At 64.8% G+C, this 922,746-nt stretch carries 784 protein-coding genes, 7 tRNA genes, 6 rRNA genes, 2 other RNA genes and 8 pseudogenes (2 of these 807 only partly in view); 343 read left to right on the plus strand and 464 right to left on the minus strand.

Going from position 1 to position 922,746, the window contains the following annotated elements:
* The 5 genes from leuB to OU995_RS20285 all read right to left on the minus strand — a co-directional run.
* A protein-coding gene (gene leuB, locus OU995_RS20265; protein ID WP_267831910.1) for a 3-isopropylmalate dehydrogenase crosses the window boundary here: on the minus strand, positions 1 to 690 show its 5' portion. The gene continues 435 nt to the left of window position 1, outside the view; only the first 690 of its 1,125 coding nucleotides appear in the window; its start codon is at positions 688 to 690; its stop codon lies off the left edge, out of view.
* A gap of 104 nt (positions 691 to 794) precedes the next feature.
* Entirely contained in the window at positions 795 to 1,445 is a 651-nt protein-coding gene (leuD, locus tag OU995_RS20270; RefSeq protein ID WP_267831913.1) for a 3-isopropylmalate dehydratase small subunit, read from the minus strand.
* A 205-nt stretch (positions 1,446 to 1,650) separates the two neighbouring features.
* Positions 1,651 to 3,078 (minus strand): 3-isopropylmalate dehydratase large subunit, encoded by a 1,428-nt coding sequence (gene leuC, locus OU995_RS20275; protein ID WP_267831915.1) that lies wholly within the window; start codon positions 3,076 to 3,078, stop codon positions 1,651 to 1,653.
* A 45-nt stretch (positions 3,079 to 3,123) separates the two neighbouring features.
* A complete protein-coding gene (locus tag OU995_RS20280) occupies positions 3,124 to 4,017 on the minus strand; it encodes a LysR family transcriptional regulator (RefSeq protein WP_267831916.1) in 894 nt (297 codons plus the stop codon).
* 160 nt (positions 4,018 to 4,177) lie between these two features.
* On the minus strand, positions 4,178 to 6,751 hold the full coding sequence (locus tag OU995_RS20285; RefSeq protein WP_267831917.1) for an ATP-binding protein: 2,574 nt from the start codon (positions 6,749 to 6,751) through the stop codon (positions 4,178 to 4,180).
* A gap of 199 nt (positions 6,752 to 6,950) precedes the next feature.
* Between OU995_RS20285 and OU995_RS20290 the strand changes: the two genes are divergently transcribed.
* Complete coding sequence (locus tag OU995_RS20290; protein ID WP_267831918.1) at positions 6,951 to 7,232, plus strand: DUF4242 domain-containing protein; 282 nt, start codon at positions 6,951 to 6,953, stop codon at positions 7,230 to 7,232.
* Between the two features lie 11 nt (positions 7,233 to 7,243).
* Here the strand turns inward: OU995_RS20290 and OU995_RS20295 are convergent, their stop codons facing one another.
* Together OU995_RS20295 and OU995_RS20300 are read right to left on the minus strand one after the other, a co-directional pair.
* Entirely contained in the window at positions 7,244 to 8,929 is a 1,686-nt protein-coding gene (locus OU995_RS20295) for an NAD(P)/FAD-dependent oxidoreductase (RefSeq protein WP_267831919.1), read from the minus strand.
* Positions 8,930 to 9,059: 130 nt separating this feature from the next.
* Entirely contained in the window at positions 9,060 to 9,224 is a 165-nt protein-coding gene (locus OU995_RS20300; protein ID WP_267831920.1) for a hypothetical protein, read from the minus strand.
* Between the two features lie 364 nt (positions 9,225 to 9,588).
* Between OU995_RS20300 and OU995_RS20305 the strand changes: the two genes are divergently transcribed.
* Positions 9,589 to 11,364 carry a vWA domain-containing protein gene (locus OU995_RS20305; RefSeq protein WP_267831922.1) on the plus strand — a complete coding sequence of 592 codons (1,776 nt, stop codon included), beginning with the start codon at positions 9,589 to 9,591 and terminating at the stop codon, positions 11,362 to 11,364.
* 233 nt (positions 11,365 to 11,597) lie between these two features.
* Here OU995_RS20305 and OU995_RS20310 read toward each other — a convergent pair whose 3' ends face one another.
* From OU995_RS20310 to scpA, 7 genes are all read right to left on the minus strand, one after another.
* Positions 11,598 to 11,723, minus strand: a complete 126-nt coding sequence (locus tag OU995_RS20310) for a hypothetical protein (protein WP_267831924.1) — start codon at positions 11,721 to 11,723, stop codon at positions 11,598 to 11,600.
* Positions 11,724 to 11,821: 98 nt separating this feature from the next.
* Positions 11,822 to 14,602 (minus strand): histidine kinase, encoded by a 2,781-nt coding sequence (locus tag OU995_RS20315; RefSeq protein ID WP_267831926.1) that lies wholly within the window; start codon positions 14,600 to 14,602, stop codon positions 11,822 to 11,824.
* A gap of 146 nt (positions 14,603 to 14,748) precedes the next feature.
* Entirely contained in the window at positions 14,749 to 15,213 is a 465-nt protein-coding gene (locus OU995_RS20320; protein ID WP_267831929.1) for a VOC family protein, read from the minus strand.
* A gap of 9 nt (positions 15,214 to 15,222) precedes the next feature.
* Positions 15,223 to 17,307, minus strand: a complete 2,085-nt coding sequence (gene accC, locus OU995_RS20325) for an acetyl-CoA carboxylase biotin carboxylase subunit (protein ID WP_267831930.1) — start codon at positions 17,305 to 17,307, stop codon at positions 15,223 to 15,225.
* Positions 17,308 to 17,573: 266 nt separating this feature from the next.
* Positions 17,574 to 19,106, minus strand: coding sequence for an acyl-CoA carboxylase subunit beta (locus OU995_RS20330; RefSeq protein WP_267831932.1), 1,533 nt, complete (start codon positions 19,104 to 19,106; stop codon positions 17,574 to 17,576).
* Positions 19,099 to 20,055 (minus strand): methylmalonyl Co-A mutase-associated GTPase MeaB, encoded by a 957-nt coding sequence (gene meaB / locus OU995_RS20335; protein ID WP_420714895.1) that lies wholly within the window; start codon positions 20,053 to 20,055, stop codon positions 19,099 to 19,101. Before meaB ends, OU995_RS20330 begins: the two co-directional genes overlap by 8 nt.
* 217 nt (positions 20,056 to 20,272) lie before the next feature.
* The gene (gene scpA / locus OU995_RS20340) at positions 20,273 to 22,474 is read right to left on the minus strand and encodes a methylmalonyl-CoA mutase (protein ID WP_267831936.1); all 2,202 of its coding nucleotides are present in this window, start codon (positions 22,472 to 22,474) and stop codon (positions 20,273 to 20,275) included.
* A 183-nt stretch (positions 22,475 to 22,657) separates the two neighbouring features.
* Between scpA and OU995_RS20345 the strand changes: the two genes are divergently transcribed.
* The 8 genes from OU995_RS20345 to OU995_RS20385 all read left to right on the plus strand — a co-directional run bounded on the left by OU995_RS20345 (position 22,658) and on the right by OU995_RS20385 (position 43,218).
* Positions 22,658 to 23,302, plus strand: a complete 645-nt coding sequence (locus OU995_RS20345; protein ID WP_267831938.1) for a GntR family transcriptional regulator — start codon at positions 22,658 to 22,660, stop codon at positions 23,300 to 23,302.
* 411 nt (positions 23,303 to 23,713) lie between these two features.
* Positions 23,714 to 33,166: a hypothetical protein gene (locus OU995_RS20350; RefSeq protein ID WP_267831939.1), complete on the plus strand. Its 9,453-nt coding sequence runs from the start codon at positions 23,714 to 23,716 to the stop codon at positions 33,164 to 33,166.
* A gap of 354 nt (positions 33,167 to 33,520) precedes the next feature.
* Positions 33,521 to 37,969 carry a hypothetical protein gene (locus OU995_RS20355; RefSeq protein ID WP_267831941.1) on the plus strand — a complete coding sequence of 1,483 codons (4,449 nt, stop codon included), beginning with the start codon at positions 33,521 to 33,523 and terminating at the stop codon, positions 37,967 to 37,969.
* Positions 37,970 to 38,120: 151 nt separating this feature from the next.
* A complete protein-coding gene (locus OU995_RS20360; protein ID WP_267831942.1) occupies positions 38,121 to 39,278 on the plus strand; it encodes a glycosyltransferase family 4 protein in 1,158 nt (385 codons plus the stop codon).
* A gap of 13 nt (positions 39,279 to 39,291) precedes the next feature.
* On the plus strand, positions 39,292 to 40,098 hold the full coding sequence (locus OU995_RS20365; RefSeq protein ID WP_267831943.1) for a DUF5672 family protein: 807 nt from the start codon (positions 39,292 to 39,294) through the stop codon (positions 40,096 to 40,098).
* Between the two features lie 27 nt (positions 40,099 to 40,125).
* The gene (locus tag OU995_RS20370) at positions 40,126 to 41,103 is read left to right on the plus strand and encodes a hypothetical protein (protein ID WP_267831944.1); all 978 of its coding nucleotides are present in this window, start codon (positions 40,126 to 40,128) and stop codon (positions 41,101 to 41,103) included.
* Between the two features lie 202 nt (positions 41,104 to 41,305).
* The gene (locus tag OU995_RS27510; RefSeq protein ID WP_324288627.1) at positions 41,306 to 42,880 is read left to right on the plus strand and encodes a methyl-accepting chemotaxis protein; all 1,575 of its coding nucleotides are present in this window, start codon (positions 41,306 to 41,308) and stop codon (positions 42,878 to 42,880) included.
* Positions 42,881 to 43,077: 197 nt separating this feature from the next.
* Positions 43,078 to 43,218, plus strand: coding sequence for a hypothetical protein (locus OU995_RS20385; RefSeq protein ID WP_267831945.1), 141 nt, complete (start codon positions 43,078 to 43,080; stop codon positions 43,216 to 43,218).
* Between the two features lie 7 nt (positions 43,219 to 43,225).
* Here OU995_RS20385 and OU995_RS20390 read toward each other — a convergent pair whose 3' ends face one another.
* Complete coding sequence (locus tag OU995_RS20390; protein WP_267831946.1) at positions 43,226 to 44,356, minus strand: sensor histidine kinase; 1,131 nt, start codon at positions 44,354 to 44,356, stop codon at positions 43,226 to 43,228.
* A 62-nt stretch (positions 44,357 to 44,418) separates the two neighbouring features.
* Positions 44,419 to 45,111 carry a response regulator gene (locus OU995_RS20395; RefSeq protein ID WP_267831947.1) on the minus strand — a complete coding sequence of 231 codons (693 nt, stop codon included), beginning with the start codon at positions 45,109 to 45,111 and terminating at the stop codon, positions 44,419 to 44,421.
* 184 nt (positions 45,112 to 45,295) lie between these two features.
* Between OU995_RS20395 and OU995_RS20400 the strand changes: the two genes are divergently transcribed.
* The 5 genes from OU995_RS20400 (at position 45,296) to OU995_RS20420 (ending at position 53,448) form a co-directional block, all read left to right on the plus strand.
* A complete protein-coding gene (locus OU995_RS20400; RefSeq protein WP_267831948.1) occupies positions 45,296 to 46,759 on the plus strand; it encodes an efflux transporter outer membrane subunit in 1,464 nt (487 codons plus the stop codon).
* A 56-nt stretch (positions 46,760 to 46,815) separates the two neighbouring features.
* Positions 46,816 to 47,646, plus strand: coding sequence for a MipA/OmpV family protein (locus OU995_RS20405; protein WP_267831949.1), 831 nt, complete (start codon positions 46,816 to 46,818; stop codon positions 47,644 to 47,646).
* Positions 47,647 to 47,662: 16 nt separating this feature from the next.
* Positions 47,663 to 48,817, plus strand: a complete 1,155-nt coding sequence (locus OU995_RS20410; RefSeq protein WP_267831950.1) for an efflux RND transporter periplasmic adaptor subunit — start codon at positions 47,663 to 47,665, stop codon at positions 48,815 to 48,817.
* Complete coding sequence (locus tag OU995_RS20415; protein ID WP_267831951.1) at positions 48,814 to 51,861, plus strand: efflux RND transporter permease subunit; 3,048 nt, start codon at positions 48,814 to 48,816, stop codon at positions 51,859 to 51,861. Before OU995_RS20410 ends, OU995_RS20415 begins: the two co-directional genes overlap by 4 nt.
* A gap of 204 nt (positions 51,862 to 52,065) precedes the next feature.
* Positions 52,066 to 53,448, plus strand: coding sequence for a patatin-like phospholipase family protein (locus OU995_RS20420; protein WP_267831952.1), 1,383 nt, complete (start codon positions 52,066 to 52,068; stop codon positions 53,446 to 53,448).
* Between the two features lie 128 nt (positions 53,449 to 53,576).
* Here OU995_RS20420 and OU995_RS20425 read toward each other — a convergent pair whose 3' ends face one another.
* The 10 genes from OU995_RS20425 to OU995_RS20470 form a co-directional block, all read right to left on the minus strand.
* Positions 53,577 to 53,990 carry an HD domain-containing protein gene (locus OU995_RS20425; protein WP_267831954.1) on the minus strand — a complete coding sequence of 138 codons (414 nt, stop codon included), beginning with the start codon at positions 53,988 to 53,990 and terminating at the stop codon, positions 53,577 to 53,579.
* 52 nt (positions 53,991 to 54,042) lie between these two features.
* Entirely contained in the window at positions 54,043 to 54,969 is a 927-nt protein-coding gene (locus tag OU995_RS20430; RefSeq protein ID WP_267831955.1) for a S1 family peptidase, read from the minus strand.
* An 18-nt stretch (positions 54,970 to 54,987) separates the two neighbouring features.
* Positions 54,988 to 56,292, minus strand: a complete 1,305-nt coding sequence (locus OU995_RS20435; RefSeq protein WP_267831956.1) for a GNAT family N-acetyltransferase — start codon at positions 56,290 to 56,292, stop codon at positions 54,988 to 54,990.
* Between the two features lie 47 nt (positions 56,293 to 56,339).
* The gene (gene prsT, locus OU995_RS20440) at positions 56,340 to 59,207 is read right to left on the minus strand and encodes an XrtA/PEP-CTERM system TPR-repeat protein PrsT (protein ID WP_267831957.1); all 2,868 of its coding nucleotides are present in this window, start codon (positions 59,205 to 59,207) and stop codon (positions 56,340 to 56,342) included.
* A gap of 59 nt (positions 59,208 to 59,266) precedes the next feature.
* Complete coding sequence (prsR, locus tag OU995_RS20445; protein WP_267831958.1) at positions 59,267 to 60,628, minus strand: PEP-CTERM-box response regulator transcription factor; 1,362 nt, start codon at positions 60,626 to 60,628, stop codon at positions 59,267 to 59,269.
* Complete coding sequence (prsK, locus tag OU995_RS20450) at positions 60,625 to 62,793, minus strand: XrtA/PEP-CTERM system histidine kinase PrsK (RefSeq protein ID WP_267831959.1); 2,169 nt, start codon at positions 62,791 to 62,793, stop codon at positions 60,625 to 60,627. Before prsK ends, prsR begins: the two co-directional genes overlap by 4 nt.
* A gap of 118 nt (positions 62,794 to 62,911) precedes the next feature.
* Entirely contained in the window at positions 62,912 to 64,291 is a 1,380-nt protein-coding gene (locus OU995_RS20455) for a TIGR03013 family XrtA/PEP-CTERM system glycosyltransferase (RefSeq protein ID WP_267831960.1), read from the minus strand.
* Positions 64,292 to 64,848: 557 nt separating this feature from the next.
* Positions 64,849 to 65,949 (minus strand): branched-chain amino acid ABC transporter substrate-binding protein, encoded by a 1,101-nt coding sequence (locus tag OU995_RS20460; protein ID WP_420714896.1) that lies wholly within the window; start codon positions 65,947 to 65,949, stop codon positions 64,849 to 64,851.
* A 618-nt stretch (positions 65,950 to 66,567) separates the two neighbouring features.
* The gene (locus tag OU995_RS20465) at positions 66,568 to 67,020 is read right to left on the minus strand and encodes a DNA polymerase III subunit chi (protein WP_267831962.1); all 453 of its coding nucleotides are present in this window, start codon (positions 67,018 to 67,020) and stop codon (positions 66,568 to 66,570) included.
* A gap of 56 nt (positions 67,021 to 67,076) precedes the next feature.
* Positions 67,077 to 68,537 carry a leucyl aminopeptidase gene (locus OU995_RS20470; protein ID WP_267831963.1) on the minus strand — a complete coding sequence of 487 codons (1,461 nt, stop codon included), beginning with the start codon at positions 68,535 to 68,537 and terminating at the stop codon, positions 67,077 to 67,079.
* Between the two features lie 28 nt (positions 68,538 to 68,565).
* On the opposite strand from OU995_RS20470, the gene OU995_RS20475 reads away from it, so the two are divergent.
* The 5 genes from OU995_RS20475 to OU995_RS20495 are packed head-to-tail and all read left to right on the plus strand — an operon-like array spanning position 68,566 to position 73,689.
* Complete coding sequence (locus tag OU995_RS20475; protein ID WP_267831964.1) at positions 68,566 to 69,837, plus strand: LPS export ABC transporter permease LptF; 1,272 nt, start codon at positions 68,566 to 68,568, stop codon at positions 69,835 to 69,837.
* Complete coding sequence (lptG, locus tag OU995_RS20480; protein ID WP_267831970.1) at positions 69,834 to 70,997, plus strand: LPS export ABC transporter permease LptG; 1,164 nt, start codon at positions 69,834 to 69,836, stop codon at positions 70,995 to 70,997. Before OU995_RS20475 ends, lptG begins: the two co-directional genes overlap by 4 nt.
* 29 nt (positions 70,998 to 71,026) lie before the next feature.
* Positions 71,027 to 71,524: a CbiX/SirB N-terminal domain-containing protein gene (locus OU995_RS20485; RefSeq protein WP_324288629.1), complete on the plus strand. Its 498-nt coding sequence runs from the start codon at positions 71,027 to 71,029 to the stop codon at positions 71,522 to 71,524.
* Positions 71,521 to 72,465, plus strand: coding sequence for a CysB family HTH-type transcriptional regulator (locus OU995_RS20490; RefSeq protein ID WP_267831971.1), 945 nt, complete (start codon positions 71,521 to 71,523; stop codon positions 72,463 to 72,465). The genes OU995_RS20485 and OU995_RS20490 overlap by 4 nt, the downstream gene beginning before the upstream one ends.
* A 24-nt stretch (positions 72,466 to 72,489) precedes the next feature.
* The gene (locus tag OU995_RS20495; protein WP_267831972.1) at positions 72,490 to 73,689 is read left to right on the plus strand and encodes a pyridoxal phosphate-dependent aminotransferase; all 1,200 of its coding nucleotides are present in this window, start codon (positions 72,490 to 72,492) and stop codon (positions 73,687 to 73,689) included.
* A 130-nt stretch (positions 73,690 to 73,819) separates the two neighbouring features.
* Here OU995_RS20495 and OU995_RS20500 read toward each other — a convergent pair whose 3' ends face one another.
* Positions 73,820 to 75,931 carry a FimV family protein gene (locus OU995_RS20500; RefSeq protein WP_267831973.1) on the minus strand — a complete coding sequence of 704 codons (2,112 nt, stop codon included), beginning with the start codon at positions 75,929 to 75,931 and terminating at the stop codon, positions 73,820 to 73,822.
* A gap of 442 nt (positions 75,932 to 76,373) precedes the next feature.
* Here OU995_RS20500 and OU995_RS20505 point away from each other — a divergent pair, with 442 nt between their 5' ends.
* The 3 genes from OU995_RS20505 to OU995_RS20515 are packed head-to-tail and all read left to right on the plus strand — an operon-like array spanning position 76,374 to position 82,603.
* The gene (locus OU995_RS20505) at positions 76,374 to 78,434 is read left to right on the plus strand and encodes a hydantoinase/oxoprolinase family protein (protein WP_267831974.1); all 2,061 of its coding nucleotides are present in this window, start codon (positions 76,374 to 76,376) and stop codon (positions 78,432 to 78,434) included.
* A gap of 32 nt (positions 78,435 to 78,466) precedes the next feature.
* The gene (locus tag OU995_RS20510; protein WP_267831975.1) at positions 78,467 to 80,368 is read left to right on the plus strand and encodes a hydantoinase B/oxoprolinase family protein; all 1,902 of its coding nucleotides are present in this window, start codon (positions 78,467 to 78,469) and stop codon (positions 80,366 to 80,368) included.
* Positions 80,369 to 80,380: 12 nt separating this feature from the next.
* Entirely contained in the window at positions 80,381 to 82,603 is a 2,223-nt protein-coding gene (locus OU995_RS20515) for a xanthine dehydrogenase family protein molybdopterin-binding subunit (protein ID WP_267831976.1), read from the plus strand.
* Here the strand turns inward: OU995_RS20515 and OU995_RS20520 are convergent, their stop codons facing one another.
* The 9 genes from OU995_RS20520 to OU995_RS20560 are packed head-to-tail and all read right to left on the minus strand — an operon-like array spanning position 82,604 to position 90,799.
* Positions 82,604 to 83,512, minus strand: a complete 909-nt coding sequence (locus OU995_RS20520; protein ID WP_267831977.1) for an alpha/beta hydrolase — start codon at positions 83,510 to 83,512, stop codon at positions 82,604 to 82,606.
* Positions 83,513 to 83,528: 16 nt separating this feature from the next.
* A complete protein-coding gene (gene leuD / locus OU995_RS20525; protein ID WP_267831978.1) occupies positions 83,529 to 84,149 on the minus strand; it encodes a 3-isopropylmalate dehydratase small subunit in 621 nt (206 codons plus the stop codon).
* 17 nt (positions 84,150 to 84,166) lie between these two features.
* Positions 84,167 to 85,591 (minus strand): 3-isopropylmalate dehydratase large subunit, encoded by a 1,425-nt coding sequence (locus OU995_RS20530; RefSeq protein ID WP_267831979.1) that lies wholly within the window; start codon positions 85,589 to 85,591, stop codon positions 84,167 to 84,169.
* Positions 85,592 to 85,614: 23 nt separating this feature from the next.
* On the minus strand, positions 85,615 to 86,805 hold the full coding sequence (locus OU995_RS20535; protein ID WP_267831980.1) for a CaiB/BaiF CoA transferase family protein: 1,191 nt from the start codon (positions 86,803 to 86,805) through the stop codon (positions 85,615 to 85,617).
* A 19-nt stretch (positions 86,806 to 86,824) separates the two neighbouring features.
* A complete protein-coding gene (locus OU995_RS20540; RefSeq protein ID WP_267831981.1) occupies positions 86,825 to 87,799 on the minus strand; it encodes a hydroxymethylglutaryl-CoA lyase in 975 nt (324 codons plus the stop codon).
* Positions 87,796 to 88,725 (minus strand): polysaccharide deacetylase family protein, encoded by a 930-nt coding sequence (locus OU995_RS20545; protein WP_267831982.1) that lies wholly within the window; start codon positions 88,723 to 88,725, stop codon positions 87,796 to 87,798. Before OU995_RS20545 ends, OU995_RS20540 begins: the two co-directional genes overlap by 4 nt.
* Positions 88,725 to 89,699, minus strand: coding sequence for a polysaccharide deacetylase family protein (locus OU995_RS20550; protein ID WP_267831984.1), 975 nt, complete (start codon positions 89,697 to 89,699; stop codon positions 88,725 to 88,727). The genes OU995_RS20545 and OU995_RS20550 overlap by 1 nt, the downstream gene beginning before the upstream one ends.
* Complete coding sequence (locus OU995_RS20555) at positions 89,696 to 90,370, minus strand: isochorismatase family protein (RefSeq protein ID WP_267831985.1); 675 nt, start codon at positions 90,368 to 90,370, stop codon at positions 89,696 to 89,698. The genes OU995_RS20550 and OU995_RS20555 overlap by 4 nt, the downstream gene beginning before the upstream one ends.
* Before the next feature lie 45 nt (positions 90,371 to 90,415).
* Positions 90,416 to 90,799 carry a c-type cytochrome gene (locus tag OU995_RS20560; protein ID WP_267831986.1) on the minus strand — a complete coding sequence of 128 codons (384 nt, stop codon included), beginning with the start codon at positions 90,797 to 90,799 and terminating at the stop codon, positions 90,416 to 90,418.
* Positions 90,800 to 91,101: 302 nt separating this feature from the next.
* Between OU995_RS20560 and OU995_RS20565 the strand changes: the two genes are divergently transcribed.
* Positions 91,102 to 92,307 carry an FAD-dependent oxidoreductase gene (locus OU995_RS20565; protein ID WP_267831987.1) on the plus strand — a complete coding sequence of 402 codons (1,206 nt, stop codon included), beginning with the start codon at positions 91,102 to 91,104 and terminating at the stop codon, positions 92,305 to 92,307.
* Between the two features lie 38 nt (positions 92,308 to 92,345).
* Positions 92,346 to 93,092: a hypothetical protein gene (locus OU995_RS20570; protein WP_267831988.1), complete on the plus strand. Its 747-nt coding sequence runs from the start codon at positions 92,346 to 92,348 to the stop codon at positions 93,090 to 93,092.
* 68 nt (positions 93,093 to 93,160) lie between these two features.
* Here OU995_RS20570 and OU995_RS20575 read toward each other — a convergent pair whose 3' ends face one another.
* The 13 genes from OU995_RS20575 to OU995_RS20635 all read right to left on the minus strand — a co-directional run bounded on the left by OU995_RS20575 (position 93,161) and on the right by OU995_RS20635 (position 107,557).
* Positions 93,161 to 94,024, minus strand: a complete 864-nt coding sequence (locus tag OU995_RS20575; RefSeq protein WP_267831990.1) for an isocitrate lyase/PEP mutase family protein — start codon at positions 94,022 to 94,024, stop codon at positions 93,161 to 93,163.
* Positions 94,025 to 94,078: 54 nt separating this feature from the next.
* Positions 94,079 to 94,741 carry a 3-isopropylmalate dehydratase small subunit gene (gene leuD / locus OU995_RS20580; RefSeq protein ID WP_267831991.1) on the minus strand — a complete coding sequence of 221 codons (663 nt, stop codon included), beginning with the start codon at positions 94,739 to 94,741 and terminating at the stop codon, positions 94,079 to 94,081.
* Positions 94,741 to 96,168 carry a 3-isopropylmalate dehydratase large subunit gene (gene leuC, locus OU995_RS20585; RefSeq protein WP_267831992.1) on the minus strand — a complete coding sequence of 476 codons (1,428 nt, stop codon included), beginning with the start codon at positions 96,166 to 96,168 and terminating at the stop codon, positions 94,741 to 94,743. The genes leuD (OU995_RS20580) and leuC (OU995_RS20585) overlap by 1 nt, the downstream gene beginning before the upstream one ends.
* Positions 96,169 to 96,287: 119 nt before the next feature.
* A complete protein-coding gene (locus tag OU995_RS20590) occupies positions 96,288 to 97,145 on the minus strand; it encodes a helix-turn-helix domain-containing protein (RefSeq protein WP_267831993.1) in 858 nt (285 codons plus the stop codon).
* Between the two features lie 211 nt (positions 97,146 to 97,356).
* Positions 97,357 to 98,613 carry a serine hydrolase domain-containing protein gene (locus tag OU995_RS20595; RefSeq protein ID WP_267831995.1) on the minus strand — a complete coding sequence of 419 codons (1,257 nt, stop codon included), beginning with the start codon at positions 98,611 to 98,613 and terminating at the stop codon, positions 97,357 to 97,359.
* A gap of 1 nt (position 98,614) precedes the next feature.
* Positions 98,615 to 99,595 carry a DUF1838 family protein gene (locus OU995_RS20600; protein WP_267831996.1) on the minus strand — a complete coding sequence of 327 codons (981 nt, stop codon included), beginning with the start codon at positions 99,593 to 99,595 and terminating at the stop codon, positions 98,615 to 98,617.
* A gap of 70 nt (positions 99,596 to 99,665) precedes the next feature.
* On the minus strand, positions 99,666 to 101,174 hold the full coding sequence (locus tag OU995_RS20605; RefSeq protein ID WP_420714897.1) for an aldehyde dehydrogenase family protein: 1,509 nt from the start codon (positions 101,172 to 101,174) through the stop codon (positions 99,666 to 99,668).
* 12 nt (positions 101,175 to 101,186) lie between these two features.
* On the minus strand, positions 101,187 to 102,098 hold the full coding sequence (locus OU995_RS20610; RefSeq protein WP_267831998.1) for a hypothetical protein: 912 nt from the start codon (positions 102,096 to 102,098) through the stop codon (positions 101,187 to 101,189).
* A 42-nt stretch (positions 102,099 to 102,140) separates the two neighbouring features.
* Positions 102,141 to 103,223, minus strand: coding sequence for an alpha/beta fold hydrolase (locus tag OU995_RS20615; protein ID WP_267831999.1), 1,083 nt, complete (start codon positions 103,221 to 103,223; stop codon positions 102,141 to 102,143).
* A 9-nt stretch (positions 103,224 to 103,232) separates the two neighbouring features.
* Positions 103,233 to 104,414: an FAD-dependent monooxygenase gene (locus tag OU995_RS20620; RefSeq protein ID WP_267832000.1), complete on the minus strand. Its 1,182-nt coding sequence runs from the start codon at positions 104,412 to 104,414 to the stop codon at positions 103,233 to 103,235.
* The gene (locus OU995_RS20625; protein WP_267832001.1) at positions 104,411 to 104,761 is read right to left on the minus strand and encodes a hypothetical protein; all 351 of its coding nucleotides are present in this window, start codon (positions 104,759 to 104,761) and stop codon (positions 104,411 to 104,413) included. The genes OU995_RS20620 and OU995_RS20625 overlap by 4 nt, the downstream gene beginning before the upstream one ends.
* Positions 104,758 to 105,978, minus strand: a complete 1,221-nt coding sequence (locus tag OU995_RS20630; protein ID WP_267832002.1) for a class I SAM-dependent methyltransferase — start codon at positions 105,976 to 105,978, stop codon at positions 104,758 to 104,760. Before OU995_RS20630 ends, OU995_RS20625 begins: the two co-directional genes overlap by 4 nt.
* Before the next feature lie 130 nt (positions 105,979 to 106,108).
* Positions 106,109 to 107,557 (minus strand): flavin monoamine oxidase family protein, encoded by a 1,449-nt coding sequence (locus tag OU995_RS20635; protein ID WP_267832003.1) that lies wholly within the window; start codon positions 107,555 to 107,557, stop codon positions 106,109 to 106,111.
* 233 nt (positions 107,558 to 107,790) lie between these two features.
* Here OU995_RS20635 and OU995_RS20640 point away from each other — a divergent pair, with 233 nt between their 5' ends.
* The 4 genes from OU995_RS20640 (at position 107,791) to OU995_RS20655 (ending at position 113,123) form a co-directional block, all read left to right on the plus strand.
* The gene (locus OU995_RS20640; protein ID WP_267832004.1) at positions 107,791 to 109,419 is read left to right on the plus strand and encodes an FAD-binding oxidoreductase; all 1,629 of its coding nucleotides are present in this window, start codon (positions 107,791 to 107,793) and stop codon (positions 109,417 to 109,419) included.
* 152 nt (positions 109,420 to 109,571) lie between these two features.
* Positions 109,572 to 110,849: an MFS transporter gene (locus tag OU995_RS20645; RefSeq protein WP_267832006.1), complete on the plus strand. Its 1,278-nt coding sequence runs from the start codon at positions 109,572 to 109,574 to the stop codon at positions 110,847 to 110,849.
* 100 nt (positions 110,850 to 110,949) lie between these two features.
* Complete coding sequence (locus OU995_RS20650) at positions 110,950 to 111,771, plus strand: helix-turn-helix domain-containing protein (protein WP_267832007.1); 822 nt, start codon at positions 110,950 to 110,952, stop codon at positions 111,769 to 111,771.
* A gap of 113 nt (positions 111,772 to 111,884) precedes the next feature.
* A complete protein-coding gene (locus OU995_RS20655) occupies positions 111,885 to 113,123 on the plus strand; it encodes an MmgE/PrpD family protein (protein WP_267832008.1) in 1,239 nt (412 codons plus the stop codon).
* Between the two features lie 65 nt (positions 113,124 to 113,188).
* Here the strand turns inward: OU995_RS20655 and OU995_RS20660 are convergent, their stop codons facing one another.
* Positions 113,189 to 114,016, minus strand: coding sequence for an IclR family transcriptional regulator domain-containing protein (locus tag OU995_RS20660; protein WP_267832009.1), 828 nt, complete (start codon positions 114,014 to 114,016; stop codon positions 113,189 to 113,191).
* Positions 114,017 to 114,331: 315 nt separating this feature from the next.
* Between OU995_RS20660 and OU995_RS20665 the strand changes: the two genes are divergently transcribed.
* The 7 genes from OU995_RS20665 to OU995_RS20695 all read left to right on the plus strand — a co-directional run bounded on the left by OU995_RS20665 (position 114,332) and on the right by OU995_RS20695 (position 124,570).
* Complete coding sequence (locus OU995_RS20665) at positions 114,332 to 115,492, plus strand: iron-containing alcohol dehydrogenase (RefSeq protein ID WP_267836317.1); 1,161 nt, start codon at positions 114,332 to 114,334, stop codon at positions 115,490 to 115,492.
* Positions 115,493 to 115,711: 219 nt separating this feature from the next.
* Complete coding sequence (locus OU995_RS20670; protein ID WP_267832010.1) at positions 115,712 to 117,328, plus strand: FAD-binding oxidoreductase; 1,617 nt, start codon at positions 115,712 to 115,714, stop codon at positions 117,326 to 117,328.
* Between the two features lie 34 nt (positions 117,329 to 117,362).
* The gene (locus OU995_RS20675) at positions 117,363 to 118,364 is read left to right on the plus strand and encodes a zinc-binding dehydrogenase (RefSeq protein ID WP_267832011.1); all 1,002 of its coding nucleotides are present in this window, start codon (positions 117,363 to 117,365) and stop codon (positions 118,362 to 118,364) included.
* Positions 118,361 to 119,344: an alpha/beta fold hydrolase gene (locus tag OU995_RS20680; protein WP_267832012.1), complete on the plus strand. Its 984-nt coding sequence runs from the start codon at positions 118,361 to 118,363 to the stop codon at positions 119,342 to 119,344. The genes OU995_RS20675 and OU995_RS20680 overlap by 4 nt, the downstream gene beginning before the upstream one ends.
* 242 nt (positions 119,345 to 119,586) lie before the next feature.
* Entirely contained in the window at positions 119,587 to 122,073 is a 2,487-nt protein-coding gene (locus OU995_RS20685; protein ID WP_267832013.1) for a TonB-dependent receptor, read from the plus strand.
* Positions 122,073 to 123,548, plus strand: coding sequence for a flavin monoamine oxidase family protein (locus tag OU995_RS20690; protein WP_267832014.1), 1,476 nt, complete (start codon positions 122,073 to 122,075; stop codon positions 123,546 to 123,548). Before OU995_RS20685 ends, OU995_RS20690 begins: the two co-directional genes overlap by 1 nt.
* Positions 123,545 to 124,570: a formylglycine-generating enzyme family protein gene (locus OU995_RS20695; RefSeq protein ID WP_267832015.1), complete on the plus strand. Its 1,026-nt coding sequence runs from the start codon at positions 123,545 to 123,547 to the stop codon at positions 124,568 to 124,570. The genes OU995_RS20690 and OU995_RS20695 overlap by 4 nt, the downstream gene beginning before the upstream one ends.
* Before the next feature lie 36 nt (positions 124,571 to 124,606).
* Here OU995_RS20695 and OU995_RS20700 read toward each other — a convergent pair whose 3' ends face one another.
* The 3 genes from OU995_RS20700 to OU995_RS20710 are packed head-to-tail and all read right to left on the minus strand — an operon-like array spanning position 124,607 to position 127,126.
* Entirely contained in the window at positions 124,607 to 125,893 is a 1,287-nt protein-coding gene (locus OU995_RS20700) for a serine hydrolase domain-containing protein (protein ID WP_267832016.1), read from the minus strand.
* Positions 125,894 to 125,947: 54 nt separating this feature from the next.
* Positions 125,948 to 126,433 carry a (2Fe-2S)-binding protein gene (locus tag OU995_RS20705; RefSeq protein WP_267832017.1) on the minus strand — a complete coding sequence of 162 codons (486 nt, stop codon included), beginning with the start codon at positions 126,431 to 126,433 and terminating at the stop codon, positions 125,948 to 125,950.
* Positions 126,434 to 126,439: 6 nt separating this feature from the next.
* Positions 126,440 to 127,126 carry an isochorismatase family protein gene (locus OU995_RS20710; protein WP_267832018.1) on the minus strand — a complete coding sequence of 229 codons (687 nt, stop codon included), beginning with the start codon at positions 127,124 to 127,126 and terminating at the stop codon, positions 126,440 to 126,442.
* Between the two features lie 453 nt (positions 127,127 to 127,579).
* On the opposite strand from OU995_RS20710, the gene OU995_RS20715 reads away from it, so the two are divergent.
* Together OU995_RS20715 and OU995_RS20720 are read left to right on the plus strand one after the other, a co-directional pair.
* Positions 127,580 to 128,989: an FAD-dependent oxidoreductase gene (locus OU995_RS20715; protein ID WP_267832019.1), complete on the plus strand. Its 1,410-nt coding sequence runs from the start codon at positions 127,580 to 127,582 to the stop codon at positions 128,987 to 128,989.
* 89 nt (positions 128,990 to 129,078) lie between these two features.
* Complete coding sequence (locus OU995_RS20720) at positions 129,079 to 129,609, plus strand: hypothetical protein (protein ID WP_267832020.1); 531 nt, start codon at positions 129,079 to 129,081, stop codon at positions 129,607 to 129,609.
* Positions 129,610 to 129,644: 35 nt separating this feature from the next.
* On the opposite strand, the gene OU995_RS20725 is transcribed toward OU995_RS20720, so the two are convergent.
* Together OU995_RS20725 and OU995_RS20730 are read right to left on the minus strand one after the other, a co-directional pair.
* Complete coding sequence (locus tag OU995_RS20725) at positions 129,645 to 131,039, minus strand: MmgE/PrpD family protein (RefSeq protein ID WP_267832021.1); 1,395 nt, start codon at positions 131,037 to 131,039, stop codon at positions 129,645 to 129,647.
* A complete protein-coding gene (locus OU995_RS20730) occupies positions 131,036 to 131,923 on the minus strand; it encodes a hypothetical protein (RefSeq protein WP_267832022.1) in 888 nt (295 codons plus the stop codon). The genes OU995_RS20725 and OU995_RS20730 overlap by 4 nt, the downstream gene beginning before the upstream one ends.
* A 149-nt stretch (positions 131,924 to 132,072) precedes the next feature.
* Between OU995_RS20730 and OU995_RS20735 the strand changes: the two genes are divergently transcribed.
* Positions 132,073 to 133,359 carry an MFS transporter gene (locus OU995_RS20735; RefSeq protein WP_267832023.1) on the plus strand — a complete coding sequence of 429 codons (1,287 nt, stop codon included), beginning with the start codon at positions 132,073 to 132,075 and terminating at the stop codon, positions 133,357 to 133,359.
* An 87-nt stretch (positions 133,360 to 133,446) separates the two neighbouring features.
* Here the strand turns inward: OU995_RS20735 and OU995_RS20740 are convergent, their stop codons facing one another.
* Together OU995_RS20740 and OU995_RS20745 are read right to left on the minus strand one after the other, a co-directional pair.
* A complete protein-coding gene (locus tag OU995_RS20740; protein ID WP_267832024.1) occupies positions 133,447 to 133,812 on the minus strand; it encodes a hypothetical protein in 366 nt (121 codons plus the stop codon).
* Entirely contained in the window at positions 133,809 to 135,038 is a 1,230-nt protein-coding gene (locus tag OU995_RS20745; RefSeq protein WP_267832025.1) for a class I SAM-dependent methyltransferase, read from the minus strand. The genes OU995_RS20740 and OU995_RS20745 overlap by 4 nt, the downstream gene beginning before the upstream one ends.
* Before the next feature lie 165 nt (positions 135,039 to 135,203).
* Here OU995_RS20745 and OU995_RS20750 point away from each other — a divergent pair, with 165 nt between their 5' ends.
* From OU995_RS20750 to OU995_RS20775, 6 genes are all read left to right on the plus strand, one after another.
* On the plus strand, positions 135,204 to 135,521 hold the full coding sequence (locus tag OU995_RS20750) for a hypothetical protein (protein WP_267832026.1): 318 nt from the start codon (positions 135,204 to 135,206) through the stop codon (positions 135,519 to 135,521).
* A gap of 2 nt (positions 135,522 to 135,523) precedes the next feature.
* A complete protein-coding gene (locus OU995_RS20755; protein ID WP_267832027.1) occupies positions 135,524 to 136,375 on the plus strand; it encodes an SDR family NAD(P)-dependent oxidoreductase in 852 nt (283 codons plus the stop codon).
* 64 nt (positions 136,376 to 136,439) lie between these two features.
* Entirely contained in the window at positions 136,440 to 137,909 is a 1,470-nt protein-coding gene (locus tag OU995_RS20760; RefSeq protein WP_267832028.1) for an NAD-dependent succinate-semialdehyde dehydrogenase, read from the plus strand.
* A 127-nt stretch (positions 137,910 to 138,036) separates the two neighbouring features.
* Positions 138,037 to 138,978 carry a zinc-dependent alcohol dehydrogenase family protein gene (locus OU995_RS20765; protein WP_267832029.1) on the plus strand — a complete coding sequence of 314 codons (942 nt, stop codon included), beginning with the start codon at positions 138,037 to 138,039 and terminating at the stop codon, positions 138,976 to 138,978.
* Between the two features lie 129 nt (positions 138,979 to 139,107).
* Positions 139,108 to 139,824, plus strand: a complete 717-nt coding sequence (locus tag OU995_RS20770; RefSeq protein WP_267832030.1) for a Crp/Fnr family transcriptional regulator — start codon at positions 139,108 to 139,110, stop codon at positions 139,822 to 139,824.
* A gap of 115 nt (positions 139,825 to 139,939) precedes the next feature.
* Positions 139,940 to 140,974: a phosphotransferase gene (locus OU995_RS20775; RefSeq protein WP_267836318.1), complete on the plus strand. Its 1,035-nt coding sequence runs from the start codon at positions 139,940 to 139,942 to the stop codon at positions 140,972 to 140,974.
* Positions 140,975 to 141,115: 141 nt separating this feature from the next.
* Here OU995_RS20775 and OU995_RS20780 read toward each other — a convergent pair whose 3' ends face one another.
* Positions 141,116 to 141,862 carry a hypothetical protein gene (locus OU995_RS20780; protein ID WP_267832031.1) on the minus strand — a complete coding sequence of 249 codons (747 nt, stop codon included), beginning with the start codon at positions 141,860 to 141,862 and terminating at the stop codon, positions 141,116 to 141,118.
* 105 nt (positions 141,863 to 141,967) lie between these two features.
* On the opposite strand from OU995_RS20780, the gene OU995_RS20785 reads away from it, so the two are divergent.
* On the plus strand, positions 141,968 to 142,660 hold the full coding sequence (locus OU995_RS20785) for a glutathione binding-like protein (protein WP_267836319.1): 693 nt from the start codon (positions 141,968 to 141,970) through the stop codon (positions 142,658 to 142,660).
* Here the strand turns inward: OU995_RS20785 and OU995_RS20790 are convergent, their stop codons facing one another.
* Entirely contained in the window at positions 142,661 to 142,894 is a 234-nt protein-coding gene (locus OU995_RS20790; protein ID WP_267832032.1) for a hypothetical protein, read from the minus strand.
* Positions 142,895 to 143,148: 254 nt separating this feature from the next.
* Between OU995_RS20790 and OU995_RS20795 the strand changes: the two genes are divergently transcribed.
* Complete coding sequence (locus OU995_RS20795; RefSeq protein ID WP_267832034.1) at positions 143,149 to 143,415, plus strand: hypothetical protein; 267 nt, start codon at positions 143,149 to 143,151, stop codon at positions 143,413 to 143,415.
* 87 nt (positions 143,416 to 143,502) lie between these two features.
* Here the strand turns inward: OU995_RS20795 and OU995_RS20800 are convergent, their stop codons facing one another.
* Positions 143,503 to 143,886: a hypothetical protein gene (locus tag OU995_RS20800; protein ID WP_267832035.1), complete on the minus strand. Its 384-nt coding sequence runs from the start codon at positions 143,884 to 143,886 to the stop codon at positions 143,503 to 143,505.
* A gap of 219 nt (positions 143,887 to 144,105) precedes the next feature.
* Positions 144,106 to 144,861, minus strand: a complete 756-nt coding sequence (locus OU995_RS20805) for an SOS response-associated peptidase (RefSeq protein ID WP_267832036.1) — start codon at positions 144,859 to 144,861, stop codon at positions 144,106 to 144,108.
* A 232-nt stretch (positions 144,862 to 145,093) separates the two neighbouring features.
* Here OU995_RS20805 and OU995_RS20810 point away from each other — a divergent pair, with 232 nt between their 5' ends.
* Entirely contained in the window at positions 145,094 to 146,878 is a 1,785-nt protein-coding gene (locus OU995_RS20810) for a methyl-accepting chemotaxis protein (protein ID WP_267832037.1), read from the plus strand.
* A 156-nt stretch (positions 146,879 to 147,034) separates the two neighbouring features.
* Here the strand turns inward: OU995_RS20810 and OU995_RS20815 are convergent, their stop codons facing one another.
* The 6 genes from OU995_RS20815 to OU995_RS20840 all read right to left on the minus strand — a co-directional run bounded on the left by OU995_RS20815 (position 147,035) and on the right by OU995_RS20840 (position 154,447).
* Positions 147,035 to 148,132, minus strand: a complete 1,098-nt coding sequence (locus OU995_RS20815; protein WP_267832038.1) for an acyltransferase family protein — start codon at positions 148,130 to 148,132, stop codon at positions 147,035 to 147,037.
* Positions 148,133 to 148,272: 140 nt separating this feature from the next.
* The gene (locus OU995_RS20820; RefSeq protein ID WP_267832039.1) at positions 148,273 to 149,832 is read right to left on the minus strand and encodes a M48 family metallopeptidase; all 1,560 of its coding nucleotides are present in this window, start codon (positions 149,830 to 149,832) and stop codon (positions 148,273 to 148,275) included.
* 49 nt (positions 149,833 to 149,881) lie between these two features.
* Positions 149,882 to 149,958: transfer RNA gene (locus OU995_RS20825), tRNA-Arg, on the minus strand.
* Positions 149,959 to 150,065: 107 nt separating this feature from the next.
* A complete protein-coding gene (locus OU995_RS20830) occupies positions 150,066 to 152,051 on the minus strand; it encodes an OPT family oligopeptide transporter (protein ID WP_267832040.1) in 1,986 nt (661 codons plus the stop codon).
* Positions 152,052 to 152,315: 264 nt separating this feature from the next.
* Positions 152,316 to 153,395, minus strand: coding sequence for an acyltransferase family protein (locus OU995_RS20835; RefSeq protein ID WP_267832041.1), 1,080 nt, complete (start codon positions 153,393 to 153,395; stop codon positions 152,316 to 152,318).
* Between the two features lie 131 nt (positions 153,396 to 153,526).
* Positions 153,527 to 154,447 carry a LysR substrate-binding domain-containing protein gene (locus OU995_RS20840; protein ID WP_267832042.1) on the minus strand — a complete coding sequence of 307 codons (921 nt, stop codon included), beginning with the start codon at positions 154,445 to 154,447 and terminating at the stop codon, positions 153,527 to 153,529.
* Positions 154,448 to 154,542: 95 nt separating this feature from the next.
* Between OU995_RS20840 and OU995_RS20845 the strand changes: the two genes are divergently transcribed.
* The 8 genes from OU995_RS20845 (at position 154,543) to OU995_RS20880 (ending at position 164,170) form a co-directional block, all read left to right on the plus strand.
* A complete protein-coding gene (locus OU995_RS20845) occupies positions 154,543 to 155,370 on the plus strand; it encodes an NAD-dependent epimerase/dehydratase family protein (RefSeq protein ID WP_267832043.1) in 828 nt (275 codons plus the stop codon).
* A 169-nt stretch (positions 155,371 to 155,539) separates the two neighbouring features.
* A complete protein-coding gene (locus tag OU995_RS20850) occupies positions 155,540 to 156,469 on the plus strand; it encodes a TRAP transporter substrate-binding protein (RefSeq protein WP_267836320.1) in 930 nt (309 codons plus the stop codon).
* A complete protein-coding gene (locus OU995_RS20855; protein WP_267832044.1) occupies positions 156,466 to 156,993 on the plus strand; it encodes a TRAP transporter small permease in 528 nt (175 codons plus the stop codon). The genes OU995_RS20850 and OU995_RS20855 overlap by 4 nt, the downstream gene beginning before the upstream one ends.
* On the plus strand, positions 156,984 to 158,285 hold the full coding sequence (locus tag OU995_RS20860) for a TRAP transporter large permease (RefSeq protein ID WP_267832046.1): 1,302 nt from the start codon (positions 156,984 to 156,986) through the stop codon (positions 158,283 to 158,285). Before OU995_RS20855 ends, OU995_RS20860 begins: the two co-directional genes overlap by 10 nt.
* 289 nt (positions 158,286 to 158,574) lie before the next feature.
* Positions 158,575 to 159,081, plus strand: coding sequence for a sigma-70 family RNA polymerase sigma factor (locus OU995_RS20865; protein ID WP_267832047.1), 507 nt, complete (start codon positions 158,575 to 158,577; stop codon positions 159,079 to 159,081).
* Positions 159,063 to 160,061, plus strand: a complete 999-nt coding sequence (locus tag OU995_RS20870; RefSeq protein WP_267832048.1) for a FecR domain-containing protein — start codon at positions 159,063 to 159,065, stop codon at positions 160,059 to 160,061. Before OU995_RS20865 ends, OU995_RS20870 begins: the two co-directional genes overlap by 19 nt.
* An 88-nt stretch (positions 160,062 to 160,149) precedes the next feature.
* A complete protein-coding gene (locus tag OU995_RS20875; RefSeq protein WP_267832049.1) occupies positions 160,150 to 163,056 on the plus strand; it encodes a TonB-dependent receptor in 2,907 nt (968 codons plus the stop codon).
* The gene (locus tag OU995_RS20880; RefSeq protein ID WP_267832050.1) at positions 163,046 to 164,170 is read left to right on the plus strand and encodes a cytochrome-c peroxidase; all 1,125 of its coding nucleotides are present in this window, start codon (positions 163,046 to 163,048) and stop codon (positions 164,168 to 164,170) included. The genes OU995_RS20875 and OU995_RS20880 overlap by 11 nt, the downstream gene beginning before the upstream one ends.
* Position 164,171: 1 nt before the next feature.
* On the opposite strand, the gene OU995_RS20885 is transcribed toward OU995_RS20880, so the two are convergent.
* The 5 genes from OU995_RS20885 to OU995_RS20905 all read right to left on the minus strand — a co-directional run bounded on the left by OU995_RS20885 (position 164,172) and on the right by OU995_RS20905 (position 170,231).
* Positions 164,172 to 165,956 carry an acetyl/propionyl/methylcrotonyl-CoA carboxylase subunit alpha gene (locus OU995_RS20885; RefSeq protein WP_267836321.1) on the minus strand — a complete coding sequence of 595 codons (1,785 nt, stop codon included), beginning with the start codon at positions 165,954 to 165,956 and terminating at the stop codon, positions 164,172 to 164,174.
* A 28-nt stretch (positions 165,957 to 165,984) separates the two neighbouring features.
* Positions 165,985 to 167,700, minus strand: a complete 1,716-nt coding sequence (locus OU995_RS20890) for an urea amidolyase family protein (protein ID WP_267832051.1) — start codon at positions 167,698 to 167,700, stop codon at positions 165,985 to 165,987.
* Positions 167,697 to 168,464: a LamB/YcsF family protein gene (locus OU995_RS20895; RefSeq protein ID WP_267832053.1), complete on the minus strand. Its 768-nt coding sequence runs from the start codon at positions 168,462 to 168,464 to the stop codon at positions 167,697 to 167,699. The genes OU995_RS20890 and OU995_RS20895 overlap by 4 nt, the downstream gene beginning before the upstream one ends.
* A 77-nt stretch (positions 168,465 to 168,541) precedes the next feature.
* Positions 168,542 to 169,498, minus strand: a complete 957-nt coding sequence (locus tag OU995_RS20900) for a DUF979 domain-containing protein (protein WP_267832054.1) — start codon at positions 169,496 to 169,498, stop codon at positions 168,542 to 168,544.
* Positions 169,499 to 169,502: 4 nt separating this feature from the next.
* Positions 169,503 to 170,231, minus strand: coding sequence for a DUF969 domain-containing protein (locus OU995_RS20905; RefSeq protein WP_267832055.1), 729 nt, complete (start codon positions 170,229 to 170,231; stop codon positions 169,503 to 169,505).
* 246 nt (positions 170,232 to 170,477) lie between these two features.
* On the opposite strand from OU995_RS20905, the gene OU995_RS20910 reads away from it, so the two are divergent.
* The gene (locus OU995_RS20910; RefSeq protein WP_267832056.1) at positions 170,478 to 171,146 is read left to right on the plus strand and encodes a GntR family transcriptional regulator; all 669 of its coding nucleotides are present in this window, start codon (positions 170,478 to 170,480) and stop codon (positions 171,144 to 171,146) included.
* Here the strand turns inward: OU995_RS20910 and proX are convergent.
* Together proX and proV are read right to left on the minus strand one after the other, a co-directional pair.
* Entirely contained in the window at positions 171,080 to 173,335 is a 2,256-nt protein-coding gene (gene proX / locus OU995_RS27605) for a glycine betaine/L-proline ABC transporter substrate-binding protein ProX (protein WP_420714747.1), read from the minus strand. The two genes, OU995_RS20910 and proX, sit on opposite strands and share 67 nt — an antisense overlap.
* A 15-nt stretch (positions 173,336 to 173,350) precedes the next feature.
* Positions 173,351 to 174,628: a glycine betaine/L-proline ABC transporter ATP-binding protein ProV gene (proV, locus tag OU995_RS20925; protein ID WP_267832057.1), complete on the minus strand. Its 1,278-nt coding sequence runs from the start codon at positions 174,626 to 174,628 to the stop codon at positions 173,351 to 173,353.
* Positions 174,629 to 175,818: 1,190 nt separating this feature from the next.
* Here proV and OU995_RS20930 point away from each other — a divergent pair.
* Complete coding sequence (locus tag OU995_RS20930; protein WP_267832058.1) at positions 175,819 to 178,779, plus strand: TonB-dependent receptor plug domain-containing protein; 2,961 nt, start codon at positions 175,819 to 175,821, stop codon at positions 178,777 to 178,779.
* A 96-nt stretch (positions 178,780 to 178,875) separates the two neighbouring features.
* On the opposite strand, the gene infA is transcribed toward OU995_RS20930, so the two are convergent.
* The 6 genes from infA to OU995_RS20960 form a co-directional block, all read right to left on the minus strand.
* On the minus strand, positions 178,876 to 179,142 hold the full coding sequence (infA, locus tag OU995_RS20935; RefSeq protein WP_267832060.1) for a translation initiation factor IF-1: 267 nt from the start codon (positions 179,140 to 179,142) through the stop codon (positions 178,876 to 178,878).
* A gap of 175 nt (positions 179,143 to 179,317) precedes the next feature.
* The gene (locus OU995_RS20940) at positions 179,318 to 179,572 is read right to left on the minus strand and encodes a cold-shock protein (RefSeq protein WP_267832061.1); all 255 of its coding nucleotides are present in this window, start codon (positions 179,570 to 179,572) and stop codon (positions 179,318 to 179,320) included.
* 314 nt (positions 179,573 to 179,886) lie between these two features.
* On the minus strand, positions 179,887 to 182,091 hold the full coding sequence (locus OU995_RS20945; RefSeq protein WP_267832062.1) for a PhoX family protein: 2,205 nt from the start codon (positions 182,089 to 182,091) through the stop codon (positions 179,887 to 179,889).
* A gap of 131 nt (positions 182,092 to 182,222) precedes the next feature.
* Complete coding sequence (locus tag OU995_RS20950; RefSeq protein ID WP_267832063.1) at positions 182,223 to 183,431, minus strand: PepSY-associated TM helix domain-containing protein; 1,209 nt, start codon at positions 183,429 to 183,431, stop codon at positions 182,223 to 182,225.
* Between the two features lie 164 nt (positions 183,432 to 183,595).
* On the minus strand, positions 183,596 to 183,946 hold the full coding sequence (locus OU995_RS20955; RefSeq protein ID WP_267832065.1) for a DUF2946 domain-containing protein: 351 nt from the start codon (positions 183,944 to 183,946) through the stop codon (positions 183,596 to 183,598).
* Positions 183,947 to 184,130: 184 nt separating this feature from the next.
* On the minus strand, positions 184,131 to 185,597 hold the full coding sequence (locus tag OU995_RS20960) for an APC family permease (protein ID WP_267832066.1): 1,467 nt from the start codon (positions 185,595 to 185,597) through the stop codon (positions 184,131 to 184,133).
* A gap of 149 nt (positions 185,598 to 185,746) precedes the next feature.
* Between OU995_RS20960 and OU995_RS20965 the strand changes: the two genes are divergently transcribed.
* The gene (locus OU995_RS20965) at positions 185,747 to 188,329 is read left to right on the plus strand and encodes a TonB-dependent receptor plug domain-containing protein (RefSeq protein WP_267832067.1); all 2,583 of its coding nucleotides are present in this window, start codon (positions 185,747 to 185,749) and stop codon (positions 188,327 to 188,329) included.
* Positions 188,330 to 188,567: 238 nt separating this feature from the next.
* The gene (locus OU995_RS20970; RefSeq protein WP_267832068.1) at positions 188,568 to 189,584 is read left to right on the plus strand and encodes an acyltransferase family protein; all 1,017 of its coding nucleotides are present in this window, start codon (positions 188,568 to 188,570) and stop codon (positions 189,582 to 189,584) included.
* 3 nt (positions 189,585 to 189,587) lie between these two features.
* On the opposite strand, the gene OU995_RS20975 is transcribed toward OU995_RS20970, so the two are convergent.
* Positions 189,588 to 192,128 (minus strand): cation-translocating P-type ATPase, encoded by a 2,541-nt coding sequence (locus OU995_RS20975; RefSeq protein WP_267832069.1) that lies wholly within the window; start codon positions 192,126 to 192,128, stop codon positions 189,588 to 189,590.
* Positions 192,129 to 192,605: 477 nt separating this feature from the next.
* Between OU995_RS20975 and OU995_RS20980 the strand changes: the two genes are divergently transcribed.
* Both OU995_RS20980 and OU995_RS20985 read left to right on the plus strand, forming a co-directional pair.
* The gene (locus OU995_RS20980) at positions 192,606 to 192,908 is read left to right on the plus strand and encodes a DUF4258 domain-containing protein (protein ID WP_267832070.1); all 303 of its coding nucleotides are present in this window, start codon (positions 192,606 to 192,608) and stop codon (positions 192,906 to 192,908) included.
* Positions 192,909 to 192,922: 14 nt separating this feature from the next.
* On the plus strand, positions 192,923 to 193,405 hold the full coding sequence (locus OU995_RS20985; RefSeq protein ID WP_267832071.1) for a hypothetical protein: 483 nt from the start codon (positions 192,923 to 192,925) through the stop codon (positions 193,403 to 193,405).
* A 99-nt stretch (positions 193,406 to 193,504) separates the two neighbouring features.
* Here the strand turns inward: OU995_RS20985 and OU995_RS20990 are convergent.
* The 3 genes from OU995_RS20990 to OU995_RS21000 form a co-directional block, all read right to left on the minus strand.
* Positions 193,505 to 193,581, minus strand: a tRNA-Pro gene (locus OU995_RS20990).
* A gap of 33 nt (positions 193,582 to 193,614) precedes the next feature.
* Positions 193,615 to 197,520 carry a UvrD-helicase domain-containing protein gene (locus OU995_RS20995; protein ID WP_267832072.1) on the minus strand — a complete coding sequence of 1,302 codons (3,906 nt, stop codon included), beginning with the start codon at positions 197,518 to 197,520 and terminating at the stop codon, positions 193,615 to 193,617.
* The gene (locus tag OU995_RS21000) at positions 197,517 to 200,195 is read right to left on the minus strand and encodes a PD-(D/E)XK nuclease family protein (protein WP_267832073.1); all 2,679 of its coding nucleotides are present in this window, start codon (positions 200,193 to 200,195) and stop codon (positions 197,517 to 197,519) included. The genes OU995_RS20995 and OU995_RS21000 overlap by 4 nt, the downstream gene beginning before the upstream one ends.
* A 353-nt stretch (positions 200,196 to 200,548) precedes the next feature.
* Between OU995_RS21000 and trxA the strand changes: the two genes are divergently transcribed.
* The 4 genes from trxA to OU995_RS21020 all read left to right on the plus strand — a co-directional run bounded on the left by trxA (position 200,549) and on the right by OU995_RS21020 (position 204,933).
* Positions 200,549 to 200,875: a thioredoxin TrxA gene (trxA, locus tag OU995_RS21005; RefSeq protein WP_267832074.1), complete on the plus strand. Its 327-nt coding sequence runs from the start codon at positions 200,549 to 200,551 to the stop codon at positions 200,873 to 200,875.
* Positions 200,876 to 201,237: 362 nt separating this feature from the next.
* Positions 201,238 to 202,500, plus strand: coding sequence for a transcription termination factor Rho (gene rho / locus OU995_RS21010; RefSeq protein WP_267832075.1), 1,263 nt, complete (start codon positions 201,238 to 201,240; stop codon positions 202,498 to 202,500).
* 212 nt (positions 202,501 to 202,712) lie between these two features.
* A complete protein-coding gene (locus OU995_RS21015; RefSeq protein WP_088449513.1) occupies positions 202,713 to 202,979 on the plus strand; it encodes a type B 50S ribosomal protein L31 in 267 nt (88 codons plus the stop codon).
* Positions 202,980 to 203,283: 304 nt separating this feature from the next.
* Complete coding sequence (locus tag OU995_RS21020; protein ID WP_267832076.1) at positions 203,284 to 204,933, plus strand: hypothetical protein; 1,650 nt, start codon at positions 203,284 to 203,286, stop codon at positions 204,931 to 204,933.
* Positions 204,934 to 205,113: 180 nt separating this feature from the next.
* On the opposite strand, the gene phoR is transcribed toward OU995_RS21020, so the two are convergent.
* From phoR to OU995_RS21075, 11 genes are all read right to left on the minus strand, one after another.
* Positions 205,114 to 206,502, minus strand: coding sequence for a phosphate regulon sensor histidine kinase PhoR (gene phoR / locus OU995_RS21025; RefSeq protein WP_267832077.1), 1,389 nt, complete (start codon positions 206,500 to 206,502; stop codon positions 205,114 to 205,116).
* A 10-nt stretch (positions 206,503 to 206,512) separates the two neighbouring features.
* Positions 206,513 to 207,217, minus strand: coding sequence for a phosphate regulon transcriptional regulator PhoB (gene phoB / locus OU995_RS21030; protein ID WP_267832078.1), 705 nt, complete (start codon positions 207,215 to 207,217; stop codon positions 206,513 to 206,515).
* Positions 207,218 to 207,234: 17 nt separating this feature from the next.
* On the minus strand, positions 207,235 to 207,942 hold the full coding sequence (phoU, locus tag OU995_RS21035) for a phosphate signaling complex protein PhoU (RefSeq protein ID WP_267832079.1): 708 nt from the start codon (positions 207,940 to 207,942) through the stop codon (positions 207,235 to 207,237).
* A gap of 84 nt (positions 207,943 to 208,026) precedes the next feature.
* Entirely contained in the window at positions 208,027 to 208,812 is a 786-nt protein-coding gene (gene pstB, locus OU995_RS21040) for a phosphate ABC transporter ATP-binding protein PstB (protein ID WP_267832080.1), read from the minus strand.
* 61 nt (positions 208,813 to 208,873) lie between these two features.
* Positions 208,874 to 209,734, minus strand: a complete 861-nt coding sequence (gene pstA, locus OU995_RS21045; protein ID WP_267832081.1) for a phosphate ABC transporter permease PstA — start codon at positions 209,732 to 209,734, stop codon at positions 208,874 to 208,876.
* Entirely contained in the window at positions 209,731 to 210,756 is a 1,026-nt protein-coding gene (gene pstC / locus OU995_RS21050; RefSeq protein WP_420714748.1) for a phosphate ABC transporter permease subunit PstC, read from the minus strand. Before pstC ends, pstA begins: the two co-directional genes overlap by 4 nt.
* Before the next feature lie 142 nt (positions 210,757 to 210,898).
* Positions 210,899 to 211,933 carry a phosphate ABC transporter substrate-binding protein PstS gene (pstS, locus tag OU995_RS21055; protein WP_420714749.1) on the minus strand — a complete coding sequence of 345 codons (1,035 nt, stop codon included), beginning with the start codon at positions 211,931 to 211,933 and terminating at the stop codon, positions 210,899 to 210,901.
* Positions 211,934 to 212,378: 445 nt separating this feature from the next.
* Entirely contained in the window at positions 212,379 to 213,713 is a 1,335-nt protein-coding gene (gene glmM, locus OU995_RS21060) for a phosphoglucosamine mutase (protein WP_267832083.1), read from the minus strand.
* A gap of 62 nt (positions 213,714 to 213,775) precedes the next feature.
* The gene (folP, locus tag OU995_RS21065) at positions 213,776 to 214,621 is read right to left on the minus strand and encodes a dihydropteroate synthase (protein ID WP_267832085.1); all 846 of its coding nucleotides are present in this window, start codon (positions 214,619 to 214,621) and stop codon (positions 213,776 to 213,778) included.
* 135 nt (positions 214,622 to 214,756) lie between these two features.
* Positions 214,757 to 216,661: an ATP-dependent zinc metalloprotease FtsH gene (gene ftsH, locus OU995_RS21070; protein ID WP_324288644.1), complete on the minus strand. Its 1,905-nt coding sequence runs from the start codon at positions 216,659 to 216,661 to the stop codon at positions 214,757 to 214,759.
* 257 nt (positions 216,662 to 216,918) lie between these two features.
* Positions 216,919 to 217,590: an RlmE family RNA methyltransferase gene (locus tag OU995_RS21075; protein WP_267836324.1), complete on the minus strand. Its 672-nt coding sequence runs from the start codon at positions 217,588 to 217,590 to the stop codon at positions 216,919 to 216,921.
* Between the two features lie 30 nt (positions 217,591 to 217,620).
* Between OU995_RS21075 and yhbY the strand changes: the two genes are divergently transcribed.
* Entirely contained in the window at positions 217,621 to 218,097 is a 477-nt protein-coding gene (yhbY, locus tag OU995_RS21080) for a ribosome assembly RNA-binding protein YhbY (protein WP_267832086.1), read from the plus strand.
* 52 nt (positions 218,098 to 218,149) lie between these two features.
* On the opposite strand, the gene OU995_RS21085 is transcribed toward yhbY, so the two are convergent.
* The 5 genes from OU995_RS21085 to OU995_RS21105 form a co-directional block, all read right to left on the minus strand.
* Positions 218,150 to 218,599: a DUF4149 domain-containing protein gene (locus tag OU995_RS21085; RefSeq protein WP_267832087.1), complete on the minus strand. Its 450-nt coding sequence runs from the start codon at positions 218,597 to 218,599 to the stop codon at positions 218,150 to 218,152.
* Positions 218,599 to 219,075, minus strand: a complete 477-nt coding sequence (gene greA, locus OU995_RS21090; protein WP_058934852.1) for a transcription elongation factor GreA — start codon at positions 219,073 to 219,075, stop codon at positions 218,599 to 218,601. The genes OU995_RS21085 and greA overlap by 1 nt, the downstream gene beginning before the upstream one ends.
* An 82-nt stretch (positions 219,076 to 219,157) precedes the next feature.
* On the minus strand, positions 219,158 to 222,424 hold the full coding sequence (gene carB / locus OU995_RS21095) for a carbamoyl-phosphate synthase large subunit (RefSeq protein ID WP_267832089.1): 3,267 nt from the start codon (positions 222,422 to 222,424) through the stop codon (positions 219,158 to 219,160).
* Between the two features lie 12 nt (positions 222,425 to 222,436).
* Positions 222,437 to 223,597 (minus strand): glutamine-hydrolyzing carbamoyl-phosphate synthase small subunit, encoded by a 1,161-nt coding sequence (gene carA / locus OU995_RS21100; protein ID WP_267832090.1) that lies wholly within the window; start codon positions 223,595 to 223,597, stop codon positions 222,437 to 222,439.
* A gap of 632 nt (positions 223,598 to 224,229) precedes the next feature.
* On the minus strand, positions 224,230 to 224,631 hold the full coding sequence (locus OU995_RS21105) for a GlcG/HbpS family heme-binding protein (RefSeq protein ID WP_267832091.1): 402 nt from the start codon (positions 224,629 to 224,631) through the stop codon (positions 224,230 to 224,232).
* 96 nt (positions 224,632 to 224,727) lie between these two features.
* On the opposite strand from OU995_RS21105, the gene OU995_RS21110 reads away from it, so the two are divergent.
* A complete protein-coding gene (locus tag OU995_RS21110) occupies positions 224,728 to 225,432 on the plus strand; it encodes a Bax inhibitor-1/YccA family protein (protein ID WP_267832093.1) in 705 nt (234 codons plus the stop codon).
* Positions 225,433 to 225,682: 250 nt separating this feature from the next.
* Here the strand turns inward: OU995_RS21110 and rlmD are convergent, their stop codons facing one another.
* From rlmD to surE, 5 genes are all read right to left on the minus strand, one after another.
* Positions 225,683 to 227,047: a 23S rRNA (uracil(1939)-C(5))-methyltransferase RlmD gene (gene rlmD / locus OU995_RS21115; RefSeq protein ID WP_267832095.1), complete on the minus strand. Its 1,365-nt coding sequence runs from the start codon at positions 227,045 to 227,047 to the stop codon at positions 225,683 to 225,685.
* Positions 227,048 to 227,158: 111 nt separating this feature from the next.
* Positions 227,159 to 228,121 carry an RNA polymerase sigma factor RpoS gene (rpoS, locus tag OU995_RS21120; protein WP_420714898.1) on the minus strand — a complete coding sequence of 321 codons (963 nt, stop codon included), beginning with the start codon at positions 228,119 to 228,121 and terminating at the stop codon, positions 227,159 to 227,161.
* A 379-nt stretch (positions 228,122 to 228,500) separates the two neighbouring features.
* Positions 228,501 to 229,412, minus strand: coding sequence for a peptidoglycan DD-metalloendopeptidase family protein (locus OU995_RS21125; protein ID WP_267832096.1), 912 nt, complete (start codon positions 229,410 to 229,412; stop codon positions 228,501 to 228,503).
* A gap of 50 nt (positions 229,413 to 229,462) precedes the next feature.
* A complete protein-coding gene (locus tag OU995_RS21130) occupies positions 229,463 to 230,293 on the minus strand; it encodes a protein-L-isoaspartate(D-aspartate) O-methyltransferase (protein WP_267832097.1) in 831 nt (276 codons plus the stop codon).
* Complete coding sequence (surE, locus tag OU995_RS21135; RefSeq protein WP_267832098.1) at positions 230,290 to 231,045, minus strand: 5'/3'-nucleotidase SurE; 756 nt, start codon at positions 231,043 to 231,045, stop codon at positions 230,290 to 230,292. The genes OU995_RS21130 and surE overlap by 4 nt, the downstream gene beginning before the upstream one ends.
* Before the next feature lie 118 nt (positions 231,046 to 231,163).
* Between surE and OU995_RS21140 the strand changes: the two genes are divergently transcribed.
* The 3 genes from OU995_RS21140 (at position 231,164) to OU995_RS21150 (ending at position 233,673) form a co-directional block, all read left to right on the plus strand.
* Positions 231,164 to 232,144 (plus strand): NADPH:quinone oxidoreductase family protein, encoded by a 981-nt coding sequence (locus tag OU995_RS21140; protein WP_267832099.1) that lies wholly within the window; start codon positions 231,164 to 231,166, stop codon positions 232,142 to 232,144.
* Positions 232,145 to 232,264: 120 nt separating this feature from the next.
* Positions 232,265 to 233,005: a LuxR C-terminal-related transcriptional regulator gene (locus OU995_RS21145; protein ID WP_267832100.1), complete on the plus strand. Its 741-nt coding sequence runs from the start codon at positions 232,265 to 232,267 to the stop codon at positions 233,003 to 233,005.
* Between the two features lie 125 nt (positions 233,006 to 233,130).
* Complete coding sequence (locus tag OU995_RS21150; RefSeq protein WP_267832101.1) at positions 233,131 to 233,673, plus strand: META domain-containing protein; 543 nt, start codon at positions 233,131 to 233,133, stop codon at positions 233,671 to 233,673.
* Between the two features lie 93 nt (positions 233,674 to 233,766).
* On the opposite strand, the gene OU995_RS21155 is transcribed toward OU995_RS21150, so the two are convergent.
* From OU995_RS21155 to OU995_RS21165, 3 genes are all read right to left on the minus strand, one after another.
* Positions 233,767 to 234,510: a hypothetical protein gene (locus OU995_RS21155; protein ID WP_267832103.1), complete on the minus strand. Its 744-nt coding sequence runs from the start codon at positions 234,508 to 234,510 to the stop codon at positions 233,767 to 233,769.
* Between the two features lie 1,395 nt (positions 234,511 to 235,905).
* Positions 235,906 to 236,625: an SOS response-associated peptidase family protein gene (locus OU995_RS21160; protein WP_267832104.1), complete on the minus strand. Its 720-nt coding sequence runs from the start codon at positions 236,623 to 236,625 to the stop codon at positions 235,906 to 235,908.
* Positions 236,626 to 236,727: 102 nt separating this feature from the next.
* Positions 236,728 to 236,859 carry a hypothetical protein gene (locus tag OU995_RS21165; protein ID WP_267832105.1) on the minus strand — a complete coding sequence of 44 codons (132 nt, stop codon included), beginning with the start codon at positions 236,857 to 236,859 and terminating at the stop codon, positions 236,728 to 236,730.
* A 60-nt stretch (positions 236,860 to 236,919) separates the two neighbouring features.
* Between OU995_RS21165 and OU995_RS21170 the strand changes: the two genes are divergently transcribed.
* Positions 236,920 to 237,285, plus strand: a complete 366-nt coding sequence (locus OU995_RS21170) for a hypothetical protein (RefSeq protein ID WP_267832106.1) — start codon at positions 236,920 to 236,922, stop codon at positions 237,283 to 237,285.
* Between the two features lie 12 nt (positions 237,286 to 237,297).
* Here the strand turns inward: OU995_RS21170 and OU995_RS21175 are convergent, their stop codons facing one another.
* The 31 genes from OU995_RS21175 to OU995_RS21325 all read right to left on the minus strand — a co-directional run bounded on the left by OU995_RS21175 (position 237,298) and on the right by OU995_RS21325 (position 271,523).
* Entirely contained in the window at positions 237,298 to 237,570 is a 273-nt protein-coding gene (locus OU995_RS21175; RefSeq protein WP_267832107.1) for a hypothetical protein, read from the minus strand.
* Between the two features lie 10 nt (positions 237,571 to 237,580).
* Positions 237,581 to 238,093 (minus strand): DUF2514 family protein, encoded by a 513-nt coding sequence (locus OU995_RS21180; RefSeq protein WP_267832108.1) that lies wholly within the window; start codon positions 238,091 to 238,093, stop codon positions 237,581 to 237,583.
* Positions 238,090 to 238,572: a TIGR02594 family protein gene (locus OU995_RS21185; protein ID WP_267832109.1), complete on the minus strand. Its 483-nt coding sequence runs from the start codon at positions 238,570 to 238,572 to the stop codon at positions 238,090 to 238,092. The genes OU995_RS21180 and OU995_RS21185 overlap by 4 nt, the downstream gene beginning before the upstream one ends.
* Positions 238,565 to 239,023, minus strand: coding sequence for a hypothetical protein (locus OU995_RS21190; protein WP_267832110.1), 459 nt, complete (start codon positions 239,021 to 239,023; stop codon positions 238,565 to 238,567). Before OU995_RS21190 ends, OU995_RS21185 begins: the two co-directional genes overlap by 8 nt.
* A gap of 726 nt (positions 239,024 to 239,749) precedes the next feature.
* Positions 239,750 to 246,460 carry a PLxRFG domain-containing protein gene (locus OU995_RS21195; protein WP_267832111.1) on the minus strand — a complete coding sequence of 2,237 codons (6,711 nt, stop codon included), beginning with the start codon at positions 246,458 to 246,460 and terminating at the stop codon, positions 239,750 to 239,752.
* Positions 246,460 to 247,974, minus strand: coding sequence for a hypothetical protein (locus OU995_RS21200; RefSeq protein ID WP_267832112.1), 1,515 nt, complete (start codon positions 247,972 to 247,974; stop codon positions 246,460 to 246,462). Before OU995_RS21200 ends, OU995_RS21195 begins: the two co-directional genes overlap by 1 nt.
* Complete coding sequence (locus tag OU995_RS21205) at positions 247,971 to 249,155, minus strand: tail fiber domain-containing protein (protein WP_267832113.1); 1,185 nt, start codon at positions 249,153 to 249,155, stop codon at positions 247,971 to 247,973. The genes OU995_RS21200 and OU995_RS21205 overlap by 4 nt, the downstream gene beginning before the upstream one ends.
* 32 nt (positions 249,156 to 249,187) lie before the next feature.
* Positions 249,188 to 249,655, minus strand: coding sequence for a GNAT family N-acetyltransferase (locus OU995_RS21210; protein WP_267832114.1), 468 nt, complete (start codon positions 249,653 to 249,655; stop codon positions 249,188 to 249,190).
* 215 nt (positions 249,656 to 249,870) lie between these two features.
* Complete coding sequence (locus tag OU995_RS21215; protein WP_267832115.1) at positions 249,871 to 250,527, minus strand: DUF4376 domain-containing protein; 657 nt, start codon at positions 250,525 to 250,527, stop codon at positions 249,871 to 249,873.
* Positions 250,528 to 250,536: 9 nt separating this feature from the next.
* Positions 250,537 to 251,277 carry a hypothetical protein gene (locus OU995_RS21220; RefSeq protein WP_267832116.1) on the minus strand — a complete coding sequence of 247 codons (741 nt, stop codon included), beginning with the start codon at positions 251,275 to 251,277 and terminating at the stop codon, positions 250,537 to 250,539.
* A complete protein-coding gene (locus OU995_RS21225) occupies positions 251,274 to 251,558 on the minus strand; it encodes a hypothetical protein (protein WP_267832117.1) in 285 nt (94 codons plus the stop codon). Before OU995_RS21225 ends, OU995_RS21220 begins: the two co-directional genes overlap by 4 nt.
* Positions 251,555 to 253,957 (minus strand): hypothetical protein, encoded by a 2,403-nt coding sequence (locus tag OU995_RS21230; RefSeq protein WP_267832118.1) that lies wholly within the window; start codon positions 253,955 to 253,957, stop codon positions 251,555 to 251,557. The genes OU995_RS21225 and OU995_RS21230 overlap by 4 nt, the downstream gene beginning before the upstream one ends.
* A 98-nt stretch (positions 253,958 to 254,055) precedes the next feature.
* Complete coding sequence (locus tag OU995_RS21235) at positions 254,056 to 255,699, minus strand: hypothetical protein (RefSeq protein WP_267832120.1); 1,644 nt, start codon at positions 255,697 to 255,699, stop codon at positions 254,056 to 254,058.
* Positions 255,700 to 256,074: 375 nt separating this feature from the next.
* Complete coding sequence (locus tag OU995_RS21240; RefSeq protein ID WP_267832121.1) at positions 256,075 to 256,317, minus strand: hypothetical protein; 243 nt, start codon at positions 256,315 to 256,317, stop codon at positions 256,075 to 256,077.
* Positions 256,318 to 256,332: 15 nt separating this feature from the next.
* Positions 256,333 to 258,009 carry a hypothetical protein gene (locus OU995_RS21245; RefSeq protein ID WP_267832122.1) on the minus strand — a complete coding sequence of 559 codons (1,677 nt, stop codon included), beginning with the start codon at positions 258,007 to 258,009 and terminating at the stop codon, positions 256,333 to 256,335.
* A gap of 21 nt (positions 258,010 to 258,030) precedes the next feature.
* Positions 258,031 to 258,642 (minus strand): hypothetical protein, encoded by a 612-nt coding sequence (locus OU995_RS21250; RefSeq protein ID WP_267832123.1) that lies wholly within the window; start codon positions 258,640 to 258,642, stop codon positions 258,031 to 258,033.
* Positions 258,639 to 259,430, minus strand: coding sequence for a DUF6682 family protein (locus OU995_RS21255; protein WP_267832124.1), 792 nt, complete (start codon positions 259,428 to 259,430; stop codon positions 258,639 to 258,641). Before OU995_RS21255 ends, OU995_RS21250 begins: the two co-directional genes overlap by 4 nt.
* Positions 259,431 to 259,434: 4 nt before the next feature.
* Positions 259,435 to 259,935, minus strand: a complete 501-nt coding sequence (locus OU995_RS21260; RefSeq protein ID WP_267832125.1) for a hypothetical protein — start codon at positions 259,933 to 259,935, stop codon at positions 259,435 to 259,437.
* Positions 259,932 to 260,129 carry a hypothetical protein gene (locus OU995_RS21265; protein WP_267832126.1) on the minus strand — a complete coding sequence of 66 codons (198 nt, stop codon included), beginning with the start codon at positions 260,127 to 260,129 and terminating at the stop codon, positions 259,932 to 259,934. The genes OU995_RS21260 and OU995_RS21265 overlap by 4 nt, the downstream gene beginning before the upstream one ends.
* Complete coding sequence (locus OU995_RS21270) at positions 260,129 to 260,587, minus strand: hypothetical protein (protein WP_267832128.1); 459 nt, start codon at positions 260,585 to 260,587, stop codon at positions 260,129 to 260,131. Before OU995_RS21270 ends, OU995_RS21265 begins: the two co-directional genes overlap by 1 nt.
* 57 nt (positions 260,588 to 260,644) lie before the next feature.
* Entirely contained in the window at positions 260,645 to 261,781 is a 1,137-nt protein-coding gene (locus tag OU995_RS21275) for a N4-gp56 family major capsid protein (RefSeq protein ID WP_267832129.1), read from the minus strand.
* A gap of 253 nt (positions 261,782 to 262,034) precedes the next feature.
* Positions 262,035 to 263,036 carry a hypothetical protein gene (locus OU995_RS21280; RefSeq protein ID WP_267832131.1) on the minus strand — a complete coding sequence of 334 codons (1,002 nt, stop codon included), beginning with the start codon at positions 263,034 to 263,036 and terminating at the stop codon, positions 262,035 to 262,037.
* Positions 263,037 to 263,069: 33 nt separating this feature from the next.
* Positions 263,070 to 263,207 (minus strand): hypothetical protein, encoded by a 138-nt coding sequence (locus OU995_RS21285; RefSeq protein WP_267832132.1) that lies wholly within the window; start codon positions 263,205 to 263,207, stop codon positions 263,070 to 263,072.
* A gap of 339 nt (positions 263,208 to 263,546) precedes the next feature.
* Positions 263,547 to 265,427, minus strand: a complete 1,881-nt coding sequence (locus OU995_RS21290; protein ID WP_267832133.1) for a hypothetical protein — start codon at positions 265,425 to 265,427, stop codon at positions 263,547 to 263,549.
* Positions 265,424 to 265,714, minus strand: a complete 291-nt coding sequence (locus tag OU995_RS21295; protein WP_267832134.1) for a hypothetical protein — start codon at positions 265,712 to 265,714, stop codon at positions 265,424 to 265,426. The genes OU995_RS21290 and OU995_RS21295 overlap by 4 nt, the downstream gene beginning before the upstream one ends.
* A 196-nt stretch (positions 265,715 to 265,910) precedes the next feature.
* Positions 265,911 to 267,149, minus strand: a complete 1,239-nt coding sequence (locus tag OU995_RS21300; protein ID WP_267832135.1) for a DNA-methyltransferase — start codon at positions 267,147 to 267,149, stop codon at positions 265,911 to 265,913.
* Positions 267,146 to 269,365 carry a DNA cytosine methyltransferase gene (locus OU995_RS21305; RefSeq protein WP_267832136.1) on the minus strand — a complete coding sequence of 740 codons (2,220 nt, stop codon included), beginning with the start codon at positions 269,363 to 269,365 and terminating at the stop codon, positions 267,146 to 267,148. The genes OU995_RS21300 and OU995_RS21305 overlap by 4 nt, the downstream gene beginning before the upstream one ends.
* A gap of 163 nt (positions 269,366 to 269,528) precedes the next feature.
* On the minus strand, positions 269,529 to 269,870 hold the full coding sequence (locus OU995_RS21310; RefSeq protein WP_267832137.1) for a PDZ domain-containing protein: 342 nt from the start codon (positions 269,868 to 269,870) through the stop codon (positions 269,529 to 269,531).
* A gap of 51 nt (positions 269,871 to 269,921) precedes the next feature.
* Positions 269,922 to 270,875, minus strand: a complete 954-nt coding sequence (locus OU995_RS21315) for a recombination-associated protein RdgC (protein WP_267832138.1) — start codon at positions 270,873 to 270,875, stop codon at positions 269,922 to 269,924.
* Positions 270,876 to 270,963: 88 nt separating this feature from the next.
* Complete coding sequence (locus tag OU995_RS21320) at positions 270,964 to 271,263, minus strand: hypothetical protein (RefSeq protein WP_267832139.1); 300 nt, start codon at positions 271,261 to 271,263, stop codon at positions 270,964 to 270,966.
* Positions 271,264 to 271,265: 2 nt separating this feature from the next.
* A complete protein-coding gene (locus OU995_RS21325) occupies positions 271,266 to 271,523 on the minus strand; it encodes a hypothetical protein (RefSeq protein WP_267832140.1) in 258 nt (85 codons plus the stop codon).
* Between OU995_RS21325 and OU995_RS21330 the strand changes: the two genes are divergently transcribed.
* The gene (locus OU995_RS21330; RefSeq protein WP_267836427.1) at positions 271,522 to 271,692 is read left to right on the plus strand and encodes a hypothetical protein; all 171 of its coding nucleotides are present in this window, start codon (positions 271,522 to 271,524) and stop codon (positions 271,690 to 271,692) included. The genes OU995_RS21325 and OU995_RS21330 overlap by 2 nt on opposite strands.
* A gap of 146 nt (positions 271,693 to 271,838) precedes the next feature.
* Here OU995_RS21330 and OU995_RS21335 read toward each other — a convergent pair.
* Positions 271,839 to 271,907, minus strand: a pseudogene (locus OU995_RS21335) (hypothetical protein); the annotation flags it as partial.
* On the opposite strand from OU995_RS21335, the gene OU995_RS21340 reads away from it, so the two are divergent.
* The 4 genes from OU995_RS21340 (at position 271,877) to OU995_RS21355 (ending at position 274,170) form a co-directional block, all read left to right on the plus strand.
* Entirely contained in the window at positions 271,877 to 272,713 is an 837-nt protein-coding gene (locus OU995_RS21340; protein ID WP_267836428.1) for a hypothetical protein, read from the plus strand. The pseudogene OU995_RS21335 and the gene OU995_RS21340 sit on opposite strands and share 31 nt — an antisense overlap.
* A gap of 467 nt (positions 272,714 to 273,180) precedes the next feature.
* Positions 273,181 to 273,414 (plus strand): hypothetical protein, encoded by a 234-nt coding sequence (locus OU995_RS21345; protein WP_267832141.1) that lies wholly within the window; start codon positions 273,181 to 273,183, stop codon positions 273,412 to 273,414.
* Positions 273,415 to 273,422: 8 nt separating this feature from the next.
* On the plus strand, positions 273,423 to 274,025 hold the full coding sequence (locus OU995_RS21350) for a hypothetical protein (RefSeq protein WP_267832142.1): 603 nt from the start codon (positions 273,423 to 273,425) through the stop codon (positions 274,023 to 274,025).
* The gene (locus OU995_RS21355; protein WP_267832143.1) at positions 273,985 to 274,170 is read left to right on the plus strand and encodes a hypothetical protein; all 186 of its coding nucleotides are present in this window, start codon (positions 273,985 to 273,987) and stop codon (positions 274,168 to 274,170) included. The genes OU995_RS21350 and OU995_RS21355 overlap by 41 nt, the downstream gene beginning before the upstream one ends.
* A 222-nt stretch (positions 274,171 to 274,392) precedes the next feature.
* Here OU995_RS21355 and OU995_RS21360 read toward each other — a convergent pair whose 3' ends face one another.
* The 3 genes from OU995_RS21360 to OU995_RS21370 all read right to left on the minus strand — a co-directional run bounded on the left by OU995_RS21360 (position 274,393) and on the right by OU995_RS21370 (position 276,419).
* Positions 274,393 to 274,719, minus strand: a complete 327-nt coding sequence (locus OU995_RS21360) for a contact-dependent growth inhibition system immunity protein (RefSeq protein WP_267832144.1) — start codon at positions 274,717 to 274,719, stop codon at positions 274,393 to 274,395.
* Between the two features lie 2 nt (positions 274,720 to 274,721).
* Complete coding sequence (locus tag OU995_RS21365) at positions 274,722 to 275,504, minus strand: RNase A-like domain-containing protein (protein WP_267832146.1); 783 nt, start codon at positions 275,502 to 275,504, stop codon at positions 274,722 to 274,724.
* A gap of 258 nt (positions 275,505 to 275,762) precedes the next feature.
* The gene (locus OU995_RS21370; protein WP_267832147.1) at positions 275,763 to 276,419 is read right to left on the minus strand and encodes a hypothetical protein; all 657 of its coding nucleotides are present in this window, start codon (positions 276,417 to 276,419) and stop codon (positions 275,763 to 275,765) included.
* Positions 276,420 to 276,556: 137 nt separating this feature from the next.
* On the opposite strand from OU995_RS21370, the gene OU995_RS21375 reads away from it, so the two are divergent.
* The 6 genes from OU995_RS21375 (at position 276,557) to OU995_RS21400 (ending at position 278,898) form a co-directional block, all read left to right on the plus strand.
* Positions 276,557 to 276,892 carry a hypothetical protein gene (locus OU995_RS21375; protein WP_267832149.1) on the plus strand — a complete coding sequence of 112 codons (336 nt, stop codon included), beginning with the start codon at positions 276,557 to 276,559 and terminating at the stop codon, positions 276,890 to 276,892.
* Entirely contained in the window at positions 276,889 to 277,203 is a 315-nt protein-coding gene (locus tag OU995_RS21380) for a hypothetical protein (RefSeq protein ID WP_267832150.1), read from the plus strand. The genes OU995_RS21375 and OU995_RS21380 overlap by 4 nt, the downstream gene beginning before the upstream one ends.
* The gene (locus tag OU995_RS21385) at positions 277,200 to 277,442 is read left to right on the plus strand and encodes a hypothetical protein (RefSeq protein WP_267832151.1); all 243 of its coding nucleotides are present in this window, start codon (positions 277,200 to 277,202) and stop codon (positions 277,440 to 277,442) included. Before OU995_RS21380 ends, OU995_RS21385 begins: the two co-directional genes overlap by 4 nt.
* 207 nt (positions 277,443 to 277,649) lie before the next feature.
* Positions 277,650 to 278,162, plus strand: coding sequence for a hypothetical protein (locus tag OU995_RS21390; RefSeq protein WP_267832152.1), 513 nt, complete (start codon positions 277,650 to 277,652; stop codon positions 278,160 to 278,162).
* Positions 278,159 to 278,443 (plus strand): hypothetical protein, encoded by a 285-nt coding sequence (locus OU995_RS21395; protein WP_267832153.1) that lies wholly within the window; start codon positions 278,159 to 278,161, stop codon positions 278,441 to 278,443. Before OU995_RS21390 ends, OU995_RS21395 begins: the two co-directional genes overlap by 4 nt.
* On the plus strand, positions 278,440 to 278,898 hold the full coding sequence (locus OU995_RS21400) for a hypothetical protein (protein WP_267832154.1): 459 nt from the start codon (positions 278,440 to 278,442) through the stop codon (positions 278,896 to 278,898). Before OU995_RS21395 ends, OU995_RS21400 begins: the two co-directional genes overlap by 4 nt.
* Before the next feature lie 83 nt (positions 278,899 to 278,981).
* Here OU995_RS21400 and OU995_RS21405 read toward each other — a convergent pair whose 3' ends face one another.
* From OU995_RS21405 to OU995_RS21415, 3 genes are read right to left on the minus strand one after another with little or no spacing between them, the layout of a single operon-like run.
* Positions 278,982 to 279,449 (minus strand): hypothetical protein, encoded by a 468-nt coding sequence (locus tag OU995_RS21405; RefSeq protein WP_267832155.1) that lies wholly within the window; start codon positions 279,447 to 279,449, stop codon positions 278,982 to 278,984.
* A 54-nt stretch (positions 279,450 to 279,503) separates the two neighbouring features.
* On the minus strand, positions 279,504 to 279,698 hold the full coding sequence (locus OU995_RS21410) for a hypothetical protein (protein WP_267832156.1): 195 nt from the start codon (positions 279,696 to 279,698) through the stop codon (positions 279,504 to 279,506).
* Positions 279,695 to 280,078 carry a hypothetical protein gene (locus OU995_RS21415; protein WP_267832157.1) on the minus strand — a complete coding sequence of 128 codons (384 nt, stop codon included), beginning with the start codon at positions 280,076 to 280,078 and terminating at the stop codon, positions 279,695 to 279,697. The genes OU995_RS21410 and OU995_RS21415 overlap by 4 nt, the downstream gene beginning before the upstream one ends.
* A 78-nt stretch (positions 280,079 to 280,156) precedes the next feature.
* Here OU995_RS21415 and OU995_RS21420 point away from each other — a divergent pair, with 78 nt between their 5' ends.
* The 9 genes from OU995_RS21420 (at position 280,157) to OU995_RS21460 (ending at position 284,900) form a co-directional block, all read left to right on the plus strand.
* Positions 280,157 to 280,279, plus strand: a complete 123-nt coding sequence (locus OU995_RS21420; RefSeq protein ID WP_267832158.1) for a hypothetical protein — start codon at positions 280,157 to 280,159, stop codon at positions 280,277 to 280,279.
* Complete coding sequence (locus tag OU995_RS21425) at positions 280,276 to 280,518, plus strand: hypothetical protein (RefSeq protein ID WP_267832159.1); 243 nt, start codon at positions 280,276 to 280,278, stop codon at positions 280,516 to 280,518. Before OU995_RS21420 ends, OU995_RS21425 begins: the two co-directional genes overlap by 4 nt.
* Positions 280,515 to 280,691 carry a hypothetical protein gene (locus OU995_RS21430; RefSeq protein WP_267832160.1) on the plus strand — a complete coding sequence of 59 codons (177 nt, stop codon included), beginning with the start codon at positions 280,515 to 280,517 and terminating at the stop codon, positions 280,689 to 280,691. The genes OU995_RS21425 and OU995_RS21430 overlap by 4 nt, the downstream gene beginning before the upstream one ends.
* Entirely contained in the window at positions 280,688 to 281,368 is a 681-nt protein-coding gene (locus OU995_RS21435; protein WP_267832161.1) for a hypothetical protein, read from the plus strand. The genes OU995_RS21430 and OU995_RS21435 overlap by 4 nt, the downstream gene beginning before the upstream one ends.
* Positions 281,358 to 281,552, plus strand: coding sequence for a hypothetical protein (locus OU995_RS21440; protein WP_267832163.1), 195 nt, complete (start codon positions 281,358 to 281,360; stop codon positions 281,550 to 281,552). Before OU995_RS21435 ends, OU995_RS21440 begins: the two co-directional genes overlap by 11 nt.
* Positions 281,553 to 281,826: 274 nt before the next feature.
* Positions 281,827 to 282,315 (plus strand): DUF1643 domain-containing protein, encoded by a 489-nt coding sequence (locus OU995_RS21445; protein ID WP_267832165.1) that lies wholly within the window; start codon positions 281,827 to 281,829, stop codon positions 282,313 to 282,315.
* Positions 282,312 to 283,583, plus strand: coding sequence for a hypothetical protein (locus OU995_RS21450; RefSeq protein WP_267832166.1), 1,272 nt, complete (start codon positions 282,312 to 282,314; stop codon positions 283,581 to 283,583). Before OU995_RS21445 ends, OU995_RS21450 begins: the two co-directional genes overlap by 4 nt.
* Positions 283,576 to 283,836, plus strand: coding sequence for a DUF4224 domain-containing protein (locus OU995_RS21455; RefSeq protein ID WP_267832167.1), 261 nt, complete (start codon positions 283,576 to 283,578; stop codon positions 283,834 to 283,836). Before OU995_RS21450 ends, OU995_RS21455 begins: the two co-directional genes overlap by 8 nt.
* On the plus strand, positions 283,836 to 284,900 hold the full coding sequence (locus tag OU995_RS21460) for a tyrosine-type recombinase/integrase (RefSeq protein WP_267832168.1): 1,065 nt from the start codon (positions 283,836 to 283,838) through the stop codon (positions 284,898 to 284,900). The genes OU995_RS21455 and OU995_RS21460 overlap by 1 nt, the downstream gene beginning before the upstream one ends.
* Positions 284,901 to 285,098: 198 nt before the next feature.
* On the opposite strand, the gene OU995_RS21465 is transcribed toward OU995_RS21460, so the two are convergent.
* The 7 genes from OU995_RS21465 to uvrC form a co-directional block, all read right to left on the minus strand.
* Positions 285,099 to 285,174 (minus strand) — tRNA-His (locus OU995_RS21465).
* 114 nt (positions 285,175 to 285,288) lie between these two features.
* Positions 285,289 to 287,220 (minus strand): peptidylprolyl isomerase, encoded by a 1,932-nt coding sequence (locus tag OU995_RS21470; RefSeq protein ID WP_267832169.1) that lies wholly within the window; start codon positions 287,218 to 287,220, stop codon positions 285,289 to 285,291.
* Positions 287,221 to 287,304: 84 nt separating this feature from the next.
* Positions 287,305 to 287,380: transfer RNA gene (locus OU995_RS21475), tRNA-Val, on the minus strand.
* Positions 287,381 to 287,491: 111 nt separating this feature from the next.
* Positions 287,492 to 287,764, minus strand: coding sequence for an HU family DNA-binding protein (locus OU995_RS21480; protein WP_092946936.1), 273 nt, complete (start codon positions 287,762 to 287,764; stop codon positions 287,492 to 287,494).
* Positions 287,765 to 288,005: 241 nt separating this feature from the next.
* Positions 288,006 to 288,572, minus strand: a complete 567-nt coding sequence (pgsA, locus tag OU995_RS21485) for a CDP-diacylglycerol--glycerol-3-phosphate 3-phosphatidyltransferase (protein WP_267832171.1) — start codon at positions 288,570 to 288,572, stop codon at positions 288,006 to 288,008.
* 84 nt (positions 288,573 to 288,656) lie between these two features.
* Positions 288,657 to 289,316 carry an energy transducer TonB gene (locus OU995_RS21490; protein ID WP_267832172.1) on the minus strand — a complete coding sequence of 220 codons (660 nt, stop codon included), beginning with the start codon at positions 289,314 to 289,316 and terminating at the stop codon, positions 288,657 to 288,659.
* 25 nt (positions 289,317 to 289,341) lie between these two features.
* Positions 289,342 to 291,261 carry an excinuclease ABC subunit UvrC gene (uvrC, locus tag OU995_RS21495; protein ID WP_267836326.1) on the minus strand — a complete coding sequence of 640 codons (1,920 nt, stop codon included), beginning with the start codon at positions 291,259 to 291,261 and terminating at the stop codon, positions 289,342 to 289,344.
* Positions 291,262 to 291,807: 546 nt separating this feature from the next.
* Between uvrC and OU995_RS21500 the strand changes: the two genes are divergently transcribed.
* Complete coding sequence (locus OU995_RS21500) at positions 291,808 to 293,010, plus strand: elongation factor P maturation arginine rhamnosyltransferase EarP (RefSeq protein ID WP_420714899.1); 1,203 nt, start codon at positions 291,808 to 291,810, stop codon at positions 293,008 to 293,010.
* A 158-nt stretch (positions 293,011 to 293,168) separates the two neighbouring features.
* Complete coding sequence (efp, locus tag OU995_RS21505; protein ID WP_058934835.1) at positions 293,169 to 293,723, plus strand: elongation factor P; 555 nt, start codon at positions 293,169 to 293,171, stop codon at positions 293,721 to 293,723.
* A 102-nt stretch (positions 293,724 to 293,825) separates the two neighbouring features.
* Here the strand turns inward: efp and OU995_RS21510 are convergent, their stop codons facing one another.
* The 7 genes from OU995_RS21510 to OU995_RS21540 form a co-directional block, all read right to left on the minus strand.
* Complete coding sequence (locus OU995_RS21510) at positions 293,826 to 294,317, minus strand: hypothetical protein (protein WP_267832173.1); 492 nt, start codon at positions 294,315 to 294,317, stop codon at positions 293,826 to 293,828.
* Between the two features lie 94 nt (positions 294,318 to 294,411).
* Positions 294,412 to 295,272, minus strand: a complete 861-nt coding sequence (locus OU995_RS21515; RefSeq protein ID WP_267832174.1) for a 2OG-Fe(II) oxygenase — start codon at positions 295,270 to 295,272, stop codon at positions 294,412 to 294,414.
* A gap of 41 nt (positions 295,273 to 295,313) precedes the next feature.
* The gene (yaaA, locus tag OU995_RS21520; protein ID WP_267832175.1) at positions 295,314 to 296,099 is read right to left on the minus strand and encodes a peroxide stress protein YaaA; all 786 of its coding nucleotides are present in this window, start codon (positions 296,097 to 296,099) and stop codon (positions 295,314 to 295,316) included.
* Positions 296,100 to 296,318: 219 nt separating this feature from the next.
* Positions 296,319 to 297,665: a TolC family outer membrane protein gene (locus OU995_RS21525; protein ID WP_267832176.1), complete on the minus strand. Its 1,347-nt coding sequence runs from the start codon at positions 297,663 to 297,665 to the stop codon at positions 296,319 to 296,321.
* 44 nt (positions 297,666 to 297,709) lie between these two features.
* Positions 297,710 to 298,039, minus strand: a complete 330-nt coding sequence (locus OU995_RS21530; protein WP_267832177.1) for a rhodanese-like domain-containing protein — start codon at positions 298,037 to 298,039, stop codon at positions 297,710 to 297,712.
* A gap of 50 nt (positions 298,040 to 298,089) precedes the next feature.
* Entirely contained in the window at positions 298,090 to 298,743 is a 654-nt protein-coding gene (locus tag OU995_RS21535; RefSeq protein WP_267832178.1) for a protein-L-isoaspartate O-methyltransferase family protein, read from the minus strand.
* A 47-nt stretch (positions 298,744 to 298,790) separates the two neighbouring features.
* Positions 298,791 to 299,471 (minus strand): TetR/AcrR family transcriptional regulator, encoded by a 681-nt coding sequence (locus tag OU995_RS21540; RefSeq protein WP_267832179.1) that lies wholly within the window; start codon positions 299,469 to 299,471, stop codon positions 298,791 to 298,793.
* Between the two features lie 288 nt (positions 299,472 to 299,759).
* On the opposite strand from OU995_RS21540, the gene OU995_RS21545 reads away from it, so the two are divergent.
* The 4 genes from OU995_RS21545 to mnmH all read left to right on the plus strand — a co-directional run bounded on the left by OU995_RS21545 (position 299,760) and on the right by mnmH (position 305,371).
* Positions 299,760 to 300,587 (plus strand): undecaprenyl-diphosphate phosphatase, encoded by an 828-nt coding sequence (locus tag OU995_RS21545; protein ID WP_267836328.1) that lies wholly within the window; start codon positions 299,760 to 299,762, stop codon positions 300,585 to 300,587.
* 136 nt (positions 300,588 to 300,723) lie between these two features.
* A complete protein-coding gene (gene map / locus OU995_RS21550; RefSeq protein ID WP_267832180.1) occupies positions 300,724 to 301,542 on the plus strand; it encodes a type I methionyl aminopeptidase in 819 nt (272 codons plus the stop codon).
* Positions 301,543 to 301,612: 70 nt separating this feature from the next.
* Positions 301,613 to 304,288 carry a [protein-PII] uridylyltransferase gene (locus OU995_RS21555; RefSeq protein ID WP_267832181.1) on the plus strand — a complete coding sequence of 892 codons (2,676 nt, stop codon included), beginning with the start codon at positions 301,613 to 301,615 and terminating at the stop codon, positions 304,286 to 304,288.
* 27 nt (positions 304,289 to 304,315) lie between these two features.
* Positions 304,316 to 305,371 carry a tRNA 2-selenouridine(34) synthase MnmH gene (gene mnmH / locus OU995_RS21560; RefSeq protein WP_267836329.1) on the plus strand — a complete coding sequence of 352 codons (1,056 nt, stop codon included), beginning with the start codon at positions 304,316 to 304,318 and terminating at the stop codon, positions 305,369 to 305,371.
* Between the two features lie 162 nt (positions 305,372 to 305,533).
* On the opposite strand, the gene OU995_RS21565 is transcribed toward mnmH, so the two are convergent.
* The 4 genes and pseudogenes from OU995_RS21565 to OU995_RS21580 all read right to left on the minus strand — a co-directional run bounded on the left by OU995_RS21565 (position 305,534) and on the right by OU995_RS21580 (position 308,314).
* Positions 305,534 to 305,887, minus strand: coding sequence for an FKBP-type peptidyl-prolyl cis-trans isomerase (locus tag OU995_RS21565; protein WP_267836330.1), 354 nt, complete (start codon positions 305,885 to 305,887; stop codon positions 305,534 to 305,536).
* 24 nt (positions 305,888 to 305,911) lie between these two features.
* A pseudogene (locus OU995_RS21570) lies at positions 305,912 to 306,256 on the minus strand (FKBP-type peptidyl-prolyl cis-trans isomerase); the annotation flags it as partial.
* A gap of 47 nt (positions 306,257 to 306,303) precedes the next feature.
* The gene (gluQRS, locus tag OU995_RS21575) at positions 306,304 to 307,230 is read right to left on the minus strand and encodes a tRNA glutamyl-Q(34) synthetase GluQRS (protein ID WP_267832182.1); all 927 of its coding nucleotides are present in this window, start codon (positions 307,228 to 307,230) and stop codon (positions 306,304 to 306,306) included.
* A gap of 121 nt (positions 307,231 to 307,351) precedes the next feature.
* Complete coding sequence (locus OU995_RS21580) at positions 307,352 to 308,314, minus strand: LysR family transcriptional regulator (protein WP_267832183.1); 963 nt, start codon at positions 308,312 to 308,314, stop codon at positions 307,352 to 307,354.
* A gap of 100 nt (positions 308,315 to 308,414) precedes the next feature.
* On the opposite strand from OU995_RS21580, the gene OU995_RS21585 reads away from it, so the two are divergent.
* Positions 308,415 to 309,137, plus strand: a complete 723-nt coding sequence (locus OU995_RS21585) for a pirin family protein (RefSeq protein ID WP_267832184.1) — start codon at positions 308,415 to 308,417, stop codon at positions 309,135 to 309,137.
* A 578-nt stretch (positions 309,138 to 309,715) separates the two neighbouring features.
* Here the strand turns inward: OU995_RS21585 and OU995_RS21590 are convergent.
* Positions 309,716 to 309,907, minus strand: coding sequence for a hypothetical protein (locus OU995_RS21590; protein WP_267832185.1), 192 nt, complete (start codon positions 309,905 to 309,907; stop codon positions 309,716 to 309,718).
* Between the two features lie 90 nt (positions 309,908 to 309,997).
* On the opposite strand from OU995_RS21590, the gene OU995_RS21595 reads away from it, so the two are divergent.
* A complete protein-coding gene (locus OU995_RS21595; protein ID WP_267832186.1) occupies positions 309,998 to 310,312 on the plus strand; it encodes a hypothetical protein in 315 nt (104 codons plus the stop codon).
* A 957-nt stretch (positions 310,313 to 311,269) separates the two neighbouring features.
* Positions 311,270 to 312,124: a hypothetical protein gene (locus OU995_RS21600; RefSeq protein WP_267832188.1), complete on the plus strand. Its 855-nt coding sequence runs from the start codon at positions 311,270 to 311,272 to the stop codon at positions 312,122 to 312,124.
* A gap of 47 nt (positions 312,125 to 312,171) precedes the next feature.
* On the opposite strand, the gene clpB is transcribed toward OU995_RS21600, so the two are convergent.
* Complete coding sequence (clpB, locus tag OU995_RS21605; protein ID WP_267832189.1) at positions 312,172 to 314,766, minus strand: ATP-dependent chaperone ClpB; 2,595 nt, start codon at positions 314,764 to 314,766, stop codon at positions 312,172 to 312,174.
* A gap of 95 nt (positions 314,767 to 314,861) precedes the next feature.
* Here clpB and OU995_RS21610 point away from each other — a divergent pair, with 95 nt between their 5' ends.
* Complete coding sequence (locus OU995_RS21610; RefSeq protein WP_267832190.1) at positions 314,862 to 315,491, plus strand: cysteine hydrolase family protein; 630 nt, start codon at positions 314,862 to 314,864, stop codon at positions 315,489 to 315,491.
* Positions 315,492 to 315,766: 275 nt separating this feature from the next.
* On the opposite strand, the gene OU995_RS21615 is transcribed toward OU995_RS21610, so the two are convergent.
* The 3 genes from OU995_RS21615 to OU995_RS21625 all read right to left on the minus strand — a co-directional run bounded on the left by OU995_RS21615 (position 315,767) and on the right by OU995_RS21625 (position 321,478).
* Positions 315,767 to 316,657, minus strand: a complete 891-nt coding sequence (locus OU995_RS21615; RefSeq protein ID WP_267832191.1) for a CheR family methyltransferase — start codon at positions 316,655 to 316,657, stop codon at positions 315,767 to 315,769.
* Between the two features lie 26 nt (positions 316,658 to 316,683).
* Positions 316,684 to 320,217, minus strand: a complete 3,534-nt coding sequence (locus OU995_RS21620) for a response regulator (RefSeq protein ID WP_267832192.1) — start codon at positions 320,215 to 320,217, stop codon at positions 316,684 to 316,686.
* 67 nt (positions 320,218 to 320,284) lie between these two features.
* A complete protein-coding gene (locus OU995_RS21625) occupies positions 320,285 to 321,478 on the minus strand; it encodes a response regulator (protein WP_267832193.1) in 1,194 nt (397 codons plus the stop codon).
* A gap of 184 nt (positions 321,479 to 321,662) precedes the next feature.
* Between OU995_RS21625 and OU995_RS21630 the strand changes: the two genes are divergently transcribed.
* Genes OU995_RS21630 through OU995_RS21655 form a run of 6 tightly spaced genes read left to right on the plus strand, consistent with a single transcriptional unit; the run spans position 321,663 to position 327,249 of the window.
* Positions 321,663 to 322,538 (plus strand): STAS domain-containing protein, encoded by an 876-nt coding sequence (locus tag OU995_RS21630; RefSeq protein ID WP_267832194.1) that lies wholly within the window; start codon positions 321,663 to 321,665, stop codon positions 322,536 to 322,538.
* 1 nt (position 322,539) lies between these two features.
* Positions 322,540 to 322,923, plus strand: coding sequence for an STAS domain-containing protein (locus tag OU995_RS21635; RefSeq protein WP_267832195.1), 384 nt, complete (start codon positions 322,540 to 322,542; stop codon positions 322,921 to 322,923).
* A complete protein-coding gene (locus OU995_RS21640; RefSeq protein ID WP_267836331.1) occupies positions 322,913 to 323,320 on the plus strand; it encodes an anti-sigma regulatory factor in 408 nt (135 codons plus the stop codon). The genes OU995_RS21635 and OU995_RS21640 overlap by 11 nt, the downstream gene beginning before the upstream one ends.
* Positions 323,321 to 323,323: 3 nt before the next feature.
* Positions 323,324 to 324,355, plus strand: coding sequence for a SpoIIE family protein phosphatase (locus OU995_RS21645; protein WP_267832196.1), 1,032 nt, complete (start codon positions 323,324 to 323,326; stop codon positions 324,353 to 324,355).
* Between the two features lie 9 nt (positions 324,356 to 324,364).
* Positions 324,365 to 325,279, plus strand: coding sequence for a sensor histidine kinase (locus OU995_RS21650; protein WP_267832197.1), 915 nt, complete (start codon positions 324,365 to 324,367; stop codon positions 325,277 to 325,279).
* Positions 325,279 to 327,249 (plus strand): hybrid sensor histidine kinase/response regulator, encoded by a 1,971-nt coding sequence (locus OU995_RS21655; RefSeq protein WP_267832198.1) that lies wholly within the window; start codon positions 325,279 to 325,281, stop codon positions 327,247 to 327,249. The genes OU995_RS21650 and OU995_RS21655 overlap by 1 nt, the downstream gene beginning before the upstream one ends.
* A 435-nt stretch (positions 327,250 to 327,684) precedes the next feature.
* Here the strand turns inward: OU995_RS21655 and OU995_RS21660 are convergent, their stop codons facing one another.
* Positions 327,685 to 328,026, minus strand: coding sequence for a hypothetical protein (locus tag OU995_RS21660; RefSeq protein ID WP_267832199.1), 342 nt, complete (start codon positions 328,024 to 328,026; stop codon positions 327,685 to 327,687).
* Between OU995_RS21660 and OU995_RS21665 the strand changes: the two genes are divergently transcribed.
* Complete coding sequence (locus OU995_RS21665; protein WP_267832200.1) at positions 328,006 to 329,139, plus strand: hypothetical protein; 1,134 nt, start codon at positions 328,006 to 328,008, stop codon at positions 329,137 to 329,139. The two genes, OU995_RS21660 and OU995_RS21665, sit on opposite strands and share 21 nt — an antisense overlap.
* A 58-nt stretch (positions 329,140 to 329,197) precedes the next feature.
* Here the strand turns inward: OU995_RS21665 and OU995_RS21670 are convergent, their stop codons facing one another.
* Positions 329,198 to 331,543: a TonB-dependent receptor family protein gene (locus OU995_RS21670; protein ID WP_267832201.1), complete on the minus strand. Its 2,346-nt coding sequence runs from the start codon at positions 331,541 to 331,543 to the stop codon at positions 329,198 to 329,200.
* Positions 331,544 to 331,992: 449 nt separating this feature from the next.
* Here OU995_RS21670 and OU995_RS21675 point away from each other — a divergent pair, with 449 nt between their 5' ends.
* Complete coding sequence (locus OU995_RS21675) at positions 331,993 to 332,445, plus strand: hypothetical protein (protein WP_267832202.1); 453 nt, start codon at positions 331,993 to 331,995, stop codon at positions 332,443 to 332,445.
* 161 nt (positions 332,446 to 332,606) lie between these two features.
* Positions 332,607 to 333,950, plus strand: a complete 1,344-nt coding sequence (locus tag OU995_RS21680; protein WP_267832203.1) for a PQQ-dependent sugar dehydrogenase — start codon at positions 332,607 to 332,609, stop codon at positions 333,948 to 333,950.
* Positions 333,951 to 334,105: 155 nt separating this feature from the next.
* Here the strand turns inward: OU995_RS21680 and OU995_RS21685 are convergent, their stop codons facing one another.
* On the minus strand, positions 334,106 to 334,360 hold the full coding sequence (locus OU995_RS21685; RefSeq protein ID WP_267832204.1) for a DUF6496 domain-containing protein: 255 nt from the start codon (positions 334,358 to 334,360) through the stop codon (positions 334,106 to 334,108).
* Between the two features lie 429 nt (positions 334,361 to 334,789).
* Between OU995_RS21685 and OU995_RS21690 the strand changes: the two genes are divergently transcribed.
* Together OU995_RS21690 and OU995_RS21695 are read left to right on the plus strand one after the other, a co-directional pair.
* Positions 334,790 to 337,240: a catalase gene (locus OU995_RS21690; RefSeq protein ID WP_267836332.1), complete on the plus strand. Its 2,451-nt coding sequence runs from the start codon at positions 334,790 to 334,792 to the stop codon at positions 337,238 to 337,240.
* 247 nt (positions 337,241 to 337,487) lie between these two features.
* Positions 337,488 to 338,312 carry a DNA/RNA non-specific endonuclease gene (locus tag OU995_RS21695; protein WP_267832205.1) on the plus strand — a complete coding sequence of 275 codons (825 nt, stop codon included), beginning with the start codon at positions 337,488 to 337,490 and terminating at the stop codon, positions 338,310 to 338,312.
* Between the two features lie 106 nt (positions 338,313 to 338,418).
* Here OU995_RS21695 and OU995_RS21700 read toward each other — a convergent pair whose 3' ends face one another.
* Positions 338,419 to 338,982: a hemerythrin domain-containing protein gene (locus OU995_RS21700; RefSeq protein ID WP_267832207.1), complete on the minus strand. Its 564-nt coding sequence runs from the start codon at positions 338,980 to 338,982 to the stop codon at positions 338,419 to 338,421.
* Positions 338,979 to 339,674, minus strand: coding sequence for a hypothetical protein (locus OU995_RS21705; protein WP_267832209.1), 696 nt, complete (start codon positions 339,672 to 339,674; stop codon positions 338,979 to 338,981). The genes OU995_RS21700 and OU995_RS21705 overlap by 4 nt, the downstream gene beginning before the upstream one ends.
* Before the next feature lie 309 nt (positions 339,675 to 339,983).
* On the opposite strand from OU995_RS21705, the gene OU995_RS21710 reads away from it, so the two are divergent.
* The 4 genes from OU995_RS21710 (at position 339,984) to otsB (ending at position 343,908) form a co-directional block, all read left to right on the plus strand.
* On the plus strand, positions 339,984 to 340,202 hold the full coding sequence (locus tag OU995_RS21710; protein WP_267832210.1) for a hypothetical protein: 219 nt from the start codon (positions 339,984 to 339,986) through the stop codon (positions 340,200 to 340,202).
* A 123-nt stretch (positions 340,203 to 340,325) separates the two neighbouring features.
* A complete protein-coding gene (locus OU995_RS21715; protein WP_267832211.1) occupies positions 340,326 to 340,856 on the plus strand; it encodes a hypothetical protein in 531 nt (176 codons plus the stop codon).
* Positions 340,853 to 343,138, plus strand: a complete 2,286-nt coding sequence (locus tag OU995_RS21720) for an alpha,alpha-trehalose-phosphate synthase (UDP-forming) (RefSeq protein ID WP_267832212.1) — start codon at positions 340,853 to 340,855, stop codon at positions 343,136 to 343,138. The genes OU995_RS21715 and OU995_RS21720 overlap by 4 nt, the downstream gene beginning before the upstream one ends.
* Positions 343,135 to 343,908: a trehalose-phosphatase gene (gene otsB / locus OU995_RS21725; protein WP_267832213.1), complete on the plus strand. Its 774-nt coding sequence runs from the start codon at positions 343,135 to 343,137 to the stop codon at positions 343,906 to 343,908. Before OU995_RS21720 ends, otsB begins: the two co-directional genes overlap by 4 nt.
* 87 nt (positions 343,909 to 343,995) lie before the next feature.
* Here the strand turns inward: otsB and OU995_RS21730 are convergent, their stop codons facing one another.
* The 4 genes from OU995_RS21730 to OU995_RS21745 all read right to left on the minus strand — a co-directional run bounded on the left by OU995_RS21730 (position 343,996) and on the right by OU995_RS21745 (position 349,149).
* A complete protein-coding gene (locus OU995_RS21730) occupies positions 343,996 to 345,555 on the minus strand; it encodes a hypothetical protein (protein ID WP_267832214.1) in 1,560 nt (519 codons plus the stop codon).
* An 18-nt stretch (positions 345,556 to 345,573) separates the two neighbouring features.
* Positions 345,574 to 347,109, minus strand: coding sequence for a hypothetical protein (locus tag OU995_RS21735; protein WP_267832215.1), 1,536 nt, complete (start codon positions 347,107 to 347,109; stop codon positions 345,574 to 345,576).
* Positions 347,110 to 347,160: 51 nt separating this feature from the next.
* Positions 347,161 to 347,394 carry a hypothetical protein gene (locus OU995_RS21740; protein ID WP_267832216.1) on the minus strand — a complete coding sequence of 78 codons (234 nt, stop codon included), beginning with the start codon at positions 347,392 to 347,394 and terminating at the stop codon, positions 347,161 to 347,163.
* Between the two features lie 282 nt (positions 347,395 to 347,676).
* Positions 347,677 to 349,149 (minus strand): hypothetical protein, encoded by a 1,473-nt coding sequence (locus OU995_RS21745; protein ID WP_267832217.1) that lies wholly within the window; start codon positions 349,147 to 349,149, stop codon positions 347,677 to 347,679.
* A 248-nt stretch (positions 349,150 to 349,397) separates the two neighbouring features.
* Here OU995_RS21745 and OU995_RS21750 point away from each other — a divergent pair, with 248 nt between their 5' ends.
* Positions 349,398 to 349,907: a hypothetical protein gene (locus tag OU995_RS21750; RefSeq protein WP_267832219.1), complete on the plus strand. Its 510-nt coding sequence runs from the start codon at positions 349,398 to 349,400 to the stop codon at positions 349,905 to 349,907.
* 64 nt (positions 349,908 to 349,971) lie between these two features.
* Here the strand turns inward: OU995_RS21750 and rpoN are convergent, their stop codons facing one another.
* Positions 349,972 to 351,381, minus strand: coding sequence for an RNA polymerase factor sigma-54 (gene rpoN, locus OU995_RS21755; RefSeq protein WP_267832220.1), 1,410 nt, complete (start codon positions 351,379 to 351,381; stop codon positions 349,972 to 349,974).
* Positions 351,382 to 352,018: 637 nt separating this feature from the next.
* Here rpoN and OU995_RS21760 point away from each other — a divergent pair.
* The 3 genes from OU995_RS21760 (at position 352,019) to OU995_RS21770 (ending at position 356,324) form a co-directional block, all read left to right on the plus strand.
* Positions 352,019 to 353,275 (plus strand): AI-2E family transporter, encoded by a 1,257-nt coding sequence (locus tag OU995_RS21760; protein WP_267832221.1) that lies wholly within the window; start codon positions 352,019 to 352,021, stop codon positions 353,273 to 353,275.
* Between the two features lie 107 nt (positions 353,276 to 353,382).
* On the plus strand, positions 353,383 to 355,791 hold the full coding sequence (locus OU995_RS21765) for an ATP-binding protein (protein WP_267832222.1): 2,409 nt from the start codon (positions 353,383 to 353,385) through the stop codon (positions 355,789 to 355,791).
* A 71-nt stretch (positions 355,792 to 355,862) separates the two neighbouring features.
* The gene (locus OU995_RS21770; RefSeq protein ID WP_267832223.1) at positions 355,863 to 356,324 is read left to right on the plus strand and encodes a PA2169 family four-helix-bundle protein; all 462 of its coding nucleotides are present in this window, start codon (positions 355,863 to 355,865) and stop codon (positions 356,322 to 356,324) included.
* A 71-nt stretch (positions 356,325 to 356,395) separates the two neighbouring features.
* Here OU995_RS21770 and OU995_RS21775 read toward each other — a convergent pair whose 3' ends face one another.
* From OU995_RS21775 to OU995_RS21790, 4 genes are all read right to left on the minus strand, one after another.
* Positions 356,396 to 356,986 carry a hypothetical protein gene (locus OU995_RS21775; RefSeq protein WP_267832224.1) on the minus strand — a complete coding sequence of 197 codons (591 nt, stop codon included), beginning with the start codon at positions 356,984 to 356,986 and terminating at the stop codon, positions 356,396 to 356,398.
* Positions 356,979 to 357,623, minus strand: a complete 645-nt coding sequence (locus OU995_RS21780; protein ID WP_267832225.1) for a hypothetical protein — start codon at positions 357,621 to 357,623, stop codon at positions 356,979 to 356,981. The genes OU995_RS21775 and OU995_RS21780 overlap by 8 nt, the downstream gene beginning before the upstream one ends.
* A gap of 13 nt (positions 357,624 to 357,636) precedes the next feature.
* Positions 357,637 to 358,020 (minus strand): DUF883 family protein, encoded by a 384-nt coding sequence (locus OU995_RS21785; RefSeq protein ID WP_267832226.1) that lies wholly within the window; start codon positions 358,018 to 358,020, stop codon positions 357,637 to 357,639.
* A 74-nt stretch (positions 358,021 to 358,094) separates the two neighbouring features.
* Positions 358,095 to 358,706, minus strand: a complete 612-nt coding sequence (locus OU995_RS21790; protein WP_267832227.1) for a hypothetical protein — start codon at positions 358,704 to 358,706, stop codon at positions 358,095 to 358,097.
* A gap of 144 nt (positions 358,707 to 358,850) precedes the next feature.
* Here OU995_RS21790 and OU995_RS21795 point away from each other — a divergent pair, with 144 nt between their 5' ends.
* From OU995_RS21795 to OU995_RS21810, 4 genes are all read left to right on the plus strand, one after another.
* The gene (locus tag OU995_RS21795) at positions 358,851 to 359,393 is read left to right on the plus strand and encodes a response regulator (protein ID WP_267832228.1); all 543 of its coding nucleotides are present in this window, start codon (positions 358,851 to 358,853) and stop codon (positions 359,391 to 359,393) included.
* Complete coding sequence (locus tag OU995_RS21800) at positions 359,390 to 359,902, plus strand: hypothetical protein (protein ID WP_267832229.1); 513 nt, start codon at positions 359,390 to 359,392, stop codon at positions 359,900 to 359,902. Before OU995_RS21795 ends, OU995_RS21800 begins: the two co-directional genes overlap by 4 nt.
* 228 nt (positions 359,903 to 360,130) lie before the next feature.
* Complete coding sequence (locus OU995_RS21805; protein WP_267832230.1) at positions 360,131 to 360,940, plus strand: SDR family oxidoreductase; 810 nt, start codon at positions 360,131 to 360,133, stop codon at positions 360,938 to 360,940.
* Positions 360,937 to 361,620 (plus strand): D-glycero-alpha-D-manno-heptose-1,7-bisphosphate 7-phosphatase, encoded by a 684-nt coding sequence (locus OU995_RS21810; RefSeq protein ID WP_267832231.1) that lies wholly within the window; start codon positions 360,937 to 360,939, stop codon positions 361,618 to 361,620. Before OU995_RS21805 ends, OU995_RS21810 begins: the two co-directional genes overlap by 4 nt.
* 186 nt (positions 361,621 to 361,806) lie before the next feature.
* Here OU995_RS21810 and OU995_RS21815 read toward each other — a convergent pair whose 3' ends face one another.
* Together OU995_RS21815 and OU995_RS21820 are read right to left on the minus strand one after the other, a co-directional pair.
* Entirely contained in the window at positions 361,807 to 363,294 is a 1,488-nt protein-coding gene (locus tag OU995_RS21815) for a sigma-54-dependent transcriptional regulator (protein WP_267832232.1), read from the minus strand.
* 318 nt (positions 363,295 to 363,612) lie between these two features.
* Positions 363,613 to 364,050 (minus strand): hypothetical protein, encoded by a 438-nt coding sequence (locus OU995_RS21820; protein WP_267832233.1) that lies wholly within the window; start codon positions 364,048 to 364,050, stop codon positions 363,613 to 363,615.
* A 207-nt stretch (positions 364,051 to 364,257) separates the two neighbouring features.
* Here OU995_RS21820 and OU995_RS21825 point away from each other — a divergent pair, with 207 nt between their 5' ends.
* The 5 genes from OU995_RS21825 to OU995_RS21845 are packed head-to-tail and all read left to right on the plus strand — an operon-like array spanning position 364,258 to position 371,303.
* Positions 364,258 to 366,666 (plus strand): ATP-binding protein, encoded by a 2,409-nt coding sequence (locus OU995_RS21825; protein WP_267832234.1) that lies wholly within the window; start codon positions 364,258 to 364,260, stop codon positions 366,664 to 366,666.
* Positions 366,667 to 366,707: 41 nt separating this feature from the next.
* Positions 366,708 to 367,229: an adenylyltransferase/cytidyltransferase family protein gene (locus tag OU995_RS21830; RefSeq protein ID WP_267832235.1), complete on the plus strand. Its 522-nt coding sequence runs from the start codon at positions 366,708 to 366,710 to the stop codon at positions 367,227 to 367,229.
* Complete coding sequence (gene rfaE1, locus OU995_RS21835) at positions 367,226 to 368,218, plus strand: D-glycero-beta-D-manno-heptose-7-phosphate kinase (RefSeq protein ID WP_267832236.1); 993 nt, start codon at positions 367,226 to 367,228, stop codon at positions 368,216 to 368,218. Before OU995_RS21830 ends, rfaE1 begins: the two co-directional genes overlap by 4 nt.
* Positions 368,215 to 368,865 (plus strand): D-sedoheptulose-7-phosphate isomerase, encoded by a 651-nt coding sequence (locus tag OU995_RS21840; protein WP_267832237.1) that lies wholly within the window; start codon positions 368,215 to 368,217, stop codon positions 368,863 to 368,865. The genes rfaE1 and OU995_RS21840 overlap by 4 nt, the downstream gene beginning before the upstream one ends.
* Before the next feature lie 11 nt (positions 368,866 to 368,876).
* Positions 368,877 to 371,303, plus strand: a complete 2,427-nt coding sequence (locus tag OU995_RS21845) for a hypothetical protein (RefSeq protein WP_267832238.1) — start codon at positions 368,877 to 368,879, stop codon at positions 371,301 to 371,303.
* A 25-nt stretch (positions 371,304 to 371,328) separates the two neighbouring features.
* Here OU995_RS21845 and OU995_RS21850 read toward each other — a convergent pair whose 3' ends face one another.
* The 14 genes and pseudogenes from OU995_RS21850 to OU995_RS21915 form a co-directional block, all read right to left on the minus strand.
* The gene (locus OU995_RS21850) at positions 371,329 to 372,006 is read right to left on the minus strand and encodes a hypothetical protein (protein ID WP_267832239.1); all 678 of its coding nucleotides are present in this window, start codon (positions 372,004 to 372,006) and stop codon (positions 371,329 to 371,331) included.
* 5 nt (positions 372,007 to 372,011) lie between these two features.
* Positions 372,012 to 373,016 (minus strand): hypothetical protein, encoded by a 1,005-nt coding sequence (locus OU995_RS21855; RefSeq protein ID WP_267832240.1) that lies wholly within the window; start codon positions 373,014 to 373,016, stop codon positions 372,012 to 372,014.
* A 123-nt stretch (positions 373,017 to 373,139) separates the two neighbouring features.
* Entirely contained in the window at positions 373,140 to 374,111 is a 972-nt protein-coding gene (locus OU995_RS21860; RefSeq protein ID WP_267832241.1) for a UDP-glucuronic acid decarboxylase family protein, read from the minus strand.
* A complete protein-coding gene (locus tag OU995_RS21865) occupies positions 374,108 to 375,058 on the minus strand; it encodes a glycosyltransferase (RefSeq protein WP_267832242.1) in 951 nt (316 codons plus the stop codon). Before OU995_RS21865 ends, OU995_RS21860 begins: the two co-directional genes overlap by 4 nt.
* A complete protein-coding gene (locus tag OU995_RS21870) occupies positions 374,982 to 376,217 on the minus strand; it encodes a glycosyltransferase family 9 protein (RefSeq protein ID WP_267832243.1) in 1,236 nt (411 codons plus the stop codon). The genes OU995_RS21865 and OU995_RS21870 overlap by 77 nt, the downstream gene beginning before the upstream one ends.
* 7 nt (positions 376,218 to 376,224) lie before the next feature.
* Positions 376,225 to 377,226 carry a glycosyltransferase family 2 protein gene (locus tag OU995_RS21875; RefSeq protein WP_267836333.1) on the minus strand — a complete coding sequence of 334 codons (1,002 nt, stop codon included), beginning with the start codon at positions 377,224 to 377,226 and terminating at the stop codon, positions 376,225 to 376,227.
* 53 nt (positions 377,227 to 377,279) lie between these two features.
* The gene (locus OU995_RS21880) at positions 377,280 to 378,524 is read right to left on the minus strand and encodes a glycosyltransferase family 9 protein (RefSeq protein ID WP_267832244.1); all 1,245 of its coding nucleotides are present in this window, start codon (positions 378,522 to 378,524) and stop codon (positions 377,280 to 377,282) included.
* 140 nt (positions 378,525 to 378,664) lie between these two features.
* Positions 378,665 to 379,966 (minus strand): annotated as a pseudogene (locus tag OU995_RS21885) (glycosyltransferase family 4 protein); the annotation flags it as partial.
* Between the two features lie 170 nt (positions 379,967 to 380,136).
* Positions 380,137 to 380,511: a hypothetical protein gene (locus tag OU995_RS21890; RefSeq protein WP_267832246.1), complete on the minus strand. Its 375-nt coding sequence runs from the start codon at positions 380,509 to 380,511 to the stop codon at positions 380,137 to 380,139.
* Positions 380,512 to 380,677: 166 nt separating this feature from the next.
* Positions 380,678 to 381,988, minus strand: coding sequence for a glycosyltransferase family 4 protein (locus OU995_RS21895; protein WP_267832247.1), 1,311 nt, complete (start codon positions 381,986 to 381,988; stop codon positions 380,678 to 380,680).
* 50 nt (positions 381,989 to 382,038) lie between these two features.
* Positions 382,039 to 382,983, minus strand: coding sequence for an amidohydrolase family protein (locus tag OU995_RS21900; protein ID WP_267832248.1), 945 nt, complete (start codon positions 382,981 to 382,983; stop codon positions 382,039 to 382,041).
* Positions 382,984 to 382,996: 13 nt separating this feature from the next.
* Positions 382,997 to 384,181 carry a glycosyltransferase gene (locus OU995_RS21905; protein WP_267832249.1) on the minus strand — a complete coding sequence of 395 codons (1,185 nt, stop codon included), beginning with the start codon at positions 384,179 to 384,181 and terminating at the stop codon, positions 382,997 to 382,999.
* Positions 384,182 to 384,339: 158 nt separating this feature from the next.
* Complete coding sequence (locus OU995_RS21910) at positions 384,340 to 385,629, minus strand: hypothetical protein (protein ID WP_267832250.1); 1,290 nt, start codon at positions 385,627 to 385,629, stop codon at positions 384,340 to 384,342.
* A 426-nt stretch (positions 385,630 to 386,055) separates the two neighbouring features.
* The gene (locus tag OU995_RS21915) at positions 386,056 to 386,949 is read right to left on the minus strand and encodes a YihY/virulence factor BrkB family protein (protein ID WP_267832251.1); all 894 of its coding nucleotides are present in this window, start codon (positions 386,947 to 386,949) and stop codon (positions 386,056 to 386,058) included.
* A gap of 11 nt (positions 386,950 to 386,960) precedes the next feature.
* Here OU995_RS21915 and OU995_RS21920 point away from each other — a divergent pair, with 11 nt between their 5' ends.
* The 3 genes from OU995_RS21920 to OU995_RS21930 all read left to right on the plus strand — a co-directional run bounded on the left by OU995_RS21920 (position 386,961) and on the right by OU995_RS21930 (position 392,313).
* Positions 386,961 to 389,861 carry an ATP-binding cassette domain-containing protein gene (locus OU995_RS21920; protein ID WP_267832252.1) on the plus strand — a complete coding sequence of 967 codons (2,901 nt, stop codon included), beginning with the start codon at positions 386,961 to 386,963 and terminating at the stop codon, positions 389,859 to 389,861.
* A 144-nt stretch (positions 389,862 to 390,005) separates the two neighbouring features.
* Positions 390,006 to 391,928, plus strand: a complete 1,923-nt coding sequence (locus OU995_RS21925; RefSeq protein ID WP_267832253.1) for a carbamoyltransferase — start codon at positions 390,006 to 390,008, stop codon at positions 391,926 to 391,928.
* Positions 391,929 to 391,971: 43 nt separating this feature from the next.
* Positions 391,972 to 392,313 carry a PRC-barrel domain-containing protein gene (locus OU995_RS21930; protein WP_267832254.1) on the plus strand — a complete coding sequence of 114 codons (342 nt, stop codon included), beginning with the start codon at positions 391,972 to 391,974 and terminating at the stop codon, positions 392,311 to 392,313.
* A gap of 103 nt (positions 392,314 to 392,416) precedes the next feature.
* Here the strand turns inward: OU995_RS21930 and OU995_RS21935 are convergent, their stop codons facing one another.
* Positions 392,417 to 392,740, minus strand: a complete 324-nt coding sequence (locus OU995_RS21935) for a hypothetical protein (RefSeq protein WP_267832255.1) — start codon at positions 392,738 to 392,740, stop codon at positions 392,417 to 392,419.
* A 555-nt stretch (positions 392,741 to 393,295) separates the two neighbouring features.
* On the opposite strand from OU995_RS21935, the gene OU995_RS21940 reads away from it, so the two are divergent.
* Together OU995_RS21940 and OU995_RS21945 are read left to right on the plus strand one after the other, a co-directional pair.
* Entirely contained in the window at positions 393,296 to 393,511 is a 216-nt protein-coding gene (locus tag OU995_RS21940; protein WP_267832256.1) for a hypothetical protein, read from the plus strand.
* Between the two features lie 184 nt (positions 393,512 to 393,695).
* Complete coding sequence (locus OU995_RS21945) at positions 393,696 to 393,911, plus strand: CsbD family protein (protein ID WP_267832257.1); 216 nt, start codon at positions 393,696 to 393,698, stop codon at positions 393,909 to 393,911.
* 12 nt (positions 393,912 to 393,923) lie between these two features.
* Here the strand turns inward: OU995_RS21945 and OU995_RS21950 are convergent, their stop codons facing one another.
* The 14 genes from OU995_RS21950 to uvrB form a co-directional block, all read right to left on the minus strand.
* Positions 393,924 to 394,601, minus strand: coding sequence for a response regulator (locus OU995_RS21950; protein WP_267832258.1), 678 nt, complete (start codon positions 394,599 to 394,601; stop codon positions 393,924 to 393,926).
* Between the two features lie 92 nt (positions 394,602 to 394,693).
* A complete protein-coding gene (locus tag OU995_RS21955) occupies positions 394,694 to 396,016 on the minus strand; it encodes an MFS transporter (RefSeq protein WP_267832259.1) in 1,323 nt (440 codons plus the stop codon).
* A 187-nt stretch (positions 396,017 to 396,203) separates the two neighbouring features.
* Positions 396,204 to 397,433, minus strand: a complete 1,230-nt coding sequence (locus tag OU995_RS21960; protein ID WP_267836334.1) for a branched-chain amino acid ABC transporter substrate-binding protein — start codon at positions 397,431 to 397,433, stop codon at positions 396,204 to 396,206.
* Positions 397,434 to 397,665: 232 nt separating this feature from the next.
* Positions 397,666 to 398,706, minus strand: coding sequence for a tRNA (adenosine(37)-N6)-threonylcarbamoyltransferase complex transferase subunit TsaD (gene tsaD, locus OU995_RS21965; protein ID WP_267832260.1), 1,041 nt, complete (start codon positions 398,704 to 398,706; stop codon positions 397,666 to 397,668).
* A gap of 15 nt (positions 398,707 to 398,721) precedes the next feature.
* A complete protein-coding gene (gene fdx / locus OU995_RS21970) occupies positions 398,722 to 399,060 on the minus strand; it encodes an ISC system 2Fe-2S type ferredoxin (RefSeq protein ID WP_267832261.1) in 339 nt (112 codons plus the stop codon).
* 31 nt (positions 399,061 to 399,091) lie between these two features.
* Positions 399,092 to 400,948 (minus strand): Fe-S protein assembly chaperone HscA, encoded by a 1,857-nt coding sequence (gene hscA / locus OU995_RS21975; protein WP_267832262.1) that lies wholly within the window; start codon positions 400,946 to 400,948, stop codon positions 399,092 to 399,094.
* An 89-nt stretch (positions 400,949 to 401,037) separates the two neighbouring features.
* Positions 401,038 to 401,562: a Fe-S protein assembly co-chaperone HscB gene (hscB, locus tag OU995_RS21980; protein WP_267832263.1), complete on the minus strand. Its 525-nt coding sequence runs from the start codon at positions 401,560 to 401,562 to the stop codon at positions 401,038 to 401,040.
* A gap of 306 nt (positions 401,563 to 401,868) precedes the next feature.
* Positions 401,869 to 402,192, minus strand: a complete 324-nt coding sequence (gene iscA / locus OU995_RS21985; protein WP_267832264.1) for an iron-sulfur cluster assembly protein IscA — start codon at positions 402,190 to 402,192, stop codon at positions 401,869 to 401,871.
* A gap of 17 nt (positions 402,193 to 402,209) precedes the next feature.
* Positions 402,210 to 402,596, minus strand: a complete 387-nt coding sequence (gene iscU, locus OU995_RS21990) for a Fe-S cluster assembly scaffold IscU (protein WP_267832265.1) — start codon at positions 402,594 to 402,596, stop codon at positions 402,210 to 402,212.
* Between the two features lie 57 nt (positions 402,597 to 402,653).
* On the minus strand, positions 402,654 to 403,874 hold the full coding sequence (locus OU995_RS21995) for an IscS subfamily cysteine desulfurase (RefSeq protein ID WP_267832266.1): 1,221 nt from the start codon (positions 403,872 to 403,874) through the stop codon (positions 402,654 to 402,656).
* A gap of 22 nt (positions 403,875 to 403,896) precedes the next feature.
* Positions 403,897 to 404,430: a Fe-S cluster assembly transcription factor gene (locus OU995_RS22000; RefSeq protein WP_058934757.1), complete on the minus strand. Its 534-nt coding sequence runs from the start codon at positions 404,428 to 404,430 to the stop codon at positions 403,897 to 403,899.
* Between the two features lie 162 nt (positions 404,431 to 404,592).
* A complete protein-coding gene (locus tag OU995_RS22005) occupies positions 404,593 to 405,090 on the minus strand; it encodes a low molecular weight protein-tyrosine-phosphatase (protein WP_267832268.1) in 498 nt (165 codons plus the stop codon).
* On the minus strand, positions 405,077 to 405,511 hold the full coding sequence (locus OU995_RS22010) for a hypothetical protein (RefSeq protein ID WP_267832269.1): 435 nt from the start codon (positions 405,509 to 405,511) through the stop codon (positions 405,077 to 405,079). The genes OU995_RS22005 and OU995_RS22010 overlap by 14 nt, the downstream gene beginning before the upstream one ends.
* Before the next feature lie 222 nt (positions 405,512 to 405,733).
* Complete coding sequence (gene uvrB, locus OU995_RS22015) at positions 405,734 to 407,917, minus strand: excinuclease ABC subunit UvrB (protein ID WP_267832270.1); 2,184 nt, start codon at positions 407,915 to 407,917, stop codon at positions 405,734 to 405,736.
* A gap of 181 nt (positions 407,918 to 408,098) precedes the next feature.
* Here uvrB and OU995_RS22020 point away from each other — a divergent pair, with 181 nt between their 5' ends.
* The 8 genes from OU995_RS22020 to OU995_RS22055 all read left to right on the plus strand — a co-directional run bounded on the left by OU995_RS22020 (position 408,099) and on the right by OU995_RS22055 (position 413,724).
* Complete coding sequence (locus OU995_RS22020; RefSeq protein WP_267832272.1) at positions 408,099 to 409,301, plus strand: amino acid aminotransferase; 1,203 nt, start codon at positions 408,099 to 408,101, stop codon at positions 409,299 to 409,301.
* 368 nt (positions 409,302 to 409,669) lie between these two features.
* Positions 409,670 to 410,983: a polyhydroxyalkanoate depolymerase gene (locus OU995_RS22025; RefSeq protein ID WP_267832273.1), complete on the plus strand. Its 1,314-nt coding sequence runs from the start codon at positions 409,670 to 409,672 to the stop codon at positions 410,981 to 410,983.
* Positions 410,980 to 411,648 carry an electron transport complex subunit RsxB gene (gene rsxB, locus OU995_RS22030; protein ID WP_267832275.1) on the plus strand — a complete coding sequence of 223 codons (669 nt, stop codon included), beginning with the start codon at positions 410,980 to 410,982 and terminating at the stop codon, positions 411,646 to 411,648. Before OU995_RS22025 ends, rsxB begins: the two co-directional genes overlap by 4 nt.
* A 12-nt stretch (positions 411,649 to 411,660) precedes the next feature.
* Complete coding sequence (gene nth, locus OU995_RS22035) at positions 411,661 to 412,299, plus strand: endonuclease III (protein WP_267832277.1); 639 nt, start codon at positions 411,661 to 411,663, stop codon at positions 412,297 to 412,299.
* A 69-nt stretch (positions 412,300 to 412,368) separates the two neighbouring features.
* Positions 412,369 to 412,587 carry a DUF904 domain-containing protein gene (locus OU995_RS22040; RefSeq protein ID WP_267832278.1) on the plus strand — a complete coding sequence of 73 codons (219 nt, stop codon included), beginning with the start codon at positions 412,369 to 412,371 and terminating at the stop codon, positions 412,585 to 412,587.
* Complete coding sequence (locus OU995_RS22045; protein WP_267832279.1) at positions 412,584 to 412,976, plus strand: cell division protein ZapA; 393 nt, start codon at positions 412,584 to 412,586, stop codon at positions 412,974 to 412,976. The genes OU995_RS22040 and OU995_RS22045 overlap by 4 nt, the downstream gene beginning before the upstream one ends.
* A gap of 29 nt (positions 412,977 to 413,005) precedes the next feature.
* Positions 413,006 to 413,184, plus strand: a non-coding RNA gene (gene ssrS / locus OU995_RS22050) — 6S RNA.
* Positions 413,185 to 413,286: 102 nt separating this feature from the next.
* Positions 413,287 to 413,724, plus strand: a complete 438-nt coding sequence (locus OU995_RS22055) for an EVE domain-containing protein (protein WP_267836335.1) — start codon at positions 413,287 to 413,289, stop codon at positions 413,722 to 413,724.
* 51 nt (positions 413,725 to 413,775) lie between these two features.
* Here OU995_RS22055 and OU995_RS22060 read toward each other — a convergent pair whose 3' ends face one another.
* Entirely contained in the window at positions 413,776 to 414,801 is a 1,026-nt protein-coding gene (locus OU995_RS22060) for a GGDEF domain-containing protein (RefSeq protein WP_267832280.1), read from the minus strand.
* A 494-nt stretch (positions 414,802 to 415,295) separates the two neighbouring features.
* Here OU995_RS22060 and rpsU point away from each other — a divergent pair, with 494 nt between their 5' ends.
* The 6 genes from rpsU (at position 415,296) to OU995_RS22090 (ending at position 422,432) form a co-directional block, all read left to right on the plus strand.
* Positions 415,296 to 415,508 (plus strand): 30S ribosomal protein S21, encoded by a 213-nt coding sequence (gene rpsU / locus OU995_RS22065; RefSeq protein WP_012346814.1) that lies wholly within the window; start codon positions 415,296 to 415,298, stop codon positions 415,506 to 415,508.
* Positions 415,509 to 415,698: 190 nt separating this feature from the next.
* On the plus strand, positions 415,699 to 416,145 hold the full coding sequence (locus OU995_RS22070; RefSeq protein ID WP_267832281.1) for a GatB/YqeY domain-containing protein: 447 nt from the start codon (positions 415,699 to 415,701) through the stop codon (positions 416,143 to 416,145).
* A gap of 32 nt (positions 416,146 to 416,177) precedes the next feature.
* Positions 416,178 to 416,519 (plus strand): TIGR01244 family sulfur transferase, encoded by a 342-nt coding sequence (locus OU995_RS22075; RefSeq protein ID WP_267832282.1) that lies wholly within the window; start codon positions 416,178 to 416,180, stop codon positions 416,517 to 416,519.
* A 149-nt stretch (positions 416,520 to 416,668) separates the two neighbouring features.
* Positions 416,669 to 417,277, plus strand: coding sequence for a TRAP transporter small permease subunit (locus OU995_RS22080; protein ID WP_267832283.1), 609 nt, complete (start codon positions 416,669 to 416,671; stop codon positions 417,275 to 417,277).
* The gene (locus OU995_RS22085; RefSeq protein WP_267836336.1) at positions 417,277 to 418,818 is read left to right on the plus strand and encodes a TRAP transporter large permease; all 1,542 of its coding nucleotides are present in this window, start codon (positions 417,277 to 417,279) and stop codon (positions 418,816 to 418,818) included. The genes OU995_RS22080 and OU995_RS22085 overlap by 1 nt, the downstream gene beginning before the upstream one ends.
* Positions 418,819 to 419,138: 320 nt before the next feature.
* Positions 419,139 to 422,432 (plus strand): ligand-binding sensor domain-containing protein, encoded by a 3,294-nt coding sequence (locus OU995_RS22090; RefSeq protein WP_267832284.1) that lies wholly within the window; start codon positions 419,139 to 419,141, stop codon positions 422,430 to 422,432.
* 16 nt (positions 422,433 to 422,448) lie between these two features.
* Here OU995_RS22090 and OU995_RS22095 read toward each other — a convergent pair whose 3' ends face one another.
* From OU995_RS22095 to OU995_RS22115, 5 genes are all read right to left on the minus strand, one after another.
* The gene (locus tag OU995_RS22095; RefSeq protein WP_267832285.1) at positions 422,449 to 423,483 is read right to left on the minus strand and encodes an amino acid ABC transporter substrate-binding protein; all 1,035 of its coding nucleotides are present in this window, start codon (positions 423,481 to 423,483) and stop codon (positions 422,449 to 422,451) included.
* Positions 423,464 to 424,834, minus strand: a complete 1,371-nt coding sequence (locus OU995_RS22100) for a replication-associated recombination protein A (RefSeq protein WP_267832286.1) — start codon at positions 424,832 to 424,834, stop codon at positions 423,464 to 423,466. The genes OU995_RS22095 and OU995_RS22100 overlap by 20 nt, the downstream gene beginning before the upstream one ends.
* A gap of 63 nt (positions 424,835 to 424,897) precedes the next feature.
* Positions 424,898 to 425,572 (minus strand): outer membrane lipoprotein chaperone LolA, encoded by a 675-nt coding sequence (gene lolA / locus OU995_RS22105; protein WP_267832287.1) that lies wholly within the window; start codon positions 425,570 to 425,572, stop codon positions 424,898 to 424,900.
* A 25-nt stretch (positions 425,573 to 425,597) separates the two neighbouring features.
* On the minus strand, positions 425,598 to 428,045 hold the full coding sequence (locus OU995_RS22110; RefSeq protein ID WP_267832288.1) for a DNA translocase FtsK: 2,448 nt from the start codon (positions 428,043 to 428,045) through the stop codon (positions 425,598 to 425,600).
* 58 nt (positions 428,046 to 428,103) lie between these two features.
* Complete coding sequence (locus OU995_RS22115) at positions 428,104 to 428,772, minus strand: Crp/Fnr family transcriptional regulator (protein ID WP_092947025.1); 669 nt, start codon at positions 428,770 to 428,772, stop codon at positions 428,104 to 428,106.
* A 169-nt stretch (positions 428,773 to 428,941) separates the two neighbouring features.
* Here OU995_RS22115 and trxB point away from each other — a divergent pair, with 169 nt between their 5' ends.
* The 3 genes from trxB to rpmG all read left to right on the plus strand — a co-directional run bounded on the left by trxB (position 428,942) and on the right by rpmG (position 430,632).
* Positions 428,942 to 429,901 (plus strand): thioredoxin-disulfide reductase, encoded by a 960-nt coding sequence (gene trxB / locus OU995_RS22120; protein WP_267832289.1) that lies wholly within the window; start codon positions 428,942 to 428,944, stop codon positions 429,899 to 429,901.
* A 307-nt stretch (positions 429,902 to 430,208) separates the two neighbouring features.
* Positions 430,209 to 430,442, plus strand: coding sequence for a 50S ribosomal protein L28 (gene rpmB, locus OU995_RS22125; RefSeq protein ID WP_058934742.1), 234 nt, complete (start codon positions 430,209 to 430,211; stop codon positions 430,440 to 430,442).
* Between the two features lie 19 nt (positions 430,443 to 430,461).
* Positions 430,462 to 430,632: a 50S ribosomal protein L33 gene (rpmG, locus tag OU995_RS22130; protein ID WP_025564431.1), complete on the plus strand. Its 171-nt coding sequence runs from the start codon at positions 430,462 to 430,464 to the stop codon at positions 430,630 to 430,632.
* A 93-nt stretch (positions 430,633 to 430,725) separates the two neighbouring features.
* Here rpmG and OU995_RS22135 read toward each other — a convergent pair whose 3' ends face one another.
* Together OU995_RS22135 and acs are read right to left on the minus strand one after the other, a co-directional pair.
* Complete coding sequence (locus tag OU995_RS22135) at positions 430,726 to 431,271, minus strand: DUF3016 domain-containing protein (RefSeq protein ID WP_267832291.1); 546 nt, start codon at positions 431,269 to 431,271, stop codon at positions 430,726 to 430,728.
* 177 nt (positions 431,272 to 431,448) lie between these two features.
* The gene (gene acs, locus OU995_RS22140) at positions 431,449 to 433,407 is read right to left on the minus strand and encodes an acetate--CoA ligase (RefSeq protein WP_267832292.1); all 1,959 of its coding nucleotides are present in this window, start codon (positions 433,405 to 433,407) and stop codon (positions 431,449 to 431,451) included.
* 307 nt (positions 433,408 to 433,714) lie between these two features.
* Here acs and OU995_RS22145 point away from each other — a divergent pair, with 307 nt between their 5' ends.
* Positions 433,715 to 434,341 (plus strand): TIGR00645 family protein, encoded by a 627-nt coding sequence (locus OU995_RS22145; protein WP_267832293.1) that lies wholly within the window; start codon positions 433,715 to 433,717, stop codon positions 434,339 to 434,341.
* Positions 434,342 to 434,435: 94 nt separating this feature from the next.
* Here the strand turns inward: OU995_RS22145 and nhaA are convergent, their stop codons facing one another.
* On the minus strand, positions 434,436 to 435,623 hold the full coding sequence (gene nhaA, locus OU995_RS22150; protein WP_267832294.1) for a Na+/H+ antiporter NhaA: 1,188 nt from the start codon (positions 435,621 to 435,623) through the stop codon (positions 434,436 to 434,438).
* 213 nt (positions 435,624 to 435,836) lie between these two features.
* Between nhaA and OU995_RS22155 the strand changes: the two genes are divergently transcribed.
* Together OU995_RS22155 and OU995_RS22160 are read left to right on the plus strand one after the other, a co-directional pair.
* Entirely contained in the window at positions 435,837 to 436,094 is a 258-nt protein-coding gene (locus tag OU995_RS22155; RefSeq protein ID WP_267832295.1) for a hypothetical protein, read from the plus strand.
* Between the two features lie 164 nt (positions 436,095 to 436,258).
* Positions 436,259 to 437,800, plus strand: a complete 1,542-nt coding sequence (locus tag OU995_RS22160) for a fumarate hydratase (protein WP_267832296.1) — start codon at positions 436,259 to 436,261, stop codon at positions 437,798 to 437,800.
* Between the two features lie 151 nt (positions 437,801 to 437,951).
* Here the strand turns inward: OU995_RS22160 and OU995_RS22165 are convergent, their stop codons facing one another.
* From OU995_RS22165 to OU995_RS22180, 4 genes are all read right to left on the minus strand, one after another.
* A complete protein-coding gene (locus OU995_RS22165; RefSeq protein WP_267832297.1) occupies positions 437,952 to 438,392 on the minus strand; it encodes an STY0301 family protein in 441 nt (146 codons plus the stop codon).
* Between the two features lie 11 nt (positions 438,393 to 438,403).
* Complete coding sequence (locus OU995_RS22170) at positions 438,404 to 438,868, minus strand: BPSL0067 family protein (RefSeq protein WP_267832298.1); 465 nt, start codon at positions 438,866 to 438,868, stop codon at positions 438,404 to 438,406.
* Positions 438,869 to 439,048: 180 nt separating this feature from the next.
* Positions 439,049 to 440,386: a mechanosensitive ion channel family protein gene (locus OU995_RS22175; protein WP_267832299.1), complete on the minus strand. Its 1,338-nt coding sequence runs from the start codon at positions 440,384 to 440,386 to the stop codon at positions 439,049 to 439,051.
* A gap of 7 nt (positions 440,387 to 440,393) precedes the next feature.
* The gene (locus tag OU995_RS22180) at positions 440,394 to 441,347 is read right to left on the minus strand and encodes a histone deacetylase family protein (RefSeq protein ID WP_267832300.1); all 954 of its coding nucleotides are present in this window, start codon (positions 441,345 to 441,347) and stop codon (positions 440,394 to 440,396) included.
* Positions 441,348 to 441,448: 101 nt separating this feature from the next.
* Here OU995_RS22180 and OU995_RS22185 point away from each other — a divergent pair, with 101 nt between their 5' ends.
* The 5 genes from OU995_RS22185 (at position 441,449) to OU995_RS27610 (ending at position 446,982) form a co-directional block, all read left to right on the plus strand.
* Complete coding sequence (locus OU995_RS22185) at positions 441,449 to 442,387, plus strand: AAA family ATPase (RefSeq protein WP_267832301.1); 939 nt, start codon at positions 441,449 to 441,451, stop codon at positions 442,385 to 442,387.
* A gap of 33 nt (positions 442,388 to 442,420) precedes the next feature.
* Positions 442,421 to 443,446 carry a DUF58 domain-containing protein gene (locus tag OU995_RS22190; RefSeq protein ID WP_267832302.1) on the plus strand — a complete coding sequence of 342 codons (1,026 nt, stop codon included), beginning with the start codon at positions 442,421 to 442,423 and terminating at the stop codon, positions 443,444 to 443,446.
* Positions 443,443 to 445,509, plus strand: a complete 2,067-nt coding sequence (locus tag OU995_RS22195; protein ID WP_267832303.1) for a DUF3488 and transglutaminase-like domain-containing protein — start codon at positions 443,443 to 443,445, stop codon at positions 445,507 to 445,509. Before OU995_RS22190 ends, OU995_RS22195 begins: the two co-directional genes overlap by 4 nt.
* A gap of 61 nt (positions 445,510 to 445,570) precedes the next feature.
* Positions 445,571 to 446,761, plus strand: coding sequence for a lytic murein transglycosylase B (gene mltB / locus OU995_RS22200; RefSeq protein ID WP_267832304.1), 1,191 nt, complete (start codon positions 445,571 to 445,573; stop codon positions 446,759 to 446,761).
* Entirely contained in the window at positions 446,758 to 446,982 is a 225-nt protein-coding gene (locus tag OU995_RS27610; RefSeq protein WP_420714750.1) for an RES domain-containing protein, read from the plus strand. The genes mltB and OU995_RS27610 overlap by 4 nt, the downstream gene beginning before the upstream one ends.
* Positions 446,983 to 447,139: 157 nt before the next feature.
* Here OU995_RS27610 and OU995_RS22205 read toward each other — a convergent pair whose 3' ends face one another.
* Positions 447,140 to 447,526: a hypothetical protein gene (locus tag OU995_RS22205; protein ID WP_267832305.1), complete on the minus strand. Its 387-nt coding sequence runs from the start codon at positions 447,524 to 447,526 to the stop codon at positions 447,140 to 447,142.
* A 217-nt stretch (positions 447,527 to 447,743) separates the two neighbouring features.
* Entirely contained in the window at positions 447,744 to 448,319 is a 576-nt protein-coding gene (locus tag OU995_RS22210) for a hypothetical protein (protein WP_267832306.1), read from the minus strand.
* Positions 448,320 to 448,562: 243 nt separating this feature from the next.
* On the opposite strand from OU995_RS22210, the gene OU995_RS22215 reads away from it, so the two are divergent.
* From OU995_RS22215 to OU995_RS22250, 8 genes are read left to right on the plus strand one after another with little or no spacing between them, the layout of a single operon-like run.
* Positions 448,563 to 449,036 (plus strand): hypothetical protein, encoded by a 474-nt coding sequence (locus OU995_RS22215; protein WP_267832307.1) that lies wholly within the window; start codon positions 448,563 to 448,565, stop codon positions 449,034 to 449,036.
* An 18-nt stretch (positions 449,037 to 449,054) separates the two neighbouring features.
* The gene (locus OU995_RS22220; protein WP_267832308.1) at positions 449,055 to 450,314 is read left to right on the plus strand and encodes a TIGR02270 family protein; all 1,260 of its coding nucleotides are present in this window, start codon (positions 449,055 to 449,057) and stop codon (positions 450,312 to 450,314) included.
* Entirely contained in the window at positions 450,311 to 451,405 is a 1,095-nt protein-coding gene (locus OU995_RS22225; RefSeq protein WP_267832309.1) for a DUF2169 family type VI secretion system accessory protein, read from the plus strand. The genes OU995_RS22220 and OU995_RS22225 overlap by 4 nt, the downstream gene beginning before the upstream one ends.
* Positions 451,402 to 452,436, plus strand: coding sequence for a hypothetical protein (locus OU995_RS22230; RefSeq protein ID WP_267832311.1), 1,035 nt, complete (start codon positions 451,402 to 451,404; stop codon positions 452,434 to 452,436). Before OU995_RS22225 ends, OU995_RS22230 begins: the two co-directional genes overlap by 4 nt.
* On the plus strand, positions 452,433 to 452,822 hold the full coding sequence (locus OU995_RS22235) for a DUF4150 domain-containing protein (RefSeq protein ID WP_267832313.1): 390 nt from the start codon (positions 452,433 to 452,435) through the stop codon (positions 452,820 to 452,822). The genes OU995_RS22230 and OU995_RS22235 overlap by 4 nt, the downstream gene beginning before the upstream one ends.
* A gap of 9 nt (positions 452,823 to 452,831) precedes the next feature.
* Positions 452,832 to 453,479 carry a hypothetical protein gene (locus OU995_RS22240; RefSeq protein WP_267832315.1) on the plus strand — a complete coding sequence of 216 codons (648 nt, stop codon included), beginning with the start codon at positions 452,832 to 452,834 and terminating at the stop codon, positions 453,477 to 453,479.
* A 14-nt stretch (positions 453,480 to 453,493) separates the two neighbouring features.
* Entirely contained in the window at positions 453,494 to 454,180 is a 687-nt protein-coding gene (locus OU995_RS22245) for a hypothetical protein (RefSeq protein WP_267832316.1), read from the plus strand.
* A gap of 1 nt (position 454,181) precedes the next feature.
* A complete protein-coding gene (locus OU995_RS22250) occupies positions 454,182 to 454,868 on the plus strand; it encodes a hypothetical protein (protein WP_267832317.1) in 687 nt (228 codons plus the stop codon).
* Here OU995_RS22250 and OU995_RS22255 read toward each other — a convergent pair.
* The 5 genes from OU995_RS22255 to OU995_RS22275 all read right to left on the minus strand — a co-directional run bounded on the left by OU995_RS22255 (position 454,858) and on the right by OU995_RS22275 (position 460,998).
* Entirely contained in the window at positions 454,858 to 457,296 is a 2,439-nt protein-coding gene (locus OU995_RS22255; RefSeq protein WP_267832318.1) for a DNA internalization-related competence protein ComEC/Rec2, read from the minus strand. The two genes, OU995_RS22250 and OU995_RS22255, sit on opposite strands and share 11 nt — an antisense overlap.
* A 276-nt stretch (positions 457,297 to 457,572) precedes the next feature.
* Positions 457,573 to 458,280 (minus strand): glycosyltransferase, encoded by a 708-nt coding sequence (locus OU995_RS22260; RefSeq protein ID WP_267832319.1) that lies wholly within the window; start codon positions 458,278 to 458,280, stop codon positions 457,573 to 457,575.
* On the minus strand, positions 458,277 to 458,930 hold the full coding sequence (locus tag OU995_RS22265; protein ID WP_267832321.1) for an SAM-dependent methyltransferase: 654 nt from the start codon (positions 458,928 to 458,930) through the stop codon (positions 458,277 to 458,279). Before OU995_RS22265 ends, OU995_RS22260 begins: the two co-directional genes overlap by 4 nt.
* Positions 458,927 to 459,817, minus strand: coding sequence for a PIG-L deacetylase family protein (locus tag OU995_RS22270; protein ID WP_267832322.1), 891 nt, complete (start codon positions 459,815 to 459,817; stop codon positions 458,927 to 458,929). Before OU995_RS22270 ends, OU995_RS22265 begins: the two co-directional genes overlap by 4 nt.
* Positions 459,805 to 460,998, minus strand: a complete 1,194-nt coding sequence (locus OU995_RS22275) for an acyl-CoA dehydrogenase family protein (RefSeq protein ID WP_267832324.1) — start codon at positions 460,996 to 460,998, stop codon at positions 459,805 to 459,807. The genes OU995_RS22270 and OU995_RS22275 overlap by 13 nt, the downstream gene beginning before the upstream one ends.
* A gap of 148 nt (positions 460,999 to 461,146) precedes the next feature.
* Between OU995_RS22275 and OU995_RS22280 the strand changes: the two genes are divergently transcribed.
* The gene (locus OU995_RS22280; RefSeq protein WP_267832325.1) at positions 461,147 to 461,629 is read left to right on the plus strand and encodes a RidA family protein; all 483 of its coding nucleotides are present in this window, start codon (positions 461,147 to 461,149) and stop codon (positions 461,627 to 461,629) included.
* Positions 461,629 to 462,129, plus strand: a complete 501-nt coding sequence (locus OU995_RS22285; protein WP_267832326.1) for a disulfide bond formation protein B — start codon at positions 461,629 to 461,631, stop codon at positions 462,127 to 462,129. Before OU995_RS22280 ends, OU995_RS22285 begins: the two co-directional genes overlap by 1 nt.
* Positions 462,130 to 462,154: 25 nt before the next feature.
* On the opposite strand, the gene OU995_RS22290 is transcribed toward OU995_RS22285, so the two are convergent.
* On the minus strand, positions 462,155 to 462,769 hold the full coding sequence (locus OU995_RS22290; protein WP_267832327.1) for a LysE family translocator: 615 nt from the start codon (positions 462,767 to 462,769) through the stop codon (positions 462,155 to 462,157).
* Positions 462,770 to 462,900: 131 nt separating this feature from the next.
* Between OU995_RS22290 and OU995_RS22295 the strand changes: the two genes are divergently transcribed.
* Entirely contained in the window at positions 462,901 to 464,490 is a 1,590-nt protein-coding gene (locus OU995_RS22295; RefSeq protein ID WP_267832328.1) for an alkaline phosphatase D family protein, read from the plus strand.
* A 27-nt stretch (positions 464,491 to 464,517) separates the two neighbouring features.
* Here OU995_RS22295 and OU995_RS22300 read toward each other — a convergent pair whose 3' ends face one another.
* The 5 genes from OU995_RS22300 to OU995_RS22320 all read right to left on the minus strand — a co-directional run bounded on the left by OU995_RS22300 (position 464,518) and on the right by OU995_RS22320 (position 470,355).
* Positions 464,518 to 465,132, minus strand: coding sequence for a helix-turn-helix transcriptional regulator (locus OU995_RS22300; RefSeq protein ID WP_267832329.1), 615 nt, complete (start codon positions 465,130 to 465,132; stop codon positions 464,518 to 464,520).
* A 348-nt stretch (positions 465,133 to 465,480) separates the two neighbouring features.
* Entirely contained in the window at positions 465,481 to 466,872 is a 1,392-nt protein-coding gene (locus OU995_RS22305) for a DUF1501 domain-containing protein (RefSeq protein ID WP_267832331.1), read from the minus strand.
* Positions 466,873 to 466,884: 12 nt separating this feature from the next.
* Positions 466,885 to 468,639 carry a DUF1800 domain-containing protein gene (locus tag OU995_RS22310; protein WP_267832332.1) on the minus strand — a complete coding sequence of 585 codons (1,755 nt, stop codon included), beginning with the start codon at positions 468,637 to 468,639 and terminating at the stop codon, positions 466,885 to 466,887.
* Positions 468,640 to 469,004: 365 nt separating this feature from the next.
* Entirely contained in the window at positions 469,005 to 469,643 is a 639-nt protein-coding gene (locus OU995_RS22315; protein WP_267832334.1) for a 3-oxoacid CoA-transferase subunit B, read from the minus strand.
* 10 nt (positions 469,644 to 469,653) lie between these two features.
* Positions 469,654 to 470,355 carry a CoA transferase subunit A gene (locus tag OU995_RS22320; protein WP_267832335.1) on the minus strand — a complete coding sequence of 234 codons (702 nt, stop codon included), beginning with the start codon at positions 470,353 to 470,355 and terminating at the stop codon, positions 469,654 to 469,656.
* A gap of 112 nt (positions 470,356 to 470,467) precedes the next feature.
* Here OU995_RS22320 and OU995_RS22325 point away from each other — a divergent pair, with 112 nt between their 5' ends.
* From OU995_RS22325 to OU995_RS22335, 3 genes are all read left to right on the plus strand, one after another.
* Positions 470,468 to 471,019 carry a LuxR C-terminal-related transcriptional regulator gene (locus OU995_RS22325; RefSeq protein WP_267832336.1) on the plus strand — a complete coding sequence of 184 codons (552 nt, stop codon included), beginning with the start codon at positions 470,468 to 470,470 and terminating at the stop codon, positions 471,017 to 471,019.
* Between the two features lie 177 nt (positions 471,020 to 471,196).
* Positions 471,197 to 471,571, plus strand: a complete 375-nt coding sequence (locus tag OU995_RS22330) for an HU family DNA-binding protein (protein ID WP_420714751.1) — start codon at positions 471,197 to 471,199, stop codon at positions 471,569 to 471,571.
* Positions 471,572 to 471,665: 94 nt separating this feature from the next.
* Positions 471,666 to 473,630 carry a B12-binding domain-containing radical SAM protein gene (locus tag OU995_RS22335; RefSeq protein ID WP_267832338.1) on the plus strand — a complete coding sequence of 655 codons (1,965 nt, stop codon included), beginning with the start codon at positions 471,666 to 471,668 and terminating at the stop codon, positions 473,628 to 473,630.
* Between the two features lie 69 nt (positions 473,631 to 473,699).
* On the opposite strand, the gene OU995_RS22340 is transcribed toward OU995_RS22335, so the two are convergent.
* On the minus strand, positions 473,700 to 474,485 hold the full coding sequence (locus tag OU995_RS22340; RefSeq protein WP_267832339.1) for an EF-hand domain-containing protein: 786 nt from the start codon (positions 474,483 to 474,485) through the stop codon (positions 473,700 to 473,702).
* Positions 474,486 to 474,779: 294 nt separating this feature from the next.
* Entirely contained in the window at positions 474,780 to 475,487 is a 708-nt protein-coding gene (locus tag OU995_RS22345; protein WP_267832340.1) for a winged helix-turn-helix domain-containing protein, read from the minus strand.
* Between the two features lie 794 nt (positions 475,488 to 476,281).
* Here OU995_RS22345 and OU995_RS22350 point away from each other — a divergent pair.
* Positions 476,282 to 477,907: a DEAD/DEAH box helicase gene (locus tag OU995_RS22350; protein ID WP_267832341.1), complete on the plus strand. Its 1,626-nt coding sequence runs from the start codon at positions 476,282 to 476,284 to the stop codon at positions 477,905 to 477,907.
* Positions 477,908 to 478,229: 322 nt separating this feature from the next.
* Entirely contained in the window at positions 478,230 to 480,203 is a 1,974-nt protein-coding gene (gene mnmC / locus OU995_RS22355; protein ID WP_267832342.1) for an FAD-dependent 5-carboxymethylaminomethyl-2-thiouridine(34) oxidoreductase MnmC, read from the plus strand.
* 16 nt (positions 480,204 to 480,219) lie between these two features.
* Here mnmC and OU995_RS22360 read toward each other — a convergent pair whose 3' ends face one another.
* Positions 480,220 to 480,567, minus strand: coding sequence for a putative quinol monooxygenase (locus tag OU995_RS22360; RefSeq protein ID WP_267832343.1), 348 nt, complete (start codon positions 480,565 to 480,567; stop codon positions 480,220 to 480,222).
* A gap of 248 nt (positions 480,568 to 480,815) precedes the next feature.
* On the opposite strand from OU995_RS22360, the gene OU995_RS22365 reads away from it, so the two are divergent.
* Positions 480,816 to 482,366: a methyl-accepting chemotaxis protein gene (locus OU995_RS22365; RefSeq protein ID WP_267832344.1), complete on the plus strand. Its 1,551-nt coding sequence runs from the start codon at positions 480,816 to 480,818 to the stop codon at positions 482,364 to 482,366.
* 151 nt (positions 482,367 to 482,517) lie between these two features.
* On the opposite strand, the gene rpiA is transcribed toward OU995_RS22365, so the two are convergent.
* Together rpiA and OU995_RS22375 are read right to left on the minus strand one after the other, a co-directional pair.
* On the minus strand, positions 482,518 to 483,177 hold the full coding sequence (gene rpiA, locus OU995_RS22370) for a ribose-5-phosphate isomerase RpiA (RefSeq protein WP_267832345.1): 660 nt from the start codon (positions 483,175 to 483,177) through the stop codon (positions 482,518 to 482,520).
* 370 nt (positions 483,178 to 483,547) lie between these two features.
* Positions 483,548 to 484,690, minus strand: coding sequence for a 3-deoxy-7-phosphoheptulonate synthase (locus OU995_RS22375; protein ID WP_267832346.1), 1,143 nt, complete (start codon positions 484,688 to 484,690; stop codon positions 483,548 to 483,550).
* Positions 484,691 to 484,854: 164 nt separating this feature from the next.
* On the opposite strand from OU995_RS22375, the gene OU995_RS22380 reads away from it, so the two are divergent.
* Both OU995_RS22380 and OU995_RS22385 read left to right on the plus strand, forming a co-directional pair.
* On the plus strand, positions 484,855 to 485,895 hold the full coding sequence (locus OU995_RS22380; RefSeq protein WP_267832348.1) for a quinone-dependent dihydroorotate dehydrogenase: 1,041 nt from the start codon (positions 484,855 to 484,857) through the stop codon (positions 485,893 to 485,895).
* Between the two features lie 181 nt (positions 485,896 to 486,076).
* Positions 486,077 to 486,253: a hypothetical protein gene (locus OU995_RS22385; protein WP_267832349.1), complete on the plus strand. Its 177-nt coding sequence runs from the start codon at positions 486,077 to 486,079 to the stop codon at positions 486,251 to 486,253.
* 52 nt (positions 486,254 to 486,305) lie between these two features.
* Here the strand turns inward: OU995_RS22385 and parC are convergent, their stop codons facing one another.
* The 4 genes from parC to OU995_RS22405 form a co-directional block, all read right to left on the minus strand.
* The gene (parC, locus tag OU995_RS22390) at positions 486,306 to 488,633 is read right to left on the minus strand and encodes a DNA topoisomerase IV subunit A (protein WP_267832350.1); all 2,328 of its coding nucleotides are present in this window, start codon (positions 488,631 to 488,633) and stop codon (positions 486,306 to 486,308) included.
* Positions 488,634 to 488,703: 70 nt separating this feature from the next.
* Entirely contained in the window at positions 488,704 to 489,402 is a 699-nt protein-coding gene (locus OU995_RS22395; RefSeq protein WP_267832351.1) for a lytic transglycosylase domain-containing protein, read from the minus strand.
* The gene (locus OU995_RS22400; RefSeq protein ID WP_267832352.1) at positions 489,399 to 489,941 is read right to left on the minus strand and encodes a GNAT family N-acetyltransferase; all 543 of its coding nucleotides are present in this window, start codon (positions 489,939 to 489,941) and stop codon (positions 489,399 to 489,401) included. The genes OU995_RS22395 and OU995_RS22400 overlap by 4 nt, the downstream gene beginning before the upstream one ends.
* Before the next feature lie 16 nt (positions 489,942 to 489,957).
* Entirely contained in the window at positions 489,958 to 491,946 is a 1,989-nt protein-coding gene (locus OU995_RS22405; protein WP_267832354.1) for a DNA topoisomerase IV subunit B, read from the minus strand.
* Between the two features lie 367 nt (positions 491,947 to 492,313).
* Here OU995_RS22405 and OU995_RS22410 point away from each other — a divergent pair, with 367 nt between their 5' ends.
* The 7 genes from OU995_RS22410 to bamC all read left to right on the plus strand — a co-directional run bounded on the left by OU995_RS22410 (position 492,314) and on the right by bamC (position 499,216).
* Complete coding sequence (locus OU995_RS22410) at positions 492,314 to 493,888, plus strand: amidohydrolase family protein (protein ID WP_267832355.1); 1,575 nt, start codon at positions 492,314 to 492,316, stop codon at positions 493,886 to 493,888.
* Between the two features lie 92 nt (positions 493,889 to 493,980).
* Positions 493,981 to 495,225 (plus strand): MFS transporter, encoded by a 1,245-nt coding sequence (locus OU995_RS22415; RefSeq protein WP_267832356.1) that lies wholly within the window; start codon positions 493,981 to 493,983, stop codon positions 495,223 to 495,225.
* A 3-nt stretch (positions 495,226 to 495,228) separates the two neighbouring features.
* Entirely contained in the window at positions 495,229 to 495,399 is a 171-nt protein-coding gene (locus tag OU995_RS22420) for a hypothetical protein (RefSeq protein ID WP_267832357.1), read from the plus strand.
* A 32-nt stretch (positions 495,400 to 495,431) separates the two neighbouring features.
* Positions 495,432 to 496,235 carry an SDR family oxidoreductase gene (locus tag OU995_RS22425; protein WP_267832359.1) on the plus strand — a complete coding sequence of 268 codons (804 nt, stop codon included), beginning with the start codon at positions 495,432 to 495,434 and terminating at the stop codon, positions 496,233 to 496,235.
* 8 nt (positions 496,236 to 496,243) lie between these two features.
* Positions 496,244 to 496,921 (plus strand): class I SAM-dependent methyltransferase, encoded by a 678-nt coding sequence (locus OU995_RS22430; RefSeq protein ID WP_267832361.1) that lies wholly within the window; start codon positions 496,244 to 496,246, stop codon positions 496,919 to 496,921.
* A gap of 125 nt (positions 496,922 to 497,046) precedes the next feature.
* Positions 497,047 to 497,928, plus strand: a complete 882-nt coding sequence (gene dapA, locus OU995_RS22435) for a 4-hydroxy-tetrahydrodipicolinate synthase (RefSeq protein ID WP_267832362.1) — start codon at positions 497,047 to 497,049, stop codon at positions 497,926 to 497,928.
* 133 nt (positions 497,929 to 498,061) lie between these two features.
* Positions 498,062 to 499,216 carry an outer membrane protein assembly factor BamC gene (gene bamC, locus OU995_RS22440; protein ID WP_267832363.1) on the plus strand — a complete coding sequence of 385 codons (1,155 nt, stop codon included), beginning with the start codon at positions 498,062 to 498,064 and terminating at the stop codon, positions 499,214 to 499,216.
* A gap of 186 nt (positions 499,217 to 499,402) precedes the next feature.
* Here the strand turns inward: bamC and OU995_RS22445 are convergent, their stop codons facing one another.
* The 3 genes from OU995_RS22445 to OU995_RS22455 all read right to left on the minus strand — a co-directional run bounded on the left by OU995_RS22445 (position 499,403) and on the right by OU995_RS22455 (position 501,464).
* Positions 499,403 to 499,603, minus strand: a complete 201-nt coding sequence (locus OU995_RS22445; protein ID WP_267832364.1) for a hypothetical protein — start codon at positions 499,601 to 499,603, stop codon at positions 499,403 to 499,405.
* 207 nt (positions 499,604 to 499,810) lie between these two features.
* Positions 499,811 to 500,308 carry a hypothetical protein gene (locus OU995_RS22450; protein WP_267832365.1) on the minus strand — a complete coding sequence of 166 codons (498 nt, stop codon included), beginning with the start codon at positions 500,306 to 500,308 and terminating at the stop codon, positions 499,811 to 499,813.
* A 19-nt stretch (positions 500,309 to 500,327) separates the two neighbouring features.
* Positions 500,328 to 501,464, minus strand: a complete 1,137-nt coding sequence (locus OU995_RS22455) for a JmjC domain-containing protein (RefSeq protein WP_267836337.1) — start codon at positions 501,462 to 501,464, stop codon at positions 500,328 to 500,330.
* Between the two features lie 265 nt (positions 501,465 to 501,729).
* Between OU995_RS22455 and OU995_RS22460 the strand changes: the two genes are divergently transcribed.
* Positions 501,730 to 502,251, plus strand: coding sequence for an FKBP-type peptidyl-prolyl cis-trans isomerase (locus tag OU995_RS22460; protein ID WP_267832366.1), 522 nt, complete (start codon positions 501,730 to 501,732; stop codon positions 502,249 to 502,251).
* Between the two features lie 75 nt (positions 502,252 to 502,326).
* Here the strand turns inward: OU995_RS22460 and dut are convergent, their stop codons facing one another.
* The 11 genes from dut to OU995_RS22515 all read right to left on the minus strand — a co-directional run bounded on the left by dut (position 502,327) and on the right by OU995_RS22515 (position 513,404).
* Positions 502,327 to 502,776 (minus strand): dUTP diphosphatase, encoded by a 450-nt coding sequence (gene dut / locus OU995_RS22465; protein ID WP_267832367.1) that lies wholly within the window; start codon positions 502,774 to 502,776, stop codon positions 502,327 to 502,329.
* Between the two features lie 28 nt (positions 502,777 to 502,804).
* Positions 502,805 to 504,034 carry a bifunctional phosphopantothenoylcysteine decarboxylase/phosphopantothenate--cysteine ligase CoaBC gene (gene coaBC, locus OU995_RS22470; RefSeq protein WP_267832368.1) on the minus strand — a complete coding sequence of 410 codons (1,230 nt, stop codon included), beginning with the start codon at positions 504,032 to 504,034 and terminating at the stop codon, positions 502,805 to 502,807.
* Positions 504,035 to 504,186: 152 nt separating this feature from the next.
* On the minus strand, positions 504,187 to 504,942 hold the full coding sequence (gene trmB / locus OU995_RS22475) for a tRNA (guanosine(46)-N7)-methyltransferase TrmB (protein ID WP_420714752.1): 756 nt from the start codon (positions 504,940 to 504,942) through the stop codon (positions 504,187 to 504,189).
* Positions 504,943 to 505,039: 97 nt separating this feature from the next.
* The gene (gene deoA, locus OU995_RS22480; RefSeq protein ID WP_267832369.1) at positions 505,040 to 506,359 is read right to left on the minus strand and encodes a thymidine phosphorylase; all 1,320 of its coding nucleotides are present in this window, start codon (positions 506,357 to 506,359) and stop codon (positions 505,040 to 505,042) included.
* Between the two features lie 14 nt (positions 506,360 to 506,373).
* Positions 506,374 to 507,150 (minus strand): deoxyribose-phosphate aldolase, encoded by a 777-nt coding sequence (gene deoC, locus OU995_RS22485; protein WP_267832371.1) that lies wholly within the window; start codon positions 507,148 to 507,150, stop codon positions 506,374 to 506,376.
* 147 nt (positions 507,151 to 507,297) lie between these two features.
* Positions 507,298 to 508,155 carry a purine-nucleoside phosphorylase gene (locus OU995_RS22490; protein WP_267832372.1) on the minus strand — a complete coding sequence of 286 codons (858 nt, stop codon included), beginning with the start codon at positions 508,153 to 508,155 and terminating at the stop codon, positions 507,298 to 507,300.
* Between the two features lie 11 nt (positions 508,156 to 508,166).
* Positions 508,167 to 508,595 (minus strand): cytidine deaminase, encoded by a 429-nt coding sequence (locus OU995_RS22495; protein ID WP_267832373.1) that lies wholly within the window; start codon positions 508,593 to 508,595, stop codon positions 508,167 to 508,169.
* Positions 508,596 to 508,717: 122 nt separating this feature from the next.
* Positions 508,718 to 509,683: an ABC transporter permease gene (locus tag OU995_RS22500; protein WP_267832374.1), complete on the minus strand. Its 966-nt coding sequence runs from the start codon at positions 509,681 to 509,683 to the stop codon at positions 508,718 to 508,720.
* Positions 509,676 to 510,809 carry an ABC transporter permease gene (locus OU995_RS22505; RefSeq protein WP_267832375.1) on the minus strand — a complete coding sequence of 378 codons (1,134 nt, stop codon included), beginning with the start codon at positions 510,807 to 510,809 and terminating at the stop codon, positions 509,676 to 509,678. The genes OU995_RS22500 and OU995_RS22505 overlap by 8 nt, the downstream gene beginning before the upstream one ends.
* Positions 510,806 to 512,407 (minus strand): ABC transporter ATP-binding protein, encoded by a 1,602-nt coding sequence (locus tag OU995_RS22510; RefSeq protein ID WP_267832376.1) that lies wholly within the window; start codon positions 512,405 to 512,407, stop codon positions 510,806 to 510,808. The genes OU995_RS22505 and OU995_RS22510 overlap by 4 nt, the downstream gene beginning before the upstream one ends.
* A 16-nt stretch (positions 512,408 to 512,423) precedes the next feature.
* Positions 512,424 to 513,404, minus strand: coding sequence for a BMP family lipoprotein (locus tag OU995_RS22515; RefSeq protein ID WP_267832377.1), 981 nt, complete (start codon positions 513,402 to 513,404; stop codon positions 512,424 to 512,426).
* A 481-nt stretch (positions 513,405 to 513,885) separates the two neighbouring features.
* On the opposite strand from OU995_RS22515, the gene OU995_RS22520 reads away from it, so the two are divergent.
* The 4 genes from OU995_RS22520 to OU995_RS22535 all read left to right on the plus strand — a co-directional run bounded on the left by OU995_RS22520 (position 513,886) and on the right by OU995_RS22535 (position 518,425).
* The gene (locus OU995_RS22520; RefSeq protein ID WP_267832378.1) at positions 513,886 to 514,197 is read left to right on the plus strand and encodes a FeoA family protein; all 312 of its coding nucleotides are present in this window, start codon (positions 513,886 to 513,888) and stop codon (positions 514,195 to 514,197) included.
* Entirely contained in the window at positions 514,190 to 516,067 is a 1,878-nt protein-coding gene (gene feoB, locus OU995_RS22525; protein ID WP_267832379.1) for a ferrous iron transport protein B, read from the plus strand. Before OU995_RS22520 ends, feoB begins: the two co-directional genes overlap by 8 nt.
* A gap of 88 nt (positions 516,068 to 516,155) precedes the next feature.
* Positions 516,156 to 518,096 carry a DUF885 domain-containing protein gene (locus OU995_RS22530; protein ID WP_267832380.1) on the plus strand — a complete coding sequence of 647 codons (1,941 nt, stop codon included), beginning with the start codon at positions 516,156 to 516,158 and terminating at the stop codon, positions 518,094 to 518,096.
* A gap of 104 nt (positions 518,097 to 518,200) precedes the next feature.
* Positions 518,201 to 518,425, plus strand: coding sequence for a SlyX family protein (locus OU995_RS22535; protein WP_420714900.1), 225 nt, complete (start codon positions 518,201 to 518,203; stop codon positions 518,423 to 518,425).
* Positions 518,426 to 518,447: 22 nt separating this feature from the next.
* Here the strand turns inward: OU995_RS22535 and OU995_RS22540 are convergent, their stop codons facing one another.
* Both OU995_RS22540 and OU995_RS22545 read right to left on the minus strand, forming a co-directional pair.
* Positions 518,448 to 519,152 (minus strand): glutathione S-transferase N-terminal domain-containing protein, encoded by a 705-nt coding sequence (locus OU995_RS22540; protein WP_267832381.1) that lies wholly within the window; start codon positions 519,150 to 519,152, stop codon positions 518,448 to 518,450.
* A gap of 157 nt (positions 519,153 to 519,309) precedes the next feature.
* Entirely contained in the window at positions 519,310 to 520,305 is a 996-nt protein-coding gene (locus OU995_RS22545; RefSeq protein ID WP_267832382.1) for a 2-hydroxyacid dehydrogenase, read from the minus strand.
* An 84-nt stretch (positions 520,306 to 520,389) separates the two neighbouring features.
* Between OU995_RS22545 and OU995_RS22550 the strand changes: the two genes are divergently transcribed.
* The 3 genes from OU995_RS22550 (at position 520,390) to OU995_RS22560 (ending at position 523,794) form a co-directional block, all read left to right on the plus strand.
* Entirely contained in the window at positions 520,390 to 520,602 is a 213-nt protein-coding gene (locus tag OU995_RS22550) for a hypothetical protein (RefSeq protein ID WP_267832383.1), read from the plus strand.
* Positions 520,603 to 520,745: 143 nt separating this feature from the next.
* Positions 520,746 to 521,366, plus strand: coding sequence for a CAP domain-containing protein (locus OU995_RS22555; protein ID WP_267832384.1), 621 nt, complete (start codon positions 520,746 to 520,748; stop codon positions 521,364 to 521,366).
* A gap of 139 nt (positions 521,367 to 521,505) precedes the next feature.
* The gene (locus OU995_RS22560) at positions 521,506 to 523,794 is read left to right on the plus strand and encodes a S8 family peptidase (protein WP_267832385.1); all 2,289 of its coding nucleotides are present in this window, start codon (positions 521,506 to 521,508) and stop codon (positions 523,792 to 523,794) included.
* Positions 523,795 to 524,223: 429 nt separating this feature from the next.
* Here the strand turns inward: OU995_RS22560 and OU995_RS22565 are convergent, their stop codons facing one another.
* Positions 524,224 to 524,436 (minus strand): hypothetical protein, encoded by a 213-nt coding sequence (locus tag OU995_RS22565; RefSeq protein WP_267832386.1) that lies wholly within the window; start codon positions 524,434 to 524,436, stop codon positions 524,224 to 524,226.
* 229 nt (positions 524,437 to 524,665) lie between these two features.
* Between OU995_RS22565 and OU995_RS22570 the strand changes: the two genes are divergently transcribed.
* The gene (locus OU995_RS22570) at positions 524,666 to 525,385 is read left to right on the plus strand and encodes a DNA adenine methylase (RefSeq protein WP_267832387.1); all 720 of its coding nucleotides are present in this window, start codon (positions 524,666 to 524,668) and stop codon (positions 525,383 to 525,385) included.
* Positions 525,382 to 526,218: a hypothetical protein gene (locus tag OU995_RS22575; RefSeq protein WP_267832388.1), complete on the plus strand. Its 837-nt coding sequence runs from the start codon at positions 525,382 to 525,384 to the stop codon at positions 526,216 to 526,218. The genes OU995_RS22570 and OU995_RS22575 overlap by 4 nt, the downstream gene beginning before the upstream one ends.
* A 274-nt stretch (positions 526,219 to 526,492) precedes the next feature.
* Here OU995_RS22575 and OU995_RS27515 read toward each other — a convergent pair whose 3' ends face one another.
* The gene (locus OU995_RS27515; RefSeq protein WP_324288666.1) at positions 526,493 to 528,049 is read right to left on the minus strand and encodes a methyl-accepting chemotaxis protein; all 1,557 of its coding nucleotides are present in this window, start codon (positions 528,047 to 528,049) and stop codon (positions 526,493 to 526,495) included.
* Positions 528,050 to 528,333: 284 nt separating this feature from the next.
* Here OU995_RS27515 and OU995_RS22590 point away from each other — a divergent pair, with 284 nt between their 5' ends.
* The 3 genes from OU995_RS22590 to OU995_RS22600 all read left to right on the plus strand — a co-directional run bounded on the left by OU995_RS22590 (position 528,334) and on the right by OU995_RS22600 (position 532,648).
* Positions 528,334 to 530,496: a TonB-dependent siderophore receptor gene (locus OU995_RS22590; RefSeq protein WP_267832389.1), complete on the plus strand. Its 2,163-nt coding sequence runs from the start codon at positions 528,334 to 528,336 to the stop codon at positions 530,494 to 530,496.
* Positions 530,497 to 530,687: 191 nt separating this feature from the next.
* Positions 530,688 to 531,464, plus strand: coding sequence for a DeoR/GlpR family DNA-binding transcription regulator (locus OU995_RS22595; protein ID WP_267832390.1), 777 nt, complete (start codon positions 530,688 to 530,690; stop codon positions 531,462 to 531,464).
* Positions 531,464 to 532,648, plus strand: coding sequence for an MFS transporter (locus tag OU995_RS22600; RefSeq protein WP_267832391.1), 1,185 nt, complete (start codon positions 531,464 to 531,466; stop codon positions 532,646 to 532,648). The genes OU995_RS22595 and OU995_RS22600 overlap by 1 nt, the downstream gene beginning before the upstream one ends.
* Positions 532,649 to 532,678: 30 nt before the next feature.
* Here the strand turns inward: OU995_RS22600 and OU995_RS22605 are convergent, their stop codons facing one another.
* The 6 genes from OU995_RS22605 to OU995_RS22630 form a co-directional block, all read right to left on the minus strand.
* Positions 532,679 to 534,739 carry an ATP-binding protein gene (locus OU995_RS22605; RefSeq protein ID WP_267832392.1) on the minus strand — a complete coding sequence of 687 codons (2,061 nt, stop codon included), beginning with the start codon at positions 534,737 to 534,739 and terminating at the stop codon, positions 532,679 to 532,681.
* 120 nt (positions 534,740 to 534,859) lie between these two features.
* Complete coding sequence (locus OU995_RS22610) at positions 534,860 to 535,144, minus strand: hypothetical protein (protein WP_267832393.1); 285 nt, start codon at positions 535,142 to 535,144, stop codon at positions 534,860 to 534,862.
* 517 nt (positions 535,145 to 535,661) lie between these two features.
* Entirely contained in the window at positions 535,662 to 536,282 is a 621-nt protein-coding gene (locus OU995_RS22615; protein ID WP_267832394.1) for a PqiC family protein, read from the minus strand.
* Positions 536,279 to 538,180, minus strand: coding sequence for an intermembrane transport protein PqiB (locus OU995_RS22620; RefSeq protein ID WP_267832395.1), 1,902 nt, complete (start codon positions 538,178 to 538,180; stop codon positions 536,279 to 536,281). The genes OU995_RS22615 and OU995_RS22620 overlap by 4 nt, the downstream gene beginning before the upstream one ends.
* Complete coding sequence (locus OU995_RS22625; RefSeq protein WP_420714753.1) at positions 538,164 to 538,847, minus strand: paraquat-inducible protein A; 684 nt, start codon at positions 538,845 to 538,847, stop codon at positions 538,164 to 538,166. The genes OU995_RS22620 and OU995_RS22625 overlap by 17 nt, the downstream gene beginning before the upstream one ends.
* Positions 538,840 to 539,541, minus strand: a complete 702-nt coding sequence (locus OU995_RS22630) for a paraquat-inducible protein A (protein WP_267832396.1) — start codon at positions 539,539 to 539,541, stop codon at positions 538,840 to 538,842. Before OU995_RS22630 ends, OU995_RS22625 begins: the two co-directional genes overlap by 8 nt.
* A gap of 460 nt (positions 539,542 to 540,001) precedes the next feature.
* On the opposite strand from OU995_RS22630, the gene OU995_RS22635 reads away from it, so the two are divergent.
* The 10 genes from OU995_RS22635 (at position 540,002) to OU995_RS22680 (ending at position 547,678) form a co-directional block, all read left to right on the plus strand.
* Positions 540,002 to 540,274 carry a DUF1778 domain-containing protein gene (locus OU995_RS22635; RefSeq protein WP_091566395.1) on the plus strand — a complete coding sequence of 91 codons (273 nt, stop codon included), beginning with the start codon at positions 540,002 to 540,004 and terminating at the stop codon, positions 540,272 to 540,274.
* Positions 540,271 to 540,765 carry a GNAT family N-acetyltransferase gene (locus OU995_RS22640; RefSeq protein WP_267832398.1) on the plus strand — a complete coding sequence of 165 codons (495 nt, stop codon included), beginning with the start codon at positions 540,271 to 540,273 and terminating at the stop codon, positions 540,763 to 540,765. Before OU995_RS22635 ends, OU995_RS22640 begins: the two co-directional genes overlap by 4 nt.
* 15 nt (positions 540,766 to 540,780) lie before the next feature.
* Positions 540,781 to 541,044 carry a hypothetical protein gene (locus OU995_RS22645; protein ID WP_267832399.1) on the plus strand — a complete coding sequence of 88 codons (264 nt, stop codon included), beginning with the start codon at positions 540,781 to 540,783 and terminating at the stop codon, positions 541,042 to 541,044.
* Between the two features lie 20 nt (positions 541,045 to 541,064).
* Positions 541,065 to 541,661, plus strand: a complete 597-nt coding sequence (locus tag OU995_RS22650; protein WP_267832400.1) for a helix-turn-helix domain-containing protein — start codon at positions 541,065 to 541,067, stop codon at positions 541,659 to 541,661.
* Between the two features lie 303 nt (positions 541,662 to 541,964).
* Positions 541,965 to 542,561 (plus strand): DUF6088 family protein, encoded by a 597-nt coding sequence (locus tag OU995_RS22655; protein ID WP_267832401.1) that lies wholly within the window; start codon positions 541,965 to 541,967, stop codon positions 542,559 to 542,561.
* Positions 542,554 to 543,576 (plus strand): nucleotidyl transferase AbiEii/AbiGii toxin family protein, encoded by a 1,023-nt coding sequence (locus OU995_RS22660; RefSeq protein WP_267832403.1) that lies wholly within the window; start codon positions 542,554 to 542,556, stop codon positions 543,574 to 543,576. Before OU995_RS22655 ends, OU995_RS22660 begins: the two co-directional genes overlap by 8 nt.
* Before the next feature lie 132 nt (positions 543,577 to 543,708).
* Positions 543,709 to 544,179: a hypothetical protein gene (locus OU995_RS22665; protein ID WP_267832404.1), complete on the plus strand. Its 471-nt coding sequence runs from the start codon at positions 543,709 to 543,711 to the stop codon at positions 544,177 to 544,179.
* A gap of 150 nt (positions 544,180 to 544,329) precedes the next feature.
* Entirely contained in the window at positions 544,330 to 545,895 is a 1,566-nt protein-coding gene (locus OU995_RS22670) for a recombinase family protein (protein WP_267832405.1), read from the plus strand.
* The gene (locus OU995_RS22675; protein WP_267832406.1) at positions 545,892 to 546,803 is read left to right on the plus strand and encodes a ParB/RepB/Spo0J family partition protein; all 912 of its coding nucleotides are present in this window, start codon (positions 545,892 to 545,894) and stop codon (positions 546,801 to 546,803) included. Before OU995_RS22670 ends, OU995_RS22675 begins: the two co-directional genes overlap by 4 nt.
* Positions 546,800 to 547,678 (plus strand): plasmid partitioning protein RepB C-terminal domain-containing protein, encoded by an 879-nt coding sequence (locus OU995_RS22680; RefSeq protein WP_267832408.1) that lies wholly within the window; start codon positions 546,800 to 546,802, stop codon positions 547,676 to 547,678. Before OU995_RS22675 ends, OU995_RS22680 begins: the two co-directional genes overlap by 4 nt.
* A 299-nt stretch (positions 547,679 to 547,977) precedes the next feature.
* On the opposite strand, the gene OU995_RS22685 is transcribed toward OU995_RS22680, so the two are convergent.
* The 39 genes from OU995_RS22685 to OU995_RS22875 all read right to left on the minus strand — a co-directional run bounded on the left by OU995_RS22685 (position 547,978) and on the right by OU995_RS22875 (position 590,916).
* Positions 547,978 to 549,303 (minus strand): 5-methylcytosine restriction system specificity protein McrC, encoded by a 1,326-nt coding sequence (locus tag OU995_RS22685; RefSeq protein WP_196765227.1) that lies wholly within the window; start codon positions 549,301 to 549,303, stop codon positions 547,978 to 547,980.
* On the minus strand, positions 549,300 to 551,090 hold the full coding sequence (locus tag OU995_RS22690) for an AAA family ATPase (protein ID WP_062794312.1): 1,791 nt from the start codon (positions 551,088 to 551,090) through the stop codon (positions 549,300 to 549,302). Before OU995_RS22690 ends, OU995_RS22685 begins: the two co-directional genes overlap by 4 nt.
* 146 nt (positions 551,091 to 551,236) lie before the next feature.
* Positions 551,237 to 551,998, minus strand: a complete 762-nt coding sequence (gene drmC / locus OU995_RS22695) for a DISARM system phospholipase D-like protein DrmC (RefSeq protein WP_267832409.1) — start codon at positions 551,996 to 551,998, stop codon at positions 551,237 to 551,239.
* A gap of 1 nt (position 551,999) precedes the next feature.
* Positions 552,000 to 553,859, minus strand: a complete 1,860-nt coding sequence (gene drmB / locus OU995_RS22700; protein ID WP_267832410.1) for a DUF1998 domain-containing protein — start codon at positions 553,857 to 553,859, stop codon at positions 552,000 to 552,002.
* Between the two features lie 2 nt (positions 553,860 to 553,861).
* Positions 553,862 to 557,842: a DISARM system helicase DrmA gene (gene drmA / locus OU995_RS22705; protein ID WP_267832411.1), complete on the minus strand. Its 3,981-nt coding sequence runs from the start codon at positions 557,840 to 557,842 to the stop codon at positions 553,862 to 553,864.
* 26 nt (positions 557,843 to 557,868) lie between these two features.
* Positions 557,869 to 558,615 carry an MAE_28990/MAE_18760 family HEPN-like nuclease gene (locus tag OU995_RS22710; protein WP_267832412.1) on the minus strand — a complete coding sequence of 249 codons (747 nt, stop codon included), beginning with the start codon at positions 558,613 to 558,615 and terminating at the stop codon, positions 557,869 to 557,871.
* Positions 558,612 to 559,715, minus strand: a complete 1,104-nt coding sequence (locus OU995_RS22715) for a DUF262 domain-containing protein (RefSeq protein WP_267832414.1) — start codon at positions 559,713 to 559,715, stop codon at positions 558,612 to 558,614. Before OU995_RS22715 ends, OU995_RS22710 begins: the two co-directional genes overlap by 4 nt.
* Positions 559,716 to 559,855: 140 nt before the next feature.
* Positions 559,856 to 564,250: an Eco57I restriction-modification methylase domain-containing protein gene (locus OU995_RS22720; RefSeq protein WP_267832416.1), complete on the minus strand. Its 4,395-nt coding sequence runs from the start codon at positions 564,248 to 564,250 to the stop codon at positions 559,856 to 559,858.
* On the minus strand, positions 564,247 to 567,387 hold the full coding sequence (gene drmD, locus OU995_RS22725) for a DISARM system SNF2-like helicase DrmD (RefSeq protein WP_267832417.1): 3,141 nt from the start codon (positions 567,385 to 567,387) through the stop codon (positions 564,247 to 564,249). Before drmD ends, OU995_RS22720 begins: the two co-directional genes overlap by 4 nt.
* Positions 567,388 to 567,457: 70 nt before the next feature.
* The gene (locus tag OU995_RS22730; protein WP_062794230.1) at positions 567,458 to 568,504 is read right to left on the minus strand and encodes a DNA cytosine methyltransferase; all 1,047 of its coding nucleotides are present in this window, start codon (positions 568,502 to 568,504) and stop codon (positions 567,458 to 567,460) included.
* Positions 568,505 to 568,570: 66 nt separating this feature from the next.
* On the minus strand, positions 568,571 to 568,768 hold the full coding sequence (gene mads1 / locus OU995_RS22735) for a methylation-associated defense system helix-turn-helix domain-containing protein MAD1 (protein ID WP_015471944.1): 198 nt from the start codon (positions 568,766 to 568,768) through the stop codon (positions 568,571 to 568,573).
* A 163-nt stretch (positions 568,769 to 568,931) separates the two neighbouring features.
* On the minus strand, positions 568,932 to 569,387 hold the full coding sequence (locus OU995_RS22740; RefSeq protein WP_062794231.1) for a lysozyme: 456 nt from the start codon (positions 569,385 to 569,387) through the stop codon (positions 568,932 to 568,934).
* A complete protein-coding gene (locus OU995_RS22745) occupies positions 569,387 to 569,863 on the minus strand; it encodes a hypothetical protein (RefSeq protein WP_062794232.1) in 477 nt (158 codons plus the stop codon). Before OU995_RS22745 ends, OU995_RS22740 begins: the two co-directional genes overlap by 1 nt.
* A complete protein-coding gene (locus OU995_RS22750; RefSeq protein WP_020200523.1) occupies positions 569,860 to 570,165 on the minus strand; it encodes a DUF6127 family protein in 306 nt (101 codons plus the stop codon). The genes OU995_RS22745 and OU995_RS22750 overlap by 4 nt, the downstream gene beginning before the upstream one ends.
* A gap of 78 nt (positions 570,166 to 570,243) precedes the next feature.
* Positions 570,244 to 570,594: a DUF2793 domain-containing protein gene (locus OU995_RS22755; RefSeq protein WP_267832423.1), complete on the minus strand. Its 351-nt coding sequence runs from the start codon at positions 570,592 to 570,594 to the stop codon at positions 570,244 to 570,246.
* A 3-nt stretch (positions 570,595 to 570,597) separates the two neighbouring features.
* Positions 570,598 to 571,194, minus strand: a complete 597-nt coding sequence (locus OU995_RS22760; protein ID WP_267836343.1) for a hypothetical protein — start codon at positions 571,192 to 571,194, stop codon at positions 570,598 to 570,600.
* Entirely contained in the window at positions 571,194 to 573,467 is a 2,274-nt protein-coding gene (locus OU995_RS22765; RefSeq protein WP_267832424.1) for a phage tail protein, read from the minus strand. The genes OU995_RS22760 and OU995_RS22765 overlap by 1 nt, the downstream gene beginning before the upstream one ends.
* The gene (locus OU995_RS22770) at positions 573,467 to 573,682 is read right to left on the minus strand and encodes a hypothetical protein (protein ID WP_267832425.1); all 216 of its coding nucleotides are present in this window, start codon (positions 573,680 to 573,682) and stop codon (positions 573,467 to 573,469) included. Before OU995_RS22770 ends, OU995_RS22765 begins: the two co-directional genes overlap by 1 nt.
* Positions 573,679 to 573,906 carry a hypothetical protein gene (locus tag OU995_RS22775; protein WP_009521704.1) on the minus strand — a complete coding sequence of 76 codons (228 nt, stop codon included), beginning with the start codon at positions 573,904 to 573,906 and terminating at the stop codon, positions 573,679 to 573,681. The genes OU995_RS22770 and OU995_RS22775 overlap by 4 nt, the downstream gene beginning before the upstream one ends.
* An 18-nt stretch (positions 573,907 to 573,924) precedes the next feature.
* Positions 573,925 to 574,713, minus strand: coding sequence for a DUF2163 domain-containing protein (locus OU995_RS22780; protein WP_267832429.1), 789 nt, complete (start codon positions 574,711 to 574,713; stop codon positions 573,925 to 573,927).
* A 5-nt stretch (positions 574,714 to 574,718) separates the two neighbouring features.
* The gene (locus OU995_RS22785) at positions 574,719 to 576,302 is read right to left on the minus strand and encodes a hypothetical protein (protein WP_267832430.1); all 1,584 of its coding nucleotides are present in this window, start codon (positions 576,300 to 576,302) and stop codon (positions 574,719 to 574,721) included.
* Positions 576,299 to 577,357, minus strand: a complete 1,059-nt coding sequence (locus OU995_RS22790) for a hypothetical protein (protein WP_267832431.1) — start codon at positions 577,355 to 577,357, stop codon at positions 576,299 to 576,301. The genes OU995_RS22785 and OU995_RS22790 overlap by 4 nt, the downstream gene beginning before the upstream one ends.
* Positions 577,358 to 577,376: 19 nt before the next feature.
* On the minus strand, positions 577,377 to 580,082 hold the full coding sequence (locus OU995_RS22795) for a phage tail protein (RefSeq protein WP_267832432.1): 2,706 nt from the start codon (positions 580,080 to 580,082) through the stop codon (positions 577,377 to 577,379).
* Positions 580,082 to 580,723 carry a DUF6441 family protein gene (locus tag OU995_RS22800; protein WP_267832433.1) on the minus strand — a complete coding sequence of 214 codons (642 nt, stop codon included), beginning with the start codon at positions 580,721 to 580,723 and terminating at the stop codon, positions 580,082 to 580,084. Before OU995_RS22800 ends, OU995_RS22795 begins: the two co-directional genes overlap by 1 nt.
* A 3-nt stretch (positions 580,724 to 580,726) precedes the next feature.
* Entirely contained in the window at positions 580,727 to 580,882 is a 156-nt protein-coding gene (locus OU995_RS22805; protein WP_178087138.1) for a hypothetical protein, read from the minus strand.
* Positions 580,883 to 580,911: 29 nt separating this feature from the next.
* Positions 580,912 to 581,313, minus strand: a complete 402-nt coding sequence (locus OU995_RS22810; protein ID WP_267832434.1) for a hypothetical protein — start codon at positions 581,311 to 581,313, stop codon at positions 580,912 to 580,914.
* On the minus strand, positions 581,313 to 582,065 hold the full coding sequence (locus tag OU995_RS22815) for a hypothetical protein (RefSeq protein WP_267832435.1): 753 nt from the start codon (positions 582,063 to 582,065) through the stop codon (positions 581,313 to 581,315). The genes OU995_RS22810 and OU995_RS22815 overlap by 1 nt, the downstream gene beginning before the upstream one ends.
* A gap of 2 nt (positions 582,066 to 582,067) precedes the next feature.
* The gene (locus OU995_RS22820; RefSeq protein ID WP_267832436.1) at positions 582,068 to 582,280 is read right to left on the minus strand and encodes a DUF7210 family protein; all 213 of its coding nucleotides are present in this window, start codon (positions 582,278 to 582,280) and stop codon (positions 582,068 to 582,070) included.
* A gap of 7 nt (positions 582,281 to 582,287) precedes the next feature.
* The gene (locus tag OU995_RS22825) at positions 582,288 to 582,713 is read right to left on the minus strand and encodes a hypothetical protein (RefSeq protein WP_267832438.1); all 426 of its coding nucleotides are present in this window, start codon (positions 582,711 to 582,713) and stop codon (positions 582,288 to 582,290) included.
* 10 nt (positions 582,714 to 582,723) lie between these two features.
* The gene (locus tag OU995_RS22830; protein ID WP_267832439.1) at positions 582,724 to 583,002 is read right to left on the minus strand and encodes a head-tail joining protein; all 279 of its coding nucleotides are present in this window, start codon (positions 583,000 to 583,002) and stop codon (positions 582,724 to 582,726) included.
* Entirely contained in the window at positions 583,002 to 584,024 is a 1,023-nt protein-coding gene (locus OU995_RS22835) for a major capsid protein (protein WP_020200538.1), read from the minus strand. The genes OU995_RS22830 and OU995_RS22835 overlap by 1 nt, the downstream gene beginning before the upstream one ends.
* 87 nt (positions 584,025 to 584,111) lie before the next feature.
* Positions 584,112 to 584,489, minus strand: coding sequence for a head decoration protein (locus tag OU995_RS22840; protein WP_267832441.1), 378 nt, complete (start codon positions 584,487 to 584,489; stop codon positions 584,112 to 584,114).
* Positions 584,490 to 584,492: 3 nt separating this feature from the next.
* Positions 584,493 to 585,800 carry a S49 family peptidase gene (locus OU995_RS22845; protein WP_267836344.1) on the minus strand — a complete coding sequence of 436 codons (1,308 nt, stop codon included), beginning with the start codon at positions 585,798 to 585,800 and terminating at the stop codon, positions 584,493 to 584,495.
* Position 585,801: 1 nt separating this feature from the next.
* Entirely contained in the window at positions 585,802 to 587,298 is a 1,497-nt protein-coding gene (locus OU995_RS22850; RefSeq protein ID WP_267832442.1) for a phage portal protein, read from the minus strand.
* A complete protein-coding gene (locus OU995_RS22855; RefSeq protein ID WP_204731987.1) occupies positions 587,298 to 587,519 on the minus strand; it encodes a phage head-tail joining protein in 222 nt (73 codons plus the stop codon). Before OU995_RS22855 ends, OU995_RS22850 begins: the two co-directional genes overlap by 1 nt.
* Positions 587,519 to 587,911, minus strand: a complete 393-nt coding sequence (locus tag OU995_RS22860; protein WP_267832443.1) for a hypothetical protein — start codon at positions 587,909 to 587,911, stop codon at positions 587,519 to 587,521. Before OU995_RS22860 ends, OU995_RS22855 begins: the two co-directional genes overlap by 1 nt.
* Complete coding sequence (locus OU995_RS22865; protein WP_204731989.1) at positions 587,911 to 588,402, minus strand: hypothetical protein; 492 nt, start codon at positions 588,400 to 588,402, stop codon at positions 587,911 to 587,913. Before OU995_RS22865 ends, OU995_RS22860 begins: the two co-directional genes overlap by 1 nt.
* A 16-nt stretch (positions 588,403 to 588,418) precedes the next feature.
* Positions 588,419 to 590,380, minus strand: coding sequence for a phage terminase large subunit family protein (locus OU995_RS22870; protein WP_267832444.1), 1,962 nt, complete (start codon positions 590,378 to 590,380; stop codon positions 588,419 to 588,421).
* On the minus strand, positions 590,380 to 590,916 hold the full coding sequence (locus OU995_RS22875; RefSeq protein ID WP_267832445.1) for an elements of external origin: 537 nt from the start codon (positions 590,914 to 590,916) through the stop codon (positions 590,380 to 590,382). The genes OU995_RS22870 and OU995_RS22875 overlap by 1 nt, the downstream gene beginning before the upstream one ends.
* Positions 590,917 to 591,033: 117 nt before the next feature.
* On the opposite strand from OU995_RS22875, the gene OU995_RS22880 reads away from it, so the two are divergent.
* The 5 genes from OU995_RS22880 to OU995_RS22900 all read left to right on the plus strand — a co-directional run bounded on the left by OU995_RS22880 (position 591,034) and on the right by OU995_RS22900 (position 593,075).
* Positions 591,034 to 591,240 carry a DUF6900 domain-containing protein gene (locus OU995_RS22880; RefSeq protein WP_267832446.1) on the plus strand — a complete coding sequence of 69 codons (207 nt, stop codon included), beginning with the start codon at positions 591,034 to 591,036 and terminating at the stop codon, positions 591,238 to 591,240.
* Between the two features lie 94 nt (positions 591,241 to 591,334).
* A complete protein-coding gene (locus tag OU995_RS22885) occupies positions 591,335 to 591,856 on the plus strand; it encodes a DUF3489 domain-containing protein (RefSeq protein ID WP_267832447.1) in 522 nt (173 codons plus the stop codon).
* 92 nt (positions 591,857 to 591,948) lie between these two features.
* Positions 591,949 to 592,149: a hypothetical protein gene (locus OU995_RS22890; protein ID WP_267832448.1), complete on the plus strand. Its 201-nt coding sequence runs from the start codon at positions 591,949 to 591,951 to the stop codon at positions 592,147 to 592,149.
* 103 nt (positions 592,150 to 592,252) lie between these two features.
* Positions 592,253 to 592,612, plus strand: coding sequence for a hypothetical protein (locus OU995_RS22895; protein WP_267832449.1), 360 nt, complete (start codon positions 592,253 to 592,255; stop codon positions 592,610 to 592,612).
* 100 nt (positions 592,613 to 592,712) lie between these two features.
* The gene (locus OU995_RS22900) at positions 592,713 to 593,075 is read left to right on the plus strand and encodes a hypothetical protein (RefSeq protein ID WP_267832450.1); all 363 of its coding nucleotides are present in this window, start codon (positions 592,713 to 592,715) and stop codon (positions 593,073 to 593,075) included.
* 183 nt (positions 593,076 to 593,258) lie between these two features.
* On the opposite strand, the gene OU995_RS22905 is transcribed toward OU995_RS22900, so the two are convergent.
* The 18 genes from OU995_RS22905 to OU995_RS22990 form a co-directional block, all read right to left on the minus strand.
* Positions 593,259 to 594,494, minus strand: coding sequence for a site-specific DNA-methyltransferase (locus OU995_RS22905; protein WP_267832451.1), 1,236 nt, complete (start codon positions 594,492 to 594,494; stop codon positions 593,259 to 593,261).
* Complete coding sequence (locus tag OU995_RS22910; RefSeq protein ID WP_267836345.1) at positions 594,491 to 595,903, minus strand: site-specific DNA-methyltransferase; 1,413 nt, start codon at positions 595,901 to 595,903, stop codon at positions 594,491 to 594,493. The genes OU995_RS22905 and OU995_RS22910 overlap by 4 nt, the downstream gene beginning before the upstream one ends.
* Before the next feature lie 377 nt (positions 595,904 to 596,280).
* Positions 596,281 to 596,694 (minus strand): DUF6362 family protein, encoded by a 414-nt coding sequence (locus OU995_RS22915; protein ID WP_267832452.1) that lies wholly within the window; start codon positions 596,692 to 596,694, stop codon positions 596,281 to 596,283.
* On the minus strand, positions 596,687 to 596,896 hold the full coding sequence (locus tag OU995_RS22920) for a hypothetical protein (protein WP_070527274.1): 210 nt from the start codon (positions 596,894 to 596,896) through the stop codon (positions 596,687 to 596,689). The genes OU995_RS22915 and OU995_RS22920 overlap by 8 nt, the downstream gene beginning before the upstream one ends.
* Position 596,897: 1 nt before the next feature.
* Positions 596,898 to 597,362 (minus strand): crossover junction endodeoxyribonuclease RuvC, encoded by a 465-nt coding sequence (locus OU995_RS22925; RefSeq protein WP_267836346.1) that lies wholly within the window; start codon positions 597,360 to 597,362, stop codon positions 596,898 to 596,900.
* A gap of 125 nt (positions 597,363 to 597,487) precedes the next feature.
* The gene (locus OU995_RS22930; protein ID WP_267832453.1) at positions 597,488 to 599,779 is read right to left on the minus strand and encodes a phage/plasmid primase, P4 family; all 2,292 of its coding nucleotides are present in this window, start codon (positions 599,777 to 599,779) and stop codon (positions 597,488 to 597,490) included.
* Positions 599,776 to 599,991, minus strand: a complete 216-nt coding sequence (locus tag OU995_RS22935; protein ID WP_267836347.1) for a hypothetical protein — start codon at positions 599,989 to 599,991, stop codon at positions 599,776 to 599,778. Before OU995_RS22935 ends, OU995_RS22930 begins: the two co-directional genes overlap by 4 nt.
* A gap of 35 nt (positions 599,992 to 600,026) precedes the next feature.
* Positions 600,027 to 600,764 (minus strand): PD-(D/E)XK nuclease family protein, encoded by a 738-nt coding sequence (locus OU995_RS22940; protein WP_267832454.1) that lies wholly within the window; start codon positions 600,762 to 600,764, stop codon positions 600,027 to 600,029.
* Positions 600,761 to 601,261 (minus strand): DUF6511 domain-containing protein, encoded by a 501-nt coding sequence (locus OU995_RS22945; protein ID WP_267832455.1) that lies wholly within the window; start codon positions 601,259 to 601,261, stop codon positions 600,761 to 600,763. Before OU995_RS22945 ends, OU995_RS22940 begins: the two co-directional genes overlap by 4 nt.
* Positions 601,262 to 601,271: 10 nt before the next feature.
* Positions 601,272 to 601,904, minus strand: coding sequence for a hypothetical protein (locus OU995_RS22950; RefSeq protein ID WP_267832456.1), 633 nt, complete (start codon positions 601,902 to 601,904; stop codon positions 601,272 to 601,274).
* A 5-nt stretch (positions 601,905 to 601,909) separates the two neighbouring features.
* The gene (locus tag OU995_RS22955; protein ID WP_267832457.1) at positions 601,910 to 602,749 is read right to left on the minus strand and encodes an ATP-binding protein; all 840 of its coding nucleotides are present in this window, start codon (positions 602,747 to 602,749) and stop codon (positions 601,910 to 601,912) included.
* Complete coding sequence (locus tag OU995_RS22960) at positions 602,749 to 603,510, minus strand: Bro-N domain-containing protein (RefSeq protein ID WP_267832458.1); 762 nt, start codon at positions 603,508 to 603,510, stop codon at positions 602,749 to 602,751. The genes OU995_RS22955 and OU995_RS22960 overlap by 1 nt, the downstream gene beginning before the upstream one ends.
* A gap of 5 nt (positions 603,511 to 603,515) precedes the next feature.
* The gene (locus tag OU995_RS22965; protein WP_267832460.1) at positions 603,516 to 603,992 is read right to left on the minus strand and encodes a hypothetical protein; all 477 of its coding nucleotides are present in this window, start codon (positions 603,990 to 603,992) and stop codon (positions 603,516 to 603,518) included.
* A gap of 11 nt (positions 603,993 to 604,003) precedes the next feature.
* Positions 604,004 to 604,267, minus strand: a complete 264-nt coding sequence (locus OU995_RS22970) for a helix-turn-helix transcriptional regulator (RefSeq protein ID WP_267832461.1) — start codon at positions 604,265 to 604,267, stop codon at positions 604,004 to 604,006.
* Positions 604,268 to 604,352: 85 nt separating this feature from the next.
* Positions 604,353 to 605,282 carry a hypothetical protein gene (locus tag OU995_RS22975; protein ID WP_267832462.1) on the minus strand — a complete coding sequence of 310 codons (930 nt, stop codon included), beginning with the start codon at positions 605,280 to 605,282 and terminating at the stop codon, positions 604,353 to 604,355.
* Between the two features lie 14 nt (positions 605,283 to 605,296).
* On the minus strand, positions 605,297 to 606,721 hold the full coding sequence (locus tag OU995_RS22980; protein ID WP_267832463.1) for a hypothetical protein: 1,425 nt from the start codon (positions 606,719 to 606,721) through the stop codon (positions 605,297 to 605,299).
* A 99-nt stretch (positions 606,722 to 606,820) separates the two neighbouring features.
* Positions 606,821 to 607,633: an ImmA/IrrE family metallo-endopeptidase gene (locus tag OU995_RS22985; RefSeq protein WP_267832464.1), complete on the minus strand. Its 813-nt coding sequence runs from the start codon at positions 607,631 to 607,633 to the stop codon at positions 606,821 to 606,823.
* Complete coding sequence (locus OU995_RS22990) at positions 607,634 to 607,912, minus strand: helix-turn-helix domain-containing protein (RefSeq protein WP_204732013.1); 279 nt, start codon at positions 607,910 to 607,912, stop codon at positions 607,634 to 607,636.
* A gap of 166 nt (positions 607,913 to 608,078) precedes the next feature.
* Between OU995_RS22990 and OU995_RS22995 the strand changes: the two genes are divergently transcribed.
* From OU995_RS22995 to OU995_RS23015, 5 genes are read left to right on the plus strand one after another with little or no spacing between them, the layout of a single operon-like run.
* Positions 608,079 to 608,270: a hypothetical protein gene (locus OU995_RS22995; protein ID WP_147073320.1), complete on the plus strand. Its 192-nt coding sequence runs from the start codon at positions 608,079 to 608,081 to the stop codon at positions 608,268 to 608,270.
* A complete protein-coding gene (locus tag OU995_RS23000) occupies positions 608,270 to 608,722 on the plus strand; it encodes a DUF2924 domain-containing protein (RefSeq protein ID WP_267832468.1) in 453 nt (150 codons plus the stop codon). The genes OU995_RS22995 and OU995_RS23000 overlap by 1 nt, the downstream gene beginning before the upstream one ends.
* Positions 608,719 to 610,107: a recombinase family protein gene (locus tag OU995_RS23005; RefSeq protein ID WP_267832469.1), complete on the plus strand. Its 1,389-nt coding sequence runs from the start codon at positions 608,719 to 608,721 to the stop codon at positions 610,105 to 610,107. Before OU995_RS23000 ends, OU995_RS23005 begins: the two co-directional genes overlap by 4 nt.
* Positions 610,107 to 610,478 (plus strand): site-specific recombinase resolvase, encoded by a 372-nt coding sequence (locus OU995_RS23010; protein WP_267832470.1) that lies wholly within the window; start codon positions 610,107 to 610,109, stop codon positions 610,476 to 610,478. Before OU995_RS23005 ends, OU995_RS23010 begins: the two co-directional genes overlap by 1 nt.
* Positions 610,475 to 610,954, plus strand: coding sequence for a LacI family transcriptional regulator (locus tag OU995_RS23015; RefSeq protein ID WP_267832471.1), 480 nt, complete (start codon positions 610,475 to 610,477; stop codon positions 610,952 to 610,954). The genes OU995_RS23010 and OU995_RS23015 overlap by 4 nt, the downstream gene beginning before the upstream one ends.
* A gap of 304 nt (positions 610,955 to 611,258) precedes the next feature.
* Here the strand turns inward: OU995_RS23015 and ssrA are convergent.
* From ssrA to ompA, 4 genes are all read right to left on the minus strand, one after another.
* Positions 611,259 to 611,632: a transfer-messenger RNA gene (gene ssrA / locus OU995_RS23020) on the minus strand.
* A 91-nt stretch (positions 611,633 to 611,723) separates the two neighbouring features.
* On the minus strand, positions 611,724 to 612,398 hold the full coding sequence (gene gph / locus OU995_RS23025; protein ID WP_267836348.1) for a phosphoglycolate phosphatase: 675 nt from the start codon (positions 612,396 to 612,398) through the stop codon (positions 611,724 to 611,726).
* Positions 612,399 to 612,540: 142 nt separating this feature from the next.
* Positions 612,541 to 613,242 carry a bifunctional 2-polyprenyl-6-hydroxyphenol methylase/3-demethylubiquinol 3-O-methyltransferase UbiG gene (gene ubiG / locus OU995_RS23030; RefSeq protein ID WP_267832472.1) on the minus strand — a complete coding sequence of 234 codons (702 nt, stop codon included), beginning with the start codon at positions 613,240 to 613,242 and terminating at the stop codon, positions 612,541 to 612,543.
* A 109-nt stretch (positions 613,243 to 613,351) separates the two neighbouring features.
* A complete protein-coding gene (gene ompA / locus OU995_RS23035) occupies positions 613,352 to 614,008 on the minus strand; it encodes an outer membrane protein OmpA (RefSeq protein WP_324288670.1) in 657 nt (218 codons plus the stop codon).
* A gap of 285 nt (positions 614,009 to 614,293) precedes the next feature.
* On the opposite strand from ompA, the gene gyrA reads away from it, so the two are divergent.
* The 12 genes from gyrA (at position 614,294) to OU995_RS23095 (ending at position 629,363) form a co-directional block, all read left to right on the plus strand.
* Positions 614,294 to 616,969: a DNA gyrase subunit A gene (gene gyrA, locus OU995_RS23040; protein WP_267832473.1), complete on the plus strand. Its 2,676-nt coding sequence runs from the start codon at positions 614,294 to 614,296 to the stop codon at positions 616,967 to 616,969.
* Between the two features lie 2 nt (positions 616,970 to 616,971).
* A complete protein-coding gene (locus tag OU995_RS23045) occupies positions 616,972 to 617,592 on the plus strand; it encodes a DUF2059 domain-containing protein (RefSeq protein ID WP_267832474.1) in 621 nt (206 codons plus the stop codon).
* Between the two features lie 85 nt (positions 617,593 to 617,677).
* Positions 617,678 to 618,799, plus strand: a complete 1,122-nt coding sequence (serC, locus tag OU995_RS23050; protein ID WP_267832475.1) for a 3-phosphoserine/phosphohydroxythreonine transaminase — start codon at positions 617,678 to 617,680, stop codon at positions 618,797 to 618,799.
* Positions 618,792 to 619,916, plus strand: coding sequence for a prephenate dehydratase (gene pheA, locus OU995_RS23055; protein ID WP_267832476.1), 1,125 nt, complete (start codon positions 618,792 to 618,794; stop codon positions 619,914 to 619,916). Before serC ends, pheA begins: the two co-directional genes overlap by 8 nt.
* A 114-nt stretch (positions 619,917 to 620,030) precedes the next feature.
* Positions 620,031 to 621,011: a prephenate dehydrogenase gene (locus OU995_RS23060; protein ID WP_267832477.1), complete on the plus strand. Its 981-nt coding sequence runs from the start codon at positions 620,031 to 620,033 to the stop codon at positions 621,009 to 621,011.
* Between the two features lie 129 nt (positions 621,012 to 621,140).
* Complete coding sequence (locus OU995_RS23065; protein WP_267832478.1) at positions 621,141 to 623,186, plus strand: bifunctional 3-phosphoshikimate 1-carboxyvinyltransferase/cytidylate kinase; 2,046 nt, start codon at positions 621,141 to 621,143, stop codon at positions 623,184 to 623,186.
* A 193-nt stretch (positions 623,187 to 623,379) separates the two neighbouring features.
* On the plus strand, positions 623,380 to 625,059 hold the full coding sequence (rpsA, locus tag OU995_RS23070; protein WP_267832479.1) for a 30S ribosomal protein S1: 1,680 nt from the start codon (positions 623,380 to 623,382) through the stop codon (positions 625,057 to 625,059).
* Between the two features lie 426 nt (positions 625,060 to 625,485).
* On the plus strand, positions 625,486 to 625,794 hold the full coding sequence (locus OU995_RS23075; RefSeq protein WP_267832480.1) for an integration host factor subunit beta: 309 nt from the start codon (positions 625,486 to 625,488) through the stop codon (positions 625,792 to 625,794).
* Positions 625,795 to 625,822: 28 nt separating this feature from the next.
* Positions 625,823 to 626,110, plus strand: a complete 288-nt coding sequence (locus OU995_RS23080) for a LapA family protein (RefSeq protein ID WP_267832481.1) — start codon at positions 625,823 to 625,825, stop codon at positions 626,108 to 626,110.
* Positions 626,100 to 627,257, plus strand: coding sequence for a lipopolysaccharide assembly protein LapB (gene lapB, locus OU995_RS23085; protein ID WP_267832482.1), 1,158 nt, complete (start codon positions 626,100 to 626,102; stop codon positions 627,255 to 627,257). Before OU995_RS23080 ends, lapB begins: the two co-directional genes overlap by 11 nt.
* Before the next feature lie 135 nt (positions 627,258 to 627,392).
* Positions 627,393 to 628,145 (plus strand): glycosyltransferase, encoded by a 753-nt coding sequence (locus OU995_RS23090; protein ID WP_267832483.1) that lies wholly within the window; start codon positions 627,393 to 627,395, stop codon positions 628,143 to 628,145.
* A 129-nt stretch (positions 628,146 to 628,274) separates the two neighbouring features.
* A complete protein-coding gene (locus OU995_RS23095) occupies positions 628,275 to 629,363 on the plus strand; it encodes a glycosyltransferase family 2 protein (RefSeq protein ID WP_267832484.1) in 1,089 nt (362 codons plus the stop codon).
* On the opposite strand, the gene OU995_RS23100 is transcribed toward OU995_RS23095, so the two are convergent.
* Positions 629,324 to 630,499, minus strand: a complete 1,176-nt coding sequence (locus OU995_RS23100) for a glycosyltransferase (RefSeq protein WP_267832485.1) — start codon at positions 630,497 to 630,499, stop codon at positions 629,324 to 629,326. The two genes, OU995_RS23095 and OU995_RS23100, sit on opposite strands and share 40 nt — an antisense overlap.
* A 128-nt stretch (positions 630,500 to 630,627) precedes the next feature.
* Between OU995_RS23100 and glf the strand changes: the two genes are divergently transcribed.
* From glf to OU995_RS23125, 5 genes are all read left to right on the plus strand, one after another.
* Complete coding sequence (gene glf / locus OU995_RS23105) at positions 630,628 to 631,746, plus strand: UDP-galactopyranose mutase (RefSeq protein ID WP_267832487.1); 1,119 nt, start codon at positions 630,628 to 630,630, stop codon at positions 631,744 to 631,746.
* Between the two features lie 149 nt (positions 631,747 to 631,895).
* Positions 631,896 to 633,671: a lipid A export permease/ATP-binding protein MsbA gene (gene msbA, locus OU995_RS23110; protein ID WP_267832488.1), complete on the plus strand. Its 1,776-nt coding sequence runs from the start codon at positions 631,896 to 631,898 to the stop codon at positions 633,669 to 633,671.
* Positions 633,672 to 633,759: 88 nt separating this feature from the next.
* Complete coding sequence (locus OU995_RS23115; protein WP_267832489.1) at positions 633,760 to 634,719, plus strand: intradiol ring-cleavage dioxygenase; 960 nt, start codon at positions 633,760 to 633,762, stop codon at positions 634,717 to 634,719.
* On the plus strand, positions 634,716 to 635,642 hold the full coding sequence (locus OU995_RS23120) for a response regulator transcription factor (protein ID WP_324288671.1): 927 nt from the start codon (positions 634,716 to 634,718) through the stop codon (positions 635,640 to 635,642). The genes OU995_RS23115 and OU995_RS23120 overlap by 4 nt, the downstream gene beginning before the upstream one ends.
* Entirely contained in the window at positions 635,639 to 637,009 is a 1,371-nt protein-coding gene (locus OU995_RS23125; RefSeq protein WP_267832490.1) for an ATP-binding protein, read from the plus strand. Before OU995_RS23120 ends, OU995_RS23125 begins: the two co-directional genes overlap by 4 nt.
* Positions 637,010 to 637,060: 51 nt before the next feature.
* Here OU995_RS23125 and OU995_RS23130 read toward each other — a convergent pair whose 3' ends face one another.
* Entirely contained in the window at positions 637,061 to 638,356 is a 1,296-nt protein-coding gene (locus OU995_RS23130; protein ID WP_267832491.1) for a patatin-like phospholipase family protein, read from the minus strand.
* 75 nt (positions 638,357 to 638,431) lie between these two features.
* Complete coding sequence (gene dnaE / locus OU995_RS23135) at positions 638,432 to 641,989, minus strand: DNA polymerase III subunit alpha (RefSeq protein ID WP_267832492.1); 3,558 nt, start codon at positions 641,987 to 641,989, stop codon at positions 638,432 to 638,434.
* 165 nt (positions 641,990 to 642,154) lie between these two features.
* Here dnaE and OU995_RS23140 point away from each other — a divergent pair, with 165 nt between their 5' ends.
* The 8 genes from OU995_RS23140 (at position 642,155) to OU995_RS23175 (ending at position 649,699) form a co-directional block, all read left to right on the plus strand.
* On the plus strand, positions 642,155 to 643,345 hold the full coding sequence (locus OU995_RS23140; protein ID WP_267832493.1) for a peptidylprolyl isomerase: 1,191 nt from the start codon (positions 642,155 to 642,157) through the stop codon (positions 643,343 to 643,345).
* Between the two features lie 163 nt (positions 643,346 to 643,508).
* Entirely contained in the window at positions 643,509 to 644,285 is a 777-nt protein-coding gene (locus OU995_RS23145; protein WP_267832494.1) for a sulfurtransferase, read from the plus strand.
* 74 nt (positions 644,286 to 644,359) lie between these two features.
* A complete protein-coding gene (locus tag OU995_RS23150; protein ID WP_267832495.1) occupies positions 644,360 to 645,334 on the plus strand; it encodes an alpha/beta fold hydrolase in 975 nt (324 codons plus the stop codon).
* 68 nt (positions 645,335 to 645,402) lie between these two features.
* Entirely contained in the window at positions 645,403 to 646,197 is a 795-nt protein-coding gene (locus OU995_RS23155) for an ABC transporter substrate-binding protein (protein WP_267832496.1), read from the plus strand.
* A gap of 75 nt (positions 646,198 to 646,272) precedes the next feature.
* On the plus strand, positions 646,273 to 646,965 hold the full coding sequence (locus OU995_RS23160) for an ABC transporter permease (protein ID WP_267832497.1): 693 nt from the start codon (positions 646,273 to 646,275) through the stop codon (positions 646,963 to 646,965).
* A 144-nt stretch (positions 646,966 to 647,109) separates the two neighbouring features.
* The gene (locus OU995_RS23165; protein WP_267832499.1) at positions 647,110 to 647,796 is read left to right on the plus strand and encodes an ABC transporter permease; all 687 of its coding nucleotides are present in this window, start codon (positions 647,110 to 647,112) and stop codon (positions 647,794 to 647,796) included.
* Between the two features lie 11 nt (positions 647,797 to 647,807).
* Positions 647,808 to 648,929 carry a M14 family metallopeptidase gene (locus OU995_RS23170; RefSeq protein ID WP_267832501.1) on the plus strand — a complete coding sequence of 374 codons (1,122 nt, stop codon included), beginning with the start codon at positions 647,808 to 647,810 and terminating at the stop codon, positions 648,927 to 648,929.
* Positions 648,929 to 649,699 carry an ABC transporter ATP-binding protein gene (locus tag OU995_RS23175; RefSeq protein WP_267832503.1) on the plus strand — a complete coding sequence of 257 codons (771 nt, stop codon included), beginning with the start codon at positions 648,929 to 648,931 and terminating at the stop codon, positions 649,697 to 649,699. The genes OU995_RS23170 and OU995_RS23175 overlap by 1 nt, the downstream gene beginning before the upstream one ends.
* Before the next feature lie 36 nt (positions 649,700 to 649,735).
* Here the strand turns inward: OU995_RS23175 and OU995_RS23180 are convergent, their stop codons facing one another.
* The 9 genes from OU995_RS23180 to OU995_RS23220 all read right to left on the minus strand — a co-directional run bounded on the left by OU995_RS23180 (position 649,736) and on the right by OU995_RS23220 (position 660,095).
* Complete coding sequence (locus tag OU995_RS23180; protein WP_267832505.1) at positions 649,736 to 650,749, minus strand: hypothetical protein; 1,014 nt, start codon at positions 650,747 to 650,749, stop codon at positions 649,736 to 649,738.
* 109 nt (positions 650,750 to 650,858) lie between these two features.
* Positions 650,859 to 651,737: a flagellin gene (locus OU995_RS23185; RefSeq protein WP_267832506.1), complete on the minus strand. Its 879-nt coding sequence runs from the start codon at positions 651,735 to 651,737 to the stop codon at positions 650,859 to 650,861.
* Between the two features lie 625 nt (positions 651,738 to 652,362).
* On the minus strand, positions 652,363 to 652,788 hold the full coding sequence (locus tag OU995_RS23190; protein WP_420714754.1) for a hypothetical protein: 426 nt from the start codon (positions 652,786 to 652,788) through the stop codon (positions 652,363 to 652,365).
* Positions 652,785 to 653,468, minus strand: coding sequence for an RHS repeat-associated core domain-containing protein (locus OU995_RS27615; protein ID WP_420714755.1), 684 nt, complete (start codon positions 653,466 to 653,468; stop codon positions 652,785 to 652,787). The genes OU995_RS23190 and OU995_RS27615 overlap by 4 nt, the downstream gene beginning before the upstream one ends.
* A 71-nt stretch (positions 653,469 to 653,539) precedes the next feature.
* The gene (locus OU995_RS23200; RefSeq protein WP_267832507.1) at positions 653,540 to 654,607 is read right to left on the minus strand and encodes an IS5 family transposase; all 1,068 of its coding nucleotides are present in this window, start codon (positions 654,605 to 654,607) and stop codon (positions 653,540 to 653,542) included.
* Between the two features lie 228 nt (positions 654,608 to 654,835).
* Complete coding sequence (locus tag OU995_RS23205; protein ID WP_267832508.1) at positions 654,836 to 655,228, minus strand: hypothetical protein; 393 nt, start codon at positions 655,226 to 655,228, stop codon at positions 654,836 to 654,838.
* A 57-nt stretch (positions 655,229 to 655,285) separates the two neighbouring features.
* Entirely contained in the window at positions 655,286 to 656,995 is a 1,710-nt protein-coding gene (locus OU995_RS23210; protein WP_267832509.1) for an RHS repeat domain-containing protein, read from the minus strand.
* Entirely contained in the window at positions 656,992 to 657,549 is a 558-nt protein-coding gene (locus tag OU995_RS23215) for a hypothetical protein (RefSeq protein WP_267832510.1), read from the minus strand. The genes OU995_RS23210 and OU995_RS23215 overlap by 4 nt, the downstream gene beginning before the upstream one ends.
* Positions 657,550 to 657,629: 80 nt before the next feature.
* Complete coding sequence (locus OU995_RS23220; RefSeq protein ID WP_267832511.1) at positions 657,630 to 660,095, minus strand: RHS repeat domain-containing protein; 2,466 nt, start codon at positions 660,093 to 660,095, stop codon at positions 657,630 to 657,632.
* A 674-nt stretch (positions 660,096 to 660,769) separates the two neighbouring features.
* On the opposite strand from OU995_RS23220, the gene OU995_RS23225 reads away from it, so the two are divergent.
* The 13 genes and pseudogenes from OU995_RS23225 to OU995_RS23285 form a co-directional block, all read left to right on the plus strand.
* The gene (locus OU995_RS23225; protein WP_267832513.1) at positions 660,770 to 661,570 is read left to right on the plus strand and encodes a hypothetical protein; all 801 of its coding nucleotides are present in this window, start codon (positions 660,770 to 660,772) and stop codon (positions 661,568 to 661,570) included.
* Between the two features lie 3 nt (positions 661,571 to 661,573).
* Positions 661,574 to 662,182: a hypothetical protein gene (locus OU995_RS23230; protein ID WP_267832514.1), complete on the plus strand. Its 609-nt coding sequence runs from the start codon at positions 661,574 to 661,576 to the stop codon at positions 662,180 to 662,182.
* Complete coding sequence (locus tag OU995_RS23235; RefSeq protein WP_267832515.1) at positions 662,179 to 664,551, plus strand: secretin N-terminal domain-containing protein; 2,373 nt, start codon at positions 662,179 to 662,181, stop codon at positions 664,549 to 664,551. The genes OU995_RS23230 and OU995_RS23235 overlap by 4 nt, the downstream gene beginning before the upstream one ends.
* A 1-nt stretch (position 664,552) precedes the next feature.
* On the plus strand, positions 664,553 to 665,080 hold the full coding sequence (locus OU995_RS23240; RefSeq protein WP_267832516.1) for a type II secretion system protein: 528 nt from the start codon (positions 664,553 to 664,555) through the stop codon (positions 665,078 to 665,080).
* A 5-nt stretch (positions 665,081 to 665,085) separates the two neighbouring features.
* Positions 665,086 to 665,481 carry a type II secretion system protein gene (locus tag OU995_RS23245; protein ID WP_267832517.1) on the plus strand — a complete coding sequence of 132 codons (396 nt, stop codon included), beginning with the start codon at positions 665,086 to 665,088 and terminating at the stop codon, positions 665,479 to 665,481.
* Positions 665,468 to 665,950: a type II secretion system protein gene (locus OU995_RS23250; RefSeq protein WP_267832519.1), complete on the plus strand. Its 483-nt coding sequence runs from the start codon at positions 665,468 to 665,470 to the stop codon at positions 665,948 to 665,950. The genes OU995_RS23245 and OU995_RS23250 overlap by 14 nt, the downstream gene beginning before the upstream one ends.
* A complete protein-coding gene (gspG, locus tag OU995_RS23255) occupies positions 665,947 to 666,402 on the plus strand; it encodes a type II secretion system major pseudopilin GspG (protein ID WP_267832521.1) in 456 nt (151 codons plus the stop codon). The genes OU995_RS23250 and gspG overlap by 4 nt, the downstream gene beginning before the upstream one ends.
* A gap of 27 nt (positions 666,403 to 666,429) precedes the next feature.
* Positions 666,430 to 667,635: a type II secretion system F family protein gene (locus tag OU995_RS23260; RefSeq protein WP_267832523.1), complete on the plus strand. Its 1,206-nt coding sequence runs from the start codon at positions 666,430 to 666,432 to the stop codon at positions 667,633 to 667,635.
* A gap of 24 nt (positions 667,636 to 667,659) precedes the next feature.
* Complete coding sequence (locus OU995_RS23265; protein WP_267832524.1) at positions 667,660 to 669,297, plus strand: GspE/PulE family protein; 1,638 nt, start codon at positions 667,660 to 667,662, stop codon at positions 669,295 to 669,297.
* Positions 669,281 to 670,015, plus strand: a complete 735-nt coding sequence (locus OU995_RS23270; protein ID WP_267832525.1) for a hypothetical protein — start codon at positions 669,281 to 669,283, stop codon at positions 670,013 to 670,015. Before OU995_RS23265 ends, OU995_RS23270 begins: the two co-directional genes overlap by 17 nt.
* Positions 670,016 to 670,026: 11 nt before the next feature.
* Positions 670,027 to 670,533 (plus strand): hypothetical protein, encoded by a 507-nt coding sequence (locus OU995_RS23275; protein WP_267832526.1) that lies wholly within the window; start codon positions 670,027 to 670,029, stop codon positions 670,531 to 670,533.
* Between the two features lie 291 nt (positions 670,534 to 670,824).
* Positions 670,825 to 670,965 (plus strand): annotated as a pseudogene (locus tag OU995_RS23280) (transposase); the annotation flags it as partial.
* Between the two features lie 127 nt (positions 670,966 to 671,092).
* Positions 671,093 to 671,347: pseudogene (locus OU995_RS23285) on the plus strand (transposase); the annotation flags it as partial.
* 30 nt (positions 671,348 to 671,377) lie between these two features.
* Here the strand turns inward: OU995_RS23285 and OU995_RS23290 are convergent.
* A pseudogene (locus OU995_RS23290) lies at positions 671,378 to 671,695 on the minus strand (IS1634 family transposase); the annotation flags it as partial.
* A gap of 527 nt (positions 671,696 to 672,222) precedes the next feature.
* Here OU995_RS23290 and acnA point away from each other — a divergent pair.
* Positions 672,223 to 674,943 carry an aconitate hydratase AcnA gene (acnA, locus tag OU995_RS23295; RefSeq protein ID WP_267832528.1) on the plus strand — a complete coding sequence of 907 codons (2,721 nt, stop codon included), beginning with the start codon at positions 672,223 to 672,225 and terminating at the stop codon, positions 674,941 to 674,943.
* Positions 674,944 to 675,140: 197 nt separating this feature from the next.
* Here the strand turns inward: acnA and OU995_RS23300 are convergent, their stop codons facing one another.
* A complete protein-coding gene (locus OU995_RS23300) occupies positions 675,141 to 675,854 on the minus strand; it encodes a CerR family C-terminal domain-containing protein (protein ID WP_267832530.1) in 714 nt (237 codons plus the stop codon).
* A gap of 131 nt (positions 675,855 to 675,985) precedes the next feature.
* Here OU995_RS23300 and OU995_RS23305 point away from each other — a divergent pair, with 131 nt between their 5' ends.
* From OU995_RS23305 to OU995_RS23315, 3 genes are all read left to right on the plus strand, one after another.
* Positions 675,986 to 677,272 carry an HlyD family secretion protein gene (locus OU995_RS23305; protein WP_324288672.1) on the plus strand — a complete coding sequence of 429 codons (1,287 nt, stop codon included), beginning with the start codon at positions 675,986 to 675,988 and terminating at the stop codon, positions 677,270 to 677,272.
* Positions 677,265 to 678,899, plus strand: a complete 1,635-nt coding sequence (locus tag OU995_RS23310) for an MDR family MFS transporter (protein WP_267832532.1) — start codon at positions 677,265 to 677,267, stop codon at positions 678,897 to 678,899. The genes OU995_RS23305 and OU995_RS23310 overlap by 8 nt, the downstream gene beginning before the upstream one ends.
* Positions 678,900 to 679,222: 323 nt before the next feature.
* Complete coding sequence (locus tag OU995_RS23315; protein ID WP_267832533.1) at positions 679,223 to 680,815, plus strand: efflux transporter outer membrane subunit; 1,593 nt, start codon at positions 679,223 to 679,225, stop codon at positions 680,813 to 680,815.
* Positions 680,816 to 680,958: 143 nt separating this feature from the next.
* On the opposite strand, the gene OU995_RS23320 is transcribed toward OU995_RS23315, so the two are convergent.
* The 12 genes from OU995_RS23320 to OU995_RS23375 form a co-directional block, all read right to left on the minus strand.
* On the minus strand, positions 680,959 to 681,666 hold the full coding sequence (locus tag OU995_RS23320) for a hypothetical protein (protein ID WP_267832534.1): 708 nt from the start codon (positions 681,664 to 681,666) through the stop codon (positions 680,959 to 680,961).
* A gap of 10 nt (positions 681,667 to 681,676) precedes the next feature.
* Positions 681,677 to 683,464 carry a putative porin gene (locus tag OU995_RS23325; protein WP_267832535.1) on the minus strand — a complete coding sequence of 596 codons (1,788 nt, stop codon included), beginning with the start codon at positions 683,462 to 683,464 and terminating at the stop codon, positions 681,677 to 681,679.
* Positions 683,465 to 683,524: 60 nt separating this feature from the next.
* Entirely contained in the window at positions 683,525 to 684,235 is a 711-nt protein-coding gene (locus OU995_RS23330; RefSeq protein WP_267832536.1) for a hypothetical protein, read from the minus strand.
* Positions 684,236 to 684,247: 12 nt separating this feature from the next.
* Complete coding sequence (locus OU995_RS23335) at positions 684,248 to 684,658, minus strand: ExbD/TolR family protein (RefSeq protein WP_267832537.1); 411 nt, start codon at positions 684,656 to 684,658, stop codon at positions 684,248 to 684,250.
* A 1-nt stretch (position 684,659) separates the two neighbouring features.
* Positions 684,660 to 686,435, minus strand: a complete 1,776-nt coding sequence (locus tag OU995_RS23340; RefSeq protein ID WP_267832539.1) for a DUF2341 domain-containing protein — start codon at positions 686,433 to 686,435, stop codon at positions 684,660 to 684,662.
* A 53-nt stretch (positions 686,436 to 686,488) separates the two neighbouring features.
* Positions 686,489 to 688,171 carry a ShlB/FhaC/HecB family hemolysin secretion/activation protein gene (locus tag OU995_RS23345; protein ID WP_267832540.1) on the minus strand — a complete coding sequence of 561 codons (1,683 nt, stop codon included), beginning with the start codon at positions 688,169 to 688,171 and terminating at the stop codon, positions 686,489 to 686,491.
* A 170-nt stretch (positions 688,172 to 688,341) separates the two neighbouring features.
* Positions 688,342 to 701,700: a filamentous haemagglutinin family protein gene (locus OU995_RS23350; RefSeq protein ID WP_267832541.1), complete on the minus strand. Its 13,359-nt coding sequence runs from the start codon at positions 701,698 to 701,700 to the stop codon at positions 688,342 to 688,344.
* A gap of 221 nt (positions 701,701 to 701,921) precedes the next feature.
* Positions 701,922 to 702,908, minus strand: a complete 987-nt coding sequence (locus OU995_RS23355) for a FecR family protein (protein WP_267832542.1) — start codon at positions 702,906 to 702,908, stop codon at positions 701,922 to 701,924.
* Between the two features lie 79 nt (positions 702,909 to 702,987).
* Positions 702,988 to 703,503, minus strand: coding sequence for an RNA polymerase sigma factor (locus OU995_RS23360; protein WP_267832543.1), 516 nt, complete (start codon positions 703,501 to 703,503; stop codon positions 702,988 to 702,990).
* The gene (locus OU995_RS23365; protein ID WP_267832544.1) at positions 703,496 to 704,212 is read right to left on the minus strand and encodes a secretin and TonB N-terminal domain-containing protein; all 717 of its coding nucleotides are present in this window, start codon (positions 704,210 to 704,212) and stop codon (positions 703,496 to 703,498) included. The genes OU995_RS23360 and OU995_RS23365 overlap by 8 nt, the downstream gene beginning before the upstream one ends.
* 208 nt (positions 704,213 to 704,420) lie before the next feature.
* Positions 704,421 to 705,191: a transposase gene (locus tag OU995_RS23370; RefSeq protein WP_267832546.1), complete on the minus strand. Its 771-nt coding sequence runs from the start codon at positions 705,189 to 705,191 to the stop codon at positions 704,421 to 704,423.
* Positions 705,192 to 705,412: 221 nt separating this feature from the next.
* Positions 705,413 to 706,627 (minus strand): substrate-binding domain-containing protein, encoded by a 1,215-nt coding sequence (locus OU995_RS23375; protein WP_267832549.1) that lies wholly within the window; start codon positions 706,625 to 706,627, stop codon positions 705,413 to 705,415.
* Between the two features lie 330 nt (positions 706,628 to 706,957).
* On the opposite strand from OU995_RS23375, the gene OU995_RS23380 reads away from it, so the two are divergent.
* The gene (locus OU995_RS23380; protein ID WP_267832551.1) at positions 706,958 to 707,542 is read left to right on the plus strand and encodes a nucleotidyltransferase family protein; all 585 of its coding nucleotides are present in this window, start codon (positions 706,958 to 706,960) and stop codon (positions 707,540 to 707,542) included.
* Between the two features lie 75 nt (positions 707,543 to 707,617).
* On the opposite strand, the gene OU995_RS23385 is transcribed toward OU995_RS23380, so the two are convergent.
* The 16 genes from OU995_RS23385 to OU995_RS23460 all read right to left on the minus strand — a co-directional run bounded on the left by OU995_RS23385 (position 707,618) and on the right by OU995_RS23460 (position 727,467).
* The gene (locus OU995_RS23385; RefSeq protein ID WP_267832553.1) at positions 707,618 to 708,580 is read right to left on the minus strand and encodes a polysaccharide deacetylase family protein; all 963 of its coding nucleotides are present in this window, start codon (positions 708,578 to 708,580) and stop codon (positions 707,618 to 707,620) included.
* Positions 708,580 to 709,896: a putative O-glycosylation ligase, exosortase A system-associated gene (locus OU995_RS23390; protein ID WP_267832555.1), complete on the minus strand. Its 1,317-nt coding sequence runs from the start codon at positions 709,894 to 709,896 to the stop codon at positions 708,580 to 708,582. Before OU995_RS23390 ends, OU995_RS23385 begins: the two co-directional genes overlap by 1 nt.
* Positions 709,889 to 711,091 (minus strand): glycosyltransferase family 4 protein, encoded by a 1,203-nt coding sequence (locus tag OU995_RS23395; protein ID WP_267836352.1) that lies wholly within the window; start codon positions 711,089 to 711,091, stop codon positions 709,889 to 709,891. Before OU995_RS23395 ends, OU995_RS23390 begins: the two co-directional genes overlap by 8 nt.
* Positions 711,092 to 711,110: 19 nt before the next feature.
* Positions 711,111 to 712,307 carry a glycosyltransferase family 4 protein gene (locus OU995_RS23400; RefSeq protein ID WP_267832557.1) on the minus strand — a complete coding sequence of 399 codons (1,197 nt, stop codon included), beginning with the start codon at positions 712,305 to 712,307 and terminating at the stop codon, positions 711,111 to 711,113.
* 20 nt (positions 712,308 to 712,327) lie between these two features.
* Positions 712,328 to 714,244: an XrtA/PEP-CTERM system amidotransferase gene (locus OU995_RS23405; protein WP_267832559.1), complete on the minus strand. Its 1,917-nt coding sequence runs from the start codon at positions 714,242 to 714,244 to the stop codon at positions 712,328 to 712,330.
* 13 nt (positions 714,245 to 714,257) lie between these two features.
* A complete protein-coding gene (locus OU995_RS23410; protein WP_267832561.1) occupies positions 714,258 to 715,472 on the minus strand; it encodes a TIGR03088 family PEP-CTERM/XrtA system glycosyltransferase in 1,215 nt (404 codons plus the stop codon).
* Entirely contained in the window at positions 715,469 to 717,142 is a 1,674-nt protein-coding gene (xrtA, locus tag OU995_RS23415; protein WP_267832562.1) for an exosortase A, read from the minus strand. The genes OU995_RS23410 and xrtA overlap by 4 nt, the downstream gene beginning before the upstream one ends.
* Positions 717,139 to 718,368, minus strand: coding sequence for a TIGR03087 family PEP-CTERM/XrtA system glycosyltransferase (locus OU995_RS23420; RefSeq protein WP_267832563.1), 1,230 nt, complete (start codon positions 718,366 to 718,368; stop codon positions 717,139 to 717,141). The genes xrtA and OU995_RS23420 overlap by 4 nt, the downstream gene beginning before the upstream one ends.
* 9 nt (positions 718,369 to 718,377) lie before the next feature.
* A complete protein-coding gene (locus OU995_RS23425) occupies positions 718,378 to 719,412 on the minus strand; it encodes a FemAB family XrtA/PEP-CTERM system-associated protein (protein ID WP_267832565.1) in 1,035 nt (344 codons plus the stop codon).
* A complete protein-coding gene (locus OU995_RS23430; protein WP_267832567.1) occupies positions 719,409 to 720,290 on the minus strand; it encodes an XrtA system polysaccharide deacetylase in 882 nt (293 codons plus the stop codon). The genes OU995_RS23425 and OU995_RS23430 overlap by 4 nt, the downstream gene beginning before the upstream one ends.
* 38 nt (positions 720,291 to 720,328) lie before the next feature.
* Positions 720,329 to 721,429 carry an XrtA/PEP-CTERM system-associated ATPase gene (locus tag OU995_RS23435; protein WP_267832569.1) on the minus strand — a complete coding sequence of 367 codons (1,101 nt, stop codon included), beginning with the start codon at positions 721,427 to 721,429 and terminating at the stop codon, positions 720,329 to 720,331.
* 12 nt (positions 721,430 to 721,441) lie between these two features.
* On the minus strand, positions 721,442 to 723,040 hold the full coding sequence (locus OU995_RS23440; RefSeq protein ID WP_267832570.1) for a TIGR03016 family PEP-CTERM system-associated outer membrane protein: 1,599 nt from the start codon (positions 723,038 to 723,040) through the stop codon (positions 721,442 to 721,444).
* Positions 723,041 to 723,044: 4 nt separating this feature from the next.
* Complete coding sequence (locus OU995_RS23445) at positions 723,045 to 724,088, minus strand: XrtA-associated tyrosine autokinase (protein WP_267832571.1); 1,044 nt, start codon at positions 724,086 to 724,088, stop codon at positions 723,045 to 723,047.
* Positions 724,089 to 724,092: 4 nt separating this feature from the next.
* A complete protein-coding gene (locus tag OU995_RS23450; protein WP_267832573.1) occupies positions 724,093 to 725,685 on the minus strand; it encodes an XrtA system polysaccharide chain length determinant in 1,593 nt (530 codons plus the stop codon).
* An 89-nt stretch (positions 725,686 to 725,774) separates the two neighbouring features.
* On the minus strand, positions 725,775 to 726,422 hold the full coding sequence (locus tag OU995_RS23455; RefSeq protein WP_420714756.1) for an XrtA/PEP-CTERM system exopolysaccharide export protein: 648 nt from the start codon (positions 726,420 to 726,422) through the stop codon (positions 725,775 to 725,777).
* Between the two features lie 139 nt (positions 726,423 to 726,561).
* Positions 726,562 to 727,467: a ThiF family adenylyltransferase gene (locus OU995_RS23460; RefSeq protein ID WP_267832575.1), complete on the minus strand. Its 906-nt coding sequence runs from the start codon at positions 727,465 to 727,467 to the stop codon at positions 726,562 to 726,564.
* A gap of 254 nt (positions 727,468 to 727,721) precedes the next feature.
* Here OU995_RS23460 and OU995_RS23465 point away from each other — a divergent pair, with 254 nt between their 5' ends.
* Positions 727,722 to 728,681 carry a PEP-CTERM sorting domain-containing protein gene (locus OU995_RS23465; RefSeq protein WP_267832576.1) on the plus strand — a complete coding sequence of 320 codons (960 nt, stop codon included), beginning with the start codon at positions 727,722 to 727,724 and terminating at the stop codon, positions 728,679 to 728,681.
* A 105-nt stretch (positions 728,682 to 728,786) separates the two neighbouring features.
* Here OU995_RS23465 and OU995_RS23470 read toward each other — a convergent pair whose 3' ends face one another.
* The 6 genes from OU995_RS23470 to OU995_RS23495 form a co-directional block, all read right to left on the minus strand.
* On the minus strand, positions 728,787 to 729,227 hold the full coding sequence (locus tag OU995_RS23470) for a type II toxin-antitoxin system YafO family toxin (RefSeq protein WP_267832577.1): 441 nt from the start codon (positions 729,225 to 729,227) through the stop codon (positions 728,787 to 728,789).
* A complete protein-coding gene (locus tag OU995_RS23475; RefSeq protein ID WP_267832578.1) occupies positions 729,224 to 729,451 on the minus strand; it encodes a hypothetical protein in 228 nt (75 codons plus the stop codon). The genes OU995_RS23470 and OU995_RS23475 overlap by 4 nt, the downstream gene beginning before the upstream one ends.
* A 213-nt stretch (positions 729,452 to 729,664) precedes the next feature.
* Positions 729,665 to 731,062 carry a TolC family protein gene (locus OU995_RS23480; RefSeq protein ID WP_267832579.1) on the minus strand — a complete coding sequence of 466 codons (1,398 nt, stop codon included), beginning with the start codon at positions 731,060 to 731,062 and terminating at the stop codon, positions 729,665 to 729,667.
* A 220-nt stretch (positions 731,063 to 731,282) separates the two neighbouring features.
* A complete protein-coding gene (locus OU995_RS23485) occupies positions 731,283 to 732,491 on the minus strand; it encodes an HlyD family efflux transporter periplasmic adaptor subunit (RefSeq protein WP_267832580.1) in 1,209 nt (402 codons plus the stop codon).
* Positions 732,418 to 734,943, minus strand: a complete 2,526-nt coding sequence (locus OU995_RS23490; protein WP_267832581.1) for a type I secretion system permease/ATPase — start codon at positions 734,941 to 734,943, stop codon at positions 732,418 to 732,420. Before OU995_RS23490 ends, OU995_RS23485 begins: the two co-directional genes overlap by 74 nt.
* 19 nt (positions 734,944 to 734,962) lie before the next feature.
* Entirely contained in the window at positions 734,963 to 736,852 is a 1,890-nt protein-coding gene (locus OU995_RS23495; RefSeq protein ID WP_267832583.1) for an acetylglucosamine transferase, read from the minus strand.
* Positions 736,853 to 737,403: 551 nt separating this feature from the next.
* Here OU995_RS23495 and OU995_RS23500 point away from each other — a divergent pair.
* On the plus strand, positions 737,404 to 737,955 hold the full coding sequence (locus tag OU995_RS23500) for a hypothetical protein (RefSeq protein ID WP_267832584.1): 552 nt from the start codon (positions 737,404 to 737,406) through the stop codon (positions 737,953 to 737,955).
* A 50-nt stretch (positions 737,956 to 738,005) separates the two neighbouring features.
* Here the strand turns inward: OU995_RS23500 and OU995_RS23505 are convergent, their stop codons facing one another.
* The gene (locus OU995_RS23505) at positions 738,006 to 738,509 is read right to left on the minus strand and encodes a DUF1993 domain-containing protein (protein ID WP_267832586.1); all 504 of its coding nucleotides are present in this window, start codon (positions 738,507 to 738,509) and stop codon (positions 738,006 to 738,008) included.
* Positions 738,510 to 738,665: 156 nt separating this feature from the next.
* Here OU995_RS23505 and OU995_RS23510 point away from each other — a divergent pair, with 156 nt between their 5' ends.
* The gene (locus tag OU995_RS23510) at positions 738,666 to 739,673 is read left to right on the plus strand and encodes a D-2-hydroxyacid dehydrogenase family protein (RefSeq protein WP_267832589.1); all 1,008 of its coding nucleotides are present in this window, start codon (positions 738,666 to 738,668) and stop codon (positions 739,671 to 739,673) included.
* Between the two features lie 362 nt (positions 739,674 to 740,035).
* Here OU995_RS23510 and minE read toward each other — a convergent pair whose 3' ends face one another.
* The 3 genes from minE to minC form a co-directional block, all read right to left on the minus strand.
* Positions 740,036 to 740,293, minus strand: coding sequence for a cell division topological specificity factor MinE (minE, locus tag OU995_RS23515; protein WP_058934595.1), 258 nt, complete (start codon positions 740,291 to 740,293; stop codon positions 740,036 to 740,038).
* Positions 740,294 to 740,311: 18 nt separating this feature from the next.
* Positions 740,312 to 741,124 carry a septum site-determining protein MinD gene (minD, locus tag OU995_RS23520; protein ID WP_267832592.1) on the minus strand — a complete coding sequence of 271 codons (813 nt, stop codon included), beginning with the start codon at positions 741,122 to 741,124 and terminating at the stop codon, positions 740,312 to 740,314.
* A 65-nt stretch (positions 741,125 to 741,189) separates the two neighbouring features.
* Positions 741,190 to 742,038 carry a septum site-determining protein MinC gene (gene minC, locus OU995_RS23525; RefSeq protein ID WP_267832593.1) on the minus strand — a complete coding sequence of 283 codons (849 nt, stop codon included), beginning with the start codon at positions 742,036 to 742,038 and terminating at the stop codon, positions 741,190 to 741,192.
* Positions 742,039 to 742,751: 713 nt separating this feature from the next.
* On the opposite strand from minC, the gene OU995_RS23530 reads away from it, so the two are divergent.
* The 4 genes from OU995_RS23530 to OU995_RS23545 all read left to right on the plus strand — a co-directional run bounded on the left by OU995_RS23530 (position 742,752) and on the right by OU995_RS23545 (position 747,166).
* A complete protein-coding gene (locus OU995_RS23530) occupies positions 742,752 to 743,783 on the plus strand; it encodes a bile acid:sodium symporter family protein (RefSeq protein ID WP_267832594.1) in 1,032 nt (343 codons plus the stop codon).
* 63 nt (positions 743,784 to 743,846) lie between these two features.
* Positions 743,847 to 745,892 (plus strand): methionine--tRNA ligase, encoded by a 2,046-nt coding sequence (gene metG / locus OU995_RS23535; protein WP_267832596.1) that lies wholly within the window; start codon positions 743,847 to 743,849, stop codon positions 745,890 to 745,892.
* A 91-nt stretch (positions 745,893 to 745,983) separates the two neighbouring features.
* On the plus strand, positions 745,984 to 746,187 hold the full coding sequence (locus OU995_RS23540) for a DUF3460 family protein (RefSeq protein WP_267832597.1): 204 nt from the start codon (positions 745,984 to 745,986) through the stop codon (positions 746,185 to 746,187).
* A 97-nt stretch (positions 746,188 to 746,284) separates the two neighbouring features.
* Positions 746,285 to 747,166, plus strand: a complete 882-nt coding sequence (locus tag OU995_RS23545) for a segregation and condensation protein A (RefSeq protein WP_420714757.1) — start codon at positions 746,285 to 746,287, stop codon at positions 747,164 to 747,166.
* A 318-nt stretch (positions 747,167 to 747,484) separates the two neighbouring features.
* On the opposite strand, the gene OU995_RS23550 is transcribed toward OU995_RS23545, so the two are convergent.
* The 3 genes from OU995_RS23550 to OU995_RS23560 all read right to left on the minus strand — a co-directional run bounded on the left by OU995_RS23550 (position 747,485) and on the right by OU995_RS23560 (position 749,736).
* Positions 747,485 to 748,228: a response regulator gene (locus OU995_RS23550; RefSeq protein WP_267832598.1), complete on the minus strand. Its 744-nt coding sequence runs from the start codon at positions 748,226 to 748,228 to the stop codon at positions 747,485 to 747,487.
* 370 nt (positions 748,229 to 748,598) lie between these two features.
* Positions 748,599 to 749,051 (minus strand): MaoC family dehydratase, encoded by a 453-nt coding sequence (locus OU995_RS23555; RefSeq protein ID WP_267832599.1) that lies wholly within the window; start codon positions 749,049 to 749,051, stop codon positions 748,599 to 748,601.
* A gap of 40 nt (positions 749,052 to 749,091) precedes the next feature.
* On the minus strand, positions 749,092 to 749,736 hold the full coding sequence (locus OU995_RS23560) for a ParA family protein (RefSeq protein WP_267832600.1): 645 nt from the start codon (positions 749,734 to 749,736) through the stop codon (positions 749,092 to 749,094).
* Positions 749,737 to 749,810: 74 nt separating this feature from the next.
* Between OU995_RS23560 and OU995_RS23565 the strand changes: the two genes are divergently transcribed.
* From OU995_RS23565 to OU995_RS23575, 3 genes are read left to right on the plus strand one after another with little or no spacing between them, the layout of a single operon-like run.
* The gene (locus OU995_RS23565; RefSeq protein ID WP_267832601.1) at positions 749,811 to 750,500 is read left to right on the plus strand and encodes an NAD(P)H-dependent oxidoreductase; all 690 of its coding nucleotides are present in this window, start codon (positions 749,811 to 749,813) and stop codon (positions 750,498 to 750,500) included.
* Positions 750,500 to 752,335, plus strand: a complete 1,836-nt coding sequence (gene kefC / locus OU995_RS23570; RefSeq protein WP_267832603.1) for a glutathione-regulated potassium-efflux system protein KefC — start codon at positions 750,500 to 750,502, stop codon at positions 752,333 to 752,335. The genes OU995_RS23565 and kefC overlap by 1 nt, the downstream gene beginning before the upstream one ends.
* A 25-nt stretch (positions 752,336 to 752,360) precedes the next feature.
* Complete coding sequence (locus tag OU995_RS23575) at positions 752,361 to 752,792, plus strand: DUF1841 family protein (RefSeq protein ID WP_267832605.1); 432 nt, start codon at positions 752,361 to 752,363, stop codon at positions 752,790 to 752,792.
* A 125-nt stretch (positions 752,793 to 752,917) separates the two neighbouring features.
* Here OU995_RS23575 and OU995_RS23580 read toward each other — a convergent pair whose 3' ends face one another.
* The 3 genes from OU995_RS23580 to flgA form a co-directional block, all read right to left on the minus strand.
* Positions 752,918 to 753,358, minus strand: a complete 441-nt coding sequence (locus tag OU995_RS23580; protein ID WP_267832607.1) for a hypothetical protein — start codon at positions 753,356 to 753,358, stop codon at positions 752,918 to 752,920.
* A 29-nt stretch (positions 753,359 to 753,387) separates the two neighbouring features.
* Positions 753,388 to 753,783, minus strand: coding sequence for a flagellar biosynthesis anti-sigma factor FlgM (gene flgM, locus OU995_RS23585; RefSeq protein WP_267832608.1), 396 nt, complete (start codon positions 753,781 to 753,783; stop codon positions 753,388 to 753,390).
* Between the two features lie 229 nt (positions 753,784 to 754,012).
* The gene (gene flgA, locus OU995_RS23590; protein WP_267832609.1) at positions 754,013 to 755,035 is read right to left on the minus strand and encodes a flagellar basal body P-ring formation chaperone FlgA; all 1,023 of its coding nucleotides are present in this window, start codon (positions 755,033 to 755,035) and stop codon (positions 754,013 to 754,015) included.
* Positions 755,036 to 755,315: 280 nt separating this feature from the next.
* Here flgA and flgB point away from each other — a divergent pair, with 280 nt between their 5' ends.
* From flgB to OU995_RS23660, 14 genes are all read left to right on the plus strand, one after another.
* Entirely contained in the window at positions 755,316 to 755,699 is a 384-nt protein-coding gene (flgB, locus tag OU995_RS23595) for a flagellar basal body rod protein FlgB (RefSeq protein WP_267832610.1), read from the plus strand.
* 43 nt (positions 755,700 to 755,742) lie between these two features.
* Positions 755,743 to 756,165, plus strand: a complete 423-nt coding sequence (flgC, locus tag OU995_RS23600; protein WP_267832612.1) for a flagellar basal body rod protein FlgC — start codon at positions 755,743 to 755,745, stop codon at positions 756,163 to 756,165.
* A 51-nt stretch (positions 756,166 to 756,216) separates the two neighbouring features.
* On the plus strand, positions 756,217 to 756,873 hold the full coding sequence (locus OU995_RS23605) for a flagellar hook assembly protein FlgD (RefSeq protein WP_267832614.1): 657 nt from the start codon (positions 756,217 to 756,219) through the stop codon (positions 756,871 to 756,873).
* Between the two features lie 48 nt (positions 756,874 to 756,921).
* Positions 756,922 to 758,325 carry a flagellar hook protein FlgE gene (gene flgE, locus OU995_RS23610; protein ID WP_267832615.1) on the plus strand — a complete coding sequence of 468 codons (1,404 nt, stop codon included), beginning with the start codon at positions 756,922 to 756,924 and terminating at the stop codon, positions 758,323 to 758,325.
* Positions 758,326 to 758,371: 46 nt separating this feature from the next.
* Positions 758,372 to 759,100: a flagellar basal-body rod protein FlgF gene (gene flgF, locus OU995_RS23615; RefSeq protein WP_267832616.1), complete on the plus strand. Its 729-nt coding sequence runs from the start codon at positions 758,372 to 758,374 to the stop codon at positions 759,098 to 759,100.
* 46 nt (positions 759,101 to 759,146) lie between these two features.
* On the plus strand, positions 759,147 to 759,929 hold the full coding sequence (flgG, locus tag OU995_RS23620; protein ID WP_267832617.1) for a flagellar basal-body rod protein FlgG: 783 nt from the start codon (positions 759,147 to 759,149) through the stop codon (positions 759,927 to 759,929).
* A gap of 66 nt (positions 759,930 to 759,995) precedes the next feature.
* Positions 759,996 to 760,763 carry a flagellar basal body L-ring protein FlgH gene (locus OU995_RS23625; protein WP_267832618.1) on the plus strand — a complete coding sequence of 256 codons (768 nt, stop codon included), beginning with the start codon at positions 759,996 to 759,998 and terminating at the stop codon, positions 760,761 to 760,763.
* Positions 760,764 to 760,809: 46 nt separating this feature from the next.
* Positions 760,810 to 761,964: a flagellar basal body P-ring protein FlgI gene (locus tag OU995_RS23630; protein WP_420714758.1), complete on the plus strand. Its 1,155-nt coding sequence runs from the start codon at positions 760,810 to 760,812 to the stop codon at positions 761,962 to 761,964.
* A gap of 1 nt (position 761,965) precedes the next feature.
* Positions 761,966 to 762,847, plus strand: coding sequence for a flagellar assembly peptidoglycan hydrolase FlgJ (flgJ, locus tag OU995_RS23635; protein ID WP_267832620.1), 882 nt, complete (start codon positions 761,966 to 761,968; stop codon positions 762,845 to 762,847).
* Positions 762,848 to 762,864: 17 nt separating this feature from the next.
* Positions 762,865 to 764,838 (plus strand): flagellar hook-associated protein FlgK, encoded by a 1,974-nt coding sequence (gene flgK / locus OU995_RS23640; protein ID WP_267832622.1) that lies wholly within the window; start codon positions 762,865 to 762,867, stop codon positions 764,836 to 764,838.
* Positions 764,839 to 764,906: 68 nt separating this feature from the next.
* Positions 764,907 to 766,154 carry a flagellar hook-associated protein FlgL gene (gene flgL / locus OU995_RS23645; RefSeq protein WP_267832623.1) on the plus strand — a complete coding sequence of 416 codons (1,248 nt, stop codon included), beginning with the start codon at positions 764,907 to 764,909 and terminating at the stop codon, positions 766,152 to 766,154.
* A 13-nt stretch (positions 766,155 to 766,167) separates the two neighbouring features.
* On the plus strand, positions 766,168 to 767,331 hold the full coding sequence (locus tag OU995_RS23650; RefSeq protein ID WP_267832624.1) for an EAL and HDOD domain-containing protein: 1,164 nt from the start codon (positions 766,168 to 766,170) through the stop codon (positions 767,329 to 767,331).
* Between the two features lie 11 nt (positions 767,332 to 767,342).
* Positions 767,343 to 770,699, plus strand: coding sequence for a PAS domain S-box protein (locus tag OU995_RS23655; protein ID WP_267832625.1), 3,357 nt, complete (start codon positions 767,343 to 767,345; stop codon positions 770,697 to 770,699).
* Between the two features lie 199 nt (positions 770,700 to 770,898).
* The gene (locus OU995_RS23660; protein WP_267832626.1) at positions 770,899 to 771,465 is read left to right on the plus strand and encodes a response regulator; all 567 of its coding nucleotides are present in this window, start codon (positions 770,899 to 770,901) and stop codon (positions 771,463 to 771,465) included.
* A 425-nt stretch (positions 771,466 to 771,890) separates the two neighbouring features.
* Here OU995_RS23660 and OU995_RS23665 read toward each other — a convergent pair whose 3' ends face one another.
* Complete coding sequence (locus OU995_RS23665; protein WP_267832627.1) at positions 771,891 to 773,543, minus strand: sensor histidine kinase; 1,653 nt, start codon at positions 773,541 to 773,543, stop codon at positions 771,891 to 771,893.
* 212 nt (positions 773,544 to 773,755) lie between these two features.
* Here OU995_RS23665 and OU995_RS23670 point away from each other — a divergent pair, with 212 nt between their 5' ends.
* The 5 genes from OU995_RS23670 to OU995_RS23690 all read left to right on the plus strand — a co-directional run bounded on the left by OU995_RS23670 (position 773,756) and on the right by OU995_RS23690 (position 783,134).
* Positions 773,756 to 774,163 carry an Hpt domain-containing protein gene (locus tag OU995_RS23670; protein WP_267832628.1) on the plus strand — a complete coding sequence of 136 codons (408 nt, stop codon included), beginning with the start codon at positions 773,756 to 773,758 and terminating at the stop codon, positions 774,161 to 774,163.
* 22 nt (positions 774,164 to 774,185) lie between these two features.
* Positions 774,186 to 776,369, plus strand: a complete 2,184-nt coding sequence (locus OU995_RS23675; RefSeq protein ID WP_267832629.1) for a putative bifunctional diguanylate cyclase/phosphodiesterase — start codon at positions 774,186 to 774,188, stop codon at positions 776,367 to 776,369.
* A gap of 15 nt (positions 776,370 to 776,384) precedes the next feature.
* A complete protein-coding gene (locus tag OU995_RS23680) occupies positions 776,385 to 778,244 on the plus strand; it encodes a sensor domain-containing diguanylate cyclase (protein ID WP_267832630.1) in 1,860 nt (619 codons plus the stop codon).
* A 101-nt stretch (positions 778,245 to 778,345) separates the two neighbouring features.
* Positions 778,346 to 780,805 carry a hypothetical protein gene (locus tag OU995_RS23685; RefSeq protein WP_267832631.1) on the plus strand — a complete coding sequence of 820 codons (2,460 nt, stop codon included), beginning with the start codon at positions 778,346 to 778,348 and terminating at the stop codon, positions 780,803 to 780,805.
* Positions 780,806 to 780,896: 91 nt separating this feature from the next.
* Positions 780,897 to 783,134: a hypothetical protein gene (locus tag OU995_RS23690; RefSeq protein WP_267832632.1), complete on the plus strand. Its 2,238-nt coding sequence runs from the start codon at positions 780,897 to 780,899 to the stop codon at positions 783,132 to 783,134.
* 4 nt (positions 783,135 to 783,138) lie between these two features.
* Here the strand turns inward: OU995_RS23690 and OU995_RS23695 are convergent, their stop codons facing one another.
* The 3 genes from OU995_RS23695 to OU995_RS23705 are packed head-to-tail and all read right to left on the minus strand — an operon-like array spanning position 783,139 to position 785,542.
* Positions 783,139 to 783,924 (minus strand): metallophosphoesterase family protein, encoded by a 786-nt coding sequence (locus OU995_RS23695; RefSeq protein WP_267832633.1) that lies wholly within the window; start codon positions 783,922 to 783,924, stop codon positions 783,139 to 783,141.
* Positions 783,921 to 784,991, minus strand: a complete 1,071-nt coding sequence (locus OU995_RS23700) for a diacylglycerol/lipid kinase family protein (RefSeq protein ID WP_267832634.1) — start codon at positions 784,989 to 784,991, stop codon at positions 783,921 to 783,923. The genes OU995_RS23695 and OU995_RS23700 overlap by 4 nt, the downstream gene beginning before the upstream one ends.
* Positions 784,992 to 785,008: 17 nt before the next feature.
* Positions 785,009 to 785,542, minus strand: a complete 534-nt coding sequence (locus OU995_RS23705; protein ID WP_267832635.1) for a pyridoxamine 5'-phosphate oxidase family protein — start codon at positions 785,540 to 785,542, stop codon at positions 785,009 to 785,011.
* A 379-nt stretch (positions 785,543 to 785,921) separates the two neighbouring features.
* Between OU995_RS23705 and OU995_RS23710 the strand changes: the two genes are divergently transcribed.
* Positions 785,922 to 786,671 carry a hypothetical protein gene (locus OU995_RS23710; protein WP_267832636.1) on the plus strand — a complete coding sequence of 250 codons (750 nt, stop codon included), beginning with the start codon at positions 785,922 to 785,924 and terminating at the stop codon, positions 786,669 to 786,671.
* Here the strand turns inward: OU995_RS23710 and OU995_RS23715 are convergent.
* The 20 genes from OU995_RS23715 to OU995_RS23810 form a co-directional block, all read right to left on the minus strand.
* The gene (locus tag OU995_RS23715; protein ID WP_267832637.1) at positions 786,652 to 786,861 is read right to left on the minus strand and encodes a hypothetical protein; all 210 of its coding nucleotides are present in this window, start codon (positions 786,859 to 786,861) and stop codon (positions 786,652 to 786,654) included. The genes OU995_RS23710 and OU995_RS23715 overlap by 20 nt on opposite strands.
* Positions 786,862 to 787,066: 205 nt before the next feature.
* Positions 787,067 to 788,347, minus strand: coding sequence for a DUF445 domain-containing protein (locus OU995_RS23720; RefSeq protein ID WP_267832638.1), 1,281 nt, complete (start codon positions 788,345 to 788,347; stop codon positions 787,067 to 787,069).
* A 25-nt stretch (positions 788,348 to 788,372) separates the two neighbouring features.
* A complete protein-coding gene (locus tag OU995_RS23725; RefSeq protein ID WP_267832639.1) occupies positions 788,373 to 789,221 on the minus strand; it encodes a hypothetical protein in 849 nt (282 codons plus the stop codon).
* A gap of 158 nt (positions 789,222 to 789,379) precedes the next feature.
* Positions 789,380 to 790,765 carry a methyl-accepting chemotaxis protein gene (locus OU995_RS23730; protein WP_267832640.1) on the minus strand — a complete coding sequence of 462 codons (1,386 nt, stop codon included), beginning with the start codon at positions 790,763 to 790,765 and terminating at the stop codon, positions 789,380 to 789,382.
* A gap of 263 nt (positions 790,766 to 791,028) precedes the next feature.
* Positions 791,029 to 791,742: an RNA polymerase sigma factor FliA gene (locus OU995_RS23735; RefSeq protein ID WP_267832641.1), complete on the minus strand. Its 714-nt coding sequence runs from the start codon at positions 791,740 to 791,742 to the stop codon at positions 791,029 to 791,031.
* A 23-nt stretch (positions 791,743 to 791,765) separates the two neighbouring features.
* Positions 791,766 to 792,584, minus strand: coding sequence for a MinD/ParA family ATP-binding protein (locus OU995_RS23740; protein WP_267832642.1), 819 nt, complete (start codon positions 792,582 to 792,584; stop codon positions 791,766 to 791,768).
* 183 nt (positions 792,585 to 792,767) lie between these two features.
* Positions 792,768 to 794,432, minus strand: coding sequence for a flagellar biosynthesis protein FlhF (gene flhF, locus OU995_RS23745; protein ID WP_267832643.1), 1,665 nt, complete (start codon positions 794,430 to 794,432; stop codon positions 792,768 to 792,770).
* Positions 794,429 to 796,528 (minus strand): flagellar biosynthesis protein FlhA, encoded by a 2,100-nt coding sequence (gene flhA, locus OU995_RS23750; protein WP_267832644.1) that lies wholly within the window; start codon positions 796,526 to 796,528, stop codon positions 794,429 to 794,431. The genes flhF and flhA overlap by 4 nt, the downstream gene beginning before the upstream one ends.
* Positions 796,529 to 796,551: 23 nt before the next feature.
* Positions 796,552 to 797,751, minus strand: coding sequence for a flagellar biosynthesis protein FlhB (flhB, locus tag OU995_RS23755; protein ID WP_267832645.1), 1,200 nt, complete (start codon positions 797,749 to 797,751; stop codon positions 796,552 to 796,554).
* Between the two features lie 769 nt (positions 797,752 to 798,520).
* Positions 798,521 to 799,159 carry a protein phosphatase CheZ gene (locus tag OU995_RS23760; protein WP_267832646.1) on the minus strand — a complete coding sequence of 213 codons (639 nt, stop codon included), beginning with the start codon at positions 799,157 to 799,159 and terminating at the stop codon, positions 798,521 to 798,523.
* A gap of 17 nt (positions 799,160 to 799,176) precedes the next feature.
* Positions 799,177 to 799,569 carry a chemotaxis response regulator CheY gene (cheY, locus tag OU995_RS23765; protein WP_058934552.1) on the minus strand — a complete coding sequence of 131 codons (393 nt, stop codon included), beginning with the start codon at positions 799,567 to 799,569 and terminating at the stop codon, positions 799,177 to 799,179.
* A gap of 65 nt (positions 799,570 to 799,634) precedes the next feature.
* Positions 799,635 to 800,579, minus strand: a complete 945-nt coding sequence (gene motB, locus OU995_RS23770) for a flagellar motor protein MotB (RefSeq protein ID WP_267832647.1) — start codon at positions 800,577 to 800,579, stop codon at positions 799,635 to 799,637.
* A gap of 21 nt (positions 800,580 to 800,600) precedes the next feature.
* Positions 800,601 to 801,458: a flagellar motor stator protein MotA gene (gene motA / locus OU995_RS23775; protein WP_267832648.1), complete on the minus strand. Its 858-nt coding sequence runs from the start codon at positions 801,456 to 801,458 to the stop codon at positions 800,601 to 800,603.
* Between the two features lie 169 nt (positions 801,459 to 801,627).
* Positions 801,628 to 802,389 (minus strand): class I SAM-dependent methyltransferase, encoded by a 762-nt coding sequence (locus tag OU995_RS23780; RefSeq protein WP_267832649.1) that lies wholly within the window; start codon positions 802,387 to 802,389, stop codon positions 801,628 to 801,630.
* A gap of 110 nt (positions 802,390 to 802,499) precedes the next feature.
* Positions 802,500 to 803,036, minus strand: a complete 537-nt coding sequence (flhC, locus tag OU995_RS23785; protein WP_267832650.1) for a flagellar transcriptional regulator FlhC — start codon at positions 803,034 to 803,036, stop codon at positions 802,500 to 802,502.
* A 234-nt stretch (positions 803,037 to 803,270) separates the two neighbouring features.
* Positions 803,271 to 803,594 carry a flagellar transcriptional regulator FlhD gene (gene flhD, locus OU995_RS23790; RefSeq protein WP_267832651.1) on the minus strand — a complete coding sequence of 108 codons (324 nt, stop codon included), beginning with the start codon at positions 803,592 to 803,594 and terminating at the stop codon, positions 803,271 to 803,273.
* A 416-nt stretch (positions 803,595 to 804,010) separates the two neighbouring features.
* The gene (locus OU995_RS23795) at positions 804,011 to 805,045 is read right to left on the minus strand and encodes a glycosyltransferase (RefSeq protein ID WP_267832652.1); all 1,035 of its coding nucleotides are present in this window, start codon (positions 805,043 to 805,045) and stop codon (positions 804,011 to 804,013) included.
* Between the two features lie 25 nt (positions 805,046 to 805,070).
* Entirely contained in the window at positions 805,071 to 805,607 is a 537-nt protein-coding gene (flhC, locus tag OU995_RS23800; RefSeq protein ID WP_267832650.1) for a flagellar transcriptional regulator FlhC, read from the minus strand.
* A 335-nt stretch (positions 805,608 to 805,942) separates the two neighbouring features.
* A complete protein-coding gene (flhD, locus tag OU995_RS23805) occupies positions 805,943 to 806,266 on the minus strand; it encodes a flagellar transcriptional regulator FlhD (RefSeq protein WP_058934544.1) in 324 nt (107 codons plus the stop codon).
* 433 nt (positions 806,267 to 806,699) lie between these two features.
* Entirely contained in the window at positions 806,700 to 807,200 is a 501-nt protein-coding gene (locus tag OU995_RS23810; RefSeq protein ID WP_267832653.1) for a tetratricopeptide repeat protein, read from the minus strand.
* Between the two features lie 518 nt (positions 807,201 to 807,718).
* Here OU995_RS23810 and OU995_RS23815 point away from each other — a divergent pair.
* The 7 genes from OU995_RS23815 to OU995_RS23845 all read left to right on the plus strand — a co-directional run bounded on the left by OU995_RS23815 (position 807,719) and on the right by OU995_RS23845 (position 815,069).
* Positions 807,719 to 808,558 (plus strand): flagellin, encoded by an 840-nt coding sequence (locus tag OU995_RS23815; RefSeq protein ID WP_267832654.1) that lies wholly within the window; start codon positions 807,719 to 807,721, stop codon positions 808,556 to 808,558.
* A gap of 890 nt (positions 808,559 to 809,448) precedes the next feature.
* The gene (locus OU995_RS23820; protein ID WP_267832655.1) at positions 809,449 to 810,291 is read left to right on the plus strand and encodes a flagellin; all 843 of its coding nucleotides are present in this window, start codon (positions 809,449 to 809,451) and stop codon (positions 810,289 to 810,291) included.
* A 399-nt stretch (positions 810,292 to 810,690) separates the two neighbouring features.
* Positions 810,691 to 811,560, plus strand: coding sequence for a flagellin (locus OU995_RS23825; RefSeq protein ID WP_267832656.1), 870 nt, complete (start codon positions 810,691 to 810,693; stop codon positions 811,558 to 811,560).
* A 156-nt stretch (positions 811,561 to 811,716) separates the two neighbouring features.
* Complete coding sequence (gene fliD, locus OU995_RS23830; RefSeq protein ID WP_267832657.1) at positions 811,717 to 813,147, plus strand: flagellar filament capping protein FliD; 1,431 nt, start codon at positions 811,717 to 811,719, stop codon at positions 813,145 to 813,147.
* A 217-nt stretch (positions 813,148 to 813,364) separates the two neighbouring features.
* Positions 813,365 to 813,799, plus strand: coding sequence for a flagellar export chaperone FliS (gene fliS, locus OU995_RS23835; RefSeq protein ID WP_267832658.1), 435 nt, complete (start codon positions 813,365 to 813,367; stop codon positions 813,797 to 813,799).
* A 107-nt stretch (positions 813,800 to 813,906) separates the two neighbouring features.
* Positions 813,907 to 814,206 (plus strand): flagellar protein FliT, encoded by a 300-nt coding sequence (locus OU995_RS23840; RefSeq protein WP_267836356.1) that lies wholly within the window; start codon positions 813,907 to 813,909, stop codon positions 814,204 to 814,206.
* Between the two features lie 83 nt (positions 814,207 to 814,289).
* On the plus strand, positions 814,290 to 815,069 hold the full coding sequence (locus OU995_RS23845; RefSeq protein ID WP_267832659.1) for a flagellar brake protein: 780 nt from the start codon (positions 814,290 to 814,292) through the stop codon (positions 815,067 to 815,069).
* Positions 815,070 to 815,080: 11 nt separating this feature from the next.
* Here OU995_RS23845 and fliE read toward each other — a convergent pair whose 3' ends face one another.
* Positions 815,081 to 815,398 carry a flagellar hook-basal body complex protein FliE gene (gene fliE, locus OU995_RS23850; protein WP_420714759.1) on the minus strand — a complete coding sequence of 106 codons (318 nt, stop codon included), beginning with the start codon at positions 815,396 to 815,398 and terminating at the stop codon, positions 815,081 to 815,083.
* Between the two features lie 88 nt (positions 815,399 to 815,486).
* Between fliE and fliF the strand changes: the two genes are divergently transcribed.
* The 14 genes from fliF to OU995_RS23920 all read left to right on the plus strand — a co-directional run bounded on the left by fliF (position 815,487) and on the right by OU995_RS23920 (position 827,939).
* A complete protein-coding gene (gene fliF, locus OU995_RS23855) occupies positions 815,487 to 817,271 on the plus strand; it encodes a flagellar basal-body MS-ring/collar protein FliF (protein ID WP_324288674.1) in 1,785 nt (594 codons plus the stop codon).
* Between the two features lie 45 nt (positions 817,272 to 817,316).
* Positions 817,317 to 818,312: a flagellar motor switch protein FliG gene (gene fliG, locus OU995_RS23860; protein ID WP_267832660.1), complete on the plus strand. Its 996-nt coding sequence runs from the start codon at positions 817,317 to 817,319 to the stop codon at positions 818,310 to 818,312.
* A 36-nt stretch (positions 818,313 to 818,348) separates the two neighbouring features.
* Positions 818,349 to 819,287 (plus strand): FliH/SctL family protein, encoded by a 939-nt coding sequence (locus tag OU995_RS23865; protein WP_267832661.1) that lies wholly within the window; start codon positions 818,349 to 818,351, stop codon positions 819,285 to 819,287.
* 15 nt (positions 819,288 to 819,302) lie between these two features.
* On the plus strand, positions 819,303 to 820,727 hold the full coding sequence (gene fliI / locus OU995_RS23870) for a flagellar protein export ATPase FliI (protein ID WP_267832662.1): 1,425 nt from the start codon (positions 819,303 to 819,305) through the stop codon (positions 820,725 to 820,727).
* A gap of 32 nt (positions 820,728 to 820,759) precedes the next feature.
* Positions 820,760 to 821,230, plus strand: a complete 471-nt coding sequence (gene fliJ / locus OU995_RS23875) for a flagellar export protein FliJ (RefSeq protein WP_267832663.1) — start codon at positions 820,760 to 820,762, stop codon at positions 821,228 to 821,230.
* Between the two features lie 11 nt (positions 821,231 to 821,241).
* On the plus strand, positions 821,242 to 822,693 hold the full coding sequence (locus OU995_RS23880) for a flagellar hook-length control protein FliK (protein ID WP_267832664.1): 1,452 nt from the start codon (positions 821,242 to 821,244) through the stop codon (positions 822,691 to 822,693).
* Between the two features lie 149 nt (positions 822,694 to 822,842).
* Positions 822,843 to 823,427, plus strand: a complete 585-nt coding sequence (locus tag OU995_RS23885) for a flagellar basal body-associated FliL family protein (RefSeq protein ID WP_267832665.1) — start codon at positions 822,843 to 822,845, stop codon at positions 823,425 to 823,427.
* A gap of 27 nt (positions 823,428 to 823,454) precedes the next feature.
* Positions 823,455 to 824,456, plus strand: coding sequence for a flagellar motor switch protein FliM (fliM, locus tag OU995_RS23890; RefSeq protein WP_058934529.1), 1,002 nt, complete (start codon positions 823,455 to 823,457; stop codon positions 824,454 to 824,456).
* Entirely contained in the window at positions 824,449 to 824,898 is a 450-nt protein-coding gene (fliN, locus tag OU995_RS23895) for a flagellar motor switch protein FliN (RefSeq protein WP_267832666.1), read from the plus strand. The genes fliM and fliN overlap by 8 nt, the downstream gene beginning before the upstream one ends.
* Positions 824,899 to 824,976: 78 nt before the next feature.
* Positions 824,977 to 825,330, plus strand: coding sequence for a FliO/MopB family protein (locus OU995_RS23900; protein ID WP_267832667.1), 354 nt, complete (start codon positions 824,977 to 824,979; stop codon positions 825,328 to 825,330).
* Positions 825,331 to 825,433: 103 nt separating this feature from the next.
* Positions 825,434 to 826,186 (plus strand): flagellar type III secretion system pore protein FliP, encoded by a 753-nt coding sequence (gene fliP, locus OU995_RS23905; protein ID WP_324288675.1) that lies wholly within the window; start codon positions 825,434 to 825,436, stop codon positions 826,184 to 826,186.
* Positions 826,187 to 826,305: 119 nt separating this feature from the next.
* Positions 826,306 to 826,575, plus strand: coding sequence for a flagellar biosynthesis protein FliQ (gene fliQ, locus OU995_RS23910; RefSeq protein ID WP_267832668.1), 270 nt, complete (start codon positions 826,306 to 826,308; stop codon positions 826,573 to 826,575).
* Positions 826,576 to 826,641: 66 nt separating this feature from the next.
* On the plus strand, positions 826,642 to 827,406 hold the full coding sequence (gene fliR, locus OU995_RS23915) for a flagellar biosynthetic protein FliR (protein ID WP_267832669.1): 765 nt from the start codon (positions 826,642 to 826,644) through the stop codon (positions 827,404 to 827,406).
* A gap of 305 nt (positions 827,407 to 827,711) precedes the next feature.
* Positions 827,712 to 827,939: a hypothetical protein gene (locus OU995_RS23920; RefSeq protein WP_267832670.1), complete on the plus strand. Its 228-nt coding sequence runs from the start codon at positions 827,712 to 827,714 to the stop codon at positions 827,937 to 827,939.
* Here the strand turns inward: OU995_RS23920 and OU995_RS23925 are convergent.
* The 7 genes from OU995_RS23925 to OU995_RS23955 all read right to left on the minus strand — a co-directional run bounded on the left by OU995_RS23925 (position 827,936) and on the right by OU995_RS23955 (position 834,728).
* Complete coding sequence (locus OU995_RS23925) at positions 827,936 to 828,127, minus strand: hypothetical protein (protein ID WP_267832671.1); 192 nt, start codon at positions 828,125 to 828,127, stop codon at positions 827,936 to 827,938. The genes OU995_RS23920 and OU995_RS23925 overlap by 4 nt on opposite strands.
* A gap of 19 nt (positions 828,128 to 828,146) precedes the next feature.
* Complete coding sequence (locus OU995_RS23930) at positions 828,147 to 829,463, minus strand: ABC transporter permease (RefSeq protein WP_267832672.1); 1,317 nt, start codon at positions 829,461 to 829,463, stop codon at positions 828,147 to 828,149.
* A 10-nt stretch (positions 829,464 to 829,473) separates the two neighbouring features.
* Positions 829,474 to 830,634: an ABC transporter permease gene (locus OU995_RS23935; RefSeq protein WP_267832673.1), complete on the minus strand. Its 1,161-nt coding sequence runs from the start codon at positions 830,632 to 830,634 to the stop codon at positions 829,474 to 829,476.
* 10 nt (positions 830,635 to 830,644) lie between these two features.
* A complete protein-coding gene (locus tag OU995_RS23940; RefSeq protein ID WP_267832674.1) occupies positions 830,645 to 831,331 on the minus strand; it encodes an ABC transporter ATP-binding protein in 687 nt (228 codons plus the stop codon).
* Positions 831,332 to 831,365: 34 nt separating this feature from the next.
* A complete protein-coding gene (locus tag OU995_RS23945; protein ID WP_267832675.1) occupies positions 831,366 to 832,589 on the minus strand; it encodes an efflux RND transporter periplasmic adaptor subunit in 1,224 nt (407 codons plus the stop codon).
* Positions 832,590 to 832,905: 316 nt separating this feature from the next.
* Positions 832,906 to 833,553: a response regulator transcription factor gene (locus tag OU995_RS23950; RefSeq protein ID WP_267832676.1), complete on the minus strand. Its 648-nt coding sequence runs from the start codon at positions 833,551 to 833,553 to the stop codon at positions 832,906 to 832,908.
* The gene (locus OU995_RS23955; RefSeq protein WP_267832677.1) at positions 833,550 to 834,728 is read right to left on the minus strand and encodes a histidine kinase; all 1,179 of its coding nucleotides are present in this window, start codon (positions 834,726 to 834,728) and stop codon (positions 833,550 to 833,552) included. The genes OU995_RS23950 and OU995_RS23955 overlap by 4 nt, the downstream gene beginning before the upstream one ends.
* Positions 834,729 to 835,024: 296 nt before the next feature.
* On the opposite strand from OU995_RS23955, the gene OU995_RS23960 reads away from it, so the two are divergent.
* The 5 genes from OU995_RS23960 (at position 835,025) to OU995_RS23980 (ending at position 840,650) form a co-directional block, all read left to right on the plus strand.
* Entirely contained in the window at positions 835,025 to 835,480 is a 456-nt protein-coding gene (locus tag OU995_RS23960) for a hypothetical protein (RefSeq protein ID WP_267832678.1), read from the plus strand.
* 102 nt (positions 835,481 to 835,582) lie between these two features.
* Complete coding sequence (locus OU995_RS23965; RefSeq protein WP_058934514.1) at positions 835,583 to 835,945, plus strand: response regulator; 363 nt, start codon at positions 835,583 to 835,585, stop codon at positions 835,943 to 835,945.
* A 20-nt stretch (positions 835,946 to 835,965) separates the two neighbouring features.
* Positions 835,966 to 838,107, plus strand: a complete 2,142-nt coding sequence (locus OU995_RS23970) for a chemotaxis protein CheA (protein WP_267832679.1) — start codon at positions 835,966 to 835,968, stop codon at positions 838,105 to 838,107.
* Between the two features lie 35 nt (positions 838,108 to 838,142).
* Complete coding sequence (locus tag OU995_RS23975) at positions 838,143 to 840,089, plus strand: methyl-accepting chemotaxis protein (protein WP_267832680.1); 1,947 nt, start codon at positions 838,143 to 838,145, stop codon at positions 840,087 to 840,089.
* A 21-nt stretch (positions 840,090 to 840,110) separates the two neighbouring features.
* A complete protein-coding gene (locus tag OU995_RS23980) occupies positions 840,111 to 840,650 on the plus strand; it encodes a chemotaxis protein CheW (RefSeq protein WP_267832681.1) in 540 nt (179 codons plus the stop codon).
* A 175-nt stretch (positions 840,651 to 840,825) separates the two neighbouring features.
* Here OU995_RS23980 and OU995_RS23985 read toward each other — a convergent pair whose 3' ends face one another.
* Entirely contained in the window at positions 840,826 to 843,411 is a 2,586-nt protein-coding gene (locus OU995_RS23985; protein ID WP_267832682.1) for an ABC transporter permease, read from the minus strand.
* A gap of 114 nt (positions 843,412 to 843,525) precedes the next feature.
* Between OU995_RS23985 and OU995_RS23990 the strand changes: the two genes are divergently transcribed.
* The gene (locus tag OU995_RS23990) at positions 843,526 to 844,395 is read left to right on the plus strand and encodes a dioxygenase (RefSeq protein ID WP_267832683.1); all 870 of its coding nucleotides are present in this window, start codon (positions 843,526 to 843,528) and stop codon (positions 844,393 to 844,395) included.
* 174 nt (positions 844,396 to 844,569) lie between these two features.
* Here OU995_RS23990 and OU995_RS23995 read toward each other — a convergent pair whose 3' ends face one another.
* Both OU995_RS23995 and OU995_RS24000 read right to left on the minus strand, forming a co-directional pair.
* Positions 844,570 to 845,466 carry an aspartyl/asparaginyl beta-hydroxylase domain-containing protein gene (locus OU995_RS23995; protein WP_267836360.1) on the minus strand — a complete coding sequence of 299 codons (897 nt, stop codon included), beginning with the start codon at positions 845,464 to 845,466 and terminating at the stop codon, positions 844,570 to 844,572.
* Between the two features lie 297 nt (positions 845,467 to 845,763).
* Complete coding sequence (locus OU995_RS24000; protein WP_267832684.1) at positions 845,764 to 846,996, minus strand: MFS transporter; 1,233 nt, start codon at positions 846,994 to 846,996, stop codon at positions 845,764 to 845,766.
* 236 nt (positions 846,997 to 847,232) lie between these two features.
* Here OU995_RS24000 and OU995_RS24005 point away from each other — a divergent pair.
* The 8 genes from OU995_RS24005 (at position 847,233) to OU995_RS24040 (ending at position 852,296) form a co-directional block, all read left to right on the plus strand.
* Positions 847,233 to 847,306 (plus strand) — tRNA-Gly (locus OU995_RS24005).
* A 427-nt stretch (positions 847,307 to 847,733) separates the two neighbouring features.
* On the plus strand, positions 847,734 to 848,045 hold the full coding sequence (locus OU995_RS24010; RefSeq protein ID WP_267832685.1) for a DUF2282 domain-containing protein: 312 nt from the start codon (positions 847,734 to 847,736) through the stop codon (positions 848,043 to 848,045).
* A 67-nt stretch (positions 848,046 to 848,112) separates the two neighbouring features.
* Positions 848,113 to 849,045: a DUF692 domain-containing protein gene (locus tag OU995_RS24015; protein WP_267832686.1), complete on the plus strand. Its 933-nt coding sequence runs from the start codon at positions 848,113 to 848,115 to the stop codon at positions 849,043 to 849,045.
* Positions 849,035 to 849,835, plus strand: coding sequence for a DNA-binding domain-containing protein (locus tag OU995_RS24020; protein ID WP_267832687.1), 801 nt, complete (start codon positions 849,035 to 849,037; stop codon positions 849,833 to 849,835). The genes OU995_RS24015 and OU995_RS24020 overlap by 11 nt, the downstream gene beginning before the upstream one ends.
* Before the next feature lie 146 nt (positions 849,836 to 849,981).
* A complete protein-coding gene (locus OU995_RS24025; protein ID WP_267836361.1) occupies positions 849,982 to 850,410 on the plus strand; it encodes a DoxX family protein in 429 nt (142 codons plus the stop codon).
* 10 nt (positions 850,411 to 850,420) lie between these two features.
* Positions 850,421 to 851,065, plus strand: coding sequence for a DUF1109 domain-containing protein (locus OU995_RS24030; RefSeq protein WP_267832688.1), 645 nt, complete (start codon positions 850,421 to 850,423; stop codon positions 851,063 to 851,065).
* An 11-nt stretch (positions 851,066 to 851,076) separates the two neighbouring features.
* Positions 851,077 to 851,658 carry a sigma-70 family RNA polymerase sigma factor gene (locus tag OU995_RS24035; protein ID WP_267832689.1) on the plus strand — a complete coding sequence of 194 codons (582 nt, stop codon included), beginning with the start codon at positions 851,077 to 851,079 and terminating at the stop codon, positions 851,656 to 851,658.
* Complete coding sequence (locus tag OU995_RS24040; RefSeq protein WP_267832690.1) at positions 851,655 to 852,296, plus strand: DUF1109 domain-containing protein; 642 nt, start codon at positions 851,655 to 851,657, stop codon at positions 852,294 to 852,296. Before OU995_RS24035 ends, OU995_RS24040 begins: the two co-directional genes overlap by 4 nt.
* Positions 852,297 to 852,314: 18 nt before the next feature.
* Here the strand turns inward: OU995_RS24040 and OU995_RS24045 are convergent, their stop codons facing one another.
* Positions 852,315 to 853,793, minus strand: coding sequence for an NAD-dependent succinate-semialdehyde dehydrogenase (locus tag OU995_RS24045; RefSeq protein ID WP_267832691.1), 1,479 nt, complete (start codon positions 853,791 to 853,793; stop codon positions 852,315 to 852,317).
* Positions 853,794 to 854,216: 423 nt separating this feature from the next.
* Here OU995_RS24045 and alaS point away from each other — a divergent pair, with 423 nt between their 5' ends.
* Together alaS and OU995_RS24055 are read left to right on the plus strand one after the other, a co-directional pair.
* The gene (gene alaS, locus OU995_RS24050) at positions 854,217 to 856,850 is read left to right on the plus strand and encodes an alanine--tRNA ligase (RefSeq protein ID WP_267832692.1); all 2,634 of its coding nucleotides are present in this window, start codon (positions 854,217 to 854,219) and stop codon (positions 856,848 to 856,850) included.
* A 180-nt stretch (positions 856,851 to 857,030) separates the two neighbouring features.
* A complete protein-coding gene (locus OU995_RS24055; RefSeq protein WP_267832693.1) occupies positions 857,031 to 857,765 on the plus strand; it encodes a UPF0149 family protein in 735 nt (244 codons plus the stop codon).
* A gap of 5 nt (positions 857,766 to 857,770) precedes the next feature.
* Here OU995_RS24055 and OU995_RS24060 read toward each other — a convergent pair whose 3' ends face one another.
* Positions 857,771 to 858,271 (minus strand): SET domain-containing protein, encoded by a 501-nt coding sequence (locus OU995_RS24060; protein ID WP_267832694.1) that lies wholly within the window; start codon positions 858,269 to 858,271, stop codon positions 857,771 to 857,773.
* 597 nt (positions 858,272 to 858,868) lie between these two features.
* Here OU995_RS24060 and OU995_RS24065 point away from each other — a divergent pair.
* Positions 858,869 to 859,387, plus strand: a complete 519-nt coding sequence (locus OU995_RS24065) for a GNAT family N-acetyltransferase (RefSeq protein WP_267832695.1) — start codon at positions 858,869 to 858,871, stop codon at positions 859,385 to 859,387.
* A 103-nt stretch (positions 859,388 to 859,490) separates the two neighbouring features.
* On the opposite strand, the gene OU995_RS24070 is transcribed toward OU995_RS24065, so the two are convergent.
* From OU995_RS24070 to polA, 23 genes and pseudogenes are all read right to left on the minus strand, one after another.
* Positions 859,491 to 862,088 (minus strand): chemotaxis protein CheW, encoded by a 2,598-nt coding sequence (locus tag OU995_RS24070; protein ID WP_267832696.1) that lies wholly within the window; start codon positions 862,086 to 862,088, stop codon positions 859,491 to 859,493.
* Between the two features lie 224 nt (positions 862,089 to 862,312).
* Positions 862,313 to 862,630, minus strand: a complete 318-nt coding sequence (locus OU995_RS24075) for a hypothetical protein (RefSeq protein WP_267832697.1) — start codon at positions 862,628 to 862,630, stop codon at positions 862,313 to 862,315.
* Positions 862,631 to 862,716: 86 nt separating this feature from the next.
* Positions 862,717 to 864,855 (minus strand): penicillin-binding protein 1C, encoded by a 2,139-nt coding sequence (gene pbpC / locus OU995_RS24080; protein ID WP_267836362.1) that lies wholly within the window; start codon positions 864,853 to 864,855, stop codon positions 862,717 to 862,719.
* Between the two features lie 20 nt (positions 864,856 to 864,875).
* Positions 864,876 to 870,647, minus strand: a complete 5,772-nt coding sequence (locus OU995_RS24085) for an alpha-2-macroglobulin family protein (RefSeq protein ID WP_267832698.1) — start codon at positions 870,645 to 870,647, stop codon at positions 864,876 to 864,878.
* Between the two features lie 392 nt (positions 870,648 to 871,039).
* Positions 871,040 to 871,152: ribosomal RNA gene (rrf, locus tag OU995_RS24090) — 5S ribosomal RNA — on the minus strand.
* A 169-nt stretch (positions 871,153 to 871,321) separates the two neighbouring features.
* Positions 871,322 to 874,201 (minus strand): 23S ribosomal RNA (locus tag OU995_RS24095).
* A gap of 328 nt (positions 874,202 to 874,529) precedes the next feature.
* Positions 874,530 to 874,605 (minus strand) — tRNA-Ala (locus tag OU995_RS24100).
* Positions 874,606 to 874,639: 34 nt separating this feature from the next.
* Positions 874,640 to 874,716: transfer RNA gene (locus OU995_RS24105), tRNA-Ile, on the minus strand.
* Between the two features lie 208 nt (positions 874,717 to 874,924).
* Positions 874,925 to 876,453: ribosomal RNA gene (locus tag OU995_RS24110) — 16S ribosomal RNA — on the minus strand.
* A gap of 406 nt (positions 876,454 to 876,859) precedes the next feature.
* Positions 876,860 to 876,972, minus strand: a 5S ribosomal RNA gene (gene rrf, locus OU995_RS24115).
* A 169-nt stretch (positions 876,973 to 877,141) separates the two neighbouring features.
* Positions 877,142 to 880,021 (minus strand): 23S ribosomal RNA (locus OU995_RS24120).
* A gap of 429 nt (positions 880,022 to 880,450) precedes the next feature.
* A 16S ribosomal RNA gene (locus OU995_RS24125) occupies positions 880,451 to 881,979 on the minus strand.
* Together the 16S, 23S and 5S rRNA genes with 2 tRNA genes alongside form the textbook arrangement of a ribosomal RNA operon.
* Before the next feature lie 670 nt (positions 881,980 to 882,649).
* Positions 882,650 to 884,034: pseudogene (gene ltrA, locus OU995_RS24130) on the minus strand (group II intron reverse transcriptase/maturase).
* Between the two features lie 472 nt (positions 884,035 to 884,506).
* Positions 884,507 to 886,012: a tripartite tricarboxylate transporter permease gene (locus OU995_RS24135; RefSeq protein WP_267832699.1), complete on the minus strand. Its 1,506-nt coding sequence runs from the start codon at positions 886,010 to 886,012 to the stop codon at positions 884,507 to 884,509.
* Between the two features lie 10 nt (positions 886,013 to 886,022).
* Complete coding sequence (locus tag OU995_RS24140; protein WP_267832700.1) at positions 886,023 to 886,490, minus strand: tripartite tricarboxylate transporter TctB family protein; 468 nt, start codon at positions 886,488 to 886,490, stop codon at positions 886,023 to 886,025.
* A gap of 138 nt (positions 886,491 to 886,628) precedes the next feature.
* Positions 886,629 to 888,428, minus strand: coding sequence for a GspE/PulE family protein (locus tag OU995_RS24145; protein ID WP_267832701.1), 1,800 nt, complete (start codon positions 888,426 to 888,428; stop codon positions 886,629 to 886,631).
* 3 nt (positions 888,429 to 888,431) lie between these two features.
* The gene (locus OU995_RS24150) at positions 888,432 to 889,223 is read right to left on the minus strand and encodes a spermidine synthase (protein ID WP_267832702.1); all 792 of its coding nucleotides are present in this window, start codon (positions 889,221 to 889,223) and stop codon (positions 888,432 to 888,434) included.
* 54 nt (positions 889,224 to 889,277) lie between these two features.
* Complete coding sequence (locus OU995_RS24155; RefSeq protein WP_267836363.1) at positions 889,278 to 889,787, minus strand: DNA-deoxyinosine glycosylase; 510 nt, start codon at positions 889,785 to 889,787, stop codon at positions 889,278 to 889,280.
* Positions 889,787 to 890,635, minus strand: coding sequence for a TatD family hydrolase (locus tag OU995_RS24160; RefSeq protein ID WP_267832703.1), 849 nt, complete (start codon positions 890,633 to 890,635; stop codon positions 889,787 to 889,789). Before OU995_RS24160 ends, OU995_RS24155 begins: the two co-directional genes overlap by 1 nt.
* Before the next feature lie 15 nt (positions 890,636 to 890,650).
* Positions 890,651 to 891,553, minus strand: a complete 903-nt coding sequence (gene purU / locus OU995_RS24165; protein WP_267832704.1) for a formyltetrahydrofolate deformylase — start codon at positions 891,551 to 891,553, stop codon at positions 890,651 to 890,653.
* Positions 891,554 to 891,661: 108 nt separating this feature from the next.
* Complete coding sequence (locus OU995_RS24170; RefSeq protein WP_267832705.1) at positions 891,662 to 892,378, minus strand: ABC transporter ATP-binding protein; 717 nt, start codon at positions 892,376 to 892,378, stop codon at positions 891,662 to 891,664.
* Entirely contained in the window at positions 892,371 to 893,630 is a 1,260-nt protein-coding gene (locus tag OU995_RS24175; protein WP_267832706.1) for a lipoprotein-releasing ABC transporter permease subunit, read from the minus strand. Before OU995_RS24175 ends, OU995_RS24170 begins: the two co-directional genes overlap by 8 nt.
* 74 nt (positions 893,631 to 893,704) lie before the next feature.
* The gene (polA, locus tag OU995_RS24180; protein WP_267832707.1) at positions 893,705 to 896,485 is read right to left on the minus strand and encodes a DNA polymerase I; all 2,781 of its coding nucleotides are present in this window, start codon (positions 896,483 to 896,485) and stop codon (positions 893,705 to 893,707) included.
* Between the two features lie 252 nt (positions 896,486 to 896,737).
* Here polA and OU995_RS24185 point away from each other — a divergent pair, with 252 nt between their 5' ends.
* The 3 genes from OU995_RS24185 (at position 896,738) to OU995_RS24195 (ending at position 899,194) form a co-directional block, all read left to right on the plus strand.
* Positions 896,738 to 897,127: a hypothetical protein gene (locus tag OU995_RS24185; RefSeq protein ID WP_267832708.1), complete on the plus strand. Its 390-nt coding sequence runs from the start codon at positions 896,738 to 896,740 to the stop codon at positions 897,125 to 897,127.
* A 91-nt stretch (positions 897,128 to 897,218) separates the two neighbouring features.
* Positions 897,219 to 898,190: a homoserine kinase gene (locus tag OU995_RS24190; protein ID WP_267832709.1), complete on the plus strand. Its 972-nt coding sequence runs from the start codon at positions 897,219 to 897,221 to the stop codon at positions 898,188 to 898,190.
* Positions 898,187 to 899,194, plus strand: a complete 1,008-nt coding sequence (locus OU995_RS24195; RefSeq protein ID WP_267832710.1) for a BPSS1780 family membrane protein — start codon at positions 898,187 to 898,189, stop codon at positions 899,192 to 899,194. Before OU995_RS24190 ends, OU995_RS24195 begins: the two co-directional genes overlap by 4 nt.
* Positions 899,195 to 899,300: 106 nt before the next feature.
* Here OU995_RS24195 and OU995_RS24200 read toward each other — a convergent pair whose 3' ends face one another.
* From OU995_RS24200 to OU995_RS24210, 3 genes are all read right to left on the minus strand, one after another.
* Positions 899,301 to 900,698, minus strand: coding sequence for a HipA domain-containing protein (locus tag OU995_RS24200; RefSeq protein ID WP_267832711.1), 1,398 nt, complete (start codon positions 900,696 to 900,698; stop codon positions 899,301 to 899,303).
* Between the two features lie 38 nt (positions 900,699 to 900,736).
* Positions 900,737 to 901,033, minus strand: coding sequence for a helix-turn-helix transcriptional regulator (locus tag OU995_RS24205; protein WP_267832712.1), 297 nt, complete (start codon positions 901,031 to 901,033; stop codon positions 900,737 to 900,739).
* A 105-nt stretch (positions 901,034 to 901,138) separates the two neighbouring features.
* On the minus strand, positions 901,139 to 903,619 hold the full coding sequence (locus OU995_RS24210) for a UvrD-helicase domain-containing protein (RefSeq protein WP_267832713.1): 2,481 nt from the start codon (positions 903,617 to 903,619) through the stop codon (positions 901,139 to 901,141).
* Between the two features lie 33 nt (positions 903,620 to 903,652).
* Between OU995_RS24210 and OU995_RS24215 the strand changes: the two genes are divergently transcribed.
* Together OU995_RS24215 and OU995_RS24220 are read left to right on the plus strand one after the other, a co-directional pair.
* A complete protein-coding gene (locus tag OU995_RS24215; protein WP_267832714.1) occupies positions 903,653 to 904,066 on the plus strand; it encodes a YchJ family protein in 414 nt (137 codons plus the stop codon).
* A gap of 426 nt (positions 904,067 to 904,492) precedes the next feature.
* Positions 904,493 to 905,248 carry a pseudouridine synthase gene (locus OU995_RS24220; protein WP_267832715.1) on the plus strand — a complete coding sequence of 252 codons (756 nt, stop codon included), beginning with the start codon at positions 904,493 to 904,495 and terminating at the stop codon, positions 905,246 to 905,248.
* Here OU995_RS24220 and OU995_RS24225 read toward each other — a convergent pair.
* On the minus strand, positions 905,235 to 906,314 hold the full coding sequence (locus OU995_RS24225; protein WP_267832716.1) for a WD40/YVTN/BNR-like repeat-containing protein: 1,080 nt from the start codon (positions 906,312 to 906,314) through the stop codon (positions 905,235 to 905,237). The genes OU995_RS24220 and OU995_RS24225 overlap by 14 nt on opposite strands.
* A gap of 35 nt (positions 906,315 to 906,349) precedes the next feature.
* Positions 906,350 to 906,619 carry a MoaD/ThiS family protein gene (locus OU995_RS24230; protein WP_267832717.1) on the minus strand — a complete coding sequence of 90 codons (270 nt, stop codon included), beginning with the start codon at positions 906,617 to 906,619 and terminating at the stop codon, positions 906,350 to 906,352.
* Between the two features lie 208 nt (positions 906,620 to 906,827).
* On the opposite strand from OU995_RS24230, the gene rarD reads away from it, so the two are divergent.
* The 6 genes from rarD (at position 906,828) to OU995_RS24260 (ending at position 911,841) form a co-directional block, all read left to right on the plus strand.
* Positions 906,828 to 907,682, plus strand: a complete 855-nt coding sequence (gene rarD / locus OU995_RS24235) for an EamA family transporter RarD (RefSeq protein ID WP_267836364.1) — start codon at positions 906,828 to 906,830, stop codon at positions 907,680 to 907,682.
* A gap of 293 nt (positions 907,683 to 907,975) precedes the next feature.
* Positions 907,976 to 908,158 (plus strand): CsbD family protein, encoded by a 183-nt coding sequence (locus tag OU995_RS24240; RefSeq protein WP_267832718.1) that lies wholly within the window; start codon positions 907,976 to 907,978, stop codon positions 908,156 to 908,158.
* Between the two features lie 241 nt (positions 908,159 to 908,399).
* Positions 908,400 to 908,762: a DUF805 domain-containing protein gene (locus tag OU995_RS24245; RefSeq protein ID WP_267832719.1), complete on the plus strand. Its 363-nt coding sequence runs from the start codon at positions 908,400 to 908,402 to the stop codon at positions 908,760 to 908,762.
* Between the two features lie 144 nt (positions 908,763 to 908,906).
* Positions 908,907 to 909,578: a HemK2/MTQ2 family protein methyltransferase gene (locus OU995_RS24250; protein ID WP_267832720.1), complete on the plus strand. Its 672-nt coding sequence runs from the start codon at positions 908,907 to 908,909 to the stop codon at positions 909,576 to 909,578.
* 13 nt (positions 909,579 to 909,591) lie between these two features.
* Positions 909,592 to 911,211: a transporter substrate-binding domain-containing protein gene (locus OU995_RS24255; protein WP_267832721.1), complete on the plus strand. Its 1,620-nt coding sequence runs from the start codon at positions 909,592 to 909,594 to the stop codon at positions 911,209 to 911,211.
* A 3-nt stretch (positions 911,212 to 911,214) separates the two neighbouring features.
* A complete protein-coding gene (locus tag OU995_RS24260) occupies positions 911,215 to 911,841 on the plus strand; it encodes a hypothetical protein (RefSeq protein ID WP_267832722.1) in 627 nt (208 codons plus the stop codon).
* Positions 911,842 to 912,055: 214 nt separating this feature from the next.
* Here the strand turns inward: OU995_RS24260 and OU995_RS24265 are convergent, their stop codons facing one another.
* From OU995_RS24265 to lysA, 4 genes are all read right to left on the minus strand, one after another.
* Positions 912,056 to 913,282, minus strand: coding sequence for a TAXI family TRAP transporter solute-binding subunit (locus tag OU995_RS24265; protein WP_267832723.1), 1,227 nt, complete (start codon positions 913,280 to 913,282; stop codon positions 912,056 to 912,058).
* Between the two features lie 276 nt (positions 913,283 to 913,558).
* Positions 913,559 to 915,112: an alkyl hydroperoxide reductase subunit F gene (gene ahpF / locus OU995_RS24270; protein WP_267832724.1), complete on the minus strand. Its 1,554-nt coding sequence runs from the start codon at positions 915,110 to 915,112 to the stop codon at positions 913,559 to 913,561.
* A gap of 194 nt (positions 915,113 to 915,306) precedes the next feature.
* On the minus strand, positions 915,307 to 915,870 hold the full coding sequence (gene ahpC, locus OU995_RS24275; protein WP_267832725.1) for an alkyl hydroperoxide reductase subunit C: 564 nt from the start codon (positions 915,868 to 915,870) through the stop codon (positions 915,307 to 915,309).
* Between the two features lie 208 nt (positions 915,871 to 916,078).
* Positions 916,079 to 917,341, minus strand: a complete 1,263-nt coding sequence (gene lysA, locus OU995_RS24280) for a diaminopimelate decarboxylase (RefSeq protein ID WP_267832726.1) — start codon at positions 917,339 to 917,341, stop codon at positions 916,079 to 916,081.
* Positions 917,342 to 917,455: 114 nt separating this feature from the next.
* On the opposite strand from lysA, the gene OU995_RS24285 reads away from it, so the two are divergent.
* Positions 917,456 to 918,433 carry a LysR family transcriptional regulator gene (locus OU995_RS24285; protein ID WP_267832727.1) on the plus strand — a complete coding sequence of 326 codons (978 nt, stop codon included), beginning with the start codon at positions 917,456 to 917,458 and terminating at the stop codon, positions 918,431 to 918,433.
* A gap of 132 nt (positions 918,434 to 918,565) precedes the next feature.
* Here OU995_RS24285 and dxs read toward each other — a convergent pair.
* The 3 genes and pseudogenes from dxs to xseB all read right to left on the minus strand — a co-directional run.
* Positions 918,566 to 920,500, minus strand: a pseudogene (gene dxs / locus OU995_RS24290) (1-deoxy-D-xylulose-5-phosphate synthase); the annotation flags it as partial.
* A 12-nt stretch (positions 920,501 to 920,512) separates the two neighbouring features.
* Positions 920,513 to 921,400 (minus strand): polyprenyl synthetase family protein, encoded by an 888-nt coding sequence (locus OU995_RS24295; RefSeq protein ID WP_267832729.1) that lies wholly within the window; start codon positions 921,398 to 921,400, stop codon positions 920,513 to 920,515.
* Positions 921,401 to 921,685, minus strand: a complete 285-nt coding sequence (xseB, locus tag OU995_RS24300) for an exodeoxyribonuclease VII small subunit (protein ID WP_267832730.1) — start codon at positions 921,683 to 921,685, stop codon at positions 921,401 to 921,403.
* Between the two features lie 533 nt (positions 921,686 to 922,218).
* On the opposite strand from xseB, the gene OU995_RS24305 reads away from it, so the two are divergent.
* Positions 922,219 to 922,746: the start of an aromatic ring-hydroxylating oxygenase subunit alpha gene (locus OU995_RS24305; protein ID WP_267832731.1), read on the plus strand. The gene runs 615 nt beyond the window's last position; only the first 528 of its 1,143 coding nucleotides appear in the window; it begins with the start codon at positions 922,219 to 922,221; its stop codon lies beyond the right edge, outside the window.

Consider the following 922,746-nt stretch of genomic DNA (forward strand, 5'->3'; position numbering starts at 1 on the left):
CACCAGTTGCATGGCGGCGTTGTCCACATACATGTGCTCCAGTTCCACGTCCGGATATTGGGCGTGGACCTCGGTGACCACGTCTTTCCAGAACTGGAAGGTTTCCAGCACATTGGCCTTGTCCACGCTGGTGACCTTGCGGTTGCGCAGACGGGCCGCCTGGAACGCCACATGGGCAATGCGTTCGATCTCCGGGCGCGAATAGCGCATGGTGTCAAAAGCTTCTTCGCTGCCGGGGAAGTGGCCGTCGACGGCGGTACGGCGGCCGCGGGGCTGACCGAAATAGATGTCGCCGGTGAGTTCGCGGATGATGAGGATGTCCAGGCCGGCCACCAGTTCAGGCTTCAGGCTGGAGGCGTGGGTGAGTTGCTCGTAGCAGATGGCCGGGCGGAAATTCGCAAACAGGCCAAGGGCCTTGCGCAGGCCGAGGATGGCCTGTTCCGGACGCAGGGCGCGTTCCAGCTTGTCGTACTTCCAGTCCCCCACGGCACCGAACAGCACGGCATCGGCCTGCTGCGCCAGTTTGAGCGTGGCTTCCGGCAGCGGATGGCCGGCCGCCTCGTAGGCGGCGCCCCCCACCGGAGCGGTTTCCATCTCCAGCGGCAGGTCCAGCACCTTCAGCACCTTCACGGCCTCCGCAATGATCTCGGTGCCAATGCCGTCACCCGGCAGAACTGCAATCTTGTTCATGGGTTCTCCCCCTACGCGCTGCGCGCGCCCTCCTCAGAGGGCAGGCCCGATGGCCTGGCCAAGCCAGATCCATGGGCTTCGCTGGATCAACGCCGGGTTGTTGTTTAACGTGGAAGTTGATGATTAAGCCACGGCTTGGTGGCGATGCGTTCGGCCTCGAAGGCCTTGATCTTGTCGGCGTGGCGCAGGGTCAGGCCGATGTCGTCAAAGCCATTGAGCAGACAGTACTTGCGGAACGGCTGCACCTCGAAAGGCAGCTCCTCGCCATCCGGCTTCACCACCACCTGGCGCTCCAGATCCACCGTCAGCTGATAGCCCGGGAAGGCCGCTACCTCATCAAACAACCGCGCCACCTGGGTTTCCGGCAGGACGATGGGCAGCACCCCGTTCTTGAAGGTGTTGTTGAAGAAGATATCTGCAAAGCTCGGCGCGATCAGGGCGCGGAAGCCGTATTGCTGCAGGGCCCACGGCGCATGTTCGCGGCTGGAACCGCAGCCGAAGTTGGCTCGCGCGATCAGGATGGAAGCCCCCTGATAACGCGGCTGGTTGAGCACGAAGTCCGGATTGGACTTGCGGCTGGCCGGGTCCTGGCCCGGTTCGCCGTGGTCCAGATAACGCCATTCGTCAAACAGATTGGGGCCAAAGCCGGTCCGCTTGATCGACTTCAGGAACTGCTTGGGAATGATCGCGTCGGTGTCGACGTTCTCGCGGTCCATCGGAGCAACCAGCCCCTTGTGAATGGTGAACTTGTCCATCGAAATGCCTCTCCTCAGCACTCAAGCCTATTTGAAACTACCCAGCAAACACCGCAGAACCGGCTTTGCCGGGCTGCTGGTGTTGCCCCCTTGAGGGGGCGCGCGAAGCGCGTAGGGGGTGGTCCAACTCCCACCGCAGAACCGGCTTTGCCGGGCTGCCGGTGTTGCCCCCTTGAGGGGGCGCGCGAAGCGCGTAGGGGGTGGTTCAATGAATTCGGCGCACATCCACGAAGTGGCCTTCCATGGCGGCCGCAGCGGCCATCGCCGGGCTGACCAGATGGGTGCGCCCACCCGCGCCCTGACGACCCTCGAAATTGCGGTTGCTGGTGGAGGCGCAGCGCTCGCCCGGGTCCAGCCGGTCGGCGTTCATCGCCAGGCACATCGAGCAGCCGGGCTCGCGCCATTCAAAGCCCGCCGCCTTGAAGATCTGATCCAGCCCTTCGGCTTCGGCCTGCGCCTTCACCAGGCCGGAGCCCGGCACCACCAGCGCCAGCTTCACATTGCTGGCGATGCGCCCACCCAGGCGTTTCACCACGGCAGCCGCTTCGCGCATGTCTTCGATGCGGCTGTTGGTGCAGGAACCGATGAACACCTTGTCGATGCGGATGTCGTTGATCGCCTTGTTGGGCTCCAGCGCCATGTAGTGCAGCGCCCGCTCCATGGCGCCGCGCTTGACGGCGTCCTTTTCCTTGTCGGGGTCCGGCACGCGGTCTTCGATGGACAGCACCATCTCGGGCGAGGTGCCCCAGGTGACCTGCGGACGGATCTGCGTGGCGTCCAGCTCGACCACCTTGTCGAACTGCGCACCTGCATCGGAATGCAGCGTGCGCCAGTACTGCACCGCCTGGTCCCATTCCACGCCGGCGGGCGAGAACGGCCGGCCCTTCACATAGTTCAGCGTGGTGTCATCCACGGCGATCAGGCCAGCACGGGCACCCGCCTCGATGGCCATATTGCAGACCGTCATGCGGCCTTCCATGCTCAGAGCGCGAATCGCGGAGCCGGCAAACTCGATGGTGTAGCCGGTGCCACCAGCGGTGCCGATGCGGCCGATGATGGCCAGCACGATGTCCTTGGCGCCGACGCCAGGGGCCACCTGGCCGTCTACCTTGATCAGCATGTTCCGGGCCTTCTTGGCCAGCAGCGTCTGGGTGGCCAGCACATGCTCCACCTCGGAGGTGCCAATGCCATGCGCCAGCGCGCCAAAAGCACCATGGGTGGAGGTATGGCTGTCGCCGCACACCACCGTCATGCCGGGCAGCGTGGCGCCCTGCTCCGGGCCGATCACATGGACGATGCCCTGACGGCGGTCGCTCATCTTGAACTGGGTGATGCCAAAGCGGTCGCAGTTGGCATCCAGCGTGTCCACCTGCAGGCGGGAGACCGGGTCGGCAATGCCTTCAGTGCGGTCGGTGGTGGGCACGTTGTGGTCGCTCACGGCCAGGTTGGCGGACAGGCGCCACACCTTGCGGCCGGCAATATCCAGACCTTCGAACGCTTGCGGGCTGGTCACTTCGTGGACCAGATGGCGGTCGATGTACAGCACGGCCGTGCCGTCGTCTTCCGTGTGTACCACATGCTCGTCCCAGAGCTTGTCGTAGAGCGTGCGGGGGGTGGCGTGGGGGGTGGTCATGGGACTCTCCATCACTTCGAAATCACGTGGCGATCGCTGGGTGGATCACTTGGCGGGAGGGGGGCACAGCGCATCCACAAAGCGCTGCACAACGGTGGGCAGGCGCTCCTGGCGAGCCACACCCAGAACATAGTCGCGCCGGGCCCAGGCTTCATCCAGATCCAGGCGCTGGACTTCAAACACCTGGGCAAAGCGGCGGGCGGGGGCATCGGGCAGCACGGCCACGCCCATGCCGGCTTCCACCAGCTGGGCGATGGCATCAAAACCACGCACCTGCAGGCGGGCCTTGAGCGTGCGGCCACGGGCCATGGCTTCCTGCAACATCAGTTCCTGGGCGGCGGCACCACTGTGCAGGCCGACCAGATCGTGATCCAGCAGGTCGTCGAAGGTGACGCTCGTGCGGTCCGCCAACGCATGGCGGTTGGGCACCAGCACCGACAGGCGGCCATGGCGGTAGGACCAGGTCTGCAGGCGGTTGTCCAGCAAGGGCGTGGTGAACACCCCCACATCGGCGCGGCCTTCGGCGACAGCGGCCTGGACTTCCGCACTGGTCTGGTCTTCCAGGCTGATGCGGATCTGGGGATGGGCCTGCGAGAACGCGGCCAGGTCGGGCGGCAGCGCTTCTGCGATGGCGCCCGCGTTGGCGGCGATGCGCAGGTGGCCCTTGATGCCGCGGGCGAATTCAACCACTTCGCTTTCAAGCGCATGCAGGGATGCATGCAGCGATCGGATGTGACGCACCAGCGCCCGGCAGGCTTCGGTGGGTTCCACACCGCGGGCGCGGCGCTCAAAAAGCTGGACCCCGAGCCGGGTTTCGAGGTCCGAAATACGCTTGCTGGCAGCGGCCAGGGCCAGGTGCTCTCGCTCAGCGCCCCGGGTGATGGACCGGGTCTGTTCGATGGCCAAAACGAGGTTGAGCGTGGTGAGATCGAGGCGCATGATGGGCTGCTGGCTAGGTTGGACTGTAGCCTTCGCCTTGAGGGCACGGACTACCGACATCCATGATAGTCCCTTCGCAGGGCGCGAAGTCTGAAAATTTGCGACTCGTGCGGATTGGCCCCTCCGATGGGCACGCCCCAGCCGCTTCACGCCGGCAGCCTCAGTGGCGGCGCCCGGTCACTCCAAAGGCCAGGCAGAGCGCCTTCGTCTCGTCCATCCGCTCGCCCTCCGCACGCAAGGCTGCGAACGCAGGCCCGCCCAATGTCTTGACCAGACCCGCGTCCAGCATGGACCGGTCTCGTGCCTCGTTGGGCTGACGGGCTTCCTGGCCGTGCATGCGCAGCGCCCGATCCGAGGCGCCGGCCAGTCGTGCAGCCGTTTCGAGATCGCCTTCGACCAGGAACAGGCGGCCCAAGGTATCCAGCGACGACCATAGGCACGCATCAAACAGCAAGGGTCCAAGGCGGCGGCCGCATTCGTCAGCCACCCCACGAGCAGACGGACCGTCCCCTTGCTCCAGCAGCGCGCCAATGAGATTGCTCTGCACATTGGCATACAGCGCCGAGGGCGGCAACGACGCCAACCGCTGACGCAATGCCTGGCCTTGCGCCACCGCCTCATCGATGTGTCCCGCTGCGCGGGCGAGGTCCGCCAGATTGACCAGGGCACGCACAATGCCGCTCTCGTGGCCATCCCGCTCACAGACCTCCACCACCGCCTCAAACACCCGCCGCGCCCCGTCATGGTCACCGGCGCTGGTAAGCAGGGTCGCCTCGGTGGACCATCCCCGTTCCAGCACCACCGCAGGCCAGCGCGGATCTTCCAGCGCCCGGGCCGCGGCCATCGCATCGCGCGCGCCTGCACCATCCACCCGCCAGTTGAACGCCAGTTCCACCTGCGCCAGATATTCGCCGCGCGGGTCGCCCAGCGCCCGGTACAACGCCGCCGCCTGGCTGGCAGCCTCGCGGGCGATGGCGGGGTGGTCCACCGCATGTGCGCGAGCCATGGCTTCCCAGAATCGCGCCCGCACCACCGCCTCCGGTTGTTCTTCCGCCAGCGGCAGCAGACATTGCGCCACCGCCCTCGCCCGCTCCAGCGAAGGTGCCAGCACCCATACCGGCCAGGAGGACCCGAACAGCGCGACCGCCTGCTCCGGACAGTGCGCCAGGGCCGCGTCCAACAGGGTCCACAAGGTCGCGAGTTCAGGCTCGTACCGTGCACGCCAGGCGGCGTGGGGCAGGCGCCAATACTCCTCATAGGCCTCATCCAACAGCCATCGCAAGCCTGCGCACCATCGCACCCGCATGGCCGGTGTTTCACCGGCCGCTTCCAGCTGTTCATGGGCATAAAGCCGCATCGTCTCCAGCAAGCGAAGACGGCGTGGCGTTGCCGTCTCCACATGGATCAGTGACCGGTCCACCAGTGCCAGCACGGTTTCGATCACCCGGGCTGCCGGCAGCAGGTCATCCGCCAGCGACAGCGAGGCCGCCTCCATCGAAAAGCTGGCCGGGAACACGCTGAGCCGACGCAGCACCACGCGCTCACGATCCGACAGCAGTTCACAGGACCAGGCCAAGGCGGCCGCCAAGGCGTTACGGCGGGTGGCCAGCACGGCCTCCCCGGGCGCAAGCAGCGACAGCCGCTGTGGCAACCGTGCCTCGAGCCCCTCCAGCCCCAGCGCGTGCAGCCGTGCCGCGGCCAGTTGAATCGCCAAGGGGTTGCAGTCCAAGCGACGGCAGATGCGCTCCGCGAGGTCCGCCTCTTCCCCAAGCCAGACGGTCGCGACATCCACATCCGCATCTGCCTGAGGGCCGGTCCGAGCGCGGGCCGCCAACAGGGCCACCGCATCCGCCACCGGCAGCGCCGCCAGCCGCATCACCCGCTCCGCATCCACTCGAAGCGGCTGCTGGCTGGTGACCAGGATGACCACACCCGGGGTGGCACGCACCAGGGTTTCAGCCACCCGGCCCACGTCGTCGATGACATGTTCCGCGTTGTCCAGCACCAGCAGCAGGGAAGCAACGGCCAAGCGGCTGGCCAATGCAGCCAGGCGGTCACCCGACTCCGGCAGGTGAAGGCCCAAGGTGCGGCCGATGATGTCCGCCACGATGGCGCCTGCGCCACTGTGCTCGTCCCGGGTTGGCGTGGCCCCCCTGTGGCGTTCAGCGTAGGCGGGCAGCGCCGCCAGATCGATCCACCAGGCCCCGTCCACAAAGCCCTCACGCGCGGCGAACGCCGCAGCCTGGGCCAGGCGGGTCTTGCCCACGCCCGCTTCGCCGCACAGGGTGAGCAGCGGCACATCCGTCAGCAGACGGACCGCAGCCGCCAGCTCCTCGCGACGCCCCACCAGCGCAGGCATGCGTCGTGGCAATTGGCCCGGTCGGCTGCTGACAGGCACCGGATCCGCGGAGATCTGCGCGACCTCCAGCGCAAACCGGTAGCCGCAGCCGGCGATGGTGACGATGGACTGCGGCCCCAGCGCCTTGCGCAACGCGGCAATCTGGACCGCGAGGTTGTTGTCCTCCACCACAACGCCAGGCCAGATGCGTTGCATCAACTCGTCCTTGGACAGCAGCCGGCCGCCGTGGGACACCAGCTCCACCAGCAGGCGGAACGCACGCGCCGTCAGCGGCACCGCCACGCCGCGCCGCACCAGCAGCCGTTCGGCGGGCAGCAGCTTGAAGTCGCCAAAGCGATATTGCAAGGCGGAGGGCGGCGCGGCGGGGGCGGACATGAGCCCATGGTGCCCCGTCCCGTCGCCCCAGTGAAGACCTCAGAGCCGCTTCAAGCCCTCTTGAAGCTGATTTAAGAGGAATTTCATGCCAACGAAAGGACGGCCCAGGTCGCGCCCGCCGAGCATGACGCCAGGCCATCCAGCCGGACTTGGCCGCTTTGGCGCACCACGGTGCGCCGTCCATCAAGAGGAAATGATCATGCCGACATACGTCATCGAACGTCACATCCCGGGCGCAGGCGCGCTCTCCCCGGCCGACCTGCAGGCGGTGTCAGAAAAGTCCTGCGCCGTGCTGCGGGACCTGGGCCCGACCGTACAGTGGCAACAGAGCTATGTGACGGACAACAAGCTCTATTGCGTGTACATCGCGCCCAGCGAGACGCTGATTCGAGAACACGCGCGCCTGGGGGGCTTTCCTGCGGACAGCATCGCCCGGGTCCACCGGGTCATTGACCCCACCACGGCGGAAGCTGGCGGCTGAAGCAACCTTCTTCATCGCAGGTCCGGCACGGCGATGCCCAGCACCGCCTTGCCCAGCGCTTCCGCCACCTCGATGCCATCAACACCGGCGGACATGATGCCGCCCGCATAACCCGCGCCCTCCCCGGCCGGATACAGGCCGCGGACATTCAGGCTTTGGTAGTCCTTGCCCCGCGTGATGCGCAAGGGCGAGGAGGTGCGGGTTTCAACACCGGTCAGCACGGCATCGTTCATCGAAAAACCGCGAATCTGCCGCTCGAAGGCGGGCAGGGCTTCGCGGATGGCATCCAGCGCATATTCCGGCAGGCTGCCCCGGCCCTTCTGCTGCAGGTCGGTCATCGTGACGCCGGGCTTGTAGCTGGGCTCCACCGCGCCCAGCGCCGTGCTGCGCTGACGCTTGATGAAGTCGCCCACCAGGGCGGCGGGCGCGCGGTAATCCCCCTCGCCCAGTTCAAAGGCGCGGGATTCCCAATACCGCTGGAAGGCCAGACCATCCAGCGGATTCACCAGGCTGCCGTCCTTCTTGCCGTCCTGGCGATAGTCCTCCGGCGAAATACCCACCACGATGCCGGCGTTGGCATTACGTTCCGCCCGCGAATACTGGCTCATGCCGTTGGTCACCACCCGGTTGGGCTCGGAGGTGGCGGCCACCACGGTGCCCCCGGGGCACATGCAGAAGCTGTAGACCGACCGGCCATTGGCGGCATGGTGCACCAGCTTGTAGTCCGCCGCGCCCAGAATGGGATGGCCGGCATTGGGGCCGAAACGTGCCTTGTCGATGATCGACTGGGGATGCTCGATCCGATATCCAATGGAAAACGGCTTGGCTTCCATGTAGACGCCGCGCTCATGCAGCATCTGGAAGGTGTCTCGCGCACTGTGGCCCAAGGCCACCACCACGTGGTCCGCCCGCAGCTCTTCACCGGACTCCAGCTTCACGCCGCGCACATGCCGGCCACCGTCCGCATCCTTGTCGATCAGCAGGTCTGTCACCTTTTGCTGGAAGCGGATCTCACCGCCCAGCCGCTCGATTTCGGCGCGGATCTTGATGACCATGCTCACCAGCCGGAAGGTGCCAATGTGCGGCTTGCTCACATACAAAATCTCTTCCGGCGCACCCGCCTTCACAAACTCCGTCAGCACCTTGCGGGTGAGAAAACGCGGGTCAGAAATCTGGCTGTAGAGCTTGCCATCGGAAAACGTGCCCGCCCCACCCTCGCCAAACTGGACGTTGGACTCGGGATTGAGTTCGCTCTGGCGCCACAGCCCCCAGGTGTCCTTGGTGCGTTCACGCACCTGCTTGCCGCGCTCCAGGACGATGGGACGCAGGCCCATCTGCGCCAGGATCAGGGCGGCAAAGATGCCGCAGGGCCCAAAGCCGATGACCACCGGGCGGGGGCGCTCGGTGGCGTAGAAATCCGCCGGCGCATGGCCAACGAATTGATAACGTGTGTCCGGGGACGGCTTCACATGCCCATCCCCCGCCAGCCGCTTCAACACGGCCGCTTCGTTGTCCACCTCGCAGTCGATGCTGTAGATCAGCACCATGGCGGACTTCTTGCGTGCGTCGTAGCTGCGCTTGAAGACGGTGAAGGCGGTGAGATGCCCGTCCGGGATGCCCAGGCGGGACACGATGGCGGGGCGAAGCGCCTCTTCCGGATGGTTCAGCGGCAGGCGGAGTTCATTGATGCGGATCATGGCAATTGATCGAGCAAAAAAGGAGGGGGTGGGCAGGGACAGCACATCGGGCGCCCTGAAATGAAAACAGGCCCCGCCGGATGGCATGGGCCTGTTGGGGGAAAGTGCGGTCCCGAGGGGACCCGTCACATCAACCCGAATGAGGGCGCTTGCCCGGGTTCTTCTTGCTGCGGGTATGCGAGCCACGCTCCAGGCTGGACTTCTGGCCACGCACGGTGGTGATGGTCACACCCTTGGGCGAAACGGGACGGGGAGTGGCGCGGCGATCGGCCTCGGTGATGATCTTGTTGCCCATGTTGGCTCCGGTAATGAATTGAACTGACACCCAACCGAAGTCACAACTCGCCAGCCGTGACGGGAGGGAGACATGATCCCCCGCCTCATCAGAACGTGCTTCGAGCAGCGTCGGAAATTCGGTGAAGCGGGCGAGTTTACATCAGCTCGGGGGTGAGGGCGGAGTGGGTTGACCCACCCTCCCCTGTCGTCAACCGTCTGGACCGTGATGCGTTGTGCAACATGCGCACTGTTGATGCGGGTCGGAACACCAGACGGCCACCGACCCACCGCTGCGCCACGTGGCTGCATGCGTCTGTGCATGCAGCAGTTGGACCTTTTGGATTTGCCGGCCCACAGAGGCCGCGCGCAAGGGAGTAAGAAGCATGCGAAATTCCAGGACGGCACCGCATCGCCGGGTGTCGAGCCCGCTGCTGATGGCCATGCTGGCCGCCGGGGCGGTTCTGCTGCATGGGTGCAGCACGCAGCAGGACCACTCGAAGACGCCGCCGACGCAAGGAGCGCCAGAGAAGGTGGTGGCACCGCCGTCGAAGCCCGCCCCTGTGGCCGACATGCCGGTGCGCCCCATTGACGCCCGCGCCATGCACCCGGCCGAGCTGATGGTGGGCCTACCAGCCCCCTCCCCGGCGCTGACCCAGGCCCCGTTGGATTCGATGCGCAGCCGTCTGACGCGAGTACCCCCGGATATCCACCCCGTGCCGCAACCCGACACGGCCAAATACGAGAACTTCAACGAGAACCCCTGGTTGCGGGTGACGGAGCAGCCGGTCTCCACCTTCAGCGCCAGTGTGGACACCGGCAGCTATGCCAATGTGCGGCGTTTCATCAATCGCGGGCAGTTGCCACCGAAAAACGCCGTGCGGGTGGAAGAGTTGGTGAACTACTTCGGCTTTGACGATGTCGGCCCGGCCCCGGATGCGCGTGACCCGTTCAAGGTGCGTGCCCAGGTGATGGCCTCTCCCTGGAACCCGGAGCGTGGCCTCATCCGCATCACCGTGAAGGGCAAGGATGCGGCCAAGGCCTCCCTGCCGCCTGCCAATCTGGTGTTCCTGGTGGATGTGTCGGGGTCGATGTCGCCGCAGGACCGACTCCCCCTGGTGCAGTCGGCCCTGAAGCTGCTCACGGCGCAACTGCGCCCGCAGGATCGTGTGAGCCTGGTCACCTACGCCAGCGGCTCCCAGGTGGTGCTGCCGCCCACGCCTGGCGACCAGAAGGAACGGATCAACCAGGCCATCGACCAATTGCATGCCAGCGGCGGCACCTATGGGGAAGGCGGCATCCGCCTGGCCTACGCGCAGGCCCGAGAGTCGCTGCTGAAGGACGGCATCAACCGGGTGCTGCTGGCCACGGATGGTGACCTGAACATCGGGGTCACCGACCCGTTGATCCTGAAGGCGCTGGTGGAAGATCAACGCAAATCCGGCATCAGCCTCACAACGCTGGGTGTGGGCGACAGCAACTACAACGAAGCGCTGATGAAGAAGCTGGCCGATGTGGGCAACGGCAGCTATCACTACCTGGATTCACTGCAGGAGGCACACAAGGTGCTGGTCAATGAAATGACTTCCACCTTGGCCATCATTGCGCAAGACCTGAAACTGCAGGTGGAATTCAATCCTGCCACGGTGGAGGAATACCGTCTGATTGGTTACGAGCTGAATGCGCTGAAGCGGGAAGATTTCAACAACGACCAGGTGGATGCGGGCGACATTGGCGCCGGGCATCAGGTGACGGCGATGGTTGAGTTTGTGCCCAAGGGCGCCAAGGGCACGGTGGACCCGCTGCGGTATGGCAGCGACACCCAGCCGGGCGACAAGAATGCAGCGGCCGCCACCCGGACGGATGAACTGGCCTGGGTGAAGCTGCGCTACAAGCAGCCGGGGCAATCCAGCAGCGTGCTGACGGAGTTGCCGGTGGCCCGACCCGCCTCACTGCCCGCCGTGGCCACGCAGGAGGCGGATGCCCGTTTCGCGGTGGCGGTGGCAGCCTGGGGCCAATGGCTGCGCGGCAGCTCGCTCATCGGCAGTTATGGTCCTGCGCAATTCGTGAAGCTGGCGCGTGATGCGCGCGGCGAAGACCGTTATGGTCATCGCGCGGAGTTCACGCGGCTGGCAGAGCTGTCGGCGACGATGAAGCAATGACATTGACGGGAGAAGTGCGAAGCGTCTCAACGCTTCGCTTCCCGTCCATGCATGTCGCAGGCTGTTTCCTGGGAACCGCAGATGTGATTGACCCAGAGTCGGAAGCGCCCCGCCGGGAGCCCCGCGCGAGACTTGGGGTCAATCTTCAGCGCCAGTCGAAGGTCGGCGGGAAGCTTGGACTCCTGGACCTCCAACTGAGCCCATTCACTGCTGCATGCAACCAGCGTGGTGGCTTATTGGAAGGCCTTTGAGTCGAAGTCTTGCTCGGCCGACAGTTGAAGCACGACCTGAGCCTCGGCATAGGGCGCTAGGCGGCCAGCGCTGGCCTGCGGCTTGACGATGAGCTTTCGCCCGCTCACCCACCCCTCACCTTGGTAAGTGGGGCGGGCCGGTTGCTCCGTGAGTTGCTCTTCATCCGATGCATGACGGATCTTGAACCAGCCGTTTCGCGACGCTGTCACCTCAGCTCGAACACGAACTCTTGCCCCATCCACCGGGTCCACCCAGACAGGTGGCAATCGCCCCAACACCCGCGATTGCAGCGACGGCTCAGCACGCACATTGAGTCCTGCGGGATCGGTCTCATCGACAAATGCGACGATGGAACAGTGATCCGCCGTCTGCGTGGACGCAGATGCATCACCAGTTGAGATCGCTGCAAGTCCCGACGCAGGAGCGTCGCCAGATCCAGGGTGGGGCGGCCTCCGCGAACCCCCAGCAGTTGCTCCCGCGTTTCCTCCACCACCCTTTCGGCTCGCTCCAGGGACTGCTCCACCTTCAATCTCACCGGGTGGGCACTGTCCAGTCCTTTGAGGCTCTTCTGGATGTGCAACACCATGGCCACGATGCTCTGGAGCAGGCTGTCATGCAGGTCACGGGCGATGCTCTCACGCTCCTTGAGCTTGACCTCCAGGCGTAATTCCGAATGACGCAGCAACCACCCGATGCGGGTGCGGTAGATCAGGGTGGCGGCCAGCAGCACCAGCAGCCCCACACAGATGCGGAACCACCCGGTTTGATGCCACGCAGGCCGCACCTCCAGCGCCACTGCCGCCGATTGGGCCTCGCTCCACGGCTGTCGAGGGGTCGCGGCCTGCACTTTCAGTTGGTAATGCCCGGGTGCCAAGGCACCGAATGCGAAGCGCCGATGAGTGCCGAGCGGCGTCCAATCCTTGTCCAGCCCTTCGATCATCACGCGAAACTGCGTGGCGACGGCGTTGCGCAGATCGGTGCCGGCAAACACCATGCGAATCTGCTGTTCCGGTGATTCGACCACGAGGCGGTCCGGCGGAAACACCGGCGTGTCATCCACCGAGGCCTGAATCACCAGCGGACGCAGCGGTATGCGGGCTTGCGGCAATTGGTCCGGATCCACCCAGTAGAGGCTGCCCGCCCGCATGATCCACAGCCGGCCAGTCACGTCCTGCACCAGCGAAGGAAAATTCCGATTCGGGTGCAAGCCGCCATGAACGCCGTCCAGTGGGCCAAAACGTTCCCTAAGCACGGGGTGGTCCGGCGCGTTCATCCACGTGGACAAGGCGGAGGCGGAAATACGGATCAGGTCGTTCGCTTCATTGAGCCACAGCGCGCCATCGGGCGATTCAACGATGCCGGTCACACGCCCCAAGTGGTCGCCGTCCAGAACCAGTTCGGTGGCTTGGCCATGCCGCCACAGCAGCACACCCCGGTCGGCGCCGATCCATAGATGGTCACCCTTGGCATGGAGCGCCAGCAGACGCCCTCGCGCATCGCCGGGTAGCGTCGCCGCTTGAGCGACCCCGTTGTTGACCAGCATCAGGCGGCCATCTTCAAAGCCAACAGCAAGGCCTGTGGGTGTGGGGGTGAGGACGGTGCTGGCGCCGCTGAGCAAGGGGTCCGTGACGGCGCTCCAGGCAGCGCCATCCCAGATCCACAGCCCCCCATCGTGCAGGCTGATCCACAAACGACCGTCCGGGCTATCGGCCATCGACTGCACCAAACGGGTCCGGGCCGCTTCCGGCATAGGCGTCAGTTGCCGGCTGGAATCCCCTTCCAGTTGCCAGACCCGCTCATAGCCCCCCACATAGAGCCGACCATCGCGGGCGTGCAACGCCGAGCTGCTGCCATTGAGCGCGATCTCGCGATCCCCGCGGGTGTGATGCAGGCTCAGATCGGGGCGAATCAGAAAGGGCGGCAAGTTCTGACGGGTGACCCACACCCCGCCGCACTTGGCGACCATCATGGCCCCACTTTGGCGCCCAGGCACAGCCAGAGGGTGGACAGCGACACTGCTGAATCGATCCAGGCCGATGGTCGTGCCGGCCCACACATTGCCTTGATGGTCATCGATGAGATCGAACACCACGCTGCCGCTCATACCGGCTTCCCGGTCGAAGCGCTGGGGCTCCAACGGCTTGGTGGCATCAAAAACGTCGGGCACCCATTGAACGCCGCCCGGGACGTAGCTGGCCCAAAGATCGCCTCGGGTGTCGAGCAGAAAGGAGTTGGGCACCTTCAAGGGAAGCTGGCGCTTGTGCTGGATGACACCCTCTCGATCGACCTGCACCAACTCCCCGTTGGACATCCACATCACCCGTCCGCCGTCGGGCAGCAGGCGGACATCGGCAACGCCGTTGAAGGTCGGGGCCGGCTGCGCCGGGCTCCCGAGCGAGGGCGCCTGGAACCAGTGCCCATCTTCGGTGTGGAGCACAAGCGGGCCTCGATCCTGGGCCAGCACGACATCAACAAACCGACGCCCCACCAGGGGACCAAAGTCCCACTTCACCCAGCGCTGCCCGTCCTGCCAGTAGACACCGGCCAAGGTGGGCAAGAGCACCGTGCCTTGGAAGCTTTTGAAGCCCATGCCACGGGCGATCGGCAGCCCCGATTCGGGGCCATAGTGGACGGTTTGGTTGGTGGAGGGAAAGTAATGCGCAACACCGTGCGAGCGGTAGGCCACCATCAACGAACCGTCCGGCAGCATCAACACGTCCGACAGGTTCTGCGGTAGCGCGGGATTGGCGGGTGCCAGGCTGACCGAATGGAAGTTCTCGCCATCGAAGCGCACCAGGCCGCGATCTGTGGCCAACCAGAGCAGGCCCTCCGGTGATTGGGCGATTGCGGACACGTCGCCAGGCGCGCCGCGCGTGTCGGTCCATGCGAAGTGTTCGATATGCCGCTGGCCAAACGCCGGGAGGGCCCAGACGAACAGGGCGAGAACACCGGCGACAAGCTGGGCTGTGATGCGGCGTCGCCTCATGGAATCCCTCTGGTGTCAGTTGGGATTCTGGCAGTTCAGTGATCCGCCCAATAGCCCGAATGCCGGTCATCTGCGGGGTCTGGCACTCTCCCGTCTGGGGGTGTTGCTGCGGCGGCGAATGGGTGGGTCAGAGCCCAGGTGCCACCTCACCCCAAGGCCGCAATCACCTCGGCCGGCGCCTGCACCAATTCGATCAGCACGCCCTCGCCGCCAATCGGGAATTCGTCATTGCTCTTCGGATGAATGAAGCAGATGTCGAAACCCGCCGCGCCCTTGCGGATGCCCCCTGGCGCAAAACGCACGCCGTGGGCGGTCATCCATTGCACCGCCTTCGGCAGGTCGTCCACCCACAGGCCGACGTGATTCAGCGGCGTGGCATGCACCGCCGGCTTCCTGTCCGCGTCCAGCGGCTGCATCAGGTCCACCTCCACCCGGTGAGGGCCGCTGCCGATGGTGCAGATGTCCTCGTCCACGTTCTCACGTTCCGAGACGAACTGCCCGGTTACCGTCAGCCCCAGCACGTCGACCCACAACTTGCGCAGGGCCTGTTTGTCGGGCCCGCCGATGGCGATCTGCTGGATGCCCAGGATGCGATAGGGTTTGTCGCTCATCGCCTTGCCTCACTCAAATCGCAGAATCGGCTGATCCACCGCCAGGCTCTCGCCGGTCTTGGCCAGCACCTCCGCCACCTTCACGTCCTGGCTGGCCGTGAGGATGTTCTCCATCTTCATGGCCTCGATCACCGCCAGACGTTCACCCGCCTGCACCGTCTGCCCCGGCTGCACCGCAATGTGCACCAGCAGACCCGGCATCGGAGACAGCAGCTGCTTGCTGGTGTCTGGCGGTGCCTTGTAGGGCATCAGCCGATGCAACTCGGCCGCCCGCGGTGACAGCACCGTGACCTCGATCGCCCGACCGTTGTGCTGGATGCGATAGGCCAACGGCGCCTTGGGCGTGCCCCGCTCGGCCTGCGCCGTAAACGCCCGGCCATTCACCGTGCCGCTGATGCGGATGTCGTTGAGACGGGACTGGCTGATGATGCGGTAGGACTGCGGCGCGGCCGTGTCCGCCCCCTGCCCCTCCACCACGGGCCCGCGCACGGTCACCCGCGCCTCACCCAGGCTGCCCACATATTCCGTGATGCTGATCGGGTAGCGGCTGAAACGTCCGTTGCCTTCATTCACCACCGCCACATAGTCATGCTCGACCTTGACTTCGTGGCCGGGCAACTGGCCGCTGATGCCGGCCTCCCGCTCACGGGCCTTGCGCCGGATGAAGCCAGCCAATGCCACGAGGAAGTGGGGATCTTCATGCGGCACGTCTTCCGCATGGAATCCACCGGCGTAGTGGTGGGCAATGAAACCGGTGTTGAAATGGCCGGCCTGAAAATCCGGATGTGCCAGCAATGCCGATTGGAACGGGATGTTGCTGGAGATACCACGGATGACGAAACCATTCAGTGCCTCGCGCATTTTGGCAATCGCCTCTGCCCGATCCTTCCCATGCACGATGAGCTTGGCAATCATCGAGTCATAAAACATCGGGATCTCGCCGCCTTCATAGACGCCGGTGTCCACCCGCACGCCGAATCGTTCTGCTTGTGCGGCCACCATGGAGGTCTCGGGCGGCTGGTACTTCGCCAGGCGTCCGGTGGACGGCAGGAAATTGCGGAAGGGGTCTTCTGCATTGATGCGGCATTCGATGGCCCACCCCTCGCGCTGGATCTGCTCCTGACGGAAAGACAGGGGCTCACCAGCCGCGACGCGGATCATCTGCTCCACCAGGTCCAGCCCGGTGATGCATTCGGTCACCGGGTGCTCCACCTGCAACCGGGTATTCATTTCCAGGAAGTAGAAGCTCTGGTCTTTCCCCACCACAAACTCCACCGTCCCCGCGCTCTGGTACTTCACCGCCTGGGCCAGGGCGACGGCCTGTTCGCCCATGGCGCGGCGAGTGGATTCGCTGATGAAGGGGGAGGGAGCTTCTTCAATCACCTTTTGGTGGCGGCGCTGAATGGAGCATTCACGCTCCCACAGGTAGACCACGTTCCCATGGCCGTCGCCGAGCACCTGGATTTCGATGTGGCGCGGCTCCTCCACGAATTTTTCCATGAAGACGCGGTCATCGCCGAAGCTATTGCGGGCCTCATTACGGCAGCTGGTGAAGCCTTCGAAGCATTCCTTGTCATTGAAGGCGACGCGCAGGCCCTTGCCACCGCCGCCGGCGCTGGCCTTGATCATGACCGGATAGCCGACGCGCTGCGCGATCGTCACGGCCTCTTCGGCCGACTCGATGGGTTCGTTATGGCCGGGGATCGTATTGACGCGGGCCTCTGACGCCAGCTTCTTGGAGGCGATCTTGTCGCCCATGGCTGCGATGGAAAAGTGTTTAGGCCCGATAAACACCAGGCCCTCCTCTTCCACGCGCCGCGCGAAGTCTTCGTTCTCCGACAGGAAGCCGTAGCCCGGATGGATCGCTTCGGCGCCGGTCTGTTTCGCGGCCGCGATGATCTTGTCCGCCACCAGATACGACTCACGTGACGGTGCTGGCCCGAGCAACACGGCCTCATCAGCCAGGTCCACATGCCTGGCGTCCTTATCCGCTTCGGAAAACACCGCCACCGTCGCGATACCCATCCGACGCGCCGTCTGAATCACCCGGCACGCGATCTCGCCACGATTCGCAATCAGAATCTTCTTGAACATAGTCCACCCATTCCTTTAAACCCACCGACCCTTACACCCACCCCACCCCCTCAACCGCGCCCCAAAAGGAAGCAGCAGCGCAACGCCTGCCACCCCACCCCCCCCCCCCGCCGACCAGGCTCTGCCAGGCCGCTGCGCAGCGCCCCTCGGGGGCAGGAGCGCAGCGACTGGGACCCCCATCCAGCCACGCCCGCGGATCTGGCTCTGCCAGGCCGCTGGGCGGCGCCCCTCGGGGGCAGGAGCGATAGCGACTGGGGGGCCAACATCTACAGCGGTATGTTCCCGTGCTTCCGCCAAGGGTTATCGAGCTGCTTGTCCTTCAGCATCACCAGCGACCGGCAGATCCGCTTGCGGGTTTCATGCGGCTGGATCACGTCATCAATAAACCCGCGTGCGCCCGCCACAAACGGATTCGCAAAACGCGCCTTGTATTCCGCCTCACGCGCTGCCAGCTTGGCCGGGTCGTTTTTGTCCTCGCGGAAGATGATCTCCACCGCCCCCTTCGCCCCCATCACCGCGATCTCGGCATTCGGCCAGGAGAAGTTCACATCCCCCCGCAGATGCTTGGAGCTCATCACGTCATACGCGCCCCCATACGCCTTGCGCGTGATCACCGTCACCTTGGGCACGGTGCACTCGGCATAGGCATACAGCAGCTTGGCTCCGTGCTTGATGATGCCCCCATACTCCTGGCTCGTGCCCGGCATGAAGCCCGGCACATCCACGAAGGTGATCACCGGGATATTGAACGCATCACAGAAGCGCACAAACCGCGCCGCCTTGATGCTGCTGCGAATGTCCAGGCAGCCCGCCAGCACCAGCGGCTGGTTGGCCACGATGCCCACGGTCTGCCCTTCCATCCGTCCGAACCCGGTGATGATGTTCTTGGCGTTCTCCGGCTGCAGCTCGAAAAAGTCGCCGTCGTCCACCACCTTCAGGATCAGCTCCTTCATGTCGTAGGGCTTGTTGGGGTTGTCCGGCACCAGCGTGTCCAGCGAATAGTCCAGCCGGTTGCCCGGGTCCCCGCTGGGGCGGCACGGCGCCTTCTCGCGGTTGTTGAGCGGCAGGTAATTGAAGAAGCGCCGCAGCATCAGAATGGCTTCGACATCATTCTCCAGGGCCAGGTCCGCCACACCGCTGCGGCTGGTGTGGGTGGTGGCACCGCCCAGTTCTTCGGCGGTCACCTCCTCATGCGTCACCGTTTTCACCACCTCGGGGCCGGTGACAAACATGTAGCTGGAGTCCTTCACCATGAAGATGAAGTCGGTCATGGCTGGCGAATACACTGCGCCCCCGGCGCAGGGGCCCATGATCATGCTGATCTGCGGAATGACGCCGGACGCCATGACATTGCGCTGGAACACCTCGGCATAACCGCCCAGCGAGGCCACCCCCTCCTGGATGCGCGCCCCGCCGGAATCATTCAGGCCGATGACCGGCGCGCCGACTTTCATCGCCTGGTCCATCACCTTGCAGATTTTCTCGGCATGCGCCTCGGACAGCGCGCCCCCAAACACGGTGAAATCCTGGCTGAAGGCAAAGGCCAGGCGGCCGTTGATCATGCCGTAGCCGGTTACGACACCATCGCCGGGAATGCGTTGGTCCGCCATGCCGAAATCGACACAGCGGTGTTCCACAAACATGTCCCATTCTTCGAACGTGCCGTCGTCAAACAGCAGGTCCAGCCGCTCCCGCGCGGTCAGCTTGCCCTTGGCGTGCTGGGCCGATATCCGGCGTTCTCCGCCCCCCTGCCGAGCCTGCTCGCGTTTGTCTTCGAGCATCTGTCGAATGTCATGCATCTGTGTGGTCTCCGGAAAATCGTGCAAGCAGCCGGCGCGCGGCCGTGGAGGCGGCCAGCCGCCCTTCCAGCACCTGCGCCAGGGTGTCGTCCATCACCTGCCGCACGGCAGGCGCTGAGCTGAATTGCTGTTGAAGCCCGGCCTGGATGCGTTCCCACATCCAGGCTTTGGCCTGCTGGCGGCGCTTGGCCGCCAGGCCGCCGTTGGCTTGTTGGACCGATCGGAACTCCGTCACGGCCGCCCAGAACTCGTCAATGCCCTGCCCTTTGAGCGCGGACAAGCGCATCACACGCGCCACCCAGGCGGGCGGTGTGCCCGCTGGTGCGGCGCGGCGGTGCATGCCGTACAGCCGCAGTGAGGAGGTGATCTGCGCCTGCGCCCGCGTGGCGGCCGCATCATCCAGGTCGGCCTTGTTGATCACCACCAGGTCGGCCAGCTCCATCACGCCTTTCTTGATGGCTTGCAGGTCGTCACCGGCATTGGGCAGCTGCAGCAGGCAGTACATGTCGGTCATACCCGCCACAGCGGTTTCGCTCTGCCCAACGCCCACTGTCTCCACAATGACCACATCAAAGCCGGCGGCCTCGCACACCAGCATGGCCTCGCGGGTTTTTTCCGCCACGCCCCCCAGCGTGCCGCTGGAGGGACTGGGGCGGATGTAGGCGCGTTCGTCCATGGAGAGCCGCTCCATGCGGGTCTTGTCCCCCAGGATGGAGCCGCCGGAGACACTGCTGGACGGGTCCACCGCCAGCACCGCCACGCGGTGGCCCTGCCCGATCAAGGCCAGACCCAGCGCTTCAATGAAGGTGCTTTTGCCCACGCCGGGAACACCGGAAATGCCCAGCCGGAAGGACTGGCCCGTACGCGGCAGCAGTTCCGTCAGCAGCGCATCGGCCTGGGCGCGGTGGTCGGCACGGGTGGACTCCAGCAGGGTGATGGCCTTGGCCATGGCTCGTCGCTGACGTGCTCCGGGCTCGCCGAGGATGGCGCTCACCAGCGGCGCAGCCGAGCCCAGCGCATGCGCATCGGCCGGGGCCAGGACCGGTGCATGCGTCTCGGCCTGGGCGGCGCTGCCAGTCGCGGGAGGCAAGTCCTTGTGCATCAGCAGGGCCATTTCGCGTGGGCCATCAAAGCCAGGCGGAACATGGAGGGGCGCACCATCCGCCTCAGACCGTCGTGGCCGCCTTGCGGATCTGTTCAAGCACGTCCTTGGCGCTGGCCGGAATCGGCGTGCCGGGGCCGTAGATGCCTTTGACGCCGGCTTCATAGAGGAAGTCGTAGTCCTGCGCGGGGATCACACCGCCCACAAACACGATGATGTCGTCCGCCCCCTGATCGCGCAGCGCCTGGATGATGGCGGGGACCAAGGTCTTGTGGCCGGCCGCCAGGGTGGAGACGCCCACCGCATGCACGTCGTTCTCAATGGCCTGCCGTGCACATTCTTCCGGCGTCTGGAACAACGGGCCCATGTCCACGTCGAATCCCAGGTCCGCATAGGCGGTGGCCACCACCTTGGCGCCACGGTCATGGCCGTCCTGACCCAGCTTGGCGATCATCACCCGGGGGCGACGGCCCTGTTCTTCGGCAAAGGCGGCGATTTCCTGCTGCAGCCGCTCCCAGCCTTCGGCCGAGTCGTACGCGGCGGCATACACGCCGCTGACCTTCTGGGTGTCGGCACGGTGACGGCCAAACACGGCCTCCAGCGCATCGGACACCTCGCCCACCGTGGCCCGCAAGCGGATGGCCTGGATGCTCAAGTCCAGCAGGTTGCCCTGGCCGCTGCGTGCGGCATCGGTCAGCGCCTGCAAGGCCGCGGTGACGGCCGCGCCATCCCGCGCGGCCCGCAACTGCTTCAACCGGGTGATCTGGCTGTCGCGGACCTTGACGTTGTCCACCTCCAGAATCTCCACCGGGTCTTCCTTGCCCAGCCGGTACTTGTTGACACCCACGATGACGTCCTTGCCGGCATCGATGCGCGCCTGCTTCTCGGCCGCGCTGGCCTCGATCTTCAGCTTGGCCCAGCCGGAGTCCACCGCCTTGGTCATGCCGCCCATCGCATCCACTTCCTGGATGATGGCCCAGGCCTTGTCCGCCATGTCCTGTGTCAGCGACTCCATCATGTAGCTGCCGGCCCAGGGGTCGATCACGCTGGTGATGTGGGTTTCTTCCTGGATGATGAGCTGGGTGTTGCGGGCAATGCGCGCACTGAATTCGGTGGGTAGCGCAATCGCCTCATCCAGCGAGTTGGTGTGCAGGGACTGGGTGCCCCCGAACACGGCGGCCATCGCCTCGATGGTGGTGCGCACCACGTTGTTGTAGGGGTCCTGCTCGGTGAGGCTCCAGCCGGAGGTCTGGCTGTGGGTGCGCAGCATCAGGCTCTTGGGGTTCTTTGCATGGAAGCCCTTCATGATCCGGCACCAGAGCAGGCGGGCGGCCCGCATCTTGGCAATCTCCAGATAGAAGTTCATGCCCACGGCCCAGAAGAACGACAGCCGACCGGCGAAGTCGTCCACATCCATGCCCTTGGCAATGGCCGTTTTCACATACTCCTTGCCATCGGCCAGGGTGAAAGCCAGCTCCAGCGCCTGATTCGCGCCCGCCTCCTGCATGTGATAGCCGCTGATGGAGATCGAGTTGAACTTCGGCATGTGCCGGGCGGTGTACTCGATGATGTCGCCGATGATGCGCATCGACGGTTCCGGCGGGTAGATATAGGTGTTGCGGACCATGAACTCCTTGAGGATGTCGTTCTGGATGGTCCCGCTGAGTTGTGCCTGCGACACCCCCTGCTCTTCCGCCGCCACCACATAACCGGCCAGCACCGGCAGCACGGCGCCGTTCATGGTCATGGAGACCGACACCCGGTCCAGCGGAATGCCGTCGAAGAGGATCTTCATATCCTCCACCGAGTCGATCGCCACGCCGGCCTTGCCCACATCGCCGGTCACCCGGGGATGGTCGGAGTCATACCCCCGGTGCGTCGCCAGGTCGAACGCCACCGACACCCCCTGCCCGCCCGCTGCCAGAGCCTTGCGGTAGAACGCATTGCTTTCTTCGGCCGTGGAAAAGCCAGCGTATTGGCGGATGGTCCAGGGCCGGACCGCATACATCGTGGCCTGCGGGCCGCGCAGGAACGGTTCAAAACCTGGCAGGGTGTTGGCATGGGGCAGGCCCTGCACATCCTCCGCCGTGTAGAGCGGCTTGACGACCAGCCCTTCCGGCGTCTGCCAGTTCAGGGCATCCACATCCCCACCGGGGGCAGACTTGGCCGCCGCCTTGCGCCACTGCTCCAGGGTGACCGGAGCGAATTCACGGGCCGCCTCCGAGGAGGCGGCCGCAGCTTGGGAAACCCTGGATTCATCAGACATGAAACGTATCTCCTGCACGCAAAGACGATCATAGCGCCCTGCTTATTCATAATTATGAATTCAAGATTTGACTACACTCTGACATCGACTTGAGCCCGGTGACGCTGATCTCGCTCAAAAAGAGTGCGGTCATCGCCCCATCCATCCCCTCCCTCTATAGATATGTCGTCCCTGCCCTCGGCGATGTCGTCCCCGCTAGCCCCACGCGCCCTCTATGAAGAGGTGGCGGAGCGCCTGCGTCAGCGCATCTTCAACCGGGAGCTGGAACCGGGCAGCTGGATTGACGAGCTGAAGCTCTGCGCGGAGCTCGGCATCAGCCGCACGCCCCTGCGTGAAGCGCTGAAGGTGCTGGCCAGCGAAGGTCTGGTGACGATGCGGGTGCGACGTGGGGCCTACGTCACCGAAATGTCCGAGCGCGACGTGCGCGAGGCCTATCAGCTGCTCTCACTGCTGGAGAGCGACGCCGCCGCCCAGGTGGCCCGCCATGGCTCGGACGCCGATCTGGCCGAGTTGGCCACCCTGCATGAGGCACTCGAAGCCTCCCTGCCGGACCGCGAGCAGTTTTTCGCCGCCAATGAGCGCTTCCACCTGCGCATCATTGAGCTGGACGGCAACCGTTGGCGCTTGCAATTCATCACCGACCTTCGACGCGTGATGAAACTCAACCGCCACCATTCCCTCTTTATGCAGGGCCGCCTGCAGGACTCGCTGCAGGAACACCGCGACATTCTTCACGCTTTGTTGCAACGTGACCCCGACACTGTCGCTCGGCTGATGCGTTTGCACTTCGAGCACGGGCTTCAAGCCACCGGCCATCGCGTGAACTGATCCCCAAACTCACCGCGTTCATGTCGGCGGTGACATTGATCAAAGCCGATGTTCATCTACTTGAATGTTTCGGGGTGACATGAGAAATCTGTCACGCCGCGCCCCCTGGGGCGCGCCTCATCGCTGCAGCAACCGCCTGCCAGGCCGATGAATACGTGCTTAGGCAAGCATCACCACCCCCCGCATCCATGGGCTTTACGCGCCCCGCGTAACTGTGAACTGAGGCCGACTAGTGCGCCTTTTGTTTGCTTCCACGTAAAGCCATGAGCCATACCATTTCTGAGTTGGCTCAAGTTTGTCAATTCGTGTCCGAAAACCGAATGACGGGAGCCGGTCGCTCGACCCCCACCTGCAGTTAGATCGACAACGAGCGCCTATGGGCGCACCGCCCATAGTCACGGAGCTTCAAAGATGGCATCGCTCATTACCAACCTGTCCACCGACCAGATTCAGACGCTGACGTCCGCCACGCTCGCGCGCCTGACCAGTGAGGACTGGGCCGCGTTCACCACCGATCAGTTCCAGGCACTGACCACCGACCAATTTGCGTCGCTGGGCACCAAGGCCGTGTCCTTGTTCACGACGGCCAACATTGCGGTCATCGAATCCGATGACCTGCGGGCCCTGAGCACTGCGGCCGTCCGGACACTGACCACCGAACAGCTGAATGCGCTGGGCTCGGACCAGTTCGGCGCCATGACCACGCGCCAGGTCGGCTCGCTGACCACACAACAGGTGCGGGGCCTGGAGTCTGATGACCTGAATGCGTTGGGCTCCGACCAGATTCGCTCGCTGAGCAGCCAACAGGTGGCCGCCATCTCCACCGCGCTGATCAGCACGCTCGCTTCCGATGACCTGCAGGCCCTGAAGACCGACCAGATCCGCGCCCTGAGTTCCTCGCAGGTCGCCGCCATCTCGACCGACGGCGTGGCCGCCCTGACCACTCAGCAGGCTGCTTCGATTTCCAGCACCCAGGCAGCGGCCCTGAATTCCGACCAGGCCGCCGCGCTGACCTCGGACGCCGTCAAGGCCCTGAGCACCGCCGCCGTCCATGCGCTGGGCACCGACCAGGTCGGGGCGCTTGATTCCAATCAGGTGGCCGCGCTGACCACCCAGCAGATCGGGGCGCTGACCACGGCGCAGATCCGCCAGCTCAGCAGTGACGACATCTCGGCGCTGGACACCACCCAGATCCGTTCCATCACCACCCAGCAGATCGCTGCCCTGAGCACCGACCAGATCGGTGGCCTGGCCAGCGAGGATGTCCAGGCGCTGTCCACCGCCCAGGTGCGCGCCCTCAGCTCCAGCCAACTGGGCGCCCTCACCTCCGATTCCATCGAGGCGATGAGCTCCAGCCAGATCGGCGCCCTCACCTCCACCCAGGCCAAGGGCCTGAGCACCGACCAGATCGCCGCGATCAGCTCGGAAGACATCAAGGCCATCTCCACCGCCACGCTGCGTTCACTGACCACTGACCAGGTGCAGGCCCTGGGCTCGGACCAGGTGGCGGCGATGACCTCCACACAAGTCGGTTCGCTGACCACCGCCCAGGTGCAGGTGCTCTCCACCGATGAACTGAATGCGCTGGACAGCAGCCAGATCCGCGCCCTGGGCACCGCCCAGATCGCCGCGCTCTCCACCGACCAGGTGCAGGGCATGGAAAGCGCCGACGTGCAGGCGCTGACCACCGGCCAGATTGCTGCCCTCAGCTCCGCCCAGGTGGCGGCGCTGTCCACCGACGCCATCGTGGCCCTGACTTCGGGCCAGGTCGCGTCGCTGACCAGCAAGCAGTTGCTGGGCCTGACCACCGACCAGGTGGTCGCGATTGAATCCGGCGACCTGCGCGCCATGTCCACGAATGCCCTGCGTTCGTTGACCACCGCCCAGTTTGATGCCCTGAATTCCGACCAGGTCGGCGCGCTGACCACCCAGCAGGTGGCTGCCCTGACCACTGGTCAGGTGGCCGCCATGTCCACCGACGACCTCAATGCCCTGGGCACCGGCCAGATCCGCGCCCTGGGCACCGCCCAGGTGGCCGCGCTGACGACCGACCAGGTCCACGGCATGGAAAGTGCCGACCTGCAGGCCCTGAGCACCGGTCAGGTCCAGGCCCTCAGCTCGACCCAGATGGCCGCGCTGACGACCGACAACGTCGCCGCGCTGACCTCGGCCCAGGTGGCCACCCTGAGCACCAAGCAGATCTCCGGCCTGACCACCGACCAGGTGGCCGCCATTGAAACCGGTGACCTGCGCGCCCTGTCCACCGGCGCCATCCGCTCGCTGACCACCGACCAGTTCAATGCCCTGGGCACCGACCAGGTCCAGGCCCTGAGCACCGGCCAGGTGGCGGCGCTGACCACCGCCCAGGTGGCCGCGATGTCCAGCGACGACCTGAATGCCCTGGGCAGCTCGCAGATCCGTGCGCTGGGCACCGGCCAGATCGCGGCCCTGACGACCGAACAGGTCCAAGGCATGGAAAGCGCCGATGTGCAGGCGCTGACCACCAACCAGGTCGCCGCCCTCAGCTCCACCCAGATGGGTGCGCTGTCCACCGAGAACATCGCCGCCCTGAGCTCCACCCAGGTCGCGGCGCTGAGCACCAAGCAGATTTCCGGCCTGTCCACCGACCAGGTGGCCGCCATCGAGACGGCCGACCTGCGTGCCCTCTCCACCGGCGCCATCCGCTCGCTGACCACCGACCAGTTCGACGCCTTGGGCTCTGACCAGGTCGCCGCCCTGACAACCGGCCAGATTGCTGCGCTGACCACCGGCCAGGTGGCCGCCATGTCCAGCGACGATCTGAATGCGCTGGGCAGCGCGCAGATCCGCGCCCTGGGCACTGCCCAGATCGCCGCGCTGACGACTGACCAGATCCACAACATGACCAGCGAGGATGTTCAGGCCCTGACCACCGCGCAGGTGCAGGCCCTGGGCTCGGCACAGATCGCCGCGCTGGCCACCGACAACATCGCCGCGCTGTCCTCCTCGCAGGTGGCCGCGCTCGGCACCAAGCAGGCCGCCGGCCTGACGACCGACCAGATCGGCGCCATCGAAACCGGCGACCTGAAGGCCCTGACCACCAACGTCATCCGCTCGCTGGACAGCAGCCAGCTGGATGCCCTGGGTTCCGACCAGGTGGCGGCACTCAATACCGCCCAGGTGGCGGCGCTGAGCACCACCCAGGTCAGCAATCTCTCCAGCGATGACCTCAACGCCCTGACCAGCGGCCAGATCAAGGCCCTGTCCACCGCGCAGGTCGCCGCGCTGACCACCGCCCAGGTCAGCACCATGACCAGCGAGGATGTGCAGGCGCTGAGCACCAACCAGATTGCGGCCCTGAGCTCCGCCCAGGTCGGCGCCCTGTCCACCGACAACATCGCCGCACTGAGCTCGTCCCAGATCGCTCCGCTGAACACCAAGCAGGTGGGGGGCCTGACGACCGACCAGGTCGGCGCCATCGAAACCGTGGATGTGAAGGCCCTGAGCACGCAGGCCCTGCGCGCCCTGACGACCGACCAGATCGGCGCCCTCACCTCCGACCAGGTGGCTGCGCTGACGACCGCCCAGGTGGCGGCCCTGAGCACCGCGCAAGTGGTGGCCCTGGGCAGTGAAGACCTCAATGCGCTGGGCACCGCCCAGATCCGCGCCCTGGGTACCGCCCAGATCGCCGCGCTGACGACCGATCAGGTCCATGGCATGGAAAGCGCCGACGTCCAGGCGCTGACCAGCGGCCAGGTCGCGGCCCTCAGCTCCACGCAGATTGGCGCTCTCTCCACCGACAACGTCGCGGCCCTGACCTCGACGCAGGTCGGCGCGCTGACCAGCAAGCAAGCGCTGGGTCTGACGACCGACCAGATCGCCGCCATCGAAACCGGCGACCTCAAGGCCCTGTCCACCACCGCCCTGCGCGCCCTGGACAGCAGCCAGCTGGATGCCCTGGGTTCCGACCAGATCGCCGCCCTGAGCACGCAGCAGGTCGCGGCGCTGAGCACCAGCCAGGTGTCGACGCTGTCCAGCGACGACCTGAACGCCCTGACCAGCGCTCAGATCAAGGCCCTGAGCACCGCCCAGGTGGCTGCACTGACAACCGGCCAGGTCAGCACCATGACCAGCGACGACGTCGCGGCGCTGACCACCAATCAACTGCAGGCCATGGGCTCCGCCCAGATCGGCGCGCTGAGCACCGACGCCATCGTCGCCCTGGGCTCCACCCAGATCGGCTCGCTGACCACCAAGCAGGTGGCTGGCCTGACGACCGACCAGATGGCCGCCATTGAAACCGGCGACCTGCGAGCCCTGAACACCACCGCCCTGCGCTCGCTGACTTCCGACCAGCTCAATGCCCTGGGCTCCGACCAGGTGCAGGCGCTGAGCACGGCGCAGGTGGCGGCCCTGAGCACTGGCCAGGTGTCCAACCTGACCAGCGACGACCTGAACGCCCTGACCAGCGGTCAGATCCGCGCCCTGGGCACTGCCCAGGTGGCCGCGCTGACGACCGGCCAGGTCAACACCATGGAGTCGGCCGACGTGGCCGCCCTGGCCACCAACCAGGTGGCGGCCCTGAGCTCGGCTCAGGTGGGCGCGCTGAGCACTGAAGCCATCGAAGCCCTGAGCTCCACCCAGGTGGGCGCCCTGACCTCGAAGCAGGTGGCCGGCCTGGGTACCGACCAGGTGGCCGCGATCGAATCCGCCGATGTGAAGGCCATCAGCACCAACGCCCTGGCGTCGCTGACCTCCGCCCAGCTGGAAGCGCTGAACTCCGACCAGATCGCTGCCCTGAGCACCCAGCAGGTGGCCGCCCTGACCACCGGCCAGGTGAGCAACCTCACCAGCGATGACCTGAACGCCCTGACCAGCGCCCAGATCAAGGCCCTGACCACCCAGCAGATCGCCGCCCTGACGACTGCCCAGGTCTCGACCATGACCAGCGACGACGTCCAGGCCCTGGCCACCAACCAGATTGCCGCGCTCAGCTCGGCCCAGGTGGGTGCGCTGGCCACGGATGCGGTGGAAGCCCTGACCTCCTCGCAGGTGGCCGCCCTGACCAGCCGTCAAGTGGCCGGCCTCACCACCGACCAGATCGCCGCCTTTGAAACCGGTGACCTGCGGGCGCTGAACACGGTCGCCTTGCGCGCCCTGACTACCGATCAGTTGCAAGCCCTGAGCTCCGACCAGGTGCAGGCCCTGACGACGGCCCAGGTGTCGTCGCTGACGACCGCCCAGGTCAGCCAACTGGCGACCGACGACTTCGCTGCCCTGACCACCGGTCAACTGCGCGCCCTGACCACGGCCCAGGTGGCCTCGCTCAGCACCGCCGAGCTGGAAGCCCTGGGCAGCGACCAGATCGCTGCGCTGACCACCGGCCAGGTGGCCGCCCTGACCACCGGCCAGATCTCCAACCTGACCAGCGACGACCTGAATGCGCTGACCAGCAGCCAGATCAAGGCCCTGACCACCGCCCAGGTGGCCGCCCTGACCACGGGCCAGGTCAACACCATGGAGTCGGCCGATGTGGCCGCCCTGGCGACCAACCAGGTGGCCGCACTCAGCTCCGCCCAGGTGGGCGCACTGAGCACCGAAGCGATCGTGGCCCTGACCTCCACCCAGGTGGCCGCCCTGACCACCAAGCAGGTGGCCGGCCTGACGACCGACCAGATGGCCGCCATCGAAACCGGTGACCTGAAGGCCCTGACCAGCACCGCCCTGCGGGCGCTGGACAGCAGCCAGCTGGATGCCCTGGGTTCCGATCAGGTGCAGGCGCTGACCACCGCGCAGGTGGCCGCCCTGACCACGGGCCAGGTGAGCAACCTCTCCAGCGACGACCTGAATGCGCTGACCAGTGCCCAGATCAAGGCGCTGAGCACCGCCCAGGTGGCGGCCCTGACGACCGGCCAGGTCAGCACCATGACCAGCGACGATGTCGCCGCCCTGACGACCGCCCAGGTCGCCGCCCTGAGCTCCGGCCAGGTGGGTGCGCTGAGCACCGACGCGGTGGTGGCCCTGAGTTCCGGCCAGATCGCCGCCATGACCACCAAGCAGGTGGCCGGCTTGACGACGGACCAGATGGCCGCCATCGAAACCGGCGACCTGAAGGCCCTGTCTACCACCGCGCTGCGCGCCCTGACCACCGACCAGCTCGATGCCCTGGGCTCTGACCAGATCGCCGCGCTGACGACCGGCCAGGTCTCCGCTCTGAGCACCAGCCAGGTGAGCAACCTGTCCAGCGACGATCTGAATGCACTGACCAGTGCCCAGATCAAGGCGCTGAGCACCCAGCAGGTGGCCGCACTGACAACGGCGCAGGTCAGCACCATGACCAGCGACGACGTCGCCGCCCTGACCTCCAACCAGGTCGCAGCCTTGAGCTCCGGCCAGGTGGGTGCGCTGAGCACCGATGCAGTGGTGGCGCTGAGCTCCAGCCAGGTGGCAGCCCTGACCAGCCGTCAAGCCGCCGGTCTGACGACCGACCAGATCGCCGCCATCGAAACCGGTGACCTGAAGGCACTGACGACCAACGCGCTGCAATCCCTGACCTCGACCCAGCTGGAGGCCCTTGGCTCCGACCAGGTCGCGGCCTTGAGCACGCAGCAGGTCGCGGCCCTGACCACCGGCCAGGTGAGCAACTTGACCAGCGACGACCTCAACGCATTGACCAGCGCGCAGATCAAGGCGCTGACCACGCAGCAGGTGGCCGCACTGACGACGGCGCAGGTCTCCACCATGACCAGCGACGACGTCCAGGCGCTGGCTACCAACCAGATCGCTGCCCTCAGCTCGGCCCAGGTGGGCGCCCTGGCCACGGATTCGATCGAGGCCATGACCTCTAACCAGGTGGCTGCCCTGACCAGCCGTCAGGTGGCGGGCCTCACCACCGACCAGATCGCCGCGTTCGAGACCGGAGACCTGAAGTCGCTGTCCACCGTGGCCCTGCGTGCCCTGACGACCGACCAACTGCAGGCCCTGACCACGGACCAGGTCCAGGCCTTGACCACCGCACAGGTGTCTTCGCTGACGACCGCCCAGGTCAGCCAGCTGGCCACCGATGACTTCGCCGCCCTGACCACCGGCCAACTGCGCTCGCTGACCACCGCCCAGGTGGCCTCGCTGAGCAGCGCCGAGCTGGAGGCCCTGGACAGCGATCAGATCGCCGCACTGACCACCCAGCAGGTGGCCGCCCTGACCACCGGTCAGATCAGCAACCTGGCCAGCGATGACCTGAATGCCCTGACCAGCGCCCAGATCAAGGCCCTGAGCACGGCCCAGGTGGCCGCGCTGACCACGGGTCAGATCAACACGATGGAGACGGCGGATGTGGCCGCTCTGGCGACCAACCAGGTGGCCGCACTGAGCTCCGCCCAGGTGGGTGCGCTGGCGACGGACGCGATCGTGGCGCTGAGCTCGCTGCAGGTGGCCGCCCTCGGCACCAAGCAGGTGGCCGGCCTGACGACCGACCAGATGGCCGCCATCGAAACCGGTGACCTGAAGGCACTGACCACCGTGGCCCTGCGCAGCCTGACCAGCGACCAGATCGACGCGCTGGGCACCGACCAGGTCCAGGCGCTGACCACCCAGCAGGTGGCCGCGCTGACGACCGGCCAGGTGAGCAGCCTGGCCAGCGATGACCTGAATGCCCTGACCAGCGCGCAGATCAAGGCGCTGACCACGGCCCAGGTGGCTTCGCTGACCACGGCCCAGGTCTCCACCATGACCAGCGACGATGTCGCGGCCCTGGCCTCCAACCAGATCCAGGCACTGAGCTCGGCCCAGTTGGGCGCGCTTTCCACCGAGGCGGTGGAGGCGCTGACCTCCACGCAGGTGGCCGCACTGAGCGCTACCCAGGTGCTGGGCCTGACCACCGACCAGGTGGCTGCGATCGAGTCGGGTGACCTCAAGTCCCTCTCGACCTTGGCGCTGCGTGCCCTGACCAGCGAGCAACTGGAAGCGCTGAACAGCGACCAGATCGCCTCGCTGACGACCAACCAGGTCAACTCGCTGACGACGGCCCAGGTGTCCAACCTGACCAGTGACGATCTGAATGCCCTGACCAGCAGCCAGATCCGCGCGCTGACCAACAGCCAGCTGCAGTCCCTCACGACGGCGCAGGTCTCCACCATGACCAGCGACGACGTGGCGTCCCTGACCAGCAGCCAGCTGCAGGCGCTGAGCTCGGCCCAGTTGGGCGCGCTTTCCACCGATGCCATCGTGGCCCTGAGCTCGACGCAGACGGCCGCGCTGACCTCGGCCCAGGTGGATGGTTTGACCACCGACCAGATGGTGGCCTTCGAGACGGCCGACCTGCGCGCCTTGAGCACGCTGGCCATCCGCTCGCTGGACAGCGCACAACTGGAAGCGCTGGATTCCAACCAGATCGCCGCGCTGAGCACGCAGCAGGTGGCCGCCTTCTCGACGCTGCAGGTCAGCCAACTGGCGACCGACGACGTCGCGGCCCTGACCTCGGCCCAGGTGGTGGCCCTGAACTCGGCCCAGTTGCAGGCCTTCACCACCGACCAGGTGGCGGCGCTGGACACTGGTGACCTGGCCGCGATCAGCAGCGCCAACATGGTGGCCTTCGGATCGGCCGACTTCGAAGCCTTCAGCTCGGATCAGATCCATGCGCTGACGGCCTCGCAGTGGGGTGCGGTGAGCAGTGGGCAGATCGTGGGCATCGAGACGGCTGATATCGGCGCGATCACCACGGCCGGCATCCATGCCCTGAGCACCGCCGCCGTGCATGCCTTCGGCACCGACCAGATCGCCGCACTGACGACCGACCAGGTGCATGAGTTCTCGACCGCACAGATCCGCGCCCTGGGCACCGACCAGATCGCGGCCCTGACGACCGACGACATCACGGCCCTGACCAGCCAGCACATCTCGACGATGACCTCGGCACAGATCCATGCGCTGACCACCGACCAGATCGTGGCCTTCGGCTCTGAAGACATCCAAGCACTGACCTCGGTGCAGGTGCAGGGCCTCTCGACCGAACAGATCATGGCGATGAACTCGGATCAGTTCATTGGTTGGGACACGCAGGATCTGGCCGCGCTGAACATGGAGCAGTCGCTGGTGATCACGTCGGAGCAGATGGCCGGCTGGTCGAATGCCCAGCACAACGCGGTCTTCCTGTCCACGCCGATCATGCTGGACCTGGATGGCAACGGCATCCAGACACTGTCGGCCAGCCAGGGTGTCAACTTCGACCTCACCAACACGGGTCATAACGACAAGTGGGGCTGGGTCGGCGGCAACGACGGCCTGCTGGTGATGGATCTGAACGGCGACGGCCAGATCAACAACGGTGGCGAACTGTTTGGTGCGGGTACCGTGGTGAATGGCCAGAAGGGTGCCGACGGCTTCACCGCCCTGGGCACGCTGGACAGCAACCAGGATGGCCACATCAACGCCACGGATGCCAACTACAGCAAGCTGCAGGTCTGGGTGGATGCGAACCACGACGCCAAGACCGACGCGGGTGAGCTGAAGACCCTGGCGGAGCTGGGCATCACCGACCTGAACCTGAATGCCACGAAGGGCACGGAGGTGCAGAACGGCAACGTGTTGGGTCTGGTGTCGAGCTACTCGACGGCGGACGGCACCACGCACGAGATGACGGACGTGTGGCTGGCCAAGGATGGGGCGGTGCAGGGCACGTCGTCCAGCACGGCGGCTGCGCCGAGCCTGGATGATCTGCTGGCGAGCCCGAGCACCAACCTGCTGGGGGAACCCGCCACGTCGGCGACCGGTACACCGGCCACCACGTCGGTGACCACAGCCACCACCGGCACGGTCAGCAATGACCTGCTGGCGGCGATCGCGAAGCCCAAGCTGGACGAGGAGAATGGTAGCGCGCCGTTGATTTGAGCCCCCGGTGGATTTGAGCCCCCGGCTGGCCGCGCCTAGGGCGCGCCCATCCGCCCCCCGAGGGGGCCACGGGCCGCCTTTGGGAGCGGCCCGGCGGCGGCCCGCTTCACTTACTGAGAGCCCCACTTGAACGGCGCTGCGCGCGTTCAAGTGACTTGGTGAGTGAAAGGAGCGGTGAATGAGGGGCTGAGGTTTGGTGCGTTTCGGCCGGAGAGGGGCTGAGGCTCAGGGGTCCGTTGGGGTGACGCTTTGGGCGTTCGAGTGACTTTGTGCGTGAAAGAAGCGGGGAACTGGGGAGCGTTGCGAGGTCGGGCGCTTTACGATTTGTCGGGTTTGCTTGTATGCCAGGATTGAATGGCCACCTTTGATGTCTCAGCGCTGACCCCGGAACAGATCGGCGCACTCACCACCACCCAGCTCAATACGCTGACCGGTGAGGAGTGGGCGCTGCTGACCGCCGCCCAGGTGGTCGGGCTGACGACCTATCAGGTGCATGCCCTGACCGCACGCCAGCTGAATTCGCTGGCGTCAGGGCAGTTGTCCGCGATGGAGCTGAGCGATGTGCAGGCCATCAGTACGGCCGCCATCCGCACGCTGAGCACCCTGACGGTGCAGGCATTGACCTCGGATCAGGTCCACGCACTGACCACCGAGCAAGTACCCGCACTGACGATCGACCGCCTGCGCCGACTGGACAGCAGCCAGTTCAGCGCCCTGGACAGCACCCAGATCCAGGCACTGACCTCCGTGCAGGTGCGCGGCCTGGGCAGTACCCAGATCGCCCTCCTGGCCACCGACGAAGTGGCCGCCCTGACCACCTTGCAGGTCAAGGCCATGAATACGGTGCAGATCGGCGCCCTGAGCACCGATCAGCTCAACGCGATGGATACCGCCCAGATCAGTACGATCAGCGGCAGCCAGAGCAAGGGCCTGAGCTCCGACCAGCTCAACAATCTGAGCGAAGACGCACTGCATGCCCTGAGCACCCAGGCAGTGCGCAACCTCACCACCTCCACCGTCTCGCACCTCAGCTCCGAGACGTTGGTGACCCTGGACTCCCGGCAGATCGGCGCCCTCACCAGCCAGCAGTTCCGCACCCTCAGCACCGACAACCTGGCCGCGCTAACCACCGAGCAGATGAGCGCGGTAAGCACCTTGCAGATCAAGGCGCTGAACACCACCCAGGTCGCCGCACTGGAGGCCGAAGACCTCGGCGTGATCGGCAGCAAGGGCCTGCGCGCCCTGGATTCCAGCCAGTTGGCCGCATTGAGTTCGGACCAGTTGAACGGGCTGACCCCGCAGCAGGTGTCCAGCCTCACCTCGCTCCAGCTGATCGGCCTGCATTCCGAGCAACTGCCTTCCTTCAGCACCGACGAGCTGCGGTCACTGAGCAGCGCCGCGCTGGCCGGACTGCGGCCGGATGTGCTGGCCGCCATGGATCCCGAGCAACTGGCCGCCCTCAAGACGGTGCAGATCCAGGCGATCACCACCCGGCAACTGGCAGCCTTCGACACCGATGATCTGGCCGCACTCTCCACCGAGCAGATCCATGCACTGACCTCCGGCCAGTTGGCTGCCCTGTCCGGCAGCCAACTGCATTCGCTCAGCACCGACGACCTCGCCGCCCTGAGCAGCACCGCCTTGAAAGGCCTCAGCGGCGCGCAACTGGCCGCCCTGGATCCGGAACAACTGGCCGCCCTCAGCAGCAGCCAGACCGGCGCCATCGGCACCCGCCAACTGAGCGACCTGACCTCCGACCAACTGATGGCGCTGAGCACCGGCGCCATCCAGGCTTTGACCACCCGGGTGGTCGCCACCCTGACGACCGACCAGCTGGACCTGCTCACCACCGATCAGTTGGCCGCGCTGACCACCGCGCAGGTCCGGGCGCTGACCACGGCCCAACTGTCCGCCCTGACGCCGGACGACCTCAACAGCCTCACCACCACCCAGTTCTCGGCCTTCAGTTCCCAGCAGTTCAGGGGCCTGACCACCGAGCAGGTGTCGCTGCTGCAGACCGATGACTTCGGGGCCCTGTCAGGCACGGTGATCCGTTCTCTGAGCACCGCCCAGGTCCAGGCCCTGGACGTCGCCATGGTGGGCGCCTTCACCACCACCCAGGCACAGGTGCTCAACTCCGCCCAGGTCGCCGCCCTGCGGGCCGACCAGGTGGTGGCCATGAGCACCGATGCCCTGGCCGCCATCAACACGCTGGCCATCAAGGGCCTGAGCGCCGACCAGTTCGATGCCCTGGGCGCGGGCGCCCTCACCGCCCTGCGCACCAGCCAGCTGGTAGCCTTGAGTACCGCCCAGGTGCGGGACCTGGACCACGAACAGCTCAACGCGCTGGGCACCAATCATTTCGCGGCGCTGACGTCGTTCCAGATCGCCGCCATCGCCAGCAATGAGATCGGGCAATTGGCCCCGGAAATGCTCGCAGCGATCAAACCGGCCTATCTGGCGGTGCTGGGGTCCACCCAGATCGGCCAGATGACGCGCGAGCAGTTTGGCGCCTTCGGCAGCAGCCAGACCGCCCAACTGAGCACCAGCCAGGTGGCGGCCATGACGCCGGACCAGATCGACGCGCTGTCCAGCCAGGGGGTGATCGGCCTCAGCGTCACCGCAGTGCAGGCCCTGAGCACCGCCCAGATCAATGCATTGGTCGATTCGCAGATCGATGCGATGCGCACCAACCAGATCGCCGCACTGACCACCACCCAACTGGCGGCCTGGTCCCAGGGGGATCTGAATGCAATGAACACGGCGCAATATGCCGTGTTGTCGTCCCGCCAGATCGGCGCCCTGACCACCGACCAGATCGCCAATCTGGAACTGGCCGATGTGGCGGCGATCAGCACCCGCGCGCTGGCCGGCTGGAACTCGGCCCAGATTGCAGCCCTCAGCGGCGACAGCGTGGGCAGCATGACGGACGCGCAGTTGGCGTCCCTGACATCCAAGCAGCTGATGGGCATGACGGCGGACCAGTTGGACCACCTGACGCCCGCGCAGCTCACCAAGCTCTCCAGCACGGCCCTGCTGGGCTTGGGCAGCGACCAGTTTGCTTCGCTGGATGGCGCGCAGATGGCGACGCTGTCCGCCAAGCAGATGGCCGCACTGACCTCCCTGCAGATCGCCGCGATGCCCACCGATGTGCTGCAGGCCCTGACCACCACCCAGTTTGCCGCCCTGCGCTCGTCGCAATTGGCCGCCCTGGACGCCACCCAGATGGCCGCGCTGGAAACCCAGGACCTGGCGCAGCTCCACACCACCGCGCTGCGGGCCCTGAACACCGACCAGATCGGCTGGCTGACCCTGGATCAGATCCAGGCCTTGAATACCGCCCAAGTGGCCGCCCTGACCTTCCAGCAGGCCGCCGCCATGCACACCGACCAGATTGCGGCGCTGGGCACCCATCAGGTGGCGGCCCTCACCAATGTGCAGGTGCTGGCCTGGACCAGTGACCAGATTGCCGCGCTGGACCCGCAGGACATCGCCCTGCTGCCCGGCCGGGCCATCCGCGTGATGGACGCCGGTGACTTTGCCGCGCTCAACACCGATCAGATGCACCTGCTGACCAGCGCGCAGGTGACCGAGCTCACCCTGAGCCAGCTGGCGGGCTTTGCCAGCGAAGATTTTGCGGTGCTCAGCTCGGTGGCCATGAAGGGCTTCAGCTCCACCACGCTGAATGCCCTGGGCACCGACATGGTCGCCGCGCTGGGGTCGGAGCAGATCAACGGCTTGAGCACCCAGGTGCTGCGGGCGCTGCACACCGAGCAGATTGCCGCCATGAACACCGACGCCATCCAGGCGCTGGACAGCCGCGACATCGCGGCCATGACCAGCAGCCAGATAGCGGCGATTTCGTCGGATGGGTTTGCCGTCATGTCCAGTGAGGACCTGACCGCCCTTACCCGCGACCAGGCCAAGGCCCTGACGGTCGACCAGATCCACGCCATCACCAGCGATGCGGTGGTGGGCCTGGAAACCCGCGACCTGGCCGCTCTGAGCATGGATCAGGTGCTGGCCTTCAGCACCGACGCCATCCATGCCATGACCGGCAAGCAACTGGATGCGCTGTTCCTGGCCACCCCCATCATGCTGAACCTGGATGGCGCGGGCATTTCCACCGTGTCGGCCGAGCAGGGGGTGCAGTTCGACCTGAACGGCACCGGCCAGCAGCAGCAATGGGGATGGATGGCCAGCGGCAACGGTCTGCTGGCGCGCGACATCAATGGCGACGGCGTCATCAATTCCGGCGCGGAGCTGTTTGGGACCGGCACGGTACTGGCCAACGGCCAGCATGCGGCCAATGGCTACCAGGCCATGCTGGCGCTGGACACCAACCACGACCACACGCTCACCGCCTCCGATGCTGCGTTCTCGGAGCTGCGGGTGTGGGCGGATGCCAATGGCAACGGCAAGACCGACGCAGGCGAGCTGAAGACGCTTGCCCAGTTGAACATTGTGGAACTGGACCTGAATGCCCAGGCCGGCACCGGCCAGGACAACGGCAATCTGGTCGGCCTCGTCTCCGGCTACAAGACGGCCGACGGGGTCACCCACGAGATGGCGGACGTCTGGTTCGCCAAGGGCGATACCTCGGTGCAGGCGACCGATGTGCTGGCGGCGCCCAGCACCGCCGGCCAGGATGCGGGTGGGTTGCTATCCGATGGTTCCAGCGTGGCCGGCAGTCTGCTGACGGCCACTCCCGCCACCTCGTCCGAGACCCAGTCCGTGCTGGTCCAGGCCGCCGTCCTCAAACGGAACCCGGACGACGACGCCACCGCCGCGCCACTCCTCTGAGGCTCGCTTCGGGGACCCCGCAACAAAGAAGCCTGGAGGGAGCCCGGCTTTTCTTTGCTTGCTGTCCTTCACCGCGGCGACACAATCGGCGCGATGATGCTCCGACCGTGGCCCGTTCACGGGTCCTGGAGCCAACCGGAAGGACGACGCGTTGAAAACTCTGTGCATCGAGGGCTGGCGGGGGGTGAATCACTCCATCGCCATGGTCAACCAGAACCAGATCCTGGAGATGGTGAAAGACTCGCGCTTCCAGCTCTTCCACCGGGACGCGCCGTTTTTCATGCCGCACTGGGACCGCAGCAAGCTGGACTCCGGCTTCTCCCCCGAGGAGCGCGCCATCATCGACGGCCTGGCGGACCCCGGCGAGCAGGTGATGGACACCTGCCTGCGCATCGCCTCACCGGTGCGCCTGGGACGCCCGGAGCTGGCACGGCGCCATCTCACCTTCGTGGTGACCGAATTCGGCCTCAGCGGCAAGAGCTTCGACCCGCCGGACCTGCCGCCGTCGGCCTTGACCCAGGGCGACGACCAGGTCATCACCCCCACCCGCTGGTCCAAGGCCCGGCTGGTGGAATACGGATTCGATCCGGACAAGGTGCAGGTGGTGCCGCACGGCTACAAGACCGACACCTTCTTCCCGATGACCGACGAGCAGCGCCAGCAGGCCCGCCAGGCGCTCAACATCCGCCCCGACGAGATCGTCTTCACCAACGTGGGTGTGGCCACCTGGAACAAAGGCATTGACCTGCTGCTGCTGGCTTTTGCCGAACTGCGGCTGTCCGGCCTGCCGGTGCGGCTGATCCTGAAGGACCACCAGGGGCTGTACGGCATCTCGGTGGAACGGGTGTTTGCCGAAATGGCCGCCCGCGCACCGCAACTGGGTTTGCCGGTGGTGCGAGACGGCATCGCCGTGCTCTCCACCAGCCTGAACCTGCCGCAGATCCGCTCGCTGTATGCCTTGTCGGACGCCTATGTCTCGCCCTACCGCGCCGAAGGCTTCAACCTGCCGGTGCTGGAGGCCATGGGCTGCGGCACCCATGTGATCGTCAGCGGCGGCGGGGCCACCGACGACTTCACCCCGCCCGAGCTGTGCCACCGCCTCTTCACCCGCCCCGGCACACCGGCCGATGCGCCGCAGCCCGTGGGCGGCGCCTTTGTGGTGCCGGACCTGGAAGACCTGCGCGAAGCCATGCTGCAGGTGGTGGAAAAGCGCCTGCCCCCGCCGGCCCGCCGTGAAGCGGCCCGCCAGCGGCTGGCCCAACGCTTCTCCTGGGGTCCGGTGACCCGCCAACTGCTGGACCTCTGCTGAGAAGGCGCTGCCCATGACCTCCACTGCTGCTGGTTTGCCCTCGGCCGCCCCACCCCACCACGGGCCCACGCTCGCGGTGGCCATCATCGACACCGACCTGCATCAACTGGCGCGCCAGGCGCTGCTGCACAGCATGCAGGCCATGGAACGGCAGGGCCTGCCCTTTTCCCAGGTGCTGATCTATTCGGACCGGCCCGAGCTGTGGCCGGGCCTGCCGGTGATCCGCATCCCCACGCTGCGCTCCATCACCGAATACAACCTGCTGGTGACCCGCGAGCTGGCCCGCCATCTCAGCGCCGACTTCGTGCTGGTGATCCAGTACGACGGCTTTGTGCTGAATGCCGACCAGTTCTCGCCGCATTTCCTGCACTACGACTACATCGGCGCGCCGTGGCCCAACTACGACCGGCATGAGGTGGGCAACGGCGGCTTCTCCTGGCGTTCCCGCCGGCTGGTGCAGGCCGTGGCGCAACTGGACTACAACGACCCGACCGAGGCGGAAGATCTGTTCATCTGCCGCCGCATGCGGGAGACGCTGGAAGGGATGGGCTGCCGGTTTGCGCCCAAGGCGATTGCACAACACTTCTCGGTCGAGTTCCCGGCGGTGCCCTTCCCCACCTTCGGCTTTCACGGCATCTTCCATCTGCCCTCGGTCTACCGGGAGATTCCGGATTTCCTGGTGGAGCACCTGTCCGACCGCATCATCCGCAGCCGCAGCAACTACCTGCTGCCGGGGCTGCAGGTGGTGTCCCCGGCGGCGGCCGAGCGCTTGCAGCAACGGCTGGCGGCGCTGACAGCCGCAGCGGCACCGCAGGCCTGAGCGCTTGCCACAACCGACATCCACCCGATGAAACAGATCATCATCCTGATCCCCCACGGCGTGCAGACCGGTGGCCCGGAAGCCCTGCACCAGCTCTCCGACGCACTGATCCGCCAGGGGCATGACGCCCGTGTCTGGTACGTGCTGCCCAGCGACCTGCCCGCCATCGACCAGCTCCATCGCGGCAACGGCCTGGGTCCGGACACGGCATTGCGACTGCAGCCCCGGCCCAACACCGTGGCGGACTACGAGAAATACCAGGTCCGGCTGGCGGAGCAGATCGTCATGAATGCCGACACCTGCGTGGTGCTCGCCGAGACCTATGTGCACTGGCTGCGTTATTTCCAGCCCTGCACACCGATGGTCTGGTGGCTGAGCATCGACAACGCCTTTGAATACCTGGCGGTTCAGAAGATCAACCTCAATGCGCTGCGCAGTGAACGGGTGCTGCACACCTATCAATCGGGATATGCGCACCAGGTCATCCGCGCCTTGGGCTGCCATCGCACGCTGCCGCTGTCGGACTACACCCCGGGGGCGGTCGTGTCCGACGGGCTGCCCAAAACCGACATTGCGCTCAATGCCAACCACAAGGTGCTATTTGACGTGGCTGCCATCGCTGCGCGGCTGGAACGGGAGAACGGTTGCAAGGTCCATCTGATCCGGGGCATGAGCCGGGCGCAGGTGTATGAAGCGCTGGGGCGCAGCCGGCTCTTTATTGACCTGGGCAACTTCCCCGGCAAGGACCGTCTGGCGCGTGAGGCCCTCATGCGGGACTGCTGTGTGTTTGCCCTGGATGTGGGCGCTTCCCGCGACTACGCCTTGCCGGAAGAGTGCTATTTCAAGCCCGATCAGGTGGACCAGGTGTTTGCCGGTGCCCAGCAGCTGATGCAGCAGTACGAGCTTTATCTGCAACTGAGCCTGCCGGCGCGCCAGGCGGTGCTGCGCGAGCGGATGGTCTTTGAACGGGAAGTCGCCGGGTTGGCGCATGCCTTTGGGTGCTGAGGAGCATCCGCCGACGGTGTAGGTGTTTTGCGTACACCGGTTTGAGCGCTACACCTCCCCTTGACGACGCCGGTACGGCCTTCAAATCGGGCGGCTGCTGATTGAAGATCCATCCATTCTCGAACCGCGCAGCCCAGCAGCCCAGCAAACAGTGGCAGCAGCGTGAAGGACGAGTTCATGCGCTTCAGTCAGAGGGTCACACATGCTGCTCACATCGCTCAAGGTCAAGACCAAACTATGGGCCGGTTTCGGTCTGATGGCCCTCATCGTCGTGGGGGTCGCCAGCGCTGGGCTGAACTGGCTCAGCCATGCCAACGCCCAATTCCATGACTATGTGGAGGGCGTCGGGGACCGGCTGCAACTGGTGGCGGAACTGGAAACCGCCGCCAAGTCCCGGGCGATTGCAGCTCGCAATCTGGTGCTGGTCACCACCGCCGAGGACCGCGCCACGGAGTTGGCCGCAGTGACGGAGGCCCACGGCCGTGTGAAGGACAGGCTGGCCCGGCTGAAGAAGGACATTTCAGAGCCTGATGCAACAGCCCAGGATCGGGAACTCGTCGCCCGCGTGGAGAGTGTGGAAGAGACATATGGCCCGGTGGCCCTGAGCATTGTGGGGCTGGCTCACAAGGGTCAGAAAGACGAAGCCATCACCCGGATGAACACCGAATGCCGGCCGCTGCTCGCGGCGCTGCTGAAGGCCACCAGCGACATCTTCGCGTTTGAAGAGAAACGCGCGGCGGAGGAGGCCGCCCATGCGACGGCCCAGTTGAACCGGGACCGCTGGATGCTCATCCTCACTGCCATGGGTGCAGCCCTGGTGGCCGGCGTGCTGGGCTGGGTGATCAGCAAGAGTGTGACGCGTCCGCTGTCCCACGCCATCAGCCTGGCAGAGTCGGTGGCCCAGGGCGACCTGCGCCAACAGATCGAAGTGACGGGCAAGGACGAAATGGCGCAGTTGCTGGGCGCGCTGCGGTCGATGAGCGACAACCTCTCCGGCATGGTGCGCAACGTCCGTGAAGCCGCTGACGGCATTTCCACGGCCTCGTCGCAGATCGCCATTGGCAATCAGGATCTGTCTGTCCGGACCGAATCCCAGGCCAGTGCGCTGCAGCAGACGGCTTCGTCGATGGCCCACATGACCTCCACCGTGCAGCACAGCGCCGCCACCTCGCGCAAGGCGACCGATCTGGCGAGCGAAGCCGCCAAGGTCGCTGGCGAAGGCGGTGAAGTGGTGGGCCGGGTGATCAGCACCATGGAAGCCATCAACGGCTCCAGCCGCCGCATTCACGACATCATCGGGGTGATTGATGGCATCGCTTTCCAGACCAACATCTTGGCGCTGAACGCAGCGGTGGAAGCGGCCCGTGCCGGCGAACAAGGACGCGGCTTTGCGGTGGTGGCCGGTGAAGTGCGTGCGCTGGCGCAGCGTTCGGCCCATGCGGCCAAGGAAATCAAGACACTGATCTCGGACAGCGTGGCGAAGGTGGATGCGGGCGGCGCCCTGGTGAGTGAAGCCGGCCGCACGATGGGCGACATCGTTCAGCAAGTGCGCACGGTGACGGCCCTGATGAACGACCTGAACAGCGCCACCGAGCAGCAAAGCACCGGCATTGGCGAAGTCAATGCCGCAGTGGCAGCGATCGACCAGGGGACGCAGCAGAACGCAGCGCTGGTGGAAGAAAGCGCGGCAGCGGCGGAAAGCCTGCGGCAACAGGCACAGGCGCTGTCTGAGCTGATTTCCCGATTCAAGTTGCGGGATGGGTTGCGGATGGCGTGAGCCGCGTTGACCGCGTCCAGAGGGAGCGCGGCTTCCATCGACTTCTTCAGGCCTTGATCAGTGTGCTCACGGCAAATGGGGCGCTTGGGCTTTCAACAATGCCTCAGCAGCGCCCCGGCAGAAATGCCGCGTTAGGCTGAAGAACTGGCTGAGCCAGCCCCTGCTTCCACCACGCGGCGCCCGGCCTCGGCCAAGCCTTGCAGGTCTACAAGAGCCGCGACTGGTCGGCCAGCAAGAAACTCGGCCTGCAGGATGCACAAAATGAGTCTCGCCAGGGCTACCAGTATGTCGACGACCTGCTCAAGCACCGCCCGTTCCTGACCCGCATGGGCTTCTGATCCGCCCTCAGCCGTTGAACCTTTTCGGCAGCGTGACAACAGCCCGCAGCCCGCCGCCTTCGCGCGGCGCCAACACCAGCGTGCCCGCGTGAGCACGACAGATCGCCTCCGCGATGGCGAGGCCGAGCCCCGAGCCGCCGGAGTCCCTGGATCGGGACTGATCCGCGCGCCAGAACCGGTCGAGCAGGCGCGGCAACTCCTCGTCGGCAACGCCCGATCCCCGGTCGGCCACGACCAGCTCCACGCTCCGATCCACGGCTGTTGCCCGGATCTCCAGCACGCCGCCCATGGCGGCGTGCCTCACCACGTTCTCCATCAGGACGAGCAAGACCTGACCCACGCGGTCCCGGTCACCGTGCAGGGTGAGGTCGCCGCCAAAGCTCGTTGTCGCGAGGACGCCCGCTTCCTTCATCGCGACTTCCAGCCAGGACACGCGTTCGCGGACCAGCTCGGACAGGCTGAACGGCTCATGCGCCAGCCGCAATTGCCCGGCTCGGGCCAACGACAACAGATGCAGGTCACCGACCAGTCGATTGATCTGTGCCAACTGCCGGTGGACCAATGCCAGTTGCGCCATATCGCGCGGAAACACGTCGTCCAGCATGCCCTGCACACGTCCCATCGCGGCGTTCAGCGGCGTGCGCAACTCGTGCGCCAACATGGCGCTGGACTCGCTCAACTCCCGCTCGTATTGCTCGAGCTTGGCCGCCATGTCGTTGAAGTCCCCCGTCAGCTCGACCATCTCGCGAGGCGGTGCGCCATGGACCGTCGCGCGCACGCGGAAGTCTCCGCCCGCGACGCGGCGAGCCGACCGCGCCACCTGCCCGAACTGGCGTGACAGGGTCCGCGACGCGAGAACGCCGAACAGCACCAGGAATGGCAGCTCGCAGACGGCCAACGCGCCGACGATCAGCCAATCGGGATTGGACAGACCCGGCACGAACTGCTCGACCGCATAGTGCTGCCGGATCAGCGACCACAGGCGTTCCTCGTTGCCTTGGGGCTGCGTGCGCAGTCGAAGGATCTCCTCACGCTCGGTCGGCGGCAGGCGGTTCAGGATCGCCTGGTCGTGGAGGCTGAAGTAACCCCACATGCCGATGGCCACGGCCACGATGGCGCCAAAAGCCAGGGCGCTCATGCGCAAGCCCATCCACAACCACAAGGGGATAGGCTCCGCGCGGCCCGAGAACAAGCGCCGCATCATTGGAAGCGGTAGCCGACGGCCCGCACGGTGACCAGCACCCCGGTGATGCCCTGCTGCTCGAGCTTGCGGCGCAGGTTGTGCACGTGGGTGTCGACCACGCGCTCGAGCGCGTCGCTGTCGGGCAGGCAAGCCTCCAGCAGCTCGCCCCGTGTGAACGCCTTGAACGGCGTCCTGAGCAGCGTCACCAGCAGGTTGAACTCGGTCGGGGTCAGGTCGAGCAGCTGGCGCGAACTGCCGTCCGGGGCCTCGACCGCGGCGACCACGGCGTCGACGTCGACGCTCAAGCGGCCGTGGCGCAACGGACCATCGGTGACTCGCGTCGGCGAGGAGCGACGCAGCACCGCATGGACGCGGGCAACGACCTCCCTGGGGCTGTAGGGCTTGACCACGTAATCGTCGGCGCCGTAACGCAGCGCGCCGAGCTTGTCAGGCTCGTCACCGACGGCGGTGACCATGATGACGGGCGTGTCGCCGGCACGACGGATGCTGGACAGGACCTCGATGCCGCTGAGCCGCGGCAGCATCACGTCGAGCAACACGATGTCCGGTCGCCATTCGGCATGCAGGTACACGGCCCGCTGGCCGTCATGCGCGAGCGTCACGGCGAAGCCGTCCTTGCGCAGGTAGGCCTCCAGGATGCTGGCGCTGTCCAGGTCGTCCTCGACGACGAGCACCTTCTTGTCGGTCATCACGATGGGTCAGCGAATTCAGGAAAGGAAAGACGCCGTGGAAACACAGCAACGGTGGTGGGGCGACGGCGGAATGAGGGGTGGCATCTCCGAGGGTCCTTGATGAAATCTTGATGATTCGCCGAACGTGCCTTGAAACTCCTCGTCGAAGCTTCGGGGTATAGACACCTTCGAGCGCTCTCGCATGATTTCACACTTCGCCCTCCGCCGGGGGCATCGCGTTCAACGCACGGCCGCGGCAGGCCTGATCGCGCTGACTGTGGCGGGATGTGCCCTCGCCCCGCCTGCGCAGCGTCCCGAGATGCGCGTGCCGGCACGCCTGTCCGACGACGGAATCCCGCTGAGCACGCAGACCCGCCCGGACGTGGCTCTCACACCGCAGGAGCGTGATTTCATCGCTGCGTTGGCTCCCGACCGCGATCTGGTGCCCCTGGTCGCACGAGCGCTGGCGGCCAACACCGACTACCGGCTGGCGGTGCTCCAGGTCGCCCAGTCCCGGGCCCAGTACCGGCTGCAGCAGACCGATCGGTGGCCGAGCGTCGGCCTCTCGGCGACCCAGTCGCGCCAGCGTTTCGACAGCGCGGAGCAGGACGCGCGGTATGGCCAGAAGCTGGTCTCGGCCACCCTCGGTCTCGACGACTACGAACTGGACCTCTTCGGCCGGCTGAAGTCGCTGTCCGATGCGGCACGCGAGCGCTATCTCGCCTCGTCCCACGGGCAACAGGCGGTGCGAGGCGCGCTGGTCGCCGAGGTGCTCCGGCTCTACATCCTGGAACGCAGTGCGGCGCAGGCGCTCGATGTGGCGGCAGCGCTCCATGCCCACAGCGCGGACCTGCTGGCCATCGGGCAGCGTCAACGCTCGGTGGGCCTGGCCTCCAACGACGACGTCGACCGCCTTCGGGCGCAGGACGACCGGGCGGCCGTGGCCGAGGCGCAGTCGCGCGAGTCGCATCTCGGCCTGCTGCGCGCGTTGCGGTTGATGACCGGATCGGACGTCGTGCCGGTGGGGCCGCTGGCGCCGCTGGCCCACGCGTCAAGCCAGCCGGCCGCCTTGCGCGACCTGGACTCGCGACTGCTGCTTCAGCGTCCGGACGTGCAGCAGGCCGAGGCCGAATTGCGTGCAGCGCATGCGGACATCGGTGCCGCACGGGCCGCGTTCTTCCCATCGATCCGCCTCAGCACCGGCATCGGCACGGCCAGCGACGGCCTGCGTGGTCTTTTCGCGAGCGGCAGCGGTGTCTGGAGCTTCATGCCGCAGTTGACGCTGCCGCTGTTCGACCACGGCCGTCGCCAGGCCGCGCTCAATCTGGCCCAGCTGCGGCACGAGACGGGCGTCGTCAGCTACGAACAGGCCGTACAACGCGCGTTCCGGGAAGTGCTCGAGGCCCTCGACGCGCAGCCCACCTGGCGTGAGGCCGAGCGCCGTCAAGCCGATCAGGACGATCGCACGCAGCGCCGCCTGCAACGCACGACCGCCCGCGCCGAGGCTGGCTGGGTCGATCGCGCCGACCTGCTGGCCGAGCGCATCGTGGCCGGGCAATCAGCGCTGGCCCGGCTCGAGGCGCAGCGCGACGTGGCGCTGAACCGGGTGGCGCTTTTCCGCGCCTTTTACGGCGTCGCGCTGCCCGGCTCCGCCGCTTCCCTTTGAACCTTCCCCTGCTGCGTCCAGCACATCAGCCCCATATTTGCCTTCCTGGAGTCTCCATGTCTCATCTGTCTCATCGCATTTCCCTCGTCCTTTCTCGCATCGGCGTAGCACTCGTCGCTTCGATGACCGCATCCGGCGCCGCCATCGCCGCAGATGGTCTGACGCCGTCCCCGCTGTTCGGCGACAAGACCGAGATCACCGTCGGCGCCGCGGCGCAGTTCGCGCCACGCTACGCCGGCGCCGACCGCACGCGGCTGCAGCCGGCCGCCGTGCTGGTCGTTCAGCGCGGCGTGTTTTTCCTCGACACGACGCGCGGCGCCGGCCTGCAGTTCCAGACGGACTGGGGACTGTATGGATCGCAGTCGATGTTCTACGACTTCGGGCGCCTGCAACGTGACAGCGACTGGCGCCCCGGCGACCGCCGCCTTGCCGGCATGGGCGACGTGCGGGGCTCGCTGACCACGCGCAGCCTGCTCGTGCAGGACCTGGGTCATGGCCTCTCGGCCAGCGTCGAGGCGGAATTCGCGCTGCACGATGGCGCGCGCCGGAATCGATACCGCACCGGCGTCGAGTACGACGTTCTGAAGGCCGGGCGAGAACACGTGACGCTGGACGTCGACGCCTTGTGGGGTGACCGCCGCTACAACCAGGCGTACTTCGGCGTCACGGCGGCGCAGGCGGCCAGCAGCCGTTTCGCCGCCTTCCAGGCCGGTGGAGGCCTCTATGCGGGCAGCGTGGCGGCCACCTGGGAGCACCGCTTCGACCCGCACTGGACGGGATCGCTGGAACTGCGCGGGACGCATTACCTCGACAACGCGGCACACAGCCCGGTCGTCGAACGCCGCAATCCCGTGTCGACCACCCTGGCAGTCACCTACGCCTTCTGATTCGATGCAAGCAACGATGAAACTGCCCTTGAGCAGACACCCTTCCCGCCGCTTCGCGAGTGCCTGCCTGCTGGCGGTGGCGGCCACGGTGCTTGCCGGCTGCGGCCGCGCGAACGTGGCGCCACCCGCTGCGCCGCGCACCGTGAAGCTGGAGACAGCCGGCATCGGCGCTGCGAGCAGCGACACCCGCTTCATCGCCATGGTCCGGCAGGAGCAGCGTGCCGACCTCGCCTTCGAACAGGGCGGTCGCATTGCGGCGATTGCCGTCGAGGTCGGTGACCGCGTGCGCCAGGGCCAGGTACTGGCACGGCTGGACCCGGCACCGATGCTGTTGAAGCTGCGTCAGGCCGAGGCGCAGCTGCGTGCCGCGGCCGCGCAATGGCGCGTGCGCGACAGCCAATGCCGGCAGCAGCAGGCCATGTTCGATGACGGGGCAACCTCGCGCGCGACGCTGACGGCGGCGGAGTCCGCCCTCGATGCCGCTGCTGCTCAGCGGCAGATGGCGGAAGCCGACCTGACGCTGGCGCGGCGCACGCTGCATCAGAGCGAGATCCGCGCGCCCTTCGACGGCAGCGTGGTCGCGCGGCTGGCACAGCCGCAGGGCGATGCGGCGGCGGGCCAGATCTTGCTGCAGCTGGAGGGCCTCGGGCGGCCACAGGCAGTGGCCGTCCTCCCGGGGGACATCGCCAGCCGGCTGCAACCGGGCGCGTTGGTGCGCGCGCGGCGTGCCGGTGCCGCCGAGCCCTTCTCGATGCGCTTGCGCGGTGTCTCGTCGCGCCTGGATGGCGGCGGCAGCGCCCAGGTGATCCTCGACTTTCAGGGCGCGGCCAACGCACTGCGCAGCGGCGACAGCCTGTCGCTCGACCTGATTGATGCGCCTGCCGGAGTGCCCGCTGGTGCCCAGGCCGGAGCGCTCACGGTGCCGCTGTCGGCGGTGATCGCCGACGCCCGCGGCGTCAACGCCGCTGTCTTCGTTTATCAGCAGGCGGCCGGGCGCGTCACCCGTCGCCCCGTGACCCTCGGCCCGATGGCCGGTGAGCGATTCGTCATCAGCGCCGGCCTGAAACCCGGCGAGCAGATCGTGACGGCGGGGGCAGCCTTCCTGAGCGATGGGCAGGCGGTCCAGCCGCTGCCCGTGGCATCGCGCCTCGCCGACGGAGGCTCCCTGTGAAGCTCACGCACTCCGCCCTGAGGGCCAGTCGGCTGACCCTGTTCACCGCCGTGCTGCTACTGTTGGCCGGCGTGGCGACCTTCCTGGATTTCCCTTCGCAGGAAGAGCCCTCCGTCACCGTGCGCGACGCGCTGGTATCGGTCGCCTTCCCCGGCATGCCCAGCGAGCAGGTGGAGCAACTGCTCGCCAAACCCACCGAAGAGCGCCTGCGCGAGATCGGCGACCTCAAGCGGATTGTTACCACCGTGCGGCCCGGCAGCGCCGTGCTGCAGCTCACCGCCTACGACCGGGTGAGCGATCTTCCCGCGCTCTGGCAGCGCGTGCGTGCCAAGGCCGGTGAGGCCGCCGCCGAGCTGCCCGCCGGCACGGTGGGCCCGTTCGTCGAGGACGACTTCGGCCGCGTCGCCGTCGCGTCGATCGCCGTCACGGCGCCAGGCTTCGGCATGAGCGAGATGCGTGAGCCGCTCCGCCGGCTGCGCGAGCAGCTCTATGCGCTCCCGGGCGTCGAGCATGTGTCGCTCTACGGCCTGCGCGAGGATCGCGTCTACGTCGACTTCGACCGCGCCCGCCTGGTCGAGGCCGGCGTGGCGCCGGCCTCGATCGCGCAGCAACTGCAGGCGCAGAACGTCATCGCGCCCGGCGGGCTGATCTCGGCGTCCGGGCTCGCCATGACGGTCGCGACCTCGGGCGAGATCCGCGGCCTCGACGATCTCCGCCACTTCCTCGTCACGGTGCCAGTGGCCGCCGGCAGTCGTCAGGTGCCGCTTAGCCAACTGGCGCGGATTCAGGTGTTGCCGGCCGATCCGCCGGAGAGCGCCGCAGTCTATCAAGGGCAGCCGGCGGTTGTCGTGGCGGTGTCGATGGCCCAGGGGCGCAACATCGCCGCCTTCGGCAAGGCGCTGCAGGCAAAGCTGGAAGAGACCCAGCGCCTGCTCCCGGTGGGCTTCGAGCAGCACGTGGTCACCTTCCAGGCCGACGTCGTCGAGCGCGAGATGGGGAAGATGCATCACGTCATGGGCGAGACGGTGGTCATCGTCATGGCCGTGGTGATGCTGTTCCTGGGCTGGCGCACCGGACTGATCGTCGGCGCCATCGTGCCGCTGACCATCCTCGGCACGCTGATCGCGATGCGCGCGCTCGGCGTAGAGCTGCAGACGGTGTCGATCGCGGCGATCATCCTGGCGCTGGGTCTGCTCGTGGACAACGGCATAGTCATCGCCGAGGACATCGAACGCCGCCTCGTCGCCGGCGAGGAACGCCGCTACGCCTGCATCGAGGCCGGCCGCACACTCGCGGTGCCGCTGCTGAGCTCGTCGCTGGTGATCGTGCTGGCCTTCTCCCCCTTCTTCTTCGGCCAGACGGCCACCAACGAGTACCTGCGCTCGCTGGCGGTCGTGCTGGCGGTGACGCTGCTCGGCTCCTGGGTGTTGAGCCTCACCGTCACGCCGCTGCTATGCCTGTACTTCGCCCACGTGCCGGCGACTCATGGTGCCCCTCATCAGGGCGGATCGCGCTTCTATCGCGGCTATCGCGCGCTGATCGGATGGGTGCTCGATCACAAGGCTCTGTTCATCGGCAGCATGGTCGCGTTACTGCTCGCGGCGGGCGCGGTGCTGTCGAACATCCCATACGACTTCCTCCCCAAGTCGGACCGGCTGCAGTTCCAGATGCCGGTGACGCTGCAGCCGGGCAGCGACTCCCGCCAGACCTTGCGTACCGTCGAGGCGATGAGCCGCTGGCTGGCCGACCGCAACGCCAATCCCGAGGTCGTGGACAGCATCGGCTATGTGGCCGATGGCGGCCCCCGCATCGTCCTCGGGCTGAATCCGCCGCTGCCGGCGGCCAACGTCGCGTACTTCACCGTCAGCGTGCAGCCGGGGACGCGGATCGACGACGTCATCGCCCGAGCCAAGCGGCACATGCGCGTGCACTTTCCCGAGCTGCGAGCGGAGCCGAAGCGCTTCTCGCTCGGCAGCACCGAGGCCGGCGTCGCAATCTATCGCGTATCGGGGCCCGACGAGGCGGAACTGCGGCGCATCGGCGGCGAGATCCAGGCCGCGCTGGCCTCGGTGCCCGGCAACGTCGATGTCTACGACGACTGGATGACGCGCGTGCCGCGGCGCGTGATCCAGGTCGATCAGGCGCGGGCGCGCCAGGCGGGTGTCTCCAGCGACGACGTCGCCCGGGCCTTGCAGATGCGCTACGGCGGCGTCGCGGCGTCGGTCGTTCACGACAACGGCGTGTCGGCGCCCATCGTGCTGCGCGGCGGCGCGTCCGAACGCGCCGCCGATGGCTCGCCCGCCGACACGCTGGTGTATCCGTCCGCAGACGGCGCGCCGGTGGCCCTGTCGGCCATCGCCTCGGTGACCAGCGACACCGAGCCGTCGACGCTCGTGCGTCGCAATCTCGTGCGCACGCTCACCGTCACCGGGCACAACCCGACGCGGACCACCAGCGAGCTGGTGCAGGCGATCGCGCCGCGGATCGCCGCCATCGCCCTGCCTCCGGGATACCGTATCGAACTGGGCGGCGAGATCGAGGACTCGGCCGAGGCGAATCAGGCGCTGCTCGAGTTCATGCCGCATGCGCTGATCGCGATCCTGCTGCTCTTCATCTGGCAGTTCAACTCGTTCCGCAAGCTGTTCATCATCGTCGCCAGCGTGCCCTTCGTGCTGATCGGCGCGACGCTCGCGTTGCTGCTGACCGGATATCCGTTCGGATTCATGGCGACCTTCGGCCTGCTGGCGCTGGCCGGGATCATCGTCAACAACGCGGTCCTACTGCTGGAGCGCATCGAGGCGGAACGCGCCGCTGGTCTCGGCCGCCGCGAGGCCGTCGTTGCCGCGGCAGTCAAGCGCCTGCGGCCGATCGTGATGACCAAGCTGACCTGCATCGTCGGCCTGATCCCGCTGATGCTGTTCGCGGGACCGCTGTGGACCGGCATGGCGATCACAATGATCGGCGGACTGGCGCTGGGCACGCTGGTGACGCTCGGGCTGATTCCGGCGCTGTATGACCTGCTTTTCGGCTGGCGGAAAGCGTAAACATGCGAGGCTCTGCCCTCGGCATGCCAAGGCGTGCAATGAAACCACGTCGATGACGTGGACGCCCAACATTCGAGGAATGTTTTCATGGGATTTCTGAGCGAAACACATACTGTGGATCGAGCTGCGGAGGCTCACCACGGGACTCATCACGGTCACGGTCACGGTCGGCCTCTGGCCCATGCGGCACGGTGGAGTGGATTGTTGGCGCTGACAGCGATCCTGACTGCCTGTTCCAGTTTCCGTCCGTGGACCAACGCGCCGCAGCCTGTAGCACCGGAAAGCGCCGCTCCAATCGCCACCACTGCCAGCCCTCAGCCGGTCGTCCGCCCAGTCGTCGTTGCGGTCACGCTGTCGGGCGGCGGTGCACGTGCGGCGGCGTTCGGGCTCGGGGTGCTGCGCGAACTACACGCGACGGAGTTCACGGTCGACGGGCACGCCACCAACTTGCTGGACCAGGTGGCGCTGATCAGCGGCGTGTCCGGCGGCAGCATTCTCGCCGCCCATTTCGCGGCATTCGGGAACAAGACACTGTCCCGCTTCGAGCCCGATTTCCTGATGGTTCCGTTCGAGGCCGGGCTCATCCGGCAAGCGTTCGAGCCCCAGCGGCTTTATCACCTGACCTCGCCGTGGTACGGCCGGACCCACATCCTGGCGCAGCGACTTGACGAGCTCTATCAGGGCCGCACCTTCGGCGATCTCAAGGCCAGACCAGGCGCGCCGGACCTGATGGTGACCGCCACCGATCTGACGACCGGCGCGCCTTTCGATTTCACGGACGAACAGTTCAAGCTGATCTGCTCGGACCTGGATCGAACACCTTTGTCATTCGCGGTCGCCGCCTCCTCCGCGGTACCGATCCTTCTCTCTCCGATGACATTGCAGAACTTCGCCGGTCAATGCCCGCAGTCACCGCCGCCCAGTCAACGAGCGGACGGAGTAACGGACTACCGCACCCGGATGCTCGCCACTACTGCAGAGACTTATCGAGACGCTCGCGCCCGCCCATTCATTCACCTGGTCGACGGCGGTGTCTCAGACAACACGGGGGCCCGTCTGATGCTCGACCGGCTCCTGGCCGGCGGTTCAATGGCGTCCTCCTTTCCTGATGCCCCACCCGCGTCGATCCACCGTTTGATCCTGGTGACCGTCAATTCGGAGCGTGACCTGGCCGAGCGCATCGACGCCAGCGACCGCGTGCCTTCAACAGGTCAGGTCATGGAGACGCTGTTGTTCGGTGCGGGGGCTCGCGAGACCCAGGTGACGCTCGCGATGCTCAGCGACGACAACCGGCGCTGGCAGGAAGAACTCCAGCGCAGTCGCGGTTCGCCGGGCAGCCCGTTCGCCGCGGATGCGGAACTTCACCTGATCAGCGTCAGCTTGCACGATGTCCAGGACGACAAGATGCGCCACAGTCTCCTGCGCGTCCCGACGGCCTTTACTATCGAGGCGGTCGACGTGCGAGAACTTCAGCAGGCCGGCACCGCCACCTTGCGCAATGCGCCGGACTTTCAACGGCTGAAGGACAGCCTGCAGGCAATAGACGGGAAGCTTCAAAAAGTTGTGTCGGGAACTCATCAGGACTGAATTTTAGAGCCCGGAACTCGCCAAGCCCCCAGCACCGGCTCTGCCAGCGCGCCCGCCTGAAGGGCCAACGCCGAGAGCATGCAAGCGGCGGCGCAACCGCCTGCAGAAACGCCACAAGAAAGGCTGGATCACAACAGGACGCCGCGACTGCGATCCGGCAAGGTGTGAACGTCCTCAGCAGAAGTCAGGAGTGGACGGTGGGGTCGCCAGCCGATCTGCTCCAGCGCGTTTCGCGCCAGCTCTTGTGCATTGGCGTAATAAGCAGCCAAATCGTCACAACGCTCGCCGAGTGGGAACCACGCGGGGTTGGAAGCGATCCAGTCGGCCACACTGGTCAGACCCGCCAGCCAATTCACCATCGGCAAGCTCAAGGCTGCGGACTGTGGCTGACCTTGCGGCGCAAGAACCGACCAATAGACATCGATCAGGGACTGCCGCGCCTCCTGCCAGCCTGCCCCTTCACGCAGTGGCGTTCCCCATCGGACTTCTGATGACAAGAAGTGGTAGCCATGATGCGCGCAATGAGGCTCTATCTGCGGCAACCAATCTGGCGTATCTCACGACGCGCTTTCTGGAAATGCATCGCCCCCCGAATCAAGGCGTCAACAGCGGCAACACATATTTCACCGGCACCGCATAGCTGATCCCGCTGGGCGCGCTCAGCGCCGATTCCCGCGTACTCTTGAGCGCCACCATGTTCACCACGCCCACCACCTTGCCGGTGCGGATGTCCATCAGCGGCCCGCCGCTATTGCCGGGATAGGCGGTGATGTCGAGTTGCAAAAACTCCATGTCTCCCCCGCGCAATTGCCTGATGGCCCGCTCGGAGAGGTTGTTGGAGGTGGGCGCCGGCAGTGCCGCCTTGGTAATGGCGGCAACAATGCCGCGGTGCGTGACCAGCTGAACGCCCAGCGCCGTCCCCAGCGGATACCCCATCAGGGCCACCGCCACCCCTTCCCTCACCGCCGTGGCACTGTCATCCACGGTGGCCAGCGGCAAGGTGGCGACCAGCGGTTTGCCCTCGTCCAGCTCCAGCAGGGCCAGGTCATGCAAAGCGTCCCGCCGCAGCAGCTTCACCGACCGTGGCTGAGCTTGACCAGACGCATTGGCCACACCCGGCACCAGAATGGCCAAGTCTTTCTCCAGCGGATTGGGAATGACATGCGAACAGGTGACGATGGTCTTGCCATCCCCCACCATAAAGCCGGTGCCTCGAAAACCGAATCGCGGGTTGTCCGTGGCGCTGAAGGTGCCAACGGCCACCACCGCCTGACGGCTTTTGTCGATCAGGTCCGGGAGCGTGTTGGACATTTCCTGGGCGCTTGCATCGCCACTCCAGGCCGCGGCGCTCAGGCCCGCCACAGAGCCGCCCAGCGTCAGCAAAGGCCGATGCAGCCACGCCCCCCCCATGACCTGGGTGCCCAGCCCAGGCGCCGCCAACACAGGCACTCCCACCCAGCGGGCGAGTCGCCCCAGCATCCATCGGCGCGAGCAGCCGCTGTCAACGTCCATGTCACTCATTGCTTGCATCCATCCTGTTCAGGCCGCCAGGTCCCTGGCCGTCTGGCCCATCTCCAGTTCCGAGACAAAGCTGCGCCAGTTGCGGTCCGGTTCTTCAATCTTGAAACCGTAGAAAGTGCCGTGGTCGGTGACCCGCTTTCGTACCGCGTGCGCCAGCAGTCGCGAACGGGTGTTGTGGCCCAGTTCAATCTCCACCCGGCCTTCCACATTCAGCGGCAACTCATGCTTGCACTCGGCTTGGAAACCCTGCGCCGACACTTCAATCACATCCAACTGCACATACCCGATGGCGGGCAGCCCGTTGGCCGCCGGTACATCCATGTGGCCGGGGCAGCGCATGGAGTAACGCGGGTACTGCCGCAGCGCACGGCCCAGATCCTCGCCCCCGCCGCTCAGCATGGGCAGCAAATAGCGGAATTCCGGCTGGCGATAGACCGACCACAGCAGCGCCTTCTTGCGGTCTGGCAACTGGGTGAACACCGGCACTTGCTTGTTGAAGAAGTGGTCCAGCAGTTCCGGCGTCATCACCGGATCGTTGGTCGTGTGATAGCGCCGCTCCGGCAGCTTGATGTTGGGCAGCGATTGCCGGAAGAAGTATTGGTGCAGGTTCTTGCGGGCCTTGCGTCCGCGATAACCACGCTCAAAGACGACATCCGCCTCGTGCAAGTCCAGCGTGGCACCGACCGCCGGCGCGCCATTGGCAAAGTCGTAGTTGTCGACAGTCTGCTCTTTCAGGCGCTTGAAGAAGAGCAGCGCTTCATACAACTCGATCTTGTCCGGATTCACCGCAATCACCAGATGCCGGGTGTCGAAGTACTCGGTGCAGTACTGGTGCATGAACTTCATCAGCGGGAAGAGAATGGCCCCACCCGTCTTGCGAAACGCAGGCGCCACCGCCAGGGCCGAGATCTCAGCCACCATGCCCCCCTTGGCGCGCACCCCTTCCAGGTCGAAGACCGATTGCAGCGGGAAGCCGAACACGCCCTCACGCACCATGGAAATCGTGCCGACCACTTCGCCATCGTATTTGGCGCACAAAGTGGTGGTGGTGGGGAGCGAGTGGTAGATGGTGACCCGTAATCCGCTGGGGTCCGGCTTCATGAAGCCGCTGCCCACGTAGGCGTCATGCAGGATGCGGAAGCAGGCGTCCAGCTCCTCCTTCGATTCCGCAACCTTCAGCTCCAGGCGTTCACTCGGGGCGGGATCGCAGTCCACCATGCGCCGGTACACCGCAAAGCGCCAGGGCTTGGGCAAGGTGGAGAAGAGCCTGCGCAGCCCCTGGTGGAATCGCTTGCGCAAGCTGTGGCGACGAATCTGGCTCATAGGATCGTCTCCCTGATGGTGCAGCCTGCTTGCGGGGCCCATCCGCTTTATCGGATGGCTGCCTGCAACTTCTGCACCTCGGCTTGTTGCTCGAATTGTGGCCCGAGATCGGCCAGGCGCTTGAGTTCCGTCTGCGCCTCGGCCTTCTTGCCGCCCGTCACATACAACTGGGCCAGCCGCAGACGATAGGCAGGCACATTGGGTGCCTGGGCCACGGCCTGCTGTTGCACCTCGATGGCCTTGGTGGTCTGCCCCTTGGCGGCCAGGGCTTCGGCCCACGTGTCCAGATACGGCGCCACCTTGGGCCGCATCTGGTTGGCCTTCTCCGCATACTTCAGGCCTTCGTCTGTACGGCCGGCCCGCAGCTTCAGCCAGGCAATGTTGTTGGCGGCTGCGGCGTTGTCCGGAGCGTCGGCAAGGACGCCTTGATAGTACTGCTCAGCCAGGTCGTACTGCCCTTTGGTGAGCGCCACATCGCCCAGGTGGTACCTGAAAAGAGTGTCCTGCTTGTGTTGACTCAGCCACGCATTCGCATATTGCCTGGCTTCTTCGGTTTTGCCGGATTCCACCAGCACACCATGCAGGGCCACGGCCAGGGCGGTGTTGGGCATGGTGGCGCCGGCATCCTTGGAGAGCTGGTCGGCCTTGCGGTAGGCCGCCAGTGCGCCACTCCAGTCCTTGCGCGCACGGGCCACATCGCCTTCCAGCTTCCACCCCAGGCCGAAGGTCGGGCGCGCCGTCTGCAGGGCCTTGGCTGCCTGCAGGGCCAGTTCCGGGCGGCCGATGGCCAGGGACTTGCCGGCCACCTTCTCCGCCAGCTCAGCGTCGCCCGGGGCAATGGCCTGGGCGCGCTTGAGCGCAGCGGCGGCCAATTCACGGTCGGCCGGCTGGCCGCTGCTCATATAGAGATCCGCCAGACGCAGGGGCCCCAGCGGGGACCGGGGCTGCAGCGTGGCCACCTTGTTGAAGCTGGTGATGGCCGATTGGCGCTCACCTTGCGCCAGTTGCACCTGGCCCAGAGCATCCGCCAGCTCGGCCGAATCCGGATTGGCGGTGACCCCCTCCTGGGCCACCGCAGCGGCCTGCTTCAGGTCCTGCTTGTTGACCAGCAGGCTCACCAGCGCCAAACGTGGGGAGGGTTCCGTGGGGAAGTTGCGGATGATCTCGTTCAGCTGCTTGATCGCGTCTTCCGGCTTGATGAGCTGGTGGGTGACCCGCACGCCCATCTGCGCCATCACCGGCTTGAGGTTTTTCGGGTCGGCCTTGATGGCGGCGTCGTAACGCCTGGCGGCGTCTTCCGGCTTCTTGTCCTGCAGGTCCATCGCCGCCAGGTTGTTGGCCGGCGTCAGCGCCTTGGGTTCGCGCTGGATGGCTTTTTCGAATTCGGCGCGGGCCGCGGTCCGGTCGCCACGGAACAAGGCCATGCGGCCGCGCAGTTCCGGTGCGGCAGCGCTATCGGGCGTCTTGCGGTCGATGATGTCGATGACCTCGTTGGCGTGCGTCCAGTCCTTCTTGCGCAGGTAGAGGCTGACCAGCGCCAGATCAGCGGTGACGCCCTTGTCTTCGGCCGAAAGCTTGCGCAGCGTCTCAACGGCCTGCGCTTCCTGTCCCTTGCGGGCCTGGGTCAGCGCCAGCCCGACGCGGCTGGTGATGTCGGCCGGATTCAGCTCGGCGGCGCGGGCCAGCAGCCGCTCGGCCTCATCGCTCTGCCCTTGCTTGAGCTTGATTTCGGCAGCCAGCGCCAGCGCTTCGCCGGTGGGCCCCGGCTTGCCTTCCAGCAGCGGTTGCAGCGTGGCCCAGGCCTGGTCGGCATCGCCGCTGCGCAGTTGAACCTGCGCCAGTGCAATACGGGCCTGGGGGGCATCCGGCGTGCTGCTCACCACCTTCGCAAAATTCGATTCGGCCTGACGCAGGTCGCCGCTGGCCTGGGCCACCCGGCCGGCCAGGTAAAGCGCCCGGTCATTGCCCGGTGCGATCTTGAGCAAGGCCTGGCTCAGATCGGTGGCTTCCTTCAGGTTGCCGGATTCCAGCGCAAAGATGGAGGCGTAGTAGAAGGTCTGGGCATGGGTGGGCAGCGCGGCCTTCATGGCGGCCACGGCTTCTTTGGCCGCCGGCTTGTCACCCTTGCGCATCAGCGCGGTGATCAGGCCGGAATGGGCCGCAGGCAGCTTCTTGTCGATGTCCAGCGCCTTGCGATAGCTGTCGATGCGGTCATCCACCGGCGACTCGGCCAGCTCCTGCAAATCCCCTTTGACCTGCCAGGCTTCGGCCGCATTGGGCGACTGGGCCAGCAGCGTGTCGAGCTGGGCCAACGCCTCCTTGAGCTTGCCTTCGCTGGTCATGAGCCGGATGTTCATGAGCTGGACAGCCAGGCTGTCCGGCTGCGCCTTCAAGGCCGCGTTGGCAGCGGCGCGGGCTTCGGGCATCTGCCGCTTGGCGATATACGCGCCCACCAGCGTGCTTTGCAGATCGGCCTCATCGGCCGGGGCGCCGAGGTGGCTACTGGCGAATTGCGACACCACCTCGTCCTGCTTGCCTTGCAACAGCAGCAGCCGCGCCTGCAGGGCCGACATGCCGTCGCTGGTGTAGCCCTGGGCTTTGGCCTTGTCGGCTTCAATCACGGCGCCGGGCAGATCGCCGGCATCAAGCAAGGCTTTGGCCAGCAGATAACGGGCCTCGCCCAAGGAGCCGTCTTTCTGCAGCGCGTTCTTGAGCTGGATGATGGCGGCCTTCGGGTCTTTCTTGTCCAGATGCTCGCGGGCCGACTTGACCATGTCCTGCGCCGAGTCGCCCATGCAGCCCGCCAGGGCACCTGCCAGCAGCAGGGTCGAGCCCAGCGCCAGGATGCCTGCGCCACGCGACAGCGGGCCGCCAGGGCGGCGGGGAGATGAGCCGTTCTTGAAATCTCGGGACATGCTTGTCTCTCTCGGATGCAATGATGCGTTCGGTGTGAGGCCGACCCTGCCTGATGCGCTCAGGTCTTGAGTCCGAGCCGCGCCATCAGGTCATACAGCGTGGGCCGACTGACACCCAGCAGGTCGGCGGCCTTGGCAATGTTGTTGTCCGTGCGGCCCAGTGCGGCCACCACGGCCTGTCGTTCGGCGCGTTCGCGCACGCTGCGCAGGTCCAGCTCGGTATCGTCCGAGAGCGGTGCATCGGGCACGGCCAGGCCCAGGTCGTCGGCGGTGATGCGTTCACCGTCGGCCATGATGGAGGCGCGCTTCATCAGGTTCTGCAGCTCGCGCACATTGCCGGGCCAGCGATGCGCCTCGACACTGCGGATGGCTTCATCGCTCAGGCGCAGGATGGGGCGACGCTGCTCCGACGAAAAACGCCGCAGGAAGGCATGCGCCAGCAGCACGGCATCCCCCACGCGGTCACGCAGCGGCGGGATCTCCACCACGATCTCGGCCAGGCGGTAGTAGAGGTCTTCGCGGAACAGGCCCTGGGTGATCTTGGCTTTCAGGTCCTGGTGGGTGGCGCCCACGATGCGCACGTCCACCGCGATCTCCTGCCTTCCCCCCAGCCGCTCGATGCTGCGCTCCTGCAGGAACCGCAGCAGCTTGGCCTGCAGCGGCATGGGCAGATCGCCGATTTCATCGAGCATCAACGTACCACCGTGGGCCGTCTCGATCTTGCCGACGGTGGTCTTGGTGGCGCCGGTGAAAGCACCGCGTTCATAACCGAACAGTTCGCTTTCCAGCAGTGCTTCGGGAATGGCCGCGCAGTTGATGGCCACGAAGCGCCCCTTGCGACGCGAGGCATCGTGCAGGGCCTGGGCCAGCAGCTCCTTGCCGGTGCCGCTTTCGCCCAGCAGCAGCACGGTGGCGTCGCTGGCGGCCACACGTTCGATGGTGCGGCACAGGCGCTGCATCTGAGGGTCCCGCGTCAGCAGCTTGCCGGTCGGTTCGCCCTCCTGCTGCGTGAGCAGGCGCTGGTTCTCCTGCTGCAGCTCATGCAGGCGCATGGCGCGCTCCACGGTGAGCGCCAGCACATCCGCGTCCACCGGCTTGGAGAGGAAATCGTAGGCACCCATGCGGATGGCCCGCAGCGCATTGTTCTGGTCGTTCTGGCCGGTCAGCACAATCACCTTGATGCCGGGATCCAGCTCGATGAGCTTCTCCAGCAGGCGAAAGCCTTCGGAGACGGAATCCTGATCGGGCGGCAGGCCCAGGTCCATGGTGACCACGGCAGGCTTGTGCCGACGAAACTGCAGCAGCGCAGTCGCGACGTCATCGGCCGTGACCGATTCGAAACGATCCAGGGACCATTTCAGTTGCTTCTGCAGGGCCAGATCGTCCTCGACGATCAGCAGCGAGGGTGGCTGGGCGCTCATCGGGCTTTCACGGCCGCATCACGGCCGGCATCGGAACCACCGTTGCCACGCTCGGGGCCGGTATCGGCAAAAAACAGCGGCAACAGGATCTTCACCTGCGTGCCTTGGCCGGGGGCGCTCTCCACGTTGATCTTTCCTCCAAGTTCCTGCAGGTACTGGTAGCTCTCGTAGGCTCCAATGCCCATGCCAGCACTTTTGGTGGTCTGGAAGGGCTTGAACAGGCGCTGGTCCATGAACTCCTGCGTCATGCCACAACCAGTATCCTCCACTTCCACCTGCGCATGGCTGCCCATTCGTTGTAAGCGGAGTAAAACCCTCCCCTCAATCGGGGTGGCATCCAATGCGTTCTGGACCACATGGCCGAGCACGCGTTCGATGCGTTCCTCATGGCCACGGGCGCTGACCTCGTCCCGCAGATCCAGCTCCAGCGCGCGCCCTTTGCTGACGGCTGCGGCCGCCAGACGCCGTGCGATGGGCACCAGCGCAACGCCCCCAGTGCTGCCATGGTGAGGCTTGTCGCCTTCGCGCAGTTGCAGCATCAGCTGGCGCATCTTCTCCAGCGAGTTCTCGACCGTGTCCAGCATGTCTTGCTGAAACTCCGGGTTGTCGCGCAGCCGCTTGGCGTTTTTCATCATCAACGACAGCTGGGTGATGATGTTCTTCAGGTCATGCACCACGAAGGCGGACATGCGGTTGAAGGCCTCGAACTTGCGCGCCTCCAGCAGGGCTTCGGTGGCCTGCATCTGCGCCAGATAGCTGGCGGCCTGCTGGGCAGCGGTGCGCAGCAGGTCGCGCACTTCCCAATTCAACTCCAGCCGCGTGCGCGGCTGCCCCAGCACCACCCAGCCGATGAGGGCACCGGCCTGAATCAGCGGCACGATCAGCCAATGCCGCTCATCGGCCGCCAGCGCGGGCGGCAGGGCCACGTGGTCATAGGCGGCGGGATGCTCGCGCCATTCCTGGATGTCGATGATCCAGGCGCGCGCCTGCAGCCAGCGCAGCAGCGGCTCATCCGGCACCAGGCCTTCGCGATGCTCCTGCAGATTCCAGCGGGCGGTCTGCACAAAGTCGTCGGAGGCCGGACCGCGGCGCAGCCACAGAGCTCCCGAGGGCCCTTCCACCAGATTGGCCAGGCCGTGGATGACCGATTCCCCCAGCTGCGCGGGCGAAGCGCTGGCCGACAACATGCCGGTGAAGCGCAGCCATTCCTGGCGATAGTCGTAGCGATAGCTGAAGAAATTCTTGCTGATGTACACCCGCAGCTTGGCCCGCATCGAGCCCGACAGGCCGATCAGCAGCAGCGCCAGCACCCCCACCGCCAGCAGCACCTGCTGCAGCGCCCGGCCCCATTCGCCGCCGGTGTAGCGCACGTAGTAGCCCAGGCCCGAAACCACCAGCAGATACACACCGACGATCAGCAGCGTGAGGGACTGGAAGGCGGCCGCCCGAGAGACATGCAGTTTGTCCAGCCACTTGCGGTGGCGCCGGCTGGCCAGCCACAGCAGCGGCACGGCCATGCTGTGCACCAGGGCGCGCACACTCAGTGCGTCCCCGTCGAACTGCTGGAAGAGCGACGCCTGCGAAAACACAAAGACGTCGAACACAAACACCGCGCCCAGGCCGAGACAGACCGGTTTGGCATTCCATCGGGCATCGCGGTCGATGTTGCGCAGCATCTGCTCCAGCAGCACCAGACCCAGCACGCCCAGGCCCAGCCAGGCCATGGCCATGGGGCGCTGCATCAGCATCACCGGTGTGTCACCCCACAGCCGCCACATGGGCAGGACAAGGGCCACGGCCACTGCGGCCCAGGCCAGCGCCTGCAGCGAGCGCGGCACGCCGGAAGGGCGACGTCCGTCCGCTTGTTGAGGGAGTTCCACCAAGGCCAGGATGAAGGCGAACCAGGCGGCATACCGCAGCACATCCACCACCGGCAGCACCAGTTGCACCAGCACATGGCGGTCGGACACCCAGCCGAGCGGTTCCACGGTGTCCAGCGCGGCCCACGCGGCGGTGAGCAGCAGGGCCGCCTGCAAACGCAGCGCCCGCCGGGGGTGACGCTGGAATTGCGGCCACACCACCACCGCCAGCGCCAGATGCGCCAGCAGGCACAGCACGCCGGAAGCGGCGGCCAGTAAAGAAGGAGAAGAGAGGTCGCTCAGCATCGCGCCAGGCGTGCCACCAGATCAACGGGGGATGCGACGACGTTGGAGCCAACAGGCGCCGAGCACTGCAATGACAGCCGCAGCAAAATCCGCCGCGACCGTCCTCGCACAGCGTCGCTCAGCGGGCGCCCCGGCCGGTCAGCACCACCGCCACGGTCTCCAGCATGATCAGGAGGTCCAGGAACAGGGTGTGATTCTTGACGTAGTACAGGTCGTACTGCAGCTTTTCGAGTGAGTCCTCGATGGTGGAGCCATATTCATAGCGCACCTGGGCCCAGCCGGTCACTCCGGGCTTCACACTGTGGCGCACCGCGTAGTAGGGAATGTTGGCGACCAGCTCGTCGACAAAGAAGGGGCGCTCGGGCCGCGGGCCCACCATGCTCATCTCGCCGCGCAGCACGTTGAACAGCTGCGGTAGTTCGTCGATACGCACCTTGCGGATGAAGTTGCCAACGCGCGTGACGCGGCTGTCGTTCTTGGTGGCCCACTGCGGCCGGCCGTCCTTCTCGGCGTCCTGGCGCATGCTGCGGAACTTGATCACCTTGAAGGTGCTGCCATTCAGGCCCACCCGTTCCTGGGTGTAGAACATCGGGCCGGACGATTCCAGCTTGATCAGCACCGCCGTCACCAGCATCACCGGCATGGAGGCGATCAGCAGCAGCAGCGACGAGACCAGATCAAACACCCGTTTGACGGCGCTGCGCAGCATGCCCTGGTTGAAGCCGTCGCCAAAAATCAGCCAGCCAGCGTGGACATGGCTGATCTTGATCTGGGCCAGGGTCTTTTCGAAGTAGGTGGCCAGGTCCACCACGCGGATGCCGTAGAGCTTGCAGTCCAGCAATTGGCGCATGGGCATGCTGCCGCCGCGGCGCTCGGACAAGGCAACGACGATTTCGTCCACACCCAGGCGCAGGGCAGCTTCGGTGAGCGATTCGTCGCCAGTGATGAGTTCATGGGCCGGCACCAGCGGGTCCACTTCATTGGGGCCTGGCAGGAATCCCACAATCTGGGCGTGCGGGTCGGCCGCGCGCAGGCTTTCGCTGACCGCCAGGGCAGGTGCGCCGCTGCCAAAAATCAAGATCTTGGTGCGGCCACCGTTCTGGGTGCCGGCGTGAGCGGCATAAACCCGGTGAATCATCACCATGCCAACAGCCAGCATGGCGGTGGTGGTGAGCAGTTCGCGGTGGGAGACGGTGGCGGGGATGAGGCTGAAGAGGCTGTAGGCCAGCGGCAGGCCGATGAGCAGCGCAAACAGGGCGCGGGCGCACGATTGCGTGAGCGAGCGCTTGTGAGACTGCTGATAGAGGCCGGAGGCCGAGTTGATGACAAACATGCCACCGGCCAGCGACAGGCCGTACGAGGCGGCAAAGGTCACCATTTGGTCGCCACTGCTCTGGCTGAGCGCAACAGCAAAAACCGCTGCCACGATGAGCCCCAGGTCAAAGAAGACCTGGATCAAGGTACGACGATGTAGGTAATGATTAAAAATTCGAATCATGCCAGTCCCCACAGCAGGTCAAGGCATCTCTTGGATGCTGGATCGACCGCCTGGCTTTCTCCTTGTCCACCCGCTACGCCCCTCACCATGGATACATTTGGCTACGTTTGCTGCGGGCGGATCATGCCTCCCGCCCCTTGGCTTGCGAGCCCCCCGTTTGCAGGGGCCGCCAACTTCAGGAGCTGAGGGAGAAATCCATCACGGATGTCCATCGCGTTCAGGTGCCCGAAATGCCCTTTTCACGACATGACGGCGCCATTGTCGGTAGGGGCGCAGGCGCGCAAACCCCCTGACTGAATGCTTTGGGGGTGCGGCGTGCGGGAATGCACGTGAGTGGGGGGGATCACCCCGCGATCAGGGGACAGGCGATGTCGGGTTGGGGATTGGCGGAACGCGCCGGTGTGGCGAGGGCTGGGCGAAAAAAAAAACGCCCACCGTGGGGTGGGCGTTGTGGGCCTTGTGGGCCTTGTGGGCCTTGTGTCGGGGGCTCCCGGACCCTTGGGGTCAGGGGGCCTTCCGAGGCAGGGATCGGCCGGGTTGGCGGACGCTAGAGGACGTTAGCGGACGACGGCGATTTGCTCGCGGTTGCCAGCCTTGTACGTGTACAGCGTCAGCGCGCCGTTCTTGATATCACCCTTCTCGTCGAAGGCGATGGTGCCGGTCACACCCTTGTAGCCTTCGGTCTTGGCCAGAACAGGCAGGTACTTGGCCGGGTCAGCCGAACCGGCCTTGACCATGGCAGCCACCATCACGTTCACAGCGTCATAGACATAAGGCGCGTAGATCTGGACGTCCACCTTGTAGTTCTGCTTGAACTTGGCCTTAAAAGCATCCAGCGACTTCTTGCTTTCGCCTTCCACACCACCCGCTTCGGCACAAACCACCTGACCGTCGGCCATGGTGCTGGCCGACAGCTTGGGCAGCTCGGCCGTGCAGATGCCGTCACCCCCCATGAACTTGGCTTCAATGCCCAGTTGCTTCATCTGGCGCAGCATCGGGCCAGCCACGGCGTCCATGCCACCGAAGAAGACCACGTCGGGCTTCTTGCCCTTCAGGGAGGTCAGGATGGCGGTGAAGTCCGTGGCCTTGTCGTTGGTGAATTCACGACCCACCACCTTGCCACCGGCCGCCTTCACGCCCTTTTCGAATTCGTCCGCCACGCCCTGGCCGTAGGCGGTCCGGTCGTCAATCACGGCAATGGACTTGCCCTTGACCGTGGTGACGGCGTACTTGCCCAGCGTGCCACCCAGATGCACGTCATCGGCCACCACGCGGAACGCGGTCTTGTAGCCGTTGCGGGTGTATTTGGGGTTGGTGGCAGACGGCGAAATCTGCGGAATGCCCGCGTCGCTGTAGATCTTCGACGCGGGAATGGTGGTGCCGGAGTTCAGGTGGCCGATCACGCCGTTGACCTTGGAGTCCACCAGCTTCTGAGCGGCCGCAGTGCCTTGCTTCGGATCACCAGCATCGTCTTCAGCCAGCAGCTCGAACTTGACCTTCTTGCCACCGATGGTCACGCCCTTGGCGTTCAACTCATCAATGGCCATGCGCGCGCCCAGCTCGTTGTCCTTGCCCAGGTGGGCAATGCCGCCGCTGGTCGGGCCCACGTGGCCGATCTTCACCACCTCCTGCGACATGGCGACACCGCTCAGGGTCATGGCGATAGCGCCCACGATCACATTCAGCTTGGTTTGCATCTAAGAACCTCCGACTCGGGAAATGTGGAATGACGTTGAGTTCTCAACGCGGCAGAACATACTCCGTTTCCACTGTGGGAACCATAGTGAAAATGCTGTGAACCGCTCCCTCCAACAGACGTTGTCGCGCGACGTTCACCTGGGCATTCCCCAATGGGCTTTTTGATCGTGCGCAACCGTCGTGCACACAAGCCCCCAACCAGTGCAATCCCCGACCACATCGGGGCAAAACGGCGAGTGCGGATTCCCGCACCACCCCATCACCCCACAGTGCGAATCCCCGCACACCCCTCAAAACGGACGCCTGAAAGCACCCCTCATCCGCGCCTCATCCGCCCGTCAATCCACCCTACCCTTCGCCGGATCAGCACGATGTCGCCGAGGCAGGGGCTGGGGCCTGTTTGCGGAAGTCAAGAAGGGAATGGCTGGCGAAGCCAGACAGGAATGACATGGAGCAAACGGGCCCCAGCCCCTGCCTTGGCAGCGAAGTCAAAGGAAGCGGACCCAAGCGCAAGGGAGACCACCGGCCCAACGGGGGCGCAGACGAGAGCAAAAGCGAACAGCCCCAGCCCCGCCGCCTCACGCGCCAGTACCGCCGGAGGCCCCACCCGCCAAGTTGAAGTGATTCACCGCCAGCCCCATTGCCTTGTAGGTCTTGAACCGTACCCGTCCGGCAGCGACCTGCTCCGGCTCGGTGGACACCAGCTCCAGCACCCGCTCGAAGCGTTCCAGCTCCGGCGGCGGTTCCGGCTCGAAATTCAGCAGTGCCTGGCATCCCACCAGGTCTTCCAGCCGATCGGACAACAGCACCGGCGTGCGCTCCCGCAGCAGCGTCGGTGTGCCGGGCTTCACCAGCACATGCGGCAGGAACTCCTGCGCGTCAAACGTCCACAAGGTCTGATCCAGCCGCTCCAGCAGCCGCATCGGCCCCCAGACGCCGGTTTTCAGGCCGGCCCCCAGGGTTTTGCGCAACAGACGGCAGGCGTAGGCCTGGCGGTCGGGAACCCCGGTGTAGAAATTAACTTCGGTCACCAGAATGCTCCCGCCCACGCCTTGCCATGCCACACCACCCGCCGTCCAGGGCCCGCTCAGCGGACCTGCGACAGCACGAAGTGGGTCAGCAGCCCCACCGGACGGCCGGTACTGCCCTTGGCAGCGCCGCCCTTCCAGGCGGTCCCGGCGATGTCCAGATGACCCCAACGGTACTTGGAGGCAAAGCGCTGCAGGAACTTCGCGGCCGTGATCGACCCCCCTTCGCGGCCGGCCACGTTGGCCACATCCGCAAAGTTGGACTTCAGACCTTCGGCATAGTCGTCGTCCAGCGGCAGGCGCCAGCAGGGGTCCAGCGCCGCTTCACCGGCGGCGCTCAGCGAGGCAGCCAGCTCGTCGTCGGTGGCATACATGCCGCTGCGCACACCGCCCAGGGCGATCACGCAGGCGCCGGTCAGCGTGGCCACGTCCACCACCACGGCCGGCTTGAACCGTTCCGCATAGGTCAGCGCATCACACAGGATCAGGCGGCCTTCGGCATCCGTGTTCAGGATTTCGATGGTCTGGCCCGACATCGACGTCACCACGTCACCCGGCTTCACCGCATTGCCGCTGGGCATGTTCTCGCAGGCCGCCACGATCACCACCAGGTTGATCTTCGGCTTCAGCTCGGCCACCGCGCGCAGCGTGCCCAGCACGCTGGCCGCGCCGCCCATGTCGAACTTCATTTCGTCCATGCCGGCACCCGGCTTGATCGAAATGCCGCCCGAGTCAAAGGTGATGCCCTTGCCCACCAGCACCACCGGCGCCTGGGTCTTGGCTGCACCGTCATAACGGGCCACGATGAAACGCGGCGCCTCGGCCGAACCCTTGGCCACGGACAGGAACGAGCCCATGCCCAGCTTCTCGATGGCCTTCTGGTCCATCACCTCGACCTTCAGGCCGTGGCTGCGGCCCAGCGCCTTGGCCTGCTCGCCCAGATAGGTCGGCGTGGCCACATTCGGCGGCAGGTTGGCGCATTCGCGGGCCAGCGCAATGCCGTTGGCCACGGCCTGGCCGCGGGTCAGGCCCGCCTTCACCGCCTTGGCATCGTCCTTGCCCACCAGCAGCGTGATCTTGGCCAGCTTGGCAGCGGCCGGTGCGCTCGGCTTGGTGGCGCGGTACACATACACCGCTTCATGGGCCGCCAGCACGGCCTGCTCCACCAGCGATTCGGTCAGCGCGGCTTCAAAACCCACGAAGGACAGCGCGGCATGGGCCACACCCCGGCCCTTGACCTGACCCAGCGCAGCCGCCACGGCCGCGCGAGCGGCCTTCAGCGAGCCGCCGCTGGCAGCCACCACCAGGCGTGCGGCCTTCACACCCGCCGGACGGGTCAGCGTTACCACCTGGCCGGCCTTCAGTTCGAAGTCGCCCAGTTTGATCGCGTCCTTGACCAAGGCCGTCACGGTCTTGTCCAGGCCAGCAGGCAAGGTGTCGCCAGCAATGACAACCACCAGAGCGTCTGCTGTTTGCGACGCCAGCGCGTCCTGCGACGCGGACAGAGTGCGAAAGTCCATAATACCGAGAAGTAGATAAAGTGCCCGGATGTTATTCGATTCAACCGTACGCAAGGAAACGGCCCGCAGTTTCGGCCTCGCTTTCGTGGTCATCCTCACCATCGTGGTGACGATGCTGCTGGTGCGTTCGCTCGGCATGGCCGCCAAAGGGTCCGTGGCACCGCAGCATGTGCTGCTGTCCCTGGGCTATCTCACGCTGGCCCAGTTGCCCATCATGCTCAGCCTGTCACTGTTCGTGGCGGTGGTGATGTCGCTCGGGCGGATGTACAAGGAGTCCGAGATGACCATCTGGTTCGCCAGCGGCCTCGGGCTCTCCCGCTTCATCCGTCCGGTGCTGGCCATGGCCTGGCCAGTGATTCTGGTCATGAGCACCGCCACGACCAGAATCACTGGCACTGTTGTCATTGCTCCAGGGCCAGTGATTCTGGTCGTGGCGGTGCTCATGACCATCGTCTGGCCCTGGAGCAATGACAACAGTGCCCAGCTGCGTCAGCAGTTCGAGCAGCGCAGCGACCTCTCCCGGGTCGCACCGGGCCAGTTCCAGACCTCCAACGACGGCAGCCGCGTCTTTTTCATCGAGCGCGACCCCGCCAACGAAGCCGCCGCCCGCAATGTGTTCATCATGAGCAACAGCGAGCATCTGGAGTCGGTCACCACCTCCGCCCAGGGGTCCCTGGTCAACCAGGACGACCAGCGGCTGCTGGTGCTGGACCATGGCCAACGCAACGACATCGACACCCGCAACGGTGACAAATCCGTCGCCCGCTTCGAGCGTTATCTGGTGACGGTGGACGATGGCGTGATGCGCAGCTCCGCCACCCGCCCGCCCAAGACTCTCTCCACCGTCGAACTGCTCAGCACCCGCGGCAAGCTCAACGACGGGGAACTGGCCTACCGCTTCGGCATGATCCTCGGGTGCGTCAACCTGGTGCTGCTGGGCATTGGCATCTCTGCCACCAATCCGCGACGGGCCAGCAATTGGAATCTGCTATTCGCCCTGCTGGCCTTCATCGTTTATTTCAACCTGATCAACCTGACTCAGAGTTGGGTGGTGAACGGCAAGTTCCAGTTGGGCTCCAGCCTGCTGGTCCTGCATGGTCTGGCCTTGGTGGTCAACCTGCTGCTGCTGGCCTGGCGTGACATGGGCAACCGGGTGCATCTGCCCTGGAAGCGGGTGCCCCCCTCTCCGCCCGCCCCGCCGCCGCCAGCCCCGCCCCCTGCGTCGGCCCGGCCGGTCGCGCCAGCCCTGGGCATGCCCGTCTCCATGCAGAACCCCACCACGCCGGGAGTGCCGGTATGAAGACCGTCCGCCGGCTGCTGTACCGGGACATCCTCAGCTCCTTCGCCCTGGTGATGGCGGGCTTCCTGGCACTGTTTTTCTTTGTGGACTTCATCGACGACCTGGACCGCTTCCAGCGCATGGGCCTGGGCGTGGGCTGGGCGCTGTGGTCCTGCCTGCTGAAGGTGCCGGGCCGCTTTTATGAGCTGATGCCGATTGCGGTGCTGATTGGCACCATCTTCAGCCTGGCCCGCCTGGCGCAGTCCAGCGAATTCACCATCCTGCGGACCGGGGGCCTCAGCCCCGCCCGCGCGCTGGGCCTGCTGAGCGTCATCGCGTTGTTCTTCGCCCTGGTGGCGTTCACCGTGGGCGACTACCTCACCCCCTGGGCCGACAGGCAAGCGCAGCTGCTCAAGTCCAGTGGCAACGGCGGCGTGACCAATGCCTCCGGCGCCTGGATGAAGGACCGCGACGGCGACTTCAGCTATGCGGTGCATGTCGGCCGCGCCAAGGCCAGCGGCGTCATGGAAGACGTGTTGATCATGGAGTTCGATGCCAAGGGCGCCATGTCCACGCGTCTCACCGCCAAGCAGGGCACGGTGGACAGCAGCGGCCGTTGGCAACTGCGGGATGTGCGACTGATGCAATGGTCCCGCGCGTTGACGCCGCTCAACCGCGCCGGCGGCAGCGTGACCGATCCCAAGGACCCCAACGCGCCGCAGGACAAGCTGGCCGGCAACCCGACCGTCCGTGAACTGCTGCTGCCGCAATACACCTGGCAGAGCCAGTTGCCCGCCGGCGTGGTGGCCGCAGCGGTGCAGCCCACCTGGAACATGTCCACGCTGGAGCTGTACCGCTACACCCGCCATTTGTCGTCGCAGGAGCAGGCGTCGCAGCAGCCGGAGATTCAGTTCTGGCGCAAGGCCTTCTATCCGTTTGCCTGCATGGTGATGGTGGGCCTGGCCCTGCCCTTCGCCTACCTGCATTTCCGCTCCGGCGGCATCAGCGTGAAGGTGTTTGGCGGCATCATGCTGGGCATCAGCTTTGTGGTGCTGAACGCCATCACCGGCCATGTAGGCCTGCTGCGGGACTGGACACCGTGGCTGGTGGCCTCGGCACCCAGCCTCTTTTATCTGGGCATCTCGATGGCCGCCTTTGGATGGCTGGTGCGATATCGATGAGGGCCCCCTCGACCCACACAGGAATCGGCATGGAAAGTGAAGTGATGAATGCGGATGGCCTGCTGCTGTTTGCCCACGGTGCGCGGGACCCGGCCTGGGCCGCCCCGTTCCAGGCCATTGCCGCCGAGTTGCAACAACGGCAGCCCACGCTGCCGCTGGCCCTGGCCTACCTGGAGCTGATGACACCGGACCTGCCGGCCGCTGCCGGTGCGCTGGTGGCCCTGGGCTGCAAGCGTATCCAGATCGTGCCGATGTTCCTGGGCTCCAGCGGCCATGTGCGCCGCGACGTGCCGCCGCTGGTGGAGGACCTGCGTCGCCGGCACCCGGGTGTGCTGTTCCTCCTGCATGACGCCATCGGCGAGCAGCCGTCGGTGATCCAGGCCATGGCGGCCGCCACGCTGGAGCTGGTGTCCGCCGTGGCCCCGCTGCCCGGCGCCTTGCTGACCGCCCCGCACGACCCTGCAGCAACCTCCGCCGGTTCTGCCACGCCTGCGGCGCCAGTGCCGTCCTTGCCCCACCAGCCATGAACCTGCACCAGTTCCGTTTTGTGCAAGAGGCCGCGCGGCGCAACCTCAACCTCACCGAGACCGCCAAGGCGCTCTACACCTCGCAGCCCGGGGTTTCCAAAGCCATTCTGGAGCTGGAAGAGGAACTGGGGGTGGACATCTTCTCCCGGCACGGCAAGCGGCTACGCAGCATCACCGAGCCCGGCCAGCAGGTGCTCAAGTCCATCGAGATCATCATGCGCGAGGTGGGCAACCTCAAACGCATCGGCGAGGAGTATTCCAAGCAGGACGCCGGCACCCTCTCCATCGCCACCACCCACACCCAGGCGCGGTATGTGCTGCCCGGGCCGGTCACTCAGCTGCGCAAGCAGTTTCCGCAGGTCAACATCGGTCTGCACCAGGGCAGCCCGGACCAGGTGGCCCGGATGCTGATCGACGAGACAGCGGATGTTGGCCTGGCCACCGAGTCGCTGTCTCAGTTTGAAGAGCTGGTCACGCTGCCTGCCTATGAGTGGCAGCACGTGCTGGTGATGCGGGCGGAACATCCGCTGGCACAGGTGGAACGCATCCATCTGGAGCAGATCGCCAGCGAGCCGCTGGTGTCCTACCACCCCAGCTTCACGGGCCGCACCCGCATCGACCGCGCGTTTGCACAGCGTCAGCTCACGCCCAACATCGTGCTGGAAGCGATTGACTCGGATGTGATCAAGACCTACGTGCGCCTCGGCCTGGGCATCGGCATCGTGGCCGAGATGGCCGTGCGCGAAGACCCGCCCGGCGGGGAGCTGGTGTCGCGCCCGCTGGGCCATCTGCTGGGTCAGAACATCGCGCGCATCGCCTTCAAGCGGGGCGCCTATCTGCGCAACTATGTCTACAGCTTCGCCGAGCTGCTGTCGGACCGCCTCAATCGCAGCCTGCTGCAGCGGGCCATGAGCGGAGATCCGAACGACTACGGGCTGTGACCGACTCTCCCGACGCCTGACATCATGAGCCACCCGACCGCTTCTCCCCAAACGCCCGCCCTCAAGAGCCGCCTGCCGCAACTGGGCACCACGGTGTTCAGCGTGATGTCGGCGCTGGCGCAGCAGCACGGCGCGGTCAATCTGGGCCAGGGCTTCCCGGACTTTGAAGGCGACCCGGCACTGCTGGATGCGGTAGACCGGGCCATGCGCTCCGGCCACAACCAATATCCGCCCATGCCGGGGGTGGCGGCCCTGCGCCAGGCCATCGCGGCCAAGATCGAAGCGCTGTACGGGCACCGGTATGACGTGGACCGCGAGATCACCGTCACCGCTGGCGCCACCCAGGGCATCCTCACGGCGCTGCTGGCCGTGGTGCATCCCGGCGATGAGGTCATCGTGCTGGAACCCGCCTACGACAGTTATGCGCCCAACATCGCCCTGGCGGGCGGTGTCATGGTGCCGGTGCCGCTGGACCCACACACCTTCCGCCCCAACTTTGACCGCCTCCGCGCCGCCCTGTCGCCCCGCACCCGCGCGCTGATGATCAACACGCCGCACAACCCCAGCGGCAATGTCTGGACGGCGGACGAAATGCAGCAGCTCGCCCAGTTGCTGGACGGCACCGACGTGCTGGTGGTGAGCGACGAGGTGTATGAGCACATGGTCTATGACGGCCAGCAGCATCAGAGCGTGGCGCGTTTCCCGTCGCTGGCGGCGCGCAGCCTGGTGGTGTCCAGCTTCGGCAAGACCTACCACGTCACCGGCTGGAAGGTCGGTTTTGTGGCCGCCCCCGCCCCGCTGATGGCGGAGTTCCGCAAGGTGCATCAATACAACGTGTTCACCGTGAACTCGCCGATGCAGGTGGGGTTGGCGGCCTACATGGCCGACCCGGCGCCCTACCTCGGGCTGAGCAACTTCTACCAGCGCAAGCGCGACCGCTTCCGCGAAGGGCTGGCGCAAACACCGTTCCGGCTGCTGCCCTGCCCTGGCAGCTACTTCCAGTGCGTGGACTACAGCGCGCTTCCGGCCCCGCTGGCCGCCATGGACGACATGGCCTTGTGCCAGTGGCTCACTCGCGAGGTGGGGGTGGCGGCGATTCCGATGTCGGCCTTCTACAGCACGCCGGGCGATGGGGTGCGCCCGTCCATCATCCGCTTCTGCTTTGCGAAGAAGGAAGAGACCCTGGACCTGGCGCTGGAGCGGCTGCGGGGCATTCGGACCTGAGGGGAGCCCTCGCCGCACCGTCCACGGGACGACGGCCCAAGGAAGCAGCCCTTGGGAGCGGCCACGGATGCGGCCCTCGGATGCGGTCCTCGGCACCGCTCAGCTGGACAACGCTTCAGCCCGGGCAGGATCAGTACGCCTTGGGTTTCTTGGGCGGCTCGTCCTCATTGGCGAGCGAGAGATCCAGGTCCACGTCCAGCGACTGACCCACGCCTGGGCGCTGTGTGCGGCCACCCGCCCCCGGTGCGGATGTCGGCGTCTGCCAGGCCATGGTGGCCATCATGTCGGGCGGCGCCGTGGCATCCAGCGGCAGGAACACATCAATGTCCTGCGATCGGACTTCATGCTCGGCACGGTCGCGGGCCACCGCATACAACAGCAACAGGTCGCGATAAGCCGGCAGACCCAGCTCGCCGCTGTATTCCTGGTGATGGGAGAACAGGTCCTGCAGCAGGCTCATGCTGCCGGATGGATCCACCCAGGCGCTTTGCAGGCGCTCCACCAGCTCCGTGTGCGCCTCCAGCCCGACGCCTTCGTTCAGATCGGCGCTCCAGGCCGGGGGCCGGGCCCGGAATTGCTGGCTGAAACGCTGGCCGACCCGTTCAAAAGAGGTCTTGTCCCCGCGCCGCTGATACAGCTCCAGCAACTTGAGATAGGGAAGACCACTGGCCGCATCCCGCTCACCCAGGCGACTGGACAAGAGTTCGATCGCGGCATCGTCCTGGCCCAGCACGAGGAAGAAGTCCACCTGCTGTTCCAGATCGATCAGCTCCTCCACCGTCACGGCGCCCAGGCCATTCAGGTCCCGCAGCAGCGGTGAGGGACGTGTGTCGCCCGGTGGTGGCCGCATCTCGAAGCGCAGCGGCTCCATGGCGTCCAGGCTGGCGAGTGCGTCCAGCGCGTCTTCCACCGCAGCTGTGGCCGAGCCGCGTCCGCCAAGCCCTCCGAGGCCGCTGGTGCTGCTCCCCGCTGGCGACGGTGCCCCCACAGCCGGCTCCGCAGCCGGACTGGGCGCCGCACGCGGCGGCAATTGCATGGTGCGTTCGGGATCGGTGATGCTCAGCGGCATCGGCATGGTGGTGGGTGTCGCGGTGGCGGCGCCGAGGTCCTTGCGGTCCAGGGCCACCAGGGCCGCAGCCGCCGCGCCGGGCGCGGTCTGGGTAGGCGCCACACCCTCGGCGGCAGCAGCCGGATGAGCGGACGGATAGGTCACGCGGGCAGCGCCCAGGTCCAGCGCGGCGCCGGTATCGGCTTGCGGGTCGCCCCACCAGCTCTGCTGCGCCTCCTTGCGCTGCGGCTTGCGGCTGCGCCACAGCAACAGGCTGCTGGCGGCCAGCCCAAGGCTCAGCAGCGTCAGCGCCAGCATCCAGGTGGGATAGCCCTTGTCGTCCGCGCGCTGTTCACGCGCGGCCTTGAGTTCCTCGCGCAGCGACTGCAGCACTTCGTTGGTGCGGCGTTGCTCGGCTTGCAAGTCGGCCACCCGCTTTTCCATCACGGCCAGTTGAGCCCGGGCTTCTGCGACAGCGCTTGCGGCACTGGCAGCTTCGGCCGCTTCAGAGGCCAGCCGCGCAGCGTTGGGCGGAAGGAGCACTTCGGCCGGCTCCATCGACAAACGCGGGCCAGCCGGTCCACGGGCGGACACCGACGAGGCGCCGCCGTCTGCTGTGCGGCGCACGGGCTGGCGGCGGGATCGGGCCGGTGCGCTGGCCGCTGCCGCAGCCGCCGAAGCTGCCGAAGCTGCTTCCACGAACGGCACGGCAGCAGCCCGGGTACGAGCGGCCGACGCGTCACGCGGCGCCGGCTGCCGGGGTTCCCCACCGGTGGCGACCTGAAAGACCGGCGTGGACACAGCGCCCTGCGTGCCCGGATCGGCCAGCGGTTCGACACTGTGGCCCGGCGGGTCGATGAAGGCCGTGTATTGGCGCGTGAAGGCGGCGCTGCAGCCGAGCGTGAGGCTCACGGCCACCAGCGGCTCGTTGATGGCCTGGCTGCTGCGCAGCCGCACGCCCCGCAATTGCTGCTGGCCGTCGGTCTCGAGCTGCCAGCGCAGCGATGAGGGCTGCAGAATCGTCTCGCCGGCCGTCACTTCGGCACGAATGCAATCGGCGGTGACCACGTCTCCAGGAGCCAATTGCACCGGGAAGAACAGGTTCAGCGGCTGGCCCAGCGAAGATGCGGTCTGGGGCCGGCCCACGCCGAGACCCCATGCAGAGGTGGACATCATCGCCAGGCTTGCGAGCATGAGCACGCTGGGCGCGGGGCGAAGGCCCCGCTGGCTGTGATGGTGTCTGTTCATCCCGCTGTGAGAAGGCTTGTTGGGTGCGTTTCACTCTAGCACGGCCTTTTACATGTGAGACTGGGTTTCCCCTGTGAGGCCGCCTTTGGGGCGCTTGGTGACACCTGCCATCCCCCAGTCGCGGGTCCTCGCGAATGCCTTGCCCCGCGAGGATGGTCGGGCAGCTTCACGAAACCGAAATGAAGCCTTCCAGGTAGACGCCACTGGGCCAAGCCAAGGGGCCTGAGCACATCCGGCCCGCCATCGCCAAGCGGGTCGCGCGACCTGGCGCCACCTTCTTCAAAACCATCAGGCGGATAAGTCCAGCCTCTGGTTTCAGTGCAAACCGACTGCCCTCAAAGAATCCGGCATCTGCCCTCTCTGGGGCGCAAAGCTGGAGCATCGCCAAATGGCCTATCGACTGGGCGTGGACGTGGGTGGCACGTTCACTGATCTGCTGCTGTTCAACGACTCGGATGGCCGCTTCTGGCGGCACAAGACGCCGTCCACGCCTCACGACTCGTCTGAAGGCATCCTCAACGGCGTACGCGCTGTCTGCGAGAAGGCCGCCATCGCCGCAAGCGATATCGAGGTGTTTCTCCATGGCACCACCGTGGCCACCAACGCGGTCCTGGAAGGCAAAGGCGCACGCGTTGGTCTTGTGGTCACCGAGGGTTATCGCCAGATGATGCAGGTGGCCCGGTCCCTGGTACCCGGAGGTCTGGCCGCGTGGATCGTCTGGCCCAAGCCGGAGCCGTTGGCCAAACTGGAGGACACCGTCGAGATCAGGGGGCGGCTGGACGCCTGCGGGCAGGAACTTCGGCCCCTGGACGAAGCCGACATCCGTGCTCAACTGCTCACACTCCGGGACCGCGGCATTGAAGCGTTAACCATCTCCCTGATGAACGCGTATGTCAACGGAGAGCATGAGCGTCGCGTGGCTGAGATTGCAGCGGAGGTTCTGCCAGATGTGCCGATCTCTATGTCGCACGTCGTGCTGCCGGAGATGCAGGAATATGAACGGACGTTGACGACCGTCGCCAATGCCTCTGTTCGCCCGATTGTCAGCCGCTATGTGCGCAACCTGCGCCAACGGCTGCGTGACCTGGGCATGCGGGGTCGCATCTCGCTGTTGCGCTCGGATGGTGGCTTGATGTCGTCCGAAGCGTCTGAAGAGCAACCGGTGTCCCTGCTGATGTCGGGCCCCGCCGGCGGCGTCACGGGCGCGCTGTGGGTTGCCAAGAATGCCGGTCTCAAGAACATCCTGACCCTGGATGTCGGCGGCACGTCCACCGACGTGGCGCTGATCGAAAACGGCGAACCCCGGCTGGTCCGCACCACCGATGTGGGCCACCTGACGGTGCGCGTCTCCGCGCTCGACGTGAAGACGGTCGGCGCCGGCGGAGGCTCCATCGCCCGCATCCCGGAGCTGACCAAGGCGTTGCGCGTGGGGCCTGAGTCCGCAGGAGCGGTTCCCGGGCCGGTGGCCTACAGCCGGGGCGGTACGGTTGCCACGGTCACGGATGCCAATGTGGTCCTGGGTTACCTGCCGGAGAACTTGCTCGGCGGCACGTTCAAGCTGGACCGGGAAGGTGCCCGCGCAGCCGTGCAGAAGGTTGCCGATGACCTGGGAGTGGAGCTCTATGAGGCCGCTCGGGGCATCATCGATATCGTCAACGAGAACATGTTTGGTGCCCTGAGGATGATCTCCGTGCAGCAGGGTTATGACCCGCGGGACTTCGCCCTGATGGGCTTCGGCGGTGCCGGTCCGCTGCACGTCAACGCCGTGGCCAAGCTGATGAACTCCTGGCCAGCCGTCTCGCCAGTGTCGCCCGGCGTGCTGTGCGCCTTGGGGGACGCCACCACGCGTATGCGTACGGAGACGTCCCGCTCCTTCTCCCAACGCGTCTCCCGAAGCAGTGATGCCGAGGTGGCCGCCACCCTGATCACCATGCGTGAGCAGGTCCGACAGGCCCTGATCAGTGAAGGTGTGCCGTTGGAAGAGATTGAACTGCGCTTTGAAGCCGACCTTCGTTATGCAGGCCAGGCCTTCGAGGTGCCCCTGCCGGTTTCACTGGCCGATTTTGAGGCCGGCACCGGCCTGGCGGCACTCGAAGCCGCCTTCCACGAGGCACACAAGCGCCTGTTCACGTTCAGCATGGACACGGAGACTGAACTGGTGAACCTGCGCGCAGTGGCGCTGGGCAAGTCTCTGGACCTGCCCGCTCACCGCCTGCCCCAGGGGGATGGCAATCCGATCGCCGCCAAGCTGCGCGATCACCAGATGTGGGGCCATGGCGGCTTCATGGATGGCGTGATCTATGACCGCGCCCTGCTCCGCGCCGGAGATCGCATCGCCGGACCGGCGGTGGTCTGCGAAATGGACTCCACCACCGTGATCCTGGCCGACCACGTCGGCACCGTCGATCCGTTCGGCAACATCCTGATCAACCCGGCCACCAGCGCCTGAGCGCCCGCGCTCGTACTTCCGAGGGACCTTCCATGCCCGCTCGCATCATCGAAACCGCGACCACGCCGCTCTCCGCCACGACGGTGGACCCCATCACCCTGGACATCATTGAAAACGCGCTGCGCAATGCCCGCGTGGAAATGGACGCCACACTGTTCCGCACCGCACTCTCACCGGGCATCCGCGAGCAGGGGGATGCTTTCCCCCTGATTGCGGATCGTCATGGCCGCATGGTCGTGGGCCAGTTTGGTTCATTCATTGATGGCTTTCTTCGCAACTACGACGGTGACATCGAAGATGGTGATGTCATCTTTTTGAACGACCCCTACTCCTGCGAAGGCGCCATCAGCCATCTCAATGACCAACTGGTCATCCTGCCGGTGTTCCGCAAGGGCCGCCTCATGGCCTGGGCCGCGATGTTTGGCCATATGACTGACGTCGGCGGCAAGGTGCCGGGCTCCCTGCCGACCGACGCCAGCACCATCTTCGAGGAGGGCTTCCGCCTGCCGCCCGTCAAGCTCTACCGCAAGGGCGTGCTGCAGGAAGACATCGTCCGCATCAACGTCAACCAGTCCCGCATGCCCGAATGGTGCAAGGCCGACCTGCACGCCCTGGTAGCCTCCTGCCGTGTCGCGGCCCGCCGCGTGGATGAGATGTGCGAGCGGTTCGGCGACGACATCTTCGATGCAGCCACCCAGGAACTGCTGGCCCGCAATCATCGGGCGATGAAGCACATCATCACCACTCAGATCGGTGAAGCGCCGGTGTCCTTTGAAGACTACCTGTGTGACGATGGCCGCGGTTTCGGCCCGTTCAAGATCAAGTGCACCATGTGGCGCGAGGGTGAGCGCGTGATCCTGGACTTCGCCGGCACCGACCCCCAGTCGAGTTCCTCGATCAACTATTTGCTCAACGAGAACATGTTCAAGATGTTCTTCGGCATCTACATGATCATGGTGTTCGACCCGCAGGTGCTGTTCAACGACGGCTTTTACGATCTGGTCGACGTGCGGATTCCTGAAGGCTCGTTGCTGAAGCCGCGATTCCCGGCAGCACTGAGCTGCCGCACGCATGCACTCGGTCGCATCTTCGACGTCCTGGGCGCGCTGCTGGGTCAGAAGACGCCGGAGTTCCTGTGCGCCGCCGGATTCTCGTCCAGCCCACACCTGATGTTCTCCGGTCATCGCGCCAAGGAGACCTCGGCAGGAACTGAGGAACGCGGGGAGTGGTTCCAACTGTTCCAGATCGGATTTGGGGGCATTCCCGGCCGTCCCTTTGGCGATGGCGCGGATGGCCATTCGTTGTGGCCCGGCTTCACCAATGTCCCCAATGAGTTCCTGGAACGGTATTTCCCGATGATCATTGAGCGCTACGAGACCGTCCCGGACTCCGGTGGTGCGGGTCAGTTCCGGGGCGGCAACGGCATCCTGATGACGTACCGTTTCACCGAAGCCGGACAGATCTCCATCCACGACGATCGCTGGTTCATCCCTCCCTGGGGCGTGAACGGTGGCCATCCGGCCCAACGCTCCTGGAAAACGCTGGAGCGCGTCGACGGCACCAAAGAGGCACTGCCCGCCAAGTGCGATCGCATCGAGGTGAACCCCGGAGACCAACTGCACTTCGTGACATGGGGAGCCGGCGGATGGGGCGATCCACTGGTGCGAGACCCGGCGCTGGTGGCCCTGGAGGTGCGCCGCGGACTGGTCACCAAGGCCGGCGCCCGCGCCTACGGGGTCTGCCTGAGCGACGACGGAGCCGTGGATGCGGCCGCGACCGAGGCCCTGCGCACCCGTATGCGTGCCGAGCGTGCGCCGCTGGGCGTCTTTGATCGCGGGCCGGACATCGCCACGCTCCGCGAGCGGTGCCTCGAGGAGACCGGGCTGCCCGCGCCTCGTCCACCGGTCTGGCCTGGCCAGTTCGCCAGCGCCTGAGCGAGATCGCCCATGCCGGTGCCGACCTTGGACACACAATCCACCCGACAGGCCGACGGGAGGGGAACCACACGGCGCCACTTCATCGTGCTCGCAGGTGCGGGGGCAGGTCTGGCCCTGGGTCTCCCGGCCACAGGCGCTGTCGGCGGTGGTGACGCCCCCTTGCCGCCCGACAGCCCCCAAGGCGCTGGACTGAATCGCCCCTTCGTGCGAATCGCGCCGGACGGTCTTGTGACGGTGATCGTCAAGCATCTGGAGATGGGCCAAGGCATCGCCTCGGGTCTGGCAACCGTCGTTGCGGAGGAACTGGACGCTGACTGGGCCCAACTGCGCACTGAGGCAGCCCCTTTTGATCCGGCCCTCTACCGTCACACGGTGTTCGGCTTCCAGACCACCGGCGGCTCCACCTCCATGGCTAACAGCTGGCAGCAACTGCGGGAGGCCGGCGCAGTCGCCCGTGCAATGCTGGTGAGCGCCGCAGCGCTGCGTTGGAGCGTCCCCGCAGAAGAGCTGACCACCCATCGCGGTCAAGTGCTGCACGGCCCCAGTGGCCGCCGCATCGGTTATGGCGCCCTGTCCGAGGCAGCTGCGGCGCTGCCAGTTCCCACCGAGGTGCCGCTCAAGTCGCCTGCCTCGTTTGGACTGATCGGTCGAGAACAACGGCGCCTGGGCGTCCACGACATCGTGCAGGGACGCAGCCGCTACGGCATGGACATCCAGCGGCCTGGCATGCTCGTGGCGGTGCTACAGCGGCCGACACGGTTCGGTTCCACGATTCGGTCCGTGGATGCCTCCGCCGCCTTGGCGATGCCTGGCGTTCGCGCTGTCCATCAGCTGTCCAGCGGGGTGGCCGTCCTGGCGGACAACAGCTGGCTTGCCATCGAAGCGCGCCGCCTACTCAAGATCGAGTGGGACGACAGCAAAGCCGAGCAGCGGTCGACCGCCGATCTGCGCGCCAACTTTCGAGCGCTGGCCGGCGCGGGTGATCCCGGTGTCGAGGGACTCAAACGCGGGCATGTCGATGAAGCCCTCGCCGGCGCGGCGAAAGTCCTGGAGGCGGACTTTGAGCTGCCCTATCTCGCCCATCAGCCGATGGAGCCGATCGCCTCGGTCGGGGAACTGCGCGACGGTCGCTGTGACATCTGGGCGGCCAGCCAGAATCCCAGTGCGGACCATGCGGCGGCCGTCAAGCTGCTGGGATTGCCAGCCGGCAAGGTTGTGCTGCACGGCCTGCCGGCGGGTGGCAGTTTCGGACGTCGAGCCACGTTCAATGCCGACTGGATCTCCGAATTGGCACAGATCCTGTCTGCACAGCGCGAACGGGGAGACAGCCGACCGGTCAAGCTCATGTGGACACGCGAGGACGACATCGGCGGCGGCTATTACCGCCCGATGAGCCTGCATCGACTGAAGGTGGGGATGGATGCCACAGGTCGCATCATCGCGGCGAAGCAGACCATCGTGGCCCAGTCCTTCTCACGCGGGCGGCCACGTCCCGGCGTGGTTCCACGCCACGACCCTTTCATCACGGAAGGTCACCTCGCGGAGCGCTATGACGTGCCCCATGCCCATACCTGCTGGATCAACCCTGATGTCGGCGTACCGGTCCACACCTACAGAGCGCTTGGGCACAACCACACGACCTTCAGCAAGGAAGTGATGATGGACGAGCTCGCTGCGCTGGCAGGCCAGGACGCCCTGGCGTTCCGCCTGGCGCATCTGCGCGAACATCCCCGGCAGGCCCACGCCTTGCGCATCGCGGCGGACAAGGCCGGCTGGGGCCGTCCGCTGCCTGCGGGTAGCGCCCTGGGTATGGCGGTGCAGGAGGCTTATCACACGGTGGTCGCGCAGGTGGCCCAGGTACGGATCAACCGCGGCTTGATCGTCGTGGAACGGGTGGTCTGTGTGGTGGACTGCGGGCTGGTGGTCAATCCGGGCACGGTGCGGGCCCAGATGGAAGGCGGCATCGCTTTTGGTCTGTCCGCAGCGCTGCACAACGAGATCACGCTCGAAGGCGGACGGGTCCAGCAGAGCAACTTCCACGATGCGCCGATCTTGAGGCTGCATGAGATGCCCGTGGTGGACGTCCATCTGGTGCCCAGCGACGCCCCCCCCACCGGGGTGGGGGAACCCGGCAGCGTACCGATCCTCGGCGCGGTGGCCAATGCGGTGGCCAGGCTGACCGGGAAGCCGGTGCGTGCGTTGCCACTCCGGCTTGACGGCTCATCCTCCTGATCAGCGTATGAATTCCAGCAAGGCCGCACCGCGTGACTGGCGGCTGGGTCTGGCAATTTGGGCTCCCGGCACCAGAGCCGCTGCGGCCTCCAGATAGACCGCCAGCGGATCGCCCTGCGCTGCAAGCAACAGCGTGGGATGGCGCAGCAGCACAAGTCGCTCCGCCGTGGGATGTGCGAAGACAGCCTGGTACGCCAGGTGATAGCTAGGCAGGGCTTTGATCAGGTCCAGGACCAGGCCCTGCCGAGCGGCAGCCGGCGGCACCTCGCTGTGGTGCAGGCGATGCGCCGGGTCACGCAGGAAGTAGGGGAAGTGCAGATAAAGGTCGGCGACAAATCGCCAAGCCCAGGTGAGATGCGAGCCCAACTCGTCTGGCCGCATCGCTGGCGCATAACTGGCCTTCATCTGCTGGAGCAGTGCCGGCTCGAACAGCGCAATGCCATCCAACATCAATCGACGCACTCGATGCGGATGGTGCAAGGCGAGCTCGCAGGCGATGTGTGCGCCAGTGTGCTGGCCACAAACATCGACCTGTTCAATGCCCAGGCGGTCCAGCAGTTCGACCATGCGATCCATGTAGTCGGTGAGCTGAGGCGAATGCTGGGGTGGCGGATCGGAGTCCCCGTAGCCAGGCGTATCCGGTGCGATGACCACCCGGCACCGGCCCAATTCCTTGATCAACGGCACCAGGCCGGCGGACGAGCCTGGACCGGCATGCAGGAGCAATACGGGCGGCTCCTGGCCAGGCGAGCACGGGCCGGTCACGGCCAGGCCGACGCTTCTCACATGCATGAGCCCGTTGTCGGAGAGGCGGACGAACCGGCGATCCACCAGCGGCCCTTCCGGCCCCGTGCCCCCGACAGATCGCTCGGCGGCGTCCGCGCTCAAGGCCTCGACGGTGTTGGACATGTGATCCCCAGGTGTGTCAGAAATAGATCCAAGGCCGGGCATGCCGGTCCAGCGCCTCGAACGCATCGACGATGGCGCTCGACTGCAAGGTCAGACCGATGGGGTCCAGCCCCTTCAGCAACATCTCGCGCTGACTCGCGGCGATCTCAAAGCCATAAGCAACGCCCTCGGCGTCGACCACTTCACATCGCTCCAGATCCACACGCAATCGGGCTCTCGAGGGGTCTTTGGCGACTGAAGCGGCCAAGGCTTCCACCTGGGGCATGGCCAGCACCACGGGAAGCAGCCCATTACGCACGCAGTTGCCGGCAAAGATGGCCCCGAAGCTGGGGGCGACGATCGTGCGGATTCCATACTCCTTCAGGGCCCACACCGCATGTTCGCGCGAAGAGCCGCAACCGAAGTTCTGACCGGCCAGCAAAATGCTGCTCCCTCGCTGGGCGGGTCGATTCAGAACGAAGTCCGGGTCCGGGTCCCGCGTTGTGGCATCTCGATAACGCCACCCGGCGAACAGGCCGTCGGCCAGTCCGGTTTTTCCGACGGTTTTCATTTCCCGGGAAGGAATGATCGCGTCGGTGTCGATGTTCGGTCGCAGCAGCGCGGCTGCGACGCCTTCGTGGTGGGTGAAGGTTTCCATTCGAGCTCGCTCCTGCTTCAGACCCAACTGCGGACATCGGCCAGACAACCTGCGACGGCCGATGCGGCCACAGTCACGGGGCTGGCCAGGTGGGTGCGCGTCATCGGCCCCTGCCGGCTTTCGAAGTTTCGATTGGTGGTGCTCACAACGCGTTGCTGAAAACCGAAGCTCTCGCCACCGGCAAAGAAGCACATCGAACAGCCCGATTCCCGCCACTCGAAGCCGGCATCCAGAAACACCTGGTGGAGCCCTTCGGCCTCCGCCTCCCGCTTCACCTGCGACGACCCCGGCACGCAGATCGCACGCACACCGGGTGCCACACGGCGGCCCCTCAGCACCTCGGCGGCCGCTCGCAGATCCGAGAGCCGACTGTTGGTGCAGGAGCCGATGAACGCCGCATCGATGGGCAGACCCGCGAGCGGCTGGCCCGGGGCCAAGGCCATGTAGGCGAGCGCCTTGTCCATCGCCAGCCGCGACGCCGTGTCACCGGTCGGCTCTGGGACCACACCGTCAATGCCGACTGCATGCTGCGGGCTGGTCCCCCAGCTGACCATCGGCATCAGGTCGGCGACATCCATCCGGATGTCGGCATCAAAGCGTGCACCGTGGTCGGTGTGCAGATATCGCCATTGGTCCACCGCGCGTTGCCACAACGCCCCTTGCGGCGCGAACGGGCGCCCGTCCAGATAGGCGAAGGTCTTGTCATCGGGGGCCACCAGACCGGTGAAGGCGGAGAACTCCACGGCCATGTTGCACAGCGTCATCCGTGCCTCCATCGACATCGCTTGGACGGTCTCACCGGCGAATTCCAAGGCCGCGCCCTGGGCACCACCAGCCCCGTACCTTGCAATCAAGGCCAGAATCATGTCCTTCGCCCCGACGTGGGGCGGCAGCGTCCCGTTGAAGGTGACACGCATTGCCTTGGGCTTGACGACACGCAGCGTCTGCGTGGCCAAAGCGTGCTCTGCCTCGGACGAGCCGATGCCCCAGGCCAGGGCGCCGAATGCGCCCTGGGTGCAGGTATGGCTATCCGGGCAGACCACGGTCGCCCCCGGCAGCACGATGCCCTGTTCCGGGGACACCACATGCACAATCCCTTGCCGGGGGTCCCCCAGATCGAAGAGCTGGATGCCTGCCCGACGGGTCTCCTCACGTGTCGTGCGGATGAATACGTCTCCGCCGGGCATGAGGGTTCGATCACCACGGGCCTCACGGCCCGCCAACGTATCCACAATGTGGTCCAGGGTGGCAAACGCCAGACGCGGAGCCCGTACCGCATGCCCGGCGGACACCAGAGATCGCAGGGCGACGCCACCCGTGCGTTCATGCAAAAACACCCGGTCAATGTGGATCAGCGCCGCACCCTCACCGAGGTCCTGCACCTCATGCAGCCGCCAGAGCTTCTCGAACAGGGTCTTCGGCGCGCAAGTCTCCGATGGCATCGGGGCGGTCCTCATTGCTTCGCTCATGCGTGAAGGACACCCGCCGCGATCAGCGCTTCGATCGCGGATTCGCTCACCCCATGCGCGCGCAGCACCGCAGGACCATCGGCCCCCACACCGGGCAGGTCATGACGCAGGCCGAACCGATGGCCGTTCATCGCCAATGGCAAGGCCGGCAGACGCGCGGTCCGTCCCTCGGCCAAGGTCACAGGAATCAAGCCACCCTCGGCATTCAGATGGGGGTCGTCGAAGAGATCTTCGGGCCGCGCGATGGGCGCAAACGGCAGTCCGGCCTCCTCCAGCTTGGCCATCAGCGCCCCCTGCGACAGCTGCTGAAAGCGGGCCCGGATGACCGGCAGGGTCCGTTCACGCTGGCGGACACGGTCGGTGTTGCGAGCCAGGCTCGAATCAGCAAGAAACTCGTCCAACCCAAACGCCTCACAGAACTTCCGCCACTGCGTGTCGCTGACCACCGCGGCGAAGACTCGCTCGCCATCCGCCGCTTCGAAGACGTCATAGACCGCCCACGCGGATTGCCGCTCCGACATGGGCGGTGCCGGCTTGCCGGTGACGGCGTACTGGGCCATGTGCTGCCCCACAAGAAAGGCGGTCGTCTCATACAACGAAGTGGTCAATGCCTGGCCGCGACCGGTTCGTTCCCGCTCGGCCAAAGCCGCCAGAACACCAATCACGCCAAACATGGCGCCCGTCACATCGATGACCGAAGCGCCGGCACGCATCGGCCGGCCGGGCAGCCCTGTCATGTAGGCCAGCCCCCCCATCATCTGGGCCACCTCGTCCAGCGCGGTCCGATGCTCATAGGGGCCACGGAGGAACCCCTTGCCGGAGCAATAAATCAGCCGTGGATTCAGCGCCGCCAGGGCCTCGTAGCCCAAGCCCAGCGCCTCCATGGCACCACCTCGAAAGTTCTCGATCAGCACGTCCGCGTCGGCCAGCAGGTCTCGCACGACCTGGCGGCCGGCCTCGGACTTCAGATCGATCGCCAGACTGCGCTTGTTGCGGTTGTACATGGGGAAGTAGCCCGCGCCGGATCCAACCAGCCGCCGGGTGTTGTCCCCTTCCACAGGCTCCACCTTGGTCACCTCAGCGCCCAGGTCGGCCAGGATGACCCCCATCGCAGGGCCCATCACCATGTGGGTGAATTCGACCACCCGCAGGCCCGCCAAGGGCAGCGCTCGTTCATTCCTGTCCATCTCTTGCCTCCTCAGTGCTTCACACGGTTGCGCGCGACGCTGTCGCCGGCACAAAGCCTTTGGGCAGGCCGGCCAGCGGGGTCATGCCATACAGGGGCTCATCCGGGAGAGCCTGGGCCAACACCTCACGGCAGCGGAACAGCCCCTCCAGGTCGATCCCGGTTCTCATGCCCATGGCTTCAAGCATAAAAACCAGGTCTTCGGTGACGATGTTCCCGCTGGCCCCGGGTGCAAATGGGCAGCCGCCCAAGCCTCCCAGGGAGGCATCAAGCGTGGTCAACCCGATGTCCAGGGCTGCGAGCGCATTCGCCAGGCCAAGGCCACGGGTGTTGTGAAGATGGATGCCGGTCAGTTGATCCCGCCCGACCACCGACCACACCGCCCGTACCAGCCGCCGCACCTGCGCGGGGTGGGCATAACCGGTTGTGTCCGAAAGCCCGACCTCGTCGCAACCGGCCTCCATCAGGGCCACCGCCAGTTCCATCACACGGCGTTCCGGCACCACGCCTTCGATGGTGCAGCCAAAGGCCGTCGACAGTCCTCCCTCCAGATGCGGACGTTGTTCCGACGGCAGACCGCGGATCAGCGCGGCAATGCGCTGAACTTCCTGCAGCATCTGCGCATGCGTGCGACGAACATTACGCAGGCTATGACTTTCACTCACGGACAGGGGCACGGTGATCTTGTGGGCGCCCGCCGCCACGGCGGCTTCCGCCCCTTTGAAGTTGGGCACCAGCACCGCCACCGTCAGGCCGGGAATGGCCCTGGCGTGGGCGACGATTTCGGCTGTGTCCGCCAGTTGCGGCAGCACCGAGGCCGGCACAAACGACCCCACCTCGATCTCGGTCACGCCGGCTGCTGCCGCCGCATCGATCCACGCTTTTTTGGCCGCCGTGGGCATGATGCGGCTGATGCTCTGCAGGCCATCACGCGGCCCCACTTCGCTGATCAGTACCTGACGATCTGAATCCGGGTTGCCGATGGGATGGCTCATGAAGCGACCTGCTGCGCAATGAAGTGCTGGAGAATCTGTCCCGGCGGGGCCTGCCAGACTTCATCGGCATTCGCAATGTGCTTCAGCACGGTCTCCAGATGTCGGATGCGATGCGGCTGCCCCATGACCCAGGGATGCAGCGACAGTGACAGCAGCCGACCTCCCTGGGCCCGCCCCTCGTATCGGAGCAACTCGAAGGCGTCGATCACCTGCTCCGCCCACGATGCTTCAGCATGCAGGTTGTCCATCACCACAAAGCGATCTTCGATCTCGGTCGCCAAGGGCAAGGTCCACAGCGGGCCGTTGGCCGTGTGGAAGCGATACGGAAGCTCGTCGTTCACCCAGTCCGCGTTGTAGTCGATGCCCGCGGCCTTCAGCAGTTCCGGGGTCTGGGGGCTCTGAAGCCGGCCTGGACTCAGCCAGCCTCGCACAGCCTGACCGGTCTGCTCGCGCAGCGTCGCCAGGGACCTGGCAATCAGGTCGCGCTCGACCTCCGGATCCACTCCACCGACATGCGGCGTATCCATGGACCAGGAATGCCCCAGAACCTCATCCCCGCGTTCACGCAGCAGCGCGGCAATCTCGGGATACCTCACCACCAGTTCGGCATTCACTGCAAAACTCGGACGAAGGCCAAAACGATCCATGGCCGTCAACAGGCGATAAATACCCACGCGATTGCCGTAGTCCCGCAGCGTGTAATGCCGCAGATCCGGGTAGGGCATCACCATCGACCCGGGCAGTTTGACCTTCGCCGCAGGATTCATCGGGAAATGCTGCAGACTGATGTTGATCCACACCGCCAGCGGCTTGTCGCCAGGCCAGCGGACCGGTGGCCGGTCGGTCAGCATGGACCAGGCATAGCGCTCATGGTCCATGCCATACCGGCGCGCCGGATAAGTCAGATGGGACGGATCCAGCGCCATCAGGGAGCTCCTTGCTGTTCGCGCCCGGTCTGCAGGGCAGCAGCCTGGCGGTGCTCGATGTCCACCAGGACCTCGTCATAGTGATGCGTCAGAAAGTGCTCGGCAATCTCACGGCCGGTAGTCACCCACACGTCTGAGTGTCCAGTGATGTAGGCCAATGCCTCTTCAAATGCCTTGAGGCGATGCGGGCAGCTCACCTGGTAGTTGTGGGTCGGGATGCACATCACCGTGCCGGACTCCGCACCTTCGGCATACAACCGGTCGAAGCTGTCCTTGATCATCTGGCCATAGCGTCTCGGTTCAATTTTGTTGACCACATACGCGATGGTGTCGTTGAGTTCGAGCGAGTAAGGCACCGACACAAAGCGCTGGCCGCCCCGCACCCGCAGCGGCGTGGGCTGATCGTCATGAAACAGATCACAGCTGTAGAGGCCACCCAGTTCGGCGAACAAATCCAGTGTTCGCTCGCTATGCGACAGCGCCGGCGCGAGGTAACCCGCCGGGGGCCTGCCGGTGTGAGACGCAATGGTCTCGATAGATTCCAGGATCATCGACCGTTCCTGGGCTTCCGACATGCCGTAGGTGTAGCGTGTGTTGTAGATGCCGTGGCTGAAAAACTCCCAGTCACGCTCGCGGCACATCTGAATGATCTCGGGATGGTGGGTGCAGAGTGCCGTGGAAAGGGAAATCGATCCCCGTACACCGTATTTGTCCAGCAGCGCCATCTGCCGCATGTGGCCCACGCGGTTCCCATAGTCCCGAATGGCGTAGCCAGGAACTGCTGGATACGGGTGGGGCCAGGCCGCCCGGAACGGGTTCACCGGCGGATTCAGTTCGTAGAACTCAATGTTGGGCGCCACCCAGAACGCCACGCGGGCGCCGCCCGGCCAGCGGATCTTCGGACGGCCACGGTAGCCCCAATAGTCGTAATGCCCGGTGTCGGCGCGCGGTGCAGAAAGGCTGGCTGCCGTCATGCGGTAGCTCCGCAGCGGTCGAGCCACTGCAGCGTCTCGTCCACATCCACCACATCCGCGTACTTCAACATCATGTCCGTCAAGTTGGCGAAGTGATAGGACTCGTGCTTGTCGGCAACGCACTGCTCCGGGACGATGGTGCGATAGCCCCGCGAGAGCGAGTCCACGGCGGCCGCCCGTACGCAGCCCGAGGTCGAGCCCCCCGTCACCACCACCGTGTCAATCTGATGCCAGACCAGCAGGGACTGGAGCGGTGTCTCGAAGAACGGCGATGGCATGCGCTTGCAATACACCAGGTCGCGATGACGCTCGATCTCGCAGCGCTCATCCAGCTGAGCACGACGGGATCCGTGCTTGATGTTCTGCAACGAGTCTGGTGTGTTGGTTCTCGTCCCCCAGGTCCCGGCGTCCTCGCCCGACTCGGCATAGGCCACATAGGTCCAGACGACCGGCCAGCCCAGGAGACGGAAGCGCCGGGCCAGGGCATTGACATGCTCGATTTGGCGCGGGTCCGTTTCGTACGCTGTCTTGAATTCATCCACGCGTGTGTACGCGCATTGAAAGTCAATATTGACCAATGCCGCTTTGCGCCCATAGCCAAATCGAGCGCGCTGGGGGTTTTGTTTGATCTCCGCCCAGAGTTCTCGGGCCGTCTTGTTGGAGAGTTCCATGTCTTGCTCCGATTCCATACCGGCACCGTTCGGCGCCGGCAACGCTCACTTCAGGCTGCCGAGGAAGGCCACCATGGCCTTCCGGTCCTCGGCATTGGGCATGCCCATATAGGCCATCTTGGTGGTGGGCACCACAGCGGAGGGCTTGAGAAGCCAGGCATCCAGCTTGGCCTCGTCCCAGTCAAAGGGCTTGGCAGCCAGCGCCGGTGAATAGCTGTACCCAGCGACCGATCCCGCTTGACGCCCCACGATGCCCGCCAGATGCGGCCCTACGCGGGCCGCTCCGATGGCGCTGATGTCATGGCAGGCCGAACACATCATGAACAGGCGCTTGCCCTTCGCCACCAGCGCAGCCTCAGACGCAGGAGCGCTCTGCGCCCAAGCACCGGACGAGCAGGCCAGCGACGTTACACCCACGGCCACTGCCATGACACACGCCCACCACACCCGGCGTGACGCACATTTCGGCATCGGAGCCGCTGTTCCCAACTTCCCTTGCATGGTCATGCCTTTCCTAGATCCAGCGATTGAATGCAGGCCCGATGCTAGAAAAGACGGTCTCCGCTGACATGACGACTTGGCCATGTGTTCACTCTGTGGCTTTGCCGAGACCTTGACGAATCTCAAAGTGCTTATCCGCCTGATGGACGTCTTGCAGGCGCATGGAGACCCGCAGATCAGGCGGTGTGAGGATGCAGGCTCATCCCATCACCGAGGAAGCCTCCGTTCTTATGATCACCCACGACACCGAGGTGCTGGTCGCCGGCCTGGGCCCCGTCGGCGCAACGGCCGCCCTGTCCCTCGCCCGCCAAGGCATCAACGTTACCGCCGTCGAGCCTCTGGTCAGCAGCGCCCATGATCTGCGCGCCTCGACCTATCACGCTCCCACGCTTGAAATTCTTGATGACCTGGGCGCGGCGGACACCCTGTTCAGCCAGGGCCTCAAGGCACCGGTCTACCAGTACCGGGACCGGCAGACCGGCGAGGTTTTCTCGTTTGATCTGGGCGAGATTGCCGACCGCACCCGGTTTCCCTATCGGATCCAGTGCGAGCAGCACCGCGTCACGTCCAACATCGTTGACCAGCTGAAGCAGCAATCCAGCGCGACGGTGCTGCAGGGTCAGCGGGTGCTGTTTGTGGAGCAACATGAAGACCATGTCATCGCCTATGTCGAGAATGCCAACGCCGTCGAGCGCTGGCGGGCCCGATATCTGGTTGCTGCCGATGGTGCAAGCAGCGTGGTCCGGAAAGTGCTGGGGCTGCAGTTCCCCGGCTTCACCTATGACGAGAAGTTCGTCTGCTTCTCGACTGAACATCCGATCGAGGAAGCCTTCGACAACCTGAGCTACGTCAACTACATCTCCGACCCCCGCGAGTGGATGGTGGTGTTGCGCGTCCCTGGGCTCTGGCGGGTTCTGGTGCCGGCCCCGCTGGACCTGACCGATGATCAGCTGGTCTCGGACGATTACAAGAATGACGTGTTTGGCCGCATGCTGGGCCGGGATCTTCAGATCGTCACACGCCACCGCACCATCTACCGCGCCCACCAGCGCGTCTGTGAGCGGTTTGCCGTGGGGCACATTCTGCTGGTGGGGGATGCGGCTCACCTGAACAGTCCCATGGGCGGTTTTGGCATGAACAGCGGCATCCATGATGCAGTGAATGCCAGCGAGAAGCTGGTGAAGATCCTTCGACATGGGGCGGACGGCGCCGCGCAGGTGGCCCTGTATGAACGCCAGCGTCAAACCATCACCCGTGATTTCGTGCAGGCGCAGACCATCGAGAACACACGCCTGATGCGGGATGGATGGGCCAATGCCCGCGCCCAGCGCAGCGAGGCGATGACACGCCTGGTCAACGATGCGGAGGCCCGCCGCGCCTATCTGCTCAAGCAGTCGATGTTCACGAGTCTGGATCAGGCTGCGGCGATTTCCTGACCCCTGCCCTTCCCTTTTCTTATCACCAGGAGCTCTTCATGACTGACGTTCTTGGCTGGCGCAAGGTCTTTGCGGTCATCGCGCCTTCCACCAATACCGTGGTTCAACCAGAGATGGACGCCATGCGCCCTGCCGGTGTGACCCACCAGTTCAGAGACATGTATGTCGAGAATCCTTCGGCCTTGTCGGACAGTGATTTCGTCGCCGGCACTGACAAGATCGCCGCCTCCCTGACCGATGCCCTGCGTACTGCCATGACCTGTGCACCGGACTATCTGGTGATGGGGGTCTCGGCGATCTCCTTCATGGGGGGGCGTGCGGGAGGCGACAACTTCTTGCGCCAGGTCGAGGAATTCACTGGTCTCAGGGCCAGCATCGGGTCCCGGTCCCTCGTCGCTGCGATGGAGGCCTACGGGAGCATCAAGCGCGTGGCCTTTGTGTCGCCCTACTACCCGTCCGCCAACGCCCAGGTGCGGCGCTATCTGGAGGACAGCGGTTTCGAGGTGAAGCGTGACGTTCCATTGCGCTGCACCAGTTGGCGGGACATTGCACAGCAGACCGAGTCGCGACTGGTCCAGGTGCTGCGTGAGCTGGATGGAGATGATGTCGATGCCATCGTGCAGGTCGGAACCAACCTGTCGATGGCCAGGCTGGCGGTGTCAGCCGAGACCTGGTTGGGCAAACCCGTCATTGCCATCAATACCGCCACCTACTGGCATGCATTGCGCGCCAATGGCATCCACGATCCGGTGGACGGACTCGGCCGACTGCTGTCGCACCTCTGACCGCCGCCCCGGCAGAGCTGCAACCCCGGCCTGCCGGGGCGGCGACATCTGCCGGGCGATCGGTGGGCTCAACGGGCCCAGCGCTTCTCGAAGTCCCACACCTCCTGGAAACCGATCAGCTGGCAGAACTCGGTGAAATTGAACATTGGCAGATCGGGACTTTGACTCAGGCCCTCTTCCTTGAGCAGGCGCAGCGCACGCTCCATGGCCGCGGCGGCAACCAGGCTGGTCATGGACGGATAGATCGCAAAGGCATAGCCGATGTCCCGCAACCGGTCCGCCGACAAAATGGGCGTCTTTCCCCCGTCCGCCATGTTCGCCATCATGGGCTTGTTGAACGATTCACAGGCCAGGCGCATCTCGTCTTCCGACTGCGGCGCTTCAAAGAAAAGGATGTCCGCACCGGCCTTGTCATAGGCTTCGAGCCGGCGCAACGCTGCGTCAACCCCGTCAGCGGCGCGCGCATCCGTGCGGGCGATGATCAGGAAGTTCTGCTTGTCCTCACGCGTTTCCGCCGCCACCCGGATCTTCTCCACCATGTCCTCCACCGGCACACAGCGCTTGTAAGGCGTATGGCCACACTTCTTCGGGAATTCCTGGTCCTCGATCTGAATCGCCGTCACGCCGGCCTTCTCGTAGCCGCGCACCGTGTGCGCCACATTCAGCAGCCCCCCATATCCAGTGTCGGCATCTGCAATCACGGCGGATTGGCTGGTCTGCACCAGCGTCGCCATGCGATCCAGCATTTGCGTGTAGCTCGCCAGGCCAGCGTCAGGCAACCCCAGGCTGGAAGCGGTCAACCAGTAGCCTGTCCCATAGACGATGGGGAACTTCACCTTGTTGGCGACCGCAGCCGCGATCATGTCCTGCATGCCGGGCACCACAAAAAAGTCGCCTTGATCAAGCATCTGACGAAGGATGGGATTGGCCATGAAAGTCCTACAGAAAATGTGAGTGAAGGAATGCTGAAGTGAATCCGACACCCTTCAAGGTGCCGGTAACGGAGGCGGTGATGGGCAGACGGACGTGGCATCTTCCACGTCTTGATGCAACCACGGACAGGTTTCGCGCTGACGTGCCTCGAAGGCGGCGATGCGGTCTCCAGCCTCCAGAAGAATGCGCTGAATCTCATCGGTTCCCTCCAGGAGGGACCGTCGCGCACGCTCGGCCATCGGGAACACGATGACCTGCCCGTCGGCCAGCATGACCACGCGCCGCTCCAGGTCAACCTCCAGGACCTGGCCGGCCTGCGCGGCGGCCAGGACCTGCGCGTGTTCTGCCTCTGGCAGCACAATCGGTAGCAGCCCGTTGTTGAGGCAGTTGGCTTGAAAGATCTCCCCGAATCCGGTGGAGATCAGACAGCGCAAACCTAAACCTGCCAGCGCCCATGGGGCCTGCTCGCGGCTCGATCCGCAGCCAAAATTTGGCCCTGTGACCAGGATCCGGGCATCCCGCCACCGGGGTTGATGCAACACAAAATCGAGGCGTTCCCGCCCTTGGTCGTCAAAGCGCTTCTCGTAGAACGCATAGGGACCGAGACCCGCTTTCTGCGTCAACACCAGAAACCGGGCAGGAAAGATGATGTCGGTATCGATGTCCGCGTCCGGCAAGGGAGCAGCCACCGAACGAAGCTGTCTGAAAGGCTGCATCAGTCGTCTCCCATCGCAAGGGCATCACGCGGATCGGCAAGGTGGCCCGCGATGGCGCTGGCGGCCGCAGTCGCCGGGCTGACCAGGTGGGTACGGGCCCCCACCCCTTGACGTCCCTCGAAGTTGCGGTTGCTGGTGCTGGCGCAGCGTTCACCCGGCAGGAGACGGTCGTCGTTCATCGCCACGCAGAGCGAGCACCCCGGCTCGCGCCATTCGAACCCAGCCGCCAGAAACAACCGGTCCAGCCCCTCGGCCTCGGCCTGCCGAGCCACCTGGGCCGACCCAGGCACCACAATCGCCCGCACGCGGCTGGATCGCCTGCGCCCTCGCAGTTGCGCGGCCGCCGCGCGCAGGTCCTCAATGCGACTGTTGGTGCATGATCCGATAAACACATGATCCAGGGGCACGTCCTGCAGCGCGGTGCCGGGTGTTAATCCCATGTAGTCCAGCGCGCGGGCCATCTTTCGCGCCAGGACCGGATCAGACGCCAGAGCCGGATCGGGCACACGCCCATTGATGGGCAGCACCTGATCGGGGCTGGTGCCCCAGCTCACCTGCGGCACCAGCGCCGACGCATCAAAGTCCAGGCTGCGGTCGAAGACGGCCGCCGGATCGCTGCGAAGCGTCCTCCAATGGTCCAGCGCCCGCTCCCAGAGAGCCCCCCGCGGGGCCATGGGGCGGCCCTCCAGCCAGGCAAAGGTCTCGTCATCCGGGGCGATCAAGCCACTACGTGCACCGGCTTCGATGCTCATGTTGCAGACCGTCATGCGGGCCGCCATGGACAGCCCTTCGATGGTGTCCCCGCAGAATTCGATGGCGTGGCCCACGGCGCCGGCAGCGCCAAGCCGGCCAATGAGCCCCAGGACCAGATCTTTCGCATAGACCCCCCTCGCCAGCGCTCCGCCGATGCGAATACGCAGGTTCCGAGCCCGACGCTGCCGCAGCACCTGGGTCGCCAATACACATTCGATCTCACTGGCGCCAATCCCAAATGCCAGCGCTCCGAAGGCGCCATGGGTGGAGGTGTGCGAATCACCGCAGACCAGGGTCATGCCTGGCAGGGTGAAGCCCAGCTCCGGGCCAATCACATGAACAATGCCGTGCCGTTGATCATTCAGTGGAATGTAGGGAAGCCTGGACGCAAACGTGTTTCGCTCCAGCAGCGCGACCTGTTCCCGGGCCAAGGGGTCCGCAATGGGACGATCGCGGTGCCGGGTGGGGACAGCATGGTCCGCCACCGCCAGCTGAGCGTTAGCCCGCCGCACGGGCAGCCCTCGCAAACGAAGCCCTTCAAATCCCTGTGGGCTGCTCACCTCGTGAAGCATCTGGCGATCAATGTAGAGCAGCGCGGTGCTGCCCCCCTGCTCATCAGGCTCTTCGGTCACCACGTGAGATCGCCACAAACGGTCGTAAAGGGTTTCACTCATGGGAACACATCAGGCAATGGCTTGGGCATTCAACAAGTGTGCATGCCCCCTTGCCTGAACTCATGCGCCGTTCATGGACTATTCGCCACGCGAAATACCAGAACAGATCCAATCAGCCGTCAGTTCAGCATCGTCTTCTGACCGCTCTCCCGGTGCCTGACATGCCCGGGCTGGGGGAACACCATCGAGTCTTGCGCGGTGATCTGGTCGTGCCTCAACTCCAACGAAATGGACCGGCCAACCGACTTCAGCTCATCTACATAGCGTTTAAGGGCTTCAGCCATCGACATCGCAGTCGAAAAGAAGATGAGCGTGAGCGCACCTGCGACCCGGTCCCCCTCGAACAGCGGCACCGCAATGGATGAAGTCTTGCCGGGAACTGCCGAATGCGGATTTCGATCACACGTGGCGTAGCCGTCCTCACGGATGCGACGCACCAGTTTCTCACCCTTGAACATCTCCAGCATGTGACTACGGCGATCGATGGCTTCCAGCCCGCCAAGCAGACTGAGCCGGTCGCTGTCGGGAATATGCGCGAGGTAGACGTGGCCAGACGCACACTCCAGCATCGGCAAGGTGTAGCCAGGCTCGTAATTGCAGAAGCTCAACGAGGTTTCCCGATGCGTGGAGTCCCTCACCATCATCGTCTGCCCGACATGCGTGGCCAGAGAAATGGGCCAGTTGATGCGACGTGTGAGGGCCTGCATGTGCGGGCGTGTTCGAAGCAGCAGATTGCCGGTCTCCCTGTAGCCGACGGACAGCGTCTGCACCAGTTGCGTCGCGCGATAGTGCTTGCGAGTCGGCTCGCATTCAAGCAGCCCCTCAAGGACAAGCGTCTGAATGATGCGAAACGTGGTGGGATAAGGCAGATTCACATGCCTGGCGATTTCCATCAACGGCAGTGATCCGTGACGATTGATGCACTTCAAGACCGCAATGCTGCGACTCACGGCACGGATCGGGACACTTCGCTCCATGAGACCTCGGTGAGGATGAACTGGATGACACTGAATATGACCCAGAGACCCGCAGATTGCCGGGCAGCTTATCCCTGGGATGTTGGGCGCTATTCGCTGCGTAGATCAGCCACGTGGATGAGGATGGCGACGATGCGAAGAGATGAATGCGACAGGTTCAAGCGACCGATACACGCCCAGGAGGCGCGACGCTCAACATGGGCAACCTCTCTCACAGCGGACAGGCCCTGGCTGCGCGCACAACCAGATTGGGAAGGCGGGAATCATCCCAGTCGAGGGCCGGCGCACCCAGGCGGACGATGACCAGACCTTCCTCCGGCGACACGTACACCCGCTGAGCCCCGGCGCCGTCGAAAAACACCATGTCCTCGGCCAGGAATGGCGCCACCGCTGGCATTGCGGTGGGCGTCACGTTGTTGTAGTGACGCTTCGGCGCGTGCGGACTGCCGCGCCAGATCTGGAAGCCGTAATTGGGATTCGTGGGTGCCGGGGAAGTCATCCGCGTCAACCATGCCGCATCCACCACCTGGCGCCCCTGCACCTTGCCCTTCTGGACAAACAGCACACCCAAGCGCAACCAATCCTCGCTGGTGGCAAACAGGCCGCTGGATGTCCGTGCCAATCCGCCAGGGTGGTCGAGGGCAACGAAGGCATCAGCGGCTCCCAGGGGCTGCCACAAACGCCGTGACAGGTAGTCCGCGTATCGTTCGCCGGTAGCTCGCTCAATGATCAGGCCCAGCAGTTGGGAGATGCCGCTGGCATAGTTGAAGCGACGCCCGGGAGCATCCACCAGCGGCGCTGCCAAGGGCACGGCGGCGCCTTCGCCGCCGTAGAGTGCGCGACTGTAAGCCGACCCAGGCGCCATTGAAAAGGGCAACGGGGCCAGGCCCGTGGACATCTGGAGCATCTGTCTCACCGTGATGGCGCCCCGTGGGTCTTGCGCCCATTCCTCCAGCCAGCGGGACACCGGTGCGTCCAGATCGGGAACCGCGCCGTCGGCCACAGCCTGCCCCACCACAAGCGCCAGCACGGACTTGTGCATCGAGGCTGGCTCCGGCCGGGTCTCTGGCCCGAAGCCGGTGCCGAAGTATTCAATCTCCACTGCGCCCTGCCGCCAGACCAGAAAGCTGTAGCTGCCGGTTCTGCGGACCTCCGCCAATGCCTCCACCAGCCGTTCCGCAGTCAGACAGCCCCCCTTGCGCCGTGGCAGAGGCTGGGCGGCGCCTCCCACCACCCGTTCCACGGGCCAGAACTGAGGCTGGGTCGGATCGAAGGCTGAAGGCGTGCCTGGCGCGGGTCGATGGGCCATACGCCATTCGTAGATCCAATCCCATGCATCGGCCGTGTCGGCATTCACGCGGGGAACGGAGTCCCGCTCCGGCGTGTTGGCACGTGCCTCGCCCCACAAAAGCAGGGGAATCAGCACCACCGCCCCCCGCAGCCATCGCCTCAGGCTCTGCCACTTCATGTCAACGCTGCTTGCCGCGCGCCTGGGCTGGCTTCTGCTCCAGCGCATATCGCTCCAGGCTCGAAAGGCTCGGCCCTTCGACCTTCTCCGGTGCGACCAGATACTTCGGATAGCGCTCCCGCACTCGCGCCACCACGTCCTTGGGATGAAGCTCCAGATGCTCTCGGGCGCACATATTGCCGGTGTAGAGAATATGCCCAGGCGCCTGATCCATCAGCATCCACGGCAACCACGGCGTGACGCGGGTCCATACGCCGTGGGCCGGAATGTGGTCGAGCGTCGGGTTCTCGAGATCTTCCTTGCGGATGAAGTAGCGGAACTGCTCCGAGACGCGGGTCATCTTGCCCGGAGACTCGCGCGGCCACTTCTCCGGCTGCATGGCGCTGGGGTAGTAGAGGTGGATATCGGACTCCAGCCCGATGGTGTTTTCGTCAATGATGCTCCAGTTCCTGATGTAGGGACGGCGCGGCGGCTTCTGCTCCTGGTTCAGGCCGCCATAGCTTGGCGGGTCTGGGTAGAAGTCAGAGATGACATAGTTGTAGGGATCATTGGCGACATCCACCACCTTTACCCGTTCACCGGTGTAAGGGTTGTCCCACTCGTCCATCAGTGCACCGGTCTTGAGGTCCCGATAAAACACCAGTTCCCGGCACAGACGCTGGTAGCTTCCATCCTCGCGACGGACCACACGGATGGTACTGAACACGTCGAAGCGCATCAGTGGACGTACTTTTTCATTCTCTCGCACGCCGCACACCACGCCGGACACCCAGCCATACACCCATTTCTTGGGGTCGGCACAGGCCTCGATCCGGGCGGAGACCTCACGATTCCAAATGGGGTCATTAAAGGCCATCGGGCGCTTGGCCGGGGCGGCCGTCGCGGTGGGAGGGCTGGTCGCGCAACCGGCGGCCGCACCGGTCAGTACGGTGGCTGTGGCTGCTCCCAGCGCCTGGCGCCGGTTCAAGTCTTTGCCTTGCATATCGTTGATCTCCAGGGAAACGGGAAACAGGGGATGGAAGATGAGCGGATGGAGCGCACTTGACGCGGGTTCACAACACCGCGCACACCGTCTTGAGCTCCAGGAAGTTCTCGACGGCGCCCTGACCACTCTCTCGACCCCATCCCGATTGCTTCATGCCGCCAATGGGCAAACTCGCATCAAACATGAGGTGGGTGTTGAGCCACACCGTCCCGGCCTTCAGTCGGGCCGCCGCGCGATGCCCAGACGAGAGGTCGCGCGTCCAAACGCTCGCAGCCAAGCCGTAGTCGGTATCGTTGGCCAGCGCCAGCGCCTCGTCGAGGGAGTCGATCGGTGACACGACGACCACAGGCCCGAAGATCTCCTCACGAACGCAGGCCATGTCAGGCCGGACATCCACCAACACGGTCGGCTCGATGAACGTGCCTTGCGGGCCCAGCTGTCGGCCGCCGGCGACCACACGAGCGCCCTGCGCCTCGGCCTGCCGAATGTAGGCCGCCACACGATCCGCCTGCTTGCGGCTCACCAAGGGTCCGATCTGTGTCGCGCCGTCCAGCCCATGCCCCAATTTCAGCCCGCGAGCGACCTCGGCGATGCCGGCGACCACCTGTGTGTAGACGTCACGATGGACATACAGGCGAGAACCCGCGACGCAGACCTGGCCCGAATTGAAGAAGATCGCATTGGCGGCGCCGGCGATTGCGGCGTCCAGATCGGCGTCCGCAAGCACGATCACCGGGGACTTTCCGCCCAGCTCCAGCGTGACTTTCTTCAGGTTGCCGGCCGCTGCGGCCAGGACGGATCGCCCGACCTGAGTCGATCCGGTGAAAGACAGCTTGTCGACATCGGGGTGGGCCGCCAGGGCCGCGCCCACCACATCGCCCCGGCCCGTCACGATATTCAAGACGCCTGGCGGCAACCCCGCCTCCACCATCAGCTCGCCCAGCCGCAAGGCGGTCAGCGAGGTGTCCTCCGCCGGCTTCAGTACCACCGTGCAACCCGCAGCAAGCGCAGGGGCCAGTTTCATGGCCGTCAAGACCAAAGGAGAATTCCAGGGGACGATGGCGGCCACCACCCCCACGGGCTGCTTCACCGTATAGGCGAAGACCTCCTTGCCGGGCGGCTGGTAGTTGATCGAGGTGGGCACCGTGTGGCCTTCGATACGGCTGGCCTGCCCCGCGAAGAACCGGAACTGCTCCACGGCACCGGGAATCTCTGCGAACTTGCCCACCCACAGCGGCTTGCCCTGATCCAGCGTCTCCAACTCCGCCAACTCCTCCAGGTGGGCCTCAATCAGTTCCGCCACGCGCCAAAGGATTCGGCCCCGCTGACTGGGAGTCATGGCCGGCCAGACCCCGGCCTCAAAGGCCGCGCGCGCCGCAGAGACGGCTCGATCCACATCGCTGGTGTCGCTGTCCGGGAAACGGGCCAGCCGTTCGCCGGTAGCGGGATCCCTGGCCTCCATCCAGCGCTCGGCGCCGCCGGCTACCCAGGCGCCTCCCACGAGCATTGGCCGGTCGCCCTGATCCAGGAAGGCCTGAACGGCGGGATGCCGCGCTGCGGGAAGGTTCATCTCCATGCTCATGCTCCCTCAAGCCTTGTTCGGAATGTGCTGCTCGTGATTCGCCAGGTACCAGTTCGCCACCTCTTCCCGGGTGGTGAACCAGACGCCTGGCAGGGACTTTGCGAACGCCAGGAACTCCCGCAGGGCACGAATGCGGTAGGCACGTCCGCTGACATGCGGATGGAGGCCGACATTCATGATGCGGCCCGTCTTGGCGCCTTCCTGGTGGAGCACGCGCAGTTCCTCGATCAACACATCGCGGTACTCATCGGTCGTGTGTCCACGACGCGTGAGCAGCGTGAAATCATTGATCTCGTTGGAGTACGGGGTGGAAACGATGGGGCCGTGGGGGGTGTGAACCAGATACGGCTGGTCATCGTTCATCAGATCGCAGTAGAACTTGAGGCCCTTTTCCGCCAGCAGATCGGCGGTATTGAGCGTGCCCCGAAGCGACGAAGACAGCCAGCCCTGCGCCGGCCGGCCACAGGTCTGCTGATAGACCGCCAAGGTCCGCTCGATGATGGCGCGTTCACGCTCCCGGTCGTGGGCCACATCGGTCAGCAGTTCGCCCTGCTCGTAGTTGTGGGCGATGACCTCGCAGCCCCGCTGCAGCGCAGCGTCCACCATCTGCCGCCGACGCAGCCCGGTCACCGCATTCATCGTCACCGCAGGCTTGATCCCCATCTCATCAAAAAGTTCATACAGCCGCCACACGCCCACCCGCTGGCCGTATTCCCGCCAGGTGAAGTTGGGAAAGTCCGGCACGTTGCCCGGGAGAGTGTCCGGAAGGATGGCTGGGCCGCCTGCGTAATAGGGCTTGTCCGTGTCCTTGATCAGGTCCCAGGTCTCCAGATTGATCGTCAGGAAAAGGGCCACCCGATGCCCTTCAGGCCAACGCAGCGGTTGGCGTTCAGGCAGAGGGATGTAGTTGTATTGCATGAGTTTCTCCAGGGTCTCGAAGAGGGACGATGGCAATCTTGATCAGGGGGCTGCAGCACGAACGCTTCGGCAAGGTGCGCCGGCCTCCACGCGTTGAAGGAACTTCAACGCGTCCGCAGCGCTGCGTTGGGGCTGATCCACGATCAACAGATGGCCAGCGTCTGGATAGACCACACGCTCAGCATCACACGCATGGCGCAGGCCGCTCACAAACAGGTCGGCGGTGGCCGGCGTCAAGGCTCGATTGCCGCCGCCCCACAGCACCAGCGTCGGCGCCCGGACATGGCCAAGCACACGCATGGGATCCCCCCGCTCATACAGCGTCCGGCCAGCGATGGACTCCTCGCCCCGCCCGGCGATGTTGGCAAAGGCGAGCTTGCGGGCCACCATCGAGGACGACAGTCGGTCCGGTTCCACCAGCATGTGGAGAAGATTTCGCTCGATGTCCGCGGCAGTGATGACCGTGTCCCGAAAGATGCTGGCGGACGACGGTGCTGACGCTGCCGGCGACGAACCGGCCGCTACGGCCCGGGGAGGAGGTTTGCCGGTTTCCACCCCTGCCGAGTTGATCAGAATCAGGGCATCGACCCGTTCGGTCCGTGTCGCCGCATAACGAAAGGAAACCAAGCCACCATAGGAAATGCCAGCCAGCGAAAAGCGCTCCACCCCCATCTGATCCATGAAGGCATCGATGAGATCCAGCAGACGTGCCGTGGAGTAGTTGCCGCTGCTCAGCGGACCGGTGAGGCCAAAACCTGGCAAGTCGATGCGCAGCACACGCCGGTGGCGCGCCAACACAGCCACCCAGCCGTCCCAATCAGCCACATCTCCCAGCGTACCGTGGATCAACAGCACCACGGGACCCCTGCCCTGGTCCTTGTAGTGCACCTGAACGCCATCAATGTCGGTGAAGCGGGAGTCCGCATCCGCGAATCTCGCAATGACCTGTTGGCGATCCAGGATCCGACTGGTCGTCGGCGGATCACTGTCTACGGATGTCGCGCTGGCCGGGGCCAGTTGGAGCGCCATCAACAGCAGTGCTACCGCAGCCACCATCCATCGGAATTGAACCGGCACGCGGGAGTCTCGGCAGAGGGACGGCCGGGACGACAATACGTAGGCCATTCGCCTCCCTTAAACGTTCAGCGGCGTCGTCGCCACATCGAAGTCGAATTCCATGAAATCGTCCTGGGGCAACGGCGTTCCATCGTCGGCATCAATGGGATGCTGATGCAAACGCAGTCCATGGGCATCAGCGCGTGTCACCGTGCGGGTCGCGCGCCCATGACGCACGCGCTCATAACAAGCCAGAGCTGCTTCCACATCGTGGCCTTGGGCAAGCGCACGCGCCATCAGCACGCCATCCTCAATCGCCATCGCTGCCCCCTGGCCCAGGAAGGGCAGCATCGGGTGAGCGGCATCCCCCACCAGGCTGACCCTTCCCCGCTGCCATTGCGGCAGTTCGGCACGACCGAACAAGCCCCATTTGAAAGCGCTGTGGCGACCCAAGGCGTCAATCATGTCGCGCACGTCCGGATGCCAGTGCTCAAAGGCCGCCTGCAGGTCCCTGGGATCTGCCGCCAGCGACCACCCCTCTTCTGTCCAGTGATCAACGCGGGCAAAGGTCACCACATTGAGCGCCTCCATGCCTCGCACGCGATAGCGCAACAGTGAGCGGCCCGGACCGAGATAGACGGCGGTATCGGGATCGAGGTCGCGTTGCTTCAATTCGCGGGTCGGCACCACGCCGCGCCACGCCACATAACCGGTGAACCTGGGAGCACCGTCCCCATACAGGGCGGCACGCACGGCCGACCGGACGCCGTCGGCCCCGATGAGACAGGCGCCGGTATATCGGCCTGCGGCCGTCTCCACCGTCACGCGCCCGTCCTGCTGCTCGACACCCAGAACGCGTGCGCCCAGGCGCAGTGCGGTCGGGTCCAGACGTCGCAACGCATCCACCAGCACCGTGTGCAGATCGGCTCGCAGCAGCTGCAGATACGGACTTCCCCAACGGGCCGCCATCACATCGCCCATTTCGTAGGCCAGCAGTTCTTCTCCGGTACGGTAATGCTTCAGGGCCGCACGTTGCGGGCGGTTCGCCACAGCGCGCAAGGCTTCTCCGACCCCCAGGCTGTCCAGGGCACGCGTCGCATTGGGCGCCAGCGAAACCGCGGCTCCCACCTCGCGCAGTTCATCCGCCTGCTCCAGCACAAGCACCGAAACACCGGCCCGCAACAATCCGATGGCGGTGCACAGACCGGCAATCCCGGCGCCGGCGATCAGCACAGACCGGTCGTAAGTCGGTTCACTCATGGCTGTGCGGTCTCCGCAATCACCTGCCTGTAGCGCTCCCGGCTGTCTGCTTCTGCGAGTTCGTGGGCGTCCTTGCTGGCCAGGTAGTACAGGCGTTGGAACAACTCCTGACGCGCCTTCTCCCGCGCATCGAGCGCCGCTTGGTCCAGGCTGAGGGATTCAATCTCCCGGGCCAGGTCGATCCCATGACGAGCGCTGACACGCTCAATCGCGTCGACGCGATCACGCAGCACGCTCAGCTCCTGCGCCAGCACCACGATCATGGACATGGCCTGGTCCATGCCGGGAGTCTCATAGAAGTTCGGCCTCTTGCCCTTGGCATGCCGTTGCGGTTTCATCGCGCTCATGCTTTCACCTCCTTGCGGGCCACCAGGACTTCCCATCCCCCGCCCGGAGCGAACTCCCCAGCGGTGAACTCCCGATCTGCCACTGCGCTGGCGGAGGCATCGGTGTAGCCCGCCGCCCCTTCGGCTGCAGACTCGAGGATCGCCATCGGTGCGGTGGCGAAGGCCACGGCATGCGCTGGGAAACCCGCGTCAATGGCCAACTGCACCTGATTCATCTCGCGCATGGCTCCCCAAAAGGGCTCGTTGTTGTACCAAGTTTCGTTATCAAGAATGAACTGGGTGAACGGGCTCATCAGGTCGAAGGGCGGCAGGTCCGCATGGATGACGTAACCGCCGGGCGACAGCAGACGATGGCATTCGCGAATGATGCGTGGCATGGCCTTCCCACTGGTTTCGTGCAGCAGGATGTGGCTGACGATGAGGTCAAAGTAGCCGTCCTCGAAGTCGGTCTCCTCCGCATTCATCTGGGCGAAGTTCACTTGCACGCCCAGGGCGGCTGCACGTGCGTGGGCATAACGAACGACCGGCCCGCCGACATCAATGCCCCAGACCTCAGCCTCCGGGAAGAGTTGCTTGTAGGGCAGGGTCGAGTGGCCCACGGTGCAGCCCATGTCCAGGATGCGACGGGGTTTAAAGTCAGGAAGCTGGCGCTTCACATAGTTGCAGACCGAGCGGCCCATGTCGTCGCTCAGCGGGCCGGTGAAGCCCATGCCGTACAGGTAAGCGCCTCGGTCATACAGTGCAGCCACACTGATATCACCCGGCGCCAGTTCGCTCGCATAGCCACCGGGCATGCAGTGAATGTCCAGCGCTGTGACGTAGCGAGGAACCTCGAAGTGCTCCGGGATGCGCAACTGAGCGGCCGCCGATGCAGACAGCTCATGGGCACGCTCATTCAGCTCCGGCAACTGGCGCTGAACAGAGTCGATCACCGAGTTCCACATCAGTTCCTGCGAGATCCGATTGAGCGCGGCATAGTGCTGGAAGTAGAGATCAGGCTCCATGACTTGCCGGATCTCACGTCGATCCCGAGGCTGGCGACCGTACTGGTCTTCAAATCGCTTGCCGGTGCGCTGTTTGTAGACCGGCGTCAGCCCCGGAAGCAAACCTTGCTGCACGAAGCCCTTGAGGCTCTTGCAGAACTCCTGCCTGGAAGCCTCATCGTGGGTGGCTGTCGGCAGCATGGAGTGCTGAGCCTGTTGAAAGGTATTGAGCACGTAGATGTCCTTGATCGATAACGGACGCGACCCTGCTGAGCAAAGCCTGTGTGACCGACTGTAGGAAGGGATCGCGTTTTTGGGGTGAATGAATTGAGTGGCTAGCCACCTGACGAATAGGCTTGGCAGCTCAGGCCGCGCCCATGTCCTCCATGAGCCGCATCACGGCTGCTTCCGCCGACTCGCATGCGGCCTCCATGCCCGCATGCAGCTTGCCGCAATGCTCCCCGGCGAAGTAGAGCCGCCCGACCGGACGATCCAGCCAGGGCAGATGTCGCCGGATGCCTCCGGGAACGAATCCAGCCACATGCCCGCGGTTGAAGGGTTGGGTGGTCCAGTTATGGACATGGGTAACGTGCACGGCGCCGACGGTGGAGGGACGCAGGCGATTCAGTTCCGCTATCACCCTAGCCCCCACTTCCGAGTCACTCATTCCGTCGAACCGCTCCGTCCCCCGACCATTGATAAAGGTCGCCAGATATCCGTGCGCCGCCCCCTTCACCGACATCGGAAACACACGCTCGATGGGCCCATCCGACCAAAGCTCCGGCGACAGGCCATCCCGCTCCCAAAATGGCGTACTGACCTCCAGAAATACCTGGAGCAACTGCCCATAGCGAATCTGACGCCAGGCATCACGCTGGGCGGCCGGCACATCGGCATCGATGCGGATGTCCTTCATGACCGACAAGGGGACGGTGCTGATACAGGCGCGGGCGCGGTGAGTACTGCCATCCTTGCAACTCACCACGACCCCTGATCGATCGGGCTGGATGCGATACACCACCCGCCCGAGCTGGACCGGCCTCTGCAGCGAAGCGGCCATGGCGTCGGTCAATGCGCTGGTCCCGTCGCGCACTTTGCTGGTCACACCGTTGCGCGCTTCCCAACGGTAGAAATGGGTCTTTCGCATGACGTCCAGCGTGTTGGCCTCATCCAGGTCACGCGCGCTGACATTGACCTCCAGCAGCCGCATCGCTTCCTCGGATGCCCCTTGGGACCGGAAGTACTGTCGCAGGGACAGTTCGTCCAGTCGCGAGAACTCCGGCTTGAGCCAATCCGCCAGATCCACCAGCGGCGAATTCCTGTTCAGGTAGTACGCGAACAACTGCAGGGGTTGCATCTGGCGTTCGTGCGACGCCAACCGATTGAGGGCAGACTCGGCCCAGGCGCCCTGAAGGACGGGCTGACCATACACACTGATGGCCATGGTGCCCAGACCCAACTGGGACGAACCACCGGACTCCGGGTCTGCCAGGGCAACGCCCAGATCGGCGGCGTTTCCGCGCACGCGCCCATAGCCAGGGCCGATCTGCGCAGCCCCCAGCTCCGGACGCCCAGGAACGTCGTACGCCGTCCAGCAGCGCCCACCCACACGTGAACTGGCCTCAAGCACCGTCACCGACAGCCCCGCCCCCTGCAGCATGCGGGCTGCATGAAGCCCCGCCAGGCCAGCGCCGAGGATCAACACATCCGTCCCAGAGGCGGTCCCACGCCGGGTCGCTCCCACTGCGGGCGGTATCACGGACGTCCCAGCCATGGCGGCCATCCCCCGCAGCAGCGCCGAACGTCGGCTCATGTCTTGCGCACCCATGCATGTCCCTCTTCAATGGCTTGGGGTCAGTGAGCCACTGATCGGCCCCCAAGGCCAATCGGGGCCTCGATGTATTCATGAGGTGAGCGCGGCCGGGGGACTCTCCTCGCAGCATGAACAACGCATCCGAGGCAGGTGCCATGGTGACCATGGGTGCTTACCGTCGACCCATTCGCGGCCCGTCCGCACCCGTCTCACCCGCACCACACCTACTTCCGATGTCGCACACCCGTATTTCGCCTCTCCCGCCCCCCTCGTCCGCCCCGACATGGGTCTTACCCGCCGACACCTCCGCCTCCACTTTCACCCTCCTGGACCAATTGCGTGCCGCCGTGGGCGACGCAGGTGTTTCCACCGACGCCGACACCCTGGCGGTGGCCGCTCAGGACGTGTTCCAACAGGGGGGACTGCCACTGGCCGTGCTGCGGCCAGGCAACGTCGAGGCTCTGCAGGCGGCCGTGCGCTGCTGCGCTTCGGCGGGAGTAGCGATGGTGCCGCGCGGCGGGGGAGCCTCCTACACAGACGGGTATCTGCTGGCGACGGGCGGCCATGTACTCATCGATGTCGGGGCGCTGAATGACATCAACATCGACCCCATCAATGCGGTCGTGACGGTGGGCGCCGGAGTCACTTGGGCCACGCTGCGCGAGCGTCTGGCACCTCACGGTCTGCGCACGCCCTTCTGGGGCCCATTCTCAGGCCGGGTCGCCACGATCGGAGGCAGCGTGAGCCAGCACACCATCAGCCACGGTAGCGCAGCACACGGAGGCTCGGCGCAGTCGGTACTGGGCATGGATGTGGTGCTGGCCTCCGGCGCCCTGCTGAGGACCGGTCCGGGCTTGACCACGCGCCACGACGGCCCCGACCTCACCGGTCTTTTTACCGGGGACTGCGGTGCGCTGGGCATCAAGGCGGCCCTTCGCCTGCCTTTGATCGCCGCCAAGCCCCATGCCGAGGCATTGTCGTTTGCCTTCAACGATTTCAGCAGCTTCCATGAGCTGGTGCGCCTGAGCGCACGAGAAGGTCTGGATGACGAGCATTTCGGCCTGGATCAATCTCTGTCCCAGGGCCAGATCGGGCGCCAGCAGGGGCTGGGCGATCGGCTGCGCATCGCCAGGCAGGTCATGGCGTCCGCCAAGAGCATTCCGGCAGGACTCCGGCAGTTGCTGCGCATGGCGCTGGCGGGCGACCGAGTCATGACCAAGGGCGCCTACATGGCGCACTTCATCGTGGAGGGCGCCACCGCCACCGAGGCCGCCGCCAAGGCCGACAGGCTGCGCCTGCTCGCCATGGACCTCGGGCAGGAGATCGCGAACACCGTCCCCGGCTTCGTCAAGGCCATGCCCTTCGCACCACTGACCAATGTACTGGGCCCCAAGGGTGAGCGCTGGGTCCCGGTACACGGCATCCTGTCGCACCGTCAAGCGGCGGCTTTTCACACCGCGCTCCAGGCGCTGCGAGACAGAAACGAGGCCGACATGACCGCGCTGGGTGTGTGGATGGGCACGATGTTTTCAGCCATCGGATCGACGGGGCTGCTCTACGAAATCGCGTTGTACTGGCCGGGTCGGCCTGATCGATATCACCAGGCCTTGTTGGGAGCGGATCATCTGGCCACCCTGCCCCAGTACGAAGACAGCCCCCAAGCGGCCGGGCTCGCAGCGCGCATCAAGCAGGAGCTGGTGAGCCTGTACGCCGCACACGGAGCGAGTTTCCTGCAACTGGGCCGCGCCTACCCGTATACCGAGCGGCTGGATCCCGCCGCCCTGGCCTTGCTGCGCAGCGTGAAGTCGGAACTGGACCCGCAAAACCTGATGAACCCCGGCGTCCTCGGATTGGGCACCTGAGGTCCTTGGGCAGCGCACGCTCGCCCCCCATCGAGCCCTGCGCGGATCTCCTGCTCCGCTATCCACGGGGCGAATGCCCCCCGTGTCTCAATTGCCACGCCCCGGCCAATCACCTAGCCTGCGGTCAGCCTCACATCCAGAAGAACATCCCCATGAATTCCTCCAACTCCGCCACGCCAAGCCAACTGTCCTCCCAGGAAGGCATTGCCACAGGCACGCTGCAGGAATTCAGGCGCGACCATGCGTGGCGCATCGTGCTGGCCGCCTGGGTGGGCGTCGCCTTAGGCCTGACCGCGCTGCCGTTCTATACCCTGGGCATCTTCGCCAAACCGCTGGCGCAGGAGTTCGGATGGTCCCGGTCACTGATACAGAGCGGTTTCATGTTCTCCACGCTCGGCGTGGTGTTGTGTGGCTGGGCTACCGGCTGGCTGATCGACCGCTTCGGCGTGAGACCCGTCGCGCTGTTCAGTCAAGCCGGGCTGGCACTGGGTTTTGTCGGCATGGCATCGCAGGACGGCTCGCCCTGGATGTGGCAGAGCTGTTGGTTTGTGCTCGCCGTGCTGGGGGTAGGCACCACGCCGCTGACCTGGTCCCGGGGCATTGCCTCCTGGTTCGACAAGCGTCGCGGTCTCGCGCTGGGTCTGGCTTTGAGCGGGACCGGCGTCACCGCTCTCGTGGCGCCACCGTTGGTCGGCGCTGTTGTGTCCTCCATGGGATGGCGCACTGGCTACCTGTCCATCGCCCTGGCGATTGGCCTGTTCGCGATGCCACTGGTGTGGCTGCTGTTCCGGGAACGATCAGCCCCTGCGGGCGCTGCGGCAGGGGCACCGGGTGCCGCTCAAATCCAGGGGCTGACGCTTGCGCAGGCGATCCGAACCCGACACTTCTGGTTGCTGCTGATCGGGTTCGCCCTGATCTGCGCGGCCGTCGCGGGCCTCATTCCCAATTTGGTGCCCATGCTCACCGACAGTGGACTCAGCCTTGCCGAAGCCACGCGCTATGCCAGCGTTCTCGGCATGAACGTGATGCTCGGGCGGCTTGTGTCAGGTTGGTTGCTGGATCGCTTCTGGGCGCCTGCAGTGGCGGTGGCGCTGCTGATGCCCCCCACCGTGGCGTGTGTGCTGCTGGCGCAGCAACAATGGCCCGGCCTGGCGGTGATGATGATTGGCCTGGCGGCCGGTGCTGAATTCGACTTGATCGCCTTCCTCTGCCTGCGCTATTTCGGCACGCGCAACTTCGGCCAGATCTACGCCTGGCAGTGGGCGGGCTTCTCCATCGCCACCGGCATCGGGCCGCTTGCCTTTGGCCTGGTGTTTGACCGCACGGGTAGCTATCACCATGCCCTGTGGATCGCGGCGCTTCTCCTCACGCTGGGCCCACTTCTGCTACTGGCCCTGGGCCGCTATCCGAAGCATCTGCAGGCAGCGTAACAAGCCAGCATGGAGCACGCCTCGCGCACGCATGGCGCCATGAACTCCCACCTGCCAACATTACACTTCCGCAGACTTTCAGGTGGGGAGCGTTGGGCGCATGGCGGAACGGGACGAAATCAAGTCGCTAAAGAAGGCATTGTCCGCCATCGCTTACATGAATGAGTACGGCGATGTCACGGTGACCCAAGTCGCCAAAGGCGTGGGAGTTCCACGCGCCACGGCCTATCGCCTGCTGCAGACCCTGGCCTCCGAAGGCTACGTGGACAAGCTGCCCAATAGCGACATCTATCGGCTGACCAGTCTGGTGCGGCGGCTGTCGGCCGGATTCCGCGACGAACAGATGTTGATCGAAATCGCGCGGCCCCTGATCGTGCAGGCTCAGCAGGAACTCGGCTGGTCCATCGCACTGGCGACGCCGCGCGGCACTGACATGGTCGTCCGACTGAACACCGACCATGACTCTCCGCTGGCCCTCATCCGCTACGGCGTCGGGGCGTCTCTGCCGATGCTGCTGTCCACCTGCGGATATTGCTACCTGGCCCATTGCAGGCCAGAGGACCGGCAAGCCTTGATCAACGAGGCGCTGTCGCGCGTGGACCCTGTCCAGCCAGTTCGCTTTGATCGAGACCAGATCCAAAGGCTGATTGCAGATGTTCTCACCGATGGCTACTGCCATCTCGAATTCGATCACTATCGCGAGGGCAACCTGGGTGTGCCGCTACTGCTGGCAGGCCAACCCGTCGGAGGCATTGTCATGCGCTATATCAAGTCCACACTGCGAAATACGGACAAGCTGCGCAATGCCTATGCTCCCCGCCTGCAGCAGATCGCTAGGGAGATCGCTGCGCGACACCCTGCGCACCGGACATGGCAGGCGTCGATCCAGTCCGTGAATACGGCGCCGCACTCCCCTTCCTGAGTCGGGGGCACTCGGCTAACCTGACTGACACAATTCACAGTCAGGTCGCCCACGATGCAATTTCTCCATTGCCGCACCTCGGTGCCCCAGGTCGTACCAAGGACCGCAGCTCTGTGACGCAGCGGACCGATGTCCTCCAACGGCTGACCGACTTCGTCTGTGGTCCACCGAATGCGCATCTGGACGAGCGCCTGCTCCACGACGCCAAGCGGCTGCTGCTGAATCAATTCAAGGCCTCGGCGGAAGCGGCTCAGCAGCCGGATGGGCGCCATTGGCTCGCCCGGGCCTCCTCCTTGGCGACCAGACGCGGCGCCACAGGACCCGGCAGCGTCGGTCTCTGGTGGAGCAGCGCTCGCAGCACGCCCCGACATGCAGCAGCATTGCACCGCCGGTTGCTCCTACTGCTCGATTTTGGGGACTCACACCTGCCGACCCTCGGTCAGTTCACCAGCGATATCGTCGCCGTGCTGATGGCCTGCGCGGAAGCCGAGGGCCAATCCGGGCGCCACGTGCTGCTGTCGCTGGCAGTTGGCCTGGAGGTCGCGATTGTGTGTGCGCTGATGGGCATGAACCGCCAGACCATCGTCACCACAAGCCAACAGGCCGCGCTGTGCAAGCTCAGGGCCATGCCGTATGGGGCGGCGCGGCAGCGGCTGGAACGCGCCCTCCCTGCCGCCTGCCCAGTCGGCCCGTTGCAGCCGGAGGCGCTCAAGGCTCTGGATGAACTCGGCTGGCGCTGGCGAATGAGGGACATTGCGATGCACTGCCGCCCCGGCCCTGCCCTCGCACAGGCCCCGCTGGACGCCGTGCTGGCCCTGCGGTCAACGGCTGGGGACCGCGAGCCAAGGCGGATACAGATCCATCTGTCGCCGATGGCATGGGTATCTTCTACCTTCCCGAGGGCGGCTGTGCCCGATCCGCCCGAGAAAGGCCCCGCACCACCACCACCTCCCAGTAGCAGCGGTCCGGACCTGCGGCAGAGCCTGGCAGCCGCCTGGTTGCTAGGACAGTTCAATGTCGAAGAACGGCATGCGGCTCAGCTCGGCCACCCCTCGCTCACGGCCCTCGGGGACCGTATTGAATTCAACATCGACGCCCGCCACATGGGCCTGGAATCCTGCACTTTGACGACCGAGTTCCTTGACGGATCCACCGACCACATCCACATCGATGCCTTCCTTGGGGCCCGTCAACAGCCGCTGAGCGACGGTCAGCTGTGTGAACTGTTCCGTCAGGCCGCCGACCCGCTGGTCAGACCCCAGCGCTCCGGGGAAATCTTGCAGGCGCTCTGGAGGCTCGACTACGCCGCCGACACGCGCCAGCTCCTCGGCCTGCTGCGTGAAGCCGCTTGAGCCACTTGAGCCGGTGCCGGGCGGCCGGCGAGGTCGGACACATCAAGGCCGCCCGTCCGGGCAGATCAGGCAGTCATTGCTGCCACCGTGCGGTCGTTGACATGCCAATCAACACCAGGACTGCGGTCCGCCAAAGCTTCAGTGATCTCGCAGGCCGCGCTCATCAGGTCGCCTGCGTACCGCTGCACCGCCTCCGCCATCGGCATGGCCGAAGCAAAGAACACCAGCGTCAGTGAGGCTGCAACCGTGCCAGCTTCAAACACCGGCACGGCGATCGCGGAGGTCTTGCCTGGAAACTGGCTGTGGGGATTTCGTTCCCAAGTGGCGTAGCCCTTGTCACGGATATTCTGTACCAGACGCTCCGACTTCAACATCTCCAGCAGCGGCGTCCGACGCTCATACTCCTCCAGACCAGCCAGCAAGCTCAGCCGCTCCTCGGTCCCGACGTTGGCCAGGAATGCATGCCCTGACGCGCATTCCAGCAACGGCAGGCTGTAGCCCGGCGAGTAGTTGCAGAAGGTGAGCGAGCTCAGTGTATGCGTGGAGTCCCGCACGATCATGCTACGGCCGACACGGGTGGTCAGGGACACCGGCCAGGCATGCGTCTGGGTGAGCGACACCATGCGAGGCCGGGCCTGTTCGATCAGGCTTCCACGGTCCGCATAACCAAGCGCCAGAGACTGAACCAGCGCGGTGACCCGATACCGCTTGCAACTGGCCTCGCAGACCACCAACCCCTCATGCATGAGGGTCTGAATGATGCGAAAGGTGGTGGGGTACGGAAGCCCCACTGCTTTGGAAATTTCCATCACGGTCAGCCATTCACCTCTGTTGATGGCCTGCAGAACCGCGATGCTGCGACTAACGGAGCGGATCGGGACACTTCTTTCCATGGGGCACCTCTGAAGACGGGGGGGAGCCGAGAACCAGACCAAGTCTGGGGCTGCGACCTCTGGGGGGGTACTTCCCAATGTGTCGCAAGGGCTATGCCCTGGGGGGTGACGAAATCCCCAGTCCACGCGCGTTGCCCGCAATGCGGGCAGTGGAACAGCGCTACACCGGACTCTGACATGCGCTGTTCTCACAGCGCGAAAACATCACTGCTCTGGCTGGCAGCCCTGCGGCCCTGAGCACCAAACTGGTTCTGCAGTTGTTTCCTCCCCTTGCGGGAGGCGACGTCCTCCACCGTGTCCATCAGCCCAACCATCGTGCAACCGTTCTCCTTTCACACCGTCCCCCACCTGATCATCGAACGGGGTGGCGCCACCCGACTTGGTGCACTGGTGGCGCCTCGCTTCGGTGCGCGCAAGACCTGCCTCATCACCGATGCATTCCTGTATCGCAGCGGACTGTTGTCCGCGCCACTGGAGAGCCTGCGCGCGTCGGGCTTCGAGGTGTTGGTTATCGACGACGTGCAGCCGGATCCACCCGATCACGTCATCGAAGCCATTGCCGTGCGAGCCTGGGAATTTGGCGCCGAACTCGTGATCGGATTTGGCGGCGGGTCCTCCATGGACGCCGCCAAACTCGTGGCAGTACTGCTGGCCGGAACCCAGGCGCTGAGCGACATGTATGGTGTGGACAAGATCCGGGGAGCTCGCCGGCCGCTGATTCAGGTACCTACCACCGCTGGCACCGGATCGGAGGTCACGGCGGTCGCGATCGTCACTACCGGCGACACCACCAAGAGCGGCATCGTCTCATCCTCCCTGTATGCGGACATGGCCTTGCTGGACGCCGAACTGACGCTCGGCCTTCCACCTGCCATCACTGCGGCCACTGGCATTGACGCGATGGTTCACGCCATCGAGGCCTACACCAGCTGCCGTTTGAAGAATCCGATCTCCGACATGCTGGCGCTGCAAGCCCTGGCACTCATCGCCGCGCACCTGGTACGCGCCTGCGAAGACGGCACCGATCTCGACGCGCGGGAAGCCTTGCTGCTAGGAGCGATGCTGGCAGGCCAGGCATTCGCCAATGCCCCTGTGGCAGCGGTTCACGCGCTGGCCTATCCCCTCGGCGGCCGCTTCCATCTTCCTCACGGCCTGAGTAATGCGCTTGTCCTTCCGGAGGTCCTTCGATTCAATGCACAGGTCCCGGCCGCCACCGAGGCCTATGCGGAGCTAGCCACACGACTCCTTCCCGAGTTGACTGGTGACGCCAAGGCGCGTGCCACGGCCTTCATCCGCCAGTTGAAGGCACTCATTGCCGCCACCGGCCTGCCGCACCGCCTTCGGGATCATGGGATCGCCCAGAAAGATCTTTCCCAACTCGCGGCAGACGCCATGCAGCAGACACGCCTGCTTGCCAACAATCCCCGCGAGATGACAGAAGCGGCGGCACTGGATATCTATCGACGCGCTTGGTGAGGTGGGGTGAGCTCGGGTCCGCAGGCAACACCGCAGGCGGCACAACAGCCGGAATGATCACCTCCGGATAAACCAGCACAGGGATGCTCGCTCTGCGGTCAGCCCTCGTGGCAAGGTTGGTGGCGTACGTCTTGAAATCGCAATATCTCTGTCAAGAAATTTCGCCCCGCTTCGCAGTTCGAGCGGTCACGGCGAGATTGCGCAACGGAGTTGGTTCCCATGAGTGTTGTGATGCCCCCCGCCTCGGCCGAGTGCCTGCTCGACTTTGCCGATCGTTGTCGCCAGATCGTCGGCCCTGACAATGTCCGGGAGGACATCGATGCGCTGCGTGAGTTCGATCATGACATCGGCGATCGTGGCCCTCACCGGCCCGTGCTGGTCGTTGCACCCGGATCGATCGGGGAACTCTCCAGGATCATGGCCAGTGCCAACGAGGCGGGAGTTGACGTCGCTCCGCGCGGCGCCGGCATGAGCTATACGGCGGGATATGTGCCGGCAACCCCCGCCACCATGATGCTCGACATGCGCCGCATGAACCGGGTGCTGTCGGTCTCGGCGCAGGACATGACAGTGACCGTCGAAGCCGGCTGCACCTGGGCTGACCTGCTCGCGACGCTCACGCCCTTGGGGCTCCGCACGCCATTCTTTGGACCGATGTCCGGCATCAGTTCAACCGTCGGCGGCGGTCTCTCCCAGCTCAACGCCATGTTGGGGGCCGGTCAGCATGGAACCTCCAGCGAGAGTGTGGTGGCACTGACCGTGGTGCTTGCGGACGGTCGCCTGATCCGCACGGGTGCGCGAGGCCCCAACGGGCAGTCTCCGTTCTACCGCCATTTCGGCCCCGACCTGGCCGGGTTGTTTTGTGGTGACTGCGGCGCGTTGGGCGTCAAAGCCGAGATCACCCTGCGATTGATGCGCAAGCCGGCGGTGGAGGGGCACGTGTCCTTCGCCTTCCCCACGGGGGAATCACTCATGCGGGCGATGGGTGAGATCGCCCGCCAGGGCCTGGCTGCTGAAATGTGCGCCTTTGATCCGGGTCTGACACGGGTGCGCATGCGGCGTGAATCCATGGCCAGCGATCTCAAGAAGGCCGTCGCCGTCGCAGGACAACAGCGGTCGCTGCTCAAGGGGTTGGTCGAGGTGGGACGCATGGCCCTCGCCGGCCGAGACTTCATCGACGTCGAGGCATTCTCGCTGCACCTGAATGCCGAAGGGCGCTGCGCGGAGGCGGTTGAGTTCGATCTCGAAGCCGCTCGTCGTGTTGCTGCCCAGGAAGGTGGCCGGGAAATCCCGAACACCATCGCCAAGGTCATTCGTGCCGTGCCGTTCCCCCCGGCCAACAGCATTCTGGGCCCCGACGGAGAGCGCTGGCTGCCCATCCACGGGCAGGTTCCGCTCTCCGCTGCGCCGGACGTGCTCGCGGCATTGACGGCAATCTTCGCGGACATGGCCGGAGCCTTCAAACGCCATGGCATGCAGCATGGCTTCCTCTTCACCAGCATGTCGACGAACGCCATCATCCTGGAACCCGTTCTGTACTGGCCGGACGAGCGGCTGCCAGTCCACGAGGCCCACATCGAGCCCGCCCATCTGAGCCGACTGCCCGTGCTGAGTGCCAACCATGAGGCCCACGCAGTCGCGCTTCAGGCCAAGGCACGAATCATCGAGGTGTTCCGCCAACAAGGCGCCGGCCACTTCCAGATTGGCCGCACCTATCCCTACCGTGAAAGTCGGGACCCGGACAGTTGGGCGCTGCTGGCCGCCATCAAGCAACACGTGGACCCCCACGGCCGCCTCAATCCTGGCGTGCTCGGTTTCGACCTTCCCTCACACTGAAGGACCGGAGGCTCCCATGAGTAGCTATCGAGCGTTGCAACTGCAACGTTTTGCCACCGATGTGCGTCACGGCGCTGCACTCGTTGAAATGCCCTGGCGCGAACCAGGTCCGGGCGAGATCGCCGTTCGCAACCTTTGGTGCGGCGTCAACGGAATCTTCGACACACAGATCGCGCGCAATGCCGTTGACTATATGAAGGTCGCGCTGCCGACGGTGATGGGCGTCGAGGCCTTGGGGATTGTCAAGGCGGTTGGAAAAGGCGTACTCCAGTTTCAACCGGGCGATGCTGCAGTGACCGTCCGCTTTCGCGGGGGGTATCGCGAGGGCAACGTCGGGTCGGCCAACGACTTCATTCGGGTGCCATCAGTACGCCCGGAATGGCTGGCGCTGGCGTCCACCGGAGTATCGGCATGGTTGATGCTGATGCACACGGGTCAGGCGTGCGAAGGAGAAACCGTCGCCATCTCGGCTGCAGCGGGGGGGCTCGGTCACCTGCTGGTTCAACTCGCCAAGCTGCAGGGCTGTCGGGTGGTGGCCATCTGCGGCGGTGCGACGAAGGCCGCATTTGTACGTTCGTTGGGCGCGGACCATGTCATCGACTACAAGACCGAGCCGGTCGCCGCAGCACTCGCCCGGGATTTCCCCGGGGCCCTGAATCTGGCCATCGATACCGTGGGCGGTGCGACTTTCGACGCCATGGTCGACCAACTGGCGCCCCATGGTCGGCTGGTGGTCGGTGGTGCGGCCCAAGACCTCGATGGACGCCCCGAAGTGATCACCGCGCCGCGCATCGTTCACAAGCTCTATTACAAGGGCGCGTCGGTACGGGGGTTCATGAACGGACTGCTGACCGAGCATTGGGCCACCGCACGTGCAGCGCTGTTTCCGCTGTATCAGTCCGGACGACTGCGGGTGGTCTTCGACGCCCGAGACCTGCGCGGCATCGAGCAGGTGCCGGACGCCATCGACCATCTGCTGTCCGGGAGCTCCATGGGCAAGGTACTCGTAACGCTGTCCTCGGAGGGCAAGACATGAGTGCCGTATACGTCCCCTGCCGCTGGATCGCTCTGACCGTCTGGCTGGCCGTGAGCGGCAGTCTTTGGGCCGCTCAGCCAGCGCAGGAGACCTCGGCAACAAGGTCAGCTCCACCGAACGGCGCCTCCACAGCGGCCCTCAATCCTCACTACGCAGGAGCCCGGTTTCGTCAGGTCGAAGGTGCCGACGGGGTGCCCCTGAACGTGGTGGAGAAGGGGGACCCGTCCCTGCCTCCGGTACTCTTCATCCACGGCTTTCGGCAAAGCTACCTGAGCTGGGCGCTGCAGTTCGGCAGTGACCTCGACCATCGCTGTCATCTGGTCGCTTTCGACCTGCGGGGTCATGGCAACTCCGGCCACCCATGGCAGAAGTCGGCTTACGACCATGCTCGTCCCTGGGCGGAAGACGTCGCCAGCGTCATTCAAGCCTTGAATCTGCGTCGGCCGCTCATCGCGGCATGGTCCTTCGGCGGCACAGTGGCCATGGACTTCGCGACCCTGCATCCAGAGATTCCTGTCGCTGGATATCTGCTGATCGGCACGGCCGCTGGCACCGCCGCATCCCCGCCACCGCCCGCCCCTCCCACACCCGGACCGACACAACTGCCTGACCTTCAGCGCAATGTCCAGGCGGTGGAGGCCTCCATGGACCTGCTATTCCCCACCACCGCCGCCACACCTCTGGACCCGACCCTGCGCGCTCAGTTCAAGGCTGCGGCCATGCGGGTCGGGCCATGGGTGGACCAGGGCGTCGCAGGTCGGGCACGCACCGGAAAGATCGACGTTCAAGCCCCCATCACCTTCGCTACGGGCGGCCGCGATCCCATCATCAGTCCGGCCACCCTGGCGCGACTGAAAGACTTCTTTCCAGAGGCTCGCTTCGTTGACTTCCCCAGCGCCGGACACGCGGTGTTCCTCGACGAAGCGGCCTCCTTCAATGCCCTGCTTGATCAATTGCAGTGCCACCAGAGCGGCTCATGACGCAGGTCCACGAGACCGGCCTCTCACGACCTGAGCCGCTCCCCCATCCGCAGTTCCCGTATCCGCAGTCCGTTTCTGAAGTCCCGCTCTGAGCGCCGCATTCGGGCCCCAGCCAGCCGCGCCAGTCTCCCCCCCCAATCAAAGTCTCGGAGTTCTTCAAAGTGAATCGCCTTCTGCCCCCGGTCCTACCTCTTCGCTTCCGCCGCCACCCGTTGGTCCACCTCGTCCTTGCGGGTTGGGGGTTGAGCGCGGTCACCCTGCTGCCGCTGGGCGCCCTGGCACAGTCCACGGCACCGGCATCCCCGGAACCTTCATCCGAGGCGAAGGCCGCAGCCAAAGCCGATGCGCCCGCCGACGCCGCCTCCGACGCCAAACCCGACGCTGCATCGGCGGCATCAGGGCTTGGCACGGTCTACGTCACCGCCCGCAAGCGCGCCGAATTGCAAATCGATGTGCCGATATCAGTACAGACCATGTCCGATAAGGACCTGCGAGCCTCTGGAACCACTTCGGTCTCGGACCTGAGCAGCCAGGCCGGCTTCACATTCACCTCGGCCCAGAGCACTGGCGCCTATGGCCGCTCTGCAGGCATGGTCACCTTCCGGGGCCTGCAGGGGGAACTAGGGCGCCCCAACGACGCCTCCGGTGGCGTGTTCCTAGACGGTGTGGCCATCACCAACGGCATCTCCACCCTCGGCATGAGCGACATCGCCCGTGTGGAAGTGCTCAAGGGGCCACAGAACGCTTTCTTCGGGCGCAGCACCTTTGGTGGGGCGGTCAACTTCATCACCAAGGTCCCGGCAGACGAGTTCCGTGGCACGGTCAACACCAATATCAACCACCATGGCTCGTCCGACGTGGATGCCAGTATGGAGGGCCCGCTGATCGCCGGCCTTCTCAAGGGCCGCCTGATGGTGGCCAGCCACAACAAGGTCGCCGAGCAGCATGCCAGCGACGGGGGCGAACTTGGGGCCGAGAACTCGCGCACCATCACCGGCACGCTCTATGTCACTCCCACAGAGAAGCTCTGGCTGCGCCTGCGCGGGAGCTATCAGGAAAACGACGACAGTCTGCCCGCCGTGGCCTATCTCGCGGCGACCAACAACACGAGTTGTACGGGCAGGACCTACACGGGCACCGGCCGCGATGGTGCGACCGTCAGCTACACCCCCGGCACCGCCTACTTCTGCGGCAGCATCCCCGATCTGAAGCAATTGGGCAGCGGCGTGATCAATGCCAACACCACGATTCCTGCCGCCGCCTACAACGCCTTCGTCAACAACTCGCTCAACGACCCTTATCTGGCCAAGACGCCACGTCTGGACCACATGGGCATGCGCAGTGAAGTCAAGCAGGCCTCTCTCCAAGCCGGTTATGAACTTCCGAAGGACATGGAGCTGGCCTTCAACCTCGGCTACAACGAAGCCAACACCACCAGCATCTATGACCTGGACAAAACCGGTACCGCCAACTTCTTTTCAGCGCAGATCAATCCGACGCATGACCTGACGGTGGACACCCGCCTCTCCACCGATGCCCGCCAAAGCCTGCGTGGCGTCGTCGGAGCCAGCCTCTTCCGGTCGTCCTACGTCTATTCACAGATCGACTACAGCCCGGGTTTCGGCGGGACGGCGGCTGGCATCTCCACCAACTTCAGCAATTTTGATTCGACCGTCCCGGCTGTCTATGGATCGGTGGAATACGACTTCACGCCTCAGATCACGGGCTCACTGGAAGCCCGGTATCAACGCGACCAGATCAAGTCTTACAGTCGCGCTGGGGCCGTACAGGAGAACCGGACCTCCAACGTGCTGCCGAGGTTGACCCTTCGCTACAAGCCTACCACCAACATTTCCACGTATTTCAACGTTGCCAAGGGTGTGCAACCGCTGACAGTGAACTCCGGATTCTCGAGTGCCTCAGCGGCGGCCAAGGCATACATCCTCACGCAGGTCCCCACAGCCAGCGACTTCACAGAACAACCCACCCTCACCTCCTTCGAACTGGGGTTCAAGCAGCGTGTTGGCAACAACTTCCAGTACGCACTCGCGCTGTATGACATGCAATGGAAGCATCGCCTGACAAGCACCACCATCTTCAACCCGGCCAGCTGCGGCACGACCTCGGGCACGGCGGAATGCCCGCTCACGGCCTCGGGTACCGGCATCCAGAGCGGCAATGACGCTCGCATCCGCGGCATCGAGCTGTCGGTCGATGCCCAACTGACGCCCAGTTGGGTCGTCGGCGCCTATGTGGATTACAAACGCGCCCGCTGGACCCGCTACGACAGCTCCTCGCAATCGCGCTACGGCAGCTACGGAACGGCCGCACTCACGGGTTATGCCGTCTCCTTCGACGGCAACACCGTGGCCCGCGTCCCCGACATTCAGGTCAATGCAAACACCACTTACCGATTCAATCCGCTTTCCAACGGGTGGCGTCCATGGCTGCGTGCCGATGTTCTGTATGTGGGACGGATGTGGGAAAGCGACTTCAACTTCGCTCGAACGGATCCCTACAGCCGCATCGACCTTCGTCTAGGCTTCGACAAAAACGACATGTCCTTCGATATCTACGTCCGCAATCTGGCCAACGATCGCAGCTGGACCACCGTCTCGCGTGTGAACAACCTCGGCCTGTCGCCGCTGACCAGCTTCTCTCAGCAAGGGCTGACCGCGATGGCGCAGGAAGAACGTGCCTTCGGCGTGCGTGCCAGCTACTCGTTCTGATGAACAGCGCCGCCACCACTGAACGGACCGGCGCAGGTGCCGGTCCACGGCGCCGCTCGTTATTGACGGGTGGTTTGGCTGGCGCGGCCCTGGTGGCCCTGCCGGGCCGCTTGAGCGCAGCATCGCAGGCGCCGACGGACGTCCTGATCCTGGGCGCGGGCATCGCCGGGCTGCATGCTGCGCGACTGCTTCAGTCCGCCGGCAAGTCGGTCACCGTGCTGGAAGGGAGCGGCCGCGTCGGCGGCCGTTGCTGGACGGCGCGCGATGTCCCGGGTCGCCCCGAATTGGGCGCCGGCACGGTCGGTGCGGGTTACGGCCGCGTGCGTGGCAATGCCGCCGAGTTGGGCGTGGAATTGATCGCGCCCCCGCCTGGCTCGCGAGACATCGTCGGCAGCGCCTCGGCGGCCTACAGCGTCTATGGCCAACCCGTTTCAGCCCCCCCGTGGGCACAGTCGCCGCTGAACCGCCTGCGAGGCCAGGAGATCTCGCGCACCCCGTCGCAGTTGATCTCCTGGTTCCTCAACCAGGACGTCGGCTTCAAGGACCTCAATGACTGGCTCAAGCCGGAATTTTCCTGGCTGGATCGCCTGTCACTGCGTGAGTACATGACCCGACTCGGTGCCTCACCCGAGGCCCTCCGGCTGATGGATGTTCATGCCCCGGGGACCAATCTGGACGAGGCCAACGCGCTGCACTTCGTCCGTCGCACGTATTACTACGGTTGGGAAGCACGTGCTGGTCGCAGCGCTCGCGTCAAGGGCGGCACAAGCGCCCTGACCGACGCGATGGCGGCTTCCTTGCAGCGACCCGTGCTGCTGAACCAGTTCGTCACCCAGATCCATACCGGTGCCCATGGGGTGGAGGTGAGGTGTCGGGACGGCTCGGTCCACCGTGGCCGCACCTGCATCTCGACCCTGCCGTTTGCGGTGCTTCGAAAGCTTCGCATCGACGGTCCGGTGCCTACGCTGCAGCGTGCCGGCTGGCAGGCGGTTCGCCACACCGACGTGGTTCAGGTGTTCATGTCCGTGGACAGCCCGTTCTGGCAACAGGACGGCGCAGCTGCCGAGATGTGGACCGACGGCCCGATCGAGCGCTTCTTCCACCTTCCCGCCGAGGATCAGCCCTACGGCATCATCGGAGCCTATATCAGCGGCGATGGGGTGGATGCAGTCCGGGGGCTGACCCGGGAGGCCATGGGCCAATATGCGCTGGAGACGCTCCATCGACTGCGACCATCCTCGCGCGGCCACGTCCAGGTGACCCATGTGCATCACTGGGGCGCTCAGCCCGGGGCGCTCGGGCACATCGCCAGTTGGGCGCCAGGCGACATCGGCCGTTATGAAGATGTCGTGCGGCGCCCGATCGGGGCGCTCTACTTCGCTGGCGATCATCTCGGGCGGACCCATGTGGGTCTGGAAGCGGCCTGTGAGGCTTCGGAGCATGCGGTCATGGACGTGCTGGATCGCCTGGGATGACCCGCTTCGCCGCCCACGGGCTTGCCCATGCCGAGCGCCTCCGCGTCGCCAGGTGGACACTCTACGGAGCGCTCACCGGAAGCGTCTTGCTGGGCTGTACAAGCGTCGGCGATCCAGCCGCGCAGCAGACAGGGCGTCGCGACTGTCCGGTATGCCCGGACCTGGTCGTGATCGCCGCTGGCACGTTTCGGATGGGGAGCGACGCGTCCGACCCACGGCGCGCCAAGGACGGTCGCGAGGAACCGGCGCATGAGGCGCAGGTGTCGCGGTCCTTTGCATTGGCCCGACGCGAGGTCACGGTGGAGGAGTTTGAACGCTTCATCACTGCCACGGGCTATGTCACGGACGCCGAGCGCGCCCCCGCGCAAGGCTGCCTGGCCTGGCTGCCCACCGACCATGCCCTTGGCCCTCGCCCCGCCTTGAGCTGGCGGTCACCTGGCTACGCGCAGACGCCACAACATCCGGTGGTCTGCGTCAGCTGGAATGATGCTCGGGCCTACACGCAATGGCTCGGGAGCGTGGCGGGGCAGCTGTACCGGCTCCCCACCGAGACCGAATGGGAATACGCGGCGCGAGCGGGCAGCCACACCCACTGGCCCTGGGGAAACGACGACGACGCCGGCGAGGAGGCCCCCCAGGGATCTCCGGCCTGTCGATTTGCCAATGTCGCCGACACCACCGAGGCAAGCGACGGCTTCCACTGGTCGGAACACCATTACTGTAGCGATGGTCACTTCCAGGCAGCCCCGGTGGGACGGCTGGAACCTAATCGGTTCGGGGTGCAGGACATGATCGGCAATGTGTGGGAGTGGGTGCAGGACTGTTACGCGCCCGAGGCGTATGCGGACGGCTCCATGCCTCGTGACGGGTCCCCGAGAGAGACGGCCCACTGCCCAGCCCGTGGGCTTCGGGGCGGCGCATGGATCAGCGGCCCGGCGCGGACCCGCCCGGCCTATCGCGGAGGTTATGCCCCGCAGACGCGCAGCAATGTCTTCGGGTTCCGAGTGGCACGAGATCTCTGAGGCCCTCTCGCCCCCCCTGCCTCCTGCGCCACGCCCTTACCGGGCCTCGGTGGGGCCGGCCCTGACGGCCCGCAAGGCGCCAACCAGCAAATTGGACAAGGTCGGCTCCCGCCATGCTGGGGAAGACTTGCCGACGCGCAGCACCAGCAGTTGCTCACTGGGCACGATCATCAACTGCAAGCCGCCCACACCACTGAGATAGAACTGATCCGGTGCCACCGCTTCGACCTTGTCGTCGCCCAACGCGATCGCGCGTCGATTGAGTCGTGGGTCCTTCCACGCAGCGCCCAGATAAACCTGATAGCCGAATGCCGGGTTTGTGGGGGCCGGAGCCCGCATTTCCCGGACAAACCGCTCATCGAGCAACTGTTTGCCTTGCCATCGTCCTCCGTCCAGCAACATCTGCCCGATCCGCACCCAGTCACGTGCGCGTGACCAGATGCAGCAATACGCCATCGCCCGTCCGCCGGGGCGATCCAACATCTGTTCCGCATCGCTCGCCCCCAAGGGCTTCCACAGGCGTGTGCTGACGAAGTCCAGATAAGACTGTCCGGTGGCACGTTCCACGACCAGGCTGATCGCATGAGAGTTGTCGTTGTCCCAGGCGAAGTCGGTGCCCGGCGGATAGGCCAACGGCGCTTCGCGGACGATGGCCTCGACGTCGGCGCCGTAGTGCAACTGGATGTAGTGGCTGCCGGGCACCTTGTTGGGCTCATTGCGAAAACCTCCGCTCATGGTCAGCAGTTGGCGGAGGGTGATTGCTGCGCGTGAAGCGTCACGCCATTCCTTCAACCAGGTGGATGCCGGTTGATCCAGCGACCGAATGCGCCCCTCTTGCAGCGCGACACCAATCGCCATGGCTCCCAGTGTTTTGGCCATGCTGTGCGCGCTGAACGTCTGTTCAGCATCGAATCCATTGAAATAGCGCTCCAACTGCACCACACCGCGGTGCACCACGATCAGCGCCATGCCCCTGCTGCCCTCCACGTAGCTGGAGGCTTCCTCCAAAGCACTGGCGGGCACGGTCGTGTGGCCCTGCGGTGCCGATGGCAGGAAGGGGCCCGGTTCGCCCTTGAGCGGAACCAGGGGCCAGTAGGAGCTGTAGGGGGCTTCCAGGGGATTGGCCGCCGGATGGTCCATGCGCCACCAGAAGGCCGCGTTGGCTTCATCCCTTGGTGGAGGCGGCAGAACTGTGGCCACCGGGGCCGATGAGGCCAATGGCGCAGGGACGGCGGAGGCCGCCGCAGGTTCGGCGGCACGTGAGGGGACCGGCGAGACCGCCATCACAGCGATCATCAACAGCTGCGCGAGAAGGTGTTTCATAAGCGGGAAGGCCCTTGCAGGCGAGAGGTTGACGGACGAGGGTGCAGACGTGAATCACCGCTGGGAAGGGTCCGGATCACTGCGTTCGCTCAACGCAGCCGCAGCCCGATGAATGGCCTGGCGGATTCGGGAATAGGTGCCGCACCGACACAGGTGAGCCGACATGGCCTCGTCAATCGCAGCGTCATCCGGTTTGGGATGGCGCCTGAGCAGCGCGACGGCCCCCATGACCTGCCCAGACTGGCAATACCCGCACTGCGGCACTTCCAGTTCCACCCAGGCCCGCCGCACCGCGTCGGCCACTGGTCCGGAAATCTCCTCGATGCTGACCACGTGACGCCCCTGAACCGCCCCGACCGGTAGCACGCAGGACGGCATGGCATCGCCATCCACATGCACCGTGCACGCCCGGCACTGGGCTGCCCCGCAACCGAACTTGGTCCCACACAGGTGCAGTTGGTCTCGCAGCACCCAGAGCAACGGCATTTCGTCAGGGGCATCCACTGCCACCGCACGGCCATTGATGTTGATCGTTTTCATGGCCATTCAATCGGACGCCTGGAGGACAGCATCAGACTTGGCATCGTCCACCGGCCGCAGTGCCTGGATCGCCTCTTCCACACTTACGACCTCCGCATACTTGGCCTGAAGATCGAACAAGTTGGACTGCTGCGGACGCTCGTCCCGATCGCCACAAGCCTCCCGAACCACGAACGGGGCGAAGCCATGTTGGAGCGCATCAAGTGCCGTCGCTCGAACACAGCCGGAGGTGGAGAAGCCAGTCACCAGTACGGTGTCGACCTTCAAGGCGGTCAAGGTCGAGGCCAGCGACGTGCCGAAGAAGGCCGAGGCGTATTGTTTGGTCACCACGGTTTCGTGCGCCTCCGGCTCGACACCGGCCACAAATGCGCCCAGTGGTGAACCAGGCACAAACGAGCGCAAGGCCGGCACCTTACGAAAAAAGAGACCCCCATCCCGACCAAGGGCGTCATAAGCCACCCGCGTAAAGATCACCGGCACACCCGCCGCGCGAGCCGCAGCAACGAGACGACGGTTGGGTTCTACCGCATCCACAAATCCCTGGGCATAGAGACCGCTGCCCGGTTGGACGTAGGCCTGCACCACATCCACGACCACCAAGGCGGGTTGCTGCCCGAATGGAAGACGGGCGCCAAAGCCCGCACGCTGGTAGTCCGCTGTAAGGTCGAGAGCATCGGTCGAAGGACGGGTCACGTTGAAGATTCCGGGCGATGGTGATGAGCAATCCCTGGAGCATCCGGCGGGACGCAGGAAGCGACAAGCGCATCGAGTGCTTCGATTCACCAGTCGAATAGAGATCGTTGACCGCAGTGACGAGCCCCCACATCCACTATGCGAATAGCGGAGGACTCTGCGTTGGCTCGCAGCCCTTGGGGCTAGGACCATGAAGCCCTTACTGCAATCGGGGCCTTGTATGGACATCTCCGCGCTGACTCACCTGATGCGAGCCTATAGCGAATATTGGGCGGCTATTGCTCTACCCACCATCGGAGCATTGGCCTTGCTCGCGCCCCGTTTGATCTTGGTGCTCCGAACCGATGCATCTCGGGTTCAGCCGCCTGGCACCAACGAGGCCTTCACGGACTTCTCGACCGATTGTCACGTTCATGCCCTCGCCTGCACGACGGACTGCGCCAGGTGCTACGCATGAGCCCGATGGATTTCGAGTTCACCGTTCCGGTTCTGGTGATCGGCGGCGGCGCGTGTGGTGCCACCGCAGCGCTGGCCGCTCAGGATGCGGGCGCTTCTGTCCTGGTGGTGGAGCGCGATGCAGAGCCGTTGGGCACCACAGGCATGTCCCAGGGCCTCGTCTGTGCAGCAGGCACTGCTGCACAGCGCCGGCATGGCATCGACGACAGCCCCGATCAGTTGTATGAAGACATCCTCACCAAAACCCGGGGACTGACCGACCCCGTGCTGGCACGTGCCATTGCCGATCATGCCGGCCCCACCATGGATTGGTTGATCCAACAACACGATCTGCCCTGGGACCTCGACCTTCGCTTCAAACCGAGCTATGGGCATAGCCGGGCCCGCGTGCACGGCTGGCTGGACCATACCGGGATCGACATGGTGCAGTTGCTGCATGCACGCCTCGCGGCGGCGAACGTCGATGTACTGACCGAGGCGAAGTTGGTGGATGTGGTGACCGATGCCAGCGGCGCTGCCCGAGGCGTATGGGTGGAACGTCCCGACGGCTCGCGCGAGGCCATTGGCTGCGACACACTGGTGATGGCAGCCGGTGGCTTCGCCGCCAGTCCGGCGATGGTCCGCCAATACATTCCGGACGCCTCCCTCGCCCGTTGCAACGGTCATGAAGGCAACTGCGGCGATGGCATACGCGTTGGCCAGTCAATGGGCGCTGCGGTGGGCGACATGGGCTCCTACCAGGGCTACGGCATGCTCGCCGATCCGCAGACGATCCCGGTGCCCCCTGGCTTCCTGGTCGAGGGTGGGCTGCTGATCAACAAAGCGGGCCGACGCTTTGTCCACGAGACCGAAGACATTTCGGGCATGGTGCACCCGGTACTGGCTCAGCCTGACAGCATGGCCTGGGTGGTGATCGACGAGGCGATCGAAACGCGCTGCACCTACGTGCTGGAAACCCGTCAATTGAGGGGACTGGGTGCCATGCGTGAAGCCCCCGACCTGACAACCCTGGCCCAGGCCATCGGTGTCGACGCAGCATCGCTCGCCGATGAACTGGCATCGAGTTGGGCGGCCTGGCGAGCAGGCACGGCTGACCGGTTGGGGCGGTGCTGGTTGGATGGCCCGCCGCCGGCCGCTCCTTATCGGGCCCTCAAGGTGGGCGGAGCCCTCTTCCATACACAAGGCGGCCTGCAGATCAACGGCAGCGCGCGCGTACTACGCCCCGATGGCCAGCCGTTGCCCAATCTGTTTGCGGGTGGCGGCAGTGCCCGCGGCGTCTCCGGCCCGTCGTTCTGGGGCTACCTGCCAGCGATGGGGTTATGTGCCGCCGTCACCTTCGGCCGCCTCGCAGGGCAGCAGGCTGCGGCACAGGCCGCTCGCCAGGGCGTGGTGCCTGCAGACCGCTAAGCCTTCACCGGGGGCTTGGGCCCCATCCAGCTTTCTTCCCTGGCACCGCCATTGGCGGTGCATTCCTTGTACCAACCTGAGACATAACCATGAGCTCCACCACTGAAACCCCCTCCAACATCCGCGAAGCGATGCCTCTGTTGGCTCGCAATGAAGGCGTCTGGGAGGGTTGGTATCGCTACTATGACGCTGCCACCGGCCAGCTGATCGATCAACACCGCTCGCGCCTGATCTGCCGTCTGCCGCAGTCTGGACCGCATGCCGGCAACTACCACCAAACCAACCACTACTTCTGGGAAGACGGCCGCGTGGATGTTCGTGATTTCCCGGCCTGGTATGAGAAGGGCCGCATCTGGTGGGACAACGATCTGATCACCGGCTGGGCCGCAGCCATGCAGCCCGACGACCATCATCGCTCCACCTGCCTCAATTGGACACGCAAGGGCGAACCCGACCTCTATCTGTACGAGATGATTCAGCTCTCGGCCGATGGCAAGAACCGCGCACGGACCTGGCATTGGTTCCGCAACGATGTTTGCTTCCAGCGCACGCTGATCGACGAGCGATTCGTCACGGCGGATTGGCAGAACTTCAACGACCCCACCGCGCCGAAGAATTGACCTCCGGGGGCTGTACGCCCCTCTTGAAATCGTTCTCAGCGCGACAAAATGCCGCGCAGGGAACCAGCGGCGTCACGTTGCACCGGCAGGCTCGTGATCCAGGCACTCAGCGCATCATGCAGATGGGCCTGCCCACCGAAGGCCAGGCAAGCCTGCGCCTTGTCAAGATGCTGCTGCCGGGATAACGGCCACTCGGGAGCGCCGAACTGGCGTTCTACCCTCTGGTGGAGGGAACGCCCGTCCACCAGACGGACTTCCAGCAATGCGGGCACGAATGCGGCAGGATCAGGATGACCGTCCGCACGCACCGACAGCCGCTGCGCGAGGGCGAGGGTTTTTTCATCGGACAGCCGGTCGACCGTGAAATCCTCCAAGCCCACCTCACGTCGCTGCAACACAACGGCCCCTAGATAAGGAAAACAAAGCCGCGCATGCGCGGGCCGCATGTCGGCGACGGCTGCCCGACCCACCAGGCGGGCGATCAGCGGCGGCGCGTGATAGATGACCTGTTCGACCTGACTTTCGGTGAGCCCGAGGTCCATCAGCTGACGCAACGCAACGATCGCCCCATGAGCGGCGCGTCCCGTGGGAAAGGGCTTCCAGCTCAGCTCCGCCATGCGCCATCGCTGCCCAAGTTCCGCCAGCGCTGCGTCCAGTTCAAAGCCCGATTCAAACAGCGGCAAATACCCAAAGGGACCATCAATGACGTGGTGCGGGGCATCAATCCCCGCCAATGCCAGATCCAAGGCCACCAAGGCAGAGCGAGCAGCGCCCGCGACCTGCAATGCCAGCGTAGGTTTGCCTTCCAGGTGCGCCTGCATGGTGCCGGCTGCATAGGCCAACGCATGGCCAAAGGCCGCACGCGCCACCTCCAGCGGCAATCCGCGCAGACGACAGAGCGCTGCGACTGATCCAAACAGGCCCGCCGTGGCGGGCCGGAAGAACCGCAGCGGAGTGGTCACTGCAACGCCCAGCGTCGCGACCACATCAACACCCGCGACCAGCGAGGCGAGTAGCTCCGTCCCGGCGCGGGGCCCAGTACGATCGGCATCAGCCAAAACGGCGGACGCCACCGTGGCCATCGGGTGTGCCACGGCTGGCTCATGCACACAGTCAAACTCCTGAGCATGAATCTGGTAAGCATTGATAAACGCCGCATACGGTGCGGAAGCCCCCTCCCCCGGTCGACCCAGCACCTGGCAGGGTCCCGATCCGCCGCACCATCCCTGGACAGCTCGCCAGACCGCATCGGCATCCGGGGCAGCACGGCCGGCCACACCAACGCACAGCGTGTCATGCAGGAAGGTCGTGGCAGCCTGCTGAACTTGGGCTGGCAGGGCCGCCCACTCGACGCTCAGCGCGTGATCGAGGATCCGGTCGGTGGCGCTGACTTCGGTTTGCTTCGAGAACGTCGAAGGATCTCCGCTCATGTCGGTGACTCCACCAGCTCGATCAACGTACCTTCCGGCGAACGCAACACCCCGGCGCGCCGACCTTCATAGACCACCCCCTGTCGCGGCATGGGCGGCGTCATCCACGGCCCCTGGATGGCAGACAGATCAGGATGGGTCAGAGTCACGATGGCAATGCCCGGAGGCAACTGTCCGGGTAGGCCGGGCCGCGGGGTGGCACCTGGGGGATATTGGTCCAGTTCCAGGCAGATGTGGCCATTCGCCGTCGCACAGACGATCCGATGGCGATGTGTCGGGGGCAGGTCAAAGGCCCGGTTGAGCATCCGGTAGGGAATCTCCAGAGGGTCCTGCAGCGGAAAATCCAACTGCCTGGAGAGCCAATGCGCGCTCGTTTCCAGATCCTGGCAGGCCAGCACGGCAATAAAGAGCACATCCACAGGCGATTGGGCCTGCGGCAGTCCACTGCCTGGACCACCTTGCAGCACCTGCGTCAGATAGAGGACCTCGCCATCGGGTCCCATCACTTGCATCGGGTGAATGCTGGGCAGGCTGGGATTGGCCGTCGGAGGCCCGATGATCTCGAACGCGCTCCCTATCAGTCGATCCTGCGTCGCAAAGACGTCCTCCACGCACAGCTCCAGCGCAGCCCAGCCAAACGTCCGCAGCGGGCGCAAGCCAGGGACGGGGTCGCCCTCAATGAACCGCAGGTCCACCGGACGCCCGCTGGCTGGCCGCACCACCACACATTGGCGGCCGGCGCTCTGTGGCGCCCCCCAATGGGCGGCAAGGTCGTGGTCGAGGGGGCCACTCTCGATGATGCGGAAGTCGAGGCGTTCCACGTAGCCAGCCGCTGCCTCGTCCGCGCTCTTGACCACCACGGTGGCGCAACGCAAGGGATTCATCAACACGAGCATAGGGGGCGGTGTGACGCAAGGCAGGCTGTGTCCACCCGTTATCCACGTGGCGGATGAGCCCGGACCGAGGCTTGAGGCGTCGCCCAGGTTGGCGTTTCATGGGCGCATCGTGCATAGGCACGCCCCAGGACTTGACCATGTCACAACGCCCCCAAGGCTACACAGAGTTCCGCCGTGGATGGCCCATCGTGCTCGCATCCATGCTGGGCGTCGGATTGGGTCTCTCCCCTCTCCCTTTCTACACCACCGGTGTGCTAGCCCCGCATTTGCATGCGGAGTTTGGCTGGGGGATGGGCCAGATCTTCTTCGGCATCACGATCACCACATTCGTTGTGTTGTTCGCCGGTCCGCTGGCCGGCTTTCTCGCGGCACGGTGGGGGACCCGACCTGTAGCCCTGGGGTCCCTTCTGCTGTTCTCATTGGCGTTCATGGCGCTGGCGTTCTCCAATGGATCACTGCCACAGTACTACCTGACCTGGGGAGCCATTGCGCTGTTGGGTGCGGGCACACTGCCCATCACCTGGACACGCGGCGTCAATCACTGGTTCGACGAGCGCAAAGGACTTGCCCTTGGCCTGACGCTGATGGGCACGGGGGTGTTCGGAATCTTCGCCAAGCCAATGACCGCCTGGATGATCACGCACTTCGGTTGGCGAGGCGCCTATATCGGCCTGGGCCTGCTCCCGTTGCTGATCGCCTTTCCGGTCGCCTTCGCGCTGTTTCGAAATACTGACGACGACACACACTCGACGGCGACAAGTCGCCCCTCGGATGGGCTCAGCTTCTCCGAAACCCTCCGATCGTGGCGACTGTGGCTGATGGGCGCCGCGTTCATCCCCATCTCGTTTGCGCTGGGCGGGCCCATTCCCAACATGGAAAACATCCTGCGGGCCAACGGCTTCGCGCCCGAGGTGGTGATACGTCTCACGCCTTTCATCGGACTGTCGGCCCTGATTGGCAGAATCGCGGGTGGATGGCTCGTGGATCGCTTTTGGGCGCCAGCGGTGGCGTTGATCATCCTCAGCCTGCCGGGCCTGTCCTGCCTCCTGCTTGCTCAAAGCCAGTTCAGCTTCGAGGCTGCTCTGCTGTCGATCTTCCTGATTGGCTTCGCAGTCGGCGTCGAATACGACCTGATGGCATTCTTCGTCGCCCGCTACTTTGGCATGAAGAGCTACACCCAGACCTATTCCCTGCTGTACGTCTGCTTCTCGATCGGGGCAGGCCTCGGACCCGCCGTGTTCGGCTGGAGCTTCGACCGTACGGGCAACTATCAAGCGGTGCTGACTGCCTCCGCGCTGGGCTTGGTGCTCGGGGCGGCGTCCTTCCTTGCCCTTGGCCGCTATCGCGTGCCCGCTGCGGTCTCTCCGGCCAGGCCCCTGGCGGCTCACAGCTCCCCCAACAGTCTGACGACGCCCGCTCGCTGACACCTGCCAGCCGGCCCATTGAAAAAGCCCCGTCGAGACGCTCGATCGGGGCTTCCATGCCAACATCGGCCCTCGCCATCCGGTGACTCATTCCGCAGCGGAACGCGTCACCTCCACCGCTACATCCTCCGATGCCGGCTCACCCACGAGGCTGGCAGCCTCGTTCTCTTGCTGGACGATGCGAAGCACGCGCGACAAATATTCCTGAGTCCATCGGGTGCGTTCCGTATCCGCCTGAGCATCGGGCTGGAAGCATTCAATGTCCGCGCGGGAGAGCACACCCTGCGCCTCCAAAACGCGCTCCAGCGTGTCCAGCCGCTGGCGCGCCACGGCCAACTCCTGCACCGCAGCCATGGTGATGGCCAGCACGCGCTCGACTTCCGGCGTTAAGAAATAGGGGCGTTTTCCTGCGGGCTTGGAGCCCGCGCCCTTCAGTGCGTCTTCCCAACTCATGCGGATCTCCATGCCCCAGTCACATGCCAGGCCGCCTTGCGACCGTAGTCCTCGGTGTCGTCCTCGGCGGCGTCGGGGAACAATTCAGTGTCCACCACCGCCGTCACATTGGCGTGAATCAGCCTTTCTGCGTCGAATCCCGCTGCGACCAGGTGTTGCCCCAAGTCCAACTCATGAAGCCGACTCCAGAACGGTTCATTGTTGTAGAACGCATCCCAGTCGCGCAACGCCTGCTCCAACAAGGGCATGTCCTTGCCGTACTGTGGCTGCTCGACATGCAGCACGACACCACCTGCTCGCAGCAGGCGATGGCTCTCCCGGGCAATCGCCCCAAGGGCAGTGGTGGAGAGCTCGTGAAGGAACATCGTCGTCTGGATCCAGTCAAAGCTGCCATCGTCGAAGCGGGAGAGGTCTTCACCATTGGCCTGCACAAACCGTATGTTGCTCACACCGAGCGATGCGGCTCGAGCTGCCGCGTAGCGCAGCACAGGAGCACCCACATCAATGGCCACCACTTCCGCCTCGGGAAACGCCTGTGCGATGGGCACAACGCTGTGCCCGACCGTGCACCCGATGTCCAGGATGCGTCGAGGACGGAAATCCGGATGATGTCGGCGAATCCAGCGCGCCACGGCCTGACCCCCGCCATCCGCCCACCGCCCCAGCAGACCGCCGGTCGTAACGAATCCGGCGTGGTCATAGTTGGCGCCTGCGACCACGTCGCCCTCGAACCGCTCCTGGTGATAACTACCGGGCATGCAGTGATGATCAACCGCCTTCACATAGCGCGGTACTGCCAATGGAGGGTCAAGGGTCAACCGATCCGCCGCCACCAGGGCTGCGGCCTTCCGTGCAAGCCCCTCGGCTTGCCGCAGTGTCGTCCAAAGGCCAGCTTGCTGGCGCTGCTCCATGGTCAGTCGACGCAGCGCGGACCAGGTCTGGAACGCCGGATCCGCCAGAAGCCCATGGCGTACCTCATGACGATCTTGAGGCTCCCGGCCCAGCGCCTGGCGCAGTGCAGGACGAACCCGTGACTCATACGCCTGAGCAACGCCTGGCACCACGCGGGCGGCCAGATGCCGGTTCATTTGGGCCAGAAAATTGATGCGTTCGATTTCATCATGTGTGGTGTCCGGAAACACACCGTGACGCCCCACCAGACGATAGTCGGGTGGACCGTCCGGTCGAGGGAGCGCCTCGGAAGAAGCGGGGGCGGAGGCCGTCATGCCATCTCCTATGACTATGCGAAGCATCGAGGATGCGCGCCAAGTGCTCATGAGCTCAACGGCGCCGCAGCAGTTCTCGCGGGGTGAACACAGGCAGCTTGCAACTGGGGCCCCGGTGACGAGCTGCCTATCGTTGCGGCATCTCATCACGTCCCTGGACCCCTCATGGCTGCGACTCGACTGATCGTGCTGTTCAACCTGAAGCCTGGCCGATCTTTGAAGGACTACGAACACTGGGCCCTCACCACCGATCTGCCAACGGTGAAGGCCTTGCGGTCCATTGCCGATTTTTCCGTCTACCGCTTCTCGGGCATGCTCGGCAGCGATGCCACGCCTCCATATCAATACATCGAGATCATCGACATCAAGGACATGGAAAGCTTCGGAAAAGACGTCCAGAGCGAGACGATGACCCGCGTGGCTGCTGAATTCCAGACCTGGGCAGACCCCGTTTTCCTGGTGACAGAACCGGTGGGAGCGTAAGCATGGGGCAGACTCACGCCCGCCCACTGGCGGGAAAGACGGCGGTCATTACCGGTGCCGGCCGGCGCCATGGGCTTGGAGAAGCCATTGCTCTGCGCCTGGCAGAGGATGGTGCGGCGGTTGTACTGTCCGACATTGGTCGCTCCGTGGATGCGGCCACCCCAGATCGCATGATCGGTGGCGAAGAGGAGTTGTTGGCAGTGGCGCAGGGAATACGCGAGCGCACCGGTGCAGACATCAGCACCTTCAGCTGCGACGTACGCCAATGGGTACAGGTTCAGGCGCTGGCCCAGCATGCCGTCAGCAGCCGCGGCGGACTCGATATCTGGGTCAACAACGCTGGCATTGGCTACATCATGAAGCCTTTGCTGGACGTCTCGCCGGAAGACTGGACGGCCGTGATTGACGTCAATCTCACCGGTGCCTTCTTCGGCTTGCAAGCGGCGGCAGCGGTCATGGCGGAACAAGGCCGCGGGGGGCGCATCGTCAACATCGCCAGCCAGGCCGCCAAGTCAGGTTTTGCCCAGGCACAGGCCTACACGGCCTCTAAACATGGGCTGGTTGGGCTCACCCGCTCAGCTGCCATCGAACTGGGGCCCCTGGGCATTACCGTCAATAACGTCTGCCCCAACCACGTCACCACGGGGCTCGGCGCCTGGCAGAACGAATATTTTGCGGCCAAGCAAGGCAAGACGCTGGATCAATACATGGCGGCCATGCGCGCCCGGATCCCACTCGGCCGCACCGGGTTGCCTGCGGATACGGCCAATGCCGTGGCCTTTCTGTGCTCAGAACAAGCCAGCTACATCACCGCAGAGTCACTCAACGTCTCCGGTGGTGAGGAACCCCACTGACCGTTCTGTTCATACCGCTGTTCGTGCGCCTGCTCACGCCCGGCTTCCTTCTCGCCCCCTCTCCATGAGTCTGCTTCCACACCGCGCCGACCTGCTGCGCACACAGAATTTCATCAACGCCCGCTGGTGCGATGCCATGGACGGCCGCACCCTGCTGGTGGAAGACCCCGCCACGGCCCAGCCGTTCGCAAGCGTTCCAGATAGCAGCGCCGCTGATGCCGCAGCCGCTCTTTCGGCGGCCTCATCCGCCCTGCCCGCCTGGCGCAGAACAGCCCCGCGCGCACGTGCGGCGGTGCTGAAGCGATGGCACGCCTTGCTCCTGTCCAACCAGGAGGACCTTGCCCGCCTGATCAGTCGTGAGCAGGGGAAGCCTCTGGTGGAGTCACGTGCCGAGGTCGCCTACGCGGCCAGCTATGTGGAGTGGTTCGCTGAAGAGGCCGCGCACCTCCATGGAGACGTGATCCCGACACCCCACGCCCGCAGACGCATGACGGCCGAATGGGAGCCCGTCGGTGTGGTTGCCGTCATCACGCCGTGGAACTTCCCTGCGGCCATGATTGCGCGCAAGCTGGCCCCGGCACTTGCGGCGGGATGCACCGTCGTCGCCAAACCGGCGGAAGACACTCCGCTGACCGCCCTCGCGCTGGTTCGACTGGCCGAGGAGGCGGGGCTGCCGGCCGGCGTGATCAACATGGTGGTGTGTTCGCGCGAGCGGGCCCATCTGGTGGTGGACCTCTGGCTGCGTGATGAGCGGGTCCGCAAGCTCAGCTTCACCGGCTCCACCGCGGTGGGCCAGCATCTGGCGCGTGAATCGGCGACGACGCTGAAACGCTTGTCCTTGGAACTGGGGGGCAATGCGCCGTTCCTGGTCTTTGAAGATGCGGACATCGGCGCGGCAGTCGATGGGCTGATGGCCGCCAAATTCCGCAATGGTGGCCAAACCTGCGTGAGTCCCAACCGCATCTTTGTCCATCGATCGGTTCACAACGACTTTGTGAACCAACTGCTTCCACGCGTGCAACAACTCAAAGTCGCGCCGGCCACCGACCCTTCCGCGCAGATCGGGCCGATGATCAACGACCGGGCGATTGCGAAGATCACAAGCCATGTGACGGATGCCGTGGCGAACGGTGCGCAACTGCTGCTTGGCGGACATCGCTCGGGCCATCCGGCCGGTGGGCACTTTTTTGATCCCACCGTGCTGGTGCAGGTGACATCGACCATGGCCTGCAGTTGCGAAGAGACGTTTGGCCCAGTTGCCGCCATCTCGGTGTTCGACACCGAGGACCAAGTACTTGAAGCCGCCAATGCCACGCCCTTTGGACTGGCCGCCTACTTCTACTCCCAGGACATCGCCCGATGCTGGAGGGTCTCGGACGCCTTGGAAGCAGGCATCGTCGGCATCAACGCAGGCGCCCTGGCTTCCGAAGCGGCGCCTTTTGGCGGTATCAAGGCCTCCGGCTACGGCCGGGAAGGCTCGCGCCACGGCCTGGTGGACTACCTGCAGATGAAGTTCCGCTGCCAGGACGCCTGAGCGCCTCCCCATTTTCTCGACGACTACAAGGAACACCATGAAGGTCTACGAAATCGGCGATCAGCAGGGTTTGTCATCCCTGCGGATCGCTCATCGCCCGAGCCTCACACCCGCCGCCGGGCAGATCGTGCTCAAGGTGCGCGCGGTGTGCCTCAACCATCGGGATCTGCTGATGATCCAGGGCACCTATGGCCCTCGGCGCCCGGAGCACCGTGTCCCGGTGTCGGATGGTGTCGGTGAAGTTCTCCATGTGGGTGCGGGGGTCGCGGGCTTCTCGGTTGGGGATCGGGTGATCTGCCCGCACTTCGCCACTTGGCTCGATGGGGCCTTCGACCTCCGCTATTTTGGTGAAGACCTGGGCATCACCCAGGACGGTTGGCTGGCCGAACAGATCGTGGTGCCGGCTCAGTCCTTGGTGAAAGTCCCGGATGCTCTGACCGACTCTCAGGCCGCTGCGCTCTCCGCCGCTGCGCTGACCGCCTGGAATGCGCTCGTTGATGTGGGACAGATCAAGGCCGGAGACCTTGTCCTGGCACTCGGCACCGGGGGTGTCTCCATCTTCGCGCTTCAGCTCGCCAAGCTGCACGGTGCCCGGGTCGCCATCACCTCCTCCAGCGACCAGAAACTGTCTCAGGCTCGCAAGCTGGGAGCAGACATCACGATCAACTACCGCACTCACCCCAACTGGGCTGCCGAGTTGCTCAATGCCAATGGTCAGCGCGGCGCAGATATCGTTGTGGAAACCGGCGGCCTGGCGACGCTGGCGAGTTCCATTGCGGCAGCAGCGCCCAACGGACGGTTGGCCCTGATCGGGGCCCTGGCCGCTACGCCCGCCGAGGGAGCGCCTACGCTTGACAACCTGTTCGGCATCGTCGGGAAGAACCTCACGCTACGGGGCATCACCGCAGGAAATCGGCGGATGCTCCAGAGTTTGGTCAACGCGATCTCGGTGGGCAACATCGAACCGGTGATCGACAAGGAGTTATCTTTTGACGAGGCTCCGGAGGCCTATCGTCACCTTCTCGGCGGACACCACCTTGGCAAAGTGCTGATCCGGGTGAGCGACTGACGCACAAAACAGGCTCAAAACGGCGACGGCGCCCCACGGGGCGCAGCTCTTACCGACGACTTCGCGTCGCGTGCACAATAGAAAGGACAAATCAGGAGACGACTGGCGCTGTCACGCCAGCGACAAAGCATGAACAGCTCGGTTCTTACAATTTCCGAACGCAACAACATCGAGTCGGGGCCTTGGTTTTCCAAACTGTCTCTGCCTTTGCGCAGCGACATCCTGGCGCGCGCAATGGTCCGGCGCCTGTCCGACGGTGCTCTGATGTCGGTCCGCGGCGAACCCGCCGTCGAATGGGTGGGAGTGGCCACGGGGGCTGTGCGGGTGAGCTCGGTGTCCTTGTCCGGCAAGCAGGTGACCTTGACCTATGTCGAGCCCGGCACCTGGTTTGGCGACATCGCCCTGTTCGACGGCCTGCCCCGCACCCACGATGCCAGCGCCCATGGCGAGACCACGCTGCTGGTGGTGCGCAAGCCCGACTTCAAGGACCTGCTGCAACGCCACACCGAACTCTACGAAGCCCTGCTGCGCCTGAATTGCCGCCGGCTGCGCCTGATGTTCGATGTGGTGGAAGACCTCAACACCCGGCCGCTGGCTTCACGCCTGGCCAAGCAGATCCTGTTGCTGGCGCGCAGCTATGGCGTCTCGCAGGGGACGCAGGGCAACGAAGAAATCCGCATCGGCCTGCAACTGGCCCAGGAAGACCTGGCGCAGTTGCTGGGCGCGTCGCGCCAACGTGTCAATCAGGAGCTCAAGGGCTTCGAGCGCGAAGGCGCAGTGCGCGTGGAGCCCACCCGGCTGGTGCTGCTGAGCAAGGACAAGCTGCTGGCCATTGCCAACCGCTGAACGCTGCCCGCTGTCCCGTTGAGAGGGGCCTGGGCGGCGCCCAAGACCCATCCCAAAAAAACCAGGAGACATCGTGGACGACGTATTCACCGGCACGCGGGCCCTTGCCCACCCTATGGACACCGCCGCCCTGGAGGCCTGGCTGAGCCGCGAGGTGCCAGGTTTTGCCGGGCCCCTGAGCATCGAGCAGTTCAAGGGCGGGCAGTCCAATCCCACCTACAAGCTCATCACGCCGCAGGCCCAGTACGTCATGCGCTCCAAGCCGGCGCCGGTGGCCAAGCTGCTGCCGTCGGCCCATGCCATCGAACGGGAGTTCACCGTGATGCGGGCGCTGGCCGGCTCGGACGTACCGGTGCCGCAGATGCTGGCCTTGTGCGAGGACGAGTCGATCATCGGCCGCGCCTTCTACGTGATGGAGTTCATCCAGGGCCGGGTGATGTGGGACCAGTCGCTGCCGGGCGCCTCCAATGCGGAGCGCACGGCCCTCTACGACGAAATGAATCGGGTGATTGCCGCGCTGCACCAGGTGGATGTGAAGGCCGTGGGCCTCGCGCAGTACGGGAAGCCGGGCAATTATTTCGAGCGGCAGATCGGCCGCTGGAGCAAGCAATATCAGGCCTCGATCACCGGGCCCAACGACGCCATGGACCGGCTCATCGACTGGCTGCCGCAGCACATTCCAGCGTCGGCACGGGATGAGAGCGACGTGTCCATCGTTCACGGCGACTATCGGCTTGACAACCTGGTGTTCCACCCCACCGAACCCCGCGTGCTCGCGGTGCTGGATTGGGAACTTTCGACGCTGGGCCATCCGCTGGCGGACTTCAGCTATCACTGCATGTCCTGGCACATTCGCCAAAGCGGTGCCGCCCGGGGGCTGGGCGGCGTGGACCTGGCCGGGCTGGGGATTCCGGATGAGTTGAGCTATGTGCGGCGCTACTGCGAGCGCACCGGGCGCGGCGACGCGGCCACGGTGATGAAGGACTGGAGCTTCTACCTGGCCTACAACCTGTTCCGGATTGCGGCCATTCTGCAGGGCATTGCCAAACGAGTGGAAGACGGCACCGCCTCCAGCGCACGGGCGCGGGAGGCTGCCGCAGGCGCCGTGCCGATGGCGACACTGGGCTGGCAGTTTGCGCAGCAGGCCTGACAAGCCGGCACGGCGCTGAACCGGCGCCCGCCGACCGGAGGGTGGCGGGGCACGAGGTCAGCGCCCGCCTTGCTTGCAAGGTCGCCGCTGAGCCCGTGGGGCCGCAGCACCTCTCAGCGCCGCAGCCACCGTGAACACCACTCAGTGGGGCGTGCCGTAATCCCCCTCCGAGGCGCGGTTATGCCACGCGACCGAGGTGGTGGTGGGCCAGGAGCCGCCATCGCCCAGCCGATGGCTGACGTCCTGCGCGCTGTGGGCAGCAGCCTCCAGCACGCTGGCCAAGCCCTGGACTTCGTTGAGCGACGGGTCCGGCATGGCCGTGCGCAGGTAGACATTGCCGCGAAGGCTCAGCAGCACAAACGGCCGCCCTTCCACCAGGATGTCCTGGCTGGCCTGCGCCAGTCGCGAGCACAACTCGGGCGACAGCCAGGCATTGGACAGTTCCCGGCTGTTGCTGACGGAGCCAAAACGCTGCTTGACCAGCTTGGAGTCCTGCACCGGTTGCTTCGGGAACATCACCAGCCAGCGCATTTCTTCCGGGGTGTCGGTGTCCACGCGGGTGCGCAGCGTGTCGGTGTAAGCCTCAAAGACGCTGCTCTCCAGCGTATCCATCAGCTGGCGCTCGATGAGCATCATCTGCAGGTCGTGATGCAGCTTCAGCTCGCAGCGCATGCGCAGTTCATAGCCATTGATGTAACTGCGCTGTGAGGGGCCCCATTCGATGCGGGTGAGCCCTGGCAGGGTGCGCGGCAGGTCGATGACAAAACCGCGCCCGTCGCGCGCATGGCGCAACACGCCACCACGTTCCTGGGCCCAGTCGATCAGCGGGCGCCAACGCGCGGCATTGGCACGGACGGTGAACCACTGTTTGATTTGTTTGATTACCATGAGGCTGGGGAAGCGCAAGGGCCGCAGCACTGCCGGCCCCTGCGCTTTTGCAAAAGGCGCATGCCCGACCCTACCGAAGCCCTGCGCCCCAACGGAGAACGCAAGATGATCGAAGTGTATTCATGGCCCACGCCCAATGGGCACAAGGTGCACATCATGCTGGAGGAATGCCACCTTCCCTACAGGGTGATTCCCGTGGATATCGGGGCGGGGGAGCAGTTCGACCCCAAGTTCCTGCGCATCAGCCCCAACAACAAAATTCCAGCCATCGTCGACCCGCAAGGGCCGGATGGGGCGCCGATGTCGATGTTCGAGTCCGGTGCCATCCTGCTGTACCTGGCCGGCAAGACCGGGCAGTTCCTGCCGGAAGACACCCGTGCGCGGTATGACGTGCTGCAGTGGCTGATGTTCCAGATGGGCGGCGTGGGGCCGATGCTGGGTCAGGCCCATCACTTCCGGATCTACGCAACCGAGAAAATTGAATACGCCATCGACCGCTACACCAACGAAGCGCAGCGGCTGTACCGCGTGATCGACAAGCAACTGGCGCACAGCCGCTACATCGCAAGCGACACCTACACCATTGCGGACATGGCCATCTTCCCGTGGCTGCGCAGCTGGAAGAACCAGGGCGTGGAGCTGAGCGACTACCCCCACCTCAAAGGCTGGTTCGACGAGATCGCTGCGCGGCCCGCCGTCAAGCGGGCGGTGGACGTACTGGCCGACCGGCGCAAGCCGCTGGTGGACGACAAGGCGCGGGAGAACCTCTTCGGTTCCGCGCAATACCAGCGGCGCTGATCAGAGCTTGCCCAACCGGACGCGATCACCAAGTTCGGTCAGCCACCGCCGGCCATCCTCCCGGATGCCGGTGGCCAGGCCTTTGTCCTGCAAACGCTGCTGCATCTCTTCGCTGACGATCATGCCGCCGGGCGCCTGCGGGATGAAATACAGGGCCGCGCGCTCTTCGGGAGTGATGACCAGGGGCGTCCCTTCTTCAGGCACTTCTGCGGGGGTGGACGGAGTGGAAGACATCTGAATCGGACTGCGGAGCCAAAGGAACGGCCCGCAGTATGCCAAGACTGAACGCCTCCCTGTGCCAGGTTGCACACCTGAGCGGCTTCCCCCTCATCTCCGGGGCGCGATGCGAACCTGGATGGCCCGAGAATGCTGGCTCGGGCAAAAAAGAGCTGCGCCACAGCAGCATCACGAGGGTGGGATGAAAGCAACAAGACGATGGGGCCACGCAGGCTCATCACGCGCAATGGGCTGCTTCAGCGAGGTGGCCCATGGTTGAGCGCTCACCCGGGCTCGCCGACTGGCTGGAGGGTGTGCCGATGAAGATGCTGGTGGCGGGCATGGCCGCCCTGGCGGTGATGGCCTTGGTGTACCCGGATTCCCGTCGGCGCGAGGTGTCAGCCGCCGCTGAAGCCATTCACCAGTGTGACCTCGCCGCAGCACGCAACGACCTGGGCGAAGACAACCGGCAGCAGGCGCGGGCCCACTGCCAGGCCTTGCGCAGGGCTTATCGGGACCAGTACGGCCAGGAGCCTTGACGCCTGCGACAGGGATTGGCGGGCTTGCGGCCCTGGCACACGCATCACGCCCCGCGACTTCCGGACACCGCCTTCAGGCCATCGACTTCAGGCCACCGCTTCCAGCGCTTCAAGCTCGCGGATGTCCTCGCTCGGGCTGCCCTGGCGCGCCTGCAGGTCGTCACCCTCAGCGCTGTCCCAGCCTGCCCAACTGTCCCAGGCATCTCGCCCATCTTCCTGAGCCAGTTGCTCATCATGCGAGGGCGGCGCAGGCTGCACCATGCGCACTTCCGCCGCGGCACGGCGCAGCTCCGCCTCACGCAGCAATACCGACGTGCGGGGATTGGCCCGAATCATCTGGGACGCCAGCGCAATGGCGCCGCGCACCTCAGGCCGCCGTTGCGCCCAGTCGGCCAACAAGGGCCCATGCCGTTCCGGGAAGACTTCCCACCAGGCGACGATGCTTTTGGGTTCGTTCAGATCAAGCAGCATGTTGGTTCCTTTCCCGAGGCCCCTTTCCCGAGGCCCCTTCCCCGAGGCTTTCTCTCAGACTTTCTCTCAAGCCTGACCGAGGTATTGGGGAGACATGAGGCAACTGTATGCGCATACAGTGTTTTTGCCAATACCCCTCCGTGCGCACGCTTCAGCTCGTTGGAGCGTCCGCTCTGCCGCTCTGCCGCTCTGCCGCATGTCCGCGTGGCCGGAGCGATATCAACGCTGCTGTTGGACGGCCCGCAGGGCCAATGCCTCATCGGTGGACCGGGCATCGGCCTGATCGAAAAACCCCGAGGCCTGCGGGTGCAGCAAGGCCTGCGCCTGCGCCACCGCGCCGGTGAGCCAGGCGGTCCAGTCTTGCGGTTCGATGTGAATCACCGCCCGTTTGTCTTGCGCCTGCGCTGGCAGTGAGGGGTCGGGCTTGTGTAGACGGCCCAGCAGGGGATGGCCATCGCAATTGCAGGTGAGCATGGTGAAGCTGGGCACCACCTCCCCGGTCACGGGATCCACCCATTCATTCCAGAGACCCGCCAGCATCCAGGGCAGTCCGTCCGCTCGGCGCAATTGCCACCAGCGGTTCTTGCCGCTTTCCCAATTGGGTTCCTGATACCAGGCCGCAGGAATGAGGCACCGCCGCCCCTCGTTCCACGCCGCCCGAAAGGTGGGCGATGTGGCTACGGTTTCCAGCCGTGCGTTGTTGGTGGTCCGGGGCCGGGGTGCCGGGGTCTTGCGGCCGGGCATGGTCTTGGGTTGGATCATGTCCGTGCGTGCAGGCGCACCGGGACGAATCAGGCCCCACTGCCCCCAAACGCCTTCCACTGCGTCGCCACCGGCCGGCCGCAGGAAGAGCCCGGTGTCAAACGGGCCCACAAACGGCTTGTCCGGCACTTGCTCGGGCAACCAGATCCCCAGATGGCGGCGCACATACACCTCCAGATCGTTTTTTGGGGTCAGGTGGTAGAGGTTGCACATCGAAGCCTCCGCTTGAAGCTGATTTCCATGACGTTGGTGATGCGCATCGTGAAGCATGTGGCGGATAAACGCATAACGCCGATTTATCCTGCCTTTTCTACCATTTTGGTTTGAACTGGCACCGCACACTCAGTATGTTGGTCAATGGCTCTGAGGCTGCGTCGATCGTTCACGATCGCCCATGACCAGGGCCCTCTTTAGCGATCCCATCAACGAGGGAAGGACGGGAATCATGAAGAATCTTCGGGTGGCCTGGAAGTTGAGCCTGGGCTTTGGAGTTGTGGGACTGCTGCTGTTGCTGTTGGCAGTGGCGGCCTGGATGGCGCTCACCAAGGTGGACCGGCTGGTCGATTTGATTGTGGAAGATCGCTACGTCAAGGTGATGATGATTCGAAACATTGACAGCGAACTCAACCAGCAGGCACGACAGACACGCAACATTGTGATCTTTGACGACGCCAAGGAACGTCGCACCCAGCTGGATCAATTGGCGACCTCACGAAAGGCCGCGCGGGAAATCTACGACAAGCTGGCGGACCTGATCCAGAGTCCCGAGGGCAAGGCAGTGATAGGTTCTGCCCTGGAAGCCCGTGAAGGCTACAAAAAGGCACTGGATGTATTTGTTGCCCAAGCGGAAGCGAACGATCCCGCCATGCGCGACACGCTGCTGAAGCAGGTTCGACCGGCACAGCTGGCGTATGACCAAAAGCTTGAAGAACTCTCCAAGTTCCAGGAAAAGCTGATGGCGGAGGACGCCAGGAACAGTCAAGTGTCCGTTGAGGCCGCGACGCTGACCATCAGCGTCACTGCTGTGGTGGGGCTGGCGCTGGCCGGTTTTGCCGCCTTGCTGGTGACTGGCAGCATTACCAAGCCCATGCGCAAGTTGGTGGACTCCCTGGACACGCTGTCCAATGGCGATCTTGTTCCGGAAGTGGTCGTGGACCGTCACGACGAAATCGGACAGCTTCAGAAGGGACTTCACCGGCTGCGTGAGGCGCTGATCAAGACCGTCAGCGCGGTGCGATCGAATGCGGAGAGCGTCGCGACAGCGAGTGCGCAGATTGCTCAAGGCAACCAAGACCTGAGCCAACGCACCGAAGAGCAGGCCAGCGCACTGGAGCAGACGGCTGCCACCATGGAAGAACTGGGCAGCACGGTGCAAAGCAATGCGGAAAACGCGCGGCAGGCGGACGGGCTGTCCCGCAATGCCGCCGAGATTGCTTCGCGCGGCGGGGCCATGGTGGGCCATGTGGTGTCCACCATGCAAGGCATCAGTGACAGCAGCCGCAAGATTGGCGACATCATCGGGGTGATCGACGGCATTGCCTTCCAGACCAACATCCTGGCGTTGAATGCCGCCGTGGAAGCTGCTCGCGCTGGTGAGCAGGGGCGCGGCTTTGCGGTGGTGGCCGGGGAAGTCCGCACCCTGGCGCAACGCAGTGCGCAGGCGGCCCGGGAGATCAAGGCCTTGATCACCAGCAATGTGGAACAGGTGGAACGCGGCAACGACCAGGTGGAGGGCGCTGGCAAGACCATGGATGAAATCGTTGGCTCGATCAAACGGGTGAGCGACATCGTCAGCGAGATCACGGCGGCCACGGTGGAGCAAAGCAACGGCATCCATCAGGTGGGTGAAGCTGTGGGGCAAATGGATATGGTGACGCAGCAGAATGCCGCGCTGGTGGAAGAAAGCGCGGCGGCGGCCGAGAGCCTGAAGGTGCAGGCGCAACAGCTGCTGGAAGCGGTGGACTTCTTCAAGTTGGCGGCGCGGAGCCGGGCCGACCACAGCAGCCCGGTGGCAACACCGAAGCAGGCAAGTCTGACGTCGAAGGTCAAGCCGGTGGCCGTCAAGCCGGTGGCCAAGACGGCGACGACGCTGGCCAAGGCTGCCAAACCGAAGGTGGCCAGCGCGGCAAGCAAGGTCAGCCAGCCAGCCAAGACCTCGACGCCACCCAAGCAGCCCATGGCGTTGGCGACCGAGGCACCGGACGCGGGCGATCAGTGGGCGTCGTTCTGATGCCAGACGGGCTGGCGGCATTGAACCCGCCCGCCACTGAACTCCCGCAGGGCATCGTCGACCTGCCTCAGGCGTGCTTGCCGGGGAGTATGTTTACTCGGACGAGTGGGGTGGGCTGGTTTCGAAGGATGAGCTCTGAAGGGGCCAGCTTCGAGATCAGCCCGCAGTAGCAGCTGCCGGCCGGGCGTCTGCATTGACGCGAGGCCGCTGCTTGAGCTTCATCAGCCGCCGCTCCAGAAACTCCCATGACAGTGCGGCGAGGCCGCAGGTCACCAAGAACTGCGCCACGATCAACACCTGTCGGCCGTGAGGCAACCAAGGCAGTTGGTCGGCGTATTTGGAGAAGGCCGGAACAAAGAAGTGATACACATAGAAGCCATCGCTGATGGTCCCCAGATACCTTAGCGGCCATAGCTCCAGTGCGCGCACCAGCAGGCTCCCCTGCGCGGCCGGCATATAGGCCAGCACCGACAAGCAGATCAGCAGCGCACCCAGCTCGCGTAACCCGCGAACGGCCCCCGGTGAGGTGATGGTGAAGACTCGGCCGGAGGCGTCGGCGTACAGCATGGCACCGATGACGAAGGTGAGAGCCAGCACCGGGGCAGGAGGCATGCGCTGCCCCGACAAGAGACCCAAGGCCAGCAGCCCGCCGCAGGCCATGAATGAGAAGAACGGCAGGTCCGGCAGATAGGGCTTGGGCACGGCGTCGAAACTGGCAAAGTCCCAGAGGGCCGAGCCCATGGCAACGGCCAGAAGCGCCAGCAGGACCCACGCGTGCCGTCCAGCCGACACCCACAGCAGCAGGGGCGAGGCCAGCATGTAGAAGTGCTGCTCGATCGACAGGCTCCACAGGTGGGAGATGCCGCCCCACACATGGGAAACGTGCTGAATGTAGTAGTTGCCCAGGAAGACGTAGTAGTAGTGCAGACCGTCCGTTTTCAGGCTACGGCCCTGCGCCAGCAGCACCACCGCAATCATCACCAGCACCAGGTAATACAGCGGAAAGATGCGCAGGGAGCGGCTGATCCAGAAACTGCGCAGCTCTCGGGCGGCCGTGCTGCTGCCCTGCTCCACCTTGACCCGCTGCCCGTGGAGGATGCCCACGATCAGGAATCCGCTGAGCGCAAAGAAGACATTCACACCGAGGCTGCCCAGGTGGAGATCGCCGCGAATGAAGTGCTCCGCGAAGACCAGCATCACACACAGCGCGCGAACACCATCCAGCCCGGCGATGCGGGCACGAGCGTTGGACATTGATCTCTCCGGACAGTGATTGGACCCTGTCACGGTTTGTCAATGCCCCCGAGGCTGGACGCATCAGGACTTGTATCGACGCCTCATCAACTTTGTGGATGAGCCTTGCAGCTGAGCTAGTGTGCTGCCCCGCAAGTTCGTCAGCGAGACAGTGCCAGCCCGTTGGACGCCGACAACTTCGCATGCAGCTCCGGTGGGAAGCCCTCGCTCATATAGCTGAAGCGAGCCACCCATTCCACGTGCTTGCCCCAGAGCCAGCCAAGCACCTCGTCGAGCGCCTCCCCCACGTGGTCTTCATGGATCCCCATGGCCTGCAACTGATCCGGGTCCAAACGGATCACCAGTACAAGCACCGCCCCACCCCCCAAGACGTCGGTCATGGGGACATCGAAGGCCCATGCCTGTGCCACGGCCGGGTGGGCAGCCAAGGCCGCCGACAACGCAGCCACTTCGTGCTCGGGGCGTCCTGTCGGCCAGACAGGCCGTTGCTCCAGCGCTTCCAATGCCGCCTGTCGCCGCCTTCTCCGCGCCGCCGCCGATGTGGGCCTTGACGGCTGGAGGGGCGCTGCGGAGGCCACGTCTTGTGGAACGTTGCCCGCGACACTCAGCGCCGCATGCCCCATTGCCCAGGCAACACTCCGTCCCTCATCGGCCCAGGGCGAATACGCCTTGCAGACGGTCCCCCACTGCCCACCCAGCCAGGCCCGTGCTGCGCTTTCCTCAAAACTCGCCGCACGGAGATCCAGCGCGCCTGGCGCACAGCCCAAGGCGCTCAATCTCGAAGCATGGGAGGGATGCGTTCCTCGAGGCTGATGCGCCTTCAGCCAGTCGGACAGCTCTTCCGGAGATGGCGGTTCGTGGGGGATGGAGAGAGCGGTCCACTCGGCCCAGTCCTCCGGCGCAGAGGCGCTCCGTTTCAGTTGTTCGAGCAAGGCCGAATCGCCGGTCACTGCCCTTGCCGATGTCGCACGCGCCAACAGCAGCAAGGCCCTCGCCAGGGCTTGAGGTGCCACCAAACGTGCAGCCGTTGCGTCCGCTTCGAATTCGCAGCGGCGGGCGTGAGCATCGGTCACGTCCCGGAACCAGGGCAGGAACATCCTGGCAAAGGCATGGCCAGCCCGCTCCCAGGGGCTGGAATCGGCCGGATCGCCATAGCCCTCCATTTGCGCCCAGTCGGTCCAGGCCTGACGGGTGCGATAAAGCCAATGGCCAAGTCGCCCATGCTCGCGCGAGAAATGTCCCAATTCATGGGCAATCACGGCCCTGGCCGCCTCGGTATCCAGCAGACGCAGCAAGGGCAGACCGAGAATCAGGACACGTTGGGTCCGCCGAAATGACAAACCGCGGTGGCGCTCCAGAGCGCCTGCATTGAGCGAGTCGTCCAGCGCAATCACATGCACTCGCGGTGCATGAAGCGCATCGGCAATGGCATCCACCTGGGCATACAACTCAGGCACCGTGGCCCGAGGCACCACGCGGACTCGGAGACGCCAATCGGGCTGGATGATCCAAGCGAGGATCAGGAAGGCCAGGATGGCCACCCCGGTCAGGCTTCCCAAGCCGAAAAGAAACAGCGGCAAGCCCAGCAAGAGGGCCAACGGCACCAGCAGCATGAACTGTAAAAACCCAGCGGCCAGCAAAGCCACCGCAGCCAGCCCCCAGACCGGCAACGAGCGGTCAGACTGGTTCAATACCGTCATTCTGGTCCTCCCCGACTGATGACTTATTGATCGCTTATTGATCATTTATTGGCCTGCCCGGAGGGACTCGAACCCCCGACCTGCTGCTTAGAAGGCAGCTGCTCTATCCAGTTGAGCTACGGGCAGACAGACACACCAGTGCCTGAAATGAATCAGGCCCTCCCCGGCATTCCCATGCCGGCAGAGGGCCTGAATTGTGCCATGCCGCCAGCGGTCAGCCGGCGGCTGGTGGATCAGATCAGCACGTTCACGATCGCATTGCCGATGCCCATCAGAGCCGCACCGGAAATCAGACCCGCGCAGATCGGCTCACAGCCGTCCACCCAGCGGCGCCAGCCCGCCGTCCCCGGCGTCTTGTAGATCTTGGCCGCCACGAAGAAGATCATCGCGCCGATCCACATCGCGAAGGTGGACTCCGGCGGCAGCACCACGCCCAGGCCGATCGACACCGACGACAGCGGAAACTTGCCGCGCGTCACCAGGCGCAGCACCTCGATCACCACGGCCGCTGCAGCGGCCAGGCCCATCGTGATCAGCGCCGAAGCCGGCAGGCTGTGCAGGCCGTTGGCAATGATATCGGCCACACCCTTCCACTGCACCGCCGCCGGCATGGCGAACTGGTCGGAAATGATGGTGGCCGTGCTGCGCACGCCTTCCGCGTTCTTCGGCACGAACAGCAGGAAGAACAGCGGGACGCAGGCCAGTACACCCGCAAAAATCCCAATCACGTGGCCAATGGCCTGGTGGCGCGGCTTGCCGCCCAGCATGTAGCCCGGCTTGATGTCCGACAGCAGGTTGGCCGCGTTGGAGGCAATTTCCGCCGTCATGCCCGCCGGCACCAGGTTGGAGGCCGGGTTGCTGCGGTCAATCGCCCCCATGGTGAACTGCGTGATCTTGGACAGCGCGCCCGTCGGCGTCCAGGAAGTCAGTGCCATCGAGTTGGTGCAGATCACCGTCAGCACGAAGATCAGCGGCAGCGACACCAGCGCCAGCGTCATCGGCACGCCAAAGAACAGGTGCCCCGTCCACGCCGACAGGAAACCAAACACCGGCACACCGACGTAGGAAATCCACAGCGGCACTTCAATGTTGGCCAGCAGGTCAGGGCCGTTGTCCTTGTTCTTCTTGCGATGGGTCAGCGACTTGAACGCATTGGTGAAGATGTCGGGCTTGGCCAGCAGGCTGGTCACCGAACCGGCCACCATCATGGCCACACCCCACCACATCGACCACTGGTTCACGATCTCCACTCGCGAGATGGGGATCACCGTGCCAGTGGGACCCACACGCTGAACGATGTCGCCCGCGTTGATCATGATCGGCGCCAGCACCGCAAAGTTCACAAAGGCACCCAGCAGGCAGCTGGTGGCCACGGCAATGCCCATCAGGCCACCAACGCCCAGCATCGCCACATCCAGCGTCAGGCGCAGGCCCAGCACACGGAAGTCCACGCCCATGATCTTGGGAATCCACGCGTCCACCTTCACGGCCCAGCTGTAGTAGTACTGGTCCAGGCGGTCATGGAAGACCCAGGGTTCCTTCATGCCGGCCCACTGGTCCATGCGCAGCAGCTTGAACTGGATCAGCTTCATCCAGCCATCACTCACGATGGCCTGGTAGAACGCGGCCAACCCAGCCACCTTGGCCAGCAGTGCCGCCTTGTACAGGCCTTCGCCGCCCTGGCCCGTGTAGAGCGAGTCCAGCACCACGCCACAGGCGCGGCCCTCCGGGAACGGCAGTTGATCTTCGTTGATGAAGCGCCGCTTCATCGGGAAGGCCACCAGCACGCCGGTCACCGAGATCAGGACCATCCAGATCATCATCTGCCACCACGGGATGATGCGATCCACCACCAGCATGTAGGCCACCAGGCTGGAGATCAGCGGGGTCGTCACATAACCGGCCGCCGTGGCGATGGACTGGGTGCAGTTGTTCTCCAGAATGGTGTAGTCATCCGCCCAGCCCATCTGATTCAGAAGGCGGAACATGGCAAAAGCCAGAATCACCGACGTGAGCCCCACGCCCACACTGATGCCAGTCTTGGCGCCGATGTAGAGCGACGTCGCCGCCAGCACACCGCCCAGAATGAAACCGGTCAGGCCGGAGCGCAGCGAGAGCTGCGCCATGTCACCGCGGAAGACGTTCTTGAACCACCACTCGTCTTTTTGGGCCCGCGTCCAGGTGCGGACCTGTTCGTCCGTCAAGTGCTGTAGCGCCATGCTGCTCGATCCTTCGTTACGCCCCTGTTCAGGCTCGTGACCAGAAAGGACGTTCTTTTGAAACAAAAAAACAGCGCGCATTGTCCCAGTCCGTCATGGGCCTGACATCTCCTGAAAGCAAGGGTTTCCACCTAAAGACTCCACCCAACAGCGCTGGATGTGCGAGGGCAACCCGCGCCAGTACGCTTGGACACGCAGCGGCCATGCTTGTTCACACACGCGGTTCGGTGAGTTGCCGCCGTGGGCGGTTACCGCATCAGCCGTTCATGCCCGTGCTGGCACCCCGATGGCCGGAGGTGCCCGGCGCAATCGGCGCATCAGAGAAGCTCGCAGCGGCTCGTCATACAAGCTCAACGCCAGTTGCGCGAGCACACCGGCCAGCAGGAAGGCCAGGACCGCCACCCACAGGCTTGGCATATCGGTGATGTTCAGGTCCCGCGCCAGACGCAGCAGCGGCTCATGCAGCAGGTAAAACGGGTAGGACATCGCGCCCAACCACTCCAGCCCGCGCAGAATGACGCCGTGGGGCTGCACCTCGGCGGCAGCACCCAACGCCACGATGAGCGGCAGCAGCACCAGCAGGCACACCAGATCGAACACCGGTTCATGCCGCCACCACGGACACATCAGGATGGCCAGCAGCACCAGCATCGGCAGCATCCAATGCACTTGAGGCAGCCGACGGTGGATGCCGCTGCGGCAGATGCACATCCCCACCACAAACGGGAAAGCCACCCGTACAAAGCCCAGTACGAAATTGCGGGGCCCGTCAAAGCCGATGGGGTCCACGCCGTGCTGCAACAGCACCGCCCCTGCCAGCGCCACACCCAAAGCCCCCACCACGGCTGTCACAGCGCCGGGCTTGAGCCGCTGACCGTACTTGGTGTGCAAGCCGTAAGCCGCATTGGCACAGAGTTCGAAGAACAGCGACCAGATCGGGTTGTTCACCGGATACGCCTGGAACTGATACTTCAGCCCTGCGGGCAGCAGCACGAAGGCGGAGCCAATCAGCACCAGGGTCTGCTTCCAGGCCAGATCCCCGCGCAGCAGCGCCAGCAACAGCACCCCGGCCCCCAAGGCAATGCCCAGCGCGATCATCGGGTAGAGACGAATCAGCCGGACCGCAAAGAAACGTTGGATCGACATGCCAGGCAGCTTGCGGTCATAAGCAAAGGCCACCACGAAGCCGCTCAGGCAGAAGAAGAAGTCCACTGCCAGAGAGGCATGAAAGGGTTTGTAGCCCAGCTTGAGCAGTTGGCTGGCATGCAGCACCGCCACGCACAGCGCGGCCACACCACGCATGCCATCGAGCACCACATACCGCTTTGTGTCCTGATCCAGCATGGGCAATGCCTCCCAGCAGCCTGAGACGGGCCCACGCCCATCTGCATGCACCCCGGCAGCACCGCCCCTGCGGACACATTGCAAAGATGCAGGACACATCTTGCACCTTCATTGCTGCAACGCAGCAAGCGTTACCCCCCCATTTGCTGGGACATCGGCCCCGCACCCGGCGCCGCTTGCAACTCTTCGATGGTGGACAGCAACTGGCGCAGCAGTGGGGAGGTGTCTTCTCGCAGGTAGAAGCAATAAAGCTCCATCGTGGCCGGTGTACGCGATGCAAGCTTGCGGTACACAACGCCGGGGAAATGCACGTTGGTCATCGAGGCCGGCACCAGGGACACGCCTGCACCGGTCGACGCCAGCAAGGTGGCCGTGACCACATCGCTGGCCGGCGGCGCAAAGCGCGGCTCAAAGCCATGGGCGCGGCACAGGTCCAGCGCGGTGGCCACGGCGGCAGGCGCGCTGCCGGTGAGAAAGGTCTGGTCCCTCAGTGCGGCCACGTCAATGCGCCGGTGCGCCGCCAGTGGATGGTCCGACGCCAGCGCCAGCAGCAGCGGCTCGCTGCCCACCCGTTTCACCTCGATGTCGGGCTCTTCCGGCAACAGCCGTTCGAACACCACCTGCACGCGCCCCTGGCGCAGGGCCGGAATCTGGGCGGGGGTCTGAGCATGGTGCAGCAGCAACTCCACCTCCGGATGAGACCGGCGGAACGCCCGGAGCACCTCGGGCACCAGCCCAAACACTGCCGACCCATACACACCCACGTGCAACTGGCCGATCTGGCCCTGCGCCACCCGACGGGTCTGCTCCGCAGCCTGATCCAACTGCCCCAGCAGGCCTCGGGCGTGCCGCAGCAGTTCTTCCCCCGCCGCATTCAACTCCATGCCACGCGGGGTGCGCCGAAACAGGCTCACCCCCAGCGCACTCTCCAGTTGCTGGATCTGCCGTGTCAGTGGCGGCTGCGACAGCTTGAGCCGCTCGGCCGCCCGGCCAATATGCTGTTCCTCCGCCACGGCGACGAAGTAGGTGAGCTGGCGAATGTCGATGCGCATTACCGATTGGGTATTGAAGACCCACAAAAAAAGCACTGGATTGCATGATCGCGCTTTTGGACACTCGCCCGAAACGCTGTTTTAAAAATTTACGCATGACGCCCTCCTCCGCTGACGCACCCATGCTGGACACCCTGTTGCTGACCGGTGCGGCCGGCACCATCGGCAAGATGCTGCGCGAGCCGCTGGGCCGCCTCTGCCGCCGGCTGATCCTGAGCGATCGCCATCCCCTGGGCCTGTCGCTGGCGGCCCATGAAGAAGACCACCCCTGTGACCTGACCGACCGCGTGGCCGTCCAGCGCCTGCTGGAAGGTGTGGATGCCGTGGTGCACATGGGCGCCTGTTCGGTCGAAGCGCCGTTTGAGCAGATGGCTCGCGCGAATCTGGACGGCGTCTTCCACCTGTATGAAGCCGCCCGGCTGGCCGGCACGCGCCGGGTGGTGTTTGCCAGTTCCAACCATGTGACCGGCTGTTATCCGCAAGGCCACTTACTGGACCCCTCCGACCCGGCGCGGCCCGATGGCTATTACGGGGTGACCAAGCTGTTTGGTGAAGGCATGGCCCAGTTGTACTGGTACCGCTATGGGGTGGAATCGGTCTGCCTGCGCATTGGCACCTGCCTGCCGGAGCCGCCGGACCGCCGCGCCCTCTCCACCTGGTTGAGCCCGCGTGATCTGTTCAGCCTGGTGGAGGCGTCGATCACCACGCCGGGCGTTGGCTGCCTGGTCACCTACGCCATCTCCCGCAACCCCGCCCGCTGGTACACCGAGGCCGGATGGGCCCAACTCGGCTACCAGCCCCAGGACAGTGCCGAACCCTGGCGCAGCCAGGTGGGTGATGTGGTGTTTCCGGAGGGCAGCCTGATGGCGCGATTGCAAGGGGGCAGCTTCCTGGGCATCGGCCCCTTCGATCCGCCAGGCTAGCCCCGCGCGGCGCCCTCCACCCCCCGTCATCCTCGCATCCATTCCAACAAGACCTCCGGAGACAACGACGATGCCCAATACCCTGACCCTGCGCAGGCCTGCAAAAGCGTGCCTCGCCCGGCCCCTGGCGCCGAACCTGGCACTGACCCTTGCGCTGATCTTGACGCTGATGGCCACCCCATTCGCGCAGGCGGCGGAGTTCCGTTCGGCCGATGTCCACAACAGCGACGACTACCCCACCGTCGCGGCCGTCAAGCACATGAGCGAGCTGCTGAGCCAGCGCAGCGCCGGGCGGTTCAAGATCAAGGTCTTTAACAAGAGTGCGCTGGGCACCGAGAAGGAGACCCTGGACCAGCTCAAGATCGGTGCGCTGGAGATGAACCGGGTGAACATCAGTTCCCTCAACTCCATCTGCCCGAAGAGCCTGGTACCGACCATGCCCTTCCTGTTCAATTCGGTGGCCCACATGCGCAAGGTGCTGGACGGCCCGGTGGGCGAGGAGATTCTCAAAGGCTGTGAGTCGCAGGGCATGATCGGCCTGGCGTTCTACGACAGCGGCTCGCGCTCCATCTACGCCAAGAAACCGGTCCGCACGCCGGCCGACAGCAAGGGGTTGAAGATCCGCGTGCAGCAGTCGGAGCTGTGGGTGGCCATTGCAACCGCCATTGGCGCCAACGCCACCCCCATGCCCACCAGCGAGATCTACACCGCGCTCAAGACCGGTTTGATCGATGCGGCGGAGAACAACATCCCCTCCTACGCCGGCTTCAAACACTACGAAGCGGTGAAGGTGTTCTCGTTGACCGAGCATTCCATGGCGCCCGAGGTGCTGCTCATGTCCAAGCTGGTGTGGGACAAGCTTCCCAAGGCCGATCAGGACCTGTTCCGCGCCGCCGCCAAGGAGTCGGTCGCTTTCCAGCGCCAGCGGTGGGATGAGCAGGAGGCCAAGGACAAGGCCCTGGTGCAGAAGGCCGGCTCGCAAATCATCACGGATGTGGACAAGGCCGCGTTCAAGGCCGCCATGGCGCCGGTGTATGCCAGGTTCATCAACACCCCGGACCTGCAGCGCCTGGTCAAGGCCGTTCAGGACACGCCATGAGCGCCTCCATCACGGCCCTGGGCCCGGTGGCGCATCCCTACACCCGACTCTGCGCCTGGCTGTCCCGGATCAGCCTGATGGCGGCGGTGGTCATGCTGGTGGGCATCATCGTGGCGGTACAGGTGCAGGTGGTTGGCCGCTACCTGTTCAACAACACACCCACCTGGGCCGAAGGCCTGGCGTTGCAACTGGTGCTGTACGTCACCGCGCTGGGGGTGGCGGTGGGCGTGCGCGATGCCGGCCACATCGGCCTGGAGTCGCTGGCGGTGCTGCTGCCCGAGGCGTGGCGGCAGCGGCTGGAACTGCTCATCCACGCGCTGGTGGCAGCATTTGGCGCGCTCATGACCTGGAGCGGCTGGACCTGGACCCGCCTCAAATGGGATGAACTCGACCCGATGCTCGGCGTGCCGGTGGGCCTGGACTATCTCGCGCTGGTGATCGCAGGCGTGCTGATTGTGCTGTTCTCGATTGAACACATCGTGGCGCTGATCCGCCATGAAGAGGTGGTGCCCTCATGGAACTGACGGTCCTGCTTGTGAGCTTTGCGGTGCTGCTGGTGATGGGCGTTCCGGTGGCTTTTTCCATCGGCCTGGCCTCGGTGGCCACCATCGTGGCGGCGGGCCTGCCGATTGCGGTGGTGTTTCAGAAGATGGTCGGCGGCATGCAGGTCTTTTCCTTCCTCGCCATCCCGTTCTTCATCTTCGCCGGTGAGCTGATGCTCTACGGCGGCATTGCCGACCGCATCGTGCGCTTTGCCAATTCCCTCGTCGGCCATGTGCGCGGCGGGCTGGGCATGAGCAACGTGCTGGGCTGCACCCTGTTCGGCGGCGTCGCAGGGTCTCCGCTGGCCGATGTGTCGGCCATGGGGTCGGTGATGATTCCGCTGATGAAGAAGGAGGGCTACGACGCCGACTATGCGGTGAATGTCACCACCCATGCAGCGCTGGTGGGTGCGCTGATGCCCACGTCCCACAACCTGATCATCTTCACGCTGGCCACCACCGGCATTGCCTCGGTGAGTGTGTTCAGCCTGATTCTGGCCGGTGTCATTCCCGCGCTGCTGCTCACCCTCTGCAACCTCGCCGCTGCCTATTACGTGGCCGTGAAGCGCGGCTACAGCACCCACGGCCGGTTCCCCGGATGGAAGGAAGTGCTGCTGGCCCTGCTGGGCGCCTTGCCGGGCCTGCTGGTGGTGGTGATCATCCTGGCGGGCATTCTGTCGGGCATCTTCACTGCCACGGAGTCCGCAGCCACCGCCGTGTTCTGGGCGCTGCTGGTGACGGTGCTGGCCTATCGCAGCCTGAGCTGGGAGCACTTTCTGAAGGCCTGTGCCAAGGCCTGCAAAACCACCGGGGTGGTGTTGTTCCTCATCGGCATCTCCTCGGCCTTCGGCTACTTCATGGCGCTGTATGAGGTGCCCCAGAAGACCGGCGAGCTGATGAAGGCCGTCAGCTCCGAGCCCTGGATCATCTTCCTGATGATCAATGTGCTGCTGTTTGTGCTGGGCACCTTCCTGGACATGGCCGCCACCATCCTCATCTGCACGCCGATCTTTCTGCCGATTGCGGCGCACTTCGGCATGGACCCGGTGCAGTTCGGCATCGTCATGCTCATCAACTGCGCCCTGGGCCTCAACACCCCACCCGTGGGTGTCACGCAGTTTGTGGGCTGCGCCATCGGGGGGGTGTCCGTGGGGCAGGTGATGCGGTCGATCTTGCCGTTTTACGGCGCACTGGGTGTGACCTTGCTGCTGGTGACCTATGTGCCGGCGTTCTCGTTGTGGCTGCCGAGGCTCTTGAATCCGGCTGCGGGCTGACCGCCGCGTACGCATCGCTGCGTCCGAGCCGCTGTGGAACCACAGCGCTGCGGGCCTTGCCCAGAAGATGAGAACAGTTCTTATCTTCTCGTCTACAATCCTGCCGATTGGGCACAGCCAGCCGTTGCATTTGCAGATCGGACCAGCCGGAGGCCTCGTCTTGATCTGCCACTTCGGGTCCCGTCATGTCCTGCCTCCGCCTGCCGGGCCGGCTTCACGCCGGTTCGTTGTTGTGTCACTGCCTCACCGCCGCGCTCCGCGCTGACCGCCCTCACGGGGGACACGCGCCATGAGTGGCGCCGAACCCGCTGTGCTGAGCCATGAGGGCCTCTATCGGGCGCACCGCTCCTGGCTCACGGACTGGCTGCGTCGCCGCCTGGGCCCGTGCTCGGACCGGGCGGCGGATTTCATGCACGACACCTTCGTGCGGCTGCTTCAGGCCGGCGACCGCCCGCCCATGCTGGCCCAGCCCCGTGCCTACCTGACGACCATCGCCCGCGGCCTGGTGGTGGACCATTTCCGCCGCCAGGACCTGGAGCGGGCATATCTGCAGGAGCTGGCCGCCCTCCCCCCGGACCTGCATCCCTCGCCGGAAGAGCGCGCGGTGTTGATGGAGACCCTGCTCACCCTGGACCGGTTGCTGACCGGCCTGGGGCCCAAGGTGCGGGAAGCCTTCCTTCTGGCGCAACTGGAGGGCTGGGACCATGCGCAGATAGCCCAGCATCTGGGCGTGTCGGTCAGCAGCGTCAAGAAGTACATGCACAAGGCGGTGGTCCAGTGTCTGATGCAGTTGTGACGCCGGAGCATCTGTCGGAAGCGGCCGATTGGCACCTGCGTCTGAACGACGGCAGCCCTTCTGATGTCGACCGCCGCGCCTGGCAGGACTGGTACGACCGTTCTGATGAACACCGTGCGGCCTGGCAGCGGGTGGAGCGTCTGCAGCAGTTGCTGGCGCACACGCCGCCCCAGGCACGACGAGCCTTGTCCCAGATGCCTGAGACGCTGGAAAGACCCGAGCGGCGCTCCAGCGCAGCGCGCCCGGCGCCACGCAAAACGGATCGCCGCCGCGCGTTGACGGGCCTGGGCGCGCTGGGTGCGGTGGTGATGGGAGGGTTCTTTTATCGTGCCTGGACGCCTGCCGCCGCGCCAGTGGAATGGGTGGCGACCCGCGCCGGGCAACGCCGCGAACTCACCCTGCCCGATGGCAGCCATGTGCTGCTGGGGCCGAACACGCGCCTGGGCATCGACTACAGCCCCGCCCGGCGCACGCTGCATCTGGCGCAGGGCGCAGTGCAACTGGAGACAGCCCCCGACCACCGCCATCGTCCGATCACCCTCTTGAGCCGTGACGGTGAAGTCACCCCGCTGGGCACCCGGCTGACCTTGGCGCAGGAGGACCAGGCCACGGTGGTCGCGGTCCAGGCCCATGCGGTGTCGGTGCTGCCGACCGGCGCCACCTTCCCGTCACGGGTCAACGCCGGCCAGCGCCTGCGCTTCTTCCCAGGCGGCCATGATCCCGTGGGGGTGGCTGGTTTCGCCGACGAAGCCTGGACCCGCGGCATGCTGGTGGTGATGGACCAGCCGCTGGCACAGGTCCTCCAGACCTTGCAGACCCAGTCCGGCATGGCGCTGTCTTGCGACGCCTCGATTGCAGGCCTGCGCATCTCCGGCAGCTTTATCACCGCCGACCCCCAGCGATCGCTGGCCACCGTGGCCGATCAGTGGGGGCTTCGCCTGGAGCGGCAGGGCCAGGGATGGGTGCTACGGCCACGCTGATCGAAAAAATTTTCGATTTCGTCGGCCATTCCATTGTCCTTTTGCCGATCTCGTTCGGCCTCCATGGGTCAGTGATACGCACCGAACCATGAAACCACGTCGCCTGCCCCTGTCCCAGCCCCTTTCCTCCCAGGGCTCCCGCAGCCACGTCGCCCACGGGCGACGCACCGGCCCCGCCCGCCTGGCCCCGCCCCTGCTCGCGGCCATGCTGGGAACGGCGGGGCTGTCGGTGGAGGCCGCAGGCGCTCCAGCGGCCCAGCAGGCCGGCACCGCCAGCACCAACGCCGCCCTGGCGCGTCAATACGACATCCCTGCCTCGCCCTTGGCCGACGCCCTGAACCGATTTGCAGCGGAGGCCGGCGTGGTGCTGGTATTTGACGCGGAGCTGGTGCGTGGACTCAAAAGCCAGGGTTTGAACGGCCGATATGAAGTGATGGCCGGCCTGACAGTGCTGCTGGCGGGCACGCCGCTGGAAGCCCTCTCCTCGCATGCGGGCGGCGTGATGATCCGCCGCCGACCGGTGCCCGCCCAAGACGGTGCGCTCGACGAGGACCTGCCCGAACTGCGCCTGCAACGGTTGCCCAAGGTGGCAGTACAGGGACGCCCGTTGCCCACCGTGGACCGGCTGGACCGCGCCATGATCCGCAACCTGCCGGCGCTGAATGGCGACCTGACCAGCCAGCTCAAGCTTAATCCGAACATCCAGTACAGCGAGTCGCAGCTGTCGTCCTACACCGGGGGCGAAATCGCACCAGCCGAGATTTCGATTCACGGCTCCAAGCCCTATCAGAACCAGATTCTGCTGGACGGCGTCTCGGCGATGAATGACCTGGACCCTGGGCTCAAGATCACCACCACCAGCCCGGAATTCGTTCCGGGTTCCTCGCAGGCGCTGGCCGTGGACAGCAGCATCCTGTGCGAGGTCGAGGTCCGGGATTCCAACGTCTCCGCCGAGCACGGCCGGTTCACCGGCGGCGTGGTGGATGCCCGCATTTGCTCCGCTCGCAAGCGCTTTGGGGGAAGTGTGGCGGTCGGGTACTCCTCATCGGACTGGACCCATGTCTTCATCGATCCGGCCCGCCGGGAAGAGTTCGAGGCCTCCTCCAATGCGGACATGCAGCCGCGTTTTCGCAAATGGACTTACAAGGCCATGCTGGAAATGCGGCCCAGCGAGGAATGGGGCGTGTTGCTGAGCGCCGTGCGCCGGCAGTCGGACATCCCGCTGCGCCGCTTCACCTCCGACAATGAGGGCACCACCGAAAGCCGCGAAGTCACCCAGCAGCGGCGCCAGGACACCCTGGTGCTCAAGACCGACTTCACGCCCACCGCCAGCATCCACAAGGCGGACCTCAGCCTGGTCTACGCGCCGGCCAACAACAGCTATTTCATCGAGGACTACCGCAACAGCGACTACACCATCCAGAGCGGCGGATTGACGCTGTCTGGCCGCTGGGAGTCGCGGTTCCAGCCGGTGCTGCTCACGCAGCAGCTGTCCTACAGCACCTCGGACCAGTCCCGCCGCAGCGATGCGGACTACTACCGCAACTGGCGCTGGTCCACCGACAAGAACTGGGGCGACAGCACCGAAAGCGCCGCCACCAGCGGTGAAGGCGCCTGGGGTGACGTGGACCAGACCCTCAAGACGCTGGCCTACAAGGTCAAGGGGGCGTTCAAGGCCGTGTCGCTGGGAGCAACGCAGCATCGTGTCTCCACCGGCGTGGAGCTTCGCCATCAGGACGCCAGCTATGACCGGCTGAAAGCGCAGCGTTATTACCTGACCGTCGCCAACCTGCCCACCACCGGCGCCATCTCGCGCTGCCAGCGCGCCGACGGCACCCAGGACACCGACGCCTGCTCGGTGACCCCCACCATCAACCGCGCTGTCGGCCAATACTTCACGCGGCTGATGACCTACAACGCCGGCAGCTTTGCACTGGATGCAGAGTCCTACAGCGCGTTTGTGGAAGACGACATCCGCTGGCGCGAATTCAATCTGCGCGCGGGTCTGCGAGCGGACCAGGACACACTCACCGACAAACTCAACGTCGGCCCCCGGCTGGCCCTCAGCTGGCAGCCCAGCGACACCTGGCTGATCGATGCCGGCGCCAACCGGTATTACGGGCGCAGTCTGTTTGCTTATGCGCTGCAGGAGAAGATCCACACCCTGCTGGTCACCCAGACCCGCAGCGGCACCTTGACCTGGGGCACTGGCACGCAGGCCCTTCCCTTGAATCGTCTGGAGGCCATGAAAACGCCTTATGACGACGAACTCACGGCCGGCATGGTGTTTGCGCCGGCCTGGCTGGGCGGGCCGCTCAGTCTGCGCGTGACGCAGCGGGACGGCAAGGACCAGGTCGTCAAGCGGGTGGTCACCAAACAGACCGACTGCAACGGCAACAGCTGCTACATCTACACCAACGCCGGCCGCACCAAGACTCAGGACTGGACGTTGAGCTGGTCCAACGCTGCCGCCATCAAGACCGGGCCCGTGGCCACCCGCTGGTGGCTGGCGGTCAACAAAAGCGATGTCCGCTCCAACTACAGCACCTACGGCGACACCTACTCCACCGACAAGGTCGACGACGTCATCATTCGCTACAACGGCCAGTTCATCCGCTACTCCGACATTCCTGCAGACAACTACAACCGCCCGTGGACCCTCCGACTGGGGGCGATGAGCAGCCTGCCGGCCTATCACCTCACCATCAGCAACCTGCTTCGCATCCGCGATCGTTATCAGCAGGTGCTGCTCAATGGCACCACGGACTACCAAGGCAGCACGGTCGATGTCTACGAGCGCACGAATCTGCCGCGTTCGCTGGCGGTGGACACGGTGATCCATTGGGAACCCCGGGTGCGGGGTGATCAGCGGCTGCAGGTCAAGCTGACGATCGAGAACCTCACCAACCGCAAGAACAAGAGCACGGTCAGCGAGACCTATGCCACCTATGAGCGGGGCCGCAGCGTGGCGCTGGAGGTGGGTTATGACTTCTGAGCGCCGCATGAAGCGGATCCAGATCGTGGTGGTGGCGGCGCTGCTGGCGGTGGCCGGCGTGGCGGGGGCTGCGGCCTCGGGCCCTCTGACCATCGAGACACCGCCGACACCATCCGACAAGACCTCCGACTGCGACCGCGACTGCCTGATGCAGGCCTATCGCGGCCCGCGTGGCGGATGGCCGACGGCGCAGGTGGATCCGGGCGTCCAGTGGGAAGAACTGGGCCCCCGCCCCGCCCTGCCGCAACCACCGGCCGCGCTGATGAAGCTGGGGGAGCAGTTGTTTTTCGACCCCCGTCTGTCGCGGGACCAGACCCTTAGCTGCGCCAGTTGCCATGCCCCTCATCTGGGTTTCTCCGACGGGCGCCGCCTCGCCCTGGGCCACGAAGCCCAGGCGGGGCCGCGCAACACGCCCCATCTCATGGGCGTGGCCTTCGTGCCGCAACTGATGTGGGACGGCCGTGCTGCCGACCTGGAGAGCCAGGCCTTGATGCCGATCGCCAACCCCGTGGAGATGGCGATGGACCTGCCGGCCCTGCAGCAGCGGCTCAGCCGGGAGACGGACTATCCCCGACGGTTCAAGGACGTCTTTGGCGATGACACGGTCACGCTGGACCGGCTGGGCAAGGCGCTGGCGGCCTTTGAGCGGCGCATTGAAGCACCACGCTCACGGTTTGACGATTTCATCGAGGGCAAACCCTCCGCCCTGAGCGATCAGGAGATCCGTGGCCTGCACCTGTTCCGCACCAAGGCGCGCTGCATGAACTGCCACAGCGGACCGCAGTTCACCCAGCACGAGTTCCACCAGATTGGCATGAGCGCGCTGGGCCGCCGTCTTCAAGACCTGGGGCGCCAGGGCGCGACGGGCCGCCCGGAAGATGTGGGGGCCTTCCGCACCCCGTCCCTGCGCGGCATTGCGCGCACCGCACCTTACTTCCACAACGGGGTCACACCCACGCTGAGAGGGGTGCTGGAGAGCTACAACGCCGGCATGCCGCAGCCGCCCAAGAACGCGCAGGGGCTGATGGCGATTCCACCGTCACCGCTGATCAAGCCGATTCAGCTCAGCGGCAAGGAATTGCAGGACCTGGAAGCGTTCCTGCGCACCCTTTGAGTCAAGTGATGCGGGCCAGAAGGCTGCCTGACGACACCTGCGTGCCCGCTTCCGCCAGCCGGCCGATGCGCCCGGCCTTGTGCGCCACCACCTGGGTCTCCATCTTCATCGCCTCCAGCACGGCGATGAGCTGCCCCGGCTCCACCGACGCGCCCTCCTCCACCTTCCAGGCCTGCAGCAGGCCGGTCATGGGGGAGCGAACCGCAGTGTCGTCATGCGGGTCGTCCGGTCGCTCACCGGAGGCAAGGCCTGCCACCCCTGCACCATCGGCGGGGACATCGGCGGGGAAAGCCCCTGCCGCACCATGACGGCCCGCACTGGCCCACCCTTGCAGCCATCCAGCGGGCAGACCCAGGCGCACACGCCGACCATCCAGCTCAATGCTCACCTGCTGCAGCGGCTCCGGGGTGCAAGGCTCCACCCGCGTGGCAGCGGCCAGATCGGTGGCGAAATCGGTTTCGATCCAGCGGGTGTGAACCTTGAAACCATTCGTCGCCGTGAAGTCCGCATGGCGCAGCACCTCACGGTGGAAGGGCAGCACCGTCGGCACGCCTTCGATGCGGAACTCGGCCAGCGCACGTCGGGCACGCGCCAACGCCTGGCCGCGAGTGGCTCCGGTCACGATCAGCTTGGCCATCAATGAATCAAACGCCGGGGCCACCGCCGAACCGGCCACCACGCCGCTGTCCACCCGCACGCCGGGCCCCGACGGCGGCTCAAACACATGCACCGCGCCCGGCGCGGGCAGGAAGCCGCGGCCCACGTCTTCCGCATTGATGCGGAACTCGATGGAATGGCCCCTTGGCACCGGTGTCTCCGTCAGGGTCAGCGGCAGCCCATCCGCGATGCGCAGCTGCTCCACCACCAGGTCCAGGCCGCAGGTTTCCTCGGTGACCGGATGCTCCACCTGCAGCCGGGTATTGACCTCCAGAAAGGAGATCGCGCCGGACGCACTCAGCAGGAACTCCACCGTTCCCGCACCGACATATCCCGCCCGCTGGCAGACATCCTTGGCCGCCTGATGGATGCGTTGACGCTGCTCATCGGTCAGGAACGGCGCGGGCGCCTCTTCCACCAGCTTCTGGTTGCGCCGCTGCAGTGAGCAGTCCCGCGTACCCAGCACCACCACCTGGCCCAGCGTGTCGGCCATCACCTGGGCCTCCACATGCCGGGGACGGTCCAGGAATTGCTCCACAAAACATTCGCCCCGCCCAAACGCCGCAGTGGCCTCGCGGACGGCGGAGGCAAAGTGCTCCGCCACCTCCTCCAGCTTCCACACCACCTTCATGCCGCGCCCACCGCCTCCAAAGGCGGCCTTGATGGCGATGGGCAGCCCATGCTGCCGGGCGAAGGCCAGCACCTCGTCGGCATCAGCCACCGGCCCTGGTGAACCCGCCACCAACGGTGCGCCCACTTCAAGCGCCAGACGGCGTGCGGACACCTTGTCGCCCAGTTGCTCAATGGCCTGCGGCGGCGGGCCGATCCAGGTCAGCCCCGCGTCCAGGACGGCACGGGCAAAGGCGGCGTTTTCGGACAGAAAGCCGTAGCCGGGATGCACCGCATCCGCGCCGCTGCGCCGAGCCACGTCGATGAGCTTGTCGATGCGCAAATAGGTGTCGACCGGCCGATGGCCGGCGAGGCCATAGGCTTCATCGGCCAGGCGGGCATGCGGCGCATCGATGTCCGGGTCGGCATACACCGCCACCGAGCGGACACCGTAGTCCGCACAGGCACGGATGATGCGCACCGCGATTTCGCCGCGATTGGCGATCAGGACCTTCTTCATGGACATGGGCGAACCTCAGGCTCCAACTTCATCGGGGCAGCAGAACCGGCTCAAAGCCGGTCACGACAGAAAAACGCAGGCGGGTGCCCACCGGCATCTGGCCGGCCAGATCCAGATGCCAGGGCGCGATGCAGGCGATGACGGGATAACCGCCGGTGAGCGGATGGTCCGCCAGGAACAGCACCGGCTGGCCATTGGCCGGTACCTGGATGGCACCCAGCGCGGTGCCCTCGCTGGGCAGCTCGGCCGTAACGGCGCGTGTGAGCGGCACCTCGCCCAGCACCCGCAGCCCGACGCGGTTGGACTGCGGGGTGACGGTCCAGGTCTGGGTCACCAGCACATCCAGGGCCTCTGGGGTGAACCAGTCCGCGCGTGGGCCGAGGCGGATGTCCAGCGTGACTTCGTCACCGGCCCTGGGCCAGGCGGCCAGAGGGCCTTCGGCATGGCCGACCACCGCGCCAGGCCGGGCGGGACGCAGGGTCAGACGGTCACCGGCCTTCAGCGGCGGTGGGCCGACATCGGCCAGCGAATCATGGGAGCGGCTGCCCAGCACCGGCGGCAGCGTGACACCACCACGCAGCGCGACATAGCTGCGCACACCCGCCGTGGGGTCTCCGATGCGAAGCCGGTCGCCGTCCGACAACGCGATGGGTGCATGGTGGTCCAGCGGAAACGCGCGGCCGTCCGACGCGATCAGCGTCAGCGGCCCCTGCGCACCGGTCACCGCCACCACGGTGTCGCCGCGTGAGATCAGCTCGAATCCCCCAAGCGCCACTTCGATGCAGGCCTCGTCCGGCCTGTTGCCCACCAGCCGGTTGGCGGCCTTCAACGAGCCTCGGTCCATGGCTCCGGAGGCGGCCACGCCCTGCCCGGCCTGGCCTGGGCGGCCAAGATCCTGAAGCAGGGCTTGCAGCCCGGGCTGCTGAATGTCGATGGCAGCCGCATCTGGGAGGGTTGTGAGCGCCCCCGGAGCGCGATGAGCATCTGGCGCCAACCCTTGGTGCGGCGCTGCTTCGATCGCTGCCGGGGCGACCGAGGGCGAAGGCGCCAAGACAGCCCGAGTCGCCAAAGCCGCCGGAGCTGCCGATGCCGCCGAAGCCGCATTTCGGGGCCCTGCATCAACAAACCGCACGCGCTGCCCAGGTTGCAGCAGCGCGGGTGGGTCCCGCTGCAAGTCCCACATGGGCATCAGCGTCTGGCCCAGCAGTTGCCAGCCACCGGGGCTGGCCTTGGGATAGACCCCGCTGAACCCACCCGCCGCCGCCACGGCTCCGGGAGGAATGCGTGTGCGCGGCGAACTGCGGCGAGGCAGTTGGCGCAGCAGCTCATCGCCCCCGGTGAGGTAGGCAAACCCGGGCGCGAAGCCGGTGAAGGCCACCCACCAGTCGCTGCCGGTATGGCGGCGCACCACCTCCTGTGGCGTGATCTTGAGCAGGGCCGCCACTTCGGCCAGATCCTCCCCGTCGTAATGCACGGGGATCTCCACCCGTGGCCCGGCCTCGGCGCTGTGCAGCTCCAGCGGCCGCCGCGCAAGTTCAGCGGCCAGGGCCTCACGCGAGAGCACCAGCGGGTCCAGCGTCAGCAGCAGCGTGCGGGCGCCGGGCACGATCTCCCGCACGCCAGCAATCGGGTCCGATTGCAGCGAGGCCAGCAGGCCCAGCGTCTGCGGCAGATCCGCCAGCTCCACCAGCACCGCATCCCCTGCGGGCAGCAGTCGCAAGCCAGCAGCGTCCGGCGGCGTCATTCCGCAGCGTCCATGAAGGAACGGATGGTGATGCCTTCGGCCGTCAAGCGCGCTTGGACCCGCTGGGCCATGGCCACCGCACCGGGGCTGTCGCCATGCACGCAGATGGAGTCCGCTGCGATGCGCACCACACTGCCATCCACCGCCGTCAGCGTGCCCTCCCTGGCCAACTGCAGCATGCGCGCGGCCACGGCTTCAGGGTCGTGCAGCAGCGCGCCGGGTTGGTGGCGAGGCACCAGGCTGCCGTCCGCCTGATAGCCGCGGTCCGCAAAGGCTTCTTCTATGGTGTGCAGACCCGCCTCTCGCGCCCAGGCAGCCAATGCCGCCCCCGCCAGCACCACCAGGCCGAGCGTGGCATCCACCGCTTTGACGGCAGCGATGACGTCCTGCGCCTGGCGACGGTCATGGGCGATGAAGTTGTAAAGCGCTCCATGCGGCTTCACATAGCGCACCCGCGTGCCAGCCGCTACAGCGAGGCCCTGCAAGGCACCGATCTGATAGATGACGGCGGCCTGCAGGTCGGCGCTGGCCATGTCCATGTTGCGTCGGCCAAAACCCACCAGGTCCGGATAGGACACATGGGCGCCAACGCAGACCCCATGCGCCGCGGCAGACCGCAAAGTGGCGAGGATGCCGGCCGGGTCACCGGCATGGAAGCCACAGGCGACGTTGGCACTGCTGACCACGGCCAGCATGGCCGCATCGTCGCCCATATGCCAGGCGCCGAAGCTTTCGCCGAGGTCACTGTTGAGATCGATGTTCATGGCGATGAAAGCTTGGAAGTGAGGAGTGAGGAGTGAGCGGCGCGACGTGCCGGGAGCATCATGCGTCTGCGTGCGCGTCAGCGGAACATCAGCAGGTTGAGCAGCACCACGTTGACCGCCAGCAGCGTCAAGGCCGTGGGCACCTGCACCCGGATGACCGCATTCTTGTCCGGCAGTTCCAGCAGTGCTGCGGGCACGATGTTGAAATTGGCCGCCATCGGCGTCATGAGCGTGCCGCAGTAGCCCGACAGCATGCCAATGGCTGCCATCACGGCCGGGTCTCCATGGTAGACGCCGACCAGCACGGGCACCCCCACACCGCCCGTCATGACCGGAAAGGCGGCGAAGCCATTGCCCATGATGACGGTGAACAGCGCCATGCCCACCACATAGACGGCCACAGCGAGAAAGCGCAGGTCCATGTTGATGTAGGTGATGGTGAGATGCGCCACCGCCTTGCCCACACCGGCATCGGAAAACATCAGACCCAGCATGCCCAGCATCTGCGGCAGCACCAGCGCCCAGCTCAGGGCGTCGATGAGCCGGCGCGCCTCACGCACTCCTTGCACCGGCGTCTCGCGGGTCAGCCAGCAGGCCAGGCCCAGCGCCACGATGCAGGCCAGGCCCAGGCTCACCAAGGTGGCGTTTTTGGGATCGATCAACGGCAGTTCCCCCACCACCAGATGTTTGGCGGACAAGGTGCCCACCATGGTGAGCAGCGGAATGGCCAGCGCCGGCACAAACAGCCGGTGCCCAAGGCGCCGGGCATGCGCCGCACACACCTCGGCCGACGGCAGCTGAAGCCGACCCGCGCCGACGCCCTTCACCCCCACCATGAGCGCCATCAACAGCACCCCGGCGCCCACCCATTCCGGCGGCAGCAGGTGGCCGACCAGGAACATGGCGGCATACAGGCCCCAGAAGAAACCGGTCGTCCAGCGCTTGGAATGGCTGCGATCCAGCAGCGTCATCACCGCGATACCGGCCAGCAGCAGGCCGGCCAGCGTGAACAGAAGATCCAGCGAGAGGGTCATCACATCACTCCTGATGGGCCGGCTGAGCAGCAGGCTGGGGACGCGGGCGGTCCAGTTCACGCTTCAGGGCGGTATCCAGCCGCCGCAGCCGCCAGGCATGGATCAGGAAGGCCGAGATGCCGGTGGGAATGCCCCAAAGTGCCACATGCATCGGTTGCACATCGATGCCGGATTCATGCAGGAAGGTCGTCATGAGGACCACCGCGCCGAAGGCCACAAACAAGTCTTCACCGAAGAACAGGCCGACGTTGTCGGTGGCCGCCGCATAAGCCCGCAGCCGGTGCCGCAGCGCATCTGGCAACGCGCCCAGACGGGCCTCGGTGGCCCCCTCCGCCATCGGGGCCAGCAGCGGGCGCACCATCTGCGGATGGCCGCCGAGGCTGGTCAGCCCCATCGCGGCGGTGAGTTGGCGGGCCGCGAGGTACACGATCAGCAAACGGCCGGCAGTGGCCGATTGAAAGCGGGCCATCCACTGCTGCGCATGCTGGCGCAGGCCGTGGCGCTCCAGCAGCCCGATCACCGCCAGCGGCAGCAGCAGGATGAGCGGCAGGTTGCGGGTTTTGACGAACCCGGTGCCGATGACGGCCAGCACTTTCTGCACGGGGAAGCCCGCCGCCACTGCGGTCGCCACCGCCGTGACCGCCACCACCACCATCGGATTGAAGCGGAGCACAAAGCCCAGGATGATCACCGCCACCCCGATGAGGGGCCATAAGGAGGGGTCGTGAGTCATGGCGCGCGGGCTCCTGTTGAAGGGCAATTCACATGAATTGTTGAACAATCCGCAATATGCTGCCCCATCATCCAAGCACGCGCCTTGGTGCAAACCCGCAACCCTGCCTGACAAGCCACTGCACGCAGAGACAATGCGAGCTCTATGCCTGCCACTCGATCACGCCGCCCGGCGCCAAGTTCAGCCCCAAGCACCGCGCCCCGACCGGCGCCCGCGCCAGCGAAGGCCACCACAGCCTCCGCTGCCGTGTCATCCGCCGCACTCACCCTCACCGACCGCATCTCGGAACAACTGCGCCAGATGGTGACCGCCGGCGAGTTCGCGCCGGGGCAACGGCTGTCCGAACAGGCTTTGGCGGAGCATCTGGGCATCTCGCGGAACACCTTGCGGGAAGTGTTCCGGGTGCTGACCAAGGACGGCCTGCTGCGGCATGAACCCAACCGGGGGGTGTTTGTGTCGGTGCCCAGCATCGCCGCCATCATCGACATCTATCGCGTGCGGCGGCTGATCGAATGCCAGGCACTGGCGCAGGCCTATCCACGGCATCCAGCCAAGAAGCACATGCGGCAGGCGGTGGAGCAGGCATGGGCCGCCCGCGACCGCAGCGACTGGGTGAGCGTGGGCACGGCCAACATGGCCTTCCACATGGGCATCGTGGAACTGGCCGACAGCGAACGCCTGAACACCTTGTTTGCACAGGTGCTGGCAGAACTGCGGCTGGCTTTCGGGCTGCTGCGGGATGCGGAGTTCCTGCATGCGCCGTATGTGGACATGAACCGCGAGATTCTGGAACTGGCCGAGGCAGGCGACTTCGCCAAAGCCTCGGCGCGGCTGCATGACTACCTGGTTCACTCCGAACGCATCGTGCTGGCCGTGTATGCGCGCAAGCTGGAGGATGGGGACTGGGCGGCCTGACCATCCGCCGCAGCCCGCGCCTGGGCGATCCAGCCGTCAAACTGCTGCTGGTGCACACGAATCCAACCGTCGGTATGGCGGGCGATGTCACGCTCCGAATGAGCGCCTTCATTCATCCGCTGGTTCTGCGCATTGATATCGGCCATGGGAAGACGCATCAGCTCGAACAGCCTGGCGGCGGCCGGGTTGCGTTCGATGAACTGGCGATTGGCGACGATCTCCTGCTGGTCCGCCGCAAAGCCGTAGTTCTTGCCGTTCGGCTGGCGCGTGTTGGTCTTCCCGTCCTTGGCCGCCGAGAACGGCACCTGCAGCCACACCACATCGGTACCAGGCCGCAGAACGGCGCTCACCCAATACGGCGTCCAGGTGTAGTAGAGAATGGGTTGCCCCTGCTTGAAGCGCGCCAGCGTGTCCGCCATCAGCGCGGTGTAGCTGCCTTGCCGGTGCGTGACTGTGCTGCGCAGTTGATAGGCGTCCAGTTGATGTTCGATCTCGCCTTCACAGCCCCAGCCGGGATTGCAGCCGGTGAGGTCGGCGCGGCCGTCCCCGTCGGTATCGAACAGGCGGGCCAAGGCCGGGTCGCGCAGTTGGTCCAGGCGGGTGATGTGATGGGCCTCCGCCGTTTGACGGTCGATCAGATACCCTTGCACGGCCCCCTGTGCGTAGGGCCCGAAGCGCACCATGCGTGCGTCACCACCGCTGTTGCGGTAGAAGTCTGCATGCAGCAGCCGCCAGTGGGTGGCCATGAAGGTGGCATCGCCATTGGCAATCGCCAGATGTTCGGTGGCTGGCTCCAGGTCCTTCATCGGCAGGACGGTGTAGCCGAGCTGTTCCAGCGCGCGGGACACCAGCAGCGTCTGGAAGGTTTCTTCCGCCAATGAGCTTTTGAGCGGCTGCACCGTGATGCCCTTGCCAGGCAGGGCCGGCGGCTGCGCCAGCGCGCTCGTGCAGAGGAACAACACCAGCACCGAGGCCACCAGCGCCGCCTCCATCGGCGAGCCCTGCCGCGTGCGACGTGGCAGACCGTTGAGCAGCAGGCCCACCGGGCCACGTTGCCACCAACGCCCCCGGCCCGCTCGGGCCGGACGGCCCAGCGCCTGCGTCAGGCGGTCCAGGGTGATGGCCAGAATCACGATGCCAAGCCCCCCCACGGTGGCCAGGCCCATGTCCAGGCGCCCGATGCCGCGCAGCACCATCTGGCCCAGGCCGCCCACGGCAATCATGGAAGCGATCACCACCATCGACAGCGACAGCATCAGCGCCTGGTTGATGCCCGCCATGATCGATGGCATGGCCAGGGGCAGCTTCACCTTCCACAGCATCTGCAGCGGGGATGCCCCATAGGCTCGCGCCGCTTCGATCAGGTCCGGCCGCACCTGCCGCAGACCCAGGTTGGTCAGGCGGGCCAGGGGTGCCAGCGCAAACACGATGGTGACGATGACACCCGGCACGTTGCCGATGCCAAACAGCATCACCACGGGCACCAGATATACAAACGCGGGCGTGGTCTGCATGGCGTCCAGCAGCGGCCGCATGACGCGTTCCGCGCGTTCACTGCTGGCCAGCAGAATCCCCAGCGGCAATCCGATCAGCAGGCAGAACAGCAGCGACGTGAGCACGAGTGACAGCGTCACCATCGCCTCCGGCCAGATGCCCAGAGCCGCCACGATGAGCAGCGCGGCCGACGTACCCAGGGCCAGCCTGCGGCCGGCAAACTGCCACGCCAGCAAACCGATCAGGGTCACCATGGCCACGGCCGGCAGCTGGGTCAGCAGGCTTTGAACAGCCTGGAGCGTCCCATCGATAGGCATGCGAACCGCCTGAAAATAAGGGCGGCCATGCGCCACCACCCAGCTCAGGCCGGTGTTGATCCATGACTCCACCGGCACCGTGCCGTTGAGGAATTGGTGAAGGCTGTCGCCCAGGGAATGGACCAGCGAGCTGACCGTCTCCGGGTCCGTGGCGGTGACGGCGGGTGCGGGTGCGGGTGCGGGTGCGGCGGCATCCAGCCAGGCGGCGCCGGCCTGCGGGTCCGGGGCTTGGGATAGCGCCTCCCACGGGTCAGGCGTCTGCGCTGCCGCCGGCATGGGCAGCGGGGTTTCGGAAGCGGGTGACGATGCGGGTGAAGATGCGGCTGCCGACAGCGGCGCGAGGGCCACCGTCCAGGGAGCCAGGGTGTTGTGATTCATGTCGCCTCCTCAGGGTCAATGCGTGGCCGCAGCGTGGGTGGCCGGGCCCGCTGGGGCAGCCTCAGCGGCCGCGCGATCGGCGCTCGCTTCGATGGGCGGCGTGTCGCGGTCCATGAACTTCAACAGCGTGGTTTTGGAGATCGCCCCGCAGAAGCGGCCCTCGGCATCCACGACCGGCACGCCGCAGGGCGCCTGCGCCACCTGGCCAAACAGCTCAGCCACCGGCGCATCCGCCGGGATGGTGGACAGACCGTCGATGAACGCGTGCTGCAGCCCCAGCGGACCGACATGCCCCTCCAGGGCGGCGCGCAGCGAATCGGCCGACACGGTACCGAGGTAACGACGCGATGGGCTCACCACATGGGCAAAGTCCCGGTCCTGATCCTCCAGCGTCTTGAGGCCGGCGCGCGCGCCGCGGCTGCTGTACTCCGCCACCAGCGTCAACGGCGGGCGGGCGATATCGGCGGCCTTGAACACGGCGGCCGTGTCCACGCCGCGGATGAAACTGCGCACGAAGTCATTCGCCGGGCTGCGCAGGATTTCGTCGGGCGCGCCCACCTGCACCACTTCACCGTCCTTCATGATGGCGATGCGGTCCCCAATCCGCATGGCTTCGTCCAGGTCATGCGAGATGAATACGATGGTGCGGCGCTTCACCTGCTGCAGGCGCAGCAGCTCCGACTGCATGTCGGTGCGCATGATCGGGTCCAGGGCGGAGAAGGCTTCATCCATCAGCAGGATCGACGGATCCGAAGCCAATGCACGCGCCAACCCCACCCGCTGCTGCATGCCGCCGGAAAGTTCATCCGGGTACTTGTCTCCCCAGCCCGCCAGACCCACCTGCGCCAGTGCCAGATCGGCCTGCGCCAGGCGGTGCGCCCGGTCGGCACCGGCCAGTTCCAGGCCCAAGGCCGTGTTGTCTCGCACAGTCATGTGCGGCATGAGCGCGAAGGACTGGAACACCATGCTGATGTCCTTGCGGCGCCAGGCACGCAACTGCCGTGGCGAATGGGTGTTGATGTCCTCTCCATCGATGACGATGCGCCCCGCGCTGGGCTCGATCAGGCGATTCAGCAGGCGCACCAGTGTCGACTTGCCGGAGCCGGAGAGGCCCATGACAACAAAGATCTCGCCCGCCTGGATGTCGAAGCTGACGTCGAACACACCCATCGATTGGCCGGTGCGGGCCAGGATCTCCTGTTTGGACAAGCCCTCCCGGGCCAGTTGCAGCGCCTGCTCGGGCGCGTCTCCGAACACCTTGAAAACGTGGTCGATCAGAATGCCTTTCGCCATGGCCAAGACTCCTTTCGTGCGGTGATGAGCAATCGCCGGCTCCAGGAGCACGGCGGCGATCACGCCCTGCGTCGAGATCCAGCGCCAAACGCGCACGTGGCGGCGCCTGGCGGGCCTAGACGGCTGCCGACGGGCACTGACGACGAAAGCAACGAAACCAGCACCCGCTGGGACTCACGATGCAGCCGGCGGGCCTGGTCAAGGGGCGCGGACTGGAGGAGCCTGGCGTGGCATGGGGCCAGACAAGGCCGGCCAGAGGTGCCGGACCTCAGGGGCCCGGCGGCGGGAATTCCTGCACCGCGACGGGATTCGAAGATCCGCGAGTAGTGCGAGGGGGTTGCGGGGAGCGGAACGAGCCGCTTGCAAGCCGCAACCTTAACACAACACCGTACGCTGGCGGCCGGAGGGACCTTCCTGCTTCTCGCCTCCGCCTGACTCGCAAAGGGTGCCACCGTGTTCATCACCGATGTGTCGAAGGGCCTGTGTCATTTGGGATGGATGAAGACTTCCCGCAGGTTTCGAACTCGTGTACGACATACGGTTGGCTGGGATGTTGTGACAACATCCTTACCGCCTTGTCGGGAATTTGTTGGGTCTGACATATTCAAGGATGGCGACCGCACCACATTAGATAGATTGACGACACAAACCTGCTTCTTTGTTGTGCGTAACGCCCCAAAAATGCGAATGCACCTTTGCGGATACAGAACAAGTGCAAACGAATCATATAGTTAGAAAAGTTCATCGACGCACTGGCAATATTCATGACACGCTTTAGCCATCAGTCGCCCATATTGAGGCATAAAGCCTAAAGGGGGTATTTTTCCAACCCCGACAAATCAGGGAAATCACTGCCTGTAATCTACAGACAACGATTTGACACCCCACCAAACGGTGAAGAGTTCTTTACAAATCCATGCTTCCATCGGGCAGCCAAAGTGGCTGCCACAAGTCCCCAAGGAGGAAACTCCACACATACGCCGCAACACGTGAAGCAACACGACTGACATATTCAACAAGATCGGCGTCTGATGACGCACCGATCCGAATCTTCCCCAACAGGCGCACACCGGCAGAGCCGCTTCCAATCCGCGCCATGCCGTGCCTACGACACCGCCTCCCATCCAGCGGCGGCGTCCGTACCAGGCATTCCGTGGGTTTACAGCCCCAGAACCTCGTTGGGAGATTCCATGCATTTCCGTACCCTGCCCTCGACCCTGCGGGCTCGCCGCCCGTCCTCGCGCGCATCCTTGCGCACACCGCATCGCTCCGACCTGTGCCGCACCGCCCTGTCCAGCGCCGCCCTGCTGGCCCTGCTCGGCACCAGCGGGTGGGCCTATGCCCAGCAACAGCAACTGGAGCGCGTGGAAGTCACCGGCTCACGCATTCGCCAGATCGATACCGAGACCGCGCAACCAGTCGAGAAGATCACTGCAGAAGCCATTCAGCGCAGCGGCCTGGTCACGCTGGGTGATGTGCTCAACAACATGACCTCGGCCGGTTCGCCTGACTTCAGCAAAGGCTCCGTGCTCACCTCCAACCGCGAGCAAGGCGGTCAATACATCAACATGCGCAACCTGGGCTCGCAGCGGGTGCTGGTGCTGGTGAACGGGAAACGCTGGACGCAGTCGGTCGATGGCTACACCGACATCTCCACCATTCCCGCCGCGCTGGTGGACCACATCGACGTGCTCAAGGATGGCGCTTCCTCCACCTACGGCTCGGATGCGATTGCCGGCGTGGTGAACGTCATCCTGCGCCGCTCGATGGAAGGCGGCAAGGCCAGCATCTATTACGGCGCCAATGAAAAGGGCGACGGCAAGACCAAGGACGCTTCCGTTGCCTATGGCTGGAACTCCGAGAAGGCGTCGGTGATGGTGGGCATCACCGCCAACAAGACCGACCCCGTATGGGCGAAGGACCGGGCCATCACCTCGGCCGCTTATGGTCCGGACCCGTCCCGGTACACCTCGGAGTTTGGCGCCAGCCCGTGGGGCCGCATCCGCCAGGTGAGCAGCTCCGGTACGGCTACCGGGTTCGACCAGATGCTCAATCACACCGGCGCGTTCCTGGGCGATGGCACCGGCGCAGCGTCCAATCTGCAGAGCAACTATCACGCCTACAAGAGCTCGAACACCGACGACCTGTTCAACTCCAGCAGCCAGATGATGTTCCAGGCGGAGAGCGAGCAGAAGTCGCTCTTCTCGAAGGGCTACCTGGAACTGACACCCACGCTGCGCGCCAATGCCACGGCGATGTTCTCGGACCGCAAGAGCACCAGCCAGGTGGCCGGTTATCCGCTCAATAGCCTGAGCCAGGCTGGCTACCCCGTCTACATCGACAAGGACAGCTACTACAACCCCTACGGCAATCAAGCCGTGGGCGCCGGCAACGGGCAGGATCTGTTCTTTTACCGCCGCATCACCGAAGTGCCTCGTGTGACGGAGAACACCAACCGGACCAGCCACTTCGATGCGGGTCTGGAAGGCGACTTCAACCTGCTGGGCAACCCATGGAGCTGGGACGTCGGCTTCAACTACAGCAAGATCGACGGCGTGGTGAAGGGCACCGGCAACATCAACCTGGAAAACCTGAAGGCAGCCCTGGGCCCGTCCTTCATGAACTCATCCGGCGTGGTGCAGTGTGGCACTGCCGCCAACCCGATTGCAGATTGCGTCCCGTTCGACATCCTGGGCGGCCCTTCGGCTTCCACCCAGGCAGCGCTGGACTACATCATGGCCAAGCTGCGCTCGACCTATGGCTCCTACACCCGCAGCTACACCGCCAACGTGTCGGGCGATGTCTACACCCTGCCCGCCGGCAACATCGGCGTGGCGGCAGGTCTGGAGTACCGCTCGCAATCCGGCTACGACATTCCCGATGCATTGGCCCATCAAGGCTTGACCACCGACTTGGCTGGCAATTCCACCTTCGGCAGCTACAACGTCAAGGAGGCTTATGCCGAAGTGAATGTGCCGCTGCTCAAGAAGCTGCCTGCGGCCGAACTGTTGAGCGTCAACCTGGCCACGCGTTATTCGGACTACAACAACTTCGGCAGCACGACCAACAGCAAGGCCAGCTTCATGTGGAAGCCGATCAATGACCTGCTGGCCCGGGGCACCTTTGCCCAGGGCTTCCGGGCGCCTCCGATCGGCAACACGTTTGGCGGCGGCCAGCAGTCTTTCGACTCGTTTGTGGACCCCTGCGACACGGCCCATGGGGAAGCAGCCGGCAACTCGGAGGTGCTGGCCCGTTGCATCGCCAGTGGCACCAGCACCACCTACCGCCAGTTGCTCCAGTCTGGCGCAGCAACGTCTTCGGCCGGTGGTCAGAGCCTGTATGCCTTCAATGCCAGCGTGGGCAACGACCAACTCAAGCCCGAAACGTCCCGGTCCCGCACCCTGGGCCTGGTCTACAACCCGTCCTGGCTGACCGGCGCGGAGATGACGCTGGACTGGTACAACGTGAAGCTGAAAAATCAGATCACGGCCATCAGCGCCAACTATGTGCTGGACCAGTGCTATGTGCAGAATGTCTCCGAGTTCTGCGGCAGCATCACCCGGGATGCCAACGGCCAGGTCAAGACGCTCTCGCGTGGCTACCTGAACCTGGGCGCGCTGGAAACCTCCGGTTTTGACCTCGGTCTGAACTATCGCTTCCCCAAGAGCGTCTACGGGCAGTTCTCGGTGCAAACGGAAACCAGCTTCACCACCCGTTATCGCCAAAAGAGCACTCCGGATTCCGATTGGGAAAGCTACCTGGGTGAATACGGCTACAACCGTATGAAGTCGAACCTGTCGCTGAACTGGAAACGCGGCCCCTGGAGTGCCACCTTCTCCACCCGCTACTACAGCGCCGTCAAGGACCAGTGCTGGTCCGACACCGAAGCCTGCAGCAACCCCGATGGCACCGCCAGCTGGGGCACCGGCTACAACCGCCAGGGTGCCATGGCCTACCACAACCTCAGCGTGGGCTACGACTTCCCCTGGAAAGGTCAGGTGATCGTTGGCGCCAACAACGTCTTCGACAAGCAGCCGCGCATCATGCTGAATGCCAACTACACGGCGGGTGGTGGATCGTCGTCGTCGTCGGTGGACCCGGACATGCCGATCGACCGATTCTTCTGGGTGCGCTACAACCAGGCGTTCTGATGCCCTTCCGTACAGCGTGTGGCAGCGCTGTACGGGCGAAAAAAAAGCGGCGCAAGCCGCTTTTTTTTGGTGCCTGGTGCAACCCAGGCCACTCGTTCAGTGGCGTGCGCCGCTGTTATTGCCACCCGAAGGGCCACCACGGCGCTCCAGATGACGGAAGGTGATACGGCCCTTGGACAGGTCGTACACCGAAAGTTCCAAGGTCACGGCGTCGCCTGCCAGGATGCGGATGTGATGCTTGCGCATCTTGCCGCCGGTATAGGCAATGACTTCGTGACCGTTTTCCAGTTTCACGCGGAAACGGGAGTCAGGCAGCACCTCATTCACGGTGCCACGCATCTCGATCAGCTCTTCTTTTGCCATTGGGTTCCTTTTTGGTTTGGGCCACCGATCGCGGCGGCCACCCGCTTGTCAGCGGGCGCACTGCCAGTGCGAAGGGGGACCGATTCAATGAACGTTGGATCGGCTGGAACCGTCTAACGCGGTTTCAGATGCCGGGGCGATGAGCCGCGCCCCGCCCGGCGACGCCGTTGAAGGCTCAGAGCTGGCGGATGTTGGCCGCCTGCAGGCCCTTCGGGCCTTCCTTGACTTCAAATTCAACGGTAGCGCCTTCTGCCAGCGTGCGGAAGCCGCCGTTGTTGCGGATTTCGCTATGGTGGGCGAAGAGGTCCTTCGTGCCATCGGCCGGGGTGATGAAACCAAAGCCCTTGCCGTCGTCGAACCACTTCACGGTGCCGGTTTGAGTCGCCTTGCCGTCGTCGAACCGCTTCACGGTGCCGGATTGAGTCGTCATGATGTTTCCTTTATTGATTTGGAATGGATGGGAACACTCCGCCGCGCCACCTGGCGGTAGCGGAGACAGACACACTCAAGAGCAATCAGCAGGGGGTGAAGCTGTAGCGAGCCGCTCGCGAAGGAGCCAGTGAAGGCTCGGCGGGGCTGCAGATAAGACCTTGGAAGAACGGTCTTGTGCGAATCTATGCCCCCGAATGTATCACAGGTACGGGGGGCCAATGACAAAGAGAAAGGCCCACCCTTGCAAGTTGCAGGGGTGAGCCTGAAGGGACGGGCGTCAGCCAGCTAGGGCTGACGCCGGATGCGCAGGGCTTACAGCGCGATTTCGCCGCCGTCCTTTTTGGTGATCACCACCGTGGCGGAGCGCGGACGCTTCTTCACAGTGGCATCGGCCTGGTTGGCCGGCCAGTAGCTGCCGAAGGTGGCTGCCGCCCAGTCCGGGGTGGTGTCTTCACCGGGATGCTGCACGTTGAAGAACAGCGTCTTGTTGTCCGGCGTCATTGCAATGCCGGTGATTTCGCATTCCTTCGGGCCGACCAGGAAGCGGCGCACGGTATCCGCCGTCGCATTCGCGCCCTTGATGGTGCTGGTGCCGCCGGCCGCGGTCGCCACGCCACCATCACCCACCTTGCCAGGCACAGCGGCCAGCATCATGCAGTTGGTGACGTCGGTATAGGCGCCGTCATCGGTCTGGATCCACAACATGCCGCGCTTGTCGAAGTACAGACCGTCCGGGCTGGAGAAGTCGTTGACATCGGTCAGGCCGGACAGGTTCACGTCGGAGGCGGCGTCGGCCTGCGCGCCGAAGAGGTAGATGTCCCAATTCAGCTTGGTCACGTCCGTGCCGTTTTCGCGCCAGCGGATGATGTGGCCGTTGGGGTTGCCCTTCTGCGAGGTCGTACCCTTCAGGTCTTCGTAATAGCGCGGGTTGGCGGCATCCGGCTTGAGCTGGCTGCCGGTCGGGGTGGCGGTGTTGGCCACCCGGTTGCTGTTGTTGGTCAAGGTCATGTAGACCTCGCGGGTGGAGGGATGCACGGCGCCCCATTCCGGACGGTCCATCTTGGTCGCGCCCAGCTTGTCGGCGGCCAGACGGGCATTGATCAGCACATCGCCCTGGTCTGCAAACGGATAGGCCGTGTTGGTCGCATCCAGGCCGTTCTTGCCGTAGGTCAGCTCCAGCCACTCGCCGCTGCCGTCTGCATTGAAGCGGGCCACATACAAGGTGCCCTCGTCCAGGTATTTGGCACCGGCGGCCATGCCCTTGCCCACATCGGCGGCATCCCACAGGGCCTTGGACACGAACTTGTAGATGTATTCGTTGCGCGAGTCGTCGCCCATGTACATGACGATCGGCTGGCCGACCACGGCCGGTGCGGGCCATGCGCCTTCATGGTTGAAACGGCCCAGGGCGGTGCGCTTGGCCGGTGTGGAAGACGGTGCAAACGGATCGATTTCCACCACCCAGCCAAAGGTGTTGATGGTGTTGCGATAGTCGTCAGCGGTGGTGGCGCCGGTCACCGAGGAGTTCCAGCGTGCATACAGGTCGGCCGTGCCGGCCGTGTCCCACAGATAGGGGCTCTTGCGGTTCTGCGGCAGGCCGTAGCGGTTCAGGCTGGTGATGTCCTTGGCACTGCGCAGGGCATCATCACCGGCAGCACGGCCGATGACGTTGAGGTAGTTCTCTTCGCAAGTCAGGTAGGTGCCCCAGGGTGTGTAGCCGTTGGCGCAGTTGTTGTTGGTGCCCCGGGTCTGTTGGCCGGCGGCATTGAACTTGGTGGCCAGCAGCGCATGGCCACGGGCCGGACCTGTGAGGTCCATCGTGGTGGCGGAGGTCACGCGACGGTTGTAGCTGGAGCCGCGCACCATCGACACCACACCGTTCGTCCGCTTCACCTCCACGATGCTGACGCCATGGGCGTAGATTTCCTTTTCCACTTCGGTGGCGTTGCGGGCGGTGCCGGCCGCGCGGCCAGCCGGGTGCAACACATAAGGGGCCACCACGTATTCGTGGTTGACGGCCAGCAGCCCACGGTCCGAACGGTCAGCCTGGAAGGTGCCCGTGTCGGACAGGCCGAAGTAGTACATGCCGTCATGGCCATCACCGATGCGGCGGTTGTAGGAGTCGGCCGTTTCGCTGCCGTCGTCCTTCCAGGACTCGTCGCCGTAGTGCAGGGGGTCGCCCAGCGCATGCAGGATGCTGACGTTGTAGCCGTCGGCCACGGTCACCAGATCGTTCTTGTTCTTGGCGACGGCGGTGAAGCCAAGCTTGGGCGGCGTGGCGGGCGACGGTGCCGGTGCGGCCGGATCGGTATCGGAACCACCGTCTCCACCACAGGCGCTCAGCACGGAGGTCCCCAGCAGCGCGGCAGCCGTCGTGCTGATGCCGCCCTTCAGTGCCACACGACGGCTCAGGCGAGCCGTCAGGATGTCGTCGAACGACGGATTGGAGGACGTGTTGACGACAGCGTCTTCGTCGTACTCATTCGGGGCTGGGCAAATACCGGGCTGCATGCTCATGTGAAGTCTCCGCAAAGGACTATTTCCAAGCGGCGCAGTCTCGAAAGACTTCATGAACTGGCCGTGACAACGGCTCATTCGGACCATCGGTTTCCCCGCAAACCTGCTTCGGCAAAACCGAAGTCACTCGATCAGGGGACGCGCGGATCGATCGTCAGCGGGCCGGATGGGCGGACCGACAAGCGGTCATGACGACGCGGAAGGCGCCGCAGTCGCCACCGCAACAGCCCGGTCACGAAGAGCGCGGCCGGGAACAGGCCCGTCAGCGCCACCAACGCTCGCAGAGGCCCGCCGCCGACCGAGGCATCGTGCAGGGGATGCAGCCAGTTGTTGACCACGTTGGAGGCCCCGAACCGCTCGCGGTCCTGCACTGCGAGCACGGCGCCCGTGGCGGGGTGTACCCAGACATAGCTGTGAGGAAAACGGCGACTGGGGTCGCCGGGCTGCTGCACCCGCACCATGTAAGCGCCCCGCCCTGGCCCCGGTGCTTCCATCCAGGCCAGCCGCGCCTGCGGCATGACACGGTGCGCCGCCTGCAGCGCCTGCGCCAGCGGGATGGGCGGCTGCGCTGCCCCAACCACCGGAGGCGGCACCACGCGGGACACCGGCCCGACCGTGGCCACCAACAGCGCATTGCTGGGCTGGGGAAGCGCCAGCATCACCCCAGTCACCGTGAGCATCAGCAGCAATGGCAGCGAGACCAGCCCTGCCCACTTGTGCAGATCGTGGAGGCGGCGCACGGCCGCGGCGCCCCGCTTGAAATGCAGCGCGGGCCGGAAGCGGCCCTTGGGCCACCAGGCCCACAAGCCGGACAACAGCAACAGCAGCAGGACCAGGCCGGCCCCGCCCACCACGGTCTGGCCGGTCTCGCCAGCAAGCAGGGCCATGTGCAGGTCATAGAGCCAGGTCATTGCATAGGTGCCCCACTCTGCTTCACGCAGCACCTGGCGGCCGTCCGGTGACAGCCAGACCATGACCATCCGGTCGGTGTGCTCATGCCGCAAGGGCAGATACCGGGCGGGGATGGGGCCGGCGCCATCGGTCGCCTCGAAGCGCCACGCCCCTTGGCGCTCCGGCCATCGACCCCGAACGGTGGCCAGGGCCCGGTCCCAGACCGGGTCGGTCCAGCCAGGGCCGGGACCGGCAGACCGCGAGCGGACCTCAGGGTGCAGCCAGCCATCGATGTCCTGGTAGAAGACAAGTGCGGAGCCAGTGAGCCCGAGCAAGACCAGCAGCGCGCCCAGACTCAGTCCCAGCCAAAGATGAAGCTGGCGAACCCACCCGCGCAGCGACACGACCCGTGCGCGCTTGCCCGACTCGACTGTCAGCGGAGCATGCATGAAACATCCTGTGAAGTACCAGCAGGCACCCGCCGGGACCGATCACGTGCGGCCAGCAGCAGCGACCATGTGCTTGGCTGCGCTGTTGGTGTCGTGACCCCGGCCTGGCGGGTGAGAAGGAACCGCCGTGCATGCACGGCATCGTCCGACCTTGTCAGACCTTGTCAGACCTTCACAGGCGGGGCACGGGCGAGCGGCGCCGCCCAGGCGAACAGCGGGCGCGGAGACTGGAGAAAGCGCTGCGGCACTTCAAAACGCAATGCCAACGCCGGCATCCATGGGAGCAAGGACGCGGGTAGCGCAGGCGCCCCGTGGTGCAGCGCGCAATAGGGGCACTTCATGGAAGGCGCGTCTGGCGCGGATGTGTCAGGGTCCGCATTGGCCAGGTGGCCGGAGAGCATCAGCACCGTGGCGCCGGTGGCCGAGCAGATCTCCGCCAGACCGCCGGCCTTTGGTGACGCCATGGCCTGGGACAGGGACGGCAGCAACCCACCCAGCAGGATCGTGACGGACACGAGCCATGCAAGTCGGGTGAAGAAGGGCCGCCGGGCAGTCATGCGCGGCATTGTAGGCAGCGCCCTGCCCCGGCCACGGCATCCGCGCATGGACAAATTGTCCTGGTCGATGGCTCAGGGGGACGACAGTGCCCGTCGCGAAGGGGCTGCGGGCCGTATGCGCCATCCGCCCGGCTCCAGCGAGCTACCGCGCAGAGGCCCGCCCCGATCGACGCCGGCCATGCCCCCACAGCATCAATGCACCCAGGGCCAGCACCACCACGCCCACCATCGCGCCGGCCTTCACATACACCAGGCTGGACCACAGCACATAAGCGCTGCACCCACTGAAAACGATCGGCAGCCATGGATACAGCGGCACATGGAAGGGGCGCGGCCGGTCCGGCTCCCGGCGGCGCAGCACAATCACGGCCATTCCGCTGAGCGTGATGAAAAACCAGTAGACCGGCGAGAGGTAGTCCACCATGGTGGAGAACCCGCCCCGCGTGATGGCGCCAAAGGCGACCAGCAGCAGCGCCACTGCACTGGTGGCCAGCACCGCCACACTGGGTGTACCTCGACGCGCATTCCAGCGGGCCAGCCGCCATTCGGACGCCAAATCCCGGGCGGCGGCATAGGTGGTACGGGGCCCGGCGATCAGGATGGCATTCATCACCGACAAGGCGGTGAGCGTCACCACCCCCACCATCACCAGTTCTGCCCCACGACCAAACGCCACCCGCATCAACTCAGCCGCAGGCGCCGGGCTGGCCGCCAGGCCGGACAAGCCCAGCACCCGCACGTACGCCCAGTTGGCCAGCAGATACAGGCCCATCACCAGCCCCAGGCCCAGCAGCAGCGCCCGCACGATGCCGCGCCGCTCGTCCTTCATTTCGGCAGAAAGCGTGGCGGCATCGCTCCAGCCGCCATAAGCCAGGAACACAAACACCATGGCCATGCCCCAGTCCGGCACGGCCGCACCGGTGTGCGGCAAGGCTGGCGCATGGCCATGCCATTGCTGCGCCCCCGCGCCCAGCCCCAGCAACAGAAGGCCCGCCAGCACCAGGCTGGTCAGGCCCAACTGGGTGCCCAGCCCGACCTGCACACCCAGCAGATTCAGGCCCGTCAGCAGCACGATCAGCCCGGCCGCCATCCACGCACTGGCAAACGGACCCAGCCAGGCCGACAAGTCCACCACCTGGGCCAGGTAATCGCCAAAAACGAAGCCCAGCAGCGCCATGGACCCGGTGTGAATCACGGCAAACCGCGACCAGGCAAACAGAAACCCCAGCCGGTGGCCGTAGGCGCGGCGCAGGAAGTGATAGTCGCCGCCCGCGTCCGGAAAGGCGGCCGCCAGTTCCGCAAAGCACAGGCCGCCGATGACCGACAGCAACCCGCCCAGGGCCCAGGCCAGGTACAACTCCCCGGGCGTGCTCAGGGCCTGCGCCACCATCGGAGAGGTTTTGAAGATGCCTGCCCCCACCACCATGCCCACGCACAGGGCCACCGCATGTTTCACATCCAGGATGCGTTGGGGCTGGCCGCTGCGCTCACTGCGGGCACTCTCCTGCAGGACCGACGCGGGGTCCGTGGAGACCGGGGCAGCCGTCTGCGCTGCGGTCCGCTCGGCGGGGGCGGAGGATTTCACTGCAGCGGGGTCGGGAGCGGTCATCGAGAAAACAGTGGGAGAAAGCAGAGCTGGGAGCGGAGCCAGGAGCGGATCCAAAGGGCGTGTCATCTCACCCCAGGGACGCGCGATCCTATCGGCAATGCCCGCCCTCCACGCGGCGAAGCGTCGCAGCGCCGCCACGGCATGAGCTTATGAGCAACGCATCTGAAGGCAAACCCGGGATTTCGAGCGTGGAATCGGTAGGCTTGCGGCCCTTGTCTTCTTTGATGCACCACGACGCCATGCGCCAGCTTCGCCCGATCACCCTCGCCTGCCTGACCCTGTTGCTGGAGGGCGGCGCGCTCATGGTTCATGACCAGGCCCAGGCCCAGGCCCAGGCCCAGGCTCAAGCCCAGCCCCAGGCCGCGGTGGACGCTCCCCCGGCTTCGGGCGGGGAGGCGGCCGGCGCCCCTGCGGCAGCGGCCCAGGGGCTGAATCCGGTGCTGGTCACCGGCACCCGTGCCAAGGACCGCACCCTGGCTGACAGCCAGGTGCCGGTGGATGTACTGAGCCGCGACGACGTGCTGCGCGCCGCAGGCGCCGACGGCACGCTGGCTGCTGCGCTGCAGGCCCTGCTGCCCTCGTTCAACTTCCCGCGCCAGTCCAACTCCGGGGGTGCGGACCACGTGCGCGCGGCCCAGCTCCGCGGCCTGTCGCCGGACCAGGTGCTGGTACTGGTGAACGGCAAGCGGCGCCACACCTCGGCGCTGGTCAATCTGGAGTCCAAGACCGGCAAGGGCACCAACCCAGTGGACTTCAACACCATCCCGCTGTCGGCCGTCCAGCGCATCGAGGTGGTGCGGGACGGTGCGGGGGCGCAATACGGCTCGGATGCGATTGCGGGCGTGGTGAACATCATCCTGGACGACCGCCGCAGTGGCACCGAACTCACCACCGAGGCCGGGCTCTTCCATACGGACTTCGCCCCTACCGGCCGCACCATCAACGACGGCCAGACGCAGTCCGCCAGCCTGACACACGGCTGGGCCCTGGGGGAACGGGGCTTCCTGCGCGCCGGGCTGGAGGGCCTGCACCGCAAGGCCACCAACCGCAGCGGGCTGGACGAACTGCCCTCCTGGGAGGACAGCACGCCGGACAACCTGGCCACCGTCGGTCAGCGCAACTATGCAGCGGGCGATCCGGCCACCCGCCAGTGGCAAGCGTTCTTCAACGGCGCCGTCGATCTGCAGGCCGATCAGCAGCTGTATGCCTTCGGCACCTGGCAGGAGCGGCGCTCGGTGGGCGCGGCCTATTACCGCTACCCCGACAGCAGCGCCAACCTCAAAAGCGTCTATCCGGAAGGCTATCGACCAGAGACCACCGGCCACAACCGCGACCTGCAACTGGCTGCCGGCCTGCGCGGCGCCTGGGCCGATTGGGACTACGACCTCTCGCTCAACCATGGTCGCAATGACTTTGACTACGGCGTGCGCCGCTCGCTCAACGTGTCGCTCGGCGACACCAGCCCGACCCGTTTCCATCTGGGTGATTTTGGCAGCCGCCTGACTGGCGCGAATCTGGACCTGACCCGATCCGTCTCCCTGCCGGGCCTGACCCGTCCGGCCACGCTGGCCCTGGGTCTGGAGGCCCGCGAAGAGCGGTTCGCCACGGAGGCCGGAGATGCCGCCTCGTACGCGGTCGGCACCTTCGGCGGCCCTGCGGGAGCGCAGGCCGGCCCAGGTCTGCAGCCCGAGGATGCGACCCGCCTGTCCCGCCGGGTGGTGGGCGCCTATGTGGATCTGAGCGCCCATCTCACCCGTGACTGGGAAGCCGAAGCCGCCCTGCGGCATGACCACTACAGCGACTTCGGCAATGCCACCACAGCCAAGCTGTCCAGCCGCCTAGCGCTGAATCGTGAGGTAGCCCTACGCGGCGCGGTGTCGAGCAACTTCCGCGCGCCGTCGTTGGCCCAGCGCGGGTTCAGCTTCACCGTGACGGACCTGGGCGATGGGGGCCAGCTCAGCCAATTAAAGACCGTGCCGGCGGATAGCGCCGTCGCCCGTTATCTGGGCGCGCAACCGCTGAAGGCCGAGAAGTCGCGCAACGCCAGCCTGGGGCTGACCTGGCAACCCAACACCCAATGGTCCGCCACCTTGGATGCCTACACCATCCGCGTCAAGAACCGCATCACGCTGTCGCAGCGCATCAGCGGCGATACGCTGGCGGAAGAGCTGGCGTCGCAATTTGGCGTGGTGGGCGTGGACGGGGTCAACTTCTTCACCAATGCGCTGGACACACGCACCCGAGGCGCGGACCTCGTCACCCAATGGACCGGCGCGGGCCTGGGTGGGCAGTGGAAACTCTCCTGGGCGGCCGCCTTCAACAAAACCACCGTGCATCTGCATGACGACGCGAATGTCGGCCTGGAAGAGATCAACACACTGACCGATGCCTCCCCGCGCCAGCGACACATCTTCAGCGCACAGTGGCAAAGTGGCGCCTGGACCTTGCTGGGCCGCGCGACGCGTCATGGCAGCACCACGCGGGTCTTTGACTTTGGCGACGGCTTCGTCCCCACGCAGACCTATGCCGCCGTGTGGCAGTTGGACATCGAGGGTCAATGGCAGGTGACCAAATCGCTCACCCTGAGCCTCGGCGCCATCAATGCCACCGACCGCTATCCGAGCCGCTCCACAGCGGACATCGCCTACTACGGCAATTTCCCGTATGACGTGCTCTCCCCGATCGGCATCAATGGCGCCTATTACTACGCTCGCGCCAAGCTCGCTTTCTGAGTTGCTTTGAGAAGACCCAGAACACATCTGAGCGAATCGGACCGAATGGCCCTCTGCAATGTTGGGCACCCAACATTGCAATGATCGCCAACGAACGTTCAATGCGCCGCCACAGAAACTTTACGGCTTACGGGTGCGCGTGACGTACCCGCTGTCCCCTGCATTCATCGTCGGAAGGAGAGACGGGCCACTAGGATGAGAGTTCCCATTCACCGACTCGATTCCTTGGGAGCACGCCTTGTCCAGCGGCCTGTCCATCAACACCCTTCGCGGCCTCGCCTGCCTGCTGCTGGTGGGCTACCACGTCATTGGCGACAGCAGCAATTCCGGGCTGAGACTGCCGGACGAGCACATTGCCAGCCAATTGAATGACTGGCTGGCATTGGTGCGAATGCCGCTGTTTTCGTTTCTCTCCGGGCTGGTCTATGCGCGCAGGCCTTTGACGGGTGACATCACACCGTTTGCTATCGGCAAGACGCGGCGCCTGCTGTTGCCGATGCTGGTGGTGGGCACCGGCTTTGCGTTGCTGCAAAACCTGACCGACGGCACCAATAAGGAAGGCGACTACAACTGGTGGCTGCTGCACACCGTGCCGGTGGCGCATTACTGGTTTCTTGAAGCGCTTTTTATCCTCTTCATCGTCACCGCCGTGCTTGAGCGCCTGCGATGGCTGTCCACACCGGGACGGTTCTCGGCGGTCTGGCTCGTGGCGGCGGCCTTGCACTGCTGGGGTGAACTGCCGGTGTATTTCGGACTGAATGGCGCGGTCCATCTGGCGCCCTTCTTCCTGCTTGGCATCGCGGCACAACGCTTTCAACTGGATCAGGCGGGGCCTCGGGCGATGCCTGGGGTACTGGCCGCCGTGATGAGCTGCATCCTGCTGCTGTGGGCGCTGATGGATGCCCCCACCGACAACCACCCGGGGCTGCAGCGCCTGGTGGTGAGCGTCTGCGTCTGTCTGCTGCTGCTGCGTCTGAAACCGGAAGTGCGCTGGCTGGCCTGGGTGGGGGCCTGGTCCTTCGGCATCTATCTGTTTCATCCGGTGTTCACCGCCGGCGCGCGGATGACCCTCAAGGCGCTGAGCGTGCAGGACATCCCCACGCTGCTGGTCGCAGGGTTGCTGGCCGGCCTGGCCGGCTCCATCGCCCTGACGGCGGCACTGCGGCGTTTCCCCTACGGGCACTGGGCGCTGGGGGAAAAGCCGGCACGGTGCACAGCTCAAGCCACCACAACACCCGCAGCGACCACGCACTGAGTGTCATCCAGTCTTCACCCGGGCGCGGGCTGGCGGCCGATGCAGCGCGGCCATCGCTTCGCACCAGCCCCAGGTGAGCACGGCCAGTCCTGCACACAAGCCCAGCAACACGAGCGAGGGAGCCGCGAAGCGGAACAGTGTGTGCAGTGCGGGCACGCCCCAGGCCAATGCCAACAGCATCAGCGTGCCGGCGAAGATCCAGCCGAAGGCCGTATGGCCGCCCGACGTACCGGCCGTCGATGGCGCGGCGGAGCGATTGGCCTGAATCAGCCCCAGATTGCCCAGCACCAGCACCACAAACGATGCGGTTCGCCCCGCATCTTCTGACGTGGACAGGTCCCTGCCCAGCAAGTACGCCGCCACGACGGCCACCAGCAACCCAAGCCCCTGCAGCAGGCCCAGCCTGATCAGTCCGCCGCCAAACAGATGCGCGTCCGGGCGCCTGGGCGGCTGCGCCATGGCACCCGGCTCCAGAGGTTCGGCCTCGAACACGATGGAGCAGGCGGGATCAATCACCAGTTGAAGGAAAAGGACATGGGCCGGCATCAGAATCAGCGGCCACCCCATCAGCAGAGGAGCCAGGGCCAGGCCAATGATGGGCAGATGCGCAGCCAGGACAAAGGTGAAGGCTTTGCGCAGATTGGCGAAGACCCGCCGCCCATATCGGATGGTGGTGACCAGGGATCCAAAGTCATCTTTGAGCAACACCAGGTCAGCCGCTTCCCGTGCCACGTCCGTCCCTCGCCCACCCATGGCCACGCCGATGTGAGCGGCCTTCAGGGCTGGCGCGTCGTTGACGCCATCACCAGTCATCGCCACGACTTCGCCCGCTGCCCGAAAAGCACGGACCAGCCGCAGCTTCTGCTCAGGTCGAACCCGACAAAACACCTGCGTCCGGCGCAGCCGAACCGCCAGATCCGCATCATCCAGAGCATCCAACTGCTCCCCCGTCAGAGAACCACCCGACAAGTCCAGGCCCGCCTGTTGCGCGATGGCAAGCGCCGTGGCCGGATGGTCGCCGGTGATCATGGCGACCCGGATGCCCGCCGCGCGACATTCGGCAATCGCGCCGGGCACGTCATCGCGCACCGGGTCCTCCAGCGCGATCAGGCCGACCCATTCAAAGTCGAAATCATGCTGCGCGGTGGGCAATACATCAGCACGGAAGCGCGCGTGGGCCACGCCAAGCACACGAAGCCCGTCCGCCGCCATATCGACCACCTGGTCCGAGATGTGCTGCCGCTCGTGGGGCGGCAAGTGACAGAGGTCCATGATGGCCTCCGGGGCGCCTTTGGCCGCCACCACCAAGGCACGCTGATCCGGCGAGCGCCACACCCTCGACATCGCCAGCAGTTCACGCGAGAGCGGATAGTCGGACACCAGGGACCAGTCGCCATGCAAATGCTCGGAGCCCTGCAGCCACCGTTGACCGGCAGCAGCAATGGCCGTTTCCATCGGATCGAAGGCCTGGCGATGACTGGACAACACCGCGTATTCCAGCACCGGATGAAAGCGGTGTGACATGGCGGAAGGCGGCTGCCCGCGCAGATCAAAACGCTCATCACTGACCCACAGACGCCGAACCTCCATCTGGTTGCGCGTCAGGGTCCCGGTCTTGTCCACGCACAGCACGGTGGTGGCTCCCAGCAGTTCCACCACCGGAATGCGCCGGGTCAGCACCTGCTCGCGGGAGAGACGCCAGGCGCCGAGCCCCAGAAATACAGTCAGCACCACCGGCAGTTCTTCCGGCAGCAGCGCCATGGCCAGGGTGAGCCCTGCCAGGGTGCCAGTGAGCCAGTCGCCACGGGTCAGCCCCCAGCCCAGGGCAAGCAGCGAGGCCAGGGCCAGACCAGCCGCGGCCACGACCCTCACGATGCGGGAGGTTTCCCGCTGAATGGGCGTTTCGTCGAGGGAAATGCCCCCCAGCGTGGCACCGATGCGACCCAGCGCGCTTCGAGCGCCGGTGGCCACCACCATCGCCTGCGCCGTGCCCTGTGTGACCAGTGAACCGGCAAAACACAGGAATTGCGCGTCGGCGGCCGTATCAAGCTTCGCCTTCGCCTGCTTCAGTACCGGCGCCGACTCCCCCGTCAGCAGGGATTCATCCACGGCCAGATAGCGGGCTTCGACCACCTCAGCGTCGGCGGGTACACGATCGCCTTCCGCCAGCAGAACCAGGTCACCCACCACCAGACATCGACCCGGCAGCCGCACGGGCTGCCCGTCCCGCACCACCAGCGCACGAGGACTGGACAGGTCCCGGAGAGCCTCCAGCGCCGCCTGGCTGCGGCGCTTCTGGACCAAGGTCATCGCCATCACCAGGACCACAAACCCCAACAACATGGCGGCCTCCTGCCGGTCGCCGATGGCGAGGTAGATCGCCCCGCAGGCCACCAGCAGCAGGAACATGGGCTCGCTGGCCACTTCGCGAACCAATTGCAGGACCCCTGCACGTGAGGCTGCAGGGAGTTCGTTGAAGCCGTCGTGAAGCAGGCGTGCCGTTGCCTCCTGCGTGCTCAGGCCGGGTCGCGGTGGGCCGCTCATGCGCCCTCACCGCGCGGCGAAACAGAGCCGACACGATCAGCCTCACCCCGATGAGGAGCAGCCAGCCCTTGCCAGCCCACCAGGACACGGTGCATCCATCGTCCCCAGCCCTGCAGAAATGACATGGCTTGCCTCCAACCCCGATCTCTCACTGGTCCAGCGCTCGACCGAGACAGGTCTTGCCTCGCTCGCGTTGGACCTTGGGGTCGAAGTATGCGCCCGTGGGCCGTCACAGCGCCGCCTCCCTCCCGAATTGAGTGGGCGGCATCGCGGGAGGCGGTGTGCGTATCCCCCAGGCCCTGCAAGAACGGCGCATGGCCAGGGCTCAACCACCTGGCAATCATTGTGAAACAGGCCGCCACGGGCGAAACAGACCGCAAATTGACTCAAATAGACGATGCAAAAAGACCCACACCCCCTTTGTGAAGCACCGGAAAGCTCGTACCATTTCACCCATACTTTTTATGGGTTGCAGCCATGAGCTTCAGACAGCTCTCGCTGCAGCAATTGCAACGCCACATCCGGGCCCAAGCTCTCCGCACGGAGCTGGTCTTTCTGACCATCCATGCCAAGAAGCGAATGTCCGAACGAAAGGTCTCCATGGCCGAAGTTCTTGAATGCCTTCGACGCGGCAGCATCCGCCATCCGCCGGAAGACGACGTCAAGACCGGGCACCTGGTGTGTCGGATGAACTGGTACGGCGCCTCTCGAAACCTGACCACCTGCGTGGCCCTGGCCGACGATGAGCCGGACCTCATCGTTGTCACCGTGATTGACTAAAAGGAAAGCAGCTCATGTATCACTACACCGAATGCGGGCTCGACAACGTCTGGCTTGCGAATGGCTACACCACCAAGACCACCGCCTACGGCAAGGCGGTCTCCGTGGCCGATGCGGATCAACTGCAAGCGCTGCTGGCTGAACGGGTGGTGAGCAAGCCCGCCCGCCTCAGCGGCAAGGAATTCCGCTTCCTGCGGGTGCAAATGGGCATCTCCCAGGCCACCCTGGCCAAGACCCAAGGCGTCAGCGAACAGGCGGTGAGCCTCTGGGAACGGCACGGCAAGGTCCCGAAAGCCAACGACGCACTGATGCGGTTGTGCTACCTCGCTCATGCCCAAGGGGACGAGCCGCTGCGCGAAGCCTTCAACCGGGTGATGGAGGTGGAGCGGCTCATCCACCAGAAGATCGTGGCCACCGCCGGGCCCAAGGGGTGGAAGTCAACGGTGGAGGAAGAACCCACCGAGCGCCTGGCAGAAAGGCCTGCAGTGGCCACGTGAGCCGCAGGGGTGCCGGGGTGCGGGGTGCGGGGTGCCGAAAAAGAATGAGCCGCAAGCACCCAAATGGAAGTAAGGGATCTTGCGGCTCAACGAGATAAATGGTCGGGGCGGCGGGATTCGAACTCGCGACCCTCTGCTCCCAAAGCAGATGCGCTACCAGACTGCGCTACGCCCCGACGAAGCTAGAGATTGTAGCCACATTTTCAGGCCTAAAAATCAAATCGGTCCGCAACTTGTTCTGTGCAGTCAATCAGACGCCCCTGGCCGGTGATGAAACCGCAGCGCACCGGCTCCCCCGGCTGCAGCGCACGCACCGCTTCCCGGTAGTGCCAGAGCTGGTCCAGATACTCCGGGTTGTTCTGCGGGGCCGGGTGCAACTTGTAGTCCAGCACCCACCACGTGTCCGGGCGCCCCGGCTCCCCACGCAGGCAGACCAGCCGGTCCAGCCGCATGTCCTTCTGATGCCAGCTCAGCGGCACTTCATTGCCCTGCCAGCGTAGACGCTCTGGGTCAAAGAACGGTGCGCATGTCGAGCTCCCCAGGATGGCTTTGACGCTGCGCTGCAGTCGCTCATCCCGTCGCGCATCCAGTCCGTACATCTGGGCAGCAGCAGCCATCAGCCGTTCCAGGGTGTGCTGGCGCCCGCGCGGCCCGCTGTGCCATTCCAACACCCGGTGCAGCGCCTCGCCCAAGGCCGCGCTGTCATCCACCACGTCCGGCCCCTGACCCAGCGCCCCGTCGGCGGCATCGGTCGCCGAGCCGCCAGCAGCCGCACCCGATTCCACCGCTCCGGCATCAACAAGGCTGTCAGCGCGGCGTGGTGTGGCCACAGGGGCAGTGGGAAGTTGCTTGAGGGTCGCAACCACCGACATGACGCCGGAACTGCGACGGGACGCGTCCCTGGAGACGTCGCCGGACGCAGCCAGAACCCGCAGCGTTTGCTTGTCGCCATGCGCCCCGCCGATCTCATCAACCTCATCAACCTCATCGGCTCCATCGGCCACCGGCCAGGGCGCCGACAAGGGCTCCAGCCGAGACCACCAGGTAGCGCCACTGCTGGCCCGGCGCGCCGGCGTGCGGCTGATCAGCAGGCAATGCCGGGCCCGGGTCATGGCCACATACAAGGCATTCAACTCTTCCCGCTGGCGCTGTTCCTTTTCATCGTCCAGCAGCGGTTGAAGCGCGGCCGGAGGCCGGCTTTCCGATTCCAGGAATGCTACGGTGCGCGGCACAGCCTCCTGCACCGGCCAGGAAACCGCCAGAGCCATGGACTCGGCCCGCGCCGGGCCGGCCTCGGTGTCCATCAGAACCACCACCTTGGCCTCCAGCCCCTTGGCCCCGTGCACGGTGAGCAGTTGCACGGCATCCGGCTCAGCCGGAGCGGCCAGTTTCAGCGCCCGCTGTTTCAGCGAGCGGACGAATCCATACAGGCCGGCATACCGGCCGCCATCCAGATCCAGGGCCAGGGCCAGCAGCGCCTCCACCGCATGCAGGCGCGCACGCCGCTCACTGGGAGGCACCACCGCCGCAATACGCGCCATCAAATCGCCCTCGTGAACGATGGCATCCAGCAGGTCGTGGGGGCTTCGTTCCACGGCCAACGCGCTCCAGCGCGGCAGCAAGGTCTGAGCCCGTTGCAGGGCGGGGCTCAGGCTGTTGGTGTCCGCCACCATCAGGGCAGACCACCAACTGAGGGGCTCTGCGCTGAATCCGCTTGGCGCCACTGCAGCGCCTGCTTCTTGTGGATCGGCGGAAACAAGCTGCTCTTCCGCCAGCGGGACCGCATCGTGCCAGCCCGGGGGGGGCTCGATCGTGGCATGACGGTCGAGCGGGACGCTGATACCCACCTCCTCACGTGCATCGGATTCCACCGGCGCCAGACAGGGCCCCGCGTCGGAGATCGACGCCGAGGTCCATTCACCCCCAGCGGCCAGGCTCACCAGAGCCTCCACGCCCGCATCCGTCGCATCCGTCGCATCCGCCGGCCGCAGCCAGGACACCGCCTTCGACCGCCCGGCCAAATCCAACAAGTCGTTTTCGGTCACGCCAAACAGCGGGCTGCGCAAGGCATGCGCCATCGAGAGGTTGTGGCCATTGGAAGCCAACAGGTCCAGCAAGGCCAGCAGGTCCCGCACATCGGGGGCGTCCAGCAAGGCCATGTCTTCCGGAGCCGCATGCGCGATGCCACGAGACTTCAGCACCTGCGCCAGCACTCGCAGCCCCTCCCGCTTGCGCGCCAGCACAAAAATATCGCCCGGCTCCACCGCCTCCGAATCCAGCAGGGACTCGATGGCATCGGCAATCCGGCACGCCTCCGCCTCCCGGCGATGCAACTCGGCCTCGCGACGAGGTTCGGTCAGGCTGGGCCGCCAGGTGTCAGGGTCCCGGCGCTCGCCGTCGGGCCCCGTCGTGTCCTCATCTGCATCAGCCCCCGCATCGACCAGATGAAACACACCATCCAGCGGATGCCCGTCGCCCGACTCGGTGGTGTGAGGACGGAACCCGTTGTACTGCTGCGCCAGCGTGGCCGACTCAAACACCGCGTTCACCGCCGTCAGCACCTGCGGTGAGTTGCGCCGCGTGTGATCACAGGCCAGCAACACACCGTCGAGCCCTTCCCGGACAAAGTCGCGAGCCGCCGCAAACACCCGAGGTTCCGCCCGGCGGAACCGGTAGATGCTCTGCTTGGGGTCTCCCACGATGAACACCGACGGCGGCCGCTGGCCACTGGCACCCCCGCCCGCTCCGACGTAACTGGACAGCCAGGCATACAGCGCATGCCACTGCAACGGGCTGGTGTCCTGGAACTCGTCGATCAACAGGTGACGAACCTGCGCATCCAGTCGCTCCTGCACCCATCCCGCCAGCCCGGCATCGCCCAGCAGTGCCAGGGCGCCGCGCTCCAGATCGTTCATGTCCACCAGGCCACGCTCGCGCTTGAGGCGCTCAAACTGATCCAGCAGCACCAGGGCCAGGCCACACATCTGACGATGCCACTGGCGCGCCTGTCGCTGCTCCAGCGCCATCTGCAGCCGGCCCAGGCGGTCCATCAGTTGCATCAGATCCGGCGCATCGCCCAGTGCCTTGCGCGGCGTGCCGTCCGCCGTGAACAGTGCTGCACGAACGCCTGCCAATGCGGGCTTATCGTCCCCCTGCAGCGCCTGCTCGATGGCTGCCGCCGCCTTGCGCGCCGTGGCGCCCTTCATCGCGCCCAGTGCAACGGCTTGCGCCTGCAACTCGGCGCGCAGCGGAGCAAAAGCCTGCATCGGGTCGTCCAGCGCGGCCAGTTCCGGCACCACATCGGCCGCATCCGGCATGCTGTCCAGCAGCCGCCCCTCCTGATGCGCCAGACGAATCTCCACCCGCTTGCCAAAAGCCGACAGCAGCCAGCCGGTGAGGCGATTGCGCCCCTGGGCCAGGCATAACGATTCATAGTCGGCCAGCAACGCTGCATCGGCCAGCACAGCCGCATGGAAGCGCTGCCAGAGTTCCGGCATCAGGTCGCTTTCATCCTCCAGCAATTGCAGCTCGGGCGACAGGCCCTGCGCCTGCAGCAATTCCAGGGGGGCGGCACGCAGCAATTGGGAGAACCAGGCGTGGAAGGTCCGGATTTCCACCGCACGGGCGCCTTGGAGCAGCCGCTGTTGCAAGCCTTCCAGGGCCGGCGCCAAGGACTCGGCCTCCGGCACCGACAAGCCTCGCTGGCACAGGGCCATGACCCGTGCCTGATGGTCGCCGTGGGCGAATTCGTGCAGCCATTCATTCAGGCGCTCCCGCATTTCGCCTGCGGCCTTGCGGGTGAAAGTGATGGCCACGATGTCTTGCGGGCGCGTGCCATCCAGCAGGGCACGAAGGATGCGGGACACCAGCATCCAGGTCTTGCCCGCACCGGCGCAGGCCTCCACCACCACACTGCGCGCCGGATCGCAAGCCAGCGCATAGAAGCGTTCACGGGCCACCGGGGCGCCGTTGAGGGTGTAGGCAGCCCCAAGCCCATGGGCCGTGCTTGCCTGGGCCGTCTGGGCCGTCTGGGCCGTCTGAGCCATTTGGGCCACCTGAGCCATTTGCCCCCCCTGCCCCACCTGGCCGTCGGCCCTGTTGTCAGCCGCCGTCATGGCGCGGCTCCTTCCCAGTCATCACGTCGGCACAGGCCACGCATGTCGCAATACTCGCAGGCAACGCCCTCCCCCAGCGCCGGCAGCGCCTCGCCCTGGTGGATGCGCAACAGATCCTGACCCAGCCCATGCACCAGTTGCACCGCCGTTTCCGACACGTCCGGGTGCTCCACCGCCGTGATGCCCTTGGCATCATCCAGGGCCAGGTATTGCGCGTGCAGGCGGCCCGAAGCGAGAGCCTCTGTTGCTCCGATCGGCGCATCGGCCCCTGCGGGCGCCGCCCCCATCAGCACCGCATAAACAGCGAGCTGCGTGTCTTCCAGTGGATCCGCCACCTTGTCCTTCAAGCCTTTGAGGCTGCCCGTTTTGTAGTCCAGCAGACACTGGCCGTCGGGCCCTTCGTCCATGCGGTCGATCCGCCCGCGCAAGCGCACCGCAGCAAGTGCGGGGTCCGCATCCCACCAGGGGTGGACTTCCCGGTCCACCTCGCCCTGACGGAAATACTGCCCCTGCGCCTCCCGCTCCTGCAGCCAGGCCAGATACGCCGGCACAAAGCGCGCAAAGCTGGCGGAGAACGGCAGGAACTCCGCTGCCGACAGCGCCAGCGCCTGCATCTGGGTCCGCGCCGCCTGATGCAGGCGCGTCACATCGTCCATCGACGGATCCTGGCCGGCCAGGCGCTCGGTGTGGAACTGATGCAGCACCGCATGCAGCCAGGTGCCGTAATCGCGTTTATCGGCCTGCTGATCCAGCTCCTGCACTTCCCGCAGGCCCAGCATCACTCGGGAGAAAAACTGGTAGGGGCACTGCCGCAACGATTCCACCGCGCTTGCACTGAGCGCCGACGGAAGCCGACCCGGCGCCAGGGCACGGGCACGGCCCTGCGGCTGCAAGGGCACCGCCACCGCCACGCGAGGATCCCGCCACGACGGCAGCGCGCCGTGACCGGCCGCCTGACGGGCCAGATCCAGACGATCCAGCAAGGGGCTGGCCGCCAGCGGTTCACTGCCCCGATGGGCGCAGCGCAACAAGGTGACGGCGGGCGCCCGCAGCAATTGGGCAAACTGCGACGCCAAGGCGGCGCGTTTTTCTTCGATGGTGGGCAGACCGATCTGCCGGGCCAAGGTGTCGCTGACCAGCGTCGGCCCCGCCGGCACCGGCCCGAGGGTGGCGGCATCCGCGCCCGGCAGCACCACAGCCCCGAACGGGCGCAGCATGGCCCGCGCCAGCGGCGTGATCATCACCTGCAACTCACCCTGCAGCGGCGGCACGTATTGGGCCGCCTCCAGCGTGGCGGACACCCACGCAGTGAACTCCGACGGGCTGAGCGTGGTCTCCTTGAGCACGGACTCATGCGCAGACCCCGGCCAGGGGGAGCGCTTGAGCCACAACGCATCCAGCAGCTGAGGGCCGCCCGCCGGTTGAGCCGCCAGCCGCTCGTCCGCGCCCAGGCGCTTGAGCAAGGTCTTCAGCACCTCCAGCCAGTCCTCCAGCGTCCGGCTGCCCGACGCCTGCAAAGGCGCCACGGCGTCACGGGCCTGGTTCCACAAACGCGCCGATGCGGGCGCCAGCCGATCTTCCCGCACCGACGCCGGGGATGACCACCCGCGCTGGCGGCAGCGTGCCTCCAAGGCAGGCAGCGCCGCCGCTCCAGCGCGCTCACACAAGGTGGCCGCCAGGGGCGTCTTGAGCCAGGCCAGCCACTCATCCACCGTCGCGTCCCGGCGCGCGGCACGCAGCAACGCCATCACCTGGGCGGCCGGCGCCGTCGTCGCCAGGGTCCAGCCGGTTTCGTCGGCAATGCCCACCCCTTGCCGCTCCAGGAGCGCCCGCACCCGCCGCAGCAGGACGCGGTCCTGGGCGATCAGCGCCACCGGTGATCGGCCGGCCTGCAGATGGTCCAGCACCGACGCGGCACTGCATTGCGCCAGGTCTTCAAAATCTTCGCAGAGCGCCTGCTCCACCTGGGCGGGCGGCTGGCCCAGCGAATAGACGTCCTCCAGCGGCAGGTCCGCACTCAGGCGAAGGCAGGGCACCCCCTGCGCTTCGGCCGTGTCCAGCAAAGCATCGGCCAGCAGATCGGGCCCTCCGGCCTGCAGATGCAGCCAGGCACTGGGGCGCAGCTCAAAGAGACCATCGGTGGCCGGCGCACGCGGGTCGGACGCAGCCCATTCCAGCGCCACCATCAGCAACGCACGCTCCAGGTGTCCAGCGCCGCTCTGGGCGGCCAGTTCCTGCCGAGCCAGGGCCCAAAACGCCTGGCGACCTTCCGGAGACCGCAACTGGGCGGTGCGCGACAGCGCATGCGCCGCTTCCACCAGCCGCTGCACCGCCGCGTCAAAGGCCCGTGGATCCTCCTGCCGCAAGGCCTGCGCCCAGCTCTGCCCGCGCAGCAACTGGCGGGCGGCCAGTGCATCGATGGCGGCATCAAAGGTGAGCTGCAAAGCCTCCGGCAGGGCACTGGGGCCCAGCGCCGAAGCCAGGCTGTGCGTGGTTTCGATGCGGGGCTGCCAGCGGCTGAGCTTCATCCAGGCGCGCCGCGCCGGGGCCAGATGCTGGGCAAAGGGCAACAGCAACACGGCATCCCGGGACGACAATCCCTGCCGCTCCAGCCACTCCGAGGCCCCTTCGGCCAGCCGGTCCCAGAACACTGCATTGGCATGCCGGGCATCCATCGGGAAGGCCAGGGTCGCCCCCGCCCCCCGGTGAGGCGTGGACGCAACATCGCCCCTCCCTTCCGGGAGACCGTCAGGCCAGAGGGAGGCGGTCGATGGGAGATCGCTAGGAATCGTCACAGAAACAAGTCAGCAGAAGGCCTGGCGCCCCGCGCTCCCCTGCCCGAGGGGATGGGCGGGGCCCACAGGCTTGAGTTGGGAGCCAACACCCATATGTAGGTCGAGTACCCACTCGACAAGCGGGTTCAGGGCTTTGTGTAAGAATCATTGTGCCTTGATACCCGCCCGTCCCGGCCCATCCCATGTGTTCCCACCGTCGGGCCTTCTATCGGGTTTCAAGCAAGGACTCCCTCATGAGCGAACAGATCAAACACATTTCCGACGCATCCTTCGACAGCGACGTCATCCAAGCCGACAAGCCGGTGCTGGTCGATTTCTGGGCCGAATGGTGCGGCCCCTGCAAGATGATTGCCCCCATCCTTGAAGAGGTGGCCCAGTCGTCGGCAGACCGCGTCAGCATCACCAAGCTGAATGTGGATGACAACCGCGAAGTGGCCGCCAAATACGGCATCCGCAGCATTCCGACGCTGATGCTGTTCAAGGATGGCCAGCTGGTCGCCTCCAAGGTTGGCGCCCTCAACAAGGCCCAGTTGACGTCCTTCCTGGACGCCAACCTATAATCTCCTTATCCGCAGTGGGCCGAGCGCCCCTTGCGGACCTGTTGCCACCACGCCCGCCCCGGGTTGAGCGCCTTGCACTGCTGCCCTGCAGCACGGCCAGGCAAGCACCCCGGGTGAGCGCGTGGACTCGGCGCCCAAGCTCCCGCATGTCCATCAGCTTCCAGGCGAAGCGCGCAGGCCACCTCGGCCCGCCCTGCCCCCGCCCATGAAGCCGCCAAGCCGGCGAACGCCAAGGTTTCATCCCTTGCGCTCGTCAGGGTCGGCATGGAGGATTTCTCCGTGGATGGCAGCGTGACGCCTGGACTCGCCGTTGTTTGTGTCCCTGGCCTTGGCAGGTCCTGGACGACAGACCGGGTCACCCCATGCATCTCTCTGAATTGAAGGCGCTTCACGTCTCCGCCCTGATCAAAATGGGCGAAGAACTGGAGATCGACAACGTCGCTCGCATGCGCAAGCAGGAGCTGATGTTCGCGATCATGAAAAAACGCGCCAAAGCCGGCGAACAGGTGTTCGGCGACGGCGTGCTGGAGGTCCTTCCGGACGGCTTCGGCTTCCTGCGTTCCCCCGAGACCAGCTACATGGCCTCGACGGACGACATCTACCTCTCCCCCAGCCAGATCCGCCGCTTCAACCTGCACACCGGCGACATGATCGAAGGCGAAGTGCGCGTGCCCAAGGACGGCGAGCGTTATTTCGCGCTGGTCAAGGTGGACCGCGTGAATGGCCTCACGCCGGAGGAGTCCAAGCACAAGATCATGTTCGAGAACTTGACACCGCTCTTCCCGAAAGAGCAGTTCAAACTCGAGCGTGACATTCGTGGTGACGACAACATCACCAGCCGCATCATCGACCTGATCGCGCCGCTGGGCAAAGGCCAGCGCGCCCTGCTCGTGGCCCCGCCCAAGAGCGGCAAGACGGTGATGATGCAGCACTTGGCGCACTCCATCGCCGCCAACTATCCGGACGCCCATCTGATGGTGCTGCTGGTGGATGAGCGGCCTGAAGAAGTGACCGAAATGCAGCGCACGGTGCGCGGCGAAGTCATCAGCTCCACCTTCGATGAGCCGGCCGCCCGGCATGTGCAGGTCGCCGAAATGGTGATCGAGCGCGCCAAGCGCCTGGTGGAACTGAGGAAGGACGTGATCATCCTGCTGGACTCGATCACCCGCCTGGCCCGTGCCTACAACAACGTGCTGCCCAGCTCCGGCAAGGTGCTGACCGGTGGTGTGGATGCCAACGCCCTGCAGCGCCCCAAGCGCTTCTTCGGCGCAGCCCGCAACATTGAAGAAGGCGGCTCGCTGACCATCATCGGCACGGCACTGGTGGACACCGGCTCCAAGATGGACGAAGTGATCTACGAAGAGTTCAAGGGCACCGGCAACTGCGAAATCCATCTGGACCGTCGCATGGCAGAAAAGCGGGTCTACCCGTCCATCCTGCTGAACAAGTCGGGCACCCGCCGCGAAGAGCTGCTGCTCAAGCCGGAAATCCTGCAAAAGGCCTGGATCCTGCGCAAGCTGCTCTACCCGATGGACGAAATCGAGGCGATGGAGTTCATCCTCGACAAGATGAAGTCGTCGAAGAACAACCATGATTTCTTCGACATGATGCGCCGCGGCGGCTAAGCCCCCCAGCAGCGTCAAGACTTCACGAAAGCCGCCCGAAGGCCCTCCTTCCGGCGGCTTTCTTGTTGGCGCAGGGGCTTGGGCTGCGTCACCAGGCCCCTGCGCCATTGAGGCGCCCAGGCCTTTTCCGCTATACTCTTTCTTTTTCCGCTGTCGACCAAGTGCATCGCACGGTGCGATGTGGCTGGCGGCACCACAGCGAGGTTTCCAAAATGGCTAAAGAAGGCATTCACCCCAACTACCGCGACGTCGCTTTCGTGGACCTGTCCAACGGTTTCCAGTTCATCACGCGCTCGACCGTGGTGACCAAGGACACCATCAAGCTGGACGACGGCCGCGAACTGCCGCTGGTCAAGCTGGAAACCTCCAGCGAATCGCACCCGTTCTACACTGGCACGCAGAAGAGCGTGGACAGCCTGGGCGGCCGCGTCGAGAAGTTCCGCAACAAGTTTGCCAAGCTCACCCCGACCAAGAAGTAATTCAGGTCGCGAAGGCGGTGCAGTCAGGTGCAGGGGGTGCGAACAGCTGTTGGCGCCCATCTCCCGACTCAAGACGCAATTCTGCAAAAGGCAGCCTCTCCAGGCTGCCTTTTTTCATGCCCCGTCGCCTGACCCCAGTCCCCACCGCGTGACGCGCGCTCCCGGTGCGTCAGGCGCCTTTCCGTTCACACACCAAACTTTTTTGTCGGAAAAGTGATTCTTATCGGATGAAGATGGTCATCGCATCGGCACAGGTGCGGCATGATCGCCACCGTCCCCTACAACGACAACGAGACAGACGCGCATGAATTTGCCCACCCCGGCCGTTGTAGCCGAGCGAAGCGCCCATCCCATTCCGCGCTGGCCCCTGTTATTGCTTTGCGCCGCCTATGTGCTGCCCGGCCTGTTCGGCCGCGACCCGTGGCGCAATGCCGACCTTTCGGCGTTTGGCTTCATGGCCAGCATCGCGCAGGGCCATGCGCCCTGGGCCCAGCCTGCAATCGCCGGGATTCCGGCTGAAGGCGGCCTGCTGCCCTACTGGGTCGGCGCCCTTTTCATCAAGCTGCTCCCGTTTCTGGAGCCGTCCACCGCCGCCCGCATCCCCTTCGGGCTGATGCTCGCGGGCGTGCTGGCACTGGTCTGGTACACCTGTCTGCATCTGGCCCGTACCGAGGCGGCTCAGCCGGTGGCCTTTGCCTTCGGCGGCGAGGCCCATGCGGTGGACTATGCCCGGGCCATGGCGGACGGCAGCCTGCTGGCGCTGATCGCCAGCATCGGGCTGCTGCGGCTGGGCCACGAGACAACACCGGAGATCCTGCAACTGGTCGGGATTTCGCTGCTGATGTATGCCTTGGCGGCCGCCCCCTTCCGCCGATGGAAGTCGCGTCTGGCGCTGATGCTGTCGCTGTCGGTGCTGGCGACGAGTGGCGCACCGGCGGTGGCCGTGGCCCTGTCGGTGGGTGCCTTGTGGCTGAGCCAGCGCTCCATCTATGACGAGGCCCGCAAGCTGGTGCCCTGGCTGCTTGGTGCGATTGCACTGGCCGCCATCGTAGCCTGGCCGATGCATGGCTGGGCCTGGCGCATTGACGCCAGCGGCCGCAGCCCGTGGGCCTGGCTGCGCCTGGTGGGCTGGTTCTGCTGGCCGGTGTGGCCGCTGGCCATCTGGTCCCTGTGGCGCTGGCGTGGCCATCTGCAGCGGCGCCATGTGTCGGTGCCGGTGCTGACCGCCGCGATTCCGCTGCTGTGCAGCCTGCTGATGGATGCCGACGACCATGCCCTGCTGCTGGCGCTGCCGCCCCTGGCCGTGCTCGCCAGCTTCGCACTGCCCACCTTCCAGCGCAGTGCCAGCGCGCTGCTGGACTGGTTCTCGGTGTTCTTCTTCAGCGCCGGGGCCATCTTCCTGTGGCTGTATTACAGCGCCCTGCAACTCGGGTGGCCGGCCAAGTTCCTGTCCAACGTGCGACGGCTGGCCCAGGGGTATCAGCCTGAATTCGGCTGGCTGACCTTCATTCTGGCGCTGCTGGGGACGCTGGCCTGGATCTGGCTGGTGCGCTGGCGCACCGCCCGGCATCGCCATGCCATCTGGAAGAGCCTGGCACTGCCCGCCGGTGGCGTGGCCCTGAGCTGGCTGCTGGCCATGACGCTGGGCCTGCATCCGCTGAATTACGCTCGCAGCAACTCGCCGCTGGTGGACCGGGTGGGCGCCCATCTGCCGGCACAGGTGGACTGCATCGCGGCACCCGGTGTCCCGCTGCACGTGCTGTCCGCGCTGGAGTTCCAGGGCGGATGGAAGGTGGACGCCACCCGGGCCCTGGGCGAATCCAGCTGCCATGCCGGCCTGATTGCCCAAGGGGACGGCGCCCCCATACCGCCTGAAGGCTGGCGCGTCGAAGCCATCGTCCGGCGGCCGACGGATCGCACCGGCAGCTTCATCGTGCTGCAGCGCCAACCCTGAGAGACGGGGTTCCAAACGCCCGCAGCGCTGCGGTGGGCTGGTCCCGCACACCTGCTGTGCCGGGCTCACACGCCCACACGCTCACACGCTCACACGCTCACGGCCCCATCATGGTGGCGCAAAGCAAAGCGGCAGCCCTTGAGCTGCCGCCTTGTCGCCTGCGCCATGCGGCGCTGTGTTTCATGCCGCTTCGTCGTCCTCACGCGAGGCCAGCATCGCAGGCGCCGCCTCATCACCCATGGCCCCGCTGTCCACATGCCTCAGCCGGTTGGCCGGAACGAGCAGACGGAAGGTGGAACCCTTCCCGGGCTCACTGTCGATGCGCAGCTCTCCCCCGTGGCGCTGGATCACATGCTTGACGATGGACAGCCCCAGCCCCGTGCCACCGGTATCGCGTGAACGGCTGCCGTCCACGCGGTAGAAGCGCTCGGTCAGGCGGGGCAGATGCTCACGGGCGATGCCCGGGCCGTTGTCGACCACCGCAATCTCCCCACCCTTCTCCCCCAGCCAGCGCCAGTGCAGCTCGATGCGCCCGCCTTCCGGCGTGTAGCGCACCGCATTGCTGACCAGGTTGGCGACGGCACTCAGCAGTTCGGTTTCCACCCCAGCCACTTCCACCTGCGTCAGCCGGTCGCAGACCACCTCATGGCGACCGGCCGACAACGCACGCGCATCAGCCGACACACGGGCCAGCAGCGGATCCATCGCGATCCAGTGATCCGCCGCCGGACGGGGGCTACCCTCCAGCTGCGCCAGCGTCAGCAGATCCCCCACCAGCGTCTGCATCCGCAGCGTCTGCTGCTGCATCAGATGCAGCACACGCTTGCGCTCGGCTTCGGTCAGGTTGAGGCTGGCCATGGTTTCGATGAAGCCCGCCAGCACCGTCAGCGGCGTTCGAATCTCATGCGACACATTGGCCACAAAGTCCCGCCGCATGGATTCATTGCGCTCCCGGTCGGTCACGTCCAGCGACAGGATCAGCCGTCGGCATTCACCACCCACCCCATAGTCCCGCATCAGCACCTGCAGATGAGCCTTGCCACGGGCGTTCTGCAGCGCCAGCGGCTGGTTGTATTGGCGCGACTGCAGGTAAGAGACAAACGCCGGATAACGGACCAGATTGGTGATGCGCTGCAGTTTGTCCCGCTGGGGGTCCAACTGGAAATGGTCGGCCGCCAGGCGGTTGCACCATTGGATCTGGTCCTGGTCGTCCAGCAGGATCACGCCATTGGGCGACGCTTCCATGGCCTGCAGAAACTGCTCCAGCTGCTGGCGCTCCCGCTCGTACCGGCGCTCCCGGTCCCGCAGGCCGCGCTCCATGCGGTAGGCCACTTCGCCCCAGATGCCGGCCAGGCGCGGCGCATCATCGGTCTGGTCCCCGCGCAGCCAATTCACCAGCCGGTGCGCACGAGCGGCATCCCACAGACCCATCAGGGCCACCGCCACACCGGCGCCCAGGCCGGCCGCCAGCGGCGGTGCCAGCATCCAATGCCCCAGCCACCAGCCGATCCACCCGCCGATGCAGGTGCCCAGCACCAGCATCAGCACTCGCGACAACAACCAGCTCATGAGGCGCGACTCAGGCGGACAGAGCGCTGCTGCTTTGCTGGGTCAGGCGATAACCGGCACCACGCACCGTTTCGATCATGCGCTGGCAGTTCACCTTCTCCAGCGCTTCGCGAAGCCGCTTCACATGGACGTCCACGGTCCGTTCTTCAATGAAGACATGGTCGCCCCAGACGCGATCCAGCAGTTGGGACCGGCTGTGCACCCGCTCCGGATGGGTCATGAAGAAATGCAGCAGGCGGAATTCGGTGGGGCCCAGCTTGACCTCCACCCCTTCCCGGCTGACACGCCGCGTACCGGGGTCCAGCACCAGCCCGCCGACATCCACGGCCGAGTCCAGGGCCTCTGGCGCCTTACGGCGCAGCACCGCACGAATGCGGGCGAGCAGCTCATTGGTCGAGAACGGTTTGGTCAGGTAGTCGTCCGCGCCCGCATCCAGGCCGGAGACCTTGTCGGCTTCTTCGGCACGTGCGGTCAGCATGATGATGGGCAGCTCGCGCGTGCGAGTCGCTCCGCGCCAGGCACGGGCCAGGCCGATGCCGGATTGACCCGGCAGCATCCAGTCCAGCACCACCAGATCCGGCAGCACCCGGTCCACTTCCAACTGGGCCTGCTCGGCATTGGCCGCCAGGGTGACCTCGAAACCGGCATGACGCAGGTTGATGGAGATCAGCTCGGCAATCGCGGATTCATCTTCAACGACCAGGATACGGCTCATTCCCAGATCTCCTTTGTTCAGCGCACCATGTGCTCAACGGCATCCGGCGTGTTGTGGCGCACGTCGGTCCCCTTGACCACATAGATGATGACTTCCGCCAGGTTCTTGGCATGGTCACCCACACGCTCGATGGCTTTGGCAACAAACACCAGGTCGATGCTCGACGAGATGGTGCGCGGGTCTTCCATCATGTAGGTGATGAGCTTGCGCATCAGGCCGTCGAATTCCTTGTCGATCTGGTCGTCCTGCTTCAGCACTTCCAGGGCGCGGTCCACGTCGAGGCGGGCAAAGGCGTCCAGGGCCTTGCGCAGCGAGGCAATGGCCAGCTCGGCTTCGTAGGAGAGGTCAGACATCGGCAGGCGCAGACGGCTGGACACCCCGGTGTTGATCAGGCGCTGCACCGTGCGGGCGATGCGGGCGGCTTCGTCACCCACACGCTCGAGGTTGGCAATGGTCTTGGACACCGCGATCAGCAGGCGCAGATCCCGGGCCGTCGGCTGACGGCGGGCGATGATGGTGGACAGGTCACGATCGATCTCCACCTCCATGGTGTTGACCGTCTCTTCCTGCTTCAGCACATGGCTGGCGATCTCGCCGCTGAAGGTGCCCAGGGCTTCGATGGCCTGCGCCACCTGCGATTCCACCAGGCCGCCCATTTCGAGCACGCGGGTGGAGATGCCGCTCAGCTCGGCGTCGAATTGGGTGGAGAGATGCTTGTCTGTCATGTGATTCTCCTATTGTGTTGGTCGTGCCAGCACGTCCTGCTCATGGGGCCACAAGGGCCGCCGACCCGTGGGTCGGCGAAGGCATCAGCCAAAGCGGCCGGTGATGTAGTCTTCAGTGTCCTTGCGTTTGGGCTTCATGAACAGCTCGGCGGTGGGGCCGAATTCGATCAGGTCGCCCAGGTACATGTAGGCGGTGTAGTCCGAGCAACGGGCCGCCTGCTGCATGTTATGGGTCACGATGGCGACCGTGTAGTCGTGCTTGAGCTCATGGATCAGCTCCTCGATCTTGCCGGTGGAGATCGGGTCCAGCGCCGAGCAGGGCTCATCCAGCAGCAGCACTTCAGGCTTGATGGCAATGCCGCGGGCAATGCACAGACGCTGCTGCTGACCGCCGGAGAGGCCGGAACCGCTCTGGTTGAGCTTGTCCTTCACTTCATTCCACAGGGCCGCCTTCTTCAGCGCCCACTCCACCCGCTCGTCCATCTCCACGCGGGAAAGGGTTTCGAACAGACGCACGCCGAAGGCGATGTTGTCGTAGATGGACATCGGGAACGGCGTCGGCTTCTGGAACACCATGCCCACCTTGGCACGGACCAGCGACACATCTTCCTTGCTGGTCAGGATGTCTTCGCCATCCAGCAGGATCTGCCCCTCGGCGCGCTGCTCGGGATAGAGCTCGAACATGCGGTTGAGGGTGCGCAGCAGCGTGGACTTGCCGCAGCCCGAGGGACCGATGAAGGCGGTCACCTTGTTCTCCGGAATGTCCAGATTGATGTTCTTCAGCGCGTGGAAGCTGCCGTAATAGAAGTTCAGGTTCTTCACCGAGAGCTTCGCGCGCTCGGTCACCGGCATATCGACTTTGGCATCCATGGTCAGGGCCTTTTGAATTCGTTTGAAAGTGTCGGGCTTGCGTCGGAAGTGGGGACGCCGCTCAATGCTTGTTCTTGAACATCACACGCGCCACGATGTTGAGCACCAGCACACCGATGGTGATGATGAACACCGCCGCCCAGGCCAGCTTCTGCCAGTTGCCGTAAGGGCTCATGGCAAATTCGAAGATCACCTTGGGCAGGTTGGCCATCGGGCCGGTCAGGTCGGTCGACCAGAAGCGGTTGTTGAAGGCAGTCAGCAGCAGCGGTGCGGTCTCGCCGGACACACGGGCCAGCGCCAGCAGCACCCCCGTCAGCACACCGGCACGGGCCGCCTTGAGCGTGACGGTCATGATGACCTTCCACTTGGGCGTGCCCAGGGCATAGGCCGCTTCACGCAGGGCGCTGGGCACCAGGTTCAGCATGTTCTCGGTGGTGCGGATGACCACCGGGATCACGATCAGCGCCAGCGCCACCACACCGGCCCAGCCGGAGAAGCCGCGGAAGCGCAACACGATCAGGCTGTAGACGAACAGGCCGATCACGATCGATGGAGCCGACAGCAGGATGTCGTTGATGAAGCGCACGCTGTTGCCCAGCCAGGTCTTCTGGCCGTATTCCGCCAGATAGACACCGGACAGCACACCGATGGGCGTGCCGATCACCGTGGCCAGGCAGACCATCAGCATGGAGCCGAAGATCGCATTGGCCAGACCGCCCTCTTCCGAGTTCGGTGGCGGCGTCATCTGGGTGAAGGTGGCCCAGGTCAGGCCGCCCACGCCCTGCGTGATGGTCTCGAACAGGATCCAGATCAGCCAGATCAGACCGAGGCACATGGCGCCCATGGAGAGCGTCAGGGCCACGATGTTGACGCGGCGGCGCTTGTTGTACATGGCCACACGGCCGGCAGCGGTCGCGCTCATGTGCGGGTCCCTTCGTTCTTCTTGAGCTTGTTCAGCAGTACCTTGGAGAAGGCCAGCACCACGAAGGTGATGAAGAACAGCACCAGGGCAAGGTACAGCAGCGAGGCCTGATGCAGGCTGCCAGGGCCGGATTCCCCGAATTCATTGGCCAGCACCGAGGTGATGGTGTTGGCGGCCTCGAACAGTGACAGCGAATTCAGCTGGTTCATGTTGCCGATCACGAAGGTGACCGCCATGGTCTCGCCCAGCGCACGGCCCAGGCCCAGCATGATGCCGCCGATGACACCGGTCTTGGTGTAGGGGAGCACCACCCTCCAGACCACTTCCCAGGTGGTCGAACCCAGCCCGTAGGCGGATTCCTTGAGCATCGCAGGCGTGACTTCGAAAACGTCACGCATCACCGAGGCGATGAAGGGGATGATCATGATGGCCAGGATGATGCCGGCCGAGAGGATGCCCAGACCCACCGGCGGGCCGGACACCAGCGCACCCAGCACCGGCACGCCTGTGAGCATGCTTTGCAGCGGCTGCTGCACATAGGTGGCCAGGATGGGGCCAAACACAAACAGGCCCCACATCCCATACACGATGGACGGCACGGCCGCCAGCAGTTCAATGGCAATGCCCAATGGGCGGCGCAGCCAGCCCGGGGCCAGTTCGGTGAGGAACAGCGCGATGCCAAAGCTCACCGGCACGGCGATCACCAGCGCCAGGAACGAGGTCACCAGCGTGCCGTAGATCATCACCAGGCCGCCGAACTTTTCCTGCACCGGATCCCAGTCGGTGCTGACCAGGAAGCCCAGGCCAAATTGCTTGATGGCCGGGGCCGCGCCAACGATCAGCGACAGGATGATGCCGGCCAACAGGGCCAGCGTCAGCCAGGCAGCGCCATGGGCCAGCAGGGAGAAAACGGTATCCGCCCAGGGGGCGACGCGGCGTCGGGCGGGCGGACGGCCCTGGGGATGGGCTCGCTCGTCGCCTCGCTGACGGTCGATGGTGTTGGCTGGGAGTATTGCGGCCACAGGGCCTCCGCTGGTTGCTTGGTCGGGTGCTTGTTCTCTTCTCTCAGGAACGCGCGTCCGGATGCGCGGCGTTCCACGGCGCCCCTTGTGCAAAAGCCCGGTGTCCGTCTGGGGGCACCGGGCTGCACTCAGGGGTGCCGATTTACTTCAGGCTGATGGCCTTGCCCGAACCGTCCTTCAGGTTGTCGGCCCACTGCTTGCGGACCAGGTCCTTCACAGCGGTCGGCAGTGCCACATAGTCCAGCTCGTCAGCCATCTTGTCGCCCTGGGCATAGGCCCAGTCGAAGAACTTCAGGGTAGCGGCGGCGGTCGCAGCCTTCTCCTGCTGCTTGTGCATCAGGATGAAGGTGGCGCCGGTGATGGGCCAGCTGTCCTTGCCCGGCTGTTCGGTCAGCACCTGGTAGAACGATTCGTTCCACTTGGCACCGGCGGCAGCAGCCTTGAAGGCGTCATCGCTCGGCGTCACGAAATGACCGTCTGCATTCTTCAGCAGAACGTAGGTCATCTTGTTTTGCTTGGCGTAGGCGTATTCCACGTAGCCGATCGAGTTCGGCAGGCGCGTCACGTACGACGACACGCCTTCGTTGCCCTTGCCACCCGCGCCGGTGGGCCAGTTCACGGCGGTGCCTTCACCGACCTTGGACTTCCACTCGGCATTCACCTTCGACAGGTAGTTGGTGAACAGGAAGCTGGTGCCGGAACCGTCGGCGCGGCGCACCACGGCGATGGCAGCGTCCGGCAGCGGCACGCCAGCGTTCAGGGCGGTGATGGCGGCGTCATTCCACTTGGTGATCTTGCCCAGGTAGATGTCACCCAGCACCTGGCCGTTCAGCTTGATCTGGCCCGGCTTCACACCGGTGATGTTGACCACCGGCACCACGCCGCCGATGACGGTCGGGAACTGGATCAGGCCGTCCTTGGCCAGTTGCTCGTCCTTCAGGGGAGCGTCCGACGCGCCGAAATCGACCGTCTTGGCCTGGATCTGCTTGATGCCAGCGCCGGAACCGACGGATTGATAGTTGATGCGAACGCCAGTGGCCTTGTTGTAGGCATCGGCCCACTTGGTGTACACGGGGGCCGGGAACGAAGCGCCGGCGCCGGTCACTTCCTGGGCCTGGGCCACCGAGAACACGGTAGCGCAAGCGGCAAACAGCAGGCCAGCACGGAGTTGATTCATGGTCATTCAGTCCTATCGCTAGGTTTGTTGGCGAACGGAACAGATGGTATGAACCGAATGTGACACAACAGTGACGGATATGACAGTGCAGGTGGCGCCGCCCCATCAGGTGGGCGCGATGCGGCAGATCCTGCGGCACCCATGCCCGAGCGGGGGCCCACCAAGGAGGTGAGGTTGAACTACTCCGGGAGCCGTCGCCCGGGCCTTCGGAGCTGTCATATTCGATTCACCCCGCTGTCATGTTCGCCTTTTAGGCTCTCACGGCTGGATGACCCGCCATCACCACGCACTCCATCAGGAGCCAGTCGGGCGGGTCAAGTGGGGAGAAAGGCTTCAGCACCCGAAGAGTCAGCGCACCGACGCGACCGATACCATCAATACCAACAATTCCAACGATATCCAATGCACATGGCGCCGGGCCCCGCCCGGCGCTTTCTTTTAAGGGTTAACCCTTGATTGCAGCCGCCAGGCGTTCAGCGCAGCGCTGGGCCAGGTCGGCGTCACTGGCTTCCACCATCACCCGCAGCAGCGGCTCGGTGCCGGACTTGCGGATCAGCACCCGCCCCCGGTCACCCAGCTCGGCCATCACTTCGGCTTCGGTGCGGGCCAGTGCGGAATTGCTCTTCCAATCCTGCTGGTCGGCCTGCAAGCGCACGTTGATCAGCGTCTGGGGAAACAGCGTCACGCCTTCCAGCAGGTCCGCCAGCGGGCGACCACTGCGGGCCACGGCTTCCAGCACCAGCAGGCTGCTGACGATGCCGTCGCCGGTGGTGTGCTTGTCCAGGGCCAGCAGATGGCCAGAGCCCTCCCCGCCCAGCTGCCAGCCACGGTTGGCCAGCTCTTCCAGCACATAACGGTCGCCCACCTTGGCGCGGACAAATTCCACATCACGCTGGCGCAAGGCCAGTTCGACCGCCATGTTGGTCATCAGCGTACCCACTGCGCCAGGCACCCGCTCACCACGCGCCAGGCGGTCCGCCACCATCACAAACAGCAGCTCGTCGCCGTTGAACAGCCGCCCCTGGGCGTCCACCATCTGCAGGCGGTCGGCGTCACCGTCCAGGGCAATGCCGTAGTCCGCCTGGTGTTCCTTCACCGCCGCCACCAGGGCCTGCGGTGCGGTGGCGCCCACCTTGTCGTTGATGTTGAAACCATCGGGCTTGGTGCCGATGGAAATCACTTCCGCGCCCAGTTCATGGAAGACCGACGGCGCCACCTGGTAGGCCGCGCCGTTGGCCGCGTCCACCACCAGCTTCATGCCACGCATGCTGAGGTCGTTGCTGAAGCTGGCCTTGCAGAACTCGATGTAGCGCCCCTGGGCATCATCCAGGCGGCGCGCACGGCCCAGGCTGGCCGAATCGACCCACACCGGGGACTCTTCCAGCACGGCTTCCACATCCAGCTCCCAGGCGTCCGGCAGCTTCTCGCCCTTGGAGGAGAAGAACTTGATGCCGTTGTCGGCGAACGGATTGTGGGAGGCGGAAATGACCACGCCCAGGTGCTGGCGCAAGGCACGGGTGAGATACGCAACACCCGGCGTGGGCAGCGGCCCGGTGAGCAACACGTTCACACCGGCCGAAGCAAAGCCGGCCTCCAGCGCCGACTCCAGCATGTAGCCGGAAATACGGGTGTCCTTGCCGATCAGAACGCTGGGCTTGGCATAACTGCGTTTGAGCACACGCCCCACCGCATGACCCAGTTGCAGCATGAAATCGGGGGTGATGGGCGTCTGACCCACCGTGCCGCGGATTCCATCGGTACCGAAATACTTCCGGCTCATAAGGAGCAACCTCTGACTTTTCTATCTGGAGCCGTCATTGTCGCCCATGCGAACGGCGTATTTCAGCCCGTCGATCTGGTGAAGGCCTCCCAGACCTTGAGCGCGTCCACGGTAGCGGCGACATCATGCACCCGCACCACCCGGGCGCCGAGGGCCACGGTGGCCAGCGCCGCGCCAACACTGGCACTTTGGCGCTCATCCACCGCGCGGCCGGTGAGCGCGCCGAGTGTGCTCTTGCGGGACCAGCCCACCAGCAGCGGCCGGCCCATGTCCAGCAGTTCGCGCTGTCGGCGCTGCAGCTCGATGTTCTGCTCCACCGTCTTGGCAAAGCCATAGCCAGGGTCCAGTGTGATGCGCTCCGGCGCCACACCCAGGCCGATGAGCCGATCCAGCCGGACCTGAAGAAAGTCCCGGACTTCGGCCACCACATCGATGTAGCCGGTCTGCTGCTGCATGGTGGCGGGGTCGCCCCGCATGTGCATGAGGCAGATGCCGGCCGCCACATGGCTGGCCAGCAGCTCCTCGGCCCCAGCATCGCGCAGGGCCATGACGTCATTGATGATGTCCACGCCCAGGTCCAGCGCCCGCTGCATGACCTCGGTCTTGGAGGTGTCCACCGACACCGGCACCCCCAGGCTCAAGGCCGCCCGCAGCACCGGCTCCAGGCGGAGCCATTCCTCTTTCGCGCTGACCTTGGGGGCGCCGGGACGGGTGGATTCCGCCCCCAGATCGAGGATGTCCACCCCCTCGCCCAGCAACCGCTCGCAGAAGTCGATGGCCTTGCCCGGGTCGTTGTGCTGGCCACCGTCGGAAAAAGAATCCGGCGTGACGTTGACGATGCCCATGACCAGAGGACGCTCCGACAGGTCCAGGTCAAAGCGGGTGGTTTTCCAGATCTGGGGACTCATGGGGCACGGACCTTCGTTTCCGACAAGACGGGGCTCAGCAAGACTAGCAACACAGTCAGCCAAAGAAAAAGGCCGGTTCATCAGAACCGGCCTTGTGAGCGTACCGCATCAGCAGGGACTACGCCCTGCGCAGGGTCAAGCTGCGGCGTGCGCACCGCCCGTGGTCACGGCAGGCGTGCCACCGTTGTCAGGCTTGTTGGTGGGCGGCGTCCAGTCCTTCGGGGGACGTGGGGGACGGCCTTCCATGATGTCTTCGATCTGCTCGGCATCGATGGTTTCCCACTCGAGCAGCGCGGTCGCCATGGCGTGCATCTTGTCCTGGTGCTCCTCGATCAGGCGACGGGCGGTGCTGTACTGCTCGTCGATGATCTTGCGGATCTCCTGGTCCACCTTGCGCATGGTTTCTTCCGACATGTTGGTGGTCTTGGTGACCGAACGGCCCAGGAAGACTTCCCCTTCATTGTCGGCATAGACCATCGGACCCAGCTCGTCGGTCATGCCGTAGCGGGTGACCATGTCGCGGGCGATGGCCGTGGCGCGCTCGAAGTCATTGCTGGCGCCAGTGGTCATCTGGTTCATGAACACTTCTTCTGCAATCCGGCCACCGAACAGCACCGAGATGGTGGAGAGCATGCGCTCCTTGTCCATGCTGTAGCGATCGCCTTCCGGCAGCTGCATCGTCACGCCCAGGGCACGGCCACGCGGGATGACCGTGACCTTGTGGACCGGGTCGGTCTTGGGCAGAAGCCGCGCCACCAGGGCATGACCCGCCTCGTGATAGGCCGTGTTCTTGCGCTCTTCCTCGGGCATGACCATGGACTTGCGCTCGGGGCCCATCATGATCTTGTCCTTGGCCTTTTCGAAGTCCTGCATGTCCACCACACGGCCATTGCGGCGCGCGGCAAACAGGGCAGCTTCGTTAACCAGGTTGGCCAGGTCAGCACCGGAGAAGCCGGGAGTGCCACGCGCCAGGATGTCGGCACGGACGTCCTGACCCACCGGCACCTTGCGCATGTGCACGTTCAGGATCTGCTCACGGCCACGCACATCGGGCAGCGTCACATACACCTGACGGTCGAAACGACCGGGACGCAGCAGGGCCGGGTCCAGGATGTCCGGGCGGTTGGTGGCGGCCATCACAATGACACCCAGGTTGGTGTCAAAGCCATCCATCTCCACCAGCATCTGGTTGAGGGTCTGCTCGCGTTCGTCGTTACCGCCGCCCAGGCCAGCGCCACGATGGCGGCCGACGGCGTCGATTTCGTCCACGAAGATGATGCAGGGCGCGCTCTTCTTGGCCTGCTCGAACATGTCTCGCACGCGGGCAGCGCCCACACCGACAAACATTTCGACGAAGTCAGAACCGGAAATGGTGAAGAACGGCACCTTGGCCTCACCGGCGATGGCCTTGGCCAGCAGCGTCTTGCCGGTGCCGGGAGGGCCCACAAGCAGCACGCCACGCGGAATACGACCGCCCAGCTTCTGGAATTTCTGCGGGTCCTTCAGGAAGTCGACCAGTTCCTTGACCTCTTCCTTGGCTTCGTCGCAACCAGCCACGTCAGCAAAGGTGGTCGAGTTGTTGGCCTCGTCCAGCATGCGCGCCTTGGACTTGCCGAAGCTGAACGCCCCGCCCTTGCCACCCCCCTGCATCTGGCGCATGAAATACACCCAGACGGCGATCAGCAACAGCATCGGGCCCCAGCTGAGCAGGATGCCCATCAGGACCGACGGCTCTTCGCGCGGCTTGACGTCGAACTTGACGCCGTAGTTGATCAGATCGCCCACCAGGCCGCGATCCAGGTACGTGGCCGTACTGCGCAGCTTGGTGCCATCGGTGGTGACGGCGTTGATTTCTGTGCCGGAGCCGCCCTCCTGGAGCGTCACCTGCTTGATCCGCTTGGCTCGGACTTCTTCGAGGAAGTCGGAGTAAGCGATTGGATTCCCCTGCGTTGCGCTGCGATCAAACTGCTTGAAGACAGTGAACAGCACCAGGGCGATCACCATCCACACAGCCACCTTCGAGAACCACTGATTGTTCACCGCGACTCCTTCATCTTTCCGTCCCCTGCTGCCGACAGAAACTTCCATGGCGCAGGACTTGGACGGTACATGGGGTTGATTCTAGGACAGTCAAGTCCCCACCCCTGATTGGCAATTCCATGTCCGTCGATAGATATTGCCACGGTCGAAGCCGCAGATGGCTTCGAAGAATGGGTTTACTACCGATTTGCTTGAGCTTTTATGCGAATTTCGGCCTACATCGGGCCCAAAAAGCGGCCGAGCAGCCTGGAGGCCGATCAGCGCTTCAAACCGATGCCTACCAGGAAATTTTCTGAAGATTTGTCACGGGAAGCCTTGGGTTTCGCCGTTTTCACCTTCCGAAACTGTTCCTTGAACGCTTTCACCAGCTCATCGTAACCGGCGCCATGAAACACCTTGGCCACCAGAGCCCCCTCGGGTTTGAGGTGTTTGGCAGAAAAATCCAACGCCAGCTCGATCAGATGGGCAATGCGGGCGGCATCCGTGGTGGCGATACCGGAGAGGTTGGGCGCCATGTCAGACACCACCAGATCGACCGGGGCACCCTGCAGCGACGCTTCCAGCTGGGCCAGCACGGCGTCTTCGCGGAAATCGCCCTGAATGAACTCCACGCCTTCAATCGGCTCGAACTCCAGCAGGTCCAGCGCAATGATGCGGCCGTTGAGCTGCCCGGCGGCCGCGCCACCAACGCCCGCTTCCTTCGGGGCGAAGCGGCGACGCAGATACTGGCTCCAGGCGCCGGGTGACGCGCCCAGGTCCACCACCACCTGGCCGGGGCGGATCAGCTGGAATTCCTCGTCGATCTCCTTCAGCTTGTAGGCCGCACGGGAGCGGAAGCCCTCTTTTTGGGCCAATTTCACGTAGGGATCGTTGACGTGCTGGTTCAGCCACGCCTTGTTCACCTTCTTGCTTTTGGTGTCGACTTTCATTGCTCGGACTTCATTCGCGATAATGGGCACATGCCTGCTATTCAATTGACCCCTGCCCAGCGCAAGGACAAACGCGCCGATGCCCATCACCTGGATCCTGTGGTGATGATAGGCGCGGACGGTCTCACCCCTGCGGTGACCAAGGAAGTCGACGCCGCGCTCAAGGCCCATGGCCTGATCAAGGTGCGTGTGATGTCGGACGACCGCGAGGGCCGCGAGACCATCCTGGCCACCCTGGCCGACCAACTGGACGCCGCCCCCATTCAGCACATCGGCAAGCTGCTGGTGTTGTGGCGTCCGGCCGAGGAGAAGGAAAAGGCTGTCCGTGAAGACGCCCGCCCTGCTCCGAAAATGGTGAAGATCGTGAAATTCTCCAAGAGCGGCAACAACCGCCCCCAGATCAAGAAGGTGCAAGTGCTGGGCAACCAGCGCGTGACCCAGGGCGGCGAGATCAAGCGCGCCAAGAAGCCGCGCCAGACCAGCGTCAAGAAGTCCAGCGCCACCTGAGGCGCTCGCTCCGGACCCATCGCCCCACCAGGACGGCCATGGCCGTCCTTTTTTACGCCTGGACCCCTGCGCCCGGCCGCGGCACCACCCGCCAGGCCAGCATCAGCACCGCGATCAGCCGCAGCCCGAAGAACACCATGGACACCGCATGCAGCTGCAGGAAGGTCCAGGTGCCCGTGCCCTGCTTGGCCGCTTCCATCAAGGGTTGCAGGCCGTAATAACCCAGCACCGTCAGCAGCAGCGCCACCAGCGGAAGCACCATCGGCCAGCCCATGGCAGACCCCTGCGACAGGCCATCCCGTTGCAGGCGGCGCTCCATCATGACCAGCAGCAGGCCTGCCGCCAGGGCGATGCGGGCATCCATCTCGAACAGCCGACCCACATACAGGCCAGCCTGGGAGCGCTCCAACGCGGCAAAGGCGTTCGGCGCAGCCAGCAGCGCCACCGTGAGCAGCTCACCTGCCCACAAGGCCGCCAGCAGCGCACGGAGGCGGCTCAGCATCAGAGATACCGGACGTCGACGATCTCGTAGCGCTTGATGCCCCCCGGGGCTTGCACTTCGGCCACATCACCGGCTTCCTTGCCGATCAGGGCACGTGCAATGGGGGAACTGATCGAGATCAGACCCTGCTTGAGGTCGGCCTCGTCATCACCCACGATCTGGTAGGTGACAGCGGCGCCGCTTTCCTCTTCTTCCAGATCCACGGTGGTGCCAAACACCACGCGGCCGCCCGCATCCAGTTCGGACGGGTCGATCACCTGGGCGGCAGCCAGCTTGCCTTCGATTTCAAGAATGCGGCCTTCGATGAAGCCCTGCTTGTCCTTGGCCGCTTCATATTCGGCGTTTTCGGACAGGTCACCTTGCGCGCGAGCCTCCGAAATGGCGTTGATCACGGCATGACGCTCGACCGTCTTGAGTCGATGCAGTTCTTCCTTCAGCTTTTCAGCGCCGCGCTTGGTCAGTGGGATCGTGGCCATGTGTAGAACCTTGAAAAACAAAACAAACCGCCGCTGCCGCTCAGGGACGCTGAGCAGCGGCGGCGGAATGGGTGACACCAGTTTAATGCAGTTCGGCGTGCAGTTCCTGCAGCGATTGCACCAGTAGACCATCCCGGTGCTTCATGCCTTCCACGGCGGCTTCACAGCCGGCCATGGTGGTGTAGTAGGTCACACGGTTGGCCAGGGCGGCCTGGCGGATATGGCGGCTGTCGGCGATGGCGGCGCGGGTTTCGTCCACGGTCGTGAAGACCAGCTGGATGTCGCCGCCCTTGATCATGTCCACGATGTGCGGACGACCATCCTTGACCTTGCTGACCACACGCACCGGAATGCCGGCGTCGGCAATCGCCGCTGCGGTGCCCTTGGTGGCCACCACGCCGAAGCCCAGGGCGACCAGTTCGCGGGCCAGATGCACGGCACGTTCCTTGTCGCCGTTCTTCACGGTGATCAGCACATTGCCCTGACGCGGCAGACGCGAGCCAGCGCCGAGCTGGCTCTTGAGCATGGCTTCACCGAAGGTGCGCCCTGCCCCCATCACTTCCCCGGTGGAACGCATTTCCGGGCTCAGGATCGGGTCCACGCCTGGGAACTTGTTGAACGGGAAGACGGCTTCCTTGACCGAGAAATACGGCGGCTGGATTTCCACCGGCGGCTTGCCACCGGCGGCCTTCTGGTCCTTCAGCTTGATGCCAGCCATGCAGCGGGCGGCAATCTTGGCCAGTGGCTGGCTGGTGGCCTTGGACACAAATGGCACCGTGCGCGAGGCACGCGGATTCACTTCCAGCACATAGACCGTGTTCTCGGCCAGGCCCTTGGTGACATCGCCCTGGATGGCAAACTGCACGTTCATCAGGCCCACCACCTTCAGGGCACGCGCCATGGCAGCGGTCTGGCGGCGCAGCTCTTCCTGCAGTTCCTTGGACAGCGTGTAGGGAGGCAGCGAGCAGGCGGAGTCACCGGAGTGGATCCCAGCCGCTTCCACGTGCTCCATGATGCCACCCATCATGACGTCTTCACCGTCACAGATGCAGTCAACGTCCACTTCCACCGCGTCTTCCAGGAAGCGGTCCAGCAGCACTGGGGACTTCTCGGAGACACGCACCGCTTCTCGCATGTAGCGCTCCAGATCCTTGTCGCCGTGCACGATTTCCATCGCACGGCCGCCCAGCACATAGCTGGGACGCACCACCAGCGGGTAGCCGATCTCATTGGCCAATGCCACGGCCTGCTCTTCATTGCGAGCGGTGCGGTTGGGCGGCTGCTTCAGCGCCAGCTTGTGCAGCAGTTGCTGGAAGCGCTCGCGGTCTTCCGCCATGTCGATGGAGTCCGGCGTTGTACCGATGATGGGCACGCCATTGGCTTCCAGGTCCAGCGCCAGCTTCAGCGGCGTCTGGCCACCGTACTGCACGATCACGCCAACCGGCTTTTCCTTGGCCACGATTTCCAGCACGTCCTCCAGGGTCACCGGCTCGAAGTAGAGACGGTCGGAGGTGTCGTAGTCGGTCGAGACGGTTTCCGGGTTGCAGTTGACCATGATGGTCTCGTAGCCGTCTTCGCGCATGGCGAGGGCGGCATGGACGCAGCAGTAGTCGAACTCGATGCCCTGGCCGATCCGGTTCGGGCCGCCGCCCAACACCATGATCTTCTTCTTGTCGGTCGGGTTGGCTTCGCACTCCTCGTCATAGGTGGAGTACATGTAGGCCGTCTGCGTGGCGAATTCAGCAGCGCAGGTATCCACGCGCTTGTAGACCGGGCGGACATTCAAGGCATGGCGTGCCTTGCGCACTTCATGCTGGTTGGTGCCCATCAGCTTGGCCAGGCGCTTGTCCGAGAAGCCCTTCTTCTTCAGCAGGCGCAGCTCATCGGCGCTGAGCGAAGCCAGGCTGCGGCCCTTCAGGCTCTGCTCGATCTTCACCAGCTGTTCGATCTGGGCCAGGAACCACGGGTCCACCGCCGTCTCTTCATAGACCTCGTCCAGCGTCATGCCCACGCGGAAGGCGTCACCCAGGAAAAGGATGCGTTCCGGGCCGGGCTCGCCGATTTCCTGAATGATTTCTTCGCGGTCGCTGCTGCGTTCGGTCAGGCCATCGATGCCGGTTTCCAGGCCGCGCAGGGCTTTCTGGAACGACTCCTGGAAGCTGCGGCCCATGGCCATCACTTCGCCCACCGACTTCATCTGGGTGGTCAGGCGCGAGTCGGCCATCGGGAACTTCTCGAAGGCAAAGCGCGGGATCTTGGTGACGACGTAGTCGATGCTGGGCTCGAACGACGCCGGGGTGATGCCGCCGGTGATGTCGTTGCGCAGCTCGTCCAGCGTGTAGCCGACCGCCAGCTTGGCCGCGATCTTGGCGATCGGGAAGCCGGTGGCCTTGGAAGCCAGCGCCGACGAACGCGACACCCGCGGGTTCATCTCGATCACGATCATCCGGCCGTTCTCCGGATTGATCGAGAACTGCACGTTCGAACCGCCGGTGTCCACGCCGATTTCGCGCAGGATGGCGATCGACGCATTGCGCAGCAGCTGGTATTCCTTGTCGGTCAGCGTCTGGGCGGGGGCCACGGTGATGGAGTCACCGGTGTGGATGCCCATCGGGTCCAGGTTCTCGATGGAGCAGACGATGATGCAGTTGTCCGCCTTGTCGCGGACCACTTCCATCTCGTATTCCTTCCAACCGATCAGCGATTCTTCAATCAGCAGCTCGTTGGTTGGGGACAGGTCCAGACCGCGCTTGCAGATTTCCTCGAATTCCTCTGGGTTGTAGGCGATGCCGCCCCCGGTGCCGCCCAGCGTGAAGCTGGGGCGGATGACCATGGGGAAGCCGCTGCCGCCGATGTCGGCCAGGATGCGCTTTTGCACCGCCCAGGCTTCTTCCATGGAATGCGCGATGCCCGACTTGGCCGAATCCAGGCCGATCTTGGTCATCGCGTCCTTGAACTTCAGGCGGTCTTCCGCCTTCTCGATGGCCTTCTCGTTGGCACCGATCATCTCGACCTGGTACTTCTCCAGCACGCCATGCTTGTGCAGGTCCAGGGCGCAGTTCAGCGCGGTCTGGCCGCCCATGGTGGGCAGGATCGCGTCCGGGCGTTCCTTGGCGATGATCTTCTCGACCACCTGCCAGGTGATGGGCTCGATGTAGGTGACGTCCGCCGTGTCGGGGTCCGTCATGATCGTCGCCGGGTTGCTGTTGACCAGGATGACCTTGTAACCCTCTTCGCGCAGGGCCTTGCAGGCCTGGGCGCCGGAGTAGTCGAATTCACAGGCCTGGCCGATGATGATCGGGCCCGCGCCGATGATCAGGATGCTTTGAATGTCAGAACGTTTTGGCATTGCGGGTCTCCATCAGGCCTTGGACATCAGACCGATGAAGCGGTCGAACAGATAGGAAATGTCATGCGGGCCGGGGCTGGCTTCCGGGTGACCCTGGAAGCAGAAGGCCGGCTTGTCGGTACGGGCCAGGCCCTGCAGCGTGCCGTCGAACAGGCTGATGTGGGTGGCACGCAGATTCGCGGGCAGCGATTCCGGGTCCACCGCGAAACCGTGGTTCTGGCTGGTGATGCTGACGCGGCCGTTGTCCAGGTCCTTGACCGGATGGTTGGCCCCGTGGTGGCCGAACTTCATCTTGAAGGTCTTGGCACCGGAGGCCAGGGCCATGATCTGGTGACCCAGGCAGATGCCGAAGGTCGGGATGCCGGCTTCGATCAGCTGAGCGGTGGCCTTGATGGCGTAATCACAGGGCTCCGGATCGCCGGGGCCGTTGGACAGGAACACACCATCGGGTTCCAGGTCAAACACCTCGGAGGCCGGCGTCTGGGCCGGCACGATGGTGATGCGGCACCCGCGCGACGCGAGCATGCGCAGGATGTTGCTCTTCACGCCGAAGTCGTAGGCCACGACATGGAAGCGCGGGGCGGCCTGGTCGCCATACCCCTTGCCCAGGGTCCATTCGGTCTGGGTCCAGGTTTCGCGCTCGGTGCGGCTGACGACCTTGGCCAGATCCAGGCCGGCCATGCTGGGCGCGCCCTTGGCGAGCTGGATGGCTTCCTGGATGTGCGCCTCGGTGATCGGCTCACCCGCCTTCAGTGCCAGGATGCAGCCGTTCTGGGCCCCCTTCTCACGCAGCACGCGGGTGAGGCGACGGGTGTCGATGTCGGCGATGGCGACGGTGCCTTCGTCCTGCAGGTACTGGCGCAGCGAACGCGTCTTGCGGAAGTTGGAATCAAGGACCGGAGCTTCCTTGATGATCAGGCCTGCGGCATGGATCTTCGTCGCCTCGACGTCCTCATCATTGACGCCATAGTTGCCGATGTGCGGATACGTCAGGGTGACGATCTGGCGGCAGTAGCTGGGATCAGTGAGGATTTCTTGGTAGCCGGTGAGCGAGGTGTTGAACACCACTTCACCGACGGTCCGGCCGGCAGCGCCGAGCGCGGAACCCTTGAAGACCGTGCCGTCTGCCAGGGCGAGGATCGCTGGGGGGAGGGAAAGCAGATCGGGCAGCACGGGTAACTCCGTTGTTGTGCGCGCGCCCAGCTCTGCTCCAGCCCCAAGGGGCGGTGACGTCGGAGGCAGCAGGCTCTCTGCAGACCCTTCGGCGGTTCACTTCTCACTGAGCCTCCGATGCACATCCCTCCGTCCTGACGGGTGTGTGCATGCCTGGAAACCCAGGCTCGGGGTTCGCGCTGTCCTGATGTAGCCTGATTAGGCTTTTGCGCTTGTCCGACCCCTGTTCCAACCCTGTTCTTGCATCAGCACGTGGACGTGCAGATGTGCTTAGAGGAGTGGGCGCCAAGGATGTTGAAGTGCGGTCAGCAGCTGCGTTGTGAAGTGTCCAGCCAGAAGAAAGGGTCAGTGAATTCCTGATGCTGCTCAGAAGCCACTCGGGAAAGAGTGATTCCTTGCGAGGGGTGAAGTGTGCGGGGCGCGGTAGGTTGCGGGTAAACCTGCTGAGTATAGCCTGCCAGGGTATATACGGAGAAGATTTGCGCAAACGGAAGTGCGGGGCATGGGCGCCCTGCAATCCGTATCGGGTCAGGGCGTCACCACGGGGTGGCCGAGGGAGACGGACGGAGGCGGGCGGAGGCGCCCGTTTCGGCCCTGCATGCACCGCGCGCACGTCCAGCATCCGTCGGGAATCAGCCCAGCGCGGCGATGCCAGCCTTCGCCACTTGCGCATCCTCAGAGGACTTCACGCCGCTGACGCCGACGGCGCCCAGGCAGTGGCCATCGACCATCACGGGCACGCCGCCTTCGAGCAGGCCTTCGAGCGGCACGCTGAGGAACGCGGCGCGGCCGTTGTTGACGATGTCCTCATAGACCTTCGATTCACGGCGGCCCATGGCGGCCACCTTGGCCTTGGCGGGCGCGATCACCGCGGAGCTGGCGGCGGCGCCGTCCTGGCGCTGCAGCCACAGAAGATGGCCGCCGTCGTCCACGATGGCGATGGTCACGGCCCACTGATGTTTGACGGCTTCGGCTTCGGCGGCGGCGGCGATGCGCTTGACGTCATCCAGGCTGAGATAGGGCTTCTGCTTCATGGTGTTCAGATAGAAATCAATGGGGGAGATGCCACTTTAGCGAAGGTGTGGCGGTCACCCTACAATGGGGACAGTTTCTTTTTCATGGAGGCTCGTATGAACGACCAAAGCCTGCAGAACCAACCGAACCCGTTTGGTGGTTATGCATCTTCCCTGGCGGTGGACCGTCAGCGCGTGCTGCGCAACACCTACTGGCTGCTGGCGCTGTCGCTGATCCCGACCGTGATTGGCGCGTGGCTGGGCGTGCAGTTCCGCCTCTTCCAGACCTTGTCGCATGGCATGTCGACACTGGTGTTCTTTGTGGGCGCCTTTGGCCTGATGTTTCTGGTGGAGAAGTACAAGAACTCCAGCAAAGGTGTGGCCTTCCTGCTGGGCTTCACCTTCTTCATGGGTCTGATGCTGTCGCGGCTGATTGCGGCGGTGCTGGGCTTCAAGAATGGTGGCACGCTGGTGATGACGGCCTTTGGTGGCACGGCGGCGATTTTCCTGTGCATGGCGTCGCTGGCGACGGTCGTGAAGCGTGACCTGTCGGGCCTGACGAAGTTCCTGGTGGTGGGTGCGGTGATTTTGATGGTGGCGGGCATTGCCAACATCTTCCTGCAGTCGTCGGCGCTGCTGCTGACCATCCTGGTGGCGATGCTGGGCGTGTTCTCGGCCTTCATGCTGGTGGATGTGAAGCGCGTGGTGGATGGTGGCGAAACCAACTACATCAGCGCCACGCTGGCGATCTACCTGGACATCTACAACGTCTTCCAGGCGCTGCTGTCGCTCCTCGGCATCTTCGGCGGGGAACGCGACTAACCCCCCTACGCGCTGCGCGCGCCCCCCAGGGGGCAGTCGGAGCCCGGCAAAGCCGGATCTCCAGACTCTGCTTGGGGCGGGCGGCAGCAAGACCGTCGCTCCAATCCGCATTCAGCGGCCGCCCTCGATCTTCTTGGCGGAGCAGCGACTGGTGCAGACCAAACCAAAATGGGCCCCTCGTGGCCCATTTTTTTCGTCACAACAGTCGCTCAATGCACCCCGATCACGCGCATCGCCGCGCGTAGGGGGCCTAGCGCTCTAGTATTGCGATGGATTCGACGTGCGCGGTGTGGGGGAACATGTTCACCGCGCCGGCACCCGTGCAGCGGTAGCCCGCCACATTCACCAGCAAGCCCGCATCGCGGGCCAGGGTTGCCGGGTTGCAGGACACATACACAATCCGCTTCGGCGGCGTCCAGCCCGGCGCCAGCGATGGATCCTGCACCAGATCGGCCAAAGCCTTCGACAGCGCAAAGGCCCCCTCCCGCGGCGGATCAATCAGCCAGCGGTCCGCCACCCCGTCCGCCGCCAGCAGCTGCGGCGTCATGTCGAACAGGTTGCGCGCCACAAACGACGCTTTGTGACTCAGCCCGTTGCGCTGCGCATTCTCCCGGGACCGCTGCACCAGCGCCTCGCTCCCCTCAATGCCCAGCACCTCACGCGCCTGCGTGGCCAGCGGCAAGGTGAAATTGCCCAGACCGCAGAACCAGTCAATCACCCGCTCATTCGGCTGCACCGCCAGCAGGCGCAGCGCTCGCCCCACCAGCACCGTGTTGATGTGATGGTTCACCTGAGTGAAGTCCGTCGGCTTGAACGGCATCACCACACCAAATTCGGGCAGCGTGTACGTCAGCTCCGGCCCACCCGCCTCCAGCAGATGCACCGTCTCCGGCCCCTTGGGCTGCAGCCACCACTGCACCCCATACTCAGCCGCAAAGGCGCGCAGCTTGTCCACATCGCCCGCACTCAGCGGCTCCAGGTGGCGCAGCACCAGCGCAATCACCTGCACACCCGCACTGTCCCCAATCGCCAGCTCGATCTGCGGCAGACGGTCTCGTGCGTCCATGGACCCGATCAGCGCCCGCAGCGGCATCAGCATCTGACTGACCTGCTCCGGCAGCACCTTGCAGACCTGCATATCAGCGATGTAGCGGCTCTTGCGCTCGTGGAAACCCACCAGCACATGCCCCTTCTTCGGCACATACCGCACCGACAAGCGCGCCCGATAACGGTAGCCCGTGGCCGGCCCTTCGATCGGACGTAGCAGCGCCTCGGCCTTGACCTTGCCGAGATGCCACAGGTTGTCTTCCAGCACCCGCTGCTTCACCGCCACCTGGGCGCCCGGATGCAAGTGCTGCATCTTGCAGCCGCCACAGGCACCCGCATGCAAACCGAAATGCGGGCAGACCGGACGCACCCGCTGAGAACTCTCACGGCGCATGGCGACCAGCGCCGCTTGCTCCCAGTTGTTCTTCTTGCGGCCAACGCTGACCTGAACCTCTTCACCAGGCAACGCGCCCTCGATGAAGACCACCTTGCCTTCGCTATTGTGGGCCACGCCCTGAGCTTCCAGGTCCAGCGATTCGACCTTCAGCCATTCCGAAACATCAGTCATAACCGCGCATTATCTGGCAAGAGCACACCCGCCCGCCGAGCCCCAGGCCACGAGCGGCTACGTGGCGCATCCACCAGACGGCATCCACCAGGCGGCATCCACGCCAAGCCGTCAGAAGATGGAATCGCGATTGATGCCCTGGCGCAGCATGTTGCGCTTGAGCTTGGCCTGGGCCTCGATCTGGATCTGGCGAATACGCTCCCGCGTCAGCCCCAGCCGCACCGCCAGCACATCCAGCGTCTCCGGCTCCCGGTCCGCCAGACCATAACGACCGGCCAGCACCTCGCGCTCCCGGTCGCTCAAGGAAGCCAGCCCCGTCTTGAGCAGCCCCTCCAGCTCATGGGTGAGCCGCTGCCCCACCGGATCCATGGCCTGCTCATCCGCCACCAGGTCCAGCATGGACTCCCCACCCTCGCCGTTGCGATCCACCGGTGAGTCCAGCGAACTCGGCAACTCGGCATAGGCCAACAGCGCGGCCACTTCTTCCACCGGCCGCCCGAGCGCCCGCGCGATGTCGTCGTCCCGCACCTGGGACTCGCCCCCCTGCCCCGCCGACATCGCCTCCAGCGACCGCCGCGCCTTCAACACTTGATTCAGCTCGCGCACGATATGCACCGGCAACCGCACCAACCGGGCCTGATGCATCAACGCGCGTTCCACTGCCTGCCGAATCCACCAGCTGGCATAGGTGGAGAACCGGAAGCCACGCTCCGGCTCGAATTTGCCAATGGCATGCATGAGGCCGAGATTGCCTTCCTCGATCAGATCACTCATGGGCAGGCCGCGGCCCAGGTAGTTCTTGGCAATGCTGACCACCAGGCGCAGGTTGTGCTCGATCATCGCCTGGCGCGCTTCGAAGTCACCCGCTCGCGCACGGGTCGCCGTCTCGTATTCTTCCTGCGGGGTCAGCAGCGGCGTACGTCGAATGTCTCGCAGATAAGCCTGCAGCGCATTGCCAACATCACCGCCTTCCATCGGCGCCAGCAGGGTCTGGCCCGAACGAGGCTCCACCGGGGCACCCTCACCCTCTGCGTCAGCGGCAGGTGAGTCCGCATCGCCCACGGGGATTTCCATTTCGGCATCCGCCGAGAGCAGGACATCCACCAGCGCCGCCGACACCTCGATCGCCGAATCGTCCAGGGAGGCCGTTGCACCCTCCAGCTCGTCGACGGCCACCGGCTCGTCGAGCCCGGTGGCATCGAGGTCGGCCAGACCCTCATCCTGGGCTTCCATGTCTTCATGGGAGTCCGGTGTCGGCGCATCCGGATGCCTGTCGTTGATGTGCGGGACATCCGCCGCCAGCGCCCCATCCATCACGGTGGGCGGGCGGGCCGCCAGTGCGGGCGGCATGGCAAAACGGCCAGCTTCCTGGCCTGCAGAGAGCTTGGGCAAGTCATGCCCATCCATTGAGGCGGCGCGTTGACTCATGTCGCGGCGCCTCCTTCAGCGCCTGCTAACGGGTCGGCAACAGCTTTGCAGGATCGATAGGCTTGCCCTGCTTGCGCACTTCAAAGTGCAGCTTGACCCGGTCCGTATCGGTATCACCCATCTCGGCGATCTTCTGACCCTTGCGCACCACCTGGTCTTCTTTCACCAGCAAGGTCTGGTTGTGAGCGTAAGCCGTCAGATAGTTCGTGCTGTGCTTGATGATGATCATGTTGCCGTATCCGCGCAAGCCCGCACCCGCGTACATCACGCGGCCATCGGCAGCGGCGAAGACTGGATCTCCGGCTTTGCCCGCAAACGCCATTCCCTTGTTGCGGACTTCATCAAACCCTGCTAAGACCTGACCCGATGCGGGCCAGCCCCAACTGATGTCGTCGTCGTCCTTGATGACCGGCGGCGTGGGCGCGGACGCCACCACGCCGCTGGGGCCGCTCGACGGAATCGCACTGGTGGCCGGCGCGGAGGCACCGCTGGCCGGCGTGTTGGACGCCGTGGCCTTGCCATCCAGCGGACGGCTTTCCACGCGGGTGGACGCCAGCGGCCGCGTGGTGACCGAGCTGGGATCCACGCCGGGCGGCACCACCCTCAACACCTGACCCACTTCGATGATGTTGGGGTTGTCCATGCCGTTCCAACGGGCCAGGTCTTTCCAGGACTGGCCGTTGTCCAGCGCGATGCGGATGAGCGTGTCACCCGGCTTGACGGTGTAGTACCCCGGTTTGCCGGCATTCTCAGCGCCAGGCAGCGGCTTGAGCGGCTCGGGCGTCTGCACCGTGACAGGCGTTGTGGGGGTGGCTGCGGGCGGTTTGCCGACGGAGCGCTCCTCCACCGGAGCGCGGTGCGGCGGAACGGTACACCCGACCAGCGCCAGCAACAGCACGGAGACCCCTACAAGCGGAAGACGATGAAGATGTTGCATGCGCTTTTGGTTGTCGTTACAGAACGCTGTAGCCCGGTGTCTCCCACCGGTTACATGACGCCCGATTTTAGGGGCACGAACAGGACCGCCTCATGCAAGCTGCGCACAAAGCGAGAACCCTGTGCATCGCGCACATGGTCGATCAGCACCAGCACCTGACCACGCCCACTCGGGGCCGTCATCGGCGCCACCAGCCGGCCACCCGGGGCGAGTTGGTCCAGCCAGGCCTGCGGGATGTCGTCGCCGCCAGCGGCGGAGATGATGCTGTCGTAAGGAGCGGAAGGGGGATGGCCCAGCATGCCGTCCCCATACACGAGCCTCACCTGGCTGTAACCGACCAGATGGCCAAGGGCCTTGTCGTGCAACGGTTTGAGACGCTCGATCGAAACCACCTGTTTCGCGATCTGCATCAGCAGTGCCGCCTGGTAGCCGCAGCCGGTGCCGATCTCCAGCACCTTGCCCAGATGACCCCGGGCCTGCGCCCCGGGCGCGGCGAGCATCAGCGCCATCATGCGCCCCACCACCGAGGGTTTGGAGATGGTCTGCCCGTGGCCAATGGGCAGGCTGGTGTCCTCATAGGCCTGGATGGCCAGCGCGGTATCCACGAATTCATGGCGCGGCACGGTGGCCAAGGCCTGCAGCACGCGCTCGTCCGACAGGCCTTCGGCGCGCAGCCGCTGCACCATGCGCTGGCGCACGCCCGCCGAGTCCAGCCCCAGGCCGCTGGGCGGCACCGCGCGGGCCTTGATGGCAGCGGCCTGCTGCCAATGGCCCTGCGGCTTCAGCGGCTCGCGCCCCACCGCAGCGCCCGGCTTGGGCGTGCTGCCCAGCTGCTGCAAGGACAGCGGAAAACGCTTGGCGCGCGGCGGCGTGTCACTCATGCCTGCTCGTTCAGCTTCAGGCGCTGACGCCACGCCCCCAGCGATGCATGCTCGGTCAGATCGACCTGCAGCGGCGTGATGGAGACCATGCCGTTGGCAGTGGCATGGAAGTCGGTACCTTCACCAGCCTCGCGCGCGTCGCCAGCGGGGCCGATCCAGTAGATCATGTCGCCGCGCGGGCTGCGTTGCTGGATGGTCGCTTCGCTGGCATGGCGACGGCCCAGGCGGGTCACCCGGCGCGGCAACTGGGCGGCGTCCGAGCGATTCGGGATATTCACGCTCAACAGGAACGGGTCCACCAGGCCCCCGGCGATGACATCCTGCACCAACTGACGCGCCATCGCGGCGGCGGCATCCAGATGCCCCCACCCCTTCTCCACTTGAGAAAACGCAATGGACGGAATGCCGAACAGATAACCTTCGGTGGCTGCGGCCACGGTCCCGGAATAGAGCGTGTCGTCGCCCATGTTGGCACCGTTGTTGATGCCGGAGAGCACCAGGTCCGGTCGATAGTCCAGCAGGCCCGTCAGCGCCAGATGCACGCAGTCCGACGGCGTGCCATTCACGTAGCGGAAGCCGTTGGCGGCGGTGAACACCGACAGTGGCCGCGAGAGGGTCAGCGAATTGGAGGTGCCGCTGGCATTCTGCTCCGGTGCGATCACTTCAATCTGCCCCAACCCTTCGCAGGCACGCACCAGGGCGTGCAGACCAGGGGCGAGGTATCCGTCGTCGTTGGCGATAAGTATGCGCATGAGCCGCATTGTAGGCAGACGTCACCTGTGAGACGCGCCACCCATGACAGCCTCCCTATCATCCGCCGGAGTCGGGCCGGTGCAGGGCCCAGTTTGAAGACCGCAAGGAGCAACCCACATGAAGGCCTGGCTGTGCGAGAACCCGATCGGTGTCGAGGCGCTGAAATGGAAGGAGCTGCCCCAGCCGCAGCCCGGGCCGGGCCAGTTGCGGGTGTCCATCCGGGCGGCGAGCCTGAATTTTCCGGATCTGTTGATCATCCAGAACAAGTACCAGATGAAGCCGCCCCTGCCCTTTGTGCCGGGGACCGAGTTTGCGGGGGTGGTCGATGCGGTCGGCGACGGCGTGCAAGGCTTCAAGCCCGGCGACACGGTGGCGGCCTTTACCGGCACCGGGGGCTTCGCCACAGAAGCGCTGGTACCGGCCGCACTGGCCCTGCCCCTGCCGGCCGGCTTCCCGTTCGAGGACGCGGCCGCCTTCATCTGCACCTATGCCACCAGCCATCACGCCTTGATGGACCGTGCCGCGCTCCAGCCCGGAGAGACGGTGCTGATCCTGGGGGCCGCCGGAGGCGTGGGCACCGCTGCCATCCAGATTGCCAGGGCCGCTGGTGCGCGGGTGATTGCGGCCGCCTCCACCGACGACAAATGCGCCCGTTGCCGCAACTTGGGCGCTGATGCCACCATCAACTACACCACCCACTCGCTGCGGGACGAACTGAAGACCCTCACCGAGGGCCGAGGGCCGGACGTGGTGTATGACCCGGTCGGCGGCGACCTCACCGAACCGGCCTTCCGCTCTATCGCCTGGCGCGGACGCTATCTGGTGGTCGGCTTCGCCCAAGGGAAGATTCCGGCGCTGCCCCTGAACCTGACCCTGCTCAAAGGCGCCTCCCTGGTGGGGGTGTTCTGGGGCGAGTTCGCCAAGCGAGAGCCGAAGCACAATGCGGACATGATGAAGACCCTGGCCGCCTGGTATGCACAAGGCAAGATCAAACCGGTGATTGATCAGGTGCTGCCGATGGAGGACCTGCCGCAGGCATTTGCACGGATGAGCGGCCGTGCGGTGGTCGGCAAGCTGGTGGTGGTGAACCGTACCTGAGCTGTCATGGGTACGGTTGAACGGACTGACCCATAAAAAAGCACAGGCCCACCCTCTTCGCGGGGGCGTGTCAGGCCTGGGCGTGCGATAGGATGCCGAGGCTCAAGCTCACGCATCCCCATGGCCGTCAAAGTTCTCATCGTTGAAGACAATCCGGTAGCCCGCAGCTTCCTGTGTCGTGTAGTGCGCGAGAGTTTCAGCGACGGCATGGAGATCACAGAAGCCGGGGACCTGGAAGGCGCGCGCCAGCAGTTGGCACGGGCTGATGCGGAGCCTGGCGGCAGCGGCTTCAAGCTCATCCTGATCGACCTGGAACTGCCCGACGGCAATGGCATGGAGTTTCTGGGCGAACTGGCCACCCGGCCGGCCGTGAAGATCGTCACCACGCTGTATTCGGACGACGATCACCTGTTCCCGGCCCTGCAACGGGGCGCCGACGGTTATCTGCTCAAGGAAGACCGCTTCGAGGTGCTGGTGGAAGAATTGCAGCGCATCGTGCGCGGCCAGCCACCGCTGTCCCCGGCCATTGCGCGGCGCCTGCTGTCGCACTTCCGGCCCGGCTCCACCGGTGATTCCGGCCCCATGGGCTTGAATTCGGGCTTTGGCAGTCTCACCTCCAGCGCCACGCCCAGCGGGCGCGGCGTCACGTTGGACCCGCTGCCGGAATGGGAGCGGCTGACACCCCGTGAAAACGAAGTGCTGACCTACCTGAGCAAGGGTTTCACCATCAAGGAAATCGCCAACCTGATGGGCATCAAGTGGTTCACGGTGAATGACCACATCAAGAGCATCTACAAGAAGCTCAATGTCTCCAGCCGCGCGGAAGCAGCGGTGCTGGCCAGCAAGCAGGGGCTGGTCTGAAGAGGTCGTTGCGCCGCCCTCCGACGGGAGCACATGCCCTTGTCCCCTGCAAGGCTGCCGCACCTTGGGCTAAGCTGGGTCCATATCGATCCCACCGGGATCCACAACATCTGGATAGCCCAAGCATGCAGCGCACCCCATTCCCCCCCCTCCTCCTCGTTCGCAGCGTTCGCGGCATTCGCAGCATTCGGCAGCCCGCTTGGCGCAGTGTCCTGGCAGCAGCGATGCTCGCCAGCCTGGCCGCTTGTGCGTCAGGCCCCAGCACACCGACCACGCCCGCGGGCAGCCTGCCGCATACGGCTCGCTGGGACCAGCAGGAATGGGTGGTCACCGCCTTGAATGGCGCAGACCTGCCCACCACCGCCCCCCGCCCAACCCTGAGCATCCAGGACGGCGTAGCCTCGGGCACCGATGGCTGCAACCGTTATCGGCGGCCACTCAAGCCCGCGTCGGACGTGCCGTCGGCGCTGCGTTTTGATGATGCTGGCGGCGTGTCCACGCGCATGGCCTGCCCCGGCGATGGCGACACCGTGGCACGGGGCTGGAATACCGCGATGAGCGCCACCCGATCGGTGCGAACCGAACCGCATCGGCTGGCGCTGGTCGACGAAAGCGGCAATGTGATTGCACGCCTGGCACCGGTGAAGACTGTCGCCCAACAGCCTTGAGGCTGATGCGGCGCTGATGTGCAGCACTGATGCAGCGCCGATGGCAGGTGATCGCTCTGCGAGCCGCCTGCCTCCGCGCAGCGCGGCGCGAACTCAGCGACGTTTGCTGGCGAGGTATTGCTCCACCATCTGGAGGCGATACCTCTCCACGAAGCCTTCCTGCTTCAGCTCGCGCAGCGTCTGCGAGATGGCGGCCAGCCGTGGGGCATGGCGACGATGCAGATACGCATGGCCGGTGGTGGTCTGAACAATGCCGAGCAGGCGAGGCTTCGGCCCCGCCCGTGCGGCCGCGCTGGCGTCGCCGAACGCGAGATAGTCCTCCACGCCCTCGCGGACATCAAAATAGATGTCGGTGCGCGCCAGTTGCAAACGGCGAATGCCCTGCTCGATGGTGATGACCTTGGAGATCTGCATTGGGTTCAGGTGGCGCGCCAGCAGTTCCGACAACTCCTGAATGCCATGCCGATGTTCGCAGACCAGGCCCAAGGCGCGGATCCGACCCCATGCCGGGACGTTGTCGCCGAGCCGGTTTGAAGTGACATAGGCCGCAAACTGCACCTCATTGTTGGGCTCGGGCACCCGCAGCAGGTTGGGATGCAGATCCCCATACCCCCAGGTGCGCCCCAGCTCACCATCCGCCTGGCCCGACTCGACCAGCAAGGTCGCCCGCGCAGGCGGCACATCAACGAACTGGAAACCCAGGCTCAAGCGGGACAGGACTTCGCGATAGACGGCAATCAGCCACTGGGTCCGCGGGTCTTCCAATCGCCGGGAGAAGGTGAAACGCAGGATCTGCGCATCAGATGCCTGGTGCCCGGCCGAGGGAGGCTGCAACACGCGCTCATCATCCGTTGCCGGAGAAATGGCACACGCGCTTGCCAGCGACCCGCCCCCCAAGCAGGCTGCCGCGCTGGCCACCCCGTAGATGGCGCATTTGCCCGAGAGCAGAAGGACCGCTCGGCGCACGGCCTCAAAGTCACTTCCCATGCTCACCAGCCTTATGACGGTGGGTCACTGACAGGTCACAGAGGTGAATCCTAAGCGCGGCGCCACGGCCGTGGAAGACGCAGCCCCCGGGACTACTGTATTAAAACAGCGCTTCTGATGGCGAAAACCTCACGGTTCCAGCTGAACGTTCTGCGGACCCGCAATGTTGGCTAGCGCACTTAACGCTACATTGGCGCCAGAAATACAGCAGTCATCGGGCAAGTCATGAGGACAGGAGTTGTGTGGGGCGTCGGCATTGCGCTGGGCGCGCTTTTGAACGCCGCCTACGGCGCCATGCACTTTGGGGAAGACCCAGAAGGCAGCCTGGGAAACTTTGCTGCCTCTGCGGTGTTTGCCGTGATCGCCATCGCGGTCGCTCGCCCGAGCCGCACGACACGGCCGGAATTCCGGCACCTGCAAGAAGATCAACAGGCAACGGCCGCTGGCGTCGTTCCCCAAGCGGCGCCCGGCCGCCCACCAAGCCGGGCCTGACCGTCATCCGCAGGCTACCCTGCGCCATGTCGAGCTGCGGAGCCAGTCTGAGCTGTCCGACGCCGAGACTTTCGATCTCCGCTGATTCCTGAGATCCAAAGCAAAACGCCGACAAGACTTTCATCTTGTCGGCGTTCCTGGCATTGCTGCCTTATCCGGTGGGGTGGCTGATGGGACTCGAACCCACGACAACCAGAATCACAATCTGGTTCGACAAGCGAGCATCCATGCGGGCTATGCGCCGACTCGTGGGAATATTTTTGCCTGACAACCCCGGACTTGGTGCGGCTTGCAGCGACTTAGTTCCCACCGATCGCGCGCAGATACTGTATAAATCAACAGCATCATGCTGTACTGGTACGTCCGCCGTTTCTATCGCCTGGGTTCCTTGATCCCTCGCCACTTTTTCGCCCAGCAGGACGAAGTCCTTGGAGAGTTCTGCATTGCCGAAGACCGGGACCCGGAGACCCGCCGGACGGCCCGCGTCGCGACCTTAAAGCCACATCCGCACCTCCCTGGATCCATGCCGCCGCCACTTTTTGACGCGACGGTGGTGCATGCAGGCGGCAGCGCCTGGACCGTCAACGGGTTCGAGCGAGCCTATTCCGACAGCGTCACCCTGCTGACCTGTTACCAAAGCTGGTACATGCGACCAGTGGCACCGCGGGAGGTGCTGGAGTTGGAGGAGCGATTTCGGCGAGAACTTCACTCCCGCCTCCCGGCATCTGCGCGACCATCGCCCGATGATGCGGGTTAGAACAGCTGCGCCAGCAGCGCGTCCGTGCGCTGTGCGTCGGCCTGGTCGCAGAACTCGGCCGGTTGGGTGCGTAGCAGCATCCGGGCGTCCGCCTCGGTGCCGCGCAGCCAGGCGGCCCAGTCCTGCGGTTCAACGTGGATCACGGCGCGCTTGTCCTGCGCATCCGGCGGCAGCTTGGGGTCGGGTTTGTGCAGGCGGGCCAGTAGTGGGTGGCCATCGCAATTCATCGTGAGCATGGTGTAGTTCGGCACCACCTCACCGGTGGCCGGGTACACCCACTCGTTCCATATGCCGGCCAGCATCCACGGCAGGCCGTCGGTGCGGCGGAGTTGCCACCAAATGTTGCGTCCCGTCTCCCAGTTCGGCTCCTGGTACCAAGCCGCCGGGATAAGGCAGCGCCGGCCCTCGTTCCACGCCGCTCTGAACGTGGGGGTGGTGGCCACCGTCTCAGTTCGGGCGTTGTTGGTGCTGCGCGGCCGTGGCGCCGCTGGCTTCTTGCCGGGCACCGCCTTGGACTGGATCATGTCCTTTCGCGCTGGCGCGCCCGGGCGGATCATGGCCCATTGCCCCACCACGCCTTGCAGCCCATCACCGTCGGGACGAAGGAACAGCCCCGGGTCGAATGGCACCACGAACGGCTTTTCCGGATTCTCCGGCAGCCACACCGTTGTCAGGTGGCGCCGCACGTAGACCTCTAGGTCCGTCTTCGGGGTCATGTGGTAAAGATTACACATAGACACACTCTTGCGGCATGGGCGTTACGATAGCCGGGGATCTCAAAGGAGGAGTGCCATGGGCACACAAATAAAGTCTACCAATCAGACCGGGGGAATCACGGCCCATACCGTGAATGTAGCGAATGCCTCCAGCACCACCGCTTCCACTTCTTCCGCACCGCCCAGGCCTAAATGGTGGGCTCGCGCGCCGGCCGTCGTGGTGTGGGTTCTCACGGTGCTGGTCAGCCTTGCTGGCATCTTTGACTACGTAGAAAAACATCCTTGGAAATAGCCATGAGCTTCTTCAGCAAGCCTCCCGCAGGCAACTTCATCTTCAATGGCGTCACCAGCTTTGGGCAGCAAGGCGGGATCACCGCTCACACGGTCAACATCAATGGGCCGGTAGACCGCCACCTGGACGAGGCCGGTAAAGCCAGCATCCTGCAGCAACTGTCCAAAGACGTGACCTTTGATGTGGTGGCAGTGCAGGGAGACCAGGAAGCCTTTCAGTTCGCATACGAGATTCACCAGTTTCTCGTGCAAAGTGGCTACAAGGCGACCGGAGTCTCACAGGCTTGGTTCTCGGCCCCCGTCAAGGGCCTCCACCTAAAGGAGATCCCGGAAAACAGCCTGACGCAGATCATCGTGGGCGCCCGGTAAGACCTTGTTTGGTCAGGCCCGCCAGGTGGGCCAGCTGCGAAGCTCGCCCTTGCGGTCGTACTCGATGACCTGCACATCGTGCTCATCCCTGAGCTTTCGGGCAATGTCCCGGAAGTCCCTGGCTGACAGCGAACGGCCATCGCGCCGCAGGGCCGCGCGGATGAATGCACGGCCGTGGCTCAGTAAGTTGACGGTCGCCACCGCCCCGAACGGGATATGGTTCTGCGGGTCGTCCGCCGAGACGACCTCCCGAAGGATGAGTTCCGAAACCTCCGCATGCCACATGTCCGGGCTCCTATTTGGTTAGGGCGTCATAGGTGCGCTCGCAGAGCTGCCCGGCGCGGCGGGCGTCGTCAGCCGCACTCCCAGCTGCTGCCGCAAAGTCGTCAAGCGCGCCGACCACGAAGGCGAGCTGCTCGCTGGCTGCCTGGCAGCTGCCGGGAGCGGCGGTATCTCGCGCTCGATCAGCGAGGGAGGTGGCAAGGTCGGCCGCGTAGCGCTGCAACTGGCCATTGCCAGCGCGCAGACGATCACGGTCAGCCTCAGCGGCCTGGCGGGCAAGATATTCAGCATCAAGGGCCTCCTGTCGGGCTTTGTCGGATCTGGATTTCTCCTCGGCAGCTTTCCGCAGCGCCGCCGCGTGGTTCGCTTGCACCTGCTCTCGGTAGGAGGCGAATTCCGCTTGCGATGAAGTCAACGCCTTCTCCGCGATGAGCGCCCTGCCCCATTGATGGCCAGCCAACAGCAACGCACCAGCTAGTGCGATGGCCAGTGCGGGAGAAAGCAGCCGGGCCAGGAGCGCGTTCACGCCTCGCTCCTCGACAGTGCGGCCTGCCCGACGAGGAGCGGCCCGGGTGGTGGAAGCGGAACGGCCGTCGGCCACCGATACCCGAGCACTCTGCCCCGGGCGAAGGCGGAGATGTTCACCTCGTCGCCCTGGTTCCCGCCGAGCAGCAGCAGGTTGCCCCAATTGTCTTGGCCGACGCAGAAGGCGACATGACCACCACCGGCCCGTCCAAGGACAACAATGCATCCCACGGCCGGCTCCTGCAGCGGCACGCCCCAGGACAGATAGCTCTGCGCTCCTTCGAACCTGGAACTGATGACCCCGACGGCCTCCAGCATGCCGCCGACGAACGCGGCACACCACGGCGTCTCATCGTCTTTGATGCCACCACGGCGGATTGCCTTCCACCAGGCCAGGATCTTCGGCTCGTGTGTCGCACCTTTGATTTCTCGGGTTCCGATGTACTTGCGGGCCTCGGCCAGCCAAGCGGGGTCACTCATGACCGTCCTTCATGCCGGCCCTTTCGGCGATTGCACCCGCCCCACGGGAGGCAATGAGCTGGCGAAGCTTCACCATGGCGCCGATCAGCCCCCATGAGAGCCCACCGAGCACCAGGCCGACGGGCATCGCCAGCTCTACCCATCCGCCCACATCCCCAGCTTCCACAGGAAACCAGCCGGTGGGCTGGCCGAGCCATCGCACAGCCAAGGGGCCGCACATGCCGCAAACCACGCCGGCTGCAATCACCTGGGTAACGATCAGCTTTCGTCTTTTCCCAGGATCGGGCAAGGCCTCGGCCGGGTCCACTGCGGCGATGAGGATGGCACCTACTGCCCCTGCGGTGAGCAGGGCGCCCAGCTTGGCGAACACGCCATATTTCGCGGCGAAGGCCAGGCCCGCCGCTCCGCTTGCACCGTCAGCCGCCATCGCAATCCCCGCCTCGTTTGACATGGAGGTATTGCAAGGGGGAAGGAGCCGAAGTCAACCCGCCCTGATTTCGAGTGTCGCCCCCTAAATGTTGCGTGGGCACATCACCCTTTGGGGCGCACCTCGGCGCCCGTTCCAAAGAAGCCTAGCCCGTGATTTTTGTCACAGCCAAAACCGTCGCATGACAACAACTGGCACCAACGTGGCAACAACTGGAACCGCGCGCGGCCAGTTGATGTCGGCTTAACACTGTTTGAACAGGCAAGCACCGCTGTTTGCACGACGGCTAGTTCGGAGATGGCAAGCGTTATCGCTTGTCATGGGGCCTACCACCTGGTGCATCAGTCAGCCCTCAGGAAAAGTTGTGGTCGAATTGCTCCGCCCCCGCTGCAGTTCGAGGGCGATCAGAGAGGCGAAAGCCCAAAAAGGTGAACCCCTGGAAGGATTGCGGCCGACCAGGGGTTCGAGTGAAATAAATCGATAGAGACCTATTCCATGCGCGAGCATATCAAGGAACCACACGCCGACGGTATCGATTCAATACCTCTCGGTAGTGCCACCAGCCCGGGACACGCTAGGCGCCTTGGCCACGGCGAGATTTCCCATAAAGTCGAGGCCTTCCTGCAGCGGCAGGATCTCAAACCGCTCACCCAGCCCGAGATCAGGACCAGCACCCTTGGCCCCACCTGGCGCGGGCCTGAGGGTCTGAGAGACTGGCTCAACGACCTGTTCTCAGGCACCGGCGGCTGATCACCCTGGCACGGCGGCAGCGTCAGCCATTCGCAGTTCTTTTGGCGCCGCTTTTTGAAGGCGCTGCTGCCGGGTCTGGCGCATCAAGCGGACACGCTTCAGGATCTGCCCCATGGTGATCCCGATCGGCGTGTCCGGGTTCTTCTCGTTCCAATCCTTGATGCGGGCCCGGGCAGCCCGCTCCCCTTCCAGGTCACCTTCGAACCGGGCGGCCGCCCAATCGGAGGCAATCTCCGATTCGACGTTGCGCGCCAGCGCCTGCCGGCTGATCTGAATGCCGTCCGCCCGTGATGCGGCGGCAACAGTTGCCGGCTGGAAGCCTGCGAACTTTGCTGCGGCGTCCACCATGTCAGCATCAATGACCCGACGTCCCTTGGTGTCTCGATACGCGCCGTGCACTGCGGTATCGACGCCCTTCCACATGTTCCGAAACGCCGTCGGGAGGGCTGGCTGCAGACTCCCTTGATCAAGCGCTTCCGTCACCCCCTTCACAACGGCTCCCGCTGGACCCGCAACCTCAAGCACATCACCGGACTTGTCGGACTTGTCCTTTCGGAACATGCCCGTGCCGGGGAGGAGATTGCCCACGCCGAGGCGCCCGGCCACGTCCAGCGGAATCCCAGGGAGCGCGCTGAAGCCGTAGTTCAGCCAGTCCGGCAGGTGCTCCCGTTTCCAGCGCTTCGAATTGGTGTCGTGGCCCATGCGCTGGCCGATGGTGTCCACCAGGTCGTCCAGGTCATCTGCGCCGGGCAGTCCTTGCGCACCGGCGGCCATGATCAGCAACGCCATAGCAAACAAGGTGGCCTTTCGACCATCCGTGCGCTCCTGGCTTCCCGGCTCACCAGCGTTCCACATGCGATGCATGAACTCCAGATAGCCGATCGTGTATTGCTTGAACGTGAACAGAGTTGCCCCAATGGCGCCGCGCGCCCACACCGGCTTGTTCGCCCGGTTGTAGACCCCCTGCGTTTCTACGACCGCCCGAGCCGCAAATTTGAAGGGATCGGGCATTCCCTTATCCTTCGCAACCTGGTACGCAGCCATGAATGTCAGTTTGCGATTGAACTGCTCTGCCAGGGCGAACGGCGCCCCCCACACGAACATTGCACGCTTGCCGATCCCGTCGGCCGCCATCGAAATTTTCTCGTTCGCCCCCAGGAACCGGGCCGCGTTGGCGAACATCGAACCCCGCCCCATCGCCATCGCCTGCAGCTGGTGCACCTCCTGCGGGGAAACAATGCCCTCCTTCTCGGCGATATGCAGCGCGGTCCGCATGTCGTCGTCGATGCCCTTCCCGGTCGCTGCCTGGGTGGTGAACTTCCCGATGACTTTGGCCGCGCCTGCGGCGCCAACGAATTGCGCCAGCCACGGCATCGTCATGATGTAGGGCTGGGTCATGTTCACCGCGGCGCTGGCCAGGGAGCCGCCCAGGAAGTGAACGAACATGTAGCCCCGGAGCGCAGCCGCTTCCTCCATCGGGTTCTGCACGTAGTCAGTCAGCTTGATCGCCATGTCCTTGGCGTCGCCCTGGTGCATGGCTTCCGTCAGGTTCGACATCTCGCCCACGTGCAGGCCCTGCGACGCCGCCCGGGCGTTGCTGGTGATGAAGGATGCCAGGACCCGTGACACATCCTCGCTGTAGCCGGAGGTCCCCTTGCGCTTGATCATGCGCTTCAGCGCGCTCCGATTGGCGGCCGCGTTCTTCAGCCAAGTCTGCAGGGACTCGTTCTTGTCCATGCCGGAGATTTTGGCGAACAGCTGGGCGGTCTCCGGGCTGATGCCCTTCAGCTGCTTGAACTCCTCTTGGCTGATCATGCTGCGCTGCACGTCAGCCCCGGGGAACTCCTCCGCCAGCTGCCGCGCGGCTCGGGCCGCGTCAGTGCCGGATTCGTAAAGGCCGAAGAACTCGGTCGTGTTGAGCTTGTTCTGCACGTGCACGGCATACCGCCCGAAGCGGGAGAGCGGCGCGTAACCGGCCGCCTTCAGCTGGTCCAGGCGCTTGTACTTCTCCGCCACCTCCTCGCGCATGGTGTCGCGAAGCTTGCCAGGCTCCATCTGCTCGATATGAGCGGTGACCACGTCTTTCAGCGCCTGATACTCGCCGGTCCGGGCAAGGTCCTTCATGCCATCGGACGCGTCCTGCCCAAGGTATCGAATGACGTCTGAGGCACCGGTTGAATCCAGCGAGCGATCAACAGCCGCCCGGAACTCGCGATAGAGCTCCACTTGCAGGTCGTTCAAATTGAACTTGTCCCTCAGCTCCTGGTCGGTGAAGACCACGCCGGCCGACTCCACGTCCTTCGCCTCGATGAGCTTACCTGCATCGTCGCGGGCCCATTGCAGGGTGCCTTCAAAGATCGGAGGCGCAATGGCCTTCCGGTCCGCCTCTTTCAATGAGAGGTCCTTGAAGAGATCCGTCCTATCGTTCAGCTGCGGCAGCACCCGCGGCGCCATGTCTGCAGCTTCAGTTGCGAACCGGCTCGTGTCGTGAAGGAAGGCCTGCGCAGCGTCATAAACCTTTCGGAAGGCTGGGTTCTTGGCCGCCAGGTCGTACATCGTGCCCACCGACTTGTGCCACCAGTGGACGGTTCGGAACCCGCGCTGTCCGTCGATCATGTCTTTCACGATCTGTGGCGTCATGTCCGCCACGGCCTGGGCCGGCGAGCGCGACAGCACCGGGCCGGCGTCAGCATCAGATGACTGTTCGCCACGCTTGGTGAGCGCTGGAGCCCCGGAGGACTCCTCCGCCCATGGCCGAGGCGCCGAGTTCACCGACGCGCGCGCGCGGACCAGCAAGTCCATCACTTCCGCGCTCGTCTTCCCTTCCAGCCAATCGGCGACCTTGTCCAACCCGATGGAGCGCAGCGCCTTCTGCAGCTTGGCCGCCAGAAATCTCATGCTGGAGATTGGGATGTTCTTACCCGCGCGGTCGGCCAGCGCCTCTTCCACCGCAAGCAACGCCGCCTCCCGGGTGGCCCTGGCCGCGCCCATCCCGCGCGCAACCCTTGCTGCCACTTCGTCGGCACCATGAGCTGCAAACCAGCGATCCGCCTCCTGCTGCAAACCAGGGTTTGCACGTTGGAGCCGGATCAGGGTGTCCTCCAGCTCCTGGCGGCTCATCAGGCCACGCATGCCCAGGTGTCCGTACACCTCGTGGAATAGCGCAAACTGCGCCTCGTCCAGGCTCCGCAAGTTGTCGGCGACCAGGTAAACAGAACGATCACCCGGCATGAACAAAGCGCGCACGATGCCTTCTGCGTTCAGCTTCTTGAGACCGGCTTGGATGTCCGTCGGCAGTTCAGAAACGGACTGAACGATGTGCACGCCGCCGGCCGGGCCGTTGCTCCAGCCCTCGATTGTGGAGTTCAGTTGTTGCTTGAGGTCTTCAGCCGAGACACCGCCGGATTGGACGCTATCCGCCCGACTCGCTACACTGTCGTCCGAGGGCTGCGAAAGCTCGCTGGGGGCGCTTGACGCAAGTTCCGTGGAACTCGGGACACTGGCGACATCGCGGCCCTTTCCTTTGTGCCACCATGCCGCAATCTGGGCATCGGTTCCACTAAAGAACGACACCAGATTCAGTTTGCGTGCCATCCGCCGGCCGCCACCGGTGAGTTCGAACACCCCGCCGTAATTGCCCTTCCCGTCCTTCATCCGCATGATTACGCGGGTGAGCGCCGGATTCCTGGCTTTCTCGCCCAGAGCGACGTCATCGAAGCCGTTGGTCAGCGTCGGCAGCTTGGCCCAGTCTTCCGTTGTGAGATCCGGATGGCGCTTGGTGGAATGGATCACCGAGTCCGCCAGCACTACCTCCACCGCACCATCGGCGGACACGCCCGCAGCCTTTGCGATCTTGTCCGTCGCGTCCTGGCTGAGTTCGCCCAGGATCAGCCGTGGCGAATGCTCAGCGCCCGAAGTGACGGCCTTCACGAACTCCACCACCTCATTGCTTCGTTTGTCCAGCTCCTGCTGGGTGAGGTTGTCAGGGGCCTTCCGGCTCAGCAACATGTCTTGCCCGGGGTTGGTTGCACCGGCAGCCGCCTGCACGCTGGGGAACTCACGGACTTGCTCAAGAAGCTCTTTGATCGGTGCATTCAGAACGATGGCCTTGATCTTCTGCTTTGCGTCTCGCTTCGCCAGCCATTGGTGGTGTCCGTCCACCACGTGCCCATCCTTCGAAACCAGAATGGACCGGTCGCCACCCTGGTGACGCTTCGCGGCCTCCACCTTGGCCGGAGAGAACTCGTCCTGAGTCGGCTTGACGTTAACCGCTGCAAGCTCCACCTGGCGGTGGGAAATGCCACGGGCGTTCAGGAAGTTCACCAGGGCACCCCGGTGCTCAGCCTTCACCTGGGGCATCTCTGCGCGCGGAATCCTGAGGGAGCCGGAGTCGTCCGCGAAGGACATCCAGTCTTTGCCCAGGCGCCTCCCCTGGAGGTCGGCCGCCGGCCGGCGAAGCACCCAACCGCCGTCAACCTCCACCACCGCATACCCAGGATTGAGATTCGCCGCCCTGGTGGCCACGCCTTTCGAGGCATAGGGTCCACCGCTTTTCGAACGGATTTCCGGCACATCACCTGAGGCGGCGATCTCACTTGCGGCCGCCGAAGTGGTTTTGGCCTGGACAGGCTCTGCGCGGACGGGGCTCTCCGCCGTCACCTCGCGCACAACAAAGTTCTCCGGCGCGATCTCCACCACTTGATAGCCGGCGCCCAGCTCCCGCTGTTGGACTGTCGCCGAATGTCGATTGCGGAATGGCAGCTGCCCCGGACCAAGGATGTCCGAATCCAGCGTGGCATTCCCCATCGCCGCGCGCATAGACGGCGGCTTGAGTCCGGGTGACTGGCCCAACTCCCAGCGGGCTTGAGCCTGCTGGCCGCGTTCCACCGCAGCCTGTCGCTCGTTGATGCGGTCCGCACGCGTCTCCGGCCTTACCGTGCCGGCTTGGTCCGCCAAAAGCCGACCGGTGGGCGCAGTGTCATAGCCCAGCTGGAGCGGCGCAGGCGGCGCGGTCGGACCTTCGTCGGCCCAGACCGCAGATGCGCGGCGAGCTTGCCGGTGGTCTCCATTCGCCGACGCTACGGATCGTTCCTGAGCACGGTTGATCTCATCCGCTCGGATCTCGGGGCGGACCTCTCCGCTCTGGGATGCAAGCATGCGGCCGGTGGGCGCAGTGTCATAGCCGAGCATCGGCACTGGTGCGGGCTGCCCGTCCAGATGAAGCCGGTCCGCAGCTGCCAGGGCGGCCTGGCCCGGTGTCGGACCTTGGTCCTTCGCTGCATCGATCAGCTTCTGGGTGACCCATTGCCGGGGCATCACCATATAGCCGCCGGCCGGATGTCCGACGATGACGAAGTCCCTGCCACTCTCCTGGGCCGCCCTCTCCAGCCGCTGCGCGTCCTCCAGGCTCATGGCCTCTCGGGTCGCCGCATACCGCGAAATGTTGCTCTCCGCGTTCTGCTGGGCGTCGCCAAGCGCAAGCTTGCCGGTGTCCACCATAGCTTGCGGTTCAAACGGAATACTGCCTTCGGGGACTGGCGCGGCCACCCCAAGGCCAGAGGTCAAGGAAGGCACCTCGGGCGCAGCCGCATCGGCAGCAGCAGCAGCTTCGCGTAGCCGAGCTCGCAACTGCCCAGCGGTCTCGATGGCCATCGCTTCGGCCTCGACCTTCGCATTGATGCCTTTGGTGAGGAGCCCGTTTTCGGGCAACTTGGTAGCGCGGTGGGCATCAGCTTCCGCCTTGGCCTGTTCGGCAGGAGCCGCCGCGGTGCCCTTCGCTGCCTGGGTCGCCTGGTGTCCAAACGGAGCAGCCGCCGCGCCCATGGCGCCGCCGGCCAGCGCGCCCATGGTGGCAGCGTTTGCCACGCCTTCGTCCCATGGCTTTCCGAGGGCGACGTTCTGCGCGATCTGCTCTTGGGCAGACTGCGGGAACTCCTGGAGCACACCCTCAGAGGCAAACCCCTCCATCAGTTTCCGGACGACGCCCTTCTCGACCTCCGGGCCCGCATTGCGCACACCGGCTACCAGTTGGTTCACGTCTCCAATTCCAAGCCGGTTAGCGACCTTGCCCGCCACAGTCCCCAGCAGACCAGTCAGGGCGCCGGAGGCGGCGGAGATGCCGACTTGCTCTCCCGTCAGCAAGCCGTCTCCGGATTCCTGGCGCACCTGCTCCGCCGTCTGTCCAGCCGAAAGGACACCCTCCCCCAGGCCGGCCGCCGCTGCACCAGCCAGGCGCGGCGCCACCGCCATGGCGCCGCGTGCGATGCCTCCAGCTCCCAAGAGGGACGGGGCGGACTCGGCGATCGCATGTGCGATGGTCGATGGGTTCTCAATGGCGGCCGCCAGCGTGCCGCCGATGCCTTCCGCCTGGGTCACCCGTTGATTCGCGGCCTTCTGCTCCGGGCTGTAATACTCGTCCAGGAACTGCTTGGCATCCTTCGCCCGAAAACCTGCATCCTCGGCAAGCTTGCCTGCGCGGCCTCCGGTCACCAGGTCAGCGACGCCGACGGCGGCTTCCGGGATCGCAATCGCCCCCTTCAGCAAGGAGATTCCGGTGTCTCCCACTACCCGCCGGAACGTGCTGCTCCCCTCCTCTTTCGGCTCTGGGGGGGCGGGCTCGGGCAGCGCGTTGTAGCGGATGCCGGCGCGTTCGATGTCGTCAAGCGAAAGGACGCCCATTCCGATGGTCGGGGGTGTTTTGCGGGTTGCCATCAACGTGTCCTCATGGCCGCCACCATGGAGGGGGCGACTTGGTTCCATGCCTGCTGCGCGGACGCTTCATCGGCCCGTGCCTGTTCGTAGGCGGCCTGCGCCGCAGCGAAGCCCTGTGGATTCTTCGCGCGCTGCATACTTCCCCACCGGAGTAACTCCTGGTAGGCCGTGGCCTTCGCGCTGCGGGCAGCGTCAAGTGCCTGCGCCTCCGGCCCGTCGCCCGAAGCAGTTACGGTCCCGCCGCCATTTGCAGCCGCCGCCATTGCAGCGACCTGAGGCCGGGCACTGGTCTGCTGCGTTTGCATGGGGGCACCTGAAGGCCGTTCCGCCACCGGGCGGGCAGCAGCGGGTGGTTTGAATCCCATGGCGGACAGCCGCTCCGTCAGCTGCTTCGGGTCTCCATGCGCAAGAGCCCGGGCGTACGTCGCCGCGTATTCCTTCGACGACGGATCAAGGCTGGACAAATCGTTGCTGGCGGCCTGCAGGATCAGACCGTTGTTGAACTGCGTGCGCTGGGCACCGACATAGTCGTCGACCATGCGCGCCACCTCCGGCCCGGAAAGTAGCGCCTGGTTGGCATCGCCCCGCCGCTTGTTCTCGGCCTTGACCGCATCGTGGGCAGTCTCTCGTGCAAGCTTGTCGTCGAATGTCGGTACCGCCGGCGCGGCCGACGCGTTGCGCGCTGTGACGGCCGCCAACATCCGATCCTCGTGCTTGGCACGGCGCGCCTCCGAATCCTGGCGAAGTTTGAACTCCTGCTCCCAACGGTTGCGCCCCTCGACGTCCTGCGCCTGGCGATGGAGGTAGGAGAGCTTCTGCTCCGTCGGAAGCGACTTCGAGAGCATCGCCTTCGCTTCGGTGAGTCCCTTCGCGTCGTTGGCGAACGAATACGGCAAGGCACGGCTGGTACCGTCCGGGCCAACGGCATGGAACACCATCGACTTCCCGTCAGCGGACGGCATGGCCTTGGTGTTCGTAAAGGCGCCAATGTCGTCGAAGCTGCTCATGTTAGACAGCGCGTCGTCAAACTTCCGTTTGGCGAAGGCCTGCTGCATCTCGTCCAATTGGAGGCCGGCCACCTGCTCCTGCCGAGCGCTGGACCGCAACTGCGCCGCCTCGGCGGGCTTGCCGGCCCTCATCAGCGCCTGAGACATCCGCGTGTTGACTTGGTCTGGTGCGTTGTAGGCATCTGCCGCAGATTGAGCTTCCGACATGGACGCATAGGTCCGCCCCTTGACGCCGAAGCCCGAAAGAGTCGGCGGGGGCTCACCCGGCTGCCCAACGTCCCGGTTGTCTTGGTCGTCCGACTTCAAGAATGCCTGTTCAACAGCCGCTGGTGCAGCGGCATCCTTCATCGACGCCCTGAGGTTGTCGGCCTCCGACCACTGTTGCCGAAGCTGGGCCCGCTGCTCGTCGCGGAATTTTTCGTCCTCTTCCTGCCGCTGAATGGCGTTCGCCTGCTGATACGTGGACAGGAAACCGTTGATCAGCGAACTGAGGCCATTCCTTCTCATGCACGCGCTCCCCGCTCAGAGGCCTTGCCGCCTTCCAGCTTGTCCACCCTGGCGGCCAAGGCCTTGATCATCGAGACCTGTACGCCGATTTGGTCAACGCGATCGTTGCCGGCCAGTCCCTGCGCCAGAGGCGCGCTGACGGGTCGCTTCTTCCCCTCGGCGCGACTCACCTGCGCATCGAGGCCCCTAATGGCTTCGCCGACCCTTTGGCCCATTGCATCCCCGTTGATGGCCTTGCCACCTGGCGCTACTCGGTCGCCGAACTCACGCTGAACGTCTTCGGCATAAGGCCCAATGTGGCGGCCGCCGTCACCAGCGCCCGGCTTGTAGGTCCATTCGCCGACATCCAAGTCCTTCATGTGCGCCAGCACCTCTTCATCGTCCACCGGCACTTTGTCGGTCTTGATGTCTTTGGAGGACATGAACAGCTTTGCCAACGAGGCACCGCCGCCCAAGAGCGATCCGATGCCCCCGAGGTCCAAGCCACTGGAGGACCCAAGCTGCGCAGCTTGGCCGTAAAGGCTACCGGCCTGGCCTGCTCCCTGCAGCGCGGTTGAGAACCCGGACTGCATCAGGCCCGCACCGGATTGGCTTGCCGAATTCGCCGCGTTGCTGGAGGCCACCGAGTTGCTGCCAGCCTGGACGCCTAGGGACTGCTGGGTGGCTTGCTGGCTACCCAGGTTGCGGCCCAGGTTCGCCGCGTCGGCCATGCGGGCATAGCCCTGCTGTTCAACGTTCTTCCGCGCGGTGTAGGAAGCGCCCGCAGCAAGCTTCGCTGCCTCGACATCCTGGGCCGCGCTGAGCGCCTGCGACTTCCCACTCTCCGGGGAAACGCCGGCCCGAGCAAGTTCCTGCTGGGTCGCCAGCCGCTGCGCGGCAACCTGTTGGTTCACGTCGGCGACGGCAGCAGTCGATTCCGCGCTCCTGCGCTCTGCGGTGTCGTAGTTCTGAGCCTCGGATACCAGCCGCTGCTCTAAAGGGCGGAAGGTCGTCTTGTTGTAGTTTTCGGCGTCTTTGGCCTGGTCCAGGGCGTAGTTCATCGACGCCAACTGGGCATCGCTGACAGCATTTGCCCGGTCCTGCGTCTCCTGGCGCTGGCCCGCCGTGTTGGCGTATTCCTGCTTGAACCAGTTGAACGCCTCCTGTCCAAGTTTGGCGGAGGCCTCAGCCGCTGCGTTCATTCCGCTGGTATCGGGAGAATCGGCGCACATAGTCAGCCCTCGAAATGCTTGTGGAACTTCAGCGCAACAGGCGTATATCCGAGGCGCCGCATCAAAACATCCGCTTTGTTCAGCAACTTGCTGTCTGCTCGAATCTCGCGCGCCCCCAGCTCGCGCAGCGCAGCCTCGGCGAAGCGCATCAGGCGCATCACCAGCAGGCCGCCTCGGTGGCCCGGACGGATGAACAGCGTGTCCTCCTCCGCGTAGATGGTGCGGGTGTGGATCGACTCTGCGAGGTACATCCGGACGTGTCCCACCAGGGAACCAGAGGCATCACGAACCGTGCACTGCAAAAGGCGCCCGGCGCGCTCCCGAGCTGCCATCACGTCATAGTCAGGATCCATCGGCAGCTTGTGCCGGTGCTTCTCCGTCTCAGCCCAGTGTTCAGCATGCAGCACGCGTAGCTCGGGCAGGATCTGCCGGAAGCTTTCCGCCCGGATGGTGTAGGCGCCATGCTCCATGGGCACAAAGGCCCCTGGGTCGAAGGCCAGATCGGGCGAACCCCATGCGGCTCGCTCAATCCGGTCAGCTAGTTCAGGTGTGAGCTCCCCGCCCAACGCGGAACGGAGCAATACACGCAGTGCTGCGTGGGCGTCATGACTGGGGAGGCGGCTAGGGGTGGGCACCCGCCGATTGCACCCCCGAACCTGTCGAAGTCAACCCGACCAATCTAGCCTCACTGCGGCCAATCGACGGCTCGCACCGCCTCCGGCGTAGGCGATGCGTCGATCTGCTCACGCAACTGACGCGCAATCTCGTGCGCACCGGAAACCTGAAGGCTTCTGGCCGCATCCAGCGCGATGAGGTCCGCGGCGCTCATCAGGCGGAATGAATTGTCAGCAAGGGTCCACGTCTCGGACAGGGACACGCCGGCCGCGATGGCGCGCTCCGCCCGCCGCGCGGCATCCTTGATCCGGTCCTGCGATGCCACGTCCGCCTGGAACGTCGATCCGTCCCACAGCAGCGGTCCGAATTCAATGGCTTCCCGGAGCTGCTTGATCTCACCCCATCGGCGAGCTTTCGCCTTTGCGAGATCGGTCACGGGCGCGATTCTGCTGCCACCGATGAATGGCGAATCGGCTGCCGCGATCAGAATCTGCTCCACGGAGCCGATCACGTCGTTGAAGTTCAACAGGTGGAAGGGAATCTCCAAAGGTGGCCAATGTGCAGCCGGCTGCTCTGCCAGTGCTTCCTCTTCGCCTGCATAGCTGGCAACGCGCACCAGGAAGGAGGTGGGAAGCTGGCTCAGGTTTGTCTCCATGTGCAGCACCTGATGGATGCTGCACAAAGCGCCAGTCTTCGCTTTGAGGATCTTCAAAATTGGCATGTCCATGTTTCCGTTTCACAAGCCGTTCGCGTCAATGAGGAAGGCAGTTACCGCGAGGCCTCGGAAGTCTTCGCTTCCGGGGTTTTCGCCAGGCCCAAATTCGTAGAGGTCGCCGTCCGTGCGGGCCGCACGCTCGGCTCGCCGGAGCACCGTCCCACTCAGGGACCAGCCCTGCACATAGGCGTTCGCTCTCCACTGACCACGCGATGCGTTCACAAGTGACCACGCCGGGTCCACGAAACCAAGGCCGAATCCAAGAATCGCGGGCTTCACGATGCCGCTCGGGATCGCAACAGAACTGACCCCAGCGGCGAGATCTACAACCCCCGCGAACATCAAGGGCCTATTCATGCCGAACTCGTAGGCGAGAGTGACGCCGTCAGCCTGGCGGATTCGCATGCCCCAGGGGGAGTGGGTAGTAGGCCTGCCGAAGCAGTGGACATCCAAAGCCACTGGGTTGTTTGACGCGTCCTGGTTGTAAATCACGAAGTCCCATTGGGAACCCGCCTGGGTGACGCTTGCGATTCCACAACAGAAGGTGGACAACGGCAGGAATGGCATGACCACTGGGGACGGGGTCGTGATGCGGTACCTCATCCACTGCGGCCGAGTTGCACCGCCATAGAGGCCGTTGGGATCAGTTGCCATTTCATAACCAACCAGGGAGGCCTTGCCCAGGTAGTTGAGGCCGAAACCGTCGCTGGCCACCACCCAACCGCCTGCGTCGTTCTTCACTCTGAAACCGTAGGTGCTCATGACGCCACCAGCAGGAACCGCTGCGGAAAGCTGATTGACTGAACCGTCAATCGCGGCATGCCGGTTGAATAGTCAATGGACGCCCCGCCCACTGCCCCATTCATGTCGATGCTCACCAAGCGAACCGTACGACCTGAGAAGCTCGGATAGGAGCGAGTGAAGCCGGGCGCGTTTGCTGGCAAGTTGATGAAGTCGAGTGGAACGCCTGCCACAGCAGCCCTTGAGTCGAACCAGGTCTGAAGGTTCGCCGGATTCCTCACCAGCAGCCCGTAGGTGCTCATGAGAGTTTCCCAAGATCGATGATCGCCGCACCGAGATCCGTGTAGACCGACAGCTTGTTGCCCGCGACCTGTATTCCGTCTGCAGCACCACCGTTGATACCTGTCGAGATCAGCCCCGCCGAAAGCGACTGGATGTGCGCGGCCCGAATCAGCGTCCGACCGTTCATCAGGACGTCCCACTTCTGCTGGTCGAGCGGGTAATCAGAAATGCTTGCGGGTGCCGAAGTGCTGCCGGCTGAAAGAGCCCCGTTGTTCCATGTCAGGTCAACGGATACCCACGCGGTGGCGTCTCCCCCGGTAGATGAAAGCATTTCAACCAGGGCCTTCCCCTTGCCGCACCCCGCTTGTCCAACCAACAGGTAAGCGCCTCTGTTGGGAAAGTTCGGCGAGCCGAACTTGGCCTCACTCGCACCGCACCGATACAACGCATCAGCCAGCCCTGCGCTCCCACGGTTGGACTGAGGCTCGTCCGAGGTGCTGATGAAGCACCAGTTTCCTGGACGGTTATCGCAGATGTAGTTCAAGTCGGATGCGGCTTGTGCGGCGCCAAGGCCGGGGGCGCCGCCGTCAGCGGCCCCGTTCCCGTAGACGTCATAGCTACGTGAGAAGACGGTCTGTCCGGTGACACGGTCCAACTCAACCAACGTGTAGCTGCGAATCCCTGGATTTGCTGGAGCGTATCCAAGGAACTGCCCGGTATCTCTGTCTCGCAGGCCCAGGCCAAGGTTCCCGGGAAAATTCACCCCGTAGCCGGCCGACTGGAGCACCAAGCGCCGGATTCCAAGCTGTCTGTTGTCGGTGATAGGGCCCGGGCTGTAGTCACTGGGCGCCGTGGTGGTTGTGCCCACAGGCTCCAACATCGGTGCCGCGAAAAAGAGGTATGAGTCGGCCTGTCCCGCGAAGGTGTTGTACTTCCGAAGGTACATGCGCACGTAGGCCGCGTTGCCGGGAGCGTCTGCGGCCACATACATTCGCTGATATGCGCCGAGCGAGTTGGCAGGGCCGCCGAGGGTTGCAGGCGTCTGATACCCAAGCAGCGCTCCCGAGCCTGGAATGTATGCGCCAGCGGTGTCAAAGAACTGGAGACCAATCCCGACCTGGCAGCGGTGTGACGTCAGGTAGCACGATGCGATGTACTTTTTTCCAGGGGTGGCAGCAGCACTGTGCGATGTATCCCAGCCGCCCATGACATACAGGTCACAGGAGACGTCGCTCTGCCCTACTCCAACTTGGCTGACGAAGCCATTTCTCGTGCTCCCCGACAGTACATAGTTCCCTCCGTTCCACTGAGGTATCGAAGACGCATAGGCTGGATTGGTGACGCCAGCGTTGCCGATGTTCCCAGCCGCCACAGTAAGCACAGTGCTGTAATCAGAGTTGGGCACCAGATTAACGGCGGAGCCGATGGACGAATTCAACCAGTCTGCAGATGCTTGGATGTCAGCCGCCGAGAGCAGGTTCCCTCCACCAAGCAGGACCCGGCCGTCTTCATCCCGCAGGATCATGCCCCTGGTGTCAATCTGATTGGCCTTGATCAAGCCCCTGACCCACGCGGCGTCGATCTCGATGATGCCGCCGCTGTGAATACGCCATCCCTGCACGCCGGGCACATAGTCGCTTGACTGGATGTAGCTTCCCACCACCATGACACCGGAGGTGATCCGTGACGCCGACACCGAGACAATCATGGCGTTGGTGATGAAGGCCTGCCGGAACCGTCCCAGGGCGGCTTCCAACCCCTTGATGTACGCACCCTCCATGTATACACCTGCGGGCAGCAGCTCGCCAGCGGCACTCATCGTTGGGGTCGTGAGCACCGTGAAAGGACTAGCGGCAGGCGCGCCGCCGATGCTCTCAATGGTGAAAAGATTCGCCTTGAAGCGGAAGTTCGATGCTGGATCTAGCTGCTCGTTTCGGAGCTTCCCCTGCAACACCGACAACAGCCGGGTCACGTCTTGCCCTGTGGTGGCCACCTGGCCGTTGGTCCCTCCGGCAGGGTCAGATTCCACGCCGTCCGCGCTCGTCCAGGTTGCCCAGACGCACCAGCGCGTCCCGGGATCAACCGGCGCAGATCCCACCTTGCCGACGAACTCATGGATGAGAACAGCGTTCCCGCGTGTTGGCGCGTCCAGCTGGTCGGTCGGCCACTTGACGCCGTAAATCTTCGTCCGAGCGTAACCATGCCCGACGGAGAACACAGGGGATTCCGTCTCGAAGAACAGGAAGTCGAGGCCGGCCGATGCCGCAAACGCTGCCGGAGAAGGGGGGCGGGTGTAGTCCGGTGGATCGCTGCTACTCGATCCGCCGCCTGGCATAACTACCGTTGTGGAGCCGTCCCCGTCTCCCGGAGACGCCACGGTGAGCACTTTATTGCCGGGGTTGCCTGCATATCCCCGCATCTCCCGTACGTGCTCACGCAAGGATTCGAGGACAACGCGAAGCTCGCGATCTACGCCCTGCTTGGGGACGCCCGGAACGTCTGGCAGGTCCCTTGCCATTAGTCGGCCCGAAGGTCTCGCAACGAAGGCGCAAAGTTGGCGCCAATCACCGTCCCGGCCGTGGCAATCTCGAACTGCCACTCTTTCCCTGGGCTGCCGCCATCCAGGGTGAATGCCTCGCCGTCTGTGACAACTCGCTCGTCTCGCAGCTCGAAGATTACCTCTCCTGTAGCCTCGTCAACGGCGCTGCAGTATGCCCTGACCGTCGCTGGGAAGCGCCTCGCGATCAACTCGCCGGCACTGATGGTCACCTCCTGCGCCGAACGGAACACTTTGCTGCGGAACGTCGCCGTGGTGAAGGCCTGGCCCGCGTCCCATTTTTTGATGGATCCACCATCAAGAATGAACACAGAATCTCGAAGCTTGTCCAGGAATGCGCAGGTGAAGCCCTGCTCGGCGTAGTAGATGCCGGCCGGCTCTCGCGTGTTGATGGCAAAACACCGCCTGGCGCCACCTGGCTGAACTTCATAGGAGCCCAGATATAGGCCCTCATAGAGAACGCCCACGAGGGTCTCCGGGTTGAGCGCCAGCCACTGATCGCGAGTCAAGATGCCATCGGTCAGCAGGCGCGCTCCAAGGTCTCCGTAATATGCCAAGCCGTCTGGGGATGCCCACACAACACCGTGCTCGACATTGCAAATCGATCGTTCGGAGACGCACCCCTTTTCGAAAGGAATGCTCTGATCGCTCATCGACCCCGGAAGTGACCCGCTCAGGATGTACGGGCGACCGGTCGTCAGCACAAGAAGATTCCCAGACCATACCGCTAGTCCAACCGGTGTGACATCCGCCGGGATGAACTCATACGCCACCGGCCAGGCATACCCCTTGTAGGACTCACAGAAGCGAACTGATCGCCCGGAGATCCCGGCCAGCATGCCGGACCAAAGACCGATCAAGCACTTCAGGTCTGCCGGCGGCATCTCCCACCCGGTGGTAGCCAGGGTGCCAGCACCGACCGCCAACCCTTCATCGAGTGTGCCCGGGTCCGTCGATGGAATGTCCTTCAAGAAGAAGAAGTCGCTTTGCCCGCTTGTGCCGACTTCGCTTCGGTAGATGCGTCTGGTCGTGATTCCGTAGTTTCCGGCGGGTACGGCTGGGAGATTGGCAATACTCACCGTTGAACTGGGCCGAGCCGTCAGCGATCCGATGATCCGAGGCTTGGACTCCTCTCCCTTGTCGGTGATGAACGTGTCTGCATAAAACACCAGGCGCTCATCCCCAGAGCCGACAGCCGCGACGGTCAGCAAAGAACTGCCGTCAGGTGCCGGAACGCCGAGTTCGCGTGCTGCGGTTGGATACGGTGGTGCGGCGAGGCCGATCACGTTGTCAGTGACCTTTGGAGCACCTGATCCAGTGAAGTAGGTTCGTTCCGTGGAATCCGAGGCGTAGAAGCCTCTCACCACATGCACCACGGTTGTCCAGGACATCCAATAGGCCGTGTCGGAAAGCACGTCCCGCCCCATTCGATAGATCGTCCTGCGGTCAAACGGCACCGCCGCGACCTGTGCCGCCTGGCGCCAGGGAGTCAATTCGCCCAGTCGCGGACGCTGGTTGACAGAATTTTCACCAACCGAATCACCGAGCAGCCGGGCATCGACCGCCTGAATGGATCCGGCCATTCCAGTGATGATGAAACGCATCCCCGGAGCATGAGGCGGGTTAACGCGAAGTCAACCCGATCGAGCGCTTGCGAACACCGCACAACTCCGGGCGCACTCCCCCACATGCGGAATGCTCGCGCCGAAACTTCCAGATACATTTGCCGACACAAATTCAAAAGCTATCAGGCGAGGAAATGAGGGGTCGGATCGTGTGGGGCGTAGGCATTGCGCTGGTTGCGTTATTCAATGCCGGGTACGGAGCAATGCACTTCTGGGAGGACCCAGAAGGAGGTCTCGGAAACTTCGCAGCGTCATTCCTGCTCACATTGGTGGCTGTCCTCATCGCCCGCCCCACCAGGAGAACTGATGCAGAAGATCATGGCACCGCCGACCTTCTGGATCAGACCTCCACCCCTAGTCCCAGCGGAGAGCCTGGCGCACCGCCAAAACGCCCTCGGCCGTGAGCTCGTCTCCCAATAGCAGCCCCTTCTCCCGAAGCGCATCTTTCGCGCAATAGACATAGAGATCGCTTCCCGTCAAATACTCGTGTGCCGTAGCAGCCAACGCGTCGTCAGAGAGAGCGAGAAGGAGTTCGCGGCGACCCGGTTCTGCCAGTTCAGCCAATGCCCGTTCAACACGGTCGTCAATCAACTGCATAAATTGCGCCTTCGTTCAAGAGAATGCCAGCCCCCGCTGTTGATCAACCAGCTGAGCTTCCGTCACAACGTCGACGTTCGCGCGCTGTGCGTCAAGATAATCCACCAGCCCCAGAAAGGCGGGCGTGTTCTCGGCCACGCCATGGAACACAAACCTCATGACCCCCTTGGCGGCGATCACCTTATCGACCAAACCCTGCATGTGGGCAGCGGTGTGAATCGAGGTATCAACGCCGAAGGCTTGCAGGTTGTACGGGTCGGGCGTGGGCACAACCTCAGGCCGAAGATACGGGATAGTGCCGGCTGAATAGATGTTGAACGACCGCATGCTACGGAACGCATCGCGAAAAACCTTGTCCCTCGCAGAGCCCATGCTGACATTGCTGAAGTAACTCCCGTCTGCCCCGCCCCGCCAGCCTTCGGCCTCGTAAAGCGCCCTCATCGCCGACATCTTTGCCGCGAACTCGGGCAGGGAGTCTGTTGGAGCTTCGGTGTCCCAAGCCTGGCTTGCGATCTGCCATCCAAACTCGTTTTGCAGACGCGTGAGTTGCTTGGCAGTCATCTGATACTGATCCGGAGTGCCTCGGATCACACTCGCAACGGCACCCGGGTATGCGACTCCGGGGAATCCACGGCTGCCCATCACCCGCATTGCAGCCGTCCAGGTGTCTTGCCGACAGTCATCGAAGCCGATAATCACAGCCCCTCGCTTAAGGAGGGCCGGGCAAGCAAAGATGTTGCCAACCAACATTGCTCCCACGTCAGAGCTCGTGATCCGGAAGCCTGCTGTCACCACCGCAGTGAGAGGCCCAGGGGCACCGACCGCAGTGAAGTTTGATGCTGGTACGCCGAGAGTCTGCCAGTAGGTGGCACCAACTTTCAGGGTCGCATTGAACGGGTAGACCACCTCCGCCTGCCAATAGTTGGCGCTTGCCGAGCCAATCTGCCCTGTCGTGTAGAGGCGAATCTGCATGGTGCCGGGAGGCGAGCCCGACAGCATCTTGAGCTGCACATAGACATTGTTTCCGGTGACGTCATAAGCGACGGTGTTCTCTACCGCCCGCGCAACCACGATGTCCGAGTTCGCGATCCAGCTGACCCGCATGGACTGTCCATTGGTCGCCGAGCCGCCATAGTTCGCGTTCGCGCTATTCCAGGTTTCGCCCACGAATGGGTCGGTGTAATCGGAATTGACGCCGATGTTTCCGGAGTTGATGACGGTATTGACGCTCGTCGGCGAGAAGAACATGGCCAACACCTTCCGCTTCGGGAAGCCCACCAGCGGCAGGTTCGAGGCGCGCGGTGAACTGAACGGGTGATAGCCGCCATAGTTTGGGATGCCGGTGACACCAAATGGCGTAACAACGGACTGCGGCGTGAAAGTGACGTCCGCACGTCCGGCCGCCCCAACGTTCTGTACGGCCTGAAGCGGGCCAGTGAAGCTCAGCGCCGACGCCTGACCAACAATCTGTGTATCACCTTGCTGCACAGCGACGGAGCCCCCGCCCATACCGCCTAGCTGGGTGCCATCTTTCGAGTACCACTTGCCATCGTTGGGATCGAACAACGCCTGGATGCGATCTTTCGCCGTGGCGGCAACCGTTACGGCGGCGCCCGCGCCGACAGCAACTGCCTCAAGTGCAGCCCCCAAATCGCGGGTCATCCCTGCTTTGAAGCCCTGCCAGTCATTCACGAATCGAATCATCGAAGCACCTCAGTACATCGTGGGCCGGCGGCGCCGAATCTTTGCCTGGCCCTTGGTCTTGTTGAATGCAGCAGCGTTGCAGGCTGCGCCGAATCTCTCGGCCGCCACCTGGGCCGCCGTCAGATCGGTCCAATCCTTCTTCGCCATAGCGAATAGCGTCTGTTTCGCCCCTTCTCGCAAGGTTTCGGCATGGTCCTCAGCGATCCAGTCAGGAAGCCCTTCGGCGGCGGTGGACGGCTTCAGCGAAAGCTGCAACGTCACCGGGACGGCGCGGGTGGGCACCGGGCCGATGAAGAATTGCCCGGCATGGAACCATACGTATGGGCGCTGCCGGCCAGTGCTTTGGGCGCTCCTTGCATCCTCGACGTCCAGTAGGTCGACCTTCCTGTCATCACCGACATCGGCCTGGGAGATCCGGACGACGCTGGCGCCGTCTGGGAGAGCCAGGACGTAGCCCGCAACGCCCGTCTGGGTCTGGAAAGGATCCAGGGTCACCGTCCACACATGAGTCTGCTCGCAGAAGGCGCGGGCAGCTCGGCGTAGGTGAGAGATGGCAGTCAACTCAGGGCAGCCATCCACGTCGACCAGCAGGTCAGGCAACAGGTCGTCGAACAGGATCATGACGCGGACCCCACCGGCTGTGGCGCAAACGGCAAACGCTTCAAGTTCGGATTGGTTCCTGTCAGTGCTGCCACGCGGGCATTGATAGAGGCGGTGAACAGGCTCACATACTGTCCAGCCCTGCCGTCCTCGGCGGCTGCGTCGGCTCGCTTCAGATAGGCCCGGGCGCAGATGTAGTTCACCAGGTCGTCCGCGTTCTCGTTGCTGAGGCTGATCTCGGTGTCATTCGCACCGTCAAGCCTGTAGAGCTCGGCTCCCTTCTCACCGCCGGCCGGGATCTGGTCCGGCTCCGCGATATACGACAGGTCCACCCACAGCCTCCCGGCAGGCACGCCCGGCTCAACGAAGAAGTGCCGCGGCGTCATGGGGTCGAAGGTGAACTGCCGCACGAAGGTGCCGACGGAGCTGTGCCAGTTCGGGCTTTGCCGGTCCAGCAACTTCCGATCCACTGCCGGTGGGATTGCCCGTCCCGGCGTCACGCCATCGGCACCCATGTTGCGCACCAGCCCGAGCAACTGCATGCCGCGCACCGGTTGGAGAGGTGGAGCCCCTCCCTCCCTCTTCACATCCGCAGTCGGCAGTTCCTCGATCGACTGTTTCGTGCCCGGCTTCAGCCGCACCGCATCCATCCGGCTGCATGCCGCAGGCAAGTATTTGATGATGGCCAGCTGGGCATCGTTGGCCCAGGAAACCATGTCGCGCTCCGGATGCACTTTGAACTGCGGTTTCACGTCCTGCAGCATCGAGGACGCCTTCCACAGCAGTTCCCGCACCAGCATGCGCGACATACGATCAGCCGCCCGACTTCAACGCATCGATGACGAACTGCTTGAGGTTGTCACCCTTCTTCGTGTGATGCGGCTTGGACAGGCCTTGGTCCTGGGCGAACTTCCGCACCTGCTCGTCATCCAGCGGGCCCAGGTCATACACCTCACCCTCGGGGGAGGTGATGACAAACCGCGCGGGCTCAGTCGCCGGGTCCTGCGTGGGCCCGGGCGGAAGCCCGGACGTCGAAGAGCCGTCTTTCGAGTCGTTCTCGTCCTCGTCCAGTTCGTCGTCCAGGTCGCCGTCAAACTTCATGGCCGGCCTGGGCTTCACGACGGCAGGCGTCGTGTCCCCGCCATACGCGCGAAAGCCGCAAGGTGCGGCCGCAATCAGGGCTTCAGCAAGCTCGTCGTCGTCAATGGTCGCCACGACGTCACCTCGGTCGTTGGCGGCGAACTTGATCGACTGGCCGCCAAAGTCAACGGCGATCTTCTCGGTGGGGCCGCGGCGGTAGGCTTGGACTTTCATTGGTCATCCTCGTAGCGATGGCTGATGGCGATCCTGATCTGGGTCTTCAGCTTGTCGTCGTCGTACCGGTCGGCCTCGCTGCGAGAGATGCCCATCGTGTGGGCATACTTCCGCAGGGGCTCCCCGCTCATGTGCATGTAGTTGTCGCGATTGACCGGCGGACCATCCTCGACAACACCGGCATCGCCGCTCATCAGGCGATGCCGACGGGGGCCGGAGCCACCAGCAGGATGGCGCGGATCACCTGGCCAGCCGGCAATGCCGCGCCGGCCACCACAAAGCCCCAGCCCGTGGTGTCGTCAACCTTGCTGTTGGCTGTGTAGGGTTTTGCCAGGCGCGTGATCGCGGCTGCCGAGACGCCGAAGGCGGCAGAGAACTCCGCGCCGCAAGTGCGCGCCGCGTCCAGCGAGCCGTAGGTGCCGGTCAGCAGACCCCAGGCCAGCGTGCTGTTCGCGGCGCCGGCGGTGTTCTGCACGTTGCCGTCCACCACCACGCAGTTGTTGGGCAGCGCGCCCATTTCGATCACGTCGCCGATGGCGACGCCGGCTGCTGGCACCACGTATTCGGTGACGAGCGGGACCAGACTGACAGCGTCAATCGGGTTCATAACAGGCCGCATTGCCGCGATCTGCTTGGATTGCTTGAGAGCCATGCTCTGCTCCTGTTCAGAGAGAAGAAAAGAGGCCTGCGCTGTGGCAGGCCCCTACGGTCAGACAGCCGGTGTGAACGCGGTATCCACCGAGATGACGCCGTAGTCCATGCCGTTGTACTGGCACTTGTCAGCGCCGAAGATCATCTCGAAGAAGAGGATCTTCTCGTGGCCATGGTCAGCCTCGGATTCGTCCAGCTGGACTTCCAGGCCGTCAGCCTGTCCCTTCGTTCCGTGGGCCAGCGCACCCGCGCTGGCGCCCATGAAGAGACTGCGGGCCGCGCCGATGTTGGCGCCGGCACCGTAGTCATTGAACTTCACACCGGTCTCGATTTCGTCTACGAGCACGCCGTTGAACCAACCCGCGCCGCCCTTGAAGATCTCGGATTCCTTGCCGATGGCGTTGGTCAGCGCCTTCTGGGCTTCGAACCAGCCGGCCGCACCCACGTCGTCGCGGATGTCCTGGATCACCTCGGGCAGGCAAGCCAGGATGAACGCCTTCTTTCCGTTCTTGACGATGGGCGTCATCTTGACCGCCTTGTCAGGCTGGCCGCCCAACATCTTCCGGCTCTTCGTGCGGAGCTTGTTGATGGTGGACAGGTTCATCTTGTCCGTGGCGACCAGGCTGGCCTTCGTCGCGGAGCCACTCGTGCCCACAAACAGGTGGGCCGCGTCGGGCGCGCGGAGGGCGTTCGGATAGCCAGCGTAGTTCAGCCCGAAGTGCTGGATCTCGTCACCGGTACCGCGTGCGCCGGAAACCGCCATGGACGTGACCTCGTCATACATCTCCTTGATGTAGTCGGTCAGCCGCTCGCGCCCCTGCTTCTTCAGGTTGAAGCCAACGCGAGCTTGGTCGATGCGAGCGCCGATGTTCACACCGTGGCGGAACTCGTTGATACGCATGGTGTGCGAGGCGTGCTGCAGGCGGAATTCTGCGCCTTCCAGCTTCTTGCCCTCGGTCACCGGCTCGCCGCGCAGCTTGGCGACAAGGGCGGTTGTGACCTCGTCGCCATTGCCGCCGTTGCCAACGTTCTTGCCGCCGGCCTCGGTGTCCACCTTCCGGATGATTGCGCTCGGCGTGCCTTCCTCACCCATCATGCGGGCAAAGTATTGTTCCTTGATCGAGTCCTGGGCGACCGTCGCCGACCAGGCGCGGCGCTTGTTCGGATCGGTCGGCAGAATCTGAGTACGTGCCATGTTTACCTCCTATGGTGGAAGGCACATGGCGCACTCATGCGCGCCTGAGAGTTTCCGGTTTAGCCGGGACGCTTCGCTGGACGCTGGATCCTGACGGACTCAGGAGCCTGCACCTGCACACGGGCTACCTGCCCATATTTGTGATGCAGTGTCAGAGTGATTTCCTCCGAGTCAACCCCTCCGAGCCTCAAAGTGAGCGTTTGGCCCACCTTGACGTCGAAGAAGGCTCCGCGCGCGGGTGTGGTGTCGGCGCTCATTCGTCTAGGAGGCGCTGCTTCTGGGCAGGCGAGAGCTTGTCGAACGCAGCCTGGTAGTCCTGCCCCTTCAGCCCACTCAACGCATCGAACGCGTCGCCACCGGTGTGCGGAGTCGATGCGGTCGGCAGATCCCGCAGCGTGATGGGCGGCTTTGGCGGAGTACGCACCGCAGCAGCTTGAGCTCCGGGCTTCGCGGCTGCTGCCGGCGCCGGCGCCGGCGCCGCAGCCTGCGCACGGACACCGCGAACGGCGCAGAGACCCTCGTGAGCAAGCTGGGCAAGTTCACGGAAGTTCTTGCCTTCGTTGGCCGGGTCACTGGCGACCGCCCGTAGCATTCCGTCGAACGCAGCCCCCACCTTGGCATCGCTATAGTCGAGCTGCCCGGCGGCCTTCGAAGCCGTGGCGATTCCGCGCAGCACCCCGAGCTGGTGGCGCTCCAGTGCGCTGGCATTCATCGCCTGGATGGTCTCGTTACGGGACTGCTCCGCTGTCAAGGCGTCGCGACGGTCGCGCAGGTCGGCCATCTGCTGGTTCCGCTCAGCATCGGTGAGCGATCCTTCCGTCCATTTCTGGTCGATCTCCTGCTCAGCCTTTGTGAGCTCGGCGCGCTTGGCTTTGAAGTCGATCTTCTCGACCTGGATCAGGTCCGGCTCTTGATCGTCTTCGCCCGCAACAGCGCGCAGAGCGGACTCGTCGAGCGCGCCCTGTTCGGCAGCGACGCTGGAGCCTTTGCCGGTGCCATCGTCGGTGGTGCTGGTGGTCGTTTCCGCCGCCGTCGCGGACGTGGCCTCCGTCGTCGCCGTCTGATCTTCAGCGCCAGAGGCTGCGGCAGCGGCTTCGTCCTCGCCGTGGTCGTCCTGGGCCTCGGCTTGGCCGTCGACCGTGCCAGCCTCGTCGCCCTCGACTTCAAGCGGATCGTTGTCGCCGAAAGGATCAAGGCCAGACGCCAGTTCCTTCTGGACCTGGGCGGCGATGGTTTCGGATGTGGAAAGCGTCATGTTCACTCCTGCGAATGGTTGTGGGCCTGCGGCTTATTTCTTGTCCGCGACCGTCTTGGTGTCCTGCACGGCGTTCTGGAGGTTGGTCAGCTCCTCCTTGGCCATCTTCTTGGCGGCTGCGAGACGCTTCGGGTCGCGTCGAATTTCCTCGGCGCGCACCAGGCTGCGCATGTCTTCGCGGATCTCCCACTCGTCGCGTTCGCGAGCGGGGCTTGCCGTGCTTCCCTGTAGCAGTGCTCAGACCCGGACCCGGTGCACTTTCCGTTCGCATCGAACCCCACAAATTCGTGAATGGCCCGTCGGCTGATGGCCCACATCCCGGCACCCTCTCCCCGCACGAAGACGTTTGTCTCCGGCCAGATCACCATGCACGGCGCGGCGCGGCGGTGGTCACCCACCCACTCCAGGCTCACGACAAAGCCGCGATGGGTGTAGACCTTCCAGGCATGCTGGCCACCGGCAGAGAACATTGGGCGCCCGTCTGGGCTCAAGATGGGTGATCGTTGCATGTCAGCTCCAGCGACGGCGGTCGCGGTTCTTGAACTTCTTCATGGACTCCGCCACGGCGGGATTGATTGAACGGAAGCCCTGGGCGTGCTGGCGCAGCGCATCGGCGGCTTCCGTGTGCTTATCTTTGAATGGTTCGCCACTCCACGTTGCGGTGCTCCGGTTCCACTTCTTCCGATAGCTGCCTAGATGCGCGAGCCCTTCCTTACAGCCGGCTTCGTCGAACGCATAGCCGCTGAACTTCTTCCGCGTCAGGCGGATGCCATGCATCAGCTCTTCCACCCGGGGCACGACGATCCATTCGCCGCCGATGCCCGCAAGCCCTTCAAGCTCTTCCTTCGGCGACGTCACCTTTTCTGCCTGCTGGCGCTTGTGGTCCGCGTCATGTGGAAGGTGGTGCACGCCCCAGGTAATGCCGAGGGCCGTGCCCCGCTTCTGCAGGGTCGTGATGAAGTGGCTGTACGGCTTGTCCCAGTCCTCGATGAAGTCGAAGAACCGATCCAGCCCCTGGACGTGCTGGTGCAGCCAGATGGCGACGCCATCGCTGGCACCAATGTCCCAGAAGGTGTTCACCGGGAAGCCGTCGAGATACGGATAGGCACCAATGCGGCCGCCCTCTCGCGCCATGCGCAGTTGCTCGGCGTAGTACGTGCCCTCGGCGCTGACCTGGAACGCCTCGTCGGGCGTGCTGGGGTACTCCCTCCACATCAACTCGATGTCACCCAGGCACTCACTGGTGAACGTCGTGACCCACCAAGCGCGCTGGCCCAGGTCAAGGGTCTGACCGATCAGCTCCTGAAGCTTGTCGAAGTACTCGTGTTCCTTGACGGTGATAGGCACCATCTTGGCGTCACGCTGCGACAGTCGGTAGCCGGCTTCGCCCCACCAGGGATAGAAGTGGAAGCGCGACTGCTTCGGATTGAGCGGCACGCCCTTCTCGGCGAGCTCCCGCGCGTCATCAACCATCGTCTTGAAATCGCCTGGCGGCGCCTTGAGGCGCTCCCCGGCCATGCGCTGAGCGATGCCCGAGAGCCAGGACTTGGCATCCCCGGGGGCCTTGTTTTTGACCGCTTCTCGCAACGCTTCTTCGACGATGGCCGGGTAGTCCCGCGCGATCGTGTTCACGAAGGCAAAGGCGTCTTTCGAGGTGACCTCGTTCGCGATCAGCCAATCCCGAGCCTCATCCCAGAGGCGGCGCTTAGCAGCCCGCTTCAGAGCCTCCTCTGGGTCGGATTCGGATCCAGAGTTATCAACAGCAGGAGCCGCGAGAGCGGGTCCCGAACCTTTAGGTTCGGAATACATATCTCCCTGTCCCTGTCTCTGTCCCTCTCCCTGTCTCTTGGAGTCAATTTCCTCTGGATTTCCTGGCGACGTCCCGACGTTGTCGCCAGGGACAAACAGCGCTTGGCCTTGGGGGCAACCAGCCGCCACCCAGGCCTCAAAGGTGGGACGTGGCACGTTGGCTCCCTCGTGACGCTCGTTGTGCTTCTTGATGCGGCCGCACTCGGTAATCCAGCGCTGCTTCAGCTTGGCCTGCCAAGCCTCGCGTGCCTTCTCTGCAACGACTGGGTGATAGAGCCGGCCATCGCTGCACTCGACCCAGCCGCGCACGGCGCCATCACGCACGCGCTTCCACGCTGGGTCGATTCGGCCGCGCTGCCCATAGCCAGCGGCCTTGGCGATCCACTGGTCATCCTTCGGCATCGAGGCGGCAGGGATCTGGTGCCAGCTTGCCGCCCAAAGCAGCACAGCGGCCCAACAGGCCTCAGGCGTCTCGTTCGCTGCCAAGCCGGAGTCGCGCAGTCGGGCCACCTCCAACGGCATAAAGGCGAAGTCGGTCAGGTCACACCCGGCCGGAGTCATGGGGTCTGGACGATCACTCACGAGAGGCAAAGCTCCGTTTGACCGACTTTCAACCGCAGCGCTTCCACCGTGACGCCGGACTCGGGATCCTCCTTTGTGCCGTGCACCTCCAGCAGCTGGGCGTCCAGCAACTCCTTCACGCGGCCGCAGACCGTGCCGGTCCGCATTCCGGTGAGCTTCTCCAGATCCCGGCGGGAATACACCTGGCCCGGGACCATGGCCTCCAGGACCCTCCGCTGTGCGTCCCCCAGGTGCGCCCAGGACATTGACCTGTAGGCCACAACGCTCGTGTCAGCAACTCGTGCCATCACATGCCTCCCTTAAGGATGAGGGTTGTCTTCAATCGGTCCGCCTCGCGCTGGGCAGCAGTCGGCGTGGCTTGCGGGCCCCTGCGGTCCAAGACCTCCTGCAGCTCGGCTGACCTGCGCCGGCTGTCCTTGGCCGCCTTGCGCTCCCTCGGGCTAGGCGTGGGAATCTGGGGCTTGTAGTCACGGTCGAAGGGATTCACGCGACCTCCTCGAACAGCGAGCCCTGAGAACCCACCGGAGCCTTGGGCGGCAGCGGTGTGCCTGCTGTGCGGGCGGCCGCCTCGATGCGTGCCTCAGCAATCGGAAAGTAGTCAGGCTCCAGCTCGATACCGATGAACGAGCACCCTTCGAGCACCGCCGCCCGGCCAGTGCTTCCGCTGCCCATGAACGGGTCCAGCACCACCCCGCCGGCCGGCGTGACCAGGCGGACGAGGTACTGCATCAGCTGGGTGGGCTTCACCGTCGGGTGGAAGTTGCCGTTCCGCGCTGGCCAGTCGGCGCGCTCCCGGTCGCCCATGGTGGCGTTGGAGGTCACGGCCGGAATGTCGCTGCCACCCAGGCCGTCATTCCGGTCGGCCCGGCTGGCCTTCGGGCAGTAGAAGAACCGCGCTGCGCTGCCCTGATCCAGGCGACGGGCACCTGGCTTCATCTTGAAGCCCACGGCTCCCGCGTTCTCGCCGTTGGCGCTTGCCTCGCCTACCCGCTTCATCGCACCATAGACATTGCTGGTCCTGGAGCTGGGCGCCGTGGAGCTGACAGGCCCCTGCTGCCCCGGCGCGTTGGGGAACGCTTCCATTACCTCCGGACCACCATCGTGGATCAAGTTGGCTGGCCAGCGGCCACCATCGCCACCCACGCGGCAAGCGTCGATGTTCAGCCCGCCAGTGGCGTGTTTCGCCCAGTTCTCGGCGTGGGTGCCGATCAGCGGCTTCCGGGCAACGACGATGGGTTCGTGCGCCGGCTTCAATGCCGTTCCGCCCCAGGGCCCGTTGTGGGACTTGGGGAACCCGCTGCCGAACACCCACATGATCTGGTCGCGGATCTCGAAGCCAGCGTCTTCGATACCTGCCGCCATCCGGTGGTAGGTCCGTGGCGAAGCAAACGACAACAGGTGGCCTCCCGGCTTCAGAACGCGCAGCGCCTCGCGGCTCCATTCCTCGCTGAATTCCTGGAATGCCTGCATGGCCTCAGGGGTCAGGTCGTACTTCCCCGCCTCGGCTGCATTACTTTTGTGCCCACCCATCTGGGTCGCGTGGGAATCATGGGATGCGGCCGCTCGACGCGCCGCAGCACGCTTCTCGATGTCAGCGCCGTCCCAGGCCTTGCCCATGAACCGGATCCCATAGGGAGGATCCGTCACCACGGAATCCACGCTGGCGTCGGCCAGCTTGCGCAGTTGAGTGAGGCAGTCGCCCCGGTACAGGGTGACCGTCATGCGGCCTCCCCGTAAATTGCAACTTCATGGGCGAAGTTCGCCAACACCAGGGCCTTGGCCTGCGGTGGGCTGACACTGTTGCCGCACATGCGAACCTGGGCCGTGGCGGTCAGCGGGATCCGAGGGACCTGCAGCGGGTTGGCCGCCTGGACACCGTCCACGAACAGCTTCTCCGGGTCCGGGATCTCCTCGATCACGTAATCAGCCGGGAAGCCCTGGGCGTTGAACAGCTCGCGGGGCTTGAGCATGCGCAGCGTGATGTCCACCAGCACCCACCACTGCCCCTGCTGGAACACAAGCACCATCTCAGCTGGATCTGGGAAGTTCTCCGGCAGGTAGCGGTGCAGCAGCTCGGCGCACTCACGGGCGCGATCGGCGTGCTCGGGCGCCAGGCATGCGGCCGGGACCTGCATCGTCTGCACAAGGCCCATGCGTCCCTTGGTCGGAAGGGTATGCATTGGATCGTCCAAGGTCTGCCACTGGCCGCCGCTGGAGTAGTACTTGACCGCGTAAGCGGTGATCAACCTTTGGTTGCTGCCCGCAGCAGTGATGGTGGACATTGGGGCGTCAACCGGTCGGCCGTCACCGTCATAGAAGCCGCCATTCGCCTGCTCCATGCAGGCTGAGACAAGGGCCTGTTCACCTCGGTTCGCCCCAGTGATCGTCTTGAACGGTTCATCGGCACCGTACCCGCTACGCTCACCATGGTGGGTCAGGTGCGTGAGATGCACTGCAGCCAGGGCGCTCGTGGCACCACTGGCGGTCACGGTGTTCAGAGGAACCTCCAGGGAGCGCACGCCATGGCTGAAGCGCTTCGTCCCGTCCACACCCTCTCCGTGGCCCATGTCCACCAGGTGGGCGGCCACCACACCTTGCTTCACGCCACCGGCCACAACAGTCCCCAATGGCTGGCGAATGTCCTGCGTGCGTGCATCCTGGCCTGGCCGCTCGCCGTAGCCGATGGTGACCAAATGAGCCCCAGCCAAGGCATGATGCGTGCCGCCGGCCGAGACGGTCGAGAGCGGCGCCGCGACAGAATGACCGCCCATGTGCCCACTGCTGGTGCCACGCATCGGCGTCAAAGCTGGAGCCACTAGGGTGAAATGCCCACCCTTCACCTGGGCGCACTGGGTGCGCAGCGGCTCATCTGCTCCGGATGTCTTTCCCTCTGCAGGACGAGACTGGTCGCCGATGAACGGCGTCAAAACGGGCATTGCCAAGCAAGAATCTGCTTTTGCCGTGATGGTCTGGGTGGGCTGGGTGACGCTGCGCGCCGATGACTGCCCCATGCGGCCGCCCACGCCAACGATGAACGGCGAGGCGCTGGTGAGCACGTGGCGCCAGAGGCCTTTTGCCACCCGGCGCTGGGTGTTCTCGGCGAGTTCGCGTTCACGACCAAATACCGACCTGGCCGGCAGACTGAAATCGATGCACTCAGCTGCAGTGCGCCATGGGCTGAGCTTGCCCGCCTGGACCGCAGCGCTGGTCGGGTCGCCATGGGTGGCTTCGGGCCAGACGATGGGGAGGCCATCCCGCCGGGCGATCAGGAACAATCGCTTCCGGATCGTCGGGGCTTCATAGTCACAGGCCCGAAGCTCCCGGTAGTCCACGTTGTAGCCCAGACCTCGCAAGAGCTGCGTTGCCATCTCGCCATCGGGATCAATCTCCAAGAACTCGCACGCCTCCTCGAAGGCAGGATGATCCCTCCGGATGCCCTTGGACAACATCGCGCAGAATGCTTCGAATGTCTCGCCAGCGCGGCTGGGGTCGGGTCTGTAGCTGCCGTCAGGCAACTGCATAAGCGGCCCCCAGGTGGTGAACTCTTCCACGTTCTCCAGCATCAGGACACGCGGCTTGCAGAGAAGTACCCAGCGAATACCTACCCAGGCGAGCCCACGGATCTCCTTCTTGACCGGAGTGCCGCCCTTGGCCTTCGAGAAGTGTTTGCAATCGGGAGACAGCCAAACGAGCGCCACCGGCTGGTTACGTGTCACCTGGATCGGGTCCACGTCCCACACGCTCTCGCACAAGTGCAGCGTGTGAGGGTGGTTCATGGCGTGCATCGCCAGCGCCTCGGGATCGTGATTGATCGCAATGTCCACTGGGCGGCCGAACGCTTGCTCCAGACCGGTTGACGTTCCACCGCCTCCAGCGAAGTTGTCGATGATCAGCTCGCGGCCAAGGTCGAGCGGCATCGTGAAGGCATCGCGCCTCATGCGGACGTACCTCCCATAGGAAGCGCGACGTGGGCACACGGCGGGAAGTCGAACGTCATCTTCGGGGTCGGCGGATTGACGGGCGCCGCTGGCGCTGGCGCGGGAACCGGGGAAGGAACCGGGAACCGGAAACGGTCCTCAGGCTCACGAGGTGTGGGGATGCTCATGCTGGCGCGTCCTCCATTTCGGCCGCGGCCTCGACCTCATCCGCAGTTCCATTAAGCAGTTCGACGCACTGCTCAACCGTCAGGTCTTTGATCGACTTCACGTGGTTGATTGCCTTCCGGACGTCTCCGGGACGCAATTCCGCGCGCTTCGCCAGCCCGCGCAGACGCTTCGCTACACGCTCCCAGGCCCGCACGCGGTTCGAACCCCATTCCTGGTACTCGGGTGGAAGTCGGTTGGCGACCCGCAGCGCTTCGGCGCGTAGCTCGGCATGGCGGGCGACAGTGGCCGCCTTGCGCTCGGCGGCTTTCGATTGCTTCTCGGTTGCTGTGATCGGCATTGCGAACTCCAGGTGTTTTTTGGGCTACCGCACGTGGCGGACTGGTGCAGGTCAGACTGCCTCGGGGGAAACTGGCGCGTGTTCAGCCGCGATTCGGGCCGAATGGCCGATGAGGTCGAGTTCGCCGCCCAGGCCTTCGATCAGGTCGGGGATGAGTTGGCGAAGCTCACCAGTGAAGAGGGCTGCGTCCACATCGAACGCTTCGTCCTTGGCCGGCTTGTCGCGGCCGTCGAACACGATGTCCAGGAACTTCAAGCCCTTGAGCTGCAGGCCGTCGGTGAGCGTGAATGAAATGCGGTCCCGCCAGGTCATGGCCAGACGAGTCGGCAACTTTCCGCCGGCCAGGTGTGCCTTGACCTCTTCCGTGTCCAGGTTGTGCCTGTCATAGCGCACGCGCGACTTCATCTCATCTGGCGCTCGCGCCTCCAGTTCACGGTCAATCGTGAATCCGGCAGGAGGTTGCCCATCGATCAGCCACGCTGTCATGCACGCTGCTGGCGCATGGGCGCTGTTGAGCAACCGCAGCCCCAGTGAGGGATCTGCTTTGATCAGCAGGCTGATCAGCTCATCGGCTTTTCCAACGCTGCCGGATTCGACTGTCAACAGACGCGCCACCGGATCAATCCAGACTCGCATGTCGCTCTGCGTCGGGAAGGCGCGGGGCAACAGCTCCAGCTCCGTTTGTTCCTTGATGTCCTTCAGTTGCTTCTTGCCTGGCTTGCGGCCGGTCATCTGCTCAACCTTGCCGGCGGCCTCTTTCACTGCTTCGCGAAGGGCGGATGCCGGCACTGCCCGCCGCTCAATTCGCAGCGTCAGCAGCCATTGCCCGTCGATCAACTCAATGATGGCTTCCAGGCCATCACCACGAGGCGGGACCCAGCCTGCCGACACGCGCTGCGTCGGCCCAGTCCGTTCGAAGCGCTGGCCCTCCAGCACTTCAGCAAACTGCAGCAGTTGGGGCTGCCAAGCTTCGTCGATGCGGTAGAGGATGAGGTGTTTGAACATTGGTGAATCGCCTTTTCGGTTTTTTGGGCGGCAATGGGCCGCCGCGAGATCGAATCGCGTTAACTGGCGTGCTCTGAACTGAGGGGGGTTAGCTGGTGGCCGTCGGCTCGGTCACCACGGGCGGCGCACCAGGCGGCCCTGCAGGGGCGTGAAGCAGGTTCTGCTGGTACTGGTGCGGCCTGCACTTGCCCAGCTTGTGCATGTCGTGTGCGTGCTTGGCCGAGCAGTCGCTGCAGAAGCCGAAGGCGGGTCGGTACCTACCCTTGCTGTCGAAAGGCTTCACCTTCGCCGCCGCCTGAGCGCTGTCCAGGTAAGTCACCCACTGGCTGCGGCTTTCAAAGCAGTCCGGTGCCGGCGGGGCCATGAGAAGGATGGTGCGGCGGTCCATGGTCAGACAGTCGTTCCGAGCTCTTCCGCCGCGCTTGGATTGCCGCGCAGCACTCGGGCAATCAAACTTGCCTTCGTCGCCTCCTGCTTGGCCCACGCGCCCAGGATCTGGTTAACCAGCTCAGTGCGTGTCGTGCCGTTGTGCAGACTCACCGCATCCAGAACGGCGACGATGCTCGACGGGCACGGCCCGCGCAGCTCCACCTGCTTTTCGCCGGAGCGAGACAGCAGTCCTTCAAACTCTTCCGGAGATGTCGTCATGGCTGATGGTGTGAACGTTGAACTATTGAAGGTGAAGGCGCTGATCGATTTGCGGATCTGGGTCCGTCAGGTGATGCGAGAAGCAGCCGCAGACCTGGCCATCGAGGGGGCGCAAACATCCCTCGCAGCCGCCGAATTGCGAGAGCTGGCGGACAGGCCCGGGGAATGAAGCGCAGGCTCTGCCGCGCCCGATTGAGAGCTCTTGAGGGGAATTGGTGGAGCACCCTCGAAAGAGATCAGCTCAGGCCAGATCTCGTGCCAGTCGAGCGGACGAAGATCCCACCTCATCACCTCACGGCCGGTCGCGCACTCGATGGGAAGGCAGCGCATAACCGGAACCGGGCGAACACCTCGTGACCACTGCCACACAAGTTGTGGATCCACCCCAATCGCCTTTGCCAGGGATGTCTGTGCTCCGCGATGGCGATCCACGTATTGAGCAAGTTGCATGCGCCAATCTTAAGCGCTACGCTTTAGGAAATCAAGCGCCGCGCTCATTCACCTATTTAAGCGCCGCGCTCACAGTGCCGGTCATGAAGACAGTGGGCACCATCCGCCGGGAAAACCTCGAACGGCTGATCGAAAAAATGGGGAAGCTGGAGGCTGTCGCCTCCACCGCAGAAACAACTTCCGTTTACCTGAGCCAGATTCGAAACCAGACGATCGATCGGAAAACGTTGCGGCCGCGCGAGATGGGTTCTGCCATGGCGCGACGAATTGAGCGGGGCTCGAACCTTCCTGAAGGATGGATGGACGAGGACCATGCCGGCGCTGGCCTTCCTTTAGCTGGGCTCGGACCTGCAGACCAGCCTGGCCAATCCGAGTTTGCACACCTAGTGCCCCGCCGTTTGGTTGATGTCCTAGCCGACAACCTGGTGTTGCTTTCGGCAGAAGAACACCGGGCGTCCGTTGACGCCTGCAGGCGCCTAGCTGAATCCCCAGACAGCCAGCGTGCCCGCGATGGGCTGCAGGAGCTGCTCGGACAGGCCCCCGCAGTGTCGGTGAGCCAGGAGGCTCTGCTGCACCACGTGCTTGGCATGCTGGCGGACAAGTGGCCGGTTCAGACTGAGCAGCCGGTGATCCAACGGTTTCTAGAGACCGTGGACAAATTCATGGCGGAGGAAGGAAAGACGCTGGTCCTCACCCATGTAAAGGATCGTACGCCGGAGCAGAACCTCAAGACCCCTTGAGACAATCGAGACGGGAGACGCCCCAGCCAGCCCAGCAAGAGGCAAGGCCAGGGCAGAGTAGTAGCGCCCCGTGAATCCACCCCCAGGCGGGCCTCCCGGCCTTCCAGATCCGCCCCCGACGAACATCGAGGGAAACGCCGTCTTTCTTCTCTCTCGATCCGCAGACCTTGAGGTCCCGGAGGACCGCTCGCGCATCTGCCCCCAGTGCGGACATCACACTTGGGTGGACACTCGTTGGTGTGTCCGATGCTGGCATGACATTGATCGCACCAAGCTCAAGCGCTGGCATCCAACCAAGCTCCTGTGGCTGGCCCTGTCGGTGATCGCTATCCAGGCGGCAGCCATCCTCGCCCTGCTTTTGGTCCGATAAGCGCACACCTTTTGGGGGAGCAGGAAAAAGATCCTCCGCCGTCTGATTGTGCGGCTCCGCGCATTAAGTGTAAAAAGCGGTAAAGGGAGAGAAATAGATGACGAACGATCCGAGTCGCTTCGACTCGTTCCTGGACAAGCTCAAGCTTGACCCAGTAGTGGAGCCTGTACCGCCCGCCTCAAAGGCACTGCTGCGGGGAGTAGTGATGCAGATGGACCGCTGGCACGTCGCCGGCCATGTGGTGATCATTCCAGACGCCGGCTCAGAGGTTGTCGCCCAGGTGCTGAATTCCAGGCCGGCGGCCTCAGATACAGCCGACGACGCCCGCTAGCGCTTCCCATGAACGAGGAACACCGAGAGGTTGCGGCGCGATACAAAGCCCATCGAAAGTTCGTTCGCGAGGTGCTGGAGGAGCAGTTGCTTTCCGAGTATCGATTTCGAATCGACGTCGGAACGATCGGTGACGATGTGCTTCGAAAGGCCCGCCGAGACTGGTACGGGCACGAAAAGCGCCGCGTCAACTGGGATTGGGAAAATGAGATCTTGGTGAAACACTACCGACGAGGCCCTAGGGGGATCGAATTTTCGTTGTCCGTTGAAGGCCAACTTTGCGGCCTGGCTGTTGCCAGGGTCTCACGTCACAAGCATTGGCTATCCGTAACGCACCTGGAGGGAGCGCCAGGAACGCACCGCTTGAAAGGCAAGGTGCTTCCCATCATGGTCCAGGGGTTTCAGATGTATAGCGCACAAATTTCACGGGATGACGAAGAGCAACCAGGATTACGCCTGCTGAACCCCACAGATGATGCGATGGTGCGGTACCGACAAGCAGGGTACAATGCAAGTGCCTTGACAAAGAGGCTTTGTGCGGTAGTGATCCAACCGCGCACAGGAGAAAACCATGAACATCGCAACGAAAAAGAACCCGAATCGGAGGCCTAAGTTGGAGCCGACCGCCGTCGTTCTGCTCGATCAAGCGCGTGCTCGCATTCTCGCTCGACAGCGCACCACCCTTTCCGAGGTGCGCCAGCGCTTAGAAGGCCTGCTTGAAGACGAAATCTCTGGCGTCGTTGTTGCTCGACGCTGAGGTCCCTCACCGACTCAAAAAAGCCCGCCTAACGCGGGCTTTTTGTTTGGTTCGGCGGCCATTTGCAACCGATTTCGACGCAGTTTGCAGAGCATCGTACGCTGCCGTACTGCAGCGTACGATGCTCTTCCTAACCTGTCACCCCTCATACGGGGCCCTACTTCCAGTTCGAGCCAAATCTCAAAATTGAGAACTGACCGGGCTCAGGGGGAATTTGGCGAATCAACGGGCTCGGCTTGCCCCTGACGCCAGCTCGCTCCGGATCGACAACAAGAACTCTCGCGTCGTCGGGCGGAACCCAGTCGGGATGATGTCGGGCCGAAAGTACTCCTGGAACCGCTCTTCCATGCCCTCATCACCCGTGGCAAGGAAGCGATCGATGTCCTCAATCAGTGGCCGCAGGATCGAGGGGTCGCTCTCTTCTACACATGCCTGCACCACGGCTTCAAGCGTATCGCCGTGGATGTCGAAGTCCTGATGGAACCACCCCCCCATGAAGGCAGCCAATTCTGGAAAGAGCTGTTCGCCCTTGGTATGGATGATGGGCATGATCAGGGCACCGGGTAGGAAGTGAGTATGAAGTAGACGCGATTTTGCTGCTGCACACGGCGCAACACGACAACAAGCCGGGTCATCTGTTGGAACTGCCCAGTAGTCCGTACCACCCCCTCGCCAACAGACATTGAGGCTTGGTACTGGAACGAGAACGGCTTCCCCCCGACCTTGGCAGTCTTGGCCCAGGTCTCAATCTTCGACGCATTGGCGCGCACCGCTGCGCTTACGTGGCGTTCCGCGTCAGCCAGCGTTCGAAATGTCGTCGCTGCGGGGATCTTGGTTTCGGCCGCGAGGCGGGCCCTTAACTGCGATTCTGTTTTCCCGACGTGCTTCAGGATGGTGTGGCCGCCAGCGGCCTCCTCGGCTGCCAGACTGATCGTCCCTTTTCGGATGGCCAGAGCCCGAAGAACTCCAACACCTCCAGCCAGGAACGGAATAGCCAAATCAGCCCCAAGGCCTATCATCTCGGCAGTCTTGGGATCTGCACCAAGGGCAGAAGACAATGCCTTGGCTGAATCCGCCGTCAGCGTAGAGACGTCTCTGCCCGTGGCGATCTGGCGGACGGCGGAAGAAGTGGTGTCCATGCCGTGGGCACCCAGAACGCCACCCGCAACCTTGGTCAGCGCAGTAGGCTCCGGAACCATCAGTAGGCCCCCTGCCCCCACGAGTTCTAAAGCCCCACCCACAAGCTTGCCAATGCCCCAGAGCCTACTGGAAAGGGATGGCTCGGATTCAATCGTCTCGCCCGCGAGCACCGCAGCGAGCTGAATCGGCGTCAACACCATCTGCACACCGGCATCAGGCGCTGGGTCAAAGTCTTCGCCTTGGGGGAATGCGCTACCGGACGGTCCGGGTATTGGCGAGTGATGCAGACACAACGTGCCACGGTCGAATGGCTGCGCCTCGCTACCGCACAGTGGCCCTGGAATCCTCTCGTTTGCCATGTGGTAAGCCGCAGTTCAGACGGCCCTCAAAGCCCAAAAAGTTCATTCTCTTATCGGGTGTAGCCCGGCACAGGTCACCAAAGTCACAACGCATCAGGGTGCAGACTGGTCGGTGTCCTTGCGATATTGGTCGATGAACTCGAACAGCTCATCGTCGGTGTGCACGCCCTCTGACCAGTCGAGAACATGCCGGGCGAAGACCGCGTGCACAGAAGCAACGGACGCAGGACGAGATGGCTCAAAGCTACGAATTACGTTTGGATTGCTAGCAGCGGCTGCCCGGGCAGGCGTCGACGGCCGCTCCGCCGGATTCCCTGGGGGCGCAATCGGTTGGTTACGCATCTGGTAGGCCGCCTCGAGCAACTCCCTTCCCCTTGGGTCTCGCGCCTGGCTCTCAAGCTTCATGAAGGACGAGAACTCGGAGGCCATGTAAGGGTCACTATTGGTCCGCCCGGGGTGCTCTCTCCAGTAGAAGAGCTGCCCAAGCGCCTGCGCCGACTCCGGCCAATCGAGTGTCGCAGCCAACAGCCAAGTCCCGTCATAGCCGGCAGCGCGAAGATGCCCGACCGGCCAGGCTGATTTCTGCCGAATTGCGCGCGCGACCCAGGCCATAGTCAACCACTGATGTGGCGTCCCCTGAGGAAACACTTCGAAAGCCGCAAGGCAATCGGCGATCGTCTCTCTGACGATCTGGTCAAACACTGCTCGCGGGCTGACGACTGCCGCCGCGCGTCTGATCAGACGCTCCATTTGTTCTCCTCCCCCTCAAGGCTCAGTTTACGGAGCCCTTCATCGGCATCCCCTGAAAACAAATTAAGCGCGCCGCTTGACCATACGAAGCGGCGCGCTTAATATTTATCCATCGCAACCATGGGAGGTTCCGAGCGATGGACCGAATGACCTACAGCGCAGAGAAGGAACTGGCAGACGCCACGGCCGAACTGGCCCACGTACTGAACCAGGAAGTCTTCAATGACCCGTTCCCGGTGGCCCGCCGCGGCGTCGGCGTGCGGGGCAACCTCGCCGCCAAGCAGGCCGCCCAGCAGCGTGCGCACGAAAACACGCGCCGCATCAGCGAGCTGAAGGCCCGCATCAACGAACTGCGCACGCGGATCGAAGACCAGCACCTCGAAGCCATCAGTAACGCTAGCCTCTTGGAACGCATGGGCTCTGGCCGGGTTGCCGCCGAGGTCCTGCCCGATGTGGCCCGGGAGACAGCATGAGTACGGCCATTCATCGCTGCAAGGTGTGCAACACCACCACACGCGTGGAGTACCGCCGAGAAATGCGCCCCATCGGCTACGGTCGAAAGGAAGCGGTCTATTTCCGAGCGGCTGACGGGATACGCAATGTCCAACCTGTCGCATGCTGCGGCCGCATCACCGACTGGAACTTCCTCAAGGCCCATCTCAACCCGGCTGTGAAGTGCGACGCCCGTTGCACCGATGCCAAAGGCTTCAAGTGCGAGTGCAGTTGCGGTGGGGAACACCACGCCAAGGGTGGCATGTTCATGAACCTTCTGGAGGCAGCATGAAGCAGCCCCACAACAGACCACCCGTGCTGAGTCGGGCCTGCGCCGTGGCAGACGACTACATCGAAGCTGGCAGCGCTTGCAGCGAGTTCCTAACTCCCGAGGACGCTTCGGTCACCCCGCCAGCTGGCTGGGGTATCTGGACCGTCCTGGCCATCACAGGCGGCATCGGCTTCGTCTGTCTCCTGGCGCTGCACTTCTGCCTGCGCCTGGCTGACCTCGTCACCAAGGTGCCGCAATGAAGCTCGACGAAGTTGCAGAACAGGCCATTTCTCAGCTGAGCGCGGGCGCTGCGCTGGTCATCGCCGTGCTGGCGGTACTGAGCGCAGCTCTCCCTGCCCTTCTCGCCTAACCAGTTTCGGGGCCGGCCGGCCTCTCCCTCCTCCCTTGCTCCGCGGGCTCCTCCCTCCCGCGCGCCGCGCCGGCACCACCTTTCTCCGGAGACCACCTTGTCACTGCTCTCAATCTTCCGAGGCGACCCCGTCGAAGACCGGATCGCCGACATCAAGAAGGCAGGCACCGCCTTCGCCGACTCGTCCGCGCTGCTCATCGAAAAGGTGATCACCCGCATCGAGTCCATCACCCCCACACGGGAGTTCTTCGGCGACCGGGTGGCAGAAGCGGCCGCAGTCCGCCGCCTGACGCTGGAATCACTGAACCGCCAACTGGCCGCCGCCCGGATGCGCGAGAAAGCACCCACCCTGACGATCCACGAAGCCAGCGGCGCCACCACGGTACTCCCCCTCAACCCGAACAGCCTGCCCACGTTGAAGCTGGGAACGATCCAGGAACGCCTGGGCATCGCCGTGACTGAAGCCTTCCTGATGGAACGCGGCTTCAAGGCAACCCACGAGCGTGGCGCCCGGCTGTATCACGAGTCGCAGTTCTATGCGATCTGCAGCGCCGTCGCCAGCCACGCCCACACCGTGGCAGCTCGGCATCACCTGCGGAGCGGATCATGAGTGACTTCTTCGCACCCATGACCACCCACATTGCTAAGACGGCACGCACGTGCATCTGGTGCGGGGAGCGTCTCACGGTTGGCCAGCCGTACTGCCGCCAGTCCGGCGTCTGGGACGGTCAATTCTTCACGAGCCGGTATCACCCCGAATGCTGGGACGCCCTCGGCGAGCAGGATGACCCCGAGTTCACACCTCATGAAAACGAGCGCCCGCTTTCGTCCGCAGAGGCCGAGTACCGGTCGTGGGACTGTGCAGCGCTCTTCCAAGCGAGCCTCCTATGAGTCGAAAGCGCACCGCTCATGTGCCCACCCCGTTTGTGGGCGATTTCCAGGACCACTTGACCTTCAACGGTCGGCCGCCCCGCACCCTGGCAGAGCTCCAGTTCGCGAAGGCGGAATACGAGCACCGCCAGCGCGCCGCCGAGATCCGAGCTCTTTCCAAAAAGCTCGCTCTCCTGGACCCATTCGTGGAGCCGATCCTGAAGGCAGGCATCCGCCTGTCCTATCGCGACCTCAGTTCTGCCGACCACGGCAAGGTCATCCGAGTTCAGCCGGTATACACGGTGCCAGGTCGCGACAGGAAGTTGTACGAGATCCTGATCGCGCTGGGCTTCAAGGAGGTCGAGCGGAAGGACTGGGGCTTGAACAACCTCTTGGTGACCTTGAAGCACGGCCGTGCCCTGTTGGTGCGGATCGAGATTCCGGGGCCAGCGATGGAGACAGCATGCGCGAGCTGATCACCGCCACCACCGTTGTTCTGTCCGCAGTGCTCGCGATGATGCTCATGCTGCTGCCACACCCACGTGCTCTTGCGAACCGATCATTCCTCCCCGTTTGTCGGGACCGTGACGCCATAACGGACGACCTGCGCAGCCGTCTTGATGATGTCGTGATTCAACTTCGACAGCGTGACAAACCTGGAGACTTCAGTTGCATTTCCTCCAAGCTGCCGATGTATGTTTTGGAGCGTTGCGTTGGCAATGCTCTGAAGTTCAAGCAGGGCATTCAGTCGATCAATGGGCAGAAGATCAAGACGGATCAAGGCCGCCTGCTGAATGAGCATTTTCAGCTTCTCTCGGCAAGTGAGAAGGGCATTTCGCCGAACGACTTGGCTTTCAAGGGTCAGTCGCAAGGAGAGTCCTTCGAGCCTCAAGGCGAAGTGCTCAGCGACGTTGATAGCTTCCTTCCGAGCAGCGCGTCCTTGGTTCCAAGGCACCCAGATGGCGATAAGCACCGAAACCGTAGCACCAACGGCCTGCGCCCATCCCGACCACTCGGCCTTCGACATGCAGGTACTCCAATGCTGGAAGCCCAGCAGGCAGAACTCCGGGACGTCCATGTGTCAGAGTTTCCCCAGCCGCACGCGGTCGCCCAGATCGGTCAGCCAGCGCCGGCCGTCCTCACGGATGCCGGTGGTCAGGCACTTGTCCTGCAGCCGCTGCTGCATCTCCTCCCCAACGACCTTGCCGCCAACAGCCTGGGGGATGAAGTAGAGCGCAGCGCGCTCCTCTGGAGTGATGTCACCCGGCACAGTCATTCGATTCGTTCCTTAAGGTATGGCCAGGCCGCCAGAGCCAACGCTCCTAGCGCAATCACTGCGGAGGCGAAGGCCCACGTTGCGGAGCGCTTGGCCGCTTGGGCGGACACCACCGAGGCACTTGCTGATTGCTCGGCAGCGTCAACGGCCCTTCGATCCAGAGCCAAGCGCTGTGCCTCTAGGCGCTCCTGGGCAAGCTCCTTCTGCTGCTTTACCCAGTTCTCAGCAATCTGTGAAGCGGGGAATGAGAACGTCCTCCCCTCCACAAGCAGCCGCTCAATCTCCTGGACCGACTTGCCGACCACGAATTGGTCGAAGTCCTTGTCGTCCCAGACCGATGTCCCGCCCAGGACCATCCCTTTGGAAATGCCTTTGACCATCCCCGCAGCCTCCACAAGCACGGATCGGATTCTATTCAGCGTCGAAGGGTTGCAACCCACCCGGGCAGGGGGCCAGTGATGGGCCGCCTCGCCCGCATCGCCATGGTGCCGGTGCTGTTGGTCTTCCTGGCCGTTGGCTTGGTGGTGATCGGCTGCATCTGCGCCTGGGAAATTCTCAAGACAGTTGGAGAAAAGCCATGAACGCCGTCTCCAACTGCGCAGCCCTCAACCAGGCCAAGGCCCACGGCGCGGAGCTGGACTTCTGGGCCAACCCGGCACCCCGGTGCCCGCACTGTGGCAAGACTAGCCACATCTCCGACAACGACTGGTGGCGCCTCTATGAAGAAGGCACCCACGACGTCGCCTGTCCCAGCTGCGATCAGGACTTTTCCGTCCGGACCAGCGTTTCCTATTCCTTCAGCACGGATCAACAACCATGACAGCACACACCACCCGCCGTCGGGACATCCGCGCCTGTCGCCGCGACAAGCGCCGCCCCTGGACGCTCCAATCCAGGGACAGCGTCCAGCAGGAGCAGCAGGACCGCTTGACGGCTGCATTCGACCAACTCGAGCACGAGCGGGCCCTGCAGACCCAAAGGGGCCTGAAATGAATGCGCAGGCATCAACCGACCCGCAAGTTGTGGTGAGCACCGCCCCGGCATGCATTTACCTGCTGGTCAGCGATGACCCTGAGCACCGCGGCAAGCCCTTCCCCAAGAATCCAGACGGCGACGAAGTGACCTGGTGCCCTGAGCCGGTGCTTGAATGCAACGTGGCCTACCTTCGCGCGGATGTCGCCACCCAAGAAGCGCAAGCCTTGCGAAGGCTCCTCCAGAGTCGAGATTCCGTCATAGTGGACGTTGCGAAGCAGCGCGACACCTGGGCGGCGGCTGCCAGATCGATCAAGTTCCAGGAGCGGGTTGCGCCGTGGATGGAAGCGTGCTTCGGCAGGGAGATTTCCGGAGACACAGAGGAACGGAACCACCGTTTTCTGGAGGAGGCGCTCGAGCTGGTGCAAGCATGCGGCTGCACCCAGATCGAGGCCCACCAACTGGTCGACTATGTCTACGGCCGCCCGTCGGGCGACAAGGCACAGGAAGTCGGGGGAGTGATGGTCACACTCGCCGCGTTGTGCCTGGCCCAGGCGATCGACATGCACTTGGCCGGCGACGTTGAGCTGGCGAGGATCTGGGGAAAGGTCCATGCCATTCGTGCCAAGCAGGCCGCCAAGCCCAAGCATTCGCCCCTGCCCGACCCGTCGGGGACGGAGGACTCCCATGTCCGCTGATCGAGCCCAGGTGCACCAGGTCGCCCGGGTCGGCGACACCATCACCGCCAAGGTGCGGCATCCCCACCCGGCCACGCTCCGCATCACCCTGACCAATGAACGCTGCCTGGCCTATGCCAACAAGCTGCTGCGGAACCCGGCCAGTGGCTGGACTCTGGAGCGCACAACGGGGAGTCAGTCATGACAGTCAGGCTCGTCCAATTCAAAGACACCGCTGATGTTGCCCCCTGCCCGAGCTGTGGAAACAAAACCGACTTCTCCATCCACTCGGAGCGGTGCGCTGAGGACTGCTGCGAAGTCTGGGCCCGCTGCAGCTGTGGCTACCAAATGGAGTCTGGCGACCGCTTGGAGGACGTCTGGGGCGGCTGCGACAACGAAAACGTAATGGCCGCCATCATCTGCTGGAACGACGCTATCCGCTCGCAACAGCCAGCCGCGCAGGCCGCAGAAAGGACAGCATGAGTGCAATCATCTCTCCCTGTGGTCTGTTCCGGTTCGAGCTGGAGCGCGAGGTTCAAGAGCATGGAATCGTGGCGGCGCTGTTCGGCGTCAACCCATCAACGGCCGACGCGACCACAAACGATCACACCATCCGCAAGGATCTCGGCTTCGCCCGGGTGCACGGCTGGAGCCGGATCATCAAGGGCAACGTCTTCCCTTTTCGTGCCACCGACGTGAACGAGCTCCGCCGCGTCGCAGACCACCGCCTGGAGGAGAACGCGGAACACCTCCGCGCCATCGCGGCGAAGGCGGACATCCTGGTCCCATGCTGGGGCCGCCGCACCAAGTTGCCCAAAGAGCTGCGCCCGCAGCTCGCGGTGACGCTGGAGCTCCTGCGCGCCACCGGCAAGCCCATCTTCACCTTTGGCTTCACCGCGTGCGGTGAGCCCGTCCACCCCCTCATGCTGGGCTACGACACGCCCCTCACCGCCTGGAGTTTGTCTTGAGCATCTACACCCTCAACACGGATTCGATCCTGGAAGCAGCCGTGCGGGCCGGCGCTACGCACAACAACGGCGCTGAAGGCCAGTTCCTCATCTGCGCCACCGAGAAGCAGCTGCGCCGCTTCGCCAGCACGCTGACCAGCCTGGAAGACCTGCGCACCGCGCTGCTCAACCCGCCGCCGGTGGCGCGCGACGAGAACGGCTACTGGACCAATCCGGCCCTGCCCGACGTGGACGAGTCGGTGAACCTGCGGCTGCTCTGCGAGGCGTTCGGTCTGGACTTCGCCGTGGAATGGGCCGAAAGCCAGGTTAGCGAGGAACGATGGGAGGCCTGGTCCAACGGAGCGGAGCATCTTGCCGATTGGAACCCCGAGCCGCCGGCTGGGGATGGGTGGGTGCTGCTGAGCATTCATGACACCGAGGACGGCCCGGTTGCACTCTATGTGCGGCAAATGCCTCGTGAGCCCGAATCAATTGGCAGGACCAAGTCCATGACGGCTGAAGAGATGCGCCCGCACTTTGAATGGTGGTACACGACGCGAGGCGTTTACGCACCTATTGGCTCAAGGGAGTGTGCGGCTGCCTGGGGCGCTTGGCTGGCGAGCGGCCACTACACCGCGCCGGGTGGTTGGAAGGTGTCGCCAATGCCTTGGGGGCTGCGAGAAGCCGCCTCGCCCGCACAGCCGGTGGTGGCGGTGACGGATTCCGAAATCGATGCTTTGATCGGTGAGCCCGACACCCACTGCCTGGACGAAGACCACCAGCCGCCACGCGACGTGTGGAGTTACAGCAAGGGCGCGGTGCGCCAAGCAGTCTGCGCAGCCCGGGCAGCTACTGCAAAGTCCGATGCCCTTCATGAGCGTCTGTCAGAGCGCGAGGCGCTACTTTCGAGCCTGGAAGAGCTAACGCGAAAGCATCAATACCACCTTGAGCGATCCGCCCAGCGTTCACAGCGCCTGTGGCAATGGGCCCATGAGGAGCTAACCGAGCCGCTGAAGACACGCTATTTCAATATCGTCGCCAATGGAACCGCAGACGTAATGGAATCGCCGACCTATGCCCAGCAGTACAACCTCCTCCGTCACCGGCTGGACGAATGCGCAGACGTACTGTCTTGGCTGTATGCATCGCTTCCGATGAATGCGCAGGACACCCAAAGGGTCGGCCGGATCCTAGGTAGGGCCCGGGCCGCCCAATCGATCTTCCCGGCTACATTCACGCCCCCGCCAACTTCCCCTGCACCTGATGCTCCGGAGCGAAACCATGGCTGAGCGCAGCCGCCCAATCCCCCCCGACCTCACACGCGAGGAGGTCGACGAAATTTGCCACCCGCTTGTCCAGAATGCTGCCAAGGTGCGGTTCCTCCGGGGCATGGGTATCAAGGTTGAGCAGCGCCCGGACGGCAGTCCACTGGTCAGCCGGGAGCACTATGTTCAGGTCAGACAGCGTGCAGCCAGCGCCGGCAGCCAACTGATGGACGATGCCGCGGTAACCAGCGACGGGCCTGCCTGGGGCGTCCATTGATGGCGCGCGCTCGCGACAAGCACTCCCAGATCACCCTGGGGCTGCTGCCCAGGATGGAGGCACGGCCGCGTAAGAACGGCTTCACCTTTCGATACCACCCTGTGGGCGGCAAGCCGATCAACCTGGGTCATGATCGAATCAAGGCGCTCAGACGGGTGCTGGATCTCACTGGCCAACTCGATGAGACCGGCACCCTGAAATGGGTCTGGGAGCGCTTCACGGACGATGATCGCCCCTCTCCACGATGGAAGAAACTCAGCGAGGGCACCAGGAAGGACTACGCCTTGGCCTGGAAGGAGATCTCCAAGACGTTCGGCAAGATGCTGATCAGCCAGATCGACGCCCCAATGGTTGCCCGTTATGTGCACATCGAACGGGCGTCCTCTCCCCGGCGGGCCGACATCGAGAAGACTGTGCTTTCCAACCTCTTCAAATACGGCATCACCCTGGGCGTCTGTAAGCTCAACGCGACGATTGGGGTTGAGCCGCACGGGTCTGAGCCTCGGACGGCACGTCCCTTGGACCAGGTACTCAAGAGGTTCCTTGCATGGCTGGATGAGCAGACGCCACAGCGTCGCATCATCGGTATGGCGGCGGAGTTCTCCAGCTTGGCCGGCAACCGTCAGGTGGAATTTCGCCCTCTCACCTGGCCCCAGATCGACCGGGCCAAAGGAGAGATTCGAACGTTTCGAGCAAAGCAACGCGGCAAGCGCCGGGAGCAGATTGTTGAAGTCATCAGCATTACCACTGCCATGGGGAGGCTGCTAGATCGCCTCGAAGCTGTCCGCGTCGATCGCGAGTGCCTGTATGTCTTCCCGACCCGGGACCGCAACCAATACACGGCCAGAGGATTCCAGACGCTCTGGAACCGGTCAGTGCACGCCGCCATGGAAGCCGGTGCACTGAAGCCCGAAGACCGGTTCACCTTCCATGACCTTCGGGCGTACTACGTCACTGTCCACAAACAGCAGACAGGGGACTTGCCCGACATTCACAAGAACAAAGCGACCACCGCTCGCGTCTACGACCGCAACACCGAGGTGCCTCGCTCCTCCCTGAAGTAAGACGCGCAACGGTGTCCGATAGCATCCGCACCGCCCGCCATGGCCCCTTCCCAGGGGCTATTTTTTTGGTTGAACCCCGACCCGGCGATCCTTCATATTCCCATTTCGGGAATATGAGGCCAATTTCCGCCTACTTTTGAGGCACAAACGAAAACGCCGACAAGCAACTAAGTACTTGTCGGCGTTCGCTTTATCCGGTGGGGTGGCTGATGGGACTCGAACCCACGACGACCAGAATCACAATCTGGGACTCTACCAACTGAGCTACAGCCACCGGCGAAGAAAAAGATTATGGCTCAGATTTCTCTCTGTAGGAAGCTTCTTTCGAAGATTTTCAAAAAAATTTTTGAGCCATTCCGAACTTGCTGGGTATCGACCGCGCAGCCGCTCACTGAGCCGCTGAGGCAGCAGCTTCCGAAGCCGCCAATGACTTCTGCACGGCAGGCTTGATCGACGCCTTGTATTCCGTCTTCAGCGCGTTATAGAACGACATCATTTCAGCCGCAGCCCAGGTCTGCGCGTACTGGTCCGCTGCGCGCTTGGCATCGATCAGCGCGGGGTCGCGCGGCAGCACCTTGTTGATACGCACCACCAGGTATTGGCCGTCGCCAGCATCCACCCCCACAAACGCGGGCAGCTTGGCAGCATCGGCACGCAGCACCTGCTCCAGCACCTTGCCTTGCAGGCCGGACGGCTTGGCACGCGACACGACCACGGCCTCACCCAGGCCCTTCGCATCACCACCCTTTTGCAGCTCAGCCAGACGCTCCTGGCCAGCCTTCATGGCGGCTTCCTTGGCATGCTGCTGCACCCAGGCCGCAGCCACCGCAGGCTTCACATCGGCCAGCGCCGGGGTGCGGCTCGGATGGTGAGCCACCACGCGGGCCGACACCAGCTGGCTCGACCCCGTTTCCACTGCAGCCGTGTTGCGCTTGTTGTTGAGCGTGTCGCTGCTGAACACTGCATCCAGCAGCTTGCTCGACGCCAGCACGCCAGTCGCATCCGTGGCCGGCTTGCGCTGCACTATGGCCTTCTGGATGGTCAGCTTGAACTTGTCGGCGGCCGGCTTGAGGCTGTCGCTCTGCTCGTACACGGTATTGCCGAAGTCGTCGGCAATCTCGGTATAACGCTTTTGCGCCAGCTCCTTGCGCAGCACCGCTTCAATTTCGGGGCGCACTTCTTCCAGCGGACGCAGCTTGCCACCGCGAATACCGGTGAGCTTGATGATGTGGAAGCCAAAGTCCGACTCCACCACATCGCTGATGTCGCCTTCCTTCATGGCGAATGCGGCGTCCTGGAACGGCTTGACCATGGCACCTTCACCAAAGAAGTCCAGATCACCACCGCGCACCGCAGAGCCTGCATCGTCCGAATTCTTCTTGGCCAGCTCCGCGAAACCCGCCGGGTTCTTGCGCGCCTCGGCCACCAGCGATTCCGCCTTGGCCTTCGCCTTGGCCTTGTCAGCCGCCGACATGTCCGGGGTCACCTTCACCAAAATATGGCTGGCGCGACGTTCTTCCGGTGCCTTGAAGTTCTTTTCGTTCTGCTTGTAATAGCCCTCAACATCCGCCGGATTGAGCGTGACGCTGCCGGTCAGCGAACCTTGGTCCAGCACGACATATTCGATGTCGGCGGTTTCCGGCTGCAGGAACTTGCTGGAGACCTTGGAGTCCTTGTAGAAGGCTTCCAGATCAGCATCGGTGGGCTTCAGCGCGGCTGCAAATTCGCGAATGTCAAAACGCTGAACCTGCACCTCACGCTGCTGCAGCAGCGCGTCAAAAGCCAAGCCCGCGCTGGATTGCGTCGGCAAGGCGCTATTGGCAATCGGGCCCAGCACCTGGTTGGACAGGGCGCCTTGGCGCACACGCACCAGCAAGCCGTCGGTCGTCAAACCAATGGACGCCAGCATTTCCTTGCGGAACTTGCCCTGCTCGTCATAAAGAAATGCGAATTGAGGGTCGTTGCTGATGATGTCCAGCAGTTGCTGGTCGCTCAGGCTGCGATGCTCTTTCTCGATGGCCACGGCAATGACTCGGTCGCGCAGCACCGTCTCCAGCACCTGCTTGCGCATTTCCGGGGTGTCAAACAGCTTCGGGTCGACATTGGGCGCCTGCTGGCGCATGCGCTCCTGCTGGTCTCGCACCGCCGCATCCCATTCGGTCTGCGTGATCTTGCGATCGCCCACAGCAGCAACAGCGGAATTGCTGCCGTCCATGAAGCGGCTATAGCCCTCGACCCCCACCAGCACGAAAGACGGCAGGATCACCAACAGCAACAGGAACTGCAACAGTCGCGTGTGCTTGCGAACGAAATCAAACATCAACAACCTCAGATGAGCCTTGCGCACATACGACAAAGGCGAACCTCGGTTCGCCTTTGCGCTGCGGCATTTTAGCCTCGGGATTGGTGGGCGCTGACGGTCTCGAACCGCCGACCTACTCCGTGTAAAGGAGCCGCTCTACCAACTGAGCTAAGCGCCCGAGGATTCTGTCCCCACCCTGCTTTCACAGGAGCCGGGGGGCGAAGCCTACCAGAAACTGGAGGCCTCAAAAACAAACGGCTCGCCCAAATCGTGGCAAACCGTCAATGGATCAGTTCACCGCGTCCTTCAAGGCCTTGCCAGGACGGAACTTCGGAACCTTGGCCGACTTGATCTTGATCGTGTCACCGGTGCGCGGATTGCGACCGCTGCGGGCCGCACGCTTGCTGACACTGAAGGTGCCAAAGCCCACCAGCGACACCGTGCCGTTTTTCTTCAGCGTGGTTTTCACACCGCCAATCAAGGCTTCCAGCGCACGCCCAGCAGCGGCCTTGGAAATATCCGCCTGCTTGGCAATGTGCTCGATCAATTCGGACTTGTTCACGAAGGTACCCCCTCTATGGTTTCAACGCGAGGGACGCCACCTTGGCGGCCGCCGCACGACCCGATCCGGTTGCGCCACACAGGATGCAGAGGGGAAAAACTCTCCATGCCCCGTTGATGGCGCGGGAAGCGGATTCTAGACGGATTCATCTGCGCACCCGATCAGGGAAAAGTCCCGATATAAAGGGAGGCAGGGCCGGTCGCCCATGCACATGCACATGCCCATGCGCAGGCCCGATGGATCAGCGCACCTTGGCCCGGATTTCGGGCAGCGCCTTTTGCAAGTAATACACCATCGACCAGATGGTCAGCACCGCAGCCAGATAAATCAGCCAGGTGCCCCACAGCCGGGTATTGATGAGGCCAAACACCACACCGTCATACAACAGGAACGGGATGGCCACCATCTGCACCGTGGTCTTGAGCTTGCCCAGCATATGGACCGCCACCGACCGCGATGCGCCGATTTGCGCCATCCATTCACGCAGCGCGGAAATGGCAATTTCCCGCCCCACAATGACCAGCGCCACCAGCGCGTCCACCCGCTGCTGCTCCAGCAACACCAGCAAGGCGGCGCACACCAGGAATTTGTCCGCCACCGGATCCAGGAAGGCACCGAAGGACGACGTCTGGTTGAGCTTGCGCGCCAGATAGCCATCCGCCCAATCGGTCAGCGCCACCAGAATGAAGAGCACGGTGGCCATCAGGTTCTGATGCGCAGGCGCGATCTGCAAATGAAACAGCCCCACGATCAGTGGGATGGCCACGATGCGGGCCCAGGTCAACAAGGTTGGCAGGGTCAGGAACATGGTTGGGATTGTGCCCACCTTTTGGGGTCGCACGCCCCGATCTTGCGGGATTGAGTGCAATCAATTCCTGCAGACCTGCAGCACTCAGTCCAGCGTGCGAGGTTTGAAGCGCCGGTCGTTGTTGAAGAGGAAGACCTCATTGAACTTCCAGGGGTGGGGCAGATGGCTCACATCCCCATACGGGGCCGCCCTGCGCACCGCCGCCATCGCCAGCTCGATGGTGTCCACCGCCTGCCCGGGCCGACGCAGCACGCGGATGTTGCGCACCGAACCATCGCGGTTGAGCTCCACCTCCAGCACCGGAATGGCCAGCAGCACGGCCGGGACCTCCCCCATGTAGGTGGCATCCGGATTGGCGGCCACCAGGCGCAGCGCCGCCTGATGGCGCAGCTCTTCGTGGGTGGACACCGCATGCGGCGGCTCCAGGCGCCCCTGGCTGTTCACCAAGGCCGTCGGCGCCTCGGGGCCCTGCACAGGCCCCTGGGCGGGCGCCGCAGGGCGTGCGGGCTGGGCACTCACAGTCGAGGGGGCTGCCGGCACGCGCGGCGACGGACCGCCGCACCCAGCCATGACCACCGTCAACCCGAGCGACGCAGCCCAGCGCAGCCCCACCCGTGCCACGCCACTGGATCGCGACATCGGCACCAACACCGGACGCCCCACCGGACCGTTGGCAGCCCCCTGCACCACCCCATGCGACCAGAGGGAAAAAGCGCCAGCGCAGGCAGATTTCGGTTGATTCATGCTCGACAGTTCCATCGTCCGCCCATCAATGCAGGGCACGGTAAATCTCTTCAGCCAGTTCGCGGGACACACCCTTCACGCTGGCCAGCTCTTCGATGCTGGCACCGGCCACGCCGCGCACCCCACCAAAGCGTTGCAGCAGTTGCGCCCGCTTCTTTGGCCCGACACCCGGCACATCCTCCAGACGCGAAGACCCGGTGCGCACCGATGCACGCTTGGCCCGCATGCCGGTGATGGCAAAGCGGTGGGCCTCGTCCCGGATCTGCGCCACCAGCATCAGGGCGGCGGAATCACGCCCCAGATAGACCTTCTCGCGCCCGTCGGCAAACACCAGCTCCTCCAGGCCGACCTTACGGCCTTCGCCCTTCTCCACACCCACGATCAGCGACAGGTCCAGGCCCAGCTCCTCGAAAACTTCACGCGCCATCGACACCTGGCCTTTGCCACCGTCCACCAGCACCAGGTCGGGCAGGCGCCCAGCACCATTCTGAGCAGCTTCCGCCATGCGGCTGTAACGACGTGTCAGCACCTGTCGCATGGCCGCGTAGTCATCCCCCGGTGTGATGCCTTCGATGTTGAAACGGCGGTACTGGCTGCTTTGCATCTGATGCGCTTCGAACACCACGCAGGACGCCTGCGTGGCTTCGCCAGCGGTATGGCTGATGTCAAAACACTCGATGCGGAACTTGTCCAGGTCGGTGATGCTGAGGTCCAGCGCATCCACCAGCGCCCGGGTACGAGCCTGCTGCGACCCTTCTTCGGACAACAGGCGGGCCAATGCCAGCTCGGCACCCTTGGCGCACATCTCCTGCCAGATCCGGCGCTGGCCGCGTGGCTGGGCCTGGGTGGTCACCCGATAACCGGCCTGGTTGCTCAAGGCCTCGGCGAGTGCCGGGTCCACGGCATGGGACAGCACCAGCAGCGACGGCACCGGCGCTTCCAGATAGTGCTGCGCAATAAACGCCTCCAGCACCTGGCGCTCAGCGCTCGGCGGGCCCTCACCTTCCACCGGCACCAGCTCATCGTCATCCACCAGCGAGACGGCCGTCGCGTCTTCCACATGCTTGGGGAAGTAGGCCCGGTCGCCCAGATGCCGCCCCCCACGCACCATGGCCAGGTTCACGCAGGCGCGCCCCCCCTGCAGGCGCACCGCCAGGATGTCCACATCGCGGTCCCGGCCGGTGGCGCTGTTTTCATCCACCGCCTGCTGCTGCAGTACCTTGGACAGCGCCGAAATCTGATTGCGCAGTTCGGCCGCCTGCTCATATTCCATGCGCTCGGCGTGGGCCATCATCTGCGCCTGCAGGCCGTCCATCACCTCCTGGGTCTCGCCCAGCAGGAAACGCTCCGCATGACTGACGTTGCGGGCGTAGTCCTCCGTCTGCCCTTCCGGCACACAGGGGCCGGAACAGCGGTGGATCTGGTACAGCAGGCAGGGCCGACTGCGGTTGTTGAAGACCGTGTCCTCACAGGTGCGCAACCGGAAGACCTTCTGCAGCAACTGGATGGATTCCTTCACCGCCCAGGCGCTGGGGAAAGGTCCGAAGTAACGATGCCGGCGGTCCACCGCCCCGCGGTAGTAGCTGATGCGCGGCCAGGCATGGCCGGACAAGCGCAGGTAGGGGTAGCTCTTGTCGTCGCGAAAGAGGATGTTGAAGCGCGGGTTCAGCGCCTTGATGAGGTTGTTTTCCAGCAGCAGCGCTTCGGCTTCGGTCCGCACCACCGTGGTTTCCAGCCGGGCGATACGCGCCACCATCATGCCGATACGGGTGCCGCCGTGGTCCTTCTGGAAGTAGCTGGAGACGCGCTTCTTCAGGTTGTTGGCCTTGCCCACATACAGCACATGGTCCTGGGCGTCGAAGTAGCGGTAGACGCCAGGCAGCGGCGGCAGCGCGGCCACCTCGGCGAGCACACGCTCGCGCACGTCACGGGCGGCGCGTTCCATGTCGCGCACGCGCAGCCCCTCGGCAGCCTCAATCGCCCGCCCCTGCTCGTTCCAGGTTTCGGCGTGCGAGGCCAGGGAGGGCGGTGCGGTGTCTTCGGCGCCGGCCTCAGACGGGCTGGCGGGATCGGAATGGGGACGGGACTCGGGGGCCGGCGCCGGGTGACCCGGGTCGGTCGGAATTGTGCTCATGGGCGGAATTGTGCCGCCGGATAATGAGGCATGGCCCACTCTCCAGATTTCCCGGCAGATTCCTCTTCTGAATCGCCAGCCAAACTTGCAGCTGCAGCAGCAGCCACTGACTCAAAGGCCGACTCAACAGCCGGATCAGCAGCCAGATCAGCAGCCAGATCAGCAGACGAGTCAGCAGCCGACTCAACCACTGACTCACAGACCGGCCCAACAGGCCATCCAGCCTCTCGCACCACCGCTGACAAGCCGCATGACTGGCTCCGTCAAGAAGCGTACACCGACGGTCCTGCAGGGTACGGAGCGGCCGGCACCCTGGCCGCCACACCAAGCGTCCCGCCTGCACTCCGCCGCTGGGACCTGTTCTGCCGCGTGATCGACAACCACGGCGATCTGGGCGTGTGCCTGCGCCTGGGCCGCGACCTGGTGTCACGCGGTGCGCAGGTGCGGATGTGGTGCGACGACCCGTCTGCGCTGCAATGGATGCAGCCCGGCCTGATGGCTGGCCTGGACATCCTCCCCTGGCCACCCGGCGCTGATTTCAGCGCCCCTGCGGACGTGGGCGATGTGGTGATCGAAGCCTTCGGCTGCGACCTGCCCGCCCCCTACCTGTCGGCCATGGCAGCCCGTCGCCGAGCGCCGGTCTGGATCAATCTGGAATATCTCAGCGCCGAACCGTATGTGGAGCGCAGCCATGGCCTGCAGTCGCCACAATTCAGCGGCCCGGCGAAGGGACTGAACAAGTGGTTTTTCTATCCCGGCTTCACTGGACGGACCGGCGGCTTGCTGCGGGAGCCCAGCTTGTTGGCACACCTCCACGCGCTGGACGCACCCACCACCCACGCCCCGCCGACGCCCGAAACCCTCAACGCCGCGCCGCCCCACTCGCCCAACTTCTCGCCCAACCCCGCCGCCATCCGCCCCCTCGCCGACAGACCTGCCCACGACAAACCCGCCCACAAGACGCCGGCCGATGACTGGCTTACCGCACACGGCTGGGCACCCCGGCCCGGCGAGCGCGTGCTGAGCCTGTTTGCCTACCCGCATGCGGCCTGGGACCACCTGCTGAACCGCTTGACTGGACCCTGGCTGCTGCTGCTCTGCCCGGGCGCTGCCCCACAGCAGGTACCGCCGCTGCTGCGCCCCGGTCAGCGCTGCATCGCCCTGCCCTACCTCAGCCAGACTGACTACGACCGGCTGCTGCAGTCCTGCGATTTCAATCTGGTTCGCGGAGAGGATTCCTTCGTCCGCGCCCAATGGGCCGGGCGGCCGATGCTCTGGCAGATCTACTTCCAGGACGACGGCGCCCACAGCCCCAAACTGCAAGCGTTTCTCGATCTGGCCTGGGCCGACGCCGCCCCGGGCACACGCGCCGCCTGGGCCTCCTTGCACCGAGCCTGGAACGGCCTTGGCGCCTGGGACGATGCGGCCGCCTCGGCCCTGGCCGACCTGGACGGCGCCCGCTTGCAAGCCGTGGCATGGCGTGCCAAATTGATGGAACAGCCCGATCTCGTCACCCAGCTCATGGGCTTTGCCTTGGGCAAGGCTGGGGTTTCGGGCTAGAATGCGAGGCTTTTCGCCGTTCAAACGGCCACCACACTGCCGGAGCAGTACGGATCTCGCCATCTCAGGAGCCCAGCCATCGATCCTTCATGGGTTTTTCTTGGCCACCTTCCTGAGCCGCACCCCAGAGACTGTCCCGGATCTATCCCGGAATCATCATGAAGATTGCTCAAGAAATTCGCGCCGGCAACGTGATCATGCACGGCAAGGACCCGATGGTCGTGCTGAAGACTGAATACAGCCGCGGTGGCCGCAATGCCGCCACGGTCCGTATGAAGCTGAAGAGCCTGCTGAACAATTCGGGCACCGAAGTCGTCTTCAAGGCCGACGACAAGATGGACCAGATCATCCTGGACAAGAAGGAGTGCACCTACTCCTACTTCGCCGACCCGATGTATGTGTTCATGGACACCGAGTACAACCAGTACGAAGTGGAAGCCGAAAACATGGGCGACGCCATCAACTACCTGCAAGACGGCATGGAAGTGGAAGTGGTGTTCTATGACGGCAAGGCCATCTCGGTGGAACTGCCCACCAGCGTGGTGCGCGAAGTGACCTGGACCGAGCCGGCCGTCAAGGGCGACACCTCCGGCAAGGTGCTGAAGCCTGCCAAGATCTCCACCGGTTTCGAAATCCCCGTGCCCATCTTCGTGGCCCAGGGCGACAACATCGAAATCGACACGCGGACCCACGAGTACCGCAAGCGCGTCTGATCTTCAGACCCGCTGGAGGCGCCGCCACGAGGCGGCATCCAAAAAAAGCAGCCTGCGGGCTGCTTTTTTTGTGGGCCCGTGAGCCGAACCACCCCAGGGCGCTCAAGTTCGATTCGTCGGCGCGCCGTGATGCTTGTCGGACATCGTCTGATGGGTCCGCTTCGCCACCTTGGTCGACTTCGCCTTGTTGGGCTTGGCAGACTTGGAGGCTTTGGCATGTGGGGCAGCCTTGCCGGACTTGGCCGATTTCCCGGGCGTCCCAGGCCTGGCGGACTTCGCGGGCTTGGCAGGCTTCGCGGCCGACTTCCCGGACTTGTGCGCAACCGCCTTCTTGGCACCCGCCTTCTTTGCAGGCTGCTGCCCCGCCGACTGAGCGGCCACATGCCCAGGGTGCGAACCCGCCACGGCGGGAGCCGCCCTGCCCTCCAACACACCCTGCGACACACCCTGCGACCCCCCCTGCGACGCACCCTGTGCCATCGCTGCGGGCGCCAGGCACAGCGCAAGGGCTGCAGACATCGCCAGCGTGGCGCCGACTAGGGCGCCCACTGTGACGGCCTTGTTGGCGGCCTTGTTGGTGGACAGGGGGGTCATGAATACCTCAGCGTCAAATCGTCAACGTCAAATCGTTCCTGCGGGAGACTTGGCAGTCTAGCGCCAGCCCCGGGGGCCACACCCACCGACCAGGTCAGACAAACTCGCCCTGGCGCAACCATTTGGTCGCCACCCACTTCTCCCCCTCCAACACCGGGGCGCCACCGTGCAGGGTGAGCGTGCCGGGCTCCGGACGGTCGTAGCTGAAAAAGACGGCATTGCCCTTCTGCGCCATGACATCCAGCTTGACGTCGGGAAAGACGGTGGCACCCCCGCGTGTGGGCGTGTTCAGATACATCACCAGCGTGCCGACCCGCTGCCCACCCCGCTGCAGAATGGCCTTGCTGCTGGCATGGCGCGGGTCGAAGTAGTCGTAATGCGGCTGGTATTCCGCACCGGTGCGATAGCGCAGCACCTGCAAGCCCTCACCGTTGCGCAGCGGCCAATTCACCAGGGTCGCAATCCGGGCCTCAATGCGCTTGACCACCTCGGATTCACCACGCTCGAAGAACATGCCCTCGCTGGTGCGGGCGGCATTCACCTCGCTCCCCTCTTTCTGGGACGCCACCGTCTCAGACCGGGCCAGGCGCGCCCGAGCCGCATCCACGATGGCATCACATTCGTCGTCCGTGAGCAGGCCACCAAACACCACCACCCGAGGACGCTGCAAGGTCATCAGCACCTGCACCCGATGTCCGTCGGGCAGTTGCACCGAACGTTGATCACCCAGATCCGGCTCCGGCACCAGCCCCGGCTGCACCACCGGCTCCGCGACCGCAGGCAGGCTCAGTGCCGGCTCCTGCGACGGATGCTCTTCCAGCGCCTGCCGCGCCATTTCAGGCTGCCAGCCGCTGCTGAGCATGGCCTGGTACAGCGCCTCGCGCGTGATGCCGTTGTGCAGTTGCGCCGTGATCCACTGGCGAAGTTCGGTGGTGAGATATTGCGAGCTACTCATGTTGCGTGCCTGCCCGTCCCTGGGGATGCTCCTATGGTCTGTCAGTCCATCAGCCGCCGGCGGAAAACCAGCCGGTCCGGCGTGCTGACATCGGAAGCGTAAGCGTAGCCGTCCACAGCGAAGTCCTGCAGAGCGGCTGGTGTCTGGATGTGATTCTGGATCGCATAACGCGCCATCAATCCCCGCGCCCGCTTGGCGAAGAAACTGATGATCTTGTAGCGGCCGCCCTTCCAGTCCTCAAACTGGCATTCAATGACGCGCGGCTTCAGCGACTTGCGGGCAGCGGCCTTGAAATACTCCTGCGACGCCAGATTCACGATCACCGGCGACTGCAGTTGTGCGCAACGCTCATTGAGATGCTCGGCAATGGTGTCGCCCCAGTAGGCATACAGATTCCCACCCTTGGGATTGGCCAGCGAGGTCCCCATTTCCAGACGATAGGGCTGGAGACGGTCCAGCGGACGCAGCACGCCGTAGAGCCCGGACAGAATGGCCAGGTGCTGCTGCGCCCATTGCAGATCGGCCACATCGAGGCTGGTGGCCTGCAAGCCGTCATACACGTCGCCATTAAAGGCCAGCACGGCGGGTTTGCTATTGCTGTCAGTGAAACGGGAGGACCAGGCCTCGTAGCGCGCCAGATTGAGCGACGCCAGGGCATCGGAGATGTCCATCAAGCTGGAAATATCGGCCTGGTTTTTGGCCTTCAGCAGCTCGATCAGTTCAGCGGCCTGGGGGACAAAAGATGGACGTGTCGCCAGGGCAGCCACCTCGGCGGGTGTCGGCGTGTCGTAGTCCAGTGACTTGGCAGGAGAGATCACATACAACATGCTGTCAATTGTCGCCGAGCTATCGAACCACTGGATCGAGCCAGCCACGGGGTTCGCCCTCGGACACATTTGGCGACACACAGGTCCACGGACTCGACCCGGGCAACGTCCATCAAAAGCGCCGATCAGAAGCACCGATCAGAAGCACCCATCCGAGACAGCCATCCGCAGCACCATCAAAAAAGCCACCCGAAGGTGGCTGCTTGCGAGCACGCTAACTCAGCGGGCCAGCAGCCCATTGATGGCGGTCACATCCTCGGGGCGCAGCTGGCCAGAAGCCTGGCGGAGCTTGAGGCTGTTGACCAGCACGTCATAACGCGCCTTGGCCAGATCACGCTGGGTGGTGTAGAGCTGCGTCTGCGCATTCAGCACGTCCAGGTTGACACGCACGCCCACCTTGTAGCCCAACTGAGTGGCTTCCAGCGCCAGCTTGGTGGACGACTCCGCCGCCTCGTAGGCCTTCACCTGAGCCAGCAGCGACTGCACGCCAAAGAAAGCGCGCTTGGTGTTCTCTTCCACACTGCGGCGGGCGTAGTCCAGGTCATTGCGAGACTTCTCCTCCAGCGCCACCGTCTCACGAATACGGTTGGTGATGGCGCCGCCGCTGTAGATAGGCACGTTCAACGCCACCGCCGCCGTGGCGTTCGTGAGATTGCCGGTATAGCTCAAGCCGGTACCGGTCTGGCGCTGTGCGCCATAAGAGCCGGTCAGGTCCACCGTCGGCAGCCGGGCCGCCTTGGCCTTGTCGATCTCCAACCGGGCCACATCCAGGCCCAGTTGCGCCTTGCGGATGGACGGATGACCACTTTCCGCCGTACTCACCCACGAATCCACCGTGGTGGGCGTCACCGGCGGCAACACCACCGGCGTGGCCAGCGGACGCGGCTGCACGCCCACACGGCCCACCAGTTGATCCAGCGTCACCTGCTTCACCCGCAGGTCGTTGTCCGCCGCCAGTTCCTGGGCGGTGGCCAGGTCATACCGGGCCTGTGCTTCCCGTGTATCGGTGATGGTGGCCGTACCCACCTCGAAATTGCGCTTGGCCGAGGCCAGCTGCTCGGCAATCGCCGCCTTGTTGGATTGCGAGGTCGAGAGGGCATCCTTGGCCGCCAGCACATCAAAGTAGGCGGTGGCAATGCGGATGATCAGGTCCTGCTCGGCCGTATCCAGATCGGCCTGAGCCACTTCCACGTTTTTTCGGGACTGCTCGATGGTGACGCTGTTGCTGCGATTGAACAGCGCATAAGAGGCGGACAGCCCCACCGTGCTCACCGTGTTGCCGTAGCGATCCCGCGAGACCTTGCTTGGCGGATCGGTTTCGGTGCGGGTGGCGCTGGCGCCCAGCCCCACGGTGGGCCGGTTCAGCGCCTCGGACTGCCCCAGCTGGTACTGGGCCGATTCGGCCACGGCGCGGGCGGCCAGATAGGTCGCGTCATAGGTACGAGCCGCTTCATACACCTCCTGCAGGCTCTGCGCGCGGACGGCACCCGCCAGGCCAAGGGCAGCCATCAACAGCGTCATCCGCGGCAGGTGGCGGGTCAGGGGCGTACGGCGATCAGCGGCCATGAGGCTTCCTCTTGTCTATGTAATGTTCTCGAACAGGAATGGAATCAATACCGCGGCACCGAAGGGTCGATCTCCCGCGACCAGGCGTCGATGCCGCCGGCGAGGTTATAGACCACATCAAAGCCGTGTCGTGCCAAAAATGCGACGACCTGCAGACTTCGGACACCGTGATGACAATAAACGGCGATGGGCTGCTCTGGATCCAGCCGCTGCAGGTCAGACGGAATGTCCCCCATGGGCATATGCACACCGGCAAGACCCGGCACATCGATGCGAGCCAGCGCCACCTCCCAAGGTTCGCGCACATCCAGCAGCAAGGCGGCCGGCGTCTGCCGGGCCCAGTCCTGGAGCTCCTGAACGGTCAGGATCTGCATCGATGAGGGGGGCACGTGGCCAGGGCATGCATGGGGGATTCCGCCGCCGGTCAGAACGTGAAGTGCGAGCCGGTGTCAAAGCCAGGCAGACGCTCCACCACCGTCTCGAACAGGTTCTCACGCTTGAATTCGCGCTCACCGGTCCGGTAGGTGATGGTGGCCGTCATGGCCGGCTCGTCGCCGATGATGGCCCCCAGGCGCCCACCCACCTTGAGTTGGTCCAGCAGGGCCTGCGGCACCTGATGCACCGACCCCGACAGCAGGATCACGTCAAACGGGGCTTCATTGGCCAGGCCCTTGGCCCCGTCGCCCTCCACCACCGTGACGTTCAGCAGCCCCGCACGGCGCAGCGATTCACGCGCCTGTGCCGCCAGCGCGGCATCCCGCTCGATGGTGAACACCTGTTGCACCTTGTAGCCCAGCAGGGCCGCCAGGTAGCCGGTGCCGGTGCCGATTTCCAACACCTTCTCATGGCGCTTGACCTGCAACTCCTGCATCCAGCGGGCTTCCACCCGGGGCGGCAGCGCATGGCGCCCCGGGCCCAGCGGCAGCTCGACGTCGGTGAAGGCCTTGTCGCGCAGCGGTGCGGGGACGAAGTCCTCGCGCTTCACGACGGCCAGCAGATCCAGCACGGAGGTATCCAGCACATCCCAGGGGCGGATCTGCTGCTCGATCATGTTGAAGCGGGCTTTTTCGAAGTTCATGTCCAGTCCTTCCGGTGGCCCCATGGCGCACCGATGCGGGCGATATTCTAGGCGTCGACGCGCGGCATGCCGTCGTCGCGCGGGCGGTTGAGAAGTCCCTTGAAAAGCAGCTCCATGTGCAGCTCAATCACCGCTTCAGGTTGTTTCTTGGGTCCGAGGTCCAGGCCGCAGGCGCCAATGGAGTATTGATGCAGCACCATGTGCAGGATCGGGCCGATCAGCACATGCACAGCCGTGTCAGGGTCCACCGGCCGGAATTCCCCGCTGGCTACGCCGCGGCGGACGACTTCAGCCAGCATGTTGCAGCTGGGGTCGATGACCTCATCCACGTAGAACGCGGCAATGTCCGGGAAGTTGCGGGCCTCGGCCAGCATGATCTTCATGATGCCGCCCGCCGGGGTCAGCCCCAGCCGCATCCACCATTCACGCATCAGCCAGACCAGCAGATCGGCCATCGGGCCCTGATGCTTATCCAGCCCTTCCCGACCTTCGGCGATCTTGCTGCCCAGCGACTCTCGAATCACCGCCTTGAACAGCTCTTCCTTGGAGGGGTAATACAGATAGAGCGTGCCCTTGGACACTCCCGCCCGCGCGGCCACCTCTTCCGACCGGGTGGCGGCAAAGCCCTTCTCGACAAACAACGCCAGGGCCGCGTCCAGCAGTTCCTGCGGACGAGCCTCTTTGCGCCGCTGACGCAGTGCGATGGGTTCCTTGGATGGGGACGACATGTTCAGTACTGACTAACCGGTCAGTACTGTAGCGCTGCGCAGGAGGAGCGGCAAGCGGCCAAGCCCTGAAGAACGGGGGAGCGCAAGCTGACGGGGCCTTCACGCGCCCGTCCTCAAGCTGTCTGCGAGCTGTCTGCGAGCTGTCTGCGAGCCGTCTGTACGCTTTCCAAGGTTCATTCAAGGGTATCTGACGGTGAGTGTGCTGCTAATTCACCCGTATCGGCCGCTATCATGCGCCGGCTCCGCCCCGATGTCCGGAAAGCGGACGGTAGCCACCTGGAGTTGATGTTGGACACAGTGATGTTGATCAAAGCCGCGATCATGGGGATCGTGGAAGGCCTGACCGAATTTCTGCCGATCTCCTCGACCGGCCACCTGATCCTCGCCGGCTCGCTGCTCGGTGGTTTCAGCGACACCAAGGGCAAGGTCTTTGAGATCGCCATCCAGACCGGGGCCATCCTGGCGGTCATCATCGTCTACTGGCAACGCCTGCGGGAGACCGCCGCCGGCCTGGGCAATGATGTCCGCGCCCGCCGCTTTGTGCTGAACGTGCTGATCGGCTTCCTGCCCGCCGTCATTCTGGGCCTGCTGTTTGGCAAGGCCATCAAGGCCCACCTGTTCACCCCGATCGTGGTGGCCACCACCTTCATCGTGGGCGGCTTCATCATCCTGTGGGCCGAACGACGCCCGGCCAGCACCATACGTGTGCAGGAGGTGGACCAGATGACGCCGCTGGACGCCCTCAAGGTCGGCCTGGTGCAATGCCTGGCCATGGTGCCAGGCACCAGCCGTTCGGGCTCCACCATCATCGGCGGCATGCTGCTGGGCCTCTCGCGCAAGGCGGCCACCGATTTCAGCTTCTTCCTGGCCATCCCCACGCTGATTGGCGCCGGGCTCTACAGCCTCTACAAGGAACGCGAGGCCCTGGCCGTGGCGGACGTACCGCTGTTTGCCGTGGGCCTGCTGTTCTCCTTCATCAGCGCCTGGATCTGCGTGCGCTGGCTGCTGCGCTACATCGCCAGCCACAGCTTTGTGCCGTTTGCCTGGTACCGCATCGCCTTCGGCATCGTTGTGCTGGTGACCGCCTATACCGGCGTGGTGGTCTGGCAGGACTGATCCACCCGCAGGCGACGGCTTTTATCAAGCCGTCCCGGGGGTTTTCAACGGGTCAGATCCTGCCGGACGGGCACTTCGTCGCACCCGGCTGACCCTGTTGCCCGCCTGACCAGGCGCCGGTCGCTAGAATTGCCGCATGACCATCACGATCAAGACCGGCGCCGACATCGACGCCATGCGCATCGCCGGCCGCCTCGCTTCCGAGGTGCTGGACATGCTCACCCCGCATGTCAAACCGGGCGTGACGACCGAACACCTGGACCAGCTGGCCCACGACTACATCGTCAACGTCCAGCAGGCCATTCCGGCCCCACTGAACTACCAGCCGCCGGGCTACACGCCCTACCCCAAGTCCATCTGCACCTCGATCAACCATCAGGTGTGCCATGGCATCCCGAACGACCGCCCGCTGAAGAACGGTGACATCGTCAACATCGATGTGACGGTCATCAAGGACGGTTGGCATGGGGATACCAGCCGCATGTTTGTGGTGGGAGAAGGCTCGATTGCCGCCAAGCGGCTGTGCAGCTTTACCTACGAAGCCATGTGGAAGGGCATCCAGAAGGTCAAGCCGGGCGCCCGCCTGGGCGACATCGGCCATGCCATCCAGACCTTTGCCGAAAGCGCCGGGTTCTCGGTGGTGCGCGAATTCTGCGGCCACGGCATCGGCCAGAAGTTCCATGAAGAACCGCAGGTGCTGCATTACGGCCGCCCCGGCACGCTGGAAGAGCTGGTCCCTGGCATGGTGTTCACCATCGAACCGATGATCAACGCCGGCCGCCGTGAGATTGGCGAGATGCGCGACGGCTGGACCATCGTCACCAAGGACCGCTCGCTGTCCGCCCAATGGGAGCACACCGTGCTGGTGACCGACACCGGTTATGAAATCCTGACCCAGTCGGCCGGCACCCCTGCGCCGCCGGCGTTTGTGCAGCCTCAGGTGGCTTCGGCCTGATCCATGCGGCGCTCAGGGCTGAACGCCGCCGGATGGGCCCGCCGCCAGCGCTTTCCATGAGCACCAGTCCATGAGTGCAGTCCCTGCTCCAGCGGCCGCCCCAGCGGCATCCTCCGACTCCCCGGCCTCGCCCCCCTGCAGCCCTCCCCCGGAGGCGCCGCTGAGCATCGCCACCCTCCGCCAGGACTTCAAGGCCGGCAAGCTGGCCCTGCTGCACGAGTTTGCCCAGGCCAAACCGTCCGTGTCTGCCGCCACGCGGCTGATGCGGCTGCTGGCCCGCCATGTCGACGCCACGCTCCAGGGGCTTTGGACCTGGTCCGGCCTGGCCACGCAGGCGCCGGAGGCCGCGCTGGTGGCGGTGGGGGGCTATGGGCGCGGCGAGCTGTTCCCGCATTCGGATGTGGATGTGCTGCTGCTGTTGCCCGAAGGGCTGGCCGCCGACCAGCCCGGCCCGCTGAAGCAGGCCATCGAATCCTTCATCACCGCCTGCTGGGACATCGGCCTGGAGATCGGCTCGTCGGTCCGCACCGTGCGTGAATGCCTGGACGAAGCGGCCGGTGACGTCACCATCCAGACCGCCCTGCTTGAATCCCGCTGGCTCGCGGGGGGCAAACCGCTGGTGCGCCAGTTCGACAAGGCCTTCTGCAAGGCCCTGGACCCACGCGCCTTCATGCGGGCCAAGACGCTGGAAATGCGCCAGCGCCACACCAAATACGAAGACACGCCCTACGCGCTGGAGCCCAACTGCAAAGAAAGCCCCGGCGGGCTGCGCGACCTGCAGGTGCTGATCTGGATTGCCCGGGCAGCCGCACTCGGCAAGACCTGGGCGCAACTGGCCGCCAAGGGGCTGATCACCTCGCTGGAAGCGCGGGCGTTGCAGCGCAATGAAGGGGTGCTCAAGCTGATCCGCTGCCGCCTGCACATCGTGGCGGGCCGGCGTGAAGACCGGCTGGTCTTCGACCTGCAGACCGCCGTGGCCGAGAGCTTCGGTTATGCCTCCACCCCGTCGCTGCGCGCCTCGGAGCACCTGATGCGCCGCTATTACTGGGCGGCCAAGGCGGTGACGCAGCTCAACCTCATCACCCTGCTCAACCTCGAAGAACAGATCAACGGCACACGAGACAACGAGCTGCGGCCGGTCAACGAGTTCTTCGTGGAACGCTCCGGCATGCTGGAGGTCGCCACCGACGATCTGTACGAGCGCCATCCGGAGGCCATCCTCCAGACCTTCCTGGTCTATCAGCAGGCACCTGGCATCAAGGGCCTGTCGGCCAAGACGCTGCGGGCGCTTTATCACGCCCGGGGCCTGATGAACAGCGGCTTTCGGCGCGACCCGGTCAACCGCGCCACCTTCCTGAGCATCCTGCAGCAGATGCAGGGGCAGACCCACGCCTTCCGGTTGATGAACCAGACCTCGGTGCTGGGGCGTTACCTGTGGCCGTTCCGCGCCATCGTCGGGCAGATGCAGCACGACCTGTTCCACGTCTACACGGTGGACCAGCACATCCTGATGGTGCTGCGCAATGTCCGGCGTTTCTGCGTGCCGGAGCACACCCACGAATATCCGTTCTGCTCCCAACTGGCCGTGCAGTTCGACCGGCCGGAGGTGCTCTACATTGCCGCCCTCTTCCATGACATTGCCAAGGGCCGCGGCGGAGACCATTCCGAGCTGGGGGCCATCGAGGCGCGTCGTTTCTGCCGGGCCCACAGCCTGTCGAAGGAGGATGCGGAGCTGGTGGAATTCCTGGTGGAGCATCACCTGACCCTCTCCCGGGTGGCCCAGAAGGAAGACCTGTCCGACCCCGACGTCATCGAGCAGTTCGCCACGCTGGTGAAGGATGAGCGCCATCTCACCGCGCTGTATCTGCTGACGGTGGCCGACATCCGTGGCACTGGCCCCAAGGTATGGAATGCCTGGAAGGGCAAGCTGCTGGAGGACTGCTACCGCCTGACGCTGCGCGCGCTGGGTGGGGCCAAACCGAATCTCGCCGCCGAAATCGAGGGGCGCAAGACCGAAGCACGGCACGCGCTGGCGCTGCTGGCCCAACTGCCGGGCACCGAAGACGCGCTCTGGAAGACGCTGGATCTGAGCTACTTTGCACGCCACGACGCGCAGGACCTGGCCTGGCATGCCCGCGCCCTCTGGCGCCATGTGGACAGCTCCGCGCCGGTGGTCCGGGCCCGCCCTTCACCGGTGGGTGAAGGGCTGCAGGTGCTGGTGTATGCGCGGGATCTGCAGGACCTGTTCGCCCGCATCTGCGGCTACTTCGACGGCGCCGGCTTCAACATCCTGGATGCCAAGGTGCACACCACACGCACCGGCTACGCGCTGGACACCTTCCAGGTGATCGCCCCGGAACTGGACCTGCATCACCGCGACCTGACGGCGCTGGTGGAATCCAAGCTGTCCCAGGCCCTGGTGTCGCCGAACCCACTGCCAGAACCACGCAAGGGACGGTTGTCCCGCCGGGTGAAGAGTTTCCCCTTCACCCCCCGGGTGGACCTGCGCCCGGATGAACGAGCCCAGCGCTGGCTGCTGTCGGTGAGCGCGACCGACCGCGCCGGGCTGCTGTATGGGATCGCCCGGGTGCTGGCCCGCCACGGCATCAACCTGCAACTGGCCAAGGTCTCCACCCTGGGCGAGCGGGTGGAAGACACCTTCCTGCTGGACGGTGCCGCCCTGCAGCAGAGCCGGCTGCAACTGCAGATCGAGGGCGAGCTGCTGGATGTCCTGTCGGTCAACTGAGAACACGGTCTGAATCCCTATCACACCATCTCCTCGTCCGAAGCCTTTGCCCGGCTGGACCAGTTCCACCACATCATCGATGTGCGAACGCCGCTGGAATTTGCGGAAGACCACCTGCCCGGCGCGTTGAACTGGCCGGTGCTGAGCAACGAAGAACGGGTGACGGTAGGCACGCTCTACCGCCAGGATCCGCTGGAGGCGCGCAAGGTGGGCGCCGCCATGGTGGCTCGCAACATCGCCCGACATCTGGATGAACAACGTGGCCTGATGCAGAAGCACTGGCGCCCGTTGGTCTACTGCTGGCGGGGTGGCCAGCGTTCGGGCAGCATGAACTGGTTTCTCAACCAGATCGGCTTCAAGTCCAAGCAGTTGGTCGGCGGGTACAAGGCCTTCCGTGGCGAGGTGCGCAAGACGCTGGACGAGCAACCGTCACGGCTGCGCTTTGTGGTGCTGTGCGGCCGCACCGGCACCGGCAAGACCCGGCTGCTGCGCCATCTGGCCCAACAGGGCGAGCAGGTGCTGGATCTGGAAGGTCTGGCGCTGCATCGCGGGTCGGTGCTGGGCGCCCTGCCAGATCAACCCCAGCCCAGCCAGAAGGCCTTTGACACCGCTCTGTGGCAAGCCCTCTCCCGACTGGACCCCCAGCACCCGGTGTTTGTGGAAAGCGAAAGCCGCAAGATCGGCAGCGTGCAGTTACCCGACTCACTGCATCAGCAGTTGCGCGATCGTGGGCACTGCATCTGGGTGTCGATGGAAGACACCGGGCGGGTGCAATTGCTGCTGGAGGACTATGCGCACTTCCAGTCCCAGCCGGCAGCGTTTGGCGCGCTGCTGGAAGGCCTGGTGAGCCTGCGTGGCCGGGAACGGGTGCGGCGCTGGCAGGCGATGGCCACGGCCGGCCAGTGGGCGGAGGTGTTTGGCGAGCTGATGCGGGACCACTACGACCCCGGCTATGAACGTTCGCTCACCAACCACTTCCCGCAGTTGGCGCAGGCGCCTCGGCTGGCGCTGATGGATGCCAGCGCCAGCGAGCTGGCGCGTGTGGCCTGCGATGTGCGGACGCTGGTGAATCCAGCGGGTTGAGCACACAGGGGCCGGACGCTCGGCCCACGGGCGGCACCAAGGCCGCCCGATTCGCAAGCTGGCGGCACCAAGGCCGCCCGATTCGCAAGCTGGCGGCACCAAGCCCGCCAGATTCGCAAATTGGCGGCACCCAGGCCGCCAGAGCCCTCCGCGCGATGCGGATCAGACCGCCAGCAGCTCCACTTCAAACAGCAGCGTGGCATGCGGGGGAATCACACCCCCCGCACCGTAAGCCCCATAACCCAGCTCCGACGGGATGACCAGATAACGGGTGCCGCCCACCTTCATGCCCTGCACACCTTCGTCCCAGCCCTGGATCACTTCGCCGCCCCCCAGATGGAAGCGGAAGGGATCACGACGGTCCTTGCTGGAGTCAAACTTGCGGCCGCGCTGGCCGTCCTTGAACAGCCAGCCGGTGTAGTGCACGGTCACGCGCTTGCCCGCTTCAGCCACGGCGCCCTCGCCTTCCACGGTGTCCTGGAATTGCAGGCCGCTGGCGGTGCTGGTCAGGGTCAGCGAGATCGGTTCCGCACCGCCGCTCACCCCCAGCAGTTCCACTTCGAACATCAGGGTGGCGTTGGGCGGAATCACGCCGCCCGCGCCGCGCGCACCATAACCCAGGTTGGGAGGAATGATCAGCACACGGGTGCCACCCACCTGCATGCCCTGCACACCTTCGTCCCAGCCCTTGATGACCATGCCGCCATCCAATTCGAACTCAAACGGCTCGCCCCGGTCCTTGCTGGAGTCGAACTTGGCGCCCTTCTGGCCGTCCTGATAGAGCCAGCCGGTGTAATGCACCTGGACGTCCTGGCCGGCCTTGGCGGTGGCGCCGGTCCCCGGCGTGGTGTCTTCGTATTGCAGGCCGCTGGCGGTGCTGGTCATGGTTGTCCTTTGTATTGCAAAACCTGAATGATGCCAGCCCTTGGAGGCTATTGCGGCGACATGAACACGCCCCATCGCTCGCGCCAGGCCTCGACGGCCGCCGCCCGCCACTCCGCAGCGGTCGTGCCGGGCAACTCCGGCAAGCGCAGCGAGGCCGCCGCCCGCCGCAACGCCGCCAGCGGATCGGCCAGGTCCAGCGCCTGCGCGCCGTTCTGCTTGGATAGCTTTTCGCCGTTCTCCCCCAGGACCAGTGGGGTATGGAGATATCGCGGGGTCGGCAGCCCAAGCAATTGCTGCAGGCGGACCTGCCGGGGCGTGTTATCGGCCAGATCTTCGCCGCGCACGACGTCGGTGATGTCCTGCCACCCGTCGTCCACCACCACGGCCAGTTGATACGCCCACAGGCCATCAGCGCGCAGCAGGACGAAGTCCCCCACGTCGCGGGTGAGGTTCTGGCGCTGGGGACCCAGGCGTCGATCCACCCAGTCGATCTCCAGGTCCGAGGTGTCGGAGGCCGTACTCAGCAGCCGCCAGGCTCGCGCTGCTTTGCCCTGCAGGCCATGACGGCAGGTGCCGGGATACACCAGCTCGCCATGCCGCTCCCGCCCACCGCCCTGCGCTTCAATGGCTTGGGCAATGTCCTTGCGCGAGCATCCGCAGGGATACGCCCAGTGACCTTCCACCAGCCCCTCAAGGGCTTGTCGGTAACGTGCCTCCTGCGCCGACGCGGACTGCCAGACCGGTGGTTCGTCGGGCACCAGCCCCACCTGGGTCAGCTGGGACAGGATCACCTGATCAAGCCCCGGCGGGCAGCGCGGCCGGTCCACATCCTCGATGCGGACCAGCCAGCTACCTTCATGGGCCCGTGCATCCAGCCAGCTGGCCAGCGCCGCCACCAGTGATCCCTCATGCAGGGGGCCGGTCGGGGATGGCGCAAAGCGACCCCGATAGGCGCAGACCCGATCGGTGCTCAACGCGGCAACTCCAACGGGTCGGCAGTCGCCGGGCGGGCCCCTTCCGGGGGGACATCCCCCCCGCCGCCGCCCGGCCTCTCGCATCCCGAATCGATACGACCGCTATCAGCCGGCGCCCCCATCACAACAGCAAGCCCTCGTACTGTTCCAGCAGCGCATGGCGGGTGGTCTCGCTCTGCAATTGCTTCAACCACCAGGCCAGGGCCTTCCCGGGCGGATGGCCGGTATTGCGCCAGGCATAGTTCATCGGCGCCACCCGGGTGCCCTGGAACGTCGGCTTGATCAGCAAGCGCCCCGCCTCCACATGCCGACGCACCATGGCCGTCGGCATGAAACCACAGCCCAGGCCGCGCACCAGCGCCTCCAGCTTGGTGGCCATGGAGGGGACGGTCAGCACTTCCTGTCCCGGCATCACGCCCAGCGTGATCGGCGGCAGGCTCCGGGCGGTGTCCGCCACCGCCACGATGCGGTGCGGTGCAAGATCCGCCGAAGTCAGGGTCGACTCCCACTTGGCCAGCGGGTGATGCGGCGCCACACAGAACACCATCTCCATCCGCCCCAGCGTCTCGCAGATCATCGAGCTGCCGGCCATCTGGGTGTTGGTGCCGATGGCCAGATCCGCCTCACCCGACACCAGCACCTCCCAGGTGCCGGACATCACCTCGGTGCGCAGCTTCAGCCGGGTGGGCGGCGGGCGGCCCTCTTCGGTGGTCTGATAGAACGCCTCCATCAGGTCGAACAGCGCACGGCGGGCCAAGGCGTCATCAACCACGATGGTCAGCTGGCTTTCCCAGCCGGTCGCCACCCGCTTGACCCGGTTGGCCACCGCATCAATCTCCAGCAGCAGGCGGCGGCCTTCGGTCAGCAGCTCCTGGCCGGCCGTGGTCAGCACCGCCTGGCGGGAGCTGCGGTCGAACAACAGCACATCCAGTGCATCTTCCAACTGGCGCACGCTGTAGGTCAGCGCCGAGGGCACTTTGCCCATCTCCCGCGCGGCGGCTGCAAAGCTGCCGCTGCGGGCGATGCTGTCCATCATGGCCAGGGCTTCCGGTGTCAGGGCCCGTCGTTTGTCTTGCTGTGACATGCCTTCATCTTATTTGAACGGAGGCCTCAAAACCCCTCCCCCTCGGGAGGGGCGAGGTTCCCTACAGTGAACCCATCGCAAGTCAACCAGGAGCAACAACATGCGTGAACTGATCAAGTCCTCGGACCGTGGTTATGCCGATCATGGGTGGCTCAAGAGCTTCCACAGCTTTTCGTTTGCCAACTACTACAACCCGCGTCGCATGGGTTTCGGCCCGCTGCGGGTGATCAATGAGGACAAGGTGGCAGGTGGAACCGGTTTCGGCACCCACGGCCACCGTGACATGGAGATCATCAGCTATGTGCTGAGCGGCGAACTGGCCCACCAGGACAGCATGGGCAACGGCAAGCCGGGCGGTGCGAATGCTGGCGTCATCCGCCCCGGGGATGTACAGCGCATGAGCGCCGGCACCGGCGTGATGCACAGCGAGTACAACCATTCCAAGGAAGGCCAGACCCACTTCCTGCAGATCTGGATCATGCCGAACCAGCAAGGCGTGACCCCGAGCTACGAGCAGAAGCACTTCCCGGACACCGACAAGCGCGGCAAGCTGCGCCTGATCGCCTCGCCGGATGGCGCCGAGGATTCAGTCAGCATCCATCAGGATGCACGGCTGCATGTCGGCCTGTTCAATGGGGATGAGCGTGCCGAACTGCCGCTCGCCGCAGGGCGCCTGAGCTATGTGCATCTGGTGCGGGGCGAGCTGACCGTCAATGGTGACAAGCTGTCGGCCGGTGATGCGCTGCAGTTGGCTCAGGAAGACCGGGTCGTGATCGAGCAGGGCCGGGACGCCGAAGTGCTGGTGTTTGATCTGCCCGCCTGACAACGATGGACAGGGCCAGGGGTGCCGCCCCTGGCCGGAGCCTTGGCCACAGCGGTGGTGACTCAGGGCTGAACGGCTGAGCCGCGCTGAGGGACTGAGGCTGAACGCCGCGTGAAGTGGCACTTCTGAGGACCGGCTTCGTGTTCATTCTCCCTTCCACCAGCGCGAACGCCGTTGCGGCCCATGACACGCCCACGGCGTCCGCGGACATCCCTTCAACGCCCACCCTGACGGAGACGGTGCCGGTGCCGGTGCCGGTGCCGGAGACTGTGCCGGTGGGGGTGCCGGTGCCGGTGGGGGGCCCAGAGACGGCGCCACCTTCGGCTTGGCTCACCTCCTGGCCCGAACACCACCCACTGTTGTCGCGGCAAACGCAACTTCCACCGCCCCGCTACCACGGGCCTCATGATTTGGTGCACACGGGCCCCAGGCCACCGGACCTCCACCGCTTACAGCCCTATGCGCGGGCCATCGCCCCCCTAATCCCTCAGGTGTCGGCGGGCGCCCCCCCTCTCCCCGAGCCATCGGGAGCATCAGCACCGTCCACGTCTTCCACGTTCCCCCCCTCTTCCACCGCTTCAGCCACCGCCCGACCCAGCCAGCAGCAAGGTCGTGAGTTCTGTCGCAAGAAGGAAATCCTCCTTGAAGGCGTGTGCAAGGGCCTTCGCAGTGACACGCACATGGAGACGGACGTCATCTGCGAGTTGTTCCGGCTTTTTACCCTTGGGGATGGCTGGCATCAAGGTTTGTCCCTCGCGTTCGTGGACCATTTGGCGCCCTTTCCACCCACAAGTCCCATCACCGTGGCCCTCGCCCCGGAGCTCGTCACCACAACGCACGTTCGGCCTCAGATCACCCGTATGCAAGACGGAAGCTTCCGGGCCGGAATCACCCACTGCCCGATCGATCTGCACACGGTCATCCCCAAATCTCCGCTAGCGCCCTATGACGCCCTGGTGGTGAGCTTGCGCAGCGTCACTCACCCCATGCACGAAGAGTCGGTGGCGGGCCTCGCGCGCCAGTCTGGCCGGCCACCTTCCAACTTCATTCGGGACGTCGACGGCCAAGGCCTTGCAAAGGGTGACTACTGGGTCGTTTTGAGTGCCATGCGCGCCTGGGCCACCACCATGTCCTTGGACGTCCTGCAACGGCTGCGCGAGAAATCGGCACAGTAAGGCGCCTGTCACCTCCATGGGCGTGCGGGGGGGGGGCGGCGAGAGAGGGCGGGGCGGGGCGGGAGGCGGGAGGCGGGAGGCGGGAGGCGTCCCCCAGGAGGCCTCAGTTTGAACACTGGCCGGCATTCTGTTCACTGATCCGGGAGGCCTGACTTCACCAGGCTACCGGAGTCGTTCACCATGTTTGTGAGTTCATCCTCCCAACTCCCTGGAACAGCTGCCTGGGACGCTGCTGCGGATGACCAGGCGTCAGTGCCGGGAGCCGTGCCGTCATCGGATCCGCACTTGGCCACACAGCGCAGCGGGCAAACTGCAACGGCGGACCTGCAGGCGCAACCTCAAGCGCATCCTCAAGCGCCGCCGTATGTGCCGCCATATGTGCCTCCATATGCGCCTCCATTTGCGCCTCCATTTGCGCCACCATTTGCGCCACCATTTGCGCCTCCCACCCACTCCGGCACGAGTGCCCACGTCCCTGCGGCTTCGACCGACGCTACGACGTGCCCCCCCACCCAAGCTCTGCTGCAGTATCCGTATTACCCTTGGATGTTCCACTGGGGGCAGCATCCATCCCCGCCCTCGGGGCCGCAGCTCTTCGACCTGCCACCGCTGGCCGCAGACCCAGCGAGACCCGGCAGCTTGCAGCCCAACAGTGCGGCAAGTGCGCCTGGATCCAATGTCCCACCCCCCTACACCCTATCCCGCTGGCCCCCTCCAAGCTTGGCTTCCGCACATCCAGCGCCAAGCCAGTGGAGGCCCCTTCCCCTCGCTCAGGGCGCCGCCGCCGTCCAAGCACGCGACCGCTCGCCGCTCCAGCCTGCGCTGCAGCCCGCAGTGCCAACCCCTCAACAGCCCGATCCCGCGCCAGCTCAGCAGCCCCAACTGCCCCAACAGCCGCCTCACCAAGACGGCTGGACAGCGCCTCCGTCGCTGAATGACGAGGGAAAGACGCTTGCCGTGCTGCAGCAGATGCGCACGATGCTGTCGGCACTCCTGCCCGACCAGACGCCAGAGGATACCCGGGCCGCTTCAAGCTCAGCAGCCCCGCCCGGTGGCAGCAGGCCCCTCTCGACGGCAAGCGCCTTGACCCCTGCTTCCCGTTCCATCGGCGTCCAGACCGATCCCAGTGTCACGGGGTGCTCCCATGCCGTCCGTGCCCAGGGGGAATCGACGGTCTCCTTGCAAGTCGCCATTCAGATGCAACAGCATGCCCGCGAGCACGAGCGATGGATCAATTATCGAAAGGCATTGATGGAAGCGCTCAGGAAAAATGAGGCGCTGAAGGATTCGCAGATGGTCACCACGCTCGCGATTCTGGGCAGGCAATGGCCCCCTGAACAGGCTTACATCCAATTCAAGCGGCCCTCTGGATGGGTCGTCATCTCCAGCGGCAAGGTGACCAAGATGCAAGACCCATCATCGCCTCCTCCGCCCTCCCCTCCGGGCGTGGACCCAGTGGAGATCCTGTACTGCGAGGATGGCAGCCTGGAGGCCGGTACCGCCTCCCTGCCCCCATCGGCACGATGGCAAATCCCGAGATCGGAGTGCACCGTTTTCGACGCACTGATCGTCGGCATCCAATCCGCTAACCACCCCATCAACGCCGCGTTGCTCAATCACATCTTTGACTCATTTCGCCAGGGACCCGCGATTCAGCGTGAAGTGGACTTCTGCGGGTACCCGACAGGCAATTACCGCGTCGCCATGGACATGCTGCGCTTGCGATGCATCTTCGACCTCGACGCGCTGATTTCGAGCGAGGTCAGCAAATACCAAACCCACGCCCCTCCATCCGGCTCGAATTCGACCTGAGCAAAAAAAGGGCTGCCAAAGCAGCCCGGAGCACAGGGGGTGGGACCTCAATGGACCACACGTCCAAAACTGAACTCACCCCCATCAACACCAACCGGAATCACATCCTTCGGACCAAACCGCCCCTGCAGAATCAGCTTGGACAGCGGATTCTCGATGCGTTGCTGAATGGCACGCTTCAACGGCCGCGCACCAAACACCGGGTCGAAGCCCACCTTGGCCAGTTCGCTCAAGGCCTCTTCGCTCACATCCAGCTTCATCTCCAGCTTGTCCAGGCGCTGTTCCAGTTGACGCAGCTGAATCCGGGCAATCGACTGGATGTGCTGGGCGCCAAGCGCATGGAAGATCACGGTCTCGTCAATGCGGTTGAGGAATTCGGGCCGGAAATGCGCCTTCACCTCGGTCCACACCGCCTCACGCACCACTTCTTCCGATTCGCCCTGCAAGGCCATGATGTGCTGCGACCCAAGATTGCTGGTCATCACGATCACGCAGTTCTTGAAGTCCACCGTGCGCCCCTGCCCATCGGTCAAGCGGCCGTCATCCAGCACCTGCAGCAGCACATTAAACACATCCGGATGCGCCTTCTCCACCTCGTCCAGCAGGAGAACGCTGTAGGGCTTGCGGCGCACGGCTTCGGTCAGATAACCGCCTTCGTCATAGCCCACATACCCCGGGGGCGCACCAATCAGACGGCTCACCGAGTGCTTCTCCATGAACTCGCTCATGTCGATGCGCACCATGTGGTCTTCACTGTCAAACAGGAAACCGGCCAAGGCCTTGCACAGCTCCGTCTTGCCCACGCCGGTGGGGCCCAGGAACAGGAAGCTGCCCAGCGGGCGGTTGGGATCCGACAGGCCCGCCCGGGAACGGCGGATGGCATCCGCCACGGCCACGATGGCTTCGTCCTGGCCCACCACCCGTTCGTGCAGCTTTTCTTCCATCTGCAGCAGCTTGTCGCGCTCGCCCTGCATCAGCTTGTTGACCGGAATGCCAGTGGCGCGTGACACCACTTCAGCAATCTCTTCAGCACCGACCATGGTGCGCAGCAACTGCGGCACGGTCTTGTCCTTGGCCTTGCCGGCTTCCTTGGCCTGGGCTTCTCCCAGACGCTTCTCCAGTGCGGGCAGCTTCCCATACTGAAGCTCAGCCACCTTGTTGAAATCGCCCTTGCGCTTGAATTCCTCGATCTGGAACTTGATGCGGTCGATCTCTTCCTTGACATGGGCGGAGCCCTGGGCCTGCGCCTTTTCGGCCGTCCAGATCTCTTCCAGGTCGTTGTACTCGCGCTGGAGCTTGAGCAGTTCTTCCTCGATCAGGGCCAGACGACGCTGGGACGCTTCGTCCTTTTCCTTGCGCACGGCTTCCCGCTCGATCTTGAGCTGGATCACACGACGGTCGAGCCGGTCCATTACCTCGGGCTTGGAGTCGATCTCGATCTTGATCTTCGCGGCGGCTTCATCGATCAGGTCGATGGCCTTGTCCGGCAGGAAGCGGTCGGTGATGTAGCGATGGCTCAGCTCGGCCGCCGCCACGATGGCGGGGTCGGTGATTTCCACGCCGTGGTGCACCTCGTACTTTTCCTGCAATCCACGAAGGATGGCGATGGTGGCTTCCACGCTGGGCTCGTCCACCAGCACCTTCTGGAAGCGCCGCTCCAGGGCGGCATCCTTCTCCACATACTTGCGGTATTCATCCAGCGTCGTGGCGCCGATGCAGTGCAGCTCGCCACGGGCCAGTGCGGGCTTGAGCATGTTGCCGGCGTCCATCGCGCCTTCAGCCTTGCCGGCCCCCACCATGGTGTGGATCTCGTCAATGAAGAGAATGATGCGGCCTTCGTCCGCCGCCACTTCCTTCAACACGGACTTCAGCCGTTCCTCGAATTCACCACGGAACTTGGCACCGGCCAGCAGGCCGGCCATGTCCAGCACCAGGACGCGCTTGTCCTTCAGGCTTTCTGGCACTTCGCCATTCACGATGCGCTGAGCCAGACCTTCCACGATGGCCGTCTTGCCCACGCCGGGTTCACCGATCAGCACCGGATTGTTCTTGGTACGGCGTTGCAGCACCTGGATGGCGCGGCGGATTTCATCGTCGCGGCCAATCACCGGGTCCAGCTTGCCCGCACGGGCCCGCTCGGTGAGGTCCAGCGTGTATTTTTTGAGCGCTTCGCGATTGCCTTCGGCTTCCTGGCTGTCAACCTTCTGGCCGCCACGGACGGCTTCAATGGCCGTTTCCAGCGCCTTGCGGGTCAGGCCATGGCCCCGGGCCGCACCGGCCAGGTCCGACTTGGCGTCGGACAAGGACAGCAGGAACATCTCGCTGGCAATGAAGTGGTCGCCACGCTTGGACGCCTCTTTTTCAGAGGATTGCAGCAGGCTGATCAGGTCGCGACTGGGCTGGACCTGCTGGCCCTCCCCCTGCACCTGCGGCAGCCCGGTGAGGATGCCGTCCACGGCTGCTTTCAGGGCCGGTGTCTTGACACCGGCACGCTCCAGGAGGGCGCGCGGGCCTTCGTCCTGGGCCAGCATGGCAGACAGCACATGGACCGGCTCAATATAGGGGTTGTCTCGCGTCACAGCCAGGCTCTGGGCCTCGGCCAACGCTTCCTGAAATCGTGTGGTGAGCTTGTCAACTCGCATGGGATGAACCTCCGTTGCAGCGACAGGTGGGACTGTGTCCCTGAATTTCAAGAGGGCATCCGGCGGGTCGGGCACAACACTTGCCAAAAGCCGGAATGGCCCTCCATCGACATGATCGCGGCCCCCACACCCAACCGGCCAGCCGGACCCGTCTGCCGACCTCTCGACGGGTGCTGCTGCTGGTGGACTTCATCAATCCACTGACGTTTGCCGGTGGGGAGGACCTCGCGCCGGCCGCGCTGGAAGCGGCCACGGCCGCCGCAGCCCTGAAGCAGCACATGCAAGAACAGGGCTTCCGGTCGATTTTTATCAATGACAACTTTGGCCAATGGCGGTCTGATTTCAAGACACTGGCGGCCGAGTGTCAGCAACTCGGTGGGACGGCGGCTGGGTTGGTCCGCCGGCTGAAACCGCATCCGGATGACCTGATGGTGCTCAAGCCGCGCCACTCCGGCTTTTATGCCACGCCGCTGGACCTCCTGCTGGAAGAGCTCGCCACACGGGAAGTGGTTGTCACCGGGCTGGCCACCGACTTCTGTGTGATGTGTACCGCCATGGATGCGTATGTCCGCGGCTACAAAGTGTGGGTGCCGGAGGACTGCACCGCTGCGGAGTCTCCGCGCCACAAGCATGAAGCCCTGGCCTGGATGAAGGCGACGCTCAAGGCCCGGATCTCACCTGCCGCAGGGACGGTCCGGCGATCCGCATCAGGGCGGGGGGCATGACGGCGGGGATCACGTCACTGCCGCTGTCCGAGCGGTCGCTGGGACCCAGGGCGTTGGTGCCACCGCCCCTGGCCCCTGGCCTGGGAGGGTTCGGGGGTGCCGCCAGGAATGCTGCTGCGTGCCGTGGGAGGACTGCAGAAAGTGGGCTTTCCCTTTCCCAGGCAAGGCTCGCGCCTGCGCGCTGAGCCGATGCGCCCGGCCGCGTGATGCCGTGCCCGACCGTGCCCGGCCGTGCTCGACGGCATCCAACAGTGCCCAACAGCGCAGAGGAAGGGCTACTGGCTGCGCCGCTGGTAGATGCGCTCGTGCGGCGCCACTTCGGTGAAGTCATCGGCATGGGCCGAGAAGCGGAGGGTCTCCCGCGCGCCCAGCCCCAGGAAGCCATGCCGGCACAGTGCTTCACTGAACAGGCCCAGGGCCCGGTCCTGCAGTGCGCGATTGAAATAGATCAGCACATTGCGGCACGAAACCAGTTGCACCTCCGCAAACACACTGTCGGTGGAAAGGCTGTGGTCGCTGAACACAATCCGCTCCTTGAGCGACTTGTCCAGCAGGATGTGGTCATAGGCGGCGGTGTAATGCTCGGACAGCGACCCCTTGCCGCCCGAGAGCCGATGGTTCTCGGTGAAGCCCGGCGCCAGGTCGATCCGGTAGACACCGGCCTGCGCCTGGATCAGGGCTTCCTGGTTGATGTCGGTCGCGTAGATGAGGGTGCGGTCCAGCAGCCCCTCTTCCTTCATCAGAATGGCCAGGGAATAGGCCTCCTCGCCGCTGCTGCAGCCCGCCACCCAGAGTTTCAGGGAGGGATAGGTCCGCAGCACCGGCACCACCTGCTCCCGCAAGGCCAGGAAGTACTCCGGGTCTCGGAACATCTCGCTCACCTGCACCGTCAGGTCACGTAGCACCGAACGGAACACTTCCGTCTCGCGCAGCAGCCGCCCCTGCAGGTGCGACAGCGTCGGGCATTCAAACCGCTGCATGGCGGCCTTGAGCCGGCGGCGCAGCGAGGTCGGCGCATAGTCACGGAAGTCGTAGTGATAACGCTGATAGATGGCTTCCAGGATCAGCCGGACTTCGATGTCCACCTCCGGATGCGCCGGCAGGTGCTCATCCGCCTGCCGGCCGCGCCGTGCGCCCGGCCCTTCATTCAGCGCGTCATCAGGCATGCCGCCCGAACTCCCACCGTCCTTCATTACCGAGGCATCCAGACCCGCACCAGGGACAATAGTTTTTCAATGTCCAGCGGCTTGGCAATGTAGTCATTGGCGCCAGCCGCCATGCATTTCTCCTGATCGTCCTTCATGGCCTTGGCGGTCAGCGCAATGATGGGCAGGCGACGCCATTCCGGGCGTTCGCGGATGGCCCGCATCGCGGTAAAGCCATCCATCTCCGGCATCATGATGTCCATCAGCACCAGATCGATCTGCGGCTTGCCACCACTCTCGGCCGGCACACTGGCCATCTGGCCCAGCCGCTCCAGCGCCTCGCGCCCATTGCGGGCAATCTCCACCTTCACACCCTTGGGCTCCAACACGGCGGACAGGGCAAAGATGTTGCGCACATCGTCCTCCACCACCAGCACCCGGCGGCCTTCCAGCATGTTGTCACGCGCCCTGACTTCCTTGAGCATGCGCTGACGCTCCGGCGGCAATTGGGCTTCGACCTGGTGCAGGAACAGGGTCACCTCGTCCAGCAGACGCTCCGGCGATCGGGCGCCCTTGATGATGATGGAACGGGAGTACCGGCGCAGCTGGGTTTCCTGCAGCGGCGTCAGGTTGTGGCCGGTGTAGACGATCACCGGCGGAAAGGCGACTTCGTCCTGCAAAGCCATCTGATCCAGCAGATCAAAGCCGCTCATGTCCGGCAGGTGCAGGTCCATCACCATGCAGTCGAAGGTCGTGTTGCGCAGCGCTTCCAGCGCCTCGGCAGCGGTGGAGACGCCCTGGATCTGCACATCGTCGGCAGCCAGCAGGTGGCGGATGCTGTCGAGTTGACGGGCATCGTCCTCCACCACCAGCACGCGCCGCATGCGCTGCGAGAACTTGGCTTCCAAACGCTTCAGTGCGGTTTCCAGCTCATCCCGCTGGACCGGCTTGAGCGCATAGCCGATGGCGCCACGCTCCAGGGCCTCGTGGCTGTAATCTTCCACGGACGCCACATGCACCGGAATGTGCCGCGTGAGCGGATCCCGCTTGAGCCGGTCCAGCACACCCAGGCCGGAATGGTCCGGCAGGTTCATGTCCAGCAGGATGGCGCTGGGGGCGTAACGCTGCGCCACACTCAGCCCGTTTTCGGCGGTGTGGGCCATCAGGCAGAGGAAGCCCATCTCGCGGATCAGGTCGCGCAGGATGGCGGCAAAGCGTTCGTCATCCTCGACCACCAGAATGGAACGGGCACCCGGCACCCAACGCAGTCGATCGTCATCCAGCTGCGGCAGCCGGGCTTCCATCGTGGCCGGGGCCGGTCGGGCCGCCGTGTCTCCCGAGGCCCCCCCGCCCGCCGTGCTGGTGGCCACCGCCGTCGCCACCGGCACCAGGGCCGGCGGCGCGCTGACTGGCCGATGTGCAGGGGCTTGCGCCGGCGTGAGCGGCCGCGGACGATCCGCTTCTGCCGGTGCATCGTGGAACTGCGGCAGGACCAGGCTGAAAGTGCTGCCTTGGCCCGGGCTGCTGTCCAGATGGATGTCGCCGCCCAGAAGCCGGGCCAGATCACGGGAAATCGACAGGCCCAGGCCGGTGCCCCCGTATTTGCGATGCGTACTGCCGTCGGCCTGGCGGAAGGCTTCGAAGATCTGGTCCTGATGCTCCGGCGCAATGCCGATACCGGTGTCCTTCACCGCAAACACCAGCCGCCCATCGGCGCTGCCGCCCACTTCCATGCGCACCGACCCCTTCTCGGTGAACTTCAGGGCGTTGGACAGCAGGTTCTTCAGCACCTGGCTGATGCGGCCTTCATCGGTCTCCAGCCATTCCGGCGCCCCCGGCAGCATCTCCATGCCAAAGGCCAGATGGCGCTGGGTGGCGATGGGGGCGAAGGTCTGCGTCAGTTGCTGCAACAGGCGGTGGACCGGCAGGCGCTCGATCTGCACTTCCACCTTGCCGGCTTCAATCTTGGACAGGTCCAGGATGTCGTTGATCAGCGCCAGCAGGTCGTTGCCGGCGGAGGTGATGGTTTCGGCGAACCGCACCTGCTCGGGGGTCAGGTTGCCGTCCTTGTTGTCGGCGAGCAGCTTGGCCAGGATCAGGGTGGAGTTCAGCGGTGTGCGAAGCTCGTGGCTCATGTTGGCCAGGAACTCGCTCTTGTACTGGTTGGACCGTTCCAGCGCATCGGCACGTTCGGTCAGCAGGCCCTGCGCGCTTTCCAGCTCGGAGCGCTGCATCTCCAGTTGCTTGGCCTGTTCTTCCAGCTGCGCATTGCTCTGCTCCAGCTCGGTCTGCTGATGCTCCAGCCGCAATTGGGATTCCCGCAATGCCCGGCCCTGCTCTTCCAGCTCTTCATTGCTGGCCCGCAGTTCTTCCTGCTGGGCCTGCAGTTCTTCCGACTGGCGACGGCTTTCTTCCAGCAGCGCTTCCAGGCGGCTGCGGTCCTTGGCGGCACGCAAGGCCATGGCGATCGACTCAGCCACACGCGCCAGCAATTCGCGCTCCGGCTCACCCACGGCATGCAGATAACCCAGCTCCACCGCGCATTGCACGCCGCCATCCAAACCGGCCGGCCCGATCAACAGCTCACACGAATTGGAGCGGCCCAGTGACGAGGCCACGGTGAAATAGTCGGGCGGCAGCGCCTTCAGATGGACGGGCCGGCGGTCACGCGCGGCCTGGCCCAGCAGGCTTTCGCCGCTGCGCACCTGTGGCGGCGCGGCATCGCCCACCGGCAGGGCATATCCGGCCACCCTGTCATAACGGCCATCGTCCTGGGCCACATAGAAGGCCCCCACCTGCGCCCGGGTATAACGGGCCAGGAAACTCACGACGATGTCGCCCAGCCGCTCCACATGCGGGTCGCCCTGCAATTCGGCGCCCAGCGCGGCCTGCCCGGCCTTGAGCCATTCCTCCACCTTGCTGGCCCGATAGCTGCGGGTGGTCAGCACCACCGACACCAGCACCAGGGTCAGCAGCAAGGCCGAACCGCCCCACAGCATCCACTGCGATTGCAGCACGGCCGCATCCCAGATCTCGCGGCGGGAGGCAGCACGCTCCCGCTCTTCGCGCTCCATCTCGCCCAGCAAGGTGCGGATGCGGTCCATCAGGATGCGCCCCCGGTCGCCCTGCACCGTGGCCAAGGCATCCACACTGTCGCCGCGGCGGCGCATGTCGATGGTCTCCTTCATCTCGGCCAGCTTGGTCTTGTAGAGCAACTCCACCGTGTCCAGCCGGGCCCGCTGCGGCGCGTTGTCCGCCCAGCTCACCCGCAGGCGTTGCACTGCCGTGGGCAGCACCACCTGGGCGGTGTTGAACGGCAGAAGGTAGGTGTCGGTCCCGGTGAGCAAATAGCCGCGCTGGCCGGTTTCTGCATCCTTGATGGCCGACCCCAAGGCCTGGATCTGCTCCTGCACTTCCAGCGTGCGCGCCATCGCATCGGCGGTGGCGGACTGCGCCTGCTGCGACCGCCAGGACATGAAGGCGGTCATCAGGATCGTGAGCACGGCCAGCGCAAATGCCAGTACGGTGGGGGTGGGCAGCCAGCGAATCCGGTGCAGGGCCAGATCCGATTCTTTACGCATGGTCGTCGCAGTCATGGGAGGCGGGGAAACAGCGCAGGCAGAACAACACAGTCGAGCCGGGCGGCCTTCAAGGCCGGTCCGCCTGATGACGGGGCAGCAACAGCTCCAGCAGCGTGCCCTGTCGCTGGCGAGAACCACCGATGAGGGAGCCCCCATGGGCCCGCGCAATCCGCTCGGGCTCCTCCAGGCCGGGCCCGACATGCGGCGAGGCCATGCCGGAGACCGGTTCATGGCCACCAAACAGATGAATGGACGCCTCAGACGACAGCACGTTGTCAAAACTCAGGCGCAGCATCAACGAACGATGCGCGCTGCCATCCACCTGGATGCGGATGGCACTGTCGCCCGCATGGGTGGCCGCCTGCATCAACAGCTGGTCGATGGCCCGGGCCATGGCGTCGGTGTCGAAGTCGCCCACCGTGTCCCCGATGCGCTCGAACGCGGGCGGCGCCCACAACACCGCCTGGTTGCTTTCCAGATCCAGACGCTGAGCGGCCAGGACCGCCAGATCGCCTCGCCTCGGGTGCACCTCCAGCAGTTCACAAGGGCGTTGTGCGAGGCTGCCCAGATGGTCCACCTGACGCCCCAGCAGCGTCGCCGCCGCCTTCATGCGCGCGCCGGCCTTCTGGAGTGCGGGCTGGTCGGCCTGGCGGATCAGCAGTTCGGCATTCAGCATCATCACCGACAGCGGGCCGCGAATATCGTGGGACAGCGCGCTGAGCATCAAGGCATTGACCCGCGCCAGCCGCTCCTGCGCCTCGATCCGCTCCGCCAGCAGTTGCCGCTGGCGATGCAGATCGGCAAAGACAGCCACCTTGCTGCGCATGACATGCGCATCCACCGGCTTGTAGATGAAATCCACGGCGCCAGCCTCGTAGCCCTTGAAGCTGCGCTGGGCCTCACGGGCGCCAGCGGTCAGAAAGATGATCGGGACATGCCGGGTACGCTCCGTGCCCCGCATGAGTTCCGCCAGCGCAAAGCCGTCCATGCCTGGCATTTGCACATCCACCAAGGCCAGCATCACTTCGTGCGTCAACAGCAGCTCCAGGGCCTCCGGGCCCGATTCGGCCGTCAGCACCTGCAGGTCGGGTTCCAAGCCATCCCCCAGCAGCGCTTTCATGGCCAGCAGGTTCTGCGGTTTGTCGTCGACCACCAGCACATTCATCGGACGTCTGGACAGGCTGTCGCCCGCCCCGCGTCCGATCCCGGGGGTCTGCTCTTGCGCCACATCTGTCTCCCAATCGATCAGCATCTTCATCATTCATCGGTCATGTGCGGTAGACCACCGCCCAACCCAACGGGCAATGGGCGTGCCTGCCTCGCCCAGGAAAAACCCGAAGCCCGAGTCCGCCCAGCGCCCAAGGGGTGCGGGGTTAACATCCGGGCCGCCCCTCCCCGGCGCTTCTTCGCGCCCCTACGGCCTCCCCAGTCCACTCGAGGAAACCATGAATCCACAAAGCGCCGCGGTTGAAGACCTGCTCGCCAATCACAAGGAGCAGGTGCTCGCCGAATGGCAAGCGGTGCTGCAGTCGTCCGGGGCCGGGCGCGGGAGTCCCACCGAGGCTCGTGAAACCGCCGAACTGCTGGAGGCCCTGCTCGCCGGGCTGCGCAACAGCGGCGGCATCACCGATCTGGACCACGCGGGCTGGTCGCGGCTGCGTGACCAGTTGGCCAAGCTGTCGGCCTCACGGGCCGCTCAAGGCACCACCGCTGCCGAGACCAGCCGCTTTGTGCTGGGCCTGAAGAAACCGCTGTTCAGCGCATTGCAACGCCGGTTCAGCAAGGAGCCAGAGTCGCTGGTGAATGCCACCTGGGACATCTCCACCCTGCTGGACGCCATGGCGCAACATACGGTGTCCACGTACCAGCGCAGCCGGGAAGACATCATCGCCCGCCAGCAACAAGACCTGCTGGAGCTGTCCACCCCCGTGGTCAAGCTGTGGGACGGTGTGCTGGCGGTGCCGATGATCGGCACGCTGGACAGCGGCCGCACCCAGGTCGTGATGGAGGCCCTGCTGGAACGCATTGTCGACACCGGCTCGGCCCTGGCCATCATCGACATCACCGGCGTGCCCACGGTGGACACGCTGGTCGCACAGCACCTGATGAAGACGGTCACAGCCATCCGCCTGATGGGCGCGGACTGCATCATCAGCGGCATCCGCCCGCAGATCGCGCAGACCATCGTGCATCTGGGCATCGACCTGGAAGGCATCACCACCAAGGCCACCCTGGCCGATGCCCTGGCCCTGGCCCTGCGACGCACCGGCTTTGTGGTCACCCGCAACCGCACCCCGGCTTCCACCGGACTGGCGGGCTGACATGCAACGCATCCCCATTCTCCAGATGGGTCGGGTCCTGCTGGTCACCATCCAGGTCGACCTGCAAGACCAGACCGCTCTGGCGCTCCAGGACGATCTGGCCAACAAGATCCAGAACACGGCCGCCACCGGCGTGCTGATTGACATTTCCGCCATGGAAATCGTCGATTCCTTCATCGGACGCATGCTGGCCAGCATTTCCGGCATTGCCCGGGTGTTGGGCGCCACCACCGTGGTGGTGGGCATGCAGCCGGCGGTGGCTATCACGCTGGTCGAACTGGGCCTGTCGCTGGACGGTGTGCGGACCGCACTGAATGTGGAACGAGGCATGCAGCTGCTCCAACGATCGGAAGAGGAGCAGTTCCATGTTGGCGATGACGACTGAGGCCAACAGCGGCGAAATGGCCATCCGCAGTGAAGCGGACATCGTGATGGCACGCCAGCAGGTGCGCCGCCTCACCCAGGCCCTGAAGTTCAGTCTGGTGGACCAGACCAAGATGATCACGGCGGCGAGTGAGCTGTCTCGCAACACCCTCATTTACGGGGGTGGCGGCGACATGCAATGGCAGCTTGTGCAGCAAGGTGTGCGCAACGGGTTGCGACTGTCCTTCGTGGACCAGGGCCCCGGCATTCCCGACATCGATCTGGCGCTCAAGGATGGCTGGACCTCCGGCGGCGGGCTCGGCATGGGCCTCTCCGGCAGCAAACGGCTGGTCAACGACTTCGAACTCGAGACCGCCCCCGGCAAGGGCACGCGGGTGACCATCACCCGCTGGAAATAAGCGATGCAACCGCATCTGCGTTGCCCCATTGAGGATGTCAGCCAGGTGGGCGAAGCGCGCCGGGCGGCACAGCAGCTCGCGTCGTCCCTGGAGTTTGATGAAGAGGCCACCGGCCGGCTGGCGCTGGTCGTGACCGAACTCGGCACCAATCTGAGCCGCCACGTCGGCCCCGGCCGTCAGGCAGCGCTGCTGCTGGGTACGGTGGACGGCGAGGTGGAGGTCCTGTCGCTGGACCAGGGCCCCGGCATGGACCTGAACCGCTGCCTGCGGGACGGGTTCAGCACGGGCGGGTCGTCCGGCACCGGGCTGGGCGCGGTGCGCCGCATGGCCCGCCACTTCGATGCGTTTTCGGCGCCGGAGCGCGGCACGGTCATCGCCACACGATGCGCGGCCCGCGTGGCGCGCAGCGCTCCTCCAGCGGCCGCCATCAACGCCAGCACGGCCTTTGAGGTGGCCGGTATCAGCCTGGCCGCCCCCGGCGAGCAGGTCAGCGGTGATGCCTGGACGGTGCGTCTCCAGCCCGACCACTGGCTGGTGCTGGTCGCCGACGGTCTGGGGCATGGCCCGGAAGCCGCCGAAGCGGCCGACCTCATGGTGACGCTGCTGCACAGGTCGCCGCCCTCCAGCCCATCCCCGGCCCATCTGCTGGACGACTGCCACGACCTTCTGCGCAGCACACGGGGGGCGGCCGTCACCTTGGCCCGGCTGACGCCGGATCCGCGGTCCCTGCTGTTGTCCGGCGCCGGCAATGTGAGCGGGCGCCTGATCTCGGGGATTTCCGACCGCAGCCTGATGGTGCAGCATGGCACGCTCGGGGTGCGGGTGCGCCGTTTGCAGGACACGGCTTATGAATGGCCTCCGCATGCAGTGCTTGTCCTGCATTCCGATGGCATCCAGACTCGCTGGAAGCTCGACGACGTCCCCGGCCTGTTGCAAGCCGGCCCGGCTGTCATCGCCGGATGGATTCTGAGAGACCATTGCAGAGGCCGAGATGACGCCACCGTCGTGGTGGTGGTGCCCCGCAGCCCTCCCTGACACGTCCTGATGACACACGATTCCTCCCTCGATGATCCACAAGCGCTGCACGAGGCGCTGATGCAGGCCCGCCAGCAGGTGCAGGACCTGCAGATGGAGCTGGACGAGACCAATCGCGGGGTGCTGGCCCTGTATGCGGAACTCGACACCCAGGCCCAGCAACTGCGCCAGGCCACTGAGCTCAAGAGCCGCTTCCTGGCTTACATGAGCCATGAATTCCGCACACCCATCGCCTCCATCCGCAGCCTCACCCGCCTGCTGCTGGACCGTGTGGATGGACCGCTGACGCCGGAACAGGACAAACAGATCCAGTTCATCCGCACCACCTCGGAAGAATTGACCGACATGGTCAATGATTTGCTGGATCTGGCGAAGGTCGAGGCCGGCCGCATCGACATCTCGCCAGCCTGGTTTGAGCTGGTCGACCTGTTTGCCGCGCTGCGTGGCATGTTCAAGCCGGTGCTGGTCAATCCAGACGTGCAGTTGATTTTTGAAGAACCGGTCGGCAGCACCCAGCTGTTCACCGACAACGGCAAGCTGTCGCAGATTCTGCGCAACTTCATCTCGAACGCATTGAAGTTCACCTCGCAAGGCGAAGTGCGGGTGTCCGCCGTGCAGCAAGGGGATTCCATGGTCTTCTCGGTCACCGATACCGGCATCGGCATCGCGCCGGAATTCCATCAGGCCATCTTCCAGGACTTTATCCAGCTGGACTCCCCCATCCAGAAGCGCCTGCGCGGCACCGGTCTGGGCCTGTCGCTGAGCAAACGGCTGGCTGAACTGCTGGGCGGCCAGGTGGCCCTGCAAAGCGAGGCAGGCAAGGGGTCGGTGTTCTCCGTGACCCTGCCCCTGCGCTTGGGGGATGCCGCCGACACGCCCATGCCGAGCGCTGTGCAACAGACAGCGGCGGAGGACCTGGGCTGATGAGCGAGCCTCGGGCGATCGACCGCTCCCAGCACCGATTGCTGGTCGTGAACGACGACCCGGTCGGTCGCTACACCACCGTGCGTCTGCTCAATGCCGCCGGTTTCCCGACCGAGGAAGCCGCCACCGGCGCGCAGGCACTGGCGATTGCCGACAACAACATCTCGGCCGTGGTGCTCGACATCCATTTGCCGGACATCGATGGTTTTGAGCTCTGCCGCCGCCTGCGGGCCAAGCACACCACCTTCCGCCTGCCCGTCATCCATTTGACGGCGGCCTACCTCACCGATGAGGACAAGGTGCGCGGCCTGGATGCGGGCGCCGATGCCTATCTCACGCACCCGGTGGAGCCGGCGGTGCTGGTGTCCACCATCCAGGCGCTGGTGCGCACCCAGGCCGCCGAGGCCGCCATGCGGCGCAGCGAGGTCAAGTTCCGCACCGTGTATGCGCAGGCGCCCAGCGGCATCTGCCTGCTGCAGGCCGGCAACAACGCCGTGCTGGACGCCAACCCCGCCATGCTGGCGCTGCTGGAGCGCCACGACCATCAGGTGGTCGGCCAGCCGCTGCTGGACTTTGTGGTGCCGGAGGACCGCGCCACGGCACTGCAATTCTTCCAGCGGCTCGAAGAAAGCGGGCAACGGGCCTTGTTTTCGATCCTGACGCCCTCCGGCGACGCCGTGGCGGTGGAATGGACCACCTCGCCGCCGGTGGAGCCGGGGGTGGGCATGGTCATGGCCATCGACGTGTCCCAGCAGCAGCAGCTCGCGCTGCAGCGCCAGGCCATGCTGGATCGGGAACGCACCGCCCGCAGCGAAGCCGAACGTTTAAGCCGTTTGAAGGACGATCTGATTGCGGTGCTGTCGCATGAGCTGCGGACACCGCTGAACGCCATCATGGGCTGGACCCATGTGCTGCAGCGACACAGCCCGCCGGAGCTATTGAGCAAGGGGCTGAGCGCCATCGAACGCAATGTCAGCATTCAGGCACGGATGATTTCGGACATCCTCGACATGTCGCGCCTGAACGTGGGCAAGCTGCCGCTCAGCCGCGAAACGGTGGCAGCCGGGGCCATCGTGCGTGCGGCCGTGGCAGCCGTGCAGGAAGGCCTGCACGCGGGGGGCCACACGCTGGATCTGGATCTTCAGGACGAACACCTGCTGCTGATGGCCGACAGCGGCCGCGTGCAGCAGGTGATCTGGAACCTGGTGGGCAATGCCGCCAAGTTCTCGCCCAAGGGCAGTGTCATCACGCTGGCCCTGCGGGAACAAGACAGGGGTGCGTGGATCCAAGTGACCGATCAAGGGCAAGGGATTTCGCCCGAATTCCTGCCTCACATCTTCGAGCGCTTCACCCAGAGTGATGCCTCCAGCAACCGCCACCACGGCGGGCTGGGGTTGGGGCTGGCGATTGTGAAGAGTCTCGTGGAGGCGCATGGTGGCTGGGTACAGGTACACAGCGAAGGCACGGGCCTGGGCACGCAGATCGCGTTCTGGCTGCCGGGCGCGGACGCCGACCAGCCGCAGGACGGGCCGGACACCGGATCGGGCCTGCTCGGTCCGGTCGAAGGCCCCGACACCACCAATCCCGCCGGGCTGGCCGGTCTGCGGGTGCTGCTGGTGGACGACGATGCCGATGCCGGCGCGATGCTGAGGATGATCCTGGGGGACCGGGACATCCGCGTCACGCTGGTGCAGCGCGCCGATGATGCGTTGGCAACGCTGGCGCACGGCCGCTTCGATCTGCTGATCAGTGACGTGGGCATGCCCGGCAAGGACGGCTACGACCTGATCCGCGAGCTGCGGCACCGGGAAGCCCCGGGCCAACGACTGCCGGCGATTGCCCTCACCGCCTTCTCGCGCGACCTGGACCGGCAGCAGGCGCTGCAGGCCGGATTTGATGCGCATCTGAGCAAACCGCTGCGGCCGCAGCAACTGCTGCGGGCCATGGAGCAACTGACGCAGAGTCATTGAGCCCCACCCGGCTTGGATGCGGCGTCATTGATCCTTGGCAAACGGCCAGCGAACCCGGGCCACCCCGGGGGCCCACCAAGCGAATGCAAGGGACCATCCCTGCATTCTTCATTGGAGGGCTGCATGACACATTCCGCCGTACCTGGTTCGTTTCCCGGAAATCTGCCCGGTTTTGGGCCGGTGGCCGGAATGGCGCCGTCCCCCTCCGTCAGCCACCCGGGCCTCCCTGAGGCGCGCGCGGCCCTGCTTCCGCGACAAGGTCATTTCCTGAACGCACTGCTGGGCAGACGCCGAGGGGCACCGGCCGTGGAGACGCCAAGCGCCCGGACACCGGTCAAGGCCTCCACCGCGGCATTCCCGCCCTCCCGTCCGCCGGCATCACACGTGCATTCGTCGGCATCACCGGCGCAGTGGCACGCCCCCCAGGAGGTGGGCTCACAAGGCAAGGATTCCGAGTTCCACCGTCATTTCTCCCAGGAACGGCTCAACAGCATTGGCAAGCAACTGGGCAGTGCCCCCGTGATCCGATGGCTGCGTCTTCGTCAAAATCCCAATCAACCATCCTTTGAGCATCTGCTGGCCGCTGCGCGCAGGGTGTCCCACAGCGCCGTGGCCGACGCTTACCGCCCCGCCCGCACCTTGCAAATGCTGCTGCAGCGGTATGAGGAAACCCATGAAAAGCGATGGGCAAAATCGCTCCAGAAGGGTGGCACTGAAGCACAACGTGTTCGAGACAAGCAGGCGGTCATCCAAGAGATGCGCAGCAGCCTTGAGCATCTCTACAGCCAGCTGCAAGAGGCGGCCAACCCCTCCGGCGCCTCGCGGTCCACCCGTGCGACCGATTCCACCGCACGGCGCTTCGCCGCCGAGCAGCGTGCGGCCTTCCTCAGCCGGCACACCTCCCCGGCGCGCGCAGTGGCCGGCAGTTCCGAAGTGCGCCTGATCCAGCCCGGCCACCAGTCGGTGCTGTTTGCCTTCAAGCCTTTTGACGGTGAGTCGCCGCAGAACCTGCTGCCGCGCGGCGGTTCGGGCCTGCGGGAAAAGCTCTGTGATGACTTCAACCAGCGGGTGAGCGAAACCACCGGCCTGAACTTTGGTTTCCCGCACGTCAACATTGTCAGCAATCAGGGGCAACTCGGGGCGCTCATTGACGGCGTCCCCGGCCAGTGCATGGATGTGGATGCCATAAGTCAGCAAGTCGAACCCTCGGAAGAGGGGTTGGAACAGCTGCAACGGACCCGGGCGCTTTGGGCCCTGCAGGCCCAGCGTCTGGAGCCCACACAGTTGCAGCAGGCCATGCTGGCCAATCTGGCCATGGGCAATCTGGACATCAAATGGGGCAACCTGATGATTGACATCAAAGGCGGCGTGCGGCCCATCGATGGCGGCTCTGCCTTCCCCAATCGTCTGGCCCTGGCCCAAACCTGTCAGATGCAGCGGGTGCCCAACGCCCTTTGTTCGGATCCCTCCGGCACCAACCCGCTGCCCGCCGCCGACCTCCCCTTCGACCCCTGGCTACGCGAGCGTTTCCTGGCCATTGATGCTGACCAGATGCAGACGATGCTGATGGCGAAGCGTCAGCAGTTGCTGAGCGAACTCCCCAAGGACTTCTTCTTGCAGAACAAGGTGGGCAATGCCGATCTTGTGCTGGACGAGGCATCCGTTCAGGCCGGTGTTGATTCACTGCGGCGCACCCAGCAGATCCTGCGCGAAGACCCGGACTGCAGCATGCGCACACTCGCAGACCGCTACGCAGCGCGGCTGCAAGACAGTGTTCCCGCAGCGGATGTTCGGGCCTACGGTGAAGCTATGCAGCAGTTCAGCCCAACAGCCAAGCTGAATGCCTTCAGGCAGGCCTTTGAACGCGCGGCAGCAATAGAGGCTTCTTGATCGCCCCGATTCATTGGCAACATCAGTGGTCGCATCAGTGGCCGAGTCTGAGGCCAAGTCAGGAACCGATCCGGGTCGCCAGTTTGATGCCCAGCCACCAGGTCCTGGCGAGTGCTGGTTCGAAAAAACGGCCATTGCCGTCGTTCACGATCACGCTGCCCACATAACGGCGGTTGGTCAGGTTCTCCACCCGCGCAATCCAGGTCCAGCGATGGACGTCGGACTGGCCGCCCTGGCTGAAGCGCACATGCAGCAACCCATAACCCGGCGCGAAGTCGGTGTTGGTGTCATTCGCCGCCGTGCGCCGCACGCCGCGCCATTCCAGCGCGGCCTCGCCCCCGGTCCAGACCTCGGGTTTCCAGGCCAGTTCGGCCAAGGCGCTGCCGCCATGGGTACCGGCAATGCGCCGCCCCGCCGCCACGGGGGTGTTGGCTGCGGCGCATGGGGTGCCGGTACAGGTGAGAAAACCGTCGCGATAACGGGCCGCCAAGGTGCTCAAGGTACCGGTGGCCCGCCACTGCGCGTTCAGTTGCCATTGGCCCGACAGCTCCAAGCCACTTCGCTTTGTCCGGCCAACGTTTTGATAGCTGGAGCGGCCGCCGCTGTTGGTGAGGACCGCAATCTCATTGCGCGTGGTGATGTGGAAGGCCGTGGCATCCAGGGTCAAGAACGGCCCGCGCCACTTCAGGCCCACCTCCTGCTGCTCGCTTTTCTGCGGCTGCAGGTCGGAATTGAAGCCGGCGGTGCCATCGGCGCGATAGGCCAGTTCGTTCAGCGTGGGGGATTCAAAACCGCGACCGGCAGCCGCATGCAGCAGCAGCCCTTCCGTCAAGGCCCAACCCAGGCCCACGGCGGGGTTGGCATACCGATAACGCCGTGAGCCGGAGTCGTCCCCGTTGGAGAGATACCGGTCTTGCGCCGACATGCGCAGCTCACCGGCACGTAGCCCGAGGGTGCCGGTGAGCTGCGTGGTGAGCGCCCCGTCCCATTGCGCATAGGCTTCGCGGGCGCAGGCTTCGTTGTCCTCATCCCGTCGCAATGCCCCGGTGACTCCGAGTTGCTGCGCCGCTCCGGTGCCGATGAAGTTCTGATAGCCCTTGCGATCATCCCGCTGGCGCTCCACGTTGGCGCCGGTGGCCAGCGTCCCGCCCAGCAGACGCCATACCAGCCGGCCATCCACACCGTCATAACGACGATCCACATCCACGACGCCACCGCCGCTGCCCGCAGCCGCCTGGGCCCCCACCGTGATGGACTGCCATTGCGTCACGCTGCGCCAGCCGGTGTAGGCCGTCAGGCTGCTGCTGGCGAGCGGACCGGCGGCGTCATCAAAACGATGGGTCCAGCGCCCCCCGATCTGCGTTTGAGTCGCGGTCTTGCGGGTGTTGAACTGCAAGGCCTGTGGCGTGGTCTGGTCAGGGTCGGCCTGCCATTGCGCAGGGGTCAGGCCCAGCGAGTCCTGGGCGCGCTGGTTCAGGCTGTTGAGCAGCAGGGTCAAGCGGTCCGCCTCACCGGCCCAGGCCACCCGGGCGGTGCCCAGCGTGCGATGGGCCTCACTCTGCGGACGAAAGCCGTCCGTCTTGAATCCACTCACGCTGCCCTGCGCCTCCCAACCGTGGCCCAACGGCGCGCCCGCGCTGAGACGAGCCTGCCGCAGACCGTCCGCCCCGGCATCGAGATCCACGCCAACCGTGGCGGCCGTCACCGGTGCGGAGAACGCGGCAATCACGCCGCCGGAGCTGTTTCCATACAGCGCGGTGAACGGGCCGCGCACCACCTCCAGCCGCTGCGCAGACGCGAGGTCGAAGTGGGACACCTGCCCCTGGCCGTCCGGCATGGTGGCGGGAATGCCGTCGGTGTAGAGCCTCAGTCCCCGCACACCAAACGGTGCGCGAGCACCAAAGCCCCGCGAAGACAGTTGCAGGTCCTGCGCATAGTTCTGGCGATTGTTGGCGGTCATGCCCGGCACTCGTGCCAGCGCTTCAGACAGATTGACCATCGGGCCGGCGCGACGCAGGTCTTGCGCGTCCAGCACCGAAGCGGCATAGGGCACCGTGGCAAGAGCGCGCTCCGCAACGCTGCCGGTGATCACCACAGGCGGCAAGGATGTGGGGGCGGTGCCAGTGGTGGCAGTGGTGGCAGTGGTGGCAGTGGTGCCAGTGGTGGCAGTGGTGGCAGTGGTGGCAGTGGGAGCTTGGCCGGCTGTCGTGGACCTTGTTGGCGTGGTGGACGTGCTGCCACGTCCCTCGCCGGCCCATACCGATGCTTCGCTCCGCGCCAGGCATTCACCCAGTCCGCTCACACCAGCGAGGCCGTAGAGGCCCAACACGGCGACCAGCACCTGATGGTGACGCGGGCCATCGCCCTGCATCCATGCCGATCCGGCACCCTTGATTCTTGTCATGTACGCATTCTCCCAAAGCCACGAACAGCGTCGAACCGGATGGTGATCGCGGCGACCTGCCGGCCCCCACCCATGCAGGCCGAACCCGCAGTTGGCAAACGGCAGGCCCATGCAGCGCCGTGCATCCCAGTGCAGGCCCCGTGCAAGCCCGTGCAAGCCCGTGCAAGCGACGGTAGCCATGCGTGAAAGATGTCATTCACCACCCTCGCAGCGCCTCCCCCGCCCACGGCTTTTGACCAAAACGCACTCCCTCGGCGAACACCTGACGCCCGCCCGCTCACCCACGCGCAACCTTCACCGCTGCACCGCGCCTGCCATGGGCACGGTTCCCTACCATGCCGATCACAACGTCTCCACCCAACGCTGCCAGTTCCGCGTCCACCCAACGCGGCAACCCGCCGGCCCCTCTTCCGGTTGCGCACCCCGTCTCGCAACATGTCGGCCCACAGGTGAGCCCGCATGTCAGCCCACAGGTCTCCCCACCCTGGCCGTCCTGGGCCACGCGCCTGCATGCCCGCTGGCTGCGCACCTGCGAGCAGGTGGAAGCCGCCCTGGAGGATCTCCGCCGCGCTGTGCAGGCCGGTTGCTGCGCCCAGCCGGACAGGGACCTGATCCTGTTGGCGCTGGACCAGGCCTGCGACGACTTTCGCCTGTCCTTGAGCCATTGGCACCAGCGCTGGATCACCGCATTGCCGCTGTCCAGCGTCCAGAGCGCCGGCCAGGAAGCGCGACAGGCGCTGGCCCGCGACACGCGCCAGTGGCTGGTGGAGGAGGAGTTGATTGACCTGATCGACAGCAATGGCTTCCTCGAACTCCGGCTGAAGGACACCCTGCTGGACGCTTTGAAAGACATGGAGCCCATCCTGCACACCTTGCCGGGCTCCGAGCCGTTGAAGGCTTGAGCGGTTCACAGCTTGCCCGGCCCACCGCCGGAGGCTCCCCACCGCCACGGGCATCCCGTTTGCTCAGGCTGGTCCTGGTCCCTGTTGGCGTCCAGCTGCGCCGGTTCCGGCCAGTTGGCGCTACGGCCCACTCCATTGACCTTGCCATGACCGGAGCCACCATGCACAAGAACAATCGCCTGCCAACCGTCCGCCCCTTGGTGCTTGCCGCCGCACTGTGGGCCGTCACCCTCAGCCTCTCCACCGCCCAGGCGCTGGAAGCCCAGCCGGCCAATCCGCCGGGGTACGGCCCCAACCCCACGCTGCCTGAACCCAACAAGACCCTGGTACCCACCATCAACGTGGCCAAGGCGGTCGGCTGGTCTGGCCAGGCCCAGCCCCAGGCAGCCGCTGGCCTGACGGTGGTGCGTTTCGCCGACAAACTTGTCCATCCGCGTTGGTTGTATGTGCTGCCCAACGGCGACGTGCTGGTGGCGGAGACCAATGGCCCGGAGCGGCCCGATGACGGCAAGGGCCCCAAGGCCTGGGTGACCAAGCAGTTCCAGAAGAAGGCCGGCGCCACCGTGAAGAGCGCCAACCGCATCACCCTGTTGCGCGACACCAATGGCGACGGTGTGGCCGACCAGCGCTTTGTTTTCGCCGAAGGCCTCAACTCCCCGTTTGGCATGGCCCTGATCGGTGATCAGTTCTATGTGGCCAATACCGATGCCGTTGTGCGTTTCCCCTATCGCGAAGGCCAGACCCGGTTGGCCGGCCCGCCGACGAAGCTGGCTGATCTACCGGGTGGCCGCATCAACCACCACTGGACCAAGAGCCTGATTGCCAATGCCGACGGCACCAAGCTTTATGCAGGCATCGGCTCCAACAGCAATGTGGCCGAAAACGGCATGGAGGCCGAGCAGGAGCGCGCTGCCATTCTGGAGGTCGACGTGAAGTCCGGTGCCAGCCGTGTGTTTGCCAGCGGCCTGCGCAATCCCGTGGGCCTGGCCTGGGAGCCGACCAGCAAGGCGCTGTGGGTAGCGGTGAACGAGCGTGACGAACTCGGCGACGATCTGGTGCCGGACTACATCACCTCGGTGCAGGAAAACGGCTTCTATGGCTGGCCGTACAGCTACTACGGCAAGCATGTCGACAACCGGGTGTCGCCGCCGCGGCCGGATCTGGTGGACAAGGCCATCGTCCCCGACTTCGCCGTCGGCGCGCACACCGCCTCGTTGGGCCTGGCTGCCAGTGACGGCAACAAGCTCTCGCAGGCCTATGCCCACGGCATGTTCATTGGTCAGCACGGGTCCTGGAACCGCAAGAACCCAGCGGGCTACAAGGTGGTGTTTGTGCCCTTTGTCGGCGCCAAACCCAGCGGCATGCCGCTGGATGTGCTGACCGGCTTCCTGGATGCCAAGGGCCAGGCCCAGGGCCGCCCGGTCGGCGTGGCACTGGACAAGCAAGGCGCTCTGCTGGTGGCCGATGATGTCGGCAACGTGATCTGGAAGGTTCAGGCGCGCTGATCCACGCTGTGGGGGCCATGACCTGAGGATCTTCAGACCCGGACGGGCTGCTCAACGGCCCGTTGTTGCAATAGCCGGAGGGCAGCGTGGCGATGATGGATGCGGGGCCTGTCCATCAGGCGGCACCCTCGCGGGGCCACACCTGCAGCGGGGTGTTAATGCCGCGTAATGCCGCGTAGTGCCGCGTAGTGCCGCGTAGTGCCGCGTAATGCCGCGTAATGCCGCGTGCGCTTGCGCTTGCTCGGCACCTTGGCACCCGCTTCACGCGCCTTGGCCAGGCCGATGGCAATGGCCTGCTTGCGGAGGGTCACCGTCTTGCCACTTTTACCGCTTTTGAGTTCCTGTTGCTTCTCCTCGTGAAGCGCCTGACCCACTTCTTCCTGGACCTTCTTGCCGTACTTGGTGCTCATGGTCATCTCCGGTCGTGATGCCGGGGAGGCGGCAACCCGGGTGCCAGGGGAGTGAGGCCCTCCACGGCCCTGCGTTTGTTGCGGCACGAGGCTTGCCATCGGAAGACGACACGCACGTTCGTCCCCCTGCACGACCCGTTCGTCCTTCCCCACCTCCCGGCCCGTCCGGACCCATCCGCCAAGACGAGGAACTCCATGCCCACCAAGAAACCCGACGCTTCGGCCACGTCCGAGGCCAAGGCGACCGCCGCCAAAGCCGCGACCCATGCCGCGACCAAGACCACAACAAAGACCCCCACAAAGGCCGCTGCCAAGTCCGCTGCCAGCACCACGGCTTCGCGCACTGCTCAGCCGGCCACCCGCAGCAGCGCCGCCTCCTCCACGGGCACCCTCCCCCCAGGGCCACCCAATGAGGGCCTGGGATCGGCCATGAGCACCATTGCCGGCCCGGCACGCAGCGAGCTGGTGACCAGCGCTGCGGCCACCGAGTCGCAAGTGCGTCTGGCCCGCAAGATGAGCGGCACGGAATCCGTGGCCGCCGCCATTCCTTCCAATGCCCACAAAGCCGCCGAACACGGCCGCGACAACGCCTTGCAGCCGCCACAAGGCACCTCGGTCGACAGCCCGGACGATCTGGTGTCCGGCAGCACCGTCACGGAGGACTTCGCTTCGGACAAGCTCGGCGAAGGCATGCCCGAGCTGGGCTACAACCCGACCAATGAAGCGCTGGACCGTGTCCGTGTGGACGCCACCGGCCAGGCCCTGACGACCAACCAAGGCGTCCGGGTGGCTGACAACCAGAACTCGCTCAAGGCTGGCCTGCGGGGCCCGACGCTCATGGAGGACTTCATCCTCCGCGAGAAGATCACCCACTTCGACCATGAGCGCATTCCCGAGCGGGTGGTCCATGCCCGCGGCTCGGCGGCTCATGGCTACTTCGAGTGCTACGACGCGCTGGAGGACCTGACGGTTGCAGCGCCTTTCACGGCGGCGGGCAAACGTACACCGGTGTTTGTGCGCTTCTCCACCGTGGCCGGTGAGCGGGGCTCGACCGACACCGCCCGCGACGTGCGCGGCTTTGCAGTCAAGTTCTATACCGACGAGGGCAACTGGGATCTGGTCGGCAACAACATCCCGGTGTTCTTCATCCAGGACGCCATGAAGTTTCCGGACCTGATCCATGCGGTCAAGCCGGAACCGCACCATGGCATGCCACAGGCGGCCAGCGCGCACGACACCTTCTGGGACTTCGTTTCGCTGATGCCAGAATCCGCCCACATGCTGATGTGGGCCATGTCCGACCGGGCCATTCCCCGCAGCTATCGGATGATGCAGGGCTTTGGCGTGCACACCTTCCGGCTGATCAATGCCCGCGGTGAGGCCCATTTGGTGAAGTTCCACTGGACGCCCAAGGCCGGCACTCATTCGCTGGTGTGGGATGAAGCGGTGAAGATCTCCGGCGCGGACTCCGATTTCCATCGCCGCGATCTGTGGGAAGCCATCGAGGCCGGCAACGCTCCTGAATGGGAACTGGCCCTGCAGGTCTTCACCGAAGAGCAGGCCGAGCATTGGTCGTTCGACATCCTGGATGCGACCAAGCTGGTGCCGGAAGAACTGGTGCCGCTGCGGCCCGTAGGCCGCATGGTGCTGACGCGTAATCCGGACAATTTCTTTGCCGAAACCGAACAGGTGGCGTTCTGCACGGCCCACATCATTCCCGGCATCGATTTCACCAACGACCCGCTGCTGGCGGGCCGCCTCCATTCCTATGTGGACACGCAGATCACGCGTCTGGGTGGCGCCAACTTCCACGAGATCCCCATCAATGCACCGGTGGCGCAGGTCCACAACAACCAGCGTGACGGTCTGCACCGCCAGGCGATTGCCCGCGGTCGGGTCGCTTATGAGCCCAATTCCCTGGGCGGTGGCTGCCCGTTCCAGGCAGGCGCCAGCGGCTTCGTCTCTTATCCCAAGGCCATCCAGGGCGAAGCATTACGCGGCAAGCCGGAGCGTTTTGCGGAGCACTATGCGCAGGCACAGTTGTTCTGGAACAGCCAGAGCGAACCGGAGCAGAACCACATCGTGGCGGCCTACCGTTTCGAGCTGACCCGAGTGCAGACACCGGCCATCCGTCAGCGGGTGCTGGCCCTGCTGGCCCGGGTGGACGCCACACTGGCGCAGCGGGTGGCCGAAGGGCTGGGCATGGAGGTGCCGGCACCGCTGCCAGACCTGGCACCCGGCACCGGGGCGGGCGCGGGCGTAGAAGGGTCGGTGCAGCCACCGGAAGTGACGAAGTCCGCCGCGCTCTCGCTGCTGGCGCGGCCCGGGGATGGCGCGCTGAATGGCCGCCGCGTGGCGTTGCTGGTCCACCAGGGCGTCGACGGCACGGCCGTTCGCGCCGTGCATACGGCGGTGCTGGACGCCGGGGGGGTGCCGCGACTGATCGCTCATCGTCTGGGGGATGTGCAACCGGCCAGCGGCGACCCGATGCAGATCGAAATCACGCTGGAAACCGCACCCGGCGCGCTGTGGGATGCCGTGGTGCTGCCGGATGAATCGCCGGACCGGCCGAATCTGGCCATGTCCGGCCAGGCGGTGAGCTTCGTGCAGGACCTGTACCGGCATTGCAAACCCATCCTGGTGTTGGGGGGCCGCAGTGCTCTGCTGCAGGCGGCGGGTGTGCCAGCTTCTGCCGATGAGGCCGAGCACGATCCGACGCTGTTCTTTGCCGGCCCGGTGCCGGAAGAAGATCGGGATCCGGTGGGCGCGCCCACCAGCATGTCGAAGGACAGCGACACGGCGGGGGCGATCAGCCGCTTCGTTGCGGCCATCGGTCAGCACCGTCCATTCGAGCGGGAGACGGATCCGCCGCTGGTCTGATCGCCTGGGCCGATCAACAAAAGCGCCGGCCGCATGACTGTGCGGCCGGCGCTTTTTTGTCTGGCATCGGGCGAGAGATCTGGAGACCGCACACAGATGCGGAGGCGGGGGGCCCTTCATCGGTAATCTCACGCCCGTCTTCAGTCACCCACGGTGTCGAGTGCTGGTTCATTTCTCTTGCAGTCCCCTGCGCCTGACCGCCTGCTTGGTTCTTGGCGCCTCTCTCGGCGCCCTCCCCGGCCTTGTCATGGCCGACAGCTCCCGTCCGATGGCGCGGGACCTGCATCGGGCCCTGGAACGCGCCCTGGGCACGGACACGTCGACGTCGGCAGCCAGCCGGCGCACGGCGGACCTTCCCCCGGTGGCCACCGGCTTCCAGTCCTGCAGCGCCCATTTCTATCGTGGTTCCCCCCCCGTGCTGGACATGCCCAAGGCGGCCGCCACCTACGGCCCGCTGCGCGCCCTCTGTTACGACCAGTTCGCGGTGTTGCATGCTGGAGCGCTCAAGGGCCCGCTGTTTTCGGCAGAGCGGCTGAACGCGGAAGCATTGCGCGAGGGGGCGTCCGTGAAGCGGCCCGATGGCCGCAAGGCCTTCTTTGCGGATGCCCGGCTGCCCGCCCGCGAGCGGGCGCAGTTGGAGGACTATGCGGGCGAGTCCCGCTTGCCCAAGGAAGAACGCCACGACCGTGGGCATCTCACGCCAGCGCGGGACATGCGCGATGACCGCGCCATGGCTCAATCGTTCTCTCTGGCCAATGTCGTGCCGCAGAACTCGATCAACAACCAACAGGCCTGGAACAAGATCGAGAAGGACACACGCGCCTACGTGATGCGCGCCAGCGGCACGGTGACCATCATCACCGGCGCCTACTATGCCGCCAGTCCGGCGCGGCTGGGGGGTGACGGGCCCGCCATTCCGAGCGCTCTCTACAAGCTGGTACACGACGACAGTACCGGGCGCAGCTGGGCCCATTGGCTGCCCAATACGGCCACTGCGCGAATCGAACGTCCGATCAGCTATGACGAACTGGTCAAGCGCACCGGCATTCGGTTCCTGCCAACGAACGGGTGACAGCAGCGAGCTGGTAGCTGGTAGCTGGTAGCTGGTAGCTGGTGGCTGGTGGCTGGTGGCTGGTGGCTGGTAGCTGGTAGCTGGTAGCTGGTGGCTGAGTGTCCTGTCAGGACAGTCGCCGCAGCGCCTGCACCAGCACTTCCTGCGGCGCCAGCTCGTCCTGCCACTGGCGCTGGAGGTCCTCCCGGCGCCGGAGAAGCCGGCTGGCGAGCTGCAGCCAGTCCACCGACGAGGCAGAGGTGAGGCGGGGCAAGATGCCCTGCTCCACCTCCTGCACATGGTGGTCCACATAGCGGCTCAACACGCCGACCAAGGGAGCAAATTGCGGATCCTCGGCCTCCATGCGGAGCAGTTGCGACATCAAAATGCGCACCACCAGGTGTTCCACCTCGGCCTCGTGGATCAGCCTCCGCTCCGCATCGCCCACTTCCGGGCAAGCTCGGACGACCGGATACAACAGCTCCTCTTCCAGCGTGGCGTGCAGCGTCAGCAAGGCGCAGGTGCGACGGACCAGCGCCTCGCACGCGGCGTCTTCACCGCTGGCGCGCAGCCGTTCGAACTGCCGGAAGGCCAGCAGCGCCTGCTGATGGTCGTGCATCAACAGGGCCACCACCTCATCTCGTGCATGGCCGTCCGCCTGCAAGCTGCCGTGCTGGAACACATGGCTCATGGCGGGCACTCCGTCACCGCATGAGGATGACCGCGCTGCGACATGCGGCTAGGCGAGCCGTAGTCGTCGTGATAGCGCTTGGGGCCGCCAGGATGGACGCCCGGGTCATCCTCGGGCGCATGAGGCGGGCCGCCATCGTTCTCGTCGGTCTCGCGGGAAGGATCCGGCGTCCGGGGCACGCTCCCGGACCGGCTGGGGGGGGCCGCAGGCTTGTCGCTGCCGGGGTCGCGGTCGCGGTCGGGGCCGGAAGCCGACACAAACCCGGGCATCGCCTCGGGCATCGGCGGCACCCAAAGGTGCTCCCATGAAGGTTCCACTGCGGCGTCTGGAGACGGTCGCAGTTCCTGCATGCCCTCGACCATGCCAACAATGTGCATGCGGCCAGTCGCCGGGTCGCGCCAGCGGAAGCGCCGGTCCCGCACCTGGTAGAGGTGCAGGTCGGCCCCGAGCATGCGGTATTCGCGCAGGTCTTCACCGCCCTGGGGCACAGGGGCGGCACAGAAGGGGCGCGGCAAGGCGGCAGCGTCGGCCGGCAGGACGGCATGGTTCCACTGCAGCGGGTCTTCCAGCAAGGCGCCGGGCGTCATGCCCAACACCGAACTCACGGCCTCACTGACATGCAGCAGGCGCTCGTCCGCCGCATCGGCGCACCAGAACAGCCGCCAGGGGGTGTTGAAGGACTTGTCTTGCATGGTCAAAGTCTCCTTGGGCCGTGTCCGGCAAATGAGGTGCCACGCACCAGAGCCCCCGTATCCGAGGTCCTTGACACTGCTTCGTGCGTCGGGGGGCCTCCCCGCCAATGGCGTTTCGTGGCCCATTGCTTGTCCTTGTGATCCTGGCTGCTGGTGCCTCTCACGCTGCAGGTCCTGGGTGGTCTTGCTGCTCCGGCGTGGCTCCTTTCAAAGGGCTCGGAACAACCGGAGGTTCCGGATCTCCCTCGGCACGCTGCGCACCGGGCGCGCCGCTTGCAGGACCAGCTCCACCACTTCGAGGATCACCCCATGACGCCTTGCATCACCCGCCCCGGGCCGTGGCTCGCCCAGAGCATTCCTCCGTCCCCGCCCTTCCCGGACGAAGTCCCCAGCGTGCCGCCGCCACCGCACGGGCCGCCAACCGCCCCCGAACCCGGACCGCCAGAGATCATTGATCCGCCGCTGCCGGAGAACCCGGTCCCTGTGCGGGAGCCGCCCTACATGCCGCCGCCCACGGCGCTTCAGTGATGTGACAGGGACCCTGAGCGCCGCTGTGGCGTTCGGCATCCGACTTTCTCAGCAGTTGTCCTTGGCACGGTGATTGCCGTAGACGGGGGGGTTCCCCTCCGTCACGGATCACAGGAGTTGCCTTTGAAGGGATTGCTGCTAGGGGCCGCGCGTCGCGCCGCCACTGAAGGACTGTTGGCCAGCCTGCTGTCGGGGTTTGCCTTGCTACGAGGCAGCCGCAGCGACCATGCTCACCGCGTGGACGCGTTGACCGGCGCTGCGCAATACCGCATTGGCCGGCCGCCGTGGTCATCACGGGCCCGCACGCTGGCCTTTCACATCGCAACGTCCGTGTTGTGGGGCGCGTTGTATGACCGCATCCGCAGTCGTCGTTCCACCCCGGACCGCTGGAATGCCTGCACCGACGCACTGCTGCTGACCGCAGTGTCCGCCGGCCTGGATGAAGTGGTGCGCCCGCGCCGCCTCACACCCGCCGCGGACCGCGCCGCCGAAGCGTGCAGCAAGTGGCTGCTGTACGGCGGCTTTGCTGCGGGCCTCGCAGCCGGTGGCCTGCTGGCACTGCGGCGCAATTCCCCCACCGCTGAAGACACCCACACCACCGGGCGCCCCCCGCACCGACCGTGGTTACCGCGACGGTCCCGGAGCGCTGAATGAAATCCATCCATCTGCAGATCCGTTTCCTGGTCCCATTGATGGTGACGCTGACGCTGGCCGCGTTGCTGGCGTTACCCTTGCTGGACCGCATGACGCTGCGCTGGTTCTCACGCGACCTCAGCGCGCGCGGCGCGATGGTCGCCAAGACCCTGTCCCTGGCCATTTCCGACATCGAACCCAATGCCAAGCTGGATCGGCTGCGCGGCCTGCTGGAGCGTGGTGTGCTGGACGAGCGCCTGGTGGGCATTGCGCTGTGCAGCGCCACCAATGAACAGATTCTGAGCACCAAGGGATTCCCGGGTTCCCTGACCTGCCAGGAGGCGCGCACCATGGCCCGCCAGCAGGACCCACGCTTGGAGCTGTCCAGCGGGGCGGTCCACATCGGCGACTTCCCGGTCAATGCCCAGCAGGCGGATTCCGACCGCCTGGTGCTGCTGCACGACCTGAGCCTGCCGGACCGCCGCAGTATCGACACACGGCGCTACATGATCATCTTCATCACGGTGCTGGGTCTGGCCGTGGCCGGCATCACCATGGTGGTGGCTCAACTGAGCTGGCGCGGATGGGTGTCTGGCATGCGGGCCATCCTTCGGGGTGAGGGCCTGGTGCGCCCGCTGCTGCCAGGCGGCGGGGCCGGGGGGGCTGGTGATTCGCCGCCACCGGAGCTTCAGCCGCTGGAGGTGGAAATCCGCCAGCATCTGCGGGAACTGGAGGACAACCTCTATCGCGAACACGGCCCGCTCACCCCCTGGGACCCGGAACGGCTGCGTAGCCTGCTGCGGACCCAGTTGCGGGGGGACCAGGTGATCGTGGTGTCCAACCGCGAGCCTTACATCCATCTGCGCGGCGACAAGGGCATCACGGTGAGCCGCCCGGCCAGTGGCCTGGTGACCGCCGTGGAGCCGGTGATGCGCGCCTGCTCGGGGACCTGGATTGCTCACGGCAGCGGTAGCGCAGACCGCGACACCGTTGATGAACACGACCGCGTGGCGGTGCCCCCCGACACCAAGGACTATGTCCTGCGCCGCATCTGGCTGACCGATGAAGAGGAACAGGGCTATTACCAGGGCTTTGCCAATGAAGGTCTCTGGCCCTTGTGCCACGTGGCCCACGTGCGGCCGGTGTTCCGGGAATCCGATTGGGCGCAATACCGCGCGGTGAATCAGCGCTTTGCCGATGCCGTGGTGGCCGAAGCCCGCAGCGACGACCCGGTGGTGCTGGTGCAGGACTATCACTTCGCCCTGCTGCCCGCCATGGTGCGCGAGAAGCTGCCCAAGGCCACCATCATCACCTTCTGGCACATCCCATGGCCGAACCCGGAATCCTTCGGCATCTGCCCGTGGCGGCGCGAGCTGCTGCAGGGCATGCTCGGCAGCACCATCCTGGGGTTCCACACCCGTTTCCACTGCAAGAACTTCACGGAGACGGTGGACCGATATCTGGAAGCTCGGATCGAGCATGAGCATTCGACCATCAGCTATCAGGGTGAGCCAACGCTGGTGCAGAGTTATCCGATCTCGATTGCCTGGCCCACTGATGACGAACGCATGACCTGGCCTGCGCCTTCCCAAGCGCGCCGCGCAGTCATCGAGCGCCTGGGCTTGACCCACGACGCCTGCATCGCTGTGGGAGTGGACCGGTTCGACTACACCAAGGGAATTCTGGAACGCCTGCATGCCGTGGAGCGTCTGCTGGAGAAGTATCCGCAGTGGCAAGGCCGTTTCGTGCTGGTGCAGGTGGCGGCCCCCACCCGCAATGCGCTGGAGGAATACCGTGAGTTCCAGGACCGCATTCACCGCGTGACCGACCGCATCAATCAGCGTTTCGGATCCGACCGCTATCAGCCGGTCCGTCTGCTGGCGGAGCATCACGACCATGCCGCCCTGATGGAGCTGTACCGGGCGGCCGATATGTGCGTGGTCACCAGCCTGCACGACGGCATGAATCTGGTGTGCAAGGAGTTCATTGCCGCGCGTGATGATGAGCAAGGCGTGCTGATCCTCAGCCGCTTTGCCGGTGCGGCCAGGGAATTGCCAGAAGCGTTGGTGATCAACCCCTATCACGTGGAAGAAACCACCGATGCATTACACCGTGCAGCCACGATGCCGCCGCAGGAGCAGCGCGAACGCATGGCCAGCCTGCGCATGACGGTACGGGAGTTCAATGTCTATCGTTGGGCGGGCCGCATGCTGGCCGATGCCGGGCAATGGCGCCTGCGGGAACGCATCACGCGGCGCGTGCAGCGACGTGCCCGCGAAGGGGCGGAGGCCATCAGCTCATGACACCCCAGAAGCATCTCCTGGGCCCCGAAGGCCGACAGGCCCTGAACCGGCTGGTGCGCGAACGCCCGCTGCTGGCCTTTGATTTTGATGGCACGTTGGCCCCCATCGTCATGCATCCGGACGAGGCCCGGGTCCCGCCGGAGATGGTGCCCCTGCTCAACGAGCTGTCGAAGCAACTGCCGCTGGTGATCATCACCGGCCGCCAGGTGGAGGACGTGCGCGCCCGGTTGGGCTTCACACCGACACACATCGTTGGCAACCACGGCGCCGAGGACCAGATCCAGGGGCCGCATGCAGACGTGGTGGCCGCATTGGCTCCGTTTCGGGCGCGAGTGGATGAGCGGCGTATGCGGCTGTCTGCGGCGGGTGTGTTCATCGAGGACAAAGGTGCCTCCATGGCCCTCCACGATCGGCTGGCGCCGGACCCGCAAGTGGCCCGTGCCCTCATCGACGAACTGGTGGCCCAGCTTCCGCCGCGCTTGCTCACCGAGCCGGGCAAGCGCGTGGTGAATGTGCTGGTGGAGGGCGCGCCGGACAAGGGCGACGCGATGCATCGACTGATGGACCACTACGGCTGCCGCACCGGCTTTTATGCCGGCGACGACACCAATGACGAACCGGTGTTCGAGCGTGCCGGCCATGACTGGGTCACCGTGCGTGTGGGCCCCCGCCTGGACAACAGTCATGCCCGCTATTTCCTGCAGGAGCAGGCGGACATGCGCGACGCCTTGCGGGAGATGGCACAGGCGCTGCAGGCGAGACGGTCTTGACCGGGGCTGATCGGCGGGAGCTGATCGGCGGGTGCACTGCGCCCGTGCCGCCAAGGTGCAGCCGTCGTTCCGCCCTAGTGCCGCAGTTCAGTGCTGGTCTGGTAATCCCTGCATGACGGCTGCGGGTGGAAGAGTCGCAGCGGCGGTGGCAGTTGTCGAAGCAGTGGCGCTAGCGACGGGCGCCGACGATCCCCCCCCCGTCTCCCGCCGGCGATAGAACTGCGTCAAAGCCGAGACCTGCGCCTCCATGCTGCCGAGACACGCTTGGGCTTGGGCCTGGGATTTCGCCAACTTGAAGTCATGAGCATATTGATCGAACCGCTCCAGAACACGGGTTTTGAAACCCATGTGATCCTGCATCGTCCTGTACGGTTGCAACTGCTGCTGGAGCATGCCCCATGAGAACACCTGCGGGACGATTGAATCCCACTGCTTGCGCTCGGCTTGCTCGATCTGGTGAAGTGTGGCTCGCGCCAGCTCCGTCGCCTGATTCAGAGCGTGAACAGCGCCATCAAGATCCCCCTCATCGCCGAGGCGGTTGGCCTTTCTGCGCAGTTGATCCACGTCCATCTCGCGTGCGCCGAGCGCAGTGTGCAAGTGCGGCAGGAGCGACAGTTTCGCTCTCAAGCGGATGGAGTCGTCGTAACAGTTCTTCGCCCCCAGTGTCAGCGCTCGGGTCTTGTCCAAGATCCCTTTTGCGTAACGCAGTGCCTCAAGGTCTTGCGGCTGCAGCGAATTACGTCCCGAAGGCCCATGTTTGCTGAGCAATTCCAGCGTCAATTGCAAGTGCTCCTGGACCGCTGGTCGAACATCCGTCGGGAGCGGTTGATCCTTGAACGCGCGCACGAGGCGCTGAAAGTCTTGCCCGTTGCTGGCGCGCGCAATAGGGTCTTCAGCAGCTGGGGACGCCTCGCCGGCCTGGGGAGGCATCCAATTGCCAAGGGGGCCCATCACCTGGGTCGTCAGTTGATGCATCCGTTCGACGTTCCCCTCGGGCGGCATGGCCGTCAGGATCTCCACCAGCTGCTTCTTCTGATCATCGGTCCCCTGCCTGTTGCATCGCACAACAGCCGCAGCCACCTCCAACAACTTTCTCCCATTTTCCGCATGCCTTTCACTGCCAGGTCGCTGAATCTCGAAGAGGTTGTAGGCGCTGTTCAAGTGAAGGCGGGCCGTACCCAGGCAGATCTGCAGGATGCGGTCCAGCGACGGATGGACCAGCGGCGCGGTCAGGTTCCAGTCGAACTGATCCAGCCAGTGGCCGCTCAGCGCGCTCATCGCCTGCCAGGCCCCCTTCAAGGCGGCCACCTCGCGCTGGGTTTTCAGGAGATATTCACGCCATTCCTGAGTGCTGGGAACGCCACAGAGGGCGGCTTTCTCCACCGAACTTCGAATACCTTTCCATTCCTCCACGGTGGCACCCCGGGTGTGCCATTGGTCCAGGGTGTTCATGATCTCCAGCGCAGTCATGAAGAAGTTCCAGGGCTTTTCCAGTTCCCGCAGAGCCGCTTTGTTGTCAAGAGACAGCTTCGCGGCCTTGTCCGATTGGGCGGCTTTCTCTGCACCAGCACTCGCATGGTCTTCGGCCTCATCCATGTCTTCCAGGGGGCTGTAGCCTGATCGGTGGGACTTGAAAATATTGAACATCGGGGCATCTCCGAATCGTTATTGCCTGAACTGTGGGTTGGAGTTTCTCGGCGGTGGGCCAAGACGTTCGAGGTCCTGCAAAATTTCCCCGAGTTCATAGAGCACCATGCCGGCAGCCTCTGACGTTGAAGTGCAATCGAATAAGGCCGAAATTTGCTTGAACCGATCCACGAGGATCCATTGATCGGAAGTGAGCTGCGTGGCGTTCACCCACGGTTTGGCACGTTGGACCTCCGTGTTTCGGTGCTCCACCTGATGGGACAGGTTTTGGAGCTCCGCTGAGGTGCAAGCCGACAAGTCCGCCGTTGCCAGGTTGAGTCTGACAAGGTGGGCAAAATGCCTACCTACCTGGGAAAAATCACCGGTGATGAGGCATTTCTCTGCCTCCATCATGCTTTCCTTGGCCAACGGCCCCCGATACTGAAGCTCGAGCGGCAAGCCTCTGGACGTGGCGACCACGCCGCTGCACTGAAGCCTGCACATTTCAAGCATGTCTTTACCGCTGCGGGCTGCAGCAACTCTCTCGATCAAGAACCCGAACAAATCGCGCTGGGTCGCCGTCAATCGTTCTTTCCCTGTGCCAATGGCGCCCTCCAGGAACTGGCTCAACGACCTCACCACCTGTGCGGGCTGGTTGGCCCTGGGCCATTTGCTGAACTCCTTGTTGTACTCACGGAGTTGCCGTCGAGCCTCAGATGCTTGGGTGGGCGCTTCAGGCAGTGGCGCCAGGTCGGAGGCTGAAAACAAAGACACCTCTCCGCCGGACATGATCCGATCGCGCCGCACGACCTCCGCGCCCAACGGCGATTGGTTCCGCTGGAAGTATCCAAGCAGCGAAGCAAAGGACCCCTGTCCGTCGCATTCGTCATACAACTGGCTGACCGTGGGCGCATCCCTCAGGCCGGTATGCCAGTCATAACGTTCAAGGTGATCGGCAAGCTGGCAGTGCTCGAGCGCGTTCTGGCACGCCGTGTCTGCGCCACTCATATCCCCATTGAAGAACGCCTTTTCGGCGTGGGACAGAAAGCAGTCGGCCAGGCAGGCCTGCTTGTCGACCTTCACCTTCCATGGCCCCGGCTTCATGTGCTCTGCATGCCTATGGGCCTCCTTCACCTCATTGGCTTTCAGGTCGGCAATCTGCCGCGCCATCGCCAGCGTTTGATTGGCCGATCGTCTCCAGTCGTCGAAATCAAATGAAACGCTCGTCGACCGACCTGCGGTCGAAGTGGTCGACTCCAGAATGACCTGCCCCATCTGCACCAGGCCTCGGACCCGCTCACCCTGCGGACAGGATTGAAGCGCCAGCAGATGCTGATGGATCTCCAGGATCCGCCGTTCCCTTGCATCCGCGGCCTCATGCGTCGACGTCGTCTGCAGTGGATGGGCATTCGCCGCCCGTCCAGCTCGGGTCGCTGGAATTTCCGCCTCGGACGTCTCGTCCGGCTCCTGCGAGCCCGTCAGGCATTGCGTGAAGCAGGCGGTGATTCGGTTGGGCACAATCTCTCCTTCGTCGGTCACGGGGCTGCGCAGCGCCCCGGGCAGTGCAGTGCGCACGCGACCTCAGTATGAGAGACCCCTACTTTCGTTCATGGCTGGATGCCCTCATCAGGGAGCCGGGGACGGCGGCAATACCCGCCGACGCCAGCAGGCTGGCCCCAACTGCTTCGCGCGGGGAAAGCTCATCAGCACAACGGCCAGGGCGGCCAGCATGAATGCAGCACTGGCCATGCGTGCCAGCACCTTGGTCTGCGCCTGGATGCGGCGAGCATTCAGCTTGTCGGCCACATCGGCCGGATGCAGCTCCGCAATGGCTTCGGCCACACCGGACATGGCGGACATGACGGGCACATCCCACCCAGGCGATGACCATGATGGTGAGCACGCCCAGCAGATGCTGGAGACCGTTGAGGACGACGCTGCCCTCGGGCACGCCTTGTGTGGCCACCAGCAGGCCAATCAGCGGCAACGCCCACTGCGCCGGCCGGTCGCAGTGGCGCCCCCATCAAGCACTGGCACCATCAAGCACTGGCCCCACAGTTCAATATCCAGCACGCGCAGGCGCGTTTCCCAAGCGGATGAAGTCATGCCGCCCATGCAGGCAAGTCAGTTGCCACCCTGGCTTCAGACGTCGCGGGCCTCGCCGGTCTTGATCCATCGTTGAAAGTAAGCGCTGAGCGCGGGCGGCAGTTCCCGCCTCAACAACAGCAAAGCCATCAGGCTCGCCCGCATGTCGTCCTGCGAAGCGGCCAGGGGGATGGGCAGTTTCCCTTCGGACATATCGCTGACGAGAGCAGCCAGAAAGCCCTCTGGCGAAAGCTGGAGTGCACACTGACGCACGGCCCGGGGATCCCTGGGATCCCAGGACTCCTCTTCGACCGCCGGCTCACTTTCATCGACATATGGGGCCAGGCACTTCGTCATCAACTGCCGGCCCAGTTCGATCCAGAAACGAGGAGGGGCGCCGTTCTTGCCAGCGACGGTGGCGGAAGGAATCTGTAGCTGTCCATCCTGGCTTTGCGTGGCCACCACCAGGGTCCCTGAGGGGGAGTGATAGGCGACCTGCTGGCTCACGTCACCGTTCGCGAACAATCGCTTGGCGCTCTCCGACCCCGCACGGACAACAAGCATTTTTACGTCACCACCACTGAGCACCTCCAGCAGTGCAGGAGGCGCCTTCAGCAGCTGGTCAACAAGGGCGTCCACATCCTGGGTGGTGGCCTCTTGGGCATGGGCGAACATCAAGGACAGATACATGGTCTCTTGCGCCCCCGCCGCCTTCATTCGGTTCCAGATGGACAGCGCATGGGAACCGCCCGTTAGCGTCTCCGACACCGCGAACAGTGGGACCTCATTGCGCAGGGGAGGCTCCTTCCAGCAACTGAAACGCGGCCGCAGGTCCTTCAATGGATGTTGCGCACCCACCAGGGCTTGCGCCAGATCGGCGCTGGACCACTGGTCCACTTGCATGACGCGCGAGAGGAAGTCCGGGTCCAGGTCATCAGGAAGTCGGGTCCGGCGCGCCGCATCCAGACACGCGGCGCGGAATTTCTCGGCCGGCGCGTTCCCTCGGTGATGAAGGACCACGTCGACCCCATCAAGCATCTGGTTCAGTGCCTTCACCCTCCGGACGGCATAGTTGTAGTCTCGCAGGTCGTCGCTCTTGAGTCGGACATCCCAGTGGAGTAGCTCAGACACGACCGCCAGCCGGGATCGAGCCGCCTCGGGGGCCCAGTGGTCGCTCAGGAGCATGGATTCGTACGCCTTGCTGGCCGCTTCGAAACGCTGCTGAACGGCCAACACCATGTGGCGGCGGCGGGAGTGCGCCAGCTCGATAGCGGAATCTCGCGCCGACAGCATCTGCATCGAGGAGCCGGAAGGACCCACCGACCGATCCGAACCTGAAGCGGAACGCCGAGAAGGGGACCCGGGGGGCGTCGTCGAAGCACTCGGTGCCTCTGCCGCATTGGAGGCAGCCCCCTGATTCAGCCTATCTGCTGACCGATCTGCTGAGCTTCCCGCCGAGTGATCCGCCGACTTATCCGCCGACCTATCCGCCGACGGACGCAGGTCATGATCCTCCACCAGCGACGCCATCTCTGGGTCTGCTCGACTCACGGCTCCTGATATGCCTAGATTTACGCCCAGATTTGCGCCCAGATTGAACATAGACGACCCCCGACACCGCTGTTCTGAAGCGATTCATCCTAAGTCTCCAGACCGATCGGCCCTTTGCGATTTCCCCTGCTCAGTTGACAACTCGTGTCGCCTCGACCGCATCCCCTCCCTTCTCCAGGCTACCGAATTGCCGGTCTTGGTCATTCACCCCTACCCAGGACACCTCCATGACCATTCGCTCTATCCCCTCTCCCTCTCAGCCCTCCCCGTCTCAGCCCTCCCCGTCTCAGCCCGCCCCCTCACTGCCCGCCGCCTCTCAGCCCGCCGCCCCCCCGAAGACGTCGAAAGATCCGGGCCAGATGCTCGGCAAGCCTCCGGTCGCACCCGGCGCCGACGACGCCAGGGGACAGGAAGCCCAGGCGGCCCATGAGGCCCATGAGGCCCATGAGGCCCATGAGGCCCAAGCGGCTCAGAGCGATCTGCAACTGCCGCATGAACGCGATCAATCCACGGGAGCGGATGCCACGGGCGGTATGGGGACGGGTGCAGCCGGTGAGCAGCAACGTGAGGTGCTGCACCAGGCGCATCAGGACCTCCAGCAAGGCCAGGTCGACACCGATCTGCGTGCGACGCCCGGGCTCGATGCAGCGCGGCGCCAGGATCTGGTGGAGGACCCCAAGGGGGCGCCGGCTCCCCGTGGCTCGGTGGCCGAACATGGCCGGCAAGGTCGATCCTGAGCAGATGCGGAACGGACAACGGCCCGCCTGCCCGCCAGGCCAGCAGGCGGGCCGTTGGCGAGCCTCAGCTGTGCTGGCGCCGACGATCCACCGCCTCGATGCGCAGCATCTGGCGGTATTTGGTCACCGTGCGACGCGCCACCACCAGCCCCTGGCGAGCCAGCTGCCGGGTGATTTCAGCGTCCGACAGCGGGGTTTCGGGCTTTTCGGCCTCGATGATGTCCTTGATCAGCCCGCGGATGGCGGTCCCGGAGCAGGCGCTGCCATTGCTGCTGACGATCGCCCGTGAGAAGAAATACTTCAACTCATAAACGCCAGTGGGCGTGGCCAGGTACTTGTTGTTGGTCACCCGCGAGACGGTCGACTCGTGGATGCCAACCTCGTCGGCAATTTCTTTCAAGCCCAGCGGCTTCATCGCCATGGCACCGAATTCCAGGAAGTGGCGCTGGCGGCGCACGATGGCATTGGCCACATCCAGGATGGTGGAGAACCGCTGCTCGATGTTGCGCATGGTCCAGCGCGCCTCTTGCAAATGGTTGGCCAGTTCCGAATGGCCCTGGTTGCGGTGCCGCTGGAACAGCTCCGCATACACCTGATTCATGCGGACCTTGGGAATCACCGCCGGGTTGAGCTGAACCCGCCACTGGCCCCGCACCTTGGTCGTGAGCACGTCCGGCACGATGTAGGGGGCCTGGGTGGTTTCATAACGCCAGCCGGGACGCGGGTCGAAGCGGCGCAACTTCAGGCAGACCGCCTCGGCTTCGGCCACGGTGATGTCCAGCAACTGCGCCAAGGACGGCACATCACGCGAGGCCAGCAGGTTCAGATGCTGCGTGATGATGCGCTCGGCCAGCGCGCGGCTGCGATTGCATTCAATCTTGGGCAGTTGCAGCAGCAGGCATTCCGCCACGCTGCGGGCGCCCACGCCCAGTGGATCCAGCGCCTGCACGCGCTTGAGTGCAATCTGCATCTCACCCGGCTCCGGCACCGGGTTCAGCTGTGACACCGCCGCCAGTTCCTCCAGTGAGCTGCGCAGGTAACCGTCGTCATCCACCGATTCGGCCACGATCGAGGCCAGCAGCAGGTCACGGCTGGACAGGCGCAGCACGTTCAACTGGCTACGCAGATGCTCCCGCAGGCAGGTCTGTGCGGCGGTCATCTCCAGGGCGCTCATTTCGCCGTCATCGGCGCGACGCATCGAGCTGCCGCTGTCAGCACGCCAGATCTCGCGATCGTCCGGCATCGATTCCGGCGAGTCCGACATGGAGGGCGTCGCCGCCGGCATGTCGGCGTCCGAAGCGCCGCCCTCTTCCGCACCTTCCGTCACTTCCAGGAAGGGATTGCGTCCCAGCATGTCAGTGACCATCGTCGAAAAGTCCAGCGAGGACATCTGCAGCAACCGGACGGCATGTTGCAGACGAGGGGACAGTGTCTGAGACTGCCGATGCTCATGCCGTAGTTCCAAGGCTCCCACTGTGACTACTCCTGTGAGGTGTTGAATGCACCCCTCAACGCAAGACCCATGCCGCCTTGTTCGAAACGACCGAACCTCCGCTGCTCCGGGCCGTCCATCGAACGGTCTGCATCCCCAGAACCCGGCCGACAGCGGGCCCGAATGCCCCGCAAACACCGGCAACGTCGCGTTTGTTCGCTCAGGCACGCGGGCTGCCGGGAATGTTTCAGAGTGTCGCGTCGAGGCGATCCTCAGTCCGTCGCCCCCGCTTCCCCACGGGATTGCCACTTGCGAATCGCGCGGGAAACGGCATCCTTTGCAGCAGCTTTTACCGGCCAGCCCTCGGCCTCCGGCCCGGGGGGGGCTGTCAAGTCGCCTCCCGGCCACAGTGTGGAAGGACGTTCCCCCTCCACGACCGCACGTCTGCCCCTGATGCAGGGGGCCTGAGCGACCACGCAGGGCTGCAAACCGCCCATCCGATCACGCTTTCCTCAGCCTTCAGGACGCACAGGCCGTGCATTGGCGCGCCCCTTGCTTTGAAGGGCCCCGAGGCGGCGTTTCGGCGGTCCTCATGGCCTCTTCTTCTGACCTTCTGACCTTCTGACCTTCTGACCTTCTGACCTTCTGACTGACTGTCTGCCTGCCTGGAGCCCCCCCCTTGCGTGCCTTATTGCTGCCCCGGCCCACGACGATACGCCGCTGGGCGTCCCGCGGCCTGTTGCTGATTGCCCTGCTGTTCCTGTTGCGGGAAGCCAGCAGCATCGTGCTGCCGGTGCTGGTCGCGCTGATCCTCACCTTCGTGATGGCGCCGGCCGTCCGGACGATGCGGCACCACGGCATTCCGGAAGGCATCAGCGCGGCCATGCTCGTCACCACGCTGATGGGCTGCACGGTGCTGGCCCTGGCCCTGCTGGCCGAACCGGCCACGCAATGGTGGCAGCGGGCACCGCAGGCGGTGTCGCAGGCGCTCAATCGGGTGGACCGCTGGCGGGCCAGCATTCCGGGTTTTGGCCCCCAGTCCGAACGCCGGGCCGGCACACGCACCACAGCGCCGCCCGCTCCCGACCCTCTGCGCGAGCGGCTGACCAGCGAGAGCGTTGCCCTCACGGCGACCGTGGTGGGCCAGGGCCTGCGATTGGTGGTGTCGGCGGCCGCCACCACGGTGCTGCTCTATTTCCTGCTCGCTTCCGAGCATTGGGTCCTGTCCCGATGCATTGAGCTTCTGCCCGCCCGTCCCCGGTTGAGAGCCCTGGTGCTCGGCGGCCTGCGATCCGCACAGCGGGACATCTCGCGTTATGTCGTCTCGGTGGCCCTGATCAACACTGGGGTGGGCATTGTGGTGTCGCTCGTGATGTGGATGCTGGAACTGCCCAATCCGGGGCTCTGGGGCGCCCTGGCGACAGTGATGAACTTCATCCCCTACCTGGGGCCGTTGATCATGTCCGGGTTGATTCTGGGGGCGTCGCTGGTGTCCTCGCTGGGCGACGGCAGCGTGCTGAGCCTGGCGGCCCCGGTGCTGGCCTATCTCGCCATCCATGCGGTGGAGGCCAATGCAGTGACGCCGCTGGTGGTGGGCCGGCAACTGTCGATGAACCCGCTGTCGGTGCTGCTGTCCGTGATGTTCTGGGGCTGGTTGTGGGGCATGGCCGGCGCCGTGCTGGCGGTGCCGCTGCTGATCTGCCTGAAAGCCATCAGCAGGCGCCACCCGCTGATGCGCCCGGTGTCGGTCTATCTGCAAGGCAGCGACCGCCCCTGCCCCAGCCTGGCCTCGCTGCTGCGTCCACCGGCGGCGATCGTCACCAGCGTCGACACCACCGTCGACACCACGGTCCATACCGAGATCCACACTCAGTTGCCGCCCGAGATGCAGACCGAGATGCAGACCGATCTCCAGCCGCCACGGTCTGCCCCTTAGACTGCCAACCGCTTCTGCCCGAATTGAACAGCATTCTTCCCCATCTGCCCACCAGGTCCGACCACGGCGCCTGGCCACGCTGGCGCGTACGGAGCGCCTCCCAGCCCATGCCCCTGTCCATCAGAACCCGACTGCTGCTGCTTGTCCTCTCCGTCATGGTCCCCAGCATGCTGGCCGCCCTCTGGGTGAGCTGGCAGACCTGGCAGGACGAGCAGGAAGCCCTGGTGCGGCACCTGCGCGACAACACACGAGCCTTGTCGATGGTGGTGGACAAGGAGTTGTCCCAGCGCGCCGGCATCGCCCGGGTGCTGTCACTGTCACGGACCTTGGACAGCGCGCCGGTCCTGGCGCCGGACGATGTGGCCACGCTGGCGCTGCAATCCCGCCGTGCCATGCAGGGTCTGGGGGGATGGGTGGAACTCTCGACGCCGGACCAGACGCTGTTCAGTACCCGTCCCGCCGTCGTGGCCGGTGCCCCGAGCTCATCGGCCGCACCGGGCGCTGGCCTCATGCCGTCCCCGGGGGGGGCCCTCCATCCGCCTGCGGGAGCGGCGCCAGCGCCCGCCCGGCAATCCCCCCTTCCCCTTCCCCTCCCATCTCCCACTCCCGGCGCCTCCGCACCCGAACTGCCCGTAGCCCCTGCGGGGGCCGCCGGTGGCACCCGGGCCGGCAACCTCGACCCCGGCAGCCGCGCGCTGGTGGACAAACCGGTCATTGGTGGCCTGGAACCCGATACGGTCACGGGGCAGCTGCGTGCCGCCATCGTGCAGCCGGTGGAACGCAATGGGCGTGTGCTGATGAACCTGTCGGTCACTTTGCTGCCCCAGGAACTGCAGGCCATCATCGACGCGCAGAAGATGCCGGACGACTGGACGGCCACCATCATGGACGCCAACGGCACGGTCGTTGCCCGCCATCCGGGCGGCACCACCTATGCCGGACGGCGATCCACCGCCGACCTGCAGCAGCGCATGGCCGAACATCAGGAATCGGTGTTTGAGTCCACCTCCCTGGACGGACGCGAGGTGATCGGTTTCTTCAGCACGTCGCCGCAGGGCTGGACCTTCCTCACGGCCGTACCCCGCCACACGCTGCTGGGCGGGCGGGCGCGGGCCCTGCGGCCGATCGTGTTCGGCTCACTGGTCCTGATCCTGGCCGGCTTCGGCGGCGCACTCTGGATCAGCCGTCGCATCTCACGCCCCATCCACCAGTTGACCGACATTGCCAACAAGCTGCGGGCCGGTGAGCCGGTGCAAGCCGGTGCCACCGGCATGGCGGAATGTGATGAGGTGGCCCTGGCGCTGGAAGATGCCAGCGCCGCCATCCGTCAGGGCCGCAGTGAACTGGAGCGGCGCGTCAACGAGGCCATCGAACGCACCCGCGAAGCCGAACAGCGCAGCTCCCGCACCCAGCGGACCGCCGCCCTGGGCCGACTGACGGGAGGGGTGGCGCATGACTTCAACAACCTGCTGGGCGTGATCAGCAACAGCGCACATCTGATCCAGCGCAGCCCGCATGCGGAATCCATGGCCATGCCGGTGGGGGCCATCATGCGGTCGGTGGAAGTGGGCAGCCGTCTGACGCAGCACCTGCTGCGGGTGTCCGGCCGCCAGCCGGTGCGCCCGCAGGTGCTGGACATGGGCACCGCCCTGGGTGAAATGAAGGAATTGCTGGCCACGGTGCTGGGCAAGCGCATGCAGCTGCAATTGCTGGTGGCGCCGGACACCCGGACGGTGCAGGTGGATGCGGCCGAACTGGAGCTGGCGATGATCAACATCGCGCTCAATGCGCGTGATGCCACCAACGGCATGGGCGAGATCCTGCTGGAGGCGCGCAATGCAGAACCGTATGAACGCCAGGATGTGGGGCCCGGTGAGTATGTCGCCATCAGCTTCACCGACAAGGGCGCCGGCATCCCCGAGGACGTGCAGGCCCGCGTCTTCGAACCCTTCTTCACCACCAAGGAGGTTGGCAAAGGCACCGGCCTCGGTTTGAGCCAGGTGCTGGGCTTCTGCGTGCAGGCCGGGGGCACGGCACGCATCGCCAGCCAGCCGGGGTATGGCACCACCGTGACCCTCTTGCTGCCGGCCAGTGGTTCCACCCCTTCCGTGCGTCCAGAGCTGGTGACCGCCCCCGGCGCCCTGGCCGGTGCCAGTGTGCTGCTGGTGGAAGACAACGAGGAACTGAACCGGGTGACCGCCAGCCTGCTGCGCAGCCTGTCCTGCCAGGTCACCACGGCCGCCAATGCGGACGAGGCCCTGAAGCAGTTCGGCAGTGGCGCGGCATTCGATGTGGTGCTGTCGGATGTGGTGATGCCCGGCGGCATGGATGGCCAGGCGCTGGCGCGTGAACTGCGTCGCCGGCGGCCCGGCTTGCCAGTGGTGCTCATCAGCGGATTCAGTGCCGCGTTGACGGCAGAGTCCTCCTTCCCGGTGCTGCGCAAACCGGCCTCGCCGGCTCAGTTGCTCGACGCCTTGGCCCGTGCCATGGGAAAGACCAGCACCTCGCCGACCTGAGCGACCTGTCCATGCGGGAGCGCACCTTGCTGGAGGGGAGGACTCTCAACCTCCCCCAGAAAGGGCAGTCCATGGACAACAAGGATGTGATCGACGATCTCAACACCCTCATCGAAACCAGCAAGGATGGTGAATACGGCTTCCTCAACTGCGCCGAGCATGTGCGCAGTGCCAGCCTGCGGGACGTCTTTGCCAAGCGCGCCGCGGATTGCCGCGAGGCCAGCGCAGAGTTGCAGCAAATGGTGCGTCAGCAAGGCGGAAAGCCGGAAGATGACGGCAGCACCAGTGGTGCGATGCATCGGGGCTGGGTGGCGGTGAAGGGCACACTGACCGGCTACAGCGACCTGGCCATGCTGGAGGAATGCGAGCGCGGTGAAGATGCTGCGCTGGCCCGCTACCGCAAGGTGGCTCAGAAGGCCCTGCCAGCGGGCGTGATGGAAGTGGTGCAGCGGCAGATGACCGGTGTGCTGCGAAATCACGACCAGATCCGTCTGCTGCGTGACCAGGCGCGTAATGCGGCGGACAAGGGCTGATCGACAGACACTGCACGCCTGAACCCAGCAACACCTGCGGGCCCGAGGGCCCGCTTTTTGTTGTGCTGCGCTCAGGGATGGCGCGGTGGAGCAGCTGTGGGGGCAGCGCTCGGTTCCGCCGCAGCCTGACGTGGCTTTTGCTTGTGCTGCAGGCCGTGCATCAGCCCGGCCACCAGGCCCAGCACCAGTTGCGTGGTGTCGGGCCCGAGACTGCCGCGAATACGGGCCGGCATGAACCCCCAGGCCATGGTCAGCATCTGCAGCAGGGCCAGCTCGGGTTGGGCCTTGGCATCCACGCTCCCCGGTGCGCCCTGCCCTTGCGCACCCGCTGGCCCGCTGGCGGGCGGGCCGTGCGCGTCCGCAGCCTTGCCGCCCAGCAGGGCTCCCAGCCATCCAGTCAGCAGCCCGGCCCCCAGGCCGGGCCTGGCGCTTCCGTCGTGCCCCGCCTCTGCACGGCGATGCGGACGACGCCGCACCAGCCGCCAGAACAGCCAGCCGGACCCCACCCCGAGCAGGGGGCGCACCCAATGGCCGGGCGCCAGCACCGCATGTCCCCTCGCCTTCAGCGATTGGGCGTGATGACGGAATTGCATGTCACGCCGCACCACCCGCAGTTCGATCAGATCGATGCGGGCGTTCAGCTCGTCCAGCGTCTCAGGCATTGGGGGCTGTGGTGCGGCCATCGGTCGACGGGTCCTCTTGGTCTCGGGGATCATTAAACAGCCAGTGGAACTGACGGCGGGAGGCCGGCAGGGACATCATCGGTGCCAGGGCCTTCATCGCTGCGGCCACCCACAGCAGCAGCAGCAGATTGATCACCAGGACGCCGGCACAGGCCCAAGGCAGCGCCAGGCCCATGTGGACCGCCAGGGCAATCAGGCCGGCCCACAAGGCCCACCAGGCCGTGGCGCCCGCAATGGCAGCCACCACCAGCAGCACCATCAGGCTCACAAACCCGTGGCGGGCACGCTGCAGTTCCAGCATCAGCAGCAGCGCGCGGCTTTGAACCATGCCGCGTGCGGCCTGGGCCAGTCCGTGCAGGTCGCCCATCCAGCCGCTATCCGGTGGCGGCGGGACGGGACTCTCGCGCTGCGCGTGAGGGCCCGGCTGGGCAACGGTGGAGGAATCGGTCGGGGACTCCGCGCGGGATGCGCTGGAGGAGCCGGTGAATGGAGGAATGTCGGCAGCGGTCGCCGAAGCTGGCGGCGCATGCCGGCCCGCCGCCGTCCCCGGGGGGACGGTCGGCGGCAGCCCGTCGGGCGATGGCTCAGGTCCGTGGTCGCGACGGGGATCGCTCATGGGCTGGCCGATCTCAGCGGGCCAGACGCGCGATCAGCAGGCCCAGCGCAAAGGCGGTCCCCACGGCCACCAGCGGATGCTCACGCACGCCGGTACGGGCGCTTTGGCACCATTCATTGCTGGTACTGCGCAGCTGGTCGGCACGCTGGTGGAGCATTTCCCCGGTGCCCTCCAGGCTTTTCTGCAAATGCTGCACCGCCGGCGTTGCCTGGTTGGCCAGCTTGTCGATTGCAGCATGGGCGCTCTGGGCGACACGATTGACCAGCTCCACCCCGGGGGTGTTGCTGCCAAGGGCTGCGGTGCCATTGCTGCCCGGCAGGCCCGCCTTGGCGGCGTCATCAGAAGTGGTGAAGGGCACGGTCTTGTCGCTCTTCTCGTTGTTCGGCGTGGTGCTCATGATCGTTTCCTTTCCTTGCGATATCGCAGTGTCGATGGAGGGGTTTTGGCAAGCGGCATGCCGGGTGGCGTGATTCAACGCGTTGGGAGTGGCGGCTTGGGGTCGGCATCCAATCCCCGATCTGGCGATTCCGCCACCTGGGGACGTCCATGTGCCGGTTCGATCATTTCTTCAATGATGAAATGTCCGTAGTACTGAGCGCGCTCGGCCGCGTGTGGTCGCACCGCCTGGGCGATCTGCCGCGCCTGCTCGTCGTCCTTGGCTTTCACCACGAGAAAGTGATAACCACGCTCCGCCAGTTCTCCATGGGAGCGAAGCAGATTGATTTCCTGACCGATCGCTGCCAGCGGGCTCGCGTTCTTGAGGTCTTCAGCGACTTGCGTCACCATCTCGGTATCGGAGTAGGTGTGAATGTCAGACGCCTCGATGGCCAAGCTGCTCAGTGCTTCAGGTGCTTCAGGTGCTTCAGGTGCCTCCAGTGCCTCCAGCGCGGCCTGCGCATCCTGTGCCGTTGGAAAACTGATCACCAGATGCCCCACCGGCTTATAGACACCAAAGCTGGTGGGGCGATTGGAAGATGACTGCGCGGCGTCATCATCCGTGCTTGTTGCCGTCGGATTTGCCATGGAATTGCCTTCCGGTGCGAACGAGCCACTGGCTCGGGACTTCCCGGTCGGCAAGGGCAATGCCTGAGAGCCCGTCAGAAAGCGCCCCAGCGAGGCGCGCCCATTCAGGACGTTGAGGAATCGATGCGCGAACCGTGGGCACGGCTTTTGCCGTTGTCCCCAGATTCACTGACCCCCATCTTTCGCAAGGGAAGGAGCGAACCGATGAACGACGGTCTTACCTCGGTGCTGTACGTGGAGGACAGCCCGCTCAATGTCATCGTCATGGAAGCGATGTTCGAGCAACGCCGGGATCTGCGCCTGCATGTGGCCGAGGCCGGCATGCCCGCGTGGCGCATGAGCGCACGCCTGCAGCCGTCGCTCCTGCTGGTGGATTTGAATCTGCCGGATTGCCACGGCTCCGAACTGTTGAAACTGCTGCGCATGCGGCACGGCTGGTCCCGTGTCCCCGCCATTGCGGTCACCGCCGATTCCGACTTTGACGCCATGGGCGCCGGCTTCCAGGACATGTGGGCCAAGCCACTCGATGTGCGGCGCACGCTGGCACGCCTGGCCGAGCTGCTGCCGCCGCCCAAGGGCCACCACGCGGGCGCAGGCGGTTGGGATGGCGGCGCCAGGGATGACCCGGCAGGCGCAGGGCGCGCCAGTGGCAGCAGCTTGGCCTCCCAGGGCCGCCTGGCAGCCCCGGTGTCACCGCTGTCGCCGCACCGCCCTGCCCGGTCGCAGATCCGGCCGGAGGCGCGATGACCGTGGAGGCCCGGCGCGCCAGCCCTTCCCACCCGGCGTCCGCCGGCGAAGGCGCCCGATTCCTGACACCGTCCCTGGCTCAGCAGGCCGCCCGTGCGGTGCAACCGGCCATCGAGGCGCAGTTGCTCAGGCCGGAGGTGAGTGGTTTGGGGGTGCTGCATCTGGTGGTGCTTGATTCCGCACCCACGGTCCTCGACGGCCCCACTGAACCGCGCTCGCTCTATGAGCACTCCATCGGAGACCGTGCCCGTTGGGATGTGGACTATGCCGACTACGCGCGGCGCAAAGCCCGCCTCTCCTGGCGCCACGGCATGGACAGCCGTCGTCTGCAATTGTTGCAACCGCATCGCCTGCGGAGCGACGACAGCCTGCTGTGGGGCGGCGTGAACCTGGACGGCATCGTTGTTGCCGCCAGCGGCGCGTTTCCCATCTGGGACGAGTGTTTTTCAATGCTGCTGGCCGTGCAATTGCGCGCCCTGGCGTGGGCAGCAGCAGACCAGGCACGCTGAAACCGCACGGGCACGAGCACGGATACCCGTACTCGACGGCGAACCTCGGCGCCGAAGCTGCCTGCAGGCGCCGGTGTTGTCCTGGTTTCAGGCGGCGTCGTTCGGGTTTGTCGCGTGCGGTCATCGGCACGCCACCTGCCATCTCCAGGCTGACGCAGCCGGTTCGCCAGACCCCGTGGGCGGGACGGTGCGACGCCCCCATTGCCTTGACACCAGGATGTCCTCACCATGATTGATTCCCCCTCTCAGACTGCATCCGCGACGCTTGCCTCGCCGATCGCCGCCAATGACACGGCGGCCCAGCCGTCGGACCTGGCCTCGCTGCACGGCCAGGTCGCCCTGATCACCGGCGGCGGCCGCGGGTTGGGAGCCGCCATCGCCCAGGTGCTGGGAGAAAGCGGCATGCGCGTGGTGCTGGCCGACATCGACCTGCAACGCGCCCAGGACCGCGCGGCCCTGCTGGGCGAACGCGACATCCAGGCCTTGCCGCTGGCGCTGGACGTGTCCGATCCCCGCCAGTGCGCCGATGCCGTGGCTGCGGTGGTGCAGCGCCTGGGCCGTCTGGATGCCCTGATCAACAACGCCGCCATCGATGTGACCGCACCGCTATCGGACCTCAGCATCGAGGACTGGCAACGGGTGCTCAACACCAACCTCTCCGGCCCGATGATGATGGCCAAATACGCCAGCGCCCAGATGTTCAAGCAGGGCGGCGGCCACATCGTCAACATCGCCTCCACCGCCTCCAAGCGCGCCTGGCCCAATGCCAGCGCCTACCACGCCACCAAGTGGGGCCTGCTGGGCCTGTCCCATGCGCTGCATGCCGAACTGCGCGACAAGCATGTGCGCGTCAGCGCCATCGTTGCAGGCGGCATGAAAACCCCCTTCCTCCTGGACCGTTTCCCAGGCATTGATGAGTCCCGCCTGCAGGACCCCATCCACGTGGCTCGTGCGGTCCGCTACGTGCTTCAACAGCCCGAGGGCACCGTCATTCCCGAACTGACGGTTCTGCCCACCCTTGAAAGTTCCTGGCCTTGACCCCCTTTCTTCCCACCGACACCTTCACCGGTTCACCGGCCCGACCTCTGCGCCCCTGCCTGTTCATCGACAAGGACGGGACGTTGATCGAGAACGTGCCTTACAACGTGGATCCGGCCCAGTTGCGCTTCATGCCCGGCGCGGGGGAGGCGCTGGCCCGCTTGCGCGAGGCAGGGCTGGCGCTGGTGATCGTCACCAACCAGGCCGGCATTGCCAAGGGCCTGTTCACCCGCGCCCAGTTCGCCCGGCTGCAGGAGGTGCTGCTGCGCCGGCTGAAGGAGGAGTTCGGCGTGGTGATCGAGGATGTGGCCGTGTGCCCCCACAAGCCGGACGCCCGCGGCCGGCCCGCCTGTTTGTGCCGCAAGCCCGCGCCCGGCATGCTGATCCGCGCGGCGCGCGCGCATCACCTGGACCTGGCACGGTCCTGGATGGTGGGGGACATCCTGGACGATGTGGAAGCTGGCCATCGGGCCGGGGCCCGCGGCCTGCTGCTGGACAGCGGCGGAGAAACGGAATGGCGCCGGTCCCCGTTGCGGGAACCGGCCGGTGTCTTCAAGTCGTGGCAGGCACTGGCTGAGCATGTGCTCGCCGAGATGCAGGCGGGCGTTGAGCGGCCGGTGCCGCAGGCGATGACGATGCCCGCCGAGGCGATGATGCGGGGCGCCGCAGCGACTGCCTGAGCGGGGTCTGCAACGGCGCCGTGTCTCTGCCCTGCTGGCGGGATTACGCGCACCGCAGGCCCAGCAGACGCCGGTATGCCCTCCTCTGCATGGAAGCCATGGATGGCCGCTTCACGGCAGATGGCAGGCTCAAAAAGAACGCGGGGCCCTTGTGGGGCCCCGGTCCTTTGTCGCCTCGGTGGGTCTTCAGAGAGCGGCCGAGGAGTTCTCGGCAGCTGCCGCATCTTCGGCGGCGTATTCCTTCAGGCGGTTGTAGAGCGTCTTGAGACTGATGCCCAGCACCGCCGCCGTCTGTTCCTTGTGATGCTTGTAATGTTGCAGCGTGGCCAGAATGAAGGCCTTCTCCACCTGGGCCATGGAACTGCCCAGCGGCATCACCACGGACGGGCCGGAGGTTTCGGCCGCAGCCGGCGCCGGTGCGCTGATGGCAGGGGCCAGGCTCTGCCCGGTCCAGCCGGGCGAGACCGCAGCAAAGGTGCCGGAGGTCGCGGCCAATGTGGAGACCACCTCATGGGCCGGGTCCGGACGCGGCAGCCATTGCTCATCAATGACCTCCGCAGCGGCCATCACATAGGCGCGCTGCACCGCATTGCGCAGCTCCCGCACGTTGCCGGGCCAGTGATAGGTCTGCAGCTGCTGCAGCGCGCGCGGCGTGAAGCGCTTGTTCTTGCCTTCCTTGGCGGCAATGGCCTTGAGGAAATGGTCCGCCAGCAGGGGAACGTCGTCGAGACGCTCACGCAGCGGCGGCATTTCGATCGGGAAGACATTCAGGCGGTAGAGCAAGTCCTCACGCAGCTTGCCGGCCTGCACCGCCTGCAGCAGCGGACGGTTGGACGCGGCAATGACCCGCACATCCGCATCGATGGTGGTGGTGGAACCCACTCGCATGAAGCGGCCGGTCTCCAGCACGCGCAGCAGCTTGACCTGAAGCTCCAGCGGCATCTCCGTGAGCTCGTCGAGGAACAGCGTGCCGCCACTGGCGCGCTCGAAGAAGCCTTCGTGCTGCTTGTCAGCGCCGGTGAAGGCTCCCTTCTCGTGACCGAAGATTTCGCTTTCGATCAGGTTGGGCGAGATGGCCCCGCAGTTCACCGCCAGGAAGGGCTTCTTGCGGCGGCGGCTGAGGTCATGCACCGTCTGGGCCACCAGCTCCTTGCCGGTCCCGCTCTCACCGTTGATGAACACCGACACGCTGGTGCCCGCCACCCGGGAGATCTGCTCATAGATACGCTGCATGGCGGGCGTCCGGCCCCACAGCAATCCGAAGTGGCCGCTATTGGCCAGGTTGGCATTCAAATCCGCCACTTCGGCCTGCAACGCGGCCGGCTTCATGACGCGCGACAGCACGCCCTGCAGTTGCTTGATGTTGATCGGCTTGACGATGTAGTCCGCCGCGCCCAGCCGCAAGGCCTGGATGGACGTATCCAGGCTGGCATGGCCGGTGATCAGCACCACTTCGGAATTGGCCACCAGTTGAGGGTCGGAGAACAGCTCCATCCCGTTGCCGTCCGGCAGTTGAAGGTCCAACAGCACCACATCGGGCTGCTGCAGCGCAATGTGCCGACGGGCATCGCGCAGGGTGTGGGCCACCGAGACGGTGAATTTCTCGCTCGCAATCAGTTCTTGCAAGGTGGCGACGGAGTCGATGTCGTCGTCCACGATCAAGGCATGGGTCACCGGTACGTCCTTAGGTGTTGAGGCCTGCTGCACCAGCGGGCAGACCTGAGTGCTCGGCAGCCCGTGGAGAGCGGAGCCGCCGTAAAGATTGAATCAAGGTGTGAGACCGCAGGGACGACAGTCTCCATCAAATTCAGTTGAAGACCACGGCTTATTCTTGCAGCAACTGCGGGCTTGGCCCACCCCCTCTTGCGATGTGTTGAAAAAATTTCAGAGGCATCTGTTCGTTGGACGAGCCGTACGGATCACGCCTGTCGCTGCGATCCGGGACGGGCCCTGGATATGCGCGAGACTGCATCGAACCGGTCAGGGGACCGATCAAGTGTGGCGACGCCGACCCTGAAACCAGCCGACCAAAGCGAGGCCGCCGACCAGGGCGGCCAAGGCCTTGATGTCGCGAGGGGCATTGGGCTCCTCACGTGTCGGCGCGATGGGCTGCGGGATGACTTTTCCGCCCCCGGGCTGCGCCACCGGCGGCGATGCACCAGCCACTGCGAACATCGCTGCAGGAATCAGGTCACCACGTTGACCGGATGCGGACGGTGAGCCGCCCACCCGGTAGGCGACGGTCACCGGTCCGCTCACGCTCCCGCCCACGCTCCCGCTCGACGCCGGACTCGAAGGTGCCGTGAAGGGCTCCGCCTTCCCTGGTGCATGGGCCGGCGACGCTGACGACGCTGCTGACGCTGCCGACGCAGCCAGCAGCAACGGTCCTGCCCAGGCCAGCTTGCGCAGCCACATGTTGATCTCTCCCATGTCACGAATCCGGTTCAGAAGCCGCGCCGGTGGCGCGTTCCCCGAGGGGTCATCACGGGGGACAGCAAGGGCAAATGGCGTGCCTGCAAAAACGTTCCGTGACCATTTCCCACCAACTTTTTGGCATATTTTCGGGGTTCGAACCCGATGAGATGCTTCAATCGACAGAGCCCGGCTGGCCGTTTGTTCCGGGCCTGAAAGTGTTGAATGAAGGTGAAGTCCATGCTGCTCAGCGACACGAGCCGGCAATTTCTTCTGCGACTGGCCTTTGTGGTTGGCCTGGCCCTGTTGGCCATGGTGCTGCAATGGCTGGCGCAACCCCTGATTGGCAAGGGAGAGCCCTTCCTGTTTTTCCTGCCTGCGGTGGCGCTGGCAGCGGTGTGGTTCGGCCCGGTCCCGGGGGCGGTGGTGCTGCTGGCCGGCCTGGCCAGCGCAGGCATGGATGAAGTGTCCTTCGAAGCGTTCTGGCACCAGTCCAATGATGGACGGGTCACGATTGCCGCCTATTTGATTTATGGGGTGCTGCTGCTGGCGCTCGGAGAACGCCTGCGCCAGGGGGGCCTGCGCACCGCCCAGGCGCAGGCGCGGCTGCGGCTGCTGGCCGAAGAAACCGATGTCGGCCTCTTTGAATTCGACAAGGTGGCCGGCACGCTGTACGTGAGCCCGCCGCTGGCACGGCTGTGCGGGGTCACAGCCCCGGACCGGGCCGTTCCGGCCCTGGCCCTGCTGGCCAAGTTCCCGCCGCAGCTGGTGGCCCAGGCGCGTCTGGCGCAGGAGCATCTGCTGCATCGCCAGGGTGACCGCTTCGAACATGAACTGGCCTGGCCCTCGCCCGACGGTATGAAATGGCTGCTGCTACGGGTGCGTTTGATCCGCGACGATGCGCAGGTGACCCATGTGCGGGGCGCGGTGGTGGACATCACCGAACGCAAGCGCATGGAGAACCAGCTGCAGGACACCCAGGAGAAGCTCAGCGTGCGGGTGAATGACCTGCACCGCCTGCAGGAACTGAGCACGCGCCTGCTGGAACCCCGGCCGCTGGTGCAGCAATTCCAGCTGGTGCTGGAAGTGGTGGTGGGGCTGCACCATGCAGAGCACGGCATCCTGGCCTTTGTGGATGATGAACAGGGGCAGCTGAAGATCAAGGCGTCGGTCGGCCATGATGAACAGACGGTGGACCAACTGCAGCGCCTGATGGATGCCGGCGGCGGCAGCTGTGGCCTGGCCCGGCAGCAGCGTCAGCGGGTGGTGGTGAATGATTTCCTGACCGACCCACGCTGCCAGGACCTTCGGGCACTGGCGGCCTCCCTGGGCCTTGCCGCCGCGCACAGCACCCCGCTGATCAGCGAAAGCGGTGAGCTGCTGGGCATGATCAGCGTGCAGTTCCCGACGCCCCGCGACATCACCCTGCGCGAAACCGATCTCACCGATCTGTGCGCCCGCAAGATCCTCGTGCATGCGGAGCGGGCGCGCGCCCGCGCGGACCTGCAGGCCGCCGACCGCCGCAAAGACGAGTTCCTGGCCACGCTGGCCCATGAGCTTCGTAATCCGCTGGCACCGATCCGGCAGGCCGCCCTGCTCTCCAGCGCGCCGCAGGCCTCCGAAGCGCAGAAGCGCTGGAGCCATGGCGTCATCGAGCGGCAAGTGCAGCACATGGCCCTGCTGCTGGACGATCTGCTGGACATCTCCCGCATCACACGCGGCGCCCTGAGCCTGCGGCTGGAGGAGGTGGAACTCAACGCCATCATCGAATCCGCCGTGGAGACGGCCCGCCCCACCATCGAAGGGCGGCAGCACCAGCTGCAAGTCGAATTGCCGCCTCAGGCCCTGCGTTTTGAAGGCGACGCCTTGCGGCTGGCCCAGGTGGTGGCGAATCTGCTCACCAATGCCGCCAAATACACCGAGCCGGGCGGCCGCCTGATCCTCCGTGCCGGCGTGCAGGCAGGCGAGGTTTTCATCGAAGTCTGCGACAACGGCATCGGCATCCCGCGCGAATCGCTGGGCGAAGTGTTCAACATGTTCACCCAGTTGCGCCGCGCGGGTGGCCGGCTCAATGAGGGCCTGGGCATTGGCCTGGCCCTGACCCGCGGCCTGGTGGAACTGCATGGGGGCCGTATCAGCGCTCACAGCGATGGGGCGGGCTGTGGCAGCCGTTTCGAGGTGCGCCTGCCCCTGCGCCATGCGGTGCCCACCACGCCGGCCATCAGCCGGGCGGGCGCTTACCGCGGGGGCCCCCTGACCATCCTCGTGGCCGACGACAACCGCGATGCGGCCGAAAGCCTGGGCCAGTTGCTGGGACTGCACGGCCACCAGGTGGTCCTGGCTTTTGATGGGCTGGAGGCGCTGAACGCTGTTGAGCATCAGTCCCCCGACGCCTGCCTGCTGGACATCGGCATGCCGCAGCTGGACGGCAACGAAGTCGCCCGCCGCCTGCGCGCCCGCAGCGACATCCACCAGCCGGTGCTGGTGGCCATCACCGGCTGGGGCCAGGCCTCGGACCGGGAAGAAGCGATGGCATCGGGTTTTGACCACCACCTCACAAAGCCGGTGGACCCTGAGAAACTGCTGCAACTCCTGGCGCGGCACCACCGGCCACCCGAGGCTCGCGCCGCCTGACCCCCTTATTTGCAGATCTCTCCAGGCATGCGGTGTGCTGAATGCAAGGCCACAGCATCCGGGAGACGTACGTGCTCGACAAGTGGGACAGTTCACTCAAATGCCTGCCGCCGGAGCGACTGCTGGAGATGGCGCCGCGCCTGGCCCGGCCGCTGGTCTTCACCAATGGGGTGTTTGACCTCCTCCACGTCGGTCATATCAGCTATTTGGAAGCGGCCAGCGCACATGGAAGCTGCCTGGTCGTGGCGCTCAACAGTGACCACTCGGCCGGCCGGCTGGGCAAGGCCGGCGATCGCCCCCTGCATGCGCTGAATGACCGCGCGCGGGTGGTGGCGGCGCTGGGCTGCGTGTCCTGGGTCACCTGGTTCGATGAAGACACCCCTGCGGCCTTGCTGGCGGCGCTGCGGCCGGAGGTCTATGTGAAGGGCGGGGACTACAGCCTGGACACCCTGCCCGAGGCGCCTCTGGTGCAAAGCTGGGGCGGCCGCGTGGCCATTGCGCCTTACCTGAGCGGCCATTCCACCACCGGGCTGATGCAGCAACTGGGGCATCTGCCGCCATGAGCGCTTCCTTCGACAGCCCCTTGGGCGTGGGTGCTCCACCGCGCCCGGAACGCCGCGCCGCCCCAGGCGCTGGCAAGCCCCCGTCGGTGCTGATCGCCGGGGACTGCATGCTGGATGTTTATCTGGAAGGTGCGGTGGACCGGATTTCACCCGAGGCGCCCGTCCCGGTGCTGCATCTGAAGAAGCAGTCGCAACGGGCTGGCGGTGCGGCCAATGTGGCGTTGAATCTCTCCGCCCTGGACTGCCCCTGCACGCTCACCGGCTTGATCGGTGACGACAGCGCCGGACATTGCCTCACCGGTCTGCTGGACCGTCCCGGCATCCACCAGCAGCTCGTGCGCAGCCCCGACCTGAGCACCACCCAGAAAATCCGGCTGGTGAGCCAGCGGCAGCAACTGCTGCGCATGGATGTGGAAGAGCCGCCGCCGGAGCCCTGCATTCAGTCCTTGAATGCACTGGCCCGCGATCTGGCGCACCGTCACCGCTGGGTGCTGGTGTCGGACTATGGCAAGGGTGCATTGAGGGACGTGCGCGATCTGATCGACGCCTGCCGCCATCAGCCCTGCCGCGTCCTGGTGGACCCGAAGCGCAAAAATCTGGAGGCCTACACCGGCGCCTGGCTGCTCAAGCCCAATCTCCAGGAGATGCGCGCCGCCGTGGGCGACTGGAACGATGAGAAAGATCTCTGTGAGCGGCTCGCCCGCCTGCAGCGCTCCCTGGAGATCGACCACATCCTGCTCACACGTGGTGAGGCCGGCATGACGCTGTTTTCACGCGAGGGGCTCTGCCTGCATGTGCCCACCGAGGCCCGTGAGGTCTACGACGTGAGCGGCGCTGGCGACACGGTGCTGGCCGCGCTCACCTGTTTTCTGGCGCGAGGGGACCCCCTGGAAGACGCGGTCCGCGCGGCCAACCGGGCGGCGGGCCTGGTGGTCGGCAAGTTCGGTACCGCTTCGGTCACATTGGAAGAAATGGGGATGGCCGCATGAGCTTGATCGCCCGCAAGCCCGATGATCTTCACCTCCGGCCGGTGGCCGATGGACGGCCCTGGCCCGCGTCGGCGCCGCAGCCGCTCTTCGAGGACGCGCTGCGTCAGCACCGCCTGCTGTTCCAGCAACTGGACCAGCTGCGTCCGGAGATCGAGCGTGCCGCCATGCTGATCGCTGACACCCTGCGTGTCGGCCGCAAGATCATGCTGATGGGCAATGGCGGCTCGGCGGCGGACTGCCAGCATCTGGCGGCCGAGTTCACCGGCCGGTTCCAGCAGGAGCGGCGCCCGCTGGCCGCACTGGCGCTGACCACCGACAGCTCCGCCCTCACCTGCATCGGCAATGATTACGGCTTTGAGCATGTGTTTGACCGCCAGTTGGCCGGCCTGGCCCAGCCCGGGGATTGCGCCATCGGCATTTCCACCTCCGGCCAGTCACCCAATGTGCTGCGCGCGCTGGAACGGGCCCGCACGCTGGGCCTGAGCACGGTGGGGCTGAGCGGCCGCGATGGCGGCGCCATGCTGGAGCTGTGCGACGTGTGTGTGGTGGTCCCTCACCTCGACACCGCCCGCATTCAGGAGGCGCATATCTTCATTGGGCATTGTTGGTGCGGCCTGGTGGAACAGTCGCTGGATCAACTCCCCTGACCCTGCGTGACATGCCAGGCAGCCGCCCCATCCCGCCGTTCCGGTCGTTCTGGATGGGCGGCTTTGAAGGCGCCGACCACCTCAATGGCGCCGGGGACCGGCTGGACATGGTGCAGGCCACCGGCCATGACCAGCGCCTTCAACAGGATTACCGCCGCGCCCGACTGCTGGGGCTGCGTACCGTGCGTGAAAGCATCGGCTGGCGTCTCGTGGAGAACGCCGAGGGCCGGTTTGATTTCAGCCGCGCGTTACGCATGGCCGAAGCGGCGCGGCGCGAGGGCGTGCAGATCCTGTGGACGCTGATGCACTATGGCGTGCCCCAGGGACTGAGCCTGCTGGACGATGCCCTGGTGCCGCGTTTCGCCCGCTTTGCCGGGGCCGCAGCACAAGCACTGGCGCCGGTCTGCCCAGGACCGCGCTTCTACACACCGATCAACGAAATCAGCTTTCTCTCCTGGGCTGCCGCCAGCGGCGACACCATGGGTCCGGCGGGGGTTCCCCCCCACCATCAGACACCCGCCATCACGGATGACTCGAGCATCAGTGGCTTCCAGATCAAGCGACGCCTGGTGCGGGCGGCATTGGCCGGCATGGCGGCCATTCGGGCGGCGGACCCGCACGCCCGATTTCTGCACGTGGAACCGGTGTTGCATGTCGCCCCCCCGGTGGATCAGCCGGAGCAGCTGGCGCAGGCCGAACGCATCAGCGCCTTTCAGTGGCAGGCCCTGGACATGCTCGCCGGGCGCATGGAGCCGGAGCTGGGCGGGCACCCGGAAGCCCTGGACTGGCTGGGCTTGAACCACTATCACAGCAGTCAGTGGGAAATCCCGAGCGAAAAGCGCCTCTCGTGGCATCTGCGGGATCCGCGACGGCGGCCGCTGGCGGCATTGATGGACGCGGTGTGGCACAGGTATCGGCGGCCGTTGATCATCGCGGAAACAGGCCACATGGGTGTCGGGCGGGCCCAGTGGCTGCATGAGGTGGCGGGCGAGGCCCTGCGGGCGCGGGCGCGCGGTATCCCGTTGGGCGGGGTCTGCCTCTATCCCTTGCTGGACCGACCGGACTGGCATGAGCTCAGCGTCTGGCACCGCAGCGGCCTGTGGCATGTGCCGAACCGGGCGTCGGCCGCCCCATCGTGCTTGCCTCTGCCCCGTCGGCTCCACAAACCCTATGCCAAGGCCTTGTTGGCATGGGCCTGCCTGAATGATCCACAGGCGCTTGCTGGCATCACACCCGACGGAAGCGATTCCTGCAAGCCCGGCCTGACGGTGCTCTTGCCGCAACCGTGGGAAACCTGGCCTGCGCGTCATCAGACCGCCGCCTTGGCCTTGGCCGAGCACTTCGTGCTGCGCCTGATCGAGCCGCCCCGGCATTGGGTGGGCGCACCGGTCATTCGCAGGTTCACGCTCGCGCCACATGCCGAATTGCTGGTGATGCACCGTCCGGCGATGGCAGACACTCAGATGGACGCCAGCACCGGCAGGGGCATCATTCCCGGCAGTGCTGCCGTCCCCGGCAGCAGCACCGTCCCCAGCAGTAGCAGTAGCAGTAGCAGTAGCAGTAGCAGCAGCAGTGGCAAGGACGGTGTCCGCGACGCAGAGGACGGCCACGGCTGGCAGGTGGCGCCCGATGCAGACACGCTGGCGATGCTGCAACAGGACCGCGAGTCCTTGGGCTCCCGACGCTGGTGGTGCTGGATCTGGTCTTGCCCACCGGAGGGCGTCCATCCGGGATGGGCCCATGCGCTGGCCGGTGAAGGTCTCATTCATCACCCGCGTGAGGCCAACACGTCCCCGGCCTCAGCGCTCGCAGCCCTGGTCCGCCTGCGTCTCCCGGCCGACTGGCCCCCGCCCCACCGACCGCTTCGGCGGCATGTGCCGGACGGCTATGAGCAGGAGGAAGCCTCCCGCCTGCTGACCGGCGCAACGCAGACCCACGGGCATCGGCCTCCAGCCGCTTGGCTGCAGGCGGCAGATACCCCGCCCCTCGACCTGCAAGCCACTCAGGCCCACGCCCTACGCACCTTGGCTCGCCAGCATCCCGGCTGGCAACTGCTGGTCGATGCGGCACCACCCACTCGGTTGAACGGCGAGGCCGACCCGCCAAATCTCCGATGGATGGGCCCCTTGCATCCGGTCCTGCATGCGACGCTGGTCGCTGCGGTGGAAGCCGCGCTGCCCTGGACGCTGTGGTCGCCCCTGACCGAGGATCTGCCGGCCCTCTCCGCGCTCTGCCGTGCAGCGCTCGCCGTGCAGGATGCATCGCAGCGCTGCCGCGACGCCCGACGGGTACAGGAGGCGCAGCAACGCCTGACCCTGATGGTGGCCGAAGCGCTGCGCGGGCGAGGTATCGCTCCTCCAGCCAACGGGGAGGAAATCAACGGGGATGAAATCAACGGGCAGGAAATCTCTACCGAAGCCAGATCCGCCTGGCCCTAGTGTGCTGTCAGTGTGCTGCACGGGCTCACGCAAACATCCGCTCGATCTGCAACACACTGCTGGGCAACCCTGCCGCCATCAACAGCCCTCGCGCAGGCCCCTGCCGCTGTCCCCACGGGTCCAGCAGCACGGTGTCCGGTGGAAGCTCATGCCAATCGGTGATCTCCTCCGCCAGTTGCGGCGCCACAAGAACAAACTCGTTGCCAAAGCCTTCGGCCGTCGCCGTCCGGACGGCCAGCCCGTCTTCCGAGCGGGCAATACGTGCAGCCAGCAGGCGCGCGCATTGCGGGGCGTCGGCAAACTTGAGCCGGTTGATCATCTGCTCATAACGGGGGTCGCCGTAGACAGCCCGCGCCAGCTCCATCGCGTCCGCATAGGGATGCCCGCTGCGATAGTCGCTGGTCAGTTGCTCTTCGAAGGCCAGCAGGGTCTGGCGCGTGCGAGCCAGGGACAGCAAGCGCTGCATGACCGGCAGACGGCACAACTCCACCAGCTCGGGCGGCGCCCGCCCGGCCACCGACAACGGGGCCGAAGCGGGCTCCACCAGGCCCCCGGCCCCTGCGGCGGGCCCGCTGGGATGTCCCGAGAGGGAAGACAGCGGCGGCACGGCCACCCCTTGCCGCAGCGGCGGCGCCTGCCGCCCCGCTGTGCGAGTGGGATGCAGATATCTCAAATGGCCGGGGGCCACACGGCTGAGATCCATGGCGTTCACCAATGATGATGGCCAAAAGCGAAGGACCCCAGCAGGCCGCCCAGACCAGCGCCCAAGGTGGCACCAAGACCAGTGGCCGCCACATGGGTCCAATCTCCCAGCAGGGGGGGCTGAAAACCCAAGCCGGGGTAGCCAAAGCTGGAGAACGATGGCCCCGCCCAGGGGCTGCCACAGGCATAGGGGGAAAAACCACCACAGGCGTCCCAGACGAGCGGCAGCGGGGGCATCAGCGGCAGCGCCGGTAGCGGCGACATGACGGGCACGGGCAGCGGTTGAAAGCTCACCGGCGGCACCAGCGGCGGCAGCGACCAGTTCGCCATCGGAGGCATCGTCTGGAAACCCTGGGGCGGCTGCGAATAAGACGCCCAGACCGGCGGCGGGGTCAGCGGTGCCTGCGTGAATGCCGGCGGCGGTGGAGCGTACGGCGCGCCCCAACTGGGTTGAGGCGGACACGATGGGATGGCAGGAGCGGCCTGAAATTGCGGAGCGGGCCGACCCGGCGCTTGCGGCGACGGCATCTTGTTTTGCCCGTGGCCCTCGAACGGCGTTGTGGGCGCGTCCGGGTCGTTCACACGGCCCTCGGCCATCAAGGCGTCCGCCAAGCCCTGCGGGTGGTGCCGAAGCGGCTCCATGCGCTGCAGCGCGCCCGCACTGAGTGGGAACAGATGACGGGCCGCCAGGTCCTGCTGGTCCGGCGTCAGGGTTCGACAGAGCCCCTCCAGGGACTGCAGCGCCCCGGCCCACTGCTGCGCGGGACCGAAGTGCCCGGCCAACCGCTGCAGGATCTGCTGGCAGGCGATGGCGTCCGACTCGGACATCGGCGCACCCGCCACACCCGGCTGGCCCATTGTGCTCATCGAGCCCATCGATCCCAATGGTCCGTAGGGGCCCAAGGGACCCAGCGGCCCCACCGGCATCGCTGCGCCGGCCGATGGTGCCGCACCCCAGGGCACCGCCATCGGCATCGCTGGCTGAGCAAAAGCATTGAGTGGAAAGGCCATGAGCGGTTCACCTCCGAGATTCGAGATGCCCTGTGGACATCGACTCCCCTGGGTGCGTACGGACCGCGCAAGTGCACGCGGTCCTCCCTCGCTCAACTCACGGCATTGAGAAATCGCAAAGTTTCAGGCGACGATCACCCGTTGCTGCCCCAGCAATTGGCGGAAGTGGTGAATGGTTCGGGACAGTCCGTCCTCCAGGCTCACCTCGGGCTGCCATCCGAGCGTGGCGCGGGCATGGTCGATATCCGGACAACGGCGGCGCGGATCGTCCTGAGGCAGCGGCAGAAACACCAGTCGGGACCGGCTTCCGGTGAGCCGCAGCACCAGTTCCGCGAGTGCCAGCATGGTGTGTTCACCGGGGTTGCCCACATTCACCGGGCCGATTTCATCGGCGCCCATCAACAGCATCAGGGCCTTCACCGTGTCGCTGACATAGCAAAAGCTGCGGGTCTGCTGGCCGTCCCCATACACAGTGAGGTCATGCCCCTGCAGCGCCTGCACAATGAAATTGCTCACGACCCGGCCATCGCCGGGCCTGAGCCTGGGGCCATAGGTATTGAAGATCCGAGCGATGCGCACATCCACCTTTCGCTCCTGGTGGTAGGCCATCAGCATCGCCTCGCCGCAGCGCTTGCCTTCGTCGTAGCAGGAGCGGGCGCCATTCGGATTCACATGGCCCCAGTAATCCTCTCGCTGCGGGTGGCGTTGCGCGTCCCCATAGACCTCGCTGGTGGACGTTTGCAGCAGCCGCGCGCCGGTTCGCTGGCTCAGCTCCAGCAGCCGCCACAGACCCAGCACGCTGCTCAGCACCGTGTCCACGGGAGCGGTCCGGTAATACGCCGGGCTTGCCGGACAGGCCAGGTTGAAGATGCGCTGCGCCTCGCCCCAGTCACGCGGCGGCTCCAGGCAGACATCGCGCCGCTGGAAGGTGAAGGCCTTGTGGCCCAGCAAGCCGTCCAGGTGGCCGATGTCGCCGGTGCTGAGATTATCCAGCGCCATCACCCGATGGCCCTGGGCGAGCAAGGCGTCGCAGAGATGACTGCCCACAAAGCCGGCCGCCCCGGTAACCGCCACCTGCAGAGAATCGTGATTCATGTCGTGACCTCATGAAAGATGTGCATCCAGTCCGCCACAAAGCGGTCGATGCCAAAACGCTCACGGGCCAGCACGCGACCGCGCTCGCCCCACTGGCGGGCCAGGCCTGGATCCCGCAGCAACTGCCGCATGGCATCGGCCAGTGCGGAAGGTCGGTTGTCGATGAAGCCGTTGTCGCCACTGCGGATGACCGTGGCCAGCTCCGTGGTGGCCAGGCCCACCACCGGCTGGCCCACCAGCATGGCTTCGATCAGTGCCAGGCCCAGGCTGGTGTAGCGGACCGGATGGAAAAAGAAGCGATGGGAAGCCATGAAGCCGGGCAGGGACTGCTGGGACTGTTCTCCCAGTCCACCGGGAAGGGTCTCGCTGCCCATGCCCACCAGCGACAGGGGCACTTGCTCCAGCATCTGGCGGTAGAGATCCAGCCCCAGCCGCCGGCCCCGGCGCTCCAGGTGGTTGATGACCACCAGCCCCTGGGCCAGTTCACCGTGATAGTGGTCCTGTCCCAGCGGCTTCACGCCATGTTCCACCACCCGCCAGGGCGTCACGCCGTTGTGCCACATCAGCGCATTGAAATGGGTGCAGTGCACCAGCAGCGCCCCCGGATCCTGCACCCTGTGCAGGGTGTCGGTGGGATGCTTTTGAGGCGGGTCATGCTCCAGATAGACACGCGGCAACTGCTGCTGCGCGCTGCTGAGCCAGCGGAGCCGATCCTCTTCCCACGCGGTGCGGTGCTGGTAGAGCACCACATCGAAGGGCATGTCGGCGATGCGATCCACCGGCGCTTCATGCACGTGCCCCCCCCAGGGCAGACTCCCCACCCGTCCAACCCGGCCCGGCGAGCGCTGCGGATCGGTCACCAGATAAAAATCATGCGGCACCTGTGTGAGGTTGTAGAGGTAATTGCCATGCACGTGCCAGGTCAGAATTCGCAGCCGTCGGGCCATCGGGAGACTCCTGGTTGGAAGCGGTCGATGCCAGCAGGTCGTCCAGGGCCAGCAGCACCTCGAAGACGGACAGCGCATCCGCACAGGCATGCCCGTTGGGGCACTCCGCATCAGCACAGGGCCGGCACGGCGCCGGCTTGGCCAGCACGCGGTGAAGGCGCCTGTCCATCGGCGACCATCGGTTCACGTCACTGCCGCAGGACAGCACCACACTGGGCACCTGCAAGGCCGCCGCCATGTGAGAGACGCCGGTGTCGTTGCAGACCAGCACGCGCGCCCGCCGAAGCAAAGCCCCCAGCGACCAGAGGCTGGTGCGACCGATCAGATTGACACAGCGCATGCCTGCGGCCCGAAGTTGTTCCTCCAGCGCCAGGCCCAGCGGCAGCTCGCCGCGCGTACCGGTGAGCACCACCGCAAGACCGAGATCGTTCAGGCCCTGCGCCACCGCCGCGAAACGGCGCAGCGGCCACCGCCGGGAAGGCAACTGCGCACCCGCATGAATGCAGGCATAGCCCGCGCAATCGTCCCAGCCGGGCCAGGCTTGCCGCAGCGCGATGTCGTCCTCCGGCCTCAGCGGAAACTCCAGCGCGTCGTCCTCGGCCGGCAGCCCCAGGTGCTGGCAGAGGCTCAGCAGCCGGTGCGTCTCGTGGCCCGACTCGGGCCAGGGATAGAACCGGGAGGCGTCCTGCGGAGGCACCCAGGCACCGGGCCCATGGAAACCCGCCATCTGCCGTGCCCCGGTCAGCGCGAGGAATGGATTGGTGACCTGCCCACTGCCGTGCAGTTGCACCGCCAGATCCCATGCCCTGTTCTGCACCAGCGCCAGCTTGGACGGCAAGCTCCGCACATCCACCCGCTGTTCCGGCAGGCCCGGCCAGCCGGGAAACGGTAGCCACTCGTCCACATGATGGATACGTGACAAATACTCGCGCGCAGCCGGCAGCCCCATGAAGCTGATCTTGGCGCGCGGCCACGCCCGGCGCAGGGCGCGCAGCGCTGGCACGGCGCAGAGGGTGTCGCCCAACATCAGGGCTCGCAGCACCAGCACCCGCTGGATCGGCCCCGCAACCGCCGATGCCCCTGCGGGGGTGGGGTCAGGAGCACCCGGAGTCGACGGCCCGTGGGTCAGCGTTGGTGGAGCGGCAAAGAGCGGCATCATCAAGGGCTCACAGAAACAACGTTCGGAAATGCCACGCGCCGCGCAGCCGCCAGTAGACGGACAGAAACGGAATCGCCGCCGATGTGACCAGCATCTCCAGCACGTGACGCGGGGCATGGGAGGTGTGCCGGAGGCGGCTCACGGCCAGCCTCAGCATGAGCAGGGCCACCGCCGCCAGCGCCGTGGCCGCCGGCCCGGGCAAGCCGGAGAGCACCAAGATCGGCGCGGCCCCTGTGAGAACGACGATGGCGTAATAGTTCCACGGTGGCACGGACCGGATGCGGCTTCGGTAGACCTGCGGGTGCTTGCGGTAGAGCAAAGCATCAAAGAAGACGTTGCGCTGCTGGCGCAAGGAGACGCCCCAGCGTTCCGGCCTGACGGGATGCCAGACTTTCGCCTCCCTCGCCCTGCCCACCGGGCCCAGTTGCTGCAGCCGGAATTGCAGATCGGAGTCTTCCCGCCAAGCGCGCAGGAATCGTTCATCGAAGCCGTCGACGCGCAGCAAGGCATCACGGCGGACAAAGGCATTGGCTGTCACGAACTCCGAGGTCTCCAACCCCCGCGTCATCAGCTCATGATCGGTCGGCCGGTCATCGACCTCTGCGGACAGGCCCAGGCGCGGCACCTGCACACAACCGGCGGCGGCCACCCAATCGGTATGGGCCGCCATGGCCGCCAGGCCGCACGCCAGCCACTGCGCATCCGCAAGGGTGTCGTCATCGGTAAAGGCCACCCATGCAGCCCTTGCACTCCGCCACCCGGTGTTGCGGGCCACGGCGGGCCCCCGGCCCTGGGCGGGCCTGAGGTAACGGATCGACGGTGCATTCGCCAAGGCTGCCAAAGCGGCTACGCACTCGCTCGTGGTGTCGTCGTGCCCATCGTCCACCACCACAATCTCAAAGTGATCCCGCGGCAGCGACTGCCCCACCAACGCCAGGAGGCACCGCTCCAGCAGCATCGGCCGGCGGAAGGTGGGCACCACGACCGAAATGGCGGGCGCATCCCCCATACCGAGCGGCTCCCTGGGCATGACCCTGGACCCGTCGATGTCCCGATCGAGCGTCATGTCGAGGCTCCCATCAGCGCCTGGGCGGCACGGGCCACCTCGATAGGGGCGACCATCCGCAGGCAGTGGTGATGGCCCTGCACGCAAACGCTCTTCTGGCAATTGCGGCAGGGCACGTCATGGTTCAGCACACGGGCCGACACGCGCCAGGGCGTGTGCTGGGGGTTGGTCAGCGCGTAGAGATCCACCACCGGCGTCCCCACTGCTGCGGCCAGATGCACGGGGCCGCTGTTGTTGGCCACCAGCACCCGCGCCCCGGCGACAAGCGCCGCCAGTTCGCCCAGGCTGGGGAACCTCGGCAGCACCAGGCTGGGGCCCTGCATCGCAGCGCGGGCCGTATCCATCAGCCCTTGCTCGCTCTGGCCAGCGCAGAACACCACCGCAGTGGAGGTGGTGTCACCACGCTGCAGCAAAAGATCTGCGGCCTGACCAAAGGCTTCGGGGGCATAACGACGTGATGAGGCGCTGGCCCCCGGATGCACCAGCACGTATCCCTGCCCTTCGCCCAGACCGGCCTGCCGAAGCAGCATACGCATGGCCGCCTCGTCCCTGGGCAAGACCCGAAACCGCAGCCGGTCATCGGCTGTGGACAGGCCCACATGGGCAACCAGATCCAGCTGACGCTGCACCTCATGGCGCATGCCCTCGCCCACCACGTCTGGATCGGTCACCTCGTCACTGAGCAGCCCGTAAGCACGTTCACGCACATGGGCCAGCGCCATCGGAATGCCGGCCATGCGGCAGACCAATGCTGCCGGCAAAGCACTCTGGGTACACACCGTGAAGATGATGGCGGCATCAAAGTGACCACGCTGCAGGCGGCGCACCAGATGACGTTCCGCCTCACCGCGCATGTCGGAGGGCTCTGCGTCCAAGGCACGGGCGCCAGCCTTCATCCACGGCACATTGACACCGATGATGTCGTTGAGCATGTCGAGATGGGGTTTCAACACCTCGGTTCCGGGCGCGGCCAGCAGCGTCAATTCGGTCCACGGCAAGGTCTCCCGCACCGCAGCAAACGCTGGCGTGCTCATCAGCACATCCCCCAGATGGTCGAGCCGCACCAGCAGCACACGGCGCACGTTGCACCAGCGCCGATGACGATCCCGGGCGACCGGGTCTTCGTCCGGCCCCACACAGGGCGGGCTGGGCGCCTGCGGAGCGCTCAGGGCCGGTGCCGACACCGAAAGATCGCTCGTGCGCTCCGCCCGTTCCTCGGCGAGCCCGTTCGACACCGTCATTGCCCCCCCTGCCATTGACGCGGCCGGGTGACCATCGCCGCCACTTGCGCCACATCGCGGGCCACGGACTTGCCCAGCGGCGAACCGGGGCCTGGCCGCAGCGTGGTCACGGTTCGCGCCACCTGGGGTTGATCCATGGGAATGGCGTCAGGATCGGCGATGGGGGGTGGCATCAGCCGCAGCGTCGGCTCCGCAGCATGGATCCGGCGCTGGCGAGCGACACGGGCATAGACCTGCGCCAGCTTCTCGGCGACGCTGTCCCAGGTGAATTCCCGTTGCACTCGAGCCAGCCCGGCCCTTCCCATGAGTCGCCCCAGTGCCGGATGGCGACGCAGGTCATCCAGCCTCATGGCCAATGCCCGGGGGTCTTTGGGCGGCACCAGATAACCGGTCAATCCATCCGCCACCGTGTGCTGAATGCCACCCACGGCGGCGCCAATCACCGGCGTCCCGCAGGCCATGGCCTCCAGCGGGGTAATGCCGAACGGCTCATACCAGGGTGTTGTGACAAACACATCAGCGGCCAGGTAGTAGTCGCGCAACTGTTGCCGATCCCTGCGCCCCACGAACTGAACCCACGGCGCGCAGCCCTCCTCCTGCGCCACTCCGCGCAGGCGGGCGATTTCCGGGGTGCGCGTCTCGTCGGGCACCACAGAGTCACCGCCCACGATCAGCAATCGCCAGGGCACCGACTGATCCAATCGCGCCACCGCACGAATGACGTTGTCCACGCCCTTGCGCGGCACCAGCCGCCCCAACTGGAGCACGATGAACTCATCCTGCGCCAGCCCCAGGCGCCGCCGCGCGGCGCGTCGGTCGCCAGGCCCGAACTCCTCCAGATCCACGCCGCAAGGCACTTGAGCAATGCGACTCGGCAACGCGCCATAGTGCTCCATCAGGTCGGCCGCATCCTGGGGGCATTCGGCAATGACGCAGTCCGCTTCACAGGCAATGCGGCGTTCCAGTGCGATCCGTTCCGCCGGAAAAGCATCGACCTCCCGCTGATGAAGCCGTCGCACCGCCCCAAGTGCATGGAAGGTTTGCACCAGCGGCACCTGCAACTGGCGCTGAAGCCGCAGCCCGACCAGTCCCGACATGAAGAAGTTGGCATGCACCAGGTCGTAAGGCAGGCTGCGGCGCATCAGCCGAAGGGCCTCGGACCCGAAGACTTTCATGTAGGGCATCAGTTGCTCCTTGGGCACGAACGCCGGAGGGCCCGCGTCGATGTGAAGCACACGAACGCCAGGCCGCATGTCCACCGCAGTCGGAAGACTGCGGTGGTCCCGCCGCGTGAGCACATCCACTTGGTGACCGTGTCTCGCGAGGGCCGCCGCGACATGCGCCACATAGACGTTCTGCCCACCCGCATCCACGCTGCCCTGTTGCGCCAATGGCGAAGCGTGCTCGCTGATCAGCGCCACTCTCAAGGCTTGGTTGCTCATGACTGCTCCGTTCGTGATGCAAGGAAGAAGGCAAACCGTGTACCTCCGGGCAGAAACCCTGACGCGAGAGATTCCTTTATTCATGGGACTTTTCGCAGAAATCATGAAAAAAGGCGTCCCGAAGGACGCCTTTGGCGATGCCGGTGGCGCTGGTGTGCGCCAACGCAGGCTCAGTTGCGGTCAGCGCGCGTGGGCAAGGAACGGTCGTTGCTGGCGCCAGCAGCCGTGTTGTCGGTCGACATGGAACCCGAGCTGTTCGGGTCCATGGTGGACGGGCTGTTGTTGCCGTTGTTCCGGCTGCCCGTGCCGGGGCCTGTGGACGAATTGTTCATGCCATTGGCATTGTTCGAATTCGTCGTCGTGGCATTGCTGCGATTCATCGGGTCATTGTTGTTGGACAGGGGGTCATTGGTGCGGTCCCGGGCGCTGGTGGAGCCCGAGCTGCCCTGCGCCCCACCGCCGGCACTCTGTGCATGCAGAATGCCCACGCCAGTGGCGAGTGCCACGGCCATGGCAACGGTAGTGATCTTGGAACGGGTGTTCATGGCTATCTCCTTGAATCGTTGAAAACAACAGGATGACGCGTAGAACCAGGCGTACACCCCATCACGGCATGGTGAACACACCGCGTGGCAACGTCGGCCCTGTGCGCCCTCCACGCGGCAAGCCCGATGCCCGTCCGCCAAGGATTTTGGGCATCGACGCACCGCCCTACGGCGTCTGGACTGCCGGGAGCACCGGCATGGCGGACGCCACCGCTGCGGGATCCACCATCACCGAGGCAGCCGTTCCCGCCGCCTGGACGGGCTGGCGCAAGGCCTGGGCCACCGTCTGGCCACGAGAGGGAAGGCCGCGAGGCGCACTGCCGATACGACGCGGCTCGGTCGATCCCGGCCTGGCTAGCAGGCGCAGACGCTGGGCCACCGCTTCGAGCCGTTGACTGAGCTGGTGCCGTTCTTCCATGCTGACGCGAGCCCGCTCCGCCATTCGCCGACGGAGTTCCGGCTGCGTCAGCATCTGATGGATCCGACCGGCGGTGTCGTCATGGTCCCGTGGTGCCACCAGCCAACCGCTGCGGCCATGTTCCACAATCTCCGGCACGCCCCCCACCCGAGTGGCCACCACCGCCAACCCACTGGCCATACCCTCCATCAATGCGAGCGGCATGGCTTCCGAGTTGGAGCTGCTGACCTGGAGGTCCAGATCGTGATAGACCGGCAGCACATCGTCGATTCGACCGATCAGGTGCACATGCGACTGCAATCCCTGCCGCTGGATCAGTTCCACCAGCTGCGAGCGCATGGGCCCTTCTCCAACCAGCACCAGATGCACGTCGGGCATGCGCTCGTGAAGCACGCCAGCGGCGCGGATGAACACGTCTGGCGCCTTCTCGGGAGACAGCCGGCCGACAAAGCCCACCAGCCAGGCGTCATGCGGCAGCCCCAGTTGCTCGCGCAGCCCGCTGGAAGGCCGCGGGCCGGGCCGAAATGCCTGCGTGTCCACACCGTTGGGCTCACAACTCAGTTTTTCCGGGTCGATGCCCAGGCCCAGGGCATGGTAGTAGCTGTGCTGGCAGACCACGCTGAGATGACTGCCCACCATGCGATGCACTTCCAGATCGGGCATGATGATCTGGCGACCATGGATGGTGGAGACCACCGGAACGCCGGTGACACGGCCCACCAGGCCCGCCAGCTGATGCGCGTTGGGCAAATGGGCATGGAGCAGGTCCACCTGCCCATGACGCACCAGTCCGGTCACCATCTGAATGGCCTGCCAGGGTGGGTCCTCCGGCATGGGCACCACCACCACGGCGGCGCCAGCGGCCCGCACGCGGTCGGTGAAGTCGCCCTCGAAGGGGCAGAGCACGGTAAACCGGAACCGGTCCCCCTGCCCCAGATGTTCAATCAGGCGCTCGACGCAGCGTTCCATGCCGCCGACGATGCCGTTACCCACCACTTCCAGCACATGAAGCCGCTGCGAGGAAGTGTCCAGACCTTGAAGCTGAGGGGACTTGTCCATGAAGGGGATCGGGGCTCGTTGAAGATCCGCGACCGGCCGAAGGCTGCCGTTCAGCAGCAGATCGGCCGCCAGGGTCGCGGGACAGAAGCGTGAGCAGCACCACCGCCGCCCGTGCTGTCTTCATCATGGGCGTTCCGGCGTGGCAGCCCATGCGGCCGGGCAAGGGCCATCGGCGGGGCCTCGGCCTCCAGCTTGAGCCCCAGCCAGGCAGCCGCCGTGCCACACCATAGGCGGTGGCGTGTGTCTGCGCCCAGTTCCAGTTCGTCCATCAGGTCGATCACCCACTGGCGACGCTCCATGACATGGGCGCCGGAGCAAGGCAGGAAGCAGTCGCTGCCGAATTGCAGCGCCCCGGCCCCCAACACCTCCAGCATGCGGGCCAGCACCTCCCGCCGGTAGGCCGGTGGTGGACCGAAGGAAATGTCCAGCCGGAACTGCGCCTGCTCATACGGGATGCCGTGGATGCGGTCGATCAGGGCCACGGCGAGCGCCTCATCGGTCCACGGCCATCCCATGTGGGCCAGGGCCACACGGGTGCGCGGATGGTCCCGCAGGGCCTCGAAATAGGTCGGCCGACAGAACCTGCCGGAACGACCATCAATGAAGATGCCGCTGTGGAAGAGCAGCGGCAGGGCCAGCTCGTTGGCCACCGCAAACACCGGTTGCACCCGCTCTTCATAGGGGTACCAGCCGGTGGGCACCATTTTGCAACCGCGTAGCCCCAGGTCCTCGACGGCGTATCGAAGATCCTGGGGCGCGGCGGGGTCGCGAGGGTCCACCACCGCGAAGCCGATCAGGCGGTCGGGGTGATGGCGCACCAGGCGCGACAAATGCTCATTGGCGCGCCGCAGGGATGCGGCGTCATTCAAGGAGTACCCATCCCCCAGGAAGGGCGCCAGCAATACACCGGTGTCGATGCCGGCCTCGTCGAGCGTGCGCAAGACATCGGTGGTGTTTTCACGTCCGGTGCAATGCAGGTGGGCGTCGATGATCATGGTCAGGTGGCTCTCAGGCGGCTCTCAGGCGGGTTCTCACCATCGGCGTTTGCGTCTGTGCGGGACGGGACACTTCCGCCAGCCAGCGTCGTACCTTCTCCGCACTCGCATCCCAACCGCTCGCGGCGACAACGGCCATGGATGCCTGGATGTGACGGCGACGCAACTCCGCACTGTCCTGCAATGCGTCTTCACACTGGCGGATGAACGCGTCCGGCTCCGCAGCAATTCGGACCACGGCGCCATACAGGCCAACCACGTCTGCCACCGGCGTGCTCACCACCGGTTTCTCGCCGGCCAGATATTCCAGCGTCTTGGTGGGGCTGATGAATCGCGTGCTTTCGTTCAGCGCAAAGGGCATCAGGCAGACATTCCAGGTCGACAGCAGGTAAGGAAGCGCCTGATAACTTTGCATCCCCAGCCAATGCAGGTTGGACCGCCTCGGCAAATCTTCCGGTGAAATCTTCACCACCGGGCCGACCATGACCATCTGCCAGTCCGGTCGCGCGGCGGCCACGGCATCCAGCAGGGCCAGATCCATGCGTTCGTCGATCACCCCGAAAAAGCCGAGGCGAGGATGAGCGATGCCCGCCTGCACCTGTTCGGCATGAGTGGCCTGTGGATGGGTTGCATCCAGATGGTCCGGTGAAAAGTGAGCGGCATCCACCGCACTGGGCAGGCAGTACACCCTTGGATGCAGCTTGCGCTTGGCCTGATGCAGCGCCGGCCCTCCGCACAACACCAGATCGGCCGCCTGCATGAGCGCGTTCTCCCGCTGCCTCAGTTGGGGCGGCGCGTGCTTGAATGCGGACAGTTCGTCCATGCAGTCATACACCAGGGCGCGCGGATGGAGCCCGGCAATCAGCGGCAGCGCCATCGGGGTGTAGAGCCAGACGAGATAGTCACGCACACTGCGCTGGTTCAGCGCCTGTTCCAGCAGGGGGAGCAGCGTCGGCAATTGGGCATCGTCAAAGCCCGGTGCATTCACCGGCGTGTACGGCACCAGCACCTCCACCGCAGGTCCACCACCAGGAGGCGACTCCATGCGGCTTTCGATGCGCGCGGGGCCGTTGCGATCCAGGACCGGTTCTTCGATGAAGAGGACTTGATAAGCGCTGGCAATACGAGACATCAGATGTTGGGGGCGCTGGTATACAAAGCCCCAGCGCAAATGGGAGAACACGATCAGATTAGGCATGGGAGTTCCCAGGTGCAACGGGTTTGCCGGCGCCTTGGGATGGAAAGGGGTGGCATGCATTGCTGCGTGCAAGGACCGGTCCACCAGGCCGGTCGGCCGACGGAGGGGCCGCCGGGCCCCTCCGCTGGACAAAAGGCGCCTCGTAGCGCCTTTTGTCTTTACTTCGTCTTGCCAGACGAAGACGTGGATGACAGCGATGAACCGGTGGCGCCGTCGCTACCGGTGGTGGGCCCGGTGCTGCTTCCCAGGGTGCTACCGCTGCCCAGGCTGGAACCGGAGGTGCCGCTGGTACCGGAGACACCTGAGGCACCGCTGGTTCCGCTGTTACCGCTGGAACCGCTCAGTCCACTGGAGCGCCCCCCGGCCATGGAGCCGCTGCCCACCGACACGTCCGAGGTGTCTGACGAACTGCTGCCAGTGCGGTTGGAACGCCACTTGTTGAAGTCCTCGCTGAACTTCTTGTAGCGGTCCTGGCGCCAGGAGTGGTAGTCATCATCCAGATTGCGCAGTTGCTCGGTGCGCCACTGGTGATAGTCAGGGTCGTGGTGGACCTGCTGGCCGCTGCCGTAGTTCTGGCCTTGGCCTTGACCTTGTCCATAGCCACCGTAACCGCCCTGAGCGCCCTGAGCGCCCTGAGCACCGCCTTGGGAGCCTCCTTGCGCCCCCCCTTGCGCCTGAGGGCCCTGGTAGCCGCCCTGGGAGCCCAGGTAGCCCCCTTGGCCACCGCCGTAGCCCCCCTGGCCGCCGCCATAGCTGCCCTGGCTGCTGCCATAGCTGCCCGGGTTGCTGCCATAGCCGCCCTGACCGCCTTGATATCCACCGCCCTGGTAGCTTCCAGCCTGATAGCTGCCGCCCTGGTTGCCACCTTGGTAGCCGCCGTCGCCGCCACCGTAGCCGCTGCCCTGGCCGCCATAGCTGCCGCCATAGTTACCCTGGCCCGCCCCAGCGCCAGTATTGCTTCCGTAGTTGCCTCCGTAGCCACCGGCACTGGAGCCGTAGCCACTGGAGGCGCCGTAGTGGCCGCGGAAGTCCTGTGAGCCACCACGATCTTCCCGGGACCCTTCATGCCGCGGCCCCTGGTCGCGATAGCCGCCCTGGGGTCCATTGCCATATTGGCCTTGATACCCGGCAGAAGCTTCGCTGCCTTCGTAGCTCCGCGAGCCGCCTTGCAGGCCACTCGGGTAGCCGCCCTGCGAACCACCTGGATAGCTACCCTGATGGCTCCCCTGGGAGCCGCCCTGATAGCCGCCCTGATAGCCACCTTGGCCGTAGTCGTCACGATGCCCGCCCTGCCCCTGTTGAGGCTGCTGGCTCTGGTAGCCCTGCGAGCCGCCATATTGCTGGCCTTGTTGACTTTGCTGGCCGTACTCAGTGCGCTGCGAGGACTGTTGTCCTTCGTTGCGGCGCTGGTCGCTGCCTTGTCCTCGGTGTTGCCCTTGCTGGTTCATGTCGCATCCTTTCGTTCGTCTGAACGGTTGAATAAGCTCGAGACCCCCTGATGCGTGGGGTCCCCACTTCGATTTGGCAATGGGTGTGCCGCAAGCGATGAATGCAAGGGATGCGATGGATGCGATGGATTCGATGGGTGCGCTTAAGGCAACGAGCGTTCTCTCTAGAACGAAGCGGTGATCAGGCGGCTCTCTCAACCGTCATTCGAAATGACTCAGACCTCTCTTCATTCAAAGCAAGAGAAGCGTTTCTTGCTGCACCGCTTGCGCCGACAACCCCGATGCCATCAATATTTGCAGGCGATTTGACAATCGCATTCATTGTTCTGCGATGGCCGGATTCATTGAATTCCTCAATGTTTACGCTAACACGCGGGAGATTGAAGTGGGAGATTGAAGTGGGAGATTGAATTTGGAGATGAATGCTCAGAGGTGCTGATCGGTTGGCCTCTTCAGACCGTGTCGCCGCGAAAAGGCCCAGCTCAACTCCGCACCCATCAAAAACACCTGTGTGGAGTAGTAGACCCACAGCATCATCACCACCAGGGACGCCGCTGCTCCGTATGCCGAACCGATGGCACTCCGCCCCAGATAAAGCCCGATCAGCGACTTGCCCAGACTGAACAAGGCCGCGGTGATCAAGGCCCCCACCCATACATCCCGCCAGCGAATGGCAACGTCCGGCACCCATTTGTAGATCACCGCAAACATCACGGTGATCAACACATAGGACAGCAGCGCATTGAGCAACTGGGCCAGCATCAGGAAGTCGTCCCCCAGCCAGGGTGTCCACCATTTCCCCATGGCGGCCAGCGCGGCACTGGCCACCATCGAGATCATCGACAGGAAACCCAGCCCCATGATGAGCCCCAGCGACAGCAGCCTGCGGCGCACCACCGTCCACAAGCTTTGCCACACCGGAATGGACTTCGGCAGCGGCACCTTCCAGATGCGATTGAGCGAGTTGTGCAGTTCAGCAAACACCGACGTGGCGCCCACCAGCAGCACCAAGGTGCCGATGACCGCTGCCCAGCCGCCCTCCTCCGGGCGGTTGACCCGTTTCAGCAGGTCTTCCACTGCCACGGCGCCTTCGAGACCGATCAGGTCCGACAACTGATCCATCACCTCGCCTCGCGCCGCCTGCTCTCCGAACACCAGGCCCGCCACGGCAATGACGATCAACAGCAGCGGGGCAATTGAAAACAAGGTGTAGTAGGCCAACGCTGCGCCCATGCTGGGGACGTTGTCGTCACTCCAGGCCTGTGCCGCTTCTGTCACCAGGTCCGCAGCGTCCTTCAAAACGCGAGGTAGTTTGATCATGAGTTCCTGCCATGCTGTGGGGTTGCGCCTGGGTGGCGCCAAGCGCCTTACGGATTCCCTTTCACAGCAAGGGTAATGCCCGGCAGATGAACTGCGCCTCGCCGGGCTTTGGCATGTCCCAGTCCCCGTGGAAGGCCAAGGGCGCCCCCGGGCGGGGCAGGAGCGTGGATTGCGATGCACTCGCCATGGAGCCGCGCCACGATCGCCCGACCACCACCGATGTGCTGTCCGGCCTTTGGGAGGCACTCTGGCCTTGGCGCTGGCGTACGCTGCTGGCGCTGTTGTTGCTGATTGCCTCCAAATTGGCAGCGGTCGGTGTGCCCGGGGTGCTGAAGCAGATCGTGGATCACCTCACGCCGCCGATGGGACCGAACACGGGCGCCGTGCTCTCCACGTCCGCCATCACGGCGGCCCTGACCCTGCCGGTCTGGCTGTTGGTCGGTTATGCGCTGCTGCGCTACGCCAGCACCCTCTTCACCGAACTCCGCGATCTGGTCTTTGCCCGAGTGGGCAAGCAGGTGGTGAGTGGATTTTCCGAGCGCGCCTTTGCTCATCTGCTGTCCATGAGCCCCCGCTTCCATGCCCAGCGCAACACCGGCTCGCTGATCCGTGAAGTGGAGCGTGGCACGGGCGGCATGGGGTATTTGCTGGGCGCGGGTGTCTTTACCGTGGTGCCCACGGCGGTGGAGTTCGCGGCCGTGCTGGTGGTGCTGCTGCATTACGGCTTCGGCTTTGTGATGATCATCGCCGGCAGCATGGTGCTGTACGCCATCTGGACCGGCTGGATGACCCGGACACGGGTCGAAAAGCAGCGGGTGATGAATGAATCCGACGCCAGGGCCCATGGTCTGCTGGTCGATACCCTGCTCAATTACGAGGCGGTCAAAACCCACGGGCGCGAGCAGGCCGAGCGGGCGCGTTATGGGAGCGTCCTGGCCGAGTGGGTGGATGGAAGTGTGTCCAGCCAGGAGACGCTCTCGGCCCTGCATCTGGGCCAGGCCGCCATCATTGCGGCGGGCATTGCCGGCGTGATGCTGATGGCCGGCAGCGATACGGTGCAGGGCCGCATGAGCATTGGCGATCTGGTGCTGGTGAATGCCTATCTCATCCAGGTGTTCCTGCCTTTGAACACCTTGGGTTTTGTCTTTAGGGAAACCCGGGATGCACTGCTCAACACCGAGATGCTGTTCGCCTTGCTGGCGCGCGAACCGGACATCCAGGACGCCCCCGATGCCAGCCCGCTGCAGGGCCAGGACACCACCGTACGCTTTGAACACATCGACTTCGGCTACGAACCTCAGCGGCAGATTCTCAACGACCTCACGCTGGAGATCCCCCACGGCAAGACCTTTGCGGTGGTGGGGAGTAGCGGGTCCGGCAAGTCGACCCTGGCGCGGCTGCTGATGCGCATGTACGACCCGGACCGCGGCCGGGTGCTGATTGGCTCGCAGGACCTGCGGCAGATCAGGCAGGAGAGCCTGCGGGAGGTGATTGGGGTGGTGCCCCAGGACCCGATGCTGTTCAACGACACCATCGCCTACAACATCAGCTATGGACAACCGGGCGCCACCCGCGAAGAGATGGTCGCGGCCGCACAGGCGGCCCAGGCGGACGACTTCATCCGCCTGCTGCCGGAGCAATACGACACCCTGGTGGGGGAACGCGGCGCACGCCTTTCAGGCGGCGAGAAGCAGCGTATTGCGATTGCGCGCGCATTCCTGAAAAACCCGCCCATCATCGTCCTGGATGAAGCCACTTCGGCGCTGGACACCCGCGCCGAACGCGCCATCCAGGGGGCATTGGAAAACGTGGCCAAGGACCGCACCTCGCTGATCATCGCCCACCGGCTGTCCACCATCGTGGGTGCGGACGAAATCATCGTCATGGACCGGGGCCGCATCGCCGAGCGGGGACGCCATGACGATCTGCTGGTACACCAAGGCCTGTATGCCCAGTTGTGGGAACTGCAGCGGCAGCAGCAGCAAGCGGAGACCCTGGAGCGCCGGATGGCCCAGCATCCGGTCAACCTGGCCGGCCTGCTGGTGCTGAGCCTGGACGGCCTGCGCGACCAGTTGGCCGCCACCACCACCGAGCTCTACACCGACATCGACCTGGACGTGGCCAGCATCACCGGTGACGCCTCCCGCATGGCGCGGATGGTTCAGCTGATGTGCCAGTTGGGGCTCCACGGCGCGGCCGGTGGACGCATGGAGGCCCGCCTGGCGCGTGGTCCGATGGCCAGCTCGCTGACGGTGGGCTATCACGGGCGCCTGGATGCCGAAGCGTCCGGCCCGCCGGACACCCTGGAGCTGCGCACGTTGGTGAGCAGCTCCAATGCCCAACTGTCGGTGCTGATGGACCCTTTTGTCGGCGTTCAGCAGTACCGGCTGGACTTCCCCCTGCCGGCCCTGGCCCCGTCCCCTTTGCCCACGGCCGTGGTGCAGGAAGTGATGCCGCAGCAAGCCATTCCAGTGGATGAGCGGGTGGCCGCGCAGGACCACCCGCTCGCCGGCCTCACTCTGATGTGTGTGGACGACGACAACGACGCGCTGGAGTCGCTGGGCCACCTGCTGGAACATGAAGGCGCACGCACCGAACGCATCACCTCCGGGCACGAGGCGCTGCAGCGCCTGGCGGCACGGGAGACGGCGGACTGGCCGGATGTCCTGGTCTGCGACATCGCCCTGGGACCGGAAGACGGCCATGCCGTGGTGCGCAGCATCCGTGCCCTGGAGGCCCTGCGGGATGTTCCCCTGGACCAGCGGCTGCCCGCCGTGGCGCTGACCGGCATGGCGCAGGCGGAAGACCGGCTGCGGGCCCTGGTGGCCGGTTTTCAGCGCCACATGGCCAAGCCGGTCAATCCGGACGAGCTGGTGCGCGCGCTGTGCCAGCTGGCTCGTGTGCATGCCTGACCGCCGCTGTCACCGCCGCTGTCACCACCGCTGTCACCCCGGCTGTCACCCCCGCTCTTCCATGACCTCTCCTCACTTCCCACGCCACCCACATCTGCCCCCCCGTCCTTCCGCACGCCATTCAACTGCCTTCAGGAGCCCCCCATGTCCGCCAGCCCTTCCTCCACTGCATCCCCTTCCTCCCGCCCCATGCTGACGCTCGGCATCAATGCCAGCTTCCATGACTCCGCCGCCGCGCTGATGCTCAACGGTGAGGTGCTGGCAGCGGCGGAAGAGGAACGTTTCACCCGCATCAAGCATGGCAAGCGCCCGGTGCCCTTCACCGCCTGGGAGCTGCCCTATCACGCCATCAACGATTGCCTGAAGGAAGCCGGTGCCACGCTGGCTGACCTCTCCCATGTGGCCTACAGCTTCGACCCGCATCACTTCATGGGTGAACGGGCGCCGGACCAGCGCCTCACCCTGCCCCTTCGCCCTTCCGACTTCGCCGCTGGGGACTGGGAGAGCCCGTGGGATCCGCTGTTTGCCGCGTACATCCTCAATGCGCCACGACAGTTCACCGACGGGGTGCCCCATCATCTGAAGAAGCGCTTCGCCGGGGTGGCGCATGACAGCGCCCCTTATCGCTGGCACTTCGTGCCGCATCACCTCTGCCATCAGGCCAGCGCCTTCCTGGCGGCGCCCTTCTCCAGCTGCGCGGTGATGACGCTGGACGGGCGCGGCGAGCACGCCTCCACCTCTTATGGACGCTACCGCCACAACCGTTACGACGCGCTCGGTGAAGTGCGTGTGCCCCATTCGCTGGGGCTGCTGTACGAGCAGGTGACGACGCATCTGGGATTTCTGCACTCCAGCGATGAATACAAGGTCATGGCCCTGGCGGCACTGGGCACGCCCCGATATGCCGATCTGCTGCGGGAGCATGTGCAGGTGATGCGGGACGGCCAATATGAAATCCGCCGCCTGGATCTGGCGCGGATGTTGGGCCCGAAGCGCCGCTCCGGCAGCCAGATCACCGAGGAGCAGTTGGACCTGGCAGCGTCGCTGCAGGACGTGTTGGAGGACACGGTACTGAAGTTGGCCCGATGGCTGCGCGAAGCCAGCGGAGAAGACCGACTCGCCATGGCGGGCGGTGTGGCGTTGAACTGCGTGATGAATGCGCGGCTGCGGGATGCCGGCATCTTCCAGCAGGTCTGGGTGCAGCCTGCCGCAGGGGATGCGGGCACCGCGCTGGGGGCGGCGTTGTGGGTGGACGCACGAGAACGGTTGCAGGCCGCCCCGGATGATGCCCAGGCGGCAGATCAAGCGACGGCGGCGGCCACCCGCGTGTTGGAGCGTGCTGCGGGCGGCCATGCAGAAATGGAAGGTCCGCTCACCGGTGAGCGCGGCAGCTTTGCCCTGGCGCCCCGCGCATGGGTCATGCAGCACACCTACCTGGGCCCAGCCTTCACCGATGAAGAGATTGAAGCCTTGCTGCGCTGGGCCCAGCTGGATTACCGCAAATCCGAGGACGTGGCCGAGGACACCGCCCGGCTGCTGGCCGACAACAAGGTCATCGCTTGGTTCCAGGGTCGAATGGAATTCGGCCCTCGGGCCCTGGGCGCCCGATCGCTGCTGGCATCGCCGGTCGATCCGGCCATGCAGGCACGGTTGAATGAGCTGAAAGACCGTGAGGACTTCCGCCCTGTCGCCCCGGCCATCAACCGGGAAGACCTGGCGGACTGGTTTGAGCCGGCGGACGCCAACCAGGGCGAGTCCCCCTTCATGCTGTTCGTCTACCGTGTGAAGCCCGGCAAGACGGAGCGCATCCCATCGGCACTGCACACCGACCACACCGCCCGGGTCCAGACGGTGGACAGCGCCACCAATCCGATCTTTCACGATCTGCTGTGCGCTGTGGGGCGGCTCACCGGTGTGCCGGTGCTGGTGAACACCTCCTTCAATGTGCGCGGGGAGCCGATGGTCGGAACACCCAAGGCTGCCATCGAGGCCTTCTTCAGCACGCCGCTGGATGCGCTGGTGATCGGGTCTTTCATTCTGGAAAAACCGAAGCGACGCGGCACGTGATTTGCCAATGAAGCACTTGTAGCAACCACCCAGGAGACACTCCATGGCAAGCACTACCATCCCGTCCGACCGTGTTGAAGGCACCAAGGTCTACAACGGCAATGGCGACAAGCTCGGCACCATCGACAACCTCGTCATCGACAAGCGATCGGGCCTTGTCCGTTACGCCGCACTGGAATTCGGCGGCTTCATGGGCATCGGCACCGATCGTTATCCGATTCCATGGAACATGCTGAAGTACGACACCGGCCTGGACGGCTATGTCGTGCCGCTGCACGAAGACCAGTTGGAAAAGGCGCCCAGGTATGCCCAGACCGACCGTCCTGACTACACGGACGATTACGGCCGCAAGGTCTACGACTATTACGGCGTGGCCTGGCTGTAAGGCCCTTCGTTCTCTGTTTTCATGCCTGCAATGAAGTACCGCCCCCTCGGGGGCGGTTTTTCCGTCCCCCTCAGGGACGGTACTTCATTGGCAAAGGGATGGATCAGCTTTCGCTGCGTGCAGGGATCACGGGCTTGATGGCACCGGTGCCGACAAAGCGCGCGTATTCGGTGCGGGGCATCACGGCACTCATGCGGTCGTGTTCATCTTCCCACCCGATCGTCACGTCGTGCTCGCCCACGGACACTTTCACGGGGCCCTGCGGGATCTCCAGCATCGGGCCGTCGCCGGTGCGGTAGGACACCTCACCACAGACAAAGGCGCTTTGGTGCAGCGGTTGGTCTTCCATCTGTTTCATCTCGACCGAAGCGTCGAGCACGGACTCGTCAGCGGGATGCTCGGGCGGCAAAGGGGGGCGGGCGCTCATGGCGAATCCTCCAGGTGATCGTCCTGTCCCAGGTCCTCCAGAAACTGCCACAGCCGCAAGGCCAGGGCCGTGGCGGTGCAGGAAGCCAGTGTCATCAGCAGGAGCATGTCATCCATCAAAGACCTCACGAAGCTTGCGATATGCACCGCAGTCGGAGCCTGTGGCGCATGGGCCGGCTGAGAGACAGGACCGGGAGAAGAACGGGTTGCGATGCAGCCATGTTCACCTGGACCCCACCCTCCAGCGAAGCGGCGGAAGCCGCGCGCTGGTGTAGGCGCAGTCCCACGCGCGCCAATCAGGGACAGAACCGCGCCAGGGCAAGCCGCCGGTGGCGCAGATTCAACCGGTCAGGCGCTGATGGTGACAGGCACCTTGGGTGCCGTACGCCGACGTACGGTCAGCGCAGGCCGGGACCACCGCTTGCAATGCGTGTGTAGGACGAAACCGTACAGGGTTCGGTTCGCATGGCCGACACGCAACACCGAGATGCGCCTATGGGCGTGGCTCGACTCAGCGCCGATAGTTGAATCAAAGCCTCTCCCAAGGAGAAATCCATTGAGCTCCCTCAGCATCTCCGCCGCAGACAGCCTGCAGCAATACGAAGTCCGCTTCGAATCGATGTTCGATCCGGGTCGCGCCATGTCCTTCCCTTGTGACCATGAAGGCCATGTGGATCTCGACAGCTTGCCAATGCGAGCGCGTAACAACTACCTCTTTGCCCGTGCAATGGTTGGCAAAGATTACCTGCCACCTGCCATCTTGAAACACTGAGCACCACGCGGCGTTGGTTGAATGCTTCGCGAGCGCCGATGAACTGCCGGATGTCCTACACCCGCTTCGTTGTTTGTCTGACCCAGCTTGTGTGGAGAAATTCTTAAAGTGAAGTCATTCCGCAACCGGCCGCAGCCAGCGGCACACAGCGGCAGACAGTGGCAGACAGCGAAAGGAGTTCACCATGAACTGGGACCGAATCGAAGGCAACTGGACCCAAATCAAGGGCAAGGTCCGTGAGCAATGGGGCAAGCTCACCGACGATGACATCGACGTCATCGCCGGCCAGCGTGACCAGCTGGCGGGCAAGATCCAGGAACGTTATGGCATTGCCCGTGACGAAGCAGATCGCCAGCTGGACGCCTGGCAGAAGAATGCCGACGACCGTTGGCTGAGCTGATCAAAAGACCAGTCAGGGCGAAAAGTAGCCGCGCTTGAGAGCAATCGTAACCGCATGGGTGCGGTCGTTGGCATGGAGCTTGGAGAGCACACTCTTCATGTGCATCTTCACCGTTTCTTCGCTGACGCCCAGTTCCACCCCCACCCGCTTGTTGGATCGGCCTTCGGCGACGAGGCGCAGCACCTCGATCTCGCGGGGGGACAGGCTGCCTTCCGAATCTTCGTCCAGCATGCGGGCGATTTCGCCCGGAATGCAGCGCTGGCCGTCATGCACGGCGCGGATGGTGTCCACCAGGTCCTTGCGCAGCATGCTCTTGAGCAGATAGCCCATGGCACCACCGGCCAGGGCGCGCCGCACCTGCACATCGCCCCGGTAGGTGGTGAGGATGATGATGCGGGCATCCGGAAACTCCTGCCGCAGGGCCGTCATGCAGTCGATGCCGTCCATGTCAGGCAGGCGCACATCCATGAGCGTGATGTCCGGACGATGCTCCCGGAACCTGGCCAACGCTTCCTGCCCGCTCGCGGCTTCGGCCACCAGGCGCAGATCCGCTTCGTCCTCCAGAGTGCCCGCAATGCCTTCCCGCAGCAGTGGGTGGTCGTCCACCGTCAGGATACGGATGGGCGACTGCAGACGCCCGGTGCCGGGCTGCAGGGGGTGAGCATCAAAAGCGTCAGGGACCTCGGGCATGCTTCGTACGATAACGGAACGGCACGCATCTTCGCCAGAAGTCCCTACAACGTCGATAACCCGATGGAGTTAGGACTTTCAACCAGGGACGCTCAGGCGGCCGAGCCTGACTTTTCCGTGGTGATGGCCGGTGTGGCCTCTTCAAAGCGGTTGACCTTGCGCAAAGGCTTGAAGAGCACCGCCCACGCACTGACCACGCCCAGGGTGCACAGCGCCCCGGTGACAGCCGCAGGCACCACGCCGAGCGCCGCAGCAGCGCTGCCCGCCCGGAATTCACCCAGCTCATTGGAGGAGCCGATGAACAGCATGTTCACCGCGTTCACCCGGCCCCGCATGTCGTCCGGTGTGGAAAACTGCACCAGCGCGCCGCGGATGTAGACACTGACCATGTCCGCCGCTCCGGCCAGCATCAGGGCGGCAAAGGACAGCCAGAAGGTGGTGGACAAGGAAAACACCAGGTTGGCCAGGCCAAAGACGGCCACGGCGATGAACATGGTGCGGCCCACCTGACGGTCGAAGGGGCGCATGCTGAGGTAGAGCCCGGCGCTCACCTCCCCCACCGCAATGGCACTGCGCAAGGCGCCCAGGCCCTGCGGGCCGGCATGCAGGACTTCGGCCGCGTAGATGGGGAGCAGCGCAACCACACCCCCCAGCAGCACGGCAAACAGGTCCAGCGAGATCGTGCCGAGAATGATGGGACGGGTGCGGATGAAATGGATGCCGGCGCCAAACCGTTGCCAGATGTTGCCCTGGGTGGCTGCCAGCGAAACCGCCACCGGCCGTACCCGGACGCCCAACACAAACAGCACAGTTCCCAGCGCAAAGCAGATGAAGCAGACGGCAAAGGTGAGCGGGGCGCCGCCGTAGGCATACAACAGGCCACCGAGGAAGGGGCCACCGATGTTGGCCGCACGCATCAGCATGCTGTTGGCGGCAATGGCCTGGGCCAGCTGTTCACGCGGCACAACCTGCGGCAGCAGGCTTTGCAGCGCCGGACCGGAGAACGCCCGTGCGCAGCCGAACACCACCAGCACCGCATAGATGCCGCTCACCCCTGTATGACCATGACCGGCCAGCCACCAGAGGGCGCCGCCGCACAGGCCACTCAGGGCCCAGCTCATGGCCAGGATCGGCTTGCGGCTGAATCGATCGATCAGGTCACCGGCGGGCAGCAGCAGGAGCAGCATCGGCAGGAACTGCGCCAGGCCCACATAGGCCAGCGCCAGGGGCTGACGGGTGAGGTCATAGACCTGCCAGGCCACCACCACCGCCTGGATCTGACCGGCCAGCACGGCCAGCAGCCGCGCGGCGAGGAAGGTGGTGAATGCGCGCTGGCCGAAGACATTGGGCTTGTCGGCGCGGTCTTCGGCCGGGTCGGGCGTGGGTGCTGATGTGGAGGTCGAGGTGGACGTCAATGTGGACGTCGATCCTGGCGTTGATGAAGGAGCACTCACGGGCGGGGCCATCCTGCAGCGATGAGATTGTGCTTCGGCGGGCCTTGCCGGCCGGACCGGAAACCGTCGAGTGTAGCCAGCCGTCTGGTGCTGTTGTGCGCGCTGGGGCGGCGGCGGGCGGTGACCGCGCCCGAGGCCCGCATGGCCGTCAGGACGCCGGCCGCTTCATGTGGCACGCGGTTTCAGGCTGTGCCGCCTGGCTGGCGTCAAGGTATCGCAGGGTGCGAAACCCGTAACCCGACCCCTCGTTGTCGTGCGGCACACCCGCCTCCCCCGCGCGCCGCATGATGCTCACATAGAGCGGCTGCTGCAGTTGATGGTCCACCGGGCGCATCCAGCCCTGGTGGGCCACGCCCAAGGTCCGGCCATCCAGCCGCAGGTTCTCCAGCGACAGGGCGACCGCACGGGGTTCGTCGGTGCCGGCCTTTTCCATCGCCGCCACCAGCATCTCCACCATCAACTGCATGCGGGCATGCAGGTAGTCGTCCTCCGGCTTGGGAAAGCGTTGGCGGAACGCCTTGTAGAAGCGCTCGGACGCCATGTCCCCCACGTTGGGATGCCACTCCGCCACCGCCAGCACCCGGTCGACGCCCGCCTCACCCAGCACGCCAGGCACACCCAGGGCATTGCCGTAGAAGGTGTAGAAGCGGGTGTTGAGGCCCAGGTCCCGGGCCGATTTGATCAGCAGCGTCAGGTCATTGCCCCAGTTGCCGGTCAGCACGGCCTGAGCGCCGCTGGCACGGATCTTGGTGGCGTAGGGCATGAAGTCCTTCACCCGGCCGAGCGGATGCAGTTCGTCGCCGACGATCTCCAGGTCCGGCCGGCGCTGCGCCAGCATGGCTCGGGCCTGCGTCCGCAGATGCTGGCCAAAGCTGTAGTCCTGCCCGATCAGATAGAGCTTCTTCAGTTGCCGGTCCTGCGCGATGACTTCCACCAGCGCGGCCAGCCGCATGTCGGTATGGGCGTCAAACCGGAAGTGCCAGAAGCTGCATTGCGCGCCGGTCAGCAGCGGGTCCACCGCCGCATAGTTCAGCAGCAAGGCGCGATGCTGCGGATCCCGTTCGTTCTGCTTGTCCAGGGCGCTGATGAGCGCGCTGGCCACCGCCGAGCTGTTGCCCTGCAGCACCACTTTCACGCCCTGCCCGGTGGCGGCCCGCAGCATCGACAGGGACTCTTCCACCGAGCCCTTGCTGTCGTAGCGCACCACGTCCAGCGGCCTCGCCCCGCCTGGCAGCTTCACACCGCCGCGTGCATTGACCCGCTCAGTCGCCCAGACCAGATTGCGAAAGACGGCTTCGCCCCCATTGCCCAGCGGGCCGGACAAGCCTTCAATCAATCCAAGCCGGATGGGGTCGGCAGCCGCTGCAAAGGCCCGCATCGGGACGGTGAGGACCCACAGCGGCAGGACCAGGCACAGCGCGATCTTCGCGGGCGCCAGCAAGAGGCCCTGGCGCCGACCAAGCGCAAAGCGGCCGTACTTGCCGTACTTGCCGCACTTGCCGTACTTGCCGCACAGGCCGAAGCGCCCCAAGACGCCGAACAGTTCGAAGATCCACGACAGCGACACCAGCGGCCGATGCCGCACACAAGCCCTCACGTGCAGACTCCGGTCAGAGGGACGCCAGGTCCCAGCGCGGCTTCACCTCGAACCCACCCCCACGGGTGAGCGAGGCCATGTCACGCTGCAGCCGCAAGGCTGCGGCCAGGGCGATCATGGCGCCGTTGTCGGTGCACAGATGCAATTCGGGATAGTGCACCCGCACCTTGCGGCGCTCGCAGGCCGCATTGAGCTGTTCCCGCAGGTGACGGTTGGCCCCCACGCCCCCGGCCACGACCAGGCGCTTGAGCCCGGTCTCCTTCAGCGCCAGCATCGCTTTTTTCACCAGCACTTCAACGATGGCCGCCTGGGTGGACGCAGCCAGGTCCGCACGCTGCGTGTCGGTGATGCCACCGGGCTGCTGCTCCAGGCGGCGCACCTGGGTCAGCACGGCGGTTTTGAGGCCCGCAAAGCTGAAATCGGGTTTGCCGCTATGCAGCAACGGACGCGGCAAGGCAAAGGCGTCCGGCTGGCCGCTTTCGGCCAGCTTCGACAGATGCGGCCCGCCCGGGTAAGGCAGGCCCAGCAGCTTGGCGGACTTGTCGAACGCCTCGCCTGCGGCATCGTCGATGGTCTCGCCCAGCAGCTCATAGCTGCCCACATCGTCCACCCGCATCAGCTGCGTGTGGCCCCCGGACACCAGCAGCGCCACGAAGGGGAATTCAGGCGGGTCCGCAGACAGGAAGGGGGACAGCAAATGGCCTTCCAGGTGATGCACGCCCAGCACTGGCCGGTCCAGCGCCGCCCCCAGCGAAGCCGCCACGCCGGCACCCACCAGCAACGCGCCGGCCAGCCCCGGGCCCTGGGTGTAGGCCACCACATCCACATCCTGCAGCGACAGCCCCGCGCCGATCAGTACTTCCCGGGTCAGCGGCAGTACCCGGCGGATGTGGTCGCGCGAGGCCAGCTCGGGCACCACGCCGCCATAGGCCTGATGCATGCTGATCTGGCTGTGCAGCGCATGGGCCAGCAGGCGCGGCACGCCGTCGCCAGAGGCATCCACCAGCGCCACGCCGGTTTCGTCGCAGGAAGATTCAATGCCGAGGACGCGCATGGACGGGACCGCGGGTCAGTGGTTTTCTTTGGCGTGATTGATCGAGTATTTGGGAATCTCGACCGTCACCGGCGTGTTGGAGAGGATGGCCTGGCAGGACAAGCGCGAATGGGGCTCCAGGCCCCAGGCGCGGTCCAGCATGTCCTCCTCGTTCTCTTCCATCTCGGACAGCGACGCAAACCCTTCGCGCACGATCACGTGGCAGGTGGTGCAGGCACAGACCTGGTCGCAGGCATGTTCAATCTCGACGCCGTTGTCCAGCAGGGCCTCGCAGATGGACGTGCCGGCAGGCACCTCCAGCGTGCGGCCGTCGGGGCAGTATTCGGGATGGGGGAGGATCTTGATGATGGTCATGGGGGTTCCTTGGTCGCCTGGGCTGCCGGGGTCAGACCGAATCGATGCTGCGGCCGGTCAGGGCCTGCTGAATGCCGCGGTTCATGCGGGCCGCCGCAAAGGCCTCGGTGCCCTTGGCCAGCGCCTCGACGGCGGCGGTGATCGCGTCGGCATCCTCGGACTGGGCGCGTGTGCGCACGTCCGCTTCCAGCGCTGCAATCGCCTGACGTTCGGCTTCGCTGAGCAGGTCACCATCGGCCTTCAGGGCAGAAGCGGTGGCCAGCAGCATACGCTCGGCATCCACCCGCGCCTCGCGCAGCTTGCGGGCCTGCATATCGCTTTCGGCGCTGGCAAAGCCTTCACGCAGCATGGTGGCGATCTGGTCGTCCGACAGGCCGTAGCTGGGTTTCACCTGCACGGCGGCTTCCACACCGGAGGTCATCTCCCGGGCGGACACGCTCAGCAGGCCGTCCGCATCCACCTGGAAGCTGACGCGGATGCGGGCAGCACCGGCGGCCATCGGCGGAATGCCCCGCAGTTCGAAACGCGCCAGCGAGCGGCATTCACTCACCAGCTCGCGCTCCCCTTGCAGCACATGCACCGCCAGTGCCGTCTGGCCATCCTTGAAGGTGGTGAAGTCCTGGGCCTTGGCCACGGGGATGGTGGCATTGCGCTCGATGATGCGCTCCACCAGTCCGCCCATGGTTTCCAGGCCCAGCGACAGCGGGATCACGTCCAGCAGCAGGATCTCGCCATCGGCGCTGTTGCCGGCAAGCTGATTGGCCTGCAGCGCAGCGCCCAGGGCCACCACCTCATCGGGGTTCAGATTGGTCAGCACTTCGCGACCGAACAGCTCACTCACCGCGCGGCGGACGACCGGCATGCGGGTGGAGCCGCCCACCATCACCGTCCCCTGGACCTCATCGGCGCTCACCTTGGCATCGCGCAGCACACGGCGCACGGCCAGCAGGGTCTTGTCGACCAGGCTGCGGCTGAGGGTGTCGAACTGGTCACGGCTCACATCCACCCGCAGCGCACCGACGTCCAGTTGCGCGCTCAGGGTGACCTGTGCATGGTCGGTCAGGCTTTCCTTCGCGGCGCGGGCGGCCACCAGCACACGGCGCTTGTCCTGCGCGCTGCGCACGGCCAGGCCGGCCTGTTGCAGGGCCCAGTCGGCCAGCAGGCGGTCGAAGTCGTCGCCGCCCAGTTGCGCATCACCGCCGGTCGCCACCACCTCGAACACACCACGCGTCAGGCGTAGCAGCGAGATGTCGAAGGTGCCGCCGCCGAGGTCATAGACGGCATACAGGCCTTCGCTGCCGTTATCCAGCCCATACGCGATGGCAGCGGCGGTCGGCTCATTGATCAGGCGCAGCACATTCAGGCCCGCCAACTGGGCGGCGTCCTTGGTGGCCTGACGCTGGGCGTCGTCGAAATAGGCCGGCACGGTGATGACCGCGCCGAACAGATCGTCATTAAAGGTGTCTTCGGCCCGCTGACGCAGCGTGGCCAGGATCTCGGCGGAAATCTCCACCGGCGACTTGCGGCCCTCGCGGGTCACCAGGCTCAGCATGCCGGGGGTGTCTTCGAATTGATAGGGCAACTGCTCACGGCCCACCACGTCGTCCACACGGCGGCCCATGAAGCGCTTGACCGAGACGATGGTGTTTTCGGGGTCATCGGCCTGGGCGGCCAGGGCGTCGAAGCCGATCTGGCGGCGGCCTTGCGGCAACAGGCGCACGGCCGACGGCAGAATCACGCGGCCCTGCTCATCCGGCAGGCATTCCGACACGCCATGGCGCACGGCCGCCACCAGCGAATGGGTGGTGCCCAGGTCGATGCCGACCGCAATGCGGCGCTGGTGTGGATCGGGCGAGGCGCCGGGTTCAGAGATCTGGAGCAAGGCCATGATGGAGGACTCTTTTCTTGTTCTGGTGGGCTGCCGTGGGGGCACGGCAGCAAGGGCAAACGAGCGGGCGGGCCGCGTCGGTGGGTGCCTCAGGACGATTCGTCCAGGGCTTCCAGACGCTTGTCGATATCGGCTCGAAAACGGGAGAGGAACATCAGCGCACGAACGGCCTGGGCGGCTTCGGCGGGTTGCTGGCGCTCATCAAGCGCCTGACCGGCCTGAGCCAGCAGCGCGCGTTCCCGCTGCGCCACGTCCTTGTCGATGGCCAGGATTGCTGCGCTGGAGCGGGCGTCGTCCAGCGACTCCCGCCATTCCATCTGTTCCATCAGGAAAGCCGCAGGCATGCTGGTGTTTTCGTTGGCTTCGATGGGAGCGCCGCGCAGCTCACACAGATACGCGGCGCGCTTGAGCGGGTCTTTCAGCCGTTGATAGGCCTCGTTCACCCGCAGAGCCCATTGCATCGCCAAACGCTGGGACGCGGCGCCATCGGCTGCAAATCGATCGGGATGCACCTTTGCCGCCAGCGCCTTCCAGCGGGCGGCCATGTCGGCGTTGTCCTGCTCGAACCGAGCCGGCAACCCAAACAAAGCAAAGTCGTCGTCGTCCAGTTTCACAGCCCGATACGATCCACAAAAACGCTCCCCAAGCACGAACGCCCCGGCTCACCCGCGGTTCATCGCCATCAAGGAGACTCAAAGCCTTCGCCAGCCCCGCACTCTCGTGCGGCAGCCCCACCAACCCCAGCCTGCGCTGCCCCAGAAGTGCCCGCCACCGAACGCACAACAGCCAACGAACACCAGCCAACGCTTCCTGAATGGGTGCGCGCAGCGCCACCCCCCTCCAGCGGAGCCCGTGGACTGGCTCCGCCAGTCCACCGGGCTCGCCCCCCTGGGGGGGGCCGACGCAGTCGGTAGGGGGGGTCAGATCCTGAAAGATTCGCCACACCCACAGCGATCTTTCTCGCGCGGGTTGCGGAACTTGAATCCTTCGTTCAGGCCTTCGCGGACGAAATCCAGCTCGGTGCCGTCCAGGTAAGGCAGGCTCTTGGGGTCCACCAGCACCTTCACGCCATGGCCTTCAAAAACCACGTCTTCCGGCGCCACTTCGTCGGCGTATTCAAGCTTGTAGGCCAGACCCGAGCAGCCGGTGGTCTTCACGCCCAGGCGCACACCCACGCCACGTCCCCGTTTGGAGATGTAGCGCGTCACATGGCGCGCTGCGGCTTCAGTCAGAGTGACAGACATGATGGATCCCGCCCGCCTTATTGGGCGTGCTTGGCGCGGTAATCGTCCACAGCCGCCTTGATGGCGTCTTCAGCCAGGATGGAGCAGTGGATCTTCACCGGCGGCAGCGCCAGCTCTTCGGCGATGTGGGTGTTCTTGATGGTCAGCGCTTCGTCCAGCGACTTGCCCTTCACCCACTCGGTCACCAGCGAGCTGGAGGCGATGGCCGAACCACAGCCGTAGGTCTTGAACTTGGCGTCCTCGATCAGGCCGGTCGACGGATTCACCTTGATCTGCAGGCGCATCACGTCACCGCAGGCGGGGGCGCCCACCATGCCGGTGCCCACCGAGTCGTCGCCCTTTTCGAAGCCACCGACATTGCGGGGGTTGTCGTAGTGGTCCAGCACTTTGTCACTGTATGCCATGGTCGTTCTCCAACGTTTTTGTGATGTCTCGATGCGTCGCTTCAGCTTCAGCGCGGCTCAGTGGGCCGCCCACTGGATGGTGCTGATGTCGATGCCTTCCTTGTACATATCCCACAGCGGCGAGAGTTCACGCAGCTTGGTCACGCGGTCCTTCAACAGCGACACGGCGTAGTCGATTTCTTCTTCGGTCGTGAACCGGCCGATGGTCATGCGCAGCGAGGAGTGCGCCAGTTCGTCGCTGCGGCCCAGGGCGCGCAGCACATAGCTGGGCTCCAGGCTGGCCGAGGTGCAGGCCGAACCGGAGGACACGGCAATACCCTTGATGCCCATGATCAGCGACTCGCCCTCGACGAAATTGAAGGAGGCGTTGACGTTGTGGGGCACGCGGCGGGTGAGGTCGCCATTGATGAAGACCTGTTCGATGTCCTTCAGGCCATCCAGCAGCCGCTGCTGCAGCGCCTTGATGCGCGGCAGTTCAGTTGCCATTTCTTCCTTGGCAATCCGGAAGGCTTCACCCATGCCCACGATCTGGTGGGTGGGCAGCGTGCCGGAACGCAGGCCGCGCTCGTGACCACCGCCATGCATCTGAGCTTCCAGACGCACCCGCGGCTTGCGACGCACATACAGCGCGCCGATGCCCTTGGGGCCGTAGCTCTTGTGCGAGGCCAGGCTCATCAGGTCCACCGGCAGTGTGGCCAGGTCGATCTCCACCTTGCCGGTCGCCTGCGCGGCGTCCACGTGGAAGATGATGCCCTTTTCCCGGCACAGCGTGCCGATGGTCGGGATGTCCTGGATCACGCCGATTTCGTTGTTCACGAACATGACCGAGATCAGGATGGTGTCCGGGCGGATGGCCGCCTTGAGCACGTCCAGATCAATCAGACCGTTTTCCTGCACGTCCAGGTAGGTGACCTCAAAACCCTGCCGTTCCAATTCACGGGTGGTGTCCAGCACCGCCTTGTGTTCGGTCTTGATGGTGATGAGATGCTTGCCACGCGTCTTGTAGAAGTGAGCGGCGCCCTTGATGGCCAGGTTGTTGGATTCGGTCGCGCCGGAGGTCCAGACAATTTCACGCGGGTCGGCATTGATCAGGGCGGCCACCTGGCCGCGAGCCTTTTCCACCGCCTCTTCCGCTTCCCAGCCCCAGGCATGGCTACGAGACGCCGGGTTGCCGAAATGCTCGCGCAGCCAGGGAATCATCGCGTCAACGACGCGCGGATCCACCGGCGTCGTGGCGCCGTAGTCCATGTAGATGGGGAAATGCGGGGTCATGTCCATGGGAACAGTTCTTCTTATGGCTTCACTTGCTCAAGGCATTGCCCAGAGCGAACACGGAATTGGGGGCGGTGATGCGGATCGGCTTGACGACCGGCGTGGTGGAGATGGCCCGCTTGATGGGTGCCTCTTCCACGGTCACACCCTTGGCCAACTGGTCATCCACCAGCTTGCGCAGCGTCACCGAGTCGAGATACTCGATCATCTTGTTGTTCAGGGCCGTCCACAGGTCATGGGTGATGCACCGACCGGTGTCGTCGCCCATGCAGTTTTCCTTGCCGCCGCAGCCGGTGGCATCAATCGGTTCATCGACCGCGACAATGATGTCGGCCACGGTGATTTCATCCGAGCGACGGCCCAGGGAGTAGCCGCCGCCGGGGCCGCGGGTGCTTTCGACCAGCTGGTGGCGACGCAGCTTGCCAAACAGCTGCTCCAGATAGGACAGCGAGATCTGTTGGCGCTGGCTGATTGCCGCAAGCGCGACGGGGCCGCTGTTTTCACGCAGCGCCAGATCAATCATCGCGGTGACGGCAAAACGACCTTTGGTGGTGAGACGCATCGAACTTCTCCTTGGCCTAAACAGGCATCAGGACCTTGAGGCAACAGCCCAAACTTCCGGGCCGACTCACGGAGCAGGGTTAACCCCCTGCTATGTCCGAGCATTCTACTAGGTTATGGAGATTCTTGCCGGGCTTACCCCAGGGTGGCCTCGGGGTGTCACTCAAAGGCGCAGGCGCGCTTCCAGATTTTCCGCTAGGCGGCTGCAGCCGGCTTCCAGCAGATCCAGGACATGGTCAAAGCCGTCCGGACCGCCGTAGTAGGGGTCCGGAACTTCGACATGGCCGGGCGAGACATCGGCAGGCAATAGACACAATTTGTGACGGAGATCAGGTGGACAGCGCTGCTGAAGTTCCAGAAGGTGGCTGCGGTCCATGGCGACCAGCACATCAAAGCGCTGGAAGTCGTCCAGGCGCACGGCTCGTGCGCGTTGGGCACTGAGCTCATAGCCCCTTTTGCGGGCATGGTCTTGCGACCGCTCGTCGGGCGGCTCTCCGGCATGCCAGCCCTGGATGCCGGCAGAGTCCACATGCACGCGGGCGCCCCACCCTCGCTGATGCGCCACGGCACGGAACACCGCCTCCGCCGTGGGGGAACGGCAGATGTTGCCCGTGCAGACGAACAGGACGGAGAGGCGGGCGGGGACGTCAGACGTGCTCATCCCCCGGATTGTCCGCCGACTCCCCCGCATTGCCTGCAAGGGCAGTATCGCCAGAAAAGCCAGTATCGCCAGAAAGGCCAGAAAGGTCCGACGGGGAAGCCAAGGGCCGCTCCTCCGCAGGCACCACCGTGGCGGCCTCTGGCAACGGCTCCGCAGCCGCGTGGGACGCTGAGGAGACGGGAACCATCACCCCCCTTTTCAGCACCAAGCCGGCACCGCTACCGGCCGCAATGGCCGCAAGGCACAGCATGATGATGACCCAGCGTTGCGTGGTGGTGACCAGCCAGCGTTGAACGTCATTGAACCCGTCCAGCATGTTGTCTCGAAGTCGGCCTTCGAGCGCCATGAGGTCTTCACGGGTGGCCAAAGTGGGGATGACGGTGTCCCACTTGGTTTCGAGGGTGGTGAGGCGTGTTTGCATGGCTCAAATGCTCGCGCCGAGCCTCACCTCGGTCAATAACTTGAACTTCGCAAAATGCCCACTTGAATCCGCTGAGCCGAGGCCCGGCACGTCTCCGCACCCGGCCCCAACAGCGCTCCCGGCCCCGGCCCCGGCCCCGGCCCCGGCCGCGCCCCCACCCCCAACACCCCTCCTCGCCGAGACCGGCCACGCAGTCAGCCAGTCCGTCAGTCCGTCAGTCCGTCAGCCCTTCGCGCTGGTGATCGGTACCACGTTGTCATGGACAGCCGCACCAAAGGCCTGCTCCTTGAGTTGCGACAGCTGATCGCGCAGGCGGGCTGCCTTCTCGAACTCCAGGTTGCGCGCATGCTCCAGCATCTGCTTTTCCAGTTGCGTGATGCGCTTGCTGAGGTCCTTCTCGCTCATCGCTTCGACTTCGGCAGTCTGCTCGATCAGCTTGGCATCGTCGCGGCCCGGCTTGTCGCTGTAGACGCCGTCGATGAGCTCCTTGATGCGCTTGAAAACACCCCGTGGGGTGATGCCGTTGGCCGCATTGAACTCCACCTGCTTGGCGCGGCGACGTTCGGTTTCGCCAATGGCCTTGCGCATGGATTCGGTGATGCGGTCGGCATACAGGATGGCCTTGCCATTCACATTCCGGGCCGCACGGCCGATGGTCTGGATCAGGCTGCGCTCCGCCCGCAGGAAACCCTCCTTGTCGGCATCCAGAATGGCCACCAGCGACACCTCCGGAATGTCCAGACCCTCGCGCAGCAGGTTGATCCCCACCAGGACATCAAAAGTGCCCAGACGCAGGTCTCGCAAGATTTCCACCCGCTCCACCGTGTCGACATCCGAGTGCAAATAACGCACCTTGACGCCGTTGTCGCTGAGATATTCAGTGAGCTGTTCGGAAATGCGCTTGGTCAGCGTGGTGATGAGCACCCGCTCATTGACCTCAACGCGGTCCCGGATTTCCTGCAGCACATCGTCCACCTGATGCACGGCCGGACGCACCTCCACCACCGGATCCACCAGACCGGTCGGACGCACCAGCTGCTCCACCACCTGGCCGGCCTGCCGCTTTTCGTAGTCGCCCGGGGTGGCGGACACAAAAATGGCCTGGCGCATCTTCCGCTCGTATTCCTCAAACTTCAGCGGCCGGTTGTCCATGGCCGACGGCAGCCGGAACCCATATTCCACCAGCGTGCTCTTGCGGGCTCGGTCGCCGTTGTACATGCCGCCGAATTGGCCGATCAGCACGTGGCTTTCGTCGAGGAACATCAAGGCATCTGGCGGCAGATAGTCCACCAGCGTCGGGGGCGGCTCGCCCGGGGCGGCCCCGGAGAGATGGCGGGTGTAGTTTTCGATGCCCTTGCAGTGCCCCACTTCCTGCAGCATTTCCAGGTCGAAACGGGTGCGCTGCTCCAGCCGCTGGGCCTCCACCAGTTTGCCCTCCTTCACAAAGTAGGCCACGCGCTCACGCAGCTCTTCCTTGATGGTGTCCATGGCCGCCACCACCCGGTCGCGCGGGGTGACGTAATGGCTGGACGGATACACCGTGAAGCGCGGAATCTTCTGGCGGATGTGGCCGGTGAGCGGGTCGAACAGCTGGAGACCGTCCACCTCATCATCAAACAGCTCGATACGCAGCGCCAGCTCGGAGTGTTCGGCTGGGAAGACGTCGATGGTGTCCCCCCGCACGCGGAAATGCCCCCGCGTGAATTCCATCTCGTTGCGGGTGTATTGCATGCGGGCCAGTTGGGCAATCACATCGCGCTGGCCCAGCTTGTCGCCCACGCGCAGCGTCATCACCATCTGGTGATAGTCGCTCGGATTCCCAATACCGTAGATGGCCGAGACCGACGCCACGATCACCACATCCCGCCGCTCCAGCAGGCTTTTGGTGCAGGACAGGCGCAATTGCTCGATCTGCTCGCTGATGGCGCTGTCTTTCTCGATGAACAGATCGCGCTGCGGGACGTAGGCTTCCGGCTGGTAGTAGTCGTAATAACTGACGAAATACTCCACCGCATTGCGCGGGAAAAACTCCCGGAATTCGCTGTAGAGCTGTGCGGCCAGCGTCTTGTTGGGGGCAAACACGATGGCCGGGCGTCCGAGCCGGGCAATGGTGTTCGCCATGGTGAAGGTCTTGCCGGAGCCGGTCACGCCCAGCAGGGTCTGATAACTCAGGCCGTCGTGCACCCCTTCCACCAACTGCTGGATGGCCGCTGGCTGGTCGCCCGCCGGTGGATACGGCTGGAACAACTGGAAGGGAGAGCCTTCGAAAGAAACGAATTCGCCCTTCGGCAGCTCGGCATCGGCGCCAGCGGCACCGGCGCCCGGCCCCTGGGCACCGCCTCCGGACGCAGCAGGAGCGGCACCGCGAGCGGCGGCGGAGGACTTGGCAACAGTGGTACGACTCATCGGGTAATCCCTGGGCAACGCCCATTCCCTGCCTACAATCGGCAGGCTGCGTTGGGCAACCAACATCACAGCGTAGCAAACCCGTCAAACTTGCTTCTCTGCCCTGGTTGGCTGCGGCGGGCAACATTCTCGCCCCCCGCTCGTGCCAACGTAGTGTCAGGACACCTGTCAGGAAATCTCCATGTCCCTGTTCGCCGCCGTTGCCATGGCCCCCCGCGACCCCATCCTGGGGCTGAACGAGCAATTCAATGCCGACCCCAATCCCAACAAGGTGAATCTGGGCGTGGGTGTTTATTACGACGATAACGGCAAGCTGCCCCTGCTGGCCTGCGTGGCCGCCGCCGAGGCCCAGATGCTGGCCGCCCCCAAGGCGCGCGGCTACCTGCCCATCGACGGCATTGCGGCCTACGACCAGGCCGTGCAGGGCCTGGTGTTCGGCGCTGACTCCGACGTGGTGAAGAACAAGCGTGTGGCCACTGTCCAGGCCCTGGGCGGCACCGGCGGGCTGAAAGTCGGCGCGGATTTCCTCAAGCGACTCAATCCGTCGGCCAAGGTGCTGATATCGGATCCGTCCTGGGAAAACCACCGCGCGCTGTTCACCAACGCCGGCTTCCCGGTCGAGACCTACCCCTACTACGACGCCGCCAACCGCGGTGTGAACTTCGAAGGCATGCTGGGCGCCCTGAAGGCCGCCCCGGCGGGCACCATCGTGGTTCTGCATGCCTGCTGCCATAACCCCACCGGCTACGACCTCACCAGCGCCCAGTGGGAGCAGGTGGTGGAAGCGGTCAAGACGGCCGGCCTGGTGCCCTTCCTGGACATGGCCTACCAGGGCTTTGGTGAAGGCATTGCCGAAGACGGCGCCGTGGTGCGCCAGTTCCTGGCCGCCGGCCTGGACTTCTTTGTCTCCACCAGTTTCTCCAAGAGCTTCTCCCTGTATGGGGAGCGGGTTGGCGCACTGAGCGTGGTTTGCAGCACCGCTGAAGAAACCACCAAGGTGCTGAGCCAGCTCAAGATCGTCATCCGCACCAACTATTCCAACCCGCCCACCCACGGCGCGCAGGTGGTGGCCACGGTGCTGTCCACCCCGGCGCTGCGGGCGCAGTGGGAAGAAGAACTGGGCGGCATGCGCGTGCGGATCCGCCAGATGCGCGAAGCGCTGGTGCAGGAACTGAAGGCCGCCGGCATTACCGAAGACTTGAGCTTTGTCACCCGCCAGAAGGGCATGTTCAGCTACTCCGGCTTGAACGTGGAACAGATGCAGCGCCTGCGCAACGAGTTCGGCGTTTATGGCGTGGACTCCGGCCGCATCTGCGTCGCCGCACTCAACAGCAAGAACATCAAGGCGGTGACCACCGCCATTGCAGCGGTCAAGAAGATCTGACCCTTCTCCTCGCCAGTCAGATCGGGGCTGGTCCGCCATGGCGGACCAGCCCCGACGACCGTCTGGGGGGCTCTTCTGGGCCATGTCGCACCCGCTCGGGGGCCCTGCAGGACCATTCGGGGGCCAATCGGGAGCCACTTGGGGGTCCGTATCGCCAACCGACACCGCCTGCCCCGCGCCCTTGGATGGTGCGTTTTCGATGCTTGTGTGACGAAAAACCCCTTCTGACGCGTTCCGGTGCCTCACCATGCGCGCGGATGTCGCATTGGAGGCGGACACTGAGCCGGTCGCCACCCTAGAATTGCTGCATTGCACAATGTCGGGAGCGCCGCTCCCAGGTCCACCGCTTTTTCCGTAGGGGTCGCCAGATGCTTTATCAGCTCTATGAAACCCAGCGCGCGCTGATGAGTCCGTTCGCCGAATTCGCGAGCGCTGCCGCCAAGCTGTACAGCCATCCGCTGTCACCGTTCTCCCACATGCCTGCGTCGCAGCGCCTCTCTGCCGGCCTCGACCTGATGCACCGGCTGGCCAAGGAATACGAGAAGCCGGAATTCAACATTCCGTCGGTTCAGGTCGACGGCGTGGATGTGGCAGTGCAGGAACTGGTGGCCCTGGAAAAACCCTTCTGCCGCCTGCTGCGCTTCAAGCGCTACAGCGACGACGAGACCGTCCTGGCCAAGATGAAGTCCCAGCCGACCGTGCTGGTGGTGGCCCCGCTGTCCGGCCACCACTCCACGCTGCTGCGCGACACCGTCAAGCAATTGCTCAAGGACCACAAGGTCTACATCACCGACTGGACCGACGCCCGCATGGTGTCGCTGAATGCAGGCCCGTTCCATCTGGACGACTACATCTTCTATGTGCAGGACTTCATCCGCCACGTTGGCGCCGATTGCCATGTGATCTCGGTCTGCCAGCCCACCGTGCCGGTGCTGGCCGCCATTTCGCTGATGGCCAGCGCGGGCGAGACCACGCCCCGCTCCATGACCATGATGGGTGGCCCGATTGACGCCCGCCGCAGTCCGACGTCCGTCAACAACCTGGCGATGAACAAGAGCTACAGCTGGTTCGAGAACAATGTCATTCACCGGGTGCCCACCAACTATCCGGGTGAAGGCCGGCGGGTGTACCCGGGCTTCCTGCAGCACACGGGCTTTGTGGCGATGAACCCGGACCGACACCTGACCTCACACTACGACTATTTCCTCGATCTCGTCCGTGGCGATGATGACAACGTCGACGCCCACCGGCGCTTCTATGACGAATACAACGCCGTGCTGGACATGCCGGCGGAGTATTACCTGGACACCATCCGGACCGTCTTCCAGGACTTCGCCCTGGTGAACGGCACCTGGGAGGTGGATGGTCAACTCGTGCGCCCGCAGGACATCCAACAGACGGCCCTGCTGACCGTGGAAGGCGAACTGGACGACATCTCCGGCGCGGGGCAGACTCGCGCCGCGCATGAGCTGTGCAGTGGCATTCCGACGGAGCATCAGCGCCACTACGACGCCATGGGTGCCGGGCATTACGGGATTTTCTCGGGCCGCCGCTGGCGCGAGAAGGTCTATCCCACCGTCCGCGACTTCATTGCCAAGTACGATGCAGCCCCGTTGCATCAGACAGCCGCGCCCCGGCGCCCGTCCACCCGGACCAGCCGCCAGCGCCAGACGACCGAGTGAATTCCCTAGCCCTGCAGGCCCTGGTCCATGCGTTGGATCAGGCCTTGCCGCAGACGCAGTGCACGCGCTGCGGCTATCCCGACTGCCATTCCTATGCCCATGCCATCGCCCACGGCGAGGCCGCCATCAATCAGTGCCCGCCCGGTGGCGTCGAAGGCATCCGCCGGCTGGCCGACCTGACCGGCCAGCCGATCGAGCCCCTCAACCCTGAGCATGGGGTGGAGGGGCCGCTGCGCCTGGCCGTGATTGATGAGGACTGGTGCATCGGCTGCACCTTGTGCATCAAGGCTTGCCCGGTTGATGCCATTCTGGGCAGCAACAAGCAGATGCATGTGGTGCTGGAAGAAGATTGCACCGGTTGCGAACTGTGCATCCCGGTCTGCCCGGTGGACTGCATCGCTCTGAAGGAGGTCACCCCGGGCCGCAGCGGCTGGGCCGCATGGAGCCCGGCGCAGGCAGCGGTGGCGCGCCAGCGATATCGCGAACATGAGCTGCGGGTGGCGCGGCAACAACGCGAGCACGATCTGCAATTGGAGGCCAAGGCCCAGCACAAGCTGGAGCATCTGGAAGAGGCCTCCCGATTGACCGACCCGGTGCAACTGGACCGCAAGCGCGCCGTGATCGAGGCCGCCCTCGCCCGGGCCCGCGCCAAGCGCGGCGCATGACGGGAGTTGCCGATGAATCGTGCACAGATCCAGGCGTTTTTCGACATCCTGCGCCGCGCCAATCCCTCCCCGCAGACCGAGCTGGAATACGCCAGCGTCTTTGAACTGCTGGCGGCGGTGCTGCTGTCCGCCCAGGCCACCGATGTCGGCGTCAACAAGGCGACCCGCCGGCTGTTTGTCGTGGCCAACACCCCGCAGAAGATGCTGGCGCTCGGTGAAGAAGGCCTGTCCCACCACATCCGCACCATCGGCCTGTACAAGACCAAGGCCAAAAACCTCTATGCCACCTGCCGCATCCTGGTGGAGCAGCACGGCGGCCAGGTCCCCCGTAGCCGCGAAGCGCTGGAAGCCCTGCCCGGGGTGGGCCGCAAGACCGCCAATGTGGTGCTCAACGTTGCCTTCGGTGAAGCCACCATGGCCGTGGACACCCACATCTTCCGCGTGAGCAACCGTACCGGTCTGGCGCCTGGCAAAAATGTGCTGGAGGTGGAACAACAACTGCTGAAGCGGGTACCGGCCGAGTTCATGGTGGACGCCCACCATTGGCTGATTTTGCATGGCCGTTACGTCTGCCAAGCGCGCCGCCCGCTTTGCGAACGCTGCGCAGTCGTGTCGCAATGTGACAGCGCCCCGATGTCAGGGGCTCGCTGAGCCCTCGCCGCCTACAATCTACCAATGGCACCAGCGCCACACCGATATTTCTGACGGACCCTTGCCACCATGCCCAGCCTCAACGACCTTGTCGATCGTGTGGAACGCCTGCTTGTGCGCCATGAGGAGCTCACACGGACCAACACGCTGCTGGAACAGCAGGTCCAGGCCCTGACGGTGGAACGCGACAGCCTGCGCTCCCGCCTGGCAGCCGCACGGGCGCGTGTGGACGCGCTACTGGACCGTCTCCCCCTGGAATCCACGGACTCACAAAAGAGCGGCACATGAAGCAAATGGAAGTCACGATCATGGGCCAGAGCTACCTGCTGGGCTGCCCGGAAGGCGGCGAGGCAGCGCTGACCAAGGCCGTGGGGCGGGTGGACAAGGAAATGTGTGCCATCCGTGATTCCGGCAAGATCAAGGCGCGTGAACGCATCGCCGTGCTGGCGGCCCTCAACCTGGCGTTCTCGCTGACGGACACCGCCCATGGCGCCGACGGCGCAACAGCTGCATCACCGGCATCACCGGCATCAGCGGCATCAGCATCGGCCACGACGGCAGCGTCCACCGCCGGCCTGTCCTCCAACGGTGACATCAGCCCGGATCTCATACCTGAAATCGACACCTTGATGAAGCGGCTGGATGAAGCCCTTGCTCAAGATGGGCAACTGCTGTGAGGGCAGCCGCAGACGCGTAGAATGGTTTCTGTCCACCGCGTTCGCGTGAGTTTTATATTTCCTTGAACCGATGCTTTCGCGAGCAAGGGCTTGGAACATTGCAAGGCTGGTGTGAGCGTCTCGCGTCAGATGAACCCGAAGCTTTGCTGACCTCGCCCACCTGTACCCCTAGGGTTCAGGAATGCGACTCACGGTTCGCAGTGGACACCTTTGCGACCTCCCCATGACGCCCACCAGCGCCGCCCCAGGCCATACGGCCACCCCCTCCCCTGCCATCAGCGCGCCGTCTTCCGTCGTCCAATACTGGCTGATGAAGTCCGAGCCGGATGAGGCCTCCATCGACCATCTGGAAGCGGCCGGCACTCTGCCCTGGACCGGCGTGCGCAACTACCAGGCGCGCAACTTCATGCGAGATGCCATGCGTGTGGGGGATGGCGTGCTGTTCTATCACTCCTCCTGTCCGCAGCCGGGCATTGCCGGTTTTGCTGAAGTGTGCAGCGCGGCCTATACCGACGCGACGCAGTTCGATCCAGCCAGCCCGTATTACGACCCGAAATCGGTGAAGCAGTCACCGCGCTGGGTGCATGTGGATGTGCGCTTTGTCCGCAAGACGCGGCTGCTGCCACTGGCCGAGCTGAAGTCAGACCCGCTGCTGGCTGGCATGCGCACCCTGCAGCCGGGCAATCGGCTGTCGATCACGCCGGTGACGCCCGAAGAATGGGCACACCTTCAGCAGTTGCTGGCGTGAAGAGGGCCGGCGGGTGAGGCAGCCGGTTCATACACCGGCTCAGCCTCGTGTTCAACCGCCCAGCCCGAACGGAATCGACGCCAGCACCACTTGATTGCCGCCCCGGCGCTGCGCTTCCTTGACCGCCATTTCAGCGGCATGCAGCAACTCCTCCTGGCGGGAGGCAGTGTGCGGGAAACTGGCCACCCCCATCGATAGCGACAGCCCCAGGTCCTGCCCGTGCAGCACCACGATCTGGGCATGGCATTGCCGGCGCAACTGCTCCATGCGCGCATGGGCCGTCGCCAGCCCCACCCCGGACAACAGCACCGCAAACACGTCTTCACCGATGCGGCAGGCGGCGTCCATGGCACGGGTGTTGGCCCGCAGCATGCGGCCCAGGCCTTCCAGCAGACGCTGGCGGGCTTCCGCACTCAAAGGTTCGCCGTCGTCCGCCGGTTGCGCATCCAGGGCGATCAACACCAGTGTGAATTCACGGTGCTCACGGGTGGAGAGGTCAATCTCGCGCAGTAACTGGTCATCGAACTGCGCACGCATATAGAGCCCAGACACTTCATCCCGGCCACTGCCCTGCTGCAACTCGCGGCGCATCTGCTCCAGCGCCTTCTGCTGCTGCTCCAGTTGCTGCAAGGCCCGCTGAAGATGGGATTCACGATGACGCTCTTCGGTCTTGTCGCTCCACAAGGCCATGATGTGCTCGGCACCCAGCGGAATGCGGGTGACCATCACCTCGCGGCGGCGACCGCCCAGTTCGAGGCGATGCTCCGAACTCACCACGCCGCGCTGCGCCAGCGTGGCCTGCTCGGCGCGGCGCATGGCCTGCACCTCATCGGCGCGCATCAACTCGTTGTCGGTGGCCCCCACCACGCCCTGCTCCGGCCGATTGAACAGCTCGGACAACGCGGCACTGGCGAACACATAACGCCCCGTGGCCATGGATTTGATGGTCAGACAGGCGCCCGCAGGCTCCATCAGACTGAGCAAGCCAGCCGCCACAGGCGCTTGGGGCGCCCCGAGGGTGGCGAGCCAGGCGTCGAAGCTGGCAGGCACAGGGGACGCGGCGGCAGAAAATTCCATGAGACGGGCCGAGCCAGGATGGGCCTGGCGGTCGAATGGTGGATGAGTGAATGTAGATGGCCTGAACAAGCCGGGGCAAGAGCTGACGGCCGCTATTGGCTCCGGCTCCCCCTAAGCTTGGGGCTCCAAATCCTGGCGCGGCCACCCGGGGCGCACGATACCATCTCCCCCCAACGCACTTGTTCGCAGTTCGCCGTGAGCGATTTCCGGCGATCTTGCGACCACGTTTTCTGCCATTTGGTGGTCAGCCTGAAAAATTAAGGCTAGAATCCGCGTCTTTGCTGGCAAACCCTGCGCGTCGATTCGGAAGCGGAATCCGGATACTCCGCTTCGAGAGCCCGGCTGAAGGTGGATCAAAGCCTGCCGTAGCACATGCAAATCAAGTGCAAATGCAGATGTAACTGCAAGTGCATGTGTGTGTGTTCTACGTGGCCCCTCCCCTGCAGCAGCGATCCTTGCGAACACCGAGCGCTATTTGAAGGAATTCTTTTTTCATGACCACCATTCGCGTCAAAGAAAACGAGCCGTTCGACGTGGCCCTGCGCCGCTTCAAGCGCACCATTGAAAAGCTGGGCCTGCTCACCGAGCTGCGCGCCCGCGAGTTCTACGAAAAGCCGACCGCCGAGCGCAAGCGCAAGAAGGCCGCCGCGGTGAAGCGCCATTACAAGCGCGTGCGCAGCATGCAGCTGCCCAAGAAGCTGTACTGATGCCGCACCGCTGACGCTGCCCAGTGCCGTCAGCCGCGCCCCTCAGTCGCTCTTTTGCCGTGGAAGGCGTGGGAACATCGTCCTGACGAGGTTTCAGCGCCTGAACAGCACAGAAAGCCCGCGCAGGACGCTGCCGCGGGCTTTTTTGTTTCATGATTCCAACGGAAAGACGTCCAACGGAGAGTCAGCCATGAGCCTCAAAGAACAAATCACCGAAGACATGAAGACCGCCATGCGCGCCAAGGACAGCGAGCGCCTGGGCACCATCCGCATGCTGCTGGCAGCGGTCAAGCAAAAGGAAGTGGACGAGCGTGTGGTGGTGGACGATGCCACGCTGGTGGGCATCGTTGACAAGCTCATCAAGCAGCGCAAGGACGCCATCAGCCAGTTCAGCGCCGCAGGCCGCCAGGACCTGGCCGACAAGGAAACCGCTGAAGTGAAGGTGCTGGAGGCGTATTTGCCGCAGCGCCTGAGCCAGGAGGAAATCCAGGCCGCCGTGGCCGGCATCGTGGCCGAACTGGGCGCCAAAGGCCCGGGCGACATGGGCAAGGTGATGGGCGCGGTCAAGACTCAACTGGCAGGCAAGGCCGACATGGGTCTGGTCTCCGCAGCGGTCAAGGCGGCTTTGTCCAGCTGATTCACGGCTTTCACACCCTCTCAGGAGTCTTCATGGAACTGACCGTGCAACAACTGACGCAGGACTTCTGCGTTGCCCCGCAGATCACCCCGGAGGTGATGCCTGCACTGGCCCAGGCCGGCTTCAAGAGTGTGATCAACAACCGGCCGGACTTTGAGGGCGGCCCGGATCAGCCCACCAGCGCCCAGATGCAGGCGGCCGCCGAAGCGGCTGGCCTGGCTTATCGACATCTGCCGGTGCAAGGCGGCTACCAGAGCCCGGACGAAATCCAGGCCATGCGTCAGCTGATCAACGAGTTGCCCACCCCGGTGCTGGCCTTCTGCCGCTCCGGGGCTCGTTCCACCAAGCTGTTCGCTGCCGCTTCACAGCTCTAACCGCTGCGCCGGCAGGGGAGGACTTTCCCGGACCCGTCCCGGAAATCCTTCGCGCACCTCTGCACCCTGGCTACAGTCTCCACAGACCGCTTCGCGGTCCGGCAGGATCCCACCTTCGAGGATCCGCCTGGAGACTTGTCCCAGCCTTGATGAATGCCCTGCTTGCCTTCTCCCGAGGCATCGACCGACTGAACGACCGCTTCGCCACCGTGGGCGCCTGGGCCGTTCTGCTGTCGTGCCTCATCAGCGCCACCAATGCGGTGGTCCGTTACGGCCTGGACATCAGCTCCAACGCCTTTCTTGAAATCCAGTGGTATCTGTTTGCCGCCTGCGTCATGCTGGGAGCCGCCCAGGTGCTGCGGCTCAATGAGCATGTCCGGGTGGACCTGGTGTACAGCCGCATGTCCGGCCGCACCAAGGTGCTGGTGGACACCGTCGGCCTGCTGGTCTTCCTGCTGCCGGTGGTGATCTGGGCCGGCGGGTTGTCCTGGCAGTTCTTCCTGGTGAAGCTCACCACCGGCATGCGTCCGGAGGACAGCGTTCAGACCCTGGGCCTGATGGGATATGTCTGGAAGCTGCTGACCAGCGGTGAAGTCTCCGGCAACGCCGGTGGCCTGATCCGCTGGCCGGCAGCGGCCCTGCTGCCACTGGGCTTCCTGCTACTGGGCCTGCAGGGCGTCTCCGAACTCATCAAACGCGTGGCCTGGCTGGCGCATCGCCTCGAGATGGACACCCATTACGAGAGGCCGCTGCAATGATCGCCATGGAGCATTTCCCCCCGCTCATGTTCGCGGGGTTGATCCTGATCATGCTGATCGGTTTCCCGGTGGCCTTTTCTCTGGCGGCGCTGGGTCTGGCCTGCGGCGTGTATGCGGTCAGCCGGGGCTGGTTTCCACCGGAGTTTCTGTCGGCCCTGCCCCAGAATGTCTTTGGCATTTTGTCCAACGAGCTGCTGCTGGCCATTCCCTTCTTCACGCTGATGGGGGCCGTGCTCGAGAAATGCGGGTTGGCCGAAGACATGCTCGATGCCATGGGGCAGCTCTTCGGGCCGGTCCGTGGCGGGCTGGGGTATTCGGTGATCATCGTCGGCTTCATCCTGGGCGCCATCACCGGCACCGTGGCTGGCCAGGTGATTGCCATGGCCATGATCGCGCTCCCCGTGATGATGCGTTATGGCTACCACATGCGATATGCCACCGGCGTGCTGGCCGCCTCGGGCACCATCACCCAACTGGTGCCGCCATCGCTGGTGCTGGTGGTGCTGGCAGACCAACTGGGCCGCCCGGTGGGGGACATGTACAAGGGCGCCTGGGGGCCCTCCATCCTGCAGGTGCTGATCTTTGCGCTCTACACCTTTTTGCTAGCGCGTTTCAAGCCGCATCTGGTGCCGGGTGTGCCCAAAGAAGCGCGCACACTGCAAGGCTGGGCCCTGTGGCGCAAATGCCTTCGCGGCATCCTGCCGTCCGCCGTGCTGATTTTTGCGGTGCTGGGCTCCATGGGCGGCCTGCCGGGCATCAACCGGGCCATCTGCACGCCGACAGAAGCCGGCGCAATGGGCGCGGTGGGCGCTTTCCTGCTGGCGGCCCTGCACCGGCGTCTGAATTGGCCGCTGCTGCAAGGGGCTGTGATGGGCACCATGCGCATCACCGCCATGGTGGTGTTCATCCTGATCGGGTCACGCACCTTCTCGCTGGTATTCCAGGGGGTGGAGGGCGGGACATGGATTGAGCATCAGCTCTCACAGCTGCCGGGAGGCCAGATCGGCTTCCTGATTGCCGTCAATCTGTTCATTTTCTTCCTGGCGTTCTTCCTCGACTTCTTCGAGATCGCCTTCATCATCCTGCCGCTGCTGGCGCCTGTTGCCCACAAGATGGGCATCGACCTGGTGTGGTTCGGGGTGATGATCTGCGTGAACATGCAGACCAGCTTCATGCATCCGCCGTTTGGCTTTGCCTTGTTCTACCTGCGCGGCATTGCCGACACACTGTTCAAGACGGGCGCACTCCCCCGCAAGGTCGAGTCCAACGACATCTATCTGGGCTCGATTCCCTGGGTGCTGATGCAGTTGATTCTGGTGGCCGTGGTGATCTTTTTCCCGGTCACGGTGACCGCATTCCTCGACAAGGAGGAAGTTGCGGACATGGACAAGGCGACCGAGATGCTGCAGAACATCGACACCGGCGGGTCGGCGTCGGGCCCGGAGCAGGATGCGGCCACCTTGTTTGAACCGACAGCACCCGCGTCTGAGGCGTCGTCGGCGGCAGCAGCCTCGGGCCCGCCCGCCGGATCGGTGAAGTAGAAGACACCAATCGGCGCTCAAGAACGACCCAGAAGCGGCTCAGAAACGGCTCAGCGGCGACACCAACTGCCATGCCACGCAGGGTGTCGCTCACCGCTGTCCCCAAGGGATGGGCGCCGGGCGCCAGGGTGATCGGGTCCAGATGGGCATCACGCGGCATTGGATCGTTCATTGCCACCTCCTGGCCGCCCATCGCCCAAGCGCGCCCTGCCCTCTGCCAGATGGGCCAGCCGGATGGCCTGGCCCGGATGGCATACTGCCCAGCCGAACCTCCGCCCATGTTTTTGCGCCCCCTTTTTTCTGACTGCTGGCACCGCCGGATGGGAAATGCCGTCCGTCAAGCCACGATAAAGGCCGGGCGCCTCACGCTTGGGGCCCTGCTGCTGGCCACCGCTTCCGCCGGTTGGGCGGCCCGCGGACCAGCCATTGCATCGGCAACTGGATCGGCCAGTGCCTCCGGTAGTGCATCCGGCAGTGCATCGAACAGTGCATCCGGCAGTGCCCCCGCCACCGGTATCCGCGATTACGCATTCACCCCACTGGCGGTGAACGACGGCGCTCCCGCCGACATCTGGACCCTGGAGCAGAGCCCCAATGGCTTGCTCTGGCTGGGGACCGGCATGGGCCTGTTCCGCTTTGACGGGCTGCGCTTTTCTTCCTACCCGCTGCGCGAGGGCGAGCGCCTGCCCTCCACCAACATCAATGCCCTGAAGGTGATGCCCAATGGGGACATCTGGCTGGGTTTCTACGGCGGCGGCGCTGCACGCCTGAGTGACGGTCGGGTGCAGGCCTTCAGCGCCCGCGATGGCCTGCCCAATGGACGCATCCTGCACTTCGCACAGACCGGCGACGGCGTGCTCTGGGCCGCAGCGGGCACCGGCCTGGCCCGTCTGGTGGACGGCCACTGGAAGGTGGTTGGTGCCGATTGGGGCTTCCGTGACAGTGCGGTCGACTACGTGCATGTCGACCGGCGCGGCGTGCTCTGGGTCTGCAGCGCCAGTCGCCTGTTGTACCTGCTGCCCGGGGAACACCGCCTGCATGACTCCGGCCTGTCGATTTCCCGCAGTGCGGTGGTCGCGGAGGACCTCGACGGCCGCCTGTGGCTCAGTGAAGGCCTGCAGGGCACGCGCCCCTTGCCGGACCTGACCCGCAGCGCGGTTTCGGACTCCGGCCCATCAGCCTCAGCCTCAGCCTCAGCCTCAGCCTCAGCATCAGCATCAGCATCAGCATCAGCGCCAACGTCGGCCTCCGCAGCGCCCCCCATTCCTCCACCTTCGTCTGACCGCCCTCCCGCCTTCGCCACGGCGAAGCAGATGCTGTTCGCCCGCGATGGCTCCTTGTGGCTGACCGTAGCCGGCGCTGGTGTGTGGCGTGTGCCTTCCGCCGCCGACATCCCGACCGGTCGGCCGCTCCGTCCGGAGGACGGCCTGGAGCGCTTCGAGCGAGACCAGGGCCTCAGTTCCCCGGTCGTGGTGCCGGTGGTGGAAGATCGCGAAGGCACCGTCTGGGTCGGCAGCAACAATGGCCTGGCCAGCTTCCAGCGCACGCGCCTGCATGAGCTGGCGGATCTGGCTGGCTCCTCCCTGCGCGGTTTCGTGATGGTGCCGCACGGTGACGGTGTGCTGGCCGCCAACCTGCAGACCGCCGTCGAGGCGGATCCACCCGCGGCATTACGCACCTGGAACGGCCCGGTGCCCGCGCGGGATGCGCTCAAGGCCGCCGACGGCGCGCTCTGGTGGCTGGTGCAGAGACGACTGTTCCGTCGGGATGCCGTTTCCACGCGTGAAATCCCCCTGCCGCCGGCCTTTCGCACCTCCACCGTGCTCGCGGCTCTGCCGGACGGGCGGCAGGGTGTGTGGATCTCGGTGGAAGACCAGGGCATCTACCTGGCCACCCCGGAAGGCGTTCAGCTGGACCCTCGATTGCGAGAGCTGCGCCCGCCGCAGACCATGACCATCGGCCCCGATGGCGCGTTGTGGATGGGTCATGAAGACGAGGTGCTGCGCTGGAGTGACGATCAGTTCACCCGTTGGTCCTCTCAGGACGGCCTGTCCATCGGGCGGGCCACCGCCATCAGCGTCACCGACCGCCGACTGGTGGTGGCCGGAGAAAACGGTGTGGCCTTTTTTGATGGCCGGCGTTTCACCACCTTCAACCAGAACCAGGATGAGGTCTTCGGCCATGTCACCGGCATCGTGGAATCGCTCTCCGGAGATGTCTGGCTCAATGGCGGCCGTGGTGTGGTGCAGGTGCAGGCAGAGGAACTGCGTGACCTGTCCAGCCGTGCCCAGTCCAGCCCTGGCGCGCCGCTGAACTATCGTCTCTTCGACCGTCGCGATGGCCTGCCCGGCATTGCGCTGCAGGCCGTGATGGTGCCCACCGCCCTGCGTGACCGCCGGGGCCGCCTCTGGTTTGTCACCAATCGCGGTGTGGCCTGGCTCGATCCCGCCACCGTCCCCCGCAACAACCAGCCGCCCCTCACTGAGATCCATGCCCTGCGAAGCGGCGAGCGCCAGTTCCTGGCCGAGGCCGATGTCACCTTGCCGCCAGGCACCACCCACGTGACCTTGAGCTACACCGCCATCACGCTGGCGGCGGCGGACCGCGCGCGATTCCGTTATCGGCTCGACGGTGTGGACCGCGACTGGCACGATGCCGGCAAGGTCCGCGAAGCCACTTATGCCAACCTGGCGCCGGGCCGTTATCGCTTCCGCGTGATCGCAGCCAACGGCGATGGCGTCTGGGACACCCGTGGTGCGGTGCTGGACTTCCAGATTGCGCCCACCTGGACCCAGACCCGCACCTTCGCCCTCGGCTTGATGCTGACGCTGGCGTTGATGGTCTGGGGCGGCTACCGCATGCGCACCCGGGCCATTGCCCGCCAGGTGCAATGGCGGATGGAAGAACGGCTGCGTGAACGGGAGCGCATTGCCCGTGAATTGCACGACACGCTGCTGCAAGGGGTGCAGGGCCTGGTGCTGCAGTTCAACAGCGTCGCCCGCCGCGTTGAGCAACCCGAACTGCACAACAAGCTGGAGCGGGCGCTGGGCAATGCGGAGCGGCTGATCCTCGCGGCGCGGGACCGGGTCTCCGATCTGCGCACCCATTCCGGCCCGCTCAGCGAAGACCTGGCCACCGCCGTTGCGGCCCATGGCGACAGCCGGGTGGCGGCGCAGGTGGCCGTGCAGGGCTTCGAGCGCCCCTTGCGGCCCGCCGTGCATGACGAATTGCTGATGATCGGCCGTGAAGCCCTGAGCAATGCCATGCGACACGCCCAGGCGAGCCAGCTGGGCATCTGGCTGAGTTTTGACGACCGTCGACTCACGATGCGCATCGTTGATGACGGCCGAGGCGTCCCCAGCGAATACACCGGAGAAACCGGGCGCCCCGGGCATCACGGCATCAAGGGCATGTTTGAACGCGCCCGCCGCCTGCACAGCAGCCTGCGCATTCGCGGCTTGAGCGAAGGCGGGACGGAAGTGGAAGTGCGGGTGCCGGCGAGTCACGCCTATGCCCCCGCATCCGCTGATCGGAAGGGGCGACTCCGGCGCGCGATCCGATCCCGGCTGGGGCGCCTGCTCAGGTCCCTGCGGGGGTGGAGGCGTCAGCGCTAGAGGCAACGGTCACCGGTCAGCGGTAACGCTCAGGGTCCGGGGCATCGGTCGGCTGGGCGATGGCGCGGCGCAGGGCCGCATTCATCGGCAACTGCAGGTTCACGCCAGAGTTCGGCAGGGGCGATTCGAACCAGCGCTTGTAGATGGCGAAGATCTCGCCGCTGCGATAAAGATGGGCGATGGTTTCGTCCACCAAGGCCTTGAACGCGGGATCGCCCCGGCTCAAGCCAATGGCGTAGGGTTCCACCGTCAGGCCCCGGTCCGACACGACATAGTCCCGCGATGACACCGCCCCGCCTTGCTGAGCCAGCAAGCTGCGCAACAGCACGTCATCCATCAGGAAGGCCTCGGCGCGGCCACTGCGAAGCAGCTGGAACGCGTCCGGATCATCCAGGCCGGCCACGATGCGGATGCCCAACTGCTGCTGGTCGTTGATGGCGGCCAGATGCTGGATGCTGGTGGTGCCGATGGTGCTGACCACCGGGCGCCCGCGCAGTTCAGCCAGACTCTGCACCCGCTCGCCGTTGCGCGTCATCAGGCGGGTTTCGGCCACGAAGATGGTGAGGGAGAAGGCCTGCGTGCGGGCGCGTTCGGCGGTGTTGGTGGTGATGCCGCATTCCAGATCCAGCGTGCCGTTGGTGACCATCGGCAGCCGGGTGGCCGACCCCACCGCAACACGCCGCACCTCCAGGTCCGGCATCTTCAATCGGGTGCGCAATGCCTGGATGACGCGGTCGCACAGTTCCACCGTGTAGCCGATGGGCTTGAGCTGGGCATCCAGGTAAGAGAAGGGAAGCGACGCCGGGCGGTAGCCCATCACCACCACACCGGTTTCACGGATGCGGGCCAGCGTCGGGCCAGCCGGGATCAGCGGTGCCGATGCGGCCTTGGATGCGGACGCAGGGGCGGCGGTGCCTGGATGAACGCGGGGCGCGGCGCCAGCGGGCGAAGAGAGCTGGAGCGCGAGGATCAGCGGCAGGAGCCACCCTCGTGTCGCCCCGCCGCTGAGCCGGCCCCGGCAGGGGGCGGCGTCACGGCCCGCTGTCGCCATCCTGCTCACCCCGCGCCACGGCATCTTGCCGACGCAATTCCTTGAGCCGCTCGCCGATCTTGAGTTCCAGACCACGAGGCACCGGCTCATAAAAGCGCTGGTCTTCCAGGCCGTCCGGCAGGTACTGCTCCCCCGCCACATAGGCGCCGGGGAAATCATGCGCATACCGATAGGCCCTTCCATACCCCAACTCCTTCATCAGGCGCGTGGGCGCATTGCGCAGATGCACCGGCACCGGCCGGGAGCTGTCCTGCTTGATGAGCGCCTTGACCTGGTTGTAGGCGTTGTAGACCGCGTTGGACTTGGGCGCGATGGCGAGATACACGGCCGCCTCGGCCAGCGTCAGCTCCCCTTCCGGTGAACCCAGGCGTTCATAGGTTTCGGCGGCATCCAGGCAGATGCGCAGCGCCCGTGGATCGGCCAGACCGATGTCTTCGCTGGCCATGCGGATCAGGCGCCGGCTGATGTAGCGCGCATCCACGCCTCCGTCCAGCATGCGCACCATCCAGTAGAGCGCCGCATCCGGATTGGAGCCGCGCACCGACTTGTGCAGTGCGGAGATCACGTCATAGAACTGGTCTCCGCCCTTGTCGTAGCGACGCAGTTGTTCCCCCAGCGTGCGCTCCAGCAGCGCTTCGTCGATCTCGGTGGTGCCGGGCGGGGTGAGCTGGGCTGCGGTTTCCAGGGTGTTGAGCAGACGCCGCGCATCCCCATCGGCATAACCGACCAGGCGCTGCACGGCCGTCTCGGTCAGCGGCGGGCTGGCCAGCAACTCACCCCCCCGGCGCAGCAGTTCGCGCATGTCCTGCTCGTCCAGGGCCTTCAGCACATGCACGGTGGCGCGTGACAGCAGGGCCGAATTGACCTCGAACGACGGGTTCTCGGTGGTGGCGCCAATGAAGCTGAACAGCCCGGATTCGACATGCGGCAGGAAGGCATCCTGCTGCGCCTTGTTGAACCGGTGCACCTCGTCCACAAACACGATGGTGCGGCGCCCCTGGCCGGCGGCCGCCAGTGCGCGGTCGACCGCCTCGCGGATGTCCTTGACGCCCCCCAGCACCGCTGAAATCGCGATGAACTGGGCGTCGAAAAACTGGGCCATCAGCCGCGCCAGGGTGGTCTTGCCCACACCCGGCGGCCCCCAGAGGATCATGCTGTGCGGGCGGCCGCTTTCCAGGGCCACACGCAGCGGCATGCCCTCGCCCAGCAGATGCCGCTGGCCGACCACGTCTTCCAGCTTGCGGGGGCGCAGCCGCTCCGGCAACGGGGCATGGGCGCTGACCGGCGCCGGTGCGGCGGCAAGGCCGGGCACCGGATCGAATTCATCCGGAAAAAGAGAAGCGTTGCTCATGAGGAATCCGTCAGCGCAGCAGGCAGTGAGCAGCCAGCGGTGAGCAGCAGGCCCATCCGCCCATCAGCGCTGTTCCATCACATCGGTGCCGGCCGGCGGATCAAAACGGAAGCGGTCCACCGCAAGCTTGGCATTGACCTGCACCGAACTGAACTGCATCACCGACCGTTGCCCGAAAGCATCCACGATCTCCAGGCCCACGAGTTCACGGCCGCGAAAGCCCAGGCGCAGACTCTGCACCCCGCTGTCGCTGCGCTTGGGGGTGGCCAGCACCCATTCCACCCCCTGCTCCGCAGGCTGGGACTTGAGCGTGAAATCACGCGACAGGTCGCCCCCGGCCAGCAGCGCCACCGGTGTGGCACCCAGGGCCTGGTCCATGTTGCGCACGCTGGCCTGGGACAGGTCGGGGTCATACACCCAGACCTTTTTGCCGTCACCAATGATCAGTTGCTCGGCCGGCTTGTCATAGCTGAAGCGGAACTGGTTGGGGCGCTGAAACTCAAAGCTGCCGGTAGTGCTCTTCTTGCGCTTGCCATCCGGTGCGGTGACGGTCTGGGTGAAGATGGCCCGGCCACTTTTGACCTCGGTGACAAACTGCTGCAGCGCGGACACACCATCCGCCTGCGCCAGGCCGGCAAGGCCCAGCAGCGCTGCGCCGGCCAGGGTGCGCGTGCCCCGGCTCAGCACCTGATGAAAGCCCGACACACGAAAAAACCGGGGAGGACGAAAAAGGGGCATGGAATTCGGATTCAGTGAAGCGGCATCAATCGTCCCGCTTCGGGACCACGATGTCGCGGTTGCCATTGGTGGCCATCGCCGAGACGAGACCGGATTTCTCCATCTGCTCCAGCAAACGGGCCGCCCGGTTGTAGCCGATGCGCAGATGGCGTTGCACCAGCGAGATCGACGCCCGCTTGTGCTGCAGCACGATGGCCACGGCCTGGTCGTACATCGGGTCGGACTCACCGTCGCCGTCCGCCACCAGGCCGGGCGGGCCGTCGCCGCCGCCCGCATCGTCCAGCACGCCGCCTTCCAGAATGCCTTCGATGTAGTTGGGCTCGCCGCCCTGCTCTTTCAAGTACTCCACCACGCGGTGCACTTCATCGTCGCTGACAAAGGCGCCATGCACCCGCACCGGAAGTCCGGTACCGGAGGCCATGTAGAGCATGTCGCCCATGCCCAGCAGCGCTTCGGCGCCCATCTGGTCGAGGATGGTGCGGCTGTCGATCTTGCTGCTGACCTGGAAGGACAGACGGGTGGGGATGTTGGCCTTGATCAGGCCGGTGATGACATCCACCGACGGCCGTTGCGTGGCCAGGATCAGGTGGATGCCGGCCGCCCGCGCCTTTTGCGCCAGACGGGCGATCAGCTCTTCGATCTTCTTGCCGACCACCATCATCAGGTCGGCCAGTTCGTCGATCACCACCACGATGTGAGGCAGGCGGTCCAGCGGTTCCGGCTCTTCCGGCGTCAGGCTGAACGGATTGGGGATCTTTTCCTCGCGCTCGTTGGCGTCGGCAATCTTCTTGTTGTAGCCGGCCAGATTGCGCACGCCCATCTTGGACATGAGCTTGTAGCGCCGCTCCATCTCGCCGACACACCAGTTCAGCGCATTGCCGGCCTGCTTCATGTCGGTCACGACGGGGGCCAGCAGATGGGGGATGCCCTCGTAGACGCTCATTTCCAGCATCTTCGGGTCGATCAGGATCAGCCGCACATCACGGGCCTCGGCCTTGTAGAGCAGGCTGAGGATCATGGCGTTGATGCCCACCGACTTGCCGGAACCGGTGGTACCGGCCACCAGGCAGTGCGGCATCTTGGCCAGATCGGCCACCACGGGCAGGCCTACGATGTCCTTGCCCAGGCCCATGGTCAGCGGTGAGGCCGCATCGGCATACACCTGGGAACCGAGGATTTCGGACAGTCGGATGGTCTGGCGCCGCGCATTGGGCAGCTCCAGCGCCATGAAGTTCTTGCCGGGGATGGTTTCCACCACCCGGATGGAGGTGAGGCTCAACGACCGGGCCAGGTCCTTGGCCAGGTTGACGATCTGCGAGCCCTTCACGCCGGTGGCGGGCTCGATTTCATAGCGGGTGATGACCGGGCCGGGAGAAGCCGCCACCACGCGGACTTCCACACCGAAGTCCTTGAGCTTCTTCTCGATCATGCGGCTGGTCATTTCCAGCGACTCGGGCGTGACCGTCTCCACGCGAGGAGGCGGTGCATCCAGCAGGTCCACCTGCGGCAGCTTGGTGTCGGCCGGGTCCACAAACAGGGTCTGCTGGCGCTCCTTGGCCACGCGGGTGGACTTGGGCACCTCCACCACCGGCGGTTCGATGACGATGGGCACATGCTCTTCCACGAGCACCTGCCGCTCCACCTCCACCACGGCCTCGCGTTCACGCTTGGCGACCTTGCCGACACGTTTGTCCTCGGCGATTTCTCGCTTCACCACACGGCGCTCACGCAGGCTTTCCAGCCAGGTGCCGATGTGCTCGGCCACGCGCAGCCAGGAGAATTTCAGGGCCAGTGAGATACCGGCCACCAGGGCGGCAATCCAGACCACCCCGGAACCCGCAAAGCCCAGCAGCTTCATGCTCAAGGGGCCCAGCAAATACCCCAGCACCCCACCGGCATGGCCGGGCAGATGCGCTTCCCAGCCGTAAAGACGGGTCCACTCCAGCGAGCAACTGGCGGCCATCAGCAGCAGCACACCGGCGGCGGTGGGCAGCCGTTCCTTGAATGTGGGGGTGGCGGAACCATCGGCCCGCAACAGGCGCGCCAGGCTGCCCAGCCAGCTGCGCAGCCCCACCAGCAGCAGCCACCAGCAGGAGTAACCGAAGCCGAACAGCAGCAGGTCGGAGATCCAGGCGCCCAGGGTGCCCACGCGGTTGTGGGTCAGGGCCTGGCCGGCGGCCACGCTGAAGGCGTTGTCCGCCCTGTCGTGGCTGATCATCGCCAGCAGCACCAGGCACCAGACCAGCCCGCTGGCCAGCAGCCAGATGGGCGTGCGCAACGGGCTCACAGGCGCAGGCGCCGCCGGGGCGGCCTTGCGGGGCTTGCGGGCCGGGCGGTCGGATGATCGGTCGGACGAACGTTCAGCCGAACGCTCCGACGAACGCTCAGCGCGCTCGTTCGGGCGGTCGGCCGGATGATCGGACAGCTCAGCGGCGGCGTCTTCGCCGCCCAGCAGGGTACCGGGGAAACTCATGGTGCGATTGTGACGCAGCAATCCCCCGGATCCGCCGGGCAGCCCGCCCTGAACATGTTCAATCGTGTTGCAGGCGTTCCTTGATCACCACGGAACCGTTCTCCAGGGTCTCGATCACGCCCTTGTCTTCCAGGTCCTTCATGACCCGGCTGACCATTTCGCGCGACGCACCGACCACCTTGGCCATGTCCTGGCGGGACACCTTGCCACGGATGATCTTCACGCCCTTTTCCTCCTCGGCCATGTCCAGCAGCGTGCGCGCCACGCGGCCATACACATCCAGCAGGGCCAGGGATTCGATCTGGCGGTCCGCGTTGCGCAGGCGCGCCACCAGACCACGCAGGATGCCGTAGGCCAGGCTGCTTGGTTCCGGCAGGCCCCGGGCAAAGTCGGCCCGGCCCAGCACCAGCATGTCGGTCTGGACTTCCGCCCGGACCGTCGCCGAGTGCGGCTCGTTATCGATCAGGCTCATTTCGCCCACATAGTCGCCAGGCTGCAACACGGCGAGGATGACCTCCCGCCCGCGGTTGTCCGCGGTGAGGACGCGTGCACGCCCATTGAGCAGGATAAACAAGGCATTGGACTTGGTCCCTTGCTCGACGATCAGTTCCCCACGCTTGAAGCGCCGCTTGACGACACTGTCCGCAATGGACTGGGCCTGGTCAGCCGTCAACAGGGAGAACAAAGGGACCCTGCGGATCAGATCCAGGTTGGACAACATGGCCATAAAGAGGCACCTCCTGTCGGGGTCTAGGGTCAATCTGGAGATTCCGGCTGCACCCTCAAGGTGCGACCTAGAATGGATGCATTGTGCCAACTTGTTCACGGGTGTTCATAGGGTGAAGGCCGTAGGCTCACGCCCTTGTGCGCCCGACGTGCGTCCCCATCTTGTTTCCATGAGCCAAAACACCCGCCATACCCAGTTGCTGATCCTGGGGTCCGGCCCTGCCGGTTATACCGCCGCCATCTACGCGGCACGTGCCAATTTGAAGCCTTTGCTGGTGACCGGCATGGCCCAGGGCGGCCAACTCATGACCACCACGGAAGTGGACAACTGGCCGGCCGACGTCATGGGCGTGCAAGGCCCGGAGCTGATGCAGCGCTTCCAGGAGCATGCCGAACGCTTCCAGACCGAGATCGTGTTTGATCACATCAACTCGGTGGACTTCAGCAAGCGCCCCTTCACCCTGGTGGGCGACAGCAACACCTACAGGGCGGATGCCGTGATCATCGCCACCGGCGCTTCCGCCCAATATCTGGGCCTGCCGTCGGAAGAATCGTTCATGGGCCGCGGCGTGAGCGCCTGCGCCACCTGCGACGGCTTCTTCTACCGTGAGCAGGAAGTCTGCGTGGTGGGCGGCGGCAATACGGCGGTAGAGGAAGCCCTCTACCTGTCCAACATTGCCAGCAAGGTGCACCTGATCCACCGCCGCGACAAGTTCCGCGCCGAGCCCATCCTGGTCGACAAGCTGATGGACAAAGTGCGGGCCGGCAAGATCGAACTGCACCTGTTCAGCACGCTGGATGAAGTGCTGGGCGACGCCAGCGGTGTCACCGGCATCCGGGTCAAGAGCACCCAGGACAACAGCACCGAGGACGTGAAGCTGCAGGGCGTGTTCATTGCCATCGGCCACCGACCCAACACCGAGATCTTCCAGAACCAGATCGAGATGAAGGACGGCTACATCCGCACCCGCAGCGGCCTGGACGGCTTTGCCACCATGACCAGCGTGCCCGGCGTGTTTGCTGCCGGCGACGTGCAGGACCATGTCTACCGCCAGGCCATCACCAGCGCCGGCACCGGCTGCATGGCGGCGCTGGATGCGCAGCGCTTCCTGGAGCAGGAAGCCAGCTGAGCGTCATTGCGGACGAGGAGTTCGGCACGATTTCTGCGCTGAACCGACGCATCCGCCCCCCTCCCCCGGGCCTGCCACTGCGCAGGCCCTTTGCTTTGTGCTACAGTCCGTGGTTTCCCGCAGCGACCTCCTGTGAAGGGCTTCGGTACGGGAAATAAATGGGTTACCAAATGGGTAACTAAATGGGTTACCGCCACCCTTTCTGGCGAGGTGAGGCCGCCGTTGTCCCAGGTGTGATGGCTGGAGTGTTCCAGCGTTGCGCCGGGTGAATCAACGGTCGCTGTATGACAAGTATCGGAGTGTCCACATGGCACGCGTCTGCGAAGTCACGGGCAAGAAGCCCATGGTCGGGAACAATGTTTCCCACGCCAACAACAAAACCAAGCGCCGGTTCCTGCCGAACCTGCAATATCGTCGTTTCTGGGTCGAGAGCGAAAACCGCTGGGTCCGTCTGCGTATCAGCAACGCGGGTCTGCGTCTGATCGACAAGAACGGCATCGACGCCGTGCTGGCTGACCTGCGTGCTCGCGGTCAAGCCTAATCACTGAAGGAGCGACACCATGGCATCCAAAGGCGGACGCGAGAAGATCAAGCTGGAATCCACTGCCGGCACCGGTCATTTCTACACCACCAACAAGAACAAGAAGACCACGCCCGAAAAGCTGGAATTCATGAAGTTCGACCCCAAGGCACGCAAGCACGTGCTGTACAAGGAAATCAAGCTGAAGTAATTCAGCCTTTCCTGAACAAAAAACCCGCCGCTGGCGGGTTTTTTGTTGTCTGCGCGCGGGTGGTGCGCGCTGGGCGAGAGCCCTCGGACGGCGTCACGGCCCGGTGCGGGCCAGACGGTCCTTGTGCAGCAGCTCCTTGGCCATCCAGTCGTCCAGCAGCTTCTTCTCGTAGCGATAGGGTTCACTGTCGAAATAACGATTGACCGAACTCTGATAGTTCATGTCGTTGACCGTGGCCTTGCCTTCTTCCAGCACCTTGCCGTTTTCGCTGAGGCTGTAGGTGAACTCCATGCGCGGGATGGTCACCGTGCGCAGCACCCGAACCCGGTTGGCGGACACCCGAGGCTCCAGTTCACCCGCCAGATCGATATCGGTGAACTCAATCTTGAGCTGCTTGCCGGCCAATTCGCGGCTGGCCTGCAGCTTGATGTGGTCCTCGATCTGCTTCATGGCGTTGCGCCGGTCCCATTGGGTTTCACCGATGTCGGAGAAATTGTCCGGGTCCTTGAAGCTCACCTCGGCCTGCGCAAACGCGGATGCCGACAGGCCAAGCAAACCAACTGACACCCATCCCAACGCACGCAGGGACCCGCGCAGGGACACACCCAGGGAAGAAAGACGATTGGAACGGCGGCTCATGTGGCGCTCCAGAAATAAAGGTGACAGGGCCATTATGGGCATGCGAACCGGGGGACCGCCAGCAGGAGGGATATCCCCTCCGCTGTACGGATACCCGCAAGTTCGCCCATCGCCCAAACACCTTTAGGGCTCCAGCACCGCTTGGGCCGGCGGCAGGTCGGACTCAGCCGCCTCGCATCAGTAAGCCTGCCCCAGTTGCTCCAGGATGGCGGGGTTCTCCAGCGTGGAGGTGTCCTGCGTCACCGCCTCCCCCTTGGCTACCGAGCGCAGCAGCCGGCGCATGATCTTGCCGCTGCGTGTCTTCGGCAGGTTGTCGCCGAACCGGATGTCCTTGGGCTTGGCGATCGGGCCGATTTCCTTGGCCACCCAGTCCCGCAACTGCTTGGCAATCGCCTTGGCCTCGTCACCCGTCGGGCGGGGCCGCTTGAGCACCACGAAGGCGCAGATGGCCTCACCCGTCGTGTCGTCCGGGCGGCCCACCACGGCCGCCTCTGCCACCAGCTCGGTGCAGCTCACCAGGGCCGATTCGATCTCCATCGTGCCCATGCGGTGACCGGAAACGTTCAGCACGTCGTCGATACGGCCGGTGATGGTGAAGTAGCCGGTTTTTTCGTCCCGGATGGCCCCGTCGCCAGCCAGGTAGTAGCCCTTGAGCTCGGGCGGGTAGTAGCTCTTCTTGAAACGCTCGGGGTCACCGTAGATGGTGCGGATCATCGAAGGCCACGGCTTCTTCACCACCAGAATGCCGCCCTGCCCGTTCGGCACGTCATGGCCGGTTTCGTCCACGATGGCGGCTGCAATGCCGGGGAACGGCAGCGTGCAGGAACCCGGAACCAACGGCGTGGCACCCGGCAGCGGCGTGATCATGTGGCCGCCGGTTTCGGTTTGCCAGAAGGTATCCACAATCGGGCAGCGACCGCCACCCACGTGCTGGTGGTACCACTCCCAGGCGGCCGGGTTGATCGGCTCGCCCACCGAGCCCAGGATGCGCAGGGAACTCAGGTCGGAATGCCTCGGATGCACCGCCTCATTGGTTTCGGCCGCCTTGATCAGTGACCGGATGGCCGTGGGGGCGGTGTAGAAGATGGTGACCTTGTGCTTCTCGATCATCTGCCAGAAGCGGCCAGCGTCCGGATAGGTCGGGATGCCCTCAAACACCACCTCGGTCCCGCCCAGGGCCAACGGCCCGTAGGTGATGTAGGTGTGGCCGGTCACCCAGCCGATGTCGGCGGTACACCAGAAGATGTCGCTGTCCTTCAGGTCAAAGGTCCACTTGGTGGTCAGGGCCGCATGCAGCAGATAACCGCCGGTGCTGTGCTGCACCCCCTTGGGTTTGCCGGTGGAACCCGACGTGTAGAGCAGGAACAGGGGATGCTCAGCCTCCACCCATTCCGGCTCGCTGGTGGTCGGCTGGCCGGCCAGCACCTCGTGCAACCATTGGTCCCGGCCGTCCACCCAGCCGATCTTGCCGCCGGTGCGGCGGTAGACAATGACCTGGCGGATGGTCGGGCAGCTGTTGTCCGCCAGGGCCTCATCCACAATGCTTTTGAGCGGCAGGCACTTGCCGCCCCGGGCCTGCTCGTCGGCCGTCAGCACCATCACGGCACCGGCATCCTGCACCCGGTCGCGCAGCGACTGGGCCGAGAAGCCGCCAAACACCACTGAATGGGTGGCGCCGATACGGGCGCAGGCCTGCATGGCCACCACGCCCTCCACCGACATCGGCATGTAGATGACCACCCGGTCGCCCTTCTGGACGCCTCGTGCCTTCAATGCATTGGCCAGTTGGCAGGTGCGCGCCAGCAGTTCTGCGTAGGTGACGCGTGTCACCGTGCCGTCGTCGGCTTCAAAGATGATGGCCACACGGTCGCCACGGCCGGCTTCAACATGGCGGTCCAGGCAGTTGTAGCTGGCATTCAGCCGGCCATCCTCGAACCACTTGAAGAAGGGAGCATCGCTGTCGTTGAGCACCTGGGTGAAGGGCTGTTTCCAGCTCAGCAGTTCGCGCGCCAGACGCGCCCAATAGCCGGTGTAGTCGGATTCAGCTTCCTTGCACAGCGCCTCGTAGGCGGCCATGCCGGATACGTGCGCGCCCTGGACTGCGGAAGCCGGGGGGGTGTAGATCTTGTCGCTCATGCCTTTGTCTCCGTGCAGGCTGGATCGTGATGCGGAAGCTTCTGGTACCAACATCGTCCTGGCGCTCTGCCGCAGCGGCGGCGGCAGCCCACCATCGAAGTTTTGTTGTCCGATGCGCCGCGACTTTGCGGTTTCACACTGACGATCGCCTTACTCTACCGAAGGCGTTGCTTCACTAAAATCGAACTTTGGGGGTGGTTCGCCGCTGAACGCCCAGGTGTCAGCATGCACCCCAGCTCCGCCCGCGCGCGCCTGTTGACCGGCAGGCGCCCTCTCTCCCAAGCCAGGAACACGGAAACCATTACACATGTCCGACCACCAGCCCGAACGATCACCGCTCGCCGCCTCCAAGTTGGGGTTTTTCCCTGCTGTGATGTTTCACAGCCGCTGGCTGCAACTGCCGCTGTACCTCGGCCTGATCGTGGCCCAGGGCGTCTATGTGGTGCAATTCTGGAGCGAATTGATCCACTTGGTAGAAGCCGCCTTCGGCAATGAGCAAGCCTTGCAGCTGCTGGTCAAGAGCGTGGGCTACCGGGCCGAGATCCTGGCTGACGGGGGCCAGCTCAAGCTCAATGAAACCATCGTGATGCTGGCCGTGCTGGGGCTGATCGATGTGGTGATGATCTCCAACCTGCTGATCATGGTCATCGTGGGCGGCTATGAGACGTTTGTGTCACGGCTCAAGCTGGAAGGCCACCCGGACCAACCCGAATGGCTGGACCATGTCAACGCCTCGGTGCTGAAGGTCAAACTGGCCACCGCCATCATCGGCATTTCGTCCATCCACCTGCTCAAGACCTTTATCAATGCCAACAACATCGAGGTGAAGGTGCTGATCTGGCAAACGGTGATCCACGTGGCTTTCCTGCTGTCCGCCTTGGCCATTGCCGCGACCGACCGGCTGCTGGCTCACGGTCATTCCGACAAGGGCTAAGGATGACCAGCGGTCGGCTGATTGACGGCTGATTGACGACTCATCGGCGGACCACACCAACAACAACGGCGCCCTCGGGCGCCGTTGTTGTTGGTCAGCTTGCGGAGCGCCGTCGCAGCAGGATCAGCGTTCCAGCGATGCCGGACAGTAACGAGCCGCCGATCACACCCAGCTTCACCCGGGTCTCATAGTCCGCCGACAGCCCTTCAAAGGCCAACCCGCCAATGAACAGGCTCATGGTGAAGCCAATGCCACACAACACACAGACGCCGAAGAACTGCACCCAATCCGCGCCCCCCGGCTTGCTGGCCCAGCCCAGGCGGATCATCAGCCAGCTGGTGCCGAACACACCCACCGCCTTGCCGATCAACAGGCCCAGGGCGATGCCCATGGACACCGGATGCAGCAGGTCCGACACCGACAGCCCCCGTAGTGAGACGCCAGCGTTGGCGAAGGCGAACATGGGGAGGATGAGGAAGGACACCCAGGGATGCAGGCCGTGCTCCAGCTTCTCAGCCGGCGAGCGCCCTTCCCTGCCGGCGGACGGGACAAACAGCGCGGTGGCCACACCTGCCAGCGTGGCATGCACGCCGGACTTGAGCACACACAGCCACATCACCAGGCCCACAACGATGTAGAGGTCGGCACGCTGCACACCGGAGCGGTTCAGCGCCAGCAGCACCAGCAGGCAGACGGCTGCGGCAGCCAGCATGGCCAGGGACAACTGGCTGGTGTAGAAGAGAGCGATCACAACAATCGCCCCCAGGTCGTCCATGATCGCAACGGCGGTCAGGAAGATCTTCAGCGAGGTGGGCACGCGCGCGCCCAGCAGCATGACGATGCCGATGGCGAAGGCGATGTCCGTGGCCGCCGGAATGGCCCAGCCATGCAGACCGACGCTGTCCTGCCAGTTGAACGCGGCATAGATGAGGGCCGGCACGGCCATCCCTCCGAGCGCGGCCACCGCCGGCAGCACGGCTTGGGAGCGTTGCGCCAGTTCGCCGCTGACGAACTCCCGTTTGATCTCCAACCCGACCAGGAAAAAGAACACGGCCATCCAGAGGTCATTGACCCAGACGATCAGCGGCTTGGCCAGCACCAGGCGACCCTCCCCGATGTTGACCTCCCCCGGAATCTGGGTGAAGGCCGTATAAAGAGGGGCCCAGGCCGAATTGCTGAAGATGAGGGCCGCAATGGCGGCCACCGCCAGCACGATGCCGCCGGAGGATTCGCTGGCAAAAAAGCGCTTGAGGCCGGGGGTCAGGCGAGGAAGGTTTTGCATGGTGGTGAAGAGGCGCAAGGTCGCGGGCACTGCCAGTAAAGCAGCCACGAACGACAGGTGGGATGGCTCAAAAGAGGAAAAAACGGCCGTAGGCTAACACCCGGTGCGCACCATGGACCAAAGTTTGAGTGGTTCGGTGTTCCTATGGGGGTGGATGGGTCGAGGGCTGCTGCTAGCATCGCTGCCGCTTACCAACCAACAGGGAGTGTTTAGATGAAAGTAATCCTTGCCTTGGCCGCGCCGCTGCTGATGCTGACCGCCTGTGCCAGCCCGGAGTCGGGCGCCAAGCCGGAAGACACACAGGTCGCACAGAACCGCCCATGCGAACGCGGAGAAGCCCAGACGGGTTCGATGCTGACCAAGCGCGTCTGCGGCCCTGCGCCGACGGATGAGGAGCGTCGCCGCATGCAGGATGAAGCGGCAAGGATGGCCAAGCCCACCCGTGGAGCCATTCCGGGCAGCGGCAGCTGAATCGACTCCACCTCAGTGGCGGGGGGCCATGGGGTCTCGCAGGTCTCAAGCGCCTGCGAGGGGAGCGGCGAACGTGTAAGAACTCGCAGCTGCCACTCCCCCGTCAGCAGGCCGTCCGGCAGCTGGCGATAATGGAGGGGTTGCCTCACCGAGACAAGCCAACCATGACCACCACGATCCGCTACGCCGACCTCGTCGAAAGCGTCGCCGCCGCGCTGCAGTACATCAGCTACTACCACCCGGCCGACTACATCCAGCACCTGGCCCGCGCCTATGAGCGTGAGCAAAGCGCCGCTGCGAAGGACGCCATTGCCCAGATCCTGACCAACTCCAAGATGTGCGCGGAAGGCCGCCGCCCCATCTGTCAGGACACCGGCATCGTGAACGTCTTCCTGAAGATCGGCATGGATGTGCGTTTTGCGGATTTCCCGGGTTCGATCGACGACGCGGTGAACGAAGGCGTGCGCCGCGCCTACAACCACCCCGACAACAAACTGCGTGCCTCGGTCCTCTCGGACCCCATCTTCGAGCGCAAGAACACCAAGGACAACACCCCGGCCGTCATCTCGATGAGCCTGGTGCCGGGCAACACCATCGACGTGATGGTGGCGGCCAAGGGCGGTGGTTCGGAGAACAAGAGCAAGTTCGTCATGATGAACCCCAGCGACAACCTCGTTGACTGGGTGCTCAAGACGGTTCCCACCATGGGCGCCGGCTGGTGCCCGCCCGGCATGCTGGGCCTGGGTGTTGGCGGCACCGCCGAAAAGGCGATGCTCATGGCCAAGGAATCGTTGATGGAAGACATCGACATGTATGAGCTGCTGGCTCGCGGCCCCCAGAACAAGCTGGAGGAACTGCGCATCGAGCTCTATGAAAAGGTCAATGCGCTTGGCATTGGTGCGCAAGGCCTGGGTGGTCTGACCACCGTGCTGGACGTCAAGATCAAGACCTACCCGACCCACGCGGCCTCCAAGCCGGTGGCGATGATCCCGAACTGCGCGGCCACACGCCATGCCCACTTTGTGCTGGACGGCAGCGGCCCGGCCTACATCGACCCGCCGAGCCTGGACCTGTGGCCGGATGTCGAGTGGGCGCCGGACTACAACAAGAGCAAGCGTGTAGACCTGAACACGCTGACCAAGGAAGAAGTGGCCAGTTGGAAGCCGGGCGACACCCTGCTGCTGAACGGCAAGATGCTGACCGGCCGCGATGCGGCGCACAAGCGCATCCAGGACATGCTGTCCAAGGGCGAACCCCTGCCGGTGGATTTCACCAACCGGGTGATCTATTACGTGGGTCCGGTGGACCCGGTGCGTGATGAGGTGGTGGGCCCGGCGGGCCCGACAACGGCCACCCGCATGGACAAGTTCACTGACATGATGCTGGAGAAGACCGGCCTCATCGCCATGATCGGCAAGGCTGAGCGCGGCCCGGTGGCCATCGAATCCATCCGCAACCACAAGAGCGCCTATCTGATGGCGGTGGGCGGCTCGGCGTATCTGGTGTCCAAGGCGATCAAGGCGGCCCAGGTGGTGGGCTTTGCCGACCTGGGCATGGAAGCGATCTACGAGTTTGACGTGGTCGATATGCCGGTCACGGTGGCCGTGGATGCCGGCGGCACCAGCGCCCACATCACCGGGCCGGCCGAGTGGAAGGAGCGCATCGCTTCGGGCAAGGCGGTGACGATTCCGGTCACGGCGGGTTGAATGAAGCCCGGCCATGTCGGGAGCGGCTTGAACGCTTTTGACAGGTACTCAGCAGAACGGCCACCGAAGGGTGGCCGTTTTTCTTGATGAAACGTGCTTGCGGGGTACAGCCTCCCGGAGTCCGACCCCGGCATGCACGGTGCATTCAAACTCAACGACAGCCAGCAGTCTGCAGCTCCATCAGCCCCCCGGCTGGCTTTCTGCTGACCATGCTGCATTGCTTGTAGCCATCAAGCGAGCGCGTGAGCACGACGTTTGTGGATGAATAGCCGCAGATCGCCAAAGCACCGGGAGCGGCAGGCACCGACCAGATGACTGTTTCGATGACGCCTCCCTTGCCATCCTTCTTCGTTGTCACTTGCTCATAAATCGCACCCGCGCGAACGTCCAGAGGCCCTTCATTGATGCGGAATCCATCCAGCACATGTTTGGCCGTCTCTTGCCCTGGCGTAAAACCCGGGGGCACCTCGCCCGGCTGCTGATGGGTGGGTGGCAGTTGCTGCGGGCAACTGAATGGCTCGGACGCAGCCCAGGCAGGTTGCGAGCTGACGAACAGCACCAGGACGATTGCCCCTGACAGGGACCTACTCATTGGCAGTCGTTTCACCATTGGATCGTTGCGTAGTCGCTTCCATTGTGGAAGTAATCATCTTTAATCTTTCGGGACGCGGGATCAAAGTAGACAACACGCTCGGCAATGTTCTTTAGCCCGCGGTACTGCTCAATGATGGTAAAACCGACTACGACACCCTTCTCGAGCACGGGCTTCCCAAAAAGTCCAGAGTGTTGACCAGAACTGTTGTTCGGATAAAAGTTCTCTGCATTCCAGCCAGCCGCAATGGGAGTACCTGCCATGAGGGAGCCAACCACCTTTGCAGTCAGAGCCGTTCCCTTTTTCCAATTGTCCGGTTGTGTCATCGGCGCCCCAGCCAACTGCTTGACCAGTTCGGCACATTGCACGCTTCCATCACTTCTCTTTTTTACAGGGGTGTCCACATAAGTTTGGGGATTTGGGACGGCACCGAAGTGCTCGAAGTAGGCGCGAGAAACAATGGCGGCGGCAGGCATATTAGACCGATCGTGCGGATTGACGCCACGAGTCTACGAGGCGAATAGCGAAAAACAGAATGTCTTTGGTCACATACGAGCCCTGCATTCCGTAAGCCTCGCATGCCCCCCCACACGCACCGGCTTGCCTCTAGACTGAACGCTGCCGCAACGCCTCATTGAGCGAAGGTGCCGCGTTGATCAGGCCGTCGATTTGGGAGCTGTTGCCGGATCTCCCACCGTCCGCATCACCCGCTGCGGATACGGAATCTCAATCTCCAGCTGGTTCAGCAAGCGCAGGATCGCCAGGTTCACGTCCGACTTCACCCCCCCCTGCCCGTTGTGCGGGTCGGAGATCCAGAAGGTGCAGGTCAACTCCAGGCCGTCCGCCGCAAAACTGCTCAGGTTCACGCTCGGCCCTGGGTCGCTCAACACCCGGCGCACCTGCTTGATCACATCGATCAGCTGCGGGAACAATGCATCCAGGTCGGTGCCATACGCCACCTGCACCACGGTGCTGATCAGCACCTGCGGGTCCGCCAGCGAGAGGTTCTCCACCCGGTTGGTGATCAGCGTTTCATTGGGAACAATCGCCTCCCGGCCGCCCAAGGCGCGAATCACCGTGTAGCGCGTTTTGATGTCGCTGATGCGGCCTTCGAAATTGTCGATCTTGACCATGTCCCCAATCCGCAGGGACCGCTCCGCCAGGATCATGAACCCCGACACATAGTTCGCCGCAATTTTCTGCAAACCAAAGCCCAGGCCCACACCCACCGCCCCGCCCAACCAGGACAAGGCGCTCAAATCCAGGCCGAAGGTCTTCAGCGCCACCAGCGCCCCGGACACCAGCAGCACCGTGCGGATGAGATTCACCGCAATCTTGCGCATGGACAGGTCCACCACCTTGCCCCGCAACAGCCGTGACTCCACCACCGACGAGAGCCACAGCACGATGATCATCACCAGCCCGACCCACATCACATCACCCAGCACATCCGCCAGGCTGGGCGCGCGGCCATTGGCCTGCTTCATGAACTTGACCTGAATATGGTCCAGCTCCTCCACCAGCACGGGGAGCACACCCACAATCCAGAGGATGGACCCCAGCCAGGCCACCCAGGACACACTGCGCTCCAGCAGCCGCGTGCCGATGGAGTTCGGGAAGGTCGCCCTCAGCACCCGGGCCACGAACCGGATGACCACCAGCGACATCAGCACCGGGATCACCAGCCGCAGCAGCGCCACCGGCTGATTCAGCAAGGGCATGGCCCACCGGGCGCCAAACGCCAGCAGCAAGGCCAGCACCGGGAACAGCAGCCCGTCAAACACACGCCGGCCCAGCAGCACCGACTGCGGCCCCTTGGCATTTGGAAAGTGGCGGCTGAGCCGGTACACCACCAGCCAGGACAGCCCCAGACAGGTCAACAGCAGCCCCAGTTCGATCAAGGCCGTGGGTTGGGTCAGTTGGACCAGCAGGGCCTGCAGTTCATGAAGACTCAGGGAATGGCCCAGCGAAGAAGAAGTCAGTTCAGCAATCATCAAACAATCAAAGTCCGGCCAGTGCGCGCAGATGCGCGCCCACGCTGCGCCCCAGGGCGCTCAGGTGGTAGCCGCCCTCCAGGCAGGACACGATGCGCCCCTTGGCGTGGCGTTGGGCCACATCCATGATGCGCAGCGTGATCCATTCATAGTCCGCTTCCACCAGGCCCAGTTGCGCCAGTTCATCCTCGCGATGGGCATCAAAACCCGCAGAGATGAAGACCATCTGCGGCTTGAAACGCTCCAGCGCCGGCATCCACAGCGCCTCGATCATCTCGCGCACTTCCGGGCCCCGGGTGTAAGGGGGCACCGGCACATTCAGCATGTTGGGCCCCAGCGGAACACTGCCACTGTAAGGGTAGAGCGGGTCCTGGAAGATGCTCACCATCAACACCCGCTCATCATTGGCCAGGATGTCTTCGGTGCCGTTGCCGTGATGCACATCAAAGTCCACCACCGCCACCCGGTCCAGGCCGCGAACGTCCAGCGCATGGCGCGCCGCCACCGCCACGTTGTTGAAGAAGCAAAAGCCCATGGCCTGCTCCCGCGTGGCATGGTGGCCAGGGGGGCGGACGGCACAAAAGGCGTTCTCCGCCTCGCCGTCCAGCACCAGGTCGGTGGCCTTCACCGCGGCCCCGGCGGCGCGCAGGGCGGCCGCCCAAGTGTGACCATTGGCAAAAGTATCGGGGTCCAGCGCCCGTGGCGCCACCGGCGCCCCGCCGGCAGCCTCCTGCTCCAGCCCCTCCAGCATCGACTGCATTTCCGCCACATACCGGGCGGAATGGGCCCGGCTCAGGCAGGCCAGATCGACCTTGGGCGCATCGTGGCGATCGAGCGCAGCGTCCATGCCGTGCGAAATCAGCCAGTCTTCGATGGCGTCCAGCCGTTGGGGGCACTCTGGATGACCTCCACCCATGTCGTGGCGGTGGCAGTCCTGATGACTGAGGTAGGCGGTTGACATCTCTGTAAAAGACTCCCGAATACGGGCCGGGCCTGCACGGAAATGCAAAGCGATTTGAGCTATGGTGCGTCGATGGACTCCGAAGCAACCCTTCAACGCCAATGACGCTCACGTCTCAACCGCTGGCCGACCTGCGCCGGCAGATTAGCACGATCATCAAAGGTAAACAGGCCCAGACGGACGACTGTCTGGCCTGCCTGCTGGCCGGAGGCCATTTGTTGATCGAAGACCTTCCCGGCGTCGGCAAGACCACGCTGGCGCATGTGCTGTCCATCTCGCTGGGCCTGCGCTTCTCCCGGGTGCAGTTCACCACCGACCTCATGCCCTCCGACCTGCTGGGCGTCAGCGTCTATAACCCGGCCGCAGCGGCCACCGGCGCGTCGGCCTTCCAGTTCCATCCCGGCCCGGTGTTCAGCCAGGTGCTGCTGGCCGACGAAATCAATCGCGCCGGGCCCAAGACCCAGAGCGCGTTGCTGGAAGCGATGGAGGAATACCAGGTGAGCGTGGACGGGGTGACCCATCCCCTGCCCCTGCCCTTCTTTGTGATCGCCACCCAGAACCCCAGCGAGCAGCTCGGCACCCATCCACTACCGGAATCCCAGCTGGACCGGTTCCTGATGTGCATCAGCCTCGGTTATCCAGACCGTCAGTCCGAGCGGGAATTGCTGATGGGCCAGGACAGTCGCGAGCAGTTGCGCCAACTCAAGCCGGTGATGACCCCGGAGCAGTTGCAGGCGCTGCAACGGCAGGTGTTGCAGATCCACGTGGCGCCGTCGCTGCTGGACTATCTGCAGGCGCTGCTGGAAGCCACGCGTTCCGGCGAATGGTTCCAGGAAGGCCTGAGCCCGCGCGCCGGGCTCGCGCTGCTGCGGGCCGCCCGCGCCAAGGCGCTGCTGAGTGGCCGGGACTACGTCTCCCCGGACGACCTGCAAGCCATCCTGCCGCAGACCATCGCGCACCGGCTGCGCCCCCGGGGCGGTAGCGCGCGCGGCGCCCGCGAACAAGTGCGTGCCATGATGGCAGCAGTGCCGCTGCCCTGACCTCTTGAACAGCCCCCCCCTGGCCCGATCCGCATGCTGCAACGATTGAAGCTGGCCTGGCGCTGGCCCTGGCAAAACCGCTGGGACCGTTGGTGGGAAGCCCGCCATCCGCGCAGCGACACCACCTCCCTGGCCCAGCGCAACCTCTACATCCTGCCCAGCCGGCCCGGCATGGCCTTTTGCGCCACGCTGCTGCTGCTGCTGCTGGCCTCCATCAATGACCAGTTGAGCCTGGGCTACATGCTCACCTTCCTGCTGGCCGGCGCCGGGCTGGCGTCAATGCACAGCACCCACAACAACCTGCGCGGCCTCAAGCTGGACCTGAAGCAGCCCGCCCCCGCCGTCGCGGGCCAGCCCCTGGTGCTGGATGTGCGCCTGCACAACACCGGCAAGGCGCGCTACGGCATCGGGCTGCGGCTGCCGCAGGGCCGTTATGCCGACACCGCTTTCACCGACGTCCCGGCGCAAGGCCATGCGCAACTGCATCTGCAGGTGAGCTTCCCCACACGGGGCCGCCATCTGCTGCCGGTGCTGCGGATCGAATCCCGGTTCCCGCTGGGGCTGTTTGGCGCCTGGAGCCTGTGGCGGCCGGCAGCGGTGGCCTGGGTCTATCCGGCCCCGGAAATCGATGCCCCCCCCGCCGGGGCCAGCGAGGAAGGTCTGCCGCAGGGCCAAGGCCAGCCGGGGCTGGGCGACGACCCCGGGCTACGTCCCTACCGGCATGGCGACTCGCCCCGTCAGATTCTCTGGAAGAAATCGGCCATGGCGCTGGCTCAGCCGCAGCCGCCCTCCGGCGGCATCAACAGCGGTGCCGCACCACTGCTGGTGAGGGAACGCCTGGGCAGCCGGGCCAGCGAGCAGTGGCTGGACCTTTCCAGCACACGGGGCATGCCGTTTGAAGCGCGCCTCTCGCGGCTGGCGGCCTGGGTGCAGCGCGCCGAGGATGCCGGTCTGCCCTATGGCCTGAAGCTGGGGGACCAGACCCTCAACCCGGACCTGGGCCCGGACCACTACCGGGTGTGCATGGAAGCGCTGACCCTGCTGAAGGAGCGCCCATGAGCACGGTGCTGCATCCCGCAGGGGGCGCTCGCCTCAAAGCGCGCAGCCCGCTGCCGCGCGAGGCGCGGGACACCCTCTTCCTGCTGGGCATCATTGCCGCCACGCTGATCCCTCACACCGACCATCTGCCGTGGTGGTGCAGCGTGGTGACTGCCGTGGTGCTGGCCTGGCGGGCCCATCTGGCCTGGCGCAGCGGCGCCCTGCCTGGCCGCTGGACGCTGGTCGCCGTTTTGATGCTGGTGATGGTGCTGACCTGGTCCACCCACCGCACCCTGCTGGGCCGCGAAGCCGGCATCACCATGCTGGCCATGTTGATGGGCTTGAAAACGCTGGAGCTTCGAGCGCGACGGGACGCGTTTGTGGTGTTCTTCCTTGGTTTCTTCCTGGTGCTGACGCAGTTTCTGTATTCCCAGTCCCTGCTCACCGCGATGTGGACGCTGCTGTGCGTCTGGGGGTTGCTGTCGGCCCTGGTGCTGGCGCAGATGCCGCAGGGCGTGCCCAGCCTGAAGCTGGCGGCACGGATCGCGGCGCGCAACACCGCCTACGGTCTGCCGGTCATGCTGCTGCTGTTCATGCTGTTCCCGCGCCTGCCGCCACTGTGGGGTCTGCCCAAGGACGCGGCGGCACGCACCGGCTTGTCCGACACCATGGAATTCGGTTCGTTTACCGATGTGGCGGTGGACGACAACATCGCGATGCGTCTGCGCTTCCAGGGCGCGACACCGCCGCAATCCCAGCTGTATTTCCGTGCGCAGGTGTTGTCCCGCTTTGATGGCCGCACCTGGACAGCGCCCCGCGGCTACTGGAGCAACAAAAGCGACGATATCCAGCGGACCGGCCCCACCTACCGCTTCGAGATGACGATGGAACCGCTGCGGGTGACCGTGGTGCCGATGCTGGAGTTCAGCCCCCCGCCGCCCCAGGACCGGCTGCAGGCGGGGGACATGACCCTGGTGCGCGGTTTGCAGGGCCAGTGGGTGGCGCCGCGCCTCGTCACCGAGCGGCTGCGCGTGAACTATGAAGCCTGGCCAGGGGCGCGCTGGGGCCTGAAGCAGTCCCCGCCCGAAATCGCGCAGGACCTTCAACTGCCGTCAGGGCTGAACCCGCGTGCGGTGGCACAGGGCGCCTCGCTGCGCGAGCGTTATGCCGCGCTGGACGACGCCGCACGTGCGGCCGCCATCAGCACCGATCTGCTTCAACAGATTCGCGCCAATGGCTACAGCTACACGCTCTCCCCCGGGGTGTATGGGGAATTTTCTCCTCACGCCATCGACGAATTCTGGTTTGACCGCAAGCTCGGCTTCTGCGAGCACTTTGCTGCGGCCTATGTGGTGTTGATGCGCGCGGCGGGTGTTCCCACCCGGGTGGTGACGGGCTTCCAGGGCTCGGATCTGGAACTGCAGGACGAGGACATGGTGGTGCGCATGGCCCAGGCCCATGCCTGGACGGAATACTGGGCGCCCGGTGTGGGCTGGACGCGGGTGGACCCCACGGCGGCGGTGGCGCCGGACCGGGTGCAGGGCCGGCGCCTGCGTCAGCCTCAAGGCGCGATTGCCGGCGTGTTTGACACGGTCAGCCCCGGCACGCTGGAACGCATGCGGCGCGCATGGGAAACGCTGAACAGCCGGTGGCAGCAGCAGGTGCTGAATTTCTCCAGCGGCGAACAGATGGACCTGCTCAAGCGGCTGGGTTTTGACGACCCGAACTGGGCGTTGCTGGTGCAGCTGGGCGGCATGCTGATGGCGGGCGTGGCGGTGGCCGGGGCGGCAGTGGCGGCCTGGCAGCGCCGCCCCCACGACCCATGGTCGCGCCAGCGTGCACGGCTGCGCCGAGCCTTGGAGGGGCTGGGCCTCACCACGGCGGAGCATGAAACGCCGCGGCAGTGGGCCCAACAATTGCTGGCACGGCATGGCGAGCTAGCCAAGCCGCTGGCCGACACCTTGCTGGAATTGGACGCCCAGCGCTACCGCCAGAATCAGGCGGTGGGCACGTCACAATGGCAGCAAGGCTTCGTGGCGGCCTGTGAGGCCCTGAAGCGCCAACTGGCCACGCAGGGGCGTTGAGCCGTAGAGCCCTTCGTCCCCAACATCCGCGCATCCACTGACTGACTTTCTGGCTGTTTGCATGACCCTTCGCCGTCGTACCCTCCTCCGCGCCTCCTGGGCCGCGGCCCTGCCCTCGCTGGCGGCTCTGCCCCTGGTGGCCACAGCCGCAACAACCGCCACAGCCGCCACAGCCGCCAGAGCGGGAAAGAAAAAACCGCTGAAAGTTCGGCCGGCTGCCGTGGCACCGGCCTTCGGCGAGCGGGCGGACCTGATGCAGTTTGCGGACCAGCAGGCGGCGTCGCTGGGTTATGAGGCCCAGGCCCTTCGGGACCTGCTGGCACAGGCCCGGGTGCAGGCGTCCGTGCAACGCTTGATCCTGCCCGGGTCTCCCGGCCAGGCCAAGGACTGGGGCGCCTACCGCCAGCGCTTCATCGAGCCGCAGCGCCTGCAGGCGGGTCTGGCCTTCTGGGCCGCGTATGAGGCCGACCTGGCGCGGGCCGAAGCCACCTATGGGGTGCCGGCGTCAATCATTGCGGCCATCATCGGGGTAGAGACTTTCTATGGCCGCATCATGGGCGGCTACCGGGTGTTGGACGCGCTGGCCACGCTGGGCTTTGACTATCCCAGCCCCTTGCCGCCGGGTGCGCGCGACCGCAGCGGGTATTTCCGGGAGGAACTGCGCCAGTTCCTGGTGCTGGCGCGCGAGAACGGGTTGGACCCGCTGAGCATGAAGGGCTCCTATGCGGGGGCGATGGGCTGGGGCCAGTTCATGCCGGGCAGCTGGCGCCGGTATGCGGTGGACTTTGATCGGGACGGACATATCGACCTGATCAACAGCCCGGTGGACGCCATCGGGTCCGTGGCGCATTTTCTGCGGGAGCACGGTTGGAAACCGGGCCTGCCCACCCACTACGCGGTGCAGCCGCCGGTGGACACGGCGGCAAGGGCGCAACTGCTGGTGAGTGATGTGCTGCCGCAGTTGGACGTGAACCAGTTTCTGGCCGCCGGCGCGGACCTCAGCAATGAAGCGCTGGGGCACGTGGGGCCGCTGGCGCTGATCGAGTTGCAGATGGGCGGCGGTGCGCCGGTGTACGTGGCGGGCACGCAGAATTTCTATGTGGTGACGCGCTACAACCAGAGCAGCTATTACGCCATGGCGGTGATCGAATTCGCCAACACCTTGGCGAGTTGGCGCAAGGCGGGGCAGGCCTCGCAAGCGACCACGCCGGCTTCGGCAGCGTCGGGCGCATCGGGCGCGTCCGGCGCTTGATTGGACAGAAAGAACGCGCTCCCGCGCCGACGCCGTGGCAAGACATCGCCAATACGGGCGGAACGCCGCGTTCCTGGACAGTGCGGGACCGCCTCATGGCGGCGGGAGCCCACGGACTGATCGACCCCTCACGCCAACGGCCAGGACTCTGGCACCTCGTCCTGTTTCGCTGGAACGAAGCGGGGGGCGCCCGCGTGCGTGTTTTGGGAAGAGCCGTCTGAAAGGGTGGCATCACCCAGACGGAGGTCCCTTCATCGCGGCCATTTTGACGACGATGACAGCCGCGACACCCTGCAGCCTGCCGCCACGGACGTCGATGGCGAGCACTGCCGGGAAGTGGACGGTCAAAGCCCGCCATCCCGGCCGCAGCCAAACCGCTTACTTCGGCGCAGACGCCTCATTGCCACAGCGGGGTGGCGGAGGAGGCGCCGAGCCTGCCGCATCCGGCGGAGGAGGCATGCCCTCTCCACGGCGCCCCTCGGCATCGCCGTCGCGACGACCGCCTTCCGGTGGCCTTCCCCCCATGCCCTGGGGCCGAGCGGCCAGCACATTGCCGATCTGTTCACAGACGGCGCCCACAGACTTGCCATCTCGCAGTGTAATGGTGACCGTGGCGCCGGCACTCTTGCCCTTGCAGGCGGCCACCGCTTCCGGCGGCGGGCCTTTGGGACGGTTCTGGTCGCCGCCTTCCGGACAGGCGGCAAAAGCGGCCGCACTGCAGAGCATGGCGGCAGCCAACAAGGTGAAATGACGGACGTTGTGCATGGAGTCCTCCTCAGGTTGCGAAGCTGCAGTGGACACCGGAGGCATTGCCGAGGATTTGCGGACATGTAGTGCCATGTCTTCGTTTCCCCCGGTCATTGCCAAAGAAGCCCTCTGAACTGCCGAATGCCTTGGCGACCGTCCGCGCCATGTGTCAATCCCGGCACGAAAGGCACGAGCGGTTACCCGTCGGTTGCGCGCGCGAGAGCCCCTCAGCGGCTCAGCGACCGACCAGCGAGAAGTCGAAACGGATGGACAGTTTGTTGTCGTTGGCCCGCACCCGGTCAATCTTCAACGACTGCACCTCGCCCTGAATTCGGCTACCGGATCCCTTGAGCATGTCCTGAACCGCCTTCTGGACGTCGAACTGGATGGCCCCCGGCAAGGCTGGCGCCAGGCCCAGGTTCAGCAGATTGCGCGTGTTGGGATCCTCGACCTCGTCCACCCGAATCTCGGCCAGCCTCACCACCTGCCCCTGGGCGACCGGCGTGGCTGACACGGTGGCCCAACTCGTCAGCGCCACCCCCAGGCAATCGCTGCCGGAGGGCACACCCAGCTTGCCGCTCAGATGCACGCGGATGGTGACCCGCTCCCCTTGCAGCGTCACCTGGGGGTCCGTCAAATAGGCCTGACAAGCTCCCTTTTGCAAGTAGAGCCGCCCCTGCTCCTTGAACATCCCCTCCATCAACAAGGTCTGCACGGCGGACTGTTCCAGGACGATTTCCGCGCACTGTCCGGCCTGCGGCAAAACGAGCAGGGCGGCGGCCAGGGTTCCGAGAATGAGGGGTTGCTTCATGGTGTTCACGATCAAAGGTGGCCAGCGGCGCTGACCCAGGCTCCGCGACGGGGCACGCCGGGTGCCCGCATCCGCGCCCGCCGGGACACCGGTTGCGCAGGCCCCTTCGCCACCGGATGCCCCGGGTTCGGATGAATGAGTGACTTTCGTCAGTGTCCTTCGGATCGGCACTCCCCCTATTCTCGGAGATTGGCAACCGCTGCGTGTTGCCAGCGCGGCCCTGTCACCAAGCCGGAGTCACCCATGAATCCGAATGACTTGCCTGCAGCGTCCACACTGACGCCTTTGGACCTGCTTCCCGCGAGCAGCTGTGTCGTGGTTGAGCTTGTTGCACTCAGCGAGAGGGGCCGACGGGCCCATTTCCGCTTGCCCGGCCCGTCGGAGCGCATGATGGTGGCGGACTCCATGGTCGATCTTCAAGCCAGGGACATCGGCCGGGAGGTGATGGTCATGGTGATGGACCATGGACTGCGCGCCGTTGTGATCGGGGTCATCCAACCCGTTGGGTTGCCGGCAGAGACCCCCGCCGGCCAGGTGGACCTTGAGGCGGACGGACGGAGACTCGTCGTCAGCGCCGACCACGAACTGGTGTTGCGGTGCGGCCAGGCCTCCCTCGTCCTGCGACAGGATGGCAGCATCGAATTGAAGGGAACGAGCATCCTCACCCAGGCAGAAGGCGCCCAGCGCATCCGAGGCGGTTCCATCCAGCTGAACTGACGGTAAGCCGGGAACTCGATGTCTGCCGCCGCCGTGACCTTTCGCCCGGGTGATGTATCCGCCCTCATTCATCGTGGCGTTGTCGCTGAACATGCGAGCAGCGCTTCGTTTCTGTGGCTTCAGCGTGAGGTGCAGGTGCGTGCTCCGCATGTGGCCGTCCGCCATCTCGCACGGGTGGATGGTCGTTTGCTGGCCCATCTGCGGGGCCTCGAACTTGCCGGGCACTGCGGGTGGGATACGGCACGTCGGGGCTTGAGCGATGCCGACGCCGGTGTGTGTTTTGTACTCGGCTATCTGGCGTTCGGCCAGGGGGATGAGGAACGCATGGTCGGGGCGCTCCGACTCGCACTGGCGGACCCTCGATTCGAGGCCGGCGTGCTGGATGCACTGCGGTGGCTGGAGGTCGGCCGTGTCGGCCCTCGGCTGCAGCCCTTCCTGCACCACGAGCACCCCACGATCCGCCGTCTGATGCTGGCGGCGCGTTGCTTTCATCGGATGGTGGATGACGCCGAGGTCGGCGCCGCCTTGACGATGCCGGACGTCTCGGTGCGCATCACTGCCGTCGAGACTGCCGGGGCCCTGCGCATGCGCGCACTGAGACCCCAGGTCGACCTGCTCAGCCGCGATTCCCACCCGGGGCTCGGCCTGGCGGCGACGCTGGCCCTGGCCGCCCTGGGCGATGCGGGTCCTTTGATGCAGCGATTTCACACGATGCTCTCTGATCCTGCGTCCGAACCACTCCTGGCCAGGGCGATTCCGGCCGTCTTTCAGTTCTGCACAGCGGACTGGGCGGTCAGCACGATTCGACGCCTTGCAGCTGACAGCGCTGCAACGCGTCTGGCTTTGCTGGCCGTCGGGACCTGGGGCGATCCAGCCACCATGCCCTGGCTGCTGAGCCTGCTGGAGGGGCCCCAGGCAAGGCAGGTGGGTGAGGCGTACGCGCTGATGACGGGGGTCGATCTCCGCTGGCTGGATTTGCACCGAGATCCTCCCGATGCAGAGGGAGAGCCGGACGAACCGATGGACGCAGAGTTGCCATGGCCCGATGCCGACGCGGTGAGAGGCCATTGGAAGCAAATCGCCCACAACTTCCGGCCTGGCGTTCGATACCTCGCGGGCCAGCCGGTCACTCGTGCCTCGGCGGTCCGGCTCTTGCGTGATGGCTATCAGCGTCAACGACTTTCGGCAGCATGGGCGCTGATGGCACAGGACCCGGACGCGCGGCTCTTCCCTGTTCATGCGCGCGCCGATCTGCAGGCAGGCTGGCTGCGGTCATGAGATTCACCAACCCGACCCGATTTGCCGCCAACTGGACCCTCGGCTTCCAGAAGGATGGGCGCGAACGACTGGTGGTCGTGGTGAAGGCGACCTATGACCTCCCCGAAAGTGGGGAGGAGGCCCGGGTCTCCCTGGAGCAGGTGCCTCTGGTGGAGGCGGACTGCCACGTGGCGGAGCCCGGGCTCTCCGCTCCTTTGCATGAGACCGACTTCGCCCACATCAAACCGGGCTGCGACGTGCTGCTGATCGGCAGTGCCTGGGCGCCACCGGGTCAGCGTGTTAAACAGTTGCCGGTGGGGCTGCAGGTGGGCACGATGAGCAAGGCCTTTCAAGTGGTCGGCCAACGGCATTGGCGCAAACATCTGGCCGGCGTGACGGCAAGCGCGCCAGAGCCCTTCGAACGCCAGTCCTTGACCTATGACCTTGCCTTCGGTGGCACGGACACCACCCGTGCCACCGAAGGCGCCACCGACACCTTCCAGCCCAACCCGGTCGGTCGCGGCTACTGGCGGCACCATGACCACATCGACGGCCAGCCACTCCCCAACACGGAGGAACTGCAACGCCCGGTGCGAAGCCCCGGCGGGGACTATGTGCCAAAGGCCTTTTCCCCGGTGGGGCGCAACTGGCTGCCACGACGCCTCTGGGCCGGCACCTATGACGAGCACTGGATTCGCACCACTGCCCCCTTGTGGCCCGACGATTTCGATGAACGCTATTTCCAGGCCGCCCCCGAAGACCAGGTCATCCCCTACCCGGTCGGCGGCGAAAACGTCGTGCTGCGTCATCTCACGCCTGACGGCTATCGACAGTTCCGGCTGCCACGCCAGCCGATGCCCATCACCTACATCCCGCACCAGGGACGGGATCTGGTCCGACACGCCAACATCGATACGGTCGTCCTTGAGCCTGACCTGGGGCGTTTCACCTTGACCTGGCGGTCGGTCCTGCCACTGGGGCGCAGCCTGTTCGACGTCAAGGAGACCATCATCGGTGAACGCAAGGCCGTGCCCGGTGTGGGTCGTTTCACTGGCAAGACACACTACCGGAGCCTGGGCGACGCCGTGCGTGCACGCAGGGGAGCGAGATGAGCACCCTTTGCATCTACGGAGGCGGCATGGTCACGGCATTGGGGTACAACGCGCCCGCGTCGCTCGCCGCATTGCGAGCCGGCATCAGCGCCATCCGACGCACCGTCTGGGCGGACACGGACTCCGGTGAGCCCCTGCTCGGGGCCAAGGTGTCCCTGCCTCACTGGTGGGAAGGTCTTGGCAAGCTCGCAGATCTGGTGGCGCCCGCCATTCAGGAATGCCTGGCCCACACGGACATCCCGGCCACCAACATCCCATTGCTCCTTGCGGTGCCGGATGCCAGGCGCCAGGGTCGCTTTGCCCGGTTGGATGAAGATCTGCTGCCCGAGATCGAAGCCAGGCTTGGGGTTCCTCACCATGGCAGATCCCGTCTGTTTGCCGCCGATCAGGCTGGCGCCGCGCTGGCATTGGCCTGCGCGATGCAATGGATACAAGCCGGCGATGTCCCACGGGTGATCATCGCGGGCGTGGACAGCTACCTGCACCAACCCATGCTGGACGACTACATCGAGCGCCGACGCCTGATGACCCCGTCCAACTCCAACGGCTTCTTCCCTGGCGAGGCGGGCGCTGCCGTGCTGGTGGGGCCGGAACAACAGGCCCCACCTGGGGCACTGCGTCTGCTGGGACTGGGCATGGCGGAGGAGCCTGCGCCCATCAACAGCACCGAGCCGTTCCAGGCCAAGGGACTGACGCAAGCCGTGGCAGCCGCTCTGAACCAGGCGCGCTGCTCGATGGCCGATGTCGGCTACCGGCTCACAGACCTGTCAGGCGAACACTACAAGTTCAAGGAGGCCGCTTTTGTCGCAGGGCGGCTCGACACGTCCGCGCGGACATCCCTCATGGAACTGTGGCACCCCATCGAATATCTGGGCGACATCGGGGCGGCCATCCTCCCCCTCCTCCTGCAGCAACATCTGCATGCCTTGCAGGAAGGCTATGCACCGGGGCGCGTTGCCCTGATCCATGTCGGCAGCGATGCCGGTCTTCGTGCCGCCTGTGTGGTGGCTCCTCTGGAAGGGTCCGCATGAGCAAGAACGTCTTCGCGAACGGCCGGGAAATCTCCGCAGCCAAGGACGGCAACGAGTCACTGGCAGCCATGCCGGACATCTGCCTGTCTCCGCCATCCCCACCTGCCGGCCCGATTCCCATCCCTTATCCCAACTTTTCGAAGGCCAAGGACAGCAGTGAAGGCAGCCGCACAGTGCGCATTGGCGGCGATGAAGTCGGCATGAAGAACCAGTCGGTCTACAAAAAAAGCGAAGGCGACAAGGCCGCCACACGTTCGTTTGGCATGGGCGTGGTGACGCACACGCTGGAAGGCAAAACGGTCTTTGCCGCCTGGTCCTTTGACGTGAAGATTGAAGGAGCCAATGCCATCCGGCACATGGACCTCACCCTGCACAACAACACGTGAGCCCGCCCCATGCCAGCAACCGGAAACCCAGGCACCGCCACCGTCAACAAGGCGGCCATGAGCCCGGCGGGCTCATCCACCGACTGCCAGGAGCTGGACCAGGCCAACCAGAACCGCCGCACGGAGTTGGCCAACCGCACATCCGCCCAACGGCTCGTGGGCCCCGAGAAGAAAGGAAGAGGCACCACCGTCTCGTCGGTGAAGCGGACACCACTCTCCGGAGGACGCACGAAGTTCCGAAGCGCTCACAACAACCACAAGGCGTTGGAGAAGTGCCCCAAAACGCTGTCGCCCGGTGGCAGTCGCAGTGTGCGGACCGGCACCACCCCCACCCTGTGCGGCAACTACAGCCATCCGTCACCACCGTCCTGGGCCATGCAGAAGTCCGGTCATGCGGAAGCCCGCCTGCTCGACGAACTGATGAACGGCGCACCACGGCGGATGACCTTCAACATCGATTGGAGACCCAAGACGGGCAAGGCGTCCAAAATGCCCTGCGATGCCTGCCACCGATTGATCTGCGCCGCCCTGGACTGCAAACATGAGATCACGTTATGCGCCAAGGGCAATCAGCCCGTGCCCATCAACCAGCAGCATTGCCCGGCCACCGATACGTCCTACGCCCAGCTCAAGGCTGACATGGGCGAGGACCTCTGAATCAAGGACCCTCCATGTCTCTCACTCCCCTCCCCCACATCAACGCCGCTGGCATCATCGGCGCGCCGATCCAATATCGCTGGGACCGCGCCATCGGGTTGAAGCTCTATGCGGACAAGGATCAGAACCCGCGCCTGTACACGGCCGTCGACAAGGTCGATTTCCGGGCCAAGATGGGCATCGGCATGGCCATCACCGAGTGGGTCGTGTGGCGCCTCTCGGCACAGACCGATGTGACCGACGCACTGCTTCGTGTGGAAGCGGGATGGGCGACATTGGCGCGGCCCCACCTTGCCCCCAAACTGCGCTACAAGCTGACCGCCGACCATGAGGCGGATCCTGTCCTGCGGCCTCTCGAGCAGGCCTTCACCAATCTGGGCGCACTGGCCCACCGCTATGCAACGGGCGACATTTATCTCGCCGAGATCATCGTCCGACAGGCGACACTGGCGCGCCATATCGCGCCGAGCCCGCCCGCCTACGACCAGTGGCTGAGCGAGCTGTTACGCACTGCGGCGGCGGCACGTCCGCGCGGCGATGAGTACGATGAAGACGACGAAGTCTTCGATTACGCGCACGAAGCGCCGGTCGCTCGCGATGCATTCGGTTCCATCTTCGACCCTGCACTGGCCTCTGCGGCGCATCAGGACGCATTCCTGCAAACCTTGGACACCGCCGCCAATCCCTATCTAGAGCATTGAGATGGCATTGCCGTCTTTGCCGTCCATGCTGAATCCGGATCAACGCGAACCGGCTCTCCGCTATCTCTGGGATGACACGCGCGCGAGTGAGGATTTCAAGACGGACGCCAGTGGCGTCGTGGAGCGTGCGCACGCCATGACCTTGCGGGCCCGTATCGCCCTGGGGGTGGCGATCTACGAGTGGCTCGTCTGGCGCTTCAGCGGCGTGTCCACCGATCCCATGCCGGCCCAGATCGCCGAGGCCGCCTGGTGCGCCTGCGTGGATCGACGTTACATGGACTACCTGGAACTCGACCGGGACGAGTGGCTGGGACCGATACGAGGTCCCTTGTGGTGTGCCACGACCTGGTTGCTCCCCATGGTGTTCTTCAGTGACGAAGAACCGGAAGAGTGGCAATCCGGGTTGGACTATCTGGTGCGCCTGGCTCGACATGTGCTGCCGCATCTTGCGCCCTTCGAGGTGTGGCTTGACACGGTGATGTCGCGGCTGGAAACCTGTTTTGAGGCCATGCCGGAAGACCCCTTCGACGACCTCTTCAGCGAGCGCCAGGAGCAACGACGTGGGCCGCTGGTCCCGCGCGAGGTGATGGATACGAGCCTGCGTTATCAGCCCGAGCAGGCTGAGATGCTGATCGAGCGGATGCTGGCCGAAGTGGGTGCGTCCGGGAATCCGTTCTTCAACGGCTGATGCGGTCCACCCGCCAATACCGTCGCCTCACGGCGCGCTCGCAGCCCTGCCAGGCCTCACGCCCCGCTTCATCACTGCGCCACACCCAGGCGCCGCAGTCCACACTGGTGATCAGCTTGGCCCCCACCTGCCGGTAACGCGCCACCACGTCCTCGCGCGGGTGTCCAAAACGATTCAGATAGCCACTTTGAATGGCCGCCACCGCCGGCAGGGCCGCAGCCACAAACCCGGCGGTGGAGGATGTGCGGCTTCCGTGATGCGGCACCACCAGCACGTCCGTGGCAAGGCCGCCCGGTGCTCCCTGCGTTCTTTCCGCTCCTGGTCCTTCCAGCGCCAACAGCCTGGCCTCCTGCGCCGCTTCAATGTCGCCGGTGAGCAAGACCCGATGGCCGTTAGCATCGACACGCAGCACGCACGAACTGGCATTGCGCTTCAGATCGGCCGCCTGACCTTCCGGCGGCCACAACACATCAAAGCGGACACCATCCCACTCCCAGCGCTGCCCGCGGACGCAGGGCTGCCCGCCCGGGACCGCTCCCAAACGATGAGTCACGGGGATCCCTCGCAGCAGTCGTTCCGTTCCACCGGCATGGTCCTGATCGGCATGGCTGACCATCAGCAGGTCAATGCGCCGCTCGCCCAGCCCTCGCAACAAGGGCAGCAGCACGCGGTCACCAGCATCCGCGTCTGGCCCCCAGGCCGGCCCCGAATCAAACACCAACGTGTAATGCCGAGTGCGGATCAGTGCGGCGCTGCCCTGTCCCACATCTGGCAACCGCAGTTCGGCCTCACCCGGCGCCGGCCGGTGGGTGACCGGCCAGAACATCGGCACGCACAAGCCCACAGCGGCCAAGCGCAATGCCCAGGGCCAGGGCTGTGCCACGGCGGCCCCGCCCATCAGCGCCAGAACGTGCGCCCACCCAGGCGCCCATGGCAAGTACCACACGGCACCGTCCGCCTGGTTCAACCACTCGAGCCACTGATTCAGACCGGAAGCCAGCCAGGCGCCCAGCGTCCATAACGGCGGTGCCACGATGCCCAGCAGGGCCAGCGGTGTGATGGCATAGGACACCAGTGGGATGGCCACCACATTCGCAACCAGCCCCACCAGGGACAGCTGCTGGAACAGCAGCAGCGTCAAAGGCGCCAGCCCGACCGTGATGACCCACTGCGACTGCCAGCCCGCAAGCCATGCCGCTCGCCACCCCGTTGCGCCACTCGCCAAGGGTGTCATGCCCCCGGAGGCCATCAGCAAGGCAACGGCGCCGAAGGAGAGCCAATACCCCGGCTGCGTCAAGGCCCAGGGGTCGACCAGCGTCACCACCAGCGCCGCGACGGTCAGGCTCATGGACCACGGCCATGACGCCCGGCATTGCCGCAGCAACGCCAGGATCAGCAGCAGGCCGAACGTGCGTTGGGCCGGGACGCCCCAGCCGGAGAACAATGCATATAAGCCTGCCGCAGCGGTGCCCAGCCACAGGGCCGCACGCGGCGCGGGCCAAGCCAGGCACAGGCGCGTGCTCCGCCGCCAGCACCAGCCTGCAGCGCCACCGACCACCCACGCGAACATCGTCACATGCATGCCGCTGACAGAGAGCAGATGCGCCACACCGGTGTCGCGGTAAAGCGCCCAGTCGGAAGGGCTCAATGCGCCTTGGTCACCCAGGCTCAGCGCCGCCAACACGCCTGCGCCGCGTGGGTCGTCCACCTCACGTTCGATGGCGTCGCGGAACTGTTGGCGCCAGGCATCGATTCGCCACGGTGCCCCCTCGGACTCGCGCTGTTGCCCCTTGCTGGAACAGGTGGCCACCGCAGGAATGTCCTGGGACATCAGCCACAGGGCGGTGTCACCGCCATGCGGGTTCATCAAGCCATTCGGGCGCCGCCACTTCACTTGGAAAGACCAGCGCTCACCCACGCGGGGTGGGTCCGGCATGGCGTAGCAGGAGAGCAGGACGCGCGGCGGAAGTCGGGGCGGGGCTTGGGCGCTTTCCAAGGTCGGCAGCAAGCTGTATTCGAACCGCCACCCTTCCGTTCCGCCCGCTCCGTAGATCCGCTGCGGCAAAGAATCCACCAGCCCGGACACTGCCACGGTGACCCCCTCCAGGCGCGGGTCCAGCACCTCCGCCATCCGTCCTTGAGCGCGGGCGGCGCACCAGATGAATCCGACGATGGCAGACGCCACCAGCATCAGGCACCAGGATTGAAGGCGCACGCCCAGCCCCGCCAGGACCACAACGGCCGCCCAGCAGCCCGCCCATTCCGTCCAAGACGGTAATCGCGGAAGTTGATGGACCAGCCCCACACCTGCCAGCGGTGCCATCAGCACCAGCGTCCACTGCCACGCGGTCCCGCAGCGGCGCGGGCGCTCCTGGCGGCCAATGCAGTGGTTTGCGGCAAGCGATGGGGCAATAGTCACAGTGTTCATGGGCCGGCGGCTTGGCAGCAGCACGGCGCTTTCCGTAGACCGACACACTGTGGTCGGTCCAGGCACTTTGCCTATTGCGTCAGATCAACTCACAGGCGCCTGCACACCTCAGGAGGAAGCCACGCCAAAGGCGGCCCCCCCTCAGAGGGGTCACCGGGGAAAGCCCCAGCAACCCAGAGCAACCACGAACCACCCATAGCCACCCAGAACCACCCAGTACCACCCATAGCGCCGTCATCCAACGCAGCCTTTTGGGCATCAGGCTTGCCGCCTTCCTCACCGGCCCTGCCGGTCCGGCAACCCCTGCAGTCCGCCCAGGGTGGACGGTGCCAATTGATTCAGATAGCTGGCAAAGCCGCCCACAATGCGTCCCATCCGGCGCGCGCTGGTGTAGGCACGCACCTTGTTGGTCCGGGCAATGGTTGCACCCATGTCGGTCAAGCGGCGCACCAGGTCGGCGTCCTCATGGCAGGCCAAAGGCGCAAAGCCCCCCGTGCGCAGGTACGCCTCCGCCGAGATCCCGAAACTGGCGCCATGCACATGGGCATGGCCCTCACGGTCGGCATACAGCGACTCATAGTGCTGTCGTTCATGCAGGCTGAAACCCTGCCAGTCATCCACCGCCACCACGCCGCAGACAGCATCCGCCGCCTTGCTGCGCGACCACAACGCCTGCTGGGCCAACCAGCACGGTGCCACGGCGGAATCCGCATCGGTAAACGCCAGCCAATGGGCGCCGCGCTCGATCAACGCCAGCGCCCCCGCTGCCCGCGCCATGCCCACGTTGCGGTTGTTCACCGGCAGGGTCAACACGCCGCATTGCCGCGCCACCTCGGCCGTGCCGTCGCTGCAGGCATCCAGCACCACCAGCACCTGCACGGCCTCGCCTTGCAGGTCAGGATGCTGGGCAGCCGTTCGAAGCGCCTGAAGGCAACGCCCGATCAGCGCTTCCTCATCATGCGCCGGCACCACCACGCCCATCATGACGCAGGGCCTTCCACACGGCAGGCGTGATCAAGACGGGTCCAGACATCAATTTGAAAGTCGGTCTCCCGATGCAGGCGCGTGTGTTGCACGACCCCAGACGCGTCGAACACCTGCCGCAGACCGTCGTGCGCAGCTTCACCGCTGATGAGGAAATCATCGGCCGTCTGGCGCCAATGGCAGGCCAGGACCGTGCCGCCCGGGCGAAGCGTCTGCACGCAATGCTGCGCCACGAGAAGACAGTCCTCGGCGTCCAGGTAGTACAGCAGCTCACTGAGCACAATCAGGTCCAGGGGCTGATCGGGCCACTCCTGTGGAATCGTCATCTGACGCCAGGACAAGCCGGGGCGCATCCCCACCTGCTCGGCGGCACGGTTCAATGCGGCCCGGCTGGCGTCGGCACACAGCAGTTGCTCGCAACGCGCCAGCAATGGCTCGCTCAGCACACCGTTGGCGCAGCCCGGCTCGAACCCGCTGGTGTATCGCGCCTGAGGCAGGCAGGCCAGCGTGACCGCACGTTTGCGGGCTTCATACGGGCTGGTGCGATACCCCCAGGGGTCCGGCCGCTGGAACAGCACATCCATGTGGCGCACCAGCGGCGAAGGACTGGCCGCCGCACCCGCGCGCAAAGAATTGGAAGGACAGGTCACGCGGTTTCCCCTCGGAAGAAGAACTCGGCGGGGCGAAGCAGACGGTCGATCGAACTGGGCGGCAGCACCGGCGCGCGGCCTGGGTCCGGATCCAGCTGGCTGCGATGGGCTTCAATGGCGACACGCTTGCGCTGCCGAGCCACTGCGGTCAGCGGCAGTTGCACCATCTGATGCCAAGGCACACGGCGATCGGCCGGCACCGCCCAATGCCACATCCAGACCGGCATTTCCCAGAAACTAAACCCGATGCGCCCGACCAGCCCCGCACAGGCCCGTCCGCAGGCCTGGTGGTCCGGATGGCCGTCGCCGCGCCACGTGGTGACGACCACATCGGTGGGCCTGAGCAGGGGCGCCAGCTTCTGCACCAGCGCCTGCTCAGCATCCGCCACACCGCCATCGGCCAGCCTCAGCAGCCGCAGGTCGGTACCACCGCCGAGAGCGGCCAGCCCCCGCGCCCGTTCGCAGCCGCGCTGCCGGACCAGATCCGACGGCGTCCAGCGTGTGGAGTCAGGATGGCTGGCCTCACCATCCGTCACCCCGATCAGCAGCGGCCCGGTGCCGATCGTCTGGCGTTGAAGCGCCATCGACAGCAGGCCCCCACATCCCAGCACTTCGTCGTCCGGATGAGGCGCCACCACCACCAGTCGGCGTTCCGCAGGCAGCAGGGTCTCGATGCGGATCGAGGGGCACTGGTGCAAGTGCGCCGTGGACCACCACTCGGATTCGCAGGTCCCTTCGCCTTCAATGCGCGGGGTATCCCGGTCAGCTTCGCTAGAAGCACCGTGAGATGCGGCGGAGTCATCCTGCTGCGTAGGAGGATGCGGATGCGGATGCGGAGACGGATGCAATGAGAGCGCCGCCTTCTGCGAGTCGATCAGAGCCGCCATGGCTGATCTCCCGACGTGCCGTCCTCGTCCGCTGCGGAAGCAAGAGCGCCCAACGCCGCCAGATCACGATCTCCATGACTCTGGCGCAAAAACACCGGCAAGTCGGCCAGCAGACGTGCCAGATGGGCGTGTCGGCAGAAGGGCCCAGGCCCCAGGGCCCGGGAGACCGAGCGGATCACCCGTTGTGCCGTTTCATCCGTGGCGGTCCGCACACGCAAGGTCCAGGCCCGGGCATCGGCTTGGGGATGACGATCCATCCAGGACGCCGCTTCCCGCAGGGTGGCCGCATTGGCGCTCAACAGACCGTCCACCTGCCCTAAAGCCAACTGCAGGTGCCAGGCTTCGCCCTGGCGCAAGCTGGTGGCCAGCCGCAGCGCCTCGGCCAGCGATTCCAGCGCCCCATGCCAGCAGGCCGCAATACCGGCCCCGCCCTGCCAGAAGCCGGGACGATGCAGGTAGCCGGCGGCATCGCCCAACAGGCGGGCAGGCACATCCTCAAAACTCACCGTGGCGGTGCCGGTGCCGGCCATGCCCACTGCCGCCCAGGCCGTGTCATCGATGCGCACACCCGGCTGATGCAGGTCGACGTCCGCCAGCCAGGGCCCGCTGCCATCCGGCATCCAGGAGGTCAGCAATGCGCGCTCCACATCGGCAGCACCCGAACACCAGGCCTTGCGGCCGGACAACAGCACACGCCCCTCCTCCGTTCGGGTGACGGTCACCCGCGCGTCCGGCGCTTCCGCGGCCCAGACCGCATAAGCGGGTGGCGTCACTGTGGTTGACGTCTGGAAGTGGCCATTCAGACGCGCATCGGACACCAAATCCGCCTCCGGCACCACATCGGTCAAGACGGGTGCCACCGCCGCCATGCGAGAGGCGTGGGCCGGTCCTGCGGGCTCCAGCTCCGCCAGAATCGCCAGCGCATCGGTGTGGGATTCGTACAGTTTGGCCAGCGCCAGGTCGTCCGCTGCCACGCGCGCCAGCATGCGCCAGCGCTGCAGGGTCCGACCCTGGCCAGGGCCTGGCAGCAGGTCCAAACCAGCATTGATCAACTGCCGCAGCCTTGCAGCCGGGCTCATGCCCTGGCTTTGGCGCAGCCAGTCACCCAGACGACGCGGGGCCAGGCCGTCGGCATCCACCGAGGCGTCCAGCACGGGAACGGGAACATCGAGCAATTGCATCCCGGGGTTTGGCAATCCTCGTGCCCTGATGAACGATTTGCTACGCCTTGAGCCTTCCGGGCCGGGTCGGGCGTCTCCGTTCGTCCCGGGCAACGCTGGGCCCCGAGGTGTAGGATTCGACCCGTTCAGGATCAATCCCCCTCCTTTCATGAGCAGCTCTGCCCCCACCTCCGCCGTCTACGACCGCCTGCAACAGCTGGGCATCACCCTGCCACCGGTTGCCGTGCCGGCCGCCGCCTATGTGCCCTTCGTACGCACCGGCAATCTGGTGTTCCTGTCCGGCCATATTGCCAAGAAAGACGGCAAAACCTGGGTCGGCCAGTTGGGCAAGGACACCGACACCGCCACCGGCAAGGCCGCCGCACGTGCCATCGCCATCGACCTGATGGGCACGCTGCAGGCCGCCGTCGGCGACCTGGGCAAGGTCACACGCATCGTCAAGCTGATGAGCCTGGTCAACAGCACCGCTGATTTCACCGAGCACCACCTGGTGACCAACGGCGCTTCCGAACTGTTTGTGGAAGTGTTCGGCCCCGACGTCGGCGCCCATGCACGCAGCGCCTTCGGCGTGGCCCAGATCCCCACCGGCGCTTGTGTGGAGATCGAGCTGATTGCCGAGGTGCAGAGCTGATGCGGCTGCTCCTCACCCCCCCGCGGGTGCTGGCCGTCACTGCCCTGGCCTCGCTGGCCGCCCTGGCGGCTGCGTTGGTCGCTCAGTATCAGTTCGACATCAAGCCCTGCCCCTGGTGCGTGATGCAACGGGGCATCTTCATTCTGATTGCGGTGGTGAGCGTGCTGGGCTGGTGCCTGCAGCGCGTCAAGGCCGCGCGGGTGGTCGCGCTGCTGCTGGTGGCCGCCCTGGGCATCGCCGGGCTGGTGGCCGCCGGTTATCAGCATGAAGTGGCGGCCAAGCTGGCCAGCTGTGACATGACCTTTGCGGACAAGGTACTGACCGCGCTGGAGCTGGAATCCCGCTGGCCCAGCGTCTTCATGGTCACCGCCTCCTGCAGCGAAGCGTCGGCCTACACCCTGCTGGGTCAGCCGTACGACATCTGGAGCGGCCTGCTGTTCACGCTGATCGCGCTGGGCGCCCTGCTCACGCTCAAGCGCCGTCCCCGGCTGCACGGGTGACGTTCGGGGCGGGTGGCTGTGCGCGTCAGCGTGACTTCAGCCCCAGCCCCACAAACACCGTCCCCGCCAGCCGGTCCAGCCACAGGCCGGCCTTCGGGCGACGGCTGATCCAGCGGCCGATGGCGCCGGAAAAATACCCCAGCAGCCCAAACAGCAGCGCCGCCTGCGCGGTGAACAGCAGCCCGAGCTGCGCCATCTGCAAGCTCTCATCCCCGCCGCCCGCCACGACGAACTGCGGCAGGAACGACAGAAAGAACAGCACCACCTTGGGGTTGATCGCATTGGCGAACACCCCTTTGAAGAACAAGCGCCGCAGGGATTCCTCCGGCGGCGCACTCTCCAGCCGCACCGCACCGGAGCTGCACAGGGCCCGGATGCCCATCCAGATGAGGTAGAGCCCCCCGCAGACCTTCAGCACCGTGAAGGCGACGGGAGACGCCGCCACCAGCGCACTCACGCCAAGCACTGCCAGCACGGTGTGGCTCAGGCACCCCAGCGCGCAGCCGAGCCCGAAGGCCATGCCATGCCGGCGTCCCTTGGACAGCCCCATGCTCAGCACCATCAGGTTGTCCGGCCCCGGGGAGGCGGTGATGAGCAGTGCAGCGGCCAGGAAGCCCAGAAATTGTTCAAGCGTCAGCATGAGCGGGATGATAGCCAGCACGGCAGGCCCTGCGCGCCCGTCGCGCAGCCGATGCGACCCGGGCCAGGGCCGGTCATGGGCCTGTCACCGGGGCGCGCCAGCATGAGCGCCTTTGTCCCCTGGAGTGAGCCATGGACCGCCGCCGCTTCCTCAATGCCAGCGCCCTGCTCGGAGGCGCTTCGCTGATCCTGCCGCACGGCGTGCGCGCCCAGGCGCCGGCGATCATCACCCGCGACAGCATGCGCCCGCAGATGCCGCATGGCGTGCAGAGTGGCGACCCGCTGGCGGATGCCGCGATCGTCTGGACCCGCGCCGACCGCCCCTCGCGGATGTGGCTGGAATGGTCCACCACGGCCAGCTTTGCCCATGCCCAGCGGGTGCGAGGTCCATTTCTGCTGCAGGACACCGATTTCACCGGCCGTGTGGACCTGCACCAACTGCCGCCCGGCCAGGAGATCTTCTACCGCGTCCTGCTGCAGGACCTGCACAACGAGCGGGTGATGTCCGAACCGCTGGAGGGCCACCTGCGCCTGCCCGGCGCCGCTGGCCGTTCGCCCTTGCGCGACGTGCGCTTCTGCTGGAGCGGCGACACCATGGGCCAGGGCTGGGGCATCAATCCGGAATGGGACGGCATCGGCATCTATGAGCAGATCCGTCGGCTGAGCCCCGACTTCTTCCTGCACAGCGGCGACACCATCTACGCCGACAGCCCGATTGCCGCCGAAGTGAAGCTGGCCAACGGCAGCATCTGGAAGAACGTGCTCACTGAAGAGGTCAGCAAGGTGGCCGAGACCCTGGACGAATACCGGGGCCGGTATCGCTACAACCTGATGGACACGCATGTGCGCCGCATGTCCGCCGAGGTGCCGCAGATTTGGCAGTGGGACGACCACGAGGTGACCAACAACTATTCGGACAGAAAGGACCTCACCGGCGACTCCCGCTACACCGAGAAGCATGTGCCCCTGCTGGGGGCACGGGGCACCCGGGCCTTCATGGAATACGCCCCGATGCGGCGCTTTGGTGACGCCGAGGTGGAGCGCATCTACCGCCATCTGCCCCAGGGCCCGCTGCTCGACGTGTTTGTGCTGGACATGCGCAGCTATCGCGGCCCCAACGGCGCCAACCTGGAGACCGAAGAAAACGCCACCAGCGCCTTCATGGGCACCACCCAGGTGGACTGGCTGCTGGACGGTCTGCGCCGCTCCAAGGCGGTGTGGAAGGTGATTGCGGCGGACATGCCGATCGGCCTGCAGGTGAGCGACGGCAAGGACACCCAGGGCCGCGACAAGTGGGAGGCGATTGCCAACGGCGACAACGGCGCCCCGCGTGGCCGCGAACTCGAGATCGCCCGCCTTCTCCAGGGCATCAAGCAACTGGGGCTGCACAACGTCGTGTGGCTGACCGCCGATGTGCACTACACAGCCGCCCACTTCTTCGATCCGGGCCGTGCCCAGTTCAACGACTTCCTGCCTTTCTGGGAATTCGTCTCCGGGCCGCTGCATGCGGGCGGTTTCGGCCCCAACAAGGCCGATGCCACCTTCGGCATGCAGGTGATCTATGAAAAGGCCCCCAAGGAAGCCAACTCGCCCCCGTCGGACGGTCTTCAGTTCTTCGGCCAGGTGGACATCGACGCCAAGACGCGCGCGCTCACCGTCACGCTGAAGGATCTGACCGGCGCCTCGCTCTACAGCAAGACGCTGGAAGCACGCCGCGCCTGAGCGGTCTTCAGCCGCCGCCGGCCGCCATCAACGGTATTCCATGGCACGCAGCACGCCCTGCATCGGCGGCAGCTGCGCGACCATGGCCACCAGTTCACGGATGCTTTCGGTGGCGGTTTTGGCCCGCACACTCGCAATCTGGGTGCGCACCGTGGAAATGGCCACGCCGTGGCGCTGCGCGATTTCCTGGGGCTGCAGGCCTTCACACAGCGCCTGCAAAACGCCCTGCTCCGCCGCCGTGAGCTGATGCTCCCGGGCGAAGGCCAACATCGGCAGCTCACCACACAGGTTGCGTTTGCCCAGCACCAGCAGGGCGTGGGTCTGCTGCCCATCCACCATCGGCAGCACCGACAGGGACAAGCGCTGTGCGCCCCGGCCCAGGCAGATCAGATGGCGCAGGCTGCGTTGCTGCGCATCTTGCAGTGCCTGCTCCAGGCGCTGCTGGTCCGGCCGCTGGACCGCTGTCAGCAGGCCTTCCACCACCTGCACCGGTGCTTCCGGACCCAATTGCTCCCGGGCTGTGCAGTTGGCATACACCAGCCGACCGCCGTGGCCGACCAGGCAAACGCCCAGGTCAATGGCATCCAACGCGCTGCGCCACCACTTTTCCTGGCCACGCCGACGCTCCGGCCCGCGGTACACGGACCACCAATCCAAGTCCTGGGACCTCCCCAGCATTCCATCCATCGTTGCCTCCGGTGATCGGGCTGTGGAACGCGGCTCGGCTTGCGCATCTTCTAACTTCCTGTGCGAATAGCAGAGCAACGTCAGGATGTTAGAAGATGGCGGACAAAATGCGTAGCAATGTTTTTGGGGGAGGCGCCCCCCTGGCTAAGGGACAAGTGGATGTCGGGTTCGGGAGAACTTTCACGTGAGCGCCGAAAATACGCACCAATTCCGCCAATTCCGCCAATTCCGCCAATTCCACCAATTCCACCAATTCCGCCTATTCCGCGCGTTCTGAGCCCTTCAGGCCCCAGCGGCGCGGGATCAAGCCGCCATGAACCCCAGGTCGGGCTGGCTGAAGTTGCCAATGCCCGGCAGGACGGACGGCAGGTCCGAGGCGCTGACACCCATCCAAAGCGCCAAAGTGGCAGCCAGTTGGTCCACCGCCGTGGTCGGCAGCAGGCGGCCCTGCCCCACATCGTCTGGGCCGTTGACGCTGACCGAAGGCAGTTGGCCATAGAAACGCCCGCCCTTGACCGCACCGCCCATCACCAGATGGTGGCTGCCCCAGCCGTGGTCGGAGCCGTCACCGTTGGAGGTGAGCGTGCGGCCGAAGTCCGAGGCGGTGAAGGTGGTCACGTTGTTGGCCACGCCCAGTTCCTGCAGCGCCGCGTCAAAGCTGGCCATGGCATTACCCACCTGCTGCAGCAGCTTGGGATGCTGGTCCACCAGCACATCATGCAGGTCGAAGCCGCCCAAGGACACAAAAAACACCTGGCGAGCGACCCCCAGTGCAGACCGGGCCGCGATCAGCTTGGCCACCATGCTGAGCTGCGACGCCAGCGACGAGGTGGTGTCGAACGGGGTGGTCAGATTCACGCTGGACAGCGCAGAGCTGACGGTGGCCTGCGCATTGATGGAGCGGGACGTCACCCGGTTGAGCTCGGTTTCCATCCAGTGTGTGCGTTCGCCGGTCACCAGCGTGCGCAGCGCTTCGCTGCAGGCCTGCGACCCGAACAGGCTGCGGGTCACACCATTGATGGCCACGGCGCCGCTGCTGCCCATCTGGTATTGCACCGCCTGCCCCCCCGACATGAACACCGCATTGCCGGAGACATTGATGCAGGTGAAGGTGGCATTGCCGTTGCCCGACAGGAAGCGGTCACCCAGCCGCCCCCCCCAGCCGGAGATGGCGCCTTCGGGCTTGGACGACTGCCAGAGGCTTTGCTGATCGTTGTGCGAGAACAGCTTGGGCGGCAGCGGCACACTCTGCGCCTTGTACTGCGCCAGCGTGGTCGGCTGCATCAGGGTGCCGATGTTGAGCATCACCGCCAGGCGGCCGGCATCAAACACCGGCTTGACGGCCGAGAGCGTCGGAGCCAGCGCCATCTGACGGCCGTCCGGCAGAGCCACCGAGGGCGTCAGCGCGGTGGCGGCCAGCTGATCGCGCGGCGTGGCCAGGGTCTGCCGGATGGTGGCATATGCGGCATGGCTGGCGGCGTCATACGGCACCAGCGTGTTGCCGTAATCATTGCCCCCGTACATGAAGAGGCAGACCAGCGCTTTGTAGTCGCCAGAGGCGGTGGCGGCGGCCGCTTCGTTGATGGCCGCCAGTTGCAGCGCCCAGGGCGCGGCAGTACCGGCCACCGACAGCGCGGAGGCATGCTTGAGGAATTCGCGGCGCTTCAGCGACGCCAGGCGGGACACGTGGGCCATGGGGAGCTCCGCTTATTTCTGGATCTGGTAGTCAGGAGAGGCCAGCAGCAGCAGCCAGCCGGCCTTGACGCGATTGAGCTTGCCCGCATCGTTGGTGGCGGCAATCGTGCCCACGGCGGTGGTGATGGTGGTCAGGGAGGCCTCCGACACCCCGCCCAGCAGCGTGGCCTGGCGCTGGACCAGGCTGGCCGCATCGGCGGCCAGGGCCAGGTCGGCGGTGTAGTCCGGCTTCATATCGCCAATGCCGCCGTTGACCAGGCTCTGCATGAAGTTCAGGTAACCGGCCACCGTGCTTTCGTTGCACAGCTGGAATTCGGGCGCGGTCACGTTGTTGGTGCCCAGTTGCGAGTTGGGCGGCACATACCCGGGCCGGAAGAAGTTGAACACCGAGCCGCTGCGCAGCGGGCTCTGGCCCAGCCGGCTGGAGGGGTTGCTGCAGTCGCCGATGGCCCAAAGGTCACCCGGGGAGGTGAAGCCCACGGTACGCATCCACTGGATCATGCGCTGCACCGGTTCACGCAGCTTGCCGCCGCTGGGCGCGGTGGAGACGGTCCGGGCTTCGTTGTCCAGCAGGATGGCGCGGATCACGGCGCGCATGTCACCACGCTCGCCCTTGCCGTTGTTGTCGAACACGGCGGCCACGCGCTGCACGTATGCGGGGCTGGGGTTGGAGGCCACCAGGCGCTGGATCAGCTGACGGCCGATGAACGGGCCGACGTTGGGATGCGCCACCAGGGTGTCCAGCGCCGTCTTCATGGCGGTGGGGCCGTCCGCCGATTCCGGGATGGTCACGTCCAGCACCTGCTTGGCACCGGTGGAGAAGCGCGAGGCCGTGTGCACCATCGGCCGGTTCATGTAGCTGAAGTCGGTACCGTTGGCATTGGTGGTGTCGAAATCCCACCCAGTGAAGACGCGGGCCAGCGCGGTGATCTGGTCCATGGTGTAGGTGTCAACGGTCTTGCCGCCGCTGGTCTTGGCGGTGCCGTCCGCATTGAGCTGGTTCAAGCCGATGGTGAACAGCTGCATCACCTCGCGCGCATAGTTCTCATCCGGCTGACGGCCGGTTTTGGGATCTTCCTTGCGGTTGCCGCGCATGGCCAGGTAGACGCCCATGGCCGGCGAGAGGGTCACGCCTTCCAGCAGGTCGCGGAAGGTGCCAAAGCATTTGGCTTCCAGCATGTCCACATAACCGGCGGTGGCGAACTGGGGCCAGGCCACCGGGATGCCGTTCATCGACACCACGAAGATTTCCGACAGGGCCAGCACCACACGCTGGCGCAGTTGGTCCGGCGAGCTGATGAGCTTGCGCCAGAGCGTCGCGTCCATGCCGCTGAGGCTGTACTTGTAGCTCTCCGCGCCGTAACCCTTGGTGGTCAGCCAGTCGGTGTGGCTGGTGGTGCGGGCCGCGCTGAACTGCTGGTCCAGCCAGGCGCTGTAGCCCTTGGACTTCAGCGTGCTGACGTCGGCGTCGCTGGCCGAGAAACCGGCCTGTCCCAGGAAGCGAGCCGCATCCTCGTCGGTGTCGGGTTTGGCACTTTGGGGAACGGTGTTGGGGGTGTCGCCCGAGTCGGATTCGCTGCCACCGCCACAGGCGGCCAGGAGCGCGGCTGCAGCCGCAGCGGCGGTCAGGCTGCCGGGTTGCAGGAAGGTTTCACCCGAGGCCGAAGCGGCCATGGAAACCGCCTGCGTCGCCACGGGGGACGGGCCGCTGCTGAAGTCTTCGTCCAGGTCGTGCGCCAGAGCGCCGGGGGTTTCAGTGGTGAGCATCGCGACACATGGGCTTTTGTGGATGCCGCATGGTGTCGGGACTGCGCGTGTTTCGCAGCGCTATTTGTATAACAGGTGAATCGGGCGGAAACAAACCGGAAATATGTGATTTCTTCACTGCGAGAAACCCGGCCTCAAAGCTACCGGGGCACACACCGACTCCCCCTCATTTTTCGCGTCGCCCCCCCCGAGCCGCAAGGCTTTCGAATCACCGCATTTCACAAGTTACAAGCACTTTCTGTCGAGCGGTAACCGGGCGGAAAGCAGGAAGGCAGCACAGCAGCGAACAGCAGCCAATCAGCAAAGAAAAAAGGCCCCAGCATCGATTCAAACGCTGAGGCCCGATGTGCTTCCCGCTGGAGCGCTCAGCGCAGCGGAACGCCGGTCTTGCTCTGCACGAACTCGCGGGTGACGTCAGGGGCCAGTTCCACCAGCTTCAGCCCTTCAGGCGTGACGTCGATGACACCCAGGTCAGTGATGATGCGGTTCACCACGCCCACGCCCGTCAACGGCAGCGTGCAGGCGGGGATGATCTTGAGGTCTTCGGTGCCGTCCTTCTTGCGGGCCACATGCTCCATCAGCACGATCACTCGTGGCACGCCGGCCACCAGGTCCATGGCGCCGCCCATGCCCTTGACCATCTTGCCGGGGATCATCCAGTTGGCCAGGTCACCCCGCTCGCTCACCTGCATGGCGCCAAGGATGGACAGATTGATCTTGCCGCCGCGGATCATGGCAAAGCTGTCATGGCTGCCGAAGATCGAGCTGCCGGGGATGGTGGTCACCGTCTGCTTGCCGGCATTGATGAGGTCGGCGTCCACCTCGTCCTCGGTCGGGAACGGGCCGATGCCCAGCATGCCGTTTTCGCTTTGCAGCCAGACTTCCTTGTCCGCCGGCACGAAGTTGGCCACCAGCGTGGGAATGCCGATGCCGAGATTCACATAAAAACCGTCTTGCAGTTCTTCGGCGGCGCGAGCCGCCATCTGGTCTTGGGTCCAGGGCATAGGGGTCTCCTCAGGCGGCGGGGCGAATGGTGCGCTTCTCGATGCGCTTTTCCGGATGGGGGTTGTGCACGATGCGGTGCACATAGATGCCGGGCAGGTGGATGGCGTCCGGGTCCAGGTCACCCACGTTCACCACCTGCTCCACCTCCACCACCGTCAACTTGCCCGCCATGGCGCAGGCCGGGTTGAAGTTGCGCGCGGTGCGCCGGAAGATCAGGTTGCCGCTCTTGTCGGCCACCTGCGCCTTGACCAGGGCCACGTCCGGATTGAGCGCACGCTCCATCACGTAGGCATGGCCGTCGAATTCACGGATTTCCTTGCCCTCGGCCACCAGCGTTCCCACACCGGTCCGGGTGAAGAAAGCCGGGATGCCGGCGCCACCCGCGCGCAGCTTTTCCGCCAGCGTGCCTTGCGGGGTGAATTCCAGTTCCAGTTCTCCGGCCAGGTATTGGCGTTCGAACTCCTTGTTCTCGCCGACATAGCTGGAGATCATCTTGCGGATCTGGCGGGTTTCCAGCAACTGGCCCAGGCCGAAGCCGTCCACGCCGGCATTGTTGGAAATGACGGTCAGGTCCTTCACGCCGCTGTCGCGCAGCGCCTGGATCAGGGCCTCCGGAATGCCGCACAGCCCAAAACCGCCCACGGCCATCAGTTGCCCGTCCCGGACGATGCCTTCCAGCGCCTGCGCAGCGCTGGGATACAGCTTGTTCATCACTTGTCTCCTATTGGGTCCACCGCTGAAAAGCGTACTACGTAAGCGCTTAAGTAGCGGCTACGTAGAATTGACTAAGCTCCCCACCGTCGCCTTGCCGCAGACCTGACGCATGCCGCTGGATTACCGAACCGCATTTGACCAGGCCCCGATCGGCCTGGTGATCTCCGAAAACCGCCTGATTCAGGACTGCAACCAACAATTGCTGACCATCTTCGGTGCCGAGCGGGATCAACTGATCGGGCACAGTTTTGCCCTGCTCTACCCCAGCCCGGTGGAATTCGAGCGCACCGGCGAACGCATCATTGCCAGCCTGGATGCCAACGGCTATTACGCCGACGAGCGGGTGATGAAGCGGGTGGCCGGCCCGCGTGCCGGCGAATTGTTCTGGTGCCATGTCTCTGGCCGCGCCCTGGACCCGGCCCGCCCCCATGCCAGCGGCATCTGGAGCTTTGAAGATCTGTCCGCCCGCCGCCAGCTCAAGGCCGAGCTGACCCCGCGCGAGCGGGAAATTGCGGCGTTGCTGATCGAGGGATTGACCAGCAAGCTCATCGGCCGCAAGCTGGGCGTCAGCCCCCGGACGGTGGACGTCTACCGGGCCCGTTTGATGAAAAAGTATGGTGCTGCCAGCACGCCAGACCTCGTGCACCGGCTGCTGGTGTAGCGCGCGCGGCACGGTTTCAAACGTTGACAGATGCCCGCCAACCCCGATCAACACGGGGTTTCCACAAGACCTGGCCCCGGATGTGCGATTTCATCGTGCGTTTGCGGGGCAACCCGCAGGTGCAGAGGTGAATTCTCTTGCACAATACGCGGCGTCCGGTGACACGCCGGGCTTAACTTGCAAGAGTCCAATCGAATGAACAAGACCGAACTGATCGAACACCTGGCTTCCAAGCACGAACTGACCAAGGCCGAAGCTGGCCGCATCCTGGAAACGCTGCTGGACGCCGTGGTCACTACGGTGAAGAAGGGTGGCCAAGTGTCCATCCCGGGCTTCGGCTCCTTCAAGCAGCACGCTCGTGCCGCCCGCACCGGCGTGAACCCCAGCACCGGCGACAAGATCAAGATCGCCGCCGCCAAGCTGCCCAAGTTCACCCCGGGCGCTGGCTTCAAGGCCGCCGTGGACCCGAAGGCTGCTGCCCGCAAGGCTGCCGCCAAGCCTGCAGCGAAGCCGGCCGCCAAGCCCGCAGCCAAGAAGGCCGCCAAGAAGTAATTTCTCGGCAGCCCTCCTCTGCTGAAGACCCTTTGAGGTCTTCCCACAAACCCGGCTTCGGCCGGGTTTGTTTTTTTGCTTCTACAGTTGCTGCATGTCCGCCTCGTCGCTTCGCGTGCTGTCGCTCATCCCGCCGATGACGCAGCTCAACACGCCCTACCCCTCCACCGCCTACCTCACCGGCTTTTTGCGCTCGCGCGGCCAGCACGCCACGCAGCGGGATCTGGCGCTGGGGCTGGTGCTTCGGCTGTTCTCTCGCGAAGGGCTGAAGCAGATCCTGGCGGCGGTGCAGGCCATCCCCGCACCGGACCGCGGACTGGCCTCCACCCATTTCGTGCAGGAGTTCGACCGGTACTTTTCCACGATTTCAGCCACCATGGCGTTTCTGCAGGGGCGAGACACCACGCTGGCCCACCGCATCAACACGCGCGGATTCCTGCCGGAGGGCGCCCGGTTCCAGTCGCTGGACGTGTATGTCTCGGAAGAAGGGGAAGACCCGCTCGCCTGGGCCTTTGGTGCGCTGGGGCTGCAGGACCGGGCCCGTCATCTGGCGACGCTGTATCTGAATGATCTCGCGGATGTGCTGCGGGAGTCGATTGACGCCCGGTTTGAATTCGTTCGTTATGCCGAGCAGTTGGCCACCAGCCAGCCGACCTTCGACCCCTTGCAGGAGGCCCTGCAGGCCGCCCCGAATCTGGTGGACCAGATGCTGGAGCAACTGACGCTGGAAGCGCTGGAAGCGGAACAGCCGGATGTGGTGCTGCTGTCGGTGCCCTTCCCCGGCGCCGTGTATGCGGCCTTGCGCATCGGCCAGACGATCAAGCGCGTACGCCCCGGCGTGCCGGTGGTGCTGGGCGGTGGTTTTGTGAATACCGAGCTGCGCGAGCTGACCGAGACGCGACTGTTCGATTACGTTGATTACGTCACCCTGGACGCCGGTGAGCGCCCGTTGCTGGCGCTGCTGGAGCATCTGGCCGGCCAGCGCGGGCCGCAGCGCCTGGTGCGGACCTTCGTCCGGCGTGCGGAGACGGAGGCGGCGGGGGATGGCGGGGATGGCGCTGCCGGGATGGGCGCCCGTCCGGGCAGCCAGGTCGTGCGATACATCAACTTTGCCGAGCCGGACGTGCCCTTCGAGGACGTGGGCACGCCCACCTGGGAGGGGCTGCCGCTGGGCAGCTATCTGTCGCTGCTGGACATGCTCAATCCGATGAACCGGCTGTGGAGCGACGGCCGCTGGAACAAGCTGACCGTGGCCCATGGCTGTTATTGGAAGAAGTGCAGCTTCTGCGACATCACGCTGGACTACATCTCGCGGTATGAAGCCGCGTCCGCCAAGACCCTGGTCGACCGGATTGAAGCCATCGTGCGCGAGACCGGCCAGACCGGTTTCCATTTCGTGGATGAGGCCGCGCCCCCCAAAGTGCTGCGCGCACTGGCGCAGGAACTGATCGACCGCGGTGTCTCCATCAGCTGGTGGGGCAATGTGCGCTTTGAAAAGACCTTCACGCCGGAGCTGTGCCAGTTGCTGGCCGACAGCGGCTGCATCGCCATCAGCGGTGGGCTGGAAGTGGCGTCGGACCGGCTGCTCAAGCTGATGCAGAAGGGGGTGTCGGTGGAGCAGGTGGCGCGGGTGACACGGGCCTTCACCGAATCCGGCATCCTGGTGCATGCCTATCTGATGTATGGGTTCCCGACGCAGACCGTGCAAGACACGGTGGATGCGCTGGAATATGTGCGCCAGTTGTTTGAAAACGGCTGCATCCAGAGCGGCTTCTTCCACCGCTTCGCCTGCACGGTGCATTCACCGGTGGGCAAGAACCCCGAGGCCTTCGGGGTGGAACTGCTGCCCTTGCCGCCGTCGCCGTTCGCCAAGAACGATGTGGGGTTTGTTGATCCCACCGGGACCGACCACGACGCGATGGGCGAGGCGCTGAAGAAGGCGCTCTACAACTTCATGCATGGCATCGGGCTGGAGCAGGATGTGCGCCGCTGGTTCAGCGTGCGGGTGCCCAAGCCGAAGGTGCCGCGCGATTTCATCGGGCAGGCCTTGAACGGCTGAGGCGGGACGGCAACCACCCTCCCCCTCATGGCGACATCAACGGCAGTCCGTAGATCCGGCCACCGCCGATCAGGCCACCACCGACAGCGATGAGCCGCTGCTGTCGGACTCTTGACTGTTCATCAGCGACAGATAACCCTCGGCCAGGCGCTGCAGCATGGCCTCGGTCTTGGTGCTGCTGGAGGAATCGTCGTCCTTGGGCGGCGGTGGTGGCGGACGCTGTCCGGACGCCCGGTCGGCCTCCATCGCGTCCTGCATCTTCTCCTTGAACGCGGACTGCTCGGCGCTGCTCAGGCTGCCGTCCCCATCGGTGTCGATGGCGGAGAACAATTGCTTGACCTCGTCGGTGGCATCGCTGAGACCGAATTCATCGGCACTCACGCTGCCATCACCATCGGAGTCCAGCGAAGCAATCGGGTCTTGATCCGCACCCGGGGGGCCGTTGGGCGGGGGCTGCTCACTGGAGAGCGCCTGCTGCAAAGCCTGCAACTCTTCGGCGCTGACCGTACCGTCCTGGTTGGTGTCGAGCGCATCGATCAGCGCCTGGGACGTCGACGTCGTACTGCTGACGGTCGAGCTGTCGTCGTCATCGTCATCGCTGTCGTCATCGCTGCCGTCTGAGCTGCTGGCGGCAAACTGCTGGGTGCTCATGAACATCATGAGCTCGGGCGGAGGCCCTGGCGGCGGGCCCGGGGGCGGCCCTTCGGGCGCCTCCGACTCATCCGTCGTTTCGGTGGTGGATTCGCTGCTCAGCGTGAGCGTGGCACTCTCGGTCACGGAAGCGCCGTTGACCTTGAGATGCTGGCTGATACGCGTAGCACTCCAGCTGCTGCCCGTCGATGAAAGCACATTCATCTTGATGCTCCTTTCAGTGAACTGGAGGGACTCGGGCACCAACCGGTGTCAGCACCCACCGCCTCCAATCCCTGTATCGGACAGGGTTACTCCGGTATGAATGGCGGCTTTGTAGGCACTTCTTGTCAGGCTTGACACAATCACTGCGCCAAGACGTCAGGCCACTTGCATTCGGGCGAATGACAACCTGACCGCCTCGTGCTGGTGCAGTCAGGAGAATCCATCAGGGGAATCCATCAGGCGGATGGAGGCGCGATCACCGCTGGGTCAGGGCGACCGCGTGGACTCGACCGCTCAGCGCAGCGGCGGATCAAACAGGTAGCCAACGCCCCGCACGGTGCGGATCAGCGGCGAACTCGGGTCGTCATTGAGCTTCTGACGCAGGCGCGAGACCATCAAATCCACACTGCGCTCCAACGCCGTCACGCCGTCGCCACGCGCCAGGTGAAGCAGTTCCTGGCGCTGCAACACGCTGTGCGGCCGCTCCAGAAAGGCCCGCAGCAGCTTGTATTCGCTCTGGGACAGCACCACACAGAAGCCCCCGGGGCCGGAGAGCCGGCGTGTCATCGGTTCCAGCCGGAAGCGGCCGAACATCAGGACCTCGGCCGGATCCCCTTCACGCGGGCGCAGCAGCGACTTGATGCGGGCCTGCAGTTCTCGCGGCTCGCCATCCTTGGGGACCACCGCATCGGCGCCGCGCTCCAGCGCCAGCACGCGCTCCAGCGTGCTGTCGTGCTGGAGCAGCACGATCACCGGCAGCCGGGACCGCTGACGCAGGCGGCCCAGTGCCGACCAGCCAGCCTCGCGTGCATCACTGGGGTCCAGCAGGCACAGGTCCACCGGCAGCAAGGGGATGCGGTCCAGCAAGGCGGGTTCGCTGCTGTCCGTCACGCGGTACCCCCAGGCCCGCAACAACGCGGCACAACGCAACCGGGCGTGGCTGTCCGGGTCCAACAGCAGCAGATGTGTGCCGGTGGCGGGATCGGGGAATAGAGAACTCATTGTCGGCTGGGCACAAGTGGTTACTGCGCCAAGACTATGCCGACAGAATTGTTTTTGGAGGCGGAACTAGGCCGTTCTCACAGTGCTTTTTACCCTCGCTTTACGAGAGTGATACATGACCGCGTATGCAGACAAAATCAAGCACCACTGAACCATTATTTCGGGCGATTGGCAGATTCTCTTAAGCATTTTTCGCCCTTTTGCGCTTTCCAGCTTTCACTTCGTGTTGCCAAGGGCCAGGCGTTTCGCCCACTCCATTTTTCCACGCCTTTCTTCCACTCCTTTTTTCCACGCCCGTTCTCTCGTCTATTCCACTCCCTATCCCAATCCCACTCCCAATCCCTATTCCACTCCCAATCCCTATTCCACTCCCTATCCCTCTCCCTATTCCACTCCTCTTCTCACGCCTATTTCCGCGCCCACTTCCGCGCCCACTTCCACCCCTTTCATCGCCTGCGCAATTCGTCCATTGTTATGCGCTGCTGCCCTGGATCTGTGCCCGAATGGGACTTCGTTTCTCGTCCAAGGACGATGCGCAGAGGCAATGCGCTGGGAGATCCGCGCCCCTCCCCAGGATGGGAGGTTCTGCTCGGCTACAATCACCCTCAACGCTACGGCCACAGTCTTGCCGCAGCCTGATGTTTTGAGTGCTTGTTCAAGGCCTGCCAGCCCCCTTTGGCGCCAGATGCCCTGACCTCTCTTCACAGCGATCTCCACAGCAGCCGAAGACTGGCACCTCCTCACGGGACGGTGTGCTGCACATGCCCAGCGTGGGCACCACAACAAAGCAGCCTATGAGTTTTGATGCACTGGGACTCTCCCAGCCCCTGCTTCGCGCCATTGCCGAAGTTGGATACTCCTCTCCTACCCCTATCCAGAGCCAAGCCATTCCCGCTGTTCTCAGCGGTGGCGACCTGATGGCCGGCGCCCAGACCGGCACCGGCAAGACAGCCGGTTTCACCCTGCCCTTGCTGCAGCGCCTCTCGACCGGCAAGCCGGTGCGCGACGCTCGCGGCCGCGTGGCCGTGCGGGCCCTGGTGCTCACACCCACCCGTGAACTCGCCGCCCAGGTCGAAGAAAGCGTGCGCACCTACGGCAAGTACCTGCCGCTCACCAGCATGGTGATGTTCGGGGGTGTCGGTATGCAGCCGCAAATCGACAAGCTGCGCAAGGGCGTGGACATTCTGGTGGCCACCCCGGGCCGCCTGCTGGACCATGCGCAGCAAGGCACGCTGGACCTGTCTCATGTCGAGATTCTGGTGCTGGACGAAGCCGACCGCATGCTGGACATGGGCTTCATCCACGACATCAAGAAGGTGCTGGCCCTGCTGCCGCAGAAGAAGCAGAGCCTGCTGTTCTCGGCCACCTTCAGCGACGAGATCAAGGCACTGGCCGACCGTCTGCTGGACAAGCCGGGCCTGATCGAAGTGGCGCGCCGCAATGCAACGGCCGACACCATCGCGCAGAAGATCCACCCGGTGGACCGCGACAAAAAGAAGGAACTGCTGGCCCATCTGATCCGTCAGCATGACTGGCATCAGGTGCTGGTGTTCACGCGCATGAAGCATGGCGCCAATCGCCTGGCCGAGTTCCTGGACAAGCAGGGCATCACCGCCATGGCCATCCACGGCAACAAGAGCCAGGGTGCGCGGACCAAGGCGCTGGCCGAGTTCAAGAGCGGCGACCTGCAGGTGCTGGTGGCGACCGACATCGCTGCGCGCGGGATCGACATCGACCAGCTGCCCCACGTGGTGAACTACGAGTTGCCCAATGTGTCGGAAGACTACGTGCACCGTATCGGCCGTACCGGCCGTGCCGGCGCGCAGGGCGAGGCCCTCTCTCTGGTGTGTATCGACGAGGAAGGCTTCCTGCGCGACATCCAGAAGCTGATCAAGCGCGAGATCCCCCGCGAGGTGGTGCCTGGCTTCGAGCCGGACCCGAATGCCAAGCCGGAGCCGATCGTGATGGGCCGCATGGTGCTCAACGGCGGCCTGGGCAAGTCCGGCGGTTCGCCGCGCCCCAGCGGTGGCGGTGGCCAGCGCCGTGGCGGTGGAGGACGTGACGGTGGGCGCGAAGGTGGGCGCGAAGGTGGACGGGATAGCAGCCGTGCCGGTGCCACCGGTGGCCAGGGACGTCCGGGCGCCAGCCATGGCGCCAGCCGTTCGGGGCAAGGTCAAAGCCAGGGCCAAGGTCGTGGCGGCCAGGGTGGCGGACGCCCTGCGGGCAGCGGCGGTGGTGCACCGTCGGGCCGTGCCGGTGCGCCTCAAGGCCAGGCTCGTCAAGGCCAGGGCCAGGGCCAAGCTCGTCAAGGGCAGGGCCAAGGGCAGCCGCGTCAAGGTGATCGTCGTCCGTCGGGCGCCTCCGGCAACGGCGGCCGCTCTTCCGGCGCCGCACTGACCCGCCCCAAGTCACAGAACTGAGCGCCCCCTCGCAGGGTGGGAGCCGAGGCCAGCCCTGGCTGCCTCGCTCCGGCCCAGATGCGGATGGCGGTGCGCCACCGCGCGAGACGTGCCATCGGCCCGCCGTCAGCACGCGCGCACTGAAGGCCTGCCATAGCAAGAAGCGATCCCCCGGGGTCGCTTTTTTATTTCCAGGACGGCATCCGTCATCCGTCATCCGTCATCCGTCATCCGCCATTCGTCATTCGTCATTCCTCGTCCGCCCTTCAACAGCCCTCGCCCACCGCCAGGCGTTCCGGCTGCAACACCGCTCCCGCTCACGGCATACTCGCGGCCGTAAGCCATGAAGACCGCGCCCATCCTCCCGGCTGTTGTTGATTTTTCCGACGCCAGCACCCCTTTCTCGCCGACCTACGGCGACTACTACCACACGCCCTCTGGCGCCATCGGCCAGGCGAACCACGTCTTTCTTGGAGGCAATGGGCTGCCTGGCCGCTGGTCAGGGCGCACCCGCTTCGTGGTGCTGGAGACCGGCTTCGGCCTCGGCCACAACTTCCTCGCCACCTGGGCGGCGTGGCGCGCCGACCCCGCGCACTGCGACCACCTCATCTTCATCAGCATCGACAAGCACCCGCTACGACGGGAGGACCTGGCGCGGGCCCATGCCCAGTCGCCGGAGCCCGAGTTGGCCCAGGCGCTGCTGGCCGAGTGGCCCGTGCTGAGCCCCAATCTGCACACCCTGGATTTCGAGGGCGGTCGGGTCCGGCTGCTGCTGGCCCTGGGTGATGTGCTGGCGTGGTTGCCCGCGTTGGTGGCCCAGGTGGATGCCTTTTATCTCGACGGCTTCGCGCCTTCCAAGAACCCGCAGATGTGGGAGCCGGAGGTGTTCAAACAGTTGAATCGCCTGTCCGCGCCAGGGGCAACGGCGGCCACCTGGTGCCTGGCCCGGCGTTTGCATGAAGGGCTGGCAGCGGTCGGCTTCCGGGTGGAGCGTGTGCCGGGTTTTGCACGCCGCCGTGAAATGACCAGCGCCTTTTTCGAGCCGCGTTTTCGGCCGTCACCAGCCCCGGGGCGCATTGCCGCTGCCGCCGGGGCGCGTGAAGTGCTGGTGGTGGGTGCGGGGCTGGCTGGGGCTGCATGCGCGCGTGCGCTGCGGCGTCGAGGCCTCTCCTGCACGGTGCTGGAGGCCGGGTCAGCGCCGGCCGGGCAGGCCTCCGGCAATCCCGGCGGGCTGTTTCATGGCACCTTGCATGGCGATGACGGTCCCCATGCCCGATTCAACCGAACGGCCGCGCTGGCGACCGAGCGGGAACTGCGCCGGCTGGCGCCGTCCCTGCCCTGGCTGCAATGGGGGCTGCTGCGGGTGGAACGGGACGAGCTGACGGATGCCCGTCTGGCGCCGATGCAGCGGCTGCTGGCTGCCACCGGGCTGCCGACCGACTATGTACAGGCCCTGACCGCCGACGAAGCAAGCCGGCACGCCGGGCTGCCGCTGGCGCAGCCCGCCTGGTTTTTTCCGGGCGGTGGTGCGGTTTCGCCCGCAGCGCTGATTGCGGCCTGGCTGGCGGAAGCCGGTGTGGCGCCACGCACGGACGCTGCCGTGGCTTGCTTGCGTCGAATCGACGCAGGCCCCGCCCCCCGCTGGCAAGCGTGTGATGCACAAGGGCGCGTGCTGGCCGAAGCGGATGCGGTGGTGCTCGCGGCGGGCACGGCCAACGATCGTTTGAGTGCGCCTTGGCTGGCGGGCCCCGCCTGGCCCTGGCTATCCCAACGTGGGCAGCTCAGTGTGGCGGCTGCGGGTGCGGCTTCAGCGCTGCCCACAAGGCCGGTGGCTGGTGTGGGTTATGCCCTGGCGCTGCCGGACGGCCGCCTCTGTTTTGGTGCCAGCGCCGATGCCGGCGATGCAGAGCCGGCGCTACGCATGGCGGATCAGGTCCAGAACCTGCAGCGGCTGGGTCAGTTGCTGCCCCGCTTGCGGCTGGCCGACCACACGCCTTCCGATGCAGCCGACGGCGGCCTGCTTCCATTGCAAGGGCGTGTCGGATGGCGCAGCCTGGTGCCGGACCGGCTCCCCATCGTCGGTGTGTTGCCCAGCGCCGTCCCCACCCAACGGGCCGAGCAGGCGCGTTTCTGGCCGCGACATCCGGGGCTTCTGATCTGCGGAGGGCTGGCGTCCCGGGGCATCACCTGGGCCACCCTGTGCGGCGATCTGCTGGCGGCTCAGATCACCGGGGAACCGCTGCCGTTGGAATCGGATCTGGTGGACATCCTGGACCCGGCGCGCTTCGGCGCGAAGTTGCAGCGGCGCTTGTGCTGAGCACCTGAGGTGGCCTTCACGACGCCACGGCCCACGCCGGCTGCCCCGGCTGTGTCGGAGACACCAGAGCGCTGCTGACCGTGCGCGACACCAGCAACGGAATGATGGTGCCAAAACCCAAGCGCTGGAAATGCTCCGAAGCGCGGTGGGCGTCCAACCCCGCAGCATCGGTGTACTGCTCCAGAATCACGAAGCGGTCCGGGTCCTGGGGCGAACGGTAGTAGTCGTAGGAGAGATTGGCGGGCTCCTGACGGGTCGCGGCCGTGAGCTGACCCAGCAGTTCACTGACCTGGTCGCCATGGCCCGGCTTGGCGTGGTAGTAGGCGATGACCTGCAGATACGGTGCGGCGGATGTGTCGGACATAAAGACTCCGGGGATGCGAAACACTCCGACCGATGCTGCCTGAAACACAGCGACCCCGTCGTCACCGAGGGCCTCACATTGCGCGCCTGTCGCACGACCGCTTGACTGACACCGGCCCAGGGCCTCGCCGCGGGCCGATTCGTGGAATTGTTGACTCAAGTCTTCCCACGTCCAGCCGATAAGGCCCGAAGATGCCCCGCTTCGGGGCACTGGACCTCATTTCGCCTCAAAAAAGGGAGCAAAAAAACGTGATCACTTCCATTGCAGGCCGCTCCATCGGCCAGCGCCTGGGTCTGGTGCTGGGCTTGGTGCTATTGATTTCTTTCGTGGGCTCGGGCTTGAGCTATGTGGCGCTGAAGCGTGTGGCGGAAGACACCAGCAGGATGTTCAATGATGACCTGATGGCTGAGCGCGCCGCCAGCGACTGGTTCCGCAACATCACCAACGGCGTGAACCGCACCACCGCCATTGCCATCAGCTCGGACACCAGCCTGACCGAGTTCTTCGCTGCCAGCGTTGCCGAATCGACCAAACAGGCGGGTGAACTGCAGAAGAAGCTGGACGGCTACATGAAGACGCCAGACGAGCGCGTGCTGTTCGAGAAGCTCGGTGAAGCGCGCAAAGCCTATCTCAGCACCCGCGACGCGGTGATGGCGGCCAAGAAGGCCGGTGAAGCGGACAAGGCTCGCCAGATCTTTGATCAGCAGTTCCAGCCTGCGGCGACGAAGTTCCAGGAGGGCATCCAGGCGATCGTGCAGAACCAGCGCAGTTCCCTGGACGATGCGGCCAAGAAAGTGGACAGCTCCAATTCGAATGCCCGCACCAACCTGCTGGTGTTCTCGTTGATCGCGCTGGCGCTGGGCGTGTGGTTTGCCGTGACGCTGACCCGTTCCATCACCCGGCCGCTGCGCGGTGCCGCAGGCGTGGCCGACGCCATCGCCCATTTCGACCTGAGCCGTCCAGTGCCGCGCGGCGGTGCCGATGAAACCGGCCAGTTGCTGGGGTCCTTGAGCGGCATGCAGGAGCAATTGCTGAAGTTGATCGGCGACGTGCGCAGCTCTGCAGAGAACATCGGCACGGCCAGCGCCGAAATTGCCACCGGCAACCATGACCTGAGCGCTCGCACCGAGCAAACCGCTTCCAACCTGCAGCAGGTGGCGGCGTCGATGACGCAGCTCACCGGCACGGTGCGCCAGACGGCCGACAGCGCCATGACGGCCAATCAGTTGTCCAGCTCGGCAGCGGAGACCGCGCAACGCGGCGGTGCGGTGATGGGAGAGATGGTGGCCACCATGGGCGCCATCTCGGAGAGCTCTCGCAAGATTGCCGACATCATCGGTGTGATCGACGGCATTGCCTTCCAGACCAACATCCTAGCGCTGAATGCGGCCGTGGAAGCGGCACGGGCCGGTGAACAGGGCCGTGGCTTCGCCGTGGTGGCCAGCGAGGTGCGCTCCCTGGCGCAGCGGAGTGCGGAAGCCGCCAAGGAGATCAAGTCGCTGATTGGCGCCAGCGTGGACAGGGTGGAAAACGGTTCCCGTCTGGTGGCGGACGCAGGCGGCACCATGACCGACATCGTGGCGAGCGTTCAACGCGTGGCAGACATCATTGGCGAGATCAGCGCTGCGGCTCGCGAGCAGAGCGACGGGATCAACCAGGTCAATGCGGCTGTGGGCCATCTGGACCAGATGACGCAGCAGAACGCCGCGCTGGTGGAGGAATCCGCCGCTGCTGCAGAAAGCCTGAAGGAGCAATCTCAGCGGCTTGCCAGCGCGATCTCGGTGTTCCGGCTGCGCTGAGCACGGCTTGGCGCAGCGATCTGCGCCTTCGATATGAAACAAGGGGCCGAGGGCCCCTTGTTTTTTGGTGCGGGTTGCTGCTGCGGCTTCTGGCGCTTTTGGCGCTTTTGGAGCTTTTGGAGCTTCTGGCGCTTCTGGCGCTTCTGACCCTTCAGAACGTCAGGGTCTTCACACCGGTCGACGTGCCCAGCAGGCAGACCGACGCTTTGTTGCGGGCAAACACCCCCACCGTCACCACGCCCGGCCATTGGGTGACTTCGGCCTCAAACGCTGCGGGGTCGGTGATGCCCAGGCCCCGCACATCCAGGATGTGGCAGCTGTTGTCGGTGACGCAGCCCTCGCGCAGCGTGGCTTGGCCTCCCATCGCAGCGAAGCGCCGGGCAATCTGCGCGGCCGCCATCGGAATGACTTCCACCGGCAGCGGGAAACGGCCCAGCGTGTCGACCAGCTTGCTCTCGTCGGCAATGCAGATGAAACGCTCGGCCAGGTCGGCCACGATCTTTTCGCGCGTCAGCGCGGCACCGCCGCCCTTGACCATGTGGCCGCGATGATCGATTTCATCGGCCCCGTCGATGTACACCTGCAGCGACTGCACCTCCGAAGCCTCCAGCACCGGAATTCCCAGCGCCTTCATCCGCTCGGTGCTGCGCACCGAGCTGGACACCGCGCCGGCAATGCGGACGCCACTCGCGGCCAGGGCATCAATGAACTTGTCCACGGTGGACCCGGTCCCGACGCCCACGATGGTGTCCGGCGTCACGTACTGCAATGCGGCTTGGCCAACCAGGGTCTTCAATTCGTCTTGGGTCATGGGAGCACTCGTGCGGAAATGGGGAAGAAAGTGAGGAGAAAGAGGGGGGAGAGCAAGCCCGCCATTATCGCGTCCCGCTCGCTGAGCCGGACGCCCAGCCACTCAGACGACCGCAATCCAAGGGCCGCAATCCAAGGGCCACAAACGATGACCACAGCCCACAGCAGCAAGGAGCCCAGGCACTGGCACGGGCGCCGACTGAGCGCATCGAGCCGTGGCCCCCAGCCAAGCATGCGCAACTCAAACACCAGCAAGCTCCCGAACAAGGTGGACAGCCCGATCAGATGGACCGTCTCCAATGCCGGGTAGACCCAGGGATGGGACGCCAGGGAGGACAGGGAGCTGAGGTCCAAGGCGTCCATCGGACGGGTTATGCCAGCGGGCGCACGGGCTGCTCGCGTCGTTGCCGCACCGCTGTGGCGAGATCACGCAGCAGCGGCTCGGTCTGGCTCCAGCCCAGGCAGGCATCGGTGATGGACACACCGGGCAGCAGATCGGCCTTGGTCTGGCCGGGCATCAGGTCCTGGCGGCCCGGCTGCAGATGGGATTCGATCATCACCCCTGCCACACGACGATCACCACCAGCGATCTGGCCGGCCACATCGCGCCCCACATCGATTTGACGCTCAAACTTCTTGGACGAGTTGGCGTGGGAGAAATCGATCATCAGCTCCTGCCGCAGGCCTGCGGCCTTCAGCGCCTCGGCGGCGGATTGCACCGAGGCCGCGTCGTAATTGGGCGCCTTGCCACCGCGCAGGATCAGGTGGCAGTCGTCATTGCCGCGGGTTTCGAAGATGGCGGCCATGCCCATCTTGGTCATGCCCATGAAGGCATGGCTGGCGCGAGCCGCCAGCACCGCGTCCGCAGCGATCTTGACCGACCCGTCGGTACCGTTCTTGAAGCCCACCGGACAGGACAGGCCAGAAGCGAGCTGGCGGTGGCTCTGGCTTTCGGTGGTGCGCGCGCCGATGGCGCCCCAGGCGATCAGGTCGGAGATGTATTGGGGCGAGAGCAGGTCCAGGAATTCGGTGCCGGCCGGCAGGCCCAGCGCCGTAACGTCCAGCAGCAGTTGGCGCGCCAGACGCAGACCTTCGTTCATGTGGAAGCTGCCGTCCAGATGCGGGTCGTTGATGTAGCCCTTCCAGCCGACCGTGGTGCGAGGCTTCTCGAAGTAGACCCGCATGACGATGAGCAGATCTTTCTGAAGCTCCGAACGCAAGTCCTTCAGCAGGCGGGCATAGTCCATCGCCTGGCCGTGATCGTGGATGGAGCACGGACCCACCACGCACAGCAGCCGGTCATCCCGGCCATGCAGCACATCGCTGATCTCCTGACGGGCGGACTCCACGATGCGGAGCGAAGCTTCCGGCAAGGGCAGTTCATCCAGCAGAAGCGCCGGGGAGATGAGGGGACGCACGGCGCCAATGCGGGTGTCGTCGGTACGGGTGGAATCGCGGGTGGCGTCGGCGCTGCCGACTTCGCGGTCCTGCTGCGGATGGTCAAGAGTGTTCATGGCGGTGGGCGGTGGGGCCGGTAACAGAGCCGGTGACTGCGCCGATTATCCGCGCCCAGCGTCCATCGAGGGGCCGACCTCCCTCCCGCAGGGGGCTCCCTCTCCTCCAAGCGCAGGAATTGAAGGGAAAAGGAGGCACCGGCGCGGGGCCCTAAAATGCCGCCATGTCCCTGATTCCCTATTCCCTTGCGCGCCCCTTCCTGTTTGGTCTTGATGCTGAACATGCTCACGAAGTGACGCTGGGCACCATCGCCCGCCTCCAGAACACACCGGCCCAATGCGCATGGGCCCAGACCCGTGTCAAGGATCCGGTCACCGTCGCCGGCCTGCGCTTCCCCAACCGGATCGGCCTGGCTGCCGGGCTGGACAAGAACGGCCGCTGCATCGACGGCCTGGGCGCCATGGGTTTCGGGTTTGTCGAAGTGGGCACGGTCACGCCCAAGGCGCAGCCGGGCAATGACAAGCCCCGCATGTTCCGCCTTCCCCAGAAGCAGGCGCTGATCAACCGCCTGGGCTTCAACAATGAAGGGCTGGACAGCTTTGTGCGCAACGTCCACCGCTCCTACAGCTTCCGGGCTGCAGGAGGGCTGCTGGGGCTCAACATCGGGAAGAATGCCGCGACGCCCATCGAGCATGCCGTCGACGACTATCTGCTCGGCCTGGAGGGGGTGTACCCGCATGCGGACTACATCACCGTCAACATTTCCAGCCCCAACACCAAGAACCTGCGCCAACTGCAGAGCGACGAGGCGCTGGACGCCCTGCTGGGCCCGCTGCAGACCCGCCGTCTGCAACTGCAGGACAGCACCGGGCGCACGGTGCCGCTGTTCGTCAAGATCGCGCCCGATCTGGACGAGGAGCAGGTGTCGGTCATTGCCGCCAGCCTGCGCCGCCACGGCATTGATGGCGTGATTGCCACCAACACCACCATTTCGCGTGATGCAGTGAAGGGCCTGCCGCATGCGGAAGAAACCGGGGGGCTCTCCGGGGCGCCGGTCTTCGAAGCCAGCAATCGGGTGATCCGGCTGTTGCGCTCGGCGCTGGGCCGAGACTTCCCCATCATCGGCGTGGGCGGTGTGCTCAGCGGCGAAGATGCCCGGGCCAAGCTGCAGGCCGGCGCCGATCTGGTGCAGCTCTACACCGGGCTGATCTATCGCGGTCCGGCCCTGGTGCCGGAATGCGCAAAGGCGATGGCGCGGCTGTAAGACGTCTCAGCCAGCGGCCCAAGTGACCAACCCGGGTCGGCCCGGGCGGTTCCGCATTGGCCCACCCGGGCGCCAGGTCCGGCCGCCGCAACCCAACGCTGATTCCAGCCCTGATGAGCAAGGTGCGGCTCCGTCAGACTCGGGCCATGCGCCTGATCCATTACCTCGCCCTCAGCTCGAAATGTTCACCGGCGTGATGTACCTCGCGGCGGTGGTGGCCCGCCTGATCGGGCTGACCCTGCTGGACCATTCCCGGGAAGGGCGTCACCGGCTGGGGCGCTCACCGGCAGCGCGCAGGCCCCTTGTGACAGCCGGTGAAGCGGACGTGCCCGAGGACCCCACCCGCAGGGACCGCTGAACACACAGCCGAACACACAGCCTCAGCGCCCATCCCTTGGGCCCACGCGATCTCAGGCCGGCAGCACCCGCATGACCTTCTGCAGGCCTTCCACCACCTTGCCCTTTTTGGCTCGCTTGCCGGCGTGGCCGGCGAGGGCTGCGCCCTTGAGCACTTCCTCCTTGGCCTTGCCGCCTCGGCCGCTGCCCTGCACCAGCAGCGCCTGGGCAAACGCCGCCACACTGATCAGCGCATCCTTGGCTTCCAGATCCATCAGGGTGAGGCCTCGGCCCCCCTTGGGCTGATGCTTCAGCTCGTCCATGGGGAAGGTGAGCATCCGACCGTTCAAGGTCAGGCAGGCCAGTTGATGGGCGCCCGCCGGCACCACCGCAGGCGGCAGGGGCAGTTCCTGCCCTTCCAGGCTCAGGAAGCTCTTGCCCGCCTTTTGACGGCCCACCAGGTCGCCCACTTCAGCCACCAGGCCAAAGCCGCCCGTACCCGCCAGCACCAGACGCTGTGATGCCGCGCCTGCGAAGTAATGGGCGATTTGAGTGCCGGACTCCAGCTCAATCAGCGTCGTGATCGGCTGCCCGTCGCCACGGCCGCCCGGCAGCGCCGACACGGGCACCGAATAGGCCCGGCCGTTGCTGCCCAGCACCACCAGCGGGTCTACCGTACGGCATGGGAAGACGCCGTAGAGCGAATCGCCGGACTTGAAGGCCAGCGCCGCCGGATCCACCTCGTGCCCCTTGAGCGCACGCACCCAGCCCTTCAGGCTGACCACCACCGTCACCGGCTCGTCCACGATGCGGACTTCGGCCACGGCGCGCTTGTCTTCCTGGATCAGCGTGCGGCGCTCGTCGCCAAACTGCTTGGCATCGGCCTCGATTTCCTTGACCACCGTGCGGCGCAGCGACGCCGGGTTGGACAGGATTTCTTCGAGCTTGGTGGCTTCCTCGCGCAGTTGCTTGAGCTCCTGCTCGATCTTGAGGAACTCCAGTCGCGCCAGTTGGCGCAGCCGGATTTCCAGGATGTCTTCCGCCTGCCGGTCGCTGAGCTTGAAGCGCTCGATCAGGGCGGGTTTGGGCTCATCCGAATTGCGAATGATCCGGATGACTTCGTCGATGTGCAGCAGGATCTGATGGCGGCCTTCCAGCACATGGATCCGGTCACGCACCTTGTCCAGACGGTGCTGGGTACGGCGCGTCACGGTGCCAAGGCGGAACTGCAGCCATTCCGTCAGGATGGTGCGCAGCGTCTTCTGCATCGGCCGGCCATCCCCCCCCACCATCGTGAGGTTCAGCGACGCCGACGTTTCCAGGCTGGTGTGCGCCAGCAGCGTGTTGATCAGGTCCTGCTGGTCGATGGTGCGGCTCTTGGGCTCGATCACCAGACGCACCGGCGCGTCCTTGCTGGATTCGTCCCGCACCTTATCCAGCACGGCCAGCACGGTGCCCTTGAGCTGCAATTGCTCCGGCGTGACCGTCTTCTTGCCGGCCTTCACCTTCGGGTTCGTCAGCTCTTCGATTTCTTCCAGCACCTTCTGGGCGCTCACCCCGTGTGGCAACTCGTTGACCACCAGCTGCCACTGGCCCCGCGCCAGGTCTTCGATCTTCCAGCGGGCCCGCAGCTTCAAACTTCCGCGGCCATTGCTGTAGGCGGTGCGGACCTCTTCGGCGGAGCTGATCAGCTGGCCACCGCCCGGGTAGTCCGGGCCGGGCAGCAGGCTGAACAATTCGTCGTCGCTGAGCTTGTCGTTCTTCAGCAGCGCCACGGCCGCTGCCGCCACTTCCCGCAGGTTGTGGCTGGGCACTTCGGTGGCCATGCCGACCGCAATGCCGGAGGCGCCGTTGAGCAGCACAAACGGCAGGCGGGCCGGCAGTTCCTTGGGCTCTTCAAACTCGCCGTCGTAGTTGGGCTGGAAATCAACCGTGCCCATGTCCAGCTCGTCCAGCAGCAGGCGGGCATAGGGCGACAACCGGGCTTCCGTGTAGCGCATGGCGGCGGCACCGTCACCGTCGCGGCTGCCGAAGTTGCCCTGGCCGTCAATCAGCGGATAGCGCTGGCTGAAGTCCTGAGCCATGCGCACCAGCGCGTCATATGCGGCCTGGTCTCCGTGCGGATGGTATTTACCCAGCACATCACCCACCACCCGGGCACTTTTCACCGCCTTGGCTCCACCCGTCCCGGCGAAGGCCAGGCCCATGCGTTCCATGGTGAAGAGGATGCGGCGCTGCACCGGCTTCTGGCCGTCGCTGCAGGCCGGCAGGGCACGGCCCTTCACCACCGACAGCGCGTATTCGAGATAGGCCTGCTGGGCATATTGCGCCAGCGTCAGCGAATCCCCCGAGGGAGTGTTGCCCGTGGGCTTGGGATCGAAGTCAAACGTCTCTTGGGTCATCGGGTTCACCGGCCGGGCCGGTCATCTGGATCTGGGTCTGGCGCCACCTGGTGTCAGGCAGCGGATGAATTCATGGGGCGTCCACCGGCTGGAGCGTCATCTGCTGCGCCTGGGCGCCCATGCGCCGTTGCAGCAGGGCCCAGTACAGCTCCAGGACCAGGTGGACATGCGCCTGGGTTTCGTCGATGTCGGGCACGCCCCCGCCCGCGCGGCGGACGGGGGCTTCACCGGCGTTCCACGCGGCCAGGGCGCCGTCGATGCGCCCGAAGCGGCGGATGAGATCGGCCAGCATGCGTGCGCCGATCAGAATGTTGGTGCGGGCTTCCAGCAGCGCGGAGGGCCGGCGCAGTTCATCGGATGTGCCATACCGCTGGGCGCTGACCAGGGTGAGCTGCATCAGCCCCGTGGCGCCGCGTGGAGAGACCGCATCGCTGCGAAAGCCCGACTCCACCGCAATGATGGCCTTGAGCAGTTCCATGTGGACGCCGGTCTGGGCCTCGGCCTCACGCAGATAGGGCGTCACCGCTTTCACTTCCGGCGCGATGTCCAGCCAGGTCAGCAGCCGCGAACCGTTGTCCGTCTTGCCGGGCACCCGCTGGGTGGGGCTGGCCGCCGAAAAGATCGGTTGATAGCGGGTGTCGACGCGGGTTGGTGCGAAATGGGCCGTGCCGTTGCCATCCACATAGCCCCAGAGTTCAGCACGCCCCGCCTGCGCCTGCAGCGACAGGCCGGCCAGGGACAGCAGCACGGCCGCTCGGGTCAAGGTCATGACGGCTCCCTTCCCTGCGCCTGGCGCGATTCGAATTCGCGGCGCAGCAGCGACATCACGATGAGATCGTCGAAGACCTCGGCGCCCTCCGGGCCCACCTCGCCTTCGATCCGCACGGATTCCCTCAGGCGGCCTTCTTCCACAAAGCCTTCACTGACATACAGCTGCCGGGCGTGCTCATTGCGGCCTTTGACATCCAGCCAGAAGCGGTGCGCGCCCAGCTGGGCAAAGGCCAGGGTCTTGAGCTTGCGTACGCACGCCCGGCCCACGCCCAGCCCCTTGGGCAGCAGCACGATGCGCTTGAGCTCCACCGACCGGTTGGGGCTGCGGCAGCCTTGCAGAATCACGAAGCCGGCGCTGGTGGCGTCCAGCTCCACGATGAAATGGCGCGCATCCGGAAATCGCACGGCGCCTTCGTGCTGGGTCCGCTCCCACGGCGTGATGAACGGGCGGTTGGCGGCGTCCTGCTCCACCCCCACGACGAAGTCCAGGTCGGACAGCATCGTCGGGCGCAAGGTGACCCGGGTGTGGAGCGTCATGGCCACGCCGCTGTGCTTACACGTCCACTTCGATGGAATCGCCGTGCAGCTCCATGAGCTCGCGGCGGGCGGCGGCTTCACCCTTGCCCATCAGCTTGTTGATGGCGCCTTCGGTGTCACCGAAATCGAAGTCCCCGTAGGCCACCTGCAGCAGGCGACGGGTTTCCGGATTCAGCGTGGTGTCCCACAGCTGTTCCGCATTCATTTCGCCCAGGCCCTTGAATCGGCTGATGCTCCAGCTGCCCTCGCGGGCACCTTCCTTGCGCAGTTTGTCCAGGATGGCGTGCTGCTCGGCTTCGTCCAGCGCATAGAGCTTGGCGGCCGGTTTCTTGCCCCGCGCTGGCGCGTCCACGCGGAACAGCGGCGGCCGGGCCACGTAGACATGGCCGGTGGCGATCAGCTTGGGGAAATGGCGGAAGAACAGCGTCAGCAGCAGCACCTGAATGTGGGCACCGTCCACGTCCGCATCCGACAGGATGCAGATCTTTCCATAACGCAGCCCGGAGAGGTCCGGTTCGTCGTTCTTGCCGTGTGGGTCCACGCCGATAGCCACGGAGATGTCATGGATCTCGTTGTTGGCGAACAGCCGGTCCCTTTCCACTTCCCAGGCATTCAGCACCTTGCCGCGCAGCGGCAGGATGGCCTGGGTTTCCTTGTCACGGCCGAGCTTGGCGGAGCCCCCCGCCGAGTCCCCTTCCACCAGGAAGAGTTCGTTGTGCAGCAGGTCGGTGCTTTCACAGTCGGTCAGCTTGCCGGGCAATACGGCCACACCGCTGCTCTTGCGCTTTTCCACCTTCTGGGCGGCACGCTGGCGTGTCTGGGCCTGCTTGATGACCAGCTCGGCCAGCTTCTTGCCGTGCTCCACATGCTGGTTGAGCCACAGCTCCAGCGCAGGCTTCACAAAGGCAGAGACCAGGCGCAGCGCATCCCGCGAGTTCAGGCGCTCCTTGGTCTGGCCCTGGAACTGCGGATCCAGCACCTTGGCCGACAGCACGAAACTGGCACGGGAGAACACATCGTCCGCCATCAGCTTGACACCCTTGGGCGCCAGCGCATGCATTTCGATAAAGCCCTTCACGGCTGCAAACAGGCCGTCCTTGAGGCCGGACTCATGGGTGCCGCCCGCCACCGTGGGGATCAGGTTCACATAGCTTTCGCGCATGACCTGGCCCTCTTCGGTAAAGGCCACGCACCAGCTGGCGCCTTCGCCCTCGGCAAAGTTCTCGCTCTCGGAGGCCGAGGCGTATTGCTCACCTTCGAAGAGCGGAATCAGCGGGTCGGCAGGCAGCGACTGCATCAGATAGTCACGCAGTCCGCCCTTGTAGGTCCAGGTCTGCGTGTCGCCGGTCTTTTCCTGCGTCAGCGTGACGGTCACGCCGGGCATCAGCACGGCCTTGGAACGCAGCAGATGGACCAGTTCGCCCTTGGGCAGGTCGGCGCTTTCAAAGTATTTGCCGTCCGGCCACACCCGCACGGTGGTGCCTTGCTTCCGGTCACCCGCCTTGAGGTCGGCCTTGCGGGTGCGCACCGGCTCGATCACATCGCCGCCAGAGAAAGCCAGTGTGGCCACCTGGCCTTCGCGGAACACAGTGACTTCCAGCCGCTTGGCCAGTGCATTGGTCACCGACACGCCCACGCCGTGCAGGCCGCCGGAGAAGCTGTAGGCGCCGCCAGAGCCCTTGTCGAACTTGCCGCCCGCATGCAGGCGGGTGAACACGATTTCGACCACCGGAACCCCTTCTTCCGGATGCAGGCCGTAGGGAATGCCGCGACCGTCGTCCTCGATGGTCACCGAACCGTCGGTGTGCTGGATGACGGCGATGCGCTTGCCGTGCCCGGCCAGCGCCTCGTCGGCGGCGTTGTCGATCACCTCCTGAATGATGTGCAGGGGGTTGTCGGTACGGGTGTACATGCCCGGGCGCTGCTTGACGGGCTCCAGACCCTTCAGAACGCGGATCGAGCCTTCGCCGTAGCTGCCGGGGGAAGTGACTGCTTTGGTTGCCATGGGGCGGGATTCTAGGGGAGCTGCAAGGCGGCCGCAGCTTGTCGGCCGGCCGGGGTGAGGAAGGAATTGGCCTTATCGAAAGGCAGGGCCCATGCGTCCTTCCCCTGGTAGCCCCCACGGCACGCCGGTTCTTGGCGCAGACAGCGGCCATCACAGCACGGCGCAGGGCGGCCAGGGAGGAATTCAGTCCTGGAAGCAGGGAAAAGCAAGCCGTGGCATCGTCAGTCCCAACCAGCGCAGCCGACCCTAACCGCTGCGTTACCGAACCCGTCCGAGGGCGCTGTTCAGAACATGCGGTTACTTCGATTCCCGATGTACGGTTACATGCTGTCGTAGCATCGGCGGCTGGTTTCAAGGTTCCCGCCTGATGTTCAAGTCCCTTCGATTCGCGGCCGCTCTGCTGGCCCCACGGGTTGGCGCCGCAGCCCGCACCCGCATCGCCGCTGCGGCCGCCCGGACGGGCACCGCCCTGCTCGCCCTGCTCGGTCTGCTCGGCCCACTCAGCCTCGCGGTTGCGGTGGCCCCGGCTGCAGCCGCCGACTTCAAGGCCAGCCCGGAAATGGCCATCGAGCTGCGCCATGCCCAATGGTTTGATGGCGACAAGCTGCAGCGCGGCTCGCTTTACATCGAAGACGGCGTCTTCACCGCCCAACGGCCCAAGAAGGTCAACCGGATGATGGAGTTGCGGGGCCAGACGCTGGTGCCGCCGCTCGCAGAAGGCCACAACCACAACCTGCAGAGCGCCTGGGGGCTGGAGCGCTTCGGCCAGGACTATCTGCGCGACGGTGTGTTTTATGCCGCCATGCTGTGCGCCGACCCTGCCGCCATCGACCCCATCCGCAGCCGCATCGACCAGCCGGACGCTCCGGATGTGCTGTTTGCCACCGCCTGCATCACCTCGTCCGACGGCCAGCCGCTGGCCATGCTGCAGTCGGCCCAGCCCCCGATGACGCTGGACCAGATCGTGGACAAGGCGGTGCTGGTCATGGACATCCCGGCGGATGTCGCCCGCAAATGGCCACTGGTGCGGGAGCGCAAGACCGATCTGGTCAAGGTCATCATGAGCTATCACGACCGCCCGGAGCTGCGCGAGCAGCCGGACCAGCGCGGCAAGCTGGGCGTGACCCCCGAGGTGATGGCGGAAGTGGTGAGGCTGGCCCATCAGGATGGCCTGCGGGTGGTGGCCCATGTGGAAAGCGCCCGCGATTTTGAAGCGGCCGTGCGGGCTGGCGTGGACTTCATCGCCGAGTTGCCGGGGTATTTCCCACAGCATGGGGAAGCCCCGGAAACCCATGAGATCCCGGCGGAAGTGGCCGTGATGGCGGCCGAGCGCAAGATTGGCGTCATCACCGCGACGGTGGCCACGCAGTTGTTCCAGCTGTCGCCGGAACTGCAGGCCCGCATTGAAGACGTGCAAAAGCGCAATCTGGCCCGGCTGAAGGAAGCCGGTGTCCGGCTGCTGGTGGGCTCCGACCTGTTCACCGGCAATGCCTTGAGTGAAGTCCATCACCTCGACGCTCTGGGCGTGCTGGACAGACCCACCCTGCTTCGCATGGCCACGCAGGACACCCCCCGGGCGCTGTTCCCCAAGCGCAAGCTCGGCTGTTTCGCCCCTGGCTGCGAAGCCAGTTTCCTGGTGCTCAATGCGAATCCGCTGGAAGATCTGTCCGCACTGGACAAGCCCTTGCTGCGCATCAAGCAGGGCCGCGTGCTGACCCAGCTGGACGACGTGGCGGCCACCGCCGGCAATGACAACACCCTGGCGGAGGGTGAGGCGGCGCACCGGGCCTCGGCGAAGTCATCGCGGTCCAGCAAGTCCTCCAAATCGGGCAAGACGGCGAAATCCGGCAAAGCCGCCGCCGCCGGCAGCAAGAGCAGCACAGCGGCCAAGACCAGCAAAAGCACCACCAGCAGCAAGGCCAAGAAGTCCTCCGGCGAGTGATCCAGCCCCAGGGAAGCGCCGCGCCCCGATGCCGCCAGGGACTCGTCGTCCAGGTGTCACCTCGACGGGCCAACGGACGCTACAGTTGGTTCATGAGCTCACCGCCCGCCCCTCCCGCCACCGCCCGCAGCGGTGCCCCGCTCAGCCTGCAGCAGGTGCTGCTGTGCGGCGCCGCCATCGTGACCTTGTCCATGGGCATCCGCCATGGCTTCGGCCTGTGGCTGACGCCCATCACGGTGGAGCGCGGTTGGACGCGGGAAGCGTTTTCGCTGGCGCTGGCCGTGCAGAACCTCGCCTGGGGCATGGCCGGGCCGATCGCCGGCATGCTGGCCGACCGTTTTGGCGCGATGCGTGTGCTGGTGGTCGGCGCCCTGCTCTATGCCGCCGGCCTGGCACTGATGGCGGTGGCCACCACCACCGCAGGCTTCCTCGGCAGTGCCGGGCTGCTGATCGGTCTGGCGCAGTCCGGCACCACCTATGCCGTGGTGTATGGGGTGATCGCACGGCAGATTGCCCCCGAGCGGCGCTCCTGGGCCATGGGGGTGGCCGCTGCGGCCGGATCCTTCGGCCAATTCCTCATGGTGCCGGTGGAGAACTGGCTGATCGGCCACACCGGCTGGCAGAACGCGCTGTTTGCACTGTCGCTCGCGGCCTGCCTGATCATTCCGCTGGCCTTCGGGCTCCGGGAGCCGGAAACAGCCCGAGGCGCCGGCAGCCATCATCAGAGCGTAGGCGAAGCGCTGCGCGAGGCCTTTGGCTACCGCAGCTTCCAGTTGCTGATGCTGGGCTATTTCGTCTGCGGCTTCCAGGTGGTGTTCATCGGCGTGCACATGCCGAGCTATTTGAAGGATCACGGCCTGTCGCCCCAGGTCGCCACAGTCGCCCTGGCGCTGATCGGCCTTTTTAACGTGATCGGCACCTACACCGCCGGCACCCTGGGACAGCACCTGCCCAAACGCTATGTGCTGGCAGCCATCTACGGGTTGCGGTCGGTGGCCATCCTGATTTTCCTGCAGGTGCCGCTGACACCCTGGAGCGTCTACATCTTCTCGGCGGTGATGGGGGTGCTGTGGCTCTCCACGGTGCCGCCCACCAATGCCATCGTGGCCCAGATCTTTGGCGTGCAGCACATGTCCATGCTGGGCGGCTTTGTGTTCTTTAGCCATCAGATCGGCAGCTTCCTCGGTGTGTGGCTGGGCGGCAGGCTCTATGACGCCACCGGCAGCTATGACGTGGTCTGGTGGCTGGCCATCGCGCTGGGTGTGATGGCCATGCTGGCCAACCTGCCGGTGCGCGAGGGCGCCATCGTCCGGGCGCCGCGAGCGGCAGCAGCATGAGCCATGAGCACCATGAGCACCATGAGCACCATGAGGACCTGGCGCACCTGGAGGACCTGGTTGCCATGGCTGATGCGCCTGGCCGCGCTGCTGGTGCTGGCGCTGGTTTTCCTGGCCTACGCCCAGCCTTCACTGATGCAACACTTGGCAGATCAGATCTGGGCCTGCTTCTAGGCCGCTTACATAACAGCTAGGGTGGAGACAACATGGTCGTGATCATCACCGGCGCCTCGGACGGCATCGGCGCGGAACTGGCCCGCCAATGGGCTCAGCGGGAAGGATCCAAACTGTCCCTGGTGCTGGCAGCCCGCAGCGCCGACAAGCTGGCCGCCGTGGCCGCGGAATGCCAAGCCCTGGGCGCCCGCACGCTGGTGCAGCCCTGCGATGTGGAAGACCCGCTCGCCTGCCAGGCGCTGGTCCATGCTGCCCTGGGCGCATTCGGCAGCATTGATGTACTGGTCAACAATGCCGGCATGTCGGCCCACGCCCTGTTCGATGAGGTCAAGGATCTCGCCTGGTATCAGCAGCTGATGCGGATCAATCTGTGGGGCTCCGCCTGGGTCACCCAGGCCGCCCTGCCCGCCATCAAGGCCAGCCGCGGCCGGATCGTGGCCGTGTCCAGCCTGGCCGGTTTGCTGGGCATTCCCGGACGCACCGCCTACAGCGCCACCAAATTCGCCATGACCGGCTTCTTCGAGGCCCTGCGGACCGAAGTGGCGTCGCATGGCGTCAGCGTGACGATTGCCTACCCCGGGGTGGTGAACACCCAGATCCGCCACCGGGGATTCAATGCCCGTGGTGAAGCCTCCGGGCATAGCAGCATGGACGAGCGCGGCGCCATGAGCGTGCAGACCTGCGCCCGGCTGATTCTGGACGGCACCCTGGCCCGGGAGCGGGACATCGTGATGACCGCCAAGGGCAAGCTGGGCCGCTGGCTGAAGCTGCTGGCCCCGGGTCTGGTGGACCGTTTGGCCCTGAATGCGCTGAAGCGGGAGCAACGCCCTCAATGACCGATGTGATGCCCCCTTCCCCTCCCCCTCCTCCGCCCCAAGCAGCCGCGACTTCATCCGCAACGGCTGCCGCACTGTCCTCCCACCCTTCACCCGCCCCCGCCAGTGACTGGGTGCTGCGCTGGCGTCAGGCCTGGGAGCGCCCTGGCAGCACCGCCCTGGATGTTGGTTGCGGCCACGGCCGCCATGTCCGGCTGCTGGCGGGTGCGGGTGTGCAGGTCACCGGCGTGGACCGTGATGCGGAGGCCCTCGCCGGCCTGCGCGAACTGCCTCAGGTCGAGATCATCCAGGCCGACATTGAAGCCGGCCCCTGGCCGCTGCAGGGCCGCCAGTTTGATCTCGTCCTGGTCACCCACTATCTCTGGCGCCCATTGCTGCCGCTGATCAAAGCGGCCGTGGCGCCGGGGGGCTGGTTGATTTACGAAACTTTTACCGAGGGACAGCAGACCATCGGCCGCCCGTCCCGGCCCGACTTCCTGCTGCGCCCCGGTGAGCTGCTGAGCGTCTGCGAAGGTTTCCGGGTGGTGGCATTCGAAGACGGATTTCTTGAGCCGGCGTCCGGCGCGTTGCCCTTGCCCACCGGGGAGACTCCCCCGGTCAACGGGCGTTATGTCCAGCGCGTTGCTGCGGTGCATGCCAGCGGCGACGGGCCCTCCCAGCCCCCCCGGTACCGGCTGAATCCCTGACCGGCGCCTGGGTCTTCCCCCCAATCCGGGCGGCGCTGATCGGGTCCGGTGGGTCCCCCAGCCACCGACTGGCCGGGGAAGCGCCGCCGCTTCAGTAGAATCCGTCAGATCTCGAGGAATCCTCAATGAACGCAATTGTTGGCAGCATCGTCGCCTTGGTGACGCCGATGCATGAAGATGGCCGTATCGACTTCGACGGGCTGCGCGCCCTGATCGACTGGCATATCGACCAGGGCACGGACGTGATCGGCGTGGTGGGCACGACCGGTGAATCGCCCACCGTCACGATGGAAGAAAACCGCGAGGTGATCCGGGTGGCCGTGGAGCACGTCAAGGGCCGCAAGCCGGTCCTGGCCGGCACGGGTGCCAATTCCACCGCCGAAGCCATCGAGCTGAGCCACTTTGCCAAGCAGGTTGGCGCGGATGCCACCCTGTCGGTGGTGCCTTACTACAACAAGCCCTCGCAGGAAGGCATCTACCAGCACTTCAAGGCCATCGCCGAAGCGGTGGACATTCCGATGATGCTGTACAACGTGCCGGGTCGCACCGTGGCGGACATGAGCCCGGAAACCGCCGTGCGCTGCGCCTCGCTGCCCGGCGTGTTCGGCATCAAGGAAGCCACCGGCAACATTGAACGGGCTGCCTGGCTGATCAAGCATGCGCCCAAGCACTTCGGCATCTATTCCGGCGATGACGGTACCGCCGTGGCCCTGATGTTGCTCGGCGGCCGCGGCCATGTCAGCGTGACGGCCAACGTGGCCCCACGTGACATGCACGCCATGTGCATGGCCGCCATCGAAGGCCGTGTCCGTGAAGCGACCCAGCTGCACTTCAAGCTGCTGGGCCTGCACAAGCAACTGTTCTGCGAACCCAGCCCGGCGCCCACCAAGTGGGCCCTGAACCAGCTGGGCCGCTGTGGCAACCATCTGCGCCTGCCCCTCACCCCGCTGACGGCCCAGGGCCAGCAGCTGGTGGGTGCAGCCATGAAAGAAGCGGGCCTGATCTGATCCCCCACGGTGGCTCAGGGGTGGCCGAGTTCGGGCCACCCCGGTCACCGAGGCGGCTCAAGCCTGCTCTAATCCTCTCTCACCCTGTTTCTGAATGCGGCTGGGCCGCGGTGACCAAACGGAGATGTCTAGCGTGACTCGTTCCCTTTCCGATACCTGCGCTTCCACCCCGGTGCGCCTGGCCTGCCTGGTGGCAGTGGCCTCGCTCGCGGCGTGCAGCTCGCTGGACAGAATCACCTCGGGTGACAAGGTCGACTACAAGGCCCAGGCCAAGCAGACCACCGGCCTGGATGTGCCGCCCGACCTGACCCAGTTGCCGCGTGACACGCGCCCGGCCGGTGGCACCGTGAGTGCAGCCCAACTGGCGAGCCAGCCGACCGCTCAGCGCCCCCTCGGCGCAGCCCCCAACACGGTGGCCGTGGCCAAGGCGGGTGAAGCGGAATTCCAGCGCCTGGGCAACTCCCGCTGGATTCATAGCAACCTGACGCCGGAAGAACTCTGGCCGCAGCTCAAGGCCTTCTGGGGGGAGCGTGGCCTCCAGGTGGAAAGCGAAGACCCGGCAGTCGGCGTGATGGAAACCAACTGGGCTGAAAACCGCGCCAAGCTGCCGCAGGATTTCATCCGCAAGTCCATCGGCACCATCCTCGATTCCATCTACTCCACCGGTGAGCGCGACAAGTACCGCACCCGGGTGGAACGCAGCCCGAACGGTGGCACCGACATCTACATTGCCCATCGCGGCATGATCGAGGTCTACACCAACAGCCAGAAGGACGACACAGCCTGGCAACCGCGCCCTGCGGATCCGGAGCTGGAGTCCATCATGCTGTCGCGCCTGCTGCTGAAGCTGGGCGGCAAGGAAGACGCGGCCCAGGCCGTGGCCGCCAACCAGCCGGTGCCGCAAGGGTTCGAGAGCCGCCCCGCACCCACACCACGCTCGCTGGCGGATGTGCCGAACAGCATCCAGCTCAACGAAGGGTTCGACCGCGCCTGGCGCCGGGTGGGCCAGTCGCTGGACCGTCACGGCTTCACCATCGAAGACCGCGATCGCAAGCAGGGCCTGTTCTTCCTGCGCTACGCCGACCCCAATCAGGCCGGCAAGGACGAACCGGGCTTCTGGTCTCGCCTGTTCGGCTCGGACAAGGCGACGGCTTCGGTGCGTTACCGCGTGGCGGTCAAGTCCGAGGGTGAACGTTCCACCGTGGTCATCCTGGACGACAAAGGCCAGCAGCAGACCAACGAAATGGCCAAGCGCATTCTGCAACTGCTGCTGGAAGATCTGCGCTGAGCCGCAGGCCTTCTCCCCAGCAAAACGCCACCCTCGGGTGGCGTTTTTATTTGGATATTTGGAATATCCACTCTAATACCAGTGCCGAAGTGTTTGATTTAAAACTGGCAAGGCTGATAAAAAGTGCAAAAAGAAAAAGCCGCCTGGGCCAAAGGCCAGGCGGCTTTCTCGCGGACGAAGATCGTCTTAGTTGCTAGCGGCCGAAGCGGGAGCCGAAGCGTCAACGGCCGGAGCCGAAGCGGCGTCCACCACCGGAGCCGAAGCGGGAGCCGAAGCTTCCGGAGCGGGAGTAGCGACGGGAGCAGGAGCCGGAGCTTCTTCCTTCTTGCCGCAAGCGGTCAGTGCAACAGCGGCCAGCAGGGAGGCCAACAGGATCGACTTTTTCATACTTGTCCTCAAGTAACTTTTAGACGAACAATCAATTACCGGTAATTAATGAAGCCGTACAACTGTGCAAGTGGACTAGCCAGGGGTTAGCCAAGGGTTAATCGCGGTCAAGTACGAATGCACGAACTTCAAGCAGACCAAGACGGGGAAAACCTCGAGCGCTTTCCTCGCCTAGCCAAAGATTATAGCCATCAGTTTGTAATCTCCTTACAAGCCCAGGGTGCTACCCGCGAATGAATCGGTAGAGCGTTGCTCAATAGCGTCAAACCATTCCTTCGTCGTGGCCTCCTCCCGGGCATGGCGCAGGGTCAATGACGCCCGGGTGGGAGTCCAACGCTTGAACACCAGCAATCCGGGTGCCAGCACCACGCCGATCGGCGACGGCTGGCTGCGTTCACTGCTGTCCGCCGGCTCGAACGCTTTGGCAGTGACGACGTGATCATGCCATTGACGCCACTGCACAAAACGCGGGTGCGCACGACGTAGAGGCTCGTAATCCGCCGCCAGCAGCCGCAGGCGGCGGTGCGGCAGCGCCCAGCCATGCAGTTCCTCCAGCAAGGCAGCGTCAGACAGCGGCCAGTCACCGAAATCCGTGTCCATCCAGCAGAGCTCGCGGCCCGCCTGCTCAGCACACACCTGCAAGACGTGACGCAACAGTTGCTGAATCTCGTCTCTCGATTCGTAAACGCCGTCCTGCAGTTCCATGCGTGCTCCCGTGGGCGCCTCAGAGGGGCTGCACCCAGCCGTCTTCCGCCCATTGATCCAGCAGATCCCGTGCCCCCTCGCTCAGCCGGGCCACATCACCCGCCGAGAGGCGGCGCTGGTCAGCCAGGCGCCGCATCAGCGTCGCGTCGCGGCCGCCCGCGCGGAAGGAGGCGCCGTTGATGAAGATGTGGGCCTTGTCATACATCATCCGGCTGCGCGCATCCAGCCGGACATCCCCCCCTTCCGCCAGGGCTTCACCCGCATCAAAGAACACCAGCGGCTTGGGTTCGGTCAGAGCTTCGCCCAGCGCACGCTCCAGGGCCAGCGGCTCATGCACCGCCTTGAGCACGGCCTCGCGTGCAAAGGCCACCAGGGCCTCGGGAATGAGGCCAGGCGCCACGGTGGCGGGCTGACGGGGATCGACATACATGCGGTCGGACCCCGGCACATCGTCTTCGTCGCCTTCGTCGGTCAGGCGGACCAGCAACTCATTGGCCAGCTCTGCGCGCCAGGGTGAACGGAAGCCCACCGACGCGGTCATGCAATCGCCGCCCACCGCCACACCGTCATGGGCCCAGCCGGGCGGCAGGTAGAGCATGTCGCCCGGTTCCAGGATGAAGTCCTGCTCGGGGGTGAAGTCCGCCAGGACCTTCAGCGGGACATCGCTCCGCAGTTCACCGGTGGTGGCCACGCCACGACGGCCAATGTGCCAGTGCCGGCGTCCGCTGACCTGGATGAGGAAGACATCGTAGGAATCGAAATGGGGGCCGACACCACCGCCGTCACTGGCATAGGACAGCATCAGATCGTCCAGCCGGGCCTCAGGCACAAAACGGAAGCGGTTCAGAAGCTCGTGGGCCGCGGGCACATGCAGGTCCAGGCCCTGCAGCAGCACCGTCCATTGCGGCTTGCTCCAGGCCGGCAGCTTGCTGATGGGGCCCTTGCGCAGGGACCAGCGGTCGCCCGGTTGCTGGCTGACCAGACGGGACTCCACCTCGTCACTGGCCGCGAGCCGGGCCACGGTGGCGCGGTCAATGGGCGGCACCACGCCGGGCAAGGCCTGGCGCACCAGCAAGGGCTGCTTCTGCCAGTGGCGCTTCATGAACTGTTCCGGGCTCAGGCCGCCCAGCAATTCGGTGGGGACGGAGATGTCCAGGCCGGAGCCGGAGGCCTTGGCCTTGGTGGTGGCTTTGGTGGTGGCTTTGGTGGCGCCCTTGGTGGTGGCTTTGGTGGTGGCTTTGGTGGCGCCCTTGGTGGTGGCTTTTGTGGTGGCCTTGGCAGCGACACCACGGTCGGCCCTTGTTGAAGTCTTGGGCGCAGCAGGCACCGCAGCGGCGGTGGCGTTCTTGGTGTTCTTGGCAGTCATGTCGGCATTGTCCTCGGTTCAGCCGGGCGGGAATCGGCCATGCGAGAATCCGTTGATGCAAATCACTGCCCCCTGCGTAGTCTCCCTGACGTGGAGACTGGAAGATGCCCAAGGCCAGTCCGTGGAAGAACTGAATCCCGCAATGGAATTTTTCTACGGCGGCGATGACCTGTTTGCCAAAGTCGAGGAGGCTCTGGCGGGCCATGTCGTCGGCGACGAGGTCAGCGTGGCGCTGCAGCCGGAAGATGCCTTCGGCGACTATGAAAGCGACCTGGTCTGCTTCGAGGCGCGCGAAATCTTCCCCGAGAACGTGGTGGTAGGCATGCAGTTCGAAGGCCTGCCCGAAGGCGCAGCCACGCCGGACATGCCGGCCGACCGCATCTACACCGTGACCGAGATCTACCCCGAGCATGTGGTGCTGGATGGCAACCATCCGCTGGCGGGCATCGGCCTGCGCATTCACGTCACGGTCTGCGACGTGCGGGAAGCCACCGAAGAAGAGATTGAAGCCGGCACCCTGGGCGACTCCGGCTTGACCGTGCTCAACGGCCCCGCGCCGGACGAACCGCTGCACTGATCCACCCGCACGGGTCGAGGCTCAGGAAGCCCGGGAGCCTGGTGAAGCGCGCCTGGTGGGGGCCCGCAACGTCCCTCAGCCCTTGCCCGTCGACCCGAACCCGCCTTCGCCGCGTGCCGAGGCGTCGAAGTCGTCCACCAGGCGGAACTGCGCCTGCACCACCGGCACGATCACCAATTGGGCCATGCGGTCCATCGGCTGCAGCGTGAAGGCCTCCTGGCCCCGGTTCCAGACGCTCACCATCAACTGGCCCTGGTAGTCCGAGTCGATCAGGCCGACCAGATTGCCCAGCACGATGCCGTGCTTGTGGCCCAGGCCGGAGCGCGGCAGGATGATCGCCGCCAGCCGGGGGTCGCCAATGTGGATGGCCAGACCGGTGGGCACCAGGCTCGTCTGGCCAGGGGCGATGGTGAGCGGGGCATCCAGGCAGGCCCGCAGGTCCAGGCCGGCACTGCCCGACGTGGCATACGCCGGCAGGTGCTCCGCCATGCGGGCGTCAAGGACTTTCAGATCAATCGTGGTCATAGGGAAGAGTAAGGTCGGGCGGGGCGGGTCAGGCGGGATACGTCGTCAGGCGCTGGGCGATTTCGCGGACCAGTTCCCGCGCCAGGGTGAGCTTGTCGGCACGCGACAGTTCACGCTCCCCGCGGGCATCCACCAGCACCAGCGTATTGTCGTCCTGACCGAAGGTGGCCGGACCCAGATTGCCCACGATCAGCGGCACATTCTTGCGCTGACGCTTTTCACGAGCATGCTTCACCAGATCCTGGCTTTCGGCAGCGAAGCCCACGCACAGCGGCGGACGCGGCAGCGCGGCGACGGTGGCGAGGATGTCGGGGTTCTCGGCCAGTTCCAGGCGCGGAATCTCTGCTGCGCCCGGCGCAGCGTTCTTCTTGATCTTGTGGGTCTGGGCCTGGGCCGGACGCCAGTCCGCCACAGCGGCCGTGGCCACGAACACGTGATGAGACGCCGCCAGCGGCAGCACCGCCTCCAGCATCTCGCGGGCGCTCTGCACGTCGATGCGGCGCACGCCCTGCGGCGTTGGCAGATGTACCGGCCCGGCCACCAGCGTGACATCGGCCCCCGCCTCCGCTGCTGCGCGGGCCACCGCAAACCCCATCTTGCCGCTGGAGCGATTGGTGATGCCGCGCACCGGGTCGATGGCTTCGTAGGTGGGCCCGGCCGTGATCAGCAGCTTGCGGCCGGCCAGCACCTTGGGCTGGAAGTGCGCCACCACCAGCTCCAGCAACTGCTGCGGCTCGAGCATGCGGCCGTCGCCCACTTCACCACAGGCCTGGTCGCCGTTGCCGACCCCCAGCACCACGGCACCATCGGCCTGCACCTGGCGGACATTCCGCTGGGTGGCCGGATGGGCCCACATTTCGCGGTTCATCGCCGGGGCCACCAGCAAAGCGCAGCGATGCGCCGGGCGCGCCAGCGCGGTCAAGGTCAGCAGATCGTCGGCGCGGCCCTGCGCCAGTCTGGCCATCACATCGCCACTGGCCGGCGCGATCAGCATCGCATCGGCCTCGCGGCTGAGGTTGATGTGGGCCATGTTGTTGTCCGGTCGGGCATCCCATTGGCTGGTGAAGACCGGTCGGTTGGACAGCGCCTGCATCGTCACCGGCGTGATGAACGACTCGGCGGCCTCCGTCATGATGACCTGCACGGTGGCGCCAGCTTTCACCAGCAGCCGCGTCAGCTCGGCAATCTTGTAGCAGGCAATGCCACCGGACAGGCCCAGCAGCAGGTGCTTGCCGGCCAAAGGATTGGATTCGGACATAGCGTGCGACTCTATCAGCGCAGGCCCGGCCCGGAACACAACCGGATCAAGACCCGCCGGTCAACTGACCTTGGTCATGAGGCTCTCCGTACCGAACGCGCACAGCGCGCACGAAACCGGAGCAGGACACTTCTGAAACGGCAGAGACGGTTCTACTTGCGGCGGAACACCAGGTCCCAGACGCCATGGCCCAGCTTGAGGCCGCGGTTCTCGAACTTGGTGAGCGGGCGATAGGCCGGCTTGTCGGCATAACCGGCATCCGGCGCGGTGTTGACCAGGTCCGGGTCGGCCCCGAGCACCTCCAGCATCTGTTCCGCATACGGCGCCCAGTCGGTGGCGCAGTGCAGATAACCGCCCGGCGCGAGATGCTTCACCAGACGGGCCACAAACGGCGGCTGGATGAGGCGGCGCTTGTTGTGGCGCTTCTTGTGCCAGGGGTCTGGGAAGAAGATGTGGACACCGGCCAGGGAGGCTTCTGGAATCATGTGCTCCAGCACTTCCACCGCGTCGTGCTGGAAGATGCGGATATTGGAGATGTCCTGCTCGCCGATGAGCTTGAGCAGCGCGCCCACGCCGGGTTCATGGACCTCGCAGCCGATGAAATCATGGTCGGGCAGGCTGCGGGCAATCTGCGCCGTGGCGCCCCCCATGCCAAAACCGATTTCCAGCACCACGGGAGACTGGCGGCCAAAGACCTGCGCGGTGTTGAGCGGGCGCTGCTCGAAGGGCAGCACAAATCGCGGGCCCAGTTCGGCCAGGGCCTTGATCTGCCCCGTGCCCATGCGGCCGGCGCGGACCACAAAGCTGCGGATGCGGGCACGGGCAGCAGATGCATCGCCACCGTCTGCGGCAGGGTCCGAGTGACCAACATCATGCGGATCGGTGGGAATGGGCGTGGGAAGCGACATGGTGGCGAGCAACGGAAATGGGACCAGCCTCGGTGAACGAGGCCGGCAAGAGAATTGATTTTAGGGGAGTGGGCGATTCAGGCCCTGGGACCGGCGCTCAGACCAGCCGGCCCATCACCAGCGGTGAAGGCGACCAGGGCGCGGCGGCATCGCTGATCGTCACCGCCGCTTGCAGACGCGCCGCCGCCGACTCGGCGGCCGCTTCGGTCGCCGCATGCACAAAGGCCAGCGGCTCACCAGCAGCCAGCACATCGCCCAACTGGCGCATGCCATTGAAGCCCACCCGCATGTCCAGCACATCACCGGGCAGCCGACGTCCGCCCCCCAGCTCCACGATGATCAGCCCGATGTCACGCGTCTGCATGGCCGTGAGGCGACCGGCGCGCAGCGCTGGCACGGGACGCACCACCGGCGCCACAGGCAGGTACTGCTGAGCGTTCTCCACCAGATCGGTCGGCCCGCCCAACGCAGCCACCATGCGGCCGAAGCGCTCGGCTGCGGCGCCACTGTCCAATGCCGCCTGCAGCCGCTCACGCGCCGCTGTCAGATCGGGCACCAGGCCTCCCATCAGCAGCATCTCGGCCGCCAGGGCCAGCGTCAGTTCATGGGTCCGCGGGTCGCGGGGCACCCGGCCTGTGAGGTAATCCAGCGCGCCCTGCACTTCCAGCGCATTGCCGATCTCGCCGCCCAGCACCTGATTCATGTCGGTGATCAATGCATGGGTGCGAAGGCCGGCGCCCTGCGCCACTTCCACAATGCTGCGGGCCAACTCCTCGCCAAAGGCCGGTGTGGCGGCAAACGCGCCATTGCCGCATTTGATGTCCATGGCCAGCCCCTGCAGGCCGGCCGCCAGCTTCTTCGACAGGATGCTGGCGGTGATCAGCGGCACGCTCTCCACCGTGGCGGTGACATCCCGGGTGGCGTAGAAGCGCTTGTCGGCCGGTGCCAGGTCGCCGGTCTGGCCGATGATGGCGCAGCCGAGGGTGCGCACGATGCGGTCGAAATCCGGATTCGCCGGCGCCGTGTTGTAGCCGGGAATGGCTTCGAGCTTGTCCACCGTGCCACCGGTATGGCCGAGGCCGCGGCCCGCGATCATCGGCACATAACCGCCGCAGGCCGCCACCAGCGGGGCCAGCATCAGGCTGAGCTTGTCACCAACACCACCGCTGGAATGCTTGTCCAGCACCGGGCCCGGCATGTCCGGCCAGGCCAGCACACGGCCACTGTGCATCATGGCGCGGGTGAGCGCCACCGCTTCCTCACGGTTCATGCCCCGCAGGAAGATGGCCATGCCCAGCGCGGCCACCTGCCCTTCACTCCAGCTGCCATCAACCAGACCCCGCACAAAATGCTGGATCTGCGCCTCGTCCAGCGCATGGCCTTCGCGCTTGGTGCGGATGATTTCTTGAACAAGCATGAGGCGGCCGAACTTCAGTACACGCTCTGCACGGCCTGGCTGGCCTGGCCGGCCAGCACGGCTTCGATGTCGTCCAGCAGGCCGCTGGCGCCGAAGCGCATGCGGCGCGGCTGCACGGCGTCGGGGCCCAGGGTCTGGGCCGCCATCTGCAGATAGGTGCGCGCATCCACCACCGAGCGGATGCCACCGGAGGCCTTGAAGCCGGCATGACCCAGCCCGCTGGCCTGGATCTCCTCCAGCATCACGCGGGCGGCGTTCACCGTGGCGGACACCGGGCTCTTGCCGGTGCTGGTCTTGATGAAGTCCGCGCCCGCCATCAACGACAGGCGCGTGGCTTCACGGATCAGGTCCGCCGTCTTCAGCTCGCCGGATTCAATGATGACCTTCAGCGTCAGCGGACGGGTGGCATGGCGCACTTCGGCCAGGAACTCCGCCACCTCGCTGGCCTGGCCCTGCATCAGGGCACGGTACGGCAGCACCACATCCACTTCCTGCGCACCGGCGCTGGCAAGGGTGTCGATGTCGGCCAGCACACGCGGCAGATCCAGGCTGCCATCGGGGAAGTTGGCCACGGCCGCCACCTGGATGGTGGCGGGGAGCGCGGCACGGGCCTGCGCCACAAAACGGGGCCACACGCACACAGCAGCGACAGGGCCCCGGCCTTCCGCGCCGACGGCACGCCGGCACAGGGTGTCGATGGTGGCGGGGGTGTCCCCGTCATTCAGGCTGGTCAGATCCAGGCACTGCAACGCCAGGCGCGCTGCTTCTTCAAGACTCATCTCGGTCTTCATTCATAACTCCCAGGATGGCCATGCAGCGCATGCTGCCTTCGGCCTTGTGAGCCGATGGCCAGCGCCTCATCGCCCGATCATCGCCCGATGTTGGGGAATGCCCATGGCCTTGCGGCCACGGCCCCATGATCTTGCACGGTCCGGCGCTCAGGCGCGCAGCGATTCCAAGGTCGCCAACGAGGCCAACAGCTGGCCCAGGAAGGCCGAGGCGCGGTCGCCGGACGCCTTGGCCTGCTGCAGTGTCAGTGCGTGCGTCAGCGCTTCGTCCGACAGACCCGCCGCCATGTTGGTGATCAGCGCCAGCCCCCCCACCCGCAGGCCGGCATGGCGAGCCAGGATGGTTTCCGGCACGGTGCTCATGCCGACGGCGTCCGCGCCCCAGGCGGAGAACATGCGGATCTCGGCGGGCGTTTCAAACTGCGGGCCGACCGCCCAGACGTAGACGCCCTGGCCCAGCACCATGTTGTGGGTCTGGGCCACCTTGACGGCCTGATGGCGCAGCTCGGCGTCATACGCGGTGCTCATGTCGGTGAAGCGGTCATTGCCCGGCAGGCCGGTCAGCGGCGAGCGCTGCGGCGCATTGATGTGATCCGAAATCATCATCAGGCTGCCCGGGGGCAGGTGCGAACGCAGGCTGCCGGAGGCGTTGGTCAGCAGCAGCAGCTTGACACCCCAGGCCTTCAGGCTGCGGATGGCGCCGGCCATGCCGGTGCAGTCGCCGCTTTCGTAGGTGTGGGCACGGCCGCGCAGCATCACCACGCGTTGCTGGCCCACCCGGCCCACGGTGACCTCGGCCACATGGCCCTCCACCTTGGGTTGGGGAAATGCCGGCAGCTGCGCGTAGGGCAGATGCTGCTGGTCCTGCAGTTGCTCAACCGCACCACTCCAGCCGGAACCCAGCACCACGGCCACTTCCGGGGCTTGCTCGCCAAAGGTGGCTTTGAGGGTGGCGATGCTGGCAGTGATGGCGGCATCCAGGGCGGCGCCTTGCAAGGGCATGGACATGAGGTTCTCCTTCAGGCGTTCTTGAGATGGTCGGGGCCGAAGCTGGCGGGCAGCAACTGCTCCAGCGTCCAGTGGGCGCGCACGCCGGTGCTGTCACCCGCGATGACGATCAGATCGGCCGGCTGCGCGAACTCGCGCAGCTTCTGGCGGCAGCCGCCGCACGGGGTGATGATTTCGCTGCCGGCACCGGTCACCATGACCGCGCGGGCCACGCGTCCACCGGCCATGATCATGTGGCCCAGGGCGGTCGTTTCGGCGCACCAGCCTTGCGGATAGGCGGCGTTTTCAATGTTGCAGCCGGCGTGGATGCGGCCGTGCTCGTCCAGCACGGCCGCCCCCACCAGATACTTGGAGTACGGTGCGTAGGAGTGCTGGCGGGCGTCCATCGCAGCCTTCAGCAACTGCTGCACCAATGAATCGGTCAAACCTGGAATGTGCATCGTTGTCCCTTCCATTCTTCACGCTCGGCGGCAGAGCCCCAGGCTGCGCGACCTGTGGCGGGCCTCACGGGGCCTGAGCGGCAATGCCTGGCGCCCAGCCGCCGTCCAGCGGCTGCCGCGCCTCAGCGCTCTTTCACATACGGCTTGCTCAGCGCCTTCGGCGCCACGGCCTGGCCGATGAATCCGGCCAGCAGCACCACGGTCAGGATGTAGGGCAGCGCCTGAATGGCCTGCACCGGCACCTCACCGATGCCGGGCAGCGACACGCCCTGCAGCCGGATGGCCATCGCGTCGAGGAATCCGAACAACAGGCAGGCCGCCAGCGTGGGCAGCGGCTTCCACTTGCCAAAGATCATCGCGGCCAGGGCGATGAAGCCACGGCCTGCGGTCATGTTGGGCGAGAACGAAGCATTCTGCGCCAGCGTCAGATAAGCCCCACCCAGCCCGCACAGCACGCCGTTGAGCATCAGCGCGGTATAGCGCAGGCGCGGCACCGACACCCCGGCGGCATCCACCATCGCGGGGTTCTCCCCCACGGCGCGCAGACGCAGACCGGGCCGCGTGCGCTCCAGGAAGAACCACACCACGACCACCAGCGCAAACGCCAGGTACACCAGCAGGTTGTGGCTGAGCAGCCCATGGCCCAGCACCGATCCCAGCCAGCTGCCCGGCACCGGTTCGGCCCACTGCGGCAGCAGGCCGGTGAGACGCTGCGAGGCGTCGATCGGCGGCGTTTGGCCACCTTGCGCAAACCAGGCAATGCCCAGCACCACGGTGAGGCCCGCAGCCACCATGTTCAACGCCACACCCGACACCACCTGGTCGCCGCGGTGCGTCACGCAGGCAAAACCATGCAGCGCCGACATCGCGCAGGCCACGGCAATGGCCGCAGCAATGCCCAGCGGCGCGGAATGGGCCACGCTGGCTACAGCGGCCGCTGCAAAGGCGGCCGCCAGCATCTTGCCCTCCAGGCCGATGTCCACCACGCCGGAACGTTCGGACAGCAGCCCGGCCAGTGCCGCAAACAGCAGCGGTGTGGTGACGCGCAGCGTCGAGGCCAGCACCGACCCGATCAGCACCTCATCCATGAGATTTCCCCTCGCCCGCACTGCGCGCACGGCGCAACAGCAGCGTGTAGAGCTTTGCAAACATCGGTGCGCTCACCATGGCCATGGCGCCGGCGAACAGCACGATCAGGCCCTGCACGGTCACCACCATTTCGCGGCTGAAGCCCGGCACCTCGAAGGACACTTCCACGCCCCCCTGGTACAGCACGCCAAACAACAGCGAAGCCAGCACGATGCCCACCGGATGGTTGCGCCCCATCAAGGCCACGGCAATGCCGGTGAAACCAGCGCCGGCCACGAAGTCCAGCGTCAGCTTGCCCTGGACCCCGGCGATTTCATTGATGCCCACCAGCCCGGCCAGCGCGCCGGAAATCCCCATGGCCGCCAGCACCTGCCAGCGCGGGCGAATGCCCGCGTAATGCGCTGCGTTGGGGTTGGCCCCCACGGCCCGCAGCACATAACCGGCCCGGCTCTTCCAGAGAAACCACCAGACAAACACACAGGCCAGCACCGCCAGCAGAATCGACAGGTTCAACGGGGACGACGGCAGCTCCCATCCGAACCGGGCCGCCAGCTCATGGATGGCGGGCATGCGGGCGGAAGGGGCGAAGTCGCTGCTCTCCACCGACATCGAACCCGCTGGACGGAGCCAGTTCACCAGCAAATAGCCGTTCAGGCTGGCCGCCAGGAAGTTAAACATGATGGTGGTGATCACCACATGGCTGCCGCGCCAGGCTTGCAGATAACCCGGGACGGCGGCCCACAGCATGCCGAAGGCCGCCGCCGCCACGATGGCCAGCGGCAGCATGACCACCGCCGGCAGCTTGGGGCCGAGCCACAGCGAGATCAGCGCCACGCCGATGCCCCCCAGTGTGGCCTGCCCTTCCCCGCCGATGTTGAACAGGCCGCCGTGAAACGCCACGGCAACCGCCAGCCCGGTGAAGATGAAGGTGGTGGTGTAGTAGAGCGTGTAGCCGAGGCCTCGGGCGCTGCCCAGCGCGCCGTCCAGCAGCACGGACAGGGCCTGCACCGGGCTGGCCCCAATCAACAGCACCACGCCGCCGGCCACCAGCAGGGCGATCAGCAGGTTCCACAGCGGCAGCAGCACCAGATCCATCCAGCGCGGCATTTGCAAGGCTTGACTCATGAGGAGGCTTTCGCGGCAGGAGCGCTCTGAGGCTTCTCCGCGTGGTCAGGGGTAGCGGCCATCAACAGGCCCAGGTTCTTCTCGGTGCATTCGTCGATGCCGAGCTCGCCGGTGATGCGGCCCGCATTCATCACGATCACGCGGTCGGCCAGCGCCAGGATTTCGTCCAGCTCGCTGGAGACCAGCAGCACCGCACAGCCCGCATCACGCAAACGGCGGAGCTGGTTGTGGATGAATTCGATGGCGCCGATGTCGACACCCCGTGTGGGCTGGCCCACCAGCAGCACGGCGGGCTGCTGCCCGATCTCGCGCGCCAGGATCAGCTTCTGCTGATTGCCGCCCGAGAACTTCGACGAGCCCAGCTCCGCATTGCGCGGGCGGACGTCGAAGTCCTCCATCATGCGGGCGGTCTGGGCGCGCAGATGGCGTTGGTTCATGGCCAGGCCCAGCGGGCCGGCGCAGTATTGGTCCTGCTCGTGATACCCCAGCGCAGCGGTTTCCCAGGCGGGGAAGCTCAGCACCATGCCCAGCAGGTGGCGGTCTTCCGGCACATGCGCCACCTTGAGATCGCGTGCGGTGCGCGGGTCCAGCCACTGTCCGGCACGGAACTGCTGCCCGGCCAGTTGCAGCGAACCGGCATCCGGCCCGCGCATGCCCGACAGCACTTCCAGCAGTTCGCTCTGGCCGTTGCCGGACACCCCGGCCACACCAACAATCTCCCCCGGGCGCAGCGCCAGGCTGACCTGGGTCAGCAGATGCACGCCCGCCGCACTGGCGACGCTGAGGCCCTGGGCGCTCAGCACCGGCTGGTCGGACTGCGGCTGTGCCGCCCCACCGGCACGCCCCAGGTGGACCTTGCGGCCAACCATGCTTTCGGCCAGATCTTCCGGGCTGGTGTCGCCGATGCGCGTGGTCTTGACCACCGCTCCGGCGCGCATCACCGTCACCGCATCACACAGCGCCATCACTTCGCGCAGCTTGTGGGTGATCAGCAGAATGGTGGTGCCACGCTCGCGCAGGCGACGCAGCACTTCAAACAGCTGGTCGGTCTCCTGCGGCGTCAGCACCGCCGTGGGCTCGTCCAGGATCAGGATGCGGGCACCGCGATACAGCGCCTTCAGGATCTCCAGCCGCTGCAGCTCCCCCACCGGCAGATCGGCGACGGTGGCATCCAGGCGCACCTGCAGGCCGGTGTCGCGCATCAGCGTTTCCAGTTGCTGACGCACCTGGCGCTTGGCGCGCGACAGGAAGAAGGCGGGCTCGGCGCCCAGCATGACGTTGTCCAGCGCCGACAGCGTGTCCACCAGCATGAAGTGCTGATGCACCATGCCGATGCCCAGGTCGATGGCCTGATGGGAATTGCTGATCTGGACCCGCTGGCCGTTGATCTCGATGTGCCCCTCATCGGCATGGTAGTAGCCGTAGAGGATGGCCATCAGGGTGCTCTTGCCGGCGCCGTTTTCGCCGACGAGACCATGCACCGTACCGGGCATGACCGACAGGCTGACCGACCGGTTGGCCTGCACCGCGCCGAAGCGCTTGGAAATGTCGCACAGGCGTACCGCGGGCGCGGGTCCGCCGCGTGAGGACTCTGTCATGGTGGACGCCGGAGGGTCAGTTCTTGCAGGCGTTGTCGGCCATGTAGTCGGCCACCTTGATCTTGCCGGCGACGATGTCGGCCTTGTAGGCGTCCAGCTTGGCCTTCACGGCGGGCGAGATCAGTTTGGCATTGTCCTGATCCAGCGCGTATTCCACGCCGCCCTCCTTCAGGCCCAGCACCAGGATGCCGGGCTTCCATTCCTTCAGCACGTTGTAGACGGCCACGTCCACCCGCTTGACCATGGAGCTCAGCATGGTGCCGGGCTGCAGGTGGTTCTGATTGCTGTCCACGCCGATGGCGAACTTGCCGGCGTCCTTGGCCGCCTGGTAGATGCCCACACCGGTGCCACCGGCTGCGGCGAAGACCACGTCCACGCCCTTGGCGAACTGGGCTTTGGCCAGTTCACCGCCGCGGGTGGGGTCGTTCCAGGCGGTGGCGGTGGTGCCGGTCATGTTCTTGAACAGCTCGACCTTGGGGTTGGCCGCCTTGGCGCCCTGCTCGTAGCCGCATTCAAACTTGCGGATCAGCGGAATGTCCATGCCGCCGATGAAACCCACCTTGCCGGTCTTGCTGGTCAGCGAGGCCAATGCGCCCACCAGGAAGCTGCCTTCCTGTTCCTTGAACAGCACCGACTGCACATTCGGCTGGTTGACCTTCTCGTCGATGATGACGAACTTGGTCTTGGGGAAGTCCTTGGCCACCTGATTCAGGGCCGAGGCCTGCGCAAACCCGACCGAAATGATGGGGCTGGCGCCCCGCTCCGCCATGCGGCGGATGGCCTGCACGCGCTGGGTTTCGTTGCTGATCTCGAATTCGAAGTACTTGCCGCCGGTGTCGGCTTTCCACTTCTCGACGCCACGATAGGCGGCTTCATTGAAGGATTTGTCGAACTTGCCGCCCATGTCGAAGATGACCGCCGGCGTGGTGGCTTGCGCCAGCGCCGTGCCGGACATCAGTGCCAGCGCCAGGCCGGACATGAGCGAGGAAAGCGACATGGAAGGCTTCATTGCAGTCCCGATTCAACGAGGGAGAGGTCCAAACACAAGTCCGTCAGCATGCACGATTCGGGCCACCTGATGCCAAAGACCTTGTCGCAAAGACCGAGGCGGTGGCAGGGGGTCCGACGAGCTCAGGTCTGGACGGAGCGGGGCGGATTTTAAGGATCGCGGAGTGTAGACGAGTCTAAGGAAAACGCTAAACGTTTGCGGCCCCCATGAGCCTGGGGCGCGGGCTCTAAACGCCCGCGCTGTGGTGTCCATGCCATTGAGGGAAAGTGGCCACTGGCCGGGCCGTTTCTGCGCCGCCTGCCCCGGCGCTGCGACGCCACCTTCGCACCGAGCGCCAATCGCCCACGCGCGTGATGAACGGTCCGCAGACTTTTCTCGCAGAGTTGAGAATTACTTTCATTTAGAATCTTTTCTTCGGCCCCGTCGGGCCTGCTTTGCCAGCTCTTTCGGCTCGCCTGGATTCCCACACATGAGCGCTGTCCCGATTTCTACTCTCGCCCAAGCCGCCATCGGCGAGGCACACCGCGTCAAGACGCTGCAGGCCCCTGCCTACGCGCCAGAATGGAAACAATGGTTGGAGGAGCTTGGCTTCGTCGCCGGCGAGCATGTGGCGGTGCTGGCGCGCGCCATGCCCGGGCAGGATCCGTTGGTGGTGCGCATCGGCCAGTCCACCTTTGCCCTGCGTCGCGCGGAAGCGGACTGCGTGCATCTGCTCGGCCTGGATGAGGACGCGTCCTGCGTCTCTCCCACCCACGGCCACCCGGGAGCTTCCCATGCGTGAGGCCGTTGTCCATCTGCATCCCTCCGGCCCCTTGCTGGCGCTGGTGGGCAATCCCAACTGCGGCAAGACCGCCCTGTTCAACCGCCTGACCGGGAGCCGCCAGAAGGTCGCCAACTACGCCGGTGTGACGGTGGAGCGCAAGGAAGGCCGGCTGCGGACAGCGGCAGGCAAGCTGCTGCGCGTGCTGGACCTGCCGGGCACCTACAGCCTTTATCCGCGCTCCCCGGATGAGCGGGTAACGGTGGATGTGCTGGCCGGTCGCGCCCAGGGCGAAAAACGGCCCGACTTGGTGGTGTGCGTGCTGGACGCCACCAACCTGCGGCGCAATCTGCGCCTGTTCTTTGCCGTGCAGCGTCAGGGCGTGCCCTGCGTGGTGGCGCTGAACATGTCGGACCTGGCCGCTCGCCGCGGCATCCAGGTGGACACCGAACGCTTCAGCCAGTTGCTGGGCGTGCCGGTGGTTCGGACCGTCGCCACCGATGGTGCCGGTCTGGATGACCTGCGCGCGGTGCTGGACCGCCCGGAAACCTGGCAGCCCACTGCGGTGGGGGACCCTGCGGAAGCCGCCGACGGCGACGACCATCAACGCCTCACCACCATCCTGCGGGAACTGAAGCTGGACAGCCACCAAGGCGAACTGCCCAGCGACAAGGTGGACCGGCTGGTGTTGCATCCGGTCCTGGGCCCCGTCATCCTCGCGGTGCTGCTGTTCTTCCTGTTCCAGGCCGTGTTCTCATGGGCAGAACCCCCCAAGGATCTCATTGAAGGGGGCATTGCCTGGCTGGGCGAACAGGTCGGCCAACTGCTGCCGGAGGGCTATTTCCGCAGCCTGGTGGTGGATGGACTGATTGCCGGCGTCGGCTCGGTGCTGGTGTTCCTGCCGCAGATCCTGATCCTGTTCTTCTTCATCCTGGTGCTCGAAGAGTCGGGGTATCTGCCCCGGGCGGCCTTCCTGCTGGACCGCATCATGGGCTCGGTGGGCCTGTCCGGCCGCAGCTTCATTCCGCTGCTGTCCAGCTTTGCCTGCGCCATCCCCGGCATCATGGCCACGCGTTCGATTGCGAATCCGCGGGACCGGCTGGTCACCATCCTGATCGCGCCGCTGATGACCTGCTCCGCCCGGCTGCCGGTGTACGCGCTCTTGATCGGCGCCTTCATTCCGGAGCGCACCGTCTGGGGCGGCATCGGGCTGCAGGGCCTGGTGCTGTTTGCGCTTTACATGGCCGGCATCGTGGCGGCGATGGGTGTGGCCTGGATGCTCAAGCGCTTCACCAGCAGCGGCCGCCAGGTGCGTCCGTTGATGATGGAACTGCCCAGCTATCACTGGCCGCACTGGCGCAGCTTGCTCATCGGCCTCTGGCAGCGCACCGAGATCTTCATCAAGCGCGTGGGCACGATCATCCTGGCGCTGACGCTGCTGCTGTGGCTGCTGTCCAGCTTCCCGGCGCCACCTCCGGGTGCGACCGGCGCGCCGATTGAATACAGCATTGCCGGCATGCTGGGACGTGCGCTGGCGGTGGTGTTCGAGCCGATCGGCTTCAACTGGCAGATCAGCCTGGCCCTGGTGCCAGGGCTGGCGGCGCGCGAGATTGCCGTGAGTGCGCTGGGCACGGTGTATTCGCTGTCCGCCACGGCGGAAGACGCGGCCCAAGCGCTGACGCCGCTGATCGTTCAGACCTGGAGCCTGCCAACGGCCTTCTCGCTGCTCGCCTGGTATGTGTTTGCACCGCAGTGCCTGTCCACCATCGCAGCGGTGAAGCGCGAGACGAACGGCTACAAGATTCCGGCCATCATGCTGGCCTATCTGTTTGGATTGGCCTATTTGGCGTCGTGGCTGACCTTCCATATCAGCCGGTGGTTGATCGGTTGATGACCCACGGGCGAGGATCGCCAACACGAGTGTCAATGCCGGGTTGACCATCTTGGCAGCATGTGGGCGGCGGCTATGCTGGCGCCCCATGACTGCCTCCTTCCTCCCCCGCTTCCGCGTTGGTGCCCGCACCGATGCGGCTTCTCTGACGCTCGCACACCCGTTCGCGTTGCAGCTCCCGCGCTCCGCAATGGCCGCCGCGCTGCTGACCGCCGCCGCCACGCTGCCCTTCAACGCACTCGCCGCCTCGCCGGGCGTTGGTGTCGCGGCGGCCGTCGCCAGCGCTCATGCCGGCCCTGCGAGACATTCCCCGGCTGCAGCGGCAAGCGGCAGCAGCGTCACTTCGGCCGCCGACAAGCGCTTCCAGCGTCTTGCCCACGATTACATCGAAGCCCTCTGGAAGCTGGATCCCGAAGCCGCCGTGGCCGCGGGCCGTTATGAATTCGCCGGCAAGCTCAACCTGCCCGACGACCGCACACGCGCCCGCCAACTCGCCTTCACCCGGCAATGGTTGAAGCGCTTCGAAGCCATCGCTCCGGACACCCTCGGCCCCGCGTCCCGCACCGATCTGGGTCAGGTGCTCAACAAGCTGCGCGCCGATCAATTCGGGCTGACCGAGTTGCGTGAGTTCGAATGGAACCCGGCCAATGTGAATGTGGCGGGCCAGCTCGATCTGATCCTGTCCACCGACTACGCGCCGCTGCCACAACGTCTGCGGGCCCTGTCCAGCCGCCTGGCCCGGGTGCCGGCGTATTACCAGGCCGGCGCCGCCAGCCTGCGCACCCCGACGCTGGAGCACACCCAACTGGCCATCGACCAGGCCCCCGGTGTGCTGAGCGTGCTGGACGACATCAGCCAATCCCTCCACGAGCCGCAGGCCAAGGGCCTGAGTGCAGCGGACCAGCGCCAACTCCAGCAGCGGATCGCGGCGGCCCGCGCCGCCGTGCAGACCTGGCGTGAAGGCCTGAGCTCGCGCCTGGCGGCGCTGAAGACCGATGGCAACGCGCGCAGCTTCCGTCTGGGCCAGGCGCTCTACGAGAAGAAGTTCGGCTATGACATCCAGTCCGCCCACAGCGCCGAGCAGATGTACCAGAAGGCCCTGGCCGCTCGTGAGGAACTGCTGACCCGGATGGACGCCCTGGCCGACCAGCTCTGGACGCAGACCCAGGGCAACGCCCCCAAGCCGCAGGATCGATTCGAGAAGATCGGCGTGGTGATCAACACCCTGTCGGCGCAGCACGTGAAGCGCGAGGACTTCGTCAAAGAGATCCGCGGGCAGATTCCGCAGCTGGAACGATGGATCGTCGAGCATGACCTGCTGACCATGGACCCCAGCAAGCCGCTGACGGTGCGTGAAACGCCGGTCTACCAACGCGGCGTGGCGGGAGCCGGCATCGAGGCGCCCGGGCCTTATCGCCCGCAGGACCGCACCTATTACAACGTGACGCCGCTGGATGACCTGACCGATGCGCAGGCCGAAAGCACGCTGCGCGAATACAACCAGTGGATTCTGCAGATCCTGAACATCCACGAAGCCGTGCCGGGCCACTACACCCAACTGGTGCATGCCAACAAGTCGCCCTCCCTGGTGAAGGCGCTGTTTGGCAATGGCGCCATGGTGGAGGGATGGGCCGTGTATGGCGAACGGATGATGCTGGAGTCCGGCTACGGCAACCATGCGCCGGAGATGTGGCTGATGTATAGCAAGTGGAACCTGCGCAGCGTCACCAACACCATCCTCGACTACAGCGTGCATGTGCGCGGCATGACCGAAGCACAGGCGCTGGACCTGCTGATGCGCCAGGCCTTCCAGACCGAGCGCGAGGCACGGGAAAAGTGGCGCCGGGTGCAGCTCACGTCGGTGCAACTGACCAGCTACTTCAGCGGCTACTCCGACATCATGGAACTGCGCCAGCAACGCCGTGATGCGCTGGGTGACCGTTTCAAGCTGAAGGACTTCCACGAGGAATTCCTCAGCTACGGAAGCGCTCCGGTGCATGTGATTGCGGAGCTGATGGGCAAGCGCTGAACCCCGCCAATGGTGTTCCAATCCTGGTCATGAGCCAGGACATTCAGGGGCTTGCCCCCTCCCCCACCCCAAGCGACGCCGGTGCCTCTCAGGCACCGGCGGTTGTGGTCGCGCCTGTGGCCGAACGGCTGGAAGCGCGCATCACCGAACTGGAAATCAAGGCCAGTTTCAGCGAGGACCTGCTGGATACGCTGAACGCCCAGGTGGCCTTGCAACAGCAACAGATCGAGGCGCTGGTGCGGGAGATCACGCAACTGCGCCGCCAGATCCCGGAGGGCCGCCCGGACGGCTCACGCAACTTGCGGGACGAACTGCCGCCGCATTATTGAGGGCCCGACGCGGGCCGCGCCTTCAGGGCCGCGCCGGCGAATTCAGTCCGCGCTGCACCGCGTCGCGGGCCAGGAAGGCCGTCAGCACGCGCTGCACTTCCTTGAAGTCCGACAGCCCGACCAGATCGCCGGCTTGATAGAAGTGGGCCAGCGTGTTCACCCAGGGCCAAAGGGCGATGTCGGCAATGGTGTAGTCGTTGCCCATGATCCAGCCGCGGCCGGTGAGGCGCTGATCCAGCACCTTGAGCAGACGCCGGGATTCAGCCACATAGCGGTCGCGCGGCCGCTTGTCTTCGAAGTCCTTGCCGGCGAACTTGTGGAAGAAGCCCAACTGGCCAAACATCGGGCCGACGCCGCCCATCTGGAACATCACCCACTGCAGCGTTTCATAACGGCGTGCGGGGTCGGTGGGCAGCAACTGGCCGGTCTTCTCCGCCAGATACACCAGGATGGCGCCGGACTCGAACAGCGCCAACGGCTCGCCGTTCGGGCCGTTCGGGTCCAGGATGGCGGGGATCTTGTTGTTCGGGTTCAGAGAGAGGAACTCCGGCGACATCTGGTCATCCGTCTGGAAGCTCACCAGATGCACCTCATACGGCAGGCCCACCTCCTCCAGGAAGATCGACACCTTCACGCCATTGGGTGTGGGCAGGGAGTAGAGCTGCAGACGGTCAGGATGCTGGGCCGGCCACTTCCGGGTGATGGGGAATTGGGAGAGATCGGTCATAGTCCGGCCATTGTCAACACTCCTGCATTCTCGAGTGGTGTCGAAGGTCAAAGCACCTTCACGGGCGAGCACGCGCTGACCCGGCCGGCGGCGGCTCATCGGTCGAGGTCTTCAGGAAGGCCACCAGGTAAGCCACCAAGGCGGCCACACCCTGCCTTCAGTCCCGGGGAATGCGGTTCACCAGGGGCTCGCCGCGTTCAAACGCGGTGATGCTGTCCAGGGTGGTCTGCATGATCTGGCTGATGGCCTCTTCGGTGAGGAAGGCCTGGTGTCCGGTGACGATGACATTCGGGAACGACACCAGGCGCTGGATGCAGTCGTCGGTGATGATGGTGGAGGACAGGTCCTGGAAAAACAGCGACGCCTCCTGCTCATACACATCGATGGCCAGGCCGCCCAGGTGGCCGGTCTTGAGCGCCTGGATGGCTGCATCGGTATCCACCAGGCCGCCGCGACTGGTGTTGATCAGGATGCAGCCCCGCTTGGCGGAGGCCAGCGACTGCGCATTGACGATGTGGTGGGTGTCCGGTGTCAGCGGGCAATGCAGCGACACCACATCGCTTTGCGCCAGCAACGCCTCGGCAGGCACATAGCGCCCCCCCAGCGCCTCAAATGGCGGTGTCGGGAAACGATCGTAACCCAGCACCGTACAGCCGAAGCCCGCCATGATGCGCGCAAAGATGCTACCGATCTTGCCGGTGCCGATCACGCCCACCGTCTTGCCGTGCAGGTCAAAACCCATCAGGCCGTCCAGCTCAAAGTTCCCATCCCGGGTGCGGGCGCTGGCGCGGCAGATCTTCCGATTGACGGCCAGCAGCAGGCCGACGGCGAACTCCGCCACCGAATACGGGGAGTAGTCGGTGACCCGCACCACCTCGATGCCCAAACGCGCAGCAGCCTCGGCATCGACATGGTTGTAGCCGGTGGAACGGGTGGCCAGCAGCCGGGTGCCCTGCGCCTGGAGTTGCGTCAGCACGTCCGCATTCGCCACGTCGTTCACAAACACGCAGACGGCCGGACATCCTGCGGCGAGGGCGGCCGTCTCCCGCGTGAGGCGGTCCTGGATGAACACCAGCTCGTGCCCGGCTTGCTGGTTGGCCCTGCCGAGCAGGGACTGGTCGTAGCGACGGGCACTGAACACCGCTGTCTTCATGGCACTCTCCTTGCCGAAGATTCTGCATGTGCCACGCCCCGTCTGCCGCCACGATGGAACGGAACGGACAAAATCGGCTTCACCATGCCCGCCCCTTCGTCCTCCAAGCGTCCGTTCGCCGCACCACCGGCGCTTGTTCCCGGTGCGGCCCACGCATGGCATCGGGATGTACCGGACTTTGAGCAGGTGTATGGGGTGGCGCGCTGGGACTGGCAGCACAGCGGGGCGCCGGTGGACGCCTTGCGCTGGTCCATCACCTTCAGGACTGCTCGACGGGGTGATCAGCTGACGCGGTGACTGCGCGCCCCGTCGGAATGACGGGTCAGGCTCAGCGCCACGCCCCTGCAGAATTCATGACTATTTCCACATCTTCGTGGCGTGGATCGCACGGTATACGTTTGGTTCCAGACGTTTCCGATGTCACTTTCTATCATCCCGGCATGGACACGTTTCTGACACACACCCCCGCCCTGCGCGCCCCTCACACACGGCCTCGCAAGGCCACCTGGCCGGCCGTGCTGATCACCCTGGTGCTGACGGCCTGCGGTGGCGGCGGCAGTGACAGCAGCTCGAGCGATGGCAACACCGGCACCACTCCGCAAGCGGAAGGCAACTGCGGTCTGGCGGCTCAGGCCGCCTTCCAGCAGGACCTGCTGGACCGCATCAATGCCGCCCGCGCAGCCGGCGCCAATTGCGGCTCGTCCGGTGTGTTTGCCGCCACCACCAGCGTCAGCTGGAATTCCCTGCTGACCCAGGCGGCCAACAACCATGCGCTGGACATGACTTCCAAGAACTTCTTCAGCCACACCGGCTCCAACGGCAGCTCCCTGGGTGACCGGGTGACAGCCGTGGGTTACCCCTGGAGCGCATTGGGCGAGAACATCGCGGCGGGCCAGCCGACGGTCAAGGACGTGATGGATGCCTGGATGGACAGCCCCGGCCACTGCGCCAACATCATGAGCCCCAGCTTCACCGAAGTCGGCGTGTCCTGCCAGCTGGCGGCCTCCACCAGCAACCCCTACAGCACCTACTGGGTGATGGACCTCGGCGCGCGCCGCTGATCCTTCCCCGCAGACCACACGAAGGCGGCGCGAGTGTTCAAACTGACACGAACGCCTCAACATTCGCAACTTTGTATCTCCTCCCTCCGGCATAGACTGCCGCCACTGCGGCGTCTGGCCGCCTCTGGGAGTGGAATCCATGTCGTTGCTGCGTCGTTCATTACTGCTGCCGGCCCTGCTGGCCGCAGCAGGTCTGCTGGGAGCTGCGGTCTCCGGTGAACAGAACAAGCTGATCTCGCGGAAGGCGCCCAGCGCGGACGCCAGCAGCACCTCGGCGCGGGTGATCGTCAAATACCGCAACAACGCGTCGGTGCTGTCCACCGGCCGTGCCACGGCGCAGAGCGTCGGCAGCAGCACCGCCGCCGGCCCGCAACTGGCCTCCACCATGGGCGCCCGCCTGGGCTTCACCCTCAGCGACGGTCGTCCCATCAGCGGCAACAGCCAGGTGTTGATGGCCTCGGGCATGAGTTCGCAAGTGCTGGCCGACAAGCTGGCAGCGGACAGCGATGTGGAATGGGCGGTGGTGGACCAGCGGCGTTTTGCCCTGGGCACCTACACCCCGAACGATCCGCTGTATGCGGACAACCAGACCAGCACCACGCCGGTGGCGGGTCAGTGGTACTTAAGAGCCCCGACCACCAGCATCAAGTCGGCCATTGACGTGGAAACCGCCTGGGCGACCACCCAGGGCAGCAGCAGCGTGGTGGTGGCGGTGCTGGATACCGGCATCATCAAGGCGCATCCGGACCTGTCGTCCAAGCTGGTGTCCGGCTACGACTTCATCAGCGATTCCACCGTGGCCAATGATGGCGGTGGCCGCGACAGCGACCCTTCCGACCCTGGCGACTGGGTCACCACCGCAGAAAGCGCCTCCGGTACCCTGCAGGGCTGCGACGTAGGCGACAGCAGCTGGCACGGCACCCAGACCGCCAGCCTGATCGGCGCGGCGACCAACAACGGTGTGGGCATGGCGGGCGTGGCGCCCAACGTGATGATCATGCCGGTGCGCGTGCTGGGCAAATGCGGCGGTTATGACTCGGACATCCAGGCCGGCATGCGCTGGGCTGCGGGCCTGAGCGGCACCGGCGTGACCGCACCGACCACCCCCGCCAAGGTGATCAACATGAGCCTGGGCAGCTCCGGCAGCTGCAGCGTGGCCTATCAAACGGTGGTGAGTGAACTGACCGCCGCCGGTGTGGTGGTGGTGGCCGCCGCCGGCAATGACGGCCTGGCCGTCGGCACCCCGGCCAATTGCAGCGGTGTGGTGGGTGTGGTGGGCCTGCGCCATAGCGGCACCAAGGTGGGCTTCTCCGACCTGGGATCGGCCGCGACGATTGCGGCTCCGGCCGGCAACTGCGTGAACTCGTCGGGCACCTGCGTGTATCCGATCATCACCGCCACCAACACCGGCACCACCTCCCCCAGCACCAATACCTACAGCGACGGCAGCAACTACGCCGTGGGCACCAGCTTCTCCGCCCCGCTGGTGTCCGGGACGGCCGCATTGATGATGTCGGCCAACACCAGCCTGACCCCGGGTGAGGTGACCTCACTGCTGAAGAGCTCGGCCACCGCCTTCCCGGGCGCCGAGACCGGCGTGGCGGCCTGCCAGACGCCGAGCGGCACAGCTCAGACGTCCGAGTGTTATTGCACCACCAGCACCTGCGGTGCAGGCATGCTGAACACGGGGGCGGCCGTGAATGCGGCCGTGGCCCTTGTTGCACCGACTCCGGTGCTGACCGCCTCGGCCACCACGGTATTGCCGGGTGAAACCATCACGCTGGATGCCAGCAGCTCCACCTCGCCGAGCGGCCGCGCGATTGCCAGCTACCTGTGGCAGATCACCAGCGGCTCCAGCTATGCCGCCTTCAGCGGCGGCACAACCAGCGCCACCACCACACTGCTGGCTTCGGCGGCCGGCACGGTAACGGTGCAATTGACGGTCACGGACAGCGCCGGCCTGAGTGCCAGCACCACCAAGTCCTTCACCGTGGCAGCCGGCAAGCCGACGGCCAGTTTCACCGCCTCCACCACCACTCCGGTGGTGGGTGCCACGGTGACGCTGGACGGCAGCGCCTCCAAGGCCGCCACCGGCGCCAGCATCACGGGATATCTGTGGGACATCACCAGCGGCACGTCGCTGGCGAGCTTCAGCGGTTCTGCCACGGCGGCCACCACGACCTTGAGCGCCACGGCGGCCGGCAGTGTGGTCGTGCGACTGACGGTGACGGACAGCAATGGCTACACCAGCAGCTCGTCGCAGACGCTGACCGTCTCGGCCAGCAGCAGCAGCAGCGGCAGCGATGCCTCGACGACCAGCACCAGCAGCTCCAGCGGCGGCGGCGGCGGTGCGTTTTCGGCACTGTGGGCGCTGGGCCTGCTGGCGCTGACCCTGCTGCTGGGGCGCAAGCCTCGCGTGCAGCGCTGAGCGGCCTCGGGTGCCCTGCCTGGCGGAGGGCACCCATCGCCTCAATCCTTCGTGGTGCCTGCTTCCGGCGCCAGCGAAGCGACACACACCATGGCCGCACCACCGAAGGCCAATAAATCCTCCGCAGCGGCCACTGCCCAGTCGTTTCCGATGGCACGGGGACTCGTGTGCGGATCGCATGGCCGATGTAGGTCGTGACAACGGCGCCCGCCGCACCCGCCGCACCCGCCAGAGCCGCGGACACCAAACGCCCGCCTGCCAATGCCGTGCCAGCCCTTGCCGCACCGGACGCGGCATCACGGGTCACCCGGGCCGCCCGGCCCGCCACTCCCACCGGCTGAGTGCGCTCCGGTGTGGAGGGGAGCTTGCCCACCACCAGTTCTCCAAGCGCCATCGGCGTGGTGACCGCGACCGCACGTCACGCAGCGTTCACCCGGACTTGCGCAGCAGGTCCACCCCTTCCCTGACCTTGCCCCCAAAGCGCTGGAAGCGCTTGCGTGCGCCTTCGGTGACGGTCCCGTACACCCCATGGGACGCATAGGAGTACGGATGAGCGTACGGATGAGAACCGGCGGGTGCGCGCCAGACGGGATCACCAAGCGGAAACGCCCCACGCGCCAGCATGGACTGAAAGCCGGTCATCACCAGAGCGCGCCCAACAGGCCTGCCGCTCGTCCACTGAAGCGTTGAGATTGGATGCGCCGCCCCTTCGGCAGCAACGACTCCAACTTCTCTGATTCCGTGGACTAGTGTGCTGTCCCGGAGGCAATGCCCAGCGGAGGTCGCAGTCCTGGATGGGATCAATGTCCATGACGGTCCATTCGGCAATGCACATGCCACATCCCCATTGACATCATCGTCATTTCTGACGATGATTCAGCCCATGAAGTATCCAGGCGGCAAGGGCAAGACCTATCAACACATCATCAACCTGATGCCGCCGCATCGCGTCTATATCGAGACGCATCTGGGCGGTGGTGCTGTGTTGCGAAACAAGCGGCCCGCCCAGCATTCGATTGGCATTGATGCCGATGAACGTGTGGTCGCCCAATGGCGTGCACGAACGGCGGACCCGCCCACAGACACTGCATTCCAGAACCTTGAACTGATATGCGGGCGGGCGGAGGAATTCCTCGCCCGCTATTCATTTCAGGGCGACGAACTGGTCTATGTGGACCCGCCCTATCACCCCGAGACGCGACGGCAACCGCGTGTGTATCGATGTGACTATGACGTCGATGACCATGTGGGATTGCTTTCGCTGCTGGCCCATCTGCCCTGTCCGGTGATCGTCTCCGGATATGCGCATCCGCTCTACGACGAGTTGCTGCCGGGCTGGAATCAGAGAACCTTTCAGGCAAAGACCCATACCGACGTCAGGACCGAAACCCTGTGGTTCAACTTCGAACCACCCGATCAGCTTCACGACAGCCGTCACCGCGGGGACAACTTTCGCGAGCGGCAGACTTTGAAACGGCGCATGGAGCGCCTGCAAGACCGAGTGCACGCCATGGATCCGGCTGAACGCCACGCGTTTGCCCAATGGCTGCACGACACCTATCCCGTTGCTCCCCGGAGCATTTCCGTATGACCCAGATTCTTGCCATCCTGACCCGCCACGGTTCCCTGCAGCGCGAAATTCCCGCCCCCGATCAACAAGTGATGCCCGGCGTGCGCTGGGGCCATGCCGATGAATTCCCTGCTGCGGCCTACTGGCTGCAACGTGCGCTGACCTGGCGGCTGGAACAGGACGCTCCGCTGCGCCGATCCAACCGCACGCTGGCAGAGGAAGTGGGCGCCTGGCTGCTGGGTGGCCAAGGGGTTACCGCAGCGGTGGCGCAAGCCGCGTTTGAGCGGCTGCGCGCCGCGGGTGCGTTTGCCCGGCCCGGGGTGACCGAATCGGAATTTGCCACATGGCTGAGCGAGCCGCTGGACGTGGGTGGCCAACAGGTGGCCTATCGACTGGCGGCGCAACGCTCGAAATATCTGGCAGCCACACTGCCGGCGCTGTTTGAAGTGCCCGCCTCGCTGGAAGGCCGCGAACTGCGCGACTGGCTGATGAGCCTGCCGGGCCTGGGCCCGAAGTCGGCCTCTGGCATCGTGCGCCAATGGTCCGGCGCCACGGATGTTGCTCTGCTGGACAACTATGTGCTGCGCGTGGGTCAGGTGATGGGCCTGTTCGGTCGCAAGCTGACGGTAGAGCGCCATTACCTCGAAATGGAGGCCCGCTTTCTGCAACTGTGCAAGGCAATGAATGTGGCTGCGCCCGATGTGGAAGCGGTGATGGCCCAGGAACTGATCCGCTCGCCGGAAACCGCGCATTTCCTGCAGGACTATCTCAAGGCCACGGAACCGAAGCCAAAGGCTGCGCCGACGCGCCGCGCTCAGGCGCCGGAGCAACTGTCGCTGGTATTCACCGGCTGAGAGGGACGGCGGCAGCGGCGCTCATCGTCCGCACGCTTGAGAAGGACGCCTGCACAGCGTCCTTCGTTCCGTTTGCATCGGATCGCCCGTTCACTGGCACTGAGGGATGCTTTTCATCTGCCCAGCGCCGACATGGACCCACACCGCCCGAGGAAAGAGCGCGGCGCCTGGCCACCCGCCGAATCAGCAACGGCGCCGCAGCTTCATCTCAGCTGCCGATCGAGATCGGCAGGACCATTGAGCCGAGCGTGATCGCTTGAGCCATTCCGGCGATTCAGCCGGCGGCCATCAATTTGAAACTCGCGACCGCGTCCGCCAGCCGCTTGGCTTGGTGCTCCAGACTCCCCGCCGCCGCCGCGCTTTCCTCCACGAGTGCGGCATTTTGCTGTGTCACTTGATCCATCTGCGCTACGGCCTGATTGATCTGCTCGATGCCGCGACTCTGTTCCTGCGCCGCCCCGGAAATCTCCGCCACCAGGCTACTCACCCGCTGAATCTGATCGACGATCTTGCGCATGGTGTCCCCTGCAGCGGCCACCTCGCGGCCTCCGGTCTCCACGGTGGTGGCAGAAGCGGAGATCAGCGACTTGATTTCTCTTGCAGCCCCCGCACTTCGCTGGGCAAGGCTTCGCACTTCGCTGGCCACCACGGCAAAGCCGCGGCCATGCTCCCCGGCTCTGGCGGCTTCCACGGCCGCATTCAACGCCAGTATGTTGGTCTGAAAGGCGATGCTGTCGATGACACCGATGATGTCTTCAATGCGGCGGCTGCTGGCGGTGATCGCATCCATCGTACTCACCACACGATGAACGGCCTCGCCGCCCTCCACAGCCGTTTCCGAGGCGGACCGGGCCAGCACCATGGCTTCTCGTGCGCCATCGGCAGCGGCACGCACCGTTCCATTCATTTGCTCCATGGCGCTCGCCGTCTCCTCCAGGCTGCTGGCCTGTTGCTCGGTACGACTGGAGAGATCCAGGTTGCCCATGGCGATCTGAGTGGAGGCGGTCGTTACAGAGTCCACGCCGGACCGCACCTCACGCACCAGCCCACGTAGCCCAGTGACCATGCGGGAGAGGCTGCGCTGCAGGTCACCCAGTTCGTCACCTCGATCCACCGTCACCTCCAGACTGAGGTCGCCACCAGCCACCGACTCCATGGTGCGTTGCACCTCCGCCAACGGCTGGGTGACGGAGCGAGTCGCCACGAACCCGAAGACCAGGCCCACACCCCCGCCCACAACGAGCGTCGCCAGCAGCAGCCAGAGTGTCCGGTCCACCGCGGCACTGGCCTGAGCCCCCGCCTCGGCCATCAGCACCTCCTGTCGCTCCACCAGTTTCGTGAGCTTGGCGACATACGCCAGTTGGGCGGGCCGAAGCTTGGTCAGCAGCTCTGCGCGAGCCCTGTCCGTGTCTTGAGCAGCGGCAAGACGCAGAAAGTTCTCCAGGCTGGCACCGTATTCCTTTCGAATCCCCATGACGGCATCCAGCGTCGCTTTGGCATCCGGGTCCGTGATGGTGGGGACCATGGCGTCGTAGACGTCCAGGGCTCTCTGGCGCGAGCCCTGGATGGAGCCCGTCTCGTTGGCGCGCTCTTCCGATGTCTCCAACAGCAGCATGTTCCGGGCGCTACGTGCCTGCAGATTCAACTCGTCAAAGATGCTCTGGACCTGACGGACCTTGACATAGCGATCCTTCAATACGGCTGCGAGGTGGTCACCCACGGTGGCCAACCCCAGGCGCGCGACAGCGGCCATCACCCCCATCAGTACCACCATCACCAAGAACGCCAATCCCAGTCGTCTCCCGATCTTCAAATTTCGCACCAATGACATGCCATTCCTTCATCAAAAATATCCAATTGAACTGGTCTTCATCGGCACAAGCACTCCAGAAAGAAGGCACCACCATCTGCATTGGGCGTAGGCCGCCCAATGAACCCATGCTTGCTCATGCGCTTGACGCTTGACGGTTATTCGCCCTCGATCTCCTCGTCTGCGCGTCGCACGGAGCCCACATGGCGATCTCTCCGCCACGACAATTCTTAAGAATTATTCGCATTTACTCTTAGACTTCGGGTCCTCGGTGACACCGGTGTCACCCCACCATGGAGAACCAGATGACGCACCCCTTCCTCATGACCGCCTGCGCCTTTGCCGCCTGTGTGGCGCTGGGTGACGCACGCGCCCAGGAAGTGGCAGCCGCCGCTGCGGCCCCCGCCGATGCCCAGGGCACTACCCAGGGCACTAACCAGGCCGATGGCCGCGCCGATGCACGCACCACCGACGGCACGCTCGACCGGATCTTCGTCAAGGGCAAGCGCGAGACGCGGGTCTCCAAGGGGGCGACCGGCCTGCCCATCGCCATCAAGGACACGCCGCAGTCCATCAGCACCATCGAGCAGGAAGACATGGCCAACTTCGGCCTGACCGGTTCGAACAACGCGCTGCGTCTGGCCACCGGCATCAACGTCGACCAGTACGAAACCAATCGGGCCACCTTCAATTCGCGGGGCTTCGAAGTGCAGCTCACGCAGATCGACGGCGTGGGCATGACCAACGACTGGGGCACCGTCGTCGGCCAGCAGGACACCTTCCTGTTCGAGCGCATTGAGCTGATCCGTGGCGCCAACGGCCTGCTGACCGGCGTCGGCAATTCGTCCGGCACCATCAACTACATCCGCAAGCGCCCGAAGAACGTGGACGGCGGCGAAGTCAACGTCACCTATGGCCAATGGGGTCAACTGCGCGGCGCGCTGGACTACAACAAGGTGCTGACCGAGGACGGCTCCTGGGCCGGCCGCCTGGTGGTGACCCATGAGGACAAGGACTCCTACCTGCGCGCGCTGAACGACAAGCGCTCCACGGTGTATGGGGTGGTGGAAGGCCAGGTGGGCGACGATGGCACGCTGACCTTCGGTGTGACCCTGAACGATTCCAAGCAGCACTCGCCGATGTGGGGCTCGCTGATTCTCAAGCGTGCCGACGGCACGCAGGTGGAATTCGACCAGTCGGCCTCCACGTCGGTGGACTGGACCTACTGGAATACAAAGTCACAGAGCGCCTTCATTGAATACACCCATCGCCTGGCGCAGGGCTGGGAAGCCAAGGCCACCTACAACTACCGCCATGGAGAGGAAGCCACCAAGCTGCTGTATGCCTACGGCACGCTGAATGCGGACAACACCGGTCTGCTGGGCTGGCCCTACCATTCGGCCAGTTCCACCAACAACCGCCTGTTCGACCTGAACGTCAACGGCGAATACAACGCCTTCGGCCGCAAGCACACGGTGTTGTTCGGCGTGAGCCGCTCGACGCAGACCACCTCCACGGACATCTACTCCGCGCCCACCGACCAGATGTACCTGCCGCTGCCGGCCTTCCCGTATGGCGGCGATGCCTACACGGAACCGACCTGGGGCGCCCGTACCTTCGACCGCAGTGGTGAACAGACGCTGACACGCGCCTATGCCGTCACCCACCTGTCGCTGACCAATGAGCTGAAGGCCATCGTGGGCCTGAATGCCGTGAAGCTGCAGCGCGAGGGCTCGTCGGCTTATGGCTCCGCCACCAACGCCACCAACTATCCCGACACAAAAAAGACCACGCCGTATGCCGGCCTGACCTACGACTTCACACCTGATGTGCTGGGCTATGTGTCGTACTCGACCATCTTCCAGAACCAGGACCAGACGGACGCCAACAAGAACTATCTGGATCCGATGAAGGGCAAGAATGCCGAAGTGGGCGTCAAGGCGGACTGGCTCAACAAGTCGCTGCTGACCACCTTTGCGGTCTTCACCTCGGAGCAAAAGGGCCTCGCCACGCTCGGCGGCGTGCTGGCGGACCAGACCTATTGGTACGAACCCAAGGACGTGAAGTCCAAGGGCTTCGAATTTGAAGCCACCGGCCGCATCAACAAGGACAGCAAGATCACCGTGGGCTACACCCGCCTGATCCTGACCGGTCCGGACGGCAACAGCATCTACGACTGGGTGCCCCGCACCACCATCAATGCGGTGTATGACACCCGCGTGCCCATGGTGAAGGGTCTGCATCTGGGCGTGGCCGCTCGTTGGCAGTCGGAAGTCGTGGGCCCGAACGCCTCTCAAGGCGCCTACCTGGTGGCCAATGCCTTTGCCAGCTACGACATCAACGACAAGACCAGCGTCCGGCTGAACGTGGACAACCTGTTGGACAAGAAGTACCTGGGCGGCATCGCCTACGGTGCCATCTACGGTGCGCCGCGCAATGCGGCGGTGACGCTGAGCTACAAGCTCTAATGGGCCTTCGGCATGCGGTTCGTCCGCATGCTGCCCGGACCGCCCTCCTCTGCCCCTGACATCCGGCGCCTCGGCGCACGGCGGTCAGGGGCAGTGTCGTTTCAGGTGACGGCACACAATCGTGCAACATCATGCACAACCGTGCATGTTCTGGCATGATGGCGGCTCACTGGCTCACTGCATGGCCGCCCATGACCGCCCCCGACCTTCCTCGCGCCCGCCGCGACCTGATTGCCGACCGCCTGGCCGCCGGCCACCCGGTGGTCGCCACTGAACTGGCCGCCGAGTTCTCGTTGTCCGAAGACGCGATCCGACGCGACCTGCGCGCCCTCGCCGCCCAAGGCCTGTGCCGCCGCGTCTACGGCGGTGCCATCCCCATTCCCAGCCACGACCGGCCCATCACCGCCCGGCTGCACGAAAACCCGGAGCGCAAGACCGCACTGGCTCGCGCGGGCGCGGCCACCGTGCAACCCGGCGAGCTGGTATTCCTGGACAGCGGCAGCACCAACGTCACGCTGGTGGACCACCTGCCCGAAGAAGCCGATCTCACCGTCGCCACCAATGGCGTGGACGTGGCCGCCGCCGCACTGCGCCGCCAGGACCTCCGCGTGCTGCTCCTGGGGGGCGAGGTGGATCCTCACCTCGGCGGCAGCGTGGACGCCGCGGCCGTCGCCAGCCTGCAGCGCCTGCGCATTGACCGTTGCTTCGTTGGCGTCTGCGGCATGGATGTGCACGACGGAGCCATGGCCACCCATTACAACGAAGTCGTCTTCAAGCGGACCCTGGTGGAACGCAGCCTGCACCGCGTGGCCCTGCTGTCCAGCGACAAGCTGGCCGCGTCCGTGCACTACAGCTTCGCCGCGCTCACTGAGATCCACACCCTGGTGGTCGAGCACGACGCAGACCCCACCCGGGTGCAAGCATTGCTGGACGCTGGAGCCCGGATCATCCGGGCGGAGACCTTCTGATGAGCGCGAGCCCTCCCACCCTTTCCACCGACACCACCGACTCCCACGACGCGGCCCTGTCGGACCGCCCGGAAAACCGCCTGGCGGTCCGTCTGGCCTTTCTGGTGGCCGGCTTTGGTGTCGCCTGCTGGGCTCCGCTGGTGCCGTTTGCGCGTCAGCGTCTGGGCATCGATGAAGGCGCACTGGGCGTACTGCTGCTCTGCCTGGGGCTGGGTTCCGTTTCCGCCATGCTGATGGCCGGCGTGATCTGTGCACGGCACGGCACCAAGCGGCTGATCATCGCCAGCGGGCTGGGCATGGCCGTGACCCTGCCCCTGCTCTCCGTGCTGGCGACACCTTGGTCGCTGGGCGCGGCGCTGGCGGTCTTTGGCGCCTGCCTGGGCTCACTGGACGTCGCGATGAATGTGAACGCGGTTGAAGTGGAGAAGCAGAGCGGTCGTCCGCTGATGTCCGGCTTTCATGCCCTCTACAGCGTGGGCGGGTTTGCTGGCGCCGGCTTCATGACGCTGCTGCTGTCGCTGGAGTTCGAGCCACTGCATGCCACGCTGCTCGGGGCGGTGCTGATGGCCGCCGCAGTGGTCATGGCCTGGCCGTATCTGCTCCTCACGAGCTCATCGAGCCAGGCGCCGCTGTTTGTGGCGCCACGCGGCCTGGTGGTGCTGCTGGCCGCTCTGGCCGGCATCATCTTCCTGGTCGAAGGTGCCATTCTGGATTGGAGCGCGCTGCTGATCACCAGCACCGGCCTCGTCAACAAGGCCCAGGGCGGCCTGGGCTTCATGCTGTTTTCCGTGGCGATGACGGTCGGGCGTTTCAGCGGTGATGCGCTCGTGTCGCGCCTGGGGGACCGCACCACGCTGATCAGCGGCGGCCTGCTCGGCGCGCTGGGCGTGGCGGTGGTGGTGCTGTCGCCGATGGCTGCGCTCGCCGCGCTCGGGTTCGTGATGGTGGGCCTGGGTGCATCGAACCTGGTGCCGGTGCTGTTCCGCCGCGCGGGTCAGCAGACGGTGATGCCGGCCGCCTTTGCCGTGGCGGCAGTCACCAGCACGGGTTATGCGGGGGTGCTGCTCGGCCCGGCGCTGATCGGCTTTGTGGCGCATGGCGTGGGCCTGTCCAACGCCTTCTGGTGGCTGGGCGGGCTGCTGCTGTTGGTGCCCATCGCGGCGCGATGGGTCGTGGCGCGCTGAACCGACGCCGGCGGCGCACGTGCTGCGCCCTCAGGCCAGCACACTCAGCAGCGACGCCAGGTCATATGGTTTTCTCACCACCGGATAGCCCTCCTCGCTGGCGCTCTGCGCGACATCGCTAAAGCCCGTCACCAGCACCACCCGCACATCCGGGTGGCTGTCCTTGATGCGGCGCGCCAGCTCCACACCATTCATGCCGCCCGGCATGACGATGTCGGAGATCAGCACATCCGGCCGCAGGCCCGCCGCGATCAGGCTCAGGGCCTCGGGCGCATGACGCGCCGTGCGGACCGCGAATCCCCCTGCAGCCAGCAACTGTTGCGAAGCCTCTCGGACGTCGTCGTTGTCGTCCACCAGCAGAATCACTTCGCCCGACCTGATCGGCGAAGCCGCCAGCGGATCCGGATCATCGGATCGCAGTTCGGCCCCCTGCACCCCCATGGCAGGAGCGCCGCCGTTGGCGGGTCCAGCCGCCGAGAACAGGCCGGCCGGCCTGGCCTGTCCTTCTGGCCGCCCCAGCGGAAAGACCATCGTGACCGTCGTTCCTTGCCCCGGTCGGCTGGTCACCTCCACATGGCCGCCACTGGCCTTGGCAAAGCCGTACACCTGGGCCAGACCCAGGCCGGTGCCCTTGCCCGGCTCCTTGGTGGTGAAGAAGGGGTCGAAGATGCGATCCAGCACTTCCGGCCGCATGCCCGCGCCGCCATCCGTCACCACGATCAGCACCACACGTCCGGCCTCGCCCAGCGTCTCGACACAGGCGCTCAGCCGGATCTCGCCCCCCTCCGGCATGGCGTCGCGGGCGTTGGTCATCAGGTTGGTGAGGGCGATTTCCAGTTCCAGCGGATCCAGCGCCAGATCCGGCAACTGCGGTGCAAGATCCAGGGTCACTGGATAGCGGCCGTCCAGCAGCGGCCGCAAGGAATCGGCAATGTCCGCCAGCGCGGCGGCGAGATTCAGCGGCTGCGCATTCATGCGACGGCGTCCGGACAGCAGCGTCAGTTGGCGCGTCATCGCCTCGGCCTTGCGCACATTGCGCCGGATCACTTCCACATCGGCATCCGCCAGCGCGCCCGCGCGCCGATGCAGGATCGACAGCCGACCGGTGATGACCTGGAGAATGTTGTTCAGGTCATGCGACAGGCCCGCGCCCAGTTGCCCCACCGCTTCCATCTTCTTGGCCTGGGCCAGCTTGGCTTCGGCACTTTCGCGGCGATGGATCTCCGCCTGCAGATCGTCGGTGCGCGCCTTCAGCACCGCCACCGTGTCCCCGAGATGCCGCTGCAATCGACGGAAATGCTGAGCCAGCAACAGCAGCACGACCGCACTGGCCACAAGGCCTTCCACCCGTGTGGTGTACCAGGCCAGGGTGTATCGACCGCCGCTGTAGGTGCTGAGCCAGACGCCGGCCGCCTCCGCCGTCATCACGAACATCAGCCACACGAAGATGGACCGTCGGTGCAGTTCACGCAGCCAGATCAATCCGATGGCCAGTACCGCCAGCACAGCCGCGAGATAGGCCCCATAGACACTGAAATTGCTGAAGCGCTGTTGATGGCCATCCGTCGCCAACGCCGCGGCATCACTGAGCTGAGACGCGGTATAGACCGCCGCCGCGGCAATCACGGCCACCACCGCCGGAAGCCGGCTGGAGCGGCCGCTTCGCGACGGCTGCCCGCGCCCCTCCACCAACACCGCCCAGATGATGAAGAACGCAAACCCGGCCCGCCAGGCCACAAACAACCAGCTCACCGCGTGCGGCGAACCGATCACCGGGCCTTGAATAAATACGGCCCCGGGAAAGGTCAGCACATGCAGCACCGCCATCAGCCCGCCGAAAAGGTAGGCCGCCGCGATCACCGCATGCGAGCGGGGTTGGTGGGATGAGGAGATCAGCAGCCAGAAGGTGGCCAGGTCGATCATCGCGATCGCCGAGCCGTACATGCCGCTCACATGCGGCAGTTGCACCAGCGGCGTGGCCGCATCCGGGAAGATGATGGCAATGACGGCCAGCAGCAGGACGGAGAGCCCGATGGCCAGACGGAGCTGCGACGGACTCGCAAGCTCTTCAACTACCTCCGGGTAAGCCATCGGTCCGCGCTCCTCGCTGCATCACCGCAGCGGGCCATTGTCGCAGCGTCGCCGCTGCAGCCGACACTGCGCGGGCCTGCAGCGGGCGGATGCGCGAACTGCTGCGCAACAACCGCAGCCTCAGTGAGGGCGAGCGCAAGACTTGAATCGCAGGCTGTCCTGATAAGCAGCAGGGACCAGCGTCCTGCGGACGTTGGCGAGCGCCGCAATGATCCTCTCGCTAGGCACGCCCTGGTCCTGCAGGCGCCGCGCCGCATGAAGCAGCACCAGATCCTGGAAGGTGAAGCGGGCGCCGGAACCGGCATCCAGCAGATCGGTCTCCAGCAGGGAGTCGATCAGCTGCTCCGGAATGCCGGCCATCTGCACGGCCTGGGACTTGCTGAACGGGGCAACTGCTTTGTCCATGATGTCGATCTCCACAAGGGTGGACTCCAAGGTATCCAAACCGATGCGCGGTGAATGCAGGCGCACAACGGGGCCTGTTGTAGGACGGGTCCTGCGTGCCCCCGTTGTGGCGGTGTTGCGGCTGTAAGGAGCCGTAGGCCGACGCAGCCGCTTTGGCCCGGAGGCCCCCCTTTTTCCCACCGACATCCCCGCACGATTTGTCGCCACACCTGCGGGCCTCCACTCAGGACGGAACGCGCACAGTTTCTGAAAATGGCATCGAAGCGGCAGCGCGCGTGGATCAGGCGGGCAAGCGTTCATCCGTTCAATGACCGCGTGACGCTGGAAGCCGGCCAGCAGCAGATCGCCATCAAGGCGCTGGCCGGTGGGTGGAATCTCCGTTCGGTGAAGATCACCAAGTCCTTGATCACGGGCGGGGTGCAGGGTGCGCACCAGCGCGAGAAAAAACGGCGAGACGAAAAACGGCGAGACGCAAACCCGCGAGACGAAAACCAGCGAGATGAAAAGCGGCGAGGCGCTATCCAGCGGGGCACTGCGCCTGCGGCCATTGCGAGACGGTGGCCGCAATGGCCTGGCTGAGCGAGGACAGCAAGCGTTGCTGCGCCGACACCATCCCCGCATAACCGGCGCCGGCCGTCTCGGTCCGCTCTGTCCGGCAGTTCACACGACGGCTGGTGTCACTGGACTGCACCAGGGTCCAGTCCGCCGTCAGATCCACCCGTTCGCCGGGCCAGGCCTCAAAGCGGCGCACCTGCACCTTGATGCGCAGCACGTCCCGGTCGGTCGGCAGGCTGAGCCCAGCCACATCCTGGGTACCCAGCTGACGCGACAACTGCGCGGACAGCGCCGACCGCAACTCCTGGTTCAGGGGCCCCGACCAGCGCTCCTGCTCCAGCACCAGCACGCTGCTGTCGCTCTGCCGGATCACGATCTGCGGCTGGTCCAGTGCTTCGGGCACCCCCACGGGTTGTACGTCGATCACCCACGGCGTGGGGGTCGCTGACACGGCCCGCATCTGTGCAGGGGGCGGCGTCAGGGTGTAGTAGTGGGTGGTCGGGGCGGAACCACAGGCGGTCAGGAGTCCGAGCGCCGTTGTGAGCGGGATCAACAGCCACTGCGGCTTGCGAGTGAAGGTCATGGCTTTGGGGACTCCTGTGTGGCGGCCGGTTGGACCGTGGGAGGCGTGGTCGGCTTGCTGTTGCTGTTGCTGTTGCCGGAACCCACGCCGGCATTGCCCGATGGTGCCTGCGGCGCCGACAGCGGCGCATCCGTCGGGCGTCCACGGATCAGTGATTCGGGATGCCGTGACAGCATGTCCGTCAACGACCGCAGCGACCGAGCCGACCGCTCCACCTCGCGCAGTGTCGAAGACAGGTCCTGCTGCAGATGGGAGTCCTCGCCCACCGCGCCGCCCACTGCATTCAGCGTCTTCTGCGCCTGCTGGAAGGTGGCGGTCGCTTCCGGCAGCACCTGGCCATTGACCTGATGCAGGGTCTGGTTGAAGGTCACCAGCGCCCCGTTTAGCTCCAGCAGGCTGTTGTTCAGATTCGTCGCTATCTGATCCATCGGCAGCTTCTCGAGCTTGTCGAGGATGTGCACCACCTGCTCGGGAATCTGGTCCACCTTCTTGTCGATGGTGGGGATCTGCATCGGGCTCAGCGAGGCGATGGTGACCTTGGGCAGACCGGGATAGAAGTCCAGCGAGATATAGCGCTGACCGGTGAGCAGGTTGCTGGTGCGAGCTTCCGCCCGCAGGCCGGCTTCCACCAGATTCTTCACAAACAGCAGCGTCACCGACTCCGGATCCCCCTCCTTCACCGGCACGTGCTGCATGGCGGCATCCAGGCGATGCGGGAAGATCTCCGCGCTGACCACGGCGGGAAAGCGCTTGCGCACCGGGTCGTAGTCCAGGGTCACCGACGTGACGTGGCCGATGTTCAGCCCCAGGAACTCCACCGGCGCGCCCACCGCCAGACCGCGCAGGGACTGGTCGAAGCGGAACTGCGCATACTGCGGCGGGCCATCCGCACGCGCCATGGCGGTCTGCTCATCATTGGCCAGCCGATAGCCGGAGCGGGGAGCGCCGGCCGTCGTCGGTTCGTTCTGGGGCGTGGCGAAGGCAATGCCCCCGGCCACGATGGTCGCCACTGATTGGGTGTTCAGTTTGAGACCGTCGGCGCTCAGGGAGATGTCCAGCCCGCTGGCATTCCAGAACCGGGTGTTGCTGTTGACGAAGCGGTCGTACGGCGCTTCCACGAAGATCTGCAGGTCCACGCCTGTGCCGCGCTCGTTCAGCTTGTAGGTGGCCACACGCCCCACCTGCACGCGGCGGAAATACACCGGTGAGCCGATATCGAGCGAACCCAGGTCGGATGCATGCAGCATGAAGGTCTTGCCCGGCATGCCATTGATGACGGCGGGCGGCTCCTCCAGTCCTTTGAAGTCGTGCTGGAGTTGATCGGAGGTGCCGGTGTCCACGCCGATGTAGGCGCCGGACAGCAGCGTATCCACTCCGGATACACCGCCCACGCCGATGCGGGGCCGCACCACCCAGAAGCGCGAATCCGTGCGGGCCAGGCTCGACGCGCTGTGCGTGAGTTTGACCGTGGCCAGCACATGGGAACGGTCCGGGCTGAGACTGATGCTGCGCACGCTGCCCACCGTCACATCCTTGTATTTGACGGGGGTCTTGCCGGCCTCGAGTCCGGCGGCGGTCTGGAAGCTGATGACGATCTCCGGCCCTTCGTTGCTCCAGCTGCGCGCAAAGATGGACAGCGCCACGATGGCTGCAACGGCGGGCACGATCCACACCAGGGAGACCCCGCGGCGGCGCCGGACACCCGGGGTGCCGACGCCCGCCATGGTCGGATCAGCGGCGCCTGGCGCGCCGGGCGCGCCAGGTGCACCAGGCAAGGGGTCCGGGCCGGCTGCGGTGGAGCCCGGCGGCATCGGGGTTGGCGCTGCGGACGTTGCAGGGGCTGGTGCAGGCGACGGTGCGGGCGTGGGTGCACCGTCAGGGTCAGTGTGAGGATTCATTCGGTGTCTCGGCGTCCCAGATGAGGCGAGGGTCAAAGCTCATGGCGGAGAGCATGGTCAGGATGACGACCATGCCGAAAAAGAGAATGCCGATGCGCGGTTCGATGTCGCTGAGCTGGCGGAACTTCACCAGGGCAGCCACCAGCGCCACCACGACCACGTCCAGCATGGACCAATAACCGATCAGCTCCACGAACCGATACAGCCGGCTGCGTTCGGCCTGGGCCCAGGTGCTGCGGCGTTGGGTGGTGACCAGCAGCACCGCCATGGCGATGAACTTGGTGCAGGGCACTGCCACGCTGGCCACGAAGATGATCAGGGCAATGTCCCACGCGCCGGCGTGCCAGAACTCCACCACGCCATTCATGATGGTGCTGTCGATCTTGTGGCCAAGCATCTGGGTGAACATCACCGGATAAAGATTGGCCGGGATGTAGCAAATGAGGCCCGCGATCAGCAACGCCCAGGCGCGGGCGATGCTGTTGGGCTTGCGATGGTGCAGCGGGGCACCACAGCGGGGACAGGCCTGCGAGTCGATCATGCCGGCACGCTCGCTGACCTGGCCGCAGGTGTGGCAGCCGATGAGCCCCACTTCGAAGGCGCGGGGACGGCGGGAGGTCACGGCGTGTGGAGCGGGCGCCGGCCCAGGCTTGGGATGGTCAGCCATGGCGGGTCTCGATGGCGACGCCCTCGTCCGAGAGTCCTTCCTGGCGAGCGAGGTCTGGCTCATCGACCAGGTCCCAGAGCCAATGCATGTCCCGGCTGGCAATCACGGCGATGAGGATGGTGAGCACCGCCATGGCCCAGGTCCCGGCGCCCAGGGTGACGGACACCACGTCGGACAGCTTGATCATCGACACCAGAATGCCCAGCAGACAGACCTCCACCATGCTCCAGGGGCGCAGGCCCACCAGCATCCGCATCAACAGCTCAAACGCAGGAGGACGCTGCCCGGCGCGGGCATGGCCCAGCACCCACAGCAGGGCCGAGATCTGCAGCAGCGGCACGATGATGAGGGTGAGCGCCATCGGAACGGCAATCGGCGCAGTCGGCCGCTGGGCGAGCGCAATGATGGCGCCCCACACGGTCGATTCGTTGTGCGCGCCCTGGAAGTTGATCGACACCACCGGGCGGAAGTTGGCGATCAGGAAGGTGATGGCCGCCGCCACGGTCAGGGCCAGCCAGGCATCCAGCGTCAACCGGTTGGCACGCAACAGCACGGCGCCACAGACATCGCAGCGAGCGACTTCATGGCCGGAGAGACGGGGGCGACGATAGAGCGTGTCGCAGTGCTCGCAGGCGAAGTATTGGCGAAACGGATGCGCGTGGGAATTCGCTTGGGAATGCGGGCGGACGCTCATGGGGGCACGCAGAGCAAGAGGCGTGCCGATTATGGCGGAGCGCTGGTCATCAGGTTTCACCACTGGCGAGACGCGTGTTGGCTACTGAAATATCGATCACCGATCGTGGGTGATCGAGGGTCGCCTTCACCATCGAGGTCATCGGATGCGCCCAAGAAAAAGGGCTCGGAGTTCATCCGAGCCCTTTTGAAAGATGGTGGCGGAACACGGAACCGAACCCGCGTCCGTCATCCGAATAATAGTCCGTCCGCAAGTCTCCAGTCCCGGATTTGGATCATTTGGCCGTTTCCGTGGACATTCGTCCGAACTGGAACAACCCCGGAGAGCAGGTTTTGAAGTGGTGTACTGGCTACCAGTCGGCACCCGTTCCTGCGGCATGTGACGCACCGCGTATTGACAACGGCTATACGCTGCGCCACAATCCGTGTATCTGTTGTGTATGCGCGAATAGGAGAAACCAATGCGTGACGCCGCCATCAATCTGCGGGCCTTGCCCGAACAGCGCGATCTGATCGATCACGCGGCCAGCCTGCTTGGCAAGAACCGCTCGGACTTCATGCTCGAAGCGGCCTGCGACCGCGCGCAGTCCGTGGTGCTGGATCAGGTCTTTTTCAGCCTGGACGCCGACAAGTTCAAGCAGTTCACCGCGATGCTCGACGCACCTCCCGGCCCCAACCCAGGGCTTGAACGTCTCATGGCCGTCAAGGCACCCTGGAGCACCGGCGCGGCATGAGCTTGCAACTGAGCGCACCGATTCCGCTCGCCGCCACCCACATCCTGGACGATTTCGCTTGCGGTGAAGCCAGTCTCGATGAATGGCTCAAGCGCCGGGCACTGACCAACCAATTGAGCGGTGCCAGCCGCACCTTCGTTGTCGCAGATCAGGCAGCGCGCGTCTACGGCTACTACGCGATGGCCGCAGGTGCGGTTTCACACCAAGCGGCAACCAGCAGCGTGCGACGCAACATGCCCGATCCAGTGCCCGTGATGGTTCTGGCCCGGCTGGCCGTCGACCATCGGGCGCAAGGCATCAAGCTTGGAGCATCCCTGCTGCAGGACGCAGTCGGTCGAGCGGTGAGCGTTTCGCAGAACGCCGGTGTCCGGGCGCTGCTCGTCCACGCTCTCCACGACCGCGCCAAGCAGTTCTACGAGCACTACGGCTTCCAGGAGTCACCGCAGCATCCGATGACGCTGATGCTGCGCTTGAACACCGTCAAGGCTTGAGAGAGGCCGGTCAGCATGAACATCCACAAGATTCGCACGGAGGCAGAGTACCGGGCCGCTCTCAAGGAAGCCTCCGCGCTCGTGGATTCAGACCCTGCTCTGGAAACGCCAGAGGGGAAGCGGCTGAACGCCCTGGTTGGACTCGTGCAGGCTTACGAAGCCACGTATGTGCCTGTCGATGGCGCCCTTGTTGATCGCATCCGCTCAATCGTCGCAGGCGTCGAAGTCGATCTTGACAAGCCTCTGCCGACCGAGCTTGGCGACGCGGGCATGCCCTGAACATCACCTTGGCTTCTACGGTGAACAGCGTTGTCATGGAGTCATCTGTTCAGGAGAAAAAGATGCACTACCCCGTGATGACCGAAAAGCACCTCGCCGACCGCTGGCAGGTCAGCCTCAAGACACTGCGGCGCTGGCGGCTCGATGGCGAAGGGCCTGCGTGGCACAAGCTGTTCCGACAGGTGCGTTACCACGACGCCGACATCCTGGAATTCGAGCAACGAAGCGCGCAGCACTTGATGACGATGCTCGGCATCACTCGGGATTTCAAGCCCGCCGAACCGGAAGCGACCCTCGGCCAAGGCCTCGGTGCCGACGCCGAGAGCCATTACTTCACGGCAAAGGAAATCGCCCAGGCAGCATCGCTGCCGACCCACTTTTTCCGCGATCAGACGGAGCGCCATCGCAAGCGCGTGCCGCACCTGATGCTGGTGGGCAACCTACGGTTTTCACTGCCAGCGATCCTGGCATGGGAGATCGACAACAGTGTGCGTGGCAATGCCGCTGCAGCAGCCGTCGACGAAATCGAGAGCCCGGCCACCCCTTCGGAGCCAGCCAAGCGCTGGTTCGAAATCGTCAGGGAGCAGGACGCAGCGCAGTTCGATTCCGCGCCGTAGCCTGAACGGTTGTCCCTGCTTTTGGCCGAAAGTCCACCGTTTCGGCCATTTGTCCACGAGGGCGGAACACGGAACTGAACCCGCGTCCGTAATCTGAACCAGATAGTAACACCTCGGCCTTGAGGCCGTGAATTCGATGATCTGGCCGAAACCCGTGTTGGCTTCGGCGAATCCCCCTTTTATGTGCGTGATCCGGGCTCCCGAGGCCTCGGAGGCTCCTCTGCGGCCATTGGCCGGGCATGTCTGCTGCAAATTGCGGTTTGTCAGATACTGATTTATACTTCTGACAAAGGAGCAATGACCATGAGCCATCTTGCCGAGAACATCTTGTCTGCCGCCCGGGCCATGCCCGAGGGTGGCTTGCTGTCGCCCAAGGAGTTCCTGCATCTGGGGTCGCGGGCGGCCATCGACAAAACCTTGTCCCGGCTGGCTCAGGAAGGAAAGCTGCTGCGCGTGAGTCGCGGTGCCTATGTCGCGCCCCATCAGGGCCGGTTTGGTTCCCGCCCGCCGTCCACCGAGTCCGTGGTGCAGGCCATCGAGGCCAGCTGCGGTGAAACGGTCGTGGCCAACGGTGCAGCCGAAGCCAATGCGCTGGGCCTGACCACGCAGGTGCCGACCCGCGAGGTTTTTCTCACATCCGGCGCGTCCCGCACCCTGCATCTTGGCAGCAGGTGCGTGGAGCTCAAGCACGGCAACCGCTGGCAATTGCTGCTGGGCAAGCGCCCCGCAGGCAAGGTGATTCGTGCGCTGTCGTGGCTGGGGCCAGAGGGCGCACCGGCGGCGTTGAGACAATTGCGCACAAAACTGCCCGAGTCCGAATGGGAGGCCGTGCGTGGCGCGCGGGCCGCATTGCCAAGCTGGATGGCCAAAGTGGTCAGCGAGGCAATGGCGCATGGCTGAGTCCTGGTTTTCGCTCAGCCGGGAAGATCAGGTTGAAGCCCTGGAGTTTGCTGCCGCCCGCAGCGGGCGGCCCGCGCATCTGCTCGAAAAAGACATCTGGGTGGTCTGGGTGCTGTCCGCCATTTACGAATCCGACTTGGCCAGCAAACTCACCTTCAAAGGCGGCACCTCGTTGTCCAAGGTCTATCGCATCATCGATCGGTTTTCTGAGGACGTGGATCTCACCTATGACATCCGCGAACTGGCTGCCGACCTGTTGAAGCAAGGCAACCCCATTCCAGATTCCGCCAGCCAGGAGAAAAAGATCAGCAGCGCGGTACGTCACCGCCTACCCGACTGGATCGAGGCGATGGTCAGGCCGGTCATCGCTGCGGCGCTGGAGAAAGATGGGTTGGACGCAAGCTTGACGCTGGCGGGCAAAGATCGGGACAAGCTGATCCTGTCGTATCCAGCGGTCAAAACCGGCACCGGCTATTCAGCGCCCACGATCCAGTTGGAGTTTGGTGCCCGCGCCACGGGCGAGCCGCATCATGTTCAGCCCGTGGAATGCGACATTGCGCCAGAAATCGAAGACATCACTTTCCCTGTCGCCCAACCCTTGGTGATGGCGGCAGAGCGCACCTTCTGGGAAAAGGCCACCGCAGCGCACGTGTATTGCTTGCAGGGACGGCTGCGCGGGGAACGCTATTCGCGTCACTGGTACGACTTGGCCGCCATCGCAAAAACGCCGCACTTCGCTGCGGCCTGTGCAGATCAAGCGTTGGCTCGGGCCGTTGCAGAACACAAATCGGTGTTCTTCGTCGAAAAAGACGCTGCCGGTGCCAAGATCGATTACTTCGCCGCCACCAGTGGGCAGCTGCAAATCATCCCGACGGGCGAATCGTTGACGGCGCTGGAAAACGATTACGCCGCAATGCTGGAAGACGGTCTGCTGGCGCTGAATCAGCCGGGCTTCGCCGACATCATCGAGCAGTGCCGTGTCATTCAGGATGAGGCCAATCGGCAGCCCCTTTAAACGGGTGTAAATGGGCGTGTTTGTGGTTTTCCCACGGATCGTGCCGTCCTGTTGCAGCGCCTCGCATCAAGCCTCCCTGATTGCAGCCACCGGCCAGCAGTTCCCATATGAATTTTCATATGGAGAACTTCGATGTCCAGCACCCTCTGCGCCTGCTGTGGCCAGCCGTTCGAGCCGCGCCCACAAGTTCCTGACCAAGCCTACTGCTCCTCGCCCAATTGTCAGCGCGCCCGCAAGCGCCAGTGGCAGCGGGCCAAACTTCAGTCCGATTCCGACTACCGAATCAACCAGCGCGCCGCCCAACAGGCGTGGTCGCAGCGCAATCCTGACTACTGGCGCAACTACCGCGACACTCGGCCAGAGTACGTGCAACGCAACCGCGAGCAGCAGCAAACACGGGATCAGGGCGAAAACACCAATCTTGCAAAGATGGACGTGTGCGGTCTGCCGACGGGCCTGTACCGGATCGCGCGGCATCCAGCATTTCCAATGGAGAACGGCGCTTCATGGATCGTCGAGATCACGCCGGTGTGCCTGACGTGTCCGTGCAAGATGGACGTGTCAAGAGAGGACTTGATCGACACCTCAGCGATTCGCCCTTAACTTCTTTCTCCAAATGGGCTCTCGATCATCCTGAATGGCAACAGTTTCAACCCTGCGCATCCCGACCGGCACACCGCTGGTCGCGGCCATGCCAGTAAGGTGAAAAGCAGACCCGAGAGCAGGTGCACATAACAATGAGTGATCGGGTCTATGCAGCCAGAAGAATTTTCAACGGAGGCGGAATCACCTCCACCGACATTTCGGGCCGCCGAGTATGTGCGGATGTCGACCGAGCACCAGCAGTACTCGACGGAGAATCAGGCCGACAAGATCCGTGAGTATGCCGAGCGGCGCAACATCGAGATCGTTCGCACCTATGCCGATGAAGGCAAGAGCGGCCTGCGTATCGATGGGCGCAAAGCACTGCAGCAACTGATCAAGGATGTCGAGACGGGCAAGGCCGATTTCCAGATCATTCTGGTCTACGACGTCAGCCGCTGGGGCCGGTTTCAGGATGCCGATGAGAGCGCCTATTACGAATACATTTGCCGCCGCGCCGGAATCCAGGTCGCGTACTGCGCCGAGCAGTTCGAAAACGACGGCTCGCCTGTGTCCACCATCGTCAAGGGCGTCAAGCGTGCGATGGCGGGCGAATACAGCCGGGAGTTGTCGGCCAAGGTGTTCGCTGGACAGTGCCGCCTGATCGAGTTGGGCTTTCGGCAAGGGGGACCCGCTGGCTATGGCCTGCGACGTGTGCTGGTCGATCAGTCCGGCACGCTCAAAGGTGAGCTGGCTCGCGGCGAGCACAAGAGCCTGCAAACCGACCGCGTCATCCTGCAGCCGGGTCCGGACGATGAGGTTGCCGTGGTCAACCAGATCTACCGCTGGTTTGTCGCCGACAACCTGACGGAGCTGGACATCGCCGAACGGCTGAACGCACAAGGAACGCGCACTGACCTTGGGCGGGATTGGACACGAGCGACCATCCGCGAAGTGTTGTCCAACGAGAAATATATCGGCAACAACATCTACAACCGGCGATCCTTTAAGCTCAAGAAGCACCGGGTGGTCAACAGTCCCGAGATGTGGATCAAGAAGGAAGGCGCGTTTGAGAGCATCGTGCCGCCGGAACTCTTCTACACCGCACAAGGCATCCTGCGCGCACGGTCGCACCGCTACAGCGACGACGAGCTGATCGAAAAACTGCGCAACCTGTACCAGCGCCACGGCTACCTCTCTGGCCTGATCATCGATGAGGCTGAAGGGATGCCCTCGTCGGCGGCCTACGCGCATCGTTTCGGCAGCCTGATCCGCGCGTACCAGACAGTCGGCTTCACCCCGGATCGGGACTACCAGTATCTGGAGGTGAACCAGTTCCTGCGCCGACTGCATCCGGAGATCGTCGGCCAGACCGAACGGATGATCGCCGAGGTCGGTGGCATGGTCGAACGTGATTCGGCTACCGACCTTCTCACCGTCAACCACGAATTCACCGTCTCGCTGGTGCTGGCCCGTTGCCAGTTACTCGACAACGGGCGTCGGCGCTGGAAGGTGCGTTTCGACACCAGCCTCGCACCCGACATCACTGTGGCCGTGCGGCTCGATGAAACCAATCAGGCAGCACTGGATTACTACCTGTTGCCGCGACTTGACTTCGGCCAGCCCCGCATCCATCTGGCCGATCACAATGGCATCGAGTTCGAGTGTTACCGCTTCGACAGCCTGGACTACCTATACGGCATGGCCCGGCGCATCCGCATACGGAGGGCCGCATGAACCAGGACAAAGAGCATCGCCACTCGGAATTGCGGATGATCCCGCTGAACCGGATCGAGATTCTCAATCCACGCGAGCGCAACAGCCGCGTGTTCGAACAGATCGTCGGCAACATCCAGAGCATCGGCCTGAAAAAGCCGATCATCGTGACGCCGCGCCCGGGGAATGATGGCGAGCATTACCTGCTCATCTGCGGTGAGGGGCGTTTCAAGGCCTTCAAGACGCTCGGCCACCAGGAAATCCCCGCGATGGTGATGAACGTCGACGACGAATCGGCCTTCATCATGAGCCTGACGGAGAACATCGCACGGCGCAAATTCAGCCCGTTGGAGCTGCTGGTCGGCATTGAGCAACTGCGGGATCAGGGCTACGACAAGAAGGACATCGCACAAAAAACGGGCCTGAGCCCGGAGTATGTCCAGGGCATCTTGTACCTGCTCAAGAACGGCGAAGAGCGCCTGCTGATGGCTGTCGGCAGCGGACGCATCCCGCTCAACGCGGCGATCACCATTGCTGGCGCGGGCACGGATGACAAAGCGATCCAAGCCGCCCTGCAGGAAGCCTATGAATCCGGCAAGCTGCGTGGCAGTCAACTGATCCAGGCGCGACGAGTAATCGAGCGTCGCCGTTCGCAAGGTCGGGCCGTCGGCGGCAAGATGTCATCCCGCAAACCCAATGCGGACGTGACCACGTCGAGTCTCGTGCGCAACTACCAGCGTGAAGTCGAGCGCCAGAAGCAGCTGGTCAGGAAGGCAGAAACCGCCCAGCGCAACCTGCTGTTCATCGTCGGCGCGCTGCGTCAGTTGCTGGCAGACGAGAATTTCACCAACCTGCTGCGCGCCGAGGGAATGGACTCATTGCCACAGTATCTGGCGGATCGGGTCTGGGCGCGGGGGTGTGGATCGTGAGCAGACCTCCACTGGGCTTCGTGCCGGAGCCACTATTCCTCGAGCTTTCGGCCATTCTGCCATCGCGCAAGACCCCGGAGGGCTTGTTTGCCTCCCGGAAATTCAAGCAGATCCTCGCGTCCATCGAGGCTATCGGGCTGATCGAGCCCCTGTCGGTTGGAAAACCATCCCGCGAGGGTCAGTACATCTTGCTCGACGGGCACACTCGGCTGGTGGCGCTGAAGCAGTTGGGTTTCGACAAGGCACCGTGCCTCGTGGCCACCGACGATGAAAGCTATACCTACAACAACCGGGTCAATCGTCTCTCCAGCATTCAGGAGCACCTGATGATCCGCCGCGCCGTCGAACGCGGCGTCACCCCCGAAAAGCTCGCGAAAGCATTGGACGTGGACATCAGCCACATCATCAAGAAACTGAACCTGCTCGATGGCATCTGCCCGGAGGCCGCCGAGTTGCTGCGCGACCAAACCTTCTCGGCCAACCTTGGCGCGGTGCTGCGCAAGCTCAAGCCAACCCGGCAGGTCGAGTGCGTCGAACTGATGGTCAGCGCCAACAACATCACGGTGGCTTACGCACAGGCTTTGGTGGCAGCCACGCCCAGCAACCTGCTGGTCGGTGAGACCAAGCCCAAGAAAATGATCGGCGTCAGCGCCGATCAGATGGCCAAGATGGAGCGAGAAATGGGCAATCTTCAAGAGCAGTTCAAGCTGGCAGAGCAGACCTATGGCCAGGACATTCTCAATCTGGTTCTGGCCAAGGGCTATCTCGCCAAGTTGATGGCCAACGAAGCCATTCTGCGCCACCTAACGCGGAATCATCCCGACGTGCTGAACGAGTTTGACAGCATCGTTCGTATGGTGGCGCTGGATAAATAAGCGGCGCGCAATCAGACGTAGTAGGAGAAATCCTTCCTTCAGGAAGGTCGTGGTGCCGCCCATGCAGGCGACACACGGTTCTTTAACAATCTGGAAGCATCAGGGTCACCGCCCCCGAAACGGACGTTCTGCTTCCGTCTTGATCAGGAGCGGTGGCCTACAGGCTTGCCGCTGGCCTGCCCATGCGCATCGGGGTCTGCGAATGGGCGAACAGCGGCAACTTTGTGGTGCCAACGCTGGCTGGTACAGGGAGGCAAGCCCGCTTAGGTGATCCGTGCCCATATCGATCGACCGAAATTTCAAGCTCTTGCAGACCAAGCGGCAGGCATGGCCACTTGTGTGAGCAAGGAGCGCAACTTGGCCACTGCATCCACTGGGTCGTGCGGCAACGTAGCGAAGCTGATTTTCTTCCCGCTATCAAGGCTCCAAGGGCTGTTCTGCTCGGCATGGGGCGTATCAGGGGTTGATGGGGCGAAGGGATACGCCAAGAGGCCCCAGGTCATCAGTCCTGCAGGGGTTTGAAAGCGCCCCAGGTAGGCGGCCATCTGGTACAGGTCGTCGCGCTGCGGCCCATTTGGAGCGTTAGCAGATGGATGGAGGGATTTGTACTTGGCATCAACCACTCCCTTGATGACGGAGCCAGAGAGCAGGATGGCGTCGGGTATCAATGTGCCCAGGCCTTGGCCCGAGACATCACTGTGGAGAAGTTTCTTGGTGGCTGACTTATCACGGGTGCCGTGCGTCACTGTCAGCGGTGAGGCGGCCTTCCGCAGGACGCTGAGGACGTACATCTCCCACAGCTCGGCTACGTCGAGCAGGACACCTTTCGTTTCGCCGCTGGCATCAATGTCAGCAGCGAGCCCCTTTCGGTTTGCGATCTGCCTGGACAACTCGGCGATAGGCGCAAAGCCAGCAGTGATCGGCGTGTAGCGAATCCGGTCAAGTTCGGCCTTCGTCGGGACGCAAGGCCGTGAGCCGGTGACAGTCATCAGATGAGGCAGGAGTTCCTTAGCGCGCGTAGGCAGCCATTTTTCATCTGGCACGCCAAGCCACCGTCGCAAAACCATGTAGGCGGCAACGATGGCATCGGACGCTGCGTGATCCAGCGACCGCTCCGAACGGACGGAAACGACCTGTCCACCGCCTGTGGCGATCAAGCGCAGTGATGCCGGGACATCCAGCCGCCCCCTGACAGTCGCGCCTTTTGTGGCCACTTCGCGGCGAAGCGCAGGCAGCCCATGTCGAGCTGCCTCAATGAAGCCGTGTGCCCAAACGGACGCCAGAAGCTGGGCGATAAACGACTCATCTTCACGCAGCTTTCCGGGGGCTTCGGTCAGCACTACCGATGTTGCCTCGAAGAGCCAGTTCCGCAGCGCCGACAGACCAAAGCGCGGCTCGACGGTCAAGCTATGGCCTTCGAAAGAGATAGACCCGACGTAACGGCCAGCCCACCAAGTCCCGTCCCAAGCGCAGTAGACAATGGGTTCATCCTCATCCCTCTCGCCAGAAATGGGGACGACCAGATCTGTGGCTCGGACATTGGTTGCAAGCCTACGGAGCCAGTTGGCTTCTGCCGCTGTCGGTTGCGGGACAAGCGGCGAGCAGTCTCGCGCGACGAGTTTCACTCGGTCACCGACGGCTTGAGCAGAACCTTGGACAGCCGGTCGAGCTCGGCATTGCGTGCGGTCGCGTCCAGCCCGGCGAGATACTGCTCCAACAATGGGCGAAGGGACAGATTCCACACCTGCACGACTGGCTCCAGCGCTTCACCCTTCTTGTTCCAGAGGTAGTTGTGCTTGCGTGTAGGGCGAACGCCGAGGAAGTTGCGCAGGAACACGACCACGTCGAGCAGGTAGGTATGTCCGATCTCATACTGCGCACCAAGCAGTGGGCTGTCGTGAATTTGTCTGTTCAGTGCGGCTGCAGCCGCTGCCAATTTGCGGAAGTCAGGTTCGATGCGATCCCAGTCCAGCCCCGACTTCATAGCTGTCCATTTGGATTCTGATGCGCCGACTAGAGCCTCGGCGTCAAACGGGCACAGCAGCCACAGGAAGCGGCGGCGCAGCGCGAAGTCGATCTGCTCGATAGACTGGTCGATCAGATTCATCGTGCCGATCACGAACAGATCATCGGGTATGCGCAGCTTCATTGCCGCCCCATCACTATTGCGTGCAGGAAGCTCAATTGTCTGGTTGCGGTCCTCCAGCAGGGAGAAGCATTCGCCAAGCAACCGGCTCAGATCCGTCCGATTCATTTCGTCCAGAATCAGAACGTGTGGCAGGCGATCGTCGCGTGGCAGGCGCTCAATGTCCTCGATCAGCTTGGGCAGGTAGCCAGCTCGATATTCCGTACCGCCGCCACTCGAAATGTGGAGTGCCCGGATGAAGTCCTCGTAGCTGTAGGCGGGGTGCAGCTGCAGTCGATGCACGTTGTCGCGGATCGCGGCATCAATGGCTGGTTGCGATTGAAAGTAGCGGGCTGGCCCCATCTGGCTCAGTGCCGCTGATCGGATGACGCGCTCAGCCAGCTTCTTGGCGCGGAAAGTCTTGCCAGTTCCCGGCGGCCCATAAAGGACGATCTGCTTTTTGTGCTGGATGATTTCCAGTGGCGCGCCTTCAGATGCCCCCTCACTGTCGTCGTACCAAGCCTCGACCAGCGGCGACCAGTAAAAGTCCAGCTCTTGCTTGGGCAGCAGTTTTTCGAGCTCTTGGCGAATTGCCAAGATCGCCCGGTCATCATCTGCAGGCTCACCTGCAACCAACCCCGAGAATGCCTTGACCACCCTGCGCTTGTGATTGCCGCTTGCGATACGTTCGAAATGCTCGGGGAACAGGAGGTGAAGAAGCATGTGTCGGAGCTGCTTCGACTCTGCATCCTCAATGCCGTCCACGACTTCTTGAAAGAGCCACGGATCGGCGGCCACCTCTACCTGCCGATCATGCGGTAATTTCTTCCATGCGATGGCGAGTTCGATAAGAAAGGCAATCTCGAAGGGGCGGCGGGTGTTGTAGCCCTGGCCACCACTACCGATTCCGTTTGCGAAGGCGGTGGACACAAGGTGAGACTCTGGCAAGGTGTCGCCACCCCAGCTGAGAACCTCGTTCACGACCTGCCGCTTACGCACGCCACCGACACTGGACGGAAACAAAAAATACACACTCAAGATTTCTGCGGCGAGACGGGACACATCTTGTCCGGCTTTGCCGACTTGGTCTTTGAACTTGTCGATGAATGTCCGGTCGCCTTCGTCTGGGGTGGCAACGAAGGCTTTGTGGATGCGCTCCAACACGTCGGGACGCCAAACAGATGCTTCACTGAACAGCAGAGAGCCGTCGCTCAGTAGGCAGTTGGCGCGGAATAAGTCCGCTGCTTGGTAGATCGTGCTGGTATCGTGTTCTGAATATCTCGCCATCTATATTTTCCTCCTCAATAAGCCCAGCGGGCCACTACCGCCGATCCCCTGAACTGGGAGCCTCTGGCCAAGCAGGTTAAAGCTGCCAGCGATGATCTCGCCACTGCTGATCCATTCGAGAGCTTGAGAAACATTGGCGATCATCATCAAACCGGGGACACAATTTTCGTGTCGACGAGTGAGCGCAGGTGCTCTTCAAGCAGCTTTGCAATGCGCCCGCCAGAGATCAGCACACCGGCCTCCATGTTTTTTTCCATGGCGTGCCCGGTCAGGTTCGCGCTGGTGATGAAACACATCCTGCCGTCTGCGACAGCGACTTTGGCGTGGACGCGGCCATCGGAAAACGGGTCGGCCTTGTCGCGCCAGGCATAGAGATTGGCGGCCGGAACCAGCGTTCTCATTTTCCCTATCGCGTCGAAGGTAATGCTGCCGCCGTGCTCTTGGGACAACTCAAGCAGCATTGATATGGCCACACCGCGATCATTTGCCGCGTTCAGCGCCTTGACGATGGTGGACACGTCGTAGGCCACGAAGCTGGTAATGAACAACGACTGTTCTGCGGAGTTGATGACCTGCAGCAGCGCCTGCTCTGTTCGACGCGCCGACACGAAAGGCGTCGTCGGGCCAGTCCACACGAGTTCGGTGGATTGCTCAGAAGCGGCTTTGGCGTAAACGTGGCTGGCGGCGATAAGCATTGATGCCAGTTCATCTGAACCGACAGTGGTGTTTTGCCAGGCTGCCGCAAGCTGTTCGACCACGCTGCTGGCTACCGGGGTTCCGACCACACTCGGCAACGCCATCGCAGCCTTGTTGGCATCAGTTCGACGAACGCGGGCGGCAACGGCCTGCACCTTCTCGGGAGAGACCAGAGAGACCAGGGCTGCAATGGTATCCAAGAGTTCATCCATGTCAGAAACCCTTGAAGAAAGCAGCGTCGGCGCGTTCGAGTGTAGGTACGAGCAGCGATCGATCCAGATAGCGGTTGCCTCGCTCACAAGAGGTCTCCGCTACCAAACTGCACGCATGGCAGGCAGCACCATGCAGCGATCGATCCTTTTCTGGATCATGTTCCGAACAGAGCGGATCAGAGGAGCAGATCTTCGAGCGATTCAGCGCTTGCTCCAGCAAGCGGCCAAGATTTTCTGGCTTGCCAAGGTCGACGAGACCGCCCAGGGTCCCATCCGAATCGGCTGCTGCGGTGTAGATGAGGATGCCTGCCTGCGAGCTAGCGCCCGACGTATCGGCATAGATGCGTTCACGAATACTCGCGGCGTTGTATCCGCACTCCAGCGCCAGCTCACGAATCAGCAAGTGAGACAGCGTGTGCAGCATCGCATAACGAATGCCGGGGTAACCTTCGTTCGGGTCGAGATGACGCGAATTGCGCCACCCCCTATGGCCACCCCGGAGCATCTGGTCGACCTTCTTCACACCATCCAGAGCCTCCCACGTGACGAGCGCGGCTTCGTCGAACTGGATGAAGATTCCTTCACCATGAACCTGGTTGGCTGGCACCCAATCCGGCTTGCTGCGTGACAGGCTGGCCATCTGCGGACGCTCATTGGGGTCGCCAGACTCTTCGGGGGCCTCGACCCGGGTGAAGCCCAGCAGCGCATTCACCTCGCGCAAACGCTCGAGGAGCAAGACTCGACTGATATGGCCACCGAGACCCGGTGGCGTGCCGACCTTCTTGCTCATGAAGTGCGGGTAGTCCGTGGGCGGGTTGGCCTCTGTCAGCACATCCCACTCGGGCCCTTTGATGTCGGCCTCACCCACGACATCCTGCCCGCCGCCGGAGCGATGTGCCTCGATGGCTGACCAGATCGAGGCCGCCGTGTACTTGTCGATTCCTGGCAGCGCCCCGGTCTTCTTCAAGGTCTTCACCGTCACCGACACTTCAGCTTCGGAGTCGAGATCTTCGAAAAATTCCCAGCCATCCTGGATCAGCTGACTGAGCGGGTCGTTGGTCTGAGGAATCGCGAGCGCCGAGAGTGTTATGGGGAACCAGCTGTTCGTGGCACCCAGCAGAACGGCGCGAGCCTCTTCATCACATTCGTTATCGAAGTGATCGAGATGCGGGTGACGCCCTCGGCAACCGGGTAGATTCTCTTTTCCGGCCTTTCCAAAGGCGTGCGCCATGCTTCTGGACGCACCACAGGCATCACACTTCACCCACAGATTTTCGGTTTGCAGCGATGCACCGCTTTCGAAGAAGCGCAGTGTGCCCTTGCACGAGCTGTTGCCACCATGGACGAAGTAGTGCCAAGGGAAGTCGTCGAGGTGACCATCGCGACAGGCCAGCAGGAAACGCGCGGGAACGGCATCCGCATCCTTGGCAGGTTGGTCGCCTTTGGAACCACGGCAGCCTTTGTGAACGAAGCGGGTTCGCTCCGGCCTGAAGCGGTTCTCCTTGATCTCGAAAAGACCGGCATCAAAGGGCGACAGCAGACCGCACTTCACACAGCGCATCCAGCGCGGGAATGGCCGAACAGGAACGCCGATGTTGGCCTCGGCAGACCAGACGTCTACGAGTTCACTCTTCTGGAAAGGCGGCATCCGCAGGTTTTCGACCTGCGTTCCCAAAACCTTTCGAACGGCAGCGAGCAGCCGTGCCTCCTGAATCGGCTGGCAGCGATCCTTTTCCCAGCGGTCGATGCCGAGCGTCACTACGGAAAGGCTGGGCAGGTCGATCAGCGCGCCGGGGCCATAAGTCCACAGCAATTGGCTGGGGCGTACTTCGCCGACTGGCGTTTTGTTGTTGATGATCATGTTCAATCCTCATCCTTCGTTGCGGGACGAGGCTTCCAATCGTGATCGTCCGTGATATGGCTCGTGTTCATGATCAGACGCACGCCGGGCTCGACCTCTCGCATCGACATCGGTACGGTCCAGTTGTCCCAGGCTTGAAGTCCAGGCGACTTGATCAATGCCACGGTCTTGTCTTTTTCGGGGCCGCGCTTCTCGTAGGCCAAGATCCGTCCACCCTTGCTGACTTCTTTCGCCCATTCGTCGGCGCGCTCTTTCAGCTCAGTCTCAGCCAACTGCTTGCGCGAGTTGTCTTCCGCGACATTGCCTGCGCGTGTCGCCAAGACCTTGATGGCATCGACGATTTCGGCCTGATTGGACATGCTCAATTGGCCAGCACCTTCGTTCGGGCTGAATTCGTCGTTCTCCAGACGCATCAGGCTCAACAACGAGCCCGTCAGACCACGATCCATCGCGCGTGGCGAGAATGGCGTTACCGATTGCGCCTCGACGTGTTTGTAGAACGTGGCGTGGTAGTGCTCGAAGGTCTCGTAATGCGACAGGTCGCGTGGTCTGGCCCACGTCAGCACCGTGCAGACCAAGCCGGGGAAGGAGCGCCCGACACGGCTGGTGGCCTGAATGTATTCGGCAGTCCCCTTGGGTTGCCCGTTCACAGCCATCAGTCCGAGCCGGTTTACGTCGACACCCACTGAAAGCATGTTGGTGGCCAGCACCACATCGATGGCGCGCGTGTCGCCCTCTTGCCACTTGGTCACGTACTTGCCGACTGCGGCGTCGAACTCGGACTTGAACTTGACCTCCAGGTTGTCGAGGTACTTGGGAATATCCTGACTCGATACCCGAGACGTCAGCTCGCGAATGTTGCTGATGCTGCGTTGTGCCAGCGCGGGCCGCTCCACCATGCTCATCTGCACGCGGTAGGAACGTGTCTGCACGTCGTCCTCTGCCAGCCGCTTCATGCCACCCAACTCACGCAGGGAGTTGAAGTAGCCGACCATGGTCATGTACGGGTCAGCAGGTTCACCAAAGTGATCGAACAGCTCCTGCGCTGCTGTCAGGAACGCGGTATAGACGCGAATCAGCATCGCTGGGCGAGAGCTACCGGGCGAGCACACGCCAAGGTAACGCCGCCCCGGTTTTTCTTCGATCGGACGTTGCACCGAGAAGAAGTTGTCTTCCACGTCCAGTCCATGCGGTGGGAACACCGAAACGCGACGCATGAAGACGTTGTTCACTTGCTCCTTGGCTTTACGCACCGTCGCCGTGGAGGCAATGATCTTTGGTTTGACCGTCTTGCCATCGAGCGTCCAGCCGCACAATTCATCCACGGCGGTCTCATACAAGCCCACCATGGTGCCCAGCGGGCCACTGATCAGGTGGAACTCGTCCTGAATGATCAGGTCAGGCGGGCGGATCGGGTTGATGACCTTCACCTTGGATGAAGGGAAGCCCTTGCCCGCTTGGTGATTGCCGTTGCAATCTGCACCTTGCCAAAGCAAGCCGTGGCGCTCGCATTCCTGGCCCACGCGACCAAACAGTGTGCGCACCTGACCACGCCACGCCATCATGGCGAACTTGTCCACGGTGGCGATCATCATCGTGGGTGGGCGGTGGTAGATCTCTTCGTCCACGACCAGTACCGGAATCCCCGGGTGTGGCTGCTTGCTGGATTTGCCCTTGGAAAAATCGCAGCGGCCTTTCTTGTCACCACAGTAGACAAAGGTACGGCCAGTGCCTTTGTCGACCTCGACGTCGCGCCCAGGGGCCACTTCCGAGCCACACCACGGGCAACTGGTGAGCTGCGCGGGTGATGCCGCTCCGGCGTTGTATTTGCCGGGGTTGCGCACATCTTCGATGGCACGGTGGCTGTCCTCGGTCGTGCCCGGCGTCACCTTGTTGCCAACCCACAGGCCGATGGTGAAGGGTTCCGTGCCGAGGGATTTGTCTCCCTTGTCCAGCGCTTCACGCCGCAACACTTCCATGGCGCAAATCAATGCCGTGGCGCGCTGGAATTGCTGGAGCGTCAGCAGGCGCAGCGTGTAACGCATGATCACGGCCAAACCGCGTGAACTGTCGTAGCCGCCGAGATTGCCCTGCATGCGCCGAATGGCCATGGTGAAGGCGGCCACGCCCAGATAGGCTTCGGTCTTACCGCCACCGGTGGGGAACCACAGCAGATCGGCGTAGGCCTCGACGGGCTGGACGCGATCGGGATGACTCGGATCTGCCAACGACGGGATCGAGAGCAGCAGAAACGCCAATTGGAACGGACGCCAGCTGCGGTTTTTCAGCACATCGAACTTGTCGAGGGTGACATCCTCACCCCGGCGCATGGCCAGCGCGTATTGGCTACGCACGCGCTGCGTCGCCATCGCACGGTTGGCGAAGCGAAAGGCAGCAAGCGCTTTCTCATCGGCTTTCAGCGTGTCGATACCCTGCTGCAGGCGTGTGTGGATCTCCTGGCAACGATCCATCGCTTGTTGCGACTGGGTGTCGTAGCCGGTCACTTCTGCCCCGACACGAGCCCGCTGCTCATTGATCCATGCGGCGTAGTCCTTCGTCAGCAGGCTCAATGCGTCGACCAGCGGGTCGATGTCCAAGGTCGCCAGCCGCTGCATATCGAGCAGGCCACTGCTGACCATCTGGCGCATCGCTGGACGATCGCTTGGATCAAGCCCGGGTGTTTCCGTGACCTGCACTTCGTACTGCGGCATCACCGTGGTGCGCACCTCGGTAGCCAGCGTCACATCGTCTGCGGTTTCGGCGTGGACGGCAACGCCATGTCCGACGGCGAATTCGACGCGGTTGCGGTAGATCATCTCCAGCGCTTCGCGCTCCGGGTCCATACCGTCTGCGTCCAACACCGGCCTACGCCGGAAGATGGCGCGTTTTGCAGCATCGGTCTCCGAGCGAACGATCAATTCGGGCTGGAACACCCACGCCGTATCGCGGTTGGTGTCCGGTTCTTCCTGTGCGTTCACTAGGAACAAGGTGACCAGCCGATCGCCATTGGCATTCTTGGCCCGAATAGAACCCTGCACGCGCACTTCGGGAAACTCGTTGTCGGGTGCCTGATGCGGAATCACACCCTCGGTCAGCGGCAGTACGATCTTGCCGCCACAAGGAATGCGTTGCCACACCTTGGCCTTCTGCCCGTTGGACTTGAGCAGTTCATGCTCATCATTCGGTACCCGCTCGTAGCGGCCCCAGCGCGCTTCGATCTCGATCTGCTCAGCGTCACCATCGACGCAGAAAGTCATGCCCAAGCTGCTGGGCACCAGAGACTGGTTGCTGGCGGCATCGATCTCGTCAGCCGAATCCGATTCCGGCTCTACACGCCCGGTGGCCGTTCCAAACTCTGCACCCGGCTCGTGACGTCCGGGAGCCTTGGCCTCCGTGGGCTCTTCGGTATCGTCATTGGCCAGTGGCCCGTCCAACCCCTCGATGCCGCCCTGTGCGGCCTCACGCGGGGCCAGTTTGCCAACCAAGTAGCGATCCCGCACACCCATGTCGACGATGCGTTCGCGGGGGCCACCAGCCGGGCCGAGCAGGTCGTCCATCACGGCCAACTGCAGTAGTTCGCGGATGTAGGCCTGATCCTCGATGATCGGCACTTCGGCAATCGTCTTGTGCAACGCTTTGGGGAGCGACTCCAGGAAATCCGTCCATTGAATGCGACCAACGCTGCCGGACGAAGGCGGGGTGAGCGAAGTAAGACCAATCGAAACCGCCGAATCGACCAACAGCATGCGGTCGAAGTAGATCGTGGTGGTCTCCAGATCGGAACGAAGTCGCAGCACCCGCCCGACTCGTGTGATGTGACCGGCGGCATTTAGGATCAAGACCCAATCGTCATCCGCGATGGCTTGATACAGCGAAAGCTCACCTTTCAGTCGCAACGTATAAGGTGCAAGTGTGAGGTCTGCAGCGATGCCATGATCGATGGCGATCCATGCATTCGGATTTTTATTCTGTATCAAGTCCATCATCACTCCACCAAAAAGTCTTTTATTTAGGCCGTGGCAGCATTCGCATTCACAGCATGCAAATAACTTTTGGTCGACAAATAATCTGACACGCCATCCAGTACGGCTTTGATGAATATTTTGATTTCATCGAAAATCGCGACGAGCTCATCTACTGACGTATCCTGGCCGCAGTCCTCGAATGAAATGCCGCCGTGGGCCAATTCATTTCGCTTTGTCTTGACGTTGAGAAGCCTGACGCCATCGCGCGAAGCCGCTTTGTCATGATCGGCGAGCTGAAATCCGTACTCTTTTGCCTTGTCTTTGATCAAACGACCATCCAGGTTGCCGGAAAACAGGTCTTTTTTATCAAAGCCAAGCCAGATCAGCGCGCTGGATATCGGGATGGCCGAATCGAGCAACTCCGATGGCGTTTCTGATGACACTGCTTTTCGAAGGCCCTTGATGGCAATTTTTCTTACGTCCTCTTTGAGTTCATCAAAGCCGACTTGCTCATCCGCGATGTGTTGATGTATGGCATCTATCGCATTTGTCATCGTTGCCTCCACCAAGTTGTACAGCATCAAATATGCGGAAGCTCTCAGCGTCTTCTCGAGGTCTCTGCCGACAACATAAGTGTTCGAGTTCGCCGCATCCGATGACTCGCCGCCACACAACCTTGAATCCCTGTTGTCTCTCATGAACTGCAGCATTTCAAAGAAGCGCTCGATCTCATGGCAGCGAGAGTTGTATGTCTCTTCTGCGCCGACCATTGCTGGGATTGATGTGGTCATACCGTTGGCTCGACCCCATTTGCCCATTCGATATCTCGTCCAAGCAAGCTATCTCTGACGAAATTAATTCGATTGATTACTCGGGGGCGCGAATTGCTGGCGTCGGATCGGGTCAGATAGCGGAACATTTCGCTTTCGAGCCAATCCATGTTGCCGGGCTGAATGTTCGGGTTTTCAGCAAGGGCAAGTGCAACGCCAATGGCGATCGCCTCGAACCTTATGCGAGGCACCGATGAGTTATTTGCATTCTTGCGGAAGTGATATGGGAAATGCTGGCGAACAAATGAAAGCATCCCCATGAAGCTGCTTTCGAAGGCCGCGTTATCAAAGCCATTTTGATTCTTGTCGTCGAGGTAGTTGTCCAGGAACTCGTCTACACGTCGGTCAAAGTTCTCATATTGATCCCGGTAGGCGAAGAAACGCAGCACGAGTTCTGGATACTCCCGGCGCTTCACTCGGGCGTCGCTAATCGGGCACAGTTCTTTGAACTCTTGAACGTCGGACAAACCACGAATGAATGTCAGGAACTGGCCATCGCGAGACCCCATCCGTTTTTCCATGTCTTCCAGTTTTGATCCGCCACTGTTCAGTCGATCAAAAAGTTGCCGCCTTGCTTCCTCGTCAACCTCAATGAGCTCTATCATGCGAAGCGTTTTGCGCCCAAAGCGGAGCTGTCTGGGCAGAGGAAGATCTTTGAAGCGAAAGCCGATCAGCTTGTCCAGTATTTCAAGGCGATCTAGCTTCAGCTCGTTGCCCATGAATCGCACCAGGGTTCTTATTCTTTGCGAGCCATCGACGATTTCGAGTCGGCCAGCATCTTCCCCTGACGTTATGTCAGCCACGTACAAATAAGGGATCGGGAGATTTAACAAAATCGACTCGATGAATCGAGACTGTTGAGCCTCACTCCACACCAGTTCACGCTGGTAATCAGGGACGAATATCTCAGCCTTGTCACCTTCGATCTTGTCGGTGAATTTCTTGACAATGACTTCTACGGGGTACTCACGAATGTCAAAGTCAGTCTCCTTCTGTCGAAGGGAAATCTGTGCCTCTGCCTCATCTTTTTGTTCTGCGGTAAACGCATCAATGAGGTTCATTTGTTCATTCTGTTCCATGTCATCCCCCGATGTGATTAATGTCAAGGCGGTATCTATCTGATTTTTCATGAGCCAATAAGGTCAATAGAGGCATTCTTCGTGAAAAAGAAGCGAATGTTTTCATTGCTGAAATGCCTAGCTCATGGTTTGGCCCGCCAGCGGCTGCCGTCGGCGTGAGTTTCAATGAATTCATCGCTCAGCAATTCCGCAATCGCAGCATTCCAGTCATCTGCTGCAGCTCCGCATCCAACCAAAATGGCCTGCTTGGCAAACCATCCTGTATGTGCTTCGAGCCACGCCAAAATCTGGTCAGATGACTTCTCACCCCATTGATTGCCTTTGGTCGGCGTGGATGCTGATTTCTCCAGGTGAACCGTTGAAATTCCGAAATCGAGTCCCGCTTGATGGTACGACGACGTCACCTTTGCCGGAGGCGCTTGACGTTTAACGGCCTTGGGGGCACTACTGCGTGCTAAGTTTCCGTGTAAGCCAGCGGCAACTTCTTCCTGATAGCGCTGGCGATTCAGCTCAGATAGCCGTCGCAGCACGTCGACGCGCGCAGTCTCCGAGATGGTGAAACGGACGCGATCGTTTTCCGGCAGGTACGGTACTTCGTGGAAACCGTGTCCGAGGTCAAGATCTTCCCAGCCGTATGCGCATGCGACAGCGGCATCCATTTCTCGCTGCAATTCGCGCAGATTCTTGATTCGAGGATCATGTTCAGTGTCGGTATGGAAGCGGTTGTAGAGTTTGGTCAGGCCGATGCGATCGGTTCGCATGATTTCAATGCGTGCCTCGTGCAGCCGTTCTCCCAGGCCATCAAGAGAGTCGGTTGATGCTCCGCTGAAACCTTCAGGGAAAGCAAACGGTTCGAGTGCATCCGTCTGGCTGTATCGCAAATCGCTCTTGAGGCGAGATGCGTGCTGCCATGCGAAGACGGCATGGACGTTGGATTGCAATAGCGCGAAGTCCCTCCCTCGACCGAGCGAGAAAGCGACAGTCGCATCAGAGAACACGATGTTGGAATCGACGAACGAGAACGCCAGCGTCTTGCTGACGCGCGTTATTGCCAGCACTCTCGCTGGCTGGCGCCGACTGGACGACCAGTCATCCGGGTGACGCTCGAAATAACGACCACGACCGATCGCATGGTAAAGACCTGGACGCTTTTCACCGAACTGCCACCAACGCTCTGGTAGTGGCTTCCGAAGAACGAATTCGCCGCGTTCGTTGAGACGCTGACGCTCCGGCTTGACCCGTTCTTCGATCCGCTGCCAGGGTAATTTGTATTTTTGTGCGCGCTCCTCTGGCCAATCCCAGAAATTGATCACCCATCTGCTTGGGCGCTGCTCAGGGTCTGAGTTGAGGTCATCGCCATTGATATAGGGGAAGATCACTTCGATATTTCTGGGATCTGCATCCAGCATTCGACGTGCTTCGTCAGGCGAAAGCACGAAGCCCATGCCCAGCACGATTGACCCTTGATACGCCAACCCCTCGTTCGCCTTCAGTCGTTCTGGGCTCCACTCCTCACGATCGGACAGGAAGGCTGATATAAAGGGAGTCGGTCGCCCGAGCAACGAGCGTTCGCCCCGCCACTCGCCCTTGTGTACATGGACGCGACTGGTGATGACCGCTGCTTTTCCGGGCCAAGGTTCGTTCGGGTAGGCTGCGTGGATGGCGGCACCTGCACCCACCATGGCCTCCAGGCCGACCTGTCGTGTATCACCTTCCGCAATGGTATTTACTGCGAGTAGCCCGAAACCGCCGCCATCACGCAACAGGGCCCATGAACGCAGGAAGAAATAGGCGACCAGATCGGCCGAACCGCGCCGCCCGTCAGCGATATGCGCGACCAGCCAATCACGGAAGGCCGTGCCCGCGACGCCAGTGATTCGCTGCCCGCCCAAAAATGGTGGATTGCCGACCATGCCGTCGAAGCCACCGCGCTCGCGAGCGAACACCTCGGGAAACTCCAGTGGCCAATGGAAAGGTTGGCGGGCTGGTTTGTCTGCGGGCAGATCGGTCGAGAGCGTGAGTATGGATCGTCTGCGAATGGCATCAAGTGAATCCGGGCTACCATCAATAGCTTGGCCTGCCAAAATTGCAAGCGATGCAAGTACAGTTTCTATGGCAGAAGTATTGAGTCCTGTTGCGAATACATCACCGATAAACGCATCAGCGATGCTTTCCGGCACTTTGAGTCTTCGGCGAGCATCCGCATCCAGATTTGCCATGGCTTCCACATCCCGGATATCGCGGATGGGCATCTCGCGTAACTGCTGCCGCAGTTCGATGGCCTCGCGCACTGCCCGCTCAATGTTCTGGCCAAACAGACGTAGCTGCCCTTGACCGGTGGGGTTCGTCGCAAGCTGGGTTAGCTGATCTAGCCGATGAATGCCCAGCAGGCTATTACCGCAGCGCAGGTTGTGATCTAGGAAACCAAAAGGGCGGCCTTTGGCCAGCGTTACCAGCCAGATTGAGAGTTTGGCCAGCTCGACTGCCAACGGGTTCAAATCGACGCCGTACAGACAGCGTTCGGCGATGAGACGACGCGCGATCACCGTGCGTGCTTCGCTGTCGCGCGGCAGAGGCTCCTTGGCAGTTCCTGCTTCCAGAACCTCGCCATCCACGCTCACGGTTCTGCCCGTTGCCTCGACCAGTGACCATGCCTCGACGAGGCGATCAGAAAGCCAACGGCAGGCTTGCACCAGGAAGGCACCCGAGCCCATCGCGGGATCGCAGATCTTGAGGTCGAGCAGTTCAGCGGGTGATTTCAGCGCCCATCGATCGCGCGGTTCTCCCTCGGCTGGTCCGACATAGGCCACCGGCGTGAGCGTCTCGGCGACGATCGCTTCGGTCAGCGATTTCGGGGTGTAGTGGGTGCCGGTTTCGCGTCGGTCAGAACCGGTGGTTACGATGAAAGCGCCAGCGGGATAGACCAGTGGATAGCCCCATGGGTCGGTACGCAGCAGATGTGCATAGGGTTTGACGCGATCGCGCAGCTTGGTGTCGCCCTGGCAAGCAGTCAGCAGGCGATCGGCCAGGGTGTCGTCGACGGGTTTGGCCAGATCATTGCGCACCCGGCTGGCAGAACTGCCAGAGCGCTCTTGCAGTAACTCAGCCAATCGCGCGGCACCATCCAAGCGTGCCGAATCCAGCTCGGCCAGTTTGATCCACGGCGTCTTAGCGCTCTTGGTGGCATCCAGTTCCAGCGTGACTTCATCGGTGCGTTTGACGGTGCGTTCGAGCAAACCCTCGTACACGTAGCCGATCTGTTCGACATCCAGTGCGCGGTAGGACAGCGTGCGGCCCTGGAATTGCTGGATAGCCTCCAGCAACAACAGCACGGTGCGGTTGTCGATGGGCAGCGGTGTGGCCGCATCAGTACGCCAGTTCGAGCCCTTGGCCCGGCCTTCGAGGAAAGGGAAACGATCCGGATCGAACAGTGATCCGCCCAGCGCTGGGAGACGCAGATTCTCGTGTTCGATGCCGCCGAACACGGCGCGGAAGATCGCCAACAGGCGTGACCAGGCGTCCCAGCGGCGCTCGAGGATTTCCTCGGATTCCTTGCGCAATTGCATGCGCAAGGTGGAGAGCGCGTAGTTGGCTTCGTAGCGCTCATCGCCCATCAGGAGCAGGCCACGCTCCTCGGCGGAGAGCAGGAACACCAAGCGCATCATCACTGTCAGCGCGGCCTCATACAGCTCCGGCTCCTTGACGTCGTGCAAGAGCTCTCGATTGCGATCCTGATCGGCTTTGTCGAGGGTCTGAATCAAAACCTCGACGGCGCGGCGTACTTGCTCGCCAAGGGCGTCGGTGACTTCGTCCTGGAATTTCAGGGAGCGATCGAACAGCGCAGGCAGTTGTTCAGATTCGTCGACAAAGAAACGACGAATGCCGAGCAGGTGTACGAAGGCCTGCAGGGTGATGGACTCTTGGCTCCAGATGCGGGCATACCAACTGGCAAAGGTTGTGACCGCACCGACTGGGGCATCCACCAGCATCCAGCGTTCGCCATTGGTCACCAAGCCGAGGCGGCAGCCCAGCGCGCGGCACATCTGAACCATGCGATCGGCGGGTGTGGCGGCCCAGCCGTTTTGCTTCAGGGTGGCATCAAGGTCGACATCCTGCGCATAGGTCTGGATCAGCAGCAGCGGTTTGTTGGCGCGTTGCTCATCTACTACTGCAAGATCGGGCGACAGCGTCACGCCATGTTCGGGCAAGCTGGCTTGGAGGTTAGCGGCGCACCAATCGGCCCGCTTGAGAACGTCGCCTTTACCGTCTTCATCAAGCTCAAGGCCTCGCGACAGAACTTCGTCGATCCAAGCCACGTGTAGCTCGGCGAACTGCGCGTCTTCCAGCTCCAGCGCTTCGCGCCATTCCTCGTAGGCTTGGCGCAGACGTTTGCGCTTGGTGGCATCCAGCTCTTCCAGCCCTTGCGGAAAGGCTTCCTTGAGAACGGGAACTGCGAGGAAGGGGCCAGAGATCTCGACCAGCGATAGCCAATCATCATGCACGCTGGGAGCACTCATGCGGCACCTCCATGAACGGCAGATACAGGCACCAGAAAGATCACGGCGACCGGGAAGGTGCGGTCGTTGAGTTTGGCGTAACGGGTTTCGATGGCTTCAGCCTCCTGCTGGCGCTCGGCCGGAATGCGGGCAAGACGCGCTTCCAGTGCGGCGGTGTCGCGCCTGAGCTGTGTTCGTTCGTCTTCGGTGAACAGGGAAAGCTGCGCCGGTTGCTGGTCTTTTTTCAGTTCAAGCTGAATGGCCTTCTCAAGCTCATCAAGCACGGAGCCAATGTCAGCCACCTCTTGCTGCTTGCGGGATTGCAGTGTGTTGGTCAGGAACTTGAGCCGGTCTTTTGAACGGGCGTCTATCGCTTGCAAGATGGCGCTCTGCGCACGGTCGAAGCGGACGCGGATGGCATCAAACAGAGAGTCTGCGGCGGTCAGCGGCTTGGCTTGATCCAGCCATTGCTGGACTTTGGTGACGCCTTCTTCGCGGCGGAATGCTTTGTCGCCCAGATAACCACCGGCTACCGTCAGTTCTTCGTGAAGGCGATGATGATTGCCGCCAGTGACGACCAGCCGCGAGATGACGACCACGGCAGGCCCGTCGATCAGGGCGTCTGGCACCGAACGCACGGTGACGCGATGCAACTTCTTCACATCGTCTTGCGCCCAGACCTCGGCGCGCAGCAAGCGCAGGCACATCTGCACCAGTCGGTGGTTCAGGTGAACCAGCACCACGTCGTCACGTCCGGTGGCGACGGCGTGATCAAAGGTGATAGGCCGGATTTGCAGTGTGTGGGGGTGGCGCAGACCCTCAAGGCAGCGCGCCCACGAGCCCGACAGCGCGGGCATCTTGAATACGGTTCCTGCCGGGGTATCAGCCAAGGCAAAGGGCTCAAGCGGCGGACGGCCTGCCAACACAAGACCCGTCTTGACCGCCATCAGGATGTGCTCTGGCGTGAGGTGGAAATCCTGCTGCGTGGTCAGGAGCCGTTCGTGCAGCTTGGCGACGCGGTCTTTCAGTTCACGCTCGGCGCGCACGAAGCGGCGGGCCTTGGCAATCTTGGCTTCAGCGAGGCGTGTATCGAGGTCTTTGAGCGAGCCTTCGATCAGCCCCGACATTTGTGGCGCGATGACTGGGTTGACGCTGCCCATGTCAGCCCGCATGGATTCGAGTTTGCGCAGTGCCCGGATGATGTCGTCGCCGTGACCGCCAATGGTTGCTTTGCCTTGTTCTCCGCCATCGACGGGGTGCCAGATCAAGACCTCTTTCTGGCGCTGACCGTGCCGGTCGATACGGCCGTTGCGCTGCTCCATCACGTTGGGGTTGTATGGGATTTCCAAATGGATGAGGCAGTTACAGTGATTCTGCAAGTCGATACCTTCGGACGCGGCATCGGTGGCCAGCAGGATGCGCACCGCTGAATCCTTGGGCGAAGTCTGGAACGCCGCTTTGATCTTCTCGCGTTCATCCTGCGGCATGCCGCCATGGAGGATGGCCAGTCGATCACCACCGAAACCGTGGCTTGCGAGGATCTCGTGCATCCACTGATGGGTGGTGCGGTATTCGGTGAACAAGATGACCCGACGATCATTCCACTGACCGTCAGTCTTGAGATTGGTGGTGAGCCAGTCGAGGACAGCCTTGGCTTTGGCATCGACCTGGTTCTTGGCGGTCTGTGCCCACGACCGCAGTTCGTTCAGCATTTGTTGCTGCTCTGCTGTGAGCGGTTGCGCACGACGTGAGGCCTCTTCGACGGCCTCGGACTGTGCGTTTTCGACCTCCTGGTCGTTGGCGTAGTCTTCTTCGACCCGCAGGATGGCTTTGCGCAAAATGCGGTCGGCCATCGCATCCTTGTTATTGCGCTGGCTGCCATTGGCCAGGCTGGCAACGTGCTTCTCAAGGGTGGATGCGAAAGCGGCGGGAGAAGAAAAGAGCCGCTTCTTGAGCAACTGGTTGACGAACGACGTGCCGAATGCATTGCCGACCTTTTCGGCATCCTGCTCGCGGCTCGCGCAGTAGTCGTTCAGTGTTTGGTGAATGGCGCGCTCTTGTGGGGAGTACGAGGCCGGCAGCGCTTGCAACTTGCGCTGTGCATAGAGCGGCTTGCCTTCGGCATCGACCAGATCGCTTTTGAGGCGGCGGATCATGACCTGACCTAACTGTTTTTCATCGGGCAGGATGTTTCGAGCGAAACGCTGGTCGTCCAGCAACTCCAGCAGCGAAGTGAAGGATTCGGTGTAACCGTTGTGAGGGGTGGCCGTCAGAAACAGGCGATGCTGGAAGTGTGGACTGATGGAACGGATGAAGCGTGTGCGCTGGCTCTCCAGCGCGTAGTTCGCACCGGCAGCCGGGGCGATGTTGTGTGCTTCATCGACGACCAGCATGTCGAACTTGCGCGGGTAGCTGGTGTGTGCGGGCAAGACGTCGCGCATGGCGCGAAGTCCTTCGCCGCTCTTGACCCAGTCCATGGACGCGATCAGACGTGGATGGGAAGTCCAGGGATTGGCATGGATGCCGCGATCGCGGCGCAACTGCTTGATGTAGGCCGTGTCGACAACCCGGAAATCAAGGCCAAACTTTTCCAGCATCTCGACACGCCACTTTTCTTGCAGCGATGCGGGGCAGATGATCAGGACGGTGCGAGCACGGTGCCGCAGCAGCATCTCCTGGATGACTAGACCGGCCTCAATGGTCTTGCCCAAGCCGACGTCATCGGCGATGAGCAGATTGACGCGGGCCATGTCAATCGCGCGTACCAGCGGGTCAAGCTGGAAGTCCTCAATGCTGACGCCGCTGCGGAAAGGAGCCTGCAGAAAACCTCGGTCGGCATTGGTGGCAGCACCCCAGCGAACCGCATCAAGAAAAGCGTCGAGGGTGTTGGAGTCATCCTGGCCAGTAATTGACGGCAGACCTGCGCGCTCAATGATTTGCGCGCCGGGCTCAATCTCCCAGATGACCTCAAGCTCCTCACCTAGGCCATCTTCGTCGATGGATGAGAGGGTCACCGCATTCTGTTGCGCAGAGGTTGATGTCAGCTTGGATGAGGCGACCTCGGCAACGACCCACTGGCGCCGCCTGACCTCGACCAACTGCCCAGGTTCTGGGCGGGCCCGGTAGGCCTGGCTATTCTGTGCGTTCGAAATTTCCATGCGGTCTACCGTTTTCCTGTTCTGTGGGTTCTATGCGCCCCAGCTAATAGCCGGGGCGGCATTTATCGGGTCATGGTTGTGGCGCAATCGCGGCAAGATGGGAATTGATGCTGCGTGCGATCGCGCGACCAAGGTCCACAGGAACGGCATTGCCGATCAGGCGCCCCAGTACCTTGAAGCTCACCTCACCGTCATCGGGAATGAACGCGTAGTCACGCGGGAAGCTCTGAATGATTGCCGCTTCCCTCAAGGTGATCGCGCGATCTTGTTCTGGATGCCCAAACCGGCCATTCCCGAACCCATAGCACTGCGTCGTCATGGTGGGGGCGGGCTTGTCCCACTCCATGCGGCCATAGACGCCGGGGTAGGTCCTGCCGCTTTCTGCACGATGGCAGTCAGCGACGAGATGCTCCGGCCAGTCGCGCCACGTTCCGCCAGGCTTCGATACCTTGATGCGTTTGAGATTCTTTTCTGACAAGGTAGATGAAACGTGCAGCTTGTCTCTCGGTGCTGCTTCACCTGCGCTCAGTGCGCGCAGGCGACCAATCGCCTGTCTCACGGTTTTGGGCTTATCGATCGTAGGTTCGATCATCCTGATATCGCCATGCCTTGATGCCAGCAGCACCATGCGGCGGCGAGTTTGTGGCACGCCGTATTGCGAGCTGTCGACGACATCAAACCAGACATTGTAACCAAGTCGCTTGAGCGTGTCGACAAAGTCGTGAAACACCTCGTGCTTGGCAACGGTCGGGACGTTCTCCATCGTGATTACATCTGGCCGGGTGCCTTTTGCCAAACGAGCGAACTCGTACAAGAGCCCCCATTTGCCGTCCTTTCCATCCAGCTCGTAGCGTTGTGCATAGGTGGAAAAAGGCTGGCAAGGTGCACACCCTGCAAGGATCTTCAAATCGGCATCGCCGAAAAGCTGATTCAACTCAGCGGTGGTGACTTTGCTGATATCTCGCTCTACAAATTTGGCGCTGTTGTTAGCCTCATAAGGAAAACGGCAGGCGGGGTCCATGTCGATGCCTGCAACGACTGGCACGCCTTCGAGCACGAAGCCATGCGTCAGCCCGCCAGCTCCACAGAACAAATCAACACAAGAAATTTTCGTCATTTCAACAATCCTCTTTTCGTTTCGACCGCAGTATGAGGCGGTCGAAACCCGTCGATAGCAAGTCAATCATTCTTTGCCTCGACCTTCGTTTTCTGCTGCTCCACCAGAGCGCACCCACTCATCGACTTCCTCAGACTTGAACTTCCAAAGTCGACCGATTCGGTGAGCAGGCATATTCCGTTTACTGATCCAGGCATAAACGGTGTCCTTGCTCACGCCGAGGTACTCGGCGATCTCTTCGACCGACAACCAGCGATCTGACATGGCAGGGGTTTCCATCAAAAGTCGGAATAAGGGCAGCTTGCTAATGATTGCACAGATTATGCTCGCAGTAAATCCGAATAGATCGGATTTGGCATGATTGGGTGCGGTTTGATGTGATTGAATGCTGTGGTGCGGCTCAGTCCGGGCGGTGCTCGTCTTCTCTTTACGTGGACACCAGCGCAATTTCAGCTTCTCGCCGTGCCATCAGCCCCGGCAGTACCTTCCCGCCGCCATAGACCCACCGCCGCAGTTCCTGACCTGCAGCGATCCAGTCTCGCTGGTTCACTCGCCGCCGCAGCGTCGACGTCTGCAACCGCCCCGCGCCGAGGTTGAACGTGAAGTCAACGATGGCCGCGAGCCGCTCCTCCGGTTCGGTGGCCAGCACCGGGCAGTAACGCAACGTGGCGGCGAGTGCCGATTGGAGATCGCGCGCCAGATAGACCTCGGCTTCTGCCTCCGTGATCGGCGCGTGCTTGGGGTCGCAGAGATGGCCGTAGCCAATCGTCCAGAATCCTGCCGGACACACGTAGGGGACGGCGGCAATCTCCGTTCCGCGCTTCACACGCCTTTCAAAGCCCTCAAAGCGCTTGGCCAGTTCGATTGCAGACTGCGGCACCATCACGACCTCACCCGGTCGAACACGCGCCCCAGGAACCAGAAGTTCAGCACCCCGGCCCACAGCGCCTGATCGGCCTCCGTCCAGGCATGCAGGATGGCGGTTCCCCAGCCAGCGCCAGCAGTCACGGCTGCCGCGAAAGCGGCCGTCTTGGCTGCGCAGTACAAGGCCATGAACCAGTAGGTGATGACGGGGCGCACGCTGATCGACAGGGCATCGGCCCAGCGAACCCCAGTTTTCTCGCCCTGTGTGCGAACGGCTTCGCGCAGGGTTTCGATGGCCCCGACGTTCCACGCGGCATCGGCACCCGCGCCGATTTCCGACATGCGTTGCGCGCCACGCAGCTTCTCGAACTCCAGCGCCTTGTCCTGCATCGCCAGTTCGTGGCCACGCTCGCCTTTGCGGTCGAGCCATTTGAGGATTTCAGGTGCGAGACGGAAGGCCCCTCCGAGGAGACCACCGAGCAAGGTCTCGATCATTGCGGGCCTCCCATCAGTTTCAACTTGATGGCTGCGCCAACGAGCAGTGCTGCCAGGATGCCGGTGGTGATGACCTTGACGGTGGTCTGCCAAGCCGTGCGACGGGCATCACGCCAGGCTTCCAGCAGGTCGCGTAGTTCGCGGATGTCGCGTGCGGCGTGGCCGTTTTCCAGGCCAAGGTGGGTCAGGACACGTTCGGCTCCGCGTTCAGCGGCGCGGTCCAGCAGTTCGTCGAAGTCCTCGCGACGCAAGAGGAGCATGTTCTCGACGAGCGCAGGCTGTTGTTGTTCGGGTTCGGTCATTGGCGGTCTCCAGAAATGCGAAACCCGCCCAGTGCGTGAACATCTGGGCGGGTTTCTGGTGGGTACGAATTTGGGAAATCAGATGGCGAGGCCTGCGCTCCAGCCGGTGGTCTTGTAGGCCGAGAGCTTGGCCTCGTCCTCGATGTAGCAAAGCCAGCCGATCTTGGGCGAGTGGTACTCCCAGGCATCGGCAATGCGCACCGCGATCTGATTGGTTTTGCCTGCCCACACTCCGGTGGCGGCCGCAGGCACGATGTAGCGGTCGCCGTTGGCGGGGCTGGCCGGTGGCGTGGTCAGGTCGCGGTCTTTCACGGACAGGCCGACCACCGCGCCGAGGCGCTTGAGGTTGGCGTCCATGCCGGTATCCCAGCCGCTCTCGCCGAGCGTCCAGCCGTAGTTGAGTCCAAGGTTCGGATCGGTTGATGACATGGTTTATCTCCAGAGATTCGATGCGTGGCGAATACGCCGGACTGCTTCCGGGTCGCCGGTGCGATGGCTTTGCTGCGGGTGCTGTCGCCAATGCCGCCCGACGATGGGCAGGTACAGCACGCCGCCGCGCTTGGCTACGAGCAGGGTCAGCAGCCAGTCGGCGAAGTTGTTGAGGTCGGTGGTTTCCTTGAGCACGGCTTCGACGATGGAGCGCCGCATCACGATCAGGCCGTGCACGTGGCTGGCGCTGTTGGCGTGTTGCCAACGGCTGTAGGCCAGACGCCGCACGGCGATGTCCTGGCCGCTTTCGTCGGTCAGTGCTTCGTCGGTGTAGGCCATCACGGCCTGCGGGCAGGCATCCAGCGCATCGGCCAGTTGTGTGAAGGCACTGGCTTCGTACAAATCGTCGGGATCGACAAAGGACACCAGCGGCAGCCTGCCTTGTGCGTAGCCTACCGCGCGTGCCTCACCAATACGGCCCGGAATGCCGGACAAAACGTGCAACTGGATCGGTGCGTCCTCGAGGCTGGCGATGCAGGTCACCCGCCATTCGGCAGGCTCGTTCAGGGTGAGCAGATGAACATCAATGCGTGCTTCCATCACACACCTCCCCAATACTGCCCCCAGCGCAGGCCGTAGCCCGCGCGATCCATGATCCGCACCTGCGGCTGCCAGCTACTCAAACCATCGCGCACGGCGCTGATCTCCGCCGTGATGCGGTCGCCCAGCGCACCGGCATCCAGCGCGGCCACTGCTGCCGTCCAGATGTAGGCGGTGCCGAGCAGCCCCGTCTCGGTACGAACCAGCACGTTGTTGCGATTGCGGATGTGCACCGTGTAGGTCACGCCCAGTTCTGGCCCGATATCGCCCTCGTCTTGCTGCACGAGATAGGCGGTCTGCTGTGTGCGGTCGCGATGGGCCCACGCGACGGTGATGTCACCGGCCACTACGACAGGCTCGGTCTGGCCATTGAGGCGGATACGACCGGGTGGATACGGCAAAGCCTGCCGACCAGCCAGCACCATCGGCTGCCCATTGGCAGCCAACACAGGATCGCCCTGATCGGTCGAAGTGCGAGGAATCGCGCCCACGAACACCGATTCTCCCGGGGCCCGCTCCGCGCCTTCGGATGCCAGCCATTCGCCGACACCGATCAACCGAGTCCCCGGGGCATGTGCTTGGGGTGTGGTGTCGAGCACGCCGCGTGCGAGATCGATGGTCGCGTTGGCAGCATCAAAGGCCAGGACGGCAACGGCCTCTGCAATTGCCCCATTGGCCGCCACCAGATAGGCGTAGTCGCCCACGGCCAGTCTCTCCGGCTGGCTGATGGCCGTCACCGGAATACCAACGGCATCAACCTCGCTCGCAGGCAAAACGGCATTGAGCGTGAGCAGTGGCGCGTAGTCCTCACCCACGACGGCAGCGAGATCGCCGCTCGTAGCACCGGTGGCCAGTTGCCAGTTCAGTTGCCCGGTACCGCCTGCGGCCGCCAGCGCGCCGAGATAGGTGTCTGTGTCGGTCAGGTACGCGAGATCGGCCCGCGACAAGCGCCGGGCCAGTTCCCAATACGGCACCTCGACGGCCAGCACCAAGGCGGGCGGCAACGGTTCGATGGTCGGCTCCTCGACGTGCGGTGGCGGGGGCGACAGCACGGTGTTGCTCATCCCGAACACATCTTCCATGGCTTCGATGCGCCACTCGGCCGCGCCCAAGATGCCGGTGTCGATGCCGGTGACGCGCACCACCATCTGATCCACACCCAAGCGCGGCCAGTTCAGCAGGAACACATCACCCGGCAGCGGCGCACGCTCCAGCGTGTCGCGTGCCACCGTCAGGCTCATCCGAGCCAGGGGCGAACCCAAGGCGCGCAAGTCACGCAATGCCAGCCGCGCGGCCAGTGGCCCGTAGTTGACACCCGGGTAGTCGCGGCGTTGATTGATCACGCCGCCTTGCAACTGGATGGCGGCCAGGTTCTCGACCGTGACGGCAGCATCACCGCCGGTCTGCCAGTCGGTGTAGACCACGGTCAGTTCATTGGGCAGCTCGCCCCACTGGGCACGTTCGAAGCGTTCCAGCCGCACAATTTCGTCAGGCCCCAACTGTGGCAGGCTGTCGATCCAATAGTCGTCGCGCAGCAGCTTGAGCTCAAACGTGCCTTGCTCCGGGTCGGTGTAGAGGATGCCGCCAATGTGGTCGATGACCTGGCCGATGAAGCTCTCGATGGGCTGCTGGCGCGTCCAGATCAGATTGAGGCCGAAGCCCTCGCTCGACAGGGCCCACGCTGCGTTCCAGAAACTCCAACCGATGGTGCTCTGCGGATAGCCCATGCCCCAGTGCGGATCGGTGAGGCACTGCACCAGGATGTGCGCCGGGTTCATGCCGACGCTGATTTCCTGGCCTTCGTCCTCATCCCAGGTGCGGACTTCGGCATTCCACTCCATCCACGGCGCATCGAACCAACCCGCCGTGAAGCGACGCACCCGTACCGCCCATGGCTTGATGTAGGGGTTGTTGGCCGCGAACAGGATCTTGCGTGCCACCAAGGACAGCACGCCCCGAAATGCCGGAATGGAACTGCCGAGGCGGCTCATCAGATAGTCGTTGCGTCCTTGTCCGGCATGACCAGAAAGCACATCGATGGTGCCGACCACGCCGCCTTCGCGCTCGTCGCCGCCAAACAGCGTGGGCTTGTTGATCGAGAGGCTGGTCAGGCCATGCCCGCTGGACAGCGGCGCACGGTCGGCATCCCCCCACGCGGTACGGTCTCCCATCTGGATTTCCTGCACGGCATCGACGGGACCTTGGCACAAGGCCAGATGCAGCCCCATCCGGTAGCGGTAGCCGACGGTTTGCTTCTTGCTGCTACCGCCCATCAGCCGTGCTCCCGCTGGCTGGATCGATTGCGGGCGTGTTCGACCACACGTTGTGCCATTGCATCGCCGGTGGCCAGCAAGGTTTCGGCGTCACAGCCATCGCGCAGGAAGGCCCGGAAATCCAGATCGTGACGCGCGAACCAAGTGCGCGTGCCGTTCACGCACAGGCCCACGGCGCGCACGTGATCGATGGTGATGACGGTCTGAGTGGTCATTTCTTGCCACCTTTCTTCTTGATCGGGTCGGCCTCCAGATCGCCGTACCAGACGACGTTGGAGCCACGCAGCAGCACGGTGCCGAACACGACGGGAATCGGTCGGCCTTCTTCTGCGGTGGGGGCATCGACGTCAGACAGGGACGCCGGTTTGGGTTCGGGCGGTTTCGGCGCGAGCGCGACCGAAACCAGCGCCGCCACCACGATGACGACGAGGTACCACATGGCGATTTCTCCAGGGATTCAGAACACGCCCGTCGAGAACGGGTTTTTGCTCGGGATGGTGGGAAAGCCGCCGTAGTTGTCGAGGTTGCCGAAGCGCGACTCGCACGTGGCCGTGCTGTGATCGCAGCCAACCGTCAGCAGCACCTCGGTGCCGACTTCAATGGCCACCGGATAGAGCAACTCGACGCCACCACCGTAGTCATTGACGATCATGTGGCGGGCACCTTCCGGGGTTTGCAGCCAGCCACCGGCCAAGCCACCACTGACGCTGCCGGGCGTGCCACCGTCGAGATCGACGTTGCGGCCATTGCTGTTGCTCACCAAGGCGCTGGCAGAAATCGGTGAGGCACCACAAGCAGCCGAATACAGCACGTGGGAACACTTGCGGCTGTAGAGCCGCCGCAACCCGATGCGCTTGAGACTGACTTGCGCCGACTCGCAGCGAACGCGAGCCACATCGTCAGCGACTTCGACGCCCAGCACCCGGCCCATCCAGCGCGTGCCAGAGATCCACCAGTAGTCGCCCCAGGTATCACGCCGTCCGATGCGCAGGGTGATCGAGGTGGTGTCGCCGGTCAGCGAGTTGGCGAGCAGATGGCGCACCAAATCACAGTTCGGCGGCAGTTTCAGATCCAAGCCAGCCTTCGCAGCTTCAGCACCCAGCGCCAGTTCGTTGCGTTCCAAGGCCAGGCTCTTGTAAAGATTGCCGTCCAGATCAACGTCGAATTCGTGCGGCGTCAGATAGAACTGCGCGCTGTTGCTGGCGAAGGCGTATAGCTCGACTTCCAGCAATGGGTTCTGGCTCATCGTGCTTACTCTCCCTCGTAGGTTTGACGGTCATTTCCGCGTGGTTCGGGCAACTGGCGCGCGGTCAAGGTGATCTCCAGCACCGTCGGGCTGTGCCAGTACAGATCGACTGCGTCGTGATCGAGGCGGCAGCGCACGAGGCGAATGACGCGGCTGCCTGCGGGCACCCAGTCGTCGAGACCCGAGCGCAGCACCAGCACACCGCCTTGATCCAGATGGCAGGTCGCCGTCAGGGCGTACTGCCGATAGCCGTCTGGGTACACGATCAAGCAAGCGGCGGGGCGATGCCAAAAATCCGAAATTCGCGCGGAGATGTCTTTGCCATCCACGCGTAGGAAGCCATCTTCGGGATCTGCTTCGACGTTCACCCACAGGATCGGAGCCAAGCCATCGGGCAGCCAGAAGGCCTCCAGACGGCCTTGGGTGCGCCACAACCGCGCCCGCCAGATTTCGATTTCATCGAGTGAACTGGCCAGATAGCGCCGCTGCAAAGTCGTCGTCGCCCACGGATCGTCCCGGCGCGCCCACGGATCTGCAGGCGAGAAGTCTTGGCGGGTGATCGTGGCCTGCGCGGCGGCTGTCGGATCGTCACGCCAGTTGCCATCTGGCCAGACCGGGATCTCGTCGAGCCATGGGTCATCGAGAACATCCTGGTCGGGCAGTGGCGCAGGTTGAATCTGTGTGGGGATGTTGCCGCCGACCATGCCAGGCACCCACTGGGTGAGATCGACCGGGTCGATGGCCTTGCCCCACACCAAAGGCATGATGGTGCTGCCCACGGCTGCGGCGCGTGCCAACGGTTCCGTCAGCCACAGCAGATCGCTTTCCACATCGCTGAGTTGGGCGATCTGCCAGCCATCGGCGGCGATGATCAAAATCCAGCGGCCATTGCTCTCAGTCTCCTGCCAGCCCTGCACCCCGTCGTAGGTCAGATGCACATTGGCCGAGAGTGGCCCGAACTGTCGCCCGTCAGACTCCGTCACATTGAGTGCCAGTGCGCCACGTTCGCAGGACTCGGTCAGGTGCACCGCGTACTGCGGCAGCGGCCACAGCGCCATTTGACCGAGATGATCGGCCAGCCAGTCGGCCACCAGGGCATCGGTCTGTCGGGCGTTGCCCACCTTGTAGATGAGCCAGCGCCGAGGAACACGTCGGCGTGCCTGACGGGATTCGTTGCCACTGGCCAGCCGCGTGACGCTGGTCTGCCACTCCAGCCGTTCCACGAGGGGCTCCATCCAATCGTGGCGGAAGGCAAACACGCCGCGTTGCGCATCCGGCCAAGGCTGATCGCCAAAAGCATCCATACCGGTGGCGACGATGGCGCTTGAGGCCGTATCCCGGCGCAACACTTCGACCAGAAAGGTCGGTGCATCGATGGGTGGCCAAGGGCCTGCCAAGGATTCCGCCAGCAGACTGGCCGCCAGATTGGGCGGCAGCGGAGCTGCAGCTGTTTCCGGCGTGAAGCTGGCTGCGCTCGCCCCGAAGGTGACGCGCGAGAGCACTTCACCCTGGAAGGCGGGCAGTTCGCTTCCAGGCGTCGGCTTGCTGGAAACCTCCGCGAGGTCTTGAACGACGACGCGATCCGTCATGCCGACTCCACGCCGAACTCAGCGGCATTGAAGGCGGCCTCCGTCCACTGCACGTTGCCGTTTGGATTACGCTCGAACAACGTGCTCTGCCAGGCCAGTTGCTCCTGCAGAATGATGTCGGTGCTGACGGCGCTTTGCGCACCACTGACCACGAGGCCTTTGACCTTGCCCAGACCGGCGTCGGTCTTGCGGGCCAGCATCGTGAGCTGGACGCCGTAGATGGCGGGCGTGGCCATCACCGGCAACGGCTCGACATCGAAGGACTGGCGCAACCCCACGTTCGGCGCACTGATCGCCGTGGCCTCGTCCTCATCGCTCACGGCTTCCCACGCGGCAGTACCGACCGGGCTGGCCGTCCACTGGTTCAGGCTGCCATCGGCCTGTGTCTGCAAGGCATCGACGCGCACATCGCCGAGAAAGGTGTTGTTGATCGTGCCGCTGGTGTCGGCGATGTAGAAGTCGTCGACGTCGATGGTGAGCGGGCAGTTTTGGCCAGGCACTGCACCCACGAATGCCGTGAGCAGTTGGCCACCGCCCTGGATGGTGTTCTGCGCAGTCATCTGGATGGCCAGGATGCCGTTGATGCGCACTGACAGAATGCCGTTGCTGGTGCCTTGCGTGACCTGCAACTCGATGTAGTGCCAGCCGCGCGCCGGAGCGCTGGCGACTGAGACAGAGATCAACTGGTCATAGCCGTATTGCCAGCGGTAGAGCTTGAGCCGACCGTCCTCGCCGATTTTCACGAGATGCGCCACCTGAGAGTTGGCATCGCGCACGCCCAGGAGCAGTGGCTCGGTGTAGGTGTTCTGGTACGGCACCACGCGAATGGCTGCCCCGACGATCAGGCTGGTTTTGGTGACGTCGAGGTTCTTGACGTAGCCACCCCCCGAACCTTCCGGCAAACGCAGAGCATAGGAGGACGGGCGACGGCCATTGATCCGGGTGGCCTGCGGCGACAGATACGCTGCCTTGCCTCGTGCCAGCCACGGATCGCCAAAGCTGTCCACGGCCTGTGGGTCGTAGTGATCGAAACCGTCGATGAACAGAAGTGCCATTGGACTTTCCTCTGAAAATTCAGCCTTGCAGCGCCGCACGGATGGCCCGTGCATTGCGTCCGATGATGTTGACGATGACTTTCTCTCCGGCAGGCGACTGCAGGTGGTCGTGGGTCACGCCCGGATCGACCGCGTTGACGATGCGCACCGCCTGATTCACCTGCGGCTGCGCGGGCGGCACTTTCACCTCCGGTACCAGCCCGCCCGCTGCGAAGGCCAATTCGCCACCCTTGAAACGTGGGCCTGCCGACAAGCCGTTGAGCGAATCGAGGAAGGCCACACCGACCTGGCGCACGGCGGCCGCCCGCACCACGTACTCGCCTGCGGACAGACGCGCCGGGATCGAATCCGACGTGGCGCTACCCGGGCCGGAGACCAGACCGCCACCCGCGAACTTCTTGATGCCACCCAAGAGCGCCATCACAGCGGCGACCATGGCTACCATCGCGGCCACCGCGAGTGCCGGGCCAACGTAGGGAATGGAAGCCTGCGACGCCGCCGCCCCGGCTCCCGCCTTGGCTGCATCCATCGACACCACGGCGGTGGTTTCGGTGGTCTTTTGCGCGACCTTGGCGGCGCTGGCCGCTGCATCGACGGTCTGCTCCTGCTGGATGAAACCGAGCTTGAGCGCCAGCATCCGAGCCTGCATGGCGATCCACTGCTGAAACGGCTGGATCACGATCTGCTGCAGGAAGGCATCGGCCACTTGCTGAAAGATGCTCGCCAAGGCACTGCGCCAGGTCTGCGCGCCGGTGATCATCCCGTTGAGCGCACCGCCGAAGCTCTCGCCGATGCGATTCCACAGCGGGGCCATTTCATCGACGGTGAGCTTGGTGCGATCCAGCTCGTTGCGCCACGCCTGCACGCGAATCACCGCATCCGGCCCGATGGCCTGCGCGGCTTGCTGCATGGTCGGCAACAGGCGCTCCATCTCGGTGGCTGATTGCTGTTGCAAGGCCACGATCTGCTGACGCGCCTGTGCTTCGGTTAGCAGCCCAGCCTGCTGCTGGGTCTGAATGGCCTCCTGCGCATTACGCAGACGCTCAGTGACTTGCCGCCACTGAGCTTCAAGCGCAGCCAGATTGGCCTGTGCAGCCTTAACATTGATCAGCCGATCAACGAGCGACACGCCGTCGACATCGCTTTCTGCCGCCAGTCGCGCCCGTAGATCGCGGTAGCTGCGCTCAATGGCTGCTTGCCGGTCGGCATCCGTGGCGGTGCCGGTGATCTGGGCCAGTTCCTCACGAGCCTGCGCCAAGGCATCGGCCAGTTCACGCTCGGCTTGTGCCGCCTTGCGCGCATTGGCCTGCTCGATGTCCGTGCGCCGGTTGTTGAGCGTGATGAGGTCAGCTTCCGCCTTGGCGACCTCGGCCTTGGCTTTCAGTCGGTCGTTTTCCGATTTGCCCGTGGCGGCGACTTGCTGACTGCGGGCCAGCTCCTGCTGCTTGCGGGCAATCTCGGCATCGACCTCGCGCTGTTCGAGGGCAGTTTTCTGCGTGTAGTAATCGCGCACCGATACCAGACGGTCTTCGAGCGCAGCATCCAGCGCAGTTTGTTGCCGGTTCAGACCGTCCTTGAGCAGCGCGAACTCGGCGTCCAGCTGCGCTTTCATCAGCGTGGTCTGCGCGCCGGTCGTGTCCTGCGCTGGCTTGACGGCTTTGGGTTTGGACAGGCGTTGAAGCAGTTCCGGATCGGCCTGGATCTTGGGTGCCTTGACCTCGATGGGCTTGGGGTCGAACAGGCTGTCACGAAAGGACGCCAGTTCATCCAGCCGTTTGACCAGATTGCCCTTGAGGTCGGCAATGATGGTCTTGGCCCCATCGGTGTTGCCCTTGAGCGCCTCGACCGCCGCCGCCACACCGGCACCAATGGCCTCGCCCAAGGCTACGAAGGCCTTGCCAACGGTGGCGGCACCCAGTGCCAGGGTCTTGAGCACCAGCACCACGCCATCCAGGATCGCGCGCAGTGTGCCGCCTTGCTTGGCCGACTCGACCATGCCACCGGCCATATCGTTCAGGGCGGGCAGCAAGGACGCGATGATCTGGTTGCCGATGCTGGTGGTGGCCAGTTTCAGCTTGTCGAGGGCATCGTTGAAGTTGCCCGCCTGCGCTGCAGTCTCACTACTCATCTGCACGCCGAGCGCCTGCATCTCGGCGGCGAGCTCATTGATGCCGTCGCGCCCCTGATTCAGGAACGGGATCAGCTCGGCTCCTGACTTGCCGAACAGTTGCACGGCCAGCGCGGTTTTTTCCGCGCCATCGGGCATGGCCTTGAAGCGCTCGGCCAGATCGAGTAGCACCTGATCGGTGGCGCGCAGGGTGCCGTCCTGGTTCTTGAACTCGACACCTACGGCGGAGAATCCGCGCGCGGCATCTTCCGACCCAGTCGCGGCTTCCAGCATCGTGGTGGACAGCTTGCGCAGCCCCTTCTCGAACGATTCGCCGGACACACCGGACTGTTCGGCTGCCGGTTTCCATACCGACAGGGTCTCGACGCTGACGCCGACGCGTTGCGACATCTCGTCCAGCGCGTCGCCAGTGTCGATGGCCGATTTCACCATCGCGGTCAGACCGGCCACGGAGACAGCCACCCCGAGGTTGGCCAGCACGCCGTTAACGCTCTTGGCGGTGTCTGTGAGGCCACCCAGGCCCCGCTTGATCGAGTCGAAAGCGGTCTTGGTCTGGTCGACGGCACTGATCAGGATTTGGGCACGATTGCTTGCCATCAGACTTTGTCCAGTTCTTGTTGAATCGCCCGAGCCAAGGCAGGCAGTGCGCGTTGCACGCCACCCGCCAGATTCAGTCGTCGTTTGAGATCGACGCGCTTGACCAGCACGGCGATGGGAATCTCCTGGCCACGCTTGATCTGCTTGGCCCCGGTACGACCACGCTCGGCACGCTTGAAGCGGCCCAGCTGCCCGGCGTTCTCTTTGATGTTCTCGGCCATCAGCAGCACGCGTCCGTTCTTCTCGATGAAGAAGGCATTGCCCGAGCGCATCAGGCCGTCAAGGACCGCCTTGAAGCGCTTGGGGCCGATGCGCCCGGGCAGCAGCGGTATCAGCAAATTGCCGCTCACCGTGCCGCCTTTTTCATGCAGACCGAGCCAAGGAATCTTGCTGCCGACCAGCAAGGCGGGCAGCAGTTCTGGCTTCTTGTCGAACACCTTCACGCCCATCGAGGAGATGAAGCTGTTGCGCTTGACGGTGAAGGCACTGCGCATCTCGGATCGCGCCGCATCACGCACTTCACGCCCGCCCGATTGCATGCCCTTGGCGACAGCGGTGTGGATGGCACGACGCCGCTCGGTGCTCCACGCCGCCAACTGGCGCGGGTCCAGCAAGCCGGTGGTGGTGAGCGAGAGGCGCATGGGTCAGTCCTTGAGCAGATCGCGTTGCAGTTGTTCGATGCCACGCTTCTCGCCCTGGGCTGCCACGGCGACCACGCCGAGCAACTGGGCGAGTTGTTGTCGCTCCAGTTGCCCGTCGGCGTCGAGAAAGGCTTGGGCTTGCGTGAGCGTGTAGCCCATCAAGTCACCGAGGCGGTGCCCGGCGCGGATCAGGCGGGCGACGGCACTGTCCCAGCCGAGGTCGTCAGTGAGCGCAACGTCGGCGCGAGTCGCTGGGCCGCGCCCTGAATCGCCGGGACGACGTGCGCCACGAAAAAATCCGCGTTCACCTCGAATACGGCGGCGGCCAGTCGTACGGCGTCCTCCAGCGACAGGTCGTTGATCCACGCGCGTTCACGCCGGGTGGTGACCGCCAGCAAATCCAGCACGGCATCGCCGTGCCGTCCCAGCAGCGCCATCCAGTCCGGATCACTGGTGATTTCCTCGGCCAGCGGGCGCACCACGGCCAGCAGCCGTGGCAGCTCACCCAGCCGGATCGGCGTCAGTTCCAGCGCGGTGCCGGACAGCGTCACGACCACAGGCTCAGGGGGGAAGGTCTTGAACCCGTCCATCACAGCAGCACCAGACGGCCGAACTGGCCGAGATCACCGCCGACTGGCTTGGTCAGATCCGCCAGTACCTGGCCCGACAACTCGAACTTCAGCAGTTCGTCCGTGATGATCGAGAGTTCCTTGGCCGGGTTGATGGCCACGCGGTACAGGTCGATCACTACCTCGCGGTTGCCGTCGGCGGTGTTGAGCCCCTCGAAGCGAATCCAGCGTTCGGGCAAGGGCTGGGTGAACATCGCCGTGCTCTGCGCCGCGCCATAGGCGTAATCGACGTTGAACGGCTCGGTGTACGGACCGCCCGACGTGGCATCGAGCACCACCAGTGAACCGTGCTTGGCATTGACGCTGTACTGGCTGACCGGGAGCGTCTTGGGCGTGGCATCCGAGTCTTGGATCTGCACGGCGGACACGTTTTGCATAGCCAACGGATACAGACTGCCCGGCGTGACAGGGTTGGGCAGTAGTTCGCCAGTCACCGTACCGGGGGTGATCGTGGTCGTGGTGCCATAGAGCGCGAGCGCCAGGTTGGTGGCGATCAGCTCTTCCAACGTGCAGGCGAACTCGCCTTTCTTGGTCTTGATGAGCTGCAGATCGGTGAGGCGTTGGCCCGACTGCGCTTCCTGGTGCTCGATGGTGTCGACCGACAGCGACACCTTCAGCTCGGGCACGTTGCCAACGAAGGTCAGCCCAGCAGGGTTGCCGAGTTCATCACGTGCGCCGATGTAGACGCGGCCTTGTCCGGAAAAGTAAGCCATGTTCAGTCTCCTTGGGTGGCTGCAGTTGTGGAAACACCGGGCGTGGCATCACGGCGGGTGGGTTTGGAATCGGTGGCGGGGGTGGCCGCTTTGGCCGTGCCTTGTGCGATCAGCCAGCGGGCGCTGGCGTCATTCAGATCAAGGCGATCACCCACGGCGCGGCGCTTGCCTGCGTGGGTATGGGGTTTCAGCAGTTCGATGGAGAGGGTTTGCATAAGGTGTTCATCCTGTTTGGGTGAGGTCGATGGCGTGGGTGCGGTAACGGATCTCGTAGCGGGCGGGCAGCGCGACGGCCCCGGCGTCAGCGTCGTCGAACTCCCATTCGCAGTCGATCTCGCGCACGGCGATGGCCAGCCCGGAGAGATTCGGGTCGGCGAGCATTGCCGCGTGGGCCGCGACCAGCGCTTGGTCGGCGACGTCGAAGGCATCCGCACCGCGTGCCACCACGGCAAGCCGGACGATCAGCAGCCGGTCGACCAGGTGGTTGGCGTGGGCGGTGATGCTGTCGCCATCAACGAACAGCAGCAGCGCTGGACTGGCCTCGCGGGTGACCGGCACGGTAGGCATGCGCAGCACCGGTGTCGGGGCAATCGCAGATGCCAGGCGCGTGACGATCTCCCGCAAGACGCGCTCGCGAACGGAGTTCATGGGGTGTTCCTCAGAGTTGGGAGAGCGAGGCGCGACGCTCGGTGCCGTCGCCGATGGCGCGCACGTCGCGCACCTGATAGGTTTTGCCTGCCACCTCGACCGTGTCCCCGGCAGCCAGCGTCAGCCAGGACGCCGGGTAGACGATCTGGTAGTCCCGCGATAGCGCAAAACCATCCAGCACGGTTTCGTCCGGGGCACGGAAGGCACAGTGGACTGTGGTACCCGCCACCGTGACGGCGGTTAGCAGTCCGGCACTGCGGGCCGCCTCGTACAACGTCGCGACATCCATCAGGCAGCAACGAGCTTGATCAGCACGCCAGGGCGATGGCACATCGGCAGCGGGTTGCTCTGCGTGTGCAGATCGGTACCCCGGTCGAACTTGCGTGGCTCCTGCTTGGCATACAGCGGCTGGCCGATGGTGTTCACTGTCTCGTTGAAGTCCGCTGGCGCGAAGTAGGTCGCGAAGGTATCCACCGTGCCGACCGGGAAGGCATGGGCTTCCCCTGCGGCAATGAAGCGGCGCGATCCCAGCGTGCCGTCGGCCTGCACAAAGGAAGCCTGGCCACGGTATTCCTCGAAGGTGATGCCGCTGTAGCTGAAGCCCGAGCGCATGTCGTTGATCAGCACTGCGCCCTGCTGCCAGTTCTGATAAGCGGTCTTGACCTCCTTGTGGGTCGTCAGCGCCCGGAAAAACTCGGTCGAGCACAGCACATGCACGCCGGTCGAGAACTCGCCAGTGAGCCCATCTTCCATGAGGCCCAGCAACTCGAGGCAGGCAGTCTTGATTTGCCCGTTGTCGGCCGCCGTCGAAAACTCGAAGGACACCGATTGCGCAGTGATGTCGAACTCGTCGAACAGATCGACGAGCTCACTGCCATCAGCGTCGAGGATCTTGCCCTTGAGCGCACCCATGCGCAGATGCTCCAGGGTGATCGCGTGCTTGTTGCGCATGGTCTCCAGATGGCGGGCCATGACACCGCCGATGGCTTCCATTTCGGTTTCGGAACCGAAGGCGCGCAGTCCTTGCACTTCCTCGGGCAGCACCACGTCGTCGTGCGGGATGTGCGGGATCACGAAGGAGCGCAGGTTGCGCTTGCCACGTTCACCCACCGTGCCGGGCGAACCGGGCGCCCGGGTGGGCAGCAGGTTCAGACGACCGGCGTACTCCTCGACGATGATCTGCCGGGTGCGCACCGGCTTGGCCGGGAACAGGTTGAGTTGCTCCAGCCGCCCATAGCGGTTGGGCAGGAGGTTGATGGCGGCCGTCAGGCTGGCCATCGAGAAGCCGGGGTTTTCAAAAGGGTTCTGCATTTGGGATCTCCAGAAATGACGAAACCCGCCAGCGGCGGGTTTTGGGGGGAGTGAAACGGAGCGTTGGAAGTGGGTCAGGCGCGGGTTTTAGGCACTCTCGCGGGCCAGGACTCCACGTTCTGCGAGTTGCTTGATGGCAGCCACTTTGTGCGCAGTGCTGATGCCGGTCGGCCAGATCAATGCGCCGCGCGCGACGATGGCGTGGCGGGCGATCAGGATCGCGTCCTCACGGTCAATCAGCGTCGCATCGACGTCATTGCCGAGCACGCCGACGGCGGTTTCCGTGCCGTCCGAAGCGCTCGGGTCGATGGCCTTGAGCTTGGCGGTAGCCGTTTCGCGGCCCACCACGGTACCCAGCGACAGGTTCTGCGCGGCCGCGACGGTGTCCTGGTCACGCGAGTAGAGATTCGGCGCTTCGTACTTCAGCAGGTCGCCGAGATTCTTGGGTTGAGAGACAGTGGGCATGGCTTACTCCTTGGCGGTGAGTTTCTTGACGGCAGCGACCACCGGACTGTTTTCCGGGTGCTGGCTGGTTCCTGCCTCGGCGGTGATACGCGAGGCAATTTCGGGTTGGTCGGCACGGGCGTCGAGCAAGGCGCGGCGCACCTGCGCTTCCGAGAAGCCTGCTGCGAGGAATTCCGCCGTGCGTTGGGATTGGCCCGCGATCAGGCACATCTCTGCAATGGCCTGAGCTTGGCCGCGCCCGCTGGCGAAGGACTGCGCCAGTGCGGCTTGGGCGGCAGGCGTCGGTTGCGGATCGCTGTCGGTCTGCGGCTGGTCGCCCTGTGGGTCGGTGTCGGCCGGATGGCTCGGGTTTTCGTGGTCGTCTTTGGGGTCGGTCATGGTGTTCTCCAGGGTGAGAGGTTTGCTTCGGGGCGGGTTTGAAATGGCTTGCGCGGACAGGCTTCGCGGCGAGGCGCGGGCCACGCCGGGCTGCGCCAGCCGCTGCTTGGCCGCCAGCGCGTCGGTGAACTCGGTCATCACCGCATCAAACGGCATCACTGCGTCGGCGAGGCCTGCTGCCACCGCCTGCTCGCCGTAGAACAGCCCCGCCTCGGTGGCGCGCACGGCATCCGGATCGAGGCCGCGCATCTGTCCGACCTGATTCACGAAGATGTCGTAGAGACGATCCACCTCGGTCTGCAACGCGGTAGTGGCCTGGGGAGTGAGTGGCTCGTGCGGGGAGAAATCGTTCTTGTGGCTGCCCGCGAAGACAGCGGTGTAGTTCAGGCCGTCTTTGGCGTCCTTCACCGACTGGTCGACGTGCAGCGCGATCACGCCAATCGAGCCGACGCCAGCGGTCTGCGACAGCGTCAGGCGCTGGCAGGCAGCCGCGATGGCAAAAGCTGCCGAGTACGCGGCATCGTTGGCGTGCGCCCAGATCGGCTTGATGGCGCTGGCTGCGCGGATGCGCTCGGCCAGTTCGAACACACCCGAGGCCTCGCCGCCGGGCGAATCCAGATCGAGGAGGATGCCCGCCACCTGTGGGTCGGCCAGCGCGGCGTCCAGTCGGGCTTCGATCTCGCCGTAGGACATCAGGCCAGAGGCGGCTTCGATACCCATCGAACGTCTGACCAGCGTGCCGACCACCGGGATGACGGCAATGCCCGCCTGCCCCGATGTGGTGCTCTGGCGCGGCATGGGCAGCGGCATCGCCATGTCCAGATCCGGCAAGCCGATGCGGGAACCCAGCACGGAGAGGATCACGTCGAGTTTGGGACGCGCAATGAGGAGCGGCGTCCCGTAGAGGCGGGACGCCAGATGAACGAGTTGCATGTCAGTTGTCCTGATGGTCTTGCGGCACAGCCACTGCGGCGGCCGCATTCATGGGAGCGCTCAGAGGCGCTTTGTCGTGTCGCGGGTCGGAGTCGAAGACCAGACCGAGTTCGTCCGCCCGCAGGTTGTCGGCGGCGATCTCGCGGTCGATGTCTTCGGCGTCGTAGCCGAAGGCCGAGATGGCTTCCGAGCGAGACAGAAGTCCTGCACGAATGGCAGTCAGCATCGCGTCGAATTCCTTCTTGGGATCGACCCATTGCCAGCCCTGCGGAATCCACTTGGCCGACAGGTACTCGCGCCTGCGACGATTGAAGTCGGGGAGCGGCAGCGCCGCTTCCAGCACGGCTTGTTCCATCCAGGCCCGCCAGATCGGGCGGCACAGCTGATGTACGATCACGCCATGCTGGATGGCCTCGCAACGGCGGCGAAACTCGAGCAGACCGGCCCGGATCGACGAGTAATTCACCTGTGTCAGATCGCCGGTCAGCATCTCGTAGGTGATGCCCATCGCAGCGGCCACAGCGCGGAATTGCATGCGCAGAAATTCGGCATAGCTCGCGCCGACGTCGGCGGGCTGGCTGAACTTCACGTCCTCACCGGGCTCTAGGATCTGCATCGTGCCCGGCTCCAGACCGGCCATCGCTGCGCCGCTGGCGTCGGGCAGCCCTTCGCCCATCAGGTTGTCCTCGGGCGATAGGCGCGTGATGAAGCCTGCAAACATCGCGGCGGTTTTCTTGCGCACGAGCTCGGCGTCGTCGTACTGGTCTAGTTCGTTGAGCTTGACCAGCGCGCGCGCCAGCCACGGTTCGCCCCGGATCTGTCCGGGCCGCAAGGGACGAAACAGGTGGATGATCTCGCTGGCAAGAACACGAACCGTATCGATGCCGCCGGTGCCGGACATGGGTGCGAGCGAACCGTCACCGGGATGCGAGCGGTAGAGGTGATAGGCCACGCGCCGCCCGAGTTTGTCGAACTCGATGCCTGCGCGGATCACGTTTCCCGAGGCCAATTCCTGATTCAGCGTGGCTGGCAGGTGTTCGGGTTCGAGCAACTGCAATTGCAGGCCCACCGGCAGACCATCCTCCGGGCGGCGGTAGCGCAGCCGAACCAGACATTCCCCGCCTTCGAGCATCGCGCGACAGGCCAGCGCCTGCAGTCCATAGAAATCCGTCAGACCAGCGGCATCGGCTTCTTCGCACCAATCTCGCCAAAGGCTGTGAATGGCTTCACGTGAGGGCTGATCGGTCAGCATGCTCTGCGGCTTGATGCCGGTGCCGATGGCATTGGAGACGAAGGCCTCGACGCCTGCTGCAGCCCAAGCATTGCGGCGAACCAGATCGCGGCTCTTGGCGCGCAGTTCATTCTGTGTGAACGCCAGCGCTGCGACCGCGCCTGGATTGCCGACCTGCCATGCCAGCGCACGTCGACCGCCGCCGATGCCGTCGTAGAACGGTGTGCCACCGAACAGGCGACGGCGAATCTGAGTCAGCCAGCCCATCAGAACCCCTTGCCCGTAGTGACACGGATCTGCCGTGGAGCACCGGGCCACAGGCCGGTGTCCACGGCCTGCTCGAAGAGGTCGCGCTTGACCGCCGCGATGGCGGCCTTGAGTTCATCGACGCTGCGGTATTCGACGGTCTTGTCGCCAAAGGTCACGCGCTTCTCGCCCTTGACCAGCGCCGCTTCCAACGCGTCGAGGTGTGCTTGTGTGTAGGCCATCAGCGGAACACCGTGAGGTTGATTTCAGATGAGTCGTCGAACGATGCGGCCGTGGTGGCGCAACTGATGTCGACGTACTGGGCGGTCTTCTGGTCGGTGGTGGATCGCACGATGGCGATGCGCTGCGTGCCGCTGTTGGAGCTGCTGCGGGCGAGCGCCGTCCAGCAGTAATTGGCATCCGGCATGGCAGTAGCGAAGGTCACGCGGTAGCGGCCAGCCGCCGTTCGGGTCACATTGGCCACGTTGTGCGACGAGCGCACGACGATTTGCGTGCCGACATAGCCGAAGCACACCCACGCCCGGGCCAAGCCGGGGTGGGTGGCGTCGATCTTGGTCTTGACCTCGAGCCCGACACGACTTGCCAACGCACTGATGCGCGATGCGAGGCTCATCAGACCAGCGCAGCCACAAAGACCGCGACGAAGTCGGTGTCGGTGTTGCCGACATCACTGGCCGCGACGGCACCGATGTTGCTGCGCGCCTGGAGTTGTTCGGCGACGGTCAGCGACTGCGCAGCATCGAAGCGCACGCGGTTGTTGACGGCGGCGAGCAGCGCATCCAGACCACTGGTGCCGTTCTGCAGCAGTTGCTGGATTTCCACCAGCGTGTCGTAGGCGGCATCGGCACCGCCCAAGATCTCAGTCTTGAGCGCATCGAGCAGCGAGACGATCTTGTTGGACGAGTAAGTGCTGGTCGTTGCAATCTGCGCGTCATCAATTACCGCTGAGGACACCACGGCGGCTTGAAGCTCGTTGATGGCCGCGACCAGATTCGACTTGTCGGTGGTGGTGAGGTTGGCCAGGTTGCCTGCCTTGGCGCGGACGTCGTTGAATTCCTGCGCGACGCGGATGACCAGGCTTTCGATACGGGTAGCAAGACTCATGTTTTCTCCTTGGGTGTCAGGACAGCCAGCGGCTTTTGATCACGCGCCGACCGGTGTTGCGGTTGCCAGAAACAGCGAGGCCACCGCGTTGGGTGGCCTCGTTGATCGATTCAGTTGGTGTTTCGGGGGCTGGCGGACTGGCCAGCCCCAGTTGTCGCTCCAGTTCCCGCCAGTGGCGTTCCTCGAAACGATCCAGTCCCGCCGCCGATGCGGCCGCGCGGGCGTAGACGTAGCAGTCGAGCGCTTCGTTGCGCTCGCGCATCTTTTGCCACTCGCGCACCGGGAAGCCGTTGCGGTCGCGGCGGGTGATCAGTTGCTCCGCGCAAAGCTGCTGGATGAACTCTGCGTCGATCTTGGGCAGGTGGACGAACCCGGCAGGAAACACCGTAGTCAATCCGTCCTCGCCAACATCGGCGCTCTTGCGCAGGTTGTTGTAGAACTCCAGCTTGGCGATGCCCACCGCCACCGAGTACACCTTGATACCCCGGCGCAGCTTCTTGCCGCCCTGCGAAATATCGACGGCAGTTGGCGTCCCGATCAGGGCTGCACCGCGCGGCACACCCTTGACCGCCATCACGCGCGGATCGCGACAGGCCCGCACGAAGGCATAGGCCTCCTGCGTGGCAAAGCCGGTGTCCAGTGCAAAGCGGGCCAGCGGCATCACCGCGCCCGAGACGTGCGTCCACGATTCGGAGAGCATTTCAGCAAGGCGCTTCCATACCGTGTCGCGGGCGGTGTCGCCCATCAGCACGCGGTGCTCGACCAACCAGGATTCCTTGCCACGCCCGAAAGCCCAGACCGACGCCTCGATGCGATCCTTCTGCACGTCGGCAGCGCCCACCAGCAGCAGTCCGCCCGGCGGCACCGAGCCAATCCGGTAGTCCTCGCGGCGCTCGACCAGCCGCTGCCAGTCCGGTGCTTCACCTTCCTCGACCCAAGATTCGCCCAGCTCGGTGTTCTTGAAGGTCTTGATGGCGGCGGCCGATCCCGATTCCTTGCTGACCGCGCTCTCCCACGCAGCGGCGATCTCGCGCCAAGCACGCCAGCCCACCGGGCTGTACAGCGATGAGAGGTGAAAGCCCGCCGTCTTGCCCGTGCCATCAGTGATCATCGCGCGCCACTCGCCGTGCTCCAGCATCCACGTCTTGTGGTGCTCGGCAATCGCGGTGTCACATGACTCGCAGATGTAGGCGGCGGTCTCCGGTTGCCCTTTGTCCCAACGCAGCTGCTCGAAACGCAGCCACTGACGGTGGGAGCAATGCGGACACGGCACAAAGTAGCGACGTTGGTCACTGGCCTCGTACTCGCGCTCGATAGCCGATGCCCCTGAGATCGTCGGCGTCGAGACGATGAAGATCTTGCGCCGCGCGAAGGTGCGCGTGCGCGCCTCGGCCAGCGAGATCGCATCGCCTTCACCCTCGACGTCCAGCGGGTAGCCATCGACCTCGTCGAGAAACAGATAGCGCACCGGCATCGAGCGCAGACCGACCGCGCTGTTCGCACCAGTCATCACCAGCACACCGCCCCTGAATTCCTTGGCCAGGATGGTGTTGCCCGAATCCCGGCTGCGCGCCGGTGCAATCAGTTCGGCCAATGCCGATGACTCTTCGATCAGCGGATCAATCCGCTGCTTGGAGTTGCGCTTGGCCATCTCTACTGTTGGCCACACCGCCATCATCGGGCCCGGCGCGTGGTGGATCACGTAGCCGATCCAGTTCGATCCCATCTCAGTCGCGCCAAGCTGGGCGGCTTTCATGAACACCACGCGCTCGACCGGGGAGGTCGGCGACAGGCAATCCATGATTGCTTTCAGGTACGGCGTGCGGCTGGTGCGCCAGCGCCCCGGTTCGGCAGATGCCTTACTGGAGAGCATCCGGTGGCGATCCGACCATTCGGACACGGTGAGCAGCGGGTCGGGCGTCAATCCTTCACGCCATGCTCGTTCGATCTCGGCAGCGCCTTCGTAGTCCATGTCCATCAATCCACCCTTGGGCGCATCTCGCCCAGTTCCTGCAAGTGCTCACGCACCGCCGCCTCCAGGGCGATGTGCATCGTGTGGGGATCGACACCGAGCTTGGCCGCCATCTGCGCCGAGATGCGCGCTGGCCAGTTGAGCCATGCATCGCGTTCAGAGCGCGCCAGTTTGAAAACGTGGGCGATGGCCTGTGGCCGATCCACCAGCTCGCCCTTGAGGCGGGCCAGACGCACCTTGTTGGTTTGCGCCTTGACCACCTCATTGACCGTGCGCGCCTGAAGCAAGGACGTGCCACCTGAGGGCAGCGCTGCAGGCCCATCACCCGTGGTGCCGCTGGATTCCGGTACAGCGACCTTGACGGCGCGGGTGGCAGTGCCATTGCGAGGTGCATCGGAGTTGCGTGCCCATTCGCGGTCGACGCGCTCGGCATCAATCGTTCCGTCTGCCTCCGGCGTGATCCGTCCCGCAGCGATGGCCTTGCGCACCGCCGCATCGGACACCCCTCGGTGGCGTGCGTAGGCACGAATCGAAATACCCATATTTCCCCTTCGGGGCACCTTCAATCATTTGTTCGTCATTCCTGCGGATTGAGCTTGGCTTCCATCGGGAACAGCGCGTTCATACGTTCGTCATCAACACCATCAAAGGACACGGACATGAGCCAGATCGAAACCATCCTCACCCTGATCGCGCAGAAGTACCTCGGCATCGAGACACTGGAAACGCGCAGATCAGACAGCCTCGATTTCCACGACACGGCGGTCTGGTGCATCAAGGACGCACTGGAAGCCGCCTTCAAGGCTGGTGTCGAACTTGGCGCATCGATGCCGAAGGCGACGGAGTCGGAAATTGGCAACGACTGATCGACAGAGCAGCAAGCCAATCAAGAAACGCTTGGCTTCACTCCTGAACAGCGCGTTCATCACATCGTCATCAACCACCCCGAAGGAGCAGATCATGACCATCACCCAACTGACCCTGTCCCAGCATTCCGTCCTGGCCTACGCCATCCACAACACCAGCGGCAAGATCGATTGGTTTCCCGACAATCTCAAAGGCGGTGCGCGCAAGAAGGTGCTCGACGGCCTGTTAAACCGCGCACTGATCACAACGGACGGCACCGACTGGTTCGTTGCTGCCGAGGGTTACGACGCAATGGGGTGCGCTCGCCCCGCACTTGCGCCTCTGGAGGCCGACCCCGAGATCGAGGCAGCCGTGACGGCAGCCGAGGCCACGTGGGCCAAGGACGCCACTACCGAGCAGGCCAAGCCGCGCACCCGCGAGAACAGCAAGCAGGCCGAAGTGATCCGGATGCTGCAACGTCCGGAAGGCGCGACCATTGGCCAGATCTGCCTGGCCACAGGCTGGCAGGCGCATACGGTACGCGGCACCTTCGCCGGGGCCTTCAAGAAAAAGCTCGGCCTGACCATCGTTTCGGACAAGCCGCAGGGTGGCGAGCGGGTGTACCGAATTGCTTGAAGAAAGATGGCGAGAGAGGCCATGAATAGCTTGGCTTCTCTCGCCACCAGCGCGTTCATACGGATGTCGCAACGATCAACCCGGAGAACGCCATGAGCACCCAGCAAACCACCACCGAAACCAACTACCAGCACTTCATCGCAGAACTGACCGCGCTCACCCGCAAGTACGGGGTCGCCATACAGTCGGTCGGCGGCGTGATCCTGGCCGACACGCAGGGCGAATTCAGCAAGGTCAGTTACCGGGCCGATATCACCAGCGGCGACCTCTACCCGGAGTTCCCGGAAGGTTGAGCAGAAAGCTCGAGCAAGAGGCCAAGCGGCGCTTGGCTTCCTGCTTGAACAGCGCGTTCATGCTGGTGTCGTGATTGACGACGCCACACCAGGAGAAATCGCCATGAGCACCATGACCATCACCATCGAACGCACCCCGCGAACCCTGCAGTTCAGCGGTCAGAGCATCCAGATCGAGGAGTTGAGCATCCGCCTGCCGTTTTCACGCAAGCCCGCCGACCTCGGAGAATTGAGCGGGAGCGATCAGCACAAGGTCTACATCACCGAAACCAAGGAACTGACCACCGCCGAATTCGACGCCTTCTCGCGCAGTCTGCTGGTGTCACGCGATTGGCTGCGCGGCAAGGGCGGTGGCAGCGGCGACGGCTACCTCTGCGTCGAGGTCACCGCACCCGGGCGTCCCTACCTCTATGTCAATCCCGAGGGCGGTGATTACGCCCGCTACGTGGCCCGTCTCGGGTGATCGAAATTGATCGAGAAAGAAGCTACGAACAGCTTGGCTTCTCAATCGAACAGCGCGTTACTACGGGTGTCGCAACGATCAACCCGAAGGAGAAAACGCCATGACCGCCAACCCAATCCCAGCCACCCAGAACGATGCCTGGGGCTTTTGGGGCACGATGAATGAACACGCCAGCGCCGCATGGCCCTTGGCCATGAACGCCATCTCAGACTCCACTCACCAGCCCCTCGAGTCGGTGCGGATCTTCCTCGACAGTCGCCACGGACGTCACTTCGCCGACGATGTCCAGAACGGTTTGCACCAAGGCCAAGCCTTGCAGGATGCGATCAACGCCGCCACCCAACGCTGGATGGGTTGGACGATTGGTCGCCAGACCAGCAAGCAGTACGGCATCCCGCGCGGCCTGCCTTATCTGACCGGCTTTGTGATCCACTGCGAAATCTGCGACGAGATGGCCGCCTGATGAAAACGCCCGCCACCGAACGGGAGCAGGCACTGCGTTGGCTGATCGCCAACCGGCGTCCAGACGTCTCCATCGAGCAGGCCGTGCGCGTGATGTGCATAGCACTGCCTCGCGATCTCACCACCATGCAAATCCTGCGACGCATCGCCGAGGAAGAAGAGGCCAGGCAACCCGCCCGCCCATTCAACTGGCGCACACCTCCTGGTCTGCCGCCTCGCGGATAGCCTTCTGGCCGGTGAAGTCTTCCCACCGGCGCACGATTACGTCCACATATTTCGGATCGAGTTCGATCAGCCGCGCGACGCGCCCGGATTTCTCTGCAGCGATCAGCGTCGTGCCGGAACCACCAAACGGGTCAAGCACCACGTTACCGGGGCGACTCGAATTGCGGATCGCCCGCTCGACCAACTCCACCGGCTTCATCGTCGGGTGCAGGTCGTTCTTCTGCGGTTTCTTGATGTTCCACACATCACCCTGATCGCGGTCACCGCACCAGTGACGCTGTGTTCCCTCGGGCCATCCGTAGAGGATCGGCTCGTACTGGCGCTGGTAGTCGGCGCGACCGAGCGTAAAAGTGTTCTTGGCCCAGATGATGAATGTCGACCACTTACCACCGGCGGCACGGAAGGCTGCCTGCAGCACGTCCAGTTCGCTGGACGACATCGCCACGTAGATTCCGCCACGACTATGGGCCACGGTCGGCATTAGCGCTGCCAGCAGGAAGTCATAAAAGCCGTCGCCCAAATTGTCGTTGAGGATCGCGCGATCCTTGCCGCGCATCTTGTCCTTCGCGCTGTTGGCGTAGTTCACGTTGTACGGCGGGTCGGTGAACACCATGTCCGCCTGCTCGCCTTGCAGCAATCGGTCGTAGCTCTCGGCCACCGTCGAGTCGCCGCACAGCAAGCGGTGCTGGCCCATGATCCAGACATCGCCCGAACGCGAGATCGGTGTTTCGCCAACCTCCGGCACCGCGTCTTCGTCGGTCTGCCCGTCGTTGTTGGGCTCGTCGCCCGCCAGCAGTTCGGCCAACGCGTCAGCATCGAAGCCGGTCAGATCAATGTCGAAGCCTTCGAGTTGCAAGGACTCCAGTTCGATGCGCAGCATCGCGTCATCCCAGCCTGCGTTCTCGGCAATTCGGTTGTCCGCGATCACCAGGGCCCGGCGCTGGGTCGGACTCAGGTGATCGAGCACGACCACGGGCACGATCTCCAGCCCGAGCTTTTGCGCAGCGGCCAAGCGTCCATGCCCAGCGACAATGATGCCGTCACTGCCTGCGAGGATCGGGTTGGTAAATCCAAACTCGGCAATCGATGCGGCGATCTGCGCCACCTGATCATCCGAGTGTGTCCGCGCATTGCGGGCATAGGGCAGCAGTTTGGCAGTTGGCCACTGCTCGATTTTGTCGGCTAGCCAGTTCATGCAGCCACCTCCGTTTTGCGTTCAGTGGCGACCTCGTCGAAAGATTGGCCGGTGGCGATGAGCGTGACCAGCACGCCGGGGTGGTTTTGCTGAAAGCGCTTTATGGCCACGTCCACGTACTCCGGCGCAATCTCGACGCTACGACAAATGCGGCCAGTGCGTTGCGCGGCCAGCATCGTCGTGCCACTGCCTCCGAAGGGCTCGAACACGAGGTCGCCCGAATCCGTGTAGGCCTCGATGGCGAACTCCGGTAGCGCCACCGGGAAGACGGCGGGGTGGTCGATGTCCTGCCCGATCTTGCCCTTGTGGCGCATCACGCGGATCACTGAGTCGGGGATGCGGGTGTCCTGCGTCGGCTGACCCTTGTGCGTCCATCCGCTGACTTCGCCATCCTTGGCGCGCATCGCCGTGGATGAGCCATCGGCGCGCAGATGCGAATCCTGGCCAGCGTGCTTGCAGGGCACGATCTTGTTGGGCTTGCGGGTGCTGCGATTGAAGTGGAAAACGAACTCGAAACTCGGTGCCAGTCGGCCCTGCCAGTCGCCGGGCATGCCCGGCCCCTGATCCCAGACGTACCACGCAAAGCGCCGCCATCCTTGTTGGCGCATCCAGGACAACCAGCCGTCCCAATAGAGGATGACTTCGTTGTCGCGGTGGATCAGCCCGAGGTTGACTAGTACCTGACCGTCATCGGCCATCGGCACGTTGCCAAACACGCCACGCATCAGTGCATCCCAATCGCCAATGCCGCCGGAGGTGTAGTCGCGCTGATTGCCATACGGCGGTGAGGTGAAGCACAGACGCGCGGTGTCACCCAGCATCAGAGTAGCGACCACCGTCCGGTCGGTGGCGTCACCGCAAATCAATCGGTGCGACCCGATGGCCCAGACATCACCCACGCGCGACACCGGCACCACCGGTGCATCAGGCACATCGTCTGCCGTATCGGGGTCGTCGGCTTCTGCTTCGTCCTGCGCCGCAGGTTCTTCGTCAGAGGGCGCGGCATCTGCCAGCAGTGCCTCGATCTCGATGTTCTCGAAGCCGGTCAGCGCCAGCTCGTAACCCGCTTCCGAGAGTTCCGCCAATTCCAGTGTCAGCATCTCTTCGTCCCACCCTGCGTCAAGCGCCAGCCGGTTGTCGGCAATGACGAGGGCGCGCTTTTGTGCCGTGCTGAGGTGGGCCAATTCGATCACCGGCACCTGATCCAGTCCCAGCTTGCGCGCGGCCGCCAGACGACCGTGGCCCGCGATGATGCCGTTGTCACCATCGACCAGAACCGGATTCGTCCAGCCGTACTCGACGATGCTGGCGGCGATCTTGGCAACCTGCGCTTCGGAATGCGTGCGCGGATTGCGGGCGTAGGGAATCAGCGCCTCGACCTTGCGGTACTCGACGTTGAGCGTGTTCAAAGTTGGTGTCCTGAAAATAGAAAACCCGCCGACGAAGCCGTGGGCGGGTTTGTGGGTTGGTGCGAACTGGCGGGGGTGCGAACTGCGAACCGTGCGAACCTTGGTTCGCACCCTGACGCTAAAAAAGCGTCGCGCTGTCGCCCCCCGCATTGGTTTTTGGCCGGGAAGGACCCGTTGATTTCCGGGCAGCTCCGTCTGCCGTCACCTCTGTCCAGAAGATAGCTGAAATACTACCCCCGACCGGCCAGTTTTGTTGCAGGGCTACCGGGTCTCGAAAAGGACAAACGAGGCAAGGCGAGGACAAACACGGCAGGCATTACCCTAAATTGCCCACGTTTTTGGAACATCCTCGTCAAGTCGTGCTGCGCGGAGCGTATTCACTGTGCGCGCAGCGTGACACCGCCATGCGCTGCATTGAGGTGATCGGCCACCGTCTGCAATGCCCGCTGCCAATGCCGCCATGCCGTCGTTCGGTCGCAGGCGAAGCGGATCGTGATGTCTCGCCACCCGTAGCGCTTGGCCCGCATCCAGACCAAGTGCCTGTGTTCCTCCTCCAGCCACTGGACCCAGCGCATGACCTCCAGCATCCGCTCGATGGCAGCAGGGTCGGGAGGAAAGCGGTAGATCGTCGGTTCCGCGCCGAGGTTTTCCCAGGGCATGCGTTTGATCGCAGGCCAGCAGTTGAAGTAGCCCTGCACCCGCACGGGTGGCAAACGGCGTGCAGTGCTGGCCGCCTCTTCGAAGCGAGCGGCTACGTCCTCGATTGTCCACGCGTTGCGACGGTCAGCCATGGTGTCGTCCTCCCGCACCGTAGAGGCGCTCGCCGATCTGGCGCACCAGTTCGCGCTCCATCCAGTCGAGGCGTTCGTCGTCAGCGGAGACGACCAAGATGCGCTGGTCATGCCAGCCACGTTCCTTGATCGCATTCAGATCCGTGGCTTGAGGTTGCAGACGACCGAGGGGGCAGCGGTATTGGGGTGTCGGAACCTTCACGTCACACCTCCTGCGTCTCGACCGCCCAGTGCAATAGCGCCAGGGCATCGGCTTCGTTGTCGTCGGTCGGGGCATGGCCGCGCGATTGAACGGACGCGATCATTTCGTCCTTGCCCGCGTTTCCCTTGCCGGTCGCGTGCTTCTTGATCGTGCCGACCGGAACGCCTTGGTATGGGATGTTGTGATGCTCACACCACGCAGTCAGGTGCCCCATGAAACCGCCGTAGGCGTGTGCCGCATCAACGCCCGCGTGCCGTCGAACTTCCTCGAAGAACACAGCGTTGATGTGGTTGCTGGCCGAGAGCAGTTCATTGAGCCAGCGCTTGAAGCGAAGGAAGCGCATTCCGCCACCCTCGAATCGTTGCGGTTTGAAGTGCTCGGTGCCACTGGTGATGGTGCCGTCCAGGTGCTGCAGAGCCCACCCGGTGTGTGTGCCCAGATCAAGGGCCAGGATCGTTGTGTTCATCGTCGTGCTCCAGTTCGGGGGCGAGTGACGGATGCGACGGGTTCTTGGGATAACAGCCTTTACGTGCGCGCACGCGTAGCGCGTCAATCAGGAAATCCGTCAAATCCGTCACTCGACCGGATTGCTCAGTCATCTCGGTAGGGGAAGCCATGGCCACTTTGTGGGTGATAGGGCTTGGGTCTGAGGGCGATGCCTGTGATGCCGCGAGCGCCCCCGGTCAGCCGACACTTCTCGAACTTGCGGGCCGCCATCAGTTCGGAGAAGCGCTTGACCGAGCCCACGTACTCACCCGCGCGCTCAGCCCATTCACGCCAGTCAGCGAACAATTCGGAAACGCCTTCGCGGTGGGTCTTAGCCAGCAGGCAACGCTCTTCGATCCACTGCCCGAGCGCGTCCTCGGCCTCGAAATACTCCTCAGTCGCCGACACCACACTGGCGGGTGGCTTCAGTCCTTGGCGTTGCCAAAGGCTGCAGCCCTCGACCGCCCACGCCAGAATGCCGTCCCGTTCCTTGAGCAGCTTTTCCGTCAGCCTGCCGTCACGCCGTTCGGGCGGGATCGTCACCGTGAACGGGATCAGGTGCAGTCGCCGCTTCATCGCCTCATCCACGTTGCGGATCGATGGCTTGTGGTTGCCTGCGATCACCAACTTGAACTGCGGTACGTACTCGAAGAAGTCCTGGCGCATGAAACGCGCAGACACCTTGTCGCCACCGGTGATGGCCTTGACCTTGGATTCGTTCCAACGCCGACCCTGTTCGGTTTCGATGGATGACACAAAGCGTGCGCCGCGCAGGCCCGCCAGATCGGTCGGATGCCGGTCGGTGCGCGCCTCCATGAACGTGTCCATCGGCGCGTTGGCCGCGTAGTCGCCCAAGATGGTGGTCAAGACGTTGACGAACACCGACTTGCCGTTCGCGCCGGTCCCGTACAGGAAGAACAGCGCGTGCTCGCTGGTCACGCCCGTCAGGCAGTAGCCGACCATCAGTTGCAGATAGGCAATCAGTTCAGCGTCGCCGCCTGTGACATCGGCCAGGAATGCGCGCCACGTCGGACTGTCGCCCTGCGGTGTGGCCGTGGTCACCTTGGTCATCCGGTCATCGCGCCGGTGCGGTCGCATGCGGCCCGTGCGCAGATCAACCACACCGCCTGGTGTGTTGAGCGCCCAGACGTCGGCATCCCACTCCTCGGCGGTGGACGCGTGCTTGGGATCGGAGCGTGCGATTTTCTCGACGGACGAGATCGTGGCGGAGCTGGCCAGCTTGCCTTTGAGCCGAGGGCTGTCCGCCTTGAGTGACGCCATCCGGCAGATACCGCGCGCCAGATGAGACACATAGAGCACCTGATCCGGATTCCAGCGGACACCGGTCCAGACCAGCCATTTGCCCCAAAGCGCGCAGTAGCGCCAGTCCTCGCCATAGCGGCGTGTGAAGGCCGAGGACAAGCCGTCCTCCGTAGCCCAGTCGACACCGGTCAGCAGATCCGGTGGTGGCGTTTCCTCGACCGAGCGCATCACCGGCATCCGCTCGCCGACGGCGAGGAAGCCTCCCACATCGAAGCCGTCCGGAATGGCGTCAGCCGCATCCCAGCCTTCCGGCTTGTCATCGGGAGGCACCAGGATGGCGACCGTGGTCGCACCCGCGTTCAGGATTGCTTGCGATGCACGGTCAGCGTAATCCCAGCCCGGCGCGTCCCGGTCAGGCCAGATCAGCACAGATTTGCCCGCCAGCGGCGACCAGTCGGTCTTGTCGACGGGAGCATTTGCGCCATGCATGGCCGTGGTTGCCACCACGCCGATGGCGATCAGGGCCTGCGCACACTTCTCGCCCTCGACCAGCACAACGTGACCAGCGGCAGCCAGCCCCGGCTGGTTGTACAGCGGGCGCGGATCGGGCGAAGTCATCTTGCGCCGCTTGGCATCCCACGGCCGGAACTCCTTCTTGCGCCCGGGTGGATCGTAGCGGTACACGACCGCAATCAGTTTGCCGGTGGCATCGAAGTAGTCCCATTTGGCCGTGGCCGGGCCGAGATCGTCGACCGGGGCTTCCATCTTGGCTTTGCGCACCGGCACCGACCGAGCGCGACCGAGCAGATCGGCAGCCTCGTCGAGCACCCGGGGAAAGTCAGTGTGGATGTTGGCCCCGAGATAGGCCGCGATCAGCGCGAAGATATCGCCGCCGTCGCCTGTGGCGCGATCCGTCCACAAACCCGCTTTCTCGCCTTCGAGCACGACCTCGAGGCTGTCACCCGGGCTGCCGAGAATGTCGCCAATGAGGAACTTGCCCCTGCGCTTTTTCCCCGCAGGGAACATCGTGGTCAGCACCGAGTCCAGGCGTGCGATCAGGTCGGCGCGGATCTCGTCGCGCTGAGATTCTCGGTCGTGCTCCGCAGTTTGAGTGGCGTCGTTGAAGTCGATCATTCGGCCCCCTCGACAGATGCGTCTGCGTCATCGGCATCACGGCCTTGGACGGCAGTGCTGCGTGTGGCCCACGCAGAGAGTTCGGACAGTCGATAGCGCACCAGACCGCCCATCAGGTAGTGCGGAATCCGGTACTTGCTGCGCATGGCATGGTCGGCAAACCAGTAGTACGGCAGGCGCAGTGCGGCAGCGGCCTGCTTGGCGTCGATCATCGGTTCGATGGCATTCGCTGGAGTGTTGTTGTCGGTCACGCTTGTGTCCTCCAGCAGCGGTCTTGCCACGCGCACATCCGGCATTCGAAGTGGGTCGGGTCATTGAAGGCGCGCGGCAGAAGTTCTCCCGCCTCGGTGGCCGTGATGACCTTTACCGCCCGATCCGACATGCGCTGGGCGAGAGCTGCGTCAAAGGGCACGGCCTCGGTGTAGATCTCCATCGTGTCGGCGTTGAGCGCCGTGAAGATCGCCGAGTGCTCGTGCAGTTCGAGATAGGCTTGGTAGATCGCCACTTGCGCGGCGTAGATGGGCTTGGAGATGGCCAGCCCTTTTTTCTCCAGATCGCTCCAGGATTTGTTGCCCAAGCATTTGCATTCCCAGAGCGCGGGATAGGCGAAGCCCTCCGGGCCACCGACGATGACGCCGTCGATGTGGCCCTGCAGGCGACCGTTGGCCACCGAGAAACCGAACTGCTCGCCGTCGGCCTTGCGGGTGCGCAGGTCGAAGCCCGCGTCCCGCAGCCACGCGACCATGCAGTCCTCCATGACATGGCCGCGCTCGAGGATGCGCAGCATCCGACCCGGGGTATCACGCCCGTGGTCGATGGGTGCCTTGGCGTACTCGAACTGCAGCGCGCGTTCACAGGCCACGCCGAGACGTGAGGCCCCGAGGTACTGGCGTTCTGACTGGCGGGCGCGAGCCTGCTGGAGGCCCGTGTCCACCAGGGTGGTGACCTGACCCGAGATGCTCGATGAGGAGTTGAAGTCGATCATGGCTTCTTCTCCTTCGGCTCTTCCCAGGGCAGGTCGTCCTCCAGATCGGCGAACGGGTTGGCTGCACTCGGCGTCATGGGATCGGCCGTGGGCGTCATGCCACGCACCGGCGGGTACTTGCTCGTCTCGTGGTGCTCGACCATTGCCTCGGTGTAGCAAGTGACGATGGCGTCGATCACTTGCAGCGCCTCGGCTTCGGAATAGTCGCCCAGCGGTTTGGCGAAGCCGATCTCGCCCGCTGCCTCGCCGAAGGACTTGAGGCATTTCTTCATCGCGGCCAGTTCGACATCAGATGGATCGATCATGGCGACCTCCTTGGTGTCGGTGCGGCCGTCTTTGACCCGCAGCCAGTTGCCGTACAGCGTGTGAAACGCGTTCTGGCAACGCTGCGAGCAGAACACCCAGTCGATGGGGTAGCGCCGGGGATTGCCGACACCGTGACGGTTGTCGGTGTGGCCGAATCCCCGGGCCTGTCGTTTGCAGACCCAGCATTTCATTCGCCCCCCCTTACTGAGCCCATGACGGTTTGCCCGTCACGGGTGCGCGTTGAGGTGTGGATGCCTGATACGCAGGGGCTGCCTGCGCTGGCGCGCCGGAGGTGCCACCGCCAGAGCTGCTCTTGGTGGGCACGCCCATCAACTTGGCGTAGTCGGGGTGATCGGGTTCGATCGCCAGCTTGACCACGTTGCGGTCTTGGCCCTTGGTGTCCTTCTCGATGTCCACGCGGGCCAGGAACTCCAGACCGTCCAGTTCGTGAAAGCCCTGGATGCGGCGGGCGGCGGCAGCCTGTGGGCTGTTGTCCTGCGGGTTGACGTTGCGGGCGCTGTTGAGCGCGGCGCGAAGGAAGCTGCGCCCCATCTGCCCCCAGGTCGGCCCCTTGGGGGAGTGCAGGCCGATGTTGCTCCACATCTTGCGTTTGGCATGATCGCCAGCGGTAACCACGAATTCGGCGGCGAGGTAGATAGAGCCCGTGTCGAAGGATTCGGTGGCGTAACCGCCGCCCCAGCCCTGCGACGGATCGTCATAACCGCCGGGCTTGAGGGTCATGCGTACCGGGACGGCGGTGCCTTTGGGGATCAGTTCGAAGCCGGACTGCTGTGATTCGGCGTCGTTGAAGTCATTCCAGTTGTTGGTGGTCATGGCGATTACTCCTGAGATTCGATGTGTGCGGCGGCGCTGGCGGGCGTGGTGGATGTGCCCGCGCACTTGGCGATCAGCGCGCCGAGATGCGGCGGCTCCAGCAGGTCGAGACGACCGCTGCGGTCTTTGGCCGGGAAGCCGTAGGGATTGACGGTGTGTGTGACGAAGGCGCGGTAAGCGCTGCCGTCGTCGGCCTTGATCTCGGCCAGCGTCACGACCTCGTCGACGATGCCGGGCAGCTCCAGACTGGTCTTGCTGCCTTCGATCTGTGGCACGAACACCTTGCGGTTGAAGTCATCCAGTCGCTCATCGAGGATGGCGACGAACACCACATTCTTGCCCCGGGCGTGCTGCAGGTGGGTCAACGCGCCGATCATTTCCTGGCCGAGCAGGCCATAGGCAGCGCGCAGATCGGGCTTGCCGGAACGATCACTGACCGCGCCGGGCTGCGTCTTGCACCACGCGAAGCACTGCCGGGACAGCTGCGTGATCGAGTCGAGAAAGAAGGTCTGATAGCGGTCGAGCTGCGTCGGGTCGCCGAACTTCTCGATGACGTGGTCGTAGTGCGCCTGCGAGAACGCGCTCTCCGGCGGCAGCGACTTGTCCGGGCCCGCGAGGAACACGAAGAAGTCGCGGCTCTCGGGCCACGATGCCGGACGGATGGTGTCGCCCGGCCAGTCGGCCACGGCGAGATCACCCGCCTCAATGTCGAGGAACAAGGTGGTGGTCGGGTCGAGGTCTTTGAGCCGGGTGGTCTTGCCGATGCCGGATTTGCCCAGCATCAGGAGCTTCACGCCCTTGCGTTCAGCAAGTCGCTGTTGGGCAGAGATGATTGGAAGTGACATCACGCCACCTCCTTCAACTGCTCGGCGACGGCGGGATTCCAGAGGATCTGATAGCCGCTGTGGCCATTGCGCGAGTACGGCATGGCCTCGGCCCACGCTTCACCGGCCTCGGTCAGCTCCCACTCGTCGCGGTCGTTGCGGAACTGAAAACCGTGCGATGCCAGCATCTGGTTCGTGGCCTTGGCCGAACGGCTCAGCAGCTTGCCGAGTTGGGTGGCATTGCGCGCGCAGATCGGCTCATTGGCCGACGGCAGCGCGCGGCGCAACACCTCGGTGGTGATGCCGGTGTTCTCCTGAATGCAGGTCAGGGTTGCCGCTGCCGCGATGCCCGGCTTCACACCCGGCACCTTCGCCACGGCCTCGCCGATCAGCAGAATCGCGGATACGCGGTCGTGGGTCGGTGCAGGTAAAGCCGCCAGGGCACCAGGAATGGCGTAGCTGCCGGTCTTGTGGATCGCGGGCAGTACCTCGCTGGTGACCCAACGCTTGAAGCGCTTGGCTGCATCCTTGGTACTGCCGAGGATCAGGGCGTAGAGGCCCGACTCGTTGACATGGTTGGCGCGCTGCGTGCGTCCGAGGTTGTCGATGACCTCCAATTTCTGGAGGTCATCACCATCGACGTGGGATTTGATCGCCTGAGACGGATTGCTCATCTCCAAGGCATCGCAGACATCGCTGGCGTTGAACCACGGCAGGCCAGCACCATCGACTTGGACGCGCACGGCGTGCGCTTCAAACTGGAAAGGAATGATTGCACTCATGGTCGTTACTCCGAATCAAGGGAAAGGGTGAAAGACGGCTTGCCGGAATCCACGGTGCGGGCGGCGGCGAACTGCTGTTGCAGCGCCGGGGGCCAGTTCGTGTAGCGGGACTCGGAGACGGATAACTTGATGTCGAGGTAGCCCTCGACCTTCTCGCCCGAAGCCACGATGCGCTCGGCGATTTCGGCCAGTTGCTGCTGGCTCCAGCTGACCTTCTTGGGTAGCTCGAACTTCAGATGCAGCGGGCCATCGCTGATGTGGGCAGTGCCAAAATCGCGGCCGGACTCACGCAGCGCGGCGCGCGCCTGCTCGCCGTAGCACTGATCCAGCGCCGCATCGAACTTGGTGCGGGCCTTCTTGAGCCAGTCGATGGCCGCGTCGAGGTTCTTGTCGATCTCGCGTTTCTGCTCAGGTGGCAGAGCGGCCAGTTGGCTGACGGACATCTCGGCGATGTCGGCGGGGAAGATGGTCAGATCGCTCATGGCCTTCCTCCTCACTGGTACGCACGAGTGAAGCTGGAGTAACGCGAGACGCGCCGCTCGAAGGCTTCGATTTCGTGCAGGAGGTAGGTGACGCGGCGGCCGAGCTTGCAGTAGATCGGCCCGAGCTGTTCCTGACGCCAGCGGCGCAGGGTCTTGACGGAGAGCCCCCAGCGGATGGCGAGCTCGTTTTCGTCGAGGGCGATGCAGGTGACATCGCCCGGGTTGGGTCGGATGGGATTCCGACCGATTTGGATTGCTGGTGCTTGGGTTTGCATTTCGATGTGCCTCCTAGATGAAATGGGCACATCGAAGTCTCCGCACGGGTTTATGGCCCGTGTCTGGTTCGATTTATGGGCGGATTTATGTGTTGCGCCGTATCCGATATTTGCCGCGCTTGACCAGGGCGATAACGTCCTCGCGCTCAGCCTTGCCACCGAAGGCATCGTCGAAGGACTGATAGCCGGTGTTGGCGATCCTGTTGACCTCGGCCCAGGACACCTCAGGTGCGGCCTTCCCGTCGGCACTCCACATCTGCTTGATGATCTTGGCCCGCTCCGCCGACAACTCGCGCGATTCGGGGAAGTGCGGCAACTTCAGTCGATTGCCTTGGAAGAACTCCACTGGCTCCGGCGCACCACTGGGTGTCACATAGCCGTGCAGCACCCTGTCGAATGCGCTCGCGTCGAAAACGTCCTGCCCGCCGTCCACGCGGACGAACTCGTCGAGCGCCCGAATCACATGGTCACGCGGCAACACGGAATGCGTTCGGCATGCCTGCAAAACCACGCCACTGCGTGGCCACACCGAGTCGGCCAGAACGGAAGATGTATCGTCGACGGGTGCACATGCCCACGCCCGCCCGACAAACACCGGAGCAAAATCATGCGTCCCAGCGACGCGCAAATCGCCCAGATGCCAAAGATGATGCGGCGTGCGACATGGGCGATTTGCCCGCCGCCGATCCTCCATGCCCATCAGTGATGCAAGATCGGCCAGCCATGGTTCGATCTGGATGCCGTACAGCGCTATTTCGCTCAGTGGCCGCACGACAGTGCGACCGTTCAGCGGGCTGCGATAGCGATAGCAACCTGCATCCGGATCAGCCTCGATTTCGACCTCACGCTCGGAGTCCAGGAACGGAGCCATCACATGCGTGAGGTGGCCCTTGTCGGTGACCCAGCCCCGTTGCATAAACTGAAGCCAGTCACGCCCGAGTGATGTGGCCAGTACCGGTGTATCCAGGCTCTGCAACCTGTCAATGGCTGCGAAGAATCGCAGATAGAGTGACATCGTCGGCTTCTCCCTCAGAACTCGCTCAGTACGCCGATGCGGATCAGTTGCTCCAGCACGCGTTTGCGGTCGTCCTCGGTTTTGCTCTTGTCATTCAGCCCGTTGGGGGCGGTGATCTGGACGGCGACGTTGTGTGCCTTGCGGTGGGGCTGCTTGGCTATACGCATCACCAGCTTCACTTGCACCAGCGCGTACTGGCTCAGATCCTCGGCGCTGTAATCCTCGTAGGCGACTTGATAGATGTTGCGACCGTCGCGCCGGTCGCGGGTGATCTCCATCTTGCTTGCCAGTTGCCGGGAAACGGGTTTTCCACCCAGTTCCAGCTGCTGCTCAAAAGGCTTGGCCACCTTGATCTGCAGAATCGCGATGCTCTCGATATCGGCGATGCGATCCTGTTCCAGTCGTTTGAGCATTGCCGAGGTTGAGAACCCGAACAAATCGAACTGGCGGATCGGCATGTCATCAATCGTGCCTTCATGCGCCAGCACCACATCACGGAAGATGGTGGCGAGTTCGCGCCGCGCCTCACGGTTTTCGCAGAACACGGTCAGCGCTCCGGTGGCCGGTTCCCAGGAAAAGCGCGCCGACATGGCCGCAGGTTCCTCGTGATCGATCACATGGCCATCCTCGACCTGCTGGTAATGTGCAGTGGAGCCATTGAAGGTGGCGCACACAGTGTGCAGAAGGTTCGGGGATTCGCCCTCTGCATCGTCATCATCGTCATGCTGTGAATGTGACAGACCATGCCGCACAAACTGCTCGATCAGGATTTGATCCTGCGGCACATGCGGGAACAGCTCGGCAATCCGTGTGCGCAGCGTTTCCTGGACGTCGTCGACTTGCTGCGGCTCCACGCCCTTGGGGCCAAGGTAGTGGCTGGAGAAATGGTCGCTTTTCCATTGGCGGTGCATCACCTGTTCATGCTCGGCCTGATCGAACCGAGTTTCGCGACGAGCCCCGGCCTCGGGGAACTCCTGCAGGATGCACAGGTGCAGTGCGCGGCTGTGACGGTCGCTGGGCGCTTCAAGCACGGCAGCATCGTCCTCGCGTCGTTCGTCGAGCACCGACTGAACTGCCTGCGCGCCGTAGTCATCGCCAAGCAGGAGCACCCGCTCGACGACATCTTCGAGGCGCTGGCGAATGGCAGCGTCCAGCTTGGCCACGCAATGAAAAAACGCATGCCGGGATTCGACCGGCAATTTGCCCTTGGCGGCTTCGGCCAACGCATGCAGTTCCGGCAACGGTTCACCGCTGGCACGTTCGAGCAGGCGCACCACCAGCGTCGGACGCTTTACCTTTCGCAGCAGATCGATGAAATGCTCCATTCCGGGCAGGATGGCGGGGCCGTCATCCGACCGCTGCTCGCGCACGCGTTTCGAGGATAGTTGCTGATTGACCACTTTCTCCTGCTGAGCGGTGGTGGTGTGACCGGTAGGCATAGGCAAGCTCCTTCAACAAAGTGCGCGATTGCGCGAGCAGTTAACTGCGAGGCTCAAAAAATGCCGACGCAAGGTCGGCGTGGAGGGATAGGGGAATGATCAGCGCAAGATGGCCTCCGGTCGGATCAATCCGTAGCGCTGCAGGCGCACCTGCACAAAACGTGGGTTGACGCCAAAGCGCATGGCGAGGGCTTTCTCCAAGAATTCCATATCGACCGCGTCGGTGGCGGTGAGATGCAGGCTGATGCCGTGGATCTCAGGATCAAGCGAAGGGCCACGGTGGATGCTGACGTTGTATTCCGGGGCGAGCTCCTCTGCGGCGGCACTCAAAAGCTGGCGTGGCATCAGCAGCGAACCCATGAATTCATTGGCGCGCAGTTCTGCGAAATGAACGTCCGAGGCCAGGGCGGCCTTGCCGGTGGTCGGTGATTTCGCCAAATGTTCGCTGTCGGGCGTCGTGGTGCGGTAGGCGCGCTGCCCACATGGTTCAAAGGTGTCGAACAGCCCCGGCCCTTTGCTGCCATCCATGATCCAGCCCGGCGCATCGAACACTGCATGCCCCAATTCGTGGGCCAGCGTGCTGAGTGCCAACAGTCCGCTGAGTTTTTCGCCGATGGGTGAGACGCATACCATTGCGGTGTCCGGGACACCGGGGTCGAACTCGCAAATACCGAAGACGTGGTTGCCTTGCTCGTCATGCACCTCACTCTCGGTGCTGACCTCGAGCGCGAAGTCGATGCCGTTGATCTTCAGGCGGTCGATCTGGCGCAGTGTGCCGAAGGCAATGGCATCCACACCGCCCGCCACCAGTTGTTGGCGAGCCTGCGCGGCAAGGCCTTCGATTTCAACGTGCTTGATGAATTTGGGGCGCTTGCGGTCGCAATGCCGGTAGTCGAGGGTCAAAACCGGCATTCACTTCTTCTCCGTTGCTTCCCGGCGGTACATCCGCACAACGTTACCCACATCCTCGCGCATGTCGGGCGGCAGACGGCTGGCCTCAACGAATGCGTCGTCCGGATCGATACCCAGAATCTCGGCCGCCTTGCGTATCAGTTCATCCTTGGGCGGTTTTTCCATATCGCGCTCGATGCGTGACCAGTAGGCGGGCGAAATTTCGAGCTGACGCGCGAACTCGTTCATCTGGATGTTCTTCTCTTCGCGCTGCTTGCGAATGAAGGCTCCGAAAGGCATGGGTGTTTCCTAATTGCGTGATTGGTCAATGGAGTGATCGTACTGCTCCACCTTAATTTCGTCAACTGTTTAGTTAACGCGAAACTGGTTCGATTGCCCGGAATTGCCATCCGCTTTGGAAGATCTGGCTCACTATTCCTGACAGTTGCAATTCCTCGGAGCCGTCATGAAGAACCTCGAACTCGCATCTCCCTCAGAGATGTCCGCCAGCGCCCGCGCTGGTGAAATCACCGCCATCCTTGCGGCCGCCATCGTCCGCACCGTCGTCGCAGAAGCGCCAAAACAGAGAGAAGTTGGCCTTGGCTTCCTGCCCGACCAGCGCGTTCATACAACCCCCTATCAAACGGAGAAGTTGTGATGAACGAGAAACAAGCATCCGTCGCCGCACGGATCGCGGAGCTGTCGAGCCAGCCCATCGCTGAGCTGTGGCCAGTGTGGGATCGGTACTTCAGCAGCCGCCCCATCAACCCCAACCGCGTCTTCATCGAGTCGCGCATCGCCTACAAGATGCAGGAGGAGGCCTTCGGCGGTCTGGCGCACAACACGCGCCAGCGCCTGGAGGCCATCGGTGCCAAGCATTCCAAGATCAAGCTGCGGGCTCGCCCGCGCGACACCAACTTCGCGCCCGGCACCGTGCTGCTGCGCGAATGGGGCGACCGCGAGCACAAGGTGGCGGTCACCGCCGAAGGTCTGTTCGAGTACGAGGGCAGCACCTTCAAGAGCCTGACAGCCGTGGCCCGGCAGATCACCGGCACGCACTGGTCGGGGCCACTGTTCTTCGGCCTGACCGGCAAGGCAGGTGCGCAATGAGCGACGCCACCCAAATCGCCTCTCCCAAGGCGCGCAAACGCTGCGCCGTCTACTGCCGGGTGTCGTCGGACGAGCGCCTTGACCAAGAGTTCAACTCCATCGACGCGCAGAAGGAGGCTGGCCACGCCTACGTCGCCAGCCAACGCGCAGAAGGATGGATTCCGGTGGCCGACGACTACGACGACCCCGGCTTCTCCGGCGGCAACACGGATCGTCCCGGGCTGAAACGCCTGATGGCCGACATCGAGCGCGGCCAGATCGACATCGTGGTGGTCTACAAGATTGACCGCCTGACGCGCAGCCTTGCCGACTTCTCCAAGATGGTCGAGGTGTTCGAGCGCCAGGGCGTGTCGTTCGTGTCGGTCACGCAGCAGTTCAACACCACCACCTCGATGGGACGGCTGATGCTCAACGTGCTGCTGTCCTTCGCCCAGTTCGAGCGCGAGGTCACCGGCGAGCGCATCCGCGACAAGATCGCCGCCAGCAAGCGCAAAGGGATGTGGATGGGTGGCGTGCCGCCGCTCGGCTTCGACGTGGAGAACCGTCTGCTGGTCATCAACGACACCGAGGCGGCGGTGGTGCGGCGCATCTTTGAGGAGATGCTGACCATCGGCTCGCCCACCCAGATTGCCGCCAACCTGACGCTTGATGGCATTACCACCAAGGCGTGGACGACACAGGACGGTCAGACAAGGGCAGGCACGCGCATCGACAAGAAGTACCTGCACAAGCTGCTGCGCAACCGCATCTACCTCGGGGAGTTGTCGCACAAGGGCAGTTGGTACCCGGGCGTGCATCAAGCCATCATCGATCCCGGACTGTGGGGACGGGTTCACGAAGTGCTGGCCAAGGACGGTCACACCCGGTCGGTGGAAACCAAGATCAGGTCGCGCACCGACGCCTTGCTGCGCGGCCTGCTGTACGCGCCCTCGGGCGAGCGGATGTACCCGACCTACTCGCGCAAGAACGGGCGCAAGTACCACTACTACGTGTCCAAGTCGGAAGCGCGGTTCGGCGCGCCGGGAAAGGGCTACGAGCGCCTGCCCGCGCCGGAGATCGAAGGGGCGGTGGTCGCCCAGATCCGAACGGTGCTGACCAGCCCGGAAACGGTGGCGTCGGTGGTTCGGCACATCCAACGCAACGGGGCCCAGATCGACGAGGCCACCACCGTGATGGCGATGGGACGGCTCAACAACGTGTGGGATCAACTGTTCCCCGTCGAGCGCCACCGCATCGCCAATCTGATGATCGAGCGCATCGACCTCGTCCACGCAGGCGAGGTGCAGGGGATCAAGGTGAAGTGGCGTGAGGTGGGTTGGAACGCGCTCATCGCGGAGTTCGCCCCGAACAGCATCGGTGCCGAACTGCTGGAGGTCGAAGTCTGATGGACGAGTCGATGGAAACCTTTGTGCCACTAACGTTCCGCCGCCGGGGCGTCCAGCGCGTGGCTGCCGACGACCGGCACGTCCACGACGTGACCCTGCTCGACGGTGTGGCACGCGCCTTCTACTGGCAGCACCTGCTGGACACCGGCGCGATGCAAAGCGGGTCGGCCATCGCCCGTGCCGAGAAACTGCACCACTCGGTGGTCAACGAACTGCTGCGCCTGACCCTGCTGGCCCCCGACATCATTGAGCAATTCATGGCGGGCAAGCAGCCACGTCGGCTGACGCTGATGTGGTTTCAGCGAAACCGCCTAATGGTCGACTGGCACGCCCAGCGCCAGCTCATGGCCAGTTTTGAGGAGGAGGCATGAGCAAGAAGCATTGCGGCCACGCCAAGGGCGACCCGGTGACCTATCAGACGCCGCTGCCCGCTGGCGGCGTGCAGATGGAAACCTTCCTGCCCTGGACACTGGTGCGCCGGGGCCTGAAAAAGCAGGTCATCACGCCGCTGGACGCGCCGCAGGAGTTCCTGGACGAGGCCCGCCGTGAGCGGCAGGTGCGCGAGATGGCGCAGGACACCCCCTTGATGCGGGCGCTCGGCCTCGCGCACCACTGGCAGCGCCTGCTGGACGAAGGACGGTTCAGTTCGATGACCGAGATCGCGGCGGCCGAAGGCATCGACCTCGGCCAAGCGAGCAAGATGAGCCGACTGGCACAACTGGCCCCCGACTTGATCGAAGCCATCGCCCTGGGACGCCTCAATGTGGGCGTCAGCCAGTTGCTGCGCGGCAGGTTGTCGGCGTCCTGGCTGGCCCAACGTGAGGCGCTAGTGGCAGGCTGGCGCTGATATCCGTGCCGCACCGACCCGCCGCCTCCGGGCGGTTTTTTTGTGCTTTTCGCTGTCTCGGTCGCGTCCGCCAGAGCAAGCGAAGAAGCAAACCGACGGCCCGCAAACCCGCGCCAACACACGGCTCCGGGCCTTGAATGCTCAAGAGGGCAGCAGAGAACAGAGAGAGAAAAACGGCGGAATGCACGCCGAAAACGACGACTTCCGGAGATGCATGCTCAAGAGGCCAAGGCCGGAAATCGCGCCAACACTGGCGTTCTGGGCAAAAAAAATCCCAACCGATAAGGGTTGGGATTTTGGGTTTTGGTGGAGGCGGGGGGAATTGAACCCCCGTCCGCAAGCCGTCCACGTACAGTTCTACATGCGTAGCTGTCTGATTTGGATCTCGCCCATGGAGTCGCGCAGCAGCACGCTACCCCACAAGCCAGCACCCTAAATCTCACCTGTGCCCAAGGTGCCCGGACACAAGCCAGCCTATGTAATTAACCTCTCAATCATCACCTTGCGGATCAGACCCGGCCCATAGGCCAACCGTTGAGAGGCTCACGCGCAATTAAGCGGCGAGTGCGAACGTAGAGTCGTTTGCAGTTACTGTGTTTCCAGGTGGATTTACGAGGATACTGGCCCTCGGCATGCCCTGCGACGCATCAGAACCCACGTCGAAACCAGGTCGCCCCCATAGAAGCTGACGCCAGTATAGCACCGGGGCCCCTTGCCCCTCGGGTGGGAGGCCCGCGCGGGCCCTGCCCGCGCAGTGACGCACAGGCGCTTAAGCGTGGCGGGTCGCCCGCATGGGCGCCAGCCACGCCAGCAATTCGGAAGGGGTGTCGAGGATCACGTCAGCGCCCCACGCATCAATCGGCTCGCCCTGCCCGAGGTAGCCCCAGCGGACCGCCACCGTCGGCATACCCGCCGCCTTGCCGGCTTGAATGTCCCGCACATCGTCTCCGACGTAAATGCAATGAAGCGGATCCACCCCGGCACGGCGCGCCGCTTCCAGCAAGGGCGCCGGGTGAGGTTTGGCATGGCCGGTGGTGTCTCCACCAATGACTGCGGACGCCATTCGATCCCAGCCCAGACCACGCGCCAGCGGCAGTGCAAATCGCTCGATCTTGTTGGTGACAATGCCCCAGCTCAGCCCTGCCGCCACCAAGCCCGCCAGCATCTCCTCCACACCCTCGAACGCGTAGGTGGACTGCAGCAGGCGCGCTTCGTAGCGGTCAAAGAACTCAGTGCGCAGCGCAGCAAACGCTTCGTCCTGCGGCGTGACACCAAAGGCTACGCCCATCATGCCGCGCGCGCCGGCCCCCACCATCGGACGCAGCCGCTCGAACGGCACCGCTGGAAGCCCACGAGCCAGCAGCATCTCGTTGGTGGCACCGGCCAGATCCGGCGCACTGTCCACCAGCGTGCCGTCCAGATCGAAGAGGACCGCACGCACCACACGCCCAATGGGCGGCTGCAAGGCTTGAGCCGCAGCGTTCACCAGCGGCCCGCTCACGGCCCGACCCCCGCCCACACCCACGCCCCCTTGAAAGGGGACAGCAAAAGACCCTTCAAAGCAAAAGCCCGCATGACCTGACCCCTCATGCCGGGCGACGGCACGCCAATAGGTAGTTCACGTCGGTATCGCCGCCCAGCTTGTAGCGCTGCGTCAGCGGATTGAAGGTCAGGCCCTTGGCGCCTTGTGGCTCCAGCCCGGCTTCGCGGCACATCTGCCCCAGCTCGGACGGACGGATGAAACGGCCGTATTCATGGGTGCCCGCTGGCAGCATCCGCAGCACATATTCCGCGCCGACGATGGCCAGCAGGAAGGACTTGGCATTGCGGTTCAGCGTGGAGAGAAACACCCAGCCACCCGGCTTCACCAGCCGCCCCAGTGCAGTCACCACCGACGCTGGATCCGGCACATGCTCCAGCATCTCCATGCAGGTGACCACATCGAATTCACCGGGGCGCTGCGCCGCCAAATCCTCGACGGCAATCTCCTGATAGGCCACGTTGTCGGTCCCGGCCTCCATGGCATGCAGTTCGGCCACACGCAGCGACTTCACCGCCAGGTCAATGCCCAGCACATTCGCGCCTTTGCGCGCCATGGCATCGGCCAGGATGCCGCCGCCGCACCCCACATCCAGCACGCGTTTGCCAGCCAACGGGCTGTAGCCGTCAATCCAGTTCAACCGCAATGGATTGATGCGGTGCAGGGGCTTGAATTCACTTTCGGTATCCCACCAGCGGTGGGCCAGCTCGCTGAATTTCGCGAGTTCGTTTGCATCGACGTTCGCCATGGGTCGCAATGGTAGCCGAGGGAAAAGAAAAACCCCGCCAGCCTTGCAGCCAGCGGGGTTCGGATCGTTTCAGCATCAGGCACTTGCGCGCCCGATTGCGGAAGGACGATTACTTGACGGCGCGGGTGCCGACCACTTCGATTTCGACGCGGCGGTTCTTGGAGCGGCCTTCAGCAGTGGCGTTGTCAGCCACAGGCTGCTTCTCGCCCTTGCCTTCTGTGTACACGCGGTTCTTTTCCAGACCCTTGCTCACCAGATAAGCCTTCACAGCTTCAGCGCGGCGGACCGACAGCTTCTGGTTGTACTCGTCGCTACCGACGCTGTCGGTGTGGCCGACGGCGATGATCACTTCGAGGTTGATGCCACCCGTCTTGCCGACCAGGTCATCCAGAGCGGTCTTCGCATCGGCCTTCAGCACCGACTTGTCGAAGTCGAAGAAAGCGTCAGCAGCGTAGGTGACCTTTTCGCTGGTGGGCTTCGGAGGAACGACCACCGGAGCGGGCGTCGTCGGGGAAGCAGCAGGAGCCGGTGCCGGGGCAGGAGCCGGAGCAACCACCGGTGCAGCGACGGGCTTCAGCGCGCCATCGCAATCCTTGCCAGCCGTGGCCGGGGTCCAAAAGGCATCGCGCCAGCACAGCTCGTTGGTGCCGTTCTTCCAAACGGTGCCGTCCGTTGCACGCCAGTTGTCCACGGTTTGGGCCATAGCACCCGAGGTGGCCAAAGCGGCGACAGCGAAGAGCGACGCCACGCGGTTCAGTTTCTTCATGATTCTCCTCTCAAGGAAAGCCGCAGTTGCCCTGCGAAATGTCCAATGTCGGAACTAAAAACCTCAAGAGCCACCGAAGACCGCGCGTACTACTCCACACGACCAAGGGTTTCTCCTAGGGACCGACCGATTGTGCCATAGGGCAACAGGTCGATTTCATTCTCGCAAGGCGCACCGCGATCGGGCGCAAAGCTGTTGCGCAGGCACTACAAGCGGGCGCATTTAGAATGTCGTTCTTCTGCTCAATCCAGAGGCCGGCGTTCCCATGCGCGCGGCCTGCCGCGCATGACTCAGTTCGCCAAGGAAACCCTGCCGATCAGCCTCGAAGAGGAGATGCGCCGCTCGTACCTCGATTACGCCATGAGCGTGATCGTGGGGCGCGCCCTCCCCGACGCGCGTGACGGCCTTAAGCCGGTGCATCGGCGCGTGCTCTTCGCGATGCACGAGCTGAACAACGACTGGAACCGTCCCTACAAGAAGTCGGCGCGTATCGTCGGCGATGTGATCGGTAAATATCACCCGCACGGTGACAGCGCCGTGTATGACACCATCGTTCGTCTGGCCCAGGATTTCTCCCTGCGCCACATGCTGGTGGATGGTCAGGGGAATTTCGGTTCGGTGGACGGCGACAACGCCGCCGCCATGCGGTACACCGAAATCCGTTTGTCGAAAATCGCCCACGAAATGCTGGCGGATATCGACAAGGAAACCGTCGATTACGGCCCCAACTACGACGGCAGCGAAAAAGAACCGCTGGTTTTGCCCACCCGGCTGCCAAACCTGTTGGTCAATGGCTCCTCCGGTATTGCGGTGGGCATGGCCACGAATATCCCGCCTCACAACCTGAATGAGGTGGTCGACGCTTGCATGCATGCGTTGAAAAACCCGGACTGCTCCATCGAAGAACTGATGGAAATCATTCCGGCGCCCGATTTCCCCACCGCCGGCATCATCTATGGGCTGAGCGGCGTGCGCGAGGGCTACCGCACCGGCCGCGGCAAGGTGGTGATGCGGGCGAAGGTCCATTTCGAGGACATCGACCGTGGCCAGCGTCAGGCAATCATCGTTGACGAGATCCCCTACCAGGTCAACAAGAAGACGCTGCTGGAGCGCATTGCCGAGCTGGTCCAGGAAAAGAAGATCGAGGGCATCAGCCACATCCAGGACGAGTCCGACAAGTCGGGCATGCGTGTGGTGATCGAGCTCAAGCGGGGTGAAGTCCCTGAGGTGGTGCTCAACAACCTCTACAAGCAGACCCAGCTGCAGGACAGCTTCGGCATCAACATGGTGGCGCTGGTGGATGGCCAGCCGCGCGTGTGCAACCTGAAGGACCTGATCACCGTCTTCCTGGAGCACCGCCGCGAAGTCGTCACCCGCCGCACCGTGTACGAACTGCGCAAGGCCCGTGAACGCGGCCATGTGCTGGAAGGCCTGGCGGTGGCGCTGGCCAACATCGATGACTTCATCAAGATCATCCGCGAGTCCCCCACCCCGCCGGTGGCCAAGGCCGAGCTGATGGCCCGTTCCTGGGATTCGTCGCTGGTGCGCGAGATGCTCACCCGCGCAGCCGGTGAGCATGCGGGCGGCGCCAATGCCTACCGTCCGGAAGGCCTGCCGCTGCAATACGGCATGCAGCCGGACGGGCTGTACCGCCTCTCCGACGACCAGGCCGGTGAAATCCTGCAGATGCGTCTGCAACGCCTGACCGGCCTGGAGCAGGACAAGATCGTCGGCGAATACCGCGACGTCATGGCCCAGATCGCCGACCTGCTGGACATCCTGGCCACGCCGGCCCGCGTGACCGCCATCATCAGCGACGAACTCGTGGCCGTGCGCCAGGAATTCGGCCAGACCAAGCTGGGCGCCCGCCGCAGCGTGATCGAGCACAACGCCCAGGAACTGGGCACCGAAGACCTGATCACTCCCACCGACATGGTGGTGACGCTCTCCCACACCGGCTACATCAAGAGCCAGGCCCTGAGCGAATACCGCGCCCAGCGCCGCGGCGGCCGTGGCAAGCAGGCCACCGCCACGAAGGAAGACGACTGGATCGACCAGCTCTTCATTGCCAACACCCACGACTGGATGCTGTGCTTCAGCAACCGGGGGCGTGTGTATTGGCTGAAGGTGTGGGAAGTGCCGCAGGGCTCGCGCAACTCGCGCGGCAAGCCCATCGTCAACATGTTCCCGCTGCAGCCGGAAGAGAAGATCAACGTCATCCTCCCGCTGACCGGTGAATTCCGCACCTTCCCGGAAGACCACTTCATCTTCTTTGCCACCGCCCTGGGCACGGTGAAGAAGACCTCGCTGAAGGACTTCAGCAACCCGCGCAAGGCCGGCATCATCGCGGTGGACCTGGATGATGGCGACTACCTCATCGGCGCCGCCCTGACCGACGGCCAGCATGACGTGATGCTGTTCTCCGACGGCGGCAAGGCCGTGCGTTTCGATGAGGACGATGTGCGCCCGATGGGCCGCCAGGCCCGCGGCGTGCGCGGCATGATGCTGGAACCCGACCAGCGCCTGATTGCGATGCTGGTGGCTGAGGACGAAAGCCAGAGCGTGCTGACCGCGACCGAGAACGGTTATGGAAAGCGCACGAGCATCGCGGAATACACGCGCCATGGCCGGGGCACCAAGGGCATGATTGCCATCCAGCAGAGCGAGCGCAACGGCAAGGTCGTGGCCGCGACGCTGGTTCGCCCTGAGGACGAGATCATGCTCATCACCGATACCGGCGTGCTGGTGCGCACCCGTGTGTCGGAAATCCGTGAGCTGGGCCGTGCCACGCAGGGGGTGACGCTGATTGCCCTGGACGAAGGTGCCAAGCTTTCGGGCCTGCAGCGCATCGTTGAAAACGACGCGAATGAAAACACCGGCGAGGGCAGCGATGCCGCGCCAACCGATACCGATGGCACTGGCGCCACCGGCACTACTTCCGAACCTGACGCGAAGGAATGATCTTGTTGCTCAAGCATGTACAAGTGGGTGCCCTCGCGGCCGCCCTGCTGATGTCCCCCCTGGCCTTTGCCCAGAAGGCCGACAGCTCGCCCGCCAAGAAGGAATTGATCAACAAGGTGCTCAAGCTCCAGCAGCCGGCCATCGAGCAGCTGACGGTGGGCGTGCTGAGCCGCCCGGTGAACGACCTGGCCCAGAAGCTGATGCCCGCCATCCGCCGCCTGCCGGAAGACAAGCGTGAATCGACGGCCAAGTCCATCGACGCCTCGCTGCGCAAGTTCATGGAAGACAACAGCCCGGCCCTGATCGAGAAGGGCAAGTCCATCCAGGCGTCGACCATCGGCCTGACCCTGGACGAGAAGTTCAGCGAAGACGAACTGAAGCAACTGGTGGCCTGGCTGGAATCGCCGGTGAGCAAGAAGTTCGCCGAAGTGGCCCCCGACCTGCAAGCCGTCTACACCAAGAAGCTGATCGACGATAACGGCAAGGCACTGGACGACAAGTTCAACGCACTGCAGACCAACATCGCCAAGCAACTGGGTCTGGATGCTCCGGCAGCCAACGGCGCCGCCGCTTCGGGCGCCAAGCCGGCCTCCAAGCCGGCCGTGACCGCTCCGAAGAAGTAAGGAAGCGCGACGCTGGCGTTCCCGGTGCAACCTGGAACGCCAGCCGCTCTCCTCCCCCAGCCGCTGCTCAGACGCCTGACACCCCATGACCTCCACCCGCCGTCCTTTTAACTTCTCCCCCGGCCCCGCCGCAGTGCCTGAAGAGGTGCTGACGCAGGTGGCAGCGGAGATGCTGGACTGGCAAGGCAGCGGCATGTCGGTGATGGAGATGAGCCATCGCGGCAAGGAATTCGGCGCCATCCATGAGGCCGCCGAACGCGACTTGCGCGAGCTGCTGCAGGTGCCAGCCAACTTCCGCATCCTGTTCATGCAGGGCGGCGGGCTGGGCGAAAACGCCATCGTGCCACTGAACCTGTCGCGCGGTGGCGCGGTGGATGTGGTGGTCACCGGCGCCTGGTCCCGCAAGAGCGCCGGCGAAGCCCGCCGTTATGCCGATGTCAAGATCGCGTCGGACAGCGCCAATGCCGACGGCCGCTACCAGACCCTCACCGCCCCCGCCTCCTGGCAATTGCGGCGTGAGGCCTCCTACGTCCACGTCTGCACCAACGAGACCATCGACGGCCTGGAATTCCATCAGTTGCCCGACCTGAAGGCACTCGGCAGCGACGCGCCGCTGGCCATCGACTGCTCCTCCCACATCCTGTCCCGGAGCCTGGACTGGTCCCGGGTGGGGCTGGCCTTCGCCGGGGCCCAGAAGAACATCGGCCCGGCCGGATTGACGCTGGTGGCGGTGCGCGAGGATCTGCTGGGCCATGCCCTGCCCATCTGCCCCTCGGCCTTCAACTACCAGACGGTGGCCGAGAACCACTCCATGTTCAACACCCCGCCGACCTTCGCGATCTATGTCGCCGGCCTGGTGTTCCAATGGATCAAGCGCTTCCAGTACGCCGGCAAGACCGGCCTGGCGGCCATTGAACAACGCAACATCGACAAGGCCGCCCTGCTCTACCAGGCGCTGGACGGCTCGTCGCTGTTTGAGAACCGTGTCGCGCCCGAGGCGCGCTCGCGGATGAACGTTCCATTCTTCCTGCGCGACGAACGTCTGAACGACGACTTCCTGGCAGGCGCCAAGGCGCGCGGGCTGCTGCAACTCAAAGGCCACAAGTCGGTGGGCGGCATGCGGGCATCGATCTACAACGCGATGCCAATGGAGGGTGTCCAGGCTCTGGTGAGCTACCTCAAGGACTTCGAGACCCAACATGGCTGACGCCACCGACTCCTCCTCCCTTCCCCCTCCGGTGGCCAGCGCCGAGCTGCTGGTCCTGCGCGACCAGATCGACGCACTGGACAGCCAGTTGCTGTCCCTGCTGAACCAGCGGGCCCATGTGGCCGAGCAGGTGGGTGAAATCAAGCGCCGTGACGGCACGCCCTTCTTCCGCCCCGACCGGGTGGCGCAGGTCATCGCCAAGATCAAGGCGGCCAACCAGGGCCCGCTCAAGGGCGAGCATGTGGCCGCCATCTGGCGGGAGATCATGTCCGCCTGCCTGGCGCTGGAATCTCCTCAACGCGTCGCGGTGCTGGGCCCCTTTGGCACCTTCTGCGAGCAGGCGGCCATCGAATATTTCGGTGGCGCCGCCGACCTGATCTACTGCAACAGCTTTGATGAGGTCTTCCATGCCACGGCGTCCGGCAGCGCCCAGTACGGCGTGGTGGGCGTGGAGAACATGACCGAGGGCGTGGTCACCCGCTCGCTCGACCTCTTCTTGCACACCCCCACCCATCAAGTGGGGGAAGTCAGCCTGCTGATCCGGCACAACCTGCTGCGCAAGGACAACTCGCTGGAGGGCATCGAGGCCGTGCTGGCCCATCCGCAGGCGCTGGCCCAATGCCAGAACTGGCTCTCCAAGCACCTGCCCCATGCCGAGCGGCGTGCGGTCTCCAGCAATGCCGAAGGTGCGCGCCTGGCTGCCACCAATCCGGCCTGGGCCGCCATCGCCAGCGAACGGGCGGCCCCCTTGTTTGGGCTGCACATCGTCGCCCATGCGGTCCAGGATGAGGCCTACAACCGCACGCGGTTTGCCATCATCACACTGCCGCAGACCATGGACATGCCGCCCGCCAGCGGTCGCGATTGCACCAGCCTCGTGGTGTCGGTCCACAACCGCCCCGGGGCCATGCATGACCTGCTGGTGCCGCTCAAGCAGCACGGCGTCTCCATGACCCGTCTGGAGTCGCGCCCGGCCCGCACCGGCCAGTGGGAGTACTACTTCTATATCGATCTGGACGGCCATCCGTCCCAGCCTCATGTGGCAGCAGCCTTGGCGGAGTTGCGGGAACTCTGTGCCTTCTTCAAGATCATTGGCGCCTATCCATTGAAGGCCTGAGCCCATGCGGCGCTTACCGGCACTCAGGCCACACAATCACGGGGTGACAAGACGGCTAATCGAACAGGCAATACAACAGGGAGCTCGGCGCCTGGCACCTCGGAGGCTGGCGCCATGAGCAAGTCGGCCGACAAGAACGGCAGCCGGGGGGCTCAAAAGGCCGCCAGCAAAACAGGTAGTCAAGCAGGTAGAAAAGCGGTGTCTGCGACCTTCAATCAACTCGGTGTGATCGGCTGCGGCCTGATGGGCGGCTCGTTTGCGCTGGCCATGAAGAAGGCCGGGCTGGTCCGCCGTGTGGTGGGCTACAGCAAGTCGCCCTCCACGACGGAAACCGCCCGGCGCATGGGCGTCATCGATATTGCGGCGGAGTCCGCCCTGCTTGCAGTGTCCGGCTCGGACATCGTGCTGCTGGCCGTGCCGGTTGCCGCGACCGAATCCACGCTGAAGGCGATCCGCCACCTGATCCACAGCGACGTCCTGCTGATGGACGTTGGCTCCACCAAGGGTGATGTGGTGGATGCCGCGCGGCGCACACTGGGCAAGCAGTTGCCCACCTTCGTGCCGGCGCATCCCATCGCCGGCAAGGAGTCGGCGGGTGTGCAGCATGCGGACGCCAATCTCTACCACGGCCGTCAGGTGATCCTGACGCCGCTGGAGCAGACCCGTCCGGAGCTGGTGCAAAAGGCCACCGACGTGTGGTCGGCGCTGGGATGCCAGGTGCTGAAGATGGCACCGCACAACCATGACGCCGCCTTCGCCGCCGTCAGCCATTTGCCGCATCTGCTGGCCTATGCCTACTTCAATGCGGTAGCCCGGCAGCCGTCCGGCCGAGACTTCCTCAGTCTGGCCGGCTCGGGCTTCCGCGACTTCACCCGCATTGCCGCAAGCGATCCCACCATCTGGCGGGACATCCTCATTGCCAACAAGAACGAGCTGCTGACCCAGACCCAGAAGTTCCGGGAATCCCTGGATGCGCTGGAACAGGCCATCCAGAAGGGCGACACGTCCAGCCTGGAAGGCATGATCCGTCAGGCGTCGGAAGGCCGTTCACAGTGGCAACTGAGCACACCTCCCGCCCCGCCGAAGTCAAAGTAGCTGTCTCGGGAAGGCCGCTGGGCCGCTCCCGATCCGACAATCCGTCGAGACGTCCACCCATCCGTTCCGGGCCCGCCCTGGCGCTGCCGCCAGCCGGTCGGCCCGGGCCGGTCCGATCCAGGCCCTGCCATGTACAAGACCGCCTTCCTCGACCTGCCTCCGCTGCGCGGTGCAGCCGGTACCGTTGCCCTGCCCGGCTCCAAGAGCATCTCCAACCGCGTCCTGCTGCTGGCCGGCCTGTCCGAGGGCGAGACCCTGGTGCACGACCTGCTGGACTCGGACGACACCAAGGTGATGATCGCCGCTCTGCGCGAACTGGGCTGCGTGCTCCATCAACGTGATGACGGCGTGCTGTCCGTCACCGGCCTCGGGGGCCGTCTGCAGCAGCGCCAGGCTCGACTGTTCCTGGGGAATGCCGGCACCGCGATGCGCCCCCTCACCGCTGCCCTGGCCCTGCTGGCCGCCACGCAGGGCGGACAGTTCGAGCTGTCGGGCGTGCCGCGCATGCATGAACGGCCGATCGGTGATCTGGTCGATGCCCTGCGCGCGCTGGGCTGCCCCATCGACTGCCTAGGCCAGGAGGGCTATCCGCCGCTGCGCCTGAACGGCCCTGCCCCCCTCAGCCTGGACGCACCGGTGCGTGTGCGCGGTGATGTATCGAGCCAGTTCCTCACCGCGCTGCTGCTGGCCCTGCCGCTGGTGGCCGGGGGCGCGGGCGACGGCCAGGGTGCGCGGGACATCCATATCGAGGTGACCGGCGAACTCATCTCCAAACCCTATGTGCAGATCACCCTGGACCTGCTCGCCCGCTTCGGCGTGCAGGTGCAGCGCGATGCGAACTGGCAGCATTTCGTCATTCCAGCCGGCAGCCGTTACGCATCCCCCGGCGATGTGCATGTGGAAGGCGACGCCTCGTCGGCCTCCTACTTCGTGGCCCTCGGCGCCATTGCGGCCGAGGCGGCACCGATTCGCATCGAAGGTGTCGGTGCCAGCTCGGTGCAGGGGGATGTCCGTTTTGTGGAGGCGGCCCAGGCGATGGGCGCGGCCGTCACGCTGGGCCCGAACTGGCTGGAAGTGCGCCGAGGCGCCTGGCCGCTGAAGGCCCTGGACCTGGATTGCAACCACATCCCGGATGCGGCCATGACGCTGGCCGTGATGGCCCTGTATGCCGACGGCCCGACCACGCTGCGCAACATCGCCTCCTGGCGGGTCAAGGAAACCGACCGCATCGCCGCCATGGCGACCGAGCTGCGCAAACTGGGCGCCGAGGTGGACGAAGGGCCGGACTGGCTGCGTGTCCATCCGCTGCAGCACTGGCGTCCGGCCGCCATCCACACCTATGACGACCACCGGGTGGCCATGTGCTTCTCCCTCGCGGCTTTCAACGGCCTGGTGGCCGGCCGTGGCGAACAGGCGGTGCCGGTTCGCATCCTGGACCCGCAATGCGTCGCCAAGACCTTCCCGGATTACTTCGAGACCTTGTTCAGCGTCGTCCATGCCCGCGCCGACGAGATCCCGGTCATCACGATCGACGGCCCGACCGCCTCCGGCAAAGGCACCTTGACCGACGAGGTGGCTCGCGCCCTGGGCTACGGTGTCCTGGATTCCGGGGCGCTCTACCGCGTCACCGGCCTGGCGGCTCACCGCGCCGGCATCGACCTGGCCGATGGCGCGGCCGTCGCGGCGCTGGTGCCCAGCCTGGACCTGCGATTCGAACAAGGCCGCGTCCTGCTGGACGACGAAGATGTGAGCAATGAACTGCGCCTGGAGGCCACCGGCCTGATGGCCTCGCAGGTCGGCGCCCATCCGCCCGTGCGCCAGGCCCTGCACCAGCTGCAGCTGGACTTCCGCCGCCTGCCCGGCCTGGTGGCGGATGGCCGCGACATGGGCACGGCCCTCTTCCCGGACGCCCCGCTGAAGGTCTTTTTGACCGCCAGCGCCGCCACACGGGCCGAGCGGCGGTACAAGCAATTGATTTCCAAAGGCATCCCGGCTAACATCTCAGACTTGCGCGCAGATCTGGAAGCGCGTGACGCCCGTGACAAAAGTCGCAGTGCGTCACCGCTACAGGCAGCTGCGGACGCGATTGAGCTGGACAACTCCGCCCACTCCATTGAGGCTTCAAGGGATCTGGTGTTGAGCTGGTGGCAAACAAAGCGCCCGTTTCTGAATTAACCCGCTGAACAGGCGACTGTTTTGCACGCATGCAGGAGCGTCACCCCTCCCTCCGAACGTCAGTTCATCGGGGGTGACGTGTTCAACAACCTAACCCGCAAGTCCGCTTGCACAAAACGCCCGCGCACCTCTCGGATCAGGCCGCTTGACGCCTCAAGCGCCGGACGCTCTGTGCCTGGCAAGGAAATCTCACATGTCTGAATCTTTTGCCGCCCTTTTCGAGGAATCGCTGCAACGCGCCAACATGCGCACCGGCGAGGTCATCTCGGCTGAAGTGGTCCGTATCGAGCACAACTTCGTGGTGGTCAACGCCGGCCTGAAGTCTGAAGCCTACGTGCCCATCGAAGAGTTCAAGAACGACCAGGGCGAAGTCGAAGTCCAGGTGGGCGACTTCATTTCGGTGGCCATCGACGCCATCGAAAACGGCTACGGCGACACCATCTTGTCGCGCGACAAGGCCAAGCGTCTGGCTTCGTGGCTGTCGCTGGAAAACGCGCTGGAATCCGGCGAGTTCGTCACCGGCACCGTCTCCGGCAAGGTCAAGGGCGGCCTGACCGTCCTGGTCAACGGCATCCGCGCCTTCCTGCCCGGTTCGCTGCTGGACACCCGTCCGGTCAAGGACATGAGCCCGTTCGAGGGCAAGACCATGGAATTCAAGGTCATCAAGCTCGACCGCAAGCGCAACAACGTTGTGCTGTCGCGTCGCGCTGTGGTGGAAGCCTCCATGGGTGAAGAGCGCGCCAAGCTGCTCGAAACGCTGACCGAAGGCGCCATCGTCAACGGCGTGGTCAAGAACATCACCGAATACGGTGCGTTCGTGGACCTGGGCGGCATCGACGGCCTGCTGCACATCACCGACATGGCCTGGCGCCGTGTCCGTCACCCGAGCGAAGTGGTGACGGTGGGTCAAGAGCTGACCGCCAAGGTCCTGAAGTTCGACGCCGAGAAGAACCGCGTCTCGCTGGGTCTGAAGCAGCTGGGCGACGATCCGTGGTTCGGCGTGTCGCGCCGCTACCCGGCCAACACCCGCCTGTTCGGCAAGGTCACCAACATTGCTGACTACGGCGCGTTCGTCGAAATCGAACCGGGCATCGAAGGTCTGGTGCACGTGTCCGAAATGGACTGGACCAACAAGAACGTTGCGCCTTCCAAGGTCGTCTCCCTGGGTGACGAAGTGGAAGTCATGGTCCTGGAGATCGACGAAGACAAGCGTCGCATCTCGCTGGGCATGAAGCAGTGCCGTGCCAACCCGTGGGAAGAGTTCGCCGAAAACGTCAAGCGTGGCGACCGCGTCAAGGGCCCCATCAAGTCGATCACCGACTTCGGCGTGTTCGTGGGCCTGGCCCAGGGCATCGACGGCCTGGTGCACCTGTCCGACCTGTCGTGGAACGAGCCGGGCGAAACGGCTGTCCGCAACTACAAGAAGGGCCAGGAAGTCGAAGCCATCGTGCTGGCTGTGGACGTCGAGCGCGAGCGCATCTCGCTGGGCATCAAGCAGCTGGACGGCGACCCGTTCTCGACCTTCGTCTCGGTCAACGACCGCGGCATGTCCGTCACCGGCAAGGTCAAGACCGTGGATGCCCGCGGCGCTGAGATCGACCTGGGTGAAGACGTCACCGGCTACCTGCGCGCTTCGGAAATCGCCCGCGACCGCGTGGAAGATGCCCGTAACGTGCTGAAGGAAGGCGAAGAAGTCACCGCGATCATCATCAACGTCGATCGCAAGACCCGCAGCATCCAGCTGTCGATCAAGGCCAAGGACAGCGCCGACCAGCAAGAAGCCATGCAGCGCCTGTCGCAGTCGAACGAGCGTGAAAACGCTGGTACGACCAGCCTGGGTGCTCTGCTGCGCGCCAAGCTGGATCAGAACTAAGCCCCCCAGTCGCTTCGCTCCTGCCCCCAAGGGGCGCCATCCTGAAGTCATGGAAACCCTGACTTCGGATTTGGTGGATTGAGGCCCCCCAGTCGCTCCGCTCCTGCCCCCAAGGGGCGCCATCCTGCAGTCAGGGAAACCCTGACTTCGGATGTGGCTTGAGGAACGGCTGGTGGGCAGGGCCCACCAAGCCGTTCATTCAGGTGACAGGTCGTCAGGCCTGGTGTCTGTGGTGGCGGGCGGGGTGAAGTGGCGGTTCGGGAGGTGTGGCGTCGAAGGGCGTTGCATTTTTCTCGGAAAATGAGGCTTTTACGGGTGCAGGGCAGTGCAGGCCTGAGGTAGGCTGAAGCCGCTGTTGTGCCCGATGTAGTTCCTTCATACAGGCTCGCATGTGCGGGCCTGTTGTTCTTCAGATTCCCCATCACCATGACCCGATCCGACCTCGTGGCCCATTTGTCCGAGCGCTTCAGCCAGCTCACCCAACGAGACACGGAATTCGCGGTCAAGACCATCCTGGACGCCATGTCCGACGCACTGGCCCGCGGCCATCGCATCGAGATCCGCGGTTTCGGCAGTTTCTCCATCAACCGCCGCCCTCCCCGCACCGGACGAAATCCCCGTAGCGGCGAGCAGGTGATGATTCCCGAGAAGCTGGTCCCCCATTTCAAGCCCGGCAAGGCGCTGCGCGAAGCCGTGGACGCCCAATTGCCTGCGGACACACCTGCTTCCGAATAAGCCTTTCAGCCAGCCTAGAATCGCGCCCATGCGAATCCTGGTCTGGCTCTTCCGTGCCTTCCTGTTCTTCACCCTCTTCGCCTTCGCGCTGAACAACAGCCAGGAGGTCGTTGTGCACTGGTTCTTCGGCCAGGCCTGGCGTGCCCCCCTGGTCATCGTGGTGCTGCTGGTGTTTGCCGTGGGCTGCGCCTTCGGCGTTCTGGCCATGGTGCCCGCCTGGTGGCGCCACAAGCGTGCCGCCGCGCGAAGCCTGCCTCCCGCAGACGACCTGCCCCCCCCTCCCTCCCCAGACCCCAAGCTCCCCGATGGAATTTGATCTCAGCTGGTTGCTGATCGGCGTCCCCCTCGTCTTCGGCCTCGGGTGGCTGGCGTCCAAGCTGGACTCCCGTCAATGGAAGCGGGAACAGCGCGACGCCCCACGGGCCTATTTCAAAGGCCTGAACCTGCTGCTGAACGAGCAGCAGGACAAGGCCATCGACGCCTTCATCGAAGCCGTCCAGGCCGACCCCGACACCTCCGAATTGCACTTCGCGCTGGGCAACCTGTTCCGCCGTCGAGGCGAATATGAGCGCGCCGTGCGCGTGCACCAGCACCTGCTGTCCCGCGGCGATCTGCCCAAGGACGAGCGCGACCGCGCCCAATACGCCCTCGCCCAGGACTTCTTCAAGGCCGGGCTGTTCGACCGCGCCGAGACCGCCTACGAAGCCCTGAAAGGCACCGCCTTCGACCGCGAGGCCTCGCTGGCACTGCTGTCGCTGTATGAGCGCTCCCGTGAATGGGCCAAGGCCGCCGATGTGGCCGAATCGCTGGAAGCCACCGGCACCGGTTCCTTCGCCAGCCGCATCGCCAATTACTGGTGCGAATTGGCCCTGGAAGCCCAGAGCAGCCAGGATCTGGCCGCCGCCCGCCAATGGCTGGAACGGGCCCGCCAGCGCGCCCCGCAATCCGCCCGCGCCTATGTGCTGCTCGGCCAGATGCTCACCCGCGAAGGCGATCAGGCCGGCACCATGGGCATCTATGGCGAACTGCTGAAAGCCAATCCGGACGCCTTCAACCTGGTGGCCCGCGACTACGCCCAGGCCGCCCTGGCCACCCAGTCGGTCCCGCAGGCACTGTCACTGCTGGAAGCCCACTACCGCCGCCATCCCAGCATGGCCCTGCTGCTGGCCATCGCGCTGCTGGAACCGGCACCGGACGCCCAGCGCCGCCGTCTGGCCGAGCACTTGCGGGTGGAACCGGCCCTGTCGGCCGCCACCCAGCTGCTGCAGCAAAGCCAGACCCGCCAGCAACCGCTGAACGAGGACGAAGCCCAGTTGGTGGGCGGCGCCCTGCAACGTGCCGTTCGTCCGCTGCAGCGCTACCGTTGCGCAGCCTGCGGCTTCGAGTCGCAGCACTATTTCTGGCAGTGCCCCGGCTGTCTGAGCTGGGACAGCTATCCGCCCCGGTGGGTGGAAGAACTCTGAGGCGGCATGACAGCACGGGGCATGAACGGCGCGACCGCTGGTCCAACAACGCCCCACTCTGCCCCTGACTTCAACCGCACCGCCCGCCCCTTCGCCTGATCGCTGATCACTCGCCCCTTCTGCACCGCACCCAACATGTCGACGAGCCCAGCCCCCCACGACGACCCGCGCGTCATCCTCTGCATGAAGTGGGGAACGAAGTACGGCCCCGAATACGTCAATCGTCTCTACGCGATGGTGCGCCGGCATCTGCGCGGCGACTTCCGCTTCGTCTGCCTCACCGACCGCAGCGAAGGCATCCGCCCGGAAGTGCAATGCCTGCCCATTCCGGCGCTGGCGCTGCCCGAAGGCATTCCCGAACGCGGCTGGACCAAACTCACCACCTTCGAAGCGGACCTGCACGGCCTCAAGGGCACCGCACTGTTCCTGGACCTGGATGTGGTGATCGTGGACGACATCACCCCGTTCTTCGAAGTGCCCGGGGAATTCCTGATCATTCACGACTGGAAGCGCCCCTGGCGCATTACCGGCAACTCCTCGGTCTACCGCTTCACCCTCGGCGCCCATGCCGACGTGCTGGCCAAGTTCCGGGCCGAGTTTGAAAGCATCCGCGAGAAGTTCCGCAACGAGCAGGCCTATCTCTCCGACGCGATCAACCGCAAGGGCCAGTTGCAGTATTGGGACTCCCACTGGTGCGCCAGCTTCAAATACCACTGCATTCCGCGCTGGCCGCTGAACTACTGGCAGCCACCGCGCATTCCCGCTGGGGCTCGCATCCTGATCTTCCACGGGGTGATGAACCCGCCTGACGCACTGGCCGGCCAAAGCAACGGCAACTGGCGCCGCCCGCTGCCAGCGCCTTGGATTGCGGACCACTGGCATGAATGAACGGCACAGATCAGCGGCCTATTAGCGGCCTATTAACGACCGGTTAGCGGGCATAAATAGCCGGCATGAATAGCCGTCACGAATAGCCGCCACGCCTAGACGCAAAGAATCACTCGCACGCGCTCCACCATGCAAGCCTCCCAGCCGAAGGCCGGCCCACCGTTGGCCCCCCGCTTAAACGCGTCGCGCCCCTGGCTGAGCTTTCTCATTCCGGCCTACAACGTCGAGGCTTATTTGCGAGAGAGCGTGGCATCGGCGCTGAGCCAATCCGATGCTGATGTGGAGGTGCTGATCGTGGACGACTGCTCCACCGACGGCACCCCGGCACTGATGCGCCGCCTGGCGGAAGAAGACCCTCGGATTCGATGCGTGTTCCATGAGCGCAACCAGGGTGTTTCGGTCACTCGCAACACCTTGCTGGATGAGGCGCGAGGCCGCTACGTCTGGTTCCTGGATGCCGACGACTATTTGATGCCGGGAGCGGTTCCGCGCCTGCGCAACATCATTGACCAGCATGCACCGGCTTTGGTGATGTGTGACTACCGCATGGTTCGCGAGGCTCCCAAGCTCAAGCACCGGCTGCGGGGCCATCCTCGCAAGAGCACCTTCAAGGGTCCGCAACGCCAGCGGATCACCGATGCCTCAGTCATCATGACCGGCACCTTCCGGGGCGGGCAGATGCACCCGTGGTCCAAGATCGCGCGCCGCGAACTATGGGGCAGTGACCTGCGCTTCCCGCCGGGCATGCACTTCGAGGACATCCATCTGCTGCCCTTCCTGGCCCTGCGGGCGCCGGACCTCTGGTATGAGCCCGAAGTCTGGGTGGCCTACCGCCAGCGGCAGGGCTCCATCATGCACACCCTCAACCTGCGCAAGGCCGATGACCTGGCCTGGGCCATGACCGGGCTGAAGGAAGCCGCTGAGGCGGTGCAGCGCAGCCCTTCCAGCCTGGGGCCGGAGACCTGCTTCGCCTGGGCCAACACACTGGCCCGCAAATTCATCGGCGCCGCCCGCATGGCCTGGCGTTTCAACCCGCAGCAGGCACCGGCCATCCTCCACGCTTATGTGCAATGGATGGTGGCAGCTTCCCCCATGCCCCCTGACACGCTCATGGCCGAATACCTTCGACGCGGCTGGTGGCTGCGGGCTCTGCGATTGAGGCAATGGCTTCGCCGGGCTCAGGCGCCGGCACCTGCAGGAGATGCTGCGGGGGACTGATGCCGTGACGCCGGTTGCCCAATCGCCAGCAGCAAATCCTCGTAGCGCTGCATCATCAGCTCCACGCTGTGCTCGTGAATGGCCCGCTGCCGCGCTGCCGCCCCCAGCCGCTGAGCCAGCGCTTCATCGCGCAACAACTGCTCCAGCGCATCCGCCATCGCGGCGGCATCCCCTTCGGGCGTGAGCAGACCGGTCCTGCCCGGTTCCAGCACGCCTTCCACCCCTGGCACCGCCGACGCCACACAGGCGCATCCCGCCGCCATGCCTTCCAGCAAGGCCAAGGGCATGCCCTCCCAGTGGGTGCTCAGGACAAAGATGCGTTGGCTCATCAGCAGGGCGGGCATGTCCTTGTGGTAGCCCAGAAAGCGCACCTGCCCTTCCAGGCCCAGTTCCCGGACCAAGCGCTCGGACGCCCTCATGTAAGACGCCTTGCCCTGCCCCGCCAGATGCAGTGGGGGCCGCAGGCCGCGCTGCGCCAGCAGGCCCAGGGCGCGGATCAGGGTGAGTTGGTCCTTTTGCCGGGCAAAACGCGCCGACATCACAATGCCGGGCTCCCGCAGCGCATGCGGATGTGCGTCCGCCGCCGCAAAGCGTTCCAGCCGGATACCGTTGGGAATGGCCACCGTCAGCACCTCGGGCATGCCCAGGCTCACCAGCGTGCGACGCACCCCTTCGGACACACCGACCAGTTTGGCGCTACGCCGCGCCAAGGCCCGCGCCTGGGCGAGCGACCAGGGTCCATACCGCTCGCGGGAGTTGTGTTCCACCTGCACCACGGCCGGCACACCCGCCTGCAGGGCAGCCTTGCGCCCCAGCAGATGCTCCGGGAAGCCATGCGCCATGACCACATCGGGCTTGAGCCGCTCACACAGGCGCCGCAGCGACCAGACCGTGACGCAATGGGCCCAGCCCGGCACCAGATGCACCTCCAGGCCTTGATCTCGGAGTGCCTGGACTTTGGCGGGATCGGTGCTGCGTTTGCGGCGCAGCACCAGAATCGGCTCAAGCCGGCCCGCCTGGCGCTGGGAGCGGCACAACTCCACAGCGACCTGAGTGGCGCCGGAAAAGCCGCCGGTGACGAAATGCAGCACGCGGCGGGTCCCACCCGCGGGCGCGCCCGAAGTGGGAACGGTCATGGAAACAGTGTATCGGAGCCTTGACACTCCGCCATCGAGCCTTCACACGTCAGCCAGGTGTGCGCCTCGCTGGTGCGAGCTTCGAGCACAATGTGTCCACCCTCTCGACCTTGCCCTGCGGACCCTCCATGACTACAGACTTCCTCATCGTGGGCGCCGGTTATGCCGGCTCCGTCTGCGCGCGTGTGCTGGCCGATGCCGGCAAGACCGTCCATGTGATCGACAAGCGGCCGCACATCGGTGGCAATGCCTATGACGAGCGGGATCCGCACGGGGTGCTGATCCACCCCTACGGCCCGCACATCTTCCACACCAATGCCAAGAAGGTGATCGAGTTCCTGTCCCGCTTCACCACCTGGCGCTTCTACGAACACCGGGTGCTGGCCCAGGTCGGTGAGCAGTTGCTGCCGATTCCGATCAACCGCACCACCATCAACCAGCTCTACGGCCTGTCACTCACGGAAGACGAGGTGCAGGGCTATCTGGAGACCGTGCGCGAACCGCGTGAACCGCTGCAGACCAGCGAGGACGTGGTGCTCAACAGCGTCGGCCGCGATCTGTGCGAGAAGTTCTTCCGCGGCTACACCCGCAAGCAGTGGGGGCTGGACCTCTCCCAGCTGTCCGCTGGGGTCGCCGCACGCATTCCCACCCGCAGCAACGACGACGACCGGTATTTCGGCGACACCTACCAGTTCATGCCGGCCGATGGCTACACCGCCATGTTCGAGCGCATGCTGGACCATCCCGGCATCACCGTCCGCACCGGCGTGGAGTTCAAGGACGTGCGCGCCGACTTTGCCGGCAGCCACATCATCTACTCCGGGCCCATCGACGCGTTTTTCGACCATTGTTATGGCCCGCTGCCCTACCGCAGCCTGCGCTTTGAGCATGAGCATCTGCCACAGACCGAGCGCTTCCAGCCGGTGGGCACGGTGAACTATCCCAACGACCACGACTACACCCGCATCACCGAGTTCAAGCATTTGACGGGTGAAGCCCACGCGGGAACCTCCGTCGTGCGCGAATATCCGCAGGCCGACGGCGACCCGTATTACCCCGTGCCCCGGCCGGAGAACGAAGCCCTGTTCAAGCGTTACGCCGCACTGGCCGATGCCGCACAAGGCGTGACCTTTGTCGGACGGCTCGCGCAGTACCGCTACTACAACATGGACCAGATCGTGGCGGCGGCGCTGAAGACGGCGCAGGATCTGCTGGAGCCGCCGGTGCCGGGGAACGCCCCGACGTGATCCCGGGCTGAAGGGATCGTGGCCTGAACGGCAACCCAGTGGCCCGGGGCGACGAGTGGCCCCCCCGCCGAGCGGCCGCCGATTCCGGGCACAATCCGTTTTTCGCCTATTCGCGGGCGTGCCCCTGGGACGCTCGCCGCTTCGTATTCATGTGCGCTGCCCCTTCCGCCTCCACACCCCTTGAACCGCTGGGCCCGACCGCCAGCCGGCTGTGGCGCTTCATGAAGCCGCACCGCCTGGGGCTCTTCCTCACGGTGCTCTGCTACCTGCTGGTGGCCGCCACCGAGCCGCTCATCCCCAACCTGATCAATTTCGCGCTGGGGGAAGGTTTCAATCCCAAGACCGGCGCCGTGGGCACCAGCCAATACAGCTTTCCCATCTGGATGGTGCCCGTCACGCTGATCGGCCTGTTCGCGCTGCGTGGGCTGTTCAGCTTCTGCGGCCAGTACCTGCTGAACTGGACCATCTCCCGCACCGTGATGGACATCCGCGCCGCCCTGCTGCAAGTGCTGCTGCGCGCCGACGCCCGCGTCTACACCAACCTCCAGCCAGCCACCGCCGTCAGCAAGGTGGTGAGTGATCCGCAGCAGGTGGTCACGCTGGTGGCCGGCTCGCTGGTCACCATCCTGCGGGATGGGCTGCCGGCGCTTTCGCTGATGGGCTACCTGTTCTTCCTGAACTGGAAGCTGACCCTGCTGTCGCTGATCACCGTGCCGGGCCTGGCGTTTGTGGTGCGCAAGGTCAACCGCCGGGTGCGCCGCATGGGCTCCTGGGCCTACGACTCGCAGTTGCGCCTGGTTTCGGTGATTGAAGACGTGACACGTGCCTGGCGTGTGGTGCGCAGCTTCGATGCGGCCGATCACGAACGCGAACGCTTTGCCCAGCGGGCCAAGGAAGTGCAGCGCAGCGCGCTCAAGACCGCCGCCGCCAATGCGCTGGCACAGCCGCTGTCGCAGCTGATGGCCAGCATCGGCATTTCCATCATCGTCAGCCTGGCCCTGGTCCAGGCCCGCCAGAACGGCACCGGCGTCGGGGAGTTCGCCGGCTTTGTGACCGCGCTGCTGCTGATGAGCTCGCGCCTGCGCCACCTCAGCGATGTGATGCAGCCCATCACCAACGCCCTGGTCATTGCCCGAGGCTGCATGGGCATGCTGGACCTGCCCGCCGAGCGGGATACCGGGACGCGTGAACTGAGCCAGGTCCGTGGAGACATCCAGCTGCAGCAGGTCACGCTGCGTTATCCCGGCGCCAACCGCGATGCCCTGAGCCAACTCAACCTTCACATCCCTGCTGGACAAACCACCGCCCTGGTCGGCAGCTCGGGCGCAGGCAAGAGCACGGTGGTCAGTCTGCTGCTGGGTTTTGAACCTCCGGACAGCGGCCAGATTCTGCTGGACGGCGTGCCCATCCATGAACTGACCAAGGCCAATCTGCGCCGTCAATTCGCGGTCGTGTCGCAGGACATCGTGCTGTTTGATGCATCGGTGGCCGACAACATCGCCTACGCCCAGCCCCGCGACGACACCAAGCTGGAGCAGGTGCTGCGTGCCGCTGCGCTGTGGGACTTCGTCCAGGCCCTGCCGGAAGGCTTGGACACCAACATCGGCGCCAACGGCAGCAAGCTGTCCGGCGGCCAGCGCCAGCGGGTGGCCATCGCCCGCGCGCTCTACAAGGACGCCCCGGTCTGGATCTTCGACGAAGCCACCTCGGCCCTGGACACCGAAAGCGAACGCGCGGTGCAGCAGGCGCTGGAACAGTGGCAGGGCCGCAAGACGCTGATCGTCATCGCCCACCGCCTCTCGACCATCCGCCGTGCCGACATCATCCAGGTGATGAGCGACGGTCAGGTGATCGAACGCGGCAACCACGACGATCTGGTGGCCGCTGGCGGTACTTATGCCGGGATGGTGCAGGTGCAGCACTGAACGTAGCAGCGCTGACACAAACTTGCTAAGTCCCCGACATTCACCGTCGGTCCAATGAGGTTTCCATTCGACGGAGTACCTCATGCCCATGAGCCGACACGCCTTCCGCACCGGGATCCATGCCGACGCCACCCGTCTGGCTGCGTCGGGGTCTGAGGGCCCTCACGACGACGGCCACGACCATCATCTCGGGCTGGCCCATGACCTGGTGGTCCTGAGCCAGCAGCAACAGCGCCGCCGCGCGCTTGGCCTGCTGGCGGGCGTGGCGGGTCTGGGTGCGCTGCCGCTGATCGGCTGCGGTGGTGGGGACTCGGACAGCACCAGCACCTCCAGCAGCGGTTCTTCCAGTTCCAGCGGGTCCGGCAGCTCCAGCAGCGGTTCCACGTCCAGCGGCACCACCAGCTGCAGCGTCATCCCTGAAGAAACCCAGGGCCCCTACCCCGGCGACGGCTCCAACAGCAACAGCAGCGGCGTGGTGAACGCGCTGGCCCTGTCCGGCATCGTGCGCAGCGACATCCGCTCCAGCATCGGCAGCGCCACCGGGACTGCGGATGGCGTGGCACTGACCGTCACCCTGACCCTGGTGAATGCCGCCAACAGCTGCGCGGACCTGTCCGGTTATGCCATCTATCTCTGGCATTGCGACCGCCTGGGCCGCTATTCGATGTACAGCAGCGGCGTCACGTCGGAGAACTACCTGCGCGGCGTGCAGGTAACCGGCAGCGACGGCACTGTCACCTTCACCACCATCTTCCCGGGCTGCTACTCGGGCCGCATGCCGCACATGCATTTCGAGGTCTATCCCAGCGCCAGCGCGGCCACCTCTTATGCCAACAAGGTCAAGACCTCGCAGATCGCTTTCCCGACGGATGTCTGCTCCACCGTCTATTCGCTCAGCAGCTACAGCAGCAGCCTGACCAATTTCAATCAGATGTCCTTCGCCACCGATGGCATCTTCAGCGATGGCTACAGCACCCAGCTGTCCACCGTCACCGGCAGTACCTCGGCCGGCTACGCAGCCACGCTCACCGTAGGAATTTCCGCGTGACGCAACCGCCTCCGTTCCCCTCCGCCTGGCCCCCGGCCTGGCCGACTGATGATGACAAGTCCGGTGGCTCCGCCACCCCCAAGGCCACCATGACCTCCCCCACCGCATTCGGCAACACTGCCGGTGCCACGGCGGCGCCCCCTCCCGCGCTACCTGCGGCTCGTGTATCGTCCCAGGATGCACCGGTCTCGCGCCCGGTGCCTCTCGTGGAGGACCGAATGACCCGATGCCTGGTGGTCGATGACGATGCGGAGATCCGTACTTCGCTGCAGGACTATTTGCAGAAGTTTGGCGTGACGGTGAGTGCCGCCGCCGATGGCCGCGACATGCGCCGCCTGATGGCCGCGCAGGTGTTTGACGTGGTGGTGCTGGACCTGATGCTGCCGGATGAAAACGGCCTGAGCCTGTGCCAGTGGATCCAGCAGCATCACCCCAGCGTGCCGGTGATCATGCTCACCGCCCACGGCGACCCGATCAGCCGCGTCCTGGGGCTGGAGATGGGCGCGGACGACTATCTGGCCAAGCCCTTCGAGCCGCGTGAGCTGGTGGCCCGCATCCATGCCATCCGCCGCCGCGCCAAGCGGGGCGAAAACGAAGCGCAGACCCGCCGTGAATTCCGCTTTGAAGGCTGGAGCTTCGACCGCCTGCTGCGTCAGTTGATCTCTCCGCAACAAGTGGTGGTGCCGCTGTCCAGCGCGGAATACCGCATGCTGACCGCGCTGGTGGAACGCCCCGGCCGGGTGCTGTCCCGCGAGCAGTTGATCGAACTCACCCGGGCGCCCGGGGTCGAAGTGAACGACCGCAGCGTGGACCTCACCATTTCTCGCCTGCGCCAGAAGCTGGGGGATTCGCCGAAAGACCCGCGACTGATCCGCACCATGCGGGGCGAGGGTTATCTGTTCGACGCCCAGGTGCAGTCTTGACCGAGCCCGCCGCCGCCCGCAACGGCCTGCGCCACTGGATGGGCCGCATCCTGGGCGACACCTTGGCCCGCCGCATCTTTCTGCTGTTGTGGATCACGCTGGTGGCGGCCCAACTGCTGGCCATCATGGCGGTGCAGTGGATGGAAGGTTGGAACATGCCGCTCACCCATGTGCCGGTGGCCCCCACGCTGCCGCCCATGGCGCAGATCGGGGGACCGGGCCCGCAAGGCCCGATGGGCGGCAACGGCCTTCGCGGGCTGAACGACAGCAACGGCCCGCAGGGGCAAAATGACACCAGCGGTGCCCAGGGGCCGTCAAGCCGCCCGGGCCAGAACGGCCCGATGCGCGACGGCGGCGGCCCGCCCGAGTTTCGCAACCAGGACTTCCAGGACGTGCCCATCCCCGGGACCGGCCCGGACTTCATGGAACGCGGCCCCGGTTTCATGGACCGTGACCGGGACCGTCTGCGTGACCGCGGCCCGTTCCGTGGCCTGAGCAACAAGGCGCTGATGCTGGACTACGGCATCCGCCTGCTGGTCACCGCACTGGCGGCCTGGCTGGCGTCTCGCTGGCTGGCCAAGCCGATGCGCGAACTGGTGCAGGCCTCCCGGGCGCTGGGCCAGTCGCTGCACAAGCAGGACCGGCTGCCGCTGCTGGATGAGCATCGGGGCACGCTGGAAGTGCGCGAGACGGCACAGGTCTTCAACGCCATGGCTCGCCAGTTGCGGCGTCAGTTCAACGAGCGGGGCCTGATGGTGGCTGCCATTTCCCACGACCTCCGCACCCCGCTGACCCGGCTGCGCATGCGGCTGGAAACCCTGGACATCGAGGAACAGCAGCGGGTGCGCTCGGTGGAGGACATCCATGAGATGAATGCCCTGGTCGATGCGGTGATGGAGCTGTTCCGGGGCGACAGCCCGGGCGCCGTGGAAGACATGCAGGACCTGGATCTGGGCGCCCTGGCCCAGTCGATGGTGGATGACCTGGCCGAACAGGGTCAGGCGGTCAGCTTTGAGATGAAGGGTGAGGCCGTGGTGGCGCGCGGCCAGCCGATGGCCTTGCGCCGGGTGTTGGGCAACCTGATCGGCAATGCCCTGCGTTATGGCGGCCAGGCGGATGTGCATGTGGGCCGGGATGGCCGTGGTGCGTGGGTGCATGTCTGCGACAAAGGCCCCGGCATTCCCCCCGACAAGATCGAGGCCGTGTTCGAGCCCTTCTACCGGCTGGAAGATTCCCGCAACCGGCACACCGGCGGCGTGGGGCTGGGCCTCTACATTGCGCGGGAACTCACCCAGCGCCAGGGTGGCGAGCTGTCGCTGACCAATCGCCCGTCGGGCGGTCTGATGGCGGAACTGCGCCTGCCGTAGCCCCCATTTCCCCTCATTCCGCCCGCCACCCCGATCAAGGCCGGCAGCGCCTCAGGCGACCAGTCGCGGCGGCCCGGGCGGATTCGGTGGCATCTGCACCGCAAATCCCCCTGCGCGCTTGCGCATGGAGGCCGGATCGATCGGCGGCGCCTGCGCCGGCCAGCCGAAAAAGCGCTGGATGTCGCTGCGCAGCGCCAGCGTATCGGCCATGCCCAGCGTGATCAGCTCGGTGGTGTAGGCAGGCTCGAACAGCAGATAGCTCAGCAGCGCCGAGCCACTCGCCGTGGCTCCCTCGCCGGACACCCCCACACTGCGCAGCAGCGCCCGGATCGGCGGCGGCAGGTGGCCCACATGCTCGGCGGCCAGGCTGTCCAGCGGGCGGCTGGGTGCGATCACCAGCGCTTCCAGCGGCCGCAGCGGCGTGTTGCGCAGGGACTCCTCCGGCAGCAGCGACAAGGTCTTGTTGATGCGCTGCATGCGCTCGATGTCCACCGCCAGTGCGTCCAGGAAGATGTTGGACAGCGCATGGCCGGCGATCTGCGCCAGGCTGGGGTGCCCGGCCGGCATCGGGCTCTGCTGGCCTTCGCCTCCGGCCTCATGCATCCGCCCCGCACCAATGATCAGCACCTTCTGCGCGCCCAGATGAACGGCCGGTGAAATGGGGGCCGTCTGCCGCATGGAACCGTCCCCGAACCATTCCATCTGCCCATGCAGGTCCAAGGGCTCCGCCGGAAAGATGAAGGGAATGGCGGAGGAAGCGATGAGGTGCTCGATGGTCAGCCGGCGGGTCTGCACTGCCAGGCGCTGGCTGCGCACCCACGGGGCCCGCACCTGCTGGGCTTGATAAAACGTGACGTGATGGCCGGAGGTGTAGCTGGAGCCGGTGACGGCCAGCGCATCGAGATGGCCCTGGGCCAGCATCTGGTCCAGTCGGTCCAGCTGGATCCAGCGGGTCAGCAGGCCGCGCAGAGGCGTGTTGTCCAGCAGGCTGCGGGGCCGGGTGCGGCGCCAGCGGGCCAGCGCCCAACCCAGGCTCATCATCGTCAGCCAGCGGGCCCCGCTGCGGATGACCCCCAGCGAATCGGCCGCGTACACCTGGTCCACATGGATGTTCTGCCAGATGTACATCAAGCCGTCCACGGCCGAGCAGAAATCATCCGCCTGACAGGCCAGCGTCGCGGCATTGATGGCGCCGGCGGAGGTGCCGGCAATCACCTGGAAAGGGCTGCCCTCGGTGGCGCAGGCATCACGCCGCAATTGGGCGATGGCCGCCAGCACCCCCACCTGATAGGCCGCACGCGCCCCGCCTCCCGTGAGGATCAGGCCGGTCTTGGTCGGGGCGTCCATGGTGAATCAAGCTTACTCCCGACAACTCACCTGGATCGCTGGCACTGATCCGTCAAATGGGGGATCGACAGCCCATCAACCGCCCGCGTCGTACACGATCTCTGCGGGCGCCAGCTTCTGCAGCGCCTCGTCACTGGGCCAGAACTTGCCGGCACCGCCCAGGCCAAGCTCCGCCGTGGCTCCGTCCCGCCGGATGGGGATGCGCAACTCCAGCCCCTGGCTGAGGGTGCCCTGGTCGGTTTCCACCCGCTTGGCCGGCCAGGTGCGGATCAGCTCCAGCACGGTGGCCGCCGGCAGGTTGGGCGCCGTACGCAGGAAACGGCCGAACTTGGCCCGCGCCGCCGGCACGCTGTAGACCTGCTGGATGTTCATGCGCAGGCCGCCGGAGAAGCGGTCGTTCTGCACCTTGCCCACCGCAATCACCAGCTCGTCTTCAGCCAGCAGCTCCTTGTTGGTGTTGAGCAGCTCTTCATTGGCCACGGCCTCGATGGCGTCGGTCTTGTCATCCAGCTTGAAGATGCCCACCCGGCCACGCTGACCGTTGATGACACGCATGTCGCTGACGATGCCCGCCACCACCACCGGTTCACGGCTGTCCTGCAGATCCACGATGCGACGGCGGACCATCTTGCGGATCTCTGCCTCGCACTGGTCGAACAGGTGGCCGGAGAGATAGAAGCCGATGGCTGTCTTCTCCAGGCTCAGCCGCTCCTTGATGCCCCAACCGGGCACGTCCACCAGCTCCGGCTCGGCGGTGGAGCTGCCATGGGTGTCATCGAAGTCGAACAACCCGCCCTGATTGGCGTTCTGGGCCAGGTTGTCGGCATAGGTATAGCCCAGCGAGACACTGGCCAGCAGCCGTGCGCGATCCGGCTCCAGCGCGTCGAAGGCACCCGCCTTGATCAGCGCTTCCACCACCCGCTTGTTGACCGCCTTGCGGTCCACACGGGCGCAGAAATCGAAGAAGCTCTTGAACGGGCCGCCCTCGGTGCGGGCCCGCACGATGGCCTCGATGGCGCCCGCGCCCGTGCCTTTCACGGCGCCCAGGCTGTAGTTGATCTTGCGTGAGCGGGGCGTGCCCCCGCGCTTGCCGTCGGCGGCCGACTCGCTGCCCGCAGCCGGCGGCATCGGCTCGAAACGGCCGACGCCCAGGTTGATGTTGGGCGGCTCGAACTCGATGCCGAACAGCTTCGCATCCTTCATCAGGACCTTGAGCTTGTCGGTGTCGTCCGATTCGATGGTCATGTTCGCGGCGAAGAACTCCGCCGTGAAATGCACCTTCAGCCAGCCGGTGTGATAGGCCAGCAGCGAGTAAGCGGCCGCGTGCGACTTGTTGAAGCCGTAGCCCGCAAACTTCTCCATCAAGTCAAAGACCTCGTCGGCCTTGTCCTGATCGATGCCCTTGCCCGCGGCGCCCTTGCGGAACAGCTCGCGGTGCATGGCCATTTCCTCGGCCTTCTTCTTGCCCATGGCCCGGCGCAGCATGTCGGCGCCGCCCAGCGAGTAGCCGCCCAGCACCTGGGCCGTCTGCATCACCTGTTCCTGGTAGACCATGATGCCGTAGGTCTCCGACAGCACCGGCTCCACCAGCGGATGCGGATATTCCACCGGTTCCTTGCCGTGCTTGCGAGCCACGAAGCTGGGGATCAGGTCCATCGGGCCCGGTCGGTACAAGGCGTTCAGGGCGATCAGGTCTTCCAGGCGCGATGGCTTGGCGTCCTTGAGCATGCGCTGCATGCCGCTGGATTCAAACTGGAACACCGATTCGGTCAGGCCATCGGAGAAGAGCTTGTAGGTCCTCTTGTCGTCCAATGGAATCGTCTCGAAGGCGAAGTTCGCGTGTTCCGGGTACTGCGAGACGATGAAGTTCTTGGCCAGCTCCAGGATGGTCAGCGTGGCCAGGCCCAGAAAGTCGAACTTCACCAGGCCGATGGCTTCAACGTCGTCCTTGTCGTACTGGCTCACCGCCGAGGTGGAGCCGGGCTGCTGATACTGCGGGCAGAAGTCGGTGATCTTGCCCGGTGCAATCAGCACGCCCCCGGCGTGCATGCCGATGGAGCGCACCGTGCCCTCCACCCGCGCCGCCATCTCCAGCAGGCCGGCCACTTCCTCGTCCTGCTTTTCGCGTTCTTCAATCTCGGGCGACTCATGCCGCGCATAGACCATCTTGGCCTTGTCCGGATCGAAATCGGGCGGCAGCTTGGCCAGCGTCACCGTCTTGCCGGGAGGGGCCGGAACCAGCTTGGCAATCGAGTCGACATGGCCAAACCCCATGCCCAGCACCCGGCCGATGTCGCGCAGCGCGCCCTTGGCGGCCATGGTGCCGAAGGTGGCAATCTGGCTCACCGCCGGACGGCCGTATTTGTCCTTCACATATTCGATCACCCGGTCCCGGTTGCCCTGGCAGAAGTCGATGTCGAAGTCAGGCATCGACACCCGCTCCGGGTTCAGGAAACGTTCAAACAGCAGGTTGTACTGCAGCGGGTCCAGGTCGGTGATCAGCAGCACATAGGCCACCAGCGAGCCAGCACCAGAGCCCCGGCCCGGGCCCACCGGGCAGCCGTTGTTCTTCGCCCAGCGGATGAAGTCACCCACGATGAGGAAGTAGCCGGGAAAGCCCATCTTGATGATGGTGTCCAGCTCGAACTCCAGCCGTTCCACATACCGGGGCCGCACCTCCTCGCGTTTGGCCGGGTCCGGATAGAGCAGCTGCAGGCGGTCTTCCAGGCCCTCGTGGGAGAGCTGGCGGAAATACTGCTCCATCGGCATGGGCGTGCCGTCGGCGCGGATGGGCGTCGGGAAGTTGGGCAGCTGTGGCTTGCCCAGCACCAGCGTCAGGCTGCAGCGGCGCGCAATCTCGACGGTGTTGGTGATGGCGCTCGGGATGTCGGCAAACAGGGCCTCCATCTGCGCTTGCGTCTTGAAGTGCTGGCTGGGCAGAAAACGCTTGATTCGCTTAGGGTTGGCCAGGGTTTCGCCCTCGGCCACGCAGACGCGGGCCTCGTGCGCCTCGAAATCGTCCTCTTCCAGGAACTGGATGGGATGGGTGGCCACCACCGGCAGCCCGGCCTGCGCCGCCAGCGGCACCAGTTGACGCACCAGGGCCTCCTGGCCCGGCAGACCGGCGCGCTGCAGCTCCAGATAAAAGCGGTGGGGGTAGATGGCGGCCAGGCGCCGGGCCCATTCCAGGGCCTTGGTCGCGTCCCCGGCGATCAGCGCCTGCCCCACCGGGCCGAACTGCATGCCGCCCAGGCAGATCAGGCCTTCATGCAGCTCCTGCATCCATTCCAGTTTCAGCAGGGCCTGGTTGCGCTGCACGTTCTGGATCCAGGCGCGGGACAGCAGCTCGCTCAGGTTGAGATAGCCCTGGAAGTTCTGCACCAGCAGCAGCACCCGGCTGGGCGGCTTGTCATGGCTGTCCGGCTCCAGCCAGACCTCCGCGCCCAGGATGGGCTTGACACCCTTTTTCCGGCAGGCGTTGTAGAACTTCACCCCCCCGAACATGTTGGCCAGATCCGTCAGGCCCAGGGCGACCTGCCCGTCCTTGGCGGCTGCCTTGGCGGCGTCGTCGACGCGCAGGGTGCCGTCGACCACGGAAAACTCGGTGTGAATGCGGAGGTGAACAAAAGCCATATCCGGGATTGTAGGGAGGCGCGACGCTCCTCCGGGCGTCAGTCACCCCCCTCTCGGGCGCTATGCTGCCAGTCATCCGATCGTTCATGCACCGAATCGCCGCAGGCCCCGTGGGCTGAAGTGCTCGGTGCGCAAAGCTGCCGCCCCCACAGGAGTGCCTGGAAGATGTCCGACCTGCCCGCCGTGCCGATCTCTGCCCCGAAATCCACCTGGAGCCCGTTGTGGACCGCAGTCACCGCACTGGCGCTGACCGTGCCGGTGTTGGGGATATCGGCCCAGGCGGCCGATGGCGCGAATCCAGCGGGGGGCGCTCATGGGGGCGCCAGCGCGAGCCCTGGCGCAAGCACCAGCACCAGCACCAGCGAGCCGGCCGCCAACCCAAGCAAGCCGCACGATCCCGTCAAGGCCGCCAAGGCCGCCCCGGCCCATGCACCGGTGCCCGCCGCGAGTGCCGCTACCCAGCCCCAGCCCACCAGCGCCGACATCATCGCCACCGCCCCCGCCACCGCCTGGCGCGAGGTGGACCCGGACAGCCTGCTGATCATGACCCTGCCCCAGGGCGAGGCCTATATCGAGCTGGCACCGCGTTTCGCGCCCCGCCATGTGGACAACATCCGCGCCCTGGCCCGCGGCGGCTACTGGGACGGACTGGCCATCCTGCGGGTGCAGGACAACTACGTCACCCAATGGGGCGACCCGGATGCGGATGATGAGGACACCGGCACCAAGGGCAAGGCCCGGCCTTTCCCAACCGGCGCCGCCCCCCACCTGCCTGCCGAATTCGACGTCCCGCTCAAGGGCCTGCCCCTGAACGTCCTGCCGGATGTGGACGGCTGGGCGCCCCAGGCCGGCCATGTGGACGGCTTTCCGGTGGCCGCCGACCCGAAGACCGGACGTGCCTGGATGGCCCACTGTTATGCCACCGTCGGCGCCGGCCGAGGCAACGATGTGGACTCCAGCACCGGGGCCGAGTTGTATGTGGTGATCGGCCATGCCCCCCGCGGGCTGGACCTCAACATCACCGTGGTGGGCCGTGTCCTGCGGGGCATGGAAGATCTGTCCTCGCTGCCGCGCGGCACCGGCCGCCTGGGGTTTTATGACAAGCCCGAGCAGCGCCAGACCATCACCCGCATCACGCTGGCCTCCGCCCTGCCGGCGGACCAGCGCCCACAGCTGCAGGTGCTGCGCACCGACACCCCCACCTGGCAGGCGCTGCTCCATGCGCGCCGCCACCGTGGGGGCTGGTTTGTGCACAGCCCGGAGCACACCGAGATCTGCTCGGCAGCGGCCCCCGTCCGGAACAAGCCGACCGATGTGAAGCTGGAGAAGATCGTGTCGCCAGAGAGCCGGCGTTGACGAGCTGGTCCGCATACAGAGGGTAGGCCGGTCAACGAACCTTGACCGGGATCGGCCTCCACTGACGCGCATGCCTGAACTGCTGACAGCGAGTGGCCCGGTCCACCACCTACAATCGCCCGTCCTGCACCGTATCCACGGGCCTTGTGCCCGGTTTGCCGACGTGAACCCATCCGGCTCGTCCATTCTCAACATCTCCTGCTACCTGTTCGTCGGCATCGACGACCCTCACGCGCTGCGCGAGCGCCTGCACGAGCACGCGGCTCAGTTGGGCCTCAAGGGCACCGTGCTGATTGCCGAGGAAGGCATCAACCTCTTTCTGGCGGGCCCGGCGGCCGACGTCAACGCCTGGGTGGAGGCCCTGCGCGCCGACCCACGCTTCGCCACGCTGGCCCCCAAGGAAAGCTGGAGCACCGAAGTGCCCTTCCGCAAGCTGCTGGTGAAGGTGAAGCCGGAGATCATCCGCATGAATCATCCGACCATCCGGCCGGACCGCAGCCCCCGCGCCCCTGCGCTGCCGGCGGCCACACTCAAGCGCTGGCTGGACCAGGGCCATGACGACAACGGTCGCCCGGTGGTCACGCTGGACACCCGCAATGGCTTCGAAGTGGATGTGGGCGCCTTTAACAAGGCCATCGACTGGCGCATCACCAAGTTCAGCGAATTCCCCGAAGCGGTGAAGACGCACCGCGCGGAACTGGAAGGCAAAACGGTGGTGAGCTACTGCACGGGTGGCATCCGCTGTGAAAAGGCGGCGCTCTACCTGGCTCAACAGAACCTGGGGGGCCCGGTCTATCAGCTCGAAGGCGGCATCCTGAAGTATTTCGAGGAAGTGGGCGGGGACCACTATCACGGCGACTGCTTTGTCTTTGACGAGCGCCGTGCGGTGGACCCCGGTCTGGCGCCCTCGCCCCACAACGAAGCGCTGGATCGTCACTGAGCCGCGCCGTACCACGGTGACGACCAGCGGCATCGGCATTCTGAGCAGCATCCCCAGTGGCCCTCCACAGCGGCATGAGCGAACGCCCCACCCTCCTGGCCCGGCTGATGAAGCTGCTGGGCTTTCTGGTGCTGGCCACGGCCCTGCTGGCCATGGCCTTCCATGCGCCGGACCGTCCGCTGGAAAGCCTGCTCAGCCGTTGGGCGGAAGCGCCTTCCGACTTCATCGAACTACCGATGGCCGGCGGCCAGATCCAGTTGGTACATCTGCGCGACGAAGGGCCCCGTGACGATGCGGCGCCGATCGTGCTGCTGCACGGCACCGCCGCCAGCCTGCACACCTGGGCCGGCTGGGTGTCCGAATTAAAGACCGAACGTCGGGTCATCACGCTGGACCTGCCTGGATTCGGCCTCACCGGCCCCTCGGTGGTGGGGGATTACAGCGACGAAGCCTACGACCGCTTTCTGAAGGCCTTCCTGGCGCACCTCAAGCTCCAGCGGGTGGTGCTGGGCGGCAATTCGCTGGGAGGGGGAATTGCCTGGGGATACGCTGCACGCCATCCGGAGCAGGTGGCCGCCCTGGTGCTGGTGGATGCCGGCAATCTGGCGGTGGCCAGTGCGTCGGTGCCGGCCGGTTTCCGTGTGCCGCAATCGGCCGTGCTGCGCGCGTTGGCCCGCAATTTTCTGCCGCGACCGTTGGTGGAACGCAGCATCAAGGCGGTGTATGGGGACCCTTCCAAAGTCAGTGCCGCCCTCGTGGACCGCTATTTCGAGCTGACCTTGCGCGAGGGCAACCGCGAAGCCCTGGCGCAGCGACTGGCCCAGCGCACCCCCGGCCGTTTTGCGGATTTGCTGCCCCGCATCCAGGCGCCAACCCTGATTCTGTGGGGCGGCCAGGACCGGCTCATCCCGCCGGAAGCGGGGCGGATCTTCCAGCAGCAGATCCCTCGCAGCCGCCTGGAACTCTTCCCTTCGCTGGGTCATGTCCCCCAGGAGGAGGACCCCTTGTCCACCGTGCGCCCGGTCCAGGCGTTTTTGCACTCGCTATAACCCTGATGGTTGCGCGTCATGCCGCATTGCAACATCGGCCTTTCTGAATCCCCCACAAAGGAAACTTCATGCAACGTCGCTTTCTGATTGCCCGCGCTGCCCTGGTGGCGGCTGCCGTGCTGGCCACCGCCGGCGCCCAGGCCCAGGCTCCCGAATGGAAGAAGATCCGCATCGGTGTGGAAGGCGCCTACCCTCCCTTCTCTGAAGTGGGCGCGGACGGCAAGCTCAAGGGCTTCGAGATCGACCTGGCCTATGCCCTGTGCGCCCAGATCAAGGCCGAATGCACCCTGGTGCAGCAGGACTTCGACGGCCTGATTCCGGCCCTGCAGTCCCGCAAGGTGGATGCCATCATTGCTTCCATGTCCATCACGGACGAACGCAAGAAGGTCATCGCCTTCTCCAACCCCTACTACAGCGTGCCCGCCCGCTTCGCGGCCAAGGCTGGCGCCAAGTTCGACTTCTCCCCCGCCGGCCTGAAGGGCAAGAAGATCGGTGTGCAGCGCGCCACCATCCATGAGAAGTTTGTGGATGCCACGTTCAAGCAGAGCGACATTGTTCGCTACGCCACACAAGACCAGGCCTTCCTGGACCTGAAGTCCGGCCGTGTGGACCTGACGCTGGCCGACATGGTGGCCACGGACATGGGCTTCATCCAGACGCCGGCCGGCAAGGGGTATGAAATGGTCGGCCCGGAATACAACGATCCGAAGTACTTTGGCGTTGGGGTCGGGGTGGGCCTGCGCAAGCAGGACGAAAAGACCCTGGCCAAAAAGTTCAATGACGGCATTGCCGCCCTGAAGACCAGCGGTGAATTCAAAAAACTGAACGACAAGTACTTCAAGTACGACATCTCGGTGAAGTAACCCCTCCCCGGCAGCGCCTGGGCCGGCCCATTGCCGGCTCAGGCCTGAGGGGCGGGTCTGGATGGAAAGACGTTGATGAATCTGCATGGGTATCTGCCCAGCCTGCTTGAAGGCTCCTTGCTGACCCTGGCCGTGGCCTTGAGTTCCATGGCGCTGGCCATGCTGCTGGGCCTGATCGGCGCCCTGGCCAAACTGTCGCGCTGGCGCCCTGCCCAGTGGCTGGCCACGGTTTACACCACGCTGATTCGCGGCGTGCCGGACCTGCTGCTGATGCTGCTGATCTTCTTCGGCGGCCAGGTCTTGGTGAACACCCTGGCGCTGTCGCTGGGCCATGAGGACTACATCGACATCAACCCGTTTGTGGCCGGGGTGCTGACCATCGGTTTCATCTTCGGCGCCTATCTGACGGAAGCCTTCCGGGGCGCCTTCCTGGCGGTGCCCCCCGGGCAGCGGGAGGCGGGGCTGGCGTATGGGATGTCGCCACGCCAGGTGGCCTGGCGCATTACGTTCCCCCAGATGTTCCGGCATGCGTTGCCGGGGCTTTCCAACAACTGGCTGGTGCTGATCAAGAGCACCGCCATCGTCTCGGTGATCGGCCTGCATGATCTGATGACCCGTGGCATGCAGGCGGCGGGCAGCACCCGCGAGCCGTTTGTGTTCTACAGCGCGGTGGCGCTCATCTATCTGGCCTTCACCACCCTCTCCGAACTGCTGTTCAGCCATCTGAACAAGCGGCTGTCCATCGGCGTGCGGCGCCAGTCGCTATGACACGCTGGTGACTGCCGATGGAATCGCAGCCCTGCCGCACTGATACGCCGGTGGGCCGCTCCATGGGTGGCCCCGCCTGTTGCTTCCTCTGTTGCCCTTTCCGGGTGGCAGTTCCGTCAAACGCCGCCCTCTGACCCGCCGCCCATGAATCTGGACGCCATTCTTGAGAACTTCCCTCGGTATCTGGAGGGAGCGCTGGCCACTGCCGAACTGCTGGGCATCTCACTGCTCATCGGGCTGGCGCTGGCCATTCCGCTGGCCGTGCTGCGCACGCTGCCGATGCCGTGGGTCTCCCGCCCGATCTGGGTCTACACCTACATCTTCCGCGGCACCCCGATGCTGGTGCAGCTCTTCCTGATTTACTACGGGCTGGGCCAGTTCGAATGGATGCAGCAGAGCGCCCTGTGGCCGCTGTTCAGCTCCGCCTGGTTCTGCGCCTGCCTGACCTTTGTACTGAACACCTGCGCCTACACCACCGAAATCATTGCCGGCTCCATCCGCGCATTGCCTTATGGAGAAATCGAAGCGGCCAAGGCGCTGGGCATGACCCGCTGGGTGATGCTGCGCCGCATTGTGCTGCCCTCGGCCCTGCGGCGTTCGCTGCCGGCCTACAGCAACGAAGTGATCTTCATGCTGCACGGCACGTCATTGGCCAGCGTGGTCACCATCATGGATCTCACCGGCGCTGCGCGCGAGATCAACTCCACCTACTACATTCCCTTCGAGGCCTTCATCACAGCGGCCCTGTTCTACTTCAGTTTCACGCTGGTGCTGGTGGGGCTGTTCCACAAGGCGGAGGCTCGCTGGCTCAAGCCGTTGATGCCTCGCTGAAATCCCACGACATGCAAGTCCAACAACACCTTCTGCCCAGCCCATCGCCGGGCACCCGACGGGAACTCGTGTCCCTGCATTACGGCCGGCCCGGCCACGGCCCCAAGGTCTACATCCAGGCCTCACTGCATGCCGATGAATTGCCCGGCATGCTCACCGCCTGGCATCTGCGCCAGCGCCTGGATGCGCTGGATGCGGCCGGCCGCATCCAGGGCGAGATCGTGCTGGTGCCGATGGCCAATCCCATCGGTCTATCTCAATGGTGGCTGCAATCGCACCTGGGGCGGTTTGAGTCGCTGTCGGGGGAGAACTTCAACCGGCACTATCCCGCCTTCATCGAAACCGCCGCGCAGAAGGCCGAGCCCGAACTGGGTGCCGATGCCGCCCACAACGTGGCGGTGCTGCGGCGCGTGCTGCGGTCGGAAATCGAGTCGTCCCCGGCCAGCACCGAATTGCAGGCGCTGCGCAAGACACTGATGCTGCTGGCCTGTGATGCCGACGTGGTGCTGGACCTGCACTGCGATGCCCAGGCCCTGATGCATCTCTACACAGAAACACCGTGCTGGCCGGAGTGCGAGCCGCTGGCTGCCTATCTCGGGTCCGCCGTGACGCTCTTGGCCATGGACTCCGGGGACCAACCGTTTGACGAAGCCTGCTCGCAGCCCTGGTGGAAATGGAAACATCACTTCGGCGACCGATTCCCGATTCCGCAGGCCTGCCTGTCGGTGACCGTGGAACTGCGGGGCCAGCAGGATGTGCACCATGACCTGGCCGGCAAGGACGCCCGCGCCATCCTGGACTTCCTCACCTTCCGGGGTGTGATTGACGGCCCGGTGACACCGGCGCCCGCCCCGGTGGGGGATTCAAGGCCGCTGGCGGGTTGCATGCCGATCCAGACGCCGGTGCCGGGTGTGCTCACCTTCCTCCGGGAGGTGGGCGAGACGGTGAAGGACGGGGACGTGCTGGCCCATGTCATTGACCCCATCACCGCCACGGTGACGGAACTGAAGAGCCCGGTGGACGGGCTGCTGTTTGCTCGCGACACGCTGCGCCTGGTGACGGCCGGCGCCAAGGTCGCGAAAGTCGCTGGTCGCGAAGCGCTGCGCACCGGCAAATTGTTGGGAGCCCGTTGATGTCCACCGCCAGTCTCAGTGTTGTCGACCTGCACAAGCGCTACGGGGAGCGGGAGGTGCTCAAGGGCGTCTCGCTGTCCGCCAAGCCCGGCGATGTGATCACTCTTATCGGATCCAGCGGCTCCGGCAAGAGCACCTTCCTGCGCTGCCTGAACCTGCTGGAACAGCCCTATGAAGGCACGCTGCGCCTGGGCGACGAAGCGCTGAAACTGGTGCGGGACCGCGATGGCAGCCTGCGTGCGGCCGATGCCGCGCAGTTGCAGCGCTGGCGCGCCCGGCTGGCAATGGTGTTCCAGAACTTCAACCTCTGGGCGCATCGCACCGTGCTGGAAAACGTCATTGAAGCGCCGGTGCATGTGCTGAAGCAGCCGCGCGCCCAGGCGATTGAAAAGGCAGAGGCCTTGCTGGCGCGGGTGGGCGTGGCCCATCGCAAGGATGTCTATCCGGCCCAGTTGTCCGGCGGCGAGCAGCAGCGGGTGGCCATCGCCCGAGCGCTGGCGGTGGAGCCGGAGGTGATGCTGTTTGACGAACCCACGTCGGCACTGGACCCGGAACTGGTCGGTGAAGTGCTGAAGGTGATGCGCGACCTGGCCGCCGAAGGCCGCACCATGATCGTGGTCACCCATGAGATGGGTTTTGCGCGCGAGGTGTCGACCCACACGATGTTCCTGCATCAGGGGCGCGTGGAAGAACAGGGGCATCCGCGCGAGGTGCTGACGTCGCCGCAGAGTGAGCGCTTGAAGGCGTTCTTGAGTGGCGGGTTGAAGTAGGCGGTGGTGCGTTGCTGGTCGCCCACCCGGCCCAAGTCAGCGCAGCGCCAGCATCAATTCCGCCGCAGCGCTGAGCAAACCGGGGTCCGCCCGCAGGTCGGGGAACGGGTCCACCGGCACCCACAAGGCTTGCTGCCGCCATCCGAGGCGCTGCAACCGTACACCAGCGCGCACCAGTGCCGCGACCAATGCGGGCAGTTCGCTGCGCAAGGCCGTGAGCACCTGCTCCGATTCGGCCAGCAATGTCAGGTGCAAGGCGTGGCGCGCGCCTTGCAGTTGTAGGCCGACGGCAGCGTCTTTCCATTTAAAGAGCAGGCTCAAGGCGGGCTCGTGCTCCTCGTCATCGCCGGGCTCGGGGTGCCGATGAGGCCTGTCGGCGTCGCGTTCATGGCGCAGCCAATACGGTTGAGGGAGCAGCCAGAACGGCTCGCCCCCCGGACCGATCGGGGGCCGCCCCTGCGCCAACGCTTCCGCCCATCCCTGAATCAATTGAGCGGTGCTCAGCGAACGCGTCGGCATGCCCGGATCGGCCAGCATCTGGCGACGCCAGCCGGCGAGATCGGCGCGCAGGGCACTGAGTTGCGACCATCCACTGTCTGCGCGATTCAGCCTGGACCCACCACCGGCCTGCCACGGATCCGCTGATGGGCTGGACCCGGCGCCGCCACGTTGCCATCGTGGGCGGGTGTCGTCCAAGGGCTCGGGGAAGTCTGTGTCGGGGCTGGCGGCATGGGTTGTATTGGAGGACTGGGGGCCAGCGCCCGCGCCCGCGCCACGCCGTTCCACCACTTCCAGGGCGAGGCGAGGCCACACGCTCACCACACGCATCAGCAGCTCATCACCGGGGACGAGATCTTCCAGTGGCGGCTGGATGAGGGACAGGACCTGCGCGCCATCGAGCGACTCCAGCGTCCAGCCACTGGCACTGGCGCTCCCGGGCTTGAGCCGCAGCAGATCACCCGCCTGAAGGCCTTGGGGCTCGCGACCGGCCGGTGCGACACGCACCGTGGCCGAGACCGGCGAGACGGGAGAAGTCGATCCAGCAGCCATGGCGCCATACCTCCGCGCGCTTGCAGGCGAAAAAAAACAGCCGGGCGAACACCCGGCTGCTGAGAATGCGGTGCGGGAGGCACCGCCGAGGGGGGTGTGAGAGCGGGGATCAGCCCAGCAGCGACATCACCAGGCCGGACATGCTGTTGCTCTGCTTGAGCATGGCGGTGCCGGACTGCAACAGCATCTGCTTGGTGGTCATCGTGGACGACTCGGCGGCGAAGTCGGTGTCCATGATGCGGCCCTTGGCAGCCGTGGTGTTGGTGCTCATGTTCTGCAGGTTGTTGTAGACATGGTCCAGACGGTTGGCGGCAGCGCCGAAGGACGCGCGCAGTTCACCGACCTTGTCGATGGCGGTGCCCAGCGTGGTCAGCAGCGTGTTGGCGGTGGCCGACAGCTCGGTACCGGCGGCAGGAGCGGCGTTGTACTGCGACGAGACGGCACCCAGGGCAGTGGCCAGGGCGGTCAGTTGGGTGCTGACGTCCACCGACATGGTTTCACCGGAGGAGGCGCCGATCTGGAAGCTCATGGCGGCGCTCATCTTGCCGTTGGAGCCGTCGATGGTGGTGCCGTTGGAGAACAGCTGGGTACCGCCAAAGCTGGTGTTCTTGACGATGTTGGTGAGTTCGGTGCCGAGGGCGTCGTACTCGTTCTGCATCGCGGTCTTGTCGGTGGCGGTGGACGAAGCCGAGAAGGCTTCGGTGGCCAGGTCCTTCATGCGCAGCAGGATGTTGCTCACTTCATTCAGGGCGCCTTCACCGGTTTGCAGCATCGAGATGCCGTTTTGGGTGTTGCGCTGGGCGACGGCCATGCCGCGAGTCTGGGAGTCCAGGCGGGTGGCGATCTGCAGGCCGGCGGCGTCGTCCATCGCGGAGTTGACGCGATAGCCGGTACCCAGGCGGGTCATGGAGGTGGAGAGGCTCTTTTGCGTCGAGCTCAGCGAGTTCTGGGTCGACAGGGCCGCGGCATTGGTGTGCAGGCTCAACATGATGTTCGCTCCTAAAGAGTGGTCTTGCGCTTGTTTGGTGAGGGGCTTTGAACTGCCCTCACCTGCTTAGGACGACTGGGGGGAGCGGGGACTTAAATGGGGAGGGGAACTTTTTTTGGAGCGGGTTGGCCGGTGAAGACGTCTACCGATCCGTAGATGACGACACCGTGCGAAGTGTTCGGGTCGGGCTGCGAAAGCGCAGCGGCAGGCACGGAACGGGCCACCGCCAGACGAAAGGCGGGCGGGTTGCGGGGCATAGACGGGGAGCTTTCCACACGAAACGGCATAAGGCCCCCAAAACAGCTGCAATCTGCCGCAGCTGCACCCCTGCTGGTGCAGCGCTGCCAGCGTCACTCGGTATTCAGGCTGCAGTTGCTTGTATCTCGTCGTCATCTTCACACCTTACCGGTTGGCAAGGTGTTGCACTTCAGACTTGAGACCGCCCGGGACTGGTCGCACATCACCGTCGTCACTCTTAACCCGGAGCGCGAGTCGCTCGTCGCTGCGGCCTCGCGTTCCAGTAATACTCAGACATTGGCTGCATGAGCGAGGCGACAACTAGCTTGACGCGCGCCGACAGGCGTAGTGTCGTTCAACGTTGTTGAACTCGCCGCTCGATAACCAGTCAGTCCTCAGAAAAATAGTGGTCGATTGAAAGCGGAATCCCATAACTGCCGATTTCCTTCAGTAAGTTAGCCGACAGTGTCGGACCTCCATCAAAACTAGCCTGAAAGTGTCCGCACCACCAAATAGAGCGAAATTCAAGAGAAAGCGCCACTATTTCTGGCTTTCGAGCGCGCAGGCAGCCAAGCAAAAATTGCAAACCTTCGTCTAAGGATGTCCATTCGGATTGAAATCCGATTTCACCCTTTCCGTTGTATGCCCAGAAGGGCTCACGCCTTCTTGTGCTCGCCTGACTTTCTAAAAGGCCCAACTCCGCGCTTGCAGCCAAGCTGAGTCGTCTCGAGATATTTGCCGGCTCCAACTTTGAGCCAATAAATCGCAGCTCCACCGTGTAGGTGTGAGGCGCCGAACGTTTTTCCTTTGTCATGGCATCACAGCATTCGCTGGAATAGTCGGCCACAGTGGCGGGAGTAATGAAGGCAACATTCTTAGACACCGGTAAACGATATAGGCTGTGCCGCCGACAACAACAACTTTTGCCGTCTTCTTGCATGCATCGCCACAAGCTTCTGGCTCTGGGGCAGGTGCTGGAGGTGGTCCACCACAACCGTTCTTACCATCTGGCATGCCCCATTCCACCCAGGTCGCATAAGCCTCCGCCAATTCTGCTCTTGTTGCATCCTGGTCGCCAGGCTGCTTCCAGCATTGATGAAACCAACGCTGGAAATTTCGGTCCGTGAATTCCCACCATTGGCCGGTCTTTCCGCCTTGCCTAACGTGTCCTAACGGGTCGACATATTGGACGGGGTTACCCTCCACATAGGCATATGTGTTGATGCCTCCGCCTAGGCCAACCGGGTCACTTTTAACATACCTCCCACTCGTCCCATCGTAATCCCGGAAGTAGTTGTAGTTGAGCCCCGTCTCCCCATCAAAGTACTGCCCCGGAAAGCGCAAGGGAAATGCCACTGCAGCCAGTCCTGCCGGAGCAGTTTCCGCTGCCGTGGACCCAAACGGGGACTTCTCATAACCCCGTTCTCGCCGCACCTGAAGGCGCGAGCATGTCCGCAGCCTCGGATTGAGGCCGCACAAGCCCGTTTCAGCCATCGAAGCTGGCCGCCAGGCCCCTCATCTCCCGCTTTGCGGGCTCAGCGGGCGCACCTCGCCCTTGGCGGCGCTCAATGCGCCGGCTCATGGGCGGCCAGCCACACCAGCCGCTTGACGTTGTAGGCCACGCACTGGAGCGTGATCGCCAGTTCATTGCGAGCCAGCGTCGTGGCCCGCACCACCTTGCCACCCAACTGCTGCAGGCCCGCGAACACGTGCTCGCCTCTGGCCCGGATGCGGTTGATGGCCGTGTTGCGTGCATCCAGCCGCTGACGCTTCTGCTGCCCAGGCCGGGCTCTTCTGCCGATGCCGTCTCGCAGTTGCTGCTCTCGCAGCAGGTCCCGGTTGGCCTGGCTGTCATAGCCCCGGTCGGCCAGCACGCGTTTGCCGGTGTTGCTGGGGTCCAGCACGTCCTTCAAGGTCTGGCCGTCGTCCACATTGGCCGGCGTGACCTTGATCTTGCGGATGAGCTTGTAGCGCGCGTCGCTGTTGGCATGCACCTTGTCGCCGTAGTGGCTCTTGCCGTGCTTCTTCGTCCAGCGGGCGGCGCGGTCGGTGTGGCGCAGCTTCTTGGAGGACCAGCCCTCAGGGGCCTGCCCTTCATTGAGCGCTTCGCGCTCCTCGCTCTTGGTGTGCGTGACCGGCGCCTGCACGATGCTGGCGTCCACGATCTGCCCGCCTCGCGGGATGTAGCCGTGAGCCTGCAGTTGCTGGCTGACGGCCTCGAAGATGGCCCTCCCGCCCAGGCCACCCTGGGCCAGTTGCTGCTTGAAGCGCCACAGCGTGCGTGCGTCCGGGATGTGCAGCTCGCCTGCAAGCCGGCAAAAGTGCTGGAAGCTCATGCGGTCCAGCACCTGGTACTCGCACTCCTCGTCGCTCAAGTTGTACAGCGACTGGATGAACACCAGCCGCACCATGATCTCGGTGGAGTACGGCGGGCGGCCACCCTTGCTGCGGTCGGGCCGTGGGCAGGCTGCCTCCACCTGAGCTGCAACTGCTGCGAAGTCCACCAGTTCGTCCATCGCCGCGAGGTTGGCGATGAAGCTGCCCATCTTCTCCTGACGTCGGTCCTGAACGAATAGGTCAGATGAAGCCTGGCGGCGCCAGAAGGCCGAGGGCTTGATGCGGGGTGTGATCATGGCCTGTATGGTGACCGATTCCGGTGTCAGGTGTGAGAGAGGTTTTGAGAAGTGCCCCATAAGCTGAACACTGTGGATGGCGACGCGATACGCTGGAATACTTTACTCTGAGCGTCATGTAGATTCCGAAAATAAGACTTCAGAATCTGCGGGCGATTTACGACTGGATCCTGTCAGTTAGTTATGGGACGCTATTTTGGAAGCTGATCCAATTCGCAATTGGGTGAATTAAAGCCACTTGCCCTTTGCCTGTGTTAGTTTAGGGAAATGAAGTTTTTTCGCTTTCGCGATTGCGACGCCGATTTCATCGCCAAGAGCGCATATGTCCAATATAACCTGACCGATCTCATCCTCTTGATGGGCGAAAAAAGTAGTATCCCCGCAGGCATCAGAAGTATCTAGCGGACTTTTCACCTCCGACTTTTCAATCCCTCGACCCAAGCCGAACCGCAGTACCGAAGTTGTGTCTTGAAAATAATATTTACTCAGCCCATCCTTCGAAGCGCCAAAAATGTCTACGCCCGCAAAAACGATCGGCTCTACGCTTGGCATTGTTTGATCGACATCTGCATACGCTATTCTGAAGTAGGTCACTCCGACCTCAAGAGAGTTCGCGTTCATTGCTACCTCCTTACAATAAAATTAATAGCTAATGGCAAAAACATAATGCTTGCTAGATTATGGAAACACTCGTATGGGCCTGAAAGGAACCCATATTGGATTGTGTGCCGGAGAGGCTTCATTGGGTGGCACTGGTCGCTCCAGACGAGGGTCATAACTCTGCGGAGGTGACATCATGTCTTTCAAGCGATCAAACCATGAACGTTCGGGCGGACAGTTTTTTTCCTCCTTACATGCACAGTTTATTATCCTTTCGATTTCCACGTTCTTTTGGCCAGTTACCGGATCATATTCCTTTGTTCTGACCACGTTTTGGACATAACATGCATCGACATTTTCTGAGGTGCCACATTTTGCGCTGCAAACTTGTAAATCAAGTTTGGTGCAGCTTGCATTTTTGGAATTGGGGGCCAACCCCTTAATATCGATTAATGACAACGGGTCCGCATTCACGTATGCAAATGTGTTGACCCCGGCCTGTAACCCGACAGGGTCAGATTGGACATACCTTCCAAGAGAGGAGTCGTAATCCCTAAAGTAGTTGTAATTGAGCCCGGTCTCTCCGTCAAAGTACTGCCCCGGAAAGCGCAAGGCGAATGCCACCGCAGCCAGCCCTGACGGCGCCGGCGCGGGTTCCGCCGCCGTGGACCCAAACGGCTCCGCGATCCACCGCCAGCGCTCCGCCCCGGACTGGTCCACCAGGATTCTGGGCGCCCCGAGGTGATCCGCATAGCTGAAGAACACATCGTTGCTGTTGACCGGGCCCAGCACGACCAACGGCTGCCCGTTGAACCACACCACCTCCTGCACCGCTGTGCCGTCGGCTGCGTATTCCCCCAGCAGCTCCGGGCTGGAGTCGTACACAAACACCCGTGCTTGATCCGGCACAGCCGCATTGGACTTGCTCACCCGCTGCCCGCCGGCGTCATAGCTGTAGAACGTGGTCTGCCCCGCCTTGGTGATCGCTGTCAGCCGGTTGTCCAGGCTGTACACCGCGCTGTTGTACATCGCGGTGTCGGCAATGGTGTTGCCCGCCGCGTCGTAGCTCATGCTGCGCACCGGGTTGCTGATCTGCTCCAGCCGGTTGCTGGTGGCTGAGGTCGTGTAGGCGCGGCTGCTCCCGTTCAGGGTCACCTGCGTGCGGTTGCCATTGGCGTCATACCCGATGGTCCAGCTCTGGGCGGGTGTGCTGATGGTGGTCAGCCTCCCCAGTTCGTCATACCCGAAGTTCTGCTCCAGCGCCTGCGTGGCGGCCGTGGCCTGCCCCGTGGTCGCATCCAGATGGGTGTAACTGATGATCCGGTTGGCGGCGTCATACCGCAGGTCCCGCACCACGCCGTTCAAGGGGTAGCGCACCAGGCGGCCGTAGGTGTCAAACACCCGCTCATAGGCCTGCGTGCCACTGGCCATGTGCATCAGCCAGCTGCGCGCCGGCCCGAAGGCTTGCCACTGGATCTGGCTGATCAGCGGTTGGCCCGGGGAGACGGTGTCAGTGGCAAGGCTGATGCCCTTGAGCTGCCCCGCCTCGTAGCTGAAAGTCACCACCCGCCCCGAGGGATAGGTGAGGCGGGTGACGTGGTTGGCTGCATCGTAGGCATAGCGGGTGGTGAGAGCCACCGTGCCCACCGTCTGGATGCGGGTGATCACCCGGCCATGGGCGTCATAGCCGTATTGCGTGCTGCCCGTGGGGAAGGTGGCGGTGGTCAGGCGGCCGACGCCGTAGCCATACACCCCGCCGGACTGGTCGTAGGTCCAGCCGTAGGTCACCGAGGCTTGCCGGCCTTGGTGAAGCTCACCGAGGTGGGGCGGTTCAGGGCGTCATAGGTGTAGGTGGCCAGCACGCCGCGGCTGTCGGTGCGGGTGAGCAGGTTGCCGGCCGCGTCATAGGTGCTGTTGGCCACGCCCGTGTCCGGGCTGCTGAGCTGAGTCAGGTCCCCCAGGCCGTTGCGCTGGTATTGGGTGACCAGGCTGCGAGGGTCGGTCACCTGGCTCACCTGGTCCTGACCATCGTGGCTGAGCGCCGTGACGCCGTTCCTGGCATCGGTGCTGGTCTTGAGCCGGTCCAGGGTGTCGTAGGCGTTCTGGGTGGTGAAGCCGAAGCCGGTCGCGCCCTTGGCCTTGACCACCTTGGTAAGGTTGCCCTTGGCGTCGTATTCATAGTCGGTCACCGGGGCGGGCGAGACTGGTGGGGGTGGCAGCGTGGCGGCATGGGCCATGCCGGCTGTGCCCGCCAAGGTGGCGGTGATGGCCGCCATCACCGCCACTGTGGCGCGGGCGGTCCTTGCGGTCCAGGCCAGGGCTGGTTGATGTGTCGGAGGCACCGCGTGCACCGCCTGAACCGCGTGCGCCGGGCGCGCGTGTCCTTGGGGAACTTGGCCCCTGTTCTTCTCCCTCATCATCCTCACTCCGCGCCTGTGGTTTGTTGTGTGCGGCTGAGCGCGTCAAACACGCGGCCCAGGTTGCGCTGCAGGGCCCCGCTGGGGTCTTGCACCGCCTCATTGACCCGGTTGCCCCGCTGGTCCAGCGTGTACTGGATGCGGTTGCCCAGGTTGTCGGCCACGGCCACCAGACGGTGGGCGTCGTCGTAGTCGTAGCTCACCGTGCTGCCGTCGGGCTGCGTGACTTGCTTGAGCAAGCCGGTGGGCCAGTAGGCATAACTCGTGGTCTGGTCCGCCTGGGTCACCGAGGTGAGGCGGGAGCGGACGTCGTAGGTGTAGACCGTGCTGATGCCGTTGGCATCGACCATCTCCAGCAGCTTGCCCAGGGCGTTGTAGCGCAGGTAGTTGGTGACGTGGCCGGCAGCGTTGGTGCTGCTCTTGAGGTCACCGATCCAGTGATCAGCCGTGGTGTCGGCGTAATACTCGTTGGTGGTGGTCTTGCCCAGCGGGTCGGTCTCGGTCAGGACATGGCCGGTGGCATCGTAGGTCCAGGTCCAGACGCGGGCTGGGACGCCGGTTTGGGCCACCGCGTTGAAGCCTTGCGCACCGTTGGGGTCTGTGGTGGCTTGTTCGACGCGTTTGCACAGTACAACGATCAGACTGTTGTCGGGCAACTTGGCTGTCGAAGGAGCACAGATAGCGACTGCGTTGCCATTGGTTGGATCCGGCTGGCCGTTGTATACAAGCGTGGTGACTCGATTAGGTTCGGCAATGCGGACCTGTTTGCGCCAGACCGGGTGCCACAAAGAACTGACCTTGCGAGCACCAGCAGGCAATGCCGCATTGGCGACCAGTACCGTGCTGCAAGTGGCACCACTGGCCAATCCCTCCACGCGGGAAGACTCAGCTTTTCGTCCACTCACGAATGAATGGCAGGACTGAAGGCCATTCGCATTGATGCGGCGCGTGATATTACCCTCCCCGTCACGGTCGTATTGCCACGTCGCTGGCGAAGACCCAGAGCCTGAAGGCTGCACGCGGCTGCCCATGAACGTAGCGCCTTCCAACTGAGTACTGGTCAAAGTCTCCTCGTAACCGTCGGGGCCGTGGAGCTTCGCCACCGTTGGTTGCGTGAAGGCCAGGGTCCGGTAGAGGTAGCTGCTAGTGAGCGTATCCACCGCCGTCACGGCAGGTGCCTGCGTCCATTCAACGGACCACTGCTCGCCACCAGTCCCAGTCCTGGTCGATATCGCTCGGCCTTCGCTGTCATAGCCATAGCGTCCGTACACGGACCCAGCCTCATCAATCAACGCGCTGATTAACCAAGGCTTGTCGCTTACCTCATACTTGTATTGGCGGGAGGTTTGGTCTGGGTACCCAATGGCTGTAAGCTGGCCTTTTGCGTCATAGCTGAACGCATACACGCTCCCGGCAGGATCGGTCATCGATGCGGCGCGCATGGTGCCAACCTCCGTTGGATCCGCTTCGTAGGAAAAACTGACCTGCCTTCCGGAGTCGTCCTTGATGCCTTGCAACACTGTGACGATCCCGCTGCCCAAGGGCACATTGGCCCAGATGTAGGACAACTTACGACCATCGATATAGGACACCGACGCACCGTAATGCCCACGCACCTCACCTGCAGGAAGGTAATTCTCAATGGCTTCGGCGCCAGTGTCGTAGTACCAGTAGCTTCCTGCCCCGTTGGACTTGGGTTGGAGATCCCGCTCAATCTGGCTGTAGGCCAAGCCATCTTTTCTGAATGTTCTCCAAGTGCCGTCCGGCCGTAGGAAAAGATTTCCCTCAGCGTTGTCTACCATCTGGCTATAGAGCCGAACCTTATGGTGATTGGTGACCCATAACGGCCCCAGGCCAGGCTGGGTGACTCGGCTCAGTCGATGGTCGAGACTCTCATGGATATAGCTGTAGCTGGCAGTGACGCTGTATCCGCGTCCCCAGCTAACCAGTTGTTCCGTCTGGTGCTTGAGCCCGTCCAGTGGCGTAATGGGGTTCCCCACTGAGCGGTAATTTTCAGGGTTGCACTTGTCGCATGGCGTCTTGTCTTGATGATAGACGTAGACGCACTTCCCCTGGGAAGCCACATAAGTGGACCCTCTTGCGGCACCACAAACCAATGCGAGCCCAAACCACCCCTGCCATGGTGTGAACTCCAATGGATGGTCATTTTCGTAGGTGTGCTCAGTGTCGTAGTGGGTGACCGTGCAGTAGATGATTGGTGGGGGGCCTGGCCACCTCACCTCGCAGGGACCGAGCGTAGCCCGGACGTCATGCCAGTAGGTCCGGTCGGACTTGTCGACGTAGTTGAGCTTCGGCTGCAGGAAGGCCCAGTAGGCGTCGATGAATGCCTGTGCGCTGGGGTAGCACTCCCTGTAGTCTGTGTATAGCGTGTTATTGATGCACCAACGATCTGAGTAGGTTTCGGCGGACACCTTGGATGACAGCCCCCCAAAGAGGGCCAACAACATCATCAACCTCAAGATCCATCGCATCTGCAACTCCCCCGGTCCTTACCGGCTTGCTGGTAACCATGAGCGGCGGGCGCCGCATCTTCGAAGGGGAGTTCAGTGCTTTGTAGCACTGCCAATGCTCAACAACCTCGCCGAACTGTGCGAGTGCTTATGCTTGCGTCGTCGCATGTCATTTCGCATGCGATCTGGCGCCCTCCCTTTGATGCAAGTGTTGCAGAAGTGACCCCAGCTCACCTCTTCAGCTTGCTGACACCGAGCGATATTCGCCCACAATGTGTAGACACGTTTAGTTTCGTGAAGCGGCCCTATCCTTGTCCAGCGAGGCCGACATCGCTCACGTCACAGTCACAACCAGACATCATCTGCATCGCACCCACAACAAGCTAGGGCAATCCTCTACGCCCCATCGCACGCTGGCGCAACCTCCGCTTCACCAGTCAGGTAAAGTCGCGCCCCTGGACAGACGGTGCCATCGAGCCCGCCCAGTTCGAGGGAGGAAACCAATGAAGTACACAGTCATCCGCCGATCTGGCGCCCGAGCCGGTCTTGTCAGGCCCCGACGGGCACACTGACCCGCCATTGCGGCGTCCAGCTGCAAGCCATCCCGGCTTGCTCGTCGTTGTCGGACTTTGCTCCGCTCGCCTTTTGTGCTGTACCCGCATCGGTCCCACGCGATGCGTTTCTCCCTCTCCGCACTTTCCCCTTCGTTGCCCTTGTCCGACGAGGTGCGCCGTCGCCTGAACCAACCGTGGGTCATCGTCGCGGTGCTCTTGCTGCCGCCATTACTGGCTGCCTCTGTCTACTTCGCCTTGGCTCGCGCAGAACGCACCACCGAAGCCAAGGCCCGCGCGCTGCAAGCCCAGATCAAACAGCGGCTCGCCCAGCTCGGCAGCGCCCCCGCCACTGCGAACACCCCCTACGCGGAGCTTCTCCCCGTAGAACCCTACCCGGTGGCGCGGGCCGTTGAACACTTGCGCGCCGCCGCCCAGTCCCAAGCCGTCAACGTGGTGACCCTCAGTGCCAATGAGCGTGCAGCCACGCCCGCAACCATGGGCCGTGTCACCTTGGACTTCACACTGCGTGGCGGCTACGTGGCCATCAAGGCCGTCCTCAATGAGTTGCTGGCTCGTGATGCACAGCGCGTCGTGCTCCAGCAATTGAGTCTGCGCCGCTCCGCCGTCAATCCAACGTTGGGCGCCCCCACGAGCAGTGCCGATCTGGAGGCGCAGGTCTCGGTCAACTGGCTGCATCGGCCCCTGGCTGCCGGTAACGCGGTGGGACTTTCGAAGCCAGCCACCAATGCGTCACCGCCGCCAGCGGCTGCCTCTGCTGCAAGTGCCCAGCCAGCACCGCTGCCCGCCAAACCAACAGCATCGTCGGCCTCCACGGCATCGCTGCCTTCGACCCCGTCGTCGGCTGCCTCAGCAGCTGTCCGCACTTCGCGCCCCTCATCCACCAACGCCGGAAGGTCCTGAGCCATGCCCTCCGCGTCGCCGTCGCCAGAAGTGCCCACCAAAGGTCTTCGTCCCGCCCTGCGCTGGACGCTCGGCCTGACTGCGGCCGCCACGGCCTGGGCGCTCCTGTCGCCTGCCGACGGCAATGTGACACCCGCAGCCAGCACCCCGGCGACCAACAAGGACCGAGCGCCCGCAGACTCACTCGCGCCCCCACCTGCATCCACAGCCGGGAACTCCACAGCCGGAAATCGAAAGCCCACCGGAGCTCCGCCTCCACCAATACCCGGCCGCTTGCCGGAGCTGGCCCTGGAAGCCGCAGACCGCGATCCGTTCATGATCCCGGCCCCGCCGCCCCCGCCTGCTGCGCCACCGCCGCCCCCACCTCCCCCGCCGCCAGCCCCAACGGCACCACCGCTCAATTACCGCTATCTGGGTTCCATGGTGGACCCCGAGGGCGCCCGCAAGGTCTACCTCGCCCGCGCCGACAAGGATGTGCTGGTGGAGGCAGGCACACGCCTGGAAGAAGGCTACCGGGTGGAAGCCATCACGGACGACGAGATCCGCCTCATCTACGAACCTCTGCAGCAGCGAACGGTCATCCGCATCCCGCCCGCGCAGCCCACGCCTTGAACAGAATCACCATGCCGCCCTGGAGCAACTCCGGCACCTCCGTGCCTCGCCCCACCGCCCGCCCACTGAGTGCGCGGACCACGGCCTGGGCCTGTGCCGCCCTCTTGGCGTTGCAGTTGGCCGGCTGCGCCGAAACCCGCATTCGCAACGAGTCGCAGAAGGCCCTCGCTGACGGCCAATACGACCTGGCCATGAAGACCCTGGAAACGGGCCTCAAGGACTACCCGGAGAGCACCACGCTCCGCACCACGCTGCTGACGGCCCGCAGCGAGGCTCAGACCCGCTTGATCGGCAAGGCACTCAATGAGCGGGCCGCCGGTCAGTTCGACGAAGCCGTGAAAACACTGGAGACGGCCCAGGCTCTGGACCCGAACAACACCCGGGTGCAGACCTTGCTCAGTGACATGACGCTGGACCGCAAGGCCATGGACGACTTGGCCGCCGCCCAGAAGCTGGTGGCCGCCAAGCAGCCGGACCGCGCCCTTCGCCTGCTGGAACAGGCCCTGAAGGACAACCCGCGCCACACAGGCCTCATGGACCTGCAGCGCCGCCTGCTGGCGGACCAGCGCAGCCTGCAGGTGCAGGCGATGAACAGCGGCTTGCAGGAGTCACGCCCGATTTCGCTGGACTTCCGTGAGGCGAGCCTGCGCACCGTGCTGGAGGTGCTCACCCGCAACAGCGGCATCAACTTCGTGCTGGACCGTGACGTGCGCAGCGATGTGAAGGTGACCGTGCTGCTGCGTCAGGCCAAGGTGGAAGACGCGCTGGACCTCATCACCTCCACCAACCAGTTGGCCAAGAAGGTGATTGATCCGAAGACGATCATCATCTACCCCAACACGCCGGAGAAACACCGCGAGTATCAGGAGCAATTGGTCCGCATGTTCAACCTCCAGAGTAGCGATGCCAAGGGCGCTGCAGCGTTCCTGAAGTCGATGCTCAAGATCCGCGAACCCTACGTGGATGAGCGCACCAACATGATCGCCTTGCGCGATTCGCCGGAAAACATCCAGTTGGCCGAACGTCTGCTGGCGGTGTACGACGCGGCCGAACCCGAGGTGCTGCTGGACGTGGAGGTGCTGGAGGTCAGCTCCACCCGCCTCACCGAACTCGGCGTGAAGTTCCCAAGTTCATTCACCTTTGCGCCGCTCAGCAGCAGTGGCGGCTCTGACACGACCATCGCTGACCTGAAAGACCTCAACAGCAGCCGCATCAGTGCCAGCGTGGGCAGTCTGCTGATCAACCTGCGCCGCGAAGTGGGTGATGTCGCCACGCTCGCCAATCCGAAACTGCGGGTGCGCAACAAGGAAAAGGCCAAGATCATGATCGGGGACAAGATCCCCATTCCCAGCACCACCACCAGCGGCAACGGCGGCTTCTCCTCTGAAAGCATCACCTACATGGATGTGGGCTTGAAGCTGGATGTGGAGCCGGTGGTGTACGTGGACGACGAAGTGGCGATCAAGATCGGGCTGGAGGTGAGTTCACTGGGCACGGCCAGCAAGACCGCTTCGGGCACCACCGTCTACCAGGTCAGCACCCGCAATGCCAATACGCTGCTGCGGCTTCGAGATGGCGAAACCCAGTTGCTGGCCGGCCTCATCAACCGTGAAGAGCGCAACAGTTCCAGCCGCGTCCCTGGTCTGGGAGACATTCCTGTCGTGGGCCGCCTCTTCTCCAGCCAGTTGGACAACGGCTCCCGCACCGAATTGCTGCTGGCCATCACCCCGCGCGTGCTGCGCAATGTGCGCCGCCTCAATGCCGGTGAATCCGAATTGTGGGTCGGTACTGAAGCGGCACCCAAGCTGCGATCGGTCGGCGGGCTGCAATTCAACCTGCCCGCACCGGACGCCGGCAAACCCGCCGCCGGCGCGGGCCCGGCAGCGCCTAACGCACCGGCGACCAATGCCACCGGCATGCCCACGGCTGGCTCTGCAGGTCAGCCGCCTGCATCCGCCGAGCGCAAGGCCCCGAGCTTCAACCTTGTCGCACCGGGTCAGGCCAAGGTCGGTGAGACGGTGGAAGTTCGACTGGACCTGCGAGATGCCAGCTTGCGCGGTCTGTTGACCGAATTCCAGTTCAGCGCCGACAAGCTCACGCTGGTAGAGGCCGAAGAGGACGAGTTCTTCCGCAAAGGCGGCAGCCCCACCAGTTTCACCAAGCGTGTGGAAACCGGCAAAGCCAACATGAGCGTCTTGCGCAATCAGGCCACCTCGGCGGAGGGCGCTGGCGGTGTGTTCAAGCTGCGCTTCAAGGCCAGCGCACCCGGACGCGCCGAGATTCGCCTCAACGCCGCACAACCCGTCTCACTGGACCCCAGTGCGGAGCGCCCCGCCCTGCCCGCCCCGGTGGTGATCGAGGTGAAGTGAGATGAGCCACTGGCAGCGATTCCGGCAAGAAAGCTCCTCGGCACCCACCGGCAGGGCCGGGCGTGCACGCGGCTTCACGCTGATTGAACTGCTGGTCTGCATGGGCATCCTGGCGTTTCTGGCGACCTTGGCGCTGCCCATGGCGGAAATGGCCTCGCAGCGCGAGAAAGAGCGCGAGCTCAAGCGTGCGCTCTGGGAGATCCGTGATGCCCTGGACGCTTACCGCGCTGCCCGGGAGTCCGGTGCTGTCCTCGGCGCGGCAGACCAACCGCCTTACCCGGCCTCGCTGGAGGAGCTGACACAGCCCGTCCCTGATGCCCGACTGGAACATCAAGGCGAAACCCTGCGCTTCCTGCGGCGCGTACCTCGCGATCCGTTTGCGGACCCCACCGTGCCCGCAGCGCAGAGCTGGGGCCTGCGAGGGTTTCAGTCCGAAGCGGACAACCCCAAGGCAGGCCCCGAGGTGTATGACGTCTATTCCACCTCGCCGCTCAAAGGGCTCAATGGCATTCCGCTGAAGCAATGGTGACGGCCATGAAGCAATGCCTCTCACGTCGCCCGTCCGGCTTCACCGTCATTGAACTCCTGGTTGTGCTGGCCGCACTCGCGCTGTTGCTGAGCGTGGCGGCACCGCGCTACATGCAACATCTGGACCGGGCCCGGGACACCGCGCTGCGTCACAACCTGCACGAAATCCGCAACGCCATCGACCAGTTCTACAGCGACCAGGGCCGCTACCCTGCCACGTTGGCGGAGCTGGTGGAACGTCGCTACCTGCGTGCCATTCCCCAGGATCCCGTCACAGGCCGATCAGACACCTGGCAAACCGTCCTGCCGCGAAACGGCAATGCCGACGGTGAAGGTGTCTATGACGTCCACAGTGGCACCAAGGATCTCGCGCCGGACGGGACCGCCTATGCGACCTGGTGACGCCTTCCCACCCAGGCAGCAACGCGGCTATGGTTTCGTGGCCATCCTGCTGCTGCTGGCCGTGGTGTCGCTGGGCCTCTCCAGCGTCAGCAGTGCATGGAGCACCGAGGCCAGACGCGACAAGGAACAGCAGTTGATCCGCATCGGGCAGTTGTATGTACAGGCGCTTGAACGTTACCGCCGCGTGTCTCCTGGCACCGACAAGCGCCTGCCGATGGAACTCGATGAACTGCTGTTGGATCAGAGATTCGTGGGCACTGTTCGCCATCTTCGCCGGCTGTACCCGGACCCGGTCAGCATGGGTCAGCCCTGGGGCGTCATCCGGGGTGATGACGGCCGCATTCAGGGCGTTTACAGCCTGAGTCAGGAAGAGCCCCTGATCAAAGGCACGGTGGCCCGGCCGGGCTTGCGCCTGGCTGCGGCCGCCCGTTATTCCGACTGGAAATTCGTAGTGGATTCTGACAAATGACTCAACACCGCACTGCCTATCTTCCCTCGCGGCCGTTGGAAGGCCGCCGCTCACGTGGGTTCACCTTGCTGGAACTGCTGGTGGTGATCCTGATCATCGGCCTGCTCACCGGCATCGTGGGCCCGCGCTTCCTGGCGCAGATCAACCGCTCCGAGACAACAACCGCCCGCGCGCAGCTGGATGCGCTGGACAAGGCCTTGCAGGCCTACCGGATCGACATGGGCCGCTACCCCGACACCAATGAAGGCCTGTCCGCCTTGGTGAAGGACGGCACCAGCGATGCTCGCTGGCGCGGCCCCTACCTCAAGGGTGAGGTCCCGAACGACCCCTGGGGCATGCCTTATCAGTACCGCATTCCCAGCGAGACACCGGGCAAGGATTTCGACCTCTACAGCTTCGGGCGCGACCGCGTGTCCGGTGGCACGGGCGACGACGCCGATATCCAGCTCTGACGGTCCCCCGCACTCGCCCTCAAGCCCATGAAAGTCCGTGTCCGACTGCTCGACCCCCAACGCATGGCCATCAGCGAAGAGCTGATGGAGGTGACGTCCGTGGCGGAGCTGGGCTCCGTGCTGGCGGACGGCCGCAAGGTGCTGAGTGCCGAGCCCGTGGCGGGCCAAGCGCAGCGCCGCTTGCGCCCGGCTTCGGCTCGTGCACAGTCGCTGGATGTGGCGTGGTGGTGTCAGGAACTGCGCACACTGCTGCAGGCCGGCATGACGGTGGTGGAAGCCATTGAGACCTTGCAGGCCCAGTCTGCACCAGGAAGTGACCGAGCCGCCTTGCAATCCGCCCTGCTCACAGAACTGCATCGGGGCAAAGCCCTTTCGGTGGCCATGGAATCGCTGGAGCGCTTCCCGATGGTGCTGGTGGCCAGCGTGCGGGCCAGCGAACGCAGCAGTTCACTGGCTGAGGCGCTGACCGAATATCTGCGCTACCACGATCTGGTGGAAGCACTTCGCAAGAAGGTCGTCAGCGCTGCCATCTACCCCAGTCTGGTGCTGGGCCTGGGGCTGCTGGTCAGCACGTTCCTGGTCATTGTTGTGTTGCCGCGCTTCGCCAGCATGTATGCCGACCTGCACGGCAGCATGAGCTGGACCACGGAAATGCTCACGGTGGTGAGCCGCTTCATGCGCGAGTACCGCTGGGCCGTGGTGGTCGGCCTGGTCGGGCTTGTGGCAGCAGTGGTGGGGTGCTGGCGGCAAGGGCTGGTGCAACGCGCGTCCCTGGCTGCAGGCATGCGTGTGGGTGTCATCCGCCGCGCGCTGCGGGAATTTCAGTTGGCCAAGCTCTATCACTCGATGACCGTCATGTTCAGGGGCGGTTACACGCTGGACGAGGCGCTGCTGCGTTGCGAAGGGCTGGCTTTGGGCAGCGATCTGGAGCGCGGCATGCGGGAGGCCCGATCGGCATTGCATCGTGGTGTTCGCGTTTCCGCAGCCCTGACAGAAGCCGGCATGACGGATACGGTGACGCAGCGGCTGCTGGCCGTTGGTGAGCGGTCAGGCCAGTTCGAGCGGGTGCTGCAGACCATCGCGGACCGCCACGCCACGAACTTCTCGGCCTTCATGGACCGGGCCACCCGCATCGTGGAGCCGATGATGCTGCTGCTGGTGTCGCTGCTGGTGGGCAGCATCGTGGTGCTGATGTACCTGCCCATCTTCGACATTGCGAGCAGCATCCGCTGAGCCGAGACATCCAGAAAGACCATCGTGGACGTATCAAACGACGATCAACAGGCCTTCCCGGCGGCCCTCCAGGCTGCGAGGCGCCGCGCTGCGCAGGACGGCAGCGTTTCCGTATTGGATGCACTGCTCGCCGAAGGCCGATGGTCAACACCGGGGGTGAGCGCCCTGCTGCGCCATGTGGGCGGCATTGAGGCGATAAGTGCCGGGGCTGGCTGGACGCCAGACTTGTCCGCCTGGGGAGCCCAGGCGGCTACGTTGGCTCGGCAGTGGCGTGCAGTCCCCGTTCGGCCCGGCAATCGGCCTGACGTTCTGCACGTGGCCATGGCAGACCCGTGGCATGAGGCGGCACTGCGTGCGATCCATCAGGCCATGGGCCGACGCGTGACACCCGTGGCTGCATCTCAGGCCTTGCTGGATGGGTGGCTGGAGGGTGGCAGTACGGGCTCGATGTCTGCAGCAGCTGGCTCCGCGTTTCAGGTGGAGGCCTCCGGACCGGTGGTGGAGTTTGTGGATACGGCGCTGCGCCGTGCGTATGCACTCGGCGCGAGCGACATCCACTTCGAATGCAGCCGCAGCGGCGTGCAGGTGCGTTTCCGGCGCGACGGCGTGCTGGTGACCCATGCGCGTCTGGACGACCCACGACGCGCGGAGGAAGCCATCTCTCGCATCAAGGTGCTTGCGCAACTGGACATCACCGAGCGACGACTGCCGCAGGATGGCCGCTTTCGTATGGCCCTGCCGGATGGCGACATCGACCTGCGTGTTTCCATCATCCCCAGCGTGTTTGGCGAGGACGCCGTGTTGCGCCTGCTGGACAAAGCGCAACTGCGGGACCCATCCGAACAGGTCTCGCTGGACCGGCTGGGTTTTGATGCCATCAGCGCAGCGCAGATCCGGGAGCTGGCAGAACTGCCTCACGGCATGCTGCTTGTCACCGGCCCGACCGGAAGCGGGAAGACCACCACTGTCTACGCCGCCCTTTCGGAGGTCAACAATGGCCTTGAGAAGATCATCACGATTGAAGACCCGGTGGAATACGAACTGGCGGGTGTCTTGCAGGTGCCGGTGAATGAGCGCAAGGGGCTGACCTTTGCCAAAGGGCTGCGATCCATCCTGCGGCACGATCCGGATCGGATTCTGGTGGGTGAAATCCGCGATGCAGAGACTGCAGAGATTGCGGTGCAGTCCGCGCTGACGGGTCACCAGGTGCTTACCACCGTCCACGCGAATAGCGTCTTTGATGTCACGGGGCGATTCAAGCACTTCGATCTGGACATGTTCGGCTTCATGGCCGCTTTGAATGGCGTGATCGTTCAGCGGCTGGTGCGGTGCCTGTGTCAGGCCTGTGCAGGCGAACGTCCCGCCACCGCGAGGGAATTGCAATGGTTGCGCGATGCCGGCCAGGCCAGCGCAATGACCGTACCGCAACCCGTGGGATGCGACATGTGCGGTGGCACAGGCTTCAAGGGGCGACGGGTGATTGCGGAAGTCCACACCATGGACGACGGCTTTCGGGACCTGGTCACCACCGGAGCGCCGGTGTCGGCCCTCAGGGAACACGTCTATCGCCGAGGGGTGAAAACACTGTCCGCACTGGGGGCCGAGATGGTCGTGAAACGTGAAACGAGTGCCGAGGAGATCAAGCGTGTTGTGGGCTGGTAAGCGCGCAGTCGCCACGGTGTACTTGGGGCAGGAGGAGATTCGGCTCGCTCACAGGGACACGCAGCAATTGGTGGCCAGCGGCTTGCCGATGGTGCAGGCCTTGCCTTTGCTGCAGGAGGCACTGCAATCTCTTGGGCGCGTGGGTCTGCGGGTGCTGCTCAGTGCGGGATGGTGCCAGCCGTTTCTATTGCCTCCTATTGAGGGCGTGAAGGGCGAATCAGAGTGGCGACAGGTGGCGGAAGGCCTGGTGGAGGAGCTGACCGGCATGCCTGTGAACAGTCGACTGTGGCTGGATCATCAGAATGGCCTGGGTCCACTGGTCGTCGCCTTGCATCCGGACATTGAAGAAGCACTGAAGCCGCTCTGGGAGAAGCATCGTTTGGCGTCGTTACGCCCCTGGTGGGCGGAAGTGCTGGACGGTCACGTGAAGGCGGCGAACGCGGCCTCAACTGCAGTCAGTGCAACGCCATCGCAGGGGCATGGCGTGGCGGTTGTCGACAGCGATTCAGTGACACTGCTGTTGGAGGAGGGAGAGCGCTATGTCGCCGCGCAGTCGTATGCCTTGCTGGGCGAGCCAGCACAGCCCGTCCTTGCTCGGGCTTTGGTTTCGCATGGAAGACACCTGGGCGAAGTTTCCGTGCTGGAAATGAATGATGTGTCGTCGCGCCCCACCGCCAGCGCTCCAGAGTGGACGCCGTTTCTGGAGGGGGCAGCATGAGACCGATCCCCGTGGACTTTGCACCGAGACGCGTTTGGACCGCACCGTTGATTGGCTGGGCAGTGCTGTGCGGCATTGGGACCGCTACGTTGTGCCTGATGGCCGGCGTTGCGTGGGAAGCGCGGCAAGCGGCTGCCGAAAGCGCGGCGCAATCGCAATCGAACTTGGCGCTGCTGGACCAGAGCTTGCGCGACGCAAGGATGGCCGCCGCAACACAGAAGCCGCCCGCCTACGCCAGAGACGCACTGGAAGCGGCCCGCGTGGCCGGGTTCCCCACGCAAGCGGTATTGCGGTCTTTGGAGGCGACAGCCTCGGACGGCATCCGAATCACGAGCATCGCACTGCAACCGGCTCAGGGAAGCGCCGAGGTGGCGTTGGAGTTCTCGGATTACGAGATGCTGTTGAAGTACATCGAGCAGCTCAACGAGGGAGAGCCACAGGCGCGGTGGATGCTGGTGCGGGCACAAACCGCAGCGGGGAAAAAACTGGCGGTGATTCGCTATGTGCGTGGTGGGTGATTGAAGGCAGTGGGGCACTTCTCGAAACCTCCCTCACGCCTGACACCGTAATGGGGCAGGATGGCGGCCATGATCACGCCCCGCATCAAGCCCTCGGCCTTCTGGCGGCGACAGCCGTCATCTGACCTGTTCGTGCAGGAGCGACGCCAGGACAAGATGGGCGGCTTCATCGCCAACCTCGCGGCGATGGACGAGTTGATCGACTTCGCCGCCATTGCTGCTCAGGTGGACCTTGCCTGCCCGCGGCCGGACCGCAGCAAGGGCGGTCGCCCGCCGTACCCCACCGAGGTGATGGTTCGGCTGCTGTTCATCCAGTCGCTGTACAACCTCTCGGACGAAGACTGCGAGTACCAGGTGCTGGACCGCATGAGCTTCCAGCACTTCTGTCGGCTGGAAGGGGCATTGCACATCCCGGATGCGCGCACGTTGTGGCGCTTCAAGCAGCACCTGGCCCAAGGCGGCCTGGGCGGGCGGGCCATCTTCGACGCGGTGAGCCAGCAAGAAGCACGGCAAGAGCTACTACGGCTACAAGGTTCACGCCAACAGCGACGCCCGCTACAAGCTGATCCGCAAAATCAAGGTCACGTCCGCCAACGTGGACGACGGCCAGACCTTGGCAGACGTGCTGGACGCGAGCAACACCGGCAAGAAACTGCTGGCCGACCGGGGCTACGACAGCCAGGCCAACCGGTATCTGCTGCAGCTTCGACGGAATGCGCCAGCAACCACTCGCAGTCGGCTTCCCCGATGCGCGCTGGCGCCAGCGCACCAAGCAGGACGCCCGAGTTCGACACCAACCGCCGTAAGTGATTGATCCGTATAGGTTGGCCCTTCGGAATTGCCACTACAGCAGCGTCAACTGGGTGTCGATAGTCGGTTTCTTGATGCGCAGTGCGGCCAGGGCCTGGGCCTGGCGGGGTTGAACGGTGGACACGCCGTGGATGGGCGCGCTGCTGTCGATGCTGACGGTGTGACGCTGGATGCGGCGCAGGTCCGCCAAGGCGGCTTCGGGTGACAAATCGCTGCCGGCCAGCTTCAGACGCTGGCGTATCACGCGGTACAGGATCAGCGCCATGAAGCAGATGCTGGCGTGGGCCTTGATGCGCTCGGGCAGGCGGTGGAAGACCGGGGTGATCTCGATTTCGGACTTCTGCGATCTGAAATCGCCCGTCGGGCGCGACAACAGTTCCTGATCCATGCAATTCCCCGTCAGCAAAGCACGAAAAAAAGCGGGGTTCGGGAGCGCGTCCGGGGTCAGTTCTTGCCGGTAGCTGCGCTGGCGGACCTCAACGCCGACGAATGCTAGCGATCCCCATCCACGCACCTCACGGCTCACCAACCGCCCGGGTTGTCTCTGGGGGCATTGGGCGATTGGCGTTACAAACCCCGCCATCTCCCATCCCGTTGATCTTTATTCGCGTGCAAACGTCGTGCCTGAGTCCGCCCCTTGCCCCTCGAGGATCCCCCTTCGTCGGGTTCTCCACCCCGAGTGGGAGCTCTTCAGTGCGTGGTGCGACACCGCCATCGCCCAACAGAGTCATCACAGCATCGAATAACAGCGCCACAATCAGCCGCAGAAGCAACCGGAGTGCAGGCCTGCCTGCCCCGGCGACCCTTCCCTGTGATACCGGATCCAGATCCAAGTAGAAACCAGGCCAGAAACAGCCAAGATCAGCCAAGGAGTGAGCCATGCCCCATGCGTTTGCCAACACCCTCGCCAGTTTCAAGACCGCCTCCGGCGCCAAAGGCCAGTACTACTCGCTGCCGCGCCTGGCCGAGCAGTTCCCCAATGTGTCCAAGCTGCCGGTTTCGATCCGCCTGGTGCTGGAGTCGGTGCTGCGCAATTGCGACGGCCAGCGGGTGACGGCGGAGCATGTGGAGCAGCTCGCCAACTGGAAACCCACGGCACCGCGCAACGAAGAAATCCCGTTTGTGGTCGCCCGCGTGGTGCTGCAGGACTTCACCGGTGTGCCGCTGCTGGCCGACCTGGCCGCCATGCGCAATGTGGCTGCGGCCCAGGGCAAGAATCCCAAAACGATCGAACCGCTGGTGCCGGTCGACCTGGTGGTCGACCATTCGGTGATGATCGACCACTTTGGCGACAAGAAGGCGCTCGATCTCAACATGAAGCTGGAATTCCAGCGCAATCGTGAGCGCTATGAATTCATGAAGTGGGGCATGCAGGCCTTCGACACCTTCGGCGTCGTGCCCCCCGGCTTCGGCATCGTCCACCAGGTGAATCTGGAGTTCCTGGCGCGCGGCGTGCACAAGACGGGCAGCGGTGCGGACACCGTCTACTACCCCGACACCCTGGTGGGGACGGACAGCCACACCACCATGATCAACGGCATTGGGGTGGTGGGCTGGGGTGTGGGCGGCATCGAGGCCGAAGCGGGCATGCTGGGCCAGCCGGTGTATTTCCTGACCCCCGATGTGGTGGGCTTCGAACTCACCGGCCGCCTGCGGGAGGGCGTCACCGCCACCGACCTGGTGCTCACCGTCACCGAAATCCTGCGCAAGGCCAAGGTGGTTGGCAAGTTCGTGGAGTTCTTCGGCGAAGGCACGGCCAGCCTGTCGGTGCCGGACCGGGCCACCATCGGCAACATGGCGCCCGAATACGGTGCAACCATGGGCTTCTTCCCGGTGGACGAGCGCACCATCGACTATTTCAAGGGCACCGGCCGCACGCAGGAAGAGATCGAGGCGTTTGAAGCCTACTTCCGCGCACAGGGCCTGTTCGGCGTCCCCCGCACCGGCGACATCGCCTACAGCCAGGTCGTTTCCCTGGACCTGAGTGCCGTGGCGCCCTCCCTGGCAGGCCCCAAGCGCCCGCAGGACCGCATCGTGATCACCGATCTGGCCAAGACCTTCGGCAGCCTGTTCAGCAAACCGGTGGCCGAGAACGGCTTCAACCAGCCGGCCGACAAGCTGGCAAAGAAGTTCCCGGTGGCCAGCCCCAAGGGTCTGGACATCGCCAACGGCGACGTGCTGATCGCCGCCATCACCTCCTGCACCAACACCTCCAACCCCAGCGTGATGCTGGCAGCCGGCCTGCTGGCCAAGAAAGCGGTGTACGCCGGGCTCAAGGTGCAACCGCACATCAAGACCTCGCTGGCCCCCGGCTCGCGGATCGTGACCGAATATCTGGAGAAGGCGGGCCTGCTGCCCTATCTGGAGAAGCTGGGCTTTGCCGTGGCCGCTTATGGCTGTACCACCTGCATCGGCAATGCGGGCGACCTCACGGCCGAAATCAACGAGACCATCGTCAACAACGACCTGGTCTGCGCGGCCGTGCTGTCCGGCAACCGCAATTTCGAAGCCCGCATTCACCCCAACATCAAGGCCAACTTCCTGGCCAGCCCGCCGCTGGTGGTGGCCTATGCCATCGCCGGCAACGTCACCCGCGACCTGATGACCGAACCGGTGGGCTTCGGCACGGACAACAAGCCGGTCTACCTGGGCGACATCTGGCCGACCAGCGACGAGATCTATGCGCTGCTGAAGCTGGCGCTCAACCCCGACGCCTACCGCGCCAACTATGCCAAGGTGAAGGCTGAACCCGGCAAGCTCTGGGAGAAGATCCAGGGCGGCAAGGGCCAGGTCTATGGCTGGCCCAAGAGCACCTACATCGCGCAGCCACCATTCTTTGAAGGCTTCACCCAGGAGCCCAAGGCCCAGGATGTGGGTGTGAAACAGGCCCGCATCATGGCCCTGTTTGGTGACTCCATCACCACCGACCACATCTCCCCGGCCGGTGCCATCAAGGAAGCCTCACCCGCGGGTTCCTACCTGAAGGAACAAGGCGTGTTGAAGGCGGACTTCAACAGCTACGGTTCCCGCCGCGGCAATCATGAAGTGATGATGCGCGGCACCTTTGCCAATGTGCGGATCAAGAATCTCATGATCCCGGCCAAGGCCGATGGTGCGCGGGAAGAAGGCGGCCTGACGCTGTACCAGCCGGGCGGCGAGAAGCTCTTCATCTATGACGCTGCCATGCGCTACATCGCGGCCGGCGTGCCCACCGTGATCTTCGCGGGCGAGGAATACGGCACCGGCTCCAGCCGGGACTGGGCGGCCAAGGGCACGCAGTTGCTGGGCATCAAGGCGGTGGTGGCCAAGAGCTTCGAGCGCATCCACCGTTCCAACCTGGTTGGCATGGGGGTGTTGCCGCTGCAATTCCGCCCGGGTGATTCCTGGGAAAGCCTGGGCCTGAAGGGTGACGAGCTGATCGACATTCAGCTGGGTGACGAGATCCTGCCGCAGTCGGAGGCCTTCCTCACCATCACGTCGGCCTCGGGCGCAGTACGCAAGGTTTCGCTGATCCTGCGGATCGATACGCCGATCGAGGTGGCGTACTACCGGCACGGCGGCATCCTGCCCTACGTGCTGCGCCAATTGCTGGCAGCCTGAGTTGGCTACCCCGCCCAAGGTGTGCCTTGTGGGTGTGCCTTGGGTGCGCCAACGGCGCGCCTTGGGCATGCCCTGGGCGTGCCAATGAAGCCCAAGGTGGCAGGGCCTTGCGTCGGTGACGGTGACGTTGACCGGCGCAGGGCATCCGAACGCCGAGCATTCAAACGCCGGGCATCCCAACCCGGCGCCTCAAAACATCAACGGGCGGCCTCCCGCCAGTGGTCCATCAGCACCCGCGCATGGTCGCGGGCTGCCTGCTTGACGATGGCGACTTCCTTCGGCCCAAAGCGCTCCCACCCCAGCTTGGCCAATTGCATGCGGCGCCCCAGCGCAAACACCATCAGCTGACCCAACAGCATCATGATGCGCATCCGCAAGCTTGGCTCCTCCGCATCCAGGCCGCTGTAGCGCGACACCAGCACGGTGGAGACACGCGCCATGCGCGGACGAAGATCCTTGTCCAGCATCTCAAAAATCAGATTGGGCCCCTGCCCCACCTGTTCATGCGCCATGAACAGGCGCCGGTGCTCCGCGTCGTCTGGCAGCAACTGGTGCTCGGCAATGGCATCCAGCAAGCGGCCAAAGGCTTCAAACAAGTCCTCGCGGGTTGCGTCGGGCTGTTCAAGCACCGCTTCGGCGTGCTCCACCGCCGGCTGGAAATGCTCGATGGAGCTGTCCACGATGTGCTGCGCGCAGGCCTGGTACACGCCTTCCTTGTTGTCGAAGTAGTACTGCAGCGCGGGTGCATTGACCCCGGCCGCCTTCGCAATTTCACGGGTGGAAGCGCCCTCGTAACCGCGCTCCGCAAACAGCCGCAGTGCCACGTCGATGATGCGGCGGCGGGTTTCTTCACCGCGGGCGTAGCCACCGTCAGGGCGGTGTCGGGGAGCTCGAACAGGTTGGTCAGTCATGAAGCATTGCTGCGGCGTAAAGCGGGAAGCCGGCGTGGCGGAAGGGGCTCAGACTCAAAATATATCAGTTGACAAAATTCTTCCAGATGGAAAAAGATAGCACTCGGAATAAATTTCACCGGTGCCTGTTCATGTCCGCTCCGACTCCTGCCACCCCCGGCACGCTTCCTTCCCCTCATCCTCCTGCGCCGGACTCATCCCCACAAACTGCCGCGCACACGCCCAGCCCCGCGCCCACGCCCCCTGAGCTGCCGGCGTCCAAGGGGCGCCGCCGCCCCATCCTCCTGGTGGTGGCCCTGGCCGCCGTGATAGGTGGCGCGGTGTACGGCGTGAACTGGTGGCGCGTGGGCCGCTTCATTGAGAGCACCGAAGACGCCTACCTGAAGGCCGACAGCGTCACGGTCGCCCCCAAGGTCGTCGGCTACGTCACCGACGTGTTTGTGCAGCCCAATCAGGCCGTCATGCGCGGAGACCCCTTGGTGCGCCTGGACCGGCGCCAATACGAAGCCATGCTGGCCCAGGCGCAGGCCACGATGGATGCCCGCCAGGCCGACATCCTGCGCGCGGAGGCCGACATCGTTCAGCAGCGGGCCCAGTTGGCCCAGGCTCGGGCGCAGGCAGAGGCGGCGTCGCTCAGCCTGACCCATGCCCAACGGGAATACGAACGTTACGCGCCGCTCATCAGCACCGGCGCCACCACCGAAGAACATCTGGCGGATCTGCGCAATGCGCGGGACCAGGCCAAAGCCACGCTCGCGGCCAACCAGGCGGCGGTAGCGTCTGCCGAAGGCAAGATTCAATCAACGCAGGCCCAGGTGGCGCAGAACCGGGCGCAGGTGAAAGCGGCAGAAGCCGCGCGCAGCCAGAACCATCTGGATGTGGATGACACCATCGTGCGCGCCGCCATCGACGGCCGCGTGGGCGACAGCACCGTGCGGGTCGGCCAGCTCGTGCAGCCCGGCACCCGGCTGATGACGGTGGTGCCGGTGCAGGAGGTGTATTTATTGGCCAACTTCAAGGAAACGCAGATTGGCCGCATGCGCGCCGGCCAGCCGGTGACGCTGCATGTGGACGCCCTGCCCGACCTGGAACTGCATGGCCAGGTGGAGAGCTTCTCGCCCGGGACCGGCGCTCAGTTCGCCTTGCTGCCTTCTGAAAATGCCACCGGCAACTTCACCAAGATCGTGCAGCGGGTGCCCGTGCGTATCAAGCTGCAGGCGCTGGACGCCAGCGTGCGGGACCGTTTGCTGCCCGGCCTGTCGGTGACCACCGAGGTGGACACACGCGACGCCAGCACTGCCGCACAAGCGACGGCGCGTGCCACGCCGCAATTGGCCCCAGCAGCGGTACCGCAGGCGGCTCGCCAGGCCGCCCCCGACACCGCCCCTGACACCGCCGATGGAGCCCGCCATGGCTAAGGCCGCCGCCTCGGCCCCAGCCGGTGCAGGCGGAGGGAGCACGGGCCACGCAGTCGGTACCGCCGCAGCCGCAGAGCCCAATGCCCGCGCGGTGGATTGGATCGCAGTCGCCGCAGGCGCCCTGGGCGCGCTGATGGCCACGCTGGACATCTCCATCACCAACTCCGCCCTGCCCCAGATTCAAGGGGCGGTGGGCGCCACCGGCACCGAAGGCACCTGGATCTCCACGGGTTACCTCATGTCGGAGATCGTGATGATCCCGCTGGCCGCCTGGTTGACCCGGGTCTTCGGTCTGCGGAATTTTCTGGTGGGTAATGCCGCCCTGTTCACGCTGTTTTCGGTGATGTGCGGGCTGTCCAACAGCCTCAGCACCCTGATCATTGCGCGCATCGGCCAAGGTTTCACGGGCGGAGCCATGATTCCCACTGCGCAGACCATCATCCGCACGCGCCTGCCGCGCCACCAGTTGCCGGTGGGCATGACCGTCTTTGGGCTGATCGTCATCCTCGGGCCGCTGCTGGGCCCGGTGGTCGGCGGTTGGCTCACCGAAAACGTCAGCTGGCACTGGTGCTTCTTCATCAACGTGCCGGTGTGTGCCGCGTTGCTGGCCTTGCTGCTGCTGGGGCTGCCCTCGGAGCGGACCCATCTGGACCAATTCCTGCGCGCCGACTGGCTGGGCATTGTCGGCCTGGCGGTGGGCCTGTCCACGCTCACCGTGGTGCTGGAAGAGGGGCAACGCGAACGCTGGTTTGAGTCGGCGATGATCGTCTGGCTCAGTGTGGCAACAGCCTTCGGGCTGACGCTGGTGGCGCTGTCGCAGAAGCTCTCGACCAAGCCCATTCTGCGGCTGAGCCTGATGCGCAACAAGAGTTATGCCAGCGTGATCTTCATCGTGTTTGTTGTGGGCGCCGGCTTGTACGGGGTGTCGTATCTCGTGCCGCAATTCCTCGCGCTGATCTCGGGCTACAACGCGCAGCAATCCGGCGTGATCATGCTGCTCTCCGGGGTGCCGGCCTTCGCCATGATGCCCATCCTGCCCTGGCTGATCACGCGCGTGGACTTCCGTGTGCTGGTCATCACCGGGCTGCTGTGTTTTGCCGGCAGTTGCCTGCTGGACATCAACCTCACGGTGCAAAGCGTCGGCCACGACTTCACGCTGTCGCAACTGCTGCGCGGTGTGGGGCAGATGCTGTGCATGATGCCGCTGAACCAGGCGTCCATGGCGGCGGTGAACCGCGAGGAATCGGGGGATGCCGCCGGGCTCTACAACATGGCCCGCAACCTGGGCGGGTCAGTGGGGCTGGCGGTGCTGGGCACCTTCATCGACCGCCGCAATGCCCTGCATGTGGACCGCCTGAGTGAGACGCTGAATGCCAACTCCCCGGTGGTTCAGGAACGGGTGGCGGCCAGCACGGCCAGCCACTTTGCACAGGTCGGCGACATGGCCCATGCGCAGCTGCAGGCCATCAAGGAGATTGCGCTGCAGATTCAGCAGCAGGCCAGTGTGATGACCTTCTCCGAAACCTTTTATGCCCTGGCCGTGGCACTGCTGCTGTGCGTGCCGCTGGCCCTGCTGCTGAAAACGCCCAAGCCCGGACAGGCCCCGGCGATCAGCGAAGCCCATTGATGCGGATTCATTTCATGTTTCATTCCCAAGCTTTTATTGCACGATGGGTGGCTGATGCGGTGGTCCGCGCCGGTCATCAGCGGGTGACCCAGGAGGGGTGTACCCAGCAACGGCTTACCGAGGAGCGGTGTACCCCGCTGCGGTGTACCCAGCAACGGCTTACCCAGCAACGGCTTACCCAGCTGCGGTGTACCCAGCAGCGGGCCACCCACCAGCGGCTCAGCTCGCAGCGATCTACCCCGCAGCGAACCACCCAACAGCGCCCGGCTCACCGGCCCTCTATCCACCAAGGTTTGCCCCACTCACACCTCGGCAGGTGGATCATGACCGCTCTGATGGCCACCACCGGGTTGGCGCTGACCGGTTGCACCACCGTCGGACCGGACTATCACGGGGCGCCGCTTGTCGCCGCCGATGCGATCCAGGCCAGCCGCTTTGCCCGCGCGCCCGCGGATGCCAATGCTGTCACCGCCGCCAACACCGGCACAGGCACCACATCCACATCCACATCCACATCCACATCTACATCCACATCTACATCCACATCTACATCCACAGCCACCGCCGCAGCCGCAGCCGCAGCCGCAGCCGCAGTCACCGCCAACGCCAACGCCAACGCCAACACTACCAGCCTCATCTCCCCCACCCGCCCCACCACGGCCGCCTGGTGGCTGCAACTGCACGACAACACACTCACCGCGCTGATCGACCAGGCCCTGGCCAACAGCCCCACGCTGCAGGCGGCACAGGCGCGTCTTCGCCAGTCCCGCGCGGCGCTGCGCCTGCAGGAGGCACAGCACATGCCCAAGGGATCGGCGTCGGCGCTGGGGGCCGGTATCTGGCAAGGGCCGGGCACGAGCAGCGACACCACGCTGCATCTCTACAACGTGGGTTTTGACGCCACCTGGGAGGCCGATCTCTTCGGCGGCACCCGGCGCGCCACAGAAGCAGCCTCAGCACAGGCCGAGGCCGTCCAGTCGGACCTGGCCGATGCACAGGTGTCCCTCACCGCCGAGGTGGCCCAGGCCTATGCGGACTTGCGCGCGCAGCAGCGCCGCCAGGCCTTGCTGCAAAGCACAGCGGCCTACGACGCCCAGACACTGGCCCTCATCCGTCAGCGACAGGAGCGGGGTGTTTCCGGTGCGGACGACGTGGAGCAACGCGTGCTGCAGGGCGAATCCACCCGCGCTTCGCTGGCAGATGTGGCGGCGCAAATCAGCGCCTCGCTGGACCAACTGGCCCTGTTGACCGGTCAGGCCCCAGGTGCGCTGGATGCTCAGCTTGCGGCCTCCGAGCCGTCGCTCCCCACGCTGCCCGAGTCCGTGGCCATTGGAGACCCCGCGTCGTTGCTTCAACGTCGCCCCGACATCCGCGCGGCGGAGCGCCGCCTGGCGGCGGGCCAGGCCAAGATCGGCCAGAAGGAAGCCAACTACTTCCCCAAGCTCACTCTGCTGGGCGACATCGGCATGGCCAGCACCGACCTGGGCCATTGGCTCAGCAGCAAGAGCCTGGCCCTGGTGGGTGTGCCCTACCTCAGCTGGAACGTGTTGGACTTCGGCCGCATCCGGGCAGAGGTCCGTCAGGCCGAAGCCGGACGTGATGAAGCCGTGGCCAACTACCAGGCCACCGTGCTGGGCGCTCTGCAGGACGCCAACACGTCGCTATCCCGTTTCGGCCAGCAGCGGCAGACGCTCACCCATCTGCTGGCGCAGCAGGCCTCGGCGGAACGCAGCCTGGCCCTGGCGCGTCAGCGTCGGCAAGCCGGCACCGCCAGCCAGCTGGATCTGCTGGATGCGCAGCGCAACCAGGCCTTGGCGGCGCTGAAAACGCTGGATGGGCAAGCGGCCCTGCTGAAGGACTTCGTGGCCCTGCAGAAGAGCCTGGGCCTGGGATGGCAGGTGCTAGCGCCGAGTTGATGCGGCGGGCGCTGCCGCAACGCGGCAGCCGCCACCACGTTGTTGCCCCCACGTTGTTGCCAGTACCTTGTCGCCACGACGTTGCCGTCCGGACTGCGTCACCAAGACTGCGTCGTCACCGCTCCGCTGCCACTGCTCCCCTGCTACTGCTCCGCCGCCCCCGGCCCCATCGGATTCACCGGATCAAACCGGCCGGCATGGAGCTGATCACCAAAGCGCTGGGCAATTTCGTCGTACTTCACCCGCGCCTTGGCCGCAAACACATGGCGTGATTCCAGCACCTTGCGGGTATCCAGCGTTTCATAGGTCTGCAGGATCTCCTGCCCGACGCGGTAGAGCTCGCGGTTCTTGAGATCGCATTGCTGCAAGGCCTGCTCCTGCACCTGCACACCCGCAGCCAGACGCGCCCGTTCGGCCTCGGCGCTCCTGGCCATTCTCAGCACCTCGTTGTAGGCATCACGAAACTGCCCCACTTGGGTGGCGGCCCGCTCGGTGGCGGTCTGGGCGGAGCGGCGCGCCTCTTCGCCCTGCTGGTCGTCACGGGCGCGCGCAGCACGCTCCTCGGCCAGCATCGCCCGGGCCTGGCTCAGCTCCCGTTTGAGCGCCTCGATCTGTGCATCGCCAGCCCTGGCGGCTGCAGTGCCGGACTTCATCTCCGACGTCCCGGCCCCCGGCGCGGCTTGCGCCGCCTTCAGCGTCGCCAACTCATTCTGCACCTGCTGCAGTTGGGACGTCGTGGCGCGCAACTGGGTTCGCAGGCGTTCTTCCATCGACGCCTGAGGGGCCTGGGCCAGCGCGCCTCCCATGCAGAGCACGCTCAGCCAACCCACGGATATCCGATGCAGTGTCATGGCGGTGTCCTCAGAAACGGGCATTGAAGTCGATCAGCAGGGTGTCGATGGACAGCGGCGGTCCCACCACCTCCTTGGACGACATCCACCGGCCGCTCAGCCAGGCGTTCTTGTCGAAGGCATAGGCGCCACCGATGATGAAGCCGCGGGCATTGGTACCGCCCCCGTGGAAGGTGGCGTCGTTGTAACCATCCGGCACGGCATCGGGCTCGATGCGGCGATAGCCCGCCAGCACATGCCATTGCCCCTTGAGTTGCGGCTGCACCGTCCCGAGCGTCGCCTGCACCTGGTAGGCATTGCCCCCACTGCGGAAGGCGGTCTGCGTTGTGGCGCCGGAGCCGCCGTAGTTGTTGAGGATGTTGCCCCGGGCGCGGCTGAACATCTCCTTCACGTCATAGGCCGTGTTGCGCAGATAGTTCAGATCCAGCCGCAGGGGGAAGCCGGTCGTCACCTCCGTGTCCCAGCGCGCCGCCACATCCAGCACCCGGAACTGGGACGCCAGGCCGAAGTACTGCGGCGTCGGCGTGTTGGCCGGATCGTTCGGATTCAGCGCAATGTCGCGGATCGACATGATGGTGTTGCCCTTCTGCATGAAGGCCGGGCGTGACCAGTCGGTGCTGCAATGGTCCTCGCCGGCATACAGCGCACAGGCGGCAGACACTTCACCGCTGATGTTGTGGAAATCAAAGTAACCCAGCGATCCGCCCACGCGGTTGCTGTCGTTGAGCTTCCAGGTCCCGCCAGCCTGCAGCCCGACCAGCCACTTGCTCTGGCTCGGGGCCTTGTCCTGGCTGCGCGAGGGGAAGTCGCTGGAGAGGTATTCCAGGGGAATGAACCCCAGCGATGCAAACACTTCGGCGTCCTTCTTCGCTCCCACGGCGCGCCGGAAGCTGGCCGCCACACCGTCCATGTTGAGGTCGGAAGAGAACAGCAATTCGGTGGTCTGGAAGGGATTGCCAAAACGCCCGCCCGTCAGCGTGAGGCCGTCCAGCGGGGAATGCGAGAGCCACGCCTGGTCCAGCCACAGCGCCTTCTTCTGCAGCCCGCCCCCCAGCGTCTGTGTGGTGGAGACGGGACTGTCATCACTGCCAGAAGCAAGGCGCACACCTGCGTGAGTGGACTCCGACAGGTCGGCCACCACGCCCAGACGCGCCCGCACCCGCCACTGATTGCTGCGGTTTTCCCGCGTGTTGAGCAGCGGTGGCAGTTCAGCGGCGGTGTTGGGGTTGACGTCGTAGGGGTCCCCCTTGTTGATGGCCGCAAAGTTCACCACCTGGTCGGAGTTTCCGCCGGCATACAGCCTCGATTCATTGCGAACCCGGACATCGCCTTCGACATGAATGCGCTTGGACCATTCCGGCGTTTCATTCGGTGCGGCCCAACCTTCGCTCTTGGCCTGGGCCATCACCTCGGCCTTGACCTCGTCCCGGATCTGATCCCGCACCGTCTGCGGCACATAGGTGACGCGAACATCACCGTTGTCCACCCGGGTGGATGGCGCCCCCGCCACCCGGCGCTGGGTGGGCTGCGACTGCTGAGAGGCCAACGCCTCCGCCTGCGCCTGGGCCAGCAGGGCTTCGCCCACGTCCTTGGCCAGCGCACCGCTGCTCATCAGGCCGCGGATCAACTGCACCATCGTGCTTTCCTTGGCCGCAGGCGCTGCCTGCGACGTGGCTTGCGTCTGCGCATGAGCCGCCAGGGTCGGCAGGGCCAGCACCAGGGCGCCGGCCAGCGTCCGCAAGCCGGGGGCGCGCGCGCGGCGGAAGGCGCTGGAGAAGGGGTGAGCAAGTGTTTTCATGGCAACGCTTGAAGAAACTTCAGAGGGTTCGTTGAGGGAGGCAAGGCCGGCGGCGCGTCCTCAGGGACGCACACCCCGGATCGCCACTCGGATCGGATAACGCATGGCGGCCGGCGGTCGCTCGTCCAGAGCGTCGAGTTCGCGAAGCACCTTGAGCACCAGCGCGTCCACCCGCTCCGTGCCCGTGCCTCGGACCAATTCGACCCGTGTGGCCTTGCCGTCAGTCCCCAGCCAGAGATCCAGCCGGAGGTCGTCAAACACCAGGCTGCGGGTTCGCGCGTCGCGTGACAGCGCCTGCTGGAGCCGGCTGGACACATAACGGGCATAAGACCCGCCACCGAGCCCGCCACCGGCGCCCGTCCCGGCGCGGCCGCCGCCCTTGCCGGATTGCACACCGAAGGCATCGGTCCCGGCCTGCGCCTCGCCATTGAGCGTGACCGGATCGCCCAGATCCTTGGCCGGGTCGGGCGCCTTGTCCTCCATCGGCTTCTCGGCCGGCTTCTCGGGCTCGGGCGTCGGCTCGGTGATCTTGGGCGTCTTCTCGGGTTCAGGTTCGGGTAGCTTCTCCGGCTCCGGTGGTGGCGGCGGCGGCGGTGGGGGCGGCAAGCTGAGCAGCGCCGTCTGCGGCAGCTCACGACGCTGGCTGGCCGTGTCGGACAGCAGATGCCACAGCAGCCCCCCCACCAGCGCCAGCAACAGGGCGGCCATGCACCCTCCGCCCCAGCGCCGCCACCAGGCCGTGAGCGGGTTCAAGCCTTCAGGAGTGCGCATCACGGTGCATCCTCACGCCGGCTTGCCGGTCACCAGCCCGACCTGGTTGAGTTCAATGCGCCGCAACAGGTCCAGCACCTCCACCACCCGCGCATACTGGACCGTGGCCTCTCCACGCACGATCACCGGGAAATCGGGGGTCAGCGCCTTCTCGGTGCGCAGCCGCTCTTCCAGCTCCGCCATCGTCACCGGGTAGGCGTCCAGGAACACGTTGCCATTGCCGTCGACGGTGATGGCCTTGGTCTTGGGCTTTTCCAGCGCCACCGACGAACTCGCCTTGGGCAGATCCACCTTGATGCCGGGAATGCTGGCGTTGCTGGTCAGGATGAAGATCACCAGGACCACCAGCAGCACGTCCACAAAGGGCGTGATGTTGATGCCGCTGCCGCGCTTCTTGACACCGAACTTTGCTGCGCGAGCCATGTCAGGCGCTCCGCACGACGGGCACGGCCGGACGGACCCGGCCCTCGCCCTGCTCTTCGGCCAGACGGGTGGAGAACTCATCCACGAACACCGCCATGTCGGCCCCGATGGCATCGGAGCGCGACGCCAGCCAGTTGTAGCCGAACAGCGCCGGGATGGCGACGCCCAGGCCGGCCGCCGTGCACAGCAACGCAGCGGCCATGCCCGGTGCGACCGAATTGATGTCCACCGCCCCGGCCATGGCGGCCACCACAAACACCAGCATGATGCCAATGACAGTCCCGAACAGGCCCACATACGGCGCCCCTTCGATGGTGGTGGACAGCCAGCTCATGCGGCGTGCCATCTTCTCGGACTCGCGCACCATGACACCATCCATCGCGGCACGGATCGCGCCGATGGTGGAGGCCGACACGGCGTGGATGTCATACCCGCGTGCATGGCGGTGCTGCAGTTCCTGGATGGCCACCGCATACAAACGCCACAGGGGTGAGTCGGTCTTCACCGTCGCCGCCAGCCCTTCACCGCTCGCCAGGGAATCCAGCGGATGGCCGGCGGTCTCCCGGAAGCGGTCCATGAACTCGGCATTGGCACGTTCCATGGCACCGAAACTGCGCCCCTTGCCGATCATGATGGCCCAGGAGCCCATCATCATCAGCCCCAGCAGGCCCACCACCACCCAGGCATCCAGCGGCATGGCCGCCAGGATGAAACCCAAATGACTTTTGCCGGCCTGCTGCTCATCCGGACCGAACTGCGTGAGCCGGGATTCCGCGCCCTGCGAGATCGCATCGGCCAGCAACAGCGGATCGGGCCGGGCCACCTTGGACAGCCGCAGTTCATCGATGCTGCCATTGAACGGCGTGCCCGGGCCGGCACCGGTATCCGCGCCGATGGAGGTGGGGCCGTTGAGCGCCGGCAATCCCCCTTGCAATCGCGCGGCCAGCCGTCCGCCGACCCACAGGCTGACGCTCTCGGCATTGGACTTCACCGCCAGGTGGGACCACTGGCCCGCCTGGATCGGCTGCCCCGGCGCGCTGCGCTGCCCGTTGACTTCGACATAGGGGATGCCCTGGTCGATCCCCACCACCAGATGGCTGGCACCGTCGCGGCGAGCGTAAACGATCTGACGGTCTCCCAACGCGGTCGGGCGCACCCACAGGCTGAGCGTGAACGGGGCCCCCGCAGTCGTGGCCAGCGAGGGTGATGCCGGCAGCATCAGCGCCGCACGGCCCAGTTGGGCACCGCGGCCAATCACGGTGCCCTCCGCCGTGGGCACCGTCGTCTGGGCATGGTTGCCATAAGCAGTGGTGTCCCGCGCCGGGGCGCCGGATTCGCTGAAGTGATAGACCAGCGTGTAGTCCGGGTCGAAGGTGCGTTGGCCGTTGGCCGAGGCCGGGGCCTTGCGATTGCCGTAATACATCCACAGATGCTGGGGTGTTCCCGCCGGCACGTTGGGCAGATCCACCCAGACCAGCGCAATGCCCAGCAAGGGATCGAACTGTTCGATCTGGTGGTTCAGTACGGTCTTGTCGTCAGCCGCCACGAAGCGCAGGTCGGCACCGGTGTCCGACACACCTTCAAAGCTGAAGTTGCCAGTGTGCAGCCGCAGCAGCACCGGCACACGCCCCGCGTCGCCGCCCAGCGCGGCGCCCTGGGGGCCGGCATCGATGGTGATGGGCTTGCGATAAGCCCAGTCGTTCTGCCACCAGGCATGGGAGAGCCCGGGCCACAGGGCACTCAGCAGCGTGAGCGCCAGGAAAAGGATGCGTCGCATGACGGCGGTCTCCGTGGATAAGGTTGGATCAGGTTGAAGCAACGGGCGCTGCCTCAGTAGCTGGCATTCAGGTTGAAGGTGACCCGTGGGTCCTTGCGTTCGGTGCGTTCGCCGTCCCGCAGCGGATAACCCACGTCCACCCGGCCGCTGAGATGGGGGCCTACGGCGAAGCTGGTCCCCAGGCCCAGCGAGAACAACGTGAAGCGGCTTTGTTGCTCCGGCAAGGGCTCCCGCAGGCGCAGATGTCCGAAATCGAAGAAGCTGTAGAGCCGCGCGTTCTCCAGCGCGATGGCAGAGATCCCCATCGGGCGGGAGCGCAACTCCAGCGCACCCACCAGCCCCACGTCGCCCACACGCTCCGCCGACAGGTAGCCGCGCACCGAGTTCATCCCGCCGGCCGAGATCTGCTCGCCGGAGACCAGCGGCGTGTCGCTGCCCTGGGCCGCCAGCCGCAAGCCCAGTTGCGCGCCACGCCAGAAGTTCAGGCTGCCGTTGAAATCGCCCTTGAGCACCAGGAAGCCGGGTTTGGCCTTGTAGCGCTTGTAGTCGAATTGCCGCCAGTCACTGCCCCACCCGAGCAGGCTGCGCGTGCCCACCACGGCCGAGAACGACAGCCCGAGCTGGCTGTCTTCGCCCTGGCGGGAGCCGGCATAACCCAGCGTCAGCGGCGCATAGTCCAGCGGCACCTGGTCACCGCCGCTGCCCATGCGCAGGGCTTCCCGATTGCGCTTGGCATCGATGCCAACACTGAAGGCGTGCCACCAGTCACCCGCCTCCGGCACGGTGTAGGTAGCCTTGAGCCCGGCCGAATAGCCCTTGCCCAGCACGGTGGTGCCCCCCACCGTGGCCACGTTGCTGTCGGAGACATAAGCGGCGGCTTCCAGGCTCCAGCCGCTGCCCCGGAACGGCGCCGTGTAGGACCCCGACACCACACTGGTCTGATCGAAGTCCTGCGGCGTGCCGAAGAAACTGAGTGTGGCACTGTGCCCCAGTTGCCAGAGGTTGTCGTGACCGACGGACAGCGTCATGCGCAGGTCTCGGGTGTCCGCGCTGCGGTCGTTGTTCAGGCCGGCACTGGCCCGCCAGGGGCTGTGATCGTCCACCTTGAGGTCGACATCCATCGTGCCGGTCAGGGTGCCCTGCCGCACCAGCGGCATGACCTGACGCTGGCCATTGCGATTGACGGCATTGAGCTGGGTCTGGGCCTGCTGAAAATTGGGCACCTCACCCTCCCGCAAGGCACTCACCTGCGCCTTCACCTCTTGCAGCGAGGTGTACTGGCTGCCGGTGACCCGCAGGCGCCCCACACGCACCTCGTTGACCGCCAGCACCACAACACCGTCCGCTCCGATCGGCTCCAGCACGTCCACATACACCGACTGGTAGCCGGCCGCCTGATAGGCGGCGGTCAGTGCGTCGCGGGCGCCTTCGATGTCCTGGCGGCTGCGCGAGGGGCCGAGGAAGGGCGTGACCAGGCGCTCGATGGTGCGCGCGTCCAGCACGGTGTTGCCACGAACCACATACTCCAGCACATCCAGCGTTGCCTCCGGCGCGTCGCCATGACCCGCGTCCGGGGAGGACGCAGAAGGCGACGATGCCCCCTTCGACGGCGGCTCGCCCGCCGCGCCCTGCGCCTGGGCGCCGGGGGCCAGCAGCCCGCCCTGCACCACCAGGCACAGCAGCAGGCCGACAGCCTGCCGCGCGCCAGGCGCTGCGGTCTTGTTGTTCTCCCTCATGGGTATGACCTCGATCCCGATGACTGCCGATGGACACCCGAACTTCGCCAGCGATTCCGCTGCGGGTGTCACGTCCCGATACACCTAGACGGCGCAGCAGCGCCGAAACCACCGCAAGTCACGAAAACTTCATAAAAATCCTCGGGAGCCTGGCGGTGGTGGGTCTGTCGTCAGCGCATGCGGCGCAGCGCGCGCCGCTCCTCCTCGGTGAGCTGGGCCATCAGTGCCGGGTCCAGTTGCACGCCGTGGCCGACGATCTGCACCGGGTTCCTCGGGTCATACGGCGTGCTGGAGCGGCTGACCGGGCCGGCCGGCGGCAGCGGGCTCGGTGCGGCCGGGGCGGCCTCATCGCCGATGCCCAGCACGCGGACGGTGAAGACCGACGGCTGCTGCTGACGCACCTGCTCGCGTTCGCGCTGCAACACCTCCTGGGCGGCCGCTGCGGCCGTGCTGGCCGCAGTGCTGGCGCTGGTCAGCGCTGCCACATTGACGGTGGGCACCGTCGGCAGGCCCGCCGATTCCCCCTTCACCTGGATGTTGGCGGCGTTGAGCACCTGCAGCGCGGCAATGTTGACATTGCCGGAGACACGGATGCCGGCTTCGCCCGCGTCCACCGTGCCCAGCGGCGCAATCAGGTCCACATCACCCGGCTTCACCTCCGGCAGCGGATTGAGCGTGGCAATGCCGGCACCGGTGCTGGGCACATCGGGTGACAGCGTCACATTGCCAAAGGCATCGTATTCACGACGCGGTGGCGTGAACACCAGCGTCGTCTTGGCGCCTCGGCCGGCATTGATGTCCCCCTTGGCCGACCAGGCCAGGATGTCCCCGCCAAAGGTGGTCATGACCCGGCTCTGGCCCAGCAGGATGCTGTCGAGCGCATAGAGCTGGATGTTGCCGCTGCCTCGGGTGATCAAGCCGGCCGTGGCGGGCGGTGCCGCGCCTTCGATGCCGTAGGTCTGCCCACCACTTGGGGTCAGCACCTGGATGTCGCCCCCCACATCGGTGTGGATGCCGGCGCCCCCATACATCAACAGCTTGCCGCTGTCCTTGCCGGGGCCGTTGTCCTTGCCCGGGAACATGGCGGCAATCGCGTTGCGCCCCCGCAGGTAGCTGCCACGGCGCGGGCCGTCCACATCGGTGTACTCCCGCCCCCCTTCCCGCAGTTCCGCAAAGAAGACCTGCCGGGCGAAGATGCGCTGCTGCGCCAGCGGCATGCTGCCGTACAGGGCCACCGCTTCATCCGCCGTACCCTTGAAGCCGAACTGCTGGTCCAGCCACTTCACCAGATCGTCCCGGTACAGCTTGACGACCTTGCCCGGCTGGTCGGCCAGCGGTGTGCCAGCCACCGCCAGATTGTCGGGGTCCAGGTAGCGACGGACGAACGCGGAATAGTCCGGCTCCATCGTGCCCATGCCTGCCTGCACCACGATGCTGGCACCACGACGGGTGTCCGCCGGCACGGCGGGCCCGCTGCTGTGCAGCACGGCGCGATCGTCCTGGATCACGTTGCGCCCGGCCGTCAGCTCCAGCGTGCCCGGGCCCTGAACCTCGATGTTGGCATAGAGGATGTCACGCCCGGCCTGCACCACGGACAGGTCCTTGGCCTGGGTATGCACCACCACATTGCCGGAGGCCGTGGCGCCACTGAAGTCGCGGGACAAGTCGGTGATCATCGGCAGCGTCTCATTGAGCAGCGTGCCGGTGTAGACGATGTCACGCCCGGCCTGGATGGAGACCGGCCCCACCGCCACCACATCGCTCTCGCCCGAACGAGATCCGCTCTGATAGTGGATGACCGAGCCGGTGCGCAACCCCACGATGTCGCCTTCCACCGCATAGAAGCGCGACGGCTGGCGCGCTTCGGCCGAGGTGGCCACGCTGTCGGCCAGGGTGTTGGCACCAAAGGCCAGCAGCGGTGTGAAGCGGCGGTCCACGGCGGGCGCGTCATCGGCCACATTGGTGGCCACCAGGTTGGTCAGGGCGTCCTGCGCCACGAAGGCGGCATGCTGCGGCGTGGCCAGGATGGACGACTCCGCGCCCGAGGCACTGATGGCATAACCGCCCCCGTACAGCGACTGACCGGCCAGCATCTCGATGCGACGCTCGCCCTGCGGCACCAGCAGCAGGCCGGCCTTGTCCCACTGGCTGGCCGCACTGTCGGTCCATCCGCTGGCGGCGGAGCGTCCATAGAAAATGCTGCCATTCAGCGCCGTGACGCTGACGGTGCCTGGCAGCAGGAACCAGCCGCCATTGCTGCCGTATTCCCAGTCGGTCACATCCCGGTGGGCCACGGCTTCGCTGGCGCGTGTGTCGAAGGCCAGTGCGCCGCCTCCGGCGCTCAGATGGAGCGCCGTGCGATCGGTCCACAGCGTGAACCAACTGGTCCCTGTGACGGCCCCGGTGCTGCTGTTCGCAGCCGTAGAGACGTTGAGGGTGTTGGGCAGGATGGCCAGTCCGGCGTCCGCCGTGCCACCCATCACCAGGTCGCCCCGGCTCAACACGTTCACTGTCGAGTCTCCCGGCACCACCAACAATCCGCCGGTGGCCCGTGTAACGGAGGCCACATACGGATCGGCCGGGCGGACATCACGGCCATCCTGCAGGCCGCTGTAGATCGTCTCCACCGTGCCGATCTGCCCGGCCTTCATGTCCATGGCGCCGCGCAGATTCACCAGCGCGCCGTACAGCTCGTGGGTCTGGGTCGGCGTGGTCGAGCCAGTCGCCTCCATCACGCGGCCTTCGACATGGCTGTTCCAGCCGCCCCCCAGGCGCACATCCAGGTCGCCGCCGCCGGTCTGCACCAGGCTGCCGTCGTCCAGCACCCGCCCGGTGCTGCCCACCGCCAGCACCAGGCCCTGACCTCGTGCGGTATCACTGCGAGGCCCCGCCGAGTTGGTGGCGGCACCGGTGGTGCGCTGCGTGATCACACCGGCATCGCCCCCCACCCGCACGCTGAGATTGCCGCCGCCCAGCGTACCCATGCCCGTAAAGCCCACCACGGTCGGCCAATACGCCTTGGCACCCGCTTCGCCGCCCTGCACATCGCGATCGCGATAGGCATAGGTGCCGAAGTTGATCCACCAGGCGGTGGGGACCGGATCCACACCGGCCGTCCCGCCAGTGCCTTGACGCCAGAGCCAGTTGCCCGTGCTGTTACTGGACCAGGGCGTCTGCTGGCTGGTGGTCCAGCTGTCGCCGGTGAGATTGCCACCCGCCTCGATCGCCAGGTTGCCGCCGTGGTCCGGATACCAGGCCTCATAGAGACTGGTGCTGCCGCTGACCAGTTGCTCGTAGGCCGATGCCTGCGCGCCGGCCACCTGACCGAGCACACCGCGGTCATCCGCCGCGCCCCGGGGTTGCTGGTAGGCCGCATCCACCGTGGAGCTACCCAGGTGGGTCTGCGTCCCGGCGGTGTAGACGCCATAGGCCGACGCCATCGACACGTCGCCACCGGCCAGCAGCGACAGGTCTCCCGTGCCGGTGCGCAGCACGCTGAAGGCGGGCGCCTTGACGGTCACCGTCGGTGGCAGGGTCAGCACCGACCCATTGCCCTGGGCCAGTTCCCAGAAGTTCGAGGGCATGCCGAAGTCGGCCCAACTGAACGCCCCATACAGGTTCACCAGCTGCTGCTCGTTCTTGCCCACCAGCTCACGGATCGAGCCGACGCCCGGCGGCAATTCGCCGACCGCATTGAAGATCTGCGTGGCGCCCTGCAGCGTCAGACCCATCAGGATGTTGCCGGCCGAAGGCTCCCAGAAATCCATGGGCAGGCCGAAGTCGGCCCAGCTGAACGCCCCATACAGCCGCACGATCTCGTCCTGCGTCTTGCCCAGCAGTTCGTTGGGGTCGGAGATGCCATCGGGCAATGCGCCCGCCGCCATCAGGATCTGATCCAGACCCGTGGCGTTGAGACCCGCCACCACACCGCCGGCCCGGGTCTGCGTGCCGTAGTGTGTGTCTGCCAGGGTGAGATGCCCGGTGCCATTGGCGTTGCGCAACCGTGCATCGGCGGCCTCCAGATCGGCGCCGGCCACCAGCGACAGGCTCCACGACTGTGACCCTTCCGGCAGCATCTGTGCCACGGCCCAGTTGCGGGCCTGACGTCCGGAGGCGTCCGCCGGGCGGAGTTGCACCTGGTCCACGCCGTCCGGCAACTTCACGTCAGTGCCACTGGCGATCACCGCCCCCACCGGCAGTTGGACGTCGCCGGACTGCACCATCGCCACCGGCAGGGCCACGCCCTTGGGCCAGGTGATCTGGGCGGTCGCGACGGCCAGCGGCAGGGTCATGCCGGGCTGCAACACCGCCCCCGCCGGCAGGTCCAGGCCCTGGCTGCCCACCCGCGTGCCGGCGGCCAGCAGCACCGTGCCGTCGGCCGCCCGCACCTCTGCGGCGAGAACCGTGCCGGCCGGCAGGCTCAGGGCCTGGTTCAAGGTCAACGCCGTGGGCAGCACCGTGCCCGCCGGCAGCGTGACATTGCTGGCCGTGATGTCGTAGTTGAGCGGCTTGCCCTTCGGATACCGAGTGCCAGCGGCCAGCGTGATGCCGGCCACCGGCACCACCACATCGCCCCCAAAGGCCTGCACGCCGGAGGTCAGCAGCCAGCCGTTGTCATCGGGCGTTTCCGGCGGCGGTGCAAAGCCGTCATTGATGCTGCCATACACCGACAGATCCCCACCGGCCCGCAGCGTCAGCATGCCGACCTCGCCGGAGCCCAGCACATCGGTCCTGGCGGTGGCGGGGTTGAGGCTGGCGTAACGATAGCCGGACAGATCCAGGTCTCCCCGGACGATCAGGTCGCCTTGGGGTGTGGCGCTGTTGATCTCCACGGCAGGGCGCAAATGGAACGCACCGGCCGTGGTGGCGCCGGTCAGGCCGACGAGACGCCGGTTCAGCAGATCGCTGTTGGCCAGCGCCCCGTGGATGAATTGATCGGCCTCGGCATGCTTGCCGTCCAGATAGGTCTGGTCCACCACCTGATAGGGCTTGCCACTGGCCGAGGGATCGGTCCCGTAGGGCGCATCGGTATAGACCTGGCGTCCGTAGACCGACACGGCCTTGGCCCCCTGGATCTGCACCGGGCCCGGTGCCCGGATGGCGATGTCGCCGTAGGTGGCCGCATCGGCGTCATTCACGCTGCCGGTGCTGCCCACACGCGGGGCATACAGATCCAGCGTACCGAGCGCGCCCTCCCCCTGGCTGGTGCTGGCCGTGCCATGACGCAGGTCAACACGCGCGCCCTCACCCAGGGTCAGTGGGCCCTGCCCGGCATCCACCACCACCGTCGCGCGGTTGGGACTCTCGATCACCTGGCCGCGACTGTCCACACGCAGGACCGTGCCATGGGCATCCAGCACCGCCGACCCCGCCACCGTCACACCCTGGGCAGCGGCCAGCCGAATGCTGCCCACCTGCTCGCCACCGGCATCGATGGTGCCGTTGACGGTCAGCGCGCCGCCGTCCAGCGAGAGGTTCACCGCATGCGCCTTGAGCTCATCGCCCACGGTCAGGTCGCCCTGCTTGATCTGAAAGCTGCGTTCGCCATTCAGCCCACCCGCAGTCAACCGGCTGTTGAGCGTGGCGAAGTTGCTGCTGAGCTCACCGTCACCGAGGTGCTGGGCGCGGATGTCCACACTGCCTTCGCGATAGGGCACCAGGGTGCCGCCCGCGTCATAGTGGCCACTGCTGCCGCCCTTGAGCTGCCCCTGCAGATCCACCCGCCCGGCCTCGGCGGCCAGGGCCACGACGGTGATCTGGCCTGCATGGTTGTTGCGGGCCGACACATCGATCACCGAGCCAGCGGCCTGCGTGATGTCGCCCTGCGCGCTTTGCAGCGTCACGTCCCCGCCCCAGGCATAGCGGCTGACATCCAGCATCTTCACCTCGCGTCCGGCAAGGTCCAGCTGGGCACGCTCCCCCAACACCACGTCGCCATCGGCCTTCACCGTCAACTTGCCACTGGGCAGCACCACGGCGGTGTCGATCGTCACCGTACTGCCCGACAGGCTGAGCTCGGCGCCGGTGGTCCCGGCGGTCGCTGCGGCCGAAGGCGCCGCGCCAGACCCCACCACCTCCAGCGCCCCACCAGCGCTGATGCGGTTGACCGAGCCGGCTTCGCCGGTCACCAAGGGCGCGCTGAGCGTCAGCCTGCCGCCTTGCAGGTGCACGCCGTCGCTGTCGCTCACCTGCGACTGCCAGACCGCCAGCGAGCCCTTGTGGTTGGCCGTGATGCGGTCCGTGGCGCTCATGCGCACATCGGCAAAACCGAGGACGGTACGGCCAAAGTCATCCAGGTTGTTCGGCTGTGCCTTGGGGCCGTAGCCCAACTCGATCACATCGGCCTTGATCTGCAGTTGCCCCTCACCGCTGCCTCGCCCGCCGGTGACGGGTGCAGGCGCAGCGCCCCCCGTGCCCGCCCAGATGAGCTGGCCGGTGGTGATGGTGGCCACCTCCCCTGTCTGGCCGTAGCCATACAAGGCCGGCGTGGACAGCACGAGTTGGCCGAGGCTGGACTTGCCAGTGCGCGGGTCCACGGTGCTGAGACTGACGTTGCCAAAGAAGTTGAACGACTCCGCTGCGGTCAGGGTCAACTGCTGCAGGGCCGGAGCGCCGCTGGCCGCATCCCCTTGGAGCAGGCGGTCCAGCACGGTCTGGTTGAGCGTGAGGCCCGGCGTGAGCGTGCCGCTGGCCTTGGCGGCTGCCAGGTCCTGCGCGCTGCCCGCATTGATGGTGCCAACAGCCAGCGTCAGATTACGGGTGCCGTAGGCGGCGGAGTCGCCGATCTCGAAACTGCCCCGCGTCGCTGCCACCAGCGTGCCTTCGGAATAAAGGCGTGCGCCGTCGCCCTGGCAGGTTTCGGCGCAGACACCCAGACGGATGGCACCACTGCCGCTGCTGGAGGTGTCAGCCGCAGGAGCCAGCAGGTCCAGCACGCCGTTGGACGCCGCCACCACGGCGGAGGCGCCCGGCCGGTACACATAACCGTTGGTGGCATCGAAGGCCACCTTGCCCGCGCCCAGGGTGCTGATGCCGGCCCCTTGCTCCAGGGTGATGCCGCCTTGCGGATTGGCCGCCACCAGGAACACCTCCGGCGCCTTGAGCACTGCGCCTTGCCGCAGGATCACCTCGCCGGTGGTGCCTTCGATATCGATGAATCGGCTCTGATCGCTGCCGTCGCTGCGCTGTCCGCTGTTGGTGGTGACCGTACCGCCCACCACCAGACGCGCCGCCCCGAGTCCATTCAGATCATCGGCATGCAGGGTGAGGCCCTGAAAGTCAGGCGTGCGGGGGGCGCCGTCCGCCACGATCTCGATCGCACCCGTGCCCAAGGCATTCGAGGTGGTCACCACGGCACTGCCTCCGTAGCCCCCACTGGCCGGCGTGAAGTCCGTGCGCCCCGCCAGGCTCAGGCTGCTGCCCGGGTCCGCAGCAAGGTTGATGTAGAGGGTCTTGGCATCCGCAGGCAGCATGGCCCGGGGCGTGCCATTCAAGGTCGCCTGTTGTTGGATGAAGTCGGAATAGGAGGTTTCGTTGTACTGGGAATAGCGTCGCACCACATCCGCAGGCGTCACCACCACCTGCGTCGCCAGGCTGTCACGCTGCGTCGTGTTCGCCGTACTCATGAGACCGGCCACCGAATAGGAACCGTTGCGCATCGGCACGGCGCCGCTGGCCGTCTGCCCCGTCGCCGTGCCGCCCAGTTCCACCCGGAAAGCCCCCGGCAGCAATGCGTAGTTGGAGGGCAGCAGCGTGTAGGTGCCGGCGGGGAGGCCGGGAATGTCATTGGCCTTGAGCGTGATCTGCTGGCCAATGCGCGGGTCCACCGCCCCCGCGTGGTCCGCAGGCGCATAGGCCGACGCGTAGCCGGGAACAATCGCATAGACCGGACGGTCCGCCAGGCCGGGCATCACAAAGCCGTTGCTGTCCACCTGGGTGAGCGGATGCTGCAGGGCATCAACCGACCCGCCACGGCCGGCAATGAAACCAGCCCCCCGCAGGTCACCGCCGCCAGACAGATCCAGCAAGGCCCCGGCGTTGACCGCCACCTCATGCCCCGCCAGCGTGACTTGCCCGCCATTGCCCGCCCCATTGAGCCGGACCGCTTCGCCATCGACGGTGTAGTTGACGCCATCGGCCGTGCCACCGTAGGGCATGACCAGGCCGGCAGCGCTGACCGAGGTGATGCTGTCCTTGCCGAGCGTCACCGACGCGGTGTTGGTCCCACCGATCCGGATCGAACCCAGGGGGGCACGCAGCACGCCCTCCTGATCGATCCTGGTGGCCTCCAGGGACAGGCTGCCAAACACCGAATACGGCAGCGCCGGCGTGCCTGCATCAACCGCCTGCCGCTCCACCACGATCTGGCGTTCCGCACTGGGCGTGTCATTGACCCGGAAGCCGGCGACCAGCCGGGCGTCCACGCCGGAGCCCGGATACACCTGCGCCGCACGCAGCAGCAGGTTGCCAGGGGTGAGCAGCTCCGCGTCGTAGGTCGTGCCGCTCAGCTTGCTGTCGCCGGTGAAGCGGAGGTCGCCCTGGCTGATCAGTTGGACCTCCCCAAAGCCACGGCGCTGCTCATCGCGCGCCCCCAGCACCTGCGCCACCGCGCCCATGCCGACCTGAACCGACCCTTGCACCTCCAGCAGTTGGGCGCGCGCGGTCAACACCGCTGTCTCCGCCACCGGTCCCTCGCTGGTCGGATAAACCGGGCGAACCTGTCCGGGGACGCCGGTGGACGTGTTGGACAGTCCGGACAATTGCAGATACGGTGCGGCCACGTCCACCCGCGCCGCTGCGGCGCTGGCGGACGACAGGCCGATGGCGGCGGAGGTCAGGCGCAGCGACTGGTCCATGCTCAACGACACGTCCCCGTCGAAGCTCAGTGCCCCTGCGCTGTAGAGATCCAGCGACGAAAACCCGCCCGCCTTCACCTGATCCACCCCCAGCCGCGCCTGACCGGTGACACCGACCGAAGCGCCGCTGTCGCCCGCGCTGGCCGGCCGCTGCGCGGTCTGGCTCAGCACCAGTTCGCGCAGCGCGCCCACCTCGGGATTGAGCCCCGCCTCCACATAGTTGGGCGTTTCCAGGGCCAGGGTCAATGCACCGCCCACGGCTGTGCCACCGCCGGCATGCGCCTGGGCACTGCCGTTCAAGGTGATGCCGCGGGTGGACGCCAGCGTGATGCTGCCGCCATCGGTGGCCACGGTCTGTGGTCCGCTGCCCGGCACGTCGAGGATGGCGGCCCCGCCGGAGGCGTCGAGACGAGCCCCCTCTTTCACCACCACAAAGGCATCGGAGGCCAGCGCGAATCCGCGCTGGGTGTCCAGCGTTCCGCCCAGCGTGATGCTGCCCCCCTGCCCCACGCTGCCGTACGAACGGCCCAGGGCGTCGGTGTCCACGGCCACATCGGCCGAGACGTCGATCAGGGCGCGCTCACCCACGGTGATGGCGCGCTGGCGGCCACCCGCATCGCCCCGCAGGCGGCCGGTGGTGGCCGTGTCGACAAGGTCCACCGGGCCGGTGAGGCTGACACTGCCGCTGCGGGCCTGCAGTTCACCCAGCACCGTCAGGTTGCCCCGACTGGAGAGGTCGATGTGCTGCCCCGGCGCGACGCTGACCTGTGCGCCTTCGCCAATGACCAGGCTGCCCGCATACGCTTCGCTCGGGTTGCTGAAGTCCACCACGGCGGAGGGCACACCCGCCGCCAGCGAGAGGCTCGCGCCCGCCCGCGTGGTGATGGTGCCGGTCTGAGCGTCCTGCACATGCAAGGGCGGCGTCCAGGGCTGGAAGGCCGAAGCCAGATCAGCCCCGGCCGGCAACTGGCCGAGCTTGGCCTGCAGCACCGGCATGTCCACTGCCAGGGTGGTGCCGCTGGCCACCGCCACGCCCAACTGCCCGCGCACGTCGTACGTCGCAAAACCGCTGCGGAACAGATCGGTGCTCAGGGTGGTCACCGAGGACACGGCCGCATCCACCGACAAAGGCACACCGGCAGGCAGGCGCGTCCCCGCGGCCAGTTGAAGCGTAAGGTCCTTGGGGGCCGCCGTGCCGGCTTCATACCGAATCGTCCGGTCCGCAATCGGCATCCCCTGAGGGAACACATCGGCCGGGACCACATAGCTGGCGAATGCGCGGGCGGCATCACCAACACTGAAGCTGCTGAAACTGATCACCGCGCCTGCGGGGACGTAGTCCAGGCGGCTGTTGCCCAGGTACAGCGCATCGCCATACCGCTGGGCGATCTGCCCATTGATCTTGAAGGAGTAGACCCCGCCGTTCGGATCGGCCGGCGGCATCCAGTTCGCGGCCACGGTCATCGACACCTCGGGACGCGGGCCGGTCGTTCCGACCACCTGGCCGGCATTCACCCAGCGGATCACCTCGGTGTAGTCCACCGGCAGCAGGCTGCCTGCCGCCAGGGAGACCGTGGCCGGTGCCTGGAGCCACAGGTCCACGGCGGAGGTCTGTCCGGCGGGCAGTACACCTTCAGCCGCCTGCGGCTGTCCACCAATGACCACGCCACTGCCCGTCTCCAGGGACAGCGTGCCACCGCCCTTCACGCCGTAGCCGGTGATCTTGCCGTCCAGCGCCAACCGGGCCTGCGGGTTGTCGCCGCCCAGGCCCTTCAAGCCCGCGCCCAATTGCACCGAGCCGCCCCGGCCGCCGGTCTGGCTGCCATCGGCCTGCACCACGGCACCGGAAGAAACATTGATGAGAGAGCCCGTGTCCAGGCTCACCCCGTCCGTGGAGCGCAGGCTCACCGAGCCCCCGTTGACAACAGCCTGCTGCGCCAGGTCCTCGGTGGTGATGGCGGCAGAGGTCCCGGCCGATGTCCCGGCAGAGGTCCCCGCAGAGGTCCGCAGATCGGTGAAGCGGCCGGAGGCATCCAGGGTGACGCCACTGCGCACCTGCACGCCCCGGGCGTCTGCGTCACTGCCATTCGTGGGCAGCACGACCTGGTCTTCCACCCGGGTGGTGCCAGCAACGGCCTGCCGCAGCACATTCCCGAGGTGAATCGTGCCGCCATGGGCCGTGAGGTCGGCGGCCACGTCCACCTTCGGCGCATACAGCGTGATGTCGCCGCCGTCGGCCACCTGCACGTCGCCCTCGACCATCACCTGCCCCGCCGCCGCCACACGCACGGCCCCCAGGCCGCTGCGGCGAAGCAGGGCCGTGTCCAGCGTCACCTCGCCGGAACGGTCAGCAGCCACCACATCATTCAGGCCGATGCTGTCGGCCAGCAGCGGGGCGCCGTCTTTGAGCGTGACGCTGTCGACCGACGGGGCCAGGGTGTAGCGCAGCAGGCTGGCCGTGCTGTCAAAGGTGGGCCGGTAGGTGCCCACCACCAGTTGAGCACCGCGCGGCACGGCATTCTGGGACTGGTGATAGCCGTCGAGCTCGGCCTGCGGTGCGGCGGTCTGCTGGGCGCTTTGGTAGGTGTCTCCGACCAGGCTGCCTTCCAGCACGGCACTGCGGGTGGCCACCACCAGGCGACCGGCATCACGCCCGACCGTATAGCCATTCTCCAGACGGCTCTGCGGTGCAATCAGCGGGCTGTAGAAGGTCTCCGTGGTGGTGCTTCCCCAGCGCGCATGTTCATCCGCATAGCCTTGATAAAGCCCGGTGTAGAGCAGGTCCGCTGGCGCTTTGGAGACCTCGTAGAGCTTGCCGTCGCTGCCTTTGAGCCAGCTCTGGCGGATGGTGCCTGCGGCCACGTCCAAGGTACCACCGGAGAGGTTGATGCTGGAACCTGCCCGCGTGACCAGATCGCCACCGGTGACGGTCACGGTGCCGCCCTGGGCCATCCATTCCCCCACGCTGTGCCCGCCGGTGGCCACATAGCCGGAGACTTCCAGCAGCCCGCCAGCGGTATACCAGCGGTCGGTGGCATAGCCGTTGGTGCCGGCGGGCACCAGCACCAGCTGGCGGCGGTCGACCCACAGGTCCAGGTTGTTCAGGTTGCCCTTGTCGCGATTGCTGGCCGCATCTCGCTGCTCATTGCCCTGCGCATTGATCTGGAGATTGTTGCTCTCCATCGCCACCTTCACGCCGACTGCGCCGGACACATCCAGCTCCGCCCCTGGGTCCAGCAGGGTGCGGCGGACGGCGGTGATGGCCATTTCTCCGCCCGTGGCCAGCGCCAGGGCTCCGCCCTCGGCATGCACCGTGTTGCCGCTGACGATCTCGATGCGGGAGAGGTCCTTGCGGTCCACCACGGTGCTGAGGTTGTCAAAGCCGCCGCTGGTGTTGTTGCCCGACTGGCCCAGCGTCTGCAGGGCGGCATCGCGCTGCGCATCCAGCGCCGTGGCCTGGGTGTTCTCAAGCAGGATCGCCGTTGTGCTGCCACCGGCCAGCGTGACCGTGCCGGTGTCGTCGCTGGCGCGGGTGGACAGATGGACGGTGCCACGTTTGCTGGTGGAGGTGGTGCTCAGCACCACACCCGCCTGCGTCACGTCGTGACCGGTCAGGGTGATGTCGCCGGTGGTCGCCGTGATCAGGCCGCTGTTGACCACGGTCCCCGTGGTGGCCGAACTGCCGCCGCTGCGCTGCGCCACAAGCTCCTGCCCCACCGTGGTGCTACCGCTGTTGCCGTCGGTGCCCGCGCCCTTGCGGATGCTGAAGCTGTCGCCGGCAGCCAGCACCGTCTGGCCGCCAGGGGTACTGATGCTGCCGTCATTGCGGACCTCGGTCCCCAGCAGCAACGCATAACCGCCGCCCTGCGTGGCCGAGGTCGGTGTGGCCGTGGTGATCTGGGCGCCCGCCTGAACGTCGATGGCACCGCCCGCCTGGCTGAAGGCGGGCAAGGCGCCCCCATAGATGCCGTTGGCGCGGAACTGGTCGTCCGTGATGGTGGCAGCGGCCACCACCAGATTGCGCACATTGACCTGGCTGGTCCCGGAGAACATCACCCCATTGCGGTTGACGATCAGCACCGTGCCATCACCCTTCACCTGCCCCTGGATGTAGGACGGGCGTGCCAGCGGATCATTGACCTTGTTGAGCACGGCCCAATCGGACTGCTGCTGGAACTGCACCGTGGTGTTGCGGCCGACATTGAAGGTGTCCCAGTTCAGGACGGCGCGGCTGTCGGTCTGGGTGACGGTCACCGTGGTCTTGCCACCGTCCACCGTCTGGGTGGGCGCCTTGGCGCCGGTCCAGCCGGCCGTGAGACTGTTGCTGTCCACCACCAGGCCACCGGTGCTCAGGCCGTCGGGCACACCGGCCGCCGCCGCCTGGGCGGCGGCTCGGGCGGCCGCCTGGCGGGCCTGCGCTGCGGCGATCGACTGGGCCGTCAGCCCCAGGTTGTTGATGGAATGCTGGAGCTTCTGCCGTGCAGCGTCCGACTGCTGCTGAGCGGCCGAGGTGCCCGCCGCCTGCCCGCTGGGCAGCCGGCCGGTCTGGCTGGCCGTGGCCTGGGTCGCCCCCTTGGACGCGAACCATGCCGGGCTGAAAGCGGTCTGCGCCTGCGCGGTGGCGGCCCCGCCGAAGGCCACCATCCAGGCCACGGCCTGGGCCAGTGGCGCCAATCGGAATGCCTCCTCATTCAAGCGATGAACCCGAGTCCCTGCCTTCTGTGGTTTGGTCATGTCTGTGCCCGTTCGCAGTCGCCATGGGCATTCGCGGCCCGGCGCCATTCAATGAAGGAATCGACAGGCACCGCAGGCGCCATCGTCGTGTCTGCTCCTTGACGAATGCCGACGGGTGAAACCGCAGAGGTTTTGATGGATTCGGCGAAGTCCCGCGCGGGTCAGCTGAGGATGAGGATGTGGGAGGGCAAGGACGTGGCCCGGAGACGGAAGGAATGCTGGATCTGCAGCAGCGCCGTCTCGATGTCGTTCACCTTGATGCGGGCCGTGACCGTCTTGCGACGCACCGCATCGTCCGCCAGCACCACCCGGCCGCTGCGATAGCGGTTGATCTCCTCGATGACCGTCGGCAAGGGGGTTTGCTGGAACACCAGCTCACCGCGCCGCCAGGCGGTCCAGTCCTGCGTCCGCACCGTGGTGATGCCGCTGATCCGGGTGGCGTTGTAGCGCAGCTGTTGCCCCGCGCCCAGCAGGCGCTGGCCGGCGGGATGATCCACCCGGACCTGGCCCTGGACACAGGTGACGCAGCTCACCCGCCCAAGGTGACGAACCTCGAAGCTGGCGGCAGACGCACTGATATGCCCGGGGCCGGCCCAGACATTGAACGGGACCGATGCCGCCGGCACCTCCACCGCCGTCTCCCCTTCGATCAGTTCCAGGCCGCCCAGGGACTGTGCCCCCGCAGCCACACGACGGACGCTGGTGCGGGTATTCAAGGCCACCTGCACCTGGCTGGCGAAGTCCAGCGTGCGTTGTTCACCGGCAGCGGTTCGCTCGTCCGCTCCCCACACCCGAAACGACGGCCACAGGTCCATCGGTGCGTAGGCGGCCACCATGGCGGCCCCGGCCCCACCCACCGCAAAGCCAAGAAAGGCCCGCCGCCCGGGACGGTGCTGCCGCTGCAGCAGTGCCCGATGCTGACGCGCCAGGGCCGCATCGGCCCGCAGCAACTGCGCCCCGGCGGCGCCCATGAGTTGCCACTGACGCATCGCTTCCTGAAAGGCGGCGCGGCGTTGCGGCTGCGCCTCCATCCAGCGCTGGAAGGCGCCCGCCTCCCAGGCCGTGACCGGCCCGGAATGCAGCTTGCGCACCCAGGCCTGCGCATCCAGGTGTACATCCATCGGGGAGGGAGGGGAGCGGAGTGTCATCGTTTTGAAACCATTCCATCCCTAGACGGATGGCCGCCAGCAAAACCGCAATCGGCACAACAAAAAAACATCGCGCCCCTCACACAGGCCGATTCAGGCGTTGCGCGCAGAACTGCTGGGCGGCCTTGAGTTCCGACTCCACCGTGCGCAGCGAAATGCCCAGATGGCGCGCCACCTCCTTCTGCGGCCAGCCCTCCAGGCGCACCAGCAGCACCACCTCGCGGCGGCGCGTTGGCATCTCGGCCAGCGCCGCCATCAGGCAGGCCATCTCCGAGCGCACTTCGGCCAGCTCCGAGGGGCCCGGCGAAGGGTCGGGCAGCGTGTGCATCAACTCCTCCACTTCTTCGGTGGAGAGCAGGCGGCTTTGGCTGCGCTGCACGTCAATGGCCAGATTGATGCCCATGCGGACCAGGTAAGCCTGGGGGTTCTGAACCGGCCCGGCGATCTCGGGCTCACGCTCCAGCCTCAGCCAGACTTCGTGCAGCGCATCACTGGCCAGCTCGGTATTGCCCAGCTTGATGGCCAGGCTCTGACGGATCTGGTCATATTTCTGGACCAGCAGGTTGCGCAGCAGCGGCAGCACGCCTTCACTCATCGCCACCCTCCTGGGAGGCGCAAGGGACCGGCGCCGGCTTTCGGGTCGGCAGAATGACCAGGGCCAGAGGCTGCTGCAGGGACGGAGGCGGCAGGGCCTCCAGCCGCAGGCCTTGCAATGTGGCGACGATGGCGCGGTCCCGCCCCGGGCTGCCGGTGCTGCCCAGCAGTTGCGGCGCCTTGAGGCGCCCCGTCGCATCAACTTCCAGCAGCAGGATCGCCCGGTAATTCCCGGGCGCCGTCAGCCGACGCGCACACAGGGCCTGCCAGACCCGCTGCTGCACCAGGCCGTCGTAGCTGCGGTCCAGGCGGGGCGCGGACACATCGGCCTCGAGGTCCTCCCGGAGCACGAAGGAATCGCTGTCGCCGCCCTCGCCCATCCGTTCCGCCCGCAGGCGGGTGCCGATCAGCAGCAGATCCAGCGCTTCCTGCGGGGTGAAGTGGCCGTCAATGGCGTGGGAGCGGCGCTGCGCCACCAGTTCGTCACTGAACAGCACGGTTTCGTCGGCGACCACCGCATAACGTTCCAGGGCCTGCGCCAGCGGCAGCGCAGGAATGCTGAAATACAGCGGCGCACGAGCGCCCGCCGCCGCCGTCATCGCGGGTTGAGTGGCCGCACGCGCAGCCGCCGGTGCGGGCGCCCCTGCCAAGGACAACGCGCAGGCGTACGCCGCCGCGCGTCCTAGATCCACACGCGACGCAGCCAGCACCGGGAGGCCCTCCGCCAGCCATCGCAGGAGCCCAGGCGCCCCTCATCAACCGTCCGGGAGATGTTCCTCCGGCGGTCCACCACGCCCATCAGCAAGTCCACGTTAGCCTTGGTTCAAAAAGTCGAAATGTTTCCGGTGGAACGTTGCGATGCGATGACAGCGAGACGACGCCCCCTGAAGTCGGCGGGTGGCTGCGCCGATGCAGGCCTTATCTGGCAGCGGCTCTTCCCAATGACCCCAGTGACCCCAGTGACCCCAGGGCCCCCAGCCCCCCCCCTGGCGCCAGTGACGAGCCCACCGCTTCATTGAGTCGGACCGCCGGAGCGGCCGCATGGGCCCGATTCACGCCCTCCAAACCAGCAGCCGCCTGGATGTGGTGCGCCCGCAGCGCCTGCAGCAGCCCACGATTGATCCGAAACTCTTCATGGTCGTCGGTCACAAAGGCCGAGCCGTTGAGGCAGCGCCAGACGATGTCGACCGCATGCGCATCGGCACAGACGCGGTTCAGGTCCTGCTCAAACGCCTGCGGATCCGGCAGCGGATCCGACCGCAGCGAATAACCGACGAACCAGCGCCACAGCATGTTGTAGCCCATGCCCTCGCGAACGCGGCGCGGGTCGGGCAGCGAATACACCACCTGCAGCAACCAGGCCCGCACCAGCATGCGGCCCTCCAGGCCGCTCCGGCAGGACGCTTCCAGTTCCGCAATGAACCGGCTTTCAAACGCCAGCGTGTTGTCGATGGCCTCTCTCAGGTGCACCAGCGGATGCTCCGGTGGCACCAGCGCCTTCAAATGATCAACGGCCATCCACACGGGGTGCGAGACGATCCACACCCAGGGAACGCCATAGCGGTCCACCGGCACCGGTTTGCTGCGGGCCATCTCCACATGGCGGGACAGTTCCTTGTCCAGCGTCTGCATGGACACGCTGGGTGCGTATTCGCCGGCTGCATCATGGTCTGGCCTCCGTTTTCTCATCTTGACCTCCGCCCTGTTGGGGGACGCTTCACACACGGTGGCAGCCGGAGGCTGGTCCGCGCATTGAGGCGCCCTATCCATCAGACGAGTGGCGCGGTGGGAAACCGCAGGCTTTCGATCCGGATTCACCACTCGCGGCTTCAGCGATGTGCGCAATGCAGAACGCCAGACTGGCGAACCAGTCTGGCGAGCTCACCTGCCGAAGCGGTGAGTCAGATCACTCAGCGGCCGGTCACGCTGGAGCAGGCGGTGCCGTTGATTTCCAGCGAGGCACCCGAGGTCAGGAAGGTCTGCTGGATGGCGGTGAGCCAGGCGGCGGGCAGCTTCACGAAGTTGTGGGTGGTGATGTAGCTGTCGTAGGTACCGCCGACCAGCTTGCTGACAAAGTCCTTGGTCGCATAGGCTGCGCTGCCGGAAGCAGCCCCGCCGGCATAGCACTGACCCAGGATCAGGTTGGTGGTGCCGTAGATGGGATAGAACGACGCGTTGTAGGTGTAGGCCGGCACCCAGTTGATCGGGTTGGCACGGGCCAGGGTCGTGGCCGGGGGGGCCGGCAGCGCGGAGCGGATGGCGTCGTCATTGGGCGAGAAGCCATTGATGCGGGCCACCACGGCATTTTGTTCACCGGTGTAGCCAGGCTCGGGGCTCAGGTAGCCCAGGCTGTGGTTGGCGGTCACGGCGGTCTTGACACCACCGCTGCCGGCGCCGCCCACCCACACATCGGGCAGGCCGTCGTTGTTGGCGTCCTGTGCGGCGGTGAGGGCCGGCAGGGCGCTGGCCACCATCGTCTTGAAGTTGTTGGAGACGGTGAAGGACTTGCCAAACGGTGCGCAGGCCTGGTTCAGGAAGCGCGACAGCAGCTCGGTCGTGCCGCTGTTGTCGGTGCGATAGACCACGGCGATCGGGCTGGCTGCGCCCACGCCACCGTCATCGGCCACCGTCGTCACCTGGTTCCAGGTGCGAGCGCCGCTGTCGAACGAGTAGATCTTGCACAGCTCTTCGGTGCTCAGGTTCAGCGTGGTGATGCCGGATTCCTTGTAAGGCAGCAGCACGGGGGTGGCGACAGCGGGGATCTGCACCAGACGGCCATAGTTGGCCACGGTGGAAGCGCTGCCGTTGTTGTAGGCCGCGTTGTAGGTGGTGATTTCGGCGCTGCTCAGCGCGGAATCACTGCCCACGATGTGCACCGTGCCGGACTTGCCCAGCAGGGAGGCATTGTTGGTCAGGAAAGCGGTCTTGCCCGTGCCGCTGCCCGTCCCCAGATAGGTCCAGGTACCGAGGATCGGGCCATTGGTGATGATGTCTTGGTACATCGGCTGCGGCAGCGTGGCGCCGCCAGAGGTCACCGATTGGGCAGCGGCGGCACCGGTCACAGCGATCAGGGCCATGGCCACGGCAGCATGCAGGCGGCCGATATGGAGATTCACGGATTTCATCAAGTTGCTCCTTGAACAAACCAGAGGTTGAAACACCAGACTCTTAGCCTCTCAGGCGCGGCCCCGTGGTGGTGAGGTGACACGCCTGTTCGACCTTTTGTCGAGGCATCGGCAGCACTGCAGGGCCGTGTTGCCGATGTGCTCATTCTTCGGTGGCAGGGTGACGGCCCATTGACCGGATCACCGGAACACGAGCGGTCAATCACGGGTGTGTGCAGGGCTGGAGAAGCGTCAGAGCGGGCCCTTCTCCGGAACTTCTCCCGAAGCGGCCGCAGATCCTCCCGAGCATTCGCCACCGTGCACTGGGAAACAAGGCGCGATACTGATTGGATGCAAGAACGCTTCCACGCCGACATTCTTCGCAACCCTCACAACCGCCGCATCCTGGAGCGCTGGGATGCACTGGCCTTGCCGGACGGCTGGCTGGTGGCGGGCTGTCTGTTCCAGACCGTGTGGAACCTGCACAGCGGCCGTGACCCCACAGCGGACATCCAGGACTACGACCTCTTCTACTTCAATCCGGACGATGTCACCGACGAGGGGGAGCGCCGCATGCAGGCGCATGCAGAGACCGTGCTGGGCGATCTGGGCATCACCGTGGAGGCCACCAACCAGGCGCGGGTCCATCTCTGGTATGAAAGCTACTTCGGCCATCCCTACGCACCGCTGGGCAGTTCGAAGGAAGGCATCGACCGTTTCCTGGTACCGGCCACCTGCGTGGGTGTGCGACCGGGCGGCGAGGTCTACGCGCCGAACGGGCTCGCTTCGTTGTATGCGGGAGATCTGCGGATGAACCCGCTGTCCCCGCATCGCGACCTGTTCGAACGCAAGGCGGCGTCCTATCAGCGACGCTGGCCCTGGCTGACGATCCATCCGCCCCAGGATCTGTCGCCAACGCGCATCGCAACCGCTTGACCCTCACGTCGCGTCAGGGCTGGGGGAGGCAACCGGTGCGCGCCGCAAGGCAGCGATGCACCGCCACCTTCGCCATCAGACGACAGCGGACGGTGCCCCCATGCGGGCATTGCGCATCAGGCGCGCGGCGAACAGGGTGATGGAGCGACCCCACGGCGTGTAGCGCGGCAGTTGGAACAGATCGGCCCCGGGCCGGGCCACACCCGCCGCCGTCGACACGGCAGCCTCAAAGCCCAGTTCCCGCAGCAGGGCCGCATGGCCGGCGTCGTAGTCGCGCACCGGGCGACCATTCGGATAAGCAAAGCTGCGTACCGGGCGGCCGGTCAGCCGTTCCAGAGCCTCGCGTCCCGCCTGCACCTGATGGCGCGCAGCGTCCAGTGTCAAGGTGGTGAGCACCGTGTGGTCCACCGTGTGTCCACCGACCTCATGGCCCGCATCTGCCAGCGCACGAAGTTGCGCGTCGCTGAGCATCAGGTCCTCCGGCAGCGGCCCCACCGGATGGGCCGCCAGCATCCGTGCCACCTGTGCATCCCGCTCCGCAGGCGCCAGATACTTCAGCTGCACCTGCAAGGCGGAGATGGCCTTCAGCCGTTCTTCCCCCGTCGAGATCGGATGCCGGCCCATGCCGATCGATGCCAGGTCGAGCACCGGTCCGTGGGCCCGACGCACGAATTCAATGACGGTGTCGCTGAACATGCGTCCGCCGTTGAGATACCCGGTCGCCACAAACACCGTGGCCTTGGCCTGGTGGCGCGCCAGGATGGGATGGGCCACCGTCAGGTTGTCCGCATAGCCATCATCAAAGGTGATGCAGGCGGCACGTCGGGGCAGACGTTTCTCGCGCAAGGCCTGCGCGGCCTCGGACACGGTCATCAGCGTGAAATGTCGCGACAGGAAGCGGGTCTGGGCCTCGAACAGCGCCGCGTCGATTTCGCCGGGGCGCAAGGGGTCCGGCACTGGCAGCACCCGGTGATAGATGAGGATGCTCAAGGCCGGCGCACCGCCCGGCCAGCCCAGCAGGCTCAGCGAGGCCAGCATCAGGCACCTCCCCAATAGGGCGAATGCACGTTGGCCGGGCGCGTGCCGGCGGCAATGGCTGCCTGGGTGCGCTGGTCCATCTCACGGGCCACGATGCGGTCCAGGGCCACCACCATCAGCACCAGGTAGTAGGGCATGTCGAAATAGACCAGGCTCAGGAATGCGCCGCCGGTGGCATAACCGATCAGGCCCACCTGGCACATGGCGGCCAGGTCCCGGGCCCATTGCAGCTCGGCCACATTGCGTGTGGCCCGGATCACCAGGGACGCGCGCCGCCAGGTCAGCCAGAAGATGCCCACGAACAGGAACAGCCCGACAAAACCATGCTCGCCCAGCGCCTGGAAATAGATGCTGTGCGCGGTGAGCGGAATGGTGGGGTCCGGCGCATATTTGGCAAAGGCCGCCGGCCCGGCCACGGTGAAACCTCCGCCCAGCGGGAACAGATCGACCGCCAGCCGCCAGGCCGTCTGCCAGGCGTTGATGCGGCCCATGGCCGAACCGTCCTGGTTGTAGGTCTTGATGGTCTCCATGCGGTCGGTCCAGCTCTCCGGCATGAACACGAAGATCAGCGGCAGGGCCACCAGCACCACCAAGGCCAGCGGCAGCTTGTTGCGACTCTTGAGCCACATGAAGAACGACATGGCACAGATGGCCAGGAAGGCACCGCGCGACTGCGAGCCCACCGCCGAGGCCATGCACAGCAGCATCGCCACCAGGGCCAGGTTCCGCTGCCATCGCTTGGTGGCCTGCAACTGCAGATATCGGATCAGCGGCACCGTCATGATGGTGGCCAGGGCCAGCGAGTTGTTGTCCTCGATGAAGGACCCCTCCGGCCCCCACACCCGCGCCGCGCCGCCGGTCATGATGGTGAACAGGCCGCCCTTGAGCCCGTAATAACCGATGGAAATCACCAGCACCAGGGCCAGCCAGTCCAGGTCACGCCGGCGTTGCACCACCAGCATGGACACCATCACCATCAGCAGCACCTTGAAGGCGCGGGACCAAGGCGCGAACTCGCGGTCCGGATAGAAGGAATGGATCATCGGCGAGACACCGATCCACAGCATCCAGATCAGCAACAGCACCGTCACGCCGTTGAACGGGAAGCGGGTGAGCTTGTCCCGGTGGATCAGCAGGCTGACAAACAGCGCCAGCGCAATCACCATCGACCACGGCGCGTCGTGGGCCCAACCGTAAGCCAGGCGGTGCGGGTTCATCACCCCCATCCACACCCAGCCCAGCACGCCCCAGATCGGCTCCTTCATCGTCTTCCAGATGAGCAGCGAAAACAGGGCCAGCATGATCAGGTCACGCATGTCGGAACTCCGGCACTCCACGGGCGGCCAACACCCGCTGGAACAAATCGATCTGGCCCTGGGTGGTGGCCTCCCAGGAGAACTGCTCGGCATAGCGCCGTGTGGCGGTACGGTCACGCGGCGCGGCCCGCAGGGCCCGCACGGCAGCGGCCACCCCTGCGGCGGTGCGCTGCAGCATCAACTCGCCCGCTTCCGGGCTGGCCACCACTTCCGGCGTGCCCCACACGTTGGACGCCGCCACCGGCGTGCCGCAGGCCATCGCCTCCAGCAGCACATTGGCCCAGCCTTCGCGGCTGGAGGCCAGCACCAGGGCATCCGCGCCCACATACACCTCCCGCAGCCGTGATTGCGGCAGCGGACCCAGGAACCGCACACGGTCGGTCACACCCAACTCGGCGGCCCGACGGCGCAAGGCGGCCTCTTCCGGGCCTGCGCCGGCAATGAGCAGATCGACGTCCGGCAACTCGGCCAGCGCCGCAATGACCAGCTCATGGCCTTTGCGTTCAATCAGATGGCCGACCGACGCCAGCGTGAAGCGTCCGGGCGCCAGACCCAGGGCCGTTCTGGCCGCGTCACGCCCACCGGGATGGAAGAGCGTCAGATCCACGCCATTGCGCAGCACATGGATCTTGGCGGCATCGGCACCGAGGTGCACCAGCTCATCCTTCAGCGCCGCGCAGACGGTGACCATGGCGTCCGCCTGGGCCGCTGCCCGCAGAATGAGCTTGCGAGGGAAGCTGTAGGCCGGGATGAGATTGATGTCGGTGCCGCGGGCGGTGATCACCAGCGGCTTGCCCAAGGCCTTGGCCACCATCGCGGCGGCCACACCGTCCGGATAGAAGTAGTGGGCATCGATCAGATCGAAGTCTTCACCCGCGCGTTGCAAGGCCCGCGCCGCCCGCAGTGCCGTCCAGGCCAGGGTGTAGGGCGCGCTGCTCATGCCCACCTTGGGCAGCCGGATGAAGCGGGGGTGGCTCACCGCCAATCCATGGCGCATTTCGTCCTTCGGCGTCGTGGCAAAGCGGGCATATTCACCAAAGCGTTCGGCCTTGAACGGGAACCAGGGCACCGGGGCCACCACGCGCGAGGTGACCTGTCCGGAGCCCACGAGATGGCGAAGACGGGTTTCCACAAAGATGCCGTGGCTGGGCATCTGAGCGCTGGGGTAGAGCGTGGAAAAGGTCAGCAGCTTCAGCATGGCTTTTGGCACGACCTCAAATCTTCACATCACCCAGCGTGGACGCTGGGGCGTCCCGCAGCGACCGCGCCAGCGCCACCACCCGTTCAGCATTGCCCAGCCAGGTCAGGTTCAAGCGGCCGATGGTGGCGTGGGCGCCCTCCCCCAGCCGCTGGCGCAGCGCTTCGTCATGGGCCAGGCGCGCCAGCAGCCCCTCCAGCGCCAGCGGCTGGGCAGGGTCGAAGAGCAGCGCATTGCGCTGATCCTCCAGCACTTCTTCGATGTTGGGCTGCCGGGGCGCGACGATGGCCTTGGCCAGCGCCAGATATTCAAACAGCTTGAGCGGCGAGGCGTAAGCCACCACCGCCGGCTGCAGGGCGATGTCAAAAGCGGCCACGTGGCGCGGCACGTCATCACGGGAGATGACCCCGGTGAAACGCACCCGGTCCCCCAGGTTCAGCTCCCGTGCCAAAGCCTCCAGGTCGGCACGCGCCGGGCCGTCCCCGACCAGCAGCAGGCGCGCATGACGCGGCGCATCGCCACTGGCCATCCAGCGGATCACCCGGTCCATGCCATGCCAGTCCCGCACGAAACCGGTAAAGCCCAGCACCAGCGCGTCCGGCCAGCCCAGGGCCGCCTTGGCCTCGGCCGGTGTTGGTGCGCCTGCGAAGTGCTCTTCATTGATGCCGTTGGGCACCACCATCAAGCGCTCCGCCGGCACACCACGCGCGGCCACCAGATCCCCCAGCACCCGGGTGACCGGCAGCACCATGTCGGCGCCGCGCCAGACCAGGCCCTCGGCCCACCGCGCCAGGCGTGGCAGGGCCAGACCGCCAAAGCGCTCGCGTTCATCGGCCAGCGGTGCATTCACTTCCAGCAGCAGCGGCAAGCCGGTGCGGCGCTTGAGCAGCAGGCCGGCCAGCAGATAGAGGTTGTAGCGCTCGTAGATGGCGTCGGGCCGGAACACCCGGGCGGCACGGGCCAGCCGCCGGTAGGCCAGCAGTGAATAACCCAGCTCCAGCAGCTCATAGACCCACTTGGGCAAGCGGGCACGCAGGCGCTGCACCCAACCGACGTCGTCGCCCATGCGGGCCTTGTCCTGCGGCCGGGACTCCCCGCCCGGCGCCACGACCATCACCTCATGCCCCAAGGCACGCAGCGAGCCAATCATCTCTTCGATATGGACCGCCTGGCCGTCCTTGGACGCGGTGCGGTGGTGATAGAGGATCTTCATTCGAGGGGCCGTTGGTGACGTCAGGCGGCCTGGCGCATCGGCGCCATGCCCATGACGTTGCGCAGGAACGCGTCATACATCAGCAGCGTCCACAGGGGCGTGCTGTGGTCCCGGCTGCCGTTCTCATGCTGCTCCACCAGTTGCCCGATGGCCTTGAGGTCGAACCAGCCCGAATCCGCCAGCGGGCCGCCCAGCAGCGAGCTGCGCACCCGCTGGCGCAGCGGCCCGCGGAACCAGCGCGACAGTGGCACGGCAAAGCCCATCTTGGGCCGGTACAGCACGTCCCGGGGCAGATGCGGCTCCAGCGATTTCTTGAAGAGATACTTGCCTTCCCCACCGCGCAGCTTGAGATGTGACGGCAGCGTGCCCAGCCACTCCACCAGCGGATGGTCCATCAAGGGTTCACGCACTTCCAGCGAATGCGCCATGGACGCGCGGTCGACCTTGGTGTTGATGTCCCCCACCAGATAGGTGTGAAGGTCGATGTATTGAATCATCGCCAGCGGGTCATCGGTGTTGGCCCGCTCGGCATGGCGCAGGAACAGCTCGCGGGCGTTGTAGCCGCCCAGCTCCGATTTGAAGCGGGCACTGTAGAGCGGCAGACGCTCGTTGTCCCGGATCACGGACATGGTGTGGAAATAGGCTTCCACCGAATTGCGCGCCAGTGCCTGGAAGGTGGTCTTGGCCCGGAAGACGCGCGGCGCCCAGTCCGCCTTCGGATACAAACGGCCCAGCGTGCCGAACAGCGGGCGGCGCAGGCCCAGCGGCAGGCTGGCCCGCATGCGCTCTTCCATCATGTGCAGCCTGTAGCGGCGGTAACCGCCGAAGCTCTCATCACCGCCGTCCCCGGACAGCGCCACCGTGACATGCTTGCGCGCCAGTTGGCAGACGCGGTACGTAGGGATGGCGGAGCTGTCGGCGTAAGGCTCGTCGTACAGACGCGCCAGGGTGTCGATGAGATCGAAGTCGTCGCTCTGCACCATCTCCACATGGTGGTCGGTGTGATAGCGGTCGGCCACCTGCTGGGCGAATTCGGATTCGTTGTAGGCCGGGTCATCAAACGCGATGGAGCAGGTCTTGACCGGGCTCGTGCTCTCACCGGCCATCATGGCCACCACCGCACTCGAGTCCACCCCGCCGGAGAGGAAGGCACCGAGCGGCACCTCGGCAATCATGCGCAGCCGGACCGATTCACGCAGGCGGCGCAGCAGTTCTTCCTGCGCCTGGGTCTCGTCGATCTTGGCGTCCAGCGTGAATTGCACATCCCAGTAGCGGCGCGGCTGGCCCAGCGTCTCGCCGCGGCGGACCACCAGGGTATGGCCGGGCGGCAGCTTGAGAGCCTGGCGGAACACAGTACGCGGCTCGGCCACATAGCCCAGCGCAAAGTACTCTTCCACCGCCTGCGGGTCAATGTCGCGGCGCAGTTGCGGATGGGCCATCAGCGCCTTGAGCTCGGAGCCGAACACCAGCGCACCGTCGTCCAGCAAGGCGTAGAACATCGGCTTCACACCAAGCCGATCCCGCGCCATGAACAGCACATCCCGCGCCTGGTCCCACAGCACGAAGGCAAACATGCCACGCAGCTTCTGCACGCAGTCTTCGCCCCAGGCGGACCAGGCATGCACGATGACCTCGGTGTCGCTGCGCGTGCGAAACACATACCCCAACGCCTGCAGCTCGGCCATCAGCGACTGGTAGTTGTAGATCTCACCGTTGAAGACGATGCCCACCGTGCCCTGCGCATTAAACAGCGGCTGCTGCCCGGTGGCGATGTCGATGATGGACAAGCGGCGGTGGCCAAAGCCCAGGCCCGGCTGCAGATGGATGGAGCCCTCATCCGGCCCGCGATGGTGGAGCGTGTCGTTGATGCGATGCATCAGGGCGGCGTCGAAGTCGCGCCGGCCCCGGGTGTCGAAGATGCCGCTGATTCCGCACATGATGTTGTTCCCGTCAGTTCCCTGATGCCGGCGACTGGCCGCGCAGGCGGTCGTACAGCCCCTGATAACGAGCCACCATGGCCCGCATGCTGAAGTCCCGCTCCACCCGATGGCGTCCTGCATCCCCCATGGCTGCGGCCTGCGCCGGGCTGCGCGCCAGGCGCAGCAGGGCCGTGGCCATCGGCTGCGGATCACCCGCAGCCACCAGCAGGCCGCTGATCTGCGGGGTCACCAGGTCGGCATTGCCGCCGACCTCGGTGGCCACCACCGCCAGCCCGCTGGCCATGGCCTCCAGAATGGTGTTGGAGATGCCTTCGGCCAGAGAGGGCAGCGCGAAGACATGCAGGCCGCGCATCACCGCCGGCACATCGCTGCGCTCGCCGGGCAGCCAGGCCAGATCGGACATGCCGGCCTCGTCCAGCAGGGCCTGGCACTCGGCCCGCAGCGGGCCGTCGCCCACCATCACCAAGCGCAGCCGATCCCGCAGGTCCTGCGCCGCATGCACCATCAGGATAAAGGCGCGGGTGAGCATGAGCTGATCCTTCACCGCCTGCATGCGGCCCACCGTGCCGATGATCCAGTGCCGGGCAGGGTCGAACGGGCAGCCGTTGATGGGCTGCGCCTGACGCGGCACACCGTCGACAAGGCCCGCGCGGAAACGCTCGGTATCCACGCCGTTGACGAACTGGCTGACACGCGCCTCGGGCACGCCGATCGGACCGGTCAGGTAGTCCCCCAGGTCGCGGGACAGAGCGATGTAGTGCGACACGAAGGGGCGATAGAAGCGGCGCACCCGCTGATAGGTGCGATTGCGGCCATCCAGGTCTCCCACATCCCGACCATGTTCTCCATGGATGCGTACCGGCACCCGCGCCAGCCAGGCCGGCAGCTGCACCTCCAGCGCGGCGAGGTTGCGGCTGTGCACGACGGCGGGCTGCAGGGTGCGAAACAACCGGTAGAGCTGGGGATAGAGCCAGAAACCCTGGCCGGGGGGTTTGTTCAACGCAAAGAAGTCGACATCGTCGCGCTGCAGGCGGCGACGGAAGTCCGTCACCTCGGTCAGCGCGAGGATGGCGTGGCGGTAGCGGTCGGCCGGCATGTGGTTGATGAGGTTGACCACGCCATTCTCCAACCCACCGGTGTCAAAGCGGTACATCACATGCAGCACCAGCGGGCGCGGGTCTCCCCGGCGGTCGCTGCCGTGGACCAAGGGCAGACGGACGCTCATGGCCGCCCTCCCGTGGCTGCCGGTGTGTGCTGCGAGCGCACGCGCTGCAGCTCGGCATCGATGGCCGGCCAGTGGTGTTGCATGAACTGCCGCAGCCGCTGCGGTGCGGCCTCGTCCTGTGCGGTGTAGACCAGCACCAGGGCGGCATCATCGCCCTGCCCCGTCATGCGGCCCCAGGCGCCCAGCAGCCGGGCGCGCCAGTCGCTGACCATCGGGCGCCCGTTGATCCAGTACACATGCCAGGCCAGCAGACGGCGGGCGCTGCTGGCTTCCAGACCGGCGGCGCGGATGTCCGTGGTGAGCATCGGCAGCTCCGTGGCTGTGGACAAGGGCACCGAGGTCTGGCCGCGAGACACCGCAGCCCATTGTTTGTTGTCCGGCATCACCACCAGGTTGCTGGAGCTGACCAGCTTGCGGTCGTAGTCCTGGTCGCGGAAGTATTGGAGATGAAGACCGACTTCCTGCGCCGCGCTCGGGTCAGGGCCCTGGCTTGAACTGCGTGGGACGCCTGGACTGGCTGGGACGCCTGGATCAACCGGACCGTTCCCGCCAACGCGGGCAAAGCGCTCATGCACGCTGGCATTGGCCCCACTGAATCCGGGCTGCCAGGCGTCGGCGGGCACGGGGCGGACGACCCAGCCGCCCGCAGGCGAGAGTGCTGTCAGCCCGGTCACCACCGTACCACTGCCCTGCCGCAGCCAGGCGCTGGCGGCCACCGGCAGCATCAGCACCGCCACCAGCGCCGTCGCGCTCACCCAGGGGGACGCCGCCCCGGCCCCGTCGGCCGACCGGCGGTCCGTCGCCGGCTGGAGAGGCCGCTCCGCTTGCGCCCATCGCCCACCGATCAGGAACATGACCAGCATCACAAGGCCGAAGAAGACCCAGCCGTAGATGAGATGGTCCACGCCCACCGCCAGGGTGTTGCCGGAGAGATGGCCCATGAGGACGATCAGATAGGCCCGTGCCCAGTTGGCCACCAGCGGCAAGGCCAGGGCAAAGGCGATGAAGGCCAGGCGGCGGCGCAGTGTCTGATAGCTGAGGTAGGCATAGAGCGTGCCGACCATCAGCGATGCAATGAGATACCGCACGCCGGAACAGGCCTCCACCACCGACCATTGGCCGCTGGGGATGATGAACTGCAGGCCCTCCTTGTAGACCGGAATGCCGCTCAGGCGCAGGGCCAGCACGGTGAAGCGCGCGGTCCACTCCATCAACTGCGGCAGCAGGAATTCGCCGATAGGCACGCAGAAGAACAGAAACGCCAGCGGAAACATCATCTCCCGCGTCACCGCAGGGCCCAGCACCGCCGGCACCAGCAGCACCAGCATGGCCACCAGCAGGAACTGGGTGGCGGCATTGATGGCCGCGAAATCCGCCAGCAGCCACACCGCACCCATCAGGGCGATCGGCACTGCCAGCCAGGGCATCGGCCAAGGCGTCAGTGACGCCACCACGGCGCGGCGCCGCCAGGCCAGCCACAACACGATCGGCGGCACCAGAAACGCATGGGTGAAGGTGCCGGACCGCCACCAGATGTTCACCATGCCCAGCGCCGTCTGCCGGTACAGCAGCAGCAGCACGAGCACCAGCAGCCCCAGCACCAGCAGCGGGCGGCGCCAGGCGGCCGGCAGGCTGACCGGGCCCAGCCGCTTGGGTGTGGTCACGCTCATGCGGCCCCCTCGGGGCTGCGAGGCAGGTAGTGGTCCAACCGGGAGAGATGGGCGTGCCAGCTGAACTGGCGCAGCACCCGTTCCCGGGCCTGCTGCCCCATCGCCTGGGCGCGCTGGGGTGCGGACAGCAGCGCATGCACCAGTTCCAGATAGTCTCCAGCCGAGTCCGCAGACAGCAAATCCTGGCCGGCCAGCACACCATTGGCGCTGAGCGCTTCCACGCAACTGCGGGCCGCGACCACCGGGCGGCCCACGGCCATCGCTTCCAGAATCTTGTTCTGCACGCCGCGCGCCAGGCGCAGCGGGGCCACCACTGCAGCCGCATGCTGCAGATAGGGGCGCACATCCGGCACCGTGCCGGTCACCCGCACCGACTCCCCAGCCAGCGCCTGCACCGCCGGTGTGGGGCTGCGGCCCACGATGGTGAAGCGCAGCTTCGGCCAGCGTTGCCGCAGGCCCGGCAGCACTTCGCTGGCAAACCACTGCACCGCATCCACGTTGGGCCAGTAGTCCATCGCTCCGGTGAAGACCAGCGGCAGTTCGTCCGGATCAAACGGGTTGCCCTGCGCGGGCAGTGGCGAAAAATAGCCACTGTCCACCCCATTGCCCAGCGCCTCCACCGGCGCGCCGGAGGCAGAGAGCCGCTGGAACAGCGCCTTCTCGCTTTCGGTCACGAAGAAGGAGCAGCGCGCATGCTCGGCCACCTGCCGCTCGTAAGCGAGCAGTTCCCGGCCTTCACGGCGGTAAAGCCAGGACATCGGCCAGCGATGTGCCTTGGCATAGTCGGTCCATTTGGCGGAATCCACATCCACAAAGTCCACCAGCATGGGCACGTCGCCCATGGTCTGGCGCAGTTGCAGCGCGTACTGCGCCATGGTGGAGGAGAAGACGACGATGGCGTCAAAGCGGGGCCCCTGCGCCAATTGTTCAATCCAGGCCCGCATCGCCCGGTGCCGGTAGTAGGGCAGGCTGAGCGCCTCGCCGCTGATCAGGCCCCGCAGGCTGGCCAGTCGGGACGTGAGCGGGTTCAGGCCGGCCACAAACACATCCGCGCAGCACTGCCGCAGGGCGGGAACATGGGCCCAGTCTTCCCCATCGTCGATGAAGCTGCCCAGCACCACCTCGTGGCCGGCGGCCAGATGCTTGAGCAGGTGGTAGGAGCGCAGCTTGTCGCCCTTGTTGGGCGGATACGGCAGGCGATGGACGAGATACAGAATGCGGGCCATGCGCCCCCCTCAGCCCAGGCTGCGCACGATGTGCGGGCCCAGCCAGTTGGCCACGCCGATCGGCAGACGCCGCCAGGCCTTGATCATCAGCTGGTACTTGGCATTGCTCGGGTTGTTCTGCGGCACGGCGTCGCGGCGGTACAGGCAGTACTCGTAATGCAGCGGCGTCGGCTCAAAGCCCCAGTTCTTCTTGAACGCAAACGAGCCCGTGCCCTGCTTGCTTCGGCCGTAGTCAAACACCTTGAGGCCGCGTGCGCAGGCACGACGCATCAGCTCCCAATACTTGAAGTCGTTGGCGGCCAGGTCCCGCGCTGCCACGGCGTCGCCCGCGTAGTAAGGCAACACCTCATCGCGAAAGTAGAAGCTCAGCACCCCGGAGAGCGGCTCGCCCTGTTCGCTGCTGACCACCAGCACTTCGGCCGCATCACCGAATTCATCCAGCAAGGCCTGGAAGTAGCGCTTGGGCATGGCGGGGGTGCCGTGGCGGTGGACGTTGTCGGCATACAGCGCAAAAAAACGGTCCACCGACGGGTCGATCTCAGCCTTCAGCTGGTTCTTGATGCCCTTGCGCACCATGGCCCGTTGCTTGCGGGGAATGGCCAGCATGTTGGCCTCTTCCTCGGGCAGGATCTCCTTGCGGAAGGTGACATACAGGTCCTGGTGCGGCCAGTCCTCATGGCGCCGGATGCGGTTGCGCATCTCCAGATGCTCCACCTTCAGCTGCTGGGCCGTTTCCCGTGCGGCCTGCTCCAGGGCGTCGGCGGCCTGCGCCGACGGAGCCGCCACGCCGCCATAGACCGCAAACGGCAGGCTCACCAGCGCATGGCCAAACAGGCGGCTCTTGTTTTCCGCCAGTGGCAACACCCCTTCGATGCGGCCGTCCTGCTCCGCATAAAAGAAGTAGCCCTCGTGGCCGAACTGTCGGCGCAGGATGCGTTGCCAGCCGCTCAGGTGGAAAAACGTGGCTTCCGGGCAGGCCTGGACAAAGGCGTCCCAGCGGCGGGCTCCTTCGGCATCGTCCAGCGCAAGACGCCGGACGATCATGCGGCCTCCCGCTGCAGCACCGGGGCAGGCAGGAACAGCTCGTCCATGCGGGCCCAGTCGAAATCCGCCAGCAGTTGCTCGATGCGGCTTTCGGTGCGGCCGATGTTCACGTAGTGCCGGAAACGGGTCTTGGCATCGATGCCGCTGATGCGGGGCTGCTCCGGATCGATTTCCCAGGGATGGAAATAGAACACCGCGCTGCGGCCTTCGATGCGGTTGAAGCGTTCGATCATCCAGCGGGTCACCCCATAGGGCAGCAGGCGGAACCAGCCGCCGCCACTGCTGGGGTAGTTGCGTCCGCGAAAGCGCAGTGTCGTCACCGGCACCTCGATCAGCCCGGGCCGCACTTCATAGGCAAAACGCGGCGAATCGGGCATGCCGTAGTGATCGTGCTCGATGGGATAGACGCTGGAGCTGTAGCGGTAGCCGCAGTCGGCCAGCACATCAAAGGCCCAGAGGTTCGATTCACCGATGGAGAAGCTCGGCGCCCGGTAGCCCTTCACTTCCACACCGCCCAGATCCTCCAGCAGCTGTTTGGCGCTCAGGATGTCCTGGCGGAAAGCCTCGGGGCTCAGATCGCTGGCGCGCTCATGGGCATATCCGTGGCTGGCCAGTTCGTGACCCCGCGCCACAATGTCGCGCACGAGTTGCGGATAACGCTGGGCAATCCAGCCGAGGGTGAAAAAGGTGGCCTTGACGCCGCGTGCGTCGAGCAGGTCCAGGATGCGGCCCACATTGCGCTGCACGCGGCATTCACGCAGGTCCCAGTCCGCACGCTGGATGTAGGGCGCAAAGGCACTGACCTGGAAGTAGTCTTCCACGTCGATGCTCATGGCATTGCGGATGCGGGCGCGGGCCGCGGGAGTGGAGGGGGTCATGGGTTCGGTCCTTCCCTGGGCGTTCGAGTGCGGGCCGCTCACGGCGACTTCACCGCACTCACCAGCTTCTGCAGCAGGGCCAGCGTCTGCTGGTTGATGCGTTCCAGCCGCATCAGGCTGTCCTCGATGCGTTGCAGCCGGGCATCCTGGCCTTCCAGGCCCAGGCCGGCCAGTTCCTGCGCCAGCGCGCCCACATCGGCGCCCACATCGGTGCCTGCCGCGTGCGCCTGGAGGCGCAAGCGCGCATGGTTCACCTCCGGCGAAGCCTCCTGCACCGGCTCCCCGGCAGCATGGAGCGAGACCGTCACCACCGGCGGCGGGGCAAAGGCCGATTCGCGGGACAGATCGGCCACCACTTCCTCGACATCGGCCACCGTCAGGTGGATGCGTTCGGCCATGAAGCCCAGCAGCAGCAGGCGGTCGCACAAGGTGTTGATGCGGCGCGGAATGCCGTGGCTGGCCCGATGCAGCGCCGCGAAGGCTTCCGGCTCGAAGGTCGGCTTGCCATCGGCACCCGCGCATTTCAGGCGGTGCTCGATATAGCGCTGGGTGTCCTCCTCATCCAGCGGCCCGATGTGACAGCTGGCCGCAATCCGCTGGCGGAACTGCTCCATTTCCGGGCGCTGCAAGATGGCGCGGAACTCGGGTTGCCCCACCAGGAAGGTCTGCACCAGCGACTGGTTGCCAAACTGAAAGTTGGACAACATGCGCAGCTCTTCCACCGCGCGCGCAGTGAGGTTCTGGGCCTCGTCGACGATGAGCAGGCAGCGTTTGCCACGGCTGGCCTCGCTCACAAAAAAGGCCTCCAGCGCCATCAGCACTTCGCTTTTGGGCAGGTCCTTCACCCTCACGCCGAAGGCCGCCCCCACCAGGCGCAAGGTGTCTTCCGCATCCAGCTGGGTGGTGACCACATTGCCGATCACCACATGGCTGCGGTTCAGGCTGTCCAGCAGGCCACGCACCAGCGTGGTCTTGCCTGCGCCGATTTCGCCGGTGATGACGATGAAGCCATCACTGCGCAGCACGCCGTAGTCCAGATAGGCCTTGGCCTTCCGGTGCTGCTTGCTGCCGAAATAAAAACTGGGATCGGGGCTGAGCTGGAACGGCTTGCTGCTCAGCCCGTAGAAGGCCTCATACATCGCGGTAACTGCCTAGAAACGCTGCGTCACCTGGGCGTAGACCGCGTTTTCGCGGTAGCCCAGGGACTGGTCGTCGGAACGGGTGTGGCGCAGGCCCAGCGTCGCATCGGTGCGGGGGCCCAGGCGGGTGGTGGTGGTGGCGTAGACCGACGACATGCCTGTAGAGAGGCTGGCGCCGGTGCCATCACCGCTGCTGGTCTGGCGGGTGTAGGTGAGGTTGCCGGTGCTCAGCGGCGTGAAGCGGTAGGCCACGCTGAGCGTGACACCCCGCTGGCGGATGTTGCTGGCCAGGGCGAGATCGTCGCTGCTGGTCGTGGTGGTGCTCAGGGCGCGGCTCTTGTTGTCGTTGGCGGCCACGGTCAGGGTCAGGCGCGGGCCGCTCCAGGCCAGGGCCGCTTCGTTTCGACGTTGCAAGGTGGCACTGTTGGTCAGGAAACCGCTGCTGCTGACGGCGTTGGCGCTCAGGCCCATGGCCGCGAGCATGGCGCGCACCAGCGCGTCGCGTTTGGCGGCGTCGGGCTCGATGCTGCTGTATTGCAGGTCCAGCAGCTGGTAGTTGGTCATCTGGCCGCTGGGGTCGCTGCCGGTGTTGACCGCCTGGGTGCTGGTCAGGCGCAGCACCAGCTGGGTCATGCGGTGCTCCAGCACCGCGTTGTGGCTGTTGCCGTAATGGTGGTGCTGCCAATCACCGCTCAGCGTGGTGCGGGGGGTCGGTGTCCACTTCAGGTTGAGGCCGTAGATGGTGCTGGTGTCGTCGCCCAGGTAGTCGCTCTTTTCGCGGCCGGCGCTCACCCCCAGCACCCAGTCGACATCCGGCACCCAGTTCAAGGTGCCCACGGTGCTGCTGCTGCGGTTGTCCTGGCCGGTCAGGTCGTAATGGACCCGCCGCGTGTAGGCCTGCAGACCCCAGTTGAGCGCCCTGCCCTGCGGGCCGCTCAGGCTGAAGCTGAGCGTGCCTTCCTTGGTGTCGCCGCTGGCGGAACTGTTGCCGCTGCCGCCCTCGCTGGAATCGCGCACCTGCCCGGTGGCGCGCAGCTCGAAGCTGGCCAGGGTGCTCAACATGCCGCGCCAGTAAGGCGAGACCGTCAGCGTACGCACCTCGGTGCGGTTGGGGTTGTCCAGGTCGTTGCTGGGCGAGGTCTGGCCGAAGGCCGAGATCGACTGCTGGCTGATATTGCCGGTGGCATCCACAAACACGGTCGAAGGAATCAGCTCCGCATTGCCACGCGCCTGCAGCTGGTTCTGCACACGGCTGCTCTGGTCGCTCTTGAGGTAGACCAGGCCGTCCATCGTGTAGTCCAGCACCCCACGCACCCAGCCGGTCCGGTTGGTGATGGTGATGCCGGGAGAAATGCCGGTGATCAGGGCACGGTCGCGGCGACCGTCGGGGGCCAGGGTCAGGTTGTCGGTCCAGGTCTCGGACAGGCCGATGCGCGGCACCACCGTCAGGCCTAGCCGTTTGGTGCCCTCGCCGCCATCGCTGCTGGCGCCATCGCTCTGCGCCCGCGCACCCGCCATCGCCCCCAGGCCCAGCAGCGCACAGGCCATCAGGGCGGCCATCGGGCAGGCGGCCTGGCGCCGGGAACGACGAGGGAAGCCGGCGCGGTGCATCGCCTCAGGCCTTGCCACTGGCCGCCGGCGTGTCGCCCTCGGCGTCAGCCCCGTCGCGACGGTAACCATAGCCATAGCCCTGGCCATAGCCGTACTGGCCATAGTGATAGCCGTAGCCGGCGTCTGCCTTGGCCGATGCCTGGTTCAGCAGCGCCATCTTGAGCGGGCAGCTTTCGATGGTGGCGATGGCCTGCATCACCGCGCTTTGCGGCGTGCGCTCGGCCTGCACCACCACCACGATCTGGCCCATGTGGGTGGCCAGCACCCGGGACTCGGTGGTCAGCAGCAGCGGTGGGGAATCAAAGATGATGATGCGGTCGGCATAACGCTTGGCCATGTGGTCCAGCAGCCCGGTCATCGCATCACTGGCCAACAATTCGGTGGCGCGCTCGTGCGGGCGTCCGCTGGGCAGCAGCGTCAGCTTGTCGACATTGGTCTTGATCAGCACATCGGCCATGTCGACCGAGTTCTCCAGCACGTCCAGCAGACCCGGGCCGGGCGGCAACCCCAGCATCCGCAACATGGACGGGCGGGCCACGTCGGCATCCACCAGCATCACGGTGTTGTCGAACTCGGCCGCGATGCTCATGGCCAGGTTCAGCGAGGTGAAGCTCTTGCCCTCTCCAGGCAAGGCGCTGGTCACCATGATCAGATTGGCGTTGTGCAGCGTCGCCGCGCCCTTGCCCATGGCATTGCGGATCAGCGGGCGCTTGACGTTGCGGTATTGATCCGCCAGGTAGCTGCGCGGCGCATTGGGAGTCAGGAAGCCCTGGGCGGCCAGCGCCTCCAGGTCCAGTTCCACCCGCTTGGAACCGCCCTCCTGCGGACCACGCGCACGCGGCGCCGATGCGGCGGCACCACCGGCAGCTGCAGAGATCGGCGCGTTGAACGCGTTGGCCCCAGGCGCGGCGGCAGGTGCAACCGTGGGGGCAGCGACGGGTGCGGCCACTGGCACAGCCGACTGAGCCGCCGGGGCGGGCCCCAGGTCCACGCCGGCCTGCTTGAGTTGTTCCAACCGTTGGGCGGCTTGTTCGATCAGGCTTGTCATCGCGTCACCCCACCTGCCGGCTGAGCCAGACGGCCATGCCAATCAACCCCAGCGCATACAGACCTGCCAGGCTGCCCGAGGCCACGCCGAAGCGCAGCAGATCCACCTTGGCCCGACGCCGGTCCTCCTGCGTTTCCTGCCGGGAGACGACGCCCAGGATGGGCAGCTCCAGGCGATGACGCAGCTCGCTCAGGTCATGGAAGACCGGACGCACCTGGCTGGCGGCAAAGGCGGTCACCAGCCCGGCCAGCAGCGCCACCACCAGACCGGCGCCCAGCAGCATCAGACGGTTGGGCGCCACCGGCTTGGACGACGCCCGGGGGGGATCGATGATGCGGAAATCCGCCACGCCGGAGGTGTTGTCGAGGTCGGTGGACAACGCGGCCGATTCCCGGCGGGAGACCATTTCCTCGTAATTCTTCTTGATGACCTCGTAATCGCGGTTGAGCTGGGCGAATTCCGCCTCCAGCTGCGGCGCCATCTTGATGGCCCCTTGCGCCAGGGCATACCGGCCCTGCAGCTCGTCCACCCGGGCGAGCAGCGACGCCACTTCCACTTCCTTGGTGGCCAGCACCCGCGCCAGTTCCTGGTTGGCCAGGCTGTCCGCGCGGCCACCGGCGGCCACCGGGTTGTTCAGCGCGGCCTTCTGCAGGTCGGCCACTTCCTTTTTCTTTTGCTCTTCCAGGTCCTTGATCAGACGCTTGGTGTTCACCACGTCCGGATGCTGGTCGGTATAGCGCTGTTGCAGCGCGTCAAGATTGCGCTTGAGGCCTTCGATGCGGCTGTCGATTTCCGGCGTGGCCAGTTTCTGCGAGCTTTCCTGCATCAGGCTTTGCAAGCTGCCGCCACTGGTACTGCGCTTGTTGTCGATCTCCAGCTGCTGCTTGGCCATGTCACGGGCATTCACCGCCTCACGCAACTGCAGCCGCGCGGCGTCCAGCTGGGCACTGGCTTCGGCCAGGCGGGCCGCCGAGTCCTTGCCGTCCTGCGCGGTCAGTTGCAGGTTGCGCAGGCGGAATTCCTTGCGGCGGGCTTCAGCCTCTTCCAGCTTGGTTTCGTAGTTCTTGATCTGTTCGTTCAGGAAGGTGGCGGCGGTGGTGCTGTCCTTGCGGCTGGCCCCCAGGCTGGATTCCATGAAGATGCTCAGCAGCGAGGCCACCACCTTCTTGGACACCTCCGGCGACGAATCGCGGTAGGAGAGGATGTAGAGATTGTTGGTGGTGCCACCGGCCGACTGGATCGACAGGTTGCGGGTGACGCGTTCGATCAGCGCCTCCTGGTCGGACTTGGAGGTGGCGCGCAGGTCCAGATCGGCCATGCGCACCAGCTTTTCCACATTGGGCCGGCTGATCAGGGTGCGGCTGAGCACGCTGACCTGCTGCTCGGTGTTGTTGAGCACCGCCAGGTTGGACATCAGCGGCTTGAGGATGGATTGGGTGTCCACATACACCCGAGCGCTGGCTTCAAAGCGGTCGGGCAGCACAAACACCACCACCGCCGCGATGATGCCCACCAGCCAGGCAGCCATGAGCCCCGGCCAGCGGTAGCGCCACATGCGCTTGAACACAGCCATCAGCTGGGCGATGAGGGAATCCATGCGGCGATCTCTCTATGGGGCGGTACTGCGGAAAAACGGGCCCGGCGCAGGGTCGGCCACGACTCCTGCGTGCGATCCGGCGCCAGGAATCAAAGAATGCTCTGGGGGATGATGAGGATATCGCCGGGCCGCATCTCGACATTGGCGGACACGTCGCCACGGCGGATCAGGTCCTTGAGCCGCACGGAATATTGCTTGTTGCCCTCGGCGGTCCGCAGGATGCTGGCGCCGTTGCCGTCGGCAAAATCAGTGAGTCCGCCGACCGCAATCATCACGTCCAGCAGCGTCATTTTCTGCTTGTACGGCAGGAACATCGGCTTGGCCGCTTCTCCCACCACACGGATCTGCTCGCTGTAGGGGCCGACAAAGCTGGTGACGATGACGGTCACCACCGGGTCGCGCACGTATTTGGAGAGGGTCTTTTCGATGTCCCGGGCGATTTCCACCGAATTCTTGCCCTGCACCGGCAGCTCATCGATCAGCGGCGAGGCAATCTTGCCGTCCGGACGCACCGGCACGGTGGTGGACAGCTCGGGGTTGCGCCAGACAATGATGTTGAGGTTGTCGCCGGCACCCACCACATAGCTGTAATCGGCCTGGCTGGCGCTCACCGGAGCGGGCGGATATTTGCCAGCGGTGGAGCAACCGGTCAAGGCCAGGCTTGCCGCGATCAGTCCCCCGACCATCCGCAGGATCGTGCGGCCCGTCCAGTGCATTGACCCAGTCTTCTTGAACATGTCCACCCCTCTGGAAACTAGCCGGATTGCACCTCAGTGCGGCCGGGTATGGAACCCCCTGGACTGAGGGCGATCCCCAGGGGGCGTGATGGAATTCCGTGCTACTTCACCGCTGGTGCGGTAGAAGGGCAAGGGGCGTTCATCCCCCCCGAAGCAGGGGTTTGATCAAACTGATCAGCAAGCGCTGAATCGGATTGGCATTGCCGCCCGGACGCCAGGTATGTTTGAGAATGCCTCGGTAGGCATCCAGATGCAGGCCCCACGGGGCCGCCCTCAGCGGGCCGCGCTTGAGCAGCAGTTTAAGCACCTGGGTGGCCATCACCCCGGCGCACAATTCACAGGCCATGCCGGTGGACGGTCCCCGCCGCTCCGCGAAATTCACCGATTCCGGCACCACCAGGTATTTGCGGTTCAGCATCGCGGGCGACACGCCGGCGATGAACCGGGCGTATTGGTCGTTGGAGGGGCGGCCTTCGAGCTTGAAATAGTCCTCGAAGCTCATGCCCGTCGGGCTGAAATAAAGAAAAGCCGCCCCCATGCCCAGTGGGGCGGCGGTCATGGCGGGAATGCCCAGTTCGCGGCAACGCTGAAACACTTTGCGACGGGTGGGCAGGACAAACAGGTCGAGGCTGTCCACATACACGTCCACATCCTTGAGGAAATCATCCAGGTTGTGGTCCTGCACCCCTTCCGGAAACAGGCGGATATTGCTTTCCGGATTCACATCCAGCGCCATCCGCTCCATCACCTTGAGTTTTGGGTGGCCCATGGTCGACATGAAGGCGCCGGCCTGGCGGTTCATGTTGTGGACATCGAACTCATCGAAATCGGCGATGTTGAAGTGGGCCACGCCCAGGCGGGACAGCGTCAGGATATGGGCGCCGCCCACCCCGCCCAGGCCGGCAATGGCCACCCGGGCCCGGCGCAGGCGCTGCTGCTCCTCGGCGGTGACCCAACCAATGTTGCGGGAAAACGCCCGCTCATAGTTGAAGGTGTGGCCCGGCTGCCGGGTGGGGTCAGCGTCTGGTGGCACGGCGCTGGTCATGTGGAGCCCCTGCTTGTCTTTTGTGTGGTCTCAAGTATGCCGCCTGACAACCGAAGCGGCGGCGTGAGGCTGTCCCATCAACCGTGTCGACAAACTTGACACACGGCCCGAAGAATTCACGCAACCAAACGTTAAGTGATTGATTTTTAATGAACTTAGACGACTGGCACGGTCCTCGCTTTTATCTCCGCCAAGAAGTCGGCAGACACCGCTTCCCTGTGCATCTGGCAAGACGCATCTCAAAGGAGAGACACATGTTCAAGCAAGCGAAGCTCGCCCTGGCCTCCCTGGTGGTGGTGGGCGCAGCTGCGGCGCCGGCCCTGGCATCACCGCTGTATATCAATACGGGTTCCGACTTCAACCTCGAGCCCAACGGTTCCACCACGACGGCGGTGTTCGACCAGTTGGGCTACAGCGGCACCCTGGCCACTTCCATCTACCTGGGCGACCCCACGGTTCCCGGCACGACGGTGGTGGACACCAACATCCCGTCGATCATGAACTTCTACGGGTTCTCGGCGGGCACCAAGACCACCCTCAACGGTGGTTCGGTGAACGCGAACTACCCGAACATTCCGTCGCAGAACAACATCGACGCCCTGAACAACCCCGCCTCGCCGGACCTGAACGGTTTCAGCAATGGTGTGAGCTTCCCGCAATACGGCACGGGCGCCAACACCACGACCGGTCTGGGCGGCGCCTGGGGCCTGACCTACGCCTACCAGATCGTTGGCACGACCATCGACCTGGACGGTGACGGCGTGACCGACTCGGTGTCCTACACCACGGGTGTCTTCAGCGTTTATTACCAGAGCGCTACGAACGACCCGAACAACGGCAAGGAAGTGCTGCGCCTGATCGTGGACAGCTCGAGCGTTGAGCCGGGCAGTGTTTACATCAACGGTACCGTGGACTACAGCTATGCCGCAGGCGACAGCTTCATCCAGAACTTCTTCAGTTCCGGTCTGGGCCTGGGCACGCTCTACAGCAACTGGCAGAACAGCCCGATCTCGGTGAGCTGGATTCTGGACACCAACGTGGATTCGCCGCTGCCGTCGGCGTCGGAGCTGTGGAATTCCGGTTCTGCCCTGATTCGTCAATCGACCCTGGATGGTTCGCTGACGATCAACGTGCCGGAACCTGGCAGCCTGGCCCTGGTGGGTCTGGCCCTGGCCGGCCTGGGCTTTGCCCAACGCCGCCGCAGCGTCAAGTAATCTGGAACGCGGACCGCAGAGCCCGCGAGCCAGATGCACAGAGCCGCCTTCGGGCGGCTTTTTTCATGGGAGTGGTGAGCGTGGTGACCGCCGGGAGCGACTGCGCTACCGCGAGCGTGCCCGACGCTGCATCAAGGCGCTGACGGCCCCCGCGCCACCAAGACAGAACGCTTCCGCCACTTCGGTCCAATCGCCCAGCTTCTTTGCCTGCGCCGGCTTCCACATGTCGTGGGCTCCAGGATCCCCCACGATGTCAATCAACAGGTAGCCGTGCGCGAGCGAATCGACGTAGAAAAGGTTGCGGTCACTCGTACCTCGGAATCTCCACCTCTCCAGGGACTCGGGATCCGTCAGCGTCGGATGGAGGTGGACATGGGACAAGTCACGTTCCGTCTTGTTCCTACCGAACATTGCATGGGGATTCGGTTTGCCCGCAGCGGCCCAATCCAAGAACGAGGCTTTAAACGTTTGATGACCACTCGGTGCCAGTCCGTCCAGTTTGTCCTTCAAGGCCATGGACATCAGGACGGGCCGATGGAGATTCATTCGATATCGAACACCCCGGAGACGGCAGCCCCCCACGTCAAGCGCTCGGGATGGGCGTCCATGGCAGCGACCAAGGCATGTTCAGCATCGGAGAGCGTCGGTGCAGAGTCGGTGGGCGCCCCCTGGCCCCTAGCGGAGGCGCTCACACTCAAGCGCTCCGCACGCAGCGCGGCGCGGCCCACGGGGCTCGAGAATGGTGAATCGAACTTGGAGAACTTGGGCATCACAACTCCGCTGGTCGGTGGCTTCGACGCGATCAAAGCCGAAGGGAGCGAAACAAGCTGAGATTTTAGGTTCTTCGGCCCTGGGCTGCTGCAGAACTTGGTGTCGGCCGCAGCTTCTACCCGAACACCGGCACAAGTTGTTGATTTTTAAGGGGTTCAGATGTCAAACGACACCACCCGCACCTGTCCAACAGGTGCCAGCACCCGCCGCGCTCACCGCAACGGCGTCACCACCCCACGCCCCTGGGACCAGATGATGGCCACCACCTGCTGGGCGTCGTACAGCGCATTCACATGGCTGATCCGCATGGAGTAGTAGTCGCCTTCGGCTGCCATCACATCAAACAGCGAGCGCTTGCCCAGCTGCTGCCATTGCTGCAGCGTGAAGCCCCGAACCCGGTCGCTGTTGCGCAGGATCTCCACAATCCGCCGCGCACGGTCCAGGGACGACTGCGCCGCTTCATACATCTCCTGCACGCGGTAGCGCTTGGCTTCGATGGTGTCATCGCGCTGCATCGAGGCTGCCTGCGCCCGGCGTCGCGCGGACGTCAAGGCTGAATCAGCCCCCGGCTGCACGATGGGAATATTGACCTGGACACCACCGATCCACTCGTTCTGCTTGGACTGGCCCACGGTGGCAATGCCCTGCACCAGCAGGCTCACGCTGGGCTGTTGCCCGGCGCGCACCGATTCGGCATAACTGCGTTGGGCCTGCGCTGTGGCCGCGGCCTGCGACACATCAGCGGACACCAGCACATCCGCCAGCGCTTCATTCAGATCCGGCAGACGCGCCAGCACCGAACTCATCGCCGCCGGCCGCGGCAATTCATCGCCCACATACCGGCGCAGCCGGACCTCGGTCTGGCGCAATGCAGACACGGTCTGCTCATACGACAGATCCGCCTGCTGCAGGCTCTTTTGCGCCTGCACCAGTTCGCTTGCACGCCCCCGGTCGGCCTTGGTGATGATCTCCAGCGCCTCGACCAGGCAGGCCATCTTGCGGGTGTATTGGCCGTAGACCTGCGCCTGCAGCTGATAACGGCCCCGGTCCAGCGCCAGCGTCACCGTCTGCAGCGCCACCTGCTCTTCGGCGCTGCTCTGGCTGTAGCGGGCGGCTTCGGCCAGTTGCGCACGCCATTCGGTCAGCTTGGTGATGCGGCCAGAGTCATACAGCGGCGCCGTGACATTCAGCGTGCCCCGCCCCTGCAAGCCGGAGCTGCGCCCCGCCGGGCCTTCGCCGGGAATCTGGGTGCCCACATGCGCGCCGGTCATCCCCAGGTTGACCGTGGGCAGGCGCTGCGCTTTCGCTTCGGCCAGATCGGCCTCGGCAGACTGGGCCAGCAACCGGCTGGCACCAATGGAGTTGCTGCGTTCCAGCGCCCGCTGGACCATCTCCTGCAACTGCGCGCGCGGATCGGCCGAGCCGGTTTCCAGCAAGGCCGCATCCCGCACGGCCGAGGACGACTGCGGCAACGAGCCGTCATCGCTGCAGCGGCTCGGAGGCGGATCTTGTGCCCAGGCCGAAGGCACCAGACCGGCGGTCAGCGCAAGCGCCACAGGAGCGCTGATTGAATGGCGCCGCAGGCCCCGGCGCAGAGTCGATTGAGTCATGGTCACGCGAACTGCAAGCAATTTCCCATGCCTCTACTGGACCACGCCCGGTCCCGCCCAAAGCCCCGATAAGCAGCCAAACCCCGGCCCTCTTCCACGCTCATGCGCCCTGCGTTCCCACGCAGGTGGTGCCGGACTGTCCCGCACCCCTCCCCGGCCCGTCACCGCCGTGTCGCAAGACCTGCGTTCAAACGTAAAAACAGCCGCCAAGGGCGCCGCATTAACGCTCCCGCAGGGCCTCCTGCGACTTCAGCATCGGCCGCAGAAGGTAGCTCAGCACCGAGCGCTCGCCGGTGCGGATCTCCAGCATTGCCGTCATGCCGGGGATCACCGGCAGCGGCTCACCCTTGAGCTTGATGTCCACCCGCTCCGCCGCCACGATGACGCGGTAGTAGGTGCCTTCTCCGTTCTTCTCGGTCTCACCCAGCGCATCCGGGCTGATGTATTCGATCTTGCCGTGCATGCCACCGTTGACGTTGAAGTCATAGCCGTTGACCTTCACCACGGCCGCCTGGCCGACCTGCAGGAAACCGATGTCCTTGGGCTTGATGCGCGCCTCCACCATCACCCGCGCGCCCATGGGGACGATCTCCATGATGGCCGCGCCGGAGGCCACCGCGCTGCCGACGGTGTTCATCTTGATGTTCTTGACGAAGCCCTTCACCGGCGACTTCAAGACGGTGTGCTGCAAGGCATCACGGCGCACCACCATCTGCTCATCGATCTGCGCCAGCTCGGTCTGCACCCGCGACAGGTCGGAGCTGGCCTCCTGACGGAAGCGGCTCACCCGCTCATTGCGCTGCTGCTGCAGCTCATTCACCTGCCGGTTCAGCCGCATCACTTCCACGTTGGACATCAGCCCCTTGGCCGACATGTCCTGGGCCATCTTCAGCTCCGACGACAGCAAACCAATGCTGCGGTTGAAGCTGGAGACCGCCTCCTCCAGCACGCGGCGGCGGGTGTCGAAGACTTCGGATTCACTGTCCACCAGCCGCTGCACCTGCTGCACTTCGACGGGGAACTTCAGCGGGATGCCCAGGGCTTCGGCCCGCAGGCGAGACACCTGCGCCATCAGCCCCAGCCGCTTGACCTGGCTCTCGTTCTGGGCGGCTTCGGCGCGTGTCGGATCCAGCTCGGCCAGCGGCTGGCCGGCCTCCACTTCCTCGCCTTCACGCACCAGCAGCTTGCTCAACACTCCGGTTTCCACACTCGTGACCACCTGCTCCTTGCCGTCTGGCACGACGCGAGCGTCGCTGCGGGTGAGCTCATCCACCGTGGCCAGGGATGACCACGTGATGCCCACCAACAGCACGATGGCCAGGAGGTACAGCACCCACACGGCTTTGGGCAGCGGCTCATCCATCAGCGCCGCCTGGACGCTGCTGACGAAAAGGTTGTCCTCGCGGGACAAGGCGCGTTGCTGGGACATGCTCGACTTCCTGCTCACCCAGCCGTTCAGACGGCCGCGTTACGCTGCACCGGCTGGGCCGCCGGATGCATGTGAACCGTGCCAGCCGTTCCATGGCCCCCCTGCGCGGCCTGGCCGGCCTGGGCCGGTGCGGCGCCCCCTGGCCGCCCGGCGCTGCAGCCTGGCCGGGCGCTCCAGCCGGACGCACGCCGGACAGGGCTGCCAGCACCTGGTCACGCGGGCCATCCATCACCAGACGCCCGCTGTCCACCACCAGAATGCGTGACACCAGCTCCAGCACCGCCGGGCGGTGGGTCACCATCACCAGCGTGCAGTCGCCCGCCGCATCGCGCAGCTGGCGCAGGAAGGCGATTTCGGACTGCGCATCCATCGAGCTGGTCGGCTCATCCATCAGCAGGATCTGCGGCCGGGTGACCAGGCTGCGTGCCAGCGCCACCAGTTGCCGCTGGCCGCCAGACAGCAGCCCGCCCATTTCCCCGACCGGCAGGTCCCAGCCCATCGGATGGGTGGCAATCACACGGTCCAGGCCGGTGAGCTTGGCCACCTCCACCAGTCGCTGGGCATCCACATGGCGGCCCATCAGCACGTTGTCTCGCAAGGTGCCGTGGAAGAGCCGCGGCTCCTGCGACACAAACCCCACCTTGCTGCGGAACTCGGCCGGATCCACCTGGCGCAGATCGATCCCATCCACCTCCACCATGCCTTCGGTCGGTTGGTACAACCCCGCCAGCATGCGCAGCACGGTCGACTTGCCACTGCCGATGCGGCCCAGAATGGCAATGCGTTCACCGGGCTGGATGCGCAGCGTGACATTGCGCAGCACCTTGGGCGACTGAGCGTCGCCCTGCGCCGGATAACTGAAGCCGACATCGGTCAGGCCCATGCGGCCGGTGATCTGGGTGAGCGGCACATAGTTACGCTGGGATTCCCGCTCGGTCGGCGCACTCATCACCGAGTTCAGCGACAGCATTGCCGCCCGCGCCCCCTGATAGCGGGTGGCCAGGCTGACCAGGCTGTTCAGCGGCATGGTCGCGCGGCCGGCAAACATCACGGCGCCAATCAGGGCGCCGGCGGTGATGGCACCATCGCCAATCAGATACACGCCCCACACCAGCATCACCAGATTGATGAGCTGCTGCATGGTCATGGAGATGTTCATGCTCCAGCTGGACATGGTGCGCGCCCGCAGCGCGGACTCGGCCACGATGGCGGTGCTCTGCTCGTAACGGCGCAGGAATCGGCCCTCGGCGCCGGAGGTCTTCAGATCCTCCAGGCCTTCCAGCGCTTCCACCAGCGTGCCATGCAGGTCGGCGGCCTCGGTCATGTTGGTTCGCATGGCGCGACGCAGGTAGCCCTGGATGGCCAGGCTCATGCCCAGCATCAGCGGAATCGCCGCCATCAGCACCCAGCCCAGCGGCCCCCCCACGACGAAGGTCATGGCCACGAAGATGACGATGAACGGCAGGTCCGTCAGGGCCGACATCGTGGCCGAGGTGAAGAAGTCCCGCACCACTTCCACCTGGGCCAGATAGTGGGCATAGGACCCGGCGGAGGCCGGCTTGTGTTCCATGCGCACGCCCAGCGTCTGGCGGAACAGCTTGGCGCCGATGATCAGGTCGGTCTTGCGGCCGGCCAGGTCGATGAGGTGGCTGCGCAGCTGGCGCGAGAACATGTCAAACAGCAGCGCCAGGCCGGCCCCCACCGCCAGCGTCCAGAGCGTGACATAGGCCTGGTGCGGAATGACCTTGTCGTAGATCACCGAGGTGACCAGGCCGGACACCAGCATCAGGACATTGCTCAGCAGCGCCGCCAGCATGGCCGAGCGGTAATACGGAACAAACCGCCGCAAGGTGCCCCACAGCCAGTGCTTTTCCGGCTGCAGCAGCGGCGGTTCACCGGCCAGCGGTTTGGCCTGCGACTGCTCCTGCGGTGTCACCGCCAGGATGAAACCGCTGTATTCCTGGTCCAGCTCGGAGGCGGGGGCCACGCAACTGGCGGCCTCCGGGCCGGGGAAGACCACCTCATACCGGGTGGCGCTGCCCGACTCTGCATCGTCCAGGCGGCGGACCAGCACGCAGGCATCACCGCCGTTGAGCAGCAGCACGGCGGGCAGCAGCAGCGGGTTGATTTCGTCAATGCCCTTGCGCAACAGGCCGGCGTTGTAACCGGCCTCCCGCATCAGGCGGATGGCCTGGTCCGGGCTGAGCTGGCCCTCGACGGGCGCCCCCGCCCGCAGCGATTCCGGGGAGCGGGCCCGGCCATGGTGCTGGGTGAGCCAGGCCAGGCAGTGCAGCAGCGGGTCGATGGCCGGCTGGCCTGCCAGGCCGGCCAGGGGGTCCTGTGGCTCTTCGGGCATGCCAGGCGCGCGCTGCCCATCCTCGGCGGCCAGGCGCAGGCCGGGGCGGCGTGCGCGCTGGTCACCGTCGAAGAAAGGGTCGTGCGGCCGGCTCATAAGGGGGATCGTGGATCAATCAGGCGCGATGGGCCAGTGTTAATTGCTCGAATTCGCGCTCAATGTCACGAACAATCTGCGGCACGTTGAATAGTTCGCTGTTGCGACCCTCATCCCGCAGGTAACGCTTGTAGGACCGCGCCCGCCCGGGGTTCCGGCCGATCTGGATGGCGCGCTCTTCATACTCCTGCAGCGAGAAGGTGATGAGGTCGGGCAGGCCCACGGCCGTCAACAGGCTGCCGCACATGCGGGAGATGTAGCTGCGGCCGGACCGGGTGAGGATGGGCGTGCCCATCCACAGGCAGTCGCTGGCCGTGGTGCCGGCGTTGTAGGGGAAGGTGTCCAGCACCAGGTCCGGCAAGGTGAAACGGGCCAGGTAGTCCGGTGGCGCCACCCGGGGCGCAAAGATCAGCCGTGCCGCGTCCACCCCGGCCGCTTCGGCTTCCCGTCGCAGATTGGCCTTGGCCCATTCGTTGTCCGCCAGCAGCCACAGGACACTCCCGGGCACACCCCGCAGGATGCGCATCCAGGCGCCGAACATCTCGGCATTCATCTTGTGGTTGTTGTTGAACGAGCAGAAGACAAAGGCGTCCTCGGGCAGCTCATACTGCGCCCGGGTGGGTGGGGCCCCCACCTCGCGCCGGCGGTCGCTGACCTGGTAGCAATGCGGCAGGTAGATCGGCGTTTCGCTGCAGTAGGGCAGGTATTCCGGCGGCATCACAAAACGGTCCGCGATGATCCAGTCCACACCCGGCAGCAAGGAGGTGGCCGGCAGACCCAGGTAACTCACCTGCACCGGCGCGGCCCGGTAGGCCAGGATGTTGGGCCGGGCACCGCTGGTCAGGCCCTGCAGGTCCACCAGCACATCGATGCCAGTCTGGGCAATCAGCTTGGCGGCGTTGGTGTCGTCCATGGCGTTGATGCGCCAGACCTTGTCGAACGACTGCAGCAGACGGCGGCGCAGCGGCGTGCCGTCTTCACGACTCCAGCAGAAGGCGTGGACTTCGAATTTCTCCCGGTCATGCAGCTCATACAGCTCGGCGGTGAGCAGCCCCACCGCATGCATGCACAGATCCCCGGAGAGGTAACCGATGCGAATCTTGCCCCCCTGCTGGCGCGCCGCCACCGAGGCTGGATGGCGCCACAGTGGTGCCTCCTTGGGGCGGGTGACCTTTTCCAGGACAAAGCGCTGGGCGGCCCCCATCTGCAGGGCGGGATCATCCGTGGCGCTCAAGGTGGCCAGCAGCGAGGTGGCCAGCAACAGGGCATTGTGGGTGACCTCGCCAAATGGCTGGTAGACCGGCCATTTGCACTGCTTCTGGCGGATGTGCACGTAGTGCTGCATCACATCGGTCTGGTCCGGCTTGAGCGTCAGGCTGCGCACCATCAGCGCCTCGGACTCCTCATACCGACGCTGCAGTTCCAGCAGCCGGGCGGCATTGTTGAGGGCATGGGTGCGCAGGCCCAGCAGGTCGGCACCCAGGGCCTCCATGGGGCCTTCGTGGTCGTAGACGCCCCGCCAGGCGGCCAGGGCTTCTTCCACCCGTTGCTGATGTTCCAGCTGGTGGCCCAGGTTCAGACGCGCCTGGGCAAAGGTGGGGCTGATGGCCAGCGCCTGGTGATACACCTGCTCGGCCTGCTGGTGCTGCTGGACGTTGCCCAGCACCGTGCCCCAGTTGTAGAGCGCCACCAACCGGCTGGCCGGGGGATGACCGTCCACGCCCAGCCAGGCTTCGTACAGCGCCGCAGCGGCCTGACCGAGTTGCCGGTTCTGCAGGAAGTTGGCCCGGTCCATCAGCTCGGGCAGCGGCAGGCTGCCGTCACGGGCGCGTTGGATCCATTGCGCCCATTCCGGGGCCAGCTCAGCGGGAACGCTCAGTTGCTGCATGCGGTTGGAGGCTAGGTCCATAGAAGGGCTCGGTGAAGAACAGGGGCGACTCGGGCAGGCACGGAGGCCCCCTGTCAGGATTGTGAACGCCTATGAGGATTTTGAAACGAATCAATTGGCGGGGGCTCACCGGCCATTTCAAGACGCTCATCCGCCCCTCCAGCCGATGCCCACGCCCCCCAGTTGATGCCAGGACAATCCCCGTGGCCTGCCCCACTCCCCCACCAACGACCTCGCATTCAGCCTGGGCCCGTGCCCCGAAGGCAGCACACCGTTCGCCCCATCCGCACACACCCCATCCACCCAACGCCCACGTCGTTCACCGGGTCCCAAAGCGTCAGATCCGCTGTCACAAACCGCTGATTCAATCTGATATCGGCCATCCAAATGCCAACTTGAGCACGAAATGCAGGCGGGACGACGGCCTTTTTGACGCATGAATGGAGTCGCCGGCTCGACACAATCGGCTCGCGATCCAGGCCCACAGAGGACCGGACGCCGCGCGAGCGGGCCCACAGGCAGGCCCGGGGACGTCGAGGGACGCGCGAGACACCAAGCCGGCGGTCAGACACATGAAGGCGAAGTCTTGTTGGGATGATCAGGAAACCCATGCGGCCGGTTCCGCATGGTTGCTGGAAGATGTCGGGGCTGAAGAGGCCGAAGTGGGGGCCGAAGCAGGGACCGAAGCAGGGACCGAAGCGTCGGCCCTCGCACCGGAAGGCGTCGCTTCCAGGCGGGCGGGTCCGTCCACCTTATTGCGGCGACGCAGCGGTGACTCGATTTTCCAGAGCCTGATGCGGCTGTGGCCACGCGAGGGCCGGCGGCCCGACGCCAGCAGCCGCACCATGGCACGGTTGCGGTCCGCCTTTCGGGGCAGCATTTCCGACCTGCTGCAGGAAGCCCTTGCCCGCGACGATGGGGTCAGCCAGGAGCGGCTGGAGGCCGTGCTCCGCCACATCGTGCACAGCAGCCATCCGGAGGACCTGTGGCATCTGCGTGCGCTGGTCTACACCGAGGTCGCACGGGCTCGTAGCCAGGCGGAGGCGGAGCGCCGGCTGGCGCTGCTGACGGCGCAGTTCGACTGGAGCCGCGGCCGGCTCAAGCTGTGGATGGGCCGCGGCTGATGCGTCCGGCAGGGCCCGATCACCGGACCCCGCCTGCCAGACTCATCCGCTCAGCGGCTGCCCAGGAAGTCCATCTTGCCCAGTGGCACGCCGGCATGGCGCAGCAGCGCATAAAGCGTCGTGGCATGGAAATACAGATTGGGCGTGGCGAAGAAGCGCAGGAAGTCCTCGCCGTTGAACTTCAATGGGTCGCCCTGGCGGCGCGGCACGCTCACCTCGCGCTGCTCGCTGCCGTTGATCTGCTCGGGCTGGAAGCCCTTGAGGAAGTCCCGGGTCTTCTGCAGGCGGGCCAGCAGGTCGTCCAGGGTGGCTTCGGTGTCGGCCCAGCTCGGCACGTCCTGGCCGGAGAGGCGGCACACAGCGCCCTTGGCGCCATCGCTGGCAATCTGGATCTGGCGGGGCAGCGGCAGCATGTCCGGCGCCAGGCGCAGCGTCAGGTAGACGGATTCGTCGAAGCCCTTGGCCTTGGCGTGATCGCGTGCGATGCCGATCCAGGTCTGCATGCTGCCAAGCATGCGATCAAACACCGGCACGGTGGCGGTGAACATGTCCATGAAGAAATCTCCTTGTCGATTGCAGAGCGGCTGGCCGGGATGCGAAGCCGACGAACCGGCGGGGATGCTATCCGCTGTTCGCATCTGTTGCATTGACTCCAACGAACAGCCTTGGGACTGCACCGTAGACGCGGTTAGGATCGGAGCCGCACGCCTATGAACATCATCATCCTCGACGATTACCAGGACGCCGTGCGCAAGCTGCCTTGCGCCGCCAAGCTGGACGCGCTGAACGCCAAGGTCTTTACCAATACGGTCAAGGGAATCGGTCAGCTATCGGTACGGTTGCGGGACGCCGAAGTGCTGGTGACCATCCGCGAACGGACGCAATTTCCACGTCAACTGCTGGAAAAACTGCCGAAGTTGAAGCTGATCTCCCAGACCGGCCGGGTGGGCAAGCACATCGACCTGGACGCCTGCACGCGGCTGGGCATTGCAGTGGCCGAAGGCGGCGGCTCCCCCATCGCCCCGGCCGAGCTGACCTGGGCGCTGATCATGGCGGCCATGCGGCGGCTGCCGCAGTACATTTCCACGCTCAAGCATGGGGTGTGGCAGCAGTCGGGGCTCAAATCCGCCTCCATGCCCCCCAATTTCGGCCTGGGCATGGTGTTGCGCGGCAAGACCCTGGGCATCTGGGGCTACGGCAAGATCGGCCAGATGGTGGCCGGTTACGGCAAGGCCTTCGGCATGCAGGTGATGGTGTGGGGCAGCGAAAGCTCTCGCCTGCGCGCGCAGGCGGACGGCCATCTGGCGGCCGACAGCCGGGAAGCCTTCTTTGAACAGGCGGACGTGGTGAGCTTGCATTTGCGGCTGGCGGATGCCACCAACGGCATCGTGACGGCGGAAGACCTGGCCCGGATGAAACCGACCTCGCTGTTTGTGAACACTTCGCGGGCGGAACTGGTGGCGGACGGGGCACTGGTCTCCGGTCTGAATCGCGGACGGCCCGGCATGGCAGCGGTGGATGTTTTTGAAAGCGAGCCGATCCTGCAGGGGCATCCGCTGCTGCGGCTGGAGAACGCGGTCTGCACGCCCCACATCGGTTATGTGGAGCTGGACAGCTATGAGATGTACTTCGACTCGGCCTTCGACAACGTGCTGAACTACATCGCCGGCACGCCGACAAACATCGTCAATCCGGATGCGTTGAAGGTGTTGCGCTAAACGGATCGGGGCAATCCCGGCGGCGGCAGTCGCCGGGCGGTTGCATCTGCGACGGTTGCATCTGCGGCGCTTGCTTCCGTGGTGCTTGCATCCGTGGTGCTTGCTTGCGCAGCGCTTGGTTCCGCGGCGCTTGCATCACGCAAGCGACGGGCCTCCCGGCACGGCCGCCTGTCGTCCGCTGTTTGCCCCCCTGCCCCTGGTGCGGTCAGTGTGGGGACACGGCGGTCAGCGCCAGCAGGGCCGGCAGCGCCTTGAACGACCGTCAGCGCCCGCCGGGTGCGGATGAGCGCCCAGGGCACTGATTGGCACTGATTGGCACTGATTGGCACTGATTGGCGCCGATCGGCGCTGACCGACGCCGATCAGCGCTTCTCCGGCAGTTCGATCTTCACCTCCAGCACCTCCAGATCATCCTGGCGCTCCATATGCACCTTGATGTCGTCCGGATTGATGGAGACATATTTGGAAATGACCGCGAGCAGCTCCCGCTGCAATTGCGGCAGGTAGTCAGGGCTGGCACTGCGGCCATTGCGTTCGTGGGCGAGGATCAGTTGCAGCCGCTCTTTCGCGACACTGGCAGTGCTTTTCTTCTCGCCCAGGAAGAAGGACATGAATCCCATGATCTCTCCCGGTGGATGTCAGCGGCTGAACAAACGTTTGAAGAAGCCGGGTTTGACCGCCTCCACAAAACGCATGGGCTTGTCTTCTCCCAGGAAGCGTGCCACCACATCGACATAAGCCTCGGACACGTCCGAGCCCTTCATGTGGATGGCCGGCAGGCCCTGGTTGGAAGCCTGCAGCACGATTTCGCTTTCCGGGATCACACCGATCAGCGGCGTGCGAAGGATCTCGTGAATGTCCTCCAGCGACAGCATCTGGCCGCCTTCCACGCGATTGGGGTTGTAGCGGGTGATCAGCAGATGTTCCTTCACCGGCTCCTTGCCCTCGATCGCCCGTTTGGTCTTGCTGTTGAGCATGCCCAGGATGCGGTCGGAATCGCGCACCGACGACACCTCGGGGTTGGTCACCACCAAGGCCTCGTCCGCATAGTGCATGGCCATCAGCGCACCAGTCTCGATGCCGGCCGGCGAGTCACAGACGATGTAGTCGAACTCCATCGCCTTAAGCTCTTCCAACACACGCTCCACGCCTTCCTGCTTGAGGGCGTCCTTGTCGCGGGTCTGGCTGGCGGCCAGGATGTAGAGCTTGTCGAGCTGCTTGTCCTTGATGAGGGCCTGGCTCAGTTTGATCTCGTCGTTGATGACATTGATCAGGTCATACACCACGCGACGCTCACACCCCATGATGAGGTCGAGATTACGCAGGCCGACGTCGAAATCGATGACGGCGGTCTTGTAGCCGCGCATCGCCAGCCCGGTGGCAAAACTGGCGCTGGTGGTGGTCTTGCCCACGCCACCTTTGCCGGAAGTCACCACAACGATCTTGGTCATGGGTCAGAGTCCTTTCAGTGAGTCGGTCGCCGTGTTTGCAGCGTGATATTGCAGCCTGATGCGGGTCATTGGGGCAACGGGTCCATCAACAGCTTTTCACCGTCCAGGCGCACCATGGCGGCCTTGCCTCGGACGTTGTCAGGCAATGGGTTTTCGGTGGTGCGGTAGATGCCCGCAATGGCAATGAGTTCCGCCTCCAGGCACTGCGCGAAGATGCGGGCGTCGGTGTTGCCGCGTGCCCCGGCAATTGCCTTGCCACGTAGCGGCGCATAGATGTGGATATTGCCGTCGGCAATCACTTCGGCCCCGTGATTCACCAGCGCCAGGACCACCAGGTCGGCGCCCTTGGCATAGACCTGCTGGCCGGAGCGCAATGGCTTGTCGACAAAGACGGTGCGGGCTTCGGTCATCACCGCCACTTCGACCTGACGCTCCACCACCACTTCCTTGATGACCTGCTGCACAACGGTTTCCACCCTCGGCTCGGGCCGGGCCACCGGCGCGGCCGCTTCGGGCGCTTCGGCCAGGCCCAATGCAGCCGCCTGGGCCAGCTCGGCCTCATTGGCACCCACCACGCCCACCGGTTGCAGGCGGTGCTGCCGCAGCAGGGGCAGCAAGGTGGCCAGATCCAGGCGTGGGCCGGCGGGAGCGGTGTCGGCCTCCGTCCCCTCTTGAGCCTGCGGCGGCGGCAGCTGGCTCAGGTCCAGCAGCAGCGGGTCGTGATGGAAGGCATCGGGCGTTTCCCCGAGCCTTGCGGTCAGCGAATGCGCCAGCGCCGCCATGTCGGCGCTCTTCAGCACCAGCGAGAGCAGGCTCAGCGAGGCGCTCTTCAGTTCAAAGAGATCCGGCGACTTGCCGGCCGTAGCGGAACGAGCCGCCGTGGTGTCTGTGGTTCCCGCCAAAGCCTGCGCCATGAAAGAGGTCAATGCGATAACAAAGTGGCGGATTTTAGCGGTGCCGCCCACCTGAACTTTCAGGGTCCTCACGGGGCGGGTGGCCCCGCCCCCCTGCGTGGGGCGATCCGGCACTGCCACATCTTGCAGCAAAGCAGTCAAAGGCGAGGCCTGACAACAACTTGCAGGTGTCATCGCCAGACAGCCCACATGGTTGTCCACAGCGGAGGTGGACATCACAGGGGCCGAGGGTCGCCCATTCTGGGTTCAGGCACCACCTGTCAAGCCAAAAATCAGCAGGCAGGGGGTTGACTTATCCCCACTTGCAAGGTCCAGACATATCTCGCGCCTCGCGGGGGACAAGCGTTGCCGGCCGCCGCCAGGGCGAATCTAAGTCATTGATTCATATAGACGAAACCGCATCGCTCGAAAATGAGGCAACCAACCTACACCCACGATCAATCAAGGGTTTAGAGGCAGGCACACAAGGTTTCCCACACATTTATCCACAGGCTCAGTGGATAGGTCGGAGACCCTTTCAAAATCAAGGCGTTACGGGTCAGCCTTGAACACATTTCGAAGTCATTCACGCCCACGTCCGCGCCAGCCGCGTCCCCTGCGGTCGGCCAATGTGCGGCAGGCGGTTGTCATTTTTGCGCGCGATGTTCGCACTCGATGCCTGGAAGGTTCATGACGCGACCAATGGCCCGAATGGAACCGCTAGAGTGCGGCGCATGAGTTCAGCTGCAACATTTGGCGCGCGTCTGCGCAAGGAATGGTTTTTACTCGCCCTGGTGGGTGCGGTGGGCTTGGCCAGCGCCTGGCCGGACCTCGGGCGCAGCGGCGGCTGGCTGCGCCTGGACCTGGTGAGCAACTGGGGGGTGGCGCTGGTGTTCTTCCTCACGGGGCTGGGCCTGTCGGCCACGGCCTTGCGGGACGGGGCCATGAAGTGGCGCGTACACCTGCTGGTGCAGTTGAGCACCTATGCGCTCTTTCCGCTGCTGTGGTGGGGCTTCATGGCGCTATTCAGCCGCTGGCTGCCGCAAGACCTGGCGCTGGGTTTTGCCTACCTGTGCGCCCTACCCTCCACCATTTCCTCCTCTGTCGCGATGACGGTGCTGGCCCGTGGCAATGTGCCTGCCGCCATCTTCAATGCAAGCGCCTCCAGCCTGCTGGGCATCGTGCTCACGCCCGCGCTGGTGAGCCTGATGTCGGGCGCCAGCGGCGCGGCCCTGCCTTTTGGCGAGGCCGTGTGGAAGCTCACCCAGTTGCTGTTGCTGCCGCTGGTGGCCGGCCAATTGTTGCGACCGCTGCTGCTGGGATTCCATCAGCGCCACAAGTCCACCCTGTCGCTGGTGGACCGCTGGGTGATCATCCTGCTGGTGCTGTCGGCATTCAGCGATTCGGTCGCCTCCGGCCTGTGGCGGGACCACGGCGCCGAACTGCTGGTGAAGGCGGCGGCTGGCGCAGCCTTCTTCCTGGGGGTGGTGGTGGTGCTCACACGGATGGTGGCCCGCTGGATGGGGATGCCGGTCGAAGATGAGATCGCCGCCGTGTTCTGCGGATCAAAGAAGACCCTGGCGTCCGGGGTGCCGATGGCCAAATTGCTGTTCGGCGCCCATCCGGCGGTGGGGGTGATCGTCCTGCCCATCATGTTCTACCACCAGTTGCAGCTCATCCTGTGCTCCTGGATGGCGCAGCGTTATGCGGCTCGGACGATGCACGCCCCCCGGACGGATGCCCCCGCGCAACAAGCGGCCCGCTGACGCCTAGAATCACTGGTTTCCCAGCGCTGTACCAACCAGGCAGTCGAACCCCGACTTTTCGCCATGACCCGCAAGCTATTTGTCACCACCGCCCTGCCCTACGCCAATGCGAATTTCCACATTGGCCACATCATGGAGTACACCCAGGCTGACATCTGGGTGAGGTTCCAGCGAATGATGGGCCACGAGGTGCATTTCGTCTGCGCGGACGATGCCCATGGCGCGCCGATCATGATCTCGGCAGAAAAGGCCGGCAAGACGCCGCAGGAGTTCGTGGCCGGTATTGCAGCGGGCCGCCGCCAATATCTGGATGGCTTCCACATCAGCTTTGACAACTGGAGCTCCACCGACAGCCCGGAGAACCATGCGCTGTCCAAGGAGATCTACAAGTCGCTGCGGGCCAATGAGCTGATTTCGGTGAAGACCATCGAGCAGTTCTTCGACCCTCAAAAGTCGATGTTCCTGCCCGACCGGTTCATCAAGGGCGAATGCCCGAAGTGCGGAGCCAAGGACCAATATGGCGACTCCTGCGAGGTCTGCGGCGCGGTCTACACGCCCACCGAGCTGAAGAATCCGTTCTCGGTGCTGACCGGTGCCACGCCGGTGATGAAGAGTTCGGAGCACTATTTCTTCCGCCTGTCCGACCCGCGCTGCGTGGAATTCCTGGAGCAATGGACCCAGACGCCGGGCCGCCTGCAGGGCGAAGTGCTCAACAAGATCAAGGAATGGTTCACCAAGGATGAAGAAGGCAATGGGGGCCTGGGCGACTGGGACATCAGCCGTGACGCCCCCTACTTCGGCATCGAGATTCCTGATGCGCCGGGCAAATACTTCTATGTGTGGCTGGATGCGCCGATCGGCTATCTGGCCTCGCTGAAGAACTACTTCGAGAAGACCGGTCGTGATTTCGATGCCTTCCTGGCCGACGAATCGACCGAGCAGGTGCATTTCATCGGCAAGGACATCACCTACTTCCACACGCTGTTCTGGCCGGCCATGCTGCATTTCAGTGGCCGCAAGACGCCCAACCATGTGTTCGTGCATGGCTTCCTCACCATCCATGGTGGCGAGAAGATGAGCAAGAGCCGGGGCACCGGGCTGGATCCGCTGAAGTACCTGAGCCTGGGCATGAATGCCGAATGGCTGCGCTACTACCTGGCCGCCAAGCTCAACAGCAAGGTGGAAGATGTGGACTTCAACCCCGAGGACTTTGTCGCCCGGGTGAATTCCGATCTGGTGGGCAAGTACATCAACATTGCCAGCCGGGCCGCCGGGTTCCTGTCCAAGCGCTTTGGTGGCCAGTTGTCGGGCGACGTCGGTGTGGAAGGCCGCACCTTGCTGGATGGCCTGCGCGCGCACAAGGGCCAGATCGTGGAGCTTTATGAGACCCGCGAGTTTGGCAAGGCGCTGCGTGAAATCATGCTGCTGGCAGACCGTGTCAACGAGTATGTGGACCAGAACAAGCCCTGGGAACTGGCGCGCCTGGAGGGCAAGGATCAGGTGCTGCAGGATGTCTGCACCGTCTGCATCGAAGCCTTCCGTCTGCTGAGCATCTATCTGAAGCCGGTTCTGCCGGCGCTGGTGGCGCAGGTGGAGAACTTCCTGCAGGTGGCGCCGATGCGCTTTGACGATGCGGACCGCGCGCTGGGCCACCATCGCATTGGCGTGTATGAGCATCTGATGCAGCGGGTAGACCCCAAGCTGCTGGAAGCCCTGTTCGAGCCACCGGCGCCGCCGAAGGTGACGCCCGGCGGCGAAGACCTCGCGCCGGAAATCAAGATCGACGATTTCAGCAAGGTGGACCTGCGCGTCGCGAAAATCGTGAAGGCGGAACTGGTGGAAGGCTCGGACAAATTGCTGCGCCTGACGCTGGATGCCGGTGAAGGCCGCTTGCGCAATGTGTTCAGCGGCATTCGCAGCGCCTACAAGCCCGAACAGCTGGAAGGCAAACTGACGGTGATGGTGGCCAATCTGGCCCCGCGCAAGATGAAGTTCGGCGTGTCGGAGGGCATGGTGCTGGCCGCCAGCCATGCCGACGAAAAGGCGCATCCCGGCATCTTCGTGCTGGAACCCTTCCCGGGTGCTTTGCCCGGCATGCGCATCCGCTGATCCCTGACCGCGTCCCGTCGGCGCCGCCCACCCGGGCGGCCCGGCCCTTACAATCCGGCAGTTCTTTCTGCCATTCACCTGCCCCTACGCCATGCCGCTCTTCTGGAAGCCCTACAAGTCCGACGTCACGCAGTTCATTGAACAGCTGAAGGCCCAGAAACCGACGCTGGAAGCCGAGCAACGCGCTGGCCGCGGCCTGCTGTGGGACCGCCCGATCGACCGTCAGGCGCAGTCGGAATACCGCGATGCCCGCGTGGAACAGCAGCCCTACGTCTATCAGACCAAATCGGAATGAGCGGACGGTGCGGACACTCCAGGTCCGCGCATGTTTCGTCGCCATTCCGTCTGTCGTGCATGCCCATGACGCCCATGGCCCCACGGCCTGAGTCGCGGTGAGCGACCAACCCGAGCACCACACCCCGATTGCCCTGCCGGACCCGCCGGCCGAGGCAGGCGTCGCCGCCACAACACCAGAAACGGTGGACAACGTGGCAGTGGCGCGGCTCTACGGGGAGCCTCTGTTCACGCTCCCCCAAGACCTCTACATCCCGCCGGATGCGCTGGAGGTGTTCCTGGAAGCCTTCCAGGGCCCCCTGGATCTGCTGCTCTATCTGATCCGCAAGCAGAACTTCAACATCCTCGACATTCCACTGGCAGAGGTGACTCGTCAGTATCTGAGCTATGTGGAGCAGATTCGTCGGCACAACCTGGAGTTGGCGAGCGAGTATCTGTTGATGGCGGCGATGCTGATCGAGATCAAATCGCGGATGCTGCTGCCCCCGAAAAAATCGGACGACGGTGCAGAGCCCGAAGACCCCCGGGCAGAATTGGTGCGGCGGCTGCTGGAATACGAGCAGATGAAGCAGGCCGCGCTGCGGCTGGATCAGTTGCCCGTGCTGGGACGAGATTTCCTGCGGGCGCAGATCCACATCGAACAGTCATTGGCGCCGCGACTGCCCGAGGTGCATGTGGACGACCTGCGGGCCGCCTGGGCGGATCTGATGCGCCGCGCCAAGCTGAATCAGCATCACAAGATCACGCGGGAACAGTTGTCGGTCCGTGAATACATGAGCCATCTGCTGCGGAAGCTGCAGGGGCAGAAGTTCGTGGAGTTCGAGGATCTGTTCGAGCTGGACCGGGGGCCGCAGGTGCTTGTGGTCAGCTTTATCGCCATGCTGGAGTTGTCGCGGGAGCGGCTGCTGGAAATCACCCAGGCGGAGGCGTTTGCGCCGATTTACGTGCGGTTGACGTATGAGGTGGCGGCGAGGGCTTGAGGGCTTGAGAGGGGCGGGGCGGGGCGGGCGCTCGAAAGCCGATGGCCGGGGCCCCTTTTCTCCATGTCATTCCTGCCCGGCTCCGCCGGGCATTCCCTTCTTTACTTCCGAAAAGGGGCCCCGGCCATCGGCTTTCTCGGACCGAGCACGCCGGGGGAGAACACGGCTGAGGCAAAGAATGACTGCGAACCTGAGGCAGGAAACTGCAGGCGGCAAACAAGAGGCCGCGAGCAAGGGGCAGCGGGAGGGTCTGAGGGAGAGAGTCTGAGGGATGGGGCAGAGGGTGAGCCTCAGAGGAAAAGGCTCAGCGGAGGAGAATCAGCGGAAAGTCGTGAACGCCGCATTCGGCTGGCGTTGCACCATCTGACCGACGGCCAGAACCGCTTGCGTCCGGGAACTGACACCCAAAGCCTTCAAGACCGCTGCCACATGGTCCTTAATGGTTTCCACCGACACGCCCAGCTCTCGCGCAATGATCTTGTTGGGTTTGCCCTGCAGCAGCAGCGCCAGCACATCGGTCTGGCGTGGCGTGAGTTGCAACCCCTCCAGGCCCGTGGTGGTCTGGTAACCGGCCTGGGAGGCCAAGGCATGCACCTGCTGCAGCTTGTCCGCCATGGTCACCGGGCCCGCCACATGCGGGGCCACTTCCACCGGTTCCGGCGCTTCGCTGCCCAAGGACATGGGAGGCACATAGATGCCGCCGGACATCACCAGCTTCAGCGCCTGGGCCAGCACTTCATTGCTGGTGCGCTTGGGAATGAAACCCATCGCCCCCTGGTCAATCGCACGGATCACATCACTGGCACGGTCCGACGCCGAGATGACCACCACAGGCAGCGACGGGTACTGCGCCCGGAACTCTTCCAGGACATCAAAACCACTGGCATCGCCCAGGTTCAGATCCAGCAGCACCAGATCGAAATCCTGCCGGGCCTTGAGCGTGTCGCGGGCCTGAGCGGCGCTGTCCGCCCCCAGTACCTGCACGTCTTCGCCCAGGCCTTGGATGACGGTCTGCAGCGCGGCCAGGATCAAGGGATGGTCGTCGATCAGCAGAACCCTCACGCGTATCTCTCCTCATTCATGCCTGTCGGCAGGACAACTGTGCACACCGGGCGCTAGCCCCATGGAAGGCGCGATCATAGGCGTGGCGTTCTTCATAGGCACTCCCCCTTACGGTGGCTTCATGGGTGACGAAAAGTTCTCTAATAGAACATATTTCCGCTGCACAAGCGTTGCGTTACAAGAGAGACAAAAGCGTTGCGGACGCCGGATTGAAATCGGTGGGGTTCCGTGGGTGACGAGACGTTTTGCGCGCTGATCGCCCTCTTTCTGGCTGCACCTCTCGCCCAGTTGTGTGTCGCCTTTGTAAAGACCATGGCAACCAGACGCCGCCGCCGGTCGCGTGAACCCACCGATCGGTATTGATGGGGGATCAGCGGTACTGGCGGGTGATCGATTCCGCCACACACACCGGCTTACCGCCGCGTTCGGTCTCCACCGTGACCTCCACCAGCAATTGCAAACCGCCGTCCACCGGGTCGGCGCGCTTGAGCACAAATCGCCCCCGCAAGCGGCTGCCCACCGGCACAGGCGCCGGAAAACGCACCCGGTCCAGGCCGTAGTTCAGGCCCATGCGCGTTTCCCGCACACAAAAGCCCGTCTCAAAGAAACGCGGGAGCAGGCTGAGCGTGAGAAAGCCATGCGCCACCGGTCCGCCAAAGGGCCCCTGCGCCGCCCGCTCCGGGTCCGTATGGATCCACTGCCGGTCTTCGGTGGCCTCGGCAAAGGCGTTGATCCTGGCCTGGTCCACCTCCACCCAGTCGGACAGGCCAATCTCCTGGCCCACCAGCGGGGGAAGCTGGTCCAAGGTGTCAAACATGCGCATGCGGGTCTCCTGATTGAATGCAGGCACCCGGACGGCTCGCTCAGTTGAGGGGAGGCGGCTCCAGCCAGGCGCACAGCTCGTGCCATTGCTCCAGATCGCGGGCCACGCGGCCCGGGGCGATGTCCCACAAGGTGAGCCCGCGCGCCGCCAGTTGCACATAGTTCTGCGTGTCACGCAGTTGCGCCAGCAAGGGCAGACCCAACTGGGCAATGAACTGCTGCAACTGCTGCTGCGAGAGAGTGCCCTCACGCACCCGCATCGCCACCAGCCCCACCAACAACCGATGGCCGTTGGTCCCACGATCCTGGCGGGCATCTTGCAGCTCCTGCACAAAATCGTATGTCGCCTGGATGTCAAACAGGCTCGGCTGCAGCGGGACCACCACGCGGTCCGCCACTTTCAGCGCCTGCGCCAGCTTCTTGCCGTGCAGGCCCGCCGGCGTGTCCAGCACCGCATGGGTCACTCCCTTGGGTGTGCGCAAAGCGTCTGTGGATTGCAGCGCCCACCCCTGCACCAGCGGAACGCTGGCCGGTCGCTGGGCCAGCCAGCGGGCGGAGGATTGCTGACGGTCGATATCGCCCAGCATCACGGTGTGGCCGCGATGGGACAGGTAGCCCGCGATGTTGCTCGCGAGCGTGCTCTTGCCAACGCCCCCTTTGGGGTTGGCGACCAGAATCACCGGCATGGCCCCTCCTCTGCTGGATGCTCTCCTCATTGGGGTGCGACAGGATCTTAGGCGATACCGCATACTCCCGGCCCATGTCTTCGCCGCAACACCCCCCTGGTGCCAACCCTGAGAGGGACACCCAGAAGCCGACACCGCCCCTGGCGGATCCGGCTGCACCCGTCCTGATCCTGGCCGCCCATCCCGATCTGGCCCATTCCCGGGTTACACGGGCGCTGCTGTCCGCCGTGCACGCCATGCCCACCGTGCGGGTCCGGGACCTGTATTCGCTGTATCCGGACTATTCCATCGACACCCATGCCGAACAGGAAGCGCTGCGGGAGGCCAGGCTGCTGGTGTGGCTGCATCCGATGCATTGGTACGGCATGCCGGCCTTGATGAAGCTGTGGGTGGATGAAGTGCTGAGCGTGGGCTTCGCCTACGGCAACAGCGGCCACGCGCTGCATGGCAAGGACCTGTGGCTGGTGACCTCCACCGGCGGTAGCGCCCATGCCTACAGCCCCGAGGGTTACAACCACCATCCGGTGGAAGACTTCCTGCTGCCCTACGCCCAGACGGCCGCCCTGTGCGGCATGCGCTTTGTGCCGCCGCTGCTGCTGCACAGCGCGCAGAAGGCCAGCGCGGAAGACATTCAGGCCCACGCCCGCCGCTTCGTCGACGGCCTCACGGCCCTGCCGGACTCGAGCCACCTCCAGCCGGCCCCCGCTCAGGAGGACGTCCCCAATGAGGACCGGCCGGCCCATCAGGAAGGAGTGCCGGTCTGATGCAAGCACATGGCAATTGGCTGATGACGCCGCTGGTGCTGCTGGCCGCCGCAGTGCTGGCCGTGCCGCTGGCACGTGGCCTGAAACTGGGCGCGATCCTGGGTTATCTCGTGGCCGGCGTGCTGCTGGGCCCGCAGGTGCTGGGGCTGATCAGCCACCCCGCCACCGTGCTGGAGATCGGTGAATTCGGCGTCGTGCTGATGATGTTCCTGGTGGGGCTGGAACTGGAGCCCAAGCGCTTGTGGGCGATGCGTCGGCCGATCTTCGGCTGGGGCTCGGCCCAGATGCTGGGATGCGCTGCACTGCTGCTGGTGCCCGCCTTCTGGCTGGATGCCGATTGGCACACCGCCGTGATCGCCGCGCTGGGCCTGGCCATGTCGTCCACCGCCGTTGCACTGGCCGTGCTGGCAGAGCGCAATCTGGGTAGCACCCGCGCGGGCCAGAGCGTGATCAGCGTGGCCCTGCTGCAGGACATTGCCGCCATCCCGGTGCTGGCGCTCGTGCCGCTGCTGGCCAGCCAGGGCCGCCCCGCCGCCGGCCACAACAGCACGCGCTTGTGGCTGGCGCTGGGTGCGCTGGTGGCCATCGTGCTGGGCGGCCGTCTGCTGTTGCGGCCGGTGTTGCGGTGGATCGCCCGCAGCCGCACACCGGAGATCTTCACCGCCGCGTCGCTGCTGCTGGTGCTCGGTACCGCCGCGCTGATGCAGAAGGTGGGCCTGTCCATGGCGCTGGGCGCCTTCGCGGCCGGCGTGCTGCTGGCCGAAAGCGAGTACCGCCGCGCCCTGGAGGCCGACCTGGAGCCGTTCAAGGGCCTGCTGCTGGGCATGTTCTTCATTGCCGTCGGCATGGGGCTGGACCTGACCGTGCTGTGGCAGCGCCCGATGGCCGTGCTGGGCATGCTGGCCGCGCTGTGGGTCTGCAAGGGCCTGGTGCTGGCCACACTGGCGCGGCTGATGGACTTGCCCAAGCTGGAGCGCCCGGTCTTTGTCATCCTCCTGGCTCAGGGCGGTGAGTTCGGTTTTGTGGTGTTCCAACTGGCCGAGCAGGCCACGCTGCTGGATGCCGCACAGCGCTCGGTGCTGGTGGCGGCGGTCGCATTGTCGCTGGCGCTCACGCCGGCCCTGCTGGCCTGGGTGCAGCGGCAGGCGCGCAAGGAGACCCGCAGTTCGCCGCATGAGCTCAAGGAGCAGCAGGACTCGCCCGTGATCATTGCCGGCTTCGGCCGTTATGGGCAGATCATCGGCCGCGTGCTCAATGCCAACGGGGTCAGCGCGACGGTGCTGGACCACGACGCCGACACGGTGGAGTCACTGCGGCGCTTTGGCTGGCGGGTGTTCTGGGGCGATGCGACCCGGCTGGATTTGCTGCGCATCGCCGGGGCCGACACGGCCCATGTACTGGTGATTGCGGTGGACGACATCAACCACAGCATCAAGATTGCCGGACTGGCCCGTGAGCAGTTCCCGCACCTGCAGATCGTCGCCCGCGCCCGCAATGTGCAGCACTACTACGCCCTGCGCGACCTGGGCGTGGAGATGATTGAACGGGAGACGCTGGACTCCGCCTTGATGAGCGCCCGCAGTGTCATGGAGCAGATCGGCTGGACCCCACACGCCGCCCGCCAACTGGCCTGGCGCTTCCGCCGCCACAGCGTTGAGCAGATGGAAGCGATGCGTCCGCATCGGGGCGATCTGGACACGCTGATTGCCTTGTCCAAGCAAGGCCGGCAGCAGTTGGAGGAGCGCCTGGCCCAGGAGCGCCGTGCATTGGCCGACGGTCAAGGCGCTCGCCCCTGGCAGGAGCCCGAGCAGCACCCCCAGGCCGGCAAACCTTGACCGGTCGGGCGACAATCCAGGCTATATGTTTGCTCCTTCCCAACTCGAGGTCCGGAAGTTCTTCTGCGAGACCTATCGCAAGCAGCGCGAGAGCCTGCCCCTGACGCCGATGGAGGTCATCGCGGCGGACTGGATCGTTGAACATCCCGAATATCACGACGATCTGGTCGACCCGGCGGCCGCGCTGGCGGCGGTCTATACCGTCGAGGAGGGACGGACCAATCCGTTCCTCCACCTCTCCATGCACCTGACCTTGATCGAGCAGCACAAGATCGACCAGCCGCGTGGTGTGCGGCAGGCGCTGGACCTGCTGGCGGCCCGCCGGCAGTCGCTGCATGAGGCCCACCACGAAGCGATGGAGTGCCTGGGCGAGATGATCTGGACCTCACAGCGCAGCGGACTGCCCCCCGACGGGCATGCGTATCTGGACTGCCTGCGCCGCAAGGCGACACGCTGACCTGCGAGCCGCCCCTTCTGGCCCCTCCTCGATTCACAGCACCCACCATGACAAAGGCCACGCACTGCGTGGCCTTTTGACTTGTCGGAGCGACCGGGCGGGCTCGGGCCGCCCACTGTGTTCCCTCAAGCCTGGATCGAACCTCCCGCCAGGACCGACTTGCGCTCGCTCTTGCCGGACGCCCCATACAAGCCGCTGGGTTCTCCGGGCATCAGCACATCAATGGCGCGGTCCAGCGCGGCCGTGGCGCGGGCCAGCGATTCGCGCTGGGCGGCCACACGGCCGCCGGCCTGCACCAGGCGCGTACGAAGGCCCGGGGGCACCGTGCCGCTGCGGGCGGCCACGGTGAACTGCTCAATCGCGCGGGCCAGCGACAGATGCAGCGAAGCCGCATGCAGCTCGATGGCCTGGGTGTCCCGGCGGTGCAGAGCTTCGCCCAGCAGATTCAGGCAGCTTTCCACCTCTTGCAGCGGCTGCTCGAGGTCGACCGAGGGCTGGGCATTGGGCGTTGCAGACATGGCGACACCAGGCACGTTGAGGGGCACGTTGATCTTCAGGGCGGACACGCGGGCAGGCTTTCAGTGGATCCAAACGATCAGTGAGACTGCACCTTGCCCAGCAGCTCGGCCGTGTTGGCGATGAGCTTGTCGGCAATCACCCCGGCGTTGATGCTGAACTCGCCGTTGCGGATGGCAGCGGCAATGCGATTGACCTTGTCCATGTCGACACTGTCGTCCGTACCGGCCGTCGACGACATCAGCGAGCTGGCGGTGCTGGACAAGGCAACCTGCGACGCTGCGTCCTGCGCAGCCACGCCGGTGGCACGGGTGGCACCGCTGCTGGACGCATCGGTGGCGGCCGCTGTGTTGCTGGTGCTGTTGCTGGTGCCGGTGCTGGTCGTCGGGGTGGCACGGCCGGCATCAGCCCCACCGGTGCGCGTGCTGCTCACCTTGGTGTAGGCATTGAGTTCTGGGCTGTTACCGATCTTCATGGCCATTCTCCTGGCATTCATCCGTGGGCCCGGGCAGATGCCGGACCCCATTCGATATTCGGTATATCGACCTGTGCAGCCCAGACTTTAGGGCCTGTCTTCACAAAATGGATAGTGATGAACGGGACAAATCCCGTCCATTTCAACGCCCATTTCACGCTTGCCGGTGCTCGCCACCCCGTGGCGGCAGGCGGCGCGCCAGGGAAGCCGGCCGATTTTCCGGCCAGATTCACAGCAGCACCTCGACTTTACGTTCGCCCACAGTTCGACCTGTGACCATCCGTCCGTTGTCAAAGCGGATGCGAACCTCCTGCCCTTCCAGCCCCACCCCCATCGCCTGGCCTTCGCCGGAGACGGCATACCCCTGCCCGGCGGCCTGGACCTGCACCCGGTCCCCCGGCTGCACCCATTGGCGCAGCTTCAAGTCGGTCGAGCGCAGCGCCTCACCGGCCATCAAGCCCTTGGCAAGGTGGCGCCCGACCCAGCCTTCAGGTTGGGAAAAGATCACGCCCCCCTCACCGGCAATGTCCGTATCGGCCAGTCGAAGATGTTCTTGAGTCAGGAGCGTCCCGACCGGCAGGTCGGCCATGGCCACGTAGGCCGGTGCAAACACCCGGATGGTCAGCGGCAGGCTGACATTCCATTTGGTCGGGCCGGACAGGCAGCGGATGCCGATGCGGGTACGCCCCCACATCCGCTGGTTGGGGGGCAGATAGGGTTGGATCTGGTCACAGGGCGCCAGGCGCAGGCGCGGGTCCAGCCGCCCCAGTTCCACTTCCACCCGGGCCTGGGTGGGTGCCACCTGGCGGGCGCCGGCCAGGGCCAGCATCTGAAGCGTTTCCTGCAAACTCGCTTCCAGCGGGCTGGGCGGCGGGAGCGCGTGGGCCGTCGCACTGGCCATCCCGTTGCCGGGCGTCCCTCGCGGGGTCGGCACCGCGCCAGGCGTTGGGCTGGGCGCCTGAGGCACGGCCGCCGAGGTCGTCAGCGGTGGGCGGTTGAGAGTCTGAAGGGAGCCGGCCCCTTGCACGGCGGGCTTGCGCTGCGGCAGTGACGGCTGCGCTGCGGTCTGCGCCTCCAGCTGGCCCTGCATCTGTGCGCTGGCCGCACCCATCGTGGGATCAATGATCGGCTCCGGCAGCGAACCCGCCACGGCCTGGGCCATGCCCATGCCGCACATGAGCAGGCCGGTCATCAGCAGGCCGGTCATCACCCACCCGCTGATCGGCAAACGGCGCTTCGGCAAGCGGTTCATCAGCCCGTGGTCCGGCGCCCCGGCGCGCCCATGGGCCCACCGGCGAGCCGACGGGACGGGGCCCGTCGCCCTGGCGCCGAACAGCCGCGCGTGGGAGTGGATTGGAAATGCCATGGCCTGCCACTCTATCCACCGCCCCCCACCCCATGGCTTCGAAATACGCCGGGAACCCCCGTCTTATCGCGCTCATGTTTTCCGGCCGGCTGCCCACAATGCCCGAACGTGACAAGCCCACCGGCATCCGCCCTCACCGGCCGGACGCCCACCAGGAGCCAGCAGCATGATGAACCGATTGACCGACGCGATGAACTTCCAGGCCCAGGCACTGACCCTGCGGGCGGAGCGTCAGCGCCTGCTGGCCAGCAACATCGCCAATGCGGACACCCCAGGCTACCAGTCGCGGGACCTGGACTTTGCCAAGGCGCTGCGTGAAGCCACCTCGCCGGCCGCGACCGGTTCCAACCAGACCCTGACCGAGCGCACCCAGAGCGTGCTGCAGAACTCGCTCAGCGCCATGACCAGCATGGACAGCAACACCGTGGACATGGACCGCGAACGTGCCAGCTTTGCCGACAACACGGTGAAGTACGAGGCCTCCCTGCGATTCATCAACGGCAGTGTCCGCACGATCATGGACGCGATGAAATCGCCCAACGCTGCCTGACGCCTAGGACCGCCTGAAGAGAATCCCCGAGGAGGACCCAGCGATGTCGATGTTCAGCATCTTCCACATCTCCGGCAGCGCCGTCAGCGCGCAGAGCCAGCGCCTGAATGCGGTGGCCAGCAACATGGCCAATGCCGACACCGTCGCCGGCCCGGACGGCCAGGCCTACAAGGCCCGCGAGGTGGTGTTCCAGAGCCTGATGAACCAGAACGGCGGCATGACCGACGCCACCGACGTCGGTGTGCAGGTGGTGGCGGTGAAGGAAAACCAGGCGCCCGGCCGCCGGGTACACGACCCCAGCCACCAGCTGGCTGATGCCGATGGCTATGTCACCTACAGCAATGTGAACACGGTGGAGGAGATGGTCAACATGATCTCCGCCTCACGTTCCTACCAGAACAACCTCGAAGTCATGGGCACGGCCAAGTCGCTGCTGCTCAAGACCCTCCAGATGGGCCAGGGCTGATCCCCCGCCCGGTCTTGACCGCCCTCACCCCCCACCTCAGGAAGGCCCATCATGGACTTCACCACCCTCAACAGCACCAGCAAGACCTCCAGCAGCAGCACGGGCACGACCTCCAGCTCGACGCCCTCGGCCGCTGACACGCAGGACCGTTTCCTGAAGCTGCTGGTGGCCCAGATGCAGAACCAGGATCCGATGAATCCGATGGACAACGCCCAGGTGACGACCCAGCTGGCGCAAATCCAGACCGTCACCGGCGTGGGCAACGTGAACACCAGCATCCAGAGCCTGGCCACCCAGTTCAGCCAGATGCAGGCGCTGCAAAGCGTCAGCCTGGTGGGACGCTCGGTGACCGTGCCTGGCAACAGCGTGGCGGTGGAGAACGGCAAGGCCTCGCTGAACTATGACCTGGCCAACCCGGCCGACACGGTGAAGCTGGAAGTGCTCAATGGCGCCGGCAACGTGATCTCCACCCAGGACCTGGGGGCGCAGAAAGCGGGCAGCCAGACCTACACCTGGGACGCCAGCAAGTCCGGTGAAACCACCGGCCTGACCTTCCGCGTCACCGCCACCAAGAGCACCAACCCCGTCACCGCCACCACCTACACCCGCGATGTGGTGAGCGCCGTCAACACCAGCGGCGCCACGCTGCAGCTGGAACTGAAGAACGGCGGACTGGTCGATTACGACAAGGTCCGCAACATCGTCTGAGGACGCCCGTCCGCCCCTGAACAGAACCGAACCGCCCAAGGACTTCCCATGAGCTTCCAACAAGGCCTCTCCGGATTGAACGCTTCCAGCAAGAACCTGGAAGTCATCGGCAACAACATTGCGAACGCCCAGACCTACGGCGCGAAGTCGTCCCGCGCCGAATTCGCCGACATGTACGCCACCGCGCTGAATGGTGCGGGCACCAACCAGATCGGCATTGGTGTGCAACTGCAGGCCGTGGCCCAGCAGTTCACCCAAGGCAACATCACCGTGACCGAGAACCCGATGGATCTGGCCATCAACGGCAACGGCTTCTTCCAGGTCAGCGACGGCGCGAGCCCCACGGTGTACACCCGCAACGGCCAGTTCAAAGTGGACCGGGAAGGCTACATCGTCAACAACGATCAGCTCAAGCTGCAAGGGTATCCGGCGGACAGCAACGGCGTGATCCAGCCGGGCCTGGCCACCTCGCTGAAGCTGCCCACCGGCGGCATCGACCCCAAGGTGACAAGCACCATCGACATGGAGTTCACGCTGGATTCGCGCGCTGCCGCCACCGCCCCGTATGAACTGAGCGACCCGGCCGATCCGAATTCGGCCAAGATCGACCAGACCGGCATCAAGCTGGACGACCCCACGTCCTACAACAACGCCACCTCGCTGACGGTGTATGACGCCAAGGGCCAGCCGGTGGCTGTGACGCTGTATTACCAGCGCGCCAACAATGACGATGCCAACGGCAACACCGTCTGGAACGTCTATGTGACGGCCAACGGCAGCGCCGTGCAGTACGACGCCCAAGGCAACCCCATCCAGACCGACGACGGCACGACCACCGGCAACCCGCTGACGCCCTACACCCAGGTCACCTTCCTGCCCACCGGCGGCAATCCGGTGTCGCCGGCCGCCAATGAGCTGCTGAACCTGAAGATTCCTGCCGGCGTGAACTCGCAAGGGGCGCCGACGCTGTCGATCCCCGCACCGCCCGCCGACCTGTCCGATCCCTCGGTGCAGGGGATTTCGCTGGACATGACCTCGGCCGTGGAAAACGGCGCCAACTTCGCCGTGACCAGTCTGACGCAGGACGGCTACGCCCCGGGCCAGCTCACCGGCATCAGCATCGAGAACAACGGCATCGTCACCGCCCGGTATTCCAACGGCCAGTCCAAACCGGCGGGCCAGGTGGAACTGGCGAACTTCCGCAATCCGCAGGGCCTGCAACCGATGGGCGGCAACCTCTGGTCCCGCACCAACGCGTCCGGGGACGCCGTGGTGGGCGTTCCGGGGGACGGCAACCTGGGCTCGATCAATGCCGGTTCGCTGGAAGAGTCCAACGTGGACCTGACCAATGAGCTGGTGAACATGGTGACCGCCCAGCGTGTCTACCAGGCCAATGCGCAGACCATCAAAACGCAGGATCAGGTGCTGCAGACGCTGGTGAACCTGCGTTGATGCCCTGCTAACCCGCTGACCGCCCGACCGCCAAGGACCCCGCACCATGGACCGCATGATCTATCTGTCGATGAGTGGCGCCCAGGCCGCCCTCTCGCGCCAGGACGTGCTGGCCAACAACCTGGCCAACGTCAACAGCAACGGCTTCCGCGCCGAACTGCAGGCGTTTCGCTCGGTGCCCGTCCGTGGCGACGGGTCCACCGTGCGGGCCTTCTCGCTGGAAACCACCACCGGCCACGATCTGTCGGCCGGCCCGGTGGAAACCACGGGCCGCAACCTGGACGTGGCCATGAAAGGCCGCTCCTGGATGGCCGTCCAGGCGCTGGACGGCACCGAGGCCTACACCCGTGCCGGCTCGATGGATGTGAATGCCGAAGGCCTGCTGGTGATGCGCAACGGCCTGCAGGTGCTGGGCGACGGTGGCCCGATTTCGGTGCCCCCCAATTCCACGGTGGACATCGGGGCCGATGGCACCGTCACCGCCAAGACCGGGAACCAGCGGCCGGTGAACATCGGCAAGCTCAAGCTGGTGACCGAGGACGGCCGTTTCACCCGCCGCACCGACGGCCTGTTTGCCGCCCCCGATGGCGAGCCGCTGCCGGCCGATCCGGCGGCGCAGGTGCAGGCGGGCGCGCTGGAGGGGTCCAACGTCAGCCCGGTCGAGACCATGGTCGGCATGATCGCCGCCGCACGGCAGTTTGAACAGCAGATGAAGCTGCTGCAGATTGCCCAGACCCATGGACAGGCAGCCTCCAAGCTGCTGTCCGACAGCTGAGTCCGCGCGGCGCTCATCCGCAGCCTGACAACATTAGGAGTTCAAGATGCTTCGTTCCCTCTGGATCGCCAAGACCGGCATGGAAGCCCAGCAGATGCAGCTGGATGTGGTCTCCCACAACCTGGCCAACGTCTCGACCAACGGCTACAAGCGTGAACATGCGGTGTTTGAGGATCTGATGTATCAGAACCTCCGCCCGGCCGGCTCCGCCACCTCCGAGCAGACCAGCCTGCCCACCGGGCTGCAGGTCGGCCTGGGCGTGCGCGCCGTGGCCACCTCGCGCAACCACACCCAGGGGTCGTTGCAGCAGTCCGGCAACTACCTGGATGTGGCGATCAAGGGCAACGGCTTCTTTCAGATCCAGATGCCGGACGGCACCACCAGCTACACCCGCGATGGCAACTTCCAGCTGGATTCCAATGGCCAGCTGGTAACCAACAACGGCTACACCGTGCTGCCCGGCATCATCGTGCCGGCCGATGCCAAGTCCCTGACCATCGGCCAGGACGGTACGGTGGCGGTGACCACGGCCGGCAACACGGCCCAGACCACGCTGGGCCAGTTGCAACTGGCCAACTTCATCAACCCGCCCGGCCTGGAATCGCTGGGGGGCAACCTGTATGCGGAGACGGTCGCTTCCGGCACACCCCAGACGGGGGCGCCCGGGACCAACAGCCTCGGGGCCGTGCAGCAAGGCTTCACCGAGACCTCCAATGTGAATGTGGTGGAAGAGCTGGTGTCCATGATCCAGACCCAGCGCGCCTACGAGCTGAACTCGAAGGCCATCCAGACCTCGGATCAGATGCTGCAGAAGCTGTCGCAGATCTGAGCCTGGTGTCGCTGGGTTCCGTCCAGCGTCCAGGCCCTGCGCCTCATGATCTTCCAGGAGTTGTTCATGTCCCGGTTTTCCCTGCTGTCTGCCCGTCATCGTCATCCGGCGCGTCCTGGCGCCGCCTCGCGGGTCCGTCAGGCGGTGCGCGGCGTGTCGTTGACGCTGTCCGGATCCGTGTCCGCCCTCGCCCTGCTGAGCGCCTGCAGCACACCCTATCCGGAGCCACGGGTGGATATGCAGCCAGCACCGGTGGTGCGCATGCCCGAGCCGATTCCGGCGTCGGCCAACAACGGGGCCATCTATCAGAACGCCAATTTCCGCCCGCTGTTCGAGGACCATCGTGCGCGGCTGGTCGGCGACGTCGTCACCGTCCAGATCACCGAAAAGGTGAGCGCGACGCAAAAGTCCAGTTCCGCGCTGGACAAGACCGGCAGCCTGTCCGCCGCCGTCACGGCCATTCCGGGCTTTGCCGCCAACTCATTCGGCAGCGGCCGGGCCGAGGTGGGTGGCACATCCAGCAACAAGAACACCGGCAAGGGCACCAACGAGAACACCAATGACTTCTCCGGCACCATCACGGCGGTGGTGACCGGGGTGCTGCCCAACGGCCATCTGCTGATCTCGGGCGAGAAACAGGTGGGTGTGAACAACAACGTTGACGTGCTGCGCTTCTTCGGCCAGGTGGATCCGCAGTCCATCCGTCAGGGGAACACCGTGCCTTCCACCGCCGTGGCCAACGTCCGGGTGGAACAGCGCGGCCGTGGCGCCGTGGCGGATGCGCATTCAATTGGCTGGCTATCCCGGTTCTTCTTGAACCTTTCGCCGACTTAAGTTTCCCCACAATCGGTCACACGAGTCTGCCTCACGTGTGACCGAGATGTCCCCCAACACCACCCCCTCCTTCCGCCGCTTTTTCAGTCCCTGCCCCCGCCTGCTGGCCAGCGGCCTGCTGAGCCTGATGGCGTTGCTGGCCCTGGCCACCCCGGCCCAGGCCACCCGCATCAAGGAAGTGGCGACGGTGCAGGGCGTGCGTTCCAACCCGCTGACCGGCTACGGGCTGGTGGTGGGTCTGGACGGCACCGGCGACCAGACCACCCAGGCGCCCTTCACCGGCCAGAGCCTGACGGCCATGCTGCAGCAGTTCGGTGTGCTGCTGCCCCAAGGGGTGACCATGCAGCCGCGCAATGTGGCCGCCGTGATGATCACCACCCAACTGCCACCGTTTGCCCAGCCGGGCCAGCCGCTGGATGTGGTGGTGTCTTCCATGGGCAATGCCAAGAGCCTGCGCGGCGGCACCTTGATCGCCACACCCCTGCGGGGTGCGGATGGCCAGGTTTACGCCATTGCCCAGGGCAACCTGATGGTGGGAGGCGCTGGCGCCTCCCAGGGCGGCTCCAAGGTGCAGATCAACCATCTCAGCGCCGGCCGCATTCCCAACGGTGCGTTGGTGGAGCGCAGCGTCCCCACGCCGCTGCAGCAAAATGAATTCCTGCAGCTGGACCTGAATGCCTCGGATTTCGGCACCGCCCGCGCAGTGGCCAGGGCCATCAACAAGGCCAAGGGCGAAGGCACCGCCACGCCGCTGGACGGCCGGGTGGTGCGTGTACGCACACCGATGGCGCCGGATGCCCGCATCGCCTTCCTGGCCGATATGGAAAACCTGCCGATCGACCTGGAAACCCCGGCCGCGCGGATCGTCATCAATGCCCGCACCGGCTCGGTGGTGATGAACCAGGCCGTGACGCTGTCGCCCTGCGCCGTGGCTCACGGCAATCTGGCGGTGACCATCTCCAGCACGCCGCAGGTCAGCCAGCCCAATGCCATGGGCAGCGGCCAGACCACCGTGACCGAAAAGACCGACATCTCCATCAAGCAGGACCCTGGCACGCTGATCCAGCTGCCAGCGGGTACCCGTCTCAATGATGTGGTCAAGGCCCTCAACACCCTGGGTGCCACGCCCCAGGACCTGCTGGCCATCCTGCAGGCGATGAAAAGCGCCGGCGCCCTGAATGCCGAGCTGGAGGTGATCTGACATGGCTCTCTCGACACCGCTGAGCACCGCCCTGGGCAACGGGGGCCTCTCCAACGACACCCGCTCGATCGACCAGCTGAAGTCGGTCGCCGCCCGCGACCCCAAGGCCGCAGTGAAAGAAACGGCCAAGCAGTTTGAAACCCTCTTCATGCAGGAGGTGATGAAGAGCATGCGCCAGGCCACCATGAGCTCCGGCATGCTGGACAACTCCGCCACCCAGATGGGCAGCGACATGCTGGACCAGCAATACGCCGGCAAGATGGCCGGCCTGCCGGGTGGGTTGTCGCAAGCCATTGAGCGCCATCTGCAGCGTCAGCTCGGCGTGAAGGACGGGGAACTGCCCAGCGCCAAGGCCGCCGCCAGTACCCAGCAGCTGCCGCAACTGGCCACGAAGAATGTGCAGCCCCATGTGCAGGACTTCATCCAGAAGCATGACAGTGCCGCCAAGGCAGCGCAGGCGGCCACAGGCATCCCGGCCAGTTTCATGATTGCCCAGGCCGCGCATGAGTCCGGCTGGGGCAAGCGCGAAATCCTGAACAAGGACGGCAGCAGCAGCTTCAATGTCTTCGGCATCAAGGCCGGGCCGGGATGGACCGGCAAGGTCGCCGAGGTGCAGACCACCGAATACGTGGACGGCAAGCCGCAACGTGTCTCCGCCAAGTTCCGGGCCTATGGCAGCTATGAAGAAGCCTTCAAGGACTACGCCAAGCTGATCAGCGGCAACGACCGTTATCGCGACGTGGTGGCCAAGGCCAGCACCGGCAGCGCCGAGGGGTTTGCCAAGGGCCTGCAGAAGGCCGGTTACGCCACCGATCCGGAGTACGCGTCCAAGCTGGCGCGAGTGATCAACACGACCATGCGCGTGCAACGCGCCATGGCCTGACGCTCTAGGAACCGACCATGTCGACCTCTGCCCTGCTCTCCCTTGGCGTGCGGGCCATGTTCGCCAATCAGGCGGCCCTGCAGACCATCGGCCAGAACATTGCCAATGCCAACGTGGCGGGATATTCCCGCCAGGAAGTGGTGCTCACCACGCCGGACGGGCAGTTCACCGGCGCGGGCTACTTCGGCAAGGGCGTGAATGTCCAGACCGTCACCCGCTCCCACAATGAGTTCCTGACCCGGGAAGCGGCGGCGGCCAAGTCGCAGGCCTTCATGGACAACACCATGCAGGCCCAGTTGACCCAGCTGGAGAACGTCTTCCCGACCGGCTCGGACGGCATCGGCCAGGCCAGCAACGACTTCCTGAATGCGCTGGTGGATGTGGCCAGCCGCCCCTCCGATCCGTCGGCCCGCCAGGTGGTGCTGGGCAAGGCACAGGAACTGGCCTCGCGGTTCCAGAGCGCGGGCCAGCAACTGGCCAACCTGCAGTCCGGCGTGGTCAGTGACATGAAGGCGGACGTCAAGACCGTCAATGAGCTGGCCAAACAGATTGCCACGGCCAATGACCAGATCGCCAAGGCCAATGGCACCAGCCATTCCCCCAACGACCTGCTGGACAAGCGGGACCAGCTGATCTCGCAACTGGGCCAGTATGTGCAGGTCTCCACCGTGAACAGCAGCGACGGCACCGTGGGGGTGTTCATCGGCGGCGGCCAGCGTCTGGTGCTGGGCAACCAGGCTCAGGAACTGCAGGTCACGTCGGACCCCTACGACAATTCCCGTGCCCAGCTCTCCATCACCGAAGCCAACGGCACCCGCGTCCTGGACGACAGCACCCTCACCGGAGGCTCTCTGACCGCACTGCTGCGCTATCAAAACACCCATCTGCAGGACGCCCGCAACCTGCTGGGCCAGATGGCCACCGCCATCGCCACCCGGGTGAACGAGCAGCAGTCGCTGGGTGTGGACTTGAAGACCGCAGCGGGTGGACCGCTGTTCAGCATTGCAGAGCCGACGGTGCTGCCCGCCATCACCAACACGGGCGATGCCAAGTTGACAGCCACCATCACCGATGGTGCGCTGGTACCGGCCCTGTCCTTTGTCATCTCGCCGGACCCGACCGGCACGCCGGACAGCTATCAGGTGGCCGTGCGCCCCGATGGCACGGCCACGACGATGAACAAGGACGAGATCGAAAAGGCCTACGGCATCAGCCTGACCATGACCGGCACGATGCAGCAAGGTGACCGCTTTGTGCTGGAGCCGGTGGCCGGGGCCGCCAGCAGCTTCAAACGCGCCCTGGACGACCCCAGCGGTCTGGCCGCAGCCTCGCCGGTGGTGGGCACGGTCGATGTGGACAACCAGGGCACGGCCACGGTCGATTCGCTTTACGCGGTCAACAGCAAGTTTGACAAGAGCCTGCAGCCCGCGACGGTGCAGTTCGGCACGGTCAATGCGGACCAGAGCATCAACTACACCATCACGCTGTCGGACAACACCAGCTACACCGGCACCTGGAAGGCCGGGCAGGCGATTGGCAACGACCCGACCAACGGGGTGGACCTTGGCTTCGAGCTGCGCCTGAACGGGGTGCCGCGCGACGGCGACAAGATCAACCTGCAGACATCGGACACGGTGGTCTCCACCAACAACGGCAATGCCAAGGCCTTCCTGAAGCTGCAGAGCGAAACCTTGGTCGGCAAGCAGTTGCAGGCCGATGGCACGCTCTCTCGTGGGCAGACCATGACCGAAGCCTACGCCGCTGCGATTGCCGATGTCGGTTCGCGGGTGCAGGGCGCGGAATATCTGGCCAGCGTGTCCACCACCGTGGCCAGCCAGGCGGAAGCCACCCGCTCCGGCCAGGCTGGGGTCAACCTCGACGAAGAAGCCGCCCGCCTGATGCAATTCCAGCAGGGCTACCAGGCTGCGGCCAAGGTGCTGCAGACGGCCCAGACCGTCTTCGACCAGTTGCTGAGCATCGTGCAGTCATGAACCTCGCACTGAACCGCCCGGCGAGCCGCCCGATGCTTCGCCCTTGAACTGACCTCAGGACACCTGCCATGCGCCTCTCCACCGCCAACATGTTCGAGGCCAGCATCTCGACGCTGCAGAAACGCCAGCAGGAGATGCAGGACGCCCAGCAGCGCCTGACCTCCGGCAAACGGGTCGAAAAGGCCAGCGACGACCCCACCGGGGCGGCCCGCGCGGAGCGCGCCCGCACGGCCATCGGCCAGGTCGATGCCAGCACCCGCGCGCTGGAAGCCAGCCGCAACAGCATGACCCTGGCCGAAAGCGCCCTGGGCGATGCCAATGAAATCATGCAGCAGATCCGCGAAACGCTGGTGGCCGCTGGCAATGCCAGCTATACCGACGCGGAACGCAAGGGCCTGGCCAACAAGGTGCAGGGCCTGCGTGACCAACTGCTGGCCATTGCCAACCGGGGCGACGGGTCTGGCGGCTACCTGTTCTCCGGCCAGGGCACCACCGGCACCCCGTTCCTGGACAACCCGGTGCAACGCGACGCGGCCGGCAATCGCACAGGCGGCGGCGTCAGCTTCGAAGGCATCGGCGGCAACGTAACCACCGGTAACCTCGAAAACTATCCGCTGAGCGTGGATGGCAAGGCGGCCTGGGAGCAGGCGCGCAGCGGCAACGGCACGTTTGTGACCGGTGCCGGCACCAATGCCACCACGGGCGCGGCCCCGGCGGGCTGGGTCGATTCCGGCCGGGTGACCGACCCGGCGGCCGTCACCGGTGACAGCTATTCCATCGTCATCAGCGGCACGGCCCCGTCGCAGACCTATACCGTCTTCAATGAGACGCAGGGCCATGTCCCTGTGGCCAGCGACAACTACACCTCCGGCAATACCGTCAAGTTTGACGGCATGTCCATGACGATCGGCGGCAATCCGGTGGATGGCGACACCTTCACCGTGGCCCCCTCCACCAACGACCTGAAGGTGTTCGACGTGCTGGACCGCACCATCGAAGCCCTGCGCAAGGAAGATCGCACCGGCACCGAAATCACCCAGGACAACCTGGTCGGCATCCGGGATCTGGATGCCGTCATGGGCAACCTGACCAACGTCCGCAGCCAGGTCGGCGAGCAGATGAACAACCTCGACGGCTCCCAGACCCGGCTGCAAACCTTGAAGGTTTACAACCAGGCTGAGCAATCTGCCGCAGAGGATCTGGATATGACGCAGGGCATTTCCGATTTCCAGAACCAGCAGACGGGCTACGATGCGGCGTTGAAGACTTACGCGATGGTTCAGCGCATGTCGCTGTTCCAATACCTCAACTCCTGACGCCGCCATCTGCATGAACTCGACGCACGCCGTGCTGGGCCAATTGGCCCTGGGATACGCGCCCCTGGTTTCCAGGCAACTCGACATCGAAGCCACCCGCGTGACCGTGTTCGCTTTGCGCCCCGAAGCAGCACCGGCTGCGGCGGACGTGCTGGCGGCGCTCACCGACGCTTTCCCTGCGAAGGCTGTGGTGCTGAATGTGGCCCATGAAGGGCTGCTCAAAGGCCTGCTGGCCGCCCCGCTGCCCCGCCACTTCCGGGTGGAAGTGCCCGCCTTCCTGATCGGGGACGCCGACCTGGCTGCCCAGATCCAGGTCCGTGCGGCCGAAGGCGTGGTGACGCTGCTCAAGGGCCGTTCGGACGCCACCGGCTTCAAGCAGATCGTGCTGGACCTGCCGGATCTGGCCGGTGGCCCGGCCCCGGCCGGCAAAACGGTGCTGGTGTCTGGCGCCCGCAGCGCCGATGACTTCAAGCAGGCCTGGGACAAAGGCGCGGCCGGTGTGCTGGGCTGGCCATTCCATGGCGAGTTCGAAGCCCCGGCCACGCCGCCCGCCACCAAGGACACCCAGGCGGCGGACTTGCAGGTCATCGTGGAGCTGATGTCCCGGGTGGACCAGGGTGAGGATGTGGAACGCCTGGAGCAGACGCTCAAGCGGGATCCCAGCCTGGCCTTCAAGCTGCTGCGCTACATGAATTCGGCGGCCTTCGGCCTGTCGGTGGAGGTGTCGTCCTTCCGCCACGCCATCATGCTGCTGGGGTATGCCCGCCTGCGCCGCTGGCTGGCGCTGCTGCTGGCCACTGCCAGCAAAGAGCACGCCATGCGGCCCGTCATGTTCGCCGCCCTGCGTCGCGGCCTGCTGATGGAAGACCTGGCCAAGAGCATGGCGGAAGCCGAGCTGCGCGATGAAATGTTCATCTGCGGCCTGTTCTCCTTGCTGGACCACATGCTGCGCCAGCCTTTCGAGCGGCTGCTGCAATCCATCCCGGTGCCGGAGCGGGTACGCCAGGCGCTGGTCGACAAGACCGGCCCCTACAAGCCCTATCTGGACCTGGTGCAGGCCATCGAGAACGAATCCGTCTTTGACACCCGCACCGCCATTGATGCGCTGATGCTGGCCCCGGAAGAGGTCAACAACGCTGTGCTGCGTTCGCTGCACAAGGCCGGCCAGCTGGAGTAAGCCCCGCCCCCATGGACCCCACCACCACCGACCCCTTTCGCTCACTGCTGGGCAAGCGGTCGGTCCTCGGGTCCCCGCTGCTGTTTGGGCTCTGGGAGGGCCCCTGGCCGGCGCTTGTCACAGATGCCCAAGGCCATGTGCTGCTGGCCAATGACCGGCTGATCGAGCTGCTGGGCCCGGTCACCCTCAAAAGCCGCCGTCTGCATGGCGCTCACCGTGCCCAGGAGCTGCGGCTGGTGGACGACCAGCAGCGGGAGCATCTGTTGCAGGCGTCGCTGCACCCGCTGGAGGGCAGCGACCTGACCCTGGCCCTGCTGCAAGACCACAGCACCGAGCAGGCCGCCCGAGAACGCGCCGAGCGCATGCAGGCGGAAATCGACCAGTGGCTGGACCTGTGCCCCCTGCCCGCCCTGATGCACGACGACCAGGGCCTGCTGCTGCGGAGCAATGCCGCCTTTGCCCGGCTGGCGCAACGCCTGTGCCCACAACCGCCCGCCAGCCTGCAGGACCTGCCGCCTGACTGGCTGGCCTTGCTGGTCGGGCCGATTCCCGAAGCCGGCACCGAAACTCATCGCCAGGCCCTGGTGGCCGAGCCGCAGGGCAAGCCTCGCTGGATGCGGGTGCGGGCGCGCCGTCTCAGCGGCCCCTGGCACCGCCCGCGCCTGCTCTTGATGCTGGAAGACCGCAGCCGTGATCAGGCCCTGGAACTGGCGCATCAGCAGGTGCAGGCCTTGATGGACACCGCCGGGGTGGGATTGGCCACGTTCCAACCGGACGCGGGATGGTCCAGGCCCGGGGACGTGCTGGACGATCTGCTCGCCCTGCCGGCGGCCGGGGAAGTGGCGTCGCCCACATCGGCGCCCACATCGGCGCCCACCCGAGCGGCTTCGGCGCCGCCTGCGGCCACGGCGGCGGCACCGATTGGCACCAGTGCTGCGGGGGGAGCCACCAGCAAGGCCAATGCGCTGCAGGGTGTCAACCGGGACATGGTCGATCCCGACTCCCGCGCCGACTACGAAAAACTGCAGCAGGCGATCAAACAAAACCAGCCGGTGGCGCTTCGGTATGCGGTGCGGCATCCCGAGCTGGGGCTGCGCTGGCTGCTCACCCGCGTGGAGCCGGGGCAGTTGTCCTCCGGTCAGCGGATCACCTCGGTCCTGACCCTGGACATCACCGACAACCAGCAGGCGCAAGCCCGATATGAGCTGCTGCTGCGGGAGTTGGGAGCGATGCTCGACGGTGCGGGCCTGGGCATGGCCTATGTCCGCAAGCAACGGCTGCTGCGCAGCAACGGCGCGCTGGGGCGGATGCTGGGCATGGGCGGTGAGCCCGAACCTGGCACCCCGTTCGAGGCGCTGTTCCAGGCCCTGCCTGAGCTGCATGCCCAGGTGATGGCCGCCCTGCCCGGTCTGAATGAAAACGGGCTGGAATTCGAATTTGAATGGCCGGGCGGGCAGGCCGGCCAGGACCCGCGCTGGCACGCCCTGTCGCTGCGGCGCGTGGTGCCGCCGGAGGCGCCGCAAGAACAGGCGCTGGTGGCCGTGGTGAGCGACATCTCGCGGCTGAAGGCCCAGCAGGCCCAACTGGAAGCCCTGGCGCAGGACCGGGAGCTGATGTTTGACCTCTCGGACGTCGGCATTGCCATTCTGCGGGACGACCACCTGGTGCGGGCCAACGAAGCCCTGGCCCATCTGCTGGGTTACCGCCCGGATGATCTGGTCGGGCTGCCCCATGCGGAACTGTTTGAATCACCGAGGGAATTCGAGCATGAGCGACGGGCGGTGGCCAAGGCGCTGTCCGAGGCGGGCCTGTGGCGCGGAGAGCGCCGGGTGCGCCGACGTGACGGTTCCATCCTCTGGATGCAGGTCAGCAAACGCCATGTGCGGGCGGGCCAGCCGGAGACCGGCCTGATTGCCACCTATCTGAGCGTGGATGAGCGCCACCGTGCCCAGCAGTCGCTGCTGCTGCAGACCGAGCGGGAACGGGCGGTGCTGGATTCGGTGCTGGTGGGCATTGTCACCGTCGGGCGGCATGGCATTGAATGGATGAACCGGTCGGCCCGGCGTATGTTCGGCGGGGACCTGGCGGCATTTGCTGGCCAGCCGATCAGCAGGGTGGCGACCGAGGCGCCGGATCATCCCTTCCGCCAGACCCACTATCTGGATGACTTGGCGGAGGGCCTGGCCGAGACCTTTGAATGCCGCCTGGTGGCCCGGGATGGGCGGGAATTCTGGGTAGTGGGCAATGCGGTGGTCACCGGCAGCGGGCCGGACGGTGAGCGTCAGCTGACCTATGCGCTGCTGGACATCGAGCGCCGCCGCCAGGCCGAAGCGCAGAGCGAGCAGGCCCAGGCCTCACTGCAGCGGATCATTGAAGCCGCGCCGATTGCCATCAGCCTGCACGACGCCCGCACCCTGCAAGTGCGGCAGATCAATCAGGCGGCTGCGGCCCTGGCCGGGCGTGAAGAAGAGGAACTGGTGGGGGCCAGCCTGGAAGCGCTGTTTGGCAGTGAACAGGCGCAGGCGGTGCGCAGCGACATGGAATTTGCGCTCAACAGCTCTGAAGTCCTGCAGCGTGAATACCGGCTGCAGGTGGGTGGCCGCACACGCGTCTGGGACACCCGGCTGCTGCATCTCTCGGGCATCAACGACGCCAGCGGCGAAGTCGAACCGGAACAACTGCTGCTGGTGGCCAGCGATGTCACCCAACAGCGGGCGCAGGAAGCGGCGCGGCTGGAGGCGGCGATTGCCCAGCGCGAGCTGCTGGTGCGAGAAGTGCATCACCGGATCAAGAACAACCTCCAGGGAGTGGCGGGTCTGCTGCAGCAGATTGCCGCCCGCCGGCCGGAGGTGGCCACTGTCATCAACGAGGCGGTGGGCCAGGTGCAGGCGATTGCCCAGGTGTACGGCCTGCAGGTGGGCGCCTCGGGCCCGTTGCGGCTGCGCCAGGTCATTGAAGCGGTGCTCGGCTCGGTGCAGCGCATGTTTGGCCGGGACATCCGGGTGGAGGTTGGCGGGCTGGTGGCGACGCAGTCCGAGCGCTGGGGCCTGCCGGAGGTGGAAGCCATTCCGATCGCGCTCACCCTGAATGAGCTGTTCACCAATGCACTCAAGCATGGCGGCACCGCCCCGGTGCTGTGCGAACTGGTGTTTGATCCGGAGCAGGTGCTGCTGCGGATTGTCAATGAAGGCCAGTTGCCGGCCGGATTTGACCTCAAGCAGATCCGTGGGGGCGTTTCCGGCCTGGGGCTGGTACGGGCCTTGCTGCCGCGTCGCAGTGCCTTGCTCAGCCTGCAGCAGGAGGAACACCGGGTGGTTTGTGAACTCAGTTTGTGGCCGCCGGGGGTCAGTTGGCTGCCGCAGGAGTGATTGGACTCCTTGCAGATTGTGACGGCTCGCAAACGATAGGGGCGGTCTCCGACATTTCGGTGACAATGTTTGATCAGCCAATGAGAGCTTGGACAGCAGCGTGAACAGCGTGAGTGGCGTCGGTGGCGCGTATCAAAGCGCCTTCGGGAATCCCCCGAGTTCGTCTGGTCATGGGACGGGCAAGGGCCGCATTTTGGTCGTGGATGACGACCGTCTGGTGCTGGCCACGCTGACGCATGGTCTGGCGCAGGCGGGTTATGACGTGCTGGATGCGGACAATGGGGATGATGCCATTCTGATTGCGCGCCAGCAGAGGCCGGACCTGGCCTTACTGGACATCCGGATGGAGGGCATGAGCGGCTTTGATGTCGCGGGCTACCTGAGGGATTATCTGCAGATGCCCTTCATGTTTCTGTCGGCCTTTGCGGACGAAGCCACGGTGGCGAAGGTCAAGGAGCTGGGGGCGTTGGCGTATCTGATCAAGCCACTGGACATTCACCAGATTGTTCCTGCGGTGGAAGCGGCATTTGCCAACCGTCCGGCACGTACTGGCAGCGCTACGGCGCCTGCGGCCCCGATCGAAAGCCAGGAGGCTCTGGAGCGTGTGGAGGCGATGGCGCTCGGCATCTTGATGCACCGCTACTCCCTGACGCGAGCGCAAGCGCTCGCGCGTCTGCAACGCATGGCTGCCGAGCAGAAGCTGACGCCCGTCGACCAAGCCCAACGCCTCATCGAAGCCGTCGAGCAACTTGCCCTCGGCGCCTGACGCGCACAGCGCCGTCCGAGCCGGGCTCGCGGTAAGCGAGAGGGGCGACCGTCAGCGTCCACATTCACTGCTCCTCGCTGCACCTAGTCGCGCAGGACGCGCGCAGCGCCGTCCCAGCGGGGCTCGGGGTGCGCGAGTGGGGCGACCGTCAGCGTCCACATTCACCGCTCCTCGTTGCACCTAGTCGCGCAGGACGCGCGTAGCGCCGTCCCAGCGGGGCTCGCGGTAAGCGAGAGGGGCGACCGTCAGCGTCCACATTCACCGCTCCTCGCTGCACCTAGTCGCGCAGGACGCGCGTAGCGCCGTCCAAGCGGGGCTCGTGGTGAGCGAGGGGGCCGCCGCCGGGCCGCCCCAAGGCGGCCCCAGCCCCCTCGGGGGGCGTGTTTGGCTGGCCCTAGGCCAGCCAAACCGGGGGCTCACACACCTTACACATTCAAGTTGAAATAAAACCTCGCCCCCTGCCCCACCTCGGACTCGGCCCACATATCGCCGCCATGCCGCCGCACGATCCGCCGGGCCGATGCCAATCCGACGCCGGTGCCCTGGAACTCACTGGCGCTGTGCAGCCGCTGGAACACGCCGAACAGCCGGTCCGCAAAACGCATGTCAAAACCGGCGCCGTTGTCCGACACAACAAACACCTGCTGGCCATCCCGCATCATGGCCTCGAACCGGATGGCCGTTTCTTCCTGCCGGCTGCTGTACTTCCAGGCATTACCCAGCAGGTTTTCCAGCACCATCCGCAGCAGGGTCGGATCCCCCGTCACCCGCAGCCCTGGCTGCACATAGGTCTGCACCTGACGCTCCGGCGCGGCACGCCGCAGTTCGTCCAGCACCATCGACGCCAGCAGTGACAAGTCCACCGTCTCCTGCCGCAGGGTCTGGGACGACAACTGCGACAGCGCCAGCAGTGCATCGATCATGCTGTGCATACGTCCGGCCGCACTCAGCACCCGGTCCAGGTGATCATTGCCCGCCCGGTCCAGCAAGCGCCCGTAATCTTCCTTGAGGATGCGAGTGAAGCCTTCCACCACCCGCAGCGGCGCACGCAGGTCATGTGACACCGTATAGCTGAAGGACGCCTGATCCGATCTCGCCTGTTCCGCCGCCCGCATGGCCAGCGCCGCAGGCACCGTATCAGCGGCGCCCTGCGGCCAAAGGCTCAAGAGTTGCCCCAGCCCGTGCCGCACGGGCGTGAGACACAACCACCAGGCGCCACAGGCGCTGCCCGATTGCAGATCCGGTTCCCCCAGCGCTTGCCGTAGCTCCTCCGGCAGCCGTTCTTCGCAGGCGCGCCACAGTTGCCCTTTCACCTCCACCGTTCCGCCCATCATCTGGGCGGCGGCTTCATTGAAATCCATCAGACGGGCCGTGGCGCCGCTCGGGGCATCGCTCAACAGCCAGGCCGGGCCCGGCAGCGCATGAATCCAGTCGGTCGACAGGGCCGGCGTCAACAGCAGGCTGGCCCCCGCCAGGGCGGCCTCGTCGTCATCCCGCAGGCGGGCGGAGCCCAGATACCCATTGAAATGGCCGGTCGCATCCATCAGCGCCTGGCCTCTCAGCTCCCATTGGCGCCCCTGGGCATCCCGCACCTGCCAACCGCCAAACGACTGCCCACTGGCCAACCCTCGTTCGAGGTCCAGGCCTTCATCCGTCGGCTGAAATCGCTCCCACAGCGTCTGGGTGACCGACCCGTGCAGCGGCCCCCCCACCCAGTTGGAGGCGGGCGCGCCCTGGGGCGCCTGCCAGCGCACCAAGTGATGCGAGGCGTCGGTCTGCCAATGCCAGTCGGGAATCAACTGGCTGAACACTTGTGACTGCTGCCGCGCTTCTCGCAGCAATTCACCGAATTGCGCACGCGCCAGCCGCACGGCCATGTGCCAGGACACGGCCGCGACAAACAGCATCAGCACAGCCCCAGCCACCAGGGCGGTAAGTACCAGCCCCGGGCCCGCCTGCTCCAGATTCATCGCCAACAGCAGGACGAGGGCAAGAGCCGCCAGCCCCAGGGCCAGCGCTGCTCCCTTCCACGGCCGACGGCGTACGACGGCTTCCCCCAACCTAATCATGCTAGCCATTGTAGGCAGTCAACTTGCAGGTGCGGCAGCTCCCTGCGCCAGTGCCGACCGGGATGCAACACCCATGTCCTGGAAAAAACCAAGGGCTTACCCCGATTTGGGTTGGGGGGCTTGGCAGATTTGCCGCTTTTTCGCACGCTTGATGGCTTGCAGTGACAGACAATGCAGTGTGACCTTGCGTGAAGTCATCACCGCAGATCCATGATTAAAAGATGTCACCAGACCACATCCTGACGATGCCTCCGCGACTGAAGCCCACTTCCTCCGTGCTGGACGAGCAGGCGCTTGCCCGACTGCGCGAGCTGGATCCGGGCGGCAACAACCATTTGCTGGAACGGGTGATTGGCGCCTTTCTGAAATCGCTGGAGCAGCAGGAAGGTGTGTTGGGCCAAGGTCTGGCACCGGCGCCAGACCTGGCGGCGGTGCGCCATGTGGCGCACACGCTGAAATCGGCATCGGCCAGCCTCGGCGCCATGGGCCTGTCCCAGCGCTGCGCGGAGATTGAAGCAGTGGCCCGCGCCGGCGAGGCGGATCGACTCCCCGAACTCACCACCCAGGTGCTGGCCGAGATCGATGCTGCACGCCAGGCGATGCAGCAGCTTCTGCCCCCGGCCCAATGAGAGCAGCGACGTGAAGGACAGCATGCTGAACGAACGTCCCCGCGTCCTGCTTGTGGACGATGACCAGGTCAACCTGATGTTGATCGAGGCGGCGCTGCGGGAGCACGGGTTCGACGTCACGGCCATTCACAGCGGCGAGCAGGCATTGGACATGGTCACCCAATGGACGCCGGAACTCATCGTGCTGGATGCACTGATGCCGGGGCTGGATGGTTTCCAGACCTGCGAACGCTTGCGTGCTCTGCCGGGTTTCGAGAACGCGCCCATCCTGATGCTGACCGGCCTGGATGACGAAGCGTCGATCAATCGCGCCTATCAGGCCGGGGCCACCGACTTCTTCGTGAAGTCAACGCAATGGCGTCTGCTGGCCGGGCGACTGCGCTATCTGCTGCGCAGTTCGCGCACCCGCATCGAGTTGGAGCGCAGCAAGGCCAAACTGGCCCGGGCGCAGGATCTTGCCCGCATGGGCAGCTTTGAATGGCAGACCGGTCAGGGCTTTAAATTGGCCAATGAAGCGCTGCGGGTATTTGGCCGCAGCCCGACCGATCCACTGGACTTCATTGGCGTGATGCGCATGGTGCCGCGCGAGGAGCGCCTGCTGTTCATGCGCTTGCTGCGAGATGTGGTGGCCCACAACTCGGTGCTGGTCACCGACCTGCCCTTCACCCTGCTGGATGGACGCCAGCGCGTCATCCACATCGAAGCCGAGCCGGAATTCAATGAGCACGGCAATGCCTGCGGCTATACCGGCGTCATTCAGGATGTGACCGATCGGCGCATGGCGGAAGACCGCATTCGCCAATTGGCGAATTTCGATGCGCTCACTGGCCTGCCCAATCGCCGGCAATTGATCTGGCGGGCTGAGCGCGCCATCGAGGCCGGGCGCCGCATGGGCCATGACGTCGGCCTGCTGCTCATCGACCTGGACCGCTTCAAGGTCATCAACGACACCCTCGGTCATGCCGCCGGGGACGAACTGCTGATGGAAGTGGGCCGACGGCTGCGTTCCTGCGTGCGCCATTCCGATCAGGTCATGGAAGGCATGCTGGAGTCGGTGGGCACACGGTCGCACCGCACACTGGAAGCGGTGGGCCGCCTGGGTGGAGATGAATTCGTGGCGTTGCTGCCCGAGGTCAGCGATGAAGGCGATGCCGAGCGGGTGGCCGAACGGGTGCTGGAAGCCCTGCGCGAGCCGATCTTCATTGCGGGGCAGGAATGTTTTGTCACCGCCAGTGTGGGCATTGCGCTGTATCCACGGGACGGCCTGACCATGGCCGACCTGCTGCGCAATGCCGACGTGGCCATGTATGCCGTGAAGAATCAGGGCCGCAATGCGTCGGCGCTGTATTCGCCCATGCTGGCCGGCCGGGGCCGCGAAAAGCTGGAGCTGGAATCGGCCCTGCACAAGGCCATCGAGCGCGATGAGCTGGTGCTGCACTACCAGCCCAAGATCGACGTGCGCACCGCCCGCATGGTGGGCGCGGAGGCACTGATGCGCTGGCGCCGGGGCAACACCCTGGTGCCTCCGGGCGAGTTCATTCCGCTGGCGGAAGAAACCGGCCTGATCGTGCCGCTGTCCGAATGGGCCCTGCGCGAGGCGGCCCGGCAGGCCAAGGTCTGGCAGCTCAATTTCGGATTCTCGGAATCGATCGCCGTCAACCTGCCGAACCGGCTGTTCGAGCGCTCCGACCTCGTGGAGCACATCCATCAGTTCGTCAGCGCCTGGGGCGTGCCGCACCGAGCGATTCAGCTGGAGATCACTGAAACCGGGCTGATGAAGGACCTGCAGAGCGTCATTCCGTCGCTGCACCGCTTGAATGAGGTGGGCGTGGAGATTTCGATTGACGATTTCGGCACTGGGTATTCGTCGCTGGCCTACCTGACCACTCTGCCCATCTCGGAAGTGAAGATCGACCGCAGTTTTGTGCGGGATCTCGGTATTACGCCGCAAAGTTCTGCGGTGGTTACTGCGATCATTGCCCTGGCCCGTTCGCTGGGGTTGCAGGTGATTGCCGAGGGCGTGGAAACGCTGCGTCAGATGGAAGTGCTCAGACGGCTGGATTGCAGCCTGATGCAGGGCTTCCTGTTCAGCAAGCCGCTACCGCCGGATGAGCTGGAGCGCTGGCTGGCGCAGACCGTGCTGCCCCGCAAGGCTCCCTGGATCCTTCCCTCGGCCGAAGCTGGCGAAGAATTGTCCCAACGCTGATCTCAACTCTTACTCATGCCGCAGCAGCCCCCCGCTCTGATTGCCAAGGCGGCCCTGCGCCGCCTGGCGCTGGACAAGCTGGAACCCACCCCGGAGAACTATGCCCGGGCCTATGCACAAGAGGCCGGTGAACCCCAGCGCGACGTGGCCGGTCATCTGCCCGAACGCGCGCAAGTGCCGCTGAGCCGGCTGTTGAGCCTGGCCGTGCCCGATCTGCAGGCCCGCACCGGCCTGGCCACGCAGCTCAAGGAAGGCCGCTGGGACGAACTGCAGCGGGCCCTGGAGGCCCTGCAGCAGACGCATGGCGCCAGCGCCCAGGCCGAGCAGATGGCCCAGTTGATCGAGCGGCTGATGAAAGGGCTGGAACGCGGCGGCCGCCAATGGACCCTGGCCCGCAAGAAGGACGGTGTGCTGCGCGTGCTGGCCAGCAACCGGACCGATCCGCAACGCCTCATGCAGCGGCTGCGTCAGCTGGTGGGAAGCTGGGATGGCGACGTGAGTGACGCGCGGGTGGAAACCCAACCCGCACCGTTGGATGACGGACTGGACGACGACGACAACGACGATCGCAACGGCGGCACGCCCAGCCAGTTTTTCACCGACGACGAAGTGGCCCAGCCCCAGGAAGACAGCGCCCGGTATGGCGAGTTGTCCAGCCTGCTGGGCGGCCAGGGTCTTGGCCAGGCCAGTTGGCCGGAGATCGGCACCAGCCTGGGTGGCACCGTGCAGCAGGCGCTGCGTGGGGAAGATCCACGCGCGCTGGAGCTGGTGGCCGAGCTGGATGCGGCCCTGGCGGAGATCCGTCGCGACGGCGCCTCGCCCGAGCGGGCCGAAGCCATGGAAGCGTTGTGCCAGCGCGTGCGTCGCTGGCTGGATCACCGGGACCATGCGTTTACCGAACTGGGCAAGCTGTGCGGCTCCCTGACCGCCAGCCTGGCCGATCTGGCCGAAGACGACTCCTGGGCCCGCGGCCAGTGCGAGGCCATGGGCCAGACGCTGGCGCAGGGGCTGACCGCCCGCAGCGTGCGCTCTGTCAATGAGCTGCTGGCCAACACCCGCAGCCGCCAGGCGAGCCTTCGGGAGGAGCGCAGCCGCGCCCGCGATGCCCTCAAGGGCTTGATCAACCGGATGCTGCAGGAACTCGGCGAACTGGGGCAGCACACCGACCGGTTCAGCGACAGCGTGGGCCGGTATGCCGAAGTGATCGAGCAGGCGGACACGCTGGAAAGTCTGGCCGGTGTGGTGCGCGAGATGGTGGAAGAAAGCCGCAGCGTGCAGTCACTGGTGCAACAGACCCAGGGACGCCTGCGCGACGAGCATGACCGGGCGAGCCAGTTGGCCGAGCGGGTGGAAGCGCTGGAGAGCGAACTGCGCAGGCTCTCCAATGAAGTGCAGACCGACCAGCTCACCCAGGTGGCCAACCGCCGCGGCCTGATCGCCGCATTCGACACCGAACGGGCCAAGCTGGAACGTGAAGCACGGCCGCTGTCCTTGGCCTTGCTGGATATCGACAACTTCAAGAAGCTCAACGACAGCCTCGGCCATGCGGCCGGCGATGAGGCGCTGAAATCTCTGGCGGCCCGTGTTTCCGGGCTGCTGCGCCCGGGCGACACGGTGGGCCGCTGGGGTGGCGAGGAATTCGTGCTCATCCTGCCCGAGGCGCCGCTGGAAGAAGCCCAGGCGGTGCTGCTACGGCTGCAGCGCTCCCTGTCGGCCAGCCTGTTCATGCATGAAGGCCGCGACGTGTTCGTGACCTTCTCCGCCGGGGTCACCCTGTATCGCCAGGGCGAAACCATGGAGCACGCATTGGACCGGGCCGACGAGGCCCTCTACGAAGCCAAGCGCACCGGGAAGAACCGGGCCTGCGTGGGCTGAACCCAGCCCGGCCCGGCCCGCCGGGCGGGCGGGCCTCTGCGAACGTTCTTCTGGACGGGACCACTCACGGTGCATCCCCCCTCCCGCTTGGAGCGTTTTGCATGATCCGGTTGCCGGTCTCCTCCCACTCACTTGATGCCCCTCACCAGGAGGCACCGGAATCGGATCTCCGTGCGGCCCCGCAGTCGGTGCCACTTCCCGGACAACTACCGTCCACCGACATCCCCCAATGGATGCGACATTTTGAGCGCCTGAGCCACGGCGACTCGATCGATGGGGCGACACTGGCGGATTGCGTGGGCCAGTTGGTGGAACTGAGCCATACCGGCTCGCGGGCCTACGGCTCGATGCAAGCCCTGGTCGCGGAGAAACTGAGTCGGGCAGGTTCCATTTCCTTGCCACGCGCCCCCAAATCGGTGCATGAGCTTCGGAATATGGAAGCTCAGCTTTGGCAGCACGTGCTGTCTCCGCAGGCCCAGGACACCAGCAGGCCCATCGGCATGCAATACAACCTGCGCTACCTGGGCGGCGCCTTGTACAAAGCGCTCCAGCGGCAGGACGTGTCCACCATCCCGCTCGTGGTACACAAACCGAAGTGCGTCGATTTGGCGTTGGAGAAGCGCTACGTCCTGCAACTGCCCCTGCGCCTGGACGCTGCCGCAGTCAGGCCGGGACAGGTGCTGGCTCACAGCTGCGAGCGCACTGTGCCCAGTGATCCCCAATCACCATCCGTCATATCCCTGGTCAACGAGGCGGATGGACTGAGCATCCATGTGCATGACACGACCTCAGCCCGCCCCATGGCCGTTGCGCGGGGAGGCGCAGAAGCAAACGCCGAAGCCTTGGCCAGCCGTTTCATGAGTGCGTCTCCGCTCACCCTCCAGAAGGCGGTGTTGCAGTACAACAGCGGCACGAGCCTGGCCCGGATGTTGCAGTTGGCGCCAGATCTGCCAACGGATCTGGCCTCCATCGCGCTCGTCAGGTGCCCCGGGGACGAGGCGCCCCGGCTCGGCGTTGCTCTCAGTTTGGACTACAGCAAGCTGGCCGCATCCTCCGACCTCGATCGCCTTCTTCCCAGAGACCCGCAGCTCGAGAGGACATTGGCATCGGCACGCGCATGGGCCAGTCACACGGAACAGGGATATCAGCAGGTCCGCAGCCCCTATGACACCGTGGACATGAAGCTTTACCGGCCCGGGCTGGTCCGAGGTTGCCTGGTGCGATTGCAGCTGGAGGATGCCCATCAGGCAGGCACCGACCGCCATGCCATCCATTTCACTCCCCCGCTGGCCACCTTGATGCGCATGATGACTCCGCGAGAACGCGAGATCTACCGGTGGTGTCGTGGCGATTTGACCTGGCAGCGTGATGATCGCCTGGCCACGATGATGGCCGAAGAACCCCACCGGGACGATTTCACCGTCCCCCCCGGCACCATCATAAATCGACACACCGGGAGTCCGATCGGAACGATGCAGCTGATGGCTCGGCCGGGCGTGGCGCCGGGTGTGGAATTGAACCTTCCCTCCCCCCAGCCGCCCACTTCGAGATTCGGTCACACCCTGAGGCTCAAAGGATCGCCCCAGCCATCCGCCGCCCTGCCGCCGGTCACGGCCTTCCATGACCTACGTCCATTGGCCCGGCAGGCGCGATGGCTCAAAGACCTGATCCCTGCGGGCTCGCAGGACAAGAACGCGGCCTCTGCGGCGCTTCCTTCGGAAGGAGATTCCGGCAGTGCTCTCAAGGTCCCGGCGACCACCACTGCGGCACGGCGTCAGCGGCTGGCCGAGCTGTTCGTCGACACCCCCGATGCCCCCTCAGGGACATCGACACCCGGGGCACAGGGAACGCGGGCGGCGCAGCCGTTGGCAGCCGACGACTCCTCCATCGAGTCCGGGGACTATCCGACCCTGGTCGCCCTTCCACCGGGTGCAGCGGATGCGCCGAGGTCCCCCACCGAGGCCCCCTCGAGTCTGCAGACACTTCGGCCTTCAGCAGCGGCGGACACTGCGGAGACCGTCCAGGAGCCGCCCACGACGGTCGGAAGTGGCGAGGAATCCGCGTTTGCGAAGGGCTACCACGTGGAAATTCTGAAGGTCGTGAAGGATCTCGAGACCCCGTACTGCTGGAACACTTTCGCCTCCGAACTGCCGCCCCGCTTCCTGCCGGACTGCTCCGGCTGGCCCGTCGGCCGTGGGTTGCAGGTACTGAATGCCACCAACGGGAATGAGATCAGTCACGAAGGGACCACGGTCGCAGGCGCCTCACCGGTCACCGTCGTGCTGAACCCGGTGACTCGGCATTACAACTCCCTGTTGAACCAGCAGCTTTATGAGGTGGCAGCCAACGGCGACTGTTTTTTCTCTGCAGTGCTCCATGCCATGGGGGACAGCGACCGCGCGGCCTTGTTGAACCAAGCCAATCCCACCCTGCCAGCTGAACCCACGATTTCGTCGGCGGTCGCAAGCTTGCGCAGCCACCTGGCCGATCAACTACGCAACAACGTGATCGACTACCGTGAGGAGATCATCCGCATGCACGACCTCATCGAGGGGGATTAAACACCGCCCTTCGCGGCGATGTCCCGTTGCTCAGGAACGATCCCGCCGTGCCACGCACTCAGAGGTCTTGCCTGCTTTCGGAGCGCCTCCCATGATCAGTTCCCTGGCCACCCTCTCCGCCTCGGCCCTCCAGCCCGCAGAACCGGAACCTCCCGCCGCAAGCGGCACCAGCACCTCCGCCCCGCCTCGTTGGGCTGCTGCGGCCCCCGGGCACCTCCCTCGTGCTGGCAACACCCGTGATGCGCCCAAGGGTTGGACCAATACGCTCGATCTGCTGCCCATCCTGCAGGGGCTGCACGCCCTTCAGGATCTGCCTGTGGACGACCCGGCTCGTATCGACCAGTGTGAAGCATTCGCCGATCAGATCGCCCGATGCTCCGCCGTCTACCTGATTCCCGACAGCGGCACCTGGGATCTGATTCAAGCCACACGCTCATCGATGGCACAGGAGGTCCTGAATCCGGTGTCCCGCAGCGCGTCCCGGCCTGTCGGCGTGCAGAACGTCCTGGCCCTGTTTCTCCCTCAATGGGAGGAGACGTTGACGACGTGTGGCGCCGGTCGCGAAATCATGCTGGTGGCCAAACCCGCCGTGCTCTCGGCCCCGCTCCTGGTGGCCTCGGCCGTTGGCACGGGAAACTGGCTCGGTGAGCACCTGGCCCGGACCGAGCGTCTCCTGGCAGCGACCACCGAAGAGATCCCGCTGGGCGATGCGCTGGGACATCCGCTGCTGGCCCTCGGCAGCAAGCCGTGGGGACTCCACATCGCGGTGCCACCACAACTGCCCGCGGGCGGCTCTTCCAAATTCGTTACCGAACGCGCGCTGGATGACTTGCAAATGGCGCTGTTTGAGGCCGTCGGCTGTGACAGCCTGGCGACCGCAGTGGACAACTACAACCAAAAAGCCAATACGCCTCTTCGTCTGGTGCTCCGACCGGACGTTCCCCGCGAGCTGACCAACGCTGTCGTTCAGCCCTTAGCTGTCAGCGTCATCGAACAGGAGATATGGTTCACCTATGAGTTGCTGGCCGAGGACAGCGTTTTGGATGAGCAGATCGCAGACGACGATCACCTCGTCAGCATCCTGCAAAACGCCCGTGTGCTCGCGCAATCAATGGAGCAGAACGCTACACCGGGCAAGGTGTTGCGCCGCTTGCCAGCTGGCGAGGTCTACCGGCCGATGCTGCTGCGGGGCTGTGCCGTCCAGCTCATGCTGGAACGGCTTCTCAGCGAACGCGCGGGCGATCGCACCGCCACATTCGGCGTTCCGCTCGGACATGTCGAAACGCTGATGAGCGCGACCGAGCGGTCCGTGTGGGCGGACATGAAACAAAGACGTGAGATGTGGAGCGCAGGCAACGGAGAAGGCCGTGCAGCCGCAGCGGCTGCAACACAAGTGCAAGGGTCCTATGTGGAGCGATCAACGGGTCAGCCGATGGGAAGCCTCCTCCTGCGAGAAATGACGGACAACTTCCTGGAGGACGACGATGAGGACGATGGCTACAGGGATATCGACATCCACGCGGGTGACCACTGTGTCCCGGACAGTTCGCAGGCAAGCCGCCCGGCGAAGGTCCCGCGCCAGGCCGATCCTGTCCAGCGCAAGGATCTGTCGCGGGACCTGCACCCAACCCAGCAGTGGTGGTACCAGGCGCTCTTGGCCTACCAGCAGGTGAAACAGGGAACGCTGCATTTCGACAACTTGAAACCCTTCCGCCTTCAGCCCTCCTGGCTGAAAAATACCGTGAACCCGACGCACGCCCCTGACGTGACAGCCCCTGTTGAGTTCGAGCCGCAAGACACCCAGGCGCCGGGGGCCGAGCGCCTGCTGACCCCCTTTGCCGTCAATTTCAACCGCGAGATGCGCACCATCCTGGAACAGATCCGCGAGCCTGGGTCATGGGCCTCGTTCAGCGCCGAGCTTCCGCCGCGCTTCATCACCGCCTGCCCGGGTTGGCCTGCAGGTCGGCCGCTGCATATTCATCATGTCGACAATGGTGCCCAGCTGTTTTGCAGCGAATTGGCGGGCAAGGATCGCCCCCCAGTCGTAGTGGCCCTGGACCTGAAGAATAGCCATTACCAGGGGGTGTCAGAAGGAACACTGCTCGACAACGATCTTGACGGCAACTGCTTCTACGCAGCAGTGCTGGCCTCGCTGCCGAAGGAGGAACGCGAAGCGCTGTTGAGCGCCTGCGGCGTGCAACACGTCGAGACTTGCTTCTTGCCTGAAGCGACGACCGCCCTACGTCATCATTTTGCGAACCATCTCGCGCTGAACATGGACGCCTACCGCGACCGCATCCAGCAATTGCACTTGGAAGTGGGCTCATGAGCGCTCAGCGAAGTACGCGGCCCTCCACCCGCATGAAGCAGACCTGCTCTTCATCAAAGTCCCAGCGCTCGACCGTCCATTGCTCATTGAGGTCGACGAGCTGCACCGAATTCGGCACCTTGCCACGAATACGCGTGCTGACGGCAGTACCCGCCTGAACCGCGAACATCGGGCGAGGCAGGGACGGCCAGCGCTCCCGTAGCGGCACGATGAAGGGCAGGTGGATATGCCCCCCCATCACCAGATCGGCGCCAGCTTCGGCCCAGGCCCGCACAGCCGCTTCATGCCCGCGCAGCAGATTGGCGCGGTCACTGTCCCGCGTCACAGCCACCGGCTGATGCACGGCCACCACTTTGCAACGCAGGGGCCCGGCGTCTCGCAACTGCCTGGCCACCTGCTCGATCTGGGCCTTGGAGACTTCACCGTTCTTGTGGCGGTACCAGCGGGTGGTGTTGATGGCAATCACCATCACCTCGCCATCCTGGAAGCAGCCTTCCAGCGCGCCGTGGAAATGCTGCTGAAAACGTTGGTAGGGATGCGCGCAGCGGCTCCAGACATCGAACAGCGGAATGTCATGATTGCCGGGAATCGCCAGGAATGCCGCTGGAGCAAGGCGATCCACAAATTCCCGCGCCGCGCGGAATTCCGGCACGCGGGCGCGCTGGGTGATGTCGCCGGTCATCAGCAGCAGGTCCGGAGCGTGCTGCCGCCAAAGGTTCTCCAAGGCGGCGAGCACTGCGGGCCGGTCCGTGCCGAAGTGCGGATCGCTCACCTGCATCAGCAGGGTCACCGGGTGGGTCCTCCTGAGATGGGTGCGCCTTGACCCGTGGGGAGGGCCGTCGACTGCGCTGGCGGCTGGGCATCGGCCGGGGGAGTGTCCGGGTTGGACGGTTGGGACCGTTGGGACGCCTGCGCTGCTCGCTCCGGTGCCAGGCCACGGGGACGCACCAGCATCAGCGGCTCGGGACCGAGCTCGAAGGTGAGTGGCAGTTGCATCCAGACAATCTCACCGTCGGTGGCGACCTTGACCCGCCGTCTGCCGAAACGGCGTGCATGCACGGTCAGACGCCGGAAGGAGAAGTCCACCAGGTCGTCGGCCTCGCCCAATCGGCCCAGCGCGCCCCGCAGCAACAGCCCCATCAGGCCCAACCGGCTCACCGGTCGAATGGCAACCCCTGCAAGTTGGCCCTGGTCAATCGCCCTGGATTCGGGCAATCCCACCTGCTCCATCTGCAGGGCGTTGTTGCCAACAAACAGCGTGGGCGTGCGGATCTCACGGGGCGCTTCGGGGGCATCCGGCGCATTGAAGTTCAGACGCAGCGACCGGTGCCCCTTGAGCAGCGTGGCAATGCCCGCCCCCAGCGCGACCAGACGACTACGACCGAATTGCTGCTTCCAGCTTTCCCGATCTTCCAGCAACTGCGGATAGAGCCCGACACTGGCATTGACCAGAAAGGCACGGCCATTGACCATGCCCACCTGCACCGGTTGCGGCGACTCCTCCAGCAGCGTCTTCATGGCCTCTCCGATCTCAGCGGAAATGCCATGGGTGCGGCTGAAGTAGTTGAAGGTTCCACGCGGCAGCACCCCGTAGGGACAGCCGCTGCCCAGGGTGGCCTGCGCCACCGCACTGAGCGTGCCGTCGCCTCCGGCGGCCACCACCACGCCATGCGCCGAACGCGCACGGCAGACCGCCTCCTGGGCCGTCTCCATGAGTTGGTCGGGAGACTCCACTGTCAAAAGCTCGGCTCGGCGGCCGTGGGCCGCGCAGGCCGATTCAATCTCACGACGGACTTCCTCCCGGTCCCCGCGACCGGAGGCCAGGTTGAACACAACAAACAGCGGCGGACCGGCCATGCGCAAGGCTCCCTGTTTCAACGGGCGTTCATCCGGACATCACCCGTTTCGCCCAGTTGGCGCGGCGGCTCCCCGGTCACCAGGCTCTTGGCCATCTCGTACAGCTGCGTCAGCTTGCTGGCCTTCACATCCCAATAACTGGCATGGGTGATCTTCACCTGCACCAGGGCCACATCCGGATCATCCACGCCCTGCGGGAACCAGGCCTGGGCGGCCTTGTTCCACAGTTGCTCGCGTTTGGTACGGTCTTCCACCAGCGCGGCACGACCGGACACCGACACGTAATGATCTTCATCGGTATTGGCGTAGCTCACATTCACGACGAAGTCCCCCTGGATGTCGGCCACCGGCTCACCTGAACGCGACATGAAGAACCACAGCGTATCGTCTTCGTCGACGGATCGGTTCTGGGTGGTCATTGGCCGCGAATGCAGATGGCCATTTGCATGGCGGGTGGTGAACATCGCAAAGCGGGTGTCCTTGATCAGATTCCACAGCTTGTGGCGGCGATCGGCCTCGATCGAGGGGGAAGTGGTGCTTGAATCAGACATGTTCACGAACTCCTGAAGACTTGCCGCTTCCCTGGCAAGCCGCGTTCCCTTTACCATCCGTTCACCTCGACTGGCGCTACCATGCGCTCCGCAGAACGCGGCTCGCGGCATGCAGGACGCCTCAAGGTCCATGCGGGACCGGCGCACAAGCTTCACACCCCTACGATCTGCACTGCAGAGCGGCACGCATGACCTGGGCCGCCCAATCGGCATACCAAGGTCGCTCCGCCTGCATGCCGCGAACCGTTTGCACGTCGTCGGCGTCAATCGGAATGCCGCGCGCGACTGCACAACAGGCTGCCCTGTGGCAGCAAGAAGCCATGAGCCCCCGCCACGACCCTGCGTCCAGCCGGCACTCTTGAATCAGAAGACAAGCATCATGATCTTCCTCCAGGCCTCCTCCAGCCGCGCGGGTGTGCGGCAGTTTCCGTTCCTGAATCGCCTGGCTCGGCACCCGATGCTGCGCCTCGGGCTGGCCTCGGCCCTGCCCTTGCTGGCCCCATCGGCACAGGCGGCGGGTGGACATCATGCGGTGGACGACGCGTCCATCCTGGAGCCTGGGCAATGCCAGGTGGAGATCTGGCAGGAACGCACCGAGCATGGCGCCGGCACGCTGAACCATGTCGGGCCGGGGTGCCGCTGGGGAGCGCTGGAGTGGGGGCTGAATGTGGACCAGGTCCGGCAGACGGGACAGGGTCGCCAGACCTTTGCCGGCCCCCAGGCCAAATGGGCCACCGCTCTGACCGATCAATGGAGTGTGGGGTTCTCCGTGGGCGCCAACTGGACCACTCGGGACGTCCGCTACAGCGGAAGCACGATGGTGATACCGGTGACATGGCAGCCCACGGCCACGCTGGCGGTGCATGGCAACCTCGGCCTCGACCAGCAACCGGGCGTTGGCGCTCAGGCACGTCGCGGACTGGCAGCGGAATGGACACCGTCGGCGCATTGGTCCTTCATTGCGGAACGCTTTGACGACCACGACGCCCGCCACTGGCGGGGCGGCGTCCGGTATCTCGTCAACGAGCGCGTGTCCCTGGACCTCAGCCGCGCTGCTTACCTGGGCGCCGAGTCCCGACCCTGGTGGACGTTTGGCGTCAACTGGGTCTTCAGTCCAGGCGCACGTTGAGACGCAGCCAGGTCACCGTCCCTTGCGAACGATTGCGCACGATTGCGCACGGCAAATTCTGCATGGTCTTGAGATCCAATCCCCAATTGCCGCGTTCGGCCCCATAGGCGATGACCGGGCCGGCGGACAGCGCCTGCACCTTGTTCTCACCAGCGGTGCCGCCTGAATCGGCCGTGAACTGCTTCAGCACATACCAATTGCCAGGGGTCATTCAGGCGGTAAAGGCCGGGGCCGCTGCCAGGGGGCTCTTCACCGCCGAAACAACACCGGCCGGCGAGCTGGGCGGCAGCGTGGTGAACCGACAGCGAAACATGCGTGGTCTGGTGGACCATGATCGGGGCTTTCGGCTGTAGGCGACCCAAGCGGAGGCGGCTTTGGTGAATGCCGCAGCCGGATCAGGTCATCCAGACCGTGCCCGCATGAAGCAGCAAACCGATGGCGCCCCCCACCAGGGTGCCATTGAGCCGGATGAACTGCAGGTCGCGTCCGATGCTGAGTTCGATCTGACGAACCAGGCGGCGGTCGTCCCACGACTTCACCGTCGAGGCGATATGCTCGGTCACACCGCTGCGCATCTGGGCCACCAGCGCGCTGGCGGTGGACAGCACATGGTCATTGATCGCCTGGGTCAGCGATTCATCACGCCCCAGGCGTTGCGAGAGCGATGCCAGGGAATGCCCGAGATGACGCATCAGCGCGGACTCGTCGCGTCGGATGTCGGCCTCGATGCTGGCCCGCACCTCCAGCCACAAGCCGTCGAGATAACTGCGCACGTCTTCACTCTGCACCACGCGATTCTTGAGCGCGTTGATGTCTTGCGCAAAGCCCTCATCGCCTCGCATGCGTGCGATGAAGTCATGGATCCAGGCGTCAAATTCACGGCGGACGGTGTGCTCCGGATGGGCCAACGCCTCCTGCACTTCTTCCACCAACTGCAGCGCGAGCTTGTCCGACAAGCTGTCGGCCATCTTGTCCACGCTGGACAGGGCATCCACCACCGATGTCACCTTGGGCCACTGCGCACGGGAGAATTTCACCAAGCGTGCGGCGACCAGCGCGCGGACTTCAGGCGTGGCGAGGTAGTCGCGCAGTTTTCCGAGCGCCCCGTCCAGCACCTGCTGGTGGCGGCCGGCATCCGTGAGTACATCCAGCACGCTGGCCGCCGTGGCGGTGGCATTCCAGGCCATGGCACGCCGCATGAGGAAGTCCCCCATGGCGCGGCGAACAGCGTCTTCGTTCAGCAGCGAGAGCGCTTCCAACGCCATGCTGCGGACGGAGGCGGTGACTTTGGCCTGATGCTCGGGCTGCGACAGCCATTCACCCAGGCGCTGAGCCGGGTTGAACACCTGAAGTTTCTTCAGCAGCATGTCCGGATGGAGGAAGTTGTCGCGGACGAATGAGGCCAGGCTGTCGGCGATGCGATGTTTGCCTTGCGGAATCAAGGCGGTGTGGGGAATGGGCAGGCCCAAAGGGTGCCGAAACAGCGCGGTCACGGCAAACCAGTCGGCCAGACCGCCCACCGTGGCCGCTTCGCAAAAGGCCTTGAACCAGGCCCAACCGCCCTTCCCGCCCATGGCCACACTCACCGCGAGGCCTGCCAATGCCAGCAGCAGGACCGCCAGGGCGGCCAGTTGCATGCGGCGAAGATGTGGGTGGCGGGGATCCGCAGGGGTCATGGGCCTCGTTCGGAACAGGTGGACGTCAGGGGGATGCGGCGGCATCTGCCAGAGAGGGATCGATCCTACCGCCGACGACAGCAGGCGCTTTGAGCCGGTCGGCTTCGTGCGACAGACCTTCCGCATGATGGGCTGCGGTGTGTAACACCGAAAACTGCCGGCTCAACCAGGTGAGGGTTCCCGCCTGGACGCCGAGCAGCGCGAGCAACGTGACCAACGCCCAGCTCCGCAAGGACGCAGACATCTTGTGCAGGTCAGTACGAAGCTCGGCCATGTCTGTCTTGGTCTGAAGCGACAGTTGGGCCATGTCCGCCTTGGTCTGCTGCGACAGCTGCGCAATCTCAAACTTGGTTTCCTGCGACAGCTTCTCCAGGTCGGTCTTGGTCTGCTGCGAGAGTTGTGCAATCTCGGTCTTGGTCTGCTGCGAGAGTTGCGCAATCTCGGTATTGGTCTGCTGCGACAGCTGCGCAATCTCCGCTTTGGTCTGCTGCGACAGCTGCGCGATCTCCGCCTTGGTCTGCTGCGACAGCTGCGCGATCTCCGCCTTGGTCTGCTGCGACAGCTGCGCGATCTCAAACCTGGTTTCCTGCGCCAACTGAGCAATCTCAGCCTTGGTCTCCTGAGACAGCTGTGCAATCTCAGCCTTGGTCTCCTGAGACAGCTGTGCAATCTCGGCCTTGGTCTCCTGAGACAGCTGTGCAATCTCGGCCTTGGTCTCCTGAGACAGCTGTGTAATCTCGGCCTTGGTCTGTTGCGCCAGTCGATCAACATCAGCCTTGGTCGCCAAGGCAAGGATTTCCAGATCGGCCTTGGTGGCCAGTGTGGGGATCACAGCGTCCCACTTGGTTTCCAGCGTCGTCAAACGGTTCTCCATGTACTGCTCCTGCGCCCGCAGGCACCGCGGCCGGGTCTTGAAGGCGCCCCGCACCGGCACGCCACGGTCCAAATTGGATACCGTTTGGGCCGCACATGGATGGTTGTCAATTTGCTCAGAAGTCCATTTGCATCAAAGTTACTTCGGGTTGACGCTGCTCAGAATCCAAACGCCAACCGCAGCCCGCCCCAGTGGCGGCCGGCCACCGTGATGGGCGCGGACGCCTCCTTGAGCAGCACGAACTGTCCGCCCCCCATGTCACGCCGATAGGTCTGCAACAGGAAGGGCCGCTGATTGCGCGCCGAGGCCAACCCCGTCCGATCATTGAAGATGCGGCGGTATCGGCTGTTGGCCGTGTTCCAGGCGGTTTCCCCCGGCCGTTGCGGATGGCAGTAACGCTTGTTGTGGGTCGGCACATAGCCATTGCGGTCCACCGCAATGCAGAACACCACCTTCTCGGAGAAGGTCAGCATGCGTTCCTGGACCTGCGGGAACAGTTGGTCCGCCAGGTCGGTGAAGCGAGTGCGGTGCTGCTGTGGATCCGTGCCGGGAATGGGCTGATAGGCCTCGTCAAACAATCCTGCGGCATCGATGCGCCGTTCGGCCAGCGCCAGCGCGAGCAGGGCCGACATCTCTGCGGCCGCCTGCTGGGCCGCTTCGATGTAAGGCGTGTCGTCCACCGGCACGCCGCTGGATGCGATTTGCTCGATCATCTGTTCGGACAGACGAAGAAAGCGGTCGCTGCAGGCAAAGGCCGATTCCAGCCGGTGCATGGCCTGTTGAATCTCCTGCCCCAGTTCTCCGGAGCGCGCCACCAATTGCTGGGTGGTGGCCTGGCTTTGCTGGGCAGACCGGGCGATCAGGTCCACATCGGCTTCCACGTCGGCAAATGCCCGGTGGATGGTGCTTTGCGGCGCTCCGTGCTGGCTGCCGTCGACCCGCAACTCGCGGCTAAAGGCCTCGATGCGGCTGTCCAGCGTCCCGACCGTGCCCATGATGGCCTTGGAGGAGGCTTCCACCTGAGCCGCCAAATCCTTCACCGCATCGGCCACCACACCAAAACCGCGGCCGGCTTCGCCCGCACGCCTGGCTTCGACCGAAGCATTAAAGGCCACCAGTCGGGTCTGCAGCGCAATCCGGGTGATGTCCGAGGCCGCGCCCGATACCTGCCGCAACGTGGCCACGATGCCACCGACTTCGTCGCCTACGCCGGCCAGCGCCACACGCGCACGGCCAACGGCTTCGCGGGTCTGCGAGGTGGATTGATTGATGGCGTCCTGCGCATGCCGGACCTCATCCAGCTCGGTGCCTAGCGCCTGCATGGCCTGGGCCTGGGACAACACCACTTTCTGGGTGTCTTCGAGCAGCCCGCGGACCTCCGCCGCGTCCCGCCCCAGGCGCGAAACGCCGCCGGAGAGCTCGCGGACCACACGGGTGGTCTGCTGGCCGTTGTGAATGCCTCCGTCGGCCGTACCCGGTACGGTCGAGCTCGCGTCTGGCGTGCCGCCTTGTTTCAGGGCACGCCGGCGCCATGTCTCCCACATCACAGCCGCTCCTTATGGCTCCCGGGCCGCCCACGGCAGGCGGCTTCTTCAAGAGCTGATGGGCCTGTCTTTCCTGTCTCTCGCGCAATCGCCGGTTTCGCCGGTTTCGCCGGTTTCGCCGGTTTCGCCAAGGTCGCCGGTTTCGCCCTGTTCGCCTTGTTCAACTTCTATGGCTTGGGGGACTTCTCCGGCGTCGTTGGCCTGAGCTTCGGCAAGATCCAGGCCCGGGGGATGCGAAACCGCTGCATCCCCTGCGGCTTCTTTTACCAGTCGCGCAGCTTGACGCGCAAGCGGGCAATCGCCTGACTGTGGAGTTGGCAGACGCGAGATTCGGTCACCTTCAACACTGCAGCGATTTCCTTGAGGTTCATGTCGTGCTCGTAATACATCGACATGACATACCCCTCGCGTTCTGGCAGGTTTTTAATGGCCTCCACCAGCGCCTCACGCATGCGGTGGTCCCGCAGCATGCTCATCGGGTCAGCGGTGTCGTCGCCGACGTGGCGGTCGAGGTAATCGTCGTCGCCATCGTCGCCCGAGATGTCTTCGAGATACACCAGTTGCGTGCCACGCACCTTGGAGAGCATGTCCTGGTATTCCACCAGGCTGATGCCCATCTCCTGGGCGATCTCGGATTCCTGGGGCGCACGGCCGAGCTTTTGCTCCAGCTTGTGCACGGCGGATTCAATGGAGCGCTGCTGGCGGCGGCTGCCGCGGCTCATCCAGTCGGACCCACGCAGCTCGTCGAGCATGGCGCCGCGGATGCGCTGCGTGGCGAAAGTTTCGAATTGCACGCCCTGGGCGGTGTCGAAGCGCGACAACGCATCGGTGAGACCGATCAGGCCGACCTGGATGAGGTCGTCCAGTTCCACATTGGCCGGCAGCTTGGCGATCATCTGGTGCGCCAGGCGTCGCACCAGCGGGCTGTACTGGCGGATCAGCGTGTTGTTGTCGAGTTGGCCCTTGGCGGTATACATGCTCGTCTCCAAGACCAGGACACTCAGTGAGGCGACACCTGCGCGCGACGGGCGGGCGGCTGCCACATCGGGCGCGGGCGCAGGGGCATGGCTTCGGCGGCACTGTCGAGCGCGGCGCCCGGCACCGAGGCCAGGAGCAGTTCACGCGCCATGTGCCGCAATTCAGGGGTGAGCGGCGCAGTGACGGGCTGCTTCGGATCCAGGCAGCTCCACTCCCGCAGCACCGCACCGAGGAAGCCATCCCCGCAGCTGGACAGCTGCTGGGCAATGCGTTCAGCCAGCCGCAGTTGCGGCGAACAGGCCAGCAGCAGGCTGTAGACCATCAGGCCGGCACGTTGGGTCAGCCACTTCATGCCGGCATAGGCATGGGTGACGCTCTGGACATCGGTATCGGCCAGCAGCACCGGGCGCACTTCCCGAGACACCAGGACCCGGGAGAGCTCTGCAGCACTCGCATGCAGGAGCACCACATCCGCAAATGGCGCGGCATCGGTCACGGCTTCCAGGAACTGTGCGGCCGAGCCATGCGCATTGATGTAGCGCAGCGGCAGGCCCCGCGCGGCGAGGAAGGACACCTTGGCCGACAGCGGCTCCACGCAGGCAGCCAGATCGACCGCTGCGAGTTCCGATGCTGCGGCGGCTTGCTCGCCGGCATCCACGACCAAGGTATGGAGGCCCAACTCGCCGAAGGCGGCGCACAGGCCTTCCAGCAAGGCCCCGCTGCCGACCACATGCGGGTTGCTCACCACCGGCACCACACGAACGCGGGCGGTGGCAAACAGTCGACGCAGGCCGTCGGCCTGGTCCTTGGGCGCATTGCTGAGGCTCATCGGGTCGCGCATGGGCTGCTCTGTATTTCTGCTTGTCCGTTACCGGAAGTGTCGCTGTGAGTGCCGAATCCCCAGACTGAATTGAACGGGGAAATCACCCTGCTTTTCAAGTCCATCCCCCGGGCGACCGGAGGGCGTTTGCGCACTAGTGCCAAAGGTGTGTCCCACCCGTGAGCGACAGGCGCCGCTGGACATTCAGTTCATCCCCATCGATGGCACCGCTCCCGCCGCAGCACCGGGCACCGAGCCGGCGGCAAAGATCAGGTTCACATCCGAGGCATCCATGCGCCAGGCCGAAGGGCCGTTGCTGCGCAGGGCACGCTGCACCAGGGCCTGCGACGACAGGCGATGCCAATCTTCCGGCACGCGCTGGCCGTTGGCCACGCCCAGCACCCGCAGCTTGTGACGAATCACCGTATCCAGCGCCGGAGCCAGCTTCACCGCCTCGTCGATCTTGGACAGGATCACGCCCTGGGCTTCGCTGCCGCGCCAGGCCTGGACCACGTCTTCAATGGTTTCGCCTTGCTGAGCAGCATTCACCACCAGAATGCGCTTGATGCTCTTGTGGGCCAGCATGTCCAGCAGCTCGGCCGTGCGGCTGTCCCGCTGGGCGGTGCCCGCCGTGTCGATCAGCACCATCTTCTTGCCGGCCAGCAGGTCCAGCAGATCCTCCAGGGAGGCACGGTCATGGGCGGTATGCACCGGCACGCCCAGGATGCGGCCATAGGCACGCAGCTGTTCATGGGCGCCGATCCGGTAGGCATCCAGGGTGATCAGCCCGAGTTGGCTGGCACCGTATTTGGTGGCAAATGCAGCGGCGATCTTGGCGGTGGTGGTGGTCTTGCCCACGCCGGTGGAGCCGATCAGGGCAAACACCCCACCCTGGTCTTCCAGCGGAGGCATCTGTTCAGCCGTGGCGACGTTGCGTGACAGCACATTGGCCGCCCAGGCGCTCCATTCAGATTCTTCAGCGGCCTGTGCCGGCAGGCCCTCGACCAGCTTGCGCACCAGGGCCGGCGAAAAACCGGCATCCAGCAGCTTCTGGGTGAGGCGCGCCTGGGTCGGCTGGCGCTGCAGCTTTTCCATGAAGGCCAGGGCGCCGAAGCGCTCTTCGATCAGGCCCTTCATGGCGCGCAATTCGGTCATCATTTCCTGCTCGCGGCGCGCCGGCATGCTGTCGATGGTCGGCACGCCGAAGCCCCCCAGGTCCGGGCTGTGCATGGGCGCATGGTTGACGCGGATCTCGTCACGCAGCACGGGGGGAACGATGCGCTGCTGGGGTTGGGAATGGGAATGGGCAGGCTCCGGGGCATATGCCGACGACTGGTCCACCCGGCGGGCGCCCAGGGTCTGCATGGCGCTGCGGGCGCGCTGGTCGCGGGCGGCGATCATCGACGCCACCGATTCCTGCATCGGCGCCGGGGCCGGCGCCTCCATCATCGGGTCGGGCAGGCCGTTGATCTCGGCCGCACGGCGCTTGAGCATGCGTTCGCGCACATAGTCCTGGAAGGACAAGGTGCTCATGGCCATGGCATTGACGTCGTCCCCGATGGACGGCGGCTGGCTGTTGGCAAAGCCCGGCTCCTGGCGCTGGGTCGAGAGGCGTTGCTTGACCGCCTGCCGCGGCTGCGCTTCGGCAGCGCGGGCAGAGGCCTGAGGGGCCTGGCGCGGCGCGGCGACGCGTGGTGCGGAAGCGGCCACACGCTCGATCTGCGACATGCCTTCGGGCGCCATGGCCAGCACCTCCACCCCTTCGGGGCAAGGCTTGTTGGACAGCACCACAGCATCGTCGCCAAAAGCCTGGCGGACCAGGTTCATGGCTTCGCGGGTGTTGCGGGCAGTAAATCGCTTGACGTTCATGCCGTGCCTCCGATGATGGAGCCGATGCGGATAGTGTGCGTTTCCGGGATCTCGCTATGGCCAAGCACCTTCAGACGCGGCGCTGCGCGCTTCAGGAGCCGGGCCAGGGGGGCGCGGATCAGGTCGGGAACCAGCAGGCAGGCAGGCAGGCCCCGGTCTTCCTGAGACTGGGCAGTCTGCGCGGCGCTCCGGGCCAGCGTGTCAGCCACGCCGGGGTCCAGGGCAGCGCCGTGCGGGGAATTCAGGGCCTGGGTCACCAGGCGCTCCAGTTCGGGCTCGAGGGCAATGACATCCAGCTCCTTGGCCGGACCGTAGATCTGCTGCACGATCGCCGGAGCGATGTGAATGCGGATGCGACGGGCCAGTTCGGCCGGATCGTTGGTCTGGCCGGCGTTTTCCGCCAGGCTTTCCACAACGGAACGCATATCGCGGATGTGCACGCCCTCTTCCAGCAGGAACTGGAGGACTCGTTGCAGGTTGGCGATATTGACCATTTTTGGAATCACGTCTTCGATCAACTGAGGCGCTTGCTTGGTGAGGTGTTCCACCAGCTGCTGGGTTTCCACCCGGCCCAACAAACGGGCCGCGTGGACTTGCATCAAGTGTGAGAGATGTGTGGCCACGACGGTCGCGCAATCAACGACGGTAAAGCCTGCCATTTGTGCCATTTCCCGTTGCCGGTCTTCAATCCAGACCGCCGGCAATCCGAAGGCGGGGTCGGTGGTCTGGGTGCCGATGAGCTTCTGGGTGGCGTGCCCGGGGTTGATGGCGAGCCACATGCCGGGGTAGGCCTCGGCTTCGCCGATGACGGCGCCGCGGAGGGTGACCCGGTATTGGCTGGGGCGGAGCTCGAGGTTGTCGCGGATGTGGACGGACGGCGGCAGGAAGCCGACATCCTGGGCAAACTTGCGGCGAACGCCCTTGATGCGGCTGAGCAGGTCGCCTTCGCGGCTCTTGTCCACGAGGGCGATGAGGCGGTAGCCCACTTCCAGGCCCAGGGTATCCACCGGGGCGACGTCTTCCCAGGAGGCTTCTGCATCCGGATTGGGAGCGCCTGCGGCGGGGGGGGCCGGCTTGGCGGCTTCGGCCGCCTTGACCTTGGCGGCCTTGTCCTGCATCCAGTAGGCCAGGTAACCCAGGCCGCCGGCGATGATCAGGAAGACCAGGTGCGGCATGCCAGGAATCAGGCCCACGACGCCCACCACGCCGGCGGTGATGGCCACGGCCTTGGTGGAGCCGAAGACCTGCTTGCCGATCATGGCGCCGACGTCCTTGTCCTTGCCGACACGGGACACCACCAGGGCGGAAGCGACGGAGATCAGCAGAGCGGGCACCTGGGCGACCAGGGCGTCACCCACGGCCAGCAGGATGTAGCTGTCGGCCGCCTGGCTGGCGGACAGGCCGTGCTGGGCCACACCGATGATGAAGCCGCCGATGATGTTGATGAACAGGATCAGGATGCCGGCGACGGCGTCGCCCCGGACAAACTTGCTGGCACCGTCCATGGAGCCGAAGAAGTCGGCTTCGTCGGAGAGCTCGGCGCGTCGGCGCTTGGCCTCCTTTTCGTCGATCAGGCCGGCGGAGAGGTCGGCATCGACGGCCATCTGCTTGCCGGGCATTGCATCCAGGGTGAAGCGGGCGCCAACCTCGGCGATACGCTCCGCACCCTTGGTGACCACGATGAAGTTGATGACCACGAGGATGGCGAAGACGATCAGGCCGACGGCGAAGTTGCCGCCGATGAGGAAGTGTCCGAAACTTTCAATGACCTGGCCGGCCGCGCCTGCGCCCGTGTGGCCTTCCATCAGCACAACGCGCGTGGACGCCACGTTCAGCGACAGACGCATCAGGGTGGTGAGCAGCAGCACGGTCGGGAAGGCGGCGAAGTCCAGCGGCCGGACCATATGGGACGCCACCATCATGACCATGATGGCCATGGCGATGTTGAAGGTGAAGAACAGATCCAGCGCGAAGGGCGGCAGCGGCAGGACCATCATGGCCAGCACCATCATCACGGCGATCGGCGCGCCGAGGGCGCTGACGATCGCGGCGCGGGGCCCCAGGATGTTCTGCAAACGGGCCATCAGCTCGTTCATGGTTCAGCCTTCTTGAATCTGCGTCAACGTTGGGGGGTGGCCTCGGTGAACAGGTCGTCCTGTTCTTCGGCGGGAGGCGTCCAGCCCGGCTTCTTGTGCGGGTCGAGTTCGTCCGGCACGCTGGGGTTGGGCGCTTCGTTGGGGGTGGCGCCACGGCCAGCCAGGGCAGCCTTGAGCTGATACACGTAGGCCAGCACCTGGGCGACGGCACCAAAGAGCGCGCCGGGGATTTCACGGTCGATCTCGGCGTGGGCGTAGAGCGCGCGCGCCAGGGCCGGAGCACGCAGCACCGGCACCTTGTTGTCCTTGGCGATGTCGCGGATCTTGAAGGCCAGCAGGTCCAGGCCCTTGGCCACCACACGGGGCGCGCCCATCTTGGTTTCGTCGTACTGGATGGCGACGGCGTAGTGGGTGGGGTTCATGACCACCAGGTCGGCTTTGGGCACGGCCGCCAGCATCTGGCGTTTGATGAGCTCACGCGCCTTCTGGCGCATGCGATGCTTCATCTCGAGGTTACCCTCGGCTTCCTTCATTTCATTCTTCGCCTCTTCGCGGGACATGCGCAGGCGCTTGAGATACATGAAGCGCTGCAGCGGCAGATCAATCGCGGCAAAGAGGAACAGGGCCAGGCCCAGCAGCATCAGGCCGCCCATCAGTTGCTGGCCAGCAAAGGCCAGCGCCGACGGCAGCGGGACGGACATGATGCCGACAAAACCCGCCACACGATCCTTGAGCGCCATCGCACCAATCACCCCCAGCACCAGCGCCAGCAGGCAGGCCTTGAGCGCCTGAGTCAGGTTCTGCCACTGGAACAGGCGGCCAAAACCGGTCAGCGGGTTGATATGCGAGAACTTCGGCGCCAGCGGCTTCATGGTGAAGTTCCAGCCCCCACCGGCCAGGTGACCCGCCACGGCCGCCACCATCAGCACGAGTAGAGCCGGCAGTGCCAGCGCAAACGCCTGCCAGGTCATCCCGGACAGGCGCTCCGTCATCATGCCGGCCGTGCGGAGCTGTTCAGCGTCGAAACGCAAGGCCCCCTCCAGCATGCGCTGCATCTTCTCCACAGCCGCAGGCGCGCCGGACACCATCATCACGGCGCCCGCCGCCATCACCGTGAAGTGCGGCAGGTCGCGGGAACGCGGCAGTTGCCCTTCCTTGCGAGACCTTTCGATCTTCTTCTGCGAGGCGGGTAAGTTGCGGTCTTGGGCGTCTTGGTCAGCCATGAGCGGGTGGTCGTCCACGGCACCATGCCGTTGCACCGCCATTGTTCGGCTTCTGGGGGGGTGGCTTTAGCTCGATAAAGGGGGGAAAAGGAGGGGTTCTCTGAGGCGGATGGTGGTGCGCGCGACGGGGTGGGCGCAGAGAGGTGGGCGCGGAGAGGTGGGCGCAGAGAAATCGGCCCGCAGAGGGTGGCGCAGATGGGTGGTGTGCCCGGCTGTGGGGCGGGTGGAGGTGGAGGTCTTGAGGGCCCCGCCCTCAAGACTCCCCTGCGGTGCTCAGGAGTCGGGGCGGGCCCAACTCGCTTCGCTCACCTTCGGCTCGCTTCGCTCAAACAGCCGGTCCCTCTAGCTAGTCATTGATGCGCGCTCCGCGCGCTCCCCGACTCCCTCCGCTCCTCGGCTCCCCCTACACCCGCCCCACAGCCGGGCACACCACCCATCCATCAAGACCTAGCCCCCCCCCCCCCCACAAACACCCAAACATCAGTTCAGAGCATCACCCAAAACCAGGGAAGGACTCGGGGCGTTTGGATCGAGGTGCAAGCCAGTCGTAGCCGTGCCCAGCAGTGGCCAGCACAGACGGATGAAGGCATCGGCCTAACCATGAAAAACGGTTGGGCAGAGGGGGCGGAGAAGGAGGGAGAGGGAGACGGAGAGGTCGAGGGAGCAGGAGATCGGAAAGACCTCCTGTCCGCATTCGCTTGGTGAGGCACCTCACCAGGGATGCTGGGACTCCCCTTCAGAACAAAGGGGAGATGTCGCGCAGATGGCGTCAGAAGCCCAGAGACGCCAGCAGGTCGTCCACTTCGGACTGGTTGGACACCACGTCGGTCCGACCTTCCGGATTGACCACCGGCCCCTGCAGGATGCTCGGGTCCACCTTTTCACGCTGATCCGGCGGCACCACTTGCACCAGCAGCTTCACCAGACTGTCTTCCAGGTCGTTGGCCAGCGTCACCACCTTGGCCACCACCTGACCCGTCAGGTCATGGAAGTCCTGCGCCATCATGATGTCGGTCAGGTGGGTGTCGATCTTGGACGTGGACTCCTCCACCTCCTTGACGAAGTTGAACACCGCACCGGTGGCCACAGCCTTGACCGGATCCGCCGTGATGGCCTGCGCCATGGCATTGGCCGCCGCAGAAATGCGGGCATGCTCGGCCTTGGCCTGGTCCACATGGTTCAGCACCTTGTTGGCGGCGTCGGCCGTCTTGGTGGCAATGTAGGTCAGGCGGCTACGCGCATCCGGCAGTCCATCCGTCGCCACCTGCAGCTTGGGCATCACGCCCAGTTGCTGCATGGTGTCGTGCAGCACCCGGGTGATGTTGCCCAGTTGCTGAAAAACCTCGGGCGACACCGACAAGGGCTCGGTGGCGTTTTGACTCAATTTGGCCAACTCTTCCATCTGCATGGTGAACTCCCAACGCGTCAGGCCGCAGCGGCCAGTTTCTGCATGATCTTCTGGACTTTTTCTTCCAGCGTCGCCTTCGTGAAAGGCTTGACGATGTAGCCCGCAGCGCCACTTTGAGCCGCCAGCACGATGTCTTCCTTTCGCGCTTCTGCCGTCACCATCAGCACCGGGAGGTGCTTGAGGCTGGCGTCTTCCTTGATGGCCTTGAGCAGTTCAAAACCATTCATGTTGGGCATGTTGATGTCGCTGACGACGAAATCGTATTTCGCCTGTTTCAGCATGCTCAGGGCCTCAACGCCATCTTCCGCCTCTTCGGCGTTGTTGTAGCCGATTTCCTTCAGCAACCCGCGCACGATACGGCGCATGGTCGAGAAGTCGTCGACGATCAAGAATTTCATGTCAGTGCTCATGGCGTTCCTCTGAGGGGACTGGAGGGCTTTGGGGCGATATTCAACAATTTCAAAGGCGCCGCGGGTTACCTGCCCGCTGCTGCCGAACTGGTGGCCATCGGTTCGCTGGCTGCTTCGCTCGGGGCGTCTTCGTCATCCGTCAAGTTCTTCAGGACTGCATCTTCAGCATCGCGATTCATCACGATGATGCTGATGCGGCGATTGACCGGGCTTTTCGAATCCTTGGTGTCGAGCAACTTGCTGGAAGCCAGACCCTGCACGCGCAGTACCCGGCTGTCCGGCAGCCCGCCAGCCAACAACTCGCGGCGCGAGGCGTTGGCACGGTCGGCGGACAACTCCCAGTTGCTGTATCCACGCTCACCCCCAGAAAACGGTTGGGAGTCCGTGTGACCTTCCAGCGTCAGCCGATTGGGCACCTCGGACAGTACTCCCCCCAGTTCCTGGAGCAGCTCGCGCATATACGGCTTCACCACGGCACTGCCACTGTCAAACATAGGACGATTATTCTCGTCCACGATTTGGATACGCAAGCCCTCGCGGGTCATGTCCAGCCTGATTTGTCCACCTAATGCCGCAATTTTTGGGTTGTCGGCAATGATTTTTTCGACCTTGTCCTTGAGTTGTTGCAACCGCACCCGTTCCGCGCGACGCTGCTCCTCCTTCAAGGCCTTCAAATTGACGGTTTTCCGAGGGGATTCAACATCACCCGCCTTGACCTGGCCGGTCTGTCGGGTGAGGTCCTGTCCACCGCCTTTGATGATGTGGGAAGCATCGCCGGAACCGGACCCGCCGAACATCGCCACCTTGAGCGGCGAAGCGAAATAGTCGGCGATCCCCTTCTTGTCACCCTCGGTGGTGGACCCGAGCAGCCACATCAGCAGGAAGAAGGCCATCATGGCGGTCACGAAGTCCGCATAGGCAATCTTCCAGGCGCCGCCATGGGCGGCATGGCCGCCCTTCTTGACGCGCTTGATGATGATGGGCTGAAGCTTCTTGGCGTCTCCGGCCATGGAAATGTCCTTCCGCCTGGGTTACTTCTTCTTCACGTGACCTTCAAGCTCGGAGAAGGTCGGACGCTCTGTTGAATAGAGCACCTTGCGCCCAAATTCAATGGCGACCTGAGGGGCATAGCCCTGCATGGACGCCAGCAAGGTGGTCTTGATGCATTGAAGTTCCTTGCCCGCCTCATCCACCTTGGCTTCGAGCGCCCCCGCCAGTGGTTCCGCAAAGGCGTAAGCCAGCAAGATGCCGAGGAAGGTGCCGACCAGTGCGGAGCCGATCATGCCACCCAGCACGGCCGGCGGCTGCCCCACCGAGCCCATGGTGTTCACCACACCCAGCACGGCCGCGACGATGCCGAACGCCGGCAGGCCGCCCGCCAGACGCTGCAGCGCCTGCACTGCCAGGAAGGACTCATGGTGATGGGTGTCGATTTCGGCATCCATCAGGGATTCGATTTCATGGGCATTGAGGTTGCCCGAGACCATCATTCGCAGGTAATCCGTGATGAATTCCGCAACATGGTGGTCATTGCCTACGGTGGGGTATTTCTGGAACAGCGGCGAGCTGTGCGGGTCTTCCACATCCTTTTCGATGGACATCAGGCCCTCTTTGCGCGCCTTTTGCAGGATGTCGTAGAGCAGCGCCAGCAGCTCCATGTAGCGGGCCTTGGTGTATTTGCTGCCCTTGAAGCACTCGCCCAGCCCCTTCATGGTGGCCTTCATCACCTTGGGCGGATTGGTGGCCAGCATGCCGCCGATGGCCGCACCGAAGATGGTGGTCATCTCGAACGGCAGTGCATGCAGCACGACGCCGATATTTCCTCCGTGCGCGATGAACACGCCGAAGATGCAAGCCAAAGCCAGCACCCAACCGATGATGACAAACATGGAAGTGGTTCCGTCCTGAAAAATCTGCCGTGCCCCCTCGCGGCACGACCCGTCTCATCTCTTATCGACCGGCGCTCCTGAACGCTTGAGCCTTCTTTTGCTCTCGCGCCGCCAGCCTGGCGTGCCTGGCTTTCGCCAGCGCTGCCACTCACCTTGCCCCGTCTGATTCTCACGGGGCCTTTAAATCCTCAACGCTGTAGACATGCAGCTGATGTCGGCTTCCCGTTTCCAGCTGCGCATGGGGCGTCTGCCCCGGCAGCGGGAAATCCAGGCTGACCAGCCAACTGCCTGGTTTCATCTCCGCCAGCGCCTTGTCCAGTGCCCGTGGCATGGATTCGGGTCGCTGGAACAGGTAGACCAGGTCCATGTCCCGCCACGACTGTGCCCAGAGGTCTCCCCGGGACACCTTGGCCCAGCGGCAGCGCCACCGAGCCAGCAGCCATAGCCCTGGACTGTATTCAATCCCGTGCAGCCGGACGGCGGGATAAGCGTGGCGAAGCGCCACCAATCCATCCCCCAGGCCACACCCAGCGTCAAGAACGTGAGCTTGTTCACGCAACGGCACCTGGGCCGGCAAGCCCGACAAGGCGTGATGGGGGGTGGGAAACAGGGGAGCATCCGACCATCCGCGTCGGGGATAGGCCACCAGGAGGATGGCCAGAGGAATCAGCCAGGCCCAGGCCGGCAGGGATACACCGCTGACCAGCAATGCCAGCGGAAAACCGCCGGCCACGATGGCTCGGCGCCACCACTGCGCATGCAAGCCGGCCAGCATGAGTCCGAGCCCGACGCCCACGACCGCTGCGGGCCAACCGGGGCCAAAGCCACGCCAGACGGCCCAGCAGGCCGCCCAGCTGGCCAGGGCAAGCGCGGGCCAGCGCCAGGGCGAAGCCGTGGTGGCGGGAGGGGGGGATGAGGGGATGTCGCTCAAGACGACCGATGGTGATGCACGCGACCCGATTGTGCGTGAGCGGGCGCTCCCCCGGCCAGTGCGGCCGGGTCTTCGTGTCGTCTGGGTGGTCACGTGCCGTGCACTGCCGATCAGTGCATCTGCAGGCCGCCGGCGGCCTTGCCCTTACCGGCGCGAGCTGGGGGGTTGCACAGGCCGCACACATAGTGCTTGGCCACTTCATGCGGATGCGTCACGAAGTGTCCGTGGCACTTACTGCACTTGGTCAGCGTCAGCATCCCGTTGTCCACGAACTTCACCAGGCGCCAGGCGCGGGTCACTGACAGCAGCGGCTCCAGATTCTGGGCTTGCGTCTGTTCTTGATACAGCTGATAGGCCTTGATCACGGTATCGATCTCATCCATCTCCGCCACCTTGTTCAGGTATTCATGAATATTCATGAACAGCGTGGCGTGGATATTAGGCTGCCAGCTCATGAACCAATCCGTCGAGAACGGCAGTTGGCCCTTGCTGGGGCTCTTGCCCGAGACTTCCTTGTACAGGCGCAGCAAACGCTCGTAGCTCAAGTCGGTTTCCGATTCCAGCACCTGCAGCCGTGCGCCCAGCTTGATCAGCATCACAGCGCGATCGATCTGCTTGGCTTCCGTCAGGATGGACTTCGTACGCATGAAAAACCTCTCACAATGAGCTTAAAAACCCACCCCACACCGGGGCATCAACCCAAACGCAGGCCCTTCGCCCGCATACCCAGCCGTCACTCGCAGTCCGTGCCTTGACCGACTTGCGCTGGCGCGGGGCCGCCCCAAGCCGGCCGCATCGACCCGAGTTCGGGGCCTTCGCCCCGAACGAGGGTCACCCCCTCGGGGGGTGGTTCCGCGTACCCGCGGAACCGGGGGCCCCATTCACGCTGCTTCGTGATGCCGGCCTGCCATCAGGATCGAGGCGTGCAGGCGGGAGACTGAATCGTTGGCGGCGGGTTTACCGTGGCTGGTCAGCAGGTTCCACACCAGGTCGTCGTCCATGCGGAAGCGGCACAGCAGCGTGTTGCCCGAAGCCACCTTCATCATCTGGGCCGGGCTCAGAGTGTTCAGCAGCGTGGCCGTCTCTTCCGAGATGCCCAAGCGGAACAGGGCCTGCTCGCGATCTGACCGGATGAGGCTCTGGGCCAGCATCAGGTAGGACAGGTTGGCTTCGCGGATTTCAGCAAGGATCTGGTCGGCGTTCATCTGGGTACCTCGGGTCTGCGTTCTGGGCCTGTGGGTGCGTCGTTGTTGGAACGTCGCGGCATGGGTTGAACTGTAGGGAACCCGAAACAATGCCGACATCAGGGTGCTTCTATGTCGTCCTTAGGGCGCAGGACGACGGCTCTGTCAGGGAACTTCCTACAGGTTGCCGGATCAGCGCCATCCCGACGCTGCTTTTTCACATTTCAAGGTGATGGCGTTTTCGGCATCCCCAGCCGTGATGAAAGACGCCCGGCGGTGTCCAGGGCTTTTTTCACAAAAGGCGCGCCTTGCAGTCCCCTGATTCGGGCACTGCCGTGCGCCGAAAGTCCATTCAGCCCAATGAGCCGACTGCATTCATGATGGAGGGCGGCACGCCTTGGACGGCAATCCGTGGCAATCCGTGGCAATCCGCTGATTCAGCCCGTCGGAAACTGCTGGCGCAGCAACTGGGCCTCATCCGCCCTGCCCGTCCCTTCCAGGACCAGCGCCAGATTGTGGGCGGCCAGATGGCTGCCGCGGCCGGCCACTGCGCCGGGAAGGTCTGGCCGCTCCCCGATCTCCAGGCAACGGCGCCAGGCGTCCTCGATCATTGGCAGGAGCAGTTCCGCCTGGGCCGGCTCCTCTGCGGCCCAATCCAGCAGCAGATCGCCCAAGGCGAAGAACATGTCCGGGGAATTGGCGCAGAGGCCGAGTTGCGACTCTGCAAAGACCACTCCCGCCGCGTGGTGCCCAAGTCGTTTGAGCGCGAACAGTCGCCGTGCCACCAGATCCGGCCACCATGCCGGGTCGCCAGACAGGCAACTGGCACAGGTCGCAAACGCCTCTTCGGCCGACGCGAAGTCTTCGTAGACGAATGCGTCCTTGCCCAACTGATACCAGAGGTAGGCATCCTGTGGATGATCCTGAATGGCGGCCTGCAGCAGCCGGCGATTCCGGCCCTGTTTGTCCTTCAGACGTTGGCCGAGATAACCGTCATGTCCGACGTGCAGGGCCAGGGGACGGACCGGCAGCGAATGCACTGGTTGTTCATGGATGCGGCCTGCATATCTGACGCTGCCGGGCAGCACGCGGCTCAGGCGAGCATGGGCGACCCCATCATCGAACCGGTCTTCCAGCGCGAGGGTGCCCACAAAGTCTGGCGGGGTGTGTCGCAATGCGCCCAGCACATCGCCGCCTTCGATCAGCCATTCATCGGCGTCCAACACCACATGCCAGTCTGCAGCAGCCAGTGCCAGCGCGGCATTACGGGCCACGGAAAAATCATCTGGCCATGACAGCTGCGCCACCCGAGCGCCGCAGGCAGCCGCGAGGCTGGCGGTGTTGTCGGAGGAGCCGGTGTCCAACACCAGCATATCGTCCACAAACGGGCGGACACTCTCCAGTAGCCGCTGGATGTGGGCGCTTTCATTTCTGGCAATGACCACCAGGCAGGTACGCCAGGGTGTGGACATAGGGCGCGAGCTCCAGCCGAATGGATCAGTGCATCTGCAGGCCGCCGGCGGCCTTGCCCTTACCGGCGCGAGCTGGGGGGTTGCACAGGCCGCACACATAGTGCTTGGCCACTTCATGCGGATGCGTCACGAAGTGTCCGTGGCACTTACTGCACTTGGTCAGCGTCAGCATCCCGTTGTCCACGAACTTCACCAGGCGCCAGGCGCGGGTCACTGACAGCAGCGGCTCCAGATTCTGGGCTTGCGTCTGTTCTTGATACAGCTGATAGGCCTTGATCACGGTATCGATCTCATCCATCTCCGCCACCTTGTTCAGGTATTCATGAATATTCATGAACAGCGTGGCGTGGATATTAGGCTGCCAGCTCATGAACCAATCCGTCGAGAACGGCAGTTGGCCCTTGCTGGGGCTCTTGCCCGAGACTTCCTTGTACAGGCGCAGCAAACGCTCGTAGCTCAAGTCGGTTTCCGATTCCAGCACCTGCAGCCGTGCGCCCAGCTTGATCAGCATCACAGCGCGATCGATCTGCTTGGCTTCCGTCAGGATGGACTTCGTACGCATGAAAAACCTCTCACAATGAGCTTAAAAACCCACCCCACACCGGGGCATCAACCCAAACGCAGGCCCTTCGCCCGCATACCCAGCCGTCACTCGCAGTCCGTGCCTTGACCGACTTGCGCTGGCGCGGGGCCGCCCCAAGCCGGCCGCATCGACCCGAGCGCGGGACTTTCGCACGCAAGCCAAGGTGTTACTCGAAGTCCGTGCCTGGACCGACTTGCGCTGGCGCCGGGCCGCCCCAAGCCGGCCGCATCGACCCGAGTTCGGGGCCTTCGCCCCGAACGAGGGTCACCCCCTCGGGGGGTGGTTCCGCGTACCCGCGGAACCGGGGGCCCCATTCACGCTGCTTCGTGATGCCGGCCCGCCATCAGGATCGAGGCGTGCAGGCGGGAGACTGAATCGTTGGCGGCGGGTTTACCGTGGCTGGTCAGCAGGTTCCACACCAGGTCGTCGTCCATGCGGAAGCGGCACAGCAGCGTGTTGCTGGCGGCCATCTTCATCATCTGTGCGGGGCTGAGGGTATTCAGCAAGATGGCGGTGTCTTCCGAGATGCCCAAGCGGAACAGGGCCTGCTCGCGATCTGTCCGGATGAGGCTCTGGGCCAGCATCAGGTAGGACAGGTTGGCTTCGCGGATCTCAGCGAGGATCTGGTCTGCATTCATTTGGAATCTCCTCAACGGCGTTGTTGGCTGCGTTGGAATGAATTCTGCAGATTCACCCCGTCCGACAACATCAGGGCGCCGCCAGATTGGAGCTAGGGAACGCGCCGACCGTCTTGTCAGCGCAATTCCTACACGCTGACAGGTCGGGGAGACATCCGGAGGAGATGGGAGCGGCGCAAAGGCCGGTGGCGTGGCGGCTGAGCCGTCAGCGGGAGGTGGTGGCGTTGTCAGCCACTTCAAGCCCGCAGGCAGCGGGCGGGCCCCCGACACGGAGCATGTCGGATGCGGATGACTGTTGAGAGGGCGTCCACGCCCCTGCGGGATCACCGCTCATGCGGCCCCCGAGGCGCCGCAGAGCGGTCATTCATCACGAATGGCCAGACGGTCCAAACGTCAGGTGGTCAGATGGTCAGGTGGCCAGGTGGCCATGTCCTCACGTCGTCTGCAGACGACGCAACTCCATCGCCACCAGCGGTGCCAATTCCGGAGTTTCGCGCTTCAGCATCTCGGCCGCCTCTCCCTGGCACAGGGTGGTCAGCACCTCGATGGCGGCCTTGATTTCACCCAGCCCCGAGAGGGCAAAGGCCAGGGTGTAAAGGCTGGGGGCATGCTGGGGCTGCAATTGCACGGCCTGGTGCGCATACAGCGCGGCATCCGCCAATTGGCCGGCGGACAGCAGCAATGCCGCCACATCGGACAGCAGATCCACGCTGGTGGGTTCAATTTCCAGTGCATTGCACAGCAGGTTCACCCCTTCGCCCAGGCGGCCTTGCGAGGCCTGCTCAAAGGCGGCGTTGCGAGCCTGGGCCAGCAGCAGGGTGGCCTCATGAGACCCCGGCTGGATGCGGCTGACGCCGTCCGTCGAGGGGGGGGACACGATGGACGCGGCGGACCGTGCCTGGGAATGCGCTTGGGTGGGCGTTTGCAGCGGCATAGACCTCTCCATGGGGTCAAAGGTTGCTGAAGGGGGTGACGGGTGCGTCACCGGGGTCGGCAACGCTGGGAAAGACTTTAGGCCGCCACCCCTGTGACCAAGCACACGAAAAGCGCCCGAATCACCGGCCAATCTCCCTTTATCCCGCCCCTGCCCTGCCGTTAACCAGAGGTGTCCGTCGCATTTGACCGGCGGCAGGGGCCTTGCTCCCGCCAAAAGTCAAACGCCAAACAGCCTGTTGTCAGACCCTCTTTTCCGCGTTTCAAGTGTCTTGACAAACAGCCCTCAAGTTCTATGGCGAAGGTGCCGACAACCAAATCAACGGGTCTGCTATCAGACACGTCGTCCGGTTAGAAGGCCAAGCGTCATGACCCCCTTCAGGGAGGGGCGGGGCGAAAAGGGTTGACTAGCGCCGGACTGGCAGGAGTCGAAGCCAAGGCGGCAAGCCGAGGTGGCGCTCATGTGTGGTTCGGCGCTTTTGCCGGTATGTATTTCTAGATTGCTGTTAGGAGCAAAACATGGCCCAAGTCATCAACACCAACCTGCTGTCGCTCAATGCTCAGCGCAACACCTCGACCAGCCAGAGCTCGTTGGCTGTGTCGATGCAGCGCCTGTCTTCCGGGCTGCGCGTCAACTCCGCCAAGGACGACGCTGCCGGCCTGGCCATTGCGGACCGCATGCAAGCGCAAGTCCGTGGCATGAATGTGGCCCAGCGCAATGCCAACGACGGCATCTCCCTCTCGCAAACGGCTGAAGGCGCGCTCTCCAAGGTGGGTGACTCGCTGCAGCGTATGCGTGAACTCGCGGTTCAGGCCCGCAATGCCACCAACACCACGTCCGACCTGGACTCCATCGGCCAGGAATACGCCCAACTGGGTTCGGAAATCCAGCGCGTGCTGGGTGGCACCACCTTCAACGGCCGCGCCATCCTGGCCACGGACGCTGGCACCCAGACCTTCCAGATCGGTGCCAACACGACCACCAATGACTCGGTGGACGTGGTGACGACCAACATGACGACCGACGCGACCATCACGGCCGTGACTGGCGGCGCCATCACCAACGCCTCCACCACGACCGACCTGGCCACCGTCATCGACAACATCGACTCGGCCATCAAGACCGTCTCGACCGAGCGCTCCAAGCTGGGTGCTTCGCAGAACCGCTTTGACGCCATCATCTCCAACCTGCAGATCTCGGTCGAGAACCAGACCGCTGCCCGCAGCCGGATCATGGATGCCGACTTCGCGTCGGAAACCGCGAACCTGAGCCGCGCGCAGATCCTGCAACAGGCTGGCAATGCCATGATCGCCCAGGCCAACCAGGCTCCCCAGCAAGTGCTGGCCCTGCTGCGCTGATCCTCCTGAGGGCGCGCCGCCACCTCACCGGAAGGCGGGTGGCGGCCCCAGGAACCCGGCATCGTCATCGCGGCGCCCTGGACGCCTCGCAAGGCCCCTCGCTCCTTCGGCGACGGGATCGTGCCCACCTTGCAAGGCGGCGATGGGTCACTGCGGTGGCAGAGTCCGGGCGGACGCTTGCCCTCATGAGCGTCGGCCCGGGGTTTGCGAGGCCATTGCCGTTTCTTCTCTTCCATCTATCGCCCGCCGATGTGCAATCAGCAGTGGCGCGACGGGTAGAGATAAAGGCGGCAACGCAGGCAGGCCATAACGCACACGGTCCTCGATTCGGGAAAGCGCCAGCCCGGGGCCCGTTGGCGTAAGTCAAGAAGGGAATGGCCGGCGAAGCCGGACAGGAATGACATGGAGCCAACGGGCCCCGGGCTGGTGCTTTCCGGCGCGGTCAAAGGCCCGACTCCGACGACGAACGACGAACGCCAATCGCCAAAACAAGAAGAACAAGAATAGGAAGAGGAAAGAGGAAAGTCGGCACCGGTGGGAACCCCGGTGAGCCCAGCGTCGCTGCCCTAGACATCGGCGGCGCTGCCGGGGCTCCCACCGAGACCGCATCTCTGCCTCTTCTGCGCTGAAGCCACCTCGGGGTGAAACGAGGAAATGACGGGCAATCACCCGCCATTTCTTCCGTCCCCCACCAGATGCCCACGAAATCACACTCGTGGAGGGCTGCTACAGCATCGCGTCGACAAATCCCCTCAAGTCTTCCGAGCCCGGACCCGATAACGGATTCAACGGGTCCGCAATGTCTAGCAAGGACCTCGTGGTCCGGCCCCGTCGGACAGTTCTCTCCGACTCGGACCGACAAGGTCTACGCAATTGAAAGGATTTTGATCATGGCTCAGATCATCAACACCAACCTGGCTTCCCTGAATGCTCAGCGCAACCTCAGCGCCTCGCAATCGTCCCTGACCACCTCCATGCAGCGCCTCTCCTCCGGCCTGCGTGTGAACTCCGCCAAGGATGACGCGGCCGGCCTGGCCATCGCCGAGCGCATGAATGCCCAGGTCCGAGGCATGAACGTCGCCGTCCGCAATGCCAACGACGGCATCTCCCTGTCGCAGACGGCGGAAGGCGCACTGTCCAAGGTGGGTGACTCCCTGCAGCGCATGCGTGAACTCGCAGTTCAGGCCCGCAATGCCACCAACACCACGTCCGACCTGGACTCCATCGGCCGCGAATACGCCCAGCTGGGTGAAGAAATCGGCCGCGTGCTCGGCGGCACCACCTTCAACGGCAAGGCCATCCTGGCTGCGGATGCTGGCACCCAGACCTTCCAGATCGGCGCCAACACCACGAGCAACGACTCGGTGGACGTGGTCACCACCGACCTGACGCAGGACGCCACCATCACGGCGGTCACCGGCGGCACCATCGACAACGCCTCGACGCCCACCACCCTGGCCACCGTCATCGACAACATCGATGCGGCCATCAAGACGGTCAGCGGCCAGCGCGCCGTGCTGGGCGCCTCGCAGAACCGCTTTGACGCCATCATCTCCAACCTGCAGATCTCGGTCGAGAACCAGACCGCCGCCCGCAGCCGGATCATGGATGCCGACTTCGCCGCAGAAACGGCCAACCTCAGCCGTGCCCAGATCCTGCAACAGGCAGGCAACACCATGGTGGCGCAGGCCAACCAGCTGCCGCAACAGGTCCTGTCGCTGCTGCGCAGCTAAGCCCTTCGCAAGGCCGGCGCCCCACGCGCCGGCACACTCACAGCGCGACTGATTTCCGGGCGCTGAATGCCTCTGCCAGCAGGCAGATCCATTCAGCCAGAACCCCGTCTCCACCGAGGCTCCGCCGCCATCCCGCCCCCCGGGATGGCCGCGGGGCCTTTCTTTCATTTGGCCGGTCTTTCGCCTCCTTATCGCGGCTTCATGCATTCGACACATTCCCCACAATGAGATCCATCGAGCCCAAGCTTTGATCGGCTCGACCACCGGTCCAACCGGCAGATCCCATCCAGAGCGCCAGGGGCGCGGTGGGGGTCGGCAGGCGAGGTCGGGAACGACACCGTCAACCACGATCACCGTCAGGATCTAAGCCAGGACAAGGATCTCCGCAGGAGTGCATCAATGCCACAGACCATCAACACCAACATTGCTTCGCTGAACGCGCAACGCAATCTGAGCAGCTCGCAGTCGTCGCTGTCGACATCGATGCAACGGCTGTCGTCGGGCCTGCGGGTGAACTCCGCCAAGGATGATGCCGCCGGCCTGGCCATCGCAGAGCGAATGAATGCCCAGGCCCGCGGAATGAGCGTCGCCATACGCAACTCCAATGACGGCATTTCGCTGGCGCAGACCGCGGAAGGCGCGCTGGGCAAGGTGGCCGATTCATTGCAGCGCATGCGTGAACTGGCGATTCAGGCCCGCAACGCCACGAACGCCAACAGCGACAAGGATTCCCTGGACAAGGAATTCGGCGAGCTGGCCAAGGAAATGCAGCGCGTGCTGGGTGGCACCACCTTCAACGGAAAATACATCCTGGGTGCGGATGCGGCCACGCCGCAGACCTTCCAGGTGGGCCCCAACACCACGGCCAATGACGAAATCATCGTCACCACGCCGAACATGACGCAGGACGCCGCCATCACGGCGGTCGCCGGTACCGACATCAATGGCACCGGCCGCGCGGTGATCGACAACACGGCGGACGCCGCCGCCATTGCCACCGTCGTGGCCAACATCGATTCGGCGCTGGATGCGGTGAACTCCCAGCGCGCCGTTCTGGGCGCCACCCAGAACCGCTTCGATGCCGTGATTTCCAACCTGCAGGTGGCCTACGAAAACCAGACCGCCGCCCGAAGCCGCATCATGGATGCCGACTTTGCGCAGGAAACCTCGAATCTCAGCCGGGCACAGATCCTGCAACAGGCCGGTAATGCGATGGTGGCCCAGGCCAACCAGTTGCCGCAGCAGGTCCTGACCCTGTTGAAGGGCTGATTCGCGTCCTGACGCGAAAATTTCCCTCAAGTCGGACACCTGCCGTGCCGATACCGTGGACAGGGCCTCCATCCGGGGCCCGGTCGTCCATTGCGCTTGCCTGTTCAGCGAATGTGCGCGTCTGCTGACCGTCAGGCATGACCCAGGAGTCGAAGTATGGCCACCATCACCTCCACCGGCCTCGGAAGCGGGCTGCAAGTCGAGGACATCGTCGCCAAGCTGGTGGCGGTCGAGAAACAGCCAATCACCGACCTCCAGACCCGGACCGACACGCTCAAGACGCAGATTTCCGCCTACGGCAAGATCCAGAGCGCCTTCAGCTCGATGCGGGATGCCGCCGGCAAATTGACCACGCCGGCCACCTGGGCAGCCCTGACCGCCACGTCGTCGGACACGTCCATGGCCACCGTCACGGCCGGTTCCGGCAGCGGCGCGGGCAGCTACGCCGTGTCGGTGACCCAGTTGGCGGCGGCCCAGAGCCTGGCCAGTACCTCCATGTCCAGCACGGCGACGGTCGGTGCCGGCACGCTGACCTTCGAGCTGGGCCAGTGGGGGGATGCCGCCCAGACTTCGTTCACCAGCAAAAGCGGCACGTCGGCCGTCAGCGTCACCATCAGCGCCACGGACACCCTGGCGAATGTGCGGGACAAGATCAATGCGTCCGGCGCTGGTGTGCTGGCGTCCGTGGTGACGGATGCCACCGGCAGCCGGCTGGTCATTCGCTCGGCCTCCACCGGTGAGGCCAACGGGTTTCGCATCACCGCCACCGATGCCGACGGCAACAACAGCGACGCCTCCGGCCTTTCTGCGCTGGCCTATGACCCGACCGCCGGCATCAAGTCCCTGACGCAGAACGCCGCTGCGGCTGATGCCAAGCTGACCATCAACAACCTGGACATCGTCTCCTCCACCAACGTGATCGAGAACGCCGTGGACGGGCTGAGCATCAACGTGCTCAAGAAGGGCGACCTCACCGTCACCGTCGGCCAGGACAAGGACAGCGTCAAGAAGGCCATTACCGATTTCGTGACGTCGTACAACAGCCTGATGACCATGCTGCGCGAGAACACGAAATATGACGACACCAACAAGGTGGCTGGCACGCTGCAGGGCGACAGCACGGCGGTCAACCTGCAGGCTCAGTTGCGCAACATCACTTCCGGTGGCAGCACCCTGGGCGGCGCCTATGCGCGCCTGTCGGACCTGGGGCTGAACATCGGCACGGCCGGCACCATCACGGTGGACGACAGCAAGCTGAGCAGCGCCCTGGGCCACATCAGCGACCTGAAACAGCTCTTCATGGGTACCGACAGCACCAATGCCGCGAACAACGGCATTGCCACCCGCTGGCGCGCCCTGGCCGACCAGGTCACCGGCATGGACGGCAGCATCACCACCCGGACCTCCGGCCTGCAATCACGCGTCACCGCCAACAACAAGCGCGCCGACGAGCTGAACGATCGGGCGGCCAACTACGAAAAGCGCATCCGTGCCCAATACACGGCGCTGGACACTCAAATGGCCAAGCTCAACGACATGTCCAGCTATGTGAGCAAGATCACCAGCATGCTGGACAGCGGCAGCTGAGCGAAGAAAAAAACCGGTCTTCCTCTCTGAAAACCGGCCCCGGAACGCCCCCTTTCTCCGGCGCTTTGAAAAGAGCACCCCCAAGCCTCCTCACGGAGGCTTTTGTTTTTGTGAAATATCGCAAAATTCCTTCATGAATCAGCGCGAGGGTCGGCTCAAGTTAGCCGCGTGAGAGCCGAAAACTAAAACAAGTACTACGACAACCCCGCAGCACACCATGTACGGAAACTCTTCTCCCTTTGCTTCCCACGGCCAGCGCGCGAGCAACATGTACAACCGCGTCGGCGTGGAAACCGATGTGCTGCAAGCCTCCCCGCACCGCCTGGTGCAACTGCTGCTGGATGGCGCCCACGACGCCATGACGCAGAGCCTGGGAGCGATTCGTGCCGGGAATGTGGAAGCCAAGGGCCGTGCGCTGAGCAAGGCCGTCCGCATCCTGGACGAAGGCCTGAAAGCTGCGCTGAACCCCGCCGCCGGCACCCTGGCGCTGGACCTGCGCGACCTTTATGCCTACATGAGCATGCGCCTGACCTACGCCAACCTGCACAGCGACATCGTCGCCGTGGAAGAGTGCCAACGTCTGATGCAACCGATCCGCGAAGCCTGGGCCACGATTGCCCCGGCCTCGACCGAACAACGCGTCGCCGCCTGAGGGACGGCCTTCATCACGGCCCCATCGCCCCGAGCAGTACCATGAGCAAGACTTCCGCCGCCAAGACGCAGACCGCCGCCCCGGCAGCAACCGCCCCGACGACGACCATGAACACTCATCTCCTGAGCTACTACGAAGCCATCGAACAGGCCAGCGCGGACATGCTGAACGCAGCCCGCACTGGTAACTGGGATGAGGTGGTCAAGCTGGAAGGCGCCTGTGTGCTGCTGATTTCGCAGCTCAAGCATGCCGCCACGCAGCAGCAACTGGGAGCTGAAGAGAGCCAGCTCAAGAGCCGCATCATGCAGCGCATCCTGTTGAACGACGCCGAGATCCGCCATCTGGCTGAACCCTGGCTGGACGACCTGGACCAGCTGATGAAGGGCAAATCCAAGACGGTGCATTAAAGCGCCCCGGGGCGACGCCGCCGATCCGAGCGCGGCTGCCCCAAGAGTCGTACGCTCCCTGCGATCTCCCTGAGCATGCTGCCTTGAACGACCGTTCCACCGCCCCGCCCCCGCCGGCCCCCACCCATGCGTCGGACGCCGCTGCGGCGGACTTCCGGCTCGACGCGCCTGGCGAAATCATGAGCTGGTTGCGGGAGCTGCTGCAGGCCCAGGCCCGTGTGCAGTTGAGCACCCCCGAAGGCGGGCTGTTCCACACCGTGCTCCTGGCCCTGGACATGCCACACGGCATGCTGAGCGTGGAGTCCCCGGCGGCCCCCGCCTCGACGGCCGACATTCTGGCCAGCAACGAAGTCACGGCCACGGCCTACCTCGACCGGATCAAACTTGAATTCGAGCTGCCAGGCCTGGTGGCTGTTCGCGGTGCCGGCGCCGAAGTGCTGCGCGCGCCGCTCCCCACCACGCTCTACCGTTTCCAGCGCCGCCAGGCTTACCGGGTGCAATCCCACGGCCAGCTGTTTCCGGCCTTGCGACTGGCCTCCCCGGAAGGACTGCGCATCCGTGTGGTGAATGTCAGCGGCGGCGGCCTGGCGCTTCAGTGGCCTGCGGCCACGCCGCCGGGCATGCCAACCGCCATGCCCGCGCCGCCTGCCGCCGGACAGGAGCTGTCCGGCACACTGGAGCTGGAGCGGGAAGTCAGTTTTGCGGCGCTGCTGCGTGTGCAACATGTCACACCGGGTGAAGGCGAGACACCCCACGCGCTCGGCTGCGCGTTTGTGTCGCTGGCGCCTTCCGCCGCGCGGGCCCTGCAACTGTTCATCGACCAGGCCCAGAAGCGCGAACGCATGATGAAGCGCCCCGGCTGACGCCGGCCCACTTACACCTGCATGTTCATGATCTCGGAATACGCCGAGACCAGACGATTGCGCACCTGCAAGGTGGCCTGGAAGCCGATTTGTGCTTTCTGCATCGCCACCATCGTCTCTTCCAGACTGACGGTGGGATTGTCCAGCTGAACCTCGCGCTGGAGGCGTGAGGCCTCATTCTGCTGCGCGCTCACCGACTTCAATGCCGAACTCATCGCATCGGCGAAGCTCGCACCCGACGCGGGTTTGGACACCGGCTGCCCCTGAGGGGTCAGTCCGGCGCGGGCCACCGCGTTGGCGAAATTGAAGGGTTGAAGTTTCAGGTCCACGGCACAGACTGTAGTGAAACAGTGGGCCGCACAAGATGGAAACAAGGGGGGCTTCTTCGGCCTGTTTCCGGCATTCTTGAGAGTCGTCTTGACCATAATTTCGACTGCGGCCTGGCATGTTCCGGGCGCCGACTCGCCAGACCAACCCACCGCCCCCTACCGCCCCATGGACAACGCCCTGAGCAGCCCCGCCGCCGGACTCCCCGAGGTGAAGCCCGATGCACCGATGAGCTTCCCGGCCCGCCTGGCCGCCATGCCGGCCAAGAGCAAGATGATGCTGGGCGCGGGTGTGGCCGCCCTGCTGGCGGTGATCGTGGCCATGACCATGATGACCAGCCGGGGCGACTACCGCCCACTGTTCTCCGGCCTGTCGGACAAGGACGGCGGCGCCGTGATCGCCCAACTGGCGCAGATGAATGTCCCCTACCGCAATGAGCCGGGCGGCACCATCATGGTTCCGGCCAGCCAGGTCTATGACCTGCGCATGAAGCTGGCGTCCCAAGGTCTGCCCAAAGGCGGCATTGTCGGCTTCGAGCTGATGGACAAGCAGTCGATTGGCCAGACCCAGTTCAATGAACGCCTGAATTTCCAGCGCGGCCTGGAGGGTGAACTCACCCGCACCATCACCGCCATGGCGGATGTGGCCGATGCCCGCGTGCATCTGGCCATGCCACAACAGAACGGCTTCTTCCGCGAGCAGCAAAAGCCCAGCGCGTCGGTGATGCTCACCCTGCGCGGCGGCCGCACGCTGGACCGCAACCAGATTGCCGGCATCGTGCACCTGGTGTCGTCCTCGGTGCCCGAACTCAATCCCAAGGCCGTCAGCGTCCTGGACAGCACCGGCACCCTGCTGTCCAACAACACTGACAACAACGGCACCGGGCTGGACAGCCAGCAGCTGCTGTACAAGCAGCAGCTCGAGAACAACCTGAACAAGCGCATTGCCGAGCTGCTGGAGCCGGTGGTAGGCCGCGACAACCTGCGCTCCACCGTCACCGCCGATGTGGACTTCAATCAGGTGGAATCGACGGCCGAAGAGTTCAAGCCGAACCAGGGCCCGAACACCCAAAGCTCGGTGCGCCGCATGAATTCCGAAGAGCAGACCGGCAGCACGCCCGCCGTGCCCACCGGTGTGCCGGGTGCCACCACCAATCAGGTGCCGCCGCAGGCTGCCGCCCCGATCAACGGCCAGGCCCAGCAGCTGCAACCCGCCGGCACCACCGGAGGCAGCCAGAACGTCCGTCGTGTCAATGGCACCGAATTCGAAGTGGACCGTACGGTGCGCGTCACCCGCAATGCCATCGGCCAGGTGCGCCGGCTGAATGCGGCGGTGGTCGTCAACCAGAAGACGGTGACCGATGCCAAGGGCAAGACCACCAGCCAGCCGCTGTCCGCCGAAGAACTGCAAAAGCTGGACGGCCTGGTGAAGGAAGCCCTGGGCTTTTCGCAGGACCGTGGCGACTCGGTGAAGGTCATCAGCGCCCAGTTTGTGACCGACAAGACCGAGCCGGCCGACCTGCCGCTGTGGCGCCAGCCCTGGCTGCGTGATGTGGCCCGTGATGCCGCCATCCCCGCGGCCCTGGTGCTGGTGGCCCTGATTGCGGTGTTTGGTCTGGTGCGGCCGGCCCTGAAGGCGGCCTTCCCGCCCCCGCCGGTCAAGGAAGACAATGCAGCTGCGGCCGATCTCAATGTGGTCGAGGACGAACCACTGGCCCTGACGGCCGGCCCGGGCGGCCTGCCGGCCCTGGAAGCCCCCATCTCCAACGACAAGCTCGAGCGGGCGCGTATGCTGGCGAAGGAAAATCCGGTGGCCGTGGCCAACATCATGCGTGCCTGGGTGAACGGCGAGGAGCTGGAAACAGCCAAGCGCTGATCCGGCAGATCCCCCAGACTCAACAGGACCGAAGCGAGACCCGACATGGACGACAAAGGCGTAGAAGACGCAGCCATCCTGCTCATGTCCCTGGGCGAGGAAGAAGCCTCCGAGGTCTTCAAGCATCTGGCTCCCAAGGAAGTGCAGAAGCTGGGCGAAACCATCGCCAAGATGAAGGTGGTGCCGCGCAACCGCGTCGAAGCGGTGCTGGACAAGTTCGACAAGGTGGCGGAAACACAAAGCACGCTGGTGTCCGACACCGACGAATACGTGCGCGCCGTGCTGCGCAAGGCGCTGGGCGAGGACAAGGCCAACCTGCTGCTGGACCGGATCCTGCAAGGCTCCGACGTGTCGTCGATCGAAAGCCTGAAGTGGATGGACCCGGGCTCGGTGGCCGAGCTGTTGCGCAATGAACACCCGCAGATCGTCGCGGCCATCCTGTCGCATCTGGACTTCGACCAGAGCAGCTCGGTGCTGCGCGTCTTCACCGAACGGCAGCGCAATGAAGTGCTGATCCGCATCGCCACCCTGGACGGCATTCAGCCGATGGCGCTGAAGGACCTCAATGAAGTCATGGGCCAGATTCTGGCCGGTGGCGAGCGCATGAAGAAGTCCAACCTCGGCGGCGTGAAGACGGCGGCGGAAATCATCAACATGATGGGCTCCAGCGTGGAAGCCTCGGTGCTGGATTACATCCGCGAAGCCGACTCCGACCTGGCCCAGAAGATCATGGACAACATGTTCACCTTCGACGATCTGGACAAGATCGACGACCGTGGCATCCAGGCCGTGCTCAAGGAAGTGCAGTCCGAATCCCTCATCGTGGCCCTCAAGGGCGCCGGGCCGGAACTGCGGGAGAAGATCTTCCGCAACATGTCCAGCCGTGCGGCCGAAACCCTGCGCGAGGACCTGGAGTCGCGCGGCCCGGTCCGCCTGTCGGAGGTGGAAGCCGAGCAGAAGGAAATTCTGAAGGTGGTGCGCCGCCTGGTGGACGAAGGACAAATCGTGCTGGCCGGCGGCGGCGACGACCAATTCCTGTAATAGTCTGCACTGTCGCAGTCAGGACGCTTCACACCGATGGTCACCCGCCCGCCCCGCCAAGTGCCGCCGCCCACCCGCCCCGAGGGCGATTCGCCGCGTGGCACCAGCTACAGCCGCATCATTCCGCGCGAGGAGCTGTCGGGCTTTGCCGCCTGGAATCCCGGCTCCCTGGATGGGGGCCAGGCGCCGCGCCGCTCCCCCGTGAGTGCCCCACCACCGGTGGAGCCGCCCGCACCGCCACCGCCGCCCCAGCCCAGCATCGATGAGTTGCTGCATGCCGCACGGCAGTCGGGTTATCAGGACGGTTACCGCGACGGCATGGCCGCACTGGATGCCTTCAAACAGAGTTTTGCCAAGCAGATCAGCGCCCAGGTGGGCGCCCTGGTGACCAGCTTTGATGCCGATTTGCAATCGGTGGAGCGGGAGATGGCAGAAGCCTTGGCCCGCACAGCGGTGGAGTTGGCGCGGCAGGTGGTGCGGTCCGAACTGAGCACCCAGCCCGAGCTGATTGCCAAGGTGGCCCACGATGCGGTGGAGGCGCTGCTCATCAACGCGCGCCATGTGCGAATGCGGGTGCATCCGGATGATCTGCCGCTGGTGCTGGACGGGGCCGGTGAAGAACTGCGCGCCCGTGAAACCCAGGTCATACCCGACCCCAGCATCGCCCGTGGCGGCTGCAAGGTCGATGCCGACATCTGCAGTGTGGACGCCACCCTGCCGGCGCGATGGCAGGCGGCCGTGTCCACGCTGGGTCAGGCCTCGGTCTGGGAAGATCGCCGCAGTGCGGCAGAGCAGGCATCTCCCCGGCCCTGGCAGCCGGACGCGGCCAGGGAAGCGCCGCGGGACTTCCAACGCGAGGCCACACGCCCCTCCGCCCAGGACCCCACCCCCCAGGAACCGGATCGCTTAGAGCCTGAACGCTTTGAGTCCAGCCGTTTCGACCACAGCCGCTTCGGCGACGACACACCGGCCTGACGCCGGTCCAGGCCCATGAGCACCCGCACCGATCGCTGGCAGCAGTACTTCCGCGACCTGCAGAATTTTTCGAGCCATGCACCCACGCTGGAGCCACAGGGCAAGCTGGTGCGCGTGGCGGGCCTGGTGCTGGAAGCCACCGGCGTGAAAGTGCCGGTGGGCTCGGTGTGTGAGATCCACATGCCCTCCTCCGCCGCCCAGCCCCGGCGCGGACAGCGGCCGGTCCAGGCGGAGGTGGTCGGCTTCTCCGGCGACCGGGCCTACCTGATGCCGACCGACGAAATCCACGGCCTGGCCAGTGGCGCCATGGTGCTGCCGCGCCCGGCCGCATTGCATGGGCCGGTGCTCGGCGAAGAACGGCACCCCTGGCGCCGGGACGAGGACCGTGGCCTGCACCTGCCCATGGGCGACGGGCTGCTGGGCCGTGTGGTGGATCCGCAAGGCCATCCGCTGGACCGCAGCGGCCCGCTGCAGAACGTGCGTGATGAACCGATGGTGCGCCGCGCCATCAATGCCATGGACCGCGACCCGGTCCGGCGTCCGCTGGACACCGGCGTGCGCGCCATCAATGCCCTGCTGACGGTGGGACGCGGCCAGCGGCTGGGCCTGTTTGCCGGCACCGGTGTCGGCAAATCGGTGCTGCTGGGCATGATGGCCCGCTACACCCAGGCCGACGTGATCGTGGTGGGCCTCATTGGTGAACGGGGCCGTGAAGTGAAGGAATTCATCGAGGACATCCTCGGTGAGCAGGGGCTGCGCCGCTCGGTGGTGGTGGCCGCGCCGGCTGACGCCCCCCCGCTGCTGCGCATGCAGGGCGCCAGTTACGCCACCGCGATTGCCGAGCATTTCCGCGACCGAGGCCAGCATGTGCTGCTGCTGATGGATTCGCTGACCCGCTACGCCATGGCCCAGCGCGAAATCGCCTTGGCCATTGGCGAACCGCCGGCCACCAAAGGCTATCCGCCTTCGTGTTTTGCCAAGCTTCCGCAATTGGTGGAGCGCAGCGGCAACGGTTTGGCGGGAGAAGGATCGATCACCGCCTTTTACACGGTGCTCTCCGAAGGGGATGACCAGCAAGACCCCATTGCGGACGCGGCCCGAGGCATCTTGGATGGTCACATCGTACTAAGCCGGGAACTGGCCGAAAGTGGCCACTACCCTGCCATTGACGTGGAAAAGTCCATTTCCCGGGTCATGACCGCCGTGGCGGACCGCCGACATGTTGAACTGGCCCGGCGATTTCGGCAATTGCTCGCGAAATACAACAAAGCGCGTGATCTTATTCAACTCGGCGCCTACCAACCGGGGCACGATCCGGAGCTGGACGCCGCCGTTCGCTTGCATGCCGACATGGTTCGATTGCTTCAACAAGACATGCATTCACCCGCTTCTTTAGCGGATTGCCTCTCTCAATTGGCGGCCACACTTAATTTCGCGTGAAAAACGTCGAAATCCGTGGACGAGGTATCCCAATGAGTAGTTCCAATCTGCAGGCACTCACCGTGCTGCTGGAGCGCGCTGAAGCCGAGCGTGACGAAGCCCTTCGCTTCCTGCAAGACGCCGAACGGCGGGCGCAGGCGGCGCGGATGCAGCATGACCAGCTGCATCAATACCGCAACGACTACCAATCGCGCTGGAAACAGGAATTCGCCCAGCGGACGACGATCCAGATCCTGGGTTGTTATCAGAACTTTGGGGGGCGGCTGGACCAGGCCATCGGCCAGCAGGCCGGTGCTGCCAACTTCGCGGATCAACGTCTGGACGCGGCTCGCAAGGTGTTGCAGGAGCGCGAGCTCCGCGTGGCATCGGTGCGCAAGCTGATTGAACGCCGCCGTGCCGAGGCCCTGCGCACCCAGTTGCGCCAGGAGCAGCGCACCACCGATGAGCAGGCCGCCCGTGCGGCCGCCCGGGGTGGCAATCCCTTGAACCGCCTGGTCGCCTGAGGTCTTCGTCCATGTCCCAGATTCCCTTGCATCACAACACGGCAGCGGGTGGCAGCGCGTTGAGCGCCATCGGCGGCCCTTCCTCCGGCACCCGCAAGGACAACGGCCGGGCGGGGTCCACCACCTCGACCACGGCGTCGTCGTCGCCGGCCTCCTTCTCGCAGTTGCTGAACCAGAGTGCGCAGCATCTGCAGGCCCGGGCGCCGGCGCCGCAGGCCCAGACGTTTGCTTCCGCCCCGCCTGCGGCCCAGCCCGCAGCCAAGCCGGCCACGCCGGCCCGGACACCGTCCCAGACCACGTCCGCCCAAGGCGGCTCGCGATCGGGCAACGGTACCAGCAGCGCGGCCCAGGAAGAAAACAAGCTCAATGCCCGCAATGCGGCCAATCGCAGCGCCGCCAACCGCCAGGCCGATGCTGCGCCTAAGCCCCAGGCCCGGCAGACGCAGGCCAAGCCTGACAGCGCGGAACCCGCGCAGGCCCGGTCGGACAAGGGGCCGGCCAAGGCGGCGGACAGCGGCGACAAGGCAGGAAAAACCGACGCCAGCGATGCAGCGACGGCCCAGGATGACGCCACCAGCGCCACCAACAAGACCGCCGCCACCGACCCCACGGCCGCTGCCCAGCAGATGCTGGCGATGCTGCGTGGGGATGCACCGCAGGAGGCTCGTCCGCAGCTCAAAGACGGTGCGCTGACCGACGCGGCTGGTGACGGCCACGCCGCACTGGCCGGTCATGGCAAGGGCGGCCATGCCGCCGCCGGTGTGGCCAGCCATGAGGCGCTGCAAAAGGATCTTCAACAGGCGACGTTGTCGGCCCTGGACGGCAAAACCCGGGCCGGTGAAGGCGCCGAGGGGCTGGAAGCCCTGGCGGGCGGATCCCGCGAGATCCGCCTGGGCGACAAGACCACCGCCGGCGGACCGGCCCAGAGCTTTGATGCACTGCTGGCTGCCGCGCAACAGGCCGACGCCAGCGGGGGCACCTCCGGTACCGATGCTGCGGCCCCGGCCGATGGGCCCTCGGTGCCGCTCTCCCAGCCGCTGGACAGCCCGGATTTCGCCCCCGAGCTGTCGGCCAGCGTCAGTATGCTGATCCAGGACGGCGTCCACGAGGCCCAGTTGCAGCTGAATCCGGCCGACATGGGGCCGGTGGCCATCCAGATCCAACTGGACGGCCAGCAGGCGCAAGTCAATTTCCACGCCGAACAGGCCGCCACCCGTGACGTGCTGATGCGCAGCATGCCGGACCTGGCCGCTGCGCTGCAAAGCCAGGGCCTGACCCTGAGCGGCGGCGGTGTGTTTGCGCAGGCCCAGTCGGGCAATGGCCAGAGTGGCCGCGGCTCGGACGGGGATGGCAGCGGTCGCCGAGGCAGCCGGGGGGGCTCGTCCGGGGACGACGGCCTGACCGCCGTGGCCCGATCGGAACGCCGCACCCAGCCGCGCGGCCTGGTGGACCTTTACGCCTGATCGGACGCGCCCCAGTGGGCGCAGTCCGACCGCCAAACACCGTTTTTCCTGCTTTTTCCAGTTTTGGCGGCGACACAAGCGCCGCACAATGGATGCTGTAACGGGCTGCTTGCCAGCCCGCGTGTCCGACTGATTACAGGAGCCCACCCATGGCCACTGCTGCCGCAGGGAATGAGGTCGCCGCCAAGGGCGGCGGCAAGAAAAAGCTGATCATCATCATCGCCATCGTGCTGGTGCTGGTGCTGGCTGGCGTGGGCGCCCTGCTGATGATGAAAAAGAAGGCGGCGGCCGCCGCTGAAGAGGAAGGCGGCGCAGCGGAGGAAACCCATGCGCCGGCCGCCCATGCGAAGCCGGGCACCCCTCCCACCTTCGTGCCCCTGGACCCCTTCACCGTCAACCTGGCGGACAAGGAAGTCGACCGTTTTGCCCAGGTGGGCATCACCCTGGAAGTGGCCGACCCCAAGTTTGCCGACCAGCTCAAGGCCTACATGCCGGCCATTCGCAACAACGTGCTGCTCGTGCTCTCGCACAAGACATCGGCAGAGCTGCTGACGGTGGAAGGCAAGGAAAAACTGGCGCGCGAAATCCGCCGCGAAGCCGTGCGCCCCATGGGCATTGAACTGGATGACGAGGAAGAGGAAGACAGCGACGCGCCCAAGAAAAAGAAGCGCAAGAAGCGTCAGGTGGAAAGCCCTGTGACCCAGGTGCTCTTCTCCACCTTCATCGTGCAGTAAGCACGGGGCCGTGCAAAGGTTGTTGCCATGAACCAGCAAATCCTGTCTCAGGACGAAGTCGATGCCCTGCTGCAGGGCATCACCGGCGAAAGCCAGAAGCTTGAGGCCGAAGAGGTCCAGAGCGGTGGCATTCGTGAATACAACCTGGCCAGCCAGGAGCGCATTGTCCGTGGGCGCATGCCCACGATGGAAATCATCAACGAGCGCTTTGCACGCAACATCCGCATCGGCCTGTTCAACTTCATCCGCAAGAGCCCGGAAGTCGCCATCGGGGGCATCAAGGTGCAGAAGTACAGCGCCTTCCTGCGCGAGATCGTGGTGCCGACCAACTTCAACATCGTGTCGGTGAAGCCACTGCGGGGCTCGGGCCTGATCGTCTGCGACCCGACCCTGGTGTTTGCGGTCATCGACTCGCTCTTTGGCGGCATCGGCAAGTTCCACACCCGCATCGAGGGCCGGGACTTTTCCGCCACCGAGCAGCGGGTCATTCTGCGGCTGGTGGAAGTCATCACCCAGGAATATCAAAAGGCCTGGAAAGGCATCTATCCGCTGGAGCTGGAATACCAGCGCTCGGAGATGCAGCCTCAGTTTGCCAACATCGCCACGCCCAGCGAAATCATCGTCTCCACCAGCTTCACGCTGGAAATCGGTGAAACCAGCGGCACGGTGTACTTCTGCATCCCCTACTCCACGCTGGAGCCGATCCGGGACGTGCTCTACAGCACCACGCAGGGCGATTCCAGTGAACCGGACCGCCGCTGGGTGAACCTGCTCAAGCATCAGATCCAGTCGGCCGAGGTGGAACTGGTGGCCGAACTGGCCAAGGCCCCGGCCACGGTGGAACAGTTGCTGGCCTTCAAGCCCGGTGACTTCATTGAACTGGACCTGGAACAGATCATCCAGGCCAAGGTGGACGGGGTGCCGGTGTTTGACTGCCACTACGGCACTTCCAACGGCAAATACTCGATCAAGATTGAAAAACTGCTGACCGGCCCGGACGCCGGCTGGCTGGGAGCCCGCAATGGCTGACACTCCGGACTCGATGGACGAACAGGACGCAATGGCCGCCGAATGGGCGGCGGCGCTGGCCGAAGCTGGCGGTGGGGGCGGCAGCGCCCAGGCGGTGGAAGAAGTGCAGTCGGTGGCGGAACAGGTGGCACCGGCCACCTTCACCAACTTCAGCCCCACCCCGGGCAACATGCCGGGCAGCGACATCAACATGATCCTGGACATTCCCGTCCAGCTGACCGTGGAACTGGGCCGCACCCGCATCCCCATCAAGAACATCCTCCAACTGGCCCAGGGCTCGGTGGTGGAACTGGACGCGCTGGCCGGGGAGCCGATGGACGTGCTGGTCAACGGCTACCTGATTGCGCAGGGCGAAGTGGTGGTGGTGAATGACAAGTTCGGTATCCGCCTCACCGACATCGTCACGCCGTCCGAACGCATGCGCCGGCTCAGCAAGGCCTGACCTCGCACCGAGCGCATTGGCTCGCCACACACCACTCAACAGGGTCCTGGCCAAAGAACCCCGCCATAATCCCCCGCCATGAACACCTCCCTGGCTCCCCTGCTCTGGTTCCTCGCCATCCTGGCGCTCATTCCAGTGGTGCTGTGGCTGCTCAAGCGCACGCCGTTGGGCGGAGGCGCCCTGGGAGGGCATCTGCGCACGGTGGCCCAGCTGGTGATTGCCCCCAGCCAGCGCATCGTCATTGTGGAGGTCGGCCAGGACACAGATCGTCAATGGCTGGTGCTGGGCATTACCGGCCAGCAGATTCGCACCTTGCATGTGATGCCGCCGCAACCGGATGTCGGCATGGCCTTGCAGTCGGCGCAGCCCAGCTTTGCCCAGATGCTCAAGCGCAGCCTGGGCGGCAGGCATGTTGATGGCCCATCTGCCTGATATGCAGACCGTTGGCGGAGTGACACCGATGGCAGCGACTACAGAAAGTACAGGGAGTACAGCGGCTCCAGCCAATACGGCGGCTCCGGGCCGCGGAAGGGCAATGGCCGTCTCCGCGCTAATTGCCACGGTGCTGGGCAGCTTGAGCATGGCGGCCTATGCCCAGCAGACGGGCGGATCTCCGGCGTCCGTGCCGCTGATCATCAGCCAGGGCGCCGGTGGCAACAGCTATTCGGTCCCCATCCAGACGCTGCTGTTCTTCACCGCACTGGGCTTCCTGCCGGCCGTGCTGCTGATGATGACAGGCTTCACCCGCATCGTCATCGTGCTGTCGCTGATGCGGCAGGCCCTGGGCACACAGGCGGCGCCGCCCAACCAGGTGATTGTCGGGCTCTCGCTGTTTCTAACGTTTTTCGTCATGAGCCCCACGCTGGACCGCGTCTATGCCGACGCCTACCAGCCCTATTCCACCGGCCAGATCGGTTTCGAAGTGGCGCTGGAGCGGGCGCAGGTGCCGATGCGGGCCTTCATGCTCAAGCAGACCCGCCAGTCCGACGTGGCGCTGTTTTCCCGGCTGGCCAAGCTGGAGGCCAACACCACACCGGAGAACGTGCCCTTCCGCGTGCTGGTGCCGGCGTTTGTCACGAGCGAGTTGAAGTCCGCGTTCCAGATCGCCTTCCTCATCTTCATTCCCTTCCTGGTCATCGACATGATCGTGTCGAGTGTGTTGATGAGCCTGGGCATGATGATGTTGTCGCCGGTGCTGGTGTCCTTGCCTTTCAAGCTGATGCTGTTCGTGCTGGCGGACGGCTGGAACCTGTTGCTGGGGTCGCTGGCGGCGTCCTTCGCCCAGTAGCCGCCCAGTAGCCGCCCAGGAGCCGCACCTGTAGCGGAACCTGGGGCGGCACCCGTAGCGGCACCTGTAGTGGCACCTGCTCCGCCCCGCCCCTTCCCGAACATTCTCGAGATCACGCCATGGACGCTCAACAAGTCTTCACCATCGGCCAGCAAGGCCTGTATGTGCTGCTGCTGGTCGCGGCCCCACTGCTGCTGACCGTGCTGGCGGTCGGGGTGCTGGTGTCGGTGTTCCAGGCGGCCACCCAGATCAACGAATCCACGCTGTCGTTTGTGCCCAAGATCCTGGCGGCGGTGCTGGTGCTGGCCGTGGCCGGGCCGTGGATGATCACCACCCTGGTGGAATACATCCAGCGCACGCTGCAAAGCATTCCGCAGGCGCTGGGCTGATCCGGCCCATGCTGGAGCCGGTTTCCGCCGCCCCACACTGCCGCCCTCCCCTGCCGCATGGTCCCGATGCTGACCTTCAGTGAAGCGCAGGTCCTGGCCTGGATCAACCCGATCCTGTGGCCCTTCATCCGCACACTCGCGCTGTTTGCCGGCATGCCGGTGTTCAGCCAGCGGGCCGTCCCGCAACGGGTGAAGATCGGCCTGGCGCTGTTCATTGCCGTGGCCGCCCAGCCGTCGCTGCCGGCCATGCCGGTGGTACCGCTCGACTCCCTGCCGCAATTGCTGGTGATGGTGGCGCAGCAGTTGTTGATCGGCTTGTCCATGGGCTTTGCGGTGCGGCTGGTGTTTGCCTCGCTGGAGTTTGCCGGTGAACTGATCGGTTTGCAGATGGGGTTGAACTTTGCGGGCTTCTTCGATCCGGCGACCGGCTCCCAGGGCACCGCGTCCTCGCGATTCCTGGGGTCGATGGTGGCCTTTCTGTTCATTGCCATCAATGGCCACCTGATGCTCATCCAGGCGCTGGTGGAGAGCTTCCAGGCGTTCCCGGTGGGCGAAGAGCCGTTCCGTTTCCTGCGGGTGGCGCAGCCGCAGGTGTGGGGTGCGGAGGTGTTCCGGATGGGGCTGTGGATTGCGCTCCCCCTGGTCACCATGCTGCTCTTTGTCAATCTGGTGCTAGGCATCATTTCCCGGGTGGCTCCGCAGCTGAACGTGTTTTCGGTGGGCTTCCCGCTGACCGTCAGCATCGGGCTGGTGGGGCTGGTGGCCACGCTGCCGTTGATGCATCAGCCCTTCATGATTGCGCTGGAGCGGCTGCTCGCGGCTTTCACTTGAGCGCGGCCACTTTCTGGTACCACCGCTTCAGTCCCCCGGATGGCCCCCGTTCCACGGGGCAAATCGTCTTCGTCTGTACAGCCAACGCCACGATCTCCGCTGGCGGACCCCTGGGAACTTCGCAAGTTGCGAAGGCTTCGGCAGCGTCTGGAGATAGGCTTCTGGGAACGTGATCCGGCAGACGACTGGGTCCGCCATACCGAAGCGCCGGTGGGTTCAAAGGCTTTCCGTCAGCTCGTGTCCTGGTACTTGCGCCGTAAGCCCTATCTTCAGCCCAAGGCGCTGGCCGACTGTTGCAGCACTGCATGAAGGGCCGCACCATCACCGCACATGTCAGCATCGACCCGGAAGACGGATGGCTGTGCCTCTGGTTCACGGTCTACGGCCTGCCTCGGCTGAGGCGCCACGGTGCCGTCCATGATGAGCATCGCAACTTCCTGGATGCGCTCTTCGCTGAGGGCCTGCACGTTCGCCACACCTCCGGGCACATCGGACTGACGATCGCCAGAACTCCGTATCGCCCCTCCCGCTAGCGATGCCAGCCTTTTGTCCCCGCGCATTCGCAGAGCTGGCGGACCAACTGCGCAAGCTCCGCAATCGGGCGGACTACAACACCGCCGAGCGCTTTAGGCAAGGAGAAGCGATCCAAACCGTTCGCGCCGCCATCACCCTGCTCCATCAATTGCAGTCGCCGGCCATCCTGCGAAAGATCAGACACCATGTGGAGCGTCGTCAGCGCGTCAGAGCTCGCGCAGCGCCGTTGTCACCGGCACGCTCGCTGCCCGCACGGCAGGGAAAAGTCCGCCGATGAAGCCGATCGCCAGCGCCCATTTCAGCCCTTCCCACAACAACTGACCGGACACCTTCAGCTCGAAGCTCAGCTTGCCCACCGAGCCCGCCGCCAAGGTGGAGGCGGAGTGACCGTTGAACAGCACAAACGCCACCACACCGCCGATCAACCCGCCCAGCGCTGCCAGCAGCATGGTCTCCAGCATCACCGCCACCACCACCGGCAGCCCCGGGAAGCCGATGGCCCGCAGCGTGGCAATTTCCCGGGCCCGTGTCGCCACGGCGGCAAACATGGTGTTGAGCGCGCCAAAAACCGCCCCCACCGCCATGATGGCCCCCACCACCGTCCCGATGATGCGCAACATCTTGGTGGTGCCTTCCGATTGTTTGGCGAAGAAGTCCAGCGTCGTGGTGGCATCCACCTTCAGCTGCGGGTTGGCCGCGAGGCCCTCCTTGAACGCCGTCATGGCCTCCGGGCCCGTGAGCCGGACCGTCACCGAATTGCGACTGCTGCCCCGGCGGAAGGCATCCGCCAACACCGTGGCATCGGCCCACAACTCCGATTCCAGCGCATCCCCGGTGGCAAACACACCCGCCACCGTCCAGACCTGGTTACCCAGCCGGACCTCCTTGCCCACCACCAGCCCGTCGAATTGGCGTGCGGCGCCCCTGCCCACCATCAATTCCCGCAAACCGGGCTGGAAGCGACGCCCTTCGATCAGGTGGACCTGAGGCCGCACCAGAAAAGCGTCGTCCCCCACGCCCCGAAACTGGACACTGCTTTCCTCATCCTTGCCTCCGCCCTTCACCGGCAGGTTGGCTGCCACCACCGTTTCGGCGGACACCAGGGGCTCGCCCTTGTCGCTGCGAGCCACCCCGGGCGCCTGGCTGATCTGAATGATGTCCTGGCGGCTCAGTTGGGAGGCCACTTCGGCCGCCGAGGCGCCACGCAGCACGATGGCCGTGTCTGCACTGCCCGAGCGCTTCAGGGTCTCCGCATAGCCCTCCGCCATGGCCAGCAGCGCCACCAGCACCCCCACAACTCCGGCGATGCCCACGACGATCACCGCCGACGAGCCGAGCCGCTGCGGCAAGGTGCTGATGCCCACCCTGGCCACCGAGCGTGCCTGCCCGCCACGGCGGGTCAGCATCAGCCACAGGGCCATCAGCACCGCCAGGGCCAGTGCCCCGGCCCATGGCAGGACCACCCATCCCATGAGCGCCAGGATCAGGAAGACCACCAATCCGAATCGTTTCAGGAATTTCATCGCCTGCCCCTCACCTCAGTGCGTCCACAATGTTCAGCCGCATCGCGTTCCACGCCGGCAAGGCGCCCACGATGCCCCCGAACACCACCGCCAGGCCCACGCCGATGGCCCAACTGCCCAGCCCCGCAGCCGGCAGACGCAAGGTCCCGCCACTGCCGGCACTCACTGCGGGCCCGATCACACTGGCCAGCGCCAGGCCGATCACCCCGCCCATCAGCAGCAGGAGCATCGATTCGGCCAGCACCATCGCCATCACGCTACGGCCCGAGAAACCGATGGTCTTGAGCACCGCAATCTCGTTGGTCCGCTCGCGCACCGCTTGCATCATGGTGTTGCCCGCCAGCAGCAGCAAGGTGAAGAACACCGCGCCCATGATGGATGTGACGATCAGCCCGATGTCCGCCAACTGTTTCACCCAGTTCGACATCGCTGCCTGCTCCGTCTGGGTACGGGTTTCATGGTCGGAATTGGCCGACAGCGCATCGATGGCCTTGGCCACCTGGTCCGCCCGGTTTACATCAACCACACGCGAGACATACCAACCCACCGTCCCCTGATTGATCGGCGTGGTGTCGTCGAAGTACTTCCAGTTCAGCAGAAAGATCTGGTCGTACCAGCCGCCTGTCTTTTTATCGGTCGGCTGGATCAATCCGACGATCTCGAACTCCCAGTTCTTGTTGCCACTGCGATCCGCATAGATGGTGGACTGCAAGGGAATGCGGTCCCCCACCTTCCAGTTGAACCGCTTGGCCAGACGCTCCCCCACCAGCGCCCCGGTGCGGGTGTTGGCGAACGCCTTGCGAGCGTCCTCACTCACCCGCATTTCGGGATACATGTCCACATAGTTCGGTGCCACGGCAAAGCTGAACACCGCGTTATGCGGGTCCTGATAAGCACCACCAAACCAGTTGGCATAGGTCACGGCCTTGACGCCGTCCACCTGCGCAATCCTCGCTCCCAGGGCCATGGGCAGCGTCTGGATAAAGGACAAGCGCGCCCCCGATTGCAAGCGCGACGCACCATTGGCGCTTTGCCCGGCCTGGTCAAAGGACGTCCGTACGGCATCCAGCAGCCCGAACAGCAGGAAGGCCGTGATGATGGACACCAGTGTCAGGAAGGTCCGAAGCTTGCGCCGGAAGAGCGCCGCCCAGATGAGATGCAGATATTTCATCGCAGGCTCCTCAGGTGGCCAGCTGTTCCACAAGGCTGCCCTTGTCCAGATGCAGCACCTGGCCTGCACGTTCCGCCGCCCGCGGATCATGGGTCACCATCACGATGGTCTTGCCCTGGTCACGGTTCAGGGCCTGCAGCAGGCTCAGCACATCCTCGGCGGACTGACGGTCCAGGTCGCCCGTCGGTTCGTCGCAGACCAGCAGCGTCGGGTCCGACACAATCGCCCGCGCAATCGACACCCGCTGCTGCTGCCCGCCCGACAACTCGGTGGGCTTGTGGGTGGCCCGGTCGGACAAGCCTACCAGGGCCAGTGCAATCGAGGCCCGTTTGCGGCGTTCAGCCGCCGACAACTTGGTCAGCAGCAGCGGCAGCTCCACATTGCGCTGGGCCGACAGCATCGGCATCAGGTTGTAGAACTGGAACACGAATCCCACCCGCGCCGCCCGCCAGCGCGACAGGGCCGCCGAACTCAGCTGGTCAATGCGCTCGCCGCCGACGGTGATCGTGCCGGAGGTCGGCCGGTCCAGGCCCCCGATCAGGTTCAGCAAGGTGGTCTTGCCAGACCCCGACGGCCCCATCAGGGCCAGGAAATCACCCTGGTTGACCTTGAGGTCGATGCGGTGGAGGACTTCCACCTGCTGCTTGCCTCGGACATACACCTTGGACAGGTCACGGATGTCGATCAGTGTGCTCACAGGAACTCCTCGCCTTGGTTCAAGAGATCGGGGCTCAGCGCGCGGCTGGCACCACGTGCAATGCATCGCCGCTGTTCAGGGTGTCCGGAGGATTCAGCACCACCGTCTCGCCCGCCTTCAGGCCCTCCAGCACGACGGCCTGGTCGCCCACCGGGGTCCCGGTGCGCAAGCGCCGCAGCTCGGCGCGTGTGCCGGTGACCACAAAGGCCGCAGGCGCCTCGCTGCGGGTCACCACCGCAGCACGCGGCACCAGCACACCCGGTGGCGGAACAGTCGGCGCTTCGGCCCGTCCCGCCAGGAAGGACACCCGCACGCCCATGTCCGGTACCAGCCGCTGGTCCTTCTGCTCCAGGGCCACCCGCACCTTCACCGTGGCCTTGCCCCGGTCGGCGGCCGGCACCACGGCAATCACATGTGAGGGAATGCGCCAGTCCGGATAGGCGTCCAGGACCGCCTCAGCCGGCATGTCCGCCTTGACCTGACCGATGTAGGCCTCATTCACATCGACGTCGACCTCCAGCGAGTCCATGTCGACGATGGTGCCGACGCCGGTGCGGGTGAAACCGCCCCCGGCCGATAGCGGCGACACGATTTCACCGACCTGGGCCGCCTTGGCCGTGATGACGCCGGAAAACGGCGCCCGCACGACGGTGTAGTCGAAATTGACCTGCGCCTGGGCCGCCTGAGCCATGGACGCCTCTGCCTCCCGGCGCCGGGCTTCCAACTGGGCGGCATAGCTGTTGACTGCGGTGCGTGCCTGTTCTGCCGACTGCCGGGTGGTCATGCCGCTGGCGGCCAGTTCGTCCTGGCGGCGCAGGTCCGCCTGGGCCTGCAGCCACTGCGCACGGACCGCCTCGATATTGGCCTGCGCACTTTTCACCGAAGCCCGTGCCATGTCCAGGGCCGCTCGCAGGGCATGGTCCTCCAGCCGCGCCAGCACCTGGCCCTTCTGCACCCGGTCCCCCTCTTCAAACAGCACCTCGGTGAGCGTGCCGGTGATCTGGGTGGAGACCGTCGCGGCCCGCCGGGCGGTGACATATCCGGTGGCCTGCAGCACCGCGTTGCCGGTCGCGCCGGAGCGTGCCTGCACGGCCGCCGTCTGCACCTCGGGCACCTGGGCACTTCGCCACCACCACCAGCCGCCGCCGGCCAGCAGCGCCAGCACCAGCAGCACCCCAGCGGTGATCCAGGCCCAGGCCGGCAGCCCGGAACGGAGTTCCTCACGCTGCGCGCCCTCGATGCGCAACTCTTTCAACAATGCGGTATCGATGACAACCCCCTCGGATGGACGTCCAGTCACCGGCGCCGCTCGCCTGAAAAGCCTTCAGTGGGGCGACGCCGGGTCATGCATGCCAGGCATTCTGAGAAGGCCTGGGCCGATTCAACAGCGGCATGCGACGAACGGGGCCCCTGCGTCGCGAAAGGACGCCGGGTGGGGGTGATCAGCAGCGCTGATCCAAATCAATACATCACAGGCCGGGCATGACTGCTGTGGAGGCCCGTCTGCCTGGCCCGTCTGCCTGGCCCGTCTGCCTGGCCCGTCTGCCTAGCCCGTCTGCCTGGCGTGATGTGCTTCAGCTCTCGACCAACCCGTTCCGTATGGCGTACACCGTCAGTTCCGAATTGTTGGACAGGCCCAGCTTCTCCAGGACCCGTGCACGGTACACGCTGACCGTCTTGGGGCTGAGCATCAACTCTTCCGCAATATCCGACAGCCGCTTCCCTGAGGCAATCATCACCAGGGTCTGCAGTTCGCGATCGGACAATTTCTGATGTGCCTGTTCGGGCGCAGGCGCGGTCAGGCTCTCGACCAGCATCTGGGCGATTTCCGGGGTGACGTACTTGCGGCCCTGAGCCACCGTGCGCACCGCCTGCACCAGCAATTGGGGGTCGCCGCCCTTGTTGACATATCCAAAGGCGCCAGCACGCAACGCGCGGATGGCGTATTGATCTTCCGGATACATGGAAACGATGAGCACCCGGGTCGTGGTGCCCTCGTCCTTGAGTACATGCAGCACATCCAGGCCACTGCGGCCCGGCATGTTGATGTCCAGCACCAGCACATCACAGGGCTTGTCCGCCGGCAGTTCACGCATCAGGCTGCGCAGTTCGCCGTAGTCGCCGGCTTCGCCGATCACCTCGATGTCCGGCGCATCCGCCAGCGTGTCGCGGATGCCCCGGCGGATCAGCGCATGGTCGTCGCACAGAATGACTTTGATCATAGTTGGCCCCAGGTGGACGGGTCATGCTCCGACTGGGAGCTGGCACCGGACGCGCCTGGGCCGTCCTCATCTGTGAAATCGTCGTCAAAAGGATGCACCACGCCTCGCAGCGGCACCGACAGGATGAGGCTGGTCCCATGCACCCCGGAACTCAGGTCCACCCAGCCGCCCACGGTGGCGGCACGCTCGCGCAGGCCCCGGATGCCGAAGCTGCGGGCTTTGCCGAGATCCCCGGGGGCGAGACCCTGGCCGTTGTCCTTGACCTCCAGCGTGAGCACGCCGCCGCCCATGCTCAGCTCCAGTTCCACCCGGGCCGCATTGGCATGCTTGGACACATTGGTGAGGGCCTCCTGCGCCGTCCGATAGGCCACCAGCGGGACACCGGGCGGCAGGGGCTGCATGTCTTCACCGCTGCGCACGGCGGTGGGAATGCCGGTGCGCCGCTCAAAACGGGCAGCCAGCCACTGAACGGCGGCCAGCAACCCCTGTTCCAGGATGGCCGGCCGCAGGTTGTGCATGATCCGCTGGCTGGATTCGATGGCGCTGCTGACCGTTTCCAGGGCGGAATGCACCCGCTGTTGTACGGCCGCATCATCACTATGACGGGCAATCCAGGCCAGGTCGAATTTCAGGGCGGTCAGCGATCCGCCCACATCGTCATGGATTTCGCGGGCAATCGCCGCCCGCTCCATTTCGACACTGGTCTGCAGATGGCCGGCCAGTTCATGAAGCTGCTGCTTGGATTTGATCAGCTCGCGGTCGGATTCCTGCCGTGCCCGCTGGGCCTCGCAGGATTCGATGGCATGCAGCAAGGCCGGCGCCAACCGGGCCAGGTTGTTCTTGAGCAAATAGTCCGAGGCCCCATTGCGCATGGCCGCGACCGCCGTGTCCTCGCCGATTTCACCGGACACGAGGATGAAAGGCAGCACCAGTTGGCGCTGTTTGATCAGGTCCAGGACCACCAAGCCCGAAAACCCGGGCAGGTTGTAGTCGGAAATGATGGCATCCCACCCTTGACCCAGGGCGGCTTCTACGCTCGACAAGCTGTCGAGCCGGCTGATCTCGAAGGACAAGCCGGCCCGTCGCAACTGGGCCAGGATGAGTTGGTGGTCCAGGTCGGAGTCTTCGATATGCAGCAAACGCAGGCGGCGTTCGCCCAGAGGCAAAGCAGGCATGCCGCGAGTATGCCAAGTTTGTCGCGACTCCCTGGGCTGTGAAAGGACAACTGGACGTCATTCACATCTGGAAACCTTAGAGTTCTGGGTTTACCCTGGAGAGGAAGTCGTCGGCCGGAAGTTCTGAAAGCGTGGAAAGTTGGACGAAGCGAAATATTGCGCTCACTTTGGCCAATTACTCCCGTCGACAGATGCTCCCTAAAGTCCGAAGATTCCTGTAGCCAAGAAAAGTCTCGCCGCACACCGAAGTTGGGTCGGTGTGAGCACAAAGTGTGGACATCGCATGTGGAGCCAAGATGCAAATCGATGAGACAGCGGTCGAGCCTGAGAGTGGCCTGATGCCGTTGCTGGCCGCCGCCGAGCTGCAGGACCATCTCATGACGGTCAACAACGACCTTGAGCGTCTGCAGCGGCTGCTGGACGACACGGGAGAGACCTTGTCCAGCCACTTTTTCGGGGCCTCGGGCCTGATCGACCAGCTGATGTCACGCGCCAGCAGCGATCAGGACCGGGACGCCTTGCAGCAGGTGATGCTGCACCTCGCGGGAGCCGTCACCGCGCTGCAGTTTCACGACATGTCCACGCAGCTGATCAACCATACCAGCCAGCGATTGCGCAATTGTTCCGATCAACTCGCCCGCGATGCTTTCGGGGACGACGAAGATGGGGCGACTGTGGTGGAAACTGCGCCCCTGCGACCGAATCCGGTCACGCAGGATGAGATGGACGCTGGCTCGATCGAGCTGTTCTGACATTCATCAGCAAACACACATCCTGAAAAAATACAACCGCTGCTGTAGCCTAAAGAATCTCAAGCTGCAACCGAAAACCGCTTGTCATCCGGAGAACCAAAAATGCCCTCGATCCTCGCCGTAGACGATTCGGCCTCCATGCGCCAGATGGTCTCGTTCACCCTCAAGAATGCGGGTTTCAATGTCGTGGAGGCGGTGGACGGGCAGGATGCCTGGGAAAAATCCACCCAGCGCGACTTTGATCTGGTGCTGACCGACCAGAACATGCCCCGGATGGACGGTATCAGCCTGACCAAGAAGCTGCGGGACAACCCGAAGTTCAAGACAACGCCCATCCTCATCCTGACCACCGAGTCCAGCGATCAGATGAAGCAGGCGGGCCGTGCTGCCGGCGCCACCGGCTGGTTGGTCAAGCCTTTTGACCCGGCCAAGCTGATCGAAGTGATCGGCAAGGTGATTCGCTGATATCGCGCGGGGAGAGATAGATGGGAGACATGACCTCCGAAGGCGCCAATCTGGGCGCCGGCATCGACCTGAGTCAGTTCTATCAGGTCTTTTTTGAAGAAGCGGGCGAAAACCTCGACAACATGGAGCAGCTGCTGCTGAACCTGGACATCGAGAACCCGGACGATGAGCAGATGAATGCCATCTTCCGTTGCGCCCACTCGATCAAGGGTGGTGCGGCCACTTTCGGCTTCAACGACGTGGCCGAGCTGACCCACCAGATGGAAACGCTGCTGGACAAGCTGCGCCGCCATGAACTGGCCCCGACGTCCCCGATGGTGGACGTGCTGCTGCAATCCGGCGACGCGCTGCGCGCGCAGTTGGCCCGCCATCAAGGCTCGGGCGCCGACGCCGTCGACACCAGCGCCCTGCTGAGCGATATCCGCACCCTGGTGGACGGTGGCACGCTGGAAGGCAACCGCGCCGCCCCGGCACCAGCTCCTGTGGCGGCACCTGCACCCGCTGCGGCGGCGACCTCGCCCTCCCCGCTGACCTCCTCGGTGCGTCAGCTGGAGCTGCTGGTGGGTCCGCTGAGCAATCCCGCACAGGCCGACAACCTGGTGGACCTGTTCAAGGAAATCACCGATCTGGGCACCATCGAGCCGCTGGACGGCGGCATCTCCGCCGACGGCATGCGCCGCTTCAAGGTTCTGACCAGCAGCACCGACAACGATCTGCTGGATCTGTTCACCTTCCACGTCTCGCGCGAGCAGGTCAAGATCCTGGCGCTGAGTGCCGGCTTTGGCTTCCATGACGGGGCGCCAGGCGCCCCCAAGGACGAAGTCAAGAAAGAAGAAGATCCGGGCTACGGCTTCTTCGAGGATTCGCCGGGCTCGCCGACGACCACGGCCTCCGAAGCCAAGGCCGCCGAGGCACCCAAGTCCAGCGTGCCGGTGCCGGTCAAGCCGGCCGTGCCCGCCAAGACCGAGGCGGCGCCGCGTGCCGGCGGTGCCAACATGGACCAATCCACCTTGCGCGTCTCGGTGGAGAAGGTGGACCAGCTGATCAACCTGGTGGGCGAGCTTGTGATCACCCAGGCCATGCTGGCCCAGAACAGCCGCAACCTCGACCCGGCGCTTTATCAGCAGTTGGCCTCCGGTCTGGCCGATCTCGAACGCAACACCCGGGATCTGCAGGAATCGGTGATGTCGATCCGCATGATTCCGATGTCGGTCGTCTTCAACCGCTTCCCGCGCATGCTGCGCGATCTGGCTGCCAAGCTGGGCAAGAAGGTGGAGCTGGTCACCCAGGGTGAAGCCACCGAACTGGACAAGGGCCTGGTGGAAAAGATCACCGACCCCCTGACCCACCTGGTGCGCAACAGCTGCGACCACGGCATTGAATCGCCGGCCGATCGTGTGGCCAAGGGCAAGCCCGAACAGGGCACGATCACCTTGGTGGCCTCGCACCAGGGCGGCTCGATCGTCATTGAAGTGCGGGACGACGGCCGTGGCCTGAATCGCGAGAAGCTGATCCGCAAGGCCCGCGAAAAGGGCATCGACGCACCCGACACCATGAGCGACCAGGAAGTCTGGGGCCTGATCTTTGCGCCGGGCTTCTCCACCGCCGACCAGGTCACCGATGTGTCTGGCCGTGGCGTGGGCATGGACGTGGTCAAGAAGAACATCACCTCGCTGGGTGGCACGGTGGAGATCGACTCCGCCGAAGGCTACGGCATGAAGGTCTCGGTGCGGCTGCCGCTCACGCTGGCCATCATGGACGGCATGAGCGTTGGTGTCGGTGAAGAGGTCTACATCCTGCCGCTGTCGTCGGTGGTCGAGTCCTTCCAGGTGCAATCCGACACCATCAAGACCGTCGGCGGCTCCGGCCGCGTGGTCGAGGTGCGTGACGAGTTCATGCCGGTGGTGGAACTGGAGCAGGTCTTTAATGTTCCGCGCTTCGACTTCGAGCATGTCAGCTCCATCATGGTCGTGGTGGAAGCCGAAGGCGGCCGCGTAGCCATGCTGGTGGACGAATTGCTCGGCCAGCAGCAGGTGGTGGTGAAGAACCTCGAAGCCAACTATCGCAAGGTACCCGACGTGTCCGGTGCCACGATCATGGGCGACGGCCGCGTGGCCCTCATCCTGGACGTGGGCAGCCTGGTGCGCCGTTCTCGGCATTGAACCGAGAACGCCTGTCACATTCTTGAGGTAGAGCTATGAATTTCAGTGTACTGCTTCGGCAGTTCAGCATCAGGACCCGCATGATTGGCGCCATCGCCATCGTGCTGATACTGCTGCTGGTGGTCGGGAGCGTGGGGCTGTTCGGCATGCAATCCATGCGTGGGCAGACCCAGGAGTTCCTGGATAAATCGTCCGAGCGAGGCCGCCTGCTCAGCAATCTCGTGGGAGCGATGGGACTGATCCGTGTCCATGAAAAGGACATGATCATCAACTACGAAAAGTCCGAGGTGGTGAAGGAGCGGCATGCCAAGTGGGATGCCTCCCGCGCCCAGGCCGCCGGTATCCTGGCCGAGCTGGTCAAGCTCAGCGACGAGAACGACAAGGTCCTGCTGGGCAAGCTCAAGACCGCGCTGGACACCTACGCGACCAAGGCTTCGAACGTGGTGACCCAGCTGGAAGCTGGCGCCTACGACCACGCCGCCGTGGCCGACCGGCTGCTGCAGCCCGCCAAGGACCAGGTCAAGGAAGCCGAAGCCCAGGTGGCCGAATTCTCCAAGCGCCTGGACACGGAATCGCAGGAGATGCGTCAAGGCATCGAAAGCACCCAGTCCAAGGTGTTGTGGACCTTCGTGCTGGTGCTGGTGTTTGCCGCCGTGGTGGTGGTGCCGCTGACGCTGCTGAACATGCACAGCATCTGCGCACCGCTGGTGGAAGCCGAAGCACTGGCCGGTGCCATTGCCGAGGGCGACCTGTCCCGCGTGGTCACGCTGGTGGATGGGCAGGATGAAGCGTCCAAGCTGATGCGTTCGCTGCAGCGCATGCAGCAGGCCCTGCAGGCGATGGTGAGCCAGTTGCGCACGGCGGCCGACTCGATCCGCACCGCCTCGGTGGAAATCGCCACGGGCAACCAGGACCTGTCCAGCCGGACCGAACAGACCGCTTCGAACCTGCAGGCAGCCGCATCGTCACTGGTGCAGCTCACCGGCACGGTGAAGCAGACGGCCGACTCGGCCCGCACCGCCAACCAACTGGCCTCTTCCGCCTCTGGCGCGGCGGCCAAGGGCGGCGATGTGGTGAGCCAGGTGGTCTCGACGATGGACGAGATCAATACCAGCTCCAAGCGCATCAGCGACATCATCGGCACCATTGATGGCATCGCCTTCCAGACCAACATCCTGGCACTGAATGCAGCGGTGGAAGCCGCCCGCGCGGGCGAGCAAGGCCGTGGGTTTGCCGTGGTGGCCGGTGAAGTGCGTTCGCTGGCCCAGCGCAGCGCTGAAGCGGCCCGCGAGATCAAGACACTGATCGGCGCCAGCGTCGAGCGTGTGGAGACCGGCGCCCGTCTGGTGCAGGAAGCCGGCACGACGATGAGCGACATCGTCTCCAGCGTGCAGCGTGTGACCGACATCATTGGTGAGATCACTGCCGCTTCGAGCGAGCAGAGTGATGGCATCAGCCAGGTGAACCAGGGCGTGAGCCAGCTGGACCAGATGACGCAGCAGAATGCGGCGCTGGTGGAAGAAAGCGCCGCCGCCGCAGAAAGCCTGAAGGATCAGGCCGAGCGGCTGGGCTCGGTGGTGGACCGCTTCCGCGTGAATGCGCATGCAGCGGCTTCGACGTCCACGCTGTTCAGTGGCGCGAGCAAGCCTGTGAACGCATCAGTGAGCGCACCGACGCCAGCCCCGACGAGCAAGCCTGTGGCCAAGGCGCCGACCTTCTCTCCGGCACCTGCCCCGTCCTTCAAGCCGGCCGCTGCACCTGCTGCCAAGCCGGTGGCCTCGCAGGCACCGGCCAAGCCCGTGGCCAAGGCCGCTGCGCCGGTCACCAAGCCGGTGCTCAAGGCTGCGCCCAAGGCGCCAGCCAAGGCGACCGCCGCCCCCAAACCCAAGGCCTCCGCGCCGAAGGCGGCCGCTCCGTATACTCCTGCGCCGGCTCAGCCGGCTGTCACGGCCGCCGCAGATGGCGACTGGGAAACTTTTTAATCAGCCGCACGAGGTCACAACATGGAAATCGTCCAACAAACCGGCACGCAAGTCGTGCAAGCAGGCGCGCTGGCTCTCCAGTCCGGCTCGGGCAATGTCGCACCGTCCAATGGCGAGTACCTGACCTTCCGTCTGGGACAGGAGGAGTACGGCATCGACATTCTGAAGGTGCAGGAAATCCGCTCGTATGAGCAGCCGACCCGCATCGCCAACGCCCCTGATTTCATCAAGGGTGTGGTGAACCTGCGTGGCGTGATCGTCCCGATCGTGGACCTGCGCCTGAAGCTGGGCTGCGCCACTGCCGAATACAACAGCTTCACCGTGGTGATCGTGCTGAATGTGAAGAACCGCGTGGTGGGCGCGGTGGTGGACTCGGTGTCCGACGTGCTGGAACTGAATCGTGAAGCGATTCGCCCGGCGCCGGAACTGAGCGCCAGCGCGGTCAACACCAGCTTCATCATGGGCATCGGCGCCGTCAGCGAACGCATGCTGATCCTCATCGACATCGAAGGCCTCATGAGCAGCGCGGACATGGGGCTCATGGACTCTATCGCTGGATGACCCCTTGACGGATGGCCCCCCTACCGCCTGACGGCGGCCCCCCCAGGGGGGCGAGCTCGGTGGACCGGCAGAGCCGGATCCACGAGCTCCGCTGGAGGGGCGGCGGCGCTTCGCGCGCCTTGGGGCTGGAATAAAAAAGCGCTCGGGTTGCCGGGCGCTTTTTCTTTTGGGGCGTTCAGTCCTGGGCTTCGCGGAGGGTTTGCACAACGGGACGGTTCAGGACCCCGCGCAAGGCCCACCAGCCAGCCAATTGCGCCAGCAGTGCACCGCCCACCGTCGTGCCCAAGAGGACCCAGGGCTTGAATTGCCAGGCAAAGTCGAACGCATAGTGCGTCAGCGCCCAGCCCATGGCTTGCGCAGCAAGGCCGGCCAGCAGGCCCGCCAAGGCCCCCAGCCCCAACAGCTCGGCACGTTGGACGGCCGCCATCAAGGCACTGGAGGCCCCCATGGCTCGCATGAGCGCAAATTCGCGGGTGCGGGCCTCGCGTGATCCCACCGCCGCCACCAGCAGCACCACCACGCCCAGCGCCAACGCCACCGCAAACAGCAGTTGCACCGCCATGCTCACCTGCTCCAGCACCGACTGGATCTGGTGCAGTTCGGCGGAGACATCCACCAGCGTCAGGTTGGGAAAAGCACGCACCAAGCTGCGGTCCAGCGCCGCCGCCTGGCCCTCCGGCGCCCGGAAGGCGGAGATGTAGCTCAGCGGCAGGTCCGGCATGTCCGCCTGCGGGAACAGCACAAAGAAGTTCACCCGCATCGAGCCCCAATCCACCTTGCGCAGACTGGTGATGCGCGACTCCACCGGGGTGCCGGCAATATCAAAGACGAGACGGTCGCCCAGCTTCAGCCCCAGTTGGTCCGCCAGGCCCTGCTCCACACTCAGGCCGTCCTTTTCGCCGGGCACCCAGCGGCCTTGCGACAGCTGGTTATGGCTGGGCAACTCGGCACTGTGGCTGAGATTGAATTCGCGCTCCACCAGCCGCTGGGCACGCTCTTCCTGGAACAGGCCCGCACGCACCGCCTCGCCATTGATGCTGACCAGCCGCCCCCGGATCATCGGGTACCAGTCATAGTCCTTGATGCCTGCCTTCTCCAGCTCGGACTTGAAGGCCGCCCCCTGGTCCGGCTGGATGTTGATGACAAATCGGTCCGGCGCGTTGGCCGGCGTGGCCGCGCGCCAACTGTCGATCAGGTCCGTCCGCATCAGCACCAGCAGCGCCAGCGCCAGCAGCCCCAGCGACAAGGCGCCCACCTGCAACACGGCAAAGGCCGGACGGGCCGCCACCTGACGCGTCGCCAGCAGCAGCCAGCGCGGGGCCCCGGACTGCGGCACCAGCTTGCGCAAGGCCAGCACCGCCAGCCAGGCCAGCAGCGCAAACAGTGCCAGTGCCACCGCAAAGCCGCCCGTGGCCAACAGCCCCAGGCGCCAATCGGCCGACAAGGCCGTCAGTACCGCCGCAAAACCCAGCACGCCCGCGCCAAGCACCACGATGGAACTGGCCTTGGGACGTCCGACATCCCGCCGGATGACCCGCAGCGGAGGCACCGACGCAAGTTGCAGCACAGGGGGCAGGCCAAAGCCGAGCAACAGGCTCATGCCCATGCCAAAACCCAGCAGCACCGGCCAGAGGCCCGGCGCCGGCAGATCCACCGAGATCAGACCGGCCAGCAGCCCGATGAACAGATAGTGCAGCAGAAAACCCAGCAGCACCCCCACCGCACTGCCCACGCCGCCGACCATGGCGAACTCCAGGGTGAAGACCCAGGACAGCCGCCGCTGCGGCTGCCCCAGCACCCGCAGCATGGCGCAGTCATTCAGGTGCCGGTTGGCAAACTCGCGAGCCGCCAACGCCACCGCAATGGCGGCCAGCAACGCCGCCAGCAGCGCCACCAGGTTCAGGAATTTCGTGGCCCGGTCCAGGGTCTGACGCATTTCCGGGCGGCCCGAATCGAGCGACTCCAGGCGGACACCGCGCCAGTTCTGGCTTTGCAGCGCCTGTTTGGCCTCGGCCGTGAAGGACCGCACCGACTGTTCATTGCCAATCACGCCAAACCGATAAGTCACCCGGCTGGCAGGCTGGATCAGGCCGGTCGCTGGAAGGTCGGCCTGCGCCAGCATCACCCGCGGCATCAGGTTCATGAAACCGGCACCACGGTCTGGTTCGTTCGAAATCTGCCCGGCGATGCGCAGGCTGGCATCACCCAGCAACACCGTATCGCCCACCTTCACCGCCAAGGCGCTGAGTACCCCCGGGTCCACCCACACACTGCCTGGCGCTGGCGCCCCCGCCTTGCTGCCATCCGCCAACGTGAGGGCGCCGCGCAAGGGATAGGTGGGTCCCACAGCCTTCACTGCCACCAGGCGGCTGCCGCCCCCCTGCGCATCCGGCGCACGCGCCATGCTGGGGAAGCTCAGGCTGTCCACCGTCTGCATGCCGTGCTTGCGGGCCAATTCCCGCACCGGTGCCGGCGTGGGCTGGTCACTGGCCAGCACCACGTCGCCGCCCAGGAGTTGACCGGCGTCACGGCGCAGGCCCCGGTCCAGCCGGTCCGACAGGAAAGCCACGGCGCACACCGCCGCCACCGCCAGCATCAGTGCCAGGACCAGCAGATACAGCTCACCCGCGCGCGCATCGCGCCAGGTCTGCAGTGCGGTTTGCCGCCACAAGGATGGCGGCCGCCTCGAAGCGGATGGGGCACCGGCGGCAGGCCAGGAACCGGAAGGCGGAGCGGGACGGGACGAAGATTGCGCGGTCATGCCCGGACTGTAGCGAAGGACATGCCTGCCCGTGCTGCGGACGTGCAATCGGATTGAACAGAGCATGCAAGGGGTTTTGACGATCGCACGTGCGGCACGCGCTGCAATACCACCATGACTATGCCGATCAACCGTCCTTTGCCTGCCCTCTTCGTGTCACACGGCTCTCCCATGATGGCCCTGGAGCCGGGCGACACCGGCGCCTTCTTGTGCCAACTGGGCCAGACCCTGGACCGCGAGTGGGGGCGCCCCAAGGCGGTGCTGGCGGTCTCCGCCCACACCACGGCTCGCAGCCCGGTCCTGCTGGGCGGTGCCAAGCACGAGGCGATTTATGACTTTGGCGGCTTCCCGCAACCGCTGTATGAACTCCGTTACGACGCGCCGGGCGCCCCTGCCCTGGCACAACAACTGAGCGAACGGCTGAATGCGCCCGTGCTGGACCGTGGTGGCCTGGACCACGGCATCTGGACCGCCCTGCGCTATCTGTATCCGGATGCGGATGTGCCGGTGCTACCGCTGGCGCTCACACCGATGGCTTCGCCCGTCGAGTTGATGGCCCTGGGTGAACAACTGGCCGGGCTGGCGAATGACGGGGTGCTGGTTCTGGCGACTGGCAGCATCACGCACAACCTGCGCCTGCTGATGACCCAGCGCCCATGGGGAGGAACGCCTCGCGAGCATGATGCGGAGATGCCGGAGTCCGCCGCTTTTCGCGACTGGTTCGCGGCGCGCAGTGGCGAGCGGGACTGGGACGCGCTGAGCCACTACCGGGTCCAGGCCCCGCATGCCGTGCTGATGCACCCCACGGATGAGCATTTGCTGCCGTGGTTTGTGGCGGCCGGCGTGGGTGGGCGCGACACGGCGCCGCGCCGGATCTTTGAGGCAGTCACCTTCGGTTGCCTGGGCATGGATGCCTATGCGTTCGGGCCGCAGGCTGCGGCGCTGCAAGCGGCAGTGACGCAAGGTCAGCCTCAATCTGCTTGATGTCCGCATGAGGCCGGCATGAGGCCGGCATGAGGCCGGCATGAGGCCCGCTTGAGTCCCGGATGAGGCCGGCAGGGGGCCTGCATGAGGTCGGCACGCGACCCGCTTGACACCCGCAGGAGCCGCAGGGGTGACGGGCGACCATCCCCCCCCGCGAGGCAGCCCGTGCTTCCCTTACAGGAAGATCGCGGCCAGGATGCCGAGGATCAGGGCCCACTTGACGATGTAATAGCCCAGCCGGGTGCGCTTCTTGAAGGCCTTGAAGAAGATCCGGACCTTGTAGGCGTGGAAGAAGAACTTGTTGAGGCCGCCGATCGGTTCGGACTCCAGGTTCTGCGTTGCCGCCGCCGTCATCACCACCTTGCCAAACCAGCGGTTGAGCCAGCGCATCGGCGCGAAATGCAGCGGACGCTCCACATCGCAGAACAAGATCACACGCTGGTGATCGGTACTGTTCTCGGCATAGTGGATGAAGGTCTCATCAAACATGACGGCTTCCCCGTCACGCCAGTGATAACGCTCCCCATCCACCTCGATGAAGCAGTCGGGATGGTTGGGCGTGGTCAGGCCCAGGTGGTAGCGCAGCGAGCCGGCATAAGGGTCGCGGTGGCGAACCAGGCGGGCGCCCGGGGGCAGCGAGGCAAACATCGCGGCCTTGACGGTCGGGATGCGCTTGAGCAGTTCCACCGTCTTCGGGCAGAGGGTCTGCGCCGAATCCATCTCACGGTCATACCACTTCAGGTAGAAGCGCTTCCAGCCGGTACGGAAGAAGGAGTTGAAACCGATGTCGTTGTAGCCGGAGGCCGCTTTGATGTAGCCCTCGTCATTCAGACGCAGGGCTTCGTCGCGGATCACCTGCCAGTTGTCGCGCAGCAGGTCGAGTTCCTTGAAGTCCTCGGTCTTGAGATAGGGGGTGGCGGGCGGCCGGGAGAACAAATACATCGCCGCATTGATGGGCGCGAGCAGCACGGTGAAGTCCGTCAGCGCGCGGGCCAGCTTGAAGCGCACACGGCCGCGAAAATGGGCGTACAGCGCAGAGGCGATAAAGATCGCCAGCACCCAATAGCGCATGGGTGGCAACCATTCGGCCATGTGGACAGGCATGAAAAACTCTCTTCGGCGTTGTTGGGGCGTGGATCGTGGGGCGTGGATCGGGCCGTATTAGGCCTCACCGGGGAGGGACGGACATTGATTCAGCGCACAAGGGAGACGGGGAACGCCCCGGGGTCAGCACGGGGACCATCGGCGCGGCGTCACCACGCTGGGCCCGTTGGCAGGGCGGGATTATCGCCGCTCCTGCCTGATCCCGTGCGAGCGCGGGGTTCTGCGCGGGTGAGGGGCGGGTGCGGGGCAGGTGAAGCGGAGGGTTCAGCGCTGGGACAACAACCGCAGCCCGTCCGTGCGTCGTTCGTCAGCCAGCGACCACAGCCACACCAGCCATCCGCCAAGCGCTAGCGCCGCGCCCACCCAGCCGGTGGACGTCCAGCCGTAACCCGCAGCAATGGCCATGCCGCCAAGCCAGGGGCCAAGCGCATTGGCGGCATTGAAGGCCGAGTGGTTCAGCGCGGCGGCCAGCGTTTGGGCCTCACCGGCCACGTCCATCAGACGGGTCTGCAACACGGCGCCCAGACCGCCGCTGCAGCCGATCATGAACACCACCGGCAGCAGCGTCCACAGGCTGCCCGCGACGAACGGGTACAAGGCCAGCGAACAGGCGCTCCAGACCAGGATGCCACCCACCGTGGGCATCAGCGCGCGGTCCGCCGCCCAGGCGCAGACGAGCGTGCCCACCGTCATGCCCAGGCCGAACACGCTAAACACGACCGGCAGCAAGGATGCAGGGGCGCCGGTGACTTCCATCAGCGTGGAGGCCAGATAGGTGTAGACCGCAAACATGCCGCCAAAACCAATGGCGCCGATGCCGAGCGTCAGCCAGACCTGGCGACGCGCCAGAGCGCCCAGCTCGCGCATGGCGCTGGCCCCCGGCTGGACGGTGTCCTTGGGGACATGGGCGGCCACCAGGCCTGCCGTGCACAAGGCCAGCACCGCCACAATGCCAAAGCCCCAGCGCCAACCCACCCATTGCCCCAACGCATTGGCCAGCGGCACGCCGATGATGGTGGCCACCGTCAGCCCCAGCATCATCATGCTGACCGCCTGGGCTCGGCGCTCCGGCGCCACCAGCGAGGCTGCCACCAGCGCGCCGACGCCGAAATAGGCCCCATGCGGCAAACCGCTGACGAAGCGGAACAGCAACATGGCGTGATAACCGGGTGCCAAGGCACTCAAGCCGTTGCCCACGGCAAAGGCCACCATCAGCAGGATCAAGAGGGTGCGGCGCGGCAGGCGGGCCCCCAGCGTGGCGAATACCGGCGCGCCAACCACCACGCCCAGGGCGTAAGCGCTGATCACCCGGCCCGCCGTTGGCACGTCGATGCCCAGGTCCGGCGAGAAGAACGGCACCAGCGTCATCGCCGCGAATTCAGTGGTACCGATCGAAAACCCGCCCAAGGCCAGCGCCAGCAGGGCCCAGACCGTATGCGGGTGACGGGGCTCCACGGTGGAGCCGGGGGAAGCGCTGGAGACGGCCGGAGGATTCATTGACAGGCGCAGCAAGCTGACGTTCAGAAATCGTTCAGCATTGCAACATGAATCGGACAGCCCCCTGGTGCACAGGGTCGCCAGTCGCCCCGGACTTTGCCCCGGACTTTGCCCGGCCTTTGCCCGGCCTTTTCCCGGCCTTTTCCCCGACTTTGTGCCGCGGAGCGTCTCCCCTGGAAAGTCCTGCTTTCGACACACGCGGAAGCGCCTCGGCGTCAGCTACAATCGCCAGCGATGCGGGTGTAGTTCAATGGTAGAACGCTAGCTTCCCAAGCTCGATACGTGGGTTCGATTCCCATCACCCGCTCCACGGATCCTCGATGGATCACCAGCATCTGCGACTTGACCCATACATTGGCCGGGATGGCCAAAGTGAAGTGAATGCTGGCGGCCTGCGGCAGATGTGCTGCCTGCCTTTGAGCCCGCAGGCCACCGACGGTGCCAAGTGATGGCACTGCAGAATCTGGCCATGCTCTCCATGGACCCACGGAAGCTTTCGCCAGACGAGGGAGGGGACGTCGATCAGCGGGTGTGCGCCTCACCCCCCAGGCCTCTCGAAAACCGCGCCTCCCGCATCAGCTGCTTCCTGGACCATCTCGCTCAGCGGATGCAGGGGTTGCAGGCCGCGTGACGGCGTACAAAAAAATTTTGAAGTGGTGTAACCCCATCGAAGGCTGCGGCGAACTAGCCCATGTGTCCGCATCGGACGCATCCCAAGTCAACCATTGGAGAACACCATGACTGCCAAGTTCACTGTCACTTCCGCCCTGCTGGCCAGCGCTGTCGCCGGATTGCTCGCTTCGACGGCGCATGCTGGTCCGCTGACCAAGGCCGAAGCCGACGCCGCCGTCGCCGCCAAGAAGGAGAAGTGCTATGGCGTCGCCCTGAAGGGCCAGAACGACTGCGCCGCCGGCCCGGGCACCACCTGCCAGGGCTCTTCCACGCAGGACTTCCAGGGCAACGCCTGGAAGTTCGTGCAAGGCGGCACCTGCACCTCGATCAAGGTGCCGGGCGGCGGCATGGGCTCGCTGACGCCGATGAAGCCCTGATCTTCTGATCTCCACGCAGATCACGCAGATCACGCAGACCCCACCGCCCGCGCCGCCAGGAGCCCCCATGCCGCCCCCGACATCACCCACGTCGCAGCAGGGAGAGCGCTGGCGCCTGCCAGAACCTGGCGCGCGCCAGCGGCTGGCCGGTGCCGGCTTCAAGCCGGAGCACCTGTCGGCCATCCTGGCGGACCGGCTTCCCAACACGTTCTTTGAAGTCCATGCGGAAAACTACATGGGCGCGGGCGGGCCGCCGCACCGGGCGCTCACGGCGCTTCGAGAACGCTTTGCGCTGTCCGTCCACGGCGTGGGCATGTCCATCGGCGGCCCGGGGCCGCTCGATGCCGTGCACCTGCACCGGTTCGCGGCGCTGGTGCAGCGCTATCAACCCGCGTGGGTGTCGGAGCACCTGGCCTGGTCCTCCCACGGCGGGCACTTCTACAACGACCTGCTGCCGCTCCCCTACACGGCGCAGACGCTGCAGGGGGTGTGTGACCATATCGATCAGGTGCAAAACACCATCGGGCGCGCCCTGCTGATCGAGAACCCCTCCACCTACCTTCGCTTCGACGCGTCCGACATGACGGAAGCGCAGTTCCTGACGGCCGTGGTGCAACGCACCGGCTGCGGGCTGCTGCTGGATGTCAACAATGCCCATGTCAGCGCGGTGAATCACGGTTTCAGCGCCTGGGACTACCTGCTGGGCCTTCCGCTGTCTGCCGTGCGCGAGGTCCATCTGGCGGGCCACAGCGAGCAGCAGGATGACGAAGCGGCCCCGCTGCTCATCGACAGCCATGACCGCGCGGTCTCGCCGGAGGTCTGGGCGCTTTATGCAGCACTTCTCCAGCACACCGGGCCTGTGGCGACGCTCATCGAATGGGACAGCGATCTGCCTTCCTGGCCGGTGCTGAAGGCGCAGATGCAGCAGGCGCGGGACTGCCTGGACGCGGCAGCCGAGCACAGCGTCGAACCGCAGATGGAGCTGTGTCATGAGGACTGAACTCGACTCGTCCTTTGCAGCCGCGTTCGCACCGGGCCTGATGGATCCGACACAACCGGTGCCGGTGGCGGTGACCGCCAGAGCCGAGATGGGTGACTGCGCCGGCAAGGGCGTCATCAAACGCTACAACGTCTATCGCAACAACGTCACCGTCAGCCTGATCAACGCGCTGGCATCGATCTATCCGGCCGTGCAGCGCATCACCGGCGTCGACTTCTTCAGGGCGATGGCCCGTTTCTACCTGCGTGCCACACCGCCCACCTCCCCCCTGCTGTTCGAATACGGCCGGGACTTCCCCGACTTCATCGCGGCCTACCCGTACGCCGCCGAACTGCCATGGTTGGCGGACACCGCACGGATCGAACGCGCCTGGCTGGATGCCTACCATGCGGCGGATGTAGCTGTGCTGGACGCAGTTTCATTGGCTGCGATTCCGCCCAGCGCACTGCCCGATCTGACATTGGTGGCACATCCCGCCACGCGCTTGATCCGCTCCCCGTATCCCGCCGTGTCGATCTTCGCGATGAACCGAGACAACGGGCCCATCACCCAGCTGGAGTCGGATGAAGCGCAGGACGCGCTGGTGACCCGCCCCCTGGACGAGGTGGTGGTGTCCCACCTCCCTGCCGGTGCTGCGATTTTTCTGGGGGCCCTGCTTGACGGAGCCCCGCTGGGCACTGCCGCTTCTGCCACTTTCACCGCGGTGCCGGACTTCGACCTCGGAGCCCATATGGCCGCGATGGTGGACGCCGGCGTGTTTGCCGCCCTCTCTCAGGAGACCGCCTCATGAATGCCATTTCCAGATTCACCCGAACGACTCGCCCCCCCGCCTCACAGACTTCACCGACGTCACGGCACTCCCCCATGCCCATTCACCCCAATCACCCCACTCGCCCGACGTTCCGCACAGCCCCTGCGGCCACGCTGCACCGCTGGATGCAGTTCCTCGCCGCCCCCTGGCTGGCCCAGTGGCTGCTGCGCGTGGCCGTGGCCGTGCCCTTCCTGAAGTCCGGGCTGCTCAAGTGGAACGGCTTCCTGCAGCTGAATGATGTCGCCATCACGCTGTTCACCGACGAATTCCAGCTGCATCTTCCCGGGGGCCCCTATCCCTTCCCGGCGCCGGCCGTGGTGGCCTTTCTCTCCGGCTGCGGCGAGGTGGTGCTGCCGCTCATGCTGATCGCGGGCTTGGGCACGCGCCTGGCGGCCTTCGGTCTGATGGCCATGACGCTGGTGATTCAATTGACGGTGCCGGACGGCTGGCCGGTGCATCTGACGTGGTTCGCCATGGCGTTTGCCATCGCGGCCTGGGGCCCGGGCCCCACATCGCTGGACCACTTCGCCGCACGGCGGTGGCTGCGCACCTGATGAGCGCTGCATGAAGACGCAGGACCTGATCCTCCATCTTGTGCGGGACAGCCGCCCGGTGGATCGGCACGCCGTCAGCCGCCAGTTGAACCAGGCGCTGATCGTCGGGTTGAGCGGGGGAGCGCTGCTGCTGGTGGTCCTGTTCGGCTTCAGCAGCGAAATGCCCGACCTGTTGCTGACGGCCGACTTCTGGCTGCGGCTGCTCTTCCCGCTGGTGGTCATTGTGAGCGCCATGCAGTTGCTGGACCGGCTCGCCCGGCCCGGTGCCGCCTGGCGGCAGGCCTGGCTGGTGACCCTGCTGCCCATTGTCGCCATGGTGCTGGGTGCGACGGCCTTCCTGCTGGCAACACCGCCGCAATTGCGGCTGACCTTGTTCCCCACCGAGGCCCGCTGGACCTCCATCGTGGCCGACATCGTCCTGCTGTCCCTGCCTTCCCTGGCCGCGACGCTCCATGCCATGCGTCAGCTCGCGCCAACGCGGCTGAGCCTGGCCGGTGCGGGTGGAGGCCTGCTGGCTGGCGCACAAGGCGCTCTGATCTATATGCTGTATGGGCCCGACATGCCCCTCCCCTCCTGGGGCCTGCTGCATGGCGGGGCCATCTTCATGACAACAGCCCTGGGCGCGGCGCTGGGGCCGCGTTATCTGCGGTGGTGAGGCCGAACACGATGGGCGATTCACACAAGTCTTCCCGCGCCGAGGCCCCCACCACGGAACAGCATCTTCAGTCGCTGTTCCTGGCGGGGCTGGAGGGCGATGCACCGGCCTATCAATCCTTCCTGCAGGCGCTGGGCGGCCTGCTGCGCGCGTTTCTGCGCAAACGGCTGCGCGACAAGCCGGAGGATGTGGAAGATCTGGTCCAGGAGATCCTGATCGCGGTGCACAACGGCCGCCACACCTATCTGCCGGAGCAACCGCTCACCGCCTGGATGTATGCCATCGCCCGCTACAAGATGGCGGACTTCCTGCGCAGCCGTTACCGATACGCTGCGTGGAACGAGCCGCTGGATGAGCAGGCCGACGACCTGTTCGCCGCTTCGGACGATGAGGCCGCCCAGGCCCGGCGAGACGTCGATCAGTTGCTCGCGCAATTGCCTGACCGGCATCGCCTGCCCATCGTGCATGTCAAATTGCAGGGTTTGTCGGTCGCCGAGACCGCCCGCCTGACCGGCCTGTCGGAGTCCGCCATCAAGGTGGGTATCCACCGCGGCATCAAAGCCCTGGCCATGAAAATTCGAGGTACTGCATGAAAACCGATGACCTGATCGCCTTGCTGGCCACGCAGGCGGAGCCGGTGGACCGCTCGGCGCCCGCCCGTCGGTATGGGGGCGCGATGCTGGTGAGCCTGCTGGGGGCGACTGTGCTGATGCTGGCCACCCTGGGCCTGCGCCCGGACCTTGCAGCGGTATCGGTCACCGCCCTCTTCTGGTTCAAGTTGGCCACCCCAGGGCTGCTGGCCGTGGGCGCCTGGCAGGTGCTGCTGCGTACGGCCCGGCCCGGCATGGAGGCCGGCCGACGCTGGGGCCTCGTGGCAGGACCGGTCGTGGTGGTGTGGCTGGCCGCGCTCGGCACGCTGATCCAGGCCCCGGCGGGGCAATGGGTGCCGATGGTGATGGGATCGTCCTGGCGCAGTTGCCCGTTCAACATCGCCCTCTTGTCCATGCCAGGATTTGTCGCCATCTTCTGGGCGGTGAAGGGCATGGCGCCGACCCGTCTGCGAACCGCCGGCGCAGTCTCCGGCCTGCTCGCCGGAGCCAGTGCCACGGTGATCTACTGCCTGCACTGCCCGGAAATGCAGGTCGCGTTCTGGGCCGTCTGGTACGGGGCCGGCGTTCTGATTCCCACGATCATCGGCGCCCTGCTGGGCCCACGCTTGTTGCGCTGGTGAGCCGATGTACCGTGGTGCTCAGCGTTGCAGATCTCCCAGACACAGGAATTTGGTCTCCAGATATTCATCGATGCCCTGGTGCCCGCCCTCGCGGCCCAGGCCCGATTGCTTGACACCGCCAAATGGCACTTCCGTCGTCGAGATCAGGCCGGTGTTGACGCCCACCATGCCAGACTCCAAGGCTTCCCCCACCCGGAAGATGCGGCCAATGTCCCGGCTGTAGAAATAGCTGGCCAACCCGAATTCCGTGCCATTGGCCATCTGGATGCCCTCAGCTTCGGTATGGAAGCGGAACACCGGTGCGACCGGCCCGAAGGTTTCCTCACGGGCGCAGAGCATGTCGGCGGTGACATCGGCCAGCACCGTTGGCTGGAAGAAGCGGCCCTGCAGGCGGCTGCCCCCCGTCACGATGCGGGCGCCCTTGCCTGTGGCATCCGCCACGTGGCGCTCCACCTTGTCCATGGCAGCGTCATCGATCAACGGCCCCTGGGTCACGCCCGGCTCCAAGCCGTTGCCGACCTTCAGGGACTCCACCTTGGCGGCGAGCTTGTCCACAAAGGCGTCGTAGACACTGTCCTGCACATACAGCCGGTTGGCGCACACGCAGGTCTGGCCGGCATTGCGGAACTTGCTCGCGATGGCACCATCCACCGCGCTGTCCAGGTCCGCATCTTCAAACACCAGGAAGGGCGCATTGCCGCCCAGCTCCAGCGACAGCTTCTTGATGGTGGGCGCGCACTGCGCCATGAGGATGCGCCCCACCTCGGTGGAACCGGTGAAGGACAGATGCCGCACGGCACCGCGTTCACACAGCACTTTGCCGATGGCCACCGAATGTTCACTGTCCCCGGTGACGACATTCAGCACGCCCGCCGGCATGCCGGCCCGCTGGGCGAGTTCCGCAGCCGCCAGGGCCGTCAGCGGGGTCTGTTCGGCGGGTTTGATGACCACGGGGCAACCCGCAGCGAGAGCGGGCGCGACCTTGCGGGTGATCATGGCCAGCGGGAAGTTCCACGGCGTGATGGCCGCACACACGCCAATCGGCTGGCGCAGCACCAGGTAGCGCTTGGTGGCGTCCGTGGTGGGCACGCTCTCCCCATACACCCGCTTGGCCTGCTCGGCGAACCACTCCAGGAAACTGGCGCCATAGGTGATCTCGCCGCGCGCTTCGGCCAGCGGCTTGCCTTGCTCGGCGGTGAGGATGCGGGAGAGGTCGTCGGCATGCTGGATCAGCAGGTGATACCAGCGCATCAGAATGGCCGCCCGTTCCTTGGCGGTCTTGGCCCGCCAGGCCGGCCAGGCGGCTTCGGCGGCGGTGACGGCGGCATCCGCCTCGGACGAACCCAGGTTGGCCACATGCGTCAGCAGTTCGCCTGTGGAAGGGTCTTCCACATCAAACCGTGCAGTGCCGCCCACCCATTCGCCGTTGATCAGGGCGTCGGTCTTGAGCAGGCTGGGATCCCTGAGCTGGGCCAGGGGGGAAGCGGGGGTGTCCATCGTCGTTGCTCCGGCGGAAGTGTTCGAGAGTGGCTCTCTGTGTGCGGCTCATCCTATCGGGTTTGGCATGGGCGCCACGTCACAGAAACGCCAGGCCGAAGCGGGAGCAAGCCCCGCTCCTATAATGGAAAGCTTCGCGAAAACGACGCTGAATCCAGCATTTGAGAGGCGCGGGCAGGCCCTTGATCAGCCAGGCCGGCTGTCGGCGCGCCTTGCGCCCCTTTCAAATGCTTGCAAAGCCGTTTCGTAAAGAATTCTTGACCGCCACCGGCGGCCTCGGTCTGTCCTGTGATCGCACGTCCGCGCGCGATCACTGAAATCGCACGCTCGCGCGCGATCACTGAAATCGCACGCTCGCGCGCGATTGGACCGACCAGGGCGGCGTGTGGTGCAACAGCTGGGTGCAACAGCAAAAGGACGGGCATGAAAGCCGCTGAGATCCGCAATACGTTTTTGAAGTTCTTTGAATCCAAGGGCCACCAGATCGTCGCCTCCAGCCCGGTCGTGCCCGGCGATGACCCGACGCTGCTGTTCACCAACGCGGGCATGAACCAGTTCAAGGATGTGTTCCTGGGCTACGACAAGCGCTCCTACAGCCGCGCCACGACCGCCCAGAAGTGCATCCGCGCGGGCGGCAAGCACAACGACCTGGACAACGTCGGGTACACCGCCCGTCACCACACCTTCTTCGAGATGCTGGGCAATTTCAGCTTCGGCGACTATTTCAAGAAGGACGCCATCAGCTTTGCCTGGGAACTGCTCACCGAGCACTTCAAGCTGCCCAAGGAAAAGCTCTGGGTCACCGTCTACCAGGAAGACGACGAAGCCTACGAGATCTGGAACCAGCAGGTCGGCGTGCCCGCCGAGCGCATCGTGCGCATCGGTGACAACAAGGGCGGCCGCTACATGTCCGACAACTTCTGGATGATGGGCGACACCGGCCCCTGCGGCCCCTGCACCGAAATCTTCTACGACCACGGCCCGGACGTGGCCGGCGGCCCTCCCGGCAGCGCCGAGGAAGACGGCGACCGCTACATCGAGATCTGGAACAACGTCTTCATGCAGTTCAATCGCACCGAAGACGGTGTGATGCACAAGCTGCCCAAGCCCAGCGTCGATACCGGCATGGGCCTGGAACGTCTGGCCGCCGTGCTGCAGCATGTGCACTCCAACTACGAGATCGACCTGTTCGTGAACCTGCTGCAGGCGGCCAAGCGCGAGGTGGATGCGGCCACCCCGGACGGCGGCGACTGCGACAAGGACTCGCCGTCGCTGAAGGTCATTGCCGACCACATCCGCGCCTGTTCGTTCACCGTGGTGGATGGGGTGATCCCCGGCAATGCCGGCCGCGGTTATGTGCTGCGCCGCATTGCACGCCGCGCCATTCGCCACGGCTACAAGCTGGGCGCCCGCACGCCCTTCTTCCACAAGCTGGTGGCCGCACTGGCCAAGGAAATGGGTGACGCCTATCCGGAACTGCGCCGTGACGAGGCCCGGGTGACCGACGTGCTCAAGCAGGAAGAAGAACGTTTCTTCAAGACCATTGCCACCGGCATGGATCTGCTGGAATCGGCCCTGGCCGGTGGCGCCAGGCAGGTGGACGGCGACACCGCCTTCAAGCTGCACGACACCTATGGCTTCCCGGTGGACCTGACGGGGGACGTCTGCCGCGAACGCGGCGTGACGGTGGACGAAGCCGGTTTCAACCGCCTGCTGGAAGAGCAGAAGCAGCGTGGCCGCCAGGCAGGCAAATTCAAGATGGCTCAGGGCCTGGAATACAGCGGCATTGCGACCACCTTCCACGGGTACGACCATCTGTCGCGCGACGACGTGAACGTGGTGGCCCTGTATGTGGACGGCAGCTCGGTGCCGAGCGCGGACGCGGGCGACGACGTGGTGGTGGTGCTGGACCACAGCCCGTTTTATGCAGAAAGCGGCGGCCAGGTCGGTGATGCCGGCGAACTGCGCAATGCCACCACCCGGCTGGTGGTGGACGACACGCTGAAGATCCAGGCGGACGTGTTTGGCCACCATGCGCAAGTGGTGGAAGGCTCGATCAAGCTGGGCGACGTGTTCGTGGCCCGCGTGGATGCCGAGCGTCGTGGACGCACCGTGCGCAACCACAGCGCCACCCACCTGATGCACAAGGCCCTGCGCGAAGTGCTGGGCGCCCACGTGCAGCAGAAGGGTTCGCTGGTGAATGCCGAGCGCACCCGCTTCGACTTCGCCCACAACGCCCCGATGACGCAGGACGAGATCCGCCGCGTCGAGGCCATCGTGAATGCCGAAATCCTGGCCAACCAGGACACCACCGCCCAGGTGATGGCCCTGGAAGATGCCCAGAAGAGCGGCGCCATGATGCTGTTCGGTGAGAAGTACGGCGACAGCGTGCGCGTGCTGAGCATCGGCACCTCCAAGGAACTGTGCGGTGGTACCCATGTGCATCGCACCGGCGACATCGGCCTGTTCAAGATCGTCTCGGAAAGCGGTGTGGCCGCCGGCATCCGCCGTGTGGAAGCCGTGACGGGCGACAACGCGCTGCATTACCTGCAGTCGCTGGAGTCCACCGTGACGGCTGTGGCCGGTACCCTCAAGGCCGCCCCGGCTGAACTGGAGCCGCGTGTGCAAGCGGTGCTGGATCAGGTGCGGGCCCTGGAGAAGGAACTGGCGGCCGCCAAGAGCAAGCTGGCGTCCGCACAGGGCGATGAGCTGCTGGGCCAGGCCGTGGACGTCAAGGGCATCAAGGTGCTGGCTGCGACCCTGGCGGGCGCGGATGCCAAGTCCCTGCGCGAGACCATGGACAAGCTCAAGGACAAGCTCAAGACGGCCGCCATCGTGCTGGCCGCCGTGGACGGTGACAAGGTGCAGATCGCCGCCGGCGTCACCGCCGACAGCATCGGCAAGGTCAAGGCCGGCGAGCTGGTGAACTTTGTGGCCCAACAGGTGGGCGGCAAGGGCGGCGGCAAGCCGGACATGGCGATGGCCGGTGGCACCGATGCCAAGGGGCTGCCCGCAGCGTTGGCCAGCGTGCAGGCCTGGGTTGGCGAACGAGTCTAAGCGCAACAGGCCAAGGCGGGCCTGGGGCTTGCCACCAACCCGTCATCAGCATGGATGCATCATGACCGGGAGCCGCACGGCGGCACCGGTCTCTCACTCGAAGGGCCCGGTCCGGGCCCTTTGCTTTTTTCAGTTTCCCGGCCCCGGCATGGAATGCCGACGGCTGTCACGGAGTTCCTCATGACCGACCACGACGACCAACCCATCGACATCCACAATGCCCAGCAACTCGGTGAGTTCGTCGCCCAGTTGGCCGGCGCCGCCGATCCGGACGCACCGGCCATCACGCTGGACACGCTGGACGGCTACATGACCGCCCTGCTGGTGGGCCCCCCGCCCAGCGCGCCCATCCAGGCCATGGATGCCCTGTTCGGCGAAGAATGGCCGGCTGCGCTGGAAGCGGAGGAGCAGACCGAAGCCTTCATGGATGTGCTGCATCTGCGCTGGAATGAAATCTCGGACAGCCTGGACCCGCAGTTGCTGGTGGAATCGCCAGAACAAATGCAACTGGTGCCGCTGATTTCGGAATTCGACGACGAGACCAAGGCCCGCCTGCTGGCCGATGGTGCCCTGACCGAAGCGCTGCTGCAGCGTCTGCCCGCCGCAGGCGCCATGTGGGCCCAGGGTTTCCTGCAGGCGGTGGACGACATGGGCTCGTGGGAGCTGCCGGAAGGCGACGCCGCTCGTGACCTGTCGCTGATGCTGGAAGCGGTGGAGGCGGTGACGCTGGCGGAAGGTTCGACCGAGCGTCAGGACTACATCAACGAGGCGTATGAACAGCCCGAAGATGTGGATCAGAATGCCCTGATCGACGACATGCTGTTCACCGTGCAGGACCTGCGCCTGTTCTGGCTGCAGCAAGCCGCCCTGAAGGCGGCCTTCAGTGAAGACGGCGGCAGCGCGGCAGAGCACTGATCAAGCTACAGCCGCCCCTTGCAATTGGGCGCACCACATCGGCAGCGCAGCCGGCCCTCGTGGTGACTCTCCCCATAATCACAGCTGATTTCCTCACCCGGGTCGATGTCGCGAATGGCATAGAACTCGGCGCGCCCCTGGCGGATGCGTAGCACCGCATTCGGCGCGCAGCTGTGATTGATGTGGCGCATCACACCCTTGTGATGTGTGGCGTCGATCGCCGTGCGGTCGGAGACCTCCACCACATGGATACGGCGCTTGCCTTCGATGCGGCGACGTGCTTCCCGCACCGACACCACCTCACCCCGCATTTCGCCGATCTTTCTGCGCGCGGGAATGGGCTCGTCCGCAAACACCCCCTGGCCATCGATGACGCTGGGGCCCACGCGCAAGGCGAATCGCTCGGCCGGCAGCGGCTTCCCGCGCACACCGGTGGCCGCACGGGCATCTGCCGTTTCAGCCGGCGCTGGGGCGGGAGGAGGGGCAATGGAACTCAGGCGCGGCATGGCAAGGACATGAGCAGATCAGAGCGGTGGATTGTCGCGCGTGGAGCCTGCACTGTGGTGAATCCGCTGCATGATCTTGATGTTGACGGCGGGCCGAAGTGGTGAACATACTGGACGCCATGAATGCCCTCCTCCACCCCGATATGGCGACCGCTGCTGCGATTGGGATTGCACTTGGGGTGGCGTTTGGGGTGGCGTTTCCGATTGCGTTCCCGACGGTGTTGGGGATTGCGACCGCAGCCGCCGCCCGCCTGCTGGCCGCTGCGCGGCGGGGGGAATGGCAGGGGTCTGCACAACAGCGAATGCAGCAACGAGTGCACCGGCAAATGCACCGGCAAATGCAACAGCTGGGGCAGCAACAACGGCAGCAGCAGCCCATGGTTCTAGCCATGCGTGTGCTGGTGGGGGCATGCCCGTCGATGCGGGTCGTCCGCCTCACCGCTGTGCAGGAAGGTCGAACGCGGTAGCCCTTCCCACCACCCGCTCAGCAGCATCTGAGCCACATCTCCAGAGTTTCTCGACAAGGCCCGCGTTTCGCGGGCCTTGTTGCTTTTGGCCCTTCCATCCACACACAGGGAGCCCATGATGGAATTGACCTTGCGACGCCCCACCCCCGACGATGGCCCCGCCCATTCGGCGCTGATGAGCCATCCCGAGGTCCAGCCCTGGCTGCTGGGGCTGCCGTATGTTTCACCGGAGGCGTGGCGTCAACGCTTCAGCACCACGCCGGACATCCAGTCCGCTGAGCTGACACTGCTGGCTTTGCAAGGCGACACGCTGGTGGGATCCGCCGGGTTGCATCCGGTTGGTCCACATCCGCGTCGGCGCCATGCCATGTCGATGGGGATCAGTGTGCTGCCGCAGGTCCAGGGCCAGGGCGTGGCTTCCGCGTTGATGTCTGCGCTGCTGCGCCAGGCGGACGACTGGCTGGGTGTGCTGCGGGTGGAACTGACCGTGTTCGCCGACAACCACCGTGCGATCCGGCTGTATGAGCGCTTCAACTTCGCTCACGAGGGGCGTCTGCGCGCGTATGCCCTGCGGGAAGGACGGTATATGGACTGCCTGTCGATGGCGCGCCTGCATCCGTCTCCACCGGTCTGGACGCCGGGGGGCTGAGTCTGCGGGAGGGCGGCGCCAGAAGGCCCGCCAGGCATGCTGCGCAGGTGTTCACGGACCACACAAAAAGGACGCCATCACGTCCAGCAGCGGCCCGTCGCGATCAGTCCGCCGCCAGCAGCGGCAGGTCGTCCGCCTGCTGCTGCGCTGCCACGCCGCTCACCAGCCGCCACAGGTCGTCCCCCTCCAGCAGCGTCAGCATTTCGGCGCCCTGCCCCTTGAGCAGACGCACCTGCGCCTGCGCGGCCCACCCCGGACGGGTCGGGCTGGGCTGCAGTTGATCGGCACTGGCCTGGAACACCTGGCCGAGTTGCTGAACCGCCAGAACCAGGCGCTGACCCGCACTGGTGCGGCACACCAGCAGAGCGGCTTCTTCGCCACAGGGGCGGTGGAACAGCAATTGGCCCAGATCCAGCACCGGCAGCATCCGGCCTTCAAACCCCAGCATGCCACGCACGGCCGCCGGCGCTTGCGGCCAGGCGGTGATGCGCTGGCGCTCCAGGGCGGCCAGCACCTGCGCTGCCGGAAGGCCGAGCCATTGATGATCGACCATGAAGCTGGCCAGGTCGATCTGCTGCTTGCCGGTCGGCGCGAGTGGCGCGAAGGCCGCGAGGGCCAGCGCGTCGGCTGAATCCTCCTGTCGTGGCCCCAGCGGCAGCAGCACCACGGCCGCCAGATCCTGCGGATGAGGCGGCGTGTGGCGGCGATATTCGCGATAGCCGCCAGACATGGCCAGGCCATACGCCTGCACCCGCCCCTGCAACTCCACTTCCCCCGTCACATACTGATCCGAAGGCAAGGTGGCGAGATCCTTGAGCGCGATGGGCAAGGCCTGACCCGGGGACCAGCGTTCGTCGCTGCTGGCCACAATCTCGCCCGAACGTGTCACCAGCAGCGCCGCAGAGCCCGGCTGGCTGGGCAGCGCGGCACGAAGCATGGCGCGAAACTGCGGCTGACCGTCGAAGACAATGGCAATGCCACCGACCGGTGTGGTGCCCCCATCCGGATGGGGGACCGCCGAGGCATACACCAGGCAGGGCGACTGCCCGTCTTCACCGTAGAGCCCGCAGGCCTCATGGGCCGACACCACATATTGGCTGGCATCCCGCAAGGCCAAGGCCCCGCGTACCCAGTCGCCCTGAAGCTGGCGCCCGAGGTGCCGGTCCTGCGAGGGATCGGACACCGCCACCACACGGCCCTGGGCGTCAAACACCAGCAGCAGCGAATAGACGGTGTAGAGCGCATGGATGCTGCTCAGCACTTCGGCGGCGCGCTCCGCATCGCCTTGCGCAAGCGCCTGTTGCAACCGGGCATCCAGGGCCCACCAGCGGCAGTCGTTGGCCCGCTCGTAGAGGTTGCGGTTGACGATGGAAATGGCGAGTTCGGACTGGAATCCGACAGTGTCAAAAACGGCCCCCAGCGCACTGTCTTCCAGTTGGGTGATGGCGCGCTCGAAGACCTGACGAAGCTGGTCGCCGGTGCGCTCGACCTCATTCAGCAGAGTCACTGCGAAGTCGGCATTGCCGCTTGGGCGCTGCTCGGAGGATGCGGATGCACCGCCGGAGGGAGACTGCGGATGGGCATGCGCACGGCTCTTGAGCTTGCCGTTCCACAATGAACGAGACAGTTCCCGCTGGATGCGGCGCGCTTCCAGCGGGATGCTGCGCAGCTCTTCATCAAACAATTCGCGGGTGTCGACCCCGCGGGCGCGGGCGTCGGACTGTTCCGGAGGGGCGTCGGCAAAGGCATGTTGCAGCGGCTGCAGCATCTGCGCGGACCAGCCCGGCCCGAAATAGCCTTCGTAGCCGCTGGCCGCCGCGCTGCATGCGAGATAGTCCCGGCCCGCGAAGTCCATGCGGAATCCCTGCTCCTTGCCGGCGGCCACCAGCGGCGCGCCCAGGGGAATCTGCCAGGGGTCGGAGGTGAGCAGCACTCGGCCCTGCGCGTCTTTCAGCACCAGCACCGAACGCGGCACGCCCGCGCACAGGGCGCGGAACAGGCCCAGCATTTCATCTTCCAGCTTGAAGGACAGGCACAACACCGCTTGCGCGCCGCAGTCCGCCTTGACGGCGGCTGCATAGATCAGCCCGCTGGCACCGCCGAGCAGCGCGCTCGGGCCATGCACTTCCACAAAGGCCTGGCCGGGTTCCAGCGCACGCAGCAGGCGATCGTCATGCACCTGGTCGGCGCAGCGCGCGGGATCCAGCGCCACCAGGCGCCGCCCATCGGCAGCCAGCAAGACCACCTGGTCATACACGGAGTATTTGGCGACATAGTCCGCCAGACGACGACGCAAGGCGTCGCGCTCGGCTTCCTCCACGGTGCCCTGCGCATCCGCTTCCAGCAGATCACGCAGCGGGCCATCAGCGGCAAGGAAACCCACATCGGCGGTGCGCTCAAACAGGTTGCGAACGAGGATGTCGATGGCCACCTGGGCACGGCCCTGCAACTGTTGCACCGCATTGCCGAACTGGCGGCGGGCCAGGCTGTCCAGAAGGCGGCCAGTCAAGGCCTCGAACGCACTGCGGGTATCGGCCATGTCGGTGGCAGCACCACTCATCTGGCCCAGCAGCGCCAGGCTGTCCCAGGCGCCTTGCAAACGCATGAGCGGTTCGCGATATTCATCGAGCAGCGGCATGGCTGCCAACAACGGTGCCACTTCCGTACTGAAGGGCAGGCCTTTTCTCCAGACCTTGGTCATTTCCGGATCCTCAACTGGCCCTTGTGGGGCGAAAGCGCGCAGTGTGACCTTGCAATCTGTTGCTGTCAGGAGGGGAAGACCGGTGATTTTTTGTGACGCAGCGACTTACCGCACACCGTTATGCGACGAGGCACAGGGCCTGTGCGGGATGTTTGAAGATGGGGCTGGTCGCCCGGTTGTGGTGCGGGCGGGGACGTTCGCGCCGGGGATCCAACGCGTCGATGTCAGTCCGACATCGACAGGGTGGCGGACGTTTCGCTCGTCCCGCGACGCTCGGTGACGACATGCGCCTGCTGCACCGGCGCGTCCGGCTCGGTGTATTTGCTTTGCGGGCCGGGCGCGTCTGCGGAGCCGCCCCGGTCGGTCGAGCCGGACTGCGGAGCCACAGGCGGCTTGCTCGGCTGGCGCTTGCCGGTGATCAGCAAACGGGCGAGCTTGACCACTTCACTGGCCTGCGCAGGCGCCATGGGCGCCAACAACGACAGAGCCAGCAAGGGCATACCCAGCAGGCGGACGGCAGAGATTCGGGGATGGCGACTCATGAGCTTCCTCTGGGCTATGGTAGCGGCGAAAGGGAGTATCGAAAGTCAGGGAATGACATGCTACCCACGCGCGACGAAATGCGAATTCAAAGGCTTGACTTGCGGCCGGCACGGACAGAGGCCCCCCGCACTTCAAATCGAACCCGCTGCAATTCACGGCCTTTGGCATCTGCCAACACCAGCTCATGAGCGCCGGGCATTGGCATCCAGTCGACCGCCGCGCCCTGCCCGATCGGCCTGCCGTCCAGACGCCAGCGCGCCGGGCCTGCGGTTCCCAGTTGACCGTCATGCTGGAAACGCAAGCGCTGATGGGCCGGGGGGATGTCCGGATCCAGGGCGTAAATGGCGCCGGGAGATGGGTTGCTGATGGAGACGGCGGTCGCCGCCAGGCGAAGCTCGGATTGCTCCGTCCCGGCCAGGAAATACTCTTCGCGGGCGGGTTCCCGGTCGGCCTCGAAGCGCACCCGTTGATGCACCAGGCCGGCTGGGAGCGCAAAGGCTTTGCCCGGAGATCCGGCGTGAAGCGCCAGCATCACATCCCGCCAGATCGGCGCGGCACCACTGACGCCCGACACCTGCTGCATCGCCGCTCCATCCGAATTGCCTACCCACACCCCCACGGTGAAGCGTGCGGACCAGCCGACGCACCAGTTGTCGCGCATATCCTTGCTGGTGCCGGTCTTGACCGCCGCCGGGAACGGAAGGGCCAAGGCGCTGGTGAGGCCGAAGGTGATGGCCCGGGCGTTGTTGTCCGAGAGGATGTCGGCCACGATGAAGCTGGCGAGCGGGTCGGCCACACGGCGTGTGGCGGGTGGCGGCGAGGATTTCGGGAGCCGCACGGCGCTGTAGTGGCCGCCATTGGCCAGCGCGCGATAGGCATTGGTCAGCCCCAGCAGGGTGACGTCGGCACTGCCCAGGGCCAGCGAGGGCCCATAGAAACCGCCGGTTTCGGGCAGTTGCAGGCCCAGCGCATTGAGCCGCTCAAAGACAGCCTCCGGTTTCAGCATCAAGCCCAGCCGGACCGCCGGCAGATTGAGGCTGTTGCCCAGGGCCGCCCGGGCGCTGATCCAACCCCTATACCGCTTGTCGTAGTTCTGTGGGAGGTAGACGCCGGCACGGGTGGGAATCTGCGCAGGCGAGTCGTCCAGCAGACTGGCGGCGGTGATCAGGCGCCGCTCCAGCGCCAGTTCATACACAAAGGGCTTGAGCGCGGAACCGGGCTGGCGGCGGGACAGGACATGGTCCACTTGCGCAGCTTCAGACCGCTGGCCGCTGGACCCCACCCAGGCAAGAACGTCACCCGTCGCGTTGTCCAGCACCAGCACGGCGCCGTCTTCCACGGCCCGGCCCTGCAGTTCGCCGAGCTGGCGGGCCAGCGATTCCACCGCCAGGCGCTGGATGCGTCCATCCAGCGTGCTGCGCTGGGCTGGAGGACCGTCAGGCCGCAGCGCCAGGCGTGCATAGTGAGGCGCCCACTGCGGCGCATCCGCCCATTGCAGCGGTTTGCGGGTGAGAACAGCCCCCAGTTCATCGTCCAGACCGTTGCAGGGCTGAGCCATGGCGCGCAACAGGCTGCAGGCACGCGCAGCCAGTCGATCGGGCGAGGCGTTCGGGGCGCGCAGCATCGCGGCCAGGAGGGCGGATTCGCGGTGGTCCAGGCCGGATGGCCGTTTGCCAAAGAGGGTCTGGGCCGCAGCGGGCACCCCCACCAACTCGCCGCGCAGCGGCACCAGGTTGAGATAGGCCTCGAGGATCTGGGCCTTGGTCCACCGCTGCTCCAGGCGGCCCGCCGTCCAGGCCTGACCGAGCTTCTGCCCGACACTCCGCCCGCCGCGCTGGGCCAGATCCTCGTCCAGCAAGCCGGCGAGTTGCATCGTGACGGTGGAAGCCCCCCGGGTGCGAGTGTTCCAGAGGTTGCCCCAGGCACTGGCAGCCACGGCTGACCAGTCCACGCCGCTGTGCTCGTAAAAGCGTTGGTCTTCCGACAGCAGCATGGCACGCAGCAGCGCCGGAGACATGTCCTGCAGCGATACCCAGCCCAATGCGCGACGTTGCGGGTTCAGGCGCATGACTTGCAGCGGCTGGCCTTGCCGATCCAGCAGCGTGAAGTCGGACACCCGATGCTGGTTGCGTGTCTGCGCAAAGCTGGGAAGCTCCGCCGCCTGCGCCGGGCCCAGGTTGCACAGCAGTGCGAGCGCGCAGGCGGCGCCGCCATGCCCCAACATCCGGCGCAGGCGGTGGAGCGTCAAGGCGCGACCTCCATCGTTGCATTGGGGGCCTCACCGAAGCGGTCCGGCGCGTACATGGCCTCGACACGAGTGGACGGCATCTGGAAACGGCCCGCGTTGTTCAGACGCACGGTGTACTCATAGACATGCCGGCCCTTGGGCAGATAAGCGAAATACGCGCGCCAGGCGGCGAAGCTGCGTTCGATGTAGCTGGGCCAGGCTTCACCCTCGTTGCGCTCGCCCTCGGCATCCAGGGTGCCGGAGACGACCGCCGCACCGGTGGGCAGAGGGTCGCTGATCACCACCCAGGACATGTCCGCCGCTGCATCCACTTCCAATCGAACCCGCAGCACATCACCCCGCGTGAACGCGGGCGCGGCCTTTTGCGACACGGCCGTGATGCTCCGCTTGACGCTGTAGCCCGCCGACAGCGCAGACTTCAACGGAACGGCAGCCAGCGATTGCATCGTGACCCAGGGGCGACCGTCTCCGGCTTGATGGACCGCCACGGTGCCAGTGCCCCCCGAAGGCCAGGGCAGCGCCAGCGAGCCGCCCTGCGGCTGGGCGGACCAGTCCAGCAAGGCCTTGGCCGTGCCGAGACTGGCCTCGGTCTTGCCACTCACCGCTTTCGATTCAAAGACCGTCCCGAATCGCTCCAGCGCCAAGGCGCCCCAGAGGTTGGCCGTCGTGTTGTACCAGGCCCCGCGTTCCTGCCGGGCCAGCGCACCGGTCACGATGCGGGGAATCTCTTCGCGCCACGCCGGGTCGTTCACCACCGCAAGCAGCAGCCGTGAGGCGTTGCTGTCGCCGCTGTCCATCAACCACCACCAGGCATCGGTGTCTTCGCTCACAAAACGGAGCGTGGTGCCCGCGTAGCTGAGGCGAGCACGCAACTGCGTCTGCGCGGCCGCCAGTTGCGCGTCGCGCTGGGGTGAGGCGGGCAGCCGCTGCTGGATCACCAGCCAATCAATGACGGCTGCCGTGGGCCAGGTGGGCAGATGCGCGGCGTCCACCGTCGCCAGTTGCCGCGCCGTGGCCCGACCGTGGCGCGCCAAGGCGGCGATGGCGGAAACGCGGCGGGGCTCGTCATCCGGACGGGGCGACCAATGGGTACGGGCGATCCGTCCTTCCACAAACGCGGCCAAGCCGTCCAACGCCCGGGTCTGCGCTGCGTCGGGCAGGCTTCGGCCAGCTTCCTTGGCCATACTGAGGAGGTAGGCCGTCAGCACATCGCTGCCCTGGTTGTAGCCGGCAGACAGCGGGTAATAACCGAACAGGCCGTCCCGGTCCTGATAGGACGAGAGCTGGCCCATCAGCGTGGTCCAGGCGGCATCGTCATGCAGCGCAACGTATTTGGAGGCCTGCTGCTCCAGGCAGTTGTAGGGATAGGTGGCGAAGAAGCGCCGGATGCCCGGCAGCGCGCTGGATAGACGCGGCTGCAGCCCCACCTGGATGCCTCCCCGCTTGACGCCCTGCATCGGCAGCGCATCCGCTGGCGCAGACACCGGCAAGGACAGCGGTGCGTCCAGTTGACGCAGCGTGGCCTGCAGCACCCGCAGCGGCACGGCCGGCTGCACCTGCTGGGTGACCTTCATGGCGTCCTTGGCGCCGCCACTGCCCTGCTCCACCGCCTGGGCTTCCCAGTTGATGCGTTGCGCACCATCCGGCACCACCACCGACCAGCTCACCACTTCGGCCCCACCGGCGGCCAGGGTCAATTGGCGGGTCTGGGCGGGAATCGGCTGGTCGGTTGTGCCTTCGATGCTGGCCACGCCCTTGAGCAAGAGGCTCAGTGTCATCGCCCGGTTGGTGGTGTTGCGGACCGTCAGCATCGCCTCCATGCGATCCCCCTCGCGGGCGAGTGGCGGCAGGCCCGACAGCAACTGAAGGTCCTGGCCGACGGTGATGCTGTTTTCACCGGTACCGAACCGCTGCCCTGGTGCATCGGCGATGGCCACCAGGCGAAAGCGTGTGAGCGAGTCGTTGAGCGGCACGGTCACGACCGCTTCGCCCTGCGCATTGAGGGCGACTGCGGGCTGCCAGGTCAGCAGGGTGTCAAACAGCTCCCGGGTGGCGAAGCCGCCCCCGCCGCCCGCTGCGGCTGCCTTGCGTCCGTAATGTCGGCGCCCAATGATTTCGCTGTGGGCGGTGGCGGTGGACACTGCCCAGGGGCGGTCCTGCAACAGGTGGTTCAGCAAGCGCCAACTGCCGTTGGGCGACAGGGACAGCAAGCCTTCATCAACAGCGGCAAAGGCCAGTTGAGCATCCGGCACCGGCCGGCCGTCCTGGGTCACCCGCACCCGCACCTGCGCCGATTGGCGCACGCCGTATTGAGCCTGCTGCGGCAGCACTTCCACCTTCAGGTCGTGCTTGGCACGACCGATCTCGATGCCTGCGATGCCCATCTTGAAGGAGGGCTTGGCCAGGTCCACCATGGCAGTCGGTGGCTGGTAGTCCGACGACGCGCGCCAGGCGCGCCACCAGTTGCCAGGCTCACGCCAACCCCAGGTAAAGAATGAATACCAGGGCACGTCCTTGAGGCGGCCACGAACCACCGTGACCCCCACAAAGGCATTCGGCGCCCAGTCCTTGTCGATCTTCACCTCCACCCAGGGATCTCGGCCGGACAGTCGCTGGACTCGGCTGTAAAGCAGACCTTCGCGCTCGACCGTGATCAGGGCGGTCGCATCGCGATAAGGCATGCGCACCTGGAAACGGGCCGTCTCCCCCGGCTCCCAATGGCGTCGATCCGCAATGACGTCAATGCGATCGTCGTTTTCCTGCGCAAACCAGAATTCACCCGCGCGTGTGACCCAGACCGCGCGGGCCGCTTTCGCGCTGTGGTGTCCGGCATCCAGCGTCGTGGCAATGATTTCCACCTGGCCCGACTGCTCCACACGAAGGTCGCAACGGGCCAGGCCTTGGGCGTCGGACGTGGCGCGGCAGAGTTCGCCCAGTTCCTTCACCTGACGTTTTTGCTCGTAGGCGTAAAAGCCCCCCACCAGCCGCTTGCGCGTGCTGAGGGTCTGGATCTGACGTGCCGTGAGTGTCACGACACGGCCAGCCAGCGGTTTACCCGATGTGTCCAGCACCACGGCCTGCACGGGCAACTGCTGGCCATTGGCCACCCAGGTCGGGGCACGCAAGCCGACCTGCACTTCCGCCGGCCAGATCACCTGGGACGCGGAGCGGGTGTGAGTCTGTCCATCCGGGTCGCGGTAACTCAGTTCCACACGGAGTTCGGAAGGGCGAGTGACCGGCTGGCGCAGCGGGACACGGAACTGCGCGGCGCCCTGTTTGTCGGTCTGCACGGCCAGTTTGTCGACCAGCAATTGGCGGTCCGCTGACGTGCCCCCACCCGCATCGTCATCGCCATCCTCACCGCGCTCGGCGTCATCCGGGTGGACCGCCGCATTCGGGTCGCGGTCCTCCGGTGGATCAAAGGCGAAATCTGTATAGGCCGGATAACTCGTCCACCGGGGCTGCAGCACTGCGCTGATCTGCACCGGTGCCTGTGCCATGGGCCCGCCGGCCATGTAGTTGAGCTGAGCCCCCCACTGGAACTCCTTGGCACCGGCTGCGGTGGACTTGGGTGGCAGGAGTCGGGCGTCGACCAGCGGTACGCGGATCTCGTCCACCTTCACCCCGCCGGTGTCCCATTGCCGTTGGCCCTGCGGTCCGTCTCCCTGGCGCTGGAGGACCAATCGGTAACTGCCCAACTTGGCGCCTGGGGGCACCTGCCAGGTGCTCAAGGCATAGCGCGTGGATTGCCAGGTCAACGCCTGCTTGAACACTTCCTCTCCTGTGGCTTCGAAAATGATCCGGAGCTGAGTTGGAAGTTGATCGGGCGGCGCGTCGCTCAAGCCTTGCAAGGTTTCAAGCCGGAAAAAGTGCTTCATCGACAGCACGTCGCCGGGCCGCAGCAAAGGACGATCGGTGATGGTGGCTGCACGTGCAGGGGTGTCGCTGGCGCCATAAGCCGTGGGCAGATTGAACCGCCACGGTTCAATACCCCGGCTCCAGTTGCTGAACAGGAAGGTGAAGTCTTCCGGTTGGCCGGATTGCTCCAGGCGAGCGGTCACGTACAGGCCATATTCCGCCACGCATTCGCGCTCGGTCCTCTGGGAGAGCGAGGGACGGTCGATATGGGCGACGCCAGACTCGTCGGTCTTACCGGTCCACAGGGACCGACCGGCACAGTCGTAAACGGCGACTTTGGCGTTGGGGGCAGGCCGACCACTATCCAGGGTGGTGACCCAAGCCATGCTGTTGTCCCGGCCCAGCTTGAAATGAATGCCCAGGTTCGTCACCAGGACACCGGTGCGTACATACATGGTGGCGGGGGGGTCCAACAGGCTGTTGCCCAGGCGCGGAGAAGCGACCTCCAGGACGTGGTAACCGGGTTGGCGCAGCGGCACGCCCACCACCTCCATCTCCGTCGCTGGCGTGCTGGACTTGGGCAGGGTCAATGACTGCGCGTTGGCATCGCCCTGAAGCATCGGGACTTCTCGGGACTTCCACTCGTCATTGGAGGCTTTGCGTACTTTGCCGAACCAGCGCAGTACTTCCAGGTCGTCGGTGACCCGCTTGATCAGCACCTTGCCTGGACCGCCCGGCTGCAGTTCGGGTTGCACATGGCGCATGGTCAAGGGCACCAGGCTTGGCTCCTGCCGCTCCCATTCCACAATACCGAACGGAGCCGCCGCAAACTTCGCCAGCGGCGGCGCGGCGCCGGTCTGGATGACCATCGGAAAACTGGCTGCGTTGGACAACGGCCGGCCACTGACGTCCTTGGTGCCCTTGGGCATTTCCAGCTTGAAGGTGGTCGACTCAGGCAGGGGGGACGGAAAGGTCACCCGGCGCAGCGTGCCGGCGTCTTCCTCATCCACACCGCTGTCCTTTCGACTGATGGGCTCGTACAACTTGTTGTCCGGCCCCCGCAAGCGCACGGCCCTGGCCTGTGCCTTGGGTACAGGCTCCGAAAAGTCGACATGAATGGGAAGGATGGGCACGCAAGGCGCGTTGGCTCTCTCACGCTCACAGGTGAACTCTGCCGTCAACGGCTGCCGGACCGTGAACTTGAAACGACGCTCGCCACGAGTGGTGACCGTGGTGTCCGCCATGGACGCGATGTTGGGGCCCCAGACCAGGCTGACCTCACTGCCTGCGGGCAGTGGGCGCTGACATCCCACCATGATCCAGGTCTCGTTGCGTGCAATGACACGCTGAGATTTGAGGGCGGCCTGCCGCTCTGCGGGCGAACTCAAGACGACGGGGATGCGCTCGCCCAGCGCATTGGATTCACACCACAAGCCCTTGGCCACGGACTCTTCACGCACCGGGGCGGAGAGCTGGAGAAGAATGTGCTGTTCTTCCTCGATCTGGCTACCTTCCCACGGAATCGTCCTCTGGACCGTGGGGGCCGAGATGAAGAATTTGAAGTCTCGCTTGCCCGTCCAGGTCGGGGAGACGCCGGGCACGCCAGGCACAAAGTTGTCGTTCGCCTGAACCTGACAGCGTGCGCCGGATGGGAGCGGCCGCTTGAAGTCGAACACCCATTCCTTGTCGTTGGTCCAACGACCGGTTCCCTCGGACGCTCCCTCTGGCGTGCAGCGCACAGTCACCGGCGCCTCGCCGCGGAGGTCACCGAGCGGCTTCACCGATTCGGTGAACTGGACCACGACATTGGTGAGCTGCCCCACCTCGCCTTCTGGCACCACCTTGGCCAGTTGCATCGCTTGCACCGACAGGCTGGCCGTCGCCAGCGCCGCAAGGCCGAGACTGCGCATCCATCGCCAGCGACGGTCAGCGGGTACTTGCTGCTGTGTGAGGAAACGAATGAACGAGCTGCTCACATTCCGCATGACAAACTGGCCGAAGTCGTTGTCTGCGAAGTCTAGCCTTGCCGCTACGCTCGCTTGGGACCGGTTGGGGGGGCTTTAGTCATATTGAGGACGGTAAACCAACATTCAGGGGTGTTGGTCGGTGCATGACATCACAATGTGCTGCCCTCCGTTGCCGACGAAACACTGCACTCGGGAGGGTGTTGCCGCCCAATTTTTATGGGGGTGATATTCGTCGCCCCACATTCATGGCCCCAAAATTCATCGCCCTTAAATTCGTCGCCCCAAAAGCAAAACCCCTTGAACTGCTGGAGTTCAAGGGGTTTGCAGGGTTATTAGCCTGACGATGACCTACTTTCACACGGGAATCCGCACTATCATCGGCGCTGAGTCGTTTCACGGTCCTGTTCGGGATGGGAAGGGGTGGGACCGACTCGCTATGGTCATCAGGCTTGACTGGTTGGCCAGCTGCGTCCCTGGGAAGGGTGGGCAGCTCGCCCAATTCGTAGAGTCTTTGGTGAATCAGCTTTGATTTGATTGCGTCCTCAGCTTGAGGAACGGCTTTGATCAATTAAATCGATCTGCGTGACCACTCGCTTCGACATGATTGTCAAAGTTATAGGGTCAAGCCTCACGGGCAATTAGTACTGGTTAGCTTAACGCATTACTGCGCTTCCACACCCAGCCTATCAACGTCCTGGTCTTGAACGACCCTTCAGGGGGCTCAAGGCCCCGGCAAGACTCATCTTGAGACGAGTTTCCCGCTTAGATGCTTTCAGCGGTTATCTCTTCCGCACTTAGCTACTCGGCGATGCCACTGGCGTGACAACCGATACACCAGAGGTGCGTCCACTCCGGTCCTCTCGTACTAGGAGCAGGCTCTCTCAATCTTGCAGCGCCCACGGAAGATAGGGACCAAACTGTCTCACGACGTTTTAAACCCAGCTCACGTACCTCTTTAAATGGCGAACAGCCATACCCTTGGGACCGGCTACAGCCCCAGGATGAGATGAGCCGACATCGAGGTGCCAAACACCGCCGTCGATATGAACTCTTGGGCGGTATCAGCCTGTTATCCCCAGAGTACCTTTTATCCGTTGAGCGATGGCCCTTCCATACAGAACCACCGGATCACTTAGTCCTACTTTCGTACCTGCTCGACTTGTCAGTCTCGCAGTCAAGCACGCTTATGCCTATGCACTATTAGCACGATTTCCGACCGTGCCTAGCGTACCTTCGAACTCCTCCGTTACACTTTGGGAGGAGACCGCCCCAGTCAAACTGCCCACCATACACTGTCCCCAACCCGGATCACGGGCCAAGGTTAGAACCTCAAACACACCAGGGTGGTATTTCAACGTTGGCTCCACCTGATCTAGCGACCAGGTTTCAAAGCCTCCCACCTATCCTACACAGATCTGTTCAAAGTCCAATGTAAAGCTACAGTAAAGGTTCATGGGGTCTTTCCGTCTTTCCGCGGGGAGATTGCATCATCACAAACATTTCAACTTCGCTGAGTCTCTGGAGGAGACAGTGTGGCCATCGTTACGCCATTCGTGCAGGTCGGAACTTACCCGACAAGGAATTTCGCTACCTTAGGACCGTTATAGTTACGGCCGCCGTTTACTGGGACTTCAGTCAAGAGCTTGCACCCCATCATTTAATCTTCCAGCACCGGGCAGGCGTCACACCCTATACGTCGACTTTCGTCTTTGCAGAGTGCTGTGTTTTTAATAAACAGTCGCAGCCACCGATTCTCTGCGGCCTCATTGGGCTCCCCAAGTAAATGGTTCACCTACTAAAGGCACACCTTCTTCCGAAGTTACGGTGTCAATTTGCCGAGTTCCTTCTCCAGAGTTCTCTCAAGCGCCTGAGAATACTCATCACGCGCACCAGTGTCGGTTTGCGGTACGGTCGTCTATAGCTGAAGCTTAGTGGCTTTTCCTGGAAGCAGGGTATCACTCACTTCGTCTGCAAGCAGACTCGTTATCACACCTCAGCTAAGCCCTCCGGATTTGCCTAGAGGGCACGCCTACATGCTTGAACCGGGACATCCAACACCCGGCTGAGCTAACCTTCTCCGTCCCCACATCGCACTATAGATCGGTACAGGAATATTGACCTGTTTCCCATCAGCTACGCATCTCTGCCTCGCCTTAGGGGCCGACTCACCCTACGCCGATGAACGTTGCGTAGGAAACCTTGCGCTTACGGCGAGGGGGCTTTTCACCCCCTTTAACGCTACTCATGTCAGCATTCGCACTTCTGATACCTCCAGCAGGCCTCACGACCCACCTTCACAGGCGTACAGAACGCTCTCCTACCACGCACAGTAAACTGTGCATCCGCAGCTTCGGTAACTGGCTTAGCCCCGTTACATCTTCCGCGCAGGACGACTCGATCAGTGAGCTATTACGCTTTCTTTAAATGATGGCTGCTTCTAAGCCAACATCCTGACTGTTTTAGCCTTCCCACTTCGTTTCCCACTTAGCCAATTTTAGGGACCTTAGCTGGCGGTCTGGGTTGTTTCCCTCTTGAGTCCGGACGTTAGCACCCGGTGCTCTGTCTCCCAAGCTGTACTCTTCGGTATTCGGAGTTTGCATAGGTTTGGTAAGTCGCCATGACCCCCTAGCCTAAACAGTGCTCTACCCCCGAAGGTAATACTTGAGGCACTACCTAAATAGTTTTCGGAGAGAACCAGCTATCTCCAGGTTTGTTTAGCCTTTCACCCCTATCCACAGCTCATCCGCTAGTTTTGCAACACTAGTCGGTTCGGACCTCCAGCACCTGTTACGGTACCTTCATCCTGGCCATGGATAGATCACCTGGTTTCGGGTCTACACCCAGCGACTATTTCGCCCTATTCGGACTCGATTTCTCTACGGCTACCCTATTCGGTTAACCTCGCCACTGAATGTAAGTCGCTGACCCATTATACAAAAGGTACGCAGTCACCCCTGAGGGCTCCTACTTTTTGTATGCATGCGGTTTCAGGATCTATTTCACTCCCCTCCCGGGGTTCTTTTCGCCTTTCCCTCACGGTACTTGTTCACTATCGGTCGATTACGAGTATTTAGCCTTGGAGGATGGTCCCCCCATGTTCAGACAGGATTTCACGTGTCCCGCCCTACTCTTTTCGTGCCTAGTTCCACAATCAACATTTTTCATACGGGGCTATCACCCGCTATGGCCGGACTTTCCATTCCGTTCTGATATGCCAACTGCTAAAACACGAGGGCTACTCCGATTTCGCTCGCCACTACTTTCGGAATCTCGGTTGATGTCTTTTCCTCGAGCTACTGAGATGTTTCAGTTCGCCCGGTTCGCCTTGCATGCCTATGTATTCAGCATGCAATACCTCTTGCGAGGTGGGTTTCCCCATTCGGAAATCTCCGGATCAAAGCTAATTTGCCAGCTCCCCGAAGCTTATCGCAGGCTATCACGTCCTTCGTCGCCTGTAATCGCCAAGGCATCCACCACATGCACTTAGTCACTTGACCCTATAACTTTGACATCACGCAGATGTCGTCAAGGACAGACGCTCAACAACTTGAGCGTTTTATTGAGTATCACGCGTTTTCGCCGTTCTTCAATTTCTTCTCTTACCTTGCGGTCAGAGTTGAAGTCTGGTGACGCAATCAAATGTCGCTGGCGGCACGGTGCCAGTCTGCCCCTTTACGAGCAGCCAGCTTTCCGCCAGCAACGCTGATTCGACTCTACGAATTGTTAAAGAACAACAGTGCGGCCTCAAAGGCCAGACTGGCAAACCAGAACATCCAACAGCCTGCGCTGAAGGACACTGTGGTTTGCCAACCGTGAGAAGTGAACTGGTGGAGGATGACGGGATCGAACCGACGACCCCCTGCTTGCAAAGCAGGTGCTCTCCCAGCTGAGCTAATCCCCCAAGATCCCTGAATCTTCAGACTCCGAGTTCTTCGTGGTGGGTCTGGCTGGATTCGAACCAGCGACCCCCGCCTTATCAAGACGGTGCTCTAACCGACTGAGCTACAGACCCACGCGTTTGTTGCGTCGCCCATAGCTCTGTCGTTATCGCTCACCTGGCAGCAACTCCGTGCTTCAGGCCAGCTCGCCAGGCGCCGTGCGACTATGTTCACTCTACTGTTGTAGTTACAGCCAATAAGTGTGGGCGCGCTGAATGTCGGCGTTTGTGGACCTTGCTCATTCAACAACCGAAGTTGCTGAGTGGCTCGGCCATTCTCTAGAAAGGAGGTGATCCAGCCGCACCTTCCGATACGGCTACCTTGTTACGACTTCACCCCAGTCACGAACCCTGCCGTGGTAATCGCCCTCCTTGCGGTTAGGCTAACTACTTCTGGCAGAACCCGCTCCCATGGTGTGACGGGCGGTGTGTACAAGACCCGGGAACGTATTCACCGCGGCAAGCTGATCCGCGATTACTAGCGATTCCGACTTCACGCAGTCGAGTTGCAGACTGCGATCCGGACTACGACCGGGTTTCTGGGATTAGCTCCCCCTCGCGGGTTGGCAGCCCTCTGTCCCGGCCATTGTATGACGTGTGTAGCCCTACCCATAAGGGCCATGATGACCTGACGTCATCCCCACCTTCCTCCGGTTTGTCACCGGCAGTCTCATTAGAGTGCCCTTTCGTAGCAACTAATGACAAGGGTTGCGCTCGTTGCGGGACTTAACCCAACATCTCACGACACGAGCTGACGACGGCCATGCAGCACCTGTGTCCAGGTTCTCTTTCGAGCACTCTCACATCTCTGCAAGATTCCTGGCATGTCAAGGGTAGGTAAGGTTTTTCGCGTTGCATCGAATTAAACCACATCATCCACCGCTTGTGCGGGTCCCCGTCAATTCCTTTGAGTTTCAACCTTGCGGCCGTACTCCCCAGGCGGTCAACTTCACGCGTTAGCTACGTTACTGAGAAGAAACCCTCCCAACAACCAGTTGACATCGTTTAGGGCGTGGACTACCAGGGTATCTAATCCTGTTTGCTCCCCACGCTTTCGTGCATGAGCGTCAGTACAGGCCCAGGGGATTGCCTTCGCCATCGGTGTTCCTCCACATATCTACGCATTTCACTGCTACACGTGGAATTCCATCCCCCTCTGCCGTACTCTAGCTATGCAGTCACAAATGCAGTTCCCAGGTTGAGCCCGGGGATTTCACATCTGTCTTGCATAACCGCCTGCGCACGCTTTACGCCCAGTAATTCCGATTAACGCTTGCACCCTACGTATTACCGCGGCTGCTGGCACGTAGTTAGCCGGTGCTTATTCTTCAGGTACCGTCATCCCTCCGAGGTATTAGCTCAAAGGATTTCTTCCCTGACAAAAGCGGTTTACAACCCGAAGGCCTTCTTCCCGCACGCGGCATGGCTGGATCAGGGTTGCCCCCATTGTCCAAAATTCCCCACTGCTGCCTCCCGTAGGAGTCTGGGCCGTGTCTCAGTCCCAGTGTGGCTGGTCGTCCTCTCAGACCAGCTACAGATCGTAGGCTTGGTAGGCCTTTACCCCACCAACTACCTAATCTGATATCGGCCGCTCCAATTGCGCGAGGTCTTGCGATCCCCCGCTTTCACCCTCAGGTCGTATGCGGTATTAGCTGCTCTTTCGAGCAGTTATCCCCCACAACTGGGCACGTTCCGATACATTACTCACCCGTTCGCCACTCGTCGCCAGGTTGCCCCGCGTTACCGTTCGACTTGCATGTGTAAGGCATGCCGCCAGCGTTCAATCTGAGCCAGGATCAAACTCTACAGTTCGATCTTGAATAACTCAACGGAATCGAACAAAGACTACTTTCATAGCTTCATTCATTTCCGTGAGCGTCTAAAGATTTAACCTTCTCAGGTTGCCTCTATTCAGACGCCCACGCTTATTGGCTGTAAATTTTTAAAGATCATCGAAGCAGCTGAGCTGTCTTCGTTTGCTGCTGCTTTCTTACGTCGTTTTGTTGACGTCGTCAGCAGCGCAGAAGCGAGATTATGAACTAGCTTTTTCAAGCCGTCAAGCACTCTGTTTAAAAATCTTTGGCAAGTCGCTGAAGCAACCTGACCGCCGATCTTCAACCTTCAAAGATCAGCACTGACATCGGTCAACACTGATCTCTGCAGGCTGCAGGCAGAGATACAAACGCCCGGTCACACGACCGGGCGTCCGTAGATATTAGCCTGACGATGACCTACTTTCACACGGGAATCCGCACTATCATCGGCGCTGAGTCGTTTCACGGTCCTGTTCGGGATGGGAAGGGGTGGGACCGACTCGCTATGGTCATCAGGCTTGACTGGTTGGCCAGCTGCGTCCCTGGGAAGGGTGGGCAGCTCGCCCAATTCGTAGAGTCTTTGGTGAATCAGCTTTGATTTGATTGCGTCCTCAGCTTGAGGAACGGCTTTGATCGATTAAATCGATCTGCGTGACCACTCGCTTCGACATGATTGTCAAAGTTATAGGGTCAAGCCTCACGGGCAATTAGTACTGGTTAGCTTAACGCATTACTGCGCTTCCACACCCAGCCTATCAACGTCCTGGTCTTGAACGACCCTTCAGGGGGCTCAAGGCCCCGGCAAGACTCATCTTGAGACGAGTTTCCCGCTTAGATGCTTTCAGCGGTTATCTCTTCCGCACTTAGCTACTCGGCGATGCCACTGGCGTGACAACCGATACACCAGAGGTGCGTCCACTCCGGTCCTCTCGTACTAGGAGCAGGCTCTCTCAATCTTGCAGCGCCCACGGAAGATAGGGACCAAACTGTCTCACGACGTTTTAAACCCAGCTCACGTACCTCTTTAAATGGCGAACAGCCATACCCTTGGGACCGGCTACAGCCCCAGGATGAGATGAGCCGACATCGAGGTGCCAAACACCGCCGTCGATATGAACTCTTGGGCGGTATCAGCCTGTTATCCCCAGAGTACCTTTTATCCGTTGAGCGATGGCCCTTCCATACAGAACCACCGGATCACTTAGTCCTACTTTCGTACCTGCTCGACTTGTCAGTCTCGCAGTCAAGCACGCTTATGCCTATGCACTATTAGCACGATTTCCGACCGTGCCTAGCGTACCTTCGAACTCCTCCGTTACACTTTGGGAGGAGACCGCCCCAGTCAAACTGCCCACCATACACTGTCCCCAACCCGGATCACGGGCCAAGGTTAGAACCTCAAACACACCAGGGTGGTATTTCAACGTTGGCTCCACCTGATCTAGCGACCAGGTTTCAAAGCCTCCCACCTATCCTACACAGATCTGTTCAAAGTCCAATGTAAAGCTACAGTAAAGGTTCATGGGGTCTTTCCGTCTTTCCGCGGGGAGATTGCATCATCACAAACATTTCAACTTCGCTGAGTCTCTGGAGGAGACAGTGTGGCCATCGTTACGCCATTCGTGCAGGTCGGAACTTACCCGACAAGGAATTTCGCTACCTTAGGACCGTTATAGTTACGGCCGCCGTTTACTGGGACTTCAGTCAAGAGCTTGCACCCCATCATTTAATCTTCCAGCACCGGGCAGGCGTCACACCCTATACGTCGACTTTCGTCTTTGCAGAGTGCTGTGTTTTTAATAAACAGTCGCAGCCACCGATTCTCTGCGGCCTCATTGGGCTCCCCAAGTAAATGGTTCACCTACTAAAGGCACACCTTCTTCCGAAGTTACGGTGTCAATTTGCCGAGTTCCTTCTCCAGAGTTCTCTCAAGCGCCTGAGAATACTCATCACGCGCACCAGTGTCGGTTTGCGGTACGGTCGTCTATAGCTGAAGCTTAGTGGCTTTTCCTGGAAGCAGGGTATCACTCACTTCGTCTGCAAGCAGACTCGTTATCACACCTCAGCTAAGCCCTCCGGATTTGCCTAGAGGGCACGCCTACATGCTTGAACCGGGACATCCAACACCCGGCTGAGCTAACCTTCTCCGTCCCCACATCGCACTATAGATCGGTACAGGAATATTGACCTGTTTCCCATCAGCTACGCATCTCTGCCTCGCCTTAGGGGCCGACTCACCCTACGCCGATGAACGTTGCGTAGGAAACCTTGCGCTTACGGCGAGGGGGCTTTTCACCCCCTTTAACGCTACTCATGTCAGCATTCGCACTTCTGATACCTCCAGCAGGCCTCACGACCCACCTTCACAGGCGTACAGAACGCTCTCCTACCACGCACAGTAAACTGTGCATCCGCAGCTTCGGTAACTGGCTTAGCCCCGTTACATCTTCCGCGCAGGACGACTCGATCAGTGAGCTATTACGCTTTCTTTAAATGATGGCTGCTTCTAAGCCAACATCCTGACTGTTTTAGCCTTCCCACTTCGTTTCCCACTTAGCCAATTTTAGGGACCTTAGCTGGCGGTCTGGGTTGTTTCCCTCTTGAGTCCGGACGTTAGCACCCGGTGCTCTGTCTCCCAAGCTGTACTCTTCGGTATTCGGAGTTTGCATAGGTTTGGTAAGTCGCCATGACCCCCTAGCCTAAACAGTGCTCTACCCCCGAAGGTAATACTTGAGGCACTACCTAAATAGTTTTCGGAGAGAACCAGCTATCTCCAGGTTTGTTTAGCCTTTCACCCCTATCCACAGCTCATCCGCTAGTTTTGCAACACTAGTCGGTTCGGACCTCCAGCACCTGTTACGGTACCTTCATCCTGGCCATGGATAGATCACCTGGTTTCGGGTCTACACCCAGCGACTATTTCGCCCTATTCGGACTCGATTTCTCTACGGCTACCCTATTCGGTTAACCTCGCCACTGAATGTAAGTCGCTGACCCATTATACAAAAGGTACGCAGTCACCCCTGAGGGCTCCTACTTTTTGTATGCATGCGGTTTCAGGATCTATTTCACTCCCCTCCCGGGGTTCTTTTCGCCTTTCCCTCACGGTACTTGTTCACTATCGGTCGATTACGAGTATTTAGCCTTGGAGGATGGTCCCCCCATGTTCAGACAGGATTTCACGTGTCCCGCCCTACTCTTTTCGTGCCTAGTTCCACAATCAACATTTTTCATACGGGGCTATCACCCGCTATGGCCGGACTTTCCATTCCGTTCTGATATGCCAACTGCTAAAACACGAGGGCTACTCCGATTTCGCTCGCCACTACTTTCGGAATCTCGGTTGATGTCTTTTCCTCGAGCTACTGAGATGTTTCAGTTCGCCCGGTTCGCCTTGCATGCCTATGTATTCAGCATGCAATACCTCTTGCGAGGTGGGTTTCCCCATTCGGAAATCTCCGGATCAAAGCTAATTTGCCAGCTCCCCGAAGCTTATCGCAGGCTATCACGTCCTTCGTCGCCTGTAATCGCCAAGGCATCCACCACATGCACTTAGTCACTTGACCCTATAACTTTGACATCACGCAGATGTCGTCAAGGACAGACGCTCAACAACTTGAGCGTTTTATTGAGTATCACGCGTTTTCGCCGTTCTTCAATTTCTTCTCTTACCTTGCGGTCAGAGTTGAAGTCTGGTGACGCAATCAAATGTCGCTGGCGGCACGGTGCCAGTCTGCCCCTTTACGAGCAGCCAACTTTCCGCCAGCAACGCTGATTCGACTCTACGAATTGTTAAAGAACAACAGTACGGCCTCAAAGGCCAGACTGGCAAACCAGAACATCATTATCGCTCAAATAAGCGACCTTGATACTGTGGTTTGCCAACCAACTGTCTTTCATCTACAGCCAATAAGTGTGGGCGCGCTGAATATCGGCGTTTGTGGACCTCGCTCATCCAACAACCGAAGTTGCTGAGTGGCTCGGCCATTCTCTAGAAAGGAGGTGATCCAGCCGCACCTTCCGATACGGCTACCTTGTTACGACTTCACCCCAGTCACGAACCCTGCCGTGGTAATCGCCCTCCTTGCGGTTAGGCTAACTACTTCTGGCAGAACCCGCTCCCATGGTGTGACGGGCGGTGTGTACAAGACCCGGGAACGTATTCACCGCGGCAAGCTGATCCGCGATTACTAGCGATTCCGACTTCACGCAGTCGAGTTGCAGACTGCGATCCGGACTACGACCGGGTTTCTGGGATTAGCTCCCCCTCGCGGGTTGGCAGCCCTCTGTCCCGGCCATTGTATGACGTGTGTAGCCCTACCCATAAGGGCCATGATGACCTGACGTCATCCCCACCTTCCTCCGGTTTGTCACCGGCAGTCTCATTAGAGTGCCCTTTCGTAGCAACTAATGACAAGGGTTGCGCTCGTTGCGGGACTTAACCCAACATCTCACGACACGAGCTGACGACGGCCATGCAGCACCTGTGTCCAGGTTCTCTTTCGAGCACTCTCACATCTCTGCAAGATTCCTGGCATGTCAAGGGTAGGTAAGGTTTTTCGCGTTGCATCGAATTAAACCACATCATCCACCGCTTGTGCGGGTCCCCGTCAATTCCTTTGAGTTTCAACCTTGCGGCCGTACTCCCCAGGCGGTCAACTTCACGCGTTAGCTACGTTACTGAGAAGAAACCCTCCCAACAACCAGTTGACATCGTTTAGGGCGTGGACTACCAGGGTATCTAATCCTGTTTGCTCCCCACGCTTTCGTGCATGAGCGTCAGTACAGGCCCAGGGGATTGCCTTCGCCATCGGTGTTCCTCCACATATCTACGCATTTCACTGCTACACGTGGAATTCCATCCCCCTCTGCCGTACTCTAGCCATGCAGTCACAAATGCAGTTCCCAGGTTGAGCCCGGGGATTTCACATCTGTCTTGCATAACCGCCTGCGCACGCTTTACGCCCAGTAATTCCGATTAACGCTTGCACCCTACGTATTACCGCGGCTGCTGGCACGTAGTTAGCCGGTGCTTATTCTTCAGGTACCGTCATCCCTCCGAGGTATTAGCTCAAAGGATTTCTTCCCTGACAAAAGCGGTTTACAACCCGAAGGCCTTCTTCCCGCACGCGGCATGGCTGGATCAGGGTTGCCCCCATTGTCCAAAATTCCCCACTGCTGCCTCCCGTAGGAGTCTGGGCCGTGTCTCAGTCCCAGTGTGGCTGGTCGTCCTCTCAGACCAGCTACAGATCGTAGGCTTGGTAGGCCTTTACCCCACCAACTACCTAATCTGATATCGGCCGCTCCAATTGCGCGAGGTCTTGCGATCCCCCGCTTTCACCCTCAGGTCGTATGCGGTATTAGCTGCTCTTTCGAGCAGTTATCCCCCACAACTGGGCACGTTCCGATACATTACTCACCCGTTCGCCACTCGTCGCCAGGTTGCCCCGCGTTACCGTTCGACTTGCATGTGTAAGGCATGCCGCCAGCGTTCAATCTGAGCCAGGATCAAACTCTACAGTTCGATCTTGAATAACTCAACGGAATCGAACAAAGACTACTTTCATAGCTTCATTCATTTCCGTGAGCGTCTAAAGATTTAACCTTCTCAGGTTGCCTCTATTCAGACGCCCACGCTTATTGGCTGTAAATTTTTAAAGATCATCGAAGCAGCTAAGCTGTCTTCGTTTGCTGCTGCTTTCTTACGTCGTTTTGTTGACGTCGTCAGCAGCGCAGAAGCGAGATTATGAACCATTCTTTCTGATTTCGTCAAGCAGTCAGTGCAAATTATTTTTTACGCTGACTGCGAGACAGTGATCATCAAGACTCATCACCTCGCCACCACTTGGAACCAAGAGAAAGACCGCATACTTGCAAGCTATTTCTCTCAGCACCTTGCGGCGCCCGCCGTCTTCATTCAGTTCAGAACTTTGTTCAGAACGTCTTGCTGACCAGCGAAGCCTTAGACTGTAGCACAGCATTTTCTGCACTCACAACAACCCCAAGTACTTCGTGGCGATATTCGCCCATTCAAGAGCAAGTTCGCAAGAGGCCTTGCTGCCCCGCCGTGGTCCAGGCCCTGTATGGTCGGTCTTTGAGCCCCTTCCAGATCGGGATAGGGGCAGCCCCTGGGCTGAACCCCTCCCACACCACCCGGCATGCGGGTCCGCACCGGGCGGTTCGAGAGCTTGAGGTCATGAGAGACGAGGCACGCCAAGGCGGTCGAACCAAGCCACCGTGAGCACGTTGTTGAGCGACTTTGCGCTGTTTCGCCACCAGCGGCGGCTATTCGCCGCCACGCGGTGGGCCACAGCAGGATTGGCCCCCAAGGCCCGCAACTGTCGGTAAATGGTCGGCCCGCGCTTCCACTGCTTGAGCTGGAGCGCCCGCAACCGGTGCCGCAGCCACTCGTCCAGCTCGCGCCAGACTTTGGGTGTCTGCGCCATCCGGAAGTAGCCCTTCCAGCCCAGCAGGTACGGCCGCAACCCTTGCACGACCTGTTCCATGCTGCGCCCGCCAGAGCGCCGTGTGAGTTGCCGGATGCGCGCCTTGAAGTCGTTCTGGGCCTTGACGGCCACCGCACACTTCACCTCCCGCCCCTTGGCCACCCACAGCTCATAACCCAGGAACTTGCGCCCGAAGGCGCTGCACACGGCACTTTTGGCTTCATTGATCTGAAGTTTCAGCTTGCCGTAGAGCCTCCTGAGCCAGGCCATCACCCGCTCACCGGCCTTCCTGCTGCCCACATAGACGTTGCAGTCGTCGGCGTAGCGCGCGAAGCAGTAGCCCCTCGCCTCCAGCGCCTTGTCCACCTCGTCGAGCAGCACGTTGGCCAGCAGCGGGCTCAGCGCCCCCCTTGCGGCGTCCCCTGGTCTCGCTCCACCTTGACCCCGCCATCCATGATCCCGGCGTTCAGGTACGCACGGATCAGCCGCAGCACGGCTGCGTCCGGGATGCGTCTCTTGAGCCGGTCCATCAGGATGTCGTGATTCACCCGGTCGAAGAACTTCGCCAGGTCCACATCCACCACCACGCGCTTGCCCGACTGCACGTAGGCCCGAGCAGCTCTCACCGCATCGTGCGCACTCCGTCCCGGTCGGAACCCGTGGCTGTGCTTGCTGAAGGTGCGATCGATCAGCGGTTGCAGCACTTGCAGCAGTGCCTGCTGGATCAACCGATCCGTCACCGTCGGGATACCCAGCTCACGCTGGCTCCCATCCGGTTTGGGGATCATCACCCTGCGTACCGGCGATGGCCGGTACTTCCCCGCCAGCAGCGCCTGGCGAATCTGCGGCCAACTCGTTTGCAGCAGGCGACGCGTGTGCTCAATGTCGAGCCCGTCCACGCCCGCTGCGCCCTTGTTGGCTTTGACCCGCTTCCACGCCACTTGCAGGTTCTCTCTTGTCAGCGCCGCCGCCAGCAGGGGGCCAGCCCCAGCCTCCGGCGTGGCCGACCCTGTGCCCGGGTGCTCACGGAACGGGCCGCAGGCTTCGTCGCTGGCAGGATCACGCCCGGCTTCACCGTGCGCTACGCCTGCCCGCCCGGATGACTCCGGCATCTGACGCTTGGCCTTTGACATCCCCGTGTCCTCGGTCACTCACTCTCGTTCGGTCCTTCGCCTCTCGCTGCTGGCCTTGGCGGCCCCGCTACCCAGCTACTACGACCTCTGCTGACTCCTCGCTCCGGCAGCGCCGTCGCCCTTTCAGGCATGAGGCGAGGTCTCCTCAGGTAAGAACGCACTCTTTCACTGCACAACCGCCGGATCTACACCGCCTCGCCTTGATCACGAGAGCTTCGCGGTTACGTGCCCGCTCACCCTGCTCGGCAGCGCCTTCTATCCGGTTCTTGTCCATCGGCTCGCAGCTTCGCTCCACGCTTCCTCCCCACACTCGGTCACCCTCATGCAGTTGCGCTTCACTTCGTTCGCTGTGATCAACTTACGGCGGGACTTGCACCCGCAAGAGTGCGCTCATGCTGAGCGCACACGTCAAAAAAAAGGCCCGCAGCTGCGGGCCTTTTGTCTTGTTCGATGCATTCCGCATCGGCGCGTGTCAATCCTCCTGGAAGGCTTCCTCGCGCTTGTTCTTGATCGAGGGCAGCATCACGATGATCACCATCAGCGCTGCCGCAATCAGCAGCCCGGCCGAGAGCGGACGGACCATGAAGGTGCTCCAGTCCCCGCGCGACAGCAGCAGCGCACGGCGCAGGTTCTCTTCCATCATCGGGCCCAGGATGAAGCCCAGCAACAGGGGTGCCGGTTCGCAGCTCAACTTGTAGAAGGCATAACCCACCACTGCAAAGGCGGCCGTCATGAACACATCGAAGTTGTTGTTGTTCAGCGTGTAGGTACCGATGCAGCAGAACACCACGATGGCAGGGAACAGGAATCGGTAGGGCACGGTCAGCAGCTTGATCCAGATGCCGATCAGCGGCAGGTTCAGAATCACCAGCATCAGGTTGCCGATCCACATGGACGCGATCAGCCCCCAGAAGAGTTCCGGGTTGCTGGTCATCACCTGCGGCCCCGGCTGGATGCCCTTGATGGTCATCGCCCCCACCATCAGCGCCATCACCGCATTGGGCGGGATGCCCAGGGTCAACATCGGGATGAAGGAGGTCTGTGCGCCTGCATTGTTGGCAGACTCCGGTCCGGCCACCCCCTGAATGGCACCCTTGCCAAAGCGGCTCGGGTCCTTGGCGACCTTCTTCTCCAGCGTGTAGGCCGCAAACGAGGCCAGCAAGGCACCGCCGCCCGGCAGCACCCCCAGCAACGAGCCCAGCGCCGTGCCGCGCAGCACGGCCGGCCACGCGTCATGGAAGTCCTGCTTGGTCGGCCACAGCCCCTTGACGCTCTTCGTGAACACCTCGCGGTGCTCCGCTGGCTGCCCCAGGTTCGCAATGATTTCCCCGAAGCCGAAGATCCCCATGGCGATCACCACGAAGTTGATGCCGTCGGTCAGCTCAGGAATGTCAAACGAAAAACGCGGGGTGCCGGAGATCACGTCGGTGTTGATCTGCCCCAGCAGCAGCCCGAGCACGATCATGGCGATCGCTTTGAGCAAGGACCCGGACGCCAGCACCACCGCACCGATCAGGCCCAGCACCATCAGCGAGAAATACTCCGCCGGGCCGAACTTGAACGCCAGTTCCGTGAGCGGGGGCGCAAACGCCGCGATGATGATGGTCCCGACGCAGCCCGCAAAGAACGAGCCCAGGCCAGCCGCCGCCAAAGCAGCACCGGCGCGCCCCTGACGGGCCATCTGGTAGCCCTCAATGGCGGTCACGACCGACGACGACTCTCCAGGCACATTGATCAGGATGGCGGTGGTCGAACCGCCGTACTGCGCGCCGTAGTAAATGCCGGCCAGCATGATCAGCGCCGGTGTCGCATCCAGCGCGTAGATGGAGGGCAGCAGCATGGCGATGGTCGCCACCGGTCCGAGGCCCGGCAACACACCGATCAGGGTGCCCAGCACGGCACCGCCAAAGGCGTACAGCAGGTTCTGGAGTGTCAGGGCCGTCTGAAAGCCCAGCATCAGATTGTTCAGCAGATCCATGCGGGGCTCCTCATGCGCCGATGAAGGTTGGCCACACAGGGATCACGAGACTCAATCCCCACACAAAAATCGCCCAGCTGCCGATGGTGAGCACCACGCTGCTGAGGATGGCATCGCGCCAGTTGAACTCGTCGCTGGCCATCGAGGACATGATGATCAGCAAGGGCAGCGTGATCGCCAGCCCCAACCGGGGCAAGGCAAAGCCGAAGACCACAATCGCGGCCACCACAATCACCAGGGGCCGCCAGGCGAAGGACCCGATGGGCTGACCGCCCTCGGATTCGATCGTCAGTGCCTTGAACAGCACGGCGCCCCCCAGAATGGCCAGCAAGACGCCCAATCCGAACGGAAAATAACCAGGCCCGGGACGGGCCGAACTGCCAAAGCTGTAGTGGACCAGAGAACCCCACGCGAACGCGACGCCAACGATCACAAACAACAGCCCTGACCAGAAGTCGCGCTGACTCTTGATCTTCATCGAGGCTACCTCTAGAGGCTTGAATGGCGGCGATTCTAGGGAGCGGCAGCCCCCTGCCCTCTGTGGTTTCCACGTAAAACGCCGGCAGGGCATTCCCTGGGGCGTCTCAGGGGGCAGTTATCGCGTCCTTGTGTGACTTCAGCCCTGGTTTTCCCAGGTCGGTGTGCTGCGAAGCACTTCGTCCAGGGTGGTCAGCCCTTCCGCCACCTTCATGGCGCCGCCCAGACGCAGCGGCCGCAGCCCCTCCTGCACCGCCTGTCGGCGCAGGGCCGTCATGTCGGTATGGGGGTGCAGATGCTTGCGCACGCTGTCGGAGAGCATCAGCAGCTCATACAAGCCTGCGCGCCCCCGGAAGCCGGTGTTGCGGCAGTCCAGGCAGCCCACCGGCTTGTAAGACTTCACCCCGCCGCTGAGGCGCCAGGGTTTGAGCGTTTCGTTCAGGGTCTCCACGGTGACGTCCGGATCCGGTGCCTTGCAGCTGGGGCAGAGTGTGCGCACCAGCCGCTGCGCCAGGACGCCGATGACGGTGGCGTCGATCAGATAGTTGGGCACGCCCAGGTCGGTCAGCCGGGTGATGGCCGACACCGAATCGTTGGTGTGCAGGGTGGAGAACACCAGATGGCCGGTCAGCGACGCCTGAATCGCCATTTCGGCGGTTTCCAGATCGCGGATTTCGCCCACCATGATGATGTCCGGGTCCTGGCGCATCAGGGCACGCAGCCCTTCTGCAAAGCCGAAGTCGATCGAGGCCAGCACTTGCGACTGATTGAATGCGGGTTCGATCATTTCGATCGGGTCTTCCACCGTGCAGACGTTCACCTCATCCGTGGCCAGCCGCTTGAGGGTGGAATAGAGCGTGGAGGTCTTGCCGGAGCCGGTCGGACCGGTCACCAGGATGATGCCGTGGGGACGGGCGGTCAGGCGGGTCCAGCGGTCGGCATCATGGGTGGAGAAGCCCAATTGCGCCAGGTCCTTGACGGCGGTGTCCGGATCAAAAATCCGCATCACCATCTTTTCACCAAAGGCGGTCGGCAGCGTGGACAGCCGCATTTCCACCTCTTCACCGGCAGGATTGCGGGTCTTGATCCGCCCATCCAGCGGCCGGCGCTTTTCCACCACGTCCATGCGCCCCAGCAGCTTGATCCGGGCGGTCATGGCCGCCATCACCGACGGTGGCAGTTGGTAGACGGTATGCAGCACCCCGTCGATACGGAAGCGGATGGCCCCCATCTCCCGGCGTGGCTCCAGATGGATGTCCGAAGCGCGCTGGTCAAAGGCGTATTGCCAGAGCCAGTCCACCACCTGCACCACGCCCTGGTCGTTGGCATCGAGCTGGCGATTGCTGCGGCCCAGTTCCACCAGTTGTTCAAAGCTGGCGGTCTGGCTCACCTCCCCGCTCTTGGAGGCCGCGCGGACCGACCGGGCCAGGGTGAAGAACTCCGTCGTAAAGCGGCTGATCTCTTGCGGGTTGGACAGCACCAGCTTCACCCGCTTGCGGGTGTGCGATTCAATCTGCGGCACCCAGGCCACGTCCAGCGGCTCGGCAGTGGCCACCGTCACCTCGGTCAGCCCCACCTGGATGGGCAGGCAGCGCCGCGCTTCCGCATAGTTGGCGGACATCACGTCCGCCACACGGCCCACATCCACCTTGAGCGGGTCGATGCGCATGTAAGGCAGCTTCAGCCGAGCCGCGAGCCATTCGGTCATGGCCTCGATGTCGAGCACGCGTCCGGAGTCCTGCCGGGTCAGCCCCGCATTGCCCAGCCGCACCAGTGGATGCAGGGCGCTGTTACCGGCCGCAAAGCGGGTCTCGGTCTGCTGGGCTTTTTCGGCGTCGATCACACCGTCTTCGACCAGCCACTTCAACAGCGAGCGCCATTCCAGCTTGCCGCCGGGAGGGGTGGCGGCCTCCGGGGCCTTGGGGCTTGAGGTCTTCATGGCTTATTCGCGGATCTGGTTGATGATGTTCACCGGCAGCGGGCGCACCAGCTTCAGCCATTTCGGGGCTGGCAGCTCGAAGCGGTCCTCGATGAACGCGGCGCGGCGCTCCAGGGTCTCGCGGTCGGGCACCTCCACGCCGCGGGCGGCCACCACGATGGTGTTGCCTTCACGGGTGGGTGTCAGGTGCCAGACCTGATCAGAGCCAAAGGCCGTGGCAATGCGGGCAGCGCTGCGAGTGAAGCTGGCGCTGCGCCCAAACAGATTGACCACCATCAGGCCGCCATCCGCCAGCACGGCGCGGCAGTTGTTGTAGAACTGCTGGTCGTCCAGCACCGGCGCGGCCGCCTCGTGGTCGTACAAGTCCACATGCAGCACCTGTGCCGTGCCCCAGTGCGTGGCATCGGCCACCCAGGTGCCGGCGTCCTGGTTGACCACCTGGAAGCGATCGTCATCGTCCGGCAGGTGGAACCAATGGCGGCAGGCGCTGATCACCGTCGGGTTGATCTCCACGGCCGTGGTCTTCATCTTCAACTGCCGACGGCAGAAGCGGCTCAGGGCCCCGGCCCCCAGGCCCAGTTGCACGGCACGCCCGGTGGTCACCTCGGCCGATTCGCGCCACAGCATCCAGGCCATCATCCGCTGGACATATTCCAGCTCGAGTTTGTCGGGCTTCTTCACCCGCATGGCCCCCTGCACCCAGATGGAATCCAGGTGCAGATAACGGACCCCGTCGAATTCGCTCAGCGTGGCCTCGACCCAGCTTGTCTTGTTCTTGTCCCGCTTGTTGCCCACTGCGTCATCCTGATGAGAGGTGCCCTGGTGACGACGCCTCCGTGTCACCGCGGGTCACTGTTGAATCCCGGACCTTTCACCAGCCGCCCTCAGCGCCTGCCAGGCCCGCAACTTCTCATCGTAGGGCATCGTGTGGGCGGGGCTGGATGAAGGAAGCACCAGAACCCGGTAAAGCTTTGCAAGCTCACCCAACTGTCGGTGACCCAGACGGCCGGCCGTGCCGCCGTTGAAGCCAATCACCTGCAGATCGGGCAGTTGCTGGAGCAGGTGCGCCAGGTCGCTGGCCTCCGGGTCGCGGATGGCGCTGTCCAGGCTGCCCTGGCGCTCGGTCTCGGTGATCACGTCCCAGAGCGCGATGCGATGCCGGCGCAGGGCGTCCAGACGCTCCGCATATGGCAGGGCCGCCAGATCCACGCCCCGGACGTCACCCAACAGGCGCCAGAACTGGTTGCGCGGATGACCGTAATACTGCTGGGCCTTCAGCGAGGCCAGCCCCGGGAAGCTGCCCAGCAGCAGCCACTGCGCATCCGGGGCATACACCGGTGGGAGCCCTTGCCAGCGCATCAAGCCCCAGAGCCAGGCGCGCCCGCCGCGTGCAGCGCCTTCAGTCGCGGCAGAGCCGCCAGCGCATTCGCCTGGGTGATGCGCGCGGCCTGCTCTGCGCTCCATCCCCGCAGGGCCGCCAGATCCGCGCCGATGCGGGGCAATTCACCGGGCTCGTTGCGCATGGTGGCACCCGCAGCCCGCTCCTCGGCGGTCTTGTAGAGCCAGTGCGGGGGAATGTCCGGTGCATCGGTTTCGGTCACCAGCGCGGTGTCCGGGAGTTCGCTGGCCAGGCGGCGGATCTGCAAGGAGCGGTCGAAGGTGAGTGTGCCGCCAAATCCCAGGCGGAACCCCAGCGCCAGGAAGGCATCGGCCTGCTGACGGCTGCCGTTGAACGCATGGCCGATGCCGCCGGTGGTCAGCCCCGTGCGCCGCAGTCCCGCCAGCAACTGGTCCGCGCTGCGACGCACATGCAGAATCACCGGCAGCCCGTGACGGCGGGCCAGCTTGAGCTGCTCCCTGTAGAAATGCTGCTGCCGTGCCGGGTCCAGCATGCTGACGAAGAAGTCCAGCCCGATTTCACCGATGGCCACCAGGCGCGGATCGTCCCGGTGGGTGGTCAGCGCCAGATCCAGCACCTGCAGGTCCTCATCGGAGGCCTGCATCACATACAGCGGATGGATGCCGAGTGCATAAGCAAAGCCATGCGCATGGGCCAGCCGCCGCACGGTGTCGAAGTTCTGCACCGATACGGCCGGGATCACCACCTGGCTCACACCCGCCGCCCGCGCCCGCGCCACGACCGCGTCGCGGTCGGGGTCGAACTCGCCCGCGTCGAGATGGCAATGGGTGTCAATCCACATGGGCAAGCGGCCCGCAGGCCATCAGCGGAACACCACGGTGCGGTGCCCGTTGAGCAGCACGCGATGCTCGGCATGCCACTGGATGGCTCGTGCCAGCGTGACGCATTCCACGTCACGGCCGATGGCCACCAGTTGGTCCGGCGTCATGCTGTGGTCGATGCGGGCCACGTCCTGCTCGATGATCGGGCCTTCATCCAGGTCGGACGTCACATAGTGCGCGGTTGCCCCAATCAGCTTCACGCCACGCTCATGCGCCTGGTGATAGGGCCGCGCGCCCTTGAAGCTGGGCAGGAAGCTGTGATGGATGTTGATGGCCCGCCCTTCCAGGTAGCGGCACATCTGCGGCGAGAGAATCTGCATGTAGCGAGCCAGCACCACCAGGTCGATCTGTTGCTCCTCGATCACCTCCTGGATGCGACGCTCCTGCGCCAGCTTCTGCTCGTCACTGGCCTGCAGTAGCGGGAAGTGATGGAAGGGAATGTCGTGCGAGGCGGCCAGTTGATAGAAGTCCCGGTGGTTGGACACGATGGCCGGAATCTCGATGGCGAGATGCCCGGTCTGCACCCGGAACAACAGGTCGTTGAGGCAGTGGCCCAGCTTGGACACCAGCAGCAGCACCCGCGTCTTGCGCTGGGCATCCACCAGCTCCCAGTCCATCTGCAGCCGTTGGGCCAGCGGCTGGAAAACGGTGCGCAGCGCCTCCACCGGGCGTGCTTGCGCGCATTCAAACTCGATGCGCATGAAGAAGCGGTGGTGATCGGCATCCCCGTGCTGGGCGGACGTCAGGATATTGCCCCCCTGGGCCAGCAGCTCACCGGTCACAGCATGCACGATGCCCGCCTGGTCGGGGCAACTGAGCTTGAGGATGAAGCGGCGCGAGGCCGTGGAGGCGCCTGCAGACATGGATGCGGATCGGGTCGTCATGATGGGCCCCATGGTAATTCACGGGGTTGGCGTCTGCGGTCGGCGTCCCCGACGCCCGCCTCGCCATGCGCGAAGCGAGCCTGGCGGGGCGGTGAACGCTGGCGCCGCTCAGCCCAGGATCTGCAACACGCCGCCCACCAGCCGGCGTTGATGCTGGCAACGCTTCGCCAGGTCCTGATCGTGGGTGACCATGACAAATGCGGTGCCCTGCTCCCGGGCCAATTCCAGCATCAGGTCAAAGACGGTACCAGCGGTGGTGCGGTCCAGATTGCCGGTGGGTTCATCCGCCAGCACACAGGCCGGACGGGTGACCAGGGCGCGGGCAATGGCCACCCGTTGCCGCTCGCCCCCGGAGAGTTCCCCGGGCCGGTGCGCCCCCCGCGCACCCAGGCCCACCCGGGCCAGCACGGCGGCGGCTTGCTCGCGGGCCTGCTCGGTGGGCACACGGCGGATGCGCAGCGGCATGGCCACGTTGTCCAGCGCGCTGAATTCCGGCAGCAGATGGTGGAACTGATAGATGAATCCCAGATGCTGATTGCGCCACTGCCCGCGGGCCGCTTCGCCCAGCGTGGACAGTTCACGCCCCATCAACATCACCCGGCCGGTGCTGGGCTTGTCCAGCCCCCCCAGCAGATGCAGCAAGGTGCTCTTGCCAGAGCCGGAGGCGCCCAGCACGGCCATGGTTTCGCCCGCTTGCACCGTCAGATCCACGCCCTGGAACACCTGCACATCCAGCGGGCCTTCCACAAAGCGCTTGCCCAGGCCCAGGCCCTGCAGCACCGGGCCCGGCTGCCCGGCGCCCGGCTTCATCGAGGTGTCACTCATAACGCAGAGCCTCCGCCGGTTGCACGCGGCTGGCGCGCCAGCTCGGATAGAGCGTCGCCACAAAGGACAGGATCAGGGAGGTCACGGTCACGGGAATGATGTCGCCCCACTGCGGATCGCTGGGCATGTGGCTGATCAGATAGATGCTGGCCGGCAGGAAGGTGGTGTGCAGCACCCGCTCGATGAAGGGCACGATCACATCCAGGTTGTGCGCCACCAGCAGGCCCAGGCCCAGGCCGGACAAGGTGCCGATCACCCCGGCCAGTGCGCCCTGGATCATGAAGATGCCCATCACCGACCGAGGGCTGGCGCCGAGCGTACGCAAGATGGCGATATCCGCCTGCTTGTCGGTCACCGTCATCACCAGCGTGGAGACCAGATTGAAGGCGGCCACCGCCACGATCAGCGTGAGGATGATGCCCATCAGCCGCTTTTCCACCTGCACGGCGTCAAACCAGTTGGCATTGGTGCGGGTCCAGTCCCGCACGAGGATGTCCCGCGAGAAGCGCTGCTGCAGTTCCTGGCCCACCGCTCGAGCCTGCTGCACATCGCTCAGACGCAATTGCACGCCGCTGGGGCCGCCGGTGCGGAACAGCTTGGCGGCATCGTCCACATGGACCAGCGCCAGACCGCTGTCGTATTCATAGTGGCCTGCGGAAAACACGCCCACCACATTGAATTGCTTGTAGCGCGGCACCACGCCCGCCGGGGTGAGCTGGCCGCTGGGAGCCACCAGGGTGATCTTGTCACCGGCCTGCACGCCCAGTTGGCGAGCCAGCTCCACGCCCAGGATCATGTTCCATTCGCCGGCCCTGAGGCGCTGCAGCAGGCCGTCCTTGGCCAGCGATGCCGCCATGGGTGTCACTGCAGGCTCCAGCGCCGGATCGATGCCGCGCACGATGGCGCCGCGCATGTCTTCGCCCCGGGCAATCAGCGCCTGGGAACTGACAAACGGCGCAGCGCCCACCACCTGCGGGTTCTCCTTGGCCTTGTTGGCCACGGCCTGCCAGTCGGGGAGGGCTTCACCGGTGTCGTTGAGCAGCTCCACATGGGAGACCACCGACAGCATCCGGTCCCGCACTTCCTTCTGGAAGCCGTTCATCACCGACAGCACGATGATCAGCGCCGCCACCCCCAGGGCGATGCCGAACATCGACACCCCGGAGATGAAGGAGATGAAGCGATTGCGCCGCCCCCCGCGGCCGGCCCGTGTGTAGCGCCAGCCGACCTGCAATTCATAAGGCCAATTCATAGGGCGAGAATGCTAACAGTGGGGATCACGCGGGACGGGCTGCCTGCGAGGGTTCGGTTCATCAGTGCGGTTCATCAATGCGCTTCGTCCCAGTTGCTGCCCACGCCCACCTCGGCCAGCAGCGGCACCTTCAGCGCGGCCACACCGGCCATCAGCGTCGGCACTTCGGACTTCACCCAGTCCAGTTCGTCCTCAGGCACCTCGAACACCAGTTCGTCATGCACCTGCATCACGATGCGGGTGCGCTTCTGCTGCTCATCCAGGGCCTGCTGCACGGCAATCATGGCCAGCTTGATGAGATCGGCGGCCGTACCCTGCATCGGCGCATTGATGGCCTGGCGCTCGGCGCCGCTGCGGCGCGGGCCGTTGCCGGAGTTGATTTCCGGCAACCACAGGCGGCGGCCGAAGACGGTCTCCACATACCCCTTCGCCTTGGCGAACTGCTTGGTGTCGTCCATATAGGTGCGAACACCGGCAAAGCGGGTGAAATACCGGTCGATGTAGTCCTTGGCCGCCTTCTGTTCAATGCCCAGGGACTGCGCCAGGCCGAAGGCCCCCATGCCGTAGATCAGACCGAAATTGATGGTCTTGGCATAACGGCGCTGTTCCGGCGTCACCGCCTCCAGCGCGCCGCCGAACACCTCGGCGGCCGTGGCCCGGTGCACGTCCTGGCCTTCCTGGAAGGCGCGCAGCAGGCCCGGGTCTTCGCTGATGTGCGCCATGATGCGCAGCTCGATCTGGGAATAGTCCGCGCTGACGATGCGATGGCCGGGCGGCGCCACAAAGGCTTCCCGCACGCGTCGGCCCTCGGCCGTGCGGATGGGGATGTTCTGCAGGTTGGGCTCGTTGCTGGAGAGGCGGCCGGTCACCGCCACCGCCTGCGCGTAGGTGGTGTGTACCCGGCCGGTCTGCGCATTCACCATCAGCGGCAGCTTGTCGGTGTAGGTGCTCTTGAGCTTGGACAGTGCCCGATATTCCAGGATCTTGGCCGGCAACGGGAAATCGGCGGAGAGCTTCTCCAGCACTTCCTCGTCGGTGGACGGTGCCCCGGTGGCCGTGCGCTTGACCACTGGCAGGCCCAGGCGGTTGAAGAGGATCTCGCCGATCTGCTTGGGTGAGCCCATGTTGAAGGGTTGGCCGGCCATCTCATGGGCGGCCTGCTCGGCCGCCACCATGCGCTGGCCCAACTCGGCACTTTGCGCCTGCAGCTTGGCGGCGTCGATCAGCACACCGGTACGCTCGATCCGCGCCAGCAACCGGGACACCGGAATCTCCAGCTGCTCGTAGACAAAACGCAGCTGGGGTTCCGCTTCCAGGCGTGGCATCAGCGTCTGGTGCACCTGCAGGCACATCTCGGAGTCCTCGCCGGAGTACTCGGCCGCCTTGGCCACTTCCACCTGTGCAAACGGAATCTGATGCGCGCCCTTGCCGCACAGGTCTTCGTAACTCAGGCCCTTGCGGCCCAGCACGCGGTCGGCCAGTGCTTCCAGGCCATGGCTGCGGTGGGCCTCAAGGACGTAGCTTTCCAACATGGTGTCGAAAGCGTAGCCCTGCACCTGGATGCCGTGGTTGGCAAACACGTGGGTGTCGTACTTGATGTTCTGTCCGACCTTTGGCCGTGTGGCATCTTCCAGCCAGGGCTTCAGGCGGGCCAGCACCTCGTCCAACGGCAATTGGGTGGGCGCATCGGGACCTTCATGGCGCAGCGGCACATAGGCGGCCTCGCCCGGCTGGACGCTGAAGCTGATGCCGACGATGCGGGCTTGCATCGCATCCAGCGAATCGGTTTCGGTATCCAGGGCGGCGAGCGGTGCTTGTTGCAGGCGTTCCAGCCAGGCGTCCAGACGCGGCCATTCGGTGAGGGTTTCGTAGTGCTTCTCGACGGGTGCGGGCGGCACGGGCGCATCGGCGAACAGGTCGGCCGTCTGGCCGGGCGCCAGTTCCGGCGTGGCGGGGGCGCCGTGGCTGGGCGACGTCCCGCCGACGCGGGTTTCCAGCTCACGCTTCCAGGTCTTGAAGCCATTGCGGTTGTAGAAGTCCAGCAGGCCGGCCTCATCGACCGGCTTGAAGGCCAGGGCTTCCAGTGCGGGCCAGCCGGCGACGTGCTCGCAGAGCTCGCAATCGACCTTGACGGTCACCAGTTTGCGGCCCATGGGCAGCCAATCCAGGGCCTTGCGCAGGTTTTCACCCGCGACGCCCTTGATCTTCTCGGCGGCGGCGATCACGCCGTCCAGCGATCCGTACTCGGCAATCCATTTCGCGGCGGTCTTGGGGCCCACCTTCTCAACCCCTGGCACATTGTCGACGGTGTCGCCCATCAGGGTGAGGTAATCGATGATGCGGTCGGGGGGCACGCCGAACTTGGCCATCACACCGGCTTCATCCAGGCGCTCGTTGCTCATGGTGTTGATGAGCTGGACATCCGGGGTCACGAGCTGGGCCAGATCCTTGTCGCCGGTGGAGATCAGCACCTGATGGCCGGCCTGTGCGGCCACACGAGAGAGGGTGCCGATGCAATCATCCGCCTCGATCCCGGGCACGGTCAGTACGGGCCAGCCCAGCAGCCGGACGACTTCATGAATGGGATCAATCTGTTCCCGCAGCGCATCCGGCATGGGCGAGCGCTGGGCCTTGTACTCCGGGTACCACTCATCGCGGAAGGTGGGCCCGGAAGCGTCAAACACGCAAGCGGCATGTTCGGCGCCTGCGTCGTCGCGCAGGCGTTTCAGCATGGCGACCATGCCATGGATGGCACCGGTGGGCTGACCCTGTGGGCCTCGCAGGTCGGGCATTGCGTGATAGGCGCGATACAGGTAGCTGGATCCATCCACCAGCAACATCAGGGGCTTATTCATCAACCCATTATCGGTCGTCCCACCGCCCCCCGGTCCCGGCCACAACCACGAACTGGCTCCCCCAAGTCCCCGGCCGGCGCCCCTCGGGGTCAGGAGCGAAGCGACTGGGGGGCCTCTATCCACCGGGGCCAGGAGCGAAGCGACGGCGCCCCTCCCCCAGCCACGCCCGTGGAGCTGGCTCCGCCAGGCCACCGGGCGGCGCCCCTTGGGGGCAGGAGCGCAGCGACTGGGGGGCGTTATAGAATCTGCGTCATGAAATGCACCCGCCTCGCCTTCCCGCCGAGTCCCCTCCTCCTGGCGGCTGCCTGCGTCGCCCTGAGCTGCAGCGCGTCTGCCTGGGCGGCTGAGGCACCGGCGGCTGCGTCGCCGTCCGCATCTGCGCCCACCACGGCCACCTCGTCCGCCCCTGCGGTGCACGAGGTGCCTGATGCCAAGGTGGAACAGATCGTCCAGGAAGACGACAAGGTCCGGATCGAGGAAACACGGGTGAGAGGCCTGACTCAAAAGCTGGTGGTCAAGCGCAAGGACGGAGCGCCTGAGTACGAGATCCTGCTCAGCGACACCGGCAAAGACATCCCCGTCCGCCAGGGCGCTGAACGCGGCAACGCCGGTCAGCGGGTCTGGCGTGTGCTGAGCTTCTGATCGCTGGCCGGCCGCCCCGCTGCGTTTCGCTGCACCGCGCCGCCCCAAGCTGCATCCTGCCGCCGGCTTCGATCACCAACCCTTCCCCCTCATGGCCGTATTCACCGACGTCACGCCCTTCCAGGCGCAGGCGCTGCTCCACACACTGAACCTGGGCGAACTGCAATCGCTCAAGGGCATTTCCGCCGGTATCGAGAACACCAACTACTTTGTCACCACCGCCAAGGGCGAGTTTGTGCTGACCGTGTTCGAACGCCTGAGCTTCGAACAACTGCCGTTTTATCTGGAGCTGATGCGCCATCTGGCCGCCCGTGGCATTCCGGTGCCCGCCCCGCAGCCTGATGCGCAGGACCGCATCCTGCACACCCTGTGTGGCAAACCCGCCGCCGTGGTGGAGAAACTCCGTGGCGGCCACCAGCTCGCCCCCGACCAGTTCCACTGTGAACAGGTCGGCGCAGCGCTGGCCCGCATGCATCTGGCTGGCACGGACTTCCCGCTGCATCAGGAGAACCTGCGCGGCCTGCCCTGGTGGCGCGAGACGGTGCCGGAAGTGTTGCCGCATCTGGCCTCGGAACAGGCCCAGCTGTTGAAGGACGAACTCGCCTTCCAGGAACATCTGGCTCCCGGCACGGCGCTCTTGCCCCGAGGGCCCATCCACGCGGACCTGTTCCGCGACAACGTCATGTTCGAAGGCCTGCCTGGCCGCGAACGTCTGAGCGGCTTCTTTGACTTCTATTTCGCCGGGGTGGACACCTTCCTCTTCGATCTGTGTGTCTGCCTGAATGACTGGTGCATTGATCTGGCCAGCGGCCGGCTGGATGAACAGCGCGCCATCGCATTGGTCACCGCCTATGAATCGGTGCGGCCATTGACCGGTGCCGAGCATCGGCTGTTGCCCGGCATGATGCGGGCAGCCGCCCTGCGGTTCTGGATCTCGCGGCTGTGGGATTACCACTTGCCCCGCGAGGCCAGTCTGCTCAAACCCCACGATCCCACCCATTTCGAGCGCGTTCTGCGCGAGCGCATCGCCCGGCCGTGGCACGCGCTGGAGTCCTTGCCATGATGTTGCACCTGCAGTCCGTTCCCGCCCGCAATGGGCTCATCTGGGTGCGGCATGGATTGAAGGTGGTGCAGCGCCAGCCGTTTGCCCTGGTGGGCCTGTTCTCGCTGATCATGCTGGTGTGGACCCTGCTGAGCCTGACGGTGGTCGGCTCGCTGGTGTCGGTGGCCTCGGTGCCGCTGGTGTCGCTGGGCTTCATGCTGGCGTCCCACCAGGTGCTGCAGTCGCATACGCCCACGGTGCAGGTGTTCACCCAGCCGCTTCAACTCACCCCGGAGCGGCGCAAGGCGCAATTGCTGCTGGCAGTGCTGAGTGCGGTGCTGAGTGTGGTCATCAGCCAGGTGTCCATCTGGGTGGCCGGCGGCGCCATGGATCAGTTGGCCAACCTGGCCAAGTCGGGCACGCAGCCCGACCCCGCCGCCGTCGTTGCGGCCATGACCGATCCGCGGATGATCCAGGCCACGTTCACCTTCTTCGGTCTGCTGGCGTTGGTCAGCGTGCCGCTCTGGCATGCGCCAGCGCTGATCCACTGGGGCGGACAGGGCGTGATCCAGTCCCTGTTCTCCAGCACCCTGGGGGTGTGGAAGAACAAGGGGGCGTTCATGGTGTCCGGTCTGGCCTGGACCGGGCTGACGTTTGCCTGCTCGATCGTGGTGAGCCTGCTCGCCGCCCTGCTGGGCTCACCGATGCTGGCCACGCTGTTGCAGGTGCCGGTGTTCTTTGTTCTGTTCACCGCCTTCCTCTGCTCGCTCTATTTCACCTTCATCGACTGCTTCATGTTTGGAGCGCCGAAGGATCTGGCGGTGCCTCCTGTTCGCAAGGGTGCTGCGGTGGAGATGATCACACAGGGGCCGGAGGCTGCTCCGGCGCCCGTGGCAGCGCCACCGTCGGCTGAGCATGAAAGCGCACCTCCGGCACCTTCGGAACCTCCCGCCCCTCCAGCCCCCTCAGCGCCCGCCACGCCCGCCGTGACCTCCGCGCCCACCAGCGACGACAAGCCCCACTGAGCGCGCTGCAGGTGCTGCGGGTGCTGCGCCGGCCCGCTGCACCTTGCCGGCCGAGGCCCGCATCTGACGGGCGACGGGCACGTCCGAGAACCGTTCGGAGGGGTCTTTAGAGATCCCGGTGATCGGTATGCAGCAGATCCTCCACCCAGGCCATCTGCCGGGCGCTTTGAGCCGCCACCACCGCAGCAATTGCATGCGCCACGTCCGCCGGGACCTCCGCACCGGCGGCGCTCGCCAGCACGGAGGCCTCCAGCGGCGCCGCCTCGCACATCCGGCGCAGTTCCAGCGCCAGGCTGCGCGGCTTCGCGCCGCAGGCCTTGGCGGCGAGAGCCCAGTCCTTCGCAGCGTTCACCGGAGGGGTCATCTGCCAACGGGACGACAGCTCTGCGCGGCCCAAGGGCCCGCCCGTCGCCCCCCGCCACGAACCCTTGCCATGGGGCGCCAGCGGACATCGCAGGTTCATCACCGGTGCCAGCCGCAGCCCGGTGTGGTCGAGGTAGAACCACAGATCAGAAGGACCCGCGTCACCGCTGCCGATCAGCGCCTGGAACACCCACCATCGCATCAGCGCGCGTCGATCCACCAGCGGCTGCGGGCTGTGGCTCAGCAGCTTGCCCAGACGTGTCCAAGGGGGTGGTGGGTGCGTGGATGCGGTGTGCTCGTCGGGCCAGAGCCCCAAGGCCTGCCCAGCCGAGACTGCATGCAGCCGGCGCACACGCCCGTCGTCCAGCCGCAGCCGGTCCCAACGCTGAAACTGCAGCACCGGCTGAGGCAGCGGAAGCAGCTCGACCGTGGCCACATCCAATCCCAGCCGGGCGGCCAGACGCAAGCAAAACAGCTTGTTGAACAAGGCCGCCTCGCCGCCAGCCTGCCGAGGTGCTGCCTCCAGCAGATGGGTGGACGCCATTTGCGGGGTGCGGGTCCACCACCATCGGCCCTGATCGACGTAGACGCCCAGCATGGGGAGGCTGTCCATCGCCCCCGCCCCAACAGCGGGCGCCGGCCACCACGGCAGCACCCGTTCGCCGCGCTCATCCAGCAGCAGCCATTGCTCCGCCGGCCCCTGCAATCGATCGGCCAGGGACTCAGGCAACAGCTCCCGCTGCGGCATCCATGGCGGTGAACGGCGCCGGCCTCGCAGGCCCACCGCCCCCGGCAGATCGTCGCCGCAGGCCATCAGCACAGGGAGGCCTTCGAGCGCGTTGCGCTTGATGGATGCCTGGGCCGGATGAGCCTGATGGGCCTGAGGGTCCAGCGCTTGCGCAACGCCGCGCTCCGCAGCGCCCCCGGGCAGCAGATGGGCGAGATAGAGTGCCGCGTGCCGCCGCCACTGCGCCGAGGCTGTGGTGGCTTCGCCGCCCAGCGGCAGTTGCGGGCTGAGGGGGAAGGCACGCAGGTGGGACTGCCAGTCGGGCAGATAGTGCAGCGGCAGGTCCAGCGAGGCGCCTGGAACGCCCAGGCCTGCAGCCCTGGACAACCCGCCGCCTGCCTCCCACTCGGCCACGGGCTGATCATCCAGCCACACCTGGCCCCCCACCAACGTCAACCTTCGTCGCGAGTGGCCAGGATGGCGCGGCGCACGACCTCGCGCTCAGTGGCGGGCACCGCAAACAGGGTCACGCCCAATTCCCGGGCGGCCTTCAACACGGTGGGCAGGCCGACACCGGCCCCGCCCTTTTCGATATTGATCATGGTCTGCCGGGAGACACCAATGGCATCTGCGGCTTCGACCAGCGGAATGCGCGACCGGGTGCGGGCCGATCGGATGGCCGCACCCAGGGACGCGGCGTCCAGCACGGTGGGATCGTGAGGCGGATCAACAGGAACGACGGTACGCATGGGTCTCCAGACTGCAGAGAAAGTTTCACCCTCCCCCCCGCATGGCTGGTCCGGCTACCCGGACTCTCTTGGGCCCACCCCAACTCTAACGCTTCTTCGCCAAGCTCAATCGATGGGGGTCAGTTTGGCCACGCTCAGCGCCAGCCACTTGACCCCGTGACGGCCGAAATTGACCTGCGCACGGGCATCCGGCCCGCTGCCTTCCAGCGTGACCAGCACGCCCTCGCCGAACTTGTTGTGGAAGACGCCCTTGCCCACCCGCAGGCCGCCGTGTTCGTCGCCGGTCTTCTGTGCAGCCGACTGTTTCATCGACGTGGGCACAGGTGCCGAGGCAAAACTGGGCGGCTCGACGCGGCCCGCGCCCACCATGGATTTCAAACCGGACCCACGCTGCCAGGCCTGCTGATAGTCCTTGGCAAAGCCTGAGCCAAAGCCCTGGTTGCGAGGCGTGAGCCACTTCAGCGTTTCTTCCGGCAGCTCTTCCAGGAAGCGGCTCTTGATGTTGTAGCGCGTCTGCCCGTGCAGCATGCGCGTCTGGCAGAAGCTGATGTAGAGCCGCTGCCGGGCGCGGGTGATGGCCACATACATCAGCCGGCGTTCTTCCTCCAGGCCGTCCGCATCCGCCAGCGAGTTCTCGTGCGGGAACAGCCCTTCTTCCAGCCCGGTGATGAACACCGCATCGAACTCCAGCCCCTTGGCCGAATGCACCGTCATCAACTGGATGGCGTCCTGCCCGGCCTGGGCCTGGTTGTCCCCGGCCTCCAGCGACGCATGGGTGAGGAATGCCGCCAGCGGCGACATGATCTCGCCGGTTTCAGCATCCGGCGTGGCGGGGGCGGCCGGCGCCACGGCCGAGGGGAATCCATCGGCGATCTGGCCCGGGGAGTGCTCGTCCACCGGCAGCGCCACGGCGTCTTTGCCAAAGCCTTCCTGGGTGACAAAGGCCTCAGCGGCATTCACCAGTTCGCCCAGGTTTTCCAGCCGCTCTTCGCCTTCCTTCTCGGCCCGATAGAAATCGGCCAGGCCGGACGACTCGATCACATGCTCAATGATTTCGCGCAGCGTGAGCCCTGTGGTGGCTTCGCGCATGGCGTCCACCATGCCCACGAAGTTGCCCAGGCTCGCACCGCCGCGCCCCGCCACCGCGGCCACGCTCTGATACAGCGACCGGCCACTCTGCCGGGCGGCATCCTGCAGCAACTCCACCGTGCGCGCCCCAATGCCGCGCGCCGGGAAGTTCACCACCCGCAGGAAGCTGGTGTCGTCATTGGGGTTCTCGATCAGCCGCAGATACGCCAGCGCATGCTTGACTTCCGCCCGTTCAAAGAAGCGCAGACCGCCATAGACGCGGTAAGGGATGCCGGCATTAAACAGCGCCGATTCGATCACCCGCGACTGCGCATTGCTGCGGTAGAGCACCGCAATCTCGCTGCGCGGCAAGCCCTGCCGATGCAGCGCCTGGGCTTCTTCCAGCAGCCATTGCGCCTCGGCGAAATCGCTGCTGGCTTCACTCACCCGCACCGGTTCACCCGCGCCCGCTTCGGTGCGCAGGTTCTTGCCCAGGCGGCGGGTGTTGTTGCTGATCAGGGCATTGGCGGCGTCCAGGATGTTGCCGAAGCTGCGGTAGTTCTGCTCCAGCTTCACCACACGCTGGACGCGGTACTCCCGCTCAAAATCGCTCATGTTGCCGACGCGGGCGCCGCGGAAGGCATAGATGCTCTGGTCGTCGTCGCCCACCGCAAACACGCCCTGCCCGCGGCCCGGTGGCGCAAACATCTTGAGCCAGGCGTATTGCAGCTTGTTGGTGTCCTGGAACTCGTCCACCAGCACGTATTGAAAGCGGCGTTGGTAGTGCTCCCGCACGGCGGCGTTGTCGCGCATCAGTTCGTAGGAGCGCAGCATCAGCTCGGCAAAGTCCACCACGCCCTCACGGGTGCATTGGTCCTCGTAGGTCTGATAGATCTCCACCAGCTTGCGGGTCTGCTCATCGCGCAGGTCGATGTCCTTGGGGCGCAGGCCGTCTTCCTTGGCACCGGCAATGAACCAGGACACCTGCTTGGGAACAAAGCGCTCTTCATCGAGCTTCATCGCTTTGATCACACGCTTGACGGCGGACACCGTGTCTCCAGCATCCAGGATCTGGAAGCCTTGCGGCAGGCCGGCGAGCTTCCAGTGCGCGCGAAGGAAGCGGTTGCACAAGCCGTGGAAGGTGCCGATCCACATGCCGCGCACATTCACCGGCAGCATGGCCGACAGCCGGGTGACCATTTCCTTGGCGGCCTTGTTGGTGAAGGTCACGGCCATCACACCGGCGGGTGTGGTCAGGCCCTGGCTCATCAGCCAGGCGATGCGCGTGGTGAGCACCCGGGTCTTGCCCGACCCGGCGCCCGCCAGAATGAGCGCAGGCTCCTGGCCCAGCGTCACCGCGGCGTATTGCTCCGGGTTGAGGTTGTCCAGCAGGCCACGCGGCGCGCGCGGACGGAAGAGGTCGCTTTGACCGCCTTCGTCCTCGTGGGTGTCCTCATGGGTGTCTGGGACCTGCCGGGCATCATGGGCGCCGGCCGCGCCGAAATCCTGGGAATTCATCCAGCCATTCTAGGATGGCATGATGCCGGCCCGATGAAGACCATGCATTTCAGTCCCGAAGCCCCCTGCCCTTGTGGCCGCCCCGCGCCTTACCGGCGCTGCTGCGGCGCGCTGCATGCGGCATTCGAACAAAATGGCGCCTTATCGGCACCCGACGCCGAAGCGTTGATGCGCTCCCGATATTGCGCCTTTGTGCTGGACCTGACGCCCTACCTGCTGGCCACCTGGCACCCGGACACGCGGCCCGCGCACCTGGAAGCCAACGAGCGGGGGCTGCGCTGGCTGGGGCTGGAAGTGAAGCACCACGCGGTGCAGGACAGCACCCACGCCACCGTGGAATTCGTGGCCCGCAGCAAACTGGGCGGACGGGCGCATCGGCTGCATGAAGTCAGCCGCTTTGAGAAGGTGGACGGCGCCTGGCTTTATCGGGATGGCGATCTCAGCTGAAAGACGCTTCGAGCGCGTGCCACAAGCGAATGCCTGGAGCAACTGCCTCGTTCGGCGGTGTCAGGCGAATTTCTGACGCACCCGGCCGGCGTTCAAACGCCGCAAGGCCCAGGACAGGCCAGCAACACCAGCCCCAGGCCGAACAGGGAAACCAGACTGGAACGATGACCGACGCGCAACTCCTGGGGCATGACCGACGCCTGAGGGAAGCCTCCTGCACTGTCCGGCACGTCGCGGCAGGAGGATGAGCTTCTGGAACGGCTTCACATGGACCGTCCAAGCGCTGCGATGATGATGGGCAGGTCACATGACAGGATTTTGGCGGCGACACCCCTGAAGCGGCACACCCCCCAAACGGGGCAGCACGTCGATTCGGGGGAGGAAACCGCGCCCGTCAGGTGCGCACCCTCGCCTACTGAACTGCCCATGTCATCCGATTCGTCACCGCGATCAGCGTCATCAGCGTCGCCGCCACCGCTCCCGCTGTTGTATCTGGACGACCATCTGGCGGTGGTGAACAAACCGGCCGGCCTGCTGGTGCATCGCACCGCGCTGGACGCTCAGGAGCAGGAGGCCGCCCTGCAGCGGCTGAGGGACCAGCTGGGGCGCCCCGTGTGGCCGGTGCATCGGCTGGACCGGGGAACATCGGGGGTGCTGGTGTTTGCACTGAACGCCGAGGTGGCCAGCCAGCTCGGCCAGGCCCTGGCCGAGCGGCTCACGCAAAAGCGCTATCTGGCGCTGGTGCGTGGCTGGCCATCGGCCGACAGCGGCAGCGTGGACCATCCGTTGGCGCGTGACCCGGAACGGCCCTCCGCCGGACAGCCTCTGCTGGAGGCCACCACGCACTGGCAGTGCCTGGGCCGGTTCAGCCTTCCCGTCTCCACGCATCCGCAGTTCAACGAGACCCGCGTGGGCCTGATCGCCTGCGAGCCGGTGCAAGGGCGGCGTCACCAGATCCGGCGGCATCTCAAGCATCTGGCGCATCCGATCATCGGCGATGCCAACCATGGCAAGGGCCCACTGAACCGTACCCTGGCCGCGCATCTGGGTCTTCAGCGGCTGTGGCTGCATGCGCAGACCTTGACCCTGACGCATCCGGTGAACGGTCAACAGCTGAAGCTGGAAGCGCCATGGGGGCCGGAATGGACGCCATGGATGGCGGGGCCACTCACCCGAACCTGACGCAATACACCGGCGGCAAGGTGTGCGACACCGTGCGCCAATGGTCGCCGCCGTCGCCGCTGGCCCAGACGTTACCGGTGGTGCTGCCCATCATCAGGCGACGGCCATCCGCGTGTGCCGCCAGCCCGTGTCGATAGATCAGGTCAAAACAATGCTGCTGCGGCAGGCCAACACGCAAGGTGTCGAACGTCTGGCCGCCGTCCCGGGTGCGGTTGACTGCCAAAGCCCCATCCACCGGGAGGCGTCGTTCGTCCTTGATCGCTGGGACCCACCAGGCGGTCTGCGGGTCGGAGGCATGCGCGGCGACGGCAAAACCGAAGCCCGATACCGGCGGCTTGAGTTCATGCCAGTGCGCCCCGCCATCCTCGCTCCGCCAGACACCGTTGTGATGCTGGCACCAAAGCACCTGCGGGTCCGCCTCGCAGGCGACGATGCGGTGCGGATCCTGCGTGTTCTCTTCACCGGCCTGATCGGGCGGCATGAAATCCGCTCGCATGCCCTTGGCGCTGATTCGCCACTGGGTCCCGCCGTCCTCGCTGCGCCAGGCTCCCCCGCAGGAGATGCCCAACAGCAATTGGTCCGGCTGCTGCGGATGGATGCAGATGGAATGGATGCCGGGCGCGTCGTAGCCCCCACCGAACCACCCCAGCCGCTCCGGCTTGTGCCAGAGGGACTCCACCAGCGACCAGCTGTCGCCCTGATCGCAGCTCACAAAGAGCCCACCGGGGATGGTGCCGGCCCACAGCCGACCATCCGCCCCGCGCTCCAGTGACCAGATCTGCACCAGTTTCCAGGCCGGCCCCGACGCGTCCTCCGGCTGGGCCGGGAAGGCTGGGGCGGGCACTTCGCGCCAGTGGTCGCCGCCATCGTCGGACACCTGGATCTTGCAACCGAAGTGCCCCAGATTCAGCGCGGCCAGCAGCCGTCCACCACCGGGCGGCGGCGGCAGCACCATGCTGACCGGATCGCCGATGAAGTGATGGCGGGCAATGACCCAGGCATCACCCTCCTTCTGATGCAGTTCCAATAGCCCCTTGCGAGTCCCGATCCAGGCGATGGTCGTCATTGGAAGTCTCCTGTGAAAGGCAGGTTGGCGTTCGCTCACCCTCCCGACAAGGCCTGCAGCACATACACCTTGGACGCTGGCCCCAGCGGGTCCGAGAGGCCACGCCGGTCCTGCACCCGCTGCCCGTCAATGAACACAGCCACGTGGGTGCGCAGATGGCCCTGGTCATCCAGGATGTAAGCACGCAGGCGCGGATTCACCCGGAAGGCCTGCTCCAGAGCCGCCTTCAAGGCCACCGCATCGCACGCCAGCACCGGGGTGTCGACATAACGATGCAGCTGGGCGGTGAATTCGAGATGCGCCATGGGCGGGCATCCTGCGCCGAATGCCACTGAAAGAAAAGATGCCCTCCTGCGGGTCGGGGGTTCGGCGTTAGGCAGAATCGCAGACCCAATCGTCCTGACGTCCCCCTCCCCGGACGGACCAGCTGTGAGCGCCAACCCATCCTCCACGTCCAGCGCCAGTCCCCTCACCTCTGCCGACCCGGCCGCCGCCGCAGAACTCCGGAGCGGCATGATCTGCGCCGCCCTGGCCTACACCGCCTGGGGCCTGTTCCCGCTCTACTTCAAGCAGCTGGTGGGGGTGAACGCGCTGGAAGTGGTGGCTCATCGCACAGTCTGGTCGCTGGTGTTTGTGGCGGTGGTCCTGACCGTTCTGCGCCGCTGGGCGTGGTTGGGCCCGGTCCTGCGCACGCCCAAGCTGATCGGCACCTTTGCGTTGTCGGCGCTGCTGCTGTCGGTCAACTGGCTCACCTACGTCTGGGCCGTTCAGCACGGTCATGTCGTGGATGCGAGCCTGGGCTACTTCATCAACCCACTGGTCAACGTGGCGCTTGGTTTTGTGGTGCTGCGCGAGCGATTGAGACCTGGCCAATGGGCAGCCGTTGCGCTGGCGGCTGCGGGCGTGGCGTGGCTCACGGTCAGTACCGGGCAGTTGCCCTGGATCGCCCTGGTGCTGGCGCTGAGCTTCGGCTTCTATGGCCTGATGCGCAAAACCGCACCGCTGGGCGCTCTGGAAGGCCTCACCCTGGAGACCTTGATCCTGGCGCCTGTGGCTGCCCTGGCGTTGAGCGTCTGGACCGTGCAGGGCAATAGCGCCCTGGCCCACGGCTCGGGCTCGACACTGGCCTGGCTGCTGCTGGCCGGACCGATGACGGCTGTGCCGCTGCTGCTTTTTGCGGCTGGCGCGCGCCGCATCACCCTGACCTTGTTGGGGCTCATGCAATACATCGCGCCGACGCTGCAGTTCGGCCTCGGCGTGTGGCTGTATCAGGAACCCTTGGCCGCGTCGCGCCTGGCTGGCTTTGGGCTGATCTGGGCCGCGTTGGCGGTGTATTCCCTGGAAGGACTGTGGCGCGCCAGGCGATAACGGGGAGATAACGGGGAGATGACGGGGAGATAACGGGGCGAGAACGCGGGCAATAACGGGGGCAATAACGCGGGCAATAACGGGGGCAACAAGGGGGCGATCACCAGGCGATGATCGGCTGGGTTCGGCATACGTCCGGTTTGCTCGATTTCCGCGTAGGCGAGCACTGACATCAGAACCACTGCATGACCTGCACCACGGCCGGCGGGGTCTCCCTACTATGAACCTGTCTCCCGCGAATCCACCCCACCCGGTGAGTTCGCGGAACTGCAACCAACCTGAGGAGAATCGCCATGAACAAGGACCAAGTCAAGGGTGCCGTCAAGGACGCAGCCGGTAAGGTGCAAGAGAAGACCGGTGAGGTCGTGGGCAGCAACGAGCAACAAGCCAAGGGCCTGGCCCGTCAAGCGGAAGGCAAGGTGCAAAAGTCCTACGGCGATGCGAAGGAAACTGTCAAGGACGTCAACAAGCGCTGAGCAGCAGGCCCCTGATGACAAAAAGCGCGGCCTGGCCGCGCTTTTTCTTTGGGCGCTCCGCGTCGTTCATGGCACCGCGTCGTTCATTGCACCGCGTCGTACGCATGTCGATCACATGGCCACGGTGTCCGCTGCCGTGTCACATCGCCCCCACGATGCCAACAGCTGGTTGCAAACCCAGTGCCTGGCGTTCCGGCGAGCACCTCCCGTTGCGGCATGATGTCGGCCGGGAGGAATCGACATGCGCCTGATCGATGTGGCGTGCAGTGAAATCAAGACCACCGGCACCCTCACGCGGGCCGGGTTCTGGGCACGCCAAGGGGTGCTCATCCCGTTTGTCGTCTGGTTGGCGATGACGGGCATCAAGACCGTGATGGGCTGGCCGGCGATTGCCGTGGCGGCAGTGCTGTTGATCTCCAGTTGGGGGCGGCGCCTGCATGACCGCGGGCATTCCGCGTGGTGGCTGCTTGTGGCCCTGATCCCGGGGCTGGGTCTGCTCATCTTGTTGGTGGAGTGCGGTCTGCGCGGCAGCTCCTTGGCGTCGGCACGATTTCAGCCGACGCGTGCGGTGGACTATCTCAGCGTCCTGCCGCACATGCCCTGACGGACGGAGCCCTACGCGCTGCGCAGCCGCCCATGACGCCCGGACACCAAGTCAGGCGTCAGGCGCCCCACATTTCAGCCATTTGCCGATACCCGTGACGGGGCACAAGCCCGAGCATGGCCGCTCATGCCGGAGCTGCCTTTCATGTGTCACGACGATGTTTTTCGCCCTTCTGAATACACAGCAGCGCTGCTGAAGCAGTTGTGGGACCGCCCGCCTTGCACAGGGCGAGTGCTGGAGATCGGCACGGGCAGCGGCGTGGTGCTGACTGCGCTGGCGCTGGCCGGTGCGCGGGAGGTGGTGGGCGTCGACATCGAACCCGACGCGGTTCAACGCACCCGCGAGATGCTGCACGCGGCGGGTGTCGCGGCCGCCCAGGTGCACTGCGGCCATCTGTGGGAGCCTGTGGGTGATCAGCCATTCGACCTGATCGTCTTCAACCCACCGCAACTGCCGATGCTGGACGATGTGCCTCAGCTGCATCGCCTGCGTAGCTGGAGCAACGGCGGCGATGCCGGCCGGGCGATCCTGGACCAGTTCCTGGACGGACTGGCGCAGCATCTGGCGCCGCAGGGACAGGCGCTCATCACCCACAGCGGTTTTGTGGATGCCACGCTCACCCGGCGTCATCTGGCGCTATGCGGTCTACAGGCCGAGGTCAAGCAGTCGGTGACGGTGGTGATGCCGCCCAGCAAACTGAGGGTGCTGCCCACGGGCTGGCTGGAGCGACTGGAGCAACACGGATTGAAGCGCCTCGGGCCGTATGTGTTCTCGGAGTTCGACGTGCTGGAGATCCGGCACACACGCGCGGCGTGAGGTGGCCACTGTCATGCACCGCTTCGTTCAGCGGCTGGTGGCCGCCGCTCTGCTGATGCCCGCGCTCGCTTTTTCCGCCGCTGCGATTGACCGGCCTGCGCGCCTGGAGCCCTTGTTGAAGGCGGACCGGCAAGGCCCCTGCCCGGACGACATGGAGACGCTGGCCCGTGTGAAATGCCGGGGAACGTTGCGGGTGGGCATTCGTTCGGACTACCCGCCATTCGGCTACTCGACGCCGGAAGGGCCGCAAGGCTTGGAGCCCGACCTGGCGCGGCTGCTGGCGGAGCGCCTGGGCGTGGCCGTGAGCTTTACCACCGTGAATGCGGCCGACCGGATGGTGGTGCTGGGGGAAGACCGTGTGGACGCCCTGATTGCCACGACCGGCCACACCGTGCAGCGGGACGAGCAGGCGCTGTTTGTGCGGCCCCACTATTTTGAATCGTCCACCGTTGTGGTCGGCCCCAGGCAATCCGAACTGCAGCATGTCCGCAGCCTGGATGGCCTGGCCGGGCGCACCATCTGCGTGAGCATTGGCAACTCCACCAATGCCGAACTGGCCGTGCACGGCGCCCGCCTGATGCTGTACGGGGGGGCGGGTCGCCTGGTGGAGCAAATCCAGAACGGCACCTGCCCGCTCGCCGCCCACGACAACACCCTGCTGCTGCCGGTGCTGCCCGGCAGCCATGAGGTGAAACTGTCATTCGCGCCTTTGAACTGGGGCATTGTGGTGAATCGGCGCAGCGAGACGCTGGCGCGCTGGCTGGCGGGGGAACTGCGCTGGCTGCATCGGGATGGCACCCTGTTGCGCCTGGCAAAAACCCATGGCGTGGCCATGCCCTGGCTGGCGGAGCAGCAGGTGCGGTGGTCGGCTCCGCCCTGCAACACCACCACGGTGCCCGATGACGCGGCCTGCGTCGCCCCGCCCCGGGACAACCGCCTGGCGCCCACCCCGATGGCCGAGGGGGCCGAAGCCTTGGAGCAGTGGGTGCAGCAACACTGGGGCTTCGAGATCACCCTGGCCATGCTCAAGACGCAGGTGGCCTTGCGACTGTTCGTTGGTGGCGTTGCTTATTCCGTGGCGCTGGTGGCGGGGGCGGTGGTGGCGACGGTGATGGTGGCACTGGGATTTGGCGCGGGCCTCTCCGCGCGGCCCGCCTGGGTGCGCTGGCCGCTGGGTGGTGCGCTGCTGGTGATGCAGTCCACGCCGATGGTCATGTTCATGGCCGCAGCCGGCATGGTGCTCAGCAGTGCCGGCAGGGTGACGCCGTTCCTGGCCTGGGGCATGGCGGTGCTGGTGCTGGGGCTGTTTAATGGCAGCAATGCCGGCCAGGCGATTGCCGATGCTCGGCGCGACCTGCTGGCTGCCGCCCGCCCCGCCGGGCTTTTGGCAGCGGCCTTGCAGGCCCGAGCGCAGATCGCCTCGTTTGCGGCCAATGCCACACGGGGGAGTCCGGTTGCGTCGCTCATCGGGGTGCCGGAACTGCTGGCGGCGCAGACGGACATTGCCTCTTTCTCGGCCGAATCCACCACCACCTTTGGCCTGCTGCTGATGTTCTACATGGCCTTGGTGTCGCTGGTGGTGGCTGTGCTCAAACGGCTGCAGGACCGATTGCAGCCCCTGGCTGTTGGGTGACCCATGGACCTTGCATTGATCCGATTCCTGCCGGACTTCTTGCCTGGCTTCTTTCACGCGCTGGGCACCAATCTGTCGGTGGCCGCGAATGCGCTCGGTGTGGGCCTGCCGATGGGCGTGTTGCTGGGCCTGATGAGCCTGCCCAGCGCGAGCCGTGTGATGTCACCGGCCCGGCGCGCAGCGGCAGGCGCTGCGGGCCTGATCACCGCCCTGCTTCGAGCCGCGCCGGCTTTTGTGGTGATGTACGTGCTGCTGCATGCCACGCCCGGCCGCTGGGGAATCGGGCCCGAAGGCGCAGTGGCACTGGCGCTGGCGTTCTATGCCGCCGCTTACGTCGCGGACACACTGCAACCCGCCATGCTCGATTGGCGCACTGGCGGTACGGCGGGTGCGCAACTGTTTCTGACCGGGCTGGTCCGCTGCTTCTTCGTGATGGTCCTCTCCAGCGGCTTCGGCGCTGCGGTGGGTGTGACCGAAGCCACGGCGGTGACACTGCGCGCGCTGGAACAACTGCCCACCACGGCTGACCGCCTGGGACTGATGGCGTGCGTGGTGGCGGTGTTTATTGCGATGCGGCAGGCGGTGAACCTTGGCTTGGCCGGTTTGCGCAGATGGATGCCTGCGCGTTGATGGGCGGCCCGTTCTTGCCCTGGAAGCACGGGCTTTTTCGCCACTGAGGGCCTTGTTCATCACGATCCCGATGTCTGCCTTCCTCTGGAGGCTGTCGAACACCAGCTTGCAGCTTGGCTCCCCGCGCCGGATGGCTGCATGACCCTGTCGAGGCGGATGCCCCTCGATGCCACGCCGCTCGGGCTGGCCACAATCGCTCAACGGGCACACCCCACTACATCAGCGGCCTCAAATGCTCCAGCCGATCCCTCGCAATCTGATCCCGTCCCTTGCGATTGAAGATCGACTCCACCAGCCTGAAGAGATAACGTCCCAGCCAGCCGGGCCGTCGTCCACGGGCCACGCCGCGCTCCAGCCATCCGAGCCAATGCAGCGCGATGCCCAGCACCACACCGTCGATGAAGCCCGTCAGCGACTGCAGCGTTCCCACGGCTGACACCGACGCCAGCACAAACAGCGCTGGCGCCCAGTAGGCATCCACGATCCCCGCCACGGCGGGTGGAAGATGCGTGAACAGCCACGGCGTGCCGCTCTTCACCCATTCCAGCGCCAGCGGATGGACCGGCAGCACCGTGCCGGTACGGCGCGGAAATTCCCCGGGGTCCGACACCAGCGTCTGCCCTTTGTGCACCTCCTCCATCGCCTGCAACAAGGCATAGAGCACGGCGGGATGGATATCCTCCCGCACCACCACATTCACGATCGCCCCCACCAGCGCCACGTCCTGAGGCGGCTGCGGGGCTCGCAGGTCAAACGCCCCTTTGACCAGCGTGGCCGGCTTGAGATAGTCCAGGTTGCGCCCGATGCTGACGTTGTCCACAAAGGAATACAGACGCAAGTCGGGATTGGCGGCGAGACGGCGCACCAGGGGATTGCCCGGCGCCACCATGAAAAATCCGGCGTCGTATTGCCCCCTGTGCATGGCATTGGACGCCTGCTCCAGGGAGCTGTTGGTGAACGACGTGTTGGCCGGCGTCACGCCATACAGCTCCAGCACATCCCGCGTGGCCTGGGCGGTGGCACTGTCCTGTCGCGGCATGATCAGGCGCAGCCCGGCCAGCCCCGCCAAGGTGGCCGGGTCGCGCGTGCTGCGCCGCATGAACAGGAACAAGGGCTGCAATTCAATCGCGCCCGCCGAATTCACTGTCGGATGCTGCGCCGCGTCCACCCGCTGGGCGGTGAAGCCGATCTGCACATCACTGCCCGGGGCGTCCAGCCGATTGATGATGCGCAGGCTGTCTTCCTGATTGCGGACCTCCACCACGATCTTCTTCGTCCGCATGATCTCCGCATAACGGCGCGCATGGGTGTCGAAGGATCCCCCCGGGGGCCCAGCCTGGATCACCACCTTGTCCGGTGGCGTCACACGTTGGCTATTGCCTTCCAGCACCCACCACAGGCCGGCCAGCACCACCAGCACCACCAGACTCATGCGCGACATCACCGGCTCCCTGCATCACCCGCCCCCACGGGCGTCGGACGATGATGGCGAGGGGCCCGGTGTTTGGGGGCGCTCGGACTGCAGTCACGGGAAATCGGAACCGGAAAATCCGCAGCGGTCTGAGCCGCTTGTGGCCGATGCCCCACGGTGGCCGGGTCGCCCAGCCCACTCCGGACGCAAAAAGGCGCCACCCCCGTGAGGAAGCGGCGCCAAGGTCATCCCAAAGGACAACAGCGGATCAGGTGCAGGTCAGGTGCAGGTCACAGATCAGCCGCATCAATTGCGGATCAGGTGATCAAAGGCCGACAGTGCTGCCTTGGCACCATCACCGGCCGCGATGATGATCTGCTTGTACGGAACCGTCGTGGCGTCCCCTGCGGCAAACACACCGGGCACCGAGGTCTGCCCCTTGGCATCCACGATGATCTCGCCGTACTTGGACAGCTCCACCACACCACGCAGCCATTCGGTGTTGGGCACCAGGCCGATCTGCACAAACACGCCTTCCAGCTCCAGGCGGCGAGCTTCGCCGCTGGCACGGTCGGTGTAGTTCAGGCCGTTGAGCTTGCCGTTGGCCCCGGTGAACTCGGTGGTCTGCGCCTGCTTGATGATGGTGACATTGGCGAGGCTTTCCAGCTTCTTCACCAGCACCGCATCCGCACGCAGTTGGTCACCGAACTCCAGCAAGGTGACATGGGCCACCAGGCCGGCCAGGTCGATGGCCGCTTCCACGCCGGAGTTGCCGCCGCCGATCACCGCCACGCGCTTGCCCTTGAACAGCGGGCCATCGCAGTGCGGGCAGTAGGCCACGCCCTTGTTCTTGTATTCCTCTTCGCCCGGCACATTCACATTGCGCCAACGTGCGCCGGTGGAGAGGATGACCGTCTTGCTCTTGAGCGAAGCCCCATTGGCCAGTTGAATCTCGACCAGGCCGCCGGGCGTGGTGGCGGGCACCAGCTTGTCCGCACGCTGCAGGTTCATCACGTCCACGCCGTAATCCTTGACGTGGGACTCCAGCGCCATCGCGAACTTCGGGCCATCGGTCGACAGCACCGAGATGTAGTTCTCGATCGCAAGCGTGTCATTCACCTGGCCACCGAAGCGTTCGGCCGCCACACCGGTGCGGATGCCCTTGCGAGCGGCATACACCGCCGCCGCCGCGCCGGCCGGGCCACCGCCCACCACCAGCACGTCAAAGGCTTCCTTGGCCGACAGCTTGGCCGCGTCCTTGGCACCTGCATTGGTGTCCAGCTTGGCGACGATCTCTTCCACGGTCATGCGGCCAGAGCCAAAGTGCGAGCCGTTCAGGTACACCGCCGGCACGGCCATGATGTCGCGGGCATTCACTTCTTCCTGGAACAGGCCGCCGTCGATGATGACGGTCTTGACGCGGGGGTTCAGCACCGCCATGAGCGACAGCGCCTGCACCACGTCCGGGCAGTTGTGGCAGGACAGGGACATATACACCTCAAAGGCGTAGTCACCGTCCAGGCCCTTGACCTGATCGATGGTGGACGGCTCCACCTTGGGCGGATGGCCACCGGTCCACAGCAGGGCCAGCACCAGCGAGGTGAATTCGTGGCCCAGCGGGATCCCGGCGAAGCGCAGGCTCTGTTCAGTGCCGGTGCGCTTGAGGCTGAAGGAGGGGCGACGGGCGTCGTTGCCATCCAGCTTCAGCGTGATCTTGTCGGACATGCCGTCGATGTCCTGCAGCAGCTGCTTGAGCTGCGTGGAGCTCTCAGAGTCGTTCAGCGAGGCCTCGATTTCGAACGGCAGCGTGACCCGCTCCAGGTAGGCCTTGAGCTGCGCCTTCAGGTTGTCGTCCAACATCGTTACTTCCTTTCTTGCTTGTTTTTTCAAGCGCTAAGCGACTTTGAGAACCGGCCTCCCTGGATCGTTCCGATCCGTCTGAATGATGTCAGGGCGGCCAGCATCCCACCCGCAGGCCGTACAGGCCCGCGAGTGTTGCATTGGCAAAGATTGGGTGAGGACCATCCTCAACCGAATCCGGTGGGGGGCAGAACTTAGATCTTGCCGACCAGGTCCAGCGACGGGGTCAGGGTCTTCTCGCCGTCGTTCCACTTGGCGGGGCAGACTTGGCCCGGGTGCTCGGCCACGTACTTGGCAGCCTTGACCTTGCGCAGGGTTTCCTTGACGTCACGAGCGATCGCGTTGTCGTGCACTTCGGCCGTCTTGATCACGCCTTCCGGGTTGATCACGAAGGTGCCACGCAGGGCCAGACCTTCTTCAGGGATGTGCACGCCGAAGGCGTTGGTCAGGGCGTGGGTGGGGTCACCCACCAGCGGGAACTTGGCCTTGCCGACGGCCGGCGAGGTTTCGTGCCACACCTTGTGCGAGAAGTGCGTGTCGGTGGTCACGATGTAGACCTCGGCACCCAGCTTCTGGAATTCTGCGTAGTTGTCAGCAGCGTCTTCCACTTCGGTCGGGCAGTTGAAGGTGAAGGCGGCCGGCATGAAAATCAGCACAGACCACTTGCCCTTGAGCGACTCTTCCGTCACTTCAATGAACTTGCCGTTGTGGAAGGCTTGTGCCTTGAAGGGTTTGACTTGGGTATTGATCAGGGACATCTCTCGTCTCGCTGTTGGGTTGATGGGATGGACAGATCATAGGGGCGCCATCCCATCGGCGGAGTTGAATTCCCCAATGAGGCTTATTGCTTCAGGCTATTGACGTTGACCATCAATCAACGTCACTTGATAGTCATGATTCATAGGCCAAACCGGCCCAAAGTTCAAGGCCATCGCCCGATCTGAGGCGAATTCAGGCCGTGAAGCCTCAGAGCTGTTCCAACGCCAACAGTTCCTCCACCGTCTGACGGCGGCGGATCAGGCGCACGTCAGCCCCGTCCACCAGCACTTCCGCCGTCAGCGGTCGGCTGTTGTAGTTGCTGGACATGGAAGCCCCATAAGCGCCGGTGTCATGGATCACCAGCAGGTCTCCCACCTGCGCCTGCGGCAGGTCGCGGGTCAGCACCACACCGCCATCGCCCTGGGTGAACACATCCCCGCTTTCGCACAAGGGGCCCGCCACAACGGTGGGCTGCGTGGGTCGCTGGGTGCCATCGGCCGGGATCAGGTCCATGGCGTGGAAGCTTCCATACATCGCGGGGCGCATCAGCTCGTTGAATCCCGCGTCCACCAGCAGGAAGTGCTGACGGCCCTGCTGCTTGACCGCCCGCACCTCGGCCACAAGCACGCCAGCTTCCGCCACCAGGTAGCGGCCGGGCTCCAGTTCCAGCTGCAGCTCATGGCCGATGACCGCCTGCGCCTCGCGCCGGGCCGTGTCCCACAGGCTGAAATAGTGGGCCGGGTCGATGCGTGCGTCGCCGGACTGATAGGGGATGGAGAGGCCACCGCCTGCGGAGATGGCGCTCAGGTCCATGTCGGCGTCCTTCACCTGGCGCACCAGCCCGACCATGGCGCCGCAGACCTCGGCCAGATGGCCATAGTCCACGCCGGAACCGATGTGCATGTGCAGGCCGATCAGGCGCAGCCCCTGTTCACGGATGGCCGCCAGCGCTTGCGGCAGCTGTTCATGCCAGATGCCATGCTTGCTGTGTTCGCCGCCGGTATTGGTCTTGTTGCTATGGCCGTGGCCAAAGCCTGGGTTCAGGCGCAGCCACACTGGATGACCGGGCGACACCTGGCCCAGTTGGGCCAGCATGTCGATGGAACCCGCATTCACCGGCACTTTCGGCTCGCTGACGGTGCGCAGCGTGTCCCGGTCCAGCAGGTCGGCCGTGAAGACGATGTCGGAATGGGCCGCATCGTCACCCTGACCCACGGCGTAACCGGCCGCCAGCGCGCGCAGCACTTCGCCTCGCGACACCGCATCCACCTTCACCCCCTGCTGCCGCATCAGCCGCAACACATGGGTGTTGGAGCAGGCTTTTTGAGCAAAACGGACAACATCGAACTGTTTCAGGGCGGCGGCACGGTCACGAATGATCTGGGCGTCATACACCCACAACGGAGTGCCGAATCGCTCGGCCAGTTGCTGGAGGAAACGGGCACGGGTGGGGGGCAAGGCTTGCGGCATGGTTTGCAGGGAGATGGGGTGGCACCGGAATGGATGCCGCCAGCATGAACCAATGCGACCATTCATTCAAATGCTTTGATATCGTCACACCATTCATCCCTGATATCCCGAGGCATGCCACTCTCCCATCGCCACATCGAAGTCTTCCGCGCCGTGATGACGGCTGGCAGCGTGACCGGCGCGGCCGAATTGCTGTTCACTTCGCAGCCCACCGTCAGCCGCGAGCTGGCGCGCATGGAAAGCCTGCTCGGTTACGCGCTGTTCGAGCGCGGACCCGGGCGTGTACGGCCCACGGCCCGGGCGTTGGCGCTCTTCGAGGAGGTTCAGCGCGTCTACCAGGGCCTGGACCAGGTGGTCGCCCGTGCCCAGGCGCTGGGGCGAGCCGAAAAAGAGCGGCTGCAGGTGCTGACCCTGCCTGCGCTGGCCCATGCCCTGCTGCCGGCGGCCAGCGCCCGCTGGCTGGCCCGGCATCCGCAGGCCGCGCTCACACTCACGCCGCAGGAGTCTCCGCTGCTGGAGGAATGGATGGGCGCCCAGCGCTTTGACATCGGCCTGAGCGAAGGTTCCGTGCCGGTGCCCGGCACCCACGGTGAGACGCTGGCCGAACTGGACGAGGTGTGTGTGCTGCCTGCGGGCCATCCCCTCGCGGCCAAGCCGGTGCTGGAACCTGGCGATTTCGAGGGGGAGCGGTTTGTCAGCCTGGCGGCCGAAGATCCCTACCGCCGGCAGTTCGACACCCTCTTTGCCGCCGCCGGGGTGCAGCGACGGCTGCAGGTGGAGACCCACAGCGCCATGGCGGTGTGTGCATTGGTCCAGCAGGGTGTGGGCATCGCGCTGGTCAACCCGCTGACGGCCTGGGCTTGTGCCCATCCTCACCCGGCAGCGCCGACGGACGGCCCTCACAGCAGCCCATCCGCAGCCCTCACCGGTTCAGGCGGACTGGTGGTCCGGCCGTTTTCCGTGTCCGTGCCGTTCCGCATCCAGGCGCTGCGCCCTCAGCACCGGCCCACCCAGGCCCTCGCGGACGACTTCATCGCCGCCGTCAAAGACGTGCTGCAGGCGGTACGCACCAAGCACAACGGCCAGCGCTGATGGACAACGCTGGCCGTTGAAGGCGGCGGCAGTGAGGCGCCCGGCTTATTTCTTGGTGACCGCCCGCAATTCAGCGACATTGACAGCGACGTTGACAGCGGCGTTGACCGCAGCATGGTCTGCGGCGTTATTGACGCCTTTGTCTGCGGCGTCGACCGCCACGTTGACGAAGCGCTGACGCACCGACCGTTCAATACCGGCGGCATCCAGCCCGATCTGCGACATCAGCTTGCCGGGCTCACCGTGCTCGATGTAAGCATCCGGCAGCCCCAGTTGCAGCACCGGCAGGCTGAAGCCCTGAGCCTGCAGGCTTTCCATCACGGCACTGCCAGCGCCGCCCATGATGCAGCCGTCTTCGATGGTGACCAGCGCATCATGCGTACGGGCCAGCTCGGCCACCAGTTCGGTGTCCAGCGGCTTGGCAAAACGCATGTTGGCCACGCTGGCGTCCAGCGCCTCGGCCGCCTTCAATGCCGGATGCAGCAGCGTGCCGAAGGCCAGGATGGCCACACGCGGCGCGCCACGGCCATGGGTCTGCGGCTGAGCCGAATGGCGACGCATCTCACCCTTGCCCCAGGGCAGTGCCACCATCTCCTTGGCGATCGGTTCGCCCACGCCCGCCCCACGGGGGTAGCGCACGGTCACCGGACCGTTGTGCAGATGGCCGGTGTAGAGCGCACGGCGGCATTCATTCTCATCCGACGGCGTCAGCACGCTCATGTTGGGAATGCAGCGGGTGAAGGCGATGTCGTAGTTGCCGGCATGGGTGGCCCCATCGGCGCCCACCAGGCCTGCGCGGTCCAGCGCGAACAGCACCGGCAGATTCTGCAGGGCCACGTCGTGGATCAACTGGTCATAGCCGCGCTGCAAGAAGGTGGAGTAGATGGCCACCACCGGCTTCAGGCCCTCGCAAGCCAGGCCACCGGCAAAGGTCACCGCATGCTGTTCGGCAATGCCCACATCGTAATAACGCGTGGGGAAGCGCTTGTGGAACTCCACCATGCCCGAACCTTCGCGCATGGCCGGCGTGATGGCCACCAGCTTGGGATCGGCCTCGGCCATGTCGCACAGCCATTCACCAAACACCTGGGTGAAGGTCTTCTTCGGCGGCGTCGTGGCTGGCTTGATGCCTTCAGCGGGATTAAACGGGGTCGGCCCGTGGTACTTCACCGGGTCGGCCTCGGCCAGCTTGTAGCCCTGCCCCTTGCGGGTGACCACATGCAGGAACTGCGGGCCTTTTTTGTCCCGCAGATTTTCCAGCGTCGGGACCAGGGAATCCAGGTCATGCCCATCGATCGGGCCGACATAGTTGAAGCCGAATTCCTCGAAGATCGTACCGGGCACAAACATGCCCTTGGTGTGCTCTTCAAAGCGGCGCGCAAATTCATACAGCGGCGTGTGCTTGAGCACCGACTTCGCGCCCTCCCGTGCGGCTGCGTAGAACTTGCCGCTCATCAGACGGGTGAAGTACTTGTTCAGCGCGCCCACCGGCGGGCTGATCGACATGTCGTTGTCGTTCAGGATCACCAGCACGTCACCCAGCAGCCCGCCATGGGCCACCCCGGCATTGTTCAGGGCCTCGAAGGCCATGCCGGCCGTCATGGCACCGTCGCCGATGATGGCCACCGCACGGCGGCTCTCACCCTTGATGCGGGCGGCCATCGCCATGCCGTGAGCGGCAGAGATGGAGGTGCTGGAGTGCGCCGTCCCGAAGGTGTCGTATTCGCTCTCGTCACGACGCGGGAAGCCCGAGATGCCGCCCTGCTGGCGCAGCGTGGACATGGCATCACGCCGGCCGGTCAGGATCTTGTGCGGATAAGTCTGGTGCCCCACGTCCCACACCAGCCGGTCGCGGGGGGTGTCGTAGACGAAGTGCAGTGCAATCGTCAGCTCCACCGTGCCGAGGTTGGACGACAGATGGCCGCCGGTTTTGGACACGCTGTCCAGCACATGGCTGCGCACCTCATCCGCCAGTTGGGGCAACTGGCTGCGGGAGAGGCGTCGCACGTCCGCCGGGCTGTTGATGGTGCTCAGCAGCGGCAGCGGGTTCGCAGGGGTGTCACTCATGACCGGACCTTGTTAGTTGTCTCGTTCGACCACCTTGTCAGCCAGCAGGCTGAGCCAGGCGGTGTCGGCCAGTCCGCTGGCCGCCAGGGCCTTGTGGGCCTGGTCGCGCAGCTGGAGCGCATAGCCGCGTGCGGCATCGAGGCCGAGCACGCTGACGTAGGTGGGTTTGTTGCAGTCCTGATCCTTGCCGGCGGTCTTGCCCAGCACTTCGGAGTCCTGGGTGACGTCGAGGATGTCATCCACCACCTGGAAGGCCAGGCCGATGGCGGCGCCGTAGTGGCTCAGGGACTGCCAGGCCACGTCGCTGATGTTGCCACAGGCGGCCCCCATCAACACACTGGCTTGCAGCAGCACGCCGGTTTTGCGGCGATGCATGTCACGCAACTGGGTTTCATCCAGCGGCTTGCCGACGCTGGCCAGGTCGATGGCCTGGCCACCGGCCATGCCGTCATAACCGCTGGCGCGCGCCAGCAGGCGGCACAGCCGGGCCTGCAGGGCCGGCGCCACGCCGGTGTCGGGTGTGAGCACATCAAAGGCCAGGGCCTGCATGGCGTCGCCCGCCAGCATGGCCTGGGCTTCACCGAACTGCACATGCAGCGTCGGCTTGCCACGGCGCAGGACGTCGTTGTCCATGCACGGCATGTCGTCATGCGCCAGCGAATAGGCGTGGATCAGCTCCACGGCGCAGGCCGCACGCATGGCGGCCTCGCGCTCACCGCTCACGGCTTCTGCGGCCGCCAGCACCAGCAACGGACGCAGGCGCTTGCCGGCCCCCAGCACGGCATATCGCATGGCCTCGCCCAGGCCGGCCGGAGCGCTCGGCGGCACCCAGGTTTCCAACGCCTGTTCAACGTCCAGCAGGGACCGCTTCACCCAATGCTCGAACACTCCTGCATCCACTTATGGTTCTCCCCAGGGTCGCATGTCGCCGCCCTCCAGCGCTTGTACTTGTTGTTCAACGACCTGCAGACGGGCACGGCAGAACTTCAACAGCCCGGCGCCACGCTGATAACTGGCCAGCAACTGGTCCAACGGCAATTGCCCGGCTTCCATGGACTGGATCAGCCGCTCAAGCTCATCCACCGCCTGTTCATAACTGGCGGGTTCCGGTCCGACCGTGAGGCCAATCTCGGGCTGCAATGCCGAGCCGGCACTGGTCTGGTCGCTTGCGGAAGGCTTGCTCATTTCAAAACGCGAAAAAACCGATTGTAAGCATCACACCATGGGGGTCCGGGGTCAGACAAAAGAGGGATGTGAATCCAACGCCACAGGCGACCCAACTCGTTACAAGGGAGGTCGTCATGCGCCAACCTTCGCACCATGGTGGACAAGCGAATGTGGGCGGCAAGCGGGCAAGCGGCGGGCCTGACCTGCCCGGCCCACAGCATGGACGGGCCCAGGTACAATTCCCGGTTCCCCTGCGCGACGCGTTGCCTTATTGAGCCTGATCCCATCAAGCCTGACCCCTGGTTGGGTCCTGGGTGGGGTTACGTTTGGCTTCGTATGTCTTCGTTGGGCTGGATGGGGCTCGATTTCTCGATGTGGAGGTCGATGTCGATGTCGATCTAGACGTCGATGTCAATGTCGATCTCGGCCCCCATCTTGGTCCCACGGACACTCGTCGCGAGTTTGTCTTTCACGTCCAACATTCCGGCTTACCCGATCTGGGGGGTAACCGGTCACGGTTGACATTGGTTTCTTGGAGACCCTCTTGGATCATGTCCGACCTGAGCATCCCTCTCAGCGCCCTTGAACGCAGCACGGCCCCCTTTGTCACCCAGCTGCCTGTCACTTCCTACTTCGATGAGGACCTGTTCCGCCGCGAACAGGAGCTGATCTTCCAGCATGGTCCCCGCTACCTGGGGCACGCGCTTGCCGTGCCCGAGGTGGGCGATTACTACGCCCTCCCGCAGGAGGGTGAAGGCCGTGCGCTGGTCCGGCGTGCCGGAGGCCCGCACGGTGTGGAACTCATCTCCAACATCTGCCGTCACCGCCAGGCCTTGATGTTGCGGGGACGCGGCAATACCCGCAGCCACATCGTCTGCCCCCTGCACCGCTGGACCTACGACCTCAAGGGCGAGCTGGTGGGCGCGCCTCACTTCAAGCAGGACCCCTGCCTTCACCTGAACCGCTACGGGGTCCGTGAATGGAACGGCCTGCTGTTTGAGGACAACGGCCGTGACATTGCTGCGGACCTGGCCAAGCTTGGCCCGCGCGGCGCCCTGGACTTCAGCGGCTACCAGCTG

The sequence above is a fragment of the Roseateles sp. SL47 genome (assembly GCF_026625885.1).
Taxonomy (GTDB): domain Bacteria; phylum Pseudomonadota; class Gammaproteobacteria; order Burkholderiales; family Burkholderiaceae_C; genus Roseateles.

Bases quoted from the DNA above. Each gene is read 5' to 3' on its own strand.
- OU995_RS22520 (WP_267832378.1), top strand. From the start codon at position 513,886: ATGAGCGCTGTCCCGATTTCTACTCTCGCCCAAGCCGCCATCGGCGAG.
- OU995_RS22730 (WP_062794230.1), bottom strand. From the start codon at position 568,504: ATGACGAAAATTTCTTGTGTTGATTTGTTCTGTGGAGCTGGCGGGCTG.
- OU995_RS22460 (WP_267832366.1), top strand. From the start codon at position 501,730: ATGCAAATCACTGCCCCCTGCGTAGTCTCCCTGACGTGGAGACTGGAA.
- OU995_RS21595 (WP_267832186.1), top strand. From the start codon at position 309,998: ATGCAAGACGGAAGCTTCCGGGCCGGAATCACCCACTGCCCGATCGAT.
- OU995_RS22210 (WP_267832306.1), bottom strand. From the start codon at position 448,319: ATGAAGCAACCCCTCATTCTCGGAACCCTGGCCGCCGCCCTGCTCGTT.
- OU995_RS24185 (WP_267832708.1), top strand. From the start codon at position 896,738: ATGAAATGCACCCGCCTCGCCTTCCCGCCGAGTCCCCTCCTCCTGGCG.
- OU995_RS20510 (WP_267831975.1), top strand. From the start codon at position 78,467: ATGCCCGCTCGCATCATCGAAACCGCGACCACGCCGCTCTCCGCCACG.
- OU995_RS21660 (WP_267832199.1), bottom strand. From the start codon at position 328,026: ATGCTCAAGGCTGCTGCGCATCTCTTGGATGACCGCCTGCTTGTCTCG.
- OU995_RS20985 (WP_267832071.1), top strand. From the start codon at position 192,923: ATGTATCACTACACCGAATGCGGGCTCGACAACGTCTGGCTTGCGAAT.
- OU995_RS21650 (WP_267832197.1), top strand. From the start codon at position 324,365: ATGACACACGATTCCTCCCTCGATGATCCACAAGCGCTGCACGAGGCG.
- OU995_RS20295 (WP_267831919.1), bottom strand. From the start codon at position 8,929: ATGATCCGCATCAATGAACTCCGCCTGCCGCTGAACCATCCGGAAGAG.
- OU995_RS20370 (WP_267831944.1), top strand. From the start codon at position 40,126: ATGAAACAGATCATCATCCTGATCCCCCACGGCGTGCAGACCGGTGGC.
- OU995_RS23165 (WP_267832499.1), top strand. From the start codon at position 647,110: ATGAATCTGGACGCCATTCTTGAGAACTTCCCTCGGTATCTGGAGGGA.
- xrtA (WP_267832562.1), bottom strand. From the start codon at position 717,142: ATGAGCGTGACCACACCCAAGCGGCTGGGCCCGGTCAGCCTGCCGGCC.
- minD (WP_267832592.1), bottom strand. From the start codon at position 741,124: ATGACCAAGATCGTTGTGGTGACTTCCGGCAAAGGTGGCGTGGGCAAG.
- OU995_RS21260 (WP_267832125.1), bottom strand. From the start codon at position 259,935: ATGAAAGTCCAAGCCTACCGCCGCGGCCCCACCGAGAAGATCGCCGTT.
- OU995_RS22225 (WP_267832309.1), top strand. From the start codon at position 450,311: ATGAGATTCACCAACCCGACCCGATTTGCCGCCAACTGGACCCTCGGC.
- OU995_RS22825 (WP_267832438.1), bottom strand. From the start codon at position 582,713: ATGAACTCCGTTCGCGAGCGCGTCTTGCGGGAGATCGTCACGCGCCTG.
- OU995_RS22320 (WP_267832335.1), bottom strand. From the start codon at position 470,355: ATGAACAAGCTGTATCCCAGCGCTGCGCAGGCGCTGGAAGGCATCGTC.
- OU995_RS22395 (WP_267832351.1), bottom strand. From the start codon at position 489,402: ATGACCTTGACCCGAGCGGCCGTGCTGCTGTCCCTGGCCGGCCTGTCG.
- OU995_RS22975 (WP_267832462.1), bottom strand. From the start codon at position 605,282: ATGTCACTCTATCTGCGATTCTTCGCAGCCATTGACAGGTTGCAGAGC.
- OU995_RS20490 (WP_267831971.1), top strand. From the start codon at position 71,521: ATGAACCTGCACCAGTTCCGTTTTGTGCAAGAGGCCGCGCGGCGCAAC.
- phoB (WP_267832078.1), bottom strand. From the start codon at position 207,217: ATGAGCCGTATCCTGGTCGTTGAAGATGAATCCGCGATTGCCGAGCTG.
- flgJ (WP_267832620.1), top strand. From the start codon at position 761,966: ATGGCTCTCTCGACACCGCTGAGCACCGCCCTGGGCAACGGGGGCCTC.
- OU995_RS22175 (WP_267832299.1), bottom strand. From the start codon at position 440,386: ATGATTGCTGAACTGACTTCTTCTTCGCTGGGCCATTCCCTGAGTCTT.
- OU995_RS21625 (WP_267832193.1), bottom strand. From the start codon at position 321,478: ATGATGAAGATGCTGATCGATTGGGAGACAGATGTGGCGCAAGAGCAG.
- OU995_RS20540 (WP_267831981.1), bottom strand. From the start codon at position 87,799: ATGAGCCATCCCATCGGCAACCCGGATTCAGATCGTCAGGTACTGATC.
- OU995_RS20750 (WP_267832026.1), top strand. From the start codon at position 135,204: ATGGCTGCGACTCGACTGATCGTGCTGTTCAACCTGAAGCCTGGCCGA.
- OU995_RS23505 (WP_267832586.1), bottom strand. From the start codon at position 738,509: ATGGACATGTTCACCGCCACCGTGCCGGTGTTTGATCGCATGCTTGGC.
- OU995_RS24285 (WP_267832727.1), top strand. From the start codon at position 917,456: ATGCCACTCTCCCATCGCCACATCGAAGTCTTCCGCGCCGTGATGACG.
- uvrC (WP_267836326.1), bottom strand. From the start codon at position 291,261: ATGGAACGCGCCGCCCGTGACGTGCGCGAGCGTGTGCTCGCCGAGGTG.
- OU995_RS21900 (WP_267832248.1), bottom strand. From the start codon at position 382,983: ATGATCATCGACGCCCACCTGCATTGCACCGGACGTGAAAACACCACC.
- pstS (WP_420714749.1), bottom strand. From the start codon at position 211,933: ATGAATCAACTCCGTGCTGGCCTGCTGTTTGCCGCTTGCGCTACCGTG.
- OU995_RS21670 (WP_267832201.1), bottom strand. From the start codon at position 331,543: ATGACAAGAATCAAGGGTGCCGGATCGGCATGGATGCAGGGCGATGGC.
- OU995_RS27615 (WP_420714755.1), bottom strand. From the start codon at position 653,468: ATGGCTGAAACGGGCTTGTGCGGCCTCAATCCGAGGCTGCGGACATGC.
- OU995_RS20635 (WP_267832003.1), bottom strand. From the start codon at position 107,557: ATGAGCCGACGTTCGGCGCTGCTGCGGGGGATGGCCGCCATGGCTGGG.
- OU995_RS21430 (WP_267832160.1), top strand. From the start codon at position 280,515: ATGACAGCACACACCACCCGCCGTCGGGACATCCGCGCCTGTCGCCGC.
- flhD (WP_058934544.1), bottom strand. From the start codon at position 806,266: ATGAATGCAGACCAGATCCTCGCTGAGATCCGCGAAGCCAACCTGTCC.
- OU995_RS22345 (WP_267832340.1), bottom strand. From the start codon at position 475,487: ATGAGTTCTCTATTCCCCGATCCCGCCACCGGCACACATCTGCTGCTG.
- OU995_RS21745 (WP_267832217.1), bottom strand. From the start codon at position 349,149: ATGGCGTCGCTGGTGGAGGATCATGACCTGCGTCCGTCGGCGGATAGG.
- ahpC (WP_267832725.1), bottom strand. From the start codon at position 915,870: ATGTCCCTGATCAATACCCAAGTCAAACCCTTCAAGGCACAAGCCTTC.
- msbA (WP_267832488.1), top strand. From the start codon at position 631,896: ATGTGCGCTGCCCCTTCCGCCTCCACACCCCTTGAACCGCTGGGCCCG.
- OU995_RS23390 (WP_267832555.1), bottom strand. From the start codon at position 709,896: ATGCGTGACCTGATCATGCTGGCCCTGTTTTCGCTGCTCATCTGGAAG.
- OU995_RS22080 (WP_267832283.1), top strand. From the start codon at position 416,669: ATGAATGCCCTGCTTGCCTTCTCCCGAGGCATCGACCGACTGAACGAC.
- OU995_RS21075 (WP_267836324.1), bottom strand. From the start codon at position 217,590: ATGAAAGTCGACACCAAAAGCAAGAAGGTGAACAAGGCGTGGCTGAAC.
- OU995_RS20745 (WP_267832025.1), bottom strand. From the start codon at position 135,038: ATGACGGCCTCCGCCCCCGCTTCTTCCGAGGCGCTCCCTCGACCGGAC.
- flgC (WP_267832612.1), top strand. From the start codon at position 755,743: ATGTCGATGTTCAGCATCTTCCACATCTCCGGCAGCGCCGTCAGCGCG.
- fliR (WP_267832669.1), top strand. From the start codon at position 826,642: ATGCTGACCTTCAGTGAAGCGCAGGTCCTGGCCTGGATCAACCCGATC.
- OU995_RS22600 (WP_267832391.1), top strand. From the start codon at position 531,464: ATGAGCGCGAGCCCTCCCACCCTTTCCACCGACACCACCGACTCCCAC.
- OU995_RS24055 (WP_267832693.1), top strand. From the start codon at position 857,031: ATGACCGACCACGACGACCAACCCATCGACATCCACAATGCCCAGCAA.
- OU995_RS20785 (WP_267836319.1), top strand. From the start codon at position 141,968: ATGATCGAAGTGTATTCATGGCCCACGCCCAATGGGCACAAGGTGCAC.
- OU995_RS23475 (WP_267832578.1), bottom strand. From the start codon at position 729,451: ATGCCCAAGTTCTCCAAGTTCGATTCACCATTCTCGAGCCCCGTGGGC.
- OU995_RS21140 (WP_267832099.1), top strand. From the start codon at position 231,164: ATGAAGGCCTGGCTGTGCGAGAACCCGATCGGTGTCGAGGCGCTGAAA.
- OU995_RS22415 (WP_267832356.1), top strand. From the start codon at position 493,981: ATGAGCTCACCGCCCGCCCCTCCCGCCACCGCCCGCAGCGGTGCCCCG.
- rpsU (WP_012346814.1), top strand. From the start codon at position 415,296: ATGACCACCATTCGCGTCAAAGAAAACGAGCCGTTCGACGTGGCCCTG.
- deoC (WP_267832371.1), bottom strand. From the start codon at position 507,150: ATGAAGACCGAGATGAGTCTTGAAGAAGCAGCGCGCCTGGCGTTGCAG.
- OU995_RS24225 (WP_267832716.1), bottom strand. From the start codon at position 906,314: ATGACGACCATCGCCTGGATCGGGACTCGCAAGGGGCTATTGGAACTG.
- OU995_RS24220 (WP_267832715.1), top strand. From the start codon at position 904,493: ATGTCATCCGATTCGTCACCGCGATCAGCGTCATCAGCGTCGCCGCCA.
- OU995_RS23975 (WP_267832680.1), top strand. From the start codon at position 838,143: ATGAATTTCAGTGTACTGCTTCGGCAGTTCAGCATCAGGACCCGCATG.
- OU995_RS23965 (WP_058934514.1), top strand. From the start codon at position 835,583: ATGCCCTCGATCCTCGCCGTAGACGATTCGGCCTCCATGCGCCAGATG.
- OU995_RS21200 (WP_267832112.1), bottom strand. From the start codon at position 247,974: ATGAGAAGGAATGGCCTCAGTTCGCTGATCAACGGTTTCCTGTCCACG.
- OU995_RS23760 (WP_267832646.1), bottom strand. From the start codon at position 799,159: ATGCAGATGGAAGAGTTGGCCAAATTGAGTCAAAACGCCACCGAGCCC.
- OU995_RS23670 (WP_267832628.1), top strand. From the start codon at position 773,756: ATGTCACCAGACCACATCCTGACGATGCCTCCGCGACTGAAGCCCACT.
- OU995_RS23820 (WP_267832655.1), top strand. From the start codon at position 809,449: ATGGCTCAGATCATCAACACCAACCTGGCTTCCCTGAATGCTCAGCGC.
- OU995_RS20405 (WP_267831949.1), top strand. From the start codon at position 46,816: ATGTCTCATCTGTCTCATCGCATTTCCCTCGTCCTTTCTCGCATCGGC.
- OU995_RS20860 (WP_267832046.1), top strand. From the start codon at position 156,984: ATGGAACTGACGGTCCTGCTTGTGAGCTTTGCGGTGCTGCTGGTGATG.
- OU995_RS22275 (WP_267832324.1), bottom strand. From the start codon at position 460,998: ATGCAATTGCTCGATGTTCCCGTTCCCGTGCTGGACGCCTCGGTGGAT.
- OU995_RS22740 (WP_062794231.1), bottom strand. From the start codon at position 569,387: ATGGTGCCGCAGTCTGCAATCGAACTGGCCAAGCGCTTTGAGGGCTTT.
- OU995_RS22780 (WP_267832429.1), bottom strand. From the start codon at position 574,713: ATGAGCCAGAACCCATTGCTGGAAGTCGAGCTATACGCCTTCGCCAGC.
- OU995_RS24030 (WP_267832688.1), top strand. From the start codon at position 850,421: ATGAAGACGCAGGACCTGATCCTCCATCTTGTGCGGGACAGCCGCCCG.
- OU995_RS22620 (WP_267832395.1), bottom strand. From the start codon at position 538,180: ATGAATCCTCACACTGACCCTGACGGTGCACCCACGCCCGCACCGTCG.
- OU995_RS22165 (WP_267832297.1), bottom strand. From the start codon at position 438,392: ATGAGTAGGTCCCTGTCAGGGGCAATCGTCCTGGTGCTGTTCGTCAGC.
- flgL (WP_267832623.1), top strand. From the start codon at position 764,907: ATGCGCCTCTCCACCGCCAACATGTTCGAGGCCAGCATCTCGACGCTG.
- OU995_RS23955 (WP_267832677.1), bottom strand. From the start codon at position 834,728: ATGCCTGCTTTGCCTCTGGGCGAACGCCGCCTGCGTTTGCTGCATATC.
- OU995_RS22615 (WP_267832394.1), bottom strand. From the start codon at position 536,282: ATGACCTTCACTCGCAAGCCGCAGTGGCTGTTGATCCCGCTCACAACG.
- OU995_RS23655 (WP_267832625.1), top strand. From the start codon at position 767,343: ATGGACCCCACCACCACCGACCCCTTTCGCTCACTGCTGGGCAAGCGG.
- phoU (WP_267832079.1), bottom strand. From the start codon at position 207,942: ATGACAGACAAGCATCTCTCCACCCAATTCGACGCCGAGCTGAGCGGC.
- gspG (WP_267832521.1), top strand. From the start codon at position 665,947: ATGACTCAACACCGCACTGCCTATCTTCCCTCGCGGCCGTTGGAAGGC.
- OU995_RS20905 (WP_267832055.1), bottom strand. From the start codon at position 170,231: ATGACTCACGACCCCTCCTTATGGCCCCTCATCGGGGTGGCGGTGATC.
- OU995_RS23685 (WP_267832631.1), top strand. From the start codon at position 778,346: ATGATCCGGTTGCCGGTCTCCTCCCACTCACTTGATGCCCCTCACCAG.
- OU995_RS22115 (WP_092947025.1), bottom strand. From the start codon at position 428,772: ATGGCCATGTTGTCCAACCTGGATCTGATCCGCAGGGTCCCTTTGTTC.
- OU995_RS23530 (WP_267832594.1), top strand. From the start codon at position 742,752: ATGAGTTCAGCTGCAACATTTGGCGCGCGTCTGCGCAAGGAATGGTTT.
- OU995_RS21345 (WP_267832141.1), top strand. From the start codon at position 273,181: ATGACGAACGATCCGAGTCGCTTCGACTCGTTCCTGGACAAGCTCAAG.
- trmB (WP_420714752.1), bottom strand. From the start codon at position 504,942: ATGTCGCTTCCCACGCCCATTCCCACCGATCCGCATGATGTTGGTCAC.
- OU995_RS24035 (WP_267832689.1), top strand. From the start codon at position 851,077: ATGGGCGATTCACACAAGTCTTCCCGCGCCGAGGCCCCCACCACGGAA.
- OU995_RS23405 (WP_267832559.1), bottom strand. From the start codon at position 714,244: ATGTGCGGAATCAGCGGCATCTTCGACACCCGGGGCCGGCGCGACTTC.
- OU995_RS22960 (WP_267832458.1), bottom strand. From the start codon at position 603,510: ATGAGTGCAATCATTCCTTTCCAGTTTGAAGCGCACGCCGTGCGCGTC.
- OU995_RS21330 (WP_267836427.1), top strand. From the start codon at position 271,522: ATGGCTGATGGTGTGAACGTTGAACTATTGAAGGTGAAGGCGCTGATC.
- OU995_RS22245 (WP_267832316.1), top strand. From the start codon at position 453,494: ATGTCTCTCACTCCCCTCCCCCACATCAACGCCGCTGGCATCATCGGC.
- OU995_RS20330 (WP_267831932.1), bottom strand. From the start codon at position 19,106: ATGCATGACATTCGACAGATGCTCGAAGACAAACGCGAGCAGGCTCGG.
- OU995_RS22325 (WP_267832336.1), top strand. From the start codon at position 470,468: ATGCCGCTGGATTACCGAACCGCATTTGACCAGGCCCCGATCGGCCTG.
- OU995_RS21590 (WP_267832185.1), bottom strand. From the start codon at position 309,907: ATGGTCCACGAACGCGAGGGACAAACCTTGATGCCAGCCATCCCCAAG.
- OU995_RS22875 (WP_267832445.1), bottom strand. From the start codon at position 590,916: ATGGGTATTTCGATTCGTGCCTACGCACGCCACCGAGGGGTGTCCGAT.
- OU995_RS23730 (WP_267832640.1), bottom strand. From the start codon at position 790,765: ATGTGGGAGACATGGCGCCGGCGTGCCCTGAAACAAGGCGGCACGCCA.
- OU995_RS20735 (WP_267832023.1), top strand. From the start codon at position 132,073: ATGTCACAACGCCCCCAAGGCTACACAGAGTTCCGCCGTGGATGGCCC.
- nth (WP_267832277.1), top strand. From the start codon at position 411,661: ATGAATCGTGCACAGATCCAGGCGTTTTTCGACATCCTGCGCCGCGCC.
- OU995_RS21355 (WP_267832143.1), top strand. From the start codon at position 273,985: ATGAACATCGCAACGAAAAAGAACCCGAATCGGAGGCCTAAGTTGGAG.
- OU995_RS20555 (WP_267831985.1), bottom strand. From the start codon at position 90,370: ATGGAACTCTCCAACAAGACGGCCCGAGAACTCTGGGCGGAGATCAAA.
- OU995_RS23810 (WP_267832653.1), bottom strand. From the start codon at position 807,200: ATGCCGCTGCAAACGCCCACCCAAGCGCATTCCCAGGCACGGTCCGCC.
- OU995_RS20960 (WP_267832066.1), bottom strand. From the start codon at position 185,597: ATGACCGCTCCCGACCCCGCTGCAGTGAAATCCTCCGCCCCCGCCGAG.
- OU995_RS27515 (WP_324288666.1), bottom strand. From the start codon at position 528,049: ATGTCATTGGTGCGAAATTTGAAGATCGGGAGACGACTGGGATTGGCG.
- OU995_RS20790 (WP_267832032.1), bottom strand. From the start codon at position 142,894: ATGTCTTCCACTCCGTCCACCCCCGCAGAAGTGCCTGAAGAAGGGACG.
- OU995_RS23560 (WP_267832600.1), bottom strand. From the start codon at position 749,736: ATGCCGGTGATTCTGGTCGCCAACCCCAAAGGGGGCGTTGGCAAGAGC.
- OU995_RS22745 (WP_062794232.1), bottom strand. From the start codon at position 569,863: ATGATCGAGACCTTGCTCGGTGGTCTCCTCGGAGGGGCCTTCCGTCTC.
- OU995_RS23960 (WP_267832678.1), top strand. From the start codon at position 835,025: ATGCAAATCGATGAGACAGCGGTCGAGCCTGAGAGTGGCCTGATGCCG.
- OU995_RS24195 (WP_267832710.1), top strand. From the start codon at position 898,187: ATGATGTTGCACCTGCAGTCCGTTCCCGCCCGCAATGGGCTCATCTGG.
- OU995_RS23815 (WP_267832654.1), top strand. From the start codon at position 807,719: ATGGCCCAAGTCATCAACACCAACCTGCTGTCGCTCAATGCTCAGCGC.
- OU995_RS23680 (WP_267832630.1), top strand. From the start codon at position 776,385: ATGCCGCAGCAGCCCCCCGCTCTGATTGCCAAGGCGGCCCTGCGCCGC.
- OU995_RS22290 (WP_267832327.1), bottom strand. From the start codon at position 462,769: ATGCTGACGCTTGAACAATTTCTGGGCTTCCTGGCCGCTGCACTGCTC.
- OU995_RS22835 (WP_020200538.1), bottom strand. From the start codon at position 584,024: ATGCAGAACCCTTTTGAAAACCCCGGCTTCTCGATGGCCAGCCTGACG.
- OU995_RS22905 (WP_267832451.1), bottom strand. From the start codon at position 594,494: ATGAACTGGCTAGCCGACAAAATCGAGCAGTGGCCAACTGCCAAACTG.
- OU995_RS23130 (WP_267832491.1), bottom strand. From the start codon at position 638,356: ATGGACGCCCCGACCAAGACCGGCCTGATCCTCACGGGAGGCGGGGCG.
- OU995_RS22860 (WP_267832443.1), bottom strand. From the start codon at position 587,911: ATGAGCCTCGCATCGCGCATCAGTGCGTTGGCAAGTCGTGTCGGGCTC.
- OU995_RS21230 (WP_267832118.1), bottom strand. From the start codon at position 253,957: ATGCGGGGATATGCAGGCAACCCCGGCAATAAAGTGCTCACCGTGGCG.
- OU995_RS21925 (WP_267832253.1), top strand. From the start codon at position 390,006: ATGTCCGCCAGCCCTTCCTCCACTGCATCCCCTTCCTCCCGCCCCATG.
- OU995_RS21960 (WP_267836334.1), bottom strand. From the start codon at position 397,433: ATGCGGGCCTTTGCAGCGGCTGCCGACCCCATCCGGCTTGGATTGATT.
- OU995_RS21680 (WP_267832203.1), top strand. From the start codon at position 332,607: ATGCACAAGAACAATCGCCTGCCAACCGTCCGCCCCTTGGTGCTTGCC.
- OU995_RS20995 (WP_267832072.1), bottom strand. From the start codon at position 197,520: ATGACGGCGGCTGACAACAGGGCCGACGGCCAGGTGGGGCAGGGGGGG.
- OU995_RS23440 (WP_267832570.1), bottom strand. From the start codon at position 723,040: ATGCACCGCGCCGGCTTCCCTCGTCGTTCCCGGCGCCAGGCCGCCTGC.
- OU995_RS23825 (WP_267832656.1), top strand. From the start codon at position 810,691: ATGCCACAGACCATCAACACCAACATTGCTTCGCTGAACGCGCAACGC.
- OU995_RS22205 (WP_267832305.1), bottom strand. From the start codon at position 447,526: ATGCACAACGTCCGTCATTTCACCTTGTTGGCTGCCGCCATGCTCTGC.
- parC (WP_267832350.1), bottom strand. From the start codon at position 488,633: ATGACCCAAGAGACGTTTGACTTCGATCCCAAGCCCACGGGCAACACT.
- OU995_RS20485 (WP_324288629.1), top strand. From the start codon at position 71,027: ATGGAAAGTGAAGTGATGAATGCGGATGGCCTGCTGCTGTTTGCCCAC.
- trxB (WP_267832289.1), top strand. From the start codon at position 428,942: ATGAGCCAAAACACCCGCCATACCCAGTTGCTGATCCTGGGGTCCGGC.
- OU995_RS20590 (WP_267831993.1), bottom strand. From the start codon at position 97,145: ATGGAGCGAAGTGTCCCGATCCGTGCCGTGAGTCGCAGCATTGCGGTC.
- OU995_RS20855 (WP_267832044.1), top strand. From the start codon at position 156,466: ATGAGCGCCTCCATCACGGCCCTGGGCCCGGTGGCGCATCCCTACACC.
- fliN (WP_267832666.1), top strand. From the start codon at position 824,449: ATGGCTGACACTCCGGACTCGATGGACGAACAGGACGCAATGGCCGCC.
- OU995_RS23335 (WP_267832537.1), bottom strand. From the start codon at position 684,658: ATGGCTCGCGCAGCAAAGTTCGGTGTCAAGAAGCGCGGCAGCGGCATC.
- OU995_RS22000 (WP_058934757.1), bottom strand. From the start codon at position 404,430: ATGCGTCTCACCACCAAAGGTCGTTTTGCCGTCACCGCGATGATTGAT.
- OU995_RS20950 (WP_267832063.1), bottom strand. From the start codon at position 183,431: ATGCATGCTCCGCTGACAGTCGAGTCGGGCAAGCGCGCACGGGTCGTG.
- OU995_RS23260 (WP_267832523.1), top strand. From the start codon at position 666,430: ATGAAAGTCCGTGTCCGACTGCTCGACCCCCAACGCATGGCCATCAGC.
- flgM (WP_267832608.1), bottom strand. From the start codon at position 753,783: ATGAAGATCGGTAACAGCCCAGAACTCAATGCCTACACCAAGGTGAGC.
- OU995_RS22010 (WP_267832269.1), bottom strand. From the start codon at position 405,511: ATGCAAACACGCCTCACCACCCTCGAAACCAAGTGGGACACCGTCATC.
- OU995_RS21105 (WP_267832091.1), bottom strand. From the start codon at position 224,631: ATGAAGCAGAAGCCCTATCTCAGCCTGGATGACGTCAAGCGCATCGCC.
- OU995_RS21410 (WP_267832156.1), bottom strand. From the start codon at position 279,698: ATGACTGTGCCGGGTGACATCACTCCAGAGGAGCGCGCTGCGCTCTAC.
- OU995_RS20455 (WP_267831960.1), bottom strand. From the start codon at position 64,291: ATGATTCGAATTTTTAATCATTACCTACATCGTCGTACCTTGATCCAG.
- clpB (WP_267832189.1), bottom strand. From the start codon at position 314,766: ATGCGAGTTGACAAGCTCACCACACGATTTCAGGAAGCGTTGGCCGAG.
- OU995_RS22155 (WP_267832295.1), top strand. From the start codon at position 435,837: ATGAAAGTAATCCTTGCCTTGGCCGCGCCGCTGCTGATGCTGACCGCC.
- OU995_RS21865 (WP_267832242.1), bottom strand. From the start codon at position 375,058: ATGGCCCGACGGCTGCGAATTCTGACCTGGCACGTGCATGGCAATTAC.
- OU995_RS22310 (WP_267832332.1), bottom strand. From the start codon at position 468,639: ATGCTCACCACTGAAACCCCCGGCGCTCTGGCGCACGACCTGGACGAA.
- OU995_RS20845 (WP_267832043.1), top strand. From the start codon at position 154,543: ATGACGCCCTCCTCCGCTGACGCACCCATGCTGGACACCCTGTTGCTG.
- OU995_RS24140 (WP_267832700.1), bottom strand. From the start codon at position 886,490: ATGAAGATCAAGAGTCAGCGCGACTTCTGGTCAGGGCTGTTGTTTGTG.
- OU995_RS23510 (WP_267832589.1), top strand. From the start codon at position 738,666: ATGAACATCATCATCCTCGACGATTACCAGGACGCCGTGCGCAAGCTG.
- OU995_RS23400 (WP_267832557.1), bottom strand. From the start codon at position 712,307: ATGAAGATCCTCTATCACCACCGCACCGCGTCCAAGGACGGCCAGGCG.
- OU995_RS21860 (WP_267832241.1), bottom strand. From the start codon at position 374,111: ATGAATCACGATTCTCTGCAGGTGGCGGTTACCGGGGCGGCCGGCTTT.
- OU995_RS22690 (WP_062794312.1), bottom strand. From the start codon at position 551,090: ATGGCGAGATATTCAGAACACGATACCAGCACGATCTACCAAGCAGCG.
- OU995_RS22935 (WP_267836347.1), bottom strand. From the start codon at position 599,991: ATGATCGACGCCAAGCAGGCCGCTGCCGCACTGCGCCTGCCGTACTAC.
- OU995_RS20890 (WP_267832051.1), bottom strand. From the start codon at position 167,700: ATGACGCCGCCGGACGCTGCTGGCTTGCGACTGCTGCCCGCAGGGGAT.
- drmA (WP_267832411.1), bottom strand. From the start codon at position 557,842: ATGGACTTGATACAGAATAAAAATCCGAATGCATGGATCGCCATCGAT.
- OU995_RS23865 (WP_267832661.1), top strand. From the start codon at position 818,349: ATGGTCACCCGCCCGCCCCGCCAAGTGCCGCCGCCCACCCGCCCCGAG.
- OU995_RS23225 (WP_267832513.1), top strand. From the start codon at position 660,770: ATGCGTTTCTCCCTCTCCGCACTTTCCCCTTCGTTGCCCTTGTCCGAC.
- OU995_RS23735 (WP_267832641.1), bottom strand. From the start codon at position 791,742: ATGTATACCGCCAAGGGCCAACTCGACAACAACACGCTGATCCGCCAG.
- OU995_RS23220 (WP_267832511.1), bottom strand. From the start codon at position 660,095: ATGATGTTGTTGGCCCTCTTTGGGGGGCTGTCATCCAAGGTGTCCGCC.
- acnA (WP_267832528.1), top strand. From the start codon at position 672,223: ATGCCCCATGCGTTTGCCAACACCCTCGCCAGTTTCAAGACCGCCTCC.
- OU995_RS21435 (WP_267832161.1), top strand. From the start codon at position 280,688: ATGAATGCGCAGGCATCAACCGACCCGCAAGTTGTGGTGAGCACCGCC.
- OU995_RS20695 (WP_267832015.1), top strand. From the start codon at position 123,545: ATGACCCGCTTCGCCGCCCACGGGCTTGCCCATGCCGAGCGCCTCCGC.
- OU995_RS22260 (WP_267832319.1), bottom strand. From the start codon at position 458,280: ATGATGGGCGTGGTGGTGCCGGCGCATGATGAGGAAGCGCTGATCGGG.
- OU995_RS20645 (WP_267832006.1), top strand. From the start codon at position 109,572: ATGAATTCCTCCAACTCCGCCACGCCAAGCCAACTGTCCTCCCAGGAA.
- OU995_RS23435 (WP_267832569.1), bottom strand. From the start codon at position 721,429: ATGTATGAGGCCTTCTACGGGCTGAGCAGCAAGCCGTTCCAGCTCAGC.
- OU995_RS20775 (WP_267836318.1), top strand. From the start codon at position 139,940: ATGGACACCGCCGCCCTGGAGGCCTGGCTGAGCCGCGAGGTGCCAGGT.
- OU995_RS22285 (WP_267832326.1), top strand. From the start codon at position 461,629: ATGCGGCTGCTCCTCACCCCCCCGCGGGTGCTGGCCGTCACTGCCCTG.
- OU995_RS22385 (WP_267832349.1), top strand. From the start codon at position 486,077: ATGTTCACCGGCGTGATGTACCTCGCGGCGGTGGTGGCCCGCCTGATC.
- OU995_RS22560 (WP_267832385.1), top strand. From the start codon at position 521,506: ATGTCGTTGCTGCGTCGTTCATTACTGCTGCCGGCCCTGCTGGCCGCA.
- OU995_RS23490 (WP_267832581.1), bottom strand. From the start codon at position 734,943: ATGAGCCGGCCGCACGACCCTTTCTTCGACGGTGACCAGCGCGCACGC.
- OU995_RS21845 (WP_267832238.1), top strand. From the start codon at position 368,877: ATGCCAGGCAGCCGCCCCATCCCGCCGTTCCGGTCGTTCTGGATGGGC.
- OU995_RS23995 (WP_267836360.1), bottom strand. From the start codon at position 845,466: ATGCGCTATTGGGTGCTGGCGATCTTTATCGCCTCTGCGCTGTACGCC.
- OU995_RS22570 (WP_267832387.1), top strand. From the start codon at position 524,666: ATGATTCAGCCCATGAAGTATCCAGGCGGCAAGGGCAAGACCTATCAA.
- OU995_RS21730 (WP_267832214.1), bottom strand. From the start codon at position 345,555: ATGTTCAATATTTTCAAGTCCCACCGATCAGGCTACAGCCCCCTGGAA.
- OU995_RS20345 (WP_267831938.1), top strand. From the start codon at position 22,658: ATGTCGTCCCCGCTAGCCCCACGCGCCCTCTATGAAGAGGTGGCGGAG.
- yhbY (WP_267832086.1), top strand. From the start codon at position 217,621: ATGCCTGCTATTCAATTGACCCCTGCCCAGCGCAAGGACAAACGCGCC.
- map (WP_267832180.1), top strand. From the start codon at position 300,724: ATGACCATCACGATCAAGACCGGCGCCGACATCGACGCCATGCGCATC.
- leuD (WP_267831978.1), bottom strand. From the start codon at position 84,149: ATGGAAACCTTCACCCACCACGAAGGCGTCGCAGCCGCGCTGCTGCGA.
- OU995_RS23305 (WP_324288672.1), top strand. From the start codon at position 675,986: ATGTCCGCTCCGACTCCTGCCACCCCCGGCACGCTTCCTTCCCCTCAT.
- OU995_RS20830 (WP_267832040.1), bottom strand. From the start codon at position 152,051: ATGGCGCTACAGCACTTGACGGACGAACAGGTCCGCACCTGGACGCGG.
- OU995_RS21775 (WP_267832224.1), bottom strand. From the start codon at position 356,986: ATGCCTGAGACGCTGGACGAGCTGAACGCCCGCATCGATCTGATCGAA.
- OU995_RS20760 (WP_267832028.1), top strand. From the start codon at position 136,440: ATGAGTCTGCTTCCACACCGCGCCGACCTGCTGCGCACACAGAATTTC.
- OU995_RS23990 (WP_267832683.1), top strand. From the start codon at position 843,526: ATGACTATGCCGATCAACCGTCCTTTGCCTGCCCTCTTCGTGTCACAC.
- OU995_RS22100 (WP_267832286.1), bottom strand. From the start codon at position 424,834: ATGAGCAACGCTTCTCTTTTTCCGGATGAATTCGATCCGGTGCCCGGC.
- OU995_RS21110 (WP_267832093.1), top strand. From the start codon at position 224,728: ATGAACGACCAAAGCCTGCAGAACCAACCGAACCCGTTTGGTGGTTAT.
- OU995_RS20475 (WP_267831964.1), top strand. From the start codon at position 68,566: ATGTTATTCGATTCAACCGTACGCAAGGAAACGGCCCGCAGTTTCGGC.
- OU995_RS20980 (WP_267832070.1), top strand. From the start codon at position 192,606: ATGAGCTTCAGACAGCTCTCGCTGCAGCAATTGCAACGCCACATCCGG.
- OU995_RS23930 (WP_267832672.1), bottom strand. From the start codon at position 829,463: ATGAAATTCCTGAAACGATTCGGATTGGTGGTCTTCCTGATCCTGGCG.
- OU995_RS21460 (WP_267832168.1), top strand. From the start codon at position 283,836: ATGGCGCGCGCTCGCGACAAGCACTCCCAGATCACCCTGGGGCTGCTG.
- OU995_RS21880 (WP_267832244.1), bottom strand. From the start codon at position 378,524: ATGACGGTGTCGAACGGGCTCGCCGAGGAACGGGCGGAGCGCACGAGC.
- uvrB (WP_267832270.1), bottom strand. From the start codon at position 407,917: ATGAGTCGTACCACTGTTGCCAAGTCCTCCGCCGCCGCTCGCGGTGCC.
- OU995_RS21240 (WP_267832121.1), bottom strand. From the start codon at position 256,317: ATGCAGTTGATTGACGACCGTGTTGAACGGGCATTGGCTGAACTGGCA.
- OU995_RS22410 (WP_267832355.1), top strand. From the start codon at position 492,314: ATGTTCAAGTCCCTTCGATTCGCGGCCGCTCTGCTGGCCCCACGGGTT.
- OU995_RS21020 (WP_267832076.1), top strand. From the start codon at position 203,284: ATGAATTTGCCCACCCCGGCCGTTGTAGCCGAGCGAAGCGCCCATCCC.
- OU995_RS24210 (WP_267832713.1), bottom strand. From the start codon at position 903,619: ATGAATTCCCAGGATTTCGGCGCGGCCGGCGCCCATGATGCCCGGCAG.
- leuC (WP_267831915.1), bottom strand. From the start codon at position 3,078: ATGACCACCCCCCACGCCACCCCCCGCACGCTCTACGACAAGCTCTGG.
- OU995_RS21750 (WP_267832219.1), top strand. From the start codon at position 349,398: ATGACCATTCGCTCTATCCCCTCTCCCTCTCAGCCCTCCCCGTCTCAG.
- OU995_RS20395 (WP_267831947.1), bottom strand. From the start codon at position 45,111: ATGACCGACAAGAAGGTGCTCGTCGTCGAGGACGACCTGGACAGCGCC.
- OU995_RS21145 (WP_267832100.1), top strand. From the start codon at position 232,265: ATGGCCGTCAAAGTTCTCATCGTTGAAGACAATCCGGTAGCCCGCAGC.
- OU995_RS22280 (WP_267832325.1), top strand. From the start codon at position 461,147: ATGAGCAGCTCTGCCCCCACCTCCGCCGTCTACGACCGCCTGCAACAG.
- OU995_RS20670 (WP_267832010.1), top strand. From the start codon at position 115,712: ATGAGTGTTGTGATGCCCCCCGCCTCGGCCGAGTGCCTGCTCGACTTT.
- OU995_RS22885 (WP_267832447.1), top strand. From the start codon at position 591,335: ATGACCATCACCCAACTGACCCTGTCCCAGCATTCCGTCCTGGCCTAC.
- OU995_RS21415 (WP_267832157.1), bottom strand. From the start codon at position 280,078: ATGGTCAAAGGCATTTCCAAAGGGATGGTCCTGGGCGGGACATCGGTC.
- OU995_RS22315 (WP_267832334.1), bottom strand. From the start codon at position 469,643: ATGCCCTGGACCCAAGACCAGATGGCGGCTCGCGCCGCCGAAGAACTG.
- OU995_RS22270 (WP_267832322.1), bottom strand. From the start codon at position 459,817: ATGGCGGCTCTGATCGACTCGCAGAAGGCGGCGCTCTCATTGCATCCG.
- prsR (WP_267831958.1), bottom strand. From the start codon at position 60,628: ATGAGCGCCCAGCCACCCTCGCTGCTGATCGTCGAGGACGATCTGGCC.
- rpmG (WP_025564431.1), top strand. From the start codon at position 430,462: ATGGCATCCAAAGGCGGACGCGAGAAGATCAAGCTGGAATCCACTGCC.
- OU995_RS21910 (WP_267832250.1), bottom strand. From the start codon at position 385,629: ATGAACCAGCAAGGGCAACACCGAGGACAAGGCAGCGACCAGCGCCGC.
- OU995_RS21935 (WP_267832255.1), bottom strand. From the start codon at position 392,740: ATGAGCGCCCGCCCCCCTTTGCCGCCCGAGCATCCCGCTGACGAGTCC.
- lapB (WP_267832482.1), top strand. From the start codon at position 626,100: ATGGAATTTGATCTCAGCTGGTTGCTGATCGGCGTCCCCCTCGTCTTC.
- mnmC (WP_267832342.1), top strand. From the start codon at position 478,230: ATGAAGACCGCGCCCATCCTCCCGGCTGTTGTTGATTTTTCCGACGCC.
- OU995_RS22025 (WP_267832273.1), top strand. From the start codon at position 409,670: ATGCTTTATCAGCTCTATGAAACCCAGCGCGCGCTGATGAGTCCGTTC.
- OU995_RS21190 (WP_267832110.1), bottom strand. From the start codon at position 239,023: ATGTCAAACGAGGCGGGGATTGCGATGGCGGCTGACGGTGCAAGCGGA.
- OU995_RS22425 (WP_267832359.1), top strand. From the start codon at position 495,432: ATGGTCGTGATCATCACCGGCGCCTCGGACGGCATCGGCGCGGAACTG.
- OU995_RS23170 (WP_267832501.1), top strand. From the start codon at position 647,808: ATGCAAGTCCAACAACACCTTCTGCCCAGCCCATCGCCGGGCACCCGA.
- OU995_RS24135 (WP_267832699.1), bottom strand. From the start codon at position 886,012: ATGGATCTGCTGAACAATCTGATGCTGGGCTTTCAGACGGCCCTGACA.
- OU995_RS23495 (WP_267832583.1), bottom strand. From the start codon at position 736,852: ATGGACCTAGCCTCCAACCGCATGCAGCAACTGAGCGTTCCCGCTGAG.
- flgE (WP_267832615.1), top strand. From the start codon at position 756,922: ATGAGCTTCCAACAAGGCCTCTCCGGATTGAACGCTTCCAGCAAGAAC.
- iscU (WP_267832265.1), bottom strand. From the start codon at position 402,596: ATGGCATACAGTGACAAAGTGCTGGACCACTACGACAACCCCCGCAAT.
- OU995_RS23240 (WP_267832516.1), top strand. From the start codon at position 664,553: ATGAGCCACTGGCAGCGATTCCGGCAAGAAAGCTCCTCGGCACCCACC.
- OU995_RS23970 (WP_267832679.1), top strand. From the start codon at position 835,966: ATGGGAGACATGACCTCCGAAGGCGCCAATCTGGGCGCCGGCATCGAC.
- OU995_RS22790 (WP_267832431.1), bottom strand. From the start codon at position 577,357: ATGGCACTTCTGTTCATCGACGGTTTCGATCACTACGACCCACAGGCC.
- acs (WP_267832292.1), bottom strand. From the start codon at position 433,407: ATGAGCGACAAGATCTACACCCCCCCGGCTTCCGCAGTCCAGGGCGCG.
- OU995_RS20945 (WP_267832062.1), bottom strand. From the start codon at position 182,091: ATGAGCATGCAGCCCGGTATTTGCCCAGCCCCGAATGAGTACGACGAA.
- fliQ (WP_267832668.1), top strand. From the start codon at position 826,306: ATGGACGCTCAACAAGTCTTCACCATCGGCCAGCAAGGCCTGTATGTG.
- OU995_RS22545 (WP_267832382.1), bottom strand. From the start codon at position 520,305: ATGAAGACAGCGGTGTTCAGTGCCCGTCGCTACGACCAGTCCCTGCTC.
- OU995_RS22305 (WP_267832331.1), bottom strand. From the start codon at position 466,872: ATGGCCCACGTGTCCCGCCTGGCGTCGCTGAAGCGCCGCGAATTCCTC.
- OU995_RS22045 (WP_267832279.1), top strand. From the start codon at position 412,584: ATGAAGCAAATGGAAGTCACGATCATGGGCCAGAGCTACCTGCTGGGC.
- OU995_RS21615 (WP_267832191.1), bottom strand. From the start codon at position 316,657: ATGCCTGATGACGCGCTGAATGAAGGGCCGGGCGCACGGCGCGGCCGG.
- OU995_RS22955 (WP_267832457.1), bottom strand. From the start codon at position 602,749: ATGTCACTTCCAATCATCTCTGCCCAACAGCGACTTGCTGAACGCAAG.
- OU995_RS21370 (WP_267832147.1), bottom strand. From the start codon at position 276,419: ATGGAGCGTCTGATCAGACGCGCGGCGGCAGTCGTCAGCCCGCGAGCA.
- OU995_RS21705 (WP_267832209.1), bottom strand. From the start codon at position 339,674: ATGCAAGACAAGTCCTTCAACACCCCCTGGCGGCTGTTCTGGTGCGCC.
- OU995_RS23900 (WP_267832667.1), top strand. From the start codon at position 824,977: ATGAACACCTCCCTGGCTCCCCTGCTCTGGTTCCTCGCCATCCTGGCG.
- OU995_RS20720 (WP_267832020.1), top strand. From the start codon at position 129,079: ATGAGCTCCACCACTGAAACCCCCTCCAACATCCGCGAAGCGATGCCT.
- OU995_RS22815 (WP_267832435.1), bottom strand. From the start codon at position 582,065: ATGGCTTACTTTTCCGGACAAGGCCGCGTCTACATCGGCGCACGTGAT.
- OU995_RS23065 (WP_267832478.1), top strand. From the start codon at position 621,141: ATGTACAAGACCGCCTTCCTCGACCTGCCTCCGCTGCGCGGTGCAGCC.
- OU995_RS23320 (WP_267832534.1), bottom strand. From the start codon at position 681,666: ATGACACTGCATCGGATATCCGTGGGTTGGCTGAGCGTGCTCTGCATG.
- OU995_RS23840 (WP_267836356.1), top strand. From the start codon at position 813,907: ATGAACACTCATCTCCTGAGCTACTACGAAGCCATCGAACAGGCCAGC.
- drmD (WP_267832417.1), bottom strand. From the start codon at position 567,387: ATGGAAATTTCGAACGCACAGAATAGCCAGGCCTACCGGGCCCGCCCA.
- motB (WP_267832647.1), bottom strand. From the start codon at position 800,579: ATGGCCGGAGACGCCAAGAAGCTTCAGCCCATCATCATCAAGCGCGTC.
- flhF (WP_267832643.1), bottom strand. From the start codon at position 794,432: ATGAACGTCAAGCGATTTACTGCCCGCAACACCCGCGAAGCCATGAAC.
- dapA (WP_267832362.1), top strand. From the start codon at position 497,047: ATGAACGCAATTGTTGGCAGCATCGTCGCCTTGGTGACGCCGATGCAT.
- OU995_RS21000 (WP_267832073.1), bottom strand. From the start codon at position 200,195: ATGGATGCCCGGCATGCCAATGCAGTGTTCTGGGACCGGCTGGCCGAA.
- OU995_RS20680 (WP_267832012.1), top strand. From the start codon at position 118,361: ATGAGTGCCGTATACGTCCCCTGCCGCTGGATCGCTCTGACCGTCTGG.
- OU995_RS24245 (WP_267832719.1), top strand. From the start codon at position 908,400: ATGCGCCTGATCGATGTGGCGTGCAGTGAAATCAAGACCACCGGCACC.
- OU995_RS22005 (WP_267832268.1), bottom strand. From the start codon at position 405,090: ATGAGCACGTCTGACGTCCCCGCCCGCCTCTCCGTCCTGTTCGTCTGC.
- OU995_RS22350 (WP_267832341.1), top strand. From the start codon at position 476,282: ATGAGTTTTGATGCACTGGGACTCTCCCAGCCCCTGCTTCGCGCCATT.
- OU995_RS20835 (WP_267832041.1), bottom strand. From the start codon at position 153,395: ATGCTGGATCAGGACACAAAGCGGTATGTGGTGCTCGATGGCATGCGT.
- OU995_RS23565 (WP_267832601.1), top strand. From the start codon at position 749,811: ATGTCTTCGCCGCAACACCCCCCTGGTGCCAACCCTGAGAGGGACACC.
- OU995_RS22720 (WP_267832416.1), bottom strand. From the start codon at position 564,250: ATGAGTGCTCCCAGCGTGCATGATGATTGGCTATCGCTGGTCGAGATC.
- OU995_RS22400 (WP_267832352.1), bottom strand. From the start codon at position 489,941: ATGACGCTCCACACCCGGGTCACCTTGCGCCCGACGATGCTGTCCGAC.
- OU995_RS21930 (WP_267832254.1), top strand. From the start codon at position 391,972: ATGGCAAGCACTACCATCCCGTCCGACCGTGTTGAAGGCACCAAGGTC.
- OU995_RS24025 (WP_267836361.1), top strand. From the start codon at position 849,982: ATGCAGTTCCTCGCCGCCCCCTGGCTGGCCCAGTGGCTGCTGCGCGTG.
- OU995_RS22810 (WP_267832434.1), bottom strand. From the start codon at position 581,313: ATGGACGGGTTCAAGACCTTCCCCCCTGAGCCTGTGGTCGTGACGCTG.
- OU995_RS20545 (WP_267831982.1), bottom strand. From the start codon at position 88,725: ATGGCGCTGGATCCGTCCCATCTGACTTATCCGGCGCGCCGGTATGGC.
- OU995_RS23380 (WP_267832551.1), top strand. From the start codon at position 706,958: ATGCAAGAACGCTTCCACGCCGACATTCTTCGCAACCCTCACAACCGC.
- OU995_RS20740 (WP_267832024.1), bottom strand. From the start codon at position 133,812: ATGAGTTGGGAAGACGCACTGAAGGGCGCGGGCTCCAAGCCCGCAGGA.
- OU995_RS22095 (WP_267832285.1), bottom strand. From the start codon at position 423,483: ATGGCGACAGCGGGCCGTGACGCCGCCCCCTGCCGGGGCCGGCTCAGC.
- OU995_RS20725 (WP_267832021.1), bottom strand. From the start codon at position 131,039: ATGAGCGGAGATCCTTCGACGTTCTCGAAGCAAACCGAAGTCAGCGCC.
- OU995_RS20975 (WP_267832069.1), bottom strand. From the start codon at position 192,128: ATGAGCGGCCCACCGCGACCCGGCCTGAGCACGCAGGAGGCAACGGCA.
- OU995_RS20515 (WP_267831976.1), top strand. From the start codon at position 80,381: ATGCCGGTGCCGACCTTGGACACACAATCCACCCGACAGGCCGACGGG.
- OU995_RS20805 (WP_267832036.1), bottom strand. From the start codon at position 144,861: ATGTGCAACCTCTACCACCTGACCCCAAAAAACGATCTGGAGGTGTAT.
- drmB (WP_267832410.1), bottom strand. From the start codon at position 553,859: ATGATCATCAACAACAAAACGCCAGTCGGCGAAGTACGCCCCAGCCAA.
- OU995_RS23375 (WP_267832549.1), bottom strand. From the start codon at position 706,627: ATGAAATCCGTGAATCTCCATATCGGCCGCCTGCATGCTGCCGTGGCC.
- OU995_RS23345 (WP_267832540.1), bottom strand. From the start codon at position 688,171: ATGAGGGAGAACAACAAGACCGCAGCGCCTGGCGCGCGGCAGGCTGTC.
- OU995_RS23370 (WP_267832546.1), bottom strand. From the start codon at position 705,191: ATGAGAAAACGGAGGCCAGACCATGATGCAGCCGGCGAATACGCACCC.
- OU995_RS20875 (WP_267832049.1), top strand. From the start codon at position 160,150: ATGAAACCACGTCGCCTGCCCCTGTCCCAGCCCCTTTCCTCCCAGGGC.
- carB (WP_267832089.1), bottom strand. From the start codon at position 222,424: ATGCCAAAACGTTCTGACATTCAAAGCATCCTGATCATCGGCGCGGGC.
- OU995_RS21945 (WP_267832257.1), top strand. From the start codon at position 393,696: ATGAACTGGGACCGAATCGAAGGCAACTGGACCCAAATCAAGGGCAAG.
- OU995_RS22895 (WP_267832449.1), top strand. From the start codon at position 592,253: ATGAGCACCATGACCATCACCATCGAACGCACCCCGCGAACCCTGCAG.
- OU995_RS23445 (WP_267832571.1), bottom strand. From the start codon at position 724,088: ATGACAAGCCTGATCGAACAAGCCGCCCAACGGTTGGAACAACTCAAG.
- OU995_RS21170 (WP_267832106.1), top strand. From the start codon at position 236,920: ATGAGCTTCTTCAGCAAGCCTCCCGCAGGCAACTTCATCTTCAATGGC.
- OU995_RS21455 (WP_267832167.1), top strand. From the start codon at position 283,576: ATGGCTGAGCGCAGCCGCCCAATCCCCCCCGACCTCACACGCGAGGAG.
- OU995_RS20715 (WP_267832019.1), top strand. From the start codon at position 127,580: ATGAGCCCGATGGATTTCGAGTTCACCGTTCCGGTTCTGGTGATCGGC.
- OU995_RS23200 (WP_267832507.1), bottom strand. From the start codon at position 654,607: ATGATCACACCCCGCATCAAGCCCTCGGCCTTCTGGCGCCGCCAGGCT.
- OU995_RS22075 (WP_267832282.1), top strand. From the start codon at position 416,178: ATGGAACTGACCGTGCAACAACTGACGCAGGACTTCTGCGTTGCCCCG.
- OU995_RS22590 (WP_267832389.1), top strand. From the start codon at position 528,334: ATGACGCACCCCTTCCTCATGACCGCCTGCGCCTTTGCCGCCTGTGTG.
- OU995_RS22990 (WP_204732013.1), bottom strand. From the start codon at position 607,912: ATGCCTTTCGGAGCCTTCATTCGCAAGCAGCGCGAAGAGAAGAACATC.
- OU995_RS21220 (WP_267832116.1), bottom strand. From the start codon at position 251,277: ATGAGCACCTACGGTTTCAGAGTGAAGAACGACGCAGGCGGTTGGGTG.
- OU995_RS22625 (WP_420714753.1), bottom strand. From the start codon at position 538,847: ATGGCTGACCATCCCAAGCCTGGGCCGGCGCCCGCTCCACACGCCGTG.
- OU995_RS20900 (WP_267832054.1), bottom strand. From the start codon at position 169,498: ATGACCCTCTCGCTGGATCTTCTGTTCACGCTGGCCGGCCTGCTGCTG.
- OU995_RS23650 (WP_267832624.1), top strand. From the start codon at position 766,168: ATGAACTCGACGCACGCCGTGCTGGGCCAATTGGCCCTGGGATACGCG.
- scpA (WP_267831936.1), bottom strand. From the start codon at position 22,474: ATGTCTGATGAATCCAGGGTTTCCCAAGCTGCGGCCGCCTCCTCGGAG.
- OU995_RS23100 (WP_267832485.1), bottom strand. From the start codon at position 630,499: ATGACCGTTCCCACTTCGGGCGCGCCCGCGGGTGGGACCCGCCGCGTG.
- OU995_RS22795 (WP_267832432.1), bottom strand. From the start codon at position 580,082: ATGGCAAGCAATCGTGCCCAAATCCTGATCAGTGCCGTCGACCAGACC.
- OU995_RS23740 (WP_267832642.1), bottom strand. From the start codon at position 792,584: ATGCGCGACCCGATGAGCCTCAGCAATGCGCCCAAGGACCAGGCCGAC.
- OU995_RS22655 (WP_267832401.1), top strand. From the start codon at position 541,965: ATGAGCCATCTTGCCGAGAACATCTTGTCTGCCGCCCGGGCCATGCCC.
- OU995_RS20930 (WP_267832058.1), top strand. From the start codon at position 175,819: ATGCATTTCCGTACCCTGCCCTCGACCCTGCGGGCTCGCCGCCCGTCC.
- OU995_RS21645 (WP_267832196.1), top strand. From the start codon at position 323,324: ATGCAACCGCATCTGCGTTGCCCCATTGAGGATGTCAGCCAGGTGGGC.
- metG (WP_267832596.1), top strand. From the start codon at position 743,847: ATGACCCGCAAGCTATTTGTCACCACCGCCCTGCCCTACGCCAATGCG.
- OU995_RS22760 (WP_267836343.1), bottom strand. From the start codon at position 571,194: ATGGAAGCACGCATTGATGTTCATCTGCTCACCCTGAACGAGCCTGCC.
- otsB (WP_267832213.1), top strand. From the start codon at position 343,135: ATGACACCCCAGAAGCATCTCCTGGGCCCCGAAGGCCGACAGGCCCTG.
- motA (WP_267832648.1), bottom strand. From the start codon at position 801,458: ATGTTTGTCATCATCGGTTGGGTGCTGGCTTTGGCTTGCATCTTCGGC.
- OU995_RS24255 (WP_267832721.1), top strand. From the start codon at position 909,592: ATGCACCGCTTCGTTCAGCGGCTGGTGGCCGCCGCTCTGCTGATGCCC.
- OU995_RS21535 (WP_267832178.1), bottom strand. From the start codon at position 298,743: ATGAACTTCGAAAAAGCCCGCTTCAACATGATCGAGCAGCAGATCCGC.
- OU995_RS20730 (WP_267832022.1), bottom strand. From the start codon at position 131,923: ATGAATCCCTTGCGTTGCGCCACCGTGGTGGTCAAGAGCGCGGACGAG.
- pstA (WP_267832081.1), bottom strand. From the start codon at position 209,734: ATGAGCGCGACCGCTGCCGGCCGTGTGGCCATGTACAACAAGCGCCGC.
- OU995_RS22405 (WP_267832354.1), bottom strand. From the start codon at position 491,946: ATGGCAACCAAAGCAGTCACTTCCCCCGGCAGCTACGGCGAAGGCTCG.
- OU995_RS20410 (WP_267831950.1), top strand. From the start codon at position 47,663: ATGAAACTGCCCTTGAGCAGACACCCTTCCCGCCGCTTCGCGAGTGCC.
- OU995_RS22240 (WP_267832315.1), top strand. From the start codon at position 452,832: ATGCCAGCAACCGGAAACCCAGGCACCGCCACCGTCAACAAGGCGGCC.
- OU995_RS22840 (WP_267832441.1), bottom strand. From the start codon at position 584,489: ATGCCCACTGTCTCTCAACCCAAGAATCTCGGCGACCTGCTGAAGTAC.
- OU995_RS22630 (WP_267832396.1), bottom strand. From the start codon at position 539,541: ATGAGCGTCCGCCCGCATTCCCAAGCGAATTCCCACGCGCATCCGTTT.
- OU995_RS22250 (WP_267832317.1), top strand. From the start codon at position 454,182: ATGGCATTGCCGTCTTTGCCGTCCATGCTGAATCCGGATCAACGCGAA.
- OU995_RS23385 (WP_267832553.1), bottom strand. From the start codon at position 708,580: ATGCTGGCCTCGCTGAGCCTGCTGGGCTGGCCGGGCGGTGCGCCGGCC.
- OU995_RS23575 (WP_267832605.1), top strand. From the start codon at position 752,361: ATGTTTGCTCCTTCCCAACTCGAGGTCCGGAAGTTCTTCTGCGAGACC.
- OU995_RS20885 (WP_267836321.1), bottom strand. From the start codon at position 165,956: ATGAAGAAGGTCCTGATCGCCAATCGCGGCGAAATCGCGGTGCGCATC.
- OU995_RS22235 (WP_267832313.1), top strand. From the start codon at position 452,433: ATGAGCAAGAACGTCTTCGCGAACGGCCGGGAAATCTCCGCAGCCAAG.
- OU995_RS20615 (WP_267831999.1), bottom strand. From the start codon at position 103,223: ATGGCCTACGTATTGTCGTCCCGGCCGTCCCTCTGCCGAGACTCCCGC.
- leuC (WP_267831992.1), bottom strand. From the start codon at position 96,168: ATGAGTGAAACCCTTTACGACCGTTTGTGGCGATCTCACGTGGTGACC.
- OU995_RS27510 (WP_324288627.1), top strand. From the start codon at position 41,306: ATGCTGCTCACATCGCTCAAGGTCAAGACCAAACTATGGGCCGGTTTC.
- OU995_RS23315 (WP_267832533.1), top strand. From the start codon at position 679,223: ATGACCGCTCTGATGGCCACCACCGGGTTGGCGCTGACCGGTTGCACC.
- pbpC (WP_267836362.1), bottom strand. From the start codon at position 864,855: ATGTTGGGGCATGGCGGCGCCGCCTGCGCGCTCGCACTGCTGTGCAAC.
- OU995_RS21445 (WP_267832165.1), top strand. From the start codon at position 281,827: ATGAGTGCAATCATCTCTCCCTGTGGTCTGTTCCGGTTCGAGCTGGAG.
- OU995_RS21195 (WP_267832111.1), bottom strand. From the start codon at position 246,460: ATGGCAACCCGCAAAACACCCCCGACCATCGGAATGGGCGTCCTTTCG.
- proV (WP_267832057.1), bottom strand. From the start codon at position 174,628: ATGGCGAAAGGCATTCTGATCGACCACGTTTTCAAGGTGTTCGGAGAC.
- fdx (WP_267832261.1), bottom strand. From the start codon at position 399,060: ATGACCATCATCAAGATCCTCCCCCATCCCGAATACTGCCCCGACGGC.
- OU995_RS23460 (WP_267832575.1), bottom strand. From the start codon at position 727,467: ATGACCAGCGCCGTGCCACCAGACGCTGACCCCACCCGGCAGCCGGGC.
- yaaA (WP_267832175.1), bottom strand. From the start codon at position 296,099: ATGTTGTATGTGATCTCTCCTGCCAAGTCACTGGACTACGACACGCCG.
- lolA (WP_267832287.1), bottom strand. From the start codon at position 425,572: ATGCCCCTTTTTCGTCCTCCCCGGTTTTTTCGTGTGTCGGGCTTTCAT.
- OU995_RS24045 (WP_267832691.1), bottom strand. From the start codon at position 853,793: ATGGACACCCCCGCTTCCCCCCTGGCCCAGCTCAGGGATCCCAGCCTG.
- OU995_RS23925 (WP_267832671.1), bottom strand. From the start codon at position 828,127: ATGGTGTCTGATCTTTCGCAGGATGGCCGGCGACTGCAATTGATGGAG.
- OU995_RS21315 (WP_267832138.1), bottom strand. From the start codon at position 270,875: ATGTTCAAACACCTCATCCTCTACCGCATCGACGAAGCTTGGCAGCCC.
- OU995_RS20285 (WP_267831917.1), bottom strand. From the start codon at position 6,751: ATGTCCGCCCCCGCCGCGCCGCCCTCCGCCTTGCAATATCGCTTTGGC.
- OU995_RS21685 (WP_267832204.1), bottom strand. From the start codon at position 334,360: ATGAGCACCAAGTACGGCAAGAAGGTCCAGGAAGAAGTGGGTCAGGCG.
- OU995_RS22145 (WP_267832293.1), top strand. From the start codon at position 433,715: ATGTCCGACCACCAGCCCGAACGATCACCGCTCGCCGCCTCCAAGTTG.
- OU995_RS23015 (WP_267832471.1), top strand. From the start codon at position 610,475: ATGAGCAAGAAGCATTGCGGCCACGCCAAGGGCGACCCGGTGACCTAT.
- OU995_RS22820 (WP_267832436.1), bottom strand. From the start codon at position 582,280: ATGCAAACCCTCTCCATCGAACTGCTGAAACCCCATACCCACGCAGGC.
- OU995_RS21085 (WP_267832087.1), bottom strand. From the start codon at position 218,599: ATGCTGAGCCGCCTCCGTGCGCTGCTGGCGGCCTTGTGGGCAGGTGAG.
- OU995_RS24075 (WP_267832697.1), bottom strand. From the start codon at position 862,630: ATGAGTCGCCATCCCCGAATCTCTGCCGTCCGCCTGCTGGGTATGCCC.
- OU995_RS20610 (WP_267831998.1), bottom strand. From the start codon at position 102,098: ATGCAATACAACTACATCCCTCTGCCTGAACGCCAACCGCTGCGTTGG.
- flgA (WP_267832609.1), bottom strand. From the start codon at position 755,035: ATGAACCGCTTGCCGAAGCGCCGTTTGCCGATCAGCGGGTGGGTGATG.
- OU995_RS21325 (WP_267832140.1), bottom strand. From the start codon at position 271,523: ATGACGACATCTCCGGAAGAGTTTGAAGGACTGCTGTCTCGCTCCGGC.
- OU995_RS22180 (WP_267832300.1), bottom strand. From the start codon at position 441,347: ATGTCAACCGCCTACCTCAGTCATCAGGACTGCCACCGCCACGACATG.
- OU995_RS24010 (WP_267832685.1), top strand. From the start codon at position 847,734: ATGACTGCCAAGTTCACTGTCACTTCCGCCCTGCTGGCCAGCGCTGTC.
- prsK (WP_267831959.1), bottom strand. From the start codon at position 62,793: ATGCTGAGCGACCTCTCTTCTCCTTCTTTACTGGCCGCCGCTTCCGGC.
- OU995_RS23920 (WP_267832670.1), top strand. From the start codon at position 827,712: ATGAAGGGCCGCACCATCACCGCACATGTCAGCATCGACCCGGAAGAC.
- kefC (WP_267832603.1), top strand. From the start codon at position 750,500: ATGCAAGCACATGGCAATTGGCTGATGACGCCGCTGGTGCTGCTGGCC.
- feoB (WP_267832379.1), top strand. From the start codon at position 514,190: ATGCGTGAGGCCGTTGTCCATCTGCATCCCTCCGGCCCCTTGCTGGCG.
- OU995_RS21585 (WP_267832184.1), top strand. From the start codon at position 308,415: ATGCGTGAACTGATCAAGTCCTCGGACCGTGGTTATGCCGATCATGGG.
- OU995_RS22710 (WP_267832412.1), bottom strand. From the start codon at position 558,615: ATGACCACATCAATCCCAGCAATGGTCGGCGCAGAAGAGACATACAAC.
- OU995_RS21205 (WP_267832113.1), bottom strand. From the start codon at position 249,155: ATGAACGCAGCGGCTGAGGCCTCCGCCAAACTTGGACAGGAGGCGTTC.
- OU995_RS20700 (WP_267832016.1), bottom strand. From the start codon at position 125,893: ATGAAACACCTTCTCGCGCAGCTGTTGATGATCGCTGTGATGGCGGTC.
- OU995_RS22800 (WP_267832433.1), bottom strand. From the start codon at position 580,723: ATGCGCCTCTCGCTCACCACCACCGGCTTGCTGGACCCGCGCCAGTTG.
- OU995_RS20800 (WP_267832035.1), bottom strand. From the start codon at position 143,886: ATGCTGCTTGATCTGAACGAACCCAAAAGCATCGTCGCCTGGTGGGAA.
- OU995_RS22375 (WP_267832346.1), bottom strand. From the start codon at position 484,690: ATGAACACTCTTGACCATCCGCAGCAGGACCGCGAAGTCGGCAGCGCC.
- OU995_RS22925 (WP_267836346.1), bottom strand. From the start codon at position 597,362: ATGAACACAACGATCCTGGCCCTTGATCTGGGCACACACACCGGGTGG.
- OU995_RS21380 (WP_267832150.1), top strand. From the start codon at position 276,889: ATGAGTACGGCCATTCATCGCTGCAAGGTGTGCAACACCACCACACGC.
- OU995_RS22495 (WP_267832373.1), bottom strand. From the start codon at position 508,595: ATGCACATTCCAGGTTTGACCGATTCATTGGTGCAGCAGTTGCTGAAG.
- OU995_RS23155 (WP_267832496.1), top strand. From the start codon at position 645,403: ATGCAACGTCGCTTTCTGATTGCCCGCGCTGCCCTGGTGGCGGCTGCC.
- OU995_RS22900 (WP_267832450.1), top strand. From the start codon at position 592,713: ATGACCGCCAACCCAATCCCAGCCACCCAGAACGATGCCTGGGGCTTT.
- OU995_RS21785 (WP_267832226.1), bottom strand. From the start codon at position 358,020: ATGAGCACCACGCCGAACAACGAGAAGAGCGACAAGACCGTGCCCTTC.
- proX (WP_420714747.1), bottom strand. From the start codon at position 173,335: ATGAATCACAACACCCTGGCTCCCTGGACGGTGGCCCTCGCGCCGCTG.
- OU995_RS23005 (WP_267832469.1), top strand. From the start codon at position 608,719: ATGAGCGACGCCACCCAAATCGCCTCTCCCAAGGCGCGCAAACGCTGC.
- OU995_RS23150 (WP_267832495.1), top strand. From the start codon at position 644,360: ATGAGCGAACGCCCCACCCTCCTGGCCCGGCTGATGAAGCTGCTGGGC.
- minE (WP_058934595.1), bottom strand. From the start codon at position 740,293: ATGGGATTCATGTCCTTCTTCCTGGGCGAGAAGAAAAGCACTGCCAGT.
- OU995_RS22550 (WP_267832383.1), top strand. From the start codon at position 520,390: ATGCCCGCCCCTTCGTCCTCCAAGCGTCCGTTCGCCGCACCACCGGCG.
- OU995_RS21015 (WP_088449513.1), top strand. From the start codon at position 202,713: ATGGCTAAAGAAGGCATTCACCCCAACTACCGCGACGTCGCTTTCGTG.
- OU995_RS22610 (WP_267832393.1), bottom strand. From the start codon at position 535,144: ATGGACAAAGCAGTTGCCCCGTTCAGCAAGTCCCAGGCCGTGCAGATG.
- OU995_RS20880 (WP_267832050.1), top strand. From the start codon at position 163,046: ATGACTTCTGAGCGCCGCATGAAGCGGATCCAGATCGTGGTGGTGGCG.
- flgK (WP_267832622.1), top strand. From the start codon at position 762,865: ATGTCGACCTCTGCCCTGCTCTCCCTTGGCGTGCGGGCCATGTTCGCC.
- greA (WP_058934852.1), bottom strand. From the start codon at position 219,075: ATGGCCACGATCCCACTGACCAAGCGCGGCGCTGAAAAGCTGAAGGAA.
- OU995_RS20940 (WP_267832061.1), bottom strand. From the start codon at position 179,572: ATGACGACTCAATCCGGCACCGTGAAGCGGTTCGACGACGGCAAGGCG.
- OU995_RS21185 (WP_267832109.1), bottom strand. From the start codon at position 238,572: ATGAGTGACCCCGCTTGGCTGGCCGAGGCCCGCAAGTACATCGGAACC.
- OU995_RS21805 (WP_267832230.1), top strand. From the start codon at position 360,131: ATGATTGATTCCCCCTCTCAGACTGCATCCGCGACGCTTGCCTCGCCG.
- OU995_RS22965 (WP_267832460.1), bottom strand. From the start codon at position 603,992: ATGAGCGATCTGACCATCTTCCCCGCCGACATCGCCGAGATGTCCGTC.
- OU995_RS22040 (WP_267832278.1), top strand. From the start codon at position 412,369: ATGCCCAGCCTCAACGACCTTGTCGATCGTGTGGAACGCCTGCTTGTG.
- OU995_RS22515 (WP_267832377.1), bottom strand. From the start codon at position 513,404: ATGTCGCTTTCCTCGCTCATGTCCGGCCTGGCGCTGGCACTGATGTCC.
- OU995_RS21270 (WP_267832128.1), bottom strand. From the start codon at position 260,587: ATGGCTCTCAAGCAATCCAAGCAGATCGCGGCAATGCGGCCTGTTATG.
- OU995_RS21610 (WP_267832190.1), top strand. From the start codon at position 314,862: ATGGCCCTCCATCGACATGATCGCGGCCCCCACACCCAACCGGCCAGC.
- OU995_RS21130 (WP_267832097.1), bottom strand. From the start codon at position 230,293: ATGAGTGACACGCCGCCGCGCGCCAAGCGTTTTCCGCTGTCCTTGCAG.
- OU995_RS21490 (WP_267832172.1), bottom strand. From the start codon at position 289,316: ATGAATCAACCGAAATCTGCCTGCGCTGGCGCTTTTTCCCTCTGGTCG.
- alaS (WP_267832692.1), top strand. From the start codon at position 854,217: ATGAAAGCCGCTGAGATCCGCAATACGTTTTTGAAGTTCTTTGAATCC.
- OU995_RS22135 (WP_267832291.1), bottom strand. From the start codon at position 431,271: ATGAGCCGCCGTTCCAATCGTCTTTCTTCCCTGGGTGTGTCCCTGCGC.
- deoA (WP_267832369.1), bottom strand. From the start codon at position 506,359: ATGCTTGTTCAAGAAATCATCCGCACCAAGCGCGAAGGCCATGCGCTG.
- OU995_RS22660 (WP_267832403.1), top strand. From the start codon at position 542,554: ATGGCTGAGTCCTGGTTTTCGCTCAGCCGGGAAGATCAGGTTGAAGCC.
- lptG (WP_267831970.1), top strand. From the start codon at position 69,834: ATGAAGACCGTCCGCCGGCTGCTGTACCGGGACATCCTCAGCTCCTTC.
- OU995_RS20550 (WP_267831984.1), bottom strand. From the start codon at position 89,699: ATGACGGCAGCCAGCCTTTCTGCACCGCGCGCCGACACCGGGCATTAC.
- OU995_RS22565 (WP_267832386.1), bottom strand. From the start codon at position 524,436: ATGACCGGCTTTCAGTCCATGCTGGCGCGTGGGGCGTTTCCGCTTGGT.
- OU995_RS21800 (WP_267832229.1), top strand. From the start codon at position 359,390: ATGACCGTGGAGGCCCGGCGCGCCAGCCCTTCCCACCCGGCGTCCGCC.
- tsaD (WP_267832260.1), bottom strand. From the start codon at position 398,706: ATGCGCGTCCTCGGCATTGAATCTTCCTGCGACGAAACCGGCGTGGCG.
- OU995_RS23485 (WP_267832580.1), bottom strand. From the start codon at position 732,491: ATGTCCCAGCAACGCGCCTTGTCCCGCGAGGACAACCTTTTCGTCAGC.
- OU995_RS21850 (WP_267832239.1), bottom strand. From the start codon at position 372,006: ATGGATCTCAGCCGTGTGGCCCCCGGCCATTTGAGATATCTGCATCCC.
- OU995_RS23325 (WP_267832535.1), bottom strand. From the start codon at position 683,464: ATGAAAACACTTGCTCACCCCTTCTCCAGCGCCTTCCGCCGCGCGCGC.
- mltB (WP_267832304.1), top strand. From the start codon at position 445,571: ATGACCCTTCGCCGTCGTACCCTCCTCCGCGCCTCCTGGGCCGCGGCC.
- OU995_RS20460 (WP_420714896.1), bottom strand. From the start codon at position 65,949: ATGACCCTGAGCGGTGTCGCCATGTCGCAGGAGGTGGTGAAGATCGGC.
- OU995_RS20390 (WP_267831946.1), bottom strand. From the start codon at position 44,356: ATGAGCGCCCTGGCTTTTGGCGCCATCGTGGCCGTGGCCATCGGCATG.
- OU995_RS24240 (WP_267832718.1), top strand. From the start codon at position 907,976: ATGAACAAGGACCAAGTCAAGGGTGCCGTCAAGGACGCAGCCGGTAAG.
- OU995_RS22985 (WP_267832464.1), bottom strand. From the start codon at position 607,633: ATGCCGGTTTTGACCCTCGACTACCGGCATTGCGACCGCAAGCGCCCC.
- OU995_RS21555 (WP_267832181.1), top strand. From the start codon at position 301,613: ATGAGTGCAGTCCCTGCTCCAGCGGCCGCCCCAGCGGCATCCTCCGAC.
- OU995_RS21855 (WP_267832240.1), bottom strand. From the start codon at position 373,016: ATGGCCTTTCCACTCAATGCTTTTGCTCAGCCAGCGATGCCGATGGCG.
- OU995_RS22940 (WP_267832454.1), bottom strand. From the start codon at position 600,764: ATGATCGACTTCAACTCCTCATCGAGCATCTCGGGTCAGGTCACCACC.
- fliG (WP_267832660.1), top strand. From the start codon at position 817,317: ATGGACGACAAAGGCGTAGAAGACGCAGCCATCCTGCTCATGTCCCTG.
- OU995_RS22090 (WP_267832284.1), top strand. From the start codon at position 419,139: ATGGGAAATGCCGTCCGTCAAGCCACGATAAAGGCCGGGCGCCTCACG.
- glmM (WP_267832083.1), bottom strand. From the start codon at position 213,713: ATGAGCCGGAAGTATTTCGGTACCGATGGAATCCGCGGCACGGTGGGT.
- fliJ (WP_267832663.1), top strand. From the start codon at position 820,760: ATGAGTAGTTCCAATCTGCAGGCACTCACCGTGCTGCTGGAGCGCGCT.
- OU995_RS23980 (WP_267832681.1), top strand. From the start codon at position 840,111: ATGGAAATCGTCCAACAAACCGGCACGCAAGTCGTGCAAGCAGGCGCG.
- OU995_RS22445 (WP_267832364.1), bottom strand. From the start codon at position 499,603: ATGAAAAAGTCGATCCTGTTGGCCTCCCTGCTGGCCGCTGTTGCACTG.
- OU995_RS21875 (WP_267836333.1), bottom strand. From the start codon at position 377,226: ATGGGGGATGCGCCCGCCATTTCGGTCGTGGTGCCCACCTTCCGCCGG.
- OU995_RS23455 (WP_420714756.1), bottom strand. From the start codon at position 726,422: ATGTTCAAGAAGACTGGGTCAATGCACTGGACGGGCCGCACGATCCTG.
- iscA (WP_267832264.1), bottom strand. From the start codon at position 402,192: ATGTCTGTCACTCTGACTGAAGCCGCAGCGCGCCATGTGACGCGCTAC.
- OU995_RS21525 (WP_267832176.1), bottom strand. From the start codon at position 297,665: ATGGCCGCTGATCGCCGTACGCCCCTGACCCGCCACCTGCCGCGGATG.
- OU995_RS23470 (WP_267832577.1), bottom strand. From the start codon at position 729,227: ATGAATCTCCATCGGCCCGTCCTGATGTCCATGGCCTTGAAGGACAAA.
- OU995_RS24070 (WP_267832696.1), bottom strand. From the start codon at position 862,088: ATGACCAAGGTCTGGAGAAAAGGCCTGCCCTTCAGTACGGAAGTGGCA.
- rho (WP_267832075.1), top strand. From the start codon at position 201,238: ATGCATCTCTCTGAATTGAAGGCGCTTCACGTCTCCGCCCTGATCAAA.
- OU995_RS21470 (WP_267832169.1), bottom strand. From the start codon at position 287,220: ATGTTTGATTTCGTTCGCAAGCACACGCGACTGTTGCAGTTCCTGTTG.
- OU995_RS22335 (WP_267832338.1), top strand. From the start codon at position 471,666: ATGTCCGCCTCGTCGCTTCGCGTGCTGTCGCTCATCCCGCCGATGACG.
- OU995_RS23300 (WP_267832530.1), bottom strand. From the start codon at position 675,854: ATGACTGACCAACCTGTTCGAGCTCCCCGACACCGCCCTGACGGTGGC.
- OU995_RS22715 (WP_267832414.1), bottom strand. From the start codon at position 559,715: ATGAACCTCATTGATGCGTTTACCGCAGAACAAAAAGATGAGGCAGAG.
- OU995_RS23950 (WP_267832676.1), bottom strand. From the start codon at position 833,553: ATGATCAAAGTCATTCTGTGCGACGACCATGCGCTGATCCGCCGGGGC.
- OU995_RS21385 (WP_267832151.1), top strand. From the start codon at position 277,200: ATGAAGCAGCCCCACAACAGACCACCCGTGCTGAGTCGGGCCTGCGCC.
- OU995_RS23090 (WP_267832483.1), top strand. From the start codon at position 627,393: ATGTCGACGAGCCCAGCCCCCCACGACGACCCGCGCGTCATCCTCTGC.
- prsT (WP_267831957.1), bottom strand. From the start codon at position 59,207: ATGTCCCGAGATTTCAAGAACGGCTCATCTCCCCGCCGCCCTGGCGGC.
- OU995_RS20520 (WP_267831977.1), bottom strand. From the start codon at position 83,512: ATGTCCAACACCGTCGAGGCCTTGAGCGCGGACGCCGCCGAGCGATCT.
- OU995_RS23010 (WP_267832470.1), top strand. From the start codon at position 610,107: ATGGACGAGTCGATGGAAACCTTTGTGCCACTAACGTTCCGCCGCCGG.
- OU995_RS22665 (WP_267832404.1), top strand. From the start codon at position 543,709: ATGTCCAGCACCCTCTGCGCCTGCTGTGGCCAGCCGTTCGAGCCGCGC.
- fliD (WP_267832657.1), top strand. From the start codon at position 811,717: ATGGCCACCATCACCTCCACCGGCCTCGGAAGCGGGCTGCAAGTCGAG.
- OU995_RS23480 (WP_267832579.1), bottom strand. From the start codon at position 731,062: ATGACTCAATCGACTCTGCGCCGGGGCCTGCGGCGCCATTCAATCAGC.
- pgsA (WP_267832171.1), bottom strand. From the start codon at position 288,572: ATGTTCCTGACCCTGCCAACCTTGTTGACCTGGGCCCGCATCGTGGCC.
- OU995_RS23540 (WP_267832597.1), top strand. From the start codon at position 745,984: ATGCCGCTCTTCTGGAAGCCCTACAAGTCCGACGTCACGCAGTTCATT.
- OU995_RS24230 (WP_267832717.1), bottom strand. From the start codon at position 906,619: ATGGCGCATCTCGAATTCACCGCCCAGCTGCATCGTTATGTCGACACC.
- OU995_RS22755 (WP_267832423.1), bottom strand. From the start codon at position 570,594: ATGTCATCAACCGATCCGAACCTTGGACTCAACTACGGCTGGACGCTC.
- OU995_RS24015 (WP_267832686.1), top strand. From the start codon at position 848,113: ATGCCGCCCCCGACATCACCCACGTCGCAGCAGGGAGAGCGCTGGCGC.
- OU995_RS24205 (WP_267832712.1), bottom strand. From the start codon at position 901,033: ATGCGTACCGTCGTTCCTGTTGATCCGCCTCACGATCCCACCGTGCTG.
- OU995_RS22845 (WP_267836344.1), bottom strand. From the start codon at position 585,800: ATGCAACTCGTTCATCTGGCGTCCCGCCTCTACGGGACGCCGCTCCTC.
- OU995_RS20650 (WP_267832007.1), top strand. From the start codon at position 110,950: ATGGCGGAACGGGACGAAATCAAGTCGCTAAAGAAGGCATTGTCCGCC.
- OU995_RS20290 (WP_267831918.1), top strand. From the start codon at position 6,951: ATGCCGACATACGTCATCGAACGTCACATCCCGGGCGCAGGCGCGCTC.
- efp (WP_058934835.1), top strand. From the start codon at position 293,169: ATGAAGATTGCTCAAGAAATTCGCGCCGGCAACGTGATCATGCACGGC.
- OU995_RS21295 (WP_267832134.1), bottom strand. From the start codon at position 265,714: ATGGCACGAGTTGCTGACACGAGCGTTGTGGCCTACAGGTCAATGTCC.
- OU995_RS23095 (WP_267832484.1), top strand. From the start codon at position 628,275: ATGCAAGCCTCCCAGCCGAAGGCCGGCCCACCGTTGGCCCCCCGCTTA.
- fliM (WP_058934529.1), top strand. From the start codon at position 823,455: ATGAACCAGCAAATCCTGTCTCAGGACGAAGTCGATGCCCTGCTGCAG.
- OU995_RS23605 (WP_267832614.1), top strand. From the start codon at position 756,217: ATGGACTTCACCACCCTCAACAGCACCAGCAAGACCTCCAGCAGCAGC.
- OU995_RS23115 (WP_267832489.1), top strand. From the start codon at position 633,760: ATGAGCCGACACGCCTTCCGCACCGGGATCCATGCCGACGCCACCCGT.
- OU995_RS21275 (WP_267832129.1), bottom strand. From the start codon at position 261,781: ATGGCACGTACTCAGATTCTGCCGACCGATCCGAACAAGCGCCGCGCC.
- OU995_RS23205 (WP_267832508.1), bottom strand. From the start codon at position 655,228: ATGAACGCGAACTCTCTTGAGGTCGGAGTGACCTACTTCAGAATAGCG.
- OU995_RS23675 (WP_267832629.1), top strand. From the start codon at position 774,186: ATGCTGAACGAACGTCCCCGCGTCCTGCTTGTGGACGATGACCAGGTC.
- rpmB (WP_058934742.1), top strand. From the start codon at position 430,209: ATGGCACGCGTCTGCGAAGTCACGGGCAAGAAGCCCATGGTCGGGAAC.
- OU995_RS20865 (WP_267832047.1), top strand. From the start codon at position 158,575: ATGAGTGGCGCCGAACCCGCTGTGCTGAGCCATGAGGGCCTCTATCGG.
- OU995_RS22055 (WP_267836335.1), top strand. From the start codon at position 413,287: ATGAAGTCCGAGCCGGATGAGGCCTCCATCGACCATCTGGAAGCGGCC.
- OU995_RS23625 (WP_267832618.1), top strand. From the start codon at position 759,996: ATGTCCCGGTTTTCCCTGCTGTCTGCCCGTCATCGTCATCCGGCGCGT.
- OU995_RS20280 (WP_267831916.1), bottom strand. From the start codon at position 4,017: ATGCGCCTCGATCTCACCACGCTCAACCTCGTTTTGGCCATCGAACAG.
- OU995_RS21235 (WP_267832120.1), bottom strand. From the start codon at position 255,699: ATGCGTTTCATCATCACTGGAATGGCCGGATCCATTCAGGCGGTCGAT.
- rpsA (WP_267832479.1), top strand. From the start codon at position 623,380: ATGTCTGAATCTTTTGCCGCCCTTTTCGAGGAATCGCTGCAACGCGCC.
- OU995_RS22930 (WP_267832453.1), bottom strand. From the start codon at position 599,779: ATGATCGACTTCAACGACGCCACTCAAACTGCGGAGCACGACCGAGAA.
- cheY (WP_058934552.1), bottom strand. From the start codon at position 799,569: ATGAGCACTGACATGAAATTCTTGATCGTCGACGACTTCTCGACCATG.
- OU995_RS20755 (WP_267832027.1), top strand. From the start codon at position 135,524: ATGGGGCAGACTCACGCCCGCCCACTGGCGGGAAAGACGGCGGTCATT.
- OU995_RS21160 (WP_267832104.1), bottom strand. From the start codon at position 236,625: ATGACCCCGAAGACGGACCTAGAGGTCTACGTGCGGCGCCACCTGACA.
- OU995_RS22340 (WP_267832339.1), bottom strand. From the start codon at position 474,485: ATGAATGTGCTTTCATCGACGGGCAGCAGCTGGAGTGCTACGCGTATC.
- OU995_RS21320 (WP_267832139.1), bottom strand. From the start codon at position 271,263: ATGGACCGCCGCACCATCCTTCTCATGGCCCCGCCGGCACCGGACTGC.
- ahpF (WP_267832724.1), bottom strand. From the start codon at position 915,112: ATGTTGGACGACAACCTGAAGGCGCAGCTCAAGGCCTACCTGGAGCGG.
- OU995_RS20840 (WP_267832042.1), bottom strand. From the start codon at position 154,447: ATGCGCATCGACATTCGCCAGCTCACCTACTTCGTCGCCGTGGCGGAG.
- OU995_RS22675 (WP_267832406.1), top strand. From the start codon at position 545,892: ATGAACCAGGACAAAGAGCATCGCCACTCGGAATTGCGGATGATCCCG.
- OU995_RS20895 (WP_267832053.1), bottom strand. From the start codon at position 168,464: ATGAACATCGATCTCAACAGTGACCTCGGCGAAAGCTTCGGCGCCTGG.
- OU995_RS22160 (WP_267832296.1), top strand. From the start codon at position 436,259: ATGACCACCACGATCCGCTACGCCGACCTCGTCGAAAGCGTCGCCGCC.
- OU995_RS21280 (WP_267832131.1), bottom strand. From the start codon at position 263,036: ATGACGCTTTCCACATCCGAAACCATCGCCGCCCAGGTCCAGAAGGAA.
- OU995_RS22670 (WP_267832405.1), top strand. From the start codon at position 544,330: ATGCAGCCAGAAGAATTTTCAACGGAGGCGGAATCACCTCCACCGACA.
- OU995_RS20625 (WP_267832001.1), bottom strand. From the start codon at position 104,761: ATGAGCGCGATGAAACCGCAACGGCATGCCAAGGGCAAGAGGCCGAAC.
- OU995_RS22945 (WP_267832455.1), bottom strand. From the start codon at position 601,261: ATGAAATGCTGGGTCTGCAAACGACAGGCCCGGGGATTCGGCCACACC.
- OU995_RS21915 (WP_267832251.1), bottom strand. From the start codon at position 386,949: ATGATCAAACTACCTCGCGTTTTGAAGGACGCTGCGGACCTGGTGACA.
- OU995_RS22595 (WP_267832390.1), top strand. From the start codon at position 530,688: ATGACCGCCCCCGACCTTCCTCGCGCCCGCCGCGACCTGATTGCCGAC.
- OU995_RS20770 (WP_267832030.1), top strand. From the start codon at position 139,108: ATGAACAGCTCGGTTCTTACAATTTCCGAACGCAACAACATCGAGTCG.
- OU995_RS20815 (WP_267832038.1), bottom strand. From the start codon at position 148,132: ATGTCCAACGCTCGTGCCCGCATCGCCGGGCTGGATGGTGTTCGCGCG.
- dut (WP_267832367.1), bottom strand. From the start codon at position 502,776: ATGACCACGATTGATCTGAAAGTCCTTGACGCCCGCATGGCGGAGCAC.
- OU995_RS21795 (WP_267832228.1), top strand. From the start codon at position 358,851: ATGAACGACGGTCTTACCTCGGTGCTGTACGTGGAGGACAGCCCGCTC.
- mads1 (WP_015471944.1), bottom strand. From the start codon at position 568,768: ATGTCAGATCGCTGGTTGTCGGTCGAAGAGATCGCCGAGTACCTCGGC.
- OU995_RS21870 (WP_267832243.1), bottom strand. From the start codon at position 376,217: ATGATGCCGCTCTTTGCCGCTCCACCAACGCTGACCCACGGGCCGTCG.
- OU995_RS21440 (WP_267832163.1), top strand. From the start codon at position 281,358: ATGTCCGCTGATCGAGCCCAGGTGCACCAGGTCGCCCGGGTCGGCGAC.
- OU995_RS21360 (WP_267832144.1), bottom strand. From the start codon at position 274,719: ATGCCCATCATCCATACCAAGGGCGAACAGCTCTTTCCAGAATTGGCT.
- OU995_RS24170 (WP_267832705.1), bottom strand. From the start codon at position 892,378: ATGAGTGACACCTCGATGAAGCCGGGCGCCGGGCAGCCGGGCCCGGTG.
- OU995_RS20400 (WP_267831948.1), top strand. From the start codon at position 45,296: ATGATTTCACACTTCGCCCTCCGCCGGGGGCATCGCGTTCAACGCACG.
- OU995_RS21905 (WP_267832249.1), bottom strand. From the start codon at position 384,181: ATGCCTAATCTGATCGTGTTCTCCCATTTGCGCTGGGGCTTTGTATAC.
- OU995_RS23720 (WP_267832638.1), bottom strand. From the start codon at position 788,347: ATGACCCCTGCGGATCCCCGCCACCCACATCTTCGCCGCATGCAACTG.
- OU995_RS24260 (WP_267832722.1), top strand. From the start codon at position 911,215: ATGGACCTTGCATTGATCCGATTCCTGCCGGACTTCTTGCCTGGCTTC.
- OU995_RS22915 (WP_267832452.1), bottom strand. From the start codon at position 596,694: ATGGCTGACCGTCGCAACGCGTGGACAATCGAGGACGTAGCCGCTCGC.
- OU995_RS22635 (WP_091566395.1), top strand. From the start codon at position 540,002: ATGCGTGACGCCGCCATCAATCTGCGGGCCTTGCCCGAACAGCGCGAT.
- lysA (WP_267832726.1), bottom strand. From the start codon at position 917,341: ATGCCGCAAGCCTTGCCCCCCACCCGTGCCCGTTTCCTCCAGCAACTG.
- rpiA (WP_267832345.1), bottom strand. From the start codon at position 483,177: ATGACCCAAGACGAATTGAAGACCCTGGTTGGCCAAGCCGCATTGCAG.
- OU995_RS21255 (WP_267832124.1), bottom strand. From the start codon at position 259,430: ATGTCGCGCATGCTGGTGCGGGAACTGCTGTGGAAGGCGTCCTCGATG.
- OU995_RS22870 (WP_267832444.1), bottom strand. From the start codon at position 590,380: ATGGACATGGACTACGAAGGCGCTGCCGAGATCGAACGAGCATGGCGT.
- OU995_RS21825 (WP_267832234.1), top strand. From the start codon at position 364,258: ATGAAGGTGAAGTCCATGCTGCTCAGCGACACGAGCCGGCAATTTCTT.
- OU995_RS24215 (WP_267832714.1), top strand. From the start codon at position 903,653: ATGAAGACCATGCATTTCAGTCCCGAAGCCCCCTGCCCTTGTGGCCGC.
- OU995_RS22770 (WP_267832425.1), bottom strand. From the start codon at position 573,682: ATGACCACTCAGACCGTCATCACCATCGATCACGTGCGCGCCGTGGGC.
- gyrA (WP_267832473.1), top strand. From the start codon at position 614,294: ATGACTCAGTTCGCCAAGGAAACCCTGCCGATCAGCCTCGAAGAGGAG.
- OU995_RS21765 (WP_267832222.1), top strand. From the start codon at position 353,383: ATGCCCCTGTCCATCAGAACCCGACTGCTGCTGCTTGTCCTCTCCGTC.
- OU995_RS23230 (WP_267832514.1), top strand. From the start codon at position 661,574: ATGCCCTCCGCGTCGCCGTCGCCAGAAGTGCCCACCAAAGGTCTTCGT.
- OU995_RS22575 (WP_267832388.1), top strand. From the start codon at position 525,382: ATGACCCAGATTCTTGCCATCCTGACCCGCCACGGTTCCCTGCAGCGC.
- OU995_RS22805 (WP_178087138.1), bottom strand. From the start codon at position 580,882: ATGGGCTACACGCTCACGCAAGCCCAAGCCTTTCTCGACGCCGACGGG.
- OU995_RS22765 (WP_267832424.1), bottom strand. From the start codon at position 573,467: ATGGGCGGTAGCAGCAAGAAGCAAACCGTCGGCTACCGCTACCGGATG.
- OU995_RS23140 (WP_267832493.1), top strand. From the start codon at position 642,155: ATGTCCGACCTGCCCGCCGTGCCGATCTCTGCCCCGAAATCCACCTGG.
- OU995_RS23465 (WP_267832576.1), top strand. From the start codon at position 727,722: ATGTTCAAGCAAGCGAAGCTCGCCCTGGCCTCCCTGGTGGTGGTGGGC.
- surE (WP_267832098.1), bottom strand. From the start codon at position 231,045: ATGCGCATACTTATCGCCAACGACGACGGATACCTCGCCCCTGGTCTG.
- rarD (WP_267836364.1), top strand. From the start codon at position 906,828: ATGATCTGCGCCGCCCTGGCCTACACCGCCTGGGGCCTGTTCCCGCTC.
- OU995_RS23245 (WP_267832517.1), top strand. From the start codon at position 665,086: ATGAAGCAATGCCTCTCACGTCGCCCGTCCGGCTTCACCGTCATTGAA.
- rpoS (WP_420714898.1), bottom strand. From the start codon at position 228,121: ATGGAAATCCCCGTGGGCGATGCGGACTCACCTGCCGCTGACGCAGAG.
- OU995_RS24000 (WP_267832684.1), bottom strand. From the start codon at position 846,996: ATGAATCCTCCGGCCGTCTCCAGCGCTTCCCCCGGCTCCACCGTGGAG.
- OU995_RS23555 (WP_267832599.1), bottom strand. From the start codon at position 749,051: ATGCGCATGTTTGACACCTTGGACCAGCTTCCCCCGCTGGTGGGCCAG.
- OU995_RS23360 (WP_267832543.1), bottom strand. From the start codon at position 703,503: ATGAGTGAAGGCGTGCTGCCGCTGCTGCGCAACCTGCTGGTCCAGAAA.
- OU995_RS21420 (WP_267832158.1), top strand. From the start codon at position 280,157: ATGGGCCGCCTCGCCCGCATCGCCATGGTGCCGGTGCTGTTGGTCTTC.
- OU995_RS22540 (WP_267832381.1), bottom strand. From the start codon at position 519,152: ATGACCGATCTCTCCCAATTCCCCATCACCCGGAAGTGGCCGGCCCAG.
- OU995_RS24040 (WP_267832690.1), top strand. From the start codon at position 851,655: ATGAAAACCGATGACCTGATCGCCTTGCTGGCCACGCAGGCGGAGCCG.
- rfaE1 (WP_267832236.1), top strand. From the start codon at position 367,226: ATGAGCGCTTCCTTCGACAGCCCCTTGGGCGTGGGTGCTCCACCGCGC.
- OU995_RS24265 (WP_267832723.1), bottom strand. From the start codon at position 913,282: ATGTCGCGCATGAGTCTGGTGGTGCTGGTGGTGCTGGCCGGCCTGTGG.
- OU995_RS22070 (WP_267832281.1), top strand. From the start codon at position 415,699: ATGAGCCTCAAAGAACAAATCACCGAAGACATGAAGACCGCCATGCGC.
- trxA (WP_267832074.1), top strand. From the start codon at position 200,549: ATGAGCGAACAGATCAAACACATTTCCGACGCATCCTTCGACAGCGAC.
- OU995_RS24175 (WP_267832706.1), bottom strand. From the start codon at position 893,630: ATGAATTGGCCTTATGAATTGCAGGTCGGCTGGCGCTACACACGGGCC.
- OU995_RS22970 (WP_267832461.1), bottom strand. From the start codon at position 604,267: ATGCAAACCCAAGCACCAGCAATCCAAATCGGTCGGAATCCCATCCGA.
- OU995_RS22605 (WP_267832392.1), bottom strand. From the start codon at position 534,739: ATGGCTTACCCGGAGGTAGTTGAAGAGCTTGCGAGTCCGTCGCAGCTC.
- OU995_RS23725 (WP_267832639.1), bottom strand. From the start codon at position 789,221: ATGGAGAACCGTTTGACGACGCTGGAAACCAAGTGGGACGCTGTGATC.
- OU995_RS20595 (WP_267831995.1), bottom strand. From the start codon at position 98,613: ATGAAGTGGCAGAGCCTGAGGCGATGGCTGCGGGGGGCGGTGGTGCTG.
- OU995_RS20305 (WP_267831922.1), top strand. From the start codon at position 9,589: ATGCGAAATTCCAGGACGGCACCGCATCGCCGGGTGTCGAGCCCGCTG.
- OU995_RS22450 (WP_267832365.1), bottom strand. From the start codon at position 500,308: ATGGAACTGCAGGACGGCGTTTACGAATCGAGAGACGAGATTCAGCAA.
- OU995_RS22645 (WP_267832399.1), top strand. From the start codon at position 540,781: ATGAACATCCACAAGATTCGCACGGAGGCAGAGTACCGGGCCGCTCTC.
- OU995_RS21375 (WP_267832149.1), top strand. From the start codon at position 276,557: ATGGACCGAATGACCTACAGCGCAGAGAAGGAACTGGCAGACGCCACG.
- OU995_RS22505 (WP_267832375.1), bottom strand. From the start codon at position 510,809: ATGAGTCAAGCCTTGCAAATGCCGCGCTGGATGGATCTGGTGCTGCTG.
- ompA (WP_324288670.1), bottom strand. From the start codon at position 614,008: ATGAAGAAACTGAACCGCGTGGCGTCGCTCTTCGCTGTCGCCGCTTTG.
- OU995_RS22170 (WP_267832298.1), bottom strand. From the start codon at position 438,868: ATGCCTGCCGCCGCCATTGTTTCTCGCGCCTACTTCGAGCACTTCGGT.
- OU995_RS23450 (WP_267832573.1), bottom strand. From the start codon at position 725,685: ATGGATTCCCTCATCGCCCAGCTGATGGCTGTGTTCAAGCGCATGTGG.
- OU995_RS22255 (WP_267832318.1), bottom strand. From the start codon at position 457,296: ATGAACACTGTGACTATTGCCCCATCGCTTGCCGCAAACCACTGCATT.
- OU995_RS22830 (WP_267832439.1), bottom strand. From the start codon at position 583,002: ATGGATGTCGCGACGTTGTACGAGGCGGCCCGCAGTGCCGGACTGCTA.
- OU995_RS20820 (WP_267832039.1), bottom strand. From the start codon at position 149,832: ATGACGGTATTGAACCAGTCTGACCGCTCGTTGCCGGTCTGGGGGCTG.
- OU995_RS20780 (WP_267832031.1), bottom strand. From the start codon at position 141,862: ATGGTAATCAAACAAATCAAACAGTGGTTCACCGTCCGTGCCAATGCC.
- OU995_RS22850 (WP_267832442.1), bottom strand. From the start codon at position 587,298: ATGGGCTGGCTGACTCAGATTCGCCGTCGCCTGTTCGGTGGCACACCG.
- OU995_RS23500 (WP_267832584.1), top strand. From the start codon at position 737,404: ATGAAGGCGAAGTCTTGTTGGGATGATCAGGAAACCCATGCGGCCGGT.
- OU995_RS24145 (WP_267832701.1), bottom strand. From the start codon at position 888,428: ATGAAGACCTCAAGCCCCAAGGCCCCGGAGGCCGCCACCCCTCCCGGC.
- OU995_RS20810 (WP_267832037.1), top strand. From the start codon at position 145,094: ATGAAGAATCTTCGGGTGGCCTGGAAGTTGAGCCTGGGCTTTGGAGTT.
- OU995_RS20505 (WP_267831974.1), top strand. From the start codon at position 76,374: ATGGCCTATCGACTGGGCGTGGACGTGGGTGGCACGTTCACTGATCTG.
- OU995_RS22555 (WP_267832384.1), top strand. From the start codon at position 520,746: ATGGACACGTTTCTGACACACACCCCCGCCCTGCGCGCCCCTCACACA.
- OU995_RS21150 (WP_267832101.1), top strand. From the start codon at position 233,131: ATGCAGCGCACCCCATTCCCCCCCCTCCTCCTCGTTCGCAGCGTTCGC.
- OU995_RS24155 (WP_267836363.1), bottom strand. From the start codon at position 889,787: ATGCGCTGGCAAGGGCTCCCACCGGTGTATGCCCCGGATGCGCAGTGG.
- OU995_RS22785 (WP_267832430.1), bottom strand. From the start codon at position 576,302: ATGACGGATCGCGTCGTCGTTCAAGACCTCGCGGAGGTTTCCAGCAAG.
- OU995_RS21995 (WP_267832266.1), bottom strand. From the start codon at position 403,874: ATGGACATGACCCCGCATTTCCCCATCTACATGGACTACGGCGCCACG.
- pstB (WP_267832080.1), bottom strand. From the start codon at position 208,812: ATGGATGCCAAAGTCGATATGCCGGTGACCGAGCGCGCGAAGCTCTCG.
- OU995_RS23355 (WP_267832542.1), bottom strand. From the start codon at position 702,908: ATGACACTCCGCTCCCCTCCCTCCCCGATGGATGTACACCTGGATGCG.
- OU995_RS22215 (WP_267832307.1), top strand. From the start codon at position 448,563: ATGAATCCGAATGACTTGCCTGCAGCGTCCACACTGACGCCTTTGGAC.
- meaB (WP_420714895.1), bottom strand. From the start codon at position 20,055: ATGGCCAAGGCCATCACCCTGCTGGAGTCCACCCGTGCCGACCACCGC.
- flhD (WP_267832651.1), bottom strand. From the start codon at position 803,594: ATGAACGCCGACCAGATCCTTGCTGAAATCCGCGAAGCCAACCTGTCC.
- OU995_RS22880 (WP_267832446.1), top strand. From the start codon at position 591,034: ATGAGCCAGATCGAAACCATCCTCACCCTGATCGCGCAGAAGTACCTC.
- OU995_RS22775 (WP_009521704.1), bottom strand. From the start codon at position 573,906: ATGTGGTACCTCGTCGTCATCGTGGTGGCGGCGCTGGTTTCGGTCGCG.
- OU995_RS20535 (WP_267831980.1), bottom strand. From the start codon at position 86,805: ATGGACAGGAATGAACGAGCGCTGCCCTTGGCGGGCCTGCGGGTGGTC.
- rlmD (WP_267832095.1), bottom strand. From the start codon at position 227,047: ATGACTGATGTTTCGGAATGGCTGAAGGTCGAATCGCTGGACCTGGAA.
- OU995_RS24020 (WP_267832687.1), top strand. From the start codon at position 849,035: ATGAGGACTGAACTCGACTCGTCCTTTGCAGCCGCGTTCGCACCGGGC.
- OU995_RS20605 (WP_420714897.1), bottom strand. From the start codon at position 101,174: ATGGAGATGAACCTTCCCGCAGCGCGGCATCCCGCCGTTCAGGCCTTC.
- xseB (WP_267832730.1), bottom strand. From the start codon at position 921,685: ATGAGCAAGCCTTCCGCAAGCGACCAGACCAGTGCCGGCTCGGCATTG.
- OU995_RS21400 (WP_267832154.1), top strand. From the start codon at position 278,440: ATGAGTCGAAAGCGCACCGCTCATGTGCCCACCCCGTTTGTGGGCGAT.
- pheA (WP_267832476.1), top strand. From the start codon at position 618,792: ATGGCTGACGCCACCGACTCCTCCTCCCTTCCCCCTCCGGTGGCCAGC.
- OU995_RS23430 (WP_267832567.1), bottom strand. From the start codon at position 720,290: ATGACCCCCTCCACTCCCGCGGCCCGCGCCCGCATCCGCAATGCCATG.
- OU995_RS23000 (WP_267832468.1), top strand. From the start codon at position 608,270: ATGAACGAGAAACAAGCATCCGTCGCCGCACGGATCGCGGAGCTGTCG.
- OU995_RS22500 (WP_267832374.1), bottom strand. From the start codon at position 509,683: ATGGATGAGGTGCTGATCGGGTCGGTGCTGGCCTCGACGCTGCGCGTC.
- OU995_RS21840 (WP_267832237.1), top strand. From the start codon at position 368,215: ATGAGCTTGATCGCCCGCAAGCCCGATGATCTTCACCTCCGGCCGGTG.
- OU995_RS23190 (WP_420714754.1), bottom strand. From the start codon at position 652,788: ATGACAAAGGAAAAACGTTCGGCGCCTCACACCTACACGGTGGAGCTG.
- OU995_RS23665 (WP_267832627.1), bottom strand. From the start codon at position 773,543: ATGGCTAGCATGATTAGGTTGGGGGAAGCCGTCGTACGCCGTCGGCCG.
- OU995_RS20300 (WP_267831920.1), bottom strand. From the start codon at position 9,224: ATGGGCAACAAGATCATCACCGAGGCCGATCGCCGCGCCACTCCCCGT.
- OU995_RS21215 (WP_267832115.1), bottom strand. From the start codon at position 250,527: ATGGACATGCCAATTTTGAAGATCCTCAAAGCGAAGACTGGCGCTTTG.
- OU995_RS22865 (WP_204731989.1), bottom strand. From the start codon at position 588,402: ATGAGTCTTGCTACCCGTATCGAAAGCCTGGTCATCCGCGTCGCGCAG.
- OU995_RS24060 (WP_267832694.1), bottom strand. From the start codon at position 858,271: ATGCCGCGCCTGAGTTCCATTGCCCCTCCTCCCGCCCCAGCGCCGGCT.
- OU995_RS21510 (WP_267832173.1), bottom strand. From the start codon at position 294,317: ATGACCCCCCTGTCCACCAACAAGGCCGCCAACAAGGCCGTCACAGTG.
- OU995_RS20560 (WP_267831986.1), bottom strand. From the start codon at position 90,799: ATGGCAGTGGCCGTGGGTGTAACGTCGCTGGCCTGCTCGTCCGGTGCT.
- OU995_RS22060 (WP_267832280.1), bottom strand. From the start codon at position 414,801: ATGGAATTTTCTGCCGCCGCGTCCCCTGTGCCTGCCAGCTTCGACGCC.
- nhaA (WP_267832294.1), bottom strand. From the start codon at position 435,623: ATGCAAAACCTTCCTCGCCTGACCCCCGGCCTCAAGCGCTTTTTTGCC.
- OU995_RS23710 (WP_267832636.1), top strand. From the start codon at position 785,922: ATGATCTTCCTCCAGGCCTCCTCCAGCCGCGCGGGTGTGCGGCAGTTT.
- OU995_RS21285 (WP_267832132.1), bottom strand. From the start codon at position 263,207: ATGCGCAGCCTGGTGCGCGCCGAGGAAATTCGACGCGACCCGAAGCGT.
- OU995_RS21265 (WP_267832126.1), bottom strand. From the start codon at position 260,129: ATGAGCGGCGATGCCGGTGTTGTCGAGGATGGTCCGCCGGTCAATCGC.
- OU995_RS21310 (WP_267832137.1), bottom strand. From the start codon at position 269,870: ATGCCGATCACAGCAACCGAGAAGCAATCGAAAGCCGCCGAGCGCAAG.
- OU995_RS22490 (WP_267832372.1), bottom strand. From the start codon at position 508,155: ATGTCCATGCCCTTGCAAGGCGCCGCCCTGGATGCCGCCATCACTGCC.
- OU995_RS21665 (WP_267832200.1), top strand. From the start codon at position 328,006: ATGCGCAGCAGCCTTGAGCATCTCTACAGCCAGCTGCAAGAGGCGGCC.
- flhA (WP_267832644.1), bottom strand. From the start codon at position 796,528: ATGAACGAGCTGATGGCCCGTTTGCAGAACATCCTGGGGCCCCGCGCC.
- OU995_RS20470 (WP_267831963.1), bottom strand. From the start codon at position 68,537: ATGGACTTTCGCACTCTGTCCGCGTCGCAGGACGCGCTGGCGTCGCAA.
- OU995_RS20620 (WP_267832000.1), bottom strand. From the start codon at position 104,414: ATGAGTGAACCGACTTACGACCGGTCTGTGCTGATCGCCGGCGCCGGG.
- OU995_RS22890 (WP_267832448.1), top strand. From the start codon at position 591,949: ATGAGCACCCAGCAAACCACCACCGAAACCAACTACCAGCACTTCATC.
- OU995_RS21950 (WP_267832258.1), bottom strand. From the start codon at position 394,601: ATGCCCGAGGTCCCTGACGCTTTTGATGCTCACCCCCTGCAGCCCGGC.
- glf (WP_267832487.1), top strand. From the start codon at position 630,628: ATGACTACAGACTTCCTCATCGTGGGCGCCGGTTATGCCGGCTCCGTC.
- OU995_RS20565 (WP_267831987.1), top strand. From the start codon at position 91,102: ATGATCACCCACGACACCGAGGTGCTGGTCGCCGGCCTGGGCCCCGTC.
- OU995_RS24190 (WP_267832709.1), top strand. From the start codon at position 897,219: ATGGCCGTATTCACCGACGTCACGCCCTTCCAGGCGCAGGCGCTGCTC.
- OU995_RS23690 (WP_267832632.1), top strand. From the start codon at position 780,897: ATGATCAGTTCCCTGGCCACCCTCTCCGCCTCGGCCCTCCAGCCCGCA.
- OU995_RS20690 (WP_267832014.1), top strand. From the start codon at position 122,073: ATGAACAGCGCCGCCACCACTGAACGGACCGGCGCAGGTGCCGGTCCA.
- purU (WP_267832704.1), bottom strand. From the start codon at position 891,553: ATGACGACCCGATCCGCATCCATGTCTGCAGGCGCCTCCACGGCCTCG.
- OU995_RS22230 (WP_267832311.1), top strand. From the start codon at position 451,402: ATGAGCACCCTTTGCATCTACGGAGGCGGCATGGTCACGGCATTGGGG.
- OU995_RS21635 (WP_267832195.1), top strand. From the start codon at position 322,540: ATGCAACGCATCCCCATTCTCCAGATGGGTCGGGTCCTGCTGGTCACC.
- OU995_RS21225 (WP_267832117.1), bottom strand. From the start codon at position 251,558: ATGAGCACCTACGGGCTGCTGGTGAGGAATCCGGCGAACCTTCAGACC.
- OU995_RS20350 (WP_267831939.1), top strand. From the start codon at position 23,714: ATGGCATCGCTCATTACCAACCTGTCCACCGACCAGATTCAGACGCTG.
- ubiG (WP_267832472.1), bottom strand. From the start codon at position 613,242: ATGGCGAACGTCGATGCAAACGAACTCGCGAAATTCAGCGAGCTGGCC.
- OU995_RS21830 (WP_267832235.1), top strand. From the start codon at position 366,708: ATGCAAGGCCACAGCATCCGGGAGACGTACGTGCTCGACAAGTGGGAC.
- OU995_RS20705 (WP_267832017.1), bottom strand. From the start codon at position 126,433: ATGAAAACGATCAACATCAATGGCCGTGCGGTGGCAGTGGATGCCCCT.
- OU995_RS20600 (WP_267831996.1), bottom strand. From the start codon at position 99,595: ATGCAAGGCAAAGACTTGAACCGGCGCCAGGCGCTGGGAGCAGCCACA.
- OU995_RS21175 (WP_267832107.1), bottom strand. From the start codon at position 237,570: ATGTGGCATGCGGAGGTTTCGGAACTCATCCTTCGGGAGGTCGTCTCG.
- flhC (WP_267832650.1), bottom strand. From the start codon at position 803,036: ATGCGTACGAAGTCCATCCTGACGGAAGCCAAGCAGATCGATCGCGCT.
- OU995_RS22195 (WP_267832303.1), top strand. From the start codon at position 443,443: ATGAGCACGGTGCTGCATCCCGCAGGGGGCGCTCGCCTCAAAGCGCGC.
- flgG (WP_267832617.1), top strand. From the start codon at position 759,147: ATGCTTCGTTCCCTCTGGATCGCCAAGACCGGCATGGAAGCCCAGCAG.
- OU995_RS23425 (WP_267832565.1), bottom strand. From the start codon at position 719,412: ATGATCGTCCGGCGTCTTGCGCTGGACGATGCCGAAGGAGCCCGCCGC.
- OU995_RS22980 (WP_267832463.1), bottom strand. From the start codon at position 606,721: ATGCCTACCGGTCACACCACCACCGCTCAGCAGGAGAAAGTGGTCAAT.
- infA (WP_267832060.1), bottom strand. From the start codon at position 179,142: ATGGCAAAAGAAGAGCTGATCGAGATGCGTGGCACCGTGAATGAGGTG.
- OU995_RS23330 (WP_267832536.1), bottom strand. From the start codon at position 684,235: ATGCGCACTCCTGAAGGCTTGAACCCGCTCACGGCCTGGTGGCGGCGC.
- fliP (WP_324288675.1), top strand. From the start codon at position 825,434: ATGGCCGTCTCCGCGCTAATTGCCACGGTGCTGGGCAGCTTGAGCATG.
- OU995_RS21770 (WP_267832223.1), top strand. From the start codon at position 355,863: ATGGACAACAAGGATGTGATCGACGATCTCAACACCCTCATCGAAACC.
- OU995_RS23180 (WP_267832505.1), bottom strand. From the start codon at position 650,749: ATGGCTGCTGGATCGACTTCTCCCGTCTCGCCGGTCTCGGCCACGGTG.
- flgB (WP_267832610.1), top strand. From the start codon at position 755,316: ATGATGAACCGATTGACCGACGCGATGAACTTCCAGGCCCAGGCACTG.
- OU995_RS23340 (WP_267832539.1), bottom strand. From the start codon at position 686,435: ATGCGACGCATCCTTTTCCTGGCGCTCACGCTGCTGAGTGCCCTGTGG.
- OU995_RS21630 (WP_267832194.1), top strand. From the start codon at position 321,663: ATGAATCCACAAAGCGCCGCGGTTGAAGACCTGCTCGCCAATCACAAG.
- OU995_RS23250 (WP_267832519.1), top strand. From the start codon at position 665,468: ATGCGACCTGGTGACGCCTTCCCACCCAGGCAGCAACGCGGCTATGGT.
- OU995_RS20575 (WP_267831990.1), bottom strand. From the start codon at position 94,024: ATGGCCAATCCCATCCTTCGTCAGATGCTTGATCAAGGCGACTTTTTT.
- OU995_RS21125 (WP_267832096.1), bottom strand. From the start codon at position 229,412: ATGCAACATCTTCATCGTCTTCCGCTTGTAGGGGTCTCCGTGCTGTTG.
- OU995_RS21710 (WP_267832210.1), top strand. From the start codon at position 339,984: ATGACGCCTTGCATCACCCGCCCCGGGCCGTGGCTCGCCCAGAGCATT.
- OU995_RS22360 (WP_267832343.1), bottom strand. From the start codon at position 480,567: ATGTCCGACACATCCGCCGCACCGTATCTGCAGGTCATCGCCTACTAC.
- OU995_RS21395 (WP_267832153.1), top strand. From the start codon at position 278,159: ATGAGTGACTTCTTCGCACCCATGACCACCCACATTGCTAAGACGGCA.
- OU995_RS20965 (WP_267832067.1), top strand. From the start codon at position 185,747: ATGAGCAACGCATCTGAAGGCAAACCCGGGATTTCGAGCGTGGAATCG.
- OU995_RS23630 (WP_420714758.1), top strand. From the start codon at position 760,810: ATGTCCCCCAACACCACCCCCTCCTTCCGCCGCTTTTTCAGTCCCTGC.
- OU995_RS20495 (WP_267831972.1), top strand. From the start codon at position 72,490: ATGAGCCACCCGACCGCTTCTCCCCAAACGCCCGCCCTCAAGAGCCGC.
- OU995_RS21300 (WP_267832135.1), bottom strand. From the start codon at position 267,149: ATGACGGTCACCCTGTACCGGGGCGACTGCCTCACTCAACTGCGCAAG.
- OU995_RS20530 (WP_267831979.1), bottom strand. From the start codon at position 85,591: ATGCCATCGGAGACTTGCGCGCCGAAGACCCTGTTCGAGAAGCTCTGG.
- OU995_RS21720 (WP_267832212.1), top strand. From the start codon at position 340,853: ATGAAATCCATCCATCTGCAGATCCGTTTCCTGGTCCCATTGATGGTG.
- OU995_RS23985 (WP_267832682.1), bottom strand. From the start codon at position 843,411: ATGACCGCGCAATCTTCGTCCCGTCCCGCTCCGCCTTCCGGTTCCTGG.
- OU995_RS21425 (WP_267832159.1), top strand. From the start codon at position 280,276: ATGAACGCCGTCTCCAACTGCGCAGCCCTCAACCAGGCCAAGGCCCAC.
- OU995_RS23175 (WP_267832503.1), top strand. From the start codon at position 648,929: ATGTCCACCGCCAGTCTCAGTGTTGTCGACCTGCACAAGCGCTACGGG.
- OU995_RS23080 (WP_267832481.1), top strand. From the start codon at position 625,823: ATGCGAATCCTGGTCTGGCTCTTCCGTGCCTTCCTGTTCTTCACCCTC.
- OU995_RS21895 (WP_267832247.1), bottom strand. From the start codon at position 381,988: ATGGACAAGTCCCCTCAGCTTCAAGGTCTGGACACTTCCTCGCAGCGG.
- OU995_RS20365 (WP_267831943.1), top strand. From the start codon at position 39,292: ATGACCTCCACTGCTGCTGGTTTGCCCTCGGCCGCCCCACCCCACCAC.
- OU995_RS20850 (WP_267836320.1), top strand. From the start codon at position 155,540: ATGGCCACCCCATTCGCGCAGGCGGCGGAGTTCCGTTCGGCCGATGTC.
- leuD (WP_267831991.1), bottom strand. From the start codon at position 94,741: ATGCAGCCTTTCAGACAGCTTCGTTCGGTGGCTGCTCCCTTGCCGGAC.
- OU995_RS20500 (WP_267831973.1), bottom strand. From the start codon at position 75,931: ATGCTCGCAAGCCTGGCGATGATGTCCACCTCTGCATGGGGTCTCGGC.
- coaBC (WP_267832368.1), bottom strand. From the start codon at position 504,034: ATGTCCGAATCCAATCCTTTGGCCGGCAAGCACCTGCTGCTGGGCCTG.
- OU995_RS21250 (WP_267832123.1), bottom strand. From the start codon at position 258,642: ATGATCCTGTTCGACGACCTGTTGCCTGACCTGCTGGTCGACGTGGAT.
- phoR (WP_267832077.1), bottom strand. From the start codon at position 206,502: ATGAGCTGGTTGTTGTCGCGAGTGCTGATGCTGGTGCTGGGCACCTGC.
- dnaE (WP_267832492.1), bottom strand. From the start codon at position 641,989: ATGGCTTTTGTTCACCTCCGCATTCACACCGAGTTTTCCGTGGTCGAC.
- OU995_RS22110 (WP_267832288.1), bottom strand. From the start codon at position 428,045: ATGAGTTTCCCCGGTACCCTGCTGGGCGGCGAAGACGCCGCCGCTGAG.
- OU995_RS23705 (WP_267832635.1), bottom strand. From the start codon at position 785,542: ATGTCTGATTCAAGCACCACTTCCCCCTCGATCGAGGCCGATCGCCGC.
- OU995_RS21890 (WP_267832246.1), bottom strand. From the start codon at position 380,511: ATGAACACCCGTTCCAAGATCACTACCGTTGCCATGGCCGTGGCACTC.
- OU995_RS21640 (WP_267836331.1), top strand. From the start codon at position 322,913: ATGACGACTGAGGCCAACAGCGGCGAAATGGCCATCCGCAGTGAAGCG.
- OU995_RS22295 (WP_267832328.1), top strand. From the start codon at position 462,901: ATGGACCGCCGCCGCTTCCTCAATGCCAGCGCCCTGCTCGGAGGCGCT.
- OU995_RS22950 (WP_267832456.1), bottom strand. From the start codon at position 601,904: ATGACCACCAACAACTGGAATGACTTCAACGACGCCGAATCACAGCAG.
- OU995_RS22995 (WP_147073320.1), top strand. From the start codon at position 608,079: ATGAAGAACCTCGAACTCGCATCTCCCTCAGAGATGTCCGCCAGCGCC.
- OU995_RS23420 (WP_267832563.1), bottom strand. From the start codon at position 718,368: ATGGCCCGCATTCTGTATCTCGTCCATCGCCTGCCGTATCCGCCCAAC.
- OU995_RS21820 (WP_267832233.1), bottom strand. From the start codon at position 364,050: ATGGGAGAGATCAACATGTGGCTGCGCAAGCTGGCCTGGGCAGGACCG.
- OU995_RS21620 (WP_267832192.1), bottom strand. From the start codon at position 320,217: ATGCGTAAAGAATCGGATCTGGCCCTGCACCGGATTCGCTGGCTGCCC.
- OU995_RS22430 (WP_267832361.1), top strand. From the start codon at position 496,244: ATGCCCCCTTCCCCTCCCCCTCCTCCGCCCCAAGCAGCCGCGACTTCA.
- OU995_RS20355 (WP_267831941.1), top strand. From the start codon at position 33,521: ATGGCCACCTTTGATGTCTCAGCGCTGACCCCGGAACAGATCGGCGCA.
- OU995_RS21690 (WP_267836332.1), top strand. From the start codon at position 334,790: ATGAGCACCATTGCCGGCCCGGCACGCAGCGAGCTGGTGACCAGCGCT.
- OU995_RS21210 (WP_267832114.1), bottom strand. From the start codon at position 249,655: ATGGAGCATGGCGCCTACACCATCCGGGCGGAAAGCTTCCGGCAGATC.
- OU995_RS21405 (WP_267832155.1), bottom strand. From the start codon at position 279,449: ATGTCGAAGGCCGAGTGGTCGGGATGGGCGCAGGCCGTTGGTGCTACG.
- drmC (WP_267832409.1), bottom strand. From the start codon at position 551,998: ATGGATGAACTCTTGGATACCATTGCAGCCCTGGTCTCTCTGGTCTCT.
- OU995_RS21540 (WP_267832179.1), bottom strand. From the start codon at position 299,471: ATGTCGTCCCCATCCAAGGAACCCATCGCACTGCGTCAGCGGCGCAAA.
- OU995_RS21305 (WP_267832136.1), bottom strand. From the start codon at position 269,365: ATGAGGCGCGATGCCTTCACGATGCCGCTCGACCTTGGCCGCGAGCTG.
- OU995_RS23880 (WP_267832664.1), top strand. From the start codon at position 821,242: ATGTCCCAGATTCCCTTGCATCACAACACGGCAGCGGGTGGCAGCGCG.
- OU995_RS23410 (WP_267832561.1), bottom strand. From the start codon at position 715,472: ATGAGCGTCCGTCTGCCCTTGGTCCACGGCAGCGACCGCCGGGGAGAC.
- leuD (WP_267831913.1), bottom strand. From the start codon at position 1,445: ATGGACAAGTTCACCATTCACAAGGGGCTGGTTGCTCCGATGGACCGC.
- OU995_RS20795 (WP_267832034.1), top strand. From the start codon at position 143,149: ATGGTTGAGCGCTCACCCGGGCTCGCCGACTGGCTGGAGGGTGTGCCG.
- OU995_RS23700 (WP_267832634.1), bottom strand. From the start codon at position 784,991: ATGGCCGGTCCGCCGCTGTTTGTTGTGTTCAACCTGGCCTCCGGTCGC.
- OU995_RS21780 (WP_267832225.1), bottom strand. From the start codon at position 357,623: ATGAGCGATCCCCGTCGCGACCACGGACCTGAGCCATCGCCCGACGGG.
- OU995_RS22190 (WP_267832302.1), top strand. From the start codon at position 442,421: ATGCTGCAACGATTGAAGCTGGCCTGGCGCTGGCCCTGGCAAAACCGC.
- OU995_RS23310 (WP_267832532.1), top strand. From the start codon at position 677,265: ATGGCTAAGGCCGCCGCCTCGGCCCCAGCCGGTGCAGGCGGAGGGAGC.
- OU995_RS24250 (WP_267832720.1), top strand. From the start codon at position 908,907: ATGTGTCACGACGATGTTTTTCGCCCTTCTGAATACACAGCAGCGCTG.
- OU995_RS23060 (WP_267832477.1), top strand. From the start codon at position 620,031: ATGAGCAAGTCGGCCGACAAGAACGGCAGCCGGGGGGCTCAAAAGGCC.
- polA (WP_267832707.1), bottom strand. From the start codon at position 896,485: ATGAATAAGCCCCTGATGTTGCTGGTGGATGGATCCAGCTACCTGTAT.
- OU995_RS21350 (WP_267832142.1), top strand. From the start codon at position 273,423: ATGAACGAGGAACACCGAGAGGTTGCGGCGCGATACAAAGCCCATCGA.
- OU995_RS20640 (WP_267832004.1), top strand. From the start codon at position 107,791: ATGTCGCACACCCGTATTTCGCCTCTCCCGCCCCCCTCGTCCGCCCCG.
- OU995_RS22640 (WP_267832398.1), top strand. From the start codon at position 540,271: ATGAGCTTGCAACTGAGCGCACCGATTCCGCTCGCCGCCACCCACATC.
- OU995_RS21655 (WP_267832198.1), top strand. From the start codon at position 325,279: ATGAGCGAGCCTCGGGCGATCGACCGCTCCCAGCACCGATTGCTGGTC.
- OU995_RS23075 (WP_267832480.1), top strand. From the start codon at position 625,486: ATGACCCGATCCGACCTCGTGGCCCATTTGTCCGAGCGCTTCAGCCAG.
- OU995_RS21740 (WP_267832216.1), bottom strand. From the start codon at position 347,394: ATGTCCGCCATGTCCGGTGTGGCCGAAGCCATTGCGGAGCTGCATCCG.
- hscA (WP_267832262.1), bottom strand. From the start codon at position 400,948: ATGGCCTTGCTCCAGATCTCTGAACCCGGCGCCTCGCCCGATCCACAC.
- OU995_RS23935 (WP_267832673.1), bottom strand. From the start codon at position 830,634: ATGAAATATCTGCATCTCATCTGGGCGGCGCTCTTCCGGCGCAAGCTT.
- OU995_RS22020 (WP_267832272.1), top strand. From the start codon at position 408,099: ATGTCCCTGTTCGCCGCCGTTGCCATGGCCCCCCGCGACCCCATCCTG.
- OU995_RS22855 (WP_204731987.1), bottom strand. From the start codon at position 587,519: ATGGCCTACACACAAGCACACCTCGACGCGTTGGAAGCGGCGCTGGTC.
- fliI (WP_267832662.1), top strand. From the start codon at position 819,303: ATGAGCACCCGCACCGATCGCTGGCAGCAGTACTTCCGCGACCTGCAG.
- OU995_RS20430 (WP_267831955.1), bottom strand. From the start codon at position 54,969: ATGAGTGACATGGACGTTGACAGCGGCTGCTCGCGCCGATGGATGCTG.
- OU995_RS23795 (WP_267832652.1), bottom strand. From the start codon at position 805,045: ATGTCCACACCCTGGCGTACCTGCCTGGTGGTCATTGCCAGAAATGAA.
- OU995_RS23185 (WP_267832506.1), bottom strand. From the start codon at position 651,737: ATGTTGAGCCTGCACACCAATGCCGCGGCCCTGTCGACCCAGAACTCG.
- OU995_RS23160 (WP_267832497.1), top strand. From the start codon at position 646,273: ATGAATCTGCATGGGTATCTGCCCAGCCTGCTTGAAGGCTCCTTGCTG.
- minC (WP_267832593.1), bottom strand. From the start codon at position 742,038: ATGGCGCAGGCTTTGGCGGGAACCACAGACACCACGGCGGCTCGTTCC.
- folP (WP_267832085.1), bottom strand. From the start codon at position 214,621: ATGAGTCCCCAGATCTGGAAAACCACCCGCTTTGACCTGGACCTGTCG.
- accC (WP_267831930.1), bottom strand. From the start codon at position 17,307: ATGTTCAAGAAGATTCTGATTGCGAATCGTGGCGAGATCGCGTGCCGG.
- OU995_RS21580 (WP_267832183.1), bottom strand. From the start codon at position 308,314: ATGTCACAGCAAGACAAACGACGGGCCCTGACACCGGAAGCCCTGGCC.
- OU995_RS22185 (WP_267832301.1), top strand. From the start codon at position 441,449: ATGACGCTCACGTCTCAACCGCTGGCCGACCTGCGCCGGCAGATTAGC.
- serC (WP_267832475.1), top strand. From the start codon at position 617,678: ATGACCTCCACCCGCCGTCCTTTTAACTTCTCCCCCGGCCCCGCCGCA.
- OU995_RS22530 (WP_267832380.1), top strand. From the start codon at position 516,156: ATGACTGCCTCCTTCCTCCCCCGCTTCCGCGTTGGTGCCCGCACCGAT.
- OU995_RS22420 (WP_267832357.1), top strand. From the start codon at position 495,229: ATGAGCACCATGAGCACCATGAGCACCATGAGGACCTGGCGCACCTGG.
- OU995_RS22220 (WP_267832308.1), top strand. From the start codon at position 449,055: ATGTCTGCCGCCGCCGTGACCTTTCGCCCGGGTGATGTATCCGCCCTC.
- flhC (WP_267832650.1), bottom strand. From the start codon at position 805,607: ATGCGTACGAAGTCCATCCTGACGGAAGCCAAGCAGATCGATCGCGCT.
- OU995_RS21920 (WP_267832252.1), top strand. From the start codon at position 386,961: ATGCTGTGGGGTTGCGCCTGGGTGGCGCCAAGCGCCTTACGGATTCCC.
- OU995_RS24085 (WP_267832698.1), bottom strand. From the start codon at position 870,647: ATGCGCAGTCTCGGCCTTGCGGCGCTGGCGACGGCCAGCCTGTCGGTG.
- OU995_RS22750 (WP_020200523.1), bottom strand. From the start codon at position 570,165: ATGACCGAACCCGAACAACAACAGCCTGCGCTCGTCGAGAACATGCTC.
- fliS (WP_267832658.1), top strand. From the start codon at position 813,365: ATGTACGGAAACTCTTCTCCCTTTGCTTCCCACGGCCAGCGCGCGAGC.
- OU995_RS20660 (WP_267832009.1), bottom strand. From the start codon at position 114,016: ATGGAAAGAAGTGTCCCGATCCGCTCCGTTAGTCGCAGCATCGCGGTT.
- flhB (WP_267832645.1), bottom strand. From the start codon at position 797,751: ATGGCTGACCAAGACGCCCAAGACCGCAACTTACCCGCCTCGCAGAAG.
- OU995_RS21515 (WP_267832174.1), bottom strand. From the start codon at position 295,272: ATGAGTAGCTCGCAATATCTCACCACCGAACTTCGCCAGTGGATCACG.
- OU995_RS21700 (WP_267832207.1), bottom strand. From the start codon at position 338,982: ATGAGCCATGTGTTCCAGCACGGCAGCTTGCAGGCGGACGGCCATGCA.
- OU995_RS20315 (WP_267831926.1), bottom strand. From the start codon at position 14,602: ATGAGGCGACGCCGCATCACAGCCCAGCTTGTCGCCGGTGTTCTCGCC.
- OU995_RS20570 (WP_267831988.1), top strand. From the start codon at position 92,346: ATGACTGACGTTCTTGGCTGGCGCAAGGTCTTTGCGGTCATCGCGCCT.
- OU995_RS21530 (WP_267832177.1), bottom strand. From the start codon at position 298,039: ATGCAGATCCTGACCGTTCAGGAGCTCCAGGACTGGGCCCGGCAGACG.
- OU995_RS20320 (WP_267831929.1), bottom strand. From the start codon at position 15,213: ATGAGCGACAAACCCTATCGCATCCTGGGCATCCAGCAGATCGCCATC.
- OU995_RS23885 (WP_267832665.1), top strand. From the start codon at position 822,843: ATGGCCACTGCTGCCGCAGGGAATGAGGTCGCCGCCAAGGGCGGCGGC.
- OU995_RS22380 (WP_267832348.1), top strand. From the start codon at position 484,855: ATGTCCCTGATTCCCTATTCCCTTGCGCGCCCCTTCCTGTTTGGTCTT.
- OU995_RS22510 (WP_267832376.1), bottom strand. From the start codon at position 512,407: ATGACAGAGTCCTCACGCGGCGGACCCGCGCCCGCGGTACGCCTGTGC.
- OU995_RS21695 (WP_267832205.1), top strand. From the start codon at position 337,488: ATGGCCGACAGCTCCCGTCCGATGGCGCGGGACCTGCATCGGGCCCTG.
- OU995_RS20435 (WP_267831956.1), bottom strand. From the start codon at position 56,292: ATGAGCCAGATTCGTCGCCACAGCTTGCGCAAGCGATTCCACCAGGGG.
- flgF (WP_267832616.1), top strand. From the start codon at position 758,372: ATGGACCGCATGATCTATCTGTCGATGAGTGGCGCCCAGGCCGCCCTC.